Annotated in this window: 793 protein-coding genes, 20 tRNA genes, 3 rRNA genes, 4 other RNA genes, 8 pseudogenes, 1 riboswitch and 2 other annotated features (2 of these 831 cut by a window edge); of the genes and pseudogenes, 323 read left to right on the top strand and 505 right to left on the bottom strand. The window is 54.2% G+C overall.

Annotated features, from left to right (window positions below; genetic code table 11):
• Positions 1-515, top strand: partial view of a glycosyltransferase family protein gene (locus tag EE896_RS07630; protein ID WP_003854447.1) — the final stretch only. 706 nt of this gene lie to the left of the window's left edge; only the last 515 of its 1,221 coding nucleotides appear in the window; its start codon lies beyond the left edge, outside the window; the stop codon is at positions 513-515.
• A gap of 85 nt (positions 516-600) precedes the next feature.
• Here the strand turns inward: EE896_RS07630 and EE896_RS07625 are convergent, their stop codons facing one another.
• The 5 genes from EE896_RS07625 to EE896_RS07610 form a co-directional block, all read right to left on the bottom strand.
• On the bottom strand, positions 601-777 hold the full coding sequence (locus EE896_RS07625; RefSeq protein ID WP_003854445.1) for a YodC family protein: 177 nt from the start codon (positions 775-777) through the stop codon (positions 601-603).
• A 188-nt stretch (positions 778-965) separates the two neighbouring features.
• Complete coding sequence (locus EE896_RS22770) at positions 966-1,097, bottom strand: hypothetical protein (protein WP_003854444.1); 132 nt, start codon at positions 1,095-1,097, stop codon at positions 966-968.
• A 33-nt stretch (positions 1,098-1,130) separates the two neighbouring features.
• Positions 1,131-2,042, bottom strand: a complete 912-nt coding sequence (locus tag EE896_RS07620; RefSeq protein ID WP_140915494.1) for a DUF808 family protein — start codon at positions 2,040-2,042, stop codon at positions 1,131-1,133.
• A gap of 11 nt (positions 2,043-2,053) precedes the next feature.
• Entirely contained in the window at positions 2,054-2,329 is a 276-nt protein-coding gene (locus EE896_RS07615) for a hypothetical protein (protein WP_003854439.1), read from the bottom strand.
• Between the two features lie 51 nt (positions 2,330-2,380).
• The gene (locus EE896_RS07610; RefSeq protein ID WP_003854438.1) at positions 2,381-2,860 is read right to left on the bottom strand and encodes a very short patch repair endonuclease; all 480 of its coding nucleotides are present in this window, start codon (positions 2,858-2,860) and stop codon (positions 2,381-2,383) included.
• Positions 2,861-3,050: 190 nt separating this feature from the next.
• Between EE896_RS07610 and dcm the strand changes: the two genes are divergently transcribed.
• On the top strand, positions 3,051-4,427 hold the full coding sequence (dcm, locus tag EE896_RS07605) for a DNA (cytosine-5-)-methyltransferase (RefSeq protein ID WP_003854436.1): 1,377 nt from the start codon (positions 3,051-3,053) through the stop codon (positions 4,425-4,427).
• A gap of 43 nt (positions 4,428-4,470) precedes the next feature.
• On the opposite strand, the gene EE896_RS07600 is transcribed toward dcm, so the two are convergent.
• Together EE896_RS07600 and EE896_RS07595 are read right to left on the bottom strand one after the other, a co-directional pair.
• On the bottom strand, positions 4,471-4,752 hold the full coding sequence (locus EE896_RS07600) for an Arc family DNA-binding protein (protein WP_003854433.1): 282 nt from the start codon (positions 4,750-4,752) through the stop codon (positions 4,471-4,473).
• Positions 4,753-4,823: 71 nt separating this feature from the next.
• Positions 4,824-5,528 (bottom strand): phosphohydrolase, encoded by a 705-nt coding sequence (locus EE896_RS07595; RefSeq protein ID WP_003854432.1) that lies wholly within the window; start codon positions 5,526-5,528, stop codon positions 4,824-4,826.
• A gap of 611 nt (positions 5,529-6,139) precedes the next feature.
• Between EE896_RS07595 and EE896_RS07590 the strand changes: the two genes are divergently transcribed.
• The 3 genes from EE896_RS07590 to EE896_RS07580 all read left to right on the top strand — a co-directional run bounded on the left by EE896_RS07590 (position 6,140) and on the right by EE896_RS07580 (position 7,941).
• Positions 6,140-6,817: an ASCH domain-containing protein gene (locus EE896_RS07590; protein WP_003854430.1), complete on the top strand. Its 678-nt coding sequence runs from the start codon at positions 6,140-6,142 to the stop codon at positions 6,815-6,817.
• A gap of 171 nt (positions 6,818-6,988) precedes the next feature.
• Positions 6,989-7,762, top strand: a complete 774-nt coding sequence (gene mtfA, locus EE896_RS07585; RefSeq protein WP_008926889.1) for a DgsA anti-repressor MtfA — start codon at positions 6,989-6,991, stop codon at positions 7,760-7,762.
• A 103-nt stretch (positions 7,763-7,865) separates the two neighbouring features.
• Positions 7,866-7,941, top strand: a tRNA-Asn gene (locus EE896_RS07580).
• 401 nt (positions 7,942-8,342) lie between these two features.
• Here EE896_RS07580 and EE896_RS22365 read toward each other — a convergent pair.
• The 3 genes from EE896_RS22365 to EE896_RS07570 all read right to left on the bottom strand — a co-directional run bounded on the left by EE896_RS22365 (position 8,343) and on the right by EE896_RS07570 (position 11,355).
• Positions 8,343-8,498, bottom strand: a complete 156-nt coding sequence (locus EE896_RS22365) for a hypothetical protein (RefSeq protein ID WP_003854427.1) — start codon at positions 8,496-8,498, stop codon at positions 8,343-8,345.
• Positions 8,499-8,638: 140 nt separating this feature from the next.
• Entirely contained in the window at positions 8,639-9,751 is a 1,113-nt protein-coding gene (locus tag EE896_RS07575; RefSeq protein WP_140915495.1) for a lactonase family protein, read from the bottom strand.
• Between the two features lie 194 nt (positions 9,752-9,945).
• Positions 9,946-11,355: an EmmdR/YeeO family multidrug/toxin efflux MATE transporter gene (locus EE896_RS07570; RefSeq protein ID WP_003854424.1), complete on the bottom strand. Its 1,410-nt coding sequence runs from the start codon at positions 11,353-11,355 to the stop codon at positions 9,946-9,948.
• Between the two features lie 465 nt (positions 11,356-11,820).
• On the opposite strand from EE896_RS07570, the gene EE896_RS07565 reads away from it, so the two are divergent.
• Positions 11,821-13,275, top strand: coding sequence for an AMP nucleosidase (locus EE896_RS07565; RefSeq protein ID WP_008926890.1), 1,455 nt, complete (start codon positions 11,821-11,823; stop codon positions 13,273-13,275).
• 1,950 nt (positions 13,276-15,225) lie between these two features.
• On the opposite strand, the gene EE896_RS07560 is transcribed toward EE896_RS07565, so the two are convergent.
• The gene (locus tag EE896_RS07560) at positions 15,226-16,524 is read right to left on the bottom strand and encodes an NCS2 family permease (RefSeq protein WP_008926891.1); all 1,299 of its coding nucleotides are present in this window, start codon (positions 16,522-16,524) and stop codon (positions 15,226-15,228) included.
• Between the two features lie 422 nt (positions 16,525-16,946).
• Between EE896_RS07560 and EE896_RS07555 the strand changes: the two genes are divergently transcribed.
• A complete protein-coding gene (locus tag EE896_RS07555) occupies positions 16,947-17,690 on the top strand; it encodes a response regulator (RefSeq protein WP_003852465.1) in 744 nt (247 codons plus the stop codon).
• Positions 17,691-17,726: 36 nt separating this feature from the next.
• Here EE896_RS07555 and EE896_RS07550 read toward each other — a convergent pair whose 3' ends face one another.
• Entirely contained in the window at positions 17,727-18,458 is a 732-nt protein-coding gene (locus tag EE896_RS07550; protein WP_140916197.1) for an SDR family oxidoreductase, read from the bottom strand.
• A gap of 165 nt (positions 18,459-18,623) precedes the next feature.
• On the opposite strand from EE896_RS07550, the gene EE896_RS07545 reads away from it, so the two are divergent.
• Positions 18,624-19,496, top strand: a complete 873-nt coding sequence (locus EE896_RS07545; RefSeq protein ID WP_140916198.1) for an AraC family transcriptional regulator — start codon at positions 18,624-18,626, stop codon at positions 19,494-19,496.
• Positions 19,497-19,607: 111 nt separating this feature from the next.
• Here the strand turns inward: EE896_RS07545 and EE896_RS07540 are convergent, their stop codons facing one another.
• The 4 genes from EE896_RS07540 to EE896_RS07525 all read right to left on the bottom strand — a co-directional run bounded on the left by EE896_RS07540 (position 19,608) and on the right by EE896_RS07525 (position 23,869).
• On the bottom strand, positions 19,608-20,291 hold the full coding sequence (locus EE896_RS07540; protein WP_140916199.1) for a D-lyxose/D-mannose isomerase: 684 nt from the start codon (positions 20,289-20,291) through the stop codon (positions 19,608-19,610).
• Between the two features lie 43 nt (positions 20,292-20,334).
• The gene (locus EE896_RS07535; protein WP_003852461.1) at positions 20,335-21,273 is read right to left on the bottom strand and encodes an ABC transporter substrate-binding protein; all 939 of its coding nucleotides are present in this window, start codon (positions 21,271-21,273) and stop codon (positions 20,335-20,337) included.
• 90 nt (positions 21,274-21,363) lie between these two features.
• The gene (locus tag EE896_RS07530) at positions 21,364-22,344 is read right to left on the bottom strand and encodes an ABC transporter permease subunit (protein WP_008926895.1); all 981 of its coding nucleotides are present in this window, start codon (positions 22,342-22,344) and stop codon (positions 21,364-21,366) included.
• Between the two features lie 10 nt (positions 22,345-22,354).
• The gene (locus EE896_RS07525) at positions 22,355-23,869 is read right to left on the bottom strand and encodes a sugar ABC transporter ATP-binding protein (RefSeq protein WP_140916200.1); all 1,515 of its coding nucleotides are present in this window, start codon (positions 23,867-23,869) and stop codon (positions 22,355-22,357) included.
• 147 nt (positions 23,870-24,016) lie between these two features.
• Here EE896_RS07525 and EE896_RS07520 point away from each other — a divergent pair, with 147 nt between their 5' ends.
• Positions 24,017-26,635 (top strand): ATP-binding protein, encoded by a 2,619-nt coding sequence (locus tag EE896_RS07520; RefSeq protein WP_140916201.1) that lies wholly within the window; start codon positions 24,017-24,019, stop codon positions 26,633-26,635.
• Here EE896_RS07520 and phnE (EE896_RS07515) read toward each other — a convergent pair.
• From phnE (EE896_RS07515) to EE896_RS07440, 16 genes are all read right to left on the bottom strand, one after another.
• Positions 26,589-27,473: a phosphonate ABC transporter, permease protein PhnE gene (gene phnE / locus EE896_RS07515; RefSeq protein ID WP_140916202.1), complete on the bottom strand. Its 885-nt coding sequence runs from the start codon at positions 27,471-27,473 to the stop codon at positions 26,589-26,591. The genes EE896_RS07520 and phnE (EE896_RS07515) overlap by 47 nt on opposite strands.
• On the bottom strand, positions 27,470-28,330 hold the full coding sequence (gene phnE / locus EE896_RS07510; RefSeq protein ID WP_039659943.1) for a phosphonate ABC transporter, permease protein PhnE: 861 nt from the start codon (positions 28,328-28,330) through the stop codon (positions 27,470-27,472). The genes phnE (EE896_RS07515) and phnE (EE896_RS07510) overlap by 4 nt, the downstream gene beginning before the upstream one ends.
• A 95-nt stretch (positions 28,331-28,425) precedes the next feature.
• A complete protein-coding gene (gene phnD, locus EE896_RS07505) occupies positions 28,426-29,352 on the bottom strand; it encodes a phosphonate ABC transporter substrate-binding protein (protein ID WP_003852454.1) in 927 nt (308 codons plus the stop codon).
• Positions 29,353-29,378: 26 nt separating this feature from the next.
• Positions 29,379-30,209 carry a phosphonate ABC transporter ATP-binding protein gene (phnC, locus tag EE896_RS07500; RefSeq protein WP_003852452.1) on the bottom strand — a complete coding sequence of 277 codons (831 nt, stop codon included), beginning with the start codon at positions 30,207-30,209 and terminating at the stop codon, positions 29,379-29,381.
• A 79-nt stretch (positions 30,210-30,288) separates the two neighbouring features.
• Entirely contained in the window at positions 30,289-31,059 is a 771-nt protein-coding gene (phnP, locus tag EE896_RS07495) for a phosphonate metabolism protein PhnP (protein ID WP_008926900.1), read from the bottom strand.
• A 64-nt stretch (positions 31,060-31,123) separates the two neighbouring features.
• Complete coding sequence (gene phnN / locus EE896_RS07490; protein ID WP_140916203.1) at positions 31,124-31,660, bottom strand: ribose 1,5-bisphosphokinase; 537 nt, start codon at positions 31,658-31,660, stop codon at positions 31,124-31,126.
• Positions 31,660-32,796 carry an alpha-D-ribose 1-methylphosphonate 5-triphosphate diphosphatase gene (gene phnM / locus EE896_RS07485; protein WP_003852448.1) on the bottom strand — a complete coding sequence of 379 codons (1,137 nt, stop codon included), beginning with the start codon at positions 32,794-32,796 and terminating at the stop codon, positions 31,660-31,662. The genes phnN and phnM overlap by 1 nt, the downstream gene beginning before the upstream one ends.
• On the bottom strand, positions 32,793-33,506 hold the full coding sequence (gene phnL, locus EE896_RS07480; protein ID WP_003852445.1) for a phosphonate C-P lyase system protein PhnL: 714 nt from the start codon (positions 33,504-33,506) through the stop codon (positions 32,793-32,795). Before phnL ends, phnM begins: the two co-directional genes overlap by 4 nt.
• The gene (phnK, locus tag EE896_RS07475; RefSeq protein ID WP_003852443.1) at positions 33,507-34,268 is read right to left on the bottom strand and encodes a phosphonate C-P lyase system protein PhnK; all 762 of its coding nucleotides are present in this window, start codon (positions 34,266-34,268) and stop codon (positions 33,507-33,509) included.
• Entirely contained in the window at positions 34,258-35,106 is an 849-nt protein-coding gene (locus EE896_RS07470) for an alpha-D-ribose 1-methylphosphonate 5-phosphate C-P-lyase PhnJ (RefSeq protein WP_008926903.1), read from the bottom strand. The genes phnK and EE896_RS07470 overlap by 11 nt, the downstream gene beginning before the upstream one ends.
• On the bottom strand, positions 35,099-36,175 hold the full coding sequence (locus EE896_RS07465) for a carbon-phosphorus lyase complex subunit (protein ID WP_003852439.1): 1,077 nt from the start codon (positions 36,173-36,175) through the stop codon (positions 35,099-35,101). Before EE896_RS07465 ends, EE896_RS07470 begins: the two co-directional genes overlap by 8 nt.
• Entirely contained in the window at positions 36,175-36,750 is a 576-nt protein-coding gene (phnH, locus tag EE896_RS07460) for a phosphonate C-P lyase system protein PhnH (protein WP_003852437.1), read from the bottom strand. The genes EE896_RS07465 and phnH overlap by 1 nt, the downstream gene beginning before the upstream one ends.
• Positions 36,750-37,196, bottom strand: coding sequence for a phosphonate C-P lyase system protein PhnG (phnG, locus tag EE896_RS07455; RefSeq protein ID WP_003852434.1), 447 nt, complete (start codon positions 37,194-37,196; stop codon positions 36,750-36,752). The genes phnH and phnG overlap by 1 nt, the downstream gene beginning before the upstream one ends.
• A complete protein-coding gene (gene phnF, locus EE896_RS07450) occupies positions 37,196-37,909 on the bottom strand; it encodes a phosphonate metabolism transcriptional regulator PhnF (protein WP_003852432.1) in 714 nt (237 codons plus the stop codon). Before phnF ends, phnG begins: the two co-directional genes overlap by 1 nt.
• Positions 37,910-38,060: 151 nt before the next feature.
• Positions 38,061-38,870 (bottom strand): Brp/Blh family beta-carotene 15,15'-dioxygenase, encoded by an 810-nt coding sequence (locus EE896_RS07445; protein ID WP_008926907.1) that lies wholly within the window; start codon positions 38,868-38,870, stop codon positions 38,061-38,063.
• A complete protein-coding gene (locus EE896_RS07440; protein WP_003852428.1) occupies positions 38,867-39,580 on the bottom strand; it encodes a bacteriorhodopsin in 714 nt (237 codons plus the stop codon). Before EE896_RS07440 ends, EE896_RS07445 begins: the two co-directional genes overlap by 4 nt.
• Positions 39,581-40,255: 675 nt before the next feature.
• Between EE896_RS07440 and EE896_RS07435 the strand changes: the two genes are divergently transcribed.
• On the top strand, positions 40,256-40,885 hold the full coding sequence (locus tag EE896_RS07435; RefSeq protein WP_140916204.1) for a Vat family streptogramin A O-acetyltransferase: 630 nt from the start codon (positions 40,256-40,258) through the stop codon (positions 40,883-40,885).
• A gap of 135 nt (positions 40,886-41,020) precedes the next feature.
• Positions 41,021-41,524, top strand: a complete 504-nt coding sequence (locus EE896_RS07430; protein WP_033762735.1) for a P-loop nucleotide/nucleoside kinase family protein — start codon at positions 41,021-41,023, stop codon at positions 41,522-41,524.
• A gap of 151 nt (positions 41,525-41,675) precedes the next feature.
• On the opposite strand, the gene EE896_RS07425 is transcribed toward EE896_RS07430, so the two are convergent.
• The 4 genes and pseudogenes from EE896_RS07425 to EE896_RS07410 form a co-directional block, all read right to left on the bottom strand.
• The gene (locus EE896_RS07425) at positions 41,676-43,214 is read right to left on the bottom strand and encodes a methyl-accepting chemotaxis protein (RefSeq protein WP_078805171.1); all 1,539 of its coding nucleotides are present in this window, start codon (positions 43,212-43,214) and stop codon (positions 41,676-41,678) included.
• Between the two features lie 672 nt (positions 43,215-43,886).
• Positions 43,887-44,090, bottom strand: a complete 204-nt coding sequence (locus EE896_RS07420; RefSeq protein WP_105099032.1) for a hypothetical protein — start codon at positions 44,088-44,090, stop codon at positions 43,887-43,889.
• Positions 44,091-44,181: 91 nt separating this feature from the next.
• A complete protein-coding gene (locus EE896_RS07415; RefSeq protein ID WP_140916205.1) occupies positions 44,182-46,098 on the bottom strand; it encodes a methyl-accepting chemotaxis protein in 1,917 nt (638 codons plus the stop codon).
• Positions 46,099-46,665: 567 nt separating this feature from the next.
• A pseudogene (locus tag EE896_RS07410) lies at positions 46,666-47,088 on the bottom strand (STAS domain-containing protein); the annotation flags it as partial.
• Here EE896_RS07410 and EE896_RS07405 point away from each other — a divergent pair.
• Positions 47,087-47,361 (top strand): annotated as a pseudogene (locus EE896_RS07405) (BCCT family transporter); the annotation flags it as partial. The pseudogenes EE896_RS07410 and EE896_RS07405 overlap by 2 nt on opposite strands.
• Positions 47,362-47,416: 55 nt before the next feature.
• Here EE896_RS07405 and EE896_RS07400 read toward each other — a convergent pair.
• The gene (locus tag EE896_RS07400) at positions 47,417-48,508 is read right to left on the bottom strand and encodes a mechanosensitive ion channel family protein (protein WP_003852412.1); all 1,092 of its coding nucleotides are present in this window, start codon (positions 48,506-48,508) and stop codon (positions 47,417-47,419) included.
• 200 nt (positions 48,509-48,708) lie between these two features.
• On the opposite strand from EE896_RS07400, the pseudogene EE896_RS07395 reads away from it, so the two are divergent.
• A pseudogene (locus EE896_RS07395) lies at positions 48,709-48,891 on the top strand (EAL domain-containing protein); the annotation flags it as partial.
• Between the two features lie 92 nt (positions 48,892-48,983).
• Here EE896_RS07395 and biuH read toward each other — a convergent pair.
• From biuH to EE896_RS07380, 3 genes are read right to left on the bottom strand one after another with little or no spacing between them, the layout of a single operon-like run.
• Complete coding sequence (biuH, locus tag EE896_RS07390) at positions 48,984-49,670, bottom strand: biuret amidohydrolase (RefSeq protein ID WP_008926914.1); 687 nt, start codon at positions 49,668-49,670, stop codon at positions 48,984-48,986.
• The gene (locus tag EE896_RS07385) at positions 49,651-50,967 is read right to left on the bottom strand and encodes a purine-cytosine permease family protein (protein ID WP_008926915.1); all 1,317 of its coding nucleotides are present in this window, start codon (positions 50,965-50,967) and stop codon (positions 49,651-49,653) included. Before EE896_RS07385 ends, biuH begins: the two co-directional genes overlap by 20 nt.
• Positions 50,964-52,400 (bottom strand): amidase, encoded by a 1,437-nt coding sequence (locus EE896_RS07380; protein WP_110411296.1) that lies wholly within the window; start codon positions 52,398-52,400, stop codon positions 50,964-50,966. Before EE896_RS07380 ends, EE896_RS07385 begins: the two co-directional genes overlap by 4 nt.
• Positions 52,401-52,766: 366 nt before the next feature.
• Between EE896_RS07380 and EE896_RS07375 the strand changes: the two genes are divergently transcribed.
• Positions 52,767-53,333 carry a hypothetical protein gene (locus EE896_RS07375; RefSeq protein ID WP_008926917.1) on the top strand — a complete coding sequence of 189 codons (567 nt, stop codon included), beginning with the start codon at positions 52,767-52,769 and terminating at the stop codon, positions 53,331-53,333.
• Positions 53,320-53,547 (top strand): hypothetical protein, encoded by a 228-nt coding sequence (locus EE896_RS07370; protein WP_003852400.1) that lies wholly within the window; start codon positions 53,320-53,322, stop codon positions 53,545-53,547. The genes EE896_RS07375 and EE896_RS07370 overlap by 14 nt, the downstream gene beginning before the upstream one ends.
• Positions 53,548-53,634: 87 nt before the next feature.
• Here the strand turns inward: EE896_RS07370 and EE896_RS07365 are convergent, their stop codons facing one another.
• The 24 genes from EE896_RS07365 to EE896_RS07250 all read right to left on the bottom strand — a co-directional run bounded on the left by EE896_RS07365 (position 53,635) and on the right by EE896_RS07250 (position 85,507).
• The gene (locus EE896_RS07365; protein ID WP_105099029.1) at positions 53,635-54,477 is read right to left on the bottom strand and encodes an oxidoreductase; all 843 of its coding nucleotides are present in this window, start codon (positions 54,475-54,477) and stop codon (positions 53,635-53,637) included.
• Between the two features lie 98 nt (positions 54,478-54,575).
• Positions 54,576-56,357, bottom strand: coding sequence for a thiamine pyrophosphate-requiring protein (locus EE896_RS07360; RefSeq protein WP_003852397.1), 1,782 nt, complete (start codon positions 56,355-56,357; stop codon positions 54,576-54,578).
• A 61-nt stretch (positions 56,358-56,418) separates the two neighbouring features.
• Positions 56,419-58,377 (bottom strand): hydantoinase B/oxoprolinase family protein, encoded by a 1,959-nt coding sequence (locus EE896_RS07355; protein ID WP_110411295.1) that lies wholly within the window; start codon positions 58,375-58,377, stop codon positions 56,419-56,421.
• 1 nt (position 58,378) lies between these two features.
• Positions 58,379-60,424 (bottom strand): hydantoinase/oxoprolinase family protein, encoded by a 2,046-nt coding sequence (locus EE896_RS07350; RefSeq protein ID WP_008926919.1) that lies wholly within the window; start codon positions 60,422-60,424, stop codon positions 58,379-58,381.
• Between the two features lie 18 nt (positions 60,425-60,442).
• The gene (locus EE896_RS07345; RefSeq protein WP_003852392.1) at positions 60,443-60,889 is read right to left on the bottom strand and encodes a GNAT family N-acetyltransferase; all 447 of its coding nucleotides are present in this window, start codon (positions 60,887-60,889) and stop codon (positions 60,443-60,445) included.
• Between the two features lie 252 nt (positions 60,890-61,141).
• The gene (locus tag EE896_RS07340; protein ID WP_003852391.1) at positions 61,142-61,651 is read right to left on the bottom strand and encodes an Lrp/AsnC family transcriptional regulator; all 510 of its coding nucleotides are present in this window, start codon (positions 61,649-61,651) and stop codon (positions 61,142-61,144) included.
• A 166-nt stretch (positions 61,652-61,817) separates the two neighbouring features.
• On the bottom strand, positions 61,818-63,134 hold the full coding sequence (gabT, locus tag EE896_RS07335) for a 4-aminobutyrate--2-oxoglutarate transaminase (protein WP_140916207.1): 1,317 nt from the start codon (positions 63,132-63,134) through the stop codon (positions 61,818-61,820).
• Between the two features lie 113 nt (positions 63,135-63,247).
• On the bottom strand, positions 63,248-64,381 hold the full coding sequence (locus EE896_RS07330) for a M20 aminoacylase family protein (protein ID WP_110411293.1): 1,134 nt from the start codon (positions 64,379-64,381) through the stop codon (positions 63,248-63,250).
• Position 64,382: 1 nt separating this feature from the next.
• Positions 64,383-65,309, bottom strand: a complete 927-nt coding sequence (locus EE896_RS07325) for a 2-hydroxyacid dehydrogenase (RefSeq protein ID WP_140916208.1) — start codon at positions 65,307-65,309, stop codon at positions 64,383-64,385.
• On the bottom strand, positions 65,309-66,151 hold the full coding sequence (locus EE896_RS07320) for a GNAT family N-acetyltransferase (protein ID WP_140916209.1): 843 nt from the start codon (positions 66,149-66,151) through the stop codon (positions 65,309-65,311). Before EE896_RS07320 ends, EE896_RS07325 begins: the two co-directional genes overlap by 1 nt.
• Before the next feature lie 11 nt (positions 66,152-66,162).
• Positions 66,163-67,494, bottom strand: a complete 1,332-nt coding sequence (locus EE896_RS07315) for an NAD(P)/FAD-dependent oxidoreductase (RefSeq protein ID WP_003852381.1) — start codon at positions 67,492-67,494, stop codon at positions 66,163-66,165.
• A gap of 122 nt (positions 67,495-67,616) precedes the next feature.
• Complete coding sequence (locus tag EE896_RS07310; RefSeq protein ID WP_140916210.1) at positions 67,617-69,281, bottom strand: ABC transporter ATP-binding protein; 1,665 nt, start codon at positions 69,279-69,281, stop codon at positions 67,617-67,619.
• Positions 69,278-70,129 carry an ABC transporter permease gene (locus tag EE896_RS07305; protein ID WP_003852377.1) on the bottom strand — a complete coding sequence of 284 codons (852 nt, stop codon included), beginning with the start codon at positions 70,127-70,129 and terminating at the stop codon, positions 69,278-69,280. Before EE896_RS07305 ends, EE896_RS07310 begins: the two co-directional genes overlap by 4 nt.
• Positions 70,126-71,082 carry an ABC transporter permease gene (locus EE896_RS07300; protein WP_003852376.1) on the bottom strand — a complete coding sequence of 319 codons (957 nt, stop codon included), beginning with the start codon at positions 71,080-71,082 and terminating at the stop codon, positions 70,126-70,128. Before EE896_RS07300 ends, EE896_RS07305 begins: the two co-directional genes overlap by 4 nt.
• 40 nt (positions 71,083-71,122) lie before the next feature.
• Positions 71,123-72,730, bottom strand: a complete 1,608-nt coding sequence (locus tag EE896_RS07295; RefSeq protein ID WP_003852374.1) for an ABC transporter substrate-binding protein — start codon at positions 72,728-72,730, stop codon at positions 71,123-71,125.
• Between the two features lie 82 nt (positions 72,731-72,812).
• The gene (locus EE896_RS07290; RefSeq protein ID WP_140916211.1) at positions 72,813-74,090 is read right to left on the bottom strand and encodes an NAD(P)/FAD-dependent oxidoreductase; all 1,278 of its coding nucleotides are present in this window, start codon (positions 74,088-74,090) and stop codon (positions 72,813-72,815) included.
• A gap of 10 nt (positions 74,091-74,100) precedes the next feature.
• Positions 74,101-74,769: a haloacid dehalogenase type II gene (locus EE896_RS07285; RefSeq protein ID WP_003852370.1), complete on the bottom strand. Its 669-nt coding sequence runs from the start codon at positions 74,767-74,769 to the stop codon at positions 74,101-74,103.
• Positions 74,770-74,797: 28 nt separating this feature from the next.
• Positions 74,798-76,267 (bottom strand): aldehyde dehydrogenase family protein, encoded by a 1,470-nt coding sequence (locus EE896_RS07280; protein ID WP_008926926.1) that lies wholly within the window; start codon positions 76,265-76,267, stop codon positions 74,798-74,800.
• 446 nt (positions 76,268-76,713) lie between these two features.
• A complete protein-coding gene (locus EE896_RS07275; RefSeq protein WP_140916212.1) occupies positions 76,714-78,171 on the bottom strand; it encodes an NAD-dependent succinate-semialdehyde dehydrogenase in 1,458 nt (485 codons plus the stop codon).
• Between the two features lie 158 nt (positions 78,172-78,329).
• Positions 78,330-79,289: an HTH-type transcriptional regulator Cbl gene (gene cbl, locus EE896_RS07270; RefSeq protein ID WP_003853203.1), complete on the bottom strand. Its 960-nt coding sequence runs from the start codon at positions 79,287-79,289 to the stop codon at positions 78,330-78,332.
• 1,358 nt (positions 79,290-80,647) lie between these two features.
• On the bottom strand, positions 80,648-81,565 hold the full coding sequence (gene nac / locus EE896_RS07265; RefSeq protein WP_140916213.1) for a nitrogen assimilation transcriptional regulator NAC: 918 nt from the start codon (positions 81,563-81,565) through the stop codon (positions 80,648-80,650).
• A gap of 452 nt (positions 81,566-82,017) precedes the next feature.
• A complete protein-coding gene (locus tag EE896_RS07260) occupies positions 82,018-83,043 on the bottom strand; it encodes an ABC transporter permease (RefSeq protein WP_181162214.1) in 1,026 nt (341 codons plus the stop codon).
• Between the two features lie 23 nt (positions 83,044-83,066).
• Positions 83,067-84,551, bottom strand: coding sequence for a sugar ABC transporter ATP-binding protein (locus tag EE896_RS07255; RefSeq protein ID WP_003852594.1), 1,485 nt, complete (start codon positions 84,549-84,551; stop codon positions 83,067-83,069).
• Positions 84,552-84,583: 32 nt separating this feature from the next.
• A complete protein-coding gene (locus EE896_RS07250) occupies positions 84,584-85,507 on the bottom strand; it encodes a sugar ABC transporter substrate-binding protein (RefSeq protein ID WP_008925990.1) in 924 nt (307 codons plus the stop codon).
• 506 nt (positions 85,508-86,013) lie between these two features.
• On the opposite strand from EE896_RS07250, the gene EE896_RS07245 reads away from it, so the two are divergent.
• Positions 86,014-86,089: transfer RNA gene (locus EE896_RS07245), tRNA-Asn, on the top strand.
• 299 nt (positions 86,090-86,388) lie between these two features.
• Here the strand turns inward: EE896_RS07245 and EE896_RS07240 are convergent.
• Both EE896_RS07240 and EE896_RS07235 read right to left on the bottom strand, forming a co-directional pair.
• Positions 86,389-86,883: a FidL-like protein gene (locus EE896_RS07240; RefSeq protein WP_008925991.1), complete on the bottom strand. Its 495-nt coding sequence runs from the start codon at positions 86,881-86,883 to the stop codon at positions 86,389-86,391.
• 1 nt (position 86,884) lies between these two features.
• Positions 86,885-87,667 (bottom strand): winged helix-turn-helix domain-containing protein, encoded by a 783-nt coding sequence (locus tag EE896_RS07235; protein WP_008925992.1) that lies wholly within the window; start codon positions 87,665-87,667, stop codon positions 86,885-86,887.
• 846 nt (positions 87,668-88,513) lie between these two features.
• On the opposite strand from EE896_RS07235, the pseudogene EE896_RS22865 reads away from it, so the two are divergent.
• From EE896_RS22865 to EE896_RS07215, 4 genes and pseudogenes are all read left to right on the top strand, one after another.
• A pseudogene (locus tag EE896_RS22865) lies at positions 88,514-89,299 on the top strand (fimbria/pilus periplasmic chaperone).
• 72 nt (positions 89,300-89,371) lie between these two features.
• The gene (locus EE896_RS07225) at positions 89,372-91,828 is read left to right on the top strand and encodes a fimbria/pilus outer membrane usher protein (protein WP_373681471.1); all 2,457 of its coding nucleotides are present in this window, start codon (positions 89,372-89,374) and stop codon (positions 91,826-91,828) included.
• A 55-nt stretch (positions 91,829-91,883) separates the two neighbouring features.
• The gene (gene afaD / locus EE896_RS07220; RefSeq protein WP_140916215.1) at positions 91,884-92,336 is read left to right on the top strand and encodes an AfaD family invasin; all 453 of its coding nucleotides are present in this window, start codon (positions 91,884-91,886) and stop codon (positions 92,334-92,336) included.
• Between the two features lie 170 nt (positions 92,337-92,506).
• Positions 92,507-93,067 carry a hypothetical protein gene (locus tag EE896_RS07215; protein ID WP_140916216.1) on the top strand — a complete coding sequence of 187 codons (561 nt, stop codon included), beginning with the start codon at positions 92,507-92,509 and terminating at the stop codon, positions 93,065-93,067.
• Between the two features lie 466 nt (positions 93,068-93,533).
• Here the strand turns inward: EE896_RS07215 and EE896_RS07210 are convergent, their stop codons facing one another.
• From EE896_RS07210 to EE896_RS07195, 4 genes are all read right to left on the bottom strand, one after another.
• The gene (locus EE896_RS07210; RefSeq protein WP_105099013.1) at positions 93,534-94,520 is read right to left on the bottom strand and encodes an isopenicillin N synthase family dioxygenase; all 987 of its coding nucleotides are present in this window, start codon (positions 94,518-94,520) and stop codon (positions 93,534-93,536) included.
• Positions 94,521-94,547: 27 nt separating this feature from the next.
• Entirely contained in the window at positions 94,548-95,975 is a 1,428-nt protein-coding gene (locus tag EE896_RS07205; RefSeq protein ID WP_140916217.1) for an amidohydrolase family protein, read from the bottom strand.
• Between the two features lie 11 nt (positions 95,976-95,986).
• Positions 95,987-96,976, bottom strand: coding sequence for an ABC transporter substrate-binding protein (locus EE896_RS07200; RefSeq protein WP_039659888.1), 990 nt, complete (start codon positions 96,974-96,976; stop codon positions 95,987-95,989).
• A gap of 263 nt (positions 96,977-97,239) precedes the next feature.
• Positions 97,240-98,163: a LysR family transcriptional regulator gene (locus EE896_RS07195; protein WP_039659886.1), complete on the bottom strand. Its 924-nt coding sequence runs from the start codon at positions 98,161-98,163 to the stop codon at positions 97,240-97,242.
• 212 nt (positions 98,164-98,375) lie between these two features.
• Here EE896_RS07195 and EE896_RS07190 point away from each other — a divergent pair, with 212 nt between their 5' ends.
• From EE896_RS07190 to EE896_RS07155, 8 genes are read left to right on the top strand one after another with little or no spacing between them, the layout of a single operon-like run.
• Positions 98,376-99,350, top strand: coding sequence for a PDR/VanB family oxidoreductase (locus tag EE896_RS07190; RefSeq protein ID WP_110411283.1), 975 nt, complete (start codon positions 98,376-98,378; stop codon positions 99,348-99,350).
• 20 nt (positions 99,351-99,370) lie between these two features.
• Positions 99,371-100,651 (top strand): amidohydrolase family protein, encoded by a 1,281-nt coding sequence (locus EE896_RS07185; protein ID WP_110411282.1) that lies wholly within the window; start codon positions 99,371-99,373, stop codon positions 100,649-100,651.
• On the top strand, positions 100,641-101,102 hold the full coding sequence (locus EE896_RS07180; protein ID WP_140916218.1) for a RidA family protein: 462 nt from the start codon (positions 100,641-100,643) through the stop codon (positions 101,100-101,102). The genes EE896_RS07185 and EE896_RS07180 overlap by 11 nt, the downstream gene beginning before the upstream one ends.
• Positions 101,103-101,131: 29 nt before the next feature.
• Positions 101,132-102,013: a creatininase family protein gene (locus EE896_RS07175; protein WP_004571368.1), complete on the top strand. Its 882-nt coding sequence runs from the start codon at positions 101,132-101,134 to the stop codon at positions 102,011-102,013.
• A gap of 13 nt (positions 102,014-102,026) precedes the next feature.
• Positions 102,027-103,010 (top strand): ABC transporter substrate-binding protein, encoded by a 984-nt coding sequence (locus EE896_RS07170; protein ID WP_140916219.1) that lies wholly within the window; start codon positions 102,027-102,029, stop codon positions 103,008-103,010.
• Positions 103,007-103,834: an ABC transporter ATP-binding protein gene (locus EE896_RS07165; protein ID WP_004571366.1), complete on the top strand. Its 828-nt coding sequence runs from the start codon at positions 103,007-103,009 to the stop codon at positions 103,832-103,834. Before EE896_RS07170 ends, EE896_RS07165 begins: the two co-directional genes overlap by 4 nt.
• Before the next feature lie 4 nt (positions 103,835-103,838).
• The gene (locus EE896_RS07160; RefSeq protein ID WP_004571365.1) at positions 103,839-104,654 is read left to right on the top strand and encodes an ABC transporter permease; all 816 of its coding nucleotides are present in this window, start codon (positions 103,839-103,841) and stop codon (positions 104,652-104,654) included.
• A gap of 27 nt (positions 104,655-104,681) precedes the next feature.
• A complete protein-coding gene (locus tag EE896_RS07155; RefSeq protein WP_140916220.1) occupies positions 104,682-106,085 on the top strand; it encodes an FAD-binding oxidoreductase in 1,404 nt (467 codons plus the stop codon).
• Between the two features lie 736 nt (positions 106,086-106,821).
• Here EE896_RS07155 and EE896_RS07150 read toward each other — a convergent pair.
• Complete coding sequence (locus EE896_RS07150; RefSeq protein WP_140916221.1) at positions 106,822-107,094, bottom strand: hypothetical protein; 273 nt, start codon at positions 107,092-107,094, stop codon at positions 106,822-106,824.
• Between the two features lie 443 nt (positions 107,095-107,537).
• On the opposite strand from EE896_RS07150, the gene EE896_RS07145 reads away from it, so the two are divergent.
• A complete protein-coding gene (locus EE896_RS07145) occupies positions 107,538-109,448 on the top strand; it encodes a methyl-accepting chemotaxis protein (protein ID WP_140916222.1) in 1,911 nt (636 codons plus the stop codon).
• A 434-nt stretch (positions 109,449-109,882) separates the two neighbouring features.
• Here EE896_RS07145 and EE896_RS07140 read toward each other — a convergent pair whose 3' ends face one another.
• On the bottom strand, positions 109,883-110,143 hold the full coding sequence (locus EE896_RS07140) for a hypothetical protein (protein ID WP_004571361.1): 261 nt from the start codon (positions 110,141-110,143) through the stop codon (positions 109,883-109,885).
• A 200-nt stretch (positions 110,144-110,343) separates the two neighbouring features.
• Between EE896_RS07140 and EE896_RS22765 the strand changes: the two genes are divergently transcribed.
• A complete protein-coding gene (locus EE896_RS22765) occupies positions 110,344-110,478 on the top strand; it encodes a hypothetical protein (RefSeq protein ID WP_255348850.1) in 135 nt (44 codons plus the stop codon).
• A gap of 80 nt (positions 110,479-110,558) precedes the next feature.
• Positions 110,559-111,257, top strand: coding sequence for an RluA family pseudouridine synthase (locus tag EE896_RS07135; protein WP_033762058.1), 699 nt, complete (start codon positions 110,559-110,561; stop codon positions 111,255-111,257).
• 16 nt (positions 111,258-111,273) lie between these two features.
• Here the strand turns inward: EE896_RS07135 and EE896_RS07130 are convergent, their stop codons facing one another.
• Entirely contained in the window at positions 111,274-111,813 is a 540-nt protein-coding gene (locus EE896_RS07130; protein WP_004571359.1) for a DUF2058 domain-containing protein, read from the bottom strand.
• Between the two features lie 162 nt (positions 111,814-111,975).
• Between EE896_RS07130 and EE896_RS07125 the strand changes: the two genes are divergently transcribed.
• The 3 genes from EE896_RS07125 (at position 111,976) to EE896_RS07115 (ending at position 114,917) form a co-directional block, all read left to right on the top strand.
• A complete protein-coding gene (locus EE896_RS07125; RefSeq protein ID WP_008926027.1) occupies positions 111,976-112,608 on the top strand; it encodes a TetR/AcrR family transcriptional regulator in 633 nt (210 codons plus the stop codon).
• Positions 112,609-112,691: 83 nt separating this feature from the next.
• The gene (locus EE896_RS07120) at positions 112,692-114,074 is read left to right on the top strand and encodes a D-arabinono-1,4-lactone oxidase (protein WP_004571357.1); all 1,383 of its coding nucleotides are present in this window, start codon (positions 112,692-112,694) and stop codon (positions 114,072-114,074) included.
• Between the two features lie 12 nt (positions 114,075-114,086).
• Positions 114,087-114,917 (top strand): glycosyltransferase family 8 protein, encoded by an 831-nt coding sequence (locus tag EE896_RS07115; protein ID WP_004571356.1) that lies wholly within the window; start codon positions 114,087-114,089, stop codon positions 114,915-114,917.
• A gap of 88 nt (positions 114,918-115,005) precedes the next feature.
• Here the strand turns inward: EE896_RS07115 and EE896_RS07110 are convergent, their stop codons facing one another.
• A complete protein-coding gene (locus tag EE896_RS07110) occupies positions 115,006-116,127 on the bottom strand; it encodes a Gfo/Idh/MocA family protein (RefSeq protein WP_004571355.1) in 1,122 nt (373 codons plus the stop codon).
• Positions 116,128-116,459: 332 nt separating this feature from the next.
• On the opposite strand from EE896_RS07110, the gene EE896_RS07105 reads away from it, so the two are divergent.
• Positions 116,460-116,535 (top strand) — tRNA-Asn (locus EE896_RS07105).
• A gap of 231 nt (positions 116,536-116,766) precedes the next feature.
• Here EE896_RS07105 and EE896_RS07100 read toward each other — a convergent pair.
• On the bottom strand, positions 116,767-117,240 hold the full coding sequence (locus EE896_RS07100; protein WP_033762056.1) for an NUDIX hydrolase: 474 nt from the start codon (positions 117,238-117,240) through the stop codon (positions 116,767-116,769).
• Between the two features lie 471 nt (positions 117,241-117,711).
• On the opposite strand from EE896_RS07100, the gene EE896_RS07095 reads away from it, so the two are divergent.
• Genes EE896_RS07095 through EE896_RS07080 form a run of 4 tightly spaced genes read left to right on the top strand, consistent with a single transcriptional unit; the run spans position 117,712 to position 121,650 of the window.
• Complete coding sequence (locus EE896_RS07095) at positions 117,712-119,163, top strand: circularly permuted type 2 ATP-grasp protein (RefSeq protein WP_004571354.1); 1,452 nt, start codon at positions 117,712-117,714, stop codon at positions 119,161-119,163.
• A complete protein-coding gene (locus EE896_RS07090) occupies positions 119,157-120,098 on the top strand; it encodes an alpha-E domain-containing protein (RefSeq protein WP_039659865.1) in 942 nt (313 codons plus the stop codon). Before EE896_RS07095 ends, EE896_RS07090 begins: the two co-directional genes overlap by 7 nt.
• Positions 120,098-120,892 carry a transglutaminase family protein gene (locus tag EE896_RS07085; protein ID WP_004571352.1) on the top strand — a complete coding sequence of 265 codons (795 nt, stop codon included), beginning with the start codon at positions 120,098-120,100 and terminating at the stop codon, positions 120,890-120,892. Before EE896_RS07090 ends, EE896_RS07085 begins: the two co-directional genes overlap by 1 nt.
• A gap of 26 nt (positions 120,893-120,918) precedes the next feature.
• On the top strand, positions 120,919-121,650 hold the full coding sequence (locus EE896_RS07080) for a proteasome-type protease (RefSeq protein ID WP_039659863.1): 732 nt from the start codon (positions 120,919-120,921) through the stop codon (positions 121,648-121,650).
• A gap of 148 nt (positions 121,651-121,798) precedes the next feature.
• On the opposite strand, the gene katG is transcribed toward EE896_RS07080, so the two are convergent.
• From katG to EE896_RS07060, 4 genes are all read right to left on the bottom strand, one after another.
• Positions 121,799-124,018, bottom strand: coding sequence for a catalase/peroxidase HPI (gene katG / locus EE896_RS07075; RefSeq protein ID WP_004571350.1), 2,220 nt, complete (start codon positions 124,016-124,018; stop codon positions 121,799-121,801).
• Between the two features lie 188 nt (positions 124,019-124,206).
• Positions 124,207-127,302 (bottom strand): efflux RND transporter permease subunit, encoded by a 3,096-nt coding sequence (locus EE896_RS07070; protein ID WP_140916223.1) that lies wholly within the window; start codon positions 127,300-127,302, stop codon positions 124,207-124,209.
• Positions 127,299-128,396 (bottom strand): efflux RND transporter periplasmic adaptor subunit, encoded by a 1,098-nt coding sequence (locus EE896_RS07065; protein ID WP_140916224.1) that lies wholly within the window; start codon positions 128,394-128,396, stop codon positions 127,299-127,301. Before EE896_RS07065 ends, EE896_RS07070 begins: the two co-directional genes overlap by 4 nt.
• 435 nt (positions 128,397-128,831) lie before the next feature.
• Positions 128,832-129,854, bottom strand: a complete 1,023-nt coding sequence (locus EE896_RS07060; protein ID WP_004571347.1) for an LLM class flavin-dependent oxidoreductase — start codon at positions 129,852-129,854, stop codon at positions 128,832-128,834.
• A gap of 316 nt (positions 129,855-130,170) precedes the next feature.
• On the opposite strand from EE896_RS07060, the gene EE896_RS07055 reads away from it, so the two are divergent.
• The 3 genes from EE896_RS07055 (at position 130,171) to EE896_RS07045 (ending at position 133,224) form a co-directional block, all read left to right on the top strand.
• Positions 130,171-130,944, top strand: a complete 774-nt coding sequence (locus tag EE896_RS07055; protein ID WP_140916225.1) for a phosphate/phosphite/phosphonate ABC transporter substrate-binding protein — start codon at positions 130,171-130,173, stop codon at positions 130,942-130,944.
• Between the two features lie 177 nt (positions 130,945-131,121).
• The gene (locus EE896_RS07050; protein ID WP_004571343.1) at positions 131,122-132,036 is read left to right on the top strand and encodes a ketopantoate reductase family protein; all 915 of its coding nucleotides are present in this window, start codon (positions 131,122-131,124) and stop codon (positions 132,034-132,036) included.
• A 126-nt stretch (positions 132,037-132,162) separates the two neighbouring features.
• The gene (locus EE896_RS07045) at positions 132,163-133,224 is read left to right on the top strand and encodes a LacI family DNA-binding transcriptional regulator (RefSeq protein ID WP_140916226.1); all 1,062 of its coding nucleotides are present in this window, start codon (positions 132,163-132,165) and stop codon (positions 133,222-133,224) included.
• 95 nt (positions 133,225-133,319) lie between these two features.
• Here the strand turns inward: EE896_RS07045 and tmaR are convergent, their stop codons facing one another.
• The 3 genes from tmaR to dacD all read right to left on the bottom strand — a co-directional run bounded on the left by tmaR (position 133,320) and on the right by dacD (position 136,281).
• A complete protein-coding gene (gene tmaR, locus EE896_RS07040; protein WP_004571340.1) occupies positions 133,320-133,646 on the bottom strand; it encodes a PTS system regulator TmaR in 327 nt (108 codons plus the stop codon).
• 160 nt (positions 133,647-133,806) lie between these two features.
• Positions 133,807-134,865, bottom strand: a complete 1,059-nt coding sequence (locus EE896_RS07035) for an FUSC family protein (protein ID WP_004571339.1) — start codon at positions 134,863-134,865, stop codon at positions 133,807-133,809.
• 252 nt (positions 134,866-135,117) lie between these two features.
• Positions 135,118-136,281, bottom strand: coding sequence for a serine-type D-Ala-D-Ala carboxypeptidase DacD (dacD, locus tag EE896_RS07030; RefSeq protein WP_004571338.1), 1,164 nt, complete (start codon positions 136,279-136,281; stop codon positions 135,118-135,120).
• A gap of 577 nt (positions 136,282-136,858) precedes the next feature.
• Between dacD and sbcB the strand changes: the two genes are divergently transcribed.
• On the top strand, positions 136,859-138,286 hold the full coding sequence (gene sbcB / locus EE896_RS07025) for an exodeoxyribonuclease I (RefSeq protein WP_078804548.1): 1,428 nt from the start codon (positions 136,859-136,861) through the stop codon (positions 138,284-138,286).
• 60 nt (positions 138,287-138,346) lie between these two features.
• Here sbcB and EE896_RS07020 read toward each other — a convergent pair whose 3' ends face one another.
• From EE896_RS07020 to ltnD, 5 genes are all read right to left on the bottom strand, one after another.
• Positions 138,347-139,702 carry a GntP family transporter gene (locus EE896_RS07020; RefSeq protein WP_004571336.1) on the bottom strand — a complete coding sequence of 452 codons (1,356 nt, stop codon included), beginning with the start codon at positions 139,700-139,702 and terminating at the stop codon, positions 138,347-138,349.
• Between the two features lie 124 nt (positions 139,703-139,826).
• On the bottom strand, positions 139,827-140,612 hold the full coding sequence (locus EE896_RS07015) for an HPr family phosphocarrier protein (RefSeq protein WP_078804550.1): 786 nt from the start codon (positions 140,610-140,612) through the stop codon (positions 139,827-139,829).
• Positions 140,612-141,256, bottom strand: a complete 645-nt coding sequence (otnC, locus tag EE896_RS07010) for a 3-oxo-tetronate 4-phosphate decarboxylase (RefSeq protein WP_008926047.1) — start codon at positions 141,254-141,256, stop codon at positions 140,612-140,614. The genes EE896_RS07015 and otnC overlap by 1 nt, the downstream gene beginning before the upstream one ends.
• Complete coding sequence (gene otnK, locus EE896_RS07005; RefSeq protein WP_008926048.1) at positions 141,249-142,511, bottom strand: 3-oxo-tetronate kinase; 1,263 nt, start codon at positions 142,509-142,511, stop codon at positions 141,249-141,251. Before otnK ends, otnC begins: the two co-directional genes overlap by 8 nt.
• Positions 142,511-143,416, bottom strand: a complete 906-nt coding sequence (gene ltnD, locus EE896_RS07000) for an L-threonate dehydrogenase (protein WP_039659849.1) — start codon at positions 143,414-143,416, stop codon at positions 142,511-142,513. The genes otnK and ltnD overlap by 1 nt, the downstream gene beginning before the upstream one ends.
• Before the next feature lie 265 nt (positions 143,417-143,681).
• Between ltnD and ygbI the strand changes: the two genes are divergently transcribed.
• Positions 143,682-144,443 (top strand): DNA-binding transcriptional repressor YgbI, encoded by a 762-nt coding sequence (ygbI, locus tag EE896_RS06995; protein ID WP_105098996.1) that lies wholly within the window; start codon positions 143,682-143,684, stop codon positions 144,441-144,443.
• 49 nt (positions 144,444-144,492) lie between these two features.
• Here ygbI and EE896_RS06990 read toward each other — a convergent pair whose 3' ends face one another.
• Together EE896_RS06990 and EE896_RS06985 are read right to left on the bottom strand one after the other, a co-directional pair.
• On the bottom strand, positions 144,493-145,851 hold the full coding sequence (locus tag EE896_RS06990; RefSeq protein ID WP_008926051.1) for an APC family permease: 1,359 nt from the start codon (positions 145,849-145,851) through the stop codon (positions 144,493-144,495).
• Between the two features lie 404 nt (positions 145,852-146,255).
• Positions 146,256-147,671: a glutamine synthetase family protein gene (locus EE896_RS06985; protein ID WP_004571329.1), complete on the bottom strand. Its 1,416-nt coding sequence runs from the start codon at positions 147,669-147,671 to the stop codon at positions 146,256-146,258.
• Positions 147,672-147,875: 204 nt separating this feature from the next.
• Here EE896_RS06985 and puuD point away from each other — a divergent pair, with 204 nt between their 5' ends.
• From puuD to EE896_RS06970, 3 genes are read left to right on the top strand one after another with little or no spacing between them, the layout of a single operon-like run.
• Positions 147,876-148,643 (top strand): gamma-glutamyl-gamma-aminobutyrate hydrolase, encoded by a 768-nt coding sequence (puuD, locus tag EE896_RS06980; protein WP_140916227.1) that lies wholly within the window; start codon positions 147,876-147,878, stop codon positions 148,641-148,643.
• Entirely contained in the window at positions 148,636-149,193 is a 558-nt protein-coding gene (gene puuR / locus EE896_RS06975) for an HTH-type transcriptional regulator PuuR (RefSeq protein ID WP_008926054.1), read from the top strand. The genes puuD and puuR overlap by 8 nt, the downstream gene beginning before the upstream one ends.
• Positions 149,194-149,212: 19 nt before the next feature.
• Positions 149,213-150,490: an NAD(P)/FAD-dependent oxidoreductase gene (locus tag EE896_RS06970; RefSeq protein ID WP_078804554.1), complete on the top strand. Its 1,278-nt coding sequence runs from the start codon at positions 149,213-149,215 to the stop codon at positions 150,488-150,490.
• A gap of 49 nt (positions 150,491-150,539) precedes the next feature.
• Here the strand turns inward: EE896_RS06970 and EE896_RS06965 are convergent, their stop codons facing one another.
• The 8 genes from EE896_RS06965 to EE896_RS06930 all read right to left on the bottom strand — a co-directional run bounded on the left by EE896_RS06965 (position 150,540) and on the right by EE896_RS06930 (position 158,990).
• The gene (locus tag EE896_RS06965) at positions 150,540-152,849 is read right to left on the bottom strand and encodes a hypothetical protein (protein ID WP_140916228.1); all 2,310 of its coding nucleotides are present in this window, start codon (positions 152,847-152,849) and stop codon (positions 150,540-150,542) included.
• Between the two features lie 28 nt (positions 152,850-152,877).
• Positions 152,878-153,684, bottom strand: coding sequence for a glycosyltransferase family 2 protein (locus EE896_RS06960; RefSeq protein ID WP_039659840.1), 807 nt, complete (start codon positions 153,682-153,684; stop codon positions 152,878-152,880).
• A gap of 13 nt (positions 153,685-153,697) precedes the next feature.
• The gene (locus tag EE896_RS06955) at positions 153,698-154,054 is read right to left on the bottom strand and encodes a DMT family transporter (RefSeq protein ID WP_033762048.1); all 357 of its coding nucleotides are present in this window, start codon (positions 154,052-154,054) and stop codon (positions 153,698-153,700) included.
• Positions 154,051-154,884 carry a sugar phosphate isomerase/epimerase family protein gene (locus EE896_RS06950; protein ID WP_140916229.1) on the bottom strand — a complete coding sequence of 278 codons (834 nt, stop codon included), beginning with the start codon at positions 154,882-154,884 and terminating at the stop codon, positions 154,051-154,053. Before EE896_RS06950 ends, EE896_RS06955 begins: the two co-directional genes overlap by 4 nt.
• Complete coding sequence (locus EE896_RS06945; protein ID WP_004571321.1) at positions 154,881-155,654, bottom strand: NAD-dependent epimerase/dehydratase family protein; 774 nt, start codon at positions 155,652-155,654, stop codon at positions 154,881-154,883. The genes EE896_RS06950 and EE896_RS06945 overlap by 4 nt, the downstream gene beginning before the upstream one ends.
• 15 nt (positions 155,655-155,669) lie before the next feature.
• On the bottom strand, positions 155,670-156,674 hold the full coding sequence (locus tag EE896_RS06940; RefSeq protein ID WP_039659835.1) for a glycosyltransferase family protein: 1,005 nt from the start codon (positions 156,672-156,674) through the stop codon (positions 155,670-155,672).
• Positions 156,675-156,676: 2 nt separating this feature from the next.
• Positions 156,677-157,795 (bottom strand): FAD-dependent oxidoreductase, encoded by a 1,119-nt coding sequence (locus EE896_RS06935; protein WP_039659834.1) that lies wholly within the window; start codon positions 157,793-157,795, stop codon positions 156,677-156,679.
• Positions 157,796-158,162: 367 nt separating this feature from the next.
• Positions 158,163-158,990, bottom strand: coding sequence for an SDR family oxidoreductase (locus EE896_RS06930; RefSeq protein WP_140916230.1), 828 nt, complete (start codon positions 158,988-158,990; stop codon positions 158,163-158,165).
• Positions 158,991-159,169: 179 nt separating this feature from the next.
• Here EE896_RS06930 and hisL point away from each other — a divergent pair, with 179 nt between their 5' ends.
• From hisL to EE896_RS06870, 12 genes are all read left to right on the top strand, one after another.
• Entirely contained in the window at positions 159,170-159,217 is a 48-nt protein-coding gene (gene hisL, locus EE896_RS06925; protein WP_100396937.1) for a his operon leader peptide, read from the top strand.
• Positions 159,193-159,313: a sequence feature (His leader region), on the top strand. (Overlaps the previous gene by 25 nt.)
• Before the next feature lie 45 nt (positions 159,314-159,358).
• Positions 159,359-160,258: an ATP phosphoribosyltransferase gene (hisG, locus tag EE896_RS06920; RefSeq protein ID WP_004571317.1), complete on the top strand. Its 900-nt coding sequence runs from the start codon at positions 159,359-159,361 to the stop codon at positions 160,256-160,258.
• 3 nt (positions 160,259-160,261) lie between these two features.
• A complete protein-coding gene (gene hisD / locus EE896_RS06915; protein ID WP_039659829.1) occupies positions 160,262-161,566 on the top strand; it encodes a histidinol dehydrogenase in 1,305 nt (434 codons plus the stop codon).
• Entirely contained in the window at positions 161,563-162,639 is a 1,077-nt protein-coding gene (gene hisC / locus EE896_RS06910; protein ID WP_110411267.1) for a histidinol-phosphate transaminase, read from the top strand. Before hisD ends, hisC begins: the two co-directional genes overlap by 4 nt.
• Complete coding sequence (hisB, locus tag EE896_RS06905; RefSeq protein ID WP_004571313.1) at positions 162,636-163,703, top strand: bifunctional histidinol-phosphatase/imidazoleglycerol-phosphate dehydratase HisB; 1,068 nt, start codon at positions 162,636-162,638, stop codon at positions 163,701-163,703. Before hisC ends, hisB begins: the two co-directional genes overlap by 4 nt.
• Positions 163,703-164,293 carry an imidazole glycerol phosphate synthase subunit HisH gene (gene hisH, locus EE896_RS06900; protein WP_004571312.1) on the top strand — a complete coding sequence of 197 codons (591 nt, stop codon included), beginning with the start codon at positions 163,703-163,705 and terminating at the stop codon, positions 164,291-164,293. The genes hisB and hisH overlap by 1 nt, the downstream gene beginning before the upstream one ends.
• Positions 164,293-165,030 (top strand): 1-(5-phosphoribosyl)-5-[(5-phosphoribosylamino)methylideneamino]imidazole-4-carboxamide isomerase, encoded by a 738-nt coding sequence (gene hisA / locus EE896_RS06895; RefSeq protein ID WP_004571311.1) that lies wholly within the window; start codon positions 164,293-164,295, stop codon positions 165,028-165,030. The genes hisH and hisA overlap by 1 nt, the downstream gene beginning before the upstream one ends.
• Positions 165,012-165,788 carry an imidazole glycerol phosphate synthase subunit HisF gene (hisF, locus tag EE896_RS06890; RefSeq protein WP_078804559.1) on the top strand — a complete coding sequence of 259 codons (777 nt, stop codon included), beginning with the start codon at positions 165,012-165,014 and terminating at the stop codon, positions 165,786-165,788. The genes hisA and hisF overlap by 19 nt, the downstream gene beginning before the upstream one ends.
• A complete protein-coding gene (gene hisIE / locus EE896_RS06885; RefSeq protein ID WP_078804560.1) occupies positions 165,782-166,393 on the top strand; it encodes a bifunctional phosphoribosyl-AMP cyclohydrolase/phosphoribosyl-ATP diphosphatase HisIE in 612 nt (203 codons plus the stop codon). Before hisF ends, hisIE begins: the two co-directional genes overlap by 7 nt.
• Positions 166,394-166,507: 114 nt before the next feature.
• The gene (locus EE896_RS06880) at positions 166,508-166,984 is read left to right on the top strand and encodes a YbaK/prolyl-tRNA synthetase associated domain-containing protein (RefSeq protein WP_039659820.1); all 477 of its coding nucleotides are present in this window, start codon (positions 166,508-166,510) and stop codon (positions 166,982-166,984) included.
• A gap of 66 nt (positions 166,985-167,050) precedes the next feature.
• Positions 167,051-167,842 carry an ABC transporter substrate-binding protein gene (locus EE896_RS06875; protein ID WP_078804562.1) on the top strand — a complete coding sequence of 264 codons (792 nt, stop codon included), beginning with the start codon at positions 167,051-167,053 and terminating at the stop codon, positions 167,840-167,842.
• A 106-nt stretch (positions 167,843-167,948) separates the two neighbouring features.
• Positions 167,949-169,247 carry a succinylglutamate desuccinylase/aspartoacylase family protein gene (locus EE896_RS06870; RefSeq protein ID WP_004571306.1) on the top strand — a complete coding sequence of 433 codons (1,299 nt, stop codon included), beginning with the start codon at positions 167,949-167,951 and terminating at the stop codon, positions 169,245-169,247.
• 35 nt (positions 169,248-169,282) lie between these two features.
• On the opposite strand, the gene gndA is transcribed toward EE896_RS06870, so the two are convergent.
• From gndA to wbaP, 25 genes are all read right to left on the bottom strand, one after another.
• Entirely contained in the window at positions 169,283-170,692 is a 1,410-nt protein-coding gene (gene gndA, locus EE896_RS06865) for an NADP-dependent phosphogluconate dehydrogenase (protein ID WP_078804566.1), read from the bottom strand.
• A gap of 196 nt (positions 170,693-170,888) precedes the next feature.
• Positions 170,889-171,704, bottom strand: coding sequence for a glycosyltransferase family 2 protein (locus EE896_RS06860; RefSeq protein ID WP_039659814.1), 816 nt, complete (start codon positions 171,702-171,704; stop codon positions 170,889-170,891).
• Positions 171,705-171,717: 13 nt separating this feature from the next.
• Positions 171,718-172,650 carry a glycosyltransferase family 2 protein gene (locus tag EE896_RS06855; RefSeq protein ID WP_140033230.1) on the bottom strand — a complete coding sequence of 311 codons (933 nt, stop codon included), beginning with the start codon at positions 172,648-172,650 and terminating at the stop codon, positions 171,718-171,720.
• Positions 172,644-174,479, bottom strand: a complete 1,836-nt coding sequence (locus EE896_RS06850; protein ID WP_052250639.1) for an HAD family hydrolase — start codon at positions 174,477-174,479, stop codon at positions 172,644-172,646. Before EE896_RS06850 ends, EE896_RS06855 begins: the two co-directional genes overlap by 7 nt.
• On the bottom strand, positions 174,476-178,402 hold the full coding sequence (locus tag EE896_RS06845) for a glycosyltransferase (protein WP_153574557.1): 3,927 nt from the start codon (positions 178,400-178,402) through the stop codon (positions 174,476-174,478). The genes EE896_RS06850 and EE896_RS06845 overlap by 4 nt, the downstream gene beginning before the upstream one ends.
• Entirely contained in the window at positions 178,395-179,786 is a 1,392-nt protein-coding gene (locus EE896_RS06840) for an ABC transporter ATP-binding protein (protein ID WP_004571300.1), read from the bottom strand. The genes EE896_RS06845 and EE896_RS06840 overlap by 8 nt, the downstream gene beginning before the upstream one ends.
• Positions 179,776-180,612, bottom strand: coding sequence for an ABC transporter permease (locus EE896_RS06835; protein ID WP_039659810.1), 837 nt, complete (start codon positions 180,610-180,612; stop codon positions 179,776-179,778). The genes EE896_RS06840 and EE896_RS06835 overlap by 11 nt, the downstream gene beginning before the upstream one ends.
• Positions 180,613-180,897: 285 nt before the next feature.
• The gene (gene rfbC / locus EE896_RS06830; protein WP_039659809.1) at positions 180,898-181,431 is read right to left on the bottom strand and encodes a dTDP-4-dehydrorhamnose 3,5-epimerase; all 534 of its coding nucleotides are present in this window, start codon (positions 181,429-181,431) and stop codon (positions 180,898-180,900) included.
• Entirely contained in the window at positions 181,431-182,312 is an 882-nt protein-coding gene (gene rfbA / locus EE896_RS06825) for a glucose-1-phosphate thymidylyltransferase RfbA (protein ID WP_110411257.1), read from the bottom strand. The genes rfbC and rfbA overlap by 1 nt, the downstream gene beginning before the upstream one ends.
• A gap of 44 nt (positions 182,313-182,356) precedes the next feature.
• On the bottom strand, positions 182,357-183,244 hold the full coding sequence (gene rfbD, locus EE896_RS06820) for a dTDP-4-dehydrorhamnose reductase (protein ID WP_140916238.1): 888 nt from the start codon (positions 183,242-183,244) through the stop codon (positions 182,357-182,359).
• Positions 183,244-184,323 (bottom strand): dTDP-glucose 4,6-dehydratase, encoded by a 1,080-nt coding sequence (rfbB, locus tag EE896_RS06815; RefSeq protein ID WP_004571295.1) that lies wholly within the window; start codon positions 184,321-184,323, stop codon positions 183,244-183,246. The genes rfbD and rfbB overlap by 1 nt, the downstream gene beginning before the upstream one ends.
• Positions 184,324-184,758: 435 nt before the next feature.
• A complete protein-coding gene (gene galE, locus EE896_RS06810; protein WP_140916239.1) occupies positions 184,759-185,772 on the bottom strand; it encodes a UDP-glucose 4-epimerase GalE in 1,014 nt (337 codons plus the stop codon).
• Between the two features lie 42 nt (positions 185,773-185,814).
• Positions 185,815-186,717, bottom strand: coding sequence for a UTP--glucose-1-phosphate uridylyltransferase GalF (gene galF / locus EE896_RS06805; RefSeq protein ID WP_004571293.1), 903 nt, complete (start codon positions 186,715-186,717; stop codon positions 185,815-185,817).
• A 278-nt stretch (positions 186,718-186,995) separates the two neighbouring features.
• Positions 186,996-188,336 (bottom strand): lipopolysaccharide biosynthesis protein, encoded by a 1,341-nt coding sequence (locus EE896_RS06800; RefSeq protein WP_004571292.1) that lies wholly within the window; start codon positions 188,334-188,336, stop codon positions 186,996-186,998.
• The gene (locus EE896_RS06795) at positions 188,333-189,556 is read right to left on the bottom strand and encodes a glycosyltransferase (protein ID WP_004571291.1); all 1,224 of its coding nucleotides are present in this window, start codon (positions 189,554-189,556) and stop codon (positions 188,333-188,335) included. The genes EE896_RS06800 and EE896_RS06795 overlap by 4 nt, the downstream gene beginning before the upstream one ends.
• 4 nt (positions 189,557-189,560) lie before the next feature.
• Positions 189,561-190,823: a colanic acid biosynthesis pyruvyl transferase WcaK gene (wcaK, locus tag EE896_RS06790; RefSeq protein WP_008926077.1), complete on the bottom strand. Its 1,263-nt coding sequence runs from the start codon at positions 190,821-190,823 to the stop codon at positions 189,561-189,563.
• Positions 190,824-190,984: 161 nt separating this feature from the next.
• A complete protein-coding gene (locus EE896_RS06785) occupies positions 190,985-193,201 on the bottom strand; it encodes a phage tailspike protein (protein WP_004571289.1) in 2,217 nt (738 codons plus the stop codon).
• Between the two features lie 82 nt (positions 193,202-193,283).
• Entirely contained in the window at positions 193,284-194,318 is a 1,035-nt protein-coding gene (locus tag EE896_RS06780) for a glycosyltransferase (RefSeq protein WP_004571288.1), read from the bottom strand.
• 46 nt (positions 194,319-194,364) lie between these two features.
• A complete protein-coding gene (locus tag EE896_RS06775; protein WP_039659802.1) occupies positions 194,365-195,117 on the bottom strand; it encodes a glycosyltransferase family 2 protein in 753 nt (250 codons plus the stop codon).
• Positions 195,118-195,187: 70 nt separating this feature from the next.
• Entirely contained in the window at positions 195,188-196,105 is a 918-nt protein-coding gene (locus tag EE896_RS06770; protein WP_004571286.1) for a glycosyltransferase family 2 protein, read from the bottom strand.
• A gap of 129 nt (positions 196,106-196,234) precedes the next feature.
• Positions 196,235-197,371 (bottom strand): EpsG family protein, encoded by a 1,137-nt coding sequence (locus EE896_RS06765; RefSeq protein ID WP_004571285.1) that lies wholly within the window; start codon positions 197,369-197,371, stop codon positions 196,235-196,237.
• A gap of 277 nt (positions 197,372-197,648) precedes the next feature.
• The gene (gene wzc, locus EE896_RS06760; protein WP_140916240.1) at positions 197,649-199,826 is read right to left on the bottom strand and encodes a tyrosine-protein kinase Wzc; all 2,178 of its coding nucleotides are present in this window, start codon (positions 199,824-199,826) and stop codon (positions 197,649-197,651) included.
• 12 nt (positions 199,827-199,838) lie between these two features.
• Positions 199,839-200,273 carry an arsenate reductase/protein-tyrosine-phosphatase family protein gene (locus tag EE896_RS06755; protein WP_008926086.1) on the bottom strand — a complete coding sequence of 145 codons (435 nt, stop codon included), beginning with the start codon at positions 200,271-200,273 and terminating at the stop codon, positions 199,839-199,841.
• Positions 200,274-200,282: 9 nt separating this feature from the next.
• On the bottom strand, positions 200,283-201,422 hold the full coding sequence (locus EE896_RS06750) for a polysaccharide export protein (protein ID WP_033762024.1): 1,140 nt from the start codon (positions 201,420-201,422) through the stop codon (positions 200,283-200,285).
• A gap of 294 nt (positions 201,423-201,716) precedes the next feature.
• Entirely contained in the window at positions 201,717-203,150 is a 1,434-nt protein-coding gene (gene wbaP, locus EE896_RS06745) for an undecaprenyl-phosphate galactose phosphotransferase WbaP (RefSeq protein WP_004571283.1), read from the bottom strand.
• Positions 203,151-203,944: 794 nt separating this feature from the next.
• Here wbaP and EE896_RS06740 point away from each other — a divergent pair.
• Complete coding sequence (locus EE896_RS06740; protein WP_110411252.1) at positions 203,945-205,516, top strand: TerC family protein; 1,572 nt, start codon at positions 203,945-203,947, stop codon at positions 205,514-205,516.
• 30 nt (positions 205,517-205,546) lie between these two features.
• Here the strand turns inward: EE896_RS06740 and asmA are convergent, their stop codons facing one another.
• From asmA to udk, 3 genes are all read right to left on the bottom strand, one after another.
• Positions 205,547-207,370 (bottom strand): outer membrane assembly protein AsmA, encoded by a 1,824-nt coding sequence (gene asmA / locus EE896_RS06735; protein WP_140916241.1) that lies wholly within the window; start codon positions 207,368-207,370, stop codon positions 205,547-205,549.
• Between the two features lie 12 nt (positions 207,371-207,382).
• A complete protein-coding gene (gene dcd / locus EE896_RS06730; RefSeq protein WP_004571280.1) occupies positions 207,383-207,964 on the bottom strand; it encodes a dCTP deaminase in 582 nt (193 codons plus the stop codon).
• Between the two features lie 83 nt (positions 207,965-208,047).
• Positions 208,048-208,689, bottom strand: coding sequence for a uridine kinase (gene udk, locus EE896_RS06725; protein ID WP_004571279.1), 642 nt, complete (start codon positions 208,687-208,689; stop codon positions 208,048-208,050).
• 283 nt (positions 208,690-208,972) lie between these two features.
• Here udk and EE896_RS06720 point away from each other — a divergent pair, with 283 nt between their 5' ends.
• From EE896_RS06720 to yegD, 3 genes are all read left to right on the top strand, one after another.
• Positions 208,973-209,587: a phosphatase PAP2 family protein gene (locus EE896_RS06720; RefSeq protein WP_004571278.1), complete on the top strand. Its 615-nt coding sequence runs from the start codon at positions 208,973-208,975 to the stop codon at positions 209,585-209,587.
• A gap of 163 nt (positions 209,588-209,750) precedes the next feature.
• Entirely contained in the window at positions 209,751-213,092 is a 3,342-nt protein-coding gene (locus EE896_RS06715) for a diguanylate cyclase (RefSeq protein WP_140916242.1), read from the top strand.
• A 75-nt stretch (positions 213,093-213,167) separates the two neighbouring features.
• Entirely contained in the window at positions 213,168-214,520 is a 1,353-nt protein-coding gene (yegD, locus tag EE896_RS06710; protein ID WP_008926093.1) for a molecular chaperone, read from the top strand.
• Between the two features lie 371 nt (positions 214,521-214,891).
• Here yegD and EE896_RS06705 read toward each other — a convergent pair whose 3' ends face one another.
• Positions 214,892-216,232: a carbohydrate porin gene (locus EE896_RS06705; protein ID WP_008926094.1), complete on the bottom strand. Its 1,341-nt coding sequence runs from the start codon at positions 216,230-216,232 to the stop codon at positions 214,892-214,894.
• 207 nt (positions 216,233-216,439) lie between these two features.
• Positions 216,440-217,399, bottom strand: a complete 960-nt coding sequence (locus EE896_RS06700; protein WP_039659791.1) for an aldo/keto reductase — start codon at positions 217,397-217,399, stop codon at positions 216,440-216,442.
• A gap of 240 nt (positions 217,400-217,639) precedes the next feature.
• On the opposite strand from EE896_RS06700, the gene EE896_RS06695 reads away from it, so the two are divergent.
• From EE896_RS06695 to EE896_RS06635, 13 genes are all read left to right on the top strand, one after another.
• Complete coding sequence (locus tag EE896_RS06695) at positions 217,640-218,878, top strand: MdtA/MuxA family multidrug efflux RND transporter periplasmic adaptor subunit (RefSeq protein ID WP_140916243.1); 1,239 nt, start codon at positions 217,640-217,642, stop codon at positions 218,876-218,878.
• A complete protein-coding gene (locus tag EE896_RS06690) occupies positions 218,878-222,000 on the top strand; it encodes an MdtB/MuxB family multidrug efflux RND transporter permease subunit (RefSeq protein ID WP_140916244.1) in 3,123 nt (1,040 codons plus the stop codon). Before EE896_RS06695 ends, EE896_RS06690 begins: the two co-directional genes overlap by 1 nt.
• A complete protein-coding gene (mdtC, locus tag EE896_RS06685) occupies positions 221,997-225,068 on the top strand; it encodes a multidrug efflux RND transporter permease subunit MdtC (RefSeq protein WP_004571271.1) in 3,072 nt (1,023 codons plus the stop codon). The genes EE896_RS06690 and mdtC overlap by 4 nt, the downstream gene beginning before the upstream one ends.
• A gap of 54 nt (positions 225,069-225,122) precedes the next feature.
• Entirely contained in the window at positions 225,123-226,529 is a 1,407-nt protein-coding gene (gene mdtD, locus EE896_RS06680; protein ID WP_140916245.1) for an MFS transporter, read from the top strand.
• Positions 226,526-227,914, top strand: coding sequence for an envelope stress sensor histidine kinase BaeS (gene baeS, locus EE896_RS06675; protein WP_004571269.1), 1,389 nt, complete (start codon positions 226,526-226,528; stop codon positions 227,912-227,914). The genes mdtD and baeS overlap by 4 nt, the downstream gene beginning before the upstream one ends.
• A 6-nt stretch (positions 227,915-227,920) precedes the next feature.
• The gene (gene baeR / locus EE896_RS06670) at positions 227,921-228,628 is read left to right on the top strand and encodes an envelope stress response regulator BaeR (protein WP_004571268.1); all 708 of its coding nucleotides are present in this window, start codon (positions 227,921-227,923) and stop codon (positions 228,626-228,628) included.
• A 120-nt stretch (positions 228,629-228,748) separates the two neighbouring features.
• Positions 228,749-230,131 (top strand): prephenate-dependent tRNA uridine(34) hydroxylase TrhP, encoded by a 1,383-nt coding sequence (gene trhP, locus EE896_RS06665; protein WP_140916246.1) that lies wholly within the window; start codon positions 228,749-228,751, stop codon positions 230,129-230,131.
• A gap of 222 nt (positions 230,132-230,353) precedes the next feature.
• A complete protein-coding gene (gene yegS / locus EE896_RS06660) occupies positions 230,354-231,253 on the top strand; it encodes a lipid kinase YegS (RefSeq protein WP_004571266.1) in 900 nt (299 codons plus the stop codon).
• Positions 231,254-231,459: 206 nt separating this feature from the next.
• Positions 231,460-232,674 carry a D-mannonate dehydratase ManD gene (gene manD, locus EE896_RS06655; protein ID WP_140916248.1) on the top strand — a complete coding sequence of 405 codons (1,215 nt, stop codon included), beginning with the start codon at positions 231,460-231,462 and terminating at the stop codon, positions 232,672-232,674.
• Positions 232,675-232,684: 10 nt separating this feature from the next.
• The gene (locus EE896_RS06650; RefSeq protein WP_039659783.1) at positions 232,685-233,695 is read left to right on the top strand and encodes a Zn-dependent oxidoreductase; all 1,011 of its coding nucleotides are present in this window, start codon (positions 232,685-232,687) and stop codon (positions 233,693-233,695) included.
• An 80-nt stretch (positions 233,696-233,775) separates the two neighbouring features.
• Positions 233,776-235,059, top strand: coding sequence for an MFS transporter (locus tag EE896_RS06645; RefSeq protein WP_004571263.1), 1,284 nt, complete (start codon positions 233,776-233,778; stop codon positions 235,057-235,059).
• Between the two features lie 67 nt (positions 235,060-235,126).
• On the top strand, positions 235,127-236,587 hold the full coding sequence (locus tag EE896_RS06640; RefSeq protein WP_140916253.1) for a mannitol dehydrogenase family protein: 1,461 nt from the start codon (positions 235,127-235,129) through the stop codon (positions 236,585-236,587).
• 87 nt (positions 236,588-236,674) lie between these two features.
• Positions 236,675-237,361 (top strand): GntR family transcriptional regulator, encoded by a 687-nt coding sequence (locus EE896_RS06635; protein ID WP_004571261.1) that lies wholly within the window; start codon positions 236,675-236,677, stop codon positions 237,359-237,361.
• 51 nt (positions 237,362-237,412) lie between these two features.
• Here EE896_RS06635 and thiD read toward each other — a convergent pair whose 3' ends face one another.
• Positions 237,413-238,213 carry a bifunctional hydroxymethylpyrimidine kinase/phosphomethylpyrimidine kinase gene (gene thiD / locus EE896_RS06630; protein ID WP_140916255.1) on the bottom strand — a complete coding sequence of 267 codons (801 nt, stop codon included), beginning with the start codon at positions 238,211-238,213 and terminating at the stop codon, positions 237,413-237,415.
• Positions 238,200-238,997: a hydroxyethylthiazole kinase gene (gene thiM / locus EE896_RS06625; RefSeq protein ID WP_140916257.1), complete on the bottom strand. Its 798-nt coding sequence runs from the start codon at positions 238,995-238,997 to the stop codon at positions 238,200-238,202. The genes thiD and thiM overlap by 14 nt, the downstream gene beginning before the upstream one ends.
• Positions 238,998-239,031: 34 nt before the next feature.
• Positions 239,032-239,132: riboswitch (TPP riboswitch) on the bottom strand.
• 307 nt (positions 239,133-239,439) lie between these two features.
• On the opposite strand from thiM, the gene EE896_RS22825 reads away from it, so the two are divergent.
• Together EE896_RS22825 and EE896_RS06615 are read left to right on the top strand one after the other, a co-directional pair.
• The gene (locus EE896_RS22825) at positions 239,440-239,637 is read left to right on the top strand and encodes a hypothetical protein (protein WP_004571258.1); all 198 of its coding nucleotides are present in this window, start codon (positions 239,440-239,442) and stop codon (positions 239,635-239,637) included.
• Between the two features lie 98 nt (positions 239,638-239,735).
• Positions 239,736-240,695 (top strand): AEC family transporter, encoded by a 960-nt coding sequence (locus EE896_RS06615; RefSeq protein ID WP_078804587.1) that lies wholly within the window; start codon positions 239,736-239,738, stop codon positions 240,693-240,695.
• Between the two features lie 63 nt (positions 240,696-240,758).
• On the opposite strand, the gene ahpF is transcribed toward EE896_RS06615, so the two are convergent.
• Both ahpF and ahpC read right to left on the bottom strand, forming a co-directional pair.
• Positions 240,759-242,324, bottom strand: coding sequence for an alkyl hydroperoxide reductase subunit F (gene ahpF / locus EE896_RS06610; protein ID WP_004571256.1), 1,566 nt, complete (start codon positions 242,322-242,324; stop codon positions 240,759-240,761).
• Between the two features lie 71 nt (positions 242,325-242,395).
• Positions 242,396-242,959, bottom strand: coding sequence for an alkyl hydroperoxide reductase subunit C (gene ahpC, locus EE896_RS06605; protein ID WP_004571255.1), 564 nt, complete (start codon positions 242,957-242,959; stop codon positions 242,396-242,398).
• A 247-nt stretch (positions 242,960-243,206) separates the two neighbouring features.
• Between ahpC and EE896_RS06600 the strand changes: the two genes are divergently transcribed.
• The gene (locus tag EE896_RS06600) at positions 243,207-243,662 is read left to right on the top strand and encodes a GNAT family N-acetyltransferase (protein ID WP_004571254.1); all 456 of its coding nucleotides are present in this window, start codon (positions 243,207-243,209) and stop codon (positions 243,660-243,662) included.
• On the opposite strand, the gene apbC is transcribed toward EE896_RS06600, so the two are convergent.
• Entirely contained in the window at positions 243,659-244,771 is a 1,113-nt protein-coding gene (apbC, locus tag EE896_RS06595) for an iron-sulfur cluster carrier protein ApbC (protein WP_004571253.1), read from the bottom strand. The two genes, EE896_RS06600 and apbC, sit on opposite strands and share 4 nt — an antisense overlap.
• Before the next feature lie 176 nt (positions 244,772-244,947).
• Between apbC and metG the strand changes: the two genes are divergently transcribed.
• From metG to sanA, 6 genes are all read left to right on the top strand, one after another.
• Entirely contained in the window at positions 244,948-246,981 is a 2,034-nt protein-coding gene (gene metG / locus EE896_RS06590) for a methionine--tRNA ligase (RefSeq protein WP_008926104.1), read from the top strand.
• A gap of 229 nt (positions 246,982-247,210) precedes the next feature.
• Positions 247,211-247,603, top strand: coding sequence for a CidA/LrgA family protein (locus EE896_RS06585; protein WP_140033207.1), 393 nt, complete (start codon positions 247,211-247,213; stop codon positions 247,601-247,603).
• Entirely contained in the window at positions 247,596-248,288 is a 693-nt protein-coding gene (locus tag EE896_RS06580; RefSeq protein ID WP_004571249.1) for a CidB/LrgB family autolysis modulator, read from the top strand. Before EE896_RS06585 ends, EE896_RS06580 begins: the two co-directional genes overlap by 8 nt.
• 120 nt (positions 248,289-248,408) lie before the next feature.
• Complete coding sequence (gene cdd, locus EE896_RS06575) at positions 248,409-249,299, top strand: cytidine deaminase (protein WP_004571248.1); 891 nt, start codon at positions 248,409-248,411, stop codon at positions 249,297-249,299.
• Positions 249,300-249,568: 269 nt separating this feature from the next.
• On the top strand, positions 249,569-251,266 hold the full coding sequence (locus EE896_RS06570; RefSeq protein ID WP_004571247.1) for an NAD-dependent malic enzyme: 1,698 nt from the start codon (positions 249,569-249,571) through the stop codon (positions 251,264-251,266).
• Between the two features lie 135 nt (positions 251,267-251,401).
• On the top strand, positions 251,402-252,121 hold the full coding sequence (sanA, locus tag EE896_RS06565; RefSeq protein WP_004571246.1) for an outer membrane permeability protein SanA: 720 nt from the start codon (positions 251,402-251,404) through the stop codon (positions 252,119-252,121).
• A 442-nt stretch (positions 252,122-252,563) separates the two neighbouring features.
• Here sanA and mglC read toward each other — a convergent pair whose 3' ends face one another.
• From mglC to EE896_RS06530, 7 genes are all read right to left on the bottom strand, one after another.
• The gene (gene mglC / locus EE896_RS06560; protein WP_003854114.1) at positions 252,564-253,574 is read right to left on the bottom strand and encodes a galactose/methyl galactoside ABC transporter permease MglC; all 1,011 of its coding nucleotides are present in this window, start codon (positions 253,572-253,574) and stop codon (positions 252,564-252,566) included.
• Positions 253,575-253,593: 19 nt separating this feature from the next.
• Complete coding sequence (mglA, locus tag EE896_RS06555; RefSeq protein WP_003854115.1) at positions 253,594-255,114, bottom strand: galactose/methyl galactoside ABC transporter ATP-binding protein MglA; 1,521 nt, start codon at positions 255,112-255,114, stop codon at positions 253,594-253,596.
• A gap of 68 nt (positions 255,115-255,182) precedes the next feature.
• Complete coding sequence (gene mglB / locus EE896_RS06550; protein ID WP_003854116.1) at positions 255,183-256,178, bottom strand: galactose/glucose ABC transporter substrate-binding protein MglB; 996 nt, start codon at positions 256,176-256,178, stop codon at positions 255,183-255,185.
• A 309-nt stretch (positions 256,179-256,487) separates the two neighbouring features.
• Positions 256,488-257,528 carry an HTH-type transcriptional regulator GalS gene (gene galS / locus EE896_RS06545; RefSeq protein ID WP_140916259.1) on the bottom strand — a complete coding sequence of 347 codons (1,041 nt, stop codon included), beginning with the start codon at positions 257,526-257,528 and terminating at the stop codon, positions 256,488-256,490.
• A 146-nt stretch (positions 257,529-257,674) separates the two neighbouring features.
• Complete coding sequence (gene yeiB, locus EE896_RS06540; RefSeq protein ID WP_008926106.1) at positions 257,675-258,835, bottom strand: DUF418 domain-containing protein YeiB; 1,161 nt, start codon at positions 258,833-258,835, stop codon at positions 257,675-257,677.
• A 48-nt stretch (positions 258,836-258,883) separates the two neighbouring features.
• Positions 258,884-259,549: a GTP cyclohydrolase I FolE gene (gene folE / locus EE896_RS06535; RefSeq protein WP_008926107.1), complete on the bottom strand. Its 666-nt coding sequence runs from the start codon at positions 259,547-259,549 to the stop codon at positions 258,884-258,886.
• Positions 259,550-259,673: 124 nt separating this feature from the next.
• Entirely contained in the window at positions 259,674-260,801 is a 1,128-nt protein-coding gene (locus EE896_RS06530) for a YbfB/YjiJ family MFS transporter (protein ID WP_008926108.1), read from the bottom strand.
• A 117-nt stretch (positions 260,802-260,918) separates the two neighbouring features.
• Between EE896_RS06530 and ptrR the strand changes: the two genes are divergently transcribed.
• From ptrR to fghA, 3 genes are all read left to right on the top strand, one after another.
• Positions 260,919-261,830, top strand: a complete 912-nt coding sequence (gene ptrR, locus EE896_RS06525) for a putrescine utilization regulator PtrR (RefSeq protein ID WP_003854125.1) — start codon at positions 260,919-260,921, stop codon at positions 261,828-261,830.
• Positions 261,831-261,903: 73 nt separating this feature from the next.
• Positions 261,904-263,028 carry an S-(hydroxymethyl)glutathione dehydrogenase/class III alcohol dehydrogenase gene (locus EE896_RS06520; protein ID WP_010248270.1) on the top strand — a complete coding sequence of 375 codons (1,125 nt, stop codon included), beginning with the start codon at positions 261,904-261,906 and terminating at the stop codon, positions 263,026-263,028.
• A gap of 12 nt (positions 263,029-263,040) precedes the next feature.
• Positions 263,041-263,883, top strand: a complete 843-nt coding sequence (fghA, locus tag EE896_RS06515; RefSeq protein WP_008926109.1) for an S-formylglutathione hydrolase — start codon at positions 263,041-263,043, stop codon at positions 263,881-263,883.
• Positions 263,884-264,026: 143 nt separating this feature from the next.
• Here fghA and EE896_RS06510 read toward each other — a convergent pair whose 3' ends face one another.
• The 5 genes from EE896_RS06510 to EE896_RS06490 form a co-directional block, all read right to left on the bottom strand.
• A complete protein-coding gene (locus tag EE896_RS06510) occupies positions 264,027-264,815 on the bottom strand; it encodes an ABC transporter ATP-binding protein (RefSeq protein ID WP_140916260.1) in 789 nt (262 codons plus the stop codon).
• Positions 264,815-265,891 (bottom strand): FecCD family ABC transporter permease, encoded by a 1,077-nt coding sequence (locus EE896_RS06505; RefSeq protein ID WP_105098971.1) that lies wholly within the window; start codon positions 265,889-265,891, stop codon positions 264,815-264,817. The genes EE896_RS06510 and EE896_RS06505 overlap by 1 nt, the downstream gene beginning before the upstream one ends.
• A 282-nt stretch (positions 265,892-266,173) precedes the next feature.
• Positions 266,174-267,640, bottom strand: coding sequence for an amino acid permease (locus tag EE896_RS06500; RefSeq protein WP_003854132.1), 1,467 nt, complete (start codon positions 267,638-267,640; stop codon positions 266,174-266,176).
• A 117-nt stretch (positions 267,641-267,757) separates the two neighbouring features.
• Positions 267,758-268,624 (bottom strand): DNA-binding transcriptional regulator YeiE, encoded by an 867-nt coding sequence (gene yieE, locus EE896_RS06495; RefSeq protein ID WP_140916262.1) that lies wholly within the window; start codon positions 268,622-268,624, stop codon positions 267,758-267,760.
• A gap of 9 nt (positions 268,625-268,633) precedes the next feature.
• The gene (locus tag EE896_RS06490; RefSeq protein ID WP_003854134.1) at positions 268,634-269,008 is read right to left on the bottom strand and encodes a YkvA family protein; all 375 of its coding nucleotides are present in this window, start codon (positions 269,006-269,008) and stop codon (positions 268,634-268,636) included.
• A gap of 106 nt (positions 269,009-269,114) precedes the next feature.
• Between EE896_RS06490 and EE896_RS06485 the strand changes: the two genes are divergently transcribed.
• Both EE896_RS06485 and nfo read left to right on the top strand, forming a co-directional pair.
• On the top strand, positions 269,115-270,170 hold the full coding sequence (locus EE896_RS06485; RefSeq protein ID WP_003854135.1) for a YeiH family putative sulfate export transporter: 1,056 nt from the start codon (positions 269,115-269,117) through the stop codon (positions 270,168-270,170).
• A 51-nt stretch (positions 270,171-270,221) separates the two neighbouring features.
• On the top strand, positions 270,222-271,067 hold the full coding sequence (gene nfo / locus EE896_RS06480; RefSeq protein WP_003854136.1) for a deoxyribonuclease IV: 846 nt from the start codon (positions 270,222-270,224) through the stop codon (positions 271,065-271,067).
• A 165-nt stretch (positions 271,068-271,232) separates the two neighbouring features.
• Here nfo and fruA read toward each other — a convergent pair whose 3' ends face one another.
• From fruA to EE896_RS06460, 4 genes are all read right to left on the bottom strand, one after another.
• Entirely contained in the window at positions 271,233-272,945 is a 1,713-nt protein-coding gene (gene fruA, locus EE896_RS06475; protein ID WP_110411237.1) for a PTS fructose transporter subunit IIBC, read from the bottom strand.
• 16 nt (positions 272,946-272,961) lie between these two features.
• The gene (gene fruK / locus EE896_RS06470) at positions 272,962-273,900 is read right to left on the bottom strand and encodes a 1-phosphofructokinase (RefSeq protein ID WP_003854138.1); all 939 of its coding nucleotides are present in this window, start codon (positions 273,898-273,900) and stop codon (positions 272,962-272,964) included.
• A complete protein-coding gene (gene fruB, locus EE896_RS06465; RefSeq protein WP_140916264.1) occupies positions 273,897-275,027 on the bottom strand; it encodes a fused PTS fructose transporter subunit IIA/HPr protein in 1,131 nt (376 codons plus the stop codon). Before fruB ends, fruK begins: the two co-directional genes overlap by 4 nt.
• A 272-nt stretch (positions 275,028-275,299) precedes the next feature.
• A complete protein-coding gene (locus EE896_RS06460) occupies positions 275,300-275,554 on the bottom strand; it encodes a YkgJ family cysteine cluster protein (RefSeq protein WP_072040357.1) in 255 nt (84 codons plus the stop codon).
• A gap of 163 nt (positions 275,555-275,717) precedes the next feature.
• Here EE896_RS06460 and yeiP point away from each other — a divergent pair, with 163 nt between their 5' ends.
• The 9 genes from yeiP to yejF all read left to right on the top strand — a co-directional run bounded on the left by yeiP (position 275,718) and on the right by yejF (position 286,532).
• Positions 275,718-276,290 (top strand): elongation factor P-like protein YeiP, encoded by a 573-nt coding sequence (gene yeiP / locus EE896_RS06455; RefSeq protein ID WP_003854146.1) that lies wholly within the window; start codon positions 275,718-275,720, stop codon positions 276,288-276,290.
• A 73-nt stretch (positions 276,291-276,363) separates the two neighbouring features.
• A complete protein-coding gene (locus EE896_RS06450) occupies positions 276,364-277,332 on the top strand; it encodes a CobW family GTP-binding protein (protein ID WP_140916265.1) in 969 nt (322 codons plus the stop codon).
• A gap of 42 nt (positions 277,333-277,374) precedes the next feature.
• Complete coding sequence (locus EE896_RS06445) at positions 277,375-278,082, top strand: phosphatase PAP2 family protein (RefSeq protein WP_003854148.1); 708 nt, start codon at positions 277,375-277,377, stop codon at positions 278,080-278,082.
• 512 nt (positions 278,083-278,594) lie between these two features.
• Complete coding sequence (mepS, locus tag EE896_RS06440) at positions 278,595-279,170, top strand: bifunctional murein DD-endopeptidase/murein LD-carboxypeptidase (protein ID WP_071591717.1); 576 nt, start codon at positions 278,595-278,597, stop codon at positions 279,168-279,170.
• Between the two features lie 216 nt (positions 279,171-279,386).
• Positions 279,387-280,949, top strand: coding sequence for a cyclic di-GMP phosphodiesterase (locus tag EE896_RS06435; RefSeq protein WP_033763094.1), 1,563 nt, complete (start codon positions 279,387-279,389; stop codon positions 280,947-280,949).
• A gap of 44 nt (positions 280,950-280,993) precedes the next feature.
• Entirely contained in the window at positions 280,994-282,802 is a 1,809-nt protein-coding gene (locus EE896_RS06430) for an extracellular solute-binding protein (RefSeq protein ID WP_140916267.1), read from the top strand.
• An 11-nt stretch (positions 282,803-282,813) separates the two neighbouring features.
• Positions 282,814-283,908, top strand: a complete 1,095-nt coding sequence (locus tag EE896_RS06425; RefSeq protein ID WP_003854153.1) for a microcin C ABC transporter permease YejB — start codon at positions 282,814-282,816, stop codon at positions 283,906-283,908.
• On the top strand, positions 283,905-284,927 hold the full coding sequence (locus tag EE896_RS06420) for an ABC transporter permease (protein ID WP_008926119.1): 1,023 nt from the start codon (positions 283,905-283,907) through the stop codon (positions 284,925-284,927). The genes EE896_RS06425 and EE896_RS06420 overlap by 4 nt, the downstream gene beginning before the upstream one ends.
• On the top strand, positions 284,928-286,532 hold the full coding sequence (yejF, locus tag EE896_RS06415) for a microcin C ABC transporter ATP-binding protein YejF (RefSeq protein WP_039659754.1): 1,605 nt from the start codon (positions 284,928-284,930) through the stop codon (positions 286,530-286,532).
• Here yejF and EE896_RS06410 read toward each other — a convergent pair.
• The 3 genes from EE896_RS06410 to rsuA all read right to left on the bottom strand — a co-directional run bounded on the left by EE896_RS06410 (position 286,519) and on the right by rsuA (position 289,092).
• Positions 286,519-286,839, bottom strand: a complete 321-nt coding sequence (locus EE896_RS06410) for a YejG family protein (RefSeq protein WP_003854157.1) — start codon at positions 286,837-286,839, stop codon at positions 286,519-286,521. The genes yejF and EE896_RS06410 overlap by 14 nt on opposite strands.
• Before the next feature lie 287 nt (positions 286,840-287,126).
• Positions 287,127-288,323 (bottom strand): Bcr/CflA family multidrug efflux MFS transporter, encoded by a 1,197-nt coding sequence (locus tag EE896_RS06405; RefSeq protein ID WP_008926121.1) that lies wholly within the window; start codon positions 288,321-288,323, stop codon positions 287,127-287,129.
• Between the two features lie 49 nt (positions 288,324-288,372).
• Positions 288,373-289,092 (bottom strand): 16S rRNA pseudouridine(516) synthase RsuA, encoded by a 720-nt coding sequence (rsuA, locus tag EE896_RS06400; protein ID WP_105098965.1) that lies wholly within the window; start codon positions 289,090-289,092, stop codon positions 288,373-288,375.
• A 155-nt stretch (positions 289,093-289,247) separates the two neighbouring features.
• Between rsuA and radD the strand changes: the two genes are divergently transcribed.
• Both radD and rplY read left to right on the top strand, forming a co-directional pair.
• Positions 289,248-291,002 (top strand): DNA repair helicase RadD, encoded by a 1,755-nt coding sequence (gene radD, locus EE896_RS06395; protein WP_140916269.1) that lies wholly within the window; start codon positions 289,248-289,250, stop codon positions 291,000-291,002.
• A 176-nt stretch (positions 291,003-291,178) separates the two neighbouring features.
• On the top strand, positions 291,179-291,463 hold the full coding sequence (rplY, locus tag EE896_RS06390) for a 50S ribosomal protein L25 (protein WP_003854168.1): 285 nt from the start codon (positions 291,179-291,181) through the stop codon (positions 291,461-291,463).
• A 120-nt stretch (positions 291,464-291,583) separates the two neighbouring features.
• Here rplY and yejK read toward each other — a convergent pair whose 3' ends face one another.
• Positions 291,584-292,588 (bottom strand): nucleoid-associated protein YejK, encoded by a 1,005-nt coding sequence (gene yejK, locus EE896_RS06385; RefSeq protein WP_033743236.1) that lies wholly within the window; start codon positions 292,586-292,588, stop codon positions 291,584-291,586.
• 158 nt (positions 292,589-292,746) lie between these two features.
• Here yejK and EE896_RS06380 point away from each other — a divergent pair, with 158 nt between their 5' ends.
• The 6 genes from EE896_RS06380 (at position 292,747) to EE896_RS06355 (ending at position 298,258) form a co-directional block, all read left to right on the top strand.
• Positions 292,747-292,974, top strand: coding sequence for a YejL family protein (locus tag EE896_RS06380; protein ID WP_010248348.1), 228 nt, complete (start codon positions 292,747-292,749; stop codon positions 292,972-292,974).
• 22 nt (positions 292,975-292,996) lie between these two features.
• Positions 292,997-294,751, top strand: a complete 1,755-nt coding sequence (yejM, locus tag EE896_RS06375; RefSeq protein WP_140916270.1) for an LPS biosynthesis-modulating metalloenzyme YejM — start codon at positions 292,997-292,999, stop codon at positions 294,749-294,751.
• A gap of 73 nt (positions 294,752-294,824) precedes the next feature.
• Positions 294,825-294,901, top strand: a tRNA-Pro gene (locus tag EE896_RS06370).
• A gap of 449 nt (positions 294,902-295,350) precedes the next feature.
• Positions 295,351-295,554, top strand: a complete 204-nt coding sequence (locus EE896_RS06365; RefSeq protein ID WP_003854174.1) for a hypothetical protein — start codon at positions 295,351-295,353, stop codon at positions 295,552-295,554.
• A 68-nt stretch (positions 295,555-295,622) separates the two neighbouring features.
• Positions 295,623-296,339, top strand: a complete 717-nt coding sequence (locus EE896_RS06360) for a 4'-phosphopantetheinyl transferase family protein (RefSeq protein WP_003854175.1) — start codon at positions 295,623-295,625, stop codon at positions 296,337-296,339.
• A gap of 254 nt (positions 296,340-296,593) precedes the next feature.
• Complete coding sequence (locus tag EE896_RS06355; RefSeq protein WP_003854178.1) at positions 296,594-298,258, top strand: carboxylesterase family protein; 1,665 nt, start codon at positions 296,594-296,596, stop codon at positions 298,256-298,258.
• 229 nt (positions 298,259-298,487) lie between these two features.
• Here EE896_RS06355 and EE896_RS06350 read toward each other — a convergent pair whose 3' ends face one another.
• From EE896_RS06350 to apbE, 3 genes are all read right to left on the bottom strand, one after another.
• Entirely contained in the window at positions 298,488-300,140 is a 1,653-nt protein-coding gene (locus EE896_RS06350) for a multidrug ABC transporter permease/ATP-binding protein (RefSeq protein WP_039659748.1), read from the bottom strand.
• A 96-nt stretch (positions 300,141-300,236) separates the two neighbouring features.
• Entirely contained in the window at positions 300,237-300,878 is a 642-nt protein-coding gene (gene alkB / locus EE896_RS06345) for a DNA oxidative demethylase AlkB (RefSeq protein WP_003854182.1), read from the bottom strand.
• Positions 300,878-301,927: an FAD:protein FMN transferase ApbE gene (gene apbE / locus EE896_RS06340; RefSeq protein ID WP_003854184.1), complete on the bottom strand. Its 1,050-nt coding sequence runs from the start codon at positions 301,925-301,927 to the stop codon at positions 300,878-300,880. Before apbE ends, alkB begins: the two co-directional genes overlap by 1 nt.
• Before the next feature lie 168 nt (positions 301,928-302,095).
• On the opposite strand from apbE, the gene EE896_RS22495 reads away from it, so the two are divergent.
• Positions 302,096-302,206, top strand: a complete 111-nt coding sequence (locus EE896_RS22495) for a hypothetical protein (RefSeq protein WP_008926126.1) — start codon at positions 302,096-302,098, stop codon at positions 302,204-302,206.
• A 361-nt stretch (positions 302,207-302,567) separates the two neighbouring features.
• Here EE896_RS22495 and ompC read toward each other — a convergent pair whose 3' ends face one another.
• The 6 genes from ompC to EE896_RS06305 all read right to left on the bottom strand — a co-directional run bounded on the left by ompC (position 302,568) and on the right by EE896_RS06305 (position 329,240).
• Complete coding sequence (gene ompC / locus EE896_RS06330) at positions 302,568-303,680, bottom strand: porin OmpC (protein ID WP_039659746.1); 1,113 nt, start codon at positions 303,678-303,680, stop codon at positions 302,568-302,570.
• 598 nt (positions 303,681-304,278) lie between these two features.
• Complete coding sequence (locus EE896_RS06325) at positions 304,279-305,448, bottom strand: beta-barrel domain-containing protein (protein ID WP_008926127.1); 1,170 nt, start codon at positions 305,446-305,448, stop codon at positions 304,279-304,281.
• Entirely contained in the window at positions 305,445-307,589 is a 2,145-nt protein-coding gene (locus EE896_RS06320; protein WP_140033193.1) for a type I secretion system permease/ATPase, read from the bottom strand. Before EE896_RS06320 ends, EE896_RS06325 begins: the two co-directional genes overlap by 4 nt.
• Before the next feature lie 16 nt (positions 307,590-307,605).
• Positions 307,606-308,961 (bottom strand): TolC family outer membrane protein, encoded by a 1,356-nt coding sequence (locus EE896_RS06315; protein ID WP_003854194.1) that lies wholly within the window; start codon positions 308,959-308,961, stop codon positions 307,606-307,608.
• 303 nt (positions 308,962-309,264) lie between these two features.
• Positions 309,265-311,199, bottom strand: coding sequence for an Ig-like domain-containing protein (locus EE896_RS06310; protein ID WP_078804607.1), 1,935 nt, complete (start codon positions 311,197-311,199; stop codon positions 309,265-309,267).
• A gap of 341 nt (positions 311,200-311,540) precedes the next feature.
• Entirely contained in the window at positions 311,541-329,240 is a 17,700-nt protein-coding gene (locus EE896_RS06305) for an Ig-like domain-containing protein (protein WP_140916272.1), read from the bottom strand.
• Positions 329,241-329,989: 749 nt separating this feature from the next.
• Here EE896_RS06305 and EE896_RS06300 point away from each other — a divergent pair.
• Genes EE896_RS06300 through rcsB form a run of 3 tightly spaced genes read left to right on the top strand, consistent with a single transcriptional unit; the run spans position 329,990 to position 334,473 of the window.
• The gene (locus tag EE896_RS06300) at positions 329,990-331,144 is read left to right on the top strand and encodes an MFS transporter (protein WP_003854200.1); all 1,155 of its coding nucleotides are present in this window, start codon (positions 329,990-329,992) and stop codon (positions 331,142-331,144) included.
• 19 nt (positions 331,145-331,163) lie between these two features.
• A complete protein-coding gene (gene rcsD / locus EE896_RS06295; RefSeq protein WP_008926131.1) occupies positions 331,164-333,821 on the top strand; it encodes a phosphotransferase RcsD in 2,658 nt (885 codons plus the stop codon).
• A gap of 1 nt (position 333,822) precedes the next feature.
• Entirely contained in the window at positions 333,823-334,473 is a 651-nt protein-coding gene (rcsB, locus tag EE896_RS06290) for a response regulator transcription factor RcsB (protein WP_003854204.1), read from the top strand.
• A gap of 52 nt (positions 334,474-334,525) precedes the next feature.
• On the opposite strand, the gene rcsC is transcribed toward rcsB, so the two are convergent.
• Both rcsC and gyrA read right to left on the bottom strand, forming a co-directional pair.
• Positions 334,526-337,378, bottom strand: coding sequence for a two-component system sensor histidine kinase RcsC (gene rcsC / locus EE896_RS06285; RefSeq protein WP_003854206.1), 2,853 nt, complete (start codon positions 337,376-337,378; stop codon positions 334,526-334,528).
• Between the two features lie 842 nt (positions 337,379-338,220).
• Complete coding sequence (gene gyrA, locus EE896_RS06280; RefSeq protein WP_003854208.1) at positions 338,221-340,893, bottom strand: DNA topoisomerase (ATP-hydrolyzing) subunit A; 2,673 nt, start codon at positions 340,891-340,893, stop codon at positions 338,221-338,223.
• A gap of 177 nt (positions 340,894-341,070) precedes the next feature.
• Between gyrA and ubiG the strand changes: the two genes are divergently transcribed.
• From ubiG to yfaE, 4 genes are all read left to right on the top strand, one after another.
• A complete protein-coding gene (gene ubiG / locus EE896_RS06275) occupies positions 341,071-341,796 on the top strand; it encodes a bifunctional 2-polyprenyl-6-hydroxyphenol methylase/3-demethylubiquinol 3-O-methyltransferase UbiG (RefSeq protein WP_003854209.1) in 726 nt (241 codons plus the stop codon).
• A gap of 505 nt (positions 341,797-342,301) precedes the next feature.
• Positions 342,302-344,587: a class 1a ribonucleoside-diphosphate reductase subunit alpha gene (gene nrdA, locus EE896_RS06270; RefSeq protein ID WP_003854215.1), complete on the top strand. Its 2,286-nt coding sequence runs from the start codon at positions 342,302-342,304 to the stop codon at positions 344,585-344,587.
• 72 nt (positions 344,588-344,659) lie between these two features.
• Positions 344,660-345,790, top strand: coding sequence for a class Ia ribonucleoside-diphosphate reductase subunit beta (gene nrdB, locus EE896_RS06265; RefSeq protein WP_003854217.1), 1,131 nt, complete (start codon positions 344,660-344,662; stop codon positions 345,788-345,790).
• Between the two features lie 2 nt (positions 345,791-345,792).
• Positions 345,793-346,053, top strand: coding sequence for a class I ribonucleotide reductase maintenance protein YfaE (gene yfaE / locus EE896_RS06260; protein WP_003854219.1), 261 nt, complete (start codon positions 345,793-345,795; stop codon positions 346,051-346,053).
• Positions 346,054-346,192: 139 nt separating this feature from the next.
• Here yfaE and EE896_RS06255 read toward each other — a convergent pair whose 3' ends face one another.
• Positions 346,193-347,389, bottom strand: coding sequence for a nicotinamide mononucleotide deamidase-related protein YfaY (locus EE896_RS06255; protein ID WP_140916273.1), 1,197 nt, complete (start codon positions 347,387-347,389; stop codon positions 346,193-346,195).
• Between the two features lie 248 nt (positions 347,390-347,637).
• Positions 347,638-347,949 carry a stress response protein ElaB gene (gene elaB, locus EE896_RS06250; RefSeq protein ID WP_003854223.1) on the bottom strand — a complete coding sequence of 104 codons (312 nt, stop codon included), beginning with the start codon at positions 347,947-347,949 and terminating at the stop codon, positions 347,638-347,640.
• A 335-nt stretch (positions 347,950-348,284) separates the two neighbouring features.
• On the opposite strand from elaB, the gene EE896_RS06245 reads away from it, so the two are divergent.
• Complete coding sequence (locus tag EE896_RS06245) at positions 348,285-349,943, top strand: glucan biosynthesis protein D (RefSeq protein WP_008926468.1); 1,659 nt, start codon at positions 348,285-348,287, stop codon at positions 349,941-349,943.
• Positions 349,944-349,975: 32 nt separating this feature from the next.
• Here the strand turns inward: EE896_RS06245 and EE896_RS06240 are convergent, their stop codons facing one another.
• The 15 genes from EE896_RS06240 to lrhA form a co-directional block, all read right to left on the bottom strand.
• A complete protein-coding gene (locus EE896_RS06240; RefSeq protein WP_105098956.1) occupies positions 349,976-350,434 on the bottom strand; it encodes a GNAT family N-acetyltransferase in 459 nt (152 codons plus the stop codon).
• A 125-nt stretch (positions 350,435-350,559) separates the two neighbouring features.
• Positions 350,560-352,017, bottom strand: coding sequence for an NADH-quinone oxidoreductase subunit NuoN (gene nuoN, locus EE896_RS06235; protein WP_003854230.1), 1,458 nt, complete (start codon positions 352,015-352,017; stop codon positions 350,560-350,562).
• A gap of 6 nt (positions 352,018-352,023) precedes the next feature.
• Positions 352,024-353,544, bottom strand: a complete 1,521-nt coding sequence (gene nuoM, locus EE896_RS06230) for an NADH-quinone oxidoreductase subunit M (protein WP_140916275.1) — start codon at positions 353,542-353,544, stop codon at positions 352,024-352,026.
• Positions 353,545-353,754: 210 nt separating this feature from the next.
• Entirely contained in the window at positions 353,755-355,590 is a 1,836-nt protein-coding gene (gene nuoL / locus EE896_RS06225; RefSeq protein WP_140916277.1) for an NADH-quinone oxidoreductase subunit L, read from the bottom strand.
• The gene (gene nuoK / locus EE896_RS06220) at positions 355,587-355,889 is read right to left on the bottom strand and encodes an NADH-quinone oxidoreductase subunit NuoK (protein ID WP_003854236.1); all 303 of its coding nucleotides are present in this window, start codon (positions 355,887-355,889) and stop codon (positions 355,587-355,589) included. The genes nuoL and nuoK overlap by 4 nt, the downstream gene beginning before the upstream one ends.
• Positions 355,886-356,437 (bottom strand): NADH-quinone oxidoreductase subunit J, encoded by a 552-nt coding sequence (nuoJ, locus tag EE896_RS06215; protein ID WP_003854237.1) that lies wholly within the window; start codon positions 356,435-356,437, stop codon positions 355,886-355,888. The genes nuoK and nuoJ overlap by 4 nt, the downstream gene beginning before the upstream one ends.
• Positions 356,438-356,447: 10 nt before the next feature.
• Positions 356,448-356,990, bottom strand: a complete 543-nt coding sequence (gene nuoI / locus EE896_RS06210) for an NADH-quinone oxidoreductase subunit NuoI (protein WP_003854239.1) — start codon at positions 356,988-356,990, stop codon at positions 356,448-356,450.
• A gap of 11 nt (positions 356,991-357,001) precedes the next feature.
• Entirely contained in the window at positions 357,002-357,979 is a 978-nt protein-coding gene (gene nuoH / locus EE896_RS06205) for an NADH-quinone oxidoreductase subunit NuoH (RefSeq protein ID WP_003854240.1), read from the bottom strand.
• A complete protein-coding gene (nuoG, locus tag EE896_RS06200) occupies positions 357,976-360,699 on the bottom strand; it encodes an NADH-quinone oxidoreductase subunit NuoG (RefSeq protein WP_105098955.1) in 2,724 nt (907 codons plus the stop codon). Before nuoG ends, nuoH begins: the two co-directional genes overlap by 4 nt.
• A gap of 110 nt (positions 360,700-360,809) precedes the next feature.
• Positions 360,810-362,150 (bottom strand): NADH-quinone oxidoreductase subunit NuoF, encoded by a 1,341-nt coding sequence (nuoF, locus tag EE896_RS06195; protein WP_175501446.1) that lies wholly within the window; start codon positions 362,148-362,150, stop codon positions 360,810-360,812.
• Positions 362,151-362,152: 2 nt separating this feature from the next.
• Entirely contained in the window at positions 362,153-362,668 is a 516-nt protein-coding gene (gene nuoE / locus EE896_RS06190) for an NADH-quinone oxidoreductase subunit NuoE (protein WP_003854243.1), read from the bottom strand.
• Between the two features lie 2 nt (positions 362,669-362,670).
• On the bottom strand, positions 362,671-364,470 hold the full coding sequence (nuoC, locus tag EE896_RS06185; protein WP_008926471.1) for an NADH-quinone oxidoreductase subunit C/D: 1,800 nt from the start codon (positions 364,468-364,470) through the stop codon (positions 362,671-362,673).
• 113 nt (positions 364,471-364,583) lie between these two features.
• Positions 364,584-365,261 (bottom strand): NuoB/complex I 20 kDa subunit family protein, encoded by a 678-nt coding sequence (locus EE896_RS06180; protein ID WP_003854245.1) that lies wholly within the window; start codon positions 365,259-365,261, stop codon positions 364,584-364,586.
• Positions 365,262-365,276: 15 nt separating this feature from the next.
• Positions 365,277-365,720, bottom strand: a complete 444-nt coding sequence (locus tag EE896_RS06175) for an NADH-quinone oxidoreductase subunit A (RefSeq protein ID WP_003854246.1) — start codon at positions 365,718-365,720, stop codon at positions 365,277-365,279.
• Positions 365,721-366,358: 638 nt separating this feature from the next.
• Positions 366,359-367,282 carry a transcriptional regulator LrhA gene (gene lrhA, locus EE896_RS06170; RefSeq protein WP_003854247.1) on the bottom strand — a complete coding sequence of 308 codons (924 nt, stop codon included), beginning with the start codon at positions 367,280-367,282 and terminating at the stop codon, positions 366,359-366,361.
• Between the two features lie 963 nt (positions 367,283-368,245).
• Between lrhA and EE896_RS06165 the strand changes: the two genes are divergently transcribed.
• On the top strand, positions 368,246-369,463 hold the full coding sequence (locus EE896_RS06165; RefSeq protein WP_003854248.1) for a pyridoxal phosphate-dependent aminotransferase: 1,218 nt from the start codon (positions 368,246-368,248) through the stop codon (positions 369,461-369,463).
• Between the two features lie 69 nt (positions 369,464-369,532).
• A complete protein-coding gene (gene yfbR / locus EE896_RS06160) occupies positions 369,533-370,132 on the top strand; it encodes a 5'-deoxynucleotidase (protein WP_039659732.1) in 600 nt (199 codons plus the stop codon).
• A gap of 29 nt (positions 370,133-370,161) precedes the next feature.
• Here the strand turns inward: yfbR and EE896_RS06155 are convergent, their stop codons facing one another.
• The 3 genes from EE896_RS06155 to yfbV form a co-directional block, all read right to left on the bottom strand.
• Complete coding sequence (locus tag EE896_RS06155) at positions 370,162-370,821, bottom strand: sugar phosphatase (protein WP_003854250.1); 660 nt, start codon at positions 370,819-370,821, stop codon at positions 370,162-370,164.
• A gap of 13 nt (positions 370,822-370,834) precedes the next feature.
• A complete protein-coding gene (locus EE896_RS06150; RefSeq protein ID WP_003854251.1) occupies positions 370,835-371,329 on the bottom strand; it encodes a YfbU family protein in 495 nt (164 codons plus the stop codon).
• 145 nt (positions 371,330-371,474) lie between these two features.
• Positions 371,475-371,927, bottom strand: a complete 453-nt coding sequence (gene yfbV / locus EE896_RS06145; RefSeq protein ID WP_008926473.1) for a terminus macrodomain insulation protein YfbV — start codon at positions 371,925-371,927, stop codon at positions 371,475-371,477.
• A 337-nt stretch (positions 371,928-372,264) separates the two neighbouring features.
• Between yfbV and ackA the strand changes: the two genes are divergently transcribed.
• Positions 372,265-373,467: an acetate kinase gene (gene ackA / locus EE896_RS06140; protein ID WP_008926474.1), complete on the top strand. Its 1,203-nt coding sequence runs from the start codon at positions 372,265-372,267 to the stop codon at positions 373,465-373,467.
• Between the two features lie 86 nt (positions 373,468-373,553).
• The gene (gene pta / locus EE896_RS06135) at positions 373,554-375,683 is read left to right on the top strand and encodes a phosphate acetyltransferase (RefSeq protein ID WP_033743374.1); all 2,130 of its coding nucleotides are present in this window, start codon (positions 373,554-373,556) and stop codon (positions 375,681-375,683) included.
• A 110-nt stretch (positions 375,684-375,793) separates the two neighbouring features.
• Here the strand turns inward: pta and yfcD are convergent, their stop codons facing one another.
• The gene (gene yfcD / locus EE896_RS06130) at positions 375,794-376,318 is read right to left on the bottom strand and encodes an NUDIX hydrolase YfcD (protein ID WP_003854255.1); all 525 of its coding nucleotides are present in this window, start codon (positions 376,316-376,318) and stop codon (positions 375,794-375,796) included.
• A 108-nt stretch (positions 376,319-376,426) separates the two neighbouring features.
• A complete protein-coding gene (yfcF, locus tag EE896_RS06125; RefSeq protein WP_008926475.1) occupies positions 376,427-377,068 on the bottom strand; it encodes a glutathione transferase in 642 nt (213 codons plus the stop codon).
• 182 nt (positions 377,069-377,250) lie between these two features.
• Between yfcF and EE896_RS06120 the strand changes: the two genes are divergently transcribed.
• Positions 377,251-378,150 carry a TIGR01777 family oxidoreductase gene (locus EE896_RS06120; protein WP_140916279.1) on the top strand — a complete coding sequence of 300 codons (900 nt, stop codon included), beginning with the start codon at positions 377,251-377,253 and terminating at the stop codon, positions 378,148-378,150.
• Between the two features lie 36 nt (positions 378,151-378,186).
• Here EE896_RS06120 and hisP read toward each other — a convergent pair whose 3' ends face one another.
• The 15 genes from hisP to EE896_RS06045 all read right to left on the bottom strand — a co-directional run bounded on the left by hisP (position 378,187) and on the right by EE896_RS06045 (position 391,994).
• Positions 378,187-378,960, bottom strand: a complete 774-nt coding sequence (gene hisP / locus EE896_RS06115; RefSeq protein WP_003854258.1) for a histidine ABC transporter ATP-binding protein HisP — start codon at positions 378,958-378,960, stop codon at positions 378,187-378,189.
• Positions 378,961-378,968: 8 nt separating this feature from the next.
• A complete protein-coding gene (locus EE896_RS06110; RefSeq protein ID WP_003854259.1) occupies positions 378,969-379,685 on the bottom strand; it encodes an ABC transporter permease in 717 nt (238 codons plus the stop codon).
• Entirely contained in the window at positions 379,678-380,367 is a 690-nt protein-coding gene (locus EE896_RS06105) for a histidine ABC transporter permease HisQ (protein ID WP_003854260.1), read from the bottom strand. The genes EE896_RS06110 and EE896_RS06105 overlap by 8 nt, the downstream gene beginning before the upstream one ends.
• Before the next feature lie 178 nt (positions 380,368-380,545).
• Positions 380,546-381,328, bottom strand: a complete 783-nt coding sequence (gene argT / locus EE896_RS06100; protein WP_003854262.1) for a lysine/arginine/ornithine ABC transporter substrate-binding protein ArgT — start codon at positions 381,326-381,328, stop codon at positions 380,546-380,548.
• 259 nt (positions 381,329-381,587) lie between these two features.
• Complete coding sequence (locus tag EE896_RS06095) at positions 381,588-382,157, bottom strand: UbiX family flavin prenyltransferase (RefSeq protein WP_008926477.1); 570 nt, start codon at positions 382,155-382,157, stop codon at positions 381,588-381,590.
• 112 nt (positions 382,158-382,269) lie between these two features.
• On the bottom strand, positions 382,270-383,787 hold the full coding sequence (purF, locus tag EE896_RS06090) for an amidophosphoribosyltransferase (RefSeq protein ID WP_003854264.1): 1,518 nt from the start codon (positions 383,785-383,787) through the stop codon (positions 382,270-382,272).
• A gap of 37 nt (positions 383,788-383,824) precedes the next feature.
• Positions 383,825-384,310 carry a colicin V production protein gene (gene cvpA / locus EE896_RS06085; protein WP_003854265.1) on the bottom strand — a complete coding sequence of 162 codons (486 nt, stop codon included), beginning with the start codon at positions 384,308-384,310 and terminating at the stop codon, positions 383,825-383,827.
• A gap of 265 nt (positions 384,311-384,575) precedes the next feature.
• Positions 384,576-385,358, bottom strand: a complete 783-nt coding sequence (dedD, locus tag EE896_RS06080; RefSeq protein WP_003854266.1) for a cell division protein DedD — start codon at positions 385,356-385,358, stop codon at positions 384,576-384,578.
• Positions 385,348-386,616, bottom strand: a complete 1,269-nt coding sequence (gene folC / locus EE896_RS06075) for a bifunctional tetrahydrofolate synthase/dihydrofolate synthase (protein WP_140916280.1) — start codon at positions 386,614-386,616, stop codon at positions 385,348-385,350. The genes dedD and folC overlap by 11 nt, the downstream gene beginning before the upstream one ends.
• Positions 386,617-386,710: 94 nt before the next feature.
• Entirely contained in the window at positions 386,711-387,625 is a 915-nt protein-coding gene (gene accD, locus EE896_RS06070) for an acetyl-CoA carboxylase, carboxyltransferase subunit beta (RefSeq protein WP_031590594.1), read from the bottom strand.
• Between the two features lie 144 nt (positions 387,626-387,769).
• Positions 387,770-388,432, bottom strand: a complete 663-nt coding sequence (locus tag EE896_RS06065) for a DedA family protein (RefSeq protein ID WP_008926480.1) — start codon at positions 388,430-388,432, stop codon at positions 387,770-387,772.
• A gap of 28 nt (positions 388,433-388,460) precedes the next feature.
• Positions 388,461-389,264: a tRNA pseudouridine(38-40) synthase TruA gene (gene truA / locus EE896_RS06060; protein ID WP_008926481.1), complete on the bottom strand. Its 804-nt coding sequence runs from the start codon at positions 389,262-389,264 to the stop codon at positions 388,461-388,463.
• A gap of 2 nt (positions 389,265-389,266) precedes the next feature.
• Positions 389,267-390,274, bottom strand: coding sequence for an aspartate-semialdehyde dehydrogenase (locus EE896_RS06055; RefSeq protein ID WP_003854270.1), 1,008 nt, complete (start codon positions 390,272-390,274; stop codon positions 389,267-389,269).
• 303 nt (positions 390,275-390,577) lie between these two features.
• Positions 390,578-391,711 carry a 4-phosphoerythronate dehydrogenase PdxB gene (pdxB, locus tag EE896_RS06050; RefSeq protein WP_140916282.1) on the bottom strand — a complete coding sequence of 378 codons (1,134 nt, stop codon included), beginning with the start codon at positions 391,709-391,711 and terminating at the stop codon, positions 390,578-390,580.
• A 55-nt stretch (positions 391,712-391,766) separates the two neighbouring features.
• The gene (locus EE896_RS06045) at positions 391,767-391,994 is read right to left on the bottom strand and encodes a hypothetical protein (protein ID WP_003854272.1); all 228 of its coding nucleotides are present in this window, start codon (positions 391,992-391,994) and stop codon (positions 391,767-391,769) included.
• A gap of 89 nt (positions 391,995-392,083) precedes the next feature.
• Here EE896_RS06045 and EE896_RS06040 point away from each other — a divergent pair, with 89 nt between their 5' ends.
• Complete coding sequence (locus tag EE896_RS06040; RefSeq protein WP_140916283.1) at positions 392,084-392,983, top strand: DMT family transporter; 900 nt, start codon at positions 392,084-392,086, stop codon at positions 392,981-392,983.
• Here EE896_RS06040 and EE896_RS06035 read toward each other — a convergent pair.
• Both EE896_RS06035 and tctD read right to left on the bottom strand, forming a co-directional pair.
• Complete coding sequence (locus EE896_RS06035; protein WP_003854274.1) at positions 392,964-394,352, bottom strand: sensor histidine kinase; 1,389 nt, start codon at positions 394,350-394,352, stop codon at positions 392,964-392,966. The two genes, EE896_RS06040 and EE896_RS06035, sit on opposite strands and share 20 nt — an antisense overlap.
• Positions 394,343-395,014: a transcriptional regulator TctD gene (gene tctD, locus EE896_RS06030; RefSeq protein ID WP_039659724.1), complete on the bottom strand. Its 672-nt coding sequence runs from the start codon at positions 395,012-395,014 to the stop codon at positions 394,343-394,345. Before tctD ends, EE896_RS06035 begins: the two co-directional genes overlap by 10 nt.
• 120 nt (positions 395,015-395,134) lie before the next feature.
• On the opposite strand from tctD, the gene EE896_RS06025 reads away from it, so the two are divergent.
• From EE896_RS06025 to flk, 4 genes are all read left to right on the top strand, one after another.
• Positions 395,135-396,115 (top strand): tripartite tricarboxylate transporter substrate binding protein, encoded by a 981-nt coding sequence (locus EE896_RS06025; protein ID WP_140916285.1) that lies wholly within the window; start codon positions 395,135-395,137, stop codon positions 396,113-396,115.
• A 12-nt stretch (positions 396,116-396,127) separates the two neighbouring features.
• Positions 396,128-396,559, top strand: coding sequence for a tripartite tricarboxylate transporter TctB family protein (locus EE896_RS06020; protein ID WP_008926487.1), 432 nt, complete (start codon positions 396,128-396,130; stop codon positions 396,557-396,559).
• 10 nt (positions 396,560-396,569) lie between these two features.
• Entirely contained in the window at positions 396,570-398,075 is a 1,506-nt protein-coding gene (locus EE896_RS06015; protein ID WP_003854278.1) for a tripartite tricarboxylate transporter permease, read from the top strand.
• Between the two features lie 113 nt (positions 398,076-398,188).
• Positions 398,189-399,235 carry a flagella biosynthesis regulator Flk gene (flk, locus tag EE896_RS06010; protein ID WP_003854279.1) on the top strand — a complete coding sequence of 349 codons (1,047 nt, stop codon included), beginning with the start codon at positions 398,189-398,191 and terminating at the stop codon, positions 399,233-399,235.
• Between the two features lies 1 nt (position 399,236).
• Here the strand turns inward: flk and EE896_RS06005 are convergent, their stop codons facing one another.
• Complete coding sequence (locus tag EE896_RS06005; protein ID WP_003854280.1) at positions 399,237-399,680, bottom strand: rhodanese-like domain-containing protein; 444 nt, start codon at positions 399,678-399,680, stop codon at positions 399,237-399,239.
• An 87-nt stretch (positions 399,681-399,767) separates the two neighbouring features.
• Between EE896_RS06005 and pdxR the strand changes: the two genes are divergently transcribed.
• Entirely contained in the window at positions 399,768-401,192 is a 1,425-nt protein-coding gene (pdxR, locus tag EE896_RS06000; protein WP_140916287.1) for a MocR-like pyridoxine biosynthesis transcription factor PdxR, read from the top strand.
• A gap of 78 nt (positions 401,193-401,270) precedes the next feature.
• Here pdxR and fabB read toward each other — a convergent pair whose 3' ends face one another.
• On the bottom strand, positions 401,271-402,491 hold the full coding sequence (fabB, locus tag EE896_RS05995) for a beta-ketoacyl-ACP synthase I (RefSeq protein WP_003854282.1): 1,221 nt from the start codon (positions 402,489-402,491) through the stop codon (positions 401,271-401,273).
• A 154-nt stretch (positions 402,492-402,645) separates the two neighbouring features.
• On the opposite strand from fabB, the gene mnmC reads away from it, so the two are divergent.
• Positions 402,646-404,652 carry a bifunctional tRNA (5-methylaminomethyl-2-thiouridine)(34)-methyltransferase MnmC2/FAD-dependent 5-carboxymethylaminomethyl-2-thiouridine(34) oxidoreductase MnmC1 gene (gene mnmC / locus EE896_RS05990; protein ID WP_140916288.1) on the top strand — a complete coding sequence of 669 codons (2,007 nt, stop codon included), beginning with the start codon at positions 402,646-402,648 and terminating at the stop codon, positions 404,650-404,652.
• A 36-nt stretch (positions 404,653-404,688) separates the two neighbouring features.
• Here mnmC and EE896_RS05985 read toward each other — a convergent pair whose 3' ends face one another.
• The 6 genes from EE896_RS05985 to prmB are packed head-to-tail and all read right to left on the bottom strand — an operon-like array spanning position 404,689 to position 409,275.
• A complete protein-coding gene (locus EE896_RS05985; protein WP_003854283.1) occupies positions 404,689-404,973 on the bottom strand; it encodes a YfcL family protein in 285 nt (94 codons plus the stop codon).
• A gap of 32 nt (positions 404,974-405,005) precedes the next feature.
• Positions 405,006-405,551 (bottom strand): elongation factor P hydroxylase, encoded by a 546-nt coding sequence (locus EE896_RS05980; RefSeq protein WP_140916290.1) that lies wholly within the window; start codon positions 405,549-405,551, stop codon positions 405,006-405,008.
• A gap of 19 nt (positions 405,552-405,570) precedes the next feature.
• Complete coding sequence (locus tag EE896_RS05975) at positions 405,571-406,374, bottom strand: sulfite exporter TauE/SafE family protein (RefSeq protein WP_003854285.1); 804 nt, start codon at positions 406,372-406,374, stop codon at positions 405,571-405,573.
• A gap of 8 nt (positions 406,375-406,382) precedes the next feature.
• Positions 406,383-407,207, bottom strand: coding sequence for a penicillin-insensitive murein endopeptidase (gene mepA, locus EE896_RS05970; RefSeq protein ID WP_003854286.1), 825 nt, complete (start codon positions 407,205-407,207; stop codon positions 406,383-406,385).
• A gap of 4 nt (positions 407,208-407,211) precedes the next feature.
• Complete coding sequence (gene aroC, locus EE896_RS05965; RefSeq protein ID WP_078804626.1) at positions 407,212-408,297, bottom strand: chorismate synthase; 1,086 nt, start codon at positions 408,295-408,297, stop codon at positions 407,212-407,214.
• A gap of 45 nt (positions 408,298-408,342) precedes the next feature.
• Entirely contained in the window at positions 408,343-409,275 is a 933-nt protein-coding gene (gene prmB / locus EE896_RS05960; RefSeq protein ID WP_008926490.1) for a 50S ribosomal protein L3 N(5)-glutamine methyltransferase, read from the bottom strand.
• Between the two features lie 159 nt (positions 409,276-409,434).
• On the opposite strand from prmB, the gene smrB reads away from it, so the two are divergent.
• Positions 409,435-409,983, top strand: a complete 549-nt coding sequence (gene smrB, locus EE896_RS05955; RefSeq protein ID WP_140916291.1) for an endonuclease SmrB — start codon at positions 409,435-409,437, stop codon at positions 409,981-409,983.
• 29 nt (positions 409,984-410,012) lie between these two features.
• On the opposite strand, the gene sixA is transcribed toward smrB, so the two are convergent.
• The 4 genes from sixA to EE896_RS05935 form a co-directional block, all read right to left on the bottom strand.
• Positions 410,013-410,495: a phosphohistidine phosphatase SixA gene (sixA, locus tag EE896_RS05950; RefSeq protein WP_033763107.1), complete on the bottom strand. Its 483-nt coding sequence runs from the start codon at positions 410,493-410,495 to the stop codon at positions 410,013-410,015.
• A gap of 224 nt (positions 410,496-410,719) precedes the next feature.
• Positions 410,720-412,816 carry a fatty acid oxidation complex subunit alpha FadJ gene (gene fadJ / locus EE896_RS05945; RefSeq protein WP_140916293.1) on the bottom strand — a complete coding sequence of 699 codons (2,097 nt, stop codon included), beginning with the start codon at positions 412,814-412,816 and terminating at the stop codon, positions 410,720-410,722.
• Positions 412,816-414,126 carry an acetyl-CoA C-acyltransferase FadI gene (fadI, locus tag EE896_RS05940; RefSeq protein WP_140916295.1) on the bottom strand — a complete coding sequence of 437 codons (1,311 nt, stop codon included), beginning with the start codon at positions 414,124-414,126 and terminating at the stop codon, positions 412,816-412,818. Before fadI ends, fadJ begins: the two co-directional genes overlap by 1 nt.
• Before the next feature lie 158 nt (positions 414,127-414,284).
• Positions 414,285-414,581, bottom strand: a complete 297-nt coding sequence (locus EE896_RS05935; RefSeq protein ID WP_140033178.1) for a YfcZ/YiiS family protein — start codon at positions 414,579-414,581, stop codon at positions 414,285-414,287.
• 358 nt (positions 414,582-414,939) lie between these two features.
• Here EE896_RS05935 and fadL point away from each other — a divergent pair, with 358 nt between their 5' ends.
• The gene (gene fadL / locus EE896_RS05930) at positions 414,940-416,223 is read left to right on the top strand and encodes a long-chain fatty acid transporter FadL (protein WP_008926495.1); all 1,284 of its coding nucleotides are present in this window, start codon (positions 414,940-414,942) and stop codon (positions 416,221-416,223) included.
• Positions 416,224-416,540: 317 nt separating this feature from the next.
• Here the strand turns inward: fadL and mlaA are convergent, their stop codons facing one another.
• From mlaA to ccmA, 10 genes are all read right to left on the bottom strand, one after another.
• Positions 416,541-417,305 carry a phospholipid-binding lipoprotein MlaA gene (gene mlaA / locus EE896_RS05925; protein ID WP_003853085.1) on the bottom strand — a complete coding sequence of 255 codons (765 nt, stop codon included), beginning with the start codon at positions 417,303-417,305 and terminating at the stop codon, positions 416,541-416,543.
• A gap of 150 nt (positions 417,306-417,455) precedes the next feature.
• Positions 417,456-418,667: a c-type cytochrome biogenesis protein CcmI gene (ccmI, locus tag EE896_RS05920; protein WP_140916296.1), complete on the bottom strand. Its 1,212-nt coding sequence runs from the start codon at positions 418,665-418,667 to the stop codon at positions 417,456-417,458.
• On the bottom strand, positions 418,667-419,119 hold the full coding sequence (locus EE896_RS05915) for a cytochrome c-type biogenesis protein (RefSeq protein ID WP_003853088.1): 453 nt from the start codon (positions 419,117-419,119) through the stop codon (positions 418,667-418,669). Before EE896_RS05915 ends, ccmI begins: the two co-directional genes overlap by 1 nt.
• Positions 419,116-419,673, bottom strand: a complete 558-nt coding sequence (locus EE896_RS05910; RefSeq protein WP_039659714.1) for a DsbE family thiol:disulfide interchange protein — start codon at positions 419,671-419,673, stop codon at positions 419,116-419,118. Before EE896_RS05910 ends, EE896_RS05915 begins: the two co-directional genes overlap by 4 nt.
• Positions 419,670-421,628 carry a heme lyase CcmF/NrfE family subunit gene (locus EE896_RS05905; RefSeq protein ID WP_140916298.1) on the bottom strand — a complete coding sequence of 653 codons (1,959 nt, stop codon included), beginning with the start codon at positions 421,626-421,628 and terminating at the stop codon, positions 419,670-419,672. Before EE896_RS05905 ends, EE896_RS05910 begins: the two co-directional genes overlap by 4 nt.
• Positions 421,625-422,110, bottom strand: coding sequence for a cytochrome c maturation protein CcmE (gene ccmE, locus EE896_RS05900; RefSeq protein ID WP_008926498.1), 486 nt, complete (start codon positions 422,108-422,110; stop codon positions 421,625-421,627). Before ccmE ends, EE896_RS05905 begins: the two co-directional genes overlap by 4 nt.
• A complete protein-coding gene (gene ccmD, locus EE896_RS05895; protein ID WP_039659712.1) occupies positions 422,107-422,340 on the bottom strand; it encodes a heme exporter protein CcmD in 234 nt (77 codons plus the stop codon). The genes ccmE and ccmD overlap by 4 nt, the downstream gene beginning before the upstream one ends.
• Positions 422,337-423,077: a heme ABC transporter permease gene (locus EE896_RS05890; protein ID WP_008926499.1), complete on the bottom strand. Its 741-nt coding sequence runs from the start codon at positions 423,075-423,077 to the stop codon at positions 422,337-422,339. Before EE896_RS05890 ends, ccmD begins: the two co-directional genes overlap by 4 nt.
• 67 nt (positions 423,078-423,144) lie before the next feature.
• Positions 423,145-423,804 (bottom strand): heme exporter protein CcmB, encoded by a 660-nt coding sequence (gene ccmB, locus EE896_RS05885; protein WP_008926500.1) that lies wholly within the window; start codon positions 423,802-423,804, stop codon positions 423,145-423,147.
• Positions 423,804-424,421, bottom strand: a complete 618-nt coding sequence (gene ccmA / locus EE896_RS05880; protein WP_140916299.1) for a cytochrome c biogenesis heme-transporting ATPase CcmA — start codon at positions 424,419-424,421, stop codon at positions 423,804-423,806. The genes ccmB and ccmA overlap by 1 nt, the downstream gene beginning before the upstream one ends.
• Before the next feature lie 242 nt (positions 424,422-424,663).
• On the opposite strand from ccmA, the gene EE896_RS05875 reads away from it, so the two are divergent.
• The 8 genes from EE896_RS05875 (at position 424,664) to EE896_RS05840 (ending at position 432,088) form a co-directional block, all read left to right on the top strand.
• Positions 424,664-425,599 (top strand): formate/nitrite transporter family protein, encoded by a 936-nt coding sequence (locus EE896_RS05875; protein WP_039659709.1) that lies wholly within the window; start codon positions 424,664-424,666, stop codon positions 425,597-425,599.
• 240 nt (positions 425,600-425,839) lie between these two features.
• A tRNA-Arg gene (locus tag EE896_RS05870) sits at positions 425,840-425,914 on the top strand.
• 179 nt (positions 425,915-426,093) lie between these two features.
• Positions 426,094-427,350 (top strand): tyrosine-type recombinase/integrase, encoded by a 1,257-nt coding sequence (locus tag EE896_RS05865; protein WP_140916301.1) that lies wholly within the window; start codon positions 426,094-426,096, stop codon positions 427,348-427,350.
• Between the two features lie 410 nt (positions 427,351-427,760).
• A complete protein-coding gene (locus tag EE896_RS05860; protein WP_153574556.1) occupies positions 427,761-429,293 on the top strand; it encodes a recombinase family protein in 1,533 nt (510 codons plus the stop codon).
• Complete coding sequence (locus EE896_RS05855; protein WP_110003367.1) at positions 429,294-430,166, top strand: ParB N-terminal domain-containing protein; 873 nt, start codon at positions 429,294-429,296, stop codon at positions 430,164-430,166.
• 7 nt (positions 430,167-430,173) lie between these two features.
• Entirely contained in the window at positions 430,174-431,046 is an 873-nt protein-coding gene (locus EE896_RS05850) for a plasmid partitioning protein RepB C-terminal domain-containing protein (RefSeq protein WP_153574555.1), read from the top strand.
• Between the two features lie 213 nt (positions 431,047-431,259).
• Positions 431,260-431,550: a tyrosine-type recombinase/integrase gene (locus EE896_RS22935; RefSeq protein ID WP_475483658.1), complete on the top strand. Its 291-nt coding sequence runs from the start codon at positions 431,260-431,262 to the stop codon at positions 431,548-431,550.
• A 313-nt stretch (positions 431,551-431,863) separates the two neighbouring features.
• Complete coding sequence (locus tag EE896_RS05840; protein WP_140915424.1) at positions 431,864-432,088, top strand: hypothetical protein; 225 nt, start codon at positions 431,864-431,866, stop codon at positions 432,086-432,088.
• Here EE896_RS05840 and EE896_RS05835 read toward each other — a convergent pair.
• The 5 genes from EE896_RS05835 to EE896_RS05815 all read right to left on the bottom strand — a co-directional run bounded on the left by EE896_RS05835 (position 432,065) and on the right by EE896_RS05815 (position 438,721).
• Entirely contained in the window at positions 432,065-432,508 is a 444-nt protein-coding gene (locus EE896_RS05835; RefSeq protein ID WP_110003365.1) for a hypothetical protein, read from the bottom strand. The two genes, EE896_RS05840 and EE896_RS05835, sit on opposite strands and share 24 nt — an antisense overlap.
• Positions 432,509-432,734: 226 nt before the next feature.
• Positions 432,735-434,486: a UvrD-helicase domain-containing protein gene (locus tag EE896_RS05830; RefSeq protein ID WP_153574554.1), complete on the bottom strand. Its 1,752-nt coding sequence runs from the start codon at positions 434,484-434,486 to the stop codon at positions 432,735-432,737.
• Between the two features lie 2 nt (positions 434,487-434,488).
• Positions 434,489-436,606 (bottom strand): ATP-dependent nuclease, encoded by a 2,118-nt coding sequence (locus tag EE896_RS05825; RefSeq protein ID WP_153574553.1) that lies wholly within the window; start codon positions 436,604-436,606, stop codon positions 434,489-434,491.
• A 67-nt stretch (positions 436,607-436,673) separates the two neighbouring features.
• Complete coding sequence (locus EE896_RS05820) at positions 436,674-438,071, bottom strand: adenylate/guanylate cyclase domain-containing protein (protein ID WP_153574552.1); 1,398 nt, start codon at positions 438,069-438,071, stop codon at positions 436,674-436,676.
• Positions 438,068-438,721, bottom strand: a complete 654-nt coding sequence (locus EE896_RS05815) for a Pycsar system effector family protein (RefSeq protein WP_110003361.1) — start codon at positions 438,719-438,721, stop codon at positions 438,068-438,070. The genes EE896_RS05820 and EE896_RS05815 overlap by 4 nt, the downstream gene beginning before the upstream one ends.
• A 478-nt stretch (positions 438,722-439,199) precedes the next feature.
• On the opposite strand from EE896_RS05815, the gene EE896_RS05810 reads away from it, so the two are divergent.
• From EE896_RS05810 to EE896_RS05780, 7 genes are all read left to right on the top strand, one after another.
• Positions 439,200-439,592, top strand: a complete 393-nt coding sequence (locus tag EE896_RS05810) for a hypothetical protein (RefSeq protein WP_110003360.1) — start codon at positions 439,200-439,202, stop codon at positions 439,590-439,592.
• 9 nt (positions 439,593-439,601) lie between these two features.
• Positions 439,602-440,702: a relaxase/mobilization nuclease domain-containing protein gene (locus EE896_RS05805; protein WP_238343232.1), complete on the top strand. Its 1,101-nt coding sequence runs from the start codon at positions 439,602-439,604 to the stop codon at positions 440,700-440,702.
• A 296-nt stretch (positions 440,703-440,998) separates the two neighbouring features.
• Positions 440,999-441,580, top strand: a complete 582-nt coding sequence (locus EE896_RS05800) for a DUF4755 domain-containing protein (RefSeq protein WP_238343231.1) — start codon at positions 440,999-441,001, stop codon at positions 441,578-441,580.
• Between the two features lie 136 nt (positions 441,581-441,716).
• Positions 441,717-442,364 carry an EcsC family protein gene (locus tag EE896_RS05795; RefSeq protein WP_110003357.1) on the top strand — a complete coding sequence of 216 codons (648 nt, stop codon included), beginning with the start codon at positions 441,717-441,719 and terminating at the stop codon, positions 442,362-442,364.
• A 165-nt stretch (positions 442,365-442,529) separates the two neighbouring features.
• The gene (locus tag EE896_RS05790) at positions 442,530-443,711 is read left to right on the top strand and encodes a DUF4236 domain-containing protein (RefSeq protein ID WP_153574550.1); all 1,182 of its coding nucleotides are present in this window, start codon (positions 442,530-442,532) and stop codon (positions 443,709-443,711) included.
• Between the two features lie 60 nt (positions 443,712-443,771).
• Positions 443,772-444,398 carry a hypothetical protein gene (locus EE896_RS05785; RefSeq protein WP_153574549.1) on the top strand — a complete coding sequence of 209 codons (627 nt, stop codon included), beginning with the start codon at positions 443,772-443,774 and terminating at the stop codon, positions 444,396-444,398.
• 68 nt (positions 444,399-444,466) lie between these two features.
• The gene (locus EE896_RS05780; protein WP_153574548.1) at positions 444,467-445,285 is read left to right on the top strand and encodes a DUF4225 domain-containing protein; all 819 of its coding nucleotides are present in this window, start codon (positions 444,467-444,469) and stop codon (positions 445,283-445,285) included.
• Here the strand turns inward: EE896_RS05780 and EE896_RS05775 are convergent.
• The 6 genes and pseudogenes from EE896_RS05775 to EE896_RS05750 all read right to left on the bottom strand — a co-directional run bounded on the left by EE896_RS05775 (position 445,282) and on the right by EE896_RS05750 (position 450,815).
• Positions 445,282-445,605, bottom strand: coding sequence for a hypothetical protein (locus EE896_RS05775; protein WP_153574547.1), 324 nt, complete (start codon positions 445,603-445,605; stop codon positions 445,282-445,284). The two genes, EE896_RS05780 and EE896_RS05775, sit on opposite strands and share 4 nt — an antisense overlap.
• 154 nt (positions 445,606-445,759) lie before the next feature.
• Positions 445,760-446,167, bottom strand: coding sequence for a hypothetical protein (locus EE896_RS05770; protein WP_153574546.1), 408 nt, complete (start codon positions 446,165-446,167; stop codon positions 445,760-445,762).
• A 94-nt stretch (positions 446,168-446,261) separates the two neighbouring features.
• Positions 446,262-446,666, bottom strand: a complete 405-nt coding sequence (locus tag EE896_RS05765; protein WP_153574545.1) for a hypothetical protein — start codon at positions 446,664-446,666, stop codon at positions 446,262-446,264.
• On the bottom strand, positions 446,667-448,298 hold the full coding sequence (locus EE896_RS05760) for a DNA-binding protein (protein WP_153574544.1): 1,632 nt from the start codon (positions 448,296-448,298) through the stop codon (positions 446,667-446,669).
• Positions 448,295-449,608, bottom strand: a pseudogene (locus tag EE896_RS05755) (tyrosine-type recombinase/integrase). Before EE896_RS05755 ends, EE896_RS05760 begins: the two are co-directional and overlap by 4 nt.
• On the bottom strand, positions 449,595-450,815 hold the full coding sequence (locus EE896_RS05750; RefSeq protein ID WP_153574543.1) for a tyrosine-type recombinase/integrase: 1,221 nt from the start codon (positions 450,813-450,815) through the stop codon (positions 449,595-449,597). The pseudogene EE896_RS05755 and the gene EE896_RS05750 overlap by 14 nt, the downstream one beginning before the upstream one ends.
• A gap of 456 nt (positions 450,816-451,271) precedes the next feature.
• On the opposite strand from EE896_RS05750, the gene EE896_RS05745 reads away from it, so the two are divergent.
• The 6 genes from EE896_RS05745 (at position 451,272) to EE896_RS05720 (ending at position 455,949) form a co-directional block, all read left to right on the top strand.
• A complete protein-coding gene (locus tag EE896_RS05745) occupies positions 451,272-451,556 on the top strand; it encodes a hypothetical protein (RefSeq protein WP_153574542.1) in 285 nt (94 codons plus the stop codon).
• Positions 451,557-452,614: 1,058 nt separating this feature from the next.
• On the top strand, positions 452,615-452,893 hold the full coding sequence (locus EE896_RS05740) for a hypothetical protein (RefSeq protein WP_337769753.1): 279 nt from the start codon (positions 452,615-452,617) through the stop codon (positions 452,891-452,893).
• Between the two features lie 76 nt (positions 452,894-452,969).
• The gene (locus EE896_RS05735; RefSeq protein ID WP_238343230.1) at positions 452,970-454,211 is read left to right on the top strand and encodes a relaxase/mobilization nuclease domain-containing protein; all 1,242 of its coding nucleotides are present in this window, start codon (positions 452,970-452,972) and stop codon (positions 454,209-454,211) included.
• A gap of 192 nt (positions 454,212-454,403) precedes the next feature.
• Positions 454,404-455,075: a DUF4755 domain-containing protein gene (locus EE896_RS05730; RefSeq protein WP_140915486.1), complete on the top strand. Its 672-nt coding sequence runs from the start codon at positions 454,404-454,406 to the stop codon at positions 455,073-455,075.
• A gap of 28 nt (positions 455,076-455,103) precedes the next feature.
• Positions 455,104-455,436, top strand: coding sequence for a hypothetical protein (locus EE896_RS05725; protein WP_153574540.1), 333 nt, complete (start codon positions 455,104-455,106; stop codon positions 455,434-455,436).
• 186 nt (positions 455,437-455,622) lie between these two features.
• A complete protein-coding gene (locus EE896_RS05720; protein ID WP_148235575.1) occupies positions 455,623-455,949 on the top strand; it encodes a hypothetical protein in 327 nt (108 codons plus the stop codon).
• On the opposite strand, the gene EE896_RS05715 is transcribed toward EE896_RS05720, so the two are convergent.
• A complete protein-coding gene (locus EE896_RS05715; protein WP_137244913.1) occupies positions 455,937-456,728 on the bottom strand; it encodes a DUF4225 domain-containing protein in 792 nt (263 codons plus the stop codon). The genes EE896_RS05720 and EE896_RS05715 overlap by 13 nt on opposite strands.
• Positions 456,729-456,810: 82 nt before the next feature.
• On the opposite strand from EE896_RS05715, the gene EE896_RS05710 reads away from it, so the two are divergent.
• From EE896_RS05710 to EE896_RS05700, 3 genes are all read left to right on the top strand, one after another.
• Positions 456,811-457,293, top strand: a complete 483-nt coding sequence (locus tag EE896_RS05710) for an Hcp family type VI secretion system effector (protein ID WP_140915669.1) — start codon at positions 456,811-456,813, stop codon at positions 457,291-457,293.
• A gap of 63 nt (positions 457,294-457,356) precedes the next feature.
• Positions 457,357-458,337 (top strand): toll/interleukin-1 receptor domain-containing protein, encoded by a 981-nt coding sequence (locus EE896_RS05705; protein ID WP_153574539.1) that lies wholly within the window; start codon positions 457,357-457,359, stop codon positions 458,335-458,337.
• A 190-nt stretch (positions 458,338-458,527) separates the two neighbouring features.
• Positions 458,528-459,256 (top strand): hypothetical protein, encoded by a 729-nt coding sequence (locus EE896_RS05700; RefSeq protein ID WP_153574538.1) that lies wholly within the window; start codon positions 458,528-458,530, stop codon positions 459,254-459,256.
• Positions 459,257-459,301: 45 nt separating this feature from the next.
• Here EE896_RS05700 and EE896_RS05695 read toward each other — a convergent pair whose 3' ends face one another.
• Together EE896_RS05695 and EE896_RS05690 are read right to left on the bottom strand one after the other, a co-directional pair.
• Positions 459,302-459,721, bottom strand: a complete 420-nt coding sequence (locus EE896_RS05695) for a hypothetical protein (protein ID WP_140915672.1) — start codon at positions 459,719-459,721, stop codon at positions 459,302-459,304.
• A 95-nt stretch (positions 459,722-459,816) separates the two neighbouring features.
• Positions 459,817-460,377 (bottom strand): hypothetical protein, encoded by a 561-nt coding sequence (locus EE896_RS05690; protein WP_140915673.1) that lies wholly within the window; start codon positions 460,375-460,377, stop codon positions 459,817-459,819.
• A 41-nt stretch (positions 460,378-460,418) separates the two neighbouring features.
• Here EE896_RS05690 and EE896_RS05685 point away from each other — a divergent pair, with 41 nt between their 5' ends.
• The gene (locus EE896_RS05685) at positions 460,419-460,637 is read left to right on the top strand and encodes a hypothetical protein (RefSeq protein ID WP_050540853.1); all 219 of its coding nucleotides are present in this window, start codon (positions 460,419-460,421) and stop codon (positions 460,635-460,637) included.
• Positions 460,638-460,870: 233 nt separating this feature from the next.
• Here the strand turns inward: EE896_RS05685 and EE896_RS05680 are convergent, their stop codons facing one another.
• Entirely contained in the window at positions 460,871-461,686 is an 816-nt protein-coding gene (locus EE896_RS05680; RefSeq protein ID WP_008926504.1) for a hypothetical protein, read from the bottom strand.
• A 60-nt stretch (positions 461,687-461,746) separates the two neighbouring features.
• Between EE896_RS05680 and EE896_RS05675 the strand changes: the two genes are divergently transcribed.
• Positions 461,747-462,094 carry a hypothetical protein gene (locus tag EE896_RS05675; RefSeq protein WP_008926505.1) on the top strand — a complete coding sequence of 116 codons (348 nt, stop codon included), beginning with the start codon at positions 461,747-461,749 and terminating at the stop codon, positions 462,092-462,094.
• Between the two features lies 1 nt (position 462,095).
• Here EE896_RS05675 and EE896_RS05670 read toward each other — a convergent pair whose 3' ends face one another.
• On the bottom strand, positions 462,096-462,884 hold the full coding sequence (locus EE896_RS05670) for a DUF4225 domain-containing protein (protein WP_008926506.1): 789 nt from the start codon (positions 462,882-462,884) through the stop codon (positions 462,096-462,098).
• An 82-nt stretch (positions 462,885-462,966) separates the two neighbouring features.
• Between EE896_RS05670 and EE896_RS05665 the strand changes: the two genes are divergently transcribed.
• On the top strand, positions 462,967-463,449 hold the full coding sequence (locus tag EE896_RS05665) for an Hcp family type VI secretion system effector (RefSeq protein ID WP_008926507.1): 483 nt from the start codon (positions 462,967-462,969) through the stop codon (positions 463,447-463,449).
• Between the two features lie 295 nt (positions 463,450-463,744).
• Here the strand turns inward: EE896_RS05665 and EE896_RS05660 are convergent, their stop codons facing one another.
• Entirely contained in the window at positions 463,745-464,623 is an 879-nt protein-coding gene (locus EE896_RS05660) for a helix-turn-helix domain-containing protein (RefSeq protein ID WP_008926508.1), read from the bottom strand.
• A 177-nt stretch (positions 464,624-464,800) separates the two neighbouring features.
• Here EE896_RS05660 and EE896_RS05655 point away from each other — a divergent pair, with 177 nt between their 5' ends.
• Entirely contained in the window at positions 464,801-465,700 is a 900-nt protein-coding gene (locus tag EE896_RS05655; RefSeq protein WP_008926510.1) for a DMT family transporter, read from the top strand.
• A 36-nt stretch (positions 465,701-465,736) separates the two neighbouring features.
• Here EE896_RS05655 and EE896_RS05650 read toward each other — a convergent pair whose 3' ends face one another.
• The gene (locus tag EE896_RS05650) at positions 465,737-465,970 is read right to left on the bottom strand and encodes a hypothetical protein (protein WP_003848934.1); all 234 of its coding nucleotides are present in this window, start codon (positions 465,968-465,970) and stop codon (positions 465,737-465,739) included.
• 291 nt (positions 465,971-466,261) lie between these two features.
• On the opposite strand from EE896_RS05650, the gene EE896_RS05645 reads away from it, so the two are divergent.
• Positions 466,262-467,488, top strand: a complete 1,227-nt coding sequence (locus EE896_RS05645; protein ID WP_140915724.1) for an L-lactate MFS transporter — start codon at positions 466,262-466,264, stop codon at positions 467,486-467,488.
• Between the two features lie 48 nt (positions 467,489-467,536).
• Here EE896_RS05645 and EE896_RS05640 read toward each other — a convergent pair whose 3' ends face one another.
• Positions 467,537-468,412, bottom strand: a complete 876-nt coding sequence (locus EE896_RS05640; RefSeq protein WP_140915723.1) for an SMP-30/gluconolactonase/LRE family protein — start codon at positions 468,410-468,412, stop codon at positions 467,537-467,539.
• Between the two features lie 263 nt (positions 468,413-468,675).
• On the opposite strand from EE896_RS05640, the gene EE896_RS22360 reads away from it, so the two are divergent.
• Positions 468,676-468,849: a hypothetical protein gene (locus EE896_RS22360; RefSeq protein WP_008926513.1), complete on the top strand. Its 174-nt coding sequence runs from the start codon at positions 468,676-468,678 to the stop codon at positions 468,847-468,849.
• A gap of 75 nt (positions 468,850-468,924) precedes the next feature.
• On the opposite strand, the gene EE896_RS05635 is transcribed toward EE896_RS22360, so the two are convergent.
• From EE896_RS05635 to EE896_RS05620, 4 genes are all read right to left on the bottom strand, one after another.
• Entirely contained in the window at positions 468,925-469,206 is a 282-nt protein-coding gene (locus tag EE896_RS05635; RefSeq protein ID WP_003848928.1) for a lipoprotein, read from the bottom strand.
• Between the two features lie 274 nt (positions 469,207-469,480).
• Complete coding sequence (locus EE896_RS05630) at positions 469,481-470,287, bottom strand: hypothetical protein (RefSeq protein WP_003848926.1); 807 nt, start codon at positions 470,285-470,287, stop codon at positions 469,481-469,483.
• A 9-nt stretch (positions 470,288-470,296) separates the two neighbouring features.
• Positions 470,297-470,749, bottom strand: a complete 453-nt coding sequence (locus EE896_RS05625) for a universal stress protein (protein WP_003848924.1) — start codon at positions 470,747-470,749, stop codon at positions 470,297-470,299.
• A 13-nt stretch (positions 470,750-470,762) separates the two neighbouring features.
• Entirely contained in the window at positions 470,763-471,542 is a 780-nt protein-coding gene (locus EE896_RS05620; protein WP_003848922.1) for an IclR family transcriptional regulator, read from the bottom strand.
• 149 nt (positions 471,543-471,691) lie between these two features.
• Between EE896_RS05620 and EE896_RS05615 the strand changes: the two genes are divergently transcribed.
• From EE896_RS05615 to ypdK, 3 genes are all read left to right on the top strand, one after another.
• Positions 471,692-473,290 carry an MFS transporter gene (locus tag EE896_RS05615; protein WP_140915722.1) on the top strand — a complete coding sequence of 533 codons (1,599 nt, stop codon included), beginning with the start codon at positions 471,692-471,694 and terminating at the stop codon, positions 473,288-473,290.
• A 2-nt stretch (positions 473,291-473,292) separates the two neighbouring features.
• Positions 473,293-474,321, top strand: coding sequence for an HlyD family secretion protein (locus tag EE896_RS05610; RefSeq protein ID WP_105098936.1), 1,029 nt, complete (start codon positions 473,293-473,295; stop codon positions 474,319-474,321).
• A gap of 203 nt (positions 474,322-474,524) precedes the next feature.
• Complete coding sequence (gene ypdK, locus EE896_RS05605; RefSeq protein WP_099257831.1) at positions 474,525-474,599, top strand: membrane protein YpdK; 75 nt, start codon at positions 474,525-474,527, stop codon at positions 474,597-474,599.
• A gap of 51 nt (positions 474,600-474,650) precedes the next feature.
• Here ypdK and alaC read toward each other — a convergent pair whose 3' ends face one another.
• Entirely contained in the window at positions 474,651-475,883 is a 1,233-nt protein-coding gene (gene alaC, locus EE896_RS05600; protein WP_078804639.1) for an alanine transaminase, read from the bottom strand.
• 117 nt (positions 475,884-476,000) lie between these two features.
• Positions 476,001-476,525: a GNAT family N-acetyltransferase gene (locus tag EE896_RS05595; RefSeq protein ID WP_003848913.1), complete on the bottom strand. Its 525-nt coding sequence runs from the start codon at positions 476,523-476,525 to the stop codon at positions 476,001-476,003.
• A gap of 269 nt (positions 476,526-476,794) precedes the next feature.
• On the opposite strand from EE896_RS05595, the gene EE896_RS05590 reads away from it, so the two are divergent.
• Complete coding sequence (locus EE896_RS05590) at positions 476,795-478,465, top strand: sensor histidine kinase (RefSeq protein ID WP_003848911.1); 1,671 nt, start codon at positions 476,795-476,797, stop codon at positions 478,463-478,465.
• The gene (locus EE896_RS05585; RefSeq protein ID WP_003848909.1) at positions 478,462-479,190 is read left to right on the top strand and encodes a LytR/AlgR family response regulator transcription factor; all 729 of its coding nucleotides are present in this window, start codon (positions 478,462-478,464) and stop codon (positions 479,188-479,190) included. Before EE896_RS05590 ends, EE896_RS05585 begins: the two co-directional genes overlap by 4 nt.
• Before the next feature lie 166 nt (positions 479,191-479,356).
• Here EE896_RS05585 and glk read toward each other — a convergent pair whose 3' ends face one another.
• Both glk and ipdC read right to left on the bottom strand, forming a co-directional pair.
• Positions 479,357-480,322, bottom strand: coding sequence for a glucokinase (gene glk, locus EE896_RS05580; RefSeq protein ID WP_003848907.1), 966 nt, complete (start codon positions 480,320-480,322; stop codon positions 479,357-479,359).
• 160 nt (positions 480,323-480,482) lie between these two features.
• On the bottom strand, positions 480,483-482,135 hold the full coding sequence (ipdC, locus tag EE896_RS05575; RefSeq protein ID WP_078804641.1) for an indolepyruvate decarboxylase: 1,653 nt from the start codon (positions 482,133-482,135) through the stop codon (positions 480,483-480,485).
• Positions 482,136-482,354: 219 nt separating this feature from the next.
• Here ipdC and mgrA point away from each other — a divergent pair, with 219 nt between their 5' ends.
• Together mgrA and EE896_RS05565 are read left to right on the top strand one after the other, a co-directional pair.
• Complete coding sequence (mgrA, locus tag EE896_RS05570; protein WP_140915721.1) at positions 482,355-483,344, top strand: L-glyceraldehyde 3-phosphate reductase; 990 nt, start codon at positions 482,355-482,357, stop codon at positions 483,342-483,344.
• Between the two features lie 171 nt (positions 483,345-483,515).
• Complete coding sequence (locus EE896_RS05565; RefSeq protein WP_105098932.1) at positions 483,516-483,935, top strand: DUF2502 domain-containing protein; 420 nt, start codon at positions 483,516-483,518, stop codon at positions 483,933-483,935.
• Between the two features lie 46 nt (positions 483,936-483,981).
• Here EE896_RS05565 and EE896_RS05560 read toward each other — a convergent pair whose 3' ends face one another.
• Complete coding sequence (locus tag EE896_RS05560) at positions 483,982-485,223, bottom strand: Nramp family divalent metal transporter (RefSeq protein ID WP_039659600.1); 1,242 nt, start codon at positions 485,221-485,223, stop codon at positions 483,982-483,984.
• 369 nt (positions 485,224-485,592) lie between these two features.
• On the opposite strand from EE896_RS05560, the gene EE896_RS05555 reads away from it, so the two are divergent.
• Positions 485,593-486,783 carry a NupC/NupG family nucleoside CNT transporter gene (locus tag EE896_RS05555; protein ID WP_140915720.1) on the top strand — a complete coding sequence of 397 codons (1,191 nt, stop codon included), beginning with the start codon at positions 485,593-485,595 and terminating at the stop codon, positions 486,781-486,783.
• Between the two features lie 314 nt (positions 486,784-487,097).
• On the opposite strand, the gene EE896_RS05550 is transcribed toward EE896_RS05555, so the two are convergent.
• A tRNA-Ala gene (locus EE896_RS05550) sits at positions 487,098-487,173 on the bottom strand.
• 44 nt (positions 487,174-487,217) lie between these two features.
• Positions 487,218-487,293, bottom strand: a tRNA-Ala gene (locus EE896_RS05545).
• A gap of 359 nt (positions 487,294-487,652) precedes the next feature.
• On the opposite strand from EE896_RS05545, the gene EE896_RS05540 reads away from it, so the two are divergent.
• Entirely contained in the window at positions 487,653-488,441 is a 789-nt protein-coding gene (locus EE896_RS05540) for a formate/nitrite transporter family protein (RefSeq protein ID WP_003848892.1), read from the top strand.
• A gap of 111 nt (positions 488,442-488,552) precedes the next feature.
• Positions 488,553-488,906, top strand: a complete 354-nt coding sequence (locus tag EE896_RS05535; protein ID WP_003848889.1) for a YfeC-like transcriptional regulator — start codon at positions 488,553-488,555, stop codon at positions 488,904-488,906.
• Between the two features lie 35 nt (positions 488,907-488,941).
• Here the strand turns inward: EE896_RS05535 and gltX are convergent, their stop codons facing one another.
• Positions 488,942-490,357 (bottom strand): glutamate--tRNA ligase, encoded by a 1,416-nt coding sequence (gene gltX / locus EE896_RS05530; RefSeq protein WP_039659597.1) that lies wholly within the window; start codon positions 490,355-490,357, stop codon positions 488,942-488,944.
• A 271-nt stretch (positions 490,358-490,628) separates the two neighbouring features.
• On the opposite strand from gltX, the gene EE896_RS05525 reads away from it, so the two are divergent.
• From EE896_RS05525 to EE896_RS05495, 7 genes are all read left to right on the top strand, one after another.
• Positions 490,629-490,704, top strand: a tRNA-Val gene (locus EE896_RS05525).
• A gap of 41 nt (positions 490,705-490,745) precedes the next feature.
• Positions 490,746-490,821 (top strand) — tRNA-Val (locus EE896_RS05520).
• A 36-nt stretch (positions 490,822-490,857) separates the two neighbouring features.
• Positions 490,858-490,933: transfer RNA gene (locus tag EE896_RS05515), tRNA-Val, on the top strand.
• Between the two features lie 4 nt (positions 490,934-490,937).
• Positions 490,938-491,013: transfer RNA gene (locus EE896_RS05510), tRNA-Lys, on the top strand.
• A gap of 43 nt (positions 491,014-491,056) precedes the next feature.
• Positions 491,057-491,189, top strand: a non-coding RNA gene (locus EE896_RS05505) — RtT sRNA.
• Positions 491,190-491,232: 43 nt separating this feature from the next.
• Positions 491,233-491,365: non-coding RNA, RtT sRNA (locus EE896_RS05500), on the top strand.
• Between the two features lie 159 nt (positions 491,366-491,524).
• Entirely contained in the window at positions 491,525-491,863 is a 339-nt protein-coding gene (locus EE896_RS05495) for a FlxA-like family protein (protein ID WP_008926525.1), read from the top strand.
• On the opposite strand, the gene EE896_RS05490 is transcribed toward EE896_RS05495, so the two are convergent.
• A complete protein-coding gene (locus EE896_RS05490; RefSeq protein WP_008926526.1) occupies positions 491,860-492,780 on the bottom strand; it encodes a LysR family transcriptional regulator in 921 nt (306 codons plus the stop codon). The genes EE896_RS05495 and EE896_RS05490 overlap by 4 nt on opposite strands.
• A 95-nt stretch (positions 492,781-492,875) precedes the next feature.
• Here EE896_RS05490 and EE896_RS05485 point away from each other — a divergent pair, with 95 nt between their 5' ends.
• Positions 492,876-493,892, top strand: coding sequence for a bile acid:sodium symporter family protein (locus tag EE896_RS05485; protein ID WP_003848880.1), 1,017 nt, complete (start codon positions 492,876-492,878; stop codon positions 493,890-493,892).
• A 27-nt stretch (positions 493,893-493,919) separates the two neighbouring features.
• On the opposite strand, the gene EE896_RS05480 is transcribed toward EE896_RS05485, so the two are convergent.
• From EE896_RS05480 to zipA, 3 genes are all read right to left on the bottom strand, one after another.
• Positions 493,920-494,138 (bottom strand): DUF3820 family protein, encoded by a 219-nt coding sequence (locus tag EE896_RS05480; RefSeq protein ID WP_003848878.1) that lies wholly within the window; start codon positions 494,136-494,138, stop codon positions 493,920-493,922.
• 1 nt (position 494,139) lies between these two features.
• Positions 494,140-496,158 (bottom strand): NAD-dependent DNA ligase LigA, encoded by a 2,019-nt coding sequence (gene ligA, locus EE896_RS05475; protein WP_003848876.1) that lies wholly within the window; start codon positions 496,156-496,158, stop codon positions 494,140-494,142.
• 75 nt (positions 496,159-496,233) lie between these two features.
• Positions 496,234-497,238, bottom strand: coding sequence for a cell division protein ZipA (gene zipA, locus EE896_RS05470; protein WP_008926527.1), 1,005 nt, complete (start codon positions 497,236-497,238; stop codon positions 496,234-496,236).
• A gap of 218 nt (positions 497,239-497,456) precedes the next feature.
• On the opposite strand from zipA, the gene cysZ reads away from it, so the two are divergent.
• Positions 497,457-498,224, top strand: coding sequence for a sulfate transporter CysZ (gene cysZ, locus EE896_RS05465; protein WP_140915665.1), 768 nt, complete (start codon positions 497,457-497,459; stop codon positions 498,222-498,224).
• Positions 498,225-498,365: 141 nt separating this feature from the next.
• The gene (gene cysK / locus EE896_RS05460) at positions 498,366-499,334 is read left to right on the top strand and encodes a cysteine synthase A (protein ID WP_003848872.1); all 969 of its coding nucleotides are present in this window, start codon (positions 498,366-498,368) and stop codon (positions 499,332-499,334) included.
• Here the strand turns inward: cysK and EE896_RS05455 are convergent.
• Positions 499,312-499,626, bottom strand: a complete 315-nt coding sequence (locus EE896_RS05455; RefSeq protein ID WP_153574537.1) for a hypothetical protein — start codon at positions 499,624-499,626, stop codon at positions 499,312-499,314. The genes cysK and EE896_RS05455 overlap by 23 nt on opposite strands.
• Before the next feature lie 95 nt (positions 499,627-499,721).
• Here EE896_RS05455 and ptsH point away from each other — a divergent pair, with 95 nt between their 5' ends.
• From ptsH to crr, 3 genes are all read left to right on the top strand, one after another.
• A complete protein-coding gene (gene ptsH / locus EE896_RS05450; RefSeq protein ID WP_003848868.1) occupies positions 499,722-499,979 on the top strand; it encodes a phosphocarrier protein Hpr in 258 nt (85 codons plus the stop codon).
• Positions 499,980-500,140: 161 nt separating this feature from the next.
• Complete coding sequence (gene ptsI, locus EE896_RS05445) at positions 500,141-501,868, top strand: phosphoenolpyruvate-protein phosphotransferase PtsI (protein WP_003848857.1); 1,728 nt, start codon at positions 500,141-500,143, stop codon at positions 501,866-501,868.
• Between the two features lie 42 nt (positions 501,869-501,910).
• Positions 501,911-502,411 (top strand): PTS glucose transporter subunit IIA, encoded by a 501-nt coding sequence (gene crr, locus EE896_RS05440; RefSeq protein WP_008926530.1) that lies wholly within the window; start codon positions 501,911-501,913, stop codon positions 502,409-502,411.
• A gap of 61 nt (positions 502,412-502,472) precedes the next feature.
• On the opposite strand, the gene EE896_RS05435 is transcribed toward crr, so the two are convergent.
• From EE896_RS05435 to EE896_RS05390, 10 genes are all read right to left on the bottom strand, one after another.
• Positions 502,473-503,813 carry an ATP-binding protein gene (locus EE896_RS05435; RefSeq protein WP_003848854.1) on the bottom strand — a complete coding sequence of 447 codons (1,341 nt, stop codon included), beginning with the start codon at positions 503,811-503,813 and terminating at the stop codon, positions 502,473-502,475.
• Positions 503,810-504,490 carry a response regulator transcription factor gene (locus tag EE896_RS05430; RefSeq protein WP_003848852.1) on the bottom strand — a complete coding sequence of 227 codons (681 nt, stop codon included), beginning with the start codon at positions 504,488-504,490 and terminating at the stop codon, positions 503,810-503,812. The genes EE896_RS05435 and EE896_RS05430 overlap by 4 nt, the downstream gene beginning before the upstream one ends.
• 170 nt (positions 504,491-504,660) lie before the next feature.
• A complete protein-coding gene (gene cysM / locus EE896_RS05425) occupies positions 504,661-505,545 on the bottom strand; it encodes a cysteine synthase CysM (protein ID WP_003848848.1) in 885 nt (294 codons plus the stop codon).
• Between the two features lie 81 nt (positions 505,546-505,626).
• Entirely contained in the window at positions 505,627-506,715 is a 1,089-nt protein-coding gene (cysA, locus tag EE896_RS05420; protein WP_003848847.1) for a sulfate/thiosulfate ABC transporter ATP-binding protein CysA, read from the bottom strand.
• A complete protein-coding gene (gene cysW / locus EE896_RS05415; protein WP_008926532.1) occupies positions 506,705-507,580 on the bottom strand; it encodes a sulfate/thiosulfate ABC transporter permease CysW in 876 nt (291 codons plus the stop codon). Before cysW ends, cysA begins: the two co-directional genes overlap by 11 nt.
• Positions 507,580-508,413: a sulfate/thiosulfate ABC transporter permease CysT gene (gene cysT, locus EE896_RS05410; protein ID WP_003848842.1), complete on the bottom strand. Its 834-nt coding sequence runs from the start codon at positions 508,411-508,413 to the stop codon at positions 507,580-507,582. The genes cysW and cysT overlap by 1 nt, the downstream gene beginning before the upstream one ends.
• The gene (locus tag EE896_RS05405; RefSeq protein WP_420372165.1) at positions 508,413-509,414 is read right to left on the bottom strand and encodes a sulfate ABC transporter substrate-binding protein; all 1,002 of its coding nucleotides are present in this window, start codon (positions 509,412-509,414) and stop codon (positions 508,413-508,415) included. Before EE896_RS05405 ends, cysT begins: the two co-directional genes overlap by 1 nt.
• Before the next feature lie 267 nt (positions 509,415-509,681).
• Complete coding sequence (locus tag EE896_RS05400; protein WP_039659582.1) at positions 509,682-510,299, bottom strand: RpoE-regulated lipoprotein; 618 nt, start codon at positions 510,297-510,299, stop codon at positions 509,682-509,684.
• A 65-nt stretch (positions 510,300-510,364) separates the two neighbouring features.
• Positions 510,365-510,832 (bottom strand): DUF2919 family protein, encoded by a 468-nt coding sequence (locus tag EE896_RS05395; protein WP_003848836.1) that lies wholly within the window; start codon positions 510,830-510,832, stop codon positions 510,365-510,367.
• A complete protein-coding gene (locus EE896_RS05390) occupies positions 510,822-511,247 on the bottom strand; it encodes a GNAT family acetyltransferase (protein ID WP_003848834.1) in 426 nt (141 codons plus the stop codon). Before EE896_RS05390 ends, EE896_RS05395 begins: the two co-directional genes overlap by 11 nt.
• A gap of 207 nt (positions 511,248-511,454) precedes the next feature.
• Here EE896_RS05390 and amiA point away from each other — a divergent pair, with 207 nt between their 5' ends.
• The 5 genes from amiA to ampH all read left to right on the top strand — a co-directional run bounded on the left by amiA (position 511,455) and on the right by ampH (position 518,093).
• On the top strand, positions 511,455-512,300 hold the full coding sequence (gene amiA / locus EE896_RS05385) for an N-acetylmuramoyl-L-alanine amidase AmiA (protein ID WP_140915663.1): 846 nt from the start codon (positions 511,455-511,457) through the stop codon (positions 512,298-512,300).
• 100 nt (positions 512,301-512,400) lie between these two features.
• Positions 512,401-513,315, top strand: a complete 915-nt coding sequence (hemF, locus tag EE896_RS05380; RefSeq protein WP_105098929.1) for an oxygen-dependent coproporphyrinogen oxidase — start codon at positions 512,401-512,403, stop codon at positions 513,313-513,315.
• A 346-nt stretch (positions 513,316-513,661) separates the two neighbouring features.
• Positions 513,662-514,612 carry a transaldolase gene (tal, locus tag EE896_RS05375; RefSeq protein WP_003848827.1) on the top strand — a complete coding sequence of 317 codons (951 nt, stop codon included), beginning with the start codon at positions 513,662-513,664 and terminating at the stop codon, positions 514,610-514,612.
• Between the two features lie 57 nt (positions 514,613-514,669).
• The gene (gene tkt, locus EE896_RS05370; RefSeq protein ID WP_140915662.1) at positions 514,670-516,670 is read left to right on the top strand and encodes a transketolase; all 2,001 of its coding nucleotides are present in this window, start codon (positions 514,670-514,672) and stop codon (positions 516,668-516,670) included.
• Between the two features lie 259 nt (positions 516,671-516,929).
• Positions 516,930-518,093 carry a D-alanyl-D-alanine-carboxypeptidase/endopeptidase AmpH gene (ampH, locus tag EE896_RS05365; RefSeq protein ID WP_003848822.1) on the top strand — a complete coding sequence of 388 codons (1,164 nt, stop codon included), beginning with the start codon at positions 516,930-516,932 and terminating at the stop codon, positions 518,091-518,093.
• Here ampH and EE896_RS05360 read toward each other — a convergent pair.
• The 4 genes from EE896_RS05360 to EE896_RS05345 form a co-directional block, all read right to left on the bottom strand.
• A complete protein-coding gene (locus EE896_RS05360; RefSeq protein ID WP_140915661.1) occupies positions 518,090-519,163 on the bottom strand; it encodes a DUF1176 domain-containing protein in 1,074 nt (357 codons plus the stop codon). The two genes, ampH and EE896_RS05360, sit on opposite strands and share 4 nt — an antisense overlap.
• Before the next feature lie 189 nt (positions 519,164-519,352).
• A complete protein-coding gene (gene nudK / locus EE896_RS05355) occupies positions 519,353-519,931 on the bottom strand; it encodes a GDP-mannose pyrophosphatase NudK (protein ID WP_140915660.1) in 579 nt (192 codons plus the stop codon).
• 143 nt (positions 519,932-520,074) lie between these two features.
• Entirely contained in the window at positions 520,075-521,571 is a 1,497-nt protein-coding gene (gene ansP, locus EE896_RS05350) for an L-asparagine permease (RefSeq protein WP_140915659.1), read from the bottom strand.
• Positions 521,572-521,851: 280 nt separating this feature from the next.
• The gene (locus EE896_RS05345) at positions 521,852-522,124 is read right to left on the bottom strand and encodes a YdgH/BhsA/McbA family protein (protein WP_078804647.1); all 273 of its coding nucleotides are present in this window, start codon (positions 522,122-522,124) and stop codon (positions 521,852-521,854) included.
• A 257-nt stretch (positions 522,125-522,381) separates the two neighbouring features.
• Here EE896_RS05345 and narQ point away from each other — a divergent pair, with 257 nt between their 5' ends.
• The 6 genes from narQ to EE896_RS05315 all read left to right on the top strand — a co-directional run bounded on the left by narQ (position 522,382) and on the right by EE896_RS05315 (position 530,402).
• The gene (gene narQ / locus EE896_RS05340; RefSeq protein ID WP_140915658.1) at positions 522,382-524,070 is read left to right on the top strand and encodes a nitrate/nitrite two-component system sensor histidine kinase NarQ; all 1,689 of its coding nucleotides are present in this window, start codon (positions 522,382-522,384) and stop codon (positions 524,068-524,070) included.
• A gap of 128 nt (positions 524,071-524,198) precedes the next feature.
• The gene (locus EE896_RS05335) at positions 524,199-524,828 is read left to right on the top strand and encodes a response regulator (RefSeq protein ID WP_003848809.1); all 630 of its coding nucleotides are present in this window, start codon (positions 524,199-524,201) and stop codon (positions 524,826-524,828) included.
• Between the two features lie 167 nt (positions 524,829-524,995).
• Entirely contained in the window at positions 524,996-528,112 is a 3,117-nt protein-coding gene (gene acrD, locus EE896_RS05330) for a multidrug efflux RND transporter permease AcrD (protein WP_140915657.1), read from the top strand.
• Between the two features lie 581 nt (positions 528,113-528,693).
• Positions 528,694-529,062, top strand: coding sequence for an ArsC family reductase (locus EE896_RS05325; RefSeq protein ID WP_008926544.1), 369 nt, complete (start codon positions 528,694-528,696; stop codon positions 529,060-529,062).
• Between the two features lies 1 nt (position 529,063).
• Positions 529,064-530,191, top strand: a complete 1,128-nt coding sequence (gene dapE / locus EE896_RS05320) for a succinyl-diaminopimelate desuccinylase (protein WP_140915656.1) — start codon at positions 529,064-529,066, stop codon at positions 530,189-530,191.
• A 22-nt stretch (positions 530,192-530,213) separates the two neighbouring features.
• Complete coding sequence (locus tag EE896_RS05315) at positions 530,214-530,402, top strand: YpfN family protein (protein ID WP_003848800.1); 189 nt, start codon at positions 530,214-530,216, stop codon at positions 530,400-530,402.
• A gap of 31 nt (positions 530,403-530,433) precedes the next feature.
• Here EE896_RS05315 and ypfH read toward each other — a convergent pair whose 3' ends face one another.
• From ypfH to dapA, 6 genes are all read right to left on the bottom strand, one after another.
• Positions 530,434-531,114 carry an esterase gene (gene ypfH / locus EE896_RS05310; RefSeq protein WP_140915655.1) on the bottom strand — a complete coding sequence of 227 codons (681 nt, stop codon included), beginning with the start codon at positions 531,112-531,114 and terminating at the stop codon, positions 530,434-530,436.
• A gap of 97 nt (positions 531,115-531,211) precedes the next feature.
• Complete coding sequence (locus tag EE896_RS05305) at positions 531,212-533,164, bottom strand: tRNA(Met) cytidine acetyltransferase TmcA (protein WP_140915654.1); 1,953 nt, start codon at positions 533,162-533,164, stop codon at positions 531,212-531,214.
• Positions 533,164-534,030 carry a KPN_02809 family neutral zinc metallopeptidase gene (gene ypfJ, locus EE896_RS05300; RefSeq protein WP_003848793.1) on the bottom strand — a complete coding sequence of 289 codons (867 nt, stop codon included), beginning with the start codon at positions 534,028-534,030 and terminating at the stop codon, positions 533,164-533,166. Before ypfJ ends, EE896_RS05305 begins: the two co-directional genes overlap by 1 nt.
• A gap of 140 nt (positions 534,031-534,170) precedes the next feature.
• Positions 534,171-534,884 (bottom strand): phosphoribosylaminoimidazolesuccinocarboxamide synthase, encoded by a 714-nt coding sequence (purC, locus tag EE896_RS05295; RefSeq protein ID WP_003848791.1) that lies wholly within the window; start codon positions 534,882-534,884, stop codon positions 534,171-534,173.
• 145 nt (positions 534,885-535,029) lie between these two features.
• Positions 535,030-536,061: an outer membrane protein assembly factor BamC gene (gene bamC, locus EE896_RS05290; RefSeq protein WP_003848789.1), complete on the bottom strand. Its 1,032-nt coding sequence runs from the start codon at positions 536,059-536,061 to the stop codon at positions 535,030-535,032.
• 14 nt (positions 536,062-536,075) lie between these two features.
• On the bottom strand, positions 536,076-536,954 hold the full coding sequence (gene dapA, locus EE896_RS05285) for a 4-hydroxy-tetrahydrodipicolinate synthase (protein ID WP_003848787.1): 879 nt from the start codon (positions 536,952-536,954) through the stop codon (positions 536,076-536,078).
• Between the two features lie 143 nt (positions 536,955-537,097).
• Between dapA and EE896_RS05280 the strand changes: the two genes are divergently transcribed.
• Both EE896_RS05280 and bcp read left to right on the top strand, forming a co-directional pair.
• Positions 537,098-537,679 (top strand): glycine cleavage system transcriptional repressor, encoded by a 582-nt coding sequence (locus EE896_RS05280; RefSeq protein ID WP_003848785.1) that lies wholly within the window; start codon positions 537,098-537,100, stop codon positions 537,677-537,679.
• Positions 537,680-537,834: 155 nt separating this feature from the next.
• Complete coding sequence (bcp, locus tag EE896_RS05275; RefSeq protein WP_003848783.1) at positions 537,835-538,302, top strand: thioredoxin-dependent thiol peroxidase; 468 nt, start codon at positions 537,835-537,837, stop codon at positions 538,300-538,302.
• 93 nt (positions 538,303-538,395) lie between these two features.
• Here bcp and EE896_RS05270 read toward each other — a convergent pair whose 3' ends face one another.
• The 9 genes from EE896_RS05270 to EE896_RS05230 form a co-directional block, all read right to left on the bottom strand.
• The gene (locus EE896_RS05270) at positions 538,396-539,961 is read right to left on the bottom strand and encodes a sensor domain-containing diguanylate cyclase (protein WP_078804650.1); all 1,566 of its coding nucleotides are present in this window, start codon (positions 539,959-539,961) and stop codon (positions 538,396-538,398) included.
• A gap of 160 nt (positions 539,962-540,121) precedes the next feature.
• Positions 540,122-540,952, bottom strand: coding sequence for a phosphodiesterase (locus EE896_RS05265; protein WP_003848775.1), 831 nt, complete (start codon positions 540,950-540,952; stop codon positions 540,122-540,124).
• Between the two features lie 10 nt (positions 540,953-540,962).
• The gene (locus EE896_RS05260; RefSeq protein WP_003848773.1) at positions 540,963-541,946 is read right to left on the bottom strand and encodes an ABC transporter ATP-binding protein; all 984 of its coding nucleotides are present in this window, start codon (positions 541,944-541,946) and stop codon (positions 540,963-540,965) included.
• Positions 541,943-542,758, bottom strand: coding sequence for an ABC transporter permease (locus EE896_RS05255; RefSeq protein WP_008926548.1), 816 nt, complete (start codon positions 542,756-542,758; stop codon positions 541,943-541,945). Before EE896_RS05255 ends, EE896_RS05260 begins: the two co-directional genes overlap by 4 nt.
• Positions 542,755-543,630, bottom strand: coding sequence for an ABC transporter permease (locus tag EE896_RS05250; protein ID WP_033761480.1), 876 nt, complete (start codon positions 543,628-543,630; stop codon positions 542,755-542,757). Before EE896_RS05250 ends, EE896_RS05255 begins: the two co-directional genes overlap by 4 nt.
• Positions 543,630-544,652, bottom strand: a complete 1,023-nt coding sequence (locus EE896_RS05245) for an ABC transporter substrate-binding protein (RefSeq protein WP_003848768.1) — start codon at positions 544,650-544,652, stop codon at positions 543,630-543,632. The genes EE896_RS05250 and EE896_RS05245 overlap by 1 nt, the downstream gene beginning before the upstream one ends.
• A complete protein-coding gene (locus EE896_RS05240) occupies positions 544,636-545,658 on the bottom strand; it encodes a LacI family DNA-binding transcriptional regulator (RefSeq protein ID WP_039659558.1) in 1,023 nt (340 codons plus the stop codon). The genes EE896_RS05245 and EE896_RS05240 overlap by 17 nt, the downstream gene beginning before the upstream one ends.
• A gap of 125 nt (positions 545,659-545,783) precedes the next feature.
• Positions 545,784-546,392 (bottom strand): DsrE family protein, encoded by a 609-nt coding sequence (locus tag EE896_RS05235; RefSeq protein ID WP_003848763.1) that lies wholly within the window; start codon positions 546,390-546,392, stop codon positions 545,784-545,786.
• A gap of 30 nt (positions 546,393-546,422) precedes the next feature.
• Positions 546,423-547,028, bottom strand: coding sequence for a DsrE family protein (locus EE896_RS05230; RefSeq protein ID WP_003848761.1), 606 nt, complete (start codon positions 547,026-547,028; stop codon positions 546,423-546,425).
• A 753-nt stretch (positions 547,029-547,781) separates the two neighbouring features.
• Here EE896_RS05230 and bepA point away from each other — a divergent pair.
• Together bepA and arsC are read left to right on the top strand one after the other, a co-directional pair.
• Complete coding sequence (gene bepA / locus EE896_RS05225; RefSeq protein ID WP_003848757.1) at positions 547,782-549,245, top strand: beta-barrel assembly-enhancing protease; 1,464 nt, start codon at positions 547,782-547,784, stop codon at positions 549,243-549,245.
• Positions 549,246-549,295: 50 nt separating this feature from the next.
• Positions 549,296-549,637: an arsenate reductase (glutaredoxin) gene (gene arsC / locus EE896_RS05220; RefSeq protein ID WP_008926552.1), complete on the top strand. Its 342-nt coding sequence runs from the start codon at positions 549,296-549,298 to the stop codon at positions 549,635-549,637.
• On the opposite strand, the gene hda is transcribed toward arsC, so the two are convergent.
• The 3 genes from hda to upp all read right to left on the bottom strand — a co-directional run bounded on the left by hda (position 549,634) and on the right by upp (position 552,491).
• A complete protein-coding gene (hda, locus tag EE896_RS05215) occupies positions 549,634-550,341 on the bottom strand; it encodes a DnaA inactivator Hda (RefSeq protein ID WP_033743385.1) in 708 nt (235 codons plus the stop codon). The genes arsC and hda overlap by 4 nt on opposite strands.
• Positions 550,342-550,443: 102 nt before the next feature.
• Entirely contained in the window at positions 550,444-551,727 is a 1,284-nt protein-coding gene (gene uraA / locus EE896_RS05210; protein ID WP_033761472.1) for a uracil permease, read from the bottom strand.
• Positions 551,728-551,864: 137 nt separating this feature from the next.
• Positions 551,865-552,491 carry a uracil phosphoribosyltransferase gene (gene upp / locus EE896_RS05205; RefSeq protein ID WP_003848753.1) on the bottom strand — a complete coding sequence of 209 codons (627 nt, stop codon included), beginning with the start codon at positions 552,489-552,491 and terminating at the stop codon, positions 551,865-551,867.
• Positions 552,492-552,719: 228 nt separating this feature from the next.
• Between upp and purM the strand changes: the two genes are divergently transcribed.
• Both purM and purN read left to right on the top strand, forming a co-directional pair.
• A complete protein-coding gene (purM, locus tag EE896_RS05200; protein ID WP_003848745.1) occupies positions 552,720-553,760 on the top strand; it encodes a phosphoribosylformylglycinamidine cyclo-ligase in 1,041 nt (346 codons plus the stop codon).
• On the top strand, positions 553,757-554,395 hold the full coding sequence (purN, locus tag EE896_RS05195; protein ID WP_039659553.1) for a phosphoribosylglycinamide formyltransferase: 639 nt from the start codon (positions 553,757-553,759) through the stop codon (positions 554,393-554,395). Before purM ends, purN begins: the two co-directional genes overlap by 4 nt.
• Positions 554,396-554,675: 280 nt before the next feature.
• Here purN and pstB read toward each other — a convergent pair whose 3' ends face one another.
• The 3 genes from pstB to EE896_RS05180 are packed head-to-tail and all read right to left on the bottom strand — an operon-like array spanning position 554,676 to position 559,180.
• Positions 554,676-555,443 carry a phosphate ABC transporter ATP-binding protein PstB gene (gene pstB / locus EE896_RS05190; RefSeq protein ID WP_003848740.1) on the bottom strand — a complete coding sequence of 256 codons (768 nt, stop codon included), beginning with the start codon at positions 555,441-555,443 and terminating at the stop codon, positions 554,676-554,678.
• Positions 555,444-555,455: 12 nt separating this feature from the next.
• Entirely contained in the window at positions 555,456-557,090 is a 1,635-nt protein-coding gene (gene pstA / locus EE896_RS05185; protein WP_003848739.1) for a phosphate ABC transporter permease PstA, read from the bottom strand.
• The gene (locus EE896_RS05180; RefSeq protein WP_140915653.1) at positions 557,087-559,180 is read right to left on the bottom strand and encodes an ABC transporter permease subunit; all 2,094 of its coding nucleotides are present in this window, start codon (positions 559,178-559,180) and stop codon (positions 557,087-557,089) included. Before EE896_RS05180 ends, pstA begins: the two co-directional genes overlap by 4 nt.
• Before the next feature lie 150 nt (positions 559,181-559,330).
• On the opposite strand from EE896_RS05180, the gene ppk1 reads away from it, so the two are divergent.
• The 5 genes from ppk1 (at position 559,331) to mgtE (ending at position 565,432) form a co-directional block, all read left to right on the top strand.
• Complete coding sequence (gene ppk1 / locus EE896_RS05175) at positions 559,331-561,391, top strand: polyphosphate kinase 1 (protein WP_140915652.1); 2,061 nt, start codon at positions 559,331-559,333, stop codon at positions 561,389-561,391.
• A gap of 5 nt (positions 561,392-561,396) precedes the next feature.
• Positions 561,397-562,923 carry an exopolyphosphatase gene (gene ppx, locus EE896_RS05170; protein WP_003848733.1) on the top strand — a complete coding sequence of 509 codons (1,527 nt, stop codon included), beginning with the start codon at positions 561,397-561,399 and terminating at the stop codon, positions 562,921-562,923.
• A 41-nt stretch (positions 562,924-562,964) separates the two neighbouring features.
• Positions 562,965-563,579 carry a tellurite resistance methyltransferase TehB gene (tehB, locus tag EE896_RS05165; protein ID WP_003848730.1) on the top strand — a complete coding sequence of 205 codons (615 nt, stop codon included), beginning with the start codon at positions 562,965-562,967 and terminating at the stop codon, positions 563,577-563,579.
• Positions 563,580-563,681: 102 nt separating this feature from the next.
• Entirely contained in the window at positions 563,682-563,867 is a 186-nt protein-coding gene (locus tag EE896_RS05160; RefSeq protein WP_003848728.1) for a YfgG family protein, read from the top strand.
• Between the two features lie 131 nt (positions 563,868-563,998).
• Positions 563,999-565,432, top strand: a complete 1,434-nt coding sequence (gene mgtE, locus EE896_RS05155) for a magnesium transporter (protein WP_003848726.1) — start codon at positions 563,999-564,001, stop codon at positions 565,430-565,432.
• Here the strand turns inward: mgtE and EE896_RS05150 are convergent, their stop codons facing one another.
• Together EE896_RS05150 and EE896_RS05145 are read right to left on the bottom strand one after the other, a co-directional pair.
• The gene (locus tag EE896_RS05150; protein WP_003848724.1) at positions 565,433-565,930 is read right to left on the bottom strand and encodes a helix-turn-helix transcriptional regulator; all 498 of its coding nucleotides are present in this window, start codon (positions 565,928-565,930) and stop codon (positions 565,433-565,435) included. It lies immediately after the preceding gene.
• Between the two features lie 20 nt (positions 565,931-565,950).
• Positions 565,951-566,196 carry a hypothetical protein gene (locus EE896_RS05145; RefSeq protein WP_003848722.1) on the bottom strand — a complete coding sequence of 82 codons (246 nt, stop codon included), beginning with the start codon at positions 566,194-566,196 and terminating at the stop codon, positions 565,951-565,953.
• Between the two features lie 194 nt (positions 566,197-566,390).
• Here EE896_RS05145 and EE896_RS05140 point away from each other — a divergent pair, with 194 nt between their 5' ends.
• Entirely contained in the window at positions 566,391-566,570 is a 180-nt protein-coding gene (locus EE896_RS05140; protein ID WP_003848720.1) for a hypothetical protein, read from the top strand.
• 30 nt (positions 566,571-566,600) lie between these two features.
• Here the strand turns inward: EE896_RS05140 and EE896_RS05135 are convergent, their stop codons facing one another.
• The 4 genes from EE896_RS05135 to guaB form a co-directional block, all read right to left on the bottom strand.
• Positions 566,601-567,374 carry a DUF3750 domain-containing protein gene (locus tag EE896_RS05135; RefSeq protein ID WP_105098917.1) on the bottom strand — a complete coding sequence of 258 codons (774 nt, stop codon included), beginning with the start codon at positions 567,372-567,374 and terminating at the stop codon, positions 566,601-566,603.
• Between the two features lie 658 nt (positions 567,375-568,032).
• Positions 568,033-572,628 (bottom strand): NACHT domain-containing protein, encoded by a 4,596-nt coding sequence (locus EE896_RS05130; RefSeq protein ID WP_140915651.1) that lies wholly within the window; start codon positions 572,626-572,628, stop codon positions 568,033-568,035.
• Positions 572,629-573,443: 815 nt separating this feature from the next.
• Entirely contained in the window at positions 573,444-575,024 is a 1,581-nt protein-coding gene (gene guaA / locus EE896_RS05125) for a glutamine-hydrolyzing GMP synthase (protein WP_140915650.1), read from the bottom strand.
• A gap of 68 nt (positions 575,025-575,092) precedes the next feature.
• Positions 575,093-576,559, bottom strand: coding sequence for an IMP dehydrogenase (gene guaB, locus EE896_RS05120; protein ID WP_003848714.1), 1,467 nt, complete (start codon positions 576,557-576,559; stop codon positions 575,093-575,095).
• 168 nt (positions 576,560-576,727) lie between these two features.
• On the opposite strand from guaB, the gene xseA reads away from it, so the two are divergent.
• The 3 genes from xseA (at position 576,728) to EE896_RS05105 (ending at position 579,561) form a co-directional block, all read left to right on the top strand.
• Positions 576,728-578,101, top strand: a complete 1,374-nt coding sequence (xseA, locus tag EE896_RS05115) for an exodeoxyribonuclease VII large subunit (protein ID WP_140915666.1) — start codon at positions 576,728-576,730, stop codon at positions 578,099-578,101.
• A gap of 117 nt (positions 578,102-578,218) precedes the next feature.
• Complete coding sequence (locus EE896_RS05110) at positions 578,219-579,232, top strand: M4 family metallopeptidase (RefSeq protein ID WP_140915649.1); 1,014 nt, start codon at positions 578,219-578,221, stop codon at positions 579,230-579,232.
• The gene (locus EE896_RS05105; RefSeq protein ID WP_008926700.1) at positions 579,229-579,561 is read left to right on the top strand and encodes a protealysin inhibitor emfourin; all 333 of its coding nucleotides are present in this window, start codon (positions 579,229-579,231) and stop codon (positions 579,559-579,561) included. The genes EE896_RS05110 and EE896_RS05105 overlap by 4 nt, the downstream gene beginning before the upstream one ends.
• 40 nt (positions 579,562-579,601) lie before the next feature.
• Here the strand turns inward: EE896_RS05105 and EE896_RS05100 are convergent, their stop codons facing one another.
• From EE896_RS05100 to EE896_RS05040, 13 genes are all read right to left on the bottom strand, one after another.
• Positions 579,602-582,043 carry a glucose/quinate/shikimate family membrane-bound PQQ-dependent dehydrogenase gene (locus EE896_RS05100; RefSeq protein WP_140915648.1) on the bottom strand — a complete coding sequence of 814 codons (2,442 nt, stop codon included), beginning with the start codon at positions 582,041-582,043 and terminating at the stop codon, positions 579,602-579,604.
• 310 nt (positions 582,044-582,353) lie between these two features.
• A complete protein-coding gene (locus EE896_RS05095; RefSeq protein WP_039659539.1) occupies positions 582,354-582,575 on the bottom strand; it encodes a zinc ribbon domain-containing protein in 222 nt (73 codons plus the stop codon).
• A gap of 62 nt (positions 582,576-582,637) precedes the next feature.
• Entirely contained in the window at positions 582,638-584,128 is a 1,491-nt protein-coding gene (gene der / locus EE896_RS05090; protein ID WP_008926703.1) for a ribosome biogenesis GTPase Der, read from the bottom strand.
• A 174-nt stretch (positions 584,129-584,302) separates the two neighbouring features.
• Positions 584,303-585,484: an outer membrane protein assembly factor BamB gene (gene bamB, locus EE896_RS05085; protein ID WP_003848699.1), complete on the bottom strand. Its 1,182-nt coding sequence runs from the start codon at positions 585,482-585,484 to the stop codon at positions 584,303-584,305.
• A gap of 19 nt (positions 585,485-585,503) precedes the next feature.
• The gene (locus tag EE896_RS05080; RefSeq protein ID WP_003848696.1) at positions 585,504-586,121 is read right to left on the bottom strand and encodes a YfgM family protein; all 618 of its coding nucleotides are present in this window, start codon (positions 586,119-586,121) and stop codon (positions 585,504-585,506) included.
• A gap of 39 nt (positions 586,122-586,160) precedes the next feature.
• A complete protein-coding gene (gene hisS, locus EE896_RS05075) occupies positions 586,161-587,435 on the bottom strand; it encodes a histidine--tRNA ligase (RefSeq protein WP_008926705.1) in 1,275 nt (424 codons plus the stop codon).
• A gap of 105 nt (positions 587,436-587,540) precedes the next feature.
• Complete coding sequence (gene ispG / locus EE896_RS05070; protein WP_003848692.1) at positions 587,541-588,662, bottom strand: flavodoxin-dependent (E)-4-hydroxy-3-methylbut-2-enyl-diphosphate synthase; 1,122 nt, start codon at positions 588,660-588,662, stop codon at positions 587,541-587,543.
• Between the two features lie 37 nt (positions 588,663-588,699).
• Entirely contained in the window at positions 588,700-589,719 is a 1,020-nt protein-coding gene (rodZ, locus tag EE896_RS05065) for a cytoskeleton protein RodZ (protein WP_003848690.1), read from the bottom strand.
• A complete protein-coding gene (gene pilW, locus EE896_RS05060; RefSeq protein ID WP_008926706.1) occupies positions 589,709-590,443 on the bottom strand; it encodes a type IV pilus biogenesis/stability protein PilW in 735 nt (244 codons plus the stop codon). The genes rodZ and pilW overlap by 11 nt, the downstream gene beginning before the upstream one ends.
• Before the next feature lie 80 nt (positions 590,444-590,523).
• A complete protein-coding gene (gene rlmN, locus EE896_RS05055) occupies positions 590,524-591,693 on the bottom strand; it encodes a dual-specificity RNA methyltransferase RlmN (RefSeq protein WP_078804666.1) in 1,170 nt (389 codons plus the stop codon).
• 186 nt (positions 591,694-591,879) lie between these two features.
• Positions 591,880-592,311: a nucleoside-diphosphate kinase gene (ndk, locus tag EE896_RS05050; RefSeq protein WP_003848684.1), complete on the bottom strand. Its 432-nt coding sequence runs from the start codon at positions 592,309-592,311 to the stop codon at positions 591,880-591,882.
• 175 nt (positions 592,312-592,486) lie between these two features.
• Entirely contained in the window at positions 592,487-594,823 is a 2,337-nt protein-coding gene (pbpC, locus tag EE896_RS05045; protein ID WP_153574536.1) for a peptidoglycan glycosyltransferase PbpC, read from the bottom strand.
• A 3-nt stretch (positions 594,824-594,826) separates the two neighbouring features.
• A complete protein-coding gene (locus EE896_RS05040) occupies positions 594,827-599,722 on the bottom strand; it encodes an alpha-2-macroglobulin family protein (RefSeq protein WP_140915731.1) in 4,896 nt (1,631 codons plus the stop codon).
• Positions 599,723-599,868: 146 nt separating this feature from the next.
• Here EE896_RS05040 and sseA point away from each other — a divergent pair, with 146 nt between their 5' ends.
• Complete coding sequence (sseA, locus tag EE896_RS05035; RefSeq protein WP_003848671.1) at positions 599,869-600,711, top strand: 3-mercaptopyruvate sulfurtransferase; 843 nt, start codon at positions 599,869-599,871, stop codon at positions 600,709-600,711.
• A gap of 41 nt (positions 600,712-600,752) precedes the next feature.
• Here the strand turns inward: sseA and sseB are convergent, their stop codons facing one another.
• The 5 genes from sseB to trmJ form a co-directional block, all read right to left on the bottom strand.
• Positions 600,753-601,517 carry an enhanced serine sensitivity protein SseB gene (gene sseB / locus EE896_RS05030; RefSeq protein WP_003848669.1) on the bottom strand — a complete coding sequence of 255 codons (765 nt, stop codon included), beginning with the start codon at positions 601,515-601,517 and terminating at the stop codon, positions 600,753-600,755.
• A gap of 60 nt (positions 601,518-601,577) precedes the next feature.
• Positions 601,578-602,864, bottom strand: coding sequence for an aminopeptidase PepB (pepB, locus tag EE896_RS05025; protein ID WP_003848667.1), 1,287 nt, complete (start codon positions 602,862-602,864; stop codon positions 601,578-601,580).
• 161 nt (positions 602,865-603,025) lie between these two features.
• Positions 603,026-604,186: an IscS subfamily cysteine desulfurase gene (locus EE896_RS05020; protein WP_140915732.1), complete on the bottom strand. Its 1,161-nt coding sequence runs from the start codon at positions 604,184-604,186 to the stop codon at positions 603,026-603,028.
• 88 nt (positions 604,187-604,274) lie between these two features.
• A complete protein-coding gene (iscR, locus tag EE896_RS05015; protein WP_140915733.1) occupies positions 604,275-604,772 on the bottom strand; it encodes a Fe-S cluster assembly transcriptional regulator IscR in 498 nt (165 codons plus the stop codon).
• A 130-nt stretch (positions 604,773-604,902) separates the two neighbouring features.
• Positions 604,903-605,655: a tRNA (cytosine(32)/uridine(32)-2'-O)-methyltransferase TrmJ gene (gene trmJ, locus EE896_RS05010; RefSeq protein ID WP_003848663.1), complete on the bottom strand. Its 753-nt coding sequence runs from the start codon at positions 605,653-605,655 to the stop codon at positions 604,903-604,905.
• 132 nt (positions 605,656-605,787) lie between these two features.
• On the opposite strand from trmJ, the gene suhB reads away from it, so the two are divergent.
• Positions 605,788-606,591 (top strand): inositol-1-monophosphatase, encoded by an 804-nt coding sequence (gene suhB / locus EE896_RS05005; RefSeq protein WP_008926709.1) that lies wholly within the window; start codon positions 605,788-605,790, stop codon positions 606,589-606,591.
• Positions 606,592-606,653: 62 nt separating this feature from the next.
• On the opposite strand, the gene EE896_RS05000 is transcribed toward suhB, so the two are convergent.
• The 3 genes from EE896_RS05000 to EE896_RS04990 all read right to left on the bottom strand — a co-directional run bounded on the left by EE896_RS05000 (position 606,654) and on the right by EE896_RS04990 (position 609,469).
• Positions 606,654-607,667, bottom strand: a complete 1,014-nt coding sequence (locus tag EE896_RS05000; protein ID WP_008926710.1) for a TIGR04086 family membrane protein — start codon at positions 607,665-607,667, stop codon at positions 606,654-606,656.
• A 204-nt stretch (positions 607,668-607,871) separates the two neighbouring features.
• On the bottom strand, positions 607,872-608,852 hold the full coding sequence (locus tag EE896_RS04995) for a nickel/cobalt transporter (protein WP_140915734.1): 981 nt from the start codon (positions 608,850-608,852) through the stop codon (positions 607,872-607,874).
• A complete protein-coding gene (locus EE896_RS04990) occupies positions 608,843-609,469 on the bottom strand; it encodes a DUF1007 family protein (protein ID WP_140915735.1) in 627 nt (208 codons plus the stop codon). The genes EE896_RS04995 and EE896_RS04990 overlap by 10 nt, the downstream gene beginning before the upstream one ends.
• Positions 609,470-609,624: 155 nt before the next feature.
• On the opposite strand from EE896_RS04990, the gene csiE reads away from it, so the two are divergent.
• Positions 609,625-610,893 carry a stationary phase inducible protein CsiE gene (csiE, locus tag EE896_RS04985; protein WP_003848654.1) on the top strand — a complete coding sequence of 423 codons (1,269 nt, stop codon included), beginning with the start codon at positions 609,625-609,627 and terminating at the stop codon, positions 610,891-610,893.
• Here the strand turns inward: csiE and EE896_RS04980 are convergent.
• Complete coding sequence (locus EE896_RS04980; RefSeq protein ID WP_003848653.1) at positions 610,875-612,023, bottom strand: 3-phenylpropionate MFS transporter; 1,149 nt, start codon at positions 612,021-612,023, stop codon at positions 610,875-610,877. The two genes, csiE and EE896_RS04980, sit on opposite strands and share 19 nt — an antisense overlap.
• Before the next feature lie 128 nt (positions 612,024-612,151).
• Positions 612,152-613,405 carry a serine hydroxymethyltransferase gene (gene glyA / locus EE896_RS04975; RefSeq protein ID WP_003848651.1) on the bottom strand — a complete coding sequence of 418 codons (1,254 nt, stop codon included), beginning with the start codon at positions 613,403-613,405 and terminating at the stop codon, positions 612,152-612,154.
• Between the two features lie 326 nt (positions 613,406-613,731).
• Between glyA and hmpA the strand changes: the two genes are divergently transcribed.
• Positions 613,732-614,916 (top strand): NO-inducible flavohemoprotein, encoded by a 1,185-nt coding sequence (hmpA, locus tag EE896_RS04970; RefSeq protein ID WP_140915736.1) that lies wholly within the window; start codon positions 613,732-613,734, stop codon positions 614,914-614,916.
• A gap of 405 nt (positions 614,917-615,321) precedes the next feature.
• Here the strand turns inward: hmpA and glnB are convergent, their stop codons facing one another.
• The 5 genes from glnB to purL all read right to left on the bottom strand — a co-directional run bounded on the left by glnB (position 615,322) and on the right by purL (position 623,745).
• Positions 615,322-615,660: a nitrogen regulatory protein P-II gene (gene glnB / locus EE896_RS04965; protein ID WP_003848647.1), complete on the bottom strand. Its 339-nt coding sequence runs from the start codon at positions 615,658-615,660 to the stop codon at positions 615,322-615,324.
• Between the two features lie 184 nt (positions 615,661-615,844).
• Complete coding sequence (gene glrR, locus EE896_RS04960) at positions 615,845-617,179, bottom strand: two-component system response regulator GlrR (protein WP_373681452.1); 1,335 nt, start codon at positions 617,177-617,179, stop codon at positions 615,845-615,847.
• Positions 617,179-617,847 carry a two-component system QseEF-associated lipoprotein QseG gene (gene qseG, locus EE896_RS04955; protein WP_140915739.1) on the bottom strand — a complete coding sequence of 223 codons (669 nt, stop codon included), beginning with the start codon at positions 617,845-617,847 and terminating at the stop codon, positions 617,179-617,181. The genes glrR and qseG overlap by 1 nt, the downstream gene beginning before the upstream one ends.
• Before the next feature lie 3 nt (positions 617,848-617,850).
• Positions 617,851-619,278, bottom strand: a complete 1,428-nt coding sequence (locus tag EE896_RS04950) for a sensor histidine kinase (RefSeq protein WP_140915740.1) — start codon at positions 619,276-619,278, stop codon at positions 617,851-617,853.
• Positions 619,279-619,857: 579 nt separating this feature from the next.
• Positions 619,858-623,745, bottom strand: coding sequence for a phosphoribosylformylglycinamidine synthase (purL, locus tag EE896_RS04945; protein WP_140033136.1), 3,888 nt, complete (start codon positions 623,743-623,745; stop codon positions 619,858-619,860).
• Between the two features lie 266 nt (positions 623,746-624,011).
• Between purL and mltF the strand changes: the two genes are divergently transcribed.
• Positions 624,012-625,469, top strand: a complete 1,458-nt coding sequence (gene mltF, locus EE896_RS04940) for a membrane-bound lytic murein transglycosylase MltF (RefSeq protein WP_003848623.1) — start codon at positions 624,012-624,014, stop codon at positions 625,467-625,469.
• Here the strand turns inward: mltF and tadA are convergent.
• Both tadA and yfhb read right to left on the bottom strand, forming a co-directional pair.
• Positions 625,466-625,933 (bottom strand): tRNA adenosine(34) deaminase TadA, encoded by a 468-nt coding sequence (tadA, locus tag EE896_RS04935; protein ID WP_238329311.1) that lies wholly within the window; start codon positions 625,931-625,933, stop codon positions 625,466-625,468. The genes mltF and tadA overlap by 4 nt on opposite strands.
• A gap of 87 nt (positions 625,934-626,020) precedes the next feature.
• Positions 626,021-626,659 carry a phosphatidylglycerophosphatase C gene (yfhb, locus tag EE896_RS04930; protein WP_039659517.1) on the bottom strand — a complete coding sequence of 213 codons (639 nt, stop codon included), beginning with the start codon at positions 626,657-626,659 and terminating at the stop codon, positions 626,021-626,023.
• A 155-nt stretch (positions 626,660-626,814) separates the two neighbouring features.
• Between yfhb and EE896_RS04925 the strand changes: the two genes are divergently transcribed.
• Positions 626,815-627,654 carry a MurR/RpiR family transcriptional regulator gene (locus EE896_RS04925; RefSeq protein WP_003848617.1) on the top strand — a complete coding sequence of 280 codons (840 nt, stop codon included), beginning with the start codon at positions 626,815-626,817 and terminating at the stop codon, positions 627,652-627,654.
• Between the two features lie 55 nt (positions 627,655-627,709).
• On the top strand, positions 627,710-627,958 hold the full coding sequence (locus EE896_RS04920; RefSeq protein WP_140915741.1) for a YfhL family 4Fe-4S dicluster ferredoxin: 249 nt from the start codon (positions 627,710-627,712) through the stop codon (positions 627,956-627,958).
• Here the strand turns inward: EE896_RS04920 and acpS are convergent.
• From acpS to rpoE, 11 genes are all read right to left on the bottom strand, one after another.
• Positions 627,955-628,335, bottom strand: a complete 381-nt coding sequence (gene acpS / locus EE896_RS04915) for a holo-ACP synthase (RefSeq protein ID WP_003848613.1) — start codon at positions 628,333-628,335, stop codon at positions 627,955-627,957. The two genes, EE896_RS04920 and acpS, sit on opposite strands and share 4 nt — an antisense overlap.
• Complete coding sequence (gene pdxJ / locus EE896_RS04910) at positions 628,335-629,066, bottom strand: pyridoxine 5'-phosphate synthase (RefSeq protein WP_003848612.1); 732 nt, start codon at positions 629,064-629,066, stop codon at positions 628,335-628,337. Before pdxJ ends, acpS begins: the two co-directional genes overlap by 1 nt.
• A 72-nt stretch (positions 629,067-629,138) precedes the next feature.
• Complete coding sequence (recO, locus tag EE896_RS04905) at positions 629,139-629,867, bottom strand: DNA repair protein RecO (protein ID WP_003848609.1); 729 nt, start codon at positions 629,865-629,867, stop codon at positions 629,139-629,141.
• A gap of 4 nt (positions 629,868-629,871) precedes the next feature.
• On the bottom strand, positions 629,872-630,777 hold the full coding sequence (gene era, locus EE896_RS04900; RefSeq protein ID WP_003848607.1) for a GTPase Era: 906 nt from the start codon (positions 630,775-630,777) through the stop codon (positions 629,872-629,874).
• Positions 630,778-630,922: 145 nt separating this feature from the next.
• On the bottom strand, positions 630,923-631,603 hold the full coding sequence (gene rnc / locus EE896_RS04895; protein ID WP_003848606.1) for a ribonuclease III: 681 nt from the start codon (positions 631,601-631,603) through the stop codon (positions 630,923-630,925).
• A gap of 131 nt (positions 631,604-631,734) precedes the next feature.
• The gene (lepB, locus tag EE896_RS04890; protein WP_003848604.1) at positions 631,735-632,709 is read right to left on the bottom strand and encodes a signal peptidase I; all 975 of its coding nucleotides are present in this window, start codon (positions 632,707-632,709) and stop codon (positions 631,735-631,737) included.
• Between the two features lie 9 nt (positions 632,710-632,718).
• Positions 632,719-634,518, bottom strand: a complete 1,800-nt coding sequence (gene lepA / locus EE896_RS04885) for a translation elongation factor 4 (protein ID WP_003848603.1) — start codon at positions 634,516-634,518, stop codon at positions 632,719-632,721.
• A 218-nt stretch (positions 634,519-634,736) separates the two neighbouring features.
• On the bottom strand, positions 634,737-635,201 hold the full coding sequence (gene rseC / locus EE896_RS04880; protein WP_008926717.1) for a SoxR-reducing system protein RseC: 465 nt from the start codon (positions 635,199-635,201) through the stop codon (positions 634,737-634,739).
• Complete coding sequence (gene rseB / locus EE896_RS04875; protein ID WP_140915742.1) at positions 635,198-636,154, bottom strand: sigma-E factor regulatory protein RseB; 957 nt, start codon at positions 636,152-636,154, stop codon at positions 635,198-635,200. Before rseB ends, rseC begins: the two co-directional genes overlap by 4 nt.
• Entirely contained in the window at positions 636,154-636,807 is a 654-nt protein-coding gene (gene rseA, locus EE896_RS04870; RefSeq protein WP_003848597.1) for an anti-sigma-E factor RseA, read from the bottom strand. Before rseA ends, rseB begins: the two co-directional genes overlap by 1 nt.
• 30 nt (positions 636,808-636,837) lie before the next feature.
• Positions 636,838-637,413 carry an RNA polymerase sigma factor RpoE gene (gene rpoE, locus EE896_RS04865; RefSeq protein WP_003848595.1) on the bottom strand — a complete coding sequence of 192 codons (576 nt, stop codon included), beginning with the start codon at positions 637,411-637,413 and terminating at the stop codon, positions 636,838-636,840.
• Positions 637,414-637,825: 412 nt separating this feature from the next.
• Here rpoE and nadB point away from each other — a divergent pair, with 412 nt between their 5' ends.
• Positions 637,826-639,445: an L-aspartate oxidase gene (gene nadB, locus EE896_RS04860; protein WP_164913094.1), complete on the top strand. Its 1,620-nt coding sequence runs from the start codon at positions 637,826-637,828 to the stop codon at positions 639,443-639,445.
• On the opposite strand, the gene trmN is transcribed toward nadB, so the two are convergent.
• Positions 639,430-640,179 carry a tRNA(1)(Val) (adenine(37)-N(6))-methyltransferase TrmN gene (gene trmN / locus EE896_RS04855; protein ID WP_140915743.1) on the bottom strand — a complete coding sequence of 250 codons (750 nt, stop codon included), beginning with the start codon at positions 640,177-640,179 and terminating at the stop codon, positions 639,430-639,432. The genes nadB and trmN overlap by 16 nt on opposite strands.
• A gap of 164 nt (positions 640,180-640,343) precedes the next feature.
• Between trmN and srmB the strand changes: the two genes are divergently transcribed.
• Complete coding sequence (gene srmB, locus EE896_RS04850) at positions 640,344-641,672, top strand: ATP-dependent RNA helicase SrmB (RefSeq protein ID WP_140915744.1); 1,329 nt, start codon at positions 640,344-640,346, stop codon at positions 641,670-641,672.
• A gap of 217 nt (positions 641,673-641,889) precedes the next feature.
• Here srmB and grcA read toward each other — a convergent pair whose 3' ends face one another.
• The gene (gene grcA / locus EE896_RS04845) at positions 641,890-642,273 is read right to left on the bottom strand and encodes an autonomous glycyl radical cofactor GrcA (protein WP_008926720.1); all 384 of its coding nucleotides are present in this window, start codon (positions 642,271-642,273) and stop codon (positions 641,890-641,892) included.
• A 242-nt stretch (positions 642,274-642,515) separates the two neighbouring features.
• On the opposite strand from grcA, the gene ung reads away from it, so the two are divergent.
• A complete protein-coding gene (ung, locus tag EE896_RS04840) occupies positions 642,516-643,196 on the top strand; it encodes a uracil-DNA glycosylase (protein ID WP_003848587.1) in 681 nt (226 codons plus the stop codon).
• 59 nt (positions 643,197-643,255) lie between these two features.
• Here ung and grpE read toward each other — a convergent pair whose 3' ends face one another.
• Complete coding sequence (gene grpE / locus EE896_RS04835) at positions 643,256-643,837, bottom strand: nucleotide exchange factor GrpE (protein ID WP_003848585.1); 582 nt, start codon at positions 643,835-643,837, stop codon at positions 643,256-643,258.
• Positions 643,838-643,959: 122 nt separating this feature from the next.
• On the opposite strand from grpE, the gene nadK reads away from it, so the two are divergent.
• The 3 genes from nadK (at position 643,960) to bamE (ending at position 647,118) form a co-directional block, all read left to right on the top strand.
• Positions 643,960-644,838 carry an NAD(+) kinase gene (nadK, locus tag EE896_RS04830; RefSeq protein WP_003848582.1) on the top strand — a complete coding sequence of 293 codons (879 nt, stop codon included), beginning with the start codon at positions 643,960-643,962 and terminating at the stop codon, positions 644,836-644,838.
• An 84-nt stretch (positions 644,839-644,922) separates the two neighbouring features.
• A complete protein-coding gene (gene recN, locus EE896_RS04825) occupies positions 644,923-646,584 on the top strand; it encodes a DNA repair protein RecN (RefSeq protein ID WP_140915745.1) in 1,662 nt (553 codons plus the stop codon).
• Positions 646,585-646,770: 186 nt separating this feature from the next.
• On the top strand, positions 646,771-647,118 hold the full coding sequence (gene bamE, locus EE896_RS04820) for an outer membrane protein assembly factor BamE (RefSeq protein ID WP_003848578.1): 348 nt from the start codon (positions 646,771-646,773) through the stop codon (positions 647,116-647,118).
• 96 nt (positions 647,119-647,214) lie between these two features.
• On the opposite strand, the gene EE896_RS04815 is transcribed toward bamE, so the two are convergent.
• Both EE896_RS04815 and EE896_RS04810 read right to left on the bottom strand, forming a co-directional pair.
• The gene (locus EE896_RS04815) at positions 647,215-647,508 is read right to left on the bottom strand and encodes an RnfH family protein (protein WP_008926723.1); all 294 of its coding nucleotides are present in this window, start codon (positions 647,506-647,508) and stop codon (positions 647,215-647,217) included.
• Positions 647,501-647,935 (bottom strand): type II toxin-antitoxin system RatA family toxin, encoded by a 435-nt coding sequence (locus tag EE896_RS04810; RefSeq protein WP_033761455.1) that lies wholly within the window; start codon positions 647,933-647,935, stop codon positions 647,501-647,503. The genes EE896_RS04815 and EE896_RS04810 overlap by 8 nt, the downstream gene beginning before the upstream one ends.
• A gap of 158 nt (positions 647,936-648,093) precedes the next feature.
• On the opposite strand from EE896_RS04810, the gene smpB reads away from it, so the two are divergent.
• From smpB to EE896_RS04790, 4 genes and pseudogenes are all read left to right on the top strand, one after another.
• On the top strand, positions 648,094-648,576 hold the full coding sequence (gene smpB, locus EE896_RS04805; protein WP_003848573.1) for an SsrA-binding protein SmpB: 483 nt from the start codon (positions 648,094-648,096) through the stop codon (positions 648,574-648,576).
• Between the two features lie 43 nt (positions 648,577-648,619).
• Positions 648,620-648,981, top strand: a transfer-messenger RNA (tmRNA) gene (ssrA, locus tag EE896_RS04800).
• 175 nt (positions 648,982-649,156) lie between these two features.
• Positions 649,157-649,840, top strand: a pseudogene (locus EE896_RS22355) (phage integrase central domain-containing protein); the annotation flags it as partial.
• A 177-nt stretch (positions 649,841-650,017) separates the two neighbouring features.
• The gene (locus EE896_RS04790; RefSeq protein ID WP_140915746.1) at positions 650,018-650,335 is read left to right on the top strand and encodes a hypothetical protein; all 318 of its coding nucleotides are present in this window, start codon (positions 650,018-650,020) and stop codon (positions 650,333-650,335) included.
• 18 nt (positions 650,336-650,353) lie between these two features.
• Here EE896_RS04790 and EE896_RS04785 read toward each other — a convergent pair whose 3' ends face one another.
• Positions 650,354-650,626, bottom strand: coding sequence for a hypothetical protein (locus tag EE896_RS04785; RefSeq protein ID WP_140915747.1), 273 nt, complete (start codon positions 650,624-650,626; stop codon positions 650,354-650,356).
• Between the two features lie 381 nt (positions 650,627-651,007).
• Positions 651,008-651,565: a hypothetical protein gene (locus tag EE896_RS22545; RefSeq protein WP_238343229.1), complete on the bottom strand. Its 558-nt coding sequence runs from the start codon at positions 651,563-651,565 to the stop codon at positions 651,008-651,010.
• Between the two features lie 327 nt (positions 651,566-651,892).
• Between EE896_RS22545 and EE896_RS22540 the strand changes: the two are divergent.
• Both EE896_RS22540 and EE896_RS04775 read left to right on the top strand, forming a co-directional pair.
• Positions 651,893-652,322: pseudogene (locus EE896_RS22540) on the top strand (hypothetical protein); the annotation flags it as partial.
• Positions 652,323-652,734: 412 nt separating this feature from the next.
• On the top strand, positions 652,735-653,199 hold the full coding sequence (locus tag EE896_RS04775; protein ID WP_140915748.1) for a hypothetical protein: 465 nt from the start codon (positions 652,735-652,737) through the stop codon (positions 653,197-653,199).
• 316 nt (positions 653,200-653,515) lie between these two features.
• Here EE896_RS04775 and EE896_RS04770 read toward each other — a convergent pair whose 3' ends face one another.
• Entirely contained in the window at positions 653,516-653,737 is a 222-nt protein-coding gene (locus EE896_RS04770; RefSeq protein ID WP_008926744.1) for a hypothetical protein, read from the bottom strand.
• A 992-nt stretch (positions 653,738-654,729) separates the two neighbouring features.
• Here EE896_RS04770 and EE896_RS22350 point away from each other — a divergent pair.
• The 3 genes from EE896_RS22350 to oxlT all read left to right on the top strand — a co-directional run bounded on the left by EE896_RS22350 (position 654,730) and on the right by oxlT (position 657,101).
• Positions 654,730-655,017 (top strand): RNase A-like domain-containing protein, encoded by a 288-nt coding sequence (locus EE896_RS22350; protein WP_238329310.1) that lies wholly within the window; start codon positions 654,730-654,732, stop codon positions 655,015-655,017.
• Positions 655,018-655,024: 7 nt separating this feature from the next.
• Complete coding sequence (locus EE896_RS04765) at positions 655,025-655,321, top strand: contact-dependent growth inhibition system immunity protein (RefSeq protein WP_140033128.1); 297 nt, start codon at positions 655,025-655,027, stop codon at positions 655,319-655,321.
• 505 nt (positions 655,322-655,826) lie between these two features.
• Entirely contained in the window at positions 655,827-657,101 is a 1,275-nt protein-coding gene (oxlT, locus tag EE896_RS04760) for an oxalate/formate MFS antiporter (protein WP_140033127.1), read from the top strand.
• 174 nt (positions 657,102-657,275) lie between these two features.
• On the opposite strand, the gene cirA is transcribed toward oxlT, so the two are convergent.
• Positions 657,276-659,249 (bottom strand): catecholate siderophore receptor CirA, encoded by a 1,974-nt coding sequence (gene cirA, locus EE896_RS04755; protein WP_008926747.1) that lies wholly within the window; start codon positions 659,247-659,249, stop codon positions 657,276-657,278.
• A gap of 50 nt (positions 659,250-659,299) precedes the next feature.
• Positions 659,300-660,451 carry an ABC transporter substrate-binding protein gene (locus tag EE896_RS04750; RefSeq protein ID WP_008926748.1) on the bottom strand — a complete coding sequence of 384 codons (1,152 nt, stop codon included), beginning with the start codon at positions 660,449-660,451 and terminating at the stop codon, positions 659,300-659,302.
• A gap of 623 nt (positions 660,452-661,074) precedes the next feature.
• Between EE896_RS04750 and EE896_RS04745 the strand changes: the two genes are divergently transcribed.
• From EE896_RS04745 to EE896_RS04695, 11 genes are all read left to right on the top strand, one after another.
• Positions 661,075-661,905 (top strand): DeoR/GlpR family DNA-binding transcription regulator, encoded by an 831-nt coding sequence (locus tag EE896_RS04745; protein WP_008926749.1) that lies wholly within the window; start codon positions 661,075-661,077, stop codon positions 661,903-661,905.
• A gap of 12 nt (positions 661,906-661,917) precedes the next feature.
• Positions 661,918-662,901: a substrate-binding domain-containing protein gene (locus tag EE896_RS04740; protein WP_140915749.1), complete on the top strand. Its 984-nt coding sequence runs from the start codon at positions 661,918-661,920 to the stop codon at positions 662,899-662,901.
• Position 662,902: 1 nt separating this feature from the next.
• Complete coding sequence (locus tag EE896_RS04735; RefSeq protein WP_140915750.1) at positions 662,903-664,408, top strand: sugar ABC transporter ATP-binding protein; 1,506 nt, start codon at positions 662,903-662,905, stop codon at positions 664,406-664,408.
• A complete protein-coding gene (locus EE896_RS04730) occupies positions 664,401-665,390 on the top strand; it encodes an ABC transporter permease (protein WP_008926751.1) in 990 nt (329 codons plus the stop codon). Before EE896_RS04735 ends, EE896_RS04730 begins: the two co-directional genes overlap by 8 nt.
• A gap of 15 nt (positions 665,391-665,405) precedes the next feature.
• Positions 665,406-666,455 (top strand): ABC transporter permease, encoded by a 1,050-nt coding sequence (locus EE896_RS04725; protein ID WP_105099276.1) that lies wholly within the window; start codon positions 665,406-665,408, stop codon positions 666,453-666,455.
• Positions 666,455-667,147 carry a D-allulose 6-phosphate 3-epimerase gene (gene alsE, locus EE896_RS04720; protein ID WP_003850331.1) on the top strand — a complete coding sequence of 231 codons (693 nt, stop codon included), beginning with the start codon at positions 666,455-666,457 and terminating at the stop codon, positions 667,145-667,147. The genes EE896_RS04725 and alsE overlap by 1 nt, the downstream gene beginning before the upstream one ends.
• Positions 667,144-668,040 carry an allose kinase gene (gene alsK, locus EE896_RS04715; RefSeq protein ID WP_140915751.1) on the top strand — a complete coding sequence of 299 codons (897 nt, stop codon included), beginning with the start codon at positions 667,144-667,146 and terminating at the stop codon, positions 668,038-668,040. The genes alsE and alsK overlap by 4 nt, the downstream gene beginning before the upstream one ends.
• Positions 668,037-668,999, top strand: coding sequence for a ribokinase (locus EE896_RS04710; RefSeq protein ID WP_003850334.1), 963 nt, complete (start codon positions 668,037-668,039; stop codon positions 668,997-668,999). Before alsK ends, EE896_RS04710 begins: the two co-directional genes overlap by 4 nt.
• Positions 669,000-669,327: 328 nt before the next feature.
• Positions 669,328-669,573, top strand: coding sequence for a YmjA family protein (locus EE896_RS04705; protein WP_003850337.1), 246 nt, complete (start codon positions 669,328-669,330; stop codon positions 669,571-669,573).
• 144 nt (positions 669,574-669,717) lie between these two features.
• Positions 669,718-670,206, top strand: a complete 489-nt coding sequence (locus tag EE896_RS04700) for a cold-shock protein (protein ID WP_003850339.1) — start codon at positions 669,718-669,720, stop codon at positions 670,204-670,206.
• Positions 670,207-670,530: 324 nt separating this feature from the next.
• Positions 670,531-671,385 carry a PA4780 family RIO1-like protein kinase gene (locus tag EE896_RS04695; RefSeq protein ID WP_003850345.1) on the top strand — a complete coding sequence of 285 codons (855 nt, stop codon included), beginning with the start codon at positions 670,531-670,533 and terminating at the stop codon, positions 671,383-671,385.
• Positions 671,386-671,453: 68 nt separating this feature from the next.
• Here the strand turns inward: EE896_RS04695 and mgtU are convergent, their stop codons facing one another.
• Together mgtU and mgtA are read right to left on the bottom strand one after the other, a co-directional pair.
• Positions 671,454-671,585: a magnesium transporter protection protein MgtU gene (gene mgtU, locus EE896_RS22760; RefSeq protein ID WP_008926754.1), complete on the bottom strand. Its 132-nt coding sequence runs from the start codon at positions 671,583-671,585 to the stop codon at positions 671,454-671,456.
• Positions 671,551-674,253 carry a magnesium-translocating P-type ATPase gene (gene mgtA / locus EE896_RS04690; protein ID WP_003850349.1) on the bottom strand — a complete coding sequence of 901 codons (2,703 nt, stop codon included), beginning with the start codon at positions 674,251-674,253 and terminating at the stop codon, positions 671,551-671,553. The genes mgtU and mgtA overlap by 35 nt, the downstream gene beginning before the upstream one ends.
• Before the next feature lie 657 nt (positions 674,254-674,910).
• Here mgtA and EE896_RS04685 point away from each other — a divergent pair.
• From EE896_RS04685 to speG, 6 genes are all read left to right on the top strand, one after another.
• Entirely contained in the window at positions 674,911-676,479 is a 1,569-nt protein-coding gene (locus EE896_RS04685; RefSeq protein WP_008926756.1) for an ABC transporter substrate-binding protein, read from the top strand.
• Positions 676,479-677,531, top strand: coding sequence for an ABC transporter permease (locus EE896_RS04680; protein WP_003850352.1), 1,053 nt, complete (start codon positions 676,479-676,481; stop codon positions 677,529-677,531). The genes EE896_RS04685 and EE896_RS04680 overlap by 1 nt, the downstream gene beginning before the upstream one ends.
• Positions 677,528-678,385: an ABC transporter permease gene (locus EE896_RS04675; RefSeq protein WP_140915752.1), complete on the top strand. Its 858-nt coding sequence runs from the start codon at positions 677,528-677,530 to the stop codon at positions 678,383-678,385. The genes EE896_RS04680 and EE896_RS04675 overlap by 4 nt, the downstream gene beginning before the upstream one ends.
• Complete coding sequence (locus tag EE896_RS04670) at positions 678,375-679,205, top strand: ABC transporter ATP-binding protein (protein WP_140915753.1); 831 nt, start codon at positions 678,375-678,377, stop codon at positions 679,203-679,205. Before EE896_RS04675 ends, EE896_RS04670 begins: the two co-directional genes overlap by 11 nt.
• Positions 679,198-679,875 carry an ABC transporter ATP-binding protein gene (locus EE896_RS04665; protein ID WP_105098873.1) on the top strand — a complete coding sequence of 226 codons (678 nt, stop codon included), beginning with the start codon at positions 679,198-679,200 and terminating at the stop codon, positions 679,873-679,875. Before EE896_RS04670 ends, EE896_RS04665 begins: the two co-directional genes overlap by 8 nt.
• A gap of 255 nt (positions 679,876-680,130) precedes the next feature.
• Complete coding sequence (gene speG, locus EE896_RS04660; protein WP_003850356.1) at positions 680,131-680,676, top strand: spermidine N1-acetyltransferase; 546 nt, start codon at positions 680,131-680,133, stop codon at positions 680,674-680,676.
• Here speG and EE896_RS04655 read toward each other — a convergent pair whose 3' ends face one another.
• From EE896_RS04655 to EE896_RS04640, 4 genes are all read right to left on the bottom strand, one after another.
• Positions 680,677-681,096 carry a hypothetical protein gene (locus tag EE896_RS04655; RefSeq protein ID WP_140915754.1) on the bottom strand — a complete coding sequence of 140 codons (420 nt, stop codon included), beginning with the start codon at positions 681,094-681,096 and terminating at the stop codon, positions 680,677-680,679.
• 85 nt (positions 681,097-681,181) lie between these two features.
• The gene (gene mmuM / locus EE896_RS04650) at positions 681,182-682,117 is read right to left on the bottom strand and encodes a homocysteine S-methyltransferase (RefSeq protein WP_003850358.1); all 936 of its coding nucleotides are present in this window, start codon (positions 682,115-682,117) and stop codon (positions 681,182-681,184) included.
• Positions 682,107-683,516 (bottom strand): S-methylmethionine permease, encoded by a 1,410-nt coding sequence (mmuP, locus tag EE896_RS04645; protein ID WP_140915755.1) that lies wholly within the window; start codon positions 683,514-683,516, stop codon positions 682,107-682,109. The genes mmuM and mmuP overlap by 11 nt, the downstream gene beginning before the upstream one ends.
• A gap of 134 nt (positions 683,517-683,650) precedes the next feature.
• Positions 683,651-683,986, bottom strand: coding sequence for a DUF2002 family protein (locus EE896_RS04640; RefSeq protein WP_003850360.1), 336 nt, complete (start codon positions 683,984-683,986; stop codon positions 683,651-683,653).
• A gap of 153 nt (positions 683,987-684,139) precedes the next feature.
• On the opposite strand from EE896_RS04640, the gene EE896_RS04635 reads away from it, so the two are divergent.
• The 12 genes from EE896_RS04635 to emrB all read left to right on the top strand — a co-directional run bounded on the left by EE896_RS04635 (position 684,140) and on the right by emrB (position 697,448).
• Positions 684,140-684,457, top strand: coding sequence for a DUF883 family protein (locus EE896_RS04635; RefSeq protein ID WP_003850361.1), 318 nt, complete (start codon positions 684,140-684,142; stop codon positions 684,455-684,457).
• Positions 684,458-684,760: 303 nt separating this feature from the next.
• A complete protein-coding gene (gene nrdH / locus EE896_RS04630; protein ID WP_140033120.1) occupies positions 684,761-685,003 on the top strand; it encodes a glutaredoxin-like protein NrdH in 243 nt (80 codons plus the stop codon).
• Positions 685,004-685,007: 4 nt separating this feature from the next.
• The gene (nrdI, locus tag EE896_RS04625) at positions 685,008-685,421 is read left to right on the top strand and encodes a class Ib ribonucleoside-diphosphate reductase assembly flavoprotein NrdI (RefSeq protein ID WP_003850364.1); all 414 of its coding nucleotides are present in this window, start codon (positions 685,008-685,010) and stop codon (positions 685,419-685,421) included.
• A 26-nt stretch (positions 685,422-685,447) separates the two neighbouring features.
• Positions 685,448-687,529: a class 1b ribonucleoside-diphosphate reductase subunit alpha gene (nrdE, locus tag EE896_RS04620; protein WP_420372164.1), complete on the top strand. Its 2,082-nt coding sequence runs from the start codon at positions 685,448-685,450 to the stop codon at positions 687,527-687,529.
• A gap of 8 nt (positions 687,530-687,537) precedes the next feature.
• The gene (gene nrdF, locus EE896_RS04615; protein WP_003850367.1) at positions 687,538-688,497 is read left to right on the top strand and encodes a class 1b ribonucleoside-diphosphate reductase subunit beta; all 960 of its coding nucleotides are present in this window, start codon (positions 687,538-687,540) and stop codon (positions 688,495-688,497) included.
• A 500-nt stretch (positions 688,498-688,997) separates the two neighbouring features.
• Positions 688,998-690,194: a glycine betaine/L-proline ABC transporter ATP-binding protein ProV gene (proV, locus tag EE896_RS04610; protein WP_003850372.1), complete on the top strand. Its 1,197-nt coding sequence runs from the start codon at positions 688,998-689,000 to the stop codon at positions 690,192-690,194.
• Positions 690,191-691,282, top strand: a complete 1,092-nt coding sequence (gene proW / locus EE896_RS04605; RefSeq protein WP_003850374.1) for a glycine betaine/L-proline ABC transporter permease ProW — start codon at positions 690,191-690,193, stop codon at positions 691,280-691,282. Before proV ends, proW begins: the two co-directional genes overlap by 4 nt.
• A gap of 61 nt (positions 691,283-691,343) precedes the next feature.
• Positions 691,344-692,342, top strand: coding sequence for a glycine betaine/L-proline ABC transporter substrate-binding protein ProX (proX, locus tag EE896_RS04600; RefSeq protein ID WP_140915756.1), 999 nt, complete (start codon positions 691,344-691,346; stop codon positions 692,340-692,342).
• 211 nt (positions 692,343-692,553) lie between these two features.
• Positions 692,554-693,741: an MFS transporter gene (locus EE896_RS04595; protein WP_140915757.1), complete on the top strand. Its 1,188-nt coding sequence runs from the start codon at positions 692,554-692,556 to the stop codon at positions 693,739-693,741.
• Positions 693,742-694,042: 301 nt separating this feature from the next.
• On the top strand, positions 694,043-694,573 hold the full coding sequence (gene mprA / locus EE896_RS04590; RefSeq protein WP_003850381.1) for a transcriptional repressor MprA: 531 nt from the start codon (positions 694,043-694,045) through the stop codon (positions 694,571-694,573).
• Between the two features lie 150 nt (positions 694,574-694,723).
• Positions 694,724-695,896 (top strand): multidrug efflux MFS transporter periplasmic adaptor subunit EmrA, encoded by a 1,173-nt coding sequence (emrA, locus tag EE896_RS04585; protein WP_008926765.1) that lies wholly within the window; start codon positions 694,724-694,726, stop codon positions 695,894-695,896.
• Between the two features lie 16 nt (positions 695,897-695,912).
• The gene (gene emrB / locus EE896_RS04580; RefSeq protein ID WP_003850384.1) at positions 695,913-697,448 is read left to right on the top strand and encodes a multidrug efflux MFS transporter permease subunit EmrB; all 1,536 of its coding nucleotides are present in this window, start codon (positions 695,913-695,915) and stop codon (positions 697,446-697,448) included.
• A gap of 36 nt (positions 697,449-697,484) precedes the next feature.
• Here the strand turns inward: emrB and EE896_RS04575 are convergent, their stop codons facing one another.
• Positions 697,485-698,669: a tRNA/rRNA methyltransferase gene (locus EE896_RS04575; RefSeq protein ID WP_003850386.1), complete on the bottom strand. Its 1,185-nt coding sequence runs from the start codon at positions 698,667-698,669 to the stop codon at positions 697,485-697,487.
• 159 nt (positions 698,670-698,828) lie between these two features.
• Between EE896_RS04575 and trxC the strand changes: the two genes are divergently transcribed.
• From trxC to pssA, 4 genes are all read left to right on the top strand, one after another.
• A complete protein-coding gene (gene trxC, locus EE896_RS04570) occupies positions 698,829-699,248 on the top strand; it encodes a thioredoxin TrxC (protein ID WP_008926766.1) in 420 nt (139 codons plus the stop codon).
• Between the two features lie 82 nt (positions 699,249-699,330).
• Positions 699,331-700,008 (top strand): tRNA-uridine aminocarboxypropyltransferase, encoded by a 678-nt coding sequence (locus EE896_RS04565; RefSeq protein WP_003850389.1) that lies wholly within the window; start codon positions 699,331-699,333, stop codon positions 700,006-700,008.
• Between the two features lie 139 nt (positions 700,009-700,147).
• Positions 700,148-702,823 carry a bifunctional acetate--CoA ligase family protein/GNAT family N-acetyltransferase gene (locus EE896_RS04560; RefSeq protein ID WP_078804709.1) on the top strand — a complete coding sequence of 892 codons (2,676 nt, stop codon included), beginning with the start codon at positions 700,148-700,150 and terminating at the stop codon, positions 702,821-702,823.
• A gap of 99 nt (positions 702,824-702,922) precedes the next feature.
• A complete protein-coding gene (gene pssA / locus EE896_RS04555) occupies positions 702,923-704,278 on the top strand; it encodes a CDP-diacylglycerol--serine O-phosphatidyltransferase (RefSeq protein ID WP_003850394.1) in 1,356 nt (451 codons plus the stop codon).
• A 348-nt stretch (positions 704,279-704,626) separates the two neighbouring features.
• Here the strand turns inward: pssA and EE896_RS04550 are convergent, their stop codons facing one another.
• The 9 genes and pseudogenes from EE896_RS04550 to rluD all read right to left on the bottom strand — a co-directional run bounded on the left by EE896_RS04550 (position 704,627) and on the right by rluD (position 716,315).
• Entirely contained in the window at positions 704,627-705,916 is a 1,290-nt protein-coding gene (locus EE896_RS04550) for an MFS family transporter (RefSeq protein WP_003850398.1), read from the bottom strand.
• A 276-nt stretch (positions 705,917-706,192) separates the two neighbouring features.
• Positions 706,193-706,308 (bottom strand): 5S ribosomal RNA (gene rrf / locus EE896_RS04545).
• 93 nt (positions 706,309-706,401) lie between these two features.
• Positions 706,402-709,314 (bottom strand): 23S ribosomal RNA (locus EE896_RS04540).
• 208 nt (positions 709,315-709,522) lie between these two features.
• A tRNA-Ala gene (locus EE896_RS04535) sits at positions 709,523-709,598 on the bottom strand.
• 146 nt (positions 709,599-709,744) lie between these two features.
• Positions 709,745-709,821 (bottom strand) — tRNA-Ile (locus tag EE896_RS04530).
• Positions 709,822-709,895: 74 nt separating this feature from the next.
• Positions 709,896-711,437: ribosomal RNA gene (locus tag EE896_RS04525) — 16S ribosomal RNA — on the bottom strand.
• Together the 16S, 23S and 5S rRNA genes with 2 tRNA genes alongside form the textbook arrangement of a ribosomal RNA operon.
• Positions 711,438-711,910: 473 nt before the next feature.
• A pseudogene (gene clpB, locus EE896_RS04520) lies at positions 711,911-714,485 on the bottom strand (ATP-dependent chaperone ClpB).
• 124 nt (positions 714,486-714,609) lie between these two features.
• A complete protein-coding gene (gene yfiH / locus EE896_RS04515) occupies positions 714,610-715,338 on the bottom strand; it encodes a purine nucleoside phosphorylase YfiH (RefSeq protein ID WP_003849027.1) in 729 nt (242 codons plus the stop codon).
• Positions 715,338-716,315, bottom strand: coding sequence for a 23S rRNA pseudouridine(1911/1915/1917) synthase RluD (gene rluD / locus EE896_RS04510; RefSeq protein ID WP_003849028.1), 978 nt, complete (start codon positions 716,313-716,315; stop codon positions 715,338-715,340). The genes yfiH and rluD overlap by 1 nt, the downstream gene beginning before the upstream one ends.
• Before the next feature lie 129 nt (positions 716,316-716,444).
• Here rluD and bamD point away from each other — a divergent pair, with 129 nt between their 5' ends.
• The 4 genes from bamD to pheA all read left to right on the top strand — a co-directional run bounded on the left by bamD (position 716,445) and on the right by pheA (position 719,203).
• Positions 716,445-717,176 (top strand): outer membrane protein assembly factor BamD, encoded by a 732-nt coding sequence (gene bamD / locus EE896_RS04505; protein ID WP_003849029.1) that lies wholly within the window; start codon positions 716,445-716,447, stop codon positions 717,174-717,176.
• A gap of 280 nt (positions 717,177-717,456) precedes the next feature.
• Positions 717,457-717,792, top strand: coding sequence for a ribosome-associated translation inhibitor RaiA (gene raiA, locus EE896_RS04500; protein ID WP_003849030.1), 336 nt, complete (start codon positions 717,457-717,459; stop codon positions 717,790-717,792).
• An 88-nt stretch (positions 717,793-717,880) separates the two neighbouring features.
• Positions 717,881-718,005, top strand: a sequence feature (Phe leader region).
• Positions 717,882-717,929 carry a pheA operon leader peptide PheL gene (pheL, locus tag EE896_RS22490; RefSeq protein ID WP_197066373.1) on the top strand — a complete coding sequence of 16 codons (48 nt, stop codon included), beginning with the start codon at positions 717,882-717,884 and terminating at the stop codon, positions 717,927-717,929. (Overlaps the previous feature by 48 nt.)
• A 22-nt stretch (positions 718,006-718,027) precedes the next feature.
• Positions 718,028-719,203 carry a bifunctional chorismate mutase/prephenate dehydratase gene (pheA, locus tag EE896_RS04495; protein WP_008927084.1) on the top strand — a complete coding sequence of 392 codons (1,176 nt, stop codon included), beginning with the start codon at positions 718,028-718,030 and terminating at the stop codon, positions 719,201-719,203.
• 32 nt (positions 719,204-719,235) lie between these two features.
• Here the strand turns inward: pheA and tyrA are convergent, their stop codons facing one another.
• Together tyrA and EE896_RS04485 are read right to left on the bottom strand one after the other, a co-directional pair.
• Entirely contained in the window at positions 719,236-720,357 is a 1,122-nt protein-coding gene (gene tyrA / locus EE896_RS04490) for a bifunctional chorismate mutase/prephenate dehydrogenase (protein ID WP_008927085.1), read from the bottom strand.
• A 5-nt stretch (positions 720,358-720,362) separates the two neighbouring features.
• Positions 720,363-721,442: a 3-deoxy-7-phosphoheptulonate synthase gene (locus EE896_RS04485; RefSeq protein ID WP_003849031.1), complete on the bottom strand. Its 1,080-nt coding sequence runs from the start codon at positions 721,440-721,442 to the stop codon at positions 720,363-720,365.
• Between the two features lie 289 nt (positions 721,443-721,731).
• Between EE896_RS04485 and EE896_RS04480 the strand changes: the two genes are divergently transcribed.
• Positions 721,732-722,268: a GNAT family N-acetyltransferase gene (locus EE896_RS04480; RefSeq protein ID WP_008927086.1), complete on the top strand. Its 537-nt coding sequence runs from the start codon at positions 721,732-721,734 to the stop codon at positions 722,266-722,268.
• 96 nt (positions 722,269-722,364) lie between these two features.
• On the opposite strand, the gene rplS is transcribed toward EE896_RS04480, so the two are convergent.
• From rplS to ffh, 5 genes are all read right to left on the bottom strand, one after another.
• Entirely contained in the window at positions 722,365-722,712 is a 348-nt protein-coding gene (gene rplS, locus EE896_RS04475) for a 50S ribosomal protein L19 (RefSeq protein ID WP_003849035.1), read from the bottom strand.
• A 44-nt stretch (positions 722,713-722,756) separates the two neighbouring features.
• Complete coding sequence (gene trmD / locus EE896_RS04470; RefSeq protein WP_003849037.1) at positions 722,757-723,521, bottom strand: tRNA (guanosine(37)-N1)-methyltransferase TrmD; 765 nt, start codon at positions 723,519-723,521, stop codon at positions 722,757-722,759.
• A gap of 35 nt (positions 723,522-723,556) precedes the next feature.
• Positions 723,557-724,105 carry a ribosome maturation factor RimM gene (rimM, locus tag EE896_RS04465; RefSeq protein WP_003849039.1) on the bottom strand — a complete coding sequence of 183 codons (549 nt, stop codon included), beginning with the start codon at positions 724,103-724,105 and terminating at the stop codon, positions 723,557-723,559.
• An 18-nt stretch (positions 724,106-724,123) separates the two neighbouring features.
• A complete protein-coding gene (rpsP, locus tag EE896_RS04460; protein WP_003849041.1) occupies positions 724,124-724,372 on the bottom strand; it encodes a 30S ribosomal protein S16 in 249 nt (82 codons plus the stop codon).
• 142 nt (positions 724,373-724,514) lie between these two features.
• The gene (ffh, locus tag EE896_RS04455) at positions 724,515-725,876 is read right to left on the bottom strand and encodes a signal recognition particle protein (RefSeq protein WP_003849043.1); all 1,362 of its coding nucleotides are present in this window, start codon (positions 725,874-725,876) and stop codon (positions 724,515-724,517) included.
• A gap of 166 nt (positions 725,877-726,042) precedes the next feature.
• Here ffh and EE896_RS04450 point away from each other — a divergent pair, with 166 nt between their 5' ends.
• Together EE896_RS04450 and EE896_RS04445 are read left to right on the top strand one after the other, a co-directional pair.
• A complete protein-coding gene (locus EE896_RS04450) occupies positions 726,043-726,843 on the top strand; it encodes a cytochrome C assembly family protein (protein ID WP_003849045.1) in 801 nt (266 codons plus the stop codon).
• Between the two features lie 15 nt (positions 726,844-726,858).
• The gene (locus EE896_RS04445; RefSeq protein ID WP_003849047.1) at positions 726,859-728,145 is read left to right on the top strand and encodes an HlyC/CorC family transporter; all 1,287 of its coding nucleotides are present in this window, start codon (positions 726,859-726,861) and stop codon (positions 728,143-728,145) included.
• A gap of 61 nt (positions 728,146-728,206) precedes the next feature.
• On the opposite strand, the gene luxS is transcribed toward EE896_RS04445, so the two are convergent.
• From luxS to tam, 14 genes are all read right to left on the bottom strand, one after another.
• Positions 728,207-728,722 (bottom strand): S-ribosylhomocysteine lyase, encoded by a 516-nt coding sequence (gene luxS / locus EE896_RS04440; protein WP_003849049.1) that lies wholly within the window; start codon positions 728,720-728,722, stop codon positions 728,207-728,209.
• A gap of 153 nt (positions 728,723-728,875) precedes the next feature.
• On the bottom strand, positions 728,876-730,483 hold the full coding sequence (gshA, locus tag EE896_RS04435) for a glutamate--cysteine ligase (protein ID WP_008927088.1): 1,608 nt from the start codon (positions 730,481-730,483) through the stop codon (positions 728,876-728,878).
• 31 nt (positions 730,484-730,514) lie between these two features.
• The gene (locus tag EE896_RS04430) at positions 730,515-730,943 is read right to left on the bottom strand and encodes a YqaA family protein (protein WP_008927089.1); all 429 of its coding nucleotides are present in this window, start codon (positions 730,941-730,943) and stop codon (positions 730,515-730,517) included.
• Positions 730,940-731,506: a fructose-1-phosphate/6-phosphogluconate phosphatase gene (gene yqaB, locus EE896_RS04425; RefSeq protein WP_003849054.1), complete on the bottom strand. Its 567-nt coding sequence runs from the start codon at positions 731,504-731,506 to the stop codon at positions 730,940-730,942. Before yqaB ends, EE896_RS04430 begins: the two co-directional genes overlap by 4 nt.
• Positions 731,507-731,958: 452 nt before the next feature.
• Positions 731,959-732,035: transfer RNA gene (locus tag EE896_RS04420), tRNA-Arg, on the bottom strand.
• 71 nt (positions 732,036-732,106) lie between these two features.
• Positions 732,107-732,183, bottom strand: a tRNA-Arg gene (locus EE896_RS04415).
• 84 nt (positions 732,184-732,267) lie between these two features.
• Positions 732,268-732,344 (bottom strand) — tRNA-Arg (locus EE896_RS04410).
• A gap of 8 nt (positions 732,345-732,352) precedes the next feature.
• Positions 732,353-732,445 (bottom strand) — tRNA-Ser (locus tag EE896_RS04405).
• Between the two features lie 282 nt (positions 732,446-732,727).
• Positions 732,728-732,913, bottom strand: coding sequence for a carbon storage regulator CsrA (gene csrA / locus EE896_RS04400; RefSeq protein ID WP_008927091.1), 186 nt, complete (start codon positions 732,911-732,913; stop codon positions 732,728-732,730).
• Positions 732,914-733,162: 249 nt separating this feature from the next.
• Positions 733,163-735,790 (bottom strand): alanine--tRNA ligase, encoded by a 2,628-nt coding sequence (gene alaS / locus EE896_RS04395; protein ID WP_105099838.1) that lies wholly within the window; start codon positions 735,788-735,790, stop codon positions 733,163-733,165.
• 133 nt (positions 735,791-735,923) lie between these two features.
• On the bottom strand, positions 735,924-736,442 hold the full coding sequence (locus EE896_RS04390) for a regulatory protein RecX (RefSeq protein WP_105099839.1): 519 nt from the start codon (positions 736,440-736,442) through the stop codon (positions 735,924-735,926).
• 124 nt (positions 736,443-736,566) lie between these two features.
• Positions 736,567-737,637 carry a recombinase RecA gene (recA, locus tag EE896_RS04385; RefSeq protein WP_003849064.1) on the bottom strand — a complete coding sequence of 357 codons (1,071 nt, stop codon included), beginning with the start codon at positions 737,635-737,637 and terminating at the stop codon, positions 736,567-736,569.
• 95 nt (positions 737,638-737,732) lie between these two features.
• The gene (gene pncC, locus EE896_RS04380; RefSeq protein WP_003849065.1) at positions 737,733-738,227 is read right to left on the bottom strand and encodes a nicotinamide-nucleotide amidase; all 495 of its coding nucleotides are present in this window, start codon (positions 738,225-738,227) and stop codon (positions 737,733-737,735) included.
• Between the two features lie 105 nt (positions 738,228-738,332).
• Complete coding sequence (gene tam, locus EE896_RS04375; protein WP_140916657.1) at positions 738,333-739,109, bottom strand: trans-aconitate 2-methyltransferase; 777 nt, start codon at positions 739,107-739,109, stop codon at positions 738,333-738,335.
• Positions 739,110-739,275: 166 nt separating this feature from the next.
• Between tam and EE896_RS04370 the strand changes: the two genes are divergently transcribed.
• Positions 739,276-740,163, top strand: a complete 888-nt coding sequence (locus EE896_RS04370) for a dihydrodipicolinate synthase family protein (RefSeq protein ID WP_078804911.1) — start codon at positions 739,276-739,278, stop codon at positions 740,161-740,163.
• A 33-nt stretch (positions 740,164-740,196) separates the two neighbouring features.
• Here the strand turns inward: EE896_RS04370 and EE896_RS04365 are convergent, their stop codons facing one another.
• The 7 genes from EE896_RS04365 to EE896_RS04335 form a co-directional block, all read right to left on the bottom strand.
• Positions 740,197-740,532 carry a zinc ribbon domain-containing protein YjdM gene (locus EE896_RS04365; protein WP_003849071.1) on the bottom strand — a complete coding sequence of 112 codons (336 nt, stop codon included), beginning with the start codon at positions 740,530-740,532 and terminating at the stop codon, positions 740,197-740,199.
• Positions 740,533-740,612: 80 nt separating this feature from the next.
• Entirely contained in the window at positions 740,613-741,695 is a 1,083-nt protein-coding gene (gene mltB, locus EE896_RS04360) for a lytic murein transglycosylase B (RefSeq protein WP_003849072.1), read from the bottom strand.
• 150 nt (positions 741,696-741,845) lie between these two features.
• Positions 741,846-742,523: a respiratory nitrate reductase subunit gamma gene (gene narI / locus EE896_RS04355; RefSeq protein WP_008927097.1), complete on the bottom strand. Its 678-nt coding sequence runs from the start codon at positions 742,521-742,523 to the stop codon at positions 741,846-741,848.
• Positions 742,520-743,248 (bottom strand): nitrate reductase molybdenum cofactor assembly chaperone, encoded by a 729-nt coding sequence (gene narJ / locus EE896_RS04350; protein WP_039660779.1) that lies wholly within the window; start codon positions 743,246-743,248, stop codon positions 742,520-742,522. The genes narI and narJ overlap by 4 nt, the downstream gene beginning before the upstream one ends.
• Complete coding sequence (narH, locus tag EE896_RS04345) at positions 743,245-744,789, bottom strand: nitrate reductase subunit beta (protein WP_003849078.1); 1,545 nt, start codon at positions 744,787-744,789, stop codon at positions 743,245-743,247. Before narH ends, narJ begins: the two co-directional genes overlap by 4 nt.
• Positions 744,786-748,547: a nitrate reductase subunit alpha gene (locus EE896_RS04340; RefSeq protein ID WP_140916654.1), complete on the bottom strand. Its 3,762-nt coding sequence runs from the start codon at positions 748,545-748,547 to the stop codon at positions 744,786-744,788. Before EE896_RS04340 ends, narH begins: the two co-directional genes overlap by 4 nt.
• Positions 748,548-748,648: 101 nt before the next feature.
• The gene (locus tag EE896_RS04335; protein ID WP_140916653.1) at positions 748,649-750,040 is read right to left on the bottom strand and encodes a NarK family nitrate/nitrite MFS transporter; all 1,392 of its coding nucleotides are present in this window, start codon (positions 750,038-750,040) and stop codon (positions 748,649-748,651) included.
• Between the two features lie 295 nt (positions 750,041-750,335).
• Here EE896_RS04335 and narL point away from each other — a divergent pair, with 295 nt between their 5' ends.
• Complete coding sequence (gene narL, locus EE896_RS04330; protein ID WP_050540861.1) at positions 750,336-751,004, top strand: two-component system response regulator NarL; 669 nt, start codon at positions 750,336-750,338, stop codon at positions 751,002-751,004.
• Positions 751,005-751,308: 304 nt separating this feature from the next.
• The gene (mutS, locus tag EE896_RS04325; RefSeq protein WP_140916652.1) at positions 751,309-753,870 is read left to right on the top strand and encodes a DNA mismatch repair protein MutS; all 2,562 of its coding nucleotides are present in this window, start codon (positions 751,309-751,311) and stop codon (positions 753,868-753,870) included.
• A gap of 128 nt (positions 753,871-753,998) precedes the next feature.
• Here mutS and rpoS read toward each other — a convergent pair whose 3' ends face one another.
• The 13 genes from rpoS to cysG all read right to left on the bottom strand — a co-directional run bounded on the left by rpoS (position 753,999) and on the right by cysG (position 765,363).
• Positions 753,999-754,991: an RNA polymerase sigma factor RpoS gene (gene rpoS, locus EE896_RS04320; protein ID WP_003849090.1), complete on the bottom strand. Its 993-nt coding sequence runs from the start codon at positions 754,989-754,991 to the stop codon at positions 753,999-754,001.
• Positions 754,992-755,048: 57 nt separating this feature from the next.
• Positions 755,049-756,149: a murein hydrolase activator NlpD gene (gene nlpD, locus EE896_RS04315; RefSeq protein ID WP_140916651.1), complete on the bottom strand. Its 1,101-nt coding sequence runs from the start codon at positions 756,147-756,149 to the stop codon at positions 755,049-755,051.
• A 162-nt stretch (positions 756,150-756,311) separates the two neighbouring features.
• Positions 756,312-756,938, bottom strand: coding sequence for a protein-L-isoaspartate(D-aspartate) O-methyltransferase (locus EE896_RS04310; protein WP_140916650.1), 627 nt, complete (start codon positions 756,936-756,938; stop codon positions 756,312-756,314).
• Positions 756,932-757,693, bottom strand: a complete 762-nt coding sequence (gene surE, locus EE896_RS04305) for a 5'/3'-nucleotidase SurE (protein ID WP_003849099.1) — start codon at positions 757,691-757,693, stop codon at positions 756,932-756,934. Before surE ends, EE896_RS04310 begins: the two co-directional genes overlap by 7 nt.
• A 191-nt stretch (positions 757,694-757,884) precedes the next feature.
• Entirely contained in the window at positions 757,885-758,925 is a 1,041-nt protein-coding gene (gene truD / locus EE896_RS04300) for a tRNA pseudouridine(13) synthase TruD (RefSeq protein WP_105099860.1), read from the bottom strand.
• Positions 758,922-759,404, bottom strand: a complete 483-nt coding sequence (gene ispF / locus EE896_RS04295; protein ID WP_008927107.1) for a 2-C-methyl-D-erythritol 2,4-cyclodiphosphate synthase — start codon at positions 759,402-759,404, stop codon at positions 758,922-758,924. Before ispF ends, truD begins: the two co-directional genes overlap by 4 nt.
• Entirely contained in the window at positions 759,404-760,120 is a 717-nt protein-coding gene (gene ispD / locus EE896_RS04290) for a 2-C-methyl-D-erythritol 4-phosphate cytidylyltransferase (protein WP_003849105.1), read from the bottom strand. Before ispD ends, ispF begins: the two co-directional genes overlap by 1 nt.
• Before the next feature lie 3 nt (positions 760,121-760,123).
• Positions 760,124-760,441, bottom strand: coding sequence for a cell division protein FtsB (gene ftsB / locus EE896_RS04285; RefSeq protein WP_003849108.1), 318 nt, complete (start codon positions 760,439-760,441; stop codon positions 760,124-760,126).
• 169 nt (positions 760,442-760,610) lie between these two features.
• Positions 760,611-760,931, bottom strand: a complete 321-nt coding sequence (locus tag EE896_RS04280) for a DUF3561 family protein (protein ID WP_140916649.1) — start codon at positions 760,929-760,931, stop codon at positions 760,611-760,613.
• 54 nt (positions 760,932-760,985) lie between these two features.
• Positions 760,986-761,591 (bottom strand): adenylyl-sulfate kinase, encoded by a 606-nt coding sequence (gene cysC / locus EE896_RS04275; RefSeq protein WP_004571202.1) that lies wholly within the window; start codon positions 761,589-761,591, stop codon positions 760,986-760,988.
• The gene (gene cysN / locus EE896_RS04270) at positions 761,591-763,018 is read right to left on the bottom strand and encodes a sulfate adenylyltransferase subunit CysN (protein WP_140916648.1); all 1,428 of its coding nucleotides are present in this window, start codon (positions 763,016-763,018) and stop codon (positions 761,591-761,593) included. The genes cysC and cysN overlap by 1 nt, the downstream gene beginning before the upstream one ends.
• An 11-nt stretch (positions 763,019-763,029) precedes the next feature.
• Complete coding sequence (cysD, locus tag EE896_RS04265) at positions 763,030-763,938, bottom strand: sulfate adenylyltransferase subunit CysD (RefSeq protein WP_140916647.1); 909 nt, start codon at positions 763,936-763,938, stop codon at positions 763,030-763,032.
• A gap of 9 nt (positions 763,939-763,947) precedes the next feature.
• Positions 763,948-765,363 (bottom strand): siroheme synthase CysG, encoded by a 1,416-nt coding sequence (cysG, locus tag EE896_RS04260; RefSeq protein ID WP_140916646.1) that lies wholly within the window; start codon positions 765,361-765,363, stop codon positions 763,948-763,950.
• 364 nt (positions 765,364-765,727) lie between these two features.
• Between cysG and EE896_RS04255 the strand changes: the two genes are divergently transcribed.
• Positions 765,728-766,741: an aminopeptidase gene (locus EE896_RS04255; RefSeq protein WP_033761585.1), complete on the top strand. Its 1,014-nt coding sequence runs from the start codon at positions 765,728-765,730 to the stop codon at positions 766,739-766,741.
• 9 nt (positions 766,742-766,750) lie between these two features.
• Positions 766,751-767,035 (top strand): YciI family protein, encoded by a 285-nt coding sequence (locus tag EE896_RS04250; RefSeq protein WP_008927110.1) that lies wholly within the window; start codon positions 766,751-766,753, stop codon positions 767,033-767,035.
• Between the two features lie 60 nt (positions 767,036-767,095).
• Here the strand turns inward: EE896_RS04250 and EE896_RS04245 are convergent, their stop codons facing one another.
• From EE896_RS04245 to cysJ, 3 genes are read right to left on the bottom strand one after another with little or no spacing between them, the layout of a single operon-like run.
• Positions 767,096-767,830 carry a phosphoadenylyl-sulfate reductase gene (locus tag EE896_RS04245; RefSeq protein ID WP_110411051.1) on the bottom strand — a complete coding sequence of 245 codons (735 nt, stop codon included), beginning with the start codon at positions 767,828-767,830 and terminating at the stop codon, positions 767,096-767,098.
• Entirely contained in the window at positions 767,827-769,548 is a 1,722-nt protein-coding gene (gene cysI / locus EE896_RS04240) for an assimilatory sulfite reductase (NADPH) hemoprotein subunit (RefSeq protein ID WP_004571210.1), read from the bottom strand. Before cysI ends, EE896_RS04245 begins: the two co-directional genes overlap by 4 nt.
• The gene (cysJ, locus tag EE896_RS04235) at positions 769,548-771,353 is read right to left on the bottom strand and encodes an NADPH-dependent assimilatory sulfite reductase flavoprotein subunit (RefSeq protein WP_033743630.1); all 1,806 of its coding nucleotides are present in this window, start codon (positions 771,351-771,353) and stop codon (positions 769,548-769,550) included. The genes cysI and cysJ overlap by 1 nt, the downstream gene beginning before the upstream one ends.
• Before the next feature lie 298 nt (positions 771,354-771,651).
• Here cysJ and queD point away from each other — a divergent pair, with 298 nt between their 5' ends.
• Complete coding sequence (gene queD / locus EE896_RS04230; protein WP_004571212.1) at positions 771,652-772,011, top strand: 6-carboxytetrahydropterin synthase QueD; 360 nt, start codon at positions 771,652-771,654, stop codon at positions 772,009-772,011.
• Between the two features lie 94 nt (positions 772,012-772,105).
• Here queD and queE read toward each other — a convergent pair whose 3' ends face one another.
• The 6 genes from queE to rlmD all read right to left on the bottom strand — a co-directional run bounded on the left by queE (position 772,106) and on the right by rlmD (position 780,691).
• A complete protein-coding gene (gene queE, locus EE896_RS04225) occupies positions 772,106-772,777 on the bottom strand; it encodes a 7-carboxy-7-deazaguanine synthase QueE (protein WP_008927111.1) in 672 nt (223 codons plus the stop codon).
• Between the two features lie 149 nt (positions 772,778-772,926).
• Positions 772,927-774,222 carry a phosphopyruvate hydratase gene (gene eno, locus EE896_RS04220; RefSeq protein ID WP_008927112.1) on the bottom strand — a complete coding sequence of 432 codons (1,296 nt, stop codon included), beginning with the start codon at positions 774,220-774,222 and terminating at the stop codon, positions 772,927-772,929.
• 76 nt (positions 774,223-774,298) lie between these two features.
• A complete protein-coding gene (gene pyrG, locus EE896_RS04215) occupies positions 774,299-775,936 on the bottom strand; it encodes a glutamine hydrolyzing CTP synthase (RefSeq protein ID WP_003854607.1) in 1,638 nt (545 codons plus the stop codon).
• A gap of 230 nt (positions 775,937-776,166) precedes the next feature.
• Positions 776,167-776,955 (bottom strand): nucleoside triphosphate pyrophosphohydrolase, encoded by a 789-nt coding sequence (gene mazG, locus EE896_RS04210; protein ID WP_008927113.1) that lies wholly within the window; start codon positions 776,953-776,955, stop codon positions 776,167-776,169.
• A gap of 158 nt (positions 776,956-777,113) precedes the next feature.
• Entirely contained in the window at positions 777,114-779,345 is a 2,232-nt protein-coding gene (gene relA / locus EE896_RS04205; RefSeq protein WP_003854613.1) for a GTP diphosphokinase, read from the bottom strand.
• 29 nt (positions 779,346-779,374) lie between these two features.
• Positions 779,375-780,691, bottom strand: coding sequence for a 23S rRNA (uracil(1939)-C(5))-methyltransferase RlmD (gene rlmD, locus EE896_RS04200; protein ID WP_003854615.1), 1,317 nt, complete (start codon positions 780,689-780,691; stop codon positions 779,375-779,377).
• 94 nt (positions 780,692-780,785) lie between these two features.
• Here rlmD and barA point away from each other — a divergent pair, with 94 nt between their 5' ends.
• On the top strand, positions 780,786-783,515 hold the full coding sequence (gene barA, locus EE896_RS04195; protein ID WP_008927114.1) for a two-component sensor histidine kinase BarA: 2,730 nt from the start codon (positions 780,786-780,788) through the stop codon (positions 783,513-783,515).
• 188 nt (positions 783,516-783,703) lie between these two features.
• Here the strand turns inward: barA and EE896_RS04190 are convergent, their stop codons facing one another.
• The 6 genes from EE896_RS04190 to EE896_RS04165 form a co-directional block, all read right to left on the bottom strand.
• A complete protein-coding gene (locus EE896_RS04190; RefSeq protein WP_003854619.1) occupies positions 783,704-784,843 on the bottom strand; it encodes a glycerate kinase in 1,140 nt (379 codons plus the stop codon).
• A gap of 74 nt (positions 784,844-784,917) precedes the next feature.
• Complete coding sequence (gene garR / locus EE896_RS04185) at positions 784,918-785,802, bottom strand: 2-hydroxy-3-oxopropionate reductase (protein ID WP_003854621.1); 885 nt, start codon at positions 785,800-785,802, stop codon at positions 784,918-784,920.
• Between the two features lie 19 nt (positions 785,803-785,821).
• Positions 785,822-786,592: a 2-dehydro-3-deoxyglucarate aldolase gene (gene garL, locus EE896_RS04180; RefSeq protein WP_003854622.1), complete on the bottom strand. Its 771-nt coding sequence runs from the start codon at positions 786,590-786,592 to the stop codon at positions 785,822-785,824.
• A 45-nt stretch (positions 786,593-786,637) separates the two neighbouring features.
• Positions 786,638-787,969 carry a glucarate dehydratase gene (gudD, locus tag EE896_RS04175; RefSeq protein ID WP_008927115.1) on the bottom strand — a complete coding sequence of 444 codons (1,332 nt, stop codon included), beginning with the start codon at positions 787,967-787,969 and terminating at the stop codon, positions 786,638-786,640.
• A 10-nt stretch (positions 787,970-787,979) separates the two neighbouring features.
• On the bottom strand, positions 787,980-789,326 hold the full coding sequence (locus tag EE896_RS04170; RefSeq protein ID WP_008927116.1) for an enolase C-terminal domain-like protein: 1,347 nt from the start codon (positions 789,324-789,326) through the stop codon (positions 787,980-787,982).
• On the bottom strand, positions 789,323-790,684 hold the full coding sequence (locus EE896_RS04165) for an MFS transporter (RefSeq protein ID WP_140916645.1): 1,362 nt from the start codon (positions 790,682-790,684) through the stop codon (positions 789,323-789,325). The genes EE896_RS04170 and EE896_RS04165 overlap by 4 nt, the downstream gene beginning before the upstream one ends.
• Before the next feature lie 574 nt (positions 790,685-791,258).
• On the opposite strand from EE896_RS04165, the gene garD reads away from it, so the two are divergent.
• A complete protein-coding gene (garD, locus tag EE896_RS04160; RefSeq protein WP_140916644.1) occupies positions 791,259-792,818 on the top strand; it encodes a galactarate dehydratase in 1,560 nt (519 codons plus the stop codon).
• A gap of 67 nt (positions 792,819-792,885) precedes the next feature.
• Here garD and EE896_RS04155 read toward each other — a convergent pair whose 3' ends face one another.
• From EE896_RS04155 to syd, 4 genes are all read right to left on the bottom strand, one after another.
• A complete protein-coding gene (locus tag EE896_RS04155) occupies positions 792,886-793,332 on the bottom strand; it encodes a flavodoxin (protein ID WP_033763211.1) in 447 nt (148 codons plus the stop codon).
• Positions 793,333-793,344: 12 nt separating this feature from the next.
• Positions 793,345-794,124, bottom strand: coding sequence for a tRNA pseudouridine(65) synthase TruC (gene truC, locus EE896_RS04150; RefSeq protein WP_008927119.1), 780 nt, complete (start codon positions 794,122-794,124; stop codon positions 793,345-793,347).
• The gene (locus tag EE896_RS04145) at positions 794,124-794,453 is read right to left on the bottom strand and encodes a YqcC family protein (RefSeq protein WP_008927120.1); all 330 of its coding nucleotides are present in this window, start codon (positions 794,451-794,453) and stop codon (positions 794,124-794,126) included. Before EE896_RS04145 ends, truC begins: the two co-directional genes overlap by 1 nt.
• Positions 794,454-795,040: 587 nt before the next feature.
• The gene (gene syd / locus EE896_RS04140) at positions 795,041-795,589 is read right to left on the bottom strand and encodes a SecY-interacting protein (protein ID WP_033743633.1); all 549 of its coding nucleotides are present in this window, start codon (positions 795,587-795,589) and stop codon (positions 795,041-795,043) included.
• A 62-nt stretch (positions 795,590-795,651) separates the two neighbouring features.
• On the opposite strand from syd, the gene queF reads away from it, so the two are divergent.
• The 3 genes from queF to xni all read left to right on the top strand — a co-directional run bounded on the left by queF (position 795,652) and on the right by xni (position 798,821).
• Positions 795,652-796,497, top strand: coding sequence for an NADPH-dependent 7-cyano-7-deazaguanine reductase QueF (gene queF, locus EE896_RS04135; protein ID WP_140916643.1), 846 nt, complete (start codon positions 795,652-795,654; stop codon positions 796,495-796,497).
• Positions 796,498-796,666: 169 nt separating this feature from the next.
• A complete protein-coding gene (ppnN, locus tag EE896_RS04130) occupies positions 796,667-798,031 on the top strand; it encodes a nucleotide 5'-monophosphate nucleosidase PpnN (protein WP_003854629.1) in 1,365 nt (454 codons plus the stop codon).
• A gap of 34 nt (positions 798,032-798,065) precedes the next feature.
• Positions 798,066-798,821 carry a flap endonuclease Xni gene (gene xni / locus EE896_RS04125; RefSeq protein WP_008927122.1) on the top strand — a complete coding sequence of 252 codons (756 nt, stop codon included), beginning with the start codon at positions 798,066-798,068 and terminating at the stop codon, positions 798,819-798,821.
• Positions 798,822-798,845: 24 nt separating this feature from the next.
• Here xni and rlmM read toward each other — a convergent pair whose 3' ends face one another.
• From rlmM to EE896_RS04105, 4 genes are all read right to left on the bottom strand, one after another.
• Positions 798,846-799,946, bottom strand: coding sequence for a 23S rRNA (cytidine(2498)-2'-O)-methyltransferase RlmM (gene rlmM, locus EE896_RS04120; protein ID WP_003854631.1), 1,101 nt, complete (start codon positions 799,944-799,946; stop codon positions 798,846-798,848).
• Positions 799,939-800,334: a DUF423 domain-containing protein gene (locus EE896_RS04115; protein ID WP_003854633.1), complete on the bottom strand. Its 396-nt coding sequence runs from the start codon at positions 800,332-800,334 to the stop codon at positions 799,939-799,941. The genes rlmM and EE896_RS04115 overlap by 8 nt, the downstream gene beginning before the upstream one ends.
• Positions 800,335-800,384: 50 nt before the next feature.
• Positions 800,385-801,302: a transcriptional regulator GcvA gene (locus EE896_RS04110; RefSeq protein WP_003854641.1), complete on the bottom strand. Its 918-nt coding sequence runs from the start codon at positions 801,300-801,302 to the stop codon at positions 800,385-800,387.
• A 335-nt stretch (positions 801,303-801,637) separates the two neighbouring features.
• Positions 801,638-801,859, bottom strand: a complete 222-nt coding sequence (locus EE896_RS04105) for a YgdI/YgdR family lipoprotein (RefSeq protein WP_003854643.1) — start codon at positions 801,857-801,859, stop codon at positions 801,638-801,640.
• 209 nt (positions 801,860-802,068) lie between these two features.
• On the opposite strand from EE896_RS04105, the gene csdA reads away from it, so the two are divergent.
• Positions 802,069-803,277, top strand: coding sequence for a cysteine desulfurase CsdA (csdA, locus tag EE896_RS04100; RefSeq protein ID WP_140916642.1), 1,209 nt, complete (start codon positions 802,069-802,071; stop codon positions 803,275-803,277).
• Between the two features lie 2 nt (positions 803,278-803,279).
• Positions 803,280-803,735, top strand: coding sequence for a cysteine desulfurase sulfur acceptor subunit CsdE (gene csdE, locus EE896_RS04095; protein WP_008925647.1), 456 nt, complete (start codon positions 803,280-803,282; stop codon positions 803,733-803,735).
• Here csdE and tcdA read toward each other — a convergent pair.
• Positions 803,714-804,526, bottom strand: a complete 813-nt coding sequence (tcdA, locus tag EE896_RS04090) for a tRNA cyclic N6-threonylcarbamoyladenosine(37) synthase TcdA (RefSeq protein WP_003854645.1) — start codon at positions 804,524-804,526, stop codon at positions 803,714-803,716. The two genes, csdE and tcdA, sit on opposite strands and share 22 nt — an antisense overlap.
• A gap of 48 nt (positions 804,527-804,574) precedes the next feature.
• Positions 804,575-805,723 carry a murein transglycosylase A gene (mltA, locus tag EE896_RS04085; RefSeq protein WP_003854646.1) on the bottom strand — a complete coding sequence of 383 codons (1,149 nt, stop codon included), beginning with the start codon at positions 805,721-805,723 and terminating at the stop codon, positions 804,575-804,577.
• A 203-nt stretch (positions 805,724-805,926) separates the two neighbouring features.
• Here mltA and EE896_RS04080 point away from each other — a divergent pair.
• From EE896_RS04080 to EE896_RS04070, 3 genes are all read left to right on the top strand, one after another.
• A tRNA-Met gene (locus tag EE896_RS04080) sits at positions 805,927-806,003 on the top strand.
• 65 nt (positions 806,004-806,068) lie between these two features.
• Positions 806,069-806,145 (top strand) — tRNA-Met (locus tag EE896_RS04075).
• 54 nt (positions 806,146-806,199) lie between these two features.
• Positions 806,200-806,276: transfer RNA gene (locus EE896_RS04070), tRNA-Met, on the top strand.
• Positions 806,277-806,387: 111 nt separating this feature from the next.
• On the opposite strand, the gene amiC is transcribed toward EE896_RS04070, so the two are convergent.
• A complete protein-coding gene (gene amiC / locus EE896_RS04065) occupies positions 806,388-807,632 on the bottom strand; it encodes an N-acetylmuramoyl-L-alanine amidase AmiC (protein ID WP_003853935.1) in 1,245 nt (414 codons plus the stop codon).
• Between the two features lie 232 nt (positions 807,633-807,864).
• Here amiC and argA point away from each other — a divergent pair, with 232 nt between their 5' ends.
• A complete protein-coding gene (gene argA / locus EE896_RS04060; RefSeq protein ID WP_003853937.1) occupies positions 807,865-809,193 on the top strand; it encodes an amino-acid N-acetyltransferase in 1,329 nt (442 codons plus the stop codon).
• A gap of 49 nt (positions 809,194-809,242) precedes the next feature.
• Here the strand turns inward: argA and recD are convergent, their stop codons facing one another.
• The 12 genes from recD to rppH form a co-directional block, all read right to left on the bottom strand.
• Entirely contained in the window at positions 809,243-811,084 is a 1,842-nt protein-coding gene (gene recD / locus EE896_RS04055; protein WP_140916641.1) for an exodeoxyribonuclease V subunit alpha, read from the bottom strand.
• Complete coding sequence (recB, locus tag EE896_RS04050) at positions 811,081-814,620, bottom strand: exodeoxyribonuclease V subunit beta (RefSeq protein WP_140916640.1); 3,540 nt, start codon at positions 814,618-814,620, stop codon at positions 811,081-811,083. The genes recD and recB overlap by 4 nt, the downstream gene beginning before the upstream one ends.
• Entirely contained in the window at positions 814,617-817,508 is a 2,892-nt protein-coding gene (gene ptrA / locus EE896_RS04045) for a pitrilysin (protein WP_140916639.1), read from the bottom strand. Before ptrA ends, recB begins: the two co-directional genes overlap by 4 nt.
• 106 nt (positions 817,509-817,614) lie before the next feature.
• Positions 817,615-820,992: an exodeoxyribonuclease V subunit gamma gene (gene recC, locus EE896_RS04040; RefSeq protein WP_140916638.1), complete on the bottom strand. Its 3,378-nt coding sequence runs from the start codon at positions 820,990-820,992 to the stop codon at positions 817,615-817,617.
• A gap of 101 nt (positions 820,993-821,093) precedes the next feature.
• Positions 821,094-821,429, bottom strand: a complete 336-nt coding sequence (locus EE896_RS04035; protein ID WP_003853945.1) for a prepilin-type N-terminal cleavage/methylation domain-containing protein — start codon at positions 821,427-821,429, stop codon at positions 821,094-821,096.
• A complete protein-coding gene (locus EE896_RS04030; RefSeq protein WP_033743127.1) occupies positions 821,380-821,784 on the bottom strand; it encodes a DUF2509 family protein in 405 nt (134 codons plus the stop codon). The genes EE896_RS04035 and EE896_RS04030 overlap by 50 nt, the downstream gene beginning before the upstream one ends.
• Positions 821,781-822,314: a prepilin peptidase-dependent protein gene (locus EE896_RS04025; protein ID WP_033763051.1), complete on the bottom strand. Its 534-nt coding sequence runs from the start codon at positions 822,312-822,314 to the stop codon at positions 821,781-821,783. Before EE896_RS04025 ends, EE896_RS04030 begins: the two co-directional genes overlap by 4 nt.
• Positions 822,305-822,775, bottom strand: a complete 471-nt coding sequence (locus EE896_RS04020; protein WP_003853948.1) for a prepilin-type N-terminal cleavage/methylation domain-containing protein — start codon at positions 822,773-822,775, stop codon at positions 822,305-822,307. The genes EE896_RS04025 and EE896_RS04020 overlap by 10 nt, the downstream gene beginning before the upstream one ends.
• 191 nt (positions 822,776-822,966) lie before the next feature.
• A complete protein-coding gene (thyA, locus tag EE896_RS04015) occupies positions 822,967-823,761 on the bottom strand; it encodes a thymidylate synthase (RefSeq protein WP_140916637.1) in 795 nt (264 codons plus the stop codon).
• A complete protein-coding gene (gene lgt, locus EE896_RS04010; RefSeq protein WP_003853950.1) occupies positions 823,758-824,639 on the bottom strand; it encodes a prolipoprotein diacylglyceryl transferase in 882 nt (293 codons plus the stop codon). Before lgt ends, thyA begins: the two co-directional genes overlap by 4 nt.
• 142 nt (positions 824,640-824,781) lie before the next feature.
• On the bottom strand, positions 824,782-827,028 hold the full coding sequence (gene ptsP / locus EE896_RS04005; RefSeq protein WP_003853951.1) for a phosphoenolpyruvate--protein phosphotransferase: 2,247 nt from the start codon (positions 827,026-827,028) through the stop codon (positions 824,782-824,784).
• A 12-nt stretch (positions 827,029-827,040) separates the two neighbouring features.
• Positions 827,041-827,568: an RNA pyrophosphohydrolase gene (gene rppH / locus EE896_RS04000; RefSeq protein WP_003853952.1), complete on the bottom strand. Its 528-nt coding sequence runs from the start codon at positions 827,566-827,568 to the stop codon at positions 827,041-827,043.
• 684 nt (positions 827,569-828,252) lie between these two features.
• Here rppH and mutH point away from each other — a divergent pair.
• The 4 genes from mutH (at position 828,253) to EE896_RS03980 (ending at position 831,258) form a co-directional block, all read left to right on the top strand.
• Positions 828,253-828,930, top strand: coding sequence for a DNA mismatch repair endonuclease MutH (mutH, locus tag EE896_RS03995; protein ID WP_008925657.1), 678 nt, complete (start codon positions 828,253-828,255; stop codon positions 828,928-828,930).
• A 99-nt stretch (positions 828,931-829,029) separates the two neighbouring features.
• Positions 829,030-829,740 carry a TerC family protein gene (locus EE896_RS03990; RefSeq protein WP_008925658.1) on the top strand — a complete coding sequence of 237 codons (711 nt, stop codon included), beginning with the start codon at positions 829,030-829,032 and terminating at the stop codon, positions 829,738-829,740.
• Between the two features lie 118 nt (positions 829,741-829,858).
• Positions 829,859-830,077, top strand: coding sequence for a YgdI/YgdR family lipoprotein (locus EE896_RS03985; RefSeq protein WP_003853956.1), 219 nt, complete (start codon positions 829,859-829,861; stop codon positions 830,075-830,077).
• Positions 830,078-830,217: 140 nt separating this feature from the next.
• Entirely contained in the window at positions 830,218-831,258 is a 1,041-nt protein-coding gene (locus tag EE896_RS03980) for an NADP(H)-dependent aldo-keto reductase (RefSeq protein WP_003853957.1), read from the top strand.
• A 40-nt stretch (positions 831,259-831,298) separates the two neighbouring features.
• On the opposite strand, the gene EE896_RS03975 is transcribed toward EE896_RS03980, so the two are convergent.
• From EE896_RS03975 to EE896_RS03955, 5 genes are all read right to left on the bottom strand, one after another.
• Positions 831,299-831,751: a GNAT family N-acetyltransferase gene (locus EE896_RS03975; protein ID WP_003853959.1), complete on the bottom strand. Its 453-nt coding sequence runs from the start codon at positions 831,749-831,751 to the stop codon at positions 831,299-831,301.
• The gene (locus EE896_RS03970; RefSeq protein ID WP_003853961.1) at positions 831,748-832,521 is read right to left on the bottom strand and encodes an FCD domain-containing protein; all 774 of its coding nucleotides are present in this window, start codon (positions 832,519-832,521) and stop codon (positions 831,748-831,750) included. The genes EE896_RS03975 and EE896_RS03970 overlap by 4 nt, the downstream gene beginning before the upstream one ends.
• Positions 832,522-832,617: 96 nt before the next feature.
• On the bottom strand, positions 832,618-832,935 hold the full coding sequence (locus EE896_RS03965; protein WP_003853964.1) for a PTS sugar transporter subunit IIB: 318 nt from the start codon (positions 832,933-832,935) through the stop codon (positions 832,618-832,620).
• A gap of 15 nt (positions 832,936-832,950) precedes the next feature.
• The gene (locus tag EE896_RS03960; protein ID WP_140916636.1) at positions 832,951-834,378 is read right to left on the bottom strand and encodes a glycoside hydrolase family 1 protein; all 1,428 of its coding nucleotides are present in this window, start codon (positions 834,376-834,378) and stop codon (positions 832,951-832,953) included.
• A complete protein-coding gene (locus EE896_RS03955; protein WP_140034077.1) occupies positions 834,375-835,724 on the bottom strand; it encodes a PTS sugar transporter subunit IIC in 1,350 nt (449 codons plus the stop codon). Before EE896_RS03955 ends, EE896_RS03960 begins: the two co-directional genes overlap by 4 nt.
• Positions 835,725-835,902: 178 nt before the next feature.
• Here EE896_RS03955 and EE896_RS03950 point away from each other — a divergent pair, with 178 nt between their 5' ends.
• Positions 835,903-836,211, top strand: a complete 309-nt coding sequence (locus EE896_RS03950) for a PTS lactose/cellobiose transporter subunit IIA (protein ID WP_140034078.1) — start codon at positions 835,903-835,905, stop codon at positions 836,209-836,211.
• 32 nt (positions 836,212-836,243) lie between these two features.
• Here EE896_RS03950 and lysA read toward each other — a convergent pair whose 3' ends face one another.
• Positions 836,244-837,500 (bottom strand): diaminopimelate decarboxylase, encoded by a 1,257-nt coding sequence (gene lysA / locus EE896_RS03945; protein ID WP_140916635.1) that lies wholly within the window; start codon positions 837,498-837,500, stop codon positions 836,244-836,246.
• Positions 837,501-837,602: 102 nt separating this feature from the next.
• On the opposite strand from lysA, the gene EE896_RS03940 reads away from it, so the two are divergent.
• Complete coding sequence (locus tag EE896_RS03940) at positions 837,603-838,523, top strand: LysR family transcriptional regulator (RefSeq protein ID WP_008925663.1); 921 nt, start codon at positions 837,603-837,605, stop codon at positions 838,521-838,523.
• Here EE896_RS03940 and EE896_RS03935 read toward each other — a convergent pair.
• A complete protein-coding gene (locus EE896_RS03935) occupies positions 838,520-839,683 on the bottom strand; it encodes an MFS transporter (protein ID WP_140916634.1) in 1,164 nt (387 codons plus the stop codon). The two genes, EE896_RS03940 and EE896_RS03935, sit on opposite strands and share 4 nt — an antisense overlap.
• 360 nt (positions 839,684-840,043) lie before the next feature.
• Here EE896_RS03935 and EE896_RS03930 point away from each other — a divergent pair, with 360 nt between their 5' ends.
• Positions 840,044-840,670 carry a serine protease gene (locus EE896_RS03930; protein ID WP_105099879.1) on the top strand — a complete coding sequence of 209 codons (627 nt, stop codon included), beginning with the start codon at positions 840,044-840,046 and terminating at the stop codon, positions 840,668-840,670.
• A 304-nt stretch (positions 840,671-840,974) separates the two neighbouring features.
• Here the strand turns inward: EE896_RS03930 and lysS are convergent, their stop codons facing one another.
• The 5 genes from lysS to xerD form a co-directional block, all read right to left on the bottom strand.
• Complete coding sequence (lysS, locus tag EE896_RS03925; protein ID WP_003852896.1) at positions 840,975-842,495, bottom strand: lysine--tRNA ligase; 1,521 nt, start codon at positions 842,493-842,495, stop codon at positions 840,975-840,977.
• 2 nt (positions 842,496-842,497) lie between these two features.
• Positions 842,498-843,596 (bottom strand): peptide chain release factor 2 gene (prfB, locus tag EE896_RS03920; RefSeq protein WP_099257461.1). Its coding sequence is split into 2 segments (ribosomal slippage): positions 842,498-843,520 and positions 843,522-843,596, totalling 1,098 coding nucleotides; the frame shifts between segments, so codons are not numbered across the junction.
• A gap of 231 nt (positions 843,597-843,827) precedes the next feature.
• Entirely contained in the window at positions 843,828-845,564 is a 1,737-nt protein-coding gene (recJ, locus tag EE896_RS03915; protein WP_105099880.1) for a single-stranded-DNA-specific exonuclease RecJ, read from the bottom strand.
• 3 nt (positions 845,565-845,567) lie between these two features.
• A complete protein-coding gene (dsbC, locus tag EE896_RS03910) occupies positions 845,568-846,281 on the bottom strand; it encodes a bifunctional protein-disulfide isomerase/oxidoreductase DsbC (RefSeq protein ID WP_003852889.1) in 714 nt (237 codons plus the stop codon).
• A 21-nt stretch (positions 846,282-846,302) separates the two neighbouring features.
• Positions 846,303-847,196 (bottom strand): site-specific tyrosine recombinase XerD, encoded by an 894-nt coding sequence (gene xerD, locus EE896_RS03905; RefSeq protein ID WP_003852887.1) that lies wholly within the window; start codon positions 847,194-847,196, stop codon positions 846,303-846,305.
• A 102-nt stretch (positions 847,197-847,298) separates the two neighbouring features.
• Here xerD and fldB point away from each other — a divergent pair, with 102 nt between their 5' ends.
• On the top strand, positions 847,299-847,817 hold the full coding sequence (gene fldB / locus EE896_RS03900) for a flavodoxin FldB (protein ID WP_140916633.1): 519 nt from the start codon (positions 847,299-847,301) through the stop codon (positions 847,815-847,817).
• 78 nt (positions 847,818-847,895) lie between these two features.
• Here fldB and EE896_RS03895 read toward each other — a convergent pair whose 3' ends face one another.
• Entirely contained in the window at positions 847,896-848,306 is a 411-nt protein-coding gene (locus tag EE896_RS03895) for a protein YgfX (RefSeq protein ID WP_039660742.1), read from the bottom strand.
• A complete protein-coding gene (sdhE, locus tag EE896_RS03890; protein ID WP_003852881.1) occupies positions 848,281-848,547 on the bottom strand; it encodes an FAD assembly factor SdhE in 267 nt (88 codons plus the stop codon). The genes EE896_RS03895 and sdhE overlap by 26 nt, the downstream gene beginning before the upstream one ends.
• A 226-nt stretch (positions 848,548-848,773) precedes the next feature.
• On the opposite strand from sdhE, the gene ygfZ reads away from it, so the two are divergent.
• Positions 848,774-849,760, top strand: coding sequence for a tRNA-modifying protein YgfZ (gene ygfZ / locus EE896_RS03885; protein ID WP_140916632.1), 987 nt, complete (start codon positions 848,774-848,776; stop codon positions 849,758-849,760).
• A 49-nt stretch (positions 849,761-849,809) separates the two neighbouring features.
• On the opposite strand, the gene trhA is transcribed toward ygfZ, so the two are convergent.
• A complete protein-coding gene (gene trhA / locus EE896_RS03880) occupies positions 849,810-850,475 on the bottom strand; it encodes a PAQR family membrane homeostasis protein TrhA (protein WP_039660741.1) in 666 nt (221 codons plus the stop codon).
• Positions 850,476-850,644: 169 nt separating this feature from the next.
• Here trhA and EE896_RS03875 point away from each other — a divergent pair, with 169 nt between their 5' ends.
• Both EE896_RS03875 and EE896_RS03870 read left to right on the top strand, forming a co-directional pair.
• Positions 850,645-851,364: a MurR/RpiR family transcriptional regulator gene (locus EE896_RS03875; protein WP_003852874.1), complete on the top strand. Its 720-nt coding sequence runs from the start codon at positions 850,645-850,647 to the stop codon at positions 851,362-851,364.
• Positions 851,365-851,479: 115 nt separating this feature from the next.
• On the top strand, positions 851,480-852,919 hold the full coding sequence (locus EE896_RS03870; protein ID WP_003852873.1) for a 6-phospho-beta-glucosidase: 1,440 nt from the start codon (positions 851,480-851,482) through the stop codon (positions 852,917-852,919).
• Between the two features lie 30 nt (positions 852,920-852,949).
• Here EE896_RS03870 and EE896_RS03865 read toward each other — a convergent pair whose 3' ends face one another.
• From EE896_RS03865 to EE896_RS03830, 8 genes are all read right to left on the bottom strand, one after another.
• On the bottom strand, positions 852,950-853,693 hold the full coding sequence (locus tag EE896_RS03865; RefSeq protein ID WP_039660739.1) for an SDR family oxidoreductase: 744 nt from the start codon (positions 853,691-853,693) through the stop codon (positions 852,950-852,952).
• 66 nt (positions 853,694-853,759) lie between these two features.
• Positions 853,760-856,633 (bottom strand): aminomethyl-transferring glycine dehydrogenase, encoded by a 2,874-nt coding sequence (gcvP, locus tag EE896_RS03860; RefSeq protein WP_003852869.1) that lies wholly within the window; start codon positions 856,631-856,633, stop codon positions 853,760-853,762.
• An 80-nt stretch (positions 856,634-856,713) separates the two neighbouring features.
• Entirely contained in the window at positions 856,714-857,100 is a 387-nt protein-coding gene (gcvH, locus tag EE896_RS03855; RefSeq protein WP_003852867.1) for a glycine cleavage system protein GcvH, read from the bottom strand.
• Positions 857,101-857,123: 23 nt separating this feature from the next.
• The gene (gcvT, locus tag EE896_RS03850) at positions 857,124-858,221 is read right to left on the bottom strand and encodes a glycine cleavage system aminomethyltransferase GcvT (protein ID WP_039660737.1); all 1,098 of its coding nucleotides are present in this window, start codon (positions 858,219-858,221) and stop codon (positions 857,124-857,126) included.
• 432 nt (positions 858,222-858,653) lie between these two features.
• A complete protein-coding gene (gene ubiI / locus EE896_RS03845) occupies positions 858,654-859,856 on the bottom strand; it encodes an FAD-dependent 2-octaprenylphenol hydroxylase (protein WP_003852862.1) in 1,203 nt (400 codons plus the stop codon).
• A 13-nt stretch (positions 859,857-859,869) separates the two neighbouring features.
• On the bottom strand, positions 859,870-861,048 hold the full coding sequence (ubiH, locus tag EE896_RS03840) for a 2-octaprenyl-6-methoxyphenyl hydroxylase (RefSeq protein WP_140916631.1): 1,179 nt from the start codon (positions 861,046-861,048) through the stop codon (positions 859,870-859,872).
• Positions 861,045-862,367: a Xaa-Pro aminopeptidase gene (gene pepP / locus EE896_RS03835; protein ID WP_140916630.1), complete on the bottom strand. Its 1,323-nt coding sequence runs from the start codon at positions 862,365-862,367 to the stop codon at positions 861,045-861,047. The genes ubiH and pepP overlap by 4 nt, the downstream gene beginning before the upstream one ends.
• Positions 862,368-862,413: 46 nt before the next feature.
• Complete coding sequence (locus EE896_RS03830; protein ID WP_003852855.1) at positions 862,414-862,992, bottom strand: YecA/YgfB family protein; 579 nt, start codon at positions 862,990-862,992, stop codon at positions 862,414-862,416.
• A gap of 170 nt (positions 862,993-863,162) precedes the next feature.
• Here EE896_RS03830 and zapA point away from each other — a divergent pair, with 170 nt between their 5' ends.
• The 3 genes from zapA to EE896_RS03815 all read left to right on the top strand — a co-directional run bounded on the left by zapA (position 863,163) and on the right by EE896_RS03815 (position 864,400).
• The gene (gene zapA, locus EE896_RS03825) at positions 863,163-863,492 is read left to right on the top strand and encodes a cell division protein ZapA (RefSeq protein ID WP_008925677.1); all 330 of its coding nucleotides are present in this window, start codon (positions 863,163-863,165) and stop codon (positions 863,490-863,492) included.
• A gap of 39 nt (positions 863,493-863,531) precedes the next feature.
• Positions 863,532-863,714: non-coding RNA, 6S RNA (gene ssrS / locus EE896_RS03820), on the top strand.
• Positions 863,715-863,806: 92 nt separating this feature from the next.
• Positions 863,807-864,400, top strand: a complete 594-nt coding sequence (locus tag EE896_RS03815) for a 5-formyltetrahydrofolate cyclo-ligase (protein ID WP_033743153.1) — start codon at positions 863,807-863,809, stop codon at positions 864,398-864,400.
• 256 nt (positions 864,401-864,656) lie between these two features.
• On the opposite strand, the gene serA is transcribed toward EE896_RS03815, so the two are convergent.
• Together serA and rpiA are read right to left on the bottom strand one after the other, a co-directional pair.
• Positions 864,657-865,895 (bottom strand): phosphoglycerate dehydrogenase, encoded by a 1,239-nt coding sequence (gene serA / locus EE896_RS03810; protein WP_003852850.1) that lies wholly within the window; start codon positions 865,893-865,895, stop codon positions 864,657-864,659.
• A 279-nt stretch (positions 865,896-866,174) separates the two neighbouring features.
• A complete protein-coding gene (rpiA, locus tag EE896_RS03805) occupies positions 866,175-866,834 on the bottom strand; it encodes a ribose-5-phosphate isomerase RpiA (protein WP_003852846.1) in 660 nt (219 codons plus the stop codon).
• 181 nt (positions 866,835-867,015) lie between these two features.
• On the opposite strand from rpiA, the gene EE896_RS03800 reads away from it, so the two are divergent.
• Entirely contained in the window at positions 867,016-867,921 is a 906-nt protein-coding gene (locus tag EE896_RS03800) for a LysR family transcriptional regulator ArgP (protein WP_008925678.1), read from the top strand.
• 30 nt (positions 867,922-867,951) lie between these two features.
• On the opposite strand, the gene EE896_RS03795 is transcribed toward EE896_RS03800, so the two are convergent.
• The 7 genes from EE896_RS03795 to tkt (EE896_RS03765) all read right to left on the bottom strand — a co-directional run bounded on the left by EE896_RS03795 (position 867,952) and on the right by tkt (EE896_RS03765) (position 876,389).
• The gene (locus EE896_RS03795; protein WP_003852844.1) at positions 867,952-868,677 is read right to left on the bottom strand and encodes an oxidative stress defense protein; all 726 of its coding nucleotides are present in this window, start codon (positions 868,675-868,677) and stop codon (positions 867,952-867,954) included.
• 144 nt (positions 868,678-868,821) lie between these two features.
• The gene (gene argO, locus EE896_RS03790) at positions 868,822-869,445 is read right to left on the bottom strand and encodes an arginine exporter ArgO (RefSeq protein ID WP_003852843.1); all 624 of its coding nucleotides are present in this window, start codon (positions 869,443-869,445) and stop codon (positions 868,822-868,824) included.
• A gap of 125 nt (positions 869,446-869,570) precedes the next feature.
• Positions 869,571-870,452: a small-conductance mechanosensitive channel MscS gene (gene mscS / locus EE896_RS03785; RefSeq protein ID WP_003852840.1), complete on the bottom strand. Its 882-nt coding sequence runs from the start codon at positions 870,450-870,452 to the stop codon at positions 869,571-869,573.
• A 208-nt stretch (positions 870,453-870,660) separates the two neighbouring features.
• Complete coding sequence (gene fbaA, locus EE896_RS03780; protein WP_140916629.1) at positions 870,661-871,740, bottom strand: class II fructose-bisphosphate aldolase; 1,080 nt, start codon at positions 871,738-871,740, stop codon at positions 870,661-870,663.
• Between the two features lie 105 nt (positions 871,741-871,845).
• Positions 871,846-873,009, bottom strand: a complete 1,164-nt coding sequence (gene pgk, locus EE896_RS03775) for a phosphoglycerate kinase (RefSeq protein WP_003853361.1) — start codon at positions 873,007-873,009, stop codon at positions 871,846-871,848.
• Positions 873,010-873,060: 51 nt separating this feature from the next.
• Complete coding sequence (epd, locus tag EE896_RS03770) at positions 873,061-874,080, bottom strand: erythrose-4-phosphate dehydrogenase (protein ID WP_140916628.1); 1,020 nt, start codon at positions 874,078-874,080, stop codon at positions 873,061-873,063.
• Between the two features lie 314 nt (positions 874,081-874,394).
• Positions 874,395-876,389: a transketolase gene (gene tkt, locus EE896_RS03765; protein WP_140916627.1), complete on the bottom strand. Its 1,995-nt coding sequence runs from the start codon at positions 876,387-876,389 to the stop codon at positions 874,395-874,397.
• Positions 876,390-876,660: 271 nt separating this feature from the next.
• Here tkt (EE896_RS03765) and loiP point away from each other — a divergent pair, with 271 nt between their 5' ends.
• A complete protein-coding gene (gene loiP, locus EE896_RS03760; protein WP_003853364.1) occupies positions 876,661-877,419 on the top strand; it encodes a metalloprotease LoiP in 759 nt (252 codons plus the stop codon).
• Positions 877,420-877,483: 64 nt separating this feature from the next.
• On the opposite strand, the gene EE896_RS03755 is transcribed toward loiP, so the two are convergent.
• The 3 genes from EE896_RS03755 to speA all read right to left on the bottom strand — a co-directional run bounded on the left by EE896_RS03755 (position 877,484) and on the right by speA (position 881,154).
• Positions 877,484-877,894: a YidB family protein gene (locus EE896_RS03755; protein WP_008925681.1), complete on the bottom strand. Its 411-nt coding sequence runs from the start codon at positions 877,892-877,894 to the stop codon at positions 877,484-877,486.
• Between the two features lie 192 nt (positions 877,895-878,086).
• Complete coding sequence (speB, locus tag EE896_RS03750; protein WP_003853366.1) at positions 878,087-879,007, bottom strand: agmatinase; 921 nt, start codon at positions 879,005-879,007, stop codon at positions 878,087-878,089.
• Positions 879,008-879,177: 170 nt separating this feature from the next.
• Complete coding sequence (gene speA / locus EE896_RS03745; RefSeq protein WP_003853367.1) at positions 879,178-881,154, bottom strand: biosynthetic arginine decarboxylase; 1,977 nt, start codon at positions 881,152-881,154, stop codon at positions 879,178-879,180.
• Positions 881,155-881,994: 840 nt separating this feature from the next.
• On the opposite strand from speA, the gene metK reads away from it, so the two are divergent.
• Complete coding sequence (gene metK / locus EE896_RS03740; protein WP_003853369.1) at positions 881,995-883,146, top strand: methionine adenosyltransferase; 1,152 nt, start codon at positions 881,995-881,997, stop codon at positions 883,144-883,146.
• A 534-nt stretch (positions 883,147-883,680) separates the two neighbouring features.
• Positions 883,681-885,078 (top strand): sugar porter family MFS transporter, encoded by a 1,398-nt coding sequence (locus tag EE896_RS03735; protein ID WP_078804938.1) that lies wholly within the window; start codon positions 883,681-883,683, stop codon positions 885,076-885,078.
• 80 nt (positions 885,079-885,158) lie between these two features.
• Here EE896_RS03735 and EE896_RS03730 read toward each other — a convergent pair whose 3' ends face one another.
• Genes EE896_RS03730 through EE896_RS22345 form a run of 3 tightly spaced genes read right to left on the bottom strand, consistent with a single transcriptional unit; the run spans position 885,159 to position 887,770 of the window.
• Positions 885,159-886,382 carry an O-antigen ligase family protein gene (locus EE896_RS03730; RefSeq protein ID WP_003853373.1) on the bottom strand — a complete coding sequence of 408 codons (1,224 nt, stop codon included), beginning with the start codon at positions 886,380-886,382 and terminating at the stop codon, positions 885,159-885,161.
• A 25-nt stretch (positions 886,383-886,407) separates the two neighbouring features.
• On the bottom strand, positions 886,408-887,556 hold the full coding sequence (locus tag EE896_RS03725) for a glycosyltransferase (RefSeq protein ID WP_008925683.1): 1,149 nt from the start codon (positions 887,554-887,556) through the stop codon (positions 886,408-886,410).
• Positions 887,557-887,611: 55 nt separating this feature from the next.
• On the bottom strand, positions 887,612-887,770 hold the full coding sequence (locus EE896_RS22345; RefSeq protein WP_167518469.1) for a hypothetical protein: 159 nt from the start codon (positions 887,768-887,770) through the stop codon (positions 887,612-887,614).
• On the opposite strand from EE896_RS22345, the gene EE896_RS03720 reads away from it, so the two are divergent.
• From EE896_RS03720 to ruvX, 6 genes are all read left to right on the top strand, one after another.
• Positions 887,769-888,281 (top strand): SprT family zinc-dependent metalloprotease, encoded by a 513-nt coding sequence (locus EE896_RS03720; protein WP_078804940.1) that lies wholly within the window; start codon positions 887,769-887,771, stop codon positions 888,279-888,281. The two genes, EE896_RS22345 and EE896_RS03720, sit on opposite strands and share 2 nt — an antisense overlap.
• Positions 888,282-888,356: 75 nt before the next feature.
• The gene (endA, locus tag EE896_RS03715; protein ID WP_008925684.1) at positions 888,357-889,061 is read left to right on the top strand and encodes a deoxyribonuclease I; all 705 of its coding nucleotides are present in this window, start codon (positions 888,357-888,359) and stop codon (positions 889,059-889,061) included.
• Between the two features lie 70 nt (positions 889,062-889,131).
• Positions 889,132-889,863: a 16S rRNA (uracil(1498)-N(3))-methyltransferase gene (gene rsmE, locus EE896_RS03710; RefSeq protein WP_078804941.1), complete on the top strand. Its 732-nt coding sequence runs from the start codon at positions 889,132-889,134 to the stop codon at positions 889,861-889,863.
• Positions 889,864-889,950: 87 nt separating this feature from the next.
• Positions 889,951-890,895, top strand: a complete 945-nt coding sequence (gshB, locus tag EE896_RS03705; RefSeq protein WP_003853383.1) for a glutathione synthase — start codon at positions 889,951-889,953, stop codon at positions 890,893-890,895.
• 87 nt (positions 890,896-890,982) lie between these two features.
• Positions 890,983-891,546 (top strand): YqgE/AlgH family protein, encoded by a 564-nt coding sequence (locus tag EE896_RS03700; RefSeq protein ID WP_033762926.1) that lies wholly within the window; start codon positions 890,983-890,985, stop codon positions 891,544-891,546.
• Complete coding sequence (gene ruvX, locus EE896_RS03695; protein ID WP_003853387.1) at positions 891,546-891,965, top strand: Holliday junction resolvase RuvX; 420 nt, start codon at positions 891,546-891,548, stop codon at positions 891,963-891,965. The genes EE896_RS03700 and ruvX overlap by 1 nt, the downstream gene beginning before the upstream one ends.
• Here the strand turns inward: ruvX and EE896_RS03690 are convergent.
• Positions 891,959-892,966 (bottom strand): type IV pilus twitching motility protein PilT, encoded by a 1,008-nt coding sequence (locus EE896_RS03690; protein ID WP_003853390.1) that lies wholly within the window; start codon positions 892,964-892,966, stop codon positions 891,959-891,961. The genes ruvX and EE896_RS03690 overlap by 7 nt on opposite strands.
• Positions 892,967-892,980: 14 nt before the next feature.
• Between EE896_RS03690 and EE896_RS03685 the strand changes: the two genes are divergently transcribed.
• Genes EE896_RS03685 through hemW form a run of 4 tightly spaced genes read left to right on the top strand, consistent with a single transcriptional unit; the run spans position 892,981 to position 896,002 of the window.
• The gene (locus EE896_RS03685; protein ID WP_008925687.1) at positions 892,981-893,688 is read left to right on the top strand and encodes a YggS family pyridoxal phosphate-dependent enzyme; all 708 of its coding nucleotides are present in this window, start codon (positions 892,981-892,983) and stop codon (positions 893,686-893,688) included.
• A 12-nt stretch (positions 893,689-893,700) separates the two neighbouring features.
• Positions 893,701-894,255, top strand: a complete 555-nt coding sequence (locus EE896_RS03680; protein ID WP_003853395.1) for a YggT family protein — start codon at positions 893,701-893,703, stop codon at positions 894,253-894,255.
• Between the two features lie 21 nt (positions 894,256-894,276).
• On the top strand, positions 894,277-894,870 hold the full coding sequence (locus EE896_RS03675; protein ID WP_003853397.1) for an XTP/dITP diphosphatase: 594 nt from the start codon (positions 894,277-894,279) through the stop codon (positions 894,868-894,870).
• Complete coding sequence (hemW, locus tag EE896_RS03670) at positions 894,863-896,002, top strand: radical SAM family heme chaperone HemW (protein WP_003853400.1); 1,140 nt, start codon at positions 894,863-894,865, stop codon at positions 896,000-896,002. The genes EE896_RS03675 and hemW overlap by 8 nt, the downstream gene beginning before the upstream one ends.
• Positions 896,003-896,052: 50 nt before the next feature.
• On the opposite strand, the gene EE896_RS03665 is transcribed toward hemW, so the two are convergent.
• From EE896_RS03665 to trmB, 3 genes are all read right to left on the bottom strand, one after another.
• Positions 896,053-896,769, bottom strand: a complete 717-nt coding sequence (locus tag EE896_RS03665; protein ID WP_003853402.1) for a YggN family protein — start codon at positions 896,767-896,769, stop codon at positions 896,053-896,055.
• A 65-nt stretch (positions 896,770-896,834) separates the two neighbouring features.
• A complete protein-coding gene (locus tag EE896_RS03660) occupies positions 896,835-897,161 on the bottom strand; it encodes a YggL family protein (protein ID WP_003853403.1) in 327 nt (108 codons plus the stop codon).
• Positions 897,161-897,880 carry a tRNA (guanosine(46)-N7)-methyltransferase TrmB gene (gene trmB, locus EE896_RS03655; protein WP_003853405.1) on the bottom strand — a complete coding sequence of 240 codons (720 nt, stop codon included), beginning with the start codon at positions 897,878-897,880 and terminating at the stop codon, positions 897,161-897,163. The genes EE896_RS03660 and trmB overlap by 1 nt, the downstream gene beginning before the upstream one ends.
• Positions 897,881-898,034: 154 nt before the next feature.
• Between trmB and mutY the strand changes: the two genes are divergently transcribed.
• The 3 genes from mutY to mltC are packed head-to-tail and all read left to right on the top strand — an operon-like array spanning position 898,035 to position 900,526.
• A complete protein-coding gene (gene mutY, locus EE896_RS03650; RefSeq protein WP_003853407.1) occupies positions 898,035-899,120 on the top strand; it encodes an A/G-specific adenine glycosylase in 1,086 nt (361 codons plus the stop codon).
• Positions 899,120-899,392, top strand: a complete 273-nt coding sequence (locus EE896_RS03645; protein WP_003853409.1) for an oxidative damage protection protein — start codon at positions 899,120-899,122, stop codon at positions 899,390-899,392. Before mutY ends, EE896_RS03645 begins: the two co-directional genes overlap by 1 nt.
• 54 nt (positions 899,393-899,446) lie before the next feature.
• Entirely contained in the window at positions 899,447-900,526 is a 1,080-nt protein-coding gene (gene mltC / locus EE896_RS03640; protein WP_003853410.1) for a membrane-bound lytic murein transglycosylase MltC, read from the top strand.
• Positions 900,527-901,453: 927 nt separating this feature from the next.
• Here the strand turns inward: mltC and EE896_RS03635 are convergent.
• Positions 901,454-903,607, bottom strand: coding sequence for an ornithine decarboxylase (locus tag EE896_RS03635; RefSeq protein ID WP_140916626.1), 2,154 nt, complete (start codon positions 903,605-903,607; stop codon positions 901,454-901,456).
• A gap of 561 nt (positions 903,608-904,168) precedes the next feature.
• Between EE896_RS03635 and acuI the strand changes: the two genes are divergently transcribed.
• Positions 904,169-905,152 carry an acrylyl-CoA reductase (NADPH) gene (gene acuI, locus EE896_RS03630; RefSeq protein ID WP_039659320.1) on the top strand — a complete coding sequence of 328 codons (984 nt, stop codon included), beginning with the start codon at positions 904,169-904,171 and terminating at the stop codon, positions 905,150-905,152.
• A 28-nt stretch (positions 905,153-905,180) separates the two neighbouring features.
• Here acuI and EE896_RS03625 read toward each other — a convergent pair whose 3' ends face one another.
• The 6 genes from EE896_RS03625 to EE896_RS03600 all read right to left on the bottom strand — a co-directional run bounded on the left by EE896_RS03625 (position 905,181) and on the right by EE896_RS03600 (position 911,808).
• Positions 905,181-905,678 (bottom strand): CinA family protein, encoded by a 498-nt coding sequence (locus tag EE896_RS03625; protein ID WP_140916625.1) that lies wholly within the window; start codon positions 905,676-905,678, stop codon positions 905,181-905,183.
• A 91-nt stretch (positions 905,679-905,769) separates the two neighbouring features.
• The gene (locus EE896_RS03620; protein WP_082040832.1) at positions 905,770-906,546 is read right to left on the bottom strand and encodes a heme ABC transporter ATP-binding protein; all 777 of its coding nucleotides are present in this window, start codon (positions 906,544-906,546) and stop codon (positions 905,770-905,772) included.
• The gene (locus EE896_RS03615; protein ID WP_110411021.1) at positions 906,546-907,544 is read right to left on the bottom strand and encodes a FecCD family ABC transporter permease; all 999 of its coding nucleotides are present in this window, start codon (positions 907,542-907,544) and stop codon (positions 906,546-906,548) included. The genes EE896_RS03620 and EE896_RS03615 overlap by 1 nt, the downstream gene beginning before the upstream one ends.
• On the bottom strand, positions 907,537-908,358 hold the full coding sequence (locus EE896_RS03610) for a heme/hemin ABC transporter substrate-binding protein (protein ID WP_004571227.1): 822 nt from the start codon (positions 908,356-908,358) through the stop codon (positions 907,537-907,539). The genes EE896_RS03615 and EE896_RS03610 overlap by 8 nt, the downstream gene beginning before the upstream one ends.
• Positions 908,355-909,386, bottom strand: coding sequence for a hemin-degrading factor (locus EE896_RS03605; protein WP_140916624.1), 1,032 nt, complete (start codon positions 909,384-909,386; stop codon positions 908,355-908,357). Before EE896_RS03605 ends, EE896_RS03610 begins: the two co-directional genes overlap by 4 nt.
• Before the next feature lie 49 nt (positions 909,387-909,435).
• Complete coding sequence (locus EE896_RS03600) at positions 909,436-911,808, bottom strand: TonB-dependent receptor domain-containing protein (RefSeq protein WP_008925696.1); 2,373 nt, start codon at positions 911,806-911,808, stop codon at positions 909,436-909,438.
• A 240-nt stretch (positions 911,809-912,048) separates the two neighbouring features.
• Here EE896_RS03600 and EE896_RS03595 point away from each other — a divergent pair, with 240 nt between their 5' ends.
• Positions 912,049-912,345, top strand: coding sequence for an Rdx family protein (locus tag EE896_RS03595; protein WP_004571230.1), 297 nt, complete (start codon positions 912,049-912,051; stop codon positions 912,343-912,345).
• On the opposite strand, the gene EE896_RS03590 is transcribed toward EE896_RS03595, so the two are convergent.
• The 8 genes from EE896_RS03590 to EE896_RS03555 all read right to left on the bottom strand — a co-directional run bounded on the left by EE896_RS03590 (position 912,346) and on the right by EE896_RS03555 (position 919,316).
• Positions 912,346-912,885: a PadR family transcriptional regulator gene (locus EE896_RS03590; protein WP_004571231.1), complete on the bottom strand. Its 540-nt coding sequence runs from the start codon at positions 912,883-912,885 to the stop codon at positions 912,346-912,348. It lies immediately after the preceding gene.
• Between the two features lie 71 nt (positions 912,886-912,956).
• Complete coding sequence (locus EE896_RS03585; RefSeq protein WP_004571232.1) at positions 912,957-913,739, bottom strand: siderophore-interacting protein; 783 nt, start codon at positions 913,737-913,739, stop codon at positions 912,957-912,959.
• Between the two features lie 321 nt (positions 913,740-914,060).
• Positions 914,061-914,255 (bottom strand): hypothetical protein, encoded by a 195-nt coding sequence (locus EE896_RS03580; protein WP_004571233.1) that lies wholly within the window; start codon positions 914,253-914,255, stop codon positions 914,061-914,063.
• A 218-nt stretch (positions 914,256-914,473) separates the two neighbouring features.
• Positions 914,474-915,343, bottom strand: coding sequence for a helix-turn-helix domain-containing protein (locus tag EE896_RS03575; RefSeq protein WP_140916623.1), 870 nt, complete (start codon positions 915,341-915,343; stop codon positions 914,474-914,476).
• A 218-nt stretch (positions 915,344-915,561) separates the two neighbouring features.
• Positions 915,562-915,735 (bottom strand): DUF2474 domain-containing protein, encoded by a 174-nt coding sequence (locus tag EE896_RS03570; RefSeq protein ID WP_004571235.1) that lies wholly within the window; start codon positions 915,733-915,735, stop codon positions 915,562-915,564.
• Between the two features lies 1 nt (position 915,736).
• Positions 915,737-916,741 carry a cytochrome d ubiquinol oxidase subunit II gene (gene cydB, locus EE896_RS03565; protein WP_008925697.1) on the bottom strand — a complete coding sequence of 335 codons (1,005 nt, stop codon included), beginning with the start codon at positions 916,739-916,741 and terminating at the stop codon, positions 915,737-915,739.
• A 1-nt stretch (position 916,742) separates the two neighbouring features.
• Entirely contained in the window at positions 916,743-918,155 is a 1,413-nt protein-coding gene (locus tag EE896_RS03560; RefSeq protein ID WP_008925698.1) for a cytochrome ubiquinol oxidase subunit I, read from the bottom strand.
• 780 nt (positions 918,156-918,935) lie between these two features.
• Entirely contained in the window at positions 918,936-919,316 is a 381-nt protein-coding gene (locus EE896_RS03555; protein ID WP_004571237.1) for a winged helix-turn-helix transcriptional regulator, read from the bottom strand.
• Between the two features lie 97 nt (positions 919,317-919,413).
• Between EE896_RS03555 and EE896_RS03550 the strand changes: the two genes are divergently transcribed.
• Both EE896_RS03550 and treF read left to right on the top strand, forming a co-directional pair.
• Complete coding sequence (locus tag EE896_RS03550) at positions 919,414-920,271, top strand: SDR family oxidoreductase (RefSeq protein ID WP_105099896.1); 858 nt, start codon at positions 919,414-919,416, stop codon at positions 920,269-920,271.
• 356 nt (positions 920,272-920,627) lie between these two features.
• Complete coding sequence (gene treF, locus EE896_RS03545; protein ID WP_050540840.1) at positions 920,628-922,286, top strand: alpha,alpha-trehalase TreF; 1,659 nt, start codon at positions 920,628-920,630, stop codon at positions 922,284-922,286.
• Positions 922,287-922,358: 72 nt separating this feature from the next.
• On the opposite strand, the gene EE896_RS03540 is transcribed toward treF, so the two are convergent.
• A protein-coding gene (locus tag EE896_RS03540; protein WP_004571240.1) for a ferritin-like domain-containing protein crosses the window boundary here: on the bottom strand, positions 922,359-922,746 show its 3' portion. Its footprint extends 119 nt past the window's final position; 388 of the gene's 507 nt are visible here — the last part of the coding sequence; its start codon lies beyond the right edge, outside the window; it ends in the stop codon at positions 922,359-922,361.

Raw genomic sequence — 922,746 nt, 5'->3', positions numbered from 1 at the left:
ACGGCATTAAAATCCCCGGCGACTGGGGGCTTGAGATTGGTGTGCTGTCAGAGATTTACCGCAACTACACCACCCGTCAGTCGTGCCAGGTGGAAATCGCCGATAATTACGATCACAAGCATCAGCCACTGGCGGAAGATGATGGCACCGGCGGCCTGAAGCGTATGAGCAGCGATATCGTCCAGTCACTGCTGCGTAAGCTCGCCACCATGGGTGTGCCGTTGACCAGCGACTCGTTTCGTGTGCTGAAAGCAACCTATTACCGTAATGCGCTGGATATGATGGAGACCTATAACCACGAGGCGGCGATGAACGGGCTGAAGTTTGATCAGCATGTGGAAGAGGCAGCAGTAGAGATGTTTACCCAGTCCATTCTGGAAGCGGGCCAGGCTTTTATTGAGCGACCTAACGATAAGCCGTTTATACCGAGCTGGAGCCGTGTCCAGTCTGCTTTTCCGGACGTGCTGCAGCGTATCTATCAGGCCGTTGAAGAGGATAACGACGGGAATGTCTGAAACAGGACGGCACAGGGACGTGCCGGGCCATCAATAAACTTTAAGCGGGCCTGGCGGGTCACTGGACCCACAGGCCTGTATGCTATTAGCTCGCCAGTTGCTCAGGATTCAGGGCGCTCAGCTCATCACTACGAAAGGCTTCACTGCGCACAGCATAACCGTCGTACCAGCGGCATTCCACCATGCCACTCGCGAAGCCGGTCACCACCATCGTCTGTCCCTGTTCCTTGTGCTGCACTTCTTCACTGATTGCGAAAACCATATTGCGCTCCTTTGATTACCTGTGTGTTATTAACCTGAGTGACTATTTTCTTTATAGCAGGCGAAGAAGGTTCCTGCCTGTTAAGGCACGCAAAAAAAGGGCAAATTCGGAATTAATCAGCTGGATATGCGGAAAATAAAAAAAGCGGATAAAAACTTATCCGCTTTGATGAAGTCTTGACGCTGACGTCAGATTTTACAGCCTTCGCAATCGGCTTCGTCGCCGAGATCATCCGGCACTTCGCTGGCTTTTTTCTCCGCTTTCGCTTCAGCCTGCTCAAGTTGTGCGTCGATATCAAATTCAAACATGTCGTCGTTCATCGTCATTCTCCTGACCGTAAATCACAGTGCGCTTTATACCGATTTTCCGCGCACTCTGGCAATAAGGTTAACCACTAACAGCACGATCGACCCAATGATAAAACCAAGCACCAGGTTTGCGCCATTACTCAGGAGCATGGCGATCCAGCCGTTAAAGCCGCTGCTGACTTGCCCGATGAGGTGATGCAGCGGTTCAATGCCATGCACCACGATGCCACCACCCACAAGGAACATCGCGATGGTGCCGACCACTGAAAGAAGCTTCATCAACCAGGGCGCTGCAGCCAGCAGCACGCTGCCGATGCCCTGCGCAAGCCGCGAGGTTTTTTCACGCAGCCAGAAGCCAAGGTCATCAATTTTCACGATGGCGGCCACGATGCCGTACACGCCAATGGTGACCAGAATCGCGATGCCCGCCAGAATAATCACCTGGTTAAGCAGCGGTGCGTCCGACACAATCCCTAAGGTAATCGCGACAATTTCAGCAGAGAGAATGAAATCCGTGCGCACCGCCCCTTTGATCTTCTTCTTCTCGAACTCTGCCGCATTCTCTTTAGCCAGTGAGTCAAGTCGCTGCTTGCGCGCTTCCGGTGATTTGCTCTGCTTATCCTGTTGTAGCGTGTGCATGACCTTTTCAACGCCTTCGTAACAGAGATAGGCCCCGCCAATCATCAGCAGCGGCGTGATAAGCCAGGGCGCAAACGCAGAGATGACCAACGCCATGGGCACCAGGATCAGTTTGTTGAGGAACGAGCCCTTGGCAACGCCCCAGACCACAGGCAGCTCACGATTGGCTTTTACGCCGGTGACCTGCTGTGCATTCAGCGACAGATCGTCGCCCAGTACGCCAGCGGTTTTTTTTGCCGCCACTTTCCCCATGACGGAAATATCGTCCAGAAGTGTTGCAATATCATCAAGTAAAGTCAGTAAACTGGTGCCTGCCAAAATTCTTATCCTTAGTCTGGTTCGTTATGTTGACAACATGGGCAGCGCTCAATTTCCGTAACGGTCATCTCTGCGATGCCCTCACAATCCCACTCCACCCGTACCGTCTCACCTGCTTTGCCTTCAGCATGCAAATATTTGCTGACCGGGCTTTCGGTCATGCCGGTAATCTCCTCCGTGGCAATAAGCCTGTCACCGCAGTAGACCCGCGCAGTCGCTTTGGTGTTAACCATCCGCTCGTCACGAATCTGATAGAGGCGTTTTACCGTCAGTTTTATGCTGCTCATTTAGGCTCCTGGCCACGGAGAAAGCGCAGATCTAACCAATTATGTTCCTGATTAGCAATCAGCGTTGTAATGATGAATACCCTGATGGTCGACCTCGGCACTCTCCGACATCGCCATCAGCCACTCCTCCAGCCGCTCCAGCAGATCCTGATCCGTCAGGCGCAGTTTGCCCCGTAGCGCACACTCCCAGATGATCAGTACTTTCCAGCCGCCCTCCTGCAGCTGGCGCACATAGCGCCGATCACGTTCAACATTGCTGTTGATTTTGCCGGTCCAGAACTCTGTTCGCGTCGCCGGCATCTTAAACAGATAGCAGTGATGGCGATGCCAGAAACAGCCATGAACAAAGATGATTGCCTGCTGTTCTGTCAGAACGAAATCAGGCCGACCCGGCAGGTTTTTATCCTGCACGCGAAAGCTGAATCCCCGGTCTTTCAGCAACAGTGCAATACGTTGCTCAATGGCCGTATCCTGAGCGCGAATAGCACGCATATTTTTGCTGCGCGTTTCGCTGGAGTGAACATCAGCCATAACCTCTCCTTTTTTGCTGGTTCTGTAACTTTAGTCTGCGCCACGAAAAGCGAAAGCTGTCGCCGGATGAGTTCGGAGAGTATGCCGCAAAAACAGAACTTTCCGGGGCGCTGGCACGGGGCACATCCCGGCAATTTCCTCATAGCGTCTGGAGTGATAGCATAGGCACCTTACTGTTAAGGAAAAACGCATGCATTCCGCCGCTCTCGCTGCCCCACTCTCTGCTGCACCCTCATCTGCTGACGCGTCTGACCTCGTTCAGCAGGTGCTGGCAATCTATTCAGTTCGTGATCTTACGGCCCGCCTGCATCAGGCAGGGTTTTCCTGCTGGACGCCATCACTGCTGAACCGGATCCGTCAGGGTAAAAGCGCCTTGCCGCCGTTGTGCGAGGCGGAGCTGTCGCTGCTGCAAAGTCTGCTGCCGACCCGACCGGCCCATTATGATAATCCTGAGTTTCGTTTCATCGATCTTTTTGCCGGGATTGGCGGCATTCGTAAAGGATTCGAGGCAATTGGCGGCAAGTGCGTCTTCACCAGTGAATGGAATAAAGAGGCGGTTCGCACTTACAAAGCCAATCACTACAGCGATCCGCTGGAGCATCACTTTAATACCGATATCCGTCAGGTTACCCAGCCGGAAGGTCTGACCGATGACGACGCGATTTACCGCGCGATTGATGCGGCGATCCCTGATCACCAGGTACTGCTGGCGGGTTTTCCCTGTCAGCCCTTTTCGCTGGCGGGCGTCAGCAAGAAAAATGCGATGGGACGCGCGCACGGTTTTGAGTGTCAGGTGCAGGGCACACTGTTTTTCGATGTCGCCCGTATTCTGGCCGCCAAGAAACCGCCCTTCTTTGTGCTGGAGAATGTGAAAAACCTTAAGAGCCATGATAAAGGCCGCACCTTCGCCATTATCATGGAGACGCTGGATGAGCTGGGCTATGACGTGGCCGATGCCGGAGCCGGTAGCCCGGACGCCAAAGTGATCGACGCGCGTCACTTTCTGCCACAGCATCGCGAACGCATTGTGCTGGTGGGTATCCGCCGCGACCTGAAGAAGCAGGACTTTACGCTACGCGACATTCGCCGTTTCTATCCGGCGCAGGTGCCCAGCCTGCAGAGCCTGCTGGAGCGCGCGCCAGACGACAAATACATTCTGTCGCCGGTGTTATGGCGCTACCTCTACCAGTATGCAAAAAAACACAAAGCGAAAGGCAATGGCTTTGGTTTTGGTCTTAACGATCCGCGTAATCCTGATTGCTGCGTGCGAACGCTGTCGGCGCGGTACTATAAAGATGGCTCAGAAATTCTGATTGACCGCGGCTGGGATAGCGCTGTTGGCGAAGCAGCGTTTCAGGATGCAGACAATATGGCACGACGGCCCCGTCGTCTCTCCCCGCGCGAGTGCGCCCGTCTGATGGGCTTCGATGTGCCTGGCCGTGAGCCGTTCCGCATTCCGGTCTCGGACACGCAGGCTTATAAACAGTTTGGGAACTCGGTGGTTGTGCCGGTGTTTGCGGCAGTCGCGCAGCTGCTGCTGCCACATATACGTCAGCTGAAATCGTAATGGTTCTGAAATAAAAAAACCCGTCCTGCGACGGGTTTCTGTTTTATTTCTTCTTCTTGCTCTGTTTCTTGAGCAGCAGACGAATCTGCTTCAACTCGCTGGCGCTCAATCCATCGGATTTCACGTCAGTGGCACCTGATCCCTCAGTCCCCTCTTCGGTGATGTCCTGATTATCAATCGCCGGATGGGGATGCGTTTCCAGACTGGCCTGCAAACGTTGCACAATTTCCTGACTCATTGAAATCTGGTTTTCCAGCGCCAGCTGTTTAATCGTTTCTTTCAACTCAGGATCAATTTTAATTGTTAAATTAACAGTTTCGGTCATCGGGCAGCTCCTTTTTGTTATCGCTACACGCTACCGGATGCCCGTTTCGATTAATATACTGTCATAAAAATTTAATATTCAGTTTTCAATGGGGTGAAGTCACGCAGTACGCCCTCATCCAGCCCCACCAGATTGCCCTGCAGTTCGGCATAAAGTTTCGCCATGTAGCGCACCAGGAAATCGGCGTTATGCTCAGCTAACATGCGGCCGGTTTCGGTGTGCATGGTTTCCGGCAGGCGCAACAGCTTCTTCTGGAAATGGTCCAGCGTCCACTTAACATCATTCAGCTCGCGATCTCTGCCCAGCGGGTCCTGACTGTCAAATAACGGACGATTCAGCGCACCCGCCGTGTAAAAAACGCGCGCCAGTCCGATTGCGCCCAGTGACTCCAGCCGGTCAGCATCCTGGACGATTTTAGCTTCCAGTGTCTGAGGCGGTATGCCAGCACTGAAACTGTGAGTTTTAACGGCATGCATCACCGCATCAATCTTCTCAGCAGGGAAATCGAGAAAGTCCTGCTGCAGAATGCGCTGGGTTTCCGTGGCGGCATAGGTTGAGGCGAGATGACGTTCCGGATGATTTTTTGGCAGATTAACCACATCGTGAAAATAACAGGCGGTGAGCACTACCAATGGATCAGCGGGTGTACCCGTCATGATTCGCTGCGCGCTCATCCAGACGCGCCGTAAATGGGCAATATCGTGCGCGCCGTCGTCGTGGATCCAGTTCGCCTGAAACCAGCTTTCATAGCGAGATTGCCAGAGTGTGAGTGACATAGTCTATCTCCCTGTAGTGACCGACAGCAGATTCTCTGTCGTGTTCAGTGCACGAACGGCAAGCCATCATAGCGACTGGCTAATGACACTTTTTTTACAGTGCTGTTGAAAAGAGCGGCGCTGCCAGTTTTTCGGGCAGAAAAATGAGATCTGGATCATCTGTATAGCATCTCTGTTACACAATAACCGCAATTTCGGCGGTTTTCAGCCTTTCCTCAGTGAATTGCTGCTAAGAAAATTAGTTTAACAGCTGTAATGTTTTGTCGATGTTTAACCGATAATACAGACCCTGTTTAACTTTTTTTTGTCACGTGTTTAATTGTAAAACTGTGCACAAAAGCAGGCGAAAAAGTCTGAAAAGGTTCCTATTTTTATCGTTATAACGTACTGTATCCGGGCTAATCGTCGTGTTGCGTCCATGATATCTAAAGCGTTGGTGCGCTTTTTGCATTTTGCGTTTTTTTAATACCCAACGTGACAACTTTAAAGTGACTGTCAGGCGACAAATTATTAAGCAAAATGATTTAAAGCTTTTATGATGACTCTGAGATGTGACGTGAATGGATGTTTACAGCAGTAACCGGGTTCTACTAATAAAAAAGAGGTAATCAATGAAAGAACGGCCGATTCTTTTTTCCGAACAGCGTGTTCGTGCCCTGTTGGTTGGCCAGCAAACGCAAACCCGGCGCATTATGAAAACTCAGGCTTTCGGTCCGGGACAGGATCATCACGAGGGCGTGCACGCCTTCGATGTGAGTGCTAACCATCTGCACGGCTACAAAATGATGTCGATGGCTGACATCAGCTATCAATGCCCCTATGGCAAACCGGGTGACATACTCTGGGTGCGTGAAACCTGGCGTGGCCCAATGGTGCCAGAGAGCGATCTGGCCGAATATGAACGTGACCCGACGCCGTTTCGCCTGCCGGAATATTGCCAGTATCGGGCCGACAGTAATGAGCTGGGTCAGCATGCACTGAGTACGCCAGAGGCCGAAGAGTTTGGCTGGCAGACCGCCATCCATATGCCTCGCTGGGCCAGCCGTATCAACCTCGAAATTACCGGCGTCCGCGCGGAGAAAATTCAGGACATCAGTGAAGATGACATCCGGGCAGAGGGCGTACAGACCGATTCGCACTTCCTGAATAACTTCTTCACCATGAACGCCAACTCAGAATCGCCTAAAGAGGCGTATCGCAAAGCCTGGGAAAAACAGTACGGCGCGACCAGCTGGGAAGTGAATCCCTGGGTCTGGGTCATTGAATTTCAGCGCATCGAACGCAACTAATGCTTTAGCCCTGCGCTTTGCGGGTTGAATCACAGACAACGGTCGCGCTAACGGGTTGAATAGACAGCCTTCAGCCCTGTAGCCAGCAACTGGTGCCAGCATTCGATGCTGGCATTTTTATATCTGCCGCGTCAGGATAGTGAAATAGTCCGATTCTGTGCGGGAGTTGCGATGTTTAAATGGCCCTGGAAAACGCATGACGACATGCTGGCTACATTACCGTGGCAGCAGGGTCTGGCACAGCCGGTATTCAGCCTGCTCAGCAATGACGAGCAACAGGCGTTGGTTGAGCTGGCAAAGCGCTTTCTGCAGCAGAAAAAACTGGTGCCTCTCGAGGGTGCACAGCTTGATGAACTGCGCAGCGTGCGCATCGCCCTGCTCTTTTCTCTGCCTGTCCTGAAGCTGGGTCTGGAGTGGCTGGACGGTTTTCACGATGTGCTGATCTATCCCGAGCCATTCGAGGTCGACGATCACTGGCAGGATGAGCATGGGCTGGTTCACAGTGCGCCTGCCGTTCACTCAGGACAGAGCTGGACACAGGGACCGGTAGTCCTCAACTGGCTGGATATTCAGGACTCCTTTGACCTCTCCGGCTTTAATCTGGTTATTCATGAGGTGGCACATAAGCTGGATGCGCGCGGCAGTGGTTACACCAGCGGTGTTCCGGTGATACCGCTGCGAGACGTGGCGCAGTGGGAAAAGGATTTGCGTGCCGCGATGGCAGAAATTGAGAGTGAGGTCGAGCTGGTGGGCGAACAGGCTGCCACTATTGATCCTTATGCCGCCAGCGATCCGGCTGAGTGCTTCGCTGTGCTCTCAGAATATTTCTTTACGGCCCCGGTTCTGCTGGCAGAACGCTTTCCCGCCATGTATCAGCATCTGCGACAGTTTTATCAGCAGGATCCGCTGACCCGGATCGCTACTGACACGGCGCAAACTGCTTAAATCCCGATCGCTTTGCGTTAAACCTAGCCAGTTGAATGATAATGTATTTTTTGCTGTTGACACCTTAGAGCGACGCCGTTAATATTCGCCTCGTTCAAACGATTCCTCTGTAGTTCAGTCGGTAGAACGGCGGACTGTTAATCCGTATGTCACTGGTTCGAGTCCAGTCAGAGGAGCCAGAATTAGAGAAAGCAGATATCTTCGGATATCTGCTTTTTTGCTTTATACCCGTTGGATATCCCTTCCTTCATATTTATCCCCTTTCAATTAAAAACACGTCATCCCACACCCTTTTTCAGATATGCATTTTGGCAATGGTTGTTCCATTTCATTATTGGCCAATAAGCGGTAGATGCCGTTATGGCACAAACTTGTCTCAAAGAAAAAACGCCGGGCTTTTTAGATCTGAGATTGATACTCGTGGCGTAAGAGACGTTCAGGAGACGTCATTATTGTTTTGCCTGAGTGCATTTTTGCCAAATTGAACCTCTACTCATCAACGGACTCAGCCTCTCAATCCCCTTGCGTAAAAAAGCCCGCTCAGATTACGGGTCTTCAAACACACAAAACACAACAACCACTATTTTTCATGATAGCGATGCACAGCCGGATAATATTCCAGCCCATACAGCTGGCTCAGCGGCAGCAGCAACTCGACATTGATATCATGCCCATGCTGACTCACTCCGGGGCCACTCAGCAGCTGTTCAAACCAGGCTATCAGTTTCTGTTTCATCTCAGGTTCTCCGCATCGGTTTATAACCTGAGTAAACCTGTTTGTGCGCGCAATCTGAAGCAAAAATTTCTGCGCTGCTTATGCCGGAGATGGCATAAGCAGCCTGCCCGGCTGATTAGTCAGCGCCAGAAACAGGTCTGTTACTGCGTAATCAGCGTCACCCAGTTCGCGCCTTTACCAGCAGGTGCTTCAGCGACCCGTTTCAGTTCGCCGCTGGCAGGATCGATAGCGTAACTGCCAATCACGGCACTCTTCTCGCCGCTGACGATCAGCCATTTGCCCTTTGCATCGATAGCTATACTGCGCGGCTGTTTTTCAACCGGCCAGCTGCCGATTAGCGTTAACTCACCGGATTGTTTATCCACCCGGTAGCCGCTGACGGTGCTGGAGGTGCGCTCGGTCACGTAGATAAATTGCCCATCCGGCGTAATTTTGATGTCTGCCGCCCAGATGCGCGGTGTCGGATCGCTGTAACCCGCCGGGCGCTGCTCGCCATGCTGCAGGTTATATTTCTTCGCCACCGCATTTGGCCAGCGTTTCAGCTCTGTCAGTGAGCCATCCGCCGCGCGCCGGAATTGGGTGATGGTGCCGCTCATTTCCGTGAGGTTATAGAGAAAACGATTATCCGGCGAGATCACCGAATGCCGCGCACCGCTGTTCTTCTCTCCCTGAACAAAGCCGGTGCCCAGTGGCGTGATGGCCCCGTCACTGGCAAAGGTATATTGCAGCACCCGATCCGCGCCAAGATTGCCAACGTAGAGTGAATGGTTAGTGACGTCGGTAATTACGGAATGGGCATGGGGCCCGGTTTTCACTTCGCCCGTGACCTGCGCGGTCACAATCCCTTTGTCATCAATCCGGTTGCTGGTGACGATATCGCTGTCATAGGAGGCGGCCAGCAAATAGCGTCCGCTCTTATCAGTGGTAATCCACGGGAAGCTGGCTGCAACCGGCGTTACCGCCAGTTTCTGCAAATCACCCTGCGGCCCGGTAACGCGCCAGCTGATGATCGAATAAGGCGGACTGCGCAGCGCACCATAGAGATGTTTACCATCCGGGCTGGCCGCCAGCGGCATGATTTTTTTTCCGGCCGGTGTATCGCCCCGCCATTTCAGGCTGCCGTTCGCCTCACTGAGCTGATAGCGGGAAACGGTGCCAGATTCAGCATTCGACACATAGACAAAGGTTGTCGCCCACAGCGGGCAGCTACACAGCAGCGGCAGAAGTGCCAGCGCCGTTTTGAGACGGATCATAGGGTCACCTTAGATAAGTAGTCTCTGCGTCAGTGCGCAGCAGGCATTACGCTAACCCCGTCTGATGAGGCTGGCTTTGTGCAACTGTCTGAATTTAGGACCAGAAGTCTGGAGATGTGACGGAGATGTTATTTTTTGGGGCGGGAATGAGATTTAACGCCTCCCCCAGAATCAGGGAAGGCGTAAGCAGAACGCTAACCGGTTTTGGCGATCATCTTCCGGTAGCGATCGAGCCACTTACCGCTATTGAGCCGCCACCAGAAGAAGATGCCGCGCACCGTCCAGTCGAGGAACATCCCCAGCCAGACACCGGTGACGCCCATCCCAAGCACAATGCCGAGCAGATAACCGGCCACCACACGGGCGCACCACATGCTGAACATTGAGACATACATGGTGTAACGCGCATCACGCGCGCCCTTAAGTCCGGCGGGCAGCACCCAGGACGCGGCCCATAGCGGCATAAAGAGCGCGTTAAGCCAGAGCAGGTGCTTCGTTACGTTTATCACCTCCGGATCGCTGGTATAGAAGCGGGCCAGTAACCCGGCCAGCGGTACGGTCAACAGCGCTATCGCACTCAGACATGCCGTCGCCAGCCAGAAAACATGCCGCACCTGGCGTTCCGCCTGGAACACCTGATTCCGGCCTAATCGTGTGCCGGTAATAATGGTGGATGCAGAGCCCAGCGCATTGCCCGGCAGGTTGATCAGGGATGCAACAGAGAACGCGATGAAGTTACCGGCAATTTCACTGGTGCCCATCCCTGCCACAAAGACCTGGGTCAGGAGTTTGCCGCCGTTGAACAACACAGACTCGATACTGGCAGGCACACCTATGCCTAAAACTTCCATCAGGATGCTGCTGTTCCAGCGCCGGAAATAGCTCGATAGCGTGATTTTCAGCGAGGCGTTAAAGCCGATCATCAGCACGTAAATTACCGCGATCGCCCCGATATAGCGGGTGATGGTAAGTCCGAGTCCGGCCCCGACAAAGCCTAAACCGTCCCACGAGAAGCAGCCATAAATCAGCACGCTACTGATGATGATGTTCAGGATGTTCATGCCGCCGTTAATCAGCATCGGAATTTTGGTGTTGCCTGCACCGCGCAGCGCCCCGCTGCCGATCAGTGTGATGGCCGCAGCCGGATAGCTCCAGGCGGACGTCTGCAGATAGCTCAGCGCCAGTTCTTTCACTTTGGGATCGGCTGCACCGGCGATCGCATCGACAATCAAATGGCCCCAGAACTCAATGGCGATCACCAGCACAAAGGCAAGTATCGTCATCATAGCCAGCGACTGTCGCGTGGCGGCGCGGGCGCGCTTCCCGTTGCGTTTTGCCAGGCTGAACGCCACCACCACCGTGGTGCCGAGATCGATGGCGGCAAAGAATGAGATGATCACCATGTTGAAGCTGTCAGCCAGGCCCACGCCTGCCATCGCCTCTTTACCCAGCCAGCTGACCAGGAAGGTGCTCAGAACGCCCATCAACAACACACAGGCGTTCTCGAAGAAGATAGGCACTGCCAGTGGCGATATTTCACGCCAGTAGAGCGTGCGATAAGAGCGGCGTTTTGGATACCACGCCGTGCGCCTGATCGCCTGCATCACTGCTACGCCGGGATTTTGCAAAGGATTACCAAATCAGAAGTGACTGGATAGGAGATCTAATGATGATAGGGGGCTGAGAAATATGCAAAGTCTTTCCGGCGCAAATTAATCATGGTTACAAACTTTTTAATCCCGTTACGGCAGATTCTGCCTCACCGCCCTGTCCGCTGTAGCAATTCTGATTATTTACCTGACGTTATGATCGATTACCGCCAGCTTGCATAAGGCTGCTTTACGGCGTATTCGTCATCCGTAACGCAGTTAATGACGGCTAATCATCCTGTCTGATAGTAAAGATTTACTTAACGGAACTCAGTGCGACTGACTCATCCTTAAAACCGTACTGCTCAGATTTCCCGCTTCGTTAGCGCGAAAAATCAGCAATCACAGATTCTTCACCAATCTCTGCAGCAAACCCGCTAAGCTTGGGGCAAATTGCGGAAAAAAATGGAAGGAGAAACCATGCCGACACTACGGAAAAACCTGACCAGCCAGCAGGCGCTGGATGAACTTGAACGCCTCTACGACAGTGCCGTTGATGCGCTGCGTGCGGCGATTAAAGTCTTCACCGAAAACGGCACGCTGCCGGATGAGGCCGATCGGGCAGCGGGACTGTTTGTCTACCCCGAGCTGCGCATCACCTGGCACGGCGAAGGCCCGCAGCAGAACCGCACACGTGCCTGGGGACGTTTTACCCACACCGGCAGTTACAGCACCACCGTCACCCGTCCGGCGTTGCTGCGTCACTATATTGCGGAACAGCTGGCAATGCTGGAGAAGGAGTATCAGCTGGAGATTGACGTGGTGCCGTCCAGCCAGGAGATCCCCTATCCTTACGTGATCGACGGCTCCGATCTGTCACTGGATCGCACCATGAGTGCCGGTATTGCACGCCACTTCCCGACCACCGAGCTGTCACAGATTGGCGATGAGACCACCGACGGTCTGTTCCACGCTGACGCCAAATTCCCGCTGTCGCATTTTGACGCACTGCGCACCGACTTCTCGCTGGCCCGCCTGCGTCATTACACCGGCACCAGCGTGGAGCACTTCCAGCCGTTTGTGCTGTTCACTAACTACACCCGTTATGTTGACGAGTTTGTGCGCTGGGCGATTGAGCAGGTACGTGATCCCAATACCCCTTACGACAGCCTGGCCTGTGCCGGCGATGTAGTGCTGACCTCGGACACCGCCGACAGTGAGTCGATGCTTTCTGATCTGGCGTGGAAGAAGCACCAGATGCCAGCCTGGCATCTGACTTCGCCGAATCGCCGTGGTATTACGTTGATCAATATCGGCGTCGGCCCGTCGAATGCTAAAACCATCTGCGATCATCTCGCGGTAATGCGCCCTCACGCCTGGCTGATGATTGGTCACTGTGGCGGTCTGCGTGAGAGCCAGCGAATTGGCGATTACGTGCTGGCCCACGCCTATCTGCGTGACGATCACGTGCTCGACAGCGTGCTTCCGCCAGACATCCCGGTGCCTAGCATTGCCGAAGTGCAGCGCGCGCTCTACGACGCCACAAAAGCTGTGAGTAATATGCCTGGCGAAGAGGTGAAGCAGCGTCTGCGTACTGGCACCGTGGTGACCACTGACGATCGCAACTGGGAGTTACGTTACTCCGCGTCGGCTCTGCGCTTTAACCTGAGCCGCGCCGTCGCAGTCGATATGGAGAGCGCCACTATTGCCGCGCAGGGTTATCGCTTCCGTGTGCCGTATGGCACGCTGCTGTGCGTTTCGGATAAGCCGCTGCACGGCGAGATTAAGCTGCCTGGTCAGGCGAACCGCTTCTACGAAGGGGCGATTTCGGAGCATCTGCAGATTGGCATTCATGCGGTTGAGTTGCTGCGCGCCGAGGGTGATAAGTTGCATTCGCGTAAGTTGCGGACGTTCAATGAGCCGCCTTTCAGGTAAGTTTTTCGCCGCTGGCGAGGGGGGAGTGTTCGCTGCGCGAACGGGCTAAGGTGCACGCAGGTGGCTGAGGTGTTCGCTGCGCGAACGGGGCTGAGAAGGTTTCTTTCGCCTGGCGGGCTGGCATGTCCCCGGTGTTCGCTGCGCGAACGGGCTATGAGAGGGTTTCGTTCGCCTGGTGAGCTGGCCAGTTTCAGTTACGCCTCTGCAGGCGACCAACAAGGGGGCGCCAGTCGCCGCGCCCCCTTGACCCCGGGCTCCGGCCTGCTTCACCGCCGCTTCGCGGTTCCTTCGCTTCTTCCGGATTTCTTACGGACCGGCGGGACGCGCCATCCCTGGCGCGAACCCGCCTCTTCGCGGCATCCCTGCCGCTGGTCCTGAAATCCCTCATCCGCTCAGCGGCTCTGAGGGCCTCCTTCCCCGCTTTTATCTCTTCTTTTTGTACTGGGTACGTCATCGCTGTAAGTCTGAAGGATTATCTGCGGCTCTCTGCCGGGCAGGAAGAATGGCCTTCTACCCTATTCGCTGGAATCTCTTATTTTTGTGTTGGGTATGTCACCGGTGTAAGTCTGAAGGATTGCCTGCGGTTTTGGCCTGCCAGGAAGAATGCACTTCCACCCTATCTACTTTTATCTCTTCTATTTGTGTTGGGTAAGTAATTGCAGCGAGTCTGAAGGATTGCCTGCGGTTTTAAGCCTGACAGGAAGAATGGCCTTTCACCCTATCAACTGTTGTCTCTTATTTTTAATGCTGGTGCATTGCCGCTGATAGTTTTCAAAATTAGCTTTGGCTTTCAAACCACCAGACAACGCTATGTCCGATAAAAACCAGGATATTAAAGGCGGGGGGTTTAACAGAGGCATCCGAAGCGCTGAGGAGCAACCGGAGGCAAGGATGAGCCGACAGGACGTCGGCGAAAGGACGGAACGCGCCAGGGATGGCGCGTCCGGACGGTCCGCAGTCCGCAGGGCGTGACGAAGGGACCCCGCAAGGCGGGGCGCGCAGGCTGCCGGACGCCGGGATTGTTAAGGGGCGGGCGTTCGCCCCTTGACGCGTCCGCCTGCACAGGCAACCTGAAACTCCCCACCGCCTGGCGGGCGTAACCTGCTCAGTGGGCAGGCACCGCGCAACGTAACATTGTCATAGCAGGCCCGCTGCAAAGCGAAACCAGTGCAGCTCTTCACCCGCTTTCAGCGGCCTGAATCCCCCACCGGGCAAAAATCCCACCAGCAGGGGTTTACCAGAGGCATCCGAAGCGCTGAGGAACAACCGGAGGCAAGGATGAGCCGACAGGACGTCGGCGAAAGGACGGAACGCGCCAGGGAAGGCGCGTCCGGACGGTCCGCAGGCCGCAGGGCGTGACGAAGGTACCCCGCAACGCGGGGCGCGCAGGCTGCCGGACGCCGGGATTGTTAAGGGGCGGGCGTTCGCCCCTTGACGCGTCCGCCTGCACGGACAACCTGAAACTCCCCACCGCCTGGCGGGCGTAACCTGCTCAGTGGGCAGGCACCGCGCAACGTAACATTGTCATAGCAGGCCCGCTGCAAAGCGAAACCAGTGCAGCTCTTCCCCCGCTTTCAGCGGCCTGAACTCCCCCACCGGGCAGGAAACCCACCGGCTGGGGTTTCCCCGAGGCATCCGAAGCGCTGAGGAACAACCGGAGGCAAGGATGAGCCGACAGGACGTCGGCGAAAGGACGGAACGCACCAGGGATGGCGCGTCCGGACGGTCCGCAGGCCGCAGGCCGCAGGGCGTGACGAAGGCACCCCGCAACGCGGGGCGCGCAGGCTGCCGGACGCCGGGATTGTTAAGGGGCGGGCGTACGCCCCTTAACGCGTCCGCCTGCACGGGCAAACTGAAACTCCCCACCGCCTGGCGGGCGTAACCTTCTCAGCGTAACCCGCTCAGCGCCAGCCCGCCGCAAGGCGTAACATCCCTGCCGCCAGGCAACAGCTAAGCACTCAGCCATCCCAGCTTAATCACAAACAGAATCGACAGAATCACCAGCGCCGCATTTATCTCTTTCACACGACCGCTCAGCAACTTCACCAGCGTCCAGGTAATGAAACCAAACGCAATGCCGTTAGCAATAGAATAAGTCAGCGGCATGGTCAACGCAGTCACGGTGACTGGCGCAGCGGTAGTAATATCTTTCCAGTCAATATCAGCCAGACCGGATGTCATCAGCACAGCCACAAACAGCAGCGCAGGTGCGGTGGCATAGACCGGCACGCTGGAAGCCAGCGGCGAGAAGAACAGCGCCAGCAGGAACAGCACACCTACTACGATCGCCGTCAGGCCGGTACGGCCTCCTGCACTCACACCCGCCGCCGATTCCACATAACTGGTGGTGGTCGAGGTGCCGAGCAGCGAACCAAACAGTGCAGCGGCACTGTCGGCAATCAGCGCACGGCCCATCTTCGGCACGTTACCCTGCTCATCAGCCAGACCGGCACGTTTGGTCACGCCCAGCAGTGTGCCCGTGTTATCAAACACATCGACAAACAGGAAGGCAAAAATCACGCTGACCAGGCCAACGTTAAATGCCCCGGCAATATCAAGCTGCAAAAAGGTCGGTGCAATCGATGGCGGAGCTGAGAAAACGCCCGCGAACGGCGACAGGCCAATGCCCATGGAGATAAAGGTCACCAGCAGAATGCCGATCAGCACCGCACCGGTTACGCGGCGTGCTTCCAGCACCACGATCACCACAAAGCCCAGCATTGCCAGCAGCGGGCCGGGTTTAGTCAGATCGCCAATACCCACCAGCGTCGCCGGGTTATCAACCACGATGCCTGCCCCTTCCAGCGCAATAATTGCCAGAAACAGCCCGATACCAGCGCCAATCCCGGCACGCAGCGGCAGCGGGATACTGGCAATAATCCACTCACGAATCTTAAACAGTGACATCGCAAAGAAAATCACTGCTGAGAGAAACACCGCACCCAGCGCAATCTGCCACGTGTAGCCCATATGCAGCACCACGGTATAGGTGAAGAAAGCGTTCAGTCCCATACCCGGCGCCAGCGCAATCGGATAGTTGGCAATCAGCCCCATCAGCACACAACCAATCGCCGCCGCCAGACAGGTCGCGACAAATACCGCGCCCTTGTCCATGCCGGTTGCGCCCAGAATGCTCGGGTTCACAAACAGAATATAAGCCATCGCCAGGAAGGTGGTGATCCCGGCGATAATCTCGGTACGAACCGTCGTGTTATGCGCTTTGAGTTTGAATAGTTTTTCTAACATCATCATCTCTCGATACAGGAGACAGGAGTCTCACTTGCCAAAGGGGTTTGCATGCTGATTTATTCTGTTTCCGGGACATTGTCCTGGCCGCTGCATACTTGCTTGCCAGAACCGCCTGAAATCCCTGTGTAACCTGTTGGCCTAAGCAATTGCCATGCCACCTGCCGACGCAATCGATTACCTGGCAGAGCCGGCCACGCCTAAGAAGATTCCGAATCAAAACTGGGCGCGATTATGGTGCAATGCACCGATTCCGCGCAATCGTTTTCCTGCGGCAAATGCGTCACCCCGAAAAACTCTGCGCCAGCGCACGCTTCCGCACTCTCACAGGCGAAGCTGGTCACGTTTCAGCACGCTGCCTCAGCAACCATTTCTGGCCTGTGTAGACTCCAGAATTAACTCCTTCGTAACATTGAGGCCGCGCCATGAAGCCAGCGATTTTGGTGGTGGATGATGATCCTGCTGTCTGCGACGTCCTGCAGGATGCGTTAAGTGAACATCTGTTAACTGTCTACAGCTGTCATCAGGGACGCGAGGCGCTCTCCATGCTCAGCGAACACCCGGAAATTTCACTGGTGATGCTGGATATGATGTTGCCCGATACCAACGGATTGCTGGTGTTGCAGCAGCTCCAGCGTCAGCGGCCGGACGTGCTGGTGATTATGCTGACGGGTATGGGTTCGGAAGCGGAGATGGTCGTGGGTCTGGAGATGGGCGCAGATGACTATATTGCCAAACCTTTTAATCCACGCGTGGTAGTGGCGCGCGCCCGTGCAGCACTGCGTCGCAGCGGACGCATTGCGCAGGCTCACCCCGAACAGGCGGGCTGGCGTTTTGGCGGCTGGCAACTGGACGATGGCCGCTGCCAGCTTTTTAATCCGCAGCATGAACTGGTGCCGCTGACCCAGGGAGAATACAGCCTGCTGCACGCGCTGGTGCGTCATGCCCGCAAAGTACTGACCCGTGATCAGTTGCTGGAGCTGACCCACAGCGAAAGCCTGGACGTATTTGACCGTACCATCGATGTGCTGATCATGCGACTGCGCCGCAAAATCGAAACTAACCCGCATCAGCCCGACCTGATTCGCACCATTCGCGGGCTGGGCTATGTCTTTTCCGCTGACGTGATGAAACCCGAAGCCGCGCTACGCGCCAGCCAGATCGCCTGACTCCCTTTACCCGGCCTGCATTCCGCTGGCCGGTACTCATCCCTCATAACTTCCGCCATAGGCGCGCGGCACCAGATCGACCTGCGCCTCTCCGCTCTGAATGACGGTGAGAATCGTTTCAGCCACGCGCTCCGGCGTATGCGCAATTGCGGCGCTCTGCTGTGCCTGCGCAATCGCAACGTCCTGCCCCGATTTCACCGACTGGTAAAATTCCGAGACGGTCATGAATGGATAAACAGCAGATACCGTTATCCCGGCGTCCGCCAGTTCCAGCCGTGCCACGCCGGAGAGCATATTCAGTCCCGCTTTGGAACTGGTATAGGCCGCCGATCCCGGCCAGGTTGCCAGGGTCGCACCAGAACTGACGTTGATAATGCACCCCTCGCCCTGCGCCCGCATCTGCGGGATCACCGCCTGCATCATCATCAGCGGCGCGATCAGATTCAGGTCGAGCAGCGCTCTGAACTCGCTGGCATCAATCTCCTCAACCGCCGCGAACAACCCCTGCCCGGCATTGTTGATTAACACATCAATCCGGCCAAAGCGTGCTATCCCCTGCCTGACAGCATCTGCAATCTGCTCTGGCTGCGTCACATCGCAGGCCACAGCCAGTGCTTTGCCTGATTCTCCCACGAGGGCAACCAGGCGGTCTTTGCGTCGTGCCAGTAAAATAACCTGCGCACCCGCCTCCAGCGCCGCACGCGCGGTGGCTTCTCCGATGCCCGACGATGCACCGGTAATCATAATCACGGCGTTCTCAATTCTCATGTCATCCCCTTCAGTAAAATGGTCAGAGAGCGAGAATAATCCTCAGCCGATTGTGCGGCGGCTGTAATCCTGCCTAAAATTTGCCTGTTACTGCTTTTCTCACTCTGCACACGGCAACCGCCGGAGAGGTGTCCCATAAACAGGCTTGATGCGATAAGAGATGAAATGCTGGCATGCACGGCTGATGAACTCACGGCGACGGCGATTCCGCGCGTGGATCTTTACCGCGTCAGTCAGCCGATGCCCCTGCCGCCGGAAATCTATTCGCCTTTCGTCAGCCTGATACTGCAGGGAGAAAAAAGGCTGCAGATGGGCGAACGCTCTCTCCGCTATTCCGCCGGAGAGATGTTCACGGCGTCGTTCGACCTGCCCGCCACAGGTGAAATTACAGAGGCCAGTGAAATCTCACCTTATCTGGCGGTGCGCCTGACACTGGATTTCACTGCTATCAGCGAACTGTTGCATCAGATGCCCATGACCGATGCGCCCAAAACAAAGAGTGGCATGTCAGTCAATCGGGTGGATGAGGCGCTGGTGGATGCCTGGCTGCGGATGGTGCGCCTGATAGCAAAGCCTGGCGAGATTAGGGTGATGGCGCCGTTAGTAGAGCGCGAGATTCTTTATCGGCTGTTGCTGAGCCCACAGGGCGGTTTACTGCGTCAGGCAGCAGAGGTGAACGGGTATTTCGCGAAGATCAGAAAGGCGCTGGTCTGGTTGCGTACACACTATGCCGCCGCGCTTCGTATTGAGGATATGGCGGCGATTGCGGGCATGAGTCTCTCAGCCTTTCATCGTGGTTTCCGGGCCAGCACCGGACTTTCCCCGCTGCAGTATCAAAAACATCTCCGGCTTTACGAGGCGCGCAAGACGCTTATGTTACGCCCCGGTAATGTCGCCGCTGTTGCGGCAGATGTGGGCTACGAAAGTCTGACGCAGTTTACCCGTGAATATGCACGCCTGTTCGGTGAGCCGCCCGCCCGCAGTATCAGAAAACTCAGGCTGAATAGCGCTGAGCACCTCGCGAAATCATTGAGGTGAACACAGCACACGCTCAGCCCGGCCTGCCGCCGTGAGGCCGGTAATGTTGCACTGAGATTTTGCACTGGGATTGATTGAAAAGAGTCAGGCAATGAACGCAATAAATGCAGCTCAGAGAAAGGCATGCGCATAGTCATTACACAGCAGCCAGCGTGGCGCTTCATCCTCATCCAGCGGGTTGAAACGGGCCAGCGGTGTCAGAAACACATTGTCGTTTTCGTCATCATTGGGCATCGACACTTCGCCCACCAGCACGTCACCGAAGCCGCTTTCGCCCCAGAAGCTGTGCCAGATACCCGCCTCCAAAGTCACACTTTCACCCGGTGAAAGCCGCAGCTGTGTTCCGGCTGCATGGGTCTGTCGCATGCCATCCAGCGACACCACCACCGGCGAGTCGGCCAGCCCGCCTCCGTCGCGGTTATGCAGTTCAACAATCAGGTTGCCACCACCGCGATTGATGATGTCCTCCATCTTGCGCGGATGGTAGTGCATAGGTGTCAGTTGCCCTTCACGTACATGCATAATTTTTTCAGCGTAGGGTTTATGCCAGGGCTGTCCGCCAGGGGAGCCATTACGCAGAGTAAACAGCGTCAATCCGGTCTGAAAAAAATCAGCCGCACCAAAACTGGTGAGATCCCAGCCCAGCCGCAGCGCCAGAATCTCCTGTATCACTTCACGATCCTGCGCGCGCCACTGACGGATGCTGTAATCGGCCCAGGACGGAAGATGCACATCCTGCTGCCGGAAAAATTCGCGGGTATGTTGCAGGTAGTCGTTAACCTCTGAACGTTGCATAGTGGCCTCCTGAAAGCGGCACCCGAAGGTGCCGCTCTAACGCTTATTTCACCGTCCAGCCCTGATAGCTGCCGATATTATTACGATCGATCAGCTTCACCGGGATCAGCACAGGTTTATCCGGAGCCGGTTTGCCCTGCAGAATGTCATAGCCAATCTCAACCGCTTTGGCGGCCATCACCTGCGGGTCCTGAGCTGGCGTGGCGACAAACAGTGAGTTTTTACGCTTCAATGCCTCTTCCCCGTCCGGCGATCCATCGACGCCCACGATAAAGAACTCGCTGCGCTGCGCCTGTTTCGCCGCTAAATCCGCACCGATAGCCGTCGGATCATTGATGGCAAATACCGCATCAATTTTTGGATTAGCCGAGAGCAGACCGGTCATCACTTCCAGTCCGCCTTCACGACTGCCTTTGGCGTTCTGGTTGTAGGAGAGCAGCTTGATGTCCGGATGGGTTTTAAGCTCGTTCATGCAGCCTTCCACACGGTTCTGCACGGCAGAGACAGGCGGTCCGTTGATGATCACCACGTTGCCTTTGTTCTTCAGTCGGTCAGAAATATATTTACAGGCCATTGCGCCTGCCTGGGTGTTATCGGAGGTGATGGTCGCATTCGCGCCATCGGCTGCCACGTCGACTGCTACCACTACGATACCGGCGTCACGCGCCCGTTTAACGGCTGGGGCGATCCCTTTTGAGTCGGCGGCGTTGAGGATAATCATGTCGACTTTCGCCGCAATAAAGTTATCAATCTGGCCGACCTGCTGACCAAGATCGTAACCGCTGGAGACCAGCGTGACGTTAACTTTATCGCCCGCCAGCTGACGCGCCTTCATCTCTGCGCCTTTAGTGATCTGCACGAAGAAGGGGTTAGCCAGATCGCCGACCGTTACGCCGATAGATTTGAGTTCTTTTGCCTGAGCCAGGCCGGTGCTGAACAGCGTTGCCGCCAGCAGCCCGGTTACAATCGGATTAAAACGCATAGACCTTCTCCTGCTGTTTTCAAGGTGCCAACCACTTAATGGCGTTTTTTAGGTGGCGGAGGCCAGATGACGCATCCGCCCTTTTAAGCCTCAACTCACATGATGACGGGTACGGTATTTGTCGATCAGGACGGCGATGATGATCACTGCGCCTTTAATCACCAGCTGCCAGAAATAGGAGACGCCCATCAGCGTCATGCCGTTATTCAGCGTGGCGATAATCAGTGCGCCAATCAGCGTGCCGGTGATGGTGCCGATACCACCGACAAAGCTGGTGCCGCCGAGAATCACCGCCGCAATCGCATCCAGCTCATAACCGACGCCCAGGTTGCCGTTGGCGCTGTAGAGCCGCGAGGCACTCATCAGCCCGGCCAGCCCCGACAGCAGGCCACTCATGCCGTAGACAAACAGCAGCACGACGCCAACCTTGATGCCCGTCAGGCGTGCAGCCTGGATATTGCCACCGACGGCGTAGATATGGACGCCCAGCGTGGTGCGACGCAGAATGAACCAGCAGATGGCAATCACCGCAAAGGCAATCACAATCAGCCACGGCACCGGACCGAGATAGCCGTTGCCAATCCATTCAAAGTTAATATCGGAGTTGATCACCGTGGTGCCGTTCGCCAGCAGATACGCCGCTCCGCGCAATGCGGTGTAGGTACCCAGCGTGACAATAAAGGGGGGCAATCCGGCCCAGGCGACCAGGATGCCGTTGAACAGCCCCATCACCAGACCCGCGCCCAGCGCCATCGGAATGGTCAGGGAGGCGAGCATCGGGTCCAGCGACGCCACCAGCGCCACCACCGCCGTGGTGCCCAGCATCGACCCCACCGACAGATCGATACCGCCGGTGAGGATGACGAAAGTCATGCCCGCCGCCAGCACAATGTTGATCGACGCCTGACGGGTAATATTGAGCAGGTTGGCTTCAGTAAAAAAGTTTGGCGTGACGAAACCAAATACCGCCACGATCAGGATCAGAATCGGCAGGATACCCACCGTTTGCAGCAGATCGCCCATCAGGGCGCGTTTCAGCGTCGGCGCTTTGGTGCGGGCCAGTTGTGTCATGGTGGTCTCCTTAGATTTCGCCTGTTGACGCGCTGTGCGCACCGGTTGCCAGCGTCATAATATTTTCCTGACTGATGTGGCTGCCCTCCAGCTCACCGACGATGGTGCCTTCGTGCATCACGTAAACGCGGTCACTCATCCCGACCACTTCCGGCAGTTCGCTGGAGATCATTAAAATCGCCACGCCCTGCCGCGCCATCTCCTGCATCATGCGGTAGATCTCGCTTTTAGCGCCGACATCGACGCCGCGCGTCGGCTCATCCAGAATCAGGATGCGCGGGCCAATCGCCACCCAGCGCGAGATCAGCAGCTTTTGCTGGTTGCCGCCGGACAGGCCGCCCGCCCGGACCTGAGCATGGGGAACACGAATATTGAGTGAGGCGATCGCCTCATTGGCGATGGTCTGCCCTTTGCGTCGGTTGAGCATCCCGTAACTGGCGTCACGTTCCAGCGTCGCCATCACAATATTTTCCTGCGCGGCCATCTCCAGAAACAGTCCCTGCTCTTTGCGGTTCTCGGTGAGGAAGCCGATGCCACGGGCAATCGCATCACGCGGCGAATGAATGGTGACCATCTCACCGTCGATCCAGATCTCGCCCTCTTTCGGCTTATGTACGCCGAAGATCAGCTGCGCCAGCTCGCTGCGACCGGCGCCTACCAGCCCGGCCAGTCCGACAATTTCTCCGGCCCGCACTGCCAGACTGCTGGGATGCACTTTGCCGCCGTCGGTAAGGTGATTCACCGCCAGCCGGATGTCGCCTAAAGGGATCGCGCGGTCTTTGTTAAACAGGTCGCTGAGCGGGCGTCCGACCATCATCCGCACCAGTTCACTGGCGTTAAGCTGGTCACGGGTCAGGCTGCCCACATATTGCCCATCACGCAGCACGCTGACGCGGTCAGACAGCTCATACACTTCCGCCATACGATGGCTGATGTAGATAATCGCCATGCCTTCGCTGCGCAGCCGTTTGATTAATGCAAACAGCTGTTCGGTTTCGCGGTTAGAGAGCGCGGCGGTCGGCTCATCCATTACCAGAATGCGGCTGTTGCGCTGCAGCGCACGGGCGATCTCCACCTGCTGCTGCTCGGCGATGCTCAGACGACTGACTAAATCCCAGGCGCTGAACTGTGCGCCGAGCCGATCAATGACCCGCTGCGCCTCTTCAGCCATCTGTCGCCGCTTCACCAGCCCGCCGGATGCAATTTCGCTACCCAGAAAAATGTTCTCTGCCACCGTCAGGTTGGGTGCCAGATTGATCTCCTGATAAATCAGGGTAATCCCGGCAGCCAGCGCCTCTTTCGGCCCTTTCAGTGCCCAGGGCTTACCTTCAATTAAAATTTCCCCGCTGCTGGCGGTATAGGCACCGGCCAGAATCTTCATCAGTGTGCTTTTACCCGCGCCGTTCTCACCCATCAGTGCGTGAACCTCACCGGGCCAGACCGTGAGATCGACACCCTTCAGGGCATAAAAATTGCCGAAGCGTCGGGTAATTCCCCGCATTTCCAGTATTGGTGTGGCTGTCATCGCCTCGCTCCTGCGGACTGTGGATAGCCGCCAGTAAAACAACGCCAGATAAACGGAAAATGTCAGCGGCCGTTCATATTTGTCATAAACGCCTGACATCACGCTCCTATACTCGGCGCATCGTTGCAGTGATTAAGAGGTCGTGGGATGCAGCGCAGTTATCCGTGGCAGGCCGGGGCGCGTGGACGCCTGTTGATGTTCAATCTGCTGGTGGTGTCAGTCACGCTGATGGTAAGCGTGGTGGCGATCATCGGCTTTCGTCATGCCGGGGCAATTCAGGAGCAGGCGCAGGCGCAGACGCTGGCAGATATGAATGGCAGCCTGGCGCTGGCGCGCGATACCGCCAATGTGGCGACGGCGGCCGTGCGGCTGTCGCAGGTGGTCGGGGCACTGGAGTATCAAAGCGAATCGCAGCGCCTGCAGCAGAATCAGCAGGCGTTGCAGCAGTCGCTGAGCCTGCTGGCCAGCGCACCGCTGGCGGCCCGTCAGCCGGAGCGCATCGCGCGGATCCGCGCCCGCAGCCTGATGCTGGAGCAGACGATTAATAGCCTGCTGCTGAATGGCCATCAGCGGCATCTGCAGCGCAACAACATGCTGAGTGATCTGTGGCAGACCCAGATTCTGCTCAGCCATATCAACCAGCTGGTGCAGCGGGAACAGCTCACACTGCCGGATGCCGCACTGCGTGAGCAAACCGAACGGCTGATCACCATCGCCATTCGCACACCCACGCCCATTGCCGTCATTGAACAGCTTCAGCAGGTGATGACGCAGTGGCGCAGCGTGCCGCTGACGGGCGTCACGGGCGAGAACGTGCAGCGACTCCTGATTACCCAGCAACGCCTGCTGCCGCTGGCGGAGGCGCTGGAGCAGAGCGACCTGGCAATCGCCTATGCTACCTACCGGATTAAAGCACTGGTGGCGATGCTGAATGACGATATCAATGCGTCAGTGCAGCAGGTTGCGCTGCAAAGTGAGGCGCGTACCCAGGCCACTCACCACGAACTTGATTCGATCATCGGCTTTATCGCGCTGTTTGTGCTGCTGGCGCTGGCGATTACCGGCTATGCCGGAATCTACATCTACCGCAATCTCGGATCGAGCCTGACAGCGATTGCCGGCGCGATGACGCGTCTGGCGCAGGGCGAACAGAACGTCAGCGTGCCGGGGCTGCAACGGCGTGACGAACTGGGTGAACTGGCGCGGGCCTTTAACGTCTTTGCCCGAAATACCGCCTCGCTGGCCCACACCTCACGGCTGCTGAAAGAGAAGAGTAACCAGCTGGAGTCCACCTTCCTGGCGATGCGCGACGGCTTTGCTCTGTTTGATCACAATGGTCAGCTGGTGGTGTGGAATGCGCAGTATGCCGAACTGCTCGGCCTTGCGCCGCGTGAGGTCCATCGTGGCGTCCACTATCAGCAACTGCTGGCCCCGCTGGCGGTGGATCTGCACGATCCCGGTGAGCAGCAGGAGATCCGGCTGGCCGATGGCCGTACGCTGGAGCTGCGTTTCAGTCCGATTCCGCGGCGCGGCATGGTCAATACCGTGCTGGACCGCACCTCACGTAAAACCCTGGAAGAAGCGCTCCAGCACAGCCAGAAGATGAAGGCGGTCGGTCAGCTGACCGGCGGGCTGGCGCACGACTTTAACAATCTGCTGGCGGTGATTATCGGCAGTCTGGCGCTGACTGAAGGCCAGCTGATGCCCGGCCCCCTCGCCACCCGCATTGAGCGGGCGCGGCAGGCGGCCGATCGCGCCGCCCAGCTGACGCAGCGCCTGCTGGCCTTCTCGCGCAAACAGGCGCTCTATCCGCGCGCAGTGTCGGTGGTGACGCTGGTGGATAACCTGCAGGGCTTGCTTCAGCACTCGCTGCTGCCGGGACAGCAGCTGATTATTGATGCCCAGCGCCCCGGCTGGCCCGCCTGGATCGATGCCAGCCAGCTGGAAAATGCGCTGATGAATCTGGTGGTGAATGCGCGCGATGCCATGCACCAGCAAAACGGCGAAATCCGGCTGCGCATCTGGAATCAGCGTCGACTGGAGGGGGGAGAAAAACGTGACCGCGTCACAATTGAGGTGATCGACCACGGCTGCGGCATGTCCGCCGACGTGCGCGAACAGGTTTTCGAGCCTTTCTTCACCACCAAAGCGACCGGCAGTGGCAGCGGGCTTGGACTGTCCATGGTTTACGGCTTTGTGCGGCAGTCAGGCGGACAGATAGAACTGGAAACTGCGCCGGGCCAGGGCACCACGGTGCGTCTCTTGTTGCCGCGCGCAGCGGAAGCCGCCGTTATCGCCCCGCCACCGCCTGTGCCCGGTGAGGCTGACCTTGCAGCAGATCTTGAAGCGGCCAGTAACCGGCTGGTGCTGGTACTGGATGATGAACCGGCGGTACGGCAGACACTGTGCGAGCATCTGCATCAGCTGGGTTATCTGACGCTGGAATGTGGCGACGGTGAAGAGGCGCTGGCGCTGCTGCGCCAGACACCGGATATCGACCTGCTGATCAGCGACCTGATGCTACCCGGCGAGATTAACGGCGCAGAGGTGATCCGGCAGGCCCATCAGAACTGGCCACAGCTGGCGACATTGCTTATCAGCGGTCAGGATCTGCGTCACCAGCCGGTCACGCTGCCGCTGTGTGAACGGCTGGCGAAACCCTGGCAGCAGGCACAACTGATGCAGGCGCTACAGCGCGCCTGGCAGCGCAGCGAACGGCTTAATCGCGCGCAGCAGGCTGCCACAACGGCACCGGTTTCCCACTGATGTAGCGCTTACGCAGGCGGCTGGAAATCACATCCATGACCATCACCACCACCACCAGGATCAGCGTCAGAAACATCACCACATCCCAGTTCCACAGGCGCATGTTCTCGGCGTAGACCAGACCGACACCACCCGCGCCGACAAAGCCCAGCACCGCTGCCGAGCGGGTATTGGACTCAATCTGGTAAAGGCTCAGCGCCAGAAACTGCGGGAATGACTGGGTAAAGATGCCGAAGCGGTGTTTCTGCAAACTGTTGGCACCCACGGCACTCAGTCCGCGACCTGGCGATCGCTCCACCGCTTCGTGCCCTTCGGCGTAGAGTTTGCCGAGCAGACCGACATCCTGCAGGATAATCGCCAGCACCCCGGCCAGCGGCCCCATGCCGACCGCACGCACGAATATCAGCCCCCAGATCGCCATGTCGATGCCGCGTAACACATCGAACACACGGCGCATCAGAAACGCCAGCGGTTTTGCCGCGCCATCGTGCATGACGTTGCGTGCCGCCAGAAACGAGAGCGGCAGCGCCAGCAGCGAGGCGGTCAGCGTCCCGGCGAACACAATGCCTAAAGTGATCCCGACCTGCGAAAAATAGTAGCCAAACGGCCAGTTCATGAAGTCATGCCAGACAAACATTCGCAGGAAATAGCGTCCAAGTTGCTGGCAGCCCATCAGCAGGCGCGACCATTCCAGGCCAAATACGGAAAAGAAAAAGAGATAGTAGAGCAGCACCGCCAGCGCCATCAGCCCTATGCGGCGCAGATAGCGCGGCTGCGCGGCAAAGAGTTCACGATGCTGCTGCTTCATTAGCGTGACATCAGGTACGTGGCTCATCATGTCCGATCTCCTGTCACACGGCGACGAAGCTGGCCAGATAGCGTATCCAGCAGCGATACCACAATCAGAATCAGCAGCAGCGTGATACTGACCTGATCGTAGCGGTCCAGTTTGATATTGGTCATCAGCTCCTGGCCGATACCGCCTGCGCCAACCAGCCCGAGGATGGTTGAAGAGCGGAAGTTAATTTCCAGTCGCATAAAGCTGTAAGAGAGAAAGACCGGTTTCACCTGGGGCCAGAAGGCGAAGCGCATCCGCTGCAGCTTGCTGGCGCCACAGGCGGCCAGGCCGCGCACCGGCTTGTCGGATGCCGACTCAATCGCCTCATAAAACAGCTTGGTCAGGCTGCCCACGGTGTGCAGCGCCAGCGCCAGAAAGCCGGGGATCGCCCCGATGCCAAAGGCCATCACAAACATCACCGCCCACGCCAGTTCCGGCATGGTGCGCAGAAAGGCGACAAAGGCACGAATGGTCATCCGCACGCTGACCGGCGTCTGGGTGTTGTCGGCGGCGAAAAAGGCCAGCACCGCCGCCACGGCCACCGCGATCAGCGTCGAGGCCAGCGCCAGCTGCAGCGTTTCCCAGATCAGTGGCAGCTGAATCGGCAGACGGTAGCCCCAGTACGCCAGCGAACCTTCGGTTTTGCCGTCGGCAAACAGCAGCGGCAGATGCAGCACCGGCAGGATTTCATGCAGATAGTCAAAAAAATGCGGCAGCGACTGCCAGACGGTGAGCAGATTAAATTCTGCCACCCTGCCCGCCGCCAGATAGAGTGCCACCAGCAGCAGTGACCAGAGCAGCGTGTCACGTTTCTGCTGGCGGCGGATGCGTTGGTAATAGTGTTCGAATTCGGTCAAAGGAGGATCTCCGGCGCTAAAGCAGCGGGACGCAGGCGGGGTTGCCGCGTCCCGCTCTCCCCGCCTCGACGGGGAAAGTCAGGGCACCGTCGGCCTTAGCCGCGGCTGCCTTTCATCAGGTCACGCTTCATATCGATGATGTTTTTATAGTCAGCGACCGTCGCCTCACCGATATGCTGTTCACCACCCACGGCTTTTACGAAGCAGGCGTGATCGTCCTTATCCAGTTTTTTAATCGCCGACACCACTTTCGCTTTGAAGTCAGCGGGCAGCTTGTTGCTGACCAGCACCGGGCCGTTAGGGATCAGCGGCGACTGCCAGATGATGCGGATCTGCTTCATCAGGTCCGGATGGTCCATGCGGATCAATCGGCCAAAGGCGCCAGAGGTGTAACCGCTGTTGTAGTCACCGACCAGGGACGTCCAGGTGACTGCGCCATCAAACTGGTTATTCAGCACGCCCAGGATGTCCTGCTCATGACCGCCAGAGAAAGTGACGCTGGAGAAGAAGTTGTTATATTTGTCATCCACCGTGCCGCCGAACATCTTCTTAAACGCCTGGTTTGGCATCAGGAAGCCGGACGTCGAATCGGGATCGGCCATACCGAATGATTTGCCTTTCAGGTCTTCCAGCTTTTTATACGGGCTGTCCGCTTTAACGATGACGACAGAGTGGTAGCCACGTGACTGATCTTTGTCATCGACGACAATACCCACCACATCCACTGCTTTCGGGTCCTGAATGTAGACCGACGCAAACGAAGCCGGTGACATGCTCAGCACCATATCGATCTTGCCGCCCAGCAGGCCCTGAATCACGCCGGAATAGTCAGAGGCGTTGCGCATCTGGGTATCCACACCCAGCTCTTTATCCAAGAAGGTTTTTACACACTGATTATCGCCAATCTGCTGGGTGGCGTTCTGCCCGCCCAGAATCCCCAGATTAAGCTGTTTCGGCGCATCCGCTGCGCTGACACCAAACGCCATGACACTGGTCAGAAGTGCTAAAGAAGTCAGTTTCATTCGGAATTATTCTCTTGCTGTGGACGTTAATGGATTTGGTTAAGTTCATCGCCGTACAGCTGGTGCAACAGGCTGTCGGTGAGTCGGGAAGGATGGCCATCAAACAGCACGACACCGCGCTGAATGCCAATAACCCGGGTGCAGTAGCTTTTGACCAGCTCAATCGAGTGCAGGTTGACCATCACGCTGATGCCCTGCTCGCTGACCTGGCGCAGCACATCCATAATGCGTTTGGTATTTTTAGGGTCGAGTGAGGCCACCGGCTCATCAGCCAGCAGGATTTTGGGGTTCTGCATCAGGGCGCGGCAGATCGCCACGCGCTGCATCTGTCCGCCTGAGAGATTTTCGGCCCGCTGCAGCGCCTGCGGCAGCATGTTCATCCACTGCAGCAGTTCGATGGCGTGCGCCCGGTCCTGGTCAGAAAAGATTTTGAAGAAGGATTTCAGCGTGCTGGTCTGGCTCAGGCGGCCCAGCAGCACGTTGGTCAGCACGTCGAGGCGCGGCACCAGACAGAAATCCTGAAAGATCATGCCGCACTGACTGCGCCATTCGCGCAGCTGGCGGCTGTTAAGCGTGACCACGTTACGATCTGCTTCGCCCTGATGAAGACTGATAATCGCACCGGACGTCGCGTTAATTGTGCCGTTGAGCATGTGCAGCAGTGTCGATTTACCCGCGCCAGAGCGGCCAATCACCGCCACCAGCTCACCGGCGTGCAGGTCGAAACTGACCTGATCCAGCACCTGCGTGTCGCCATAGGCTTTACTCAGTTTCTGCACCGACAACACTTTTTGTCCGCTGAGGCTGGCCGGTGGCAGATCGTTGTCGACCACCGTTTTCAGAAGTGCCTGTGCCATGGTGTTCTCCGTCATCGCTGATTGCGTTCTGCCGGTTATTAAGGCGTGACGCGATGAACACGAGATGACAGCCAGATGATCAAACCGTGACAGGCCAGTGCGCGCCGCACAGCAAAGTCTGGCCGTCACGGGCTGGCAGCACGCCTTCTGGCAACGGGTTTTCGGCTAACCAGTTATCCATCTCATGACTGAGGTGAGTGAGCCAGGTCTGACGCGGCTTGAGCCTCTCTGCTATCGCCAGCGCCTGGGTCAGATCATTGTGATTTCGAGGCTCTGCACGGGGTGGATCGTTGCAGTCAATCACCAGTTGATCCAGCGGCTGGCCGCGCAGGAAGTCGGCGGTGTCGGGCGGCAGTCCGCAGGTATCACACAGCCAGGCGAGCCGGGTGTCATGCCAGTCAAACAGATAACCGTGCGTCAGCTTTGAATGCTGCAGCGGCAGCGGCGTAACCTGCAGCTCGCCAAAGGCATGCGCCACAAAAGGGGTTAAAGCGGGACGGAAATCCAGCAGGCCAGGGTGTTTGTAGAGATCGTCACAGCCACGCGGATCGGGCGGTCCCCAGACCGGAATCGGCGCGCCCACGCCCCAGCGCAGCGCAAACAGGCCCTGCACATGATCCATGTGATAGTGGGTCAGCAGAATGCGGGTCAGCGAGCCGGGCGGAAAGCGTGATGCCAGCAGCGGCAGACCGGCATCCAGCAGGATGCGTTCGTGGCCAGACTCAATCAGCGCACTGCAGGGCGCCCGTGCATGAGTGCTGTTACGCTGCGCCCGCTGACAGGCGTGACAGTCGCAGCCCGGCAGCGGCGCGGCAGTCACACCGCCAGTGCCAAGAAAAGTGAGTTTCATGGATGCGCTCCTGGTCGCGTATATCGCTGCCGGGCGCTTACTGCCCGTGCCGGAAAAGTCGATGTCATTGATGCGCCTCCAGTATCTGGCGAAGCTGGCAGACGGTTTCCGCCAGCGCGCCGTCGTTGCTGAGTATCAGACAGCCATCGGGCTGCGGCTGGGCGGCACGCGCCAGCCGCCGGGCAATCTCCGGCTCATCTTCCCGTCCACGCTGACGCAGCCGCGCCGCCAGCACAGCGGGCGACACCTGCAGACAGACCGGCAGCAGCTGTGAGCCAAAGCGGGCCTGTGCCTGAGCCAGATGCAGCCGCGACCCGTTCACCACCACATTCTGTCCACGCAGCAGCCACTGTTCTGTCTCACAGCCAATGCCGTAGCGGAAACCGTGGGCTTCCCAGCTTACGGCAAACAGACCGAGCGCGGCGCGGCGGGCAAACTCCGCCTCGGTGAGTGCCACATGGTTTTCACCGCCCGCATCGGCGGCGCGGGTGATGTAGCGATGGGCGATCAACAATTTGGGCGGCGGTGCCTCCCGCAGCGCATCCAGCAGGCTATCCTTGCCGGAGCCGGAGGGACCGGTGAGCCAGATCAGCCGCGCCATCAGTACACCTGCCGGCCTTTGCTCCAGACGTGCCGCACGTGCGGGTAGCCGTGTGCGGTGTGCGCCAGCACCAGGTCGGCGCGGCAACCTTCCGCGATGACACCGCGGTCCTCCAATCCTAATGCGCGGGCCGGATTACAGGTCACCAGCGCGATGGCCTGCGCCATGCCCAGGCTGTTGCGCTCGTCATCCGCCAGCCGGAACGCGGCATCCAGCAGGCTGGCCGGGTAGTAATCGGACGACAGAATGTTCAGCAGGCCGTGTGACGCCAGTTCCCAGGCGGCGACGTTGCCGGAGTGCGAGCCGCCGCGCACGATGTTGGGCGCACCCATCAGCACCTGCATGTTGCGATAGCGTGAGGCACGTGCAGCCTCCAGCGTGGTCGGAAACTCCGCAATGCGACTGCCTGCCGCATGGGACTCTTCCACATGCGCGGCGGTGGCGTCATCATGGCTGGCAATGGCGATGCCATGTTCCCGACACAGCCCGGCAATCGCCTGACGATTGGGCTGCGACCACGCTGCCGCGAGGGTGAGCTGGTCATGCTCGAACTGATCCATCTCGGCGTCATTAAGCTGATATTTGCCCTGATAATATTCGCGATATTTGGTTAGCGACGCGTACTGACGCTGGCCCGGCGAATGGTCCATCAGCGATACCAGCGCCAGCTCAGGCGTGCCCATCAGCGCTTCAAACAGCGGCGCAGTGGTAGGATGCGGCAGTTCACAGCGCAGATGCAGCAGATGCTCAGCCCGGTTCAGTCCCTTGCGGTTGCTGTCGCGGATGGCGTCGATCATCTTGCTGAGGTTATCCAGCCGGTGCCCGCCGTCGCGCACATCCCCGACGCCTATCGCGTCCAGCACCGTGGTAATGCCGCTGGAAACCATCAGCGCATCGTGGCTGCTCATCGCCGAGTGTGCGGGCCAGTCCACTTTCGGGCGCGGGGTGAAAAACTTGTCGAGGTTATCGGTGTGCAGTTCCACCAGACCTGGCAGCAGCCAGGCACCTTCACCATCCAGCGCACCGGGCTGCTGGCTGGTGGTTTCGCTGAAGCTGCTGATGCGCTCATCGCGGAACTCCAGTGACCCGCTGACCACTTCGTTTTCCAGCACCAGTCTGACGTTATTGATGATCATGCCTGCACTCCTGTGTCGATCGGGTGCATCAGGTGCAGCCGGTCGGCGACCCGCTCGCGCACCGCCCGATCGTGAAAAATACCGACGATGGCGGCACCACGTGCGCGCGCCTGTTCAATTAAGCTCACCACCGCCTCACTGTTGACGTTGTCGAGCGAGGCAGTGGGTTCATCCAGCAGCAGCACCGGATAATCGGCGATAAAGCCGCGTGCGATATTCACGCGCTGCTGCTCACCGCCAGAAAAGGTAGACGGGGCGAGCGACCAGAGACGCTGCGGCACATTCAGCCGGCTGAGCAGTTCGGCGGCCCGCGCTTCGCAGAATTCGCGATCGACGCCGCGCTCCAGCAGCGGCTGCATCACAATCTCCAGTGTCGGCACGCGTGGGATCACCCGCAGAAACTGGCTGACCCAGCCCAGCGTGTCGCGACGCAGGGCGATAATCTGGCGCGCTGATGCCTGCGCCATGTCGATCCATTCACCCTGATGTGCAACCCGTATATGACCGCTGTCGGGCTGATAGTTGCCGTAAAGCGCGCGCAGCAGCGTGGATTTGCCACTGCCGGAATGACCGTGCAGTACCACGCATTCGCCCTCGCCCACCGTCAGGCTGGCGTTGTGTAGCACCGGCAGCGCCGCGCCGTTCTGGTTGTGCAGCACAAAGGTTTTACACAGATTTTCTACCCGCAGGCGCGGAGTGAGCGTTGTCATTTAATTGAGCACCGAAGAGACCAGCAGTTGAGTGTAAGGATGATGAGGATCGTCCAGAACACGGTCAGTCAGACCGCTCTCCACCACCCGTCCCTGTTTCATCACCAGCAGGCGATGCGCCAGCAGTCGCGCCACCCCGAGATCGTGGGTGACAATCACCACCGCCAGATTCAGCTCGCGCACCAGGGTGCGCAGCAGATCCAGTAGTCGCGCCTGCACCGAGACATCCAGCCCGCCGGTCGGCTCATCCATAAACATCAGCTGAGGCTGCGTCACCAGGTTGCGGGCAATCTGCAGACGCTGCTGCATCCCGCCGGAAAAAGTGGTCGGCAGATCGTCGATGCGACTGGCATCAATCTCCACCGCCTGCAGCCAGCGGCTCGCCTCGGCGCGGATGTCGCCATAGTTCCGCTGGCCGGTCGCCATCAGCCGTTCGCCAATGTTACCGCCCGCGCTGACCTGCGCACGCAGCCCGTCCATCGGATGCTGATGCACCACGCCCCACTCGGTGCGCAGCAGGCGACGGCGGTCGTTTTCACTCATCTCATAGAGGTCGCGGTTCTGATAGTGAATGCTGCCCTGCTGCGGTGTGAGGCGGGCCGACAGGCTCTGCAGCAGCGTGGTTTTACCGGAGCCGGACTCGCCGACAATCCCCAGTACTTCGCCGGGCCAGAGATCAAAACTGACCTGCTCAAACCCTTTGCCCGGCGCATAAAGATGGGTGAGCTGGTTCACCGCAAGCAGCGGCTGTTCACTGTGCATGTTGCTGTTCCTGCTGCTGATGGCAAAAGTCGGTGTCGGAGCAGACGAACATCCGCGTTCCCTGGTCGTCCATCACCACCTCATCGAGGTAGCTGTGGCGCGATCCGCACAGCGCGCAGGGTTCATCCCACTGCTGCACGGTGAAGGGGTGATCGTCGAAGTCCAGGCTCTCCACGCGGGTATAAGGCGGCAAGGCGTAGATGCGCTTTTCACGCCCGGCCCCAAACAGCTGCAGCGCAGGCATCATGTGCATCTTCGGGTTGTCGAATTTGGGAATGGGCGACGGATCCATCACGTAGCGATCGTTAACCCGGACCGGATAGGCGTAGGTCGTGGCGATATGGCCGTAGCGGGCGATATCTTCATACAGCTTCACCTGCATGATGCCGTACTCCTCCAGCGCATGCATGGTGCGGGTCTCGGTTTCGCGCGGTTCGATAAAACGCAGCGGCTCAGGAATCGGCACCTGGAATATCAGGATCTGGTCTTCCTCCAGCGGCGTTTCCGGGATGCGGTGCCGGGTCTGGATCAGGGTGGCATCGGCGGTGCGTTCGGTGGTTGCGGCCCCGCTGACCCGCTTAAAGAACTGACGTATTGACACCGCATTGGTGGTGTCATCAGCGCCCTGATCGATCACCTTCAGCACATCCTGATCGCCAATCACGCTGGCGGTAATCTGGATGCCGCCTGTCCCCCAGCCGTAAGGCATTGGCATCTCGCGTCCGGCGAACGGCACCTGATAGCCGGGGATCGCCACCGCTTTCAGGATGGCGCGACGGATGGTGCGTTTGGTCTGCTCATCGAGATAGCCATTGTTATAGCCGGTGAGTTCAGCCATGGTTGCGCTCCTGATAATCGTGCTGCAGCTGTTTCAGCAGTTCCAGTTCTGCCTGGAAATCGACGTAGTGCGGCAGCTTGAGATGCGAGACAAAGCCCGCGGCTTCGACGTTGTCGGCGTGCGACAGCACAAACTCTTCGTCCTGCGCCGGGCTGGTCACGCGCTCATTCTGCTCGCGGCTTTGCAGCGCCCGATCCACCAGCGCCATCGCCATCGCCTTGCGTTCGGCACGGCCAAACACCAGCCCGTAGCCACGGGTAAACTGCGGCGCGGCGTCATCACTGTGGGCGACGCCGTTGACCATTTCACATTCGGTCAGCAGCACTTCCCCAATCTCCAGCTCAAAGCCCAACTCTTCGGGACAGATGCTGACGCTGAGATAGCCGGTGCGGATCTCGCCAGCAAACGGATGGGTACGGCCATAGCCGCGCTGGGTCGAATAGCCCAGCGCCAGCAGAAAACCTTCATCGCCACGCACCAGTTGTTGCAGCCGTGCAGCGCGCGAAGCAGGAAAGCGCATTGGCTCGCGGGTGATATCAACCGGCTCGCTGCCGTCATCCCTCTCGGCGGTGGCCAGCCCTTCCTCACTCATCATGCTGAACATGTGCGGACACTGATCCGGCACCGAACGGTCGTCACGCGGCGCGGCAGGCGTTTCACCGTTTGCCAGCAGGGTGAAGTCGAGCAGACGGTGGCTGTAGTCATAGGTTGGCCCCAGCACCTGGCCGCCCGGCAGGTCTTTATAGACCGCCGAGATGCGGCGTTCGATGCGCATCGAACCGGTCGCCAGTGGCGTGCTCTCTGCCAGACGTGGCAGCGTGGTGCGATAGGCACGCAGCAGAAAAATCGCCTCGACCAGATCGCCACTGGCCTGCTTAATCGCCAGCGCCGCCAGTTCAGGATCGTATATTCCGCCTTCGGTCATTACCCGATCCACCGCCAGCCCCAGCTGCTGCGCCACCTGATCGCAGCCGAGTTCCGCTACTGCCCGATCGCCCCGTCGCAGATCGGCCTGTAACTGATGGGCATTAGAGATGGCTTTTTCGCCCCCTTTCACCGCGACATACATCAGCACACCTCCACAACGGTGGTGCGCGGCACGGCCATGATCGCTTCGCCACAGGTGAAGATCAGATCCACGCCCTGCGGGAACGGATGCGGACGGGTGCGCAGATATTCCAGCACGCTTTCCGGCAGCTGTGGTGCAATAGCACGGGTTTCCCGCAGGCCAGGGCCGGAGAGACGCAGCGTTAGTCCGCCATTCAGCGACGGCACTTCGATAATCAGCGTGGTGCTTTTCTCCGGCGACATATTGTCACCCGCCGCGAACTGCGTCGGATCGGGCTGTGCTGTTGCATGGCTCAGGGCGAACGGTGCGTCCTGCTGCGAAGTAATGGGTGCACCGGTATGGAAGCGCAGATTGTTACGCAGCTGTTCATTGTCGATTTGCGCATCCAGCCAGACCGGACTTTCCTGATCGACCAGCGTCAGCAGCAATGCTGTGGCCGCCGGTGACAGTGCGCCCCAGCCCTGCTGCAGCGGCAGCGAGACCATCACGCCCGGCTCGCTCATCGCTTTCAGAATACGGCGAAACGCACGCTGCGCATCCGCGACCGGATGGTTAAAACTTGCCAGTAAAGTCATCAGTTATCTCCGCGAACCAGCGTAAAGAAATCTACTTTGCTGCTGGCGATTTCACGGGCGCGCAGCTGTCGCTGCTCCTCGCGCCACGCCGCCAGCGGGGTAATAATCTTCTCTTCCAGCAACTGCCGTGTTTCCGGCTGCTGCAACAGCGCGTCCAGCAGGGCGCAGCGTTCAGCGTGGGCTTTGTCGCGCCCCAGCAGATAGCTGTAACCCAGGGTACCGTCGCTCAGTTGCACCACCGCACGTGTCACCGTGGCATCGCCCATGACAAAGCGTTTGCCGGTAGCGCCCATCCGCGCCTGGAGTCGCGTCAGCCCAATCTCTGCCGGACGGACCAGGGTGAATTCGGGCTGGAGGCTAAGCGCATGCCAGTGCGCTTCAAGCAAGGCGGCGCTGCTGTGCGCCAGTACCGACAGCCAGCGCTGGCGATCTGTTTGCTGTTCCATTAGTGCTCCAGAGTCAGTTCGATCATGTCGCCGCGCGTCAGGCTGACGGAGTATTCCGCCACCGCGCCATCACTGGTTTTGTTGAGCGTCCGCACGCAGAGCAGCGGCGCATGCAGGGCGATGTCGAGCTGCCGACACTCTTTGGCCTGCGCCCGGCGGGTGCTGATACGCGTCTGAGTGCGCACCAGCTGTTTGCCGGTGTGTTCCACTAAGAAGTCGTGCAGCGAGCCGCTGTTAAATTGCTGAAGCTGCGGCCACCAGCTGAGGTCGGCGAGGAAATGATTAATCAGGCAGAGCGGCACGCCATTGGCGCGGCGCAGGGTGCGCAGATGAATGACGTTGTCGCCCTCTTTCACGCCCAGCGCATTGGCGACGTCGTTGCTGGCCGGACGCAGTACCGCCAGCAGCCGTTCGCTGGTCGGGTGACTCCCCTGCTCCATCAGGTTCTGACTGAAGCGCGCCTGGGCATGCAGCGGATAGTCATAAGGACGCATCAGTACCAGGATGCCAACACCGTGACGGCGCTGCAGCAGCCCTTTGTGCACCAGCTCATCGACAGCCCGGCGCAGCGTGTGGCGGTTGACCTCGTAGTGATCGGCCAGCTGCTGCTCGGAAGGAAGATAGTCGCCGCAGCGGTAGCGCTCTTTCAGCGCCTGCTCCAGTTGTGCGGCAACAGCCTGATAAACAGTGGTCGGATGTCTGGATAACTCCATCACGATGAAATCCTCACGGGTTACAGAGTGGGAACGCAGTAATAGGACGCTGCGGGATGGTGTTAGCCTGAAGGGATCAGATGACAGAACGGTGACGGGGGAGTGAAGGAGTGGTGAATGTAGGGGCGTCTACCCTATTAGCGGGACGGTTTCACGCCGGATGCCGTGATTCAAACCAGGGCGTAATGAGCATATGCGGGATTGCCAGTGCGGCCAGTACAGCAAACAATGGCTGAATTCCCGCGTTGTCCACAGGATGCATCACCACAATGGTTCCCGCAGCCAGCAGAAGAGCCGCCGTCAGTACCGGCCAGGTGGCTTGCAGGTAGCGGAGATAGCTGGTGCATTTCAGCTGATCGCGCCGCTGTCGGGTTTGCGGCAGCGCATGTAAAATTAAGAATCCCATTGAAAAACCGACGAAAGGTGGAAGCAGTAACAACGCCAGTGTACCCGTCAGAAGACGCCTGTCCTGACGAACGAAACCCGCAAAAATAAGCCCTGACGCACAGAGTCCCCCTGTAATGGCAATGCCCACAGCAAGAGCGTCCGGCATTGAAAATCCTGGTGCCGCCTCATGCAGAATTGCGCTAAATGCCTGCAGATGCAGTGTCGCTGGGGCCGCTATCATACTTATCCCCCGCGCCAGACGTTCGGGGCTGCGTCCATCAGGGGCGTCTTCAAGCGCAAAATGCAGGGCAGATGCCAGAAGAAAAACGGGCAACGCCAGCGCCGGAGCACCGTGCCACCAGAACAGACAGATCAAGATGACCAGTCCATAGGCGGCAAGAAACGGGAACTGACGCTCGCGTTTAACGACGTCAAGATCGCTGGCACCGTGTGCCATGCCGATAACGCCAATGGCCAGGGTCGCAAACAGCACTTGCCCCGCAGGGGGGCTGAAAGAGGCAGCGAGCGCTGCCCCCCAGAGTCCTGCCCAGCCGAACCGCACCTGGGCTGTCATCTCCTCACAGCACCAACAGGCGTAGTATGAGAGAGCGCTTTTTTCATATTAGCCGCAGCGTAGAAGGCGTAGAAAACTTTAGCGATAATATCCAGAATCAGGAATGCCTGAACAGATGTCGCATCAGTGATGACACTGAGACCTTCCGGACCGACCAGAAAAACGATCGGATAGATAAACCACACGAGGGTCAGCAAGGCTACATTCTTGTTGTAGGCACCTGCCAGCGCGTTGCCTCGCGTCGCGGCCAGTGCGCGCAGTGGCCCCCAGAGCAGATAAACAACGCCCAGAAATGCCGCACACGACCATGAATACCACACCCATTTCGCGACAGGATTTTCCGCCAGGGAAGAGACCAGGCCGGTGATAATCATCATCACATCCAGCACAATGATGGCAGTCAGAAAGCCGCCCATTTCTCCTGGTTTACCCTGTTCATGGAAAGCCAGCATGACCAACCCGGCCAGTAAGAGAGGCGTGGTGATGGACCAGTCAGCGTAACGCGCCAGGTACACTATCGTGCCACTGTCCAGCGTGAGATTGCCAAACCCAAACGCCATGGCCAGATAGGCTGTGGCGGCAATAAACGGCACTGACGCGTGCACGAGTGTATGGTGACCAAAGGGATATTTCTTATCACCGGTCACGTAAATAATCAGTGACGCAATGGCCATGACCGAAAACCCAATCATAAATGCGGTTTGATCCATTTTACTCTCTCCTGTGCTAAAACGCCGGTATGGTGCCAGCCCTGCCGCTATGAATTAGCGTTAATAAAAGACGGTTATATTCGTTCAACGAATATGCTGTCAGTATATGGCGATATAGATAATTTGCCCGGCGAGCGAAATTTACACTGTTAATTTTAAGCAATCTGATTAAATTAACGTCTTTTACTGGCCTTCTGAGCGTCACATAAAAAAACCAATGTAAAGTTATGTTTCTCAGCGTTTCGCTTTCCTACCAAACCTTCCATATAGCCAGGATTCTTACAAGCATAACTCTTTGATTTAATTGAAATATAGTATTCTGAAAATCAGAACTCTTTGCCCCTGCATAAACTGACAAAAATGCAAAAATTTTATTTTTGAGTGGTAAATCTGAAACCAGCCGTTATGAAAACGGCGTCGTGTGACGCTTCACACTGGCGAAACGGCATTAATAAAATCGTTTCTGATTCTCTATGATTGATAATAAAGGGATGAACAGAGAATGAAAATTTTGCGTATTATTTATCCAGACTCTAATAAGCAGCACATCAGGAAACGGAAGTTTTTCACAGACAGAATCTATCCCTCATCATGGTTACATTGTGTCTGTGAAAAGGACAACGGGCATTAGGGTGTACACTGGAACGACCTAAAGCCGCACGTAAAGGAGAGAATATGTACGGACCGGATCCGGCCAATCCCCATCCAATGGAAGGCTTCCCACAGGTTTGTTTTATTAAAAACAGGGTGAAAAACCCCAACATCATCATCGGTGATTTTACGTATTATGATGACCCTGAAGGCGCAGAAAACTTCGAGCGCAATGTCCTTTATCACTTCCCGTTTATTGGCGACAAACTCATTATTGGAAAATTTTGCGCTATAGCGAAAGGCGTTCAGTTCATTATGAATGGGGCTAACCACAGCATGGCGGGGTTCTCCACTTATCCGTTCTACATCTTCGGAAACGGATGGGAAGCAAGCCAGCCTCAGGCCGGTGACCTGCCCGATAAAGGCGATACAGTGATTGGCAATGACGTATGGATTGGTTACCAGGCGCTGATTATGCCAGGCATTAAAATCGGTAACGGCGCGATCATTTCGTCACGTTCTGTCGTCACGTCGGATGTCCCGGCATATTCGATTGTGGGGGGTAATCCAGCCAGGGTTATCAGGCAGCGTTTTAACGATGAGACCCTATCGATACTCGAGAAGCTGGCCTGGTGGGACTGGCCTGTGGAAAAGATTACCCAAAACCTCCCGGCAATCCGCTCTGCTAATGTTGAAGCCTTGCCAGATAAATAGCTATGCAGAATCACCCACGTTCGCTGCGGGCAAAGGGTGATGCGCATTCGTAATGTGTATGGATAATCGCGCGCAGCATGCTCTGCAAACATGTCAGAATTTAACGCTGGAGCGCGGATTTAAACAGGAGTCGTTATGCTGTACATATTCAGTGGCCTTCCCGGTTGTGGAAAAAGCACGGTCGCTAAAATGTTATCTGAAAAATTAAAAGCGGTGTATTTACGCGTCGATACGATCGAACAGGTACTGCGTAATGAATCAGCAGCGTTCAGAGAGATTGGCCCTGAAGGCTATTTCATCCTCTATGCGCTTGCGCGGGAGAATCTCAGACTGGGACTACCCGTTGTCACTGACTCAGTAAATGATCTTAATCTGGTGCGAGATAGTTTTCGTGATATCGCACTATCATCAGGTGTTCCCTTTCTGGAAATCGAAATCCTTTGTTCGGATCCGGAACAGCATCGGGCTCGTGTAGAGAACAGAATCTCAGAAATTCCTGGCTTAAAAGTGCCTGACTGGCAGGCCGTCATGGATCGTGATTATGAACCCTGGAGAAGGGATCATCTGCAGCTGGATACCGCAAAATTATCGCCCGCTGCGTGCGTCGATATAATTCTCAAAGCGAGCCTTCCGTTCTGAGCGCATTTAGCGCGCATCCTTGACGGCAATAAATTTTTTTGACCCTCAGGCTGCACCCTGCCCTACACGGGATTGAAACCGGTAAAACAGGGCCAGTCACGCTATGTTCTCAGCCTGTGCGGTAATAAACGTTGGCTGAATCCGGATTGGCTCAGAGCTTAAATGAGCTGACCTCTGTCAGCAGCCTGCCCGCCTGCTGACTCAGTGAGCCCGCAGCGGCAGACATCTGCTCTACCATTGCGGCATTCTGCTGCAGATTGCTTTCCATCTGCGTGACCGCAATGTTCACCTGGTCGATCCCATAACTCTGCTCTTTAGAGGAAGTATTGACCTGATTAATCAATTGCGTCGTTTCATCAACAACACTCAGAGCTTCATTCATTCGCGACGTCACATTCGCTGCGTATACCACGCCTTTATCCACATTCTGGATTGCTTCTTCAATCAGACCCCGGATATCCTGGGCTGCTACAGAAGAACGCTGTGACAATGAGCGGACCTCGCCGGCGACCACGGCAAACCCCTTGCCCTGCTCCCCGGCACGGGCGGCTTCCACTGCAGCGTTAAGCGCCAGAATGTTGGTCTGAAACGCAATGCCATCAATAATGGAGATAATTTCTGAAACCTTATTTGAAGAGACAGAGATATCGTTGATGGCACTTGTTAAATCATTCAGCTCACGGTTGCTATGGTTGACGATGGATTGCACTTTACCGATGAAGTTATTCGCCTCTGTCGCGTTATCCATATTGTGTTTCACGGTGGCCGACAGCTCGTTCATACTGGCTGCGGTTTGCTCAAGTGAAGAAGCCTGAGACTCTGAGCGTGATGACAGATCATCATTGCTGTGAGCGATTTCCTCTGACGCCGTATCCACCTCTTTGCTGGCATCCCGGACGCCTGACAGAACCTCCCGAAACTTAGTCACAAGGGCATTAAAACTGCCAGCCGTTGCGCCCAGTTCATCTTTTTTATTGAGATTTACCCGAAGAGTCAGGTCCAGGGTTTCCTCGATGGTTTTCATGGTGCTCTGTAAATTCTGCAGGCCTTTTCTGATATAGCTCAGGACAGAGTATGAAGAAAGGGCTGTCAGTATCACCGCGGCTACTATAATGCTGCTCAGAAGCCAGAGCGTATGTAGATACTGCGCATGGTTTTCCGCCGCAAAGTTATTGGCTATCATATAGTTATAGGCTAGAAGATCCTTCAGATTCTGGCTCACCACAACCGAGGCCGCCGCGGTCTCTCCCTGATCGGAAACCATGACCCTGGCCGCATCAATGCCGCCGGTCTGATAGACGCCCGCCATCTTATTTACTTTCTCGAGATAGACCCCGAAATTCTGAATAGCCTGATTTATTGACTCCCCATCCTTCTTATCTGAAATAAAATGGGCTTTATAGTCATCCATTGCCTCGCGCGTTTTGGTCAGATATTCCTTTGCAGTGACCATATGCTTTTCAAAAATCGCTTTATCGGTACCCAAAAGGCCCATCAGTATCTGCCGTCTTGCTTCTTCACGAAGCTGAGAGATTTCACTGATTTTGTTGATGCTGGGCAGGGAGTTGGTGGCCACATAATCGAACCGATCCTGTGCGCCGCCCAGAGAGCGGATACTGATAATGCCCAAAAAAAGCAGCGCCAGAAGTGTAAAGATAAAGACCAGCGTAAGTTTCTTTAAAATTGTCATGAGAGGTTACCCGAGGGAGAAGTCAAGATACCTTTCTTTTATCGGCTATCCTAAAACACACTTTATGGTCAGATGGTAAAACTAATCAGTTTCTTTTATGTTTTTGAAAGGTATCGAAACCCCTACTCATTACAGAAAGTGACCTTTTTCGGTTAAATCGGTGATGCAGCACGACTGGCGACGCCCGAACATAACGCGGTATTATGAGAGGAATAAGCGAGAAAACCTGGCAGATCATTGCCAGACACCACCGAGTGGAAAAAAGCTAAAAATCACGTGCAGGTCAATAACCTATCCCTTAAGCGCCTGCATGAATTAATAAAATTACTGTTAAAAATGAACTGGATCAGCCACGGACTCGCTGAACACATCAGAATACTTACTGATATCTGTCAGCGATTTCATACGCTTGCTTATCCGGACTGATACAGCTTCCAGCCGGTAATGCGTTCAGCCACTGGGTCAGCTGTCCCCTTTCCCTATGCTCGTCTGAACGAGCCTCGTTGCCAGGAAGATTGAGGATCACAGGAATAAATCTGAATGTTTGTTGCTACAGTAAATCGGGTATGCCCGATCATGAATGCAGTGCGGAGGTTAACCACGTCCTCTTCAGATCAACCTCTCATCGCACGCAAAATTCTGTCGCCAGGGATTGTAGCAACCCGTTCACTCTCATTTTGTGTCGAACGGGTAAGTGAGCAGGCTGACTGCGCCTGCTATTTCGTTTTGCAGGATGCAGTCAGGTTCTTCATCTAACAACAGACATAGTTGGGCAATGACTTTTGCACGGGTGATTGGCTCGCCATCATAAAAAAGAGCCTCCACCGCTTTACCAATGTGAACATGCAGTGCATTAACGGCGTTATCGTCACACATTTATCACCTCCGATGACATAAACCCAGAAAGGGGACCACCGAATGCCAGAAACGACGTCGGTCGGCCCCTTAGGATGCAGGACAACGATGGTCAGAAGGTTTCCCAGTTTGCTTTCGACGCCATCAGAGATACTGACGGTTGTGCGTTGCGCCTGGTAGTCTGCGCTCTGGGTGTAAACGTCCCGGAAGACGGCACACGGAAAACGGCAACGGTTTTTTCAAGCTCAAGCGCCTGTTCTTCCAGACTGCTGGCCGCAGCAGAAGACTCCTCAACCAGCGCAGCGTTCTGCTGGGTTGTGCTATCCATTTCCGTCATGGCCTGTGCAATCTGGGTAATGCCGCGATTCTGTTCGTCTGATGCAGCGGCAATTTCACCCATGATGTCCCTTACCTGCGTCACGGACCTGACGATACCCTCCATTGTCACGCCGGCGCGGTTTACCAGCTCAGTACCGTTACTCACTCTGTCCAGTGATTCCCGAATCAGCACTTCTATCTCTTTTGCGGCCAGTGAACTGCGCTGTGCAAGATTGCGCACTTCGCCTGCCACAACGGCAAAGCCCCGGCCCTGCTCACCTGCGCGCGCGGCCTCTACTGCCGCATTCAACGCCAGAATATTCGTCTGGAAAGCGATACCGTTAATAACGGTGATGATTTCGCCGATTTTGCCTGAGCTCTGACTTATTCCGCCCATTGTGGTTATCACCTCACTGATGATTTCCCCGCCGCAGCTGGCATTATGCGACGCATCCGTGGCCAGCTGACTGGCGTGATGGGCGTTCTCCGCATTCAGCTTAACGGTGGAGGTTAATTCCTCCATGCTGGCAGCCGTCTCAACCACGGCAGCCGACTGCTGTTCTGTGCGTGATGAGAGGTCGGTATTTCCTGCTGCAATCTCAGACGAGGCGCGGGCGACGTTATTCACCCCATCCCGGACCCGGGAGATGATGTTACGCAGGCTCTGGTTCATGGCACCCATGGCAGTCATCAGTTCGCCAAGCTCATCAGTACGGGAACTGGTTATTTCGGCGGTCAGGTCACCTTCAGCGATACGCTGTGCCGAAGTAAGCGTCTCTCTCAGCGGAACGGTGATGCTGCGGGTCATTCTCCAGGCGATCAAGAGACTGAGAGTGATACAGACAAGGGTGGCAAAACCAATCTGCCACAGTGCGGTATGCATGTATTTCTGAGCCTGTTCAGACTGAAAGAACGCGAGGTCAGTGATTGACTGATTCAGTTTTCCCGCCGCTGCGGTCATTTCATCTGAGGCGCGTTTTTCGACCTGCACTGACTGGAGATAATTATTTAACAGCGTGGTGCCTGAGGTGGTTTTTTGCGCCACATCGGCCAGAAGCGCACCGAGTGAGGTGTCAGCGAGACCACTAAGCTGACTGACGAGTGGTGAAAAACCGTCTTTGATTTCGTTAAACTTATTCAGTGTGGAAGCATCTGGCCCATGCATGAACGCCTGAACATAAAATGCAGCCTGTTCAGTTTTGAGGCTGAGAGCCAGCAGGGGTGCAGTAAGGTCTGCCGGGACATAAGCCTGTCGGGCAGCCAGTTTTTCCGCCACTGACGTCAGTCCGAGAGCCTGAATATCATTCAGAGAAAGGGCTGCACTGTGGTTGCTTGCGAGAAAGTGCTGACGCTTTTCCTGATACTGAGCCAGAGCAGTATTGAGCGCAGAAAGCTTTTCACGACCGCCTGTTGACCAGGAATATTTCTCAAGATTTTTGTACAAAGCAGACAACTGATTCATCGCCTCACCGTTGAGTTCGATGAATTTAGTGTCGCGGGTGTACTGAAATAGCGTGCGGTTCAGCCTCGCTTTCGCCAGTGCATCAACCATTTGTACCGTGACGTCGCGCTTTTCCGAGTTATCCTGGATTTTTAAAAAACAGAGGGCAGCAAGGACTGATATAGCCAGTGACGCCAGTATAACCAGCAAAAAACCCAGAGTAAGTTTCCTGCCTATATTGAGTTTTGACACTTTTTTTATAATATTCATTTTAATAATCCTGGTGTTGAAAAGTACCTGAGACTGACATTTCCTCAGGGTTACGTTACATATCGGCATAGCGACGATATTTATTAGAGCCACTTTCATCACCCGCCCTTAAATAATGATATTTATTGATGCAGATCACCTCTCTTAATATTCGTATCTGGCCGTGTAAATTAAGACCCTGATAATTTACCGGGTTATCATTCAGACTCTAACCTGAAAGGCTCTGGTGAAAAAAAAGCGATAAACTATTCCGCAGGCTTCTGATTTTGTAATACAAATTAAAAGGCATGAGACGGAATAGCATGTTAACTGAATAAATAGAGAGAAATAGCCGTCAGATCTTAAGGTTTTATTAAGCTTTGTGTTTTTACCTGGAAAGGTATTACCGGAAGGACAGGGACAAAGGGCATTTCAGCCTTCTTGTTTTCCAGAATAAGAATACGAGGTCAACGCGTTACTTAATTTTGTAAGCAGCCGATTATGCAAATGAAAAATCATTAACAGGCCTGCTTTAACATTCAGTCCGGAACCTGCGGGAGGATCTTTTTTCCAGCACGTGCATCAGGGCTAGCGGCTGCCCATCAGCTTTTCAACTTCTTCGGGTTTGTCATGCACACCAAAGCGGTCAACGAGAGTGCGGATCGCCTCGTTCATGCCTCTGACGTCCACGTCGGCACCTTTGACGGCGGAACTTAATTACGATGCGGTCCAGCACGCTGACCGACGTGATGTCCCAGAAATGGGTGAGCGACACGTCGATGACCACGCGATCCAGCGCCTCGTGGAAGTCGAAGTGATGGATAAACCGTTCAGCCGAGGCAAAGAAGACCTGCCCGGTTACGGTATAGGTGCGTGTCTCGCCCTTCAGCACAGAGGAGACCGCCATAAAGCAGGCCACTTTGGTGGCAAAGTTCAGAGACGCAATCAGCATGCCGGTCAGTGCCCAAACGCCAGATTGTGGGTGGCCACCACCACGGCAACGGTCGCTACGCTGCGCTGGATGACTTTTTCGGCAACAGCGCAATCTGGCTGATTGTGCAGCAGGGTGCCACTGACCTGGCGCAAACGGTCATGAGCAATCAGACGCTGGCACTGTTCAACTTCCCTGAGCACTTCCCCTTCAGCTCGCTGCTCTCCTTTATTGCCATGGCGATGGTGGCCGTGCTCTTTGTCACCTCTGCGGACTCAGGCGCCAGGGTGGTCGATACGCTGGCATCGGGCGGCACCGACAAGCCCCCCTGTCGGTATGGCCTGTTTAAGGCTTTACGCGTTGACGCCTGTTTGCAACAGTAAACGCCGTTCCGCACCTCAAAACCCGCTATTCAGCTATTTCCCTTGCTGACTTTTCACCCCCGCTATCCGTCAGTGACGCCCTCACCTGTGGCAGGCTTTCCGGGTAATTCTGCTGAATAAACTCAATCATCTTTTCCCGCACGTAGCAGCGTAAATCAAAGGCAATTGGGGAGTTCTGGGCAGTCATCAGCATCCTGATAGTCATTGTTTTCTCAGTGGTGTCGGTCACCTGAAGCACGGAAGTTTCCCCATCCCAGAGTTTGGTTTCACTGAGGACTTTTTCAAACTGCCTGCGCAGCGGCTCCAGCGGCATGGAGTAATCTACGTAGAGAAACACCGAGCCTAAAATCTGGGCATTGTTGCGTGTCCAGTTCTGAAACGGATTCTCGGTGAAATAAGTAATCGGCAGCACCAGACGACGCAGATCCCAGATGCGCACTACCACATAGGTCAGGTTGATCTCCTCAATCCAGCCCCACTCTTTTTCCACCACCACCGCGTCATCAATTTTGATAGGCTGGGTAAAGGCGATCTGAATACCGGCAAACAGATTAACCAGCGACTTCTGTAAGGCGAAACCAATAATGATACCGGCAACACCTGCACCGGCCAGAATAGTGGTGCCGAATTTACGGACGCCAGGAAAGCTCAACAGTATCAGTGAAATGCAGAACAGTACCAGGATGACAATAACCACTTTTTTGACATAGATAATCTGCGTACGAATTTTTCGTGCACGAAGATTATTCGAAATATTAATGTCATAGCGGATATAGAGCATATCCTGCGCCACATTGGTCAGCCGTATCAGGACCGAACAGAATGACATAATAATAAAGACGTTGATGATGTTAGTGATTAACTCAAGCGACTCAGGGTGAAAGTTAATGTAGTTAATCCCGACATTGATCATTAATAGCGGTACGAAAAAGAACATGGACCCGCTAAGGTGCTTCTCAAGGGATTTGAACAGCTTTCTGTCGCGACTCTGCCAGTAGCGGATAAAGGCCAGCAGGATAAGCCGGGCCAGGAAGCCCACGATAAACGAAAGCGAGACGAGTAATACAACAGGCACCCATGACGGGAAACCAGATAACTCACCGAATAACAATGGCATTATTTTCCCTTATAGTCAGCTGGCAACCTCAGGCTGTCAGCGAAGTGACAAACTCAGTAACCGTTGTCTGCACGGCTATCCGTTCGTAACACATTTAGCGCCCATGAGTATGAACCATTGCAGCGAAGTTGGCAGGAAATGCGCGGTGATGCGGCAGATTTACCTCAATGGCCCAAGCGAGCGGTCGGACTATCCCGCCCGGCGTAGCGGAAAATTCAGTAGCAAGTATTGAATCGGTGATGAAGCTGGTTCAGCCTTTGGGCCTGATGGTCATAGCAGAAGGCGTGAAAACACAGGGGCAGATGTCTGCACTGGCGGATGCAGGTTGTAATCAGCTTCAGAGCGATCTGTTCAGTCAGGCGGTGCCCGACCTGAAACGCTGATGAAGAGAGCGGCGCCAGACAGTCAGGCAGGTATCATCGCCTGACGGGATAGCCTGAGCGGAGTTGTACGCTCAGGTTATCCGCCAGAAAGACTAACTGCCCAGGCTGTCCAGCAGTGCGGCAGAGGTGGCAACCGCGCCAAAGATGCCGCCCTGCATATGGATCATACTCAGCGCCGCCTCATGATGACGCCGCTCCGTTGCGGCACAGCAATCAGATAACACCAGACACTCGAAACCGCGATCGTTGGCTTCACGTAGCGTGGTATGAACGCAGACATCGGTGGTTATACCGGTGAGAATCAGATTACGTATGCCACGACTGCGCAGTATCAGCTCCAGATCGGTGGCGTAAAATGACCCCTTACCTGGCTTATCAATCACGACCTCATCCGGCAACGGGGCCAGCTCCGGAATAATCTCCCAGCCTGGCTCGCCGCGCACCAGAATGCGGCCGCAAGGTCCGACATCGCCAATGCCGGCATTCATCCGTCTCGAACGCCACCGTTTATTGGCGGGCAAATCGCTGAGGTCGGGCCGATGCCCTTCACGGGTATGAATAATCGGAAACTGCCGGGCGCGCATCGCGGCCAGCACCTGCTGCAACGGGGCGATGGGTGCGCGGGTCAGGCTGACGTCATAGCCCATGCTATCGACATAGCCGCCGACGCCACAGAAGTCGGTCTGCATATCAATCACAATTAACGCCGTGTCAGCCGGGGTGAAACTGCCGTCAAAAGGCCAGGCGTAAGGGGTTGAATTAACGCTGTAATCGGGCATTGCTGTTCTCCATTACCGGGCGCGGCATGCGCATTTTGCTGATCACGCTGTAGCTGATGGCGGCGGTCACCAGACCAATCACTGCTTCACCGAACTGCGGGAAAGCCACATGAGCGATCACCGCACACAGGCTACCTATTGCCCAGGCGGCAAACGCTGTACCACGGAATCGCTGAGCCGGACGCTGCTCACTGATGCGCGCCATAAAGATCAAATCCACAATCATCACAGCACCAAATGGTGGCACCACGATCCCGAGCAGGCTGAGCCACTCCAGGAAGTAAGACCAGACGCCCGCCAGTGCCAGCGCGCCACCAATGGCGCCGAGGATCAGCGTCCACAGACGCATTTTGCTGCTGAACAGATGACTGAAACCCACTGCGCCGTTGTAGAGGCAGTGTGTGCAGACCGATCCCAGATTGATAAAGACAAACAGGCAGGCCACCACCGACAGGATGGCACTGTGCCCCATCAGCATCGGCAGGAAGTTACCGCCATTGGTCAGCGGATCCACCGCCGCGCCCACGGCTACAATTACCACGCCGAACAGATACGAGATGACGTTCGCAACCGGAAAAGCGGAGAAGGCAGCGATGACCGCTGAGCGTCCATTCTTCGACCAGCGGGTAAAGTCAGCGGTCATGGTGCCGGAGTCGGCAAAACCGGCCACCACCATGGTGACGGCGGTGCCCATGCTCATTGCGCCGGCGGCGCTGGCGCTGCCTTTCCACTGCGTCACCACGGAGAAGTCGTGCTGTTTGCTGATCAGCCACAGTGCCACCATCCCGAGCACCACAAACAGCGGCGCGGCGATCATCCCCAGCACGGACAGCGCCCGCACGCCCAGGAACGTGATGCCGGTGTAGAGGATCATGGCAAAGGCCGTCACCGCCAGCGCATTCCAGCCGAAGGTCTGATTAATCACCGTGCCGGTAAGGCCGGTCTGGAAGGCATACCAGCCGATCACCACCGTCGAGAGAAAACCCGAGACCAGGATGTAGCCTTTGCTGCCAAAGGTGCGTCTAGCCTGTAAAGCAAAGTTCATCCCGCTGTTACCGGCGTACCAGCTCAGCGCGCCGACATAGGCGAACAGCACCAGGTTGCCCAGCAGAATGGCGATCAGCGCGGGCCAGAAGCCCAGATGCCAGGTAATGATGCCGCCAAACAGCGCATTGGTGAGGATCATCGGGAATCCAAACCAGACCGCTGAAACAGAGCGGGTTGAATGACGATGCGTCAGCGGCACCGGCTCATGTTCAAATTCCTGCTCCAGCGCAGGTGTGTCAGACGTTTTCATTGGGCGATTCCGGGTTGAAGGTGATTCCACGGCTGAATGCGCTCGAAAGCGGCACTGGCAGCCAGCACTAAAGCATCATCAAGATGACGACCAACAATCTGCATACCGACCGGCAGGCCGCTGGCGGTGAAACCTGCAGGCACTGACGCGGCGGGCTGGCCGGTGAAATTGAACGGGAAGCAGAATGAGAGCCAGTGATCGTTGCGAACCATGCGACTATCAATGATCTCCGGTCCCTGCATTCCCAGCGGAAACGGCGGCACGGCCAGCGTCGGCGTGATCAACAGATCAAAGCGCTGCATAAAGCGCCACAGGCTATTGCTGACCGCTTTGCGGGTGGCGATGGCATCGGTAAAGTTCTCTGCCCGCCAGTCGCGCTGTAACATAGCGACCAGATGCGGTGACATTGTGCTGCCCTGCTCCGCCATCATCTGGCGCATGCCGGTGAGATCACTTTCCATCGCCACCAGTGCGCCAAAAGCGGCTGACGGATCCGGGAAGCCAGGATCGGCCAGCTCCAGTTCCGCACCGATTTCAGCAGCAAATCGCCTTACCGCCGCGCTGACAACAGCGCGGACTTCCGGGTCAACGGCCACATAGCCAAAATCTGCGCTGAATGCGATACGCAACTTGCCAGGCAGATGTTCTGGTGCACCCAGCCAGTCAACGTCGCTGCAGGGGATCGAGTGGCGGTCCCGCATATCCGGTCCTGCCATCAGTGACATCATCAGGGCGGCATCGCGCACGCTGCGCGTCATCGGCCCGATATGCTCCAGCGACTCCCAACTCGACACGCCGGGATAGCGTTCATCACGACAGCCGGGCCATAACGGCACCCGCCCCATCGACGCCTTGAAGCCAAAAATGCCGCAGTGCGCCGCCGGAATACGCACTGACCCGCCGCCATCGCTGCCCAGTGCAATCGGGCAAAGGCGTGCCGCCACCGCCGCCCCGGAACCCGCGCTGGAACCGCCCGGCGTCATCGCCAGATTCCAGGGATTACGTGGCGACGGAAAAAGCGGATTGTGCCCGACGCCGCTGTAGCCGAACTCCGGCGCGGTGGTTTTACCCAGCAGAATGGCGTCGGCGGCCAGTAGCCGTTCCACCGTGATGTCGTCATCTTCCGGTACGAACTCTTTGTATGCTGCTGAACCGGAGGTAGTGCGGACGTTTGCGGTGCAGATGAGATCTTTTACCGCCAGCGGCACGCCTGCCAGCGCGCCCAGTGTTTCTCCCCGCGCACGTCGGTCATCTATGGCTTTAGCCTGTGCCATCGCAAGCTCGGGTGTCGGGGTGCAAAAGGCCTGCACCGTCGGTTCACGCTGTTCCATCCTCGCCAGCGCCGCAGCGGTCAGTTCGCAGGCTGATACTTCCCCGTTGCGGATCAGAGCGGCCATCGTGGTGGCATCGTCGTCTAAAAAGGAGTCAAACATGGGTTACCTCGCCAAAAGTGTACCCATGAGCTAGTGCATGAAGCGTGCCAGATAGCCGCGAACTCAAGGGGCTGGGTCAGGGATGCGAGGTGGAATACGGGCTGGGATACAAGATCGAATTCTTATGGTGTCAGAAGCGGGTCGCTGTTTATTTTTTCAGCACAGTGATGGCGCAGGGCTGCGCAATAAGGGTGCGTGCCAGGTGAATGGTTTGTGGGCTGGCTTACAGAACGGTGTTGTTAATGCGCAACAGCGGCTGAAATGCTGGAATGAATAACCTCACTTTTACCATGGATGATTGACGGTGCTGAGCAGGAACTGAAAAATCGAGTTTCAGGGATTCATATGTTACGGCAGGGATGAGAAGTGCGTATTGAAGAAGATATTTATCTCGAAAACTACGAAATCAGACGAAAAAGATTTATTTATGACCGCCAGATTTATCACAGCTACGTTTTTGTTGGCGGCAGCGAAACTTACACTGTCATCGTTGGCGACCGGATAGATGAACAGACCTTTACCCGCATCGGATATCGGATGCCACCCGGTATCTCCTTTCCTGTTAACGGGCTGGCTGAGGTCTGTTTTGACGTGTGCGATGGTCTGGAGTGCATGAGCGATTTTCGCCACATCAGCATTCCCGGATTAGGTAGTGCAGTCGTTTTAAAAAGTGTAGTACTTGCGTTAATGGCACACCATGAAAGCTTCTCTATCGGCGGTTTTGTTTTCCAGCCTGCGTCTGGCGAGATCGTTGAACGCAATCGTCCGACTCCTCTGGAAGAGATCTACGACGCCATGCTTGGGTTAAAAAATGAACTACGCTACAATCGCCGAACAGGGTTGCCGAAGAAAGCGCCGCAACCTTTAATCCCGGACTGTTTCCAGGCTTATAAAGTAGTGACTACAGGGAGAGCTTGCTATGTCGTTTTATGATACACACGATGAAACAACCCCTTTAGCTCCGGTTGAAACCCGATATAAAGAGTTAAGGGCACTTTTGATTGCAGAGTGGCTGGCCCGGCCCGATCTGCCCGCCATTAAAGCTCAGTTAGCTCAGGCGAGAAAACGTTCGTCATCTGCCCTGTTGCGCCGCAAGCTGAAAGAACTGAATGCGCGCGACATGCAGGAAGCAAAGATTCCCGATTAGCACTCAAAGGCCCGATAAACGGGCCTTTCGTATTTTAATAGCTTCTGGTTCACCCGCAGGCGGCTTCCCGCCACCCACAATTCACCTCTATTCCGGAAAATCCGTCTCCACCGACGTCTGTTTCCACGCGTCTATCTCAGCCAGACGCTCTTTGAGCTTACCTGTCACGGCGTCATGGCCCCAGGCACCCATCACCAGATGACGTGGCGGGTTTTCATGCTCGGTAATAGCAATCATCGCCGCGGCGGCCCGCGCCGGATCGCCCTTCTGAGTGCCGCTGTATTCGGAGGTCGCTTTCATCCGCGCGGCGGCGGTCTCCGCATAGTCTGGCAGCGTGCTCGGCGTCTGATGCAGTGAGCGTCCGGCCCAGTCGGTGCGGAACGGACCTGGCTCAACACAGGTCACGTGAATGCCCAGCGGACCGGCTTCAAGCGCCAGCGAATCGGACCAGCCTTCCACCGCATGTTTGCTGGCAGAGTAGTAGCCTGAGCTGGCAAAACCGATTAAGCCTGCCACTGAGGTAATGTTGATCACGTGGCCGCTACGCGCCTTTCTCATTGCGGGCAGCACGGCGCGGGTCAGGGCAAACAGACCGAAGACGTTGGCATCAAACTGCGCGCGGATTTCGCTTTCCACACCCTCTTCCACTGAGCTCTGATAACCGTAACCGGCGTTGTTTACCAGCACATCAATGGTGCCGAACGTGTCCAGGGCCGCACTGACGGCCTGGTCGATGCTCGACTGCTGCGTCACATCCAGCGCCACCGCCAATGCGTTGTCGTGTCCTTCAACCAGATCGGCAATGGACGCGGTGTCACGTGCCGTGACGACGACCTTAAAGCCACGCGCAATCGTCTGCTGCGCCAGTTCACGACCAAAACCGGTCGAACATCCCGAGATTAACCAGACAGGGCTGGAATGAGCAGTCATAACAAGACTCCCGTTGAGAATGATGAAGGGGTTTAAGACCCGGACGCGAGGGCATCCGGGAATAAAGGTTAGTGAGACGCGACCGCCCCACTTAGCCCTTAATGCTTTTTATGAAACAGCTGACTGGCGGTGTCGCTGATGATTTGCGCTGCGCCGCGATCGCCCTTCACCATCGACGCCATAAAGGCTTTCGCCTGCTTGAAGGTGATGTGTGGCGGTAATGGCGCGACTTCCGGATCGGTTTTCACCTCCAGTAATACCGGGCGATCGGCGCTGAGCGCACGCTGCCAGGCACCGGCCAGATCGTCAGGGTTGTCGACAAAAATACCGACCATTCCCAGCGACTGCGCAAACTCAGCGTACTTCACATCCGGCAGCTGTTGTGACGCGTCGAAGCGAGGGTTACCCTCCATCACGCGCTGCTCCCAGGTGACCTGATTCAGATCCTGATTGTTGAACACGCAGACAATCAGGCGCGGATCGGCCCACTGCTGCCAGTATTTCTGAATAGTGATCAGCTCGGCCATGTTGTTCATCTGCATCGCACCGTCTCCCACCAGCGCCACCACCGGTTTTTCCGGGTGAGCAAATTTCGCGGCAATCGCGTAAGGCACCGCCGCGCCCATACAGGCCAGACCGCCGGAGAGTGACGCGCGCTGTCCCTGCTTCACCCGATAGTCGCGGGCAAACCAGTTGGCGCAGGAGCCGGAATCCGAGGTGACAATGGCGTTGTCCGGTAACTGAGGTGACATCTCCCACACTACCCGCTGCGGATTGACCGGATTAGCCGGTGCCATGGCACGCTCTTCCATCAGCGTCCACCAGTCACGTACCTGAACCGCAATATCCTCCTGCCAGCTGCGATCCGCTTTATGCTCCAGCAGCGGCAGCAGCGCGCGCAGCGTTTCTGCCGCATCGCCATGCAGGTTCACTTCGCTGGGATAGCGCAGGCCCAGCATGGCGGGATCGATGTCTATCTGCACCGCACGCGCCTTGCCCTCTTCCGGCAGAAATTCCGTCCACGGGAAGCCGCTGCCAATCATCAGCAGGGTGTCGCAGTTTTGCATTAAATCGGATGAAGGTTTCGTGCCGAGCAGGCCAATCGAGCCGGTAACAAACGGCGCGTCGTCCGGCAGCACATCTTTGCCCAGCAGCGCTTTTGCTACTCCGGCACCCAGCACATTGGCAACCTGCACCACCTCAACGGCGGCGTTGCGTGCGCCCGCACCGATGAGAATCGCCACTTTTTTACCGGCGTTAAGCACGTCGGCAGCGCGTTGCAGGTCCGCTTCGTAGGGGATAACTTTGGGACGCTGATAGCCGCTGCCGGAATGGGTGAAGCCATGCAGATGCTGCGGCGGCTGCCACTCTTCATCCTGAATATCTTTAGGGATGATGATCACCGCCACGCCGTTTTGCGCTTTGGCAATGCGCACGCCACGATCCAGCAGATGGCGCACCTGTGTCGGGGTCGAAGCTTCCTGAACGAAGTTAGCGACGTCCGAGAAGATGCGGTCCAGGTTCATCTCCTGCTGATAACTGGCTCCCCGCGCAGTCGCTTCTGCCTGTCCGGCAATCGCCAGCACCGGCGCATGGTCCATTTTGGCGTCATAAAGCCCGGTCAGCAGATGGGTTGCGCCCGGCCCGCCAGTTGAGAGACAGACGCCCAGCTCCCCAGTAAACTTCGCGTGCCCGGCCGCCATAAAGGCCGCCATCTCCTCGTGCCGCACCTGAATAAATTCGATGCCGTCACCTTTAGCGTTAGCGCGCTGGATAGCTCCCAGCACGCCGTTAATCCCGTCACCTGGATAGCCGTAGATGCGTGTGACGCCCCACTCTTTCAGGCGCTGGACAAAAAAATCACTGGTTTTCATGCTCATCGTCGCGTTGCCTTCATAGTCCATGCAGACTTAAAGCGTAGTCGACGATGCGCACTCTCCGTTAATTGTTCGCCATGGCCGGGTATCGCTGATGCAAATCACTGAATATTTGATTCATATCCGCCGTTTCGCCTATCTCCGCTACCGCCCGGAATACCTGGGTTTTCAGGAAATGACGCCAGCTGACCGGTGCGCCTGCCAGAAAAGCGGTCAGCAACTGGTAACGCTGAGGGGTCCAGAGCGTTTCAAAGCGATTCCGTGCCTCGCCGTGCTCAAAATGCTGCGCAGCGCGTTGCGGCATCGCGGCGCGAAGGCGCGCTGTGGCTGACTCATCCACACCGTCATCAACGATCACTACGCCATACTGCGCCCGGGCTGCTGCGACGCTGAGATAACCACAGCGCACATCCTGCATGACCGCCTCAGTCTCGCGCTGTGACGGCAGGCCATAACCGCCCGCGCCAGGGCCCCGCACTTCGACCACGTCACCCGGCTGGCAGTGGATTACGTCTGTGTTGCCGTGATTGATAACCTCGCCATTGCGCCGGGTGCAGAAGTAAGAGAGCGCCCCGTTCTGCCCGCCCACCAAGCCCGCCGAGGCAAACACCGACCGGTTACGGTTGCGCGCGGTAATCGTGGTGTTGGGCGAGAAAATCTCAAATGCCATTTCGGTCGCTAAGCCGCCGCGATAGCGACCTGGGCCGGCGCTGTCCTGAGCCAGCCCGTAACGATGAAAACGGATCGGGACTTCCGCTTCGTTGATCTCAATGGGCGTGTTTTTCAGGAAGGCAGACAGCCCGCCAGAGCCGTCAGGCCCGTCATGACGCGGCGTACCGCCCGCGCCACCACCCACTGGACCCAGAGAAGCAACCACGCTGCGGTTATGCGTCTGCGTGCGGATGTTCATGATTGAATTACCGCCCGGTGAATTGGCGGGAAGACGGTCCGGCATCGCCAGCGAGAAGACGCCGATTGTCGCAATCTGCGACAGTGCACAGGTCAGCGAGCGCATCCCCACCGCCGCCGGTGCTTCACAATTCATCACCGTACCCGGCGGCAGGATCGCCCGGGTCGGTCGCAGTGTTCCCGCGTTCAGCAGCAGCGAACGATCCAGTGTGGAGAGCACATAAGTGACGCCCACCAGCGCCAGCGGATGCCGTTCACGGCCGCCGGTCGGCATGTTCAGTGACGAGGCCAGCTGCGGGTCGCTGCCGGTGTAGTCCAGCTCCAGCTGATCGCCCTGCACCCGCAGTGTAATGGCGATACGGCAGGGATAACCGCCCTCGCCATCTTCATCGGCGTAGTCGGCATAAAAATACTCCCCATCGGGAATGGTGCTGATAATGCTGCGGGCCTGTGCTTCGGCGTAATCGAGAATCCCTTCTATGCCCTGTAAAAAATCGTCGATACCAAAACGGGCGATAATGTCGTGGATTTTACGCTCACCGACGTTAACTGAAGCCAGCTGTGCTTTGAAATCACCCCAGTTCTGGTCCGGCACCCGCACGTTGAGCCGCATGATGCTGGCGACCTCTTCATTGAGCTGCCCCTGCCGCATGATTTTCAGTGGCGGGATGCGGATCCCCTCCTGCACGATATCGGTCAGCGAGCGCGACAGTGAGGCGGGCACCGCGCCGCCGACGTCGGTGTTATGAATGTGCCCCACCACGAAGCAGACAATTTCGCCCTTGTAAAACACCGGCTTCCAGATGTGGATATCGGGCGAGTGCGTCGCCACATTGCCGGCGTAGGCGTCATTAGTAATGCAGATATCGCCGTCGGCGTAATCGTCAATCAGTGCCAGTACTGGCGCATAGTCGATGCCGCTGTACCAGGGTGCGCCAAAACTGCGCGGCGAGGCAAACGCCAGTCCGGTGCGGCTGACAATCTGGCAGGAGAAATCCTCCGTCTCTTTAACAAAGGTGGAGTGCGCGGTACGCATCAGGGTAAAGGCCATCGCATCAGCAGCAGCGGCGCAGTAGTTCGCCAGGATTTGTAAGTTACGTCCATCAATCGCCATGTTATGCCTCGTTCGCCGTGATCAGCAGGTTACCAAAGGAATCGACCGTCACGCCCATACCGGGCGGCACGCAGGTGGTGCAATCGTTCTGCGCAATGATGACCGGACCCCGTAACTGATGGCCGGCAAGCAATACGGTTCGCAGCACCACATCCACCTGATGCCATGCGCCGTCGATCCATGCATCGGTCTGTTTCAGCACTGGCACCGGTTCTGTCGCCGTTGCGAGCCGGTTAATCACCGGTTTTGGCGTGGGTGAGGCGATCACCAGCCGCAGGTTAATCAACTGCACCGGTGCCTGCGGGTCACTGTGACCAAACAGCTGCTGATGCTGGCGATCAAAGGCGTCATGCAGCGCAGTGAAATCTGCCTGCGTCAGCCAGCTCGCCTCCAGCGGCACGTCGATTTCAAACGACTGTCCGTGATAGCGCATATCCGCGCTGAACTGCAGGCTATAGGGCATGTCGCTGCCGTGCTCCTGCGTCAGCCAGTTGCAGGCGCGCTGCTGCAAGGCTTCGGCTTCACTGGCTAATGTGTCAGCCAGCGCAGGCGTCAGGTCGCCGTAGAGTGTGCGGATAAAATCGTTGCGGATGTCCGCTACCAGTCCGCCTAATGCGGAGAGCACGCCTGGCGTAGGCGGAACAATCACCCCTTTCATGTTCAGTTCGCGGGCAAGAAAACAGCCCATCATCGGGCCCGCTCCGCCAAAGGCGAGGAACCAGAATTCACGTGGGTCGAGGCCAAAGCGGGACAGCAGGCCACTGGTGTCGCTGTACATGCTGGAGATCGCCAGTTGAATAGCGGTTTCCGCGGTTTCCTCGACCGAAATAGTGAGGGCATCGGCCAGGGGCTGCCAGGCCGCCCGGGCGGCGGCAACATCCACCGTCACGGCGTTATAACCCAACGCACCGTGGCCCATCATGCCGCAGGCGGCAAAGGCATCGGTGGCCGTCGGCTGTGTGCCGCCGCGCTGGAAGCAGACCGGACCCGGCAGCGATCCGGCACTGTCTGGTCCCATCTGCAATACGCCCTGCCCGTCAATCCACGCCAGCGAGCCGCCGCCTTGCCCCACTGAGGTGACGGCGACAGAAGGAATAAAGATCGGGAAGTCGCCGATGATTTCGCCGTTGCCCTGCGCCACTTTGCCGTCAATGATCACCGCTACGTCGGCGCTGGTGCCGCCAATATCCAGGCTGAGGATTTTGTCAAAACCGCAGGCGCTGGCCAGATAGCTGGCCCCGATCACCCCGGAGGCGGTGCCCGAGAGCACCATCTGGACGCATTCGCGTTTCGCCTGCCCGACGCCCATTACCCCACCGTTGGATTTGGTGATACGCGGCGGCGGCTTTACGCCAAGCCGTTTCAGCGCCTGCTCAAAGGATTCCAGGTAGTGAATGACCATCGGCTGCACGTAGGCATTAATGGTGGCGGTGATGGTGCGTTCATATTCACGAATAATCGGCCAGATGTCAGCGGAACAGGAGGTCAGCAGCTCAGGCGCGACTTCCTCAATAATCGCTTTTACTGCTGCTTCATTATGCCGGTTGCGATAGCTGTGCAGCAGCGACACGACAATACCCTGACAACCTGCGGCGCGTGCCTGCTCAATGGCGTCCAGCACGCTCTGACGATCAGGCGCGTGCAGCACATTGCCGTGGGCGTCAATGCGTTCGCGGATGGCAAATACCCGGTCGCGGGTAATCAGCGGTGCGGCACGCCGGGAGAAAAGATCATGGATATGCGGAATTTTCAGCCGCGCCAGCTCCAGAACATCGCAGAAGCCCTCGGTAGCAAACAGTGCCAGCCGCACACCGCGCCGCTGGATCACCGCGTTAATCCCTACCGTCGTGCCGTGGGTAAAGTAGCCAATCTCAGCGGGATCAATGCCCTGATGCTGCTGAAATTGCGTCAGCCCGGTCTCGATTTCGCTGCCAGGTTTGTCCGGGCGTGACAGGACTTTGAGGGTATGGATCTGGTTCGTTTGCTGGTCCAGCACGGCGAAATCAGTAAAGGATCCACCAATATCCACGCCAACGCGGTATCGCATATCGGGTTAACTCCAGAGTTATGAGAGCGGAAATTCCATCAGCGTCTCGGGATGCTGCACAACACGCCAGCCGAGTCGCTGGTAGACCTGATGGGCATCCTGGGTTGAAAGCATCCAGCGGTGCACCGTTTGCAGCTCCGGATGTTCACGGACGCAGGTCGCCAGCCAGCTGCCCAGCCCGTGACCGCGCCAGTTTTCATCAATGATCACGTCGCACAGCCAGCCAAAACGGGTGTAGTCAGTGATCAGTCGGGCAAAACCTATCTGAGTCTGCTGGTGATAAAGACCAAACGGCAGCGAACCGGCAATCGCCCGCGTGGTTTTGGCCTGCGGCTGACCTTTGGCCCAGTAGGACTTCTCCGCCAGCTGAATATGGATCCAGGCAAGGTCCAGCCGCTGGCGATCGGTAGAAATGGTGAACATATCGCGCTGCCACTGCTGATCAGCAATCTGTAATGAGTCCATGGCAACTCCTTGTATCGGTTGAAATCATTTTAAAAGGGTTCGGACGATGGTTGAGGCTGTAGCGCGCCCTGAAACCGGGTGCAGCCACTGAATTTTGTAACGGAAAAAAATTTTATGCTGAGGGAAGATTGGGCAGATTAAAGCGGTATAGAGGTAACGGGATAACGGGTCAGGCAGGCAGCCAAAAAGCGGGATGGGTGTGACGGCCCTCTCTCCGGTGGACGCAGGAGAGAGGCAACGCCGGGCAGACATTTATACGCCGAACTCCACAGTGTGCTTCCCGATGAGCGATCGTAACGGCACGCTGCTTTTCATGATCGGGGATTTAATCACGATATAGCTGAAGTACTTATCAATGCCGATCTGCGCATCCAGCATCTTCTCAATCACTTCCTGATAATGTTCAATGCTGCGGGTAATAAAGCGCAGCAAATAGTCATAGCCGCCGGTGATCAGATGGCACTCCATCAGCTCATCGACGTCGCGCATCGCACTTTCGAACTTCATAAAATCTTCGCGGCGATGGCCTGACAGGGTGACTTCGGTAAAGACGGTCACCGAATCGGTAATGCGGGTGAGATTAATGTGCGCTTCATAACCGGTGATAAAACCAGCCTGTTCCAGACGTTTGACCCGTTGCAGACAGGGACTGGGCGAGAGACCGACGGCGTCGGCGAGGTTAACGTTGCTGATACGGCCATCTTTCTGGAGTTGCACCAGGATGTTGATGTCGATGCGGTCAAGTTTCATTAAGCCGTTCATAGCACCCCCCTCATTGTCAGAGCCTGTTGGGCCAGGCGCTTAATCAAATGTTCAGAACCTCCCGAAGATATAACACGCTTTACCGTAAACGCGCCAGCGCTTCGCAGTGGTTATACCAGCGGGAGGCTTTCAAATTATTCTAATAAAATCAATGAGGAATGCAGATTTAACCCAACCGGCCCGTGGCGCGGGCCAGCGCAATATCAAAGATATGCAATGCCTCTTCCAGTTGTGAGTCGGTCGTGACCAGCGGTGCCAGGAAACGGATGGTGTTGCGATGCAGGCCGCATTTGATCAGCAGCAATCCTTCCTGGCAGGCGCTGTCGAGGATCTTCTGGGTAAGCGCCGCATCGGGACGCCCCGTTTCGAAGTCGAGAATTTCCACCGCCTGCATAAAGCCCACGCCGCGCACATCACCAATGCAGGCATATTTGTCCGCCAGCTGTCGCAGACGGGCGTTGAGCTGTTCGCCGAGCTGACAGGACCGCTGCAACAGGTTCTCCTGTTCAAACAGATCCAGTACCGCCAGCGCCGCCGCACAGCCCAGTGCGTTGCCGCCGTAGGTGCCGCCTAACCCGCCTGGCGTTGGCGCATCCATGATCTCTGCACGGCCAACCACACCGGAAATCGGCAGACCGCCGCCGAGGCTTTTCGCCAGGGTAATTAAATCTGGTTTGATCCCCAACTGCTGGAAGGCAAACATGGTGCCGGTACGCCCAAAGCCGGATTGCACTTCATCGCAAATCAGCAGAATGCCGTGCTGGCTGGTGATACGACGCAGCGCCTGCATAAAGGCCGGTCCGGCTGGCAGGAAGCCGCCATCGCCCTGTACCGGCTCGATGATAATCGCGGCCACACGCTCAGGCAGGATCTGCACAGCGAAGAGCTGATCCATCGCTTTCAGGCAGTCCGCTTCGGTGATGCCGTGCAGCGGGTTCGGGAATGGCAGACGATAGATGTCGCCAGGGAACGGACCAAAGTTCTGTTTGTAAGGCGCGGACATACCGGTCAGGGTGACGCCCAGCAGGGTACGCCCATGAAACGCACCATCAAACGCAATGATGCCGGGCCGCTGGGTGTGCGAGCGGGCAATCTTCACCGCATTTTCCACGGCTTCGGCGCCGCTGGTGAAGAAGACGCTTTTGAATGCCTCATCGCCGCCGACCAGTTTGTTCAGCCGCTGTGCCAGTTCAATGTAGCCCGGATAGGCCACCACCTGAAAACAGGCGTGAGAAACCAGACCCAACTGCCTGGTGACCGCATTGACCACCGCAGGGTGATTGTGGCCGACGTTCAGCACGCCGATGCCGCCAACAAAGTCGAGATAGCGATTGCCCTCCACATCCCATACTTCACTGCCTCTGGCGCGTTCGATCACCAGCGGATGGGCGGTCACTACACCGCGCGGCACATTCTGCTCACGTGCATCCAGTAACAGGCTGTTATCGGAATATGCTTGCTGCTCTGCCATGACATTCTGCATTTTAAACCCTCATCCACGTAACGTTCGGTTGGCTCAAGTATCGCAACCTGCTGGTTTCTTACGCTGCCGTAATTCCCCAGGCAGCGGCATTTCCTGTCAAAATCCCGCTGCATTCAGCAGGGAAATTTCTCTGCCAGCGCCTGACGAATCAGGGCGACAAAAACGTTAATGCCATGCGGGATCAGCGCATCATTGAAGTCGTAAGCGGCATGGTGCAGCGGCTTGCAGGGTGCCGATCCCAGCCACAGATAGGCACCGGGGCGCGCCTGCAGCATAAAAGCAAAATCTTCTGAGGTCAGCGCGGGCTGTGGTGCGAGGTCAGCCGGGATGCCCGCCTGCTTTAGCGCCTCAAGGGAAAACTGCGCTTCCGTTGCGCTGTTGATCGTCGCCGGGTAGTAGCGCCGATAGCTGACCTCTGCCTGCAGGCCGTGGGCGGCGGTGATGTGCGCCGCCATCTGGCGCAAACGCGCTTCAATCGTATCCTGTGCAGTCGGGCTGAAGGTGCGCACCGTGCCGGTGATGTTCGCCTCTGCCGGGATCATGTTGTGTGAAAAGCCACCCTGCATTCGGGTAACGGTGAGCAGCGCGGTTTCGCATGGGTCGAGTGCGCGTGAAACCAGGGTATTCAGCTGCACCACCAGCTCACTGGTCGCAAGAAGCGTATCGCATGTGAGATGAGGCTGCGCAGCGTGACCGCCGCCACCCAGCACCCGAATATCAAAGCGGTCGGCTGCCGCCATGATGGCGCCGGGCCGGGTCTGCACCTGACCGAGGGGCAGTTCAGGCCAGTTATGAATGGCGTAGACCGCCTCACAGGGAAAGCGGCTGAAAAGGCCATCCTCGATCATCGCCTTTGCGCCCGCCTGCCCCTCTTCGGCAGGCTGAAAGATAAAGCAGACGCTGCCGTCAAAGCTGACGTCGCGCGCCAGTTTTTCGGCGGCCCCCAGCAGCATCACAGTATGACCGTCATGGCCGCAGGCGTGACTCACCTGCTCTGCCTGGCTTTGCCACTCTGTGCCGCTCTGATCCTGCATCGGCAACGCATCCATATCGGCGCGCAGGCCGATCATGCGGTCACTGCTGCCCTTTTTCAGTATCCCGACCACGCCGGTTTTACCGATGCCGCGATGCACCTCCATGCCTAGCTGTTGCAGGAAATTCGCCACCATCTCGCTGGTGCGCTGCTCCTGAAAGCCCAGCTCCGGGTGCGCATGCAGATCGCGGCGCAGTGCCACTAAATGTTCCATCTTAATATCCTCGCGAACGGTCAATTTCACCGTGCAGCGGTTCGCCACGCTGGTAGCGCCGCAGGTTTTCCAGCAGTGCCGCAATGGCGCTCTCATTCTGCGTCTGGCTGGCGATGTGAGGGGTGAGCCAGATGGCGGGATGGTGCCAGAACGGATGGCCCTGAGGTAACGGCTCCGGGTCGGTGACATCAATCACGGCAGCACGGAGCTGACCGCTCTCCAGCGCGTTGAGCAGATCGTCATGGTTCAGTTGCGGGCCGCGACCGGCCTGCACCAGCGCCGCGCCCTGGGGTAACTGATTAAACAGGCTGTGGTTCAGCAAACCCCGCGTCGTGTCGGTCAGCGGCAGCAGGCAGATCAGAATTTCGCTGTGGGCCAGGAAGTCAGCGAGCTGAGCAGCGCCGTGCCAGCAGCGTACGCCAGGAAAGTGGCGTGGTGTGCGGCTCCAGCCTGCGCAGTCAAAACCCAGCGCCACCAGTTGCGCTAACGCGGCCTGACCCAGTTCGCCCAGCCCCATCACGCCGACCCGCCGCTGCGAGGCGGGTAATGCCGCGTGTGCCAGCCACTGCTGCTGGCGCTGCTGATGAAAATAGCGCGGCATATCACGATGCAGCCCGAGCACCGCAAAGGTGACATATTCCACCATGCCCTGCGTCAGACCCGGTTCGATCATCCTGATTACTGGCAGGTCGGGCGGCAGCGCACTGAAGTCAAACTGATCGGCGCCGGCACCCACCGAGAAGAGCAGTTTCAGGTGTGGAAACCGCGCCGGAATGTCTGCCGGAGGCTGCCAGGCAACCAGCGCCTCAACCTGGTCTGGATCACCGGTCTCTGGCCAGATATGCAGGTGAATGTCAGGTGCATGTTCTGCCAGCCAGCGCTGCCAGATCCGCCCACGTTCAGGCTCCGATTTATAGACGATATGCATCAGGCCATCGCCTGCGTCATCAATCCAAACGCCTGCATACCCTGCGGTGTCCAGGGCGTGCCGCGCACCATTGTGGTGGGCGCATCGACCTGAGGAATACCGAGAGAGGTTAGCCAGGCCGCCATCGGCAGCGCGGCGTCGGTGTCGATTCGCAGGAATTCACCCTGTAACGACTGCATCAGCGAGGCGACCAGCGCCTGCGCGATCGCAAAGTCAGCGGCGATTACCGGGCCAATTGCCCAACCATGCCCAAAGCGGCGCAGGCTGGCGAAGCCCTGAATCTGCTGTGATGCGTCCTCTAAAATCACCGTCTGACAGTCGCGCAGTAAATGCGCAATAAGCGTCGGGCGATGCATACCGTGTGCCTGCTGATCCAGCGTCACCAGCGTGCTGTGATCGGCCAGTGTCGCCGGGCGCAGCTGGCATCCCGCCGGGATCACAACGTCTGGCAGCGTGGTGACTTCACGGGTCTGGTGCTGACGAATCTCACCACAGCTGACAAACCCGAGCTTTTCATACAAGCCTTTGCCCATTTCAGTGGCGTGCAGACGCACGTTGTAATCCGGTACTTTTTCCAGTTGCGCCAGCATCAGCTGTTTGCCGAGGCCACGCCCCTGCTGCTGGTTATCGACAATCACCAGACCCAGCGTGGCGGCACTGTCGCCCCAGCGCCAGAGCACGGCACTGCCGATCAGCCTGCCCTGCTCTTCAATCACTGTGCCCTCGCCCAGCTGCAGCGCCAGCGCCCAGTCTTCGCGTCGGTGGGGCCATTTCAGTGCCTGCGTCATGCTGAAGCACGGGTCAAGATCGTCTGGCGTCATTGCGCGTATTGTCAGGCTCATTAAAACTCTCCTTACATCATGCCTGGTGTTTCAAGTCCGCTGCCGTCCACCAGACGGCTGTAGCGGTACGGCGTTGGATCAACGATAGGGGTGGCTTCGGTGGCAAGATCCGCCGCCAGTCGACCGGCTCCCGGTCCGATACCGAAGCCGTGGGCGCTGTACCCTGCAGACAGCACCAGCCCCGGCAGTTTCGCCACGGTAGAGATCACCGGAATTGCGTCCGGGGTACTGTCGATCATGCCGCCCCACGACTGCGCCAGCCGGAGGTTCGCCAGCGCCGGGTATTCACGCCGCATCGCCGCCAGCCCCTCTTCCACGATTTTTGCATCGGCAGCCGGATCGAGAATACGCATGCGCTCAAATGGCGACTCGCGGTCAAATGCCCAGCCCCCCATCGCTTCCGGGCCGTTGAAGAACGGCGACAGTCCAAGGTTCAGGGTGAGATTCTTGCGGCGACTTTTGAATGTGGGATAGAACTGACGAGCGTAACGCAGCCCCTGTGCGCCTGGCTCCAGACGCCCGCGACCCGAGACGGAGACGGTGTAACTGCCATCCATCTGCGGCCGGCAGGCAAAGCCCGGCGTATAGAGCGGCATGGCGATCGCCTGCTCGATAGGCTGGGTACGGAAAGCGGTGCCAATGACGTTGCCCAGTGGCAGATCAATGCCATGACGACGGCAGAACATCGAGGTCCAGGCCCCGCCGGCGCAGATAACCCGGCTGGTTTTGATCAGACCGCGTTCGGTCCAGACGCCGCTGACACGGCCGCCAGCGATATCCAGCCCGCGCACCGCACACTGCTGAAACAGCATTGCGCCTTTTTTCAGCGCGCCCGCCACCAGCCCAGGCGCAGCGAGGCGCGGTTCGGCGTGACCGTCGGTCGGCGCTGAGAGACCGCCCCGCCACGGAGTGGTGCTGCCCGGCGTCATTGCTTTGGCCTGCTCCGCCGTGAGAATCGAACTGTTTACGCCATAGCCCTTTGCCATCTGGATCCACTTGTCCCAGGCCGCAATGTCCGACTCTTCCTGCGTGGCGTAGACCAGACCACTGCGCCGGAACCCAAGCTCTTCGCCAGTTTCATCATTTAGCTCACCCCAGCGTTGCAGCGCATAAATAATCAGCGGCAGTTCGCGCTCATCGCGGTTCTGCTGTCGACACCAGCCCCAGTTGCGGCTTGACTGCTCTGCCCCTACCAGGCCTTTCTCAATCAGCACAACCTTCACTCCCTGCTTTGCCAGCTCCCAGGTGGCTGCGGCACCGGCAATACCGGCGCCAATCACCACCACATCGGCGGAATCAGGGAAATTCGCACTGTCCTGTACATAACGAATGGGTGCAGGCATAACACAATAACCTCTGTTGTCAGTATCGGGTCTGGCGCAGGGCAACATCGCCGCTGTGCGTAAGTACGTCGCCTGCGCAATGCATCACTGCTCTGCAGGCAGGTAAATCAGAGCACGCTAACTCACTCTGCTTTTAAAATCTCTTCATGCTCATCCAGCCAGCCCTGACGCAGTTCCGGCACCGCGCGCTTCAGGCGCTCGAAATAGAGTTCACTGGTCGGCTTGTCGTAGTCGTTGCGCGCCAGCTGAGTGACGATCCGACCGCTCTTCATTACCACAATTTCGTCGCACACCGCGCGAACGGCATGCATGTCGTGGCTGATAAAGATTACTGAGAGGCCCAGCTCACGGCGCAGCTCGCTGATTAAGTCGAGTACGGCGGCGGCAACCACGGTATCGAGCGCCGAGGTCACTTCATCACACAGAATCAGGTCCGGTTCAGCCGCCAGGGCACGCGCAAGATTGACGCGCTGCTTTTGCCCGCCAGAAAGTGCCCAGGGACGCCGCCACAACACGCTGCGTGGCAGCTGTACCAGATCCAGTAGCTGATAAAGTCGCTGCTGGCGGGCCGAACCACTCAGGCCGTGAAACAGCGTCAGCGGTCGCGACAGGATACGTTCAACGCTGTGGGCCGGATTCAGTGCGGTATCCGCCATCTGGAACACATACTGAATGCGCCGCAGCTCGTTGTCAGGACGTTTTTGCATATCGCCCGCAATGTAGTGGCCGTTAAACAGGATGTGGCCGTGACTCGGGGCATTAAGTCCGGCAATGGCATGCGCCAGGGTGGTTTTGCCCGAGCCTGACTCACCGATAATGCCAATCGCCTGTCCTTTCCACAGTTTGAGGTTAATCTCCTCAAGAATGCGCACTTTCGAATGGCCGTCGCTGCCACGCGGGCCATAACCTGCGTTGAGGTCGCGCACCTCCAGCAGCGGCTGAATATCGGCAGCGGCCGGGCACCAGTTGCTGGGCCGCTCTTTCTGCCGCGCGGCATCCATCAGTAAGCGGGTGTACTCCGCCTTTGGCGCGCCAATCAGATGCGCCGTGCTGCCATACTCCGCCATTTTGCCGCGCAACAGCACCAGAATCCGGTCAGCCATCTGTGCCACCACGGCCAGATCGTGACTGACGTAAATCGCGGTGACACCACGCTGCACCACCACGCGGCGAAACGCTTTCAGCACTTCCACCTGGGTGGTCACATCCAGTGCGGTGGTCGGTTCATCGAGGATCACCACATCCGGATCGCCAATCAGCGCCATCGCCGTCATCAGACGCTGTAGCTGTCCGCCCGATACCTGGTGCGGGAAACGGTCGCCAATCGTCTCAGGATTTGGCAGCGCCAGTTCGCGAAACAGGCCTATGGCCTTCTCTTTCGCCGCTTTGCGCGTCATGGTGCCGTGAATAACCACCGGCTCAATGACCTGATCGAGAATCTTCATGCCCGGATTAAACGATGCCGCCGCGCTCTGGGCGATATAGGCGACGTTGTTGCCGCGAAAGGCGCGTAACTGGCCTGGCGTCAGGCTGTTAACATCGGTGCCAGCAACGTGAATGTTACCGTCGGCAATGCGGCAACCGCTGCGGGCATAGCCCATCAGTGCCATGGCGATGGTGGTTTTACCTGAGCCGGATTCGCCAATCAGCGCCAGCACCTCTCCCTTCTGCACGGTAAAATGAATGTCGGAAACCAGGTCAATCTCTTCGCCGCGATCGGTCTGCGCGGTGACGCGCAGTTTATCCACCGATATCACTGGCATGGCGGTATGTGGTGTCACGTTCATGCTCCCTCCTTCGCCAGCGTCATCGGACGCATCGCCTGAAGGCTGTCTATAAACAGGTTGGCGCCAATGGTCAGGCTGGCAATCGCCAGCGCGGGCATCAGGACGGCAGGCGAACCGTCAAATAGCCCCTGCATATTTTCACGCACCAGCGTGCCCCAGTCGGCATACGGCGGCTGAACGCCCAGACCGAGAAAACTCAGGCCGCTCAGCAGCAGCACGATATAGACAAAGCGCAGGCCAAAATCCGTCAGCATCGGGTGCACCATGTTTGGCAGGATGTCGTGAATGGCGATATACCAGCGGCTTTCGCCCCGCAGCCGTGAAGCCCGGACGTAATCCATGCTACGCAGCGAGCTGGCCATGGCAAAAGCGATACGAAATGCGCCCGGCCAGTAGGTGAATACCGCTGTGAGGATCAGCATCGGCAACGAGGAGCCAAACACCGCGACGATCATCAGCGACAGCACTTTGCCTGGCAGCACCAGCAGCGCGTCATTGACACGGCCCAGTAACTCCTCCAGCCAGCGTCCCGTGACCGCGGCCAGCAGAGCCAGCAGCGTGCCGATCAGACTGGCCAGCAGCGCCGCACTCAGTGCCAGGCCGATAGAGAATTTCGCGCCGTAGAGAATACGGCTCAGCATGTCGCGTCCCAGATAGTCGGTGCCCAGCAGGTTATCCGCCGTCAGGCCACCCATCAGCGGGCCGCCGCCGATGTCATCAATGCTGTGTGGCGCCAGCGATGTGCCGAATACCGCCATCAGAAGCCAGAACAGCGACATCATCAGACCCAGCCGACCTGACCAGGAAAGAGACTGAAAGAAACGCCAGGGCAACAAGAGAGTATTCATGCGCTTCTCCATTTCGGGTTAAAGGCGATAGTCAGAATGTCGGCCGCCAGCAGCAGCACCAGATAGCAGGCGGCGAACAGCATCACGCAGAGCTGCACCACCGGCAGGTCGCGGTTACTGACCGCATCCACCAGCTGGCTGGCCAGACCGGGATAGCTGAAGATGGTTTCGATGATGATCACTCCGCCAAACAGATAGGAGAGACTGAGTGAAATCGCGTTGGCGATAGGGCCGACCGCATTGGGCAGCGCGTGGCGCAGCACGGCGCGGAGCGGCGACACCCCTTTCAGCAGCGCCATCTCCAGATAGGGGCTGTCGAGCTGATTGATAATGGCGGCCCGCGTCATGCGCGCCATCTGCGCCACCAGCACGCAGCAGAGTGTCAGCACCGGCAGCGCGTATGCTTTGAGGTAGCTCAGCAGGTCGCTGTCCGGGCTGCCGAACGACATCGCCGACACCCAGTGCAGTTTGACGGCGAAAATCAGCACCGCCACGGTGGCCACCAGAAATTCCGGTACCGCAACCGTCGCCATCGTGCCGATAACCAGTGCCCGATCGAGCCGGGAACCGCGATTCATCGCCGCGATGATGCCGATGATCAGCGCCATCGGCACGCAGATCAGCGTGGTGATACCCGCCAGTTCAAAGGTGGCGGGGATACGCTGCGCCACCAGCTGTGAGACCGGCAGATGGCTGGCAAACGAGGTGCCGAAATCGCCCTGCACCATGCCGGTCAGCCAGTGGATATAGCGCATCAGCAAAGGCTGATCGAGGCCCAGCTGCTGCCGTAACGCCGCCACCGTTTCCGGCGTGGCGTTCTGGCCGAGAATCATCTGTGCCGCGTCACCCGGCAGCAGGCTGGTGATGAAAAACACCACCGCCGAGACGATAAGCAAAGTCAGGATGCCGGCGCCAATCCGCCGGGCAATCAGGAACATCATGTATCGGTTCATCGGCGTACTCCTTAAAAGAGCCTGTTGGGCCAGGCGGGGATCAGGCTGACAGCCACGCAAACTCATGGAAGCGATAACCCATCATCATGCCCGACGGCCAGGCCTCTACCCCTTTAACCTTCCTGTTATAACCATCGGTGGAGCTGATAAAGGTGGGGATAATCGTGCCGCAGTGGTCATAGATCAGGGCCTGCATGTCGCCATACATCTGCTTGCGTTTCGCCTGATCGCGCTCACCGCGTGCGGCGACCACCAGTTGATCAAACTGGGGATTTTTCCAGCCCGATTCGTTGTTCGGGGCCGTAGAGAGGTAGAACTGGGAAAAGAGCATATCAAGCGTTGGACGCGGGTTTATCGAGCCATATCCGATCGGATCTTTCATCCAGTGCGAAGACCAGTAACCGTCATAGGGCACGCGGCGTACTTTCACGTTGAGGCCCGCCCCACGCGCCATCTGCTGAATCAGCTGTCCGCCTTCGTTCGCGCCTTCGATATTCGGCGTGGTGATGATCTCTACCGTGGAGCCTGTCATGCCTGCCTTTTTGATATGAAATTTCGCTTTTTCAACGTCGAGCGGGCGCGGCTTGAGGTCGGCGTTGTAAAGCGGATGCCACGGCGGAACCGGGGTGTCATTACTGACGTCGCCGTATCCCTGCAGTACGGTTTTCACCAGCATTTCGCGCGGCTGCAGGTATTTCATTGCCAGCACGAAATCTTCGTTGTTACCTGGCTTAACATCGGTGCGGATGATCAGGTTGGTATACATGCCCGATTTACTCTCCAGCACACCAAATTCATTGCTGCCTTTAAGGCGCTTGCAGTCAGCGGCGGTCAGTGTCGACACTATCTGCAGATCGCCCGACATCAGGGCATTGACGCGTGCCGCGCCGTCGGTGACACCAATCAATTCCACCTCATCCAGATGGGGCAGTCCGGGCTTGTAGTAGTTGGGGTTTTTCGTGCCGATGGTGCGCGTACCTGGCATAAACGTTTTGCAGACAAAGGGACCGGTGCCGATGCCTTTGCTGAAATCGGTGGTGCCATCCTTCACAATCAAAAACGGTGGTGTTGCCAGCATGTAAGGGACATCGAAGTTGGCACTGTTGAGCTCCAGCTGCACCTCATTGTCATTGACCGCACTGAACGATTTAAACTGATCGGCCAGCTTAAAAGCGATTGAGGCGATGGCAGGATCTTTGTGGCGGCTGAGCGAGAAGATCACATCTTTCGCGGTCAGCGGTTTGCCATCGTGAAAGGTCACCCCTTTACGCAGTTTGATATGCCAGGTGATGCCGTCGCTGGATTCAATCGATTCGGCCAGCGCCGGTTTCGCCATCAGGTTTTTATCCAGTTCGGTCAGGCCGCTGTAGAACATAAACTGACGGGTGTAATCCGCACTGTTGTTACTTTTGGCAGGATCGAGCGTGTCGGTGGCTGACGCATTCGACATCGCTGCCCGCAGTTTTCCGCCTTTAACCGGCTTGTCATCCGCCAGTGCTTTCCCTGAAAAACCGATCAGGCCGCTGCTCATCGCCGCTCCCGCGGAGAGGATTTTCATCAGGCTGCGACGTGACAGTGAGCCTTCAGTGATCATGCGCGTCAGGGCCGGATTTACCGCATCAGCATCGTTATTATCAAATTTACTCATCTCTCTACCCTCAATAGTCAGGCGAACCGGGAATGATGTTCTGGCGGTGCTGGTGACCTGGCGGCCAGCACCCGACGGGACGTTATGAAAGGCGATCCTTTGCTTTGTAATAGAGTCCTGCGAGCGGTAAAAACCATGGTTTGCCGTGATAACCGGGTAGCGCGGGCCATGTGTCGCGCTGCCAGGGATTTTCAGTGCGCTTTTCGGTCAGCAGATCGGCCATCACCCGCCCCATCCACACCGACATCTGCGTGCCGTGACCGCTGTAGCCCAGCGAATAGAACAGACCATCCTGTTCACCCGCGTGCGGCAGACGGTCGGCGGTCATGTCGACCATGCCGCCCCAGCAGTACTCCACCGCTGCCTGTCCCAACTGCGGCAGCATCTGCGTCATGGCACGGCGCAGGATCTCGCCGCTGCGCGAATCGGATGTCGGGTTGCTGACGGCAAAACGGGCACGGCCGCCAAACACCAGACGGCTGTCAGCAGTCGTACGAAAGTAGTTGCCGATATTCAGCGAGGTGACGTAAGTCCGATTGTTGGGCAGCACCTGGCGCAGCAGCGTCGGGTCCAGCGCTTCGGTCACCACAATAAAGCTGCCGACCGGCACAATGCGGCGCTGAAACCAGGGGAAAGGACCGACGTTGGAGCAGCCGGTCGCCATCAGGACTTTATCCGCCACAATGGTGCCCTGCGCCGTGTGTATCCGGTGCTGATAGCCTTTGAGTCGCTCTAACTTCGTTACCGCGTGATGCGGAAAAATCTTCGCCCCGCTTCGTGCAGCGGCTTCAGCCAGCCCGACGCCAAACTTACCCATGTGCATTTGACCGCCCCGTTTCTGCAGCAGGCCGCCGTGGAAATCGTCGCTGGCGATCTCGTCGCGCACCGCCGTTTTGTCGAGCAGTTCGATCTCCGGGTCCACAGTGCGACGCATCAGTTCATACGCCTCCCGCAGTCCGGCCACGTGCGACGCTTTGCTGGCGAGCTTAAGCTTGCCGCACAGCCGGAAGTCACAGTCGATGGCTTCATCCTGGATCAGTTGCTGGACATAGCTCACCGCATCGTCGAACGCCCGATAGAAGCGGCTGGCCTGTTCCAGGCCCTGACTTGCCACCAGCGAGGCGAAGTTCTGCGCTACACCGGTGTTGCAGTGGCCGCCGTTGCGCGCCGAAGCCTGGCTCATCACGTCACCACTCTCCAGCAGCACCACACTGATGCCGCGGCGCGCCAGGTTAAGCGCCGCCGAGACACCGGTGAAGCCGCCACCAATCACCACTACGTCCGCCTGTGCGGGCAGCGGTTCGCGGGCGGCGCCGGTAAAGGCGGGAGCGGTGGCCTGCCAGAACGATTCCAGTTTCATGGGGTGTTCCTCAGAGTCCGACGACGCCAGGCAGGCCGCCGATATCTTTGATTTCGGTGTACTGGTAGTACGGATTCGCCGGTTCATGGCCGCGATTGACCCAGACCTTGTTTTTGATGCCGAGATCGTAGGCGGTCATCAGGTCATAGCGGAAGCTGGAGGAGACATGGAGAATCTCCTCCGGGCCGCAGCCGAGCTTATCCAGCATGTATTCGAAACCTTTCATCTGGGGTTTATATGCGCCCGCTTCTTCAGCCGTGATGGTCAGGTAGATGGGTGCACCCAGACGCGGTTCATGGTGTGGGATCAGGTCTTTCATCGAATTGGTCAGCAGCACCAGCGGAAACTCCTTAGCCACTTTTGCCAGCCCGGCGGGCACATCAGGATGCGGTCCCCAGCTGGCGCAGTCAGTGTAAATAAAGTCGCTGTCGGCTTTGCTCCACGTCACGCCCCACTTTTTGCAGGTGCGCTGAATCGCATTACTGACCACGTCGTAATAGGGTTTCCATGCGCCGAGCACCTCATCCAGCCGGTAGCTGGAAAAGTCGGTAGTAAAGGCATGCATTGCATCCGGGTCGACGCGGTCGCTGAAACAACGCTCCGCCGCGCCAGCCATATCGAAGCGAATCAGTGTGCCGTAACAGTCAAACGTGATGAATTTCGGTTTAAACAGTGCCATGTAACACCCTCGTCATTGTCAGTTGCGCTTAGAAATCGATGAGTACACTTTTCTGGCGCTGGCAGGCCTGAAACGCCTGACGCCCTAAATCTTTACCAATGCCAGAACCCAGGAAGCCACCGGTTGGAATAATGAAGTCGCCAGAACGTCCATAGCGGTTAATCCAGACGGTGCCCGCCTCTATGGCACGCATCGCCCGCATGGCACGAGGCAGGCTCAGCGTGTGTACGCCGGCACAAAGGCCATAGGTGTCATGGGCGGCCATCGCCAGCCCCTGCTCTTCGTCGTCAAACGTCTGTACTGTCAGCACCGGACCAAAAATCTCCTGCTGCACCGCCGGGTTATCCTGCGCCACGTGGCTCAGCAGTGTGGGCTGCCAGAACCAGCCGTTGTCGGTGTCGGCAAAACGCTCTCCGCCCACCAGTACCTCTGCGCCCTGTGCTTTTGCTGCCTCAATGACCGAGCAGACTTTGTTGCCCTGGCGTTCGTCGATCAGGGGCGCATAACGGCTCTCTTCCTGCCACGTGACACCCGGTTTAAGTTCGCGGCAGAGCTGGGCCAGCCGCTCAACCAGCGGATCGGCGATATTGCGTTGTACGATAAGACGGGTGCCCGCCACGCAAGCCTGCCCGCCGTTAGCGGTAAAGCCGCGCAGAATGCGCTGAGCCAGCACCTCAAGGTCACCCGCGTCATCGAATACCAGTTGTGGACTCTTACCGCCCAGCTCCAGTGTCACGGGTTTCATACCGTGCTGCGCGGCATCGCTCATGATGCGTTTTCCGGTCACGGTCGAGCCGGTAAAGGAGACTTTGCGCACCAGCGGATGGGTCACCAGCGCGCTGCCGGTCACCGCGCCACTGCCCTGAACAATATTCAGCACGCCCGCCGGTAAGCCCGCCTGAATCGCCAGTTCAGCCATACGCACGGTTGAAAACGGGGTCAGTTCAGAGGGTTTGAGCACCACGGCGTTACCCGCCGCCAGCGCCGGTCCGCATTTCCACGACGCCATCGACAGCGGAAAATTCCACGGGGTAATCGCGGCGATGACACCATAAGGTTCAGCAATCAGCATGCCGAGACTGCTGTCACGGGTTGGAAAGAGGTCACCGCTGTATTTGTCGGCGCATTCGGCATAGAAGCGAATCGCTTCGGCGGTGAACGGAATTTCATGCAGCACAACGTCGCTGATTGGACGGGTCGAACCCAGTGCTTCCAGCTGAGCCAGCAGCGTGTCCTGCTCAATCAGATCGGCCCAGCGGCGTAACACGCGACCGCGTTCGCGCGGCGGACAGCCGGACCAGCCGCTGGTTTTCAGCGCCTGATGCGCAACAGTGACAGCGCGATCAACATCCTGCGGCGTCGCGTCCTGCAGCGTGGCATAGACTCTGCCATCCGAGGGACGTTTTACCTCAAATGATGCGCCCTGGCTCTGGCAGTGCTGGCCGCCAATATAATGGCCAGCCGGAAGAGAAACTTTTTCAGGGTCGAAACTTAACATGGAAAAATCCTTATTTGTTACACCCATCAGTTGCTGTTTTATTAGCGTTTTCACTGGCCGATTTCTGTGGCGTTAATAAGCTAATGCAGAAAGTATGCCAGCCGGGCAAAAAATAAAAATGCGTTTAAAACAGCGCAAAAAAATTTTCTGCCGTATTGCCGGGGGATTTTTTGCGGAATTGCCGAACAATTAAACAGATGATTTACTTCACAAAATTTATGCGCCCTGCTGGTGCAACCTGCACGGAAATTGCACCAAAGCGGATATTAGTGACCAGGCCGCTCATTCTTCGATTCCTTACTCACCGTTTACCGACGTGCCTCACATCCCGGATAAATTCTTTAAATTTTTAAAGAGTATTATTTGACGCCGAAGAATTCAGGTTGCGCATCAGGCAAAAAAAAACGCCAGCCGGATGATCCGGCTGGCGTTCTCTTAATATTTAATTACAAACTGCCAATGTGAAATGTTTTCTGTTCCAGATATTCATCAATTCCGTAGCGGGACCCTTCACGCCCTATACCGGAGAGTTTGACGCCGCCAAATGGCGCGACCTCCAGGGAAATAGCGCCGGTATTAAAGCCGACCATGCCAAACTCCAGCGCTTCCGCCACCCGCCAGGCTCGCCGGATATTCTCGGTAAAGAAATAGGCGCCCAGGCCGTAAGGCGTGTCATTCGCCATCGCAATCGCCTCCTCTTCATCATCAAAGATAAACAACGGCGCGACCGGGCCGAACGTCTCTTCATGGGCGATACGCATACTGGACGTGACCTCACCGAGCACCGTGGGCTGCACAAACGTGCCGTTGCCCTGGCTGATGCCGCCGGTCAGCAGCGTTGCCCCGTGACTGAGCGCATCGTCGATATGGCCGTTCACTTTCTCGACAGCGCGGCTGTTGATTAGCGGGCCTATGGTGCTGTCTGGCGCAAAGCCATCGCCCACTTTCAGGGTGGCAACAGCCTCCAGCAGTCGTGCGGTAAAGCGCGGATAGATACTTCGCTGCACCAGAATACGGTTAGCACAAACGCAGGTCTGACCGGCGTTGCGGAACTTACTTAGCATGACGCCGGCAACCGCAATTTCAATATCTGCATCATCAAACACGATGAGCGGCGCGTTGCCGCCCAGCTCCAGACTCAGGCGCTTTATGCTGTTGGCGCTCTGCTGCATCAGCAACTGGCCGATTCGGGTGGAGCCGGTAAACGAAATTTTGCGCACCGTGCGACTTTCAGTCAGCGCCGCACCAATCTCCGTGGGCAGCCCGGTCAGTACCTGCAACACGCCCGACGGGAATCCGGCGCGCTCTGCCAGCACGGCCAGGGCCAGCGCCGAGAGCGGTGTCAGCTCCGAAGGTTTAACGATAATCGGGCAGCCGGCCGCTAACGCCGGAGCAACCTTGCGGGTGATCATCGCAATCGGGAAGTTCCACGGCGTTATAGCCGCAGCCACCCCGACAGGCTGTTTCAGCACCAGGATGCGGCGGTCCTCGCTGGGTGCAGGAATGGTGTCGCCGTAGATTCGACGCGCCTCTTCTGCGAACCATTTCACAAAGCTGGCGCCGTAGAGCACCTCGCCCCGGGCTTCCGCCAGCGGTTTGCCCTGCTCAGCGGTCATGATGATCGCCAGGTCATCAGCATGTTCGACAATCAGCTGATGCCATTTTTCCAGCAGCGCGGCACGGCTGGCATTGGTGGTTTTGCCCCAGCTGATGCGCACCGTTTCTGCATAGGCTATCGCCTGCTCCGTCTCCGCCCGGCCCAGCGCCGGAATGGTGGCCAGCGTTTCGCCCGTAGCGGGATCGATAACCGGCAGCGTGGCGCCCTGATGCGCATCCTGCCAGCGTCCGGCAAACAGCGCCTGCTGGCGCAGCAGATCGCTATCGGTAAGTTTTAATCGCGACATAACATCCCCTCGTGGTCAGTTAATTCCACTTTATCGTGCCGGGTCAGCGCAGGATGTTGTTGTGCGGGGTGAGAAAGGTGAGTGAAATAGTTTTTCGCGGTGTTTTGAAATTTTATGCCGTGCATAAACAGCCGCGCATCCGGCTGGATGCGCGCACTTTAAATCTGGAAGTCGATAACCGGTTCATCGTCGTTGCTGTAGGAGAGCGCCTGACGTTTGATCTCTTCCAGTGACAGGTTGGCGTTGCAGAGTTCCAGGAACTGCCAGACGTAGTTACGCTGCAGCTGACCGCGTTTGAGGCCGAGCCATACGGTGCTGGCATCGAACAGATGCGTGGCATCCAGGCGTTCCAGCTCTTCATTCTCTTCGGTTTCACACGCCTGGTCGGCCAGGATCCCGACACCCAGACCGAGTTTTACGTAGGTTTTGACTACGTCTGAGTCCTGGGCGCTGAGCACGATATCCGGTTTCAGGCCCGCCGCCTGGAAAGCGCGGTCAACCCGTGAACGTCCGGTAATGCCCTGTCGATACGTGATGAGAGGATAGCGGCTGAGCGTACTCAGTGAGACCGGCTGGTTCTGTACCAGCTCATGTCCTTTCGGCACCAGCAAAGCGTGATGCCAGCTGAACCAGGGGAATGCCGCCAGACTGCTGTTATTCACCAGCATTTCACTGGCGATACCGATATCTGCTTCACCCGCCAGCAGCATGGTGACGATTTCCTGTGGCGATCCCTGATTCAACTCAAGACGGACGTTGGGATAAAGCTGACGGAACGCTTTAATCACTTTCGGCAGGCTGTAGCGCGCCTGAGTATGGGTGGTGGCGATAGTCAGGATGCCGCTGGTTTCATTGGTAAAGACATCAGCCAGTCTTCTTACCTTTCCTGCTTCATCCAGAATGCGTTCGGCAATTGTCAGCAGTGCTTTGCCCGGTTCGGTCATGCCCAGCAGGCGCTTACCGCGACGGATAAAGATCTCCACGCCCAGCTCGTCTTCCAGATCGCGAATATGGCGGCTCACACCCGACTGGGAGGTAAACAGCGTATTAGCGACTTCCGTCAAATTAAACTCACAGCGGGCCGCCTCGCGGATGATTTTAAGCTGCTGGAAATTCACGATATTTACCTCCCTTTACATAATCTGATTCGTTGATGGTAAGAACAATTATTGATAACTGGAAATACTTAAAAATTTGGCTTTATGACTTTAGGGAATAAAGGGTGGGAGTGTTCGCTGCGCGAATGGGCTGAGGTGCACGCAGGTGCTGGGGGGTGTTCGCTGCGCGAACGGGCTGGGGTGCACCTGGGTGCCTGGGGGTGTTCGCTGCGCGAACGGGCTGGGGTGCACCTGGGTGCCTGGGGGTGTTCGCTGCGCGAACGGGCTATGAGAAGGTTTCGTTCGCCTGGTGAGCCGGGCAGTTTCAGTCACGCCTCTGCAGGCGACCAACAAGGGGGCGCCAGTCGCCGCGCCCCCTTGACCCCGGGCTCCGGCCTGCTTCACCGCCGCTTCGCGGTCCCTTCGCTTCTTCCGGATTTCTTACGTACCGGCGGGACGCGCCATCCCTGGCGCGAACCCGCCTCTTCGCGGCATCCCTGCCGCTCGTCCTGAAATCCCTCATCCGCTCAGCGGCTCTGACGGCCTCCTTCCCCGCTTTATCTCTTCTTTTTGTGTTGGTTACGTCATCGCTGTAAGTCTGAAGGATTATCTGCGGCTCTCCGCCTGGCAGGAAGAATGGCCTTCTACCCTCGCTGATATCTCTTATTTTTGTGTCGGGTACGTCATCGCTGTAAGTCTGAAGGATTATCTGCGGCTCTCTGCCTGACAGGAAGAATGGCCTTCTACCCTCGCTGATATCTCTTATTTTTGTGTCGGGTACGTCATCGCTGTAAGTCTGAAGGATTATCTGCGGCTCTCTGCCTGGCAGGAAGAATGGCTCTTCACCCTATCAAATGTTGCCTCTTCTTTTTAATGCTGGTGCATTGCCGCTGATAGTTTTCAACATTAGCTTTGGCTTTCAAACCACCAGACAACGCCATGTCCGATAAAAACCAGGATATTAAAGGCAGGGGTTTACCAGAGGCATCCGAAGCGCTGAGGAACAACCGCAGGCAAGGATGAGCCGACAGGACGCCGGCGAAAGGACGGCTCGCGCCAGGGATGGCGCGTCCGGACGGTCCGCGGGCCGCAGGGCGTGGCGAAGGCACCCCGCACAGCGGGGCGCGCAGGCTGCCGGACGCCGGGATTGTTAAGGGGCGGGCGTACGCCCCTTAATGCGTCCGCCTGCACGGGAGACCTGAAATTCGCCACCGCCTGGCGGGCGTTACCCGCTCAGTGGGCAGGCACCGCGCAACGTAATCTTCTCAGTGTGAAGGTGCAGCAAAGCGAGACCCGCCCCCGCTGCTAAGCGCAATCAGCTCAATACCTGGCCCGCTGCTAAGCGAGATCGATTCCGAACCCGCCCGCTGCAAGCGCCCCTACCCCACTAACATCAACTCCCGCTCCTCAGTCAGCGGCCTGTTCAGCAGCGACAGCAGGATATTCTTCACCGCCTGTGCGGAAGGCGACAGCGGCAAACGGGCGGAAATGTTCAGCGACAGCGGCAGGCTCAACGATGGACTGTTGATGCGCGACATCCAGGCGTCCGTCGATCCCACCAGCGCACGGGCAGCGGATTCAGGTAATACGGTCACACCCATCCCACTGGAAATCGCTGCGGTCAGAGTAGAAATTGATTCGATCTCTCCGATGATGCGCGCGCTCAGGCGGCGCAGCGAAAATGCCTCATCAACCCGTTTGCGCACGGCGCTGTAGTCGCGTGGTAAAAACAGGCTCATCTGTGCCACATCGGCCAGATCGACGCTGACACCGGGATAATCAGTGGCGCCTACCAGGAAGAGATCCTCTTTCATCAGCGGCATACTGTTAATTCCGGCAGTGGGTGCACGATCGTACAGCACCGCCATATCCAGCTGACCGCTCATCACCTTCTCGTTCAGCACGCTGCCACTGTTTTCGTGCAGGTAGACCAGCACTTCCGGAAACTGATCGCGTACGGTTTGCAGCAGCGGCATGGTCAGCGAGGATGCCGCCGTGCCGGGTGCCAGTCCAATCGACACCTGACCGCTCAGCACCTGACCGGCGTTGATGACCGCGGTCTGGGCCTGCTCGCACTGGCGCAGAATAGTACGCGCATGGCCATAGAGAATCTTACCGGCTTCCGTTGGCGTAACGCCGCGCTTGGTGCGAATCAGTAATTGCTGATCCAGTTCATTCTCCAGTGTCGCGACCTGCTGACTGAGTGCAGGCTGTGCGATGTGCAGCACTTCTGCTGCCTGCGTCAGACTGCCGATATCGACGATTTTAACAAAGTACTTTAGTCGTCTTAAATTCATCTTGCCTCCGTCACTCACCCCGAATAGCGAAATGGGTCTGATCCAATCGCCCTGATAAAAGAGATTTTGCAAGATGCAGGCCAGGTTTAAAGAGCAGCAGTCAGTGTCCAGCCAGATTTTTCCTAACGGCCCGGAAAATAAGCGTTTCTGATTACCTCTTAAGGGTTAATAAGGATCAGGAATGCGTAATCAGTGTGAGTAAGGATCCCGGGCGCACTGTGACAGTGCAGACGCTGCGAGTCAGACGTGCATAAAAGTGATGACAGACTGTACAGTTTTAGTGCAGTGGAAACGTATTGCACCTGATGAAGGCTTGCAGGGCCTGAAGCGTAGCGGTAAAGCGCAGGATAAAAATGTAAACGCTATCAGCAGGATTTCTTATCGCTGACGAAGGGAGGGAGGAAAGTAAACAGTGCCCTCTCCCGCATGCAGAAGAGGGCAACGCCTGCTGATTAACGTTTTTTGCGGTTACGGTGCATATCGATTGAGACCGCCGCCACGATGATGATCCCTTTGATGATGTCCTGAATGTAGGCATCGACACCAACGAAAGTGAATCCACTTTTAATCAGGCCGAGAATGACCGCGCCGATTAACGTGCCGGTGATACGGCCCACGCCGCCCATCAGGCTGCTGCCGCCGATCACAGCTGCGGCAATCGCATCCAGCTCGTATGACATCCCCATGCTTGACTGACCGCTGCTGACACGCGCCGCCAGGACCACACCCGCCAGGCCAGAGAGTGCACCAGCAATGGTGTAGACGATGATCAGATACTTATTAACGTTAATACCGGAGACTTTCGCCGAGGTCATGTTGCCGCCGATGGCGTAAACATATTTACCGTAGCGGGTATGTTTCAGGGCGATGTGGAACAGCAGCGCCACCACCAGGAAAATCACCACCGGCATTGCACCCTGCCCGATTGAGGTAAAACCGTCGGACAGGAAGCTGATTGGGTTACCCTGGGTGTAATACTGCGCCAGACCGCGTGCCGATACCATCATGCCCAGTGTGGCAATGAACGGTGGAATCCCGGTGCGGGTAATCAGTACGCCGTTGACGACGCCCGCCAGTAAACCGACGCCAATACCGGCCGCGATAGGGATCACCGCAGGCATATTCACCAGCGAGGGATACATCGGTGACAGACTGTCAGACGTCTGCGCCAGGCTCGCGGCAACCACCGCCGCCAGGGCAATCACCGACCCGGAGGAGAGATCGATACCGGTGGTAATGATGACCTGGGTCACGCCAACGGCGATAATCCCGATAATCGCCACCTGCAGGACAATCAGGATCAGACGGTTGGTGTTGAGCAGGAAAGACTGGTCACGCACGTACCAGCCAAACATTTCAAAAATTAACGCAATCCCCACCATCACCACGAAAATGCCGGTATCTTTCGGCAATTTATGACGCAGGCTGGCGAAAAAAGAGGGTTGCTGCGGGGCTGCCGGGGTAGCAGTAGCTTTCATATTGCTCATAGTGGTCTCGCGCCTCACTCGGATGCCAACGACAGAATGGTTTCCTGATCGGCTTCTTCTTTATCGAGGATGCCGGTTATACGCCCGCCGTGCATCACCATCACCCGGTCGCTCATGCCAAGGATTTCCGGCAGTTCAGAGGAGACCATGATGATAGCCACGCCACGGTTGGCAAGTTCACTGATTAAGCGGTAAATCTCCGCTTTAGCGCCGACATCAATGCCGCGCGTCGGTTCGTCCAGAATCAGAATCTTCGGTTGCGCCAGCAGCCAGCGGGCAATCAGGACTTTCTGCTGATTACCGCCGCTGAGGTTGTTGATGATCTGATCCATGGTCGGTGTTTTGATATTCAGGCGACGGATCTGGTCCATGCAGTCCTGCGCCATCTTCACATGGCTGACAAACCCGCTTTTACCGCTGTACTCCGGCATGTTGACGATGCTCATGTTCTCCATCACCGACAGCACCAGAAACAGCCCGGACTTTTTGCGATCTTCGGTCAGAAACGCCATGCCCTTTTCAATCGCCGTGGAAGGTGAGTCGATCGTCACCGGCACGCCATCAATTAAGATCTCGCCGCTGTCGAAGCTCTCCATGCCGAACAGGCTCTCCATCACTTCGCTGCGACCGGCACCCACCAGTCCGGCGACGCCGAGAATTTCACCCCTGCGGACGTTGAAACTGACATCAGTAAAACGATCTTTGCAGGTGAGATTGCGAACCGTCAGGACATCTTCTCCGATGGCGCTGTTGAATTTCGGGAACAGCTGGGTCAGTTCACGTCCCACCATCTGCGTAATCAGCGACTGACGGGTATATTTCGCCGTCTCATCACTGGCAATCCAGGCGCCGTCGCGGAAAATACTGACTTCATCAGTGATGTTAAAAATTTCATCCATCTTGTGACTGATGTAGATGATTGCTTTGCCTTGCTCCCGCAGATCACGAATGATGGTAAACAGGTGCGCCACTTCAGTTTCGGTGAGCGCGGAGGTGGGCTCATCCATGATGACGATATCTGAATCCCAAGAGACCGCTTTGGCAATCTCGACCATCTGCTGTGACGCAATGCTCAGCTCGCCCACCATGCTCTCCGCTTTCAGGCGGATATTCAGCCGGTTGAGCAGCTCCTGCGTCTTCTGATTCAGCCGGGCGTGATCAACAAAACCAAACTTCATTGGCTCACGACCCAGCCAGATATTCTCAGCGACGGTCATGTAGGGCACCAGATTGAGTTCCTGGTGAATCATCGAAATGCCGGAACGCAACGCGTCCATGGTGTCCTGAAACTGCACCGGCTCCCCTTTAATTTTGATGGTGCCCTTATCGGGACGGTACATCCCGATAAGGCACTTCATTAAAGTGGATTTGCCCGCGCCATTTTCGCCCATCAAGGCATGTACCGTTCCCGGACGCACCCGCAACGAGACGTTGTCGAGGGCTTTAACGCCGGGGAAGAACTTGCTGATGCCTTCGGCTTCAAGCGCAAACGCGTTCATACATCACCTCCGTACAGCTGGGTCGGGAACGATTATTTCAGGTTACGGTTGGTAAACTGTTCCATGTTTTCTTTGGTAATCAGCTGGTAAGGAATGTTGATGATTTTCTGGACTTTCTCACCTTTCACCAGTTTGATTGCCGTCTGCACCGCACCTTCACCCTGGCCCTGCGCATCCTGGAATACTGTGGCGACCATCTTGCCCTGCTTCAGCATCTGCAGCGCATCCGGTGTGCCATCGACACCCGCGATCAGGATTTTGTCCGGGTTTTTACCCAGCGCCTGCAGCGCACCAATCGCCATTTCATCGTTGTTCGAGGCGATGGCATTGATCTGATCACCGGCAGTCATCCAGTTACTGACCACATCCACCGCATCGTTACGGGTAAATTTGGCGGTCTGTTTCTGAACGATTTTGATGCCAGGGAATTTAGCTGCGACTTCTTCCACGCCTTTAGTACGGTCGCGGGTCGCTTCGTTTGCCAGGTCACCCATCAGGATGGCAACGTTGCCTTTGCCGTTCATCGCCTTCGCCAGCGCTTCCATCTGTAAGCGTCCGGCCAGTTCTGAGTCGGATCCGACATAAGCCATTTTTCCGGTCAGTTCAGCCCCAGGGCGGCGGTTTACGAAGATCAGCGGAATACCCGCTTTGCTCGCCTGATCCATAATCGGTTTCACCGCATTGGTATCGACCGGGTTAACGATCAGCGCATCAACACCCTGTCCGATAAAGTTTTGTACCTGCTGCAGCTGCTGTGAAACGTCGCCTTTTGCATCCTCAACCTGCCCTTTGACGCCATCTTTCTGCATCTCTTTCTGCATTGAGGTACGCAGAATGGTCAGGAAGTTGTCATCAAACAGCGCCATTGAGACGCCAACCGAAATATCTTTTGCCATAGCGGCGGCAGGTAACATGCAGGCTAACAGTGAGGCGACAATCGTTTTTTTAATGTTCATAGGGACCCTTCTTATTTGTTAACTTGCTCAGTGGCTGCGGACCACGAATGAAAAATATCTTTTACATTCACCCAGCCTGTCTGGCGTCTGTTTCGGAAAATTTGAGGTAAGACTTCAGGTTCTGGCTATTTTTGTGATCGACCACTCCTTTTCACAATCACTTGATCTGCAAACAGTTAGTTTCAAAATGCCGTTTCACTTCTGGCCGATGATGACGACCGTGATGATAAGCAGTTCATTTGTTCCATATGATCTCGTTTTGAAATTTTTATCATAAAAGCACTGAAACGCTTGTTTTAACATCGGCAAATAACAAAACTTTGACATGCATCTAACATCTAATGAGAAATGCCAGCAAAGTGAGATCCTGTTGGCAGTTTGAAAATCCATCAGAAGTGACTAAAAACCGCCAATCCGCTGCTTTTACGAGCATCTGAACGCAAATCAGTAAACAGGGCTTTGACAAGCAGGATCTACGCCGCTAATATTCGCCCCGTTCAAGCGATTCCTCTGTAGTTCAGTCGGTAGAACGGCGGACTGTTAATCCGTATGTCACTGGTTCGAGTCCAGTCAGAGGAGCCAGAATTAGAAAAAGCCCGCTCAGGGAAACCTGAGCGGGCTTTTTGCTTTTGTGTTACAGGTCGGCGAATCACTGACAGGTTCAGATGTGAACCATCAAATAACGATGTGCTGTGGGCGCTACTCAGGCGGCCCTGTAGATAGCTTGTCTATCGACCCCCACTGATGTTAGCCAGGAAGCGGTTTAGCATTTGTGCTGTGCCTTTCCGCCATCCTTTTCCTTTGCTGCCTGCCAGAGAAAATGGCGCCAGTGCCTGGTTCTTTCTTTAGTGCAAAGGTTCTGCGAGCTTTCATGCAATCAGTTAAAAAGCCACGCAGGTAAAGACAAACGAAAGTGGGCTTCCCATCATAAAAGTATGATGTCCGACATTAATCACATCAAGTTGTAAGGTTTCCGGGTCGCCGGTAAATTCAGCCAACAGCTTCTCAAAGGTTGGATTATCTGTATTGTCAGTGGGAGAGATAATGATGCGGCTTATAGAGTAATGCGCTGTATTACTGCCCCTTACTTCCCCCCTATTCAGTATGAGGGTTCTTCCTAAATTTTTTTCCTCATTATTGATTAACACCCGTCCATTCAGTAAAAAATATCCGGTTCCGTCCTTGTATAGTCTGAGATCCTGGGCGACATTAAATTTAAGCGTCTGTCCCTCACCACCCAGATCGTATTGGGTAAAAGAGTAACATCTCAGTGGCAATATTAAATTATTTTCAGACCCAAAAAATATAAAACCCAGAAGAATTGCCGTACAGACAGTTGAAATAGCTATCAGAACTCTCACGTTTGGAAACATCATATTAATTCTCGTTAATATGGAAGAAATTATTGCAACTGGTTACATTCCTCTCTTTTCCAAGCTTGCAATACGAAATTAATGTTCGGCCATCATCTTTTGGCGAAAAAGATGTATAGTTATCAAAATAGATTTTTTTATTTTTATCACAGACTAAATTATTTTCTGCTAAAAGAGCAGTTATTTTACTTTTTACTTCTTTCATCTTATTTTCATTGAGATCCTTAACAAAAACCACCTCGCACCCCTCTGCAAGAAAATCTGATTTCAGATAAATGTTGATATTATCCAATGAAGACGTATTGTTTTTAAAGACTAACACCGCAGTTGCAATAAAAACGGGTGAAATGATATACAGGCAAAGAACAATGACTTTCCATGAAAGAAAAGATCCAGGTTTATTTAATAATGCCTTAGGTAAATGAGCCGGTGGGGATGACTCTATTCCGTCAAAGGAGGGGGATTTAACGACAGAATGATTAGTATTTAACTTAATACCAATTTTAGGAATGGTAATGACAATTTCATCACATCCAAATGCGGATAATGCACGTCTCATTATACTCAGGTATTGCGTTAAATTTGCATTTGACCCTCTGAGGTTATGTTTATCCCAGACTTCAACAATCAAATATTCTCTTGTCAGAATATCGCCATTGGAATCAAGAATGAGTGCCAGTAATCGCGCCGAAGGCAGGTTAATCTGAACGGTATCTTTCGTCGGTATATGTCGGAGAGTACTGTCATCCGTATTAAACACTATTGAACCATTAATGGTATACAACACCTTCACATCCCCCCCGATTAAATAAATTCAATCTCAGATTTATCTCACAACATAATACAGTAAAACCCTTTTTGCACGTAGCATTTTTAAAACAAGCGAATAAAAAGCACGGGAACGCGTTGATACCCACTGACTCTGTTTCAGGGAAATCATTGTCCTGATGTCGGAACGCCGTTGCTAATGAAAGTATGAGTATATTCGCACAGCTGAACCTTCCGCTGTCAGAAGGGAATTACGACGATTCAACCAGATTCACGGCAGGAGATGCTCTTTTAAACTCTCCTCCGGATGTCAGGTAGTGGGCAGCCTGCAACAATCGGCGACTGTTTAAGCTAAAAAAATAACAAAAATAGATCATTAAACTAAAAATACAGATAAATTCGAATTACATTCCGTTATTGGTTTTCCTGTATAACACTGTTTCCATCCTGAGGCAGCAAGCCCCGGCCAGTGTGGGGGTTAAGGTGGGTACGCATCTTGCTTCAGCTCGGTGATTATAGATGTACCTGAATCCGCGCCATCTATATGAATGTGAAAAGCAATGACCTGGTGATTTCTTCAACATGCTTTATGGGCATTATAAATAACCCGAAAACACACCAGAGGATTACTGAATATGAAACTTAAATTTAAACATTATTGCACGACTGCCCTTTCCACCTGTGGCTCATCGGGCTCGCTAACTACCTGTGCCGCTTTTTATCTGAAGCTTTTCTCTTCTTAAAAATCTGGCCGTGTATTTTTAAAATGAATTTCTTTATTAATTTTACGTTTACCTAAAAATTAACAAGGGTATTTTACGATTACGTTTAGTCAGGAATAATTATTCTCTGATAGGGATGTGTTATGTATTTACTTTGTAATAAAAAAACTTATAGGGCAGCCGGGGCTGTACTGGCCGCCGCGATATTAATCAGTAATGGCGCTACTCCGGCTTTTGCGCAGGAGCTGAAGACGGTCACCAATACCAAAGTATTCGAGGTCAAACTGGGTGCCTCACGAGTGATATATAACCCGGACTCCAGCGGAGCGTCTTTATCCATCACCAATGCGCAGGCTTACCCCATACTGGTGCAGGGAAAGGTGCTTGCGGAAGATAAAAAAACACCTGCGCCTTTTATTGTCACCCCGCCAGTTTTCCGTCTGGATGCACAGTAGCAGAACCGCCTGCGAATTATTCGTACCGGCGGTCAAATGGCCGGTGACCGTGAAACGCTGCACTGGCTTTGCGTGACCGGTATTCCGCCTAAAGATAGTGATGTCTGGGCTCAGGATGAGAAAGGGACACCGTTAAAGCCCACAGCAGTCACGCTGAACCTGGAAGTCAGCGCAAACAGCTGTATTAAGCTGCTGGTGCGCCCGTCCGGCGTGAGAGGAACGATGATGGATGCCGTATCCGCGCTTAAGTGGCAACGCCAGGGCGATAAGCTGACGGTAACTAACCCTTCCGCATTTTATATGAATTTGTCCTCACTCAGCGTGGGGGAGATGAATATTCCGGATAGGGAATATGTCGCTCCGCACTCTTCCCGCAGCTTTATCCTGCCAAAAGGCGCTGCCGGTCAGGTGAAGTGGACGGTTATCACTGATGAAGGTGGAGAGAGCCGCACGTTTCAGTCGCCGTTGCACTAATAAGGCGCCTGGATAATGAAATATTTTCGGTTTTCTGTGGTGGCCATCGTGGTATCTGCCGGGCTGTTTTCAATGCCGGTGATGGCCCGGACCTGGGAATTTGATGCTTCACAGTTGGGTGGTGGTGTCAGTGATGCGGATATCGCTCTATTTAACCAGGGCGGGCAGCTTCCAGGAACCTATCTGGTTGACGTGTTGCTCAATGGTGAGCAGGTGGATTCCCGTGAAGTGGTTTTTGTTCAGCAGGAAGATTCCCGGGGCATGCCTGTTTTGCAGCCCTGCCTGAGCAGGAAGCAGCTTTTACGTTACGGCATAAAGACGGAAGACTATCCGGCATTGTCCGGCAAAGGCCTGGACGCAAACAAAGATTGTGCTGACATCCGCGTTATTCCGCATGCCAGAGCTGATTTTAATTTCGGGGCACAGCAGCTGGTGCTGAGCGTTCCGCAGATAGCATTGCGCCCTGAAGTAAAGGGCATTTCTCCCCGAGAGCTGTGGGATGAGGGAGTTCCGGCGATCCTGATGAATTACCGGACCGGTACCAGCCATGTGGAATCCCGGGTCGGGAGTAGAAATGTCAATGAATCGCAGTACCTGCAGCTGGAGCCCGGCGCTAACTGGGGACCATGGCGATTACGTAATTCGACGACGTGGCAGAAGAGCCGCGGACAGACCGGCCGCTGGCAGACTCCTTATACCTATCTTGATCGGGGCCTGTATGACATGCAAAGCAGGCTGACGCTGGGAGAGCGTTTCACGCCGTCGGAAATTTTTGACAGCGTACCTTTTCGCGGCGTGATGCTGGGTTCGGATGAAAATATGCTGCCCTCTTCGCAGCGGACTTTTTCACCCGTGGTGCGCGGTATTGCCCGCACTCAGGCCAGGGTAGAAGTGAAGCAGAATGGCTACACGGTTTACAACGCCACGGTAGCGCCCGGCCCGTTTGCCCTGAGTGACTTTGCCGCTGGCGGCTCGGGTGGGGATTTGCAGGTTACCGTATGGGAAGCCGACGGCACTACTCAGGAATTCAGCGTCCCTTATCAGACGCCGGCGATTGCGCTGCAGGAAGGCCACAGCGTGTACAACCTGATGGCCGGGCAGTATCGGGCATCAGATAACACGGTTGATTCGCCTCTGGTTGCACAGGCCACTGTTATGTATGGCCTGCCGTGGAGCCTGACCCTATACGGCGGTTTGCAGGGCGCGGAGCGCTATCAGGCGACGACTGCGGGGCTGGGTATGTTGCTCGGGTCGTGGGGCGCGGTATCTCTGGATGGGACTCACGGCCGTGGGCAGAAGAAAGAGCGTGAAAGTGAAACGGGGGGATACGGACGGCTGCGCTACAGCAAGCGCGTTGAGGTAACCAACACCTCGCTTGATCTGTCCCATACCCGCTATGACGCATCCGGTTTCAGCACGCTGTCTGAGGTAATGGACAGCTATCGGCAGGAAAACCCAGCCGGCAGTGACGCACAACGCCGGTCTGAGACAACCCTGACGCTCAGTCAGTCATTGGGCGGATTGGGGAGTCTCAGCCTGAGCGGTTCTCGCAACAGTTACGGCAACGGGCAAGGGAGTACAGAGTCGTTCAGTGCCGGCTATGGCGTCAGTATACGCGGCGTTTCCCTGTCGCTGAATGCGACGCAGAACCGTAACCGGAACAGCGGCAGTAAATGGCAGGATAACCGGCTGATTAACATGATGGTCAGTATTCCACTGGACCGCTGGCCTGGTGGGGCAACCCGGGCGACCTATCAGATGACGTCGCCTTCATCCGGCGGCAATACACAGCAGGTGGGGCTCAGTGGTCAGGCGTATGACCGCCAGTTGCAGTGGAATGTGAACCAGCGTCAACGTTCGGGGGCGGTGAGCGGAGACCGCAACGACAGCGACCTGAACCTTGGCTGGAGCGGGGGCTACGGCCAGCTGAATGGCCGTTACGGCTACAGTCCGTCTTACCGGCAGACAGGACTGGATGCGTCAGGCGGCATCGTGATTACCCGCAGTAGTGTCACCGCAGGGCAGACGCTGAACGATACCGTGGCACTGGTGAAAGCGCCGGGTGCCTCCGGAGTGGCTGTTGGCGGCTGGCCGGGAGTGAAAACCGATTTTCGTGGCTACACCACACAGTCAGGCCTGCAGCCTTACCGGAAGAATATTGTCAGCCTGGACCCTGCTCGTCTTTCGGCTGATGCAGAAATAAAACAGACGGACGTGACGGTAGTGCCGACACAAGGCGCGGTTATCCCGGCCACCTTTATCACGCATATTGGCCGGCGGGCGCTGGTGACACTGATACGTCCGGACGGTAAACCGGTTCCTTTTGGGGCACTGGTTACCCCGGAAAACCAGGCGTCATCAGGCAGTGGCATTACCGGTGAAGCCGGACAGGTGTATCTGTCCGGACTGAACGGAAAAGGCGCCCTGATGGCGAGATGGGGAGAGAAGCAACAGTGCCGGGCTGATTACCGTCTGCCGGAAAAACCAGGGCCAGCGGGGCTGTATCTGTCAGAGGCAGTTTGTCGCTGAAAGCAGTTACCGGCTTCCGAAAAAACTGAACAGAAACATCACCCGGAGAAGGGGAATGATGAACAGAAAAAGATTGTATCTGATAGCGGCAGCACTTTTGACAGTCATGGCCAGCAGCGCTCCGGCTGTCGCTGCGGGCAGTCCGCAACTGGTGTTACAGATGAATCATGGCCTGCAGGCGGGTGCTGTCAGAGACGGCACAAAGCTCGGCAGGGGCACGCTGGTCAGCTACGACATTCATACGGGTTTTCAGCTCCGGAGCGATCAGGCTGCATCCGGCCAGCAGGGAGGGCGTTATGTGCTGACAGGCCAGCAGAATCCGGCGCATCAGTTGCGGGTGCGTCTGGTGCCACAGCAACAGGTGGTAACGGAAATGGCGGACATGCAGGTGATAACCGTGCATACCGGCGAAGACAGAATGGTTTTTGACATTCTGGCGGATGGCGACCAGAGGGTGAAAGCGGATACCTACTCTTTAAACATCGCTGGTCAGGTGGTCACTCAGTAACGTGCAACAGCCGGGCGCTATATAGAGATTTCACGAATACCCCGTCACTGACATTTTTGGTGACGGGGAGCCATCGGTGGCACATATGCCTCGATGGTCGGGTAGACGCACTGTCTACGACTTTTAGGGACGACTGCAGTCGTTAATTCAACACAACAAAGGATAGAGATATGAAATTTTTAAACATCAAAACCTCAGCGGCAGCAGCGATAATCATCGCGGGTATTTCATCCCACGCAGCAATCGCAACGGTGTCCGAAGCCAGTACTACGTCGGCCGACATTACTTTTACTTCTCCGCTCACTGTTTCTAACGTTTTGACACCGGTGTCGGGTCTGTCGGACGGGACTCATAATAGTGGAAAAGTGCTGGCAAATGGTACCATCTCTTCGACAGGCGGCGCCTCTCGTCATTACATAGCTTTGGGTATGCCCGGGTCATTAACAGGGTCTGGTAACGGCACACCCCAGTTCCCATTAAATATTAAAGGCAAAAACGACAGCAATAACGCCATTCTTGTAACAATACTCAGGCCTTCTGATACTCCTGGCTCTACTGGCTTTACTCGTTGCACAGAGTTAGGTTTGACATGTAACACCGACACCGATTACATTTTATACAGCACTGCCACCAACGGCGTATCAACTTACAATGTTACATTAAGCGGGACGCAGAAAGTGAAACCTGATACCTATACCGTCCAGACCACCGCTTACGCGTATGGAGACTGACAGAAATAAAAACATCAGGCGAACACCCTGTAATGTTCAGGGATTTGACTGACTCTGTCGCATTGACGTTAATCAGAAGCATAGGCGGGGAATCCCGCCTATGCTTACAGCTTCAAATTTTCAATCTCAGGTAAGCCAGTTCAGAGAATAGCTTCATATTTCAACATTCATTAACAGTAATCGACACAAATCCTTCTGGTTACATTGTTCTGCCTGTTCGGCAGTAACAGAGATTTACGCAACAAAGAATGTTGTTATCATGTTCAAATCAAATAATGAGATCGCATTAAATTCCTTCTATGCGAGGGTTGTATTTTTTATGCCCGTAAGTACATGAAGGCGAAGGCTATATTAGCGAGTTACTGACAAAGGCGATCTCAGCCAGAAAAGCCAGAATTAAAAAAGCCCGCTCAGTTTTCCCTGAGCGGGCTTTTTGCTTTTCAGCTCTCTTTATCTTTCTGGCAAATTATCCTTTCGCAAAGTTCGCCTGAATGCGCTGTTGCAGATAATCTTCGGCGGTGATGGCCGGATATTTCGCCTGCGGCCCCAGAATCTCCACATCTTTATTAGCCTGACAGAAAAAGGCCAGGCTGTAGCGCGCACCCTGGTATTCGCCGGGCAGTGGGCTTCTCACACGGTGGAAATTTGACGGCAGCTGATCGTCGCTCCAGCGCATCAGCATGTCGCCGATGTTGCAGGTGATCACCTCTTCGCGCGGCTCGATGCTGGTCCACTGCTGACTTTCGCGGTCTTTGCCAGGACATACCTGCAACCCGCCCTGACCGGGACGCTGGAACAGCAGCGTCAGACAGTCAAAATCTGTATGCGCACCCGCGCGCCACATCCCCTGCTCTGACTGCTCAGTGGCATAGTAGTGCAGCATGCGCAGCGTACTCTGGTAAGTTTGCAGGTCCGGATTATGTGCCTGCTCGAAAAAGTGCTCAGGAAAGCCCAGTTTGAGGGCAAAACAGGAAAGCAGTTTCATGCCCAGTTGCCAGCATTGCGATTCAAAATTCAGCATGGTCTCTTTGAAGGCCGGCAGTTCCTGTTCGGTCGGCCATAGCGGTGCCATCAGCGGACGGGTAATCTGGTAAGACTCTTTCTGGTCTGGCGTTCGGGTTGATGGACGCACCTGAGATTTATTCTCCCAGCCTGCGTTACGCGCCAGCGGATATTGCGCTTTTATCTCTTCGGGCAGTGAGAAGAAATCCTCTGTCATGCTGAACGCCTGACGGATATCGCCGAGTGCAATGCCGTGATTGCTGACCTGGAAGAAGCCAATTTCTACGGCTGCGCTCCAGAGTTCGTCGGCGATCTCACTTTTACGGTTTTCGAAATCTGATAAATCGATACAACGCACTTCACGGGCAAAAGTTTCTTCACCCATCGCGCCCATTCCTGCTTCTTTTTCCAGTTCCTGTAATGCATATGCTGTTTGATTTGATTGCGTCATTGTTCTTATCCTTCTTAATCAATAGGGTTAGCGCGCAGCGCGCTGTTGTAAAGTACGGACGGCAGACATTGCCTCATGGCGCATGGCCTCCAAATCGAGTCCGGGGATGACATCGTTTTCGACGATCACCCGGCCATTTATCATCAGTGCCTTAAGCGAAGCGCGTCCGGCACAGGCCACCGGACCAATGGCCATGTCGTGCAGGCCGAAGTAGCGCGGGTCATCCAGCCGATAAATGGCGATATCCGCCAGCCTGCCCACCTGCACGGTGCCGCTTTGTTGCAGGCCAAGGATCTGCGCCCCGCCTGCGCTGCCCCACCGCACCACGTCTTCAACAGATGCTGCGTCGCCGCCGCCTTCAAACGTGCCGCCGTCATAACGCGGTGTCGCCAGCATGCCTTTTCGGGCGCGCTGCAAAAGCCAGGCCGCATGCGCTTCACTTTGCATATCGGCGGCTTCGTTCGATGCCGCACCGTCTACGCCTAATGAAACAGGCACACCGGCCTGTTCCAGCGCCAGCAAATCAGCGATGCCGCTGCCCAGACGCCCGTTGCTTTGCGGGCAGTGTGCAATGCCGGTGCGGGTCTGACCCAGCATCGTGATTTCCTGCGGCAGCAGTTTTACCAGGTGCGCAAACCAGACGTCCTCACCCAGCCAGTCGTGTTCCGCACAAAACTGCACCGGCGTCATGTCGAATCTGGCACGCGCCGCATCAAGATAATCCACGGTTTCCGACAAGTGGCTGTGCAGCCGAATCCCCAGACTGCGGGCCAGTTTCGCCATTTCGCGCAACTCCGCACCGGGTGCAGAATGCAGCAAGGTTGTAGGTGCCATCACCACACGGCGCAGTGACGTTGGTTTCGGATCGTGATAACGACCCACCAGCCGTTCAATATCCGCCATGTAATCCCCGAAGTTTTCCGGGCGCAGCGCCTGCGGCAAATCTTTCTCGATCGCGCGCCCCTGCGTTGCGCCACCCCGACATAGCACAATGCGCATTCCCAGCGCCTCACCTTCACTGAACAGGATTTCCGAGGTATCGAACGGCATATCTGGCCAGTAAAGGTAGTTATGGTCCGCCACCGTCGCGCAGCCGGAACGCAGCAGTTCGGTCAGGCCGATACGCACCGCAAGACGAAAGGTGGATTCATCGAAGGTGGCACGAAAACGATAAGGCGTGGCACTCAGCCATGCGGTCAGGCTTTGGTTCAGCCCCTGCGGTTCCCCTTTTAACAATGACTGAAACAGGTGATGGTGCGTATTCACCCAGGCGGGATAAACCACGCAATCGCGGGCGTCGATCAGCTGCTCGTCGGGCATTGCCGTCAGGGAACCTATCGCCTCGATCACCCCATGACGCACGCGAATATCCGGCCCGGCGTGACGCGCTGCCTCTCCCGGCAAGCCGGTGAGGATTGCGTGCGCATTTTTAATCAGTAAAACGTCAGATGACATTGCAACACTCCTCAGGGCTTAACCTGCATCTGGTCGACAATTTCAGTGGTATACGCCTGCTTCCAGTCGGTATTCGCATTCAGCAGTCTGGCGTTCACCATGAAATCACGGGTTTTCTGCCAGCGGGCTTCCGTCATGGTGCCCCACCCCTTTGTTGCCGCATCACCGCCGTCAATCAGATGGTGCGCTTTGATTTGCTGAACGCCCCAGGCCAGCAGGTCGTCCGTCATCTTCGGGTTATCCTTTTTGATCAGCGCGTTGCCCGCCGCCGGATTTTGCAGATAGCTTACCCATCCTTCCATCGACGCCTTTACAAACTTAGCCATCGCCTCTTTCCGGCTGCTGATCAGTTCAGGACGGGTGATCAGAATGCCGCCGTAAGGGGGATAACCGTGCTCCGAGAAGAGGAAGAAATTTGATTTCACACCCGCCTTTTGTGCCTGAAAAACTTCAGAACTGACATAGGCTTGCTGCGCGACATTTTCGTCAGCCACAAAGGGCTGGATATTGAAGGTGTAAGGACGAACCTGTGAATCGCTAAGCTGATAGCGTGCTTTCAGCCATGGCCACCAGGTCGATTGCCCGGAGCTGGAGACTAAAATGGTTTTGTCTTTCAGACCGTCCAGGGAAGTGACTGAAGCATGTGTCAGCAGCCCCTGAGGATCAAACTGGAAAGGGGCGGCGATGGCTTTGGCCTGAAAACCGCGCTGTACGGATTCGAGTAGCTGGAGATCATAACCGATGATCACGTCCGCGCGCTTTGCCAGCAGCAACTGCATGCCGTTGACCTGCGGGCCGCCGGACTGAATGCTGACATCCAGCCCGTAACGCTTGTAAATGCCTGTGGCCTGCGCCTGATAATAGCCGCCCTGCTCCGCCTGCGCGTACCAGGATGTCAGTAGCGCTATTTTCTCATCGGCGTGTGCCGACAGTGAAAATGCGGCAGGGATCAGCGCGCTCAGCACGCAGCAAGACAGGGGAATGCGGGAAACTGACTTCATTGCTCCTCTCCTAATCATCACCGGAGGGGCGTTGAGCGAATGCGGCTCAGCTCCCCTGACCGGCTCAAAATGAACCGCGAAATGGTTGCTGAGCAATGTCCCGCGCAGTTGCCCGCACTGACCGCTTCTACTCACTGTGGGTTATACAAGAAAGGTGCCAACTCCACGAATGCGCTTTCTCTGCGCTTTAACAGGGGATTGATCGGCGCTGGCTCTGCAACCTTTGATTCATTACAAAGCAGCCAGCACCAGAACAGTGCAAATCAATCCCGATCACCTCGCGGCATCTGGATCTCGCTGAACAACATCTCCAGCTGTTTGAGCATCATCGAGGCGGCCAGCGAAAGCTGTCTTGTCGGGGCGACGCACAACGAAAGGGTGAACGTTTTTAATTGCGGATCGGTCAGCGGAATAAATTGCAGTTCATCGCTTTCCACCTCATCAATGATGTCGAGCCAGCAGAGAATACCGATGCCCATTTTCTCTTTAATCAGCGTGCGGATCATGTGGATGTTATTGGATACCGCGACTTCGTTAATCATGTCGCCGTTGATATTCATCAGCGCCTGGACGGGTTCGGCCAGCATCAGCGGCGCAGCCGGCAGGATAAACGGATATTCCATGCACTGGCTAAAACGCACGTGGCTTCTGTCGCCGAGCGGGTGCCCTTTCGGCACCACAATCCCCAGCTCGATTTCTGCAAAAGCGCGTACCTGCAACTCTCGTGAACTTTGCGGATTAAGCATCAGACCAAAGTCAGCATCGCCAGATATCAGCGCCTGCTGAATGTCCACATTGTTCATGGTGGTCAGCGTGAAAGAGATATTCGGATAATCAGCATGCACCTTCCTGAGCATCGCCGAGAAAAACTGCCGGTTGATGGCGTCAATGGTGGCAATTCGCACGTGTCCGCGCCGCAGACCGCGCAGGTCATCGAGTTGCTCGCAGACGCGGGTGAAATCCTTTTTCCAGTTGTTGGCGGCGTGCAATAGCAGCTCGCCGGCTGCCGTTAGCCGTAATCCGGTCGGGTGCCGTTCAAACAGCGGCATTGCCAGTTCTTTTTCCACCCGCAGGATCTGCCGGTCAATCGACGATGCGGCGACATGTAAGGTTTCTGACGCCTTACGAAACGAGCCCTGGCGGGCAACCTCAGTGAAGTACAGCAAAAACCGTGAGAATGCGAACATGATTGAGTGCTCTCTTTTTTGCAACGGGATGTGCGAATCAAAGCGCTGGACGCAACAACTTTACAACAATAACGTAGCTTTCTTTGCAATGGGAACAATCGTTTCATCGACATTACATCCCGCCGCGGGCTATTCCAGGCCGGATGGCAGCAGGTTATGCGGTGAACAGGTTACCCTGGTTTATGAATGACTCATCAAAATGAATACGGTAAATGACGATGAATGATGCCGGATTAATTCCTGTCACGATCAAGGCGATCGGCGAAAATGGTAAAGGAAATATTTCACTGCAACTTATTGCGCAGGACGGTGGATTATTACCGCCCTGGTTACCCGGTGCGCACATTGACCTTTTCATTCCTGAAATTGGCCCGCGCCAGTATTCTCTCTGCAACGAAAATCACAGCGGGGAATATTATGAAATCTGCGTAAAACTGGCAGACAACGCGACCGGCGGGTCGCACTTTATTCATCATCATTTCAGTGCTAACGACACACTCAATATCTCGATGCCACGTAACCATTTCCCTCTGCCAGCCGCCGGGCGCTATCTGTTATTTGCCGGAGGAATTGGCATTACGCCACTGCTGGCGATGGCGGAACAGATTTCTCGGCAAAGCATTGAATTTGAACTGCACTACTACATTTCGGGCCTGGATAAAGCGGCGTATATACCGCGTCTCACAGCACCTTCACTGGCAAAAAATCTCTTTTTACATGACAGCAGTGCAAACGATTCCCTGCGGCACACGACGCCGCTGAGCCTGTGTCAGCCGGATGCCAATACGCAGGTGATGGCCTGTGGCCCGGATGGGTTTATTAAGCGCCTTGAAGAGATTATGTACACGCACCACTGGCATAAGAATCAATTATCTTTTGAGCGATTCAGCAATAACACTATAAACAAAAATAACGCCAACTCTGAATTTCACATTGAGCTGAAATCCAGCGGAAAACGTTATTTAGTTGGTTCAGACCAAAGCATTGCAGAAGTCTTATTGAGTGCCAGAGTCGATATTATGCTGTCGTGCGAACAGGGTATTTGCGGCTCATGCATTACGGATGTCATCGACGGTATTCCCGATCACCGCGACTGCGTGCTGACAGAAGAAGAGAAAGCGGAGAACACGCAGATTACGCTGTGCTGTTCGCGCGCTAAGAGTCCTGTTCTGGTCCTGGACCTGTAATGCCAACGCGGAGCCTCAATATGAACTTTCCTTCTTTTGCCTCACCGTTAAACGGCATTGCCAACGTTCGCCTTCCCGCCTGGCTGCTTCCTGCCGGGTGGCCTGAGGAGGCAGGTGAACCGGTGACGGCAGATCTGCGCGTTGAGGCAGGCAAAATAACTACCATGACGCCTTTTCAGCCCGACCAGAATGATTTGTGGGACGCACAGGGCATGCTGGCGCTGCCAGGTCTGCTCGAACCTCATGCGCATCTTGATAAAACCTTCACCATTGGTCGCAGCCGTCCCCTAAAACCCGGTCTGCTGGCCGCGATTGAAACCCTGCATGAGGATCGCCGGCACTGGACCACGGCAGATCTTCATCAGCGTGCCCGACAGGGAATGGCATGGGCCGCCGCCAACGGCGTAACCCGCCTGCGCACCCATATTGACTGGTTCGATGCCACGCCGCCGCTGGCCTGGGCGGCACTGGCCACTATCACACAACCCGGCGTCATGCTGGAACGGGTGGCGCTGGTCCCGCTGACTCTTTTTGCCGACAGCGAGGCCGCTGACCGCATCGCCGCTGCGGTGGCGCAAAGCGGGAACCACTGCCTGCTGGGTGGATTTATCCACTCATCCAACTGGGATCCGGCCGCCATGACCAACCTGATGCGCAGTGCCTCGCGCTGGCAACTGAATCTGGATTTGCATATCGATGAAGAGCTCTCGCCGGTGGCACACGGCCTGAGCTGGCTGGCGCATTACCTGTCAGAAAATAGATTCAGCGGCCATATCTGTTGCAGCCATGGCTGCGCGCTGGCCTCCGGCAGTGAACATCAGGCAGTGGAGGTCCTGCGTTTGCTGGCGGAGCAGCGCGTCACGCTGATTGCACTGCCGATGACCAACCTGCTGTTGCAGGACGCCGTCACCGGCCGTACGCCACGACAGCGCGGCATAACGCTGCTGAAAGAGGCGCAGGCGGCAGGCGTTCCGGTGCTGCTCGGTTGCGATAACGTGCAGGACGCTTTTTGTCCGGCCGGCAGCTACGACCCGCTGGATACGCTGGCCTGTGCCCTGTTCGCACTGCAGCTGGATAACGTTTTTGACTGGCAGTCGCGACTGATCTGCGATGTCGCCGCGCTGAGCGGTGATGCACCGCCCGGCCTGCCACTCGCACCTGGCAGCGATGCCACGCTGATTCTCTTTCCAGGCAGCGACAGCCTGACCTGGCCTTTAAACAGCGCAGCCCGGCTGGTTTTCCACCATGGCAGGCTTGCCCACCAACGTACCTGGAATCCGGAGTTATCCCATGAGTCTTGACGCGGGTGCGGGTAAACCGCTCGCCAACTATGCCGCGTGGCGCCGCGCGGGCGATTTTGTTTTTCTCTCGGGCGTGATTCCGGTTAATCCGCAGAGCGGGACCATCGTGCGCGGCTTTCAGGATATCCCCGCCGAAGCACGCCTGCTGTTGGGTGAAACCGGCGAATTCTCGACTGATATCAAACAGGGGCCGATCCTCGCCCAGAGCTGGTATGTGCTCGAAAGTATCCGCCACATCATTGAAGACGCCGGCGGGCAGATGAGTGATGTGATCAAGCTGGTGCAGTACTTTCGCAATCTTGATCATTTCCCCTATTACAGCCGGGTCAGAAAGCTTTTTTATCCCGGTCAACCGCCGGTTTCTACCGTGGTTCAGGTCAGCGAAATGCTGCCCTGCGCCGACGTGCTGATTGAAGTGGAAGCCACCGCCTGGTTACCCCGGTCCCGCTAACCCTGACAAGTCCGAACACGAGGCAGAGCATGATTAACGGCTATATTCCCGCAGAACGTTTTCTCCCTTTTCTGAGCTGGACAGCTATCGCTGCTCTGCCCGACAAGGCTAACACCGTGATTGTCTTACCGACCGGCGCCATCGAACAGCATGGCCCGCATCTGCCGTGTTCGGTGGACAGCGTGATTTCCTCCGGCGTCGCGGGTCACGCACTGGCGCGGCTTCCGGAAGAGATTCCGGCCTTCGCGATTCCGCCCATTACTTACGGCAAGTCGGACGAGCATCTGAACTTCCCCGGCACGCTGACCCTGACCGGCGACACGCTGTTGCAGACGGTGCTGGAAATTGCCGAATCGCTCTACCGCGCCGGGTTCCGCAAACTGCTGATGATCAATGGGCACGGCGGACAGCCGCAGGTGCTGCAAATGGCCTCGCGGGAAATGCGCCTGCGTCACGGGGACATGATCATGATCCCGCACGACGTGTTCCGCGTGCCTAACGTGGAAAATCAGTTCCTGAGTGCGCAGGAGCAGAAAATGGCGATGCATGCCGGTCACAGCGAAACGGCAGTGATGCTGGCTCTGGCACCGGAATGCGTTCACATGGAGCACGCTGTCGCCAATTATCCGCCGGCGTTTCCCTGTCCGACGCTGTCATCTGGCCGCCCTGTCGCCGCCTGGGCTTCTTATGATTTTGGTCCGAGCGGCGTAATCGGCGATCCGATTGGCGCAACCGCCGAACAGGGGCACGCGATCCTCGATTCGCTGGCGGCAAGCTGGGCGCAGGCGATCACGGAGATCCACCTGATGGAATGGACAGTCCGCAGCGAACCCACCTGGGGTAAACACCACTGGAACGGCTTTGTGCAAACCCGCTTCACTCCTCCTTCGTCTTCTCTGGCCTCTGAATAAAGGAATTCTCAAGATGAAACTACGGCGTTCACCCACTTACACCCTGCTGGCTCTGCTGCTGAGCGGCGTTTCGGCCAGTTCAATGGCGGAAGAGAAATTCACGTTCCTGACCAACTGGTACGCGCAGGCGGAGCATGGCGGATTTTACGAGGCGCAGGCTAAAGGGTTGTACAAAACCGCCGGTCTGGATGTCAGCATTAAAATGGGCGGCCCGCAGGTTAACGTGATGCAACTGATGGCCGCTGGTCAGGCGGACTGTACGCTCGGCGACAATGGCCAGGCGCTGGAAACCTGGCAGGCTGGCGTGCATGCGGTGACCGTGGCGACGGTGTTCCAGCATTCGCCGACGGTGTTTATCAGCCACGATAAAGTCGGGGCCGGCGAGCAACTGAAAGACAAAACCTTTTTGCTGGCGACCGAGGCGTATACCTCATTCTGGCCCTGGGCGAAAAGTGAACTGGGGCTGGGTAACGCCAAAGTCCGGCCCTACACCTTCAGCGTGCAGCCGTTTCTTGCGGACAATAATCTGGTACAGCAGGGTTATGTGACTTCCGAGCCGTTCTCAATCGAGAAAGGTGGCAAACCGTTCTATGTCTACATGCTTAGCGACTGGGGATATCCGCCTTACGGCAACTCCATTATCTGCATGGCCGACACTGTCAAAAAACGCCCGGCAGCCGTGGCGGCGTTCGTGAAAGCCTCCATGCAGGGCTGGAAGGAATATCTGCAGGACCCCGCCGCGGGCAACGCGCTCATTACCCAGGCTAACCCGCGTATGGGCGCCGACCAGATTGCCTTTGGCATTGCGCAGATGAAGAAGTATGCGCTGGTGACAGGTGGCGACGCGCTAACCGGCGGTATCGGCATCATCACTGAACCTCGTCTGAAAAAGACCTGGGAGATGCTGGTCAAAAATAAACTCATCGACGCGGATAAAGTGCCGTTTGCGCAGACCTATACCCTCGACATGATTAAAGACGCGAAGGTTATGCCATGAATTCAGCCCCGAAACTCACCGTGATGAGCGATGTCCGCTCAGTTATTTCTCCAACCGTTCCGGCTATCGAGGTGTTGTCGGCGGAGAAAATTTACAGCAACGGCACCCGCGCGCTTCTGCCGGTCAATCTGACCATTAATCAGGGCGAATTTGTCACGCTGCTCGGCCCGTCGGGCTGCGGCAAAAGTACGCTGTTAAAAATGGTTGCCGGTCTGGTGGAACCCAGCGACGGCAAGCTGATGCTGTGGCGCCGCGAAAGTCGTGAAAAAGCGCAGGTTCCGCTCTCTTTCGTGTTTCAGGAAGCCACGCTGATGCCGTGGAGTAATGTGCAGAACAACGTGCGTTTGCCGCTGGATCTGGCAGGCGTACCCCGCGCTGAAGCCAATACCCGCGTCAGTGAAGCGCTGGAACTGGTGGGGCTTGGCAAATTTGCCAACGTCCTGCCTCGCGAACTGTCAGGCGGCATGCAGATGCGCGTGTCGATTGCCCGCGGCCTGGTCACGCGCCCGAAGCTGCTGCTGATGGATGAACCGTTCGGCGCGCTCGACGAAATCACCCGCAACAAACTCGACAGCGACCTTCTGCGCCTGTGGCGGGAACAGGGACTGACGGTCGTGTTCGTCACTCACTCGATCCACGAAGCGGTGTTCCTGTCGCAGCGGGTGATCATGATGGCCGCGCGTCCGGGGCGCGTGGTGGAAGATATCGCCATCAACGAACCTTTTCCGCGCAGCGAAGATTTCCGCGTCAGTCCGGCATTTTCACGCTATGCGAAGCAGTTGCAGGACAGCCTGCTGCAAGCCAGCCAATCGGGTATGGAGTAACGGTATGAAAACGCAAAATGCTTCTCCGTGGATCAACAACCCCACGTTTCGCAAAGTGCTCTATCCGGCGGTAGTCGCCGTGGTGGTCATTTTGCTATGGCAAGGCTGGGTGAGCTATTTCAACATCCCTCAGTTTCTGGTGCCGTCACCGGTGGTGATGCTGCAAAGCCTGTGGACACATTGCGGTTCGCTGATGACGTCGCTGCTGTTCACCCTGAAAATCACCCTGATTTCATTTTTACTGTCGATTGTCATCGGTGCAGTCGTGGCGTTCGTACTGGTACAGAACCGCTTTATTGAAACCGCGCTGTTTCCCTACATCGTGTTCCTGCAGGTGACGCCGATCGTCGCCATCGCGCCGTTGATCATCATCTGGGTCAAAGACACCACATTGTCGCTGGTGGTGTGTTCAACGCTGATGGCGGTGTTCCCGATTATTTCCAATACCACACAGGGGCTTCGCAGCGTATCGCCGGGGCTGCTGAGCTATTTTCAGCTGAATCACGCCAGCCGTCTGCAAATCCTCATTCGCCTGCGCATTCCCTCCGCTCTGCCCTATTTCTTCGGCGCACTGCGCATTTCCAGCGGTCTGTCACTGATTGGTGCGGTGGTGGCTGAGTTTGTGGCCGGCACCGGCGGCAATAATACCGGCCTGGCCTACCAGATATTGCAGGCGGGCTATCAGTTGGACATCCCGCTGATGTTTGCCGCTCTGCTGCTTATTTCACTCACCGGCATTGCACTCTTTGGCGCGATGTCCTGGATTTCCCGACGCGTGCTGAGTGCCTGGCATGAAAGCGAAGCCGTGCAATCTCATTAACCTCATTCATCTTTAGGCAGGAAGATTATGGACAGTGAACAACGTCAACAGGCGCTCGCCCTGATTCTGCAGGCGCTGCCTGATCTGGACTGGACTTTACAGGCGCCGAAGGTCAAACGCCTTTCCCGTGATTTTCACTGGTTCAGCCCGGTGCTTAAGCGGCAACTGGAAGACAAACAGGCCGATGCCGTGGTCAGGCCGCGCAGCGAAGAAGAGCTGAGATTACTGGTGAAAGCCTGTGTTCAGCATCAGTTGCCGCTGATCCTGCGCTGCGGCGCGACCGGCAACTACGGCCAGCTGGTGCCACTGGAGGGCGGCATTCTGGTCGATATGACCGGATTCAATCAGGTATGTGAACTGGGCAACGGCGTGGTACGGGCGCAGGCTGGGATCCGGCTGGCGGAGATTGAAACCCTGACCCGGCCAACAGGATGGGAACTGCGCTGCATGCCTTCCACCTACCGGCTCGCCAGTCTGGGCGGCCTTTACGGCGGCGGATTTGGCGGTATCGGCTCCATTAACTACGGCCCACTCGGCGCGCCCGGCAATGTGCTCAGCGTAAAAGTCATGACGATGGAAGCCGAACCACGCATTCTGCAGGTGCCCGCGCCACAGGCATTGCTGCTGCATCATGCCTATGGCAGCAACGGTATTGTGCTTGAGGTGGCGCTGGCACTGGCACCGGTCCATCAGTGGATTGAGAGGCTGGACGTGTTTGATGATTTCACCGACGCGCTGGATTATGCCAATGCCTTTGCCCGTTCGCCGGGGCTGGCAAAACGCCAGCTCGCGCTGTTCGCCGCGCCAATCCCCTCTTATTTCAGTCACCTGAACGGACGCTATCAGGCCAGCCAGCATGCGGTAATCAGTGTGATCGCGCAGGAAAGCGAAGGATTTTGCGCGCATCTGCTGGAAAAATACCGCGGTCAGAGCGCCCTGCGCCAGCCGGCCGACGAAGCGCGTGAGGCTAACGCGTCGCTGATGGAGTATTGCTGGAACCACACCACGCTGCACGCACTTAAAGTTGACAGCTCTCTGACATATTTACAGACAGCGTTTAATCACACCTGTTATCGTCAGCAGATTATCGATATGGCAGCGTTGTTCGGTGATGAGGTTATTTCGCATATTGAATTCCTGCGTGACAATGATGGCAATATTACCGCAAGCGGTTTGCAACTTGTGCGTTATTCAACCGAAGAAAGACTGAATGAAATAATGACAACCTTCCGTGACAATGACGTAAAAATAAATAACCCACATGTTTATCATATTGAGGATGGTAAACAGGGAGAGATTAAACCTGACGTCGTTTCTGTTAAGAAGTGTCTTGATCCTGAAGGATTACTTAACCCCGGCAAGCTCAGAGGCTGGGCGGAACGCGACAACCTCGTATTAGATAAAGACCCTCTGTTATTAATCATTAAATAATAATAAGCCTCCCCACTTCAGGTGACAGAAACAGAGGCGGGGCGGCGATTGCCTGTGTGTGCCCTTAAATAAAAGTTACCGGCAGTTTTTCTGCCGGGCAGCTCTATTACTTTTTGACAGGATGGCACTAATGAGAAATAACCTATTCAGCGTTACGCTGAAGTTGAGCGCTATTGGTGTCGGATTTTCAATTCGCTTTTTATTCCATGGAATAACTAGCGTACAAAATACTGAAAATTTTATTTCTGCATGCCTGAGCCGATTAGGGATGGAACTAAAGAATGGAGGGGGAATGTAGGATAACGTTCAGACCATACTGAATTTTTAGTGAGATCGCTAATTTTATTAGTCGATAACTGAATACGGTCTGAGATAAAAATCAGCGTAATTTTTCGGTGACACCTGACTAACCTTAATGTGATTTAAATTTTAAACAAACTAATCACTGTCACATCAATCTGAAGGCATGAATAATATCTGTAAGAATGTTTAGCAGAGTGGTTGGAAAGGGGAATCTGCGTAAATACGGAGTCATTCAGGATGAAGATGATCGCCTGACAGATAATGAAGATTCTCGACGGACGTGGGTGTTCATTCTTTGTTCCAGCGAGACAACCCCACCATATTAAGAGACGCTGGCGGGTTAACGCCTGGCACAGCTTCCTGTGATAATGCTGTGCCCGATAGCGTCAGGGCGTCGGCCGACTGTTTTTTGAAGAACTGCGGAGAATCAGGATTATTTTTTACGCCAGAAAAGAAAGGCAGCCAACGCTGTGAGCACGCCAATCAACGGCATTGTTCCCGCGCCGGCCAGAAAGTTATGCCGATCAATGGCATTCTCTTTTCTGATATTTGCAAAGCGCGCAGCGGCCTGCTTTTCATCAGGAGCACGCACTTCTTCAGCCTCTTTTATAAACCCCCGGACAAGCAACTCGCTGGCGCGGTTCATATCTGACCTTGCCAGGGCAATGGTCTGTTTTCCCTGCGTGTAGAAACAGTAATCTGGCATATTTTGTGCTCACTATTGAGAACCGGATTTCTACTTTATAGGATAGTGCGCGTGGCAAATAGCATTGCTCATGAATAAAGCTGTTTATATCTGACTGCTTAATCAAAACATTAGCAAAATCCTGCACTTTCCCTTTGTAAACCGTTATCGCTTTTGATCCATACTTTCATAAAATAATTTTGATCAGGATCAAATAAATACAATTCAACTCCATATAATTATAAATTTTTATTTTATTAATCAGAAGCTTGCAATCATGCCTGAAATTATTAGAAGGCAAATAATTTCAACATTAACAATAAAAAGCCAACTCATTAGCCCCTCATGCAATTATAAATAAAATTAAAGGTTATTTTCACCCTGACGATATAAAGATCATCTTTGGCATTATTTAACTTTTTTTCCTTTTCTTCTGCTTCTGAACCTCATTAAAGGTGAACCTCATGGGTCTTTCTCAACGTATCTCTGATATTAAAATCGGAAAAAAACTGGGTGCCGGCTTTATCGTCCTTATCGCTGCCTCGCTTGCCATTACCTTTATGGCTTTTGACTGTTTTCGCAGTATCAAAGACAACTCTGCCCGGCGCTCAATTACCGTGGAAATGGTTAACACCTTAGGCAAAGCACGTCTTAACCGTACCCTCTACCAGTACACCAAAGATCCCAAATTTGCGTCACAGAACGTTCAGGCCCTGAAGGATTTAGAAGCGCTTTATAAACGGCTGGATGGATTCAAATGGGATGAGATTGGTCAGCAGAAAATCACCCTGATGGGACAGCTGCTCAACGACTACAAGAGCCAGCGTGAGAAATTTGTGGCATCCGCAGAAGCAACCTCCGCCGCTCTCGATGCGATTAAACCCGGTGCCCTGATCGGTTTTGCACATCAGTTTGAATCGCTCGATATGGCTCAGTCACCGGATGCGGCCCTTCCCGTCATGCATCTGGCTGCCGCACTGTTTGATGCCGCCAATGTTGAAAAAGCGTTTCTGGATAAACCCACAGAGACCAGCAGAGATGCGGTCCTGGAAGAATACACTGCGATTAATACGCTGAGTGAGCAGCTGGACATTTTTGCTCAGCCCACCATCAGTGATGGCACGCGAAACTTACTTAACACGCTTGCGCAGCAGCGCCAGGCTTTAACGCGCTATATCGATGCTTCAGAGAAAGAAAAAGGCGAATCTGCGAGCCTGACTGCTGCTGCTGAACGGCTCAATGCGGCAGTCTCTGACACCTTTGCGTTCCAGTCTCAGCTTTCTGCAGAGTTCATTAAACAGGCGGAGTGGCGTATTGCGTTTGCCGCGCTGATTTGTGCCATTCTGAGCCTGCTGATTGCCTGGCGGATCACCCGCAGCATTACGCAGCCCCTGAAAGAGACACTGAATGCCGCGCAGCGTATCGCCAGCGGGGATTTAACAACCTCGCTGAAAACCACGCGTGGCGATGAGTTGGGTCAGTTGATGCAGGCGGTAGATGCAATGAACATCAGCCTGCAGAACATCATCACCAACGTGCGCGATGGCGTCAGCAGCGTGGCGCGCGCTTCGGCAGAAATTGCCGCAGGCAACACCGACCTGTCATCGCGCACTGAGCAGCAGTCTGCCGCCGTGGTTCAGACAGCTGCCAGTATGGAAGAGCTCTCCTCGACGGTGAAACAGAATGCGGAGAACGCCCACCATGCAAGTCAGCTGGCGACCGATGCGTCGGTGAATGCCGGACGCGGTGGTGAGATTATCCGTGATGTTATCGTCACCATGGACAGCATCAGCCAGAGTTCAGGGAAAATTGGCGAAATCATTCACGTCATCAATAGCATCTCTTTCCAGACTAACATCCTGGCACTCAACGCTGCCGTGGAAGCGGCACGCGCCGGTGAACAGGGGCGCGGGTTTGCGGTGGTTGCAGGTGAAGTGAGAAATCTGGCCCAGCGCAGCTCGCTGGCCGCTAAAGAGATTGAAACGCTGATTCGCGAGTCACTTGACCGGGTGCAGGATGGCTCTGCGTTTGTTGAACGCGCCGGCACCACGATGAATGACATCGTTCGCTCAGTCAGTCAGGTTAAAGACATTATGGGTGAGATTGCTGCCGCATCTGACGAGCAAAACCGCGGCATTTCTCAGATTGCCACGGCCATGGCCGAAATGGATACCACCACGCAACAGAACGCCGCGCTGGTTGAAGAGTCTTCCGCTGCAGCCAGCTCTCTGGAGTCGCAGGCAGATGAACTGGAAAAAACAGTGGCTGTGTTCCGTCTCTCTGCCGTGCAAACCCGAACTCCGGTTCTGACGCCACGTTTAGTACCTGCTGTGCCTGTGGCGGCATCCGCAGACGCCAGCTGGGAGAGTTTTTAACCCGTAGCAACGCGTCAATCTGTTCTGCACGTTAATTCAGCCAGCCTTGTCACAACGAGGCTGGCTGAAATAGTCATTATCTTCAGACAACAAGACAGTCGATAAACAGAAAGCCTACAGCAACGGCCGCCGCAGGCACGACGTGAAGGTGTTGAATATTATGGCAGCGATACAATCTGGCTGGACGGCGGGTGCGATGTGTCTCTCGCCTGATTTGTATCAGGCTGGCGGTTTGCAGGCAGAAAGGGATCTGGGAGGTTGTAGTAGAAAGGGATAATGTCGCGATCACAGGTGCAGTTTTTGAGGGCAGGAGAAGTGTCGTCCCTGACATTATCTCCGGCCGGTATACGCTCTCGCGCAACCGTTGAGGTCGTCCGCTTCGTCGTTTTCCGGCCGGAGCCGGACTACGTCCACTGGCGTCAGTTCTATCGGGGCTAGTTCAGCTCTTCGTTCAGGCCTGCAAGCGTTCGCAGGTACGGCACCTGCTGCTGGGCAACCGCTGGTGAAGTAAAACTACTCAGCCAGTTTCTGGCTTTGTCGATTTTCTCCAGTCGATCAGCGTTGCTTTCAGATTTCGCCATCAAACCCAGCTGAGTAAAGAGTGATGCGATACTGATTTCTTTCTCACCCAGGGCAAGGCTTAGTGCCGCTTCGCCAATAATGACGTGGCCTTTCTCGTCGTTTTGAATTAACACAGAAAATCCTCCATTTGGTACGAATTGATGACAACCTCACCAGAGACTGTAGTCGTTAAAGCGAGACTTGCCCGAATAAATCACTAAAAATCGTGCAAGTTGCTGTTCAAATGTACTAAAAGTTTTTTTCCGGATTGTTCTGTTTGTCTCTGTCACCGTTCCTGCCAGACTGACTGCCCTTATCAGCACTGGATGCAGCCATGAAACTTTCTGTTCTTCTCACGTTGTTAGCCGCGACGGTATGCTCAGTATTTGTTGCTCAGGCGGGGTTCGGAACGCATCAGGCCAGCCAGTCGCTCGCCACACAAAGCGGTGAAACCATTACGGGAGAATAAAGACCCGGTGAAGTCTGCCGTCGTCGTCAGTGACCGGGCAATAGGTTATGATCTCCGGCCCTTTGTCTGCCGGTTGCACCATGTCTGCCATTATCGATACGTTTATCGCCCCACCCTGCTTTGATGAGATCACATTTCTCTTTCAGGATGCACATCTGCTGGTGATCAACAAACCCGGCGGATTGCTGAGCCTGTCAGGTAAAAATCCGCAAAATCTTGATTCGGTGCATCACCGGCTGGTCAGCCTTTTCCCTGGCTGCACGCTGGTGCATCGGCTCGACTTCGGCACATCCGGCCTGATGGTTGTTGCACGAAACAAGGCGATTAACGCCGCCCTCTGCCAGCAGTTCAGCCAGCGTAGCGTGAGCAAAACCTACCAGGCCCTGCTGTGCGGCCATCTGTCCGATGATGAGGGAGTTATTGATGCTGCCATCGCGAAAGATCCGGCGTTGTTTCCCCGGATGACGATATGCGCCATCAGGGGCAAACCCGCGCGGTCACGCTACCGGGTCACTGAACGCGGTTATTATCAGGGAAGTGAGGGAGACGCGTTGCCGGTCACGCGGGTTGAGCTGACGCCCGAAACCGGACGCACCCACCAGCTTCGTATTCACTGTCAGCAGCGGGGGCACCCGATTCTGGGCTGTGATCTTTACGGTGGGCTGTTGATGCCGGGCGCCCAACAGGCAGAAAGGCTGATGCTGCACGCCAGTGGGCTGACGTTTGTTCATCCTGTCAGCGGCGAGGTAATGCAACTCTCTGCCGCCAGCCCGTTCTGAATGGGTCAGAATACAATTACCACATCAAATCATCAGGCACTTTGAAATCAGCATAAGGATCATCTTCGTCCTGTGCTTCTTCGCTTAATGCGCTGTTTAACACGATGGCGCTGGCATCACGCTGCGCAATTTTATCCGCTACGCTGGCCGGGATGATAGCGTACTGGCTCTCACCACAGGCGTCGGCAGCCAGGCGGGCAATGGCGAGACGACCATTAATCAGCTGCGTCTGCGTAGGCTTATCCACCAAGATCTTTTTAATCAGGTTATTGTCGGTAAAGTTGAAGGTGATGTTGCCTTTTGCCACATCAATTTTGTTCATCTCAATCAACTGCTTGACCTGGGCTTTGTACTCTTTCGACAGCACAGCCAGCTTCTGCTGTTCGTTCAGCTGCTTATCCCGCTCAAGCTGCGCCTTTTTGTTGTCTTCCACCGCGGCTCTGGCTTCGCGCGCCTGAACCCGGGATTTTTTGGCTGTGCGCTGAACCTTGTCCATTTTTTTGCTGGATACCAATCCCGCTTTCAGCATCTGCTCTTGCAAGGTGAGTTTTGTCATTGTGGTCTCTGAGTCGTCTCTGAAGCTGTGAAATTCTATCCGGGATTATACCTGCAATCGTCCGGCGTGTGCCAGGTTGCCGCATCTGCTGCGCCTGCGGTTGCAGGCAGCCACTCAACACTGTGCTAACATTCCCCGGTCAGAATCACTTTATTGAGCACCATGTCAGAACTAACAAAACGTAAAAATGACCCTGAAGGGCTGAAAAAACGCATCATTGCCGGCGCACTTAAGACGTTTGCAGAATTTGGTATGCAGGGTGCGCGGCTGGAGCAGATTGCTGAGCATGCGCAGACCACGAAACGCATGGTGGTCTATCACTTTGGCAGTAAAGAACAGCTTTATATCGACGTGCTGGAACAGGTTTATCAGCAGATACGTCAGCATGAAACGGGCCTTAACCTTGCGGCGATGGAGCCAGAGCTGGCTATGACACGGCTGGTGGAAGCCAGTTTTGATTACCATGTCGAGCATCCCGATTTTATCCGGCTGGTGTGCAGTGAGAACCTGCTGCGCGGTCGCTATATTTCCCAGTCGGCGCAGATAAAAGCACTGAACCGCAGTGCGCTGGATCTGCTGGATGATATCCTGGCACGGGGTCAGCAACAGGGCGTGTTTACATCCGGCGTGCAGACCATTGATGTTCATCGCCTGATCAGTAGCATCTGCGTTCACCACGTTTCGAACCGTTATACTTTCAACGCTCTGTTTAGCCCTGATAATAGCGAAGCGGAGAGTATTCGCCGCAATCGTCAGCTGGCTGTCACCGCAACGTTACGTTACATCCGTAAATAATTACCGGCATTCCTGACTGCATTTGGCAATAGTCTACGCTTAGTGATACTTGTCTTTTAAATGCAATAATAAGGAATACTGTTGTGACCAGAGACGCACGCCTCTATCCGCTTCGTCAGACCCATATTAAACCCGATGATGATGCACTGTGGAACTGGGCGCAGAACGCGCAGATCGGTCGTCGTCAGCAGGTTCAGCGTCCCGCCAGTGAAGCGGAATTACAGACACTTCTTCGGGAGTCACGCGGTCAGATTCGGGTGATTGGCAGCAAGCTGTCGCCAGGCCGCATGCTGCACGTCGCTGATGATGATGTGCTGCTTGATCTCAGCGCACTGAGTGGCCAGCTCGCCAGCGATGAAGAGAGCGTGACCTTTGGTGGCGCGACCCCGCTTGAGCAGGTTTATCGCAGCCTGACCGAAATGAACCGCATGCTGGCATCTTCACCAGGTGTGATAGCGATTCAGACGCTGGCCGGTGCGATGGCGACCGGCACGCACGGCCAGGGTTTGCAGCAGAGTTCGATTGCCGATGAGGCGCTGGCAATCCGGATGGTGCTGGCCGATGGCAGCGTGCGCGAATTTGTTCGTGGTGAAGCTGACTTCCCGGCCGCGCAGGTTTCTCTCGGGGCGCTGGGCATTGTTACTGCGGTAAAACTTCGTACGCAGCCGTTTCGCATTTTCACCTGCCACAAGAATGCCGTGTCCGCTGATACGCTTGAAGAGGATCTGTTGCGCTGGAACAACGACTATCCGCTGAGTAAAGCGTGGTGGTTTGTTGACGACAACCTGATGCACGTCTGGAACGCCCATGAAGCGAGTGCCGAAGAGCGTGAGCACTATGAAGCACAGGGTCGTCAGGTGGTGGAACATGAGGGTGAGGTTGATGAGAGTCTTAACGACACTATCGACCAGACGCTGGCGCATATGCATCGCGATACTCAGATTGAGGGCAAAGGGGGAAAACAGTTCCGCACCGTTACCCGTTTTCGTGACTTCACCGATGTTACCGGTGACATCTACCAGCTCTTCTGCCGTGGCATTGCAGTCCCCCAGATCAATGTGGAAATCGGCGTACCGCTGGCAAAAACGCCGGCCATTATTCGCCGGATCAAGCAATGGTATGCCGAAAACCGTCCGCATATGCACTACCCGATTATCCTGCGCTGCACTGGCGCATCATCAGCCTGGCTCAGCCCGGCAACTGACCAGCCCACCTGCTTTTTCGGCTTTGTCGTCTATTACGCCGATGATGGCTCGCTATCTCAGGAAGGGCTGCACTTCCTGACTGAAGTGGAAAAATTGCTGGCCGAGGAGGGTGGACGCCCGCACTGGGGCAAGTATTACGACGAAGAACGCTACAACTGGCGTGAGATCTATCCGAAGTGGGACGCTTTCCGCGCCCTGCGCAGCCAGCTCGACCCGCAGGGCCGACTGGGTAACGACTACATCACGCCACTTTTTGACTGATTGAGGAAAGCTATGTTTGCCTGGGTAACGCTGTTAACACAACCCGATTATCTGGTGGGCGTGAAAGCGCTGCACCGTTCGCTGAAAGAGAGCCAGAGCCAGTGGCCGCTGGTGGTGATGACGACATCGGCGATTTCAGACGCTGACTGTCAGATTCTGCAAAATGAAGGCTGTGTGATTAAACCGGTCGATCCGCTCTATCCGCGTGACGATCTTGACCAGCATTACGCCTCGGCGCAGTTTGGTGAGGTCTGGACCAAGCTGCGCGCATGGCAGCTCACTGATTATCAGCGCGTGGTGTTCCTGGATGCGGATATGCTGGTGCTTAAAAACATGGATGAGCTGTTTACGCTGGATCTGGGTGAAAACCCGCTGGCTGCCTGTCACGCCTGCCGCTGTAATCCCAACCAGATTGCCTCTTATCCGCCAGAATGGCAGCCAGAGCAGTGTCATTACACCTGGCAGGCACGCGGTGAGCAGGCGCCGGAGAGCGTCGACTATTATCTGAACGGCGGTTTTCTGGTGCTGAAGCCTGACAACGCAATGTTCGACGCACTGGAAAAACGTATTGCCGCCATTGATGATCTTAGCGCTTATCCTTTCTCTGAACAGGATCTGCTGAATGAAGTGTTCGCGGAACGCTGGAAACCGCTCTCTTATATCTACAATGCGTTAAAAACGCTGCCCTTCCAGCACCGTGGCCTCTGGCAGGATGATGAGGTGAAGAACCTGCACTATATTCTGGCGAAGCCGTGGAAACGCGATCTCAATCAGCCGGAGAGCCAGCGTGATCGGTTCTATGCGCTGGACAAGCTGTGGTGGGAAAAAAGCGGCTTGATCTGATTACGTCAGGGCGGGAAACCCAGGTTCCCGCCCTGCCCGACGGCATTCATTACCGCAGCGGCAATCTCCTCTCACCTGTGACGCTGCATTACACCTCGATCCAGCGACGCTGCTCTGCGGAGTGCGCAATCGCTTCCAGGACTTTCTGCACCTGCAATCCCTCTGCGAAATCTGGCCACATGCGATCACCCGCCGCGATACCGTTGATCAGATCGCGGATTTCCACCGTTTTTTGATCGTTAAATCCGATGCCGTGCCCGGCTGAAACACAGAAGTTCGCGTAATCAGGATGTGCCGGCCCGGTGAGGATGGTTTTAAATCCCTGACGCCCGGCGGGATCGTCATGCAGATAAAGTTCAAGCTCGGCCATACGCTCCTGGGTATACCGCAGTGTGCCTTTGGTGCCGGTGACGACGTAGGTCAGCCCCATTTTTGCGCCACAGGCGATGCGTGAGGTTTCAATCACGCCATGTGCGCCATTCGAGAAGCGCAGCAGCGCGCTGGCCTGATCCTCGTTTTCAACCGGTAACTGCCGTTCAGGTGCTTTCGGGTCGGGCCGTGAGGTAATTACCGTCATCATGTCGCCGCTGACCTCTGCAATGTCACCGACCAGGTAGTGCGCCATATTGACGATGTGCGCCGCCAGATCGCCCAGCGCACCCAGACCGGCCAGCGCTTTCTGACAGTGCCAGTCGAGCGGGGTTTCCGGTCTGGCGAGGTAATCTTCGTTGTGGGTGCCGTAGAAATGCACCACATCCCCAATTTCGCCATTGGCAATGATCTCTTTTGCCAGCTGGCTGGTGGGGTTTTTCATATAGTTAAAGCCGACCAGCGTTTTTACCCCTGCGGCTTCAGCCGCCGCGACCATCTCCTGCGCGTCCGCCACGCTCAGCGACAGCGGCTTTTCTGAATAGACATGTTTGCCGTGGCGAATCGCCTCCAGCGCCATCTCTTTGTGCAGGAAGTTAGGCGCGCAGATATCCACCACATCAATCGCCGGATCGCTGACCAGCGCGCGCCAGTCGCCGGTTGAACGCGCAAAACCAAAGGTTGCTGCCTGTCGGGCCGCCAGCTCAGGATTCACTTCGGCCAGCATCTCCCGCACGATTTCGCCTTTCAGCGCGAAGACGGTGGGTGCCTGGGCGTAGGCAATGGCGTGGCAACGCCCGATATAGCCGCTGCCGATCATGCCGATTCTGACTTTGTTCATGTCAACTCCGTATATTCTGTTCAGGATTGAAATGAAATCTACGTTTCGTTTCTGTTGCTGACAAAGCGAGAATAGAGACTTTGTGACGGCCGTAAAAAACTATCCGCTTAAATCATGCGCACAGCAGTCTGACAAGCGCTTTGCACCATCAGAACACCTCATAAACACCTCAGTTTTCCGTGCCTCTTTTTCCGCATGAATGCTCTATGCAGCGCGTTCTGTCACGGCATAACACGCGATAGTGGCGACTATTTCAGCAGTCGCGCGAATTTATTAAAAAGAGCTTTGACATGCTCCGGCGTGGCCGTTACTATGCGCCCCGTTCAAACGATTCCTCTGTAGTTCAGTCGGTAGAACGGCGGACTGTTAATCCGTATGTCACTGGTTCGAGTCCAGTCAGAGGAGCCAAATTAGAAAAGCCTGCTTAGGAAACTAAGCGGGCTTTTTGCTTTTTGGCGTTTGAGTCTGAATAACCCTTCTCTTCAGGCAACCCTGGCTCTGAAAGGATTCTCATCATAATGAATGTTTGAAAGCGGCGGTTGTTGCTATGTGACGGGCTGATAGCAGCAAAGTCATGACATTGAAGAAAGACGGGTTACAACCGTGGACAGTTTTGCGTCAGTGAAGAGGTTCAGAATATCATGACGCCGTTAACGTCGACGATCCGTCCGGCTTGCTTTGAAGTATGTTAATGATTAAGTCGCGTGGAAAAATTGTCTCATTGGTGTGTATCAGCTCTTCTATTGTCCACCAATGATAATCGCGAATGACTTCCTTTTCATTGCTACTCCATCCTGAGCGATCGAGATCGACTGTATTTGCATTAACCATAAAGAACCGCTCATCAGCAAGTACTGTCTCTCCACTGGGTAACATCATTGTGAAAGTTCGGGACGCTATTTCTGGTCCAGTTAATGTTCCTGTCAAACCCGTCTCTTCAAATAATTCGCGTAGAGCGGCCTGCTCGAAAGATTCATTATTTTCAAGCCCTCCTCCCGGCGTTGCCCAGTATGTTTTTCCCCTCAGAGCATCGTCTTCATGACAGAACCTGAAGAGCAGGACATGATTTTCAGGCGAAAGAATGATCAGCCGTGATGATGGTCGAATACGCACATTCCCCCTCTTAAAAATTCTTAGCTACTGATTCTCAAAATTTATATAAACATAAATTGCAGCCTGAATCGCCCTGAATGTCTGAATTATCTTACCGCTTCAGTCTCACTCACTGTCCGCTGCTCGCGCTCAACAGATCTCTCATTCCTGGAGTTTTTCTGCTGCGCTCCATAAGCAGATGTTGCTTAAGGCAGCTTGAATTGATCCACATGGAGCCGATAAGCGGACTCTGCGGTAAGTGCGTCGTTTCCTGGCATTACTGGCAATTGCCTCATCAGCGACCATATTTAAAGTAAGCAACTTGTTTTTGCCCTCTTTTCACACAACCTGAAAGCGAGCCGCACCCGAACAGGGCAGAACCGCCCCTTTTTCCCTGATTTTCAGCCCATTTTGCACCCTGGCACACTTTATGCCTGATCGTCAGTGTTATTGAACGATTCAATTGCAGCCTGTCCTGTTTGTGAGGTGATGATGATCAAGATTGACCTTTCCGATTCACCCTTTTTTGATGAAATGTTGATGGCTGAAGGTAAACACCGCAGCCATTATCAGGACTACTGGCAGTGGTTGCAGAAAGCCGATCAGCAGGCCGTCCAGCGCAAAAAAGAGGAAGCTGCGCTGTTGTTTCACCGGGTGGGGATTACCTTTAATGTTTATGGTGAAGACGATGGCGCGGAACGGCTGATCCCGTTCGACAGCGTGCCACGTATTATTCCGGCCAGCGAATGGCAGATGCTGGATCGCGGGATTCGTCAGCGGGTTCAGGCACTCAATGCGTTTCTGCATGATATTTATCATGACCAGAAGATCCTCAAGGCAGGGATCGTCCCCGCTGAACAGGTGCTGGCCAACGAGCAGTATCAGCCGTGCATGCAGGGTATCGACCTTCACCGTGATACTTACGCCCACATTGCCGGAACCGACATGGTGCGGGGAGGCGATGGCGAATATTACGTGCTGGAAGATAACCTTCGCACGCCCTCTGGTGTCTCTTACATGCTGGAAAACCGCAAAATGATGATGCGGTTATATCCCGAACTGTTTGCCGGGCAGCGTATCGCGCCGGTTTCCCGCTACCCTTCTCACTTACTGCAAACCCTGCGCGAAAGCACCACCGTCAACGATCCGACCGTTGTGGTACTGACACCTGGCCGCTTTAACAGCGCCTATTTCGAGCACAGCTTCCTCGCTCAACAAATGGGCGTTGAACTGGTTGAAAGTGTCGATCTGTTCGTGAAAGACGGCGCGGTGTTTATGCGCACTACCGCAGGTCCCTGCAGGATTGATGTGATCTATCGACGTATCGACGACGCCTTCCTCGACCCGCTGGCGTTTCGCGCCGATTCCATGCTCGGCGTTCCCGGCCTGCTGTCAGTCTACCGATCCGGTGGTGTGGTGCTGGCGAATGCGATAGGCACCGGCGTGGCAGATGATAAATCGATCTATCCGTACGTCCCGGAGATGATCCGCTACTACCTTGCTGAGGATCCCATTCTCAATAACGTGCCGACGTGGCAATGCCGCAAAGAGAGCGATCTCTCTTTCGTGCTGGCAAACCTGGAAAAAATGGTGGTGAAAGAGGTTCATGGTGCAGGCGGTTACGGCATGCTGATTGGCCCCAAGGCCAGCAAGGCGGAAATTGAACGTTTCCGTGAATTGCTGCGCGCTCGACCGGAAAATTACATCGCGCAGGAAACACTGGCGCTTTCCACCTGCCCGACCTTTGTCGATAACGGGCTCGCACCGCGTCACATCGACCTGCGGCCCTTTGCGCTGACCGGCGCCGAAATTCGTCTGGTACCAGGTGGATTAACCCGTGTAGCACTGGAAGAAGGCTCACTGGTGGTGAATTCCTCTCAGGGCGGCGGAACCAAAGATACTTGGGTACTGGAAGAAAATGCGACGGAGGATGACGCATGCTAAGCAGAACAGCCAGCGAACTGTACTGGATGGCACGTTATCTGGAACGCGCCGAGACAATTGCACGCCTGCTGGACGTGACCAATAAGCTTTCGATGATGTCGATCCGTGATGTCCACGCACGCGATGAAAACAATGATTTACTGGTCCCGCTGACCATGACCGGCACGCGGGATCTGTTCGACGAGCACTATCCGCAGGCGTCGATGGGGAATCTGCTTAATTTCTTCGCACTGGACAGTTTCAACCACAGCAGCATTTTCAGTTGTCTGCAAATGGCCTGGAACAATGCGCATGCGGTGCGCGGCAGCCTTTCCTCTGAAGTCTGGGAAAGCATCAATGCCACGTGGATAGAGATGAAGCTCATCCGCCGTCAGGGCGTCGGTTCTGCCGGTGCAGACGCGTTCTTTGACTGGGTCAAAGAGCGTTCACATCTGTTCCGTGGGGCGATGTTTGGCACCTTGCTGCGCAGTGATGCACAAAACTTCATCCGCCTCGGTACCCTGCTGGAACGCGCAGACAGCACCGCGCGCCTGCTGGATGCTAAAAATCAGCTGTTGAACGCCGATGAGGATCCGGTGCGTGAATACTACCGGATGGACACGCTATTGCGTGCAGTCAGCGCCCGCGAAGCGTTCCACACGCTTTATAAGCAGCAAATCAGCCAGAGAGGTATTGCCGAGCTGTTGATACTGCGCCGCGAGCTACCGCGTTCTCTGCTTTCCTGCATCGAACTTATGGCCCAGGAGCTGGATGAGATCGGTGGCAGCGCGGGTAATCAGCCCCGTCGTCGCGTTCATACCCTTTACGCTCAGCTGCGCTTCACCGAAATGGACGAAATTGTTGAGATGGGTCTCAGTCCCTGGCTGATGCAGTTTCTGGATCAGACCACTGCCATCGCTGAGTGCATTCATCAAACCTATCTGGAGGCTCAATAATGAAACTGAATGTCACGCATCAGACGCATTACAGCTATGCGCAACAGGTTAAACACAGCACGCAATATCTTCGCCTTACGCCGCAGGATTCCAGTCATCAGAAGATATTGTCGTGGGATCTGACCTTGCCGGAATACGCCACCCGCACGCTGGATGCTTACGGCAATATCCTGCATGTTCTGACACTCGACCAGCCCCATCAGGCCATTACCATTGTCGCCAACGGCGTGGTGGAGATTGAAGATAATACGGAAGACGATAATTGCGGGCATCTCTCACCACTGGTGTTTCTGCGCACCAGCCCGCTGACGCTGGCCGATGGCGCGATCCGCGATTTCGCCAGTCGTTACTACCGGCCGCAGGCACAGCATGAGAGTCTGTGCAATCTGATGGGCGAACTGCTGCTGAAAATGCCCTATAACCCCGGCAGCACCACGGTAAAAGACAGCGCTTCCCAGGCCTTTTCCGCACAAACCGGCGTATGTCAGGACCACACGCATGTTTTCCTGGCCTGCTGCCGAAGCCTGGGTATCCCGGCGCGTTACGTCAGCGGTTATCTATACTCGGAAGACTCCGCACATGTGGCCATGCATGCCTGGGCGGAAGCCTGGCTGGATGACCGGTGGCAGAGCTTTGATGTCACCAATAACACCTGCCAACCGAATCAGCATTTGAAACTGGCTATCGGCATAGATTATCTTGATGCATGCCCGGTCCGCGGTATCCGGTTAGGTGGAGGAAGCGAAGACATGCGCACTGTTGCCGCCGTTGCCATGCTCGACGTTCCGCAATGATCCTGAATACCTGAGGAAGCCATTTTATGACTTACTGTGTGGCCATGCGCTTGTCCTCTGGCCTGGTGTTTGTTTCAGATTCACGCACCAATGCCGGAGTGGACCATATTTCCACCTTCCGTAAACTGCATGTGTTTCATCAAAGCGATGAGCGCGTGCTGGTGATTCAGAGTGCCGGAAATCTGGCGACCACACAGAGCATTATCAGTCTGCTGCATCGTCGCTGCGCAGACGATGAACGGGAAAACCTGCTGAACGTAACGTCCCTGTATGATGCCGCCAGTTTGCTGGGTGAAACGGTGCGAGAAGTGATCGCCCGGGACAGCGGCGCAAATCAGGGCAGCAATACAGATTTCAGCTGCAACCTGTTGCTCGGCGGACAGATTAAAGGGGAAGGTCTGCGGCTGTTCCACATCTATCCGCAGGGAAACTTCATTGAAGCCACGCACGACACGCCCTATTTCCAGGTAGGTGAGAGTAAGTATGGTAAGCCGATTATTGATCGCGTGCTGAACTACGACACCGCTCTGGATCAGGCGATGCAATGTGCACTGATTTCGATGGACTCCACACTGCGCAGTAATCTTTCCGTGGGCCTGCCGCTGGATGTGATGACCTACCCCAAAGACAGCTTTAGTGCCGCGCAGCAGCACCGGATTACCGAAACGCACCCCTATTTCGACATGATCCGCAAAGGCTGGGGCGAAGGCCTGCTGAGCATTTTTGCGCAGTTGCCGCCGCTGAAACTGGACGAGTAATTATCTGCCACACCAGGTCTGAGTAAAAAGAATCGCCTCAGACCTGCCATCAGAAGCATAGCGCGCAAAAAAAACTGCACCCTACTCAGTTGGATTACCAACTTTTGGGGTGCAGTCACTTGTCAGCGTTTTATCGTGTTACTACCAATCAGATATCAAACCGATCCAGATTCATCACTTTGGTCCAGGCGGCCACAAAGTCTTTGACGAATTTTTCACGGGCATCACTGCTGGCATAGACTTCCGCCGAGGCACGTAACACCGCGTTAGAACCGAATACCAGGTCGGCGCGGGTGGCGGTGAAACGGGTTTCTCCATTAACACGATCACGTCCGGTAAAGTGCTCGTTGCTGCTATCAGTCGCTTTCCATTCGGTACGCATATCCAGCAGATTGACGAAGAAATCTGTGTTCAGCGATCCCACATGGTGCGTGAAGATACCGTGCTGGCTGCCATCAAAGTTAGCACCCAGTGCACGCATCCCGCCCACCAGCACCGTTAACTCCGGTACAGTCAGCGTCAGCTGTTGCGCTTTATCGATCAGCAGACTTTCAGTGGTGGTTTTGCCAAAGCCAGTGCCGTAGTTGCGGAAACCATCAGCACGCGGTTTCAGCAGATCGAACGACTCGATGTCGGTCTGATCCTGACGCGCATCAACGCGGCCCGGCGTGAACGGAACCTCAATCGCGACGCCAGCCGCTTTCGCCGCCTGCTCAACGCCCACAACACCCGCCAGCACGATCACATCCGCCAGTGAAGCCTTGTGTGCTTCGCGCTGGATCGCTTCCAGCGTCGGCAACACGCGTGCCGCGATGGCATTGACCTGCCATTCACGTTGCGGCAGCAGCGCCAGTCGGGCACCGTTGGCACCACCACGCTTGTCGCCACCACGGAAGGTGGATGCCGAGGCCCACGCAACTGACACCAGCTCGCTGACGCTGAGACCGGATGCTGCAATCTTCTCTTTCAGCTGGGCGATATCTGCCACGGTTGGATGATAAACCGGTGCAGGCAGCGGATCCTGCCAGATCAGATCTTCCTGTGGCACTTCCGGACCGATGTAACGCGCTTTTGGCCCCATATCACGGTGCGTCAGCTTAAACCAGGCACGGGCAAAGGCTTCGTTGAACGCCTGCGGATCGTTGTGGAATCGACGCGAAATTTTTTCAAATTCCGGGTCAAAACGCAGCGTCAGGTCAGTGACCAGCATGGTCGGTTTGTGTTTCTTCGTGGAATCAAACGCATCCGGGATGATTTCCGGTGCATCAGCCGCTTCAAACTGAATAGCGCCCGCCGGACTGCGCGTCTGGACCCACTCATATTTGAACAGGTTCTCGAAGAAGTAGTTGCTCCACTGGGTAGGCGTCTGAGACCAGATGACTTCCAGGCCAGAGGTGATCGCATCTGCACCGACACCTGTGCCGTGGCTGTTAACCCAGCCCAGACCCTGCGCTTCAATGGGCGCGGTTTCGGGATCGACACCGACGTGGCTGGCGGGTGCGGCACCGTGGGTTTTACCCAGCGTATGACCACCTGCAATCAGCGCGACGATCTCTTCGTCGTTCATGCCCATGTTGCCGAAGGTGGCACGAATAGCCGGGGCCGCAGAAGCAGGATCACCGCTGTGTTCCGGACCTTCCGGGTTCACGTAGATCAGACCCATTTCAGTGGCACCCAGTGGTGACTGCGCCAGAGATTCCGGATGACGGTGTTCCAGCCAGGCCGCTTCTTCGCCCCAGTTCACATCCATATCCGGTTCCCAGACATCGTCACGGCCGGCACCAAAACCAAAGGTGCGGAACCCGGAGTTTTCCAGCGCAACGTTACCCGCCAGAATATAGAGGTCGGCCCAGGAGATTTTCTGACCATATTTCTGTTTGATTGGCCACAGTAAACGGCGCGCTTTATCCAGGCTGACGTTATCAGGCCAGGAGTTTAACGGGGCGAAACGTTGCTGACCACGGCCCGAACCACCGCGTCCGTCCACGGAGCGATAGGTTCCGGCGCTGTGCCAGGCCATGCGAATAAACAGACCGATATAGCTGCCCCAGTCAGCGGGCCACCAGGATTGTGATTCGGTGAGCAACCCTTTGATGTCAGCTTTCAGCGCAGAGTAATCTAATTTGGCAAATTCTTTACGGTAATCGAAGGATTCATCAAGCGGGTTCGAACGGGATGAGTGCTGGTTCAGCAGGTCAACCCGGAGTTGATTCGGCCACCAGTCACGGTTGGTTGTTCCGCCACCCGGCGCCTGATTTGACTGAGGTGGTTTGCCCGCGTGAAAAGGACATTTGCCCTCAGGCGCTTCGCGATCGGCTTCGACAATAGGCTTTGCATCTTTTGCATCTTCATCAACGGAATTGCTCATGGTCACACCTCTTTTTTGTATTTTCATCGCTACTCTATAGAGGATTTTCAGGATCGCACACCTGTCTCATCCTATATGTTTGATAGCTTTTACCTTTTTATGCACCTTCTTCAAAAGCTTAAGACAATGAACCGACGGCCGCCGCTGTGCTTAAAAAAAGCAGCGAAGCGGCAACCGCCACCCTGAGACTATTCCGACAGCGCCGGTTTCACAACTGCCGTTTTACTCTCTGGCAGACGAATACGGAACCAGATCGCATACATCGCGGGCAGGAAAACCAGCGTGATTAGGGTACCGCCCAGCGTGCCGCCAATCAGCGTGTAGGCCAGCGTTCCCCAGAACACCGAGTGGGTGAGTGGAATAAACGCCAGCACCGCCGCCATCGCCGTCAGTAACACAGGACGCGCACGCTGTACGGTCGCTTCTACCACCGCAGCAAAAGGTGCCAGCCCCTGCTGTTCGTTATGGTGGATCTGCCCTATCAGGATCAGCGTGTTACGCATCAGGATACCCGACAGGGCAATCAGCCCGACCAGCGCATTGATACCAAACGGCTGACCGAACAGCAGCAGCGTCGGCACAACACCTATCAGCCCGAGAGGTGCGGTGAGAAATACCATCACCATCGCCGACAGAGAACGCACCTGCAAAATGATGATTAAAAGTGTGATCGCAATCATGATTGGGAACAGCGGCGCCATCGCCTGTGTCGCTTTACCGGACTCCTCTATTGCACCGGCCAGTTCAATGCGATAGCCCGCAGGCTGCGTTGCGATGATCGGTTGCAGAGTTTTATTCAGCGCCGTGGAGACATCCGGCGGCTGCAGGGAGTCAGCAATATCTCCGCGAACAGTAATGGTCGGTGTACGGTCGCGCCGCCTCAGCAGGGGATCTTCCATTTTCACCTGCACCTCACCAATCTGCGACAGTGGGATACGTTGCCCCGCCGCACCTGCCAGCGTGAAGTCAGCAATCTTAGCCGGATCGAGCCGGATATCTCCGGCGGCACGGCCCACGACCTGGACCGCGCGGATATCTTCCCGCACGGTGGTGACCGGCACGCCCGTCAACAGAAACTGCAACTGCCGGGCGACTTCACTGGAGGTCAGGCCCACAGCCTGCAGTCGGTTTTGATCCAGCGAGAAATGCAGTGTCGGCACGGGTGCGCCCCAGTCGGTGTTCACCGTCCTCATCATCGGGCTGGCACGCAGTACGGCTTCCACCTGATTAGCGATAACATGCAGGCGTACCGGGTCCGGCCCCATCACGCGCCACGCCACCGGATAAGGTGAATAAGGGCCAAATACCAGTTGTGTCACGCGAACCTGCGCTTCAGGCACCAGGCCGCGGGCGATTGCGGTGCGAAGCTGCGCTTTTAACGCCTCGCGTGCATCCTGACTGTCGGTCAGTATGACCAGCTTGGCAAAGGCGGGATCGGGCAGTTCGGGTGCCATCGCCAGGTAAAAACGCGGCGGTCCCTGACCAATGTAGGTGGTGACGATTTTTGCCTCACGCTGCTGTTTAAGCCAGGTCTCAATCTTTTCAGCCGCAGCCGCTGTCTGTTCAATGGCGCTGCCGTAGGGAAGCTGAACTTCAACCAGCACTTCAGGCCGGTCTGAGGTCGGGAAAAACTGTTTTTTCACCAGCGTCATTCCGAGCACAGCGGTGATAAACAGGACAATGACCACGCCTGCTACCCAGCCTTTACGCGCAATCACGCTGGTCAGTAGCTGGCGAAAGCGATTGTAGTTACGGGTGTTGTAGATGGCTGCGTGACCGCCTTCCACCGTTTTGATGTCAGGCAGCAGCTTTACCCCGAGGTAAGGGGTAAATACCACGGCCACAATCCAGGAGGCGATCAGGGCGATGCCCACTATCCAGAACATATTGCTGGTGTATTCACCCGCCGTGGACTGCGCAAAACCATTGGGCATAAAGCCCACGGCGGTGACCAGGGTTCCGGCCAGCATCGGTGCCGCCGTATGACTCCAGGCATAGGCAGACGCCTTGATGCGGTCGTAGCCCTCCTCCATCTTCACGACCATCATCTCAATGGCGATAATGGCATCATCCACCAGCAGGCCCAGCGCCAGAATCAACGATCCCAGCGTGATGCGGTCAAAGTTTTTGCCGGAGGCTTCCATCACCACAAATACTACCGCCAGGGTGAGCGGAACGGCCGCCGCCACCACTACTCCGACACGCCAGCCCATGCTGACGAAGCAGACCACCATCACCACCAGTAATGCCACGACGAACTTAATCATAAATTCATCGACCGCTGAGCGGATATTCACGGACTGATCCGTGACCTGAGTCAGTGACATCCCTAACGGCATCGCCTGATTTATGCTGACGGTTTCAGCAGCGAGTGCCTTGCCCAACGCCAGACCGTTCCAGCCATCACGCATCACAATACCGAGCAGCAATGCGGGTTCACCCTGATGACGAGCCTTAAACGTGGCGGGATCTTCATATCCCCGCGTCACGGTAGCCACGTCTGCCAGCTTGAGGCTTCTCCCCTGCGCCACAATCGGTGTCTCTCGAATTTTTTCCAGCTTATCAAAAGCGCCCTCCAGCCGGATAAACACCTGCGGTCCCTGAGTATCGATCGAGCCCGCAGGCGTCAGGACATTCTGGTCGTTCAGTGCCGCAAAAATTTCCTGTGGGGTAATACCGAGCGTCGCCAGCCGATCGTGTGAAAACGAAACATAGATGCGCTCACTCTGCTCGCCGATGATATTGACCTTTTTCACACCCGGCAGATGCAGCAATTGCTGACGCAGTGATTCCGCCTCACGCACCAGCAGGCGCTGCGGCTCTCCTTTTGCCTTCAGCGCCAGCAGCGCAAAGGTCACGTCAGAGAACTCGTCGTTGATCATCGGCCCGATGACCCCGGCGGGCAGATTTCTGCTCTCATCGCCCAGCTTCTTACGAGCCTGGTAAAACTCCTCCTGAACCTGGGAGGGCGGCGTTTTGTCCTGCAGGGAGAGCATGGTGAACGCCAGGCCAGGCCGCGTATAAGTTTCGCTGCGGTCATACCACCGCAGCTCCTGAAGCCGCTTCTCCAGCGGTTCGGCCACCTGATCCTGCATCTCCTGCGCCGTCGCACCTGGCCACGCGGAGATAATCGTCATCTGTTTAACAGTGAACGGCGGATCTTCTGCCCGTCCCAGTTCGAAAAAGGACAGGATGCCCGCCACGGTAATCAGGATGATCAGAAACAGCGTGATGGCGCGTTCGCGCACGGCCAGTGCTGACAGATTAAAGCGTCCGTGGCTCATGGCTGGCTCCCTGCAACCGCAGCGTCATCGGGTCGCACGCGCTCGCCCTGCTGCAACAGATGTGCCCCGAGAGCCACGATCCGATCGCCTGCATTCAGCTGCCCCGTCACGGTCGCCGCCTCGTCACTGATCGCGATCACCGTGACCGGCCGCCAAGCAACAGTGGCAGGCAGACCCGTAATATCCCAGACGCCTGGCCCTTTACCGGCATCATAGATCGCAGCCAGTGGCACCTTCAGCTGCGTTTGCATGGGTTTATTGGTTAACGAAATTGTGACGGTAGCACCCAGTGGCGCGCTGGCCAGTGCGCCCTCCAGCACAAATCTTGCCTCATAGGTGCGCGTCATCGGATCGGCTGCATCCGCCAGTTGCCGAAGCCGGGCTGACACGGGCGCACTGCCCGCACCATAAAGCGTTGCCTGCGCCTCGCTGCCCACTGCGGGACGAAGCGTCTCCGGCAACTGAACGCTCGCCTCACGCTGCCCGGCTCTGGCCAGTCTGACAACCGCCTCACCGGCACTCACTACCTGGCCCGGCTCCGCCAGTGTTGCCATCACCACACCGTCGTCATCCGCCAGTAACAGCGCATATCCGCTGGCATTAGTCGCCACGCTGGCCTGCGCCTGCGCGGCTTTCAGATCGGCCAGCGCGGTAGCCGCAGCGGCCCGAATCTGGTCATAGGCCGACACGGAAACCGCGCCGGTTGCCATCAGTGTGTGGTAACGCGCTTCATCGGCACGGGTCTGTCTGACGCGTGCCTGCGCAGCGGCAACACTCTGCTGTGCGGCCTGGGCCTGCAGTCGCAGATCGACCGGGTCAAGTCGCATCAGCGGCTGACCACGCTTCACACGCTGGCCGCTGTCCACCAGCCTTTCGAGGATTTTGCCCGATATCCGAAAACCGAGGTCGCTCTGAACCCGGGCAACGACGATGCCGCTGAATGCGCGACTGTCATCCGCAGCGCTGAGAACTTTCGTGACCCTGACCAGCGGCGGCTGGGTGCGCGGATCCGCTTTGGACGCGTTGTCCCGGCAGCCCACCAGCGCCAGTGGCAGCAGACAAACAACCAGGGTGGCGGGAATAAACCTGAGCATAGATGACCTTCAACAGTAAGCAGGAGAGTGCCGCCATTTTGTTATCATGTGACCAATATTGTCAATGGTCACTAGTTACGGAAAGGCATTAACCGTTGAGCCGATCTTTAAAGAGCAACGAGAATAACCGGCTTAAGCAGAGAATTTACTGAAATGCTGACTAAGTCGATGCGGCTCCCTTCCGGGCGCAGGCGTGACTAAAATAGGGAAAAGTCACCACTCCAGAAATCGCAGGTATTAACTAAGAGTGAGTGAGTGAGCGAGAAATACCCTGTCAGGTCGGGAATAACCTGCCAGCGATAAACGCAGAGGGGAAAAGCTAAAGAATCAGAAGGTGATGATACGCACAGGCTGCAGAGACATTACAACGAACGCGCATCATTTGCGGACAAGGTAAACCAGATAGCGCCCTGCTTATCCAGGGCGCTGGGTCACTTAACGCCAGCCGAGTTCCGGGGCGACATACTTCAGGATCGCCTCAATAACATGGGCGTTATAGGCGACACCGAGCTGGTTAGGCACGGTGAGCAGCAGCGTATCCGCTTCGGCAATGGCTTCATCCTGTGCCAGCTGCTTAATGAGCACTTCAGGCTCTGCGGCGTAGCTGCGGCCAAAGATGGCTCGGGTTTTCTCATCCAGAAAACCGACCGAATCCTGGTCGTTACCGCTGCGGCCAAAATAGGCGCGGTCCATATCATTCACCAGCGCAAAGATACTGCGGCTGACAGAGACGCGTGGCGCATGCTGATGCCCGGCTGCTTTCCAGGCCTCACGATAGGCGCGAATCTGTTTCGCCTGCTGAATGTGGAACGGCTCACCCGTTTCATCATCTTTCAGGGTTGAGCTTTGCAGGTTCATGCCCATTTTTGCTGCCCACTCTGCGGTGGCATTGGATCCGGAGCCCCACCAGATGCGGTCGCGCAGCCCTTCAGAAAGCGGCTCAGGGCGCAGCAGGCCAGGCGGATTCGGGAACATCGGCTGCGGATTCGGCTTCGCAAAGCCTTCGCCGCGCAGCACCTCCAGGAACTCTTCGGTGTGACGACGTCCCATATCCGCATCGCTTTCACCTGCTTTGGGTTCAAAGCCAAAGTAGCGCCAGCCATCAATCACCTGCTCCGGTGAACCGCGGCTCAGACCCAGTTGCAGACGACCATTGGAGATCAGGTCTGCTGAACTGGCGTCTTCCACCATGTAGAGTGGGTTTTCATAGCGCATGTCGATGACGCCGGTGCCAATCTCAATCTTTTTGGTGCGCGCGGCCACGGCAGCCAGCAGCGGAAACGGCGAGCTCAGCTGGCGGGCAAAATGGTGGACGCGGAAGTAAGCGCCATCTGCGCCCAGTTCTTCGGCGGCGACCGCCAGGTCGATCGACTGCAATAAGACATCCTGCGCGGTACGGGTGGCAGACTGAGACGAAGGCGTCCAGTGACCAAAAGATAAGAAGCCAATATTTTTCATCTGTAGTTCTCCTGACAGGCGTTAAACGCCTGTGAGCATAAGGCGATATTCGATAGGGAAAGGTTACGCCCTCCGCGCCGCCACTGATAGTCAATATCTTTCAGCGCTATATTCAGGATTTTCGACATAGCCTGCAGCGTATCCACGTTACTTTTGACCAACCTGGCTTTCACTCTTCGGGTTTCTGCGGGTTTCTGCGGGTTTCTGCTGTCAGGCACTGGCGCACCCAATAGATTGCCGGGGCGCCGGTTGCTGCTGAATCTGAACTACCCTTGAGTGCATTACGCGCCACCGGAAAACACAGCGGAGAACACACATGAATACCCTGCTCGCTTTGCCGATGTATGCGATTCATCCGCCTGCTACACAGGCGCTGATGCAGACGATGGTTACCCTGCTGGCGCAGCAGGGTATGGCCGCGCAACCGGTCTGGCCTGAGGATTTGCTGACACACTGGCAGAATGATCGGTTGCTGCTGAGCCAGACCTGCGGCTATCCGCTGGTCAGTCAGTTGCCTGCAGTGCAACTGGTCGGTGCATTTCACTATCGGGCACCGGGCTGCAACGGTTACGCGTATCGCAGCTGGCTGGTGGCGCGGGATAAAAAGGCAACGCTCGCCGATTTCAACGGTCAGCGGGCCGTGGCAAACAGCCTGGACTCGCACTCCGGCTATAACGCGCTGCGGCGGTTAGCAGCGCTTCAGGGCATAACGTTTTCGCAGCTGTTGCTGAGCGGCGGGCACCGTCAGTCGCTGGCGGCACTGCGTGATTCACAGGCGGATATCGCGGCGATCGACTGCGTCAGCTGGGCGCTGCTGGCGCGCCATGCACCTGAGGAACTGCGCGGCCTGCATATCATCGGAGAGTCACCAGCCGCACCCGGATTACCGCTGATCACGGCAGCCTCAACGTCAGCGGCCCGGCTGGAGACGTTACGCACAATACTGCTTCAGCTGGTGAGCGACCCTGCGTTTCGCGCCATCTGCGACGATAATCTGATCGGCGGATTCAGCCCGGTGCATCGGGACAATTATCAGGTCGTGATGGCATGGGAGCAGCAGGCCGCCGCGCTGGGCGTCGCCCGGCTGTAACGCACCATGCTGGCTTAATCGTTTAACCGGAACAGAGGGAGACTCTGCGTTGCCGCCTCCCTGCCGACGCTTTCCCGACCTGGCATTTTATGCTCCTCAATGCGCTCTGACCTTGCTAAGACTGGTAAGCCCGGCTGCGGCGTTCTAAGGTAGAGGTTTTCAGAAAGGGAGAGTGGGATGCGTATTCTGATGGCAGGTGCCGGGGCGACCGGTGGGTATTTTGGCGCACGACTGATTCAGGCAGGTCAGGATGTCACGTTTCTGGTACGTGAACGGCGTTATCAGCAGCTTCAGACCCACGGTCTGGTATTACAGACGCCGCAGGGCACTGAAAAGTTTCAGCCGCAGCTAATCCAGGCCAGCACGCTGAAAAGCCACTATGACCTGATTATCGTGACGGTGAAGAGCTTTGCCCTTGATCAGGTCATGGATGACATTGCGCCTGCGGTCGGCCCGGCAACCCTGATCATGCCGATTCTCAACGGAATGCGGCACATCGCAACACTACAACAGCGTTTCGGCGAAGATAAGGTGATTGGCGGCCTGTGTAAAATCAATGCCACGCTGGGTGACCAGGGTGAAGTGATCCAGATGACGCCGCTGCATCAGCTCTTATACGGTGCGCTGGACGGTAACAACGACGCGCGGCTGCAGCGGGTTGATGCCGCACTGCGCGACTGTCGGGTTGATACCCTGTTCAGTGACAACATCATGGATGAACTGTGGGAAAAGTGGCTGCTGCTGAGCACGCTGGGCGCGGTCTGCTGCCTGGCACGCGGCAATACTCAGCAAATTCTCACCTCGCGCGGCGGTGAAGCGCTGTTACAGGGGGTTTTCACTGAGATTCTGTCCGTCATCACTGCCGAAGGCTATCAGCCGCGCCCGGCGGTCACCGCCCGCATTTTTGAGCTGCTGAACAATCCGGCGACGCCCATGACCTCCTCTATGTATCGCGATCTCACCCAGGGCTCTGATATCGAAGCGGATCAGGTGATAGGCGATCTGCTGCTGCGGGCGAAACGAAATGGCCTCGCGACGCCGCTGTTGAACGCAGTGGATGTGAATCTGCAGGTCTATCTGCAACAGCGTTAACCAGGGCCGACTACGCTGACCGGGTGCGGGAATGGCCCCGGCAGTGTGGCGGTGAAAGTGTGGTCAGCAGCAGCAGCGCAGCAGGAAAATTTGCTACACTCATCGCTTCATATTTTGGAGAGTTCAATGACTTCCCGCTCCGTGACCCTCGATGATGTCGCTCAACTGGCTGGCGTCTCATATCAAACCGTTTCACGTGTTTTAAATCGTTCTGAACAGGTGTCAGCCCGCACGCGGCAAAGGGTTGAGGCGGCAATGCAGCAGCTCAATTATGTGCCTAATCGCGTGGCGCAGCAGCTGGCGGGCAAAGCGACGCGCACGCTCGGTCTGGCTACCAGCGATCTGGCGCTGATGGCACCGGCGCAGATCGCCTCGGCGATTCAGCAGCGTGCTGCGAGGGCGGGATATCATCTGGTGATCGCGATGGACAGCGGTAACGATGCGGCCGCCACCGTGAATGAACTGCTGGCACAGCGGGTCGATGGGCTGCTGATCAATCTGCCGCTGGAGGCGGACGAGGCGCAGCAGATCCAGTTGCTGTGTGGCAGTAAACCGGTGCTGTTTCTGGATGTTGAACCCAGGGCCGCGGTGGCGCAGTGTCAGTACCCGAATGAGTCTGGCGCGCGCGCTGCCGTTGAACATCTGGTGTCGCTGGGTCACCGTCAGATTGGCCTGCTAAATGGACCGCTGCGCTCGGTGTCCGCCCGTCAGCGTGAAAACGCATGGCGTCAGGCGCTGGCCGATCATCAGTTAACGCCGCACTGTTCCCTGCGGGGCGACTGGAGCGCACAGTCCGGCTACCAGGCGCTGCTGGCGCAGTTGCCCGACGATCTGCCACAGGCGCTGCTGGTCGCAAACGATCAGATGGCGCTGGGTGCGATGCGGGCGCTGCATCAGTATGGCGTGGCGATTCCCGGTGAGATATCAGTGATTGGTTATGATGATACCGCCGAGAGCGCATGGTATCAGCCGCCGCTGACCACGGTGCGGCAGGATTTACACTTTCTTGGCGCACAGAGCGTCGAGCGGATGCTGGCGCGGCTTCAGGGTGAAGAAGCTTCACACATCGCGCTGGAAACTACGCTGGTGATCCGCGAGACCACCGCCCCGCCCGCAGATAAGCAGGTCGATTTAGTGGCGCTGTCACAGCAGCTACAGGGGATTGCGCGAAGGCTGGCGGGTAAATAAATCTGCGGTTATGCGGGCAATAAAAAACCCGCTCCATCAGAGTGGAAGCGGGTTCGCATGGGAGCTCAGTCGCATTAGCGCTCAGCTATAGGCCCTTACGCTTTTGGGTGTTCGCCCACGCCCATCGCTTTGATCTTTTTAGACAGCTCGCGACGCTCTTTCGACAGGTCGGCGTTTTTGATGATGTACTCATCGACGCGATCTTCATAATCCACACGCATGCTGGCGATGATTTCCTGAATAGCCTCAACGCTCATGCCCGGTTTGATATATTCGCTCAGGTTGTCGAGCAGCAGAACGCGCTTCTGGTTGTCGCGAATTTTCTTCTCGTTGTCGACGATTTCACGCTGCAGTTTGTTTTTGCGGCGGAACATACGCACGAACTCCAGTACGTCCTGAAATGACTGCTTGGCATTTTCCATGATGGCACCTTTCTTTGAGCCTGCTGACGCAGGGAGAGAGTCAAAACGATCAGCTTAGCGGCTAGCCCGCCAGGTAAGCAATTTTCACAGCTAAATTCAGACTGGCTCTTATCTTAGCGCAAAGAAACCCGGTTTCACATTAAGTCATTGTCTGAGGTGATTATTTGCGCAGCGCCATTCGCATCAGATCGGTCATCCGCTCCAGCTGTTTCGCCAGTTCCAGCGTCAGCCAGACGTAGCCGTAGATGGGCGTCTCTTCCAGACCATCGCTGCCCGCGTCGGCGATCAGCCGCCGGAGTTCGCCGCTGATTTCAGTCAGCTCATGGCTGTTGGCAATCACCTCTTCCGTTTCCCCCTCAATCGCCATCACCGACAGCGCCCGCAGCGTGTTCTCGGTCATCTGCTGGGTGCGGCGAAGTGCGGGTGCGTTAAGCATAATCAGATGGCTTTCACGCGATGCCCACCAGGCATTAATCTGCATCTCAATGGTGTTAACCATATTACGGTTAATGGTCTGAATGGCTTCAAGCACCGACTTCGGGATGCGCGTCTCTTTGCTCGACGGCTCCAGCAGCGCTCGCATCTTAATGACGCTGCTCAGCAATTTGCTCAGCGGCTTGTTGAGACGCGGCTTTTCAACCAGATTGGGCGAAAAACCGGCGTGATAGATCTTCGCCATTTCCGCCAGCGCGTCAGAGAGCTGAATACGCCAGTGGATGTAGGCCCGCTGCGCCCAGATCGCGGTAAACAGCAGCGCCATCAGCGATCCCAGAATCACATCACCGCCCCGCCACAATGCCATGGTGAAATCGCCGGTTGGCGCACCCACCACCACACTCAGCGTAATTCCGATCAACAGCGCCATGTAGGGATGTTTGCCCAGCGTCAGATAGCCGCTGATCACCATGATGACACCGCACCAGGCCAGCATCACCGGCATCGAGATCAGTTCCAGCTTCAGAGCAATCAGACCGGAGATGGAGCCCGCCACCGTGCCGCTGATACGCTGCAGCGCGCGCGGAAAGACATTTCCCCAGGTGGAGATCGGTCCCATTACCACCACCAGCGTAATCAGCGGCCAGGTGCCTTCAGGTATCCCGGTTGCCCGGACAAAGATGAAGCAGAGCAAAAAGGCGATGGCAATGCGCACGCCGTGAACGGAGCGGTAATGGCGATAAAACCAGAACTCCAGTTTTGATATGGGCTTATCAGGACGCAAGGTGGCTTTCCGGTTGCGGGAACATAATGTGGCTATCTTAACCCTGAACGCGGCTCAGGCTTAGCGCAGGCGGGATATTTCAAACAGTTTTGACGTTCGCTTACAATTATCAACATCCGTCTCACATACCTGCCCGGAAGTTAAAAACAACTGGCTACGGCTCTGTAACTTTTATCGACACACAGTCACAGGGCATCAATGTGAAAACGGGCAGCCCGCAGGCTACCCGTTTGAGTGCTGACAATCGGCTAATCAGAACTTCTGCTTCAGATAATCCGTCACGCGGGTAATGACACCGGCCGGTTCAACCCCACTGAGCGCCACCAGCGGATAGTGAGCAATCTGCTGATCTTTATCGATCACCTGAATTTCACCCACCACTTCATTGGCTTTCAGCGGGGCTTCCAGATCTTTGCGATTAATGACGTACTTCGCCTTCACGTTCTGCACTTCACTGCGCGGCAGCGACAGATACACATCATCTGCGGTTCCGACATCGACCTGATGAGGATTACCGTACCAGACATTTTCAGTGCCAATCTTCTTACCGGCGTGGAACAGCTGAACAGTATCAAAGGTGTTCTGGCCCCAGACCAGCAATTTACGCGCCTGCTCTTCACGGCCTTTTGAACTTTTACCCCCCATCACAACGGCGATGAGGCGATGCTTGCCCACCACATTCGAGGCAATAATGTTAAAGCCTGCCGTCTCAGTGTGACCGGTTTTCAGTCCATCAACGTGAAGATTATTGTCCCACAGCAGGCCATTACGGTTGTTCTGAGTGATGCCGTTCCAGGTCAGGGTTTTCTCACTGTACATGGCATAAAAGTCCGGCTCACCATCAATAATAGCGCGTGACAGTTTTGCCATATCAAGCGCACTGGAGAACTGACCGGGTGCATCCAGTCCATGCACTGTTTCAAAATGGGTATTCTGCAGACCCAGTTTTTCGACATAGTGGTTCATCATGCCGACAAAGTTTGCTTCGCTGCCCGCCACGTAATCCGCCAGCGCAACGCAGGCGTCGTTACCGGAATCGATGATGACGCCACGGCTTAAGTCCCGGACGCTCAGTTTATCGCCTGGCTTCAGGAACATCAGCGATGAGCCTTTAAACACCGGATTACCCGCTCCCCAGGCATCTTTACCCACCGTGACCATATCGTCGCGGCTGATTTTTTTCTGGTCGATGGCGCGATCCACCACGTAACCGGTCATCAGCTTGGTCAGGCTGGCGGGATTGCGGCGTTCATCGGGATTACCCGCCGTCAGGACCTGCCCGGTGGTGGCATCCATCAGCACCCAGGAAGCGGCATCAATTGCCGGAGGCGTCACAGGAAAGGGGATCGCATCAGCCTGTGCCAGCGAGGCCCAAAATAGAGTAGCGGTAACGGTGAACAGCAGACGCCTTTTCAACACTTCATCCTTAATTACACGGGAGAGAAAATTTCTAAAACGAAACGGAAACAGCCGCACGTTTTACGTTAAAAGCGTTGTGAAGGTTTGAATAAATTGAAAAAAAGTATGAACTGATGACGGGGTTTGACCTGCCAGGTGTCGGATTACCGCCAGTGATCCGCGTCATCCCACAGGTAAAGAGCAGATTTCATAGGGCGACCTGCACCGCGAGCGCCGGGCATGACGCAGTAAGAACAGGCGAAACAGCGTCCGGTCTGGGAGCGTGACAAACGACACCAACAGGGTCTTATTCGTCTGACGCTGCGGTTCTTGCTGCGGTGCAGCTAAAAAGCAATGTAGCGGGTTAAACCCTTAACTTCTGGCGTGCCGGATTATGGTTTACCATACAGGTAAAACGTCAGCTGCTGTATTGGCCCACTATAATGGCACGACACGGCTGGACCACAATCAGCGCACATCAGACACAACGAACATCATTCAGCCTGCTGTGCGCAGACAAATTCAGAGCGAACAGAGAGCCGTTTTCTCGCTTTCTGTTTATAAAGTCAGTGAACGCAATGAACGGATATGAAATTTGAATAACGACCGCGTACAGCCTACTTTCCTCTTCCACGATTATGAAACCTTTGGCACCAGCCCCTCTCGCGACCGGCCCGCCCAGTTTGCCGGCCTGCGCACCGACAGCGAGTTTAATCCGGTTGGTGAGCCCGACGTGTTCTACTGCCGTCCGCCTGATGACTACTTGCCACAGCCCGAAGCCGTGATGATTACCGGCATTACCCCACAGATTGCGATGAGTCGCGGCGTGATCGAAGCAGAGTTTGCCGAACGCATTCATACGCTGTTCACTACCGAACAAACCTGTGTGGTGGGCTACAACAACGTGCGTTTCGATGATGAAGTGACACGCAATATCTTCTATCGCAACTTCTATGACCCTTATGGCTGGGCCTGGCAAAATGGCAACTCACGCTGGGACCTCCTGGACGTGATGCGTGCCTGTTACGCATTGCGCCCTGACGGGATCATCTGGCCGGAGAATGAAGAAGGCTTCCCCAGCTTCCGGCTGGAGCATCTGACCAAAGCCAATGGCGTAGCCCATGAAAATGCCCATGATGCGATGTCTGATGTGTACGCCACGCTGGCGATGGCGAAGCTGGTAAAAGAGAAGCAGCCAAAACTGTTTGAGTTTTTGTTTACTCATCGAAACAAAAACAAGCTGATGAACCTGATCGACATCCCGCAGATGAAGCCGCTGGTCCATGTCTCCGGCATGTTTGGCGCCGCGCGCGGTAACACCAGCTGGATCGTGCCGCTGGCCTGGCATCCCGATAACCGCAATGCGCTGATCGTGGTGGATCTGGCGGGTGACATGTCGCCACTGTTGCAGCTGGATGTTGACACGCTTCGTGAGCGTCTTTTTACGCCGAAAAACGACCTTGGCGATCTGCCGCCGGTGCCGGTAAAACTGGTGCATATTAACAAATGTCCGGTGCTGGCCCCTGCCAGTACGCTGCGTCCGGAAGATGCGGCCCGTCTGGGCATTGACCGTCAGCACTGTCTGGCGAATCTGGCACTGCTGCGTCAGCAGCCCGACGTGCGGGAAAAGCTGGTCACGCTGTTTGCGGAAGCGGAGCCGTTTACGCCGTCAGACGATGTAGACACGCAACTTTATGATGGCTTCTTCAGTGATGCCGACCGCGCCGGGATGAATATCATTCGTCAGACCGCGCCCGCGAATCTGCCCGCGCTCGACCTGAGCTTTGAAAGTGCACGGGTGGCAAAACTGCTGTTCCGCTACCGGGCGCGTAACTTCCCCGGCACGCTGGATGATGCCGAGCAGCAACGCTGGTTGCAGCATCGCCGTGAAGTGCTGAATGCTGAGCGCGTGTCGGCGTTTATGCAGGAGCTGGAGGGACTGGCCAATCTGCATGAAGCGGATGCAGAAAAGGTTGGGCAGCTGAAAGCGCTCTATCTCTATGCGCAGGAGCTGGTTTCCTGACGTACTGAGACACTCAGACCCGGCATCACCTGCCGGGTCTGAGTGTCTGATATTGCTGAATCAGAGTACGGTCCACGCCAGCCAGGTCAGTGCAAAACCGCTTAATCCCATTATTGTCGTCAGCACGGTCCAGGTGCGTAAACCATCGGCGACGGATAATCCAAGATAACGTGTCACCACCCAGAATCCCGCATCGTTGACATGCGACAGTCCCAGGCCGCCAAAACAGGCTGCGAGGGTGACCAATACCCGCTGCATATCCGTCACGCCAGTTACCGCCTGCGTCAGCAAACCACTGGTGGTCAGGATGGCAACTGTCGCTGAACCCTGTGATGCACGCAGTGCCAGCGACAGGATAAACGCAGCCGGTACCAGCGGCAGATGCAGCGTTTCAAGCGTGACCGCAAGCGCTTTACCCACGCCCGACTCCACCAGCACTTTACCGAATGCCCCACCCGCACCGGCCACCAGAATCACGCTGGCTGAGGTGGGAATGGCCCGACCGGTCAGATCTTCCAGCTTGTCTTTGCTCCAGCCCCGTCGCACGCCCAGCAGCCACGCCGCCAGACCTAAAGCAATCAGCAGGGCAATCGGCGGCGTGCCAATCACGGTCATCACATTTCGCAGCAGGCTCCCTTCTGTCAGGAGTGTGTGGGACAGCGTTCCCAGCACAATTAACACAATCGGAACCACAATCAGACCGCTGATGGTCAGCGCGCCGGGTGGAGCTGGCTCATTTTTCTTTTCCTGTCCCTCCGGCTTTGCCATCTGCAACTGTTCCAGCACCTCCACCGACAGATGGTAATGGCGACGGTTCATGACCTTCGCCACGTAGTAGCCGATGATGCCGACCGGCACTGAAATCGCAATACCCAGCATCATCAGCCAACCCATATCGGTGTGCAGGATGCCCGCCGCAGCGGCTGCTCCCGGATGGGTCGGCAGCGCCACGTGCACTGTCAGCATCACACCCGCCATCGGCAGACCAAATTTCAAAGGTGAGACACGTGCCACCTTAGTGAAGCCATAAATCAGCGGGATGACGATAATAAAGCCCACTTCGAAAAACACCGGAATGCCCAGGATAAAGGCCGCCATGGTCAGGGCCGCGACGGTTCGCTTTAGCCCCAGCGTTTTACTGAAGCGTTGCGCCAGCGATTCAGCACCGCCCGAGGCTTCAATAATCGCCCCAAGCATGGCACCCAAAACGATAATGATGGTGATATGACCGAGCAGTCCACCCATCCCGGTGATAATCGTCTCCATGATTTTTTCAGCCGGAATGCCGGTCGCGATAGCCACCAGCAGACTGACAATTAACAGGGCGACAAACGGATGAACTTTGGCTTTGATGACCAGCAGCAGCAGGATCACGATGCTGGCGGTCGCTATGGCTAACAGCAGTGCGGTGGACATAGTAAACCTCAGAAATTGTTATATTTTTTGGGTTATCGGCGTACAGAAATAGCAGGTGCAGGGCCAGAAAAAAGGCAAGCCTCTCCCTACCGGTGCCGAAACACCGGTTTTAAAGCACGTTAAATCAGGTTCTTATCTTCCAGGTTTTAAACCAGCCAAGCCCCTCGGTCGTTTTTCCGCGCGGGATGTACTCGCAGCCGATCCAGCCGGCATAGCCAACCTCATCCAGCAGCGCGAAGAGGTACGGATAATTAATTTCACCCTCATCCGGCTCATGGCGATCCGGTGCCGACGCAATCTGTACGTGACGATAGCGTCCGGCATAGTGGCGAATCAGATGGCTGAGGTTGCCGTCAACGCGCTGCGCATGGAACAGGTCGAGCTGAGTAAACACATTCGGCCGGTCGATCTGTTCAGCCATCTCCAGCGTCTGATACTGGCTGGCGTAGAGATAGTTGGGTTTGGTTGTCGGGTTGAGTGCTTCTATCAGCAGGGTGATGCCGTGCGGCGCAAAGCACTCAGCCGCATAACGCATGTTACTGATAAAGGTCTCGACGTAGCGCTGGCGGTCGGCACCAGGCGGCACCGTCGCGGCCATGATATGAACCTGCGGGCAGTTCAGCGCAATCGCATAACTCAGGGCGCGATCGATATCCGCCTTAGCTTCCGCTTCCCGTCCGGGAATGGCAGAGACGCCCCACTCACCCGCCGCAATGTTGCCGGGAGCTGTATTGAACAGCACCAGCTCCAGATGATTATCATCAAGCCACTGTTTTATCTGCGTGGCGGGATAGTCATAAGGAAACAGAAATTCCACCGCAGTAAAACCGGCTTCAGCTGCTGCCGCAAAGCGTTCAGCAAAGGGGTATTCTGTAAACTGCGTCGAGAGGTTAGCAGCAAACTTCGGCATTATCGGCTCCTTAATTCCGCCACTTCGGCATCATTGAGATAACGAATCGGGCGGTCGCCCAGGGTAAATATCAGCCGGGCAGTCTCTTCCAGCTCTTCGGTGTTGTCTGCCGCTTCCTGTAGTGACTTGCCCACCACCACCGGACCGTGATTCGCCAGCAGAAAGGCACGGTAGCGCGGAGCCAGCGTTGCCAGATCCTCGGCCAGTCGTTCATCGCCCGGCTTGTAGTAAGGCACGACCGGCACATCACCCACGCGCATCACGACATAAGGCGTAAACGGGCGAATGCAGTTTTTCTTGTCCAGACCCTGTAAACACGACAGCGCTGTGAGGTAGTGGCTATGCAGATGCACCACTGCCCTGCAGTCGGGATTATTCAGGTAGAGCGCGCGATGAAACGCGATTTCCTTGGAGGGTTTATCACCGGAGAGCCATTCCCCCTCAGGCGTGACTTTTGACAGCCGATCACCCTGTAATTCCCCGAGGCAGGAACCGGTGGGTGTCGCCAGCAGATTGCCATCGGCCAGCAACATAGAGAGGTTACCTGCGGAGCCGGTGGCATAGCCACGCTGAAAGAACGACGCGCCAAGACGCACCATCTCGTCACGCGCCTGCTGCTCCGCGAAAGAGAAAGATTCAGACATAAGTAAACTCCGTTTGCGCGCGGCGGAAAAAGTCTTCATCGCCAAAATTGCCTGATTTCAGGGCCAGTGAGAGCGGCTGATGGATATCGCGAACCCAGGGTACGCCAGGTGAAATGGTCGGGCCGATGTGAAAGGCCGTTACGCCCAGGCTCTGCGCAACCACACCGGAGGTTTCACCGCCCGCTACGATAAAGCGCTGCCAGCCGCGCTGCTTCAGCTCACGGGTGACGGCGGCGAACAGCTGCTCAACGGCTTCACTGCTGCGCTGCGCACCATAGCGCTGCTGAATGACCTGCAACTGTTGCGCGTCCGCAGTGGCAAACAGCAGCGGTGCCAGCGCCTGATGGCGATGTGCTTCTACCCAGTCGCACAGCTGTCGGGCATACCCTTCAGCATCTTCCAGGCAGTGTTCAATCTCAACTTCGCAGGCCGGTGCCAGCTGGCGATACGCGGCAACCTGCCGGATGGTCATCTGCGAGCAGGAGCCGGAAAGTACCACGGCGCGATCGCCCTGCGGACGACCAGCCTGCTCCGCCTCAGCGTCGGTCTCAGCCGTCGCCCACTGCCGTGCCAGACCGATAGCCAGCCCCGAACCGCCGGTGACCAGCCGCATATCGCTTAGTGCCGCGCCCAGCGTCACAAGATGATCCTGATGCAGAGCATCGGTCACGACGTAGTTGATCCCCTGCGCCGCCAGCTGGCCCAGCGCCTGACGCACTGACTCTGCGCCCTGTTCGACCTTCGCCGCTGCGATCAGCCCGGCTTTTCCCGACGCCTGCGACGTCATCAGACGCAGCAGGTTGCTGTCGTGCATCGGTGTGACCGGATGATGACGCATCCCGGAATCTGACAGCAGCTGATCACCGACAAACAGATAGCCCTGGTAGACAGTGCGGCCATTGACAGGCAGCGCCGGACAGATGACCGTCTGCGTTTCACCCAGTGCGTTCAGCAGCGCATCGGTCACCGGACCGATATTGCCCTGCGCTGTGCTGTCGAAAGTAGAGCAATATTTGAAGTAGAAGCGCTCGCAGCCCTGTTGCTGCAGCCAGGCCAGCGCCGCCAGCGACTGGGCAACCGCCTGCTCTGCCGGACAAGAGCGGCTTTTCAGGCTGACCACTATCGCCTGCGCCCCGGTGATTTCTTCGCTGGCGGGAATGCCGTTGAACTGAATAGTGCTCAGGCCGTTCTGCACCAGAAAACTGGCGATGTCCGTTGCACCAGTGAAATCGTCCGCTATGACCCCAAGACGCATCAGTTTTTCTCCCCGGCCTGTGGCAGCGTGATGCCGCTGAAGATTTTAATTACCGCGCTGTCATCTTCGCGGCCATATCCCGCGTTGCTGGCTTCGGTGAACATGTTGAGGGCGGTTGAGGCCAGCGGCAGCGGGAAGTGCAGCGATTTGGCAGTATCGGCGACCAGGTTAAGATCTTTCACAAAGATATCGACGGCTGATTTCGGGCTGTAATCCCCGTCTACTACATGCTTCATACGGTTCTCGAACATCCACGAATTGCCCGCCGCATTGGTGACGACTTCATACATGGTGTCCAGCGGGATACCGGCCCGCGCCGCCAGCGCCATCGCTTCTGCACCCACTGCGATATGAACACCCGCCAGCAGCTGATGGATAATTTTGACGGTAGACCCAAGGCCGATTTCACTGCCCACGCGGTACACTTTGGCCGCGACCGCATCCAGCACCGGCTGCAGGTACGCAAAGGCTGCGTCGCTGCCTGAGGCCATTACGGTCATTTCACCGCTGGCCGCTTTGGCGGCACCGCCGGAAACCGGGGCATCCAGCATCAGCAACTGGTGTTCGGCCAGCCGCTGTTCAATCTGCTGCGCATCGTGCGCGGAAAGCGTGGATGAAACCATGACTGCGGTGCCGGGACGCAGTTTTGCAGCCAGGCCCGCTTCACCGAACAGAATGGCGTTTACCTGCTGCGCGTTCACCACCAGCAGCAATACGGCATCAAGTTGGTCTGCAAAGGCAGAGGCGGATGGCTGCGCATCACGTGCGCCGGCCTGACGTAAGCTCTCCAGCGCAGCGGGGTTTAAATCGACACCCCAGGTGTTTAAACCGGCACGCAGACAGGATTTCGCGGCACCCATGCCCATAGAACCTAACCCGATAACACAGATGTTTTCAGCTGGCACGTTACGCCTCCACTGTTAAATTAAGTGATTATTTGTTTGTTACTGTTAATCCTGCCAGCTTACTCCCGGTAAAAATGTGTCATCCTTCACAAAAAAACATCATACCTGTGAACAGGAACAATTTTTAACATGGCATACTTATCCGCAATCAGGCCTTAAACGGCGTTAAAGCACGCTATCATGGGATGTATGCTGTTATTTTTTGTTCTGGATAAGCGGCAGATACTTTATAGTGTGAAAAAATGATAATTATCAGGGAGCAGATATGATTCCGGTTGAACGTCATCAACAGATTCTGGCGCTGGTCGCCGATCGTGGTGTGGTCAGCATTGCAGAACTTACTGAGCGGCTGGGTGTGTCACACATGACCATACGTCGTGATGTGCAGAAACTGGAGGAACAAGGTGCGGTGCTGTCCGTTTCCGGCGGCGTGCGCTCTGCCGATCGGCTGGCGGCTGAACCCTCACATCTGACGAAAAGCGCCCTCTACAACGATGAAAAGTGCGCTATCGGCCGCACCGCAGCCCGGCACATTCCGCGTAACAGCTGCATCTATCTGGATGCCGGCACCACGACATTAGCGCTGGCACGAGAGCTGGTGGATCGGGATGATGTGCTGGTGGTGACCAATGATTTTATGGTGGCGAATCTGCTGATGGAAGCGAGTCAGTGCCGGGTTATTCATACTGGCGGCACCGTATGCCGGGAGAACCGCTCCTGTATCGGCGAGTCGGCGGCACGAAGCCTGCGTCATCTGGCTATCGATATTGCCTTTATTTCCGCCTCCTGCTGGGGGCCGCGCGGCTTGTTTACGCCGGATGAAGATAAAGTGATGGTGAAACAGGCGGTGAGTGAGGTGAGCAGTAAGCGGGTGCTGCTGAGTGACAGTTCGAAGTACAACAGAATTGCGACGTTTCTGGCGTTACCGCTGGAGAGGTTTGATGTGGTTATAACCGATAAAAAACTGAGTGATGCAGGGCGGGAGTTGTTAAGTACGGGTAACTGGGAGCTGGTGCTGGCCAGTTAAACCGTTGCCGCCTTCCCGCAAGATCGGAAAGGCGGCAACGTTAGCGCGATTAGACTTCTTCGCTGAACTGCGGCACCGGATTACGGAAGCTGCGGGTCACAAAGGCCAGGTAGATAATCCCGATGGCGGCCCAGATCAGGCCCAGCTCCATAGAACTCTCTTCCAGGTTTACCCACAGCGCACCGACCGTCAGTGCACCCAGCAGCGGCAGCAGCAGATACTGAACGTGATCTTTCAGCGTGCGGTTACGCTTCTCACGGACCCAGAACTGCGCGATCACCGACAGGTTAACGAAGGTAAACGCCACCAGCGCACCAAAGTTAATCAGCGCGGTAGCCGTAACCAGATCAAAGTTAATCGCCATCAGCGCAATCGCACCGACCAGCAGCACGTTGAGCGATGGGGTACGCCATTTTGGATGGATGTAACCGAAGAAACGCTCCGGGAACACGCCATCGCGGCCCATCACATACATCAGACGCGATACGCCAGCGTGCGCTGCCATACCGGATGCCAGCACCGTGACCACCGAGAAGATCAGGATGCCAACCTGCAACGCTTTACCGGCGACAAACAGCATGATTTCAGGCTGTGAGGAGTCCGGGTGCTGGAAGCGGGTGATGTCCGGGAAGTAAAGCTGCAGGAAGTAAGACGCAGCGATAAAGATCACACCACCAATCAGCGCAGTCAGGAAAATAGCGCGAGGAATCGTGCGTTCTGCATCTTTGGTCTCTTCCGACAGCGAACTGATGCCATCAAAGCCGAGGAACGAGAAGCAGAGTATGGTCGCACCGGTAATCATCGGCACCACATGGGCATTCTCAGACCAGAACGGACGGCTGCTTACCAGCGTACCGGAACCGACGCCGCTGGCCACACCGTAGATCACCATCGCAGTGATCCCGACCATGACAACCACCTGCAGCACCACAATCACGCTGTTGAAGTTCGCAACAGTTTTGATGCCCTTGAGGTTAGAGAGCGTCATAAACCCAACCAGCAGCACAACAAAAATCCACGACGGAATGCCCGGCACCAGCGATTCGAAATAGTTTTTAGCCAGCAGGATGTTGATCATCGGCATGAACAGGTAGTCCAGCAGAGATGACCAGCCGACCATAAAGCCGACGTGCGGACTGATTGCCTTCTGAGCATAGGTATAAGCGGAGCCCGCAGAGGGGAAGCGGCGTACCAGCTTACCGTAACTCACAGCAGTAAACAGAATCGCAACCAGCGCGAAAGCATAAGCGGTGGCGACGTGACCGTCGGTCAGCCCGGAAACGATGCCAAAGGTATCGAACAGGGTCATAGGCTGCATGTAGGCTAAGCCCATCATGACGACCGGAAGTAACGTGAGTGTTTTTTTGAGTTGCGCACGCTGCGGTGCGGCGGAGGTATTAAGCGACATGCTTCAGTCCCCCATGTGCAACAACCTGGCTGGGCTGGGTCACAGGGCAACTGCGCATTAAGCGACAGGGAGAAAGGTTAGCGGTTGACGCGGCGCCGTAGTCATCACGAAAACGCGTACCAGCGTTAGCTGGCAGAGTGTAAAACATCCCCATCTTTGTAATCCTCAATCTCACGCTTACGCGTGTTTTCAGTGTTTATCTATCCGGGTGCGTGCCCGGCCTCGGTTAAGTCAGCAAAAACGCTCTATTAAAACCTGATGCAAAAAAAATAACCGGCGCGTGAAGCGTCGGTTATCATCTGATTTTGCAGGCCGCGTATTCTGCCCCAACCCGTGGCAGAAATACAAGCCATCGGGGCATCATATGCAAAAATAACGCACGGAATTGCTGATAAACCGGCGTTTCAGGCGTTTTTCAGCATCCAGTCAATTTCCGTAGAGGTAATCAGCCGTTCAAACTGCATCAGTTCATAATTTTTGCAGCTGTGCCAGACACTGGCAAAACGTTCGCCCAGTAACTTCTGCAACGGATAACTGTTGTCAAATTCATACAGTGCATCGCTCTGACGAATCGGCAGTGCCAGCCCCTCGGCATGATGACCGTTGCCAGTGACCGGATGCGGCAACGGCAACTGAGTATCGAGTCCATGGAGCATCCCGGCCAGGATAGCCGACACCACCAGATAAGGGTTAGCATCGGCACCGGCCACGCGATACTCGATACGATGGTTATCAATATCGCCACAGGGAACGCGCAGCGCAACCGTCCGGTTGTTATGGCCCCATGAGGCCTGTAACGGCACATAGGCATCCGGAACAAAGCGGCGATAGGCATTCACGTTAGGTGCCAGCAGCGCCATTGACGCGGGCATCAGGTCGATCATGCCGGCCAGCGCGCGTTTCATCAGTGGCGAATCACTGCCGTCATCGCAGGCGAAAGCATTGTGATCGGCCGCATCCAGCATGCTGATATGCACATGCATGCCGCTGCCCGCATATTCCTCATACGGCTTGGCCATAAATGTTGCGGTCATACCGTGATTTTCCGCCACCTGACGAATCAGACGCTTGAGCTGCACCGCATGGTCGCAGGCGCGCAGCACGTCGCGCGTGTGGTGGAGGTTAATTTCAAACTGTCCGGGCGAGGCCTCCGCCAGTGCGCCGTCAGCCGGTATGCCCTGCTGACGCGCCAGATCGTCAATGTCGCGCAGCACATCGGCGAAGTGATCGAGGTTATCTACCGAGTAGACCTGGCTCTGCATATTGCGTTCATCACTACCAGGCGAACACGGCGGCTGGATAAAGCCTTCAGCATCACGCTTTTTGTCCACCAGATAGAACTCCAGCTCTACCGCTACCACCGGAAACAGCCCTCGGTTACGCAGCTGTTGCCACAGCCGGTTAAGGACATTTCGGGGTTCAACGTCAAAGGGAGTGCCATCTTGGTTGCACATGGTTAACAACAGCTGCGCAATGTGTTGAGGGTCAGACGCGGAGGGAACTAACGTACCGGTGACGGGCAGACAGAGGTTATCAGGTTCGCCCAGTGACTGGCCGAGTCCCGCTTCTTCCACCGTGTTGCCGAGGATATCCATGGCAAACACCGAGGCGGGGAAATAACACCCTTTTTCCAGTTTAGACAGCGCAGAGACCGGAATGCGCTTGCCGCGGAACACACCATTTAGATCATTTAACAGGATGTCGACATACTGCGTTTCAGGATGGCGCTCCAGCCAGGTTTTCACCTCAAGCTGGAACGCGCTGGTTCGTTTCTCTTCACTGTGAAGCATGAAGTCTTCCACTTCTACCAGGTTAGTCATGATCTCACCCGCCCCTATTAGGTTTGCGTAATGCTCAAAATAACAGCCACACCACTAACATAGCGCCAACATAAAAAGTGTGCAAATGTAACAATTCTGTTTGAAGAACAAACAGCAGGTTGTTAGATTGAAAAAATATTGCACACTTAGTCACCAGACGTGCCTTTTCGGTAGATATTTCGAACAGCGATGCGAGGACGGGAGATGGGCATTATTTTTGACAAGCCATTGATTGGCGTAGTGATGTGTCAGAAAGATTTGGGCGGCCATCTGACCCAGACGGTTCACAACAAATATATCGACGCGATTGTTCTTGCAGGCGGTGTGCCGCTGGCACTTCCCCACAGTCTGATGAATGCCCCTCATCTATTAGAAAACGCTATGGCTGTTATGGATGGCCTGCTGCTAACCGGCAGCCCAAGTAATATCGAACCCTGGCATTATGGCGAGCCGGGCGAAGAGCCCCATGCCGATCCGGGTAGGGACCATCTTGCCTTTCAGCTGATTACCTGGGCCACCAGCCATAAAATGCCGATATTCGGCATCTGCCGTGGCATGCAGGAGCTGGTGGTGGCGAATGGCGGCGCGCTGTGGAGAGAAGTGAGCGGGCAGCCGCCGTTTCAGCGTCATCATGAAGATGAGACGCTGCCACTGGATCAACAGTATGCACCGGCGCATCAGGTCACTATCGAACCGGATGGCGTGCTGGCAACATTACTCGACAGTGATAGCTCACTGAGGGTCAATTCACTGCATCATCAGGGCGTACGCGAACCGGGCCCGCAACTGCGCGTTGAAGCGCGCGCGCCGGATGGCCTGATTGAGGCCGTCAGTCTGCGTCATCATCCCTTCGCCCTGGCGGTACAGTGGCATCCCGAGTGGCAGCCAGAAAGCACGGCGGGATCGCAGGCGCTGTTCAGCGGCTTTATTCAGGCCGCCATTCGCTATCACAGGGGAAAAGCAGATGAGTGATGCCACGCTGGCACCGGGACGACGGCTGGCGCAGATTCGCCAGACGCTGGGGCTGTCGCAACGTCGGGTTGCCGAACAGGCCGGACTGACTCACAGCGCCATCAGTACCATTGAGCAGGATAAAGTCAGCCCGGCAGTCAGCACGCTGCAGAAGCTGCTGAAGGTTTATGGGCTATCGCTGTCAGAATTCTTTTCGGAACCCAAACCGGACGCAGAACCCAAAGTGATTGTCCGTCCCGGCGACCTGGTGGAGATTGGCAGCCAGGGTGTTTCGCTGAAGCTCATCGACAACGGTGGTGCGCAGCGCTCGCTGGGCATGCTGCTGGAAACGTATCAACCCGGCGCCAGTACCGGCGAGAAACTGCGTCATCCGGGCGAGGAAACCGGTACGCTGCTGGAAGGCGAAATTACGCTGGTGATTAACGGACAAGCGTTTCATCTCTCCGCCGGAGAGAGCTACGTGATTGATACCGGCTTACCGCACAGCTTTACCAACAGTGCAGACTTCCCGTGCCGCATTGTCAGTGCCCACACACCAGCAAATTTCTAGGCGCATTCCGGAGGTTGTTATGAATTATGTGGAGAGTTATTACGCTGCGACCGCCAATACGCATGCGCCCTGGCCGACGCTGCAGGAGAGTATTCAGTGTGACGTCTGCATTATTGGCGGTGGTTTCACCGGTCTTTCGGCGGCACTGCATCTGACCGAGGTGGGTTACGACGTGGTCGTGCTGGAAGCAGCACGCGTCGGCTTTGGTGCCAGCGGCCGTAACGGCGGTCAGGTGGTGAACTCCTACAGCCGCGACGTGGATGTGATTGAACAGCGTTACGGCAAAGAGAGCGCCCGCATGCTGGGCGGCATGATGTTTGAAGGCGCTGAGATTATCCGCGACCGCATCAAGCGGTATGCAATTGAGTGTGACTACCGTCCTGGCGGCATCTTTGCGGCCCTGAATACGCGCCAGATGGCGCATCTGCAGAAACAGAAAGCGTTATGGCAGCAGTATGGCAATCACGATCTGGAGCTGCTGGACGAACGCGCCATTCGCCGCGAAGTCGCCACCGAACGCTACGTCGGTGGACTGCTGGATCGGCGTGGCGGTCATCTGCATCCGCTGAACCTGGCACTGGGTGAAGCAGAAGCCATCCGGCGACATGGCGGTCGCATCTATGAACAGTCTGCGGCAACCAATGTGGTTTATGGCACACCTAATCGGGTGAAAACGGCTCAGGGCGAGGTGAGCGCAACGTTTGTGATCTTCGCCGGTAACGCCTATCTGTCACCGCAACTGGAGCCGCGCCTGAGCAGGAAAAGCATGCCGTGTGGATCGCAGATTGTCGCGACCGAGCCGCTGACACCCGACCAGGCGTTATCGCTGATGCCGAACAACTACTGTGTGGAAGATTGTAACTATCTGCTGGATTACTTCCGACTGACCGCAGATAACCGGCTACTTTATGGCGGCGGTGTGGTCTATGGCGCACGTGAACCGGCGGATATCGAAGCGTTAATACGACCCAAACTGGCGCGCACGTTCCCGCAGTTGCAGAATGTGAAGCTGGACTTCAGCTGGAGCGGCAATTTCCTGCTGACGCTGTCGCGCATGCCGCAGTTTGGCCGGCTGGAGAACAATGTCTATTTCATGCAGGGCGACAGCGGCCATGGTGTGACCAGCACGCATCTCTCCGGCAAGCTAATCAGCGAAGTGTTACGCGGCGACGCCGAACGGTTCGATGCTTTTGCCCGCCTGCCTCACCTGCCCTTTCCCGGCGGACGGCGGTTTAAAGTGCCGCTGACGGCGATGGGCGCGGTGTGGTACGCGCTGAGGGACCGATTGGGAGTATAAAAAAGGGAGCAAAGCTCCCTTGTTAGTTACTATTGAGGCTTAAATTAACTTATTGAATTGTGATGGGTTGTGCGAAATTGTCACATTCAATTAGCTTCCCTTCTCCCGCAATTGCAAGGCCAGCTTTATATTGACCTTTGAAAGGTGTGATATCAGCAAACACTTTATATCCCGCGTTAACCAGATCCGGTTTGTTAAAGGCATTTGCCACATCCTGCCTTAAAGTTTTATCTGCAGGTACAAAGAACTTCCGTCCTTGCTCATCCTGCAGCGTCAGCCATATCGCTTGCGGAGCAAGGTTTTTCTCTATTGAATATGCAGCCCATCCCTCGCTCGTTAATCTCTTAGAAACGACATTATCAAGCGTAAAATTTGATTGCTTCAGCTTATCAATGGTGGCAACACACACGGCAACAGAATTAGACAGTCCTGCAGGCTTATAAGATGTAAAGCGAGGTGCAATTTTCTCATCGATACTAATACCGCTAAATTGATATTCTACAAAATGCGCTTTAAATTGTGGTTCAAAGTAGTGTTTATCTGTTGTTTCAATCATAACCTCTGACACACGCTGCCCCTGTAGCGGTAAAGAGTCCAGTAATGGTGAAATCCATACTCCACTTTGAGCATTGATGATGTTAAGACGATATCGTTTTATTTCTCCGTTAAAAAGCCTGTAATTTACATAAATGACGGATCCATGGAAGAATAAATTCTGGAGCCTGGCTAAAATAGTCATTCTAAACTGAGGCTTTAACTTTACTATCACATCATCAGTGCGCGGTATCTTAATCCACTCACCGAATTTAATCTTTATGTCACCTGTTTTTTTTATGTTTAGGTCCTGAGCATTAGGAGTCTTTTTCATAAGCATGATAGGCTTATGATTAAGATCAAATATAACACGCACCGATTTATAATTTTTCAAAATCGCCATCGTTGTTAATGGATCTTCATTGAGAATATATTTCCCATCAAAATCATCAAAAACACTGCAATCGTTAGAAACACAAGTAATACTGGCTGTCCATAATACATACTCTGGCTTATCATTTCCTTCGTAAAAATCAGCATTCAACTGATCCAATTTGGGTGTTAATGTCATATAGTTTTGAAATGATGGGCGATGCCAGTAATTTAGTTTATTGGCAGTAGTATATTCATTATTATATGGATATACATCGATAGTACTATTGCCCACTTCAGCAATAACATCCTGCGGTAACTTAAATTTATGATGACGTTCTGCCGCGCGTTCCTTTAAGCTTTTAGAAAAATCCTCATGAGTGCTAAAAACATCAATCCGTTTAGCTCCATTATAAATAGGCATATTACCAAGATAAAAAAGAAGCGATAAAATTAACCCAGCCAACAAGTATTTATACTTGTAATTGCTGACAAGAATTAACAAAGAAAAGAGTGCGACAGGCATTATAAAATAAGAGATATAATGATCTGCTCGTGAAAAACCAATTTTCACAAAAATAAGCAACAAACCGTTAACTGTTAAAAACAATGTTCGCTGACATTTAACAAGATAGAAGTTAAACAAAATAAAAATTGCAAAAATAATATAATAGGCTTGTTCTTTTATGTCTAAATCATAATTCATATCAACAGAGTTACCAAAACTCAGTTGTGAATTTATCAGCGCATAATTTACAATACTGTATGAGTCGCGAAATATCAACGATCCAAAAATAATATAGAGCAATACTGTAACACTGAGGAAAAAAGCAACAGGAGATAAATGGCGCCGTCCTAATAAGTGAGTTGAGACTAAGTAACTACCTATTGTAAGCACCCCAACGATTCCGTAAAAAAAACGAAAGTAAAATAAAAAAGCCACAAGCAACGCTGCCGCAGACAGGAATATTTTTTTATCCCAAAGTTTATCCAGACTATTTTGGCGAAGATACACTATAATAAATAAAGGCAAAGTGAAGAATACGGCGTAAGCATTATAAACTTTAATAAAAACGATATAAATTACAGCAAAAAAAAACACGCAACGGGCGTTAATAGCTAATCTCAACATCAAAGCCCAGTTTAAAGCACAATAAAGGCTTATAAAAAACAACGAAATAAAATAACTTGCTTGTGAGTATTGTACTACCGGACTCCCCTGAAGCCAATATAACGGTCCATAACTAAATAAGAAATCCTGTTTACCTACAAAAAAATCTGGTAAAAGAGTTGACCATTGTTCCAGCACGCGGTCTAGTGATATTATGAGTGGCTGTTGATTCATTTCAACAACAATGATTGCGAACATCAACATAAAAAACTGGCAGAGCTTGAAGAGCTCTGCCGTGGTTTCATTCTGTTTCAGAACATTTATATGCGACAGTGTAATCATAGCTGAGTTCTGCCTAACCTTTATTTAATTATTTGATATTATACTTGCCGAAGCAAGCAGAAAATAAAATCGACAATACTGCCCAATTCCCACTAATAGCACTAATTTTAGTTGGTACTTCGCCTTTTGGATAACGGCGAACTGTTGCGATTTCGATACAGCGGAACCCTAATTTAGGTGCGCGATAAGAAAGATAGGCCAGTAATTCGTAAGTCTGAAAAATATTGCGAAACGGTGCAACGCGCGGATCAAGCAGCATTTTTCGGCTATATGCACGGAAGCCCTGTGTCGTATCGGTCCACTTGAAGCCGGAAAAAAGTGAGAGCATTGGTGCATGAATAAAACGGATAGCAAAATCACGTGAAGCAGGTGTATTCTCAGCAACGCCACCTTTGACAAAACGGGATGCCTGAACAAAATCATAACCCTGTTTCAGTGCCTCAATGAACTGAGGAATGGCATCCGGATCGTCTTTATCATTCCCATCAATCGTTACGATACCTTCATAACCCTGCTCCAGAGCAAAAGCATATCCACAACGCAGCTGAGAACTTAACTTACCCGGGCCAGTTTTAAGTAGCAGACCGCAAACCGAAAGTTGTTTCAGCGCTGAAAGTTCAAGTGAACCATCCCGACTTCCACCGTCAACAATGATAATGTCTGCATAGGTATGGACATTTACTGCAGCCATTCGGCTTAACAGATTGCGGATGCGTTCCCCTTCGTTGATGACGGGAATGATCACGCAATAATTATGCTGTTTACCCTGCCATAACTGACGCTCATAAGATGGAACTTCCCAGTCAGTATTTTTTATATTTAAAGATTCACTCATATTCTTTTCCATCTTATTTAACTTTTAGGGTAATAAGTACAACGCCGGCTATTACCATCAAAATGCCGGCAATAGTGGACCAGTAAACAGGTTCTTTGAATAGCACAACTGACATTAAGGCAACACAGGCAATAGCGCCTGAGGTTAAAACAGGATGTGCCACGTTTAAGGGTAAAAATGCCAGTGTTGCGGCATAAAGCAGGAAAGCCATGCCATAGAGAAATATTCCCAATAACAGCGGGAAATTACTCAGCACTGCTAAAGGTTCGGACAAACTGGGAAGCCTGCGTGGAGGCGTCATCGCTAACTTAATAAGCACGCTGGCAGAAGCATTGCAGGCTATACCTAAAATCAGGATTAACCATTTCATGAAACATCTCCCGGCGTCTTCCGATAATGCTCAGTCACAAATTTAAGAGACTCGTCAATAACCATTAAAGCGTTCTCATTTTTAGAGACCAGCATTTCAATAGTGGCAATACGCTGCGGAAGCATACGATTCAACACTGCGGCTACATCAGCATGATTCACAGCACTTCGCCCCAGCGCTATAAGGTTCGGTTCACTAAGATGTACATGGCCGATAATATCCTCATTACCACTGATTACCTGAGCCACATCTTCGCCGTTAATCGCAATAGCCCCGGTATCCAGTTGCATTTTAATGGCTGAATGATTAACAAGCCGTACCATCTTAGCCGTCTCTGCACTGCTGGTCATGAAGTTAGCGCCATAACACTCTGGATTAGGCTCCAGACAAATAACAACGCCTTCCTGACGTGCAATGTCCCCCAAAAGCGTGAAGAAGCGGAGTGCGATCGCGCATGAAGCTTCATCGCTGATAGCCGGTCGATAACGATTTTTGGGTGAACCAAACACTAAACGTGTAATGCCTAATCCTGCTGCAACATGGCTCACTGCCTGTAAATGTTCCAGCATTTTCTGTTGTACAGACGGCTCATCAAACAGATTCAAGCCCTGTGTGCCAAACAGGAGTGACTGCATCCCGACCAGAGAAATCTCCTGCGATTCCCAATAATTTCGAACGGCAAGAATCTCTTTATCACTCGCTGATTTTGGGTCTGGAAAATATTTTCCAGGCGCAATATCGATAGCATGGATATGATGACAATGAAGAAGTGCACGCACTGCGTCATCATCTTTAATGTCCCATGCGATATTCGAAATGGAAATATTCATTCAGGTTTCTTTCCTGGCTCGGATTGAGCATAAGCACGAATCGACATCAGTGATTCACGGTAGCTGTATTGATAATCTTTGCCGTCCGTATAAAGATGAGAATAGCAGCTTTTCATATCATAATGTCCGGGCTGCTGCTGCACGTGATTTTCAAAATCAAATCCGAAGCCATATTTGGCCACATCTGCAACGCTGACAGGGGCTGCGGTAAGATGTAACAGCCTGATGTCGTTTTTCAAAGCAATCTCAATGTCATACCAAAGGTTGATCATGGGATAGAACTGAAATACGCCACGGCTTTCAATTTGATTGAGATTATTATTGTTAAGGAAATCGTAAATGATATTTTTCTTTAATCCCGGCCCTACCAGACCAGGTAAGCGAACGATCAATGCATCCGGAAAATGCTGACTCACGAATTGCTCAAGGTAGTAACGATGCAGACCATACGCATGTAATCCGTCTGTTTCGACAGGCGTGTTTTCGTCAACGTTTACAGGCGTTTTAAAAACGTCCACTGTGCTTATCAATATGAATTTTTCACAATTGATGGTTTTCAGTTTTTCGATCAGACTTTCAATGTGTTTAAGATCGTTCTCAGGCTCTTTATTTGCCAGCCATTTCTGAGCAGGCGCAGCAGCGCAGACGACCGTTCCAAATAACTGGCCAATAATTTCATCAATATTTGTTGAACGGTAAAGCGAGTCAAACTCACGCTGTTTAAGCAGTGTCTGACCGACAAAACCTGAAAAACCAATAAGTGCATCCATCTTCATCTCCAGAATTTATTTATCGCGCCCGGTCTGGACGTTGTTAGGTTCCTGCATAAGTGACGTCTCCAGAACATTGACCCTGTCTGCATTAACCATGACATCACTATTGCGTTCATAAACAACTGCATAACCAGCCTGAGCGCTGTTTTCATCCAGCATTCTTCCCAGATATTCGCCAAAAAAGGCCATCATCACGAACTGGATAATAAACATAACGGACATGAAAAGAATGGTTGTTGTCCAGCCTTCAACAACGTGACCATCTATCAGGTGAATGAGCACGCTGTAACAGGCAAAGATTAATCCTGCTACGCTGCCAAAGAATCCAAGCATAGACATCCAGCGCAAAGGACGTGCAGAATTGAAAACCATCAGACGAAGTAAACGTCGCATGGATTCAACGATTTTTGCACCCTCATTTTCTTTTACTGGCATGTAATTGAAAGCTGATGCAGCGTATCCCGTTTTTTGGATGCGCAGATAGAACTGGTGATGAAATTTACCAATTCTTGTAACGGCGTTAACTGCCCTGCGGCTTAAACAACGCAAACTGGTTGAGTTAGCCGGAATATCGTAATCAATCGTACGTAATGCGACATTCATCATTTTTCGAATAAGTCTATAACGTAGCGAACGGACTTTATTTGTTACTCCGATAACGATATCGCTTCCCGCACGGCATTGCTCGACGACCTGAGGAACAATTTCAACCGGATCAGCAGCGGGGTTCCACAGAACAACAAAGTCTCCAATCGCGTTTTCCAGACCAGCGGCAAGCGCAACATCATGATAAACCGGCGTGGAAAGCAGAATAATCCGGACGCAGTTTATGTCTTTTAAAATACGGTCTTCAATTTGCGCGTGTGTAGAATTTACGCCCGGAACGACGACGACAATTTCATAATCGCTGTAACTTTCGTCCAGCGTCAGGCTTAACTTTCTAAGCGGTTCATAAACCTCTTCAAGATGCCCATGAATAACGGTAACGACAGAAACAAAGGATTCACTTTTTATCATTTTTAGTTCAACTCTATTAGTCGCTCAATTTCTTGCAAAACATCATAAACGTTGTCTATTTTCCCACCCATAATGCAATGCAACCCCTTCAGACCGTGATTTTTACGGAAAAGGATGGGCCTGGAATCATCACTATCACTTCGAGGCAGAATAGTTTTGACTTCCCATATAGAACGCTCATATTTGCATTCACTTAAGGCAGGAACATAACGCTGTGCATCACGAATCATATGCCCCCATGCAGATTGACGTGAATATTCGTCATATTTTGCATGTGAGTCTTCATACGGGTTGCCTGCATCATCCCGCCATTGATAGTGAGGTGTGTAGCGAACATGGCTGAAAGAATGCAATTGTGCTGAAGGAAAAGGCATTACGGAAAAGAAAGGGCCACACATTACCGTCAATCCCATTTTCCTGAATTCGTCAGGAACGTCGACCAGACACATTTCAGTCATTTCATGACGCAATGGAATGAGTTCAAGCCCGGAACTATTCAGTAAATAGTTGATTCTTGAGTAAGTACAGTTGAAGAGATGGTCAGCATAGACGATGTCCTGCTCGCCGGAGATTGTGACAGCAAGTTTTAGACCATCATTATAAGTCCAGACTTTTTCAACGACTGCATCTGTAATAACGCGCACCCCGGCCTGTGAAAGGCGTTCTATCATTACATCGCGTAATTTAAAGGAGTCGAAAGCATACTCTGTGGTAGTGAATATAGTATCAATCAGAGCCGGATTGACCATTTTTGTGACAGAAGATGGTGCTTCTTCACAGTCTGCGCCAATACGCTGACAAAAACGCCTGAACTGCTCAGCCGTCACTTTGCTCAATGAGCCTGCAATCAGATAATATTTTTCGAATTCATCATCAATACAATCACGAAATTCATTAACGAAGCGTGGGAATGATAAGCGAGAACGCAGGGCAGTAAGAATACTGCGCGGGTAATGATAACCATTGTGCACTCGTGCCTGGTTAACATATGAAGCGCGGGACATCAGGTGCTGGCTTTTTTCATATACAGTCACGCAGCAACCGCGAAGCGCAAGTTGCTCTGCCAGATACAAGCCAAAAAACCCGCCCCCAGCGATAGCTATATTCTTTTGTGCCAACATCCGCTATCTCCAAATTTTACCCAATATCAAGGCCGCCAGCTCCGGCCCAAAGCGATGAACTGTTATTTTTCTGACATAAACTGAACGCCGGCGATGATACTGAAAATGAAATCCCAGGGAAAGGTTAAGCTTACTAATTTTTTGCCGTTATCGTTAACGTAAAAGTGATGCCAGTCTCTTCTCATCTCATCGGCTTCTATGACTGGACCCGACATTAGAAACGTTAGTGGGCAGGTTACGGAATTTATGGTTAACATTTCTTATAATCTTTAATAACGATCAAAGTCACATCCTTTGCCCCGGCGTCTGATAAATGAAAATTCATTTATTTTGAGTAACGCACAGGGCTTTCCAGTTCAGAAACTTTTCACTCCAGCGGCATCTTCACCGGATCGTCATAGCGATACTCAAACCCGAGTTCGCTACAGATGCGCGATCCATCAATCAGCTTGCCGCTGTCTTTTACGGCCTCTGGCGCGAACTGCGGCGGCTGCAGCCCAAGCTGGCGCGAAACCGCTGGATAGAAGGTGTCACGCGTCGGGTGTTTCGGCGCACTAAGGTTATAAACCCGGCCGCCTTTCGGCGACTGCAGCAGCAGCGCAATCGCCTCGACCACATCATCCAGATGCACCAGATTCACGCCCTGCGAGCCATTTGCCACATCCTGCTTACCCGCCAGGAAGCGTCCGGGATGGCGTTTTGGCCCGACCAGACCGGACAGCCGCAGAATATCCACGCTGGTCCCAGGCAGATCGTGCAGCCAGCTTTCCAGTTTCACCAGCGTCTTTCCGGCTACCGTTTCTGCAGCCAGCGGACTGTTTTCCCGCTTAACACCTGAACTGCCGCCATAAACTGACGTTGAGCTGGTAAAGATGATGCGCGGCACTTTGTAGACCAGCGCGGTATCCACCACATTCTGCACCGCCTGCAGATAGGCCTCGCCACCTTCTGCGGTGCGGCTGGCGGGCAGCGTAACGATCACTGCATCAACGTTGAACAGCGGCTCAATATCGGCGGCATCACAGAGCAGTTCCGGCGTCAGTTCCAGCTGGAACGCCTCAATCCCGCAGCGACGTGCGGCTTCAACACCGTCTGGCGTGGTTTTGCTGCCGGTAACCTGCCAGCCTCGCGCGGTTAACGCCGTGGCCAGCGGCATGCCCAACCAGCCCAGTCCCACAATCGCGACCTTCTTCATTTTGACTCCTGACGTGAAACATCAACCCCGACTTCACCGTAGTTTGCCCCCGGATTGCAAACCAGAACAACCTGTTTCAGTGCTTTCCGAATCACCTGTTTAAAAAAGTGTTGCCAAGCGCAGCCATCTTCGTTAGGTTAAACCCCACAAATGAATACTCATTCATCGACGAGATTATTATGACACGCGTTCAGTTCAACCATCATCATCACCATCATCCTGACTAGTCTTTCAGGCGATTGGTGCTGGAAGACTTTCAAGATCTTCCAGTGGTGTGAACGCAAGAGAACCCCCGGAAGATCGTCTTCCGGGGGTTTTTTTATGGGCTGACGTAACCACACATTCAGGACAGGAAAAGGACAGGAACCATGTTAGATAACACCCGTTTACGCATAGCTATGCAGAAATCTGGCCGTTTAAGTGATGATTCACGCGAACTGCTGGCGCGCTGCGGCGTTAAAATCAACCTTCAGCAACAGCGCCTGATTGCGTTTGCGGAGAACATGCCAATCGACATCCTGCGTGTGCGCGATGACGATATCCCTGGCCTGGTGATGGATGGCGTGGTCGATTTAGGCATCATCGGTGAGAACGTCCTGGAAGAAGAACTGCTCTCACGTCGTGCTCAGGGTGAAGATCCGCGCTATTTCACGCTGCGCCGCCTGGATTTCGGCGGCTGCCGCCTGTCACTGGCGATGGCGACTGACGCCGAGTACACCGGTCCGGAATGCCTTGATAAGTCCCGTATCGCCACCTCTTATCCTCACCTGCTCAAACAATACCTCGACAAAAAAGGCGTCAGCTTCAAAACCTGTTTACTGAACGGTTCCGTGGAAGTGGCGACCCGTGCGGGTCTGGCGGATGCCATCTGCGATCTGGTCTCCACCGGTGCAACCCTGGAAGCCAACGGCCTGCGCGAAGTTGAAGTCATCTATCGTTCCAAAGCCGTATTAATTCAGCGTGACGGCGAGATGCCTGCCGCCAAGCAGGAGTTGATCGACAAAATGATGACCCGTATTCAGGGCGTGATTAAAGCGCGTGAATCGAAGTACATCATGCTGCACGCGCCGAGTGAGCGTCTGGAAGAAGTCATTAGCCTGCTGCCTGGCGCAGAGCGCCCGACCGTTCTGCCACTGGCAGGTGATGTCAGCCGCGTAGCGATGCACATGGTCAGCAGCGAAACCCTGTTCTGGGAAACGATGGAAAAACTGAAAGCACTGGGTGCCAGTTCCATTCTGGTGCTGCCTATTGAGAAGATGATGGAGTAAGCCATGGCCTTTTCTACCCCGATTGAGTGGCAGCAGTGCACCCCCGAACAGCAGCAGGCGCTGCTGTTACGTCCCGCTATCGCCGCCTCTGAAAACGTCACGCTGACGGTGCGCAACGTGCTGGAACAGGTAAAGCTGAACGGCGATGACGCTCTGCGCGAGTTCAGTGCCCGCTTCGACAAAGCGCAGGTGGAAAACCTGCGCGTGACGCCGCAGCAGATAGCAGAAGCCAGCGCCCGTTTAAGTGACGAACTGAAGCAGGCGATGGCCGTCGCGGTGGGGAATATCGAAACCTTCCACAACGCGCAGATTCTGCCGCCGGTGGATGTTGAAACACAGCCTGGCGTGCGCTGCCAGCAGATCACTCGCCCGGTGAAATCGGTCGGACTCTATATTCCTGGTGGTTCCGCCCCGCTCTTCTCTACCGTGCTGATGCTGGCGACACCTGCCCGTATCGCTGGTTGTGGCCGCGTAGTGCTCTGTTCGCCGCCGCCGATTGCCGATGAGATTCTTTATGCCGCGCAGTTGTGTGGCGTAGAAGAGGTGTTCCAGGTGGGTGGCGCGCAGGCTATCGCCGCGCTGGCCTTCGGTACAGAAACCGTGCCGCGCGTCGACAAGATTTTTGGTCCGGGCAATGCCTGGGTCACAGAAGCAAAACGTCAGGTGAGTCAGCGTCTTGATGGCGCCGCGATTGATATGCCAGCCGGGCCTTCAGAAGTGCTGGTGATTGCTGATGAAGGTGCCACCCCCGCGTTTGTTGCGTCTGATCTGCTCTCACAGGCCGAACATGGTCCTGACTCGCAGGTGATTCTGCTGACGCCGTCACTTAAGCTGGCCGAAGCGGTCGCGGTCGCCGTTGAGCAGCAGCTGGCGCAGTTGCCGCGTGCGGCCACGGCGCGTCAGGCGCTGGAAAGCAGCCGCCTGATCGTGGCGCGCGACCTTGAGCAATGCGTTGAGATTTCCAATCTTTACGGCCCGGAGCACCTGATTCTGCAGACCCGCCAGCCACGCGAACTGGTGGAGTCCATCACCAGCGCCGGTTCAGTATTTTTAGGCGACTGGTCACCGGAGTCCGCAGGCGATTACGCCTCAGGCACCAATCACGTGTTACCGACCTACGGTTATACTTCGACCTGTTCCAGCCTGGGCCTGGCTGATTTTCAGAAACGCATGACGGTGCAGGAGCTGACGCCACAGGGCTTCCTGAATCTGGCCGCGACCATTGAAACCCTGGCCGCCGCCGAGCAGCTGGATGCCCACAAAAATGCCGTCACCCTGCGCGTTGCCGCACTAAAGGAGCAAGCATGAGTCAGGATATTGAGCAGCTGGCGCGCGCCAATGTACGCGCTCTCACGCCTTATATGTCGGCGCGTCGTCTGGGTGGCAATGGCGATGTCTGGCTTAACGCCAACGAGTTTCCGTTGCCGGTGCCGTTTGAACTGTCACAGCAGACACTGAACCGCTATCCGGAGTGTCAGCCGAAAATCGTGATTGAGCGCTATGCGGCTTACGCAGGTTTAACGCCGGAGCAGGTGCTGGTGAGCCGTGGGGCAGATGAAGCGATTGAACTGATCATGCGCGCTTTTTGTGAGCCGGGGCAGGATGCGATTCTGTTCTGTCCACCGACTTATGGCATGTACAGCGTCAGCGCCGAAACCATCGGCATTGAATACCGTACCGCGCCGGCGCTCAGCGACTGGCAGCTGAATCTGCCTGCTATCGCGGAACAGCTGGACGGCGTGAAAGTCGTTTATCTTTGCAGCCCGAACAACCCGACCGGCAACCTGATTAATCAGGATGATATCCGTCAATTGCTGACGATGACCGCCGGTAAAGCGCTGGTGGTGGCCGATGAAGCCTATATTGAATTTTGTCCTCAGGCGACGCTGACTGGCTGGCTGAAAGATTATCCGCATCTGGTGATCCTGCGTACCCTCTCGAAAGCCTTTGCGCTGGCTGGCCTGCGTTGCGGCTTTGCGCTGGCCAATAAGCCCGTTATCGACCTGCTGATGAAAGTGATTGCGCCCTACCCGCTGGCGACCCCTGTGGCCGATGTGGCCGGTCAGGCATTGAGTGAACAGGGTATTGCGCTGATGCGTGAACATGTTGCGGAGCTGAATGCAAACCGCAGCTGGCTTCTGGCCGAACTGCCTCAGCTGGCCTGCGTTGAGCAGGTTTTCCCCAGCGAGACTAACTATGTTCTGGCGCGCTTTACCGATTCACCAAAAGTCTTCAAAACCTTATGGGATCAGGGCATTATCCTGCGTGATCAGAACAAAAATCCGGGCCTGTCGGGATGTCTGCGCATCTCCATCGGCACGCGTGAAGAGTGCGCACGAGTGATCGCCGCGCTGCAAGCCTTTTCTGTGGAGCAAGCATGAGCCAGAAGACCCTTTTTATTGACCGCGACGGTACGTTGATCTCTGAGCCGCCTGAAGATTATCAGGTGGACCGACTGGATAAGCTGGCGTTTGAGCCAGACGTTATCCCGGCGCTGCTGGCGCTGCAGGCCGCCGGTTATCGCCTGGTGATGATCACCAATCAGGATGGTCTGGGCACCGCCCGTTTTCCGCAAGCCGATTTCGATGGTCCGCACAATCTGATGATGCAGGTTCTGACCTCGCAGGGCATTGCGTTTGACGATGTACTGATCTGTCCGCACATGCCGGACGACCACTGCGACTGCCGCAAGCCCAAAACCAAAATGGTTGAAGCCTGGCTGGCAGAGGGCGCACTGGATACCGCCAACAGTTACGTGATTGGCGATCGCCTGACCGACGTTCAGCTGGCGGAGAACATGGGCATTCAGCCTATCCGCTACGGCGCTGACGGCGAGAACTGGCAGACCATCCAGCAGCGTCTGACCCAGCGAGATCGCCATGCGCTGGTGCAGCGCAACACCAAAGAGACGCAGGTGCGGGTTGAACTGTGGCTGGACCGCGAAGGCGGCAGCAAAATCAATACCGGTGTGGGTTTCTTCGACCATATGCTGGACCAGATTGCAGTGCACGGCGGGTTCCGCATGCACATCGAAGTAAAAGGCGATCTTTACATTGACGATCACCACACGGTGGAAGATACCGGACTGGCACTCGGCGAAGCGCTGCTGAAAGCGTTGGGCGATAAACGCGGCATTGGTCGTTTTGGCTTTGTGCTGCCGATGGATGAATGTCTGGCGCGCTGTGCGCTGGATATCTCCGGCCGACCACACATCGAGTTCAAAGCAGAGTTCAACTATCAACGCGTGGGCGATCTCAGCACCGAGATGGTCGAGCATTTCTTCAGCTCGCTCTCCTACGCCATGATGAGCACGCTGCATCTGAAAACCAAAGGCAAGAACGACCATCACCGGGTCGAGAGCCTGTTTAAAGCCTTTGGTCGTACGTTGCGCCAGGCGATCCGCGTTGAGGGCAATACGCTGCCAAGCTCGAAGGGAGTGCTGTGATGAACGTGGTGATCATGGATACCGGTTGCGCCAACCTCTCATCGGTAAAGTGGGCGATTGAACGTCTGGGTTACACCCCGGACGTGAGCCGCGATCCCGATGTGGTGCTGCGCGCCGACAAACTCTTTCTGCCCGGCGTCGGCACCGCACAGGCAGCAATGAACCAGCTGCAGGAGCGTGACCTGATCGATCTGGTGAAAGCCTGTACCCAGCCGGTGCTGGGGATCTGTCTGGGTATGCAGCTGCTGGGACGCGGCAGCGATGAAAATGGCGGCGTGCCGACCCTGGGCATTATCGATGAGCCAGTGTCTTTGATGGACACTCATGGCCTGCCATTACCGCACATGGGCTGGAACCAGATTACCGCGCAGGCGGGCAATCATCTGTTCCGTGGCATCGACGAAGGATGCTACTTCTACTTCGTCCACAGCTACGCCATGCCCGTTAACGCCAGCACCATCGCCCAGTGTCACTACGGTGAAGCCTTCACTGCCGCGGTGCAGAAAGATAACTTCTTCGGCGTCCAGTTCCATCCGGAACGCTCGGGCAAAGCGGGCGCGCAGCTGCTGAAAAACTTCCTGGAGATGTAATGATTATCCCCGCGTTAGATTTAATTGACGGAAAAGTGGTTCGTCTGCATCAGGGCGATTATGGTCAACAGCGCGATTACGGCAGCGATCCGCTGCCCCGTCTGCAGGATTACGTAAGCCAGGGCGCGACCGTGCTGCATCTGGTGGACTTAACCGGCGCGAAAGATCCGGCGAAACGCCAGATTGCGCTGCTGAAAACTCTGCTTAACGGCGTTGATGTCACGGTGCAGGTCGGTGGCGGCATTCGCAGCCGGGACGATGTTCACGCGCTGCTGGAAGCCGGAGCCAGTCGTGTGGTGGTTGGTTCCACCGCGGTGAAACAGCCTGAAGAGGTAAAGCGCTGGTTTGCGGAGTTTGGCGCAGAGGCGATTGTGCTCGCGTTAGACGTGCGCATTGATGCCAGTAACCGCAAAGAAGTCGCAATCAGTGGCTGGCAGGAAGCGGCAGGCGTGACGCTGGAGGAGGTCATTACCGATTTTCAGCAGGTGGGTCTGAAGCACGTGCTGTGCACCGATATCTCCCGCGACGGCACCCTCAGCGGCTCCAATGTTGCGCTCTATCAGGAAGTCACGGCGCGCTTCCCGACGATTGCTTTCCAGTCTTCGGGTGGCATTGGCGACCTCAATGATATCGCCGCCCTGCGCGGTAGCGGTGTTCAGGGCGTAATTGTCGGACGTGCGCTGCTGGAAGATAAATTCACTGTTTCGGAGGCGATTGCATGCTGGCAAAACGGATAATTCCCTGCCTGGACGTACGTGACGGCCAGGTGGTCAAAGGCGTACAGTTTCGCAATCACGAGATCATCGGTGACATCGTGCCGCTGGCGCAGCGCTACGCCGCTGAAGGTGCCGATGAACTGGTGTTCTATGACATCACCGCCTCATCTGATGGCCGCGTCGTCGACAAAAGCTGGGTGTCGCGCGTGGCTGAGGTGATTGATATTCCGTTCTGCGTAGCAGGCGGGATTAAAACCCCGGAAGACGCGGCGCGCATTCTGGAGTTTGGTGCGGATAAGATTTCGATTAACTCACCAGCGCTGGCTGATCCTTCGCTGATCACCCGCCTCGCTGACCGTTTCGGTGTTCAGTGTATTGTGGTCGGCATTGATACCTGGTTTGATGAAGCCAGCGGTAAGTATCAGGTGAATCAGTACACCGGTGACGAGGCGCGTACCCGCGTGACACAGTGGGAAACGCTGGAGTGGGTGCAGGAAGTCCAGAAACTGGGCGCAGGCGAAATCGTGCTGAACATGATGAACCAGGATGGCGTGCGAAACGGCTATGACCTGGTGCAGCTGAAGAAAATGCGTCAAGTCTGCCATGTGCCCCTGATCGCCTCTGGCGGTGCCGGCACGATGCAGCACTTCCTCAACGCGTTTACTGAGGCGAATGTGGATGGTGCTTTAGCGGCCTCGGTATTCCATAAGCAGATTATTAATATTGGTGAGCTGAAAAGCTTCCTGATCGACAACGGAGTGGAGATTCGCGCGTGCTAACCGAACAACAACTGTCCCAGCTCGACTGGGACAAAACACAGGGCATGATGCCGGTCATCGTTCAGCATAACGTCTCAGGCGAAGTGCTGATGCACGGCTATATGAACCCAGAGGCGCTGGAAAAAACGCTGGCAGAAGGCAATGTCACCTTTTTCTCCCGCACCAAAAACCGGTTGTGGACCAAAGGCGAGACCTCCGGCAATTTTCTGCAGGTCGTAAGCATTACGCCCGACTGCGACAACGACACGCTGCTGGTGCTGGCAAACCCGATTGGCCCGACCTGCCATCTGGGCACCACCAGCTGCTTCTCGCCGGCTGTGCCTGAGTGGACTTTCCTCTATCAGCTGGAAGAACTGCTGGCGTCTCGCAAAACGGCCGATCCTGAAAGCTCCTACACTGCCCGGCTTTACGCCAGCGGCACCAAGCGCATTGCGCAGAAAGTGGGCGAAGAAGGGGTTGAGACCGCGCTGGCGGCCACCGTCAACGATCGGGATGAGCTGACCAATGAAGCGTCTGACCTGGTCTATCACCTGATGGTGTTGTTACAGGATCAGGATCTGGACTTCAGTGCCGTGATCAACAACCTGCGCACCCGCCATAAATAATTGTGCAATATGCTGCTCAGAATTTTGCTTTTATGGGGATTCTGAGCAGAATCCTTCTCAATCCTCACCCCCATCCCGCACAATAATGGCGACTCAAACCTCGGGGAGAGAACCGTGACGACCCATGAAAAATTAATCACCCTGCTCGACAAGCACCAGGCACGCTATCGCCTGATGGAGCATGAGGCGACCGGTAAATGTGAAGCGGTTGCGGCGATACGCGGCACCGAAATTGGCCAGGGCGCGAAAGCGCTGGTCTGTCATGTGAAAGGCAATGGCGTGAAACAGCACGTGCTGGCGGTGTTACCGGCTGATCAGCAGGCCGACCTGAGTAAAGTCGCAGCGGCGGTCGGTGGACGGCGCGCCTCACTCGCCAGCCCGACAGAGACCGAACTGCTGACCGGTTGTGTATTCGGGGCTATCCCGCCGTTCAGCTTTCATCCTGACCTCAGACTGGTCGTTGACCCCACGCTGTTTGAACGTTATCCGGAGATCGCGTTTAACGCCGGTCTGCTGGAGCGCTCAGTGATCCTGAACACCGAAGATTACCGGTCGCTGTGCGCGGCTGACGTGGTGAAGATAACGCAGTAATTGCCATCCCGGCAGCCCGGCGATACTCTGCATAAACATTCATCACGACAGAATAAGAGCAAAATCATGAACATTTTCACTCAACGCCTGCGTCAGACGCTGGCAGTGGCGGTTATGGCTGGTTGTGCGTTTGGCGCGCAGGCGAAAATCGAACAGGTGCGTTTCGCGGTCGACCCGACCTATCCACCGTTTGAATCGAAAACACCACAGGGCAAGCTGGTCGGCTTTGATATTGATCTGGGCAATGCGCTCTGTACCCAGATGCAGGCGAAATGCGTCTGGGTTGAAAGCCAGTTTGACGGCATGATCCCGGCGCTGAAAGCGCGTAAATTCGATGCCATTCTCTCTGACATGGGCATTACCGAAGAGCGCCTTAAACAGATCGATTTCACCGTGCCGCTCTATGACACCCACACCCAGCTAATCGCCCGTAAGGGTTCTGGCATACTGCCAACGGTTGAATCCCTGAAAGGGAAAACAGTCGGCGTGGAACAGGGAACGGTACAGGAGCGCTATGCGCTGGCGAAATGGCAGCCGCATGGTGTGACCGTAGTGCCTTATGGCGATCAGGCCCAGGTTGAAAGCGATCTGGTATCAGGCCGGCTGGATGCGGTATTTACTGATGCGGCACAGGCGGCCATTGGCTTCCTTAAGCATCCGCAGGGTAAAGACTTTGAGCTGGCTGGCCCGATTATTCAGGATCCGATTATCGGCCCCGGCACGGCAATCGGCCTGCGCAAAGGCGATGCGGAGCTGAAAACGGCGCTGGATAATGCCTTTGCCGAAATCAAAAAGAACGGCACGTTTGACCAGATTCAGAAGCGCTATTTCGCTACGGATATCTCTATCCAGCAGTAACCTCGCGGTCGCCCTTTTTCGTCCTCACCGCGATCCGGCACTATACTTTAACTTTTTCAGGACGGCGCGCTGTCGTCCTTTGCCGATTAAAGGACATTAACACGGTATGCATCAACAACATCATCCACTGTTAAGCGCCTCTTTAGGCACCCAGCGTGAAATCATCAGTTTTCATTTTGCTCCGGACCACGAGCGTCAGGTCTATATCCAGGCTGCGCTGCATGGCGATGAACTGCCCGGTATGGCGGTGGCATGGTTTCTGAAACAAAGACTGCAGTCGCTGGAGTCCGCCGGACAGCTGAAAGCCGCGTTTACCCTGGTGCCGGTTGCTAATCCCCTGGCGCTGGGACAGCACTGGCACGGCACCCATCTGGGTCGTTTCCATACGCTCTCTGGTCAGGACTTTAATCGCCGTTTTCCGTCACTGGGTACCACGCTGGCGGCCGGACTGGCGGATAGCCTGACGCAGAGTGAATCGCAGAACCGAAGCCTGATTCGCGACGCGATCGATCGTCACTATCGCGATACCGTGCCAAAAACGGAGCTGGATGCGCAGCGTTATACGCTGATGCGAATGGCCAGCCAGGCAGACCTGATGATTGACCTGCACTGTGACTGGGAAGCCGTGCCGCATCTCTACACCACGCCGCATGCCTGGCCGGACATTGAGCCGCTGGCGCGCTGGTTAGGCAGTGAAGTGCAGCTGCTGGCGCAGATCTCTGGCGGTGAACCGTTTGATGAAGCCTGCTGCGAACCCTGGCTGACGCTGGCAGAACGCTTTGGCAAAGATTACCCCATGCCACGTGGATTGCTGCCGGTGACGCTGGAGTTGCGTGGCGTGCGTGATGTGTCGCCTGAACAGGCGGAGAAAGATGCAGATGCGATTATTTCGGCACTTCAGGAAAGTGGTTATATCGGCTACAGCGAGCCCTCAATTTCCGTGGAAGTGGCTGCTCCTGTAATCGGTGGCGATGAACTGGTTCCGGCAAGCGCGGGCGGTGACGATATCGTGGCAATCAATGACGGTCCGATTGGTTTAAACGTGCCTGACGTTGCTGAAGCGCCAGGAGAGACGGGCGTGATTAAAGAACGTCACAGCGAAGGATCGGCGGCAGCCTCCCCTGCCCTGAAAAATCCCCCTACGCCGTTAGCAGGTTGCGAATACATTCATTCGCCGGTGTCAGGTCTGATTCTGCATCGTAAACCGCTTGGCGCACAGATTCGGCCAGGAGAAGTAGTCGCTGAGATTGTCGATCCGATTACTGACCATATTACGCCACTGGTGGCAGAACATGGCGGTATCCTCTATGCGAGACACTGGGTAAGATTTGCGACGGCAGGCATGCTGGTGGTGCGGCTGGCGGGTGAGAAGGAGATTCGGAGCGGGGATTTGCTGGTAGGATAAAAAAAGGGCTTCCCGAGGGAAGCCCTTTTTAGTGATTAATCTAACCACTCGGTGTGGAACACACCATCTTTGTCAATGCGCTTATAGGTATGCGCACCAAAGTAGTCACGCTGCGCCTGAATCAGGTTGGCAGGCAGCACTTCTGAACGGTAGCTGTCGTAGTAAGCAATCGCCGCAGAGAAGGTTGGCGTCGGGATGCCGTTCTGAATCGCGTAAGAAACCACATCACGCAGCGCCTGCTGATACTGATCCGCGATATCTTTGAAGTATGGCGCCAGCAACAGGTTAGCGATGCCTGCATCTGCTTCATAAGCATCAGTGATTTTCTGCAGGAACTGAGCACGGATGATGCAACCCGCGCGGAAGATCTTAGCGATTTCACCGTAATGCAGATCCCAGTTGTTCTCTTCTGACGCAGCACGCAGCTGTGAGAAGCCCTGCGCATAAGAGACAATTTTACCCAGGTACAATGCACGACGAACTTTCTCGATGAACTCTGCTTTGTCACCAGTAAACGCTTTAGCTTGTGGACCGCTCAGTACTTTAGAGGCCGCAACGCGCTGCGTTTTCAGTGACGAGAGGTAACGGGCAAAAACAGACTCGGTGATCAGTGACAGAGGCTCGCCAAGATCCAGTGAGCTCTGGCTGGTCCATTTACCGGTACCTTTGTTTGCTGCTTCATCCAGAATCACATCAACCAGATATTTACCTTCTTCGTCTTTCTTGGTGAAGATATCTTTGGTGATGTCGATCAGGTAGCTGCTCAGCTCGCCGTTATTCCACTCGGTGAAGGTTTGAGCCAGCTCTTCGTTGTTCAGGCCCAGAGCGCCTTTCAGCAGAGCATAAGCTTCAGCGATCAGCTGCATGTCGCCATACTCGATGCCGTTGTGAACCATCTTCACATAGTGACCCGCGCCGTCCGGACCGATGTAAGCCACACAGGCTTCGCCATCTTCCGCACGTGCCGCGATCTTATCCAGAATCGGCGCAACCAGCTCGTACGCTTCTTTCTGACCGCCAGGCATGATTGATGGGCCTTTCAGTGCGCCCTCTTCACCGCCGGAAACGCCGGTACCGATGAAGTTGAAGCCCTGATCAGAAAGCTCTTTGTTACGACGGATGGTGTCTTTATAGAAAGTGTTACCGCCATCGATCAGGATGTCACCTTTATCCAGGTGTGGAGTCAGTGAGGCGATAGTCTTATCAGTCGCTTCACCTGCCTGAACCATCAGCAGGATACGACGAGGTTTTTCCAGCGATTCGACAAACTCTTCAACGGTGTAAAAAGGAGCAAGCTTCTTGCCCTGGTTCTCAGCGATGACTTCATCAGTCTTTTCGCGTGAACGGTTGAAGATAGAAACAGTGTAACCGCGGCTCTCAATGTTAAGAGCCAGGTTGCGGCCCATCACTGCCATACCTACAACGCCGATCTGTTGCTTGGACATTATTTACTCCTGATCTATATATACAGAGCCGTTCAGCTCTATCCCAATAGCGAATGACAAACTCAGTCAATATAAACGTAACATCTATTATACATCATTTCATAAACAATGTTATCAGTAACATGACTGCGTTTAGATCAATAGAATTAGTTATAAGAAGAGTTACACTAATACGTAAATTCTGAAAAGTCTTTAATCACGAATTCTTACAGTTCAACTGGGAAAGGCACAAAGCGTTTAATCTGTCTCTCTCCGGATCAATAAGCCAGCCCCATTTATTAAAATAGCGAACTGCTGAGACGATGTGAAAAATAAGAAACTTAAAATCCTGATATGAACGTCTTTGCGATTCATGAACAACCATTGAATCAGGACAGTACTGGACATTCAGGCCTAAACCTGAAACCCGTCTGGATAAATCTACATCTTCAAGATAAAGAAAGAAGCGTTCATCAAAGCCACCGGTCTGGATGAGAGCCTGCTGACTAATCAGCATAAAACACCCTGAAAAAGATGGGGCATAAAATGGGCGTTGATAATCAGCATCGTGAAGTTCATATTCACGATTTGAATCGATAACATGTGGTGAGAAAAAACGCCGCATAAATAACTGATAGGGCGTAGGCAGAAGTTTACAACTATATTGAAGACTTCCGTCAGGATAAATGACTTTAGGTATAGTTAATGCAAGATGATTTTTTGTAGCAAAATTAAAAAGAGCATCAACCTCGCCAGAATTAAATGTGATATCGGGATTGCAAATAAGAAAATATTCCGATTCGGCTCGGTATTTTTCAAAAGCTTTATTATGGCCCGCACCAAAACCCTTATTATCCTGAAGCAACAAAACGGAAACCTTAGAATGTTTGTAATCGTTTAGCCAGTCGCAATGCCCACCGTTATCAACGATACAGACTTTATCAATACTTTCTTCAGATAACAATGAATCCAATGTGCGTGAAATATCCTTATAAGCATGACGATAGAGTACAAGCGATGCGATTATTTTCACGAGATTACCAAATTTAAAACTTGTTAAATAGAACGTATGAAAAGTTCGTTATCTGACCCACTCGGTTCTGATGATAAACTTTCGAGGCTTTGTATAATTTCAAGCGACTGAAAATATTACTGTTTCGTATCTGCCGAAAAGCATTATACCTGGCACGATTTTCGAACGTCATGTGGAGGTAAAGAAAGTCTAAAATTTGGAAATGAAGATCATTCCAGCGCCTGTTACGACCACGATAGGCATCAAAGAGATTGCCAAATCGTGTACTCAATTTCATTCCATTTCCGATTAAATTAGCTGTATGTTGCCTGTATAGTACCGTGGGCAATGGGTCATAGAAAACAGAACCACCACATGCAGTAACTATCAGATATAGAGCCCAATCATGTGCAATCATCGGAAATGAGAGCGTTTTATGAAAAAGTTGACGTGCGGCATGATTGAAAACCATAGTATTGCCGCTTGCGATATTTTGTATTAGTGCATTAGAAAACCCAGGTTTTTTATGGTTGAGAGATGAGTAACCAATAACATTATCATCCTTATCAATTAACTGAGTTCGTGAACAATATATTACCGGCGTCTCTTTAGAAAATGAACTAAGGTAACTCACTGCAAGTGACAGTTTATCAGGAAGCCATATATCATCCTGGTCAGCAAACGCATAATAATCCGAAATAATGTTTTCGTTGCCGATCATAGATTTAAAATTTTCGCAAAAACCTTGTTCTGGCCCTTGCAATAAAGTGCAATCATTCTGATTTTTTGAAAAAGAACTTTCTATAATTGAACGCGTATCATCACTGGAGCCATCGTCTGAAACCCATAAAGACCAGTTTTTCCATTTCTGGTGTTTAATTGAATTAAGTTGCTTTTCTATGTATGGGGCACCATTGTAGGTGCCCATCAGAATAGCAACATGTCCCTTTAGCGGCTTATTCAGCATTGAGAGGTGTTCTGAAAATAATCCTGAAACTTGATAACTTTGTTACGTGTACTGCCCCATGAATCAAAGTTTTCTATCTGCATAAATAATTTATTTTTGCGCCAGTCATCATTAGTCGTCAACGAAATTAAGGGCTGAGCAAGCTGCATAGGGGTCAGTTTGACCTGCAATCTCCCTATCATATGCAGGAAATCCTCACTAAACCTATCGACACCTTCAGTTAGTTGCGCATTGATTAAATTATGGTCCTTAGACTTTATACGTCCGGGATCCGTTACAGGAAGTACTGTATTTTTAATAGGCTTATAACCTATAACCGTATTATGTGGTGCAGAGAAAAACAACTCAATTGCTACCCGGTTTTCATAAATCTTATCCACTAAAGCTGGACTGGTAGAGTCATTGTTAATGAAAGCTTTCATGATCTGATGCGGCGAACGTCGTTTTCTTTCATACGTATTGGCAATGCAGAAATAGTAGCCAATAACATTTATGTTCATAAATTTTTTTACAGTATGAATGAATGCTTCTTGCGTGGTTCCACTCCAGCCAACATCAACCATAGCTACCGTATCCCCCTCATTAATACCTAAAGAATGAAGATACATAAATAGTCCACGTCGATTACGCTGGCATACTTTGAGAATCTCTGCACGTAATGCAATAAGGAACTTATGCACTAAGTCATAGTTATCTGGCGCTATGATCATGTCAGGAGCAATACCTACAGACAACATTACTTCATCTGCTGGAGGCTCTACACCAATACGCTCCAGTAATTCACCAGGTGATAAACCATCAGATCCTGACATCAGAAAACTGAGATTCTCATTAAAATTAGCTTCATCCATTAAAGCCAGGTTAAAGGCAATACGGGATCCCATAAAATAGGAAAACTCTGGCAACTTACCCTGAAAATGATGCGAAGCTATCCTTTCGAGTGAATAACCATCACGCGAAACAAATAATAATTTGTCAATGCTATCGGCAATGCTTTGCTTACGAATCCACTCCAGAAATCCCCATGTTGCAGGCGCCTGATACTTGTAGCCTAATTTCTGAAAAGAGTCTGCATTAATATTTTCAGACTGCAAGGTCCGGAGCATTCCGTTAATCAAGGAGGAAGCCAGGGACTGTTTCTTTCCTTTATTCGCCAGATGAATTGGCTCGTAGTGCCACGCACGGATATTTTTTTCACGTGGCTTAATATAATCAGCTAACTCATTGTCACCGATATGTAAAACCTCATGAGGTTCAACTTCGCATTCAGCAATCAAAAAGTCGAATATTTCTCCGGTATCGCGCTTGGTTGCATTACGATCGGCCGAAATGAACAGAGGGACTTCAGCCATATTGTATTTACTCAATGCTTCCCGAAAGAAACCTTCATCAAGATACATGTCAGAAGTAATAACCACTGTTTTACCAGCAGCAATCAGTTCATTGAAGAAATCCTTAAAAAATGGATTAGGTTCAACAAGTGCTAATTCAAGCTGATATTCAGCTTCCATGATGCTTTCACTATCTGCCCGGCTATCATGGAAATTGTTATAAATATTTCTTAATGTTATTTCTTTCCGGCCTTCTTTGACCATCTGCACAAAAGCATCCTTTTGTGCTTTACGGCGTAATTGTCTGAAGTCAGGAATTAGAAACTTATTTGCCAGAAGATCAAAGGCGTCTTCCGGATCATCCAGAGGTCGAACAAAGAGGGTATCGAAAAAATCAAAGGAGATAACTCTGGCGTCTTTAGCTAAATGACGAAGTGAAATCAGATCCATCTCTTCTTTCGTATAAGCAGGATTAACAGTGTTATCGTAAATAATCATTTCATAATCTCGAAATTATGTCCATTGAAAGCAAAATTCACATTATAGAATGGGTCATGCTGATAGTATTGAGGATGCTTGCTATTAAGGCGACCTAATTCATTTTGTAGACGCTTAACTTTTACCTCATCCATGTGGTCAAGTCCTCGAGACACTGATTCATGATGAATCAATGTTACAGCCTGACACATAACATTGTAATAGCCTTTTTCAACAAGACGCATACAAATATCGACATCATTATAAGCAATCGGGAAAGACTCATCAAAACCGTTGATTGATTCATATTTTTGACGATCTATCATCAAACATGCACCGGTGACAGCAAGCCAGTTATACTCAATCTGATTGCGTAAAAAGTACCCAGGATTGTTTTTATCGTGGCCAATGTAAGCATGAACTGGCCCGGTCTGCAAATTAAGAACGCCTGTATGCTGGATAGTATGTCCATCAGCATAAACAAGTTTAGCACCAACTGCACCAACATGTTTCTGCTGAGCATAACCGCCTAATCGTTGAAGCCAATCTTCCTGCAGCACTTCAGTGTCATCATTGAGGAAAAGTAACAGACTCCCCTTCGCATGCCCAACCCCAACATTATTAAGTTCTGAAAAGTTGAATGGTTTGTCGTGCCTGATGACTGAGATATTGTCATTAAGAGCGACTTTATCAAGATAATCAAGCGTTTCTCTCTTTTGAGAGCCGTTATCGACAATCACAATTTCATAATGTTTCCATGCAGTCTTATCTGTGATTGAGCTGATACAGCGAGAAAGTACATCATGGTTATCACGTGTCGGAATAATAATTGATACCAGGGTTTCAGCGCGAAGATTATAGTTAACGCGGAAATACCCGTGATAGCCAGGTAACTCTTCAACGATTCCATCAATACCACGACGTTTAAGGGCATCTTCACGTACAGCCTTTGAGGCAGCCAGGACATAGGGCTTAGCAGTAATATCAGAAGCAACAGAAGCTGGGATAATACGCCAGTGATAAAGAACTTTAGGAATATGGGAAATTTTCTGAGTCAGTTCACAGAGTCTTAAAATGAAATCCCAATCCTGACAACCATTGAATTCCGTACGTAATCCACCTAATTTCTGGGCAACGCTCAATCGAACACACGCAGCATGACAGGTGTACATTGTTCCCATCATCGTGTCCGGAGACCAGTCTGGTTTAAAGTGGGGTTGAGAATAGTTGCCTTCAGGTGTGAACTTGTCCTCATCACTATAAATAAAGTCCGGGTCTTCTTCATTTATACATTTAGCAAATTCAAATAAACAATCTTCAGTTAACTCGTCATCATGATCCAGGAAGACTATATAATCACCACTTGCATTATCAATAGCAATATTGGTTGCTCCTGCGATCCCCTGATTTTTATCCATATGGATTACTTTAATCCGGGGATCTTTGAAGGCGTTCAGTGCTGGTACGATCTCTTTATCCGGACTGCAATCATTAGCGAGAACCAGTTCCCAATTAGAATACCACTGATTCTCAACCGATTTAACCATCAATTCTAACAAATCTAATGGCGTGTTATAGATAGGAACAATAATCGAAAAAAGAGGCTGTGCTTCAAGTTCATTGAGCTTGTCTTCGAAGAAATTTGGTTTTTTAGCCGGGATATAGACATACTCATCAGGGCGTTCAGCAAATGAATAAGTGCCATCATTGCGGCGAGAAAGAAAGGTCGGATGAACATCTTTGTTGTTGTTAATAATTCCCTGCTCATATTGAGCCTGGTTAAAGGCTGGATGATGCCTGAACCAACTCGGCCGGACCTTCATAGCTAATTTAAGAGCTTTATCTTTGTATCGTTCAGGCAACTGAAGATAAAGATTCCGTAAAAAATCGCGTAAGCTTCGTTTCAGATTGCTGTCAGGTGCATTAACTCTCACTAATAAACTTCCTGTTTTTACTTTTACTTTCTGACCAAGATAAAACATTTTGAAAATTGTTCTTTTTGCCGGCGCCCTAAATCTTTCAGGTAGACGACGGCCTGCAACACGAAATGGAGCAGAGATTTTCCAGCTTGCAGAGTTTAAAATTTTCTCGATGTCATGCCGGTACTGATCCAGAAGATGGCCTTGTTGAGCATATATTGCATGTAGTTGATTTAGCTCATGCTGAAGTCTGACACTATTCTCATGTTCACCCTGAAGAGATTTTTCAAGATCTTCAATACGGCTTAGATAGTGACGCTGACGATTTTCTGCATGCCCTTTTAGTGAATTGTAGTCATTAGAGTCAAGCCAGTATTCAGCTCGCATACTTAAAGAAAATTCTTTAAGCATACTATAAATTTCTTCAGCATTTTTATGCTGAACTTGTGCCAGGAAATTAGCTTCCTGTCTTAAATAATTTCTTGAGTCCGCAGCAGAACAAGAGAAACCAATGACATTTAATGTGGCAACAGTCAAATCGGCTATGTTGTTACTATTACAAAACTTACTGTTACCTGCAGAAGTTACTCGCAATAAGGAGTGATATATACCGCGATAAGCAACGTACCCCAAAGTTATACTTTCTGATGCGTGCCATTCCTGATCGAAGAAAACAAACTCGCCATTATCCTTTTTAATCACGTTAAATGGTAACGCATCCAGATAAGAATCAGGCAATAAAATATCTTTGTCGATATCCAGTGAAACGCAAGCTTTCAGCTGAAGCTGATCAAGCCAGCCTTTCGCCCATGCGGCTAATTCTTCTACCAACCAATCAGGGCGGTTAACAATCCTTAAAAGATCTGACCATAATGATTGTCCGTAGATAAACCTTTCCAGTTCTTCACATAACACTTCACCATCCTGGCTTGAACCGGAAGAAACAGATAAACCTTCATTTGTTTTAATAAATTCAACGTTCTTTTTATTCTCGGTATTTCTATCATCAGAATAATAGATAGCAGCAACATTCTTATGAACAGACTCTTGTTTATTCATACTTGATACCATCAAAAAGGAACTTGATAGATCAGCCGCAATTTCATTATTCCAGATATTTTTAATACCCTGTTCAAGAGAAAACAAATATTGAGGTACAACCTGTTTTTCTTTATGGGCGCTTTCAACAGCTAATTGACTTAACTCTTTAGAGTAATTTTGCCATCCCAGTGGAGTAACTACAGCACAGGGTAATTTATAGTCAGGTAAAGGAAGATACTCCAGCGTATCAGTGAAACCAGCTTCATTAAGCTCACTTATTAATTCTTTTCTTCCGAAGGTAACTACGCTTTGTTTGTCATAACTGTTGTTAATACCAAACATCGGTATGTTGACATGGTCTTCACGCGCGCCTGCAAAATATTTGATGCCAATTTTATTTTCAATGGCTACAAAGATTTTACCATCATCTTTCAAACGCTCTTTACAGGCTTTTAAAAGATGCTGCTCTCCTTTCTCGCCAATAAAAACACGGGCATATTCAAGAACACCAATGAGTAAAACTGCGTCAAACTTGCCCAAGTCTGGTAGTGTATCTGAGGGTGCGCAAATAACAGTGACATTATCCAGATCCCGGCAACGAGAACGTGCAATATTTGCACGACGATAACTCCCCTCTACAGAGACAACTTCTGCTGCATTTTCTCCAAGATACCGACTAATGGCCCCGCATCCACAGCCAATTTCCAAAATGCGTTTATCTTTCATCCAACTCTGGAATGGACGTAATAAATTAGCCCGGACAGAGCTAAGATGATAGGTTGAGGGCCAGTCAACAATAAACTTTCCTAACTCTTTAGAATCAACAGTCACATCCGAGGCATTACGTATAGTGTCAAAAATGTAATTTTCAGAATCGTCTCCATCACTGTAAGCGAAGTCTCTCATGGTAGCAGGAGACCAGAGCGCAGTTTCTTCATTTTTACGAAAGCCAGCCTTTAACAAAATATTTTCTAAATTAGCCATTTTCAAGTTTTATTCTCGCGTTTAAATCGGCCAAACCCGTAAAAGTACCAACTGGGCCTACAGGTAAATGAATTGAATCATAGCGACGGTCATGAGGAATTATTTCACCCTGGGCATTACTACTTGCAATACCTACAGAGATAAAATAGTCACCTTCAAAAAGAAGATTAGGCACTTCAACTGATAAAAAAAAGGTCTCACCAGGCTTTGCTTCTTCAACAATAGAAACTGATTGCCATTCACTATTGGTATTATAAATGGTAACTCCATCTTTAGTTTTAATAGCGAAACCAAAAATAGGCCTGAAAATTAGCTCATGGCTAATTATCTTAAATAGAAACTTTATTTTCTTTTTAGGTTCGAATATACCAGGAAAACCTTTACCATCCTGCTCAAAATAATAGTCATAAATTTCAGCAGCTTTATCACCCCATCTATATTCAGATGGATTATAATGCGCGCGTTCGTGATAAGTGCTGTCTAACTTACGTTGCGTATCAGTTTTACTCTTAGCAGCTTCTTCTGCATCCGTTTCACGCCCCAGGCGCTCTCTCTCACCTTCAGCAGCGATAGAAATCTGCTTATCGACTTCATCACGTGTATTGTCTGAAGTGTTTTTCTTACCAAACAATATATCCAGGTAGCGGTTAATGACATCACGTGGTGCACCAGACAGCTGAGTAGTTCCACCATCCAGTAACAATGCTCGATCGCAATGAGTGACTATCTGTTCAGTTGCATGTGAAACAAAGAGAATTGAAGTGCCATTTTGTTTTAGCTTTTTTAATCGGGCAAAACATTTCGCCTGAAACTTTGCATCCCCCACAGCAAGCGCTTCATCAACGATTAGAATTTCCGGTTCGATCTGAGCCTGCACTGCAAATGCAAGGCGAACCAGCATTCCACTTGAGTAAGACCGTACAGGAGAATTTATAAAGTGCCCGATATCCGCGAACGAAAGAATATCATCCAGCCTTGACTCCGTTTCCTCTCGCGTTAAACCCATGAGCGATGCGTTGAGGTAAACATTTTCAAGTCCACTAAAATCGCTGTTGAAACCAGCACCCAGTTCCAACAGAGCCGCAACTCGTCCATTGACAGTTACACTACCGGATGTTGGCGTTAATGTACCGGCAATAATCTGAAGTAAAGTAGATTTGCCCGAACCATTTCGTCCCACTATTCCCATTGTCTCACCTTTTGGTAAAACAAAAGAAACATCTCTCAAAGCCCAAAAATCTTCATGATAAGCCCGGCTTTCACGTCCTACTACCCGGTCAACTTTTGGAACAATAAACTGCTTTAGTCTTCGTACTGGATTGTCATAAACTTGAAAACATTTACTTACGCCATCTATTACAATCGCATTTTCTTTAAAGGACATCAGCAAAACCTTTTCGCGTTTTTTGGAACCAGACGTAACACAGCCACATTACCAATAATGAGATAACTGTATAGATTCCAACACCAGTAAAATCAGGTAACTTGCCCCAGATAAGAACCGCTCTGGCCTGCTCAATAATAAATGTTAACGGATTAAGCATTATCAACGGACGCAAGTTTTCAGGAAGAGAGGATATCGGATAGAACACAGGAGACAAGAACATCATGACAGTCATTATTATAGTTATTGTCTGCCCCACATCTCGCAGATAGACGCCCAACGATGATAGAAACCAGGTCAAGCCTAAAGTTAATAATGCCAATGGAAAAACAACAACCGGTATGAAGATTATTGTCCAGTGAATGTAACCATTAAATATGAAAAAAGCGGTTATCAAAACGATCATGCTAATAAAACTATGGAAGAGCACACTTAGAAAACTCACAACCGGCAATATCTCTAAAGGAAAAACCACTTTTTTGACATAGTTTACATTGCCAAGTATCAGAGAAGGAGCACGGCTAAGTGTTTCGGCAAAAAGACTATGGATAATCAAGCCGACAAATAGAATAACGGCAAAATCAGTCTTAGATTCGTTAAGCGCTCCAGCTGTTCCCCATCGAGCTTTAAAAACGACTGAAAATACGAAGGTGTAAACCATGAGCATAAAAATGGGGTTAATAAATGACCACAGGATACCCATTGTTGAACCGCGATAACGACCAACAATCTCTCGTTTAGTCATTTGAAAAATAAGATTTCGATTTGCCCATGTCTGACGAATCAGAGAAAAGAGCGAGGTAGATCTCGAACTATGCGGATTCATTAGTAATCTCTTAAAAGCTGGGGCTGGAGTATTTACTGCTGTGACGAAATATTTTTTAATCTTAAGCTAACACAGTCCCAAAGGTGATGATGATCGAACCAATGTTGATTGATTTTTGAAATCTATTTAGTTACACCCGTTGATATTCATAAAACCTGACGTAAACTTAATTTTTCCTGATTAATATTTATATCTTGCTTAGTAAGATTTAATAAGTTACACGTTTCAAACAATTTAAGGATGGGCTTTTCTTTGGCTCATCCTTATTATCAATTCCTGATGTAATTATTTTAACTCAGAAAGCAGCAATCCGGATTTATCTTTTTCAGATAGAATAGGGTCTGAAACAGGCCAGTCAATCCCTAATTCTGGGTCATTCCATGAAAGACAACCTTCGCTTGACGGATCATAATAATTGGTACATTTATACTCAAAGTCTGCATAATCTGAAATGACCACAAAGCCATGAGCCAAGCCCGGCGGAACCCAGAATTGGGTTTTATTTTCTTCTGAGAGATAGACCCCTACCCATTGTTTAAACGTTGGTGATTCGGGTCTGATGTCGACTGCGACATCAAATACTTCGCCTCTTACAACACGAACCAACTTCCCTTGAGGATTATTGCGCTGGAAGTGTAAACCTCTTAATACATTTTTTGCTGAACGTGAGTGATTATCCTGTACGAATTCACCTTCGATATTGAGCGCGTGTTTATATTTTTCACTCTGGAATGTTTCCAGAAAGAAACCACGTTCGTCACCAAACACTTTAGGCTCAATGATTTTTACGTCAGGAATTTTAGTATCAATAATATTCATTATAAACGTCCTTCAACCAGCGCCATCAGGTATTTGCCATATTCATTTTTAAGATATGGTTTGGCCAGTTCCTGTAATTGCTCTTTATTAATGAAACCCATTCTGAATGCGATTTCTTCCGGACAGGCAACTTTTAGCCCCTGACGTGATTCTATAGTCTGGATAAAATTGTTCGCTTCCATCAGGCTTTGATGTGTGCCGGTATCTAACCAGGCGTGTCCGCGGCCCATAATTGATACAGAAAGCTTCCCCTGCTCCATGTAGATCCGGTTGATATCCGTAATCTCCAGTTCACCGCGGGGTGATGGCGCAAGGTTTTTCGCCATTTCCACAACACTGTTGTCATAGAAATAGAGACCGGTCACTGCATAGTTGCTGCGAGGATGTTCAGGTTTTTCTACCAGAGAAATGGCTTTGCCATCTTTATCAAATTCAACAACGCCATAACGCTCAGGGTCAGTGACGTGATAGGCAAAGACAGTTGCCCCATCATCTTTCTTCGATGCAGCTTCAAGTTGCTTGTAAAGATCGTGACCATAGAAAATATTGTCGCCAAGGATCAGCGCGACTGAGTCGTCACCAATAAACTCTTCACCAATGATAAATGCCTGAGCAAGACCATCAGGGCTAGGCTGAACTTTATACTGAATCGAAATTCCCCACTGTGAGCCATCTCCCAGCAGACTTTCAAAGCGCGGCGTGTCCTGCGGGGTACTGATGATCAGAATGTCATTAATTCCTGCCAGCATCAGCGTACTGAGTGGATAGTAAATCATTGGTTTGTCGTAAACCGGCAGCAATTGCTTGCTGACTGCCATCGTTACCGGATAGAGGCGCGTTCCTGAGCCACCAGCGAGAATAATGCCTTTATTCTTTTTCACAATTTCACCTTAATTGGCCAGGCCGCTATTGCGGCCTGCTTCTATTAAATAAGAGTTTCAAGCAACATACGTTCAACGCCAACTGTCCAGTCGGGCAGGTTCAGACCAAAGGCCTGTTGAAACTTTTCTGTATTGAGTCTTGAGTTTGCCGGTCGTTTAGCCGGTGTAGGGAACGCACTCGTTGGCACAGCTTTAATTGCCTGTACCTGCAGTTCGATGCCTTGCGCTTTTGCAAACTCTATCACTTTAGTGGCATAGGCATGCCAGGTTGTCTCTCCCCCTGCAATCAGGTGATACAGACCAGTAACGGTCCTGTCATTCAGAGCAACTCTGATTGCATGAGCAGTGCAGTCAGCAATCAACTCAGCGCCGGTTGGTGTACCAAACTGGTCATTGATTACTGATAATGAATCGCGATCTTTTGCCAGTTTCAGCATCGTTTTGGCAAAGTTATTACCTTTAGCTGCGTAGACCCAGCTTGTACGGAAAATAAGATAGCGGCTCATGTGGCGGACAATGGCTTGCTCACCTTCCAGCTTACTCTGTCCATAAACATTCAGCGGAGCGGTTGCATCATCTTCGCGCCAGGGTCTATCACCTGAACCGTCAAAAACATAATCCGTTGAGTAGTGAACCAGCCACGCGCCGATTTCCTCGGCTGCCTGTGCCAATGCTTCAATAGACGTTGCATTGACCACGTGCGCTTTATCTTGCTCAGTTTCGGCTTTATCAACAGCAGTGTAAGCAGTGGCATTCACGATCACGTTCGGATTGAGCTTTCGAACTGTCTCGGCGATGCCGGCGGGATTTTCAAAATCACCACAGTAATCAGCTGATTGACGGTCAACAACCGTCAATTTTCCAAGCGGAGCCAGCGCCCGTTGTAACTCCCAACCCACCTGACCGTTTTTACCAAAAAGCAAAATATTCATTAGCTACGCTTCTCGTAATTTTCTTCGATCCAGTTCTGATAAGCACCACTCTTGACATGCTCAACCCACTGCGAATTGTTGAGATACCATTCAACGGTTTTTTTCAGGCCCGTTTCAAAGGTCTCTTCCGGTTTCCAGCCAAGATCTTTTTCGATCTTAGCGGCGTCGATCGCGTAGCGGCGATCGTGACCCGGACGATCCTGAACGTAGGTAATCTGATCGCTGTACGGGGTTGCTTTTGGTCGCAGCTCATCCAGCAGTTCGCAGACTTTCAGCACAACATCGATGTTTTTCTTTTCGTTATGACCACCGATGTTATAGGTAGTGCCGGTCTCTGCATTTTTCACCACGGTATAGAGCGCGCGCGCGTGGTCTTCAACATAGAGCCAGTCACGAATCTGGTCGCCTTTGCCATAGATAGGTAACGGTTTGCCTTCCAGCGCATTACTGATAATCAACGGGATCAGTTTTTCCGGGAAATGGTAAGGACCGTAGTTGTTTGAACAGTTTGTCACAATCACCGGCAACTTGTAGGTTCGGCCCCAGGCGCGTACCAGATGATCGCTGGCTGCCTTCGTTGACGAGTAAGGGCTGCTTGGCGCATAAGGGGTTTCTTCGGTAAACAGCGGTAGTTCACCGTCCATCTCGTCCGGATGAGGTAAGTCACCATAGACTTCATCCGTTGAAATATGGTGAAAACGGAAAGCTGATTTACGCTCTTCAGGCAGAGCGCTCCAGTACTGACGGCTTGCCTCTAGCAGTGCATAGGTGCCAACCACGTTGGTCTGTACGAATTCCGCCGGACCGGTGATTGAACGGTCTACATGGCTTTCTGCGGCAAGGTGCATGATGGCATCTGGCTGAAATTCATTTAACGCTTCAGTGATAGCCTGACCGTCGCAGATATCGATCTGCTTAAAGGTGTAGCGTGGATTGCTGCTAATCTCTTTCAACGATTCAAGATTGCCTGCGTAAGTAAGTTTATCAACGTTTATGACTTCATCGTTCGTATTGTTGATAACATGACGCACAACCGCTGAACCGATAAAACCTGCACCACCAGTGATAAGAATCTTCATAACGTATTTATTCCTGACAAGCTATCTGAGGCATGGGCGCCTGAATAAGAAGCAGACAATCATAGGTGTTTTCAGAGCACGCTACCGCCCCTGGGTTACAGCTCCCACGATGCTGATTATCTTTGACCGAATAAGTATGCTGAAACATGAACTCGCCAGGTGTTCAGCATTCAATTGATTGATATCACTTTATTAATGAAATTAGTTAAGTGGGTTTATCATTCAACCATCGTAAATTCTATCACTCAGGTATAGCTATTACGAATAAAATGCGATTATGCCGAGGGTGTTAGTTCAACTTATGAGCGCTTTGCAGGCACAGATGATGGTTGCTGATGCGCCAGGACGATGCAATCAGAATATTGAGAAAGGTCTTATAAGATAATTCAAACCAAATATAAGAAAGGCGAACCTATGTTCGCCTTCTGTTTTCAACTACTTAAACCCATCCGGGTTCTTACTCTGCCAGTTCCACGTATCGCGCATCATCTCATCGATGCCGCGCGTCACGCGCCAGTCGAGCTCACTGTTTGCCAGTGACGCATCGGCCCAGAATGCAGGCAAATCGCCATCACGGCGTGGCTTAATTTCAAACGGAATCGCTTTACCAGACGCCTTCTCAAACGCCTTGATCATCTCCAGTACAGAGAAGCCTTTGCCGCCGCCCAGGTTAAAGGCCGTGTAGCCCTCAACTTTATTGAGGTGGTCCAGTGCTTTCAGGTGCCCTTCCGCCAGGTCTACCACGTGGATATAGTCACGCAGGCAGGTACCGTCTGGCGTATCGTAATCACCGCCAAACACGCCCAGCTTCTCCAGACGCCCAATCGCAACCTGCGCGATGTATGGCAGCAGGTTGTTCGGGATACCCGTCGGGTCTTCACCAATTTCGCCAGACTCATGCGCGCCAACCGGGTTGAAGTAACGCAGGGCAATGGCCTTGAACTTCGGCTCTGCTTTAGCGAAGTCGCGCATCACGAACTCGGTCATCAGTTTAGAGGTGCCGTAAGGACTGGTGGTACCGCCAATCGGGGTGGTCTCAACGTATGGAACCGGTGCATCTGCGCCGTAAACGGTCGCTGATGAGCTGAAGATGAAGTTCCAGACGCCGGCATTACGCATCTCTTCCAGCAGTACCACGGTGCCCGCAACGTTATTCTCGTAATACTCCAGCGGCATGCGGGTTGATTCACCCACTGCTTTCAGGGCTGCGAAGTGAATCACGGCTGAAATGTTATTTGATGCGAACAGGTCACGCAGACAGGCGCGGTCGCGGATATCACCTTCAACGAAGGTCGCTTTCTTACCCGCCAGTTTCTCAACGCGATTAATCGCTTCGCGTGAGGCATTGCAGAGGTTATCCAGAACCACAACATCATCACCGCGCTGCAACAGCGCCAGTACGGTATGGGAGCCGATATACCCTGCTCCGCCCGTTACTAAAATTGCCATGTGAGCTCCTTTCAATCTGCCGCGCAGAACGCGGCGAATTTATTACTTTTGTTTTGCGAGGATGGTCTGGATAGCTTCGCGGAACTCACGACCCTGCGTGTTACTGCGCAGTCCGTAAGAGACAAACGCCTGCATGTATCCAAGTTTACGACCGCAGTCGAAACTGTGACCGGTCAGCAGCGAAACATCAACGGTTTTGTTTTTGCTCAGGCTGGCAATCGCATCGGTCAGCTGAATACGACCCCATGCGCCTGGCTCAGTGCGCTCCAGTTCCGCCCAGATATCAGCAGAAAGAACATAGCGACCTACCGCTGCCAGGTCAGAGCTCAGTCCTGCAGTATCTTCTGGCTTCTCAACGAAATCGGTGATGGTGCTGATGTCACCTGGGTGTTCAATCGGCTCTGCAGTGGTGATCACTGAGTACTCAGTCAGATCGGACGCTGGCATATGCTGTGCCAGAACCTGGCTGTGGCCGGTCTCTTCGAAACGGGCAACCATTGCAGCCAGGTTATAACGCATGTGGTCCGCGGTAGAATCATCCAGCAGGACGTCTGGCAGCACCACCACGAACGGGTTATCACCGATCATTGGACGGGCACAGAGAATGGAGTGACCCAGGCCCAGTGGCTGTGCCTGACGCACGTTCATGATCGTTACGCCTGGCGGGCAGATAGACTGCACTTCGCTCAGTAGCTGACGCTTAACGCGTGCTTCGAGCAGTGCTTCCAGCTCGTAAGTGGTGTCGAAGTGGTTTTCTACTGCATTTTTAGATGCATGCGTGACCAGCACAATCTCTTTAATACCCGCGGCAACGCACTCGTCAATGATGTACTGGATCATCGGTTTGTCGACGACAGGCAGCATCTCTTTCGGAATGGCTTTAGTCGCAGGGAGCATATGCATACCGAGGCCCGCAACGGGGATTACTGCTTTAAGCTTGGTCATATTTATTCCGTTTAATAAAATGAAGATGTGGGTCGATTATGCAGGATCGGCCGGAAGTCCAAGTATAATCTTTATCTGAAAAGCGGACAGTAACTCTCTGTCATATCTTGGAAATTCGGCATTTTGCCCATTGCCAGATACGGCATAAACTGAATAAAGACAATCAGTAATCGAATATGACGACTGTGATCTGCAGCACTATCCGTTGGATGCCTGAGACCAGCCATAAATGAAAACGGGCGACCCTAAGGTCGCCCGTTGATATATCTGTGCAGTAATCAGAGCCAGCCTTCAAACCACTCTGGCATCACAAACAGATTAAAGTGATTTACCAGCAACATCACACCGACAAATACCACCGACACCGCCACCCACTGACGGGCATAAGGAATAAACCGAATGCCAATCACCGGCTTGATAAAGAACGGATGCGCCAGTGCGGAGATCAGGATCTGCGAGATAGAGAGCGTCAGCGCCACGTAGAGCACGTTAGGCCAGATAAAGGTGGTCGCCAGTACGGCCAGCACCACAATACTCGCCACAATGTTCCAGTAAAACTCTACGTTGGTCCGCCCGTTGGCCTGTGAAATCGCCCCAGTCAGGCCGCCCATCGGTCGCAGCATGCCAAACAGCAGCATTAGCGGGATCAGATGATAAACCTGCTCATGCGACGCACCATAAAGTACACGGACGATGACCGGCGAGAAGATACCAATCACCAGGTACATCGCGCTGCTGAACAACATGATCCCCAGCGTGCCCTTCAGGAACAGCTTTTTCAGCTGCTCGGCATCGTGCTGCTTTTCAGCAAAACGTGGCAGTGCCAGACGGTTGATCACCGGCGTGACCAGCTTCAGCGGTTGCAGTACCAGCTCTTTCGCCAGCGAGTAGACACCCAGCATCTCGGCACCCATCACTTTACCCACCACCAGCGCATCCGCCTGGGTACGCAGCTGATTAATAGTCTGCGAGCCGAGCTGATAGCTGCCGTAGCGAATGGCGCCGATAAAGGTCGCTTTGTCGAACTCCCACGTCGGACGCCATGACTTTTCGCCCAGCGCAATCATGCAAAGGATGCGGGTAAAGGCGTTGATAAACAGACCCAGAATCGCGGCTGCCACCGTGAGCGAGGTGAACTCCAGCATCGCCACGACACAGAGGAAGGCAAACAGCTTGGTGCCCATCTCAATCTTCGCCAGCGAGACCATCCGCTTGGTTTTGATGTAGTGCGCCTGATATTGGGACAGATGCCCCAGCACCAGGAAGTTCAGGCTGGTCAGCATGATCAGCCCGGTCAGCTCTGGCAAATGATAGAACCAGGAAACCGGGAAGGCGATCAGTAACATGATCAGACCGGTGCACAAGCTGAGTGAGACGTTCACCCAGTAGATAGTGCTCTGCTCACGACGAGTAATATTCTGGCGATGCACCAGATAACTGCTCATCCCCATATCCTGCAGCACACCCGCCACCGCCAGGATGGCGTTGATGATGGCTAACAGGCCCAGCTCGTGGGTTTCCAGTTTGCGGGCGAGAAAGCTCAGCTGTGCAACCTGCAACACTGCGGAAAAGCAGGTGCTGCCGAACAGCCAAATCGCCTGTGACTTAAATCCACTCACACCAGTCGCTCCAGAATCTGTGCCAGTTCGCCATAGGCGATATGCTGATTAAATTCAGTCTCAACTTTGTGACGTGCAGCTGCGACGACTGGCGCCACATCCACTTCGCCCTGAGAGAGCTTCAGCAGCGTTTCCGCCAGCGCCTCAGGATCATCCTCTTCCACCAGCCAGCCAGACACGTTGTTCTCAATCAGTTCCGGAATACCACTGTGGAAGGTTGAGACCACCGGCAGGCCCACCGCCATCGCCTCCATCAGTGCAACCGGAATACCTTCCATGTCACCATCTGCGGCGGTTTTAGACGGCAGCAGGAAGATATCGGCTTCGCTCAGCGCACGACGAATCTCCTCCTGCGGTTTGAAGCCCGGCATGCTGACGCAATCCTCCATCCCCTCGCGGGCGATGAAATCACGCATCATCTCATCCTGATCGCCATTGCCGATGATGGTGTACTGAAACTGACCGCCACGCTGCTTCAGGATGGCGCTGGCTTTGACCGCCACATCCAGCCCTTTCTTCTCGGTCAGACGCGCCACCGAAACGATACGCAGCGGCGTCTGGAACGCCTGCCGCGGCTGGAAGTTAAATTTCTCCGGTTCAATGCCCATACGCGTCACGTGAATTTTTTCCGGCGGACAGCCCATCTCGATCAGCTTGTTTTCCCACAGATGGCTGATAGGCAGCATCAGCTCACTCTGGCGGAACAGATTGACGTAATCGAGTTTGTGCTCTTCCAGAATGTGACGACGGGAAATATCGGCGCCATGAAACACGGTCGCCTGTTTACCCTTGAGCACGCCCAGTTCACGCAGCTTGTTCGCCAGCGCACCGGCATAGCCGAAATGCACCAGGAACACATCTGCAGTGAAGGTCTGCTTTGCATTCGCCACAATCGACGGCAGCAGCAGTTTACTGGACTGCGCGCCATAACGGCGCACATTCAGCGAACGCAGCAGCGACGGTTTGGTCACTTTTGGCAGCACCAGTTTGATACGCTGGTTCAGCTTATCGACAATTGAGATTTTCTCTTCCGGCAGCAGATAGTGCGTCTTCGCCGCCAGACCATACTCATCAAACGCGGCATGCCGGTTCACTAAATCGCCGGGAAAGACTGAAATGATCTCCACCTCGTAACCGGCATCAATAAAATGGGTTACCTGATTTAGTACGAATGTCTCAGAGGCAACCGGGAAACGCATGGTGAAAAAAGTCAGTTTCATCACATTACCCTAATACTTTGAGAATCTCTTCAGTGATCCGGTTGCCAATTTCCCTTTCATTCGCAACGGCCGTGTTGACCTTCAGCTTGATGTTGTCGTAATCGGCAAGGACCGTTTTTACCTTATCGATCAGCGAGCCATCCATCAGGCTTTTTACGTCGGTTGCCATCTGCGGCAGACCAAGCTGGTTCATCACACCCATCGACTTGTGCTCGTAGTTGATTGCCACAGCCGGGGTGCCAAAGTTCATGGAGATAATCGCCGAGTGCAGGCGGGTACCAATGGTCAGATGACAATGACTCAGCAGGATGCCCAGCTCCAGGTCATTAAACTCATCCATGATGACATGGTAATGTTCAGGCTGCGTCACGTGGTCACGCAGTGTCAGTGCGACCATGCGATCATCTTTGGCATAGCTGTCGATGCCGGTACAGGTTGAGAACGCCACAACCTGATAGCCTTCCGCAATCATGGCGTTGATGACCCGGCCAAATGCTGCTTCATACTCTTTCTGTGTGACACCCAGACGTTTATCAAACGGCGCCAGTTCACGCACGGTGATCGCGATGGTTTTACGACCATCGATAATGCCCTGCCAGTAGAGCAGGTTATGGCTTGGGTTTTCGACTTCACGCGCACGTACCAGGAAAGCGGTATCCACACCAGACGCCACTTTAGAGCTGGTCACACCATCGCGCTTCATCAGATCAAGGCTGACCGATTCGCGCAGCACCAGGCTGTCGACCCGATCAAAGACAAAATTCGCCAGCGCATTAACGCGCGGGTTCTGGAAAGGCCCCACCGAGTGACCAATCAGGTAGATCGGCTTTTTGGCCATCAGTGCACAGAGCGCATGGTCGAACTGGGTTACGCCATAGAGGTCAACGAAGAACGATCCGCCCACCTGAATAATCGCATCATATTTTTCCAGACTTTCCGTAAACGCTTTCAGGTGCGGTGGTACTGAGAAGGACTTAAAGATACCGCCCTTGCCCAGATGCGCCATCATGATATCGGGCATCAGGCGGTTCGCGACTTTACGTTTAAACGAACCGACCAGACCTTTACCAGACTTGCTGTTGTGCAGATACAGCGCATCCTGCTGTATATCCTGCTGGAGCAGATAACCGGAGCTGGTTGGATAACGGCTTATAACGTCAATCTCTAAATCACTCCGTGCAGACCGCATTGAATCAATCAGTCCACGAAGAATCGCGCCATCCCCGCGGTTCCCACACGTGTGGTTACCCACCAATAAAATTTTCATAAAAACTCCGAATGAATTTTTTTTAATTCTGAAAGCCGCCCAGATCCGCAATGGGCAAAATGAACTCTGTTTAAAAGTAATGCTTTACGGGATAACGCACCCAAAGGTAGTGCTCCTGTTGAAACCGGCCGCCTCCATTCTGGCGGCCGTTATAGACGCTGTTACGACTTAATCGCGAAGTAAGGCAGTGCAACCTGTTTCCCGTTGATTACCACGGAAACAAACCCTTCTGGCTTACTGGTATCAACCTGATCGGCAGCGATCGGACGGGAAGCCATTAACAGATCGCCCTGCTCGTTGGCACCGATACCCGCTTTGCCGTTGTGCAGGCTGAAGCGCTGTGGCGCGCGTTTCGTCGCGTCACCTGACGGTGGATTGCCCTTCTCCATTACCGCATTGACCCGCGCACAGCGCCCGGTCACAAAGCGATCTTTACCGGTGGTTTTCACCAGCACGGCAGCCGACGGCGTCCAGCCCGCCAGTTTGACGTAGAGATGCACATCGGTGTCATGCTCAGCCACATAGCGCACATCCACAATCGGGCAGCTGCCTTCGGCTGACCAGCTCGCTTCCGAGCGGTCTTTCTTACGCTGCACGTGGATTACCGCGCGGCCGCCGGTGGTCTTGTCGCCGATCAGGTTCATCAGCGGCTTATCACCACTGCCGTTACTGAATTGCGACTGACCGAAAATCTCGATCTCCCATGAATCCCCCACCGTCGGTGAGTAGAGGCTGCCGAGATCAAACCAGGTTTCCTGATTCGTGTTGTTCTCTAAGCGCCAGCGCGAGGTGATGTAGTTGTACTTCAGGCTGCCATCCAGTGCGACGCCATAGGACTCAACGCGGGTAGAGCCCATTTCCCAGATGCTAAGCAGACGATCGCCCTGCATGGAGTTATCAATCCAGCTGCCCGACTGGAGACTGGTCTGACGCATATTCAGGCGAGTGTTATGGGCGATAAGCGGATTCTTACAATCCTCAATGCTCAGCGCATCAACGATCCACTGGCCGTTGGAGAGATCGCCTGGGTTATCGCAGTGCTCAATCCAGCCGTTATGGATAATTGACTGACCGCAGCGCGGCAGGTTAAGGACTTTACCGCCACGACAGTGCTGCGCATTGAAGTTTGACAGCTCAATTGCGGTGCTGTGGTCCCATTTGCCCTGCTTCTGCCCTGACCAGCCCGATTTAATTACGTCGCCGCTGCAACGAGAGGCGTACCACTGGTCAATTTTACAATCGAGGGTATCCTGCAGGCTGATGGCCGTGCCGCCAACGGCGTTAAAGCGCAGGCAGGCACCCCGGAAATATTGTCCGCCAGGACAGTTGTTATGGAAAAAGCCCTGCTGATTTGCACTCTTATCGCTGTTGCCATTAAAAATCAGGTTGGAAAGTTCAACGCGACGGGCGTTCATCTCAAAGACGAACGCTGACTTACCATCCGAGACAATTGTGGTCGCTGGAAAATAGCCGAAGTTCACCATCGCACCGGACATGCGGAAGAAGTTGAGATACTTATCGCCAAGGTTACAGGCTGAGACCATAAAGGTACCGGCCGGGAACTGGACGCAGATCTGCTGGTTAGCCTGCTGCGACCACTGGAACATCGCCATAATGGCGGGTGCCGTATCGGTTTTGCCATCGGCAATCGCACCGAAATCAAACAGCGTCAGGCGGTTAAAATCGTCTACCACACGACGCCAGGAGAACCCCTCACCGGCAAAATTCACACCGCCATCATTCTGGGCAGGCTGGAAGCTCCCGACAAACTCGCCGCCGCCAACTTCCCGTCCTTCATGCCAGCTTTTCAGCTTAACCTTGGCCCCTTCAAACAGTGGACGGGTTTTACGTAACTCCGCCACAGACGCAATCTCACCAATCAGCTGATAACCCGCTGGCTGCGCCAGACGCTGACTGAAATCTGCAGCGCCCGGACGACTGACATCCGCAATGTTGAACAGCGTCTGACCGTTGCTGTCTTCCACCGTCATCGAATGCGAAGGATCGGCAATCAATGCGGCATTGTCCTGAATAAACTGGGTAAAATTGCCTTTATTCAGCGCGATGGGCTGCGCAATCTCAGACACCTTACCGCTGGCGTCACGCAGGAAGACCGGAATCTGGTTGCCAGGCTTACTGGCATCCGCACCCGCTTTACCGATCCAGAGTTTTCCTTCAAAGCTCTGCCAGAATTGCGGTGGCATCGCGTAGACATTTTCTGGCGTCAGGATCGGCACGTCGCCTTTCGGGATATTAGTGGCATCAACCGGCTTCAGGGCAATACCGTTACTTTTTGCAGCGTAGCTGGAAAAGGTGCTCACGGAGAGAGCCCCCACCAGAGCGGAGGCGGCGGTCTGTAAAACTTCTCTTCTTTTCATGCATCAATTCCCGTAGTCAATAAGGCCATTGGCCATGGCGGTGTCCCTGAGGCACGTCGCAAGTGAGCGTTTCCAGCTCCGGTTAAACCAATGACAGCCAGCTTTGCTTAATCTGGTTACCGTCGAATTTCAGCGCGGTTTGTTTGGTTTTTTCGCTCATGGCATAGAACAGCGCGTCATCGGTGGCGAGCTGCTCCATTCGTGCCAGAAACGTGGCTTTATCATTCATCGGAACCAGGAAACCGTCTTCACCGTGATTGATGATCTCCTGCGGTCCGGTCGGACAGTCATACGCTACAACGGGCAGTGACCAGGATTTTGCTTCCAGCAGCACCAGTGGTAATCCTTCATAACGCGAGGTCATCAGCGCCATATCGCTGTCACGGTAGTAGTCATTGATATTGCTGACCTTACCGACAAACTTCACGCTGTCAGTGATGCCCAGTACGGCGGCCTGATCGTGCAGCTGCTGACGCAGTTCACCATCACCGGCAATCACCAGCGTCCAGTCCGGATGGCTGCGTGCGAAGTCGCGCCAGATATCCAGCATCAGATCAAACCCCTTCTGGTTATCCAGACGGCCCACCGCCAGCGCCTGACGATGACGAGTCTGACGCTGAAAACCTTTGTAGACGACGGGGTTAGGAATTTGCTTGCTGGGAATGTGCCAGCGGCTGAACACCTGATGATCTTTGTCGGTCAGAACAATCACGCGGTCGTAGTAGCGCAGCAGCAGAAACTTGAGGAACTTGATCGGCTTGCTGAAGGAGTTAATGGCAATGTGCTCGCAGGCGTAGGCTTTGCCCCGTTTCTTCTTCATTGCCAGCAGATTCCAGAAGGCAAACATGACGCTCAGACGCCCCATGCTGATCAGGAAGACGGTATCGAAACCCTCTTCGTGGATCCGGGCTACCGCGCTTTTAATGGGGTTGCTCTGCCCTTCGAAGCTGACAATCTGTCTGACATGTTCAAACGGATAAAAAGTCTTACCACTGCCTTCCAGCGAGTAGATGGTGACGTCATGTGTTTCGCCAAGACACTCTGACATGAAGTTACAGATGTTCTCGGTGCCCGCATACGAATAAGCATCTTTGATCACCAGGACAATTTTTTTCATGAAACGCTATCCACCTCAAATAATAAAGACAATCCTGCCGACAGGCTCAACGATGCTTAAGGGTAAACAGCACACCATTCACCATATACCAGGCGTAATAGTAATAGATTTTTAACGGATTGTTTTTATAGATAATTCTTAATAATTCAAGGTGCCACTGGGCTGCTTTGTTCTTATTGCGAGAAAGGGAATCGCCTAATTCGTAATAGTTGACAAGAATCGTCTGAATTACCCGTGCCTGCTTATAGCGGGTGAATAATTCATACAAAAACAGGAAATCTTCATGACCTTTGCGCTGGAAGAAAAGTCCCTGTGGCGGACGACGGAAACAGACAGAGGAGAAGCAGACGCGATACTGCTTTTTCACAAAGTTGTCCTGCTGCAGGTAAGGCTTTCCGTAGGTAATGTCGTGCTCAGCCTTGCGGGTTTTATAGTGATATTCGGTAATCACAAAATCATCACCGGCGGCGATAGCAGCTACCTGCTGGGTCAGCTTATCCGCATGCCACTCATCATCGCTGTCAAGAAAGGCAATAATCTCTTCAGTGGCCGCGCGCAGTCCGACGTTGCGGGTCTCTGCTGCGCCCATGTTGACCGCGTTATCCAGAATGGTAATGCGCGGATCCTGACAATGCTCCCGCACAAATGCCAGCGAGTCATCAGTGGATTTATCGTTGACCAGATAGAGGTGCCAGTCGGTATAGTGCTGATTGATAACCGATTGCACAGCGCGTAACACGGTCTGACGGGCATTGTACATAGGCATAACAATGCCAACGGTTCCAACAGAAGTATTCATCTTCAACCCTGAATGTAAACGAAAAGAGAGGTGCTCCTGGTATCAGGAGCAGAGCGAGGCGCAGTGCGCGTCAGGAGATCGCTTTCTCACCGCCAAAACGTGCTTTGACCTTGTCTTTAACCCGGTTCATAAAATAAGCACGGTTGTCTTTATTGGTGAGGAAGAAGTAGCGAGCAAAGCTCAGGCTCGCCATCAGCGACTTACCGTCCATCTTGTAGCGCAGCGGCAGCTTAAAAGCTTTGTAGGTGTGGATATCACGCGGGGTAAGATGCGGCTTCATGCTATCAAGCCAGAACATCGAATAGTTCACCGATTCGCCTTTATGTTTTGAGCCAAATTTTGTGACCAGGTGGTAGTTCGCCAGCGGTGCGGCGATCATCACAAAGTCATAGCCCATGCGGTCGGCACGAATGCAGAAATCATAATCCTGATGACGGATGTAGCGGGTATCGAACTGAATTTTCGCCGCATCTTCCCGTTTCAGCACAATCGTGCTGGTCTGGATAAAGCCATAACAGCCGAACAGATACTCAGCGACGGTTTCATTTTTGCCTGGTGGTTGCATTGGCATCACTTTCAGGAATGTGCCGTCCTGATAGATATTTACCTGGCTGAAAATAACGACATTCTTTTTGCCCTGTGCGTCCAGTTGAGCAATTTTTTCAGTTACCTGCTGCAGTTTGTCCGCCGCCCACTCATCATCGGCGTCAAGAAAACTGACATAATCACCGGTCGCCAGCTCAATGCCTTTGTTACGTGCACCGGCCCCGTTGAGTTTGACCTCAGAAAGCACCAGATTGATGTCGAGATCCTGATAGCGTTCGCTGCGAACGACCTCCGCCAGCGCGGCGGCATCTGCAGACTTATCATCCACGATGATGACTTCGAAATTACGATACGTTTGTGCTTTAACGCAATCCAGCGTCGTGACAATCGATTCTGACGCGTTATAAGCCGGAATTACGATGGAGAAACGAATGTCCTTCATTGCCAGCACCTCATTAAAAAGTTCAAAAAAATAAACAGTTCAGTCGACAACGGTCGATTAAAAATCTGAATTCTCACACGCGAGCGCCCCCGCGTGACACTTATCACGAAGGGGCGCCCGTCGGGTCAATCAGTGGACCAGCCAAAACTCCCGCGCCACTTCATAGCCAGTAACGGCCTGCTTGGTTGAAATGGTGTTGTAGTAGAGGTAATAGAGCAGGAAGAACACCAGCATGGCGTACAGCGCTGGCTTCCACGATCGCCTGGCCTGATAAATCAGTGAGGTCAGGATGATCGGCTCGACCTGTTGCAAATAGTTGGACAGGCGCGAACCTGAAGGGAAGTTGTACAGGAAGATCCTGACAGCACCGCCAATAGCGAAACTCATGATCAGCAGATAGTTAAGGCGATACTGAGCATAATTTTCGCGCTTCAACTGGTCAGTAAGCATGAAATAGAAGAAGACAAACACCAGCATGATGTTTTTCAGGTTCGATACGGCCAGGATGCTGCCACCCATTGCGTAGGACGGGTCATTGTTATAGCCCGATGCCCTTTCCCCCAGCGATCCAAGATGACCCGCAATCAGGGCAACAAAGCTGGATCCGCCCACTACGGACAGCGGCAGACTGGCAACGATAATGACCACAGGCCACCAGCGCCAGTCGCGAATAAACAGGAACGGCACAAGTGTTACCACCATTACGGCAGTGTTATGGCTTGTAAACGACAGAATAAAGAAGGCAAAAGCCCACCAGTAACGCTTGAGATAGATTGACCACAGGACACCAAGGAACAGCGCAGAACTCAGGCCAAAGCGAATCTGGTTTATATCTTTGTTAATAAAGATGTGCGCTGAATAGAGCACCAGCGCCAGCACCGGATACGGTGACATCTTTCTGAAAAAGTAAGCATTGATGGATACGGCAAGGGCGCAGAAAACAAACAGAAAGATGCTGGCATTATGCGAAAACAGACTGGTGATCCAGGCCGTGGCAAAAATCAGCGGTTCGTAACGGAAAAAAGCAACGGTTTTAAAGAAGCCGTTAATCTCTATACGTCGAACAAAGTCTTCAAAGAAGCTCCGGTACTGGAAGTCATCCATGCCGGTGCCAAGGCCGCGTATTCCCCCAAAAACAATCAATAGAATGGCAGCAAAACAGAGCAGCCAGGTCAGAATATGATTTGTGCGTTCGTCTTTTTTCAGGGCTAATTCAAACAGCGAAATCAGCAGTAAAAATCCTGATACATACCAATATGGAGCCATGGTGTGATTCCTTAATTCCACAAGTTCTCATGCCAGCAATAATCACGCTTCGCCTTCCCGACGGGCTTTTCAGTAAACCTGACAGTACGGTCACACATTGCGTGCAGGCAATGCCATGCTGGTGATGAATTCTGTTGATTGACGCTCGCCATGCGATTTATAGAGGTATCGCTTTTGTGGGTTTGGACAGAATAACCTGTGTAAATTGATGCGTGTCGTCATTCAAAAGGACGATAAAAAGGGGCGGTCAGACCGCCCCCTGGTTATTACTCAATGATCAGCTTTTGCTGGGCTTGCTGTAGTCATAGGCGTAGTAGTCATAACCATGTCCGTAAGCATTGGCGGCTTTACGCACCACGGCATTGAGGATCACACCTTTAATCTCAATACCGTTCTGGGCAAAGCGTTTGAAGCTGACGTCCACTTCTTTGGTGGTATTGGCTTCGAAACGCGCCACCATCAGTGAAGTACCGGCCATTTTACCGATAATTGACGCATCGGTGACGGCCAGGATTGGCGGCGTATCGATTAACACCAGGTCGTAGTTCTTGCTCGCCCAATCCAGCAGCTCACCCATACGACGATGCATCAGCAGCTCAGACGGGTTCGGTGGAACCTGACCACGTGGCAGGAAGTCGAAACCGTAGACGCCCTGCTGAATCAGCGCCGGGCTGAATTCCGTTTTACCGGAGAGCACGTTTGACAGGCCTGATTTGTTATCCGCGCCCAGCAGCTCGTGGGTGTAACCACGACGCATGTCGCCATCGATAAACAGAACACGCTGACCCGCTTTCGCGACCAGTGTCGCCAGGTTGGCACAGATAAAGGTTTTACCAATACCCGGGCTGGCGCCGGTGATCATCAGGATGTTGTTTTTCGCTTCCATCATGGCGAAGTGCAGGCTGGTGCGCAGGCTACGAATCGCTTCGATGGAGAGGTCAGTCGGATTACCCAGCGCCAGCAGTGTTTCGTGCGGGTCGGTTTTCACCTTGCTGCCACGACGCGCCAGCGCTTCGGTATCTTTCTTACGCTGCCACTCAGAGAGTGGAACGCTGGCGTAGACATTCATGCCCAGCTCTTCCAGCTGTTCAGGGTTCTCGATACCGTGATGCAGCAGGGCTTTCAGCAGAACCAGACCCACTGACACAAACAGGCCCAGAATCAGGCTTGCAGCGATAATCAGCAGCTTCTTCGGTGCAACCGGTGAATTAGCCGTCTGCGCATTGTCGATGATGCGGACATCACCCACGGTGCTGGCTTTGCTGATGCTCAGCTCCTGCTGACGGTTCAGCAACTGCATGTAGATCTCCTGACCTGACTGAACGTCACGGGTCAGACGCAGGATTTCCTGCTGAGTCTGTGGCATGCCAGAAATTTTCTTGTTCAGCTGAGCCTGTTCACCTTCCAGCGTTTTGCGTTTTTCAAGCAGCGCGCGATACGTTGGGTGATCTTTGGTAAACAGCTGAGACACTTCAGCTTCACGGAAGGTCAGTTCGTTCAACTGGCTCTGCACGCTGACAGAAGAGTCCAGGGCGGATTTCGCTTCCAGTGACAGGTCAACCGATTCGTTCTGACGACGGAACGTATTCAGTTTGTTTTCTGCTTCATCCAGCTTGGCGCGAACGGCAGGCAACTGAGTGCGTAAGAAATCCAGGCTTTTCTCTGCCTGCTCTGACTTGCGCTCAACGTTCTGTAACAGATAGTTGTTCACAATCTGGTTCAGGACTTTGCTGATCTGCTCGGGATCTTCACCCAGATACTCCAGACCCAGTACGCCGGTATCTTTACCTTTGTCTGCAACGGTCAGGTTAGCCAGTACGGAACGGATCGCCTGCAGGTCATTCAGCTTAGTCACGGTGAAGCTGGTGCCTTCATCGGCATGAATCTCGCTCACCAGCATGCTGATGTCGCCGTGCGACTCCAGCTGGCCGACTTTACCTTTAAACAACTCATCGCCATCTTTAGAGACGGTGTAGCTATCCGGACCGGTAACTTCCAGCTCGACATTACGTTTTTCGACAGTGCGTGGGATTTCCAGACGCGAAATCGCGATATCAGCAGGTTTGTTGCCCATCAGGCGCGACAGGCCCTTGCCGATAACCGGGAAGTAGTTCTGCTCAACCACAGTATCCAGACCCAGATCGTCAACGGTTTTGCCGATGACCATACGGGATTCCAGAATCTCGATCTCCGTATCGGAGGCTGGCGTTTGTGGCAGAATGCTGTCAATTTCGTTCAGGACGGTACTGGCATTCTTCTGCTCAACCTGAACTAACGCATCTGCGCTGTAAATCGGTGTTGCAAACAGTGTGTAGAGTGTTCCCGCCAGCATGAAAAATGCGGTAACGGCAACAATGATCCAGCGATTATCAATTAGCTGTCCCACAAGATGCGCCAGATCCCATCCATTCGAATCCTCTCCCGGCGCAGTTCTGACCTTATTTTTTATATTCATGGATAATCCCAACTATCGGCTTAATACGTTGACCCATTTCTGGGTAGCGTTTTCCAGTAACCCGTAAATCTCTTCAAAGGCCTCACGGCTTTTTCTGTACGGATCCGCAATTTCTTTCTGATTGAGCCAGTGCCCAAGCAACATGGTTTTGCCACGTGCAGCCGGGTCGATGCGATTGACCTGTTCAATATGTCGCTTTTCCATGACCAGAATCAGATCAGCCTGGCGGCACATTTCGGCCGTCAGTTGCTGTGCCTGATGTCCTTCCAGCGACAGGCCCTGCGCTGCCGCGACCTCGGATGCCATTCTGTCGGCCGCATGGCCTACCAGCGCTCCCAGGCCAGCAGAGCGAACATCCAAATCGGGCAATGCACGTTTAAACAGGCGCTCTCCGGTAGGAGAGCGGCAGATGTTGCCAATGCAAACGACTAACACGGACGTAATCATGGTCAGACCTTAGTTCGACCAGTTGCGGATACGCTGTGCGGCCTGAGTCGCATCGTTGATACCAGCAATGGTTGGTATCAGTTGCGAAATCACACGGTTCCAGCGCGTCAGCGGTGTAGAGGTGACATAGACGATGTCATAAGGCTGGAGCTGGAAATCGGTTCCCATCACCATGGATGCCGCATCTTTGGTGTTCAACTGATAGATGTTGGCAATCTTGCTGCGATCGGTGCCGTGCAGTGGACGGATAACGAAGACACCAGTAGCGTCAGAGGTGGTTTGATCCATCCCCGCCGCATTGCCCAGCGCTTCCGCCAGCGTCATGCCGCTACGGTCCATTTTCAGCGTGGTTTGCTGCTTCACTTCACCCATCACGAAGATTTTCAGATCATCGTTACGCGGAACGTAGAGAATATCGCCTGGATAGAGCAGGTGGTTCTGGCTCAGGTCGCCGTTCTGCATCAGTGCCTGCAGAGAGACGCGCTGTTCACGACCGTTGTGCGTCAGCACGACGTTACGCCAGTCAGCATCAGGTGCCAGGCCGCCAGCGGCGTTGATCGCATCCAGAACCGTCAACGGTACGTTGGTGATCGCCTGCTGACCTGAGGTGGTCACAGAACCCGTAACATAGGTTTTCTGCGATTTGAACGAGGCGATGCTGACATCAACCTGTGGACTTTCAATGTACTGAGCCAGACGACGCGAAACTTCGTCACGCACTTCGCCGACGGTACGGCCCGCGACACGGACGCGACCAATGTAAGGATAGAAGATGGTGCCGTCAGAATGCACCCAGTTACCGGTGTCGCTAGCGCTACGGTATTGACCCGCTGGCGTGGTCAGTTCCGGGTGATCCCAGACTGTCACGGTCAGGACATCGCCCACGCCGATACGGTATTCATAGTTCTGAATTTCGTTCTGCAGTGCCGGGTTCGTCTGAGCCACCAGAGGCTTAGGACGCATCTTTTCAACCAGTGAAGGCGTTAACGGAAAGACGTTGACGTATTTATCGATGTCAAAGTTGCTATCCTGCTGCTCGATAACATCTTTTCCTGATGTAGTAAGACGAGAACCGGGTTCGATTGTACACCCGACAAGGAATGTGGCGGATACCAGCAAGGGTATCAATTTCATTTTGATTGTAATCATTTAGATCTTCGCTATCAGTTATTTATTGATAGAGGCGAAACCGCCGCTGTGTAAGCGTCCAACAAAAAGTAAATCCTGGCTGACTAAAGCCTTAAGCACTGAACCTGTCGTTCATTATCCTTGCTCCACTTGTTATAAGTAGTGGCCATCAACCAGGGTGTACCTGAAACGCCTTGCATCATAGCGGACTATGGATGCACTGCGATATCCCTGGTGATGGCCGCTATTAACGACACGCCTGACAACGGCACAACACCTCTGAGCGCGCGTTAGCACGCTCATTTCGACTCACGGTTAATAGGCACCGTCGCGTTTTAACACCACACCCACTGTTTTGAACAGAATGGCAATGTCATTCCACAGTGACCAGTTTTTTACGTACCACGAATCGAAATAGACGCGGGTTTCATAGTCAACGTCATTACGACCGCTGACCTGCCACAATCCCGTCATGCCCGGCTTAGCCATCAGGTAATAATCAACATCACCAGCATAACGACAGAGTTCATCTTCAATGACCGGACGAGGTCCAACCAGACTCATATCACCGCGCACCACGTTCCAGAGCTGAGGCAGCTCATCGAGGCTTGTTTTACGGATGAAGTGGCCCACTTTAGTAATACGTGGATCATTTTTGAGTTTGAAATCTTTATCCCATTCCGCACGCGCAATCGGATCGGTGCGTAATACCTCTTCCAGCACTTCTTTGGAATTGATGACCATTGAACGGAATTTCAGGCATTTGAATTTACGGCCATTCATTCCCACACGTTCGTGACCATAAATCGGCGGTCCACCATCACGGCCCACCAGGAAGCCCAGCACCAGCAGCGCTGGCATCAGCATCAGGATAATTGAGAGTGCACCCACGATATCGAATGCCCGCTTCAGGAAACGCGAGGTGCGTTTAGCCAGGTTATTCTGAACACGCAGAATCATCACCTCATGGCTAAAGATATAAGCCATGTCTGTACCGTAAAGCGGAACACCACGCAGGGTCGGAATCACTGAAACTGAACGGCAGTTATGCATCGCCAGCGATTTTAGCCAGATATCACGATACTGACTCTGCTCATACTCGACTGCCACGATAAACTGGGTTTCGCTGTTAGTCAGGCTCCAGAGCTCCTGCTCATCACGCAGCACTGGCACGCCATTCATGATCTCCTGCGGACAGGTTCCATCAACGTCGTAGAAAGCGATAACGTCAAAACCCATGACCTCTTCGCTTTGCAGTGCCTGCCAGGCTTCGTGCGCATTTTTGCTGCTGCCGATAATAATGGTTTGTTTCTTCCACAAGCCTTTTTTATTCAGCAGACGTTTTGAGAGCGCACGACAGGTTGGAATTAAAATCAGCGCCAGAACCCAGGTCAGTAACCAGACGAAACGCGACATCTGCCACTGCGACAGTGCGGTGATCGACAGATCGATGACAGAAAATATAAGAATGGTACGAAAAACTTCTTTTAATTCGAACCAGAAAGGTTTCCGGTAGGTATAGTGCCGAAGCCTTACCCAGAACCAGCCAATACAAATTACCGACAGACAAATGTGTGTGGCAATTTTTAAATTCATTTCTTTTTCAGAAATATCTGCCAGCGGCGAACCTGAGTGAAGATTAATTAGCATCATCGCCACAAATAATGCTGCGTTGAAACAAATTAAGTCTGAACATGCCAGCATTAATTTGGTAATAAGACTTTTAAACGTAAATTCTGTATCGCGCATATTTAACTCTTTATTTTATTTCCTTAAACCCGCAACGGCTATCGCCTGTTAAATCATTAAGCGACGAAACCTCTCCAGACTGAGCCGTTTCTAAGGGGAGCTCCTGCGGCGTTTACGCCAATGATCTTAACCATAAACCAGTAATATTGTGATGAATACCAACAGATTACTCTGACTTAACCACCGCCAGCGCTGCTCACTTTATCAACAAAAACACGATTCGGGCACGCTACCGCCCTTGGCTGTCGCTGCCAATATCGCTGTCGTCATTCATATTGATCCCCGTAATGCAGTAACGTTACCGCATTGCATCGTGCAGACGTTCACCGGCGAATGACTCATTCGTCACATTGCGATTAATGTCGAATAGGCTCGCGAATTACGACTCTGGGGCAGAGTTTGCAAACTTGTTGCTATACTAGTTATTACTGGCTTGTTTACAAGCAGGTCCCGCTATCCCTGGACTATTTTAGGAAAAAGACTACCAGCGATTAGTATTGAGGCCTGACAGGCAGTGCAATGCTTTCTTCAAAATTAGGATTAATGCCATACTCGTGATGAGATAAATCGCATAAGCCCGACAGGTGAATATCTCATCCAGGGTTAAAAAGGAGTCAGAATACTCTCTGCTGCATTCTGTGAATTTAATCAAAACGTCACACTCATATGTTCATATTTTGCACGATATATCGCCTTGATTGGGTCATCGCTCCCCTGCCCTGCCATTTGTACGTGGCTTTGCACTCCACTATCATCAGAGAAAACTCAATTTAAAATATTCAGGTGAACATGACATGCTGGAGGTAATTGCAGATCCCTCGCTATGGGCGGGATTAGTAACGCTAATCGTTCTGGAACTGGTTTTAGGCATCGACAATCTTATCTTTATTGCCATCCTGGTTGAGAAGCTGCCTGGACCGCTTCGCGACCGCGCACGCGTGATAGGACTGCTGCTGGCGTTATTATGCCGATTATTGTTACTGGCATCGCTTTCCTGGCTGGTTACCCTGAAAGAACCCTGGATCACGCTGGGCGGACACCCCTTTAGTGCGCGCGATCTGTTGCTGCTGTCAGGCGGCATTTTCCTGCTATTTAAAGCCACTACAGAGTTGAATGCGCGTCTGGAAGGACACGATGAGGCGTCCGGTCAACAAAAAGGCGGCGCTAAATTCTGGCCGGTGGTGGCGCAAATCGTGGTGCTGGATGCCATATTCTCACTGGATGCGGTCATTACCGCCGTGGGCATGGTGAATGATCTGCCCGTCATGATGGTTGCTGTCACCATTGCCATTTTGCTGATGCTGCTCGCCAGCAAGCCGTTAACCCGCTTTGTGAACAACCATCCGACAATTGTCATCCTCTGCTTAAGCTTTTTGCTGATGATCGGTTTCAGCCTGGTGGCGGAAGGCTTTGGCTTTGTCATTCCTAAAGGGTATCTCTACGCGGCCATCGGCTTCTCAGTTGTCATCGAAGCGCTTAACCAGCTGGCACACTTTAATCGCCGCCGCGTGCTGTCGGCTGGTCGCCCACTGCGCCAGCGCACGGCGGAAGCGGTATTAAGGCTGTTGCGCGGGGCAGCAGAACCGGCGGAGCTGGATGCCAAAACCTCATCACTGATTGCTGACAGCGATGAGAGTATGCTCTTTAACCGCCAGGAACGCGCAATGATTGCCCGCGTGCTGGGCATGGGTCAGCGTCACGTTAACAGCATCATGACCTCGCGTCACGACGTCGACCATATTGATCTCAGTGATGATCCGGCTGAGATCATGTCGCGCCTTGACCGCAATCAGCATACGCGCATTCTGATAACCGAGCACTCCAGCGAACCACTGGGTGTGGTGCATGTTATCGATCTGCTGCACCAGTCGCTGCACAACAATTCACTCGATTTACGCGCCCTTATCCGACAACCGCTGGTATTTCCTGAGCGACTGACCCTGCTGCAGGCGCTGGAACAGTTTCGTCAGGCTCATACACATTTTGCCTTTGTGGTGGATGAGTTCGGTTCAATGGAAGGCGTGGTGACGCTGAGCGATGTGATGGAGACCATCGCCGGCAATCTGCCGAATGAGGCGGGTGAAATTGACGCCCGTTACGATATACAGATTCAGGGTGAAGGTCACTGGATTGCCAACGGCCATATGCCACTGGACGATCTGGCGCTCTATGTGAAATTGCCGCTGGATGAACAGCGTGACTACCATACGCTGGCTGGATTACTGATGGATAAGCTGCAACACATTCCTCAGGAAGGCGAAGTGTTGCAACTGGGTGACTATCTGCTGCGAACGCTGCAGGTTGAAAATCATCGGATTCAGAAGGTAGAAATCCTGCGGCAGCCTGACGCAGATTACGAGGTATAGCCACTGCCAGGGGCGCAGGGAATGCGCCCGCTAGGGACGCATGATTTTCTTCAGATTCTCTTTGTTCTCGCCCTCTTTCTGGCGATCAATCCACTGATTCAGACGTGACCTTGCCTCACTCTGCAGACGGTTACGAAGAACGTCATCCACTGGCAGGGAATATTGCAGGCTGTTCCAGCCGCCATACATACGCAGTGGGATAGGCTGACTGGAAAGTGCCTTCACCAGCGCATCATCGCCACGCCAGCCGCTGATTTTCAGTCCCAGCGTCACATCCAGCTGTTGCTGCACCATGTCGACTTTGCCCGCGCCCTGTAATCCCAGATTCTGACCGTTACCATTGAGATCACTGAAGCTGAGTACACCTTTATTCAGCGCCACCTGCCCGCTGATCGACTCAATACCCTCTTCTACGGCATCCTGGCTGCTGACCTTATCGCTGACCCGAGCCACAGCACGCTGCACCATTTGCTGGAGATTAAGCTGTGCCAGCTTCAGGTTGCTGGCACTGATCGTCGCCCTGCCCTGCCAGCTGCGCTTTGCCGCCTCGACTGTCAGCGTATCGCCGGACAGCTCCCCGTCAAGACTCAGGTTGCCCTGCAGACTTTCCGGTAGTGCAAACGCTTTCAGCAACGGCTGGATTTGAATAAACCGGAGTTGCGGTTTCAGGCTGACCCGTGTCTCTGGATGACGAATGTCGATGCTGCCGGGAATCGAGAAGCTGCCATTACCCAGCTTGCCGCTGAGGGTGTTCAGCGTCATGAGTCCCTGCTGATTGCGGGCATTTAACGTAAAATCAGTCAGCGAGAGGCCGCGCCATACCGCATTATTCGCCTGAAGTTTTAGCGCCAGATCCATGTCGTTGAGAGGAGAGTCCGCATTGGTGCGTTCACGCGGCGCAGCAATCACCGGCGAACGGGCCACGGTGGCGTGCTGCGCGCCAGGCGCTTCAGAAACGGGCGCACTGGTGAGTAAATTATCGAGATTCAGGTTGCTGGCTTTCAGATCCAGCGCCAGCTGCTGTGGCGGCACCACATGACCACTGCCCTGCCCGGTCAGGGTACTGTCATTTGCGGTGAGCTGCAGACCACTAAAGGAGAACTGCTGCCGGTCACCATTCCATTCGCCCTGCAGGCTCAACGACCCTTTAATCCCCTGAGACGGAATGTCGGCGCCCGATAAGGTGTAATCGAGCTGCTGCAGCTGGCCGGTAAGACGGTGCGGATATTGCGCAGCATCCAGCTGGCCTTTGAGATTCAGCGTGGCGTTGCGCTGGTTGCGCATCAGCGTCGTGCTCAGAGAGAGTGTCGCCAGCTTGTTCGCGTCCTGATCCATCGTAATGTTGAGGTCACGAAAATTATATTCGTCGCCGCCTGGCTGTTGCCAGATCAGCAGACTGTCGGCTACCCGCAGTTTAGCAATATCAAATGACCAGCCGGTGGATGGCGAGGCAGGCTCCGCATCACGCGGACCCTGAGGGGCATTTCTGGCAGGCTGCGCGCTACTGTCGGGCGTTACCCGCACTATCGCATTTTTCAGCAACACCTGACTGACGCTGAGCTGATGGGATAAAAGAGGCCAGAGATCAACATCGAGACGCATGTTCTCCGCTGAGACCAGCGGCTGAGTCGCCCCCGGCGCGGTGAGGCTCATCCGCCCAGCCAGGATGCTGAGCTGAGGCCAGACGTGCCAGCGCAAATCGTTACTGACCTCAAGGCGATAACCACTGCGTTGTTCAACCTGTTGCACCATATAGGTACGGAAGTCGTTGGGATTGACCAGCAGCACCAGCGCGCTCAATCCCGTTACGACCACCACTAACAGGATGGCCAGCGTGGTTATCACTCTTTTCATTACATCCTCAGATCAGTCTTTATCGATACGGCTGGCATCAGCGCCCTGCTGACCCCGATATTTAGCATCTTCACGTCGGTTATAAGGACGCGCAGCCGGGCCTGAAAGCGGTTCAAAACTCAGCGCGCCGATTAACATACCCGGACGCAGAGCCAGCGGCAGTTTACCTGAATTGTAGAATTCCAGCACGATACGACCCTGCCAGCCTGGATCAATGCGGTGCGCTGTCACATGCACCATCAGCCCGAGGCGCGCCAGCGATGAACGGCCATCCAGCCAGCCGACCAGGTCGTCAGGCAGCGTCACGGACTCCAGCGTTACCGCCAGCGCCAGCTCACCCGGATGGAGGAAAAAGGCTTCACCATCAGGCAACACGATCTCATCGCTCATGACCCGATCCAGTGCCGCGCTTACTTCCTGTTTCGGGCCACTCAGATCGATAAAGGCCGCGGTATGGCCGCTGAAGGTGCGGAACTGATTCCCCAGGCGCACATCGACGGTTGCCCCATTAATGCGCTCGACAGGCGGGCGTGGCTCAATGGCCAGTTTGCCATTGTCCAGCCAGGCTTCAATATCGCGATCGCATAATCTCATTGCGGTAACTCCATGGCATAAGTGTAGCGAACCGGTGACAGCGTGCCTGCCACCGGTCTGCACCCCGTCCGGATGGACGTGGGTTATTCAAAAAACTGGTTAATTTTCGCCTTCAGGATATCAATGGCGATACGGTTTTTTCCGCCGCGCGGCACAATGATATCGGCGTACTGTTTTGATGGCTCGATAAACTGCAGAAACATCGGACGCACGGTCTTCTGATACTGACTCATTACCGAATCCATTGAGCGGCCGCGCTCATTGACGTCACGTTTCATACGGCGCATCAGACAGATATCAAGCGGCGTGTCGACGAAGATAGAAAAGTTAAGTTCCTGGCGCAGACGGGCATCGGTTAACAGCAGAATGCCTTCAAGAATAATGACCTTTTTCGCTTTCAGGTGCTGCGTTTGCTGAGTGCGGGTGTGCTCAACGTAGCTGTAGACCGGCAGCTCAATGTCCTGCCCGGCTTTTACCGCCTGCAGATGCTGCAACAGCAAATCATGATCCATCGCACTCGGATGGTCATAATTGGTTTTAACCCTCTCTTCCATGGTGAGGTGACTTTGATCTTTGTAATAAGCATCTTCCGGGATAACCCCGATATGCTCGTCACCTACCTGATCACGGATTTCACGATAGAGCGTGCTGGCAATTAAACTTTTACCGGATGCGGAAGCGCCGGCAATGCCTACAATCACGCACTGATGAGACTTGTCAGTCATACTTTTTTAAGACCTGATAACTGGAGCCTGCCACTGGTCACACATTACGCGGGCAGCGGACGGGCCGAAATGGAGAGGGTGTGTTCGCGCTAAGTATAGGGATTTCGGCCTTTTGATGCCAGAAAAATGGCACCGGCGTCTTTTCAGACTTTCTCCTTTGGACGCCACTCATTTCACCGATAAACTAGCAGCACACCATATTATAAAAAAATGGCCTGTGCGGCGCGCGGTTGTCTGAACGCGTGTCGCTGACATGATGACCGAATGATGCATCAGGAGTGGTATGCACTGGAAGACTTTGACCTATTTTGGCGACAGCATGCTGTTGATTCCGACAGCGGTAATTATTGCGCTGATTTTGCCGTGGAAAAGTGATAACCGCCTTACGGTCTTTTACTGGATTGTGGCCTTTGGCCTGGCTGGCCTGACAGTCAGCATCTCAAAGATTCTGTTTCTCGGGTTTGGCATCGGCAGTGCCCGTTTTAATTTTACCGGCTTCAGCGGTCACAGCGCGATGTCCGCTACCCTGTGGCCAGTGATGCTGTGGCTGATTTCCGGACGCTGGTCAGCAAAATGGCGCATTGCCGCGATTGGCGTGGGTTACCTGATTCCTCTGATGGTTGGGTTCTCGCGTCTGGTCATCCACGCTCACTCGAAAAGTGAGGTTGCCACCGGTTTGCTGCTGGGCTTCACGTTGAGTACCGCGTTTCTGATCTCTCAGCGCCGCACCGCGCTCAAAGGCTTTAGCTGGCCACAGATCGGTGCTGCACTGTTAGTGCCGTTTCTATTAATGGGTCATGGCCGTGTCGCGACGACGCAACAGTTTCTGGAACGCTTCTCTGCCAGCCTCGCGGGGCTGGAGAAGCCCTATACCCGCGCCGATCTTTTCCGCCAGTAATCAATACGCTGGTCATCAATTTCTCTGTGCCCGTCAATTCACCGAATAACGGGCAATATTGATTTCACCCCTTTTTTCTTTGCCGAATGTGCTAGCATGCAGTCAGAGAATGACTGGTGCCTGATTCGCCGTAGCGGAGCGTTGCACCCTGACGGAAGTCCGCATGACGATAGAGATCCTGTCCCCGCAAAATAGCACGCCAAACTGCTGGCTTTCGGCGCTGTTCCTTGGCTGTATAGTGTTTGTCCTGACACTGTTCTGTCTTGAACTGATCGTGGTCAGCGGGAAAATCTCCCCGCTCTGGTTCCCGACGACATTAATGACTGTGGTGGTTTTCCGCTGTCCGTCACGTCAGCTACCCCTGCTGCTGACTGCCTGTGTGCTGGGCACCGCCGCAGCCAACGCCATCATCATCGGACCTGCCTTTTCAAACATTAAATTCGCGCTGTTAAACCTTATTCAGGCCAGTGTGGGTGGCATGCTGCTGCGCGCGCTGCTGGATCGGCGCGCGCCACTGAACTCTCTGCATGACTGGGCCCGGATGGTGTTATCGGTGGGTATCGTGACACCGGTTCTGGGCGGCCTGCTGGCGCTCTGGACGCTGCAGGTCAGCGGCCACGCTTCGTTTCCCTTCTTTTATACATGGGTGATCTCAGAAATCATCGGCATGCTGGTGTTAGGCCCGATGCTGCTGCTGCTGCCCTGGCCGCTGCGACGGGCCCAGTTCAGCGAGCTGGGCAGGCAGTTGCCAGAAACGTTGATGACGCTGCTCCTGACCCTGGGTGCCAGTTATCTGTCGCTGCGTTTTCTGCCCTGGCCCTTTACCTTTATTGTCGTAATCCTGTTCTGGTGCGCGGTGCGCCTGCCCAAGCTGCAGGCGTTTGTGCTGTTCTTCATCAACGCCAGTTTTATCTCGATGCTGCTGGCTTTGGATGCGGTCAGCGTAGTAAACAACAACAGCGCGCTGGGCCCGGTCTCCAGCTGGTTACCTTTCCTTCTGGTGTTGATCCCTAGCCACATTATGTCGCTGGTGATGGATGCGTTCCGGCGTGAAAAACTCCACATCACCGACAGCGAAACCCGCTTCCGTCACGCCATGGAATACTCTGCAATCGGTATGGCGCTGGTGGCGCCTCAGGGTAAATGGCTGCAGGTTAACCGCTCGCTGTGCGATATCCTTGGCTATCCGGCCGAAGAGCTCAAACGCCTGACATTCCAGCAAATTACGCATCCCGATGATCTGAGCCTTGATCTGCAACATGCCAGCCGATTGCTGGAAGGTGAGATTGATACGTACACGTTTGAGAAGCGCTATTTTCGTAAAGATGGTGAGATTGTCTGGGCACGCCTCACGGTATCGCTGGTGCGCGATGGCAGCCAGGAACCGCTCTATTTTATCGCGCAAATTATTGATATCTCTGAGTTGAAGCAGAGTGAGCAGGTGAATCGCCGGCTGATGGAGCGCATCACGCTGGCCAACGAAGCCGGTGGCATTGGCGTGTGGGAGTGGAACCTGCTGACCGGTGAAATGTTATGGGACAAGCGCATGTATGCCCTGTTTGGTCTCGCCTCTCATGAGTCGCCCAGCTATGACCTCTGGATCCATCTGCTGCATACCGCAGATCGGGAGTATGCTGCGCTGACGGTGCAACAGGCGATTGAGCTGCGCAGTGCTTTTCACATGGAGTATCGCGTGGTTAATGCCGAGGGCCAGCGCTGGGTGCGCACCCAGGCAAACCGTTTACTGAGTAAAGAGGGCCGCATTGAGCGCATGCTGGGGATCTGCCAGGACATCACCCCGCTTCGTAATCTGAACGAAGCGCTGTTTCAGGAGAAAGAGCGCATGGCGATAACCCTGGACTCAATCGGTGAAGCGGTTATCAGCACGGACAAAGAGATGCGTGTCGCCTTTATGAATCCGGTGGCGGAGAAGATGAGTGGCTTGTCACAGGAGCAGGCTGCCGGGCAGCCGCTCAGTGAGCTGCTGCACATAACTCAGGGACGTAACGGCCCGAAAGTGGAGAATCTGCTGTTGTGCCAGTTGCCACCGGAAAAAATCACCCCCAGTCTGGCTGAAGATCTGGTGCTCCACACCCCGGATGGCGGCCACATCGATATTCATTACAGCATCACGCCACTGCGTTCAGAAGCGGGCGTGGAACAGGGTGCCGTCATGGTTATTCAGGATGTGAGTGAATCACGTAAACTGATGAAGCGCCTGAGTTACAGCGCCCTCCACGACACCCTGACCCGCCTGCCTAACCGCGCCAGCTTTGAGCTTCAGCTTAAACGTCTGCTGTTTGATGCCGCTGAACATCAGCATCAGCATGTGCTGGTGTTTATCGACCTGGATAAGTTTAAAGCGGTCAATGACACCGCAGGGCATGCCGCAGGCGATGCATTGCTGCGCGAGCTCTCCGATCTGATGCAGCACCATCTGCGCAGCAGCGACTTCCTGGCCCGACTGGGCGGCGATGAGTTTGCGCTTCTGATGCCTGATTGCGATGTGGGTCAGGCACATGACGTGGTGCAGCGCATCGTCGCTGCGGTCAACGATTACCGCTTCCAGTGGCTGGGTCGCCTCTATCATGTGGGCGCCAGTGCGGGAGTGACACAAATTTCAGCAGAAAACTGTCAGAGCAGCGACGTCCTTTCTCAGGCGGATATCGCCTGTTACAACGCCAAACGCAGTGGGCGTGGACGACTGATGATTTATGAGCAGCATAGCTTACCGCTGCCGGGTAACCATCAGGGAATGGATGCCGCGATGATTGATGCGCTGCAGATTGAACTGCCCGCCTGGCCTGTTGCGCCACCCAAAACCCCGCAGGCCGCCTTTATCTGGCTGCTTGATGTACAGCTGTTAACCGCAGATGGATTACTGCTGGATGAGACGTTGCTGCGCAATAACCTGCACGATGAGACGCTGCGACGTCGTCTCGATAACAATATTCTTGCGGTTTTTTTCCGCCACGACGTGGAAAAGCTCAATCAGAAAGGCATTCCGGTGATTTTGCCGCTTGATGCCGGGATACTCAGTGATGCCGCCTTTGTGGAGCAACTCTGTCAGCGCTTTGTCGCGGCCGGTCTCTCTGAAAGCCACTGTGGTTTCGCTTTCCCTGCGGCCAGCGTGTTGAGCAAAGGCGATCAGCTCTATTCCGCACTGCTGCAACTGCGGCAGTGTGGCTGCCGTATCGTATTGCAACATTTTGGCCGAAATCTGGACGCGTTTACTCTGCTGAGTAACGAGGTAGTTGATTACCTGGTACTGGCACCTGAACTGGTTGCTAACGTTCACAATAATCTGATGGATGAGATGCTGCTGACCATTATTCAGGGCCAGGCAACGCAGCGTAACATCGCGGTGCTGGCCGGTCCGGTTTCGGTCCCTGCTGTGCTCAGCACGCTGGCTACCCTTGATGTGGATGGCGTCTGGGGCAGTGCCGTGGCCGAGCGGCAGCCATTACGCGCACTGGCCGAAGATCGAATCTTCGCTATCCGTTAATTCCAGCGCGACCTGCTTGCTACACTGATGAAGCTGCGCTAAAGTCGCCCCCTTTTTTCCGGCATGGGGGCGAAAATGTTCATAGGATTCGATTACGGTACGGCTAACTGCTCAATTGCAGTCAGCGAAAATGGCACGCCACGTCTGTTAACGCTGGAAAATGATCAGCGCCTGCTGCCGTCGATGATCTGTGCGCCTACCCGCGAGTCGATCAGCGAATGGCTCTATCGCCATCATCAGGTGGCAACACCTGATAGCGAAACCACCGCGTTGTTGCAGCGCGCCCTGCGTTATAACCGCGAAGAAGATATTGAGGTTCAGCCCAACAGTGTGCAGTTTGGCCTTACCGCGCTGCAGCACTATATGGTCGATCCCGAAGATGTCTGGTTCGTTAAATCCCCCAAATCCTTTCTCGGTGCCACTGGCCTGAAGCCGCAGCAGATTGCTCTGTTTGAAGATCTGGTCTGCGCCATGATGCTGCACATCCGCCAAAAGGGCGAAAGCCAGCTTGATCACGCTATCGATCAGGCTGTGATCGGGCGACCGGTCAACTTCCAGGGCTTAGGCAGTGAAGAGTCTAACCAGCAGGCTGAAGGCATTCTGCTTCGCGCAGCACACCGTGCCGGTTTCCGCGACGTGGAATTTCAGTTTGAACCGGTGGCAGCCGGACTCGATTTCGAAGCCACACTCAAACAGGAAACAACCGTGCTGGTTGTGGATATCGGCGGCGGAACCACCGACTGCTCGATGTTGCTGATGGGGCCAAAGTGGCGTGATAAGGCCGACCGCCGCGAAAGCCTGTTGGGCCATAGCGGTTGCCGCGTTGGCGGTAACGACCTGGATATCATGCTGACGTTTAAGACCCTGATGCCGCTACTTGGCCTGGGTGGTAATACCCAGAAAGGCACCGCCTTGCCAGCCCTGCCGTGGTGGAACGCCATCGCGATAAATGATGTGCCGGCACAGAGCGACTTCTACAGCCCGGCCTGCGGAAAGTGGCTGCGGGATTTAGTGCGGGATGCTGAACAGGGTGATGTGGTGGCTCGCCTGCTGAAAGTGTGGCAGCAAAAACTCAGTTATCGCCTGGTGCGTGCGGCGGAAGAGAGCAAGATTGCGCTGTCAGCTAATCCGGCACATACCGCCTCGCTCGACTTTATTGCCGCGGCATTAGAGACAGAAATTGGTGTGGAGCAGTTGCAGGACGCCATCAGTCAGCCGCTGGAGAAAATTCTGGAGCAGGTGCAGCTGGCCTTAGCCACCAGCCAGATTAAACCGGATGTCATCTACCTGACCGGCGGCAGTGCGCGTTCACCGTTACTGCGCGCGGCACTGCAGCAGACGCTGCCGGATACGCCGATTGCGGGCGGCGATGATTTCGCCTCCGTCACCGCCGGGCTGGCCCGCTGGGCAGAAGTGATGTTCCGTTGATCTTTGGCAGCCCTGCTATGTAAAAAAAAGCACCTTTAAGTGCCCTTTCAGACTGCTGACAAATTCAAATCAGGGTGTAACTGGCAGCGACGGAATAACTCAACAAGCAGGGAACACGGTCAGAGGAGGAAAGCGTCCCGCGCCATGGACGGCGCGGGCCGAGCGTGCCAGGGATTGGTGTAAGCGACTTTCCGATCTGACCGTGTTTACTGCACTGGCTCGATCTCACAGCTAACCGAGCCAAACTTCGTCATCAATCTCAAACGGCAACTGCTTATCGTTTTTGTTTGCAGACAACGATGAGCACGCTCCCACCGCTTTACGTTTGGGAGCAGTCTGCCTGATACATCTGAGCCCTTTTGGGCTGTAAATCAGAAGGCGATATTGGCGCTGATACCGCCGATAAACGCATCTTTCACTTCGCTTACCGCGCCTGGCGCCACCACATACTGCAGGTTTGGTCGCAGTGACATCCAGTTCGTCACTTTGGCGTTGTAATAAACCTCATAGTTGTACTCTGAACCTTCCTGAAGCGGCAGATAGGTCGGGCTGTCAAAGCGGCTCTCGCCATTCGCCTGATTCTGCTGACGCAGAGCGCGGGTGTAGTCGCTGTTCACATGAATACGCGACGCGCCCACGCCGATCTCATCCTGAGGACGGGCATCAAACGGTCCTGTCCAGGTAAACGCGATAGACTGGTAGTTATCCGTCTTCGAGGTCTTGTGATCGTTCATCACCGCCTGAACCCGCACGCCCAGACCACGATTCACATCGCCATCCTGCGCGGTCAGCTGTTGCTGTAACAGCAGATAGCCGCCATAGGCATGCGCCTGATCCTGATAGCCGCCATTGCGCCAGCTGCCATAAACATCGCCATCCACCGACGAATAGTAATAACCGATGCGGTAGTTACCCGGTAATTTCTCCGGCCCGAACGTCGGTTTCCAGCCCAGTTCCACCGGCACCAGATTGCCCTCGGAATTGCTGGTATCCAGACGGAAGCCATCTCCACGATCATAGTTAGCTCGGTTCTGATTGTAGAAACCAACCTGGAAGAAGACCTCCGGGGTGATATTGAACTTAATCCGACCGCCCCACTGCGATACCGGCCAGTTGAACCAGCGGTCGCCGCGCCAGTTACCTGCCTGTCCGCTGCCCAGTGCCAGGTTCTGGAACAGGTTGCCATCGAAATTATCGAAGTCTTCACCCACCGTCACGCGTCCGGCTTTCAGATCGACCACATCGTTAAACAATCCTTTGCGTAACCAGAACTGTGTCAGACGCCAGGTCTGGCCGCGACCATACACCTCCTGCACGGAGGAGAGCATCCCGGTGCGTTGATCCGCGACCTGCTCAGAAACATTCTGTCCGTTACGATTCGTCACGGTCATCTGAAATTCGGCATCCTGCCAGTCCAGCAGCTTTTGCAGGTCGAAATTGGTGCCGAACGTCCACTGGTCGCTGTAGCGCATGGTGGTGTTGGTATTTGCGCCACCCCCTAAATTTGCGGCGCTCTCCATGGTGTAGTTGACGTCAAACTTGATGCCGTCATCCTGCAATTGCGTTCGGTAGCCGCCCCAGTCACCAAACATCCATTCGGAGTCCGGACTCAGCGCGTCAGCAGCCATGGCTTGTGAAGAAAAAATGGCCAGGATCAGGGTGCCCGTTGCCATACTGGCAGCGGAAAAGGTGGGTGCTTTTCTGTTTTTCATCTTGTTTATTCTTATGTGAGTTACGGGAAGTGACGCGCAGAGGATAGTGCTGGGTAAACGCTGTTTTTTATAAATACGTGCGCATAATTTCCCGTAACATCCGTTTATTAATGCAAGTGTGATCGGGATCTCTGATTGATTATTCTTTGGGCGGGCTTACTTCCTGCACAGGCATACCGTAAAAAAGGGGCGCTGGCGCCCCTGAAGTTAACGGCTCGCCTGGTTCAGTTGCGCGATCTGCGCGGGGGTCAGCGTCAGTTGCATCGCACCAGCCAGATCGTCGAGTTGTTTAATCGACGTCGCACTGACGATCGGGGCGGTGATGCCAGGACGGGCAATCAGCCATGCCAGTGCCACCTGAGCTGGCGTCGCCTGATGGGCTTCACTGATGGCATCCAGCGCATCCAGGATCCGCAGACCGCGCGGGTTAAGGTATTTCTCCACCACGCCCTGCCCGCGTGCGCTTTTACCGGCATCTGCTGCATCACGATATTTGCCACTGAGAAAACCGCTGGCCAGCGAGTAGTAGTTGATCACGCCTAAACCCTGCGCCATGACAACGGGCTCCAGTTCCGACTCATAAGGCTGGCGGTCAAACAGGTTATATTGCGGTTGCAGCGTTTCATAACGCGCCAGCCCCTGCGATTCACTCACCTTCAACGCCTCCTGCAGACGCGCTGCGCTGTAATTGGAGGCACCAATGGCGCGCACTTTACCTTCACGGATCAGGCTGTCAAAGGTGCTCAGCGTTTCCGTCAGCGGCGTATCCTGATCGTCGCGGTGTGCCTGATAGAGATCGATATAGTCAGTCTGTAAGCGGCGAAGTGAATCTTCGACTGCCTGACGGATATATTGCGGCTTCAGCCCGGTCTTCTCAGGCGACATTTCCATGCCAACTTTGGTTGCCAGCACAATCTGGTCACGTTTTCCGCTTTTTTTCAGCCACTCTCCAATAATGGTTTCGGATTCACCGCCTTTATTGCCTGGCGCCCAGCGGGAGTAGACATCGGCGGTATCGATGAACCACAGCCCTCGTTCAACCAGCCCATCCAGCAGAGAAAACGAGGTGGATTGATCCACCGTCCAGCCAAACACATTGCCGCCAAACGTCAGTAACGGCACCGTAATCCCACTGTCACCCAACTGCCGGGTTTGATTCTGACTCATTATCTGCTCCTTAATTTGCCTGACAAACTGCCTGTTTCTCAGCATAGCAAAGTGTTTTCACGCCTTTATGACGATTGTGCTGCGATTAATGTAATAACAGGCATAATTACCCGGCCCTGACAGATATCCTTATTTCCTTCAAATTTTGCCTGTCAGAGGCGACTACACTCTGTCGTTTGCAGGCTACCCATTTGATGCCTGCGCCTGGGACTACGTCACTGCTGGAGAGCATCAACAATCATGAGCACCCGACACCCTGTTATGAAGAAAACACTGATCGCACTGGCCCTGATTGCTGTGGCCGCTGGCGGCTACTATGCCTGGCAGCGCACTGCCCAGCCACAGAGCAGCAGCCAGACGGACTCGCCCGGGCCTCGAGGTGGCAAGGGCAGCGGTGACGGCGCTCGTCGGCCACTCGCCCCTGTTCAGGCAGCGACGGCTACCAGCCAGAGCGTGCCGCAATACCTTAGCGGATTGGGTACCGTCACGGCGGCTAACACGGCCACGGTGCGCAGCCGGGTCAATGGCGATCTGCTGGCGATCCACTTTACCGAAGGCCAGCAGGTCAACGCGGGCGATCTGCTGGCAGAAGTCGACCCACGTCCTTACCAGGTGGCGTTAACCCAGGCTCAGGGCCAGCTGGCGAAAGATCAGGCGACGCTGGCCAATGCCCGTCGCGACCTGGCGCGCTTCGAGAAGCTGGCAAAAACGTCGCTGGTATCGCAGCAGGAGCTGGATACCCAGCGCTCACTGGTGAATGAAACGCTGGGCATCCTGAAAGCGGATGAGGGAAGCGTCGCCAGTGCGCAGCTCAATCTGACCTACAGCAAAATCACTGCACCGATTGCCGGCCGTGTCGGCCTGAAACAGGTGGATGTCGGCAACTACGTCACCAGTGGCGACACCACCGGTATCGTCGTGATCACCCAGACGCACCCGATTGATGTGGTCTTTACCCTGGCGGAGAACAGCATCAGTTCCATTCTCAAGGCACAGAAAAGCGGCCAGCCGCTGCTGGTGGAGGCCTGGGATCGCAGTAATGAGAATTTAATCGCCAGCGGCAAACTGCTGAGCCTCGATAACCAGATTGATGTGACGACCGGCACCATAAAAATCAAAGCGCGGTTTGATAATCAGGACGACGCCCTCTTCCCTAATCAGTTCGTCAATGTTCGGCTCAAGGTCAACACCTTGCAGAATGCCGTTGTGATTCCGCCTGCCGCATTACAGATGGGCAACGAAGGCCACTTTGTCTGGGTGGTCAACAGTGACAACAAGGTGAGCAAGAAAAGCGTGATTGCCGGCCTGCAGGATAGCCAGAAAGTGGTGGTCAGCGCCGGTCTGGAAGCCGGTGAACGGGTCGTGACCGATGGTCTGGATCGTCTGACCGAAGGCGCGAAAGTCGAGGTGGTCGCGCCGCAGAGCAACGCACCGCGCGCCACCCGCGCCGCCCTGCCGTCAAAAGGAGAGCGTGAGTAATGCAGGTCATGCCTCCCGATCACAGTGACGGGCCGTCACGCCAGTTTATTCTGCGTCCGGTCGCCACCACGCTGTTGATGATTGCGATTTTGCTGGCCGGAGTGCTGGGCTACCGGTTCCTGCCGGTCTCGGCACTGCCGGAAGTCGATTATCCGACTATCCAGGTGGTTACGCTTTATCCTGGTGCCAGCCCGGATGTGGTCACCTCCTCCATTACCGCCCCACTAGAGCGTCAGTTTGGTCAGATGTCGGGGCTGAAACAGATGGCATCGCAAAGCTCCGGCGGTGCCTCGGTGGTAACACTGCAGTTTCAGCTGACGCTGCCGCTGGATGTGGCCGAGCAGGAGGTGCAGGCGGCCATTAACTCCGCCACTAATCTGTTGCCCAACGACCTGCCCAATCCACCGGTCTACAGCAAAGTAAACCCTGCCGATCCGCCCATCATGACGCTGGCCGTCACGACGCGCAGCATGCCGCTGACGCAGGTGCAGGACATGGTGGAAACGCGGGTCGCGCAGAAAATTTCGCAGGTCAGCGGTGTCGGCCTGGTCACACTGTCAGGCGGTCAGCGCCCGGCAGTGCGGGTAAAAATGAATGCGCAGGCGCTGGCGGCGCTGGGTCTGACCAGTGAAACGGTGCGAACCGCCATCAGCAATGCCAACGTTAACTCCGCCAAAGGCAGCCTGGATGGTCCGACGCGTTCTATTACCCTGTCAGCCAATGACCAGATGAAATCCGCGGAAGATTATCGCCAGCTGATTATCAGCTACAAAAATGGCGCGCCGGTGCGTCTTGGTGACGTGGCGACCATTGAACAGGGAGCAGAAAACAGCTGGCTTGGCGCCTGGGCCAATCGCGATGCGGCGATTGTGCTTAATGTCCAGCGTCAGCCTGGCGCTAATATTATCGCCACTGCAGATAATATCCGTGCCATGTTGCCCGCCCTGACCGAAACGCTGCCCAAATCGGTAGAGGTGAAACTGCTCACCGACCGCACCACCAATATTCGCGCGTCGGTGAACGACACGCAGTTTGAGCTGATACTGGCGATGGCGCTGGTGGTGATGATTATCTATCTGTTCCTGCGTAACGTGCCCGCCACGCTGATCCCGGCGGTGGCGGTGCCGCTGTCGCTGATCGGCACCTTTGCGGCGATGTACTTTCTCGGTTTTTCCATTAATAACCTGACGCTGATGGCGCTGACCATTGCCACGGGTTTTGTGGTCGATGATGCCATTGTGGTGATTGAGAACATCTCGCGCTATATCGAAAAAGGGGAAAAGCCGCTTACCGCCGCGCTGAAAGGTGCCGGTGAGATCGGCTTTACCATTATCTCCCTGACCTTTTCGCTGATTGCGGTACTGATTCCACTGCTGTTTATGGGCGACGTAATTGGCCGTCTGTTCCGCGAATTTGCCGTGACGCTGGCCGTAGCGATTCTGATTTCCGCAGTAGTGTCACTCACCCTGACGCCGATGATGTGCGCCCGGATGCTGAGCGCAGAGTCGCTGCGTAAACAGAACCGCTTTTCACGGGCCAGCGAGGCGATTTTTGATCGTATCGTGGCCGCCTATGGCCGTGGCCTGAAACGGGTGCTGAATCACCCCTGGCTGACATTGTCGGTCGCGCTTGGCACCCTTGTGCTGACGCTGCTGCTGTGGATGGTGATCCCGAAAGGCTTTTTCCCGCAGCAGGACAACAGCATTATTCAGGGTACGCTGCAGGCACCGCAGTCGGTCTCCTACGCCAGCATGGCAGAGCGCACCCGCGACGTTGCCTCCATCATCATGAAAGATCCGGCGGTTGAGAGCATGACCTCGTTCGTCGGCGTCGATGGCACCAATGCCTCACTGAACAGCGCGCGACTGCAGATTAACCTTAAACCTCTGGATCAACGCGACGACCGCATTCCGGCTATTCAGCAACGCCTGCAACAACAGGTCAGTCAGCTGCCGGGCGTGCAGCTCTGGCTGCAGGCGGTGCAGGATCTCACCATCGATACCCAGGCGAGCCGCACGCCGTACCAGTTCACGCTGCAGTCCGGCTCCCTGTCGTCGCTCAGCACCTGGGTGCCGGCCCTGCTGACCCGGCTCAGTACCCTGCCACAGCTGCGTGACGTCAGCAGTGACTGGCAGGATCAGGGGCTGGAAGCTTATGTCAACGTTGACCGCGACAGCGCCAGCCGCCTCGGTATCAGCATGGCCGATGTCGATAACGCGCTGTACAACGCGTTTGGGCAGCGACTCATCTCCACCATCTATACCCAGGCAAATCAGTATCGTGTGGTGCTGGAGCAGGATAATAACGCCACACCGGGGCTGGAGAGCCTGGAGGCAATTCGCCTTAACAGCAGTGATGGCGGCAGCGTTCCGCTGAGCGCCATCGCCCGTATTGAACAGCGTCACACGCCGCTCAGCATTAACCATCTGGACCAGTTCCCGTCGGCGACCTTCTCCTTCAACGTGGCTGATGGCTATTCGCTGGAAGATGCGGTGAAGGCGGTGTCGCAGGCGGAAGCGCAGCTGGGCATGCCCGCGGAGCTGATGACCCAGTTCCAGGGCAGTACGCTGGCGTTTGAGGCGGCGCTCAGCAGCACCGTCTGGCTGATTGTGGCAGCCATCGTGGCGATGTACATCGTGCTGGGCGTGCTCTATGAAAGCTTTATTCACCCGATTACGATTCTCTCAACACTGCCCACTGCCGGTGTCGGCGCGCTGCTGGCGCTGATGCTCAGCGGCAATGAGCTGGATATCGTGGCAATTATCGGCATCATCCTGCTGATCGGCATCGTGAAAAAGAACGCCATCATGATGATCGACTTTGCGCTGGCAGCCGAACGTGAACAGGGCATGAAGCCGGTAGATGCCATCTATCAGGCCTGTCTGTTGCGCTTCCGTCCGATTCTGATGACCACACTGGCAGCCCTTCTCGGTGCGCTGCCGCTGATGCTCAGCACCGGCGTCGGTGCCGAATTGCGTCATCCGCTGGGAATCGCCATGGTCGGTGGCCTGATTCTGAGTCAGGTACTGACGCTGTTCACCACACCGGTGATCTACCTGCTGTTTGACCGCCTGGCGCATGCTACCCGCCGACGCTTTGGCCGTACGGAGGCCGCAGAGTGAAGTTTTTTGCCCTCTTCATCCATCGGCCCGTCGCCACGACCCTGCTGACACTGGCCATCGCCCTGGCCGGGATGCTGGGCTTCCGTCTGCTGCCGGTGGCACCGCTGCCGCAGGTCGATTTTCCAGTCATCGTCATCTCGGCCTCGCTGCCGGGTGCCTCACCGGAAATCATGGCATCGTCGGTGGCGACACCGCTGGAACGCTCGCTGGGACGCATCGCGGGGGTCAGTGAAATGACCTCCACCAGTTCGCTGGGCAGCACCCGCATCATTCTGGTGTTTGATTTTGATCGCGACATTAACGGCGCGGCGCGCGACGTGCAGGCCGCCATTAACGCCGCGCAAAGCCTGCTGCCCACCGGCATGCCGTCGCGTCCCACCTACCGGAAAGTTAACCCTTCTGATGCGCCGATCATGATCATGACGCTGACCTCAGATACCTACAATCCGGGTCAGCTTTATGACTACGCCTCCACCCAGCTGGCGCAGAAGCTGTCACAGATTGAAGGCGTGGGCGATGTCACCGTGGGCGGCAGTTCGCTGCCTGCGGTGCGCGTGGCGCTGAATCCCCAGGCACTGTTTAACCAGGGCGTATCGCTGGATGCGGTGCGCACCGCTATCTCCAATGCCAATCAGCGACGACCGCAGGGCGCACTGGATGACGGTCAGCAGCGCTGGCAACTGCGAACCAATGACGCGCTACAGACTGCCCGGGAATATCAGCCGCTGGTGGTGCATTATAACAACGGCGCGGCGGTCAGGCTGTCGGATGTGGCGACGGTAGAGGACTCGGTTCAGGACGTGCGCAACGCCGGGATGTCACGGGGTAAACCTGCGGTTCTGCTGCTGATCCGCAAAACGCCTGAAGCGAACGTCATTGATACGGTCGATCGGATTCGCGCTGAAATGCCGCTGCTGCATGAAGTGATCCCTGCTGCCATCGATCTTGAGATTGCGCAGGATCGCTCGCCCACTATTCGCGCCTCGCTGCATGAAGTAGAGCAGTCGCTGATTATCGCCGTGGCGCTGGTGATTCTGGTGGTATTTGTTTTCCTGCGCTCGGGCCGCGCCACGCTGATCCCGGCCGTTGCCGTGCCGGTTTCGCTAATCGGCACGTTTGCCGCGATGTACCTGTGCGGCTTCAGCCTGAATAATCTGTCACTGATGGCGCTGACCATTGCTACCGGTTTTGTGGTGGACGATGCGATTGTGGTGCTGGAGAACATTGCCCGTCACGTGGAAGCCGGCATGAAGCCGCTGGCTGCCGCGCTAAAAGGGGTGCGGGAAGTCGGCTTTACCGTGCTGTCGATGAGCCTGTCGCTGATTGCGGTGTTCCTGCCGCTCCTGATGATTGGCGGGCTGATTGGCCGCTTCTTCTCTGAGTTTTCCATTACGTTGTCGGTGTCGATTCTTATCTCGCTGTTTATCTCGGTCACGCTGACGCCGGTGATGTGCGCTTATCTGCTGAAGCCGCACGCGCCGCGCAGCCAGCCACGTCAGCGCGGGGTGGGCCGGCTACTGATGGCGATTCAGCAAGGCTACGGTCGGTCGCTTAACGTGGTGCTGAACCATGCACGCTGGGTGCTGCTGCTGTTTTTCGCCACCATCGCCCTGACAGGCTGGCTATTCGTTCATATCCCGAAAACCTTTATGCCGGAACAGGATACCGGGCGACTCTCCGGCTTTATCTCTGCCGACCAGAGCATTTCCTTTCAGGCGATGCGCAGCAAGCTGCAGGATTTTATGGAGATTGTCGGGGCCGATCCGGCGGTGGACAGCGTGGTGGGCTTTACCGGTGGGATGCGGACCAACAGCGGCTCGATGTTTATCTCGCTGAAGCCACTGTCGGAGCGTAAAGAGAGTGCCCTTGAAATAATCGCCCGGCTGCGCACTAAGCTGGCGAAAGAGCCGGGGGCGAATCTCTATCTGAATGCGGTGCAGGATCTGCGCGCAGGGGGGCGGGAATCGAATGCTGCTTATCAATATTCATTGCTGTCGGACGATCTCGGCGCACTGCGGACGTGGGAGCCGAAAATCCGCGAGGCGTTCTCCGCGCTGCCGCAGCTGGCGGACGTGAACTCCGATCAGCAGGATAAAGGCAGCGAAATGGCGCTGACCTACGATCGTGAAAGCATGGCCCGGCTTGGCATTGATGTCTCTCAGGCCAATGCCCTGCTGAATAACGCTTTTGGTCAGCGTCAGATTTCCACTATCTATCAGCCGCTTAATCAGTACAAAGTGGTGATGGAGGTCGATCCGCGCTACACCCAGGATATCAGCGCCCTTTCACAGATGTTTGTGATAAATAGCGACGGTAAAGCCATCCCGCTGTCGTGGTTCGCCCACTGGCAGCCGGCGAATGCGCCGCTGTCGGTGAACCATGAAGGGTTGTCAGCCGCCTCGACGATCTCTTTTAACCTGCCAGAGGGTGTGTCGCTGTCACAGGCATCGGAAGCAATTGAACGGACCATGACCGCGATTGGTGTGCCCTCCAGCGTGCGCGGCAGTTTTGCCGGTACGGCGCAGGTGTTTCAGCAGTCGCAAAGCAGCCAGCTCTGGCTGATGCTGGCAGCCATTGCGGCGGTCTATATCGTGCTGGGCATCCTCTACGAAAGCTATGTGCATCCGCTGACGATTCTCTCTACCCTGCCCTCGGCGGGTGTCGGGGCGTTGCTGGCGCTGGAACTGTTCGATACGCCCTTTAGCCTGATTGCGCTGATCGGTATTCTGCTGCTGATTGGCATCGTGAAAAAGAACGCCATCATGATGGTCGATTTTGCGCTGGAGGCCGAGCGTAACGGCCAGCTGAGTGCGCGAGAGGCGATTTTCCAGGCGTGCCTGCTGCGCTTCCGGCCAATTATGATGACCACGCTGGCGGCATTGTTTGGCGCGCTGCCACTGGTGCTGAGCAGCGGCGACGGTGCCGAACTACGTCAACCGCTGGGAATTACCATTGCAGGCGGGCTGGTGATGAGCCAGTTGCTGACACTCTACACCACGCCGGTGGTCTATCTGATGATGGATAAATTGCGGCGCAAAAAGCGTCCGCTGACCGCCGCCGCGCAATAGCCGTAATGAGTGTGTCGGCAGGCACGGCGCGTGATGCTTTTATCGGGGGGATCGATGACTACGCAAAGCACTAACGTCCGCTGGCAACTGTGGATCGTTGCCATCGGCTTCTTTATGCAGACGCTGGATACCACCATCGTCAATACCGCGATCCCATCGATGGCGCACGATCTGGGAGTCAGTCCGCTGCACATGCACTCGGTGATCGTCTATTACGTGCTGACGGTGGCGGTGATGCTGCCGGTCAGTGGCTGGCTGGCGGATCGTTTTGGCGTGCGCAACGTTTTCTTCTGCGCGATTCTGCTGTTCAGTATCGGCTCGCTGCTGTGCGCCATGTCCGGCACGCTGGATCAGCTGGTGCTGTCGCGCGTGGTTCAGGGGATTGGCGGCGCCATGATGGTCCCCGTGGGTCGCCTGACGGTGATGAAAATCGTGCCGCGTGAGCAATATATGTCCGCCATGACCTTTGTCACCCTGCCCGGCCAGATTGGCCCGCTGCTGGGTCCGGCACTGGGCGGTGTGTTAGTAGAGTACGCCAGCTGGCACTGGATCTTTCTCATCAATATTCCGGTCGGCATCGCCGGCGCTATCGCCACTCTGATGCTGATGCCCAACTACAGCATGCAGACGCGGCGCTTTGATTTCGCCGGGTTTATCCTGCTGGCCGCTGGCATGGCAACCCTGACACTGGCGCTGGATGGCCAGCGCAGCAGTGGTGGCTCACCGCTGTTACTGGGTGCCATGATTCTCGTTGGCCTGTTCTCTCTGCTCTTCTACCTGATACATGCACGCGGCAATGATAATGCGCTGTTCAGCCTGAAACTGTTTGATAACCGCGTTTATGCCATTGGTCTGCTGGGCAGTTTTACCGGCCGCATCGGCAGCGGCATGCTGCCCTTTATGACCCCTATTTTTCTGCAGATTGGCATGGGCTACAGCCCGTTTCACGCCGGTCTGATGATGATTTCAATGGTGCTGGGGAATATGGGGATGAAGCGCATAGTGGTGCGCATCGTCAATCTTTACGGCTACCGCAACGTGCTGGTGATGTCGACGGTGGCGCTGGCGCTGGTGGTCCTGCTGTTCCCCCTGGTGGCGCTCATGGGTTGGGTCTGGCTACTGCCGCTGGTGCTGTTTCTGCAGGGCATGGTCAATGCCATTCGCTTCTCTTCAATGAATACCCTGACGCTGAAGGAGCTGCCCGATGAGCTGGCATCCAGCGGCAACAGCCTGTTGTCGATGATTATGCAGCTGTCGATGAGTGTTGGCGTCACCGTCGCCGGGCTGTTGCTGGGCGCATTTGCTCATGAAAACATGGCGAACAGCACCGCGAATCACTCAATGTTTATTTATACCTACCTTTGCATGTCGCTGATTATTCTTCTGCCCGCGCTGGTGTTCTGGCGCGTTCCGCCACAGACGAATGCCAACGTTGATTTGCGACGCCGGAGAGAAAAATGAGAGTTAACCTGCGACTGGGCATCGGTGCCAAACTGTTTATGGCGATTTTCGCTACCTGCATGCTGGTCCTGATCACCATGCACTGGGGCGTTCGGATGAGTTTCGAGCACGGCTTTGTCGACTACATTAAACGCGGCAACGAGCAGCGGTTAAACCTGCTCAGCGATGCCCTCGCCGATCAGTATGAGCAGCACGGCAACTGGGATTTCTTGCGCCATAACGATCGGCTGGTCTTTACCATGCTGCGCTCGCTGGAGCAGAATCCCGACAGCAACAGCCAGCTACCGCCGCACGGCTGGCGGACCCAGTTCTGGATCCTCGACCAGCAGTATAAAGTGCTGGCCGGACCAAAATCGCCGGTGCCACCCGAAGGCACACGACGCAACATCACCACCAGCAACAATAAAGTGGTCGGCTGGGTGATCGGCTCGCCGCCGGAGCGGCTGACGCGCAGCACCGATATTAACTTTGATCAACAGCAGCGGCGCACCAGCTGGATTATCGTGGGGCTTTCAACGCTGCTGGCGGCACTGGCGACGTGGCTGATGGCGCGCGGTCTGCTGGCGCCGGTCAAGCGACTGGTCGACGGCACCCATCATCTGGCGGCCGGTAATTTTGCTACCCGCGTGGAGGTCAGCAGCCGGGATGAGCTGGGCCAGCTGGCCGGTGACTTTAACCTGCTTGCCAGCTCGCTGGAGAAAAACGAGAGCATGCGGCGCGCTTTTATGGCCGACATCTCCCATGAGCTGCGCACGCCGCTGGCGATCCTGCGCGGTGAACTGGAAGCGATGCAGGATGGGGTGCGCAAACTGACGCCGGAAGCGATCGCCTCGCTGCAGAGCGAGGTGGTGGTGCTGACCAAACTGGTGGACGATCTGCACCAGCTGTCGCTGTCGGATGAGGGTGCCCTTGCCTACCGCAAACAGGCCACCGATCTGGTTCAGTTGCTGGAGGTGACGGCGGGCAGCTTTGCCGAACGCTATCGCGCACACGGCCTGACGCTGAAACTGAATCTGCCCGAAAACGCCCCGTTCTTTGGCGATCCCGACCGGCTGATGCAGTTATTCACCAACCTTCTTGAGAACAGCCTGCGCTACACCGACAGCGGTGGCCGCGTTGAAGTGACACTGAAGTATGAAGCGCCCCACTGGTGCATCGATTTTGATGACAGCGCACCTGGCGTGGATAAAGAACATCAGGTGCAGATTTTTGAGCGTTTCTTCCGCACCGAAGGCTCGCGCAACCGCGCCAGCGGCGGCTCGGGTCTGGGACTGGCCATCTGTAAAAATATCGCTGATGCACATGGTGGCGATATTCATGCGTCGCACTCTGATTTAGGTGGACTGAAAATCGCGCTACACTTGCGCTATGTTCCCCTTGTGTAAACGCTTATGAGCCAGGAAAACCACGACCCGCTGATTCTGGTGGTCGAAGATGAGCCGAAACTGGCGCAGCTGATGATCGATTATCTGCACGCCTCAAACTACCGTACCCATCACATCGCCGACGGCAACGCGGTGCTGGAGTATGTGCGTCAGACGCCACCCGACCTGATGCTGCTGGATTTAATGCTGCCCGGCACCGATGGCTTAACGCTTTGCCGTGAAATCCGTCGTCATTCCGAGCTGCCGATTATTATGGTCACCGCGCGTACCGAGGAGATCGATCGGCTGCTGGGATTAGAGCTGGGCGCGGATGACTACATCTGCAAACCCTTCAGTCCGCGTGAAGTGGTCGCACGGGTCAAAACGATTCTGCGCCGGGTCAGGCGTTCAGCGGAAGAGCCGCAAAGCGCCTCGTTGCTGCGGGTCGACGAAAGCCGCTTCTTCGCCAGCTGGCGCGAAAAGCCACTGGATCTAACTCCGGCGGAATTCCGCCTGCTGAAAACGTTGTCGCTGGAACCGGGCAAGGTCTTTTCACGTGAACAGCTGCTCAACCATCTTTATGATGACTACCGCGTGGTCACGGATCGCACCATCGACAGCCATATCAAGAATCTGCGGCGGAAGCTGGAGAACCTCGACAGTGAGCAACCTTTTATCCGCGCCGTTTACGGGATGGGCTATCGCTGGGAAGCCGATGCCTGTCATTTGATCTAGTTTGATCCCGATCAATTTACTTCCCTTTTCTCACTGCCTACAATTCCGCACCCTTTGCAGGGCTTAATGGTCCTGCACCTGTCGCCTGAAGCGACATACTGACCTGACATCAGTGAGAAGATCATGAAACCCGAACTGCTTTCCCCTGCTGGCACGCTAAAAAACATGCGTTACGCCTTTGCTTATGGGGCCGATGCCGTCTATGCCGGCCAGCCGCGCTATAGCCTGCGGGTGCGCAATAACGAATTTACTCACGAAAATCTTGCGCTGGGCATCAATGAAGCGCACGCGCTGGGCAAAAAATTCTATGTGGTGGTGAACATTGCACCGCATAACGCCAAGCTGAAAACCTTTATTCGCGACCTGACGCCGGTGGTGGAGATGCAGCCTGACGCGCTGATCATGTCCGATCCCGGTCTTATCATGCTGGTGCGCGAGGCTTTTCCGACGATGCCGATTCACCTGTCGGTGCAGGCCAATGCGGTCAACTGGGCCACGGTAAAATTCTGGCAGCAGATGGGGCTGAGCCGGGTAATCCTGTCACGCGAGTTATCGCTGGAGGAGATTGGCGAGATCCGCCAGCAGGTGCCGGAGATGGAGCTGGAAGTCTTCGTTCATGGCGCGCTCTGTATGGCCTATTCCGGTCGCTGCCTGCTGTCAGGCTATATGAACAAGCGCGACCCGAATCAGGGCACCTGCACCAATGCCTGCCGCTGGGAATATAAAGTGCAGGAAGGCCAGCAGGATGAGGTGGGGAATATCGTCGGTATTCACACGCCTGTCGCAGTGCAGGATGTCACGCCTGTGCTGGGCATCGGTCAGCCTACCGACAAGGTGTTTCTGCTGGAAGAGAAGATGAAACCTGGCGACGTGATGAGCGCGTTCGAAGATGAGCATGGCACCTATATCATGAACTCGCGGGATCTGCGCGCGGTCGCGCATGTTGAACGGCTCAGCGAGATGGGCGTTCATTCGCTGAAAATCGAGGGGCGTACCAAGTCCTATTACTACTGCGCCCGCACCGCCCAGGTGTATCGCCGGGCGATTGATGATGCCGCTGCCGGGAAGCCGTTTGATCCGTCACTGCTGTTAACGCTGGAAGGTCTGGCCCATCGCGGCTATACCGAAGGCTTCCTGCGCCGCCACACGCATGACAGTTATCAGAATTATCAGCAGGGTTTTTCCGTGTCCGATCGCCAGCAATTCGTCGGCGAATTTACCGGCGAGCGTCGGGGTGAGTGGGCTGAAGTGGCGGTGAAGAACAAGTTTATGCTGCACGACAGCGTGGAGATCATGACGCCCGAAGGAAACCTGAATTGTCAGCTTGATGCGCTGCAGAACGCGCGCGGCGAACCCACAGAGGTTGCGCCGGGCGATGGCCATCGTGTCTGGTTGCGGGTGCCGCAGGAAGTCGATCTGCGTTTTGCACTGCTGCTGCGCAACTTCGATCATGGTGAAGATACCCGGGATCCACATAATCGTTTACCAACGGAAACATTTTGAGGAAATCAGAACAGGATCACAGACCCCTGTTCAGCGCTGCTTTATAGTCCTGCCTGCTGCTAATGAGTAACAACAAACGGCAGATTTACCTGGAACCACCTCATTTACCCGCCCGGCTCCCCCGTGCGGGTTTTCTTTTTTCTCTCTTTCGCCAATTATTTACTGCTGGCAGCTATGTTATAAATTCCCCTTCTTACTCTGTAGATCTTCAAGGAACGCAAAATGGATAATAAACCGCTAACGCTACTCATTCTGAATGGGAAAGGCGCGGGCAATGATGATCTGCGCGAAGCCATTACTGCCCTTCGTGAAGAAGGCTTCGATATTGCGGTGCGTGTCACTTTTGAAAAAGGTGATGGCGACAGGTACGTCAAAGAGGCGATTGCGCTGCAGGCGGAGACGGTGGTAGCAGGTGGTGGCGATGGCACCATCAACGAAATCGCGACGGCGCTGGCGGCATCGAATGCCGATCATCGCCCGGTGCTGGGCATCCTGCCGCTGGGAACGGCCAATGATTTTGCCACCAGCGTGGGCATCCCGGAAGAGATGGAACCGGCATTACGCCTGGCGATTCAGGGCAAAGCCAGCACCATCGACCTGGCCAGAGTGAACCAGGATCACTACTTCATTAACATGGCGACGGGTGGATTTGGCACCCGCATCACCACGGAAACCCCGGAAAAGCTAAAGTCGGCACTGGGCGGTGTTTCCTATTTTATTCACGGCCTGATGCGCATGGATACGCTGAAACCTGATACCTGCGAGATCAGCGGTCCCGATTTCAACTGGCAGGGTGATGCGCTGGTCATTGGTATTGGTAATGGACGTCAGGCGGGCGGTGGTCAGCGACTCTGCCCTTCGGCCCTGATTAACGATGGCCGGCTGGACGTCAGCATTGTCACCGCACAGGAGCTGCTGCCGACCCTGTTGCACTCACTGACGGGCGACGATGACAATCCGGGCATCGTCACCGCACAGCTGGAGTCACTGACCATCCGTTCTCCGCATGAAATGACCTTTAACCTTGATGGCGAGCCGCTTTCAGGACGGGAATTCGTGATTGAGGTGATGGCAGGCGCATTAAGCTGTCGCCTGCCACCACAGTGTGAACTCCTTTCCTGAGCCTGATTCAGGGGGCGAAAGCCCCCTTTTAATGCCGGTCTGAATCTCTGTTTGTAAAAAACACCTCTTTCATTCCCTTTTTTGCCGCGCCTGGGTACCCCTGAAAACACTCTGTGACTGGGTTCACAACTCTGTCAGACCAACTTGTATGGTAGTATTAAAGTGCGTACTTTTTCATCATTGAACGCTGACTGAAAGGCACCAGGATGAAAATTGTTAAGGCGGAAGTATTTGTAACCTGCGCAGGCAGAAACTTTGTCACTCTAAAAATCACCACCGATCAGGGACTGACCGGCATTGGCGACGCCACGCTGAATGGCCGTGAATTACCGGTCGCCTCCTACCTGAAAGATCACATCTGTCCGCAGCTGATTGGCCGCGATGCCCATCAGATCGAAGATATCTGGCAATATTTCTACAAAGGCGCTTACTGGCGTCGCGGTCCGGTGACCATGTCCGCTATCTCTGCGGTCGATATGGCACTGTGGGATATCAAAGGTAAAGCCGCCAATATGCCGCTTTACCAGTTGCTGGGTGGTGCCTCACGCACTGGCGTTATGGTCTATTGCCACACCACTGGCCATTCCATTGATGAAGTGATGGATGACTACGCGAAACACAAAGAGCTGGGCTTCAAAGCGATTCGCGCCCAGTGCGGCGTGCCGGGCATGAAAACCACCTATGGGATGGCGAAAGGCAAAGGCCAGGCTTACGAGCCGGCAACCAAAGGTCACTGGCCGGAAGAGCAGTTCTGGTCAACCGAGAAATACCTCGATTTCACGCCGAAACTCTTTGCGGCTATCCGCGACAAATTTGGTTTCGATGAGCATCTGCTGCATGACATGCACCATCGCCTGACACCGATTGAAGCCGCGCGTTTTGGCAAGAGCGTGGAAGATTATCGCCTGTTCTGGATGGAAGATCCGACACCCGCCGAAAACCAGGAATGCTTCCGTCTGATCCGCCAGCACACCGTCACGCCGATTGCGGTGGGCGAAGTGTTTAACAGCATCTGGGATTGTAAGCAGCTGATTGAAGAGCAGCTGATCGACTACATCCGCACCACCATCACACATGCGGGCGGCATTAGCGGTATGCGACGTATCGCTGATTTTGCCTCGCTCTATCAGGTGCGCACCGGCTCCCACGGTCCTTCAGATCTCTCCCCGATTTGCATGGCGGCGGCACTGCACTTTGACCTCTGGGTGCCGAACTTCGGCGTGCAGGAGTACATGGGCTTCTCTGAACAGATGATGGAGCTATTTGACGCAAACTGGACCTTTGATCAGGGCTATATGCATCCCGGCGACAAACCGGGCCTTGGCATAGAGTTCAACGAGAAACTGGCTGCGAAATATCCCTATGAACCTGCCTATCTGCCGGTCGCCCGTCTTGAAGATGGCACCCTGTGGAACTGGTAAGGAGAAACTCATGAAAAGTGTTGTTATTGAACAGCCAGGCGAACTGGTGATAGCTGAACGTCCACTGCCACAACCGGCGGCAGGTGAAGTCCGGGTCAAAGTGGCCTATGCCAGTATCTGCGGTTCGGATGTGCATATCTGGCACGGCCATAACCCGTTCGCGAAATATCCTCGGGTTATTGGTCACGAATTTTTTGGTGTGATCGATGCGGTAGGTGCGGGAGTCGATGCGGCCCGACTGGGTCAGCGCGTGGCGGTCGATCCGGTGGTGAGCTGCGGCAGCTGCTATCCCTGCTCAGTAGGCCGCCCCAATGTCTGTACCACACTGCAGGTGATTGGCGTGCATCGCGACGGCGGCTTCAGCGACTATGCGCTGGCCCCGGCAAAAAATGCCTGGGAGTTGCCGGACGCCATCCCCGACAAGCTTGCCAGCCTGGTTGAGCCCTTTACCATCGCAGCCAACATCACGGCGTTTCTTAAGCCGCAGCCAGACGATGTCGCCCTGATTTATGGCGCCGGACCAATGGGGCTTACCGCGATTCAGGTACTGAAAAACGTCTATAAAGTGAAAAAAGTGATGGTGGTGGATCGTCTGCCGGAACGCCTGGCGCTGGCTGAAGAGAGTGGTGCCGATCAGCTGTTCGATAACAGCGAAATCCCACTGGCAGCACAGCTTGAGGGCGTCCAGCCCACGCTGATTATCGACGCCGCCTGCCATCCCGCTATTCTGGCAGAAGCCGCCGCGCTCGCCTCACCGGCCGCGCGTATCGGTCTGCTGGGCTTCTCCGGCGAACCGTGCAGCATTACTCAGCAGAGCCTGACCAGCAAAGAGCTGTCGCTGTTTACCTCGCGTCTCAACAGCAACCGCTTTCCACAGGTGATCGCGTGGATGGAAAAAGGCTTGATCCAGCCAGAGAAACTCGTGACGCACTACTTCCCGCTGCAGGAGATTGAACGCGCGATGAGCCTGTTCGAAAAAGATCCGCGCACCTGCTGCAAAGTGATCCTGCAAATGGGTTAACTCCCGCTGAACACCAGGTCTCCTTCGCCGGTGCGTACCCGCCGGCCTGATTAAAAAAGAAAACAGATCACGGAGTTTGTATGTTCAAGAATCTGCGCTGGACCCTCGTTTTGCTGCTCTTCCTGGTTTACATGATCAACTACCTCGATCGTGTTGCCCTCTCACTGACGGTGCCGCTGGTGGAGAAAGATCTGGCGATCAATGCTGAGCAGTTCGGCATGATATTCGGCAGCTTCTTTTTCGGCTATGCCCTGTTTAACTTTGTCGGCGGCCTCGCCACTGACCGCTTTGGCCCAAAAATCGTGCTGGCCGTGGCGGTGGGTGCCTGGTCCATTTTCTGCGGCATGACCGCACTGGCGACCGGCTTCTGGTCGCTGCTGATTCTGCGTGTGCTATTCGGCATGGCGGAAGGCCCAATCTGCTCCTCAGCCAACAAAGCCATTAACGGCTGGTTCCCGAAAAAACAGGCCGCAACAGCGATGGGCTTACTGAGTGCCGGCTCACCTTTGGGTGGCGCCGTCGCCGGCCCGATCATTGGCTATCTTGCTCTGGCCTATGGCTGGCGTCCGGCGTTTGTGATCGTCTGCTGTATCGGTCTGGTCTGGATGGCGTTCTGGCTCTTCTTTGCCGCTGATAACCCGGCAAAAAGCAAAATTGTCACCGAAAAAGAGCGTCTGCTGATTGATCGCCTGAAAGCCACCAATCCGAATGATGAGGTTGACCTGGCTGAAACGCCGCATCCGTTTGGCTACTACCTGCGCCAGCCGATTATCCTGGTCACGGCGTTTGCCTTCTTCTGCTACAACTACATCCTGTTCTTCTTCCTGAGCTGGTTCCCGGCCTATCTGGTGCAGGCGCACGGCCTGGATATCAAATCCATGAGCATCACCACCATGATCCCGTGGATAGTCGGATTCGTTGGTCTGGCGCTGGGTGGCTGGATCTCCGATAAAATCTTCAATATCACCGGCAAACTGTTGTTGTCCCGTAAAATTGTGCTGGTGGTCTCACTGCTGGCAGCCGCAATTTGTGTGGCACTGGCGGGTACGATAAAAGAAGTGGTTCCCGCCGTTATGATGATGTCGGTGTCGATTTTCTTTCTCTATATCACCGGCGCGATCTACTGGGCGATTATTCAGGATGTGGTACACAAGAGTCGTATCGGCAGCATCAGCGGCTTTATCCATCTGGTGGGTAGCCTCTCCGGCATCATCGGGCCGATCGTCACCGGCTTTATTGTCCAGCACACCGGTAAATTCGATAGCGCCTTTGTACTGGCGGGTTGTGTCGCCGCGCTGGGGGCTTTCCTGGTGCTGTTCGTGATTCGCAGTCCGAAATCCCAGGATAAACCGGTTTCGGTCTGAGTGTTGTTCCGCTAACAGAACGATGATTTCGGGGCGCCATGCGCCCCGTTTGCCATAAGGACGGAGTATGTTACAGATTGATCGCCTGCCCGCTGAGGTCCAGCGCCCCACTTACGACCGCAGCAATTTAAAGACTCGCATGGTACATATTGGTTTTGGTGCGTTTCACCGCGCGCATCAGGCACTCTGCAGCGATAAGCTGGCTGAACAGGGCAGTGACTGGGGCTACTGCGAAGTTAACCTCAACAGCGGCGATCTGATTCAGGCTCTGCGTGAGCAAAATCTGCTCTATACCCTGACAGAGATGGCCGATGACTCACTGCAAACCCGGGTCATTGGCGTGATTACTCAGGCGCTGCACGGCAAAAGTGATGGGATTGAGGCGGTGATCAACGCAATGAGTCAGCCAGAGGTGGCCATTGTCTCTATGACCGTCACCGAGAAAGGCTATTGCCATCAGCCCGCCAGTGGAAATTTAAACCCCGATCATCCTGACATCGTGCACGATCTGCAGAATCCAGACTCGCCTCGCTCGCTGCCGGGTCTGATTCTGGCCGCGATTCGCCGCCGGCGGAAGCAGGATCTGCCTGCGTTCAGCGTCATGTCCTGCGACAACATGCCGGAAAATGGTCACGTCATCCGTAATGTGATTGTGCAGCTGGCACAGTATCAGGATCCGGCGCTGGCAGACTACATTCAGCAGCACATCACCTTCCCCTCCACCATGGTGGATCGCATTGTTCCGGCCATGACCGATGCGGCATTTGCCGCGCTGAACGCGCGCCTGGGTTGCAGCGATCCCGTTGCGGTTGAAGCGGAACCCTTCTTCCAGTGGGTGATCGAAGATAACTTCGTTAATGGTCGTCCGGCGTGGGAAAAAGCAGGCGCAGAGCTGGTCAGCGATGTCCTGCCCTATGAAGAGATGAAACTGCGGATGTTGAATGGCAGCCACTCTTTCCTGGCCTATCTTGGCTTCCTGGCCGGTTATGAGTACATCAGCGACTGCATGGCCGATCCTCATTTCCGCGCCGCCGCCCGTTCACTGATGGTGGATGAGCAAGCCCCGACGCTGCGCACTCAGGGCGTGGATCTCAATGCATACGCCGATTCGCTGATTGCCCGTTATGAAAACCGTGCGATTAAACATCGCACCGGACAGATTGCCACTGACGGCACCCAGAAGCTGCCACAACGCATGCTTGATAGCCTGCGCTGGCACCTGCAGCGCGGCAGCGACTGCGACCTGCTGTTGCTGGGCGTGGCGGGCTGGATGCGCTATGTCGGCGGCATTGATGAGAAGGGTCAGCCGATTGAGATTCGTGATCCGATGAAAGCGCAACTGGCAGAATGCGTCGCCAGCAGCGAAGAGGGTGAAGCGCGTGTACGGGCGTTACTCTCCATGCGCGAAGTGTTTGGCGACGATCTGGCGCAGAATGCCGATGTGGTCGGCCGACTGACCGCCTGGTATAACAAACTGGCCGCTCAGGGCGCGCGCGCGACGGTGCATCAGTCTCTCAACCGCAGCTAAAAGGGCTGGCGCAGACGCAGCGCGCTGATTAGACTGGCACTTTCCCATCGCGCTGGCTTTTGCCAGCCGTAATATGGATATTGCTGCATGTCGATCGCCTATACCATTACGACCAGCGAACCGGTAAATCAGCAGATTTACCGGTATCTGCGCAAAGATATTGTCACCTGCGCAATTCAGCCAGGCTCGCTACTTTCTGAAAAGGAAGTGTCTGCGCGCTTCAACGTCTCACGCCAGCCGGTGCGCGAAGCGTTCATCAAGCTGGCTGAAGCCGGACTGGTACAGGTATTGCCGCAGCGCGGTACTTTTGTGCGCAAAATCTCCGCTAAGCGGGTAGCAGATGGTCGCTTTATCCGTGAGGCGGTGGAAGTCTCGGTGGTTCGTCGCGCGGCGCTGGAGATAGACGATTCGTCGCTGATGGCGCTGGAACATAACCTGCAGCTGCAGCGCATGGCTGCTGAGCGCCATGACAGCCAGGCTTTTCTTACGCTGGACGATGAGTTTCATCGCCTGATCGCTGAAAGTATCGACTGCAAGCTGGCCTGGGAGACGGTGGAGAACATCAAAGCGGCAATGGACCGCGTGCGCTTTCTGACGCTGAGTGAAGTCTCGCCGCCAGAAAAGCTGATTGAGCAGCATGAAGAGATTTTTGCCGCGCTCAAGGGCCATGACGACAATGCCGCCGAAGCGGCGATGCGTCGCCACCTGCAGGAGATGATCTTCTCAATCACTCCCATTGCCGAGCGTAACAGCGCCTGGTTTGAAGCACCCTAATCGCTCATCACCCGCACCGCCTGAATGTCAGGCCGGTGCGGGTCTTCGCCGTCACCACCATTGATGAAAATGGTGAACCGGCCCGATGCCCTTCCCGACCTCCAGCGTATCTGCCATTAACAACGCCTGTTGTAACCAGTTTTTGGCTTCCCCAATCGTCTCTGCCCAGTCAGCATGACGCGGACGCAACGCGGCTAAGGCGGCCGACAGCGTGCAGCCGGTGCCATGGGTGTGACAGGTGTTGACGCGAGACGTGCTGAATCGCTGCTCAGTGGAATGCGTGATCAGCCAGTCCGGGCTCTCTGCCGCCGTAAGATGTCCGCCTTTCATCAGCACAGCCTGACAGCCCAGCGCCAGCAATGCCCGTCCCTGCTCGCGCATCTCCGCCTCATCGCTGGCGACAGCACAGTTGAGCAACGCCGCCGCTTCCGGCAGATTCGGTGTGATCAACGAGACCTGCGGCAATAACAGCTCACGTACGCTGGCCACGGCGTCTGGCGAGAGCAGCGCATCGCCACTTTTTGCGACCATCACGGTATCCAGTACCACAAACGGGATATCAGCCTTTCTCAGCCGGGCAGCAACCTGCTCTACGATAGCCGTTTCTGACAGCATGCCAATTTTTGCGCTGTCGATGCGCACATCACTCAGCACCGAATCGAGCTGGGCGGCAACAAAGTCAGGTGCAATCCGGTAAACAGACTGCACGCCTTGCGTGTTTTGTGCCACCAGCGCGGTTATGACGCTGGTGCCATAGGCGCCCAGAGCCGAGAAGGTTTTCAGATCGGCCTGAATGCCTGCCCCGCCGCTGGGATCGGTACCGGCAATCGTCAGGGCATTAATGCGCTTCATTGCCGACCTCCAGCGTCCAGAGGGCATCAATAAACGCGGTGGCAAAACTGCCCGGCCCGACAGCCTGCGCCGCTGCCTTTTCCCCCGCCAGGGCCATGACCTGACAGGCGGCCGCGACATTCATTAAACGATCACCAGGCAGACTGCTGAAGCCCGCTACCACGGCGGAAAGTGCACAGCCGGTGCCCACCACCCGTGTCATTAACGGGCTGCCACCGCTTATGGCGAGGATCCGCTGACCATCCGTGGCGTAGTCCACTTCACCGGTGACGATCACCAGCGTTTTCCAGGTCTCAGCGAGTTGCTGTGCTGCATCAATTGCCGCATCCGCCTGATGCAGTGTATCAACGCCCCGCCCGCCACTGGCCTGCTGTGCCAGCGCCAGAATCTCTGATGCATTGCCGCGGATCACCGCCGGTTGCTGACTCAATAACTGCTGACAGAAGTCACTGCGCAGCGTCAGCGCGCCGACCGCAACCGGATCGAGTGTCCAGGGTGTGCCCGCCAGATTAGCGGCAGTGATGGCAGCCTGCATCGCCTGCTGCCGTTCGCGGGTTAACGTGCCCACATTAATCAGCAGCGCATCGGCCAATTCACTGAACTCTGCGGCTTCTTCCGGATCGATCACCATCGCCGGTGAGGCATTAAGTGCCAGCAGTACATTGGCGGTGAAGTTCTGAACCACGTCATTGGTCATGCAGTGCACCAGCGGTGACTGACGGCGGAAAGTGTGCAGGATGGGCGCGAAGTGCGCGGCAGAAAGGTGTTGAGATTGATGTGTCATCGTAGCTCCCAACCGGCGAACAAGAAGGCGAATGCGGTCAGGCATCAGACTTCCCTACGCTGGCATTATCCAGTTCAGGTCAGCGGGTTTTTCTCAGCCCTTTCCGTGTGGAAAGCGGCACCCCGAGTCGTGTTACGGCTTGCAGCATAGGAGAGCTATACGGTGAAAGCAAGCGACACCTGTCGGGGAAATAATCCGTGCTGAAACAATTCATATGATCCCGATCAACGCCTGAGGTCACAAAAAAAGGCTTAATGCTGCGGGCTAAAAGGATACCTCTTTATGGTTATCCCTGTTAATCACTCTGGTGGGCAATATTTCCTGCAGTGTCTCTGACTGCATAATAATAATTAACCTGCTTGCAGCATCATCGTAAAAAATATTTTATTTCATGAGGTTAGTTACCTCCTGAAGCGGAACTTCATACTATGCAGGATGTATGATGCGATTTTTAGCGCTTATTCCACACCGTCATCGATGGCAGGATATTATTATTGAACGTCAGGGTGCCGTCGCACCCAGTGGCAGATATTATTTTTCAACCTATATTTCCGCACGCTGCTCAGGCTGTAACGAAATAATCCATCGCGTCTATTATCGTGATATCACCGATGAACAGGCGCGTCGCTGGTTAGATTAGTCGCCCTCACGGCGGAGGGTTCAGACACCGTTCCAGTTAACAGTTAGTTAGCAATTTGTTAGTCTGGTAACTAATCATCGCCTGATCAGACGCCCTCTATGCCACTGCTGTTTGAAAGCTTAAGCCATCAAATTTATCTTTCTGCCCCGCTATTTATCCTGATCTTACTGGGATACTGCCTGACACGCCTCGGAAAATGGCCTGCCAGCATCAGCGAAGGGATGAACCGCTTTGTGTTTAACGTTGCACTGCCCTGCATGCTGTTTCGGGTAATGAGTACCTTCTCACAAAGCCCGCCGGTGGATGCGCGCCTGTTACTGGCCTTCTTCGGCAGTTGCCTGCTGGTGTTTATCGTGGGGCGACTGCTGGCAACAAGGCTGTTCGATCTGGATGGCGTGGCGGCTTCAGTCTTTGCCCTGGGCGGTATCTTCTCTAATAACGTGATGCTGGGGATCCCGGTGGCCACCGTGTTACTCGGGCCAGAAGCGCTGCCACCGGTGGCACTGGTATTGGTGTTTAACAGCCTGATCCTGTGGACTTTACTGACCGTCTCAGTCGAGTGGGCGAAACAGGGCAGCTTCTCGCTGAATGGCCTTTGGCGCACATTGATCGGTGTGCTGAAGAATCCGCTCATCATTGGCATTCTCAGCGGCACAGCCTGGAGTTTTCTGCAACGCCCGTTGCCGCAGTTGGCCGCTGAACCATTAAAGATGCTGGCCTCGCTGGCCGCGCCGCTGTCGCTGGTCACGCTGGGCATGAGCCTGGCGCACTATCGGGTGCGGGACGGCTTAAAAGAGAGCTACACCATTTGCCTGCTGAAGCTGGTGCTGCAACCGATGACGGTATGGGCTATCGCGTGGCTGACCGGTCTGCCGCCGCTGGAGAGTAAAGTGGTAGTCCTGCTGGGATCAATGGCGGTGGGAGTAAACGTTTATCTGATGTCGCAGAAGTTTAATGTCATTACCGGCCCGGCGGCGGCCAGCATGCTCTTTTCTACGGTGTTTGCCGCGGTAACGACGCCGATATGGATGATGCTGATGACGCTGGCGGGCTATTAACAGACTAAAAAAAGCCCCTCAGCACGAATGCTGAAGGGCTATTGTCTGTCTGACTAAACGTTATTAAGCTGATTTAGTGCGAATCAGATAGTCAAAAGCGCTCAGTGAAGCTTTTGCGCCTTCGCCGCTGGCAATAATAATCTGCTTGTACGGCACGGTGGTGCAGTCGCCCGCCGCGAACACGCCTTTCAGGCTGGTTTCGCATTTACCATCAATGATGATCTCACCCATTTTATTGCGCTCAACCGCGCCTTCCAGCCACGGGGTATTTGGCAGCAGACCGATCTGAACGAAGATACCAGAGAGCGGCAGCTCATGGGTGGTCTGCGTCGTACGGTCAAGATAGTGCAGGCCGGTCACTTTAGTGCCGTCGCCTTTCACTTCGGTGGTCTGCGCGTTCAGAATGACATCAACGTTCTTCAGGCTACGCAGCTTATCCTGCAATACCTGGTCGGCACGCATCTCACCGGCAAACTCCAGCAGCGTAACATGTTCAACGATACCCGCCAGGTCAATGGCTGCTTCAACGCCGGAGTTACCGCCGCCGATCACTGCCGTGCGCTTGCCTTTAAACAGCGGGCCATCGCAGTGTGGGCAGTAGGTGACGCCTTTGGTGCGATACTCTTCTTCACCCGGCACACCCATATTGCGCCAGCGTGCGCCGGTTGCCAGAATGATACTGCGAGACTTCAATACTGCGCCGGAGGCGGTTTCGATGGCATGCAGTCCGCCCTCTTTCGCCGCCGGAATCAGTTTGATGGCGCTCTGGCTTTCAATGACATCCACATTGTAATCATCGACGTGTGCGCGTAGTGAACCTGCCAGTTTCGCGCCTTCGGTTTTCGGTACGGAGATATAGTTTTCGATATCCACCGTATCCAGTACCTGGCCGCCAAAACGTTCGCCCATCAGGCCAGTACGGATACCCTTACGCGCTGAGTAGATGGCTGCCGCTGCACCCGCAGGGCCACTGCCGATAATCAGGACTTCATAGGCGTCACGCTTGTTCAGCTCTTCCGCTGCACGTTTATCCGCGTTGGTATCTACTTTGCTGACGATTTCCGCCAGGCTCATGCGGCCCTGACCAAACTCTTTACCATTCAGGTAAACCGCTGGCACGCCCATCACGTTGCGTTCCTGAATCTCGTTCTGGAACAGGCCACCGTCGATAGCAGTGTGGCTGATGCGCGGGTTAATCACCGCCATCAGGTTCAGCGCCTGGACGACGTCCGGGCAGTTATGGCATGAGAGTGAATAATAGGTTTCGAAATGGAAGTCGCTGTCCAGCGCGGCGATCTGGTCCAGCAGGCTCTGTGCTTCTTTAGACGGATGCCCACCGGTCTGTAACAGTGCCAGCACCAGTGAGGTAAATTCGTGACCCAGAGGTGAACCGGCAAAACGCGGGCCGCTGTTCGAACCTGGGTTGGTGATCAGAAATGAGGGCTTACGCACCTGACGATCGTTCTCTTCGCGGAAGCTGACTTTGTCAGACAAGCCGGCGATATCAACCAACAGTTCACGGATCTCGGTTGATTTTGCACCCTCATCCAGGGTGGCAATCAACTCAACAGGTCTGGTTAATTTCTCAAGGTAGGCCTTGAGCTGGGTTTTCAAATTTGTGTCGAGCATAGTGATATCCTGGTCAAAAAATCGGGTGCCGCAGCACCCGATTGGAGAATGATCGAAAGAGCAAAGCGGGATTAGATTTTGCCAACCAGGTCCAGAGACGGAGCCAGTGTTGCATCACCTTCTTTCCATTTAGCCGGGCACACTTCACCTGGGTGAGAAGCCACGTACTGAGCCGCTTTCACTTTACGCAGCAGGTCAGAGGCGTCACGGCCAATGCCTTCAGCGGTGATTTCGATTGCCTGGATTACGCCTTGCGGGTCAACGATGAAAGTACCACGGTCAGCCAGACCTTCGTCTTCACGCATGATTTCGAAGTTACGGGTCAGCGCGCCAGTCGGGTCACCGATCATTGTGTATTTGATCTTCGCGATGGTGTCTGAAGAACCGTGCCAGGCTTTGTGGGTAAAGTGGGTGTCGGTAGAAACGGAGTAGATGTCTACGCCCAGTTTCTGGAACTCTTCGTAATGGTCAGCTACGTCGCCCAGTTCGGTCGGGCAGACGAAGGTGAAGTCAGCTGGATAGAAGAAGAACACACTCCATTTACCTTCAACGTCTTTCTCGGTTACGTCGATGAATTCGCCGTTTTTGAATGCTGCGTTTTTGAACGGCTTAATTTTGGTATTGATAATAGACATCTGGTGGCCTCCGTTAAAATATGTGATGCAGGTTACATAATTTTCGGGCCAACATCTAATATGCGGACGTTATCAATCTGATAAACGAAAGCTATCAAACGCTGAGAGCCTGATGCTCTCTGGCCCGGCAGGCAGTGTACAGCGATTTACGTGACATTTAACCCGCTTTATCTTTTACGCGATCTTTTAGGCACGTCTCCGCTAATCACTGCTAGTTTTGTAAGACCAGATGATAAGGAGCTGACCCGTGGAGATTCGTCCGTTTACTGAAGCCGACCGTCCTTTCCTGCGTACGCTGTTTCTGGCAGCGCGACGACATAACTGGCGCTGGCTGGAGGGCAGCGAGTGGCAACTGGAAGATTTTGATGGCGTTATTCTGGGGGAGACCGTCCTGGTTGCGGAGGCTGATGGCCATCGGGTCGGCTTTGCAGGTCTGCTGGAGAACGACAACTTCCTGCACAGTCTCTATGTCGATCCAGACTGGCAGGGGCGCGGCGTGGGCAGCGCGTTGCTGGAGGCGGTAGAGGCGCGTTTTACCTCAACCGGCGCGCTTAAGTGCCTGCAGAAGAACAAAGCGGCGCAGGCATTTTATCTGAAGCATGGCTGGAAGATGATTTCACAGGGCGAAGGCGAGCACGGCGGTTATGTGCTGATGCACTACCCGCTGGCCTCACAATACGCCAGCGGGTCGGGTCGGGCTTAAAGCGCGCGGAAGGCGATATCGCCAGGGATGACCTCGCCCTGCCAGTAAAGCTGGGCCGCGACGCGTCCGGCCAACTGGCGATACAGCGTGGTAAACTCGCTATCGGGCCGGCGAATCACTGTCGGTTCACCTTCATCAAGATCTTCGCGCAGGTCAATGTGCAGTGGCAACTGGGCCAGCAGTTGCGTCTGGTAATCCTCCACCAGTTTCTGCGCGCCGCCGGTGCCGAAAATCGGCTCGTGGAAGCCACACTGGCTGCAGACATGCAGGCTCATATTCTCTACCACGCCCAGCACCGGCACATTGACCTTTTCAAACATGACCAGTCCTTTGCGGGCATCAATCAGGGCGATATCCTGCGGCGTCGTGACCACCAGCGCACCGGTTACCGGCACGTTCTGCGCCAGCGTCAGCTGAATGTCGCCCGTGCCGGGCGGCATATCCAGCACCAGATAATCCAGCTCAGGCCACAGAGTCTCATTCAGCAACTGCATAAGCGCTTTACTGGCCATGGGTCCGCGCCACACCATCGCATTGTCATCCGTGACCAGATAACCAATGGAGTTGGTGGCCAGCCCATGTGCCATGATCGGCGCCATATGGGTCCCATCCGGCGAGGTTGGCCGCTGGTCCTGAGTCCCAAGCATGTTCGGCACAGACGGGCCGTAGATATCCGCGTCAAGAATGCCGACGCGCGCGCCCTCAGCTGCCAGCGCCAGTGCCATATTTACGGCGGTGCTGGATTTACCCACGCCGCCTTTGCCGGAGCTGACCGCAATAATGTTTTTAACCCCGTTAACGCCCGGCTGGTTTTTCACCCGCTTCAGGGTGGCGATATCGTGGCTGAGCCGCCAGTCGATGGCGCGTGCGCCGGTCTGACGCAGCAGGTCGGCGCTGACCTGCTCTTTCAGGGCATCGAACCCGCTGGCCCACGCAAACGGCATCAGCAGTTCAACATGCAGCGTTCCATCCAGCTGCGCCACGTGGTGCAGCGCTTTCAGCGAGGTGAGATTCTGTTTAAGGGTCGGATGCTCAAAGCTTCTCAATACGCCCGCTACGATGGCGCGCAGGCCCTCTGGCGTATGCGGTTCCCGGGATTGTACTGTCATCCCCTGCTCCTTATTTCTGCTGTGCTTACGCTGTGTTTCAGCGATGTATTGTCAATGATATCAGATGCTCGTGGATCTGCGGCGACTGACGGGGTGAATCCCTTATGTTTACGCAGGAGAAGCCATCAGTTACCATCTAAGCCCGTTTTTTCAATCAACAGAAAGCTACGCAAACTATGACTCAAGTCGCTAAAAAAATTCTGGTAACGTGCGCACTGCCTTACGCGAACGGATCAATCCATCTCGGCCACATGCTCGAGCATATCCAGGCAGATATTTGGGTGCGTTATCAACGAATGCGTGGCAATCAGGTTTATTTCATTTGCGCCGATGATGCGCACGGCACGCCTATCATGCTGAAAGCTCAGCAGCTGGGCATTGCGCCGGAGCAGATGATTGCAGAAATGAAAAGCGAGCATGAAGCCGACTTTGCCGGTTTCAACGTCAGCTATGACAATTATCACTCCACTCACGGCGATGAAAACCGCGAGCTGTCTGCGCTGATTTACGGCCGCCTGAAAGAGAACGGTTTTATTAAAAACCGCACCATTTCCCAGCTTTACGATCCGGAAAAAGGGATGTTCCTGCCGGACCGTTTTGTGAAAGGCACCTGCCCGAAATGTAAGTCACCTGATCAATACGGCGACAACTGTGAAGTCTGCAGCGCGACCTACAGCCCGACCGAGCTGATCGATCCTAAGTCTGTGGTTTCTGGTGCGACGCCAGTTCTGCGCGACTCTGAGCACTTCTTCTTTGATCTGCCGTCCTTCAGCGCCATGCTGCAGGCGTGGACCCGCTCCGGTGCGCTGCAGGATCAGGTGGCGAACAAAATGCAGGAGTGGTTTGAGTCAGGCCTGCAGCAGTGGGATATCTCACGCGATGCGCCTTACTTCGGCTTTGAAATTCCGGATGCGCCAGGCAAATACTTCTACGTCTGGCTGGATGCGCCTATCGGCTACATGGGCTCGTTCAAGAACCTGTGCGACAAGCGCGGCGACATCGACTTCGACGAATTCTGGCGTAAAGACTCCACCACCGAGCTGTATCATTTCATCGGTAAAGATATCGTCTATTTCCATAGCCTGTTCTGGCCAGCGATGCTGGAAGGCAGCAACTTCCGCAAGCCGAACAATCTGTTTGTACACGGCTATGTCACCGTTAACGGTGCCAAGATGTCGAAGTCGCGCGGCACCTTTATCAAAGCCAGCACCTGGCTGCAACATCTGGATGCCGACAGCCTGCGTTACTACTACGCGGCGAAACTCTCTTCACGTATCGACGACATCGACCTGAATCTGGAAGATTTCGTCCAGCGCGTAAATGCCGACATCGTCAACAAAGTGGTTAACCTGGCGTCACGTAACGCAGGCTTCATTACCAAACGCTTTGACGGCAAACTGGCGGCAGAACTGGCCGATCCGGCGCTCTATCAGACCTTCGTTGATGCGTCAGAGAAGATTGGTGATGCCTGGGCTGCGCGCGAATACAGCCGTGCTATCCGTGAAATTATGGCGCTGGCCGACCTGGCGAACCGTTATGTCGATGAGCAGGCTCCGTGGGTGGTCGCGAAGCAGGAAGGCCGTGATGCCGATCTGCAGGCCATCTGCTCAATGGGCATTAACCTGTTCCGCATTCTGATGACCTGGCTGAAGCCGGTGCTGCCGTCACTGAGCGCCCGTGCAGAGGGCTTCCTGAACTGTGAATTGAGCTGGGATGCCATTGCGCAGCCGCTGCTGGATCATCAGGTTGCGCCATTCAAAGCACTCTACAGCCGCATTGAAATGGCGAAGGTTGAGGGACTGATTGACGCCTCAAAAGAGGATGCTGCCGCAGCAAGTGCACCAGCCGCAACCGGTCCGCTGGCAGATGCGCCGATTGGTGACACCATCACCATCGACGATTTCGCCAAAGTGGATATGCGCGTTGCGCTAATCGAGCAGGCGGAACGGGTGGAAGGTTCAGACAAGCTGCTGCGTCTGCAACTCGACCTGGGCGGTGAAAAGCGTCAGATTTTCTCGGGCATCCGCGCCGCTTATCCTGATCCCTCTGTGCTGGTCGGTAAAATGACCATCATCGTGGCCAACCTGGCGCCGCGTAAAATGCGCTTCGGCATCTCCGAAGGTATGGTGCTGTCAGCGGGTCCGGGCGGTAAAGATCTGTTCGTGTTGTCCGTTGATAGCGGTGCTGTACCGGGCATGCCGGTTAAGTAAAGGTCTGCCCTCTGCGGTTTAAGCTGCAAAGCGCACTGCCGTTCTGAAACCCTTCGTGCCTTAGCTCTGGCGCGAAGGGTTTTCTCTTCTCTGTTCCCACGACTACCCAACCTCTCCTTTTCTTTCCCGGCACGCTTCACCCGGCACTGCCCTGTACCCATAAGTGTGATCGCTAGCACGCTAAGCGGTTAATGCGTATGATGAAGCTCAGTGAAAACAGGAGCCTGCCATGCTCACCGTGCTGTCTGTCTGCGGACGTTATCTTCGCGCTTTTATCATCATTTATCTCTGCTTATACGCCGGTATCGGTATCGCCTCGCTGCTGCCTATAAAAATGCCCGGCAGCATTCTGGGGATGTTAATTCTGTTTGCCCTGCTTGCGTCACAGATTCTGCCAGTCAACTGGGTGAAGCCGGGATGCCATCTGCTGATTCGCTACATGGCGCTGCTGTTTGTGCCGATTAGCGTCGGGGTAATGAGCTACACCGATATTCTTACCGCGCAGTTCGGCCCTATCGTTGTCTCCTGCGTCGTCAGCACCCTGCTGGTCCTCTCCATTGTTGGCGTAAGTGCCCACAAGCTTCACAGCCGCCGTCCGGCCGGGGAGTCTGCTGATGAGTGAGATATGGTGGTCGCTGCCATTGACGCTGGCCGCCTTTTTTCTGGCGCGCAAGCTGGCGATAAAACTGAAGATTTCGCTGCTCAATCCGCTGCTGGTGGCGATGGCGATCATTATCCCGATACTGCTGCTGTTACAGCTGCCCTACTCGCGCTATTTCGCAGGCAGTGAGATTCTCAATCAGCTGTTGCAACCGGCCGTGGTTGCGCTGGCATTGCCGCTGTATGAGCAGATGCACCAGATTCGTGCCCGCTGGAAGTCCATTATCGGCGTCTGCTTTATTGGCAGTGTGACCGCCATGAGTTCAGGTACTGCTATTGCTCTGTGGATGGGTGCCACGCCCGAAATTGCCGCCACGATCATGCCCAAATCCGTGACCACACCCATCGCGATGGCTGTCTCCGGCTCGCTGCATGGTATCCCCGCTATCAGCGCTATTTGTGTACTTATTGCCGGGGTGCTGGGTGCGGTGTTCGGGCACACGGTACTGAATCTGCTGGGCGTGAAGTCTAAAGCCGCGCGCGGACTGGCAATTGGCAATGCGTCACATGCCCTGGGCACAGCACGCGCGGCCGAGCTCGACTATCAGGAGGGCGCCTTCAGTTCACTGGCGCTGGTGATCTGCGGCATCATCACCTCACTGCTGGCGCCCTTTATTTTTCCGCTCCTGCTGCACTGGTTTGGCTGAAACTTTGCGATTGATCTCGCAAAGTTGAAACATGCAACACAGGTTACATTGTCAGAGCGATGTGGATCACATATAAACCGGTGACTGGCACATCGCCCTGCTGAATTTAATGAGGCTCACATGCAATCCCGTTTCCTCTCCGCTTTTGAGGCATTGCCGTCAACGCTGCAAACTGCACTGGCTCCCCTGCTGAACGAGGCTGACTTCAACGCCGTGCTCAGCGCCGACCAGGTCGCCTCGCTGCAACAACAGACCCAGATGGATGCCGATGCACTGGCGCTGGCGCTGCTGCCTCTGGCGGCGTCCTGCGCCGTGGCTACCGTGTCGCATTTTAACGTCGGGGCGATTGCCCGTGGCGTCAGCGGCAACTGGTACTTCGGGGCCAACATGGAATTTGTCGGCACGGCGATGCAGCAGACGGTTCACGCCGAGCAGAGCGCCATTACCCATGCGTGGCTGCGTGGCGAGCGCCAGCTTGAGACGATAACCGTTAACTACACGCCGTGCGGGCACTGCCGTCAGTTTATGAACGAGCTGAACAGCGGCACCAGCATTCGTATCAGCCTGCCAAAGCGCGCGATCAGCACCCTGGCCGACTATCTGCCCGATGCCTTTGGCCCACGCGATCTCGACATCACAACCTTCCTGATGGACGAGGTTGATCATGGTTACGTGGCCGTGGGCGATGAACTGGTACAGGCCGCCGTGGCCGCCGCCAATGCCAGCCATGCGCCTTACAGTCAGTCACACGCTGGTGTTGCCCTGCTGACCCAGGATGGCGCGATTGTCGCGGGTCGCTATGCGGAAAATGCCGCGTTCAACCCAAGCTTCCCGCCACTTCAGGCGGCGCTGGTCTTGCTGAACATGCAGGGCGGCGATGTTCATCAGATAAAAAAAGCGGTTTTAGCTGAAGTAGAAAATGCCACGTTAAGCCAGTTCGCCGCCACACAGGCAACACTTGAGACATTTGGTTGCGGTGAGCTGCTGCAGGTGACGCTGTACAAAGCATAACCCGCTGTCAGAGAGGCCACAGTTTTGTGAGCTTTTATGAACAAACGCTGTACTTCTGCGGGAAATTTCATAGGATCTGGCGCCAGAATTCACGTGATCACAAATTACTCTGAATAATTCAGGTTGCAGGATGGCACCGCGGTCGTGAATCTTTCTGGAGCGGTTACCCTGCCGCTGCCGGGCCTGCAGTCTGAGCTATAACGGGTAAGAAAACTGGCGCTACCTTTCCGGCGTGACGCCAGACAACACTGCAACCGGAGCATCACTGCATGGAACTCGACTACGAAAGTAAACGCCCGCTGTATATCCCTTATGCTGGCCCGATTTTGCTGGAATTTCCCCTGTTAAACAAAGGCAGCGCCTTCAGTATCGAAGAACGTAACGAATTCAACCTCAATGGTCTGCTGCCAGAAGCCGTAGAATCGATTGAAGAGCAGGCGCAGCGTGCCTGGCGTCAGTTCCAGGACTTCAAAAACAATAACGATAAGCATGTCTACCTGCGCAACATCCAGGACACCAACGAAACGCTGTTTTACCGCCTGCTGGATAACCATCTCGAAGAGATGATGCCGATTATCTACACCCCGACCGTTGGCGCAGCGTGTGAACACTTCTCTGAAATCTACCGCCGTGCGCGTGGCGTGTTCATCTCCTACCCAAACCGCGATCGCATCGAAGATATGCTGCAAAACGCCACCAAGCAGAATGTGAAGGTGATTGTGGTGACTGATGGCGAACGTATTCTGGGCCTCGGCGATCAGGGCATCGGTGGCATGGGTATCCCGATTGGTAAGCTTTCGCTCTATACCGCCTGTGGCGGCATCAGCCCGGCGTACACGCTGCCGGTTGTGCTGGATGTCGGCACCAACAATCAGCAGTTGCTGAACGATCCGCTCTACATGGGCTGGCGTCATCCGCGTATCACTGGCGAAGAGTATGATACGTTCGTGAATGAGTTTATTCAGGCCGTTAAGCGCCGCTGGCCGAAAGTGCTGTTGCAGTTTGAAGATTTCGCCCAGAAGAATGCCATGCCACTGCTGAACCGCTATCGCGATGAAGTCTGCTGCTTTAACGACGATATTCAGGGCACCGCCGCCGTGACCGTTGGCACGCTGATTGCGGCCAGCCGCGCAGCCGGTAGCCGCCTGTGCGAGCAGAAAGTGGTGTTCCTGGGTGCCGGTTCTGCGGGTTGCGGAATCGCTGAACAGATCATTGCGCAGATGAAATCAGAAGGTCTGAGTGATGATGAAGCGCGTGGCCGGGTAATGATGGTGGATCGCTTTGGTCTGTTGACTGATAAGCTCCCCAACCTGCTCGACTTCCAGAGCAAGCTGGTGCAGAAAAGCGAAAACCTGCAGACCTGGGATATCACCAATGATTCCATTTCGCTGCTGGATGTCGTACGCAATGCGAAACCCGATATTCTGATTGGTGTCTCCGGCCAGCCGGGTCTGTTCACCGAAGAGATCATTCGCGAGATGCACAAGCACTGTAAGCGCCCTATCGTGATGCCGTTGTCGAACCCGACATCACGCGTGGAAGCCACACCTGCGGATATCATTGCCTGGACTGACGGTGCCGCGCTGGTCGCCACGGGCAGCCCGTTCTCACCGGTGAGCTGGAATGGTAAAACCTATCCGATTGCGCAGTGCAACAACTCCTATATCTTCCCCGGTATTGGGCTGGGTGTGATTGCGTCAGGCGCCAGCCGCGTTACCGATACCATGCTGATGACCGCCAGCCGTGCGCTCGCCGACTGTTCACCGCTGGTGAATGAAGGCGAAGGCCCGGTGCTGCCTGAGATTAAAGATATTCAGGGTGTGTCGAAAATCATTGCGATGGAAGTGGGTAAAGCGGCTCAGCTGGCGGGTGTCGCCGTAGTGACCTCAGAGGATGTGTTGTCACAGGCTATCGCCAACAACTTCTGGCTGCCGCAGTACCGTCATTATCGTCGTACCTCGATTTAACCTTCAGACTGCCGGATCGCAGGCGATCCGTCAGTGTTCAAAAATAGCACAGCCAGCCGGCAGTAACTTGCTTCACTGCGACAGCTCAAGTAGCCTTGTCCCATCTCAACATTCTGACATCGAGTCTCCAGGCGCATGCTGAAACGCGTTTCCATTGGTCTGCTTTTCATCATCTTACTGATGATGGCAACGGCGCTCGGCCTTGATCGTTGGATCAGCTGGAAAACTGCGCCTTTTATCTACGAAAATGTCGCCTCTTTACCCCATCGTCAGGTTGGCGTGGTGCTGGGTACGGCTAAATATTATCGTACCGGCGTCATCAATCAGTATTACCTCTATCGCATTCAGGGCGCGCTGAACGCCTACAACAGCGGCAAGGTCAATTACCTGCTGCTGAGTGGTGATAACGCGCTGCAAAGTTATAACGAGCCGATGACCATGCGACGCGACCTCATCAAAGCTGGGGTCGATCCGGCTGATATCGTGCTCGATTATGCCGGGTTCCGTACGCTGGACTCCATCGTTCGCACACGTAAAGTGTTTGATACCAACGATTTCATTATTATCACGCAGCGTTTTCACTGTGAGCGTGCGCTGTTTATCGCCTTACAGCTGGGTATTCAGGCGCAGTGCTATGCGGTGCCCTCACCGAAAAACATGCTCAGCGTGCGCTTCCGTGAAGTCGGTGCCCGACTGGGCGCGCTGGCGGACCTCTTTCTGCTCAAGCGTGAACCTCGCTTCTTAGGTCCGCTGGTACCTATTCCCGCCGTACGCGATGTCCCTGAAGATGCGCAGAGTTACCCTGCGGTGACGCCGGAGCAGTTGCTGGAGCTGGAACAAAAACTGCGGAAATAGCTGGCGCTCAGCGGCTTCTTTTAGCTTTGCTGAAATCGCATTGTTAGCAGTTTGCTGCGGTCTGGCAGCAAGGTACAAGGTTCAGGGAATTCTGACAGCAACGACTAAGCTCAACGCGCAGGGAACAGGGTCAGAAGAGGAAAGCGTCCCGCGTCAGGGACGACGCGGGCCGAGCGTGTCATGGATGACGGCCTTTGCGACTTTCCGATCTGACCCTGTTCCCTTCGCAGACTCGATCTCACAGCAATGCCTCCAACACTCTCCCTCATAAAAAGCGTTCTGCAGAGGAATAACACGAGCCGAGCGTGTCATGGATGAGAGGTTTTGCGTCTTTCCGATCTGACCCTGTTCCCTTCGCTGACTCGATCTCACAGCAATTCCTCACAACATCTGCCCATAAAAAAAGCGACCCGAAGGTCGCTTTCTTAGCGTTGAATCAGACTTACTTCTTACGAGAGTATTTCAGTGAATCCAGCGCAACGGCGAAGATAATGATGCCGCCTTTAATGATGTACTGCCAGTAAGGGTTGACGCCGATATAGGTCAGACCGTAGTTGATAACGGTGAAGATCAGTACACCGGTCACGACGCCCGCTACGCTACCCACACCACCGGCGAAGGAGACGCCGCCGACCACACAGGCCGCAATCGCATCCAGCTCATACATAAAGCCGAGGTTGTTGGTGGCAGAACCGATACGACCCGCTTCCAGCATCCCGCCGAAGGCGTAGAATACACCTGACAGGGCATAGATCATGATCAGGTTCATCGGGACGTTCACGCCTGACACTTTCGCCGCTTCCGGGTTACCGCCGATAGCAAAAATGTTTTTGCCGAAGCGGGTTTTGTTCCACAGCACCCAGACGAAAATAATGGCAATCACAGCGTAGAACGTGATGAACGACAGTTTGAAATCACCAAAGCGCAAGAAGCCCTGGGTGAATTTCGAGAAGCCTGCGTCAAAACCGGCAATCGGTGATGCGCCAACAAAGTCATAATAGAGTGAGTTGATACCGTAAACGATAATCATGGTGCCCAGCGTGGTGATAAATGGCGTTACCTTCAGGTAAGCAATAATCACACCGTTGACCAGACCAATCACACCGCCGATGATGCACACGGTCAGAATAACCAGTGGAATCGGCACGGTATCCAGCGTCGGGAAGACTTTGTTCGCGTTATCCATCGCCTGCAGCAACGTCGCGGCGACAACCGCAGCCAGACCAACCTGACGTCCGGCTGACAGGTCAGTACCCTGGGTCACAATCAGACCCGCCACACCCAGTGCAATAATAATGCGCACTGAAGATTGGGTCAGAATATTACTCAGGTTCATTAAACTTAAGAACGATGGATCCTGGAAGATAATAATAGCCAGCAATACCAGCAGAACGACGTAAATGCCGCCCTCTTTTAACCAGGTTAGCGCATTCTTTTTTGTGGTCGCTTTCATGTTAACAGCCCTTGCTTCATTAAAGGTGTAATGACGCTAAACGCAATATTTCGTTCTGCGTGGTCGTTTTGGTATCAACTATGCCTGCTACCAGTCCATTACTCATTACCAGAATACGATCGGTAATGCCTAACAGCTCCGGCATTTCAGAAGAGATAATAATGATGCCCTTTTCTTTCTTCGCCAGCTCAGCAATCAACTGGTAAATTTCGAATTTTGCACCAACATCAATACCGCGAGTTGGTTCATCAAGCATCAGGATTTCAGGCTGGGTCAATAACCAGCGGCCAATAATCACTTTTTGCTGGTTACCGCCCGAAAGCGAACCAATTTGAGTATGGTGGCCTGGTGTCTTAACGCGCATAGAATCGATCACCCACTGGGTATCACTCTTCATGCGTTTATTATCCAGCAGCCCCATACTGTTTTTATATTTTTTAATATTGGAAATAAGCGAGTTAAAACCAATATCCAGATAAGCATAAATACCGGTTGAGCGACGCTCTTCCGTCACCAGCGCAAAACCGTGGTTAATGGCTTCGTTGGCGCTGTGATTATTAATCGGTTTACCATGCAGTTTAATGGTGCCGCCCGATTTTTCGCGAATGCCAAACAGCGTTTCGACGATATCGGTACGTTTGGCGCCCACCAGCCCGGCAATGCCGAGTATCTCCCCTTTACGCAGATCAAATGAGATGTCACGAATCGACGGCTGACGCAGCGACGTCAGATTGCGCACCTCAAGAATGGTCTCGCCTGGCACGTTGGTACGGTCAGGGAAACGCTGGTTCAGTGAACGGCCGACCATCATAGCGATGATCTTATCCATATCCAGCCCTTCCAGCGGCTGAGAGGTAATCCACTGACCATCACGCAGAATGGTGATCTCATCGCACAGCTGGAAAATCTCTTCCATCTTGTGCGAAATATAAACAATGCCGCAGCCGCGATCTTTCAGTTTGCGAATAATCGTGAACAGGTGATTAACCTCTTTCTCAGTCAGCGAGGAAGTCGGTTCATCCATAATCACAATTTTCGCGTCGTAAGAGAACGCTTTGGCAATTTCAATCATCTGCATCTGAGACACAGAAAGATTGGCAACTTTGTCGCGCGGATCGATATCGATATCCAGCTCGTCAAAAATCGCTTTTGTATCCTGATACATTTTATCCTGATCGACAAAAAAGCCTTTGCGCGGATAGCGCCCAAGCCACATGTTGTCCATCACGGTACGTTGCAGTACCAGGTTTAATTCCTGATGCACCATCGACACGCCATTTTCCAGCGCCTCTTTGGAGCTTTTATAATCGATCTCGTTACCCTGAAACAGGATACTGCCGGTATCTTTTTTATAGATACCAAACAGGCATTTTAATAATGTGGATTTCCCGGCACCGTTCTCGCCCATTAATGCATGAACAGAGTGAGGCCGCACTTTCAAATTAACATTATCTAACGCTTTAACGCCGGGAAATGATTTTGAAACATTCGTCATTTCCAGCAAATATTCTCGCTGCGCGGTCGTGTTATCACTGGCCATATTTTACCTGGCTAAAAAACGGTGGTGACATAAAAAAGGCGCGACCGCGGTCGCGCCCGTAATCGATCTTATTTCACGAACTGAGACAGATTTTCTTTATCAACCGGCACGTAAGGAACGCGGACGATCTTATCAACCATCTTGAAGTTAGTGCCGTCAGTTGCCGCTTTGCCGTTCGCCAGGTTATTGGCAATATCCAGCGTCGCTTTCGCCTGGTTTTCCGCATCGTTCAGCACGGTACCGGCCAGCGCACCAGATTTAACCAGCGCCAGCGCTTCTGGCAGAGCATCGACGCCGAACACAGGGATTGACGTCATGTTGTGCGCTTTCAGCGCTTCAACCGCACCCATTGCCATCGCATCGTTGTTGGCAATCACCACTTCGATTTTTTTGGCGTTCGGGCCTGACAACCATGCATCCATCTTATCTTTAGCCTGCGCGGTATCCCACATGGCCGTATCCATTGCTAACTGCTGGGTTTTCAGACCATCTTTGTTCAGGGTGTCGATCACATATTTGGTACGGGCTTCTGCATCAGGATGACCCGGCTCGCCTTTCAGCAGCACGAACTGAATGGTGCCATCTTTGTTCAAATCCCAGGCTGGCGTCGCTTTCCAGTGTTTCTCGATCAGCTGACCCTGAATGATGCCGGACTCTTTAGAGTCGGTACCGACGTAGTAGGCTTTGTCATAACCTGCCAGCACTTTGGCGTTCGGTTCTTTGTTGAAGAAGACAACCGGCACATCGTTAGCACGCGCTTTGTCTACGATCACCGCAGCGGCAGCCGGGTCAACCAGGTTAATCGCCAGCGCTTTCACGCCTTTTGCCATCAGCACGTCAACCTGATCGTTCTGTTTGGACTGGTCGTTTTGTGAGTCATTCATCAGCAACTGTACGCCACCGATCGCTTTCGCTTCTTTCTCGATGTCTTTACGCACCATTGACATGAAGTTGTCATCGTATTTGTAAATGGTCACGCCGATACGGGTGTCAGCTGCGTGAGCGGTTGCACCAAACATCATGCTGGCAACCAGTGCTGTAAGCGTGAAAACCTTCTTATTCATGGTATCTCCGGTTTTATTATGCAGGGTCTTTTTAGCGCTACCGCGTAACATGCGGGAGAGCAATCGGTAAAACAGATCGGCGCGTCGGCTAACGTAATGGGGATGTTGAGCCGTTGAACACCGTCTAAAACCTGACATCCTTGTGCCTGAATGCTTCCATGAAGAGGGGGTGAACCCTATAACCGGCTACTGAGACCACAACTGATGCCGTTACACTGGCGTTACATAATGTTTCAGTCCGGTAAGACGCTGCCATCATAGTGAGAGCAATGTTAATTAACTGTGAATGTAATCACAGATTGAAAACGGTTACATGCCTGAATCACCTGAATTAGTGACGGACTCCACATTTTGCCGCTGCGCCACCGAATGACGCCGCACCAGCGTCGGCATAAAGATATGTGTTGCGGTGTCATCAAGCAGGCCTGCTGCGCCCTGCAGTGCCAGTTCTGTGGCGATTTTTGCCATAGATACAATGGGATAGCGAACAGTCGTTAACTGTGGGTCGGTGTAACGGGAAATGGGAATATCATCGAAGCCAATGACAGAATAATGCTGTGGAACCTGAATGCCGTTGTCTTTCAGCGCAGTGAGCGCGCCAGCAGCCATGCCGTCGTTATAGGCAAACACCGCCGTAAGGTTGAGATTGCGCCCCAGCAACTCCACCATCGCTGCTTCACCGCCCTGCATGTCGGGCTCTGCACTGGCTATCCAGCTCTCCTGGGGCCGAACGCCCTGCTCTGCCATTGCCTGCATCCATCCTTCACGACGCTGGGCCACATCTTCGATCGGATGACTGGAGCAAAGATAGCCGATGCGGCTATGTCCCTGTTGTAAAAGGGTTCTTGAAGCCATCAATGCGCCAGTGACGTTATCCAGACTGACGCTGCGGTGTTCAAAACCGGGAACGATACGGTTAATGACTACCATGCCGGGTACGTGCTGCATAAAGTCCGCCAGTTCCGCGTCCGGCAGTGTTTTTGCGTGCACCACCAGCGCGCTACAGCGTTGACGGATCAGCACTTCAATGGCATGACGCTCTTTCTCTTCCTGATGCCAGGAGTTGCTGATTAACACATGTTTGTGCACGCGCTGCGCTACGGTATCGACTGCTTTAACCAGCGCCCCGAAGAAGGGATCGGAGACATCCATCACCACCACCCCAATCGTGTCGCTGACCTGCGTCGCCAGCGCCTGGGCGTTGGCGTTAGGGCGATAGCCCAGCGCTTCAACCGCCTGTAACACGGTATCACGGGTGTCTGAGGTCACGGCGTTGCTCTGATTAAGGACGCGCGACACGGTCGCCACTGACACGCCAGCCTGACGGGCAACATCACGAATAGTTATCATGCAGCAGTTCCAGAAAGGAAAATTAGGCATCACGCCGGGTTGTACACCGGCGCTATTCTGTCAGGGGCGGGAGGCGAGCAGCGTGAATTGCGTCACATCAATGAAAACGGTTACATACAATTCTGCAACCTTTGTGATGGCGGTCATTATCCTGCGTTGTCAGTGATGCGTGATTTACCGGCTGAGAGCAGCGTAAACCGCCGCCACAGCCATTCCAGCGGACCCTGTGCGAAGAAATGTAACCAGATGAGAGAAAACAGAATATTGATGAGCCACACCGCAGGCACCATCAGCACCAGCTCCAGCCGGGTGAAGTGCATATAGAAGCCAAAGCGATAGAACAACGTAGTGCAGATCACGGTCTGAAGCAGGTAGTTGGTCAGCGCCATCCGGCCCACGCACTGGATGGCATAGCTGATGCGCCAGCGCGCGATCTGCGGCCAGTAAGCCAGGCAGAGAGCGGTGTAGCCCAGACTAATTAGCGGGCTGGCAAGGTCGCGCGGCGCTTGCAGGTAAAATGCGGTCCAGCGAAACTCCCAATGTAACAGCCATTGCGCTGCCACACCGGCCACCGCAATGGAGAACCCAATGATTAACAGCAGCGCCGCCGCCTGACGATAATGCCGTGCAGGGAATTCGCCAATCAGCCAGCCGCTGCGCAGCAGTGCGCCACCGATCATCATCAGACCTGCCAGCTGCCAGCCATACTGCGCTGCAAGCGCCATCAGCCCTGACGAAAGATGGTCCAGCCGGTTCTGTATCGCGTCCCAGCCGCCAGCAAGTTTCCAGAACTGTTCATATTGCAGTTCTGCTGCACCCGGCAGCCAGGAATTAGTCGGCTCAGGAGAGGAGATCGACCCAAACACCAGCAGCACCCCGCAGCCGACCAGGTAGAGCAGAATGCCGGTATTCATCAGGCTGCGGGTGGAGGGAACATCACGCAGTACCCGCCACACCACCAGCCCGATAATGCCGTAGTCCAGCAGGATGTCCCCTTCCCAGAGAAAAACCCCGTGAACAAAACCGATCAGGACCAGAAGGGAAAGCCGGGCTGTGAGCCAGCGACTGCCGCGCGGCAGCTGCATTTGCAGACCCGCGCCAAACAGCAGCGCAAACAGCGTGAGGAATTTGAGCTGAGCAAAAACGTCAGAGAGTGCCCATGTCCAGGCATCGGAAAGCGTGACGCTACCCTGCCAGGCTGGATTAAGGTAGGCGGCTGAAGGCAGACCGAAGCCGACAATATTGAGCAGCAGAATGCCGAGAATGGCACATCCACGAATGAAATCCAGCGCGTGATAGCGTTGCATGCGGCACCTGCACATTGAGGCGGGCAACGTTATGCGCCCGCCATAAACTCAACTATGGCGCACCGCGCGCAAAAATTCCTGACGGGTGTTCTGACTGGACTTGAACAGGCCACCCAGCGACGTCGTGGTGGTGGCGCTGGTGGCATCTTTTACGCCACGCGCTTTGACACAGTAGTGCACCGCATCAATGGAAACAGCCACATTGTTAGTGCCCAGCAGCGTCTGCAATGCAACCAGAACCTGCTGCGTCAGCCGCTCCTGCACCTGCGGACGCTGAGCAAAGAACTGCACGATGCGGTTGATTTTCGACAGGCCAATCACCTTTTCTTTAGGAATATAGGCGACGGTAGCCTTGCCATCGATGATCACAAAGTGGTGTTCACAGGTGCTGGTCAGGGTGATATCACGCACGGTCACCATCTCATCGACCTTCATTTTGTTCTCAATGACGGTGATTTTCGGGAAGTTTGCGTAGTCGAGACCGGAAAAGATTTCATCCACATACATTTTGGCGATGCGATGTGGCGTTTCCATCAGGCTGTCATCTTCAAGATCCAGATTCAGCAGCTGCATAATCTCGGTCATGTGCCCGGCAATCAGGCTTTTACGCGTTTCGTCATCAATGTCGCGCGTCGGTGCACGTAACGGCGTTTCCAGTCCACGCGCCAGCAGCGCTTCGTGAACCAGGGCAGCTTCCTGACTTAAGGTGCTCATCTACTCTTCTCCGGCTGGTGTTGCGCCCGCAAGCTTTTGCCTGCGGGCCCTGTAATCAGGCGCGTATTGTGAAACTTTCTTTGCGGGGAATCCAGCAATCAATCAGATTGGTGATGAAAGCTTTTCACTCAATTCTTCGCCAGACCAGCAGGCCTGCCCAGACCAGACTCACCCCTGCCACCCAGAGCGCAGGCTCAAGCCGATGTAACAAGGCCGTTGAGAGAAAAGAGAGCAGCGGGCCGACAAGTTGTCCAATCGCATAGCCGGTCGTCAGCAGGCCAGCCATGAATCGCAGATGGTTGGGCGCCAGTTCGCGGGCGCAGAGCATAGACAACTGCACCACACTCAGGAAGCCGCCTCCGACCAGCAACGCACCGGCCAGCAGGCCACTAAAGCCGGGCAGCAGCGCCGCAGCAAACACACCCAGCGCCTGTGCCCAGAGCACCAGCGCCAGGCGGACATGGCTGTGCCCCCAGCGCCGCGTCAGAATACCCAGCAGGATGCCGATCATTGCCGCCCCGCCAAATATCGGCCAGACAAACTGCGCGAAGATGCCGTCAGGAAAACGTGTGGCGGCCATCTGCGACAGAAAAGTCGCGGGCAGGATGTAGCCAAACCCTGCCAGACTGTAACTCAGCACCAGCCTTTTAAGATTGCGGTTCAGCACCAGCGGCTCGGGTGCCTGATCCGGACGATGCAGTTCGCCGCGACGCGGTAAATTACGGGTGATTAACGCAATCAGCAGCAGCGCCAGCGCCCCGTAAGCAGCCCAGGCAAGACCGGCGGAGACCTGGAATGTGTGCAGCGCTACCCCCAGCAAACCACTGACAAAAATGCCGCAACCCGGTCCGGCAAACACGGCCGCCGACAACCCTGCCCGCCCATGCCGATGCAGCTGTTCGTTGCTCCAGGCCGCCACCAGCACCATCGCCCAGCCGCTGGCCCAGCCAATCAGAAAACGAATAGCGCCATGCAGCCACGGGCCGGTTGCCAGTGCCGAGAGCAGCGTCAGGATTACCGCGCCCCATACACCCGCCTGCAGCCGCAGTTCGACCCTTTGATGCGCCCGCATCGCATCAAAGGAGCCACACAGGTAGCCTAAATAGTTGAGGGCTGCGACCAGGCTGGCACTGGTAAGCGTCAGCTGGTGAGCCTGAATCATCAGTGGCACCTGCGGCGTAAAGGCAAATCGCCCTATGCCCATCGCCACAAATAAAGTTAAAAATGCACTGAGCGCGACGCGTAACGCCATTGCTGAACTCCTGTTGTTCTGCCCTGAGATCTCTTCTGACTTGCTAATAGCATGCAGGATGACTAAACTCACGGAAAGTGAATAATATTAACCAACTTGTTTACAGGAAGAGAAGATATGGATTTAGTTCAGCTGCGTATGTTCTGTTCCGTCGCCGAAACGGGTTCACTGGCGCGCGCAGCAGAACATCTGCATCGCGTCCCCTCTAATCTCACCACGCGGCTGCGTCAGCTGGAAGAGGAATTAGGTGTTGATCTCTTTATTCGTGAGAAGCAGCGCATTCGCCTGTCGCCGATGGGCCATAATTTCCTGAATTATGCGCAACGCATTCTGGCGTTAAGTGAAGAAGCGATGAGCATGACCCGAACCGGCGAACCGGCGGGAAACTTTGCACTGGGCTCCATGGAGAGCACCGCAGCGACCCGCCTGCCTGGCCTGCTCGCCGCCTATCATCAGCGCTTTCCTAAAGTGGCGCTGTCGCTGATTACCGGCACCTCAGGCGAAATTATCGATCGGGTCCGTGAAGGCACCCTGGCCGCTGCGCTGGTGGATGGCCCGGTTTCTCATGATGACCTGAATGGCTGCATCGCTTTTCGCGAGGAGATGGTGCTGATCACCGGGCTGGATCATGGGCCAATCACCACGGCGCGCGACGTGCAGGACGATACTCTGTTTGCGTTCCGCAACAGCTGCTCTTACCGGGTGAAGCTGGAGAGCTGGTATCGCGACAGCCAGACCGCACCCAACAGTGTGATGGAGATTCAGTCCTATCACGCCATGCTGGCCTGCGTAGCGGGCGGTGCAGGGGTCGCGATGATTCCGGCTTCGGTGCTGAAGCAGATGGCGGATCGGTCGCGGGTGCAGGCGCATACCCTGCCCGCAGCTTATCGCGACACCGCCACCTGGCTGATGTGGCGGCGTGACGCCTTTACCCCGAATGTAGAAGCGCTGAAATACCTGATTATTGAACAGTTTGACGATCGTCCGCTCAACGATGAGCTGATCCACCCATTGCAGGCGACGGAATAAGCGTTCCACGCTATGTTTAACTCACGAAAAAAGGCGCTATTACGCGTCACAATCTGACTGGAAGAGGGATTGCATGAACATGATCAAAACCCGTGCCGCGGTTGCCTGGGCTGCTGGCGAACCACTGAAAATCGAAGAAGTGGATTTAATGCCACCGCAAAAAGGTGAAGTGCTGGTGCGTATTGTCGCGACCGGTGTCTGTCATACCGACGCCTACACGCTCTCCGGCACTGACCCGGAAGGTGTTTTCCCGGCGATCCTTGGCCATGAAGGCGGCGGCATCGTGGAAGCGGTGGGCGAAGGCGTAACCAGCGTGGAAGTGGGAGACCATGTCATCCCGCTTTACACCCCGGAGTGCGGCAAATGTAAGTACTGTCTGTCGGGCAAAACTAACCTCTGCCAGGCCATTCGCACAACCCAGGGTAAGGGCCTGATGCCGGACGGCACCACCCGCTTCTTCAAAGATGGCAAACCGATTTTCCATTACATGGGCACCTCGACCTTCTCTGAATACACCGTCATCCCGGAGATCTCACTGGCAAAAATCAGTAAAGAAGCACCGCTGGAAGAGGTTTGTCTGCTGGGCTGTGGCGTCACGACCGGCATGGGCGCGGTAATGAACACCGCCAAAGTGAAAGAAGGCGACACCGTGGCGATCTTCGGTCTCGGCGGCATCGGTCTTTCTGCGGTGATTGGCGCGAAAATGGCGAAAGCAGGCCGTATCATTGCCATCGACCTCAACACCAGCAAATTCGATCTGGCACGTAAACTGGGTGCCACCGATCTGATTAACCCGAAAGATTACGACAAACCGATTCAGGATGTGATTGTCGAGCTGACCGACGGCGGCGTGGACTTCTCGTTTGAGTGTATCGGTAACGTCAACGTAATGCGTTCCGCACTGGAGTGCTGCCACAAAGGCTGGGGCGAGTCTGTGATTATCGGTGTTGCCGGTGCCGGTGAAGAGATCTCTACCCGTCCGTTCCAGCTGGTAACCGGTCGCGTCTGGCGCGGTTCCGCGTTTGGTGGCGTAAAAGGCCGTTCACAGCTGCCAGGCATTGTGCAGGATTACCTCGACGGTAAATTTGCCCTTAACGACTTCATCACTCACACCATGCCGCTGGAAGAGATCAACGACGCCTTTGATTTGATGCACGAAGGAAAATCGATTCGCTCGGTCGTGCACTTTAACAAGTAATCAGGAGGCGTTATGGCATCCACTCTGGAGCTACTGGAAGAACACCGTATTTTTGGCGGCTGGCAGCAGCGCTGGCGTCATCAGTCAGCCGTGCTGAACTGCCCGATGACCTTTAGCATCTATCTGCCCACCCCGCACGGTGATGCACCGCCGCCGGTGGTCTGGTTTTTAGCCGGCCTGACCTGTAACGACGAGAATTTCACCACCAAAGCGGGCGCGCAGCGCGTTGCGGCGGAACTAGGTCTGGTGCTGATTATGCCGGACACCAGCCCGCGCGGTGACGGCGTGGCGAACGATGAGGGATACGATCTGGGTCAGGGTGCGGGATTTTATCTCAATGCCACCCAGCAACCCTGGGCGAGTCATTTCCGCATGTTCGACTATCTGAGCAGCGAGTTACCTGCCCTGATTGCGGATAACTTCAAGGTCAGTGAACGCCAGTCAATCATGGGTCATTCTATGGGCGGACACGGCGCGCTGATGCTGGCGCTGCGTCTGGGTAACCGCTTTGCCTCGGCTTCAGCCTTTGCACCGATTGTGAATCCAATGCAGGTGCCTTGGGGCCAGAAAGCGTTTCAGGCCTATCTGGGCGACGATCGTGCGGCGTGGCGGGAATATGACAGCTGCCAGCTGATGGCGGAAGTCTCCCATCGGTTGCCAATGCTGATCGATCAGGGTGACAGCGATCAGTTCCTGGCCGATCAGCTGCAACCAGAGCGGTTAGAGGAGATCGCCCGCGAGGTGGGCTTCCCGCTGACGCTGCGTATCCAGCCGGGTTATGACCATAGCTACTTCTTTATTGCCAGTTTTGTGGAAGATCATCTTCGCTTCCATGCCCAGCATCTGCTGGCGTAAATAATCAGGGCCGCTATTGCGGCCCTCTTTTTTTGCATGCTGTAAAGGCGGGAACATGGTTGCAACGTCAGCGCCCTGCCAGCCCTGCACTCCCCTTTCCGAAAGAGGCGGATACTTCAGCCGCCGCAACCTTAACCTGACGATCAGACTAAGGCCGGACCGGTCAGCCCATCGATCATAACCTGGGGAATGCCACGTGAGCAGTGTTCGATACGGCCGTTGACGCCATACACTTTTGCCAGGGTAGCCGGCGTAATCACCTTATCCGGCTGCCCTTCTGCGACCAGCGCGCCCTGCTTAAGCATCAGGGCATGTTGCGCATGACGCAGCGCGATGTTGATGTCATGCACCACCACCACCGTCACAATGTTGCGCTGGGCCGTTTCGCGGCGCACCAGGTCCATGACGTGGAACTGGTAATTGAGATCCAGCGCGCTCAGCGGTTCATCCAGCAGCAGCAGTTTAGGGCGACGGATTAAAGATTGCGCCAGCCCGACCAGCTGCTTCTGTCCGCCCGAAAGCTGATCAAGGTAGCGCATCGCCAGATGGGCAATGCCCAGTTTTTCCAGCAGATGCATGATTTCCGCTTCACTGCTGGCACTGTGCAGGCCACCGGAGGCACGCTGTGCCACGATAATCGATTCCAGCACATGCAGATGCACGCCCGCAGGCAGCGACTGTGGCAGATAGACTACGTTTTTCGCACGGCGGGCAAACGGCTGAGTCATGAGATCTTCACCGTTAAGCCACATCTCGCCCTGACCTTTATTCAAACCAGCCAGTGCACGCAACAGCGTCGATTTACCGCAACCATTCGGTCCCAGCAGAACGGTAATCTCACCGCGTGGCAATGGTGCCACGTTGAGGTTTTCAATCACTTTATGTTTGGGATAACCGGCACTGAAGCCGCGTAATGTCAGACCCGTTTCCATTATACCGTCCCCCGATGACGCAGAATAATACTCAGGAAGAACGGCACACCAATCAGTGACGTCACAATACCCACGGGAATAATGACACCCGGCAGCAGGTTTTTCGACGCGACTGACGCCAGGGAGAGCACCAGCGCGCCAACCAGCGCACTGGCAGGCAGATAGAAACGGTGATCTTCACCAAACATCATGCGAGCAATGTGGGGTGCGACCAGGCCGATGAAGCCGATGGGGCCCACAAACGCCACCGCCAGCGCCGAAAGGATACTGATGCGCAGCAAGGTGGTCAGGCGCAGCCGGCGCACGTCGATACCAAAGCTCACGGCGCGATCTTCACCCAGACGCAGCGCCGTCAGCTTCCAGCTGCTCATCATTGAGAACGGCACCAGGATGGCCAGCGCCACGGTCAGCACGCCCAGCTTCTCCCAGGAGGCGCGCGCCAGGCTGCCCATGGTCCAGAACACCAGACCCTGCAGCGTATCTTCGCTGGCAATGAACTGCATCATCGAGACCAGTGCGTTAAAGGTAAAGACCAGTGCAATACCGAACAGCACGACGCCCGCAGAGGAGACCTGCGTCCAGCGGGTCACGGCATCCAGCATCAGCGCGGCAAACAGTGCAAAGACAAAGGCGTTGGCTGAGATTAACCACTGATCAGGAATGCCAGGAATACCAACGCCGAGAATGATCGCCAGTGCGGCACCAAACGCCGCTGCCGATGAGACACCGAGCGTAAACGGGCTGGCCAGCGGGTTATTCAGGATAGTCTGCATTTCTGCGCCTGCCAGGCCCAGCGACAGCCCGACCACCAGCGCCATCAGTGCATAAGGCAGACGAATATCCCAGACGATAACACGGGTACCGGCATCGACACTGTCGGGGCTGAGCAGCGTATTCCACAGCGTGTCCAGTGAGAGCCCGGCCGGACCGAGCGTAAAGTCGAGGATTAATGAGGCAATAATTGCCACCAGTAATACGCCAATCCAGATCAGGCGGCGGCGCAGCACCTGATGATAGTTTTGCATGGTGTGGTGAAGCGTCTCTTCCCCCGCCAGCAGCGAAGTTTCGGTAGTCATTTTTGAACCCTGTGTGGCTATCACGTCAGAAAACGCAGTCACAATAGTGCAGGTGATAATAATTATCAATTCGTTCGCATAAGCGAGGCGAGAAAAAGCAGTAAAAAATGGTGTTGTTAGGGGAACGATAATGGCAGATATAGCGCCTTGACGTTAAAGATGGGGAAGATGCTCAGGGCGCATACGTCTTTCGCAAAGACGTATGCGCCTATCGCTTTAAGGCCGGGAGCTGCCTCAAGGCGCTGTGTCAGGTACCTGACTTAACAGCGCCAGCGCACAGTTCTAATCTTTATGAACCGGGAACTCCATCTCGCTGTACTTCACGAAACGGCTGCCGCGCGTCAGCCTGTAGCCGAACCAGATAATCAGGAACAGCGGAAGGCCAATGTAGGTGGCCGCTACGCTGTACCAGTCAATGCTGTCGTTAAGGAATGCCTGATAGTTCTGACCCAGCGTAATGATCAGGCAAAGCACAAAGGCGAAGATCGGCCCCAGCGGGAAGAAGCCGGAACGGTAAGGCAGATCGTTAAGATCATGACCCTGGGCAACATAGCCGCGGCGGAAGCGATAGTGACTGATGGCAATACCCAGCCAGGCGATAAAACCGGTCATGCCTGAGGTATTCAGCAGCCACAGATAGACTTCCTGATTGCCAAACTTAGAGGTCAGGAAGCACAGCCCGGCCACAACGGTCGTCGCCCATAAGGCATTGCGCGGAACGCCGCCTTTGGAGAGTTTCGCGAAAATGCGCGGCGCTTTGCCTTCACTCGCCAGGTTGTAAAGCATACGCGTTGAGGCGTACATACCGGAGTTACCGGCTGACAGCACCGCCGTCAGGATCACCGCATTCATCACCGCTGCCGCAGAGAGCAGACCGGCGTTCTGGAACACCAGGGTGAACGGGCTGACGCTGATATCGTCAATGTCGTTATGCAGCAACTGCGGATCGGTGTACGGCAGGATCAGACTGATAATCAGGATGGCGAACACATAGAACAGCAGGATACGCCAGAAAATCTGCCGCACCGCGCGCGGGATATTTTTCGCCGGATCTTCAGATTCGCCCGCCGCGATACCGATCAGCTCGGTGCCCTGGAAGGAGAATCCCACAATCATCGCCACGCCAATCATTGCCGCAAAGCCACCCGCAAACGGCGCATCGCCAACCTGCCAGTTATGCCAGCCCGCATGCTCCGCACCGCGCATAATGCCGGTAATCATCAGCACGCCAACAATGATAAAGATAATCACGGTGGCCACTTTAATCAGCGAGAACCAGTATTCCGCCTCGCCAAAGCCTTTCACCGAGATGTAGTTAAGCAGGAATATCAGACCCAGGAACAACGCGCTCCAGATCCAGCCTGGCGTGTCAGGGAACCAGTAGGTCATCACCAGCTGGGACGCCACCAGGTCAACCGCGATGGTCACCGCCCAGTTGTACCAGTAGTTCCAGCCGAGGGCGAAGCCAAAGCCCTCTTCAACATATTTCGCGCCGTAGGTGGCGAAAGAACCCGATACGGGCATAAAGGCGGCCAGCTCACCGAGACTGGTCATCAGGAAGTAGACCATCAGGCCGATGAGCATATAGGAGAGAAGTGCTCCACCGGGGCCAGCCTGTGCGATGGTTGCGCCAGAGGCGACAAACAGGCCAGTACCGATTGAGCCGCCGATGGCGATCATCGTCAGATGACGGGCTTTTAACGCACGTCGTAATGCAGGTTGTTGTGTTGTATTTGGGTCATTATGCATGTGTTAACGCTACGCTGGGTAAAAATGAGGCGCGATTGTAGCAGCCAGACCGCCTCTGTATAGCTGATGCCATGCTGTTATAAGTTATGTTCATGATCGCGCCCGAATTATTAGCGGTCACTCACGGCAATAGGACAAAAAGCGCGTCAGCGCTTTTGAAATATGCTTCTGCCGGTGATGAATGCGGTAGAGCGTTCGGGTCAGACGCGGCAACGGAATCGTCAGTTCTGTCAGCGTGCCCGCCTCCAGCAGATCGGCAATCACCCGGCGTGAAAGACAGCTGATCCCCATGCCATGCCGCACTGCATGCTTGATCGCTTCGGAGTTGCCCAGCTCCATGCCCAGCTGAAAACTTGGCAGGTGTGACAACAGCAGATAGTCGACGATTTCACGGGTGCCCGAGCCGCGCTCGCGCAGGATCCAGGGCGCTTCGGCCAGCGTTTTCAGCTTCACCGGCTGTTGCAGGATCGCGGCGTCAGGTGCGGCAAACACCACCAGTTCATCTTCCAGCCAGGGTTCACTGACCAGCTCGGTCATGTGACACGGCCCTTCAATCAACCCGACGTCTACGCGAAAATCGGAAACCGCCTGAATCACATCCTGACTGTTTCCGACGCTCAGCTCCAGCGGCAACCCCGGAAAATCACGGCGATAAGCGGCCATCATGCCCGGCAGCAGATAGTTACCGATGGTGCTGCTGGCGAAGATGCGAATTGCGCCGTTATCCTCTTTGAACAATTGCTCAATTTCACCTGCCTGCTCCAGCAGTCCTACCGCACGCGGATAGAGCAGCCGCCCGTGCTCATTTAGCACCAGCCGTTTGCCGACCCGATCAAACAGCTGCACCCCAAGTTGACTCTCCAGATCGGCCAGCGCCGCGCTGACTGCGGACTGCGACAGCGCCAGCAACTGCGAAGCCTGCGTCGTTGAACCGCTTTTGAGCACTTCGGTGAACACTTCGATTTGCCGCAGCGTAATGTGCATTGTTGCCTCTTAACTCAATGAATGCCTGACAAGATAAATCATTAATGCCAGCCAGAGCAGCCCGGCGATGCCCAGCCAGCCTGCCATTTTTTTACCGCGCGCACGCTGAGACTGCGCTTTCGCGATGCTGCTGATACGCACGTCTTTCGGCAGCAACCGCATCAGCACCATGACGCCCGTCGGGATAATCACCGCGTCATCCAGCAGACCAACAAACGGGATCACATCCGGGATGAGATCGATCGGGCTGACGCCATACGCGACCAGCCCCAGCATCGCCACTTTGTTCCACCAGGGCGTGCGCGGATCGCGAAAGGCAAACCACAGCACCCGGGCATCTCTTTTGATCAGCGTCGCCCAGCGGCGCAGACGCGAAACTATCATGATTGCGGCCTTATCGTTTATTCTGGTCAATTATAAATATATTATCAATTTCACTTTTAAGCCAGTCGCCGTCATGATCATGACTCAACCATGAGGAGTGACCACCATGACCGAACTGAGCATCGCTAAACCCCATCATCCTGTTACGCTCTGGTTCCCCGGTCTGCTGCTGACTGCCGCGATTGCCGCGGCTGCCAGCTGGCTCGCACAGCAACCGGTGGTGGCAGCAGCGGGGCTGGGTTCACTGACCCTGGCAATCATGCTGGGCATCCTGGTCGGCAATAGCGTCTATACGCCTCTGGCGTCGCGCTGCGACAGCGGCGTGATACTGGCTAAGCAGAAGCTGCTGCGGCTGGGGATCATCCTGTTTGGATTTCGCATCACCTTACAACAGATTGCCGACGTTGGTTTTAGCGGCATCCTGATTGATGCGCTGACGCTGAGCAGCACCTTCTTTATTACCTGCCTGCTGGGCATCCGGCTGCTGAAACTGGATCGCGATACCGTCTGGCTGATTGGCGCGGGCAGCAGCATCTGTGGGGCAGCGGCCGTACTGGCGACCGAGCCAGTGGTAAAAGCCGCCTCCTCGAAAGTGGCGGTGGCTATTGCAACCGTGGTGCTGTTCGGCACGCTGGCAATCTTTATCTATCCAATGCTGTGGCCGCTGGCGCACCATCTTTTTCCAGGCCTGAGTGCATCGCAGTTTGGGGTATTTACCGGTTCGACCATCCATGAAGTGGCACAGGTCGTGGCTGCCGGACACAGCATCAGTCCCGATGCCGAGAACAGCGCGGTGATTGCCAAAATGCTGCGGGTGATGATGCTGGCCCCGTTCCTGCTCTGCCTGAGTGCAGTGCTACGCGGCAAACGCAAAGCGAGCAACGCGCGTCAGCCGGTGACGTTTCCCTGGTTCGCCCTGCTGTTTATCGCAGTCGCGCTGTTTAACTCGCTGCAGCTGCTGCCTGCCACGGTAGTGGCCACGCTGAACGAGCTGGCGGGTCTGCTGCTGGCGATGGCGATGGCGGCTCTGGGATTAACCACCCGTTTTAGCGCATTACGTGAGGCGGGCGTTAAACCGCTGCTGCTGGGCGCACTGGTATTTGGCTGGTTAATCGCGGGTGGCGGCACCATCAATCTGCTGGTGCAACATTTCATGGGCTAACAGCATCGGGTATCATGCCGTTTCATCCGTGCATAGCCCCAGGAGAAAGGCATGAAATATATCGGCGCACACGTGAGTGCGGCAGGTGGTGTGGATCAGGCAGTGATTCGCGCCCATGAAATAGAAGCCACCGCCTTTGCCCTCTTTACTAAAAATCAGCGTCAGTGGAAGGCCGCCCCGCTCTCCACTGAGGTGATTGATGCTTTTCGCGCCGCCTGCGAGACGTACAAATTCAGTCCGCAGCAAATTCTGCCGCACGACAGTTTTCTGATTAACCTCGGTCATCCGGTTGAAGAGGCGCTGGAGAAATCCCGCGCGGCCTTTATTGATGAATTAAAACGTTGTGACCAGCTCGGCCTGACGCTGCTGAACTTCCATCCCGGCAGCCATCTGCATCAGATTGAAGAAGAGGCCTGCCTGAAGCGGATTGCGGAGTCGATCAACATCGCCCTCGACCAGAGCCAGAATGTGACCGCCGTCATTGAGAATACCGCCGGTCAGGGCAGTAACCTCGGATTCCGCTTCGAGCACCTCGCCACCATTATTGAACATGTCGAAGATAAGTCGCGCGTCGGCGTCTGCATTGATACCTGTCATGCGTTTGCTGGCGGGTATGACCTGCGTACCGAAGCGGACTGCGAGGCAACCTTTGCTGAGTTTGAGCGCATTGTCGGCTTTGATTATCTGCGCGGTATGCACCTTAACGATGCCAAAAGCGCCTTCGACAGTCGCGTTGACCGCCATCACAGCCTGGGTGAAGGGAATATCGGCAAAACCGTATTTAGCTGGCTGATGAAAGATCCGCGGTTTGATGGTATTCCGTTAATTCTTGAGACTATTAATCCCGACATCTGGAAAGATGAGATTGCCTGGCTGAAAGCTGAACAGCAGGGATAGAAAAAGGGAGCCAGCTGGCTCCGAGATTTTTGACAAAGTCAGGCCTGGTTGCTGTAAGACTGAGCCTGAACAGGGAACAAGGTCAGATCGGAAAGACGTAAAAGCAAACAGGGAGCCACCGGCTCCCTGTTATTATCACTTCAGCAGATTATGCATTTCTGCACATCAGGCTTTCGCCAGCTGCTCTTCCGGACGTTTCAGTATCGCATAGCCCAGACCCGCAACCGCAGTACCGATGACAATCGACATCAGATAACCGACAACCGGGGTAATGGCGCCAGGGATCAGCAGTACAAACAGTCCACCGTGCGGTGCCATCAGTTTCGCGCCAATCGCCATGGAGATCGCGCCGGTGATTGCGCCGCCCACGATACAGCAAGGCAGAACACGCATCGGGTCACGGGCTGCGAATGGAATCGCACCTTCAGAGATAAAGCAGAGACCCAGAACCAGTGCCGCTTTACCACCTTCCTGCTGACCTTTGTTGAATTTACGACGGGCAACCAGCGTAGCCAGACCCATCGCCAGCGGTGGCACCATACCGGCTGCCATGATGGCGGCCATCGGTGCATACGTCTGCGAACTCAGTAAGCCGACGCCAAATGCGTAAGCCACTTTGTTCACCGGACCGCCCATATCGGTACACATCATGCCGCCCAGGATTGCGCCCAGCAGGACCGCATTCGCCGTGCCCATGTTAGCCAGCCAGTGTGTCAGGCCATTCATGATGCCCGCAACCGGTTTGCCCACCACGTAGATCATCAGCAGGCCGGTGATCAGACTCGCGAACAGCGGGATAATCAATATCGGTTTCAGCGCTTCCATACTCTGCGGCAGTTTGACTTTGCCGCTGATCAGCTTCGCTGCATAACCGGCAATAAAGCCCGCGATAATACCGCCTAAGAAGCCTGCATTGATGCTGGTGGCGATCATACCGCCAATCAGACCTGGCGTCAGACCCGGACGGTCAGCGATGGAGAAGGCGATAAAGCCCGCCAGCACTGGTACCATCAGAGCAAAAGCGCTGCCCCCACCGATTTGCATCAGCGCAGCGGCCAGAGTGCCCTGTTCTTTAAACGCTGTGATACCAAAAGCAAACGACAGGGCGATGCTCAGACCACCCGCGACCACCATCGGCAGCATGTAAGAAACACCGGTCAGCAGGTGACGATAAGCCCCTGCCCCGCCTTTCTTCTCTTCTTCACTGCTATTGCTCTGTCCACCAGCCACCGCTTTATACGGCTTCGCTTCTGCAACCGCTTTATCCAGTTCCTGCGCGGTTTTCTTCAGCGCCAGACCGGTTGAGGTGCGGTACATCGGCTTCCCGTCAAATTTCGCCAGATCCACTTCGATGTCAGCTGCGACGATCACCAGATCGGCGGCAGCAACTTCTTCCGGGGTGATGGCGTTACCCGCACCCACTGAACCGCGAGTTTCAACTTTCACCCACCAGCCGCGACGGGTCGCTTCAGCCTGAATAGCTTCGGCAGCCATAAAGGTGTGTGCCACGCCGGTCGGACAGGCGGTAACGGCCACAACGCGTTTCTGCGCGCCAGCCTGAGCCGGTGCTGCAGCTGATGCACCTGCAGGTGTTGCCACAGCCGCAGGAGCCTGCCAGGTTTTGGCTTCAGCTTTGGCGCGGTTAAGGAAGGTTTCCGGCTCGCGGACCGCCAGCTGGATATCACCCAGCCAGACCGCTTTGCCGTTCAGCGCCGCATCATCCGGCACGTTTTTACCCAGCACAATCGCCAGTTCAGCGTCGGCAGGGTTCTCAGTCAGGGTCAGGCCCGCAGCAGCTGCGGCGGCAGCCAGACGTTGTTGCGCCATATATGCGGAAGCCAGTCCCAGTGTAGGGTCTTTAATCAGCAGCGTTTTCATTATCGCTCTCCTGCTGTCAGTTAACGGGTTGTAAGTCGACACGCGCCATCATTGCGGCCAACTGCGTACGATCGGAAACGCCAACGTTGCTCTGGCTGACGGCCATCGCCGCCACGGCAGTCGCAAGACGCAGCGTGTGTTCGCTGGATTCACGCATCAGCAGGCCATAAATCAGGCCGCCCACCATCGAATCACCGGCACCCACGGTGCTGACGACTTCACACACCGGCGGTTTAGCAATCCATTCGCCTGACGCGTTGACCCACAGTGCGCCTTCCGCGCCCAATGAAATCACCACATGGGCGATGCCCTGCTCGCGCAGTTCGTGCGCAGCGCCAATCACATCCTGCAGACCAGGCAGTTTGCGACCGGCCCAGATCTCCAGCTCACGGCGGTTAGGTTTCACCAGCCATGGTGCGGCTTTCAGTCCTGCCACCAGCGCCTCGCGGCTGCTGTCGAAGATAATGCAGGGGCAGTGAGTACGCAGTTCGGTCATCCAGCGGGTAAAGGCATCGTGATCAACGCCTTCTGGCAGGCTGCCGCTGACGCAGACCATGTCGAACTGGCCCAGCCAGGTCAGAGAATCAGCCGTAAAACGATCCCAGTCCTGACCCGTGACCTGGAAACCGGAGAAGTTGAGATCGGTAACGTCGCCGGTCTGTTCAGTGAGTTTAACGTTAATACGGGTACGGCCCGGCACCACCTGGAAACGGTTGGCAATGCCCAGCTCGCTGAACAGCTGCTGGAAGCCGTCCTGATTCTCTTTACCCAGGAATCCACCCACGGTGACATCGATACCCAGGTCTTTCAGGACTTTAGCAACGTTGATGCCCTTGCCCGCCGCGTGCAGCCCGGTGGTTTTCACCAGGTTGACTTCGCCGCGTTCAATTTCAGGGGTATATCCCACCAGGTCATACGCCGGATTCAGCGTGATGGTGGCGACGCGTCTGCTCATGCTGCCCCCTCGCCCAGACCGCTGTTGATCGCCTCTTCAATGGCGATCAGCGCCTGCTGTGCATCGTCACCGCTGGCGGTAAAGCGCAGGCGATGGCCTTTCTTCACGCCCAGCGCAACCACTTTCATCAGGCTACGGCCGTTAGCAGGTTTACCGCTGCCGTCGAGATTGGTCACAGTGATGTCGCAGTTGAACTGCTTGATTACGCTAACCAGCGCGGTGCCTGGACGGGCATGGAGACCATGCTCGTTGCGAATAGTGAATTCTGCGGTCAGCACCTCAGCCTGCTCATCAACTTCGCTGGTCAGCAGTGCGTAAACGCCTGCTGCATCCGCTTTAAGCAGGCGATCTGCTTTGTTCTGCTGCAGTAATGCGCTGAGGTAACCCAGCACTTCCAGTGGACGTTCATCGGTCGCTGAAACGCTGATTAACAGCGCCGCGGATTCGCCCTGATGGTCGAATGCATGTTCAGCGCGGCTGATGGCAACACCGCTGCGCAGGTTGCCGAGGCTGCTGTCGCTGAGCCAGATGCCCTGACCCAGATTCAGCGGAGCCGTCGAGACCACGTCTGCGACGTAGCTCGCATCCACCACACCCGCGGACTGCAGCCGGCCAGCATTCATTGCCTGCAGAGTGATCAGATCGCTGGCAGCGACGTTGAGCGTAATTAATGAGGTGTCGAAGCTGAACTCGGCGGCCTGTTTTTCGCCCATCAGCAACGCACGGAGATCTTCAGCAGAGGCGGTTTTGAGCTGTTCAGCAATGGTGTCATCGCTCAGAACATGGGTCAGCTGACGCAGCAGCGCCAGATGCTCATCCGACTTAGCGGCAATCCCGATGGCGACATAAGCAGTCTGATCGTCACCCCAGGCAATGCCCTGCGGGAACTGAAACACCTGAACACCGGTTTTCAGGACCATGTCGCGGGTATCGGTGGTGCCATGGGGAATTGCGATGCCGTTGCCGAGGAACGTTGAGGTTTGCTGTTCGCGGGCCAGCATGCCATTGACGTAGCCTTCCGTCACATTACCCGCAGCGGTTAACGCGGCAGCAACCTGACGAATGGCCTCTTCTTTATTCTGGGCGCTGGCTCCGGTATGGATGGCCTGCAATTCGAGCTGGAACATAATTCTCCTCGCTTGCTGAGATTGAATCGTTTCAGCCAGTGGGGATTTTTTTACGCCATGCTGTTGAAAACAGGTGGCGCAGTCACCGCTGAAACGTTTCAGGGATTGTGGTACAGCAATTTTGCGGAGGCAAGAGAATGCGCAAACGGCGTAACAGATTTTTGACGTTACGCACATTTCAGGAGGATTAAGGGGAATAAAAAGTGAACAGGCTGACGCGGTTGCTGTAATGCAGAGATCTGTGGACCGAAAATGTCAGCAGCGTCAGCGCTTCAGGGGGTAGTATCGGCTTCGAGCTGAAGTAAGTATGTCATCGCCTCCTGGCGTGAGTTGCCACACATGCTGTATGCAGGCTGCAGGCCTGCGCAGACGGCAGGACGCAATGGCGAACCAAACAGTTTGCAGCGCAGTGAGTCATCGAGCTGAACGCAGGGCGTGTTCGCGGGCTTGCCGTCAGGCATGCCAGGAATGGGTGAAGAGATCGAGGGCGCTGTACAACAGGCACCGCACTGGCTACGGCATTGCATGCTGTGCTCCGGCAGAGAAAGTCGCGGCGACAATAGCAGTCCGGGGCAGAAATTGCCATGAAAGCCGCGGCCTGACATAAAATTTCGCCACCACCATATTGCCAGTTTTCACCGGCACGCGTAACGTTGCGCGCACTTCACTCTCAAGATAGCGAGAACAGCAATGCCAAAAGCCAATGAAATCAAAAAAGGGATGGCCGTCACGCACAACGGTAAACTGCTGCTGGTTAAAGACATTGATGTCCAGAGCCCCAGCGCACGCGGTGCTGCCACCCTGTATAAAATGCGCTTTACCGATGTCCGCACCGGTTTAAAAGTTGAAGAGCGGTTCAAAGGCGACGAGATTATTGATGCGATTTCGCTCAGCCGTCGCAGCGTCACCTTCTCTTATATAGATGGTGACGAATATATTTTCATGGATGATGAGGATTACACCCCTTACTCCTTTAAGCAGGAGCAGATCGAAGAAGAGCTGCTGTTTATCCCTGAAGGCGGCATCCCTGGCATTCACGTGCTGACGATGGAGGGTCAGGTACTGGCGCTGGAACTGCCACAAACCGTGGATATGGAGATCGTGGATACTTCACCAGGCATTAAAGGGGCCTCCGCCAGCGCCCGTACCAAACCAGCCGGAATGAGCACAGGCCTCTCTATTCAGGTTCCGGAATATTTGAGCAACGGTGACCGCATCCGCATCCATATCGCTGAACGCCGTTACATGGGCCGCGCTGACTAACCGCCAGCCTGCTGCTGATCGCGATAATGTTATAGTATTACACTATTGCGTTATTTTCTGGCGGGGGCGTCCCATGACACGCGTTAATCTGATTACCGGTTTTTTGGGCAGCGGCAAAACCACGCTGCTCTGCCATCTGCTGGCAGCGCGGCCCGCAGGAGAAAAGTGGGCAGTGCTGGTCAATGAATTTGGCGAGATTGGGATCGACGGAGCCCTGCTGGCCGATCGCGGTGCCACGCTGAAGGAGATTCCCGGCGGCTGCCTGTGCTGCGTTAACGGTCTGCCGATGCAGGTTGGGCTGAATATGCTGCTGAAGAGCAAGCCCGACCGACTGCTGATTGAGCCAACGGGTCTGGGCCATCCGCGTCAGGTGTTGCAGATGTTAAGTGCGCCGGTGTATCAGGCGTGGCTGCAACTGAACGCCACTCTGACGCTGCTGGATGCTCGTCAACTGGCTGAGCCGCGTATTGTTGCCAATGAAAACTTTCGCGATCAACTCGCTGCCGCCGACATTATTATTGCTAATAAGCGCGACTGCTGGAGCGAAGAGGACCGTCAGCGCCTGGCTGACTGGCAGCAGCAGATGCAGCCTGCTCGTCCTCTGATACAGACCGAATTCGGTCAAGTCCCCCTTTCCCTGCTTGATGCCCCTTATCTGCCGCGCGACCTCCCTGCGCCGCATCACTATCATTCGTCGCCCCCGACCAGCGGTCTGGCGGCATTACGACTGGATGGCGAGGCGCGATGGCGTCGGGCGCTGAACCACGGCCAGGGCTATAGCGCCTGCGGCTGGCTGTTTGATGCTGACACGCTGTTTAGCCGCGATGCGCTGCTGGAGTGGGTCCGGCTGGCAGCGGTCGATCGCATTAAAGGGGTAATGCGCACGCCAGAAGGCACAATGCGTATTAACTGCCAGGCAAAAGAGTTGCAAAGTGAGACATTCACCTCACTGCCGCCCGATAGCCGTATTGAGATCATCCATTCTCAGCAGGTCGACTGGAATCAGCTACAATCGGCATTGTTGAAGTGCCGTTTACGCTAAGACAGGTATTGTCGGCGGTTATTTTTTTAATGAGTTTTAATTATGCGCGTAACCCGCCTTATTACTATCCTGCTGCTCAATGCACTGGGCATAGTGCTGTTTCTTTCCTGGTATTTGCCGCCTGAACACGGTTTCTGGTTTGGCATCGATAAATCTGTTTTCTTTGGCTTCAATAATCAGATGGGCACTCATCCGCTCTTCGCGCTGATCGTCGCTATCACCAATTTTCGTGGTTTTGATGCGGTATCCCTGCTGGCGATGGGTCTGCTTTATCTGTCGATCTGGCGGCAGGAAACGCCAGAGGCCAGGCGTCGGATGCTGGCCATTGGTATCACCATGTTGTTAACCGCCGTGGTGCTTAATCAGCTGGGCCATTTATTGCCCGTGAAACACTCGAGTCCGACGCGATTCTTTGATCACGTTTATCGCGTCAGTGAATTAACCGGTATTCCCGCTAAAGATGCCTCAAAAGACAGTTTCCCTGGGGACCACGGTATGATGCTGATCATCTTCGCCTGCTTTATCTGGCGTTATTTTGGTTTCAGCCGTTTTATCGTTGCCGCCGCTATTGTGGTGATATTTTCACTGCCGCGCGTCATGGCGGGCGCGCACTGGTTTACCGATATTGCCGTCGGTTCACTGTCGGTCGTTTTAGTCGGACTGAGCTGGTGGCTATTAACACCAGCGAGTGACGTATTGGTTAACTGGTTTTATCGCAAATTACCGGGTAAATATAAGCCCGTGATGTAAATGTTAAGCGCGGTCGGTTTACCCGCCAGGTTCATAACCGCCCGCGCTTATAAAAAACAGCCCCTCACTATTAGGCTGCTAATTAAATTCACGAAAAGAAAAGGTTATGACCCGGCTTACGCGTTAACGGGTCTTCACACCAGGCTGTCAATTAAGAAAACACTGAAACAGCAGGCTATGCCCCGAATTGACCTCCCTTTCATCCCCTGTTCTCACCATTATTTCCCCACAATTGTCTCTAAAATAGTCAGTGTGTTACAGTTTGATTCTCATCAAAAAAACCTATATGAAATTGATTAAAAGCACTCGCCACGGCGTCTGTAATCAGTTAACCTCAGTCGCAGTGAGACTACAGCGGCAGAAAATTCAGATTTTTTACCGTTAAAGTGTGTCCATTAACACATTTTAGTAATTAAGGATTTGTCTTAGCCTGTTTCGCTTATTAATCTCCCTGTTTTGTCATCTGGCTGGCGACAATTTTGTCGTAAGGAAATCGAAGGAAAACCCGAATAATGGTCAAGTCTCAACCAATACTGAGATATATAATGCGGATCGTGCCCGCATTGGCGCTAGCCACACTCCTCTCAGCTTGTAGCAGTACCCATAGCAGTCAAAACGCGAATAACGAGAATCATGAAGTTAACAACCACAATGGTTTTTTACTTCAGGCGTCTCAGGATGAGTTTGAAGAAATGGTGCGTAACGTCGATGTTAAGTCGCGCATCATGGAACAATACGCCGTCTGGAAAGGTGTGCGCTATCGCCTCGGTGGCGATACCAAACGCGGGATCGATTGTTCCGCCTTTGTACAACGCACCTTCCGCGATCAGTTTGGCTTAGAATTACCTCGTTCTACCTCTGAGCAACAAGACACAGGCAAAGAGATCACCCGCAGTAAATTACGCCCTGGCGATCTGGTGATGTTCCGTGCCGGTTCAACGGGCCGCCACGTGGGCATTTACCTGGGTAACGATAACTTTGTTCATGCATCTACCAGCAGTGGCGTGATGATCTCCAGTCTCAATGATGACTACTGGAAAAAGCGTTACCGTGAAGGGCGTCGTGTATTAAGTCGTAACCCGACCTGATTATCACCTTCGATTTTCTCTCGCCAGAGAACAAGAAACGCTGCCTGTGCAGCGTTTTTTTTCGTGCCTGAAGATGGCAGGCAGATTTTTATCAGATAAAAGCATTGTATTTCAGATAAATAACGAGACATTTCAGACTCTCTCGTTATATTCTCGGTCGCTTAAACCGAAGCAGTCGTGCGCAATAACATAATAATAATTTATCAGGAGCACCTCATGCCATTGTCGGGGGCACTACGGCGCCGTGACACTACTCCTCGCCGTATCGCATGCAGTAGCGCGATGGCTGGCGGCTTATTCTTTCTTTTGTTCGCCGTACTCTCTTTTCACCAGACCTGGCAGAAGCGCGAACGGCAGCATCAGCAACTGCTGGAGAACAGTCGCACGGCATTGCAGCAAACGCTCTCCACTTTGATTAACAGCACTCTCACTCCCCTGCTTCCGTTTACCCACACTGCCTGCCATAACATAGATCGTGAACTGACCTCACGCGCCGCCTTTGCCGGAAACCTTCGCGCCATTCTGCTGGTTGATAACGGTACAGCCTTTTGCTCGTCAGCGACCGGCAGTTTTAGTCTGCCACTTAATGTGATTGCGCCGCACAGTGACATTTCTCGCGATACCGACCTGCAACTGATGCCAGGCACGCCGTTGCAGCCGAATAAACCGGTGCTGGCCTTGTGGATCAAAAATCCAGGCAGCCTGCAGTCAGGCGTTTTCGCGACGCTCAATATCACTCTCGCGCCTTATCAGCTGCTGGCGTCCCGGCGACCGGAAATCACCGGCATGGCACTCATGGCACAGCGCAGCGCCTTAACCAGCTGGCAGTCCGGCCTCATTGAGAATAAAAACCTGCCGACGCCCCTGCACCAGCAGGCGCTGACAGGGTATCCGCTCCAGTTTGTCGTGTACGGCTCTACTCTGGCAGTCAGCGACTATCAAACTATCCTGCTAAGTGGCCTGTTGCTGTCGCTGCTGTTTGCAGGGGGATGGTGGCTACTGTTGTCGGTGTATCAGCGTCCCGGCAGAGAGCTGATTCGGGCCATGAAACGCGGCGAGTTTCACGTTGAGTATCAGCCGCTGGTGACGTCTCATGATGGCCAGCCTTATGGTATGGAAGCATTATTACGCTGGACTCACCCGACGAAAGGCCCGGTTCCGCCCGATGTCTTTATTCATTTTGCAGAATCACAGAATCTGATTATTCCGCTGACGCGGCATCTGTTTCAGCTGGTTTCCCGTGATGCACATCTGCTGTGTCATACCATTCCCCGTCATGCCAGCCTGAGTCTCAACATTTCGCCCCTGCATCTGGCTGACAGTGGTTTCCGTCAGGATGTGCTGCACTGGCTTGATACCATGCCTGCGGGACACTTTAACTATGTGTTTGAGATTACTGAGCGAGCCATGGTGCGGGATGAAAACGTCGGAGAACTGTTTGACTGGCTGCATCAGCAGCAGATTCATATTGCTATTGATGATTTTGGTACCGGGCATAGCGCGTTAATCTATCTGGAACGTTATGACTTTGATTACCTCAAAATCGATCGCGGTTTTGTTCAGAGCATCGGTACAGACACCCTGACCTCACCGGTTCTGGATTCCGTGTTGCAACTGGCGAAGAAACTCAACTTAAAGAGTGTGGCCGAAGGCGTTGAGACCGGTGAGCAGGCCACCTGGTTAATTAATCGTGGTGTAACGCATTTGCAGGGTTATATCTTTAGCCGTCCGTTACGGCCAGAAACGCTGATAGACTATTTCCGTCGTCATAAGGCCTGACATGACCTGGCCTGAAACGCCCCGGACATCTGACTGGAGGAATCATGCTGTTTCGCTTTGGACTCATACTGCTGTGTGGCCTGCTCAGCGCCCAGCTGCTGGCTGCCTCTGTCCAGCAAAGCTATGCATTCACCCAGGCTGGTGAAGCAAAATATCCGCCCGGTTTCAGCCATTACGACTATGCCAACCCCAGCGCGCCCAAAGGGGGCAGCATCACCCTGGCGGTGATCGGTACCTATGACAACTTCAATCGCTATGCCTCACGCGGCAATCCAGGCATTAACACCGGCTCGCTTTATGACGGGCTTTACACCAGTTCAGACGATGAACCCGGCAGCTATTATCCGCTGATTGCCGAGTCGGCGCGCTATGCCAGCGATTTTTCGTGGATCGAGATCCAGATGAATCCCCACGCCCGCTTCCAGGATGGCACACCGATCACCGCCCGCGACGTGGCGTTCACCTTTGAAAAATTCATGACTGAGGGCGTGCCCCAGTTCCGCGTCGCCTACCGTGGCGTTAGCGTAAAAGCGCTGAACGACCTCAAAGTGCGTATAGAAGCACAGAAGCCGGATAAAGACCTGCTGCTTGGATTACTGACGCTGCCGGTGATCGCCGAGTCATTCTGGCACGATAAAAAGTTTAATGAACCGTTAAGCGCACCGCCGTTGTCGAGCGGACCCTATCGCATTATCCGCTGGAAGCTGGGCCAGTTTATTGAGTTCAGCCGGGTAAAAGATTACTGGGCCGCCGATCTGCCGGTAAACCGCGGACGTTTTAATTTTGATCGCATGCGCTATGACTACTATCTGGATGACAATGTGGCGTTTGAGGCCTTTAAGGCTGGCGCTTTCGACTGGCGTGAAGAGACTTCGGCGAAGAAATGGGCCACCCAGTATCGCGGCCGCCATTTCGACGATGGCAGCATCGTCAAAGAGACTATGCCCAATGACGCTGCTATTGATACCCGCTGGCTGGCATTTAACAATGAAAAACCGCTGTTTCAGGATCGACGCGTGCGTCAGGCTATCTCACTGATGTTCGATTTCGAGTGGATGAACAAAGCGCTTTACTACGGAGCCTGGCATCGCGCCAGCAGCTATTTCCAGAACACGGAGTATGCTGCCAGTGGTGTGCCGGATGCACAGCAACGGGCGCTGCTTGAACCCTGGCGCGCACAACTGCCGCCAGAGCTGTTCAGCCAGCCCTATCAGCCACAAAAAACGGATGGCAGCGGCTATGACCGCGCCAGTCTGTTAACCGCATTTGACCTGTTAAAACAGGCGGGCTGGCAGATTAAAAATCGCCGCCTGGTCAATGATAAAACCGGTCAGCCGTTCACCGCAGAGTTGCTGTTACGCAGCGGTTCTGACATCGACTGGGCACTCCCGCTGCAGCACAATCTTTCGCGGCTTGGCATTACGCTGAATCTGCGGCAGATCGACAGCTCGCAGTATCTGCGGCGCAAACGGGAAGGTGACTACGATATGATTGCCACCGCCTATTCAGCGATGCCCATCCCGACGTCCAGCCTGCAGATCCTCTGGCACTCCGACTACATCAATTCGTCGTGGAACAGTGCGCGGGTTAAAGATCCGATAGTGGATCACTTTGTGAAACAGATTGTGGCGCATCAGGACGATCCTGCTGAACTTCGTCCGCTGGCACAGGCGCTGGATCGGGTGCTGCTGTGGAATGCCTATATGATCCCAATGTGGTACAACGCTGAACAGCGGCTGGCATACTGGGATAAGTTTTCTCACCCTGCACGCAAGCCCGCCTACAGTACAGGGCTGGAAAACTGGTGGTACGACACAAACAAAGCCGGACGCCTGCCGGCCAGTAAACGCTAAGGAGATCACCGTTGGCCGCTTACTTTCTGCGCAGACTGCTGCTGATTATCCCGACCTTGTGGGCGATCATCACGCTTAATTTTTTTATCGTGCAAATCGCGCCCGGCGGCCCGGTCGATCAGGCGCTGGCAAATATTGAGTTTGGTCAGACAACCGGCCTGCCCGGCAGCGGGGCGGAGAGCGCCAGTTCACGCGCCAGCTTCAGTCACATTAATCCTGGCGATAATCAGTATCGTGGCGCACGCGGGCTGGATCCTGAAGTGATTGCTGAGATTAAAAAGCGTTACGGCTTCGATAAACCTCTCTGGCAGCGCTACGGCGAGATGCTGTGGAATTACCTGCGTCTGGATTTTGGCGACAGCCTGTTTCGCAGCGCCTCGGTGATCGGGCTGATCAAAGAGAGCCTGCCAGTCTCGATCAGCCTGGGACTCTGGAGCACCCTGATTATTTATCTGGTGTCGATTCCACTGGGGATCCGCAAAGCGGTGCGCAATGGCAGCGCCTTTGATGTCTGGAGCAGCGCCTTTATTATCATCGGCTACTCTATTCCGGCCTTTCTGTTCGGCATCATGCTGATTGTGCTGTTTGCCGGTGGCAGCTATCTCGACTGGTTTCCGCTGCGTGGGCTCACCTCTGCGCAGCACGATACACTGCCCTGGTATGGCAAAGTGCTGGACTACTTCTGGCATATCGCTCTGCCGGTGCTGGCGACAGTGATCGGCGGCTTCGCCACGCTGACCATGCTGACCAAAAACGCCTTTCTGGACGAGATCCGCAAACTCTATGTGGTGACCGCGCGCGCCAAAGGGGTGCCAGAGCGACGCATTCTCTATCATCATGTGTTTCGCAATGCGATGCTGCTGGTGATCGCCAGCTTTCCGGCCACGTTTATCAGCATGTTCTTTACCAGTTCGGTACTCATCGAAGTGATGTTTTCGCTCAACGGGCTTGGGCTGCTCGGCTATGACGCGACATTGCAACGCGACTACCCGGTGATGTTTGGCACGCTCTATATTTTCACGCTGATCGGTCTGCTGATGAATATCCTCAGCGATCTGACTTATACGCTGGTCGATCCCCGCATCGACTTCGGGAGCCGCTCATGACGCTCTCACCGCTGAATCAGCAGCGCTGGCAGCGCTTTCGTCACAACCGACGCGGCTACTGGTCGCTCTGGATCTTTCTGATCATTTTTCTGCTGTCGCTGGGTGCTGAACTGATCGCGAATGACAAGCCGTTGCTGGTGCATTACCAGCAGCGCTGGACGGTGCCGCTGCTGTTTGACTACAGCGAAACCGACTATGGCGGTGTACTGGCGACAGCGGCGGATTATCAGGATCCCTGGCTGCGGCAGCGCATCAGGCAGAATGGCTGGGCGCTGTGGGCACCGATTCGTTTCAGCGACGGAACCATTAATTTTGCTACTCAGGTGCCCTTCCCTTCTCCGCCCTCTGCGCAGAACTGGCTCGGCACGGACGCCAACGGCGGCGACGTACTGGCTCGGCTGCTCTATGGCACACGTATCTCTCTGCTGTTCGGTCTGCTGCTGACGCTTCTCTCCAGCGTCATCGGGATTGTGGTCGGCGCGGTGCAGGGCTATTTCGGCGGCAGAATTGACCTGATTGGGCAGCGGATGATTGAAGTCTGGTCTGGCATGCCCGCGCTGTTTCTGCTGATTCTTCTCTCCAGCGTGATTCAGCCTGGCTTCTGGTGGCTGTTGCTGGTCACCGTGGCGTTTGGCTGGATGAGTCTGGTAAGTGTTGTCAGGGCAGAGTTTCTCCGTACCCGAAATTTTGATTACATTCGTGCCGCGCAGGCGCTGGGCGTCAGCGATGGCCGGATTATGTTGCGCCATATGCTGCCTAACGCGATGGTAGCCACACTGACCTTTCTGCCGTTTATTTTGTGCGGATCGATTACCACGCTGACCTCACTCGACTTTCTGGGCTTCGGCCTGCCGCTGGGTTCGCCCTCGCTGGGCGAGTTACTGCTGCAGGGCAAAAACAACCTGCAGGCTCCCTGGTTGGGTCTGGCAGGCTTTTTCACGCTGGCGATCCTGCTTTCGCTGCTGATTTTTATCGGCGAAGCGGTGCGCGACGCCTTTGATCCGGGCAAAGGAGCCTGAATGACGACGCCATTGCTTGCTATCAATCATCTTTCAGTCGCCTTTCGTCAGGGCAAGCAGCTTCGACAGGTCGTGAATGACGTGTCGCTGCGCATTGACGCAGGTGAAACGCTGGCGCTGGTGGGTGAGTCTGGTTCCGGCAAGAGCGTCACCGCGCTGTCGGTAATGCGACTGCTGCATGAGGCTTCAGTGATTTATCCCAGCGGCGAGATTCTGTTTAACGGTGAAGATCTGCTGCGCGCCCGCGAGCAGCGTCTGCGGGGTATTCGCGGCAACCAGATCGCGATGATTTTTCAGGAGCCCATGGTGTCACTGAATCCGCTGCACACCGTGGAGAAGCAGCTGTATGAAGTGCTGTCACTGCATCGCGGGATGCGTCGTCCGGCCGCACGCGGTGAGATTCTCAGCGTGCTCGATCGGGTCGGTATCCGGCAGCCCGCCACCCGGCTCAATGATTTTCCCCACCAGCTTTCCGGCGGTGAACGCCAGCGGGTGATGATTGCCATGGCGCTGCTGACCGAGCCGCAGCTGCTGATTGCCGATGAGCCGACCACGGCACTGGATGTGACGGTTCAGGCCCAGATCCTGACGCTGCTGCGCGAACTGCAACGTGAGCTGAACATGGGCATGCTGTTCATCACGCATAACCTGAATATTGTGCGTCAGCTGGCAGATAATGTCAGCGTGATGCGCAACGGTCACATCGTGGAGCAGAATCGCTGCCAGACCCTGATGAACCAGCCGCAGCATCCTTACAGCCAGCAGTTGCTGGCTGCGGAACCGGAGGGAAAAGCCGTTCCGCTGCCCGCAGCGTCGCCCATTCTTCTTCGTGTCGGGCAGCTTCAGGTGAGCTTTACACAGCGGCGCGGGCTGTTCCGTCGCCAGAACAGTGAAAAGCGGGTGCTTTCCGGATTGAGTTTTAGCCTGCGGCGTGGCGAAAGTCTGGGCCTGGTGGGTGAGTCCGGCTCGGGTAAAAGCACCACCGGGCTGGCACTGCTGCGGCTGATTGCCTCACGCGGCGAGATCTGGTTTGACGGTCAGCCGCTGCATCAACTGTCGCGTCAGCAACTGTTGCCGCTGCGTCAGCGTATTCAGGTGGTGTTTCAGGACCCTAACTCCTCACTCAATCCGCGCATGACGGTGCAGCAGATTATTGCTGAGGGTCTGGCGGTACATCAGCCTGAACTCGACAGTGTGCAGCAGACGCAGCGGGTTATCGCCGTCATGGAGGAAGTGGGGCTTGAAGCGGAAAGTCGCCATCGTTATCCGGCCGAATTTTCTGGCGGTCAGCGACAGCGTATTGCTATTGCGCGGGCATTGATTCTGGAGCCGGAGTTGCTGGTGCTGGATGAACCGACTTCATCGCTGGATCGCACGGTGCAGAAGCAAATTCTGACGCTGTTACGCCGTTTGCAGCAGCAGCGGCAGCTCAGTTATCTGTTTATCAGTCACGACCTGGATGTGGTTCGCGCGCTGTGCCACCAGCTTATCGTGCTGTGCCAGGGAGAGGTCGTGGAACAGGGCGAGTGTGAAAGGCTGTTTGCTTCACCCGTGGCAGATTATACCCGCGAGCTACTGCAGTCGGCGCAGCTTAACCTCCAATAAAGGTTTCTGCTATCGCCACGCCCTGATTTTTCAAACAGCAGTTAGTGGCACTTTCGTCACGACGCTGAATGAACAGGCAGGGCTGCCCTTCGCACTCAGCAACTTTGCAATCAACCTGAATATCCGCCAGAACCTCTTTTAACTGCTGCAGAATCTCCCACGCCGGAATGCCGTCATGGCTGATCAATCGCAGCGCCACGAAATCCTGCTCATCCAGCGTTGCATCATCAGAATCAATGGCGCTGTGGTGATCGCTGGCCCAGCGAAAATGCTGTGGCAGACGATGCACAATTGAAAGTTGCAGCATAGTTTACTTTCCCCGGATGAGTTTATGTCGCAACACCGACCTGCCCGCAGCCAGCGGGTCATTCACCGCAGAGTCCGGACAGGGAGGCCCATCCGTGCGGATTGCAGAAGCGCATTTTTGCGACTTACATCGCACTTCAGCCTATATGTACCGCGTTCACTCACCGTTAACAATCATTTTAGACGCATTGTGATTACTTTTTTAACTAAAAATTTTCACAATAAAGAAACAAAACCGTCGGGATATGCATCACTGCGGGCAATCGGGGAAGAAACCACTGCGCCCGGTTAACGGGTCGCAGTGCGGGGACGTGAAGCGTAGAAGAAGAGCAGCAGAGAAATTGTCGCGCACAGGGCAATTGTGCCGACCATCGGCCAGGCGCTGTTGAAACTCACCAGCGACAGCAGTGCACCGACAAAAGCACCCACGCCAAAACGCAGCGTGCCCGCCAGAGAGGATGCCGTTCCGGCCATATGCGGAAACTCATCCAGGATCACCGCCATCGCATTCGATGAGACCATCGACACGCAGCCGATAAACATCGCGATTCCCATCACCAGCGGCAAAAAGCCGAGGCTGAAGGCGCTGACAACCAGCAACCAGATGCCCATGCAGAACTGTATCAGCAGCCCCAGCCGGAACATCGCCACCGGGCCAAAGCGGCGCACGGCACGGCTGTTAATCAGCGTCAGGACAAACAGAAACACCACGTTGAGACCAAAGTAGTAGCCAAAGTTTTGCGGTGAGACGTGATTCAGCTCAATGTAAACAAAGGGGCCGGCATTGAGAAAAGTAAAGAGCCCGGCAAAGGAGAAGCCGCTCGACAGCATGTAACTGAACGCCCGTTTGTGGCGAAACAGCGTCACGAAGTTGCCGAGCGTGGTGCGCAAATGAAAACGCTGTCGCTGCTCCGGCTTCAGGGTTTCGCGGATTTGTGTGGTTACCAGCACAGTGGTCACTAATGCCGCACCCGCGAGCGCCCAGAAAATTGCGTGCCAGCTCCAGAGCACCAGCAGCCAGCCACCGATGATCGGCGCCAGCAGCGGCGCGATGGTGGTAATCAGCATCACAAAGGACATCATGCGCGAGAAGTCCTCTTTCGAGTAACTGTCACGCATCAGCGCGTTGATCACCACACTGGCTGCGGCGGCAGAAAGTCCGTGCAGGAAGCGCATCAGAATCAGCTGATCGATGGTCTGTGACAGTGCACAGGCCGCAGCGGCGCAGGCAAAGATCAGCGTGCCGAGTGCAATTACCGGCTTACGCCCATAGCTGTCTGCCAGCGGACCATAGATAAGCTGGCCAATCGCGAAGCCAAGGATGTAGAGGTTAAGCGACATCTGCACGCTACCGGCTGACACCCCGAACTCACGCGCAATCTGCGGCATGGCAGGCAGATACATGTCAATCGACAACGGCATCAGCATGGCTAACAGACCGAGGATGACGACCAGTCCTGTTGGCGAGTTCTTTTCCTTACGCACACCTTCTCCTGCACAAATGAGTCTGGGTCGGGCCGCCTGGCCCGCCCGGTTATTTTGTCTGCAGTTCTTTCGGCAGACCAATACTGGCGATCTCGTCTTCTGTCAGCGCACGGTATTCGCCCGGTTCCAGATCCTCGTCCAGCACGATGTCACCGATGCGTTCACGATGCAGCTCAATGACCCGATTGCCGACGGCTGCAAACATCCGTTTCACCTGGTGGTAACGACCTTCGCTCAGTGTCAGCCGCACATCTGTGGGGGTAATCACCTCCAGCTGTGCCGGTTTCGTCAGGCTCTTCTCATTGTGCAGCTGCACGCCCGCTGTAAACTGTGCGGCCGTATCGTCACTGACTGGCGATTCCAGTGTCACCCGATAGGTTTTCTCGCAGTGATGACGTGGCGAGGTAATGCGGTGTGACCACTGGCCATCATCTGTCAGCAGAACCAGTCCGGTGGTGTCGATATCCAGACGCCCTGCCGCATGCAGTTTGAATGACATCGGCTCTTCGATGAAATAGATGATGGTGGGATGATCGGGATCGTCGGTTGAGCAGACATAACCCTGCGGTTTGTTCAACATAAAGTAGCGGGGACCGGTCTGCATCTGCAGTACGTTGCCGTCATAGACGACTTCATGGTCGGGCAGCAGTTTGAACGCGGTATCGCGGACAACTTCCCCGTTAACGGTGACACGCTGGCCACGGATCTCGCGATGAGCGATGGCGCGGCTGATTTCCAGTTGCTGAGAGATGAATTTGTCGAGTCGCATGAATTCGTTTTGCCTGTTACTGCGGAGGGAATCTGAAACGGCCTGGTTAACCGTTGAAAATGTGCGGGAAGTATAACGTGATCCGCGCCAGCCTGACAGCGCGTTTACCGCACTTTCATGGCATAATTGCCGCCAGTTATACAAAAGTGAGCAACATGTCTTTTACCTTACGCCCCTATCAACAGGATGCGGTGAATGCCACCGTGGCGCATTTCCGTCGCCATCAGGAACCTGCCGTCATTGTGCTGCCAACCGGTGCCGGCAAGAGTCTGGTGATTGCCGAGCTGGCCCGGCTGGCCCGTGGCCGGGTGCTGGTGCTGGCGCACGTCAAAGAGCTGGTGGCGCAGAACCACAGTAAATATCAGGCCTACGGGCTGGAGGCGGATATCTTTGCTGCCGGACTTCAGCGCAAAGAGAGTCAGCGCAAAGTGGTGTTTGGCAGCGTGCAGTCAGTGGCGCGTAACCTCGACCAGTTCGACAGCGCCTTCTCGCTGGTGATTGTCGATGAGTGTCACCGCATTGGCGATGATAAAGAGAGTCAGTATCAGCAGATCTTTAATCATCTGCGTCAGCACAATCCGCAACTGCGTTTACTGGGACTGACCGCTACACCGTTCCGTCTGGGTAAAGGCTGGATTTATCAGTTCCACTATCACGGCATGGTGCGTGGCGATGAAAAATCGCTGTTTCGCGACTGTATCTATGAACTGCCCCTGCGCTACATGATCAAGCATCAGTTTCTGGTGCCGCCGGAACGACTGGATATGCCGGTGGTGCAGTATGACTTCAGCCGTCTCACGGCACAGTCCAACGGCCTGTTCAGCGAAGCCGATCTGAACCGTGAACTGAAGCAGCAGCAGCGCGTGACGCCCCATATCATCCGCCAGATCGTGGAGTTCGCTGAAGATCGGCTGGGCGTGATGATTTTCGCCTCGACGGTGGAGCATGCGCGTGAAATCCTGCGACTGCTGCCAGAAAAAAGCGCGCTGGTCTCGGCCGAAACGCCAGCCAGAGAGCGCGATGCCCTGATTCTGGCGTTTAAGGCGCAGCAGCTGAAATTCCTGGTGAATGTGGCGGTGCTGACCACCGGGTTTGATGCGCCGCACGTTGACCTGATCGCAATCCTGCGCCCGACCGAGTCGGTCAGCCTCTATCAGCAGATCGTCGGACGCGGCCTGCGGCTCTCACCGGGTAAAACCGACTGCCTGATTCTCGATTACGCGGGTAATCCGCACGATCTCTTTACGCCCGAAGTTGGCGCCCCCAAAGGGGCCAGCGACAATCAGCCGGTTCAGGTTTTCTGTCCCGCCTGCGGTTTCGCCAACACCTTCTGGGGCAAGGCGACCGAAGATGGCATGGTGATCGAGCATTTTGGCCGGCGCTGTCAGGGCGTACTGGAAGATGACGAAGGTGAGCGCGAACAGTGTGATTTCCGCTTCCGGTTTAAAAGTTGTCCCGACTGCGGCGCAGAGAATGATATTGCCGCCCGACATTGTCACCAGTGCGACAAAATTCTGGTCGATCCGGACGATATGCTGAAAGCGGCGCTGAAACTGAAAGACGCACTGGTGCTTCGCTGTGGTGGCATGACGCTGGAACAGGGCCATGACGCCAAAGGGGAATGGCTGAAGGCGACCTATTTTGATGAGGAAGGCACCAGCGTCAGCGAACGCTTTCGTCTGCAGACGCCGGCCCAGCGTAAGGCGTTTGAACAGCTCTTTATGCGTCCCCATCAGCGCGCCCCCGGCGTGCCGCTGGGCTGGCAGACCGCCGCTGACGTCCTGGCACTCCAGCCGCTGCTACGTCATCCCGATTTTGTCGTCGCACGGGCCAAAGGCCAGTTCTGGCAGATCCGCGAGAAAATGTTCGATTATCAGGGCCGCTATCGCCGCGCCAATGAGCTGCGTTAACAGGTGATGCCAGCGAGGGCTGACCGGATGCTGAACCCGGCGAGCGGGTATATCGTTTGCTACCACCCGGCATAACGGCTATACTGCCGCCCGCTTTTGCATGTGCATCAGCGGTATTGAATAACCTGCCTGTTACTGGGTCGCCTGTAGCAGGATTTAAATAAAGAGATATATTAATGCTCACTATCAATGCAGTAGAACGTAAAGAGCAGGGTAAGGGTGCGAGCCGCCGCCTGCGTACAGCAAACCGTTTCCCGGCCATCATCTACGGTGGTTCTGAAGCGGCTGTTGCCATCGATCTGGATCACGACTCAGTAATGAACCTGCAATCTAAGCCAGGTTTCTACGACGAAGTTCTGACCCTGTCAGTTGACGGCAAAGAAACTAAAGTGAAAGTTCAGGCTGTTCAGCGTCACCCGTTCAAGCCAAAACTGTTCCACATCGACTTCGTTCGCGCTTAATCGCGAATTACGTTGAAATGTAAAAGGGCCGGTTGAGAAACCGGCCCTTTTATTTTGTCCCTGATACACAGAGATAATCGACGTGTCAGAGAACAGAAGCCGGGCTAAGCCCGGCTTTTTTTATTTGCTGCTGGTACGGCGCTGAAGCTGGTCGCGCAGATTGGGTGGTGTGCCCTTAATCGTCAGGGTATCCGTGGCCGGATCCCAGAAAATGCGCTCGCCCAGTAACATCGCATCAAAATTCAGGGTCAGTCCCCCGCCGCTGCCGGCAAACTTCGTCAGCTGACGCAGCGTACTGCGATCCGCCGGGAAGCTCTCTTCCAGCTCGTAGCCCTGCTCCTGGGTAAAGGCCTGGAAGGTTTTCTCGCCCAGTGGTGGCAGCTCGCTCGACAGATCTTCCAGTGCAATTTCCTCGCCCGCCTGCAACTGTTCGTTGCAGTAGCTGTAAACCTGCTGGCGATAGTTCTGCCGTTCCTGCTTATCCAGTTCGGATTCGTTGCAGTAATCATCAACGGCCTGCAACAGACCGCGGTTCTGCGCCTTCGTGTCTAATCCCACTTCGGCACCCAGGAAGTCCATAAAGAAGTCAGCCACTTTACGTCCGACGCGGCCGCGCAGGAAGGTCAGGTAACGGGTCGATTCCGGGTTGGTTTCCCATTCGGTTAAATCAATTCGCGCCACGATATCCGCATGATTGATGTCGAGATAGTGGGTGCTGCTGATATCCATCTGCTCATTGACGCGCATACTGGACTGGCTGTTCAGCACCGCAATCAGCAGATATTCCACCGCCAGATAGCGATAGTGAATAAACAGCACCACGCCGCCTTCAGCGAACGGATATTTGGCCAGCTCGTCGCGCAGACGACCTGTTGCAGCGCGGCTAAAAGCGAGAAAATCATCGTTGCCCTTACGACAATTACGCAGCGCTTCTGCCAGTTCACTTTCTGCATTGAACAGGCCATAGGCTTTGCTTTTTGCGCTGTAAACCCGGTGTAACTCCTCCACCATCGCGTTAACCGTGTTGGTGGCAGGCAGCAGTGAATCGCGCAGCGCCAGTTCAAGCTGGTTTTCATCGCGTTTGATTAACTGATGCAGGGCAATCTGGTCGATATCCAGACTCATGGTAGACTCTCCTTTTAGCACAGGCGCGTATTCAAACACCGCCAGCATCGGCTTTCAACTCTATGCGTGAAGCGAACGTACTGCTTTCGATAAAATTGCGGTAAAAAGTGCGCTATTCCGGTAATATATCGCCTTTTGAAATGAGCTTAGACGACGATATGGCACAATCATCCCGTTACAGTGACGAACGCGTGGAACAACTCCTCGCGGAAATGGCCCAAATCCTGCACAAGGACAAGGCCCCCACCGATCTCTCCCTGATGGTTCTGGGAAATATGGTGACCAACTTAATTAACAGCGATGTCGCTCCGGCGCAACGTCGTTCACTGGCACGTTCTTTCGCCGATGCCCTTCAGGCATCAGTGCGTGACGATAACGCCCATTAATTGGCTGATTTGATTTCATAATATGGTAACCAACCAGCAGCGCTACCGCGAAAAAGTCTCCCAGATGATCAGTTGGGGGCACTGGTTTGCTCTGTTTAACATCTTATTCGCGCTGATTTTAGGCAGTCGCTACCTGTTGGTCGCCGACTGGCCTTCTTCGCTGGCGGGGCGCATCTACGCCTATACCAGCTGGGTTGGCCACTTTAGTTTTGTCGTTTTCGCTGCCTATCTGCTGATTATCTTCCCGCTGACCTTTGTGGTGATGTCGCAACGGCTGATGCGGGTGTTATCCGCGGTGGTCGCCACTGCCGGACTGACGCTGATAATGGTCGACAGTGCAGTGTTCAGCCGTTTCCACCTGCACCTTAATCCTGTGGTGTGGGAGCTGGTCATTAACCCCGACCAGAGCGAGATGGCGCGCGACTGGCAACTGATGTTTATCAGCGTGCCGCTGATATTCCTGGTCGAGATGCTGTTTGCGACCTGGAGCTGGCAGAAGCTGCGTAGCCTGAATCGCCGCTCGTTTGGTAAACCTGTCGCCGCTCTGTTTATCAGCGCCTTCTTTGCCAGCCACCTGATGTATATCTGGGCCGATGCCAACTTCTATCGCCCGATTACCATGCAGCGCGCCAATCTGCCGCTCTCCTATCCGATGACGGCCCGTCGCTTCCTTGAACGTCACGGTCTGCTGGATGCGCAGGAGTATCAGCGCCGGTTGATTCAGCAGGGCGATCCGGAAGCGGTGGCGGTAGAGTATCCGCTGAGCGATATCACCTTCCGCGATGCTGGCACCCGTAACAACCTGCTGGTGCTGACTGTTGATGGTCTGAACAATGCTACGCTTGCCAAAGCGCTGCCGCAGCTTAATCAGTTCGCCAGCGAAAACGTGCGTTTTACCCAGCACTACAGCGCCGGTGATACACCTGAGAAAGGGTTGTTTGGCCTGTTCTATGGCATCTCCTCCAGTTACATGAACGGTATTCTGGCATCACGAACACCGTCGGCACTGCTGGGGGCACTGAGTACTCAGGGTTATCAGTTTGGCCTGTTCTCCTCGGAAGGCTTTAATCCGCCGCTCTACCGTCAGGCGCTGCTGACCGACTATTCACTGCCTGCGACAACCAGCCAGCCCAACGCCAGCACCGTGGCGCAATGGCAGAACTGGCTGGAGAAACAGAAAGCTTCGCAGGCGCCGTGGTTCTCATGGATTGCTCTGAACGGGCCTGATGTCACCGGCGACAACAGCAAAGCGCGTCAGCGCAGTTATCTCCGTCAGGCACCTGCTGTTGATGAACAGATTAGCGCCGTGCTAAGCAGCCTGCAGGCGCGTGATTTGCTGAAGAACACCGTCGTAGTGATTACGGCGCAGCGTGGTCTGGCACTGGATGGCGATCCTGACAGCGCCGGAAACCGTCAGACGCTGCAGGTGCCACTGGTGATTCACTGGCCTGATACACCGGCGCAAACTGTTGATCGGCTCTCTGATCATCAGGATGTAATGGCAACGCTGATGCAGCGACTGCTGCATGTGCGGACCAATCCGGTGAACTATTCACAGGGTGAAGATTTGTTTGCTGCACGTCGCCGTCATGACTGGGTGGCGAGCAGTGAAGAGAATAAGCTGGTGATTACCACGCCGCAGGTGACGCTGGTGCTCAACAACAACGGCAGCTATCGCGCTTATGATGCACAGGGCAACGCGCTGAAAGATCACAAGCCAGAGCTGGCGTTGCTGTTGCAGGTCCTGACCGAGGAGAAGCGGTTTATCGCTAACTGATTAATTATCAGGCAAATAGTCGGCAGGTATCTTGCATTCATGACGATAACCAGTAGACTAATCCTCCAGTGTTCGGCACGTAGCGCAGCCTGGTAGCGCACGGTCATGGGGTGTCCGGGGTCGGAGGTTCAAATCCTCTCGTGCCGACCAAATTCCCTGAAAAGCAGCCCAAAAGCCTGCTTTTTTCGTTTCTGTCATCAAAACATAACTTTCATCACATCTCCTGCAAAGCGTTCTATACTTAATAGCGTGTGGGTAACAAGAGGAGAGTTCATGACATTAATCGAAAAAGATGATCCATCCGAAGCACCCGAGTCCGGCGATAAGCAACCTTCCCCGCCAGACCAGAAGTAACCCACAGGGCCGCGTATGACGCGGCCTTTCTGTTTCTGTTATCTCTGCCCACTCTCCGGCTTAACATTCAGAATTGTCCGCTGAAGCAGTTAACATTTCTCTTACAATCAGCAGGTTAACGCGGGCGCCCGAAACTGATCTGCCTCACAAAATCGGCCATCAGTCGCGTCTTTTCATCAAACTGAAACAAAAATGTCACAGAAATTGCCTACTCTAAACTCCCCAGAAATTGACGGATAATTTTTATGGCGATCAAAGCGAAAAGCCTGAAAGATGCGGAGGCTTTACTGCATTCAGGCATTAGCAAAGTGGAACTGGCGTATGACATTGGTAGCGACGACTTCTTTCGTCTGGCGAGCCACTGGTGCGACCGGGGTGCACGCATCAGCAGGGGTCACCACCATTTTGTTGTTTCTCTGAAGAGTTTTGCCATTCCTCCCAACGACTGATTACGGCGGGCTGCTTGCCCTGATGCATCGTGCCTGATTTAATGCCTTTTTGGCTTAAATGGTTTCGCATGCGCTATCCCGACCTGCCGCTGCCGCCTGTTCCAGGCGGCTTTATTCTTTCCAGCCACCTGAACCACAGCGATTATTTGCTGGCGGTGAGTCGCTTTGACCCGCAAAAGTATCATGACGTGCTGGCTGTCGAATGGGGTATTCCCTTACCCGCCCGACTGCAGCAGGCTGTCACTAAACGGCGTGCTGAATACCTCGCCAGCCGTTTACTGGTCCGGTCGGTAATGACAGAGCTGGGCATTGCTGATTTCATCCTGACCAACGCATCCGATCGCTCCCCCTGCTGGCCCGCTGGCGTTCAGGCGTCGCTGTCGCACAGTGCCGGTGTCGTCGTGGTAGCGGCAACCCGGCAACGCTGTGCGGTTGGCGTCGATGTTGAGCAGTTGATGTCAGAGACGACGGCGCAGGAAACGGCAGAGTTGTTGATGAATGCGCAGGAACAGCAACTGTTGCAGACGCTGCCCGTCTCCTTCAGCACTGCCGCGACGCTGCTCTTCTCTCTCAAAGAGAGCCTTTATAAAGCGCTGTGGCCACAACTGCATCAGCCGATGGATTTTCTGGATGCTGCACTGGTGTCGGTAGATTTCGCGCAGCAGCGCGCGACGCTGCAACTGGCTCAGGACTTCGGTGGCTGTTTTGCGATGGGGACGTTACTGGAGGCGGAGTTTATGTGGCGCGATAATCAGGTGATCACGCTGATTATGCATCGGCTTTAAAAGCGTTCTAAACAGAACGCCAGTATGTTTTTTCCTGGCCTGTCACCTTGTGATTTGCGACAACCACTAAATCAGAATCCACAATAAGCAGAGGCACAACAGGGGCGATGCGTTCCGCCAGCCACAGGCATATTTCACCACCAAAAAAGAGTAACACGCGATAATGGCTGGATTTGTGCTGTTTTGTGAACCAGACATGAGTGGGTATTACGGAACTTCAGGTATAAGAAATATTTCCCTGGAACAAGGTACGCATGAAAAATTCTCTGTTCAGATTGTCCCCGACCTTTTTACTCTTTTTGCTTGCCTCATCAGCCACTGCACAAACGATCTCCCCTGAAATTACGACGCAGTCAGGCAAAGTCAAAGGCGCAGAGCATCAAAACACGCTGTCCTGGACCGGTATTCCTTATGCAAAAGCACCGGTCGGGGAACTGCGCTGGAAAAAACCGATTTCCCCTGACGCATGGCAAACCGTTTTCGATGCGACCCGGCCCGCGACAGACTGTATCCAGGTTTCCCCGGACGGAGCCAAAGGTGATGAGGATTGCCTGAATCTCAATATCTATCGCCCGACAGAGAGCAGCACACCGCTTCCGGTGCTGGTCTATATTCATGGTGGCAATAATCAGCTGGGCAGTTCCACTGAGTTCGCGCCGGCGTTTATCGCTGAAAAATACAATGCCGTGATTGTCACCGTAAACTACCGTCTTGGCGCACTCGGCTTTAATCCATTGAAAGCGCTGAACGATGGCAACCCGCTGGATGACTCCGGGAATTACAGCTTACTCGACATCAAACAATCGCTGGCGTGGATCAAAGACAATATTTCGGCTTTTGGTGGTGACAGAAATAATATTACCGTTTCCGGATTTTCAGCGGGTGGCAGAGACGTGATGGCGATGCTTATATCGCCCCTTTTTAAAAATACGTTCAACAAAGCCATTGTTTTCAGTGGTGGCATGACCACCTCTGACAAACATGAAGCGGAAAGCATCTTCGCGCAAAGAATAGCGCCTCTGGTCGTTAAACAGGGCATTAAACCGGATGCCGGCGCAGCGAAAAGCTGGCTCCTGTCGGGCTCACCAGAGGTTCGTCATTTTCTCTATCAGCTTCCGGCAGCAGATCTGGCAATGCTTTTTGGCGATGCGGGAATTCGCATGAATCAATTCCCGCATCTCTACCGCGATGGTGTGGTGATCCCGAAGGATGGATTTGAGACCAAAAATTATAATGCCGTCCCCGCCATCATGGCCACAGGACAACAGGAGTTTTCTTTCTTCGCCCGTAACGACCCACTGTTTGCAACACAGGTGAAAGACGGTTCGCTTAAAAATGATACCGCGCTGCTGAATAAATACACCTTTGCAAATTATTATGGCGGGCTGCTATATAGCCTGTTTAATGTTAACCAGTCTGCTGAGCGCATGTATAAAAATTATAACGCGCCGCTGTATGGGATGGAGTTCCGTTATGGCACGGATGCGTTTGTCACAGGTGATAAACTATCGGCCATCGGTTCTTTCCACGGCGTGTTTATGCCTTTTTGGGATAAAAATAAGTATGCTGAATTTACGCAGGATGCGCTGAAGCTAAAAGGCTCTCAGGCATTAGGTGAATCTTTTAATTCCTACATTAAAAACTTCCTGGCAACAGGGTCACCCAACGATCAGACCCTTCCGGAATGGAAGAAATGGACACCGGAAAATGCCGCAGCGGGGGAATCGCTGCTGGTGATGGATGCTAACAAGCAGAAAGCCATTATCTACATGAGCAATAAGACGTATAGCTATAACGATATTCTCACCCGCATTGAACAGGACAACGCCCTGTCAGCGGCAGACAAAAATAGTGTTATCAAAAACGTGCTGAACAATCGCTGGTTCAGCGCACCGCTTGATCAACATTTCGCCCACTAATCCGCGGCCTCCTGCGCTGGCAGGAGGCAAACTTTAACGGATCGACTTCACTGCAGATGACCTGCCGTACAGGGCTGTTATCTGTGATTTACTGCGTATGAGGCACACCTGCCAACGGATTGTTCAGTCAGCACGGCTGCCTGCTGCTGACGCTTACAGAAGTGTTAACACCGTGTTCAGCGACCTGCACGGAACTTAACGCGCTAACTGCTGAGTGTGCCATCTGCCGTCAAAGCCCGGTATCGGTGCGTTTAACCGAGTCGAGCGTGGCGAGGTCGCGTTCATTACCGGTCAGCTCCGTCAACTGGCCTTCGCGCATCTCCAGCAGCCGGTCGGCATGAATGAAGTAGTGATCGTCATGGCTGATAGCAAACACCGTTTTACCCGCCTGCTGCAACCACGGCAGCAGCTCACGATAGAAGATGCGTCGGAAATGTGGGTCCTGATCTGCCGCCCACTCATCCAGTAGCAGCACATCGCGTTCTTCTGCCACCGCCAGCAACAACGCCAGTCGCTTACTCTGTCCTTTTGAGAGCCGCAGATTGAGCACTTTATTGCCTTCAATCTTCAGCTTGTCCTGCATCTTCAGCCTTTCCAGCCACTGCTGCACCAGCGCCGGATTGGCGGCAACGCCTTCCCGCCCGATTAACCGGTCAAACAGATGCAGGTCGGTAAAGACCGCGGAGAACTGACTGCGCCAGACATCCAGCTCGTCTGCCGTGATCGCTTTACCATCCAGCAGCAGCGTGCCGGACTGCGGTTGATACAGCCCGGTCAGCAGCATCGCCAGCGTCGATTTTCCGCTGCCGTTGCCACCAATCAGAAACACCAGTTCGCCCCGGCGCAGCGCCAGGTTAATCGGCCCGACCTGGAAGCCGTTGTCACCATAGTGAAAAGAGACGTCGCGCAGCTCCAGAGTTTGCCAGTCTGACGACGCCGATGGCGCGTGAAACCCTGCCTGATAAGGCGCGAGGTCAAAGGCGTTGAGCTTACGGAATGCGACCTGGGCGCTGAGCAACGTGGGTAACGCGCCCACTGCAGAAAGCAGCGGCGTGCGTAAGAACAGCAGCGTCAGGGAGAAAGTCGCGGCCACAGCAGTATTGGCCCAGCCCAGGCTGTTAGCCATGAAAAAGACCATGCCGATAGCGCCCAGGGTCATGATATTTGACCAGTTGACCGCACTCAGATGATAAGTATCGGCACGCACAATATGGTGACGCCAGGCGCGGGCATCTTCCTGATAAACTGTGTCATAGACCTGTTGCGCACGTGAGCGGTTAAGCTGTAACTCTTTACGCCCCTCAATCACCGTCTGGTAATCACGATAGAGGTTGTCTTCGATTTCGCGCAACTTTGCCATGTGCTGGTAAACCCGCGAGACCAGCATCCAGCCGCCCACCAGCGTCACACCCAGCCAGAGACTGGTCACCAGCAGCATTTTTGGTGACAGCCACGCGAGATAGATGGCTGAGCCGAGGGTAATGATTACGCCCTGAAACAGCTCCGGCAGACGCACAAAAGCCAGCGTAATTGCTCGCACGTCGCTGGTCAGTCCCGCCAGCAGTTGTGCACTGCCGAGTTGCTCGATGCGTTCAACCCGGCTATCAAGGATTCGCTTGATGAACTCGCCACGCAGTCGCCAGACAAACTGATGCCCGAGCATCGTCAGTGCCAGCTGCGAAGCCAGCGTCACCGCCATCAGCACCACCAGCTGCAACAGGAACTGCGGCAGCACCGCGAATGAGGTGTTGATGGCGACAATCATTTCGCGGTTGATAAAGGCGATCATGCCGATACCCAGCACGGCGCTTAACAACGTCAGGGCAATGACCCCGATAAAAGGCCAGCGAAACTGGCGAAAAACAACGCTTAACAACGTCATGCAGGCAATCCATCAGCTAAAAAACAGCCTGCAGTTTAATGGGATGCCAAATGATAGCAATAGTTATTCTCACCACGCCGTGACTGCCGTAGTGGGTTAAAAGGCGCGACGAAATGTCAGGTTATAACGCCAGGCGCCGGCCAGCGGATGCACGCCTGGCTTAAGCGGCAAAATGCCGTGGTAACGCAGGCGCGACGGCCCGCCCCACACCACAATATCACCATGCTCAAGCAGCACACGCTGGGTGCTGTCGCCCCGTTCGAAGCCACCGAACTGAAACACGGCCGGCAGACCCAGCGACACCGAAACGATGGGCTGGTGCAGGTCTTTCTCATCTTTATCCTGATGCAGCGTCAGCTTCGCACCCGGTTCATAGCGATTAAGCAGACAGGCATCCGGATTAAAGCCAGGAAAGCCCGCCTCCGCCGCGGCCTGCTGCGCCAGCTCGCGAAACAGCGGTGGCATGGGCGGCCATTTGCGGCCATTGAGGTTATCCTGCTGCTGATAATTGTAGCCGCGTGAATCCACCGACCAGCCAAAATCGCCGCAGTTGGTCATCGCCACCGACATGCGATGGCCACCCGGCGTAATGCGATGGGCAAAGGGGTTCTGATCCGCAATCGCCAGTATCTGCTGATACAGCGCCTCTGCGTCATCACGTGCGCGGCGCCGCAGGATCACGGCCCCCTCCGCCAGCGGCTCCTGCCAGGGTTGCTCTTCACTAAAAAGATCTAACATCAGGGTTCTCCGGATTCAGCGGGAATCAGAAAAGCAGCAAACTGCGGCGACATCCAGCTGACAAATTTATCGCCCTGCTTGCTGATCAGATAGACCGCCAGATGCTGTTCAATTGCCAGCGCTTTGGCTTTCTCGGTGCCGAGCACCATCAGTCCGGTGTCCCAGCCATCGGCTTCCAGCGCCGTGGTGGCAATCACCGTGGCAGAAACCAGTTTATGCTCAATGGGTCGTCCGGTAACGGGATCGATCACATGAGAAATGCGCTTGCCGTCCAGTTCATAATAGTTGCGATAGCTGCCGGATGTACTGATACCGTGTCCCTGCAGACTCACGCGTGCCTGAACCGCATTCTCCTGATCGGTGGGTTTCTGGATCGCCACCCGCCACGGCTGCTGTTGCGCATTAAGACCCCGGCTCAGCACGGCACCGCCGACTGACACCAGATAGTTGTTGATACCGAGCTGCTCCATCAGCCGTGCCAGATGATCGGTGGCAAAGCCCTCACCCACCGTCGAGAGATCGACATAGAGCTCTGGCAAATCTTTCTGCAACCATTGTCCATCCGCACCCTGCAGCACTCTCAGATGCTGCAATCCGGTCTGCGCACGGGCGGCGGCAATTTGGGCTACATCCGGTGTATGGATGGGCTGTTTCGTCGGGCCAAAGCCCCATAAATTAACCAGTGGACCGACGGTAATGTCCATCGCCCCGCCGGTTTTACGGCCAATCCGCAGCGAGGTCGTGACAATGTCCGCCATGTTTTCACTCACCGGCTGCGGTGACAGGTCACGGCTCTGGTTAAAGCGCGATAACGCAGAGTCCGGCTTCCAGGTGGAGAGCTCAGCATCATCCGCGTCCAGCTGCTGCTGAATCCGCTGCTGTAAGGCCGCTTTACGCTTACTCTCAACACCCGCCAGGCTCACCCGCCAGACGGTGCCCATGGTTTTTCCTTCCAGCACCATCGCTGTTGTCGGTGCTGATTGATCACAGCCCGCCGCCGTCAGAATTAAAATCGACATAAACAGCAGATTAATCTTATAACTCATCATTCCTCGCCTGTAACACTTTATGAATAGCCACTACAAAGCATAAAGTTTGGGTAAATTCGCTTAAATAGAGTTGAATATTTCACTGAATCACGAGAGCATTCCCCGGTCATCTATCCTGATCCCGCCTCGCGACAGGGGATTAACATTAATCAAAGTAAGGAGCTACAGATGATCTATGCGATTCTGGTCGTTGCCCTGGGTCTGTTTGTTTACGGCAGTTATAAAGTTGTCGAACAGCGTCGTCATCGTCACATGACCCCTTCCCGGCCGCGCCAGTAACGGGCTTAACTGCACCTGATTGGGGCAATCGCTCCCTGACGTGCGCGGCAAGTGTATCAAAACGGGCGTAACGCCTGTGGCTGTGAGAGCGGTAAAGCTGGCATGAATTCTGCACTGTTGAAACAGTGTTTATCTCTGAGAGGTGCAGAATGAAAAATTCACAGAAGTGGCAGTCAGCATGGCATCACTGGTTGAGCTTTTCTGCTTTTACTCTGGCAGGCGTGGCATTTGAAGGCGCGCGGTTTGGCAGCGTTATGTCATCAGAAACAACGGCGCCGGAAGCAACGAAGTGGCCAAAGGCTGATGCGTTTAGCCCGGAAGATAACGCAGGAGCGCAGCCGTAACTGCGCTCCCTTATCACTTAGAACTGGTAAACCAGGCCTACACCCACCACGTCGTCGGTATTGATACCGGCCGCGTCGGTGAAGGCGTTGTCGTCCAGCAGGTTGATCTGGTAATCAACATAGGTAGACATGTTTTTGTTGAAGTAATACGTCGCGCCAACATCGATATATTTTTTCAGATTCTGTGTGCCCCAGTTCTGAACATCGGTGCCACGTGAGGTCACGTAGGCCAGAGATGGGCGCAGACCAAAGTCGAATTGATACTGCGCAACCAGTTCCCAGTTATCCGCTTTATCCGCATAACCAAACGCTGAAGAGTCGGTGCTGCCGAAGCGGGTTGCGTTGAAGGAGCGTGAGTACATCGCTGCCAGATAGACGTTGTTCGCGTCATATTTCAGACCGCCAGTATACACTGACGCTTTATCGCCATGGCCGAGGATACCTGATGTTTCGCTGTTCTGGTCGTTGGTACGGTCAGACTGGAAGGTTGCCGCACCAATGCCGAAGCCTGAACCCAGATCATAGGTCGTGCTCAGACCCCAGCCGTCGCCGTTCTGGCCCAGCACGTCACGACCATTCGGTGACTCGCTGCTGTTGCCATTCTTACCCTGATACTGGACTGCGAAGTTCCAGCCATCCACCAGACCGAAGAAATTGTTGTTACGGTAGGTCGCCATGCCGTTACCGCGCTGATACATGAAGTTATCCGCGCCATAGGTATCGCCGCCGAACTCAGGCAGCACGTCAGTCCATGCGCCGATGTCATAGGCTACGCCGTAGTTACGACCATAGTCGAAGGATCCCGCATCACCAAATTTCACACCGGCGAACCCAACACGGGTAAAGCTGTCTGCTGTCCCCTGGTCTTCAGAGTTGTTTAGTGCTGCCTGGTATTCCCACTGGCCGTAACCGGTCAGCTGATTGCTGATTTCTGTTTCGCCTTTGAAGCCGAAGCGAACGTATGACTGGTCGCCGTCGGAACTGCTGTTGTCAGAGAAGTAGTGCAGGCCGTCAACTTTACCGAAGAGATCTAATTTGTTGCCGTCTTTATTATAGATTTCAGCTGCGTTTGCTGATCCTGCTGCAACCAGCAGTGCAGGAATCATCAGGGAGAGAACGCGACGTTTCATTTTATTACCCTCTGTTATATGCCTTTATAATTTGCCACTGCTAACTGAATGATTAAAAATTCAGCCGGCAGGTCATTGTTGTTTTATAGCGGGTAATAATCCACCAGGAAAATGCTACTAAATTTCCAAAACTGTTTCATCCATCGAAACAGTTATTTCATAATGTAAATAGCGGGGAACTAATAACCAGCACAGATCGGTAAAAAAAACCGCACAAATTGATACACCCCTTCCGATATCTTTGTTATCAACAGTTTACATCAGAGCATTCTGAAGCACTGAATGATAAAACTTATACGACATCTGATAATAGAATAGACCCCGCTATCATCATTTATTCCATTATTACCTTCATTCTCCCCGAATGAGATGTACAACTTATTATTTCCCGCCGGACAATCTGTCCGGCATTTTTTTGCCTGTCATTCGCCGTCGCACTATATCTTCGTAAACATTTTTAACGTGGTTAAATTAACTTCACTCTGCTTCCGCACAGTTTGTTAAATTGCGCACACTTTGTGCCCGGATAGTCTGAATATCCGCCATGTTAATTTATCACCGTAATTAAGCAAATAAGCCTCTCAGCTGGACCGCATTTTCAGCGCTCGCGCAGCGATTCTTTGACTTTATTCAGTGGTTTAATCAGGTAATCCATGACGGATTTCTGACCGGTTTTAATCTCCACATTGGCCACCATTCCGGGCACAATCGGGAATTTTCGGCCAGCGCGGTTGGTCAGCTCGGCTTTCTGGGTACGAACGTAGACACGATAATAATATTGATCACGTTTCACCTCATCCTGCAGCGTGTCTGGCGACACCGTTTCCACTTCGCCGTGCAGATCGCCATAAATAGAGGAGTCATAGGCGGTGACTTTCACGGTGGCGGCCAGTCCGGGCCGAATCCAGGCGATATCGCGTGGATTGATACGCGTCTCAATCAGCAGTTGATCCTCCAGCGGCACAATTTCCATCAGTTTACCGCCCGGTTCCAGTACACCACCCACCGTGGTGACCTGAATATCTTTGACGATGCCGCGCACCGGCGAGTAGAGCGTCGCGCGCGTCAGCTGATCCTCTTTGCCTGCGGCAACCTGCAACTGCGCATCCAGTTCCGCATTGTTTTTCACCTGCTCTTCGTGAGCGCGCACCAGATAGTCATTGCGCGCTTCGTCGATTTTGCCACGTAGATCGCTGACCTGACGACGCAGACGGATCACCTCAACCTGCCCTGCCGCGCCTTTCGCCACCAGCGGTTCGGTGAGCCGCAGCTCATCCTGCACCAGTTTCAGCGACTGCTGCAGGTTACTGATGGTTTCAGTGAGATTACGACGTCGCGACTCATAGAGCTGCCGCTCGCGCGTAACCAGATTCGGCTCCTTCAGCGTTTCGGCACTGAACTTCAGCGGCGTGCCCGACAGCTCCGCTTCCAGCCGCTCGGACGAGGCACGCAGCGTGCGCACTTTAGCCTGCGCTTCACCGAAATTTGACTGAAAGCGCGTTGGATCGAGGGTCGCCAGCACCTGCCCTTTCTCAACAATGTCACCTTCATGCACATTAAGCTGTTTGACGATGCCGCCATCCAGGCTGTCGATCACCTGCGCGCGGCTGGAGGGCGTCACTTTACCGGTGCCCACTGTGACCTCATCCAGAATGGCAAAGTGCGCCCAGATCAGAAATATCGCCAGCGCGGCGGTGCAGAGCCAGATAATCGCTGATGTCCGGCGCTCATGACGGGCAAGATCTTTATCAACAATCACCAGACTCATGCCACATCTCCTTTACCTGCCGTAGCAGGTGCAGTCGCGCGGCGCAGGATCTCGTCGCGCGGACCATCAGCGACAATGCGCCCGTTATCCATCACCACAATACGATCGACCATTTTCAGCAGTGCCGGACGGTGCGTCACCAGCACCAGCGTCCGGCCGCTGATCCAGCCCTGCAGCTGACGAATCACATGCTCCTCCAGCTGTTCATCCATTGCCGCAGTGGGTTCATCCAGCAGCACCACCTGCGGCTGACGCAGGATCAATCGGCTCAGCATCACCATCTGACGTTGCCCGCCAGAGAGCCCGCGACCGCCTTCATTGATAATACGATCCAGGCTGGCGGCGTCCTGCTGGATCAGCGACAGTGCGCCGCTGATACGCAGCGCCTGCAGCATCTCCTGTTCGCTGGCATGGGGATTGCCCAGCATCAGGTTCTGCCGCAGCGTGCCAAAGAAGAGGCGGGAGTCATGCGACAGCCACCCGAGCTGACGGCGTAAATCAGTGGGATCGATACGCTCAATATCGACACCATCAACAATCACCTTGCCCTGACTGGCCTGTGCCTGACCGGCAAGAATCTTCAGCAAGGTCGACTTCCCTGCCCCGACCTTACCCAGAATGGCAATCTTCTCGCCGGGCTTGATCTGCAGCTGCTGCACGTTGAGCACATTTTTTTCATTCTCTTCGTCATAGCTGTAATGCACATTGCGCAGATCGTACTGGCCGGTGAGCGTCGGACAGTGCGCCAGCGTGGCGGCTTCAGGTTGATCGAGCGGCTTTTTCAGCAACTCATCCAGCCCTTTCATCGCCATTTTGGCGTGCTGCCAGCGTGAGAAGACCATGGTCAGCTGCATCAGTGGAGCGATAGTGCGGGATGAGAGCAGGCTACAGGCGACCAGCGTACCGGTGGTGATGTGTGAATCGAGCACCAGGTAAACCCCAAACACCAGCATCCCTGCATAGGTGAGCTGCTGCACCGTCGATGCCCAGCCGGTAAGGCGCGCGCCCCACAATCGCTGCTGATTGCTGATCGCGGCGCTGACTTCATGCGTCTGCTCCCACTGACGCTGGAAATAGGGTTCGGCCTGAAGCGCCTTGATATCCTCAATGCCTTCAATGGTCTCCACCAGCACGGCATTACGCAGCGCGCCCTCACGCAGCCCCTCTTTAGCCAGCCGCGCCATGGGAATCTGAACCAGCAGACCCGGAATGACGATCAGCGGGATCGCCGCCAGCGGAATCAGCACCAGCCAGCCGCCTATAAACGACATGATGAACAGGAACAGGATAACAAACGGCAGATCGGCCGCGGCACCAACCGTGGTCGAGGTCAGCAACTCGCGCACCTGGTCGATCTCACGCAGTTGCGAGATAAATGAGCCGGTCGATTTCGGCCGCGCCTCATTACGGATGCTCATCGCCCGGGCAAACAGCATGGCGGAAACTTTCAGGTCGATGCGTTTACCCATTAAATCTGAGACCTGGGTTCGCATCAGCCGGATAAGATATTCAATAGCCGCAGCAATCAGTACCCCGACAAACAGCACCCACAGCGTGGACTGTGACTGCGCCGGAATCACCCGATCGTAGACCTGCATCGAAAAGAGAATTCCGGCCAGTGCCAGCACATTACCGATCACCGACGCCAGTGAGATCTCGGTGATACGACGCCCCATGCCGCGAAAGTTTTTCCAGAACCAGTGTGGCTCATAAGGCTGAATGAATTCGTCGATGCGCGCATCACGGCCACGCGCCGCCACCCCAATCACGCCAACATCGCCCTGAGCACGTGTCAGCAGCTCCGATAAGGCGCTTTCACGCACCACATCGCCGCCTTCACTGAGCCAGTAACGCGCGCTGCCGTCCGCATCGATATTCTCCAGCACCGCTACGCTGGCATTTTCCAGCACCAGCACCACCGGCGTGATCTCCTGACGCCAGCGCAGTTTGTTCTGCGGCACCATGGTCAGATGCAGTCCCAGCAGGCCGGAGAGCCGCTCCAGCTGCTGTGACACCGGCAGATGTTCAAACCAGCGCATCTGCTGACGCAGGGTTTTGCCATCGGCAGGCTTACCGAATCGCGCGGCGACGCGCAGCATGGCGGCAATCCAGTTATCGGTGTTCAGGGTTAACGTACTCATGATTTTTGCCTTATCGCTATTGCAGCGAAGGAAGGAGATCGCCGCTGCTTTGCTGGCGATCGATACCCATGATATCGAGCAGATTGTCTACTGCGGCGGCATAGCGTACGGTGGCGTCCCAGCCATCGTAGAGCGCGGTGATACGTGAGCTGTCAGCCTGAAACACATCCTGTTCTACACTCAGCAGATCGTTCAGGCTGCGCTTGCTCAGACGATATTCATCGGCATAAACATTGCGGGTATGGTCGGCGCTGGCCAGCTGCACTTCCCCGGCAGCCTGCCGTTGCTGCGCGCCAATCATGTCGGCATAGGCGGTTGAGGCGTTCTGATTAATGGCGAGTTTGGCTTGCTGCACTGCAGCCTGCGCTGCCTCACGGTCGCCCTCCGCTGATTCAGTTTTGGCATTGACCATGCCACCCTGATAGAGCGGCGCTTCCACCTGCAGCTGCACTTCATCATCCCAGTAAGACTGGCGATCGTTTTCATAGCGGGTCCGGCCCGCCTGCACTTTGATGGTTGGCCAGTGACCGGACTGTGCCTGGCGTACCCGTTCACGGGCGGCCTCCTGTTTAGACTGTGCGCTGCGCACCGCCGCGCTGCTTTCATAGGCAATTTTGTCGAGGGTGATCTGCTGTTTCAGGAGTGCCTGGGGCAGTTCTGGCAGTGTGGCGGGCACCACACCGGTCAGTACAGTGAGTTGGGCGGTAGCGGAGCGCAGCTGGGCGCGATACTGCTCAAGCGTGGCCTGCATTGCGGCGATGCGGGTTTCCGCCTGCAGCACGTCTGACTGTGAGTTGAGCCCCGCATCGGCGCGCAGTTTCGCGATATCCCGCACCCGCTGCAGTGAAGCGATATTAGTGTGCGCGATGTCTGCCAGCGCCTGGTAGCGTTTGACTTCGAGGTAGGCCTGCAGCGTATCTTCCGCCACGGTGGTCATGGAGTCGAACAGGCCGAAGCGATAAGCCTCTGACAGTGCATGCTGTTCATCGATGGCGCTGCCGGTACGCCCAAAGTCGTAGAGCAGCTGGCTAAGCGTGATACCGCCGGAGCCATTGTTGTTGAGGCTCCCGGCGGAGTCAGTCTGATGGGAGCGGCCCGCCGCACCCTGTAGTGAGATTTGCGGATACCAGGCGCTGCGGGCGGCATCAAGATCGCCCTCGCCAACGTGGATCTGTGCCGCCGCTTCCGAGATTTTCGGATTACGGGCGAAGGCCCGGAGAATGGCGTCGCGCAGCGTTAAGCTGGCAATCTGTTCTTCGGTCGGCGCTGCGCGCCAGTTAAATTCTGCTTTGGGTAAGGGTGCGGAAAAGACCGCATTCACTGACACGCCGCTCAGGGCGCACAATAAAAAAGTTAACTGCGCTTTGTTCATTATCCATACCAACAGGGGGTTTTATCATCATGATGTTTTTCCTGGTGAACAAAGCGAGCAAAAGGGATGACGATCAGATCCTGACAGAGTTATTGCATTATTTTATTTATGATTAACATCAGAGACACTAAATAACTATTAACATTATTAGATCATATTCTGTACTTATTCCTGTTAAATAGTGATGAAATCTTTAATATTCCGCCTGAATGAATGAAAATTAACCACCCAGCCACGCCTGACCACTCCAGACAGGCTTAACAGACCTGCCCGGAAGTCAGTACTTTTACTAATGATTTAGCGTCACACTATCGACTGTGCTGCCGGATGCTGCAACAGGTGATCGGCAAGCGTATAAGGCACATCTGAGAAGAGATGGCTCTCCTGAGGGAGGACAGCAACAGATGCCTGTGCCACATGCCCGGTCTCTGCCTGCTGAGTCTGACTAACGGTTTCCAGCAGGTGATCCAGCGTCTGCCCCTCTATCAGGCTCGCCGTTTCGGTATGCGATGCCACCTGCACCGTCTGGCTGGCCGTCGCGATATTACCGGCGCTGTCTTTGGCGCTGACCGTCATCGGATATTCCCCCTCATCCAGTGGAGCCAGTTGTCCGGCCAGAATGGTCAGGGACCAGCCACCATCCGCTTTGACACTGGCGCTGTAATGCTGATCGCCCAGCGTTAATTCCACCTGGCTCCCCGGTTGCAGATTGCTGGAACTGCCCTGAATCAGATGCCAGCTGTTCACATCGGCAGCATCGATTTTGTTGTCGCCAAAGGCGATGTCCAGCGTCAGGGTTGGCCGCTGATGTACGGCAACGGTAAATAGCGTGTCCCAGCTTTGGGTATCGCTGTTGCCATAGTCATCCTGGCGATGGAAAGTGGCGGTGACCGGACCATCCGGCAGCGCCATAAGCTCGCTGGAGGTCATCGTGACCATGCCTTTTGCGTCAGGCTGGTAGGTTATCCCATTGATTTCCAGTGTTCTGCAACCCTCAATATAGAAGCTCAGATCGTGCTGCGCTTCCTGATAGTTGAGGATCATGTCACCACCGATATCCATTTCGGTGTAGACCTGCTGTAAATCCGTGTGGATATTCAGTTCATGGGTGACGTCGGTGTAGTTTTTTGCCCCATCAATGGACCAGGCACGGATTTCCCCGGCGCTGATAAAGGCGTTCACCTCCGCTGCCGGGATGATCACCTGCCAGTGTCCTTCCTGGCCCAGGGTGGCGTTATAATCTTTTCCGTTGGCGCCGCTGATAACCAGCTGATGGCCCGGCATGACGGTGGTCAGCATGCCGCTCAGCAGCAGATCCTGCTGGCTTTCCGCAAGGTTAATCACATCGTCCGCAGTAATCTTATCGAAGGTTATCTGTGGCAGGCTGCTCTGATGAGTGATCAGCGTCAAATCGTGAGAGTCAGTTGCCGTTTTTCCGTTGGGATCGGTCGCCGTGACGTTGAGGCTGTAAACGCCATCCGGCAGCGCGGTTAAATCACTTTCAGCAAAAGAACCGTACCATTTGCCGTCACTTTCCATGTGCGCGGTGGTGGTTTGCGTGCCCAGCGTTAGTTTCAGCACCGACCCCACCGGCAGGTGTGTTGCGCTGCCGCTGATCTCAACACCATAAATGCTCTCGGCAATACTCACCGCGTTGTCACCACTGACCGTATCCACGGTCAGTGTCGGTTTGATGGTGCGATCAGCATAGAGACCAAAATCGACGTCGGTAGTGGTACTGTGGCCCGCTTTATTGGTGAGGGTCAATTGCAGGCTGTGATTGCCATCCGGCACCCCTTTTAGCGCCTCAGCGGGCATAGAGGCGTTCCAGTAGCCCCACTTATTGACCGTACTGTGCCAGCTCTGGTCGTTAAAAGTCAGTGTCACTGTTGAACCCGCTTCACCTTCAGCACGCCCCCGCAGATGTACTGGCTTATGCGCTTCCCAGCTGGCGATAACGCCGTCCATGGCGATGGGTTCGTAAGGCCGTAGTGCCGGGGGAGATGAACTCTTCACCGTGGACAGCGTGTTGTCATTAACCGGGCTGCTATGCAGCGATTCCGTGGAGAAAGTGCTGATTGGCAGGTTCAGGCTTTGCGCAGCCACCGGAAGGCTCAGGCTTTGCAGGGGAAGTGGCACGATGGCTGGCAGCGTGCTGTCGGTAACGGCAAAGTCGCTGACTGCCGTCTGGAAAATGGATTCAAGCCGGACAGAACGAAACGTATCACGTGTTGACATAGGTAACCTCAGTTCAGAACAGAAACGCAGACTAAAACGCCCGGATAAACCGGACGTTAAGGCTGTCGACAGGTGGTGGGTCAGCTGATGCTGCCCGTTTCCGCTGGTCGGAACTGGTTACCCGCAGGTAACAGGGATGGAGAAAGAGGACGCTGATAAAGCGACAAAGGGAGCCAGAATAATGATTCACGGCGTGACGCCGTTTGTTGCACCTACCCTAATCTTTCATTCTGCTAATGAATATTGGCGATTATCTGGAAAATAAATTATCACGTGACTAAATAAAAAAGCGGGTGCTTTCGCACCCGCTTCTCCGATCAGCCTGACCGACGTTATTATTGCTACACCACATGAACCTGCAGATTCTGCTGCACCAGCACATCACCCAGGGTGTTCTCACTGGTCAGCGCCGAGTTGTGGTAGATCTCAAAGACTCTGCCCTCTACCGTGCGCTCGCCAGTCACTTCCCAGATACCGCCGTTGCTGTTTGCCAGGGTGACCTGACTGCCATCCGCGCCTTTGATCATCAAATCGTCACTCTGTTTGTCCGTAATATTGAGTGCCTCATTGAGATCGAGTTTCACGGAGTTGGTGCCGGTTTTACCCAAATCGAGCACTTCAATGTGTTCAACTTTCAGGCCCAGCGCGGTGAGGTCCAGACTGAGGTACTCACCGTTAAGCACAAGTGTATCCGTGCCTGCGCCGCCATCAATATGGGTAAAGTTAAGGTCACTGACCGTCACGGTATCCGCGCCGCTGCTGCCGGTAACCGACGCCCCTTCTGCCGTCGTGCCATCAGCCAGCGTAATCACTACGCCGCCGATGGTATAGCCCGCCTCCTCTGCCGGTGCCGCTGCCACCGCGGTGTCACTCGCTGTGGCGGTTTCACTGCTGACCGGCGTTACGGTATCCGCTTCGGTAATCAGCGTCGAGGTCACTGCGACATGGGCGCTGTTATCGTCGCTGCTGGTGCTCGTATTGTGCTGCGTTTCCGTGCTGGCACTGGCGACCGTGGCGCTGTCATCCGCTATTGAGAACAGCGCAAGCGACTCGGATGCCGCCAGCGTGACCGGCAGCACAGCACCCAGCAACAGCGTGTTTGTGGTGGTGTAACTGTTACCGGCTGCGTCGGTAATCGAAACTTTTGCCAGCGTACTCAGCGACAGCAGCAGGCCACCCACCGACAGCAGTGACGGTGAGAAGTTAACCGCATAACGCCCCAGCGCATCGGTTGTGGTGTTCAGCGTCGGACCGTTGTTGCCGTTGGCCAGAAGCAACGTTACGCTGACTTTTGAGCCCTGCGCGGCATTCAGCGATCCGCCCTGCACCACCAGACCGCTGAGCAGAGAACCCACAATGCTGAGTACAGGATCAACACCCACCAGCGGCTGATTATGCGACAACGCGGTAAAGCTGCTGGTACTGGTCGCGGTGTTGCCACCAATATCCGCCACCGTCACGGTCAGCGGATGGCTGCCGTCCGGAATGCCTTTCAGCGTCGCTGATGGCACGCTGATGCTCCATGCGCCGTTCGCACCGATGGTGGTGGTGAGGATGTTGCCCGCCACGTTCACCGTTACCGTGCCACCCGCCGCGTTAGTGCTGGTTCCTCTGATGGTCTCAGGGGCATTAGCCTCTGAGATGTTGAGGTAGCCATCGCCACCAAAGAAGCTGTTCACGCTGACCGTCGGCGTGGTGTGACTCACCACACCCAGCGACGCCGAAGTGGAACCACTGGTACCTGCACCGTTGATGACGCTGGCGGTGACAGTCTGTAGTCCATCTGCAATGGCGGCGAGGTTAGCTGCCGGAACAGAGAGACTCCAGTTGCCATTGCTGCTCACGGTAGTGCTGTATGTCTGCCCACCCAGCGTCACCCGCACCACCGATCCCTCAGCATTGCTGGCGGTACCTGAGATAGTCTGTGCGGTTTTTACATCCACCGCGCTCAACGCACCGTCTCCAAACAGTGAGGTAATGGCGACCACTGGCGTCGACTGGCTGATGGCGTTCAGCGTTCCACTGCTGTTCACCACATTTCCGTAGGCATCGGTGCCAGTGACCGTCACGGTTTTAATGCCGTCAGTGATCAAGGCAAGGTCCGCTTTTGGCACGCTGATGCTCCAGTTGCCGCCACTCACTACTTTGGTGGTATAGGTCTGGCCATTCAGTGTGGCGCTGACGACAGAACCCGCTGAAAGGCTGGAGGTCCCGCTCAGGGTCTGGCTGGAAGCCAGATCCAGGGCGCTCAGCACACCGTCGCCAAACACCGTATTCACTGTCAGGGTTGGCTGGACCAGTCCCAGGGAGACGCCCGCGCTGGTGCTGCTGACGTTACCGACCGTGTCGGCGACCGACGCACTGACGGTGAAGTTACCGTTAAGCAGCGTCGAGAGCACCGCTGGCGAGACGGCAGTAGAGAACGTACCGTCGGCGTTGACCTGCGCGGTGACGTTGGTACTGCCAATCGCCAGCCTGACGCTGCTGCCCGCCGCCAGCCCGGAGACGGTGCCGCTGATAGTCTGCGTGACCAGCGATTCAGCCAGGTTAAGCACGCCGTCACCAAACAGCGGATTGAGCGTGACCTTCGGCAGATTGTGAATACCTACCAGCGCCCCGGCAGTGGTGCTGGTGGTGTTACCGGCGCTGTCGGTGACACTGAATCCGACCGTCAGGTTACCATCGGCAATCCCCTGCAGCAGCGCAGGCGTCAGCGAGACGGTAAAGTTGCCATTCGCATCCGTTGCCGTCACAAACTGCTGTGCGCCCACCGACACCACCACACGCGACCCGGTTTCCGCACCGCCCACGACGCCGCTGATGATCTGCGTCGACAGCGCATCTGCCACGTTCAGCAGACCGTCGCCGAACAGCGGATTCACCGTGATGGTCGGCAGCAGCGTATCGACGCGGACACCGGCGCTGGTGCTGGCGGTATTGCCCGCTGCATCCGTGACCGAAGCCCCTACCGTCACGTTGCCCTGTGCCAGCGTGCCCAGAATATCCGGCGTTACCGTGGTGCTGAAGGCGCCGCCCGCACCCACGGTAGCGCTGAGCTGGCTGTTGCCCACCGAGAGTGTGACCACACTGCCCTGCGCAACGTTATTTACCACGCCGCTGATCACCTGTCCGGTGGCGATATCGGCCAGATTCAGTACCCCATCACCAAACAGTGACGTCAGCGAAATGGACGGTGTCTGGGTAAAGATACCAATTGAGGCGCTGTTAGAGGCAACGTTACCCACGGCATCCCTGACACTGACGCCCAGCGTCAGATTGCCATCCAGCAGTGAGGTCAGATCGCTGCCCGGCAGGTTAACGCTCCACCTTCCGCCCGCCTGCACCGTTGTACTGTACGTCTTGCTGCCAAAGGTCACAGTCACCTGTGAACCTTCAGCTGCGTTGCTGATGACGCCACCGACCAGCTGTCCGGCTGCGGCTTCTGCAATGTTCAGCAGGTCATCGCCGCCAAACAAGCCGGTGAGCGGACCAACGACCGGCACCGCATCGACAATCGCCGTAGCGGTTTCACCCACCGTGCGGGTGTTGCCTGCGGCATCCGTCAGGGTGACGTCAATATCCAGCTGACCATCGGTGAGCAGACCCAGTACCGACGGTGGCACCACGATAGCCCATTTACCATCCTGACCCACTGAGGCAGAGAGCGTGGTCCCGCCCAGCACCACGGAAACTGTGGCACCGACGCCCGCGGAGAGTGCGGTCCCGGAGATCGTCTGCGCGACGGTGGTATCCAGCGCACTGAGCGTGCCGTCGCCGAACACCGAATCAACCACCAGCGTCAGCGCACTGTTGACCACTTTATTGACCGTTAGCGTGGCGTCGGTCTGGTTGCCTGCAAGGTCATTGACCCGCACGCCAAACACCAGCGCGCCGTCATTGAGGCTCGACAGGACGTTCGGCGCAAGATCGATGCTCCAGCGTCCGTCAGCCCCCACCGTCGTGGTGGCGATCGGGGCGGCATCGCCCAGATAGAGGCTGATGGTCTGGCCTTCGGCTCCCTGCGCGCTACCGGTCAGCACCTGACCGAGCACCAGGTCTGCGGCGTTGACCACGTTGTCGCCGAGGAATGCGTCCACCAGTACCAGTGGCGCGGCGGTATCGACCGTCACTGTCTGGGTAGCCGTCCCCACATTACCGGCGGCATCCGTCAGCTGCGCGGTGATTGGCGTGGTGCCATCGGTAAGTGCCTGCATTGCGCTGGCAGGAACGGTAGTGGACCAGGTGCCGTTGGTTTGCACCACCGCGTTGTAGGTCTGGCCATTGAAGGTCACAACGACCGTGCGGCCAGCCTCAGCGATATCGGCGGTGCCGGTAATCGCCTGGCTTAGGGTGCTTTCATTGCCATTAACCTGGTTATCACCCGCAAAGGTATTGATCGACAGGGTTGGTGCAGTCAGATCGATCAGCACGTTACCGCTGGTCGTCACCGGTGTTGTGCCATCTGTGGCCGTCACGGTGATGCCGACGCTGCCGTCCGCATTGCCAAAGGCGGTGACGGGCAAGGCCCCGGTCGACCAGTTGCCCGACGCATCCAGCGTGGTGGTGTAGGGAACACCATTGATCACCACCTCCACTGACCCGTTCGCGCCGAGGTTAGCCGAAGTACCACTTACCGCTACCCCACCCGCCACATCCTGGGTGCTGATAATGTTGTCGCCCGAGACTGTGTCCAGCGTTACCAGCGGGCCTGGTGGTGGCGTCAGATCGACGGTCAGCGAGACAGGCACGGTTGCGGTATTGCCAGCCAGATCGGTCACTGCCAGCGTCAGCGTGGTCGATGGCGTAAAGGTGGCCATCTGCTCTGACGTCAGCGTCACGCTCCAGTTGCCGTTACCGTCAACAATTGCGGTGCCAAGGATGGTGGTATTCAGCGAAACCGTGACGACAGCACCGGTTTCTGCGCCGGTCGTGGTGCCGCTGAGTATCTGCGGCTGAATGCTCTCGGCGTAGTTAACGACGTTGTCGCCAGTGAAGTCGGTAAAGCTAAGCACCGGCGGGGTTTTGTCGAGCACCAGCGAACTGGTAATGGTGGTGCTGTTGCCCGCTGCATCGGTTGCTGTCACGCTGACCGGATAGGTGGCATCCGGCAGTGCTGAAAGCTGCGCCTGAGTCAGGGGCACCGTCCAGTTGCCATTCGCATCCACTGTTGCGGTATAGGTCGTGCCGTCAAGCGTGAGCCCCACCGTCTGATTCGCGCCCACCTCACCGGTGGTGCCGCTCAGGGTAATGCCCGCGGCAACATCGCTACTGTTTACATAGCTGCCGAGGAATTCCGGATTGACTGCAGGCTGTGGCGCGGTGAGATCAGCGGTGAATGGCAGTTGCGCTGATGCGCTATTGCCCGCTGCATCCACCACGTTGACCGTCAGCGTCTGCGGCCCGCTACCCAGTGAACTCAGGGCATCCGGCGGAATATCCACGGTCCAGTTACCGTCGCCATCCACTGAGCCAGAATAGCGACTGCCGTTAACATCGACGGTGATGCTGACCGCCTGATTCGCCCCCACACTGCCGGTGGTGCCGGTCAGGGTCACGCCTGCCGCCGCTTCACTGATGTTCAGCAGATTATCTCCGCCAAATGCACCAGGGTTAAAGCCGGGTACCGGCACGGCCACTTCGGTGACCACATTCAGCGCCGTGTTATCGCTGTTACCCGCGATGTCGGTTGCGGTCACGGTAATAGTGTGAGTGCCGCTGGTGAACGTGGCCAGCTGCGCTGGCGACAGGGCCAGAGACCAGCTGCCGTCGGTCTGCACCGTTGCAGCCAGCGGCTGATCATTATTGAAGCCGGAGATCAGGACCGATACAGTCTGACCGGCACCGCTAATGCCGGTGGTACCCGTCAGGATCTGTTCCGTTCCCGCCTCGGCAGCGTTCAGCGCACCGTCACCAAACGGCAGATTCAGGCTGACATCCGGCAGCGAGTTAATCGCCACCAGCACCGTACCGCCGAAGCTTCCGGTGTTGCCGTTCACATCGGTGACGGTCACCGTCACCGGCCAGTTGCCATCCGGCAGTGACTGCAATACAGCAGGTGGCAGGTCCAGTGACCAGCGGGAACCATCCTGACTGAGCGTTGCGGAATAAACAGTCCCATTGAGCGTGACGGTGACCCCCGCTGCGTTATCAACATTCACCGCACCGGTAAGCGATCCCCCTGCGGCCGCCTCTGCGGCGTTAATCCGCCCATCAATAAAGGGTGTATCCAGCGAGGGGTCAGCAATCGGTGTAATCGCAGAGATAAATGTTTTGGTCGCCTCGGTCGTGTTTCCTGCCCGATCCGTGGTTGTGAGGGTCAGGGTATGTTCCCCGCTCCCCAGGCTGGCGATCACCTCTGGCGTCAGGCTGGCCGTCCAGTTGCCACTGGCATCGACCGTGACGGATAACGGGATAGCGTCATCACCTGCCGTGACGCTCAGCGTCTGACCCGCCACGACGGTGGAGGTGCCGGTAACCTGCTGCACCGAGGCGGCTTCACTGATATTAATGACGTTGTCGCCGAACTGCGTAACGGCAAAGTCAGCGGAAACCGGTGGGGTTTGCAGGATCTCAACGCCTGCAGTGGCCTGCGCCGGATTTCCGGCAGCATCAACAGCAGTGACCACCACCTGTGTCAGTCCATCGTCAAGGCCTGTGAGCGCACCCGATGCCAGGTTCAGCGTCCAGCTGCCGCTGACATCCGTGGTGGTGCTGAACGTCAGCCCGCCAAGAGCGATGTTTACTACACTGCCTTCCGGCAGGTTAGTACTGTCACCACTCAGCGTTATCGGGCCTTCGGTTTCTGCCAGACTGAGCAGCGAATCGCCAAACGGTCTGTTCAGGGTCAGCGCTGGCAGGGTGTTAAACGCCACATCCAGTGAGGTGGTGGTGTCCGTGGTGATATTGCCCGCCGCGTCAGTGACAGAAACGATGATCGCATTGGGGCCATCCGCCAGTTGTTGCACGTCGGCCGTCGGAACAGTAATTGTCCAGTTTCCGTCGGCATCTGCCGTGGCGGTGTAGCTGACATTATTCAGCGTTACCGTCACAGGTATTGCGCCCGTGGTGGTGCCGCTAATGGTGAGATCCTGCAGCGACTCCGACAGGTTAAGGGTGTCGCCCGCACTGACCGTAATATCCGTCAGCACAGGACGTGTGGTAATAAAATCAACCTCCTTCGTGGCGGTCGCCGGATTACCCGCGACATCCGTTGCGCTGACGGTAAAGGTCTGGCTGCTGCCTGGCGCCACATCGGCAAAGGCCGCGGACGGTACATTCACCGTCCAGATGCCGTTCGCATCGAGAGTGGTCGTCGTCGTGTAATCCGTGCCGCTCAATGACACCGTTACGACAGTACCCGCTGCCAGCAGCGTGCTGCTGCCGCTGACCGCAACCTCTGCAGTGGACTCGGTGGAATTGATCACATCGTCACCGGCGACCACGTTCATGGTCAGCGTCGGCTGAACCTGCGCGCTGGCCAGCACAACCAGACTGCCACTGGCACTGGCCGGGTTACCAGAGGCATCGGTTGCCACCACCTGCACCAGTTGATCGCCATCCGGCAGATTACCCAGCTCGGCGGCCGGAACGGTTACCGTCCAGCTGCCATTCGCGGTCACCGTGCCGCTGTACTGCAGGCCGTTCAGCGTCACCGCCACCAGCTGGCCCTCAGCCAGATTGGTGCTGGTGCCGCCGATGCTCAGATCCTGCTGCGACTCGGCCTGGTTAAGGAAGTTATCCTCACTGAGCGTCCCGAGGGTCAGTGTTGGCAGATTCTGACTGTCAGCATTGCGCGTCAGTGTGGTCTCAACAAGCGCTGCCGGGTTGCCCGCTGCATCGGTCATTGAGACAACAACCGGGTAGGTGTTGTCCGCCAGCCCCTGCACAACGCTGGCAGGCAGCGTCACCTGCCAGGTGCCGTCAGAGAGCACCAGAGTGGTGTAATCGACATTCTGGAAACTGACCGTCACTGTCTGCCCGGCATCCGCCACCGTTGCCGACCCACTGATGGCGACCGCTTCCAGTACCTCCAGGGAATTGATGATGTTATCGCCGCCGATGGGGTTGACGCTTAATACCGGCGGTGTGAGATCAACGGTGACGGCGCTGGTCAGCAGACCGCTGTTACCGGCCGCATCGCTGGCATTGACCACCAGGGTATTGATCCCCTCGTCCAGCGTCTGCACCTGCGCAGGTGTTAAATTCAGCGTCCAGTTGCCCTGCGCATCCACCGTGGCCGGGTAATCATTCCCGCCTAGCGTCACGGTGACGGTCTGGCCGTCGCCCGGCACACCGGTGCTGCCGGTCAGTGTCTGGCCGACACCCTGCTCAGCCAGATTCAGATAACCATCACCAAACGGGGTGTTTATGCTGACCGACAATGCCCCGGTTGCCACGGTGATTTCACGCGTTTCCGTGACCGGGTTACCCGCCGCATCACTGACTGTCACAGTCAGGATGTAAGCGCCGGCCTGAATACCGGCCAGCGAACCGGCAGGCAGTGTCAGGCTCCAGTCGCCCTCCTGGGTAACGGTAGTCGTCCAGAGCTGATTGTTCAGGGTAATCGTGACCTGCTGCCCGGCTTCAGCATTGCTGCTGCCGCTGAGGACAATCGGAGCGAGGCTTTCGGCGATATTAACGCTGTTATCGCCCGCAACGGCGTTCAGGGTCAGCGTCGGTGGCGTCAGATCCACCGTTACGCTGCCCGGTGTGCTGCCGGTGTTACCCGCCGCATCCTGCACCGTGACGGTATAGCTAATAACATCTTCTGGCAGGTCAGCCAGCGCCGTAGCAGGCACGTTGATCTGCCAGTTGCCGTTGCTGTCGACCGTACCGTTATACGTGACGCCATTCAGCTGCACGCTGACGCGCTGTCCGTCACCTGTTACACCTGTGGTGCCGCTCAGGGTTTGTGCTGTGGCGATCTCGCTGCTGTTGAGCACTCCATCGCCAAAGGCAGAGAGGATTTGTGGTGCCGGCAGAGTGGTCGCCAGTACGTTAAGCGTCGCCTCACTGCTCAGGGTCGACCCGCCGCTGTCTGTCGCGGTGACGGTCACGGTGTAAGGCCCATCGGCGAGCGCCGTGAGTGCCTCAGCCGGCACGATCGCACTCCAGCGGCCAGTGGCCGAGACCTGCGCGGTATAGCTGATGTTGTTAAACAGCAGCGTCACCGTACTGCCCTCAGGCACATTCACCGAGGTGCCGGTCACGATCAGCGACTGACCCAGCTCCTGTGCATTCAGGTAGTTGTCCTGGCTGATGGCGTCCATCGCCAGGCCAGAGGCGTTGCTGTTCACGTCAAAGTTGAGATCACGGCTAGTGGTGTTGCCTGCCACATCGCTGACCGCCACAGTGAAACTGGCGCTACCGTCATTAATGGCCGCCAGCGCACCGGCTGGCACGGTCAGGCTCCACGCGCCGCTCGCCTGCACGGTGGCGCTGTAAACCGTCCCCTCAATGTTCACAGTGACCAGCTGGCCTGCTTCAACATTGGTGGTGGTGCCCGAGAGACGCTGATCGGTGAGGCGTTCCGCGCCATCAACCACGTTGTTACCGGCAAACGCATCCAGCGTCAGGGTTGGCAGTGTGCCGGGTTCCACTTTCAGCGCCAGGTCACGGCTGGTGGTGGTGGCATTGCCTGCCGCATCGCTGGCGGTCACGGTCAGTGGATAGCTACCGTTGCCCAGCCCGGTGTAAACCGTGGCAGGCAATGCCAGCGACCAGCTGCCATTAACGTCAGCGGTGGTGCTCAGCGTGGTGCCGTTGAAGCTGGCCACAATCAGCGCGTTTGCTTCGCTGCTGCCGGTCAGCGTGAGCGGCTGCTGACTTTCGGCAGCATTGATAATGCCATCGGATGGCGTGATGAAGTTCAGCACCGGAGGCACGGTATCCACCACAATGTTGCCATTCGCCTGGCTGGTGTTGCCTGCTACATCACTGACAACCACGGTGTAAGGCGCATTGCCCTGTGGCAGCGCAGCCAGAATATCGGCCGGAACCGCGACCTGCCAGTTGCCCGTGGCATCCACCGTACCGCTGTAGTTACTGCCGCCCAGCGTCACAACGACCGTCTGGCCGTCACCGGTTACGCCGGTGCTGCCGGTGATCACGCCACCTGCCGAGGCTTCCTCACCGTTGAGAATGCCATCATTAAATGCCACACCGGGAGTGGCCACTGGCAATGCGCTGGCGACAACCGTCAGCGTGGCGTCACTGGTCGCAAGCTCTGTTCCGTTAGCGTCGCTGGCGGTGACCGTGATGATTTGCGGGCCATCTGCAGTGCCGGTAAAGGTGCCAGCCGGTAAGGTGAGGCTCCAGCTTCCCTCTGCCGCCACGGTGACACTGACCGGTGTCCCATTAGCCACGACGGTGACAATGCTGCCGTCCGGCAGACCACTGGTGCTGCCGCTCACGACGATGGCGCCATTCACTTCCTGTGCATTGAGGTAGTTGTCGTCGCTAATCGGTGCCAGCGCAATCGACGGCAGGGTGTTGTCCACGCTGAAGTTAAGCGGGCTGCTGGCCGTATTACCCACGACGTTAATCACACTGACGTTCAGTGTCTGATTACCCTCCCCCAATTCAGCCAGTGCACCTGCAGGCAGAATGATACTCCAGTTGCCACTGGCCGCGACCACGCCACTGTATTCGGTGCCATTCAGAGAGATGATGACCTGCTGGCCCGCTTCAACATTGCTGCTGCTGCCGCGGACCGTAATCGGCTGTAGCTGCTCTGCCGCCGTCACGATGCCATCACCGGCAAAGGTGCTGCTATCTATGGTCAGCGCAGGCTGTATCTCCGGCGAGGTAGCCACATTCAGATCAATCACCTGGCTGCTCTGATTACCGTTCGCACTGGTTTCCGTCACCGTTACCAGATTACTGCCTGACGGCAGTGCTGCTAGCGCTTCAGAGGCGATCTGCAGCGTCCACTGTCCATTTACGCCAACCGTGGTGCTGTAAATCTGGTCATTAAGCTGGACCGTGACAATATCGCCATTCTGACCGCTGCCACTGACGACCAGCGGCTCCGCCAGTTCACCTGTGTTCAGCGCATTGTCGCCGCTGATCGGTGCGACCACCAGCGGAGGCGGCGTTGTGGCAACTGTCAGCGCACTGTTCTGGCTGTTGCTGTTCCCCGCCTCGTCGGTGACGGTGATCACCACGGGATAGCTGATGCCGTTAGTCAGACCGGCCAGTGCCGCTGGCGGCACAGCCAGCGTCCAGTTTCCGCCCGCCTCAACGGTGCCTGTGTAGGTGACGCCATTCAGCGTGACACTCACGCTGTCGCCTTCAGTGCCTGCACCGCTGAAACTGAAGCCGTTGGCCTGTTCTGCAATGTTCAGCACGCCATCGCCAGCAGGCGTATCAAAGCTGAAGTCGGGTGGCGTGGTATCCACGGTAACCGGGAATGGCGTGGTGGCGACGTTGCCGCTCAGAGTCGTGACAGTCACGTTAAGATCGTAACGCCCCTCTGGCAGCAGTTGCAGACTGGCAGCAGGCACGGTAGCCGTCCAGCTGCCGTCGGCGGCAACTACTGCCTCATAGGTCTGGTTATTCAGTACAAGGCTGACGCTGCCGCCGGGCGCAACGGTGCCGCTCAGGTTCAAATCCGTGGTCGTTTCAGTCGCATTGATAATGCCATCGATGGCAATCGGATTAACGGTCAGCGCGGGTAAGCCGGTATCAACAATCAGCGGTTCACTGATGCTGGTGCTGTTACCTGCCACATCGCTTACCGTCACGGTAACCGGATTGCTGCCCTGCGGCAGTGCCTGTAGCGCATCTGGCGGCAGCGTGACGCGCCATTCACCATTTGCTGCGACCGTTGCCGGATAACTTATGCCGCCCAGGGTCACGCTGACGGCCTGGCCTGGCTGGACTGAGCCGGTCAGCGTCTGCGCCACGCTGGCTTCATCCGTGTTGAGAATGCCGTCAGTGAAAGGCGTATTGATTTCCGGGTCTGCCAGCGGCGTAGTCGCCACCAGCAGCGGCTGATTGATCTGCACATCACCCGTAGAGACGGTAACCGTGGTGTTACCCTGCGGCAGATTTGCCAGGTCAGCAGCGGGCACCGTCAGGGTCCAGCTGCCGTTTATATCGGTTGTGGTGGTGTAAACCGTGCCGTTGGGTTCCAGCGTCACGCTGATCGGACTGTTAGCCGGCAGGTTTGCCGAGCCGCCACTTACAGTGAGATCACTCTGTGCTTCCAGCCCATTCAGCGCATTGTCACCACTGATCGGGGTCACCGACAGCGACGGTTCGGGTAAGATAACCACGCTGAATTGCCCTTCAGCAGGCAGCGCCGGGTTACCGGCCTGATCAGTAATCGCTACGGTAAAGGTTTTTTCGCCCAAACCGCCCAGCGATCCGGCGGGCAGCGTCACACTCCAGCGACCGTTCGCCAGTACCTCACCGTCGTAAGACTGCCCGTTAATGGTCAATAATACCGGCGAACCGGCCGGTACGCCGGTGACATTGCCGGTGACCAGAATGTCGCTGAGCTGTTCCGCGCTATCGACCTGATTGTCGCTGGTGACGGGATCAATGGTCAGGGCGGGTGACGTGGCCGCCAGCACGGTAACGCTGGTCAACTGCGTGGTGGTGTTGCCATACGCATCGCTGATGGCAACGTTGATCGGATAGATCTCATCGCCCAGCTGGCTGACAATCGCGGCGGGAACCGTTACGCTCCACGCGCCGTTGGTATCCACGGTGGCGGTGTAGGTTTCATTATTGAACGTTACCGTGACCGTATCGCCCTGCGCACCGCCACGCCCGTCGAGAGTGAGATCCTGGGTGTGCTCAGCGATATTGATATAACCATCGCTGCCCGGCGTGGAGACTTCCAGCAGCGGCGGCGTGGTGGCGAAAATCAAGGGACTGCCGGTTTGTGTGGTGTTGCCATCGGCGTCCGTCGCCACCACCGTTACGGTCTGGGTGCCATTCGGCACATTCGCCAGATCAGAGGCAGGAATATTGACGCTCCAGTTGCCACCCTGCGCCACCACGGCGCTGTAAGTCACGTTATTCAGTGTGACGCGAATGATGTCGCCTTCGTCGCCAGTGCCGCTGACGATCAATGGCTGCTGCGCATCGCTGTTGTTGATCGCGCCATCATTAGTGAGATCGTTGATCGTCAGAGCCGGTACGGACGTGGCGACCCGCAAAGACGTATCCTGCGAGCTGCTGTTACCGGCCGGATCGGTCACCGTAACCGTTACCGGATAAGTCTGATTGGTCAGCGGGCCCAGATCGGCAACCGGAACGGAAGCACTCCAGGTTCCGTTTTCATCAACAACGGCGTTATAGGTCTTGCCGTTTAACCCCACCGTTACGGTGTCGCCCGTGGTGCCGGTGCCGCTGATCAGCAGCGGCTGAGTCAGTTCGTTGCTGGTCAGAACCCCATCACCGCCCGGTGCGGTCACGGCCGCAACCGGAAGTTGTGTGTTGACTAACAGCGGTTGCGTCTGGGTGGCGATGTTCCCGCTGGCGTCGGTCAGCGTGACGGTCAGCGTATAGCTGCTGCCATCAGACAATGCCTGCAATGCTGCTGGCGGCAAATCAACCGTCCAGTTGCCCTGCTCATCGACTGTGGCGCTGTAACTCTGGTTGTTCAGCGAAACAGAAACCCGCTCGCCCGGCAGTGCACCTGAACCACTGACCGGCACACCCGCCGTCACTTCACTGCTGTTGAGAATGCCATCGCCACCTGCGACCTCAGCCACAATCAGCGTCGGTGGCAGCGTGTCGACGCTGAAATTCACCGTCTGGTCCGCGCGGTTGCCCGCCTCGTCAATGGCGGTAATGATCAGGCTGTTAGCGCCCTGCGCCAGTAAAGCGAGATCGCTGGCAGGCACTGGCAGGCTCCAGCTGCCGTCGGCATTGACAGTGGTACTGTAAGTTTTGCCGTTAAGTTCCACTTCCACCTGCTGGCCCGCGACGGCCTTGCCGGTGCTGCCGCCGATCAGCAGATCGCTACCCGCTTCCGTCCGGTTGAGAATACCATCGGTGATCGCACTCTCGTTCAGCGTGATTTGCGGCAGCGTAGATGCGACCACATTCAGCGGAGCGGAGGCGGTCAGCAGCGTATTGCTGGCATCGACGGTCGTCACTGAAATCTGTTTAACACCGTCGGTGATATCGGTGAGTGCACTTGCCGGAACGGTGACGCTCCAGACGCCATTGCTGCTCACCACTGCGCTGTAATTACCGCCGTTAAAATTAAGCTGCACCGTCTGGCCTGGATTAACACCCACCGCCGAACCGCTGATGATCAGATCGCTGCTCAGCTCCTGCAAATTGAGGAAGCCATCCGCGCTGACCGGTTCATTGATTGAGACGATGCCAGGTTCGCCTGCTGCTGGCGCGACGTTAATGTCACGGGTGTCAGTGGCCACAGCACCGGCTACCGTCGTGACGCTAACCGCAATGGCGGTGCTGCCCGCTGCCAGTGCGCTGAGCGCTGCAGACGGGATCTGTGTACTCCAGCTGCCATCAGGATTGACCGTGGCACTGTAATTCTGACCGCCCAGGGTGATGGTGACCGTCTGGCCCGCCTCCACATTGCTGGTGGTGCCGGAGAGCGTCTGATCCAGGGCTTTTTCGCTGTTATCCACCAGATCGTCACCGGCGAACAGGGCAATAGCCACTGTCGGCGTTTCCGGTTGCGCCGGGGTATCCACCACAATCGCCCGATCTTCGCTGGCGATTATGCCCGCCTGACTGGAAACCGTGGCCGCGATAGTTGCACTGCCCGCCGCCAGTGCTGCCAGTGCGCTGGCTGGGACATTCAGGCTCCAGCTGCCATCCGCGCCGACCGTGGCGCTGTAAGTCTGGTCGCCCAGCGTGACTGTGACGATTTGACCCACCTCGACATTGGTACTGCTGCCGCTCAGCAACTGGTCGCTGGTTTTCTCATCGTTGCTCAGGACGTCATCACCGGCGAACTGATTGATGATGAGGGTGGGCTGGCCCGGCTCAGTCACCGGTGGCTCGACGGTGATCGCCAGCGTGTCGCTAACGCTGGTGCCCGCTGCGTTGCTGACCGTCACCACCAGCGAGGCAGATCCTGCGGCCAGCGCACCGAGTGCATCAGCCGGAATCGCGATATTCCAGCTGCCGTCAGGATTGACCGTGCCGCTGTAGCGCTCTCCGCCCAGGGTTACGGTCACAATCTGGCCCGCTTCGATGTTGGTGGTGCTGCCTGAGACCGCCTGAGCCTCCAGCTTCTCATCGTTGCTCAGGATGTTGTCTTCAGCGAAGGCATTGACGGTTAACGTTGGGGCATTCGGTGAAGTGCCCGCTGACGCCACCAGGAAGTCACGGGTTTCACTGACGGCTGCGCCGAGCGTATCGGTGACTGTAGCGTTCAGGGTCGTGCTACCGGCGGCCAGCGCCGCCAGCGAACTGGCTGGGATCGAGACGCTCCAGTTGCCATCCGCGCCAACCGTGGCGGTAAAGGTCTCACCATTCAGGGTGATAGTGACCTGCTGGCCCTCAGCAATATTGGTGGTGGTGCCGCTCAGCAGCTGATCGGTGGCTTTCTCGCTGTTGCTGAGGATATCGTCACCGGCAAAGGCGTTGATGGTTACGGTGGCTTCACCCGGCTGCGTCGCCGGGGCTTCGACGGTGATCGACTCCGAAGTTGTCGCGGTGTCGCCCGCCGCATTGCTGACCGAGGCGGTCAGGGTAGTGGTGCCTGCTGCCAGTGCGTTCAGCGCGGCGGATGGCACGGTGACGCTCCAGCTGCCGTCACCCTGCACGCTGGCGCTGTAGGTCTGACCACCGAGGGTCACGGTGACGATCTGTCCGGCTTCAACGTTGGTGACCGTGCCGCTGACAGGCTGATCGGACGCTTTCTCGGCGTTGCTCAGGTCGTTATCGCCGGCAAATTCATTCAGGGTCAGCGCCGGCACGCCCGGCTCCGTCACCGGTGCCTCAACCGAGATATCGCGGGTTTCGCCTGCGCTCACACCATCGACGTTGCTGACGGTGGCGCTGATGACATTGGATCCCGCAGACAGGTTGCCCAGCGCACCAGCCGGAACAGTCACGCTCCAGTTACCACTGCCATCCACGATGCCAGCGTAAGTCTGTCCACCAAAGATGATCGTGACCGTCTGGCCCGCTTCGACGTTGGTGGTAGTGCCAGAAAGCGTCTGGGCGGTCCCTTTTTCATCGTTGCTGAGGATGTCATCCCCGGCAAATTCATTGATGGTAACGGTCGGTTCGCCCGGTTGCGTCACCGGCGCTTCCACGCTGATGGGCAGGCTGCTGGTCACGGTGTTACCCGCCGTATTGCTGACCGAAACCGTCAGTGTCGTTTCACCTGCCGCCAGTGCGCTCAGGGCCGCTGAGGGTAGCGTGATGCTCCAGTTGCCCTGCGCATCTACGCTGCCGCTGTACGTCTGACCGCCCAGCGTGACCGTCACAACCTGACCCGGTTCGATATTGCTGGTGCTGCCGGTCACCGTCTGATCGGTGGTTTTCTCTGCGTTGCTCAGCTGGTTGTCACCGGTAAATTCATCCACCGTGACCGCAGGCGGACCCGTAACGACAGGTGTATCGACGCTGATCGCGCGGTTTTCACTGGCTTCAATGCCAGCCTGATTAGTGACGACCGCGGAAATCGCAAGTGAACCGGCATTGAGCGCATTCAGCGCTGCAGGTGAGAGCGTGACGCTCCAGTTGCCCTGCGCATCCACGACTGCGCTGAAGGTCTGATTGCCCAGCGTGATGGTGACAACCTGACCCGCTTCCACATTGCTGGTGGAGCCGCTCAGCAGCTGATCGGTGGCTTTCTCGCTGTTGCTGAGGACATCATCACCGGCAAACTGATTGATGGTGATAACCGGCGTGCCCGGCTCGGTCAGGGGAGGCTCGACGTTGAAGGTCAGGCTGCCGCTGGCGGCGGTGCCTGCCTGGTTAGTGACGGTTGCTGTGAGGGTGGTGTTGCCGGAGGCCAGTGCGCTCAGCGCATCCACAGGCACAGTAATACTCCAGCTTCCGTCCGCGGCTACGCTACTGCTGTAGCTCTGACCGCCCAGTGTCACGGTGACCACCTGCCCGGCTTCAACGTTACTGGTGCTGCCGGACAGCGTTTGTGGCGTTGTTTTTTCGCTGTTATCCAGCAGGTTGTCGCCGGCAAAGGGATTCAGACTGATAACCGGTGTCGCGGGTGTACCGGGATCGGCGGCAGCGACGGTAACCGGCAGGCTGCCCGTAGCGCCTGTGCCCACCGCGTTACTGACGCTGACATCGATGGTGGTGGTGCCTGCGGGAAGTCCCGCCAGCGCGGCGGCAGGGATCGTAACGCTCCAGCTGCCATCCGTGCCGACTGTGGTGTTGTAGGTCTGTCCGCCCAGCGTAACCGTGACAATCTGACCGGCTTCGACATTGCTGGTCGTGCCGCTCAGCACCTGATCGGTCGTTTTTTCCGCATTATCCAGCACATTATCGCCAGCGAAGGCATTCAGGGTGATGGCAGGTGTCCCGGGTGTGACCGGTGTTCCCGGATCGGTGCCACCGGCGTTGCCGCCGCCGTTACCTCCACCCCCTCCGCCACCGCCGCCGATGCCCACTGCCAGTCCGGCTAAACCGAGCACACCCAGACCGCCTGCGGTGATGACGCCCATTGACGTATTGGCGTTATCCGCCAGCAGCAGCGGCTCTACGCTGTCGAGTGATTCATAGGTCGGAGTGATCGAACGGGAAGCGAGTTCAGCCCCTTCTGCGGTCTGCGGGAAAAGTGCATGTTCCGGTGGATTGACGCCATCATCGAACACCAGTTCGCTGTGCTGACCATCGGCGTCATCAAGAAAGAATTTTTGGTAGCGTACTGTGCTGCCGTCACGCATTTTCAGCACCAGATCGTTACCCTGGCGCTCAAACTGCGTCACCATGTCTCGCGTGCCGCTGATACGTACAACGCTGGGTTCGGTGAGGTTAATGGACTGTGATGAACCGTCAGTGGTCTGTGAGAGGAGTGTACCGTTTTCGCGCGAGATGATATCTACACGGCTCTGTGTGAGTTCTGCCATTTATAACCTCTGTTACACCAGATTAGCTAATATACTGAATCCTTAAACATAAATTTATTTTATGCTTAAAGTCTTCACGCATCATTTCACCTTCTGAGATGAAGAAGGTGTCTTAACCTGGCGCAGGTAAAAATGGCGAAACTAAGCCGCGTCACTAACGCACATAAAATAGGCGCGCAGCGGTATTATTATTAGTTTTTGAGTGTTTTAAGCTGTACAGACTTTCACACAACGTAAAGGTTGTGACTGATTAACTTTTAGCGTAACCATGTTAAAAATCAATTTCAATGTACAGATTTGGTTATGATTAAAACATTATTACATTAGCCATAACCGAAAATTCGTTGTCAGGTAATGCGCTTTGTCTTTGTTTTTTCATGTCAATTTATTGCTGACTGTTTCCATAAATGATGCGATGAGGCTTAAAACCACTGCGTCATTAACGTGAGGGCCATGACAGGAATTTTTTTAATTGTGTGATTCAGGCAGCATTTACAGGTGGTGCTGTTCTGCGTTTTTAACAGCAAGCCCTTGAAAAAAGGCAGGGAAATTTGAGTTAAGTACTCCCGGGTGAGCGGTGGTCATACCAGGAAAGTTCTGGAAAAAATTTGCGATGCAACAAAAGTCGGTAAACTGCCGGTTTTGCCATTTATGCGATGTGACTGCACCACTTTTGACAAGAGGCGCAACGGCCACTGACTCGCGGCCAGTGCTACACTTTTCCGCTTTAACATTGATGAATCCGACCTATGACCGCACTGGACGCTTCACAACAACATAAACATCAAAGCCGCCTTAACTGGGGTACACGCACTATCTTTTTAATTAATGGCTTAGGGATGTCAGCCTGGGCTCCGCTGGTGCCGTTTGCCCGGGATCGTCTGCAGCTCAGTGGCGCGTCCCTGGGCGCCTTGCTGCTCTGTCTGGGTATTGGTTCGCTGGCGGCGATGCCGGTGACCGGCACGCTGGTGGCGCGTTTTGGCTGCCGTCGCGTGATGTGCGTCTCCACCCTGTTAGTACTGATGATGATGCCGCTGCTGGCGACAGCAGACTCTCATCTGGTGATGGCGGCTGCGCTAATGCTTTTTGGTGCCGGGCTGGGCATGCTGGATGTGGCGATGAATTATCAGGCGGTTCAGGTTGAGCAGGCTGCAGATAAACCGATGATGTCGGGCTTTCATGGTTTCTTCAGTCTTGGTGGTATTCTGGGCGCAGGAACCGTCAGCCTGTTGCTGAGCCGGGATTTCACTCCACTGACCGCTACGCTGGTGGTAATGGCAATAATGCTCTTGCTGCTGCTGTGGCGATTGCCGGTCCTGATGAATGCGCGTCTGCATCAGCCCGATCAGCCCTGGCTGGTGATCCCACGTGGCTGGGTTGCGTTCCTTGGCCTGCTCTGCTTTATCCTTTTCCTGGCGGAAGGGGCCGTACTGGACTGGGGCGCGCTGCTGCTGCTGCAGAACCCGGCGATGTCACCCGCCTATGCCGGACTCGGCTATGCCGTCTTTTCCGTCGCGATGACGCTGGGCCGTTTTAGTGGCGACAAGATCATCCAGCGTTTTGGCCGCTATCCTGTGATGCTCTCCGGCGCCCTGACCGCCGCAGCGGGTATGTGTCTGGCCGTCTGGCTGCCGTGGCCGGAGATCGCTCTGCTGGCTTTCCTGCTGGTCGGCTTTGGTTTATCCAATACGGTGCCGATGTTGTTCAATGCTGCCGGGAATCAACAGGATATGCCTGCGAACCTGGCGATTTCTGCCATGACAACGCTGGGATATGCGGGTATTCTCTCAGGTCCGGCTTTAATCGGATTCATTTCGCAATGGATCAGCCTCAGCGGCGCATTTTTACTGATCGCCCTGTTGCTGTTAGCGGTAGCCGCCAGTGCGCGAAAAGTTGCGCGATAATTCAGGTACCTGACACGCTATGTTGTATAAGTTTCCACTGACCTCCGGCAATGTCACCCGCTTTTTTGTGGTTTTCAATCTGGTGCTCCTGCTGGCGCTGGGCTTTATGGTGCATAACTCGGTCAATGCCTGGCTGACCGGGAAACGCTATGCTATGGACGATCTGGCGCGTGACGTACAGAAACGTATTGATGCCTATCGCTTTGCCACCTGGCAGATATATGAAAACCTCTCAACCAGCGCAGCCGGTGCGCCACCTGGCAGTAACCTGCAGGAGACGCGGCTGCGTCCTGATGTCTATTATCTGGAAAAAACCCGGCGTAAAACGGAAGCACTGATTTTCGGCTCACATGACAGCAGTACGCTGGATATGACCATGCGGATGTCGAACTATCTCGACACGCTGTGGGGCGCGGAAAATCCCACGTGGTCGATGTACTTTTTAAATGGTCAGGACAACAGCCTGATTATGATTTCGACCCTGCCACTGAAAGATATGGCAACGCGCTATAAAGAGAGCGCCATCAGTTCAATGGTGGATAGCCGTCGCGCTGAGATGCTGCAGCAGGCCAATGCGCTGGATGAACGCGAGAGCTTCTCGCCACTGCGCCACCTCGCCTTCCAGAACGATCACTATTTCACGCTGCGCACCACCTTTAACCAGCCGGGCCATCTGGCCACTGTTGTCGCCTTTGATCTGCCGGTTAACGATATTGTTCCGCAGAACATGCCGCTGGAAAACTTCCAGCTGCGTCAGGACACCTCAATGCCTGCCAGCAGCAGTGAACAGCAGGATGTGGAAAATACCCGTGTCTCACTGGTTAATCCCAATATCGAGATTGCGGCCACCCTGCCAAGTACGCCGTTGCAGCTGGTTTATCAGGTGCCGATTACTCGCCTGATTATCGACAGCCTGCATAATCTGCTCTGGCCGCTCCTGATCAATCTGCTGCTGTTCCTGCTCTCGCTGGCGGGGATCGTGCTGCTGCGTCAGCAGTCACTGCGTCCCAGCGAAAACCAGAGCGCTGAACTCGATTCACTGCGGGTGCTGAATGAAGAGATTGTGGCCAGCCTTCCGGTCGGTCTGCTGGTTTATGACTTTGCCAGCAACCGCACTCTGCTGAGCAATAAGATTGCTGAACATCTTTTGCCTCACCTCAATCTGCAGAAGATCATTAATATGTCCGACCAGCATCAGGGCGTGCTGCAGGCCACCATCAACAATGAAGTGTATGAGATCCGACACGCCCGCAGCGTGCTGTCGCCGCATACGCAGCTGTTTATGATGCGTGATCAGGATCGCGAACTGCTGGTTAACAAGAAATTGCAGAAAGCGCAGCAGGTGCTGGATCGCAATCATCAGATGCGCCAGCAGCTGCTGCATAATCTGGGCCATGCGCTGAATCAGCCACTGGAAAAAATGGTGGCGCAGCTGGTGCAGCTCAGCCAGCGTGATGCCGATGAAACCGTACTGGACCTGCTCGACGAGAGCCAGGGCCTGGCGCGACTGGTAGATGATATCGTGCTGCTGAACCGGCTTGAAGCACACGACTGGTCACCGGATGCGACCGTCTTCAACCTGCAGGAACTGCTGGATGAGATTGCGCTGGAAAGCCTGCCGTTGATGCGCCGCAAAGGGCTGTCGCTGGTGGTGAATAATCATCTGGCGAATGACGAGACGCGCTTTGGCGACCGTCGCGCCCTGCGCAAAGTCCTGACCACGTTGATGCACTACGCCCTGACCACGACCCGCTGGGGGAAAATTACCCTGGAAGTTAAGGCTGCGGAGAAGCAGGCCGACAGAGTGATCATCGAACTGGTGGATACCGGTGCGGGCCTGACGGTGGATGAACTGGCGAATGTCGACTTCCCGTTCCTGGGGGATACCAGCCAGGATCGTTACGGACAGGCCTCCGGCATGGCGTTCTTCCTGTGTAAGCAGCTCTGCAAGCAGATGGGTGGCAGTCTCGATATCGTGGCAAAAGCGGATATCGGCACGCGCTATAACATGCAACTGCCGCTGGTGCTGGAAGAGAAGCGTGAGGAAGAAGAGGAAAAAATTCTGGATGGCGTGACCGCGCTGGTGGAGATCACCGTGGAGGACGTACATAAAATCGTCTGCCGTCATCTGGAGAACTGGGGAGCGCGTTGTCTGACACCTGATGAGCGCATTTCCGGTCAGGATCACGATGTCATGGTGACCGACGATCCCTCGAAGCTTAGCGGCTGGGCACTGCTGCTGGCGGAAGATGAATTGGGTCATCATGCACTGAACGACCAGCAGTATCGGGTCAATTTCAATCTCAGTAATGCGATGCTGGATGCATTGCTGGCCCTGATTGAGAAACAACTGTCGCATGATGTGATGGATAACGACATGGAAGACGACGCGGCCACGCCATTAATGAGCGGCGGCTATTTCCAGCTGTTTACGGAGACAGTACCGGTTGATGTGAAGAGACTGTATACTGAGTCGGCGGAAAAGGACTACGCCTCGCTTGCTCAGACAGCGCATCGCCTAAAGGGCGTGTTTGCCATGCTCAATCTGACTCCCGGCAAACAGCTTTGTGAAGAGTTAGAACACCACATTAAAGCGTGTGACGATTCAAACATTACAAATACCACCAGTGATATTGACGCTTACGTCAATCAACTGCTGCAGCAAGGTAACCAATAAGATGAATAACTTAAACGTAATTATTGCCGATGACCATCCAATTGTCCTTTTCGGTATCCGAAAGTCTCTGGAACAAATTGAATGGGTCAACGTTGTAGGTGAGTTCGAAGACTCAACAGCACTGATCAATAATCTGTCCAAGCTTGATGCCAACGTCCTGATCACCGACCTCTCTATGCCAGGTGAGAAGTATGGCGATGGTATTACGCTGATTAAATATATTAAACGCCACTACCCGGATCTCTCGATTATTGTTCTGACCATGAACAATAACCCGGCGATTCTGAGTTCAGTCCTTGATCTCGATATCGAAGGGATTGTCCTGAAACAGGGCGCGCCTACCGATTTACCAAAAGCATTGGCTGCACTGCAGAAAGGCAAGAAATACACGCCAGAAAGCGTTGCGAAACTGCTGGAGAAGATCAGCGCGGGTGGTTATGGCGACAAGCGCCTGTCACCGAAAGAGAGTGAAGTGCTGCGTCTGTTTGCAGAAGGTTTCCTGGTAACCGAAATCGCCAAGAAACTGAACCGCAGTATCAAAACCATCAGTAGCCAGAAGAAATCAGCGATGATGAAACTGGGCGTGGATAACGATATCGCACTGCTGAACTACCTGTCCTCTGTCAGCCAGAGTCAGGTCGAAAGAGACTAAGTTCCTCCTGAAGCGGTGCAGCTGCACCGCTTCGCCTCTGCCCTTTCCTGCCCTATCCCCGCCGCGTTTTACGAACCCGTTCAGCATAGATTGCCAGCGTCACTTTCAGCACGTCTAACGTCACCGGCTTCGACAGACAGTTATCCATACCTGCATCCATACAACGCTGTTTCTCTTCTGCCAGCGCATTCGCCGTTACGCCCACAACCGGGAAAAGATGGCCCAGCTGACGTAATCGCTGCGTCAGGCGATAACCATCCATGTTCGGCATATTCACGTCGGTGAGCACGATATCAATCTCATTACGACTCAGGACATTCAGGGCATCAACGCCATCCTGGGCCGTTTTCACCTGATAGCCCAGCGTGCCAAGCTGTTCAGACAGCAGCATGCGGTTAATAGGATGGTCATCGACGATCAGCACCATGATGTCATCGTTATGAACTTTCTCTTCTACCGGGGTGGCCAGCAGCAGCGCATCGGCGGCGTCATTGCCCAGTGCAATCCGGTAGATGCGTGCCAGCAGCGCCGGCACCTCGTGCAGTGTGGCGGTGGAGTGGATCCAGCGTCCCGGCTGACGTTCACGCGGCATATCGACATGGGATCCGTCAAACGTGACCAGTGCGCGAAGCGGTGCATCAGTCTCCAGTTCGTAATCCGTCATGACCACATCATCCGGGCCTGGCTTACCGTTATACTCCGCTACCTGAATGCCCTGCTGCTGAATCTGACGCGTGATAAACGCCGCAAGATACTCATTGCGCATCGCCAGCCAGATTCTCTTATCCTGTAAGTCCTCCAGCAGCATCAACGACGGCTTCTGTCCCTGGTAAATCGGAATACGCACAATAAACTGGCTGCCCATGCCTGGCTCTGAGTCGACCTCAATGTCGCCATCCATCATATTGATCAGCTTTTCACAGATCGCCAGTCCCAGCCCGGTCCCCTGGAAATTACGCTGCACGCCATTTCCCACCTGGAAGAAAGGATCAAACAGGCGTGGAAGCTCTTTCGCCGGAATACCGACACCGGTATCACGAACGCGGAAAGCCAGATAGCCCTGTGCAACGTAGGCGTGCAGAATAATACAGCCGGTATGCGTAAACTTAATCGCGTTGTTAAGCAGGTTCGAGATCACCTGCTGCAGGCGCAACGGATCGCCGTCCAGCACCTGCGGAACGTCATGTTCGATAAAGCAGTAAAGCGTCAGCCGCTTCTTCACCACCAGCGACAGATAGTTGCCCACAATGTGCGTGACAATTTCGCGAGGGGCAAACGGACGTGGCTCAATTTTCAACTGTTCTGACTCGATTTTCGAGAAGTCGAGAATATCACTGATGATCTTCAGCAGCAGGCTGGAGGAGTTGTTCATGGCCGTCACCAGCGAGTCGATACCGCTGGGTAGCTCTTTGGTCTGCAACAGATCGAGGTTACCGATAATGCCATAGAGCGGCGTGCGCAGTTCATGACTGACGGTGGCAAGGAACATCGATTTTGACTGGCTCGCCTGCTCTGCCGCGTGGGCCATCTCCTGCAGAGACTGCTCCATCCTTACGCGCGCCGAGACATCAACCAGCACACAAATCGCGACGTTCTCATTACGATAGCGCGAATGCACAAAGCTGATTTGCAGGTTGGTATTGCTGCCGGTCAGCACATCAACAAAGTTAACCTGCTGCCCGCCAATGATTTCATTCAGCCGAAGGCGGTCCTCCTGCGTCAGCAACGTCAGATAATTATGTGCCAGCTCATTACTCAGAATATTGGTGCCGTCGCTGGTGCGTAAGATACAGATCCCCACCGGCGCCGAGGCGACAATCTTACGGTTAAACTGCTCATGCTCTTCCAGACGGTGTGCATTCTCCTCTGCCGGCAGGAACATCCGGCGCTCGAATACCCAGGCGAGAGTAAACAGGATAACGGCACTGAAAATATTGAGCAGCAGCGCATTGATGATCATCAGCTTGAGCTGATCCACCATCACATCGGTAGGTACTGACCACACCACATTCAGATCGGAGGGCGGAAGTGGCTTTTTCAGCACCAGCTGACGATAACCATTCAGGTAACCGAACCAGGTTTTATCATCAGGCAGATTGTCGAGCGAGAAGCCCAGGCCGCCGCGCCGCGAGTTAAGCAGTGGACGATAGTTCTCATCGGTAATCGACGCAATGATCGGCAGGCTGCCCGGCTGAATAAACTCATCCAGTCGGATATTTTGCTCAACACCCAGCAGTGCCTGTAACTTGTTCGCGACGTAAACCGGCACCACCATATAGAAAGTGCCGACGCCAGGCTGAGCACTGCTGTTGATCCAGTACATCGGATTTCGGCGCTCTTCTTCACTGCTGTTGCGATAACGCAGCACATTCTCACGCAGCGATTTCAGGCTGCGTTCCCGATCAGCGTTGCTGCTGCCAATCGTAAAGTCGGCCAGACACTGACTTTCTCCACCGATAAAGAACACCCGATTCAGTTCATACGACGAGGCGAAGTTACTTTTCCAGTAATTGATGTAGTAGCTGAGAGAATCGAGCGAGTTGCGCCAGGTATTGCTCATTGAGGTACAGTCGCCATCCGAAAAGAGTGGCGTAAACTGCGGCTGGGTTGTTTTGCCTGGCATCATGCCGGTCAGTACATCCAGGCCACTGCTGGCATTGGTTAAGCGGTTCTCGGTGATATATTTCAGTTCACGCACCATGTCCGCCGAATGGCGCACATACCACTGAATCGTGCCGTAGTTGCTGGCAAACTCCTGCCGAACCTGCGTCTCTTTATTATGCAGTACGCTGATAATATAAAACGCTGTCAGAACGGCGCCCAGCGTCCAGATTAGCAGCGCCAGCGCGCGGAAAAGGTAGCGCGAGATGCGAAGCGTAGTGCGGAAAGAGACAGGATATTTCAAAGGTGACTCGCAGTTGGCAAGGTTAGTCGCATCATCGATTTTTAATGCCCATACACTAGCTTTATCGGGCGAAAAAAGCCAGCCAGCCGCAGGTTTAGCGGAAAGTTTGGGAATCTTTTAAGACAGTGAAAGCGACACGTTAACTCCAGCATCCAGTGGCCGCTTCTGCGCACTCAAACAAACAGACGCTCACAACATTGAAAAGCGACGCCGCTGACTAAACAAGAAAGGCCCGCACTGCCCGAAGAGCAAAGCGTCCACGCCAGGGATGGCGTGGCCGATCCGCAGGGATGCGGGACTCCTTTGCAATCGGGCAGTGCAGGCCTTTCGGCTACACCCGACTGACAGCCACCGTCTCCCCCACCCAGTCACCTCTGTCCTGCAATCCACACAAAACGACGCCGCCGCCCAAACAAGAAAGACCCGCACTGCCCGAAGAGCAAAGCGTCCACGCCAGGGATGGCGTGGCCGATCCGCAGGGATGCGGGAATCCTTTGCGATCGGGCAGTGCGGGCCTTTCGACGGCTCCCCTCTCACAGCCACCAGCTCCCGCCCCTCTGCCACCTCTGTCCTGCAACCCACACAAAGCGACACCACAACCCCAACAAGAAAGACCTGCACTTCCCGAAGAGCAAAGCGTCCACGCCAGGGATGGCGTGGCCGATCCGCAGGGATGCGGGATTCCTTTGCGATCGGGCAGTGCGGGTCTTTCGACGGCTCCGATTTCGCAGCCATAAGCTCCCTGCTCCCTGCAATCCTCCCCATCACATCAAAAAAAACGGCAGGCCGGGTTTCCCCTGACCTGCCGTTTCTGCAACGAACCTCAGCTCACATCAGACAAATTATTCTTCGTCTTCAGCCGCGTCGTCTTCGTCTTCTGCATCCGCTTCCGGTGCAATCTCTTCATCGTCGATCTCTGCTTCTGGCGCGATATCATCCTCGCCTTCCGCTACGCTACCGTCGATTGAATCCAGCTCTTCTTCTTCAACCGGCTCGGCAACACGCTGCAGACCGACCACGTTCTCATCCTCTGCGGTACGAATCAGAATCACACCCTGGGTATTACGACCCACGACGCTCACTTCTGACACGCGGGTACGCACCAGCGTACCAGCATCGGTGATCATCATAATCTGATCGCCATCGACAACCTGAACCGCGCCAATCACCGGACCATTACGTTCGGTCACTTTGATAGAAATAACACCCTGCGTCGCACGCGACTTGGTCGGGTATTCGCTGTTGGCAGTACGCTTACCGTAACCATTCTGGGTCACGGTCATAATTGCACCCTCTTCACGCGGTACAATTAGCGAGACCACACGATCGCCTTCAGCCAGCCTGATGCCGCGAACGCCAGAGGCAGTACGACCCATCGCACGGACTGCGGTTTCTGCAAAGCGCACCACTTTACCGGCCGCTGAGAACAGCATCGCTTCGTCATTACCATTGGTCAGCGCCACACCGATCAGCTCATCATCGTCACGCAGGTTCACGGCAATAATACCGGCGCTGCGCGGACGGCTGAACTCTTTCAGCGCGGTCTTCTTCACGGTTCCCAGCGCGGTCGCCATAAAGATATTGAAGCCTTCGGTATACTCACGTACCGGCAGAATCGCTGTAATACGCTCGTTGGCTTCCAGCGGCAGCAGGTTCACGATCGGACGTCCCCGCGCACCACGACTCGCTTCCGGCAACTGATAAACCTTCATCCAGTAGAGACGACCACGGCTTGAGAAGCAGAGAATCGTGTCATGGGTATTGGCCACCAGCAGACGATCAATGAAGTCCTCTTCTTTAATACGTGCGGCTGACTTGCCTTTACCACCACGACGCTGCGCTTCATAATCGGTCAGCGGCTGATACTTCACGTAGCCCTGATGCGACAATGTCACCACAACATCTTCCTGATTGATCAGGTCTTCGATATTAATATCAGCGGTATTGGCAGTAATCTCTGTGCGACGCTCATCGCCGAACTGATCACGCATCAGCTCCAGCTCTTCGCGAATCACTTCCATCAGACGATCGGCGTCAGACAGAATGCGCAACAGCTCTGCGATCTGCTCCAGCAGACCTTTATACTCATCCAGCAGCTTCTCGTGCTCAAGACCGGTCAGTTTCTGCAGACGCAGATCCAGAATCGCCTGAGCCTGCTGCTCGGTCAGATAGTACTGACCGTCACGGATGCCGTACTGCGGATCCAGCCACTCCGGACGAGCGGCATCGTCGCCCGCACGTTCCAGCATCGCTGACACATTACCCAGATCCCACGCCTGCGCAATCAGACCCGCTTTCGCTTCTGCCGGGTTAGGTGCACGACGAATAAGCTCAATAATCGGATCGATATTCGCCAGCGCAATCGCCAGACCTTCCAGAATATGCGCACGGTCACGGGCTTTACGCAGTTCGAAAATAGTACGACGCGTCACGACTTCACGACGATGGCGAACGAAGGCGTCCAGAATCTCCTTCAGTGCCATAATCTTTGGCTGGCCCTGATGCAGCGCCACCATATTGATACCAAAAGAGGTCTGCAGCTGGGTCAGTGAATAGAGATTATTCAGAACCACTTCGCCGACGGCATCGCGCTTGATCTCAATCACGATACGCATGCCGTCTTTATCAGACTCATCGCGCAGTGCGCTGATGCCTTCAACGCGCTTCTCTTTCACCAGCTCCGCAATCTTCTCAATCAGGCGTGCTTTGTTAACCTGATACGGAAGCTCATGAATGATGATGGTCTCGCGGCCCGTTTTCGCATCGGCTTCCACTTCGCCACGCGCACGGATATAAATTTTACCGCGACCGGTGCGGTACGCTTCTTCAATACCACGGCGACCATTGATGATGGCGGCTGTCGGGAAATCTGGCCCCGGAATGTGCTCCATCAGCTCTTCGATGCTGATGTCTTCATTTTCAATATATGCCAGGCAGCCGTTAATCACTTCACGCAGGTTATGCGGTGGAATGTTGGTTGCCATACCCACAGCGATACCGGAAGAACCGTTCACCAGCAGGTTAGGGATTTTGGTTGGCAGAACTTCAGGGATCTGCTCAGTGCCGTCATAGTTCGGGACGAAATCGACGGTCTCTTTTTCCAGGTCAGCTAACAGGTCGTGGGCAATTTTCGACATGCGAATTTCGGTATAACGCATCGCCGCGGCGGAGTCGCCGTCGATGGAACCGAAGTTGCCTTGTCCGTCCACCAGCATGTAACGCAGGGAGAAAGGCTGGGCCATACGTACAATGGTGTCGTAAACGGCGGAATCACCATGCGGGTGATATTTACCGATAACGTCACCGACGACGCGGGCAGATTTTTTATAGGGTTTGTTCCAGTCGTTACCCAGTACACTCATCGCAAAAAGAACGCGACGGTGAACCGGCTTCAGGCCATCACGCACATCGGGTAAAGCTCGGCCAACGATGACCGACATGGCGTAACCGAGGTAAGAATTTTTTAATTCTTCTTCGATATTGACCGGTGTAATTTCTCTCGCAAGGTCGCTCATGGAGCCGCTATCCCTCTACTTAATCCCGGATTTTAAAGGTGCGAAAGTATATCACACTGCAATGCTCTGGTGAACGTTAACCACCGATTTCCCCCGCTTTTCATTGCCCCTGAAAGGTGTGCCAACTGCGGTTAAGCGTTTATACTGTGGGCACATTTTGTCAGGAGTTACGATTCAATGAATGCACAACCGCAGAATCATCAGCATAACGTCGATGCGCAGGAAATTGCCAAGTTTGAGGCCGTTGCCTCGCGCTGGTGGGATCTGGAGGGTGAATTTAAACCGTTGCACCGTATCAACCCGCTGCGCCTGGGCTACATCGCGCAGCACAGCAACGGTCTGTTCGGTAAAACCGTGCTCGACGTCGGATGCGGCGGCGGCATTTTATCCGAAAGCATGGCGCGTGAAGGCGCCGTCGTGACCGGTCTGGATATGGGTGCGGAACCGCTGGCCGTGGCGCGCCTGCATGCTCTGGAGAGCGGCGTGACGCTGGACTATGTGCAACAGACCGTTGAAGAGCATGCCGATCAGAACGCCGGAAAGTATGATGTGGTGACATGTATGGAGATGCTGGAGCACGTGCCGGATCCGCGCTCGGTGATTCACGCCTGTGCGAAGCTGGTCAAGCCCGGCGGCGAAGTCTTTTTCTCAACGCTGAACCGCAATCCAAAGGCCTGGCTGCTGGCGATTTTCGGCGCGGAATATGTGCTGCGCATGTTGCCGCGCGGCACCCATGATGTGAAGAAATTCATCCGCCCATCCGAACTGCTGGGCTGGGTCGATGAAACGCCCCTGCGTGAACGCCACATTATTGGCCTGCATTACAACCCGGTGACCAACCGCTTCAAACTGGCGCCCGGCACTGATGTGAATTATATGGTGCACACTCACCACGCGGGTTAAGTCATCTGCCCGCCTGAATCCGGGCGGGCACTTTTTCCTCTGCCTGCTCTTCCTGTCAGAGCGGTCACTGCCCTCGCCTGGTGGCAGGCATTCCGATGGCTGCCAATAGGTTACGTCAGCCATGCCCGCATCCGCTCAACGTCGCGGCCCCCTGCTAGCGGCTTTTATCCATTTTTCATCCCTTTTCTGGCTGAATCCTGAGGATTGAATAAGAAACACGCGCCCGATCATAATAAGAAAAAAAAGTGTGATCCGGTTGACATGTTGCCAGGCCTTACAAGGCGTGGGCTAAGAAATTTCGCAAGAATTACAACCCCTCCAGCCATCATTTTTTGCTCTTGTTAAGCGGCCGTAAAATACTAAAATATGCCCCCATGTAGTTATGACTTTTCTCTTCACCCCCTAGATGTAGTGTTTATCCACACATTATTCACAATGAATAGGCTGTGTATAAACCGGGATTTCTTTTAATTTTTGGATACTCACGCAAAGGTAAATACGCGACATGAACCAGAGTCTGCTCGTTACTAAACGCGATGGCCGCCAGGAGCGCATTGATCTCGATAAAATTCACCGTGTGCTGGACTGGGCAGCTGAAGGGCTGAACAACGTCTCAGTGTCACAGGTGGAACTGCGCTCTCACATTCAGTTCTATGATGGAATCAGAACGTCTGACATTCATGAGACTATCATCAAGGCCGCAGCAGACCTCATCTCTCGCGATGCCCCTGACTATCAGTACCTGGCTGCCCGCCTGGCGATCTTCCACCTGCGCAAAAAAGCGTATGGTCAGTTTGAGCCGCCGAAGCTTTATGATCAGGTCGTTAAGATGGTCGACATGGGCAAATATGATCGCCACCTGCTGGAAGATTACAGCCAGGAAGAATTCGCGCAGATGGACGAGTTCCTCGACCACTGGCGAGACATGAACTTCTCCTATGCCGCCGTGAAGCAGCTGGAAGGCAAATATCTGGTGCAGAACCGCGTCTCGGGTGAAATCTACGAGAGTGCGCAGTTCCTCTACATTCTGGTCGCGGCCTGCCTCTTCTCTGGCTACCCGCGCGATACGCGTATGGATTACATCAAGCGTTTCTATGATGCGATCTCAACGTTTAAAATCTCGCTGCCGACGCCAATCATGTCAGGTGTGCGAACCCCGACGCGTCAGTTCAGCTCCTGTGTGCTGATCGAGTGCGGCGACAGCCTGGACTCCATCAACGCCACCTCAAGCGCGATTGTGAAATATGTTTCTCAGCGTGCTGGTATCGGCATCAACGCCGGTCGTATCCGTGCGCTGGGCAGCCCGATTCGCGGCGGTGAAGCGTTCCACACCGGCTGTATCCCGTTCTACAAGCATTTCCAGACTGCGGTGAAGTCCTGTTCTCAGGGCGGCGTGCGTGGCGGTGCAGCGACGCTGTTCTACCCGATGTGGCATCTGGAAATCGAAAGCCTGCTGGTGCTGAAAAACAACCGTGGTGTTGAAGGCAACCGCGTGCGTCACATGGACTACGGTGTACAGCTCAACAAGCTGATGTATCAGCGCCTGCTGAAAGGCGAAGATATCACCCTGTTCAGCCCGTCTGACGTGCCAGGCCTGTATGATGCGTTCTTCGCCGATCAGGATGAGTTCGAACGTCTCTACACCAAATATGAGCAGGATCAGAGCATCCGTAAGCAGCGTGTTAAAGCGGTCGATCTCTTCTCGCTGATGATGCAGGAACGTGCTTCAACCGGCCGTATCTACATTCAGAACGTCGATCACTGCAACACTCACAGCCCGTTTGATCCGCGCATCGCCCCGGTTCGCCAGTCTAACCTCTGCCTGGAAATCGCCCTGCCGACCAAACCGCTGGAAGATGTTAACGACGAAAACGGTGAGATTGCACTGTGTACGCTTTCTGCGTTCAACCTTGGCGCCATCGAAAGCCTCGACGATCTGGAAGAGCTGGCTACCCTCGCCGTTCGTGCGCTCGATGCGCTGCTCGATTATCAGGATTACCCGATTCCGGCTGCCCAGCGTGGCGCAATGGGTCGTCGTACCCTGGGTATTGGCGTGATCAACTACGCTTACTATCTGGCGAAGCACGGTGTGCGCTACTCCGATGGCAGCGCCAATGGCCTGACGCACAAAACCTTTGAAGCCATTCAGTATTACCTGCTGAAAGCGTCCAATGAGCTGGCGAAAGAGCAAGGTGCCTGCCCGTGGTTCAATGAAACCACCTATGCGCAGGGCATCATGCCGATCGACACCTACAAGAAAGATCTGGACGCGATCAGCAACGAACCGCTGCATCTCGACTGGGAGAGCCTGCGTGAAGAGATCAAAACGCACGGCCTGCGTAACTCGACCCTGTCTGCGCTGATGCCGTCTGAGACCTCGTCGCAGATCTCCAATGCCACCAACGGCATCGAGCCACCACGCGGTCACATCAGCATCAAAGCATCGAAAGATGGCATCCTGCGTCAGGTGGTGCCGGAGTATGAGCGTCTGAAAGATCAGTACGAACTGCTGTGGGAAATGCCGAACAACGATGGTTACCTGCAACTGGTGGGCCTGATGCAGAAATTCATCGACCAGGCGATTTCGTCTAACACCAACTACGATCCATCACGCTTTACTAACGGTAAAGTGCCGATGAAACAGCTGCTGAAAGATCTGCTGACCGCGTACAAGTTTGGCGTGAAAACGCTCTACTATCAGAACACCCGTGACGGTGCGGAAGATGCGCAGGATGACCTGGCACCTTCTATCCAGGATGATGGCTGCGAGAGCGGCGCCTGTAAAATCTAATGGTCAGGCGGGAGATTCTCCCGCCTCATTCATTTCACGAGGCCTGGCTTCGTCTACTTTTGGACAACTTTTATGGCTTACTCCACTTTCTCACAGAACAAAAATGATCAGCTGAAAGAGCCGATGTTTTTCGGTCAGTCCGTAAACGTGGCGCGCTTCGATCAGCAAAAATATGACATCTTTGAAAAGCTGATCGAAAAGCAGCTCTCCTTCTTCTGGCGTCCGGAAGAGGTTGATGTCTCACGCGACCGAATTGACTACCAGGCGCTGCCGGACCACGAGAAGCATATCTTTATCAGCAACCTGAAGTATCAGACACTGCTGGATTCCATTCAGGGTCGCAGCCCGAACGTCGCCCTGCTTCCGCTGATCTCGATTCCTGAGCTGGAAACCTGGATTGAAACCTGGGCGTTCTCCGAGACGATCCACTCGCGTTCTTACACCCATATCATCCGTAATATCGTTAACGATCCGGCGGTGGTATTCGACGATATCGTCACCAATGAGCAGATTCTGGCGCGTGCCCAGGATATCTCTCGCTATTACGACGATCTGATTGAGATGACCAACTACTGGCATCAGCTGGGCGAAGGCACGCATAAGGTCAACGACAAACAGGTTGTGGTCAGCCTGCGCGCCCTGAAGAAGCAGCTCTATATCTGCCTGATGAGCGTCAATGCGCTGGAAGCGATCCGTTTCTATGTCAGCTTCGCATGTTCATTCGCTTTCGCCGAGCGTGAACTGATGGAAGGCAATGCCAAAATCATCAAACTGATCGCCCGCGATGAAGCGCTGCACCTGACCGGCACCCAGCATATGCTGAACCTGCTGCGCAGCGGCGAAGACGATCCGGAAATGAAAGAGATTGCGGCAGAGTGTCGTGAAGAGTGCTTCGAGCTGTTTAAGAAGGCAGCGCTGCAGGAGAAAGAGTGGGCGGAATATCTGTTCAGCGGCGGTTCAATGATCGGCCTGAACAAAGACATTCTCTGCCAGTACATTGAGTACATCACCAATATCCGTATGCAGGCAGTTGGCCTTGATCTGCCCTTCCAGACGCGCTCTAACCCGATCCCATGGATTAACTCCTGGCTGGTGTCTGACAACGTGCAGGTTGCGCCACAGGAAGTGGAAGTGAGCTCCTATCTGGTGGGTCAGATCGATTCTGAAGTAGGCGCTAACGACTTCGACGACTTCCAGCTTTAATCATGAGTCGCGACGTTGTTATTCTGCGCAGTTCCGGCGCCCGGCTGGAATGCGCAGAAGATCACCCCAATCTGCTCTCCCTGCTGGAAGCCAATAATCTCTGCGTGGAGTTTCAGTGCCGCGAAGGTTACTGCGGCTCCTGCCGGATGCGGCTGCTGAAAGGCGAAGTGCATTACCCACAGCGGCCGCTGGCCTTTGTGCAGCAGGATGAGATTCTGCCCTGCTGCTGCAAAGCTAAAGGCGAGATCGAGCTTGAGTTATAACTGAGACGGAACAAGTCTGGCTTGATTTGCTGTTAGATCGAGTCAGCTTATTTATTGCTGTGAGAATGCCCCCGCAAAGGGTCATTCACAGTCACATACAAAACGGGCGCCTCTGGTGCCCGTTTTGTTTTCACTGAAATTACTGTCTGACAGATTCAACCACATCAATCCAGCCGTGGCCGGTGCTCACTTCGCTGCCGTGTAACCAGCGGCGCAGCATATTCATCGCCATCATCGCCACCACCTTCTGGCGCGTCTCCAGGTTATGACGACCGGTGCTGAACTTCACGCGCTGACCAAAGCCGCCATCCGGCGTATGTAACGCTACCGAAATCGTTTCCTGTTCCAGGCTGCCAACAGAAAGCGCCAGCGCTGCCTGCTGCTGTGCGGCAAGTTCGCGCGTGCGCGTCACCTGCTGCTCCAGCGTCTCCTGCGTTGATGGCAAAATGTCAGCGCCCCGCAACGGCACGCTGGCAGCAGCCAGTTGCCAGTAAAGCAGCCCGGCGGTGTATTGCTCGCTGACCGCCAGTTGCTCACCACGCTGCGTCAACTCGCCTGCCAGCAGCGCCGGTAAGCCTTCCGTACCTTCAAAGATAGTGCACTCCGCCAGTAACAGACGCACCTGCTGCCACACCTGCTCCATCGCGACACGCTGACTGGCCGGGCCGGTCAGTTTGATCTCAATGATCGGCATCGACGAGCGATAGCCCATCACCACACCTTCCGGCAACGCCAGCGGCTCCAGCTCAGCGGCAATATCACTTTCACCGCGACCAAAGGTGGTCAGTCGCAGACAAATCGGCGGTTCGGGCGGCGAGAATTTTGCTTTCAGACGGGGAATGATCTGCTGCTCCACCATCACCTTAAATTCAGACGGCACGCCAGGCGTGAAGAATATCCAGCAGCGGTTGAGTTGCAGGGCAAAGCCACAGGCGGTTCCGACCGGATTATCAATCAGCTCCGCATTGGCCGGAATTTCAGCCTGCTTGCGATTGCTGGCGGCCATCACGCGGCCACGGCTGGCAAACCAGGCTTCCATTTGTTCCAGCCAGTCCTGCTGCATCTCCAGTTCAACCCCACAGGCACGAGCGGCTGCCAGTGCGCTGAGATCGTCACTGGTGGGACCCAGGCCGCCATTCACAATCAACACGTCGGCCTCATGGCTTCGTGCCTGCAGGGTCTCGATGAGCGATTCCAGTGAATCCCCAACCGTGGTTCGGCTGGTCATGGGCAAACCTTGCTGGAATAAAATATCAGCCAGCCAGGCGGCATTGGTATCGACGATTTGGCCATGCAGCACCTCATCCCCGGTAGACAGCATCTCAATTCTAATCACGTCCGGTTCTCCTTTTCACGTTTATTTAACTGTATGAAGTCCACCTGCGAAACACAATCTGTGTGACCCGTGTTTGTTACTGGTTTATCTAAAGCAGCACGTTGCGCATAAAAGTGAATGAGGGTGAGGCAGGCTCAACAGAGGTGAATCAATGAGGGGGTTAAGAACACAATAAAAAAAACGGCGGGATTTCCCCGCCGCAGGTTTACTGCTGTCGTCTGTTACCGCGCTACATCAGCGAATCGCGATTAGCGACGCGCCAGCAGTAGGCCGAGAACCAGACCCGCGGTTGCACCAATACCCACGCCCTGCCACGGTTTTTCGTGCACGTAATCGTCTGCACGGTATGCCGCTTGTTTAGCGCGATAGTAGTAACTGTCGGACGCCTGGCTGACACGGGATTTAACATCGTTCAGCGCCTGTTCAGCTTTGCTTTTAAGCTCAATGTATTTCTGATCGGCCGGATCGCCTGATGCCTTAAGCACTTCTTCCAGGGTTTCGGTCAGTAACGCAATATCGTCATCGAGGCCCGATTCGAATTGATTTGTCTGATTTACCATTATTTCCTCCGTGTGAATTGCAAAGCAGTTCATTAACTATAGCCATAATCTGGCGCTCTGCTGATTTCCTGCTCCAGGAATCACCTGATTTTTCATCTGTTAATCTTACTCAGTGCAGGCGGTGCGCCGCTTCGCTGCGCAAAGAAGTGTAAGACGCAGCGGCAACCGCCGAATTTCGCTTCGCTTCTTTGATTAATCTGATAAATTTTGTCGTGACTGAATTTTCCAGTAACCCTACTGTCGTACCCCTCTGTTGCCTGTGATTATCGGGCCATGAAAGTGCATGTTGCACAACAGTCACGACACCCTCGAACAGCTAAGGAATGATCTCTGGCATGAATCGAAGAATGTTTATGAAAGCGTCAATGGCCTTCTCTGCCGTCAGCGGCATGACCGGCCTGTCAACGCTGTTTGCGCAATCCGCATGGGCAGAAGATGGCATTGCTGACGGAACCGCCGTACGCTTCGATTTCGACGTATTGAAGAAAAACGCGGCTGCGCTGGCGAAGAAACCCTGGGGCGGTGCACCAGGTGCACTGCCGGAGACGCTGGCCACACTGACCCCACAGGCGTACAACGAAATTCAGTATGACGCCAACCACTCACTCTGGAATAACCTGCCCGATCGTCAGCTGGACGTGCAGTTCTTCCACGTCGGCATGGGCTTCAAGCGGCGCATCCGCATGTTCTCTGTTGACGGCGAGAGCCGTCAGGCACGCGAAATTCACTTCCGCCCTGAGCTGTTCAACTATAACGACGCGAAGGTTGATACTAAGCAGCTGGAGGGCAAAACTGACCTCGGCTTTGCCGGTTTCCGCGCCTTTAAAAAACCGGAACTGGCCCGACGCGACATCGTCTCATTCCTGGGCGCAAGTTACTTCCGTGCGGTAGACGATACTTACCAGTATGGCCTCTCGGCCCGTGGTGTCGCGATCAACACCTTCAGCAATGGCCAGGAAGAGTTCCCCGATTTCACCGCCTTCTGGTTTGAAACGCCGAAAGCGGAAGATACCACCTTTACCTGCTATGCCCTGCTGGATGGCGCGAGTGTCACCGGTGCCTATAAGTTCATCATCCACTGCGAAGAGAAACGCGTGGTGATGGAGGTGGAAAACCACCTGTTCGCCCGTAAAGAGATCCGTCAGATTGGCATCTCGCCAATGACCAGTATGTTCAGCTGCGGCACCAACGAGCGCCGCATGTGCAACACCTACCATCCGCAGATCCACGACTCCGATCGTCTGGCGATGTGGACCGGTAAAGGCGAATGGATCGCCCGCCCACTGAATAATCCGCAGCGTCTGCAGTTCAATGCCTATGAAGATGAGAATCCGCGAGGCTTTGGCCTGCTGCAGTTAAATCACGACTTCAAAGATTATCAGGATGTGATTGGCTGGTATGACAAACGTCCGAGCCTGTGGGTGGAGCCGGTCGGCAAGTGGGGCAAAGGCGCAATTAACCTGATGGAGATCCCGACCACCGGTGAAACGCTGGATAACGTAGTCTGCTTCTGGCAACCGGCTGAGCCGGTCAAAGCGGGCAGCGAGCTGAACTTCTCTTACAAGCTCTACTGGAGTGGTCTGCCGCCAGTACGTAGCGGTCTGGCACGTGTGGATGCGACCCGTACCGGTATCGGTGGTTTCCCGGAAGGCTGGGCGCCTGGCGAACACTTCCCGGAAACCTGGTGCCGCCGCTTCGCCATCGATTTTATTGGTGGTGATCTGCAGGCTGCTGCGCCGAAAGGCATTGAGCCGGTGATTACCGTTTCATCCGGCAGCGTGAAGCAGGTTGAAATTCTGTATGTCGATCCGCTCAAAGGATACCGCATCCTGTTTGACTGGTATCCGAACAGCGATTCCACCCAGCCGGTAGAGATGCGTCTGTTCCTGCGCAGCAAGGATGAGACGCTGAGTGAAACCTGGCTTTATCAGTATTTCCCGCCTGCGCCGGATCAGCGCAAATATGTCGATGACCGTCAGATGACGGTGGGTTGATGGAATAAAGCGAGGCTCAGGCCTCGCTTTTTTTATGGCGCATTCTTCAGCATATCGACGTGCGGAATGCCATCTTCCAGATAGTTCTCCCCCACCGCCACAAAGCCATGCTGCCCATAGAAGTTTTCAAGATGCGCCTGCGCGGAGAGAAATATGTCACGGCCCGGCCAGTGCTGCTGACAACTGCTAATCGCCTGCTCCATCAGACGATTGCCCAGACGCGCACCGCGCACCCGATCTGAAACAATGACCCGTCCAATTTTCACCGGGCTGGTTTCATCTTCCGGGGAAAGAAGTCGCGCATAAGCCACCAGCTGATCATCCACCGTGCCCAGCAGATGCCTGTTTTCGGCCTGTAAATCTTTGCCATCCACATCAAGGTAAGCACACTGTTGCTCCACCACAAACACCGCACTGCGCAACGCCAGCAGCGCATAGAGTTCCGGGGCGGTAAGTTCGCTATGGTGTTTATCCTGCCAGTCAATGTTCATGGTCTCTCCTTACTAAACCAGACACTCTACATCAGCGCGAGGTCGTCAGCACCAGCTGGTCACCTCATCTGACAGACAAAAAAAATCAGGCCCGGAGGCCTGATTCATTATTCGCAGTTATCAGCTTACATCAGTGGCTGAGCCATCTGCACCAGTCTGATGAGCGGCTGCGGGTAAACCCCTAGCAGCAGTACCAGAATGGCAGAAATCAGAACCACGACACCACCGGCGGTGAATGCCCAGTTAGCCGGGGTATCACGGGTGTGCAGTTCTGGCGGGCTGAGGTAGAGACTTACCGTTACGCGCAGATAGTAGTAAAGGCCAATCGCACTGCCCGCTACTACCGCACCGGTCAGCCACCACAGATGCGCACTGACGCCTGAAGCAATCACGTAGAATTTACCGATAAAGCCCAGCGTCATCGGGATACCGGCCAGTGACAGCATCATCACTGTCATGACCGCTGACAGGATAGGACGATGCCAGAACAGACCGCGATAAGAGTAGAGTGAATCTGCATCCGGGCCACGATACGGGCTGGACATCAGACTCACCACACCAAAGGCACCCAGGCTGCTGAACAGATAACCGGCCAGGTAAACACCTGAGGTTTCCAGCGACAGCTGATGATCTTTCACTGCAATCAGCGCGACCAGCAGATAGCCGAGGTGGGCGATAGAGGAGTAACCCAGCAGACGCTTGATGTTGCTCTGCGAAATCGCCATCAGGTTACCGAACAGAATCGAAACGAAGGCGATCATGGCCAGCACAGTGCGCACCGCTTCGCTGTCGGTCACCGGCGCGTACATAAACAGACGCATGATGACACCGAAGATCGCAATCTTGCTGGCTGTCGCCAGGAAGGTTGAAACCGGCGCAGGCGCACCCTGATACACATCGGGCGTCCAGAGATGGAACGGAACCAGTGAAAGTTTGAAGCCCAGGCCGATGATCATCATGCCCAGCCCCACCAGCAGCAGTGGCTCATGGATCATGCTGTCAGTCAGGCTCTGACCCAGCGCAACAAAGCTCAGGTTACCGGAGTCGGCGTAGATAAGCGCAATACCAAACAGCAGGAACGATGAGGCCGCCGCAGACAGAATGGTGTATTTCAGTGCGGCTTCCAGCGAACGTTTCTGGCGGAAAGCGTAGCCAATCAGACCAAACAGCGGCAGCGACAACAGCTCAATGCCGATGAACAGCGAGGCCAGATGGTTAGCACTGGCCAGCACGATGCCACCGAGGGCCGCAATCAGCACCAGCAGATAGAACTCATCTTTGTTGTCCGGGTAACCCGCCAGCCATGGATAGGCAAAGGTACAGGTCGCCAGACTCGCCAGCATCACCAGCGCGGTATAGAACATCGAATAGCCATCGACGCGCAGCAGCGGCGTGACATCCATCGCCCCGACCTGACCGACAAAGTAGAGCGAGAGCAGCGCCAGGTTCAGGCCAACTACCGTTAGCGTGGCGTTAACGAAGTGGTTGCGTCGCCAGGCAATGGACAGCATCACAACCACCACCGTCAATCCGACGATTAACAGCGGTAGTAACGCAATCAATTGGTGAGGAGTTATTGTCATGGCGAATTACGGCCTTGTAGTTGAAATTGAAGCGGTAAACCACTGCTGAATATTGCTCATGGCAGCGTGCGAAGTATCCAGAATCGGCTGTGGATAGACGCCCAGCAGCACCAGCAGCACCACCAGAACACCGATGGTCATGAACTCGCGCGGCGACATGCCTGGCAGCGGATCTTTCGATTTCGCTTCGCCATAGTAAGCGCGCTGCATCATCACCAGCGAGTAAATCGAGGCGAACACCAGACCAAAGGTCGCGATGATGATAATCATCGGCACCACCTGGAAGCTGCCGGTCAGAATCATAAATTCGCCGACGAAGTTACCCGTACCCGGCATACCGAGGTTGGCGACAGCAAAGAAGAGCGACAGACCCGGAATCCATTTGATGCGCGACCACAGACCACCCATCTGACGCATATCACGGGTATGCAGACGCTCATACAGCTGACCACACAGAATGAAGAGTGCCGCTGCGGACAGACCGTGTGCAATCATCTGAATCACCGCACCCTGCAGCGCCAGCTGGCTGCCGGTGTAGATAGCAATCAGCACAAAGCCCATGTGCGAAATCGAGGTATACGCGATCAGACGTTTGATATCGGTCTGCGAGAAGGCCATCCAGGCACCGTAGAAGATCCCAATGATGCCTAACCACATAGCGATTGGCGCAAACTCTGTTGACGCGTTCGGGAACAGCGGCAGACTGAAACGCAGTAAGCCATAAGCCGCGGTTTTCAGCAGGATACCTGCCAGGTCAACAGAACCCGCAGTCGGCGCCTGACTGTGCGCATCCGGCAGCCAGCCATGTAACGGCACTACCGGCATCTTCACCGCAAAGGCGATAAAGAAGCCCAGCATCAGCAGATATTCAACACCGCTCGACATTGGCGTCTTCAGAAGCTGTTCATAGTTGAACGTCCAGACACCGGTCGCGTTGTAGTGGACAAACACCAGGCCCAGAATCGCAATCAGCATCACCAGACCGGAAGCCTGGGTGTAGATGAAGAACTTGGTCGCAGCGGAGATACGGGTTTTGCCGTCAGACGCTTTGTGACCCCAGAGCGCGATGAGGAAGTACATCGGCACCAGCATCATTTCCCAGAAGAAGAAGAACAGGAACATGTCGATGGAGAGGAACACACCGATTACGCCGCCCAGGATCCACATCAGGTTCAGATGGAAGAAGCCCTGATACTTTGAAATCTCATTCCATGAACAGAGCACCGCCATCAGACCGAGCAGGCCGGTCAGCACCACCATCAGCAGCGACAGGCCATCAATGGCTAAATGGAAGCTGATGCCGAAGCGTGGGATCCACGGAACGGAGAAACTTGACTGCCACTGCGGAATGCCCGCTGCCTGCGTCAGTGAATAGCCTCCCTGCAACCAGAGTTGCAGCGAAAGCGCCAACGTCAGCCCCATGGTGATCAGCGCGATCCAGCGTGGCACCTTCGCGCCAAGGCGCTCAGTGAGCCAGCAGATCAGACCGCCGACGAAGGGTATGATAATTAGCCAAGGTAATAACACGGCACACTTCCCTTTTCTTTGTCTTAGTTCGGGCTATCTTACTTGCCAGTTTGATTCCCGGCAGTGCTCGCAATCCTCACATACCTCGGTATGCTCCGGTTGCTGCGCGCTGGCGGTAACCAGACTGGCTGCGACGATAACGCCCTTGCTCAGGACAATTTTTGACATTCTCAATGGGCAGATTAACTAACCTGCCCCGCTCATCAATCTTTAAATCACCAGCAGCAGAGCCAGCACCAGTACGGCACCCAGGCTCATTGACGCAACGTACCAGCGCAGGTAGCCGTTCTCACTGACAACCAGGCCTTTGTTGGCAATGCGTGACAGCAGCGCAGGCAGGTTCATCAGACCATTCAGTGGGTCGCGCTTCAGCAGCCACGCAATGCCCAGGTAGGGTTTAACGAACACTTTATCGTAGAGCCAGTCGAAGCCCCAGGCCGCAAACCACCAGGTGCCGAAGAAGCGGCCTGGCGCACTGTTTGCGATACGGGTAACCAGCTCACGTTTGCCCAGCCACAGCGCAGCAGCGATCAGAATGCCGACAATCGCTACGACGCCCGAGGTGATTTCCAGTCCCACTTTGCCCGCTTCACCAAACTCACTGGCTGGCAATACACCCGCCAGCGGTGGCGTAATCAGCGCACCAATGAAGGTAGAGAGCAGCAGCAGTACAATCAGCGGCAGATGATGGGTAATGCCTTTACCGGCGTGCGCATGAATTTTCTCTTCGCCGTGGAACACGATGAAGATCATGCGGAAGGTGTAGATAGAGGTCAGGAACGCCCCTACCAGACCCGCAAACATCAGGTTGATGTGACCGTTAGCCAGTGCGCCGAACAGAATCTCATCTTTACTGTAGAAGCCCGCCGTAATCAGCGGCAGTGCCGCCAGCGCCGCGCCGCCAACCAGGAAGCAGGTGTAGACCAGCGGAATGCTCTTGCGCAGGCCACCCATTTTGAAGATGTTCTGCTCGTGATGGCAGGCCAGAATCACTGAACCCGAAGAGAGGAACAGTAACGCTTTAAAGAAGGCGTGCGTCATCAGATGGAAAATCGCCGCATCCCACGCCTGAACACCCAACGCCAGGAACATGTAACCAATCTGGCTCATGGTGGAGTAAGCGAGAACACGTTTGATGTCGGTCTGTACCAGCGCGGCAAAGCCCGCCAGCACCAGGGTAATTGCCCCGACGATGCCGACCAGATGCAGCACTTCCGGCGTCAGCAGGAAGAGACCGTGGCTGCGGGCAATCAGGTAAACACCCGCTGTCACCATGGTCGCGGCGTGGATCAGTGCTGAAACCGGTGTCGGACCGGCCATCGCATCAGCCAGCCAGGTCTGCAACGGCAACTGTGCCGATTTACCGACCGCGCCACCCAGCAGCATCAGCGTTGCCCACTGCAGCATATGGTTGTCTGCGGCAAAGTGCGCCGGCGCCAGTTCCATCATCTCGCGGAAGTTCAACGTGCCCAGCTCGTTGTAGAGAATGAACAGGCCGAATGCCAGGAAGACGTCGCCCACGCGGGTGATGATAAAGGCTTTCATCGCCGCTTTGCCGTTTTCCGGATTGCTGTAGTAGAAGCCGATCAGCAGATAAGAGCAGAGCCCTACCCCTTCCCAGCCCAGATACATCAGCATCAGGTTATCGGCCAGCACCAGAACAACCATGCTGGCGATAAACAGGTTGGTATAGGCGAAGAAGCGGGAGTAGCCCTCTTCTCCACGCATATACCAGGAGGCGAACATATGAATGAAGAAGCCAACACCGGTGACGACTGACAGCATGGTCAGAGACAGGCCATCCAGCGTCAGGTTCACTTTCATGTCGAAGTTGCCGACATGCATCCAGGTCCAGAGTGACTGGGTATAGGCTTGCTGACCACTGGCGAAGAACTCGAATCCGAGCATCACTGTAGTCAATGCTGCCAGACCCACCGATCCCATACCTACCGTGGCCGACAGGTTCTCAGACCAGCGACCGCGGGAAAACGCTAACAGCAGAAAGCCGATCAGCGGAAACAAGACAGTTAAATAGAGAAGATTCATCCGCGCATCTCGCTCACAGTATCAATGTTCAGCGTCTGACGACGACGATAGAGCTGAAGCAGCAGCGCCAGACCAATACTGGCTTCCGCTGCCGCCAGGCTGATCGCCAGGATATACATCACCTGTCCATCGGCCTGACCCCAGTAGCTCCCGGCAACCACCAGAGCTAAGGCGGCGGCGTTGATCATGATTTCAAGGCCGATCAGCATAAACAGCAGATTGCGGCGTATCACCAGCGACGTCAGTCCAAGGACAAACAGCACGGCAGCAAGAATCAATCCATGTTGTAACGGGATCATGCGTTCTCCTTTTTCACCTGAGCGGCGTCAGCATTACGGTTACTCAGGACTTCGCCCTGACGCTCTTCACGACCGATATGGAACGCCACGACCAGACCTGCCAGCAGCAGCATAGAAGCCAGTTCAACCGCCAGCACATAAGGACCAAACAGGCTGATGCCGACCGCTTTGGCGTCGATGATGGTGCCATCAATGCCCTGGTCATTCGCCGTCAGGATGGCGTAAATCATCACCACCAGCAGCAGCAACGAGACGATGCCGGGACCAATCCACAATGACGGGCTGAGCCACTCACGCTCCTGCTTCTCCGTCTGCTTGCCCAGGTTCAGCATCATAACGACGAAGACGAACAGCACCATGATGGCGCCAGCGTAGACGATGATCTCCAGCGCACCCGCAAAATAGGCACCCATAGAGAAGAAGACGCCCGCGATCGATAACAGCGAAACGATCAGGTACAGCAACGCATGTACCGGATTGGTGTGGGTAATGACGCGCAACGTCGTCAGCACCGCCACCAGTCCGCAAAGATAAAACGCAAATTCCATGCCTTGCTCCTTAAGGTAATAAGCCTTTGACGTCGATAGGCTTGGCTTCGTTTTCCGCTTCGCCCTTATCTTTACCGTCAATCGCCATACCTGCCATGCGGTAGAAGTTGTACTCCGGATATTTACCCGGTCCCGAAATCAGCAGATCGTCCTTTTCATACACCAGATCCTGACGCTTAAACTCACCCAGTTCGAAATCCGGGGTAAGCTGAATCGCGGTGGTCGGACAGGCTTCTTCACACATGCCGCAGAAAATACAGCGTGAGAAGTTGATGCGGAAGAACTCCGGGTACCAGCGGCCATCTTTGGTCTCGGCTTTCTGTAGTGAAATACAGCCAACCGGACAGGCAACCGCACACAGGTTACAGGCGACGCAACGCTCCTGACCATCCGGATCGCGGGTTAACACGATACGGCCACGATAGCGTGGCGGCAGATAAACCGGCTCTTCCGGGTACATCTGCGTTTCACGTTTGGCAAAGGCGTGCAGCCCTATCAGCCAGATACTGCGAACTGTCGTGCCAAAGCCTACGACAATATCTTTCAAAGTCATTTGTTAACCCCTTACGGCGCTGTGTAGAGAATCACTGCGGCAGTCGCCAGCAGGTTCAACAGCGTCAACGGCAGACACACTTTCCAGCCGAATGACAGCACCTGGTCGTAGCGTGGACGCGGAAGCGCAGCACGAATCAGGATGAACATCATCATAAAGAACGCCGTTTTCAGGGCGAACCAGATGAACGGCGGCAGGAAAGGTCCGTGCCAGCCACCAAAGAACAGCGTTACGATCAGCGCTGAAACGGTGGTAATCGCCACATATTCGCCGACAAAGAACAGGCCAAACTTCATGCCGGCATATTCAATGTGATAACCATCTGCCAGTTCCTGCTCCGCTTCTGGCTGGTCAAAGGGATGACGGTGACACACCGCCACGCCAGCAATACAGAAGGTTACGAAACCAAAGAACTGCGGAATGATGTTCCACAGGTGCGTCTGGCTGTTGACGATATCGTTCATGTTGAACGAGCCCGCCTGCGCCACCACACCCATCAGCGACAGACCCAGGAACACTTCGTAGCTCAGCGTCTGCGCCGAGGCGCGCATCGCACCCAGCAGCGAGTATTTGTTGTTACTCGACCAGCCAGCAAACAGCACGGCGTAGACCGCAAGGCCCGCCATCATCAGGAAGAACAGCAGACCGATATTCAGGTCTGTCACCATCCAGGTTGGCGACACTGGCACGATAGCAAAGGCCAGCAGCAGAGAAACAAAGGCAATAACCGGCGCAAGGGTAAAGATAAAGCGGTCGGTAAATGGCGGAACCCAGTCCTCTTTAAAGAACATTTTGATCATGTCCGCAACCAGCTGGAGCGAGCCGCCCCAGCCGACGCGGTTAGGTCCGTAACGGTTCTGGAACAGGCCGAGCAGACGACGCTCGGCGAAGCTCATGAACGCGCCGCAGGCCACAACCACCAGCAGAATCACAATGGCTTTAACAATGGCCAGCAGAATGTCGATAACGTCCGGTGTTAACCAGCTCATTGCGCCGCCTCCTGCAGAGTGTCGATTTTACCGTTCGCCAGGAATGGCGGAACGCCCGGCATACCCAGCGGCAGACCAATCTGACCCGCCTGCAGTGACGCCGAGAAACGGACCGGCAGACGCACTGTCTCGCCGGCACAGCTGAATTCAACCGCCGCGCCATTGTTGACGCCCAGCTTCGCTGCATCCTCCGGGTTAATCACCAATGCAGGCTCTGTCATGCGCTGCTGGAAGACCGGTGAACGCTGTGACATCTCTTCGCTACCGAACAACCGGTGGAGAGGCGCCACACGCCACTTCGCATCACTGACAAACGCGGCAGGAACGGTTGTGAACCATGGCAGCTCACTGTTGCTGGCTTCAAACAGGCGTACGCCCGGATCGCCATGACGCAGTTTGCCGCCCACTTCAGCCTGGAACTTGTTCCACGCCTGCGGTGAGTTCCAGCCTGGAGCCCAGGCAAACGGAATCTGCGAACGCGGAGCTGATGGCTGGTTGTTCCCTTCCATAGAGAAGGCGAACATGGTGTCCTGGTCCTGCGGCTGACGCGGTTCATGAACGCTGATATTCGCGCGCATCGCAGTACGTCCACTGTTACGTATTGGAGAACGCGCCAGTTTCTGACCACGGATGCGGAAGCTGGCATCAGGTGCCGCTTCTTTAATACCCGCGAGCTGTGGCAGACGGGTCACCACGGCATCGATCACGTGATCGAGCTGCGTCCAGTCCACGTGACGGCTTTCCAGCGTGCTGTGCAGCGAGTGCAGCCAGCGCCAGCTTTCCAGCATCACAACGTTGCTGTCGTAATAGGCAGGATCGTAAACCTGGAAGAAACGCTGTGCGCGGCCTTCATGGTTAATTGACGTACCATCACTTTCAGCGAAGCTGGCGGTGGATAACACCAGACCCGCTTTCTCCAGCGTGGCTGTACGCTGATGATCAACCACAATCACGTTCGTGGTCTGCGCCAGGGCTGCATCCACCACGGCTTTTGGTGCGTGACGATAGAGGTCATTTTCCAGCACCACCAGCGCATCGGCTTCACCGTTGCTCAGTTGCTCCAGCGCATGCTCCAGCGGATTACCGCCGATCATGCCCAGACCGATGCTGTTGGCGTGACCCGCCAGCAGAGTAATGCCGACATCTGCGCCGCGTGCCTTCAGGGCTTTCGCCACGTTCGCTGCGGCTTCAATGACTGCGCTGCTGCCTGAGTGAGTACCGGAGATGATTAATGGCTTTTTCGCGCCGGCCAGCGCCTGAACGACAACGTCCATTTTCCCGTTGAGCTTGCTGTCGAAATCGGTCACTGCCGGAGCAGATTCATCCAGTGCACTGGCGATAGCGAAGCCGAGGCGCGCCTGATCTTCAACCGGCGCACGATAGCTCCATGCCGCGATATCATCCAGACGGGTTTCATCAACATGGGTAACGAACAGAGGATGCTTCGCGTTCTGACCGATGTTCATAATGGCGGCGATCTGCCAGTCTGCGACTTTCTGCGCAGCGGCCATATCACGCGCTTTGCCTTTTACCGCCTGACGGACAGAGAGTGCCACGCGAGCACCAACCTGTGTAAGGTCTTCACCCAGCACCAGCACCGCATCGTAGCTTTCAATTTCACGCAGCGATGGCGTATAGACACCGCTTTCGCGCAGGACTTTGAGCATCAGTTCAAGACGGGCCTGCTCGTCCGCTGGCATACCGGTTGAGAAGTTCTCTGCGCCCACCAGTTCACGCAGTGCAAAGTTACTTTCAACGCTGGCGCGCGGCGAGCCGATGCCAATCACTTTCTTCGCCTGACGCAGCAAATCTGCACCGGCATTGACCGCCTGCTCTGCGTTCAGCGTAACCCAGTCATTGCCGCGCAGCAGCATCGGCTGGCGTGGACGATCTTTGCGGTTCACGTAGCCATAGCCAAAGCGGCCACGGTCACACAGGAAGTAGTGGTTTACGGTGCCGTTATAGCGGTTTTCAATACGACGCAACTCACCATAACGCTCACCCGGGCTGGTGTTACAGCCGACACTGCACTGCTGGCAGATGCTCGGCGCAAACTGCATATCCCATTTACGGTTATAGCGTTCTGAGTGGGTTTTATCCGTGAAGACGCCGGTCGGGCAGATTTCAACCAGGTTGCCAGAGAACTCGCTTTCCAGCGTGCCATCTTCCGGGCGACCAAAGTAGACGTTGTCATGCGCGCCGTAGACACCCAGATCTTTGCCATCGGCATAATCTTTGTAGTAACGCACACAGCGGTAACAGGCGATACAGCGGTTCATCTCGTGGGAGATGAACGGACCGAGATCCTGATTACGGTGAGTACGTTTGGTGAAGCGATAGCGGCGGAAGCTGTGGCCGGTCATTACTGTCATATCCTGCAGGTGACAGTTACCGCCCTCTTCGCACACCGGACAGTCGTGCGGGTGGTTGGTCATCAGCCACTCCACCACGCTTTCGCGGAACTCTTTCGCTTCGCCATCATCGATGGAGATGAATGTGCCGTCAGAGGCCGGTGTCATGCAGGACATGACAAGACGGCCGCGGGTATCTTCGGCATTCTGGAATTGCTTTACCGCACACTGGCGGCAGGCCCCAACGCTTCCCAGCGCCGGATGCCAGCAAAAGTAAGGAATATCAAGGCCCAGAGAGAGACATGCCTGTAGCAGGTTGTCCGCTCCGTTCACATCATACTCTTTACCGTCTACATGAATTGTAGCCATAGTGACATGCTTCCGTAAGGCTCGTCAGAGACGAGCGTTAATCATATTCTTGCCCCGACGCACGACATTGTCGGGGCGGCGGCACCAGGCCTGTTCCGTTTTTTGGTGAATTACCAGCGCGCTTTCAACAGGTTTGGCTGGATCCCGCCAATGGCACGGGTATTGCCAAACACCTGCGGCGCCATGCCGGCTTCAAACTCTTCACGGAAATATTTAATCGCACTCTGCAGCGGCTCAACCGCACCCGGCGCATGCGCACAGAAGGTTTTACCCGGGCCAAGCTGACGGCAGAGTTGCAGTAAGGTTTCAATATCTCCTGGCTGGCCCTGCTTCTGCTCCAGCGCACGCAGAATTTTCACGCTCCACGGCAGACCGTCACGACACGGAGTACACCAGCCGCACGACTCACGGGCAAAGAACTCTTCCAGGTTACGCACCAGGGAAACCATGTTGATCTCGTGATCAACGGCCATTGCCAGCGCCGTACCCAGACGACTGCCCGCTTTGCCAATGCTGGCAAATTCCATCGGCAGATCCAGGTGCTGGTCGGTCAGGAAGTCAGTCCCTGCGCCGCCGGGCTGCCAGGCCTTGAACTTCAGTCCGTCACGCATGCCGCCTGCATAATCTTCCAGGATCTCACGGGCGGTGATACCGAATGGCAGCTCCCAGACGCCGGGATTTTTAACCCGCCCGGAGAAGCCCATCATTTTGGTACCGGCATCTTCGCTTTTAGAGATGTTTTTGTACCACTCCACACCGTTGGCCAGAATCGCCGGCACGTTCGAGAGGGTCTCTACGTTGTTCACGCAGGTCGGTTTGCCCCACGCGCCCGCACTCGCCGGGAATGGCGGCTTGGAACGCGGGTTAGCACGACGGCCTTCCAGTGAGTTAATCAGTGCCGTCTCTTCGCCGCAGATATAACGCCCTGCGCCGGTATGGACGATCAGCTCAAAGTCGAAGCCGGTACCGAGAATATTTTTACCGAGATAGCCCGCTTCCGTGGCTTCAGCAATCGCACGACGCAGATGCACCGCCGCTTCAATGTATTCGCCACGTAAGAAGATGTAGCCACGGTAGGCCTTTAGCGCAAAGGCGCTGATCAGCATTCCTTCCACCAGCTGGTGAGGCATCTGCTCCATCAGCAGGCGGTCTTTATAGGTGCCTGGCTCCATTTCATCGGCGTTACACAGCAGGTAACGGATGTTCATCGACTCATCTTTCGGCATCAGGCTCCACTTCAGACCGGTAGAGAAGCCTGCACCGCCGCGCCCTTTCAGGCCGGAGTCTTTGACTGCCGCGACAATTTCATCCTGTGACATGCTTTTCAGCGCTTTTTCCGCACCGGCATAGCCGTTCTTGCTGCGATATTCATCTAGCCAGACAGGTTGCTTGTCGTCACGCATCCGCCAGGTGAGCGGATGGGTTTCAGCAGTACGAATGATCTGTTTGATTGTCATTGATACTGCTCCAGCAAAGAGGGAATGCCTTCTGGCGTCAGATGAACATGCGTGTCTTCATCCACCATCATCGTTGGGCCCTTGTCACAGTTACCCAGGCAGCAGGTTGGCAGCAGCGTAAAGCGGCCATCAGCAGTGGTTTGACCCGGTTTGATATTCAGCTGCTGCTCCAGTGCGGACTGGATGCCCTGATAACCGGTGATGTGACAGACCACGCTGTCACAATAACGGATCACATGACGGCCAACCGGCTGACGGAAGATCTGGCTATAAAACGTCGCCACCCCTTCAACATCACTCGCCGGGATACCCAGTACGTCGGCAATCGCGTTGATTGCGCCGTCCGGCACCCAGCCGCGCTGTTTCTGCACGATCTTCAGCGCTTCAATGGAGGCTGCACGCGCATCTTCGTAGTGGTGTTTTTCGTGCTCAATAGCGTGATGCTCTTCCGCGCTCAGCACGAAGACCTCGTTAGGGTCGATCGTTTTAATGGCAATGTGTTGATCGTGCATAATTAGCGGTCCACGTCTGACATAACAAAATCGATACTACCCAGATATACGATCAGGTCGGATACCAGGCTGCCACGGATTACTGAAGGAATCTGCTGCAGATGCGGGAAGCTCGGCGTACGCACGCGGGTGCGGTAGCTCATGGTGCTGCCATCGCTGGTCAGGTAGTAGCTGTTGATCCCTTTCGTCGCTTCAATCATCTGGAACGATTCATTGGCTGGCATCACCGGTCCCCACGAAACCTGCAGGAAGTGGGTGATCAGCGTTTCGATGTGCTGCAGCGTACGCTCTTTCGGTGGTGGCGTGGTCAGCGGGTGATCCGCTTTAAACGGCCCCTCTGGCATATTGTTGAGACACTGCTCAAGGATACGCAGCGACTGCCACATCTCTTCCATCTTCAGCTGAACACGGCTGTAAGCATCGCTGACGCCGTCGCCGACCGGAATTTCGAAATCGAAGTTTTCGTAGCCTGAGTATGGACGCCATTTGCGCACGTCAAAGTCGAGACCCGTGGCACGCAGACCGGCACCGGTCGTGCCCCACGCCAGCGCCTCTTCCATATTGTAAGCAGCAACGCCTTTAGAACGACCAATCAGCACGGTGTTACGCAGTGCCGCTTTGTCATATTCCTTCAGACGCTTCGGCATCCAGTCCAGGAAGTCACGCAGCAGACGTTCCCAGCCTCGCGGCAGGTCGTGTGCTACACCACCGATACGGAACCAGGCCGGGTGCATACGGAAACCGGTAATGGCTTCAACCACATCATAGATTTTCTGGCGATCGGTAAAGGCAAAGAACACCGGCGTCATCGCGCCGACGTCCTGAATAAAGGTCGAGATATAAAGCAGATGGCTGTTAATGCGGAACAGCTCAGAGAGCATCACGCGGATCACGTTTACGCGATCGGGCACCACGATACCGGCCAGTTTTTCTACCGCCAGCACGTAAGGCATTTCGTTCACGCAGCCGCCGAGGTACTCGATACGGTCAGTGTAAGGAATGTAGCTGTGCCAGGACTGACGCTCACCCATCTTTTCGGCACCACGATGGTGATAACCGATGTCAGGTACGCAGTCGACAATCTCTTCACCGTCCAGCTGCAGGATGATGCGGAACGCACCGTGCGCCGACGGGTGGTTAGGCCCGAGGTTCAGGAACATGAAGTCTTCGTTGGTGGTGCTGCGCTTCATGCCCCAGTCTTCAGGCTTAAAGGTCAGCGCCTCCATCTCTAAATCTTCTTTCTGCTTAGTCAGCGTGAAAGGATCGAATTCGGTGGCGCGCGCCGGGTAATCTTTACGCAGCGGATGGCCTTCCCAGGTAGACGGCATCATGATGCGCGTCAGGTGCGGGTGACCATCAAAGGTAATACCAAACATCTCCCAGGTTTCACGCTCATACCAGTTGGCATTCGGGAAAAGACGGGTGATGGTCGGCAGATGCATGTCGTTTTCAGAGAGTGCCACCTTGAGCATGATGTCGCGGTTGCGTTCAATCGACAGCAGGTGGTAGAAAACGGAAAAATCCGCCGCAGGCAGGCCTGCACGGTGGGTACGTAAACGCTCATCCACGCCATGCAGGTCATACAGCATGACGTAAGGCTTCGGTAATTTACGCAGGAACTCGGTAATTTCCAGTATCTGTTCACGCTTAACCCAGACCACCGGAATGCCGGTGCGGGTTGGCTGTACAGTGAAGGCATCCGGCCCAAAACGGTTACGCAACTCGCCGATCACCGGGTCATCAAGGTGATCACGGGTTTGCCATGAAGGCTGAGCGAGATCTTGCGTGGTCAAATCTGTCATACGTTACTCACCATTCCGGCCTGGTCTCAGGCACTCAAATGAAGGCGTCAGGATGGGGCCATGCATTAAATTGTGATGTTCTGCTGCAGGCGCTCTTTTCCATCCATACGGTTTTAAACTTCGTCCGGGCTGCGCAGGTTTGTGACTGCGATGCGCTCGCCGCGTTTTCTTTCACGCTCTGAAGGCATGTTAGCGCGGTAAACGCCCTGGTCGCCGACAACCCATGAAAGCGGACGGCGCTCTTTGCCGATCGACTCCTGCAACAGCAGCAGTGCCTGCATGTAGGCTTCAGGACGTGGCGGGCAGCCAGGAATATAGACATCTACTGGCAGGAATTTATCGACGCCCTGCACCACCGAATAGATGTCATACATGCCGCCCGAATTTGCGCAGGCACCCATTGAGATCACCCATTTTGGCTCCAGCATCTGATCGTATAAACGCTGAATAACCGGAGCCATTTTGGTAAACGGCGTGCCGGCAATAACCATGAAATCCGCCTGGCGTGGCGAGGCGCGCATAACTTCAGCACCAAAACGTGCCACGTCATGGACCGCGGTAAACGATGTGGTCATCTCAACGTAACAACAGGACAGGCCAAAGTTATAAGGCCAGAGTGAGTTTTTACGTCCCCAGTTCACCATGTCATGCAGGGCATTTTCGAGTTTGCCCATATAAACGCTGCGATGAACGTGCTGCTCCAGCGGATCGCTGACGATTTCCTGCTTTTGCAGAGGATAACGGTCGTTCTCACCACCGTTCGGGTCTATGCGGGTGAGCGTATAGTCCATCTTATTGCCTCTCTTTTACTGCTTATGAGGATTGGTGTGGCTGACCGTAGTAGTTTTCACCACTACGCGACGGCGAGCTGGAGCCCAGTCCAGTGCGCCAATGCGTACCAGATAGACCAGACCCGCAAGGAGCACCAAAATGAAAATTGCGGCTTCCACAAAGCCGACCCAACCGCTTTCGCGGATTGAAGTCGCCCATGCGTATAAAAAGAGGGCTTCGACGTCAAAAATGACGAAAAACATCGCAACCAGATAAAATTTCGCCGACAGGCGGATATGGGTGTCACCAACGGATTCAATGCCCGATTCGAATGGCGTGTCTTTATAGCGGGCGCGCGCTCTGCCGCCAAGCAACCATCCTCCGGTCAGCATGAAAGCACACAAGCCAAAGGCAATAACGATAAATACGATAAACGCCCAGTGCTGAGCGATGATTTCGGTGGTAGTTGACATACTCATTGCTTACTCATCAAAAGTGGCGCTGGCATCCTGCACGCGTTTCCCGCAGCAAACTGACCACATCGATTCAAGGGAAGGGTAAAAACCTTTTAAATGTCACTGTTATTACGGAATAAACAGCAATTTAATGGGGTTTTTTACTCCTTTCTATAACCTTTTGTCAACTTTGACAAAAGTATCCAAACATTATTTCACACCTGCATCATATTATTAACAAATGATGCCCCGCTTTCCAGCTAAATCGCTTCAGTCTGTAGGGTTAATTTTAGTGTAGCGGGTAATCACACGCATGGATCGTGCGTTTAACAAACATATTTTGACAGGTATGACTCTTTTTTCCTTCCCCTTAGCAGGGGTATTTTCTTGATCCAGAACACACTTTTGCCCTTTTTGCGTTAATTTCCTCCACCTGAAGCCTTGATACGGAACAAAAGGTTCGTTTTTATGGATTGCAGATTTCAGTTTGTAATGGAGTGAAATACAGTGAGGGGTTTACATCAGGGAGGTTGTCGTCGGGGCGAGTCTGACAAGGGTCAGATAGTAAAAAAGCCCCTCGTTCTGTTCAAAGAATGAGAGGCTTATTTATAAGCGTTTGTTAAGGCAATGGCGCTGATGTTGAGTACAACACGTTAGCGCTATTACTCTTCGTCATCCAACAGCAACGCACCATCTGGATTGTTGCTCAGATTGTACGGATCATTAGTAGACTGCATGGCATTAAAGATAGCCAGCGCCAGCTCATTATCACTGTCAGGATTACGGCACAGCAGATACTGCGTATCCGGGAGAACCGGCAGACCTTCAGCCGCACCCATAACACGCAGTTCCGGGCTCATCATCTCGACCGGGCGCGCTGTTACGCCAAGACCCGCTTTCACTGCAGCTCGTACGGCAGCCAGAGTAGAAGCGACGTAAGAGATACGCCATGGGATACCGGCTTCATTGAGATGATCAATGGCCATATCACGGTAAGGACTTGGCTCATCCAGCAGCACCAATGGAATCGCTTCGCCGCGCTGGAAGATATAGTCCGCTGCGCAGTACCACAAGGTGGGTGAAGTACGCAGTACCTGATAGGTAAAGTTGCCCGGGCTGGACGTTGTCACCACCAGGTCCACTTCACCCTGATTGAGCATTTCCATCATGAATGGATTACGTTTAACCCGCACATCAATGGCCAGTTTCGGATAAACCGAGGTCACCCGGTTTAACAGGAACGGCAGAATAGTGTCAGAGGTGTCATCAGAGGCACCAATAGTCAGTACGCCCTGAATGTTGCTGTACATCAGAGATGTACAGGCTTCGTCGTTAAAACGAAGAATTTTTCTGGCATAGCCTAAAAGCTGGATCCCATGCTCTGTTAAAAGCTTATTACGTCCATGTCTGGCAAACAGCTCTTTACCTACCAATTGCTCCAGACGCTGCATCTGCTGACTGACTGCTGACTGGGTTCTGCAGACCGCTGCAGCGGCGGCTGCAAAGGTATTCAAATCCGCAACGGCAACGAAAGTTCTCAGCAGATCGAGGTCGAGATTCAGTATCGGACGATTTGCATTAGTCATGTTTTTTCTTCACTTATAAGATTTTTACGAACTACTACCCTGGTGTTATTACAAGCTTATCAAAGTGATAAGCGGTAATGGTGCTTAATGACAGTCCTGTGTGAAGACTGACATAAAAAAATTTTATGTGGAACCTGCACCGTTGACTCACCCGAAGGGAGCACGATGCTTTAAGACAGAGACAACTTCTTCTGTACCGATGGCGCTGGGGTGCGCAAATGCAGGAAGCTGTTTAGTTGTCTTATTCCCACCGGAATGAATCGGGCGGGATAAAAACTACACTTAGCGGGCTATCAAGGCGAAGCGGCGAAGTGCACTAAATAATAAATTATACTTAATCATTTTTGACTTCAAAATGGAAATGATTTTGTGAAAAGCGCTGTAAATTTTGTGACAAAGGCATTTCGTGACCCTTATGCCACATTATTGATCACTTTTTAAGCCTTCAACGTTCTGAAAGTTAGTGAGGAAGTGTTAAGTAGTGCTCACTATCCTGTATTTAAGGTGCCGAATGAAACGCCTTTTTTGGTACTTTTCCGGCGATCACAAGGCCTTAAACAGCACACTCTTAAGCAGTGTTAAGGCGTAAATAGTTCTCATGTTATAAAACTGGCCATAAAACGAACATTAATAAAATAAATTTTAACTATTCCTCAAAGTGTATATTTCAGCGGTAAAGAAAATATCTCTCCGTATTGAGTCCACAAACCTTTTTAAATTCCAGAGGCAGATGTTGGCTCGCTACGGTTTTGGGTGGATTAAAATTCTAAAAATTTCTTTATACATAGTTTTATTAACCACCCTCAGCGAGAGCTGTTACTTTTTACGCTACGCATTCTGCAAAAAGTTGTTGAACCCGCCAAAACGGGGCGGCACCCTTCTTTTGTGACCGTGAGGAGAGTACATTGTGCTGGTTCGATTTCTGTGGCAGCCACAAGGATTCTGCCCATCAAGGCGGTAACAATGACTTTTCAAATTGATAAATCCGGAAAACTCGATAACGTCTGTTATGACATCCGTGGACCGGTACTGAAAGAGGCTAAGCGCCTTGAAGAAGAAGGTAATAAAGTTCTCAAGCTGAACATTGGCAATCCGGCGCCGTTTGGTTTCGAAGCACCGGATGAGATCCTGGTTGATGTCATTCGTAACCTTCCCAGCGCTCAGGGTTATTGCGACTCCAAGGGCCTCTACTCCGCCCGTAAAGCAATCATGCAGCACTATCAGGCACGCGACATGCGCGATGTCACGGTAGAAGATATTTATATCGGTAACGGGGTATCAGAACTCATCGTGCAGGCGATGCAGGCGTTACTGAATAGCGGCGACGAAATGCTGGTGCCCGCGCCCGACTATCCCTTATGGACAGCCGCGGTTTCTCTCTCCAGCGGTAAAGCGGTGCACTATCTGTGTGATGAGTCTGCCGGCTGGTTCCCTGATCTGGATGATATCCGTAGCAAGATAACGCCTCGTACCCGTGGCATCGTGATCATCAACCCGAATAACCCTACCGGCGCGGTCTACAGTAAAGAACTGCTGTTAGAGGTGGTTGAAATTGCGCGTCAGCATAATCTGATCATTTTCGCCGACGAAATCTACGACAAGATCCTTTACGACGACGCCCAGCATCACTGCATTGCGGCCCTGGCGCCCGATCTACTGACCGTGACGTTCAATGGCCTCTCCAAAACCTATCGCGTGGCCGGTTTCCGTCAGGGCTGGATGGTACTGAACGGGCCGAAGAAACATGCGAAAGGCTATATTGAAGGGCTGGAAATGCTCGCCTCAATGCGTCTGTGTGCCAACGTCCCGGCGCAGCATGCGATTCAGACGGCACTGGGCGGCTATCAGAGCATCAGCGAATTTATCATGCCTGGTGGTCGTCTCTACGAGCAGCGCCAGCGTGCATGGGAGTTGATCAATGATATTCCTGGCGTCAGCTGTGTGAAGCCGCAGGGCGCGCTCTACATGTTCCCGAAAATCGATGCCAAAAAATTCAATATCTTCGACGATCAGAAGATGGTGCTGGATTTTCTGTTACAGGAAAAAGTGTTGCTGGTTCAGGGCAGTGCGTTCAACTGGCCATGGCCCGATCATCTTCGCATCGTTACGCTGCCACGCGTCGATGACCTGGAGATGGCGATTAATAAATTTGGGCGTTTCCTGCAAGGCTATCGTCAGTAATCACGCCCGCGTATACTGACGTTATTTGGGGAGAGCCGGTCTCTCCCCTGCCTGCCAACAGGAACGCGCATGACACAAAGCCACTTCTTTGCTCACCTCTCCCGTCTTAAGCTGATTAATCGCTGGCCGCTGATGCGCAATGTGCGCACCGAAAATGTCTCGGAACACAGTCTGCAGGTCGCTATGGTGGCGCACGCCCTGGCGGTGATCAAAAATCTCAAGTTCAGCGGGTCGCTTAATGCCGATCGTATTGCCATGCTGGCGCTTTATCACGATGCCAGTGAAGTGCTTACCGGCGATTTACCGACACCGGTGAAGTATTACAACGCGCAGATCGCCCACGAATATAAGAAAATCGAAAAGATTGCTCAGCAAAAGCTGATTGAGATGCTGCCGGAAGAGTTTCAGGAAATCTATCGCCCGCTGATCGATGAGCATCTGCATAGCGAAGAGGAGCAGGCCGTTGTGAAACAGGCGGATGCGCTCTGTGCCTATGTTAAGTGTCTTGAAGAGTTGTCTGCCGGGAATAATGAATTTTTACTGGCGAAAGCACGGCTGGAAAAGACCCTGGCGCAGCGTCGTTCGCCGGAGATGGATTACTTCGTTGACGTGTTCATTCCGAGCTTCAGCCTGTCACTGGATGAAATCTCGCAGGATACGCCTCTTTAAGCCCGGCGAACTGGCCGCCGGGCGAACCCTTAAGCCTGCTGACTAAAGGTAAAACTGCCATCAGACTCGCGGGAAACTACCAGCGATGCCAGCGATTCGAGCTTAAGCGCCACGTCATCCAGCCGGGGTGTCTCCGCCGCAGGATTAATAGCAATCACCGTGCAGCCCGCATTCAGGCCGGATAAAATTCCGGCGGGAGCATCTTCTGCCACTACGCACGCTGTCGCCGCTAACCCCAGTTTCTCCGCACCCAGCAGGTAAGGATCGGGTTCAGGTTTACCTTTCGCCACCTGCTCAGCCGTAATGAACACAGCAGGCTTTGGTAACCCCGCGGCTTTGTGACGGGCATGAGCGACCGGCACCGAGCCTGAGGTGACAATTGCCCAGGGAATATTCAGTTCGTTCAGCCGGTTCAGCAACGCGACGGCACCGGGCAGCGCCTGCACACCGTCGGTGTCCGCCGCTTCAGCCTGCTCCAGCGCGGTAAACTCCGCCTGTATAGCCTCTTCCGACTGACCTGCCATAAAATGACGCAAAGAGGTGATCGCCTGTTTGCCATGGATAAAATCCAGGATCTCATCAGCGGCGATACCATGACGGGCACCCCACTGGCTCCAGGCTCGTTCAACCGCTGGCAGCGAATCCACCAGCGTGCCGTCTAAATCAAATAGAAAACCTCTGTAGGTCACGCGCTCCTCCTCTTCAGGCATTGATCACTTGTGCAATTTCATTTGCACTTAAATGGTACTGGCGCGGACAAGTCTGCCACAAAGCTAACATGCGTTGATACTTTTCCCACATTGGGGTCTGGGCATTGAAACCGTGAGTACCGGAATCGAAGTGGGTATACCGCCCTTCTGTATTCACCATAAAACGGACGTAGCCCAGCAGCCGCGCTTCAGTTGCCGCATCAAAGCCCAAAAAGGCGAGACGGCGCGCTTCAAGCTGACCTTTATCTTTGAGGTTCGACCAGGAAACATGGAGGGCATGATGCATCTCCATAATATCGATCACCGTCCGGCAGATCGCTTCGCTGAGTTCGCCAAACTCTTTGTCCAGTTCACGCATCTGCAGCGCATAGCCGCGTTCGATGATGGTCTGGTAACGGCGGAAGCGTTCAGCATTTTCAGGCTCAAGCATCGCCATGATTTTATACTGGTTAGTGAGAATCAAACGCTGTGCATGGGTCATTTCCATCATTGACTCCCGGTCAGAGACCGCTCAGTTAATCGACAATGGAGAAATGATTGCACAGCGTTAACGACACGGAAACCGCCGTCTCGCCTTTCTTTGATTTGGCCGCAGGTTAGCGGTAATTATTTTACCGCCAGCCTGGGTTTGCCTAGAGATCGTCGAGGAAGGTGCGGTCGAGCTGTTTAAACGCCCGCTTAAGCAGATCGGCCAGTGCCTGATAAGTCGGCTTGCCTTCAACCGGTGCTATCGCCTGCCCGGCTTCTTCCAGTCGGGTACGCACCTCATGAAACCAGTTAAGCAGCGTTGGCGGCAGTGGCGTCACTGAACGCTTGCCCAGCCACCACAGTCCCTGCATCGGCAGGCTGCAGGCAAACAGCGCAGTCGCCACGGCCGGGCCTAACTGACCGCCCATCGCAATCTGCCAGGTCAGCGTAAAAATCGCCAGAGGTGGCATAAAACGAATGGCAAAACGGGTTGCCGATGAAACCCGGTTTTCCGGGAACACGGGGGCCAGGCGCTTATCAGCAGGCCAGGTCTTCATATAGTGTTGGCCGCGCTGAAACATCCGAAACCAATTGGTACTGCCAGATTCATTCGCCATGGCTCACCTCAACTAATACTGCAAAGATTAAAAAATAGTTATAAAGACACAACTTTACGTAACAAGCTTCAATTATTTTTGTCTTTAAAGATGACTCCAGCTATTCTGACGCCGTTTTAACACCTCTCCGGAAGCGGAATGCGCCTTTGGGAAGAGGCCTGAGCCAAGTTTCGACAAGGCAATCTTAAAATTTTCGCGTAAGATTACCGAAATTTTTTGCGGAATCGCAGATTTCTGTCTACCGCATGATGTTTGTCATTAATCTACCAGCTTTCATGGGCTACGCTGATAGTCTGATTGCGTTTAATTTAGCCACTCTCAAAAAATAGGTACTTCCATGTCGAGTAAGTTAGTTCTGGTTCTGAACTGTGGCAGCTCTTCCCTGAAGTTTGCCATTCTTAACCCTGCCAGCGGTGAAGAGTTCCTGTCAGGCCTGGCGGAATGTTTCCATCTTCCTGAAGCCCGTATCAAATGGAAGCTGGAAGGCGAAAAACAGGAAGCGCCTCTGGGTGCTGGCGCAGCGCACAGCGAAGCGCTGAACTTTATCGTTAAATCCATTCTGGCACAAAAACCTGAGCTTTCGGCACAAATTGCTGCAATCGGCCATCGTATCGTTCATGGCGGCGAAAAACTGACGCAGTCAGTCATCATCACTGAAAAAGTCGTCCAGGGCATCAAAGACGCCTCCTCTTTCGCACCGCTGCACAATCCGGCTCATCTGATCGGTATTGATGAAGCGATGAAAAATTTCCCTCACCTGTCAGACAAGAATGTCGCGGTATTTGACACCGCTTTCCATCAGACAATGCCGGAAGAGTCTTATCTCTATGCGCTGCCGTACAAATTGTACAAAGAGCATGGCGTTCGTCGCTATGGCGCACATGGTACCAGCCACTTCTACGTGACTCACGAAGCGGCCAAAATGCTTAACAAGCCACTGGCGTCACTGAACATCATCACCTGTCACCTCGGCAACGGCGGTTCGGTCTCTGCGATTCGCAACGGCGAGTGCGTGGACACCTCAATGGGTCTGACCCCGCTGGAAGGCCTGGTGATGGGTACGCGCAGTGGCGACATCGACCCGGCGATAGTCTTCTTCCTCCACGATACGCTGGGTATGAGCGTTGATGCCATCAATAAACTGCTGACTAAAGAGTCTGGCCTGTTAGGTCTGACCGAAGTCACCAGCGACTGCCGCTACGTTGAAGATAACTACAGCACCAAAGAAGATGCGAAGCGTGCAATGGATGTCTTCTGTCATCGTCTGGCGAAATATATCGGCAGTTACACCGCGCTGATGGATGGCCGTCTTGACGCCGTCGTGTTTACCGGCGGCATCGGCGAAAACGCCGCGATGGTGCGTGAACTCTCACTGAAAAAACTGGCGCTGCTGGGCTTTGAAGTTGACCACGATCGCAACCTGGCCGCCCGTTTCGGCAAATCTGGTTACATCAATAAAGAAGGCACTCGCCCGGCGCTGGTGATTCCGACCAACGAAGAACTGGTCATCGCCCAGGACGCCGCGCGGCTGACTGCGTAAAACACTTCTCTCCGTCAGCTCAGGCTGACGGAGTTGTTTTTGACACCCTGCCATTACTGAGAGGTTCAAACGTGTCACGTACAATTATGCTCATTCCGACCGGCACCAGCGTCGGCCTGACCAGCGTCAGCCTCGGCGTTATTCGCGCCATGGAGCGCAAAGGCGTCCGTCTCAGCGTCTTCAAGCCAATTGCTCAGCCGCGTAGCGGCGGCGATACGCCGGATCAAACCACCACCATCATCCGTAAGAACTCCTCGATTCCTGCCGCTGAACCGCTGCAGATGTCACGTGTTGAATCTCTGCTGGGATCGAACCAGCAGGATGTGCTGATGGAAGAGATCATCTCCCGTTACCATGCCAACACGCAGGATGCGGAAGTGGTTCTGGTTGAAGGGCTTGTGCCGACCCGTAAGCATCAGTTTGCCAACGCGCTGAACTACGAAATCGCCAAAACCCTGAACGCAGAAATCGTCTTCGTGATGGCGCTGGGCAATGACTCGCCGGCACAGTTGAAAGAGCGCATTGAACTGACTCAGAGCAGCTTCGGCGGTCAGAAGAACAAAAATATCACGGGCGTAATTATCAACAAACTCAACGCGCCGGTGGATGATCAGGGGCGTACCCGTCCTGACCTGTCAGAGATCTTTGATGACTCCTCAAAAGCGAGCATCGCCAACATCGATCCAAAGCAGCTGTTCTCAGACAGCCCGCTGCCGGTGCTGGGCTGCGTGCCGTGGAGCTTTGATCTGATTGCTACCCGCGCGATCGATATGTGCCGCCACCTGGATGCGCGTATCATCAATGAAGGTGAAATTCAGACCCGCCGGGTCAAATCCGTCACCTTCTGTGCGCGCAGTATCCCGCACATGCTGGAGCATTTCCGTCCTGGCTCACTGCTGGTGACTTCCGCAGACCGCCCTGATGTGCTGGTCGCCGCCTGTCTGGCCGCGATGAACGGCATTGAAATTGGTGCAATTCTGCTGACCGGTAACTATGAGATTGACGATCGCATCGCCCGTCTCTGCGACCGGGCTTTCCAGACCGGCCTGCCGGTGTTTATGGTGAAAACCAACACCTGGCAGACCTCCCTGAGCCTGCAGAGCTTTAATCTTGAAGTGCCTGCTGACGATACGCAGCGCATTGAGAAAGTGCAGGAATATGTGGCCAGCTACATTAATGCCGAGTGGATTGAGTCACTGACCGCCACCTCTGAGCGCAGCCGTCGCCTGTCACCTCCAGCCTTCCGCTACCAGCTGACTGAGCTCGCGCGTAAAGCGGGTAAACGCGTCGTGCTGCCAGAGGGTGATGAGCCGCGTACGGTTAAAGCGGCCTCTATCTGTGCTGAGCGCGGTATCGCCACCTGCGTCCTGTTAGGCAATCCGGATGAGATTCAGCGTGTCGCTGCGGCTCAGGGTGTCGTACTGGGCAAAGGTGTCGAAATTGTTGACCCGGAGCAGGTACGTGAAAACTACGTGCCACGTCTGGTTGAGCTGCGTAAGAGCAAAGGCATGACCGAAGTGGTCGCTCAGGAGCAGCTGGAAGATAACGTGGTTCTCGGCACCATGATGCTGGAGAGCGGTGAAGTGGATGGTCTGGTTTCAGGCGCGGTTCACACCACCGCCAACACCATTCGTCCGCCACTGCAGTTGATCAAAACCGCGCCGAACAGCTCGCTGGTTTCATCCGTGTTCTTTATGCTGCTGCCGGAGCAGGTGCTGGTCTACGGTGACTGCGCCATTAACCCGGATCCCACCGCTGAGCAGCTGGCTGAGATTGCTATCCAGTCAGCTGATTCTGCCAGCGCCTTTGGTATCGATCCGCGTGTGGCGATGATCTCCTACTCTACCGGCACGTCAGGTGCAGGTAGCGATGTTGAGAAAGTGCGTGAAGCAACGCGCATTGCGCAGGAGAAACGTCCTGATCTGGTCATCGATGGTCCGCTGCAGTATGACGCCGCGATCATGGAAGATGTGGCGAAATCGAAAGCGCCAAATTCACAGGTTGCAGGTCGCGCTACCGTGTTTATCTTCCCGGATCTCAACACCGGTAACACCACCTACAAAGCGGTACAGCGTTCAGCCGATCTGATCTCAATCGGACCGATGCTGCAGGGTATGCGTAAGCCGGTCAACGATCTGTCGCGCGGTGCGCTGGTTGACGACATCGTCTATACCATCGCCCTGACGGCTATTCAGTCACAGCAGGCTGAAGGTTAAGCGTCTGGTAACAACGAAAAAGGCATGCCACGAGGCATGCCTTTTTTTTCGCCGGTAACCGGGCAGTCCGCGTTAATGCGCGTCGGTCACTGGTATGAATGCGCCCGTTTTCAGGCCCGGTTATCACCGTTGCGGCTCATCCACAGAGAGAGCGCTTTCAGCGAATCGTCGGTAAATTCATCACAGCGTGCGGTGATCTCATCGGGCGTCATCCAGATAATCTCATCGACTTCCGATTCCTGCATGGCGAAAGGGCCATGTGACACACAACTGAACAGACCGCCCCAGACACGGCAATGCTGATCTTCGAAGTAGAATTTGCCATGCTCAGCAAACGGCACGGCGGCAATCCCTAACTCCTCTTCCGCTTCACGTCGCGCAGATTCCAGCATATCTTCACCGCTCTGCACCACGCCACCTGCGGTTGCGTCCAGTTTGCCCGGCATAAAATCTTTTATCTCGGTGCGACGCTGTACCAGAATCTTACCCATACCGTCATGAACCACGATATAAGTGGCGCGGTGACGCAGGCACTGAGCACGCATCTGCGCGCGTGTCGCCTGAGCAACGACTTCATTCTCTTCGTTTACGATATCGACCCACTCAATGCCGTCACCCGCAGTTTGATCCACCATCCGTAACCCTTTCCTGTTTGGCGTACAGTTGCGTACGCAGTTTGCCACGTCGTTATTTTTATGTGGCGTAAGGTAATCACTTACGCCAGCATGAGCAAGCCCCGGCTGTTACCGATTTTTACCACTTTCTGCTAACCACAGCTGTACCGAGGCGCGTTGCCACTGAAACTCAGCATATTGCTGTAAGCGTGCGGGCAGAGGATCGCCATGCAGTACCAGCCGGTTAAGCATCACCGCCAGATCGGTATCTGCAATTGACCACTCGCCAAACAGGTTCTGCTGTCCGTCTGGCAGCAGACGTTCGACAGCCGTAACGAGTTTATCCACCGCCTGCTGCGCTGACGCGGTCAGCGGCGCAAAGCGTTCACCGGCAAACAGCACTTCTGTCGGACGCTCCTGACGAATCCACAGGAAGTCACTGCGCAGCCAGGCCTGAATCTCTCGCGCGCGAGCGCGCTTTTCGCGGTCGCGAGGATAGAGACGTTCAAACTCGGGTGCCGGAAAACGCTCTTCAAGATATTCGGTTATCGCCGAGGATTCGCTTAACAGAAAGTCATCAATCTGCAGGGTCGGAACCCGGCAGGTCAGCGACAACTCACGGTATGCCGCTGCGTATTGCTGATTCTGCGACAAATCGACGCGTTTCAGGTGGAACGGAATCCCTTTTTCGTTAAGGGCAACGTAGGCCGACATGGCGTAAGGACTGAAAAATGATGAATCTGACCACAGGGTGATGGGCGGATAATTCATCGGTTACCTCAATTGGCTGTCAGGATTGCATCATGTTTACCGATTTTTTTTTGCGAAGGCAACGCTGAGCTGATCCGATCTCTTCCTTCAGAAGAAGAAACCGCGACGCGACTCACTATAGAGTGGCTCCACTCTTCTATGCTGAAAGGTGCAAATAACAAAAACATCAAGGGAGCCGCAACATGCACATTCTTATTACCGGTGGCACGGGACTGATTGGCCGTCACCTGATTCCACGTCTGCAGCAGTTGGGCCATCAGATCAGCGTGGTAACGCGCGACGTGGTCAGCGCGCGTGAAAAACTGGGCGAGAACGTCGCGCTCTGGTCAGGACTGGCGCAACAGTCGACACTGGATGACATCGATGCGGTGATTAATCTGGCGGGCGAACCGATCGCTGACAAACGCTGGACGGAGCCACACAAGCAGCAGCTCTGTGAAAGTCGCTGGCAGATAACCGAGCAGATCGCCTCACTGATCAACGCCAGCACTACGCCACCCGCCGTATTGATCTCAGGTTCGGCAACCGGCTTTTATGGCAATACCGGCGATCTGGTGCTGACCGAAGAGGATCAGGGGCAGGATGAGTTCACGCATCAGCTCTGCGCCCGCTGGGAGCAGCTGGCGCTCACGGCGGAAAGCGAACGCACCCGCGTTTGTCTGCTGCGAACTGGCGTGGTACTGGCGCCCGAGGGCGGCGCACTCAGCAAAATGAAGTGGCCGTTTAAGCTCGGCATCGGCGGGCCAATCGGCAGTGGTAAACAGTACATGCCGTGGATCCATATTGATGACATGCTCAACGCCATTATCTGGCTGCTGGACCATGATGACCTGAGAGGGCCGTTCAACATGGTCGCACCTTACGCGGTGCGTAATGAGCAGTTTGCCGCCACGCTGGGTCGGGTTATGCATCGTCCGGCCTTTATGCGTACGCCTGCCAGCGCCATTAAGCTGATGATGGGCGAATCGTCGGTTCTGGTGCTGGGAGGACAACATGTGCTGCCAAAGCGGCTGGAGGCGTCAGGTTTTGGCTTCCGCTGGTACGATCTGCAGGAGGCATTGCAGGATGTAGTGAAGCATTAACCAGAAGCCCGCGCCCGGCCAGGCGCGGGCTCAGGCTTACTTCAGCGATCCCTTGAGGAACTGCTGTAAACGTGGACTTTTCGGGTTGCCAAACACCTCCGCAGGCGGCCCCTGCTCTTCGATTTTGCCCTGGTGCAGGAAAATCACATGGCTGGAGACGTGACGGGCAAATTCCATCTCATGCGTGACGACCACCATGGTTTTACCCTCTTCCGCCAGCTTCTGCATGATGCGCAGCACTTCGCCTACCAGTTCAGGATCCAGCGCCGACGTCGGCTCATCAAACAGCAACACTTCCGGCTCCATCGCCAGCGCGCGCGCAATCGACACACGCTGCTGCTGACCACCCGAGAGATGCACCGGATACTTCGCCTGCGCCCGCGCATCAATGCCGACTTTATCGAGATAGCGGATGGCGCGCTCACGCGCTTCCGCTTTACTCAGCCCCAGCACCTGAATCGGCGCTTCCATCACATTTTCCAGCACTGTCATGTGACTCCAGAGATTAAAGTGCTGGAACACCATGGTGAGGCTGGTGCGCAACGCGCGCAGTTGCTCTTTGTCAGCCACTTTAAGCTGACCATCTTTGTCGCGGACTAAGGTGATCTGCTGGTTGTTCACCATGATGCTGCCTTCACTCGGTTTTTCGAGGAAGTTGATGCAGCGTAAAAAGGTACTTTTCCCTGAACCGGACGATCCAATGATGCTGATCACATCGCCCGCTTTAGCAGTTAACGAGACCCCTTTCAGCACTTCATGTTCACCGTAACGCTTATGCAATTCGGTGACGCTTAATTTATTGTCAGCCATAGTTCTACTCAATGCGATGAAGAGGGTTTCACGTGGGCCAGCCAGCGGCGTTCCGCCAGGCGGAACAGGCTGATCAACACGTAAGAGATAATCAGGTATAACACAGCCGCAATGCCAAAGGCGGTAAACGGCTGATAGGTCGCCGAGTTAATATCCCGCGCGATTTTCAGCAGATCCGGCACCGTGGCGGTGAAAGCCAGCGCCGTGGAGTGCAGCATCAGAATCACTTCGTTACTGTAGGCCGGCAGTGCCGTCCGCAGCGCCGAGGGCAGGATAATGCAGCGATAGAGTTTAAAGGTGGAGAAGCCATACGCCCGCGCCGCCTCAATCTCGCCGTGGGGCACCGAGCGAATGGCACCGGCAAAGATCTCTGTGGTGTAAGCACAGGTATTCAGGGTGAAGGCGAGTAACGTACAGTTCAGGCCACTGCGGAAAAATGCGTTCAGCAGTTCAGTGCCTTTCACAATCTCCAGCGTGTACATGCCGGAGTAGAACACCAGCAGCTGTACATAGAGCGGCGTGCCGCGAAACACGTAGGTAAAGAGCCAGACCGGAAAACTGATAAACCGGTTAGGCGAAACCCGCGCTATCGCCAGCAGGATGGCCAGACAGCCACCAACGGTCACCGAAAGGATCAGCAGCCAAAGGGTGATAGCCACACCGGTAAAACGATAACCGTCGGTCCAGAGCAGCGATTTCCAGTATTCCTGAATAATCTCAATCATAACTCGCCCTCTTCACACCGACCGTATAGCGACGGTTCAGCCACCACAGCACGCCATTCGACAGCGTGGTGAACACCAGATAAATCACACCCGCTACAATAGCGAAGTAGAACGGCTGCCAGGTACTTTTCCCCGCCAGTTGCGTTGCCTTCACGACATCTTCCAGCCCCAGCAGCGAGACCAGCGCGGTGGCTTTCAGAATCACCTGCCAGTTGTTGCCGATGCCCGGCAACGCATAGCGCATCATGGCCGGAAACAGAATGCGGCGGAACACCTGCGCGCTGGTAAAACCAAATGCAGTAGCCGCCTCTATCTGTCCCTGAGGCACAGCCATAAAAGCACCCCGGAAGGTTTCGGTGAAGTAGGCACCATAGATAAAGCCGAGCGTGATGATACCGGCCACCATCGGGTCGATATCAAACTGCGCCATACCCAGCGCATCGGTTACCTGGTTGAGGACAATCTGCAGACCGTAGAAGATCAGCAGCATCAGTACGAGGTCAGGCACGCCACGAATCAGCGTGGTGTAGCCTTCAAAAATCATCGCCAGCGGCCGGCTGCGCGACAGTTTCGCGCCTGCGCCAATCAGGCCCAGCAGCACGGCCAGTACGACAGAGGTGAGTGCCAGCTCCAGCGTCACCAGCGTGCCCCGAAGAATTACATCAGAATAGCCATACAGCATCGAAAGGTCCTGTCGTGGGGTGTAAACGAAACGCTGCCCGCAAGCGAGACGGGCAGTTTAGCTTTACCTCTCCGTTTCAGACGCTTTCCGTCATCACCGGGCCAGGTCCGGTTTCTGCCTCGGGCAGAACCGGCTCAGTCCCGGCAGAACGGAAACAGAAGGTAAAGCGACAGGATGGTTAGTCGCCGTACACATTGAAATCGAAGTATTTCTTCGCAATCTTGTCGTAGGTGCCATCTTTACGCATGTCAGCAAAGGCTTTGTCGATGGCGGCTTTCAGTTCGCTGTCATCTTTACGCAGTCCCATACCGGTGCCGACGCCAAAGATCTTGTCATCTTTGACGGCCGGACCGGCAAACGCGTAGTTTTTACCGACTGGCTGCTTCAGAAAACCTTCGCTGGCCTGCACTTCATCCTGGAAGGCCGCATCAATACGACCGGCATTCAGATCCTGATAAACCAGATCCTGATTAGCATAAGGGGTGACGTTAACCCCTTTAGGCCGCCAGTTCTGATTGGCATAGGTTTCCTGGGTTGTGCCCTGCAGCAGACCGATATTTTTGCCTTTCAGCGACTCAATGGTCGGTTGAATTTTCGATCCTTTCGGTGCGACTAAACGCGCATTAGCAGCGTAAAGCTTATCCGAGAAGGCGATCTCTTCCTGACGTTTTGCTGTGATGGAAAGTGAGGAGATGATGGCATCAATTTTTTTCGCTTTCAGCGACGGGATCAGCGCATCGAAGTCGCTTTCAACGTAGGTGCATTGGGTATGAATACGTTTACAGATTTCGTTAGCGAGGTCGATATCGAAGCCCACTAACTTGCCTTGCGCGTCTTTCGACTCAAACGGTGGGTAAGTTGGATCTGTGCCGATACGGATTGAACCCGGCACTGCCGCGAATACGCTGGCAGCACTGGATAAGCCCAGCATCAGGGAAAGAGCCAGAACACGCTTTTTCATAGATTACCCTCAAGTGAAGTGCTTTTTGTTATGTGGTTTGTGATGTGTTTGCGCAAATTAATTTGCATGTTTCATGCCAGTTCTGCAAGTTTTCCACGCAGTTAGCGTGATGTCAGACAGGCGAAAACGCTGTGTTTGTAGGGGGAATATAGCAGTGAAGTAAAAGAGAAAAAGCGACGTTGTTAACTTTTGGTGCATCAAATGCACGAAGAGTGATCCGAGGCGCGCTTATGCACTAAATAAGTGCGCCAGCGGAACTTTATGCACCCTGCCAGCGCGCGAAAAGATCTTCCGGTAATTCGATATCGAATTGATCAATAACCCGGTTGACGGTCTGGTCAATCAGCTGATCGATGGTTTCAGGCCGATGATAAAAAGCCGGCACTGGTGGCATTATTATGGCGCCCAGCTCGGCGGCGGTGGTCATCATGCGCAGGTGTCCAACGTGCAATGGCGTTTCACGTACGCACAATACCAGCTTACGCTGCTCTTTTAATATGACGTCAGCCGCACGGGTCAGCAGGGAGTCAGTGTAACTGTGGACGATGCCTGAAAGCGTTTTCATTGAGCAAGGTAAAATCGCCATGCCCAGGGTTTTAAACGACCCCGACGAGATATTTGCTGCAATATCGCGCACGTCATGCACCACATCGGCCAGCGCCTGCACGTCACGCAGCGAATAGTCGCTCTCCAGCCCCAGCGTCTGACGCGCCGCCTGGCTCATGACCAGATGCGTTTCTACTTCTTCCACCTGCTGCAACACCTGCAGCATGCGCACGCCATAGATCACCCCGCTTGCGCCGGAGATGCCAATGATGAGTCGTTTCATATTCCAACCTTATGTCAGCCAATGCACTATCATACGCGGCCAGCAGGTTTCTGAAAACAAACAGGGCGGGATTGCTCCCGCCCTGCTTTATGTTGACCACCCGCTGAGCATATCAGCCCTCGTTGTGCAGCTCGAGGTTTTCGACTTCGTTCTGGCGTTGAAGCGCTTTGGCGTCATCGTTGCGCAGCGATTCCAGATACTCCAGATACTGCTGATCGACATCTTTCGTCACGTAGATACCGTTGAACACCGAGCATTCAAACTGGGCGATGTCCGGGTTCTCTTCACGCACCGCTTCAATCAAATCGTCCAGGTCCTGGAAAATCAGCGCATCGGCTTTAATCAGCTGGCGAATCTCTTCCACTTCGCGGCCATGCGCAATCAGTTCCGTGGCGCTCGGCATATCAATGCCGTAGACGTTCGGGAAACGAATTTCCGGTGCAGCAGACGCCAGATAAACGCGTTTAGCGCCGGCTTCACGCGCCATCTCAATGATCTGCTCTGAGGTGGTGCCGCGCACGATAGAGTCATCCACCAGCAGGACATTTTTATCACGGAATTCGGCACGGTTAGCGTTGAGCTTGCGGCGAACCGCGCTGCGACGTAACTGCTGGCCCGGCATGATAAAAGTACGGCCAACGTAACGGTTTTTCACGAAGCCCTGACGATAAGGCTTGTCGAGAATACGGGCAATTTCCAGCGCAATATCGGTAGAGGTTTCCGGAATAGGAATCACCACGTCGATATCCAGATCTTCCCACTCGCGGGCAATTTTCTCGCCCAGCTTGGTGCCCATGCGGACACGGGCGCTGTAGACGGAGATTTTATCCAGGAAAGAGTCCGGACGGGCAAAATAGACATATTCGAACAGGCACGGATTGCTTTTCGGGTTTTCAGCACACTGGCGGGTAGAGAGCTGGCCCGCTTCAGTGACATAGACGGCTTCACCCGGTGCGACGTCACGGATGAACTCAAAGCCCAGCGTATCCAGCGCGACGCTCTCGGAGGCGACCATGTATTCGGTGCGACCATCAGCGATAACGCGCTTGCCCAGCACCAGCGGACGGATGCCATTAGGGTCACGGAAAGCAACCATGCCGTGGCCGATAATCATCGAGACAACCGCGTAGGCGCCACGCACCTGCTGATGTACGGCAGCCACCGCGGCAAAAATGTTGTCGGCTTCCAGCGGATCATTTTGAAAACGATCTAACTCCTGCGCAAAGATATTCAGCAGGATTTCAGAATCTGAGGTGGTATTAACGTGACGGCGGCCCTTTTCAAACAGGTGCTTGCGCAGCACGTGGGCGTTGGTCAGGTTACCGTTATGCGCCAGGGTGATGCCGTATGGGGAGTTTACATAGAATGGCTGCGCTTCAGAGGCACTGGAGCTTCCCGCAGTGGGATAACGCGCGTGGCCAATCCCCATATTGCCCTGCAGACGCTGCATGTGGCGTGCTTCGAAAACGTCGCTGACCAGGCCATTTGCCTTTCGCAGGCGAAAACATTTCAGCGCATCAATCGTACAAATGCCTGCGGCATCCTGCCCGCGGTGCTGGAGCACCGTTAACGCGTCATAGATCGACTGGTTGACCGGCATGAAACCGGTGATACCGACAATACCGCACATGTTGTCATTTCCTCATTTAGCCGCACTCCCGGTCACATCACCGGGGTAAAAAACTCGACGTGCTTTTCAGGTAATCAAAAAACCACCTGATGATATAACTGAACTCGGGAATGAGTTGAGACTGTTGCCAGTCTGGACTTTTAGAAAAGCCAGTGAATGTATCAAGGAAGAACAGCAAAGCGGCTACGATCAGCACACCACGCAACGCCCCGAAACAGACGCCCAACACCCGGTCGGTTCCCGACAGGCCGGTTTTCTCCACCAGCGTGCCGATAACATAGTTCACAATGGCCCCTACAATCAGGGTAGCCACAAACAGCACACCAATGGCGATACCGTTACGAACCAGTTCGTCGTCAAAACCTGTAAACCAGACTGCAAGGTAGGCGTAGTAATGACTGGCGACAAAAAACGCGCATCCCCAGGTAACAAGAGATAAGGCTTCCCGGACAAACCCACGGACGAGGCTGACCAGAGCCGAAAAACCAACTACCGCAATAATGACGTAATCAATCCAGATCATGAACTCTTCCAGCGCCAGTGCAATTGCACCCCTGCATCCAGTTCGGGGCGCATTCTAACAGAAAAAGAAAACGTTTGCGTAGCGGTTTTCTTTTTCTGCATCCATAAAAAAGGCGATGAAAAAAAACGCAATCGCCTGGGTGATTCTCAGCCGGAAAGGCCGTTGAAAATATTCACTATTTCAGGCGTACCGCGCGACCTGAGCACGCTGTACGCCGGGAAAAAGACGCTGCCTGTTACTGCTATCGGCAGCGCCAATCGCCGGTTTAGCGGGCGCTGTACGGTTTCACAACACCGCCCAACCCTGAGATGCTTTTCAGCTCGCCAACGGCACTCTGCATTTTGGCTTTCGAGGCATCCGGCCCGACGTAAATGCGGGTAATCTGACCCTGAACGGGCGTTGAAGGCACAGTAAAGGCGCGATAGCCCGACAGCCGCAACTGCGCGACAATCTCATTCACTTTGCTGGCGTTTTTCAGCGCACCTAACTGCACCACATAAGCCTGCCCTGCCGGTGCGGTCGTCTCTGCTGCTTTTGGCGCCGCTTCCTGCTTCGGCTGTTCGACCGCTTTAGGCGGTTCTTCCGGCTTCGGCTTCGTCTGCTCCACCGCTTTAGGCTTCTGCTGTTCGACCGGTTTCTGCTTAGGCTGCTCAGTGACTTTAGTTTTCTGCTGCTCTGCCACTTTCGGTTTGGTCACCGTCTGTGCAGGCACAGACTGATGAACCGGCGGCGGCGAAACCACAGTCGGTTCGGTATCATCATCCGGCTCGGCACGCCCCTGCTCTGCCGTGACGCTGCTTTTGCTATTACCATTACTGCTGTTGACCGCATTGCCCGCGCCTTCAGGTGGCTGGGATGGCAGCGACTGGGTAACCGGTGGCACCATTTCACTGTCCTGCTGATCGTCAGGTTTCGGCACCAGCGGAATGGCGGCAAACTCCTCTTTGTAATGCTTTTTCTGACCATCCAGCAGCCCTGGCAGCACAATCACGCCAACGGCGACCAGAATAACGGTGCCGACTAAACGGTTTTGAAACTTACTTGCCACGTCCTTTCTCCGTTTCAATCGATTCCATGACCTGTGCAACGGTGTGGAATGAACCACAGACCAGCACAGTGTCCTGCGGCGCTGCCCGCTGGCGTGCCTGCTGCCAGGCGAGCTCAACCGAGCTAAAGGCTTCGCCCTGCGAGAGGCAATCCAGCAGTTGCTCAGCACTGGCACCGCGCGGACCGTCAAGCGGTGCGCAGTACCAGGCATCGACCATGGGTGCCAGCGCCGTCAGCGTACCGGCAATATCTTTATCATGCAGCATGCCCACGACGGCATGCACTTTGCCGCGTTTCGGCAGCGTCGCCAGCTGTGACGCCAGATACGACGCTGCGTGCGGATTATGGGCGACATCCAGAATCACGCGCGGTGATTCACTAATCGTCTGAAAACGCCCTGGCAGCACCGCCAGCGGCAGGCTGGCGCGAATCTGCGCCTCACTGACCTCAAGCCCTGAGACACGCAGCGCCACCAGTGCCGTCGCCGCGTTAGGTAACGGCACCTGGGGCAGTGGCAGATCGTTCAGCTCCCCCAGCGCATCACGCAGCGACCAGCTTTCGGCCTGGGCTTGCCATGACCAGTCACGGTTGCGCTGTAACAGCTCAGCACCTTTTTCCTGCGCGACCACCGCGATGCTGTGTGGCATATCGGGTTCACCGACGACTGCCGGTTTCCCCGCCCGGAACACACCCGCTTTCTCACGCCCGATACTTTCGCGATCCGGCCCAAGCCAGTCAGTATGATCCAGTGCAATGCTGGTGACTACGGCGACATCGGCATCCACGATGTTGGTGGCATCCAGCCTTCCGCCGAGGCCGACTTCGAGAATCACCACATCCAGCTGCGCCTGGCGGAACAGATTGAGCGCAGAGAGCGTGCCAAATTCGAAATAGGTCAGGGAGATATCCGCACGTCCGGCTTCAATCTCCGCAAAGCTGGCGCAGTGCTGCGCTTCACTCAGCTCCTCTCCCTGGACCCGAACACGCTCGGTGTAGCGCACCAGATGTGGCGAGCTGTAGACGCCAACGCGGTAGCCCGCGGCAATCAGCAGCGTTTCCAGGGTCCGACAGGTCGTGCCTTTGCCATTAGTGCCGGCTACGGTAAAGACAAAGGGAGCGGGTTTCAGCAGGTCGAGACGAAGTGCTACCTGACGAATACGGTCCAGACCCAGTTCGATGGCCTGAGTATGCAGGTGCTCAAGATAATAAAGCCACGTGGCCAAAGGCGACGTGGCTTGAGGAAGGTGAAGATTGTCCATATGTCCCGTTTTGCTTATTTATACCTGGCAGACTGGTGCTGCGGTATACGGTGCATTGGTAAGAGGTGCTTTGGACGCACCTCTCTATCTCCTGTCAGGCCTCGTTGCTTTCCGATTCAGTCGTCGCAGGAGCGGACTGTTCACCGTCATGCAGCGGTGCTGGCAGGTTCATCATTTTTGCCAGCAGGCTTGCCAGTTTGTAACGCATTTCCGGACGACGAATGATCATATCGATCGCGCCCTTCTCAATCAGGAACTCACTGCGCTGGAAGCCTGGCGGCAGTTTTTCGCGCACGGTCTGTTCGATCACGCGTGGACCGGCAAAGCCGATCAGCGCTTTAGGTTCCGCGATATTGAGGTCACCCAGCATCGCAAAACTGGCCGAAACGCCACCCATCGTCGGGTCAGTCAGCACAGAAATATATGGCAGACCGCGCTCGCGCATTTTGGCCAGTGCCGCACTGGTTTTCGCCATCTGCATCAGCGACTGCAGCGCTTCCTGCATACGGGCACCACCACTGGCGGAGAAGCAGATCAGCGGACAGTTATCTTCTAACGCCTGCTCAACCGCACGCACAAAGCGCGCACCAACCACAGAACCCATTGAACCGCCCATAAAGGCAAATTCAAAGGCTGCCGCAACAACCGGCATGCCGTGCAGCTGACCTTTCATGACAACCAGCGCATCTTTCTCGCCGGTGTCTTTCTGGGCCGCTACCAGACGGTCTTTATACTTTTTGGAGTCACGGAACTTGAGCAGATCTTTAGGTTCAAGTTCACTGCCCAGCTCAACCATAGTGCCCTGATCGAGGACACTGCCGAGGCGCTCACGGGCATGCATACGCATGTGATGGTCACACTTCGGGCAGACCTCAAGATTACGCTCCAGCTCGGCGCGGTAGAGAACCTGACCACAGCTGTCACACTTGGTCCAGACCCCTTCCGGGATACTGGCTTTGCGCACAGGCGTTCCGGTGCTTTTATTAAGAATGCGTTCAATCCAGCTCATTGATGACCTTTCTGTTTAAAACTGACCTGGTCCAGTCGTCTTGATACTGCTGAAAACCGCTTCAGCAGACGGTAAATGTCGCTCATTAAACCACAACCTGTTCAGACTGTGGATAAAAATCTGGTCTTACCCCTGAGCGAAGCCTTATGGCAGCTTCTGCTGCTTAGCCTGACGGCGATGACGCCAGACTTCAATCACACCCGGCAGAATCGACACCAGGATAATGCCGACAATCAGCAGCTTCAGGTTTTCCTGCACCACCGGCAGATCGCCAAACAGGTAGCCGGCGTAGGAGAACAGCAGCACCCATAGCAGCGCACCCGTCACGTTGAACAGTGCGAAGTGGCGATAGGACATATGGCCCATACCCGCAACAAACGGCGCGAACGTCCGGACGATGGGCACAAAGCGCGCAAGGATAATGGTTTTTCCGCCATGACGGGCATAAAACGCATGGGTTTTATCCAGATGGCTGCGACGGAAAATCTTCGAGTTCGGGTTACTGAACAACCGTTCGCCAAACAGGCGGCCAATGGTGTAGTTCACCGCATCGCCCAGAACCGCCGCCACCACTAACAATGCCACCATAATGTGCACATTGAGATCGTTACCTGGCAGCGCGGCCAGTGCGCCCGCCACAAACAGCAGCGAATCACCCGGCAGGAATGGCGTGACCACCAGTCCGGTTTCGCAGAACAAAATCAGGAACAAAATAGCGTAAATCCAGATACCGTACTGTGCAACCAGTTCAGCAAGATGCACATCGATGTGCAGAATAAAATCGACCAGAAAATGGATAAACTCCATAGCGCGCCCTTTAAGTCCTGAAAGTAAATTAATCCGCGAGGAACAACGGTCCCATCGACGGTTGTGGTAACGCAAAGTGGGATGGGTAGTCCACCGCCACCAGATACAATCCCTCAGCCCGGGCTGTGGCTGCCGCCAGTGTCCGATCTTTCGCTGCCAGCAGCGTGGCCATCCATGACTCAGGCTTATTGCCGCAGCCTATCTCCATCAGACTACCCACGATATTGCGCACCATGTGATGGACAAAAGCGTTGGCTTTGATATCCACAATCACGTAAGGGCCCTGACGCGTGACGTTAAGATGAATCACGTTGCGCCACGGGGTACGCGACTGGCACTGCACGGCGCGAAATGAGGTGAAATCATTTTCGCCTAACAAACATTGCCCGGCGCGCTGCATCTTCTCCGCATCCAGAGGATGGTAGAAGTGCGTGACGCCCTGCGCCAGCACCGCCGGACGCAGACGCTGATTGTAGATCAGGTAGCGATAGCGTCGGGCCGTAGCGCTGAAGCGGGCATGAAACTCATCCGGCACCGCTTTCACCCAGCGCACCGCAATATCCGGCGGCAGATTAGCGTTAACGCCCAGCGTCCAGGCACCATCAGGTCGTTGTGATGTCGTCTCGAAATGGACCACCTGCCCCGTTCCGTGAACGCCGGCATCGGTGCGGCCCGCGCAAAAAATGCTGACCGGGTGATCCGCGACCTTCGACAGCGCGCGCTCTACCTTCTCCTGCACGCTGCGGACTTCATTCTGACGTTGCCAGCCGTAGTAACGACTGCCGTCATACTCGATGCCGAGCGCCAGTTTTTGTGTCTGACCATCGGACATGGTTACAGATACTCCTGAACCAGTTTCTCGGCAGTTTTCACCGCCATCAGCGCGCCGCCAAAACGAATATTGTCCGCCACTGACCAGAACTGCAGCAACTCCGGAATACCGTAGTCGTTGCGTACCGCGCCGATGCTCAGTTCGCCGTTGCCTGAGGCATCCGTAACCGGCGTTGGCACTTCATCCTCTTCGCTCAGACGAATATCTGACGCCAGCGCCAGCTCGGCACGCGCTTCTTCCGCAGAGAGCGGGCGCAGGTTTTCGATATGCACAATCTGCGCATTACCGTAGAACACCGGTGCCTGTACGCTGCTGACCGCAATCGGTAAGCCTTCGTCCTGTAATACCTTACGTACCTGATCAATCAGGCGACGTTCACTTTCCACGCTGCCTTCTGCATCGGCCTGTTGGGGCATCAGGTTAAATGCCAGCTGACGACCAAAATGGTGTTCATCGGCTGGAATACCATTCAGCAAGCGGGCACTTTCCCCGGCCAGCGCATCCACCGCCACTTTGCCGTAGCTGGAGACCGAGATCAGGTTCGTCACCTGTAAACGGCTCAGTCCGGCTGCATCCACCAGCGGTTTAATTGCGGTCAGCAGCTGGCTCACCAGATTATCTGCCACGCTGATGATGTTGCGATTACGATAATCAGCCAGCACCTGCGGGTTCACATCCGGCACCACCAGCGGCACATCAGGTTCCAGCGCAAACAGCTCGCTGCTGTCGATCACCAGACAACCGGCGTTAGCCGCTTCATCGGCAAAGCGCGCCGAAGCGTCACGTCCCGCCACGAAAAAGGCCAGCTGTGCCTGTGACCAGTCGAATGTCTCTGCATTGTCGACCCGCACCGAGCGGCCCTCGTAACGCTTGATTTCGCCTGCGCTGTTTTCGCTGGCCAGCAAATATAATTCACCAACCGGGAACTGGCGTTCCGCCAGCAGTTCCAGTACAGCGTTCCCTACTGCGCCTGTCGCGCCAAGTAGCGCAATATTCCAGCCGTCAGACATGTTGGTTTACTCCAGACAATGACATAAAAACAGAAGGCGGTGATATTCACCGCCCAGGGATTCAGATTTATCCCCATCGTCTTTCAGGTTGCATCTTTGCTGGCTGCGTTCACTCAACCGAATCACTTACCTGAGTAAGCTCATCGGGACTCGTGCTCTTGCCGCCGCAATGCAACCCGAAATCCATGGGGTATCTCCCCCGGAAACCACCGTCATGCAGCCATGCCAGCAGTACGCATCGTTTCCGTACACTGACTGATTCAGTGCGGAAACCGCGCCGGGGCGACTGACCTGCAGCGCCCGTTATTTCGGGGAGATGATTGCGTTAAAGCCCAGCTGGTTTAGCTTCTCAGCCGTTGTGGCGTCATCACAGTTCACCTGCAGCGACGACCATTCGCGGCGCTCCAGATACTGCTTGCGCAGGCGATCAAATTCGCCCGGTTTGGCCGCCACTTTACGCAGGGGGGCATCATCGCGGCGCACATCATACACCAGATGCGCCAGGCGTTTCAGCGTTGGCTGATCCAGCGGGCCATTCAGGGTGATTTCACTGAACTCCGGCACCGGCAGTAAAGTGCTGAGCGGCACCTGCTGCGGCTGACCAATAAAATCGCACCAGGCTTCAAATACCTGCGTGGTGCCGCGTGCTTTACCTTCCAGGGTGTAGCCCGCGATGTGCGGCGTGGCGATATCAACCTTATCCAGTAACGCCAGTGAGAGATCCGGCTCCGGCTCCCAGACATCCAGTACAACGCTGAGATCCGGCCGCATTTTCAGCACTTCCAGCAGCGCGCCATTGTCCACCACCGGACCACGACAGGCATTGATCAGAATGGTGTTGGGCTTCAGCGCCATCAGCAGCGCCGCATCCGCCAGATGCCAGCTTTTATAGGGACCGTCTTTAAACAGCGGGGTGTGGAAAGTCAGAATATCAGCCTGTGCGGTGACGGCGTCCAGCGACAGGAAATCGCCCTCGTCACCCCGATCGGCGCGTGGTGGATCGCACAGCAGGGTTTTGATGCCCCAGGCCTCCAGACGCTTTTGCAGACGCCCGCCAACGTTACCGACACCGACGATGCCGACCGTGCGGTCACGCAGCTCAAAGCCGTCACGCTCCGCCAGCAGCAGCAGCGCAGAGAAAACATATTCCACCACGGCAATGGCGTTACAACCCGGAGCGGCAGAGAACGCAATGCCCGCCTGCTGCAGCCAGTTCTCGTCGATATGATCGGTGCCCGCCGTGGCGGTTCCGACAAACTTTACCGGCTTTCCTGCCAGCAGTGACTCATTCACCTGGGTGACTGAGCGCACCATCAGACCATCGGCATCGGCCAGTTCTGCCACCGGCAGCGGACGTCCCGGCACCGCGACAACATCGCCGGTACGGCTGAATAACTCACGGGCGTAGGGCATATTTTCATCGACCAGAATTTTCACTACGGCTTTCCTGTCAGTTGCATAGAGGGGAGTGATTCTGGCACAAAGCGACGCGTTAGCCTAACCGTGCGCGATAGCGATCGGGCGTGATTTCCGCCGGCTGCCTGAAAATGACAATCAGCGCCGGGGCGGAACGGTATTCCAGCGCAAGGGCGAGACGCTGCACACGTTCCCCTGCTCCGGCAGCACGATGGCGCGCAGAAAACGCAGCCGCTGTCGTGACCCGCCCGATGTCATATGACGCGGGGAGTGACTGGTCACTTTCAGGATCACTCTGTCCCATCAATCACTTATTTTTCCGATATTAATGATCTGAATAAATCCGGACACGCGTACAATGCGCCTCATTAATTATACATATAGAGAGTCAGCATGTTTTTCCTCTATCCGCTCTTTGCGGTAATAATCTGGTCAATCAACTCCATTGTCAGCAAGCTCTCAGCCAGTGCGATCGATCCCGCGGCGATCTCTTTCTATCGCTGGCTGCTGGCGCTACTGGTGCTGACGCCCTTTGTGCTGCCGGGCGTGTGGCGGGCGCGTGTGGCTATCAAGCCGCATCTCTGGCGGCTGGCTATGCTTGGACTGCTCGGGATGGTGCTCTATCAGAGCCTCGCGTACTACGCGGCACACAGTGTCAGCGCACTCTTTATGGGCATTATTGGCGCACTCATTCCGCTGCTCACCGTGCTGCTGAGCGTCGTGATCCTCCGCATTGCGCCGACGCTCGGTATCCTGCTCGGCAGTATCATCTCATTCATCGGTCTGGTATGGCTGGTCAGTGAAGGCAATGTGATGCAATTGCTGAATTATGGCCTGGGCAAAGGCGAACTGCTGATGCTGGCCGCTTCCGCCGCCTATGCACTCTATGGCGTGTTGACACGGCGCTGGGCGCTGCCGCTGCCTATCTGGCAAAGCCTGTATGTGCAGATTTTATTTGGTGTCGTGCTGCTGTTGCCTGGTTTTCTGCTGGCACCTGAGGTGGCGCTTAACCGGCATAATCTGCCGCTGGTGGCATTTGCCGGTCTGTTTGCGTCGATCATTGCGCCGTTCCTGTGGATCCATGGCGTGCAGCGTCTGGGGGCCAGCACCACCAGCATCTTTATGAATCTGATTCCGGTATTTACCGCGGTGATTGCGGTGATATTCCTGCATGAACAGCTGCACAGTTACCACTGGATTGGCGGCGGTCTGACGCTGGGCGGTGTGATCCTGGCCCAGCGACTGCGTACGCCGTTAATCCGGCGTAAAGCGGTCAGCCTGCCACCGAGGTAAACAAGACGGTTACCCGCAGCCCGCCAAGCTGCGGGCTGCGGTCCAGCTGCATTGTGGCACCATGCCAGGCACAGATATCCTGGACCAGCGCAAGACCAATACCCGCACCGGGCTGCATGCCGACATTATCCAGCCGCTGAAAAGGCTGCAGTGCTTTGGCCTGACTGGCATCCTCAATGCCCGGACCACTATCCTCAATTTCCAGTTTTCCAGGTGTCACGCGCGCCGTCACCACGCCATTGTGCGGGGTGTATTTAATAGCGTTATCAAGCAGGTTGGCGCACAGCTCGCCCAGCAGAACACCATCCCCCACCACCTTATGACACTCTTCACCCTCATAACCGAGGTCAAGCTGCCGGGTTCGCGCCGCCGGATAACGGCTAAAACAGGCTTCACGCACAATGGCGGCCAGATCGACACGTGCCATTGGCTTATCTTCACCATGCCGCGCTTTAATGCGGGCCAGCTGTAGCAGCCGGTCGGTAAGTAAAATGGTCTCATCCAGCGTGTGGCGCATCCCAAGCAGGCTCTCCTGCCACTGCTCAGGACGATCGCTGTTGAGTGCCACGCTGACCTGAGTTTTGAGGATGGTCAGCGGGGTGCGAAGCTGGTGAGCCGCGTCGGCGCTGAAGCGATCCTGACGCGCCAGCAGCCCGCGCAGGCGCTCCAGGTAACGGTTAAACGCGATGATCAGCGGCTGAAGCTCTGACCAGGGTAATGACGGCAATGGCGTTAACTCTCCCCCATCCCGCTGCAGGACAATGCGTGACAGTCGACGTAGCGGTCGCAGCACCCGACGCAGCATCAGACTGGCCAGCAGTAGCGTCATCAGAACCAGCCCGCTCTGACTGATCAGCGCGGTGCGCATCAACCGGCTGGCGAACTCCTGACGAGAATTAATGGTTTCAGCCACCAGGACCAGTGCCATGCCTTCAACACCCGCCTCACTGACCGGTTGCCAGAGTGCCGCAACGCGAATGCGATGCTGGTGATAGCGACCATCATAGAAGTGCACCAGCGCCGGATAAGCGGTCGACATTTTACTGGCTGGCGGAATCGGCGGCAGATCGTCGTAACCGGAGAGGGTTTTCCCCTGCGGGGAAATGACCTGATAAAACAGCTGATCATTCATATTACGTTCAAAACTGTCGAGCACCACCCAGGGAACATCGACTTCCAGATGCTGCTGTCGTACCACCAGACGTTCTGCCACGGTTCGGGCCGAAGCCAGCAGCGAGCGGTCATAGGCCTGGTTGGCTGCCGCCAGTCCACTCTGATAGTGGGTATAGACTGACAGCGCCCACAGCAACAGCAGTGGCAGGCCCAGCCACGCCAGCAGCTCGCCGCGCAGCGAGTGAATCAGCCGCACGGCAAGGTTTCCAGACTGTAGCCAAGTCCGCGCAGCGTCACGATAGCCACATCACTGCCTGCCAGTTTTTTACGCACCCGATGCACATACAGCTCAATGCTCTCCGGACTGGCCTCATCAGCCAGAGTAAAGGTCTGTTCATAGAGATGCTGACGGGAAACGGGCCGGCCATGACGCTGCATCAGGGTAGTAAGAATACTGGATTCGCGCGGCGTTAATGCCAGCGGCTTTTCAGCCAGCAGAAAATAGCCCTCCCCATCCAGCACCAGTTGCCCCAGTGACTGACTTTGCGCGGCCTGGCTTTGACTGCGCCGCAACAGCGCGCGCAATCGCGCTTCCAGTTCATCCAGTTCAAACGGCTTGGTCAGATAATCATCCGCCCCCAGATTCAGGCCGCGCACCCGGTCATCCAGTGCACTGCGCGCCGTTAACAGCAACACCGGCACACCCTGTCCACGCCGCCGTAACCGCGTCAGCACCTCCAGACCATCAATACGCGGCAGGGAAACATCCAGCACGACCAGCGCATAGGCTTCACATTGCAACGCGTGATCGGCGGCAACCCCATCTGCAACCCAGTCAACGGCGAAGCCCTTTTGCGTCAGCGCCTTCTGCAGCCAGCGTGCCAGTTCAACGGTATCTTCTACCAGTAAGAGACGCATATCACATCCTGTCATTAAATCCGGGCAGTGAAAGGTAAATGAAAGGTAACTGTTTTAACAATTCAGTAACGCCAATATTACGGCTGTAATCACACTCTGGAAGAATGAATGGAGCGCACGATGAAAAAAATAATCCATACCGCCCTTACCTCTGCCCTGCTGGCTCTGCTGGTACCGGCTGCCAATGCCGCTGACGGCCCTGGCCGTACCGAATGTATTGCACCAGCCAAACCGGGCGGCGGGTTTGATCTTACCTGCAAGCTGTTGCAGGTCTCGCTGCAGGAAACCAAACAGATTGAAACCCCGATGCGCGTGACCTATATGCCTGGCGGCGTGGGTGCGGTGGCCTATAACGCCATTATTGCCCAGCGTCCGGCTGAAGCGGGCACGGTGGTCGCCTTTTCTGGCGGATCGCTGCTGAACCTGTCACAGGGCAAATTTGGTCGCTATTCGGTTGACGATGTGAAGTGGCTGGCCGCCGTGGGAACGGACTACGGTATGGTCGCCGTCCGCGAAGACGCGCCATGGAAAACCCTGGGCGAACTGATGGCGGCAATGAAAGAAGACCCGACCAAAGTGGTGGTCGGTGCCGGCGCATCAATCGGCAGTCAGGACTGGATGAAAACGGCGTTGCTGGCGCGCGAAGCGGGCATCGATCCCCGCAAAATGCGCTATGTCGCCTTTGAAGGCGGTGGTGAGCCGGTAACGGCGCTGCTCGGCAATCATATTCAGGTGGTTTCCGGCGACATGAGTGAGATGGTGCCACATCTGCAGGGCGGCAAAATGCGGGTACTGGCGGTGATGTCCGATCAACGTCTTCCTGGCCAGCTGGCTGAGGTCCCTACCGCCAAAGAACAGGGTTTTAACATGGTCTGGCCCGTCATTCGTGGCTACTACCTCGGCCCAAAAGTCAGCGATGCTGATTATCAGTGGTGGGAGCAGGCATTTAAAAAGATGGTGGATACCCCGGAGTTTAAAAAACAACGCGATATGCGTGGCCTGTTTGAATTCAACATGTTCGGGCAGGAACTTGATAGCTACGTGAAAACGCAGGTCGCGGATTATCGTGAAAAGGCGAAATCATTTGGTCTGGCCAAATAAGCGGAGCGAATCATGAGCGATCGTATTTTTGCGGGCCTGTGGCTGGCCCTGTGCCTCGGCGGCATGGTAATAGCCTGGCAAATTCAGAGTGAATACAGCTACGAACCGGTGGGACCACGACCGTTCCCAATGGCGATCCTTGGCCTGATGGCAATCTGTGCCGTGCTGATGCTGTTTCGTAAACCGGACACCATTCACTGGCCAGCCCACAGCACACTGAAACGTCTGGTGGCGCTGGCGGCAATGATGATGCTCTATGGCTGGCTGTTTGAAATGCTGGGCTTTGCCATCAGCACAACGCTGCTGACGTTTGGCATCGGCTTGCTGTTTGGTGCGCGCTGGTGGGCAGCCGCACTGTCCGGCGTGGTAATGGGCTCCACACTTTTTTATGCCTTTGACCGTCTGCTGGAAGTGACCCTTCCGGTCGGCAGCTGGCTGAGTTAAGGAGAGTATCATGGATACCTGGTCCTTTTTAATGCAGGGCTTTGCCGTCGCCATGACGCCAGAGAACCTGCTGATTGCCCTGATTGGCTGTTTTATCGGTACCATCGTCGGCCTGCTGCCGGGTCTGGGGCCGATCAACGGCGTGGCGATCCTGATGCCGCTGGCCTTTGCCCTGCACTTACCGGCGGAATCGGCGCTGATCCTGCTGGCAACGGTCTATATCGGCTGTGAATATGGCGGACGCATCTCCTCCATCCTGCTTAACGTGCCCGGTGATGCTGGCGCGATTATGACCGCGCTGGATGGTTATCCGATGGCGCAACAGGGCAAAGCAGGCGTTGCCCTGTCCATCTCAGCCGTGAGTTCATTCATCGGTTCAACCATCGCGATTATCGGCATTATTCTGTTCGCGCCCCTGCTGGCCAGCTGGTCGCTGGCATTTGGCCCGGCGGAATATTTTGCGCTGATGGTGTTCGCTATCGCCTGCCTTGGCAGCATGATGAGTCACAATCCCCTGAAGTCGTTCCTTGCGGCATTAATAGGGCTCAGCATGGCTACGGTGGGCGTGGATGCCAATACCGGCGTGTACCGCTTTACCTTTGACAGCGTTCACCTTTCCGATGGCATTCAGTTTGTGGTGGTGGTGATTGGTCTGTTCTCAGTCAGCGAAATTCTGCTGATGCTGGAGTCCACCAGTACCGGGCAGAAAGCGGTTCGTGCCAGCGGTCGCATGATGTTCAACATGAAAGAAGCCTCTATGGCAACCGGCGCAACGCTGCGCTCCTCGTTTATCGGTTTCTTTGTGGGTGTGTTACCTGGCGCAGGCGCCACCATCGCCAGTGCTATTGCCTACATGACTGAGAAAAAGATCAGCGGCAGCGATCAGTTCGGTAAAGGCGATATTCGTGGTGTGGCAGCACCGGAAGCGGCAAACAATGCTTCTGCCTGTGGATCCTTTATTCCGATGCTGACACTGGGTATTCCCGGCTCAGGGACAACAGCGGTGATGGTCGGCGCATTAACGCTCTACAACATCACACCAGGACCGGCGATGTTTGTTGAGCAGCCAGATATTGTCTGGGGCTTGATTGCTGCCCTGCTGATTGGCAACGTAATGCTGTTGATCATGAATATCCCGATGATCAACGTCTTCGCCCGCATGCTAACCATTCCATTGTGGTTTCTGGTGCCAGCCATTGCCGCTATTTCTGCCGTGGGCGTCTACGCGGTGCACAGCACCACCTTTGACCTGTTGCTGATGGTGGGATTGGGTATCTTTGGTTATATCCTGCGTAAAATGGATTTTCCGATGTCGCCGTTGATTCTGGGATTTGTGCTGGGTGAGATGCTGGAGCAGAACCTCCGTCGCGCCCTGTCGATCAGCAACGGCAACATGGTCATTCTGTGGGAAAGTCTGATCTGTAAAATCCTGCTGGTTCTGGCAATTGCGGTTCTGCTGGTGCCGCCAATCTGGAAACGCTGGCGTCGTCACCAACTGAAGCGCACCGAAGCGTAATTCTCCTGCCGAAACGCGCATGCCCCCGTGGGATTTCCCGGGGGCTTTTGCTATCATGGCCTATTCTTTTTCCGGCGCACCCCACGCTGTTCTGTTTTTCCAAGGAATCCGCCATGCAACCTCTTAGCGGCCCCGGTGTGCCGGTCGATCGTTCATCTGTCAATCCGCAAACCGGCGTAACGCGTCACGGTTCCGTGGCCGGTGAACAGCCTCTTTCGCCTGCGCAGCGCACGACGTTAGAACGCCTGATCGTGCGTATCTCTTCGCTCAGCAATCTTAAAGCGCCTGAACTCTGGGCGGGGCTCCGTCATGAAGTGGGCGTCAAGAGTGAAGCGGAGTTGCAGTCGCGTCATTTTCCGGCAGCGGAGCAGTATCTTAATAACCGCCTAACACAGACGCAAAATGGACATGCCACCCGCCTGCTGATGACACAGCTCACCGACTTGCTGCCCAAGGGCAATAACCGCCAGGCTGTCAGCGATTTTATCCGTCAGCAATTTGGCCAGACTGTGCTTAGCGCGCTGAGCCAGGATCAGTTGCGCCAGGTGCTGACGATGCTGCAGAACGGGCAGATGACGATTCCCCAGCCGCAGCAGATTCGCGTCAGCGACCGTACGCTGCTGCCTGCTGAGCACCATACGCTGAATCAGCAGGTGGTGCGCCTTGCCGCTGCCACCGGCGAATCTACCGGTAAGCTGTGGACGGCTGCGCTGAAGCTGGTGAACCTGACCAGCGGCGATCCGATCCCGTCACGTCACTTCCCGCTGCTGACCCAATATCTCCAGGTGCGCCAGACGCTGAGTCAGCACAGCGCCCCTACGCTGCACTTGCTGGAAGCCTCCCTGAAACAGCCGCTTGATCAGCAGGAGCGGCAGCAGCTGGAGGATTACAGCCAGCAGCGTTTTCAGGCCACGCCACAGACGGTGCTCACGGTGACGCAGACTCAGGATTTGCTGAATTTTCTGTTCAGCCGTCGCGCAGACCGGGCAGAAAAACTGCACGAACAGCCGCTGGCTGCCAGCGAGATTAAACCGCAGCCGATCTGGTCACCCTTTGTCGCCTCGCTGCCGCCGCCGATTCAGTCACTGGCAGGGCGTCCGCTGTTGGGTTTCTTTATTGCACTGGTCGTCATCACCCTTTTACTCTGGCTGGTACTCTGAGCTAGCAGCCACAGGATGCTTTGGTCGCGGTAACGGGCCATTCACCCGCCGCATCACCCCAGGTCAGCGGATGACCATCACGTTTCCAGAAATCCAGCCCGCCAATTAACTCCTTTACCTGAAAGCCCAGCGATGCCAGCTTCAGGGCCGCTTTCGTCGAGCCGTTACAGCCAATGCCGTCACAATAAGTGACATACACTTTGCGGCGATCAAGCCGGGCCGTCGTGCTGGCATCCATCCCGCGATGCGGAAAGTTGATGGCGCCGCAGATGTGCCCGGCGCGATAAGCCTCCGGCGCACGCGCATCAATCACCACGATAGCCTGACGCTGCTGCTCCAGGTCTTCCGCCAGATCCCACGCGTCGGTGTAATACGCGAGTTTTGACTGCAGATAGTCGAGGCTTTGCTGCGGCGTGGCGGCCGGAATGCGTAAAACTGATGACATAGCGATTCTCCTGTTGTGATGAATTCGCAGTTTACGGCAAAGTGGACTGCTTACTGATACCCATTCTTCATCAGGGATAAGACCGATATGCCTTCACCGCTGTTACAACTTTTCCAGCATCAGACCAGTGGCGGCGTGCGTGAACGTCTCTGCGCGACCCTTCGGCTGGCGATTAACCGGTACCATCTGCGTGCGGGTCAGCAGTTACCCTCCAGCAGACAGCTGGCGCTGGATCTGCACCTTTCACGCGTGACGGTGGAAGCGGCCTACGGACAACTGGAGAGTGAAGGCTATCTGCGACGTGAAACCGGTCGCGGTACTTTTGTCGCCATCATCATCCCCGGCACACCCTCATCTTTGCCGACACGGCATCAGCCCGCCCGTTTTTCGGCGCGCGGCCAGCAGGTGCTGGCAACCGGTGGCTGTCAGGATCCCCCTTTTCCTCACGCGTTCGCATCCGGTTCACCGGAGTTACGTGCGTTTCCTCACGACACCTGGCGACGCCTGAGCAGCAGCGTACAACGTTCTCTGGGCAGCACCGCAATGGGATATGGCGATCCCTGTGGCTATCTGCCGTTACGCAGTGCACTTGCTGATTATCTGACACTCTCCCGGGGCGTCGCGTGCCAGCCGGAGCAGGTCATCATTCTGACCAGTTCCCAACAGGCGCTGCAGTTACTGAGCATGATGCTGGTCGATCCTGGTGATGAGGTGTGGATGGAGGAGCCGGGCTATCCCGGTGCCCGCAATGCCTTCCTGGCTGCAGGCGCACAGGTGCGTGGGATTGTTGTTGATGCCGAAGGCGCCCTGCCCACCAGTGGCAGTGCAACGCTCATGTACCTGACGCCCTCGCATCACTATCCCACCAGCGTCACGCTCAGCCTGCCGCGACGTCTGGCATGTCTGGACTGGGCACAGCGCAACCAGAGCTGGCTGATAGAAGACGATTACGACAGCGAGTTTCACTACAACGAACGTCCGATTCCTGCATTGCAGGGTCTGGACCGGCATCAGCGGGTCATTACGCTGGGCACCTTTTCGAAGTCGCTGTTTCCTTCCCTGCGGCTGGCCTGGATGGTCGTGCCGCCGGCGCTGGTTACGCCCATAGGCCGTGCACGGAGCGTGCTGGATGGGCACAGCGCCCTGCTGCCGCAGGCTGTCACCGCCGCCTTTCTGCAACAGGGACATTTCGCCAGCCATCTGCGCCTGATGCGTCAGCTCTATCACAGCCGTCGCGATCGGTTGCTTGAGCAGATTGAGCAGCGGCTCTCGCCGTGGATCACGCCAATAGCCAGCGGCGGTGGATTACAGCTGACGGTAACAGTACAAAAGGATGAAGCACGCTTAACCGCGCTGGCAACACAACAGGGATTGCTGCTACCGCGACTGAGTCCGCTTTATGCCGGACACGCATCTCAACAAGGCTGGATGCTCGGTTTTGCCGCGCTGACGCCTGACGAGATTGTGGCAGGATGCGATAAGTTGCTGCGGCTACTGCAGCGGGAGGGTTAATACCGAGGGGTAAATGAGGTAACGGAGATGGGCTTTAAAAACAAAAAGGGCCGGCAAGCCGGCCCTTCAGAGTACTGATTACGCCTGATATTTACGCATGGTCAGTGTGGCGTTGGTGCCGCCAAAACCAAAGCTGTTAGACATCACGGTGGTCAGCTCTTTTTCCACTGGCTCAGTCACAATGTTCATGCCGGTTGCTGCCGCGTCCAGCGAGGTGATGTTGATGCTTGGCGCGATAAAACCATGCTCCAGCATCAGCAGCGAGTAGATCGCTTCCTGCACGCCAGCGGCACCCAGTGAGTGGCCGGTCATTGCTTTGGTCGCAGAGATGTATGGCGTGTTATCGCCAAACACTTCACGAATCGCACCCAGCTCTTTCACATCACCTACCGGGGTAGAGGTTCCGTGGCTGTTCAGATAGTCGATGGGTGTATCGACACCGTGCATCGCCATCTTCATGCAGCGTACTGCGCCTTCGCCGGATGGCGCAACCATGTCTGCACCGTCTGACGTCGCACCGTAACCGACGATTTCGGCATAGATGTGCGCACCACGAGCCAGCGCATGCTCCAGCTCTTCAACAACGACCATGCCGCCGCCACCTGCAATAACAAAACCGTCGCGCTCGTTGTCATAGGTACGTGACGCTTTTTCCGGGGTGTCGTTGTAACGGGTAGAGAGCGCGCCCATCGCGTCGAATTCACAGGCCATTTCCCAGCACAGCTCTTCGCCGCCGCCAGCAAAAACGATATCCTGCTTGCCGAGCTGAATCTGCTCAACAGCATTACCGATACAGTGCGCCGAGGTGGCACAGGCGGAGCTGATTGAGTAGTTTACGCCATGAATCTTGAACGGCGTGGCGAGGCAGGCAGAGACGCCAGAAGCCATCGCTTTGGTCACCACGTAAGGGCCAACCGCTTTCAGGCCACGTGGGCTACGCATCGCATCAGCACCAAATACCTGGAAACGAGGAGAACCGCCGCCTGAGCCTGCAATCAGACCCACACGTGGGTTGCTCTGATACATTTCAGTGGTGAGGCCGGAATCTTTAATCGCTTCTTCCATGGAAAGATAAGCATAGATTGACGCATCACTCATAAAACGCACAACTTTGCGATCGATGAGGCCGGTGGTATCCAGTTTAACGTTACCCCAGACGTGACTACGCATGCCGGAATCTTTCATCTCTTCAGAAAAGGTGATGCCAGAGCGTCCTTCACGCAGAGATGACAGCACCTCCTGCTGGTTATTACCAATACTGGAAACGATCCCTAAGCCAGTAATCACAGCACGTTTCATTCAATCTTCCTCATCCACTTCTTCTTAATTGGCATGCACTCTAGCGTACACTTGTACGCCGAACAAGTCCGATCAGCTATTTCCTTTTGTAAATTTGCGTCATGTCACGTGGGTCGCTAAAATCGCGCCACTGCCTGAAAAATGAGCCTTTACCGTGAAATTAACCCCGGTCGAACATGCGCAGCTAAACTGGAATGAACAGGGTACACCTGTTTCCCGAGCGTTTGGCGACGTCTATTTCTCTAATGACAATGGTCTGGAAGAGACACGCTATGTCTTCCTTGGCGGCAACGGTTTTCCCCAGCGTTTTGCTGAGCATCCACGGGATCTGCTGATCGTGGCGGAAAGCGGTTTTGGCACCGGCCTCAATTTTCTGACGTTGTGGCAGGCGTTCGATGCGTTTCAGCGTGACCAGCCTGATGCCACTTTAAAACGTCTGCATTTCATCAGCTTTGAGAAATTTCCGTTAACCCGTGATGACCTGGCTGCGGCGCAGCAGCACTGGCCTGAACTGGCCCCGTGGGCGGCGGCGCTGCAGGCGCAATGGCCCGCCGCCCTGCCCGGCTGCCAGCGACTGCTGTTTGACGGCGGACGTATCACGCTCGACCTGTGGCTGGGCGATATTAACCAGCTGATGGGAGAGCTGGATGAGAGCCTGAATCGTCAGGTGGATGCCTGGTTCCTGGATGGTTTCGCGCCGTCGAAGAACCCGGATATGTGGACGCCAGCACTGTTCAGCATGATGGCAAAACTGGCGCGTCCGCAGGGGACATTCGCGACCTTTACCGCCGCAGGCATTGTCCGGCGCGGTCTGCAGGAGGCCGGCTTTGACGTCATCCGCCGCAAAGGATTTGGTCCCAAGCGCGAAATGCTATGCGGACCGTTACAGGACGCGCCTGCGCTGCCTGCCGGGCAGCCCTGGTATCATCGTCAATCAGCGGCGCAACGTGATGTTGCGCTCATTGGCGGCGGCGTTGCCAGTGCCACGCTGGCGCTGGCGCTGCTGCGTCGCGGCTGGCGGGTGACGCTTTACTGCGCCGATGAGGCGCCGGCGCTGGGCGCGTCCGGCAATCGTCAGGGAGCACTCTATCCGCTGCTCAACCAGCACGACCCGGCGCTTGCCACCTTTTTCCCGGCAGCATTCAGTTTTGCCCGGCGGCTCTACGATCAGTTAACTGTCGCCTATGAACATCACTGGAGCGGTGTGCTGCAACTGGGCTGGGATGAGAAAAGCCGTAAGAAGATCGATCAGATGCTGGCGATGGGCCTGCCTGAATCCATTGCCCGTGGCGTTAATGTGGATGAGGCAGAGACGCTGGCGAATGCCGAACACGGCTGTGGCGGTATTTTCTATCCGCAGGGCGGCTGGCTTTCACCGGCTGAGCTGACCAGCGCGATGCTGGCGCATGGCGAAACCCAGGGATTACGCATTCACTGGCTGCATCGCGTCAGCGAACTTTCACGCGAGGGCGATCACTGGACGCTGACGTTCAGCGATCGTCCGGCGGGCCGTCATGCCACGGTGGTGCTGGCAAACGGTCATGCGATAGCCGACTTTGCGCAGAGCGCCCCGCTGCCAGCCTATCCGGTGGCCGGTCAGGTAAGCCATGTTCCCTCCACGCCGGGGCTTAATGCACTCCACACCGTGCTCTGTTACGACGGCTATCTGACGCCCGTCAGCCCACAGTTTGGTACTCACTGCATCGGTGCCAGCTATCACCGTGGCGAAACCGCCACAGATTACCGGGAAGAGGATCAGCAGGAGAACCGCAGCCGCCTGTTGCATTGCCTGCCTGACAGCCGCTGGGTAACAAACGTGGATGTCAGTGGCGGTGAAGCAAGAATGGGCGTGCGCTGTGCCACGCGGGACCACCTGCCAATGGTGGGCGGCGTACCGGATTATGATGCGACGCTTAAGCAGTATGCTGATTTACCGACCCAGCTTGCAGCAGGTCATGACATCGCTGACGCACCTGAGTTTACGGGCTTATACCTGTTTGGGGCGCTGGGGTCGCGCGGCCTGTGCAGTGCACCGCTGGCAGCCGAAGTGCTGGCAGCCCAGCTGACCGGCGAGCCACAGCCGCTGGATGCCAGTACGCTGGCAGCCCTCAATCCGAATCGTTACTGGGTAAGGAAATTACTGAAGGGAAAAGCGGTTTAACTGGCGATGATAAGGGCGGCATGCCGCCCTGCACGGTCAGGCGGAGAGCTGACGAGCCTGGACAAACAGGTTGTCCCACATCCCCACCACTAATGCCTGATCGCGCGGCGAGAGTTCACCCGCCGCAATGGCATTTTGCAGGCTGCGGGAGACCTGAATCTGCAGCGCTTCTGGCGTATGTTCGCCCAGTTGCTCCACCTCGGCCACGGCCAGTGTCAGATGCCCGCGCAGATAACCGCTGGCGAACAGCTCATCGTCACTGGCATGCTCGACCATGTCGTCAATCAGGGCCAGAATACGCGCTTCAAATTCTGCGATCATCTCAATTCCTCTATTTATAATGCCTTTCTGCATCACAGATCTTCCGGCCAGGGAAACTGCGACGCTGTTAATGACGGCCTGCCATAAAATTCCGCCAGGGCGGTAATAAAACGCGCGGGACGGTCGGGAATGCCCGACGTCAGATAGCTCATGACCTGAGCATGGACTTTACGCTGAAACGCAATGCGATCCGGCTCACAATCTCCGTCGAGATTGTCACAACTCACGTTGAAGGGAAAGCCTGCCGCCGTACAAAACATCCACTCCAGCGCCTGCGGCTTCACTTCCACTGCTTCAAACTGACTCTGGGTCAGCGCGTCGCGGCCATCCGGGCAGTACCAGTAGCCAAAATCGACCAGTTTGCGGCGGGCTTCACCGGCGATGCACCAGTGTGAGATCTCGTGAAGAGCGCTGGCGTAGAAGCCGTGGGCAAAGACCACGCGGTTCCACGGCGACTCTGCATCCGCAGGAAGATAGATCGGTTCATCGTCGCCTTTAATTAGACGGGTCTGAAATTCATCGCTGAAACAGCGATCAAACAGCGTGATCAGCTGTTCATAATGATGAGTCGGGTTCATGACGGTATCACGTAAAAAGTTACGAATGCAGCGTGGCCAGCCAGGCCAGAACGTCGCTGCCGTGGCTGTCCCACAGTAATTTAATGCTCATGACGGCAGAGACAATGACCACCATCGGGCGGATCAGTTTCTGTCCGCGGCTCAGCACCAGCCGCGCGCCCAGACGCGCGCCGCAGAACGCGCCGAGCATCATAACCAGGCCGGTTCCCCACACCACTTTGCCACCGAACATAAAGAACAGCAGGCTGCCCAGGTTTGAAGTGAAGTTAAGGACCTTGGCGTGTGCGGTCGCTTTGGCCAGGTTGTAGCCGCAGAGCGTGACGAAAGCCAGTGCATAAAAGGAGCCTGCGCCCGGTCCGAAAAATCCGTCGTAGAATCCCACGGCTCCGCCGCCCACCAGCGCATAAGCCAGGCCATGCAGGCGGCGCGCCTGATCCACTTCCCCCAGGCGCGGCATCAGCAGGAACCACAGGCCGATGGCGATTAAAAACAGCGGCAGCATCTGACGCAGAAAATCCGCCTGCAGACGCTGAATCAGTATCGCACCCAGCACGGACCCCATCAGCGTCATGGCGATATTCAGCCACTGCTCATTCAGCTTCACTGCACCGCGCCGGACAAAGTAGAGGCTGGCGGAAAACGATCCGCCGACCGATTGCAGTTTATTGGTCGCCAGCGCCTGGGCAGGAGAGAGGCCCGCCGCCAGCAACGAAGGTACCGTAAGTAATCCCCCGCCACCCGCGATTGAATCAATAAAACCGGCCAGCATGGCGATTAAAAACAGCAGCCCGACCAGCAGCGGGCTGACCACAAACCAATCCATGGAATCCCTTACAGTAAATGTTTATCCAGCAGGGCCTGACAGGCAGGCGGCAGCGGCGGTGGCTCACGTTTCACCGGTGCACCAGAACCCGGTTGCTTAGGCAGGAACCAGCTCTGCAGTTCTGCGCCACAGCCATCGCCTGGCGGCGGTGCAGGCTGATCTTCACAGCCAATACTGCCTGCCGGGCAGCGCAGCCGCACATGCATATGGGCACGATGAGCAAACCACGGACGCACTTTACGCAGCCAGTCGCGATCGTTACCTGCATCAGCACAAAGCTGCTTTTTAATTGCCGGATTGACGAAGATGCGTGTGACATCATCATCTTTGGCCGCCAGTTTAATCAGGCTGTCGATTTCCGGCTGCCAGTGGCGCGCAATGACATTTTTATCGCCTGGCCCAACCAGATCCAGCGGCTGCGGCTTCAGCAGTTGCTGCGCGCTCCAGCGGCTTTTTGGTAGCTGCAGCCAGATATCTACATCCAGTCCGGTCTGATGACTGGCGTGACCGCTGCTGAAGCGCCCGCCTGCTGCCATGCCCATGTCGCCAATCAGCACGTTACCCAGTTGCAGGTTATGCACCTGGGTGCTGAGCCGCTGAATAAACTGAATCAGATCGGGATGACCGAAATAACGCCGCTGATCCTGCCGCATCACCTGATAGTTGGGTGAATTCAGCGGCAGCGACTGCGCGCCAACAATACAGCCATTGGCAAAGCCGCCAATCGATTGCGGTGCGCCGCTGATTGGATGCTGAATATTTTGCCACGGCGTCGCCGCCAGGCTTGAGGCGCTGATCAGCAGCGCACTCAGGGTAAGCAGGAGCGCTTTCATGCCATCACCAGCGCGGCACGGAGCTGTTAACATCACCGTTCTGCGCCCGCTGGCGCAGCAGATGATCCATCAGCACGATCGCCATCATCGCCTCCGCGATCGGCACGGCACGGATCCCCACGCAGGGATCGTGACGACCTTTGGTGATCATCTCCACTTCTTCGCCATCACGGGTAATGGTTTTACCCGGCACGGTGATGCTGGAAGTCGGTTTCATCGCCACATTGGCGCTGATGATCTGACCGCTGCTGATACCGCCCAGAATGCCACCCGCGTGATTGCTCTGGAAACCATCGTGACGGATCTCGTCGCGATGCTGACTGCCGCGCTGGTTTACCACCGCAAAGCCGTCACCGATTTCGACGCCTTTGACGGCATTGATACTCATCAGCGCGTGCGCCAGATCGGCGTCCAGTCGGTCGAAGACCGGCTCGCCCAGGCCTGGTGGCACGTTCTCAGCCATGACAGTGACTTTGGCGCCAATGGAGTCGCCCTCTTTTTTCAGGCCGCGCATCAGTTCGTCCAGCGCTTCCAGCTTGTCAGCATCCGGGCAGAAGAACGGGTTCTCTTCTACGATGCTCCAGTCTTTCAGCTCGCAGGCGATATCACCAATCTGTGACAGATAGCCGCGCACCACCACACCGTGTTTCATCTGCAGGTATTTCTTGGCGATGGCACCCGCCGCCACACGCATCGCGGTTTCGCGCGCCGACGAGCGGCCGCCGCCACGGTAGTCGCGCTGACCATATTTCTGCTCGTAGGTGTAATCCGCATGGCCCGGACGGAACAGATCTTTGATCGCGCCGTAATCCTGCGAGCGCTGATCGGTGTTCTCAATCAGCAGGCCAATTGAGGTGCCGGTCGTCACGCCTTCAAACACACCGGACAAAATTTTCACCTGATCCGGCTCGCGGCGCTGCGTGGTATAGCGCGATGTACCAGGACGACGGCGATCGAGATCGTGCTGAATATCGGCTTCGGTCAGCGGAATGCCGGGCGGCACGCCGTCAACAATGCAGCCCAGCGCAAGACCGTGGGACTCGCCGAAGGTGGTTACTCGAAAAAATTGCCCGATGCTGTTTCCGGCCATGCTGTTTCCTTCTCAGGGTTTGGCGGGCGATACTTCGCCCCACTTTTAGTCTTTATAAAAAGAGAAATGGTGTTGTGCGTCGACAATCTGCTGGCGCGTCAGCGTAAAGACGCCGTCACCGCCGTTGTCGAATTCCAGCCAGGTAAAGGGCACATCGGGATACTGCTCGATCATGTGCACCATGCTGTTGCCCACTTCGCAGACCAGAACGCCCTGCTCGCTGAGATAGTCAGGTGCACACGCCAGAATACGGCGCACCAGCTTCAGGCCATCGCTGCCTGCCGCCAGACCCAGCTCAGGTTCGTGACGATATTCGTTTGGCAGATCATCCATGTCTTCCGCATCCACATACGGCGGATTCGTGACGATCAGATCGTATTTTAGCTGTGGCAGTTCGCGGAACAGGTCAGCACGAATTGGCGTCACCTGATGAATCAGTCCATGCTCTTCAATATTCTGCTCGGCGACGGCCAGCGCACCGGTGGAGATATCCACGGCGTCCACTTCCGCTTCCGGGAAGGCATAGGCGCAGGCAATCGCGATGCAGCCGCTGCCGGTACACATATCCAGAATATGACGCGGCGGCGTGCTGACCAGGCCGGCAAAGCGGTTCTCAATCAGTTCGCCAATGGGTGAACGTGGAACCAGCACGCGCTCATCCACAAAGAATTCGTGACCGCAGAACCAGGCTTTATTGGTCAGATAGGCGACCGGAATGCGCTCGTTGACGCGACGGATAACGCGCTCAACGATCAGCAGACGTTCGCTGGCGGTCAGACGCGCGTTGCGCATATCTTCCGGAATATCCAGCGGCAGCCAGAGTGACGGCAGGACCAGTTGAACGGCTTCGTCCCAGGGATTGTCTGTACCATGTCCGTACCAGATTCCGGCAGCGGAAAAGCGGCTGACCGCCCAGCGCAGCATGTCCTGAATGGTGTGCAGTTCGTTCACTGCCTCATCGACGAAAATTTTGTCCACGTAGCCCTCCGCAGGCCTTTTGCTAAATCGGCCAGTAGTGTGCCATGAAGCCGGGGAGAATTCAGCGCAGCGAGGTGAAAAAGCTGACATTTAATGACACTTAACGGTAAGGTAGCGGCTCTGCTGTGTGACAGCCTTTTCTGATATGACTGACCTGCCATGAGTAAAAAAACACCACTAAGCCCGGATGATGAAGCGCTGTTTCGCCAGTTAATGACCGGAACACGTCAGTTAAAACAGGACACCTTTGTCCATAAAGCGCCGGTGAAAACCCGCCAGATTCCGGTGAAACGTCTGCTTTCAGAGCAGGCGGACAACAGTCACTACTTTTCGGATGAGTTTCAGCCGCTGCTTTCTACGGAAGGGGCAACCCGTTACGTTCGCGCCGATGTCAGTCACTTTGAGCTGAAAAAATTGCGTCGCGGCGACTATACGCCAGAGATTTTCCTGGATCTGCACGGATTAACGCAGCAGCAGGCCAAGCAGGAGCTGGGGGCACTCATCGCCGCCTGCCGCCGTGAACATCTGTTCTGCGCCAGCGTCATGACCGGTCATGGGAAGCATATTCTGAAGCAGCAGACGCCGCTGTGGCTGGCCCAGCATCCGTGGGTGATGGCTTTTCATCAGGCGCCGAAGATGTTTGGCGGTGACGCCGCGCTGCTGGTATTGATTGAGATTGAGGAGTGGCAACCGCCTGAGTTGTCATAAAAGGGGCCGACGGGATCGGCCCAGAGACGTCAGATCGCTTTCGCCAGTTTTTTGGGACTGACCTGCCACAGCAATTTACCTGCGCTTGCCGCGGGATCGAACTCCACGCAGGCAATGGCGGAAGTGGCAAACATGGGCGGTGCTTCCTGTGGGCACAGTTCAGAGACTAAATACCCTACCAACGGTAAATGTGAGATCACCAGCGCCGATTTCACGCCTTCATTCGCCAGCGCCTGCAGATAGCACCCTACCATCTCAGGATCGCCACCCGGCGTTAACTCCGGCAGAACGTCCTGGCCTTCCGGCAGGGGAAAGGCTTCACGCACCGTCGCGAGCGTTTGCTGCGCGCGTAAATAGGGACTCACCATTACTCGCTCAATGTCCGGCGTCTGGCTGTTAAGCCAGTTGGCCATTTGACGTGATTCGTTGCAGCCACATAAGGTCAATGGCCTGACTGAATCACTGGCTGCTTCCAGAGCCGCATCGCCGTGACGCATGATAAAAACTTGCATAAAGCACCGCTGTTGTTTGTCGACATCGCCCGACGCGTAGCGCCTGACTCTTCACTCTGCGAATGAACGCTGTGTTTTACCCTAATGGCTTCAGTATAGTCAACCGGTTGTTTATTAAATAAGCACTTCTCAGAATCATGCTGCGCCGCACACTCTGGCGGCGTTTTTCTAAGCCGCTGAATCGGATTGGTTATTCCATTTTCAGCAGAAATGTAAAATTTCGTCTATTTTTTAGCCGCCTCAATCAGCGCGTCACAGGGTGTAAAACGTTCCCCATGTTGCTGCGTAAGCCGGGTTAATCTGTTGACCATTTCCGCCGCGCCCAGTTTGTCCATGTAGTGGAACGGACCACCCAAAAATGGCGGAAAGCCGATGCCAAACACGGCACCGATATCGCCATCGCGCGCGCAGCGGATCACCTGCTCGTCAAGACAGCGGGCCGCCTCATTGAGCATCATCATGACACAGCGTTCAGCAATCTGTGCCTCACTCTGCCTGGCTTTCGGTGTGACCTTCAGCAAAGTATAAAGTGAGGCGTCAGGTTTTTTACGCTGCCAGCGCGCCTGGTCATAGCGATAAAAGCCTTTGCTGTTTTTACGTCCCTTGCGGCCATCTTTCAGCACCGCATCAAACGCGGCCGGCGCGGCAAAGCGTTCGCCATAGGCCTGATGCAGGATGGGACTGATTTTACTGCCGACGTCGATACCCACCTCATCCAGCAGCTGAATCGGGCCGACCGGAAAACCAAACTTCACCAGCGCCCGATCAATATGGTCGATGGGTTCGCCCTCCAGCAGGCAGCGCATCGCTTCATTTATATAAGGCGTCAGGATGCGGTTAACATAGAAACCCGGCTTGTCCGCCACCACAATCGGGGTTTTGCCCTGGCTGCGTGCCAGTGCCACAATCGTCACCAGCGTTGCGGTTGAGGTGTTCAGATGGGGAATCACTTCCACCAGCGGCATTTTTTCGACCGGACTGAAATAGTGCAGCCCGATGACGTTCTCAGGACGTTGCGCTTTGACGGCGATCTCTTCGATCGGCAACGAAGAGGTGTTTGAGGCAAACAGCGTGTGCGGCTGGCAGTGTGCTTCCACTTCGCTCACCATCTGCTGCTTCAGCGCTAAATCTTCGAATACGGCTTCGATCACCACATCACGCTGTGAAAAGCCCTGATAATCTGTGCCGCCCGTGATACGAGCCATCTGCTGTTGACGCTGTGCCGGCGTCAGCTGGCGTCGTTTAACCTTTTTACTCAGCAGCTCCCAGCTGGTTTTCAGCGCATGGTTTACCCCTTCCAGGCTGATATCTTTGATGCGCACCGGCAAGCCCGCGTTGATGGCGGTGACGCTGGCGATGCCGCCGCCCATCAGGCCACCGCCGAGAATAGCGACGCTTTTCACCCTGGCAGGCTCCGCGTCTCCGCCCCGCTCTTTCTTCATGGCCGTGGTCGCGAAGAAGATGCCGCGCAGCGCAACGGATTCTGGCGTCATCGCCAGTTCACCAAAGGCACGCGCTTCAGCATCATGTCCTGCCCGGCTGCCCTGTTCCAGCCCGATGCGCACCACCTCAATAATGCGATTTGCCGCCGGATAATTGCCCTGGGTTTTAGCGGCTGTCTGACGGCTCGCCAGGGCAAACAGTGCCTGACGGCCAATCGGGCCATGCAGCAGACGGTCGCGCAGCGGCAGCGTTCGTCCGCTGACCTTGCCCTTTTTCACACGGGCGATGGCGGTCTCCAGCAGAATCGCCTGCGGCACCGCGTCATCAACCACACCCAGCTTACGTGCCTGTTTAGCCCGCAGCGTTTTGCCAGTCAGAATCAGCGGCAGCGCCTGCTGCACGCCGATTAAGCGTGGCAGCCGCTGAGTGCCGCCAGAGCCTGGCAGCAAGCCGAGCTGTACCTCCGGTAATCCGAGCCGGGTTTTATCATCCAGCGAACAGATACGTGCATCGCAGGCCAGCGCCAGCTCCAGTCCGCCGCCGAGGCAGGCACCGTGGATGGCTGCAACCACCGGGAACGGCAGCGCGTCGAGCGCAGCCATCACTTCCTGGCCCTGTTTTGCCAGCGCTTCAGCTTCCTGCGCGCTCTTGCAGCGGTCGATCATGCTGATGTCCGCACCCGCAATGAAGTTATCCGGCTTGCCGGAAATCAGCACCAGGCCAGCCAGCTTTGGATCGCGCCGCGCCTCCGCAATAATCGCGATGATCTGACCGGCAAATTCCGCTTTCAGGGTGTTCATTTTCTCATCAGGGACATCAATCGTGATGATGCCGACGTGATCCAGTCGCATCTTCAGATGAAACGCATTCTGCTCCATTATTCGGCCTCCAGAACCATTGCCGCACCCAGACCACCTGCTGCACAGGCAGTGACCAGTCCTAACCCGCCACCCCGGCGGCGTAATTCGTTCAGCGTCTGGGTAATCATGCGCGCGCCCGTGGCGGCGAAAGGATGACCATAGGCGATTGAACCGCCCAGCACGTTAAAGCGCTCTTCATTCACTTCGCCCAGCGCATGCGGACGATTCAGTACCTCACGGGCAAAGCGCTCATCGCGAAACATCTGCAGGTTGCTCAGCGTCTGGGCGGCAAACGCTTCATGCATATCGATCAGCGTCAGATCGGCCAGGGTCACGCCAGCGCGATCCAGGGCCAGTGGTGAAGCGTACGCCGGACCCAGCAGCATATCCTGCTGCACCCCGATAGCGGAAAAAGCGTAGCTGCGCAGATAACCCAGCGGTCTGATACCCAGCTCGCGGGCGCGGCCCTCGCGCATCAGAATCACCGCGGCCGCGCCGTCGGTGAGTGGCGTACTGTTGGCCGCAGTAACACTACCGTGCTGGCGATCAAATGCCGGACGCAGTCGGGCGTAATCCTCCGCTTTGGCATTCATACGGACGTTATTATCCTGATCGATAGCGGTTTTCCACGGCGGCACAAAAGCGGCCATCACTTCCTGATTCAGTACCCCGGATTGCCAGGCTCGGGCGGCATGCTGATGGGATCGCAGTGCCAGCGCATCCTGTGCTTCACGGGTAATGCCGTGACTCTTCGCCATCTGTTCGGCTGTGTCGCCCATGCGCAGGCCGGTGGAATACTCCGCCACTGCGGGTGGCACCGGCAGCAGATCGCGTGGGCGCAGACGTCGCAGGATCTGCATTTTCTGCCCGACGCTGCGGGCTTTATTGAGATCCACCAGCGCACGCGCCAGCGTTTTACTGACACCGATTGGCAGCACTGAAGAGGAGTCAGCCCCACCCGCGATGCCCGCAGAGATAGTGCCCGCCATCAGACTTTCTGCCACATTCGCTACCGCCTGAAAACTGGTGGCGCAGGCACGGCTGACGCTGTAAGCGTCGGTATGTACATTCAGCCCGCTGCTTAAAACAATTTCCCGCGCAATGTTCGGCGCTTCCGGCATCTGCACGACCTGGCCAAAGACCAGTTGCTCTATCACTTCAGCGGGAAGTTCACTGCGCGCCATTAATTCGCTGACCACTATACGTCCCAGTTCAATGGCGGGAATGCCATGAAAGCCGGTCGCCTGGCGCAGGAAAGGGGTGCGTAACCCATGGGTTATTGCGATGCGTTCACCATCACGCGTCAGCAGCGGCTGCGCTTTGCTCATTATTCTCACCTGTGGCTGGGACTGTGGCATCATTGCCTGAAGAGGTCTGACCTGATCAGTGTTAACCACAAGCGGGTGAGCCGCCAATATCGGAAAGGAAAAAGTGCGAAGGGAAACACGAAAATGAAAAACGCCGCATGTACGCGGCGCTTTGAGATTTAACGCAAACCGAGCTGAAAAATCAGGGTTTCAGCCTGGCAGCTGAAGGTGAAATCGACATCGAGCTGTACGCCCTGATTCACTTCGCTGAAGCGCGATTCAATCACACAGGGTTCTGATTCAACCTCACCCGCGCGCTGGGTAAGTTGCGCTAATTTCGCTTCCGCATCGGCACGCTGAGCAAACCATTCTGACCAGCTTGCAGTGCAATCGGTGTTATCCATCACTGTGCCCACATCAACACAGCAACAGGCTGCGGTTTCGGTCGCACTGCATTTTTTAATGGCATCAGTCATTTCATTCTCCTGACCAGCATTCTGGCGGTTTGCGCGATTTTATGACCGAAATTTTACCTGCTTGCCCAAAAATGCGCCACGCGTATGGCCCTAAGTGACGAATATCACAATAAAAATTGATCCAGAACAAACTGGAATCGGTATGCTGTGCAGAATTGGGGCTGTTTTGTTAAGCAGATCGAATTTTAAGCGATCAATTCTGAAATATTTGAAAAACAATATTGCAACATGCACACAGGTCGGACCTATACTCTCCGCACTGGTCTGATATGTGCGCTTTACATCAGTCCCTACAATCCGCCGTCCTTTGTTACGCGACGTTATAGCGTTAAATAATAATTCACATGAGGTTGTGGTCATGAACCATAAAAACCTGTTTGCAAAGTCAGCCGTGGCGGCTGCAGTGGCGCTTGTCTCTTCACACGTTTACGCAGCTGGATTTCAGTTAAATGAATTCTCTACGATTGGTTTAGGTCGCGCATATTCAGGCGAAGGGGCAATGGGCGATACGGCGGCGTCAGCCAGCCGTAACCCGGCGACGATGGCATTAATGGATCGTCCTGAATTTTCACTCGGTGCGGTTTATATTGCGCCAGATGTCAACATCAGTGGTCGCAGTCCCAGCGGACGCAGCCTGGATGCCAATAATATTGCCCCGAATCAGTGGATCCCCAATATTCATTACGTTCAGCCTATTAACGATCAGTGGTGGATTGGCGCATCTGCAACGTCAAATTATGGCTTAGCCACAGAGTTTAATAATGGCTACACCGCAGGCGGTTACGGGGGTAAAACCGACCTGATGACCGGCAATTTCAATCTCAGCACCGCCTATCGTCTGAATGATCATTTTAGTGTGGGTGTGGGTTTTGATGCGGTTTACGCCAAAGCCAAAATTGAACGCTATGCAGGTGAATCAGGCGCGAGGCTGGGTATTCCGGCTGATACCCAGGTGGCCCATCTGAAAGGCGATAAGTGGGGCTACGGCTGGAATGCCGGTGTCCTGTATGAAGTGGATGAAAATAACCGCTTCGGCTTTACCTACCGTTCAGAAGTTAAAATTGATTTCGATGGCGATTACAAGAGCAACCTCTCATCACGGCTGAATGCGTTTAATGATCCGACCGTGACCGGTGTTCCTGATGGCACCAACGGCACGACCGTTCCGGGGGCATTAACCCTGAATCTGCCGGAGATGTGGGAAGTGTCGGGCTGGCATAAAGTGGCACCGCAGTGGGCGGTTCACTACAGCCTGGCGTACACCAGCTGGAGTCAGTTCCAGGAGCTGAAAGCGACCGGTTCAAACGGCCAGACGCTGTTCTATAAAGATGAAAGCTTCCACGATGCGTACCGCATTGCGCTGGGCACGACCTATTCCTACGACAAGAACTGGACTTTCCGTACCGGTATTGCGTTTGATGACAGCCCGGTGCCAGCAGATAAGCGTTCTATCTCTATTCCGGACCAGGATCGTTTGTGGCTAAGTGCCGGTACCTCTTATGCCTTTAACGATAATGCCTCTGTTGATTTAGGCATCTCTTATATGCACGGACAGAAAGTGACTGTGAAAGAAGGTCCTTATACCTTTACCTCTGAAGGTAAGGCCTGGCTTTACGGCGCGAACTTTAACTACAAGTTCTGATGGGATAGCACGATCAAAAAGGGCGACTCTGGTGAGTCGCCCTTTTTTGTGGCGGCGGGTCGCTGGCTGGCTCAGGGAGCATGCGCCCTTTGCAAAGACGCAAAACCCGCCATACCTGACTGCTCAGCGCGGGCGATTACGCACCTCATCCCTGAGATGCACCCGCTGCCGGGCCAACGCTTTGCGTTGTTTAAAAACGCTCCCGGCGTTTTTATCCATGGCCCGCGATGCTTTGTTCCGGGCGTATGCTCCCATCACTTCAGCTGCTGTGCGCTCTGCAGAAAAACACAGCGACGCGCAGGCAAGGGATCCTGCACTTACTGCGCGTCGATATCCTTCAGGTCATCCTGAATCGCGGCTGCGTTAGGGTTGTCTTCCGGCTTGAGCTTGCCACCGCGCGCCAGGAAGTCGTGACGCTGGAAGTAAGCGTTACGAATAAAGGCATACGGATCGCTCTGCTGTTTCAGGATCGCATCAGAATCCAGCAGCTGCGCACGGGTCTCGATCCCTTCAAGTGTCCATTTACCGATCGACATCGGCCAGGTCAGCCAGCCAAGAATCGGATAGAGGGTATCAACGTAGTCGCCGCCATCCTGACGAACCGTAAAGCTGCCATAGGCAGGCAGTTCAACGTAAGGACCATAGCCAACGCCGTAATGACCCAGCGTAGTACCGAAACGGTGCGGCTCTTCACGCGCCAGTTCCGGGTTCGCTTTACCGGCAACGTCAATGAAACCGCCCAGGCCCAGCACGCTGTTCAGGAAGAAACGGGTAAAGTGAATACCCGCATCGCGCCCGTCACCCACCAGGATGGCGTTGACCATGCTGGCAGGTTCTTCCAGGTTGCCAAGGAAATTGCTCAGGCCGGTACGTGCCGGAACCGGCACATAATCGCGCCAGGCGACAGCGACCGGACGTAACACATACGGATCCAGCACATTGTAGTTAAAGTTAAACATCGTGCGGTTAAAGCCTTCGAATGGATCGCTGCGCCCGGCAGGATCGCTATTCGCGGGCTTTGAACTGGCACAACCCACCAGAAGGACGCTGGCCACAGCCAGGCTGGTCAGGCGATAATTCATTCCAATCTCCCTGTGCGGATGAAAAAGGTCTACCCATCGTTCAGGTCACAGCCCGGAGTCGAATCGGCTTACCCGATGAGCATAGCTGACTTTGTGCCAGAGGCAGCAGGCAATGGCACGCATCATTGTTAACATTATCAATTTTTACGTTCAGGGAAGCTGCTTATTGATCTCTACCGCGATGGACTGATGCCCATCCCAGGGCGTTACGGCGCTCAGCCCCAGCCAGTCACCCGGCTGCGGATTGGCGCTGCCATCGCGTGAAACGCGCACCCTTACTGCGACCTGATGCTGCGCCGAAAGCAGGCGATCTGGCATCATGGCGTTACTGTCATCGAGCGTCAGCGTCAGCGGGAAATGACTCAGCGGCATCCGCTTAACCGCCACCGGCACGGGTGAATCCCCGTCAGAAACCGAAATATACAACACTCCGTCTGGCGGTAACATTTTTTCTGCCTCAGGTGTCAGCGTCACGGTCAGCGCCAGCTGACGACTCTGCTGCCCTGCCTCACTTCTGGCCTTTTCAATGCTGCGGGCGATCATCGCGTGCCGCTTGTCATCGGCAGGCAACAGAGCTAAAAGCGTCTGCCATGCGTCGATAGCCTGATCGTATTGCTGCTGTCCGTAAGCATTAAACGCCAGCAGGCTCAGCGTCCGCAGGTTGTGCGGATCTGCTTTCAGCAATGATTGCAGCAGCAGTGACGCCTGCCGGTTATCCTGCGGGTCAGAAGATCGCGTCAGAACCTCTGCATAATCCTGTTTGAGCGCCAGATCGTTGGGGGCCAGCTGTAAAGCATGCTCAAAGGCCTGACTGGCGATCTCTGTATTATTCAGCACCATGCCGAGCCGCCCCAGCATCGTCCAGTCGGCCAGATTATCCGGTTCTGTTTGCAATGCGGTACGCAATCCGAGCTCTAAACGCGCCAGCTCTTCCATGCTCAGCGGTTTAGCGCCAGGGTCCATCAGACGGGCACGCAGCTCAGGATACGCCTGCTGCACCTGCATCCAGCCAGTGAATTGTGCCAGGCCGCCGGTTTTCAGATAAGTGCCCAGCGAGACCGCAATCAGTACAATCAGGCCTGGCAGCAAAATCCAGCGGCTGCTGGTGTGTGATTGCATTGCCTGTGACGGCGGAATATCCGCCAGTAGTGTCTGCTCTAATTCCCGCTCCATCAGCGGACGTTCAGCGACCACGCCCTGCGCTTCATCCTGCGCCAGCTCATCTATGCGCTGATGGTAGAAGCGCTGATTAAGACGATCGCGATCGCCTGTGCTGGCCTGACGTTGCCGCCAGCCCGCCGCCATAAACAGCGTGCAGGCTGCCAGCAGTAACAGAAAAAGGGTGATCCAAAATGCACTCATTACGGCTTCCTGTCTGACTTCAGTAGCGCATTAAGACGCTGTTGCTCATCTTCATCCAGCTCGCTGCGGGTTTTACGCTGACGGCTGCGCAGGATGATCACCGCGCCGCCCAGTAGCGCAAACAGCGCCGGGCCCGCCCAGAGAATCAGGGTGGAGGGCGTGACCGGTGGCGAATAGCTGACGAAATTGCCGTAACGCGCCACCATATAGTCGATGATCTGCTGGCGACTCTGGCCCTGCTTCATCAGCTCGTAGACCTTTAATCGCATGTCGGCGGCAATCATGGCATTCGAGTCGGCGATGCTGTTGTTCTGACATTTCGGACAACGCAACGACGCAGTCAGGTCACGGTATTGCTCTTCCTGGGCTACCGAGTCAAATTGCAGCGTGTCGATGGTCGCCCAGAGATTGATGCTGAACAGCAGGCCGCAGAGCAGTAACAGCGTTCTCATGATCCCGCCTCCGCGCTGTATTTCATCCACAACGGTTTCACTTCCTGCTCCCAGACACGCACATTCAGATCGCCCGCATGGCGATAACGAATGATTCCTTTGCCGTCGATCAGGAAGGTTTCCGGCGCGCCATAGACACCAAGATCGAGTCCCAGCATACCGTTGCCATCATAAAGACTCAGCGCATAGGGATTGCCCAGCGTGTTCAGCCAGTTAACGGCCTTGCGTCGATCGTCTTTGTAGTTCAGCCCCACCACGCGGATGCCCTGCTCCGCCAGCGTATTCAGATACTGATGCTCTGCGCGGCAGGTCGGACACCAGGTCGCCCAGACATTCAGCAACATCGGCTTGCCATCCGTCAGCACATGCTGATCGTAGATTTTGCCCGGCTGATCCAGTGCTTCCAGCCGGAACAGCGGCACCGGTTTGCCAATCAGCGCAGATTCGAGTCGGGTCGGATCGTCACCCTCGGCATTGCGGGTCAGCTGCCACAGCAGCGCCGCCGCCAGCAGCAGAAACAGCATCAGGGGAATGAACAGGATTTTCTTATTCATGTCCGCGCCTCCGTTTCCGCTTTTTTGCGCGAACGGTAGCGGGGATCGAACAGGCAGAATAGGCCACCCAGCGCCATCAGTGCGCCACCGAACCAGATCCAGCGAACAAAGGGTTTGTAGTAAATGCGCACGGCCCAGCTGTCATCATCCAGCTCTTCGCCCAGCGCCGCATAGAGATCGCGGCTGAAACCGCCATCGATCGCCGCTTCAGTCATCATGGTGCGGGCAGCGGTGTAAAAGCGTTTTTCCGCCTGCAGTGTTGCTTCATGTTTGCCGTTGCGGGTGACATCAATAATACCCATGCCGCCGCTGTAGTTCGGCCCCTGCAGATTCTGCACACCACGGAAGACAAAGTGATAGTGATGAATATCGACACTATCGCCTGCTTTCATCCGCACATCGCGCTCCACGCTGTACTGCGTGCTGAATGCAATGCCAATCACCGTGACCCCTACGCCCAGATGGCCCAGCACCATGCCCCAGTGACTGCGTGACAGATGACGTAATCCGGCAAAGAACAGGTGACGATGGGTGGCGCGTTCGTGCAGCTCCAGCAGTGTCAGTACAATAATCCAGAGCGACATCAGCAGGCCAACCACGGTCATCGCCTCAATGCGATCCTGCAACCACCAGGGAATGATCATGGAACAGGCCAGGGTCACGATCAGCGCCAGTGCCAGCCGTTTTGCCAGCTTTTGCGGTTCATCGCGACGCCAGCGCACCAGCGGTCCGATTCCCATCAGTAGCGCAAACGGCGCCATCAGCCAGCTGAACATGGTGTTGAAGAACGGCTCGCCGACCGAAATGCTGCCCAGCCCCAGTTGCTTATGTACCAGTGGCAACAGCGTGCCGAGCAGGACCACCAGCATCGCGGCAATCAGCAGCACATTATTGCCCAGCAAAAATGATTCGCGCGACCAGGTTTCATTCTGTACCCGGCCACGCACCTGCCCGCCTTTGATGGCGTAAAGCAGCAGCGAACTGCCGATGACAATCACCAGAAACGCGAGGATAAACATCCCGCGCGCCGGATCGGAGGCGAAGGAATGCACCGACACCAGCACCCCGGATCGCACCAGGAACGTCCCCAGCAGGCTCAGCGAAAACGCCGTAATCGCCAGCAGCACAGTCCACGCTTTGAAGGTGCCACGCTTTTCAGTGACCGCCAGCGAGTGCATCAGGGCGGTGCCCGCCAGCCACGGCATAAACGACGCATTTTCAACCGGATCCCAGAACCACCAGCCGCCCCAGCCCAGCTCGTAATAGGCCCACGCCGATCCCAGTACGATGCCAATGGTCAGAAAGACCCAGGCCGCGGTCGTCCACGGGCGTGACCAGCGCGCCCAGGCGGTATCCAGCCGGCCAGCCATCAGTGAGGCGATGGCAAACGCAAACGCCACCGAAAAGCCGACATAGCCCATATAGAGCAGCGGCGGATGGAAGATCAGGCCGATATCCTGCAGCATGGGATTCAGGTCATGGCCGTCTATCGGGAAGTCCGGCAGCGTGCGGCCAAACGGATTAGACGTCAGCAGGATAAACAGCAGGAAGCCAAGATTGATCATCCCCATCACTGCCAGCACGCGTGCCAGCGCATCCTGCGGCATACCACGACTGAATATCGCCACCGCCAGTGTCCAGGTGCTCAGCAGCAACACCCACAACAGCAGCGATCCTTCATGTGCGCCCCAGGTGGCGGCGATGCGATAGTAAACCGGCAGCAGGCTGTTAGAGTTGGTGACGACATAGGCAACGGTAAAGTCGTTGCTGATAAAGGCCCAGACCAGCAGTGCAAACGCCGCCGCGATACAGACAAACAGACCCGAGGCCAGCGGACGCGCCATCGCCATCAGGCGGGCATCCTGGCGCACCGCGCCCCACAGTGGATAGCTGCTCAGCAACAGGGAGAGGCCCAGCGCCAGGCAGAGCAGAAAGGTTCCGATTTCGGGCATCATGATGATTTATTTCCCACCTGATAGCGCGACTGCGGGCCAGTTTGATCACTCTTCATCGCGTTTTCAATCTCCGGCGGCGTATATTTCTCATCATGTTTTGCCAGAACCTCTTTGGCGATCACCTGGTTGCCCGCCGCCAGCACGCCCTGCGCGACAACGCCCTGCCCTTCACGGAACAGGTCCGGCAGGATCCCTTCAAAACTGACGCTGACCACACCACGCGCATCATAAAGTTTGAACGACACAGCCAGCGTTTTCGGATCGCGCCGGACGCTGCCGGGCATCACCATGCCACCGACGCGCAGCCGCTGTCCCGCTTCGGGCTTCTCGTGCGCCTCCCCTTTGCCGTAGAGGATTTCGCCTGGGGTATAGAAGAGATCGATGTTTGAGCGCAGCGCATACATCACCAGCGCGGTGGCCAGGCCAAGACCGAGCAGGATCGCCAGGGCCGCATAAAGGCGGTTGCGTCGACGGATATTCACAACTTCTCTCCTGCCGCTTCAGTCGCGGCTTTTTTCGATTTTGCTGCCCGGATGCGACGTTCACGTGCGTCACGCTGGCGAATCTCCGCCAGCAAACGGCGGCGCAGTAACAGGGTATGCAGCGTCAGGCCGATCAGTGAAAGCAACGTGCAGGCCACTGCCAGCCAGACGTAGAAAGCGTAACCGCCCATCGCAAAGAAGGCGTGCCAGGAGGAAAAGGCTGGAGTCATGCCTGCTCCCCCCGCTTCGCCACATCAATCGCCCAGGGACGATGACGTTCGGTTAACAGAATCAGGTTACGCAGTCGCATCAGCGTCAGCGTAATAAAGACCAGCAGATAACCGAGGATTGCCCAGCGCAGCGGCGTGCGCATAACCGGCGCAATCGCCTGCTGGAGAATGCCCGACGAGCCCTGATGCAGGGTATTCCACCACTGCACTGAGAAGTGAATGATCGGCAGATTGACCACGCCGACCAGAATCAAAATACCCGCGGCCCGGCCTGCGGTGCGGCGGTCATCAAAAGCGTGATACAGCGCAATCACACCCATATAGAGGAACAGCAGTACCAGCTCTGATGTGAGGCGGGCATCCCAGATCCACCAGGTGCCCCACATCGGCTTGCCCCATGCCGAGCCGGTGACCAGCGCAATAAAGGTAAAAACCGCACCCACCGGAGCCATGGCGGCGGAAACCAGATCGGCCATTTTCATCTGCCACACCAGGCCGATAAAGGCGGCGATGGCCATTGAAGCATAAACCCCCATCGACCACATCGCAGCGGGCACATGAATGTACATGATGCGGAAGCTGTCGCCCTGCTGATAGTCAGCGGGTGCGTATCCAAATCCCCAGACCCAGCCCAGCAGCAACGCCGCCAGCCCGGCGATGGCGAACCACGGAACCAGTCGCCCCGAAAACTGATAAAGCCGTTCGGGTCTGGCCAGCTGATGTAACGCTTTCCACATATCAAATGCTCACATTAACGATAAAAGAGTGTTGCCGCGTCTTGTACGCGCGGTTATTGCAAAGTGGCTATTGCAACGTGATGCGTAGCGCCGCCGCCGTAGCAAACGGCGCGAGTGTCGCACTGCCCATCAACATAGCGCCAAGAATCGCCAGATAGCCGCCAATCGGCAACCCCTGACTGGCCGCCTCCATCGCCGCACTGGCGAAGATTAAAACCGGAATAGCCAGCGGTAATACCAGCAGGCTCAGCAGCACGCCGCCGCGCCGTAAACCCACCGTCAGACCCACGCCAATCGCACCGAGAAAACTCAGGGTTGGCGTACCCAGCAACAGCGTCAGGGCCATTGCCCGCCAGCCATTAAAATCCAGTGACAGCAGCAGCGCGGCCAGCGGCGACAGGATAATCAGTGGCACGCCAGTGACCAGCCAGTGCGCCACCACTTTGCCGATAACCGTTACCGGCAGCGGCGTCGGCAGCAACACCAGTTGCTCCAGCGAGCCATCGCTGAAGTCATCACGGAACAGACGCTCCAGCGCCAGCAGCGACGCCAGCAGCGCAGCAACCCAGGCAACGCCCGGTGCAATGCGAGCCAGCTGTTGCGGGTCCGGTCCGATACCTAAAGGAAACAGGGTAATGACGATCAGGAAAAACCAGAGTGGATTGACGACATCCGCGCCGCCACGAAAGGCGATGCGTAATTCACGCTGGATGAGGCGAAACAGCATCACTCTGCCTCCACATCGCCGAGGCGAATTTTACGCACCCGCGCTGCCTCTGCAGGCAAATCCTGATGGGTGGTCAGGATCACTGCACCGCCGTTATCGGCATGCCGGGCGAACTGCGTCATTAATTTTTCAATACCCGCTTTGTCGATGGCGGTCAGCGGCTCGTCAAGAATCCATACGCGAGCCTGACTGAGCCACAGACGTGCCAGCGCTACCCGACGCTGCTGCCCTGCCGACAACCGGCTGACGGGCACCTCTTCGTCGCCCGTGAGATCGACACTTTCCAGCGCAGCAAAAATCTGCGCATTACTGCAATCGGGATGGTAAAAGCGCAGATTTTCCAGTGGCGTGAGCACGCCTTTGACGCCGGGCTGATGACCCAGATAGAGCATCGCCTGATGCCAGCTTTCACGCTGACGCAGGATCGACTGCTGCTGCCAGCGTATTTCACCCTCTTCAGGACGGCTCAGCCCGGCCAGCAGGCGCAGCAACGAGGTTTTACCGGCACCATTGGGGCCTTCAATCTGCACAATGTCACCTGCGGATACGCGAAATGAGAGCCGCCGGAACAGCGACCGTTCGTCGTATGCACAAGTGAGTGTAATGATTTCCAGCATTGAAGGGGGAGTCGCACCAGCTAAAAGTGGCCGGGATATTACCACAATGTTGCTGTGGGCCGAAGTGTGAGCCAGCGCTCAGTTTCGCTGGTAAGGGATTATTCGTGCGTTTTCATCAGCAGTCTGAATAAAAATGCAGTTCCGAAAAACGTTGTTACGCTTATTCGCATCGGACGTTACATTTCCGGCAAATAAAAAACGGCTACGCTTATAACGTTACAGCACTATCACCAGGAGAAAATATGAAGCCTTCATCAGGTAATGAGCAGGGTCCTAACGACGTAGAGAGCGAAGAGAAGGACAAGGGCACTGACATCGAAGTTGATGAGGAGGCTTTACCCTCCCGCGCGGCTGCGATTCATGAAGAGATTCGCCAGGATGGGGAAAAGGAGCTGGAGCGCGACGGGATGGCGCTGCTCTGGTCAGCTATCGCGGCAGGCTTGTCCATGGGCGCTTCGCTGATGGCCAAGGGGATATTTAAGGTGCATCTGGATGGCGTACCGGGTGCATTCCTGCTGGAAAATCTGGGTTATACCTTTGGTTTTGTTATTGTCATTATGGCGCGCCAGCAGCTGTTTACCGAAAATACCGTTACCGCCGTATTACCGGTGATGCACAAACCCACCTGGGGTAACACGGGCCTGCTGTTACGGTTATGGGGCATTGTGTTGCTGGGTAACCTGATTGGTACAGCGCTGGGTGCGCTGGCCTTCAATGAGATGCCGATTTTTGACGAGGCCACCCGTCAGGCGTTTACCGACATCAGCATGAAGGTCATGGAAAACACCCCAGGCGAGATGTTTGCCAATGCGGTCATTTCCGGCTGGATTATCGCCACCATGGTCTGGATGTTCCCCTCTGCGGGCGGCGCGAAACTGCTGGTGATTGTGATGATGACCTGGCTGGTTGCGCTGGGCGACCTGGCGCACATTGTCGTGGGCTCAGTAGAAGTGCTCTATCTGGTGTTTAACGGCAGCATTAGCTGGCATGAATTCCTGTGGCCGTTTGCCCTGCCGACGCTGCTCGGCAACATCACTGGCGGCACCCTGATTTTTGCGTTGATCAGCCATGCACAGATTCGCAATGACATGAGTGAAGCCGCTGTGGCCAAAGCAAAAGCTGAGAAGCGGAAGCAGGAAAAACGCCGCCAGCGTGAAGAGAAGGAAAACGCGGAATAAATGGCAAGGGCAGACAAGGCTGATTTACCGGTTTTGTCTGCCTTTCAGGCATGCTGGCTGAACCTATGATATTGAGATCAAACCGTCAGGCTGAAGCGGAGAATCTTTTCAGCGTGAACAGTCTGCACGCGTCCGTGCTTAACTGCGTTCAGTGCAGAAAACCGGGATTGCTGGCGGAATGAGCAAACGCGCGGCAACCTGGTGAATTTTCAGGACTGTTTCGCTATACTGCACGCCGCTGTCCTCTTAGTTAAATGGATATAACGAGCCCCTCCTAAGGGCTAGTTGCAGGTTCGATTCCTGCAGGGGACACCATATGTTAGCCCACCTAAGTATCTTAAAGTCTAGTCAACTCTTCAATTTCAAACGCTTACCTTCTTTTCGTAGCCCACTAACGTACACCGTCATATTCCAAAATCCACGCTGTTTTGTTGGTACATATGTTGGTATTTTAAGTTCGATAATGCAGATACCATCAGAAGAGGGTTTTTAGTATGGCGCTCACTGAGTTAACAGTAAGAAATACAAAGCCTTCTGATAAACCTGTCAAATTGACAGACGGTAATGGTATGCATCTTTTGATCACCACAAGTGGTTCCAAATACTGGCGTTTCCAGTATCGCTTCGCTGGCAAACAGAAAATTCTCGCACTGGGTGTTTATCCTGAAGTTTCATTGTCAGAAGCCAGACGAAGAAGAGATGAAGCCCGTCAGCTCGTTGCAAACCATGTAGACCCAAGTGAAAAGCGCAAAGCCGAAAAGATTGAGAGCAAAGGCTTGCTAACATTTGAGCAAGTTGCACAACAATGGCATACCAGTAACAGAACCTGGTCAGACAGTCATAGAACAACTGTTTTGAACAGCCTTGTTTCCCATGTGTTCCCAGTCATCGGCAAACGTAATATCAGCGAGCTAAAAACTCGTGATTTATTGGTTCCTTTGAAAAAAGCAGAAGCTTCAGGACACAATGAATTAGCTTCCCGATTACAACAACGCATTACGGCGGTAATGAGATATGCCGTTCACAATGCTTTGATTGAACAGAATCCTGCAAACGACCTCGCTGGTGCTGTTGTTTCCACTAAAAGTGTTCATCGCCCTGCCCTTTCTCTGGAACGATTGCCAGAGCTTATGAACCGTTTGGAAGCATATAAAGGGAGAGGCATTACCCAAATTGCAGTGCAGTTAACACTCCTGACCTTTGTCCGTTCGAGTGAACTGCGATTTGCTCGCTGGTCAGAAGTCGATCTCAAAAATTCACTGTGGACTATCCCCGGAAGGCGACAACCTATGGAAGGGGTAAAATATTCTGCAAGAGGGGCAAAGATGAAAACCCCACATCTGGTTCCATTAAGCTCACAAGCCAAAGCACTAATGGAAGAGCTTCATACAATCAGTGGAAACAAAGAACTTATGTTCATTGGTTTTACCGGGGACGACAAACCTATCAGTGAAAACACTGTCAACAAAGCACTCAGGACGATGGGCTACGATACGAAAGTAGAAGTCTGCGGTCATGGTTTCAGAACTATGGCATGTAGTGCCTTAATCGAATCGGGATTATGGTCGAGAGATGCTGTGGAAAGACAAATGAGCCATCAGGAACGCAACAGTGTCCGGGCTGCTTACATACATAAAGCGGAGCATTTGGAAGAACGGAGACTCATGTTGCAATGGTGGGCTGACTATCTGGAAGCTTGTAAAGAAGAAGCACAGACACCTTTTTCCTTCTCTATTCAGCATTCAGAATAGTGAGTAACAAACGATACGTATTTAATATTTTATAATCGATAACTCGATGTGGGCTGCGAATATCTATTAAGAATTCAAAGCTCCCAAATAGTCGCCTTAATACATACATCGATTCAGCTCAATCTAAGCAAAAGTGTTGTTCGTTATTAATGGCATACCTTAAACACCAGCATGTAAAACATCCATATAAATCAATAACTTGAATCATTTTTTCAAAATATTTTCATTTCATTCTTATCACTCCACCATCCCCTCCTCCTTTTTCATAACAATGAATCTTCAAATAGTGGTGTAGTTTTGTAGCTGAAGAACAAAAAAATAAAAATGAATGCCAAAAAAGGTTGCAACCTGAACGAAATTGATCAATTTTTGTACAAATCAATATTCAACAGTTGCACCAAGGCACTGCAATGGATAATAAAGTAGAACAAAAACAGAAAGTTAAAGTAGCCCAATATCTACGGATGTCTACAAATCTTCAGGAGTTTTCGTTAGATAACCAGGCTCAGTTCATAAAAAAATATGCTGACGACCACAATATGGAAATCTTGCATACTTACGATGATGCAGGAAAAAGCGGTGTATCAACGTCAGGGAGGCATGATTTTAACAAGTTAATCAATGACATACTTACCAAGGAAATCAATATAGAAGCTGTCCTTGTATATGATGTAAGTCGTTTTGGCCGCTTTAAAGATCCACAGGAAGGCATCTACTATAAATATCTATTAAAAATGAATAAGGTAGATCTTATATACTGTGCTGAAAATCTTCCTGCTAATAGTGACACTGAGACATTCATACTTTCATCACTTATGTATGCTGCGGGAGCATTTAGTAAAAACCTCTCAATAAAAGTATTTGCAGGACATGTAAATCTTGTTAAACGAGGATACTATCAGGGTGGAGTGCCTGGATACGGACTTAAAAGAAAGTTACTTGATAATAATAACAAAGCAAAAATGATACTTAACAATGGTGAGAGAAAGAGTCTGCAAACAGATAGGATAGTCTTAATACCAGGAAGTAAAAAGGAAACGGACTTAGTAAAGAAAATATTTAACATGTTCATTTTTGAAGGACTCAATGAGTATCTCATCGCCTCGAAACTAAACCATGAAGGACATAAATACAGCGACAAATCGGATTGGACACGAAGCCGGATACATTCTGTGCTTATAAATAACCGCTATACTGGAAAGTATACATATAATCGAACATCTCAGAAACTGAAAACTAAAAGGGTTCAAAATCCTGAAGAGGATTGGATTGAGTATAATTCTTTTTTCAAACCCATAATTTCAGAAGAAAAATTCAGGTTAGCGAAAGAGATTATTGATAACCGCTCAATAAAAATGAGCAATGAAGAGATTCTTAATTTTTTAAAAAAGATCCTTTCGACTCATGGAAAAATATCAGGTTTTATCATTGATGAAGAGGATAATGGCCCATCAAGCAGTGTAGTAGCAAGCCGCTTTGGAGGACTTCTTCCAGCATATAAGCTGATAAATTACACACCCGAACGGGATTACCGCTATTTAGAAATAAACTCAGCCTTACGAATTAAACATAACAACATTGTGAATAAAATACACCAAGAAATTAATTATAGCGAAGTATCTATATTAGATAACAAACTAATCACTATAAACAAAAGTTTAACCTTTTCCATTATACTGTCTCGATGTCGAAAAATGGGATCTGGAAAATGTAGATGGATAGTTAGATTAGACAGGAGCTTAAATCCCGAAGTTAATGTGGTTGCAAGAATGAACAGCCTTAATACCGAACCTGTTGATTATTACATCCTACCTTCGATTGAAAGTTTTGAAAGTGAGTTGTGTCTAAAAGAGAATAATAACCTTCTATTCGAAATGTATAGATTTGATAACATCAGGACATTCTTTGATATGCTTTCGACTGCGGAAATGGAGGTAGCCTAAATGAACGACGATCAAATTCACATGCTTGAAATCTCAAAAATAAAAGTTGTCATCCCTCGTTCTCGGAATAAATTTAAACATGCTGAGATAACAGATAGTATCGATACAAGTGGATTAAGAAAGCCAATAACAGTAAGAAGGATTTCGGATAGAAAATATGAATTTGCCTTAATTTGTGGTCAGGGTAGACTTGAATCACTCACAGCTTTGGGAGAAAAGCTGATACCTGCTTTCATACTGGACATTGATGAAAACAAAGCATACATAATGAGTTTGGTTGAAAATATGGCTCGCGTAATACCAAGAGCGGGCGAGCAGTTCCAACGAATAAAAGAAATGAATGAGCAAGGTTTATCTAACAAAGAAATATCCTACTCTACTGGCTTATCATTGCACTGGATTACCAGCCTGACTATGCTAATTAGCAAAGGAGAAAACAAACTATTATCTGCCGTAGAATCAGGAAGCATTCCAATCTCGCTTGCAGTTGAGATTGCCAGAGTGGACTTCGAAGGTGGGCAAGAATTACTAATTAAAGCTTTTGATGAAGGTTTAATAAAACATAAAGATGTTGGTAAAATAAGAGATATATTGGATTCCCGAGATGAAGGTTTGAAAGGATTTCTGAACAATAGTTTCGGAGTTACAAAGAAAAAGAAAAAAATCACTACTGATGAGCTTAAACAGATATATCAAGATAACATTTCTCAGCATAGAAAAATCAAAAACAAAGCTGAATATATTGAGAGAAACTTACTTATAGCCAGTCAAATATTCAAAGAATTATCTGATAACGAAGAGTTTAGTAAAATCTTAGACGAAGAGAATTTAAATGAAGTAGTAAAAGTTATAATGAAAAATACTTCTTGCTGAGGTCAAAATGATTAAATACTGCTTTAATGAAAAAACAGTCAGCTTTAGATTAAGTGATCTTATTTATACTAAGAAACTTCCTACCAATTACAAAAGCAGCCAAAAATACATACAAATTAAGAGCACGATATCTGCACTTGGATTAGTCGAACCTATACTGATTTACATTGATGGGGCTGATGGCACTGCAAAAATCCTGGATGGTCATCTGAGAATTGAGGCATTAAAAGATATTGGCGAAGAAAGAGTTGCTTGTCTCGTTTCAACTGTTTACGACACTTATACTCCCAACAAAAAAGTTAATAGAATAACAATCATTCAAATTCAGAAAATGTTAAAAGAAGCTGTTCGAGTAGGGGTTCCTGAAGATATGCTCTGTTCAGCCTTGAATATTAGCTCCGATTCATTAAAAAGTAATCTATCAGTTCTTAAAGGCATATGCCCTGAGGTTATAGAATTATTTAATGATAGAGATATACCTAAGAACACATTTATGATCTTAAAAAGAATGATTCCTTTTAGGCAAATTGAATGTGCAAACATAATGATAAAATTTGATAATTATTCAAAGATTTTTGCTCAATCGCTTTATCACAGTTCATCACCTGAGCTTTTAAACGACAAAGGTAAACCTAACATTGACGAGAGATCTGGTAATAGAAAAGCAATTGAAAGACTTGAAAAAGAGATGGCTCAGGTCCATTTCGATACACAAAAGATAAAAGAAAACTACGGTTCCAATAGTTTGAAGCTAACGATTGTTATCTCTCACATAAAAAAAATACTCGAAAACCCTAAGGTTTTCCATTGGCTTCTTAGGAATAAACAAGATTACCTTAGTGAATTAACCAAGATATCTGACATCGAAAAATTAACTTAAAGCTTTTTTTCACAAACAGATTTTAGGATTAGAACTATTCCAGGATGATTTCAAACTCGCTTAAGTTAAGAAAACCCAAGCTATTGATTTAAATGACAGCGATGCAGGAGGAGTTGGAAAAAAAGCAGAGAAAAAGCATTAAACTTAGAAGAGATTGCTTATGTTTTTAAAGCGTTCAGAGAACACTCTGATAACTTCTCTCGTGATAAATATTTGGCATGTGCACTACTATTGCTTCATGCTGTTCGAAAGAGTGAGTTGACAGATGCTCAGTGGTCGGAATCTAATTTAGAAGATAAAAAATGGTCCTTACCAAAAGAAAGAAGCAAGTCTGGTGTAGCCATCGTCATTCCGCTTCCCCCGCTCGCAATTGAGATTTTAAACGAGCTGAAGGTCAGAGCTTTTGGCTCTTCTTATGTCTTCCCAAATCGCCGAGTGAGCAAGTCTCAGCACATGGGAAAAGACACGCTAAACAGAGCGATAGCAAAATTGTTCGGGATTTAACCAGGCAGGAAAAAGCAACCACCTAATGTAATGGGTAGCATTGAATATTTTACGGTCCATGACTTAAGAAGAACGACTCGAAGCTTACTTGCTTCACTGGCAGTTCCTCCACATATAGCAGAATGATGCTTGAACTATAAACTCAAAGGTATTGAGGGGATTTATGATAGGTATGATTACTACAGTGAACGACAGGAAGCGCTATTGAAGTTCGGTAAGTTAGTAAAAAAAGGATTGACAAGGTAATTTTACACATATAAATTCCGTAAGTGTTAAAAGATACTACAAATAATTTAACAACATAGGATAAGCTATGAGTAAAATCAAAAATGGAGGTTTTCCTCCTCCTAATGGTAATGATGACCAGTTCAATTCTAAACCTGAATATGATGTAGTGGGTTTCGATGAAAACGGAACTACAGTCTATTATTTATGCTTCAAAAATACATTTATCAAAAAAAAACCTCCAATAGCATATGCTACCTATGAAGAAGCTGAACGTGATTGCATAGCCTTAAACCTTCGTTATAATAATTAAAGGCCACGAACCATTCTTTGCAAGATGATTTTTATAATATGGTAATAATGCTTTGAATTCGATATGAGATGGTAAAACAGAGATTTTATCTATCATTGCTAGATAGCCAAAACCTAATTTATTGAATTTCTCTTTCGGAATAAAGCCCTGCTTAGGACTGACATTATTTGGCCATTTATCAACAATCTCTATTAGGAAGTTATTTGGATCGAAAACTTTAATTCTTAATAATGAATCTTCAGGAACATCCGAAAGTATAGGTGCCATTATAGTATGTTCGGTAACCATATCACCTTCTATAACAAACAACCTTTTCATCTCAGGTGTAAATAGATCATTGAGATAGTTTATGTGATTAAAACCACCTTTTTCAATTGCTTCAATCGGCCAAGAGTCTACAATTTCAATTTTTAATTTCATTTTAATCTCCCATATATTTATATTATCTATATGATATAAATATATAGCTTTGTCAACATCGCAACCGTAATATTAATTATGAAAAAATCTTTATACTAAATGCCTGGGAAGAATATCATTATAAAAAATTAGAATTAATTGAGTTTACTTACACACTACCCATCCAAATATATCACAGAAATATCATTTAATAAGAAAATTAAAGAAGTAAAATCAGTTATAACAATTATAGCTGTGGTGTAATTGAATAAGGTAAGCCATTTCTTGTCATGTGACCACTTTCTGAAATCATATACAGGTGTTTTTTTGCTCGTGAAGATATAACATACAAAAGTCGTCTTGCGGTATAATCACTATGTTTTCGACTACAACCAATTATGTCATCCCAATGAGGTATTTTCCCATTTAACAAACCAGTGCAAATTACAACTTCATACTCATCGCCCTTGGTCGAGTGGCATGTGGTTATTTTCACTCCACCTCTGAAATTATAAAAAGAAGATAAGTCACTGGCTCTATAAACCATATCGTATTTTTTCATTCTTTTTGTAGTAGCATGAATAAGAGAAAGCATTTCATTATGATAAAAACTACCCTCATGTAAATTTAGCTTAAAAATTCCACAAAATTCAGTTATAACCGCCTCAATCCACAATTCAATACTTGTATCATAATTGGCAAGCATAGCCATGCGGTTTATCTGCGACAAAATAGTTTTTGAAGAATATGGGAAAGTATCAGGTGAATGAAGATTTATCTCAGCGAGAAATTCATTAATGATTTTTTGTCGAATGGTAAAATTTTTAGGCACTCTTTTAACAAAGAACAATTTAATAAAACCCAACCAAAAATTTTCGGTGTTTTTAGGAATTGGAGATATCGTAACCCCATCTATTTCAAATCCATTGCCTAATTTAGAAATGTCCCCTGAGAGCTTAATAACATCAAACCAGCTGGGGCAAAGAACAGCGATCTCGTTAGGAGTTATTCCTTGTTGCAAGTGTGTTTCAATGATTCCGGCAACATAATGCGATAATTGTGATTTTTCTATAGAGCTTTCTTTAAGAATGACTGAAGGAAAGTCTTTAAAATTGGATAAAGAGTTAATGTTAAACTTCCCATCTTTATAGTTACTATAAAAATTAATAATAGATTGACTACTACGGAAGCATCCTGTTAGATTCATATCTACCAGATCATTAATGCCAAAGTATTCTGATAACTCCTCTTTACTTTTAACGATAGCCCCAAGCCCTGTATAAATAGCTTGTTCTTTATCACCTATAAGGGTTAATACATTGTTCTTTTCAGAATACATAGCTTTTAAAATCTCATATTGCAGAGAAGAAATGTCTTGATATTCATCAATTAAAATGTGTTCAAACAATAGTGACAATCGTTTGCAAAGAGACCTATTTTTATTAAGCAACTTGAGGGATATATTAAGAATCAGATCAAAATCAATTAGCCTATTAGCACTTAAATACCTGTGATAATCTCTAACTAAATTAAACTTAACATCACCTTTAGAGTATGAATATTTAAAATCACTTGTCAATTGAGTGGCTATTCTATCATAAAGACCTATTCCATATTTTTCTTTTAATTCATTAATTATGAACTCCCTCTCGTGTTCATCAATAACACTAAAACCTTTCGAAAGCCTTGGAATTCTGTCCATATTAGGTTTGATAATCCAGTTTAGGCAAAAACCATGAATTGTTCCAATCCATAGATTTTTGATATCAACACCGAATGAAATCAACCTTTCATAAATAGTATCGGAAGCTACATTAGTATATGTAAGGGCGATGATTCTCTTTTTACATCCCACTAATGGCTCTTTATTTTCTAACATGTAACAAAGTTTTGATACAAGGGTTTTCGTTTTACCAGAGCCGGGACATGCAGTTAATAACAAATTTCCATTATGCTTAACAGCATCCCATTGTTCTTCAGTAAGATTCCTGTAAGGCATAATTATAACTCCCATAATCTATAAAAACTGTCAGAACAATGGAGACCATACTCTTGAATTTTATTATTTAATCCGTGCTTGGCGGATATTTGTTCTTCCTCTTCCCATCCAGCTTTTTTCATTAAAGACAAATTATAAGAAAGCATTTTTTCATAGATCGGCATTAAATCCCTATCCATAAGCACATATTTAATAGCTTCTAGGATGTAATCAGGTATGCGATTATTAACAGTTACATGTTCGACCATACTTGTAGCTAACCAACCTTTTCCGATTTTATTTGCAAATTTCAAAGCTCTTTTATATCTTACTCTTATATCACTTGAGTTTATATCACCTATATTTTTATTAAGTTCAAACTCTTTACTATAACTTTCCCTCATAACATTGATAAAAAGTTCGCTATTTTCTACATATTTAACCAATTCAGTCTCAAATGTATTCTCGGCATAAAAAGCTGAGACATACTCATTATGCTCAATATCTTCATCCAATTTAGCTTTCCGTTGGGCACCATCAATATCTGCATTCACTAATGATTCCACAAATTTAGAGTCAAAAATATCATCAGCCTTAGTAACATAAGCTGAATCTAAATCTGTTAATATAGCACACCGCCTTTTTAACCTGTCATTATGGAAAAGATTAGCTAAGTGCTTGAATACCGTCCCATCAACTTTTATGAGACTTATACCTAATTCATCTAAACTTATACCTAAAGCCTTCTTTATCATTGTAGGTATAAGAATAAGCTCAGCATCACCTTCTACCAAAATTACACTTTTGGAAAATAGCAAATCACTGCGAATTGCGTCGAGATATCTTTCAATCGAATAGATTTCTTTTATGTTTAAACCATTCGAAGGTCTATAGACTTCGGTGTAACCTTTCTTACGTGCTAAAACATTCATCGAGGATATATTTGATACTGAGCTTATCTGCGTAGAATGGGTAGAAACGAACACCTGTGTATTTTGAAAATTAAAATTATCAAAGAGAGTTTTCTGGATGTGAGTATGTATATGTGCTTCAGGTTCTTCTATCAACAAAAAATGAGTAATATGCTCTTCTGTATCTCTAATCTCTTCATATTCATAAAGTTTTAATGCGAGATAAATAAGATTAGCTCCACCTAAGCTTAAATCGTCTAATCTTCCTGAACCATTATAATCTAAAGAATCTTCAACAACTAATCCGAGCGACTGTATAAGTTCAACGAAATCCTCTGGAAGCTGAGATGACACCATTATTTTTGGAGAATATGTTGAACCAACCGTATTAGTCAAAGAGGCTGAAATCCTTTCGCTTAGCATTTTTATTTCAGGTATAGAAGATATTTTTTCATTCACTCCCTTTACATCATCAACAACATCAGGACTGCTATTAATCTGTTTACTTTTTAATGTAAGAAGTTTATATAAAGGGTTTGTTTTATAATACTTTAAATCAGCAACTACATTCCTTAATGCCTTAACATATGTGCAAGCTACCTCGCTTCCAAGAGAAAAGAAATGCGGTTTTTTACAACCTAACTTCTCAGCATCATCGTTTGGATCTGAAAAACTTAGATTTATGAAATCTCCAACTATATCTTTATAGATTTCATCATTAGTAAAATCTATTTTTGTTCTAACAAATGCTACAGCCTCATAAGTTTCTTTAGAGATAATATGATTGGAAGTGTACTTTGAAAATGCCTCTTCTCTTGCCTCAAAACTATCATTAGCTAAAGACAAATCATAAAGATCTTGTCTAACATTAAATTTAGGGCGGTATACAAAAGTATAATTACCTTCAGTACCTAACTCATCGTTACCATCATTTAAAGAATAATTTGCAATTACTTGTTCTTCTTCAGACTCACTCAGATCATCAAAATATAAGGTAATAATAATCCAGTGCCCAAATGGTTCTTTCAAACCTCGATTGAAATCTTCGCTGGAAAGTATCCGAGAATTTAATGGAAGCGAATCATCCAAGATTAGCCTCATGGCATTGAAAAGGTTTGTCTTACCACAAGCATTTTCTCCGATAATTGTATTGACAGCCCCCTTCAAAAAATGGAAGTTTGACTTGTAAAAATTCCTATAGTTCCTTATTGAAATTTCTTTAATATACATTGAAAACTCCGATTTAAAAAAAGACTAATCTAAATGATTGCAGGGCGGTGATTAATTTAAAATAATATTACTGTATAAATATACTGCACGGAAACTCCCCTTCTATTGTATTTCCATTTGAAATTACAGAAATATACATATGCTGCAACCCTTTATAAGAGGCTTTTTCTTGGTGATAAGCATGAAATATACCATTTTCTTTTTCATGAGCTTTCTTTGTAATTTCAGTTTCATGATTGTCATTGTTATTTTTTTTACTGGCTTCAGCTCCATTGTTCACAACACGAAATTTGAATTTAAGTGATTCATAGTTCTCTCCATAACCTTCATGAAAAAAAGCATGGAACTTGATCCATTTGTTTTTGGGAACAACTGAACCACAGCTTATATAATTCTGTTTGTTAGAAAATCCATATTCGTCGTTGCTATAAGTAATCACTACTTTAATACGACAGGGTTTAACACCGTGCGGAAGGAGTGAAAAGTATTTGGCTTGATTCAGCAAATACTGCCGATACCGTAATCTATTTTTATTTTTAGATGTATAGTCAAGGACATACCTATCCCGCTCACTATTTTTCATTTTATATTCAAGGTAATCATTAGTAGTAAGCCCTAATTTTTTTACTAAACTCTCGCCAAGCATAATGGAATTTTTAGGAGCCTTATGCTGTAGTTTAGATGCTATATCTACATAAAAAGATGTGGCAGTTATTTCATTAACACCAGGTATTCCATAATTACCCCATAGAACATAATCACTTTCACCTATATCAATACCTATTCTGATACCGATATTTTCGTCTGCCACTTCCTTTATTTGCGGCACTACTATTTCATTCATTACTTCAATAAAATATGCTGCACAATTAATGGCATCGATAGCACTATTTTCTAATGTATTGCGTTCTTCGTTTTCATTACTTCGGAAAAAAGCCATGACAGCATCTCCCATGATTCTATGCACATGCCCGTCAAATGCATTAATTGTTTCAATAATTCCAGTTATGATGTTATTTTTAAAGAGAAATACATCTGAAGGACTGTATGAGAGACCAAGTTTTGTAGAGCCTATTATATCTACAAACATTGTGACTACATAACCAAACTTAGTTGTGTTATTTAATTCTAAACCTCTAAATTCAGGATGGGTTCCTATTGCAGGCACTTCCTGTCTCTCAGGCTTACCAAAAGCTTCCCGTAAGCCACGAACACCTTCATAATCATTGATTGGTGTTAAGCCATCTCTTATTACAACACTCTGTGAATTAACACTTTCAAGTATTGATTTGTCAAAACTTTCTAGGGCCACATCTCTCGTATTTTCCGATACCGGCTCTAAATTCTCCATCCCCGCAGAGTCAAAAGCTCTTTTGCTGAAGAAATCATAGCTTTCTGACTTACTTCTTTTAGATATTTTTTCAATGTCTGAGTTTAAATTTTTATACAGATCTTTGATGCTCATTTTTTATTTCTTCCCATCAGTAATAGGTATAATATGAAGGCAACCAAAATAACGATAATTAATAGAAGCAAAAGAACAAGAAGACTTAAAATTATCACTCCGCTCTCTTCATCATTAAATAAACCCAAAGCATACTCTACCCAAGGAAATGATATCGTCATTAAAAAAGACAAAAGTGACAACTTCAAATATAAAACTGCTTCTTTTTGCCCTTTATACTTTTTTATTAACCCTTCTGATAGCGTATAATTCAATACTGACAACTGCCTTCCTAAATCTAAATAATTCTCATTGGCTATTTTATTAAAGTAGTCATCCCCACTTTTGTAGTAATGAGTAATATCAACGAAAGAAAAAATGTTCTCTCTGCTACTTTCCTTAATAAAGGGAGCCATTGAACCTAGCGACTTAATAATTGAAAAGATGTTAAGCAACACTCCTAAAATAAGGAATGTTATAAATAAAACCCATGAAAAATTACTATATCCTTCAATTCCACACGGAAGCACTTTTGACAGGTTAACACCAACTATAGTCAAGATAGCTGATGACAATGTTAATAATATGGTTGACTTAGTATTTGCATAGTTTAGATAACTATCGGTCCTTGTCAGTGATTTGATAATCAGCTCAATTTTATCTTTATCCATCAATTTTGACCAATCATAGAAAATTCCCTTAAGTCTTTATAGAGATCATTTCAGAAAAATAAGAACATTCCTAATAAATTACAGATCTAACAAATGTATGTCAATAAGTTTCAATAAACTCACCAATAAATTTTATCTTTAAATTTCATATAGTTAACAAAAAATCACCGCTTACTACTTAAACCAAATTTTAGTAAATGAATATTAATTAATGTTTTAATATCTTTTAGATATATTAAATGATCAGTTGCATTTGTTTTTTCCATTACTAAATCGTTAAATTTCTTTCTGCTACTTTGAAGCAAGGGCTAACTGAGCGATGCTCAGTTGCCTTGTTTTTCTGCCCTTCGGTTGAAAAAGAAAGATCAAAGCAACCCCAAAATCAAACCCCAACCCATTGACGCGATTGATCTTTATGGTATTTATTATAGATAGCATATGGATTTGCTATTAATCAAAAATATCAAAAGGAGTTGATATGAAAAAAAACAATATTATGTTCGACGATGCGTTTCCTTCTACATTTACCAATGAGCCTGCCGTTAAAAAATTACCCCCTAATCGTCTTCGCAAACACTCAGTAACTGTCAGATTAAACGAAGTCGAGCTGAGCAAAGTAAACCAGTCCAGAGGCCAGCTTAGCAAAAGCTGTTGGCTGAGATCTTCAGCTCTCAAGCAACTTCCCCCTTCTGTTCCCGAAATTAACAAAGAAGCCTGGCAGCAGCTTACTGGTTCCCTACAGAAACTGAATGATCTTACTTCATTCCTGCTTCGCAGAGGCGAAGATGCTCAGCCACTATCGCAGGAAGTAAGCGCTTTAAAATTGAAACTGTCGCATGTAAGAGATGCTCTGCTGACACTTGAAAAGTGATCATCCAAGATGAAGGGTATGAATAAAATAAAAAGGGGTAAAAAATTCCGAGGAGTCGTCTCGTATGCTCTTTCCCCTGCTCCTCATCATATGACTACACCAATGGTGATTGGTGGCAATCTTGTCGGAATTACTGTAGACGAACTGACCGCCGAGTTCTTAAAGACTCAGAAGCTAAGAGAGGATGTTACGAAACCAGTTTGGCATAACTCCCTTCGTCTCCCTGTCGGTGAATCACTCACAAATCAACAATGGAGGAACATTGCTGACGACTACATGAGGCGAATGGGCTTCTGTGACACTCACCTTCGTTGTTATGTCCTCCATGACGATGAAGCTGGACAACACATACATATTATTGCTTCTCGCATAAACGTTATAGCAGATGGCCAGCTTTACCTGGGCAGGAACGAGAACCTTAAGAGCACTCGTGTCATTCAGGAGCTTGAAGAAGATCATCAGCTCACCAGAACGAAAGGTCCTTCTCCTACTAAACCGCCCAAGAAGCAAAGGAAGCTCACTCGTAATGAAAAGATGATGCAGGATAGGACCGGAGAGAAACCTTCTAAAAAAGTGATACAGGAAGCTGTAGATGCGATCCTCACCTTCTTCGATACCATCACTATCGAAGACTTCATATATGAATTACAAAAGCAGAACATATCAGCGAAAGCAAACATCGCATCTACTGGCAAGATGAACGGTTTTTCATTTGAGCATCAGGGAGTCGCTTTTAAGGCATCACAGCTCGGTAAGGCATACAGTTGGTCAAACATGAGTAAGCGAATCACCGTGACTGATCCTACAGAGGCTGTTGCTACTGTATCGATTGCCGACAAAGAAAACTTTTTGAATCCCATTGAAGTTCATCCCACTGCTACACCCCTTACGGCAAATTCCAGAGAACATATCCGGTCTCGCTGGTTGCAGTGGATACCTTATCTTGAGGAGCTTGTTGCCAGTTTAAAAGCTGTTGGCTCAACGATTATCAATCCCCTAAAAAGAAATGTCATCTATACAGCAATAAGAACCGGCAACTCTGAGGCACCAGAGATTTTTGAGGTAAATTTTGAAAATTCAGCGTTAAAAAACGTTTTCAAACGACCTTAAAGAGCTAGTTTTCAGTGAGTTAAAACCACTCACTAAGTCAAACCCTATAACTATTTTCATTCTTTTTCAAATCGATAGGCAAAATCGATCGATCGTTATTACTGATCAATAAAATATTCGTGATAGGTATAAACTATCAAATGAAACCGATCGATCGGTACAAATGATTTGCTAGACCCCATTTCCAAGCCGTAATGTAACTTCAAACGAAACCACATAGCACACTGATTTATCAGCAGAATAAGCTGATGCATACGTGCGCCTTCGATTCTGTGAAACTAACCTTGGAAGAATCTATGACAGCAACAACTGAAGTAAAACAACCCAACTTCCTTATGATGAAACGGGTGTGGATTGCTATTGCACTGCCGATTGTCATTTTCTATTTCTCTGGAATTCAGGGGTTGGTCCAGCTTGCAATCGTATGGGTTTTCGCGAGCATCATGCTCTTGATGTTTGCTTATAAAAAATTCCGTATCAAAAAGTGGAATGCCAGCACCAGAGACCATTTTGGCGAGCAAGACGGTATGTGGAGTCATGAGTTTGGTTCCACTTTTATGAAGCTCGACCAGCAAAGAGGACTTATCCATCTCAAGGAAGAGAACAAACAAAAGACCTATCCGTTCTCAGCAATCAAAGAGTGGCGATACAATTTGTCTACTACGAGAGAACGGGCTGGTATCAACAAAGAACTCGACCGCACTCATGATTTCAGAGAATCGGGCTTTTACATCGCAGTGGACGATGTTCAGTATCCAGAATGGAGAGTAATGTTCTTTCCTCAAAAAGGTGACTTCAACTCACAAGAAGGCATCCGGGATACGGAACTACAACTTAAGCGCTGGATGCATATTTTTGACAACACAATTAATAGATAAACTTTAATATATTATTTATCAGTAACTTAAACAAACCAATCGGTTGATTGGTTTTTTTTTATTTCTCAACTGTAAAGATAAACTTAACCATTCCGATAAGTTCTATGTTTTCATAAAATTTCAATAGGGACTTAGAATGGCTGAAGCGTTAAACGAAGGTAAAATCATGCAGGCTCTGAACTGGGCCTACGATAAGGCTCTGGATGGAAGCATACCAGGAACAGACTCGGCATATGAAATGGCGGAAAGCTATCTAAGGGGTGATGACACTTTAGTTGAAAAAGTAAACTCCCTCATTCGATGGCAAAATACTAAATCAGCCACAACAGGATTTGTCTCCGGCCTTGGGGGAATCATCACCCTCCCTGTAGCAATCCCCGCAAGCATAGCTACTGTCATTTACGTTCAAATCCGCATGATCACGGCTATCGCTCTCATGGGCGGATATGATGTGAAAGATGATCGCGTAAAAACCATTGTCTATAGCTGCCTTGCTGGGAATGCCGCAAAAGATATACTCAAAAGCACGGGTATCATCATTGGTTCCAAAATGTCCACTCAGTTGATCAAAAGTATTTCAAAAGAAACCATTTTTGCCATCAATAAGCAGGTCGGTTTTAGACTGCTGACGAAGTTTGGTGAAAAAGGAGCTATAAACTTGGGCAAGATGATACCTATTGTAGGCGGGATCATAGGGGGCACTTTCGATGGTGTTTCAACCAATATCGTTGGAAATGTTGCTCGTAAAACCTTCATTGAAAATAGCGCATTACAGTCGAATTGATAATAAAAATTCTTATTAAAAGAAACTAATACTGAAAAGTTTTTAGCATTAAAAATAGAATTTTGCGAGCGATTTTAATATATTTTCAAACTTGGCACTAAAATATTAATGAGTTAAGGGGTTAACAATTATCACTCCTTAACTCACTATCTCAAGGAATTACTTATGTCTCTCCGCTTCAGAAAAACATTTACCCTCTTTCCTGGAGTCCGTCTTAACATTTCCAAAAGTGGTATTAGCGCAAGTATAGGAGTGCCTGGAGCAACGGTTAATTTCGGACAAAGAGGGGTAAAAGCAACATTTGGGTTGCCTGGTTCGGGTTTATCATATTCTACATCGACTATACCCTACGAAACCAAACCTTCAATCATTGAAGAGCCAGATATTGCATCCCAAAAGCATTTATTCAATATACCGCAATCATTTGATGACAACATTCCTTCCAATGCAAAAATATATATGCCTCAATTCGGTATGAATGAGATATCAAGTGCATCAGTTGAAGTTTTAACAAGTACCTCACTTTTACCTTTGAGAGATTTAATTGCTAAAGCACGAGAGCAAAGAGAGGAAGTAAAGTCTGATTTGAAAGAAGCTCTTGCAGAAGAATCAATGCAAAAAAAAGAATTAACACGTCGGAAATCAAGTTTTTTCCGATGGTTTTATAAGAAAAGCATTGCTGAACTTGAGATGAAGTTACCTCAAACGCAGACCGAAATATCTCGTTTAAAATTGTGGGAAGAAAACACCAAAATCGCAATAAACTTCGAAAGCAGTGATGCTTCACAGCGAGCATATGCAGCAATGGTTCGTGCATTTGACGCTTTGAAGTCCAGTATGAAAAAATGGGATATAACCGCCGATAAGTCTACTGATCAGTTTGCGGAAAGAACTCTCGCAACGAGAACTGTAAATCGTCATCCCGTAACTTTCGGTTACAGCTCTACTGAGCTTATTCAGTTCGAAGGAAGGGCGATGCGCTTTGAAAATATCAATGGTGACGATATTTTGCTCTATCCAGGTGTTGCTGTGATCCCGCGTGTAGATGGGGCATTTGCTTTAGTAGATATAAGAGAGTTAGACATCAATTGTGAGGCTCATGGATTTCATGAGGAAGAAGATGTTCCTAAGGATACAGAAATAGCTGGCTATACTTGGGCTAAGACGAACAAGAATGGCTCTCCTGATCGTAGATTTAAAGATAATTATCAAATTCCGATTTGCATTTATGGAAATATTACATTCCAGTCTCAAAGTGGTGTAACAGAAGAATACATGGTATCTAACGCTTACGTAGCAAGAAATTTTGTTGATTTTTTTAAAAACTATCAAAAATCACTCACCTAGCCATATTTTATCTAATAATTAGTGTAATATTTCCCATTCAAATCCTGAGAGAAACCAAATATGATAAGTTTTTGTTCTGAAAAAACAGTCGAATTTTCTTTAGTTCCAGAATTTTCAAAGCTAATTAAAAGCTTGGGTGAAAACGCACCAATCCAATACTGGAAGACAAGAGAGGGTAATTTAACTTCAAAACATTTGCATGGCAATGAAAATGTATACTTAGTTGCCTTCTTTTCACGTAGACCCAAAGTAGACACAAAGAAAAACCACATACTTCAAGGGAAGATAAATAACTATATATTTGAATTTAACGCTGCTGCTAAAAATATGCCCATAACTGTTTTTTGCGGTTTCCCACTTGCTAAAAACATATATGAACTCAGTGACTCAAAAAAAATTTGGATTAACATCCCTAAAAATGAATCAGTTAATCAAGAAGTTTTATTTTTGACGGAAGAGAATGGGGGAGAACATTCAATTTATTTTACACAGCCAATTAAAATAATAGAGCAAGAGGATATTTGCAATACCATTAAGAAGGATAGCCACCCTATTACTTGGGAAGATGCAATCGATGTTATGGAGAAACTTAAAAGAAAACCCGGTAGAGGTCATTGGTTTCTTCGTGGTTGGTATTATAAACCTGTTTATTTTGTCATCAAAGCAAATACCTATAGTAAATCATAATTAAGAAGATTATTGATTTTTAAAGAATCCTTCTATTATTATTGATTTTTTAATAAGGGCTTTTAATCATGGACAACTACTGGGACAGGAACAGACAATCAAACTACTTTCTAAGTATGGCAAGTCTTGAGGCTAATCACTTAGTCAATGTTGCCACATCCCTCTCACAGTTCCATCTCAAGGATGCGCTAGTCCGTGTAAGGTTTCAGGATGAAATAAGAGAGTTCACCCGCTTGCAGATCCAGACAATCCGCAATTCTACCTCAGATGATAAGTGTCAGGAGTGTATCCAAAATCTTAAGCAAGAAGCCCAAAACCTAAAGATTCAGGACAGGATGCTCAGAACAGGAGAAGCCGTAGTTTCGTCTTCTGTGAAGTTTTACCATGACCATGAAAAGATCATTGGCTATGTCATCGACGGCATCGGCGTTGTTCTTGGGACTGTTCAGTTGGTGGCTGGGGTAGGCTTGTTTGCTGGATCACTGTTCAGTGGAAATCTTATCGGTGTTGTTGCTGGTTCTGCATTGATTGCTAATGGTGCAGGTTCAATGGCGGAAAGCATAGACAAGTTAAGAGGAGTTTCGAATCCTTCCAATCCGGTGATTGAAGCTTATCAGGATGTAGCTGAATTTTTTGGATTTGATAAACGCCTGGGTCTGCTTGCTTACCAAGTAGTTGATCTCACTACATCTTACTACGGAATTTTCAAACTGACTTTGAAACCCGAGGCTTGGAGAATATTCAAGTATCTCCCTACTGATTACTATCGCCAGGTGCAGATGATGAGCAAACAAGACTTGGCGCTAAAAGGTGCAACAGCAGTCTGGAAAGGTAGCGCTATAGGTGTGAACCTCTATCAGATGAATCACAACCAAAATGGAAACTAACTTTTGCTATTACTAGCAAACCTGTGTGCTTTCCAGGCCAGATTCATTGGTATGACAAAGTAAACGATTATGGCACCGATGATAAGGACGATAGCATAAGAAATCAGGCTTTCTTTATGCCCTTTCGCTATACCATAAATGAAAAGTGATAAAATAATGAGCATGGAAATTATACCAGCCCAAAAGCGCTTGCTCAGCTCTTGAATGAGAGACTGAAGTGTATCTGATTTGTTCTCATCTCGGGTAAGAATTTCATTAAGCTTGCGGATATCCTTCGCCGAGAATCCATTCTGAAGGAGCTTTTGCTCAAAATCGTTCATTTCATCATCCTGAAAAGCCATAAGATAAAAGAAAATATATCATACATTAAAGCTGAGATGCCATATGATCCATTTGCAGAACACTCGCCCTAGGTTAAGTGTAAAGATCATATGGCATAGTTATTGTATCGCCATAATCAATAAAAAGTATATCCTAAACCCTTTTCTTCATTTTGAAACCATCTGATTTAAGCTCTGTTGAAGGCGTAAAGCTCTGTTTTTGAGTAGCAAATATTCTTTCTACTTCATACTCATTCCAGATAATGTATTCGATGATAAACTTGTAGAAATACAGCACTCGTTCAAGGCTGACAGTTGAAGGTATTGTATAGAAGTTTGGACTGAGCAAAGCCGAACTCAAAACTGCAATAATGTTGCTTGGTCCCTTCAGATAAGGATTCTGATAGTCTTGCTGATACTTCAAAAAGTATCCTACACAGAACAGGTAGGCATCTTTTACGATTTTTTCTTTATTGCAGTCTGATTCATCGTATCGAAGAATGAAGCGATTAAGGAGTATCAAAAACTTCTGATCTGGCAAATATCTGTTTAATTTATTCATAGTAGCATCCTTGCTGTTGTGAATGTCATCCTGACATTTAAAGAAATATCATAATATTCAATCATGTCAATAGTTAAAACCTATCAATTTCTATTTAAATATCTTTTTTAGGTAAAGGACGATTAAGCTCTTCGGCTGTAATTTGTTTTAAATGAGAATTATATAGCCATATCTTAAACTGCTCTAAATATTTGTTATTCAATGCTATCAAGGCTTCGTTTTCAGTTTCGAGCCTTTTTATTCTCTGACAAGCAATTTTTAAATTAGCAGGTTTAACCGCACATGTTTCTTTCACACCAGACTTGAGAAGCTTCTTTTTTGAATTAAAACAATCGGCAATTTTAACATGACTACTTAAAGATTGCCTTGAAGGTCTCTTCCCAATGATCTTTATCAACTCGTCGCATAAAGCCTCCCAGGTCAGCTTCTTATCGTCATTCCAGGTATTAATAACTTTCATTATCAATTTTTCATCATATCCAGTAATATGTTTAGCCATTTATTCTCCTTTTATTATTTTAGTTTGAAACGCATACCATTTTTCAGCATTAACATTCCCATCATTCTTATCATGATGAGTTTTTTCAATAATTTTATTATGCATTACCATTAGTCGTTCATCATCCTTTCCAGAGTCTTGTATTGGATAATAATCACATGGGTCAAAAGCATATGAGTGCTTGCAGTAACCGTGCTTGGTGACGAGCACAGCTCCATTCTTCAATGAATCGAAATCAGTTATTTCCATAACAGCTATTTCTTTTTTCCTGTGACTGTTACCGGCTCCGATTGAAGTTTTATCTTTCATGAGATTGATCATTTGTAAGTGTGATCGGTGATCATAGGAAACATTTTGTGAGACAAGCTTCCTTCCAGACCATCTGGCGATGCTAAACTCGTCCATACCATTGATTTGAGAAAACGTATTTAGTAGATGTCTTAACTGATGGGTCCTAAGTGAATATGGGCTGCCATCTTCGTTAATATAACCGTGTCTTTTAAAGAGGTTTGTTGTGCCTTTGAGACTCGCTAAGGCATCAATATCCAGTCTAAAAAACTGAGCAGTGGGTCTGAACAAAGGCTTCAAAAGCTTGCTCGTTTTCTGGCACAATTGCCCCTCAAATAACAGGCATAAAGCATTAGAATATTTGATTTTCTTCTCTTCATCATACCAAGGGAAATGTTGAGGCTTTTTACTGAACAGTTCATGTCTGGATGACTCAGGGACCTTACCTTCCATTGTTCTTGCAACATACCTTGGATGGTTGGACAACTTTCTCAATCGGGCTATGGCCTTTTTAGCTACAGAGACCATTACTGTAGGAATCCATTTAATGTCTCCAGCATACCCCTTCGCTGAAAAAAATCTTAAACCATATCGTTCAATGCCGTTGTCATCATGCTCTGTAATCTCACAATCCGCTGGAAGGCTTAAAATTTCCGAGATTCGTCCTGGTGCACACATCAGCAGTGCAAGAACAGACGTTGTGAAAATGTCTCTCACAGACAGTTGGCTTTCATCTTTTGAGAAAATCTCCGCAATGGCTATGACGGATTTTATATCTGGTAATTTTGAGTGCCCTTCAAGCGAAGGTTCATAACCTTGCCAACTCTGAGTTATTTTATGCCTTAACGGATTTACCCAAAAAAAGTATGATGAACTTGTCATCCTGTTTTCACTCAAAAATAAACATAGTTTCTCAAGTTCCTTACCAATTCCAACTGCTGTTAATTTCGTATATTTAGCCGTTGCTACTCTTATACACTCATCAAAAATGTAATTATTACACTTGACAACATTAGCTTCACAGTATGATTTCAATAACACAAACTCAACGACCTTCAACATTGCCAAAGCATTCTGGTTTAACTTTGACTTGTTAAAAGAATGAATATGAAACATATAAGCTTTAGCAAAATCGATGAAGCTATCATCTAATCTATCTTTGCTATTTCGATTATTGTTGATATCAAATTTATTGAATCTGTAACATCCCTTCCATACATTGCTTTCCCATGAACTGGCTAACTTAGAGTTAAAGATATTACTCTTAGAAAATTCAATAAAACCCTCAACATTTAGTTTTGGATTGTTAGTATTAGTTGGCTCGAATATGAATATATTTGTCATTGAGAACTCCAGGCTATAAAGTTTTTGCATGTAAAACACTCTATGTGTTCGTGCTTACAATCAGTAAATCCAAAAGAATTTAAAACATATTCTGTAAAGAGCTTCTTATTGTGTGTGCTATTGCCACCAAGAAATATCTTCGATAGAGGTGCAAAAAATGAATGAAGTTTCTTATCAATATCGTGAACATTGTCTGAGCTATTTTTTACGTATATCCCTGATGAGTTAATAGATTTATGGTCTAATGCTTTAGCGATCACTTCAACTGAGGCTCCTTCCTTTGCTAAACGAGATCCAAGCGTATACCTGAATCGTCTTGCATTAAGCCGTATAGCCTCGTCATTCCTTGATGATTTAATGTTAAATTTAGTAGTAAAGTTATTTAGTTTGTTTGAAATAAATGAATTCTTCATGTGTAAAAAATCAGTTTCCATGATTTTATCTAAACTTTGACCAGACTGAATGGATACAGATTTTTATGTGTCCATGAATATAGGTAATTTATTTTTTATATGAGCAATACTCTGACTAACATTATCTTCAATGTATTTTTGATTCATATCAATCAAGGTTGTTAATTTCTCATAAAGGCAGTCATCGATACTTACCAAGCTAAACTCACTTCTAAAGTCCTTCCTTTGTTTTACTTTCGGTATGTTTAGAAAGCAACCTTCTCCCGTTCTGATGAGATCTTTTGCTTTTAATGAAGTTAACTGTAATGGCCTCCTTCCCGTGGTTGCTAAAAGAATGACATAGCAATAAAGATACATAGGAATTTTGTCTTCTTTCAACAAATTGCTGATACTCTCAAGAACGATTTCCAGTTCTTCTCCAGTTAGCGGTCCACTATTTGGATCTCTTCGTTTGACCGCTTCACCTGTCAAATTAGTCTTAACCTTTATTTTTTCCAGCATTGTTAAAGCTGAGGTTTCAACTCCTACATAACCGAGCTTTTTCCACTTCGTTAGAAACTTCCTTATAGAGTTTAGTTTGTAGTTTTTCTCAGGACCTAAATTAACATTAAATTGATAAACCGCATTAGCATCTATCGTCTTAATGTCTATCATCCTTAACCATTTACTAAATATCTGGTTGATGTTTTTTGTGTAACCTGCACTGTATTCAGCCGAAAAGTAAGCCAAGGTAGTAAGGTAACCAATACGCATCGACTCTGGCATTTTATCGGCAATCTTATGTGGGAAAATATAATTCTCTTTATCTAATTGCCATTTGATATCAGAAAGCTTGAAGCTATACCCCTGCATATTTGCAAAAACCAGACTCTCTTTTCTTAGTTTACATGTTTCCATTATATTGACCCTCAGTTATCTTTTTCAAAGATTCATAAACTCTTCCAATAACTTCCTTTTCTTTAATTGATATGTGTTTGAAGTTATAATTCTCTGACATCTTTGAATCTTTGGACCAACCCATTAGATAGCATCTCAATCCTGATTTTCGGCTGACATCTAAATTTGAATTATCAATTTCATTTGAATAAAAATAGTTCCAAGAGTGTCTCAATCTATGTCCTGATAAGTTCTTTAATTCTGGGCTTGATTTTTTAATAGTAGAAATTATTTTTTCATATGCTGAAACAGATAAAGGTTCCCCTACTGTTTTACCTGCACTGTGAGTTACAAATAGAACGTCATGTTTTTTCTTTTTAGTGTATTTATCCCTAAAATTATTTATGTAATCGAAGATCTCTATCACTAACTCGTCTGATAATGGGATTATCCTTTCGCCAGTTTTGACTAATGGCTGATTCAGCCTTCGGTCTTCAATGCAGTCATGTCTTCTAACAATACTCAGTGTGTTATTTCTAGGATTTAGATCATTTACCCTAAGATTTAGTAATTCACCTGCCCTCAACCCACAATTCAGTAGTAAGGTAAAAATGAGCCTGTTCCTCACTTGAACCTCCTTCTGAAAGGGGTTTTGGCTCCCTTCGACTTCCAACAGCCTAAACAGAGTTTTTATTTGTTCTTCACTTATCGATTTATCTGTTCTGTGATTGATGCTGAGTGAGCGATTTCGCGGAAAGTGCGCCCTTATGCTTTCAATAAAACTTTCGACTTCATATCTGGCATGGATTCCCTTCAAAGAATGAATCAATCCGCACAACCATTTTAGGTAATTTGAAAAAACGTGTATCCTGTAACTAAAAGTTCTTGTAGCAATCTGCTTTCCTTTGAGTAATCTTACATTCGTAATTTTTTGTTGATCGAATCTTTGCTTTGCATACCGTATCAGGTCATCTACTTCGGCTACATTTAGGAACCGCTTGCTTTCAATCCTATCAATGATGTTTATTTTTCTACTTTTCATAAAATTGCTAAGGATAAGTAGATTCGTTGCGACTATCTCCATCGTTGATGCAGTCGCACTTCTGTTCCTGACATTAGTTGTGAGATAAAGGTTCTGATAGTAAACTGGTAGTAGTGTTTCTTTGTTGAGAATCAAGCAGCCTCGTTCTCCATTACTCATGACAAATTTTTTTATTTTAAACGACATTATAATAACCCTCCGAAAACTTTACATTTAGTTATCACTACGGCTTATCATTATTTTATCGATTTAAATTTTGCAATTTTATTTTGTTATTTTTGTATTTATTTATAATCCATTTAGATACTTAAAAAAATTTCTTTCACGTGAAAGAAACCAGTACGGCTAGTTGAATTATACAAAGATCAACAAAAAAGAAAGCTTGCAGATCATTTTGAAAGAACATCGGCAAATAATTGCAACAATACTCACAATACCATTTCAGAAATAATTGAAGACAGAACATTATCTTTTTCAAAAAAAGATGATTGTATCTTCCATAGTTATTATCAGAATAAAATAGCAAGTGAAGATGTCAAGATTTTTTTATTGGCATTCCAAGATAAAAATAGCACTGCATATAGAAGATTATTATGCTTATATGATTATAAGCACAACGCGGATTAATCAAAGGAAAGTTTAATGTCAAACATGAACCATTCGATGCAATCAAAAAAGACGAATCTAGAAGAAAATCGGCTGCATAGGATAAGAAAAAGGAATATAAAAGCCGTGACTGATTTAAAAATGCCACTGGCATGTACGATAGTTATTGTGTCGTGTTTAGTGATTTTTCGTTATGTGTACCTTTTCGAAATAAAAATAGCGGCAGTTTTCTGGTTTCTAATTTTACCAACGATTGTTGGATTAGCAATCTCTTATTTTGCCATTCCTAAAATGATTGATTTTTTTAAAGCCGTTAATTGATACAATCATTTACGTACCAGCCTCTATTTTAGCCGTATTTTATATATTAACCTCTGTGAAGAATATTAGCGAAAAATTAAAGATCGAAGCCGTTCAGCATTGGTATGTCTATGTTATATTGAGCGTAATCGCAGGAAGTACTATAATAAAATGTTCAATAGTTTTTTCAGAAAGCGTTAGTAAGTATCTTCTTTTGTGTGGAAAATCCGTTTCAAACAATTTAACTCCAAAATTGATTCTGCTTTGGAAGTACAAGACCAGAAGGCTTTATAAGAAAAAACGATAAACCCCAAAACTATTTTTTTGCCATTAAAGGTGATACGCCGATTACATAAGCAGGGAAGATTATAAATGATAAAATAAAAATATAGCTTAACACTTCATTTTGATCCACAAAGTAATATATCATTGATAACAGGAGAATGACAAAAGCTAAAAAACATAAATTAAACTTCATTCTTCTTTTGAAGCTTTTATCTACTCTAATACAGGATAATGTAATTTTCTTCATTTGGTCAGTCCTATTTTATTGATTGTTTATAACTTATCATCATTGAATAACTAGTCAATACACTAATTGTAGAGTTTAACAAGCAAGGGCTAACTCAGCGAAGCTGAGTAGCCTTGCTTTTTATGCCTTGCAGTTTAAAAAGGGTAGACCTGAAAGCTTCAGGCTTAAAAGAGCGGAATTAATTAACAATGTGTATTAGGCATTGAATTTTTTCATAATTATACCGATGCAGAACAATTCAAGAAAGGTCGAGAGGCCACCTTGCGGCAGCCTCTCCAGTTCCCCATATATGGGGCAAATTAATAGTTAACTATATAAATTCAAAAATATCATTGAGTCGATATCGTTGAAATTACAATTATGTTTTACATCATAATAAGAACTTGTCAATACCAAAAAATCAATTTGTTAAAGGGTGGCATAAAATAAAGTTAACTTTGGCATATATATATATTACCACACACCACATTGACACAAATTCTATATCATATATAAATAACCTAAGCATAAGGAAAATGCTTATCTATATATTAGAAAAGGAGCTTCTATGGATACCACCTATCAACCTCCCCTTGCAGAAAATCTACGTATTCATTGCGTCAGCGTCAGACTCAATAACTCAGAGCTAAATATTTTAGAGCAAGAACGTAAGCAACACGCTAAGGGCGAGTGGCTTCGCATGTGCCTTTTAAAAACTCAACCTCCTGTCGTTCCAGAGATCAACAGAGCGGCATGGAAAATATTTGGCGAGATAAATCACAGGCTCAATGAGATTGTTAACCACCTAAACGCAAAGCAGTCATGTAATCCTCTTACCAAGCCTTAACTGTTCGCCGTAAAGCGGCAAATTAGTGAGCTTCGTTCTCGCCTCCTTACCGCTGATCTATGGAGTATCCCCTCTAATGAAGGGCATGCAGAAGATCAAACGAGGTAAGAGCTTCGCAGGTGTTGTCCTATACGCATTGAAACCTGGAACGCACCATAAAACCGATCCGGTTGTTATCGGCGGGAACATGCTGGGCGCTTCAGCGCCTGAACTAATTACTGAGTTCGACGCCTCAGCTTCACTTCGTACAGACATACTGAAACCTGTATGGCACAACTCGCTTCGCCTGCCTATCGGTGAATCACTCACGACAAAACAATGGGTGTCATTTGCTGACGACTACATGAATCGCATGGGGTTCAGTGAGACGCACCTACGCTGCTATGTTATACATGACGACGAGGCCGGCCAGCATATTCATATCATTGCGAGCAGAGTGGATCTTATTGGAGGGAAGCTTTACCTGGGCAGGAATGAAAACCTTGCGAGTACCCGCATAATCCAGGAGCTTGAGCTAGCATATGACCTGACCAGAACCAAAGGCCCCTCTCCTTCACATAGCACTTCCTCTGTCACAGAGCGCAAGAAGCTGTCACGTGGCGAGCAACAGAAGGAGAAGCGTGAAGGTCAGCCAACGCCCAAGACGTTCTTACAGAACACTATCGAGGAGATCCTTAACAGTGCCAATGATATCTCGGGCTTCGTTGAAGCACTTGCTGACAACGGTATAGCGACTATACCCAACATTTCCTCCACGGGCCGCATGAATGGTTTCTCCTTTGAGTATACCGGAATAGCTTTCAAAGCTTCGCAACTGGGGAAGACATACTCGTGGGCCAATCTTCAAGAGAAGCTTCACTACGCACATGAACGCGACAACCCCCTGCTCGTTGCTTTGAAAGCTGCGGCTATGGGAGGTAACGAGACGAGTGATTCAAATATAGAAGCTAGTAAGGTAGCTATTACACCGTCATTACCAGCTGCTTTAGAATCCGAAGATACGCCTCCTCCTATGTATGAACATAGAGATAGAGCGTCAGAGATACCCGAAGCCCAAACTCCCCTCAGCATTACACTTATGGCATGGGAGCAAACCAGCAGTGCTGACTACTTCATGACTAGGGTGTTGAAGTGGCTACTGAGCATTCCTTACCTGGCTGCTTTCACAGACCTGCTCAAAAAGGCAGGTAAGACGTTTCTCCACCAAAAATCCTCATTTTCGACAATTCATACAGTCCTTTCAGCTGAGCCTGAGTTATCTGAGCCACCTCGCAGCAGCGAAATATTGACTGAACGCACAGCAGTCCCCTTTCGTTAACCTCCTGCCTCAACGCAATTTTTCAGCCTAAGTTCTTATTTGCACAAACAATTGATCGTTTTTACAGATCGATAATCTATATATGATAGTCAACACCTATCAAATGGAGATCATCGATCGGTACAAGTGATTTGCTTAACTTTTGAACTCGTTCAAAAATGCGTCGTAAAAGCAGTTACCAATCAGCTAGTTATGAGCGACTTTAAATTAAAGGTGCATAAAATGGATACAGCGGCTTTGAGCGGACAGAAAGTGCGTAAACCATCGTTCTTTCGTTCGATTAGGTTCTGGATTGTTGTGGTAGTGATTTTTTGGATTCTGACTGATTCAAATCCAAAAGACACTGCAGGGTTCCTGTTCATGTGGACACTACCTGCCTTCTTCTTACTCCTAACGGCATATGTGTCATACACGCATAAAAGGGCAAACGCCTCCACTATTTACCTGCTGAACGTTAATGACAACGGATTGTGGAGCCATGAGTTCCAGAACACCAAAATGACCATTGATACGAATCGTGAGTTGCTAACTCTCGAAGCAGGTAAGCGCAAGAAAGCTTACAAGTTTAGTGACGTTAAAGGCTGGCGATATCACCTTGCTAATGGTGGTGAGATCGTAGCTCTCGATATTATTGGTATGTTAGGGAGTAAAGGCCACAACAACCTTACCCGCCTTAAAAACTTCGAGAACTCAGGGTTCTTTATCCAGGTTAGAGACATTGAATGCCCGGAATGGCAGATCAAATTTCACCCACGCAAAGGCCGGTTCCACCATGAACGCGGGAATCGGGATACGGAAATGCAGTTAAAACGGTGTTGTGAAATTTTTGATCAGACACTCAACAAAACCACAGCAACACAATAATTATTAATATCAAATAAGGGATTAAGAAATGAATAAACTTTCAACAATTACAGTCCTGTCTTTAGCAGTTTTGCTTACCGGCTGCGACAGCGAGCCCTCGTCTTCTGAGATTAAAAAGGCTATGCAAGACAACATTGACCACACAAACCAGCAAGCCAGACAACGGTTCGGTGAGAACAGCAAAGACATGCTCACGACTCTGAACAAAGCTGAGAAGGTTTCCTGTAAGGAGTCAGAGGCAAAAGGTACATACCTATGCAAAGTGGATACTGATATTACACTACCACTCATGGGCGAGAAGCAAACCGTAGCTGAATTCAAATTTACTAAGAATGATGGAAACTGGAAAGTATCACCTTAATTGAATCCAATAATTAACAAGCTCAGTTTTCATCGGAATTTCAAAACACATATTTTATGCGCAAATGTTAACACCAGGGAACCATTTCTAAAAAACAGGGGCCTTTCAAAGGCCTGTCAGGTTTGTATGAGGCTTAAGTAATGAGTTACAATCAAACTATCGTAAGACAAATGAATGACGATCGTTATGAACAAAATGCAAATCGAAGAAATGCTTGTAAAAGAAGGGTTTACCCCAAAAGAAGTCTCTGTGATACGTCAGCATGCTGAGAAAGACGGTTATCCTTATCCTTGGCTCCTTTCACAGTTAAAGAAAAGATTCATAGTTGCAATGATATTAATAGCAATCCTTCTCGCAGGACTCATCTATACCATTCGCAGTGGTACACAAGAAAACCTTGTTTCGTATTCAATCACGCTTGTAGCAGGTTTCGTTATTTTATATATATTCGTACCTTTGAAACCTGCATTTAAAGCTTACAGATTCATGAAAAAGCATGGTCACTCTTTGTAAGTATCAGAAATTGATTTAATGGCTGAAGCGTCATTATAGACTTCTATGAATAGCTCTTTTCTGCTCATTTCCTTAATACCGCGAACGTAGTCGGTATTAAGAAAATAGTAGAGCCGCCAGGCCTCAGGTTTTTGTACCAGACGCACGATGCCATAGAGAGACAGTGCCAGGTCCATTGAACTGTATGCTAACTGCCCTACCCTCTGATCGAACCCTAAAAACTCAGCTGTTGCTACATAACCCTGTTTGAGTAATCCCACACTATCAGTTTTGCCATACACCAGGTTCTCAACAGACTCCTGAAACCCGTTGAGTCCATGCAGAACCAACATTCCGCCAAAGGCAGAACCTATGATTGTCCCTGACGCAAGGGAAGCACCGATCACTGATACACCGGCTATTACCTGCATGCCGCTCAGCACTACCCCAACACCATTGATCACATAGCCCCAAAAATCTCCATTCTTGACCAACTGCACCGAAGCATGAACCGCAGCTGTTCCTGCTCTGAGCATTCTGTCCTGAATCGTAAGGTACTCATTTTCCTTTTTGAGATTTTGGATGCACTCCTGACATTGATCATCAGTGGAGCCAGAACGGATGACGTTAAGCTGAGCGTTAACGAAAGCTTTAACGTTATCCTGGAACTGTAACCTATTAAATCCGTCTTTAAGGTAGATGTGAGAAAGGTGATTAGCATTGCTTAGCAGCTGATTTGCCTCAGCATGAGCCATGGTCAGAAAGTAATCCTTGAATCGATCTGGTTTCCAGTAGTCCATGACTGTGCCTTTATGTCATTATACGTATCGTTAAGTTTATTTAATCAGATTACCCTTCTCAGGGAAAGAAAAAGGACCAGCCATGAGTACAGATATCTTCTTAAAAATTGATGGAATTACAGGTGAATCACCGGACAGTAACCATAAGGGCTGGATTGCTATTGAATCTTTCACATGGGGCGCGAACCAGTTAGGGAACATGTCAGTTGGAGGCGGAGGTGGTGCTGGAAAAGTTCAGTACCGCGATCTCTCGGTTCAGGCCCTGATAGACAAAGCAACTCCAGCAATCATGCGCTATGTCTCTAACGGCAAGCATATTGGTAAGGTAGAGCTTTCGGTATGTAAGGCCGGAGGGAGTCAAATCGAGTATTGCCGCATTACTCTTGAAGACGTTCTCATCACAAATGTGATTTTTAATGGCACTACAAGTCGTGACCTGATTGGTATCTCATATCAGTTTCAAGCATCCAAAGTTAAAACACAGTATTGGGAACAATCAGCAAGCGGCGGCAAAGGTGCTGAAACACAGTCAGGCTGGGACATTAAAGGCAACAAAGAATTTTAAAGTCTCAATGATGTCGGCCGTTTAAGCATGACCTAAAATCTATGAATTTTTGTGGAGCCAATTATGACTAGCATATTTGTATCATATTCACATAAAGACGAACAATTCCGAGAAGAACTTGAAGTACATCTTGCTATGTTAAAAAGAGAAGGCTCTATTGACGTATGGCATGATAGACGAATTGTGGCTGGTTCAGAAATCAATTCAACCATAGACGTCGAGCTTGAGCGGTCTGAAGTAATTCTCTTATTAATAAGTCCTGACTTTCTAGCTTCCAGTTATTGCTTTGACATTGAAGTACAGCGAGCAATGCAACTTCGATCTGAAGGAAATTGCGAAGTGATACCTGTCATTTTGCGACCATGTGACTGGCAATCAGCTAATGCTCCATTTAGCAAACTCTTAGCGGTGCCAAGAGACGGTATTCCCGTATCAAAGTGGCCAGACAAGGATGATGCATTTTTAGATATTGTTAAACAATTGCGTAAAGCTTTAGAAGTTTTATCAGTTAAAACTAATTCGAAACCATCAAGGCGTGTTAATTCAACCGACATCTCATTGCCTCCTAACGCTCCCCATATTGACTTACCACGCTCTAGCAATTTAAGGTTAGCGAAAAAATTTACTGATGTTGATAAAGATAAATTTCTTGATGAAGCTATGAAATATTTTCAAAGATTCTTTGAGAAATCATTATTGGAACTAAAAGAGAGGAATGAAGGAATCGATACGCGTTTTATACCAATAAGCAATAATGCCTTTGGTTGCGTTATATATCGCGATGGTAAAAGCGTTGCTAAATGCGGCATTAGGTTAAACACAGGAAAGTATTTTAGTAAAGGCATCTCCTATACGAATGATGAAAGTGCTCCTGAAAACACAATGCAAGAATCGATTTCAGTAAATCATGATGAGCAATCTTTATTCCTAGTTCCTATGGGAATGAGTTATGGCGTTTCACAACGCAGTACTAAACTTAGTTTTAACGGTGCTAGTGAATATTTTTGGGAGATGTTGATTTCTCCGTTACAGCGAGAGCAATGAATTTGGTCTCCATTTTAATTCTCTAATAAACTTTATTCATACAATAGATAACAATAACCAGAATAACCTTGAAAATCAAATAATTAAAAAATTCATTACATCAACTAAGTAAATGAAACTTTTATTTGAAAAGTAGCACAACACCAAACTTAAAAAATTAAAGAGTATTGAATATGATGAAAGGAATATTATGAGCCACTACCGAGACGATTTCTCTGAAAAAGTCAAAAAAATACTACAAGAACGTGTTGCAAACAGGTGCTCTAACCCTAGTTGTCAGTGTCTAACTTCTGGTCCTAATTTTGATGAGGAAAAAGCTACTCGTATTGGAGTTGCAGCACACATAACTGCTGCGGCTTCTAATGGCCCAAGATATGACCCTGCGCTTTCAACTCAACAAAGAAAATCCATTTTTAATGGCATATGGCTATGTCAAAACTGTGCTAAATTAATAGACAGTGATGAGAAAAGCTATTCTGTAACTTTAATCAAAAGCTGGAAAAAAACCACTGAAAGTAAAATAAAGCTAGAGCTGGAAGGGGTTATCAAGGAAGACGACGATTCAGATTATGAAGGTTGGTACTGCGGGCACTGTAACACCTTTGTTTTAGAAGGCCAATTGGTTTGTACTGGTTGTAATGCTGAGGTAGCGTATGAAGCAACTAAGACTGAAGTCACAGCAGCTAGAACACAAGGGGGTGCTATTGGAACTTTTATAGGCGGAATATTAAATTTCGGAATACCTAACTTCTTAAATTCTCATTTTGGGCTTAATTTACCTAACGGCTGGGGGCTGGGTATATACTCCCTCTTAATTATTGCTGTGCTAGCGGCTGTGGGTGCATTTACTTTTGAAATAATTGAGAGGAAAAAGTTTTACAATAAACCTCCGAGATTCTTCCGACATAGGAGTATATAAAAATCTCTCAAATAAACGATTATGGTGTTAAATTAATTATAATCATCACAATCGTTTACCTCTTTTTTTTCTCCTCGAAATTAGCACTTGGTTTAGCAATATCGCTTTCTCATATTTAACTCGCTCCTCATGATAAATGCCCTCGGCCTCTTCTTGATTATCAATAACATAGTAGATTAAAGCCCGAAAGAAAAAAGTAATTTCATGCTCATAACCCAGTTCTACGATGACCCGGAGAGAACTCGATTTTAAAGCATTTGAGAGCATTGATATGATAGTGAAGCGATCTATCAACTCTGTTTTCGATTGAGGAAGATAATATTTTATGTAGTAGCCGACACAGAATAGCCACATATAGCGAATTATCTTGTCCTGTGCAAAACCTGATTTTTTTAATCTTTCAATGAACATCTGCAAAAGCAGAAGTAGCTTTTCTTCCTTTGAAAGAGCGTCTGTATTTTTCATAGATTGCGTCCTTGCAAAATTGATCAACCACCCCTTGGTTGTATATACAAGATAACATATAATTTAAATTGCGCAATATCTGCGCAACTAAATATTTAATCAGCATTGGTTTCCCTGTCTATTTTGGGCAACCCATTATTAAGTTGTTCAACACTCATTCCGTGATTTATAGCATTAAACTGCCATACAACAAACCTCTCTTCCAGACGCCTGAGCTCTTCTGCCAGTGTTTTATTTTTGAGTTCGAGATTACTTATGCGCTGTGAGGCGATTTTTAAATTAGCTGGCCGTTTTTCTAAATCATTACCAGACTTAATATTTTTCTTCTTATTATTTAAAGCTATGACAATATCTTTGTGAAGCCCCAGAGACTGACGGGTTGGTCGCTTACCAATCAGAGGTGACCTGCTCCCCGTTGATAAACACGCCGCGATGTTAGTAATGTCTTCATAAGCCACATGAGGACATCCCCATGAACGCGGGATCCGCGATAAGGAAATGCAGTTAAAGCAGTGGTGTGAAATTTTCGACCAGATCCTCAACAAATCCATAGCAAAATAATGAGCACCAAAATCATATAAGGAATTAAAAATGAATAGATTTTCAACAGTTGCAGCCCTGTCTTTAGCAGTTTTGCTTACCGGCTGCGACAGCAAACCCTCCTCTTCCGAAATCCAGAAAGCTATGCAGGACAACATTGAGCGCACAAACCAGACAGCGATTCGGTGAGAATAGCAAAGACATGCTCACGACTCTAAACCAAGCTGATAAGGTTTCCTGTAAGGAGTCAGAGGAAAAAGGGAAATACCTTTGCAAAGTGGATACTGATATAAAACTACCCATGATGGGCGAGAAGCAAACTGTAGCTGAATTTAAATTCATTAAAAACGATGGTAACTGGAAAGTGTCACCGTAACCTAACGCATCAATCTACAATAGAAATTCTTAGAAAAATCCCGAAGGAAAGCTATTTTATTCAATTGCAGCGCCAGAAAATATATCAAAAAGACAAATCATTCAGACCATTATCAGGATTGCTTGAGGGGTGAATAACATTCACTATTAATTTACACAAATTAATGAGTGAGCTTTTGCAACTCTACTTAACTGTGCGAGAAGGTATAAGAATTATATTTGCCCAAACCCTATCTAAGCATCATCATCATTTAAGTATGAATTAAGATTATCAGCAAAATCAATCAAGGTAGAACCTACCAGAAAATTACCTCTTTTAGGTCGATGTTCTTTGAATATACCAATAGCTTTTAAAGAAACTCCGCCGTCCAATTTATTAATTATCAACTGAGCAATCACGCTTCCACTCATACCTGCAAGCGAAGTAACGGTTTTATTAGTACTGGCATCCTCAAAACAGATGTTTTTTTCTTTTCCGCCAGCAATAAAATGGAAATAAATATCTTCGGTTTTTCTTTCATAAAAAAAGTTGTGAAAATTAATATTAAAAGGCGACAAGCCTTTCTCAGGGTGCATTTTATGTAACTTATTAACTTTTGATGGATATCCCATGATCACAAATGAAGATGTTTTCTCAAAAAAATCGTTGTTAACTTTAGTATCAAAAAGAACGCTATTTGGTATAGCCTTCATGATTTTTTCAGACATAGGAATAATAGCGTAATCTTGTTCATCATTAAAAAATACTTCCAGATGCTCGAACTTAAATTTATTTCCGTCAATCGATATGAACGACAATTCACTTTTTTGCATCTCTTTAATTACATGGGAAGCAGTAACAATACAAGGTATATGGTCACCTAATAGATATATAAAACCGCTTCCGATCAAAAAGGCCTCTTGTTTACGGTGAGGTTGAGTTATAAAAAAAGACACTAGTGAACTCTGCCATTCCAAAGCTAATTCAGTAGTCCTGCTCTCATCAATCCACGTTGGGGAATAGTGTATAATTGAAAAATGCGGATAAATTAATTTTGAGTCCTCTAACACTTTCATTTCCTTTTGAATGACAATATAATTTTTTCTGGTAAATTATTAGCAATGTGAGTTATGATCAATATAAATCTACAATTTGGTGATGATATGAACATTTTTGAAATTGAAGAAAAACTTGCTGAAAACGGTTTCAATGCGAAAGATATTGCGGCTTTAAGAATGCAAGCTGAAAAAAGTGGAACGACTTACCCGGCTTTACTTAAAGAGCTTAGCATACGTTTTATTGCTTCAATGGTCCTTGTAGCCATTCTTGCTATAGTCTGGATATACACGCTTATGTACAAGGATAGCCTCGCTGTTACCTCATACTCAATCACAATGCTAATCATAGCTCCTATTTTTTACATTTTCACACCCATGAAGTTAGGCTACAAATCATTCCGGTACACGAGAAAAAAGTGATTTATTTTTTATTATCGTAAATTGATTTCAGAGCCGAATAGTCATTATATATTTCCACTCCTAATTCAAAGCGGCTCATATCTTTGATACCCCTAACGAAGTCGGAGTTTACGTAGTAAAAAAGTCGAAATGTTTGAGGTTTTCTTATCAGCCTGAACATGCCATAGGCCGAAAGAGCAAGATCCATACTGCTGTAGGCAATTTCACCTGTTTTTTGATCAAAACCCAAGAACCTGGCTGCTCCAATGTAACCATCTTTCAAGAATCCCTGGGCGTCATTTTTTCCTGTAATAACATTCATTACACCTTCCTGAACGCCATTCACGCCATGAAGCGTGAGCATCGCACCAAAACCAACCCCTATTATATTTCCGGTTGCAGCTGAAGCGGCCATAACTCCAAACCCAGCCACCACCTGTAATCCACTCAGTACTACCCCCACACCATCGATAATATATCCCCAGATATCACCTTGCTGAACGAATTTTACTGAAGCATGCAATGCCGCCTGACCAGTACGAAGAAGTTGATCTTGTCTCATGAGATTACGATGTTCTTCTTTCAGGTTTTGAATGCATTGCTGGCATTCATCATCGCTGGCACCTGTTCGAATCGTATCAATCTGAGCATTAACGAAAATCTTCACTTCGTCCTGAAACTGAATCCTGTTGTAACCCTCAGACAGGTGAATCAAAGATAAGTGATTTGACGTACTAAGCAGCTGATTAGCTTCAGCATTAGCCATAGTCAGAAAGTAATCCTTGAATCGGTCTGGTTTCCAGTAGTCCATGACTGTGCCTTTATGTCATTATACGTATCGTTAAGTTTATTTAATCAGATTCCCTTACACAGGGAAAGCAAAAGGACCAGCTATGAGTACAGACATCTTCTTAAAAATCGATGGCATCACAGGCGAATCACTGGATAGTAACCATAAAGGCTGGATTGCTATTGAATCTTTCACCTGGGGTGCAAACCAACCAGGGAATATGTCTGCTGGAGGCGGTGGTGGCGCAGGAAAAGTTCAGTACCGGGACCTGTCGGTTCAGGCACTTATTGACAAAGCTACGCCAGCGATAATGCGCTACGTATCCAACGGCAAACATGTCGCCAAAGTTGAGCTTTCAGTATGTAAAGCCGGAGGCAGCCAGATTGAGTACTGTCGCATTACGCTTGAAGACGTCCTTATCACTAATGTGGTTTTCAATGGCACTACAAATCGTGACCTTATCGGAGTCTCATATCAGTTTCAGGCATCTAAAGTCAGAACACAGTATTGGGAACAGTCTGCGAGTGGCGGCAAAGGCGCTGAAACTCAGTCAGGGTGGGATATTAAAGGTAACAAAGAACTGTAATGTCTCAAGAACATTAGATGGTTTAACACGTTCCGAAGCTTTTTATTTAAGGTGTCCATCAAGATTGGCACCTTCATATTTTATCTGCCCATAAGAATGTTTCTCAAAGTATAACTCTTAATCCGATGAGACACTCTTGACACATTCATGAAGCATTAATGAAAATTAAGACTCATATGTTAAGCCAGAACTCAAAAAAGTTTTAATGCTCTGAAGAATCATTGCCGACTGGCTAAATGGTAATCCAGGACTGGTTATTCAGTGTGGCTTGAAATCAGTATCTATAGCGGCAAGTTTAGAAATTTTGACAACTCCCCCGCCGGCACGCCGAAGGCGTCATGCCATAAACCTGACGAAAACGATGACTGAAGTGTGATGAAGAGTGGAATCCACACTGAAAAGCAATGTCGGTCAGCGTCAGGTCAGGTCGCTCAAGCAACGTCCGTGCGCGCTCCATACGACGGCGCATCACAAACTGGTGTGGCGCTTCGCCCGTGGTGTGACGGAACATACGGGCAAAGTGAAACTCACTTAATGCCGCTTCCTGCGCCAGCACCGCCAGAGTTAAAGGCTGGTCGAGATGGGTTTCAATAAATTCCAGAACACGTCGTAATACCGCCGGCGCCAGTCCGCCACGCACCTGTGGCAGTTGCCACCTGACTTCGCTGTAGTGCTGCAATAGATGGGTCAGAAGCAGTGTGGATGCACTGCTCAGCATCAGCTGGCTTGCGGGCTGTTGCCAGTCACTGCTCAGAAGAAAGTGCCGATAAAGCTGGGTAATGCGGTCATCAGTGGAAAAGATTTTTTCATGCAGATTTAACTGCGCCGGGCTGCGGTCCCAGACCCGTTCGGCCAGCTGCCGCAGCTGGTTTTCGCTGCAATAGAGATGAACAAAGGCGAGATCGGCTCGCAGATCCCAGGTTGATTCCGTGCCTGCCGGCATCAGACAGAAGCGATCCGGTGCGCCACCATTACGCCAGCCGTGTGGGGTTTTATGCCAGGTATCGTAGCCGCCCGCGACATAAAGGCTCAGGGTGTGATGATCGCTGAGGTTGGTGACGCGATCGCCGCTGTTGAACCAGGCTGCCAGCTGAATGCCACTATTAAGATGCACATGGTCACGCAGTTGCGCTTTGTGACGTTGCAGCATTTCAAAGGTCTGGTAGGTACGCATCAAAGTATCAGTTCAGATAAAACAGAAGATCAGTTTACGGATTGTAAGGGACAGAGAACAGGTCACATTGGGACGGAGGATAAAAATGCGCAAGATTTTGCAAATCCGGCGCAATGCCCTGCAAGACCAGAACGCAGTGCAGATGCAGAATCAACGGTTTAGATCGGAGAATCTGGCATGAACCTGTTTTTGTATCTTTCTGTTGTACTTATCTGGGGCACGACCTGGATCGCGATTTACGCGCAACAGTCTGCGGGCGATAACGCCGTGGTCGTCGCGGTGTTCTGGCGGTTTTTGCTGGCTTCACTGGTCATGCTATTGCTGCTTACGCTGATAAAACGGCTGCACAGACTGACACTGCAGGATCATCTCTTTTGTATGCTGCAGGGCTGTTGTGTCTTTGGCTTCAACTTTGTCTGTTTCTATTACGCGTCCGGCTATATCAGCAGCGGACTGGAGTCAGTGATTTTCTCAATGGCTGTCATGTATAACGCCATTAATAGCTGGGTATTCTTCCGTCAGCGCCCCTCTGCACGTCTGATTCCGGCGGTAGTGCTGGGGATGGCAGGCATTGTTGCCCTGTTCTGGCACGATCTGCGCAGCACGCAGGCCTCGGCAGAATTGATATGGGGCATTGGATTGAGTGCACTGGGCACCCTGGGATTTTCATTCGGCAATATGATCAGTCAGCGACATCAGCGTCTGAAACGCGACGTACTGACAACTAACAGTTACGGCATGTTATACGGTGCGGTTGCGATGGCCCTTGTCTCGCTGGCACAGGGGATTTCGCTGCAGCCAGCATGGAATACCCAGTGGGTGGGAGCCTTAACTTATCTGGCTCTGGTAGGGTCAGTGATAGGGTTTGGCGCCTACTTTACGCTGGTCGGTCGCATCGGAGCCAGTCGTGCTGCATATACAACTGTCCTGTTTCCGCTGGTTGCACTGGCACTTTCCACCCGATACGAAGGGTACGAATGGCATGCCAGCGCCATCCCTGGCCTTGTCATGATTTTGCTGGGCAATGTTGTGATGTTTGCCCGCTGGCCGGCAAGCCGTCGCCGGGTCATTATCTGACATGAATGCGGGCTAAGGCCCGCGTCCGGATGGGCGTTACGCCGACTGCTGCTGAAGAAGTTTCTGTGGTTGATTGATCGCTTTACGCGCAATCCAGTAAAGCAGAACACGCTCATCGTCACTATCACGATCGGCCATGGAGAGCAGTTTCAATGCCAGGGTCGATTTAGTCACAGGCTGCTGTTCTGTACTGAGTTCAATCACCGCCTGACCGATGATGCAGCAAACGTCATCCTCACTGCTATTGGATTCATATGTCCGGTCTTTCATATTTCCTCCTGTTAAGTGAGTTGTAAGTCTGGCAAATAATCTGGAAACCCGCTCACAGAAACAGCGAAATGAAACATTATCTTACGGCTAATTACGCTTACACATCATGATGCCGTATTGGTTACTTTTCCCGTTACGCCCCGTCGCTGCACCTGTGACGATGTCGTTCATACCCTCTGAAGAGCATTTCATTCCCTGATCCGTTCTATTCATGCCTTTATTACACACGCACGCGAAGCACGGCTTTATTCTGACCGCAGTTTCCAGATTCCCGGACGGGAGAGAAAAATCATGAACCAGACTCAACAGGCTTCTTACCAGCGTTCCCGCTGGCTTACATTGTTCGGCACGGTAATCACTCAGTTCGCGCTGGGGTCAGTCTACACATGGAGTTTGTTTAATGGCCAGCTGTCACAGAAGCTGGATGCCCCCGTCAGTCAGGTCGCTTTTTCTTTCGGCCTGCTGAGTTTAGGTCTGGCTATCGCCTCTTCGCTGGCCGGTAAATTACAGGAACGTTTTGGTGTACGCCGCGTCACTATCGGTGCAGGTGTACTGATGGCACTGGGTTTCTGGCTCACCGCTCACGCAAATAACCTGATGATGCTCTATTTCAGTGCCGGCTTGCTGGTCGGTCTGGCCGATGGCGCAGGTTACCTGATGACGTTGTCTAACTGCGTGAAGTGGTTCCCTGAGCGCAAAGGAATGATCTCTGCCTGTGCGATTGGGGCATACGGTCTGGGCAGCCTGGGATTTAAATTTATTTGCGGGGCGCTGCTGGCGACGGTGGGTCTGGAACAGACCTTCATGATCTGGGGCGTGCTGGCGATGTCGATGATTATTCTCGGTGCGCTGCTGATGCGTGAAGCACCACTGCAGCAGATCGGAACCTCAACTAAAGGTCAGCAACATACGCGGGATTACACGCTGGCACAGTCGGTACGTCTGCCGCAGTACTGGATGCTGGCGCTGATGTTCCTGACCGCCTGTATGAGCGGCCTCTATGTGATAGGCGTTGCCAAGGATATCGGCGAAGGCATGGTGCATCTTTCCACGCAGACAGCTGCCAGCGCAGTAACAGTGATCGCGATTGCCAACCTGAGCGGTCGTCTGGTACTGGGTGTGCTCTCTGACAAAATGATGCGCATCAGAGTCATTTCACTGGCGCAAATTGTGTCTCTGATCGGAATGAGCGTGCTGCTGTTTACCCGGATGAATGAGATGACCTTCTTCCTGTCACTCGCCTGTGTCGCCTTCAGCTTTGGCGGCACTATCACAGTGTTCCCATCGCTGGTGAGTGACTTCTTCGGGCTCAACAACCTGACTAAAAATTACGGTCTGCTCTATCTCGGCTTTGGTATCGGTAGCGTGCTGGGTTCACTGGTCGCCTCACTGTTTGGTGGTTTCACCGTCACCTTCAGCCTGATTATGACGCTGCTGGTCATCTCGCTGTTCCTGTCACTCACTATCCGCTTACCTCAGAGTTCCGTCACAGCAGAACCGGTGTTGCAACGCCATTAACGCTTACTGACAATGACTACGGGCCGCGATTAAGCGGCCCGTAGTCGTTTAACCGCGGAATCGCGGCTCTGCCATTCCCGCCACCGTCAGGTCTACTGCAAAGATATCGCCGGACTGCGGATAGCGTGCCAGCTCCTCTTCCGTGCGATCTTCACGTGAACTGGTAATGAACAGCGTTTTAAGATCGGCACCGCCAAAGGCCACCATGGTTGGCCACTTCACCGGCAGCAGGATCTCATCGACGATTTCGCTGGTCTGCGGATCGATACGTACCACGCGTCCGCCATCAAACTGTGCAGACCAGTAAAATCCTTCACTGTCCACAGCAGCGCCATCCGGTAGCCCGCCCTTCGCGTCGAAACGGCGGAACAGCGTGCGCTCACCCGGTTCGCCCTGCTCATTCAGCGGATAGCGATAGAGTGCCTCATTCGGCGTGTCGCTGTGATACATCCAGCGTCGGTCAGGAGAAAATGCCAGCCCGTTGGAAATTTTAATGTCGCACGCCTTCACCTCCAGCTTCAGGTCAGGCGTCACACGGCACAGCAGGCCGCCGTTTTTGTCCTGCGGTTCCCACAGGCTGCCGCACCAGAAGTTACCCCAGGGATCAACGCGGCCATCATTAAAGCGACTTTGCGCAGCGATACCGGGATTCTCTGCGACCTTTTTCTCCGGCTTACCCTGCGCATCCAGCAGCCAGACACCGCCGCGCAGTGCCGCTATTATCCCGCCCTGCTCACGCAGCCCAATACATCCCACCTCTTCCGCCTGCGGGAAGGTTTGCAGCTCGCCGCTGACTGGATTAAAACGGTGAATGGCCGGTGCCAGGATATCGACACAGTAGAGCACCTGCTCCTCCACTGACCAGAGCGGGCATTCGCCCAGCTCTGCCTGTAAAGCCAGAATATTTTTAACGTCATGCGGCATGTTTCTCTCCCATTGAACTGACATGCTAATAATGTAGTGGTAAAAACTTTTAAATGAGAATTATTTTCGCTTGATTTTGAGACTATTCTCTTTGATAGTATCTATTATTCAGTTCATTCCGATGTCTTTAATTCCCCTTACCGCACACTTCAGCATTTTGAAATATTCCGTCATATCTTCTTAAATAACTCTACAAAGCCTGCATCTTCACTCCACTTTTCCGGCGTAGTGTCGTAGTCATTGGAAAAGAGGAGAAGCTTCCGATGAAGAGATTAATTAAAGTCGCTTCTGTCGTTGCACTGATGACGTTATTAAGTGGTTGTATCATCAGCCCACGACACGACAATGGCTGGCATCGCGGTGGTGGCGGCGGATATCATGGAGGCTACTATGGAGGTTATCACGAAGGGTATCATGGCGGTTACTATCGCCACTGACGGGCAAAGATGTCACACAGCATAAAATAAAAGCATTACATTTTAAGGGCGGGATATTTATCCCGCCCGTTTTATTTAACTTTTCAATGCGTAATTACACTGGAACCACGCTTTCTTCAGTCCCGGAATATGACTCTCCTCGGCAGGCAGCGCTTCGACCTTATCAAATCCTTTACTGCTGCAGTAATTCGCCAGATCAATATCCATTGCGTCACGATTGACCTTTGCCGGGTCAAAACGGTACTGAACGGTATTTGAATCCGGATCTTCATCAACACGTTCGAATGCCCCGGGTTTGCTGGCAGTACATCCACTCAGCAAAATCAGCGCTACTGCGCCGGTAATTAGTTTTTTCATAGTTGTTGTCCTCACGTTGCCGCGCAGTGTATGACGCAGCATGTCGATCATCCATAGGATTTATGCGCGAAAATTAAAAATTGAGAAGCTTTTGCCGATTAATGTAATACGATTAAACGGCTATCGCTATCGTGCCAGAAATGACAGGATGTACTCAGACAAGACGAAACGAAGACTGCACCACACCAGGAAATGCCAAAAATAAAAAAGCTGTTCCTCTCTCTTCCCTGCCCGCGCTTAGCGGGCTTTTTTTTGCCCGCTATTCCGCGGTCGCTTACTGGCCCGTCATTGCCACCATTCTACGTAACAGGTTAGCGGCGCGTTTGTCAGGTAATGCCAGAATGGCACTGTAGAGATCAATGGACATGCCACACAGCGATGAGCGATCCACTGCCGTGTCAGCTGGCATATTCAGCTGCTGCAGTTTGTCGCCCCATTTCAGAAAGAGGCGTCCGACGATCTTTTGCAGATCATCCTGCGCCTGCGTCTTATCGAGGGGCTTTTCGGGCGGAGGGCTGTTAAGCAGCAACTGCTCCATGGCATCCGCTTCTTTGCGATTCAGCGAAGACGGTAGCGTAGTCTGTAAATTAATTCCTCCACTCACCTGCGGATAGAGAAAACGGAAGCAGAGACCCGGATCGATTTGATTCAGCGCCCGCATCTCTTCTACTGAGACGCCGATATAGTTAACCACCGCTGCATCCGTTGCGCGCATCAGCCGTTGGTTGACCACCTCAATCAGCCAGCCACGCAGTTCACCTGTTGCCTGCAGAGCGGGCTCGCCTGCACGGATTCGACGGGTCAGCTCCTGGGTCAGCAATAACCAGAGCGCGGGTTCCTGCGTTTGCAGCACGCGATAGCCTGGCATCTTTGCCAGTTGATTTACTGCCTGCTCATGCTGGCTTGCCTGCAACTGATGCGGCGCGACCCAGCTGAACCAGAGCAGATTAGCCATGATCAGGGGCAGCAGAAAAATGAGCAGCCCCTGCCACAAACGCAGTCGGGTCGTTTTGATCAGCACAATAACGATCAACGCCAGCAATGAAAACGCAGCCAGCGTAATAAAAAGCAGAGAATTCATGCTGCGGGGTTAATCCTTACGCACATCGATTAGCACAGGACAGTGAGCACGCTCAATCACCGCTGCGCTGACCGAGCCTTTTAATAATCTGTTAAACGAAGAGAGGTGGCGACGTCCCATGATAATCATGCTTGCCTTAAGCTGTTGTGACTGGGCAACAATGGTATCTGCCGCCTCACCCGCCAGGATCACGCCACGCGCATTAATGCCAGCGCGCAGTAACGGTGCCAGTGCATGACGCACCACCATTTCCGCCGTATTTTGCTCATCCTGTGCTGCCACAAAATCGGCCGGGTCTTCACCCGCATCGATTTCCATCGGCTGATTACAGGAGGAGTAGGCAGGATCGACGCAGCACAGCACCACCACATCGGCGCGATGTGCCAGCGCTTCTTCAATCGTCAAGGCAACCACTTTCCCGGCAACCGGAGAGTGGTCTATGGCCATCAGCAGGGTTTTCATCAGATGCTTATCCTTAAATCGCGGCAACTTTGCCGATTTCACGCACCAGCGCCTCTTTACACTTCAGCATCTCGTCACGAAAACGCGCTTCATGTCGCAGAAAACGAGCAGAGGGCACCAGTAAAGAGACAGAAAAGCGACCAAACAGCGTATCCAGCGCAAACGCCATGGTAGAGATCCCTTCCAGGGTTTCACCGCGATCCACGGCGATACCGGTTTCGCGGACTTCCCTGATAAGTTGTAGCAATTGTGGCAATGTTTTCACCGTCTGATCGGTCAGCTCCTGCCAGGCGTCGCCAACAATCGTCCGGACATCTTTTTCACACTCCAGTGCCAGCAACGCCCGTCCCCCGGAGGTACTGTAGAGCGGCAGATTCAGTCCCATATGCGGGACAACCCGAAGTTCACGTGACGCCACGACATGGTGAATAATCGCCAGCTGGCTGCCGCTGGCGCGCGCCAGCGAGACCGTTTCATTAGTATCCGAAGAGAGTTTTTCCAGTAGCGGACTGACCAGATCAACCACGTCGGTATGCACGCTGGAGATCAGTTTTAAAAGGGCAGGTCCCAGACGCAATCCGCCCGCCCCACTGCTGCGCACAAGCTCTGCGCTGTCGAGCGCAGCGACAATGCGCTGCACCGTTGAACGGGGCAGTTCCACCGCCTGAGCGATCTCGCCAAGGCTCATGCCGCCCGGCTGTTCGCCCAGCGCATTAAGAATTTTTGCCGCACGGGCGATGACCTGGATACCGCCCGTTTTTTCATCCTCGCGGCTGGAGGGTTGATGTGCCATAGCGTCGTCCTGTTTGAGCTGCCTTACTGTAACGCGAATGCCGCACTTTTTACAGCCTGTACCACATTGCAATACAGCATACCGGGATGTAATATTACGCCCTGTACCACATTGCAGTACACTGCATCATAATAACGAGATTGCCAGTAATGAACGCTAAGCCCGCCACGCCGCCGGCTCCTCATCCTTTTACACTCCGACTAGCTCTGGGCCTGATCGGCGTGCTTATTGCTGCGCTGACCTCCGGGCTGAACGACCGCGTCAGTGATATCGCGCTGGCTGATATCCGTGCCGCAATCGGCATCGGTTTCGATCAGGGTAGCTGGATTATCTCCGGCTATCAGGCGGCAGAAGTTGCGGCGATGATGATTGCCCCCTGGTTTGCCGTCACCCTGTCGCTGCGGCGTTTTACACTCGGCGTGTCGGCGGGATTTATGCTGACCGGCATTCTGCTGCCGCTGGTGCCGGATCCCACGCTGTTTATCAGCCTGCGCGTGCTGCAGGGGTTGTTTGGCGGCGCACTGCCGCCGATGCTGATGACTGTTGCTCTGCGCTTTCTGCCGCCGCCTTTTAAGCTGTTCGGCCTGGCGGGCTATGCCCTGACCGCGACGTTTGGCCCCAATATGGCAGCGTCGCTGGCCTCAATATGGACCGACCATGTCAGCTGGATCATGGTGTTCTGGCAGGTGGTGCCTGGCATGCTGATTGCGATGGTGCTGATTAGCTGGGGGATACCGCAGGACCCGCTGCGTCCGGAACGTTTTCAGCAGATCGATCTGTTCGGCATGGTGACCGGTTGCATTGCTGTCGCGCTGCTGGTGCTGGTGCTGACCCAGGGGGAACGTCTTAACTGGCTGAACTCGCCACTGATCGCCGGTATGCTGCTCGCCGCGCTGCCGCTGCTGCTGGTTTTCCTGATCAATGAGTGGTTTCACCCGCTGCCGCTGTTTAAATTACAGATGCTCAGACGGCCCAACCTGGCGCACGGCCTGCTGGGGCTGGCCTGCGTGCTCATCCTGGGGCTTTCAGGTTCCGCGCTGCCTTCGGCCTACTTTGCTCAGGTGAGCGGCTTTCGCACCCTTGAGTTTGCCCCGCTGGCACTGACCGTAGGCCTGCCACAATTGCTCATCGCGCCACTGATTGCTGCCCTGCTCAATATCCGCTGGATTGATTGCCGCTGGATGCTGACGGCGGGCGTCGGCCTGCTGGTGACTGCCTGTCTGCTGGGCTCGCAGATCACCAGTGACTGGGCGCGACAGAATTTCTGGCTGCTGCAAATCCTGCAGGCGTTCGGACAACCGATGATCATTTTGCCGATATTGATGAGTGCCACCAGCGTTGTGGCCCCACCTGAAGGCCCTTTTGCCTCCGCGATGTTTAACACGGTACGCGGGTTTTCCAGTATTGCCGCCTCCACGCTGGTTGAGGTTTTCCTTTCTCATCGTGAGCAATTTCATTCCAGTGTCCTGATTAATCAGGCCGCCAGCCGCAGCTGGCTGATGACCGCGCCAACAGCCGATCAAGCCAGCCGCAGTTTGCCGCTATTGCCGGATGGCAGCATCAGCGCCAGCGATAATCTCAGCGGATTCGCCACCCTGGTCCGGCATCAGGCCACGATCCTGAGCCTGAGCGACAGCTGGCTGATGCTGACCGGCTTTGCCGCCTGCCTGTTATTGCTTACCGCCATCCTGCCAAAACGGGTCTGGCCGCCTCAAACTTTGATTCAACACCCCTCCCGGAATAACTGAATATGCGTACTTTTGAAATGAGAAGAACCCTGCTGCTGAGTCTGCTGCTGCTGGTGTTACTGGCCATTGCCTTTGTTGTCTGGACGATGATGACCAGCAACGATCACCGCACCAATGATGCTTACGTCAATGCGGATTACACCCTGGTAGCACCGAAAGTCTCGGGCTACATAAGCCATGTTGAGGTGCAGGATAATCAGCAGGTCAAAGCGGGCCAGTTGCTGGCAACGCTGGATGACCGTGACTATCGGGTGGCGCTGGAGAGTGCTGAAGCTGACCTGCAGGTGAGTCAGGCGAAACTGCTGAGCAGCCAGGCTCAACTGGAACAGCAGCAGTCGATGATTGATCAGCAGAAAGCCAGCGTCGCGGCAAGTCAGGCTTCTGCGCAGTATGCGGGTCAAAGCGCCGATCGCTATAACCGCCTCTATAAAAGCGGCACCGTCGCCGCTGACGATCAGCAAAAGGCCAGCTCAAATCAGCGCTCGGCGCTGGCAGCTGTCCATCAGAGTCAGGCTGCACTGGCATCGGCAATAAAACAGGTGGGCGTATTACAGGCGGCGGTGCGTTCAGCAGAAGCAGATGTTGCCGCAGCCAAAGCCAGCGTCGATCAGGCCAGGCTGAATCTCTCCTACACGCGCATTACGGCTCCTGTTGACGGCATGGTGGGTCAGCGTGCGGTGCGGACAGGCGCATACGTTTCAGCCGGAACCCGTCTGCTGGCCGTGGTCCCCCTGCAGCAAACCTACATTACGGCTAACTACCTTGAGACGCAGTTAAGCGATGTGCGCCCAGGACAGCGGGTCCGAATCCGGGTTGATGCCCTGCCAGGCGAGACCTTTACCGGTCATGTGGACAGCATCGCACCGGCCACTGGTGCAACTTTTTCAGCGATCGCTCCCGATAACGCCACAGGCAACTACACTAAAGTCGTTCAACGTCTGCCGGTGAAAATTGTGCTGGATGGCGACCAACCGCATCTGGTTCAGTTACGTGTCGGCATGTCGGCGATCCCTGAAATCGAGGCGCCCTAATATTGTGAGCAATATCTCAGAACGGGCCTATTTCATTTGGGTGGGATTACGCGTAAATTAGCGCCTGATCCTGTTCTGAGAGTTATTCAGATCGACCCGGAAGAGAGCAGACCATTACTGAAATGGCGATCTCTTTTCCACATCTGTTCGCGTTGCACTGGTTTGGGATCGCCATCATCGTAACCGCTCAGAGGAGTTGCTTTGTGAAATATGCCTTGATGGGAATATCTTTTTTCGCGTTACTTTGGTTCGGAACCTTTGTTCTGCTGCTGAAGTAATGGCGTGACAGTGCCGCCATGGGGCGACCATCGTGTCGCCCCTGCTGGCTGTCAGCTCTCTTCTTCTGTTTTCATGCTGCCCGGCAATACGCCATCGGCACGAAACATCGCCTTAATTCCCCGCACTGCCTGACGAATACGATCGCTGTTTTCAATCAGCGCAAATCGCACGTGCGTGTCGCCATAGTCACCAAAACCGATACCAGGGGAAACACAGACTTTCGCCTCCTGCAGCATATGTTTAGCAAATTCCAGCGAACCCAGATGTGCATAATGGTCGGGAATTTTTGCCCAGACGTACATCGAGGCTTTGGGGTTATCCACCATCCAGCCCGCTTCATGCAAGCCTTTGACCAGCACATCACGGCGGCGTTTATACTGCTCAGCAATGTCACGCACGCACTGCTGATCCCCTTCCAGCGCGGCAATGGCTGCCACCTGTAGCGGCGTAAAGGTGCCGTAGTCATGGTAACTCTTGATACGCGCCAGCGCGGCGACCAGCTCTTTATTACCCACCATGAAACCGATACGCCAGCCTGCCATGTTGTAGCTTTTTGACAGGGTAAAGAATTCAACGGCGACATCACGCGCGCCCGGCACCTCCATAATCGACGGCGCTTTCCAGCCATCGTAAACGATGTCAGCATAAGCCAGATCGTGGATGACCAGCACGTTGTACTGCTTCGCCAGCGCAATCACCCGCTCGAAAAAGTCGAGTTCCACACACTGTGCGGTCGGGTTGGATGGGAATCCAAGGATCATCATTTTTGGCTTGGGGTAGCTTTCACGGATAGCGCGTTCCAGCTCATTGAAGAAGTCGACACCCGCCACCAGCGGCACCGAACGCACCTGCGCTCCGGCAATCACTGCACCGTAGATATGAATCGGATAGCTGGGATTGGGCACCAGTACGGTATCACCATGATCCAGCGTCGCCAGCATCAGATGCGCCAGCCCCTCTTTGGAGCCGATGGTGACAATTGCCTCAGATTCGGGATCGATCTCCACCTGATAGCGCTCAGCGTACCAGCGCGAAATCGCTCTGCGCAGACGCGGTATGCCGCGCGAGGTGGAATAACCGTGGGTATCGTCACGCTGCGCCACCTGGCATAATTTTTCGACAATGTGAGGCGGAGTCGGACCATCCGGGTTGCCCATTGAAAAGTCGATGATATCTTCGCCGCGCCGACGCGCAGCCATCTTCAGTTCAGCGGTGATGTTGAAAACGTAAGGGGGTAAACGTTCAATACGCGAGAAACGACGGGGTGTGCTGTTATCAGCCATGATGTCCTCTGCATTACGTAAGCGCCCGGACCGTCCGAGCGACGTGGGTCACTGCTGTGACCCGTTACGAACATAACGTGGCGAGGATCATTTTGTCGAGGGTGGCGGAAAATTTTTTTATTTTTGCGGATTCAGCCGTCCCAGCAGCCAATCGTTCACCCAGTGGCCATCCAGCAGATAATTATCCCGCAGCGTGCCCTCCAGCTGAAAACCGTTTTTCTCCAGAATACGGCGTGACGCCCAGTTCCCTTCAATCACCATCGCCTTGAGTTTGTGAAAATCGGCTTCAAGCAGAAACTGACACAGCGCCGCCAGCGCTTCGCTGCCATAGCCCTGACCACAGTGGCGATGCAGCAGCATATAGCCCACCTCCGCCTGACGATACGGCTCCCATTCCGGGCTGCAGCCAAACAGGCCAATGGGCTCACCGCTGTCCTGGCGTCTTGCCACCAGACAGAGCATATGAAAACTGCCCGGCTGCCAGGGTGCCAGACGCTGGGTGAAACGCTGGCGGATATCCGCTTCATCCGGGATTTCGCTTACCCATTTCATGGTGTCGGGATCTTCATGGACGGCACGAAACAGTTGCCAGTCTTCGGGTTGTAATTTACTCAGGGTTAATCTGTCGGTGACAAGTTGCATCTGTGGCTCCCGATGGGCACGGTTTTCCAGCGGTTACTGGCGCGCGTCATCGCGCAACATAGCAAAACGGCTTCACAGCGACCAGCGTGAAAAACTGTTCCCCTTTATTCCACTCAACTTTTCCTCTTTTTACTGGATTGCCGTAAAAATTGATCTGAAACATTAACTTGTGGCGGGATTGATCGGGGTGCTAGCGGTTCGCGATCACATTTTTTATCATAGAGGCACTTTCCATCGCTCACGAGTCGCCTGTGTCCTCCCACTTCACGATGTTACTGGCAGTTTTTGACCGCGCCGCCCTGATGTTGATCTGCCTGTTCTTCCTGACGCGCACCCGGCCTTTTCGTCAGCTGCTGCAAAAAGATGAGCACACCCGCGCGGAAAAAGTGGCGGTCACTGCCATCTTTTCCCTGTTTGCGCTGTTCAGTACCTGGTCGGGCGTCAATGTCGACGGTTCGCTGCTGAATGTGCGGGTCATTGCCGTGATGGCGGGGGGGATTCTGTTTGGTCCCTGGGTTGGCATCGCCACCGGTGTGATTGCGGGTCTTCACCGTTTTCTGATCGATATTCATGGCGTCACTTCCGTGCCCTGCCTGATTACCAGCATCATTGCCGGTGTCGTCGCGGGCGGGATTAATCGTCGGGTACTGAAAGAGCATCGCTGGCGCGCCGGTATCGTCGGCGGCATGCTGTGTGAAGCCCTGACGATGTTGCTGATCGTCCTGTGGGCGCGCCCTGCCTCACTCGGGCTGGCGATTGTGTCGGAGATTGCCCTGCCGATGATCCTCGGCGCGTCCAGCATCGGCATCATTGTGTTGCTGGTGCAAAGTGTTGAGGGAGAGAAAGAGGCTATTGCTGCCCGCCAGGCCAAGCTGGCACTGGAGATCGCCAACAAAACGTTGCCGCTATTTCGTCAGGTGAACAGCGACTCGCTGCGCAATATCTGTGACATTATCCGAAGAGAGATCAAAGCCGATGCGGTGGCGATGACGGATAAAAAGCAGATTCTGGCCTACGTCGGCTATGGCGAACATAATTATAAACATGGTGATGATGGCATCAGCCCGACGACGGCGCAGGCGATCAACAGCGGTAAAATTATTATTAAGAACAATGATGAAGCGCACCGTACTAAAGATATACATTCGATGATCGTCATCCCGCTGTGGGAAAAAGGCAAAGTCACCGGCACGCTGAAAATCTATTATCGCCGCGCACACCGTATTACCGGCTCGCTGAAGGAAATGGCGATTGGCCTGTCACAAATTATCTCAACCCAGCTTGAAGTGTCGCGCGCCGAGCAGCTGCGTGAGATGGCCAATAAAGCGGAACTGCGCGCGCTGCAAAGTAAAATAAATCCCCATTTCCTGTTCAATGCGCTGAATGCTATTTCCTCTTCTATCCGGCTCAATCCCGATACTGCCCGCCAGCTGGTCATTAACCTTTCACGCTATCTGCGCTACAACCTGGAACTGAACGATGATGAGCTGATCGACATCCGTAAAGAGCTGTGGCAGGTGAAAGATTATATCGCCATTGAGCAGGCGCGATTCGGCGATAAACTGACGATGATTTATGACGTCGATGAAGATCTGCATTTTCTGCTGCCAAGTCTGCTGATTCAGCCACTGGTAGAAAACGCCATTGTGCATGGTATTCAGCCCTGTAAAGGCAAAGGCGTGGTCACGCTGAGCGTCCGGGATCTGGGCGATCGGGTGCGGATCTCCGTGCGGGATACCGGTCAGGGCATCAGTGACGAAGTCGTGGAACGGGTGGCACGCAACGAGATGCCCGGCAATAAAATCGGTCTGCTCAATGTGCACCATCGCGTCAAACTCCTGTCAGGTCAGGGACTGAACATCGTGCGGCATCAACCGGGCACCGAGATCGCTTTTACGCTGAGTAAAAATGGCCAGCGCCTGGCGGAGAATCTGTTATGAAAGCCATTATTGTGGAGGATGAATTTCTGGCCCAACAGGAGCTGAGCTGGATGATTCAGCATCACAGCAAAATCGAAATTGAAGCCTGTTTTGATGATGGTCTTGATGTACTGAAGTATCTGCAACAGCATCGGGTCGATGTGATTTTCCTCGACATTAATATCCCCTCGCTGGATGGCATGTTGCTGGCACAGAATATCCATCAGTTTGCCCACAAGCCGCTGATCGTCTTTATTACCGCGTGGAAAGAGCATGCGGTAGAAGCATTCGAGCTTGAGGCATTTGACTACATTCTCAAGCCCTATCAGGAGTCGCGGATTGTCACCATGCTGAACAAGCTGGAAGCCACCGCACAGGCGCAGCAGGCTGTGAGTCATCTTAGTGCCACACCTGCGCCGCAGACCGTCAACCTGATTAAAGATGAACGCATTATCGTCACTGACGTGAATGACATTTACTACGTTGAGGCGCATGAAAAGCTGACGTTTGTCTATACCCGGCGCGAGTCCTACGTCATGTCGATGAATATCACCGAGTTCTGTTCACGCCTGCCAGAGCAGCAGTTCTTCCGCTGTCACCGCTCTTACTGCGTCAGCCTGAGCAAGATCCGCGAAATCGAGCCGTGGTTTAACAACACCTATCTGCTTAAGCTGCGCGATCTGGAATTTCAGGTGCCGGTCAGCCGCAGTAAGGTTAAGCAGTTCAGACAGCTGATGCGTCTGTAATGCAGGAGAGTGAGGGAACGATTCAGGCAGGGAAGTGGCTTTCAGGACAACAGCAGGAAAAGGCAGGAGAAGCCAGGCGGTGATTTCCCGGGCCTGAACGGCTGAAGCCTCCAGATCGGGAAAGCGATCGCGCGCACAAAGGCTGTGCGCGCGGAGTAAAGCAGAATCAGATTTCGCGGCCCAGTGTCTGACGCAGATGCGCGCCCGCACCCAGCAGGCCAGGCTGATCGTGCGTAATCATGTAAACCGGGATGCTGGCAACATAGTCGCGGAAGCGTCCTTTATCTTCAAAAGCCGCACGGAAACCGGACGCCTTAAAGAATTCCAGGAAGCGAGGCACAATGCCTCCCGCAATGTAGACGCCACCAAAAGTGCCCAGGTTCAGCGCCAGATTGCCGCCAAAACGGCCCATAATGACGCAGAACATGGAGAGCGCGCGACGGCAGTCGGTACAGCTGTCATCCAGCGCACGTTCACTGACATCTTTCGGCTTCAGATTTTCCGGCACGCGGTTGTCAACTTTCACAATGGCACGGTAGAGATTAACCAGACCGGCACCCGACAACACACGTTCAGCTGAGACATGGCCCAGTTCTTCACGCAGCACTTCCAGGATCTGATCTTCTTCTTCGCTGTTGGCCGCAAAATCGACATGACCACCCTCACCTGGCAGGCTCACCCAGCGCTTGTCCACATGCACCAGATGGCTGACGCCTAAGCCGGTACCGGCACCATAAATGGCGATAGGTTTATCTTTGACCGGCTCTGAGCCGCCAAACTGAATTACGTTTTCGGCGGTCAGCATCGGAATAGCCATGGATACCGCAGTAAAATCGTTAATGATTTCCAGGTGTTCAAAACCGATGTTCTCTTTGAGCTTGCGCGTAGAAAACGCCCAGTCATGGTTGGTCATTTCAACCCAGTCATCGGTAATCGGGCAGGCGATAGCAATACAGCCATCTTTAACGTCCTGCTGTTGTTCATCAAGATAGTGGCGGATGACGGCTTCGAGGCTGTCGTATTCTGATGTTGAGAATGTTTTGGCCTGGGTGATGCTGCCGCTTTCCACCTCACACAGGGCGAGGCGCGCGTTAGTACCGCCGACATCGCCGACCAAGGCATAGGTTGTCATTCTTCTGTTGCTCCGCTTGGGGTCTTAAGAGTTGGAGGACACTATAAAATTCTGCCCATAAAACAACAACGCTCACCGGTGCGATTGGTGAGCGTCTTACTCAGTTGTGCTACAGCCTAACCGCGTTAGTCCAGCCTGCACAGCGGCAACTATCTGAATCTTAGCCGCCGTTGCGTTGATTCAGGCAGGCAGTGACTTTTCTTAGCAGTGGCGGCAAATCTTCTTTCTGCATCACCACCTCAACCAGCGACAGCCATTGAGGCGCGGCCAGTCGCGTCATCACCTCGTCTAACTGCACGGTTTCACTGATGCGCCAGCTCTGCGCCTGGCCCTGAAGGCTAAGGGCGTGTGGCAGAGCCGTCCAGTTCCACGGGGCGATATCATTGTAACGTTGTGTTGCGCCATGAATCGCCCGTTCGACGGTATAGCCGTCATTATTCAGCAAAAAGATTATCAGTCGCTGCCCATCGCGCAACATTGAACTCAGTTCCTGAATGGTCAGTTGCGCCGAACCGTCTCCGATGATCAGGATAACCCGTCGATCAGGGTTAGCGGTCTGCGCGCCAAACGCTGCCGGAAGAGTATAGCCGATTGATCCCCATAATGGCTGAACCACCAGCTGTGCCCGCGAGGGCAGTCGCAATGCGGCGGTACCAAAGGCCGCCGTCCCCTGCTCGGCCAGAATCAGGTCGCCGGGTTGCAGAAATCCCTGCATGGCCTGCCAGAAGGCGTGCTGACTGATCACCGCCGTGGGTTCTGCTGGCTGCGCGGCGGGGATTGCAGCGGCAGGCTGCCACTGCTGACCATAACGTTCAAACAGCGGTTGCAGTTCACTGAGTGCATCCGCCATCGACAACGGCGCAAAACGTTCATTACCCACGCTGGCACTGAAGGGCTGCAGATCGATCAGTCGCTCGGTGGCAAACTGCTGTGTAAAACCTGCCGTAATGGTGTCGGTAAAACGGACACCGACGCAAATTGCTGCATCCACCTGTTCAATCTGTTCACACACCTGCCCTGCACTGGCCGCGCCGGCATAGGTACCGACATAACCTGGCTGCTGCTCATCCAGTACGCCTTTGCCCATCAGCAGACTGGCGCAGGGAATCGCGCTCTGTTCGCGCAGCGCGGCCAGCGCAGATTGCTGCTGCCAGCGCAGCGCCAGAAAATCTGCCAGCAGTGAAACACGCTGTGCCGGTGCCAGTAAACGTTCTGCCGCGGCCCTGAAAGCGCGACGCGCGTCAGCCGATGCGGGCTGATGGGTGTTCAGCGGCTGTGCAGGTGGCTGTACAGCCATGGCTGCCACGTCCACTGCCAGCGACAGATAGCCGGGACGACGGGCCTGCAGCGCACTGATAATCACCCGATCAATCTCAGCCGTGGCATTGTCGGCAGTCAGCAGTGCGGTTGCCACACTGACCTCGGCAGCCATGCGAATAAAATGCTGGAAATCACCATCGCCCAGCGAGTGATGCACGCAGTCACCCTGCAACTGCGCCTGCGTGGCTGGCGCACCCACAATATGAATCACCGGCAGATACTCAGCATAACTGCCCGCAGTGCCATTAATCGCGCTGAGCTCGCCAACACCAAACGTCGTTAACAGTGCCCCCGCGCCGTTGCAGCGCGCATAACCGTCCGCCGCATAGGCTGCGTTGAGTTCATTAGCGCAGCCCACCCAGCTGATTTCAGGATGGGCGATAACGCGGTCCAGGAATTGCAGGTTGTAGTCGCCCGGCACACCAAACAGATGCTTGATACCAATCTCCTGCAGACGGGTCAGCAGGTAATCTCCGACAGTGAATGTGGACATTGCGCGTTCCTTTCAGGGAAGAGTCGGGTTAAGTATCTGACAGAGGATAAAATTAGCGAGGAGAGTAGCTATTTTAACCAGCCGCAATGCCTGGCAAGACGACGTTACGCTGGCGGAATATTCTGTAAAATCGCGAACTGCTGCGCGCTGTCACTAAGTGTAACCGTATACACTGATAGACTTTTGGCACATATTCCCGTTTTTGCTCAGGAGCGCTAAATGTCCTCTTTCCCCCATCCCGATCGCTATCAACAGATGGAATATCGCCGCAGCGGCCGCAGCGGCATCAGACTGCCTGCAGTTTCGCTGGGACTTTGGCACAACTTTGGTGACAGCACGCGGGTCGATAACAGCCGTGAGTTGCTACGTCATGCATTTGACCTCGGCATCACCCACTTCGACTTAGCGAATAACTACGGCCCGCCTCCGGGCTCGGCGGAAGAGAATTTTGGTCGTATTCTGCGGGAAGATTTTCGTGCCCATCGTGATGAGCTGATAATCTCCACCAAAGCGGGCTATACCATGTGGCAGGGGCCTTATGGAGACTGGGGGTCGCGTAAATATCTGATTGCCAGTCTGGATCAAAGCCTTAAACGCATGGGGCTGGAATATGTTGATATTTTCTATCACCACCGTCCCGATCCGGAAACCCCGCTGGAAGAGACGATGCGCGCGCTCGATCATGTGGTGCGCCAGGGCAAAGCGCTTTACGTAGCTCTTTCTAACTATCCGGCTGAACGGGCTGCCCAGGCGATTGCTATCCTGCGCGATCTCGGCACTCCCTGCCTGATTCACCAGCCGCGTTATTCGATGTTTGAACGTACCCCTGAGCAGGGATTGATTCAGACGCTGGGCGATGCGGGCGTTGGCTGTATCGCTTTCTCTCCCCTGGCAGGCGGTGTGCTCACCGATCGCTATCTGCAGGGCATTCCGGAAGATTCGCGTGCGGCCAGCGGCAGCAAATTCCTGAGCGAAAGCCAGCTGACCGAAGAGAAGATGGAAAAAGTCCGCAGACTGAATGTCATCGCACAGCAACGTGAGCAGAAACTGGCGCAGATGGCGCTGGCGTGGGTGTTGCGCGATGATCGTGTCACGTCAGTGCTGATTGGGGCCAGTAAAACGGCGCAGATTGATGACGCGGTGGCCATGCTCGCCCGTCGTCAGTTCAGCGAAACCGAATTAGCGGCCATTGACGCGGCTCTGATGTAAGCATTCACCGCCCGGCGCAGGTCGGGCGTTTTTTTCACCATAATAGTCTCAATCCCCCTTCTCTCCCCAATTTCCTCACAATTTTCCGACACAATGATGCGGTAACAACAGTAATACGCAGGCATAATCACTGCGCCGCAACAGCATAAGCCTGTTGATGAGGAGAATATAATGAAAAGAGCTCTAATTTTTGCTGCACTGCTGGCGCTGTTTTCGCCGCTGGCCTATCACACAGCCGAGGCGTCCAGTGCCTCTATTTCTCTGGCCCCTGGCGTCACCCTGAATCTGGGCGATCGCGATAATCGTGGTAATTACTGGGATGGCGGTCGCTGGCGTGAACCCCGCTGGTGGAATGACCGCTATACCTACAACGAACGCCGCTGGTGGCGACACGAAGAGTGGCGTCGTCAGCAGCAGTGGGAGCGTGAACGCCGCTGGCAGGAGCGCGACCGCGAGCGCCGCTGGGATCATCAGTATCGCCGCGATCGCGACTGGGATCATCATGACCGTCGTGGTCCAGGTCCTGGCCCGCGTGGTTTTGGGCCCCACGGACCCGGTGGACCCGGTCCGCATGGCCACGATCGTCACTAACAAAAAACGCCCGGCATAGCAGGGCGTTTTTTGTTTCCAGAAATCCTTACAGTCCCAGCGCTTCACCTACCAGCAGGTAAAGATTCAGCGCAATCACCAGCAGCACGATCAGTCGCCCGGTGTTCTGCATCAGACGCGAGTTCACCATATCATCGCCCATCAGCTCGCGGTTGCCGGTAAAGGAGAGCAGCGGAATCAGCGCCAGCGCGATACCAAAGCTCAACAGCACCTGACTCATCACCAGCACCTTTGTTGGGTCCCAGCCTGCCCAGATGACAATAAACGAGGGCAGCATGGTGACAGTTCGACGCACCCAAAGTGGAATGTGGAAACGGATGAAGCCCTGCATTACCACCTGCCCCGCCAGCGTACCGACCACTGTTGAGGAGAGTCCCGCGGCCACCAGGCTCAGACCAAATACGGTTGCGGCAGCCTGACCTAACAGCGGTTGCAGCGTCAGATAGGCCTGATCGAGCTCTGCAATTTTGCTGTGACCACTAAAATGAAACGCCGCTGCCGCAGTTGCCATCATCGCCAGGTTTACAAATCCGGCAATGGTCATGGCAATCGCCACATCCAGTTTAGTTGAGGAGTAACGCTGACTTTTGCTGTCCTCACTTTTGCCCTGCGTCAGCGCAGAGTGCAGATAAATTACGTGCGGCATGATGGTCGCCCCAAGCACGCCGGCGGCCAGGAACACGGCATCCGACGTCGGTAACGCGGGCAGCGCCATGCCGACCACCAGCTCTTTAATATTGGGCTGGGAGAAGAAAAGTTCGACAATATAGGCCGCCGCCACAAACAACAGCAGTCCACCAATCACCAGCTCCAGCGGTTTCTGCCCGCGACTCTGTAACATCAGTATCAGGAAGGTGGCGATGCCCGTCAGCACCGCGCCCTGCATCAATGAAATGCCGAGCAGCAGTTTGAACCCCAGTGCGGCACCGATAAACTCCGCCAGATCGGTGGCCATCGCGATAATTTCCGCCTGCACCCAGTAAAACCAGACGGCAGGCCGGGGAAAGCGATCGCGGATGTGTTCGGCAAGATTTTTGCCGGTGGCGATACCCAGCTTGGCAGACATGAGCTGAATCAGCATGGCCATGATATTGGCCCACACCACCACCCACAGCAATTTGTAGCCGTAAGCAGCGCCTGCCTGAATGTTGGTCGCAAAGTTGCCCGGATCGATATAGCCAATAGCGGCAATAAAGGCGGGCCCCAGCAGTGCGAGTTTGACTTTTCTGACTCCGCGAGCAGCGCGCTCGGCGGTACGACTCTCAAGCATATCCGGTACCCTGTCTGAACATTTGCCTGCCCCGGCAGCTTAGGGGTTAGCATGTGCAAGTGAAATTCGTTTATTGTTATCGGTGTAATAGATGCTGCTATAAAGTATAGCCATTGCTATACATTACAGTAAAGGAAGAGAGTGCTAAAAATGTGAGCAACGGTGTCACTTTACGCTCTGTGTAAAATTCAGACAATAATTATGTGGTTATCTGGGTTGAACAATTTTTAAACAGGGCGTGATCTCTGGAACTTTTCTGGAAAATATAGCGATAGCGAATACTTATAATGTGGTTCAGATCTCGTTTTTAAGTAACGCGTTACATAGAATACGCAACAAAATACAACCCTCCTCAAATTTGGAGCAACTATGTCCCATATTTTGCAATTTCTTTTAGCACTGGTGGTGGTCGGGATACTCTCCTTGCTGGTGAGTCACGATCGTAAAAGCATTCGCATTCGCTACATTATACAGCTACTGGTGATTGAAATTGTGCTCGCCTGGTTCTTCCTGAACTCAGAAGCGGGACTGGGTTTCGTCAAAGGCTTCGCCGGCTTCTTTGATCATCTGCTGAAGTATGCGGCCCAGGGCACAAACTTTGTCTTCGGTAGCATGAATGACAAAGGCCTGGCGTTCTTCTTCCTCAACGTATTGTGTCCAATCGTCTTTATCTCTGCGTTGATCGGTATTCTGCAGCATTTCCGTATCCTGCCGTGGGTTATTCGCGGTATCGGTACTGTGCTGTCGAAAGTCAATGGCATGGGAAAACTGGAATCTTTCAACGCCGTGAGTTCTCTGATACTGGGACAGTCAGAAAACTTCATTGCCTATAAAGATATCCTGGGCAAGATGTCACAGCGCCGCATGTACACCATGGCCGCGACGGCGATGTCGACCGTTTCGATGTCTATTGTCGGTGCCTACATGACCATGCTGCAGCCAAAGTATGTGGTCGCCGCACTCGTGCTCAACATGTTCAGCACCTTTATCGTGCTGTCATTGATCAACCCTTACCGCGTTGAGAACGAAGACGATCTGCAGTTGCAGGATCTGCATAAAGGTCAGAGCTTCTTCGAGATGCTGGGCGAATATATCCTGGCCGGTTTTAAGGTCGCGATTATCGTTGCCGCGATGCTGATTGGTTTTATCGCGCTGATTTCAGGTCTGAACGCCCTGTTTGATCTGATCTTCGGCATCAGTTTCCAGGGCGTGCTTGGCTATGTCTTCTATCCGTTTGCCTGGGTGATGGGTGTGCCGTCGGGTGAGGCGTTGCAGGTCGGCAGTATTATGGCGACCAAGCTGGTATCGAATGAATTTGTCGCCATGATGGATCTGCAGAAAATTGCAGGTCAGTTGTCACCCACTTCAGAAGGTATTCTTTCCGTGTTCCTGGTGTCGTTCGCCAACTTCTCTTCCATCGGCATCGTGGCCGGTGCAATTAAAGGTCTTAATGAAGAACAGGGCAACGTGGTTTCCCGCTTTGGCCTGAAGCTGCTGTACGGCTCTACGCTGGTCAGCGTGCTCTCCGCCGCTATCGCCGGTCTGGTTCTGGCGTTCTGAGTGCAGTGCTGAACATTTGAGGGCGAGCCTGTCTCGCCCTTTTCGTTTTTCGCCATCCCTGCTTTTCTTCCCGCTGAATACCTCTTCAGGCGACGTCCGCCCTTATACAATACACTCAGATTCTGCATGTAAAGCGCGCACGAGGCGCAGCACAGCGTTATCCGGGCAGAACGCGGCGGCGCTTGCCGGGTATGTACGCGTTAAGCGTGCGCAGCAGCTGATTTGCAAAGCAATAGCGTTAGATTCGCAGAAAGGCGAATGAAAGATAAATCAGAAAGGATTTTGACAACAATGACATCGACGTTGTCAGAAAATGGTGGAGATAAGCGGGATCGAACCGCTGACCTCTTGCATGCCATGCAAGCGCTCTCCCAGCTGAGCTATACCCCCACATCTGGAATCGTTTTTCAGTGCCAAACTTTTGGGAAAAAGTTTGGTGGAGCTAAGCGGGATCGAACCGCTGACCTCCTGCATGCCATGCAGGCGCTCTCCCAGCTGAGCTATAGCCCCGAACCGAAAAACTGTCGCGTTAAGCGACGGACGGCATAATATGAAACCGCCTCCAGGGTGTCAACGGCAAAATGACATTCTCTGTTTGATCGCTGAAAAAGGCGGCAACCTGCGAAGTTTCAGCAGCATGCTACAGATAAAAATCATGTCTGGTCATGCAGTACCGTTTTTTAACTGTTATACCCGCTGCCATCAGGTTAATTCACGGTTAAATATGTTATAGGAATTTTCTTGTCTTCGTCTTTTTCGCATGCAAAACTTAGCCCGCTAATTTAGTGGCCACCGGGACCCTCTCCCGCGCGCCACGCGTCCACCAGGCGTTATCGTCCCATTAATCATAAAAAAACTATTGAGATACTATGTCGCTGCATACACCTAAAGAAATCGCACAACTGGCGATCCAGTCTGGCGTGGCTAAAAGTCGTGCGCCTGTCAGCATCCTTCTGATTCTTGGCTTTATGGCGGGTGCATTTATTGCGACCGGCTTCCTGTTAGATCTTCACGTCATTAACTCCCTGCCCGCTGAATGGGGCTCTTTCGGTGGCCTGTTAGGTGCCGCGGTCTTCCCTGTGGGTATCATTATGACTGTGCTGGCAGGTGGCGAGCTGCTGACTGGCAATATGATGACGTTACCCGTGGCCTGGTTCGCCCGCCGCATCAGCTTTATGAGCGTAGCGCGTAACTGGTTCTGGGTGACCCTGGCGAACTTTATCGGCAGCGTGGCTGTTGCATGGTTCTTTGGGCATATGCTGGGCATGACCGAAGGTGACTACCTGAAAAAGACCGTGGCTATCGCCTCTGCCAAAGTTCATGCCGATTTCCTGCATTCCTTTATTTCAGGCATTGGCTGTAACTGGCTGGTGTGTCTGGCGGTGTGGCTGGCATTTGCGAGTAAAGATATGGTTGGCAAAATCTTCGGCATGTGGTTCCCGGTGATGGCGTTTGTTGCCATTGGCTTCCAGCACGTTGTCGCTAACATGTTTATTATTCCGGCCGCTATTTTTGCCGGTCAGATGAGCTGGGCAGAGTACTTCCCTAACTTTGTCGCCGTCTTCCTGGGCAATGCCGTAGGAGGAGCCGTCTTCGTTGGTCTGGCCTATTTCCTGGCATTCCGTCCTGCTGCCGAACCTGCCAGTAATCCTCAGTAATTCTGTTTTGCCTTTTGTCATCAGACAAAAGGCAATTTCAGCCTACGTTACTTTTCACCGTTACTTTTTGCTGTAATATGTACCGCTAATGTATTTAACAGGGACAGTGTCGTGAAAAAGGAATGGCTTACCCCCGAAGAGCTGGCTGCAGAAACGGGTTACAGTCGGCAAACGGTGAATAAGTGGATCAAGCGGGAGAACTGGACCACCACGCCAAAGCCCGGAGTTCAGGGCGGCAAGGCACGTCTTATTCATATTGATGAACGCGTAAAAAGTTTTATTCAATCCACCCGCAACCTTAATGAACCCACAGCCACCTATGGCGCAGTAACGAATTCATTACCTGCGTTATTGTTAAGTTCCATCCAGCAAATGAGCCAGGATGAACAGGATCAACTCACTGCATTAATCTTACGTGAAGGGATTAAAGGCGTGCTGGAGCGACTGGGAATTGGTGAAGAGTAAGAAAACCGGAAGCGTAGCGCCTCCGGCTGTGTTCATTACGCCTGCGCTTCGCGCTCACTGATAAAGGCCAGGGCCTGCTCAATACGGGCCACGCTGCGGCTGCGGCCAATCGCCTCCACGGTGACATCCAGACCCGGTGACTGACCGGCACCGGTCACGGCCACACGCAGCGGCATGCCGACTTTACCCATACCCACTTCCAGCTCATCTGCGGTGCTCTGAATCGCCTGATGCACGTTTTCAGCAGTCCATTCAGTGATGGCGGCCAGCTTGTCACGCACCACTTCCAGCGGCTGACGCGCGACCGGACGAAGATGTTTCTTCGCCGCATCGGCATCGAACTCTGCAAAGTCTTCGTAGAAGTAGCGGCAGGATGCAGCCATTTCCTTCAGCGTTTTGCAACGCTCGCCCAGCAGACCCACCAGCTTCGCCAGTTCCGGTCCGGTGCGGGTATCAATTTTCTGCTCTTCAATATGCCACTGAAGATGTGTCGCCACATATTCTGGCGGCAGCGTATTGATATAGTGGTGGTTCAGCCACTGCAGTTTCTCAGTGTTGAACGCACTGGCAGACTTACTGACGGCATCCAGCGTAAACAGCTCAGCCATTTCAGCCACGCTGAAAATTTCCTGATCGCCATGTGACCAGCCCAGACGAACCAGGTAGTTGAGCAGCGCTTCCGGCAGGTAGCCGTCATCACGATACTGCATCACCCCTACTGCGCCATGACGCTTGGAGAGTTTTTTGCCATCATCGCCCAGAATCATGGAGACGTGAGCGTAGACCGGAACCTGCGCGCCAATCGCTTTGAGGATGTTGATCTGACGTGGTGTGTTGTTGATGTGGTCTTCACCACGAATAACATGGGTGATACCCATATCCCAGTCATCAACAACAACGCAGAAGTTATAGGTTGGCGAACCATCGGTGCGGCGGATGATCAGATCATCCAGTTCCTGGTTACTGAACTCGATCGGTCCACGAATCTGATCGTCAAAGATGACCGAACCTTCCTGTGGATTGCGGAAACGCACCACGCATGGCTCATCATCAGCATGATGTTCATGGCTGTCACGGCAGCGGCCGTCATAACGCGGCTTTTCGTTGTTCGCCATCTGTTCTTCGCGCAGCGCTTCCAGGCGTTCTTTAGAGCAGTAGCATTTATAAGCGGTTCCGGCTTCCAGCATGTCATCAATGACCGCGTTATAGCGATCAAAACGTTTAGTCTGGTAGTAAGGGCCTTCATTCCAGTCGAGGCTCAGCCAGTTCATACCATCCATGATGGCTTCGATAGCTTCCGGCGTGGATCGCTCCAGATCGGTATCTTCAATGCGCAGCACGAACTCGCCCTGGTTGTGACGGGCAAAGAGCCAGGAGTAAAGTGCGGTACGTGCGCCACCGACATGCAGATAGCCGGTTGGGCTTGGCGCGAAGCGTGTTTTGATTTTCATTGAGTATTGCCTTAGATGCGCGGGTTCTTTGTCTGGATGACAAAAAACAGGTTAGACGCGAAAAACAGTGGGCATATTCTAGCATCTGACGGTGAATCCTCAATGCATGCCCGCCGGTTGCGTCCCGGGAAAAGGGACTTTTCTGCCAGTAAAACCAGCACATTGGCTAAAAGCGCAACAGGATGTTTAAAAATAAACCGAACGCACATTTATGTTTTAAAAAGCGTTGACTCAAAATCAACTATCCCTATAATGCGACTCCACACAGCGGGGGTGATTAGCTCAGTTGGTAGAGCATCTCCCTTACAAGGAGGGGGTCGGCGGTTCGAACCCGTCATCACCCACCACTCTTAACAGCGTGGCCCGCAGTGAACAGGTATGAAGATATGGGTGATTAGCTCAGTTGGTAGAGCATCTCCCTTACAAGGAGGGGGTCGGCGGTTCGAACCCGTCATCACCCACCATATCTGACCTGTTAAAGCAGCACTGAAGTACGAAGTGGGTGATTAGCTCAGTTGGTAGAGCATCTCCCTTACAAGGAGGGGGTCGGCGGTTCGAACCCGTCATCACCCACCACTTCGGGTCGTTAGCTCAGTTGGTAGAGCAGTTGACTTTTAATCAATTGGTCGCAGGTTCGAATCCTGCACGACCCACCAATTCAGAATAAAGCGCCTTTTGGGCGCTTTTTTCGTTTCCGGGGCACGGACGTGACCGTGCGGGATGAGAACCTGCTGCAGGTTCGACTGAATCGCTGGCGATTCAGGCTGATGCGTCAGCATCACCCGGAGGGCGAGGCCCACGATGGGCCGAGGCTATCCTGCACGACCCACCAATTCAGAATAAAGCGCCTTTTGGGCGCTTTTTTCGTTTCCGGGGCACGGACGTGACCGTGCGGGATGAGAGCCTGCTGCAGGTTCGACTGAATCGCTGGCGATTCAGGCTGATGCGTCAGCATCACCCGGAGGGCGAGGCCCACGATGGGCCGAGGCTATCCTGCACGACCCACCAATTCAGAATAAAGCGCCTTTTGGGCGCTTTTTTCGTTTCTGCTGTTTAGACATTGGCTTGTAGATAAGCTCCCTTCTTTTCCAAACCTTAACAATCTCCGCGCTAAAGTCGTTTCACTGCGTGCCGATAACGTATGTGACGACTTACAGGGAGAAAATGATGTCTTCAATTTCCGGAATTTTAAGCAGTGCGGTCAGTAGCGGTGACAGCGGCGGCAGTGTTGCTTCTCAGGTCGCAGCCCTGAATAAACAGATTCAGAATGTCTTAACCCAGGTCAAAGAGCTGGCCGACAACAAAGAGCTGACTGACGAACAGAAAGCTGAAATGCAGCAGATGTATCAGTCACAGCTCACCATGCTGCAGGCACAGATTGCGCAGCTGGAGCAGAAGCAGGCGGAGCAGGATCAGCCAAAAAGTGACAGCACGCCTGTCAGTGCGAACAAAGCAGACGGCATTAACCGCCCTACCGACACCAATAAAGTGGACGTCTATATCTAAAACGCGGGGCTGGCTTCGCGTTGTTGCGCCAGCAGCGCTGCCTGCTGGCGCACCTCCTGCCAGATCGCTTCGGCAGCAGGCGTCAGCGAGCGGTTTTTACGTTTGATCAGCGTCAGGCTGCGATTAATTTCCGGATAAAGACGACGCACACTAAGGTCACGATCGGCCGGTAACGGTAAGGCCAGCGCGGGCAGAATACTGATGCCGATCCCCACTTCTACCATCGGAAACAGCGTAGCGGGATGGCCAATTTCCTGCACCACTTGCGCCCTGATGTTCTGCTGCTGCATCGCCGCATCAATCAGTACCCGACTGCCGGACGCGTAATCCTGCAGCACCATGGTGCGACCATCCAGCATCGACCATTCAGCCCTTTCCACCTGCGCCAGCGGATCATCATCGCGGCACAACAGCAGGAAAGGCTCATCCAGAATCGCGATGCTATCAAAATCACTGTCGCTGAGCGGCCCAATCACAATCCCGAAGTCGACCTCGGCGTTACGCACACTTTGCAGCACCCACTGCTGGGCGCGATCGTGCAGTATCACTTTGATATCGGGAAAGTGCTGCTGACTTGCAGCCAGACATTGCGGCATCAGATGCGCAGAAATAGTCTGGCTGGCTGCCACTCTGACGGTGCCGCTGCGCTGCTCACCAAAACTGCGGATATCCAGCAGCGTCGTATGAATCTCCTCCAGCAGGCGCTCCATCCGTGACGCCAGCTGCTTGCCTGCCTCGGTCAGCATCACCTCACGCGTGGTGCGATCCAGCAGCCGGACGCCGGTTTCCGCTTCCAGCTCTTTAATACTGTGGCTGACTGCCGACTGACTCAGACCTATCGCCTGCCCCGCCTGACTGAAACCACCGTAGTGTGCCACTGCAATAAAAGTCCGAAGCTGACGCAGGGTATAATTCATCGATTATGCTCATAGATTAATTCAATAAATCAATTTTATTTCTAAAACCAATTCACGCACAATCGCGCTATTGAAAAATTTACCGGATTTTAACAATGGGCTTTTTAAAACTCGATCCGATGATGGTCAAACTCATCATCACCGTGCTGCTGGCGTCGTTCCTGCCAGCGAAAGGGATCTACGTCGATGTCTTCAGCTACCTCGCGACGGCAGCGATAGCACTGTTATTCTTTATGCACGGTGCCAAACTTTCGCGTGAAAAAATCATCGCAGGCAGCAGCCACTGGCAGCTGCATCTGTGGATTATGTTCAGCACCTTTGTGTTGTTTCCCGCGCTGGGTCTGCTGCTGGTCTGGTGGCATCCGGTTGATGTCGGTCCGGAAATTTATACCGGCTTTATCTACCTCTGTATCCTGCCAGCCACCGTTCAGTCCGCTATCGCGTTTACCTCTATGGCAGGCGGTAACGTTGCAGCAGCGGTGTGCAGCGCCTCGGCATCAAGCCTGCTGGGTGTATTTATTTCGCCGTTGCTGGTGAACCTGGTGATGGATATTCACAGCAGCGCGCCCAGCGATGGTCTGGAGCAGATCGGTAAAATTATGCTGCAACTCATGGTGCCATTCATTCTGGGCCACCTCTCTCGTCGCTGGATCGGTGGCTGGGTTGAGAAACATCGCAGCCTGATTGGCAAAACTGACCAGACCTCGATTTTGCTGGTCGTTTATTCCGCCTTCAGTGAAGCCGTGGTGAATGGCATCTGGCATCGCGTTGGCTTGACTACGCTGCTGTGGATTGTGGCAGGTTCAATCATCCTGCTGACCGCCGTGCTGATTATCAACCTGCTGGCCTCGCGCCTGTTCCGCTTTAAACGTGCCGACGAGATTGTGGTGCTGTTTTGTGGCTCGAAGAAGAGTCTGGCGAACGGGGTGCCCATGGCGAATATTCTGTTCCCGGCCAGCACCGTGGGGATTATCGTGCTGCCGCTGATGATTTTCCATCAGGTTCAGCTGATGGTCTGCTCGTTTATTGCCGGCCGTTACAAGAAGACCAATGAGAAACAGCAACAGCAGACGCTGAAGGTTAAAGATTCGGTGATGGAGTCACAGAAGTAGAACAGGTGCCCGCCTGCGCGGGCACAGTTACTTGCGGGTCTGGAGCGGTTTAACTAATCCCTCCAGACCTTCAATTTTTATTGTCAGAGTCAACTGCATCAAATCCCCCAACAGCCCCGACGGGAAGTCGCCACTGCGGGCAAACCACAGCAGATAAGGCTCAGGCAGATCGATCAGCATCCGCCCTTTATATTTCCCAAACGGCATCGGCGTATTGGCTATCGCCACCAGCTGGTGTTCATCCATCTCAGGCCCCCAGCAGGCGAATCATTTCCGCTTCATCAATCACCTCTATGCCCAGTTCCTGTGCTTTCGCCAGTTTGGAACCGGCAGCTTCTCCGGCAATCAGCAGATCGGTTTTCTTCGATACGCTGCCGCTGACTTTTGCGCCGAGCGCGACGAGCTGCGCTTTGGCATCATCACGGTTCATCTGCGACAGCGAGCCGGTCAGCACCACCGTTTTACCCGCGAACGGACTGTCGATCTCTTCGGCTTTCACTACCACCACCTGCGGCCAGTGAATGCCGATCTCTTCGGTCAGCTGACGGATAACTTCACGGTTGCTCTCCTCTTCCATGAAGTTGCGAACGTGTGTGGCAACAACTTTGCCCACATCCGGTACCGCAATGAGCGCCTCAAGATCGGCATCCATCACCTTCTGCAGCTCACCAAAATGGTTAGCCAGATTAGCGGCGGTAGCTTCACCCACTTCACGAATGCCCAGCGCATAGAGGAAGCGTGCCAGCGTGGTCGACTTCGCTTTCTCCAGCGCATCTACAACGTTTTGCGCTGATTTCGGCCCCATGCGATCCAGTCCGGTCAGCTTGCCCGCCGTGAGACGGAACAGATCGGCTGGCGTACTGACGTACTCTTTCTCCACCAGCTGGTCGATAATCTTATCGCCCATGCCATCCACATCCAGCGCCCGACGTGAGACAAAATGCTTCAGTGCCTCTTTGCGCTGTGCGCCGCAGATCAAGCCGCCGGTGCAGCGCGTGACTGATTCGCCTTCAACCCGTTCAACCTCAGAACCGCAGACCGGACAATGGGCAGGAAATACCACCTCACGCGTCTCTTCAGGTCGCTCCGCGATAACCACGTTGACGACCTGCGGAATCACATCGCCGGCGCGGCGAATCACAACTCGATCACCGATGCGTAAACCCAGCCGTTCGATTTCGTCTGCATTATGCAGTGTGGCATTGCTGACGATAACGCCTGCGACCTGCACCGGCTCCAGGCGAGCTACTGGCGTGATAGCGCCTGTGCGGCCAACCTGAAATTCGACGTCGCGCACCCAGGTTAGCTGTTCCTGTGCCGGGAACTTAAAAGCAATCGCCCAGCGCGGCGCTCGCGCCACAAAGCCCAGCTGCTCCTGCAGCGCCTGTGAATCGACTTTTATTACGACACCATCGATATCAAAACCCAGGTTCGGACGTTGTTGCTCAATTTCCCGATAGAACGCCAGGGCTTCCTCCGCATTATGCACCCGCTTAATGCGGTCGCTGACCGGCAGGCCCCAGGCTTTAAACTGTTGCAGGCGCGCCATGTGGCTGTGTGGCATCTCACCGCCTTCCAGCAGGCCAAAACCGTAGCAGAAAAACGTCAGCGGACGTTTGGCGGTAATGCGTGGATCAAGCTGACGCAGGGAACCTGCTGCTGCATTACGCGGGTTAGCAAAAACTTTGCCGTCTGTCCGACGCGCTTCTTCATTAAGCTTCTCGAAGCCGCGCTGCGTCATAAACACCTCGCCGCGCACTTCCAGCCGGGCCGGGATGTTGTCGCCCTTCAGCCGCAGCGGGATAGCGCGAATGGTCCGGACGTTGGCGGTAATGTTCTCACCGGTCGTGCCGTCACCGCGCGTCGCGGCCTGAACCAGCAGGCCATTTTCATACATCAGGCTGACCGCAGCGCCATCGAGCTTGAGTTCACAGCAGTAAGTAATGTCCTCACTGTTTTTCAGCCGATCCTGTACCCGCTTGTTGAAAGCCATAAATGTGGCTTCATCAAACGCGTTGTCCAGCGACAGCATCGGCACTTCATGGCGAACCTGCTCAAATACCGTCAGCGGCGCAGCACCCACACGCTGGGTTGGCGAATCCGGTGTAATGAGATCGGGATGTTCCTCTTCCAGCTGACGCAGTTCACGCATCAGGCGATCGTATTCAGCATCCGGCACTTCCGGCGCATCCATGACGTGGTAGAGATATTCGTGATGGCGCAGCGTGGTGCGCAGTTCGGTGATGTGATCCTGGACGGATTTCATAAAGCCCCATCAGATAAAAAACCCCCGACAGGCGGGGGTTTGTTTTAACAATTCAGATAGCGTTTAGCGCAGGTGTCAGACGCCAACCACATCGCGGATACGCGCTTTGTAAGTTTCCAGCTTCTGTGGCGTCATCATGCGACGCTCATCGTCCAGCACCACGCCGCCAACATCATCAGCGATGCGCTGTGCAGACTGCAGCATCAGCTTGAAGTTCTGATTCGCATCGCCATAAGAGGGCACCATCATAAAGATGGAGATACCAGGCGTGCTGAAATCCGTCATCATGTCAGGATTGAACGAACCTGGCTTAACCATGTTAGCCAGACTGAACAGCACCGGACCACTGCCTGCCGGACTAAGATGACGATGGAAAATATTCATTTCACCAAACTGGAAGCCCGCCTGCAGAATACCCTGCAGCAACGCTTCACCGTTCAGTTCGCCGCCCGAATGGGCAGCAACATGCAGCACCAGTACGGCTTCTTTCGGTTTTTCTGCTGGCGCTTTAGCCGCGGGTTGTTCAGGCGCAGGAGGCGCTGACACCTCAGGCTGCGGTTGTGGCTCAGGTTCAGCCTGGTACTGCGGCGCAGGCTGCACAGACTCCAGCGGATCCAGATCCAGCAACGGGTCGGCCTGAACAGGCGGCGCGACGAAAGTCTGCGCTGGCTGCTGACGCACCGGTTCAGGGCGCGGCTGTGGAGCAGGCTTCGGTGCCGTAGTGAACAGCGGATCGCTGTCAGGTTCGGGTTGCGGTGCGGGTCGTGGCGCAGGCTGACGCACAGGCTCAGCGGGCGCTTGCTTACGCGGCGCTTCTGGCTGTGGTTCGCGGATCTCATCGAAACGCGGTTCCTGATGGACGTTGCGCTCAGAACGAACACGAACCTCGCCGACGCCGTCATCTTCGTCGTCAATCAGGTCCTGCTCATCATGGTCATCACGTTGTTTTAGACGTTTGTGCGGGCGATCACGGAACACTGACGAACGCTCTTTACGGCTGGTCCACAGCCCGTGAAGAAGGAGCGCTATAATGGCGATCGCGCCAACAACGATTAATATCAGACGCAAATCCTGCATCATTGTATTCTCTGTTGTTCCAATACCTTGCCACCGCGGCAAACTTTATCCTCTAACTGTATTTGCCCTGCTACACAAGTGCAAGTCTGTGCAGTATTTTCTGACAAATAAGATAGGCAACCCACGCTTTTTCGCTGTTTTTTTACCCAAACGGCACCTGGCCTGGAGAAAAAGCCAGGTTATAGTGAGCGCGCCTTAACACCTTCAGGAGAATTGGCTTTATGGCCCTTGAGAATTCCGTCTCAAATTTTAACGGCATGCACTACTTTAGCCAGGGCTGGAAACTGGTCCGTCTGCCTGGCATTCGCCGCTTTGTGGTGATGCCACTGCTGATCAACATCATTATGCTGGGCGGCGCATTCGTCTGGCTGATCTATCGCCTCGGCGACTGGATTCCACGCCTGATGGCCCATATTCCCGACTGGCTGCAGTGGCTGAGTTATCTGTTGTGGCCATTGTCGGTGATTGCGATTGTACTGGTGTTCAGCTATTTCTTCTCAACGCTGGCAAACCTGATTGCTGCTCCATTCTGCGGCCTGCTGGCCGAACAGCTCGAAGGCCGCCTGACCGGTAAGCCCCTGCCCGACAGCGGCTGGGCGGGAATGATTAAAGATGTGCCGCGCCTTATGAAGCGCGAGATGCAAAAACTGGGCTATTACCTGCCCCGCGCGCTGGGACTGTTGCTGCTCTACTTTATTCCGGGATTTGGTCAGACGGTGGCACCCGTGCTGTGGTTCCTGTTCAGTGCCTGGATGTTATCCATTCAGTATTGCGATTACCCGTTCGACAACCACAAAGTGCCTTTTCAGCAAATGCGAAACGCCCTGCGCCGGCACAAAACGGCCAACATGCAGTTTGGCGCGCTAACCAGCCTGTTCACCATGATTCCGATTCTTAATCTGGTGATTATGCCGGTTGCCGTTTGTGGTGCCACCGCCATGTGGGTTGACCGTTACCGGCCGCAACTGGCCCGCAGTGAGGTGCGCTAGTCACACCCGCACGCCTTATGCTCTTTTTAGCAGGGCTTATTGCCGGGCGAAATATAGATATACGATTTCTTTCCTTCCGCCCCCAGGCAGAACAGGTATGCTCATAGCGTTCCCAATAATTCATACAGTTAAGGACAGGCTATGAGTAAGATCTATGAAGACAACTCTTTGACAATTGGTCATACGCCATTGGTTCGACTGAACCGCATCGGTAACGGCCGCATCCTTGCGAAAGTTGAATCCCGTAACCCGAGCTTCAGCGTAAAATGCCGTATCGGTGCCAATATGATTTGGGACGCAGAAAAACGCGGTATTCTGAAGCCCGGTGTTGAACTGGTTGAACCGACCAGCGGTAACACCGGTATTGCGCTGGCCTATGTTGCCGCAGCGCGCGGCTACAAATTAACCCTGACGATGCCAGAAACCATGTCAGTGGAACGTCGTAAATTGCTGAAAGCGCTGGGGGCTAAGCTGGTGCTGACCGAAGGTGCTAAAGGCATGAAAGGCGCCATCAGCAAAGCGGAAGAGATTGTCGCCAGCGATCCGGACCGATATGTCCTGCTGCAGCAGTTCAGCAATCCGGCTAACCCGGAAATCCATGAGAAGACCACCGGCCCGGAAATCTGGGAAGACACGGATGGCGAAGTGGATGTCTTTATCGCAGGTGTCGGCACCGGCGGTACGCTGACCGGGGTGAGCCGCTATATCAAAAACACCAAAGGCAAGAAAGACCTGATAACCGTCGCCGTTGAGCCAACGGATTCACCGGTAATTGCTCAGGCGCTGGCGGGTGAAGAGATCAAGCCTGGTCCACACAAAATTCAGGGTATCGGCGCAGGCTTTATTCCGGGCAACCTTGAGCTGAATCTGGTGGACCGCGTAGTGGCGATCACCAATGATGAAGCGATCAGCACAGCGCGTAAGCTTATGGAAGAGGAAGGTATTCTGGCCGGTATCTCATCCGGTGCTGCCGTCGCCGCCGCGCTGAAGCTGCAGGAAGACGAAACCTTCGCGAATAAAAATATTGTGGTCATTCTCCCCTCCTCCGGCGAACGCTATCTGAGTACGGCTTTGTTTGCCGATCTCTTCACAGAAAAAGAGCTGCAGTAGCAGCGGCAGATAGTCTGAAAATGGAGAAAAAAGCACCCGCCTGGGTGCTTTTTTGTGGTGCAGATCTCACTTTCATAACCCGGCAGATTGATTTCAGTGACGCCGATCTGGTATTCAGACTGCCAATTATTTCGATGCCTGAAATTAATCCGCCTTTGAAGTGGATCAAGCTGAATCGATTTACGGATTCAGTGAAACGGCGAATCACGGCATAATTAACCGGTGACGTGTAGAATCGGTTTTGAGAAGCAACGGAATGTAGATTTGACGCCTGCGCGTCTTTGGTCAGCATGATGCTATACCCGCGCACCTACACAGGCTAAAGTGAAGGCTCCAGGCTAGACTTTAGATCCATAACACTCATCCTGATAACGTTGGGGAAATAGAATGTTCCAGCAAGAAGTTACCATTACTGCACCAAACGGTCTGCATACTCGCCCAGCTGCGCAATTCGTAAAAGAAGCCAAAGCTTTCCAGTCAGAAATTACCGTGACCTCTAACGGTAAATCAGCAAGCGCGAAAAGCCTGTTCAAGCTGCAGACATTGGGTTTAACCCAGGGAACGGTTGTGACGCTTTCTGCAGAAGGCGAAGATGAGCAGAAAGCAGTTGAGCATCTGGTCAAACTGATGGCTGAACTGGAGTAATCTCCGCTCAGCTCTCCAGCCAATCGACTCCTCTGCGCCATTGAGTGCAAACATCTTGATCGCGGACAACCTGTCCGCGTTATTGCTTTCGTAGAGTACGTGTCCCGCGACAATGGCACCGCATAGAGTCCCATCAGCCATCGTGATTAAAAGGTAGCGTTATGATTTCAGGCATTTTAGCATCACCAGGTATCGCTTTCGGCAAAGCACTGCTGCTGAAAGAAGACGAGATCGTCATCAACCGCAAGAAAATTTCTGATGATCAGGTTGAGCAGGAAGTACAACGCTTCCTTGATGGCCGTAGCAAAGCGGCATTACAACTGGAAGCGATTCGCGTCAAAGCGGGTGAAACCCTCGGTGAAGAGAAAGCAGCCATCTTCGAAGGCCACATCATGTTGCTGGAAGATGAAGAGCTGGAGCAGGAAATCATCGATCTGATTAAAAAAGATCACGCTTCTGCCGATGCTGCTGCCTACTCTGTTATTGATGGCCAGGCGAAAGCTCTGGAAGAGTTAGATGACGAATACCTGAAAGAGCGTGCGGCTGACGTACGTGACATCGGTAAACGTCTGCTGCAAAACATCCTCGGTCTGCACATTGTTGACCTGAGCGCTATTCCGGACGAATCCATTCTGGTGGCAAAAGATTTAACGCCATCAGAAACCGCACAGCTGAACCTGAAAAAGGTGCTGGGCTTTATCACCGATCTGGGTGGCCGTACCTCACACACTTCAATCATGGCGCGCTCGCTGGAGATCCCAGCCATTGTCGGCACCGGCAATGTGACCGTCACGGTTAAAAACGGCGATTTCCTGATCCTGGATGGCGTTAACAATGCGATTCACGTCAATCCTTCTGAAGCGATTCAGGAAGAGCTGAAAGCCGTACAGAATCAGTATCTGTCGGAAAAACACGAATTAGCCAAGCTGAAAGATCTGCCAGCCGTCACGCTGGATGGTCACCAGGTTGAAGTCTGCGCCAACATCGGTACCGTGCGCGATATCGCCGGTGCTGAGCGCAATGGCGCTGAAGGCGTTGGTCTTTATCGTACCGAATTCCTGTTCATGGACCGTGACTCTCTGCCAAGCGAAGAAGAGCAGTTCCAGGCGTACAAAGCCGTTGCTGAAGCGATGGGTTCACAGGCCGTTATCGTTCGTACCATGGACATCGGCGGTGACAAAGATCTGCCTTACATGAACCTGCCGAAAGAGGAGAACCCGTTCCTCGGCTGGCGTGCTATCCGCATCGCTATGGATCGCAAAGAGATTCTGCATGCGCAGCTGCGTGCTATCCTGCGCGCCTCCTCCTTCGGTAAACTGCGCATCATGTTCCCGATGATCATTTCGGTTGAAGAAGTTCGCAGTCTGAAAGCGGAACTGGAACTGCTGAAAGCGCAGTTGCGCGAAGAAGGTAAAGCCTTTGATGAAAGCATCGAAGTCGGCATCATGGTGGAAACCCCGGCTTCAGCCGTGATTGCGCATCATCTGGCGAAAGAAGTCGACTTCTTCAGTATTGGGACAAACGATCTGACGCAGTATACTCTGGCGGTCGATCGTGGTAATGATTTGATCTCGCACCTGTACAACCCAATGACGCCGTCTGTGCTTAACTTAATCAAGCAAGTCATTGATGCATCTCACGCTGAAGGTAAATGGACCGGCATGTGTGGTGAGCTGGCAGGTGATGAACGTGCTACACTACTTTTACTGGGAATGGGGCTGGACGAGTTCAGCATGAGTGCCATTTCTATCCCTGGCATCAAGAAAATCATTCGTAATACTAATTTTGAAGATGCGAAGGCATTGGCAGAGCAGGCACTGGCTCAACCGACAGCGGAAGACCTGATGAACCTGGTAAACAAGTTTATTAAGGAAAAAACGCTCTGCTAATCTGCATGATGCTGGCCCCAAATTACTGCTTAGGAGAAGATCATGGGTTTGTTTTCTAAACTTTTTGGCGAAAAAACGGATAGCGCTGGGACAATTGACATCGTAGCGCCTCTGTCAGGCGAAATCGTGAATATTGAAGACGTACCAGATGTGGTGTTTGCAGAGAAAATCGTGGGCGACGGTATTGCTATCAAACCCAGCGGCAACAAAATGGTTGCGCCTGTTGATGGCACTATCGGTAAGATTTTTGAAACCAATCACGCTTTTTCGATCGAATCAGACAACGGCATTGAGCTGTTTGTCCACTTCGGTATCGATACGGTAGAACTGAAAGGTGAAGGCTTCAAACGCATCGCTGAAGAAGGCCAGAAGGTCAAAAAAGGCGATGTGGTTATCGAGTTCGATCTGCCGTTGCTGGAAGAGAAAGCGAAATCAACCCTGACACCGGTTGTTATCTCCAACATGGATGAAATCAAGGAATTGATTAAGCTGTCTGGCCAGGTCACCGTCGGCGAAACGCCGGTGATTCGCATCAGAAAGTAAGCATGCGTTGATATCATAACGGCACCTGCGGGTGCCGTTATCGTTTCTGCAATACACCTTTTCAGGGCTGCCAGTGTGGCAGACGCAGCGTCAGTTCAAGTCCACCTTCTGGCCGGTTCCGGGCATCAACCTCACCATGATGCGCCAGTACGACCTTGCGCACGATAGCCAGACCCAGACCATACCCTTTACCCATCAGCGGCGAATTTACCCGCACAAACGGGTCAAAGATGCTGGAGAGTTTATCCTCGTCGACACCCGGCCCCTGATCGCACACCTGAATCGCCAGCCACTGCGCTTCTGCGCGCAAATGCACCTCAATCCGCTGTCCTGGCAGAGAGAAACGCAGCGCGTTACGTAATACGTTCTCTACGCCGCGCCGTATCAGCTCGGCATTGCCACGCACGGTGTAATCAGCCTCGGCATCGACATGCAGCTCAACCTGCACACCGGGAATCTGCGCTTCATAACGGACATCAGTAAGGACTGCCTCTAGTAAACCAGTCAGGTCAAAATATTGCTCATCCGGAATGCTTTCATGCTCGGCCCGCGACAGCGTCAGCAGTTCGCCAATCATCTTGTCCAGCCGACGCGCCTCTTCATCAATGCGATCAAGCGAACTGTTTACGCTCTCTGGCGTCTGTCTGGCCAGTCCGGTAGCCAGCTGAAGTCGTGCCAGCGGTGAACGAAGCTCATGCGAGATATCGTGCAGTAGCTCTTCACGGGCGCGCACCAGGGTGTCCAGCCGCTCGACCATGGCATCAAAGGCTTCTGCAACGTTTGAGATTTCGTCGTGGCGCTTTCGCATGATCGGGAATAGCCGCACACGTAAATCACCCTCGGCGACGCGGGAAAATCCCTCACACAGCTGACGCATAGGCCGCGTCAGATTCCAGGCCAGCAACAGGCTGAACAGCAATCCCACCGAACCGGCAAAGATGAAAATCGGCTCAGGAATATTCAGAAATTTGCGTGGCATCAGATTATGCATGCTGTCTTTGCGCATGCCATCCAGGTCGTAACGCAGCTGATACTCTTTGCCATCAGCACCCTGAACCCAGCGCACCACCTCTTCAGGAAGACGCCCCACATAATCCAGATTGCCGCTGTTTTGTGATTGTGGCGATTTTGCCTGCTGCGTCACATGGAAAAACTGTCGATCGCTGTTATCCCAGTCCGACAGCATCGCATTCAGCGCGTCGGGCCCGCTGCGCGCCAGCACCGACGCGGCAGAAGTCATCTGCAGATCGACAATGCGCCGGATAGCCACAATTTCAGGCGGTTCGTGACGTTTACCGGAGAGCGTAAAACCCAGCCAGATAAGCTGACTCATGATGACAAAAACAATCCAGAAGCCGATAAAAATCTTCCAGAACATGCGTCCACGGTAACTCTGTTTCATCGAATGCGGTAACCGATGCTGCGAACGGTTTCAATGTTGATGCTGTCAGCAGTTAATGCACTGAGCTTCTGACGGATATTGCTGATATGCACATCGACACTGCGGTCATAGGCTTCACGCGGACGACCCAACCCCTTCTCAGAGAGCTCATCTTTCGACACCACCCGATCCGGGGCGCGCAGCAGTAAATCCAGCAGGTTAAATTCCGATGCCGTCAGATCGAAGGCTCGCCCCTGCCATTCACTCATGCGGGTAGCCGGATTCAGCGTCAGCTCGCCCCAGCGCAGCGGCTCTCTGGCATCAGGTTGCGGAACCTGCTCTTCGAAACGACGCAATACGGCGCGCAGGCGGGCCACCAGTTCCCGGGGATAGCAGGGCTTTGGCATATAGTCATCTGCACCCATCTCCAGACCGATCACCCGATCAATGTTATCGCCTTTGGCGGTCAGCATAATCACCGGAATCCGGCTGTTCTGGCGTACCTGCCGCAGTACATCAATACCGCTCATGTCGGGCAGCATAATGTCCAGAATCATGGCGGTGAACTCACCTGATAGCGCGCCCTGAATGCCGGCGCTGCCGGTCAGAACCAGCTGCGCATCGAACCCCTCGGCGATCAGGTACTGGCTTAGCATCGTGCCTAATTCAACGTCATCATCAACAAGCAAAATTTTCATGTTTATCTCTCGACAGAATTGGCGCTATTTTGTCCTGTACCGGGCATTCGTGCAGCCTGATTTACGCGATCCTTACAGATTCAGTCTATCTGGCGCGTGAAATACTGTTTAAAAAAAAGCCTGTGGGCAGCAAACGCTGCGCACAGGCTGAGTTCCCGCATCAGCAAAGATTACTGATGATAGAGTCCGGTAGAGAGATAGCGATCGCCGCGATCGCAGGCGATCGCCACCACCACGCTGCCCGGATTAGCCTGCGCAATGCGCAGCGCGCCCGCAACCGCGCCGCCTGAACTGACGCCACAAAAAATACCTTCACGGCGTGCCAGCGCCCGCATCGTTTCTTCCGCTTCTTTCTGCGCCATATCCATCACATCATCCACCAGATCGGGACGGTAGATGCCCGGCAGATAGGCCAGTGGCCAGCGGCGAATGCCCGGAATGCTGCTGCCTTCACTCGGCTGTAAACCGATCACCTTCACGCCCGTGTTGTTCTCTTTCAGGTAACGCCCTACGCCGGTGATGGTACCGGTCGTGCCCATGCTGGAGACAAAATGGGTCATGCGCTGATTCGACTGCTGCCACAACTCTGGCCCGGTCGTCTGATAATGGCCCAGCGGGTTATCAGGATTATTGAACTGATCCAGCACCCGCCCTTCACCACGCGCGGCCATTGCCTGCGCCAGATCGCGTGCGCCTTCCATGCCCTGCTCTCGCGGCACCAGAATCAGCTCCGCGCCGTAGGCACGCATCGCATCCTGCCGCTCCTGACTCATGTTGTCTGGCATCAGCAGGCGAAGACGATAGCCTTTCATCGCTGCGATCATCGCCAGTGCAATGCCGGTATTGCCGCTGGTGGCTTCAATCAGCTGATCGCCGGGTGAAATGTCACCGCGCAGCTCTGCCTGATTGATCATCGACCAGGCTGCGCGATCTTTTACCGAACCCGCCGGATTATTACCTTCCAGTTTGAGCCAGACCTCACTGCCGTTGGCAGGCGTCAGGCGCTGCAACTTAATCAGCGGGGTATTGCCGATGGTATTTTCAAGAGTCGTCACGGTCTGCTTCCTGGCCTGTTACAAACGAGAGGCGAAAAAAAGGCGGGAGTCACACTCCCGCCCGTTGTTGATGAGAAAATATCAGGCGCTTTGTGCAAAGGCAACCGGGCGCAACGGTGTGTCACCTTTATAGAGGCGCGCCTGCTGCAGGCCTACGAAGAGACGCTCGCCACGAATCGGGGCCGTCTGATCACCTTCAAACACCAGCGAGAACGGCTCGCTCTGCCAGCCAGCAGGCTGCACCACCAGCTGCCAGAAGTGGCCACGCGGGCTCACTTCCAGCACCTGCACCGGCAACGGGGTTTCCAGGCTGCTGCGGCGCGACACGTCGATTTCCCACGGACGCAGGAACAGCTCCACGGCGCCCTGATGTGCCGAGGTATAGCCCAGCGGCCAGTGATGCGCGCCCACGTGGAACTGCGATCCCTGAATTTCGCCATCAAAGCGATTCACTTCACCCAGGAACTCCAGCACAAAGCGGGTTGCCGGATCGCGCCACACATCATCTGGCGTGCCGACCTGTTCGATGTTGCCCTGGCTCATCACCACCACGCGATCGGCGACTTCCATCGCCTCTTCCTGGTCATGGGTCACAAACACACTGGTGAATTTAATCTCTTCATGCAGCTGACGCAGCCAGCGGCGCAGCTCTTTACGTACCTGAGCATCCAGCGCGCCAAAGGGTTCATCCAGCAGCAGAATCTGCGGTTCAACCGCTAATGCACGCGCCAGTGCCACACGCTGTTTCTGGCCGCCCGACAGCTGTGCCGGGAAGCGATTCGCCAGATGGGCCAGTTGCACCATCTCCAGCAAACGCGTAACACGCTGTTTGATTTCTGCCGTTGAAGGACGTTCACGACGCGGCAGGACAGTCAGGCCAAAGGCGATGTTGTCGAACACTGTCATATGACGGAACAGCGCATAGTGCTGAAACACAAAACCGACCTGACGGTCGCGCGCATGCAGGCGGCTGACATCGTTGCCATGAAAACGGATCTGACCGCTGTTCTGATGCTCCAGCCCGGCGATAATACGCAGCAGCGTGGTTTTACCCGAGCCTGATGGGCCAAGCAGCGCCACCATTTCACCCGAGGCAATATCCAGAGAGATATCGTTCAGCACCGAGGTGCGACCAAAGGACTTGTTGATCTTGTTAATCTCAATGCTCATGATTTCCCTCCTGTTGCAGGCGTTTGTGCTGTTGCTCTAAACGCCACTGCACAATGCTTTTCAGAAACAGCGTCACAATTGCCATCAGGGTTAACAGTGCGGCTGCGGTGAACGCGCCAACGGTGTTGTAGTCCTGATGCAATAATTCAACCTGAAGCGGTAACGTATAGGTCTCACCGCGAATCGATCCCGAGACCACCGAGACCGCACCAAATTCACCAATCGCACGGGCGTTGGTCAGCACGATGCCGTACAGCAGCGCCCAGCGTATGTTCGGCAGCGTCACACGACGGAACATCTGCCAGCCAGAGGCGCCTAACAACACCGCCGCTTCATCTTCATGACTGCCCTGACTCAGCATCACCGGAACCAGTTCGCGGACCACAAACGGACAGGTCACAAACACCGTCGCCAGCACCATACCCGGCCAGGCAAACATAATCTGGATGTTATGCGCATCCAGCCAGCCGCCTGCCGGACCATTCACGCCCCAGAACAGCAGGTACATCAGACCGGCGACAACCGGCGACACGGCAAAAGGAATATCGAACAGGGTCAGCAGCAGCTGACGCCCCGGAAAGGTAAAGCGCGTGACCAGCCAGGCAAGCAGCGTGCCGAATACCAGGTTAACCGGAACGGTAATCAGTGCCACCATGACAGTCAGCCAGATAGCGTGCAGCATGTCCGGGTCGGCCAGATTGCTGAGCGCCACGATCAGGCCCTGATTCAGCGCCTCCCAGAAGATGGAGGCCATCGGCACCACCAGCAGCAGAACAGAAATCAGTACGCCAGTACCAATCAGCAGCCACTTGCCCCAGTTCACCGGCTGACGCGCCGCGTGATTAAGCTGTGAAACCTCAGCCATTAGTGACCTCCCAGACGACGGCCAAAGCGGCTCTGTAATGTGTTAATGGCGAATAACAGAATCAGCGAGGCCGTCAGGATCACCGAGGCGATGGCGCTGGCCGCCGGATAGTCGAACTCCTGTAGCCGGACAAAAATCATCAGGGAGGTCACCTCGGTTTTCCAGGCGATGTTACCGGCAATGAAAATCACCGCACCAAACTCACCCAGGCTGCGCGTAAAGGAGAGTGCCGTACCGGCCAGCAGCGCAGGGGCTACCTCTGGCAGCACCACGCGGCGGAAGCTCTGCCACGGTGTGGCACCCAGGGTTTCGGCGGCCTCTTCATACTCCGGGCCTAACTCTTCCAGCACCGGCTGTACGGTTCGTACCACAAACGGAATGCTGGTAAAGGCCATGGCAATGGCGATACCAATCCATGTGTAGGAAATTTTGATGTCGAAATGGGCGAACCACTGTCCGTACCAGCCGTTGACCGAAAAGAGTCCGGCCAGGGTGAGACCCGCTACGGCGGTAGGCAGTGCAAAGGGCAGATCCATCAGACCGTCCAGCAGTGCACGGCCCGGGAAGCGATAACGGGTCAGAATCCACGCCATCAGCATGCCGAACACGGCATTAAACAGTGACGCAACACCGGCAGAGAGCAGCGTCACTTTATAGGCGGCAATCAGCTGCGGGTTAGTCACCACGTCCCAGTACTGCTGCAGCGTCATCTGCGACAGCTGCATGATCACCGCGCTGATCGGCAGCAGCAGAATCAGGCAGGTAAAGAGCAGGCTGGTGCCAAGGCTGAGACCAAAGCCGGGCAAGACGCGTTTATGGCTGGCTGCAAACATTATCCGCGCCCCGCCGCTAACAATTTATCGAGCTCACCACCGCTGGCAAAGTGCGTCTTCATCACTTTGTCCCAGCTACCAAAGGCATCTTCCACCCGGAACAGGCTGGTCTGCGGGAAGCGATCTTTCTGCGCTGCCATCAGCTGTGGATTATTCACGCGATAGTAGTAGTGCGTAATAATATTCTGCGCTTCTGGGGTGTAGAGATAGTTCAGGTATGCGCTGGCCGCATCTGCGGTTTTGTTGGTGGCGACGTTCTTATCCACCCACGCCACCGGAAACTCCGCCAGAATATTGGTTTTCGGCACCACGACTTCATATTCATCTTTGCCGTACTGGTTACGGATGTTATTCACTTCCGACTCAAAGCTAATCAGGACGTCGCCCAGACCGCGCTCAGCAAAAGTCGTCGTCGCGCCACGACCACCGGTATCAAACACTTCCACGTTTTTCAGGAACTGCGTCATAAAGGCCTGCGTTTTGGCCTGATCGCCGCCATCGGCTTTGTCCGCTGCGCCCCAGGCGGCCAGATAGGTGTAGCGGCCATTACCGGACGTTTTCGGATTCGGGAAAATCAGCTTTACATCGCTGCGGGTCAAATCTGACCAGTCGTGAATCTGCTTTGGATTTCCTTTGCGCACCAGAAACGCCATGGTGGAGTAGAAAGGTGAGCTGTTGTTCGGCAGACGGCTTTTCCAGTCTGCGGCAATCAGGTTGCCTTTATCGTGCAGCACCTGAACATCCGTCACCTGATTGTAGGTAACCACATCCGCGCGCAATCCCTGCAGGATAGCCAGCGCCTGTTTTGATGAACCGGCATGTGACATCTTGATAGTGAGCGGATCGCCTGGATGTGTGGCATCCCACTGTTTAACAAACGGAGCATTCAGGGCAACAAACAGCTCCCGCGACACATCGTAAGAGCTATTAAGAAGTTCAGTGGCGTTGGCTGCGCCAGCAAGGCTCAGCGACAACGCGATACCGCTCACGATTTTTTTCATCGCTTGTAATGTCATTTGGCACCCTGAAAAAGTTTGATGCGGATCTCACCCGCTGATGCATCAGTTTATTTATAACTCAGTGAAAACCAGTAACGGTTTTATATATCGTTTAATGATTTCAAAGTCGAAAAAAGCATAAGACGGCGGCAGAGTTTATGCACAAATCAGCAAAAGCCGATGGGGAGAGGGAACCGCGTGCAGCGTGGGCTGGCAGGGGTTCTGAGCTGTTCAGCGGCCGCCAGGGGGCGGCGCGCTGATAAGGCAGGCTTAACGCTGCCAGACAATCTTGCTGATTTTCCAGTTTTTCAGGGTATCGTCAGAAGGCATCAATCCTTCCGGCCCGTGCCAGTCGCCATGATAGACATAAGTCAGATGCTGACTGCCTGGCGCACGGCACGCCACGTCACGCGCGTCGGGGCCGCTGGCTAAGGTGCAGTTGTCGAAGGCTTTGCTGAACTTATTACTGAAGGCATCACCCACTTTGCTGCCGTCGCTGCTGGCGATCGCGCTATCCATGACCTCGATACGATCGACCTGCGACTCTCCATAAATTACCAGCTTAACTTTGCCATCATTCAGCGCCTGCCAGAATGAAATCACCTGACCATTCTCGCTACGCATGCCCTGTCGCAGCGAATAGTCACCGTTCAGTCCGGCACTGATCGCGTCCTCTTTCATGGCGGTCGAGGCGGTTAACCCACCCACGCCCTGTTCAGTCGCGGTCAGCGTGGAACCAAACCAGTTCCATGGCAGCGCAGAAGACCAGTGATACGTCAGCGGATTCCACCAGCTTGCCTGCTGGCTGCTGTCAGCGCCGGAACCCGAACTGGCACAGCCGCTCAGTGCAACGGCGGCGATCAGTAGCGTGGAACGAACAGCTTTCATGAGAACTCCTGTAAATACGATGCCGGAAAGGCGGAAATGATTGGAGTCGCAAAGCGACAAAAAGTTTAGTTGAGATGGTGCTCGGGCAGAAAGCAGTCGCGGCAGCGGCGATTAAACTGCAGCCAGATCAGCGCCAGCAGGTCGAACAGCGTCAGCAACAAGGGCAGCGGTGAGCTGAGCAGATCACCCTGCACAAACTGCCAGCCCTGCCAGAGGAGATTCACCAACAGCGACAGCGCCAGTACGCTGCGCCAGTGCTGCCAGAGTCGCGGCAGGCGCGTGCGATAGCCGGTCAGCAGCAGGCCCGCCAGCGCGGGTAAACCCAGTGCCAGTCCAATCCAGAACGCCTGACGATCCGGATAGAACAGCGCCAGCAGATCGTTGCCCTGTTGCCGGGACGCGCCAGCCATCGCCAGCAGCAGCCAGGTTCGGGCCTGAAGCAACAGGATTAGCCAAAAAAGAAACGGCAGCCGTAGCTGCCCTTTCGCGTCGTATTCGTCCGGCTGATAGCCAGGTAACGGATTAGTATTCACGATCTTCAATCAGACGCTTACCAAACAGCAGCGCATCAACCGGCTCATAATCGAGCTTCTCATAAAACGCCACCACCTGATCGTTCTCTTCACGGATCATCAGATGCAGTTTCGGACAGCCTCGCGCGATCAGCTTTTTCTCCAGACGGTTCATCAGCGCATTCGCGAAGCCGCGTCCCTGATAGTCAGGATGCACCGCCAGGTAATACGCCGCGCCACGGTGACCATCGTAACCGCCCATCAGCGTGCCAACGACGACACCGCCCACTTCAGCGACCAGAAAGAGATCGGGGTCGTGATTCATTTTGCGTTCGATATCCAGCTCCGGATCGTTCCATGGCCGTAACAAATCGCAACGTTCCCATAAGGTGATCACTTCTTCAAAATCTTCCTGGCGGAAGGCGCGGATTTCCATCTTCTTTACCTGCAAATAAGCACAATTTGCTGATTATCACGCATTCTCTGCTGCACGCAACCCTCCATGGCGAGGGACAAATAAAAAAGCGCAAATTTCCTGTTCGCGACCTGCAATACAAAGTAATGCCCTGAAATGTTTCTGTGATCGCAGGCAGCAGAGGCTTAGGCTATAACACCGGCAAGATTCCTGTTACCGGACCCCCACATGCACCTGCTTAAACGTTTGATTCATCGTCGTCAGTTACTGCTTTCCGGGCTGGCGCTAGCCATTTTAACGCCGCGTGCGGTTCAGGCTAAAGAAAAAACCCTCACCGGAGCAAATCCTCATACGCGCCCGGCTCCACCAGCGAAAAACGGCAAACGCATCGTCATGATCGATCCTGGCCACGGTGGCATCGACTCCGGTGCTGTTGGCGAAGAGGGTTCAGAAGAGAAACACATCGTGCTGGAGATCGCTGGCAACGTGCGGCGCCAGCTCCAGAGCCATCCGCGCATTGAAGTGCGTCTGACCCGCGACAGCGACCATTTTATTCCGCTCTATCAGCGCGTCGAGATCGCGCATCAGCACGGCGCCGATCTCTTTATGTCGATTCATGCCGACGGCTTTACCAGCCCCGACGCCAGTGGCGCCTCCGTATTTGCGCTCTCTAATCGTGGGGCCAGCAGCTCCATGGCGCGTTACCTGTCACAGCGGGAGAACGATGCAGACAAACTGGGCGGCGTGAAAGCGCAGCAGCAGGATCACTATCTGCAGCAGATCCTGTTCGACCTGGTGCAGACTGATACCATCAAGAACAGCCTGACACTGGGCAAGCACGTACTGGACCAGATCCGACCGGTGCATCATCTTCATAGCCAGCACACCGAGCAGGCGGCCTTTGCGGTACTCAAGTCACCGTCGATCCCCTCGGTGCTGGTTGAGACTTCCTTTATTACCAATCCGCACGAAGAGCAATTACTCGGCACGACGGCGTTTCGCCAGAAAATTGCCTCTGCAATTGCCAGCGGCATCGTCAATTACTTTGATGAGTTTGACCGCCGCAACGCCTGATGCAGATAGCCGGTTTAGGTCCGGGCACTCGCCGTACTCATGCAAGCGGCGCGGTTTTGCGTATAATCGCGTCAGACTTTGACAAACGATAAGCGAAAAGATGGCTGATATTTCACGCGTAAAAGCATTCCTGCTCGCACTGCAGGATGAGATTTGTAACCAGCTGGCAGCTGAAGATGGCGGCGCACAGTTTGCCGAGGATAGCTGGCAGCGTCCTGGCGGCGGCGGCGGTCAGAGCCGCGTCCTGCGCAATGGCGCGGTGTTTGAGCAGGCAGGCGTCAACTTTTCGCATGTGCATGGCGATCAGATGCCAGCATCAGCGACCGCGCACCGGCCAGAGCTGGCGGGTCGTAGCTTTGAAGCGATGGGGGTCTCTCTGGTGATCCACCCGAACAATCCCTATGTGCCCACCAGTCACGCCAACGTGCGCTTCTTTATCGCCGAGAAACCGGGTGCCGATCCGGTCTGGTGGTTTGGCGGCGGCTTTGACCTGACCCCCTTTTATGGCTTCGAAGAAGATGCGCTGCACTGGCATCAGACTGCAGCAAACATTTGTCAGCCTTTTGGTGAAGATGTTTATCCACGCTACAAAAAATGGTGCGACGACTATTTTTATCTGAAGCATCGTGATGAGCAGCGCGGCATTGGCGGTCTCTTTTTTGACGATCTCAATACGCCCGACTTTGAGCAGAGCTTCAGCTTTATGCAGTCGGTAGGCCGCGGCTTTATCGATGCTTATCGGCCCATTGTGGCGCGCCGTAAAGATCATCCTTGGGGCGATCGTGAGCGCCAGTTCCAGCTCTACCGCCGTGGTCGCTATGTGGAGTTTAATCTGGTGTGGGACCGTGGCACGCTGTTTGGCCTGCAGACCGGTGGCCGCACAGAATCGATCCTGATGTCGATGCCACCGCTGGTGCGCTGGGAATATGATTACCAGCCCGAGGCCGGCTCTCCTGAAGCGGCTCTCTATCGCGATTTCCTGCCGGTGAAAAACTGGCTGAACCTGCCCGTCTGATTTCTTCTGCCGCTGCAGCGCGAGCCTGCCTCCGCGCTGCGCTTACCTCTCTCCTGATCGGTTTATTCTTTTTTACAGGGCACGGATTGCTACAGTGCAGCCTGCGTCATTCCGCGTGACTGCTATGCTTACAGATGGAATATGGCGCATCCCACGGTAAAAACCGCATGACGGCTCCTTCGCACCGCCTCGCAGCGCAACAATCAGAGAAACCGCATTTCCATCAGAAAGTCTCTGTTGCAATGTTATGGGTTCGCGTTACCGGTAGCAGAACATGCCACAGACCGGCTGCGAGGCCTGAGGTGCTCCCTGTTCGCTTTCATTTTTCTTTTCAAGGAGTTTAGAGATGAATCAGTTAGAAGCCCTAAAACAGTTCACCACCGTGGTGGCGGACAGTGGTGATATCGAATCGATTCGTAATTACCATCCGGAAGACGCTACCACCAACCCCTCACTCATTCTGAAAGCGTCCGGTCTCGAAGGGTATAAACACCTGATGGATGACGCGATTGAGTACGCCAAAAAACAGGGTGGCAGCAAAGAGACCCAGATTATTAATGCCAGCGACAAAGTGGCGATCAACCTCGGTATGGAAATCCTGAAGAGCATACCGGGCCGTGTTTCGACCGAAGTGGATGCGCGCCTCTCCTTCGATCGTGGCATGTGTGTCACCAAAGCAGAAAAACTGATTCGGATGTATGAAGAGCACGGTATCGACCGCTCTCGCGTACTGATTAAGCTGGCGTCGACCTGGGAAGGTATCCGTGCAGCAGAAGAGCTGGAGAAAAACGGCATTAAGTGCAACCTGACACTGCTCTTCTCCTTTGCCCAGGCGCGTGCCTGTGCCGAAGCGGGCGTGTTCCTGATCTCCCCGTTTGTTGGCCGCATCTATGACTGGTACAACTCACGCAAGCCGATGGAACCCTATGTGGCGGATGAAGATCCCGGCGTGAAGTCTGTGCGTCGCATTTACGATTACTACAAAAAGCACCGTTACAGCACCATCATCATGGGTGCCAGCTTCCGTAAAGTGGAGCAGATTATCGCGCTGGCGGGCTGCGATCGCCTGACGATCTCCCCTAACCTGCTGGAAGAGATGCAGAACAGTGATGCGCCGCTGGAGCGCAAACTGGAGCCCTCCACAGAAGGCTTCCATCAGCCATCGCCGCTCTCCGAAGCGGAGTTCCGCTGGGAACATAACCAGGACCCGATGGCCGTTGAGAAACTCTCTGACGGCATCCGCCAGTTCGCGGTTGACCAGCAGAAACTGGAAGATGTGCTCGCCGCACGCCTGTAGTCCTCATTTTAATCGGGCGGGACATTCCCGCCCTGATGCATAACAAGGGAGAACTGTATGTCCTCACGCAGAGAGTTGGCAAACGCGATCCGTGCACTGAGCATGGATGCCGTTCAGAAGGCAAATTCAGGCCACCCCGGTGCGCCGATGGGTATGGCCGATATCGCCGAAGTGTTGTGGCGCGACTTCCTCCAGCATAATCCGACCAATCCCGCCTGGCTTGATCGCGACCGCTTTATCCTCTCCAACGGCCACGGCTCCATGCTGCTTTATAGCCTGCTTCACCTCAGCGGCTATGACCTGCCAATTGAAGAGTTGAAAAATTTCCGCCAGCTGCACTCTAAAACGCCAGGTCACCCGGAAATTGGCTATACCCCAGGCGTTGAAACCACCACCGGCCCGCTGGGTCAGGGACTGGCAAATGCCGTGGGTCTGGCGATTGCAGAACGCACGCTGGCTGCGCAGTTTAACCGTCCGGACCATGACATCGTCGATCACCACACCTATGTGTTTATGGGCGATGGCTGTCTGATGGAAGGGATCTCGCACGAAGTCTGTTCACTGGCGGGCACTCTGGGCCTGGGTAAACTGATCGGCTTCTACGACCATAACGGTATTTCAATCGATGGTGAGACCGAAGGCTGGTTTACCGACGACACCCACAAACGCTTTGAGTCCTACAACTGGCATGTGATTGGCGACATCGACGGACATGACGCTGATGCTATTCGTGACGCCATTAAAGAAGCACAGAGCGTTACCGATAAGCCTTCACTGATTATCTGCCGCACCATTATCGGTTTCGGATCACCGAACAAAGCCGGTAAAGAGGAGTCGCACGGCGCAGCGCTGGGTGAGGCTGAAGTTGCCCTGACCCGTAAGCAACTGGGCTGGAACTACCCGGCGTTTGAAATCCCGGCTGAAATCTACCAGCAGTGGGATGCCAAAGCGGCGGGTGCTGAACGTGAAAAAGCCTGGGATGCGAAATTTGCCGCTTACAAAGCAGCCTATCCTGAGCTGGCGAAAGAGTATGAACGCCGCATGAATGGCGAAATGCCGGCCAACTGGGAAACTGAAGCAGCCCGTTTCATTCAGGAACTGCAGACTAATCCGCAGAAAATCGCCAGCCGCAAAGCGTCACAAAATTCGCTGGAAGCCTACGGTAAAATGCTGCCGGAATTCCTTGGCGGCTCGGCCGATTTGGCACCGAGTAACCTCACTATCTGGTCAGGCTCCAAATCGATCAAAGAGGATCCGGCCGGTAACTACATTCACTACGGCGTGCGTGAATTTGGCATGACGGCGATTGGTAACGGTATCGCGCACCATGGCGGTTTCGTTCCTTACACTGCCACCTTCCTGATGTTTGTTGAATATGCGCGAAACGCCGCGCGTATGGCGGCGTTAATGAAGGCGCGTCAGATTCTGGTCTACACCCATGACTCCATCGGTCTGGGCGAAGATGGCCCGACGCACCAGCCGGTTGAGCAGATCGCCAGCCTGCGTCTGACGCCAAACATGAGCGTATGGCGCCCTTGTGACCAGGTGGAAACGGCGGTGGCGTGGAAAGCGGCTATTGAGCGCCATCACGGTCCAACCGCGCTGATCCTCTCCCGTCAGAACCTGCTGCAGCCGGAACGTACGCCGGAGCAGATCGAAAATATCAAACGCGGCGGATACGTGCTGAAGGATTGCGACGGCACGCCTGACGTGATTCTGATCGCCACCGGTTCTGAGATTGAAATCACGCTGGGTGCAGCAGAAAAACTCACCACGGGCGGTCACAAGGTGCGGGTGGTTTCACTGCCTTCAACTGACCTGTTTGATGCGCAGGATGCCGCTTACCGCGAATCGGTTCTGCCGAGCGGCGTGAAAGCGCGTGTGGCAGTCGAAGCAGGTATTGCTGACTACTGGTTCAAGTATGTCGGTCTGGATGGTGCAATTGTCGGGATGACCACCTTTGGTGAGTCCGCCCCTGCCAGCCAGCTGTTCGCAGAGTTTGGCTTCACGGTTGAGAATATCGTCAGCCATGCTGAAGCATTACTCAAGCCCGTTTAAGGCCTGCGCCCTTCCCGGCTCACCGGGAAGGGCCATTTCATCTTAAAAACTGAAACAGAAAAAAACCTCTATTCCCCTCTTCACGCCCCGCGCAAACTGATTACTATAGAGCCGTCCTATTCAATGCTGCCTGTACGCTGGCTGGCCCTCTTTTCCTGCTGTTGTTCCTGCCGGGATAAAAACGGGTCTGACCTGCCGCATTCTGATGAGTGAAGGCAGATTTTCTCCGATATCTATAGCGAAGCCACTTCCGTTGAACATGCGTACACCCTATTTACTGGCCCTGATGGTTTCACTGCTTCCTTTAAAAAGCATGGCGCAGGTCGCGCCCGATCCGCTGCTGGCTTCTCAGATTGTTGATCGCTATGCGGAACATATTTTTTATGGCAGCGGTGCAACCGGCATGGCGCTGGTGGCGATAGATGGCAATCAGCGGGTGTTCGCCAGCTTCGGTGACACCCGTCCCGGCAACAATGTGCGTCCACAGAAAGATTCACTGATTCGCATCGCCTCGCTGAGTAAGCTGATGACCAGTGAAGTGATGGTGAAGATGGCTGAACGCGGACAGATTCGCCTTGACGATCCCCTGAGTAAATATGCGCCTCCAGGTGCACGCGTGCCCACGTATAACGGCCAGCCTATTCGCCTGATTAATCTCTCAACCCACACCAGCGGACTGCCGCGCGAACAGCCGGGCGGCAAAGCGCAGCGTCCGGTGTTTGTCTGGCCGACGAAAAGCGAGCGCTGGACATGGCTGGCGCGCGCCAGCCTTAAAGCGGCACCCGGCAGCAGTGCCGCCTACTCCAACCTGGGCTACGATCTGCTGAGCGATGCGCTGTCACGCGCCGCCGGCACCCCTTATCCGGCGCTGTTTCAGCAACTGATAACCCGCCCGCTCGGCATGAAAGACACCACCTTTACGCCGTCGCCCGAGCAGTGCGGACGCCTGATGGTGGCGGAGAAAGGTGCCAGCCCGTGTAATAACACGCTGGCGGCGATCGGCAGCGGCGGCGTCTATTCCACGCCGGATGATATGGGCCGCTGGATGCAGCAGTTCCTTAACTCTTCCGTAAACCATCGCACGCCGCAGATCGATCGACTGCAAACGCTGATTTACCGTCGCGATCAGCTGCACAAAGTTGAAGGCATGGATGTGCCGGGTAAAGCGGATGCACTGGGTATGGGCTGGGTCTATATGGGGCCAAAAAATGGTCGCCCGGGCATTATTCAGAAAACCGGCGGCGGTGGCGGTTTCATCACCTATATGGCGATGGTGCCGCAGCATAACGTTGGGGTGTTTGTCGTGGTGACGCGCTCGCCGCTGACCCGCTTTACGCCAATGAGCGACGGCGTGAACAATATGCTGGCCGAACTGGTGGGTAATCAACTGGGCTCACCGATGATGGTGCAGGCCATTCCTTAACGCTGCTGTACGCTACCGTCAGACTGGCTGACCCACAGGGTTGGCCAGCCATCACTGCTGTGCCAGGCGTCACAGGTCGACTCTTCCGCATACTCCGCTAACACAAAACGCGTGCCATCAAACTGCCAGCGTGTCGCACTGCCACAATCGCCCAGTCCCCGTCCTTTACCAAAGGTGTAGAGCTTGCCGCTGGCCGCATCATACTCGGCGTTAATCAGCTCAAGCTGTCGATCGCTGGCACCCGGCGGTGTAAACGGCAACGTTAAGGTAATACCCCGTGCCACGTAAGGCTGGCTGCGTGTCACTTCAAACGCCAGATCGATCACGTTATAGGCCCCCATTTCACAACTGACCAGCAGCAGCGCGCGCTGGTCAGTGAGGGGAGCCACGCTGACTTCCCGGCGTAGCGGATCGAGTGAACAGGAATCGGTATTGACCCGCCAGGTGCCGTAATCAATGAGTCCGCTGGTCTCATCGCGCGTCAGTGCTGCGGGCGGCTCGACAGCAGGCCGCAATGGCGGCAGCGCAGGCGGCGGCGGAACGTCCCAGCTGGCACGGTCGCCACGTTTGATCCACGCGCTCAGGCTGTTTACCCGACCCTGGGTGTCATCCATCAGCAACAGTGCAGCTTTCATGCCGCGCAGCGAGATCAGCGCATTGGGATCAAAGGTGAGCTGCAGGGTTTTCGCCTCCATCACCAGATCAAGGAACTCATCTATCGCGATGGTATTGCTGGTGGCGAGATGATGAGGTTCTACCGTCCAGTGTTTGAGGTCGGGCTTAATGCGGCGCTGATCGAGCAGCAGGTTATCCTGAAGCGGACCGCCAGGCAGCGCACCACTGTAGGCGCTGCCATAGTCAATACGCAGCAAGGGGCGATCGTTGACGCCCGCATGACGCGAAATCGTCATCACCAACCCTTTGTCGCCTGGAATATTGCGCGCCACGCAAAAGGCGACATTGTTGCAGGTAATTTGCCAGTCGTTGAATGACTTTTGCAACGGTTCCGCCTGAACACAGGCAACCCACAAAGACGGCAACAGCCACAGCGATTTCATCCAATACGACATTAAGAAAATCGATCCCCGAATAACCAGAATGGAGAGGATAGCGCATCAACGGGCCTGGCAGGGTTCGCATTCTGTGAACCTGTGCAAAAAGCGCAGTTAAGTGCTTAAAAAGCGTACATAAGGTGGATAAAGCTGCATCCTTCCACGTTCAGCGCTGCTGCGCGGCAACAGGTATGACAGATGGGTTTCCTAAGGCCTCAGCCATCCCGCAATCTGCGCATGCTGTAGCAGCATAATGGTTTTACCGTCGCGAATACGGCCATCGGCCACCATCGCCAGCGCATCAGGGAAGCTCAGTTCCAGCACATCAATTGACTCATCCTCAACGCCACCGCCTGGGTTGTCGCGCAGTGATTCGTTGTATTCTGCCGCAAAAAAGTGGAGCAATTCCGTGACGCCGCCCGGCGACATATAGCAGGTAAAAATTTTCTCCACCTCACCGACTGCATATCCGGTCTCTTCAATCGCCTCTTTGCGGATGCAATCTTCCGGGGAGTCGTCGTCCAGCAAGCCCGCGCAGGCTTCAATTAACATGCCGCCGTCGTTGCCGTTGACGTACGTCGCAATGCGGAACTGGCGCGTCAGGACGACGCTGTTCTTTTCGCGGTTATAGAGCAGGATGGTCGCCCCGTTTCCGCGATCGTAGACTTCGCGTTTATGACGGATAACCTCGCCACGGCGATCGGTGATGTCATAGGTGTAGTTGCGCAGCACAAACCAGTTTTCAGACAGGAGCTTATTTTTGATGATGTTGATCTTAAACGACATGGAGACTCCGCTACCGCATAAAGGGAGTTATTCATCATAGGGCCAGGCTTGCCGGAAAACTATCCTAATTCGCATTGCCAGATAGGCGATTAGCGGCCAAAAAAAGCCAGCCCGAAGGCTGGCCCTGATTGATGCAGACCTGATCAGCGTGACGTATCGTCAGCCAGTCGGGTTGACTGAGGCTCATCCTCATGATGATCCTGTTCGGTCTGCGCGATAGCGTTAACACGCTTACGCACACCAAACCATCCCAGCACCAGCAGCACTGCAATCAGCGGAATAGAGGCAATGGTGTACGTCCCGTTCGGGTAGTCAAACGCCATCAGCACCAGCACGCTGAACAGGAACAGCAGCGTCAGCCATGAGGTGAACGGCGCACCTGGTAGCTTGAAACTGACATCATCTGCTTTGCCTTCTTTGATCGCCTGGCGCAGACGCAGCTGGCAGACCACGATAAAGGCCCAGGAGGAGATAATGCCCAGTGAGGCAACGTTCAGGACGATCTCAAATACCTGAGAAGGCACATAGTAGTTAAGCACTACACCAATGACATAAACGGCAATGGTGACGAGAATACCGGCATAAGGGACCTGCTGACCGTTCATCTTTGACATGAATTTCGGTGCAGAGCCACCCATCGACATGGAACGCAGAATACGCCCGGTTGAATAGAGGCCGGAGTTCAGGCTGGAGAGCGCTGCGCTCAGGACCACGATGTTCATGATGCTGCCAACGTAAGGCACGCCAAGTTTCGTGAAGAATGTCACGAATGGACTCTGGCCCGCCTGATAGGCATTCCATGGCAGCAGCAGCACCAGCAACACAACCGAACCGACATAGAACAGACCAATACGCCAGATCACACTATTGATCGCTTTCGGCAGCATGGTTTGCGGGTCTTTACATTCACCGGCCGCCGTACCGACCAGCTCAATTGAGGCAAAGGCGAATACGACGCCCTGAATCAGCACCAGCGCGGGCAGCAGGCCGTGCGGGAACAGGCCGCCGTTATCAGTAATCAGATGGAAACCGGTGCTGTTGCCATCCAGCGGCTTGCCGGTGCCAAGAAACACCACACCCACCACCAGGAAAATCACAATCGCCAGCACTTTCACCAGCGCAAACCAGAACTCCATCTCGGCAAACCACTTAACGCCAATCATGTTCATGGTGCCGACAATCGCCAGCGCGCCCAGTGCAAAGACCCATTGTGGCACATCACCAAACGCGCCCCAGTAGTGCATGTAGAGCGCGACGGCGGTGATATCGACGATACCGGTCATCGCCCAGTTGACGAAGTACATCCAGCCTGCAACGTAGGAGGCTTTCTCACCCAGGAATTCACGGGCATAAGAGACAAAGCTGCCACTGCTCGGGCGGTGTAACACCAGTTCGCCCAGCGCACGCAGAATGAAGAAGGAGAAGATGCCACACACCAGATAGATGAGGGCTAACGCGGGGCCAGCAGCCTGCAAGCGGCCACCTGCACCCAGGAACAAACCGGTGCCGATAGCACCGCCGATCGCAATCATCTGAACGTGACGGTTACCCATCGCTTTCTGGTAGCCAGCATCGTGAGAATTCAGCCAGCGCCGTTTCGCAGCGCGCATCTCACCTGGGGTTTTCTTTTTGGATTTCATAGCATTCCTGTTTGTCCGGACTATCAGTCGTCGTCTCCCCAATGCGGACGTAACGTCCTGCAAAATGGGGGATTTTCCTCTGTGCCTTTGCCCGTGAGTGAGTGCCGGGCAACGCGGGAATTTACGGCGATGAATCCTACCCGTTCTGCAAGAACGAAGCAAAATATACCGGGCAGATGCACAGGCTGATTTGTAAGAATCCATCATGATGCACAAAAACAAAAAAACCGGCCATTTTCAGGCCGGTAAAAGCTACAGGGATGGAAACAGGAGGGTTGGGTTAGCGATAAATCTCTGCGGTGCCGCTCCACAAGCTGGAATCGCCTGGATTATCGACACCGATAACACGGTAATGGCTGGCGCCCATCTCTTCCGCTTTTTGCGACAACTGACGATTTGCATCGTCCAGTGAGCCGCGAACGCCGGAAACAGACACACTGCCGATGCTCTGCATACCCAGCGCCTGTGACCGATCGACTGGCGCGGCGGCGAAGGTGGCAAATGAGGCGGTAGCCAGTAAAGCACCCGCCAGTACAGCACTCAGTTTTTTCATTGGATGCTCCTTGATCTGTGATCGGGATTGCGTTGCTAATGACTGAGTGAATTATTAGCGCTGCAATGAAAAGCAACATCGGCACGATGTAAACCTGTTCCCTTTTTAACCGTAAAATCGTAACGCATCCTGGGAAGTGTCAGTCGAGGTCATTTTATGTGCGACCTGTAATGTCCTGTGCGATAAACAGGGAAGGGATCATTTGCGTTGCGTGACTTCGCTCATATAATTCCCCCACTCAGAAGAGGGCCATTAATGTGATCGTTAAACGTTCAGTTACACAAAGCATCGCTCGGGCCCTCAGCGCCATTGTCCTGCTGTCGCTGCTCACCACCAGTCTGGCCTTAGTCACGCTACTCAGCAGTCAGCGCGACGCCGAGGCGATTAATCTGGCGGGTTCACTGCGCATGCAGAGCTATCGCATGGCCTGGGATGCCAGCCGTCAGCCGCAAAACCTGCCGCAACATTTCGCGCGCTATCAGCAAACGCTGGATGCGCCAGTGCTGCACAATCTTGATCGGCCCTGGGTACCGCGCGAAGTGGGCGTTCGCTACCAGCGACTGCGCGCCGCCTGGCCTCTCCTGCAACAGGCGTTGCAACGGGGTGATAGCGTGGCCTTGCAGCAGCAGGTGCCCATTTACGTCGGGGAAATTGATCGCTTTGTTCTGGGTCTGCAACGCTATACCGAATTAAAAATGCATCTGGTGGCCGCCAGCAGCCTGGTCGGTGTTATTGCGATTGTGGCGCTGGCGCTCATGACGATTCGCTTTACCCGACTGCATGTCGTGCGGCCACTGAATGCGCTGGTCAAGGCCAGCCGCTACGTCGAGAATGGCAACTTTGCTTTTCCGCCGTTGCACGTTGAGCAACAAAATGAGCTGCGGGTTCTGTCGCATGCCTTTAGCGGTATGGCGGCACGCCTGCATTCGCATTACGAGTTGCTGGAGAGTACGGTTCGCGCAAAGACGGAAGACTTAACTCAGGCGAATCGCACGCTGTCGCTACTCTATGACAGCTCACAAATGCTGACCGCCAGCCCACTGCATCCGGCGTTGTTTGAAGCGGTGCTGACCACGGTGCTGACGCGTGAAAAACTGACGGCAATCTGGCTCGAGAGCGACCAGTTTCAGTTCCGCGCCGGTGACGAAAAGGCTGCTGGTGAGTGGCAACGTCAGCCATTACAGCAGGATGAGCAGCAGATTGGCGAATTGCGCTGGCAGACATGTGGCGCTTCCCCACCGGATGAGCTGATGCGCAGTCTTGCGGCGATGCTGGGACGCGCAATCTGGATCTGGCAGGCACAGCAGCAGTATCAACAAATGCTGCTGATTGAAGAGCGAACGACGATTGCCCGGGAATTACATGACTCACTGGCGCAGTCACTCTCCTTTTTACGTATTCAGCTGACTCTGTTACGCCGCACCGTGGACAGGGATGACGGTGCCTCCCATGCGATTATCGCTGACTTCGATCAGGCGCTGGCTGATGCTTACCGGCAGTTGCGCGAACTGCTGACCACCTTCCGCCTGACCATTGAGCAGGCAGATCTGGTGGCGGCGATGCGGGCAATGATCGCCTCGTTGCAGGAAAAGAGCGGCGCAGAGATACATTTCAACTATCAGACCGGCCTGCAGAGTCTGGAGGCACAGCAGCAGGTGCATGTCTTGCAGATCGCCCGGGAGGCGTTGCTGAATGCGATCCATCATGCGAGTGCGCAGGTGATCAACGTGGACTATCAGCACAGCAATCAGGGTGAGCACTTACTTACGATAACGGATGACGGCGTGGGCATCGGCAGTACTGACGAACCTCCAGGCCATTACGGTCTGACGATTATGGCTGAACGTGCCCAGCGCCTTAATGGTAATCTGACCCTTCATGCACAGGATCAAGGGACACGGGTTGAACTGCGCTTTCCACCGCAACCGGCACGGCAGCTAACGTAATTTATCCTTCAAATAATTAAAACACGCTACTGGCTACAGATAGCCGGCTATTAAAGGCTGAACACAGGCATACCGGTGCGCGATACGTGTTGCCCCGCCGCAGTCTGAAACGATAAAACGGAGAAATTATGCAACAGCCCGCATTAACATTGATGATTGTGGATGATCACCCTCTGATGCGCCGCGGCGTTCGTCAGCTGCTGGCACTGGATCCCCGGCTGGACGTGATCGCCGAGGCTAACAATGGCACCGAAGCGCTGGCGGAAGCCCGCCGTCAGGAACCTGACATCATTCTGCTCGACCTCAATATGAAAGGCATGTCCGGGCTGGATACCCTAAAGGCGCTGCGCCACGAAGGTATCAGCTCGCGCATCCTGGTGCTGACCGTCTCCGATGCCCGCAGTGATATTTTTGCCATGGTGGATGCCGGTGCCGACGGCTATCTGCTCAAGGACAGCGAGCCAGAGATTCTGCTGGGACATATTCTGCAGGCATCGCGGGGCGAGAAAGTCTTTAGTGAGGGCGTTGCCAGTTATCTGGATAACCGTCAGCACAGCGCCGACCCTCTGCGTCTTCTCACTGACCGCGAGCGCGACGTGCTCCAGGAGGTGGCGCGTGGCCTGTCAAACAAAGAGATCGCTGCCATTCTGCATATCTCTGAAGAGACAGTGAAAGTGCATATCCGTAACCTTCTGCGTAAGCTGGATGTCCGTTCACGCGTTGCCGCCACGGTGATGTGGCTTGAAAGCCGCAAATAGCCAACGAATTTACATTTTCTCCTCAATTTCTCCACGATTTCCCTCGCTGCCGCACGTAAAGTGAAAGGCGGCGGAGAATCGTGTAAAGACCCTGCGACCTTTCTGCCTGTGCGCCCGTTGCCGGTGGGCCTGACCGATAATAATAAGTCCTGAGGAGTGTCGATTTAATGTCGAATTTCTTTATCGACCGCCCCATTTTTGCCTGGGTGCTGGCGATTCTGCTGTGCCTGTGTGGCACCCTTTCGATTATTTCGCTGCCTGTTGAGCAGTATCCCGATCTGGCTCCACCTAATGTGCGTATCACCGCTAACTATCCCGGCGCATCCGCCGAGACGCTGGAAAACACCGTGACTCAGGTGATCGAGCAGAACATGACCGGCATCGATAATCTGATGTACATGTCCTCGAACAGCAGCAACACCGGTCAGGCGCAAATCACCCTCACCTTTACTGCCGGGACCAATCCCGACGAAGCCCGCCAGCAGGTTCAGAACCAGTTGCAGTCCGCCCTGCGCAAATTGCCGCAGGCGGTGCAGTCGCAGGGCGTGACGGTCAACAAAACCGGTGACAGCAATATTCTGATGGTGGCCTTCGTCTCGACCGACGGCAGTATGGATAAGCAGGATATTTCAGACTATGTCGCCAGTAATATTCAGGACCCGCTGAGCCGTATTGATGGCGTTGGCCAGGTTGATGCTTATGGCTCGCAATATGCGATGCGCATCTGGCTCGATCCCAACAAACTGATCGCTTACGCGCTCACCACCGACGATGTCGTTAATGCAATCCAGTCGCAGAATACCCAGGTGGCTGTGGGTCAGGTCGGTGGCCTGCCGTCGGTGGAGAAACAGGCACTTAACGCCACGGTCAACGCCCAGTCGATGCTGCAGACCCCCGAGCAGTTCCGGGCCATTACCCTGAAGAACAATCCCGACGGTTCTGTGGTGACGCTGGGCGATGTCGCCACCGTGGCGCTGGGCGCAGAGAAGTATGATTATCTGAGCCGCTATAACGGCCAGCCTGCGTCAGGCCTGGGCGTGAAGCTCGCGTCCGGTGCCAATGAGATGAACACCGATAAGCTGGTACGGGCGCGTATAGAGGAACTCTCGCACTATTTCCCTCACGGCCTGGAAGCAAAAATTGCCTATGAAACCTCGCCGTTCGTCAAAGCATCAATTACCGATGTGGTGAAGACGCTGCTTGAAGCAATCGTGCTGGTATTTGGCGTGATGTATCTGTTTATGCAGAACTTCCGCGCCACCTTAATTCCCACCATTGCGGTGCCGGTAGTGCTGTTTGGCACCTTTAGCGTCCTTTATGCCTTTGGATTCAGCATCAATACCCTGACCATGTTTGCCATGGTGCTGGCGATAGGACTACTGGTGGATGATGCCATTGTGGTGGTGGAAAACGTTGAACGCATCATGCATGAAGAGGGACTTTCGCCGCGTGCTGCCACACGAAAATCGATGGGACAGATTCAGGGTGCACTGGTGGGTATCGCGCTGGTGCTCTCTGCGGTGTTTGTGCCAATGGCGTTTTTCGGCGGTACCGTTGGCGCCATTTATCGTCAGTTCTCAATCACCATTGTCTCGGCGATGGTGCTGTCAGTGCTGGTGGCGATGATCCTGACGCCAGCGCTCTGTGCCACACTGCTCAAACCCGCTGCGCAGGGCGAGGTGCACGAGCGTCGCGGCTTCTTCGGCTGGTTCAATCGCCACTTTAATCGTAACGCTGACCGCTATGAACGCGGCGTTGCGGGCATCCTGCGCACATGTGGTCGCTGGCTGCTGGTCTATGTCGCGATTATTGGCCTGATGGCGTTTCTGTTTCTGCGTCTGCCGACGTCGTTTCTGCCGCTGGAAGATCGCGGCGTATTCCTGACTCAGGTTCAGCTTCCGGCAGGTGCGACGCTTGAGCAAACGGCCAGCGTCGTTGCCAAAGTCGAAAATTATTATCTCACCAAGGAGAAGGCCAACGTACTGTCGGTTTTCTCCACTATCGGTGCCGGGCCGGGCGGCAATGGACAGAACGTCGCACGTCTGTTTGTCCGTCTGAAAGACTGGGAAGCGCGGCCCGGCGCCGATCGGACTTCGTTTGCGATTATCGATCGCGCGACCAAAGCGTTTCAGAAGATTAAAGAGGGCCGGGTTATTGCCAGCAGCCCACCCGCTATCACCGGCATGGGCAGCAGCTCTGGTTTTGACATGGAACTGCAGGATCACGCCGGTATCGGCCATACCCAACTGATGGCGATGCGCGACAAACTGCTGGAGATGGCCGGCAACGATAAGTCGCTGTCACGGGTACGGCACAATGGACTGGATGACAGTCCGCAGCTGCAGATCGATGTCGATGCCCGTAAAGCGCAGGCGCTGGGCGTGTCGCTGGATACCATCAACGACACGATGACCACGGCCTGGGGCTCAACCTATGTGAACGACTTTCTTGATCGCGGCCGGGTGAAAAAGGTCTATGTACAGGCCGCCGCCGAATTCCGCATGCTGCCGGACGACGTCAATAAGTGGTATGTGCGCAACAGCAGCGGCAAAATGGTCCCCTTCTCCGCGTTTGCCACCAGCCGCTGGGAGACCGGCTCACCCCGTCTTGAACGCTATAACGGTTATTCTTCACTGGAGATTGTCGGGGAAGCGGCTAATGGCGTCAGCAGCGGCACGGCAATGGACGAGATGGAAAAGCTGGTGAATGCCCTGCCGCTGGGCGTCGGGTTCCAGTGGACAGGTGCTTCTTATCAGGAGCGCCTCTCTGGCTCACAGGCACCGGCGCTGTATGCGATATCGTTGCTGGTTGTATTCCTCTGCCTGGCCGCACTGTATGAAAGCTGGTCAATTCCGTTCTCGGTGATGCTGGTGGTCCCACTGGGTGTCGTCGGCGCGTTGATTGCGACCTGGCTGCGCGGACTGGAGAATGATGTCTACTTCCAGGTGGGCCTGCTGACAGTCGTCGGGTTATCCGCCAAAAACGCCATCCTGATTGTGGAATTTGCTAATGAGATTAACAGTAAAGGACGCGAACTGGTGGAGTCCACGCTGGAGGCATCGCGTCAGCGTCTGCGACCGATTCTGATGACCTCGCTGGCCTTTATCTTTGGCGTGCTGCCGATGGCAATCAGCAGCGGCGCAGGCTCCGGCAGTCAGCACGCGGTAGGAACCGGTGTGATGGGTGGAATGATCTCCGCCACGCTGCTGGCGATCTTTTTTGTGCCGCTGTTCTTTGTGCTGGTTCGCCGTCGCTTCCCGCTGAAAGAGAAGCCACTCGACTGATCATTGAGGCAAATAAAAAGCGGCCACTGATGTCAGTGGCCGCCTTATTTCTGTGTGTGGTAAGAATTCCAGTCAGCAGGTTTACCCCGCCTTTACCTCAGCCTGTTACTTGTTGCGTAACATTGCTTCGATAAATTCTTTCCAGGTTCCCATTTCAGTGTCAATCATGATGCCCTCTCTTATTGTGCTGGCGATGTTACGCTCTTTTTTTAATCAGGTGAATACGGTTACACCTGTTTTATTTATCGGCAAGGCTGATAAAAACATGAATTCTGCCGGTTCTGGAAGCTGACGCACATTTCAGCAACTCCTTAACCCGATTGAAAATAATTTATTTTAAGCCCAGCGGTAGACTATTTTATCTGCATGGCGAAATTCCGAATAAAATAATGCTAAGCAGGGTAATGATTACCTGAGAAATTGATAGCGGTTACCCGAGGATAAACGGTGGCTTTCACGACACGATCGCGGGTCAGATTCCCGCGCCCCGGCAACTGCCGCAACGGATCACACTATGGTAAACTCGCGCTTTGGCTGCTTTTTTCAGCTTTTACTTCTCACAGGACAATAAGGATCGGGCAATGAGCACGCAGTGGGTGATGTTCGGGATTAAAAATTGCGACACCATAAAAAAAGCCCGGCGCTTTTTAACAGACGCAGGCGTTGAGTATCACTTTCACGATTACCGTGCCGATGGCCTGAGCGATGTCCTGCTGCAGGAATTTATCGATGCGCTGGGCTACGAAGCCCTGCTTAATACCCGCGGCACCACCTGGCGTAAACTGCCAGAGACCGACCGTGAAGGGGTTACCGATGCCAGCAGCGCCAAAGCGCTGATGCTGGCGCATCCCGCCATGATTAAGCGCCCGCTGTTACGCACCCCGGATGGCAGTTTGCTCGCCGGTTTCAGCGAAGCCACCTATCAGAATGCTATCCAGGAGAGGTCATAATATGTTTTGCCCGGTCATTGAGCTGACGCAGCAGCTTATTCGTCGCCCTTCCCTCAGCCCCGATGATGCCGGATGTCAGGCTCTGCTGATCGCCCGTCTTGAAGCTATTGGTTTTAAGATTGAAACGATGAACATCGACGACACCCTGAATTTCTGGGCCACCCGTGGCGAAGGTGAAACACTGGCGTTTGCCGGTCACACCGATGTGGTGCCGCCTGGCGATGCCAGTCGCTGGATCAACCCACCTTTTGAGCCCACCATACGCGATGGCATGCTGTATGGTCGTGGTGCGGCCGACATGAAAGGTTCACTGGCCGCCATGGTGGTAGCTGCCGAACGTTTTGTTGCAGCACGTCCCCATCACAGAGGGCGACTCGCCTTTATGATTACCTCTGATGAGGAGGCCAGCGGGACCAACGGCACGGTTAAAGTGGTTGAACGGCTGATGGCGCGCCGGGAACGGCTCGACTATTGCCTGGTCGGTGAGCCGTCCAGTACGGAAGTGGTCGGTGACGTGGTGAAAAATGGCCGTCGTGGATCAATCACTGCCAACCTGACGGTGCATGGTGTGCAGGGCCACGTCGCCTATCCGCACCTTGCGGATAATCCGGTCCACCGGGCAATGCCAGCACTGAATGAGCTGGTCGCCACGGAGTGGGATCAGGGGAATGAGTTCTTCCCGGCAACCAGCATGCAGATTGCCAATGTCCAGGCGGGCACCGGCAGCAACAACGTGATTCCTGGCGAGCTGTTTGTGCAGTTTAACTTCCGCTTCAGCACTGAACTCACTGATGAGCTGATTCGTCAGCGCGTCGAAGCATTGCTGGATCGTCACCAGCTGCGTTACACCATTGAGTGGAAACTTTCGGGTCAACCCTTCCTGACCACGCGCGGTAAGCTGGTTGATGCCGTCGTAAAAGCTGTCGCGCACTATAATGAAATTAAGCCGCAGCTGCTGACTACGGGTGGAACCTCTGATGGCCGGTTTATTGCCCGGATGGGGGCGCAGGTGGTTGAACTGGGACCGGTAAATGCCACCATTCATAAAATCAATGAGTGTGTGAAAGCTTCAGATCTGCAGATGCTGAGCCGGATGTACCAACGCATCATGGAACAACTGATCGCCTGATGGCGATGTTAAGGAGCAGCAAATGGAATTTATTAAAGATTACTGGTGGATCCTGGTGATCCTGCTGATGGTTGGCGTGCTGATGAACGTTTATAAAGATCTGAAACGCATCGATCACAAGAAGTTTATGGATAACAAACCAGACCTGCCGCCGCATCGTGATTTCAACGATAAATGGGATGACGACGATAACTGGCCGAAGAAGAAGTAAACGAAAATGCCCCTGCTCTGCAGGGGCATTTTTACATCAACGCGATAACGTCATCGTCACCGGGTTTTGCGCCGCTTAACGCCTCATCAAAGTAGCGTTTTGGCACCGTATAACGCAGATGATTCAGCGCCAGTTCCATACTGCGATGATCGATGGCATGCGCCAGATCGTCAACGATGTCCAGAGTGACGTCGCCCCCGCGGGCGGTCAGCCGCTGCTCCGCCTCCTGTGCATGGTGCAACGGGATCTGCTCATCATAATCACCGTGGATCAGATGAATCGTGGTGCGGGTACTGGCTTTCTCCGGCAGCGTGATAAACCTGCCATTGAACACCACCGCGCGGCCCGCCAGATCAGGATTCGCTTTGACGCCTTCCAGCACCATACTGCCACCCTGGGAAAAACCGACTAAGGCTGTCGCTTCCGCCCGCACGCCGCTCTTTTTTTGCCAGTGACGCACCGACTCGACAAACTGCGGCATCGCCGCATCAACCCGCTGCTGGATAGTCTGATCGTGCAGGTCAGTTTCGCCAAACCACTGACGAACCGCGCCAGGCGAGCCAACGGACACCACCAGCGCGTCGGGGAAGGTTTTCGCAAACCAGTGACCAATCTCACCCATTGAATCAGGGGTATCGCCAACGCCATGGTAGAGCAGAAACAGCTGTGCTGTGGTAGCAGGCTGTTGAACGATTACATATTTCAGTGTCATGTTGTTGACCTCCTGTGTTCACTCTACGCCGCGTAGCAAAAAATGATATGGGGATAATTTGAACCAGCTGGTCGAATTATTTCAACGGCCGGTGCAGTCAGTCCGCAGTAACGCCCAGGCTCTGGAGCGCTGTTGCTGCCTGCTGACGTAACACCGCGACCAGCGCTTTACGGCCACTCACGCCTGCCTGCCGGGCAAGCTCGCTTAGCGCATCGGGGGCGGCAACGACTGCGGCCAATAACGGGGCGGGCGCGACACTGGCTTCTGCCAGACGCTGCAATACCGGCAGGCTCGCCTCCAGGGGCCGCTGCGCCCAGGCAAAACCGATGGCCAGATGCATATCCTGGGCTGTTAATCCATTATCTGGGATCTGATCAAACTGCAGGTCCAGCGCGATATGTTGTCGCAACAGTGGCCAGTCACGCGCCAGCTGTTCTGCCGCCCGGCGCGCTAATGCCCTGCCCGCAGCAGAACAGGGCAGAATAGCCATTGCCGCATAGCAGCCGCTGCTGGCTTCGCGCTGGCTGCCTATTCGCACCAGAGTAAAACCACAGGCGCGCCAGAACGCCCAGAGTGATTCAGTGTAGCCGAAGCTGACAGAGAGGTAGTCGTGTTCGGCAGCCGCACGGGCCGCGGCGGCCACAAGCTGCTGACCGATTCCGCGGCGACGGCTCTCCGTTGCCACGGCAACACGGCTGATTCGTTGCGAGCGCAGGATTGCCGCTTCGGCAAGACCGGCGTGGGCAGCCAGAGATTGCGCCACCAGATTCCCGCGTGGTCGCCGGGTGCCCGCCCAGACCGCCTGCGCCAGTGCTGGCTCAAGACCGCCCTCCTCCACCAGCCAGAGTGCACCCTGTAATGCAGGTGTCTCGCCCGCCCGCCACAACGTCATACCCGGCGCATCCAGCAGGCGGCGCAGATCAAGTGGCGACGTGCGATAGTGCGCGCTGGTGAGCAGGCGATAGGCGGCTTCCAGCGTGCTGAAATCGTGACGTTCAACAGGATGCGGTGTGGCCGGAGAATCGGGTGCCGTCGCGCTGGCATCGTCAAACAGCAGCGCCTGATTCAGCCACTGCTCCAGCGGATCACAACGCGACCAGCGCAGCGGCTCGTCCAGCGTGTAGTAGTGCACCCCGGTAAGCCCGGCGCAGAACTTAAGGATAAAGCCGCGCCCGCTGCCTTCGTAGCCCTGCACGGTGGTGGTGAGCAACACGCGGGGATAACGGCTGACCAGCGCCTGCAGTAGCGGGGCCGGTATCGCCGCCGCTTCATCCACAATCAGCCAATCCGCCTCGGGCGGCGGCGCCAGCGCCAGCAGCGCATCCGGCGCCATAAAGTGAAAATGCTCAGCGGCAAAGGTGGCCAGCACCTCCGTTGAAGCTTTCGCGGGTGCCGTGACCAGACAATGGCGATTCTGGCGGGCCAGCATCCCCGCCAGCGCCGATTTACCCCGTCCACGGGCGGCGGTCAGCACCGCGATCCCCGATGGCAGTCTCATCAGTTGATCGAGTATCGCCTGCTGCTGTTGCGGGGCCTGACAGTGCCATTCTGGCCAGTCAGGCTGCACCGGAAAACGGCATGGCTGATGCTGCCGCTCCAGCAGTACCTGGTCATCCGCCAGGATCAGCTGTTGCAGATGGTGAACAAAATGGGGTGTTGGGATGGGCTGAGCGACATCGGCCCAGCGCAGGCTGTCGGTGTCAGGCTGCTGCGACCACCCTTCCCAGGGCGGGACCAGCAGTAACAGCCAGCTACCGGCGGTGAGCGTGCCAGCCAGCGCAGCGAAAGCCTCGGCATGAAAGCCCTGGCGGGCATCGAATATCCCATGACGAAATTCTCGGCCAAGCAGCGTGCGAACCGCGTCTGGCTGTTTGTGTATAAGTGACTCACCAGAGGAAGCAGAGAAGAGCGGCTCCGGGCTTAGCACCAGCCAGTCGCCTGGCAACGCTTCATGCCACTCTGCAGCACGCTCCAGGCACCAGTCCGGGTCGCCGCTGATCACGGCCAGGCGACGCACACCGGCCTGCTGCATAGGCTGTGTTGCGATCATCAGTTGCTGGCGAAGGTGTTGCACTGTCCTGGATTGCCACCATCAAATCCGCGCTTAAACCAGGTGTAGCGTTGCTCAGAGGTGCCATGGGTAAAGCTGTCCGGCACTACGCGGCCCTGACCCTTCTGCTGCAGACGGTCATCGCCAATCGCCTCTGCGGCGTTCAGCGCTTCCTGCAAATCCCCTGCTTCAAGGATGTTCTCTTGCTGCATATAGTGTCCCCAGACACCGGCAAAACAGTCTGCCTGCAATTCCATTTTCACAGAGAGCTGATTGACCTGCGTCTGGCTCGCGCCCTGCTGCATTTCACGTACTTTAGGCTCAATACCCAGCAGTTTCTGAACATGGTGGCCCACTTCATGCGCGACAACGTAGCCCTGGGCGAAGTCGCCGTCAGCGCCGAGTTTGTTTTTCATCTCGTCATAGAAAGAGAGATCGATGTAGACAGTCTGATCGGCTGGACAGTAGAAGGGTCCCATCACGGATTGGCCTGTGCCGCAGCCGGTTCGGGTTGCCCCGCGATACATCACCAGCTTTGGTGCAACATACTGTTTGTTCATCTGTTTGAACAGCTTGCCCCAGGTATCTTCCGTGGTCGCAAGAATCACCTTAGTGAATTTTGCAGCCTCGTCATCATTGGTGCTGACGCTGCGCTGTTGCTGCTGGCTGGTTGGTGCAACGTCCCCACCCGTCAGCAGCGCGGTAAGGTCATAACCGTAATAACCTGCAATAGCCACCACCACCAACAGGATGATACCGCCTTTGCCGCGCGGCAGACGAATCTGACGGCCTCCGCCACCTAAACCGGACGATTGATCGCGACGGTCCTCTACATTGTCGCTTTCGCGACGCCCTTGCCAGCGCATGCTCTCTTCCCTCAGTCATTTTTTTCAGATGGCATGATTTTAGTTGCGTGACCGGGCAATCACCAGCTTTAGGCTGAAATGAAAACGGAGAGCCTGGGCTCTCCGTTTTATTCTGCTTACTTACTGCACTGCAGGCTGACTCAGTCGAGTTTTACACCCAGCCGCTGTGCGACTGCTTCATAAGCTTCGACTACGCCACCCAGGCTCTGGCGAAAACGGTCTTTATCCATTTTATCCAGGGTCTCTTTGTCCCACAGGCGTGCACCATCTGGCGAAAACTCATCGCCCAGCGTGACTTCACCGTTAAACAGACCAAACTCAAGTTTGAAATCAACCAGAATCAGACCCGCATCGTCGAACAGCTTGCTCAGCACTTCGTTGGCTTTAAAGGTCAGTTCCTGCATCCGCGCCAGGTTCTGCTTGCTGACCCAGCCAAAAGTTTCGCAGTAGGATTCGTTGACCATCGGGTCATGCTTTTCATCATCTTTGAGGAAAAGATCAAACAGCGGGGGATTGAGCACAATGCCCTCTTCCACGCCCAGACGTTTTACCAGCGAACCTGCGGCGCGGTTACGGACCACGCACTCTACCGGCACCATCTCCAGCTTCTTCACCAGCGCTTCGGTATCAGACAGCAGCGCTTCCATCTGGGTTGGAATACCCGCTTCCTGCAATTTGGTCATGATGAAGTGGTTAAACTTGTTGTTAACCATTCCTTTGCGATCAAATTGCTCAATTCGGGCGCCATCACCTGCTGACGTATCGTTGCGGAATTCGAGTATCAGCAGATCCGGATTATCGGTGCTGTATACGGTTTTCGCTTTACCGCGATACAACTCAGCTCGCTTTTGCATCTTATTCACTCCAGACTTGAAATAACGGGTGTTCAGCGGCCAGTGCCGCTGCGGCGATTGCCTTGACGCAATCGTTTACTTCGCCGCGCGCTATTATGCCAAAAACAAAATAAAAAGGCCGGAGAATCTCCGGCCTGAGGCAACTTTATTTGTTCAGCGCCGCCTGGAACACGGCCACCAGCGCATCGTTCTGCGACTGGGTCAGCACATGCCCTTTCGGGTCGATAAATTGCAGACTGGTGCGGTTGTCCAAATCACCGACCTGCACTTTGTAATCACCGTCAGGTAATTCCGGGTCTTTTGCGCCAATGGAATCCCAGTCGCTGCTGCTCAGTGACTTGTAGGTCACTTTCATGCTACCCGTTGAGCGAGTGGTATCCGTCACCTCCATCCCAACGCGTTTCATCGCTTCAGGCAGACGCTGCCACGCCACATTATATGGCGTGCGCAGGATCAGCATTGGCAGGCCGGTATCATCTGCGCCGCTCTGCACATCAATAGCCCCACTCACCCGACCTGCCGCCGCGTTTTCACTGGCGGTATCAATCTTGTCCAGACCGGTGCTGATTTCATTCAGCATCTGCGCGGTATAGCGCTGAATCTGCACAGGTGAGGTAACGGTTTTGCCCGCCTGCTGCAGCTCCAGCAGACGTACGGTGAGCTGCTGCTGATAGCTCTGCGACTGCACACTGATCTGGTAGCGACCACGATACTGCTGATCTTCATCAGCACGATTCCACTGGACCCAGTCGGTCGTCAGCTGCTGGCCGGCGTCATTACGTGAAGCAATCGCGAAATTGTTTGACTGCACGACGCTCACGACGCGTGGCCAGACTGAACCACGGCTACTATCAATCATCAGTGCGCCCGTGTTGTTGCTGAACTGCGCACGGGTGCCGTTCATCAGCGCCAGCGGCTGGGCAGGTGGACGAATGTCGAGCTGCTTGCCGGTCGGTGCCTGACTGCTGGTGCGCGGTACATCGTAATCACCACGCTGTACCGGCAGGATCATGCCGGCCGGCGCTTTCAGTTCACTTAACTGACTGGCTTCAAGATAAGATTCGTCACCACTGACCTGACGCTTATAACGCTGATCACTTGAACAGGCCGACAACAGCATCAGGGTAGAAAGCCCCACCACTGTGGCTACTGTTGACCGCTTTACTGAGTAATTCATTCAAACTCCCTAAATTATCGCAAACCCGCTTTCACCAGCGCCTGCTCCACTTTCGGCTGGCCAGCTGCAGTCAGTGGCGTCATTGGCAGACGCAGCGTGTCGTTAGCGATTAATCCTAGCTGTTTCGCAGCCCATTTCACCGGGATAGGATTGGGTTCACAGAAAAGCGTCTGGTGCAGGTGCATCAGACGCTGATTCAGGCGGCGTGCCTCGACGAAATTGCCCTGCTGTGCAAGTTGACACAGTTGAACCATTTCGCGTGCAGCGACGTTTGCGGTCACCGAAATGACGCCTTTACCGCCCAGTTGCATAAAGTCCAGCGCAGTCGCGTCATCGCCACTCACCAGAATGAAATCTTCATTTACCAGCTCTTGGATCTGACTAACACGCGATAAGTTCCCGGTTGCCTCTTTGATTCCGATAATATTTTTGATTTCGGCCAGGCGGGCAACGGTTTCCGGCAGCATGTCACAACCGGTGCGCGAGGGAACGTTATACAGCATCTGTGGCAGGCTGGTGCTATTCGCAATCGCTTTGAAGTGCTGGAACAGCCCTTCCTGGGTCGGACGATTGTAATAAGGCGTCACGGTGAGGCAACCCACCACGCCGGAATTTTCAAAACGCTTCGTCAGAGAGATGCCTTCAGCGGTGGCGTTTGCACCGGTTCCGGCTATCACCGGGATACGGCCATCAGCCAGTTCCAGGGTCAGCATCACCACATCACCATGTTCTTCATGGCTCAGGGTTGCAGATTCGCCTGTGGTGCCGACGGAAACGATCGCCGCGGTGCCGCTGGCGACATGATAATCAATCAGTTTTTTCAGACTCGACCGGCAGACATTACCGTTGTCATCCATTGGCGTAACGAGTGCAACAATACTTCCCGTAAACATTGGCGATCCCCTCGACAAACAAGTGCTTCATGGTACGTTTTACACTTAGGGAAAAGCAAGCAAGCCACGCCATTCCCGCGCTTGTCAGCAGTTTTTTTTATGTTTACCTTATGGTTATTAGCGAAAGCAGAGGAAAAGCCATTTTGCCGCAATCTCAGCCCCATCATCTGGTGATCACCGCGCTTGGTGTTGACCGTCCGGGTATCGTCAACACCATTACCCGACACGTCAGCAGCTGCGGTTGTAATATTGAAGATAGCCGTCTTGCCATGCTCGGGGATGAGTTCACGTTTATTATGCTGCTGTCGGGCAGCTGGAACGCAATCACACTGATTGAATCGACATTGCCGCTGAAAGGCGCAGAGCTGGAGCTGCTGATCGTCATGAAGCGAACCAATGCCCGGCTTCGTCCGCCGATGCCGGACACCGCATTCATCCAGGTTGAAGTGGCCGATTCGCCGCATATTATTGAGCGTTTCACCGATCTTATTGATAAGCATCAGATGAACGTGGCCGAACTGGTGTCGCGAATCACACCTGCGCAACACGAATTGCCACCGACACTCTATATTCAAATGACGGCCCACAGTCCAACGCGAACCCGTGGCACGTCGTTTGAGCAGGCTTTTAATACCCTGTGCCAGGAGCTGAATGCCCAGGGAACGCTACGTCTCTACAGTGTCTCAGACGCCGACAGCAGCGAACCTGTCAGCGCGATACGCTAAGCTTTGGTCCTTAAACCGGAGTTATTTCTCCACATTACTGACGCCTGAATGCGCGGCTATGTGGTGAAATACCCCCTGATGGTAATGTTGCTGCTGGCCGTTTCTGGCCGGATGGTGTATTACCCACAGCCTGAATAAGAAAATGGAGAGATGTGATGAATCCACTGAAAGCCGGAGATACTGCACCCGCATTTAGCCTGCCTGACCAGGACGGCGAACACGTGAATCTGACCGACTTCCAGGGACAGCGCGTTCTGGTGTACTTCTACCCGAAAGCGATGACACCAGGCTGCACCGTGCAGGCGTGCGGTCTGCGTGACAACATGGATGAGTTGAAAAAAGCGGGCGTGGAAGTGCTGGGTATCAGCACCGACAAACCGGAAAAACTGTCAAAGTTTGTCGAAAAAGAGCTGCTGAACTTTACGCTGCTGTCAGATGAAAATCATGAAGTCTGCCAGGCGTTTGGCGTCTGGGGTGAAAAAACGTTTATGGGGAAAACCTATGACGGTATTCATCGCATCAGCTTTTTGGTTGATGCCGAGGGCAAGATCGAAAAAGTGTTTGATAACTTTAAGACGTCGAATCACCACGACATGGTGCTGGATTACGTCAAATCAGCCTGATGTTAAGGGGCGCGTTAGTCTGACCGCCGCGCCCCTGCTTCTCTTTTTCCCGCACGTTTACCCTGCCGTAATGAAACATCCGGTTTCACCCGACTAGGGATCGGCAACGATCACACAGTTACGTCCGGCACTCTTCGCCTCATAGAGCGCCGCATCCGCCTGTTTCAGGCTGTTTTCCAGTCCCGCATCCTGCGAACCATTCCAGGCCGCCACGCCAATAGACAAGGTAATGCGCCCCACGTCAGTCAGCCAGGCTTCAGCAATGCCCACCCGTACGCGTTCTGCGATGATCTGCGCCTCATCCAGGGCCGTTCCTGGCAATAGCATCAGAAACTCCTCTCCGCCATTGCGACAGACCACATCAGACTGACGGGCGCTGGCACGCAGCGTACTTGCCACCTGCTGAATGACCCGGTCGCCCACGTCGTGGCCCCAGCTGTCATTAACGTTTTTGAAATGATCGATATCCAGTGCCAGAACCGAAAAAGGCTGGCGCAGGGTCCGATAGTACTCCAGCACCGCATTCAGACCCCGGCGATTGAGTACCTGAGTCAGCGGATCGGTCTGCGCTTCTGAGTTAAGGCGACCAATTTTATCCTGCACCAGCCCAATACCGGTGAGCAGCGCACGCTTTACCTGGGCCGCTTCAAAATACCAGGCGGTGATGCCGCCAATTTCTTTTGATACGCCCTGCGCATCCATCCGGCTGGCTTTGCGCGCCAGCTGGAAGAGTGGCCGGGCAATCAGACGTGCCATGACTAAGGCCACCAGCAGAGTCAGCAGCGCGAACGGCACAGAATTTTTCAGCACTTTCATCAACAGACCGGACAGCGGATCCAGTGTGACGTTAATCGGCTTCAACGCTACCACTGTCCAGCCGGTCGTCGGCACCACGGCAAAGCCCGCCAGCTGTGTGGCATTACCCGGACCGGCAAGCATCAGCGAGCCATTGGTCTGGTCATCACGCGGATTGACGATGGCAGGCAGCGTTTTGCCAATCAGTTGACGATTCTGGTGATACAACACCTCATTGTTGCTATCGAGCACATAAACCGTTGTGCCATCGCGATAGAACTGCTCACCCAGCAGCGCATTGAGTATGCTTTTCTTCTTCAGGTAGATAGTGCCGCCGATGTAGCCCAGGTAGTCACCCTCGGGACTCCAGACAGGCCATGAGACAAAAACCAGCAGATTATTGGCGGCAGAAAGGGAGGGTTTACTGATGATCGGCTGTCGCAGGGTCAGCGCCTCTCGCGAGGCGTCACTGGTGAGGTGCATACCCTGTAACGTCAGTGACTCGGGGGAAATTGCTTTGATCACGCCCTGCGCATCCACGATCGCGACGGAGTTGAAACTGGTGGTCTGCTCACGCAGTCGATTGACTTCATTGTTCAGCAGCCCCTGATTAGTAAAGTCACGGCTGAGCTGATTGGCGCTGTAATGAAGTTGAGACTGCGCCAGCTGGAAGAAAATTTCACTGGTTGAGGCGAGCTTGGCGGCATACGCCCGGTTAGCCTCAAGCGTGGTGTCAATAAGCACCTGGCGCTGAACCCGCCAGGTAGCGTAGAGCGCGTTCGCGAGTGTGATAACAATGCTGACAATCACCAGCAGGGCGATCAGATTGCGCAAATCGGCCTTGGGCCGGATGTGCTTTAGCATGGCGTCGCCGCGCCGAAGATGAGTGTCATGTCGTGAATGCCTGATTATTTTTTTAAGTGTGCCAGAGGCCCTGATATCCGGGCTTAAGTCTACACTGTGTCGGCATTTTTGAGCAGCACTAAGACAAATTTTACCCCGCTTAATACAGATTTAGCTGGCACTAATCGATTAATCCCTGACTATCGTAAAATGGCCAGGGCCCTGAAAAATGGCCAATCGCGCACTGATGTGTGACCATTCCCTCTCCGGGTTGCCAGCAATGCAGTAAATAGCCGGGCGGCTCCAGGATAAAGTGCGCGGGCCCCTCCGGATGCAGATCCAGCGCGACCTGATGCGATACGCCCGGCGCGACACAGGCGAGCGTGCCAGCAAAGCGGGTCTGCAGGCTGCGATGCAGATGTCCACACAAGACCCGTTCTACCTGCGGATGACGGGCAATGATCGCCTCAAGAGCCTGCGGATGGCGTAACCGTTGCCGATCCATATGCGCAATGCCGCAGGCAAAAGGCGGATGGTGCAGCATGACCAGGGTGGGCTGATCCGCGGACATGCCCAGCGCCTGGTCCAGCCATTCTAACTGTTCCTCATCCACCTCACCCCACGGCTGTTGCGGTACGCTGGAATCCAGGGCAATCAACCTGACGCCGCCCACACTCAGCTGCCAGTTCAGTGTGGGTCCGGATTGCAGATAGCCGTGATCAGGGAAGGCAGCCCGCAGCGCCTCGCGGTCGTCGTGATTGCCCGCCATGAGATAAAACGGCGGTTGCAGGCGCTGCAGGGCTTCCCGCAAAGTCTGATACTCATCCGGCCTGCCAAAATCGACCAGATCGCCGGTAATCACCACTGCATCAGGTCGCGGCTGCAGCGAGTTGAGGGTATCGATAACCTGCAGTAACGCCGCATGGGTATCGACCTGTTTGTATGAGAGGCGGCCATGGGCCTTGATATGCAGATCGCTGATTTGAGCAATCAATGTGGGTTGAAGAGACACAACAGACTCCTTAGCAACTGAATTCCAGCGCGGCGTGGCTGGTCAGCGACCAGCTGATACGCTGCCCCGCCTGCCAGATTTCGCGCGCATGACGATCGACCTGAATGGGATTATCCAGTCCGATATCAATCAGTAAGCGCTGTGAAGCGCCGAGAAACATACTGCCCACCACCACGCCGCGCTGGGCATAGCGCGTATCATCGGCCAGCAGAACATCTTCCGGGCGGCAAAAACGCACAGGATGGCCTTCCGGGTCGTGCGCAACGCAGTTAATCGCACCCACAAAATCGGCCACAAAGCGGGAGGCAGGACGCTGATAAATGCCCTGCGGGGTATCAAGCTGCACCAGACGGCCCTGCTCCATCACCGCGATGCGATCGCCCAGCGCCATCGCCTCCTGCTGATCATGCGTGACGTAAACGGCGGTGATCGCCAGCCGCTTAAGCAGCGCACCGATCTCCAGACGCAGTCGGTCGCGCAGCCTGGCATCAAGCGCCGCCAGCGGCTCATCAAACAGCAGCACTTTAGGCCGGGCGGCCAGCGCACGTGCCAGCGCCACACGCTGTTTCTGCCCGCCGGACAACTTATCAATCGCGCGATGTGCCAGAGGCGTCAGATCAACCAGCGCCAGCATCTCTGCAACCCGCGCCTCTCGCTCGGCACGCGGCACGCCCTGCACCTTCAGGCCATAGGCGACGTTCTGCGCCACGTTAAGTGTCGGGAACAGCGCGTAGTTCTGGAACACCATGCCGACATTGCGTTTCTCAATCGGCAGCGCGGTAACGTTACGTTGATCAAACCAGATCTCGCCCGGCGGATCGCTGCTTTCCAGGCCACTGATAATGCGCAGTAGCGTGGTTTTACCACAGCCCGACGGTCCCAGCAGAACCAGCGTTTCTCCGGCATGCACGCGCAGATCGAGCGGATGCAGCGCGACCTGCTGATTGAAGCGACGCGAGCAGTGGCGCAGCGTCACATTGATGGCCTCATTCATACAGTTTCCTCTCTCTGCTGCCGCGACGTTTGCCGTTCCAGCCAGTGATTACAGGCGTTAAGCAACAGCAGCAGCGGTAAAATCATCATGATAAAGATCAGCGTGTAGGCGGACCCGACTTCCAGCCGCATGGAGGTGTAGCTGTCGGCCAGCCCCACCGGCAGCGTTTTGGTCAGCGGTGTGTGGAGCATCCAGGTAATGTTGAACTCCCCCACCGACAGGGTAATGACCATAAATGCACCCGCCAGAATGCCGTTACGGCAGTTCGGAACGACCACAGTAAAAAAGCGACGCCAGAAACTCGCCCCCAGGCTGGCGGCGGCCTCTTCCAGGCGCGGAAGATCAATCGCCTGCATCACCGACAGCACCGGGCGAATCATGAAGGGCAGTGTAAACAGCACATGGCCGATCAGGATAAAGAGCCAGCTGTCGCGCAACGCACTGAACTGACCGTAAAGCAGAATGATGCCCAGCGCGGTGGCGAGGCCCGGCAACGCCACCGGCAGCATCAGACACTCCTCAATACGCGAGGCCCAGCGTGACGGTGACTTCAGTAAGCCCCAGGCGGCGGGTATGCCAGCAATGACCGTCACCGCCAGACAGCTCAGCGCAATCAGCAGTGACAGCCAGAAGGTGTCGGCATACATCTGCCACACCTGCTCCACCCACTTCAGTGTCAGGCCGCTGCGCAGACCCGCGAAGTAGTTCTGTGTAACGCCCGCCAGCATCGAGAGCATGACCGGCACGATCATAAACAGTGCGGTGAGGCTGGTGATCGCCACCTGCAGCCAGAAGAGACCCCGTCGTTTCATGATTCATGCTCCTTCCGGCGCGTAAGGCCATTAGCCAGCATCAGCGCCAGCCAGGCCACGGCGCCCATCACGACTGAGAGTGCCGCCGCAGTGGCAAAGTTAGCGTAATTGGTGAACTCACCGTAAATGGTCAGCGGCAGCACAGCGAGTTCGGTACCCAGCGTAAATGCGGTGCCAAACGCGCCCATACTGGTGGCGAAACAGAGTGCGCCACAGGAGAGCAGCGCCGGTTTCAGTCCGGGTATGATGACGTCTATGATGATGCGCCACTGGCTGGCACCCAGTGAACGGGCCGCCTCTTCCAGCGATCTATCCAGTTTCTCACTGGCCGCCACCAGCGTTACGATGGCGCGCGGCAGCGAAAAGTAGAGATAGCCAACAAATAAGCCGCTGAGTGAATAGGCGAAGACCCAGCGTTCATGAAACAGACTGAGACTGAGTTGCGCCAGCACACCCTGACGCCCCGCCAGCATAACCATCAGAAATCCCACCACCACGCCAGGAAAAGCCAGCGGAAAGGTCAGCAGCGCCAGCAGCGTTCCTCGCCCGGGAAAGCGCTGCCGTGCCAGAAAGCAGCCCACCACCGCCGCAATCAGCAGCGTAACCAGCGTCACCGCCGCCGAGAGCAGGACGGTATTCAGCAGGCTTTGCAGATATTGCGGCTGACTGATTACCGTCCAGTAGCCACTGTGGTGCGTGGTGCGATCCTCCGTCATGCCGATCTGCAACAGGCGGGCAAACGGCAGCACCCAGAAGGCGGCAAAGAAGAGCAGCGCAGGCAACAGCATCCACGGCCAGTTTGCCCCCAGCGGGCGGAGCCGATGGCGAAGCGGCCCGCCCGTGGTTAAGGAATTAATGTCTGAAAGTGACATCAGCGAATCTCACTCAGATAGCGGGCGGAGAAGCCCTTCTGTGCATCGGCCATCTGCTGATAATCGACCGTGTGGGCGCGCGCATAATCACTGTCAGGCAGAAAATATTTTTTCGCCTCAGGTGACATTGCGCCAGCCCGTACCGGACGCAGCCAGGCATTGGCCCAGATTGCCTGGCCCGCATCGGACAGCACGAAATCGATCACTTTCTTACCGTTGGCCGGATGCGGCGCGTTCTTCACGAGGCTGATAACGTACGGCACCGTCACCGTTCCCTCACTCGGGATCACAAACTCGACATTGGCGTGATCTTTGTAGCGGGCGCGATAGGCGTTGAAGTCATAGTCGATCAGAATCGGGATTTCGCCTGAAATCAGCCGTGCATAGGCGGTCTGCTTAGGCACAATGGGCTGGTTGCGCTGCAGCGCTTTGAACCAGTTGATGGCGGGAGTGAAGTCATGCAGGCTGCCGCCTTTGGCCTGATTCACCGCGACTGCGGCCACATAGCCTACAAAGGCACTGGCCGGATCAAGATAACCCACCATGCCTTTATATTCCGGCTTCAGAAGATCATCCCATGATCGCGGCACCGGCGCGCCACCCAGCGCATCAACATTCACCATAAAGCCCATGGTACCGGAGTGCAGCGCTACCCATTTGCCCGCCGGATCTTTCATACCGGCCGGGATTTCATCCCAGTGAGCCGGCTTATACGCGCTGACCACGTCAGCACTGACAGCCTGAATGCCGAAGCTGACGCCGTAATAGACCACGTCGGCAACCGGATTATTTTTCTCTGCTACCAGCTGCGCCAGCGCCTGACCCGAGTTTTTATTGTCCTGCGGCACATGAATGCCGGTCGCTTTTTCAATCGCCTGAAGCTGCGTGGCCCAGTCGGCCCACTCAGGCGGGCAGTTGTAGCAGATAGCATTTTCCGCCGCCTGGACCCATGAACTGGTCAGCGTGCAGCCAGCCAGCAGCGCCGCGCTGGCGATATATCTGAGATTAAACGTGAGTGACATGATGTTTCCCTGAAGAAGAGCCATAAAATGCCGGGGCGATACTCTCCCCGATCCGTAAATGATGGGGCAGCAGGTGGGTTTCACTGCCCGGATTCAGAAGCAGATCAATGGCGAGCGTTCCCATCAGCGCAATCGGCTGAACCACGCTCGCCAGTGACGGTGAAAGCTGTTCGCCCAGCGCAATGCCGTCGAAACCGATCACTGACAATTGATGCGGCACGCTGACACCTGCACGCGCAGCCGCCCCCAGCAGGCTGATAGCCAGCAGATCGTTACTGCAAATCACTGCAGTCAGCGGCGAAGGTGCATTCATCAGCGGCAGCAGCGGCTTGAAATCGGAGTGGATATGGCTGGGCATCTCAATCATCGCCTGCGGCGTCAGGCCGGCCTGCTGCATGGCCTGGCAGTAGCCAAGAAAGCGAAGACGTGCGCGATCGGATTGCTGCATTGGGCCTGCGGCCATCACGATGTGACGGTGACCCAGAGAGATGAGATGGGTGGTCGCTTCGGCCATCGCTTTGCGGTTGTCGACGTGCAAAGCAGGCCATGCGTGCTGTTGCGGCACGCTGTGGGTCAGTACAAATGGCATCTTCGCTGCCGCCAGTGTGGGCAGCAGCGCACTGCGGTCGGCGTCTGCCACCGTCAGTACAAGACCGGCAACACGCTGGTGCAGCATATGTTCGACAATGGCTGCTTCCCGCTCAGCCTGATAATCACTGGTCGCCACCAGCAACGCATAGCCTGCCTGCTGCGCCTGCTGCTCCATCGCCTGCAATTGCATGGCAAAAACCGGATTGAGCAGAGAAGGCAGCAGTACACCGAGCGTGGTGGAGTGGCGGGTACGGAGCTGACGGGCAATGTGATTCGGCCGAAAACCTATCTGTTCTGAGGCGGCAAGCACCTTTTTCAGGGTACCCGGTTTAAGCAGATGAGGATCAGAGAAGGCGCGCGCAGCGGTTGCGCGGGAAACCCCTGCCAGTCTGGCTACGCTGATTAAATCGGTCATGTCTGCCTCGTTTATCGTCAATGAGATCGATCTCATTGCGGTCTAAACTAGTGGCGTTATATGACAGGCGTATCTCAGGAAGTTGACTGGCAGATGACAGCGGCAGTGACGCCGCTGCTGGAGAGTTAAAGCATCAGGAAGGCGTAACCGCTGTTTTCCAGGGTGGCAACGGTGGTGCCGCTGGAGATGGTATGAGTGACCATCGGGTCAATCCAGTTGCGATCAAGCTGATGAAACGCGACAGACTGATCACAGATAGTGACCTGAACGCCCGCTTTTTTCAGCTCGCTGATCAGCTTCAGGTTCGGGTTATCGACGCCATAAGCTTTGCTGAACTGATCATTATTCAGCGCTGATGACACTGCATCACCGTTAATCGACACCACAAATTTCAGCTGGTCGAGTGGCACACCCGCCGCATAATAGAGGTTGGTGACGCGCGCTACGCGCTCCAGACCCAGATTCGGCTTACGAATATCGCCTTCATTACGGTTAATCTGGAAAACAATTTTATTACTCAGGCCCGCTGTCGTGCCGGGTTTAAATGCGGGCGTGTCGACATAATGTATTTTTCCGTAGCCCTCGATTGCTGGCGTACTCCAGAAATCAGCAGGCTCAGATTTATTATCTGCCATTTTCCCACTGACCTTATCGTATAATTCCGGCAACTGTAAAACATTGCCCCCAATAAATCCGGCAACGGCTGCCATCACCACTAAAGCTGCTGGACGCATTTACGTTTCTCCCAATTATTTAAATATGAATTACATTGCCAGCCACGCGTATCCCTGATTTTGCAGGGTTGATACGGTGGTTGGACTGGAAAGCGCATGTACCACGGATTTATCAATCCAGTTATTGGGATAGTGATGGAATGCCACGGACTGATCGCAGACCGAGACTTTCACTCCCGCCTGATTCAGCTCATTAATCAGCTTCAGGTTTGGATTTTCGATGCCATAAAATTGTTTGAAATGGGCATTGTCCAGCATGGCGGGCGTCGCATCTCCGGTGACTGACACCACAAACTTCAGTTGGTCAGCCGGAATACCCGAGGCGATATAAAGATTGACCACCCTGGCTACGCGTTCCAGCCCCAGATTGGGCGCGGTCATCGCCCCGTCGCTTCGGGTAATCTGGAAAACAATTTTGTTACTCAGGCCCGGCACCGGTTTAAACGCGGCGTCAGGCTCGTAATGAATTTTTCCGTAACCTTCAATCGCCGGCGTGCTCCAGAATCCGGGTGCTTCCTGTGGCTCGGTTGCAAAATGGCGTGTCACTTTGTCGTAAATATCGCCACTCTGTGTGACAGCCGCGCCAACGACGCCGCCAATAATGGCGATTAACGCGTATGAAACAACTGAACGCATAACCCTTTTCTCCGGCATATTATGTCTGGCAGATTCAGAATTGAATCAGGTCGGCTATCTATACCACAGCGCAGGTGTAATGCTTGCCTCTGTAAATTCAGGTCAACGCGGCGCTGATAACTATTGGAATTATTCACAGCCGGAATTAATCGAAAAGTTTCATGATGAGAAATAAAAAGTCTTATCAGGAGTGGACCTGACTATTTCTCCTTTTTCCTTTTCGATGCTATTCATTATATAAAAATAACAACCAGGCTAATCTGGAACACGTGGAATAAGGCGGGAGAGACGATTTGATTTATCAATGGTTGAAAGGCATTTAGCGGCGCAGAGTGCGCTATTTTTTCAGAGTAGACCTGGAAAAACACATGCCATGTTCAGTTTTTTTGAGTGAATTTACATAACTTTATAAAAATAAGCTTACTGGCTTCGGTTGTCTGGCAGCAGATTCTGCTCCGATTTAACGAAGCGCAATGTAAATAAACAACAACGCCATAATATAACCGCTGACGACCCCGGCAATACCCCGCCAGTTTTTTTTCGTTTAACTGCCGTTTAAACTGTCATGATGTTCAATTTTTTTCTTCATAATCGGCGATCTTGCTCAAATCAGGCGGGCGATTTGCCAGAAAACAACATTTCTTTCTTTTGAGGCCCTGGTTAAGATAGTCACGAACCGTCGTTATCTGCGAAAAACGGAACATTCCCGCTGCGCACCTGTCCATTCTCAGGGCCTCTCTACAGGATTCAGGCATGTTGAACTCGTTAAAGAAAACGCTGATCGCCGCGCTCCTTCCGACGCTCATTTTCTCCACTCTGACACCCGCTAACGCCGATGTCAGTGACTCACTTCCCGATATTGGTACTACGGCGGGTTCGACGCTATCAATTAATCAGGAATTGCAGATGGGCGACTTCTATGTGCGCCAGCTGCGCGCCAGTGCGCCGCTAATCAACGATCCGCTGCTCAATCAGTACATTAATCAGCTGGGGCAACGACTCGTTTCTCACGCCGACTCGGTGAAAACGCCGTTCCACTTCTTTCTGATTCAGAACGATGAGCTTAACGCCTTTGCCTTTTTCGGTGGCAACGTGGTGCTGCACTCAGCGCTGTTCCGCTTTACCGACAATGAAAGCCAGCTGGCATCGGTAATGGCACATGAAATCTCGCACGTCACCCAGCGCCATCTGGCGCGTGCCATGGAAGATCAGAAGCGCAACGCGCCGCTGACCTGGGTCGGTGCACTGGGCTCCATTTTGCTGGCGATGGCCAGTCCGCAGGCGGGCATGGCCGCGCTGACGGGTACTCTGGCGGGAACGCAGCAGGGAATTATCAGCTTTACGCAGGGCAATGAGCAGGAAGCAGACCGCATCGGGATTCAGGTGCTGCAGCGCGCTGGCTTCGATCCCCAGGCAATGCCGAACTTTCTGCAAAAACTGGCCGATCAGAGCCGCTTCTCTTCGAAGCCACCTGAAATTCTGCTGACGCATCCCCTGCCCGACAGTCGTCTGGCGGATGCCCGCAACCGTGCTAATCAGATGCGGCCGGTGGTGGTGCAATCCACGGAAGATTTCTATATGGCAAAGGTGCGTTCGCTGGGCATGTACTCTACAGGACGTAATCAGCTTACTGACGAACTGCTGAGTCAGTATGCCAGCGGCAATTCCCGTGAGCAGATGGCGTCACAATATGGCAAAGCCATACAGTTTTTGCAGGCGAAGAGTTACGCCGATGCGAAACGTATTATCACCCCGTTGCTGGCGAAGCAGCCCAATAATGTCTGGTTCCTGGATATCATGTCGGACATTGATATCGGCCTGAATCAGCCACAGCAGGCCATCGCCCTGCTCACCGCCGCAACCGGTGCCAAAAACAGTCCGGTGGTGCAGCTCAATCTGGCCAATGCCTACGTTGAAGCGAAACAGTATGCCAATGCCAGCCGTATTCTGAACCGCTACACCTGGGCCAATAAAGATGATCCCAACGGCTGGGATTTACTGGCGCAGGCCTCGGCGCAGCAGGGACTAAATGATGAAGAGTTATCGGCGCGGGCAGAGAGTCTGGCCCTGAATGGCCAGCTTGATCAGGCGATCACCACCCTGAGCAGTGCCAGCGCACAGGTGCCGCTCGGCAGCCTGAAACAGGCGCGTTACGATGCCCGTATCGATCAGCTGCGCCAGTTACAACAGCGCTTTAAGCAGTATCAGAAAGGCTAAGCACTCACACCGCCAGCACGTCGCGAACAGAGAAGAAAGGAGAGTCAGAGATGGTGACGATTTATCACAACCCGCGCTGCAGCAAGAGCCGTGAGACGCTGGCGCTGCTGACTGCCCGCGGAATTGAGCCGGATGTGGTGCTCTATCTGCAGACGCCGCCCGACCGCGAGACGCTGCAAATCCTGTTACAGAAACTGGGTATGCAGAGCGCACGCGAGTTAATGCGAACTAAAGAGGCGATCTACAGCGAGCTGGCGCTTGACGACAAAGGTGAAAGTGCGCTGCTGGATGCACTGGTAGAGAATCCGGTGCTGATTGAAAGGCCGATAGTGATCAATGGCGATAAGGCGCGGATTGGCCGCCCGCCAGATGCGGTGCTCGACATTCTTTAAAGGCCGAGCGTCTCTTTAACAAAGGGAATGGTGAGTTTGCGCTGGGCGCTGATCGAGGCGCGATCAAGACGATCCAGCGTATCAAACAGCGTGCGCATTTCACGATCGAGTCGCTTCAGCAGGAAGCGACCCACATCTTCCGGCAGCTCAAATCCGCGTAACCCGGCACGCAACTGCAACGCCTGTAATTTATCTTCATCAGAAAGCGGCTGCAGGCGATAGATTTGCCCCCAGTCAAGGCGCGAGGCGAGATCGGGCAGCTGAAGATTAAGCTGGCGTGGCGGACGATCGCCGGTGATAAACAGACGCGTGTTACCGGTTTCCAGAATGCGGTTATAGAGATCGAAGATCGCCATTTCCCATTCCGGCTCGCCTGCAATGCACTCGATGTTATCGATACAGACCAGTGACAGCTGCTCCATCCCTTCAAGAACGTCCGGAACAAACCAGGTGCGTTTATCCAGCGGAACATAGCCCACGGCTTCACTGCGTGCGGACATTTCGGCACACGCGGCGTGCAGCAAATGGCTCCGCCCACCGCCTTCGCGTGACCAGAAGTAGAGATAGCTGCCATGTTGTTGGTTGAGCGCGCCTTTCAGGGCGGCAATCAGCGACGGGTTTTCCCCCGGCCAGAAGCTGGAGAAGGTTTCATCGTCAGGTAAATAGAGTGGCAATGACAATTGTGCCGGCGTGTTCAGAAGCACCTCAGCAAGAGAACAAGCAAAAAATCGGGGGAAGTCTAACACAGTTTTCAGAAAGAGATGAATGGGGCGTCCCTGCCCCGGATCCTGTCAGGCTCGCGGCGATCACTGCTCGCGCGTTTCTTCAGCCTCCAGCACCACTTCTTCAGGTCTGAGCAGCGAGATAACCCGGAAGATCAACGCCAGTCCGACACCGACGATCGTCGCCAGCGCCATGCCTTTCAGCTCCGCTGCGCCGATATGCACTTTCGCCCCGCTGACCCCGATGATCAGGATCACCGAGGTGAGGATCAGGTTCTGCGCTTTGTTGTAATCGACTTTGGATTCGATCAACACCCGGATACCGGAGGCGCCAATGACCCCATACAGCAGCAGCGACACACCGCCCATAACCGGAACCGGGATCGCCTGGATCACCGCCGCCAGTTTGCCAACGCAGGAGAGCAGAATCGCCAGAATCGCCGCGCCGCCAATCACCCATGTGCTGTAGACGCGGGTAATCGCCATCACACCGATGTTTTCACCGTAGGTGGTGTTGGGCGTGGAACCAAAGAAGCCGGAGATGACGGTCGATAAACCGTTAGCGAACATTGAACGATGCAGACCGGGGTCGCGAATCAGATCTTTCTTCACGATATTGGCGGTGACCACCAGATGACCGATATGCTCGGCAATCACTACCAGCGCCGCAGGCAAAATCGTCAGCATCGCTACCCACTCAAAGCGCGGCGTATAAAAGGTCGGCAGTGCAAACCAGGGCGCTTTGACCACGCCGCTCCAGTCAACGATGCCCATAAACGCGGAAAGCAGATAACCCGCCACGACCCCGACCAGAATCGGGATGATCGCCAGGAAGCCACGGAACAGCACGGAACCGAAAACGGTTACCGCCAGCGTGACCAGCGAGATCAGCACAGTTTTACTGTCGGGCGTACTGCCTTCAGCAGGCAGCAGGCCCGCCATATTCGCGGCCACACCCGCCAGCTCCAGACCGATGACGGCGACAATTGCGCCCATCGCCGCCGGAGGGAACATCACATCGAGCCAGCCGGTTCCGGCGCGTTTGACAATCAGCGCCACGATGCAAAACAGCACGCCGCAGAGAATAAACCCGCCCAGTGCGACCTCATAACCCAGCGGCAGCAATAGCAGTACCGGCGAGATAAAAGCAAAGCTCGAACCCAGATAGGCGGGAATTTTGCCTTTACAGATAAAGAGATAAATCAGTGTGCCGACCCCGTTAAACAACAGCACTGTCGCCGGGTTGATGTGAAACAGAATGGGTACCAGTACCGTGGCACCAAACATGGCAAAAAGGTGTTGCAGGCTGAGTGGAATAGTTTGCAGTAACGGCGGTCGTTCACTGACGCCAATGGCGCGACGAGTCATCATTTATCCCCTTATTTTTTCCCCGACGATTCGGGCCTCAGGCACAGCAGCAGGCACGCCGGTGCGCCTTGCGGCAGGCCGAATCCGTGGGGTGTTTTTTGCCAAAAAAAAGCCGACTCTCTGGTCGGCTGTGCGTTTTATTTGGTTCCGAAAATTTTGTCCCCGGCATCGCCGAGCCCGGGAATGATGTAACCCTTTTCATTCAGTCCCTGGTCCACTGACGCGGTATAAAGCTCGACGTCAGGATGCGCTTTCTCCAGCGCGGCAATCCCTTCTGGCGCGGCAACCAGAACCAGCACTTTGATGCTGGTGCAGCCCGCTTTCTTCAGCAGATCGACGGTGGCGATCATGGAACCGCCGGTCGCCAGCATCGGGTCGACCACCAGCGCCAGGCGCTCTTCAATGTTAGAGACCAGCTTCTGGAAGTAGGGAACCGGCTCCAGGGTTTCTTCATCACGGTAAACACCCACCACGCTGATACGGGCGCTGGGGACGTGCTCCAGCACCCCTTCCATCATGCCCAGGCCGGCACGCAGAATCGGGACCACCGTGATTTTTTTGCCTTTGATCTGGTCGATCTCTACCGGGCCATTCCAGCCCTCAATGGTGACGCGCTCTGTTTCCAGATCGGCGGTCGCTTCGTAGGTCAGCAGGCTGCCCACTTCAGAGGCCAGCTCGCGAAAACGCTTTGTGCTGATATCATGCTCACGCATCAGGCCCAGTTTATGTTTGACCAGCGGGTGTCTGACTTCCACGATCTTCATTGGTGTTCTCCCGGAATGAGTTGAGCTAAAAAAAATCGCGGGATTATACCGCCTTTTGCGCTCTGCGCCACCTGCTCTTGCGCAAAGCCGCGGCTTTTACCGGAACAAATAGAGGATTAATGAAAATCGCCCGATGCGCAATCCCGGACTCGCAAACGTTTGCCTGCACTGATAGAATTGCCGCGCTTTATTTTAACCACCAACCGCAATTCGCGTGGGGACCTCGCAGTGACCGACAAAACCTCTCTCAGTTACAAAGACGCCGGTGTTGATATTGATGCTGGTAACGCTCTGGTTGACCGTATTAAAGGCGTAGTGAAAAAGACGCGTCGCCCGGAAGTGATGGGTGGACTGGGCGGTTTTGGTGCGCTTTGCGCGCTGCCGCAAAAATACCGTGAACCGGTGCTGGTCTCCGGCACCGATGGCGTCGGCACCAAGCTGCGCCTGGCGATGGATCTCAAACGCCACGATGCCATTGGTGTTGACCTGGTCGCGATGTGCGTTAACGACCTGGTGGTACAGGGCGCTGAGCCGCTCTTCTTCCTCGACTACTACGCCACCGGCAAACTGGATGTGGAAACCGCCTCTGCGGTGATCACCGGCATCGCCGAAGGGTGTCTGCAGTCGGGTTGTGCGCTGGTAGGCGGTGAAACTGCTGAGATGCCAGGCATGTATCACGGCGAAGATTACGACGTGGCGGGTTTTTGTGTCGGCGTGGTGGAAAAGTCAGAAATCATTGATGGCAGCAAGGTGCAGGATGGTGACGTACTGATCGCCCTCGGATCAAGCGGCCCGCACTCCAATGGCTATTCGCTTGTGCGCAAAATTCTGGAAGTCAGCAACACGGATCCACTGGCTGAACAGCTGGAAGGCAAACCGCTGGCTGATCATCTGCTGGAACCGACCCGCATCTACGTGAAAAATATCCTGAGCCTGATTGAGCAGGTCGATGTACACGCTATTGCGCACCTGACCGGCGGCGGCTTCTGGGAGAATATTCCGCGCGTACTGCCTGACAATACTCAGGCCGTGATCGACGAGAAGAGCTGGGAATGGCCGGCGGTATTCAGCTGGTTACAGCAGGCGGGCAACGTCAGCCGTTTCGAGATGTACCGCACCTTTAACTGCGGCGTCGGCATGATCATTGCCCTGAGCCCGGCAGAGGCGGACAAGGCGATTGCGCTGATGCAGGCCGCAGGCGAGAAAGCCTGGAAGCTCGGCGTGATTAAAGCGTCGGATGCTGAAGAGCGTGTGGTTATTAACGGATGAAAAAGCTGGTTGTACTGATTTCCGGCAACGGAAGTAACCTTCAGTCCATCCTTGACGCCTGTGAAAGCGGGCAGATTCACGGCAGCGTCGCTGCCGTGTTCAGCAACCGTGCCGCCGCTTATGGCCTGACGCGGGCGCAGGAGGCGGGCATTCCCGCCCATGCGCTTGCCGCCAGTGACTTCGCTGACCGCGAAGCCTTTGATCGTCAGCTCATCACTGAAATCGACGCATACCGTCCAGACCTGATTGTGCTGGCCGGTTATATGCGCATTCTCAGCAGCGCTTTTGTGGCGCATTTTCATAATCGCCTGCTGAATATCCACCCTTCTCTGCTGCCGAAATATCCGGGTCTGCATACGCATCGTCAGGCGCTGGAAAATGGCGACAGCGAACATGGCACGTCCGTGCATTTCGTGACGGACGAACTGGATGGCGGACCGGTGATCCTGCAGGCCAAAGTGCCGGTCTTTCCTGGCGACAGTGAAGCGGAGATTACGGAGCGGGTGCAGCACCAGGAACACGCTATCTATCCGCTGGTGATCAGCTGGTTTGTTGAGGGTCGGCTGGAAATGCGAGACGGCAAAGCCTGGCTGGATGGCGAACCGCTGCCGCCGCAGGGCTATGCTAACGACTGATGCATGGGAAGCCAGGGCTTCTTATGAAGTACTGGCAGAGTAAAGATTCAGGGAGCCTATGCCCTCCGTAAAGACGCAAAAAATGCTATCCATGGCAGCTCAGCGCGGACGATTACGCACCTCATCCCTGAGGTGCGCCCCTTGCCAGACCAACGCTTTGCGTTGTTCAAAAACGCCCCCGGCGTTTTTGTCCCTGGTCAGCGATGCTTTACTACAGGCATAAGCTCCCATCGCTTTGAATTCAGGAGTTGTCAGTCAGAATACCCATTTTTCCTCTCCCTCAGCCGTAACGCCCCGTAATATAATCTTCAGTCCGTCGCTGTTTCGGCGCGGTGAAAATCCGGTCGGTCTCATCAAACTCCACTAACGCGCCCTGATGCATAAACGCAGTGTAATCTGACACCCGCGACGCCTGCTGCATGTTGTGCGTCACCAGCACCAGCGTGAAATGCTGCTTCAGTGTGGTCATCAACTCTTCAATCACCAGCGTGGAGATCGGATCCAGCGCGGAGGTCGGCTCATCCAGCAGCAGCACTTCCGGCTCAATCGCAATGGCACGGGCAATCACCAGCCGCTGCTGCTGTCCGGTCGAAAGCGTCAGCGCATTCTGTGACAGCTGATCTTTCACCTCACTCCACAGCGCCGCCGCGCGCAGTGCCCGTTCACAGGCTTCGTTCAATACCCGCCGATCGCGCACACCCTGTAAACGCAGCCCATAGACCACATTTTCATAGATCGACTTTGGAAAAGGATTGGGCCGCTGAAACACCATACCGACCCGACGGCGCAGCGCAGAGAGATCCTGTCCGGGTTGCAGGATCGGCAGTGAATCCAGCAGCACGTCGCCCTCTACCCGGCAGTGATCAATCACGTCGTTCATACGATTAAAGCAGCGCAGCAGCGTCGACTTGCCACAGCCTGAAGGGCCAATCAGCGCAGTAATCCTGTTTTTCGGCACCTGCAGAGAAATATCCTGCAGCGCCTGGCGCTCGCCATACCACAGCGACAGATGGTTAACGGTCAGCGCGATATCCGTGTCGGACGTCATAGTCATAGCCTGTTATTGAGTCATAAGACGATAGCGTTCACGCAGACGGTGGCGCAGGCCCATCGCCAGCAGATTAAGCGACAGAATAATCAGCACCAGCAATAGCGCGGTGGCAAACACCAGCGGCCGGTCAGCTTCAATATTCGGACTCTGAAACGCCAGATCGTAAATCTGGAAGCCCAGATGCATAAACTTGCGATCCAGATGCAGATAAGGAAACACTGCGTCGACCGGCAGTTCCGGTACCATTTTTACTACCCCCACCAGCATCAGCGGTGCGGTTTCACCAGCAGCACGCGCTACCGCCAGAATCAGGCCGGTCAACATGGCCGGCACCGCCATCGGTAACACTACGTTCCACAGCGTTTCCGCCTGGGTCGCGCCCAGCGCCAGCGAACCCTGACGCAGGCTGTTGGGAATACGGGATAAGCCTTCTTCAGTCGCCACAATCACCACCGGCAGCGTCAGCAAGGCGAGCGTCAGTGAGGCCCACAGCAAACCCGGCGTGCCAAAAGTGGGATTCGGCAGCGCGCTGGCGAAGAAGAGCTGGTCAAGGGTGCCGCCCACCAGCCAGACAAAGAAGCCCAGACCAAATACGCCATAAACGATTGAAGGGACGCCCGCCAGATTAACCACTGCGATACGCACCAGCCTGGTCAGCGCATTGCGTCCGGCATATTCGTGCAGCCAGATGGCGGCGATGACGCCCAGCGGCATCACCACCACCGACATCAGCAACACCATCAGCACAGTGCCAAATATCGCCGGAAACGCCCCGGATTCACTTTCACCCTCGGCGGGTGTGTCACTGACGAAACGCCATAGCTGATGCAAAAAATGTCCGGTTTTGCCGGTCAGCGTCATCGCATTAGGTTTCCAGCTGTCGACGATTTCGGTCAGCGGGATCGCATGCTCGGTACCCTGCACATCCCGCAGAACTAACACATCGCGCTGACTCTGCAGTTGCAGAGAAGCCAGTGTCTCACTCAGTTGATTGAAGCGGCGCTGTAAGGCAGCCTGATTGGCCTGATATTCCGATTCGGCCTGCAGATCAAAGTGGCCGGCAGCACGGTTTGTGGCCGCCTGCTCATCAAGCTCCTCACGCTGGCTGTTGATGCGCGCCATCCCGACCCGGCGAATCTGGTTAGCCTGCCGCACCAGCATCTGCACCTGTCCGAGCCGCTGATTCAGCAGCGCATCGGGATCCTGCGCAGTTAACTCTTCATTATCTTCACGCAGGCCAACAAACCAGCCATAAGCCTGGCCGTGACTGCGGCGTTGCAGCACCATGATATCTGCTGGCTGGCTGACCTTCGCTGCCGTGCGACTGTAGACGACGCGGAAATCGGGTGCGTCCCAGTCACGGTTACCGGTTTTGATCAGATAGCGATTCACCTGACCGCCGCTGTTACCCTGCTCATCGGCCGGGGCCGGAAAACGTCGCTGATGTTCCAGCGTTTCGCCCAGCAGACGTGTTTCGCCGCCCTCAGGCTGACTGAACGTATAAAGGTCAACGCGCTGCGGCCAGAAAGCGCGAACGCCCTGCCACGCCAGTAGCCCAATCAGCAGCGTAAAAGCCAGCAGGCAGACGGCGACGGCACCGGCGGTTAACCAGCGCCAGCGGTCATTCTGTCGCATCGCTTTCATGCCTGCTCCTCGTGCTGGCTGTAGCGCTGACGCAGTCGCTGACGGATCAGCTCGGCAACCGTGTTAATCACCAGCGTAAACAGCAACAGCATCAGTGCGCTGAGAAACAGCACGCGATAGTGGGCACTGCCCGCTGCCGCTTCCGGCATCTCAATGGCGATGTTTGCAGAGAGCGCGCGCAGCCCGCTGAACAGGCCACCTTCACTTTGCGGCGTATTGCCGGTCGCCATCAGCAAAATCATGGTTTCTCCTACGGCGCGTCCCAGACCGATCATCAGGGCGGCAAAAATACCGGCAGAGGCACCCGGCAGCACGACGCGGGTCAGTGTCTGCCAGGGCGTCGCCCCCAGTGCCAGCGAGCCCTGCCCCAGTGCAGCAGGCACGCTAAACAGCGCATCTTCCGAGAGGGTGAAAATCAGCGGCACCAGCGCGAAGCCCATCGCCAGCGCAGCCACCAGCAGATTGCGCTGCTCGTAATGCGGGAGCCAGTCACCGGCATCCGGTATAAACAGTGTGGGCAGCCACAGCGTCAGCAGCGTGACCAGCAGCAACAGCGGCAGCAGAACCATGACCTCACGGCCCGGCTGACGCCAGCGTGGTGGTAAACGCGCACTGAATACGCCGCACAGCAGCAGCGCGCCTGCCAGGGTCAGCGGCAGCAGCAGCACACCCACCAGCGCCTGACCAATATGCGGCGCGAGCCAAATCCCGGCAATCAGCCCCACCACCACGCTCGGCAGCGCACCCATCATCTCAATGGCCGGTTTAACCCAGCGCCGCAGGCCTGGCGCCATAAACCATGCGGTGTACATCGCCGCCGCCAGCGCCAGCGGTGTCGCAAACAGCAGTGCTAAACTGGCCGCTTTCAGCGTTCCCGAGACCATCGGCATCAGGCTGAATTTGGCCTGATAGTTATCGCCGGCCGCAGTCGATTGCCAGACCCAGTCGGGTCCAGGGTAGTTTTCATACCAGATTTTTTGCCAGAAATTGCGCCAGGTGACATCCGGCCACGGATTATCAAGCCGCAGTGTCTGCCAGCTGCCCGGCCGCTCAATCAGCAGGCTGTCGCCGTGGGGAGAGAACTGCGCCTGCACAATGCCCGGCGCCAGCTGACGCTGCAGTATCGGGCCACGCTGCTTGCTGGCGAACAGCCGAAGCGTCCCCTGTTTACTGAGGGTCGCAAACACGCGACGTTGAGATTCCGTCACCAGAATCGTCTCGCCGTCGCTGTCGCTGTCGGCAAAGGTCCGGATTTGCTGCAGCCGTGGCCCCTGATCGCTGGCAATCGCAAACCACTGGGTGACGCCGCGGTTATCCTGGATCAGCAGGCTTTTACCCCCCACCAGCAGATGCAAACTTTGTGGAGGCTGCGGCAGCATGTGGGTTTCGCGCAACAGTGCCCGATCATCATCAAGTTGCCAGACCCGCAGCAGATTGCCTTCAGTGGTGTAGAGCAGATCGCCGGATGGCGAGAGTGCCAGCAGATCCAGCTGACGTTGCGGAAGCGGGATAATGGATGCCTGACGATCGGTGCCCAGCGTCAGCACCCGGAGTCCGGCCTCGGTGAGAGCAGCAATGCGCCACTGGCCCGCATGACGTGTCGCCAGCGCCATCTTCGTCACCGCGCCATCAGGCAGATGGAACGGTTTGTCACCCAGTGGAAAACGCCATTGCTGGTCGGCTGTCGGCTGCATCAGTGTTAGCGCGCCCTGCATATTCAGCAACAGTGTTTGCCCATCGGCACTCTGCACGGCGTCATCGGGAGCGGGAGTCAGAGCCAGCGCAGGTTCCGCAGGCTGTCCATCCAGCGGAATAAAACGGGCCGCACCGCGCGCGCTGATTCGCCAGCCGACACTGCCCTGATTGCCCATGGCTAAAGCGGGTGCACGATCCCAGAGCTGCTGGCTGGCCGCAATTTGCAGGCCCGGCGCATTAAACAGCGGTAATACCACGCCAATCAACCAGCAGAATAGCAGCAGCATCAGCAATAGGATCGCTACGCCACAGCAGGTGACCAGTCGCCGCGTCAGACGGTCAACGGCACGACGCTTACGATCGCTGAATTGGACAGGAATGTGGTTTGCGCTCATGCGGTTCCGGTGGCAGCCTGAAATAAGCCGCTATGTTGCCCGTAGCCGATTGATAAGACAACTCCTGGCGTTGGACAACGCTGCCATACTCTCGCCATAATGTTGGTGGATACTGGATCTTCAGTCCTGCAACCGCTAAATGGAGTGAGAATGGGTCAGGTAAAGCTTTATATTGAAAAAGAATTAAGCTGGTTATCCTTTAATGAACGGGTTTTGCAGGAAGCCGCAGACAAAAGCAATCCACTGATTGAGCGGATGCGCTTTCTGGGCATCTACTCCAATAATCTCGACGAATTCTATAAAGTGCGTTTCGCCGACCTCAAACGCCGCATTCTGATTGGTGAAGAGCAGGGTTCCGCCAGTACGCCACGCCATCTGTTTAAGAAAATTCAGCAACGGGTGATGAAGTCCGATCAGGAGTTTGATGCGCTCTATAACGATCTGCTGCTGGAGATGGCACGTAATCAGATCTTCCTGATCAACGAACGTCAGCTCTCATCCAATCAGCAGGCCTGGCTGCGCCATTACTTCAAACATGAACTGCGTCAGCACATCTCGCCGATCCTGATCACCCACGAGACCGACCTGACGGAATTCCTCAAAGACGACTACACCTATCTGGCAGTAGAGATTATCCGTGGTGACCATATTCAGTATGCACTGCTGGAAATTCCGTCTGACAAAGTGCCGCGTTTCATTAATTTACCGGCAGAGCCACCGCGTCGCCGTAAACCGATGATCCTGCTGGATAACATTTTGCGTTACTGCCTGGATGATATTTTCAAAGGCTTCTACGACTACGACGCGCTCAACGCCTATTCAATGAAAATGACGCGTGACGCCGAGTACGACCTGGTTACGGAGATGGAGTCGAGCCTGCTGGAGCTGATGTCCTCCAGCCTGAAGCAGCGCCTGACGGCGGAGCCGGTACGTTTTGTCTACCAGCGCGATATGCCCGACACCATGGTGTCGCTGCTGTGTCATAAGCTTTCCATCTCTAACCTGGATTCCATTTTGCCGGGCGGCCGCTACCACAACTTCAAAGACTTTATCGGCTTCCCGAACGTCGGCAAAAACAACCTGGTTAACCGCCCGCTGCCGCAGATTCGCCACATCGGCTTTGATGGCTTCCGCAACGGCTTTGATGCGATTCGTAATCGCGACGTGCTGCTCTATTATCCATACCATACCTTTGAGCATGTGCTGGAGCTGCTGCGTCAGGCATCGTTTGACCCCAGCGTGCTGGCAATCAAAATCAATATCTACCGCGTCGCCAAACACTCCCGCATTATGGATGCGATGATCCATGCCGCCTATAACGGTAAAAAAGTCACGGTGGTGGTGGAACTGCAGGCGCGCTTTGATGAAGAAGCTAACATTTACTGGGCGAAACGCCTGACTGAAGCGGGTGTGCACGTCATTTTCTCCGCACCAGGCCTGAAGATTCACGCTAAGCTGTTCCTGATTTCACGCCGCGAAGGCGAAGAGATTGTGCGCTACGCGCATATCGGTACTGGCAACTTTAACGAGAAAACCGCGCGACTCTATACCGATTACTCATTGCTGACCGCGGATGCGCGCATCACCAATGAAGTGCGTCGGGTGTTCAACTTTATTGAGAATCCCTATCGGCCTGTGACGTTCGATCACCTGATGGTGTCGCCACAAAACTCGCGCCGGATGCTGTATGAACTGATCGACACCGAAATTGCCAATGCTCAGCAAAATAAGCCCTGCGGCATTACTCTGAAAATAAACAATCTGGTGGACAAAGGTCTGGTTGATCGGCTTTATACAGCCTCGAGCGTAGGGGTAAAGGTCAATCTTCTGGTGCGCGGAATGTGCTCATTAATTCCTGACTTGGCTGGGATCAGTGAAAATATTCGTGTCATCAGTATTGTTGATCGTTATCTGGAACATGATCGCGTCTATATTTTTGAAAATGGCGGCGATAAAAAGGTGTTCCTCTCCTCCGCTGACTGGATGACGCGTAACATCGATTACCGCATCGAAGTGGCTGTGGCGATTCTCGATCCCCACATCCGGCAGCGTATACTCGACATTATTGCTATTCAGTTGAGTGATACGGTGAAAGCCCGCATCGTCGATAAAGAGTTGAGTAACCATTACGTCCAGCGCGGCAATCGTCGTAAAGTGCGCTCGCAGCTGGCCATCTATGATTACATCAAGAAACTGGAACAACCTGAATAAATCCTATGCCAATTTCTCATAAAAGTACGCCAAAACCCCAGGAGTTTGCGGCGATTGACCTGGGCTCGAACAGTTTCCATATGGTAATTGCGCGGGTTGTCGATGGTGCGATGCAGGTACTGGGCCGCCTTAAACAGCGCGTCCATCTGGCGGACGGGCTGGATGCTCAACACAACCTCAGCGAAGAGGCGATGGAGCGTGGCTTAGCCTGCCTGGCCCTGTTCGCCGAACGCCTGCAGGGTTTCAGTCCCAGCAACGTGACGATTGTCGGCACCCATACGCTGCGCGAGGCGATCAATGCCGAAACCTTCCTGCAGCGCGCTGCCGAGGTGATCCCCTATCCAATCGAGGTGATTTCAGGCCATGAAGAAGCGCGTCTGATCTTTATGGGTGTGGAGCACACACAGCCGGAAAAAGGCCGCAAGCTGGTAATCGATATCGGCGGCGGCTCCACTGAGCTGGTGATTGGTGAAGATTTCGAACCTCAGCTGGTTGAGAGCCGGCGCATGGGTTGCGTCAGTTTCGCCCAGCTCTATTTCCCGAAAGGGGAAATCAGCCGTGAAAACTTCCGTCGTGCCCGCTTAGCGGCTGCACAAAAGCTGGAAACGCTGGCATGGCAATATCGTCTGCATGGCTGGCAATATGCGCTGGGCGCATCCGGTACCATCAAAGCTGCCTGCGAAGTGCTGCAGGCGATGGATGAAAAAGAGAAGCTGATTACGCCTGAGCGTCTCGAAAAGCTCTATGACGAAGTGATGAAACATAAATCCTTCTCTGCACTGAGCCTGCCGGGGCTTTCAGAAGAGCGCAAAGGTGTGTTTGTCCCCGGACTGGCGATTCTCTGTGGCGTCTTCGATGCGCTGGCGATTCGCGAGCTGCGCCTCTCCGACGGTGCGCTGCGTGAAGGTGTGCTCTATGAGATGGAGGGCCGTTTCCGCCATCAGGATATTCGCAGCCGCACAGCACAAAGTCTGGCTAACCATTACGCCATCGACAGCGATCAGGCTCGACGTGTGCTGGAGACGACCGAGCAGCTTTATCTGCAATGGCGCGATCAGAACCCAAAGCTGGCGAATCCGCAACTGGCTGCACTGCTTAAATGGGCGGCGATGCTGCATGAAGTGGGCCTGACTATCAATCACAGCGGCCTGCAACGCCATTCAGCTTATATTCTGCAAAATACCAACCTGCCTGGGTTCAATCAGGATCAGCAGATGTTGCTGGCGGCACTGGTCAGATTCCATCGTAAAGCGGTGAAGCTTGATGAGTTACCACGCGTAACGCTGTTCAAGAAAAAGCAGTTTGTGCCGCTGATTTTTCTGCTGCGCCTGGGCACCCTGCTGAATAATCAGCGCCAGGCCACCACGCGTCCGGATGCGTTAACCCTGAAATGCGATGATGGCCACTGGACGCTGATTTTCCCGGCGGGCTACTTTGCGCAGAACAATCTGGTTCAGCTCGATCTTGAACGCGAGCAGGCTTACTGGAACGACGTCACCGGATGGAAGCTGATCCTCGAAGAAGATATCTGACAACCCGGGCGCACCGCGCCCGTTTAACTGAATTGATGACTATGACACAACCAACCGCACCGCTTTCAGGCGAAAACTATTTTGCCGACACCTATGGTTTAACGCCGCCCCACTCCGAAGTGGTTGCGGCTCTGCCCCAGCTTAACGTCGGCAAGGCGCTTGATCTTGGCTGTGGCGTGGGACGCAATACGCTGTTTCTGAATCAGCACGGTTTTGACGTCACAGCGTGGGATCACAATCCGCAGAGCCTGGCGCGCCTGCAGGAGATTATTGCGCAGGAAAACCTTCAGGGTATTCACACTGAGCAGCGCGATCTGAACAACACACGCTTTAATGGCGGCTTCAACGTTGTGCTGTCGACCGTGGTAATGATGTTTCTGCAGCCGCAGACCATTCCGCAGCTGATTGCCGACATGCAGGCTTGTACGGTCAGGGATGGTTTCAACCTGATTGTGGCGGCGATGAACACGGACGATATGCCCTGCCCGGCAGATTTCTCTTTTGCGTTTAAATCGGGCGAACTCAGCCACTATTATCGCAACTGGCACATCGTGAAGTACAACGAGCACCCCGGTCAGCTGCATCGTAAAGATGAAAACGGTAACCGCATCACCTGCCGCTTTGCGACGTTACTGGCGCAAAAAGCGAGTTATTGATCTTTATCTGCTGTTTTTTTCAACAGCGATTGATTTCATCTGGCGACTGTGACTAAATATTGCAGTCGCCCTCTGATGGGCTCATTACAGGAACCACCCCGCGTGAACAGCGCTATTTCTCCCCGAAGACGTCAAAAAACCGGCACCATGACCCGCATCGTGCTGCTGATCAGTTTTATCATTCTCTTTAGTCGCCTGATTTTTATCCTGCCTGCTGCCTTCGAGCATCATCAGCAACAGAAAGCTATTCCTGAGCCTGTCACCGTCACATCAAATGATACGCGCTAGCGAATAGTGATATTTCGCCTGAATTGCACTGAAACCTGAACGGAATCCAGATAACTGGACTCTTTTTTGCATCCCTTTTTCAGGCGAAACGCTACACTGCGTGCTGGTGCTTACAGACTAAGGGATCCAATGTGTCTGCCTCTCAATCTCAACGTTTAAGTGAAATACGTCATCGCATTCTGACGCTGCTGCTCAATGAGCACGATCTGGTTGATTCCCTGCTGGAGAAATCCGGCGATCTCAACCCTGAACAGCAACGTGAAAATGCGGCCCAGCGTGATGCGCTGGAACAGGATATTCAGCAGCTTCATGCCGCTGACCTCGCCGACATTCTTGAAGCCCTGCCCGAAGAGGAACGTCAGGCGCTTTGGCGGCTGGTGCCTAATGAGCGGCGTGGTCACGTGCTGGTTGAAGCCTCAGAAACGGTCTGGGCCAGCCTCACCGAAGAGATGAGCGACCGTGATATCCTGCGCGCTATCCAGCCGCTGGACATCGACGATCAGGTCTGGCTGGCACAATATCTGCCGCGTGACCTGACCGGGCGCCTGCTGGCGACCGTGGAGCCAGCCCTGCGCGCCCGCATGCTCGATATGGTGCAGCTCGACCGCGACCGCGTAGGCCGGGTGATGGATTTTAATATCCTGACGGTGCGCGACGATGTCACGCTGGCAACGGTGCAGCGTTTTCTGCGCAAGCGTAAAAGCATGCCAGGCGGTACCGATAAACTCTTTATTACTAACAAAGACAATCAGCTGCTGGGCGAACTGCTGCTGACGGATATCCTGCTTAACAAACCTAAAACTCTGGTCAGCGACGTTATGAACGCGCGCCCGACCACCTTCCAGCTCAACGACAAGGCCGAAGATGCGGCCAGCGCCTTTGAGCGTTATAACCTGATTTCTGCTGCCGTCACCGACGCCAGGGGCAAACTGATTGGCCGTGTGACCATCGAAGACATTGTCGACCTGGTGAATGCCGAAAACGAAAGTAACATTCGTAAAATGGGCGGCATCAGTCAGGAAGAGGATGTGTTTGCCCCGGTGCGTAAATCAGTACGCAAACGCTGGGCCTGGCTGGCCATTAATCTCTGTACCGCCTTTGTTGCTTCGCGGGTTATCGGGCTGTTTGAAGGGACGATTTCGCAAATCGTGGCGCTTGCCACCCTGATGCCAATTGTTGCGGGTATTGGCGGCAACACCGGTAACCAGACCATCACCATGATTGTGCGGGCGCTGGCCTTACATCAGGTTGAACCGGGTAACTTCTCGTTTCTGATTGTGCGTGAACTGGGCGTAGCGCTGATCAACGGCCTGTTCTGGGGCGGCATTATGGGCGGCATTACCTGGCTGATGTATGACAATATGGCGCTGGGCGGCGTCATGATGCTGGCCATGGCGCTGAATCTGCTGCTGGCCGCGCTAATGGGTGTACTGGTTCCGCTGGTAATGACCAAAATGAAGCGCGATCCGGCCGTAGGCTCCAGCGTATTGATCACCGCCCTGACCGATACCGGCGGCTTCTTTATCTTCCTGGGACTGGCGACGATCTTCCTGCTGCCCCACTGATCAGGCGTGCAGGCCGTAACGTTGCAGCGACCCGTTGAGATTGCGCTGGCGCGTCACCTGTGCCAGCTCACGGGTCGCCGCAGGCAACGTGTAATTGCCGCGCTGGCTCAGCCACTCCAGCACGTCCGCTAAGTGCCAGATGGCGGTTTTACCGTCGTGCACCGGCAGTGGAAACGGCGGGCGGTGGCTGAGCATTAACTTACGCATATTCTGACGCGTCATGCCGATGATCTCGGCCACATCCGTCAATCCCACAAAATCAGGTGCCGCTTCTACCAGCGTGGCACCCGGTATAGCACGCAGCACATCCTCTTCTGCCTGTCTCAATACCTCCGTGGCAGAGTCAGACTCCCGGGTAAACTCCAGTGCAATGCGCCCTGGCATACCCAGACCGATCAGTGCATCATCACAGCCTGCTGCTGCCAGTGTTTCCAGCAACTCATCCACCGGCGCATGCCCTTCCGGCAGGCTAAACCGCAGTGTAAAACAATATTCCATATGCCTCTCCTTGTGCTGCTTCAGGACTTCAGATAGTGACAATTATCTACCACGCGCCGCAGCGCCTGGGCATGCTGATGTGCATTTTTCGGTGTGCTCCAGATGCAGGTCAGACAAAACTCCCCACATCGGCACATCAACAGATTTTTCGGGCAGTACATTTTGCCCCAGGCGTGATGACCTCCCGTCACGACCAGCCAGCCATGGGTTTCGGCGTAACGTAACGCCGTTTCAATCTCTTTACTGGGATGTCGCTTCCTTGCCATGTGTGTCCCTATCCTGACGCTGAATGATTGAGTTGTCAACTGACAACCAGGTGAATATTTCTTAATGCGCCTCAGCATGCGCAGACTTTTTCTGGCAGTAAAACGGTCAGGGTATAAACTGGAAAACGTCACGCAAAAAATAAACCGCGCCAGCGAGAATCCGGCCGGACTCATGTTCAACAACGGAGGCAGGAATGTTTAAAGCAGAGGATTTTGTTCAGTCGAAAACCGGCGGACCTAAAATGCAGGTACTGCGCGTCGACGGCGACACCCTGTGGTGTGCGCGCGTTGATGATGCGGCAAAGAAAGAGATCGAAGTGAAGGCAGAGAGCGTCAATCTCTATCATGAAGAGGGTGACTTTGGCGTGTGCTGACGCAAAATGGCCCCTGACGGGGCCAGACTGTCAGGGTTTGTCCTGCTGAAGGTTGTCATTGCCCAGACCACCGATAAACGGCAACCGCAGCCGGAACGGCGTAAAATCGAGTCCCATATTAAGCCCCAGCAGGTTCACTTCAAGTCCCTCTTCCGCGCCCAGCGTCACGCCCGCCACGCCCAGAATCGACACCTGCAAACCGCGCCCGGATGGCGGCAGCCCGATGGGATGCCACAGTGACCGGTAATCTTTGCCCAGCGCATTGGCGGGCAGATCCAGTTTTAAAGCCGGCACTTCACGGCCGATATGCGCCAGGAAGGTATTGCTGTTCGGTCCGGGCCAGGCACGATAAGTTGTCGGCCACGGATAGGATTTAATGGCGGCTTCAATCTGCGGAATCATCGCCTCGGCTTCCGGTCCGCGATGCTCCACCAGCAGCCGGGGTTTTGCGCCATACCAGTAACCATCCGGCAGGTTGGTGTTGCGCCGGATTTTGTCGCCGCTGCCCCAGCTAATCACTTCGTAGCGGGTGAAACGCGTTTCACCTGCGCGCTTAAAGATGATCCAGGGATGCACCGCCACCCGCCCTTTCCAGCCATAGGTCGGCGCCGCATAGACCTGCACGATAGCCAGGTTATATAACGCGCGCGGATCGGGCGCGATTCCGGCCGAATCCCGCCGGGCAGTGGCCCAGCCACCGGGCTGTGCGGTTTCGCCGTGACGCGTCGCCTGCGCAATGCTGGCCCCCAGCGACAGCAGTAGCACGGCAACAAAAAACAGGCTGAACACTTTCAGTGAGAGCATGACAACATTCCTGATGACGTAAGAATCACGAAACGCCTGAGTGGCAGGCGGTTACAGTAAGTGGCGGCTTTGGGATACGGATTATCGAAGCGGCGGATAAAAGCAGGACACAAAGGAAGTTAAGTGCAGGCTTCTACTGCAGGGAGAATAGCGTAATTTCCGGTAAAGTGAACAGAAAACCGCCAGTGATGGGGATAGATGTGCTGAAAGGTTAAAATGGCCCGTCTAAGTGGAGTTCAGGCAATAAAAAGCCCGCTGGAAGCGGGCTTTTAAAGCATCAGGTGCTAATCGGCGGCATGGGCTGGTTATTCCCACTCGAATATCAATCAACCAATAAATATATTATAAATCAAAAAATTAAACATTACTGCAATTGAATAACCATGAAAAATACCATGCATAGTAAAAACGTTAAAGAAAACGGGTTAGCGTCCCTCTTGGCAAAGACCGCCGATAACTAGCTCCCTGATGTGGCCAACTCATCTGTATTACCATCACAAACAATTTGGGCGAGAAACTCCACTGCTTGAAAAATCTCATCCATTACCTGATCTTTTCTGAGTCGCCCTTGGTTCAATAGTCTGATCATACCACTACAACTCTATCCGCCTCGGGCCGGTAATACTTGTCACGCTTTTGCCTCTGCATTCGCACTTCATTATTCGAATCTCAAAATTATAGATGAGGGAGTTTTTTCACCAAACAGCTTCTCTTGGCGCTTTTTCTGGATCTTAATTGCCCTTTTACTGATCTCACGACTTATCGTCGGCATAAACGCCGTGAAGATTGCTGTTGGTGCTATCGAAGCTTCGGGCCATATGTCAAAACGGCCATCGACGATCTTCATAAACAGAACGGATGCTCTCCAAAAATCTTCCTGCCGTTGGGCATTTAGCATTTTTACATACCAAGTCTTTGCCCAAAGATTTCTTGCATACGAATCGCTCGCAGTTAAGTGGGCCTTGCCAATGAAGCCCTCGGTGCCATCAAAGCGGGACAAAACCGCTTCAGCATGAGCACTATTGTCGCAAAAGCCAGCAATCATGAGCGCAAGTGCTGTCTCGTAAGGCCGGTCCGTTGCAAGCAGTTCATCAATGTAGGTCTGTAGAATTGCCACCTTTCCGCAGAGATGGGCCGCGATGACCTCTCGCGCTATGTCACTATCATTTTGCGGTGCTCGTAGGCGCCTTCTGCATATGTCCCCAATAGCCAAGTTAGTAATGTTGTTCCATAGGACAATAGTCTCTACAGGGATTTTTGCTGCACCGGTGACATGACGTATGGTTGGATCCAATGCTAAAATGCGGTTTATTAACCCAAGTGCCAACGGATTGCCGCTAGCACCGAGTGCAACCGCTACCTGTACAGCGAAGTGGTGAAGATGACGGAGCTTTTGATCGGAGGTGGCGACTAATATATGGAGACAGCGCTGATCGCGACCAGCATCCTGTCCGATAATTGATTTGATGCCATCGAATGTGAGGTCGGATAGTATTAGGTCAGCTTCAACAGCCGTAAGCTCATCTGCAAAGAGTTCATAGGCGCTGTTCATGCGGCGTCGGCGCTCGTCGAACTGTTCTTGAGTTTCCGAAAGCCGATTCATCTGAGAAATGAAGTCGTTTTCCGACATAGCCCTTTCTGTTAACGAAACCAGCGCAGGCGCAAGGTCGGACATTGTCGGCGCCACAGTCTCAATCTCCGGCAACTCCTTATCCCACTCAAAGTCCAATGCCTTCATTAGCGCGGCTTCGATACGAGCGGCGATGGCATTATCATGTTCAACAGATAGTATTTCGGCAGCGAACCCGTAATGGGATACGTTAATTCGAGCAAGCGCGGAATCGGTATCTATCAGGCCCACTTCCAACGCTTTCAATATCGCAGTAGATCCATACCACTCCTCGAAACTGCTGCCTCGCTTGTTAGGTTTTTCAGTGCTCCATCCACTATCTATAACTTCCTGTAATAATGTAATGTCGCCGTGCGAACCGGCGAGGGCGAGCGCTACATGGCGTAGATTTTTAAGTGGAGATCGGATGAAGCTTTTGACAATCTCGACAGCGCGTGGAGTAAGCGGCGATTTCGAATAGTGGATTGAGGCGAGAACTGCTGCCTGCGCATATTCATTTCCACACTGCAGAACACACTCCAGCACCTGCTCCACTTTATCCGGTGTAGCGCTGCGCACGCATGAGAGCAGTTCCAGTAGGAGGGTCTCGCTCTGCATTTTTGCGATCGCTTCGAGCTGCTCGTCGGCGGTGAAATGCGGCAATGCGATGATCGCGGAAAACTGAGCCGTAAAGAATTCGTCCCGATCTTCTTGCTTGCCTTTATAAGATGCGTTGCTAGATTCACTGGCCGAAAGAAATCGTTGGGCAAGGTCTTTTGTGAGGGCCGCACTATGCCGCAAAAGCATCAATATCCCCTGAAGCCGCGCTTGCCCGCTACGGCTTAGCACTTCGCTCGCGAATGCACGGTGCGTCTGTATCGCGTCATCAGGGACGAATCGAGCAACGCTGGCCCGAGCGCCGCGGAAATAATGGTCCTCTTGAGACATGCCCCGGCTAATAGCAATTTTTTCTGGGTCAATCTGTCGATAGTTTTGGGCTGTCGCGATAACGTTCTCTGATTCAACTGTGTCTGGATTACACGGATCAGCCGCGCTGTAAGTTTGTTTAATAGACCAGCCTTCAAAGCGTTCTTGGTCACGCGTGAGTTCACTACGGATACGAGCTCCCTCTTTAGCATCGCTGACATCGCCAGTGCCGTACAGGATGCCAACGCGTGTCCACGCCCCCACGCTGGACGAGCTTTCCGCCGGCAGTGCCTCTAATCCCTTTAGGATTTCTGAACGAGTCTCCAGCCAATCGACGCGGTTATAATGAAGAACCTGCTCAAATTCTTCATAGGGCACCAACGTTGATGAATTGAGTGCGGCAGAAAACCGCCAACGGATAAAATAGGTTGCAATCTCTTTTAACGGCATACCAGCCAGAAGATAGAGAGCGAAGCGACTTATATCATCGAACCTTGGGTGTGGAGCGATTATGAGATTCCTGTTCATGAAGGATCGCTCGACTTCAGTAAGAGTAGCCTGACGTTCTTGAATTTTTTCCAGGACTCTATTGTGCTCTTCATCAACTTGGATGGCGGATCCATGGCCCGTCGTCCTGTGCATCCCTCGCTCTGGTTCAAGAGAATAGAATGAAAGCCAACGCTTCGTAGACTCCAAAATATGCTGCCAAATTCCCGGTTCACCTCGCCGGTTGAGTAGCGCGTAAAGCAGCCACTCTTTGCTGGCGATGTGTTCTTGAGACAGATATACATTTTCAGCAGCTTGCAGGAAAGCGAGCGGGGCCGATTTTGCTAGCACGGCGAAGGCGTCGGCTTGGCTGTTTGGAAGATTCTGGAGTGATACGAACTCTTCGATCAGCGCGGAACGTATCTCGGGGCTCGTTTCATCTTCAAGGCAAGCTATCTGCGTTGCGAGCAATATAACCTTGGCCGTTTCATCAAGTGCGCTGATCGGTTCCAGTATTGTCGCTAGCTTTTCTCGCGGGTCGCGTTCATTGCGCAACTCGCGTTCGAGTTGGCTGACGAGGTAGAGCGCGAGTGCCAGGTTGAGGCCATCGCGTTTTATCTCAAACTGGGACGCGCTTCCTTTAACCGGGGAGAAGAACCGGCTTGATGCAACAGCTTCGAGTTGCGCTTCTCTGATGGCATCGAACAGTCTAAGATCATCCGTATTCTGCGCATTCGCTCGAGCCAATACCTTACCTGCGAGGTTTTTCAAAAGGTCGGCGAATGCAGGCGCCGAAACTTTAGCTGCCCCGTGCTGCTCCATTCTGCGCATATGTTCAAAGAGCAACCGCCCGACGCTTAGCTCATCCAAAAGTTCGATGGCCTTGGCTTTTATCAACTCGATAGCGATACCAAGAAGTCGGGGATTCCGAACGGATTCAAGAACTTCAATCCTAGTGTTGGAGAAGTCAATGCCGCAACTGCCCAATATCTGTTTCACATCATTGATGGACCACTCGGCCAGCGTAATAGTCTTTAATTCACAAAATAGCGTTTTTTTGAGATACGCCCAGTGCTGCTTACGGGTGGTGACCACCAAGCAGCCACCCAGTTCCTTCAAGCGTCGCGCGGCGCGATCGAGCCAACGCCCCCAGTTCGACTTGAGCGGTTGGTTGAGCCCGTCTGCTATAAGGGTTACGCGAACGGAGCTCGCCGGAATATTCGTGCGCCAATCTTTGAAACGTCTTCGCCAGCGCGCAATTACTTGCGGCGTAGCACTTCCATCTGTCTGATAGATCAGTTTGCGAATTAGGAAGTCATCGAAGTCATCTGCATCATCTCCGGTCAAATCGTCGGCAGGACACAGGACGAGAAGTGATTTAGGATTGGACAGATTCCAACTCTGGACAGCCAGCCAAGATTTTCCGACGCCTTCTTCACCGACGATTGCATAGATTTCGCTTTCTGGAACTCCAGAGAATGCTTTTGTGAGAAACGCAAGCTCAGGTCGGTCGAGTGTCGAAGGGCCTGACGGATCAAATGGGGCGAGTGGTTGGCCGAACTCGGCACGCGCCTGCACTTTGTCTGTGAACAATCGGCTTAGCCATTCTTGATTGAGCGTCTTGGCGTGGCCCAACCCAGCGTCTGTGGTGAGTGATTGTCTGAGCGCACTCAGCCTTGAGGGGTAATCTCCGTGTTTTTCAAAGTGATCGATTGCCTTCAGAGCGGGTGCAATAAGCCCCGCCTCAAGCTTTCCGGCAAGCCCTTTTTCGATAATTGCTTTGGATTTTGAACCTGCCACAACAGTGGCGACGAGCAGCGCCCCGAGATCGTTATTTGACCAGTCCAATACAGTGAAACCAAAGCCGTTCCTGGCCGAAAATTTCCGCCCGTCTTCGACTGTTTGGGATGCCACCTCGCATGTTGCTCCGAGTATCCACAGATCCACCACGCCAGTGTCGTCATTAGCAACATCGAAGAGCTTTGTCGAAATATCGTTTTTTGAAAGACCTTCTTTGTAGCGTTTTCCCTCGAAATATGTGGCCCCGCCATCGAACGCCGAATCGCCGTCTCGTCCTCGCTGAGTTCCTGACTTTGCGAGACGAAAAGATTGTCCTGTGACTTCACCCAGTACGACGCCGAGTAACCCTTCAAATCCTTCTGGGCCTGAAGGATCGAGGGACAAAAGGGCGTCCTGTAGAGCTTTAGCGTGCTTTTTATCTGCTGTGTTCATGCTGGGATGACCGTTCCATGAGTGTTGCAGCCAATGGGAGATAGGGGGCGTAGCTTTCTCGGGTGAGTGCTTTGCTTCACCTGTTGACTAGGTTCAGAATAATAAAGGTGCCAGTTGCAGAATGACAACTTTCCAGACCTTGCTCTTTTAAAACAACGAAGATCTTCTACTGGTCAATTTCTACCTTCATTATGACTCATAAGCTTATGGCTGAGAGTCCCCTTTCGCAAGCGAATTGCGTTCAGTTTATTTTTGAAGTAGAAGGGTCCAGTTCGCTCCTGAAATGAGTCTACACTTTAAGTAAATTTTGACCTCAATTAGTTATCGTTATCAGAATTAGTAGATAGTTTGAAAAAATTACTAACATCACAATATATAAACCAACGGTGAGCAGGTCATAACAATTTCAACTTATTAGTCAATACTAAGAGAATGATTGACTCCAGAATTAAAAAAAGATGACTATTAATATCAAGAATACAACTTCCAATAATAGAAAATTATTGAGCTATAAATTACGTTTCAATCCAAAAAAAATAATGTCACCTTGAATACTTTACCATCAATCGATAAAACAGCCTGCAAGTAATACATTGCTATATCGAAGGCCCACCTCGAATTACTAAACTCAAGCAATATACATACCACGTAATATGATATTCATACAGAAATAAAAAAATTAGCATATTTATCTCTGTAAGGATCATTATTACCTTATCATTACCAAAAATTGTCAAATACAAAAAAAGCCCGCAGTTACGCGGGCTTAGAGGTGCTTTACTGTTTTTACGTGCAGGCTGTTGCCAGACGCGAAATCATTCCCACTCAATCGTCGCCGGTGGCTTGCCGCTGATGTCGTACACCACGCGGGAGATGCCGTCGACTTCATTGATGATGCGGTTTGAGACGCGTCCCAGGAAATCATACGGCAGGTGCGCCCAGTGTGCGGTCATAAAGTCGATGGTTTCCACCGCACGCAGCGAGACAACCCAGTCATATTTACGGCCATCGCCCATCACGCCGACTGAACGAACCGGCAGGAAGACAGTGAACGCCTGGCTGACTTTGTTGTAGAGATCCGCTTTATGCAGCTCTTCGATGAAGATGGCATCGGCACGGCGCAGCAGGTCGCAATACTCTTTCTTCACTTCGCCCAGCACACGCACGCCCAGACCCGGACCCGGGAATGGATGGCGATACAGCATGTCGTACGGCAGGCCCAGCTCGAGACCAATCTTGCGCACTTCGTCTTTGAACAGCTCTTTCAGCGGCTCAACCAGGCCCATCTTCATCTCTTTCGGCAGTCCACCCACGTTGTGGTGTGACTTGATGACGTGCGCTTTACCGGTAGCTGACGCCGCCGACTCAATCACGTCCGGATAGATGGTGCCCTGTGCCAGCCACTTCACATCCTGCAGCTTCAGCGCTTCTTCGTCGAACACTTCCACAAAGACGCGACCAATGGTCTTACGCTTGGCTTCTGGCTCATCAATACCCGCCAGCGCATCCAGGAAGCGCATCTCAGCCGGCACATGGATGATGTTCAGACCGAAGTGGTCGCCAAACATATCCATTACCTGTTGTGCTTCGTTCAGACGCAGCAGGCCGTTATCCACGAACACACAGGTCAGACGGTCGCCGATGGCACGATGCAGCAGCATTGCCGTCACAGAGGAGTCCACTCCGCCTGACAGACCAAGGATGACCTTGTCGTTGCCAACCTGCTCACGCAGGCGTTCAACGGCATCTTCAATGATTTTGGCCGGTGTCCACAGTGCTTCACATTCACAGATGTCGATGATGAAGCGCTCAAGCATCCGCAGACCCTGACGGGTATGAGTCACTTCCGGGTGGAACTGCACGCCATAGAAACGCTTTTCTTCGTTGGCCATAATGGCAAATGGACAGGTTTCTGTGCTGGCAACAGTCACGAAGTCAGCCGGAATCGCTGTAACTTTGTCGCCGTGGCTCATCCAGACATCCAGCAGCGGTTTACCGGCGGCGCTGATAGCATCTTCGATATCGCGAACCAGCGCGCTTGGCGTGGTGACTTCGACCTGCGCATAACCAAACTCACGCTCGTTTGAGCCAGCCACGGTGCCGCCCAGCTGCATCGCCATGGTCTGCATACCGTAGCAGACGCCCAGCACCGGCACGCCAGCGTTGAAGACATAGTCAGGTGCTCGCGGGCTGTTCAGTTCGGTGGTGCTTTCCGGGCCACCGGAAAGGATGATGCCGCTTGGGTTGAACTGGCGAATCTGCTCTTCGGTGACGTCCCATGCCCAGAGTTCACAGTAAACGCCGAGTTCGCGCACGCGACGTGCAACCAGCTGAGTATATTGTGAGCCGAAATCGAGAATCAGAATGCGATGCTTATGGATATTTTCCGTCGTCATTGAGGGGTTTCCAGAACGGTGACTTGATCAATAAAAGCGCCCGGCTTGAGCCGGGCGGGAAATCGGGATTATGAACCCATGCGGTAATTCGGTGACTCTTTGGTGATGGTCACATCATGCACGTGGCTCTCATTGATGCCTGCGCCGCTGATGCGGACAAATTCCGCTTTGGTGCGCAGGTCGTCAATGGTCGGGCAACCGGTCAGGCCCATGCACGAGCGCAATCCACCCATCTGCTGATGCACGATCTCTTTCAGACGGCCTTTATAGGCCACGCGACCTTCGATACCTTCCGGCACCAGCTTGTCAGCGGCGTTATCAGTCTGGAAGTAACGGTCAGACGAGCCTTTGGACATCGCGCCCAGTGAACCCATACCGCGATAGGATTTGAATGAACGGCCCTGATAGAGTTCGATCTCGCCCGGCGACTCTTCGGTCCCCGCCAGCATTGAACCGACCATCACACAGGACGCACCCGCCGCGATTGCTTTAGCGATATCACCGGAGAAACGGATACCACCGTCAGCAATCACCGGAATACCGGTGCCTTCCAGCGCAGTAACCGCGTCAGAAACAGCAGTGATCTGTGGAACGCCCACGCCGGTTACGATACGGGTAGTACAGATTGAGCCCGGGCCGATACCGACTTTAACGGCGCTGACGCCTGCCGCGACCAGCGCCAGAGCGCCTGCGCCTGTTGCCACGTTACCGCCGACGATTTCCAGATCCGGGTATTTAGCGCGGGTTTCACGGATGCGTGACAGCACACCTTCAGAGTGGCCGTGTGAAGAGTCAATCAGCAGCACGTCAACGCCTGCTGCGACCAGCGCATCAATACGCTCTTCGTTACCGGCACCCGCGCCCACCGCTGCACCGACACGCAGTCGACCCTGCGCATCTTTACAGGCGTTAGGTTTACGTTCGGCTTTCTGAAAGTCTTTAACGGTGATCATGCCCAGCAGATGGAAGCTGTCATCCACGACCAGCGCTTTCTCAACGCGCTTTTCGTGCATCTTGTGCAGGACCACATCACGCGCTTCACCCTCTTTCACCGTCACCAGACGCTCTTTCGGGGTCATGACCGCAGAGACCGGCTGAGAGAGGTCGGTTACAAAGCGCACATCACGACCGGTGATGATACCCACCAGTTCGTTGTCGCGGTTAACTACCGGGTAGCCTGCAAAGCCGTTGCGCTCGGTCAGCACTTTCACATCAGCCAGAGGCGTGGTTGGCAGCACGGTCTGTGGTTCAGTGACCACGCCGCTTTCATGTTTCTTCACCTTGCGCACTTCGTCCGCCTGGCGTTCAATCGACATATTTTTATGGATGAAGCCAAGGCCGCCTTCCTGTGCCAGCGCAATCGCCAGACCCGATTCGGTCACGGTGTCCATGGCAGCGGAGAGCATAGGAATGTTTAAACGGATATTTTTGGTCAGCTGAGTGCTGAGATCGGCCGTATTAGGCAGGACGGTGGAGTGTGCAGGGACGAGCAGAACGTCGTCAAAAGTGAGTGCTTCTTTAGCGATTCTTAACATGGCAATACTCCACCTCGGGTGATTGAGAATAGATAAAATATTGCCGCGGCATTATACAGGCCGTAATCGATTGCCTCCAGCATTATTTAAGAAAAACTCTTGATCCGCGCAGGCAGCAATGTAGTATCGATGAATTAACCTGCTGATTTGGAATTTGATCTTCGTCACATGTCGCTGCCACCCATCGCCAATATTTTTACCGTCAGCCGTCTCAATACGACAGTGCGTCAACTGCTGGAGAAAGAGATGGGTCTGGTCTGGATCAGCGCCGAGATCTCCAACTTCACGCAACCGGCATCCGGTCACTGGTACTTCACGCTGAAAGATGATGGCGCTCAGGTTCGCTGTGCCATGTTCCGTAACAGCAATCGTCGCGTCACCTTCCGTCCGCAGCACGGTCAGCAGGTACTGGTGCGTGCCAACATCACGCTCTATGAGCCCCGCGGTGACTATCAGCTGATTGCCGAGAGTATGCATCCGGCGGGTGAAGGCTTGTTGCAGCAGCAGTTTGAACTGCTGAAAGCAAAACTGGCGACCGAAGGATTGTTCGATCCGCAGCATAAGCAACCACTGCCGGAACCGGCACGCCAGGTCGGGGTTATCACCTCTTCCACCGGTGCGGCACTGCACGATGTGTTACGTGTGCTGCATCGCCGTGATCCTTCGCTGCCCGTGGTGATCTACCCCACCGTAGTTCAGGGTGTTGATGCGCCCGCGGCGATTGTCCGTGCAATTGAAATCGCCAACCTGCGCAATGAGTGCGACGTGTTAATCGTCGGACGCGGCGGCGGTTCACTGGAAGATCTGTGGAGTTTTAATGACGAACGCGTAGCACGCGCCATTTTTGCCAGCCGCATTCCTGTCGTCAGCGCGGTCGGTCACGAAACCGATGTCACCATTGCTGACTTTGTTGCCGATTTACGCGCGCCCACCCCTTCCGCCGCCGCTGAAATTGTCAGCCGTAACCAGCTGGAGCTGCTGCGCCAGTTGCAATCTCAGCAACAGCGGCTGGAGATGGCGATGGATTATTACCTGGCTCGCCAGCAGCGGCTTTATACCCGCCTTGAGCATCGTCTGCAGCAGCAGCACCCGCAGTTGCGTCTGGCTCGTCAGCAGACCGCCCTGTTCCGCCTGCAACAGCGTCTGGGTGAAGCGATGGAAACCCGTCTGCGTCACGCAACACGTCAGCAGGATCGCCTGTCCCAGCGACTCAATGCTCAACAGCCGCAGCAGCGCCTGTTCGAGGCGCAAAAGCAGCTGCAAAGCTGGCACTATCGCCTGCAGCAGAGCATGACCAGCCAGCTGAACAGCAACAAACAGGACTTTGGTCAGTTGGTGGCGCAGCTGGAAGGCGTCAGCCCGCTGGCGACGCTGGCGCGTGGTTTTAGCGTGACCACTGACAACACCGGACAGGTGGTGAAGAAAACCGCACAGCTCCAGAGCGGCGATCTGCTGCGCACCCGCCTTGATGATGGCTGGGTTGAAAGCCAGGTGACACAGCTGTTGCCTGAAAAAAAGCGTCGCCGCAAAACCGCTTCCTGACGCCAACTATGCCCGTTAGCTCACATTTTTCCACTTAACTATGGCCTTAATTACCAGGTCTATCCAGCCTGACGGGTCTATACTTTTTGGCACATCCCTGATGCCAAGGAGTTTCAGATGCCTTATTGCGTTATCCCTCCCTATATCCTTCGCAAGATCATCGCACACGGTTCCGGCCACCAGCAGGAGCAGGCGCGTCGCACCCTGACGCACGTTCAACATCTCATGGCGGAACACTGGCAAAAGCCGACCGGCGTTAAAACGGCGGCGGGCGGTCATGTGGATCGTGAAATTTATGATGCCCAGAGCCAGGAAACCTTGCCGGGCAAGCTGATTCGTCAGGAGGGCCAGCCCGGTAATGATGATGTCGCGGCTGAAGAAGCCTGGGACTACCTTGGGGTGACCTATGACTTCTTCTGGCAGGCTTATCAGCGTAACTCGCTGGATAATCAGGGGCTGAAACTGCTGGGTACCGTGCACTATGGTGAAAAATACCAGAACGCTTTCTGGAACGGTCAGCAGATGGTATTTGGTGATGGTGACGGTGAAATTTTTAATCGCTTCACCATTGCGATTGACGTTGTGGCGCATGAACTGGCGCATGGCGTCACAGAAAATGAAGCCGGGTTAATCTACTTTGAGCAGGCTGGCGCGCTGAATGAGTCGCTGTCGGATGTCTTTGGCTCGCTGGTGAAACAGTTCAGTAAAAAACAGCGCGCCGATGAGGCGGACTGGCTTATCGGTGAAGGCCTGCTGGCGAAAGGCATCAACGGACGTGGTCTGCGATCGATGTCTGAACCTGGCACCGCCTACGATGACCCGATGCTGGGCAAAGATCCGCAACCGGCACACATGGATCACTACGTGAAAACCCGTGAAGATAATGGCGGCGTTCATATCAACTCCGGCATTCCTAACCGGGCCTTTTATCTGGCGGCCAAAGCGCTGGGTGGTTATGCCTGGGAACAGGCGGGATATGCCTGGTACGACACCGTGTGTGACGACGAACTGCCACAGAATGCGGACTTTAAGACCTTTGCCCGCTTCACCGTTGAGCATGGTAAAAAACGCTTCGACGCGTCGGTCAGCAATGCTATTGAACAGGCGTGGAAGGAGGTTGGCGTGCTATGAGTGACCTGCCCGAACTCACCGATGATGCCACCATCATCGTCGCGCGTGAAGGCGGCATGGCCTTTATTCCGGGGCTGCGCGCCGAACGTCGTTTTATGCTGGGTGAGCTGCCGGCACCGGAAAAAGAGCGCGTCTGCCATGCGCTGGAGCAGGCAATGCCGCTGGGCGAACCCGAGGAAAAAGCTGCGCAGGTGGGCAGTGGCGATCAGCGCTATTTCCGCATCCAGATTCAGTATGCCACCCGCCGCGAGGTGGGCACCATTGTGCTGCTGATTCCGGAACAGGTGGCACCACCTGAGTTGCAGGCGCTGTGGCGCGACGGCAAATAAAAAAAGGGCCGACAATGTCGGCCCTTCTCGTTAAGCGTTGTTACTTGCTGTCTGGCAGCGCGTACGCAATCACGTAATCACCACGGTCCGGTGACTGACGTGCGCCACCTGCCGAGATCAGGATGTACTGCTTACCATCTTTCGGTGAGACGTAGCTCATTGGGCCGCCCTGACTGCCCACCGGCAGACGTGCTTTCCACACTTCTTTACCGGTTGATGCATCAAAGGCGCGCAGGTAGTAATCCTGTGTACCGGCGATGAACACCAGGCCACCCTGCGTTGCCAGCGTACCGCCCAGCGTTGGCATACCAATCGGCATTTTCACGCGCATTTTAATACCAAACGGACCGGTATCCTGCACCGTACCGACCGGCACCTGCCAGACGATTTTCTGTGTTTTCAGGTCAATCGCCGACAGCGTACCAAATGGCGGTTTCTGACAAGGGATGCCCAGCGGTGACATAAAGCGGTTCTTATTCACAGCATAAGGCGTGCCTTTCAGCGGAACCGCACCCATACCGGTGTTGATCGCTTCGCCACCGTTACTGCCACGCGCCGTTTTATTGGTATCCGCCGGGATCATCTGAACCCACAGGCCCAGACGCATGTCATTGACGAACAACAGGTGATTGTTCGGATCGATCGACATGCTGCCCCAGTTCATTCCACCCAGTGAACCCGGGAAGCTCAGAGACTTGTCAGTGTCTGGTACGGTGAACAGACCGTCATAGCGCATCGATTTGAAACCAATACGGCAAGCCAGCTGGTCAAACGGCGTGGCACCCCACATGTCAGACTCTTTCAGCGTCTGGTTGCCGATCTGCGGCATACCGGTCGAGTGCGGCTGTGTTTTGGTGTACTGCTCGTTCGGGATATGACCCTGCGGCATCGGCAGTTCTTCGACTTTGGTCAGCGGCTTACCGGTCATACGGTCAAGCACGAAGATCATGCCGGTTTTGCCGCCAATCACCACCGCTGGCGTGGTGCTGCCATCTTTTTGCGGGAAGTCGATCAGGCTTGGCTGCATCGGCAGGTCGAAGTCCCACAGATCGTTATGTACGGTCTGATAGACCCACTTCTCTTTACCGGTGGTGGCATCCAGCGCCAGCACCGATGCGCCATATTTGTGATCCAGCGCGGTACGGTTCGCACCCCAGAGGTCAACTGACGAACTCCCCATTGGGATGAACACGGTGTTCATTGCCGGGTCATAAGACATCGGCGCCCATGAGTTTGGCGTACTGCGGGTATAATCTTTGCCCGGCATCAGTATCGCATTCGGGTCAACATTGCCCGGGTCAAACGCCCAGCGCATTTTGCCAGTAATCACGTCAAAACCACGTAACACACCACCAGGCATATCGGTCTGTACGTTATCTGCGACACGGCCACCCACCACAACCGTGGTACCGGCCAGCGTTGGCGCGGAGGTCAGCTGATATTGTGGGTCCGGTGCCTGACCCAGGCCCGCTTTAAGATCTACGATGCCGTGATTACCAAAATCTTCACAGAACTCACCATTGTCGGCGTTGATCGCAATCAGACGCGCATCAATGGTATTCATCAGAATACGGCGCTGACAGCTGTCACCAGCTGGCAGCACAGCCGCCGTCACCGGTACAGAACCCGGCTTGTCCGGCTGTTGCAGCGGTTTGGTTGCATCAAAGTAAGCCAGACCACGGCAGCGCGGCCAGACTTCAGCCTGGGCGTTGATTTCACGTTTCCAGAGCTGCTTACCCGTGTTGGCTTCAACGGCGATAACGTTGTTATGCGGCGTACAGAGATAAAGGGTATTGCCAATCTGTAATGGCGTCTGCTGATCTTCTGCGCCGTTACCGGTCGGGCTGACTGGGGTATCACCCGTGCGGAAGGTCCACGCGACCTGCAGATCTTTCACGTTGTCGCGGGTGATTTGATCGAGTGCCACAAAGCGGCTGCCCTGAGGCGTGTTGCCGTAGTTATCCCAGTCTTTCTGTTGTTTCGCTTTGTCTACCGGGATCAACGGTAACTCTTCGCCCGTAGCCGCAACGGTAGGATGAGGCTGGAACATCTGCACCAGTGTTGCCACCATGCCTGCCGCCAGCACTGCCGCGAACGCGTAAGAAGGTTTCGCCAGTGAGTGCTTACCTTCGTGCTTACGCAGTGAAGGCCAGATCAGGAAAGCCAGCAGCGTCAGTCCGGCTGGAACCATCAGACGCGAGACCAGTGGCCAGAAATCCAGACCTGCGTCAAACAGCGACCAGATCAGGGTGCCAGCAAAGACCAGCAGGAACAGAACCACTGCCGAAGATTTGCGACGGAAGAACTGGATTGCGGAGAGGACAGTAACAATACCCGCAATTAAAAAGTACCAACTGCCGCCCAGGGCGGCCAGTTTACCGCCGCCAATTGCAAAAAACAGACCGGTGGCAAGCAGCACCAGTCCGAGCAGCATGGATGCGATTCCCAGCCCCTTTCCGGCGCGGGAGGATGTTTCAGCCATAACACTTACTCTCCTGAATAAACAGAGCGCCCGGACAGAGGCCATCCGGACTCCGGCGCGTTAACAGGTGCGCGTGGAGCATCGCTCGGTTTCAAATCGAATATAAACAGACCCGCGTCCGTGAGAATCTGTGGGCCGGAAGAGCACTGATGTGGCTGACCCCTCCCACGACGCGGCAGGATTGTACCACCTGGTACGTTACAGAGTGAACATATCTAACCGGTTTGTTACGGCGCAATAGCATTTTTGCTACAAATAGCCGGGCGTCGCGGTGGATTCTCAGACAGATTACGCGTAGCTGAAAGCGGCGTTAGTGACCTGGCGGCTGGAACAGTACGCGCTTGCGGGAGATCAGACCATGTCCATTGCGGCAAAAGTAGTCCACTGCACCGCAGGCTTTGAGTACGTCAAGCGGCTGGTGACACTCAGGGCAACAGGGTTTCGCGGGATAATGTGCACCACAGGCACTGCAGATAATTTCACCGTTGCTGAGCGACAGCGGTTGCTGACATTTTTCACACATCACCATCATTTTCTTCTCCCTGCCTGATGAGTTCAGAGCAAAAAAAAGAGGGCCAGATGGCCCTCATTTTGTTAACGCTTATTCTTTTTCATATGCGCCATCAGACGCTTACGTTTACGCTGCTGCGTTGGCGTCAGCAGGTTACGTTTGCCTTCATAAGGGTTATCACCCTCTTTGAACTGAATACGAATTGGCGTTCCCATCACGTTCAGTGATTTACGGAAGTAGTTCATCAGATAGCGTTTGTAAGAATCGGGCAGATCCTTCACCTGATTACCGTGGATCACTACGATAGGCGGGTTATAACCACCGGCATGCGCGTATTTCAGCTTAACGCGGCGACCGCGTACCAGCGGCGGCTGGTGATCGTCTGCAGCCATGTTCATGATGCGCGTCAGCAGCGAGGTATTTACGCGTCGGGTCGAGCAGTCATAAGCTTCAGTGATCGACTCGAACAGATTACCCACGCCGCTGCCGTGCAGCGCAGAGATAAAGTGGATACGGGCGAAATCGATAAAGCCCAGACGGAAGTCCAGCGTCTCTTTCACTTCATCACGTACTTCCTGCGACAGGCCATCCCATTTGTTGACCACAATCACCAGCGAGCGACCACTGTTGAGAATGAAGCCAAGCAGTGAGAGATCCTGATCGGAAATGCCGGCATGCGCATCAATCACAAGCATCACCACGTTGGCATCTTCAATCGCCTGCAGCGTCTTGATCACCGAGAATTTCTCTACAGTGTCAGAGATTTTGGCACGCTTACGGACACCGGCGGTGTCGATCAGAACGTATTCACGTCCATCGCGCTCCATCGGAATGTAGATGCTGTCGCGGGTGGTGCCCGGCATATCGTAGACCACCACGCGGTCTTCACCGAGAATGCGGTTGGTAAGCGTTGACTTACCTACGTTTGGACGACCAACGATAGCCAGTTTGATCGGCAGGCCCGTCGGGTCGAAGTTTTCTTCTTCCTCTGCGGCTTCCTGCTCAGCAATCTCGTCAGCTTCTAACGCAGCCCAGTAAGCCTGGTTCTCTTCTTCTTCAGTGAGCTCGACCGCCTCAACTTTTTCCATCCACGGCAGCAGCGCCTCTTCAATCAGGCTGCTCACACCACGACCATGCGACGCCGCAATGGCGTGGATTTCGCCCAGGCCCAGTGAATAGAAGTCGACAATCGCCTGATCCGGATCCATCCCGTCAGTTTTATTTGCCACCAGGAAGGTCGCTTTCTGACGGGAACGGAGATGCTTCGCAATTTGCTGATCGGCGGCCATCATGCCCGCACGCGCATCCACCATAAACAGCACAACATCGGCTTCTTCGATCGCCAGCAGTGACTGTTCAGCCATCCGCGTTTCAACACCCTCTTCGGTGCCGTCGATACCACCGGTATCAATAACAATAAATTCGCGCCCTTCCACTTCGGCGCGACCATATTTGCGATCGCGAGTCAGTCCAGGAAAATCCGCTACCAGCGCATCACGTGTGCGTGTTAAACGGTTGAATAGCGTAGATTTTCCCACATTGGGACGCCCAACCAGCGCGACCACAGGTACCATAACAAAATGCCTCAATAAAAAATTAATCGCCCGAATGGCGAGATTATAACGGCTCTGGCCGTTAAGTTCAGGCTTAAGGCGCAAAGAATACCATGCCTGACTAAAAACGAAACGGCCCCTGATTAAATCAGGAGCCGTCGGAACGGAGGATTTCACCTGCCAGACGTTTACCCGTTAACGGGTAATCGCATAAACCTCACCGTCTTTGGACTGGATCAGCAGCTTGTCGCTGGCAACTACCGGCTCGGTCTGGAAGCCTGAGCTATCCAGTTCCTGCTGCGCGACAAAACGTCCATCTGTGGTGTTCAGCCAGTGCAGATAACCTTCGCTGTCACCGACTATCAGATAACCGTTGTAGAGCACCGGTGAAGTCAGGTTGCGATGCAGCAGATCGCTTTGACGCCAGATGGCAACACCGCCGTCAGTGTTAAGAGCGATCACACGATCGTCCTGATCGACCAGATAGATACGGCCGGCATCAACAATCAGATCCTTCACACCGCCGATTTCGCGTTTCCACAAAATCTGACCTGAACGCAGATCCAGCGCCGACAGATTGCCATTGTAGGCCAGTGCATAAACGACGCCGTTAACGATAACCGGTGTGGTATCGACGTCATTAAGACGGTCAATCTCCGTGGCACCGCTGACCTGAGAAATACGCTGCTGCCAGATCAGCTGTCCCTGGTTCATTGCCACGGCACTGACACGGCCGTTGTCGCCACCGACAATTGCGCCGCCAAAGGCCACAGCCGGCGCAGATTCACCGCGCAGAGACAGCGCTGGCATATCCAGGTTGACGCTCCACTTCACCACACCGCTGCTCTGATCCAGTCCCTGCAACATGCCGTTGCTGGTATGAATCAGCACCAGACCATCGCTGACCACCGGACGTGACAGCGCTTCACCGGCGACTTTCGTCTGCCAGGCCACGCTACCATCGCTGCTGTTCAGGGCAAAAACCTGGCCGCGTTCGCTGCCAACATAAATGCGGTCGCCATCGGCCGTCAGGCCACCTGATAGCAGGGCTGAAATATTTTTCGAGAAGAAGCCGGTTTTCTCAGAGAGATCGACTTTCCACTTTTCTTTACCGTCTGCGGCATCCAGTGCTTTGACGATACCAAAGCGGTCGGCAGCGTAAACCGTATTATCCTGCCAGGCAGGATGCAGATTTGAGTAGAAATCACCCACACCGTCACCGACCGAGGTGCTCCACACTTTCTGTGGCGTGAACTGGTTTTCGACCTTCGGCAACGGGGCCATTTTTACTACATCTTCTTCGCCGCTAAACAGCGAACAACCGCTGAGCAAAGTGACTGAAATCAGTCCCGGCAGCAGGTATTTACGTAATTCCATGCGCTCTCTCTTGACTGGCTTAGCTTAAGTTATTCATCTTCATCTGCATCATTTGCTTCAATGCCGGAGAGGCGTCAGATTCAACCCCTTTACTCCATGCATCGCGCGCGCCCTGCTTGTCGCCTTTGGTCAGCAGCGCTTCGCCGCGAATATCGGCCACAATGGCTGTCCAGCCATCACCCTTCACACCGTCAAGGGTTTTAAGCGCCGCATCTGCTTGATTCTGTTGCAGTTGAATGCGTGCCAGGCGCAGGTTAATCACCGCCTGCAGATTGGCATCTTTGGTATCTTTCAGACCGTTTTGCAGCAGTGATGCCGCTTTATCAAGCTGACCGGCGTCAACGTACTGCTTCGCCAGATCCATCGCGGCCAGAGCACCGTAAGTGTTGCTGTTTTCACTGGCAAAACGGTTTACCGCTTCCAGCGTTTCCGGCTTGCCTGCCTGCATGGCGCTGGTCAGCTGCTGATACTGTGCGGATACCGATTTCGCCGTATCATCCTGATGACTGCTCCAGTAACGCCAGCCACCCAGCGCAGCAATGCCGATCACTACGCCAATGGCTAACGCTTTGCCATTACTGGCAAAAAAGTTGCGCAGCGCGTCGGTCTGCTCGTTTTCATTGCTATACACTTCCACGCAATCCTTCTCCTTTCTATGGTTGGTGCTGTGTCACGCTTACTGTAGCAGCGTACGCAATACAGCAGCAGCCTCTGCCTGATCCAGCGTTTGCTGCTCGCCACGGCGCAGATCTTTAATCACGACCTGACCGGCTTTAACTTCATCCTCGCCTAACACCAGGGCAACGCGCGCGCCCCACTTGTCAGCACGGGCAAATTGCTTCTTGAAGTTGCCGCCGCCAAAGTTGGTCATCAGCCTCAGTTCAGGCGCTTCATCACGCAATTTCTCAGCCAGCTGCATCGCAGCAGACTGCACGCCCTGACCTGAAGCGATAACATAGACATCCACATTGCTCGTCGGTTCAAATTCAGGATTAACTGCCTGAACCAGCAATACCAGACGCTCCATACCCATTGCAAAGCCAACGGCAGGTGTCGCGCGGCCACCGAGCTGCTCAACCAGGCCATCATAGCGACCGCCGCCGCATACCGTGCCCTGTGAACCCAGGCTATCCGTCACCCACTCAATCACGGTGCGGTTGTAGTAATCCAGACCGCGCACCAGACGCTGATTGACGGTGTAGCTGATTCCGGCATCATCCAGCAAGGCACACAGGCCGCTGAAATGTTCACGTGATTCATCATCCAGGTAGTCGCCAAGCTGTGGCGCATCATTCAGCAGTTGCTGAACGTCGGAATTTTTACTGTCGAGAACACGCATCGGATTGCTGTACATGCGGCGTTTGCAATCCTCGTCCAGCACCTCTTTGTGCTGTTCAAGGAAGGCGACGAGCGCATCACGGTAGTGAGCACGCGCTTCCAGCGAACCGATAGAGTTAAGTTCAAGGCGAACGTGCTCAGAGATACCCAGGGCTTTCCACCAGCGGGCATTCAGCATGATCAGTTCAGCATCGATGTCTGGTCCCTGCAGACCAAAAACTTCCACGCCAATCTGATAGAACTGACGATAGCGGCCTTTCTGCGGACGCTCATAGCGGAACATGGGACCCATGTACCACAGACGCTGTTCCTGGTTGTAGAGTAAACCGTGTTCGATACCGGCTCGCACGCAGCCTGCTGTGCCTTCCGGACGCAGCGTCAGGCTTTCGCCGTTGCGATCGTCAAAGGTATACATCTCTTTTTCAACCACGTCGGTGACTTCACCGATGGCGCGCTTAAACAGTGGGGTTTGCTCTACCAGCGGTAAGCGAATTTCGCTGTAACCGTAGCTCGCCAGCGTCTGCTTGAGAACGCCTTCAATCCGTTGCCAGAGGGCAGTATCCGCAGGCAGGTAGTCGTTCATCCCGCGAATCGCCTGAATATTCTTCGCCACGTTAGAATCTCTTAATGCAAAAAAACCTGTCCGGCATCATACCTTATGAGGATGAAACCGCACAGGTTCAGTCAAAAAAGTCACGCACGCAGACCGCGCGCGCCATTATTTTTCCAGATGCTGCACATCAATACGGCGGCTGGCATCCAGCATCGACGCTTTGGCGCGAATGCGCGCTTCCAGCTGATCGATCATGTCATTGTTGTCGAGACGATCGCGCTGACGCACGCCATCTTCGTAGAAACCACTCTTCTTGCTGCCGCCGGTCACGCCCAGCGTAGAGAGGGTCGCTTCACCCGGTCCGTTGACGACACAGCCGATAATGGAGACATCCATCGGGGTGATCAGATCTTCCAGACGCTGCTCCAGCGCGTTGACCGTGCCGATAACGTCAAACTCCTGACGTGAACAGGTTGGACAGGCGATGAAGTTGATCCCGCGAGAGCGAATGCGCAGTGACTTCAGGATATCGAAACCGACTTTGACTTCTTCAACCGGGTCGGCCGCCAGCGAGATACGCAGCGTATCGCCGATCCCTTCTGACAGTAACAGGCCAAGTCCAATCGCAGATTTTACTGCGCCTGCGCGTGCGCCACCCGCTTCGGTGATGCCGAGATGCAGAGGCTGTTCGATCTGTTTCGCCAGCAGGCGATAAGATTCAACGGCAAGGAAGACGTCAGAGGCTTTTACGCTGACTTTGAATTGATCGAAGTTAAGACGGTCAAGATGATCGACATGACGCATGGCTGATTCCAGCAACGCCTGCGGCGTCGGCTCGCCATACTTTTCCTGCAGATCTTTTTCCAGTGAACCGGCGTTCACGCCAATTCGAATCGGAATATTGTTGTCGCGTGCGCAGTCAACCACCATACGGATGCGCTCGTTGTTCCCGATATTACCGGGATTGATGCGCAGGCAGTCGACGCCATACTCGGCGACTTTCAGGGCGATGCGGTAGTCAAAATGAATATCTGCAACCAGCGGTACATTCACCTGCTGTTTGATCAGTCTGAATGCTTCTGCGGCATCCATGGTAGGCACCGAGATACGAACGATGTCGACACCGACTCGCTCAAGGGCTTTGATCTGATTTACCGTCGCTTCCACGTCAGTGGTGCGGGTGTTGGTCATCGACTGAACAGCGATTGGCGCGCCGTCACCGACCGGCACCTTGCCGACGTAAATGCGTTTGGATTTACGGCGGATAATGGGTGCTTCGTTATGCATATTTCTTCTCCACAATTGCCCGGTACGCGATACGCTGTTATTGCGCACCCAACGTCAGGCGAGCAACCTGGTTATTACGGATAAAACGACTTAAATCAACGGGCTGATTCTGATATTGCACCTGAACTGCACGAGGCGCGCCAATTTTCAGACGATACGGAGGCGTTCCTGCGAGGCTGAGTTTACCACCACTACGCTGAATGCCGCTGAACAGTTTTTTGCCGGTCGCGTCACTGACTTCCAGCCAGCAGTCGGCGTTGAAGTTCATGACCACCGCATTAGGGTCAGCTGCCGGCTCATTGACCGCAGCTGCACCGACGGGCATCGGAGGTGCCGCGCTGGTTGTCGGCGTCGTGGCTGCTGGTGCAGCCGCTGAGTTGTCCACTGGCGCCTGGCTCGGCGACACCACAGCATTGCTGGTGTTATCCGGCTGAGTGGTGGTCGCGCTATTGCTGGCGGTGGCGGCCGGAGCCGCACTCGCCGGCGCACTGGCTGCGCCGCTGTTACTGGTCGTGGTGGTGTTGCTCTCGTCAGTTGCGGCAGGTGCCGCGCTATCACCACTGCTTTCACCCAGCGGAATCGACTGACCATTATCACCGCTGCTACTGCTCTGGTCGGTCATCGGCACCAGATCGTCCTGGGACGCTTTATGGTTCTGCCACCACCAGGCGCCCGTCAGCCCCACGACCACAAACACCACCAGCCAGGTAAAAATCATTAACCAGCCGTCGCGTTTCTTGCGGCGTTTGCCCAGTGAAAAACTTTGCATCGGCTCAATCTTTGAAGACCGAATCGGTGTCTGCTTCGCCATCATCGGCAGCAGTTCCTCTTCAGGAATATGCACCAGACGCGCGTAAGAGCGAATGTAGCCGCGCAGGAACGTGGAAGCTAAATCAGCAGGTGATTTGTCCTCCTCGATGTCACGCACGGTAGAAAGTTTCAGGCACAGGCGTTCAGCGACGTTCTGCTGCGTCAGCCCCATCTGCTCACGGGCCAGACGCAGGCGTTCACCTGTTGATTGTAATGCAGAGTTTTCTTGAGTGGCTTCAGTATTCATTAGCTAAATAACGCTGGTACTGTATCGATTGCGGAAAACGTCGCGCTAACCGGTCGCCATAACGTGAAACGTCAGCGGCATTTCCCTGTAGCGCGGCGAAACGTAAGTGTAACGCCAGACTTCGTGCTGTTTCAGGCAGCTGTTGCTGGTAAACACCAAGCAAAACCTGGGCCTTCGACAGATGGTTATCTGCCAGCTGCTTTTCAGCTTCCGACAGCAGCGAGTCAGCTTTACGCCTGTCAGCATCAATGGCCTGACGTAACGCCCTTCGGGCAGCAGCAACATCGCCAGCCTGCAGATAACAAAAGCCTGCCAGTTCAAGCGCGTCATTGCGAGCATCAAACTGCTGTGCTGCGCTTGCCCGACTAAACTGTTGATGCGCTTCGTCATACTGCCTTAAAGCGCAGAGAAACGCACCGTAATTGTTAGCAACAAAACCATTCTCCGGCGCCTGCTGCTGTGCCAGTATAAACCGTGCCTGCGCCGCTGTCTGATTACCCTGCTTCAGTGCCAGCCGTGCCAGCGCAAGCGAGACCCGGTAATCATGTGGCGCAGCGGCCTGTGCCCGTAGAAAGTTTCGCTCAGCCGCAGCAGCGTCGCCACTGGCCAGATAGTGCATCCCTAACTGCAGACGCACCTCTTCTGCGCCAGGTTCACGCGGCTGACTGACACACCCGCTTACAACAAACAGCGCCAGCAACACTGCAGGTAATCCATTACGCATAATCGTTTCCCTCCGTTTGACGTTGACAGGCTGCAGCCTGCCACGGGTCATCACGTCAGGAAACGCGCGATTTCAACCTTCTAGAGCGGCTTCACAGATATGGCTTCACCCGCCATTTTGATGCGCATCGTCCGCTTGGTACGGTCAATGACTTCGCCGGCTAACTGACCGCAGGCGGCATCAATGTCGTCGCCACGGGTTTTACGCACGATGGTGGTAAAACCATAGTCCATTAAAACTTTGGAGAAGCGATCGATACGGCTGTTAGAGCTACGGCCATACGGCGCGCCCGGGAAGGGGTTCCACGGAATCAGGTTGATTTTACACGGTGTTTCTTTCAGTAATGCGGCAAGTTCATGCGCATCATCAGTGCTGTCATTGACGTGATCCAGCAGGACGTACTCAATGGTCACGCGTCCCTGGTTGGCGTTGGATTTCGCGATGTAACGCTTCACCGCGGCCAGGAAGGTTTCGATATTGTACTTTTTGTTGATCGGCACGATGTCATCACGCAGCTTGTCGTTTGGTGCATGCAGCGAGATCGCCAGCGCCACGTCGATCATATCACCCAGTTTATCCAGCGCAGGCACGACGCCTGATGTTGAGAGGGTTACGCGACGCTTCGACAGACCAAAACCGAAGTCATCCAGCATGATCTCCATCGCCGGAACCACGTTATTGAGGTTGAGCAGTGGCTCGCCCATGCCCATCATCACCACGTTGGTGATAGGACGCTGGCCGGTGATTTTGGCTGCGCCAACAATTTTCGCCGCACGCCACACCTGACCAATAATTTCTGACACCCGCAGGTTACGGTTAAAGCCCTGCTGTGCGGTCGAACAGAATTTACACTCCAGCGCACACCCCACCTGTGAAGAGACACACAGCGTGGCGCGATCGCCTTCCGGGATGTAGACCGTTTCCACCAGCTGGTCGCCCACGCGAATGGCCCATTTAATGGTGCCGTCGGTGGAGCGCATCTCTTCCGCCACTTCTGGCGCGCGGATTTCCGTCAGCTCCATCAGCCGGTTACGCAGCTTTTTGTTGATGTCGGTCATCTGCTCGAAGTCATCGCAGCAGTAGTGATAAATCCACTTCATGACCTGATCGGCGCGGAAAGGCTTCTCGCCCAGCGACAGGAAAAATTCCCGCATCTGCTGACGGTTGAGATCCAGCAGGTTTATTTTCTGGCTTTTGGGAGAAACGACAATGGGGGAAGCGGACGCGGACGTCTCAATCTGTTCGGACATAATATTCTCTGGCCTCGTTGTTACACGTTATGGCGCTGTTCAGGGATAGGTGAAAAAATTGCGCCTTCATTAAGCGATGTCAATGAAGGCGCAATATTGTACAACATCTGCGGCCTGATAACAGGCGGGAGTGACCTCCCCTACGCAGATTTTTGTAAAGCCGCTGTAACGTTTATCGCCGGGCGATTAACGGGTACGTGGGCAGATTTCGTTTTCGCCGAAGAAATAAGCGATTTCGCGGGCAGCGGATTCAGCAGAATCTGAACCGTGGGTCGCGTTTTCGGTGAAGCTGTCAGCGTAGTCAGCACGCAGTGTGCCAGCCAGTGCGTTTGCCGGGTTAGTTGCACCCATCAGGTCACGGTGACGCTGAACCGCATTTTCACCTTCCAGCACGGATACAACAACCGGGCCAGAGGTCATGAATTCAACCAGACCATCGAAGAATGGCTTGCCCTGGTGCTCAGCGTAAAAGCCTTCAGCCTGCTCTTTGCTCAGCTGCAGCATTTTTGCGCCAACGATTTTGAAGCCAGCGCTTTCAAAACGGTTATAGATAGCACCAATCACATTTTTAGCGACGGCGTTTGGCTTGATGATAGAAAAAGTACGTTCGATTGCCATGATGACCTCTGTCTTGACGTTCTGAAGAAACCGGTGGCGTCCGCCCCGGTTAAGAAACGGCGCCGATTATAGGGGCTGAGTGCGGCATTGCCTATCAGAGATCCCCAATTTGTTGAAAATTCTTGATCTGAGTTGAGGCAGGCGCGCCATAGTTATGATTTAGCGCAAAAAATCGTCAGCCCCGAGTGAAGGTGACCGAGACAAGTTGTCCCTCTTCATCCATTACCACCAGCTGATACTCGCCGGGATGATCAAGATGCAGCGACAGGCTGTTCGCCGCGTTTTGCGTCATCAATGGCTCACCATTCAGGAACCACCAGCGTTGCGTGCCCTGCCCTCCCTGCACCGCGACCGGGATCGTCAGCGTGCTATTACCCGGCAGCGGTTTAACGATTTGCCGCTCAACAACGCCGGTGACAATCAGTGGTGCGCTACTGCCCTGTTGTAATGGCGGACAATGGGTATCGACAGGCGGTAAGCGCTGCGCCCGCCGCTCCTGAGGCGGCAGCCAGGCCTCCAGCGGCAGCGGCCAGACCAGCCGTTCGTGGCGGGTAGCGCCGGGGCAATCTGCTGCGACGCGCAGTCCCTGCGCATTTTGCCAGTAGCCCGCGCGTAATCCGCTGAGGCTCTCCTGACCGGGCGCCAGCAGTGTTGGCGGCAACGTATCAGAAGCGACCCAGCTTTGCCGACGCTGGCGGCAGTTTTCATCTCCGGCAGGCAACGGCTGACCACCAGGCCAGCATATGGTCGCGACCGTTACCGAGGCCGGACGTGGGTCGACCGGCACGTCACGCCTGCCGAGACGGCTCATCAGCACGCTGTTAATCTGATTCATGACTGGCACGGCAGAGGCGAAACCAAACTGCCCGGCAACCGGAGTCGCATCCGGCCGCCCCACCCAGACGCCAATCAGATAACGGGGATTGATGCCCACCGACCAGGCGTCGCGATAGCCGTAACTGGTGCCGGTTTTCCAGGCCAGCGGCACCACATCAGGTACGCTGCCATTACCGGCCGGTTGCGCTTCACCCGCCAGGATGCGCCGGATGATCCACGCCGATGCGGGTGAAAGCAGCGGTCGCTGCTGCAAGGGTTGCTCGGGCGTCCAGCGCAGTGCAGCGGCATTGCCGTGACGGGCAAAGGCGCTATAAGCCGCCACAATTTCATCCATGCGGGCGCCGGTGCCGCCAAGAATCAACGAAAGATTGGGTTCCGCGCCTGGCGGGAAACGTAAATTCAGACCCACATTGCGCAGACGCGCCGCAACGTTTTTCGGTCCCAGCGCCTCCAGCACCTGTACAGCCGGCAGATTCAGGGAGCGTACCAGCGCATCGCTGGCGCTGACCGGCCCGTGAAAACCGGTGTCGAAATTGCCTGGCCGGTAATCACCAAAGCGACGCGGCACATCCTGCAGCAGCGATTCGGCATGAATCAGCCCCTCATCCAGCGCCATGCCGTAAACAAAGGGTTTTAACACCGAGCCAGGCGAACGCACGCTGGCGATCATGTCCACATGCCCGAACCGACTGTCATCGGTAAAGTCAGCCGAACCGACATAGCCCCGAACCGCCATGGTGGTGTGATCGACCACCAGCATCGCCAGTGAGGTGCGCGGCGGAAGCTGGTTTTTAACGTTCAGCGCCAGGCTTTCCAGCTCGCGCTGCAGTGAAGGATCGAGCGTGGAGACAATCTTGTCGCTGGAACTGATCGACAGTAATCGCCGGGCCAGCAGCGGCGCCATCTGCGGCATCTGCCGTGGCGGCAGCCAGACCGGCTCCTGACGGATTTCCGCCACCTGCTCAGCGGACCAGATGCGGTATTCCGCCAGCCGATCCAGCACTTTATTGCGTGCCGCTTCTGCCCGCTCTGGCCAGCGATCGGGGCGAAGTCGGCTGGGTGCCTGCGGCAAAACCGCCAGCAGCGCTGCCTCGCCCGGTGTCAGCTGTGACGGGGATTTCCCCAGCCAGCTCCAGCTTGCCGCGCCCACCCCTTCCAGCGTGCCGCCAAAAGGCGCACGGTTAAGGTAGAGCGTCAGGATGTCACGTTTGGAAAGGTGCCATTCAAGCTGCAGCGCCCGCCACGCCTGGATTAGCTTGCCCCGCAGCGTACGGGGTTGCGGGTCGATAAGGCGTGCTACCTGCATGGTCAGCGTGCTGCCACCGGAAATAACGCTTTGATGGCGCAAATCCTGCCAGGCCGCACGCACCAGCGCCAGCGGATTGATGCCGGGGTGATACCAGAACCAGCGATCTTCGTAGGTGAGCAGCGCCTGCAGATAAGCCGGAGCGACCTCTTCTGGTGTGACGGGATAGCGCCAGATGCCCTTGCTGTCCGCAAAGCGCCACAGCGGCGTGCCGTCGCTGGCCACAATCACCCGCGCAGGCTGCACCTCTTTAAGCGGCAGCGGGAACAGCCGATCCAGTCCCCATGTCGCCAGCCATAACGCCAGAAAAAAAAACGGCAGCGCGAGCCACCGCTTTTTAATGGCGCTGATGTTAATCACGCCCTGCATCACTTACTGGATATGCAGCTGCGGCGGTGTACTGCCGGTGGCGCGCCACTCCGGCACATACATCGACTCCACCTGCGGCGGTGGCATCAGATAGCGACCCGGCGTGACCGCCCGGGCCAGATAGACCAGCGTGGCGGGACGATAGGTATCCACCGCCAGGGCCGCGACGAATCGATCGTCTCGGAACTCGATGTGTTTGATATCAGCCTGCTGCATGTCACCCATGCTCTCCTTCAGCGCATCCGCACTGTCACCGAGGCTGGCGCTGCTATCTGCCAGATTCTGGTTTTCCAGCTCCAGACCGGCAGGCAGCAGATCCACCACCAGCGCATCGCTGATGCTGCGTTTCGAGGAGACCGTCAGACGAACCACCAGCAATTCACCGCTGCGCAGATTACTGAGATCGGCAGCTTTGCCATCCAGGGTGAAATATTCACGTTTTATCCCGAGCACATTACTCTCCGGCTGAGGCGCAGCCAGCGGATAACCGGTGACGTCCAGACGACCATACAGCGGCGCACTGCCCGGATTACTGATGGCTAGCCCCTGCAGCAGTTGCTCCGCGCCCAGCCCTTTATTCAGCGGTGCATCGCCCTGTAACGGAGCTGGGTTACCGGACAGCTGCGCCTGCCAGCTCCCGCCCTGCGCCTGCTGTAAGGTATGCGCAGCCAGATAAAGCGCGTTATTTTCCTGGGTCGAGAACCAGCGTTTTCCCCTGACCTCTTTGGAGAGCGACAGCAGCAGACTATTCTGCAAATCAGGCTGCAGCTTATTCTCTGCTAACAGGGCAATCATCATCCCCTCATCGCGCACCGTGCTGCCATAGTCGCCGTACCACGCTTTGTCCGAGCGGGTCAGCGTGGCACCCTGCATGATCGCAAGCGATGCGCGCTGCCCGTCACCCATTAGCTTCAGCGCGACACCCAGCTGCATCAGCGCCAGTCCGGAGCGGGCTTTCTCACGCTTTTCATACAATGCACGCAGCGCACCCAATGGCGCGCGCTGCTGACGCGCCAGCACCAATCCGGCGTAAGCCTGCACGCTGAACTGCAGCGCGGTGTTGTCGTCACTGCTGCCGCCGCTGATCTGCGCGGGATCCTGCAAGTAGCGCAGCAGCCGTGCGTTAGCGCGATCAACCACATTATCTGGTAGCGCATAGCCCGCCTCACTGGCGCGCAGCAGGAAGTCCGTTACATAAGGCGTCAGCCAGAACTCCTCTTCACTCTGTTTATCCCACAGCCCGAAACTGCCGTTGGCCCGCTGCATACCCGCCAGACGAGCAATGCCGGTGTCGACGGCGGCCCGTCGCGCTTCATCGCTGCTGGTTTTAATGCCCATAGCAGTTAGCTCGGCATGGCTGGTGTAAAGCGAAGGCCAGAGCCCGCTGGTAGTCTGTTCCAGACAGCCATAGGGATAGGCATAGAGCGCACTGATATAGCTGGCGATATTCAGCGGCGGACGATTGCTCAGCGTCAGTTGTCCACTCAGGGTCTGTGCATCCAGGCCGGTCAGCGCCGCTGCCGCTATCTGCCAGGGCTGATCGGGATTGATAACGGCATCAAAGTTCAGCGTCAGGGCAGGATAAGGCGGCCGGACGCCGATTTTCCACTGCTGTTTGCTGGCCTTAACCTGTTCACCCGGCAGGTTCAGACCGGAAATCTGTACGGCAATCTCGCCATCACCAAAGCCGGTTTTCGCCGTGACCGGAATCTGCAGTGTGGTACGAGCGCCTTTGGCCAGCGTCACGCTCTGGCTGGCCGCACCGGCCAGATCGACTAAGCCACTGCTGGTCACATCCACTTTCAGGGTTTGCGGCAGATCGGTCAGGTTCGTGAGATCGAGCGCCAGTGATGCCGAGTCGCCGCTGGCAAGGAAGCGCGGCGTGGCCAGTTCGCTGATCAGCGGCGCGGCGACCACCAGTTTGCGCTCTGCCGCGCCGAAACTGTCGTTGCTCCAGGCCTGGGTCATCAGCCGCAGTTCGCCATTAAACGCCGGGATCGGTAGCGTAATCGTCCCGTTGCCCTCTTTATCCAGCGTTACCGCCTGCAACTGTTGCGCCACGATATTCACATGCGTTACCGGCTTTTTACCGCCGCGCGTCATCGATTCATCTTCACCATCACCACCAAAACGCAGCGCCGCCAGTCGGCCACCGCCTTCGATCAGCTGACCAAAGACATCGTACTGATCGACGTTGTAGCGTTTACGGCCAAAGAAAGCCTGCCACGGATCGGGCGTTTTAAAATCTGTGACGCTCAGCACGCCACTGTCCACGGCTGACAACAGCACATTCACTTTTTCAGGCAGCGGACCACCGTCACGACTGGCGTGAACCCTGACCGTCAGGAGCTGTTCAGGACGAATTTTATCGGGCGCATCCAGCGTCAGGTTTAAGCGGCGCGCCTCTGTCGCCATCGGCAGGTGTAATAGCCCCACCGCGCGTTTTGGTGTTGCGCCACTGACCTTATCACCGTCACGCACCACGATAGCGCTGAAGTAGAGATCGTGACGCCGCCAGCTCTCAGCAACAGGGACATCCACTGTTGTGCCGCCCTCAGGTACAGTCAGCGGTTGCCACCAGAGCGTGCCGCTGCTCGACTCCACCATCAGGTAACCTTTACCGGCTGCCGGGGAGTCAACCTGCAGATGCACGGTGTCGCCCGGCTGGTAAGCCGCTTTGTCCAGCTTCAGTCTGACCTGATCCGGACGCAGTGCGCCCGTGCCGTTGGTGTTGTCCTGCCAGTCATAACCGGCCTGGAACCGCACGCTGCTGACGATCTTCTCGCCCGCCTGCACTTCCAGCCGGTAGTGGCCCCACTCAACCGGGAAGCTGACTTTGGTGCTGCCGTCAGCCGGGATTGAGATAGCGCGTTCATCTTCCTGCAGGTCTTTGTCGCCATACTGCGACTGCCAGCCTTCGCTGTCCGAGAAGCTCCAGTAGTAGTCACGGCGTTCACGAATCAGGCGCACATCCAGCTTGTCTGCCGCCAGTTTCTTGCCCTGACTGTTGGCATAGACAATATCGAATTCGGCCAGGCTCTCTTCCGGCACGGTAGGCTCATCGTGATAGCTGTCACTGCGGTAGTCATAAACGGCCTTGTTACCGAACAGCGGCCGGATACCCGGCAGAGCTTCTGCAGGCCAGATGGCCTGGGTAGCGCGTCGGGTGACCGGACGGCCGCCGGTCTCCAGCAGGCTGGCCTGCAGGATCAGGTTGAGCGGAGAGTGCAGCTGATCCCACTGACTCTCTACCGAAAGCTGCGCTTTACCGCTGGCGTCGAGTTTGAGATCGACCTCATCCAGCGTGCGCTTTAGCCCCTCTTCGGTAATGTCACCAAACTGGTAGCCCGGCAGTGCAGCCACCGCTTCGCGTGCCGGTCGCAGATAGAGTTGTCCCTGTAACGTGTTACCCGCCGCCGGTGCGCCATAGAGATAACGCCCCTCAATACCAAACTCAACGGGGGCATCAGCAGGCTGCGGCTGAGGGTCATTTTTCAGGGTTAACGCCATACGCTCCGGCAGAAAATCCTCGACGTGGAACGTCCATTCACGCTTGAGGTTATCGCCGGTATTGAGTCGCAGTATCCAGTTGCCGGTCATGGCAGATTCGGGCAGTGCCAGGCGCTGCTGGTAGAGGCCCGCCTCAGGCTGCCAGACAAAGGTTCGCATCACCTGGCCATCGGGCTGCACCAGTTCTGCTTTTATCGGCTGAACGGGCAACGGATGTCCGTCGGCATCACGCAGCAGCGCATTGACGATGACGATTTCGCCTGGGCGATAGATATCGCGCGGCCCAAAGACAAACAGCTGTTTGTCATAACCCTGCGGTCCGGCAACCGGAAACTCCGCGAGATCCAGCGCCGGACGCGACAGGTCAATCATTGAGGTCTGTTCACCCTGCACGGCCAGCAGGATCCTGCCTTTTTCATCCGCCCTGAGGCGCAGATGGCCGGTGTTGTCACTGGTGCCGCTTTGCAGCACCTGCCCTTTGGCATCCAGCAACCTGACGCTGACGCCGGAAAGTGGCTGGCCGTTTGCCAGGCTCTGGGCAAACAGTTCAAATTGAGTCGGGAAGCGATGCAGTGAGAGGCCAATGTCGCTCAGGGTGAAAAGTGTAGCGGGCTGGCTGTAGCGATACGTTCCAGCCTGCTTCATCACCGCCAGATAGACGCCCGGCTGCTGAAGCGCGGTAATGTCACTCATCGGCAACTGCAATTTTTCACGGGTGTTGCGCGCCGGATTAAGCTCGAAGCGACCGGAGTAGACCAGCTGGCTGCTTTTCAGCAGATCCTGTGACTGCCAGCTGGAGAGGTTATTGCCGTAATTCCACTGCGAGAGGAATTCTGCCAGGCCGGCATTCTTAATGCGGAAGAAATCGACATCGACCTGGTTCACATTTAGCGCCAGCACCGGCAGTCCCTGCGTGATACGCAGCGGCAGCAATGAACCGCGACTGGCAAACCCCACCATCGGCTGGATATCACTGGTGGCGATTTTCTGGCTGTAATCGGCGGCAAGCGTTTCACCGCTGGCCGCGCGCAATCCTGCATCCACCGTGACGGTGAAGTGACGTGAGGGTTCAGGATGACGGAAGCGCAACGTTTTGCGGTTAGCGGAAAGCTCCCAGCCGCCATCCACCCGGCCCTGTTTATCGTCAGTCAGCCTGACTTTTTGCGCGATATCCTGTTTATCATCCAGCGGCTGACTGAAGGTTAAGACCAGCGCAGCGGCACCGTCGATCTGCAGTTCTGAGAGATCGATAATGGTCAGCGGTTTGCTGACCTGAGCCGTTGAGGGTGCCTCTGCCGCCTGAAGAGGCAAAACAGGGAATAGAGTTGCTGACAGCAGCGAGCCACCGATCAGCATGCTGAGCAGCAGCCGGGTGTTGCGTTTCTTCATGGTAGTTCCTTCACCGGGACGCAGGGAGTGTCGTTTGATTACGCCGCGCAATTTCATATCAATGCTCGCATTTAATCAACGCTTCTCTTGAGATGGTGCGCACATTCCCTGACACTGGTATGACAGATTGCTGAGATGAGGTTGTTATGACGACGCCACTGTTTGTGTCCGCCGACTGGTTACAAGAGCACTACAACGATGAACGCCTTCAGGTACTGGATGCACGTTTGTTGCCACCCGGAATGGAAGCGGTTCGCGATATCCAGGCTGAGTATCTGGCGGGTCATTTACCTGACGCCCCTTACTTTGATATTGAAGCCCTTTCCGATCACACCAGCCCTTATCCGCATATGCTGCCGCGTGCCGAGACCTTTGCCGTCGCGATGCGCGAGCTGGGCATCAGCAGTGATAAACATCTGGTCGTTTATGACGAAGGCAATCTCTTTTCCGCACCCCGCGCCTGGTGGATGCTGAAGACCTTTGGTGTGGCTCAGGTGTCGATTCTGGCCGGGGGATTGCAGGGCTGGAAAGCGGCCGGTTTTGCGCTGGCAAGCGGCGAAGTGAATCTGCCGGAAGGTGAGTTTGAAGCCCACGCGGATGAAAGCCGGGTGAAACGCCTGACGGATGTGCTGCTGATCAGCCATGAAGGCGGCGCGCAGATTGTTGATGCCCGTGCTGCCAATCGTTTTAACGCTGAAGTGGACGAACCGCGTCCCGGCCTGCATCGCGGCCATATTCCCAACAGCCTGAACGTGCCGTGGAATATGCTGGTTGAGCAGGGAACACTCAAGCCGGAAGCGGAACTGCGCAGAATTTTTGCTGACGCAGGTGTCGATATTTCCCAGCCAGTGGTCGCCAGCTGTGGCTCAGGCGTAACGGCGGTGGTGTTGATTCTGGCGCTGACCGCGCTGGGCGCACGGGATGCCACGCTGTATGACGGATCCTGGGGCGAATGGGGCAGCCGGGACGACCTGCCTATTGCGAAATAAAAAACAGGCGGCTCATGAGCCGCCTGTTTGTATTGAGTGCGTCAGATAATCCGCTCACTGCCCTTGAAGTCACGCAGGAAACTGCCCCAGCGACGTTCATAGAAGGGGGTGATGTGCGCGGTAAAGAAGTGGCTGATGCCGCGATCGTTCGGCATCACTTCACAGATATCCACTGGCGCATCGTCTGGCAGCGTATCCGTTGCCACACTGCCCGCCGCCTGGATGATCGCTTCAATGTTGCTGTCCGCTTCAATGCCAATCAGTAAATTAGGTGCTTCGTCTGCCCGTTCACGAATGCTGGCAATAAATGCCCGACGCACCTGCTTATGCTTCGTAAACAACTGAGTCAGCGAGTCGATCATCTGTGCAGGCGGTTCAGCCACCTCAGAGAGCAGCAGTGACTGCCCGCCTTCCAGCACAGTCTGCTGACTTAGCGCACTGCCCTCTTCCGCCAGCAGATGCGTGATCTCCGCTGCAGTGAACTCTTTGCCGGAAGGCAGTTTAGGATTGAGAAACAGCGTCTCGCCACGCGTCATCTCAAACAACGTCCGTACCGGCAGACGCAGCCATGACTGCTCACCGTTTACCGCTTCACTCATCGCCTCTTCTGACGTGAAAAAAGGAATAATGCTGCTGCCATCCTCTTTTTCCCAGTGCTGGAGATCAACGGGCGTGCTGGCATCAAACTGTTGCGTGGTACTTTCGCCCGGAACAAAGACGTCAGATTCCAGCAGCAACTGGAAAAACTCGGGCCGATGGGCAGGCTCAGTCGCCGCCAGCTTCAGCACCTCTTCAAGACGGTTCATAGTTTCCCTCTGAACGTTTCCCTCTGAACAGCGGCAGCATCAGCCACCGCTGAGATCGGCTTATTTCAGTAACAGATTGGCGAGGGTACGCACGCCCAGACCTGTTGCACCTGCCGCCCACTGATCAACGGCGCCTTTGCGATAGGTCGCAGAGCAGTCGATGTGCAGCCAGCCCTGCTGATAGTTGCTGACGAAGTGTGACAGGAACGCTGCCGCGCTGCTGGCACCGGCCGCATGAGACGGACTGGCAATGTTATTAAGATCGGCAAAGTTAGACGGCAGATGGCTGCGATGGAATTCGGCCAGCGGCAGACGCCAGAAAGGTTCGTTCTCACTCACTGCGCTGCCCATCAGCGACTGCGCCATCACCTCATCAAAGGTGAACAGCGCATGGTAATCGTTGCCCAGCGCCGTTTTAGCCGCGCCGGTCAGCGTTGCGGCGTCAATGATCATCGTCGGGTTCTGCTCGCTGGCGTCGATCAAACCGTCGGCCAGCACCAGGCGGCCTTCCGCGTCGGTGTTCATCACTTCCACCGATTTGCCGTTGCGATAGCGAATAATGTCGCCCAGCTTGAAGGCGTTGCTGCTGACCATATTATCGGCGCAGCAGAGGTAGAGTTTGACGCGCTTGTTAAGACCGCGAGAAATCGCCATCGCCAGCGCGCCAGTCACCGTCGCCGCGCCGCCCATGTCAGACTTCATCGAGTCCATAAAGCTGCTCTGCTTCAGGCTGTAGCCGCCGGTATCAAAGGTAATGCCTTTACCGACCAGGCAGGCGTAAACCGGCGCATTCTCGTCGCCGGTCGGGTTGTAGTCGAGCGCCAGATAGACCGGCGGACGATTTGAACCGCGTCCCACAGTATGCAGGCCCATATAACCCTGCACCCGCAGTTCATCGCCTTTGGTAATACGATAGCTGACGGCGTCACCGCCCACTTCACTGATCAGATCGACGGCATTGTGCGCCAGCTGCTCCGGCCCCAGATCTTCTGCGGGCAGGTTAATGACGTTGCGCACCCAGTCGATGATTTTCAGACGGCGATCAAACTCCGCCTGCTCATGTTCGCCCAGTTCAGGCCAGTCAACCTGACGCTGGCCTTTCGGGCCACGGAAGCCCTGCCAGAATGCCCAGCACTGCTCAAGGTGCCAGCCTTCGCCGGTCAGCGCCACATGGCGGATGCCCTGGCCATCGATTTTATGGGCCGCACGCTGAATGGTATTCAGCGCATCTGCGCCGGTCAGGTGCAGTGTCATGCCGCTGTCGTTGCTGCTGAGAATCGCTTTTTCGCCCCAGCGCGCATCGGCGGGCTGGCTGCTAAGCGTAATGTTCATCGGTTGTGTGGTCATCGAAAAGCTCCGTAATCGTTATCTGTTTCATCCAGCCTGATTGTTATAACGGCTTTAATAAGATGTTAAATGTAATTCACAGAGAGACCTGATAACAGATTCCGCCGGGCGTTGCCAGCGAAGTGCCCATATTGGCGCAGTTTCCGGACTATCGCCGGGTATCAGGATTTCATTAAGGCCCGCAGACGGGTCACTGACTTCTGCACCAGTGCAATGGCGTAGTCGATCTCTTCTTCCGTCGTGAAGCGTCCCAGCGAGAAGCGAAGCGAACTGTGCGCCAGTTCTTCACTCAGGCCCAGCGCGCGCAGGACATAGGAAGGCTCCAGGCTGGCGGAGGTACAGGCCGAACCGGAAGAGAGCGCCAGGTCTTTCAGCGCCATGATCAGTGATTCACCCTCAACATCAGCGAAACTGAGGTTAAGAATATTCGGTGCACTCTGCTGCAGATCGCCATTAAGGGTAACGTCCGGCAGTGCGCTGATGCCCTGCCACAGGCGATCGCGCAGCGCCTGAATCCGCGCCATTTCAGTTTCGCGCTCTTCGGCGGCAATACGATAGGCTTCACCCATGCCGACAATCTGATGCACCGGCAAGGTCCCGGAGCGCATTCCGCGTTCATGTCCGCCGCCGTGGATCTGCGCAGCGATCTGCACGCGCGGTTTACGCCGTACATAGAGCGCGCCGATGCCTTTCGGGCCATAAAGCTTGTGGGCAGAAAACGACATCAAATCGACCGGTAACAGGCTGAGATCGATGGGCAATTTGCCAACGCTCTGGGTGGCATCAACATGGAACAGAATCTCACGCTCACGGCAAATCTCACCAAAGGCGGCAATATCCTGAATCACCCCGGTTTCATTGTTTACATGCATCAGAGTGACCAGAATCGTGTCGTCGCGCAGCGCTGCACGTAACTGGCCAGGTGAGATAATGCCATTGGTTGCTGGCGTCAGATACGTGACATCAAAGCCTTCACGCTCCAGCTGCTGGCAGCTGTCGAGCACCGCTTTATGTTCGGTCTGGCTGGTGATGATATGTTTGCCGCGTGCCTGGTGGGCATGGGCAGCGCCTTTGATCGCGAGGTTATCGGATTCGGTGGCGCCAGAGGTAAAGACGATTTCGCGGGGATCGGCGTTGACCAGTTCGGCGATCTGATTACGGGCAACATCAACCGCTTCTTCAGACTGCCAGCCAAAACGGTGCGATCGCGAGGCCGGATTACCGAACGTGCCATCCAGCGTCAGAAACTGCATCATTTTGCTGGCTACACGCGGATCGGCCGGCGTGGTGGCGGCATAATCCAGGTAAATCGGTAATTTCATTGCGCTACAGCTCCGTATAAAAAATCATACGTCTTTATAGCAGATTCGGCCCTGACCGCGTTAGCAGTTAGGGCCGCAACAGCGGGGATCAGGAGGCGCGTTGGTTAACGTTAATTCCCTGAGAACGCGGGCTCTGGAAGCGACGATTATCAATTGCATTCTGACGATCGGCCACATCCAGAATCTCCTGATTATTCACCAGCTCAGCCAGCGTAATATTGTTCAGGAATTCACTGATGCGCACGCTCAGGTCGCGCCACAGCACGTGAGTCAGGCAGCGCTCACCACCCTGACAACCTTCTTTACCCTGGCATTTGGTCGCATCAACTGACTCATCCACGGCGATAATCACTTCACCGACAGAGATGGTGCTGGATTCTTTACCCAACAGATAACCGCCACCCGGACCACGCACGCTCGAGACCAGACCATTTTTACGCAGTCGGGAGAATAACTGCTCCAGATAGGAGAGCGAGATGCCCTGACGCTCGGAAATATCCGCCAGCGGGACCGGACCTTCATGGGAGTGAAGGGCAACGTCCAGCATTGCAGTAACGGCATAACGTCCTTTGGATGTCAGTCTCATAGCGTGTGACCTCAATAGCGTCCGGTTATCGGAGGATTAGCAACAGATGCGCTGAAGTCTGCCATTCCCGAGTAATTTGGTCAACTATTTAACCTGGTAAATTAGTCAGGTATTTAACCTGGTAATTTACTCAACTATTATCTGCTTCTTTTTTCTCGTTTTTACGCTTTTCAAACGATGAAAGCATGCCACGCAGGATGTTGAGTTCATCACGTTCCGGGCGTGCGCGGGTGTATAAACGACGCAGTTTACTCATCACCTGACCCGGATTAGCTTCACGGATAAAACCGCTGTTCAGCATCATCTGCTCCATATGCTGATAGAAGCGTTCAAGGTCATCCACCAGCGGATAAGGGGATTCTTCATACTTCGGTGCCGGGCTGGCCTGCTCCTGCGACTGCAACCACGCCATGCGCACTTCATAGGCGATAATCTGCACCGCCATCGCCAGGTTCAGCGAACTGTATTCCGGGTTAGCCTGAATCGCGACGTGATAATGGCACTTCTGCAACTCTTCATTGGTCAGGCCAACACGTTCACGGCCAAACACCAGTGCAACAGGTGCCTGCTGGCCCTCTTCCACGCTTTTCACGCCACATTCACGTGCATCCAGCATCGGCCAGGGCAGGGAGCGGGAACGGGCGCTGGTCCCAACAACCAGACTGCATCCGGCGATCGCCTCATCCAGCGAGTCGACAATTTTAGCTTCGCCGATAACGTCACTGGCACCGGCGGCCAGGGAGATAGCCTGTGAATCAGGTTTGACCAGCGGATTAACCAGATAGAGGTTAGTTAAGCCCATGGTTTTCATGGCGCGCGCAACGGAGCCCATGTTACCGGTGTGAGAAGTCTCAACCAGCACGATACGAATATTTTGCAACATGATTAGGGTTACTCAGAAACGGGTCAGTAAAATCAGTAGGGCGAATATTAACATAAAGCAGGACATTTACCGAACACACTGCTATACTCCGCGCCGTTTTCCCCGTTCTTTAACATCCAGCGAGAGATACCGATGCATCCAATGCTCAACATTGCCGTGCGCGCAGCGCGCAAGGCCGGAAATTTAATTGCCAAATATTATGAAACCCCGGACGCCGTCGAAGCCAGCCAGAAAGGCAGCAACGACTTCGTAACGAATGTTGACCGCGAAGCAGAACGCCTGATTATCGAAATTATTCGTAAATCTTACCCGAAACACACCATCATCACTGAAGAAAGCGGTGAGCTGGCGGGCGAAGATCAGGATGTTCAATGGGTTATCGATCCGCTGGATGGCACCTCTAACTTCATCAAACGTTTACCTCACTTTGCTGTTTCGATCGCTGTGCGCATCAAAGGCCGCACTGAAGTCGCCGTTGTTTACGATCCTATGCGCAATGAACTGTTCACCTCTTCACGTGGTCAGGGCGCGCAGCTGAATGGCTACCGTCTGCGTGGCAGCACGGCACGCGATCTGGATGGCACCGTTCTGGCAACCGGCTTCCCGTTCAAAATGAAGCAGCACGCGCCTGCTTACATGAACATCATGACCAAACTCTTTACCCAGTGTGCTGATTTCCGTCGCACCGGTTCTGCTGCGCTGGATCTGGCTTATGTCGCTGCCGGTCGCGTCGATGGCTATTTTGAGATTGGCCTGAAGCCATGGGATTTTGCCGCGGGCGAACTGCTGGTGCGTGAAGCGGGCGGTCTGGTCACTGACTTCACCGGTAACCACGGCTATCTGCTGTCAGGTAACCTGGTCGCGGGTAACCCACGTGTCGTGAAATCGATGCTGTCGAATATGCGTGATGAGCTGAGCGAAGCGTTAAAACGCTAAGGTTCAGTACAGAAAAAGGCGGCTATCAGCCGCCTTTTTTGTTGCCTGTCATTCAGTGATGATTAACGACGTTCGTGTGCCAGCACCTGACGGGGCTGTGTACGACGACCGACCATACCCATCACACCGGCCAGGACGGCTTCGATGATCAGCAGAATCAGTGCATACCAGCTTGCTTTAGCGGTTGCAGCCGCGGCTTTCTCACCGGCTTCACGCGCTTTCTGTTCAGCCTGCTGTTTCAGTTCCTGGTATTTCTGAACGGCCTGCTGATAGTTCTGCTCAGTTTTAGCGACAATCTGATCCACTTCCTGATCGCTTTTACCGGTACGCGCTTTAATAATATTTTTCAGCGCATCACGGTCGGCTGCCTGCAGAGTATCTGAATGGCGATCCATCACACCTTTTACCCAGTTAGTCAGATCAGTATCAGCTGTCTGCGGATGATTCGCGGTGTTGCTAGCCTGGTTTTCTGCATTCTGCGCTTCTTTATTTGCGTCCTGCTTCAAATTCTCGGGTTGTAATTCCGGTTTGCCTGTCTGGCGTAATGTCGTTTCCAGTTCGTTCTGCAGGTTATCTAAATTAATATTATTCTCCTGCAGCTTTTGTTTTGCCATTTGAGTAACCGAAGGCGCTGCCGCGGAAATACCACTACCGAGTGCCTGGAAACCTGAACCCACAATATTCATCGCGCCGCCTAATACACTGGTCGCCAGTGCAATAGCCAGGTAAATAGTGAAAATTGTGCTAAGGCCAAACATCAATAAACCGTGCAGGGCCCCTTCGCGTTGAGCCAGTCGCCCGGCAACATAACTCCCTGCCGCCATCGCAACCAGCATTTCAATGGCTGTCCAGACCAGTGCGCCAGTACCCAGGCCGTCGAGAGGATTCTGTTCTTTCATCGGATCAATGGTGGTGGCACCAATGGCTGTTCCCAGCAATGTCAGAATGATATGAACGATTAAGGCACAAATAACACCGGCAAAAACGGCGCTCCAGGAAATACGCTTTAACGGTAATCCTGCAGGTCCGGTCGCCAGCGTTTCGGTGTAGCCATTATTAATACGGGTATCAGCCATGAAATATACTCCTCGCAATAAACAGAAAGCTGTCTTGATCTTTTATCATGCCGACGGCGGAATGCCGTTTTGGTATTAACAGCGTAGACAGGGAATAGTGATTTCACCACTGAACTACTCAGATAAAAAATTAAAGTGATGAAGCCTCAGATAATTAGCGAGGTAAAGATAACAGCGGAAATTTTATTCCCGCTGCGCTTTTAGTCAGAAAGGTCGAATTCCGCCGCCCAACGTTAACCGGGCAGACTGCCATAATGCAATACCCACTACGATTAATATCAGGCTACCGGTCAAAGCCAGGATGGGAATCAGAAGTCGCATGATGCCAGCACCAGCACCAGGCTGTGCCAGCCGCTGTGCTACCGAGCGCGCCTGTTGCACCAGCAAACCAATAGCGGAAATAGTCAGGGCCGTGCCCAGTGCCATTACCGCAGCAGAGAGAATGCCCCAGCCATAAACACCAATCACTTTGGCGAACAGCAGCATCATAATCGCGCCAGAACAGGGACGTAAGCCCATCGACACCACAACCAGCATCTGAGTTTTCCAGCTGACGTTGCCATTCATCTGCTGCGGCGTCGGCAGATGTGCGTGGCCGCATCCGCAATGCTCGTCATGCTGATGCTGCGGCTGGAAAGCACGAAATACCGGAGCGGGTCGTGGGCGCAACGCCAGCCACAGCGCACGCAGCGCCCGATACCCGATCATCACACCCAGCCCGATCACCAGCAGATAACTGCCCTTTTCAAGCCAGAAACTGCTGAGATGCAGCTGGCGCGACGACGTTTTCAGCAGCACCAGCATCACCGTGACCAGCACAATCGCGACCGATCCCTGCAGCAGTGAGGCAAGCAGCGTCAGCCTGATACTGGTTCTGACGCGGCTCGGATGGGTCGCCAGAAAGGTCGCGATCACCACTTTTCCGTGGCCCGGTCCCAGCGCGTGCAGCACGCCATAGATCAGGCTGAATATCACCAGCGATATGCCTGCCTGGTGTGGCTGCTCCGCGACCTGCTGTAACAGCTGAGTCATCTGCCGGTGCAAATCTTTCTGCCACAATACACTCTGAAGCAGAATCTGCGACCAGTAAAGCCAGACCAGCAGTGCGCCGCCAGAGAAGAGTCCTGCTATCAGCCAGAGTGGCCAGAGTCGGGTGGCCCTGGAAGGCGTGGAGATTATTGACATTTCAGTACCACCGTTTGTGCGAACTGGCGGCCTAAATCCATCTCTTCAGCCGGGGCATCCGCTTTGTCCAGCGACAGCGCATACTGTTTCAGTGAGTCGTTGGGTTTGGGCGTATTGAGGGTAAACCGGCAACGCGTCTGCAGTGCAGGCGGCAGCGTTAAAGCACCGGGATTGTCGTAAAACATATCGACGAAATAGGTGGGATCAAAAGTCAGGATCTCAAAGCGCTGTCCGGTCAGCTTCGGGGGTTCCGCCAGCGGCAGAATAAATTCCAGCACCGCTTTGTGGCCGTTTCGCGAAAGGTTATATTCCGTTGGCAGATTCAAAAACTTTACCCGCTGTTGGTTGTGCCAGATTTCTGAGAAGTAGTGCTGGCCCAGCACGTTTGCCATCACACCCGCTGCCAGCTTTTTCCACACTACAGTGCCAGGTTTCGCGTCGCCCGCGTCATACAGCAGATCAGCGGAGGTAATCTCATCCATGGTCCAGGTCATCTTCAACCCGCTAAAGGTGTCATCCTTCACCACCAGTTCCGTTTTCATATCAATGAAGCTGTGAGGGTGTGCCAGCACAGCCGGACTTAATACCATTAACAGAGCAAAGAGTGCGCGTTTCATAATGTTATAAAGTAACGTTCCCGACGAAAAGAATCTATAAGTAACAAAATTTTGTGACCCGCCTTAAACCTCTGGCAAATAAACCGCGTAAACCGCGCAGGCGCTGAACGGGTTGACTATTCTTAGCTCAAAATAGCCTGCTGGAAATCTGATTGATGAGTTCTGCTACCCCTTTGGCACCACTCTTCTCCCGTTCACAGCGTCAGTGCCATCTTTTATTGCTGCTGTTTCTGCCGACACCTTTGCTTACGCTTGAAAAAGTCTGCCAGCTGAATGGCGTCGATCCTGACGTTGCCCGACAGGATATCGCGGATGTGGGCCATGAGATACAGCGATATCACCAGCTGGAATTGCATCAGATGGTAGATGGCAGCTTTCGTCTTCATGGAACTGAGCTGGATCGGCGCCTCTGTCTGCTGCATAACCTGCGACGCAGTCTGCGTTTATCGCAGGACTTCGTCTGCGAACATTTTGCCGCGCCTCTGCGTCAGCGCCTGAAAGTCATGAAGATTGAGAAAGCGCTGTGGGATGAGACCAATTTACAGGCACTGATTCAGCACTGTAGCCTGCGCCTGAAGCGTGACTTCAGCGAACGTGACCGGCTGTTTCTGCAGATATTCATGAAGTATGGCTTGTGCCAGCGTCAGCCGGTGCTGTTCAGTGAGGCGCAATGTCTCTGGCTGCAGCAGAAGCCTGAGCGGCAGGCCGCTGAGGATGTGATCTACCACTGGCGCAAACGCTGCCATATTGCTCCGCCCGTCAGTGAAGCGGATTTCTGGACGCTGCTGTTCAGCCAGATACATACGCCGGTCGTGGACGCGATTGCGCATCCTGCTGAACAGCAGTTAATGAAAGCGACTCAGCAGCTGATTGATGATTTTGAAGCCTGTGCCGGGATTACCTTTGCTGACCGCAATGAACTGCTGCACCAGCTCTATCCGCATCTGGCGCAGGCGCTGGATCGCACCCATTTCAATATCGGTATCGACAATAGCGTGGCACTGGATGTCAGCCGCCTCTATCCGCGTCTGCTTCGCACCACTCAGCAGGCGCTGCAGGCTTTTGAGCAGCACTACCGCATCGCTTTTACACCGGAAGAGGTGAGTTTAATTACCATTATTTTCGGCGCCTGGCTGATGCAGGAGAGTGCGCTGCAGGAGAAGCAGGTGCTGATCCTGACCGGCGACGACGCCGATCTGGAACAGGATGTAGAACAGCAGATTCGTGAGATCACGCTGCTGCCAATTAATATTACCTATCAGGACGTGAAACTGTTTCAGCGGGAGGGCGCGCCACGTGATGTCGACATCATCATTTCGCCCTACCCGACCTCGTTGCCACTCTACTCTCCGCCGCTGGTGCATGCGGAACTGCCGCTGACGTTACACCATCAGCAGCGTATTCGTTATTTACTGGAGTCGTAGCCGGGCCGCAGAAACAGCGCGGGCAGTGCCACCAGTGCCATCACCCAGAACAGATGCCCCTGCAGATGGGCGAACAGCACGCCGCAGATCATCGTCATTATCGCAATGCCACCGCCCATCGCCAGCGCGGAATAGAGCGACTGCAGTCGGATGACTTCCGCCCCCTGACGCGCGGCGATAAATCGCATCGCTGCAAGATGGCAGACGGTGAAGCTGCCACAGTGGAGAATTTGCGCCACAATCAGCAGCGGCAGCGCCGTTGTCGCCCCCATCAGACCCCAGCGAATTAGCGCGCAGATGCCCGAAAGCAGCAGCAGATCGCGCGCGCTCCAGCGGCGGAACAGCCGGTTGCTCATGGCAAAGACGACAATCTCTGCCACCACGCCCAGCGACCAGAGATAGCCCACCGTCGAGGCGGAATAGCCGCTCTCCTGCCACCAGATAGCACTGAAGCCATAATAGGCGGCGTGTGCGCCCTGCAGCAGTGTCACGCAGAGCATGAATCGCCATACCGCATTCTCGCGCAGTAACGCCCGCCACTCCTGCCATCCACCGCCCGCAGGGCCCTGTCGCTCATGGCCCTGCGGTTGTGTGACGGGTGTCAGCATCATGCCCGCCAGCATAGAAATGACGCCAATGGATAACAGCATCAGAATTGCGTTTGAGGACCAGGCGCTGACCAGCACGCCGGTTAACGCCGAGCTGATGACAAAGGCCAGCGAGCCCCACAGCCTGACCGGCCCGTATGCCAGCCCAATCTGCTGTGTCCAGGTGGCGGCCAGCGCATCGCTGAGGGGAACCAGCGGTGAGAAAAAGAGGTTAAAGCCAATCATCACGGTAAGCAGCCACATCCACTGCTCGCCCACCCAGAAACCGGCGGCGAACAGACAGGTCATCAGCGCCAGCAGGCGCAGCGCCGTAATCAACCGTGATGGATTTTTGACCTGAGAAGCGATAAGCAGACTGCCGACAAAGCGCGCGACCATGCCACATCCGAGCAGCAGGCCAATCTTTTCAGCATCCAGGCCGGTGCCTTTCAGCCACACGCCCCAGAATGGCAGATAGATGCCGTAACAGAAGAAGTAAGTGAAGTAGCCCAATCCGAGCCATCTGGCGGAGCCGATTGCCATATTCCCTCCAGTAAGTTTGCTGCCAGGCAGCATAAACAGGCGTTACTCTGGCAGAGCACTGCGGAGCAGGCAATAAAAAAGGATGGCAATTGCCATCCTTTTTGTGCTGTCTTACAACAGGTTAGCGATTAAGCGTAGACCGGCAGACGGCTGCAGATATCCAGCACTTTCTTTTTGGTGCGCTCAATGGTGGCTTCGTCATTGACGTTATCCAGTACATCAGCGATCCAGCCAGCCAGCTCACGCACGTCTGCTTCGTTGAAGCCACGACGCGTAACGGCAGGTGTACCGATACGGATACCCGACGTCACAAACGGGCTTTTCGGGTCGTTCGGTACGCTGTTCTTGTTAACCGTGATGTTGGCACGGCCCAGCGCGGCATCCGCTTCTTTACCGGTCAGGTTTTTGCTCACCAGATCGATCAGGAACAGATGGTTATAGGTGCCACCGGAAACGATGTCATAGCCACGCTCAATCAGCACTTCAACCATCGCTTTGGCATTTTTTGCCACCTGCTGCTGGTAGGTTTTAAACTCCGGCTCCATCGCCTCTTTGAAGGCAACTGCTTTACCCGCGATAACGTGCATCAGAGGACCGCCCTGGCCGCCCGGGAAGACAGCAGAGTTCAGTTTCTTGTAGAAATCTTCGTCGCCGTTTTTAGCCAGAATGATACCACCGCGCGGACCCGCCAGCGTTTTGTGGGTGGTGGAGGTCACGACGTGCGCATGGGGAATCGGGCTTGGATAAACGTCCGCGGCAATCAGGCCGGCAACGTGGGCCATATCGACAAACAGCCAGGCACCCACGCTATCCGCGATTTCACGCATTTTCGCCCAGTCGCAGACGCCAGAGTAAGCTGAGAAGCCGCCAACGATCATTTTTGGCTTGTGGGTTTTCGCCAGTTCAGCCAGCTCGTCGTAATTGATTTTTCCGGTCTCATCGATACCGTAAGCAACCACGTTATAGAGTTTGCCAGACAGGTTAACCGGTGAGCCGTGAGTCAGGTGTCCACCGTGCGCCAGGTTCATCCCGAGGATAGTATCGCCCGGCTGAAGCAGCGCCGTATAAACAGCGAAGTTAGCCTGTGAACCTGAGTGTGGCTGCACGTTAGCGTAATCAGCACCAAACAGCGCTTTTGCGCGGTCGATCGCCAGCTGCTCAACGATATCAACGTACTCACAGCCGCCGTAGTAACGTTTGCCCGGATAGCCTTCAGCGTATTTATTGGTGAGCTGAGAACCCTGTGCCTGCATAACACGCGGGCTGGTGTAGTTTTCAGAAGCAATCAGTTCAATGTGCTCTTCCTGACGCACTGTCTCCTGCTCCATTGCCTGCCACAACTCGGCATCGTAATCGGCAATGTTCATATCACGCTTTAACATCCGGATCTCCTGACTCAGCTAACTTTCTGACGGTATTTACCCCCCTTCAGGGGCGAAGGCCAACAGTGTAAACCGTTTTAACAGGTGAAGGTAGGGTGAACCGCCTCTTTTTACGCAAACGATTGGCTGGCGACTGGCAGCGCTTTTTTACACCTTTTTAGCCTGTTCAGCCGTCACATTTTTTCTCAACGATGTGACGGCGTCGTCTGTTGATGCACCAAAAAGTTGCCACATGGGGAGCCAGAAAGTTTCCCGGCTTATTTACACCACAGGCAAGGCGGCTATAACATGCATTTAAAATACATGTTTAATAAGAGGCCATTGATATGCTTGATGCACACACCATCGCCACCGTTAAATCGACGCTGCCTGCCATAGCCGCCTGCGGTCCAAAGCTTACCGCACACTTCTATGACCGTATGCTGTCGCACCACCCTGAACTCAAAAACGTCTTCAATATGAATAACCAGCGCAATGGCGATCAGCGCGAAGCGTTGTTCAACGCTATCTGCGCCTATGGCGCGAATCTGGAGAATCTGGCCGTGCTGCTGCCTGCGGTAGAAAAAATCGCGCAGAAACACACCAGCCTGAATATTCAGCCTGCCCAATACGCCATCGTCGGTGAAAATCTGCTGGCGACCATCAAAGAATTGCTGAATCCCGGTGACGAGGCGCTGGCTGCGTGGGGCCAGGCCTATGGCATCCTGGCGGATGTGTTCATCAATCGGGAAGAAGAGATCTATCAGGCCACAGCGCAGCAAACCGGCGGCTGGCGTGGCACCCGCGCGTTTCGCATCAGCGCAGTTGAGCAGCAGAGCGAGGTCATTAAAAGCTTTACCTTCACGCCGGTGGATGGCGGCCCGGTAGCCGCTTTTAAACCGGGTCAGTATCTGACAGTACACCTGCAGCCTGCCAGCTTCGAGCATCACCAGATTCGTCAGTACTCACTGACGCATCTCAGCAACGGTAAAGCGTATCGTATTGCGGTGAAACGCGAAGCGCAGGGCACGGTCTCCGGCTGGCTGCATCAGCATGGCAAAGTGGGTGATGAGCTGATGCTCGCCGCACCGCACGGCGACTTCTTCCTGGAGGTCGATTCTGGCACGCCAGTCGCACTTATCTCTGCGGGCGTGGGTCAGACGCCGATGCTGGCGATGCTGCATTCACTGGCAGCCAGCGAGCATCGCGCACCGGTCAGCTGGCTGCACGCCGCAGAGAACGGCAAACAGCATGCGTTTGGCGAGGAAGTGAGTGCCACTGGCGCGCAGCTCGCCGATTTTATCAGTGAGGTCTGGTATCGCGATCCCGCTGCTGAAGATACCGGTCGCTATGACACGCAGGGGCTGATGGATATCAGCAAAATGGCTGCACGATTAGCGTCATCCGATACCCACTTCTATCTCTGTGGACCGCTACCCTTTATGCAGCATGTGGTGGCGCAACTGCGCGATGCCCGCGTGGCAGATGCACGCATTCATTACGAACTTTTTGGCCCGCACAAAGGGATGTAAATCTGCTACTAAGTTCAGGCAGCAACAGACAGCTTCAAAGCGAAGGGAACTCGGGCAGAAGAGGAAAGCGTCCCGCGACATGGACAAAAACGCCGGGAGCGTTTTTGAACAACGCAAAGCGTTGGCCCGGCAACGGGCGCACCTCAGGGACGAGGTGCGTACTAAAAACGCCGGGAGCGTTTTTGAACAATGCAACGCGTTGGCCCGTTTACGGGCGCACCTCAGGGATGAGGTGCGTAATCGTCCGGGCCGAGCGTGCCATGGATGGCGGGTTTTGCGTCTTTCCGATCTGACCGGGTTCTCTGCGCTGGCTTGATCTCACAGTAGACCTCATCCGATTTCCAGGTATAAAAAAGCCCGCAACGCGGGCCTTTTTATACTGATTAATCGCTGATAAAAAGACGATCAGATCGCCTCTTCATCCTCTTCACCCGTACGGATACGCACCACGCGCGCCACGTCGAAGACAAAGATTTTACCGTCACCGATTTTGCCGGTCTGCGCGGTGCGCATAATGGTCTCGACGCAGGTATCAACGATATCGTCGCCCACCACCATCTCGATTTTCACTTTAGGTAAGAAATCGACCATATACTCTGCGCCGCGATACAGCTCGGTATGCCCTTTCTGGCGACCAAAGCCCTTTACTTCACTCACGGTCATCCCGGTGATGCCGACTTCCGCTAAGGCTTCACGAACATCATCGAGCTTGAATGGTTTGATAATCGCATCAATCTTTTTCATGTCAGACCCTTTTTCACTCCCTCCATGGTCAGAGGGTTTATCAAGTATAAATGTTGCTGGCGCTGTCGGGCGGTAATATCCGGGATTCTTCAGGTTGCCGCAAGCGCTGTCAGATTATGCTGACCGCACCCATTCTGATTCGGGCCTGAGCAGGCAACCTGCCAGTATTACGTCGCAGCCTCCGCTACTCTTTGAAATCACTGGCATCCAGTTCATGGCGAGACAGCAGCTTATAGAACTCCGTGCGGTTGCGTCCAGCCAGACGTGCGGCGTTGGTCACATTGCCTTTGGTCATCTGCAACAGCTTACGCAGATAGTTCAGCTCAAACTGATTACGCGCCTCCGCAAAGGTCGGCAAGGCGCTGTTCTCGCCGCTCAACGCCTGCTCCACCAGCGCATCACTGATCACCGGTGATGAACTCAGCGCCACGCACTGCTCAATGACGTTTACCAGCTGGCGCACGTTGCCTGGCCAGCTTGCGGCCATCAGACGCTTCATCGCATCAACGGAAAAACTGCGAATCTGTGGCTTATGCCGTTCCGCTGCCTGGCGCAGCAGATGATTGGCCAGCAGCGGGATATCTTCTGTGCGCTGATGCAGCGCGGGTATTTTCAGATTCACCACATTCAGACGATAGAAGAGATCCTCACGAAACTCTTTCTTCTCCATCGCCTTCGGCAGATCGCGATGCGTGGCTGAAATGATTCGCACGTCGATCTCACTATCGTGGTCGCTGCCCAGCGGTCTGACCTTACGCTCCTGCAACACCCGCAACAACTTAACCTGCAATGGCTGCGGCATATCGCCAATCTCATCCAGGAACAGCGTACCGCCGCCTGCCGCTTTAAATAACCCCTCACGCGCACTGACCGCACCGGTAAAAGCACCTTTGGCGTGACCAAACAGCTCTGATTCCAGCAGCTGCTCCGGCAAAGCGCCACAGTTAATGGCGACAAAAGGCTTGCCGTTACGCGGGCTGGCGGTGTGAATCGCCTGCGCCAGCATCTCTTTGCCGGTGCCACTCTGACCATTAATCAGAACGCTGACATCCGACTGCGCCACCATATGCGCCTGCTCCAGCAGCTTTAGCATCAGCGGGCTGCGGGTGACGATCGCCTCGCGCCAGCGGTCATCACTGACCGGTGCCTGCTGTGCCAGCGCCTCATCAATCGCTTTGTAGAGTGCGTCCCGATCAACCGGTTTCGTCAGGAAGCTGAATACGCCCTGCTGCGTGGCGGAAACCGCATCCGGAATGGAACCATGCGCCGTCAGGATAATCACCGGCAGACCGGTGTGGCGCTTCTGGATCTCGCCAAAGAGCGCCAGCCCATCCATCTCATCCATCCGCAGATCGCTTATCACCAGCTCAATCTTCTCTTTCTGCAACAGACGCAACGCTTCGGGTCCGCTGCCCGCAGTGGTGATCTGATACCCTTCGCTGCGAAGACGCATGCCCAGCAGCTTCAGCAGACTGGGATCGTCATCCACCAGCAGCAATTTTGCCGCTTGTCTGACCATCATTGCTCCTCATCCTGCGGCAGCGCTGTACCATGACTGCTGTCAGAAACATCCGGGGCTTTACGCGATGAGAGCTGCCGCTCAATGTCAGTCAGCCGCTCCAGCTTATGCTGCGTGTCACTGAGCTGCTGCTGTTGTTTAACCATCTGCTGGCGTATCGCCTCAAGCTGACTATCGCTGCTCTGTTGCAGATGGGCATAACGGGTGCGCGCTTCACTGAGGTCAAGCTGCGCGGTCTGGTTGCTGCGCCACAACTGAATCAGCGGGCGCACAGACTGTGGAAAATCAACGCTGTAACGATCCAGGGTTTCCACATAGCGACGACGCTCAACTGGCGTGACGTTGCCATTAGACATCAGCACGCCCTGTTTAAAGGCGCGCGACCAGTTCTCTGCCGGCCAGCGATGGGCTTCGGCTCTGGCTTCTGCAGAAGAAAGGCGCTCAGCACAATCGATCGCCCGCATCCAGTAAAGGGGATTATTCAGTGCGGCACTCTTCTCTATCGGCCAGAGATCATTGCAGCGGGTCGCCAGATAATCAGCAATGCTGACCTCGGGTTCCGCTACCTGATGGCCTGACGACAGGGATGAGGTGGCCGGGGAGGTCGTACATCCGCTGAGGAGCAGCGTCGTCAGCGTGCTTAACAGCAACGCGGGTAAATATTTCATCAGTCAGACTTTCCCGGCAGTGGTGTTCAGTTCAATTCGAAAACAGACGTCAGCCTGCTCACAGGGGACCAGCGTCAGGTCGCCATGCATCCGGCGCAGGCAATCTTTGGCAATACTCAATCCCAGCCCGCTGCCTTTTACCGGCCCTTTGCGCTGCTGGCTGCCCTGGAAGAACGGTTCGAAAATCATTGCCTGCTCTTCCGGCGGAATCGGCGTGCCGCTATTCGCGACCTCAATCCAGATCCGATCGCCCTGCTGCTGACTGCGCAGCCAGATGGTACCGGATTCGCTGCCGTAGTTCACGGCGTTCGAGTAGAGGTTATCAATGACCCGCATCAGTAACGTCGGTTCAGCAAGACAGTGGCTGACCTCAAGATTAACGACCGTCTGCATGAGTTTGGCGCGCGCTGAGAGCGCATGTGCATTGACGACGCCCTCCACGATCGCTGCCACGCTGACCGGTTCCTGCTGGATCGGGCCATCCGCCAGTTTGCGATTGTAATCGAGCAGTTGTTCAATCAGCCGCTGCAGATGGCGGCTGCTGCTGTCGAGAATAGTGACCACCTCTTTCTGGTCGGCGTTCAGCGATCCGGCGACTTCATCCGCCAGCAACTCAGTGCCTTCACGCAGGCTGGCCAGCGGCGTTTTCAGTTCGTGTGAAAGATGGCGCAGAAACTCATGACGCTGAGATTCCAGCCATGCAAGCCGTTCGCTGAGCCAGACGATGCGCTGTCCCAGCGAGCGTAACTCGCGCGGGCCGCGAAAAATCACGCTGTTACCCAGCTCACGCCCTTCGCCAAGCCGGTTGATCATCCGCTCAATGCGCTTGACCGGCCCGATAATCATGCCGGTAAACAGCGTCATCAGCGCGAGACTGATGATAAACAGAATCAGCGCCTGCCAGCCAAAAAACTGGCCGCGATCGGCGATTTCACGCTGCAGTTGTAAGCCGCGCGAAAAGACCACTTCGCGCGTGTCCTGCACCATCTGCGCGTTAGTAGCAGAAAAGCGATCCAGTGCCTCTGCGGCGGGTGTAATGGGATTGCCATTATCACATTTCAGCGGCGTCAGCAGTGGCAGAGTGGCCTGCAAGGTCTGAAAGGCGGGCAGTTCAGGCAGACTGGCGCTATGCGAACTCAGCATCTGACTGTAGCGGGTGTACTGCGTCTGATAAAGACGCGACAGCGAGGCATCATCCAGCACGCAATATTGACGGTAACTGCGCTCAAGCTCTACTGCCGTTCGTGCCATTGCCTCACTTCTGCGCACATCGGTGAAGGTGTTGCGGTTGGTATCAGCGGCCTGTTCACTTAACGCAGAGAGACTTTCCCACGCCTGCCAGGCCAGTACCAGCAACGGTAGCAGCACCAGAACAAACGCCATCAACACCAGCTGACGCAGAGAACGGGGAAATAAACGCCATTTTTTCACGCAGACGCTTCCTTAAGATTTACTGTCTGGATGCTAGCGGACTCTGACAGCAGAAGAAAGGTGTGGTGGGCAGAAAGAGAAACAAAAGAAAACGGCAGGCTCAATGGCCTGCCGCTGTCACGACGCGTGGTGCATCGCGTAAGAATGGGTGGAGCCTTACTCAACGTTACGTCCGGTGTTTGATAACGCAAGCGATTATCGGTCAGGTGGACGGCAGGCTCCGTTTGGTGCGTCATTCGGACTTTATGAGCTCTTATCCGCTTCGCGGGGCAATCATAAACAGGTGAATGAGCAGCTGCATAAGTATAGCAAGTTTCATGCCAGAAAATAAATCATTATATTTTTCAGCAGATTGAACGAGCTGCTCCAATGACACCTGCGAAAAGTCCGATGCAGACAGCGTCAATGTGTCTCCATAAGGCGACATTAAATCACCCCGGATACCCGCTCATTTAAAATCAATGAGATAGATGTCGCCATAAAGAGACAGTGCAATATCCCCCTTGTCGCCATTTGCCAACAGCGGCGTAAAAAAGAACAGGAGGCACACCGGCCTCCTGTTCATTTCAGCGGATTACATTAACCCAGCTGTCTGCGTGCATTGCGGAAAATGCGCATCCACGGGCTGTCTTCGCCCCACTCTGCCGGATGCCAGGAGTTGCTGACGGTACGGAAAACACGCTCCGGATGCGGCATCATAATGGTGACGCGACCACTTTCATTGGTCACGGCGGTGATGCCGTTAGGTGAGCCATTCGGGTTAGCCGGATAGGTTTCTGTCACCTTGCCGAAGTTATCGACAAAGCGCAGTGCCACCAGCCCTTTCGACTCCAGCGCCGCCAGATGCGTTGCATCACGCACCTCAACAAAACCTTCTCCGTGCGAAACCGCGATAGGCATATGTGAACCGGCCATGCCGTCCAGCAGCAGTGACGGACTGGCAGCCACTTCGACCAGGCTGAAGCGCGCTTCAAAGCGTTCAGACTGGTTACGCACAAAGCGCGGCCAGAGATCGCTGCCCGGAATCAGTTCACGCAGATTGGACATCATCTGACAGCCGTTACAGACGCCCAGCGCCAGGGTCTGCGGACGGTGGAAGAAGGTTTCGAACTCATCGCGAACACGCGGGTTGAACAGAATCGACTTCGCCCAGCCCTCACCGGCACCCAGCACATCACCGTAAGAGAAGCCGCCACAGGCAACCAGCGCCTGGAACGCTTCCAGACCGCGACGCCCGGCCAGCAGATCGCTCATGTGAACGTCAATGGCGGTAAAGCCAGCACGATCAAAGGCAGCGGCCATCTCCACATGGGAGTTCACACCCTGCTCACGCAGCACCGCGACGCGTGGACGTGCGCCCGTCGCGATCATCGGTGCCGCCACATCTTCCTGCGGATTAAAGGTCAGATTGACGTTGAGACCAGGATCGCTGTCGTTTTTCTTCGCTTCATGCTCCTGATCGGCACACGCCGGGTTGTCGCGCAGGCGTTGCATCTGCCAGGTGGTTTCCGCCCACCAGGTACGCAGCGTATTGCGGCTTTCACTGTAGACCGCGCTGTCACCGGAACGGATCACAAAGCGATCACCTGGCTGCGCGCTGCCCAGCAGATGCGTGGAAGCGGCAAGACCGTGATCGGCCAGGATCCGCTCAACGGCATCGCGATCGGCGGCGTTGATCTGAATCACCGCACCCAGCTCTTCGGTGAACAAGGCCGCCAGCGTATCGCTGCCCAGCGAGGCGATATCAACGTCAATGCCGCAGTGACCGGCAAAGGCCATCTCGGCCAGCGTCACCAGCAGACCACCGTCAGAGCGGTCGTGGTAGGCCAGCAGTTTCTGCTCAGCCACCAGCGCCTGAATCGCATTGAAGAAGCCCGCCAGCTGGGTGGCATCACGCACATCGGCAGGTTTGTCACCGAGCTGGCGATAGACCTGCGACAGCGCGGTTGCGCCCAGCGTATTCGCGCCGTTGCCCAGATCGATCAGCAGCAGCAGGTTGTCCTGATCGGCCTGCAGCTGTGGCGTGATGGTGCGACGGACATCTTCGACGCGTGCAAACGCAGTAATCACCAGCGACAGCGGCGAAGTCATCTCGCGCTGTTCAGTGCCTTCCTGCCAGCGGGTTTTCATCGACATCGAATCTTTACCGACCGGGATGGTGATCCCCAGCGCCGGGCAAAGCTCTTCGCCGACGGCTTTCACCGCCGCATATAAACCCGCATCTTCACCCGGATGACCCGCAGCGGACATCCAGTTAGCGGAGAGTTTCACGCGCTTCAGCGAACCAATCTGCGTTGCCGCCAGGTTGGTCAGGGCTTCACCCACCGCCAGACGACCCGATGCTGCGAAGTCCAGCAGCGCAACCGGTGAACGTTCGCCCAGGGCAAAGGCTTCGCCGTGATAGCTGTCGAGGCTGGCAGTGGTCACCGCACAGTTGGCCACCGGGATCTGCCACGGCCCGACCATCTGGTCGCGTGCCACCATGCCGGTCACGCTGCGGTCACCGATGGTGATCAGGAAGGTTTTTTCCGCCACAGCAGGCAGATGCAGTACGCGATTCACCGCATCAACCAGCGTAATGCCGTCACGCTGCAGCTCGGTGCCCTGCGCCTGCTGCGTCACCACATCCCGCGTCATCTTCGGCGTTTTGCCCAGCAGGACATCCAGCGGCATATCGATAGGCTTATTATCGAAATGGCTATCTTCCAGACTCAGGTGCAACTCTTCGGTGGCTTCACCAATTACGGCAAAAGGTGCGCGTTCGCGCTGGCAAATCGCCTCAAACTGCGCCAGCTGATCGGGTGCTACGGCCATCACATAACGTTCCTGTGATTCGTTACACCAGACTTCCAGCGGGCTCATGCCTGGCTCATCACTCAGGATGTCACGCAGGTTAAACCGGCCACCACGACCACCATCGCTGACCAGCTCCGGCATAGCATTGGAAAGGCCGCCCGCGCCCACGTCGTGGATAAACAGAATCGGGTTCTCATCGCCCAGCTGCCAGCAGCGGTCGATCACCTCCTGACAACGGCGCTCCATCTCCGGGTTATCACGCTGTACAGAGGCGAAGTCGAGATCGGCATCAGACTGACCTGAGGCCATGGATGAGGCCGCGCCGCCGCCCAGGCCGATGTTCATGGCCGGACCGCCCAGCACCACCAGCTTCGCGCCTACGGTGATTTCGCCTTTCTGAACGTGATCGGCACGGATGTTACCGATGCCGCCCGCCAGCATAATCGGCTTATGATAGCCGCGCAGCTCAGTGCCGTTGTGGCTGGTGACCTGCTCTTCATAAGTACGGAAGTAGCCATTCAGAGCCGGACGACCAAATTCATTGTTAAAGGCAGCGCCGCCCAGAGGTCCGTCGGTCATGATCTCCAGCGCGCTGACTATGCGGGCTGGTTTACCGAAGTCCTCTTCCCACGGCTGTTCAAAGCCAGGAATACGCAGGTTAGAGACCGAGAAACCGACCAGGCCCGCTTTTGGCTTGGAGCCGCGACCGGTTGCGCCTTCATCACGGATTTCACCACCAGAACCGGTGGCCGCGCCTGGCCACGGCGAAATCGCCGTTGGGTGGTTGTGCGTTTCCACCTTCATCAGAATGTGCGCAGCTTCCTGATGCCAGCGGTACTCGCTCTCTCCGGCGTCAGCAAAGAAGCGGCCAACCTCTGATCCTTCCATCACGGCGGCGTTATCTTTATAGGCAGAGAGCACGAAGTCCGGCGTCTTCTCCATCGTATTTTTGATCATTTTAAACAGCGACTTTGGCTGTTTCTCGCCGTCGATAATCCAGTCGGCGTTGAAAATCTTGTGACGACAGTGCTCAGAGTTCGCCTGCGCAAACATATAGAGTTCAATGTCGTTGGGGTTACGACCCAGTGCGGTAAACGCCGCCACCAGGTAGTCAATTTCATCGTCTGCCAGCGCCAGACCCAGGGAGATATTGGCCTGCACCAGCGCCTGACGGCCCTCACCCAGCAGATCGACACTTTTCACCGGCTGCGGCGTGTGGTGCGCGAACAACTGCTCAGCCTGCGCCAGGTCACTGAAGACCGTTTCCATCATCCGATCGTGCAGCAGTGTGCCCAGCGTTTGCCACTGCGCTTCGGTCAGCTGGGGAGCCTGTACATAGAAAGCCAGACCACGTTCCAGACGACGGACCTGTGGCAGGCCGCAGTTGTGGGCGATATCGGTTGCTTTGGATGACCAGGGCGAAATGGTACCAGGACGCGGTGTCACCAGCAGCAGACGACCCTGTGGAGCATGTTCAGCAAGAGAGGGACCATATTTCAGCAGACGTTGCAGACGGCTCTGTTCGTCAGCGCTTAAAGGCGTACTGACATCAGCAAAATGGATGTACTCAGCGTAAATATCACTCACCGGCAGATGAGCGTCCTGAAAGCGGGTCAGCAGTTTGTTTACACGAAATGCCGACAGGGCGGGCGAACCACGCAGAATTTCCATTAATAAGTCTCTCGTCAGGGCGCCGGGCGACGCAAATTGGGCGCAACAGGGAAAACGGGGCGTATTATAGAGAAAGCGACCTCGCGACGAAACCGTTTGCGCACAATTTTTGGCGACCCGGATTTGCCTGAAATTTGCGCAAAAGCTGCTATAAAAGTTGCTCAGCGTGATTTTGTTGCGCAAAATGCCCCTCGCTCTGGGAGTTCAAAGAAGATAAATACTGCCTTTAAAAGACAGAGGCCTTAGAGCCAGCGAGAGATAACTATTTGAAACGCCTAAAATTTAATTATCTGTTTATCGGTCTGGTTGCCGTGCTGTTAGCGTTAGCGCTATGGCCATCCATTCCCTGGTATGGGGGTGGGCAGGACCAGATTTCACAGATTAAATCGCGGGGAGTGCTGCGTGTCAGTACCATCAACTCCCCATTGACTTACTACACAGTTAACCAATTACCGGCCGGTATGGACTATGAGCTGGCAAAACGTTTCGCCGATTATCTGGGCGTCAAACTTAAGGTGACGGTTCGTCCTAACCTGAGCGATCTGTTTGATGACCTTGACGATGGCAAAGCCGATGTGCTGGCCGCCGGGCTGAACTATAACAATGAACGCCTGACGCGTTATCAGACCGGGCCAGGTTACTACAATGTTTCGCAGCAGCTGGTCTATCGCGTGGATAAGCCGCGCCCTAAAAACCTCGGTGACTTAAAGGGGCGGCTAACGGTTGCGGCGGGATCGGCTTACCTGTCAACGCTGAAGAGCGCGCGTTCTAATCAGTTTCCCGATCTGGACTGGGCGATCTCCACCGATCAGAGCCCTAAAGCCCTGCTGGAAGCGGTAGCTGATGGCAAGCTCGACTATACGATTGGCGACTCCGTCACCATCGCCCTGTTACAGCGCATTTATCCGCAGCTGGCGGTCGCGTTCGACGTCACCGATGAAGAGCCGGTGACCTGGTATGTGCGGCACAGTGATGATGACAGCCTGAATGCGGCGATGCTCGACTTCTTTAACGGGATGGGAGAAGAAGGCGCGATGGCGCGGCTGGAGGAGAAATATCTCGGCCACGTTGGCACCTTTGATTATGTCGATACCCGCACTTTCCTGCGGGCCATCGACAATACGCTGCCCGACATCAAGCCGCTGTTTGAGAAGTACGCCACCAGCATTGACTGGCGACTGCTGGCAGCGATCTCCTATCAGGAGTCGCACTGGAATCCGCAGGCCACCTCCCCTACCGGCGTACGCGGCATGATGATGCTGACGCGTAACACCGCGGAGAGTCTGGATGTGGGTGATCGTACCGATCCCGAACAGAGCATTCGCGGCGGCAGTCAGTATCTGCAGGATATGATGGCGAAGGTGCCACAGAGCATCCCGGAAGATGAACGTATCTGGTTTGCGCTGGCGGCTTACAACATGGGCTATGCCCATATGCTCGACGTCCGCAAGCTGACGGCACGCCAGGGTGGCGATCCGGACAGCTGGGCGGATGTAAAGCTGCGTCTGCCGATGCTGAGTCAGAAGCGTTACTACACCCAGACGACGTATGGCTACGCCCGAGGACATGAAGCTTATAACTACGTGGAGAATATCCGCAAGTATCAGCTAAGTCTGGTGGGTTATCTGCAGGAGCAGGAGAAGCGTCTGAAGCAGCAGGCGGAAGCCCAGGCCGAACTGGCGAAGGGCTATCCGGCGGTTGAACCAAAGATCGCGATGAACTAACCCTGGCGCTGCGCCTGACGCAGCGCTTTTTTCTGCTCGCGACGCATACGGAAAAAATCGCTCAGCATGGCGGCGCACTCTTCAGCCAGCACGCCACTGTGCAATTCAATCTGATGATTCATGCCAGGGTGGCCCAGCACATCCAGCAGCGATCCCGCCGCGCCACTTTTAACATCGTGCGCACCATAAACCAGACGCGTTATGCGGCTGTGAACCATAGCACCGGCACACATGACGCACGGCTCCAGCGTCACGTAAAGCGTGGTATCCAGCAGACGATAATTTTCCAGCACTTTACCGCCCTGGCGCAGAGCCATGATTTCGGCGTGCGCCGTCGGGTCGTGCTGACCAATGGGCCGGTTCCAGCCTTCGCCAATCACCTGGTCGTTCTGAACCAGCACCGCGCCCACCGGCACTTCGCCCTGCTCCCACGCCCGTCGCGCCAGACCAAGCGCATGGCGCATCCAGTACTCATCTTGTTGTTTCACGCTGACCACTCCGGGCGACTAAAAAGCGGCGCATTATAGCGGTCTCATCGGTCCTTTAAAAACTTATTCCAGCTGTTGCAGTTCACCCGCCGGGGTCACGCGCCAGCGATGCTGACAGAAAAACAGCAGCGGGTTGTCCTGTTTGCTGTCGCTGTAGCCGCTGTAAAGCTGCAGCGGCGTACCGATTTTCTCTTCCAGCTGCGCCACTTTCTCATGGCCAAGACAGCGCATCGCCAGCACCCGCCCACCCCAGCCGCGCTGCATCTGGCTCGCAATCATCTTCACGCGTGGCAGAAACGCGGAGTCGTAATAGACCTGCTCCACCAGCGACTGTGGCGATCCGGTGATCAGCCAGACTTCAGCATCATCACTGCTGAGATAATCCGTCAGACGCTGCTGCACCACCGGGAACGCTTTCACGCGCAGCCGGAACCACTGCGCAAACTCCGCTTCGAGGCGCAGCAATGTCTGCTCAGAGCGTCCAAAGGTAATTGACCAGAGCAGCAGGCTCATGGGCCAGCGAGCCGCACGTCCTTTAAACAGCAGGCCGATACCGACCACCGGCAATACCGGCACCACCAGCAGCAGATTAAGCGGGCGGCGACGCAGCAGATAGCGCATAAACGTGCCGAACATGTCCTGCTGGTGCAAAGTGCCATCCAGGTCAAAAAATACGATGCGACGTTGTGTTCCCCTGGTCAAACAACTCTCCTTTATGGCTGGTTCTGGAATGATAAAGAGTAGTGTAGCCATCATCAGGCGGTACGGCGATGACTGTCATTTTTAATTCCGATGACTACAATGCCCGATGAATAGTTTATTCTTCATTGATTATCCCTGAATGACGAGGATTGGGCATGAGTTCTTTGCTGCGCATTCGCCAGCTTTATCCACGACTGGCGTTGAACGAACGTCGGCTCGCGGATTTTTTACTGTCGCAACCCGATCGGGCGCGTCACCTGAGTTCACAAAAACTGGCGGAAGAGTCCGGCGTCAGTCAGTCGAGCGTAGTGAAGTTTGCTCAGAAGCTGGGCTATAAAGGTTTTCCGGCGCTTAAGCTGGCCCTGAGTGAGTCACTGGCGGACAAGGATGCCATTACCGTGCATAACCATATTCTGAGCGACGACCCGCTTAAAATGGTGGGTGAAAAGCTGCTGACAGAAAAGCTTTCAGCGATCCGCGCCACCCTGGATATTAATAGCGAAGAAAAGCTCAACGACGTGTTACAGCTGCTGAAAAATGCCCGCCGTATTTTACTGGTAGGCATCGGTGCCTCGGGCCTGGTGGCGAAAGATTTCTCCTGGAAGCTGATGAAGATCGGCATTAATGCGGTGGCGGAACAGGATATGCACGCCCTGCTGGCCAGCGTGCAGGCGATGGGGCCTGGCGATGTGCTGCTCGCCATCTCTTACACCGGTGAACGGCGAGAGATCAATCTGGCCGCGCAGGAAGCGGTTCAGGTGGGCGCAGATGTGGTGGCGTTCACGGGTTTTACGCCGAATACACTGCAGCAGAGTGCCGGTTACTGTCTTTATACGGTGGCGGAAGAGCAGAGTACCCGCAGCGCGGCGATCTCCTCAACCACGGCACAGCTTGCTCTGACCGACCTGCTGTTTATGGCGCTGGTGCAAAACGATCCTGAGCGCGCGTCCAGCCATATTCGTCACAGCGAAGCGCTGGTGAAAAAGCTGGTCTGATCAGCGTCAGCACGTATAATACCCGCGCTTTTTCTGTTGGTATCAGGTGGGTAAAATGGCGCTGTTGATTACGTCCAGATGCATTAACTGCGATATGTGTGAACCGGAGTGCCCGAATCAGGCGATTTCACTGGGCGATGCGATCTATGAGATTGATGTCAGCCGCTGCACGGAATGTGTCGGGCACTATGAGCGGCCAACCTGTCAGCAGGTCTGCCCCATCGACAACACGATTATCATTGACCCACAGCACACCGAATCTCGCGATGTGCTATGGGAGAAGTTCGTGCTGCTACACGGCTAGCTTTCAATGATTACTGTGGCGCAGGCGTAGTGACGCTCATCGGCCAGCGTCACGTGAACGTGCTTAACGCCCAGCCTCTCTGCCACGTCAGCGGCATGCTGAAAGAAGCGTAACCCCGGTTTTCCCAGCGCATCGTTGTAAACTTCAAACTGATTAAACGCCAGACCACCGCGAATGCCGGTGCCAAAGGCTTTTGCTGCCGCCTCTTTAACCGCAAAACGTTTGGAGAGAAAGCGCACCGGCTGCTTGTGCGCCTGATACTGGTGCCATTCGGCTTCACTCAGCACCCGACGCGCCAGCCGATCGCCGGAGCGCTCTATCACCCCGGCGATGCGTTCAATCTCAACGATGTCCGTACCTAATCCGAGAATAGCCATTAGCGACGGGCTTCACGCAGCAGTTGCTTCATCTCTTTAACTGCATCCGGCAGGCCACTCATTACTGCACGCCCGATAATCGCATGGCCGATGTTCAGCTCATGCATTTCCGGCAGCGCGGCAATCGGCAGCACATTGTGGTAGGTCAGACCATGACCGGCGTTAACTTTGAGCCCCAGGCTGGCAGCAAAAGTCGCGGCATGGCGAATGCGCGCCAGCTCAGCGTCACGCGCCAGTCCCTCGGGTGCCTCGGCGTAAGCGCCAGTATGGATTTCGATGTAAGGCGCACCCGTGGCAACGGCGGCTTCGATCTGGCGGTGATCGGCATCAATAAACAGCGAAACCAGAATGCCAGCATCCTTCAGCAGTCGCACGGCCGCGTTCATCTTCTCCTGCTGTCCCGCCACATCCAGTCCGCCTTCCGTTGTCACTTCCTGACGCTTTTCCGGCACCAGGCAGCAGAAATGGGGCTGAATGTCACAGGCAATGCCGATCATCTCATCGGTGACCGCCATCTCCAGATTCATGCGCGTCTGAATCGTGTCACGCAGAATTCGCACGTCGCGATCGGTGATGTGACGGCGATCTTCACGCAGGTGCACGGTAATGCCGTCTGCGCCTGCCTGCTCGGCGATAAACGCCGCCTGTACCGGATCGGGATAGTTTGTCCCACGCGCGTTACGCACCGTGGCAATGTGATCGATATTGACGCCTAACAGCAACTCAGCCATGACCATCCTCACTTCTTTTCCATCGTGATGTTGAGTGTACCGCGCAAATATAAACAGGCGGTACGACCAGCGCTATTCTTCTGCCTGTTCGGGCTTTTTCTTCGGGATAAACTGGCGGAACAGCTCCTGACTTTTCAGCGGCTTGCCACCAAGATAAGGCTTCAGGGCGATGCGCGTAAAGCGCTTCGCGGCACGCAGGGTGTCGGCATCCGGAAACTCTCGCTCACACAGGGCGTGCAGCTCCCGTCCGGTAAAGCTGCGATTGTTCACCACCAGGCTGGCGATAAAACCCCGCTCTTCGCGATAGCTGTAGGTCATATCGTCGCTGACCGGCTCGCCGCTGCCGGCGCAGTGCAGGAAGTCGACGCCGTAACCCAGGTGACCGAGCAGCGCCAGTTCAAATCGTCGCAGTGCCGGTTCGGGCTTACCGTGTGTTGAGGCTAACGCCTGAAGACAGTTGAGATAGTCGAAGAAGAGTTCCGGGAAGGGAGATTCCTGCTGCAATACGCGTGAGACCAGCTCATTGACGTAGAGACCGCAGTAAAGCGTGATGCCGCTGAGCGGTAAAGCCAGCGACACCGCTTCGGCATTGCGCAGGGTTTTAACTTCCCCGCGCCCGCTCCAGCGAACCAGCAGCGGGGTAAAAGGCTGTAACGCGCCTTTCAGGTTGGAACGCCGGGAACGCGCGCCCTTGGCCAGTACCCGAACCCGTCCTTCACTTTCGCTGAACAGGTCGAGCAGCAGGCTGGTTTCGCTGAAGGGACGACTATGCAGCACAAAGGCGCGTTGCCAGCCTTCCATTGAATCAGAGATCGTCTGTATAACCCAGGCTGCGCAGTGCACGTTCGTCATCTGCCCAGCCGGATTTCACTTTCACCCACAGTTCGAGATGCACTTTCGCTTCGAACATCTCTTCCATGTCCCTGCGCGCTTCGGTTCCGATGACTTTGATTTTGGCGCCTTTGTTGCCAATCACCATCTTCTTCTGCCCTTCACGCTCAACCAGGATCAGACCATGGATATCGTAACCGCCGCGTTCGTTGGTAACGAAGCGCTCAATCTCAACCGTGACAGAGTAAGGCAGTTCAGCGCCCAGGAAGCGCATCAGTTTTTCACGGATCATCTCTGACGCCATGAAGCGCTGTGAACGGTCAGTGATGTAATCTTCCGGGAAGTGATGATCGGCCTGTGGCAGATGCTTGCGGGTAATCGCCGCAATGGTATCGACGTTTTTGCCGCTCTCAGCAGAGATAGGCACGATATCGAGGAAGTTCATCTGCTGGCTCAGGAACTGGAGATGCGGCAGCAGAATGCTTTTATCCTGGATATTATCGACCTTGTTGATCGCCAGCACGACCGGCACTTTGTTGTCGCGCAGTTTGTTTAAGACCATCTCGTCATCTGGCGTCCAGCGGGTGCCTTCAACCACGAAGATCACCAGCTCTACGTCACCAATCGAACTGCTGGCTGCGCGGTTCATCAGACGGTTAATGGCACGCTTCTCTTCCATGTGCAGACCCGGAGTATCGACGTAGATCGCCTGATATTCGCCCTCGGTGTGAATGCCCATGATGCGGTGGCGCGTGGTTTGTGGCTTACGCGAGGTGATCGACACCTTCTGCCCCAGTAACTGGTTCAGTAAGGTGGATTTACCGACGTTTGGTCGGCCAACAATCGCGACAAAGCCGCAATAAGTAACGTTTTCGCTCATTCGAATCCTGAGTTGTTCAGCGCATGATACGGCGCTGAAAAAGTGCTATTTGAATCGTGTGTCATTCAGCGTCTTCTGACGCCGGGACAGAACTGCCAAAGGATGATTCACTGTGTGCCGCTCCGGCACGGTCACCCCGACAGACCTATTCGAGACCTAATTTTATCAGCGCCTGTTCAGCTGCTGCCTGCTCAGCTTTACGACGGCTGGAGCCGACGCCGACGACCGGCTCGGCCATGCCACTCACCTGACAGTGAATGGTGAATTCCTGATCGTGGGCTTCGCCACGCACCTGCACGACCAGATAACTTGGCAGTGGCAGATGACGTCCCTGCAGATACTCCTGCAGACGCGTTTTCGGATCTTTTTGTTTGTCGCCAGGACTGATTTCGTCCAGGCGGCTCTGATACCAGTCAAGGATCAGCTGTTCTACCCGCTCAATACCGCTGTCGAGGAAAATGCCGCCAATCAGCGCCTCGACCGTATCGGCAAGAATAGATTCACGACGGAAGCCGCCGCTTTTTAGCTCACCCGGTCCCAGACGCAGGCACTCGCCAAGATCAAATTCGCGGGCCATTTCAGCCAGCGTGTTGCCACGCACCAGTGTGGCGCGCATGCGGCTCATGTCACCTTCATCAACCCGCGGGAAGCGGTGATAAAGGGCATTAGCGATCACATAGCTAAGAATTGAATCGCCAAGAAATTCCAGGCGTTCGTTATGCTTACTGCTGGCGCTGCGGTGAGTCAGGGCCTGCTGTAACAGTTCCGAATGAGTAAAAGTGTAGCCCAGTTTGCGCTGAAGCTTGTTAATCAGGATGGGGTTCATGCGATTCCAGTTCTTTGTTGCGTCTGTGACTCTGCATACCAAACGGGGCTGGCAATCCAACACGTTCCGTTTGGTGTGCAGTGGCCTCCCTGAGGAGGCCACCCGAATTGCCTGTTAATCAGACAATGTTGTTAGTGGATACCGCCGATGCGACTGAATCGCACGCCGGTAGGCCACTGGCCTTCTTGTTTCTCAAAGCTCATCCAGATAGCGACCGCTTTACCGACCAGATTACGCTCCGGGACAAAGCCCCAGTAACGGCTGTCGGCGCTGTTATCACGGTTGTCGCCCATCATGAAGTATTGCCCTTTCGGCACGACCCAGCTCGACTGCGGCTGACCCGGCTGCTGATAATACATGCCTGCCTGACTCTGCGCTTCGTTTACCAGCAGAATGTCATGCGTCACGTTACCGATGGTCTCTTTGCGGGTGGCCAGGCGCAGACCTCCGCGCATAGTATCGCCCTGCGGCACCTGATAAAAACCGTTGCCGGTTTCGTTGCCATCAAAACCGCTAAAGGTCTGAATAAAGTTGCTTGGCTCAATATCGGTGTAAGTCACCGCCAGCGCCGTATCACAGGCTTTGTCGTCGCTGCAGGTCGGTTTTACCGTCAGGGTTTTGCTGTAAGGATCATAGATGACTTTGTCGCCCGGCAGGCCGATAACGCGCTTAATATAATCCAGGCTCGGATCTTTCGGGTATTTAAATACCGCGATATCGCCGCGCTTCGGCTGACCGGTTGGGATCAGCGTCGTCTGGGTAATCGGATCTTTGATACCGTAAGCGAATTTCTCCACCAGGATAAAGTCACCAATCAGCAGCGTTGGCATCATCGAGCCAGAGGGAATCTGGAACGGTTCGTAGATAAACGAACGCACGATGAACACCACCGCCAGCACCGGGAACACAGACGCGGTGGTCTCAACCCAGCCTGGCTTGGCAGCAACCTTCGCCAGCGTTTTGCTATCGAGCGCGTTGCCGGTCTGGGCCTGAACCTCAGCCTGTTTAGCGCGACGCGCAGGTGCCCATTTAAAACGATCTATTACCCATACGATGCCAGTAATCAGCGTCGCTATCGCCAGAATCAGGGCGAACATATTAGCCATTGGAAATCCTTATTTGCTGTCCTTACCGACATGCAGAATGGCGAGGAACGCTTCCTGTGGCAGCTCAACGTTACCAACCTGCTTCATACGCTTCTTACCGTCTTTCTGTTTCTGCAGAAGTTTCTTCTTACGGCTCACGTCACCGCCATAACACTTGGCGAGTACGTTTTTACGCAGCTGTTTAACCGTTGAACGCGCGATAATGTGGTTGCCGATGGCAGCCTGAATCGCAATATCAAACTGCTGACGCGGGATGAGATCTTTCATTTTCTCAACCAGATCGCGTCCGCGATAAGGTGCGTTGTCGCGGTGAGTGATCAGCGCCAGCGCATCCACACGTTCAGAGTTAATCAGTACGTCAACGCGCACCATGTCTGAAGGCTGGAAACGTTTAAAGTTGTAATCCAGCGAGGCATAACCGCGCGAGGTTGATTTCAGACGGTCAAAGAAGTCGAGTACCACCTCTGCCATCGGAATTTCGTACGTCAGTGCCACCTGATTGCCGTGGTAAACCATGTTGGTCTGCACGCCACGCTTCTCAATACACAGCGTGATGACGTTGCCCAGATACTCCTGTGGCAGCAGCATGTGACATTCCGCAATCGGTTCACGCAGCTCTTCGATATTGTTCAGCGCAGGCAGCTTAGATGGGCTGTCAACATGAACGATCTCGCCACTGGTAGTCACGACTTCATACACCACCGTCGGCGCGGTGGTGATCAGATCGAGATCGTATTCGCGCTCCAGGCGCTCCTGAATGATCTCCATGTGCAGCAGGCCAAGGAAGCCGCAGCGGAAACCAAAGCCCAGGGCGGTTGAGCTTTCTGGCTCATAGAACAGCGAGGCATCGTTCAGGCTCAGCTTGCCGAGCGCATCACGGAACGCTTCATAGTCGTCAGAGCTGATTGGGAACAGACCGGCATAAACCTGCGGCTTCACTTTTTTGAAGCCTGGCAGCGCTTTGTCTGCCGGGTTACGCGCGGTAGTCAGGGTATCGCCTACCGGCGCGCCAAGGATATCTTTGATAGCGCAGACCAGCCAGCCGACTTCACCGCAGTTCAGTTCATTACGATCCACACGCTTCGGAGTGAAAATTCCCAGACGGTCAGCGTTATAAACCTGGCCGGTGCTCAGGACTTTAATCTTGTCGCCTTTACGCATGGTGCCATTTTTCACACGCACCAGAGAAACAACGCCCAGATAGTTATCAAACCAGGAGTCGATAATCAGTGCCTGCAGCGGACCTTCCGGATCGCCTTCCGGCGGCGGAATATCACGCACTAAGCGCTCCAGCACTTCGGGTACGCCGACGCCGGTCTTGGCTGAGCAGCGCACGGCATCCGTTGCATCGATGCCGACGATATCTTCAATTTCCTGCGCGGCACGATCGGGATCGGCAGCTGGCAGGTCAATCTTGTTCAGAACCGGCACCACTTCCAGATCCATCTCCATCGCGGTATAGCAGTTCGCCAGTGTCTGCGCTTCAACACCCTGACCGGCATCCACCACCAGCAGCGCGCCTTCACAGGCGGCCAGTGAGCGGGAAACTTCATAAGAGAAGTCTACGTGGCCTGGGGTATCGATGAAATTGAGCTGGTAAGTTTGGCCGTCCTTCGCGTGGTAATCGAGTGTCACGCTCTGGGCTTTGATGGTGATCCCACGCTCACGCTCCAGATCCATAGAGTCGAGAACCTGCGCAGCCATTTCACGAGCGGTGAGTCCGCCACAGATCTGAATCAGACGGTCAGAGAGCGTAGATTTACCATGGTCGATATGAGCGATGATGGAGAAATTTCTTATGTGCTTCATTTATTGGGATATCTTCGCTTAAAATTCAGTTGAAAACCTGAGCACAGACACATTCAGGAAGATCGCTCTTTACCCACAATCCTGTCAGCCTCATTAATGACGACGCATATTACACTGTTAACGCCGCGCATAAAAGAATGGAACGTGGTGGAAGCGAAACAGATATCTGCGCAAAGCAGAATGGACAAAGGCCGCGAGATGCGCGGCCTGGACGTACGTTACGCTTCGCTTTCAACACGCAGCGCATCAGGAGGCAAGGCAATGCTCAGAATGACCGGCTGAAAAGCTTCACGGTCGCCAAATTTCATTGAAACACCTTTAGCAACAATAAAACCGCCGATGCCACCCAGCAGCGCACCGCAGGCCGCAGCCAGATCGCTGTTAAACAGCGCCTGAAACAGACCGGCCACCAGGAAAAGACCAGACAGCGGCGTCATATAGACCAGCAGTGCTGAACCAAGCAGGCTGCTCTCTTTGATGCCGAGCTCGATGCGTTGTCCAGGTTGCAGCGGCTTACTGCTGGCGATTTGCATCACATGGGCGTTTTTTGGACCGAGTTTATTCAGCATATGACTGCCACAGCCTTTACGCGCCTGGCAACTGTTGCAGGACGTTTTTGCTTCGGTATGCAGTGTGGCGATGCCATCCTGCCATGCCACTACGGTGGCCCATTCTCTCATCATTTTTGTGACCCCAGGTCAATGCTGTCCGCAATACGTTTTGCGGTGGAGGGCGGCAATTCGCCAATCACTGCAATTTCGTTATTATTGCGCACAACGGTCTGGACCGTACGACGTCCAGTGCGCAATGTCTGCGTCAGACTGGTTTTATCGGCTGGCGTCACGTTGATGGCGAAACTAAACAGCCCATCGCTGTAGAGCTTCGACTCCATATTTTTGTTCAGCCCCGGCAGTGTACGGCGATTCTGCGACACCAGGGACATGCCGGCAGGTATCCAGCCAGGTTGCCAGGTAAGCGTAACCGCATCCCCTTTCGGCACGGATAGCGACGGAGGCAGATTCGCTTTCTCGAGTCCCTGCATCAGATTACGCACCCCTTCATCCACCGCAAAGCTGATCACGCGGAACTGCTCCAGCGTTTCGCCATCACGATCAAGCAGGTCGATTCGCAGCGGCAGTTTGGTGTCCACATCCAGCCAGACCACATAGCTGTAACGGGTGCCGTCACGGGAAACGATACGCATTACATCACACATTTGATCGGCAATGCGGGAGCGCCCTACGGTAATAAAATCGTAGGCTGAGGCAAGTTTGGTGAAGTCAGCAAAAATTACCGAGGGTAAGGCATCGATAATATGATTGCCGGGAAGCGAAAAGGGATCGAGGCCGGGTTCGAAGTAGCTGATATCATTGCCACGCTGGATAACTTCCCGGCGAGGCCCGTCCATCTGTAACAACTGCGCGAATATCCGGTTATCGATCACTGCGTGACGATAACGCAGCGATTCAATGCCGATGCGCGAGACGTTGATATAGGCGAATTCGTAGTTGAGATTCTGACTTGCCTGCTCCATCTGCTGCAATAACGCCCCGGACGCGGTAGTTTGCGCCGGGGCGGCAGATGACCATAACAGACTGCCTGTCAGCAGGCTAACAGCATACCAAAGCGGCTTCATTACTGCTGCTGCTGTCCTAATGATTGGTTTCCGGGAACATCAACCTGCGCCTGTTTTGGCGCATTGGTTTCAATCTGCAGCTGGTCAGCATGCAGGCGACGTTGCAGTTCATAGTCCTGCAGCATCGCATTTACGCGACGACGCTGGTCCTGAACCTGCTGGTTTGAGCTGTTTGTATCAAACGCATCTGACGGCACACCCAGGCTCACCGGCGACGCTTTCCCCATCATCGGCATGGTATTAAATACCGGAGAGTCAGAGGTTTGCGTGGCACTGCCTGCCGGCTGATTGTAGTGCTGAACACCCACGATCACGGCCAGCGAAACGCAGGCAGCCACACCCACCTGAGTCAGTTGCGCAGCCCATGGACGCGCTTTTTTCCAGAACGGCATTTTTTCCCAGCGGGAAGGCTCTGGCTGAGCTTCAGGGATCAGCGTAGTGACCGAACGTTTAGGTTCTTTTTCGATGGCAGCAGCGACGCGCGCAGAGATATCGAAATGCAGGACATCGCCTGTATCACCACGCATTGTATCGCGGATGAGATGATAGCTCGCCCAGCTTTTCTGTAATTCTGCGTCCTTAGACAAGGCGGAAAACAGCTCGTTATCTAAGGTCTCACCATCCATTAAAGCGGAAAGTTTTTCTTTCTGCATGCCTATGTACCCTTCCAGTAGCCGTTATCACTAACGTTGGATAAGCGGTTGAACTTTGTTATCAATGGCCTCTCGCGCACGAAAGATACGTGATCGAACAGTGCCTACCGGGCAATCCATAATGACGGCGATCTCTTCATAACTCAGACCGTCCAGTTCCCTGAGGGTGATTGCCATACGCAAGTCCTCAGGTAGCGCCTCGATGGTACGAAAGACAATTTGTTTCAATTCGTCAGACAACATTAAGTTCTCAGGGTTCGAAATTTCTTTTAATGCACCCGCACTTTCGAAATTTTCTGCGTCAATCGCATCCACATCGCTGGATGGCGGACGTCGCCCCTGAGCAACCAGGTAATTTTTCGCTGTGTTAACCGCAATGCGGTACAGCCAGGTATAAAACGCGCTATCGCCCCGGAATGAGTCCAGTGCGCGATACGCTTTAATAAACGATTCCTGTACTACATCAGGGACGTCGCCCGAGGGAACATAGCGTGAAACCAGACTCGCCACTTTATGCTGGTAACGAATTACCAGTAAGTTGAACGATTTTTGATCTCCCTTCTGTACCCGCTCGACAAGGACCTGATCCGTTAACTGCTCGCTCATCCGAGGTAATGTCTCCCCAAATTTTTCATATGCAAAAGTAACTGCCAGCACATCTCATGTTCTGAGCAAGCATGCGCTTAGAGTTGTGATGTGGTGCGAAGTTCACTTCTCGCCCTGATATTTAACACGCCAATAGCCATTACACAGGTTGTTCGTTTTCGTTCAGTGTCAGGCGCGTAAATCGCAGGCAGAGTAACCTATGACAAGAGCTTTTTCATCATTAAATCCTTTAGGTTTAATAAGTTTGCTATAAAAAACCACCTCGTTAGCAGCCCGTTTTTAACTTACTGATTATAGGTAACTTTGGGAAATTCACTGCCGAATAGCGTGAGCTGGTGTTTAAAATACTTCACAGAAACCCCTATTGCGCTTATGCTCAGACGTATTCTTGTTTAGTAAATTAAACATTATGATGAATGTGACCCCGGATTATGAGTGCGATGTATTAATTGTTGGCAGCGGTGCCGCCGGTCTGTCGCTGGCGTTACGGCTGGCGAAGCATTGTCAGGTGACCGTACTCAGTAAAGCGCAGGTGAATGAGGGTTCAACGCTCTATGCTCAGGGCGGTATTGCTGCGGTGTTTGATGAGACGGATAGCATTGAGTCGCACATCGAAGATACGCTGATTGCTGGCGCAGGTTTATGCGACCGTGATGCGGTCTCGTTTATTGCCAGTAATGCCCGGCATTGCGTACAGTGGCTGATCGACAACGGCGTCGCGTTTGATCTCGACCCGCAGGCAGCGGGCGATATGCGCTATCACCTGACGCGCGAAGGCGGCCACAGTCATCGTCGCATCCTGCACAGCGCTGACGCCACCGGTCACGCGGTTGAAACCACGCTGGTGAGTCAGGCGCTCAGCCACCCCAACATCCGGATTCTCGAACGTACCAATGCGGTCGACCTGATTCTTTCAGATAAAATCGGCCTGCCGGGCACACGCCGGGTGGTCGGTGCGTGGATCTGGAACCGTAATCGCGAGCGGGTCGAAACCTGTCGGGCACGAGCCGTTGTGGTCGCCACCGGCGGTGCCGCCAAAGTCTATCAATACACCACCAACCCCGATATCGCCTCCGGTGATGGCATCGCCATGGCGTGGCGCGCGGGCTGTCGGGTCGCCAATCTGGAATTTAACCAGTTCCACCCAACCTGCCTGTTTCATCCGCAGGCGCAGAATTTCCTGTTAACCGAAGCGTTACGCGGTGAAGGTGCCTGGCTGCTGCGTCCCGATGGCAGTCGTTTCATGCCCGATTTTGATGAGCGTGCCGAACTGGCTCCGCGCGATATCGTCGCACGGGCCATCGATCATGAAATGAAGCGGCTGGGTGTCGACTGTATGTATCTGGATATCAGCCACCAGCCTGAAGAATTTGTTCGCGCGCACTTCCCGATGATCTATGAGAAGTTGCTGACGTTTGGCTTTGACCTGACCAAAGAGCCCATCCCGATTGTGCCTGCCGCCCATTACACCTGTGGCGGTGTCATGGTCGATCAGCATGGTCAGACTGACGTCAATGGGCTCTATGCCATCGGTGAGGTGAGTTACACCGGCCTGCACGGCGCTAATCGCATGGCTTCGAATTCACTGCTGGAGTGTCTGGTTTATGGCTGGTCTGCGGCAGAAGCGCTGATCAAGACGCTGCCCGCCATTGAAGCCGTTACTGCATTGCCTGCATGGGATGAAAGCCAGGTCGATGACGCCGATGAGCGCGTGGTAATACAGCATAACTGGCACGAGCTGAGGCTATTTATGTGGGATTATGTCGGTATTGTCCGCACGACCCGGCGTCTGGAGCGGGCGTTGCGCCGCATTAACCTGCTTCAGCAGGAGATCGACGAATATTATTGCCATTTCCGCCTCTCCAATAATCTGCTGGAGCTGCGTAACCTGGTCCAGGTCGCTGACCTGATGGTGCGCTGCGCGCTGGAGCGGAAAGAGAGCCGTGGCCTGCACTTTATCCGCGACTACCCGGATTTACTGCCAGAGGCGCTGCCGACCATTCTGACACCACCGGGCTACATGAAGAGGTAAAACTCCCGCGTCAGGCTGCACCACTCATCGGAATAGCGGGTGTCCGGCGCGCGGATGGCCAGACGCTCCAGTAACGTTTCACCGGCCTGCGGTGAAAAAGCCAGCACAACGCGATGTGGTGGACGATGGGCATATTCCGCCACGTCCAGCCGGAAACGCAGATGCCAGCCATCCGCCTTAGCCAGATCGATAAACGCCTGGCCGGAAGCCGAGGGCAGCACGACACAGAACATCCCCTCCTCTTCAATCAGTAACGCGGCACTGCGTAAGAGCGTCTGATGGTCGAGCGAAGCCGTCGAGCGTGCGCTGTCCCGCGCCGCGGTAGAGCAGGCCACGCCCGGCGCGAAATACGGGGGATTGCTGACGATAAGCGAGTAACGTTTATCACACTGCTCAGCCCAGCCGGCGATATCCTGCTGATGCACCCGAATACGTTCGGGCCACGGCGACTGCTGCACATTCTCCTGCGCCTGCCCTGCGGCTTCCGGTTCTAACTCAACCGCATCGATTTCAACCGGCGACGGCGTGCGCTGTGCCAGCATCAGCGCGATAAGCCCGCTGCCGCTGCCAATATCCAGAATGCGCCTGACACCGGCAACGGGCGCCCAGGCCCCGAGCAGAATGGCATCGGTGCCCACTTTCATCGCACAGCGATCGTGTGCGACAAAAAATTGTTTAAAGGTAAAACCGTTCTTGTTTAACTGTGGCCGTTCACGCGGCTTATCCTGCATCATTCGTCACTACCATCGTTTTTTCCTGCCGTACGGCAGCGCATGAGTGTAACGTGACAACAGAGGGAATTCACGCGACAGACACCCCCAGGCGCAGCCGAAACGGATTAACAGATGAAGATTCAGTCTGATCTGTCTATAATCAGCGCCCCAAACTGAGGTAGACCATGACAGTAACCACATTTTCCGAACTCGAACTCGACGAAAGCCTGCTACAAGCGTTGCAGGAAAAAGGCTTTACGCGCCCAACAGTGATCCAGGCTGCTGCAATTCCGCCCGCACTGGAGGGTCGTGACGTTCTGGGTTCGGCACCTACAGGGACCGGGAAAACCGCCGCGTATCTGTTACCGGCGTTGCAGCACCTGCTTGATTTTCCGCGCAAGAAATCCGGACCACCCCGCATCCTGATTGTGACCCCAACACGCGAACTGGCGATGCAGGTTGCCGATCATGCGCGTGAACTGGCGAAACATACCCATCTGGATATCGCCACGATCACGGGCGGCGTGGCTTACATGAACCATGCCGAAGTGTTCAGCGAAAACCAGGATATTGTCGTCGCCACCACCGGTCGACTGCTGCAGTACATCAAAGAAGAGAACTTTGACTGTCGCGCCGTAGAAACCCTGGTACTGGATGAAGCGGACCGCATGCTTGATATGGGCTTTGCCCAGGATATCGAAACCATCGCGGCTGAAACGCGCTGGCGTAAGCAGACCATGCTCTTTTCCGCCACGCTGGAAGGCGACAACATTCGCGACTTCGCCGAGCGTCTGCTGAACGATCCGGTAGAGCTGGAAGCGGACCCGAGCCGTCGTGAGCGCAAAAAAATTCAGCAGTGGTACTACCGCGCTGATGATCTGCAGCACAAGACAAAATTACTGATTCACCTGCTGAAACAGCCGGATGTGACGCGCTGCATCGTGTTCGTGCGTAAGCGTGAGCGTCTGCATGAGCTGGTGAGCTGGCTGCACGAAGCGGGGATTCGCAGCAGCTATCTTGAAGGCGAAATGGTGCAGGCGAAACGTAACGAAGCGATTAAGCGCCTGAGCGAAGGACGCGTTAACGTGCTGGTTGCTACCGATATCGCGGCACGTGGCATTGATGTTGAGGATGTCAGTCACGTCTTTAACTATGACATGCCGCGCACCGCAGATACTTACCTGCACCGCATTGGGCGTACCGGTCGTGCGGGCCGTAAAGGCATCGCCATCTCACTGGTTGAAGCGCACGATTTCGTCCTGCTGGGCAAAATCACCCGCTATGTTAACGAGCCTATCAAAGCGCGTGTGATTGATGAGCTGCGTCCGGAAACGCGTGCGCCAAGTGCCAAAACCACGGGAAAACCGTCGAAAAAGGTACTGGCCAAACGTGCAGAGAAGAAAGCCAGCGAAACTGAAAAACCGCGGGTGAAAAACCGTCATCGTGATGCCAAAAATGTCGGCAAACGCCGCAAGGCAAGCGCCAGTACGCCAGCTAACGAGAATGCGGAATAAATCATCGCCGTCATAAAAAAATCGCCTCAATTGAGGCGATTTTTTTTATCTGATAATCAGTAATAACCTTTTCACACTGTTTTTCATGCCAGCGCGTTTTCTTTAAGGCGCGAGCATAACAATGCCGGACGTTAAACTTCTTATCTCGTTAATAATTAAGCTAAAGATTGCTGTGTGCGCTTTGCGCTTATTTTCATCACCTGATTAATCAGACTGCTTAAAGACTTTCAGTAAAGGTACGGGTGATGACGTCGCGCTGCTGCTCTGGTGTCAGTGAGTTAAAACGCACGGCATAGCCGGAAACACGAATGGTCAGCTGCGGATAGTTCTCAGGATGTTTAACCGCATCTTCCAGTGTTTCACGACGCAGAACGTTGACGTTCAGATGCTGTCCACCTTCAACCCGCACCTGAGGTTTAATTTCAACCGGCACTTCACGCCAGGCAAATTCGCCCAGTTCGCTGAGCGCGACAACCTGGTCTTCTTCATAGCCCGCTTTTGCACACAGGCAACGCGCCTGGGCTTTCTCTTCGTCCAGCAGCCAGAATGAGTTCAGTAACTGTGAGTTGTTTGATTGCGTGATCTGGATACCCGTGATCATCATTGCGTCTCCCGAATAAAACGTGAATACATCAAATTTGAGGCCCCGGTATAGCACTCTTTATTCCAGGCCTCTTTGACCTGTATCAATACGAATCAGGCATTCAGGCGGCTTTAACGCTAACCCGTTGATCTCAAACCCGCTGCCATTAAAAAATAATTTGTATTATTCAAATTATTTTTGCCTTCAGGTCGACAGCAGGAACAGCTAAGCTTACGACACTAACGTTAAGGGAGTTGAACATGGCTGAAAAGCTGACCTGGCACGACGTGCTGGCTGAAGAGAAAGAGAAACCCTATTTTATTGAGACGCTGAAGCAGGTCGCCGATCGGCGCGCCGAGGGTGTAACCGTCTATCCGCCGCAGAAAGATGTGTTTAACGCCTTTCGCCTGACAGAACTGGGCGACGTCAACGTTGTGATCCTGGGTCAGGATCCCTATCACGGGCCGAATCAGGCGCATGGACTGGCTTTTTCGGTGCTGCCCGGCGTTCAGGTGCCGCCCTCACTGCAGAATATCTATAAAGAGCTGGCACAGGATATTCCCGGCTTTGAAAAGCCCAACCACGGCTTTCTTGAGAGCTGGGCAAAACAGGGCGTGATGTTACTCAACACAGTGTTAACGGTTGAAGCGGGTAAAGCCCATTCTCATGCCCGATTCGGCTGGGAGACCTTTACGGATAATGTGATTGAGGCGATTAACCAGCACTGTGAAGGGGTGATTTTTTTACTGTGGGGTTCGCATGCCCAGAAGAAAGGCAGCATTATTGATCGCAAGCGCCATCATGTGTTGCAGGCACCGCATCCCTCGCCGCTTTCCGCGCATCGTGGCTTTTTCGGCAGCAAACACTTTTCGACCACCAATGAACTGCTGAGCGCAGCCGGTAAAAAACCGGTGGACTGGACGCCGGTCTTACCGGATTAACGCCAGAAAGCACACGGCCGCGTCAGTGCGCGGCCGTGTGACAGGATTCAGGCGTTGAATCAGCTTTTAGCTTTAGAAACCGCCACCATCGCCGGACGCAGCAGGCGACCATTCAGCGTATAGCCACGCTGCATCACCAGCATGACATGGTTAGGCTCAAACTCTTCAGACTCCATCATCGACATTGCCTGATGCACTTCCGGGTTAAATGGCACGCCCGTTTCGCCTACCACTTCAACACCGAATTTACGCACGGCACCCAACAGGCCTTTCAGGGTCAGCTCAATCCCTTCGATCATGGATGCCAGCTGCGGGTCTTCTTTGTTTGCCACTTCCAGCGCACGTTCCAGGCTGTCGATGACTGGCAGCAGTTCGTTGGCAAACTTCTCCAGCGCAAATTTATGCGCCTTCTCAACGTCCATTTCGGCACGACGACGAATGTTCTCAACTTCAGCCTGCGCACGCAACTGGGCATCGCGCACACCGGTTTGCGACTGCGCTAATTCAGCTTCGAGCTGAGCAATACGCTCATCACGCGGATCCACCTCTGCTGCTGTCTCCGCTTCCTGAGGTTGCTGCTGATCCTGCTGAATTTCGTCTGAGACTTGCTCGTTTGGGGTGTTCTGTTCTTTACTACTCATGAATTTCTCCGCGTTTTGCACATTCATTTCGCTGGTTGGCTTATTATGGGGATTGGTATGACGGATTCAAGGGAACCTATCACATTGCCTTGCCGTTTTGGCTTATAAGGAACACCGACCAGATGAACAAACACTTTAACTGCATTGGGATTGTGGGTCATCCGCGCCATCCTACTGCGTTAACCACGCATGAGATGCTCTGGCGCTGGCTGACGGCCAAAGGTTATCAGGTGATCGTTGAGAAGCAGATTGCCCAGGAGCTGTCGCTTCACGACGTACAGACGGGCACGCTGGCGGAGATTGGTCAGCAGGCTGATTTAGCCGTCGTGGTGGGTGGTGACGGCAATATGCTGGGCGCAGCGCGGGTGCTGGCGCGTTATGACATCAAAGTGATCGGCATTAACCGCGGTAATCTCGGTTTTCTCACTGACCTCGATCCGGATAACGCACAGCAACAGCTGGATGAGGTGCTGCAGGGCAACTATTTCGTCGAGAGCCGCTTTCTGCTGGAAGCGCAGGTGTGCAAATCGGACTGCTCGCCCCGTATCGGCTCTGCCATCAATGAAGTGGTACTGCACCCTGGCAAAGTGGCACACATGATCGAATTTGAAGTTTACATTGATGAAGTGTTCGCCTTTTCCCAACGCTCAGACGGGCTGATTATCTCAACGCCCACCGGCTCTACAGCCTACTCACTCTCGGCGGGCGGCCCTATTCTGACGCCGTCACTGGAGGCGATTGTGCTGGTGCCGATGTTCCCGCATACGCTTTCCGCGCGGCCACTGGTGATCAACAGCAGCAGTACCATCCGTTTACGCTTTTCTTCACGTCGCAGTGACCTGGAGATCAGCTGTGACAGCCAGATTGCGCTGCCCATCCAGGAGGGCGAGGATGTACTGATTCGCCGCAGTGCCGGTCATCTTGATTTGATCCATCCCAAAAACTATAGCTATTTCAATACGCTGAGTTCGAAACTGGGCTGGTCAAAAAAATTGTTCTGAAAACCGGCCTCGCCTCTTTACTGGATAAAAAACCAGTTTATACTGTATGAAAAACCATATGTGTTTATTCATACAGGTGAACCTATGCTGGCCCAACTGACCATCAGTAATTTCGCTATCGTTCGTGAGCTCGACATTGATTTCCAACGCGGCATGACAGCTATCACGGGTGAGACCGGTGCCGGCAAGTCTATCGCCATTGATGCGCTGGGATTGTGTCTGGGCGGTCGTGCTGATGCTGACATGGTGCGTCAGGGTGCCAGCCGGGCTGACCTCTGTGCTCGCTTTCAGCTTAAGTCCTCCCCTTCTGCCCAGCGCTGGCTGGTCGATAATCATCTGGATGAGGGCAACGAGTGCCTGCTGCGCCGGGTGATCAGCGCTGACGGACGCTCCCGTGGCTTTATCAATGGCACAGCAGTGCCGCTCTCTCAGCTGCGCGACATCGGCCAGTTGCTGATCCAGATCCACGGTCAGCATGCCCATCAGCTTCTGCTTAAACCTGATCATCAGAAACATCTGCTGGATGCCTATGCCGGTCACGACGAGCTGCTGCAGCAAATGCGCGCCAGCTATCAGACCTGGAATCAGAGCTGCCGCACCCTGGCGCTGCATCAGCAGCAGGCGCAGGAACGCGAATCACGTCGCGAGCTGTTGCAGTATCAACTGAAAGAGCTGAACGACTTCGCACCGCAGCCGGGTGAATATGAGCAGATCGATGAAGAGTACAAGCGTCTGGCTAACAGCGGACAACTGCTGTCGACCAGCCAGCAGGCACTGCAGCTGTTAGCAGACAGCGATGACACGAATCTCAACAGCCTGCTCTATACGGCGCGTGAGATGATTTCTGAACTGACTTCGCTGGATGAGAAGCTGAACGGCGTGCACAACCTGCTGGAAGAAGCCGCCATTCAGCTGACCGAAGCCAGCGATGAGCTGCGTCACTACTGTGACAGTCTGGATATGGATCCCAACCGCCTGTATGAGCTGGAAAAGCGTATCTCACGTCAGATCGCGCTGGCCCGTAAGCATCACGTCACGCCGGAAGGTCTGCCCGAACTGCATCAGCAATTGCTGGCAGAAGCGGAGCTGCTCTCACAGCATGAAAGCGATCAGGAGAGCCTGCAGTCACTGGTGGGTGAACATTATCAGGCCGCGCTGAAAAGCGCAGAGCAACTGCATCAGCAGCGCAGCCACTTTGCTGACGAACTGCAGCAGCTGATCACCCAGAGTATGCATCTGCTCTCCATGCCGCACGGCCAGTTTAAAATTGCGCTGACCTTTAATCCGGATCAGCTCACGGCAGACGGCGCGAGCCGCGTCGATTTCCAGGTCACCACTAACCCAGGCCAGCCACTGCAGCCTCTGGGCAAAGTGGCTTCGGGTGGTGAACTGTCGCGTATCGCGCTGGCAATTCAGGTGATTACCGCGAAGAAAATGGAAACACCGGCGATGATTTTCGATGAAGTGGATGTCGGCATCAGCGGCCCGACCGCTGCCGTGGTCGGTAAACTGCTGCGTCAGTTGGGTGAATCGACCCAGGTGATGTGTGTGACTCACCTGCCGCAGGTGGCCGGTTGTGGTCATCAGCACTTCTACGTCAGCAAAGAGACCGATGGCGCAATGACTGAAACCCATATGCAGCCACTGGACAAGCGGGCGCGTCTGCAGGAACTGGCGCGACTGCTGGGCGGCAGCGAGGTCACACGCAATACCCTGGCCAACGCAAAAGAACTTTTAGCCGCATAGCAGCGCACTTTTTTAACCCTCCGTGGTCATATGCTTGCTCTGTAGAGGTTTCCAACAGCGAAAAGGTTTATTATCATCGGCACTTATGTCGCCAGAGTAATAAAGCCTGCCGCAGGCAGAGTTCAGATTTTGATGGCAAGAAAGCCGCCTTTAAAAGGCGTTTGGCCCCGGAAAAGGAATGTATAGATGCGCTGTAAAACGCTGACTGCCGCGGCAGTAGTAATGTTGATGATGACCGCCGGATGTTCCACCTTAGAGCGCGTGGTCTATCGTCCTGATATCAACCAGGGGAACTATCTGGTTGCCAACGATGTGGCCAAGATTCATACCGGTATGACACAGCAGCAGGTGGCTTACACGCTCGGTACGCCGATGATGAAAGATCCGTTTGGCAGCAACGTCTGGTATTACGTTTTCCGTCAGGAGCCAGGTCATGAGGGCGTAAAACAGCAGACGCTGACGCTGACCTTTGATGGTAACGGCGTTCTGACTAATATCGACAACAAGCAGAATCTGTCACAGAACAACGACTGATTGCCCGTAAGATTGTCAGAAACAACAGACAGCAAAAAGGCGCACTGAGCGCCTTTTTTTATGCCGGGTATCCGCTGTATCTGATGGGATAAGGGCTTATTTTTTGCTTTCTGCCGCTCGTTCTGCGCGCTGCCGGCGTAACTCTTTAGGATCGGCAATCAGCGGACGATAGACTTCGATACGATCGCCCTCATTCACCACATCATCCAGCTTCACTGGCCGACTGTAGATGCCGACCTTGTTACTGGCGAGGTCAATCTCACGACGCAGTTCAAGTAGTCCTGATTTGAGGATGGCCTGTTCAATCGTGCTGCCCTGCTCCACTTTCACATAGAGCTGATACTGCTTTTCAGGCAAGGCATAGACCACCTCGACGGAGATATCAGGCACGGTAAACCTCTTTAGCGCGCTGTGTGAAAGCCTGCACCATGCTGTTGGCCAGCTCTTTGAAGATCCGCCCAAAGGCCATCTCTACCAGCATATTGGTAAATTCGAACTCCAGGCTTAACTCAACCTTGCAGGCGTCATCGCCCAGCGAGACGAACGTCCAGCCGCCAGTCAGCTTGCGGAACGGACCATCAACCAGTTGCATATGGATGCTCTGGTTATCCGTCAGGGTATTGCGGGTGGTAAACGTTTTGCTGATGCCCGCTTTCGACACATCCACGGACGCCGTCATCTGATTCTCAGACGCATCCAGCACGCGGCTTCCGGTGCAACCCGGCAGGAATTGCGGATAGGCATCCACATCATTTACAAGTTGGTACATCTGCCCGGCACTAAACGGGACCAGCGCCGAACGACTAATCTGAGCCATAATGGTTCCTGTTCATCACAAAACCGCTGAATAATAGCATTTTCAGCGATTAAACAAAAATGTCCCCGAGTGAGGGTGTGCTAGAATATCCCGTTTCCTGCCGCCCCGCTGGACTGGGGATGCGATAACCGACTAAGTGATGTAAAATACGCCGCACTATGACAAAGAAAAAAGCACACAAACCCGGTTCTGCCACTGTTGCCATGAACAAACGCGCCCGCCACGAGTACTTCATTGAAGAGGAGTATGAAGCGGGATTGTCGTTACAAGGATGGGAAGTTAAGTCACTTCGTGCCGGTAAAGCCAACATCAGCGACAGCTATATTCTGCTGCGCGATGGCGAAGCCTTTCTGTTCGGTTCAACCTTTCAACCCTTAGCCGTTGCCTCCAGCCATGTGGTCTGTGACCCGACGCGCAGCCGTAAACTGCTGCTGAAGCAACGTGAACTTGATTCACTGTATGGCCGCGTTAACCGCGAAGGCTACACCATCGTGGCGCTGTCGCTGTACTGGAAAAACGCCTGGTGCAAACTGAAGATTGGTGTTGCACGCGGTAAGAAAGAGCACGACAAGCGCGACGATATCAAAGACCGTGAATGGAAACTAGATAAAGCACGTATCATGAAGAATTCAAAGCGTTAAGCACTGGATTTTGATTTGTTTTGTTGCTAGTATTTGAAGTTCTGGGGCTGATTCTGGACTCGACGGGATTGTGAAGCCTTAGGAGCATGCCGAGGGGCGGTTTGCCTCGTAAAAAGCCGCAAAAAAATAGTCGCAAACGACGAAAACTACGCTTTAGCAGCTTAATAACCTGCTTTTAGCCTTCTCTCCCTAGCTTCCGCTCTTAAGACGGGGATCAAGAGAAGTCAAACCCAAAAGAGATCGCGTGGATGCCTTGCCTGGGGTTGAAGCGTTAAATCCAATCAGGATAGTCTGTTAGTGGCGTGTCTGTTCGCAGCTAACCGGCGAATGTAAAAACTGACTAAGCATGTAGTGCCGACGGTGTAGTAATTTCGGACGCGGGTTCAACTCCCGCCAGCTCCACCAAAATTCTTGGATGATGGTTACCAGAACCATCATCGAAGTCCTGAAAGCCCGCAAGGTGAAAGCTTTGCGGGTTTTTTTGTGTCCATAGCAGTCCACTGAGAGTGGCTAGAATCCACGCCAAATGACACCCTGTTTTCGCCCCAGCCCCATGGGTCCAAAATCTGAGGGGCCGAACATGCCGAAAATCGTCACTAAACTCAATAATAATCAAATCAAAAACACTAAGCCTGCCGAGAAGGAAGTGAACCTCTTTGATGATGACAGCTTGTTTTTGCGCATATCGCCGATCATGAAAGGTGGCATGAAAACTGGTACTTCAGGTATGCGACTCCTGTGACTAAGAAACGAACGAAAATGAGTTTGGGTACTTACCCTTACCTTATATTCGCGCAAGATAGCTCTCTCAGAGATCAGTACCTTGCCCTACTCGCCCAGCAGATTGATCTGCAAACGCATAAGACCGACAAAGCGAATGCATTAAAAGCGTCCACTGAACACACCTTGTAGGTGGTGGCAAGAAAGTGGCTGGAAGAGAAGAAAAGAACGTCAGTGATTTTAGAAGATCATGTAGCTGATATCTGGCGTAGCCTTGAACGTAACGTCTTCCCTGGATTGAACAATGTTCCGATTAAAGAGATTCGGCCCAAACTCTTGAAGCATCAGCTTGATCCAATCGAACAGCGCGGGGGGTCTTGAAACCCTGAGGCGCATTATCTCCCGGCTAAATGAAATTTTTCGTTGAATAGCTACCAAGGAACTGATTGAGTTCAATCCCGTTGATATCTTTGCAGAGCGCCTTCAAAAATCTAAAAAGAAAAATATGCCAGCATTACCTCCTTCAGAATTACCAGGCTTTTTGGCTACATGTAATTTTAAAAGCACATATTTAATGCGGAAATGTTAGCATTAAAGAACTATTGCTAAAAATTAAAAAACCAGAAGCCTTACCAATACCGGTCCGGTTTGTATAGAGCTTGGGTAATGAGTTACAATCTGACTATCGTAAGACAAATAAATAACATTCATTATGAATAAAATGAAAATCGAAGAAATGCTTTTAAAAGAGGGGTTTACACAAAAAGAAGTCTCTGTGATACGCCAGCATGCTGATAAAAACGGTTATCCTTATCCCTGGCTCCTTTCACAGTTAAAGAAAAGATTCATAGCTGCAATGATATTAATAGCTATCCTTCTCGCAGGACTCATTTATACCATTCGCAGCGGTACACAAGAAAACCTTGTATCTTATTCGATAACACTGTTAGCAGGCTTCACAATTCTGTATATTTTTATCCCGTTGAAGCCCGCACACAAAGCATTTAAATTTTTGCGAAAACACTCTCATATTTTATAAAGTCGATAATGAACATTTTCATTTATTTAATCGAAGAATCGCACTGCCTTTTCCCCCTACTGCAATACATTCACCACTAGAGACATCTATATAATATTTAACTGGATTAGGCATACTTTCCATCATCCATGGAAGATCTTCAGAAAATTTTAAATCTGAGGTTGAAATAACCCAAACAGATTTGCCATCAAAAGACGCTCTCACAGCCTCATGAAAACGTTCGTCCCAACCATGACCTGTTTCCCTTGCATATTCTTTGGCAATTTCAACAGCTTTATTTTGCGATATCATTGCTGAACTCCATACCAAACATTATACATCAACCCTCCAACCACTACTGGACCCAAAAGAATACCTGCGGTTTCATGCCGCAATAATGTATAGGTAATTTCGTAAGTATTTCCAAGAGGGAACTTGAAGCCTTCAATGATATATTCCCTACTCATCCTCTGGCTCTTAATAAGCCAATAGTTTCAGCAAGTGACTCTTCCAGGTATCGTAATATATATGATTTATTATATGCGCTTTGTCTCATGAAAACCCTAAGTTCTCTAAATAAATAGAACTTAGGCGCAATTGCCATGTGTACCTGTTCATGATAAAGAGTTGAAAGCATCTGCAAATATGCGTCATCTTTCGACATTGCGCCAGGATAGTAGTTGCGTCCTACTTCTACGTCCCCCAGGGTTTTGTGCGTCCCTGAACGACGTCACTATGCTTTGTGATTTTTATCTTAGGAGTATAACGCCAGCCTCCATTGCGAGGGAGGTTCATTTTCCTTCCAATATCGCTGCTGTATCTGGGCATTTTTACTCCCCTGAAAGGAGTCTTAAATGTATCACCAGGCTTCTTCTTCAAAAGAAGTGCTAGGACAGTATTAACGCCTATCAGAGTGATCGCGTCTGCTAAATCCTTAGCAGCAACGTCAAGATCTCCTTCGCTACGAGCTGCGTTAGTCTTCGTGGCAAAATCAAACAACTTCTTAGCCGCTTCAAGCGCTACGCCCCCTACTGCTACCCAGCCTACAATGAGAAGCACTAAATCAGCGATTTCACCAATCCCAAAAAAGTGCGCACCAGCCCAAACCACGATGACCCCCGCCATAGTTGCTAATGCTGATGGGGTGACCATAGCAAGAAGCTGTTGACCTACGTCAGAGGGTAAGAGCACTGCCGCTTTAGAAATGGCTAGCTGTAGCCTTGACTGTATATCGCCAGGGATAACTTCCATTCTCTATCCTCAGTTATATGTTAAGCTGCCTGCAGAATAACTCTTGAATACTGCATTATCCAGTAGTTTTGCTTATCATCTTTGTTTGACCTGATCGAAGAAAAGATATCCACTTATCATTTAGCTTTTAAAAAATTCATTAAAAATGACAGAACTAAAATAGTCATTTAAATTAACAATCCAACCTAACCCTCAATAATAAAAACGTTAAAATCCGAAAAAAATATAATGATAGTTGATATTAAATTTGAGAAAGCAAACAAAAGGCAATCACGATAATTCTATATTACTAACTGAAGGTTGTATCTGATACTGGGAGTAGATCAAAACCTACCCAGTCGCTCCCTGGTACATGAATGGTCTACAGTGGGGCTGGCATGATATTCAAGTTATGCAGGCAATGCAGCAAAAGCGGCAAAGTTCTTGAAATCAGGTGGTTACATAGGAATGGGGTTTGCCTTTGCTGGACCACGAATGACGTACTCAATGCCTGCGTTAAAGGACGTGAGAGCGAATGTAAAAGAACCGCATTCAAAGAGTATGGTAAGTTTGGTGCTTCGACCTTAACGGGTGTGGGAGCTGGCGCAGCCGGTTCTTTCGCAGGTGTAGGTGTATGCGCAGCAATAGGGATCGCCACAGCAGGAACCGGCGCGGTAGTCTGCGCTTCTGTTGGCTCAATAGCTGCGGGCTATGATATGCAGGTGCTAAAGCGAGTGATTCTGTAATGGATACTATCTATGAATACATGGGAATTTGAGAAATGAAATCGGTCCTGATGGTCTTGATTATGCTTCCTTTAGTTTGCTTAGTAGTAAGTGTTATTTTGTATCTGATTAACAGGTCTCGCTACAAGGAATTGATCTCAGACTTCCAACAAAAGCATACACTTCCCCCCCCTTACTTGTTGCACTGCAATATGGGATATAGAGGTTCACCTCTAATGGCCTATTTTTTCATGCGATTAAAACAAAACAAAAAAATCTTATTTTTAAACAGGAGCGATAATGCTTATAATTTTGCACATGAAAGTCAAAATATAAAAAAGATAAATACTCTCAAACCGCTTTACTATACTTTTGCATTTGGTTTTTCATGCTGTTTGCTACCTGGACTTATTGTGATTTTTATCCAACTTCATATTATTTAATTTTTCCAGTATGGAGATAGTCATGGAACAAACTCTCTCGGTAAAGCTTATTGAGAAAAGTAAAGCGACTGATTTTCAGCAGGCCGTTTCTGAAGTATTAATCGATAACAAACCGACGGGTATCACTATAAAAGGACAGGTACTCGAAGCCTCCGTTAAAGTCGACAATGATAGGTATATTCTTTTCACAACGGATGATGTGATCTTTGAAGAGTTTCTTACTGTTACTCTCATCAGCCTGAGTCAGGGTATTGTTGAAAGTTTGCAGGTTGGCAATGCATATTCGTCAGGTTCTTTCGAGGCGCTGTCTGTCAATCACGAAATCATTGAGTTCAATTTCATTGGCGGGTCTGTCTGGACAATTAAAGTGAACGACTCACCAAAGCTCCGTATCCCTTTCTTTTCGGATCCGCGTGGCGTAAAACGCTCTTCAGGTCTGAAAGCGTATCTGAAGATAGATGCAAAGCCATCGCCCTCCCCTGCATAAAAAACCATTTAGCAAAAGCAATTGTTATACATTTAGGTGTACCAACAATTTTATAATCAATAATTTTCATTTAAATTCACAAAGATAAAAAATCCATTCAGACTTCGCCAGCCAAATAAATTAAAGGGTTACGTTCCAGTATTCACCACACAGCCAGATCACATAGTGGTTAAAGGATCACCAGCAATTACTCCATAGAGCACATCCTTGAGATATGCTGGTTTTGATAAGAGAAAGTACGCAATAAAAAAGGCCATGATTAGTATCATGGCTTTAGCGTTTAATATCATAACTTACAGATTATGTGACATAATAATCATGCTTCACCTTTTAGCTTATCCATTAGATAAGCGATAAACCAGGCCAGTATGAAAAAACCAAAAAAACCAACAATCTTTAATGGCCAGCCTCCAAATATAAACAACGAGAAAAATGCTGCGAAGGAGCAGATCCCCGTGGAAAAAGCTTCAACCACATTAGTAGTTTGTATACCTATGAACTTACCGAATTTTAGTAGAAATGATTTTGCAGAGTTCATTCTGTATACCTTTACACATTAATGTATGGCTGTTGATGTACATCAGATAGGGTTCAAGTGGCTTCTCAACAAGAAAATAGACCATATCCAAATTCAGTCGGGAAACCTTAGAATAAGTCTTTAGGAATCTGCTTTGCATCCGTCTTGATGCGAGTGAAGCCTCTTCGATTAACCCTTGAATCATGAGAAGGTTCAACGATAGCGACGAACCAACTCTCACAAACCGCTTAAAGGTCTCAGCAGTAACAATACGAGTTAATATTTTTTTAGCTATAAACTGGGCCAGAATAAATTGTGAACCTACCCTTCCCCCTAGCCTGCCAGCACCATAACCCAGTTTACTATCAATAGCTTACTTACTCTCATTATCGAGCTTTGCATAAAAATCGAAAATCACAATAGTAATCAGCTATCGGATTGGTTCATGCCTGCCTGTATTGGCCTTAACCAACCGCATAAATCGTTCTGTTTCCCTTCGATTCCGGTTCTTAAGATCGCTCCCTGCAAGGCCGCTACCCTGCCACGTTCTTTTAACTCCCTGATACATGCCCGAAGGAATCGATGACATACCATCCACAATTCCATAAGCAATTTGCTTTGCGTCCATACTCTTCCTTATAAGTAAATTATGTCCCGGGTTGAGAATATCTAATCTGACGCAGGATTTCCATTGGAACTATATTCCAGCACCACCACTAATTAGACCCCATGTTAAAAATTGATTTATATAGTTATTTAACGATTATAATTATAAACATGTTATCTAAAAGACGATCCATTTAAATATACATAAACAGAATTATTTTAAGCTATAAAAATAAGTTATGTTTTTCTTTAGCTCCTTTTGGAGATCCTATTACTAAAAATTCCTGAAATTCTTTTCACTCTTTTCAATTGTCGAACTTTGGCAGAAACTCAGCAGCGGCTGGCCTGTTGTGCGGTTTCGCGGCGTCCAGGCGATTGTCATGGTGTCGCTGTTCAGCTGCATCTTTGTGACCCGCTGGCCGTGCACCTCCACGCCCGGACGCAGTGACTGGACACAGGTACGGTCAGCAGAAGAAACTATATCGAAAGCGCTTTTCGCTAACCGTGACGAAATAAAATCGGTGTTGAGCGGAGGCAGGCTGACTATTCGCAATGCATCTGGCAAAGCAATCGGCTATGGTTTCCGGCGCGGAGGTAGCCAGCGAATAGTCATGAAAAATGTGAGAGTTGTTATCGAGTTTCAGCAATATAACGGCAAACCCTACTACCTTCTCACAGCATTCCCGGATTTATAGGTAGAAAATGCAAAAATTCCACTTTCTTGACCAACTGATTTTCGGTTATTTCAATCAGGACGCAGACATCATCAATGATGGCGAGGATACGATCAAAGGCATCGTGCGGCTTTTCAAAAAGTCAGTACCAGACTGGATGCTTAATGATCTCGTTGAAGAAGTTGACGATTTTATCTCAGCCTATGGTGGCAATGTCGAAGAGGAATTCAGGAAACGATATGGGTTTGATTTTGCCCCTGAACTTTGGGAAACCACTGCTCATGAATTCCTGATGACTGTTCGTCAGATCTCTTCAGAGAAATAAGGCTTTCAGGAGTACATTTTCCTGGTTGATGATTACCCGATCCATCATCAAACTCCCTAAAGCCCCGAAGATGAAAACCCTACGGGCTATTTGCGTTTCCAGTTTTTTCATACAGCCTGAATCTACCCATTCCATACCCAATCTTTCAGCCACCGGTTAAAGCTCTTTACGACAGCCCCTCTCAGCGCATCATCCTAAAAACCAAAACCACCGGCTACCTTTCTGACCACCAGCGCTTTCCCACGCACCATCTCAGCGCACTAAATCTTTGCACTTCATCACACTAAACCTCTAAGCCATCTTATTACATGTTGATATTAATGGTTATTTTTGTTGGCACATTTTCTGCTTAATTCTCTTCTTACACCTATGTACCGGCATATCGGTCTCAGTAATCTGGCATTAGCAGCAGGCAAAGGTTTGGAACTGCGCAATGCCAGAACAGTGTGTAAACAGAGCAGACTGATTTCAGCTGTGTAGCAGAGCGTAAAGTGGAGACATAATAATGACCTCGATAAGCGAACCGGTGGTAATAGCGAAAAACAGCAAATGGGTGCAGCTTCTGCTTGGACTCATTTGCATGGCGGCTATTTCCAGCCCGCAGTACGTCTGGACGCTGTTAACCAAACCGATGATTGCCAAACTCGGCGTCGGGCTGGCGGAACTGCAGGTCACGTTCTCGCTGCTGATTATTCTGCAGACCTTTTTTTCACCCTTCCAGGGCCGGCTGGTTGAGCGCTTTGGTCCACGTCTGCTGATCTCCATCGGTACGCTGATGGCGGGCTTCAGCTGGGTAATCGCGGCCCGGGTCGATAGCCTGACGGCTCTCTATCTGGTCTATGGCTGCCTGGGCGGACTGGGGACGGGGATTGTGTATATCGGCGTAGTGGGACTGGTGATGAAGTGGTTTCCACAGCAACGCGGTTTTGCCGCCGGAACAGTGGCGGCAGGCTATGGCATGGGTGCGATTTTTACCACCTTCCCGATTTCCATTTCTCTTAATAGCTACGGGCTGGAACAGACGATGACGACATTTGGTCTCATCTTCGCCGCTGTGGGCCTTCTCGCCAGCCAGAACCTGAGGCTGCCTGAAAGCAGCGCGATGATGCCGGTCAGCAACACATCGTCACCCGTACGAGGCCAGCGCCAGTTTAAATCCAGAGAAATGCTGCGCCAGCCGCTGTTCTGGCTGATGTTCATGATGATGACAATGATGTCGACCTCAGGGTTGATGGTCACTTCGCAGATGGCGATTTTTGCCGAAGACTTCGGCATCAGCAAAGCTGTCGTTTTCGGTATGGCCGCCCTGCCCCTGGCGCTGACCATCGACCGTTTCACCAATGGTTTGACGCGCCCGCTGTTTGGTTTTATTTCCGACCGCTACGGCCGCGAAAATACCATGTTTATTGCCTTCGCACTGGAAGGTGTCGCGATGACGTTGTGGCTCGCCTGCCGTGAAGATCCCGTGCTGTTCGTACTGCTTTCAGGCGTCGTGTTCTTCGGGTGGGGTGAAATCTTCTCGCTGTTCCCCTCCACACTCACCGATACTTTTGGCAGTGAAAATGCCTCCACGAATTATGGCTGGCTCTATATGTCTCAGGGAATTGGCTCGATCTTTGGTGGGCCGCTGGCGGCGCTGATGTATCAGCACACCCATAACTGGCACCTGGTCTTTGGCTGCGCGATTACCTTCGACTTTATCACGGCCGGTCTGGCGTTGTGGGTGCTCAAGCCCTGGCGTGCACGCTTTATGCACGCGCAAAATAATCGTGCACATTAATTGTCGGTGAGTGACATCGCTGAATGAGATCAGAACTGAACAGGCATCTTCTGCGTTCTTACAATGCATCGTCAGGACGGACTGATTCTGATGTCAGGCTCTGATGGAACCCGTAGTAACCACTTAAAGCGCAAAAACAGCCGGGACTGCTGATGTCCCGGCCGGCGCTGACGATCAGAAACTGTAATCAACAGCCGCGAAATATCTGCGGCCATCTTCGTTATAGCTGTAGTCGTCGCGGTTGAGATCTTTATCGGTCAGGTTCAGAACGCCAGCACGGATTTTCACCGCTTTGTTCACCTGATATGACCCGCCGGTATTCCAGGTGGTATATCCGCCTGGTGTTGCATTGCCATCGGTCACCGTGCGGCTCTTGCCTTTGTAATTCGCGGAAAGATAGAAGCTCCAGTCCTCCAGCGGTTTCCAGTCAAGCGTCGCATTTGTCGTGTGGAACGGCAGTTCAGACAGCGGTTTGTTGCCGCCGTTACTCAGATCGCGGGCGTCATTGTAGGTGTAATTCAGCCGGAGATTCAGCTTGTCGGCGACCGGCAGACCGAGCTCCGTTTCCAGCCCGCGGATCCGTGCTTTATTCACGTTGTAATAGCGGAAGATCGGATTGCCGCTGGCATCAAATCCGGCAAAGTTTGGATAGGATGGCGCCAGACTGCGGTTGGCGGTGCGGATAACCGTAATCATGTCGTCAATGTCGTTCTGAAACACCGTCGCGCTGGCGGTAACATCTTCAAGCCACCCTCTCTGACCGGCGTAATAGAGTCCGAACTCCATGCTTTCGCTGGTTTCTGCTTTCAGATCCTTATTGCCCACCACATTGCAGCTCCCGCGGCATGAACCACTGAGCCAGTCCGGGCTCAGTTGAAGCAGAGAAGGCGCTTTGAAAGCGGATGCCCAGCCGCCTTTCAACGTGACCGTATCGGTGGCGTTGTAGACCAGATAGGCACGCGGGCTCCAGTTGACGCCGTAGTTCTCGTGGTCATCCATGCGTACGCCGCCAGTCAGCGTCAGGTTTTCGAAGATGTGCCATTCATCTTCCAGGAACAGCGCATACTGATTAGCCTGCACGCTGCCGCCATTTTTCATGTTTACCGCATCTTCCAGCTTATCATTGCGGTATTCACCGCCGAACGTCAGGAATTGAGTGTAATCACCCAGCGGGATCACGACTTTGCCGTCGAGAGAATTGTTTTTCGAGGTAATGGTTTTGGCGTTTTTATTTTCGATTTTTTCACCGTAAAAACGCAGTTCGGTATTCGCCACTCCCCAGCGGCCAGCGTGGCCGAGCGAGTAGTTTTCGCGCTCGATACGGTTTTTATCCAGCGTGTCGGAATCCCGATCCTGACGATCCATCCCGTAACCGAACGTGATGTCCTGATCTTTATCCGGCGTCAGTGAGAATTCCACATTAGCATTACGCGATGTGTAACCTTCAATGCGCGGCTGACCAGTGCTGCCACTGGCGGAACTGGCCTGATCTTTATTGCGTTTACCCAGCGCACCATAAACTTTCACGCCCAGTAAATCGTCAACCAGCGGGCCGCTGGCAAAGAAATTGCCGTTGCCGCTGTCACCGCGATCGCGGTGTTCCTGAACGGTGGTGTCTGCGCTCAGCGTGCCATGCCACTGGGTGCCGACTTTACGGGTGATGATGTTGACCACACCGCCCAGCGCATCGGACCCATATAAAGAGGACATTGGCCCGCGCACCACTTCAATACGTTCGATCGATTCTGCCGGGATCCAGCTCAGATCAAAATCGTTATGGCGGAAGACGGCGTTGCGGGAATTCACGCGTTTGCCGTCGACCAGGATCAGCGTGTAGCTGCTGCCCAGTCCGCGAATGCTGACACCCTGTCGGTTATCGCTTTCATTGGTGAGCTGTACGCCGGGAACGTCTTTCAGCACCTCTTTGAGGTTTTGTACCGGTTTTCTCTGCAGATCTTCGCGAGTGATTACGCTGATACTGGCGGGGGCATCTTTGAGATTTTGTTCGACAGAGGAGGCTGTAACCACCATCTGATCTTCATTTTCTTTTACCTCGCTGGCCTCTTCCGCCATCACCGGCATCGTGGCAGTAATCAGTTGTGCAAACAGCCCCGCTTTAACGGCAGGTGTAAAGTTAGTCTTAACCATTTCTTCTCTCCGAGAGGTAAAACGCCCCGGCAGCCGGGGCAAAGTTCCTTTTACTCTGTCCAGTAAGTGCCGGTCGGTTCGACAGCGAGGAACTGTTTATAAAGTTGTTTTTGTGTTTTCTGCGGATCGAGCCCGGCAAACTTTTGCGGATAAAATGCTTTGGCAAAGTACTGAACGGCCAGCACGTTATAGGGAGAGTTGTAATAGTTATGCCAGATGCCAAAACTGCGCCCCTCTTGCACGGCTTTCAGCGTGCTGATGCCTTTACGCGCCAGCAGCGGCTTCAGGCTGGCGCTCGCCTGTTCTGGTGTGGTCTGCGCGCCCAGCACTAAACTGACCGGCTGCGGATCACCCGCTTTCGGTGGTCTGGCACCTCCACTGACCAGATAGACATCCGGCTGCGCGGCAATGACTTTTTCCAGATTCACCTGACCGAGCGCGCCCGGCAGCAGAGGTTTAGCGATATTCACGCCACCCGCCAGATCGATAAAATCACCCATGTTGCCGTTACCGGCTGAGCGGCAACATTCATCTGCTGTGGAGGCCCGCAGTTCGATAAAGACTTTCGGTTTATCCTGCATCGGGATATCGCGGGTGACATCGGTGACGCGTTTAATATTCTCCTGATAGAAGCGGATGTACTCCTGCGCCTGTTTCTCGCGGTTCAGTACTTTCCCCAGCAGTTCCATACTCGGCAGAGTGTTTTTGAGCGGAGAAGTGCGGAAGTCCACAAACACCACGGGCACACCGGCGTTTTGCAGCTGTTTCACCAGCTCACTTCCTTTGCCGGGACCGTGCCCCGACAGACCGAAAATCGCCAGCTGCGGATTCAGTGTCAGCACTTTTTCCGGGCTGATGGTGTCGGCACTGGTCGTGCCGATCAACGGAATGTTGTCGATTTGCGGGAACTTCGCCCGATAGGTGGCGTAGGTTTGCGGGTCAAGTTTACGGAAATCGCCCTGCCAGCCGACGATTCGGTCAAACGGTTTCTGGCCCTCAAGCAGCGAAAGAGCGAAGAACAAGCGGCCTTCTCCGAGAACCACACGCTGAACATCATCCGGCACGGTAACCGTGCGTCCCGCAACGTCTGTGACGGTGACCGCCTGTGCCGTTACACTAAGCAAACCGAACGTGAGGCCTGCGAATCCGGCAGCTACCTGCTTGCCAGAAAGCACTTTTACTAATTTCTGAGGATAATTCATCTTCTTCCGATTCCTTTGCGTTTCCCTGAAGAAGAACGAACAATAATGTAAACGATAACTATTATCAATTACATTTACATTTGTACGCAGCCCGGTGATTGAGCGCACTAAAGCGCCCATAAACAACGGTCAGAGAGTCACAAAACTGAAAGATGAAAAGCGTGAACGAGGCTGCGCATTCCATTACGGCAGTCTCGTGATCATAAAAGCAGAAACCGCTCAGCGGAAGAACCATTGCCGGAACAGCTTGATTTTCGTCTGAATCACCAGGACTGAGTCTGTTATTTTTTCTCTTTCCATCACCCTCAGGTGACTTAACAGGAACGCTGAGAAAGTCAGGTGTGGATTTAAACGGTCAAACCCACACAAACGGTCATAAACAGTCACGCCATAGCAACAATGTCTATATAGTTTATTAACCCTTTTGGTGATTGCTACCTGCCGTATAAGGCTAATTATGTGAGCAAAATCACTAAATAATGTAATGAGCCGCAATATTTTTCATGAAATATTTCGACTTCATCACCTTATAAACGCCAGCGAAATTTACCCACGTGGACTCCTGCCCAGTCCACATTTTCCCGTGTCTGCTTCCAGTACTTTATATCCATCGGAGGATAAGTATGTTGCCGATTGAAAGACAGCAAAGAATTATTAATGAGATTAATATAAATGGCCGGGTAATTGTCTCAGAACTGGTCACTCTGTGTCAGGTTTCACAGGAAACTATTCGGCGTGATTTAAGCCAGCTTGAAAAGCGCGGTTTATTACAACGCAGCCATGGCGGCGCCGTTCTGATAAAAAAACAGAACACTGGCACACAAGGAAATAGCAGAATCGCTAACCAAAGTGAATTAACTTTTCGGCAGCGAATTAACGAGCACGTTGATGAAAAAATGATTATTGCCAAACGCGCGCTCGACTTTATCAGCCCCGGCGACTGTATTTTACTGGATAGCAGTACCACCTGCTGGTATCTGGCGCGACAGTTGCCAGACATTGAATTAACGGTATTAACCAATTCGCTGCGCATCGTACAGACGCTTGCCGCTCGCGGCAGTATTCGCACTATCTGTCTGGGCGGTGAATATTCCGATCGTGATGAGGCTTTCCATGGGGTGGTGGCTGAGCAACCACTACGGGAATTTCAGATTAATAAAATATTTTTTTCCTGTAGCAGTCTGGGTAACGACGGATATTTACGCGAAGGCAATGAGAATAATGCACACCTGAAACAACAGATGCTGCTGGCCGCCGAAAAAAAACATCTTTTAATGGATGGCAGTAAATTTCTGCGGCCCTCGTTCGCCCGGATATGTCATTACCGCGATGTCGATTTTCTTATTACTGACCAATTAAAAGATAAAGAGCTTGAACAGGAACTGGCGTGGAATGGCGTTAATGTCATCGTCTGTTCACAGCGTTATCAATCCATGCAGCTAATTAAAAATTAACCCGGAGTCTGTATGAAAAAACATCTTATCGCCTGCTCTTTACTTGCTCTGTTTGCCGCCACGGGCGCGCAAGCTGCTGATAAATTGCGTATGGGTATTGTGGTCAAAATTGGCGGTATTCCCTGGTTCAATGCCATGGAAACCGGCATTAAAAGTGAAGCAGCGAAGCGCGGTATTGATGCGTGGATGGTCGGCCCTACTGCCGCTGACCCGGCACTTCAGGTGCGTGCCATTGAAGATTTGATTGCGCAGAAAGTCGATATCATCGGCGTAGTCCCCAACGATCCAAAAGTGCTGGAGCCGGTGCTGAAACGGGCACGCGATGCCGGTATCGAAGTCATTACCCATGAGTCTCCCGGTCAGCAGGGCGCCAACTGGGATTTTGAACTGGTCGATGCGACAACCCATGGCATCAATCATATGAAAGCACTGGCGAAGTGCATGCACGATGAAGGCAAATACGCCATGTATGTGGGCAGCCTGACGGTGCCGCTGCATCAGCAGTGGACTGACGCCGCACTCGCTTATCAGAAAGAGCACTACCCCAAAATGCAGCTGGTCACCGACAAATTTGGCGTTGGTGAATCACTGGATGACTCCATCCGTACCACAAATGAGCTGATGTCTAAATATCCGGATCTGAAAGGCATCCTGGCGTTTGGTTCGCAGGGGCCAATCGGTGCCGGACGTGCGGTCATGAACCGTAAAAAAATCGATCAGGTTTGTGTCCTTGGCTCTTTCAGTCCGGGACAGGGTGCCTCCCTGGTTCAGCGTAACGCCATCAAAGGCGGCTACATCTGGAATCCTGAGACCGCAGGCGAAGTCTTTGTGCGTATTGCCGACATGATGCAGAAGAAAGAGCCGATTACTGACGGCATGACGATTGAGGGGCTGGGCAAGGTAAAAGTGGATGAAAAGACCCACACCATTCTCGGTAACAACACAGAGGGTCTGGATAAAGAAAACCTGCCAAAACTGGTAAAAATGGGGCTTTGATATGCAAGAGGTCACTCCACAGACACTGATTGCGCTCGATAACCTGTCGAAAACATTTGGTGGTAACCGCGCGCTGAGCGATATCTCCCTGACCTTACTGGCAGGCGAAGTGCACTGTCTCGCTGGCACCAACGGCTGTGGCAAGAGCACTCTGATCAAAGTGATTTCCGGGGTGCACGCCCCGGACAGCGGCAGCCGCATCACCCTGGGCGACGGCGCGCCACTGCCGCGCCTCACTACCCGGCAGGCGCGCGACTTCGGTATCCAGGTGATTTATCAGGATCTGTCGCTGTTTCCCAACCTGAGCGTGGCAGAGAACATCGCCTTTGAGCATAACCTCAACGGCCTGCTGCGCTGGCACCACCGCACGCGGCTGCAGGAAAGCGCGCGCAGCATTATTAATGAGTTAAAGTTCGACCTGAATCTGGATGAAAAGGTCGCAGCGCTCTCCATCGCGCAGCGTCAGCAGGTGGCGATCTGCCGTGCCCTGGTCGCCGATGCGCGGCTGGTGATCATGGATGAACCCACCGCCTCCCTGACCCGAACCGAAGTAAATCAGCTGCTGCGAACCGTACGCTATCTGAAAGACAAAAATATCTGCGTGGTGTTTGTCAGCCACCGGCTTGATGAAGTGCTGGAGATTTCTGACCGCGTTACGGTAATCCGTGACGGGCGCAAAATGGGCTGCTGGCCCGCGCGGGAGATGACACCGCACCACCTGACAGAGCTGATGACCGGTCTGAAACTCGACTATCAGCTGAAAGCGCCGACACGCAACGACAATCGCGCCATTCTGCAGATAGAAGATTTAACCCGCGCCGGCCAGTATCACAACGTCAATTTTAAATTGTATGAAGGCGAGGTGCTTGGGCTGTGCGGCCTGCTCGGCTCCGGACGCACTGAACTGGCACTCTCACTATTCGGCATGACACGTCCCGACAGCGGTAAAATCTGGCTCGACAGTAAGCCGGTACGCTTTCGCGGCCATGAAGATGCAATCAAAGCGGGTATCGGCTATGTGTCGGAAGATCGCCTGACGCTGGGCCTGGTGCAGCAGCAGTCGGTGGCAGACAACATGGTGCTGCCGATCCTCGACAAACTCCAGAACCGGTTTCACCTGATTGATGAATACCGCAAGAACAAGCTGATCCTGCAGTGGATTCAGCAGCTTGGCGTGCGCGTGGCCGATCCGAACCTCGCCATTTCTACCCTCTCCGGCGGCAATCAGCAGAAAATTGTGCTGGCGAAATGGGTGCTGACCCAGCCGCGTATTCTGATCCTCGACTCGCCTACCGTTGGGGTAGATGTGGGTGCCAAGGCCAGTATTTACCAGTTGATCCATGAGCTGGCGAAAGAGGGCCTGTCGATCATTCTGATCTCCGATGAAGTGCCAGAGGTCTGGTACAACTGCGACCGCATCCTGCATTTCCGCGATGGCACGATCCATGCCGAATACCAACCTGATAGCGTCGAGCAGCAGCAGCTGGCGGAGGTGATCAATGCCTGACTTTTCCCGTTTTCGTCCGCACTCCAGTCAGGGCTGGCTCGCCTGGGTACTGCTGGCATTCATTCTGTTTTTCTCGGTTGCCAGCGATCAGTTTCTCACCATGCAGAATCTGCTGGATCTGGCTGAGAGCTATGCCGTCACCGGCATCTTTGCACTGGGTCTGTTTGTGGTGCTGGTCACCGGCGGTATCGATATCTCCTTTGCGGCTGTCGCCTCCGTGGTGCAGTACCTGCTTGCGTCACTCTTTGTGCAGTTCCAGTTCGATAATGCGCTGCTCAGCATTGTGCTGGCGGTGATGTGCGGCACGCTGTTCGGCGTAATCAATGCGCTCCTGATTACCACGCTGCGGGTGGTCTCCATCATCATCACCATCAGCATGCAATCGTTGCTGTTCGGACTGCTGATGTGGGTAACCGGTGGCCGCAGCCTCTATTCGCTGCCGGAGTGGTGGATCACGCTGCGCAACGTGCTGCCGTTCAGCTGGCAGGGAGAGAGCTTTCAGGTGGGCCTGCCCCTGGTCACGATGCTGCTGATTGCTGCAGTAACGGCCCTGCTGCTGAACAAAACCAATCTGGGCCGTCAGCTTTACGCCGTCGGAGGGGATGCGGAGTCAGCCCGTCGTATTGGTATTCGCGTTGGACTGATCCACGTTTTCGCCTATGGCTGGCTGGGCGCGATGGCGGCGATTGGCGGGCTGGTACAGGTCTATCGCATGGGCGAAGTGGTGCCGAATGCGCTGGTTGGCGGTGAGCTTGATGTCCTGGCGGCGACAGTGCTGGGCGGCGCCAGCCTGATGGGCGGCAAAGGCACAGTCAGCGGCACACTGATGGGGGTTTTCCTGATCGCCATTCTGAAGAACGGCCTCAATCTGGTGGGAGTATCGAACTACTTCATGAATATCGTGGTTGGCGGCGTCATCATGATTGCGATCGCCGTGACCCATTACAAAAAACGCAAAGAAACTGACGTCAGTTTCGTGTGACAGAGGGCACTGATGATGAAATCACTGACTGCACTGCGCCCGGACGGCACCAACATCGGCCTGATGCTGCTTATCGCGCTGGCGCTGGCCATCTTTACGGTGATGCTGCCGGGTCGCTTCCTGACCGACTCAACCTTTATGAGTATGGCATTTCAGCTGCCGGAGCTGGGCTTACTCACACTGGCGATGTTTATCGCCATCCTCAGCGGCGGCCTGAACCTTGCCATTATCGCGACCGCTAACCTGACTGCGCTGTTTATCGCCTGGACGCTGATGAGCGCCCTGCCCGCCGGAGCCGGCATGGCGCTGCAATTGCTCTGGCTGTTCATCGCCATCATTGGCGCCATGCTGATCGCCGCCGTAATCGGCGTGGTAACGGGTCTGATGGTAACGCGAATCGGCGCGCACCCGATTCTGGTCACACTCGCAACGATGATGACGCTGAACGGTATCGGTATCTGGCTGACCAAAGGGGCTGCCGTCAGCGGCATGCCGCCGGTGGTACAGGCGCTGGGTGCTGATACGCTGCTGGGTATGCCGCTGCCGCTCTGGGTATTCCTGATCGCCGCCGCGCTACTGGCACTGTTTCTCGGTAAAACCCGCGCGGGAAAATGCATTTACATGGGCGGCAGCAATATCAACGCCACCTGGTTCAGCGGCATCAATACCCATCGCATGGTGATGCTGGTCTATGTGATCTCCAGCCTGCTCTGCGTACTGGCAGGCCTGATTATGATGGCGCGCTTTAACTCCGCGCGCATGGGTTACGGCGATGCTTATCTGTTACTGACGGTGCTGGCGATTATTCTTGGCGGCACCGATCCCAACGGCGGATTCGGTCGCGTCACCGGTGTGGTGCTGGCACTGATTGCGCTGCAGGTACTTTCAACCGGTTTCAATCTGATGAACATCAGTCAGCACGTCAGCCTGGCAATGTGGGGCGCGGTATTGATTGTGGTCCTCGCCTTTAAACAATTTAAAACCCGATTCAACGAACACCGTGCAGTAAAGCTCAGCAGGCTGGCCGCGGTGCTTAATCCTCTGTCTGAAAAGAAGGAAGTATGATGCGTACTCAAATCTCCCCGTCACTGATGTGTATGAACCTGATGGAGATCAAGCACCAGCTACAGGTTCTCGACTCGCGCGCTGACTTTCTTCATGTGGATATCATGGATGGTCATTACGTTAAAAATATAACGCTCTCCCCTTTCTTCATTGAGCAGATCCGTCCTTTCACCCGCGTGGCGATCGACGTGCATCTGATGGTGGAAGAGCCGACTAATTTTATCGAGGCGGTTGCAAAAGCGGGGGCTGACTATATCTGTCCGCACGCGGAGACGATCAACCGCGACGCGTTTCGCGTCATTAATCTGATCCGCAGTTATGGTAAAAAAGTGGGCGTGGTGCTCAATCCAGCCACCCCAATCTCATATATTCAGCACTATATCCATTTGCTCGACAAGATCACCGTGATGACGGTGGATCCGGGCTACGCCGGCCAGCCTTTTATCCCGGAAATGGTTGAAAAGGTGCGTGAGCTGAAAGCACTGAAGCAGCAGCACGGATATCACTATCTGATCGAAATCGACGGCTCCTGTAACACCCGCACTTATCACCAGCTTATTGGCGCGGGCGCAGAAGTCCTGATTGTCGGTACCTCGGGCTTATTTAACATTCATGACGATTTAGCCACCGCGTGGAAGATGATGCGCGACAGCATTGATGAAGCCCAGGGGCTGGCGCAGGTGTCTGCATGAAACCGCGCTGGCTCGGTATCGACATTGGCGGCACCGGTACCCGGCTGCAGCTCATGGAAGCGGGAGGCGTCTGGAGCAGCTTTCGCAAGGTGCCCACCGCCAGCTGGGCCCGGCAGCCGGACGCGCTGCAGGCACTGGCTCAGCTTATTAATGATACGCTGGAACAGCAGCCAGTCAGCGGCATTATGCTGGGCCTGCCGGGTATCCTCAGCCGCGACAGAATGCAGGTGATTTCGCTGCCTTTTATCCAGGCGCTGGACCACCAGCCTGTGGCGGCACGCCTGGCAGCGGAGCTCGGTGTGCCCGTGGCGATGGACAAAGATGTGAACCATCTGATGCTGTGGGATCTGCTGCAGCTGGAGCAACTGCCGGATAACGCCGTCGGCCTCTATCCCGGCACCGGAATGGGCAACAGTCTGTGGCTCAATGGGCAGTTTTATCATGGCGAGCATGGCGGTGCTGGCGAACTGGGGCATGTGCCGGTGGCAGGCAATGATCTTCCCTGCCCGTGCGGTAATCGCGGCTGCGCGGAGACCCTGACCTCAGGCCACTGGCTGAGTCACTGGGCCGCGCTGAACGCCGCTGACACGCCTATTTCTGCGCTGTTTACCCATCACGGCGACCAGCCTGAACTTCAGGCGTTTGTGCGACGACTGGCGCAGCTGATTGCAACTGAGATGAATATACTCGACCCGGAATATCTGATCCTCGGCGGCGGCGTGCTGGCGATGGCTGATTTTCCGCTGGCTTTGCTGCGCAACCAGATTCAGCAGCATCTGCGGCCACCGGTCACGCGCGAAAACCTGAAGATCATTTTCAGCCACTCAACCGACTACACGGGCTGTCGCGGTGCCTGTCTCGCCGCCGAACGCCTGTTCAGGAGCGCAGGATGAAAGGAAAAGTATGTGTTTTCGGTTCCTTTAACCTCGATGTTGTTGCCGTGATGCGTCGCTTTCCACTACCAGGGGAGTCGCTGACAGCGCACAACAGCATGATGGGCGCGGGCGGTAAAGGCGCCAATCAGGCCACGGCGGCGCTGCGCGCTGGTGCTCGGGTGCACTACATCGGTAAAGTGGGCAATGACGATTTTGGCCTTTTCGCGCGACGTCATCTGGAGAAAACCGGCTTTGACGCCATTACGCTGTTTACCTGTAAAGAGAAACCCACCGGTAACGCGCTGATTTACGTCGCAGGCGACGACGCTGAAAATATGATTTCTGTCTATCCGGGCGCCAATACCACCGTGACCGCTGCAGAGGTCACGCGCTGCCAGCCTACGGTAGCCGCTGCCGATATTCTGCTGGTACAGCTGGAAAACAACCTGAGTGCCATTCAACGCATGGTTGATAACGCGCGTGCCAGCGGCACCTTTGTGATTCTCAACCCGGCGCCGTGGCAAAAAATCAGCGATGCGCTGCTGGCAAAGGTTGATTTGCTGACGCCTAACAGCACGGAAGCGAGCCAGCTTAGCGGGGTAACCGTTACTGATTTTGCCAGCGCACGTCGCGCCGCAGAGGTACTGCATCGTAAGGGTGCGCGTCAGGTCATTATCACGCTGGGCATTGCTGGCGCCCTGCTCTCTACACCTGCGCAGCAGCAGCGTATTCCGCTTTTTCCGGCACAGCCGCGCGATACCACAGGTGCTGGCGACGCGTTTAATGGCGCGCTTGCCGCCCGGCTCGCGTCCGGCGAGGATCTGCCCCAGGCGGCGCGATTTGCTGCGGCATTTGCCTCACTCTGTGTCGAACGTGCCGGCGCAGCCGACTCGATGCCCTCGTATGCCGAGGCTTTCGCGCGGCTGCAGGCGCATCCGGAATGTATTATCGAGCCGATTGAGAGCGTAATCGCGTGATGCAGACCGGCAAGCTGATCTTCATCAGTTCCACTCTGAACTCGCGCTGAACAGCGCGAGGCTTTTCAGGAGAGTGCTCATCGGGCACCTCCTCCCGTGCCTGGCAGGAAACCGTCGTGCTGCGACGTGTTGATGGCGTTACAGCCCGGCGATCAGTTATCAGGAGGGGAATCGTTTTTTGCTCAGTATAAAATGCTCAACGCCTGAAGATGTGCGCTGAAGCCCTTCCCCCTTTACAGCTCCCGCCCAAACACGAAATAATCTCCTTTTGAGCCATGCCACGAACGACGGTGAGGCCTTAACGTAACTTCAACGCTGCGGACACCCTATGAATAACGAAATTTCTCTCAAATATTATGATGTCGCAGATGAGTATGCGACGGAGTCTGCTAAGCCGGTAAGCGAAGCTGAACGTACCCCGCTGGCCCATTACTTCCAGCTGCTGATCACCCGTTTGATGAACAACGAAGAGATCAGTGAAGCGTCGCAGCAGGATATGGCGCGTGAAGCCGGCATTGATGAGCAGCGTATTGATGATATCGCGGAGTTCCTGAACCGCTGGGGCAACGAGTAACTGTTACTCATCGCCAGACGAGTGAGCGCCATACCGTCGCTCCCTGGCGCAGCTGAAAATTATCATCCAGACTTATATAGTCTGTGCAGGCATTGTGTTTTACACTGCGCGCTGTAAAAAACTGAGTAGATTAAGCAGGCAAAAATGGCGATGAACGGAACGATCACAACGTGGTTTGAAGATAAAGGTTTTGGCTTTATCAAAGATGAAAACGGCGATAACCGCTATTTTCATGTGATTAAGGTCGCCAACCCTGACCTGATCAAAAAAGATGCGGCGGTGACCTTTGAACCCACCACCAACAACAAAGGCTTATCTGCCTATGCGGTGAAAGTCGCGCCGACAAGCAAATACATCTACATCGCAGGCGAGCGGCTGAAGATCACCTCGATCAAATCTTACCTGGTCTACAGCGAAGAAGTCCCGGTCGATGCCGGTGTCGATAAAGAGAACGCGGTGCTGTCAGTCGGCCTGTTGCTGAATAACATCCGGCCGAAATCTGACACGAAAGCGAATGAAATGCGCTCGCTGAAAAAGCTGGCGGTCACCACATTCCAGGGAACCACGCTGACCTTCTCTGAAGATGAGATCGACATCGACAGCACGGTTAACGTGCTTAAAAGCCTGAAATAATCCCGCAGGTGGGCCAGTTTTCTGTGAGCAGGATGCTGGCCTGACAGACCGCTTCGGTCTGCTCTACAGGTTTTTCCCCGGATACATCATCCCTGCCAGCTGTGCGCAGTGGCCAGAAAACGATACTCGTGCAGACAAAACTGCCCTGCTCTTCCAGCTAATCCATTGTTTATGAAAAAACAAAGGTCAAACGCGCTGGTCATCAAGGATCATCCCCATAAAGCTACATTCCAGGGTAGAATCAGATTCTTTGTTCAGTCATTGCCAATATTTCCATCATCGCAAATTGATACGAAAAGTGGGTGAAATAAGGTATAAAGCCGCATGAAAATCCCAAACAGAATCCAGCCACTGGTCGATGACGGCCTGATTGACGATGTCCTGCAGCGGCTGAAAAGCGGCAAAGAAGCAGACGTCTATACCGTGCTTTGCGGCGGCAAGGTGCAGTGCGCCAAAGTCTATAAAGAAGCGACTCAGCGTAGCTTCAAGCAGGCGGTGCAGTATCAGGAAGGACGTAAAACCCGCAACAGCCGTAACGCCCGCGCCATGCAGAAAGGCACGAAATTTGGCCGTAAGCAGCAGGAAGAGTCCTGGCAGACTGCCGAAGTAGACGCATTGTTCCGCCTGGCTAACGCCGGTGTTCGTGTACCTCAGCCTTATCTCTGCATCGACGGTGTGTTACTGATGGAGCTGGTGACTGACGCCAACGGTGCGGTTGCGCCGCGCCTCAGCGATGTCATGCTCTCCGAAGAGCAGGCAATCACCGATTTCAACACCATGATCCGTAACATCGTTCGCATGCTCTGTGCAGGTATCGTGCATGGTGACTTATCCGAGTTCAACGTGCTGCTGGACGATCAGGGACCGGTGATTATTGACCTGCCCCAGGCGGTTGATGCGGCGGCCAATAACCATGCCGAGTCGATGTTCGAACGTGACGTAAACAACATCACTTCATACTATGGTCAGTTCGCTCCGCAGCTGCTTAAGACGCGCTATGCCAAAGAGATCTGGTTGCTGTATGAGGATGGCAAGCTCACACCAGAAACGCCGCTTACCGGAGAGTTTGTGGAAGAGGAGCGCGTGGTTGATATGGATTCGCTGATGGATGAGATCATCACTGCAGAGGATGAATATTACGAACGCCAGCGTGCCAGCCGTGAGCGCGACGAAGAGTAATCGCCCATTAATAAAAAAGGCAGTGAGTCGCCTCGCTGCCTTTTAATGTTCGCAGTTTTACAACGCTATCATCGCACCACGACCGTCAGCGCAATCAGAGTTAAGCCGATAATCATCACGCCAACAAAAACTTTATCGAGCCTGCCTTTTTTCATCTTCTCCTCCCTAGAACCACTGACCAAACCTGCGGATGTAGACATGTTTCATTCCCTGCGCCACCAGGCAGTAGCTGAACAGCGTCAGCACCAGCCACGGGAAGTATTGCCATGGCAGTGGCACCAGACCGACCATCGCGCCCAGCGGTGAGAACGGAATCAGGATGCCCAGCGCCATAATCGTCAGCGTGGTCAGCATCACCGGTAAGGTGGCGCGACTCTGGATAAACGGAATCTTCCGGGTACGCAGCATATGCACTACCAGCGTCTGTGACAGCAATCCCTCGATAAACCAGCCGGACTGGAACAGCGACTGCACGCCCGCATGATTCGCGCCAAAAACGAACCACATCAGCGCAAAGGTCGTGACGTCAAAAATTGACGACGTCGGCCCCATCCACAGCATGAAGCGTTTAATGTTGCCGGCATCCCATTTACGCGGCTTATTCAGAAACTCACGGTCAACCTTGTCCCACGGCAGTGCCAGCTGGGAAATGTCATACATCAGGTTCTGAATCAGCAGATGAATGGAGAGCATCGGCAAAAACGGAATAAAAGCACTGGCCACCAGCAGCGAGAAAACATTGCCGAAGTTGGAACTGGCGGTCATGTTCAGGTACTTGATGATGTTGCCAAAGGTCTCGCGTCCTTTGAGGACACCTTCATTCAGTACCTGTAAATCTTTCTCCAGCAGGATGATGTCCGAGGAGGCTTTCGCCACATCTGCCGCGCTGTCCACGGAAATCCCGGTATCCGCCGCCCGGAGTGCAGGCGCGTCATTAATGCCATCTCCCAGGAAACCGACGGTGTGACCATTCTGCTGCATCAGCCGCACCAGACGTGATTTCTGCAGCGGCGTCAGCTGGGCAAACAGCGTGCAACGTTCCACTTCCTGCGCCAGTTCGTCATCGTTCATCGCCTCAATCTGATCGCCGGTCAGCATCGCCGGATCGGTCAGTCCGACATCGGCGCAGACACGCAGCGTCACCAATGGGTTGTCGCCGGTCAGCACTTTCACCGCCACACCACTGTCGCGCAGGGCTTTAATCGCTTTACCCGCGCTGGCTTTTGGCGGATCGCGGAAGGTCAGCATGCCCTGAATAACCAGATCGCGCTCGTCACTGTCGTTGAGCGGCGCGCGCAGCTCCTCATCACGGGTTGCCACGAGCAGCACACGATAACCCTGCTGATGATAGTGTTCGGTCTGTGTCAGCAGCGCCGCTCGCTGCGCCGCATCCAGTGCAACGACCGCATCGCCCTTGCGCACGGCGATACTTACCGCCAGCATCTCTTTGACTGCGCCTTTGCAGATCAGCTGTGAACGATGCTGAGCCAGATCTTCCACCAGCACTGAAACCCGGCGGCGATCAAAATCAAACGGCAACTCATCCACCAGTTGAAACTGGCTGCGCAGAGACTGCGAAATGATTTTATCGCCCGCGCTGAGTACGGCGCGGTCCATCAGGTTTTTCGCGCCACTCTGGCTGCTGCCGTTCAGCCATGCCAGCAGCAGGACCTGAGCATCTTCATTGCCCTGTGCATCCAGATGATGCGCCAGCAGAATGGTGTCCTGAGTCAGCGTGCCGGTTTTATCCGTGCAGAGCACGTCCATTGCCCCAAGGTTCTGAATGGCATTGAGCTTTTTAACGATGACTTTGCGACGAGACATCGCAATTGCGCCTTTGGCCAGGTTGGCGCTGACAATCATCGGCAGCATTTCCGGGGTCAGCCCGACCGCAACCGCCAGTGCAAATAGCGTGGCATCCATCCAGTCACCTTTGGTGAAGCCATTTATCAGCAGCACCACCGGCACCATCACCAGCATAAAGCGGATCAGCAGTTTGCTGACGCTATTCACCCCGCGATCAAATGCAGTTTGCGGACGGCTTCCGGTCAGCGATGAGGCCAGCGAGCCAAACCAGGTTTCGCCACCGGTCGCGACGACGACGGCGCTGGCTGTACCGCTGGCTACGCTGGTACCCATCAGGCAGATATTCGCTGACGCCAGCAGCTCTTTAGCAGTCTGGCCTGTGCCGTCAATACCCGCATCACTGCTGTGTTTCTCAACCGGCAGCGACTCGCCGGTCAGCACCGCTTCACTGATAAACAGGTTACGTGAACTCAGGAGGCGCACATCGGCTGGCACCTGGTCGCCGGTGCTGAGCAGAATGATATCGCCCGGCACCAGTTCACTCATATCCACATCCTGGCGCTGTGCGGTTTCGCTGTCCGCCTCACGCCGCAGCACGGTAACCTGGCTACGAACCAGTGACTGCAGCGCCTGCGCCGCACGGTTGGTGCGAAACTCCTGCCAGAAGCGCAGCAGCCCGCTCAACATCACCATGGTGCAGATGATGATCACCCCGGAAAGATCGGTCTCCTGACCGGCGCGCAGCGGCAGCCAGTAGTCCGTTACAAAACTCACCAGCGCCAGGACCAGCAATACGTAGATAAACGGGTTATTAAACGCCATCAGCAGCTGAATCAGCGCCGGTGGCGCTTTCTCATGCGCGACTTCATTGCGGCCGTACAGGCTCAGGCGTTTCGCCGCTTCAGCCTGAGTCAGGCCCTGGTGGTGGCTGCGCAGGTTTGCCAGCGTCGTCTCAATGTGCTGGCCTGCCTGCTGTGCCACAGCAAACATTTTTTTACTTTTTTTATCGTTACGGTTGCCGGATGAAGTGATCGCAACCTGCTCCAGTTTCATGTCGCTCATTTCGACATCTCCCTGATTTAAAGCAATAGTTGTCCTGCACGCAAAATAAGGTGCATGGATAAAACCTGGCGAAGCCGGGTTATTTAATGCGGTGACCTTCAGGAATAATCACGTTATTCCGCCTGCACGCAAAATAATGATGCGCACAGGATTAGCCGACGTCGGTTAAACGCAGCATGTTGAAAGTCTGAGATCGTCAATCGGGCGTAGCCTGCGCTACGCCAATCGGGGCGGAGGAAAAAGAGCGAATATAAACAGCAGCATAACGCGCACTCCTGTGAATGACAGGATTTAAAAAAGGAGCGCGATCGTTAATTAAAGCGGGGATCGCTGCTCGCCGGTTGGCAAGCAGCAAAGAAAATTCAGCTTGCCAGAATTAAAGTTAATCGGGTATCACTGTCCAACTGAATTCTCCTGAAATTATCTGCAGCCATTATAAAGAGCGTCTGGCTGCGGTAAAGCAATAATAACCTGAATAATGGTTTCGTTGAGGTTTTGTTTCTGCTCAGCTTACCGCTTCGTTAACAGAGTGGCGATCTTCTTATAACCAGCAGGTAACCCTTATAACCTTTTGGCATATGATTAGCCCATATTCGACTATTCTTCACACCGGCCCTTTCGTAAACTCGCGTAACTTTTTAGAGGCAAGGAAATTTCATGAAAACTATAATTCCATCACTGCTGGCGCTGACGCTGGCTGGCGCCTTCACAGCACAGGCCGCAACACCAAAAGATACGCTGGTAATTGCACAATCTACTGACGACGCCGACAGCTTCGATCCGGCCAAAGGGTTTGAACTGACCAGCGTTCAGGCTTTTACAAACATCTATCAGCGTCTGGTCCAGTCCGATCCGCAGAACCCGGTGGACCTGAAGCCTACTCTGGCGACCTCATGGCAGCCCGGCAGCGACAACCGCAGCCTGACCTTTGAACTGCGCAAAGATGCGAAATTCTCTACCGGCAACCCACTGCGTCCGGAAGATGTGATCTTCTCGCTGGGCCGCGTGGTAAAGCTGAACCTCGATCCCTCTTTCATCCTGACACAGCTTGGCTGGACTAAAGATAACGTCGACGGCTTCCTGAAGAAGGTCGACGACAATCACGTGCAGATTAGCTGGACGGCTAACGTCAGCCCGACCTACGTGCTGAGCCTGCTCTCTGCCCCGGTTTCTTCCATCATTGATGAAAAAACCGCGATGGCGAACGCGAAGAACGGCGATTTTGGTAACGCCTGGCTGGCAACTCACTCTGCGGGCAGCGGTCCGTATCAGATCCGTAAAGTGGTAATGCATCAGGTGGTACTGCTCAGCGCTAACCCGACCTCACCGGCGGGCGCGCCAAAGATGAAAAATATCCTGATCAAAAACGTACCGGAACCGGCTGCGCGTCGTCTGCTGCTGGAACAGGGCGATGCCGATATCGCCCGTAACCTGGGTGCCGATCAGATCGCTGCGCTGAACGGCAAGAAAGGCGTGAAGACGGAAGCGATTCCCATGGCGTCGCTCTACTACATCCAGTTCAACATCGGCGCAAACGAGACGATGAAGAATCCGGCCTTCTGGGAAGCAGCACGCTACCTGTGGGATTACAAAGGTATTGCCAACGAACTGCTGAAAGGCCAGTTTGACGTGCATCAGAGCTTCCTGCCGAAGGGCTTCCTGGGCGCAATCAACGACACGCCATACAGCTACGATCCGGAAAAAGCCAAAGCGATTCTGAAGAAAGCGGGCCTGAGCAACGTGACCTTCAAGCTCTCTACCAGCAACCAGCCGCCTTATCTGGATATCGCACAGGCGCTGCAGGGCAGCTTCGCCAAAGCAGGCGTGAAAGTGGAAGTGGTGCCGGGCCTGAGCTCAGAAGTGTCGACCAATGTGAAAGCGCATAAATATGAAGCGACGCTGAACGCCTGGGGTTCTGACTACTTCGATCCCAATACCAATGCCGCCTCGTTTGCTTACAACCCGGAAGATGGCAGCAAAACCATCGCTTATCGTTCAGACTGGCATATTCCTGAGCTGAACAAGCAGGTGATTGCGGCGACAGCAGAAAGCGATCCGAAAAAACGCGTGGCGCTGTATGAAGCAATGCAGCGTGAAGTAATGAAAAATTCACCTTACGTGATTGGGATGCAGGCGAAGAACCTGATCGCCCTGCGCGACAACCTGAAAGGCTACGTGCAGGGTATCAACCCTGACATGGTGTATTATTCGCAGGTTACTAAGTAATGGCACAGTCTGTCCCTTCAGCCGGGTTCGCCCGGCTTTTTTGGCAGCGTGGCGGACGGCTGATCGGTAGCGTATTGTCGCTGCTGGTCACGTTGCTTGGCCTGCTTGCCTTCACCTTTATGCTATCGCATCTGTCGCCGATTGATCCGGTGCAGCAGATTGCCGGCGATCACGCCAGTGAAGCGACTTACGCGCAGGTGCGTCATGACCTGGGTCTCGACGAGCCGGTGCTGATGCAGTTCTGGCGCTATGTCGAACATCTGGCGCACGGCGATCTGGGTGTCTCCCGTCTGACCAATCAGTCGGTGAGTGGCGATCTGATGTCCACGTTCCCGGCCACCATTGAGCTGGCGACCTGCGCGATGATCTTCGCGGTGGTATTCGGCGTCGCGCTGGCGCTGCTGGCGGCCTGGAAACCGGGCAGCTGGATCGATAACCTCGCCCGCTTTATCTCGCTGCTGGGCTACTCGGTGCCGGTGTTCTGGCTCGGCCTGCTGGGTCTGCTGCTCTTTTATGCGGTGCTGCACTGGTCCGCCGGACCGGGACGACTGGATGATATCTGGGTCTATACCCTTGAGCCGAAAACCGGCTTTGTGCTGATCGACAGCTGGCTCTCAGGTGAACCGGAGATGTTCCGCAACGCGATTGCGCACCTCTGGCTGCCGGTGGTGATTCTCGGTCTGCTGGCGATGGCGGGCATTACCCGCCTGCTGCGTGCGGCGCTGCTGGAAGAGAGCAGTAAAGAGTATGTGGTGCTGGCGCGTGCCAAAGGTGCCGGTCGGGTGCGCATCCTGCTGCGCCATATATTCCCTAACGTGCTGGGCACGCTGGTTACGGTGATCGCCCTCTCCTACGCCACGCTGCTGGAAGGCTCGGTGCTAACCGAAACCGTCTTCGCCTGGCCGGGAGTGGGTCGCTATATGACCAATGCGCTGTTCTCCGGCGATGTGCCGGCGATTCTGGGCTCAACCCTGTTGATTGGCAGCTGCTTTATCCTGATTAACACCCTGGCAGATGTTTTAACCTGGTTAACCGATCCGAGAACCCGATGACGCAACAACTCTCTGAACTCGAAACGCTACGGCCACGCCGTCGCCGTCAACGCGTGACCTCGTTAACCGTTGGCCTGACGCTGGTCGCGATTCTTATCCTGATGGCGCTGCTGGCACCGCTGATTGCACCTTTCGACCCGAATGTGCAGACCATGTCGAGCCGCCTGCTGGCGCCGTCAGCACAGCACTGGTTTGGCACCGATGGCTTTGGCCGCGATCTGCTGTCGCGCGTGATTTACGGCACACGCCCTACGCTGCTGCTGGTATCGCTGATTCTGGTGCTGACTATTCCGGCCGGACTGCTGATCGGCATCACCGCCGGTTACGTTGGCGGCTGGACCGAACGCCTGCTGATGCGCATCACCGATATTTTCCTGTCGCTGCCCAACCTGGTAATCGCGCTGGCGCTGGTGGCGATTCTCGGCCCTGGCCTGATGAACGGCGCGCTGGCACTGGCGCTGACCAGCTGGCCGCCGTTTGCCCGTCAGGCACGCGCTGAAACGCTGGCACTGCGCCGCAGCGATTACCTCGCCGCCGCGCGGATGCAGGGCATTACGGGCTTTCGCCTGATGTTCGGTCATATCCTGCCGCTCTGCATGCCGACGGCGGTGGTCCGCGCTGCGCTAAGCCTGGGCGGGATTATCCTGGCTGCTGCCGGACTCGGTTTCCTCGGTATGGGCGTTCAGCCGCCGACGGCTGAATGGGGCTCAATGGTCGCCGAAGGCAGTAAAGTGATCTTCGATCAGTGGTGGGTTGCGGCTGCACCGGGTGCGGCGATTCTGTTTGCCAGCCTGGCCTTTAACCTGACAGGCGATGGCCTGCGCGACCGACTGGATACCCGTCATGCAAAATAATCTGCTCCTTGCCGAAGGGCTGACCATTCGCAGTGATGAAGCACTGCTGGTCGATAACATCAGCTTTTCCGTGGGCCGCGAACGTGTGGCGCTGGTCGGTGAGTCCGGCTCCGGGAAGTCGCTGACCGCCCGCAGCCTGATGGGACTGCTCTCGCCCGCGCTGCATCTGCAGGCCAGCCAGCTTCAGGTGGCCGGTGAGAATGCGCTGACGCTGAGTGAGCGTCACTGGAACCAGCTGCGCGGTAACCGCGTGGCGATGGTGATGCAGGACCCGAAATATGCCCTTAATCCGACGCGCACCATTGGCTGGCAGGTGGAAGAACCGCTGATGCTGCATCGCCGCCTGAGCCGTGCCGAGCGTAAAGAGAAAGTGTGTGAGATGCTGGATGCGGTCGGCCTGCCCGATCCGCGTCGGCTGATGCAGCAGTATCCGCATCAGCTCTCGGGCGGCATGGGCCAGCGTGTGATGCTGGCAATCGCACTGATCACCGATCCTGACTTCCTGATCGCTGATGAACCCACCTCTGCACTGGATCATGCCATGCGCGATCAGGTGCTGGCGCTGATTCGCGGTCTGGTGGAAGCGCGTAACATGGGTCTGCTGCTGATCAGCCACGATTTGCAGCAGGTTTCGGAACATTGCGAGCGGGTGATGGTGATGTACAAAGGCCGGTTGCTGGATACGCTGCCCGCCGCTGAACTGCCTCACGCGACCCATCCTTACACCCGCACACTGTGGGCCTGCCGTCCGGGTAAAGCGACCCACGGACAGACTTTACCGGTGCTGGATCGCGCTGCGCTGGAGGCGAATTATGATTGAGTTACACAATCTCAGCGTCGCCCACAAACAGGGTTATGACCTTCGCACCGTGGTGCATGAGGTTAATCTTGAGGTTAACGCGGGCGAGTGTTTTGGTCTGGTGGGTCCTTCGGGCTGCGGCAAATCGTCACTGCTGTGGGTGCTGGCAGGTCTGAACCCACACTGGCAGGGCCAGATGCAGCTTGCCGGTCATACTGTTCAGCCGGGCAAAGCCTTTACCGGTGCGCTGCGTCAGGAAGTGCAGATGGTGTTCCAGGACCCTTATGCCTCGCTGCATCCGCGTCACCGGCTGCGTCGCACCCTGTCGGAGCCGCTGAAGCTGCTGAAACGCGAGAATATCAACGATCGTATCGATCAGGGTTTCCGTCACGTCGGACTCGATCCTGCACTGGCAGATCGCTATCCACATCAGCTCTCCGGCGGTCAGCGTCAGCGCGTCGCCATCGTGCGCGCCCTGCTGCTGCAGCCAAAGATCCTGCTGCTGGATGAGCCGACATCTGCACTGGATATGTCAGTGCAGGCGGAGATCCTCAACCTGCTCAACGATCTGAAACAGCAGGATGGTCTGACAATGGTGCTGGTCAGCCACGATCCCGATGTTATCGATCATATGTGCGATCGCGCAGTGCGTATGGCACAGGGCCGCATCATCGAACAGATCTCTGCCTGAAACCCGGCCGGACGGCGTTAATCTGCCGTCCGGCGCTGTTTCACTCGTCGCGCATTTCGTAACTCGCCTCTTAATCGGCATTAACCCCTCTTCTCTCCTGCCGGACGGTGTGTGGTTCTCTCACAGCCATCTTGATTGCCACGCTACGCTATTGTCGGTTGTACGATAAAGCAGCGCCCCTATACGACTGCACAAAACGCAGCGCCAGGCTGATGCGGTATACTCGCGGCAACTATTTCATGAGAGGAAAAGGCGATGACGGTAAAACTGCGTCCACTGGAGCGGGAAGACCTGCACTTTGTCCATCAGCTGGATAACAACGCCAGCGTGATGCGCTACTGGTTTGAGGAGCCCTATGAAGCGTTTGTGGAGCTGTCCGATCTCTACAACAAGCACATTCATGACCAGACGGAACGCCGCTTTGTGGTGGAGCATAGCGGGCAGAAAGCGGGATTAGTGGAACTGGTGGAGATTAACCATGTGCACCGCCGCGCTGAATTTCAGATCATTATCGATCCGGCGCATCAGGGCAAAGGGCTGGCAACCCAGGCGGCAAAGCTGGCGATGGATTACGGCTTTTCGGTTCTCAATCTCTATAAGCTCTACCTGATTGTCGATCAGGAAAACGAGAAAGCGATCCATATCTATACCAAGCTCGGCTTCGAGATCGAAGGCGTGCTTAAACATGAATTTTTCATTAATGGGGAGTACCGCAACACCATCCGCATGTGCATTTTCCAGCATCAGTATCTGGAACGCCATAAAACGCCAGGCGGGATGGTGAAGCCGACCGCGCAGTGATCAGCCGCGCGCGCCAACCGGATTCATGAAGGGACGTGGATGTTCCGGCTTGAGGTCGTACATGCTGCCATAGAAAGGATCGACCAGCAACCAGCCGGGGAATCCACCTAATGGGATATTGCCCAGCAGATACCAGAGGTTAGCGCGAGCCTCGATAGGCACTGTAACCGGCACGTAGCCCGGGCTTTCCAGCATCAGCAGATAGTGCTTTTTGCCGAAGTAGCGGCCGGTGGATTTTGCCAGCTCAACGGTCTGCGGCGTGAAACCCTGCGCAACTGCGTAGCCACGCTCATCCTGCACGGTAAAGCGCGCGCCCTGCGGCAGAGAGTCGATGCGCACCATTTGGGTTTCAGTGCCGACAATGGTGGCACAGCCGCTAAGCAGCAGCGCGGCGGCCAGAGCCAGAATTCGCTGTTTCATGAAGGGGTCCACAGAGTGATCAGTGCTCAAAGTGTAGACCGCCTTCTTTGTCTCAATCGGGCTATCATCGCCCGATTCAGCCAGCTTATTGCGGTTGACAAGCGCGGGCGATAGCCGCGATGTCGTTGGGTGAGGTGCGACAGCAGCCGCCAATCAGCTTCGCGCCCGCCTGCTGCCACTCATCCAGCTTGTCGTGCAGCGTGCAGCCCGACGGCGCGGAATGCCAGGTTTTGCTGCTGGCATCATACTGCTCGCCGGAGTTGGGATAGACCACCAGCGGTTTGTCGGTCAGCCTCTGCAACTGCTGCAGCGCAGGCGTTACGCTCTCCAGCGCTACGCAGTTGATCCCCAGCGCTATCACCTGCGGCTGCTGATTCAGCCAGCTCACCACCTCTGACAGCGGCGTGCCGTCGCTGATATGCCCGGCATCACGCAGCGTAAACGTGAACCACGCACGGCCTTCCGGGAATTCAGCCAGCAGCTTCACCAGTGCCTGCGCTTCCGCAAACGAAGGCAGGGTTTCGCAGGCCAGCAGATCGGCACCCGCCGCCAGCAGCGCCTGCACGCGCGGACGGTGAAACGCCATCATTTCCGCTTCCGGCAGTGCATAGTCACCGCGATATTCCGAACCATCCGCCAGGAAAGCACCATATGGCCCCACCGATCCCGCCACCAGCAGCGTTTTCGCATCGGGCCGGACCGCCAGATAGTCCTGACGTGCGCGGCGCGCCAGCTCGACGCTCTGGGCGATCAACGCCAGTGACTGCGCTTCATCAAGACCACGTGTGGCAAAGCCCTGCGGCGTCGCCTGATAGCTGGCGGTAATGGCACAACGCGCACCGGCGACAAAATAGTCGTAGTGCACCTGATAGATGAGCTCAGGATTTTCCATCAGCACCTTTGCTGACCAGAGCGCATCGGCCAGATGGCAGCCGCGGGCTTCCAGTTCGGTGGCCAGCGCGCCATCCAGAATCAGCAATGGTGACTCTGTTAAAGCCTGCGCGACAGGGTTATGCGACATCTTTGGCCTCCTCAGGCTTCGGGGATGATTTGTGGGTCAGATGGTATGCGGCGTAGCAGAACAGGACAAACGGGATGCCACACCATAGCGCGATACGCTGAGTTGGATCGAATGCCAGACCAACACAGGCCAGCAGGCAGAGCAGAAAGCCCAGAATCGGCGTCAGCGGATAGAGCGGCGCGCGGTAAGCCAGATCGGCCAGCGATTTGCCCTGCTGAAGGTGACGGCGACGGAAAACAAAATGCGAGGCGCAGATGCTGAGCCAGACCGCGACCACCGCAAAGCCAGAGATAGCCGACAGCGCCACAAACACTGTGTCTGGCGCAACCACGCTGGAAACCAGCGCCAGCAAACCGCCCACCATGCTGACAGTAATTGCCAGCATGGGTACGCCGCGCTTGTTCACCCGGGAAAAGGCACGCGGCAGCGTATTTTCGTTGGCCAGCGACCAGAGCATACGGCCCGATGCGTAAAGGCCGGAGTTGGCTGCTGACAGGATTGCAGTCAGGATCACAAAGTTAATGATGTCAGCCGCATACGGGATGCCGATCTTTTCGAACACCAGCACAAACGGACTTTTTACGATGCCAGCCTGATCCATCGGAATCAGCGCCGCCAGCACAAAGACTGTGCCGATGAAGAAGATGATCAGCCTGGCCAAGGTGGTGCGGATCGCCAGCGGCAGCACTTTCTCCGGCTGCTGGGTTTCACCGGCCGCAATCCCGATCAGCTCGGTGCCAGAGAAGGCGAAGTTCACCGCCACCATCGTCATCAGAATCGGCAGTACGCCATTGGGCAGCCAGCCGTGCGCGGTAAGATTGCTCAGACCGGGCGCGGGCGTGCCATCTTTCATCGGGATAAAGCCAAACATCGCTGCGCCGCCCAGCACGATAAAGGCAACGATCGTGACCACCTTAATCAGCGAGAACCAGAACTCCCCTTCGGCGAAGAAGCGGGTTGAGATGACGTTCAGCAGATAGATAGCGCAGCAGAAGACCAGGCACCATATCCATACCGGAATCTGCGGGAACCAGTACTGCATACAGAAGCCCGCTGCCGTCAGGCTGGAGCCCAGGGCCACCGTCCAGGTCAGCCAGTAGAGCCATGCCACGGTATAACCGGTTGCCGGACTGAGATAGCGCGCAGCGTAAACGTGGAACGCGCCGGTTTCCGGCATCGCCACAGAGAGTTCACCCAGACAGACCATCACCAGCCAGACCACCAGCGCGCCAATCAGATAGGCAAGCAGCGTACCCGCCGCTCCGGTAGTAGAAATGATATAGCCGGTGTTAAAAAACAGGCCAGTGCCGATCACGCCGCCCAGCGATAACATCACCAGATGGCGCACTTTCATGGTGCGTTTAAATTGTTCCTGCGAGGGAGTTGGCTGTTCGCTCATCTTTTTTATCCGTATGGACGTCTAAACATCTATAGTGGACAATTTTATACGCGTCACAGCGGGTAATTGCAACGGCAGGAAACAGGGAGGATGGAAAGGCCGTTCAGAGCCCCGTCGCGGCGGGGCCTGATGCGTTAGCCGAAAACGCTTTGAATATAGCGTTCCAGCGCCATGCGGGAACTGAATCCGTGCGGGATGCCGTAATGTTCCTGTGAATCACCCGCCAGGTAGAGAGGGAATTGGGTGTAGTGATCGCAGGTCTTCATTTCTGAAGCGGGTTCAGCGAAAGGCTGGCTCTTCTCTTTCAGTGTCGGGTGAATCACTAAAGCCATGCGCCCCATGCGCGCTTCGCGGTTCACATAAACGTAGTTCTCTCCACGGCGATAGCCATAGGCCCGTGGGGTAATTTCATCGACTTCGAAACCCGCTTTTTCCAGTACGCGCGCTACCTCATCCGGTCGTAAATACATGCTCGATCCTCTCCTCTTTCAAAAGCTTCGCAACCTTACAACAGCATGACAGAGTGGGCATTCGGAATTTTCCCTAAAGAACACTCCCGCGTCTCGTTAATCTCAAGGTCGTCTACACTAGTATTACGTTTTTAAATCAAAGGGAGCTAAAAAATGTTTAATCGCACTGTAAAAAACGATGACATTGATATCAATCAGGACGTTAACGAACTGGCCGATTCACTGGAAGCGCTGTTGAAATCTTACGGCAGTGACGCCAAAGACGAAGTGGACTCAGCCCGCAGTCAGGCAGAGAAGCTGCTGAAACAGACCCGCTCTAAACTGAACGGCGGCAGCAACCGTGTTTCACAGGTTGCGCGTGATGCTTCCGCTCAGGTTGATACCTATGTCCATGACAAACCATGGCACGGTGTAGGTATCGGTGCCGCATTCGGTATCGTTGTCGGTGTGCTGCTGGCTTCACGCCGCTAAGCTAAGCGCTGAGAAATCCCCTGAGCCCTGCCCTGTGCGGGGCTTTTTTTTGCCTTTTTTCCGGCCAGCGACATTTACAAAAGATTTTTCCAGGCTGCAGGGCGCATCCCTGCTGGCTTTTCCTCTGTTGCGCAAATACAAATCATAAAACCCTATATCTGGTGGGCTTGACCACCAAAACCACTACATCTAGTATTTAGCTCATCAGCACGACACCTGCTGTTCGTCACAATGAAGCCCGCAACCTGTCGCGTCTGCTTTGTTTTCGGGCATCAGAACCGCACACAGAGGGAAATACGAATCATGCGCATTATTATTTACACTAAAGATAACTGTGTCCAGTGCACGGCGACCAAAAATGCGATGGACCGTCAGGGTCTCGCCTATCAGTTAATCAATCTCGACAGCGAGCCGGAAGCGATCGACAACCTGAAATCACTGGGTTACCGCCAGGTGCCGGTGGTGATGGCAGATAACGATCACTGGAGCGGCTTCCGCCCGGACAAGATCGCCACTCTGCGATCGCTTTCTGCCGTCGGGGGCTAAGCGCATGTTCCCGCTGGTCTATTTTTCCAGCCAGTCGGAAAACACCCACCGGTTTGTCACGCGCCTCGGCCTGCCCGCCTGGCGCATCCCGCTTGATGCCCGTGATCAGTTGCATATCGACCAGCCCTATATTCTGGTGGTACCCAGCTATGGCGGTGGCAGCAGTCGCGGTGCAGTGCCCGGTCAGGTGATTCAGTTTCTTAATGATGAGGCGAACCGCCGTGGTATTCGTGGCGTGATCGCAGCAGGCAACCGTAACTTCGGTGCCGGTTACTGCCTGGCGGGCAGCATCATTGCAAAAAAATGTCAGGTTCCTTGTCTTTATCGCTTCGAGCTAATGGGAACCCCTGACGATATTGCGAAAGTTAAAGCGGGAGTAACCCAATTTTGGCAACAACAGATACCCTCAACGGCGTGACGCTCGATTATCACGCCCTCAATGCCATGCTGAACCTCTACGATGCTGACGGCCGTATCCAGTTCGACAAGGATCGCGAAGCGACACGTCAGTTTTATCTGCAGCATGTGCAACCTAATACCGTCCCCTTCTCCAGCAACGCCGAGCGTTTACGCTATCTGGTGGCGGAGAGCTATTACGAAGCGGATGTGCTGAATCAGTACGATTTTGATTTTCTGCTTGAGCTGCATGAGGTGGCGGAGAAGTGGGGATTTGAGTTCAAAACTTTTCTGGGCGCCTGGAAGTACTACACCAGCTATACCCTTAAGACCTTTGACGGCAAACGCTATCTGGAAACCTTCGAACAGCGCGCCTGCATGGTGGCACTGACACTGGCTCAGGGCGATGAAACGCTGGCGCGAGCGCTGCTGGAGGAGATCCTCAGCGGCCGTTTCCAGCCCGCGACGCCGACCTTTCTGAACTGCGGCAAACAGCAGCGCGGTGAGCTGGTCTCCTGCTTCCTGCTGCGCATCGAAGACAATATGGAGTCGATTGGCCGCGCAGTGAATTCGGCATTGCAGCTGTCAAAGCGCGGCGGCGGCGTCGCCTTTTTACTGTCGAACCTGCGTGAGTCTGGTGCGCCGATTAAACGTATTGAAAATCAATCGTCGGGCGTTATCCCCGTAATGAAAATGCTGGAAGATGCTTTCTCCTATGCGAATCAGCTTGGTGCGCGTCAGGGCGCCGGCGCAGTCTGGCTTAATGCGCATCATCCCGATATTTTCCGCTTTCTGGATACCAAACGCGAAAATGCCGACGAGAAGATCCGCATCAAAACGCTGTCGCTGGGCGTGGTTATTCCTGATATCACTTTTCAGCTGGCAAAAGAGAACAGACCCATGGCGCTGTTCTCGCCCTATGATGTTGAGCGGATTTACGGTCAGGCCTTTGGCGATATCAGTATCAGCGAGAAGTATGACGAGATGCTGGCGGATGATCGCATCCGTAAAACGTATATTCAGCCACGCGACTTCTTCCAGACGCTGGCCGAGATTCAGTTTGAGTCGGGCTATCCCTATATCATGTATGAGGACAGCGTGAACCGCAGCAACCCGATTGCCGGTCGCATCAATATGAGTAATCTCTGCTCTGAGATTCTGCAGGTGAACAGCGCCAGCGAGTACCATGATGACCTGAGCTATCGCCGCATCGGCAAAGATATCTCCTGTAATCTTGGCTCCCTGAATATTGCGCATGCCATGGATTCGCGCGATCTGGCGCGCACCGTGGATGTGGCGGTTCGCGCCCTGACCTCGGTGTCGATGATGAGCGAGATTGGCTCGGTGCCGTCGGTCGCCGAAGGCAATCGCCGTTCGCACGCCATCGGGCTGGGTCAGATGAACCTGCACGGCTATCTGGCGCGGGAAGGCATCGCCTACGGCTCACCGGAAGCGCTGGATTTCACCAATCTCTACTTCTATTGCATTACCTACTATGCGCTACGCACCTCTAATCAACTGGCGCAGGAGCATCAGAAGACGTTCGACGGCTTTGCGGATTCGCAATACGCCAGCGGCGTTTACTTCGATAAATATCTGCAGCGGGAATGGCTGCCGCGCACTGAACGGGTGACGACGCTGTTTGCCGATGCCGGACTGACACTGCCGACCCAGGCGGACTGGCAGGCGCTGCGTGATGCAGTGATGCAGCACGGGCTGTTTAATCAGAACCTGCAGGCGATCCCGCCGACCGGTTCGATCTCCTACATCAATCATGCCACCTCCAGCATCCATCCGATTGTCTCCCCTATTGAGATCCGCAAAGAGGGTAAAACTGGTCGCGTCTACTATCCCGCGCCGTTTATGACCAATGAGAATCTCCACCTCTATCAGGATGCGTATCAGATTGGGCCGGAAGCGATTATTGATACCTACGCAGAAGCGACTCAGCACGTCGATCAGGGCCTGTCACTGACGCTGTTTTTCCGCGATGACGTCACGACCCGCGACATCAACAAAGCGCAGATTTACGCGTGGAAAAAAGGGATCAAAACGCTTTATTACATTCGACTGCGTCAGATGGCGCTTCAGGGCACGGAGGTTCAGGGCTGCGTCTCATGCTCCCTGTAATGAAAACGATGAAACTTAAACAAATTCAGGCGATTAACTGGAACCGGATTCAGGATGAGAAAGATCTTGAGGTATGGAACCGTCTCACCAGCAACTTCTGGCTGCCAGAGAAGGTGCCGCTCTCTAACGATCTGCCCGCCTGGCAGACGCTGGATAAACAGCAGCAGCAACTGACCATCCGGGTCTTCACCGGCCTGACGCTGCTGGATACCATCCAGAACGTGATCGGCGCGCCGGGACTGATGGACGATGCTATTACGCCACACGAAGAGGCGGTGCTGTCGAACATCAGCTTTATGGAAGCCGTCCATGCGCGCTCTTACAGTTCTATCTTCTCAACTCTGTGTAATACGCAGGATGTGGATGCCGCCTATCAGTGGAGCGAAGAGAATGTGCCGTTGCAGAACAAGGCGCGCATCATCCTTGAACACTACCAGGCGGATGATCCGCTGAAGAAGAAGATCGCCAGCGTTTTTCTGGAGTCGTTCCTGTTCTATTCCGGCTTCTGGCTGCCGATGTACTGGTCGAGCCGGGGCAAGCTGACCAACACTGCCGATCTGATTCGCCTGATTATTCGCGATGAAGCGGTGCACGGTTATTACATCGGCTACAAATATCAGCAGGCGCTGGCCACGGCTGACGATCTGCGTCGCGAAGAGCTGCAGCAGTTCGCCTATGATCTGCTGCTGGCGCTGTATGAAAATGAAGTGGCTTACACCGAGGCGCTCTATGCCGATGTCGGCTGGGTAGAAGAGGTGAAAACCTTCCTGCACTACAACGCCAACAAAGCGCTGATGAATCTGGGCTACGAGGCGCTGTTCCCGGCGGAGCTGACGGCGGTAAATCCGGCCATTCTGTCGGCGCTGTCACCCAATGCTGACGAGAACCACGACTTCTTCTCCGGTTCAGGCTCCTCCTATGTGATGGGTAAAGCGGTCGAAACCGAAGATGAAGACTGGAATTTCTGAGGTTTACCGGGTGCTGTTTTATCAGCATCCGGTTTTCACTGGCAATGGTATAGCAACCGCGCCACCGCGACTCATCATAAGAAAAAAATATTACTGCAATACCGCCTGACTATTTCATTGTTTATTGATATTCATCCGCCCCGTATTTTCTTTTTTTCGGCCAATTATTTCACTGAACATGGTCGTTTCAGGCGTGATTATTTTCCTGCATCGGTCCCCATTATTTCCGTAATATTTCACGTTGGTGACGTCTGTTTTTCTCCCTTTCACGCAGCAAATCGACCTAAATGCCAATAAATCCCTGATTATTTCACAAAAAATTAATCCGCGCTTATCCCTTGTGAGCACTGAAGATAATCTACATCTGAATGCCCCGTGCCCGGCAAACATCCCAACTCAGGGTTGTCAGATAACGTCAGTGTGCTACGGTATGGCCTGCTTAAATTTCAGCGGGAACGACAGGTTAATATCAGATATTTCAACCAGGATTTAATGACTGCATGGCTATTAAGCTCGAAGTAAAAAATCTCTATAAAATATTTGGCGACAATCCGGATCGCGCGTTTAAATATATTGAAAAAGGTGCGACCAAAGATGTCATTCTGGAGAAGACCGGTCTCTCTCTTGGCGTAAAGAACGCCAGTCTGGCTATTGAAGAAGGCGAGATATTCGTCATCATGGGGTTATCTGGTTCAGGAAAATCGACCATGGTTCGCCTTCTCAATCGTCTGATAGAGCCGACGCGCGGCCAGGTGATTATTGATGGTGTCGATATTGCCAAAATATCGGCCAGCGAACTGCGTGACGTGCGCAGAAATAAAATCAGCATGGTATTCCAGTCATTTGCTTTGATGCCGCACATGAATGTATTAAATAACACGGCATTTGGCATGGAATTAGCGGGCGTCGCACTGGCTGAACGCCAGGAAAAAGCCCTGGAAGCGTTACGTCAGGTCGGGCTGGAGAATTATGCGCACGCTTACCCGGATGAACTTTCCGGGGGAATGCGACAGCGCGTCGGATTAGCCCGCGCGCTGGCAATCAATCCCGACATCTTATTAATGGATGAGGCCTTCTCCGCACTGGATCCGTTGATTCGTACTGAGATGCAGGATGAGCTGGTTAATTTACAAGCCAGGCATCAGCGCACCATCGTCTTTATTTCCCACGATCTGGATGAAGCGATGCGTATTGGCGATCGCATTGCCATTATGCAGGGCGGCGAAGTGATACAGGTTGGTACGCCGGATGAGATCCTGAATAACCCAGCCAACGACTATGTCCGCACCTTTTTCCGTGGCGTCGATATCAGTCACGTATTCAGCGCCAAAGATATAGCCCGTCGTAGCGCGGGAGCATTGATCCGCAAAGCGCCTGGTTTCGGTCCGCGCTCCGCCATGAAACTGCTGCAGGATGAAGACCGCGATTACGGCTACGTGCTGGAAAAGCAGAAATTTATCGGCGTGGTTTCCACCGATTCTCTGAAAGCGGCGCTGGCAGCAGGCGAAGGTATCGACAGCGCCCTGCTCGACACCCCGGCGGCGGTTCCCGCCGATACCTCATTGAGCGATTTGCTCTCTCACGTCGCGCAGGCACCCTGTGCGGTGCCCGTGGTCGGCGAAGAAAATCACTATGTCGGTCTCATTTCCAAAAGCACGCTGTTGCGCGCGTTAGATCGTGAAGGAGCCCAGCCATGAGTCAGGACACCACCAATCCGTGGGATAGCGGCACCGCTGCCAGCACTCAGGCTGCGCCCACCAGCAGCGGCGGTGCCGATGCCTGGGGCACGCCCGATGGTAGCGCGACAACCCATGCAGCCAGTAGCAGTGACTGGCTCAACAGCGCCCCTGCACCCGCACCGGAACATTTCAGTATCATGGATCCGTTCCACAAAACCTGGATCCCGCTTGATCACTGGGTGACCACCGGTATCGACTGGGTGGTCAACCATTTCCGCCCGCTGTTTCAGGGTATCCGGGTGCCGGTTGACTATATCCTCAGCGCCTTTCAGCAGCTGTTGCTGGGAATGCCAGCGCCAGTGGCAATTCTGGTGTTTGCGCTGATTGCCTGGCAGATCGCAACCCCCGCCATGGGCATTGCCACGCTGGTATCGCTGATCGCCATAGGGGCCATTGGCGCCTGGTCGCAGGCGATGGTGACGCTGGCGCTGGTGCTTACCGCGCTGATGTTCTGCATTCTCATCGGCCTGCCGCTGGGGATCTGGCTGGCCCGTAGCGAACGGGCAGCGCGTATTGTACGACCTCTGCTGGATGCAATGCAGACCACACCCGCCTTTGTCTACCTGGTGCCGATTGTGATGCTGTTTGGTATCGGCAACGTGCCGGGCGTGGTGGTAACGATTATCTTCGCCCTGCCACCGATTGTGCGTCTGACTATTCTCGGCATTAAGCAGGTACCCGCCGATCTGATCGAAGCGAGCGAATCCTTTGGTGCCAGTCCGAGACAGCTGCTATTCAAAGTGCAGTTGCCGCTGGCGATGCCCACCATTATGGCGGGCGTCAATCAGACCCTGATGCTGGCGCTGTCAATGGTGGTGATCGCCTCGATGATCGCCGTCGGCGGACTCGGTCAGATGGTCCTGCGCGGTATTGGCCGTCTTGATATGGGGCTGGCTACGGTGGGTGGCGTGGGAATTGTGATTCTTGCCATTATCCTTGATCGCCTGACCCAATCGTTTGGTCGCGATAGCCGCAGCCGCGGTAATCGTCACTGGTATCACACCGGTCCGCTGGGCCTGATCTTCTCTCCTTCGCGTAAAAAATAATCTGTCGGGCGGTGCCTGCGCGCCGCCCATCCTGACGCGACATCTTAAATAAGGAATGACTATGCGCAACAGAGCCTCTCTGCTCGCCGCCGTGGTAACCACGCTGGCCGTTTCACACGTCTCCGCTGCCGATCTGCCGGGCAAAGGTATTACGGTGCAACCTATACAGAGTACTATCGCTGAAGAGACTTTTCAGACCCTGATTGTCAGCCGCGCGCTGGAAAAACTCGGCTATCAGGTCAGCAAGCCGAGTGAAGTGGATTACAACGTTGGCTACACCTCTATCGCCGCTGGCGACTCCACCTTTACCGCGGTGAACTGGCAGCCGCTGCATGACGACATGTATAAAGCTGCCGGTGGCGATCAGAAGCTGTATCGACAGGGAACCTACGTTACCGGTGCCGCCCAGGGTTATCTGATTGATAAGAAGACCGCCGAGAAATATCACATAACCAATATCGAACAGCTGAAAGATCCTAAGATCGCCAGACTGTTTGACGCCAACGGCGATGGCAAGGCGGATATGACCGGCTGTACGCCAGGCTGGGGCTGTGAAGCGGTAATTAATCATCAGAACAGCGCCTTTGGTCTCAGTGATACCGTGACCGCCAATATGGGTAACTATTCGGCGATGGTGGCGGATACGCTGGCACGCTACAAACAGGGTAAGCCGATCCTTTATTATACCTGGACGCCCTACTGGCTGAGCGATGTGCTGAAGCCGGGCCGCGATGTAGTCTGGCTGCAGGTGCCGTTCTCGTCGCTGCCTGGCGAACAGAAGGATGTCGATACTAAGCTGCCAAACGGCGCGAACTACGGTTTCCCGGTTAATACCATGCACATCGTCGCCAACAAAGCCTGGGCGGCGAAAAATCCGGCGGCGGCCCGTCTGTTTGCGGTCATGAAGCTGCCTATTACCGATATCAATGCTGAAAACTCAGCGATGCATGCCGGACAAAACTCAGAAGAGGCGATTAACCGTCATGTTGATGGCTGGATTAAAGCGCATCAGGCTGAGTTCGATAAATGGATCAGCGAGGCTCAGGCCGCCGCGCAATAACATGAAAACATGTCCACCCCAGGGTGGTTGATAAAAGTGCTGGCTCAGAGAGCATACGCCTTAAGTCGGACAGTGATTAAGGGCGGAAACATTTCTGCCCTTTTTTTATGCCTGCTATCCCGACTGGTATGGCCTGTTAATAAACATGCGTGTGAAATAGTTTTTTGAGTTATTATTAACCTTAAATGATTATTAGCGACCGATGCTGTTTATGAATGCGACTCGCCAGGGTCTGACGCCTGCTTTAGTGGTTCTGATGTCGGTAGCAACCGGCCTCTGCGTAGCCAGTAACTACTACGTTCAGCCACTGCTTAATACCATCGCTCAACAGTTTGATCTCTCTGTTAGCCTCGCCGGGTTTATTGTCACCACGGCGCAACTCGGCTATGCCTGCGGATTGCTGTTGCTGGTGCCGTTAGGCGATCGCTTTGACCGACGCAGCCTGATTGTAACGATGATCCTGCTGGCTGCGGCGGGCATGGTCATCATCGCCCTTTCGCACTCATTTCCCTTTTTACTGCTGGGCACAGTCATGACTGGCCTGTTTTCGGTCGCTGCGCAAATCCTGGTGCCGCTGGCTGCCACACTGGCCGAGCCGGAGCGGCGCGGCAAAATCGTTGGTACCGTCATGAGCGGTTTGCTGCTGGGGATTCTGCTGGCGCGCACCGTGGCAGGCGGTCTCGCACAGCTTGGCGGCTGGCGTACGGTCTACTGGACAGCCAGTTTGCTGATAGTCGTGATGGCGCTGGCGCTGTGGCGAGCGCTGCCACGTGTTAAGCAGTCCGTGCCAATGAGCTATCCACAACTGCTGGCCTCTATCTTTCGCCTGTATGCAGGTAATCGCGTGATCCGCACCCGCGCGTGGACCGGCTGTCTCGCGTTTGCCAATTTCAGCCTGCTGTGGACCTCAATGGCGTTTCTGCTTTCTGGCGCGCCTTATCACTTCTCAGAAGGTGAGATCGGCCTGCTGGGGCTGGTCGGTGCCGCAGGGGCGCTGGCTGCTCGTCAGGCGGGCTCACTGGCTGACAGGGGTAAAGCGAAGCTGACGACCCGACTTGGCCTGCTGCTCATGTTGCTCTCCTGGGCCGCTATTGCATGGGGCGCAGCGCAGCTGGTGCCGCTTATTATTGGCATTCTGCTGCTGGATCTGGCGGTGCAGGCTGTCCATATCACCAATCAAAGCGTGATCTATGCGCAGATGCCGGAGGCTCGTAACCGTCTGAATGCAGGTTACATGACCAGCTACTTTACAGGTGGTGCGGCGGGTTCGCTGCTCTCCGCCACCGCTTATCATCTGTGGGGCTGGCATGGCGTCTGTGGCGCTGGCGCCCTGCTTACGCTGACTAATCTGCTGATCTGGGCAAAGGGATCGCGCTTTGAGCCGGAAATAATCAACTGAATCCTGGCCCGACAGTGCAAGGGTCTGGTCACAAATGGTTAGGTTTGTTATGGTTAGTAACAAAGCTATTCACTTCGGTTATTTTTCCTCGCGATATTATTAAATTTGCCCTCTTTTGAAAACGTCCCGGCTCAGCGCTGCCGCCGGGTGTACGGGTTTTTGACCCAGGGCCAGGGAGTGGCCTGGAATACCTTTGATGGTACAGAGTGCGGGTCTGAGAGCGATCACCTGCCAAAAAGTGACTACGCTTACCCTGTCACCATAGTTATTATACAAGTTGCAATTAGTGAGGTTTTTTTTAATGGAAAGTTCGTTTACTCCCATTGAGCAGATGCTAAACATCCGTGCCAATCGCCATAAGGATTTTCCGTTACAGGAAATTATTCTGACGCGTCTCTGTATGCATATGCAGGGTAAACTGCTGGACAACCGTAATAAGATGCTGAAAGCACAGGGGATTAATGAAACCCTGTTCATGGCGTTGATTACGCTGGATGCGCAGGAAAACCACAGCATTCAGCCTTCTGAACTCAGTTCAGCCCTTGGCTCTTCACGCACCAATGCGACGCGCATTGCCGATGAGCTGGAGAAGCGCGGCTGGATTGAGCGTCGCGAAAGCGATCACGACCGTCGCTGCCTGCACCTGCATCTGACCGATAAAGGCATGGAGTTCCTGCGTCAGTTGCTGCCCCCTCAGCATCAGAGCCTGCAGTATCTCTGGTCGTCGCTGTCAGTCGATGAGAAATCCCAGCTGGAAGGTATTACCCGTAAGCTGCTTAATCGTCTTGATAAAATGGATGAAGATCAGCTGATCGCCTCGCTGTCCCGCTAATAGCAATAAGTGCGACACAATCACCCGTCGAAATCGTTATTTTAACTTCCTTTTTTATCTGGCCAGCGCCTAGTCGCTGGCTTTTTCGACTCGGGCGCTGGCAGAAATGGATTTCTGCTGCCCGTCTAAATGGAAAACGTGGAGAAAGTCATGAGTGCAACGGCAGAAGCACAAAGTCCGCAACCGTCAGCCAGTAAAAAGAAGAAGCGCAAAAGTGTGCTCATTGTGCTGGCGCTGATCTTTGTGCTGATTGGTATTGCCTGGGGGGTTTACTGGTTCCTGGTCCTGCGCCATTTTCAGGAGACCGATGACGCCTACGTTGCAGGTAATCAGGTGCAGGTGATGGCACAGGTTTCCGGTAGCGTTAACAAAGTCTGGTTTGAAGATACCGATTTCGTTAAAAAGGGCGATGTGCTGGTTTCACTCGATAAGACGGATGCTGAACAGGCGTTTGAAAAAGCGCAGACAGCACTGGCCACCAGCGTGCGTCAGACGCATCAGCTGATGATCAATGGCAAACAGTACCAGGCCAGCATTACGTTGCAGCAAACTGCGCTGGCGCAGGCACAGGCCGACCTGAAACGTCGTGAGCCATTGGGTGTAGCTAACCTGATTGGCCGTGAAGAGTTGCAGCACGCCCGGGACGCTGTCGCGACGGCTAAAGCGCAGCTGGATGTCGCGATTCAGCAATATAATGCTAATCAGGCGATGATCCTTAATACCTCGCTGGAGAATCAGCCAGCTGTGCAACAGAGCGCAGCTGAGTTGCGTGATGCCTGGCTGGCACTGCAGCGCACCGAGATCCGCAGCCCGATGGATGGTTTTGTTTCACGTCGCAGCGTGCAGGTCGGTTCACAAATCTCCACCAGCACCCCGCTGCTGGCTGTCGTGCCTGCAACGAATCTGTGGGTCGATGCCAATTTCAAAGAGACCCAGCTGGCTGGCGTACGCATTGGTCAGCCTGCCACCGTGGTTGCCGACATTTACGGTGACGACGTCGTTTATCATGGCAAAGTCGCAGGACTGGATATGGGCACCGGCAGCGCCTTCTCTCTGCTGCCTGCACAGAATGCTACCGGTAACTGGATCAAAGTGGTTCAGCGCCTGCCGGTTCGTATCGAACTGAATCAGGAAGATATCGCCAGACATCCACTGCGCATCGGCCTCTCCACGCTGGTCAAAATCGATACCACCAGCAACGAAGGCAGTGTGCTGGCTACCAGCGTCCGCCAGCAGGCCGCTTACAGCAGCAATGCCCTGGCGATTGACCTTGCGCCGGTCAATCAGCTGATCACCGATATTGTCCGCGCCAACGCCGGATGATGACGCGGAGGCTGTAATGGCACAAAAACCGCTTGAAGGGATGCCGCTGGTCCTGATGACCGTTGCGCTGTCGCTGGCGACGTTCATGCAGGTGCTGGACTCGACCATCGCCAACGTGGCCATCCCTACGATTGCCGGGAACCTGGGCGCGTCGAACTCTCAGGGTACATGGGTAATCACCTCGTTTGGTGTCGCGAATGCGATCTCGATCCCGCTGACCGGCTGGCTGGCAAAGCGCATTGGTGAAGTGAAGTTGTTCACCTGGTCGACCATTCTGTTTGCCATCGCCTCCTGGGCGTGTGGTATGTCAGATAGCCTGGAGATGCTGATCTTTTTCCGTGTCATTCAGGGGATTGTTGCAGGTCCATTGATCCCGCTGTCGCAAAGTCTGCTGCTCAACAACTATCCGCCCGCTAAGCGCAGTCTGGCACTGTCGCTGTGGGCGATGACGGTGATCGTCGCGCCGATCTGTGGCCCGATACTGGGCGGCTGGATCAGCGATAACTATCACTGGGGCTGGATCTTCTTTATCAACGTCCCGATTGGTGTGGCCGTGGTCATACTGACGCTGCAAACGCTGCGTGGCCGGGAAACTAAAACCGAAATCCGGCGGATCGACATGGTCGGGCTGGTGCTGCTGGTCGTGGGGATCGGCTGTTTACAGGTCATGCTGGATCGCGGAAAGGAGCTCGACTGGTTTAACTCGGTCGAGATTATCGTGTTAGGGGTCGTGGCATTGATCGCGCTCACAGTCCTGCTGGTCTGGGAGCTGACGGACGATCACCCGATCATCGACCTCTCCCTGTTTAAGTCGCGCAATTTTACCATTGGCTGTCTGTCGATCAGTCTGGCGTACATGCTCTACTTCGGCTCGATAGTCCTGTTACCGCAGCTGCTGCAGGAGGTTTACGGTTATACCGCAACCTGGGCAGGCCTGGCGTCGGCACCGGTAGGCATCATACCGGTGATCCTGTCGCCGATTATTGGTCGCTTTGCGCATAAGCTCGACATGCGACGGCTGGTCACATTCAGCTTCATTATGTATGCCATCTGCTTCTACTGGCGCGCGTATACATTTGAACCGGGGATGGACTTTGGTGCCTCAGCCTGGCCGCAGTTTATCCAGGGCTTTGCCGTGGCCTGCTTCTTTATGCCACTGACGACCATTACGCTGTCGGGACTGCCGCCGGAGCGCATGGCCGCAGCATCCAGCCTGTCGAACTTTATGCGTACGTTTGCTGGTTCGGTAGGCACGTCGATTACAACCACGATGTGGACGAATCGCGAGTCGATGCATCATAGCTATATGACCGAGTCAATTACCCCGTACAACGTTAATTCACAGCAGATGTATAGCCAGCTGGAGAGCCTGGGAATGACGCAGCAGCAGGCCTCGGCGTATATCGCGCAGCAGATTACCAATCAGGGACTGATCATTTCAGCGAATGAAATTTTCTGGGCATCGGCGGGGGTATTCCTGATCCTGCTGGTGCTGATCTGGTTTGCCCGTCCGCCGTTTGGTGCAGGCGGTGGCGGCGGTGGCGCACACTGACGTGACAAAGCAAAACGGGCCTTTCGGCCCGTTTTTTTATGCGTTCTGACGCCACCATTCGGCGAGCAGTACGCCGGTTGCGACCGAAACGTTGAGACTTTCTACGTTGCCGGTGCCGCCAATCGACAGGCTCATGTCACCCTGTTTGAACGCGGTGTCAGAAAGACCTTCACGTTCCTGACCTAACACCAGCACCATTTTCTCCGGCAGCTTAGCCTGCGCCAGCGGCGTGCCCTGATGGCTGGAGGTGGTCACGATGGTGTAACCCGCTTTACGGAACGCTTCCAGACCTTCGCTGAAAGTTGCGCCGCTGATGGCCTGAACATGCTCGGCACCGCCTTCTGCGGTGCGCACTGCTGCACCCGACTCCAGCAGTGAGGCATCGTTTACCAGCAAACCTTTTACGCCAAAGTGCGCGCAGCTGCGCATAATCGCGCCCAGGTTATGCGGGTTACTGACATCTTCCAGTGCCAGTACGCAATCTTTGGTTGTTGCCTGGCTCAGCCATTCCGAAACCGCCATACCCATACGCTTTTTGATCAGGAAGCAGACGCCACCGTGATGCTCAGTGCCTGATGCTTTGGTGATCTCTGCATCTTCTACCACGTGATAGGCTTTGCGGTTCGCCGCCAGCCAGCGCAGCGATTCACGGAAACGCGGAGTCACTTCCTGAATGAACCAGGCGCGAACAATCGCTTCCGGACGACTCTGGAACAGTGCCTGACAGGCGTTCTCACCATAAACGCGGGTTTCTTCGTTACGCTGACGACGGATCTGCTCAGGATCAACAAAGCTCTTGCCGCTGATGCCGCCATGATCGGGCTTATCACTCTCGGGCGATGCAGCACGGTCTGCTGATGGCGCGCGTGATACGGTGCGCCATGGGGAGTCGCTGCTGCCATAGGCGCCACGGCTATCATCGCCACGATCGTTGCGGCGACCTGCACCCTCGTCTGAACGGCGTGGCGCGCCACGTCCGCCTTCGTCACGGCGCGGTGAACTGCTGCGACCAGTGTCGTCGCTGCGACGCCCCGCGGAGCGACCACCTTCCTGACTGCGTTCTGTACGGGGGCCAGATGAACGACGATTATCATCCTGGCGGGCAGCAGCGTGACCACCTTTGCCTGTACGAGGATTCGGCGCACGCGCACTTTTATCGTCCTCGCCACGCACGTACATCACCTTAACCTTGCCGCTCTTGCCTTTAAATTCGTCGTTCATATCTTCCTCCTGCATTGAGAGCGCGCAGATTACCTGATGTGCTGGCGCTTAGCTATCAACTATTGAACCTATAGAGCAATCCAGATTGAGCAGGAATCCGCCCTCTTTCATAATGGACAACAATTACCAGACTGACACTTTTAAACCTCAGAGGTTCCTATGAATACGGTATGCGCTTCCTGCCAGGCAACCAATCGCGTTCCTGAAGAACGCCTTGCCGATGCGGCGAAATGCGGCCGCTGCGGAAATGCGTTGTTTGATGGCGAGGTGGTCAATGCCACCAGCGCTAACTTTGACAAATATCTGCAGGACGATCTGCCGGTGGTGATCGATTTCTGGGCGCCCTGGTGCGGTCCCTGCGTCAATTTTGCGCCCGTGTTTAAAGATGTCGCCAGCGAGCGCAGCGGGAAAGTCCGCTTTATTAAAGTGAACACCGAAGCGGAACCGGCCCTGAGCGCCCGTTTCAACATTCGCAGTATTCCTACCATCATGCTGTTTAAGAACGGCGAGCGGGTGGACATGCTGAATGGTGCCATGCCCAAGGCACCGTTTAACGAATGGCTGGATGAATCACTGTAATATTCAGAGGCCAGCCAGTCTGGCCTTTTCCTTTTCGCCTGCGCTTCGATTACACTGACGTTTTTTCCTGCCCTGAAACCTCATGTCTGATAATGCTGTTTTGCGCTTGCGCACCCAACGCCTGGCGCGTGCCACCCGTCCTTTTCTTGCGCGTGGAAATCGTGTCATTCGCTGCCAGGGTTGTCTGCTGCCAGAAGCCAACTGTCTTTGCAGTCAGATCGTTCCTGCGTCTGCCCGTAGCCGCTTCTGCCTGGTGATGTTTGATACCGAGCCGATGAAACCGAGCAATACCGGGCGTCTGATTGCCGATATTCTGCCGGATACCCAGGCGTTTGGCTGGTCACGCACCGAGCCGGATCCGCTGCTGCTGGCGGCCGTGCGCAATCCTGATTATCAGCCGCTTGTCGTCTTTCCGGCCGCCTATGCGGATCCTGGTCGCGAGGTGCTGACAACGCCACCCACCAGCGGCAAGCCGCCGCTGTTTATTATGCTGGATGGCACCTGGACCGAAGCACGCAAGATGTTCCGCAAAAGCCCCTGGCTCGACGCCCTGCCGGTGATGTCGCTGGATGTGAGCACTCCTTCGCGCTATACGCTGCGGGAGGCGCACGGCGAAGGTCAGCACTGTACCGCTGAAGTGGCCGCGGCGCTGCTGGCGCAGGCGGGCGATCGGCTGGCGGCAGAAGCACTATCTCACCATTTTGATCAGTTCCGTGCGGCCTACCTGGCAGGGAAACCGCATCACGCCGGACAGGCTTAGCCGCATCCCTCTTCTTCCGGCAGGCGAGCGCCTGGGCTGACCGATCCGAAGATCCGGATCTTCAGCCTGCGATCTGCCCGGAAGCACTGCCAGCAAAAAGCGTTTACAATCACGCAAATCCCGATCTCTGGAGGGCGAGATGAGCCAACGCGGACTGGAAGCGCTGTTACGACCTAAATCAATTGCGGTGATTGGTGCCTCGGTCACGCCCGGGCGTGCCGGATACTTTATGATGCGTAACCTGCTGGCGGGCGGTTTTAGCGGGCCGGTTTTGCCGGTGACGCCAAAATATAAAGCAGTCAGCGGCGTGCTGGCCTGGCCCACCATCGACAGCCTACCTTTCGCGCCCGACCTGGCGGTGATCTGTACCCACTCGAAACGTAACCTCGAGTTGCTGCAACAGCTCGGCGAAAAAGGCTGCAAGGCCTGCATTATCCTCTCCGCGCCCGCCAGCCAGTCGGCCGAGCTCAAAGCCTGCGCAGGTAAATGGCAGATACGTCTGCTGGGACCAAACAGTCTGGGCCTGCTGGCGCCCTGGCAGGGATTGAATGCCAGCTTCTCGCCGGTGCCAATTGAGAAAGGCCGCATCGCGTTTATCTCTCAGTCCGCCGCCGTCTCTAATACCATTCTCGACTGGGCGCAGCAGCGTAATCTCGGTTTCTCCTGGTTTATTGCGCTGGGTGACAGTCTGGATACCGATGTCGATGACCTGCTCGACTTCCTGGCGCGTGACGGCAAGACCAGCGCCATCCTGCTCTATCTTGAGCACCTCAGCGATGCGCGTCGTTTTGTTTCCGCTTCCCGCAGTGCCTCGCGGAATAAACCGATATTGATCATCAAGAGTGGTCGCAGCCGCGAAGCCCAGGCGCTGCTTGGCACCCACAGCGGCCTTGACGCCGCCTGGGATGCGGCCATTCAGCGCGCCGGGTTGCTGCGGGTCCAGGATACCCATGAGCTGTTCTCCGCCGTTGAGTCGCTAAGCCATATGCGCCCGCTGCGAGGCGACAGACTGATGATCATCAGCAATGGAGCCGCACCTGCCGCGCTGGCGCTGGATGAACTCTATGCCCGTAACGGAAAACTGGCGCAGCTCAGCGATGAGACACGTCAGCAACTGGAGGCGCTGCTACCCGCGGGTGCAGGTCGCGGTAATCCGCTGGATTTAAAAGATGACGCCACAGCGGAACGTTATACCGCCTGTGTGGAGATTCTGCTCAACAGCCATGAACTTGATGCATTAATGATTATTCATGCGCCAAGCGCGGTCGCGCCCGCAACTGAAACGGCCGCACATCTGATCGACACCATAGCCCGTCACCCGCGCGGTAAGCTGGTGACGCTGCTGACCAACTGGAGCGGCGAGTTCTCTTCCCAGGCTGCACGTCGTGCCTTTACGCAGGCGGGCATCCCGACCTGGCGCACGCCGGAAGGCACCGTCACCGCCTTTATGCATCAGGTTGAGTATCGCCGTAACCAGAAGCAGCTGCGTGAAACCCCTGCCCTGCCCACAACACTGAAGCAGGATAGCGCTCAGGCTCACCAGTTGCTGTCACAGGCGCTGTCGCGCGGCGTTACCGCGCTGGATACGCACGAAGTGCAGCCAGTATTGCAGGCATACGGACTGGCGACACTGCCGACCTGGATCGCCAGCGACAGCACATCGGCTGTGGCGATTGCCGATCAGATTGGCTATCCGGTGGCGCTGAAACTGCGTTCACCCGATATCGCCCATAAGTCGGAGGTTCAGGGTGTAATGCTCTATCTGCGCAATGCCAGCGAAGTAGAGCATGCCGCTGAGGCCATTTTTGATCGGGTCAGACAGACGCTGCCGCAGGCGCGTATTGAAGGGCTGCTGGTTCAGAGCATGGCCAGCCGTGCGGGCGCGCAGGAGTTGCGGGTCGTGGTCGAACAGGATGCCCTGTTTGGTCCAATCATTATGCTGGGCGAAGGCGGCGTTGAATGGCAGGCCGATAAACAGGCTGCGGTTGCCTTGCCTCCGCTGAATATGACACTGGCACGCTATCTGGTGATTCAGGCAATCAAGAGCGGAAAAATCCGCAGCCGTAGCGCCCTGAATCCGCTGGATATCCCCGGTTTGAGCCAGTTGCTGGTGCAGGTCTCTAACCTGGTGGTGGATTGCCCGGAGATCCAGCGACTGGATATTCATCCGCTACTGGCAGCGGGTAATGATTTTACCCTGCTGGATGTCACCCTGACGCTGGCTCCGTTCGATGGCGATAACGAAGCGCGGCTGGCAATTCGTCCTTATCCTCAGCATCTTGAGGAGCAGGTGGAATTAAAGAATGGGCAATTCTGCCTGTTCCGGCCGATCCTGCCAGAAGATGAACCTTTGCTGCGCGACTTCATTAGCCAGGTGACCAAAGAAGACCTTTACTACCGCTACTTCAGTGAAATCAATGAATTCACCCATGATGATCTCGCCAATATGACCCAGATCGATTATGACCGTGAGATGGCGATCGTAGCGGTGCGTCAGCATCAGGGACGACCTGAGATCATCGGTGTAACCCGCGCTATCTCTGATGCGGATAACATTGATGCGGAGTTTTCGGTGCTGGTCCGTTCTGACCTGAAAGGGTTAGGGATGGGCCGCCGTCTGCTGGAAAAGATGATCCGCTACACCCGACATCACGGCTTGCAACAATTGAACGGTATCACCATGCCCCATAATCGCGGCATGATTACGCTGGCCCGTAAACTTAACTTTCATGTTGATATTCAACTGGATGACGGTATTGTCAGCCTGAAATTGTCCTTACAGAATGAGATCAACCCACCTTGTAGAGAAAGGTAAAAAACGTTCGAATTGACGGAGTTGATGTTATTATTTGTGGTTATAACCCTGATTTGATGGCAAAAGGCCATGCAATGAACAGAGAAGAAGTGCACTGTGATGTTGTCTAAATTCAAACGTAACAAACACCAACAACACCTCGCACAGCTGCCTAAACTGTCACAATCCGTTGCGGATGTGTCGACACTTTATTCGCCTGCTGAGTTTCGCCAGACGTTGCTGGAGAAAATAGCGACCGCACAGACACGCATCTGTATTGTTGCGCTTTATCTGGAAAATGATGACGCCGGACGTGCCGTTATGGATGCGCTCTATAGCGCGAAGCAGGCGCGGCCAACGCTGGATATTTCGATTCTGGTCGACTGGCACCGCGCGCAACGTGGCCGAATTGGCGCAGCACGAGGCGTAACCAATGCTGACTGGTATTGCGAAATGGCCACACGCTATCCGGATATTGCCATCCCGGTTTATGGCATCCCGGTTAATACGCGTGAAGCGCTGGGCGTGCTTCATCTAAAAGGCTTCATTATTGATGATATGCTGCTCTATAGCGGTGCCAGCATCAATGATGTCTACCTGCATCAGCATGATAAGTATCGGTATGATCGCTATCAGGTTATCCGGAATCCCCAACTGACCGATACCATGTATGAGTGGATCACACTGAATCTTAAACCTGCAGAAGCCGTCAACCGGCTCGATTTTGCAGAACGCCCCTCAAGTCCTGAAATCAAAAATGAGACACGCCAGTTCCGTCAGGATCTCCGGGGTTTCAATTACCAGTTTGAAGGCAATGCCGGCAATGATGAACTGACGGTCACGCCACTGGTCGGTCTGGGCAAGCATAGCCTGCTCAATAAAACCATTTTCCATCTGATGCCCTGTGCGGAACAGAAGCTGATCATCTGTACCCCTTACTTCAACATGCCAGCCCTGCTGGTGCGTAATATCATTCATCTGCTGCGCCAGGGGAAAAAAGTCGAGATCATCGTCGGTGATAAAACCGCCAATGATTTCTACATTGCGCCTGATGAGCCATTCAAAATTATCGGCGCGCTGCCTTACCTGTATGAAATCAATCTGCGTCGTTTCATGAGCCGTCTGCACTACTATGTTACGACCGATCAGCTGGTCGTGAGACTCTGGAAGGATGGTGAAAACAGTTATCACCTTAAAGGGATGTGGGTTGATGACGAATGGCAGCTGATTACCGGTAATAACCTCAACCCGCGTGCATGGCGGCTTGATCTGGAAAATGCGGTGCTGATTCACGATCCTCATCAGGAGTTAGCGGCTCAGCGTGAGAAAGAGCTTACGTTAATCCGTCAGAACACGACGATAGTGACGCATTTCCGTGAGCTTGAAAGTATTGCCGATTACCCGGCTAAAGTGCGGAAACTGATTCGCCGTCTGCGCCGGATACGTATCGATCGCCTGATCAGCCGTATTCTTTAATCGCTGCGGCCATAGAGGCATTCATTACGCGAAGTATCCTGTTGCTGTGCTGTTGTGCAGTGGATGCGTCGATATGGCGGAAGATCAGCGAGCATGACGGGATAAAGCGGAACATGTTTTCGCTTCTGCCGCGCTGGCTGCTGCAGGCAATGAATATGGGCAGCGCCAGCCTCTTTCTGGCCGTCAAAACCAGACTATCGGCATCCTGTTTTCATTAAGTATTGGGGCGGGAAAAGAGTGATATGACAGCCGCCCGAATGGCAGCGGCTGGCGCTGGAAAGCGTTCGTGTGGGATGCCGCGGATGCAACCCGCGGCATTGCCCTGTGAAATCTGAGTCAGTCGCCTTGTTAAAGCGTAATCCCTTTGCCGCGTCTGTGCAGCAACAGCGACACCAGAAATGCTACCGCACCCATGGCTGAAACATACCAGAAGAAGGTGGTCTCAATCCCCTGCTGCTTCATCAGCAACGCCACATACTCCGCCGACCCACCGAACAGCGCATTCGCGACTGCGTATGATAGCCCGACACCCAGAGCACGCACCTGCGGCGGAAACATTTCGGCTTTAAGAATGCCGCTGATGGCGGTGTAGAAGCTGGTAATCAACAAGGCCAGCATGATTAACAGGAAAGCTACGCCAGGACTTTGCACGTTTTGCAGCAGGGTCAGAATGGGTACTGTACAGATTGCCGCCCCCGCACCAAAGATCATCATCGAAGTGCGACGACCGATTTTATCTGACAGCGCACCGATTATTGGCTGAATCAGCATGAAGACCAGCAGTGCCCCGGTCATCAGCCCGCTGGCCGTTTTTGGATCCATGCCTGATGTGTTAACCAGATACTTTTGCATGTAGGTGGTGAAGGTGTAAAAACTCAGGGAGCCGCCGGCGGTGAAACCCAGCACCATCAGGAAGGGACGGGTATGATTGCGCAGTAACCCGATGACGCTACCCGCATCACGATGTTCACGGCTGGCTTTATCTGAGGTTTCTTCCAGAGAGCGTCGTAACCACAATGCGACAACGGCGAGCAGTGCGCCGAGGAAGAACGGAATGCGCCAGCCCCAGCTGCGCAGCTCTGCATCAGTGAGCACAAATTGCAGGACCACCACGGTCAGCACCGCCGCTAACTGACCGCCAATCAGCGTGACGTACTGGAAAGAGGCATAGAATCCCTTGCGTCCTTCCAGGGCGACTTCACTCATGTAGGTTGCGCTGGTCCCATACTCCCCACCCACCGATAACCCCTGAAACATACGCGCCAGCAGCAGAATGACGGGAGCGGCTACGCCAATCGTTGCATAACCGGGCAGGCAGGCGATCACCAGTGAACCAAAACACATCATACAGACTGAAACCAGCATCGAATTTTTTCGGCCGTGCTTGTCGCCAATATAGCCAAATAACCAGCCGCCAATCGGACGCATTAAAAATCCTGCTGCAAAAACACCCGCTGTCTGCAATAACTGCGTTGTGGTGTCACCCTTTGGGAAGAAGATGTGCGCAAAGTAGAGCGAGAAGAATGAATAGACATAGAAGTCGAACCATTCAACCAGGTTGCCCGATGACGCGCCGACGATTGCCCAGATACGTTTCTTTGTATCATCCGGCTGAGTTTTATTATTGGTGGGTGTCATGCCTTACCTCTGTTCCTTGCTGATCAACAGCGTTTAAAGGAGTGAGTAAAGCATTTAAGTCTACCGAAGGTAAAGGCGGGGTAATCCGAGATTATATTTGTGAGCCATGTCGCTAATTATCGAAAAATCAGCGAGTTGCTGGCAATTATGAGGGAAAGCCGGCCGGTGATAGCGCTGCAGGAAGCGGGAAAATCATTAACAATTTTGCTAAATACAGCGTAATTCAGACGTAAAAAAGCCCCGCACTTTCGTGCGGGGCTTCTTCACTTATATAATGCCTGGCAGTTCCCTACTCTCGCATGGGGAGACCCCACACTACCATCGGCGCTACGGCGTTTCACTTCTGAGTTCGGCATGGGGTCAGGTGGGACCACCGCGCTAAAGCCGCCAGGCAAATTCTGTTCTCCGCGCCGCCCCTTAAGGCCGCGCAGATATATCCGGTACAGGCTGAAAATCGTGTCTCTCAAAAACGCCTCTGGCGTTGTAAGGTTAAGCCTCACGGGTCATTAGTACCGGTTAGCTCAACGCATCGCTGCGCTTACACACCCGGCCTATCAACGTCGTAGTCTTCAACGTCCCTTCAGGACTCTCAAGGAGTCAGGAGAACTCATCTCGGGGCAAGTTTCGTGCTTAGATGCTTTCAGCACTTATCTTTTCCGCACTTAGCTACCGGGCAATGCCATTGGCATGACAACCCGAACACCAGTGGTGCGTTCACTCCGGTCCTCTCGTACTAGGAGCAACCCCCTCAATTCTCCAGCGCCCACGGCGAGATAGGGACCGAACTGTCTCACGACGTTCTAAACCCAGCTCGCGTACCACTTTAAACGGCGAACAGCCGTACCCTTTGGGACCTACTTCAGCCCCGTGGATGTGATGAGCCGACATCGAGGTGCCAAACACCGCCGTCGATATGAACTCTTGGGCGGTATCAGCCTGTTATCCCCGGAGTACCTTTTTATCCGTTGAGCGATGGCCCTTCCATTCAGAACCACCGGATCACTATGACCTGCTTTTCGCACCTGCTCGAGCCGTCACTCCGCAGTCAAGCCAGCTTATGCCATTGCACTAACCTCACGATGTCCGACCGTGATTAGCTGACCTTCGTGCTCCTCCGTTACTCTTTAGGAGGAGACCGCCCCAGTCAAACTACCCACCAGACACTGTCCGCAGCCCGGATTACGGGCCTACGTTAGAACATCAAACATTAAAGGGTGGTATTTCAGGTTGGCTCCACGCGAACTGGCGTCCGCGCTTCAAAGCCTCCCACCTATCCTACACATCAAGGCTCAATGTTCAGTGTCAAGCTGTAGTAAAGGTTCACGGGGTCTTTCCGTCTTGCCGCGGGTACACTGCATCTTCACAGCGAGTTCAATTTCACTGAGTCTCGGTGGAGACAGCCCGCCATCATTACGCCATTCGTGCAGGTCGGAACTTACCCGACAAGGAATTTCGCTACCTTAGGACCGTTATAGTTACGGCCGCCGTTTACCGGGGCTTCGATCAAGAGCTTCTCCTTGCGGATAACCCCATCAATTAACCTTCCGGCACCGGGCAGGCGTCACACCGTATACGTCCACTTTCGTGTTTGCACAGTGCTGTGTTTTTAATAAACAGTTGCAGCCAGCTGGTATCTTCGACTGGCTTCGGCTCGGGGAGTAAATCCCTCCACCTACGCGCCAGCGTGCCTTCTCCCGAAGTTACGGCACCATTTTGCCTAGTTCCTTCACCCGAGTTCTCTCAAGCGCCTTGGTATTCTCTACCTGACCACCTGTGTCGGTTTGGGGTACGATTCTGTGTTACCTGATGCTTAGAGGCTTTTCCTGGAAGCTGGGCATTTATCACTTCAGCACCGTAGTGCCTCGTCGTCACGCCTCAGCGTTAATAAGGGACCGGATTTACCTGGACCCTCCGCCTACACGCTTAAACCGGGACAACCGTCGCCCGGCTGATATAGCCTTCTCCGTCCCCCCTTCGCAGTAACACCGAGTACAGGAATATTAACCTGTTTCCCATCGACTACGCCTTTCGGCCTCGCCTTAGGGGTCGACTCACCCTGCTCCGATTAACGTTGAACAGGAACCCTTGGTCTTCCGGCGAGCGGGCTTTTCACCCGCTTTATCGTTACTTATGTCAGCATTCGCACTTCTGATACCTCCAGCATGCCTCACAGCACACCTTCGACGGCTTACAGAACGCTCCCCTACCCAACAACACATAGTGTCGCTGCCGCAGCTTCGGTGCATGGTTTAGCCCCGTTACATCTTCCGCGCAGGCCGACTCGACCAGTGAGCTATTACGCTTTCTTTAAATGATGGCTGCTTCTAAGCCAACATCCTGGCTGTCTGTGCCTTCCCACATCGTTTCCCACTTAACCATGACTTTGGGACCTTAGCTGGCGGTCTGGGTTGTTTCCCTCTTCACGACGGACGTTAGCACCCGCCGTGTGTCTCCCGTGATAACATTCCTCGGTATTCGCAGTTTGCATCGGGTTGGTAAGCCGGGATGGCCCCCTAGCCGAAACAGTGCTCTACCCCCGAGGATGAGTTCACGAGGCGCTACCTAAATAGCTTTCGGGGAGAACCAGCTATCTCCCGGTTTTGATTGGCCTTTCACCCCCAGCCACAGGTCATCCGCTAATTTTTTTCAACATTAGTCGGTTCGGTCCTCCAGTTAGTGTTACCCAACCTTCAACCTGCCCATGGCTAGATCACCGGGTTTCGGGTCTATACCCTGCAACTTAACGCCCAGTTAAGACTCGGTTTCCCTGCGGCTCCCCTATACGGTTAACCTTGCTACAGAATATAAGTCGCTGACCCATTATACAAAAAGGTACGCAGTCACCCCCATAAAGAAGGCTCCCACTGCTTGTACGTACACGGTTTCAGGTTCTGTTTCACTCCCCTCGCCGGGGTTCTTTTTCGCCTTTCCCTCACGGTACTGGTTCACTATCGGTCAGTCAGGAGTATTTAGCCTTGGAGGATGGTCCCCCATATTCAGACAGGATACCACGTGTCCCGCCTTACTCATCGAGCTCACAGCACATGCGCTTTTTGTGTACGGGAGTATCACCCTGTACCCTGCGACTTTCCAGACGCTTCCACTAACACACATGCTGATTCAGGCTCTGGGCTGCTCCCCGTTCGCTCGCCGCTACTGGGGGAATCTCGGTTGATTTCTTTTCCTCAGGGGTACTTAGATGTTTCAGTTCCCCCGGTTCGCCTTGCAGCACTATGTATTCATGCTGCAATGATGCACAGAGTGCACCGGGTTTCCCCATTCGGACATCGACGGCTGTAGCGGTTCATATCACCTTACCGTCGCTTTACGCAGATTAGCACGTCCTTCATCGCCTCTGACTGCCTGGGCATCCACCGTGTACGCTTAGTCGCTTAACCTCACAACCCACAGGCGTTTTACAACGCTGCGAGCTGCAAGCATTTGAGAGACTTGAACGTGTCGCATTTTTCATTCTTATTACGGAGAATGAAAACGACACGTCGTTTCAATTTTCAGCTTGTTCCGGATTGTTAAAGAGCATAATACTTCGCAGCACACCGTTGCCGGTACGCTCTGAAGTATTCAGAAAAAACAGTTAAAACGGTATGGTGGAGCTAAGCGGGATCGAACCGCTGACCTCCTGCGTGCAAGGCAGGCGCTCTCCCAGCTGAGCTATAGCCCCATACAGTTACTGCAGAGACCACTACTACCACTCAACCGAGTTACATTCTTCTGACGAAGGATGTAATTTCTTTTCAGGCAAGGCATGCGGAAGGGACGTTTACCGGGGTAAACGACCGCGCGCATAACGCAGCATGAGAAGAAATTTGGTAGGCCTGAGTGGACTTGAACCACCGACCTCACCCTTATCAGGGGTGCGCTCTAACCACCTGAGCTACAAGCCTGTAGAGGTTTTTTCTGCTCGTTACTTTTTATCAGACAATCTGTTGTGGACACTGCGCGGGAAGGTATCTTCAGGTAAGGAGGTGATCCAACCGCAGGTTCCCCTACGGTTACCTTGTTACGACTTCACCCCAGTCATGAATCACAAAGTGGTAAGCGCCCTCCCGAAGGTTAAGCTACCTACTTCTTTTGCAACCCACTCCCATGGTGTGACGGGCGGTGTGTACAAGGCCCGGGAACGTATTCACCGTGGCATTCTGATCCACGATTACTAGCGATTCCGACTTCACGGAGTCGAGTTGCAGACTCCGATCCGGACTACGACGCACTTTGTGAGGTCCGCTTGCTCTCGCGAGGTCGCTTCTCTTTGTATGCGCCATTGTAGCACGTGTGTAGCCCTACTCGTAAGGGCCATGATGACTTGACGTCATCCCCACCTTCCTCCGGTTTATCACCGGCAGTCTCCTTTGAGTTCCCGCCATCACGCGCTGGCAACAAAGGATAAGGGTTGCGCTCGTTGCGGGACTTAACCCAACATTTCACAACACGAGCTGACGACAGCCATGCAGCACCTGTCTCAGAGTTCCCGAAGGCACCAATCCATCTCTGGAAAGTTCTCTGGATGTCAAGAGTAGGTAAGGTTCTTCGCGTTGCATCGAATTAAACCACATGCTCCACCGCTTGTGCGGGCCCCCGTCAATTCATTTGAGTTTTAACCTTGCGGCCGTACTCCCCAGGCGGTCGACTTAACGCGTTAGCTCCGGAAGCCACTCCTCAAGGGAACAACCTCCAAGTCGACATCGTTTACGGCGTGGACTACCAGGGTATCTAATCCTGTTTGCTCCCCACGCTTTCGCACCTGAGCGTCAGTCTTTGTCCAGGGGGCCGCCTTCGCCACCGGTATTCCTCCAGATCTCTACGCATTTCACCGCTACACCTGGAATTCTACCCCCTCTACAAGACTCAAGCCTGCCAGTTTCAAATGCAGTTCCCGAGTTAAGCCCGGGGATTTCACATCTGACTTAACAGACCGCCTGCGTGCGCTTTACGCCCAGTAATTCCGATTAACGCTTGCACCCTCCGTATTACCGCGGCTGCTGGCACGGAGTTAGCCGGTGCTTCTTCTGCGGGTAACGTCAATCGACGCGGTTATTAACCACATCGCCTTCCTCCCCGCTGAAAGTACTTTACAACCCGAAGGCCTTCTTCATACACGCGGCATGGCTGCATCAGGCTTGCGCCCATTGTGCAATATTCCCCACTGCTGCCTCCCGTAGGAGTCTGGACCGTGTCTCAGTTCCAGTGTGGCTGGTCATCCTCTCAGACCAGCTAGGGATCGTCGCCTAGGTGGGCCATTACCCCGCCTACTAGCTAATCCCATCTGGGTTCATCCGATAGTGAGAGGCCCGAAGGTCCCCCTCTTTGGTCTTGCGACGTTATGCGGTATTAGCCACCGTTTCCAGTGGTTATCCCCCTCTATCGGGCAGATCCCCAGACATTACTCACCCGTCCGCCACTCGTCACCCAAGGAGCAAGCTCCTCTGTGCTACCGTCCGACTTGCATGTGTTAGGCCTGCCGCCAGCGTTCAATCTGAGCCATGATCAAACTCTTCAATTTAAGTTTGATTTGCTTAAACAAGTTAAGCGGTGCTCATCTGTAAAACGTCATAATGAATTTCATTATGTGTTCACTCGTGAGGCTTTGATATTTTTTTACGTCCGGAGACGCTGATATCAATCCTGCGAGTGCCCACACAGATTGTCTGATAAATTGTTAAAGAGCAGTGCGAACAGTGCGTTAGCGTCCTGTCGCGAGGTGGAGTATATTACGCTTTCCTCCTGCAGAGTCAACCTCTATTTCAGAGGTTTTTCTCCGGCGGCGCAGTCTCCTGTGCCTGCTGACCCGTTTTCCGTTTCCGGTTTGCCGTGTCAGTGGAGGCGCATTATAGGGAACGGCTGAGATAGCGCAAGTGCAAATTAAGACTTTTTTTCTGACCGTTCACTTTGCAGCCAAAAAGAACAGTAAGTAAGCAAAAACCCCTTTAAAGGGTAAAAAAAACGGGCCAGAGGCCCGTTTTTCGATTCGCGCTATTACTGATGTGCCGTTATGACGTCGTTAACGACATCCATTTCGATGGTTTTACCCGGCACCAGCGAACCTGCAAGGATCTGCTGAGCCAGCGGGTTCTCGATCTGCTGCTGTATCGCACGTTTCAGCGGACGCGCACCATAGACCGGGTCATACCCATTTTCCGCCAGCAGTTTGATCGCATCATCGGAGATGTGCAGCTGATAGCCACGTTCATCCAGACGTTTGTACAACCGCTGCAGCTGAATCTGCGCAATGGAGGCAATGTGTTTCTCCGCCAGCGGATGAAACACCACTACCTCATCAATACGGTTGACGAATTCAGGACGGAAATGCTGTCCGACCACACCCATCACAATATCTTTCATTTCCGGATAGCTGAGATTACCGAACCGCTCCTGGATTAAATCTGACCCCAGGTTAGAGGTCATGATCACCACGCTGTTACGGAAATCGACCGTACGGCCCTGTCCATCCGTCAGACGCCCATCATCCAGCACCTGCAGCAGAATGTTGAAGACATCAGGATGCGCCTTTTCAACTTCATCCAGCAGAATGACGGAATAAGGACGACGGCGCACCGCTTCGGTCAGATAACCGCCCTCTTCATAGCCGACGTAGCCCGGAGGTGCACCCACCAGCCGTGAGACCGAATGTTTTTCCATAAACTCGGACATGTCGATACGCACCATCGCATCGTCACTGTCGAACAGGAAATTAGCCAGCGACTTACACAGTTCGGTTTTACCTACCCCGGTTGGACCCAGGAACAGGAAAGAGCCGATAGGCCGGTTAGGATCAGAGAGACCTGCACGACTACGGCGGATGGCATTCGATACCGCTTCTACCGCTTCATCCTGTCCAATGACCCGGCCATGCAGATCCTGCTCCATGCGCAGCAACTTATCACGCTCACCTTCCATCATGCGTGCCACCGGAATACCGGTCCAGCGAGCCAGCACATCGGCAATCTCCACATCAGTTACGCGGTTGCGCAGTAACTTCATGGTTTTACCTTCAGCCTGAGTCGCTGCGGCTAACTGTTTTTCCAGTGCCGGAATTTTACCGTACTGCAGCTCTGACATCTGAGCGAGATCGCCCTGGCGACGGGCCTGCTCTAAATTCAGACGCGCCTGCTCCAGTTCAGCTTTGATGTTCTGCGTGCCGGAGAGTGAGGCTTTCTCTGTCTTCCATTCATCTTCCAGCTCAGCGTATTCACGCTCTTTCTGATTCAGCTCGGTTTCCAGCATCTCAAGACGCTTGATACTGGCATCGTCCGCCTCTTTCTTCAGCGCCTGCTGCTCCAGCTTCAACTGAATGATACGGCGCTCCAGGCGATCGAGTGACTCCGGCTTGGAGTCCATCTGCATACGAATACTGGATGCCGCCTCATCAATCAGGTCAATGGCTTTGTCCGGCAGCTGGCGGTCAGCAATGTAACGATGAGACAGCGTTGCTGCCGCGACAATGGCCGGGTCAGTGATCTGCACATGATGATGCAGTTCGTAACGCTCTTTCAGGCCACGCAGAATCGCGATGGTGTCTTCCACACCTGGCTCAGCCACGAAGACTTTCTGGAAACGACGCTCCAGCGCGGCATCTTTCTCAATATACTGACGATACTCATCCAGTGTGGTGGCACCCACGCAGTGCAGTTCACCACGCGCCAGCGCAGGCTTAAGCATATTGCCCGCGTCCATCGCACCGTCCGCTTTACCCGCACCGACCATAGTGTGCAGTTCGTCGATAAACAGAATGACGTTGCCTTCCTGTTTCGACAGATCGCTCAGCACCCCTTTCAGACGCTCTTCGAACTCACCGCGATATTTCGCCCCGGCGACCAGTGCACCCATATCCAGCGCCAGCACCCGACGACCTTTCAGGCCCTCAGGCACTTCACCGTTAATGATGCGCTGCGCCAGCCCTTCGACAATCGCGGTTTTACCCACGCCAGGCTCACCAATCAGCACCGGGTTATTTTTGGTACGGCGCTGCAGAACCTGAATGGTGCGGCGAATCTCTTCATCACGCCCAATCACCGGATCGAGTTTGCCCTTTTCTGCACGCTCGGTCAGGTCGATAGTGTATTTCTTTAATGCCTGGCGCTGATCTTCAGCCCCCTGATCGTTCACGTTGTCTCCTCCCCGCATCTGTTCAATCGCACTGGTGATTTTTTCGCGCGTTGCGCCCGCTGCTTTAAGCAGATCGGCCAGTGAACCACGGGATTCCAGGGCAGCCAGAACAAATAATTCGGATGAAATAAAGTTGTCATTGCGCTTCTGCGCCAGCTTGTCGCACAGGTTTAATACCCGGACAAGGTCAGATGAGGGTTGTACATCCCCTTCGCTGCCTTCAACTTGTGGCAGGCGATCAATAGCCTGCTCGAGCTGAGCGCGAAAAGGTGTGACGTCGACACCCGCCGAAGTCAGTAAAGGTGAAACCGATCCGCCTTCCCTGTTTGAGCAACGCGCTCATCAGGTGCAGAGGTTCAATGAATTGGTTGTCGTGTCCCAGAGCCAGGGACTGCGCGTCGGCGAGAGCCAGCTGAAATTTGTTAGTAAGACGATCCAGACGCATAATTCCCCCATTACAGGTCAAAATGCTACTGGAGATTAAATGAGGTCATCCCTCAAAATTTCAAGGTTAATGACCTGAGATTTGAGTAAAAAATACGCTAACTGGACCGTCTTATGGCGTAAGGTTATAACAGCCAGATCAAAGTTGCCATACGCCCGGTGATCCCATCACGACGAAAGGAGAAGAAATCGTCGCGTTGCGTAAAGGTACAGCGGCTATCGGCGCTGATTGAATTGACGCCCGCTGCCTGCAGCCGCATACGCGCCAGCAGCCAGATGTCCGCGTAAAACCGGTCGCCTGATGGACGGAAAGCCTGCACAGCGCGGGGATCCTGCGCCATAAAAGCCTCACGCACTTCTGCGCCAACCTCAAACGCATCCGGTCCGATGGCCGGCCCCAGCCAGACATGAATCTGCTCAGGCGGAGAACGAAACTGCGCCAGCGTATTTTCCAGTACACCGGCACAGAGCCCGCGCCAGCCTGCATGTGCTGCCGCCACTTCCGTCCCATCCTGCGAACAGAACAGTACCGGCAGACAGTCAGCGGTCATGATGGCGCAGACGACGTCGGGCTGATCGGTAATGCAGGCATCAGCACGTAATGGCATGTTTCCTCCTGCAGTCAGACGCACGACCTCCGTGCCATGAACCTGCTCCAGCCACTGCGGCATAGCGGGCAAATCCGCCTTATCCACCAGCAACTGACGGTTAAGCGCCACCGCATCCGGATTATCTCCCACGTGCCCGCCGAGATTCAGCGCATCCCAGGGCGACGTGCTTACGCCACCCTGTCGCTGCGTCGAGCAGGCCCGAACGCGTGACGAGGCGGGCCATTGCGGCGTAATCAGACTCATCACCAATTCATCTGGTCTTTAAATTCTTCAGTGTCTGCTTTTAACGCCGCGATTAAATCAACCATGTCCTGTGGAAGCGCAGCATGGAATTCCATCTCAATACCACTGATTGGATGATAGAGGCGCAACATCGTGGCGTGCAGTGCCTGACGATCGAAACCGCGCAGCGTAGTAATAAATGCCTCTGATGCCCCTTTTGGCGGACGCGGGCGGCCACCGTAAAGTGGATCGCCCACCAGCGGATGGCTGATGTGAGACATATGCACACGGATCTGGTGAGTACGACCCGTCTCCAGACGCAGACGCAGACGGGTATGAGCCCGGAAATGCTCCATGATGCGATAATGCGTCACCGCCGGTTTGCCCATTGGATGAACCGCCATATGGGTACGTTTGGTGGAGTGACGGCTGATAGGCTGCTCAACCGTGCCGCCCGCCGTCATATTGCCAATCGCGACCGCTTCATATTCACGGGTGATTTCGCGACGCTGCAGCGAGTCCACCAGATGCGTCTGAGCCGGAACGGTTTTCGCGACCACCATTAAACCGGTGGTGTCTTTATCCAGGCGGTGTACGATGCCGGCGCGTGGCACATCCATAATCGCAGGGTAGTGATGAAGTAAGGCGTTTAACACCGTGCCATCCGGATTACCGGCGCCAGGGTGAACCACAAAGTCACGTGGTTTGTTGATGACAATAATGTCTTCATCTTCATAAACGATGTCGAGTGGCAGATCCTGAGGTTCCCAGCGCTGTGCCTCTTCGATCTCAGCGTCAATCGCGACCAGCTCGCCGCCCAGCACTTTTTCTTTGGGGGTATCGACCATAACGCCGTTTACAGTAACGCGACGATCGAGGATCCACTCTTTTATGCGGGAACGTGAATAATCAGGGAACAATTCCGCCAAAGTCTGATCTAAACGTTGTCCGAGTTGTGATTCGGATACCGTTGCGGTGAGTTGAACTTGTTGTGCCATATACAGCTTCTTCGTTAACGTTGGGTTTTCACGGCGATGCCGTTTAATATAATGTGCTATCGTACCTGGTCATTACCGGGAGCTATACGGACAGCTTCCGCCATAACATTTGAGGATAATCACTTCGTCATGACGCGTATGAAACATCTGGTGGCTGCTGCCACACTGAGCCTGGCACTTGTTGGTTGTTCCGGCTCAAATGACGCGGTACCGGACAACCCGCCTTCTGAAATCTATGCTACAGCGCAGCAAAAGCTGCAGGACGGTAACTTTAAAGCCGCGATTAAGCAACTGGAAGCGCTGGATAATCGTTATCCGTTCGGTCCTTATTCGCAGCAGGTGCAGCTGGATTTAATCTACGCGTACTATAAAAATGCCGATCTGCCCCTGGCGCAGGCTGCCATTGCTCGCTTTATGCGTCTGAACCCCACGCATCCGAACATTGACTATGTCATCTATATGAAAGGTCTGACGGACATGGCGCTGGATGACTCCGCGCTGCAGGGCTTCTTTGGTATTGATCGTTCTGACCGCGATCCGACGCACGCTCGTGATGCTTTCCGCGACTTCTCCCAGCTGCTGCGTAATTACCCGAACAGCCAGTATGCGGCTGATGCTCAGAAACGCCTGGTCTATCTGAAAGACCGTCTGGCTAAATATGAGCTGTCAGTGGCGCAATTCTATACTAAGCGTGAGGCTTATGTCGCGGTTGTTAACCGTGTAGAGGGTATGATGCGCGATTATCCGGATACGCAGGCGACACACGATGCCCTGCCACTGATGGAAAATGCTTACCGTAATCTGCAGCTGAACGCTGAAGCTGACAAAGTGGCGAAAATCATTGCAGTCAACAAAAGCTGATAGCCTGACAGATTTCAGCCACAAAAAAAGCAGCCTGCGATGGCTGCTTTTTTTTGCCCGAAGAACAGTCAGATTTGGATCTGATTCCAGCGAGCTAACTCATCCAGCATGCCGTGTTAATCGTTTCGCTTCAAGCCATTTCAGCGAGTTTCTCTGCCTTTCTCACAGAATGTTGTAACTGACAAAAAGTGACATTTTTTCGTGATCAAAATCTCACATTTAACGTTTTTTCGCGCTATGCTGAGAAGACCAAGACGGAAATGACAGAGAGGTAAGAATAATGATTCTGAACATTACCAGTAAACAAATGGACATCACCCCGGCAATCCGAAGCCATGTTGAAGACCGTCTCGCCAAGCTCGAAAAATGGCAAACCGACCTGATTAATCCGCATATTGTCCTGTCCAAAGAGCCCAAAGAATTCGTGGCTGATGCCACTATTAACACACCGAACGGGACTCTGGTGGCCAGCGCCAAGCACGACGATATGTATACCGCCATCAACGATTTGATTGCGAAACTCGAACGTCAGCTGAATAAAGTTCAGCATAAGTCTGAAGCCCGCCGCGCCAGTGCCAGCGTAAAAGACATTATCCCCGCCGACGAAGAGTCCTGATTTCCTTAACGCGCCTCCGGGCGCGTTTTTTATTGACAGCTTTTAAGCAGTACGGTTACTCTCAGGTCACTCACATTTCGGACATTACGATGAAACCCACTCTGTTTTTCTTCGCTTTCTTTTTTACCTTCCCCTGAACGGGAGGCTATTCGTCGTGTGAAAATGAAAGCGAAGACGAACAACGAAGCCTCCCAACCGGGAGGCTTTTTTATTGGATAGCATACAGGTGAGCCCTATGAATCCCGACAATCCCTTGCTGGCGTTACGCGATAAGATCAGCGCAGTGGATAAAAAACTTCTGACGCTGCTGGCCGAGCGTCGTCTGCTGGCAGTGGAAGTCGCACATGCAAAACTTGCCACGCATCGCCCGATTCGGGATGTGGAACGCGAACGTGCGCTGCTGGAGAATCTGATTGTACTGGGTAAAGCGCATAAACTGGATGCGCACTACATCACCCGGCTGTTCCAGCTGGTTATTGAAGATTCAGTGCTGACTCAGCAAGCACTGCTGCAGAAAAATCTCAACCATCCTCATGCGCATGCCGCCCGTATCGCATTCCTCGGCCCGAAAGGCTCTTACTCGCACCTTGCCGCACGCAACTACGCGTCACGTCATTTCGACAGCATGGTGGAGTGTGGCTGCCTGAAATTTCACGACATCATCAAGCAGGTCGAAAATGGCCTGGCTGATTACGCCGTGATGCCGATTGAGAACACCAGTTCGGGCTCGATCAATGATGTCTACGATCTGCTGCAACAGACCAGCCTCTCTATCGTGGGCGAACTGACCTTACCTATCGACCACTGCGTGCTGGTGAATGGCCCCACCGATCTGCAGCAGATTGAGACGGTGTACAGCCATCCTCAGCCCTTCCAGCAGTGCAGCCAGTTTATTAACCGTTTCCCGCACTGGAAAATCGAATATACCGAGAGTACCGCAGCAGCAATGGAGAGAGTGGCTGCGCTCAACTCACCTAAGGTGGCAGCATTAGGCAGTGAAGCCGGTGGTGAGCTCTATCAGTTGCAGGTGCTGGAACGTAATCTGGCAAACCAGCAGCAGAACCATACCCGCTTTATCGTGCTCGCCCGAAAAGCCATCGAGGTTTCAGATCAGGTGCCAGCGAAAACGACACTGATTATGGCAACCGGCCAGCAGGCGGGTGCACTGGTTGATGCACTATTGGTGCTGCGTCAGCACAACCTGATTATGAGCAAGCTGGAGTCACGCCCGATTAATGGCAATCCGTGGGAAGAGATGTTTTACATTGATGTGCAGGGTAACCTGCAATCAGAGCGGATGCAGCAGGCTCTGCAGGAGTTACAGACCATGACCCGCTCTCTGAAGGTGCTGGGCTGCTATCCCAGCGAGAATGTGATACCCGCTGAACCCGGCGATGAAACCGTTGAATAGCAAAAAGGCATCCGCAGGGATGCCTTTTTCGTTTATGGCCGACTGTCATTGGCCGAGCGTAACAGACTCCGGCTTTCCACCAGGAAGCGTTTCGCGTGATCGCCAAACCACTGCTCGACCCGGTTAAAGCTGGCAATGAATGCCTGTTTATCGCCCTGCTCCAGCAGCGCAATCGCTTCACCAAAGCGCTGGTAATAACGTTTGATCAGCGCCAGATTACTCTCTGACGACATGATGATATCCGCGTAAAGCTGCGGATCCTGAGCAAACAACCGCCCTACCATTGCCAGCTCCAGTCGATAGATAGGCGATGAGAGTGCCAGCAGCTGATCAAGATTCACGTTTTCTTCAGCTAAATGCAGACCGTAGGCAAAGGTGGCAAAGTGACGCAGTGCCTGAATAAACGCCATGTTCTGGTCATGCTCTACAGCGCTGATACGATGCAGACGCGCACCCCAGACCTGAATCTGCTCCAGGAACCACTGATACGCTTCCGGCTGTCGGCCATCACACCAGACCACCACCTGTTTTGCCAGGCTGCCGCTGTCCGGGCCAAACATCGGGTGCAGACCCAGCACCGGACCATTATGAGTGGCCAGCATCGCCTGCAGAGGCCGGTTTTTCACAGAAGCCAGGTCCACCAGAATACAATCTTCCGGCAGTGGCGGCAGCTGTGCAATAACCTGCTCGGTCAGGTGAATCGGCACACTGATGATGACCATACCGGCATCGCTGAGCAGCGTTTCAGCCTGAGGCCAGTCTTCTTTATCCAGCGTTTTAACTGTGTAGCCTGACAGGCCGAGCATTTTTTCAAACAACCGGCCCATCTGGCCTTTGCCGCCGACAATCACCACCGGGCGCAGTTCAGGACAGAGGGTTTTAAAGCCTTTGTCATTTTCGCTGGTATAGGACTCGCGCATCACACGACGCAGCACATCTTCAATCAGATCCGGGGGGACGCCGAGCGCCTCTGCCTCTTTGCGACGCGAAGCCAGCATTGACGCTTCACGCTCAGGGACATAGATAGGCAGACCGTAACGGCTCTTCACCTCCCCCACCTCAGCCACCAGCTCCAGCCGTTTAGCCAGCAGATCCAGCAGCGCCTTATCAACACTGTCAATTTGATCGCGTAACGCGGTCAGTTCAGCCACCATTGCTCTTACACCTCTTGTGACAGACGCGCCGACAGCACTCCCTGCAGATCCTGATGCATCTCACGCAGCAACGTTTCGGTCACTTCCCAGTTGATGCACGCATCGGTTACGGAAACGCCATACTTCATTTCGCTGCGCGGCTGCTCAGAAGACTGGTTACCTTCATTGATATGGCTTTCCAGCATCAAACCAATGATTGAACGGTTTCCGTCTTTGATCTGCGCAATAGCGGATTCCGCTACGCCAGGCTGACGGCTGTAGTCTTTATTCGAATTGCCATGGCTGCAATCTATCATTAAGGCTGGACGCAGTCCCGCCTTCAGCATCTCTTTTTCACACTGCGCGACATCTTCGGGACCGTAGTTCGGCGCTTTGCCACCACGAAGAATTACGTGACCATCCGGATTGCCCTGAGTCTGCAGCAGGCAGACCTGACCGGCCTGATTAATCCCGACAAAACGGTGCGGCATTGCAGCAGCACGCATCGCGTTGATTGCTGTGCCCAGACTGCCATCGGTGCCATTTTTAAAGCCAACTGGCATCGACAGGCCCGAGGCCATCTCACGGTGCGTCTGAGATTCTGTCGTCCGTGCGCCAATCGCCGACCAGCTGAACAGGTCGCCCAGGTATTGCGGGCTATTCGGATCCAGCGCTTCTGTGGCCAGCGGCAAGCCCATTTCAACCAGGTTCACCAGCAGCTGGCGCGCAATATGCAGACCCGCTTCCATATCAAACGAGTTATCCATGTAAGGATCATTGATCAGCCCTTTCCAGCCAACGGTAGTACGGGGTTTTTCAAAATAGACGCGCATCACAATATAGAGCTGATCTTTCAGCTGTTCAGAAAGCGTTTGCAGACGACGAGCATAGTCCAGTGCCACTTCGGTATCGTGAATCGAGCAGGGTCCGCACACCACCAGCAGACGCGGATCGCGGCCGGCAATAATGTCAGAGATAGTCTGGCGGGACGCCGCGACCTGATCCTGCTGTTCAGTTGTCAGTGGAAACTTCGCTTTCAGTTCTTCAGGCGTGATCAATACCTGTTCACCGGCGATATGCACATTGTTCAGCGCGTCTTTTTGCATGATGGCGATCCTTTGGCTCGATATAGCGGATAAGGGCTCCTCATTGAGGATTGCAAATACTGTATCACAGACAATACATAGCGCAAGATTACATGTACACATTTATTACCACAGGTCTGAATAAACCAACCTAACGACAAATAAGATCATATATATCATTTATTTAAATTTGATAACGGGATTAATTACAGCCTCCTTAATGTAAAATAAAGTTTACATACACTCTTATTGCGTTTCTGTCTGTTGCAGGCAAAATGAGAATATTGTTTATTTTCAGGCTGAGTCCATTATGCACGCCTCCCCACTGAACATCTCCCTCCGACCTTTTCTGCTAAGCGACGTCTCCGCGTTTACCGCTGCGGTCAATGCTTCTCTGGACAGCCTGATCCCGTGGATGGTCTGGGCGCATCACGATTACCAGCCTCATGATGCCGAAAGCTGGATCCGCTTTACCCACTGGCAACGGATGAAGGAGGAAGCGGAAGAGTTTGCGATTGTTGATCAGCATGACCAGCTGCTGGGGGGCGCAGGAATACGCTTTGCCCGCCATCCGGGTGACACCAGCGCAATAGGTTACTGGGTTCGCAGTGACGTTCAGCGCCAGGGAATTGCCAGCCGCGCGGTGGCAAAGCTACTCCCTCTGGGGTTTTCACGACCGGAGACCCGGTTGATTGAAATTCTGGCGGCGGAGGACAATCTGGCCAGTCGGAGAGTCGCTGAAAAGTGCGGCGGTCAGTTTATTGGCTGTCGCTATGGCCTGATCGTATTAGAGGCGGGACCGGTTAATACGGCGATTTATCATTTTCACCGGCCGGACGCCGGTTGACTGCAGGCTGCAAGGATGGCACTGACATAAAAAAGGGGCTGGCAGATGCCAACCCCTTGTTTGCTATTAACTTTTAGATGTCGCGTTAGCGATACCTTAGTTAAGACGCTCTTTAATACGAGCAGACTTACCAGTACGCTCACGCAGGTAGTACAGTTTGGCTTTACGCACAGCGCCACGACGTTTAACAGCGATGCTGTCAATTACAGGTGAATGAGTCTGGAATACACGCTCAACGCCTTCGCCGTTAGAAATTTTGCGAACAGTGAATGCAGAGTGCAGACCGCGGTTACGAATAGCGATAACCACGCCCTCGAATGCCTGCAGACGTTTTTTAGAACCTTCAACGACCCATACTTTCACTTCCACGGAATCACCCGGGCGGAAGGAAGGTACGTCCTGTTTCATCTGCTCTTGTTCAATTTGCTTGATAATGTTGCTCATAATTAAATCTCATATCCTGGGTAAACTGATAGTCGGGGAAGAGCTTACTCTTCCACATCATCGTTTTGTTGCTGCTGAGATTCCCGCTGGAACTCATTCAACAACCTTGCTTGCTCTTCAGTCAGAGCCAGGTTTTCCAGAAGTTCAGGTCTTCTCAGCCAGGTACGGCCTAGCGACTGCTTCAGACGCCAGCGGCGAATATCAGCATGGTTACCTGACAGTAATACTGCCGGGACTTCCACGCCGTCTAACACTTCAGGTCGGGTATAGTGCGGACAATCCAGCAAACCTTCAGAGAACGAATCCTCATCGGCTGACGCCTGCTTGCCGAGTACGCCGGGAATAAACCGGGCGACTGCGTCAATCATCGTCATCGCTGGCAGTTCCCCGCCACTGAGAACGTAATCACCGATTGACCATTCTTCATCAATTTCGGTCTGGATTACGCGCTCATCAATCCCTTCATAACGGCCACAGACCAGAATTAACTTGTCCCGTGCCGCCAGTTCGCAAACGCCCTGTTGGTCCAGTTTGCGACCCTGAGGTGAAAGATATATCACCCTGGCCCCTTCACCTGCCGCTGCTTTCGCTGCGGAGATGGCATCCCGTAAGGGTTGTACCATCATCAGCATTCCCGGTCCGCCGCCGTAAGGACGATCATCCACGGTACGGTGCCGGTCGTGAGTGAAATCACGAGGACTCCAGCTCTGAATGCTGAGCAGACCGTTTTTTACAGCCCGGCCAGTTACCCCGTAATCGGTAATAGCGCGAAACATTTCTGGAAACAGGCTAATAACACCAATCCACATTGTATTCGCCGTTACGTTACCGTTCGATTCGGAGATCAAAAACCAGGATCCCAATCTACCTCAATGACGCCAGTAGAGAGATCGACTTTCCTGATAACCTGTTCATCAAGAAACGGAATTAACCGCTCCTGAGCACCGAACGCATCCTTCAGGTTTGCCTTAACGACGAGAACGTCGTTCGAGCCGGTTTCCATCATATCGATGACTTTACCCATCTCGTAGCCTTCAAGGTTAACGACCTGGCAGCCCATAAGGTCTTTCCAGTAGTAGTCGCCCTCTTCCAGCGATGGCAACTGCGTCGAGTCAACCTGAATTTCGCAATTGGTTAACTGAGCCGCCGCATCCCGATCTTCAATGCCTTTGACTTTGATGATCAGGTCCTGATTGTGGTGCTTCCAACCTTCCAGTTCGACCTGCTGCCATTTACCGGCACGCTGGATGAACCAGGGTTGGTAGTTGAAGATGCTTTCAGCGTCTTCAGTGGAGGAAAACACTTTGAGCCAGCCGCGAATACCGTAGGCGGCTCCCATCTTACCCAACACAATTGGGTTAACAGGAGGCTGTGCGGCAAGTTGTCTGCTCATGCTCACCACCGTGACAGATTAAGCTGCTTTCTTAGCTTCTTTGACCAGCGCGTTAACGCGGTCAGAAAGCGTTGCGCCCTGGCCAACCCAGTGCTCGATACGATCCAGATCAAGACGCAGACCTTCAGCCTGACCAGATGCGATCGGGTTGAAGAAACCAACGCGCTCAATGAAACGACCGTTGCGTGCATTGCGGCTGTCAGTGACGACGACCTGATAGAACGGACGCTTTTTAGCGCCGTGACGTGCCAAACGAATTGTTACCATAACATCCTCTTCAGTTAATAAAACACCCGGCCCCCATCGAGGAACGGGGTCCGGGTGCTGTATAAAAAGCCCGAAAATTTTACTCATTTTGGCGAAAAAAGCAACCCAAACCGTGCCTTTTCGGGCTTTTTTGTGGAACGCTTTAGCGGCCAGGGAAACCTGGCGGCATCATACCCTTCATGCCGCGCATCATTTTCGCCATACCGCCCTTCTTCATTTTCTTCATCATACGCTGCATGTCGTCGAACTGCTTTAATAAGCGGTTAACGTCCTGCACCTGCATACCGGAACCGGTAGCAATACGGCGCTTGCGCGAGCCTTTGATGATTTCTGGTTTCTCACGCTCTTTGCGCGTCATCGAGTTGATGATGGCTTCCATGCGCACCAGCACTTTGTCATCCATCTGCGACTTTACGTTATCTGGCAGCTGTCCCATACCCGGCAGTTTACCCATCAGGCTGGCCATACCGCCCATGTTGCGCATCTGCTTTAGCTGCTCAAGGAAGTCATTGAGATCAAAACCGTCGCCGGTTTTCAGCTTTTTAGCCAGTTTCTCCGCCTGATCGCGGTCAACTTTGCTTTCGATATCTTCAATCAGGGAGAGTACGTCACCCATGCCCAGGATACGCGAAGCAATACGCTCCGGGTAGAATGGCTCAAGCGCTTCGGTCTTTTCACCGACGCCCATGAATTTGATCGGTTTGCCGGTGATATGGCGAATTGACAGCGCCGCACCACCGCGTGCATCACCGTCAACCTTGGTCAGAATAACACCGGTCAGCGGCAGCGCTTCATTAAAGGCTTTTGCCGTGTTTGCGGCATCCTGACCGGTCATGGCATCGACCACAAACAGGGTTTCTACCGGCTTGATCGCCGCATGAACCTGTTTGATTTCGTCCATCATTGCTTCGTCAACGTGCAGACGGCCGGCGGTATCCACCAGCAGCACATCGTAGAACTTCAGACGAGCTTCACGCAGCGCATTGTTGACGATATCGACCGGCTTCTGGCTGAGATCGGACGGACAGAAATCCACGCCAACCTGCTGTGCCAGCGTTTCCAGCTGTTTAATTGCCGCCGGACGATAGACGTCGGCAGAAACCACTAAAACTTTCTTCTTGTGCTTCTCGCGCAGGAATTTACCCAGCTTAGCAACACTGGTGGTTTTACCGGCACCCTGCAGGCCCGCCATCAGCACCACGGCTGGTGGCTGTGCTGCCAGGTCGAGTGCGTTGTTCTCTGCACCCATCGCCGCAACGAGTTCGTTACGTACGATTTTGATAAACTCCTGACCTGGCGTCAGACTTTTATTCACATCATGACCGACCGCGCTCTCTTTCACACGGTTGATGAAGTCACGCACCACCGGCAACGCAACGTCAGCCTCAAGCAGTGCCATGCGCACTTCACGCAGGGTCTCTTTGATGTTCTCTTCAGTCAGCCTTCCGCGGCCGCTGATATTTCGCAGGGTTTGCGACAAACGATCGGTTAAATTATCAAACATGGTCTCTCACTAAAAAAAAGATCGCGAGGCGCCTGATCGGCAGAATGCGGCGGATTATAACACGAAGCCTCGGCGATCTCTGCAATTGCCCCTCAGATCGTTTGGAGCCTGCTTCGGCTGGCGCTATACTGCCTTTTTCCTTATCTGACTGAACCTGAAAGGATCTATGTTCGTTTTCGCGATAGTGGCGCTATTCGCCTACTCCTTAAGTCTTGCCCTGATCATTCCCAGCCTGTTGAAACGTAACGGCGGCTGGCGGCGAATGGCGATGCTCTCTGCCTGTGTGGCGCTGGTGACACACGCGGTGGCCTTGCAGCAACGCATATTTGCTATTGATAGCGGACAGAACTTAAGCCTGCTTAACATTGGTTCACTGGTCAGCCTGTTGATTTGCGCCATCATGACCATTGTGGCGTCACGCAACCGTGGCTGGCTACTGCTGCCGATTGTTTATAGCTTCGCGCTGATCAATCTGGCCTTTGCCACCTTTGTCCCCAATGCGTTCATCACGCATCTGGAAACTACGCCAGGCATGATGATCCACATCGGCCTGTCGCTGTTCGCCTATGCAACGCTGATCATCGCCGCGCTTTATGCGCTGCAGCTGGCGTGGATCGATTATCAGTTAAAAAACAAGCGACTGGCGTTCACCCAGGATATGCCGCCGCTGCTGACCATCGAACGTAAGATGTTTCACATCACCCAGGTTGGCGTCGTGCTGTTAACGCTGGTGCTCTGCACCGGTCTGTTTTATATGCAGGATCTCTTCAGCGCAGAAAACGTCGATAAAGCCGTGCTCTCGATCATCGCGTGGTTTGTTTATATCGTTTTGCTCTGGGGGCACTATCATGAAGGCTGGCGTGGTCGCCGCGTCGTCTGGTTTAACTGCAGCGGTGCGGTGCTGTTGACCATGGCTTACTTCGGCAGCCGCATCCTGCAGCATCTGCTTGTCCCTGGTTCTCGTTAAAAAGGAAGTTTTGCGTTGGAGAATGTTTCAACTACCACGCTGATTATTATTCTCTGCATCATGGTACTGGTTTCAGCTTATTTCTCAGGCTCTGAAACCGGCATGATGACACTGAATCGCTATAAACTGCGCCATCAGGCTAAAAATGGTGATCGCGCAGCTCGACGTGTCGAAAAACTGCTGCGCCGCCCGGATCGTCTGATCAGTCTGGTGCTGATTGGTAATAACCTGGTTAACATCCTTGCTTCCGCGTTAGGCACTATTGTCGGAATGCGTCTGTATGGTGATGCGGGTGTCGCCATTGCAACCGGCGTGCTGACCTTCGTGGTGCTGGTCTTCGCTGAAGTGTTACCCAAAACCGTGGCGGCCCTTTATCCGGAAAAAGTGGCCTATCCGAGCAGCTTTTTACTTACTCCGCTGCAATACATCATGCTACCGCTGGTCTGGCTGCTGAACACCATTACCCGGCTGCTGATGCGCCTGGCAGGTATTCGCTCTGACGGCTCTGTTAACTCAGCGCTGAGCAAAGAGGAGTTACGCACCATTGTCTATGAGTCGCGTAGCCTGATGTCACGCCGTAACCAGGACATGCTGCTCTCCGTGCTCGACCTGGAGAAAGTCAGCGTTGACGACATTATGGTGCCGCGTAATGAGATTGTTGGTATCAACATCAACGATGACTGGAAGTCAGTCGTGCGCCAGCTAAGCCATTCACCTCATGGCCGCATTGTGCTGTTCAGAGATTCACTGGATGACTGCGTCGGCATGCTTCGTGTGCGTGAAGCCTGGCGCATGATGACGGAGAAAAAAGAGTTCACTAAAGAGACGCTGCTGCGCGCTGCCGATGAAATCTACTACATCCCCGAAGGAACGCCGCTGAACACCCAGTTGGTGAAGTTCCAGCGCAATAAAGAGAAAGCGGGCGTGGTGGTGGATGAATATGGCGACATCAAAGGGCTGGTGACGATAGAGGACATTCTGGAAGAGATTGTCGGTGACTTCACTACCTCCATGTCACCGTCGCTGGCGGAAGAAGTGATGCCGCAGAATGATGGCTCCGTGCTGATTGAAGGCAGTGCCAGCGTGCGTGAAATCAATAAGGCATTTAACTGGGATCTGCCAGAGCAGGAAGCGCGTACCATCAACGGCATGTTGCTGGAAGCGCTGGAGGAGATCCCTTCTATTGCCACACGTGTTCAGATTGGTAACTACAACGTCGATATTCTGGACGTGCAGGATAATATGATTAAACAGGTGCGCATCACGCCGAAGACGCCGCTGAAAAAATCGGTCGGTTCCTGAAGCCATAAAAAAACGCCGCAATCGAGATGATGCGGCGTTTTTTTTAGCAGAGAAGCCCTGACTAGATGTGCAGTTCTTTCAGCTTTTCAGCAGGCAGTTTCAGATCGTCATTACGGTTTACGCCGATCTCATGCGCCAGCACATTGCGGGCAATCTGCTGCGCTTCATCCAGTGAGTGCAGCTTGTAGCTGCCACACTGATATTCATTCAGCTCAGGGATCTGGTTCTGATCTTTCACTTTCAGAACATCTTCCATCGCCCCTTTCCACGCTTTCGCAACGCGCTGCTCGTCTGGCGTACCAATCAGGCTCATGTAGAAGCCGGTACGGCAGCCCATTGGCGAGATATCGACGATTTCCACACCGTCACCATTCAGGTGATCACGCATGAAGCCGGCAAAGAGATGCTCCAGCGTATGAATGCCACGCTCAGTGAGGATATCAATGTTCGGACGGCAAAAACGCAGGTCAAAAACGGTAATCGTATCGCCATGCGGAGTCTTCATGGTTTTCGCAACGCGGACTGCCGGTGCGCCCATGATGGTGTGATCAACGGTAAAACTGTCCAGTAGTGGCATACGTCACCTCCTGTTCTGAGAATTTTTTTTAAAACGATGAAACTTTTCTGTTCGCCCAACGTCTGAATATATGAAAGACGCGCATTTGTTATCATCATCATCCCTGACAACAGAGATGTTAATTTGGCCACATTGATGTGGCCTTTTTCTTTTCTACCCTTCCCGGCTCGCCAGATACGCTTCAAAATCCAGCTTATCATTTGCTTCCAGCTGCTGCTGTGCAGCAACAGATTCCTGCGCCTGACGCGTGAAATCTTCTTCTGTCAGCACTTCCAGCGGTTCTTCACAGAGCATATGGCGATACTGTTCAGCCAGTGCCACGCCGGTGCCGGTTACACCATTATCCTTCATTGCCTGAAGGATGCGCGCCGAGTAGGTTAGCTCAGGATCATCGAAGGATGCTACCAGTTGATCACAAACCTGCTGATATTCTGTGCTGTCCTGATTGTGACTGTCTAAGACTTCAGCAACCCGGCGCAGGTCGGCAAACAGGGTTTTGCCCACTTCAACCAGCGAATGTTCCGCTTCTCCACAACCCACCGCAATTTTCTGATCCGGTTTACGCCCTTCGAGCACCACCCGATTCCAGTTTTTGCGGGTGCATTGCAACTCATCTGCACTCATTTCCGGTGCATCCGCCAGGGTACACCAGATCAGGAACAGATCGAGGAAGCGAACCTGATTCTCATCGACGCCGATGGCAGAGAACGGGTTGATATCCAGTGAACGCACTTCAATATATTCGATACCACCGCGCAGCAGCGCATCAGAAGGCGCTTCACCCGAGCGTGTAACACGCTTAGGCCGGATGGGCGCATAGAGCTCGTTCTCAATCTGCAGCACGTTAGTGTTGAGCTGCAGCCAGTTACCGTCAGCATCTTTGGCGCCCATCGCTGCATACTCATCTGACGGCGTCTTGATCGCTTTTTTCAGCGCAGTGACATAGCCTTCCAGCGAGTTAAACGTGATGCCCAGAGCGCTCTGCGATTTATTGGTGTAGCCTAAATCGCTCAGACGCAGCGAGGTGGCATACGGCAGCCACATCGTATCTTTGTCATTGGTTTCAAATGGCAGCGCGCTCTCACGACCCTGCAGGAAACTGGAGCTGATAGCCGGTGATGCGCCAAACAGATAAGGTATCACCCAGCCGAAGCGATAGTAGTTACGAATCAACCGCAGATAACCTGCGGAGATAGTCTCTTTTCCGCTTTCCTGATCTTTCACGTCAGCCCACTCCTGCCAGAAAGAAAGTGGCAGCGAGAAGTTATAGTGAATGCCAGAGATCGTCTGCATTAACGCGCCGTAGCGGTTTTTCAGACCTTCGCGGTAAAGGGTCTTCATCTTACCGATATTGGATGTGCCATATTGCGCCAGCTCAATATTGTCAGCATCGTCAATGACGCACGGCATACTGAATGGCCACATGCGTTCATCACCGAGTTCACGGGCAACGTGACGGTGGATATCGCGCAGGAACGCCAGCATATGATCAATGCTGTGATCCACTGGCGTGATGAATTCCAGTAACGTTTCGGCAAAATCAGTGGTGATCCAGTCATGTTTCAGCGCCGAGCCCAGAGATTCCGGGTGGCCGCTTTTTGCCAGATCGCCATTTTCCTGTACACGCAGCGTTTCACGCTCGATGCCACGACCAATCCCTTTAAGGGCATTGGGATGCGCTTCCAGCCAGGATAGCGCTTTAGATACGTCCGGGATCACATTACCCCCCCGCTGTGATAATAATTTATTTTTGTTCAGCATAATGTTAACCGTAGCCCCGAATCTGTGCGAATCAATGCCACCATTGCATACCCTGTAATGTGGCAGTCGCGATAACGATATAACGCAGTGTTTTGCCGACAGCGAGAAACAGTATCGCTGGCAGCCAGGCGAAACGTAACCAGCCCGCGAGAACGCAGAGCAGATCACCTATCACCGGTAGCCAGCTGAATAAAAGTGCTGCTGGTCCCAGTCGGTGCAACCACGTCATTGCTGTGTCATGCCATCGCCCCTGACGTTTTAACGGCAGCAGGCGACCAATAAGAATGTTGGTTAAACCGCCCAAGGTGTTTCCCAGTGATGCGGCTACAAGCAACCCGTAAACTGATGTCTTTTTTGCTATCAATAGTGCTATCAGTAATGCTTCAGAACTTCCCGGCAGGAGCGTCGCACTCAGAAAACTGCTGCCAAACATCGAGGCATAGGTAAGTACGTCACTCACAGTAAACGAACATCCACCACTGCCATGCCTGCCGCTTTAGCGGCCTGAATACCAAAGTCTGCATCTTCGAACACCACACAACGTGCCGGCGCCACACCCATCAACTCAGCGCAGCGCAAGAAGGTCTCAGGCTCAGGTTTATGATGCTGTACGTCGTCAGCGCCGACGACTGCCGTAAAGAGCTCACGCACGCCAAGCTGCGTCAGTAACGCCTCTGCCATGCTATGTTCACTTCCGGTCCCCACAGCCATAGGACGACGCCCGTGATACGCCTTCGCCACCTCCAGTAAAGGCAGCGGCTTAACGTTTTCCAGCAGCATCGCTTTCACAGCAGCGGTTTTTTCTGCAGCAAGAAGATGAGGGTCGTGTGACGACTGATTGGATTCAATGATGAATTGCGCAAGCCGCCAGGCGGGTGCGCCATTAAAGTCGATAATACGTGCTTCATCCAGCGTTAATCCGTAACGCTGGAGCACCTGACGCCACGCTTTTCGATGTGTCGGCTCAGTATCAAGAATCGTGCCGTCCATATCAAAAATCAGGCCGTCATATTGATCGTACATTGTCACTCCGGACATTCACCAAATGAGACATTACTTTAGCCTAATGTGGACAGGTTGTCGCCAGGGGGGATGAACAGCAAATGCTTTGAAAGCATTAGCAATTTTTGTTTTCAGATAAAGGTGATCGTGCGCGGCCAGCGATAACCGTACGAATTTTCAGCGATTTTTTAACATTACTCTGGCAGGCAAGCGGTGGCGGACGGGCGTGGGCAGTAAAATGGCGATCTCTGAGGCGGAGAAAATGTGTTACGTGTCGCTTAAGTCAGGATGATGAATCAATGGGGCAGATCAGGCAGGAAAACAGTGTGGGTAAAGCCAGAGGGTAACTGCAGGGGAGCAGTTCAGGATGCTCGTTCAGCGCTTGCTGTACAGGGTATAAAAAAGTATGTCTCTTTTGAGGTCTTAGCGATGATTACGCCAAATTCATTGAGGGAACTTAAAACTGAAGAAGATGGTGCATCCAGGAGGATTCGAACCTCCGACCGCTCGGTTCGTAGCCGAGTACTCTATCCAGCTGAGCTATGGATGCATTGGGGTCTATCTTTTGGGGTACAACTTTTTATGGACTAACAGAAACCAACCTGAGGATGTTACAAAGAATGGTGCATCCAGGAGGATTCGAACCTCCGACCGCTCGGTTCGTAGCCGAGTACTCTATCCAGCTGAGCTATGGATGCATAAATCTAATTCTTGTACAACGCAGGGTGCTAACTACTCACCATGAAAGGAATTGCTAATTCGCTTTATTTCTTTATTTTCGATGGTGCATCCAGGAGGATTCGAACCTCCGACCGCTCGGTTCGTAGCCGAGTACTCTATCCAGCTGAGCTATGGATGCATCGAAAATGGCGGTGAGGGAGGGATTCGAACCCTCGATACAGCTTTTGACCGTATACTCCCTTAGCAGGGGAGCGCCTTCAGCCTCTCGGCCACCTCACCTTACGCTTTCTTTCGAACCGTGCGTCTGAACTTGTTTCTGCTCATCGGCACTGCGTGGCGCACATATTACTTTCCCGGACTTTTAAGTCAAACAATTTTTCCGAAACTTTGTTTGATTGAGCAAATCACACACAATTGGGGCAAAATGAAGACAAAAAGAGTGAATTATCAACAATGAGAGAGGATGACGTTAACTAAACAGGGAGAAAGCGGGAGAGAAGAAAAGAGAGGATTTTTAGACAAAGCGGTAGCGCCTCGCACAGGTGCGAGACGCTGAATCCGTTAAACGCTGGTTTGTTGCGTTTTTTCAGCCTGGATGCGTTGATAGATCTCTTCGCGATGCACAGACACTTCTTTCGGTGCGTTAACCCCAATACGTACCTGGTTACCTTTAACACCCAGCACCGTTACAGTTACCTCATCACCGATCATGAGGGTTTCACCAACTCGACGAGTTAGAATAAGCATTCTTTGCTCCTTGAAAGATTAAAAGAGTCGGGCTTGTACAGGCTCCCGGCATTATCCATCATTTAACGCTGCACATTGACTATGAGAGATACACCAATGCACATCGATGCGCCAATACATTCTGCTGATAGTTAGTTTAGCCGAAATACACTACATCAGCCTGACTTTGTCATTTGCTGCTTTAGCATCGTATTAAAAAGCGCCGGAACCAGAGTTCTGACGCTTTTTACAATGCCTTGTTCTAAGTCATTAAAGGCGGCTGTTAACCCAGCTCTCAACGCCTGCCAGAGCGCCTTTCAGCCCTTTAGCATCCGTACCACCCGCTTGTGCCATATCAGGACGGCCACCGCCCTTCCCGCCTACCTGCTGTGCCAGACCGGCGATCAACTCGCCCGCTTTAACACGGTCAGTCAGATCTTTGGTCACACCGGCAATCAGCGACACCTTACCTTCGGCAACCGTCGCCAGCACGATAATCGCAGACCCGAGTTGATTCTTGAGGTCATCAACCATGGTACGCAACATCTTAGGCTCGACATTGTTGAGCTCGCTGACCAGCAGTTTCACGCCCTTAACATCGATGGCATTGCTACTCAGTGAAGCGCTCTCCTGGGCAGCTTGCTGGTCGCGCAGTTGCTGCAACTCTTTCTCCAGAGCCCGCACATGGTCAACGAGACCACGCACTTTCTCGTTCAGGTTGCTGCTGTTCGCTTTAACCAGTTGCGCAAGATCCTGCAGCTGACTGCTTTGCGCATTAACCTGTGCCAGCGCGCCTTCACCCGTAATAGCTTCGATACGACGGATACCTGCTGCCGTACCTGACTCAGCCTGAATACGGAACAGGCCGATATCACCGGTGCGTGCAGCGTGAGTACCACCACACAATTCGACTGAGAAATCACCCATGGTCAGAACGCGCACGCGCTGATCATATTTCTCGCCAAACAGTGCCATTGCACCTTTAGACTTCGCCGCATCCAGATCCATCACTTCCGTTTCAACCGGCAGGTTGCGACGAATCTGCGCATTGACGATATCTTCGACCTGACGAATCTCCTGAGGTTTCATCGCTTCGAAATGCGAGAAGTCAAAACGCAGGTATTTGTCGTTAACCAGCGAGCCTTTTTGCGCCACATGCTCACCTAAAACCTGACGCAATGCGGCATGCAATAAGTGGGTAGCAGAGTGGTTCAGACGGATGCGCGCACGACGTGCCGCATCAACCTGCGCCTCAAGACGATCACCGATACGCAACTGCCCTGCGGTCAGCTTACCGACATGACCGATTGCCTGACCATATTTTTGTGTATCCTGGACGCTAAATTCAGCATTCTTCCCTTTCAGCAGACCGGTATCGCCTACCTGACCACCTGATTCGCCATAGAATGGCGTTTCATCCAGCACGACCACGGCATCCTGACCTGCGGTCACTTCATCTACCGCTTCGCCCGCAACATAGAGCGCTTTTACCGTGGCGGCTAAATCGAGCTGGTCATAACCTTTGAATGATGAGGCGGCATCAATGCGAATAACATTGCTGTAGTCAGCACCGAAGCCACTCGCTTCACGTGCGCGCTGACGCTGCTGCTCCATCGCCTGCTCAAAGCCCGCTTCGTCGATTTTCAGATTGCGTTCGCGGCAGACGTCAGCCGTTAAGTCAGCCGGGAAGCCAAAGGTATCGTAAAGACGGAAGACGATTTCGCCATCCAGCGTGTCGCCCTGCAGTTTTTCCAGCTCTTCATCCAGCAGCGCCAGTCCGCGCTCCAGCGTTCTGGCAAACTGGTCTTCTTCGCTTTTCAGCACCTGCTCAACCTGAGCCTGCTGACGCTGCAACTCTTCGCCTGCCGCGCCCATGACCTCAATCAGTGGTGCAACCAGCTTATAGAAGAAGGCTTCTTTGGCGCCCAGCATGTTGCCATGACGCACGGCACGACGAATGATACGACGCAGCACATAGCCACGGTTCTCATTCGACGGGATCACACCATCGGCAATCAGGAAAGCACAGGAACGGATGTGGTCGGCAATAACGCGCAGCGATTTGTTGCTGAGGTCAGTTGCACCGGTAACCTGTGCAACGGCCTGAATCAGTTTCTGGAACAGGTCGATTTCATAGTTGGAGTTAACATGTTGCAGAACGGCGGAAATGCGCTCAAGGCCCATTCCGGTATCAACCGACGGTTTTGGCAGCGGCAGCATGGTGCCATCCGCCTGACGGTTGAACTGCATAAAGACGATGTTCCAGATTTCAATGTAACGATCGCCATCTTCTTCCGGGCTGCCTGGTGGGCCACCCCAGATGTGATCGCCGTGATCGTAGAAAATCTCGCTGCATGGACCACAAGGACCGGTATCGCCCATCTGCCAGAAGTTATCAGACGCGTATGCGCTGCCCTTGTTGTCACCGATGCGAATAATGCGCTCGCGCGGCACACCGATTTCATTCGCCCAGATATCAAAGGCTTCATCGTCGGTTTCATAGACCGTCACCCACAGACGCTCTTTTGGCAGGCTGAACCACTGCTCGCTCGTCAGCAGTTCCCAGGCAAAACCAATCGCCTCTCTCTTGAAGTAGTCACCAAAGCTGAAGTTACCCAGCATTTCAAAGAAGGTGTGATGACGTGCGGTGTAACCGACATTTTCAAGATCGTTGTGTTTACCGCCTGCGCGTACGCAGCGCTGTGACGTGGTCGCACGTGTGTAATCACGTTTGTCCTGCCCGAGGAACACATCTTTAAACTGGTTCATCCCGGCGTTGGTAAACAACAAGGTTGGATCGTTATTCGGTACGAGGGAGCTGCTGGTTACAACCTCATGTCCCTTGCTATGAAAAAAGTCGAGAAACGCTTGACGGATCTCAGCAGTGCTCTTGCTCATATATGTCCTGGAATCACGCTAACGAACGTTCCCTCTGATCGGCGCGACCACACTTTCGTGGTGCCTGATTAGTGGAACAAAAAGTGGGAATAAGATAAATTTTCTTCAGTGGGAAGTAAAATTACATCGGCTTTTAGTCATCAAAATTTCTGAAAACGGATTGGATATCTTCGGTCATAAAGCCCTTTGACTGCAGATAGCGTAGTACTTTCGCTTTCTCTTTCCACTCTGTGGGCAATGGGTGTCCGAATTTTCGTTCCGCCAGCTGAGCCGCGCACACCGCCCAGTCGACTTCCGTCTCTTCCATCGCAAGATCAATGGATTCACGGTCAATGCCTTTCTGGGCCAGTTCGAGGCGCACACGTTGCGACCCAAAACCTTTGCGGCTTCGACTCTGAATAAAACGCTCGGTAAAACGTTCGTCATTGAGCCAGCCGCTCTCCTGGCACCAATTCAGTACCTGTTCAAGCAGCGCTTCAGTGACAATTTCAGGCTCTTTTTTCTGTGCCCATGCGGCACGCTGCGCTGATTGTTGCAGCTTACGGGCTAATTCTGCACGGCTGTGATCGCGCTGGCCAAGAATACGCATCGCACGGTCCAGCAGACGGGAATAGGAGACGACATCAGGTTGGGGCTGAGAGGGTTCAGTCATACTGCGCACCTTGTACAAACAGGAGTGAGATTATGGCGACAGAACAGGACAGAGGGAAGGCAAGAAGAGTAATGGCGGGGGGAAACAACGATGGGAGAGGCTTTCGCCCCTCCCGCATCAGTGATTAGAAGTCTTCGTTCGCTTCACTTGCTGCGTTTTCTTTCTCGGCAGCCTTGTCAGCTGCTGCGAGTTTTTCATCCGCGCCGTTGAGCAACATCTCACGCAACTTCAGATCAATTTCGTTTGCCACAGCAGCATTCTCTTTCAGGAAGTTGCCGGCATTCGATTTGCCCTGACCAATCTTGTCGCCGTTATAGCTGTACCACGCACCCGCTTTTTCAATCAGCTTGTGCTTCACGCCCAGGTCGACCAGCTCACCAAAGGTATTGATACCTTCGCCATACATGATCTGGAACTCAGCCTGTTTGAATGGCGCGGCGATTTTGTTTTTCACCACTTTAACGCGGGTCTCACTGCCGACCACGTTATCGCCCTCTTTGATTGCGCCGATACGACGGATATCAAGGCGGACAGAAGCGTAGAACTTCAGCGCGTTACCACCGGTGGTGGTTTCCGGGTTACCAAACATCACACCAATTTTCATACGGATCTGGTTGATGAAGATCAGCAGGGTATTAGACTGCTTCAGGTTACCGGCCAGCTTACGCATGGCCTGGCTCATCATACGTGCCGCGAGGCCCATGTGAGAGTCACCGATTTCACCTTCAATTTCTGCTTTAGGCGTCAGAGCGGCAACGGAGTCGACGATGATGACATCAACCGCACCAGAGCGCGCCAGCGCATCACAGATTTCCAGCGCCTGCTCACCCGTATCGGGCTGAGAACAGAGCAGGTTCTCAATGTCTACGCCCAGTTTCTTGGCGTAAACCGGATCGAGCGCATGCTCAGCATCGATAAAGGCACAGGTTTTGCCTTTACGCTGCGCAGACGCGATAACCTGCAGGGTCAGCGTGGTTTTACCAGAAGACTCCGGTCCGTAGATCTCAACGATACGACCCATTGGCAGACCGCCTGCGCCTAACGCGATATCCAGCGACAGCGAACCAGTAGAGATGGTTTCCACATCCATTGAGCGGTCTTCACCCAAGCGCATGATGGAGCCTTTACCAAATTGTTTCTCAATCTGGCCAAGCGCGGCAGCTAAAGCCTTCTGTTTGTTTTCATCAATCGCCATTTCAACTCCTAATCAAGCCGGGTAAACACGCACTCAGGGTGCCTGTACTCTTTCTGTTGCCAGTAATTATACTGTATAGTCATACAGTATCAAGTTTAATTTGTCAGAAATTCGCCATACAGCGTCTGTAAGGCCCATGCCACCGACTGGCGGCGAACGGCCTCACGATCGCCGTTAAAATGTTGCTTCAACGCCAACACGTTGTCCTGTGGACCGGCAAAGCCGAACCACACCGTACCCACCGGTTTTTCTTCATTGCCGCCATCCGGGCCCGCAATACCGCTGACAGAGATCGCGTAGTCAGCATGGGCCGCCTTGCGGGCACCCTGCGCCATCTCGCGCACCACCGCTTCACTGACCGCGCCATACTGCGCCAGCGAGTCAGCCTGCACATCCACCATCTGTTGTTTTGCTTCATTGCTGTAGGTCACAAAACCGCGTTCGAACCAGGCGGAACTGCCGCTGATATCGGTAAAGACTTTAGCAATCCATCCACCCGTGCAGGATTCCGCACAGGTTACGGTGGCATTGCGTTGCTTCAGCTTCTCACCTATCTGCGCACTAAGCGCCTGCAACTGCTGATCATCCATTACCATTTCTCCCTGGGTTGTGGATTGAAGGTGGTGCAGAAAGTCTGCTTTTTCAAGGACGCTTATCCCGATTGCACTGTTTTTGCGACCGGCTTTCCATCGTACTTACTCTTTTTTCATCGCAACCATGAAAAGACGCGGGAAAGCGAGCAGAACCTGACCATCGGCCTGAGCCGGATAGGCGGTAAGCAGACGCTGATGATAATCAGACAGAAAAGCCGTCTGTTCAGACGCATCCAGCGTCGCCAGGAAAGGTCGTAAGCCCGTCGCCTGCAGCCAGCTGATAATCGCCTGCGCATCGGCCATTACGTGATAGTAGGTGGTACGCCAGATATCCACCTCACAACCGGCCTGCACCAGCAGATTGTAGTACTCGCCTGTTGAAAGCAGCTCTGTACGTTCAACTGCACTGGCATTGATGCGTGAATGCCAGCGCTCTGTTGCCGCCACCTCGCGCATCAGTTGATGCGAGGGCTCATTAAGGTTATCAGGCATCTGGATAGCCAGCACGCCTCCGATTGCCAGCTGGCTGACAAGATGAGGAAACAGCAGGGTGTGGTTGTCGAGCCATTGCAGAGAAGCGTTGGCATAAATAACCTGCTGCGGCACCTCTGCCTGCCAGCTGCGAATATCTGCCTGAACAAAACGGCAGTGCGGCAGGCGTTCGCTGGCCTGAGATAACATCGCCGCTGAACTGTCGAGTCCGGTGACCTGCGCCAGCGGCCAGGTATCGGCGAGCAGCTCGGTACTGTTGCCGGGCCCGCATCCCAGATCGGTTACCTGCTCAACCTGTTCAAGGCTAATGCGCGCCAGCAATTCGCGGGCTGGACGGGTTCGTTCCGCTTCAAATTTACGATACAGCACAGGATCCCACTCTTTCATCATGACCTCTCGCTCAGTTATCAGATGCATCCGCTTACTGAGACGGATGAAAGACGAAAAAGTGCGACACGTTGCTCACTTTTGAATCATGTGCTGGCAGAGACGGACTGGAATAATTAAGTTAAAACACTGTTTCATTTTTTAACGCCCCATCCAGGAGTTCGCTATGAGTGAAAAATCGGCTTTTGCCGGCGTCTGGTGCCCTAGCGTCACCCCGTTCAATGCGCAGGGTGAACTCGATATCGACGCGCTCGGACGACATTTTGCCCGCCTCAATGATTCCGGTCTGGATACCTTGTTGGTGATGGGCAGCATTGGTGAATTCGCCTCACTGACACAGCAGGAGCGTTTACAGCTGATCAGGGAAGCCAGGCCGTTGTCACCTCTAAAAATGGTGGCAAATGTCTCGGCGACCTGTATCCCTGACATGCTGGAACTGACTGAAGCCGCCTGGAAAAATAACTTTGACGCAGTGATGGTGCTGCCGCCCTACTATTACGGCCAGACGCAACAGCAACTGATGCACTACTTCGAGGCACTTGACGCGCAGCTTGGGGGAAAATGGTTTGCCTATAATTTTCCGGCACGCACCGGCTGCGATTTGACGCCAGCGCTGATTGCTGCGCTGGCAGCAAAGTTACCTAACTTTGTGGGTATCAAAGATACGGTGGATTGCCTGTCGCATAACCGGGCGATGATTGAGGAGACCAGCAAAGTGCGCAGTGATTTCGCCGTGCTGTCAGGCTATGACGAATACCTGCTTCCCAATCTTCTGGCGGGCGGCGCCGGGGTGATTTCAGGTCTGAATAATCTTGTACCAGAGTACTTTGCGCAGATGATGGCCGCGTGGCGAAATGGCAATCTGTCTGAGCTGACGCGTCTGCAGCAGCAGATCGGCAGGCTGATGGCAATTTACAGTATTGGCGATGATTTTGTGACGACGATTAAGACGGCCGTGGCACGTCGTTATGACTCAATGAACAGCGCCTCACGTAACTACGGTGGTGCGCTGAATGCGGAACAGTGCGCCGCGATCGATCGGCTTTTCAGCTAACTGAATAACGGGCGCATCCCTGCGCCCCGGATCTCAGTTCTTTTTCACGAACTCAGATTTCAATTTCATCTGACCAAAACCGTCAATTTTACAATCGATGTTGTGATCCCCTTCCACCAGACGGATGCTTTTCACTTTGGTACCAATCTTCAGCGATGAGGAGCTGCCCTTCACCTTGAGATCTTTAATCACCGTGACGCTGTCGCCATCTGCCAGCAGATTGCCATTGGCATCACGCACTTCCAGCGATCCGTTGCTGCTGTCACCCTCTCCTTCGGTCCAGATATGACCGCAGGAGGGGCAGTTGAGGTTATCGCCATCTTGCCAGGTGTAATCGGCGTGACAAGCTGGGCAGGCAGGTAAAGACATAACGACTCCAGAGATATCAGTGGCTGTGTGGCCTGAAAAAGGGCGTCATCATATAACCTTACAGTTAACAAGGATAGCCTTTATAACAGGCCACCCTGCCGTGCCTTGCTCACCGCCTCACCCAGCTGCCACACCGCCATCGCATAATGGGTGCTGTGGTTGTAGCGGGTAATGACATAGAAATTCGGTAAGCCGTACCAGTACTGGTAGCTGGTGCCTAAGTCGAGGCGCAGCAGACTGACCTGATCGTTTCCGTCCAGCGAGCCCTGTGGTGACAGGCCTGACGCCGCCAGCATGCTCACGCTGTAACGGGTTTTGAAGCCATCTTCCAGCATCGGTGCCTGACCGCTGGCCGGAACCGCCACATTTTCGCCGCTGCGCCAGCCGTGCTTCTGGAAGTAGTGCGCCACGCTGCCGATAGCATCCTCCGGATCCCACAGGTTTGCGTGACCGTCGCCGTTGAAGTCAACCGCATAATCATTGTAAGACGACGGCATAAACTGGCCATAGCCCATCGCCCCGGCGAAAGACCCTTTCAGCGCCAGCGGGTCATCCTGCTCTTTACGCGACATCAGAAGGAAGGTTTCCAGCTCGCTGCTGAAGTACTCGGCGCGGCGCGGATAGTTAAACGATAAGGTTGCAAGCGCATCCAGGATTCGCGTTTTCCCCATCACGCGACCCCAGCGGGTTTCCACGCCAATGATGCCGACAATAATTTCTGGCGGCACACCATAGACCTGCTGCGCACGTTGCAGCGCATCCTGATACTGGTTCCAGAACGCCACACCGTTTTGTACGTTATCGGGCGTAATAAACTTGTTGCGATAGCGGATCCAGGCACCGTTAGGCCCCGGCGCAGGCGTGTAGCTCGGCGCCTGGCGATCCATCAGCCGCAGCACATAATCCAGTCGCTTAGCCTGACCGATGATGTTGTGCAACTGCTCACGATCAAAGTCATGCTTCTCCACCATCTTATCGATAAATTGCTCTGCTGCCGGATTACCGGCGAAGTCGCCGAACATCGCCTGTCCGCTGTGGGACGGCTGCAGTAAAAAACCGCCCTGTGGTGCAGCCAGCATCTTCTGCTGGGACGGAACTTCAGGTTTGCTGCTGCAGGAGGCCAGAAGCGGGATGAACGCAAGGAGGGCTAACTTAAGACGCATCGGTTATCCATAAACGAGGGGTAAATTCAGATGCGGTAATAGTAGTCGTTGAGCGCAGTGACATACAGTCCGGAATGTTAAAAAAACGTCAACGCCGCAGTGGATCAAACAGGGCTGCGGGGCGGTGTCTCCCCCGCAGCCATCGGGCGTTTAGCGGCGGTTTCTCACCAGCTGATAACGACGGGTCAGATACTCAACCGGCGCGCTCCAGATATGCACCAGTCGGCAGAACGGGAACAGCAGGAACAGCGTCATGCCCAGCACCATGTGCACGCGGTAGATAAACGCCACGCCTTCCAGATGCTGCGACGCGCCACCGTGGAAGGTCACCACTGCCTGAGCCCAGCCCACCAGCTTCATCATCTCACTGCCGTCCATATGCTGAGCGGAGAACGGAATGGTCAGCAGGCCCAGCGTGGCCTGAGCCACCAGCAGTGTCAGGATCAGAATGTCGCCGACGCTACTGGTGGCCCGCACCCGAGGATTGGTCAGACGGCGCTTCAGCAGCAGCGCGCCACCCGCCAGCGTCAATGCACCAAACAGGCCTCCGGCTATCATCGCCAGCTTCTGCTTCACGTCGATTGGCAGGAACGATTCATACATCCAGTGCGGCGTCAGCATCCCGACGATATGGCCGAAGAAGATACCGATGATGCCGATATGGAACAGGTTAGAGGCAAGACGCATTCCTTTTTTGTCCAGCATCTGACTGGAGCCGGCCCGCCAGCTGTACTGCCCATAGTCATAGCGCAGCCAGCTTCCCACCAGGAAGACCGTTCCGGCAAGATAGGGGTAAATATCGAAGAAAAAAGTGTTAATAAAATTCATGCTGATTCTCCCGTGCTGCGCGCCGTCGCCGCGGCAATATCCAGATACTGCGGCGCAACCGCATCGGCGAAGCGACGCTGATGCATCGCCTGCTGCGCCGAGGCGCAACCCTGTTCGCCGAGAAATTTAATCTGCTCCTCTTCCCAGACCGCATCCAGTGCTGTCGGGGTATCGTCCCGCGCTTCCTGCGCCACCTGGGGCTTGAGGGCCGCAGGATCGACCGCGCTACCGGATAGCGTCAGTAACACCCTGAAAAGGTCAGCATAAGGACTCTGACGCGCTTCCAGCCGCGCAGCCAGCAAAGCCAGGATCGGCACGATGTCATCCAGCCCCTGACGCGCGGCTTCATCGCTTTTACAGGCGAGATATTCCAGGTAAAGCGGCAGATAATCGGGCAACTCTTTGCTGTCCAGCTCCAGACCGTCGGCCCGGTACTGTTCAAGCAGATCGACCATCGCCTGACCGCGATCGCGGGATTCCCCGTGTACATGTTCAAACAGCAGCAGCGAGGTGGCGCGGCCGCGATCAAACAGCTCGCAGTAATCAGCCTGCACATCCAGTATTGGCCGGGCGCAGAGCTCATGGATAAAGCGCACCAGCCGTGCGCTCTGCTGCAGGTTAAGTTCACTGGCCTCTTCCAGTGCCGCAATCAGGTCGGGATAGTGCGTAAACAACGCCTCGTCCGGGTAGTCCAGCAGGCGTGACAGAACACGCAGCGTCATCATGAGGCCTCCTCGGGACGGCTGGTTTTTTTGCTGACATCGATGGCATCAATACGCCGGCTGTTGAACAGATTGAATTTGGTGTCACTGCCGTGGCAGCCATCGCCAAAGCTAAAACCGCAGCCTTTGCTTTCCGGGAAGGCTTCACGCGCCAGTTCGCGGTGGCTGGAGGGCACCACAAAGCGATCTTCATAGTTTGCGATCGCCAGATAGCGGTACATCTCCTGCGCCTGCGCTTCGGTCAGACCGACCTGCTCCAGCGCCCGGATATCATGCTCACCGTCCACACTTTCTGCGCGCTTGTAATGGCGCATCGCCAGCATGCGTTTCAGCGCCAGCAACACCGGTGCGGTGTCACCTGCGGTCAGCAGGTTCGCCAGGTACTCAACCGGAATGCGCAGGCTTTCCACATCCGGCAGCACGCCGGTGTGCGCCAGCGCCCCACCATCCACCACCGACTGAATCGGTGACAACGGCGGCACATACCAGACCATCGGCAACGTGCGGTATTCAGGGTGAAGCGGCAGCGCCAGCTTCCACTCCATCGCCATTTTATAAACCGGGGATCGCTGTGCTGCGTCGATCACGCTCTGCGCGACGCCATCTTTCAGCGCCTGCGCAATCACCACGGGATCATTAGGATCAAGGAAAATATCCAGCTGGCTCTGATAGAGATCTTTCTCGTTTTCTGCGGCGGCAGCCTCTTCAATGCGGTCAGCGTCATAGAGCAGCACGCCGAGATAGCGAATACGGCCAACACAGGTTTCTGAGCAGACGGTGGGCTGACCCGCTTCGATACGCGGATAACAGAAAATACATTTTTCTGACTTGCCGCTTTTCCAGTTGAAGTAGATCTTCTTGTACGGACAGCCGGTCAGGCACATGCGCCAGCCGCGACATTTATCCTGGTCGATCAGCACGATGCCATCTTCGCCGCGCTTGTAGATCGCGCCGCCAGGACAGGTCGCCACACATGCCGGATTAAGGCAGTGCTCACACAGGCGTGGCAGGTACATCATGAAGGTGTGTTCAAACTGGCCGTAAATCTCCTTCTGGATGTTATCGAAGTTTTTATCCTGCGCGCGTTTGGCAAACTCGCCGCCGAGGATCTCTTCCCAGTTCGGGCCGTTTTCGATCTTTTTCATCCGCTGACCGGTGATCAGCGAACGCGGGCGTGCGATCGGCTGATGTTTACCGGCCGGCGCAGTGTGCAGATGCTGATAATCGAAATCGAACGGCTCGTAATAATCATCCAGCGCCGGCACATCCGGGTTGGCGAAGATCTTCGACAGCAGGCCGACGCGACTGCCCATGCGCGGTTCCAGCTTGCCGTTGATCTTACGGATCCAGCCGCCCTTCCACTTCTGCTGATCTTCCCAAGCGTGCGGATAGCCGACGCCAGGTTTGCTTTCGACGTTGTTGAACCAGGCGTATTCCATGCCCTCGCGGCTGGTCCAGACATTTTTACAGGTCACCGAGCAGGTGTGGCAGCCGATACATTTGTCGAGGTTCAGCACCATGCCGACCTGTGAACGAATTTTCATGGTTTTACCTCCTGCTGGCTGCCCTGGCAGGCATCGTTGCCTTCCCCATCTAACCAGTTAACGTTGTTCATTTTTCTCACCACCACGAATTCATCGCGGTTGGAGCCGACAGTGCCGTAGTAGTTAAAGCCCCAGGAGAGCTGCGCATAGCCGCCGATCATATGGGTCGGTTTCGGGCAGGTTCGCGTCACCGAGTTATGAATACCGCCACGCTGGCTGGTGATTTCCGAGCCGGGGATATTCACGATGCGCTCCTGGGCGTGGTACATCATGGTCATACCGGCCGGGATGCGCTGGCTCACGACCGCACGCGAAGTCAGCGCGCCGTTGGCGTTGAACGCCTCGATCCAGTCGTTATCCACAATGCCCAGCTCGCGGGCGTCATCTTCACTCATCCAGACGATGGGTCCGCCACGTGACAGCGTCAGCATCAGCAGGTTGTCGCTGTAGGTTGAGTGAATGCCCCACTTCTGGTGTGGCGTCAGGAAGTTCAGCGCCTTCTCCGGATTACCGTTGGGCTTGCTGTTCAGCAACGGCTTCGCCGCGCGGGTATCAATGGGCGGACGATAGACCATCAGGCTTTCCCCGAAGGCGCGCATCCACTCATGATCCTGATAAAGCTGCTGACGGCCGCTCAGGGTGCGCCACGGGATCAGCTCATGAACGTTGGTGTAGCAGGCGTTGTAAGAAACGTGTTCATCTTCAAGACCTGACCAGGTCGGGCTGGAGATAATTTTGCGCGGCTGCGCCTGGATATCGCGGAAGCGGATTTTCTCGTCTTCTTTGTTGAGTGCCAGATGCGTGTGGTCACGACCCGTAATAGCGCCCAGCGCCTGCCAGGCTTTCACCGCCACCTGACCATTGGTTTCCGGTGCCAGCGCCAGGATCACTTCTGCTGCATCGATCGCCGTATCAATATTCGGCCGTCCTGCCGCCGGGCCATCCGCTTTGACGTAGTTCAGCTGTTTGAGGAAATCGACTTCTTTGCTGGTGTTCCAGCTGATGCCTTTGCCACCGTTACCCAGGCTATCCAGCAACGGTCCCAGCGAGGTAAAACGCGCCCAGGTCGCCGGATAGTCGCGTTCCACCACCATAATGTGTGGCGCGGTTTTGCCTGGAATCAGGTCGCACTCCCCTTTTTTCCAGTCTTTAGTCTCAAATGGCTGCGCCAGTTCGGCTGGCGAATCATGCAACACCGGCAGCGTAACCACGTCAGTTTCAACGCCTAAATGGCCAGGACAGAGATCGGAGAAAGCTTTGGCAATGCCTTTGTAGATCTCCCAGTCGCTTTTTGAATCCCAGGCAGGATCGACAGCGGCCGAAAGCGGATGAATAAACGGATGCATATCCGAGGTATTCATATCGTCTTTTTCATACCAGGTGGCGGTAGGCAACACCACGTCGGAATAGAGACAGGTGCTCGACATGCGGAAGTCGAGTGTGACCACCAGATCCAGTTTGCCTTCGGCGCCCTGGTCCAGCCATTCAACTTCTTCGGGCTTCACGCAGCCCTGCTGGCCCAAATCTTTGCCCTGAATACCGTTTTCGGTACCCAGCAGGTATTTCAGCATGTACTCATGCCCTTTACCGGAAGAGCCAAGCAGATTGGACCGCCAGACAAACAGGTTGCGCGGGAAGTTCTGCGGGTCGTCCGGCTGTTCAGCGGCGAACCGCATGGTGCCCTGCTTCAGGCTCTCCACGGTATAATCCAGCGGTGACTGACCGGCGGCTTTCGCCTGTGCCGCGATGTGCAGCGGGTTGACGTTAAGCTGAGGCGCAGACGGCAGCCAGCCCATACGTTCGGACCGTACGTTAAGGTCGATCAGGCTGCCGCTGTAGCGGCTTTTGTCCGCCAGCGGTGACAGCAGTTCGCTGGTGGCCAGGGTTTCATAACGCCACTGACTGGAGTGGTTATAGAAGAAGGAGGTGCTGTTCATCTGACGTGGCGGACGCTGCCAGTCGAGTCCAAAGGCCAGCGGGGCCCAGCCGGTCTGCGGACGGAGTTTTTCCTGGCCGACATAGTGCGCCCAGCCACCTCCGCTCTGACCCACACAACCGCAGAAAATCAGCATGTTCATCAGGCCACGGTAGTTCATGTCCATGTGATACCAGTGGTTCATACCGGCACCGACGATGATCATTGAACGGCCACGGGTTTTCTCGGCGTTTTCGGCAAACTCGCGGGCAATGCGGATGATGTTCTGACGGGAAACGCCCGTAATCTGTTCCGCCCAGGCCGGGCTATAGGCCTTGATCTCATCATAGTTTTGCGCGCAGTTGGCATCGTCCAGACCGCGATCCAGACCATAGTTTGCCAGGGTCAGGTCGTAAACGCTGGTGACCAGCGCTTCGCTGCCATCGGCCAGCTGCAGGCGTTTCACCGGCAGTTTGTGCAGCAGGATCTCATCCAGCGCGACGCTGTTGAAATGCTCACTGGTGATGCCGCCAAAGTAAGGGAAACCGACCTCAACCACCTCATCGTGGCTGCCGAGCAGGCTAAGCTGCAGTTCCACTTCTTTTTGTGACAGACCGTCGCGCTGCTCCAGGTTCCATTTGCCTTTTTCGCCCCAGCGGAAGCCGATAGATCCCTGCGGCGCGGTAAGCTCGCGGGTCGCCTCGTTGATTGCGACGGTTTTCCATTCCGGGTTATTTTCCTGACCCAGACCATCCACCAGATCGCTGGCGCGCAGCTGACGGCCTGCCGCGAAGTAGCCGCCCTCGCGCGGTTCCAGCATGACCAGCATCGGCATATCGGTATAACGTCGCACGTAGTCGCGGAAATAGCCAACCTCGCGATCAAGATGAAACTCTTTCAGCATCACATGGCCCATTGCCAGCGCCATCGCGCTGTCGGTGCCCTGCTTCGGACTCAGCCACTGATCGCACAGCTTCGCGACTTCAGCGTAGTCTGGGGTGATCGCCACGGTTTTCGTTCCCTTATAACGGACTTCGGTAAAGAAGTGGGCGTCCGGGGTGCGGGTCTGCGGCACGTTAGAGCCCCAGGCGATGATGTAAGAGGAGTTGTACCAGTCAGCCGATTCCGGCACGTCGGTCTGCTCGCCCCAGGTCATCGGTGACGCTGGCGGCAGGTCACAATACCAGTCGTAAAAGCTCAGGCAGGTGCCACCAATCAGCGACAGGTAACGTGCGCCTGCCGCATAAGAGACCATCGACATTGCCGGAATCGGCGAGAATCCGACAATGCGGTCAGGGCCGTAAGTTTTCGCGGTGCAGATGTTCCCAGCGGCGATCATCTCATTGACTTCCTGCCAGCTGGAACGAACAAAGCCCCCGCGGCCACGCGCCTGCTTATAACTTTTTGCTTTTTCCGGATTGCTGATGATGGATGCCCAGGCCTCCACCGGATCGCTGTGCTGCGCTTTCGCGTCGCGCCACAACTGAATCAGCTTCTTGCGCATCAGCGGATATTTCAGGCGATTAGCGCTGTAGAGATACCAGGAGTAGCTTGCACCGCGTGGACAACCGCGCGGCTCATGGTTGGGCAGATCGGGACGGGTACGTGGATAGTCGGTCTGCTGGGTCTCCCAGGTGACCAGACCGTTTTTCACATAGATTTTCCAGCTGCATGAGCCGGTACAGTTAACACCGTGGGTGGAGCGCACGATTTTATCGTGCTGCCAGCGGCTGCGATAGCCATCTTCCCAGTCGCGGTTGCTGTTTAAGGTCTGGCCATGCTGGCCGGAAAACGGCTCGGCCAGCTGTTTAAAATAACGAAATCGATCAAGAAACTTGCTCATCCGGAATACTCCTGAAGGCGTTGTATGACATTGCTGACTCTGCATCTGTCGTGACACAGAAAGGAAAATTTTGCCGGTGTGCCACACCGGCTTTATCGTTATCAGGCGCGGGCTTTTCGTCCGTAAACCAGCCAGGTCACTGCGATACAGCAGAGGTAAAAGACCAGGAAGATTTTCATCGCGCCAGCGGGTAAACCGGTCATCGCGAGCGACAGGCCAAAGGTCTGCGGAATAAAGAAGCCGCCCAGCGCGCCAATGGCGGAGATAAAGCCGAGCGCAGCCGAGGTTTCCGTTCCAGCTTCACGCTGCGCATGCGCATCGTCGCCGCCTTCAGCTTTGATACGTTCCAGCGTCAGCTTGCGGAAGAGCACCGCAATCATCTGGTAGGTAGAGCCGCTGCCCAGACCGGAGGTCAGGAACAGGCCCATAAATACGGCGAAGAAGGCGATAAATGAGCCGTCATGTCCGTCACCCGGCAGGGTGAGGAACAGCAGCGCGGTAAACAGCGCCATCAGGATGTAGTTGACCAGCGTGACGCGGGTGCCGCCGAGACGGTCAGAGATGATGCCACCTGCTGAACGGGCCAGCGCGCCAATCAGCGGGCCGAAAAAGGCGTAATGCATGATCACAACATCAGGGAATTGAGTCTTCGCCAGCATGGCAAAACCGGCCGAGAACCCAATAAATGAACCGAAGGTCGCCAGATAGAGCAATGCCATAACCCACAGGTGTGGGCGTTTCAGCACCGGCAACTGTTCACGCAGCGAGGATTTCGCCGCTGCCAGGTCGTTCATGCCGAACCAGGCCGCCAGCGTGCCGAGTGCCAGAAACGGCACCCATATCCAGGCCGCATTTTCCAGCCAGATGCTGTCGCCGGTGACAGTGGTATGGCCTGTATCCGCAAAACCAAAAATGGCGCAGGAGATGGCCAGCGGTGCAACAAACTGCATCACGCTGACGCCAAGATTACCCAGACCGCCGTTGATGCCCAGCGCGCCGCCCTGACGGGCTTTGGGGAAGAAGAAGCTGATGTTGCCCATGCTTGAAGCGAAGTTAGCACCGCCAAAACCGCACAGCAGAGCAATCACCATAAAAGTGGTGAATGAAGTCTGGCTGTCCTGTACAGCAAAACCAAGCCACAGACAGGGAATGATCAGGATGCCAGTGCTGAAGGCTGTCCAGCGGCGTCCGCCAAAGATGGGAATAACAAAAGAGTAAGGAACACGCAGCAAGGCGCCAGAAACCGACGGCAGTGCGGTCAGTAAAAAGAGCTGTTCGGTGCTGAAGTTAAAGCCCACTTTATTGAGGTTAACCGCGACGGTGCTGAACAACATCCAGACACAGAAACCCTGCAACAGGCAGAAAACAGAAATCCACAGGTTACGGCTGGCGATACGCTTACCGCGCGCCTGCCAGAACGCCTCGTTTTCCGGCTGCCAGTCCTGAATTAATGCGCCGCGCATCGGAGTTTGCAAAGGAGCGGATTGGGTCATAAATTTCTCATCAGCAGAATAATAATTGTGCATATCCTGCGTATCCGGCCTGGCGGCTTGCTTGATACAAATCAACGGCAAGGCAGGTTACAAAGGCGCGGCAATCCCTGACCATCCCGGTTAAGTAGTTAGCTGGCTGCTTATAACCCTTATAAATCATGCGGTTTAATGGCAGCCGCAAGCGCCGTCAGCAAAGGGATGTCTGAATGGAAATAAAGGAGTAGTCCACAAGGGGTATATAGCGACCGGACTTACCCGTTAAGATAGGCATTGTCGCCCGCCGGGGCTGACGCAGATGACAGGAACAGGAGCCATAGTGACGGACGGGAAATTTACGCTTTTACTGATCGATGACCATCCCATGCTGCGTAGTGGACTTAAGCAGCTGATTGCGCTGGATGAGCGACTGCAGGTCGTTGCCGAAGCAGGTAATGGCATTGATGGCCTGACGCTGGCACAGCTGCACGATCCCGATCTGATCCTGCTTGATCTCAATATGCCAGGCCTGAACGGACTGGATACGCTAACCCAGCTGCGTGAAATCGCCCTCTCTGGCCGGGTGGTGGTATTCAGCGTTTCAGATAATGAAGAGGATGTGATCAGCGCGCTGAAACGCGGTGCTGATGGTTATCTGCTGAAAGATATGGAACCGGAAGACCTGCTGAAAGCGCTGCATCAGGCGGCTGCCGGACAGATCGTGCTGAGCGAAGCGTTGACACCGATTCTGGTTGCCCGATTACGCGAAGCGCAGCCTGGTCAGACGCGCGACATTAATCAGCTGACCCGCCGTGAACGCGAGATCCTGCAACTGATCAGCGACGGCATGACCAACAAAGCCATCGCCCGCAAACTGGACATCAGTGAAAGTACGGTCAAGGTCCACGTCAAATATCTGCTGAAGAAAATGAACCTTAAGTCGCGACTTGAAGCCGCCGTCTGGGCGCTGCAAAACGGGCTGCACTGATCTGCAACACGCCCTGATGCGGCGTGTTGCCGCCCTGCCTGCCGAAAGCTGTCGCAGAAACCGCGAGCTGTCTCGCAGCCCCACATCAGAATCAGGAAACCAGGTACTTTTCTGTCGCCAACCGCCGCCACATTTGTCAGGATGCCAGCCAGGTTATACCCGGTCAGGATCGGGGTGATTATCAGGCTGGCATATGCACTGCCCTATTCGTTATCATCTGATCATCCAGCGCGCCTGGAATCCTTTCGGTTTCATGGGCGTTGATCGCCAGAAATTTACCGCATTAAAGATGAGCTAAAACCTTATGCAAGAGCCAACCGAAAAGGACTTTCCTTCTCACACACCCATGATGCAGCAGTACCTGCGCCTCAAGGCAGAGCATCCTGACATTCTGCTGTTTTACCGTATGGGTGACTTCTACGAGCTGTTTTATGACGACGCAAAGCGCGCCTCTCAGCTGCTGGAGATTTCACTCACCAAACGCGGTGCGTCAGCGGGTGAACCGATCCCGATGGCTGGCGTGCCCTATCATGCGGTTGAAGGTTATCTGGCAAAACTGGTGCAGTTGGGCGAGTCCGTGGCCATCTGTGAGCAGATAGGCGATCCGGCACTAAGCAAAGGCCCGGTTGAGCGCAAAGTGGTGCGAATCGTCACGCCAGGCACCATCAGTGACGAGGCGCTGCTGCAGGAGCGGCACGACAACCTGCTGGCTGCAATCGTGCAAAGTCCGCGCGGTTTTGGCTACGCCACGCTGGATATCAGTTCAGGCCGTTTCCGCCTGAGCGAGCCTGCCGATGCAGAAACCATGGCGGCAGAGCTGCAACGCACCAATCCCGCTGAACTGCTCTACCCCGAAGATTTTCAGGCGATGTCGCTGATTGATCAGCGACGTGGCCTGCGCCGCCGTCCGCTGTGGGAGTTTGAAATCGACACCGCGCGTCAGCAGCTGAACCTGCAATTTGGCACCCGCGATCTCAATGGCTTCGGCGTGGAGAATGCGCACCTCGGACTGAGTGCGGCGGGCTGCCTGCTGCAATATGTCAAAGATACCCAGCGCACTACGCTGCCCCATATCCGCTCGCTGAGCATGGAGCGGCAGCAGGACAGCATCATCATGGATGCCGCCACCCGCCGTAATCTGGAGATCACCCAGAACCTGGCCGGCGGCACCGACAACACCTTAGCGGCCGTGCTGGATAAAACCGTCACACCGATGGGCAGCCGGATGCTGAAGCGCTGGCTGCATATGCCGCTGCGCGATGCGCGCATCATCAACCAGCGTCAGGAGTCGATTGCTGAGCTGCAAAATCTCAGCGACGTATTGCAGCCAGTGCTGCGTCAGGTCGGCGATCTTGAGCGAATCCTGGCCCGCCTGGCGCTGCGTACAGCCCGTCCGCGCGATCTGGCCCGCATGCGTCATGCGTTTCAGCAACTGCCAGAACTGAACCAGCTGCTGGCCGATGTTGAAGCACCGCAGCTGCAGAAACTGCGCGTGCAGATGGGCGAGTTCACCGCGTTACGTGAGCTGCTGGAGCAGGCGGTGATTGAGTCACCGCCTGTGCTGATCCGTGACGGCGGAGTAATTGCGCCTGGTTATAACGCAGAGCTGGATGAGTGGCGCGCGCTGGCCGATGGCGCAACCGACTATCTTGACCGGCTGGAGATTCGCGAACGCGAAAAGCTGGGACTGGATACCCTTAAAGTCGGCTTTAACGGTGTGCATGGCTACTACATCCAGGTCAGCCGAGGACAGAGTCATCAGGTTCCGATGCACTATGTCCGTCGTCAGACGCTGAAAAACGCTGAACGCTACATCATTCCTGAACTGAAAGAGTACGAAGACAAGGTCCTCACCTCGAAGGGCAAAGCGCTGTCGCTGGAGAAAAGCCTGTATGAGGCACTGTTCGACCAGTTGCTGCCGCACCTTGAAGCACTGCAGCTGAGTGCTGCCGCGCTGGCAGAGCTGGATGTGTTGAGCAACCTGGCGGAACGCGCCTGGTCACTGAACTATTGCCGTCCGGTCTTGCAGGAAAAAGCCGGGATTAAAATCAGCGGGGGTCGCCATCCGGTGGTTGAACAGGTTCTGAAAGAGCCGTTTATTGCCAACCCGCTGTCGCTGGCACCCCAGCGCAGGATGTTAATCATTACCGGGCCAAACATGGGCGGTAAGAGTACCTATATGCGGCAGGCAGCACTGATTGCACTGATGGCATGGATCGGCAGTTTTGTTCCCGCCGATGAGACGCTGATTGGTCCGCTGGATCGCATCTTTACCCGTGTCGGTGCCGCAGACGATCTCGCCTCCGGGCGCTCGACCTTTATGGTTGAAATGACCGAAACCGCCAACATCCTGCACAACGCCACCGAAAACAGCCTGGTGCTGATGGATGAGATTGGACGCGGAACCTCCACCTACGACGGTTTATCGCTGGCCTGGGCCTGCGCCGAAAACCTGGCGAATCGCATCAAGGCAATGACGCTGTTTGCTACCCATTACTTTGAGCTGACCACCCTGCCGGAAAAAATGGAAGGCGTGGTCAACGTCCATCTGGATGCGGTTGAGCACGGTGACACTATCGCCTTTATGCACAGCGTGCAGGAAGGGGCCGCGAGTAAGAGTTACGGTCTGGCGGTCGCAGCGCTGGCGGGCGTGCCTAAAGAGGTGATTAAGCGGGCGCGCAATAAGCTCAAAGAACTTGAGAACGTTTCAAACCATTCGGCTTCATCGACGATCGATGGTTCTCAGCTACCGCTGCTGGTTGAAGAGACCTCGCCTGCCGTGGAAGCACTTGAGGCGCTGGATCCGGATACGCTGACACCGCGCCAGGCGCTCGACTGGATTTATCGTCTTAAATCGCTGGTCTGACAGTGTGGCGCACCGCGTTATTGCGCAGTGCGCCGTTAATCAACAGCAAAAATTTTCTGCAGACATAAAAAAAGCGATGGTTTTCACCATCGCTTTTTGCATTCTTACTCAGACCATCTTAAATACGATTATTCACGAAACAGTGCTTCAATGCTGAGGCCCTGCGCCTGCAGGATTTCGCGCAGACGGCGCAAACCTTCAACCTGAATCTGGCGTACACGCTCGCGGGTTAAGCCGATTTCACGACCTACATCCTCAAGTGTTGCCGCTTCATAGCCCAACAGGCCGAAACGACGCGCCAGCACTTCACGCTGCTTGGCGTTCAGTTCGAACAGCCATTTGACGATGCTTTGTTTCATATCATCGTCCTGCGTGGTGTCTTCCGGGCCGTTGTCTTTTTCATCGGCCAGAATGTCCAGCAGCGCTTTTTCAGAATCACCGCCTAATGGCGTATCAACCGAGGTAATGCGTTCGTTAAGACGTAACATGCGGCTTACGTCATCAACCGGCTTATCCAGCTGTTCGGCGATCTCTTCCGCACTTGGCTCATGGTCGAGCTTGTGGGAAAGTTCACGCGCTGTACGCAGATAAACATTCAGTTCTTTTACAATGTGAATCGGCAGACGGATGGTACGGGTTTGATTCATGATCGCCCGTTCAATTGTCTGACGAATCCACCAGGTGGCGTACGTTGAGAAACGGAACCCGCGCTCCGGGTCAAATTTCTCTACGGCGCGAATCAGGCCGAGGTTACCTTCTTCAATCAGGTCCAGCAGAGCTAAACCACGATTGCTGTAACGACGGGCGATTTTCACCACCAAACGTAAGTTACTTTCGATCATACGGCGACGGGAAGGGATATCACCCCGCAATGCACGGCGAGCGAAGAAAACTTCTTCCTCTGCCGTTAACAACGGAGAATAGCCAATCTCCCCGAGATAGAGCTGCGTCGCATCTAATACACGCTGCGTCGCACCCTGTGAAAGCAACTCTTCTTCCGCTACGTCGCTATCACTGGCTTCGTTTTCAACGAGTGCCTTCTCGTCAAAAATTTCAGCTCCGTTCTCATCGAATTCCGCGTTCTCATGTAACTCGTTTACTTTCAGCGTATTCTGGCTCATAAGCGGCTCCTACCCGTGATTCCAGGGCAGAACATACATCTGTTTTGTTCTGCCGGATTATCGCTGCGGCAAATAACGCAACGGGTTTACGGATTTCCCCTTGTAACGAATTTCAAAGTGTAATCTGACTGAACTGGTTCCGGTGCTACCCATGGTAGCGATTTTTTGCCCCACCTTAACTTCCTGTTGTTCCCGAACCAGCATTGTATCGTTGTGGGCGTAGGCGCTCAGGTAATCATCATTGTGTTTGATGATGATTAAATTACCGTAACCCCGGAGTGCGTTACCTGCGTAAACCACTCGTCCTGAAGCAGTGGCGACAACAGATTGTCCGCGCGTCCCGGCGATATCGATACCTTTATTGCCACCTTCGGCGGCAGAGAAGTTATCGATAATCTTCCCGTCAGTCGGCCAGCGCCAGCTTCCGACCGGCGTTGAACTGTTGGTTGTACTGCTAACCGTTGGGGGTGCGGTAACTACTGGAGCTGTTGTCGTTGCAACATTTGCTCCTTTCGAAGGCAACAATTTGCTGCCACCCGAATTACCCGAATCATCAGAATACGTAATAACAGGTTGCTGTGCAACAACAGGCGATTTAATTTGTGGTGCCACAGGGACCCCGCCCTGTGTTGCATCAGCAACGGTAATGGGATTGCCACCGGTAATCGGCTGACCCGACCCATTTCCAATCTGTAAAGTCTGGCCGACATTCAGGCTATAAGGCGCGGGAACGTTGTTGCGCTGGGCTAAGTCACGGAAATCATTGCCGGTAATCCAGGCAATATAAAACAACGTGTCGCCACGCTTAACGGTATATGTTTCACCGGAATAGCTACCCTTAGGAATATTCTGGTAACTGCGGTTGTACACTATCCGGCCATTCTGCGTCTCAACATTACTGCTGGTACTAATCATTCCACCATTGCTGGGGGTAGATGATGAATTTCTGCTTAACATTTGTCCCTGAGACGGCGCGGCTGGAATGCCACCAGAAACCTGGCCTCCTCCCGCCTGACTGTTCATCATGCCGCCCTCATCGCCAACGCGACTGATAGGTGCCTGAGAATTGTCGCTGGAGCTGCAGCCTGCCAGCCAAAAACCTACCAGTGAAAGCGCCGCCAGACGGCGTAACTGAAAAAGTGTGCTTCCCGTGCTCATTAATCCCCCGTGATGGCAACTCTGATCTATCTGCTTCACTGTACCTGTCAGCAGAATGCTCTGCGTGGCGCGATAATTTCTGCATTTTTGTTGAATAAACTGGATAGTAACAACATCAGGTACGTGGTGCCATGAAACAGTTGTGAAGAAATACGAAGAGCATCAGGCCAGATCGCCCTGCACCAGCGGAACAAAACGCACCGGCTCAATGATCTCCTCGATGACCTCTTCGCCCTGACGACGCAGCCGCTTGAGTACCTGCTGCTCTTCGCCAACCGGCAGCACCATAATGCCGCCTTCTGCCAGTTGTGCTATCAGCGCAATCGGAATTTCCGGAGGTGCGGCAGTGACAATAATGGCGTCGAACGGCCCCCGTGAAGGCCAGCCCTCCCAGCCATCGCCATGACGGGTAGAGACCTTGTGCAGATCCAGCTGCTTCAGGCGGCGTTTAGCCTGCCATTGCAGGCCTTTGATGCGTTCCACTGAATAAACATGGTCCACCAGATGGGCAAGAATCGCCGTCTGGTAACCAGAACCTGTGCCAATCTCCAGCACACGCGAATGCGGATTAAGCCCGAGCAGCGCGGTCATCCGCGCGACCATGTAAGGCTGTGATATCGTCTGACCGGAGCCGATAGGTAAGGCAACATTGTCCCAGGCTTTATGCTCAAACGCCTCGTCGATAAAGCGTTCACGCGGCACCTCGCTAATGGCTTTCAGCAGGTTTTCATCATCAATGCCCTGCTGACGCAGTTGTGACAGCAATGTCTCAATACGCCGATTCACCATGCCAGGTTCACCTCAGCTTTTGCCAGCCAGTCGCTGAGCACGTTCTGCGCGCTGTGCGCCGTTAAATCAACATGCAGCGCGGTGACAGAAACGTAGCCCTGATCAACGGCAGCGAAATCTGTATCCGGGCCTGCATCGAGTTTTTCGCCCGGTGGACCTATCCAGTAGAGGGTATTGCCGCGTGGATCCTGTTGCGCGATCACCTGATCAGCCGGATGGCGACTGCCACAGCGCGTCACGCGGATACCTTTCAGCTCGGAGAGTGGCAGATCGGGGACATTGATATTGAGAATGCGGCCAGTGCGCAGGGGTTCATGCGTCAGCGCCCGGAGAAGCGCGCAGGTCACTGCCGCTGCGGTCGCGTAGTGCTGATGGCCATTGAGCGACACAGCGATTGCAGGCAGGCCAAGATGCCGCCCTTCCATCGCTGCTGCCACCGTACCGGAATAGATCACATCATCGCCCAGATTGGGACCGGCATTAATGCCTGACACCACAATGTCAGGGCGTGGCTGCATCAGCGCATTCACCCCCAGATATACGCAATCGGTCGGCGTTCCCATCTGAACCGCGATATCGCCGTTTTCATGGGTAAAGGTACGCAGAGGTGTTTCCAGCGTTAATGAGTTAGAGGCACCGCTTCGGTTACGATCGGGGGCAACAACCTGCACGTCAGCAATCTGCCGCAGGGCTTTCGCCAGAGTCTGAATACCCGGTGCATGAATGCCGTCATCGTTGCTGAGCAATATCCGCATTTCGTTCTGACCTTTTTTTATTCGACTGGTCGCCGTGACTGAACCTGTTTTAACGGCATGGCAACAGGTGAGGAATGGACAGCGATTTTTGCATTCTAACGAGGCGCGCAAGGAAGTGGTAGGCGTAAATCACACAGCGGTGGGGGTTTGCCGCAACATTACCCACACTGCGGGTAATGTTGCAGCGAAGATTACTCATCAATCTGATCGAGCGAGTCTGCGGAGGTCAGCAGCTCCCGGACCACGCTGGTCGCAAAGCTCCCCGCGGGCAGCCAGAATGTCAGTTCCAGCGTGACGTCATCCCACCAGCGCCACTGCATATCCCGTGGCACCACCAGCATGGCGCGGCGGGCTGCATCGACCTTCTCACGTTCAATGAGGCTCAGCAGCGGCGTATCATTAGCCAGCGTCTGCTGTTCAAACGCCAGCGCATCAGCCTGCGTGCCAGCGTCCCCGCGTCCCGTCAGCGGCGCGGTAATCCGCAGCTCATGGTGATCAACCCGCCGTTGTGAGTCGGCCAGTTCTTCAGGCTGTGCCACAAACCAGCTGCCTCGACCGGTCAGCTGCAATGCATCGCCGTTGAGCACCTGAGTCAGACTGCCCTGCTGCTGCAGACGTGCACTGGTCACCTGATTAAACAGCGCACTGCGCGCGGCAGAGAGCATCAGGCTGCGCTTGTTGCGGTCACGGACAATGATCTCATTGCGCGCCCACTTTTCTGCCATCACCAGGTTATTGCCGCCGCGACCAAAACGCTGCTCACCAAAATAGTTGGGCGCGCCCGCATCGCGGATCTGCGTCAGACGCGTTTCAACCGCATCACAATCGCTGATCTGACGGATGACCAGCCGGAACGCATTCCCCGCCAGTGCGCCGATGCGCAGCTTACGCTTGTGGCGTACCGCCTGCAAAATCTCAACCCCTTCCAGCGTAAAACCGCGCAGGTCGGGCATCGCATTACCCGGCAGGCGAAAACAGAGGGTCTGTTCCGTCACCGCATGGCGATCTTTCATTCCGGCATAACTCATGTCGCGCGGATGAATACCCAGGTACTTAGCCAGCGCTTCTGCCACAAAACGGGTATTCGCACCTGTTTTACGGATCCGCACCAACAGATGCTCACCTTCACCATCCGCGCCATAGCCGAGATCTTCAACTACCACGAAATCTTCGGGACTGGCTTTGATCACGCCAGAGGCCACAGGTGTGCCGTGCAGGTAATTCAGACTCATTGGCTGTCAGCTTTCAGGACTAACGCGACCGCTTCACAGGCAATGCCTTCACCGCGCCCGGTAAAGCCGAGTTTCTCAGTGGTGGTCGCTTTGACGTTGACCGCATCCATATGGCAGCCCAGATCTTCTGCGATGTTGATGCGCATCTGTGGCACATGCGGCAGCATTTTCGGTGCCTGAGCAATAATTGTGACGTCGACATTACCGATGCGATAGCCTTTGGCTTCGATACGACGCCAGGCCTCACGCAGCAGGCCGCGGCTGTCCGCCCCTTTAAAGGCCGGATCGGTGTCGGGGAATAACTTGCCGATATCGCCCATCGCCACAGCGCCCAGCAGCGCATCAGTCAGCGCATGCAGCGCCACATCGCCATCCGAATGGGCGATAAAACCGTGTTCAAATGGGATCCGCACACCGCCAATCACTAACGGACCCTCTCCGCCAAAGGCGTGAACGTCAAAACCGTGACCGATACGCATCATGCGCTCTCCTTTAATTGAATCTGACTCAGATAAAAAGCCGCCAGCGCCAGATCTTCTGGCCGGGTGACTTTGATGTTATCACTGCGTCCGCTGACCAGCAGCGGATGATAGCCGCAATACTCCAGCGCCGATGCTTCATCGGTGATGGTTGCGCCTTCTGTCAGCGCCCGCGTCAGGCAGGCAGTGAGCAGCGCATGCGGGAAAAATTGCGGCGTTAAGGCGTGCCAGAGATCGTCGCGTTCCACGGTATGGGCCACTGCGGCTTTGCCCGGCTCGCCCCGTTTCATGGTGTCGCGCACTGGCGCAGCCAGAATTCCGCCCACGTGGCTCTGTTCACGCACGTTAAGCAGTTTCTGAAGATCGTCGGGATGCAGACAGGGACGCGCAGCATCATGGACCAGCACCCAGGCCGAACCCTGTGCGGCCTGTAATCCGGCCAGCACCGATTCAGCGCGGGTCTCGCCGCCTGTGACCCTGAGCACACGCGGATCGCGTGCCAGCGGCAATGAAGCGAAGTGCTGGTCATCGGGACTGAGGGCGACAATCACCTGTCTGATGGCGGGATGGGAAAACAGACGTGCAATGCTGTGTTCCAGAAGGGTGTGCTGACCAATCGTCAGATACTGCTTCGGACAGGTTGCCTGCATGCGGCTGCCGATTCCGGCAGCGGGCACCACGGCAATCACATCCGCAAGGGAGGCCAGAGTGTTCATGTTTTATCGTTGTAGGTTTTGCGCTGATTGTTGCGCGTTACGTTTGTTCTGGTCAGGCACCAGACGATAGAAGGTCTCACCGGGCTTAATCATGCCCAGTTCATTGCGTGCACGCTCCTCGATCGCTTCCGAGCCGCCATTGAGATCGTCAATTTCGGCAAACAGCTGATCGTTTCGCGATTTAAGTTTGGCATTGTTTGCCTGTTGTACCGCGACATCATCATTGACGCGCGTATAGTCATGGATGCCATTTTTCCCCAGCCACAATGAATATTGCAGCCAGCCAAGCAGCACCAATAACAGTAACGTCAGTTTTCCCATCCCGCCCCCTAAAAACGGCCCAATCATCCCATAACTTTGCACAGGACTCCACACCAGCAGCGAAAATGGCGCGCTTTGCTGCGCCTCTGCGCAATCAGTACCGATTCTGACGGGAAAAGTTTTGTAACCTGCCGATGCGTTTGCACATCAGCACGGACGCCGTTAAGGCTTACCAGCCGGAGAGAAAGGAGAACATTAACCAGAAGAGAGTCACCACCATAATGACTGTGGCGAGGGCAGCCCAAATCCAGTGTCCGCTCAGCAGCGTATTCAGTGCGATGCCCGTGACCACGGCAACCGGCAGCAGCGCCAGAAAGAATGGCCAGGTATAGAGAAAGAAGAACAGCGTGTTAGAGCCGAACAGCAGGAAAGGAAGCGCCAGCGCACACCAGTAAGCGAGTAAGCCGATAACACCGCCCGGCAGCAATGAGCGTGGCTCATCCTGGGAGGAGTCATCTTTACGAGCGAGCATGGGTGTGACGTTCTGCATAGGCATCCTGTTGTTGCGAGGGCGGCAAACCCGAAGCGATTTGCCGCTGTCTCTTCAGGATCTGATGATATCGCGGTCGCGTAGCACGTCTAACAATTGGGCGGCCAGTTTTGTAACCAATTGTTCGCCATCCAGCTGGATTTCCGGGCTGTCGGGCGCTTCATAGACGCTGTCGATACCGGTGAAATTACGCAGTTCACCGGCACGTGCTTTGCGGTATAACCCTTTTGGATCGCGTGCTTCACACACCGCCAGCGGCGTATCGACAAACACTTCGATAAACTGACCCGGCTCCAGCAGGTCGCGCACCATCTGGCGCTCGGCGCGATGCGGTGAAATAAAGGCAGTAAGCACCACGAGCCCGGCATCCACCATCAGTTTCGCCACCTCGCCGACCCGACGGATATTCTCCTTGCGGTCATCGTCGCTGAAGCCGAGGTCACGACAGAGACCGTGACGCACATTGTCACCATCCAGCAGATAGGTGCTGACGCCAATACGGTGCAGCGCCTGCTCCAGCGCGCCTGCGACCGTGGATTTCCCCGAGCCCGAAAGCCCGGTGAACCACAGCACCACGCCCTGATGGCCATGCTGCTGTTCGCGTGAAGCACGAGTTACCGGATGGTCATGCCACACCACGTTATCATCGTGCTGAGCCATTATTGACCGCCCAGCAGGTCGCGCGCGTTCCAGTGTGGGAAGTGACGGCGCACCAGTGCATTCAGTTCCAGCTCAAACGCGCTGAACTCGCCGGTATTAACCGGAGCGTCATGGTTTGGCTGATGGATCATGCCGGCACCCACGGTCACGTTGGTCAGTCGATCGATAAAGATCATGCCGCCGGTCACCGGATTCTGCTGATAGCTGTCGAGCACCATCGGTTCGTCAAAGGTTAATTCAATGCGACCAATACCGTTTAGCGGCAGCGCATCGACCTGACGTGTCTCCAGCGAGTTAATCTCCACCTGATGCAGGACTTTCTCTACCCGTCCACGGGTTTTCTTACCGGCGATTTTCAGATCATAGCTATGACCGGCCTGCAGAGGCTGTTCTGCCATCCAGACCACGTCAACGCTGGCAGACTGAACCGCAGCCAGCGTTTCGCTGGCATCAACCAGCAGATCGCCACGACTGATATCAATCTCATCCTGCAGCACCAGGGTGATCGCTTCACCTGCGCCCGCTTCCTGCAGATCGCCATCAAAGGTCACTATGCGGGCAATAGTCGACTCTACGCCAGACGGCAGCACTTTAACGCGCTGGCCCACCTGCACGCTGCCTGACGCCAGGGTACCGGCATAGCCACGGAAATCCAGGTTAGGACGGTTAACATACTGCACCGGGAAACGCATCGGCTGGTGATCCACCACGCGGTTCAGTTCCACTGTTTCCAGGACATCCAGCAGCGTCGGGCCGCTGTACCATGGCATGGTCTGACTGGCGGATGCTACGTTATCCCCTTCCAGCGCCGACATCGGCACAAAGCGGATATCGAGGTCATCCGGTAACTGGCCTGCAAAGTCCAGGTAATCCTGTTTGATCTGCTCGTAGCGCGCCTGATCGTACTCAACCAGATCCATCTTATTAATCGCCACTACCAGATGTTTGATCCCCAGCAGCGTCGAAATAAAGCTGTGACGGCGGGTCTGATCCAGCACGCCTTTACGGGCATCGATCAGCAGAATCGCCAGGTCACAGGTTGATGCACCGGTCGCCATATTGCGGGTGTACTGCTCATGGCCCGGCGTATCGGCGATGATAAATTTACGCTTTTCAGTCGAGAAATAGCGGTAGGCCACATCAATGGTAATGCCCTGCTCACGCTCAGCCTGCAGACCATCCACCAGCAGCGCCAGATCGAGTTTCTCGCCCTGGGTGCCATGACGTTTGCTGTCGTTATGCAGCGATGAAAGCTGATCTTCATAGATCTGACGGGTGTCATGTAGCAGACGCCCAATCAGGGTACTTTTTCCGTCGTCAACGCTGCCGCAGGTCAGAAAACGCAGCAGGCTCTTATGCTGTTGCGCGGTCAGCCAGGCTTCAACGCCGCCCTGGTCGGCAATCTGTTGTGCAATTACGGTATTCATCTGGCGTCTCCTTAGAAATAACCCTGACGTTTTTTCAGTTCCATCGAACCGGACTGATCGCGATCAATCATGCGGCCCTGACGCTCGCTGGTGGTAGAAACCAGCATCTCTTCGATGATCTCCGGCAGCGTCCGCGCTTCGGACTCTACCGCGCCGGTCAGCGGCCAGCAGCCGAGCGTACGGAAACGGACCATCCGCTGGGTGATCTCTTCACCCGGCTGCAGGTTGATGCGATCGTCATCGATCATCATCAGCATGCCATCACGCTCCAGCACCGGACGTGGCGCGGCGAGATAGAGCGGCACGATCTCGATGTTTTCCAGGAAGATGTACTGCCAGATATCCAGTTCGGTCCAGTTCGACAGCGGGAAGACGCGGATGCTCTCGCCCTTGTTGATCTGGCCGTTGTAGTTGTGCCACAGCTCAGGACGCTGGTTTTTCGGGTCCCAGCGATGGAAGCGGTCGCGGAAAGAGTAGATACGCTCTTTGGCGCGAGACTTCTCTTCATCACGACGTGCGCCGCCAAAGGCCGCATCAAAACCATATTTATTCAGCGCCTGCTTCAGCCCTTCGGTTTTCATGATGTCAGTGTGTTTGGCACTGCCGTGGACAAACGGGTTAATCCCCATCGCCACGCCTTCCGGGTTGCGGTGAACCAGCAACTCTGCGCCCATCGCTTTCACGGTGCGGTCGCGAAACTCGTACATTTCACGGAATTTCCAGCCGGTATCCACATGCAGCAACGGGAACGGCAGCGTGCCAGGATAAAAGGCTTTACGCGCCAGATGCAGCATTACCGAGGAGTCTTTACCGATGGAGTACATCATCACCGGATTGCTGAACTCGGCCGCGACTTCGCGAATGATGTGGATACTCTCCGCCTCCAGCTGACGCAGATGAGTGAGTCGTTTTTGGTCCATGATTTTCCCTCAAGCCAGATTGACAACGGCGGACTCGCGAGCCCCCTGCTGTGCCGAATGTTTAAACCAGGCGAGTTGCCCGTGCAGATTAACCACCTCTCCGATCACCAGTAGCGCCGGAGTAGGTGCCGAGGCGGCCAGCGCCTCAAGTTGTTCTAAGGTGCCGGTCAGCACCTGTTGATCCTGACGGGTGCCGCAACTGATCACCGCCACCGGCGTTGATGGCGCGCGACCGTGCTGAATCAGCGCCGCGCTGATGGCAGCCGCTTTAACCGTTCCCATGTAGATCGCCAGCGTCTGACGCGCACGCGCCAGTGATGGCCAGTCAATGTCATCCCCATCGGGACGGCAGTGACCGGTAATAAACATTACGCTCTGCGCGTAATCGCGGTGGGTCAGCGGAATACCGGCATAGGCCGTCGCACCGGCAGCCGCGGTGACGCCCGGCACCACCTGGAACGGAATGCCCGCCTGCTGAGCCGCCTGCAGCTCTTCGCCGCCACGGCCAAAGATAAAGGGATCGCCGCCCTTGAGGCGGACGACGCGCTTACCTTTCAGCGCCAGTGAAACCAGCAACTGATTAATCTCTTCCTGCGGTAACGTATGCGCGCTGGCTCGTTTGCCGACGCAGATGCGGTCGGCGTCGCGTCGCACCAGATCCAGCACCTCTTCACTGACCAGATGGTCGTAGAGCACCACATCCGCTAACTGCATCACCTGCAGGCCACGTAGCGTCAGCAGGCCGCTGTCGCCCGGTCCGGCACCCACCAGGAAAATCTCGCCCTGACGGGTTGGCTCTTCCTGCAGCTCACGGTCCAGCGTACGTTTCGCCTCTTCGACGTTACCGGCTGACATCTCACTGGCGAACCGGCCATCAAAAGCGCGTTCCCAGAAGCGCCGGCGATCAGACATGCGGCTGAAGCGCGCTTTAACTTTATCGCGCCAGAGCCCGGCTACCTCAGCCATCTGGCCGAGACTGGCAGGCAACAGCGTTTCGATTTTTTCGCGCAGCATACGTGCCAGCACCGGTGCGGTGCCGCTGGAGGAGATCGCCACCACCAGAGGTGAGCGGTCAACAATCGAGGGGAAGATAAAGGTGCATTTTGGCTGGTCATCAACCACGTTAACCAGCTTCTGCCGCGCGTTAGCAGCTTCAAAGACCTGGGTGTTGAGATGGTTGTCGTCGGTCGCGGCGATCACCAGGAAAACCCCATCCAGCTGGGCCGGGTCAAATTCAGTCGCCAGCCACTCCAGCTCCTGCTTTTCCAGCAGTGCCTGCAGTTCAGGGCAGAGTTCACGCGAGGCGATCAGAACGCGCGCACGCGCACGGCGCAGTAGTTCAATTTTTCGCGCCGCAATATCTCCACCGCCGACAACCAGAACCGGGCGGCCAGAAAGATCGGCAAAAAGAGGCAAATAGTCCACGTTAACCCTGATGTTTTAACTTTGTATTAACGCGACTATACGTCGCCGGGTTTATGCAGTTGAAATTACGAATTGGAATGAGTAGTTACCGAATGGAATAAAGACTTCGCAAAGCACAGAACAATTTGGTCTTAGCAGATGAAATATAATGGCTTTTTCGTGAACAGGTTCACAGATTCGCCTCTGTGCCTGTAACTGTAAAAGCAGATAAGTGCCAGCAATAAACACGCGTTACCCCATTATGTTAAGGCAGCAACTTATTCCGTTAACCAGGTCGCAGAACAAAGAGGGTATAATACGCGCGGCATGACTGACTCAGGTCCGCATGTTGAATGCCTATCGAATAATGAAAAAAGGACGCATTATGTTTTGTTCCCTCCGCCTGAGGGTAGCGACAGTTTTGTTTAGCGCACTCATTTCCCCGCTGGTTTTAGCCACGCCGACAGGTCAGTTTGCCGAACAGCAGGTCCGGCACATCGCCACTTATTTTCCTGGCCGCATGAGCGGCAGTCCGGCTGAATTGATGGCCACGGACTATCTGCAGCAACAATTTACCGCGCTGGGTTATAAAACCGATACCCGCCAGTTCAACACGGGCTACAAATGGCAGGAAGATGACGGCACGCAGCGCTGGCATAAACTGACGGCAACCTCCGTCATTGCTGCGCGCGCAGGCAGCGTGCCACAGGAGATTCTGATCGTGGCGCACCTGGATACCTGGACGCCGCAAAACAGCAACCAGGTCCATCACAATCTGGGCGGCTTACGCCTGCAGGGTGTTGATGACAATGCGTCAGGTCTTGGCGTGATGCTGGAACTGGCGCAGCAACTGAGTCGCAAACCGCTTCACTATGGCATTCGCTTTGTGGCGCTGAGCGCCGGAGAAGCGGATCTGCACGGCCTGGATGATTATGTTGAGCGAATGAGCACCCGTGAGAAGAAGAACACGCTGCTGGTCATCAATCTGAATAGCCTGATAACCGGCGATCATCTCTATTTCAACAGTGGCATGAACACGCCCCGGGCGGTGCGCAAACAGACCAGCGATCGCGCCCTGCTACTGGCACGTCAGCAAGGCATTCCCGCTGCCAGTCATCAGCTGAATCGCAAGGACTTCAATGGCCTCAATGCCTTTGACAAGGCAGGCTTTCCGCTGCTGAATGTTACTGCCAGTAACTGGTCGCTGGGTAACAAAGATGGCGCACTACAGCGTCATCGTAGCCCGCACTTTCCTGATGGCGTGACCCGTCATCAGACTGACCTGGATAATCTGAACTATCTCGACCGCTGGCTGCCGGGCCAGATAGCCCTGCGCACCCGCGACAGTGTCCGCGTGCTGCTGCCGCTGATCAGCGAACTGACCAATCCTAAAGTGTGAGGATCTGACATGTACGTGGTCTTTCTGAATTACGTTCGTCCGATAGAAGAGGTTGAGGCGCTGCTGGCAGGCCATATTGAATGGCTTGACCGCTATTTTGAGGCAGGCAGTTTTATTGCCGCAGGACGTAAAGATCCACGCACAGGTGGCATGCTGCTGGTCAGGGAGATGGCGCGTGAAGCGCTGGATGCGATCTTAGCGGAAGATCCGTTTGTGGCGGTGGCAGAGTATGAGGTGACGAAAGTGAATGTGACCCGTGCAGCGGAGGCGTTTGCCGGATTAAAAGGCGTTTAACTTTCCGCCTGACCGTCAAGAAGCACTTCTCTCCCTGATTTCAGGGAGAGAAGCTCGGTATTACCCTTCGTGCAGACCACACTCGCGCTTGAGACCGAAGAAGCGTGTCTCTTCTTCTGCCATACCCGGCTCCCACTTGCGGGTGGTGTGGGTATCGCCCACCGAAAGATAGCCTTCATCCCACAGCGGATGGTACTTAAGCTTGTGCTGCTCCAGGTACTGATGAATCTGGCGGTTATCCCAGTCGATAATCGGCAGCAGCTTAAAGACGCCACGCTGTACACCCAGCACCGGCAGATTCGCCCGGCTGCCTGACTGGTCGCGGCGGAGGCCAGCAAACCAGGTCTGCGCGCCCAGGGTTTCGATGGCGCGGTTCATCGGCTCGACTTTGTTAATCTCGTTATATTTCTCAATCCCCTCGACGCCCTGCTCCCACAGTTTGCCGTAACGCGCTTCCTGCCAGGCCGGTGAGGTCTCGGCGCGAAACACTTTGAGGTTGAGATTGAGCTGGTCCGCCAGCTCATCAATAAAACGATAGGTCTCCGGGAACAGATAGCCGGTGTCGGTCAGGATCACCGGAATATCGGGCTGCTGGCGCGTCACCAGGTGCAGCGACACCGCGGCCTGAATACCGAAACTGGAGGAGAGCACATAAGCACCCGGCAGATTCTCCAGCGCCCAGCTGACCCGCTCTTCCGCTGAAGACTTCTCCAGCTGCGCATTGATCGCGGCCAGCGCCATAGCACGCTGGACTTTGGACATCTCATTCAGTGCTGCGAGGTCGGGCTGACTCATTTTGCTTCCTCCCAAAAATCGCGTGCCGGGTCCAGCACCGGCGCAACAATGCCCGCGCGGATGGTGAAGTCACCAAAGCCTTCTGCGGCCTGGCGCTCGGTGGCCCAGCGTCCCACCAGCTCATCAATCGTGGCGAGAATTTCGCTTTCGTTAATGTTTTCACGGTACATACGGGGAATACGCGTTCCGCTGCGGTTTCCGCCCAGATGCAGGTTGTAGCGGCCTGGCGCTTTACCCACCAGACCCAGCTCAGCCAGCATGGCACGGCCGCAACCGTTCGGACAACCGGTAACGCGTAACACTATGTGCTCATCGCCGACGCCATGCGCGTGCATGATGCCTTCAACTTTGGTCACAAACGCTGGCAGGAAACGTTCGGCTTCTGCCATCGCCAGCGGACAGGTCGGGAACGCGACGCAGGCCATCGAGTTTTCGCGCTGAGGCGTAACCTGATCCATCAGACCATGCTCACGGGCGATCGCTTCGATCTGCGCTTTCTCACTTTCCGGCACGCCTGCCACAATCAGATTCTGGTTAGCGGTCAGACGGAAATCACCCTGATGAATTTTCGCAATTTCAGCGATGCCGCTTTTCAGCGGTCGGCCCGGATAATCGAGCAGACGGCCATTTTCAATAAACAGCGTCAGGTGCCATTTGTTGTCGATGCCTTTGATCCAGCCAATACGATCGCCACGGGTGGTGAACTCATACGGACGAATCGGCTCAAACGTCACACCAGCACGTTTTTCAACTTCCGCTTTAAACGTCTCGACGCCAACGCGTTCCAGGGTGTATTTGGTTTTGGCGTTTTTACGATCGGTACGGTTGCCCCAGTCGCGCTGAGTCGTCACAACCGCCTCGGCCACATCAAGGATTTTCTCTACCGGGAAGTACCCAAACTCGCTGGCGGTGCGCGCGTAAGTCGCTTTGTTACCGTGCTCGATCGACAGGCCGCCGCCCACCAGCAGGTTGAAGCCCACCAGCTTGCCATTCTCAGCGACCGCAACAAAGTTCAGATCGTTGGCGTGCAGATCCACATCGTTGTGCGGCGGAATCACGACTGTGGTTTTGAATTTACGCGGCAGATAGGTTTCACCGAGAATCGGCTCTTCATCAGTGGTCGCGACTTTTTCTTTATCCCACCAGATCTCTGCATAGGCACGGGTGCGCGGCAGCAGATGCTCAGAGAGCTTCTTCGCCCACTCATAGGCTTCCTGATGCAGCTCAGACTCTACAGGGTTCGAGGTACAGAGCACGTTACGGTTTACGTCGTTGGCGGTCGCCAGCGCATCCAGTCCCACTTCATGCAGCATCTGATGCGTCGGCTTGACGTTCTTCTTCAGAATGCCGTGAAACTGGAAGGTCTGACGGTTGGTCAGACGGATGCTGCCGTAAATGGTTTTATCGGTAGCAAATTTGTCGATAGCCAGCCACTGGGTCGGCGTAATGATGCCGCCCGGCAGTCGGCAGCGCAGCATCATTGCGTGACGCGGCTCCAGCTTCTGCTCGGCACGTTCGGCGCGAATGTCGCGGTCATCCTGCTGGTACATGCCGTGAAAGCGGATCAGCAGGAAGTTGTCGCCGGTGAAACCGCCGGTCAGACCTTCTTCCAGATCTTCTTTGATGGTGCCGCGCAGATAGTTGCTCTGCTTCTTCAGACGCTCAGCGTCTGTTAATTTGCCTTCGACAACCAGCGGTCCAGGGTGTTTATCGCTCATTAGTAAACGTCTCGCTGATAACGGCGCTCAATGCGCAGCTCACTTAAAAATTCGTCGGCCGTTTCACGATCCATTCCGCCGTGTTCGACCACCACATCCAGCAGTGCCTGCTCGACGTCTTTTGCCATACGGTTCGCATCGCCACAGACATAAAGATGCGCGCCCTCTTCAATCCAGCGCCAGACTTCGGCCCCTTTCGCACGGATCTTATCCTGTACGTAAATCTTCTCTGCCTGATCGCGTGACCAGGCGAGGTCGATATTCGTCAGCAGGCCATCCTTCACATATTTCTGCCACTCCACCTGGTAGAGGAAATCGTCGGTGAAGTGCGGATTACCAAAGAATAGCCAGTTTTTACCGCTGGCACCGTCGTTGTCGCGCTGCTGCATAAAGGCGCGGAACGGCGCGATGCCGGTGCCCGGACCAATCATGATCACAGGCGCGTCCGGATTAGCCGGCAGGCGGAAATTGTCGTTGTGTTCGATGAAGACCCGGACCTCGCCCTCTTCTTCGATGCGATCGGCCAGCCAGGTCGAAGCGCCGCCGCCGCGCTGGCGACCTTCAATATCAAAGCGCACTGCACCTACGGTAATGTGAACTTCGGACTCGGTTTCGGCCTGTGAGGAGGCAATAGAGTAGAGTCGCGGCGTCAGCGGTCGCAGCAGGCCGGTCAGCTGTTCTGCGGTGAGCTCAGCCGGGGCCAGACGCACCATATCCACAATCGGATAGTGCTGCGCATACTGCTGCAGCCTGGCTTTATCATCCACCAGTGACAGCAGCTCGGCGTTGCGGGACAGCTGGGCGTACTGCGCCACGATCTGCGCAGTATTCACCGTCAGCTCGAAATGCTTCTGCAGCGCCTCAGCCAGCGGCAGGGTTTTGCCCTGAACCTCTACTGACTCATCGCCTTTCAGCCAGACCAGCTCCAGCAGCTCGCTGACCAGCGCCGCGTCATTTTCATACCAGACGCCCAGCGCATCGCCAGGCTGGTAGCGGAGACCTGAGTCGCCCAGATCGATTTCGATATGGCGCACATCTTTGTCTGAGTCACGTCCGGTGATTTTCTGATTTACCGCCAGACTGGCGCTGAGCGGAGACTCTTTGCTGTAGGGACTGGTGGTGACTTCGTTGACGCTGCCTGCCGCTGTCGCCGCAGCCTGCGCCGGGGATTCGGTCGGCACGCGCTTTTTCAGAATTTCCGTCAGCGCACTGCGCCAGGCGGAAGCCTGCTCAGCATACTCAACATCCGCATCGACGCGATCCAGCAGACGCTCGCCACCCAGCTCTGCCAGACGGTTGTCAAAATCTTTGCCCGCCTGACTGAAAAATTCGTACGAGGTGTCGCCCAGGCCAAACACCGCAAAGGCTGCACCGGCCATTTTCGGTGCCTTTTTCGACATCAGGAATTTATGCAGTGCCACCGCCTCTTCCGGCGGCTCACCTTCGCCCTGGGTGGAGGTCACCACGACCAGCATTTTTTCCTGGCCAATCTGTTTGAACTTGTAATCACCGGCGTTCACCAGGTTTACGTTGAGCTTCGCGGCCAGCAGGTCATCACGCAACTGCTCAGCCAGACGACGGGCATTGCCAGTCTGGGAGGCAGAAAGCAGCGTAATGGCGGGCACGTCTACCGGAGCGGGTGTACTGCCTGCGACGGCGCTACCTGGCGTCTGTTCTACCCGACCCCAGAAATAGCCGGACAGCCACGCCAGTTGAGTCGGGGAATAATCTGTCGTCGCCGCCTGTAAGCGGGCGAGTTGTTCCGGTGAGAGCGGAAGCATAGAACCAGGTGCCTGAGTCGTCATCGCGTTAAAAATTCCAGTATCAGAAGTCCGGACCGTAAATGGCGGAAGAGTGCGTAGGTTACCGGTCTGTATATTAACGATTAAATACACCTTCGACATATCAAATAACCAAAATGACTAAAGGGTTTTCCAGGTAGGCATAATCGTTAAAAGTGGTAAGCAAAGCGGTGATATATCAGTTGATTAGCTGGTTACCGGGAATTAACGCCGCGGGAAACGTATCGGTTTGTGCGGTGCGGGTGCGAAAAAAGCGGTAATCAGGTAGAATTCAGCGGTTTTTTAATGTCTGAGAACCACTATGTCTACCACCTTGTTTAAAGAGTTCCAGTTCGAAGCCGCGCACCATCTACCGAATGTGCCGGCCGGACACAAATGTGGCCGTCTGCACGGTCATTCGTTCCTGGTTCGTCTGGAGATTACCGGCGAAGTGGATGCGCATACCGGCTGGGTTATGGATTTTGCTGAACTGAAGGCGGCGTTTAAGCCCCTCTATAATCGGCTGGATCACTACTATCTGAATGATATTCCTGGCCTGGAAAATCCCACCAGCGAAGTGCTGGCAAAATGGATCTGGGATCAGATGAAGCCAGAACTGCCGCTGTTAAGCGCGGTGATGATCAAAGAAACCTGCACTGCAGGCTGCGTTTACCGCGGCTAAGCCTGTCGGATCGAACCCTTCGATCCGACGCTATTTCCTCTCCGTCCCGCCCTTCACGCTCGCTTCCCCGCGATTAACCACCCAATACGCTTAATCAGGCAATATTCAGGTACTTATGGGTCTGCATCGACAGACGCCAGTTACGTGCAATGCAGGTCTCGATGCAGAGTCGGGTGGCATCATCTTTGCGGCTGATCGGCTGTAACGCGATGATCCGGGCTTTAGTGTCGTCTATCCCTGCCAGCAGCAGATCCAGCGCGTCCACATCACGCTCGCGCGCCACCGGATGCTTGATTTCATCGGCCCGACTCAGCGCCTGAGGCAGCACATCATAACCGCCGCGCATGTTGACTTTCGGGGAGACGGTCACCCAGGTCTGTTCGGAACAGTGAATCTCGTGCGTTCCGCTGGTCTCAATCTGGCACTGGAAACCGTGCTGTTCCAGCGCAGTCGTTAACGGACGCAGATCGTAAATCGCCGGTTCGCCGCCGGTAATCACCACGTGCCGGGCCGTCCAGCCCTGCTGTGCAATGGCATTCACCAGTGTCGCCGCGTCGGCATCACCCCACGCATCGCTTTCCACTGTCTTGATCAAAATATCGCCCAGCGACGTTTCCCGATCTGTCCGCTTTTCCCAGGTGTGTTTGGTATCGCACCAGCTACAGCCCACCGGGCATCCCTGTAAGCGAATGAAAATGGCAGGCACGCCGGTGTAATAACCTTCGCCCTGCAGTGTCTGGAACATTTCGTTAATCGGGTAAAACATTTTTTACTCGCCTGGAGAAATCGGGGCGCTGATTATGCCAGCGTGTGCCGCACAACAACAGCTGCGCGACACGAAAAAGCAAAAGCCCCGCACAAGGCGGGGCTTTCAGAATATGCGATGCCGCTTAACGCGACATCAGCACAGGGTCATTACTGACCTTTAACTTCTTTCAGACCGTTGAATGGCGCTTTAGAACCCAGCGCTTCTTCGATACGGATCAGCTGGTTGTACTTAGCAACACGGTCAGAACGGCTCATTGAACCGGTTTTGATCTGGCCCGCTGCAGTACCTACCGCCAGGTCAGCGATGGTGGCATCTTCGGTTTCGCCTGAACGGTGAGAGATCACGGCAGTGTAGCCTGCGTCTTTCGCCATTTTGATCGCAGCCAGGGTTTCGGTCAGAGAACCGATCTGGTTGAATTTGATCAGAATGGAGTTAGCGATACCTTTATCGATACCTTCTTTCAGGATTTTGGTGTTGGTGACGAACAGATCATCGCCCACCAGCTGGATTTTGTCGCCCAGCACTTTAGTCTGGTAAGCGAAGCCGTCCCAGTCAGATTCGTCCAGGCCATCTTCGATAGAAACGATCGGATACTGTTTAGTCAGATCTTCCAGGAAGTGGGTGAACTCTTCAGAGGTAAACGCTTTACCGCCTTCACCGGCCAGAACATATTTGCCATCTTTGTAGAACTCAGATGCTGCACAGTCCATTGCCAGGGTGATGTCTTTACCCAGCTCGTAGCCTGCTGCTTTTACCGCTTCAGCGATAACGGCCAGGGCTTCTGCGTTAGAACCCAGGTTAGGCGCGTAGCCACCTTCGTCACCCACTGCAGTGCTCATGCCTTTGCTTTTCAGCACTTTTGCCAGGTTGTGGAAAACTTCAGAACCCATACGGATGGCTTCTTTCAGGTTTGCTGCACCAACCGGCTGAATCATGAATTCCTGGATGTCGACGTTGTTGTCGGCATGCTCGCCGCCGTTGATGATGTTCATCATTGGCAGTGGCATAGAGTATTTGCCTGGGGTGCCGTTCAGTTCAGCGATGTGCTCATACAGCGGCTGACCTTTAGAGGCTGCAGCAGCTTTAGCCGCTGCCAGTGAAACGGCCAGAATGGCGTTAGCACCGAAGTTAGATTTGTTCTCAGTACCGTCCAGGTCGATCATGATCTTATCGATGTTCGCCTGATCTTTCGCGTCTTTGCCTTTTACCGCTTCAGCAATCGGACCGTTTACTGCAGCAACGGCTTTGGTTACGCCTTTGCCCAGGAAACGTGATTTGTCACCGTCACGCAGTTCCAGCGCTTCGCGTGAACCGGTAGAGGCACCTGATGGCGCAGCGGCCAGGCCAACGAAACCGCCTTCCAGATGCACTTCAGCTTCAACAGTCGGGTTACCACGTGAGTCGATAATTTCGCGACCGATGACTTTTACGATTTTGGACATTACGATTTTCCTCAGTACAAGTTAGTCAATCCTAAGACAGGCAACGCGCGAAAAGTTCGCGCGCTGCCTGTGAAACTTACTTCGCTAAACGCTTCTGATGCTCATGCGCGGCTTTAACAAAGCCGGCAAACAACGGATGGCCGTCGCGTGGGGTCGAGGTAAACTCAGGGTGGAACTGGCAAGCCACAAACCACGGATGGTTCGGGAGTTCGATAATCTCAACCAGTTGATCATCACCCGAGCGACCTGCTACGCGCAGACCGGCTGCTTCAATCTGCTTTAACAGCATATTGTTCACTTCATAGCGGTGGCGATGGCGCTCAACGATGGTGTCAGAGCCGTAGAGCTGGCGAACCTGACTGCCCGGCGTTAACTGACACTGCTGGCTGCCCAGACGCATAGTGCCGCCCAGATCGCTCTGCTCGCTGCGGACTTCGACGTTGCCATCTTCGTCACGCCATTCGGTGATTAATGCCACCACCGGATATTTACAGTCTGGCACAAATTCAGTGGAGTTGGCGCCAGGCATGCCAGCGACATTGCGGGCAAACTCCATCAGCGCGACCTGCATACCCAGGCAGATGCCGAGGTAAGGCACGTTGTTTTCACGTGCGTATTGCGCGGTCATCAGCTTGCCTTCCACGCCACGGTAACCGAAGCCACCTGGAATCAGAATCGCATCCAAATCTTTCAGTAATTCGACACCACGTGACTCAACATCCTGCGAATCGATCAGTTTGATGTTCACAGTGACGCGATTTTTCAGGCCGCCATGTTTCAGCGCTTCGATGACTGACTTGTAGGCATCCGGCAGCTCAACATACTTGCCCACCATACCGATGGTGACTTCACCACCCGGATTGGCTTCTTCGTAAATCACCTGCTCCCACTCAGCCAGGTTGGCTTCCGGTGCATTCAGGTTGAAGCGCTTACAGATATAGTCATCCAGGCCCTGCGACTTCAGCATGCCAGGAATCTTGTAGATGGAATCAACGTCTTTCAGCGAAATAACCGCTTTTTCAGGGACGTTACAGAACAGGGCGATTTTGGCACGTTCATTGGCCGGTACGGCACGGTCAGAACGGCAAATCAGCACATCTGGCTGGATACCAATCGACAGCAGCTCTTTTACAGAGTGCTGAGTCGGTTTCGTTTTCACTTCACCCGCCGCCGCCATATAAGGCACCAGCGTCAGGTGCATATACATCGTGTGTTCGCGGCCCACATCCACGGCCATCTGGCGAATCGCTTCCAGGAACGGCAGTGATTCGATATCTCCTACCGTGCCGCCGATTTCAACCAGCACCACATCATGACCTTCACCGCCTTCAATGATGCGTTCTTTGATGGCGTTGGTGATGTGCGGGATAACCTGAATAGTTGCGCCCAGATAGTCGCCACGGCGTTCTTTGCGCAGGACTTCTGAGTAGATACGGCCAGTGGTGAAGTTGTTACGACGCGACATTTTGGTGCGGATGAAGCGCTCGTAGTGACCCAAATCCAGATCGGTTTCAGCGCCGTCATCAGTGACGAAAACTTCACCGTGCTGTGTCGGGCTCATGGTGCCTGGATCCACGTTGATATACGGGTCCAGCTTCATGATGGTCACGTTCAGACCACGCGCTTCGAGAATGGCTGCGAGGGAGGCTGCGGCAATGCCTTTACCCAGAGAGGAAACGACCCCGCCGGTCACAAAAATATAATTCGTTGTCATGCTGAACCTGAGAGTTTAGGTTTAAAGACGGTGGAATAACCAGGACGGGAAAACAGTATACTGGAAACCGCTATCAGCCACAATTGATGAATCACAGCCATCCTCCAACGCATTGCTGCGTCTTAACATAGCGGATAGCTGCCGATGAAATGTTGATGTGCGTCACAAAGTTGCCGCCGCGCTGAATCGAGTAAGCGTAAACGGCGACTTTATGCACAGCGGTGGAATAATCAGCGCTTCTCGCCCTGTTTCACCTGCTGCCAGGCGGCCTCCATTTGCTCCAGTGTGGCGCCCGGCATGCTGAGACCTTGTGCATTGATAATTGCTTCCACTTCACGGAACCGGCGCTCAAACTTGTCATTCGCCTTTTGCAGTGCGGTTTCCGCTTTGCTGCCAAGATGACGCGAGAGGTTAACCGTGGCAAACAGCAGGTCGCCAATCTCCTCTTCCAGCTTCTCACCATCCACCACGCTCTGCTGCGCCTCGTGCATCACTTCATCAATCTCTTCATGCACTTTTGCCACCACCGGTCCCAGCGTGGTCCAGTCGAAGCCGACGTTGTGACAGCGCTTCTGAATCTTGTGGGCGCGCATCAATGCGGGCAGCGCTTTGGGGATATCATCCAGCGCGGAATGCTGGGCTTTGTCCGCACGCTCGGCAGTTTTAATCGCTTCCCAGTTTTTCAGCACGTCGCTGCTGGTTTCTGCTGTGGCATCGCCAAAAATATGCGGATGACGTCGCTCCAGCTTGTCGCTGATAGCAACACAGATATCCTCGAAATTGAAGCGTTCCTGTTCGCTGGCCATCTGCGCATAGAACACTACCTGAAACAGCAGATCGCCCAGTTCGCCGCGCAGGTCGTCAAAATCTTCGCGCTGAATGGCGTCCAGCACTTCGTAAGTCTCTTCCAGGGTATAGGGCGCAATAGTGGCAAAGGTCTGTTCACGATCCCATGGGCAACCATGCTGTGGATCGCGCAGCGTTTTCATTATGCCAAGCAGGCGCTCAATAGCGTTCATTCAGGCGGTTCCTTGATGAATCAGGTGATGGGCAACGATCAGAGAAGCAAGGCGTGTAACCCGGCCGGATGTGGTGAACAGCATCCGGCCGGGTTTCAGGGTGCAGAAAACGCCCGCGCAACCTCCTGTTGCCGGTTGCTTCAGAGCCTGACTGAATATCAGTGCAGGCGGCGGGCATCAATGATATCAGAGACCTGGTTCAGTCGCGCCAGGACACGTCCCAGAACCTGGTGGTTGTAGATCTCAATATCCATATCGATAGTCGCCAGCTGCTTTTTGGTGTCGCTGCGGCTTGAGACGCCCAGTACATTCACTTTCTCGTTGGCGAGAATCGTGGTGATGTCGCGCAGTAAGCCGCTGCGATCGTTGGCGGTGACACGCACCACCAGCGAGTAACCGCTGGAGTAGCTTTCGCCCCATACCGCATCGACGATACGTTCCGGCGCGTGCGACGTGAGTTCAGCCAGCTGGTCACAGTCCGCGCGGTGAATCGAGATGCCGCGCCCCTGGGTGATGAAGCCGACAATGTCATCCCCCGGAATCGGCTGGCAGCAGCGGGCGATGTGGTGCATCAGATTGCCTACGCCCTCCACGACCACGCGACCACTCTCTTTGCGCGCAGGCTGAGAGTAGGCTTTCTGAGTCAGCTGGCGCAGCGCTTCGCGATCTTCCTCTTCAGCACTCGGCTTGTTCAGCTTCGCCTGCAGGAAGTTAACCATCTGATTCAGACGAATATCGCCGCCGCCAATCGCCGCCAGCAACTCTTCAAGCGAGGTCACGTTATAGCGCGGCAGCAGCAGTTTTTCCGCTTCGCGCAGGCTGATATCAAGCTGATTCAGTTCGTTATCCAGAATCTGCCGTCCGGCGATAATATTCTTGTCGCGATCCTGCTTGCGGAACCAGTTGTGGATCTTCGAGCGTCCACGGCTGGTGGTAATGTAGCCCAGGTTCGGGTTGAGCCAGTCACGGCTCGGGTTCGGCTGTTTCTGGGTAATCACTTCAACCTGGTCGCCCATCTGCAGCTGGTAGGTGAACGGCACGATGCGGCCACCAATTTTTGCGCCGATGCAGCGGTGACCGATGTCACTGTGAATGTGGTAGGCGAAGTCGAGCGGTGTCGAACCTGCGGGCAGATCCACGACGTCGCCTTTTGGCGTAAAGACGTAGACCCGGTCATCAAACACCTGGCTACGGACTTCTTCCAGCAACTCGCCGGAGTCAGCCATCTCTTCCTGCCAGCTGATCAGCTTACGCAGCCAGGCAATGCGCTCTTCGTGACCTGCTGCGCCACGCGCGCTGCTGGAGGTGGGGCCCTCTTTGTACTTCCAGTGTGCCGCAACGCCCAGTTCGGCATCTTCGTGCATCTGTCGGGTACGGATCTGGATCTCCACCGTTTTGCCCTGCGGCCCAAGCACGACGGTATGAATCGACTGGTAGCCGTTGGGCTTGGGGTTGGCCACGTAGTCATCGAACTCGCTGGGCAGATGGCGATAAAGCGTATGTACCGTACCCAGTGCGCCGTAGCAATCCTGCAGGCGATCGGCGACGATACGCACCGCACGCACATCAAACAGCTCATCAAAGGCCAGCGACTTTTTCTGCATCTTGCGCCAGATGCTGTAGATATGTTTCGGACGACCATAAACTTCGGCGCGCACGCCCTCTTTCGCCATCTCTTTGCGCAGGTTGCTGACAAAATTGTCGATGTACTGCTCACGATCAATTCGCCGCTCATGCAGTAGTTTGGCAATGCGCTTGTATTCGTCGGGATGGAGATAGCGGAAGCAATAATCTTCCAGCTCCCATTTGAGCTGACCGATGCCCAGACGGTTGGCCAGAGGTGCATAAATGTTGGTGCTCTCTTTGGCCGCCAGCACCCGCTCATCTTCCGGCGCATCTTTCATTTCGCGCAGGTTCATGATGCGTTCGGCCAGCTTCAGCACTACGCAGCGGAAATCTTCCACCATTGCCAGCAGCATGCGGCGGACATTATCCACCTGTTCAGAGGCCATGGAGTCGTTGTGAATCGCTTTCAGCTGGCGAATGGCGTCCATGTCACGCACGCCGTGCACCAGCGAGACAATGCCTTTACCGACGGCGGTTTCCAGCTCTTCTTCACTGACCACTTCATCGTTAGCCAGCGGGAAAATCAGTGCTGCACACAGGCTTTCAATATCCATGCTGAGCATTGAGAGGATTTCCACCATCTCGATACCGCGCCACAGAAGCAGCGACTGATCGGGATGGCCCTGCGTCTGCGCTTCGCAGTAGCGCCAGGTCTCGGCAACGCGTTGACATGATTGCGGGTTGGCAATACCGAGACTGGCGATCCACTGGTCGAGGGCGAAATCTCCCTCGGTATTTAAATGCGCACTTCTGACCGCAACCATAACCTCTCCTGCACAACGACATTCATCGCTTATGTTTTTCTGAACAGCACCATGGATTCGAGATGACGGGTATGAGGAAACATATCCAGCATCGCGACCCTTTCCAATTGGTAGCCTGCTGACAGCAATATCTGGCTGTCGCGGGCGAGTGTTGTGGGATTACACGAAACATAGACCACACGTTCTGGTGCAAGTTTAACCACATGCGCCATTACGCCCGCAGCCCCGGCGCGTGCCGGATCGAGTAATACCTTGTTAAACCCCTGTGTCGCCCACGGCTGGCGCGACACCTCTTCTTCCAGATTATGCTGAAAGAAACTTACATTTTTAAGATTATTCAAATCAGCATTATACGCTGCCTGCCGCACTAATGCTGCAATCCCCTCCACACCAACCACATTTTGTACGAAGATTCCTACAGGAAGTGTGAAGTTTCCCATGCCACAAAACAGATCCAGCACGCGGTCTTCCGGCTGCAAATCCAGCCAGGCGATCGCCTTCGCGACCATCTGCTGATTCACCCCATCATTAACCTGGATAAAATCCTGTGGATTGAAGGTTAGCTTAAGTTGATGAGAGTGATAAAAGGGCATCGATTCACTTAACGCCGTCAGATTTTCATCGCCCGCATCCAGGAACAGCATCAGCTGATGTTTATGCGAAAACTGTTCCAGTTTTTCACGGTCATCTGTATGCAGCGCATCAAGATGGCGCAGAATCATCAGCGGGCCATTGTCCGCCAGCACCAGTTCCACATGCCCGAGACGCCTGACAGCTCGCAGGTCGCTGAGACACTGGTGCAGCGGAACCAGCAATGCCTCAAGTTCGGGCACTAAAACGGGGCAGTGCTGTATATCGACCAGATCGTTGCTGGCTTCCTGCCGGAATCCCATCTGCAATCGCTGCGCTTTATTTTGCCATTGCAGACCCAGACGCGCACGACGGCGGTAACCCCAGGGCTGACCGGCGATCACCTCATCCACCGCGACACTCTGTGAGGCGGCCTGGCTCAGCATCCGGCTCAGGGCCTGCGCTTTGCTCTGCTGTTGCAGTGCCACATCGGCATGCTGCTGCTGGCAACCGCCGCAGCGATCATAGTGCGGGCAGCGCGGTGTCACCCGAGCCGGACTGCGGCTAATCAGCCGTGTCACTTTCGCCCGGGCAAATTGACGTTTATCCTCTGTCAGCACAATCTCAGCCTGTTCACCCGGCAGGGCACCCGCGACAAACAGGGTTTTGCCCTTGTGGCGTGCCACACCTTGTCCAAACGGGTCAAGCTCCTCAATGGTGACGGTGAGGCGTTGTTGCGTCGTCACGCGCTGTTTTGCAACGTAGAATTGCGCCATAGTGTTATTTATTCTCTTTATCGAAAAACGACCTGCATAGCTTTATCAACAGCATGCACAGGGACGTTAATGCCGGAGTAGCCAGGCGACTATTATGACCAAATACAGCCTTCGGGCGCGAATGATGATTTTAATTCTGGCACCCACGCTGATGGTTGGCCTGCTGCTCAGCTCATTTTTTGTGGTGCACCGCTACAATGAGCTACAGCGACAGGTAATCGATGCCGGGGCCAACATCATCGAACCCCTGGCGATTTCCAGCGAATACAGCATGACCTGGCACAATCGTGATGCCATGCGTGAACTGGTCAGCCTGCTGCATCGTCGCCACTCCGCCATTGTTCGGGCGATCTCGGTGTTTGATAACCACAATCAGCTCTATGTCACCTCCAATCACAAGCAAAACCTCAGCCTGTTGCAACAGGATGATATCCGCGGTCTGCCCGACGATGTTTCTATGGAACGTCACGGCAGCATACTGATTCTGCGCACGCCGATTACCACCGAACGTTACGATGTGGATGAATTACCGGATGAAGATGCCAAGCCATCGGGCAATCCGCTGGGCTATGTGGCAATAGAGCTGGATCTGCAGTCAGTGCGTTTACAGCAGTATAAAGAGGTGTTTGTCGCCACGCTGATGCTGCTCTTCTGCCTCTGCCTTGCCATGCTGTTTGCTTACCGTCTGATGCGCGATGTCACCGGCCCGATCCGCAATATGGTCACCACCGTTGACCGCATCCGTCGCGGCCAGCTTGATAGCCGCGTTGAGGGTTACATGCTGGGTGAACTCAGCATTCTGAAAAACGGGATTAACGCGATGGCCATGTCGCTGACCGCCTATCACGAAGAGATGCAGCACAATATCGATCAGGCGACCTACGATCTGCGGGAAACACTGGAACAGCTGGAGATTCAGAACGTTGAGCTGGATCTGGCGAAGAAACGCGCCCAGGAAGCGGCGCGCATCAAATCTGAGTTTCTGGCCAATATGTCCCATGAGCTGCGAACGCCGCTGAATGGCGTGCTGGGCTTTACCCGCCAGATGCTGAAAACCCAGCTGCGCACGACGCAGCGTGACTATATGCAGACCATTGAACGTTCGGCTAATAACCTGCTCAGCATCATCAATGACGTGCTCGATTTCTCGAAGCTGGAAGCGGGCAAGCTGATGCTGGAGGCCATCCCCTTCCCGCTACGCGCCACGCTGGATGAAACCCTGGTGCTGCTGGCGCCGTCAGCACATGACAAAGGGCTGGAGCTGACGGTGGTGTGTGACAGCAGCGTGCCGGACAACGTGATTGGCGATGCGCTGCGCCTGCAACAGATCCTGATCAACCTGATCGGAAACGCCATCAAGTTTACCGAGAAGGGATACATCGGCCTGCGCGTCGGACAGCGGGTGATTACGCAGTCGCGCGTCGAGCTGGAGATTCAGGTTGAGGACAGCGGCATCGGCATCTCTGAGCAGCAACAGACCCAGATGTTTCAGGCGTTTCGTCAGGCTGACGCCAGTATTTCGCGCCGTCATGGCGGTACCGGGCTGGGGCTGGTCATCACCCAGAAACTGGTACGGGAGATGGGCGGCGAAATAACCTTTAGCAGCCAGCCGGATCAAGGCTCTGTGTTTGTCATTCGCGTACAGCTGGATCTTAATCCTAATGCACCCGGCATGCCGCGCGTGCTGGATGCGCTGTCACATGCGCGCATTGCCTACGTGGAACCGGATGCTTATGTTGCCAGCGCAGCGCTGGAGATGCTGAGCGCGACACCGTTGCAGATTGACTACAGCGAAACGCTGGAGGGATTAAAAGCACCTCACTATCCGCTGCTGCTGATGGCGATGCCCGTCGATATCAGCCAGCCCGAACTGCTCAACGAGCGCAGGATTAATGGGCTGCTGGATCGGGCTGACAATGTGCTGATGGCGCTTCCCAGCCCGATGATGTTGCTGGCTGATGAGCTGAAGGCGCGGGGCATTGACGGCTGCATTGCGAAACCAATCTCTCTGACGCGACTCCTGCCGATGTTACTGGATCTCCATACCCGTCAGATGAGTGAACTGCCGCCATCTCCCCGCCTGCCGCTGACGGTGATGGCGGTGGATGATAATCCTGCCAATCTTAAACTGATTGGCGCGCTGCTCGAGGAGCAGGTGCAGAATATCCTGCTGTGCAGCAGCGCTGAACACGCTATTCGCGAGGCTCGTCAGCAGCCGCTGGATGTGATTCTGATGGATATTCAGATGCCTGAGATTGATGGCATTCGCGCCAGCGAAATTATCCGTAGCCTGCCTCAACACGCCAGTACGCCGATTGTAGCAGTGACCGCCCATGCCATTGATGGCGAGCGCGAGCAGTTGATCAAGGCAGGCATGAATGACTACCTTGCGAAGCCAATTGATGAGAGCAAGTTAAGACAGCTGCTGGCGCGCTATACGCCGCCGCCGGTGGTCCCTGTGCCTGAACTGCTGCCAATATTACCCACGCTAGACTGGCAACTGGCGCTGCGACAGGCGGCGAATAAACCCGATCTGGCACGTGATCTGCTGCGGATGCTGCTGGAATTTTTACCGGAAGTGCATGCGAAGATGGCGCAGTTTATGGCGACCAATGAGGTCAACGCCCTGCGTGAGATTATTCACAAGCTGCACGGCAGCGCCAGCTACAGCGGCGTACCGCGCATGAAACAACTCTGCCATCAGCTGGAGCGAGGACTGCTGGAGGCCAGCGACATCGCGGCACTGGAACCGGAGCTGCTGGAGTTGCAGGATGAGATGGAAAACGTCGCCAGAGAAGCCCGTCAGCTGTTAGGAATTGGATAAGGCTGGCGGCAGCTGTCGCCGAACCTGCCACTGTCTCAAATGCTAACCGGCTTGCAGGGCTAACTTACAGCGCGCTGGCCAGAAAAGAGCGTGGTGCTTAAACAGACATTCTGAATATCAACGCCCTTTTCAGTCTGCTCAATGTCCGCTCAATCCGGCTGGGCTTAATAATCAGGTGCGCCTGCCGGTTACCTGAATCCGGCCAGTTTCAGCGTGGCAGCCACGTTACGTGCCGTCATCTCAACATTTTTTCCGGCACTGGCCAGTGCTTCATCCAGCGAACAGATGGTGTAAAGCACGCTGAATACCGCATCGATTCCATGTTGATGCACCACGCCAACATCCGCCGTCAGGCTGCCGGCAATACCAATCACTGGCTTGTTAAAACGTTTTGCCACGCTGGCGACACCAATTGGCACCTTGCCATTAATACTCTGGCTGTCGATACGCCCTTCACCGGTAATCACCAGATCAGCATCTTTCACCTGGTCAGCCAGCCCCAGCGCCTCTGTGACAATTTCAATGCCGCGTCGCAGTTCCGCCCGACAAAAGGCGTGCAGTGCCGCCCCCATCCCGCCCGCTGCACCACCGCCAGGAATGTGCAGGACATCAATATCCAGATCGCGATGAATAATGGCGGCGTAATGCACCAATGCCTGATCGAGCTGCTGCACCAGCGCCGGTGTCGCGCCTTTCTGCGGACCGAAGATGGCCGATGCGCCTTCTTTTCCGGTGAGCGGATTAGAAACATCACACGCCACTTCGATGCGGCACTGATGAATGCGGGCATCCAGTGCATCAATATCAATGCTGGCAAGCGCAGAGAGTGCGCCGCCTCCGTGACCAATCTCGCCGCCCTGGGCGTCCAGCAGTCGGGCGCCGAGCGCCTGCATCATCCCGGCACCGCCATCATTGGTGGCGCTGCCGCCGATACCAATGATGATATGGCCGACGCCCTTATCCAGCGCATGCCTGATCAACTCGCCGGTGCCGAATGAGGTCGTTATCAGCGGGTCACGCTGTGCTGCCGGAACCTGTTCCAGTCCGCTGGCCGCGGCCATTTCGATATAGGCCGTGGACTCATCGCCGGACAGGCCATAAAAGGCATCAACCTGCGTGCCCAACGGTCCGGTCACCTTCAGCCTGACGATTTTTCCCTTCGTCGCCGCCACCATCGCTTCTACCGTGCCTTCGCCACCGTCGGCGACCGGTATTTTCACGTAATGTGCATCGGGGAAGATGTCACGGAAACCCGCTTCAATCGCCGATGCCACATCCAGGGCGGATAAACTCTCTTTATATGAATCCGGTGCGATTACGATTTTCATAGGCAATCCGAGCGCAGTTGAGTGATTGAAACGGCTCTGAACCAGTCCGGTGTTGGGGAGACCGGCATCGGGTTTTAGCGGGCGATTTCAACCTTCGCTAACTTCTCATAATAGCAGGCCAGTGCACTGTGGTCGGCGTTACCCTGCCCGTCATTGCGCAGCGCCTGCATCATCTCCATCACTGCTGCCGTCAGCGGCAGATGCGCGCCGATGCTGTGCGAGGTATCCAGCGCGTTCGCCAGATCTTTGATATGCAGGTCAATCCGGAAGCCGGGCTTGAAGTTACGATCCATCACCATCGGCGCTTTGGCATCCAGTACCGTGCTGCCCGCCAGGCCGCCACGAATCGCCTGATAAACCAGATCCGGATTCACACCCGCTTTGGTCGCCAGCGATAACGCTTCAGACATCGCCGCAATGTTCAGTGCCACAATCACCTGGTTAGCCAGCTTAGTCACGTTGCCCGCACCGATGTCGCCGGTATGCACCACCGAGCCCGCCATCGCTTTCATGATGTCGTAGCAGGAATCGAACACGGCTTTGTCACCGCCGACCATCACCGAAAGCGTTCCTTCAATCGCTTTGGGTTCGCCGCCACTGACCGGCGCATCAAGCATTTTGATCTGCTTTTCTGCCAGCGCATCGTGTACCTCACGGCTCGCCAGCGGCGCAATGGAACTCATGTCGATGACCACCAGACCTGGCTTCGCTCCTTCGATAATGCCGTTTTTCCCCAGGCAGACGTCAATAACCTGTGGTGAGTTGGGCACCATGGTAATCACCACATCGCACTGCTCAGCCACCTCTTTTGGCGTTTTCGCCACGGTTGCGCCCAGTTTAGCCAGTTCCGCTTCGTTTTCGGTGTTGTTGTCGCGCACTACCAGCGAATACCCGGCTTTCACCAGATTTTTACTCATGGGTTTGCCCATAATGCCCAGGCCGATAAATCCAATTTTCATGACGTTTCCCCTTAATCGATTAGCGCTTAAATTTGTCGCATAACGCCTGCGAGGCGTTGCGGAACATCCCGACATCGCTGCCGACAGCCACAAAGGTGGCGCCCCACTCCAGATAGCGACGCGCGTCCGCTTCTACCGGTGCCAGAATGCCGCTCGGCTTACCGGCGGCTTTGGCTCGTTCAAAAATGTGCTTAATCACTTTCAGTACTTCAGGATGTGCGGGCTGACCGAGATAGCCCAGCGCAGCGGAGAGATCGCCCGGCCCGACAAAAATGCCGTCGACACCGTCCACCGCTGCGATGGCATCAATGTTGTCAACCGCCTGCTGAGTTTCGATCTGCACCAGCACCGTGATGTTGTCATTGATGGTGCTGTTGTAATCCGGCAGCGTGCCGTACATGTTGCTGCGATGCGACACCGAAACACCACGAATCCCGGCTGGCGGATAGCGGGTTGAGGCAACAGCCCGCAGGGCTTCCTCTTCGGTTTCGACAAACGGCACCAGAAGATTGTTAAACCCGATATCCAGCAGACGCTTAATGATCACCGGCTCGTTGCAGGGCGGACGCACCACGGGCGCACTGTGGCTGCCTTTCAGCGCCATCAGCTGCGGTACAAAGGTGGTGATGTCGTTGGGCGCGTGCTCTCCATCCAGGACCAGCCAGTCGAAACCGGCCAGCCCCAGAATTTCAGTCGAGATCGGACTGGCCAGCGCGCACCAGCTGCCAATCAGGGTATCGCCCGCTAAAAGGCGACGACGAAATCCATTGGGCCAGGCTGCATTACTCATGGTTGAACTCCTGTGACGATGGCTCCGCTTGGGGAGCCGAAAAGGTTAACGAACCAGGCATGGGCGCTTATTGTCGAACGTCCATCCCGGCACTAAAAACTGCATCGCTTCAGCATCGTCACGTGCACCCAGTCCCTGCTTCTGATAGAGCGCATTGGCCTGCATCACCTGATCCATATCCAGCTCTACGCCGAGACCCGGTTTCTGCGGCACCTGCACCATACCGCCTTTAATCTGGAACGGCTCTTTGGTCAGACGCTGATTGCCCTCCTGCCAGATCCAGTGGGTATCAATGGCGGTAATCGCACCCGGCGCGGCAGCGGCAACGTGAGTAAACATCGCCAGCGAAATGTCGAAGTGGTTATTGGAGTGCGAGCCCCAGGTCAGACCGAAGTCGTGACACATCTGCGCCACGCGCACCGAACCCTGCATGGTCCAGAAATGTGGGTCAGCCAGCGGAATGTCGACTGACTGCAGCGACAGGGTATGGCCCATCTGCCGCCAGTCGGTGGCGATCATATTGGTGGCCGTTGGCATGCCGGTGGCGCGGCGGAACTCAGCCATCACTTCGCGACCGGAGTAGCCCTGTTCGGCTCCACAAGGATCTTCTGCGTAGGCCAGCACATCTTTAAGCTGTTTGCCGAGCATGATCGCCTCGTTGAGCGACCAGGCTCCATTGGGATCGAGGGTGATACGGGCTTCAGGAAAACGTTTTGCCAGCGCGGTAACGGCTTCAGCCTCTTCGCCGCCGCGCAGCACGCCGCCTTTGAGTTTGAAATCGTTAAAGCCATATTTCTCATAAGCCGCTTCCGCCAGACGCACGACCGCATCCGGCGTGAGCGCCTCTTCATGGCGCAGGCGATACCAGTCGCACGGATCGTTCTGCTGGTTCTGATAAGAGAGCGAGGTTTTATTGCGGTCGCCGATGTAGAACAGGTAGCCGAGCATCTCCACGCGGTCGCGCTGCTGACCGTCACCCAGCAGCGAGGCGACGTTGACGCCCAGGTGCTGACCCAGCAAATCAAGCAGCGCCGCTTCGATACCGGTCACCACATGGATCGTGGTGCGCAGATCAAAGGTCTGGTTACCGCGCCCGTTCGCATCGCGGTCAGCAAAGGTGCTGCGCACCAGGCTGAGGGTATTTTTGTACTCACCCAGCGTTTTGCCGATCACCAGCGAGGCCGCATCTTCCAGCGTCTGGCGAATCTTCTCGCCGCCCGGAATTTCGCCAACACCAGTGTGTCCGGCGTTATCTTTGATAATCACAATGTTGCGGGTAAAGAATGGTGAGTGAGCGCCGCTGAGGTTTAGCAGCATGCTGTCATAGCCTGCGACCGGAATAACCTGCATGGCGGTCACTTTCGGTGTTGAACTCATCTCTTGCTCCTTATGCTGTTGCACGGCCAAATGCCGGACGCTTGCGATCAAAAGTCCAGCCAGGGACCAGATACTGCATCGCCGTGGCGTCGTTACGCGCACCGGCGGGCAGTGACTGATAAAGCTGATGGGCTTTGTTTACCTGCTCCCAGTCGAGCTCAATGCCCAGGCCAGGCGCATCCGGTACGGCAATTTTGCCGTTGCGGATTTGCAGCGGATTTTTCGTCAGGCGCTGATCGCCCTCCTGCCAGATCCAGTGGGTATCAATCGCGGTCGGGTTGCCTGGCGCTGCTGCACCCACATGGGTAAACATCGCCAGCGAAATATCAAAGTGGTTATTGGAGTGACAGCCCCAGGTGAGGCCCCATTCATCGCACAGCTGCGCGACCCGAACAGCACCGCTCAGCGTCCAGAAATGCGGATCGGCCAGCGGAATATCGACCGCATTGACCATCACCGCGTGGTTCATCTCGCGCCAGTTGGTGGCGATCATATTTGTGGCGACGGGCAGGCCGGTTGCGCGCCGGAACTCAGCCATCACTTCCCGGCCCGAATAGCCCTGCTCCGCGCCACAGGGGTCTTCGGCGTAGCTCAGCACATCCTGCATTCCTTTACACAGCGCGATGGCTTCATCCAGCAGCCAGGCTCCATTGGGATCGACGGTGATACGGGCATCGGGAAAACGCTGCTTGAGCGCCGCCGCCGTGGCGATCTCCTGCTCACCCGGCAGCACGCCACCTTTGAGCTTGAAATCTTTAAAGCCATATTTATCCTGTGCCGCTTCAGCCAGGCGCACGACAGCATCGCTGGTCAGTGCTTCCTGATGACGCAGGTGATACCAGTCGTGGCTGGCCTGATCACCGCTCAGGTAGGGAAGATCGGTTTTACGGCGGTCGCCAAGATAGAACAGGTAGCCCAGCACCGTGACTTCATCACGCTGTTTGCCCGGCCCCAGCAGTTCAGCCACCGGTACGCCCAGACACTGTCCCAGCAGATCGAGCAGCGCGGCTTCAAGTGCGGCCACCGCATTGACCCGCAATTCAAAGGTCCATGCACCGTTACCGAAAGTGGTGAAGTCGGCGGACTGATTGCCTTTGTGCACCTGCTGCACCAGACGATTCATTCGGGCAATCTGCTGGCCTTTCACCTGCGGAATCGCCTCCACCAGCGTCTGATAGATGGTGTCGCCGCCCGGCGCCTCACCGACGCCGGTGTGACCGGCACTATCAGTGAGCACCACAATGTTGCGGGTAAAACAGGCGTTGTGTGCACCGCCAATATTGAGCAGCATACTGTCGTAACCGGCGACCGGGATAACCCGCATGTCAGTAATCACCGGCGAACTTTGCGTATTCATGATGCATCCTTACCAGGCCAGGTTTTCAGTTCGACACGTTTGATATCGCCGGCAATGACCAGGAAGCTTAATGCCGCGACAAAGGCGTGAATCCCCACATAAACCAGCGCGCCTTCAAATGAACCGCTGGTGGCAATGATGTAACCGATGGCGATAGGCGTGACGATGCCGGAGAAGTTACCGAACATGTTGAACAAACCACCGCTCAGGCCGCTGATCTCTTTCGGCGCGGTATCTGCCATCACCGCCCAGCCCAGCGCGCCGATGCCTTTACCAAAGAAGGCCAGTGCCATAAAGAACACCACCATCCATTCGGTATTGGTGTAGTTACACATCACCATTGAGATAGAGAGCAGCATGCCGAGAACGATTGGCGTTTTACGTGCGATATTCAGCGAGCCGGTTTTACGCATCAGCCAGTCAGAGATCACCCCGCCCAGTACGCCGCCGAGGAAGCCGCACACCGCCGGAATCGACGCAACAAAGCCCGCTTTAAGAATCGACATGCCGCGCGCCTGTACCAGATAGACCGGGAACCAGGTGATAAAGAAGTAGGTTAAGGCGTTAACACAGTATTGACCGAGATAGATGCCCAGCATCATGCGTGACGTCAGCAGCTGTTTGATCTGGAACCACTTCTCGCCCCAGCTCACTTTTCGGGTGTTCTTTTTGACATCCATGTTGATGAGCGCGCCGCCCTGTTCCATGTACTCCAGTTCAGCTTTATTCACGCCAGGATGATCGGTGGGATCGTGTATCACTTTGAGCCAGATGAAACTGAGGATGATGCCCAGGCCGCCCATGAACCAGAACACGTGCGCCCAGCCCACGGAAGAGACCAGCCAGCCCATAATCGGTGCGAAGATCACGGTGGCAAAGTATTGGGCCGAGTTGAAGATCGCCACCGCCGTGCCGCGTTCCTGCGCCGGGAACCAGGCTGCGACTATGCGGCTGTTGCCCGGGAAAGAAGGTGCTTCAGCCAGGCCGACCAGGAAACGCAGAATAAACAGCGACATGATGATGCCAAAGCCGCTGAACAGATCGACGAACCCTTGCAGAAAGGTAAACAGCGACCAGGTGAAGATGCTCCAGAAGTAGACGCGTTTTGAGCCGAAGCGATCGAGCAGCCAGCCGCCCGGAATCTGACCAATGACATACGCCCATGAGAACGCTGAGAAGATATAGCCAAGTCCGACCGAATCGAGGCCGATATCTTTGGACATCGCCGAACCGGCAATTGAAATGGTTGCGCGGTCACCGTAGTTGAATGAGGTGACGATAAATAACATCACCACAATCCAGTAACGGGCATTGGTGCGCTTCTGCACCGTTTCCGCGGTCTGGCTGAAACTATTCATGATGCACTCCTGAAATATAGCGTGAGCTACATCCGCTCTGACTGCATACACATCGCGTTGGGTATCAGAGAGAAATTGGGTTAAACACGGCGATCTTTTTGTTTTGGCAAACTTTTATTTATTCATCCGGCTGCTGACAGCTGCGGTCATTAACGCGCCTTTGCCCCTGCATCAGATGAGGAATACGTCGTGACAGATAACCTGACTTTGGCTAACGAAACTCAGTATAAGAACAGCCCGTAGCGATCACATTGGCGTATCGCCCTGGAATAAACTTATTAATGAAGTGATTATCTTGCGGATGCACAAAAGGCTGCGGTGTGGCTCACGAAAGTGGCAAATACCATGGCGAAATTAGCCGCTGACAACGCTTTACCCCGCTGTTTGTGAGGCTCTTCACTTGCTTTTGGATAAGCGACCCAAAACAACGCGGTGAAATACCTCAATGGTGGTCATTTGCACAATGCGCCACGTGCGACGCCTCCCTATACTGAAGCTGGCAAACACGCGTGTGACAGATCAGAACATTACAACGTGCCGCACAAGTACGGCACGACAGACAGGAAGGTGAGCGATGAAACCCAATACAGATGAACAACCGCTCTATATCAAAGTCCATGAGCATGACAATGTCGCGATTGTGGTCAACAGCATGGGTCTGCCAGCCGGCACGCAGTTTGCGGATGGCCTGACGCTTACTGAACATGTGCCGCAGGGCCATAAAGTGGCGCTAAGCGCCATTAACCAGGGTGCAGAGATTGTGCGATATGGTGAAGTTATCGGCTATGCGCTGCGGGATATTGCCCAGGGCAGCTGGATTGATGAATCTCTTGTTGCGCTGCCAGAAGCCCCTCCGCTGGAGAGCCTGCCGTTAGCCACGCAGGTTCCGCCTGATTTGCCGCCGTTAGAAGGTTACACCTTTGAAGGTTACCGGAATGCGGATGGCAGCGTGGGTACGCGTAATCTCCTCGGCATCACCACCAGTGTCCACTGCGTGGCCGGTGTGGTGGATCATGTCGTGCAGATCATTGAACGGGATCTGCTGCCACGCTTTCCGAATGTGGATGGCGTCGTCGCCCTGAACCATCTTTATGGCTGTGGTGTGGCGATCAACGCGCCTGCTGCGGTGGTGCCGATTCGCACCATTCATAATCTGGCACTGAATGCCAATTTCGGCGGCGAAGTGATGATCGTCAGTCTGGGTTGCGAAAAGTTGCAGCCTGAGCGCCTGCTGACCGGCACGCCTGACGTGCAGGCCATTTCACTGGACGACCATGACATCGTGCGTTTGCAGGATGAAAAGCTGGTGGGTTTCGGTGCGATGGTGAATGAGATTCTGCAGGTCGCAGAACGTCATCTTCAGCGGCTCAATGCGCGCCAGCGCGAAACCTGCTCCGCTGCAGAATTGATTGTGGGTATGCAGTGTGGAGGCAGCGATGCGTTCTCAGGCGTAACGGCGAATCCGGCGGTGGGCTTCGCCTCTGATCTGCTGGTGCGCTGCGGGGCGACCGTGATGTTCTCTGAAGTCACTGAAGTGCGTGATGCCATTCACCTGCTGACGCCACGGGTGATCAATCAGGAAGTTGGTAAGCGCTTACTTGAGGAGATGGCCTGGTATGACAATTACCTCGACCAGGGCCAGACTGATCGCAGCGCTAACCCGTCTCCCGGCAACAAAAAAGGCGGCCTGGCCAACGTAGTGGAAAAAGCACTGGGATCGATCGCCAAATCGGGACGCAGCGCCATTGTCGAAGTGCTCTCGCCGGGTCAACGGCCTACGCGGCGTGGATTAATTTATGCGGCGACGCCCGCCAGCGATTTTGTCTGCGGCACGCAGCAACTGGCATCCGGTATCACGTTACAGGTGTTCACGACCGGGCGCGGAACGCCTTACGGTCTGGCCGCGATTCCGGTGATCAAGATGGCGACGCGCAATGCGCTGGCAGAGCGCTGGCACGATCTGATGGACATCAATGCCGGAACGATTGCGACGGGTGAAGAGAGTATTGAGCAGGTGGGCTGGCGACTGTTTGAGTTGATTCTGGACATTGCCAGCGGCAGGAAGCAGACCTGGTCCGATCGCTGGGCTATCCGTAATCAGCTGGCTGTGTTTAACCCGGCGCCTGTCACCTGATATCGTCGCCAGTGCAGGCCAGGCTTATCATTACGCTGCGAAGGCAGAGATAAGCCTGGCACCACAATCAGAGCTGTGCGCCCCAGGCTTCAACCCATGGAGAGGTGACCGCTTCCGGCTCAGGGTTTTCAGTGGCATCAACCAGTAATACTTCGCCAACCCGCTGAGCGCCCTGCTCCTGCAGCAGCGCATCAAACGCTTTGCCCGCGCCACAGAAATGGTCATAACTGCTGTCACCCAGCGCAATCACGCCGTAGCGCAGCGCAGGCTGATGACCCAGCTTATCTTTGATCGCATGGAACAGACCGGAAATCGAATCGGGCAAATCGCCCTGGCCGGTGGTTGAGGTGACGATTAACGCCACATCGCCGGCACCGTTCTGCCAGTCTGCCAGCGTCGGATCATCAAATACGGTGACGCTGTGCCCCTGCTGTTGCAGTAACGGCTCCGCTTCTTCCGCCACCAGCAATGCATTGCCGTATACCGTACCTACAAAAATGCCAATCTTTGCCATCTGCTTTCTCCCTTATTCTGAAACGCTATCCTGTCCTGGCGCTGCGTTAAACTCAACCCGCGGCACCTCAGGAATCTGATCCTGCCAGCCAAACTGATTCATCAGATTCTGCCAGACGCCATCCAGTCCGGCGCGTATCAGCAATGGTTCACCGGTCACCGGATGGGTCAATGCCAGGCTGCTCGCGTGCAGCATCAGTCGGTTAGCGCCGAAATGTTCGGCGGCACCCCGGTTCTGACGCAGGTCACCGTGCGCAGAATCACCAATAATCGGATGACGCAGGTGTGACATATGGCGACGCAGCTGATGCTTGCGACCGGTTTTAGGGGCCATCTCTACAAGGCTGTAGCGCGACGTGGGATAACGACCAATGCCGACCGGCATCTCAACGGTGGCCAGTGACTGATAATCGGTGACGGCGGGCTGTGCGGTGCGCGCTTCAGTGGCGTGTTTATCGGCAATTTTATCCAGCTCTTCCACCAGCGGATAATCGATCGTTCCACTGCTCTCCAGCCAGCCACGCACCACGGCGTGGTAGGTTTTCTGCATCTGGTGCTGTTCAAACTGCAGGGAAAGCAGACGTCCGACTTCACTCGAAAGCCCCATCAGCAGCACGCCTGACGTGGGTTTATCCAGTCGATGCGCGGTAAAGACATGCTGTCCGATCTGATCACGAACAGTCTGCATCACAAACACCGTTTCATGGCGATCCAGCCAGCTGCGATGAACCAGCCAGCCGCTGGGCTTGTTAACGGCAACCAGCCACTCATCCTGATAGAGTATCTCCAGCATCAGTGGGCAGCATCCTTCATCAAGGCATCCAGCTGACGCAGGGTCAGCAGCAGCGGCGCAATGCCGGGCTGGTCAGGTACCAGCGCCACTTCATAATAGGGGGCAACGGCAAAGTTTTGCGGCAGCGGATGTCCCGCGGCAATCAGGGCATGCATCCGCGGGACTAAGACCCACTGGAGCCACTGCAGCGGTTCCAGTGTATCCACGCAAAAAGGTTCCTGGCTCTTAAGCGCACCCTCGGCCGGAGGAGTACTTTGCCAGAGATGGTGCTCACGCATCACCGCTTCCAGTTGCTCCAGCCGTTGCGTAATTAATTGTTCAGGCGCCATGCGCCACCTCCAGCGAGCAGTCAAAAATGGGCGGCAAGCATATCACTTGTTGGCACAGGCACAAAAAAAGGGAGCACTGTATAAACAGTGCTCCCGGTTCGTTTGCAGCTATCCTGCTACGTTTATGCTCCCTGCTCTTCCATGACAACTTGTCCAGTGCGAACTCCTGTCGCGCATCGTCCTGATGTATCCTTAGCCTCCTGGCCCACCGCCTCTTCTGAGGGGTTCTCGTTCTCCATCCTGGAGGTGTCCCTTACTCAATCCTGAGCGATCCTGTTTCGTCCTGAAACCTTCACTGTGCCGTAAGCTCCGTTACGTTCCTGCCTCATGGCTTACCATCATCCTGACGATATCTGTTTCCTGAGCATCCTGCAGTGAGAAACATTTTGACAGAAACCGTTACGCAAACAAGGTACTCAGAAGGGAACTTTACGAAATGTGCTGCAGATATTCAGATAAACGCCATTAAGTTTATGATTCACAATATTTTTACATTTCAGTTTTCCGAATATCTTATCTGTTATATGGCGATCTCTCACAGAAGATGTAAGAGATATCTCACAAGGTCAGCAGCCGATCACTGCAAATCAGTTGATAACCGGTTGTAATGACTTAAGAAATATCTCAAGACTTTCGGCTAATACCGCACGCTGTTTGCGGCCAGGCTGCTCCAGAATCACTTCACCACTGAGATTAGAAAGCGAGATGATCTCCTCTTCTGAATCGGTTGTGGCAATAAACAGCGTAGGCGACTGCCTGAGGCGGCGCTGCATCACCAGATGGCCAATCAGGTTCTCCTGTAACCGCAGGAAATCCTCTTCACTCCACACCTGCAACAGTGTCAGCTGATTCTCGCCAAAAGTGGCCTGCATATCCCCGGCAAACTGCGCGGTATAGAAATCTGTGACTGACGGCTGAAGCTGGATATCGATCGCCCGTTCAACGGCATCCAGCGTCGGTGGCAGACTAAAAGGCTGCGGCTGCCAGAGCACACGCTGATCGCGATCCTCAAGTGCGCAGGGCGAGGGAACGCCATAAAGATCGCTGCTGGCCGGCGCATGTCCCGCCTGCTGAAGCCAGTGCTGGCAGTATCGGGTAGTAAAGTCGCGCAACGCGGCGGCAGTTTGCTGCATCATTCATATTCTCACTTCTGATGGGTTACACTTAGCCACTTTGATTAATTTTGGTGGTAACCGCAATGACTACTCACGAACAGGATCAGGCACTCAGTAACCTGACGCTGGGCAAACCCACAGCCTATCACGATCAGTATGACAACAGCTTACTGCAGTCGGTGCCACGCAGTCTGAACCGTGAACCGCTGGGCCTGTTTCCCGACAGCCTGCCCTTTACCGGCAGCGATATCTGGACCCTGTATGAACTCTCGTGGCTCAACAGTAAAGGGCTACCCCAGGTTGCCGTCGGCGAAGTGGTGCTGGATGCACAGAGCCGCAATCTGATCGAGTCGAAAAGCTTTAAGCTTTACCTTAACAGTTTTAACCAGACCCGCTTTGCGGACTGGGGCGAGGTCCGTCAGACGCTGGAGCGGGATCTGAGCGCCTGTGCAGAAGGTGAAGTGCAGGTTGCGCTGTTCCGTCTTAGTGAAATTGAAGGTCAGCCTGTCGGTCATTTTGACGGTTGCTGTATTGATGAGCAGGATATTGCTATCGACGATTATCGCTTCAATGCCGACTATCTGGCGGATGCCGCAGGCAGCGAAATCGTTGAGGAGACGCTGGTCAGCCATCTGCTCAAGTCAAACTGCCTGATCACCAATCAGCCTGACTGGGGCTCGGTGATGATCCGCTACACAGGCCCGCGTATCGACCATGAAGCGCTGCTGCGCTATCTGGTCTCATTCCGCCAGCATAACGAATTTCACGAGCAGTGCGTCGAGCGCATCTTTAATGATGTGATGCGTTTCTGTCATCCTGAAGCGCTGACCGTTTATGCACGCTACACCCGCCGTGGCGGACTGGATATCAACCCGTGGCGCACCAATGTGCCCTTCTCACCCGGTTTTTCACGGCTGGTTCGTCAGTAGTTTGCGAGACTTCTCGCAGGCTGCGTGCTGTATGCGCAGTTCCGCTTGAGCTGTGCAGGCCGACAAGGCTACTCTGATGAAGGCGGCAATCTGCGGATTGCCGACCAGGGATTTTCGTCACTGCGGTTGCAGTGCCAACAGGCACCCAGGCGGGTGTAAAGGAGTTCATTTGATTACCCATATCAGTCCACTTGGCTCAATGGATCTGCTCTCGCAACTGGAAGTCGATATGCTTAAGCGCACAGCCAGCAGCGACCTCTACCAGCTGTTTCGCAATTGCTCTCTGGCAGTACTCAACTCCGGCAGCCAGACTGACAGCAGCCACGAACTGCTCTCCCGCTTTGAGAATTTTGACATCAACGTGCTGCGCCGTGAGCGCGGCGTCAAACTGGAACTGATCAATCCACCGGAAGAGGCGTTCGTTGATGGCCGCATCATCCGTTCCCTGCAGGCAAATCTGTTTGCGGTGCTGCGTGACATCCTGTTTGTCAGCGGCCAGCTCAACATGCCGGGCCGTTTCACGGCAGCCGAAGAGAACGATTCCGCCACGATCACCAACACCGTGTTTTCCATTTTGCGTAATGCACGGGCACTGCACATTGGCGAGTATCCCAACACCGTAGTGTGCTGGGGTGGACACTCAATCAACGCCGTTGAGTACCAGTATTGCCGCAATGTTGGTACGCAGTTGGGTCTGCGCGAGCTGAATATCTGTACCGGCTGCGGGCCGGGCGTGATGGAAGCACCAATGAAAGGGGCCGCCGTTGGCCACGCCCAGCAGCGCTATCGTGACAGCCGCTTTATCGGCCTGACAGAACCCTCGATCATTGCGGCTGAACCGCCGAATCCGCTGGTGAATGAGCTGATCATCATGCCAGACATCGAAAAACGTCTGGAAGCGTTTGTGCGTATCGCCCATGGCATCATTATTTTCCCGGGCGGGGTCGGCACGGCAGAAGAGCTGCTCTATCTGCTGGGCATTCTGATGAATCCGCAGAACAACGACCAGGTACTGCCGCTGATCCTGACCGGACCAGAAGAGAGCGCCGATTATTTCCGTGTGCTGGATGATTTCATCGTCAACACGCTGGGTGAACAGGCGCGTAAGCATTATCAGATTATTATCGATGATGCGGCAGAAGTGGCGCGTCTGATGAAGAAAGCGATGCCGCAGGTTAAAGAGAATCGTCGCGAAACCGGCGATGCTTACAGCTTTAACTGGTCGATTCGCATTGAACCCGATCTGCAGGTGCCGTTCCTGCCCACCCATGAAAATATGGCTAACCTCAATCTCTACACGAATCAGCCTCCTGAGAAGCTGGCCGCCGACCTGCGCCGCGCCTTCTCAGGCATCGTCGCGGGTAACGTTAAAGAGATGGGCATCCGCGAAATCCGTGAGAAGGGACGCTTTAAACTGCATGGCGACCCCGACATCATGCACCGCATGGATGAACTGCTGCAGGGATTCGTTGCCCAGCAGCGCATGAAGCTGCCAGGCACTGCTTACATCCCCTGCTACGAAATTATCAAATAAACCAGGAGGCAGCCCCCAGGCTGCCCATACTCTCATGGCTTTTCATCTTGTTATTGTTGACGCATTGAATCTGATTCGCCGTCTGCATGCGGTACAAGGCTCCCCCTGTGTCGACGGCTGTGTGGCTGCGCTGCGCCAGGTACTGGGTCACGCCCGTCCGACCCATGCCGTGGCGGTATTTGATGGCGAAGCGCGTCATCAGGGCTGGCGGCATCAGCTGCTTCCCGACTACAAAAGCGGTCGTCCGCCGATGCCAGACGATTTGCAGGCAGAGATGCCGGCGTTACAGGAGGCTTTTCGCGCAGCAGGCGTAAGCTGCTGGATTGCGGGCGAGGATGAAGCGGATGATTTAGCGGCGACGCTGGCGGTTAAAATGGCCCAGGCCGGACATCAGGCCACCATTGTTTCCACTGACAAAGGCTACTGCCAGCTGCTGGCACCCGAGATCCGCATCCGCGACTACTTCCAGAAACGGTGGCTCGACCTGCCTTTTATCGAGGCAGAGTTTGGCGTGGCGCCCCAGCGGTTACCTGACTACTGGGGATTATGCGGCATCAGCAGCAGTAAAATTCCGGGCATCACCGGCATCGGCCCTAAAAGCGCAAAGCAGCTGCTAACAACGTTTCAGACGCTTGAGGGGGTCTACCAGCAACTGGACCAGGTGCCCGCCAAATGGCGGGAAAAACTCGCTGAAGGGCAGCATATGGCAGAGATTAGTCGTCAGGTGGCCACACTGAAGCAGGATCTGGTGTTGCAGGGAAATCTGAACACGCTGCGTTACACCGGCTGAGTGCAACGGCACTCAGCCAGTCGATTAACGCTCGTCGCGACGGCCACCGGTCGCAGCCCACATACGACGCACATGAACCGTTACCTCTTCGCGGTCATGATAGAGCTGACGGGCGCGAATCTGCACGTTGATGCCATTCTCATCAAACCGCTCCTGCATCATGGCCAGATTCTGCGTGACCTCTTCATAGCGCTTTTTCATCGGCAACTTAAGGTTGAAGATCGCTTCGCGGCACCAGCCGTTGACCAGCCAGTCGGTCATCAGGTTAGCCACGCGAACCGGCTTCTCTACCATGTCACACACCAGCCAGCTGATGTTGGTGCGAGGCGGACGGAATTTAAATCCATCCGCTTTCTCATGCATCACCTGGCCGGTATCCATCAGGCTCGGTGCCATCGGTCCGTTGTCTACCGCATAAACCATCATGCTGCGCTGGACCAGTTGATAGGTCCAGCCGCCCGGACAGGCTCCCAGGTCCACCGCGTACATGCCGCTGGCTAAACGCTCATCCCACTCATCCGCAGGGATGAATACGTGGAATGCCTCTTCCAGCTTAAGCGTGGAACGGCTTGGCGCATCAGAAGGAAACTTAAGGCGTGGAATACCCATATAAAACGGCGAGCTGTTTTCCCGAATGGAGTAACCGACGTAACAGGTGCCAGGTGCGATGAAAAACACATGCACAACCGGGCGTTTCGGGCTTTCATAGTTCAGCAGGATTTTGCTTTCACGCAGTGCTGAACGCAGCGGCACGGTGAACTTGCGGCAGAATTTGGTCAGCTCTTTGGCTTCGTTGGTGTCAGGCACTTCAACACGCAGTTCGCCCCCCTTCTCCACCACGCCGGTCAGCATGCCGACAATCGGGGTGATACGATCTTCCTGTGGCAGGTCACGCAGCATTTCGCCGACGACCAGCATCTGACGGGCAAAGATCAGCTCGTCAAATGGCAGCTCACGCGCCAGGCGATCAGCATCTTCGAACTGATAGCACTCAAACAACACGTAGCCGGAGTCATCTTTAACGCGGGGAAAGCCGTAGATTTCGCGTTCCGCCGCTTTAGCGCTGATTTCTGCCGCGCACTCTTTTTCAAAACCGGGGCGACAATAGAGTAAAACTTTATTCATGGCGTTCTGCCTTTCGTTTAAGACGCAAAGCGCCAATCAACATCAATACCCAACCGGCGAGGAAACAGACTCCACCCACAGGTGTGATAAAAACCCAAAATTTAAGATGTGACAGCGCCAGACAATAGAGGCTGCCACTGAACAGCACGGTGCCGAGCGCCATTAACGCACTGCTCCAGTAAAACCAGATATTGGCGCGACGTAACATCGCAGCGCCCAGCCCCATCACCGCTAAGGTGTGATAAGCCTGATACTCCAGCCCGGTATGAATCCAGGCCATTTCAGCCGCACCAAGCGACTGACTCAACACGTGGGCACCAAATGCGCCAAAAGCCACCAGCAGAAATCCGCTGATAGCCGCAAAAACAAACATGGCACGACTGGACATGAACTGACCCTCAGGGTGCTTTTGCATCTGAATGCAAATAAATCAATACGTTATTGTTGATAGCGAAAGCGGAATTTTTCTTGTTCGGTTGCAGCTTTTTCCAGAATCCACTGTCGGAAGGCGGCTATTTTACCCAGTTCTGCCTGACTGTCATGACAAACCAGATAAAAAGCGTTTTTACTGACTAATACATCATTAAATGGGCAGATTAATCGTCCGGCTTCTATTTCACTCTGCGCCATAACATTGTTGGCCAGCGCCACGCCCTGACCATGAATCGCCGCCTGCAGAACCATCGCGCTGTGGCTGAAAATTGGCCCCTGCTGCACATTAATATGCTGCAGGCCCAGCTGCCGGATATAGGATTGCCAGTCGCGGCGGGAGGCATCATGCAGCAGGGTAAAACGCGACAGATCCATCGGCGTTTTCAGCGGATTATCCCCGGTCATCAGTGACGGCGAGCAGACCGGCAACAGATATTCGGCATAGAGTTTTTCCACCCGCAGTCCGGGCCAGTTGCCCCGCCCGTAAAAAATCGCCACATCGACATCGTCTGCCAGTTTCTCTTCGTCACGGTCAACCGCCTGGATGCGCACGTCAATTCCCGGATAAGCCATATTAAAGCTGGAGAGGCGGGGAACCAGCCACTGAATGGCAAAGCTTGGCAGTAAACTGACCGTCAGCGCCCCCTTGGCACTGCGGGCCTGCAATTTGCGCGTCGCTTCGTTTATCGCCGAGAAAATCTCTTTGATGTCGAGATAGTAGCTTTGTCCTTCCTCGGTCAGTAACAGCGAACGATTCCTCCGGCGAAACAGCTTTAACCCCAGAAAATCTTCCAGAGATTTTATCTGATGGCTTACAGCAGCCTGGGTGACAAACAGCTCTTCAGCCGCTTTGGTAAAGCTTAAATGGCGTGCAGCTGCATCAAAAACACGCAGTGCGTTAAGAGGAGGAAGGCGTTTCGACATGGTTTTCCGTATCCGGATCGGCGAAAAATACGCAGGCTAATACAAAGCGTTTACGTATTAGAATTTTTAATCCGAGGCATTATAATTTGTCCGTTGAGGAACCTCCAGCAAATACCTATAGTTGCCACACTTCCTGAGCCGGAACGAAAAGTTTTTAGATTTGTGAGTGAGTTCGCAGATTTTCTGAAAGCTTTTGGCTTGTGGTCGTGATGTTGTGTTTGCAAATTTTTGATCCGACGATTGCGGATCGAGCGCTTAATTCCTGTAGATTTACCCTGTCTGTCCATAGTGATTTTTAAATAGCACCGCAAATTGCGGTGCTTTTTTTTTGCTGCTTACTTTGACTCAACCATTTCTTTGACGTCTGAGCGGTTAATCTGCTGCTCGTTGCCATTCGCATCTTTATAGCTGATCATGCCGGTATCATTATCAACTTTAGGCTTGCCGGCAGCCACGATAGTGCGGCCATCGTTGGTATGCATCACGTAATTACTTGAACAGGCACTCAGTGTAAAAGCAAGAGTACACACGGCCAGAACTGCGGTAAGTTTTTTCATCTGCTATCTCCTTGTAGATTGATTGCATCAAACCACCCGCGCTACGCTAACCAGAGGCAGCCGATAAGTGAGATCGACTATTAAACGTCCACTCGTTATGCGGGTTTGGTTCAAACCTTGCAATATTCAGCATAACGCGCTTTTCCAGCTTTGCCAGACGCAGACCATTCTTTCAGTGTGGTCCTAATTTTTCTTATCATGGACCCGGCATGATCCCATTTAACCCTAGCGACTTTCGCCAGCAGTTTCCCGCGCTCGCCGACGCCGGCGTTTATCTCGATAGCGCCGCGACCACGCTGAAGCCGCAGGCCGTCATTGACAGTACACAGCAGTTTTACAGCCTCAGCGCAGGGACGGTTCATCGCAGCCAGTTTGCCGCTGCGCAGGCCTTAACCCATCGCTATGAACAGGCGCGTCATCAGGTTGGCTGCTGGCTGAATGCCGCAGACGATCGTGAGATTATCTGGACGCGCGGCACCACCGAAGCGATAAACCTGGTGGCGAACAGCTGGCTGCGCCCGCGCCTGCAACCCGGTGATGAGATTGTGGTGAGTGAGGCTGAGCACCACGCCAACCTGGTCCCCTGGCTGATGGCTGCACAGGCATGCGGTGCCCACGTCATAAAATGGCCGTTAGGGCCAGATCGCCTGCCCGATATCAGCCTGTTACCCAACCTGCTCAACAACCGCACCCGCCTGCTGGCTATAGGCCAGATGTCGAACGTCACCGGAGGATGTCCCGATCTCGCCAGAGCGATTCCGCTGGCACACGCCGTGGGTGCGAAAGTGATGGTCGATGGCGCGCAGGGGGTGGTGCATTGCCCGCCTGACGTACAGGCGCTGGATATCGACTTTTACGCTTTTTCCGGCCATAAGATTTACGGCCCGATGGGCATTGGCGCGTTATATGGCAAAGCGGACCTGCTGGAAGCGATGTCACCTTGGCAGGGTGGCGGAAAAATGATAACGGATGTCGATTTCAGTGGCTTCACACCACAGCCAGTGCCCTGGCGTTTTGAGGCAGGTACTCCGAATGTGGCGGGCGTAGTGGGCCTGAGTGCAGCACTGAGCTGGCTGGCGCAGTACGATCTGGCCGAAGCGGAGCGCTGGAGTCAGCATCTGGCGACACTGGCGGAGGAGCAGCTGGCAGAATTGCCTGGCTTCCGCAGCTTCCGCAGTGGCAACGCCAGCCTGCTGGCCTTTGAATTTGCTGGCCTGCATCACAGCGATCTGGTGACGCTGCTGGCTGAGCAGGGAATCGCCCTGCGCGCTGGCCAGCATTGTGCGCAGCCGTTGCTGGCAGCGCTGGGCGTCAGCGGCACGCTGCGGGCTTCTTTTGCACCCTATAATAGTTTGCAGGATGTTGATGCGCTGGTGCGCGCCATGAAAGGTGCCATCTCGCTGTTATCGGAGTTTTGATTATGTGTTCATCGCTGTTAGCGCCACACCCGTTTGGCGAACAGATTACTGTTGCCAGCCTGAAAGAGAGCTTTGGCCGCTTTCATCAATGGGAGGATCGTTATCGTCAGCTGATTCAGCTGAGCCGACAGTTACCTGGGTTGCCGGAGGAACTGAAAACCGCAGAAATTGAACTCAGCGGGTGTGAAAATCGGGTCTGGCTGGGCAGCCAGTTATGCGAGGATGGCACGCTGCATTTCTATGGTGACAGTGAAGGACGGATTGTGCGCGGCCTGCTGGCCGTGCTGCTGACTGCGGTTGAGGGCCAGACGCCACAACAGTTACTGGCCAGCGATCCCTTAACGCTGTTTGACGAACTGGGCCTGCGCGCCCAGCTCAGCGCTTCCCGCAGCAGCGGCCTGCAGGCGCTGGCTACCGCCGTGGAGCACGCCGCGCGTCAGGCGCTGACGGCATCCTGACGAACAGCGCGCGCCAGAAACTTCTTCAGCGCATGTGAAACGGCAACAAAGCCGAACGTAGCGGTAACCATGGTTGCCGCGCCAAAGCCGGATGTGCAATCCATCCGCTTCGGACCTTCCGCCGTGCTGCGTGAAGCACAGACGCTGCCATCTGCCTGCGGATAAACCAGCGCTTCAGTTGAAAAAACACAGTCGATGCCGAGTTTACCTTTGCTGTTTTTCACCACGCCCAGGCTTTTCAATCGTTCGCGCAGCTTCGCCGCCAGGGGATCCTGAATGGTTTTCGCCAGATCGGCGACCTGAATTTGCGTCGGATCAATCTGCCCACCCGCACCACCGGTGGTGATTAACGGGATCTTATTCCGGCGACACCAGGCGATCAGCGCCGCTTTAGGCCGCACGCTGTCGATAGCGTCGATCACGTAGTCAAAACCGGCAGCCATCAGTTCAGCAGTGTTCTCCGGCGTAATAAAGTCATCTATGCAGATCACTTCGCAGTCAGGATTGATCGCACGCAGCCGCTCTGCCATCACGTCCGTTTTGGCTTTGCCCACGTTGCCCTGAAGCGCATGAAGCTGCCGGTTGGTGTTGGTGATACAGACATCATCCATATCAATCAGGGTAATTTTACCAATCCCGGTGCGCACCAGTGCTTCCGCCGCCCAGGAACCGACGCCGCCAATACCGATGACGCAGAAGTGTGCGTCAGCAAAACGTTGCAGCGCATTCTGACCATAGAGACGCGCCGTGCCGCCAAAGCGCTGATGCCAGGCGTCGTTTAACACTTTCATAGTTGAACCTGTTACGTCGTGCGGGCCCGAAGGCCCGCAGAGAAGAAATTAGTTAGCGCCGAGAAGCAGTGAACCATTATTACCGTTTTGCGTGCCGGAGAACAGCGGCTGTCCGGCACCCGGTGCAGCTTTGAGTACCCAGACGCGGCCATAGTGATTATAGAAGCCGGCGAGATGCGCGGCGTCCGGGCCGATACCCTGATAGATATCAAAGTGCTGGCCTTTAATCGCGCCACCCACGTCGAGTGCGACCATCAGGCGCATCTCATATTTGCCGTTGAATTTGCCCTTCTCATTTAACTGCGGCACTTCAGCCAGCAGTACGGTGCCCGCCGGAATAATTGAGCGGTCAGAGGCAACCGAGGCTTTTGCTACCAGCGGAACGGCGCTGGCTCCACGCACCGGCGTAAACGGTTCAGCTTTAAAGAAGACAAACGATGGGTTGGTTTCCAGCAGTGCGCGAACTTCCTGCGGTGAGTGCTCCTGCGCCCACTGGCGAATGGCCTGCATCGACATATCTTCGCGTTTCACTTCGCCGCGATCGATCAGCTCTTTACCAATACTGTGGTAGCCCCAGCCATTTTTACCGGCGTAACCGAAGAAGGTCATCGGGCGGCCATCGCCAAAGTCGACATAACCACTGCCCTGCACATCCATCATGAAGTTATCAATCAGCGAGTTGCTGTAGGCAATGACATAGCGGTCATCGAGTCCGCCACTATAGATAGAAGCGCGGCTCGGTAATTTTTCTCCGCGTTTGCGCGGCGGCATGCGGTAGATCGGATACTGGAACTCACCCTGACGGGTGTAGCGCGCTTCCACGACCGGCGTGTAGTAACCCGTGAACTGCACGTTACCGTAGTTGTCCGTGCCCTCCATCTGCCAGGCGTTCAGGCCATACTGACGAAGCTGTCGGGTATCGGCTCCCGCCATCAGCCAGCTTTCAATTGCACTATAGGTGCCGTTCTGACGACTATAAAGGGCAGATGAGGCGGACTGAATCTGGCGCACCTGATCGCCAAAGTCTTTACCATTAACTGGCGCACCTTTGGCATTGGGCTGATTTACCAGCGCCAGCGGCTGTTCCAGTTTGCCATCTTTATATTGCTGACCGCGATCGGTCGGTTTAGAGCTACAGGCCGCCAGCAGCGTAATTAACGCGCCAGTGAGTGCATACTTCACCCAATGTGATTTCATTATCTTCTCTTTTTATAACTGTTCGCCCCGCGACGATAGCAAAGCCCCCGACAGAATGAAATGCATCCGCTTTGACCTGGTGCATATCAGTTCAATAATTAATCAGATGGTTGAATCCTTCAGCAACTGGCTGTTAATTTGGCTTTTATCTTCAAAAAGGGGTTGCATGAATTAGCGCGGAGAGTATAGTGCGCTTCCACGGACGCGGGGTGGAGCAGCCTGGTAGCTCGTCGGGCTCATAACCCGAAGGTCGTCGGTTCAAATCCGGCCCCCGCAACCAATACTTCTGCAGCAGTTTTACAGAAGTCACAGTGTGAGAAGTAAAAGTAATAGAAGCAATACGGACGCGGGGTGGAGCAGCCTGGTAGCTCGTCGGGCTCATAACCCGAAGGTCGTCGGTTCAAATCCGGCCCCCGCAACCAATACTTCTGCAGTTGTTTTACAGAAGTCACAATGTGAAAAAAGTATGATACGGACGCGGGGTGGAGCAGCCTGGTAGCTCGTCGGGCTCATAACCCGAAGGTCGTCGGTTCAAATCCGGCCCCCGCAACCAATCATTTAAACACCTGAAAGGGTGTTTTTTTGTTTCTGACGTTCCTGAAACCTCGTTAGTCTCTCTCCTGCCCTGAAAAGTGCACGGATAGCCGTAACTACCCGCAAACCGTTACCGATGGGCCAGCGCCGCCCCACTCTTCACATAAGCCTTAATGCCGTCCAGAATCGCCTCCGCAACCTGATGCTGATAGCGGGTGGTTCGCAACTTACGCTCCTCTTCCACATTACTGATAAACGCGGTCTCGACCAGAATAGACGGGATATCCGGGGCTTTCAGCACCGCAAATCCAGCCTGATCCACGGTACGTTTGTGCAGATGATTGATGCGCCCCATGCGATGCAGCACCTCTTTGCCAAACTTCAGGCTGTCATGAATCGTCTGGCGCTGCACCATATCGAACATGGTGTGATCAAGATAGCGGTCGCCGCTTTTGCTGACGCCACCAATCAGATCGGATTCATTCTGGGTCTGCGCCAGGAAACGGGCTGCCGCCGAGGTCGCACCGCTGGTTGATAAGGCAAACACTGACGAGCCGCGAGCTGCACGGCTGGTAAAGGCATCCGCATGGATCGAGACAAAAAGATCAGCGCGCTGTTTTCGGGCTTTCGCAACCCTGACGCGCAGCGGAATAAAGACATCTTCATTACGCGTCATATAGGCTTTCATATTGGACTCTTTGTCGATCAGCGCTTTGAGCCGCCGTCCAATCTTCAGCACAATATCCTTCTCGCGGGTCTTATATTTGCCGTGCGCACCCGGATCTTCCCCGCCGTGACCGGGATCGATCATGATAATGATCGGACGATCGCGCCCCGCTTTACCTGGCAAGGGTGCCTGCACGCCTTCATCTTTCTCCAGATCGCCCTGGTTATAGTCTTTCAGCAGGGCCAGAAGAGGATCATCTTCTATCGGGTTCTGACTCGGATAGAGGTCGACCACCAGCCGGTGATTGATCCCGGCGACCGGCGAAAGGTTAAAAATCTTTGGCGCAACGTTGCGCTTTAACTCCAGAACGACGCGCACTGTATTGCTGTCGAACTGGCCGACCCGGGCATTTTTAATAAAAGGATCGTCGACCCGTACCTGCTTATCCACCCCTTTCAGGGCCGAATTGAGATGCAGGCCCTGAATATCTATTACGAGCCGTTCGGGATTGCTCAGCGCAAACTGCTTGTATTTCAGCGCGACGTTTGACTCCAGCGTCATCCGCGAGTAAGTGGATGAGGGCCAGATACGCACCGCCACAATGTGGTTTTTTGCCGCCAGTCCTGTGCGGCTGACGCTTAACAGCAGTAAGGCGCCCGTCCCCTGTAAAAATCGTCTGCGTGAAAAATGGGAATTAACGTCTGACATGCCGCTCCAGCTGCTGTGTTATGTCTAAAAAAGCGCCAGTTAATAAAATGGCGGCGAAAACTTTATCCAATCCGTAGCATGATGTCACCCCGGAAACCCTAAATAATGCAGGCTGTTAGCGGCTTTGACACCCATAAAAACGTAAATTTTCGTCAGGATTAAGACTTGCAAAACCGGGCGTAAAAGCATAAAAATACAAAAAATACGAATAAACATTCACTGAGGGTTGGCCGTGAAGGAACGTAGTACCGAACTGGTTCAGGGTTTTCGCCATACCGTTCCCTATATCAATGCCCACCGGGGTAAAACCTTTGTCATCATGCTGGGTGGCGAAGCGATTGAGCATGAGAACTTCTCTGGCATCGTTAATGACATCGGCCTGCTGCACAGCCTGGGCATCCGCCTGGTGGTGGTTTATGGTGCCCGACCGCAGATTGATGCCAGCCTGGCGCAGCAGCAGCTGGAGCCGGTTTATCATAAATTTACCCGGGTGACCGACGCGCAATCGCTGGAGCTGGTCAAACAGGCCGCCGGCCGGCTGCAGCTGGATATCACTGCCCGCCTCTCTATGAGTCTCAACAACACCCCGCTGCAGGGCGCACATATCAATGTGGTCAGCGGCAACTTCATTATTTCACAGCCGCTGGGCGTGGATGATGGCGTGGATTACTGCCATAGCGGGCGTATCCGTCGTATCGATGAAGAGGCGATTCATCGCCAGCTGGATAACGATGCCATTGTGCTGATGGGCCCGGTGGCGGTGTCTGTTACGGGCGAGAGCTTCAACCTCACCTCGGAAGAAGTGGCCACGCAGCTGGCGATTAAGCTGAAAGCGGAAAAAATGATCGGCTTCTGCTCTGAGCAAGGCGTCCTGAATAGCGAAGGTGAAATTATCTCTGAGCTGTTCCCGAATGACGCGCAGGCCCGTATCGACGAGATTGAAAAGGAAGGCGATTATCTTTCCGGCACGGTTCGCTTTCTGCGTGGCGCGGTGAAAGCCTGCCGAAGTGGTGTGCGCCGCAGCCATTTAATCAGCTATCAGGAAGATGGCGCACTGTTGCAGGAACTCTTCTCACGCGACGGTATCGGCACGCAGATCGTTATGGAGTCGGCAGAGCAGATCCGCCGCGCCAATATCAACGATATCGGCGGCATTCTCGAACTGATCCGGCCGCTGGAGCAGCAGGGCATTCTGGTGCGTCGCTCTCGCGAGCAACTGGAAATGGAGATCGATAAGTTCACGATTATTCAGCGCGACAATCTGACCATCGCCTGTGCCGCACTCTATCCGTTTATGGATGAGAAGATTGGCGAGATGGCCTGTGTGGCGGTTCATCCTGATTATCGCAGCTCCTCACGCGGAGAGATGCTGTTGCAGCGCGTGGCGTTGCAGGCAAAGCAGATGGGACTGGAAAAGCTGTTTGTGTTGACCACGCGCAGTATCCACTGGTTCCAGGAGCGCGGCTTTACGCCGGTTGATATTGAGTCACTGCCCGAAAGTAAAAAAGAGATGTATAACTATCAGCGCCGTTCAAAAGTGCTGATGGCCGACCTCACCTGATTCACCGCAGAAGGGACAATCACCCACATCGTGATCTGTCCCTCTCTTCTCAGCGCGTTTCCGCCAGTCGCTCTACCAGACCGCTGCGCCGCTGCGTTTGCTGCTGCACGGCACGCTGAAACACGCCAGGTTCACTGTAAATAGTCAGTTGTTTACGCGCACGGGTAATCGCGGTATAGACCAGTTCACGGGTCAGAACCGGCAGAAACTGCGTGGGCATCACCAGCGCGGTGTGATCAAACTCCGACCCCTGCGATTTATGCACCGTCATCACCCAGGCGGTTTCATGCGAAGGCAACCGGCTCGGCTGAATTGCCTTGATCGACCCATCGGGTAGCGGGAAAAAGACTTTCAGGTTGCCCTCTTCATCCCGCAGCGTAATGCCGATATCGCCATTAAACAGGCCGAGTGCGCTGTCGTTTCGGGTAATCATCACCGGACGACCTTCATACCAGCGGCTACCCATGCCAGGACGCCGGATGCGCTGCAGTTGCATCAGTCGCTGCTCAATACGCTGGTTCAGACCCTGAACGCCAAAGGGTCCGTCACGTAACGCGCACAAAAGCTGATAACGACCAAAAGCGGTTATGATCTCAGCGGGTGGTGCGTGCTGCCTGATGAGCTGCAGGAAGGGCTGGTAGCCCTGTGCGACTTCGTCCAGCATTCCCTGATAGGCTTCTGCGCTGTTCAGCGGCTGGTAACTGACATCTTTATGGGCCGCTGCAAACACCGCTCTGACCTGGTCGGCATCACCCTGATTAATCGCTTTTGCCAGCTGGCCGATGCCGGATGCGGCGTCAAACCGATAACTCTTTTGCAGCAGGCAGATGCTGTCGCGCACTGCTGGTGCCTGCGCATCGTCACTGCCCTGCAACGTGCAGCCGGTCAGCTGGGCGAGCTGTTCTGCCCGCGCCAGGCTGTAGCCGCTTTCCGTGCAGCGGCAGATATCTCCCAGCACCGCACCGGCTTCAACAGAGGCCAGCTGATCGCGATCGCCCAGAAACACTACGCGGGCATGGGCAGGCAGCGCGGCGATCAGTTTTGCCATCATTGAGAGATCGACCATCGACGCTTCATCGACAACCAGCACATCCAGATGCAGCGGATTACCGGCATGGTAGCGTAGCCGCTGGGTATCCGGCTGAGCGCCCAGCAGGCGATGCAGCGTAGTGGCTTCCGCAGGAAAACGCTGCCGTTCTTCGTCGCTGACGGCCAGATCCTGCAGTGCCCTGCCCAGTGACTCGGTCAGCCGCGCGGCAGCTTTGCCCGTCGGTGCCGCCAGCTGGATGCGCAGCGCGCCCGGATTCAGTCGAATCAGGGCGGCGAGCAGTTTCGCTACGGTGGTGGTTTTGCCGGTGCCTGGCCCGCCGGAAATGACCGCTGTTTTGCGGGTCAGCGCCACTGCTGCAGCAATTTTCTGCCAGTTCTCTGGCTGGTCGTCAAACAGGCTGTTAAGGACATCTCCTGCGGCACGGATATCAAACGCGGTTTTCACTTCATGGGCAGCAAAAAAATCGACAACGCGGCCTTCGCTTTGCCAAAGCCGATGCAGATATAGACGCTGGTTGCTGAGCACCAGTGGTGTCACCCGGCTGCCATCACTCACCGCCGGCCAGTCAGCGAAGTGTGATAACCAGTCATCCGGCGCGCCAGCAGCCTGCCAGATCGCCTGGGCCAGCGCAGGCTGACGTCCGGCAAACAGGTGCGCCTCACAGAGATTGCTCAGCGGAAAACAGACGTGCCCTTCACCGGCCTCAGCGCTGACGCAGGCGGCAGCGAGCAGCCGCGCAGGCTGTGATTCCGGCACCACGAGTTGTGCAAACTGAATATCAAGCGGACGCAGGAGACGCTTCTCTACTGCCTGCTGCAGCAGACTCAGCATGTCACTCATGGCATCTCCCCGGTTTCACCAAACAGTGCATCGATCGCTTCCACAAAGGCTTCGCCAGGTCGGGTGGCAAAAATGCCGTTGTCCGGCGAGCTGCCGTCCATCCCGCGTAAAAACAGATAAAAGACGCCGCCAAAATGTTGCTCATAGTGGTAGTCCGGCAGGCGATGTTGCAGATAGCGATGCAGCGCCAGCGTATAGAGCTGGTATTGCAGATCATAACGGTGGCCGATCATGGCCTGCGCCATCGCCTCGGGTGTGTAAGCGGCATGGCTATCGCCCAGCCAGTTCGATTTGTAATCGAGCAGATAATATTTTCCCTGCCAGCGGAATACCAGATCGATAAACCCCTTGAGCATGCCGCGCACCTGACGAAAATCCAGCGGGGCGGCCTGCAGAGAGAGGCTGTCGTGCTGGCGCAGCAGATCGTCAAGATCGGCCGCCGTCAGCAGATTGTTGATCGGCAGATAGAACTCCATTTCGATCAGTCGTTCGCTGCTTTTAATTGCCGATAGCGTCAGCCCTTCCGCGTTAAGCGGCGTATGCAATACCCGCTCAATCCACTGTTCCAGGACCGGTAACCAGTCTGACGGATAGCCATTATGCTGCAGCTGATCCTCCAGCCAGACGCGATCCGGCGGTTCGGTAAAGTCGATCGACTCAAACAAACCGTGCAGGAAGGTGCCCGGCGCCGCACCGCGCGGAAAATGGTGCGGTGTCAATGCAGCCTCTTCACCACTCTCGTCCTCGCCCGCCGCATCAATATCGAAGTTTGGCAATGCATCAAGAAGTGACGAGCTGTGATGCTGTTGCAGGCCGGAATAGCTGGTGACCCGCCAGGCATCCGCCAGTGCGCGGGTCACGTCGCGACTGCTCAATACCTCATTGCCGTGCTCAGCGTCCTGCCACCTTTCTCCCGGCATCAGATCGGTTTCAACCAGCGCAATCCCCTCACCGGTCAGCGCATTCAGTTTCTGGCTGAGCTGCTGCGCATCCGCCGCCTCACCCTGCTGCACCAGATACCCGAGCGCGCTTTTGTGCAGATCGCTTTCGCCCTCTTTTTTTCGCGTGCCTTTAATCAGCGGTGCAATGCCGACGCTGCAGTGATAGATCGAGCGGGTCAGCGCCACATAGAGCAGACGCAAATCTTCCGCCAGACGCTCCTCTTCGGCTAACGCCAGACTCTGTGCATCGCCCTGCACATCAAGCAGCGCCATGAAGTTGTCACGATCGTGATAAAGCGCGCTGGCCGCCTCGCGGAATCCGGCAGCAAACGGCAGCCATACCAGGGGATACTGCAGCCCTTTCGATTTGTGGATGGTGACGATTTGCACCAGATGGCGGTCGCTTTCCAGACGCAGCTGCTGGCTGGCGGCCTGGCTGTTTGGTCGGGCAATCTGCTGCGCCAGAAAACGCACCAGGGCGTGAGGACTCTCCAGCTGTACTGAAGCTTCCTGCAGCAGTTCACCCAGATGCATCAGGTCCGTCAGGCGACGTTCCCCGTTCTCCGAGGCCAGCATATTTTCCGCCAGCTGCCGCTTGATCATGACATCACGCAGCATCGGTAACACGCCGCGCTGGTGCCACAACTGCTGCCAGACGGCAAACTGCTCCACCAGCGCATCCCACTCGCGTTCATTCTGTGTCAGCGCATCCAGCGTCGCGGCATCAATAGCAAAAATAGAGGTGGCCAGTGCGCTACGCAGCAGCCGTTCCTGTTCAGGAGCCTGAATCGCCTGAAGTAACCAGAGTAATTCGCGCGCTTCCGGCGTGGTGTAAACGCTGTCCCGGCTGGAGAGATAGACCGAGGGAATTGACAACGCATTCAGCGCGTCGCGAATCAAACCGGCCTCATTGCGACTGCGCACCAGCACGGTAATATCAGAAGCCCGCACTGGCTGTAGCGCGTCGCCTTTGCCCAGGCAGGCACGTCCCTGCTGTCCGGCCACCAGCCAGCGGCTGATATCCGCCGCACACTGTTGCGCCATAAACTGCTGGTAATCGCTGTTACCGACGCCCTCACCGGGCTGCAGCCAGAACCGCAACGCCGGTTGCTGCTGCTCGTCAAAAATCAGCTTCAATGACTGGTTGGGCGCAGCGGGAATTACCGGCTGAAAGGGGATCGCCGAAAACAGAAAAGGCGAATCGATCTGAGAAAAGAGGCGATTGACGCTCTCGACCATCTCAGGTGAAGAACGCCAGTTAGTATCAAGTGTGTAGTGAGCACTGACTTCGTTTCTGGCCCGCAAGTAGGTAAAAATATCCGCACCGCGAAACGCATAGATGGCCTGCTTGGGGTCACCGATCAGAAACAGCGCCTGTTCTGGCTGATTAATGTAGAGCGTACGGAAGATGCGATACTGCTGTGGATCGGTATCCTGAAATTCATCAATCAGTGCCACCGGGAAACGCGCCCGGATAGTTTCAGCCAGCAACACGCCGCCCGGCTGCTGCAACGCTTCATCCAGCTTACTGAGCAGGTCATCGAAACCTAACAGCGCACGTAACCGTTTCTCGCGCTGAACTGTGGCTCGTACATCGGTCAGCGCCTGCGCAATGATCACATCCCGCAGCGACAGCGGTTCTGCCAGAAACTGATCAACAGCCTCAAACAGCGAATGGCGCGGTGCTTCACCCTTTTTCGTTTTCTCATCAAGCACCTGCTGTCCAAAACGCTCCAGCTCTTTAGGCAACTGATAATCACGCGTTTCGCTGCTGGCCCACTGCGTGACGCGGGCGACCCAGTTGGGCAGGTGTTTACTGCTATAGCTACGCTTATCAACGCCAGATGCGCTGATCATCCCTTCAACATCGGCGCTCAGCGCCTGCCACTGCTGCTTCATGGCGTTGATGCGCGCCAGATTGCGGGCGTGACGTGACGCCAGATCCTCATCGGCAGCGGGCGGCCGTTTGAGCACTGGTGACTCACCCTGTAGCCAGGGGCGCAGTGTCGTCAGCAGGCTGTCGGGTCCGCTCCACTCTGCGGCGATAATCCGTGCCACATCCAGACTGAGTGGATAGCACTGACGCCGCCAGAAATCGGCAGTGGACTGCTTGAGCAGTGCCTGTTCATCTTCTATCAACTCCTGCTCGAATAGCATGCCCGATTCAAACGCGTTGAGATTCAGCATTCGCTGACAGAAGCCGTGAATGGTGAAGATGGCGGCTTCATCCATCTGGCGTTCAGCCGCCAGCAGCTGCGCAGCGGCCTGACTCAGATCGGGCATCTGCGCCAGCAGCAACTGGTGCATCGGATTGCGGCTTTCGCCGCGAATACAGGCCAGCCGCAGCTGATGAATATTCTCGCGGATGCGGCCGCGTAACTCCGCCGTCGCGGCCTCGGTGAAGGTCACCACTAAAATTTCTTCTACCGAGAGTGGCCGGCTATACGCGTTTTCGCCGCCGAGTCCCAGCAGCAGGCGCAGATAGAGCAGACCAATGGTAAAGGTTTTTCCGGTGCCTGCTGATGCCTCAATCAGCCGCTCGCCTCTGAGCGGCAGCGTTAAGGGATTCAGCGATACGGGCGGTAACTGCGTCATTGGGTCTCACTCTTAACCGGCAGCGACTGCTGCAGTTTCGCCAGTTCTTTCCAGGTTTTCCAGCCAGGCTGGTGGGCAAATTCAACCTTGCCGTTGCCGGTGCCGGCAATCTGCGACGTCATCACCATGCCCTTGTGTTCGATCACCGCCTGCCGGAAAAAGTCAGCCAGGCTGGCCGGGGTTAAGCGCGCCACCTGCTCGGCCATTTTTTGCCGGGTGTTAAACAGATCATTCTGTCGATCAAAGTCGCGGCTATAACGGTCCGCTTCCTCAAAGAGCGTCTGAGGACGCTGCTGCAAATCATTGATCATCGCCTGCTGATACTGAACAAAGTCTGCCTGACTCATGCTGCGAAGACGCTTTTCTGCCTGCGGATAGAAGGCCTGATAGCGCTGCAATAGCCAGCCCGGTTGCTTGCTATTACTCTGCAGCAGGAAACCGATGCCCCACTGACGGCCCACTGGCATCTGGAAGGCAAAGACGGCATAGCCGAGCTGCTCTTTGGTGCGCAACTGATTGTAGAACCAGGGCTGCACAATCTGACTCAGCATAGAACTGTGCGCCATGCTCTGATATTCGCTGTATCCCAGTGGAACATAGAGCGCGGCAAGGGCGGAGTCAGTGCTGCTGCCCTGCTGTTGCAGGTTGGCTTTCATCGGTTTTTTAATGGCCACATACTGGCTGTGCCAGTCGCGGGTCGCATTACTCTGCACCTGCTGTTTAAGCTCATGTCCCAGTTGCTTCACACTCTCCGCACTGAGATTACCCACCACCAGCATCTCCGGGGTCGCGTCGCGGAACAGCGAGTCGCGATAGGTCGTTACATCCTTCAGTGTGAGCGTGCTCACCAGCTTGCGACGGGTTTCGCGCTGGGTATAAGGCAACTGTGAGAGCAACTGCATCGGCTGAATCGCCTGTTCAAACGCCTTGCCTTTCTCCGCCGCGTCCAGCCGCTCCAGATACCAGGATTTAGCCTGCGCCAGCTGCTGTTCTGTCGGCTGGAAGGTGGCATAACCTTCTACCAGTTTCTTCAGCAGCGTGGGCAGGCGCTGAGTAAAGCCACTGGCGCTGAACACCAGCCCGTCATCCTCACCAGTTGAGAAGCTGATGCCGCCCACCGAGGCCTGTGAGTTTAACGTGTCCAGTGCCAGACTTGAGAGGTAGTCATTGAGGCCAAACAGCACCTGCTGACGGGCATCGCTGATAGCATGCCGGTTACGTAACGCGAGGGTTATGGCCGCTTTGGGCTCGCTGGCATAATAGCGGCTGGGCATCCAGTAAATGCGCATACCATCTTCGTTATCCAGCTTCACCGGATGCTGATACGTTTTACCGTCTGATGGCAACAGGGTGAAGTCATCCGGGATATAGGGGTTCAGCACCGGCATCGCCAGCGAAATCTGACTGGCGCGCTGCTGCCAGTCGGCAAACGTTTGTGGCGTGATCTTCTCAACCTGATAAGGCGCTTCCACAAAATAGGCGGTTTTATTGTGCGGCTCCTGCGGACTGATGTACCAGATTCGCGCATGCTGCGGGGTCATCTCTTCAAGCCGGGATTTGATCGCCGCGGCATCGTACTGATCCGCCAGATAAGGTGCATCCAGCGTATCTTCCACCGGTACGCGCAGCATGGTATCAACCAGCCATTCAATATAATCCATATCGCGGGTAATAGAGGGGTAGCGGAAGTCGAGTGCCAGCACGTGTGAAACTTCGTCGAAATAACGCTTATCATCGCCCTGCTGACGCAGCAGATGGATGTAGCTGAAGATCGCCGCCACCACGTCATCACGCTGTGCCAGGCCTTTATCCGTGAGTGAGACGGTAATAGCAAACACGCCGCTATTACGCTCGGTCATTGGGTCCGCGCCTGCATTCACTCCATCGGCCAGTCCCTGTTTTTGCAGCCAGTCGGTGAGCGTGTTTTTACTGCGATTACTGATTAAGTAGCTAATCAGCGTGTCGGTTTTACTGCGGAAGCGATCACTGTTGTTGGCAATGCGGAACTCAATTTTAAGCTGCTTGCGCGGCTGTGCAGGAACGTAATGAATAATGACGCCCTGCTGGGCATCGGTCACCACCGGCACCGTAATGTCTGGCACGCTGGCATTATGATTTTGTACCCGCCCAAAGGTTTTAGCTGCAATTGACGCCATTTCCGGCAGCGGTTTATTGCTGTAGATCACCGCCTTCATCAGGTTGGCGGAGTAATGAGTATGGTAAAAATCGAGCAGCGCCTGGTGCAGTTTGCTGCCGGGTTTATCTTTCAGGGTTTCAAGATTGCCGCCCGAGAAACGTGATGCCGGATGTGCCGGGTTCAGGGTTTCAGCACCGACCTGTGCCATACGCAGGCCATCACGCGAGCGGGCCATGGTCAGCTCCGCATTCACAGCATGGCGCTCACGGTCGGCATTAACCGGATCCAGCAGCGGCTCGGCCACGGCATCCGCCAGGCGATCCACCGCAGGCTCCAGCGAATCGTTTTCCACTTCCAGATAAAAAGCGGTGCGGTAAGAGGCCGTGCTGGCGTTGTGGCTGCCGCCATGCTTTTTCAGGAATTCAGCCAGATTGTCGGGTTGCGGATAATGTTTTGAGCCCATCAGCACCATATGCTCAAGGTAGTGCGCCAGCCCCGCCTGCTGATCGGGATCGTCCAGCGATCCTATCGGCAGCGTCAGCGCCGCCAGCGATTTCGGCGCCACAGGATCGGAAACCAGTAACACCGTCATCCCGTTGTCCAGCCGTATAGCCTGATAATGACGAGGATCCTGTTCACTTTTGTGAATGGTGTCGTTAACTGGCTGCCAGCCTGAAGATGTCTGCGCCTGTGCCGTGCAAGCCACCAGGCTTAACATTAGCGCCGCTATCCAGCGTGCGTGTACCCGCATCTAAACCCCTTTCATTTCCCGATAAGCCGCCAATATCGGACGCGGCGGCTCAAAGCAGAGCAAAATTGCTGTGTAATGAATCAGTTAGCAAAACGCTTTCTGATGGCTATTCATCATCCTGATGTGCAGCCAGCACCGGTAAATACCAGCGCTGTGCCGCCTCAGTTATCTGTTGTAATTGTGGCACATCCAGTACCCGGCAAAGACGTTGCAGATAGGGATCGCTGCCTTCACCCTCAACCTGATAGTTGCCAGACCAGGCCGTCAGCAGGCGATTGCGCGCCTTGAGCTGAGTCGCCTCATCAGTCAGCAACTGCTGACTTTTTTTGTCATAGCTGGCGGTGAGCCATGCGCCGCCGCTCCTGTTGAGCAGCATCAGCGGCTGACGCATACCGGCAAGATAGCCAGCGACATACTCATTCAGGGCAGCGATCGCCTCTTGTTGCGGTACGGCAAGGAAACACCAGCGGCTTTGCTGCCGGCCAAACATCCGGCTGCTGCCGGTGCCTCCCAGCGCGCAGTAGACCAGATGCTCCAGCCAGAGCAGCAGTCCGTCGTTCATATTGAGCACGCCAGGTCGCCAGCGCAGTAATCCATCACCCTGCACCTGTGTCAGCCAGCCGGTTAAGCTGACCTGCTCAAGTTGCAGATTCACTTCCCAGCTCTCGCCGTCGCTGCGTTGCGTCACGACTTCTGCCGCCACTTCCTGCATCTCATCACGCTGCGCCTGCCAGAACAGCTCACCGAAGGCGCCATAAGGCAGATTGCCGGCCGCACGATGGTATGTATAGAGCCGCTGCGTATCCTCGCCTTCGACCAGAGCATTCAGCAATTGTGCGTTGATCTGATAACGTTCCAGGTTGTCGAGCGCAAACGGCTCGCTGTCAGGCAGTTCGTCCTCCTCCAGCCAGAAGCTCACGCCAAGCCGCTGATGAAACCAGGCACGCACCGGATGCCGCCAGAAGCGCAGAAGCGCCTCCAGTGTCAGCGCATCCGTTACCGGCGCCTCAAGTGGCTGAACAAAATCGGGCTGGGGCTGCCCCGTCCCCTGCGCGGCAGGCAGCCATTCACGCGCGAAACTCTGCATTCTGGCCGCCGGCTTAAAGTTCTCCGCAGCAAAGGGCATCCGGCTGTGCAGGTGCTGCAAATGCATCCGCACCCGTTCAGCACTCTCATCCAGCTCAAGGTGCCCATCACCGTCCAGATAAAAACTTTGTCCGATGTACTCCAGTAATTCTGTGACCAGCACCGAAGGGTAGCGTTCCGTATTATCCTGAATCGCCCGGCCGATATAGCTGATATAGAGCTGCCGCTGTGCCGAAATCATCGCTTCCAGGAAGAGGTAGCGGTCATCATCGCGGCGACTGCGATCGCCTTTGCGGGACTGTTGCTGCATCAGATCAAAGCCTAATGGCGCCAGGGTGCGCGGATAGACGCCGTCATTCATGCCCAGCAAACAGACCAGCTGAAAAGGGATGGAGCGCATCGGCATCAGGGTACAGAAGTTAATCTGTCCTGCCAGGAATCGCTGGCTGATGCGTTGCTGATCAAGCCGGCTACGCAGATCATCGCGCAACAGCGCCACCGGAATCGCCTCTTCAAACCGTGCATCCATGCCATATTCAATCAATTGCTGCCACTGCTCTTCCACCAGCAGCAAGGCGGCCTCGGTTTCTGCATCGGGGCTGAAAAAGGCGTTCAGCAGTTCCCGGCACAGGGTCAGCCAGGCCGCCAGTGGCCGCGGTTCAGCTAGCCGCTGTCGCCAGTGATTAAGCCGTGAGAGCAGCTCTGCCAGATGGCCCGCCAGTTCGCCTGCCAGACCACCCGACTCGTCATAAGGCAGAATCCCCTCCCAGTCTCCATTGTGGCTCTCCATCGCATAGCCCAGCAGCATACGCTGCAGGCCAAAACGCCAGGTGTGCTGCCCGGTGACAGGAAGTGAAAGGGCTTCAACACTGGCATCATCCAGCCCCCAGCGCACACCCGATTCGCTGACCCAGCGCCGCAGTAAGCGCAGGCCGCTTTCATCAATGGCGAAGTGGGAGGCCAGCGCCGGAACATCCAGCAGCGCCAGTACATCCTCTGAGACAAAACGGCTGTCCGGCAGTGCTAACAGATGAAGAAACGCGACAATGGCCGGATGCGCCTGACTGGCACGGCGATCTGAAATGGCAAACGGCAGATAGCGATCGGCAGGTGCGTTGGCGAACACAGCCTGAATAAACGGGGCGTAGGCGTCGATATCCGCCACCATGACGATGATGTCACGCGCTTTCAGCGTCGGATCGGCCTCCATCATCGCCAGCAGATGATCCTGCAATACTTCAACTTCACGCTGCGCACTGTGACAGACCTGCACCGCAATTGAGCGATCCGCCGGATCCAGGCAGCGCTTCTGATCGCTGTGCGCCAGTTCCGCCGCATTCAAGCCGATAACGGCGTTATCCTGCAGATTGAGAAGATCGTGCTGCATGCAGTGCAGCAGGTTGTCTGGCTCGACATCCACAAACGCATCGATATCGTCGTTAGAGTCCATCTGACTGAGCAGAAACAGGTTATCGCGCCCCAGCTTGCCCCATGAGGCGAGCAACGGATTGGTCAGCTGCTGTTCGCCCGCGTCGTTAAACAGCGCGGGTGCCTGCTCTGCATCCCGGAAGAGTCCGCGAGATTCATCAGCACCATGACGTCGGCGCTGACGGCTTTGCAGTTTTGCCAGAAACGCATAGTCCTGAATGTCACCCCAGTAATCGCGGCAGGGATTGGTGAACAGCAGATGGATGTCGATGTGCCGTCCCAGCGCCTGCAACGCCTGCAGGTAAACCGGCGGCAGCGCAGAGATGCCACAGATGAAGATGCGTTTGGGCAGATTTTCCGGCGTGCTTTTCGCCTGCCCGAGCGTCTGGATGAATCGTGAATAGAGGTTGGCACGGTGCCATTCAGGCTGCCCCAGCGCCTGGGTATAACTCACCAGATCGCGCCACAGTGCGGCCTGCCAGCGCTGCGCCTCGCCCAGCCCCTCAATGGTTTCGCCACGCTCCCAGCTATTGAGCCAGTCGGCGCGATAGACCAGATACTGGTCGAACAGATCGGCTACGCGGGCGCTGAGCTGAAACAGCTTTCGCTTATCCCCGTCGTCATGGAGATAGTGGCGTAAAGAGGTGAACTCTTCCTGCTCCAGCATCACCGGCAGCCGGTGCATCAGCTTCCAGCCCATGCTGGCCTTACTGAAGGCACTTTCAACCGGAATATCAGGCAGAACGCGGACGAACATCTCCCAGATAAAACTGGCAGGCAGCGGGAATTCGATATTGGCCGCAATACCAAAGGTTTGCGCCAGCTCCATTTGCAGCCACTGCGCCATCCCCGGGCTCTGCACCAGCACCATTTCTGAGGCGAAAGGATCATCAAGAGGATCATGTTTAATCACCGCAGCCGCCAGAATTTTCAGAACATCAAGCTGATTTGAGTGATAAACGTGAAACATGAAAACTCCTGTGATAACTCAGAACATGACTGCGGTATTGCGGCACTCTCACTTTACCGCGTATCGCCGTTGAAACCCATCAAAAGGGCGACCCGCGACGTTTAACAACGCAGGCGTGTCAGGCTGGCACTACGCTGATAAGGCCCCGTTACGTCAGCCCGCTCCAGAGTGCAGCCTGAGGGACTGCTCTGCTCTTGCAGCGTGGATTTCCAGCCTGCCACTTCATGCCCTGCCAGACGTTGCTCAGCAACCCGCCATGCCTCACGCTGATACCATTGCTGGCTGAATCCCACTGCCAGTGCGCGATGATAGTGCAACAGGGTGTTGCTGCTTAATGCCATTAACAGCAGAGCAAACAACACTTCCGGCAGGCTGAATCCATCGCGCTTACAAACAGGCTGCCAGAGGCGTGAGCGGGCAATAGTCGATCCAGCCATGCGGCAACGCGGTAATCTGATTGCCCTGTAGCCGGACCCAATGCCAGACCGCCATGCCACTGCCGCTTGCCTCACCTTTAAGCAGACCTTCATCCTTTTCTCCTCGTTGTAAACAGCTGCGCCAGCCCTGGCGATCATCCTGCTGACAGCGGGCCGCCTCACTGGCTGGCCAGTTCAGGGATAAACCCCATTGCAGCGCCGACTGCGCCCGCCAGAAATCCTGCACAAACTGCTGCTCATCGGCCAGCAGTCGCATTCCCTGCTCTGACATCTTTCGGCTGGCGTGCAGCGTAAAACTCCCGATGACCATAATCATTAACACCATGCCCATGGCGCTGCTGCCTCGCTGCTTCACAGGTTCTCTCCCTCAATCCAGCTCTCCACGGTTTCAAGCCAGCGACCAGCCCGACCCTGCAACACTATCCTGACCTGCCTGCCCTGCTGGCTCACGCTGAACTGCTCCAGCGTCATAAACGCGGGATCGGAGAGCCGCTCCCAGCCTGCTGACTGACACTGCTCAACACCACGCTGCATCTCAAGCTGCTGTTGTCGCAGGCGATAACCGTAATAGTCACTCTCTGCATGGCTTACCCCTTCCCATTGACCGTTGCTGTTTTCATCCCAGCGCAGCAGCAGGCAATTTTCACTGATTTTCAGTGCCTCCTTGCCACACTCACCGTGACAATAACCCGCACGCCGCACCGACTTTTCCAGCGTTGCCATCATCTGCTGTAACTCCTGACGCAGCTGTGCCCGTTGCAGCACACCCGCGTTCTCTGCCAGCAGCAATGGCAGAAAACGGCCAACACTGAGCATGATGACGGCGCTGATTGCCATGGCGATCAGCATCTCCAGCAGGCTGAATCCTGCGATTTTCAACGGCATGTTTCCTCATCGATCATGCAGAGGCGAATACGGGCTCTGGCTGAGATAATCAGACGTATGCGTCCGGCGCGATTTCCCAGTTCAATGCTGCCCGCTCTGGCGACATTGCGGCGGCCATAGAAACCCGGTTCACCCCGGATGCCATAGAGCACAACATCCGGGTGCGGCGCGATGAAATGCAGCCGTTTCCCGTGACCGCAACCCGTCACAGGGCGGCTTCCGGCACCGATACACCAGGGCTCGCCAGGCTGTGACCATAGCACCAGGTCGCTATTCTGCCGGTTGGCCTGGGCGCGCAGCCGTAGCAGGAATCCCTGCAGTTGCTGAGCGCTGTCAAGTAGCGCCTGCCGCTGTTGCCAGCGCTGCCAGCCATTCATCGCGGCAAGACTCAGCATGCCAGCAATGACCATCACCAGCAGCAGTTCCGGCAGAGTAAAACCACGTAAGTATGCTGTTTTCATCACCGCAGAGTGCGGGGTACGAGAAGGTGAAACAAGGCGTGTTGTAGCAGACTGGAAAGCGCATTGCAGAGAATATGCCCCATCAGCAGACAGTGGCAAAAAAGAACGAGCGGTGCCGCAGATTTGCCGGTTTGCAGGCAAAAAAAAGCCCCGGCGAGGTTGCCAGGGCGTTATTTTCTATCTATCGCAAATCAGACAGCGACAGGGGCTTTGATCGCAGGATGGGGATCGTAGCCTTCAATCTCGAAATCGTCGAACTGATAATCAAACAGTGATGCCGGTTTGCGTTTGATAACAAGTTTTGGCAGCGGACGTGGCTCACGAGTCAGCTGCAGACGCGCCTGTTCCAGATGGTTGCTGTAGAGGTGCGTATCACCGCCGGTCCAGACGAAATCGCCCACCTGCAGATCGCACTGCTGCGCCACCATATGCACCAGCAGCGCATAGCTGGCAATGTTAAACGGCAGGCCCAGGAAGATATCGCACGAGCGCTGATAAAGCTGGCAGGAGAGCTTGCCGTCCGCCACGTAGAACTGGAAGAACGCGTGGCAGGGAGCCAGCGCCATCTCACTGAGTTCACCGACGTTCCAGGCTGACACGATAATCCGGCGAGAGTCAGGATCGCGCTTTAGCTGCTCCATCACCTGACTTAACTGGTCAATTTCCTGACCGCTGGCTGTTCCCCAGCTACGCCACTGCTTACCATAGACCGGGCCGAGATCGCCGTTCTCATCCGCCCACTCATCCCAGATTGAGACCTTGTTTTCCCTGAGATAAGCGATGTTGGTGTCACCTCTCAGAAACCACAGCAGCTCATGAATAATGGAGCGGATATGGCATTTTTTGGTGGTGACCAGCGGAAAACCATCCTGCAGATTGAAACGCATCTGGTGGCCAAAAATTGAAAGCGTACCGGTGCCGGTACGGTCAGCTTTTGGTGTGCCTTCGTGCAGCACATGTTGCATTAAATCCAGATACTGTTTCATTTTTCCTCGCGAAATTGTGGCTGCGGGCGACGACGATACGCCCAGATCATCATAATAATACCGGCAACAATCATTGGCACAGAGAGGATCTGTCCCATACTGATTCCGCCTTCAAACAGGCCAAGCTGGGCATCCGGCTGGCGGAAGAACTCAACGATAATACGGAAAGCGCCGTAACCAATCAGGAACAGGCCAGAGACGCTACCCATCGGGCGTGGCTTACGGATAAACAGGTTCAGGATGATGAACAGCACCACGCCTTCCAGCGCCAGTTCATAGAGCTGGGAAGGATGACGCGGCAGTACGCCATAAGTGTTGAGCAGCGCCTGATATTGTGGATTGGTGGCGGCCAGCGCGACATCTTCGCTGCGGGAGCCCGGGAACAGCATAGCGTAACGGAAGCCCGGATCGACACGGCCCCAGAGCTCGCCGTTAATGAAGTTACCGAGACGACCAGCACCCAGACCAAACGGGATCAGCGGCGCAATGAAATCAGCAACCTGGAAGAAATGTCGTTTGGTACGGCGGGCAAAGACCAGCATCACCACAATCACCCCGATCAGGCCACCGTGGAACGACATGCCGCCATCCCAGACTTTAAACAGATAGAGTGGATTTTCCAGGAACAGCGGTAAGTTGTAGAAAAGCACATAGCCGATACGTCCGCCCAGGAAGACCCCCAGGAAACCTGCATAAAGCAGATTCTCAACTTCCTCTTTTTTCCAGCCGCTGCCAGGCTGATTGGCACGACGTACAGCCAGCCACATGGCGAAAACAAAGCCCACCAGATACATCAGACCGTACCAGTGAAGCGAAACCGGTCCGAGCGAGAAGATCACTGGATCGAACTGCGGAAATGCAATATAGCCGTTATTCATCATTCACCGTCTATTTTTCAACCCTGAAAAGGGGCATTGTCAGGCACATAAATTAAGGCTGCGCATAATAGCACAGCCGGTTTTCTGAATTGTCTTGCAAATGTAAACGCGGATAACGCGCAAAGCCTGAGCCGGTGTGGTACTAACGACCACCGCGAATCAGCCCGCCTAATCCACGCCGCTCCATAAAGGCCGAGACCAGATGGCGCACTTCCGTGGCGGTGTCGGCCTTCATCCCCTGCTCGCTGAGCTTCTGCGCTTCTTCGTGATCCAGATGGCGCAGCAGGTATTTAACGCGCGGTACGTTTTTACCGTTCATGCTGAGATGGTGATACCCCAGGCCAACCAGCAGTGCGACACACATCGGATCGCCCGCCATTTCACCACACAGGCACAATTCCAGATTGGCCAGGCGGGCTTCCTGTGCAATCGCATTCAGCGCGCGCAGCATCGCCGGATGCAGCGAGTCATAAAGGTTTGCAACACGGGTGTTATTGCGGTCCACCGCCAGCAGATACTGCGTCAGGTCGTTGGTGCCGACCGAGACAAAATCGACGCGTGACGCCAGATGCGGGATCATAAACAGCATCGACGGCACTTCGATCATGATCCCGATACGCGGTCTGGGAATCGGGAAGCCCAGCATCTCTTCCACTTCGCGACCGGCGCGATCGATCAGCTCTTTTGCATCATCGATTTCGTCGATATGACTGATCATCGGCAGCAGAATACTGAGGTTGCCAGAGGCGGCGTTGGCGCGCAGCATTGCGCGTACCTGCACCAGGAAGATTTCCGGCTGATCCAGCGTCAGGCGAATGCCGCGCCAGCCCAGGCAGGGATTCTCTTCACTGATCGGCATGTAAGGCAGCTGTTTATCGGCACCCACATCCAGCGTTCGCAGCGTCACTGGCTTGTTGCGAAACAGCTGCAACATACCCTGATACTGAGCCACCTGCTCCTCTTCCGACGGGAAGCCATTCTGCAGCATAAACGGGATTTCGGTGCGGTAGAGACCGATGCCATCCACCCAGTCGCCCACCGTCTGCTCATGTTCCGGGCTTAAGCCAGCGTTGAGCATCACCTGCACGCGCTCGCCACTTTTCAGCTCACCCGGCTGATCGACCACGCCTTCCGCCATTTTGCTCAGCGCGTTCTCTTCGCTGATCAGCCGCTGATACTCCTGGACCAGCACCGGCTCAGGATCGATCAGCAGCTCACCGCGATAACCGTCGACGATCAGCAGGCGTTTGTTGAGCTGATGAGGCTGGATGTCAGCGCCCATGACTGTCGGGATCCCCATCGCGCGGGTCAGGATCGCCGCATGGGAGTTGGCTGCACCGTCACGCACCACTACGCCCGCCAGCCGCTCCTGCGGCAGCTCAGCTAAGGTCGTGGCGGTCAGCTCATCGGCCACCAGCACAAAGCGTTCCGGCCAGGCATTGGTGCCGACCAGGGTGTCATCGAGGTGGAACAGCAGGCGCTGGCCCAGCACCCGCAGATCGCCTGCGCGTTCACGCAGGTAGTTGTCAGTCAGGCTGGCGAACTGTTCAGCAAACTTCTCGATCACCTGTTTCACCGCCCATTCCGCGACCGATCCACGCTCGATCTCATCGAACAGATCTTTCTTCAGACGGGCATCGGTTAACAGGTGAGAGTAGAGATCGAAAATGGCCGCGCTCTCTTTTTGTGCGCTGGCGCTGAAACGTTTGCTGAAACGGCGAAATTCATTGGTTGCTTCGCTCATGGCGAGCGACAGACGCTCACGTTCACGATGAACATCCAGCGTTGAGGCAGCGGAGACCTGATCGAGCAGAGGCTGCGTCTCATCGACCCAGCCCGGTGCCACCGCCACGCCAGGCGCTGCCGCAATCGCACGCACCCGGGTCTGTCGGAACTGACCAAACAGCTGGCCCATTTGAGATTGCGACAGCAAAGCCGCCATCTGCGTAGCCAGCGTGACCAGAAACGACTCTTCGCTTTCATCAAACTGACGGTGTTCGCGCTGCTGCACCACCAGCACGCCAAGGAGCTGGCGGCGGCTGATAACAGGCACGCCGAGGAAGGAGCGATAGCGCTCCTCTTTCACTGCGGGGATATATTTGAAGCTGGGATGGCTTTGGGCGTCAGCAAGGTTAATTGGTTCGGCCAGACGGCCCACTAAACCGACGATACCCTCGTCAAAAGCCAGCGTTACGGTGCGGCCACGCGGTTTTTTGAGTCCGCGCGTCGCCATAAGGTAATAGCAGCGACGGTCCTGGTCGGCGAGGTAAACGGAACAGACTTCCGTATCCATCGCCAGACAGATCTCATTGACCAGGATGTCGAGTGCTTCATTGAGACGCGGCGCACTCGCCACTTTTTCTACAATTTCACGCAACTGAGTGAGCATAAAGGGCGTGGCCTATCCTCTCTTACGACGATGGGCAGGATTATTTCGCTGCCCCGCACTCTCCTGCATAGACATCACCACGCCAGCGAATTCCTTCATCACCCGACGATAAACATCGCGCTTGAAGGAGACAACCTGACGCACCGGATACCAGAAGCTGACCCAGCGCCAGCCATCAAATTCAGGCGTGCTGCTGCGCTGCACATTGATATCCGCGTCATTACACATTAACTGCAGAAGAAACCACTTTTGTTTCTGGCCGATACATACCGGCTTTGTGTCCCAACGCACCAAACGTTTTGGCAACTTGTAACGTAACCAGTTGCGGGTAGAGGCAAGTATTCGAACATCTTTCCGATGCAATCCGACTTCTTCGAACAGTTCGCGATACATCGCCTGTTCTGCGGTTTCACCGGGATTGATGCCTCCCTGAGGAAATTGCCAGGAGTGCTGTCCAAAGCGCCTGGCCCATAACACTTGTCCCTGCCGGTTACAGATTACGATACCAACATTCGGGCGGTAGCCATCATCATCGATCACCGGACTACCTCAAAGCAAAATTTGAATGGGCTGATTGTTTCACACTCCTTACAGGCGGTAAACCACTGGATTCATGGGGTATCAGACCATCAAATGCGGGATAACTCACAGAAAACGGCAAAGTTATAAACAAACAGCGTGAAAAAGATCGATCTTATTCACTTTTTCTGTGGATAGCTTTGTGCAGAACGCGGGAGTTAACTGAATAACATTTTCACTGCTCGCAGAATGACTCAAAAGATCCAACAACGCATCCTTATGATACTTAATGAAAATAAATCATTCTGGCTCTCCCTGAGACTTTCATAAACTGCCAATATTCTCGCGACAACTGACAATTGATTAAAAGATAACCACACCCTTTTTTATCCACAGATAATCGCTCAGGGTTAGGTCAGAGCGGCGAAATTATGCTCAGACAAAGAAAAGTCAAGGCTGTAAATGGAACCAGTACCGCACCAATACGGGGGTTATCCCATTTTTCTGTGGATAACCGGGATGGAGATCCTGTTCATTGTTGCGCGTAAGCTGGGATAACAATGCCTGCCTGATGATGGCGCAAGGGTTATCCGTTAAAAAAAGTGCGATCTATCATGTTATTATCGATCCCTGATGCGGTGAATTTTAGTGAAAGGATTTCCTCACCCTCAACTGTATAAATTTTAATCATTGCGAGTTATCAACATGAGTTACCTGCCAGGACCACCTGAAGATGAAGCCAGCCTGCTGGCGCGTGCGCAGGATTTAGCCGGCTTAACACTGGAAACGCTGGCCGCTCGCGCCGGGCTGCCCATGCCTGCGGATCTTAAACGTGATAAAGGCTGGGTCGGCATGCTGCTGGAGTTACATCTTGGTGCCAGCGCGGGCAGCAAAGCGGAACAGGACTTTGCCCATCTGGGTATCGAACTGAAAACCATCCCGATTGATGCGCAGGGAAAACCGCTGGAAACCACCTTTGTCTGCGTCGCCCCGCTGACCGGCAACAGCGGCGTCACCTGGCTCACCAGTCATGTGCGCCATAAACTGGCGCGGGTATTGTGGATTCCGGTTGAAGGCGGGCGTGAGATTCCGCTGCGGGAACGTCGTGTGGGCGCGCCGCTGTTATGGAGCCCGGATGCAGAAGAAGATGAGATGCTGCGTCAGGACTGGGAAGAGTTGATGGATATGATTGTACTGGGACGCGTTGAGCAGATTACCGCACGGCATGGTGCCTGGTTGCAAATCCGCCCGAAAGCCGCCAACAGTAAGGCGCTGACAGAAGGTATTGGCGATCAGGGCCAGCCAATTATGACCTTGCCGCGCGGCTTCTACCTTAAAAAAAGCTTCACCGGGCCACTGCTGGCGCGGCATTTTCTCCTGTGAATCGCGCCACTCGCGCTGAGCAATCGCAATTTTGTGGGAGATCGGTGAATTGAATGCGTATAATCGCCGTTTACTTTTCGTTTAGGATTGAATGTCGGTATGTTTGAGTGGATTGCTGATCCCAACGCCTGGCTGGCGCTGGGCACCCTGACCATCCTTGAGGTGGTGCTGGGTATTGATAACATCATTTTCCTGTCGCTGGTGGTCGCTAAACTGCCAAAGCACCAGCAAGCCAGCGCACGTCGCATTGGTCTGATGGGCGCGATGCTGATGCGTCTTGGCCTGCTGGCCTCTATCGCGTGGGTTGCCCGTCTGACTAATCCGCTGTTTACGCTGATGGATCATGCGTTTTCAGCGCGCGATCTGATTCTGCTGTTTGGTGGACTGTTCCTGCTGTGGAAATCGAGCATGGAGATCCATGAAACGATCGAAGGCAGTGAAGGCGAACATAATACCCGCGTTCATTCGTTCCTCGGCGCGATTGTACAGATTATGATGCTCGACATTATTTTCAGTCTCGACTCTGTTATCACCGCTATCGGCCTCTCCGATCATCTGTTCATTATGATGGCAGCCGTCGTCATTGCGGTGCTGATGATGATGTTCGCCGCGCGCGCCATTGGTGAGTTTGTTGAACGCCATCCGTCGGTGAAAATGCTGGCCCTCTCCTTCCTGATTCTGGTCGGTTTTACCCTGATTCTGGAGAGTTTTGCGGTCCATGTACCAAAAGGTTACATTTATTTCGCGATGTTCTTCTCGATGGCGGTTGAGTGTCTTAACCTGATGCGCAGTAAGAAAAAGCACGCCTGATAAAGTCAAGGGCGAGCCTGCTCGCCCGGTTACTTTCAGATTTCTGCGATTAACCCTGCCGGCAAAAACATTTATTACTACACTGTTTGCACGTGACCATTTGTGAGGATAAGGCGTGATGAAAGGGTTGGCAGGAGTAGCACTGGTGATGGTAACCGCAGCATTCTTAAGTGGATGCAGTTCTGATTATGTCATGGCGACTAAAGATGGTCGTATGATTATGACCGAAGGTAAGCCAAGCATTGATAAAGAGACCGGTCTGGTTGAGTACACAGATCAGACGGGTCACATGGTGCAGATTAACAGCGATGAGGTTTCAACAATCATTGAACGTTAAGTGCCCTGTTTAATCGCCTGCCATCAATTCCCCGCTGGCAGGCGATTTCCCCGACTTTTCCCCCTTCCTTCCCCGCCATTGCTCGCGCTATAGTCCCTGAGAACACAACATTCCATTCCATAAAGAAAAGGAAGCTGGCAATGCACTATCATCGTATTCCTCACAGCACGCTGGAAGTGAGTCAGCTGGGATTGGGTACCATGACGTTTGGCGAACAGAACAGCGAAGCCGACGCCCATGCTCAACTGGATTTAGCACTCCGTTCCGGCATCAACTTTATTGATACTGCCGAGATGTATCCGGTGCCACCGCGCCCGGAAACCCAGGGTCTGACCGAACAATATATTGGCAGCTGGCTCAAACAGCGCGGCAGCCGCGACAAAATCATTCTGGCCAGTAAAGTCGCCGGACCGTCGCGCGGCAATGATGCGTCCATTCGCCCGGATATGGCGCTGGACCGTAAAAATATCCGCGCCGCGCTTGATGCCAGTCTTAAGCGCCTGAATACCGACTACCTTGATCTTTACCAGCTGCACTGGCCTCAGCGTCAGACCAACTTTTTTGGCAAGCTTGGCTATCAATACAGCGAAACTACCGCACAGGTCACACTGCTGGAGACGCTGGAAGCGCTGGCCGAACAGGTGCGCGCCGGTAAGATTCGTTATATTGGCGTGTCGAATGAAACGGCATGGGGCGTGATGCGTTATCTGCAACTGGCAGAGAAGCATGAGCTGCCGCGCATTGTCAGCATTCAGAACCCCTACAGCCTGCTGAACCGCAGCTTTGAAGTGGGTCTGGCCGAAATCAGCCAGCATGAAGGCGTGGAGCTGCTGGCCTATTCCAGCCTGGCGTTTGGTACGCTAAGTGGCAAATACCTGAATGGCGCGCAGCCTGCGGGCGCACGTAACACGTTGTTCAGCCGCTTTACCCGCTACAGCGGCGAGCAGTCACAGCAGGCCGTTGCAGAATATGTGGCGTTAGCGCAACAGCATCAGATTGACCCATCGCAGATGGCTTTAGCCTATGTGCGTCAGCAGCCGTTTGTGGCCAGCACACTGCTGGGTGCCACCACGCTTGAACAGCTGCAGATTAATATCGACAGTTTCAATCTGACCTTAAATGCCGAGATTCTGGAAGGCATTGAGGCGATTCATCGTCGCTATACCTATCCGGCGCCATAAGTGCGTCTTTGCCAGCTGCCGCCCTGGCGGCTGGCCTCTTTTACAGGTCGCGATAATAGAGTTTTACTGGTTTATCCGGATACTCCAGCGCCTCTCCCTGGGGCAGCCAGCCAGACCGTTCGTAGTAGCCCTCAAACGTTGACCAGAGCCACAACCGTGGATAGCCACGCGCCTGTGCATAAGTCATCACATGCTGCTGCAGCGCCTCGCTGACACCTTTGCCGCGCGACGACTCATCAACATAGAGCGCCGCCAGCCACGGGAAAAGATCCTGACGGCTGATCAGGTCGCAGCGCCAGAATCCTACAGTGCCGACCGCCCTGCCCGCCTCCAGAGCGACAAAGGTTACGGGGAAGTCAGCACCGTTCAGGCTGCTGTTCACCACACTGGCAAAGAACGCGTGGCTACTGGCTTCACCAAATGCGCGCCACTGCCAGTCAATAATCTGATCGGCAAACTGTGGGGCATCACTGAGCGAGACAATCTCAATCACATCAGTTTCCCCTGAAAGATCGGGACTGAATCAAACAGGTAGCCATCAAAATCAGGCGCATCGGCGTCGGAAAGCTCCAGCAGCGTATTTTTGACATTCTCAAGGTGCTGCCAGGTCGACTGCCAGGCCCCCATCACATCGCGCCGACGCAGAGCAGCCAGGATAGTCTGGTGATCGCCGAGCCACTTCAGGCGATAGGCGCGGGTTTCAAACTGCGGGCGCAGCTGCTGCCAGAGCGGGCTGCTGTCGTGATGCCGCCAGATACTGGTAACGGTATCGAGCAGCATCTGATTCTGACTCGCACCCGCCAGCAGCAGATGAAACAATTTGTCGTTGTCCTGACTGCTGTCGTTGGCGGCGATGGCACGTTGCTCCTGTTCCAGCGTACGTCGCAGATTTTCAATGTCCGCTTTAGTCGCCATTTTTGCGGCAAAGGCGGCAATATTGCTCTCCAGCAACTGACGCGCCTGTAGCATTTCAAACGGGCCTACGTCGCTGCGGAAAAAGGCCTCTTCTTCATCATCACTGGCGGAAGGAATACGCATTACATAGACGCCGGAGCTCTGACGGATATCCACCGTACCTTCCAGCTCAAGCATCAATAATGCCTCGCGCACGATGGTCCGGCTGACGCCCCAGGTTTCAGCCAGCTGACGTTCAGGCGGCAGGCGCGATCCCACCGGATAGTGTCCGTCACTGATCTGCTGACGCAGGTGCTGACCAATTTCCTGGTACTGCTTTTTTTCTTGCGGCGCTTCGGCTTTGTCCACACTTTTACCCTTTGCAATCAACGCGCTAACGGCATTGTCGCCGTTCCCTGCGCGACAATGCCCGCGAACCGGAGAGGCTGGCTCGCAAACTGGGGCTCAGTGTATCAAAGCCAGCGCCTGATCGAGTACCTTTGCACCATTCAGCGTGCCGTAAGCAACCGTATCGATTACCGCGATAGGCAACTGATAGCTGTCAGTGAGTTTTCTGTTCTCCTCCAGTTTGAAGCGCACCTGAGGCCCGAGCAGCACCACCGCCACCTCGCTGCCGTAGTTTTGCAGCTCTTCACGCAGGTTTTGCTCCGGAATAGCGTAGATCTGAAATGCCAGTCCGCGAGCGGCGACCTCTTTTTCCATCCGCGTGACCACCATTGAGGTCGACATGCCCGCAGCACAGGCCAGAACAATTCGTTTCATGCTCGTTTCCTCGCGTTATTTCGGCTCATCATCAAGCCACAGGGTAAATTGCTGCGTGTCACGCAGCGTACGGAACCAATGGGCAGATTTCTTCATACGGCGCTGACGGTGCTTATCTAAGTCGATTTCGATCAGACCATAGCGGTTTTTAAAGGCATTCATTGGTGAGACGTTGTCGGTAAACGCCCACAGCATGTAGCCCTGACAGTTAATGCCCGCCTGGCTGGCGCGTATCGCCTGATGCAGGTGTTCGCTGATAAACGCGATACGGTAATCGTCCTGAATTTCCCCACCGGCATCTTTGAATTGGGTTTCGTTCTCAATGCCCATACCGCTTTCCGCCACAAACCACGGGATATTGCCGTACTCATCGCGTATTCGTTGTGCCATATCCCAGATAATTTCAGGCTGAATTTCCCAGCCGCGCGAACGATTCATCCGCCGCCCAGGCAGTTCAAAGTGTTCGTAATACCAGGCAGGATGAAAAGGTGTCTCGGGATGCCAGGCGCGGGACGGCGCCTTAACGCGATGGGGATAGTAGAGATTAAGGCCGACCTCATCGACGGTATTGGCAGCAATAATCGCCAGCTCTTCCGGCGTGGTTTCCCACTCAATCTGATGCTTATCAAGCAGCGCCAGCAGCTCCGCCGGATACGCGCCTTTAATCGCGGGGTCGAGAAACACCCGGTTGTAGAACAGGTCATAAATATGCGCCGCCTTCTGGTCGTGCGGGGCGGATGATCGCGGATAGGTGACCTCCGGGTTAAGAATGGTACCAATGCGACCGGCATAGCCACGCTTGCGGAAAAGCTGCACTGCCCGGGCAGTCGCGAGATTTTTATGGTGGTTCCACTGCATCCATTTATGCGTGTTCTGCTCATAAGGCCAGCGCAGCGCGTCGAGATAGACGCGGGTCTGCACCACAATGGGCTCATTAAACACAAACCAGCGTGTGACCCGACCGGCATAACGTTTAAAAACCTGTTCGACATAACGAATAAACAGTTCAACCACATGCTTTGACTGCCAGCCTCCATATTGCTCAAGCAGCAAGGCTGGCAGCTCGTAATGCTCCAGACAGAGCATCAGTTCAATGCCCTGACGCTGCATTTCATCAATCAGCCGGTCATAGTAAGCGGCATATTCCTCATCGACCGTGGCGGTTTCATAATCGATCAGGAAACGCGACCAGTTAATGGAAGTCCGGTAGTGGGTCAGCCCGCTGGCCTTCATTAGCGCCACATCTTCACTAAAGCGATTGATAAAGTCAGTGGCAACCGCCGGGCCATAGCCGTTGTGCCAGACGTGACGATCCTGCTGATACCAGGCGTCAGGCCAGGAGTCCTGGCCCGGCTTTTTTCCGCTCCAGCCTTCCGTCTGCCAGGCGGAGGCAGCAGCCCCCAGAATGAAATTCTCAGGTATGTGGACAGTCTGACGACTCATAACACCTCCGTTCGGTTGGGGTTCAGCTCAGGTTGCAGGCTCTTTGCTTCCGCTGCATCCGCGCGGCGGGCTGCGACTTTCACAAAGGGCAGATAGATGAGTACTGACACCAGAATGCAGACGATCTGCGTCACCACTGCGCCCATCGATCCAGCCGTTGAAAGCCAGGCATTGATAATCGGAGGCGTGGTCCAGGGCACCATCACCACGGCTTTCCCGGCAAAGCCCATCACCGTCGCGAAGTAGCCAATAGAACCTGTCACCAGCGGTGTGATGATGAAAGGGATAGCCAGAATCGGGTTAAGCATAATCGGCATACCAAATATAACCGGTTCGTTGATATTGAAAATGCCTGGGCCGAACGACAGTTTGGCAATTTCACGCATCTCTTTGCGTCGCGTCGCCAGCATTACGGCAGTGAGTAGCCCGATGGTCAGGCCGGAGCCGCCGATGCTCATATAGACATCCCAGAACGGCATGGTGATGATGTTCGGTGCCTCTTTTCCCTGCTCAAAAGCGGTCATGTTGACCAGAATTGCGCCCAGCAACAGTGGCTCACGAATCGGTTTCACCATCTGGTTGCCGTGAATACCAATCACCCAGAACAGCTGGGCAACGAACATCAGAATCAGAATGCCCCACAGACTCTGCACCACCGACTCCAGCGGCTGCTGCACCACCTGGTATACCGCGTCGTAGAGGTACATGCCGGTAACGCGATGGAAGATAAAGCCAAAGGTCGCTACCAGCGTCACAGTAATAATTGAGGGGATAAGCGCAGAGAATGAGGCGGCCACATTGGGCGGCACAGTGTCGGGCATTTTGATTTTCAGCCGCTCAACCTGTTCAAGGCGGCAGTAGATCTCTACCGACAGAATGGCGATAAACATGCCGAGAAACAGGCTCTTGGTATCGGAGAATTGTTTGGCCAGCACATCGGTGACCAGATGCATCTGCCCATCGACCATCATCTGTAAGGTGGTCGGCGTCACCGATATGAAGCAGATGATTGCCAGCAGACCGGGAAACAGCGTTTTTATACCGTTGATGCGCCCAAGCTCAATACCAATCAGGAACACCGCACCAATGTTAAGAAAGCTGAGCGTGGCGTAATTGATACTGCTGGTGATGGGCTTGAGGTCAGCTAAGAAAGCCAGAGCGGCAAAGCTGGCAAGGCCATTTTTGCTGTCCAGCACCATGTTAGAAATCAATACCGAGAAGGCGCCAACAATGATTACCGGCATCAGGGTAATGAACGAGGCTTTAATCGCCATGATGTAGCGATAACTGTTAAAGCGGGTGGCGAAGCTGCCCAGGGAATCGATAAGGCGGTCCTGTAAAGACATGATCAATCCTCAGAGATGTAAGATCGGTAGTCCTGTAATCATCATGATCTTCCTTGTTAGTGGCATACCAAAATGACGAATACCCGCGTTTTTTTCTGTGATGAATCTCCCGGAAATGTTTTTTGGCATTCCAGTATGATTAAAAAGGCCAATTTGGCATACCAATAACGGAGGCGTTATGGATTACGAACAGACTATGATGGAATTACTGATCAATGCGGGAGAAGCACGCTCGTCGGCGATGATGGCGATTCAGTGCGCGCGCAAACGCGACTGGGCCGGGGCTGATGCCGGGCTGGCAGCCTCTGATACTGCGGCAAAAGCGGCACATAAAATCCAGACCGCGTTGATTGGCGCAGACGAAGGAAGCGGAAAATTACCGGTCACGCTGATTCTGGTGCATGCGCAGGATCATCTGATGAATGCAATGCTGTGCCGCGAGCTGGCAGAGGAATTGATCATGCTGCGCAAAGAGATCTATGGCTGACAGGCGGCGGCCTCGCCGCCCGAGTGAGGTGATTAGCTGATTTCCAGCGCCAGTAATGACTCAATCGTCTGCGCGCGGCGGATTTCGCGCGGCTGGCCCTGCTCAAACAGCACTTCCGGGATCAGCGGACGGCTGTTGTAGTTAGAAGACATGGATGCGCCGTATGCGCCGGTGTCGTGGAACACCAGATAATCGCCCACTTTCGCCGCCGGGATGGCGCGCGGTTCGACCATGCCGCCCTCCAGCTGAGTAAAGACATCACCCGATTCGCACAGCGGACCGGCAACCACTGTGTCGATCGTCTGCTGCTCATCAATGGCCCGCTCATCGCCCGCCATCAGCGAGATATGGTGATAGCTGCCATACATGGATGGGCGCATCAGATCACTGAAACCGGCATCAACCAGCACGAAGTGACGGCTGCCCATCGACTTCACTGCCCGGACCTGCGACACCAGTACGCCCGCTTCGGCCACCAGGAAGCGGCCTGGTTCGATCTCCAGTTTGACCGCGTGCCCCAGATGCTGAGCAATGCGCTGCCGCGCTGCGTCCCACAGGCCGAAATAGTGCCCGGTATCGATCGCCTCTTCGCCGTAGCGATAAGGAATAGAAAGGCCACCGCCCGCAGAGATTGCTGTCAGATCCTGATCTGACGCCATCACCAGTTCCACCATCGCATCACAGACCTGTTGCAGATGCGCATAATCGACGCCTGAGCCGATATGCATGTGAATGCCCACCAGGTTCAGGCCGTGCTTTTTAATGGCCGCCAGCGCCTCGGCTAAGTCGCCATGCCAGATCCCATGCTTACTGTTTTCGCCGCCGGTGTTGGTTTTCTGACTGTGGCCGTGACCAAAACCAGGGTTGACGCGTAGCCATACCGCGTGTCCCGGTGACACCGCACCGAGTTGATGCAGCATATCGATCGAACCGGCATTCACCGGCACCTTTAACGCAGTCACCCGCTCAAGTGTCGGTTGATCGAACAGATCAGCGGTAAAGACGATCTCATCACCACCAGGCTGATAACCGGCGGCCAGCGCACGTTCGATCTCACCCAGCGATACCGAGTCCACTTTCACGCCCGCCGCGCGCATCAGGCGCAGGATATGCGTATTCGAGCAGGCTTTCTGCGCAAAGCGCACCACATCAAAGGCCTGCAGCTGAGCAATACGCGCCTGAATAATCTGCGCATCATAGGCCCAGAACGGTCCACTATAACGACGTGCCAGTGGCAGCAGGTTAGTGGCGTTGAGTGCGGTTTCGGTATTCTGTAAGGAACGTGGCATAACAATTCTCCTGTGGCGTTAACCGCATTAAGCCAGATTCGTGTCATAGCGAAAAATATCTGTTTTAATAGCATCTATGCAGAATTGATATGGATAAACGGCGTGGCAAACATTAACTGGCGGCATATCGAAATTTTTCATGCGGTGATGACCAGCGGCAATCTGACGCAGGCCGCCACGCTGCTGCACACCTCACAGCCTACCGTGAGCCGGGAGCTGGCACGTCTGGAGCAGCAACTGGGATTAGAGCTGTTCGGGCGGGTACGCGGTCGCCTGCAGCCGACGGTGCAAGGGTTGCGTCTGTTTGAAGAGGTTCAGCGCTCCTGGTATGGCCTGGACCGCATCATGGAAGCGGCAGAAGGCCTGCGCCAGTTTCGTCAGGGCGAGCTGTCGATCGCCTGTCTGCCCGTTTTTTCGCAGTCGCTGCTGCCGCCGCTGTGTCAGCCCTTTTTACAGCGTTACCCGGATGTGAGTCTGAATGTGATTCCGCAGGAGTCGCCGCTGCTGGAGGAGTGGCTGTCGGCGCAGCGCTACGATATCGGCTTAACCGAAACCCAGCACGCGCCGGCCGGAACTGACCGCCTCGCCCTGCTGACCTGTGATGAAGTGTGCGTGTTGCCGCAGAATCACCCCTTGAGTCAGCGTGAGGTGCTGACGCCGCACGACTTTGCGGGTGAAAAGTATGTGAGCCTGTCGCGCAGCGACAGCTATCGTCAGCTGCTGGATGCGCTGTTTCAGGAGCAGGGAGTGGAACGGCGGCTGGTGATGGAGACACACAGCGCCGCTTCGGTATGCGCAATGGTCAGGGCGGGCGTGGGGATTTCGATTGTGAATCCGCTGACGGCGCTGGATTACGCCGACAGCGGTGTGGTGATGCGTAAGTTCAGCGTGGCAGTTCCGTTTACCGTCAGCCTGGTGAGACCGCAGCACCGCCCTGCGTCGGCGCTGGTGGATGCCTTTGTCAGCCATCTGCAGCAGCAGGTGGCTGACTTTCCGGCGCGAATCGCCGCCCGTCTGGCTTAAGCGCGAACCCTGGCGGTCGTATGGCCCGACTTACGAAAGGTAATCAGACAGACCAGCAGACCGATGGCGGCCAGCGCAGCCGCAGCAACCGGCACCGCCGTCAGGCCGAATCCCCGGCCAATCACTGCGCCACCGACCCAGGCACCTAACGCATTACCCACGTTGAATGCTGAAATGTTAAGGGTTGAGACCAGGTTCGGTGCTTCTTTGCCGTGACGCACTACGTTAATCTGCAGACCCGGCACCGTGGCAAAGATTGCCATCGCCCAGAGGAACAGGGTGATCTCTGCCAGCCACAGCGCATGGCTGGTCCAGCTGAACAGCAGCGAGAAGATGGCAATCAGTGAGAAGCTGAGGATCAGGCTGAAGGAGACTTTCCAGTCAGCCAGTTTTCCACCAAGGATGTTACCGACCGTCAGGCCCGCACCTATCAGGAACAGCGTCCAGCTGACGCCGCGGTCGCTGATGCCCGTCACCTCTAACAATAGCGGCGCAATGTAGCTGAACAGTGCAAACATCGCCGCCGCAAAGCACACCGTCATCAGCAGCGACAGCCACAGTTTGCCGTTGGCCAGTGCGCCAATTTCACTCGCCAGATGAACCGGTTTTTCCTGTTTGTTGTTGGGCAGACTGACGATCAGGGCGATAAATGCCAGCACGCCGATCACCGCCACGCCCCAGAATGTCGCTCGCCAGCCAAACATCTGTCCGAAACTGGTTCCCAGCGGCACGCCCAGCACGTTAGCTAAGGTCAGCCCTGTAAACATCAGTGCCACAGCCGAAGCCTGACGCCCGGCAGGCACCAGACTGGCGGCGACAACCGCGCCAATCCCGAAGAAGGCACCATGACAGAGTGCGGTAACGATTCTGGCCAGCATCAGCAGGTTGTAGTTGTAAGCCAGCGCACACAGCAGGTTGCCGACAATAAAGATCACCATCAGCAGAATCAGCGTTTTTTTACGCGGTAGTCTGGCGGTCAGCAACGCCATTATCGGCGCACCAATTGCTACCCCCAGCGCATAGCCGCTGATTAGCCAGCCCGCCGACGGAATCGACACCTGAAGGTCACGCGCCACCTCCGGCAGCAATCCCATAATGACAAACTCGGTGGTTCCGATGGCAAACGCACTTAACGCCAGTGCCATTAATGCTACAGGCATAACACTCTCCCGGTTTCATTTGCAGGTGAACCGCGCGGACACGCAGCCCCTCGACGCTTATTAATTTTGATCTGCGTCACAGTGAGTATTACAGCATAGCGCTGGTGCACGACATAGCCTGTATGCAGCAAAGGATTATTGCTGAGGCCGCAATAATCGTGTCGCTGTGCCTGTCGCAACTTTCTTTCTCTGCCTGCGGACCCTACCTGAAAGACCCTCGCGAACCCGGGTCAGGTTGTCATTCTCCGTGAACCGATTACGCTTTTTAGTGCGTATTTAATTAATAAATCCTTAACGTTGCCGATATATCCCTAATGAATTGCCAGGTGATGTAATCAACTGCTGACGCAGGGAGAGAGAATGCAACGACTCATAGCCTTAATGGTTTTAGGCTTAACCGGCTGCTCGGTGGGGCATTATGAGTACAGTAAAGAAGCGGAAAAACGCGTTGATATGACCGTGACCGGCATTCCTACCGTGCTGGGGTTAGGCACGCTGGGTACTACCATCCCGCTGACGCCGGAGTACAGCCTGACCGCTGCGCACGTGGCGAAGTTCTCTCTTTACCGGGTTAAAGCCTGGCATCCGCAATGCGATCTGGCCGTGGTCTACCATAAAAACAGCGAAATGAATCTGCCACCCAGCTTTCGCAACAGCCATATTGGCGACCAGGTGAATCTCTATGGCTACAGTTTTATTTCGGCCATGCCGGTCAGCTCCAGCGGACAGAACCTGATTAATACCACGCTGGCGAACAGCTGGAATAAGCCGGACTGTGTTGTAGTCGCGGCGAATGCGGGTGTGGTGAAAGGGATGTCAGGCGGTGCGGTTTATAACGCCTCTGATGATACGCTGGCGGGTGTGATTATTGGCTACAGCAATAACATCAATGACAATGTCAGCGGTAAGACACTCTATAAAAACGTTGCGCTCTATGTGCCCTATTCCCGCTTTCAGAGCTGGTTGAATCAGGCGATTAAGTCCTGATGTTTGCTGAATGGACAGTGGTAAAAAAGGCCGGAACTTCCGGCCTTTTTCGTGCTGACAACGCCGAATCAGAGTGCATCTGACAGCAACGGATAAAGTAAGCGCGCAGGGAAGACGGTCAGATCGGAAAGACGCAAAAGCCGTCATCCATGACCGCTCGGCCCGCGCCATCCCTGGCGCGGGACGCTTTCCTTTTCTGACCGTATTCCCTGAGCAGGCTCGATCTCATAGCGAACCGGGCCATACTCTTTCAGCAGACATAAAAAAGGCCGGTATACCCGGCCTTTTCTGAGAACAGTCAGACTTACTTGCTACCTGGACGCAGTGCCGGGAACAGAATCACATCGCGGATCGTGTGGCTGTTAGTAAACAGCATCACCATACGGTCAATCCCGATACCCAGACCGGCGGTTGGCGGCAGGCCATGTTCCAGCGCGGTAACATAGTCTTCGTCGTAGAACATCGCTTCGTCGTCACCGGCATCTTTGGCATTCACCTGCTGCAGGAAACGCTCAGCCTGATCTTCCGCATCATTAAGCTCGGAGAAGCCGTTACCGATTTCACGACCGCCAATGAAGAACTCAAAGCGATCGGTGATTTCCGGGTTCTCGTCGTTACGACGGGCGAGTGGCGAGACTTCAGCCGGATATTCAGTGATGAAGGTTGGCTGAATCAGATGCGCTTCAGCCGTCTCTTCGAAGATCTCGGTCACGACGCGGCCCAGACCCCAGCTCTTCTCCACTTTGATATGCAGGGATTGTGCAATCGCCACCGCTTTATCAAAGTCTTCCAGATCGGCCAGATCCGTTTCCGGACGGTATTTCTTGATCGCTTCACGCATGGTCAGTTTTTCAAACGGCTTGCCGAAATCAAACTCCTGCTCGCCGTAAGGCACGACCGTGCTGCCTAACACATCCTGCGCCAGAGTACGGAACAGGCTTTCGGTCAGTTCGATCAGATCTTTGTAATCCGCATAGGCCATATAGAGTTCCATCATGGTGAACTCTGGGTTATGACGTGGCGAAATACCTTCGTTACGGAAGTTACGGTTGATCTCGAACACGCGGTCGAAGCCACCCACCACCAGACGCTTCAGGTAAAGCTCTGGTGCAATGCGCAGATACATGTCGATATCCAGCGCATTGTGATGGGTGATGAACGGACGCGCGGACGCGCCGCCCGGGATCACCTGCATCATCGGGGTTTCCACTTCCATAAAGTCGCGGCCTACCATGAACTGGCGAATGCCGGCCATGATCTGCGAACGAATTTTGAAGGTGTTGCGTGACTCTTCGTTGGCGATCAGATCAAGGTAACGCTGACGGTAACGGGTTTCCTGATCGGCCAGGCCGTGGAATTTGTCCGGCAGCGGGCGCAGGGCTTTGGTCAGCAGGCGCAGTTCTGAACAGTGAATCGACAGTTCGCCGGTCTTGGTTCTGAACAGTTTGCCACGCGCACCCAGGATATCGCCGAGGTCCCATTTCTTGAACTGCTCGTTGTAGATGCCTTCAGCCAGATCGTCACGAGAGACGTAAAGCTGAATCCGGCCGCCCACATCCTGCAGAGTAACGAAAGAGGCTTTACCCATGATACGGCGGGTCATCATGCGTCCGGCGACGCTGACTTCGATATCCAGCGCTTCCAGCTCTTCATTGCTCTTCTCGCCATAGCTTTCCAGCAGCTGGTTTGAAAGGCTGTCACGACGGAAGTCGTTGGGAAACGCCAGACCGTTGGCACGCAGCGCACTCAGCTTTTCGCGGCGCGTTTTCAGTTCGTTATTTAACTCAACGGCGGCATCAGCGCTCTGCGGTTGTTGTTCAGACATGTCTATAACCCTGCTTTTAAACTTGCTTCAATGAATCGATCCAGATCGCCGTCCAGCACCGCCTGGGTGTTACGCGTCTCTACGCCGGTGCGCAGATCTTTGATGCGTGCATCATCGAGAACGTAAGAACGGATCTGACTTCCCCAGCCAATGTCGGACTTGTTGTCCTCCAGCGCCTGTTTCTCAGCATTTTTCTTCTGCATCTCAAGCTCATACAGCTTCGCTTTCATCTGCTTCATCGCCTGATCTTTGTTCTTATGCTGAGAACGGTCATTCTGACACTGGGTGACAGTACCGGTTGGAATATGGGTAATACGGACCGCAGATTCCGTCCGGTTAACGTGCTGGCCGCCCGCACCGGACGCACGATAAACGTCAATGCGCAGATCGGCTGGGTTGATGTCGATATCAATATCGTCATCCACTTCCGGGTAGATAAAGGCAGAGCTGAATGAGGTGTGACGACGACCGCCGGAGTCAAACGGGCTCTTACGCACCAGGCGATGCACGCCGGTTTCGGTGCGTAACCAGCCAAAAGCGTAGTCGCCTGACACGCGAATAGTGACAGACTTGATGCCTGCAACTTCACCTTCAGACTCTTCGATAATTTCAGTTTTGAAGCCTTTCGCTTCGGCCCAACGCAGATACATACGCATCAGCATGCTGGCCCAGTCCTGCGCTTCGGTGCCGCCGGAACCCGCCTGCAGATCGATATAGCAGTCGGCGCTGTCATACTCGCCAGAGAACATGCGGCGGAATTCCAGTTCGCCCAGCTTGCCCTCAAGGACATCCAGCTCGGCAACCGCTTCGTCGAAAGTCTCTTCGTCTTCCGCTTCTACAGCCAGTTCAAGCAGACCCTGCACATCTTCCAGGCCCTGCGACATCTGATCCAGCGTCTGCACGATCGCTTCCAGCGAGGAGCGCTCTTTGCCCAGCGCCTGAGCGCGCTCAGGTTCGTTCCAGACATCGGGCTGTTCCAGCTCGGCGTTTACTTCTTCGAGGCGTTCTTTCTTGGCATCGTAGTCAAAGATACCCCCGAAGAACGTCGCTGCGCTCACTGAGGTCCTGAATACGGTTTTTGACCGGGTTAATTTCAAACATGGCTTTGGCGTCTTTCTTATGTTCGATGGGACAGGAAAATTAACGCACAAGTTTACCCGAAACTGGCGGCAGATTGTAGCGCTGAGACAGCGGGCTGATGCCGGGGTTGCGTGACGTGTCGCATTTGCTTATCGGATCGCGGTGACATCCTCACGCGCAGCAGAATAACGCAGAAAACAATCGGGCGGTCGCGCATCTGCCGTAACCGGAGACGCGCGCACCCTGTTTAACTCAGTTCAGCGGCCAGATATGGTCGATGATCAGCTGCACCGAGCGGTTACCGCGATACTCATTGATATCCAGCTTATAGGCCAGCTCAACCTGACGAATGCTGCTGTCGGGCCACAGCGTGGTATCGACATTAAAGGCGATACCGTCGATCAGCGGACCGCCGTCCAGCGGCTCGACCATGACTTTAAGATGTCGCTCGCCCACCAGCCGCTGTTGCAGCAGCTTAAATTTGCCGTCAAAAGCGGGTTCCGGGAACGCCTGGCCCCAGGGCCCGGCTTCGCGCAACATCTCGGCGGTCTGCAGGGAAAACTCCTGCGGCTGCAGGGCGCCATCTGACCAGATGATGCCCTGCAGCGATTCGCCATCCAGCCACTCACCGACCAGGTCAGCAAAGCGCTGACGAAACTCCTCGTAGCGTGCGGTCTCCAGCGATAAGCCGGCTGCCATGGCGTGACCGCCAAACTTTAGCATCATACCAGGATTCAGGGTATCCAGACGCTCCAGCGCATCGCGCAGATGCAGTCCGGCAATCGAGCGGCCCGACCCCTTCAGCGTGCCGTCGCCTGCTGGCGCAAAGGCAATCACGGGACGATGGAAGCGCTCTTTAAGACGTGACGCCAGAATCCCCACCACGCCCTGATGCCATTCGGGATGATAGAAGGCCAGCCCCAGCGGCAGATCGCGCTGCTCGCGCTCCAGCGCCTGACACAGCGCCAGCGCTTCGCTCTGCATGCCCTGCTCGATCTCTTTACGCGTCTGATTCAGCGCGTCCAGCTCGCTGGCCAGCATGCGTGCCTGGCTGAGATCGTCGGTCATTAACAGCGCAACGCCCACCGACATATCGTCGAGCCGGCCTGCAGCGTTGAGTCGTGGTCCCAGCGCAAAGCCGAGATCGCTGGCCGCCAGCTGACGGGCATCGCGATTAGCAATCTCCAGCAGCGCGCGGATGCCTGGCCGGCATTTTCCGGCACGGATGCGGCTGAGCCCCTGCCACACCAGAATGCGGTTATTGACGTCGAGCGGCACCACATCGGCTACCGTGCCAAGCGCGACCAGATCCAGCATCTCCGCCAGATTCGGTTCCGTGCGGGTGGTGCCAAACCATCCCTTAGTGCGCAGATGGGCACGCAGCGCCAGCATCAGATAGAACGCGACGCCCACGCCCGCCAGCGCGCGCGAGGGAAAGTTGCAGTCCGGCAGATTGGGATTCACGATCGCCTCAGCGGCGGGTAAGGTCTCGCCGGGCAGATGGTGGTCGGTAATCAGCACCGGAATCCCGTGCTGATGAGCAAAATCAACGCCAGCGTGGGAGGAGATGCCGTTATCGACGGTCAGGATCATCGCCGCGCCGCGCGCACGCGCCTGCTCAACCACTTCCGGGCTAAGGCCATAACCATCTTCAAAGCGGTTAGGGACCAGATACTGCACGTTGCCGCCGCCCATGCTGCGCAGCGCCATGACAGTCAGCGCGGTACTGGTCGCGCCATCGGCATCAAAGTCGCCCACCACCATAATGCGACGCCCATCCAGCAGCGCCTGATGCAGCAGTTCCACTGCACTCTCAATTCCGCTTAAAGACTGGTAAGGCAGCAGGTTTTTCGCACCGCGCTCCAGCTCTGCGGCGTCACGCACGCCGCGTTGCAGATAGAGCCGCTTCAGCAACGGCGGCAGCGTGGCCGGTAGCGCATCGTCAACCGTCACCTCACGGCGACGCAGTTCCACTTCCTGTTTTACCACCGATTAACCACCACGCTTCTGATTGTCCAGCACCTGCTTCAGCTCCTGCGGCGACTGATAACCCGGGATCATCATGCCGGTGTCAGTCAGCATCGCAGGGGTGCCCTGAATGCCAAACAGCACGCCCAGTTTGTAATGCTGAGAAATATCGATTTTGCAGCTGTCTGGTGCGGCCATCTTCGGCGCATTGCCTTTCATCGCCTCATCAAACGCTTTATTGCGGTCAGCGCTGCACCAGATCGCCTTCATTGCCGGTTCGATCTGACCATTCAGTCCCTCTCGCGGAAACGCCAGGTAGCGCACGGTAATGCCCAGCGCATTGTAGTCCGCCATCTGCTCGTGCAGCTTGTGGCAGTAACCACAGGTGATGTCGGTGAAGACGGTGATCACATGCTGCTCTTTCGGGGCTTTGTAGACGATCATCTCCGGCACCAGCGCCTCGACTTTTTTGTCCAGCAGCTGGTTGGTGACGTTGACCGGCTGTTTGCCGCTGACGTCATAGAGCGGGCCCTGGATCATATGTTTGCCGTCATCGGTAACATAGAGCACGCCGCTTTCCGACAGCACGGTTTTAAAGCCAGGCAGCGGGGATGGACTGATCTCCGTCTGGTTCAGACCGAGCTTTTTAAGGGATTGCTGAATGGCGCTGTCATCGGCCTGTGCGAGACCGGAAAAGGCGCTGGCTAACAGGGCCAGCATGGCAAAATGCTTGTTCATTTTTATCCTTATGGCCGCGAATCAGGCTCGCGGATGGTGTTGTTGATGCAACTGACGCAGGCGCTCAGTGGCGACGTGCGTATAAATTTGGGTGGTGGAGAGATCGCTATGTCCCAGCAGCATCTGTACGACACGTAGATCCGCACCGTGGTTCAGCAGATGGGTCGCAAAGGCATGACGCATTACATGCGGCGATAACTTTTCGCTGTCGATCCCCGCCAGCGTGGCGTAATGCTTGATGCGATGCCAGAAGGTCTGGCGCGTCATCTGCTGCGCCCGATTGCTGGGAAACATCACGTCCAGCGTCTGCCCATTGAGCAGCCACGGACGACCATGTTCCATATATTGCTCCAGCCAGTAAACCGCTTCTTCACCTAAAGGCACCAGCCGCTCTTTATCGCCTTTACCGATAACCCGGACAACGCCCTGCCGCAGGCTGATGTCGCTGAGCGTCAGGCCAATCAGTTCGGAGACACGCAGGCCGGTCGCGTAGAGCAGCTCCAGCATTGCTTTGTCGCGCAGCTCCAGCGGAATATCGATATTCGGCGCCTGCAACAGTCGTTCGACCTGCGCTTCACTGAGATCTTTCGGCAAACGCTGCGGCAGTTTTGGCGCGGACAGCAGTGCGCTCGGATCGTCCGGTCGCAGCTTTTCGCGATAAAGATACTGGAACAGGCGACGCATGGCGCTGAGCAACCGCGCTGAGCTTGTCGCTTTGTAACCGCCCTCCAGCCTTTCGGCCAGGAACTGCTGCAGATCCAGTGGCGTCACGCTGAGCAGCGTTAGCTGATGATGCGCCAGCCAGCCGGTCAGCGTCTGAAGATCCTGACGATAAGAGGAGAGAGTATTCTGCGCCAGATTGCGTTCAATCCAGAGCGCATCAAGAAACTGTTCTGTCAGATCGCTGTCCTGCACGTTGTCTCCGCCGTCTGGTGTAAAATCATGCTCATTATGCCTGATTCAGCAGCGCTTCTGGTACAATTGCGCCAAAGCCAGTATTTACAGAGTGTTATCTGCATGAAAATCGGTCTTTTTTACGGTTCAAGTACCTGTTACACCGAAATTGTAGCGGAGAAAATTCGCGATTTTATTGGCGAAGAGTTAGTGACGCTTCATAACGTGAAAGATGACGACCCACGCCTGATGGAACAGTACGATTTGCTGATCATGGGCATCCCGACCTGGGATTTCGGTGAGTTGCAGGAGGACTGGGAGGCGATCTGGACGCAACTGCCCGCGCTGAATCTGCAAAACAAGATTGTTGCGCTGTATGGCATGGGCGATCAGATTGGCTATGGCGAGTGGTTTTTAGATGCGCTCGGCATGCTCCACGATTTGCTGCAGCCCATGGGCGTGCGGTTTGTCGGCTACTGGCCGCTTGAGGGCTATGAGTTCACCAGTCCTAAATCGCTGAGTGCCGATGGCTCGCAATTTGTGGGTCTGGCGCTGGATGATGTGAATCAGTTCGAGGTCACCGATGAGCGCGTTGAGCAGTGGTGCGAGCAGGTATTAACCGAAACCGCTGCACTGCTCTGAACGATTCCGTGCTCTGGATTGCCGCTCTAGACACGAGCGCCTGCAGATGCCGGCAGATAATAGTCTGCCCTGTTGCCATTAATGTCGCGCTTTGCTGAAACAGCAGGCGCGTAATGCTCGCCATTCGCCGGGCTGCATATTGTCCCGCATCAGCCACCATCGTAGCGTAGCGCCCTTTTCACTCCTGGCCACCAGCAAGACGCCAATCGGTAACCAGCGCAGCGGCTGGGTCGGTCGCCAGCGTTTTCCCTGCCAGATCCAGCAATGACCGCCTTCCCGCTGTAACTCACCGCGCCGCTGACGCAATCGTCGGAAGCTGCACCAGCCTTCAGCCAGCAACAACAGAATAACCGGCACTTTAATCAGCCAGCCGCCCACCGGCAGCGGCATCAACACGACGCCAGTCACGGCTGCCACCAGCCAGGCGCACAGACATCCGCACGCCAGGCGGGAGGGCTGCAGCTTACATTGCCACGGGGCCGCGATCATGGTTACGCTGCTGGATCAAATTCACCATCCGCTTAAGCTCTGGATCTTTTGGCTCACCGTGATTCATCAGCCAGTTAAACAGGTCGGGATCGTCACTCTTCAGCAGGTTAACAAAGACCTGCTTATCAGTGTCATTAAGCGTGTCATACTCAAATTTGAAGAACGGCATAATAGCCACATCCAGTTCCAGCATGCCGCGACGGCAAGCCCACTGAATACGTGATTTATCATTAATATCCATGCATCAATTTCCACAATTCACAACGTGGCCGCTAGTGTAACCTGGTTTAATGCAGCTCGCAGGCGCAGCGTCGCAGGCTGTGCAACCTGCCACATTTCAGATTGTAGCTTTTCAGGGTTATCACGCCTTTTGTGCGCCGTTTTCCGTAAACAGGTTGCATTGCCAGTCGGCTCTTTTAACATTGAAGACAATGTTCCGGATGAACCTTCTAATACAGGATATCTCCATGCCCACTTTTACTTTACCGCCGCGCCAGCCTGCCGCGTCGTCTCGCCTGCCATTAACCCTGATGTCACTGGATAGCTGGGCGCTGGTTTCCATTACCGGTGCTGACAGTACCGCTTACCTGCAGGGTCAGCTAACGCTAGATGTCGCGGCGCTGGATGCAGACCACCATTCGCCCGCCGCACACTGCGATGCCAAAGGCAAAATGTGGAGTAATATGCGCCTGTTCCATCGCGGCGAAGGCTATGCCTATGTGATCCGTCGTGAACTGCGCGACACCCAGCTGACTGAGTTAAAAAAATACGCGGTGTTTTCGAAAGTGACGATGGCAGCTGACGATGAGTGCGTGTTGCTGGGCCTGGCCGGTTTTCAGGCCCGCGCCGCGCTGGCAAATCTGTTTGATAACCTGCCCGACAGCGAAAAACCAGTGGTGCAGCAGGGAGAAACCACGCTGCTGTGGTTTGCCCAACCCGCCGAACGTTTTCTGATTGTTACCTCGCTGTCACAGGCAGAAGCGCTGAAACAGAAGCTTAATGACGATGCTCAGTTTAATGACAGTCAGCAGTGGCTGGCGCTGGACATTGAAGCGGGCATTCCGGTAATCGATCCGGCCACCAGTGTGCAGTTTATTCCTCAGGCCACCAACCTGCAGGCACTGGATGCTATCAGCTTCAAAAAGGGCTGCTATGCCGGTCAGGAGATGGTCGCCAGAGCGAAATATCGCGGTGCCAATAAACGCGCGCTCTACTGGCTGGCGGGTCAGGCAAGTCATCTGCCCGAAGCCAATGCTCCGCTGGAGTTACAGATGGGTGAGCGCTGGCGTCGTACCGGAAGCGTGCTGGCTGCGGTGCAGTTAGATGATGGAATCAGCTGGATTCAGGTGGTGCTGAATAACGATCTGGAGCCGGACAGCGTGCTGCGGGTTGAAGGTGACGAAGGCGGGCATCTGACCATTCAGCCGCTGCCCTACTCGCTGGCTGAAGAGTGATGTAACCGCATGGCCCTTTCATTAACGGAAGGGCCATGCCGCAATCTACTCAGCGCACATAAAAATAGATGGCGCAGAAGTGGCAGAGACTGCCGCCCAGCACAAACAAATGCCAGATGGCGTGGTTAAAGGGAATGCGGCGTGCCACATAGAAAATCACCCCAAGCGAATAGATAATTCCGCCTGCGGCCAGCAGCCAGATGCAGCCCGGCGGCAGGATCATCGCCAGCTGATAAACCACAATCAGCGACAGCCACCCCATGCAGAGATAGGTCACCAGCGACAGCGCTTTAAAGCGATGTGCAATCGTGAGCTTGAACACAATACCCGCCAGCGCCAGCCCCCAGATCACCGCCATTAAGCCATACGCCAGGGGCGTCCTCAGTCCGACCAGCAGAAACGGCGTATAGGTCCCCGCAATCAGCAGATAGATGGCACAGTGATCGAGCTTTTTCAGCCAGGGTCTGGCGGGCCCATCCGGGATTGCGTGATAGAGCGTTGAGGCCAGAAACAGCAAAATCATGCTGCCGCCATAGAGGCTGTAGCTGATAAAGGTGATGGTGTCAGCCTGCCTCTCAGTGGCCTGATGGAGCATCAGCACCAGCCCGACGATGCCAGAGAGGCAGCCAAGACCGTGACTGATACTGTTGGCAATCTCCTCGGTAATGGAATAGCCCGCAGAGGGTCGATGTTTTTGAGAGAGTGTGGTGGTCATATTAGTTTCCTGAACAGCGCCATAGCAGTAGTCACTGTTACCCAGCCTACCCAATAATTTTTTCAGTGTACACGTGTACGCTAAAAATGCTCACAGAAATTCACTATCCCTTAAACCACGTACTGAATCTGGTAAACTGACCTTCGGTCAACTGTTCAATGAGTCATTCATGTTTTCGCATCGCGATCTCGCCCGCCTTAACGATCTGGAAATGCAGGTCTATCAATTCATCATTAAGCACCGCGAGGGCGTCAGCTATATGACGATTCGCGAGCTGGCTGAGCAGGCTGCCGTCTCCACCACCACCGTGCTGCGCTTCTGCCGCAAGATGGATTGTGAAGGCTGGTCAGAGTTCCGCATCCGCCTGCGCTTAAGCGAACAACAGCGTGCACCGCTGCTCAACACGGCGGGCGTCAGTGAAATGCTGAGTTTTTTCAAGAGTATTAATAACCCGGAGTTTGAACAGCTCATCACGCAGGCTGCGCAGAAAATTAATCAGGCGGATCGGGTTTTCTTTATTGGCGTCGGCACCTCCGGCAGTCTGGCAAAATATGGCGCGCGGTTTTTCTCTAACCTCGGTAAATTCAGTCACGCCATTGACGACCCCTACTATCCGGTCAGCACTGACCTGTATGAAAATGCCGTCGCCATTATTTTATCGGTCTCCGGCGAAACGGAAGAGATCCTGCGCATTGCCAGTCAGTTCAGCCTGAAGAAGTGCAAAATCATTGCGATAACGAATACGGAAAGCTGCTCTCTGGCGAAGATTGGTGATTTTAACCTCTGCTATCACGTGCCGATTATTCGCATGGCCGACAATTCTGACATTACCACTCAGGTGCCGGTGACCTATATTATTGAAGCAATAGGCCGCCAGCTGGGGAAATAAAACAGCGTGTTTTTTGGATGTAACAAACGTAATTCCAGGCGCGCTGTTATATCGTGACTTTCAATATTGCCTTGCTACACTCAGCTCAATTTCAATATCCGTAATGGAGTAAAGCATGAGTGCAGAATTGCAGTTACCAAAAGGCTTTCTTTGGGGCGGTGCGGTCGCGGCGCATCAGGTTGAAGGTGGCTGGGATCAGGGCGGCAAAGGCGTCAGCATTGCTGACGTGCTGACCGGCGGTTCACACGGCGTTGACCGCGTGATCACCGACGGCGTACAGCCTGGTCATTTCTACCCGAACCACAAAGGCGTGGAGTTTTATTCTCATTATAAACAGGATATCGCGCTGTTTGCCGAGATGGGCTTTAAATGCTTCCGCACCTCCATTGCCTGGACCCGCATCTTCCCCAATGGAGATGAGCAGCAGCCTAATGAAGCGGGCCTGCAATTCTATGACGATCTGTTTGATGAACTGCTGAAGTATGGCATTGAACCGGTCATCACGCTTTCGCACTTCGAAATGCCTTATCACCTGGTCAAAGAGTATGGCGGCTGGCACAACCGCAAAGTGGTCGACTTCTTTGTGCGCTTCAGCGAAGTGGTGCTGAACCGCTATAAGAACAAAGTGAAATACTGGATGACCTTTAACGAGATCAACAACCAGCGCAACTGGCAGTATCCGCTGTTTGGTTACTGCTGTTCAGGTGTGATCTTTACCGAGCATGAGAAACCTGAACAGGCAATGTATCAGGTCATGCACCACCAGTTTGTTGCCAGCGCTAAAGTGGTGAAGCTCGGTCACGACATCAATCCTGACTTCCAGATTGGCTGCATGATCGCCATGGTCCCTGTCTACCCGTTCTCCTGCCACCCGGACGATGTGGTGCTGGCGCAGGAGTCGATGCATCAGCGCTATGTGTTCAGTGACGTGCAGATGCGTGGCTACTATCCGGCCTACACGCTCAGGGAGTGGGCACGTAAAGGTTATGACATTCAGATGGAAGCGGACGATGCTGAGACGCTGCGCCAGGGCTGTGCAGACTATGTCGGTTTCAGCTACTACATGAGCAACGCCGTGAAGAGCGATGCCAGCGGCGTTGACGATCCGATCACCGGCTTTGAAGGTGTGGTGAAAAACCCGCATGTGAAAGCGTCAGACTGGGGCTGGCAGATCGATCCGGTCGGCCTGCGTTATGCCATGAACGAGATGTATGAGCGTTACCAGAAGCCGCTGTTTATTGTCGAAAACGGCTTTGGTGCGATCGATAAGCCCGGCGCTGACGGCCTGATTGAAGATGATTACCGCATCGACTACCTGCGTGCGCACATCGAAGAGATGAAGAAAGCCGTAGCGTATGATGGTGTGGATTTAATGGGCTACACACCATGGGGTTGCCTGGATTGTGTCTCTTTTACCACCGGCCAGTACGATAAGCGCTACGGCTTTATTCATGTGAATAAAAACGATGATGGCAGCGGCGACTTTTCTCGTGCGAAGAAGAAAAGCTTCAGCTGGTATCAGCAGGTTATCGCCAGCAACGGCGAAAACCTCTGATTCCTGAAGCCGCATAAGCTACGAAGTGAGTTAACGACCACCGGCAGCGTCAATGATGCTGCCGGTGACGTATGAGGCCGCATCGCTGGCCAGCCAGACAATCGCTTCCGCTACCTCTTCTGCCTCACCGCCGCGCCCCATCGGAATCGCGCTGGCAAGTCTGTCTACCCTGCCCGGCTCTCCACCATCGGCATGCATCTCTGTATAGATAAATCCCGGACGTACGCCATTGACCCGAATCCCCTGCTGCGCCACTTCCAGCGACAATCCTTTGGTCAGCGTATCCATCGCCCCTTTTGAGGCGGCGTAATCTACATATTCGCCAGGCGCACCGGTACGCGATGCGGCCGACGAGACGTTTACAATCGCGCCGCCCTGACCGCCGTGATGCGTGCCCATCCGCTTAACCGCCTCACGACAGCAGAGAAAGGATCCGATGACGTTGGTCGCAAAGACCTTTTGCAGTCGCGCCGCCTCAAGCTGTTCGGTGCGGCATTGCTGAAACAGAATCCCGGCGTTGTTCACCAGCAACGCCAGCGGCATAGAGTGCTTGTCGAGCTGCGCAAACATCGCCATCACCTGCGCTTCATCACTGATATCCGCCTGAACCGCAAAGGCTTCACCGCCCTGCTGCTGGATCTGTGCCACCAGCTGTTGCGCTTCGGCCTCGCGCTGACGATAGTTCACTGCAACCCGATAACCCCGGGCTGCCAGTAACAGTGACGTGGCCCGCCCGATACCGCGGCTGCCACCCGTAACCAGTGCCAGTTTCATGCTGATTCTCCATAACAAAGGGCCGACGAATCGGCCCCTGATGATTAACGCTTGCCCGTAGGGAGATTACTGATAATCGCTCATCGGCACGCAGGAGCAGAACAGATTGCGGTCGCCAAACACATCATCCAGACGTTTTACGGTCGGCCAGTATTTGTTATGGCTGCCTGCCGGGAAGACCGCCAGTTCACGGCTGTAAGGATGTGACCACTCACTGACGATTTCCAGCTGGGTATGCGGCGCATTAACCAGTGGGTTATCGTCCAGCGGCCATTCCCCTGCCGCCACCCGGTCAATTTCCATACGGATCGCCAGCATTGCGTCAATAAAGCGATCCAGTTCGATTTTACTCTCTGACTCGGTCGGCTCCACCATCAGCGTGCCCGCCACGGGGAAGGACATGGTCGGCGCGTGGAATCCATAATCGATCAGGCGCTTAGCAATATCCAGCTCACTGATGCCGGTCTGCTCTTTCAGCGGACGGATGTCGAGAATACATTCGTGCGCCACACGGCCATCGCGGCCGGTATAGAGCACCGGATAAGCAGACTGCAGGCGGCTGGCAATATAGTTAGCATTCAGAATCGCGACCGAACTGGCCTGTTTCAGCCCTTCGGCTCCCATCATGCGAATGTACATCCAGCTGATCGGCAGAATAGAGGCGCTACCAAACGGCGCTGCGGAGACCGCGCCCTGCTGCGTCAGCACACCGTCGATCTGCACCACGCTGTGTCCCGGAACAAACGGAGCCAGGTGCGCTTTCACGCCAATCGGTCCCATACCCGGACCGCCGCCGCCGTGCGGAATGCAGAAGGTTTTGTGCAGATTGAGGTGCGAGACATCTGCGCCGATGTAGCCTGGCGTGGTGATGCCGACCTGCGCATTCATGTTCGCGCCATCCAGATACACCTGACCGCCATACTGATGCACGATCTGGCACACTTCACGGATGGTCTCTTCATAGACACCGTGTGTGGAGGGATAAGTCACCATGATGCAGGAAAGTTTGTCGCCCGCCTGCGCCGCCTTTTCACGCAGGTCGCCAAGGTCGATGTTGCCCTGTTTGTCGCACGCGACCACGACCACATCCATACCCGCCATCTGGGCTGAGGCCGGGTTCGTACCGTGTGCCGAACTCGGGATCAGACAGAGATGACGATCGCCCTCGCCGCGACTTTCGTGATAGCGGCGGATCGCCAGCAGCCCGGCATATTCCCCCTGCGCGCCAGAGTTAGGCTGCATGCAGAGTGCATCATAGCCGGTGAGCTGCACCAGCCACTGCGACAACTGGCCGATCATCTGCAGATAGCCGGTAGCCTGTTCAGCCGGGCAGAATGGATGCAGCTCAGCAAACTCCGGCCAGGTGATCGGGATCATCTCAGCGGCAGCGTTGAGCTTCATGGTGCAGGATCCGAGCGGGATCATCGCCTGATTCAGCGCCAGATCCTTTTTCTCCAGGCTGTGCATATAGCGCATCATCTCGGTTTCGCTGTGATGACGGTTGAACACCGGATGGGTCAGGATCTCGCTGTGACGCTGCAGGCCCGCAGGAATCGCGTGGCTTTCACTGGCGACTTCGCTGTCGAGTTTTTCCAGATCCTGGCCATGTTCATCACCCAGCAGAATAGCAAACAGCGCCAGAATATCTTCGCGGCAGGTGGTTTCATCCAGCGTGATGCCAACGGCATTATGGATGTCGCTGCGCAGGTTAACGCCAAAGCTCAAAGCGCGGTTCAGCACAGCGGCTTTATCCGCCACTTCCACCGTCAGCGTATCGAACCAGTGCTGATGGCGCAGTTTCAGGCCGCCCTGCTGCAGTCCGGCTGCCAGGATGCTGGTGAAGCGGTGAATGCGTGAGGCAATACGTTTCAGACCAGCCGGGCCGTGGAAAACTGCATAGAGACCCGCAATGTTTGCCAGCAGTACCTGCGACGTACAGATGTTGGAATTAGCCTTTTCACGACGGATATGTTGTTCACGGGTCTGCATCGCCATGCGCAGTGCTGTGTTACCTGCGGCATCACGTGACACACCGATGATGCGGCCTGGCATAGAGCGTTTATGCTCGTCGCGGCTGGCGAAGAAGGCAGCGTGCGGACCGCCGTAACCCATCGGCACGCCGAAGCGCTGAGCGGAACCAAAGACAATATCTGCGCCCTGCCTGCCTGGCGCTTCCAGTAACACCAGCGACATAAAGTCTGCCGCCACGCTTACCACGACTTTGCGTGCTTTCAGCCCGGCAATCAGCGCGCTGTAATCGTGCGCGTTGCCCGTCGTTCCCACCTGTTGCAGCAGCACACCAAACAGGTCGTCGTGATCCGCTGCCTTGTCGGCGCTGTCGATGATCAGTTCAAAACCGAACGTCTCTGCACGAGTCCGGACCACATCCAGCGTCTGCGGATGAATATCGTCGGCAATGAAGAATTTATTGGCGTTTTTGAGCTTGCTGACGCGTTTTGCCATCGCCATCGCTTCGGCTGCAGCCGTGGCTTCATCCAGCAAAGAGGCGGACGCAATATCCATGCCGGTAAGATCCAGCGTCAGCTGCTGGAAGTTCAGCAGTGCTTCCAGGCGGCCCTGCGAGACTTCAGGCTGATACGGGGTATAGGCAGTGTACCAGCCCGGATTTTCCAGCATATTACGCAGGATAACCGGCGGAGTGATGACCGCGCTGTATCCCATACCAATCCAGGATTTGTAACGCAGATTCTGACTGGCAATGGCTTTCAGTTCGGCCAGCGCCTGCTGTTCAGTCGCGGCTTCGCCAACGGCGGGTGGACCCGGCAGCTGAATGTCTGCCGGCACAATCGTGCTGATTAACGCGTCCAGCGAACGGGCACCAATCGCGTCAAGCATCTGCGCCTGCTGCTCAGGTGAAGGACCGATATGGCGCTCAATGAATGCACCGTTGTGTTCAAGCTGGCTGAGAGTCTGAGTCATTAGCAGTAAATCCTGAATCGGGCTGGGGGAACCGGAGAGCAAACAGAAATCTGCGGCCTCTGTCTGAGGCCGCCTGACGATTACTCGTCGATGGAGGCTTTATAAGCATCCGCATCCAGCAGCGTGTCGATTTCAGACGCGTCACTGGCTTTGATTTTAAATAACCAGCCGCCGTCATAAGGCTCGCTGTTGACCTGCTCCGGTGAGTCAGTCAGGGCATCGTTGACCGCCACAATCTCACCGCTAATTGGCGCATAGATATCTGACGCCGCTTTAACGGACTCTGCCACCGCGCACTCTTCACCGGCGGCAAACGTCGCGCCCACTTCAGGCAGATCGACAAATACCATGTCGCCCAGTAACTCCTGCGCATGTTCAGTAATACCCACGGTGTAGCTGCCATCGGCTTCTTTGCGCACCCATTCATGGCTGTCGCGGTACTTCAACGTATTCGGCACATTGCTCATTGGCCATTTCTCCTGAATAAAATTTACTGAGCGACCGGTTTACCGGCGCGGACAAAAACGGGACGGGTAACCTGGACGGGCATCTGGCGGTTACGGATCTCAACGATGGCGGTGCTGCCGACCGAGGCCGGTACGCGCGCCAGGGCGATGCTGCAACCCAGCGTCGGTGAGAAAGAACCACTGGTGATGATCCCCTCCTGTGGCTGCCCCTGGTCATCGGTGAAACGCACCGGCTGGCCGTTACGCAGCACCCCTTTTTCTGTGAGGATCAGCCCCACCAGCTTTTCTGTGCCGCGTTCACGCTGCAGTTCCAGCGCTTCCCGGCCTATGAAATCGCGGTCAGAAGGTTCCCAGCACACCGTCCAGCCCATGTTGGCGGCCAGCGGTGAAACGCCTTCGTCCATCTCCTGACCATAAAGATTCATTCCGGCTTCCAGGCGCAGTGTGTCGCGTGCGCCCAGTCCGGCAGGTTTTACGCCAGCTGCCAGCAGGCGCTGCCAGAAATCGGCTGCCTCACCGGCGGGCATCGCAATTTCATATCCTGCTTCGCCGGTGTAACCAGTGGTCGCGATAAACAGGTCACCTGACTGCACACCAAAAAACGGCTTCATGCCAGCCACAGCCTGACGCTGCTCCTCGCTGAACAGCGTCTGCGCTTTCTGCTGCGCCTGCGGACCCTGCACAGCAATCAGCGCCAGGTCATCGCGTTCCGTCAGCGTAATGCCATAACCCTGCGCATGTTGTGTGATCCAGGCGAGATCGTTTTCACGGGTTGCGGAGTTCACCACCAGCCGGAAGAACGATTCGCTCATAAAGTAAACAATCAAATCGTCAATGACGCCACCCGACGCATTCAGCATCCCGGTGTAAAGCGCTTTGCCTGGCTGCGTCAGTTTTGCCACATCATTCGCCAGCAGATAGCGCAGGAATTCGCGGGTACGCGGTCCTGTCAGGTCGACGATGGTCATGTGAGAGACATCAAACATCCCGGCGTCAGTGCGCACCACATGATGTTCATCCATCTGGGAGCCATAGTGCAATGGCATCATCCAGCCATGAAAATCCACCATGCGGGCACCGCAGGCCTGATGCTGTTCAAACAGAGGTGTTTGCTGAGTCATAACCATCCTGTGCAGAAGCGAGTGAGGGCAAAATTGCGCCGGAATTGAGTGCCGACGCAAACGTTCTCTTACGACTGACGTTACCACCGAATCTGACGATTAACCATAAGCAAACCGGGGTCGAACGCAGATGCACAGCCTAACCAGAAACAGCCTGTGACAGGATAAAAAACTGCAATTTTGTGATTAATCGCGCAATAAATGCAGGGACTTTAAATATACACAGCAAATTTATGCGGCAAGGCGTTCAGGATGTTAAAAAAATCCCGCTGACCGCGAAGAGATGAATGAGAAAAAGTAATGCGAAATTGCTAGCAAAATTAGAATAAATCAAACGAAGACCCGGACTGGTGCAGCATTGCCTTTTGGTGGTGCAGAGGGATTCAGACATAAAAAAAGCCAGCAGACGCTGGCTTATCAAAAGGCGAGAATTTAGCGTAACCAGGCGGGTAAATCATTCAGGCCCATCGCCTGCTTCAGCATCATAGGTTTTACCCCTGGCAGGCGATCAGCCAGCTTCAGACCGACGTCACGCAGCAGTTTTTTCGCCGGATTATTGCCGGCGAACATCTCCCGGAAGCCCTGCATGCCTGCCAGCATCATTGCGGCGCTGTGTTTACGGCTGCGCTCGTAGCGACGCAGATAGAGGTGCTGACCAATATCTTTGCCCTGCTGATGCAGACGGCGAATCTCGCCAATCAACTCGGCGGCATCCATAAAGCCAAGGTTTACGCCCTGCCCCGCCAGCGGATGAATGGTGTGAGCCGCATCGCCCACCAGCGCCAGACGGTGTGCCGCAAAGTTGCGGGCATAGCGCGCTACCAGCGGGAACGATTTGCGCTCGCTTTCCAGCTGACACAGGCCGAGGCGCATATCAAACGCCACTGAGAGCTGCTGATTGAACAGCGCTTCCGGCATGGTTTCCAGACGGCTCGCTTCCTGTGGCGAGAGCGACCAGACGATGGAGCTCAGATGCGGATCCTGCATCGGCAGGAAAGCCAGAATACCGTCGCCGTGGAACACCTGGCGGGCCACCGCGTCGTGCGGCTTCTCAGTGCGGACGTTAGCCACTAACGCACGGTGATCGTAATCCCAGAAAGTCAGCGGAATATCGGCTTTGTTGCGCAGCCAGGAGTTAGCACCGTCAGCGGCAATCAGTAATCGCGCGCTTAACATACTGCCATCCTGCAGCGTAACAAAGGCTTCGTTGTCACCAAATGCCACCTGCTGTAACTGCGAAGGTGCCATTATCGTCACGTCGCTGCAGGCGCTGGCACGTTGCCAGAGCGCAGTATGAATCACCGGGTTTTCGACGATATGGCCCAGATGTGACAAGCCCTGCTGCTCATCATCAAAAGCGATGGAGCCGAAGCTGTCCTTATCCCACACTTCCATGCCGTGATATGCGCGGCAGCGCAGCGAAAGAATGGTCGACCAGACATCCAGCTTCTGCAGCAGCCGTTCGCTGGCGGCGTTTATCGCCGACACGCGAATCGACGGTGACGCACTCAGCGCCAGCGGTGGCTCCGGCGATTTTTCCAGCACGGCGATGCGCAGTCCGCTGCCCTGCAAGCCGCAGGCCACCGCCAGCCCCACCATACCGCCACCGGCGATCACCACATCAAAAGTTTGCATCTGAGCCTCTTTATTAACGCTTAACCCAGCCAAGCGTACGCTCAGCCAGTTGATTTCGTAGCCACGGCAGATGATCCATTGCCAGCAGGCCCAGGTTACGTCCTGCCACCAGTGGACCATACTGGTTTGCAAAAACGCGCACCAGTCCGTCGGTGATGCCGATAGTGGCGGCGCGATCGGGCTGACGACGCTGCTGATAATGATGCAGCACGGCATAGCTGCCGGCATCCTGCTGATGACGATGGGCGGCTGCCAGCGTTTCAGCCAGCGACATCACATCGCGCAGGCCAAGATTGAAACCCTGCCCGGCAATGGGATGCAGCGTCTGTGCAGCATTACCCACCACCGCCACACGGTGCGTCACCGGCGACATCGCCCGGTGCAGCGCCAGCGGGTAGTATTCTCGCTGACCCGTGTGAGTAAATTTGCCCAGTCGCCAGCCAAAGGCACGCTGCAGCTGACTCAGGAATTCAGCCTCGCTCCACTGCTCAATGCGTTCGCGCTGCGAAAGCGGATGACACCAGACCAGCGAGAGACGGTTGCCAGACATCGGCAGCAGCGCCAGCGGGCCATGCTCGGTGAAACGCTCGAAAGCCCGGCCCTGATGGGGCAGCGCAGTGGAGACATTGGCAATTACCGCGAGCTGCTGATAGTCGTCTCTTTGCCACTGAATGCCGCACGAGGCGGCCAGTGCAGAGCGCGTGCCATCGGCGGCCACCAGCAGCTTGCCGCTGAGTTGTTCGCCACTGTCCAGTGTCACCTCAACCTGCTGTTCGCTTCGGTGAGCCTGGGTAACGCGTGCAGGACAGCGCAGCGTCACGCCTGGCGCTTTTTTCAGTTCCGCAAACAGCCGCTGACCGACATCAAACAGCTCGACAACCTGCCCCAGCGCCGGAATGTCATAATCAGCCGCCGTCAGTGACACAAAGCCCGCGTGACCGCGATCGGAGACATGGATATGGGTAATCGGCGTGGCGCAACGGGCAATGCGCTGCCACAGGTTGATATCCGCCAGTTGCTGGCAGGTTCCGGCCGCGAGGGCAATCGCGCGGCCGTCGAAACCGGGATGCGCCCGGCTGCCTGGCTCGCTGCTTTCAATCAGCGTTACCGGCAGTGTGCCCTGGGTGAGATGGGAGATCGCCAGCGCCAGCGTCGCCCCGGTCATGCCGCCTCCGGCAATCAGAATTGTCATGCCTGTTTTGCCGCCGCCATCAGTGCTTCAATCTCATCGGCTTCTTTCACGACGCTGTCGGTGAGATTCTCAATGCCCTCTTCCGTGATCACAATGTCATCTTCGATTCGGATGCCAATGCCGCGATATTGCGCGGGTACATCCGCATCCGGCCCGATATAGAGACCCGGCTCAACGGTTAACACCATGCCCGGCTCCAGAATCCGATCGCGACTCGGGGTGCCGTAGTGACCTACGTCGTGAACGTCCAGCCCCAGCCAGTGGCCCAGGCCATGCATATAGAACTGGCGATGTGCGTCTTCGGCGATCAGGGTATCGATGTCACCCTCCAGGATACCCAGCTCCACCAGACCGGTGATCATAATGCGCACCACTTCGTCATTCACTTCGCGAATGCTGACGCCAGGCCGGAACATCTCAAGCGATCGCTTCAGCGAAGCCAGAACGATGTCATAAATCGCGCGCTGCGCCGGGCTGAATCGGCCGTTAACCGGGAAGGTACGGGTGATATCACCGGCATAGCCGTGGAATTCACAGCCTGCATCGATCAGTACCAGATCGCCGTCGCGCATCTCACTTTCGTTTTCGGTGTAGTGCAGAATGCAGCCGTTCTCGCCGGCCCCCACAATGGTGTTATAGGAGGGATAACGCGCGCCGTGACGGGTAAATTCGTGATGGATCTCCCCTTCCAGCTGATACTCAAACATGCCCGGCTGACAGGTTTGCATCGCGCGAGTATGCGCCAGTGCACTGATTTTCCCGGCGCGGCGTAACAACTCAATTTCATCCGCATCTTTAAACAGGCGCATCTCATGCACCCATGGACGCCAGTCAGTGACGGTGGCTGGCGCGCTAAGATTCTGGCGGAAACCGCGACGCAGTTTATCCAGTGCGCTGAACACCAGAGTGTCTGCGTGAGCATATTCGCCCTGCGCATGGTAAATCACATCCAGGCCATTCAGCAGCAGGTGCAGCTGTTCACCAATAGCGGTCCAGGGTAAGGCACGATCCACGCCGAGTTTATCGGGCGCGGCCTCCTGACCCAATCGACGACCAGACCAGACTTCCGCTGCGGGGTCACGCACGCGGTTAAACAGCACGCTGTGGTTGTGATTTTCATCGCTTTTGATCAGCACCAGCAATGCCTGCGGCTCATTAAAGCCGGTGAAATAACTGAAGTCGCTGCTCTGGCGGAAGGGATATTCGGTGTCGTTACTGCGCGTCACTTCAGGCGCAGCAAAAATCAGCGCTGCGCTGCCAGGCACCATCTTCGCCAGCAGCGCCTGACGACGCTGCAGGTATCGTTCCAGTGAAATCATCTCTGCACTCCCTGTAAACTGACCGGTTAAACGCGTTGACCTGAAATTAGTGTAGCGTCGGTTTTTGCACTTCTGGCGCGGTTGGCTGCGGACGAGTGAAGGTATCGTGGCACAGCAGTGCAGCGACACGCACATATTCAATCACCTCTTCCAGCGACTGCTCCAGTTCTTCCTGGTCTTCATCCTCTTCGTAACCGAGTTGGGCAATCGTACGCAAATCATCGATTGCTTCGCCGGTTTCGCCGGTGACTTTATCCAGTTTAGGCTGTGTTACGCCCAGACCGAGCAGAAAATGGTTAACCCAGCCTGCCAGCGCATCGGCACGGTCAAATACGGTGATGTCGTCGTCCGCAGGCAGCATGAGCTGAAACAGGAAACCCTCATCTTCCAGCGTAGTGGCCGTGTGCTCGTGCAGCGCCGCCAGCGGGACCGCAAGCGTGTGTGAAAACGCCATGCCTTCGTTAGCCAGATCGTGTACCAGCGTCTTCCAGCTGGTGTCCTGGTTACCGCCGCAGAGGATGCCGCTTAGCAGGCCATGCATTTCTGCAGGCGTCATACCAACACCCTGCTGTGAGAGCACTGCCGCGAGCGCGTTGTAATCGGGGGTTGCGTTCTGTAAGGACATAAGTTTTCATCGTCGTTGGCAGAATAAGTTCGTGTTATGCTACCACTAGCTGCCTCAAGGTTTCCAGAAAAGGGGTTGTATCTTATTTCGTGGGTCTATATAGTTGCCCGCCTCCCAAGCCATTGACAGCTAAGGGAGTTGCGAGCGAAGTAATCAGTCAGGAAGGTGGCATGTCTGCACAACCGGTAGATTTACAAATTTTTGGTCGTTCGTTGAGAGTGAATTGTCCGCCAGAGCAGCAAGATGCGCTCAATAGCGCGGCTGAAGATCTCAATCAACGGTTGCAAGATCTAAAAGTTCGCACTAGAGTCACCAATACAGAACAACTGGTGTTCATCGCCGCGTTAAACGTCTGCCACGAGCTGGCGCAAGAGAAAGTGAAAACGCGCGATTATGCTGCTAATATGGAACAGCGTATCCGTATGTTGCAGCAGACGATTGAACAGGCATTAGTTGAGCAAGGTCGCATCTCTGAGCGTGAGGGTGCGAAGTTCGAATAAAACTTCATGGTTGCTATACTAAAGTAACGGTGAGGTAAATTTTCTCTGAGATGTTTGCATGTGGGCCAGTCCCCTGAGCCGATATTTCGAAAAAACAGAATGTGACGCTCGTAACCTGTGTGCATGCTCGGTTCGTCCGAGAAGCCTGATGGTTATGACGGCATGTTCACCTTGAACCAAGGGTTCAAGGGTTACAGCCTACGGCGGCATCTCGGAGATCTCTCTTCCTGCAGTCCTGCTTTCATCCCCATACCGACATGTTATAGTCGCTGTTCAGCGACTTATCCGGCGGGGAAATCATGTCTGAATCTTCCATGTCATCACCTTCAATGATACAGCGTCAGGTTATCCGTCAGCAGGTACGCCATTTGCGCCGTGCAATGACTGAAGATCAGCAGGCCCAGGCGGCCGAACAGCTCGCTGAACTTGCCCTTAACTATGCGCCGATTACTCACGCGCGCAACATTGCCCTGTTCCTGTCAGTTGATGGTGAGCTGAATACCCGTCCGCTGATTGCCAGGCTCTGGCATCTGAAGAAAGCGGTCTATCTGCCCGTTTTGCATCCCTTCTCGCCCGGTCATTTACTGTTTCTGCGCTACACGCCCGATACCCCATTGCATATCAATAAACTACGTATTCCTGAACCGCCGCTGGATATCCGGCAGTTGATCACGCTTGATCAGCTGGATCTGATGATGGTGCCATTGGTTGCGTTTGATCAGCATGGGCAGCGTCTGGGCATGGGCGGCGGCTTCTACGATCGCACCCTGCAGAACTGGCGACAGCACGGCTTTTTGCCGGTTGGTCTGGCCCACGATTGTCAGCAGGTCGATAGCCTGCCGGTGGCAGAATGGGATGTACCTTTGCCGGCGGTAATGACGCCGTCAAAGCTCTGGCAGTGGGAGTAGAAGAGCCGCTGTTATGGGCTTTTTCAGACGGATCAGCACCCCGAATCAGGGCGAATTTTGCAACAATGAAATAGCACCACGCGAAGGGGACACGGTAAGAAGAGGAAAGCGGCCCCCGCGCGGGCCAGGCAGTCAGGAATGACGTGTTTGCGACTTTCCGATCTGACCGTTTTTCCTGAGCAGGCTCAGCCTCACAGCAGATCGTACCTGATAGCACGAAGTGGCGCTATTTAGCGCCACTTCGTGTCTGCATCGCTTAGTAAAGCAGACGGGCGCGGATAGTACCCGGAATCGCCTTCATCAGCTGCAGCGCGTTCTCGGCCACTTCTGGCTCGGCATCAATGTCGATAACCACATAGCCCATAAACGGCGAGGTTTGCAGATACTGGGCGGCGATGTTGATGCCCTGCTCTGCGAAGATCTGGTTGATGGCTGTCAGCACGCCTGGACGGTTCTCATGGATGTGCAGCAGACGACTGGCGCTGATACCGTGAATCGGCAGTGAGACTTCCGGGAAGTTAACAGCTGACAGCGTCGAGCCGTTATCGGAATATTTCGCCAGCTTGCCCGCCACTTCAATCCCGATGTTCTCCTGCGCTTCTTCCGTCGAACCGCCAATGTGCGGCGTCAGGATCACGTTGTCGAATTCGCTCAGTGGAGAGATAAACGGCTCGCTGTTGGTGGCGGGTTCTGTCGGGAAGACGTCGATGGCCGCGCCACCAACATGTTTACTGGCCAGCGCATCACACAGCGCCGGGATATCGACTACGGTACCGCGTGAGGCGTTAATCAGCAGCGCACCGGGCTTCATCTGCGCCAGCTGTTCTGCACCGATCATATCCTGTGTTGAGGCAGTTTCCGGCACGTGCAGGCTGACAACGTCGCTCATGTTGAGCAGATCGGCCAGATGGCGTACCTGGGTAGCATTCCCCAGCGGCAACTTGTTTTCAATGTCGTAGAAGAAAACATGCATGCCCAGGCTTTCTGCCAGCACGCCCAGCTGCATCCCGATATGACCATAACCGATGATACCCAGCTTTTTGCCACGTGCTTCAAATGAGCCTTTGGCAATCTTGTTCCAGATGCCACGGTGCGCTTTCGCGTTCGCTTCCGGGATGCCACGCAGCATCAGCAGCATCTCACCAATCACCAGCTCCGCAACCGAGCGGGTATTGGAGAACGGCGCGTTGAACACCGGAATACCCCGGCTGGCAGCAGCCTGCAGATCAACCTGGTTGGTGCCGATACAGAAACAGCCAACGGCGACGAGCTTTTCAGCCGCCGCAAAAATCTCTTCAGTGAGCTGGGAGCGGGAACGGATACCAATGAAGTGTGCATCGCGAATCGATGCTTTTAACGCGTCGGAGTCCAGCGCGCCCTTGTGGAATTCGATGTTGGTATAGCCTGCAGCCCGCAGGTTATCCAGCGCGCTCTGATGGACACCTTCCACCAGCAGGAACTTAATCTTATCTTTTTCCAGTGATACCTTTGCCATTTCCCAATCCTATTCAGCATTCAATGAGGACTACCATAAGCCAGCCTTCTGTCAAAATATCAAAAAAATCGCGTCCGGCAATACAAACGATTGCCCGGCAGCCAGCACGGCAGCGGCTGCCAGCAGTACATTGCCGGACAAAATCATGAGAGAGGCAAAGAAGAGAGAACGAACCCGCTGCCGATGACGCTTATGTGACATAAGTCACCAAATTTCACCAGTGTGAGAAAAGATGATTTTCAGGCAGAAATAACTGACGCCTTTACGGCGCCAGACAGATCATTTTTTGATAGTTTTGACCCCATCAGGTCCGCCAATCAGTGCAATATCGGCACCGCGCGCGGCAAAAAGGCCGACAGTGACGACGCCAGGCAACGCATTGATGGTTTTTTCCAGCTCAATCGGATCCAGGATACGCAGATTATGCACGTCGAGAATAATGTTACCGTTATCCGTTACCACGTTCTGACGATACTCCGGTAAGCCGCCCATTTTCACCAGCTGACGCGCCACATAACTGCGTGCCATCGGAATCACTTCAACCGGCAGCGGGAAGCGGCCCAGTACATCCACCTCTTTCGAGGCGTCAGCGATACAGATAAAGGTTTCAGCCACTGCAGCCACAATCTTTTCACGCGTCAGCGCCGCGCCGCCGCCTTTAATCATCTGCATCTGCGGGTTGATCTCATCCGCGCCATCGACGTAAACCGACAGCACATCAATCTCATTCAGGTCAAAAACCTGAATGCCCAGGCTTTTCAGCTTCTGGGTGGAGGCATCTGAGCTGGAGACGGCACCGTCGATCTGATGCCTGACCGTGGCAAGCGCATCGATAAAGTGGGCAGCGGTGGAGCCGGTGCCTACGCCGACAATGGTGCCCGGCTGCACGTAATCAAGTGCAGCCCAGCCAACGGCTTTTTTCAGTTCATCCTGGGTCATGGTATGTTTAAAACCTGTGCGACAACGAAGTGCGCGTAGTATAAAACAAGGCTTGCTGAAAATGCTCGGCTGACCGACGTGGATTTATCGCTTTGCAAGCCAGTCCACAAAAACAAGAGAACCATCACAGATAACAGTTTTGTGGCATAGTGACGTCCATCCTGAAGGAGAATGAATATTAATGAAACGCCCGGATTATCGAACGCTTCAGGCGCTGGATTCAGTGATCCGCGAACGCGGATTTGAGCGTGCCGCACAAAAATTGTGTATCACTCAGTCTGCAGTTTCACAGCGAATCAAGCAGCTGGAGAACCTGTTTGGTCAGCCGCTGCTGGTGCGCACTGTGCCGCCGCGCCCGACCGAACAGGGCCAAAAACTACTGGCGTTACTGCATCAGGTGGAATTGCTGGAAGAGGAGTGGCTGGGCGATGAGAACAGTGGCACCACGCCGCTGCTGCTGTCGCTGGCGGTCAACGCCGACAGTCTGGCGACCTGGTTGCTGCCTGCGCTAAAAGATGTGCTGGCTGACTCCCCCGTTCGCCTGAATCTGCAGGTTGAAGATGAAACACGCACTCAGGAGCGTCTGCGTCGGGGTGAAGTGGTGGGTGCGGTGAGTATTCAGCCGCAGCCGCTGCCGAGTTGCCTGGTGGATCAGCTGGGTGCGCTCGACTACCTGTTTGTGGCGTCACGCGACTTTGCTGAACGCTTCTTTCCAAACGGCGTTACCCGCTCTGCCCTGCTGAAAGCGCCTGCCGTGGCTTTTGATCATCTTGATGATATGCACCAGGCTTTCCTGCAGCAGAACTTTGACCTTTCACCTGGCAGTGTGCCCTGCCACATTGTGAACTCGTCTGAAGCCTTTGTGCAGATGGCCCGACAGGGATCGACCTGCTGTATGATTCCACATCTTCAGATTGAACGTGAGCTGGCGAGCGGTGAGTTAATCGATTTGACGCCGGGATTGTATCAGCGCCGGATGCTCTACTGGCATCGGTTTGCGCCTGAAAGCCGGTTAATGCGTCGGGTGACCGATGCGCTGATTGCGCATGGACATCGGGTGCTGCGTCAGAATGACGTCGCGGCCTGAAAACAAAAACGGGGCAAAAGCCCCGTTTTTTTATTGTGCCGCGTTGGGCTTAATCTCAAACACTACATCAACCTGATCGTCAAAGTTGATGCTCTGCTGGTCATAAGTCTCCTGCGCCGAGGTATCTGCCGCTGCCGCCGCTTTGTACATGCGGTTCATCGGCATTGGCTGATAGTTGGCGACCTGATAACGGATGCTGTAGATCGATCCCAGCTTCGCGTTAAAGCCTTCAGCCAGTTGCGATGCCTGCTGAGTGGCGTTTTTAATCGCCGCTTTACGCGCCTGCTCTTTATAGCTTTCCGGGTTTGCCACGCCTAACTCGACGCTACGCACCTCATTCAGACCGGATTTCAGTGCTCCGTCCAGCAGATCATTCAGCTTGTCCAGCTGACGCAGGGTGACCTGTACCTGACGCACAGCACGATAGCCTTTCAGTACGGATTTACCCTCTTTGGTGTAGTCATACTCTGGCTGCGTGCTCAGGTTAGCCGCATCGATATCTTTTTTCTCGATGCCATTCTTCTGCAGAAAATCGAAATATTGCGCAACCCGGCTATCTGCCTGTTTTTTCGCATCTGCGGCATCTTTCGATGACACGTTCACAACGATAGAGAGGGTCGCGATATCGGGACGAGCATCGACCGTTGCCTTGCCTGAGGTCACCACGTGCGGTCCGTTCGGTAACTCATCAGCGTGTACGCCAGGCAATGCCCCGGCGCTCATGATTGCGGCCAGAGCCAATGCTTTCAGTTTCATGAAAGTCCTCCTTGAAAAGGTCACTATGACGGCTTCCAACCGGCGAAGCCCAACAGCGCATCGGTATGCGCCATGCTTTGAGTGGTCATTATGCCAAAAGTTCGTCCGCAGCGCGGCAATTACCGCCCGGGATCGAGGCTAAGATCAAAAACCGGCAATACCCTGACGCGCCAGTTGCAGGGCGATAAACCACATTACCGCGCCGACCAGCAGGTTAATCACACGCTGTGCTTTCGCGGTGCGCAGGCGCGGTGACAGCCACGCGGCCAGCAGCGCCAGGCCGAAAAACCACAGGATCGACGCGCTGACGGTGCCCAGCGCGAACCACTGACGCGCCGTGGTGCTGGGCAACTGGCCGCCAAGACTGCCCAGCACCACAAAAGTGTCGAGATAGACGTGCGGATTGAGCCAGGTTACCGCCAGCAATGTTGCGATAATGCGTCCCCTGCTCTGCTTCAGTGGCTCGCCATCCGCCAGATCGGCGTTGCCACGAAAAGCGCTTCGCAGCGCACCCCAGCCATACCAGAGCAGAAAGGCTACGCCTGCCCAGGTGATGACCATCAGCAGCAGCGGAGACTGGCTTAGCAGGGCGCTGCCGCCAAAGATGCCGCCGCATATCAGCAGAATATCGCTCAGTGAGCAGAGTGCCGCCGTCATCAGATGATACTGACGTTTCACGCCCTGATTCATCACAAATGCGTTTTGTGGCCCCAATGGCAGGATCAGCGCAGCGCCCAGGGCAAGCCCCTGAAAGTAGAGAGATATCACAGAATTACGTCCTCACATGGTCAGATGTGGGGAAGTATAAAGAGAGGAGATGATTAGCGGAAATTGAAAGAATTAATCCACGATTAGCAAAATTAATGGGCGACAGACGCCGCCCATTGAACAAATTACTGCGGCTGTGTCTCTGGTGCAGGTGTATCTGACGGTCTGACGCGGTGCAGATGCACATCCATCTGCGGATAAGGAATACCAATTCCTTTGCCATCCAGCGTACGCTTGAAGTTCTTCATCAGATCCCAGTAGACGTTTTGCAGGTCTCCACTGTTGCTCCAGCAGCGCACGACAAAATTCATTGAGGATGCGGCTAACTCATTAAGCCCAATCTGGATACCCATATCTTTTAGTACACGTTCATCTGCTTCAACGACTTCCCGCAGCAGCGTCAGAACCTGATCCACATCGGCATCGTAGGAGACGCCGATAATAAATTCATTGCGGCGTACCGGCTCACGGGAAAAGTTAACGATGTTTCCGGCAAGGATTTTACCGTTCGGCACCACCACGCGCTTGCCATCCGCTGACTTGAGCGTCGTAGAGAAGATCTGCACGTTCATGACTGTGCCCATGATGCCACCCAGATCCACAAACTCACCGGTGCGGAAGTGGCGGAAGATCACCAGCAGTACGCCGGCAGCCAGGTTTGACAGTGAATCTTTTAAGGCCAGACCCACAGCCAGACCGGCCGCACCGAGGATGGCAATAACCGAGGTGGTCTGTACGCCAATGCGACCCAGCGCCGCGATAAGTGTGAAGGCGATAATGCCGTAGCGCACCAGCGCCGACAAAAAGTCAGCAACGGTCGTATCAATATGACGTGCGCACAGCAGACGATTAACGGTGTTGGAGATGATGCGTGCAACAATCATACCCACAAAGATAATCGCAATAGCTGCGACAATGTTCACCGCATAGCTTATCAGCAGCTCCTGATTGCGTACTATCCAGTTACCTGCGTTGTTAAGCTCATCAAACATACCCGTATCCTGCATGGAACCATCCTGTAATTAAATTCCCAAGGGAAGTAACAACAGATTGTCAGAACAGCTCTGACAATCCCTGACAAAAGGGTAAACAATAAATGCCGGTGTGCCAAACCTGCATGACCTTTGACGCAAATCCGGCGAAAAAAGATCAAAAAAAAGGCCCTTTCGGGCCTTTTTTATACAGAAGACAGTTTATACCGTAACTCAATATCAGTTACAGAACGTCGACAGCGTTGAGCTCTTTGAAAGCCTGCTCCAGACGCACGACCATTGAGGCCTGGGCTGAACGCAGCCAGACGCGTGGGTCGTAGTATTTTTTGTTTGGCTTGTCGTCGCCTTCCGGGTTACCCAGCTGCGACTGCAGATAGCCTTCATTCTTTTTGTAGTACTGCAGGATGCCGTCCCAGGTTGCCCATTGGGTATCGGTATCGATGTTCATCTTGATCACGCCGTAGCTGATAGACTCTTCGATTTCTGCAGCTGAAGAACCTGAACCGCCGTGGAAAACGAAGTCCAGCGCGTTGTGCGGCAGGCCATGTTTTTCACACACGAATTTCTGCGAATCACGCAGAATGGTTGGGGTCAGTTTCACGTTACCTGGCTTGTAAACGCCGTGTACGTTGCCGAATGAAGCCGCAATGGTGAAGCGCGGGCTGATAGCATTCAGTTTTTCGTATGCGTAGTTCACATCTTCTGGCTGGGTGTAGAGAGCAGATGCGTCCATATGGCTGTTATCCACGCCATCTTCTTCACCACCGGTGCAGCCCAGTTCGATTTCCAGCGTCATGTCGAGTTTCGCCATGCGCGCCAGATACTTGCTGCTGATTTCGATGTTCTCTTCCAGTGACTCTTCTGACAGGTCGATCATGTGAGAAGAGAACAGTGGCTTACCGTTTTTCTGGAAGTACTCTTCGCCCGCGTCCAGCAGACCATCGATCCACGGCAGCAGTTTCTTCGCGCAGTGGTCAGTGTGCAGGACAACCGGCACGCCATACTGCTCTGCCATCAGGTGAACATGGTGTGCACCGGCGATAGCACCGAAGATTGCCGCGCCCTGTGGTTTGTCAGTCTTGAAGCCTTTACCGGCGATAAATGCAGCACCACCGTTAGAGAACTGGATGATGATTGGCGCTTTCACTTTCGCCGCCGCTTCCAGTGCCGCATTGATGGAGTCGGTGCCGACGCAGTTCACGGCTGGCAGTGCGAATTTGTTCTCTTTCGCAACTTTGAAGATCTTCTGTACGTCATCACCAGTGACAACGCCGGGTTTTACGAAATCAAAAATTTTAGACATGATTGTGTCCTGTTTCGTGACCGTTGTTCCCTTAAAGGAACGTCGATTTAAACGCCCAGATGGGCAAGACTTCAGACGATGCCGCGAGGCATCGCCCCCAAAGGATTACTGCTTCGCACGCTCTTCCAGCATGGCAACTGCTGGCAGTTTTTTGCCTTCCACGAACTCCAGGAACGCACCACCGCCGGTAGAGATGTAGGAAATTTTGTCTTCAATGCCGAACAGGTCGATAGCCGCTAAGGTATCGCCGCCGCCTGCAACAGAGAAGGCATCACTGTCTGCAATCGCGTTAGCCACGATCTCGGTGCCTTTACGGAAGTTAGGGAACTCAAACACGCCCACCGGGCCATTCCACAGGATGGTTTTAGCCTCTTTCAGTATGGCAGCCATGGCCTGAGCGGTTTCATCACCGAAGTCCATAATCTCTTCGTTATCTGCTACTTCCGAAACCTTTTTCACGGTCGCTGGCGCAGTTTCAGAGAATTCTGTGCCGACGCGAGAGTCAGTTGGAACCGGGATACCGTGCTGATCGCGCAGGCCTTTAGCCGCTTCAACGAAGTCGGGTTCATACAGTGACTTGCCGACATTGTTGTCGATAGCCACGAAGGTGTTCGCAATGCCGCCGCCGACAATCACGGTGTCCGCGATTTTGACCAGAGACTGCAGCACATCAAATTTGGTAGAGACTTTAGAACCACCAACAACAGCCACCAGCGGACGCTCAGGGTTGCTCATGACCTTACCCAGCGCTTCCAGTTCTGCAGAAAGCAGCGGACCGGCACAGGCGATAGGGGCAAATTTGCCAACGCCGTGGGTAGAAGCCTGCGCGCGGTGCGCAGTACCAAACGCGTCCATCACAAATACGTCGCACAGGGCGGCATATTTTTTAGACAGCGCTTCGTCATCTTTCTTTTCGCCTTTGTTAAAGCGAACGTTTTCCAGCACAACCAGTTCGCCAGCGCCCACTTCAACGCCATCGAGGTAATCTTTTGCCAGGGTCACAGTGGTGCCGCTCAGCTTCTCTTTCAGGTAGTTAACTACCGGCAGCAGCGAGAACTCTTCGTTGTATTCACCTTCGGTCGGACGACCCAGGTGAGAGGTAACCATTACTTTCGCGCCCTGTTTCAACGCCGCTTCAATGGTTGGCAGAGAAGCACGGATACGTGCATCAGACGTCACTTTACCTTCTTTAACTGGTACGTTCAGATCGGCACGGATCAGAACGCGTTTACCAGCCAGATCCAGATCGGTCATCTTAATTACAGACATGGTGAATCCTCTCGTTGATTCTCATAAGTTTTGCCAGACGCAAACCGCGTCTTACCTGAAACCGCTTGTGGCCATCGCTAACGTCGTGTCGAGCATTCGGTTAGCAAAGCCCCATTCATTGTCACACCAGACCAGTGTCTTGATAAGGTGTTGACCGCTGACCCGCGTTTGTGTTCCGTCCACAATGGCACTGTGCGGATCATGGTTAAAATCTACTGAGACTAACGGTAATTCCGTGTAGTCAACTATACCACGAAATGCCCCTTCTGCCGCGCTTCGCAACAAGGTGTTAACGTCACATGCCGTTACCGCGTTATGCACAGAAACACTGAGATCAATGGCCGTCACGTTAATCGTCGGGACGCGAACGGCTATCGCCTCAAAGCGATCGTTGAATTTCGGAAAAATACGGGTGATGCCTGCCGCCAGACGCGTATCCACTGGAATGATGGACTGACTGGCCGCGCGGGTCCGGCGCAGATCGCTGTGATAGGCGTCGATCACCTGCTGATCGTGCATCGCCGAGTGGATCGTCGTGACGGTGCCGGATTCGATACCAAACGCATCATCCAGCAGTTTAATGACCGGAATAATGCAGTTTGTGGTGCAGGACGCATTGGAGACGATGCGATCGCTGGCGGTGAGATCCTGCTGGTTAACACCGAACACGACAGTCGCGTCGAGATCGTTTCCGCCAGGATGAGAGAACAGCACTTTTTTGGCACCCGCCTGCAGATGGGCTTCGCCATCAGCCCGTGAGCCATAGACGCCGGTACAGTCCAGCACCACATCCACATCGAGTTCACGCCACGGCAAATCGGCTATGTCTGCACGGTGCAAAATGCGCAGGGTATCGCCACCCACCCACATAACATCGCGCTCCTGACGAACGTCGAAAGCAAAACGGCCATGGCTGGTATCGTATTTCAGCAGGTGCGCCATACCGGTGGCTTCAGCCAGCTCATTAATCGCGACCACGGTAATCTCTGCACGTCGGCCCGTTTCATAGAGCGCGCGCAGGACATTGCGTCCAATCCGGCCAAAACCATTTATCGCTATCCGTACCGTCATTTCTCTCCTGCCACGTCAGACTGAAAAAACGTGCCGTTAGCCTGAGCGCTTCACTGCATTTTGTACAGGAGATTCTTGCCCGGCATTGTCCGAAATCAGGGCGGCTGGCCCGACGACTGAAACGGTTCAGCCAGAATAATAGAAGGAAGGAATAACAGGAATGATTGCGATCAATCTGACTGCATAAATTTGGATCTGCGTCACAAATTTAAGCCAGAAAGTGTTATTACTGCAGGAATAAAAGAGCAAAAGGGACGAAAGGATCGCCCCTTTAATTTCACAACCAGGCGGGAGCAGACCCGCCTGGCCAGTTATTACGCCAGCAGCGCTTTCGCTTTCGCGACGACGTTGTCAACGGTAAAGCCAAACAGCTCGAACAGCTGATCTGCAGGTGCAGATTCACCGAAGCTGGTCATACCCACGATAGCGCCATTCAGGCCCGTGTATTTGAACCAGTAATCAGCGATGCCCGCTTCAATAGCAACGCGAGCGCTGACGGCTTTCGGCAGCACAGATTCACGGTATTCATCGCTCTGCTTGTCGAAAGCATCGGTTGACGGCATCGAGACCACGCGCACTTTGCGGCCTTCGCTGGTGAGTTTGTCCCAGGCACCGACAGCCAGTTCAACTTCTGAACCGGTTGCGATCAGGATCAGCTCAGGGGTGCCGTCGCAATCTTTCAGCACGTAACCACCGCGCGCCACGTTAGCCAGCTGTGCAGCATCACGTTCCTGCTGCGCCAGGTTCTGACGGGAGAAGATCAGTGCCGTTGGGCCATCCTGACGTTCGATAGCATATTTCCACGCCACCGCAGATTCTACCTGGTCACATGGACGCCACAGGCTCATGTTTGGTGTGGTGCGCAGGCTCGCCATCTGCTCAACCGGCTGATGCGTCGGGCCATCTTGACCCAGACCGATTGAGTCGTGAGTGTAGACCATGATCTGACGGATCTTCATCAGTGCCGCCATACGCGCTGCGTTACGCGCATACTCAACGAACATCAGGAAGGTAGCGGTGTATGGCAGGAAGCCGCCATGCAGTGCCAGACCATTAGCGATAGCGGTCATACCGAATTCACGCACGCCGTAATGGATGTAGTTACCCGCAGCATCTTCGTTGATTGGCTTAGAACCAGACCAGATAGTCAGGTTGCTCGGCGCCAGGTCAGCTGAGCCGCCCAGGTATTCCGGCAGAATTTTACCAAAGGCTTCGATAGCATTCTGTGACGCTTTACGGCTGGCGATCTTCGCCGGGTTCGCCTGCAGCTGTTCAACGAACTTCTGAGACTCTTCCTGCCAGTTAGCTGGCAGTTCGTTGCTCACGCGACGTTTAAATTCAGCAGCCAGCTCAGGATGGGCCTGCGCATACGCAGCGAATTTCTCATCCCATGCCGCTTCTTTCGCCTGGCCCGCTTCTTTTGCGTCCCACTCAGCGTAGATGTCTGAAGGAATAACGAACGGTGCGTGGTTCCAGCCCAGCTGTTTGCGGGTCAGTGCCACTTCGTCATCACCCAGCGGCGCGCCGTGTGAATCATGGGTGCCCGCTTTGTTCGGTGAACCGAAGCCGATAACGGTTTTGCACATCAGCAGTGAAGGCTTGTCGCTGACGCTCTTCGCTTCGTCGATCGCTTTAGCAATCGCATCTGCATCATGGCCGTCTACGCCGCGCACGACATGCCAGCCGTACGCTTCAAAGCGCTTAGCGGTGTCATCAGTGAACCAGCCATCAATGTGACCATCGATGGAAATACCGTTGTCATCATAGAAGGCAACCAGTTTGCCCAGCTTCAGCGTACCCGCCAGTGAGCAGACTTCGTGAGAAATACCTTCCATCATGCAACCATCACCCATGAAGACATAGGTGTTGTGGTCTACGATGTCATGACCCGGACGGTTAAACTGCGCGGCCAGTGTGCGTTCAGCAATGGCGAAGCCGACGGCGTTGGCGATACCCTGCCCCAGCGGACCGGTGGTGGTTTCAACGCCCACGGTGTAGCCATATTCAGGGTGACCTGGAGTTTTTGAGTGCAGCTGGCGGAAGTTTTCCAGTTCGCTCAGTGGCAGATCGTAGCCGGTCAGGTGCAGCAGGCTGTAGATCAGCATTGAGCCGTGACCGTTAGAGAGGACGAAACGGTCGCGGTCGGCCCACAGCGGGTTGGTCGGGTTGTGGTTCAGGTAGCCGCGCCAGAGTACTTCAGCGATGTCCGCCATGCCCATTGGGGCACCCGGATGTCCCGATTTCGCTTTCTGTACTGCATCCATACTTAACGCACGAATGGCGTTGGCAAGCTCTTTACGAGAGGGCATTTTCTACTCCAGGTCGGATTAATGCTTCGCACCTTAACTGATTGTTATTAATGAGTTACCGGGCAAAACAAGGAAAAAGTTGCCCATCAATGTACATGAAAGTCAGGTCAAAAGTACATGTTGTAAAACGCTAAATGTCACCGCTTCGTATGGCTTTTTCGGCCAGGTCTGCTAGCAAAGTGCAGACTGGCACGCTATAACCAAATCGTTTATTCATCTGAGTGAGTTTCAGGTGTTTGTTTTTCTTACCTTGTTATGGATGGGATACAGCATGAAAACCAAAAAAATGGTGTTAGCACTTGGCCTGACAGCGATGCTCAGCGGCTGTCAGGGTTTAGACAATAATGCACTGATGCAATCTGGCGCGCAGGCCTATCAGGCTTATAGCCTGAGCGACGATCAGGTAAAGCAACTGAGCGATAAATCCTGTGAGCAGATGGACAAGGATAATCAGCTGGCGCCCGCTAACAGTGAGTATCAGCAGCGCCTGAATAAGATTGCAGCCGCGCTGGGCGATAATATCAATGGCGTTCCGGCGAACTATAAGGTTTATCAGACCAAAGATGTCAACGCCTGGGCGATGGCAAACGGCTGTATCCGCGTTTACAGCGGCCTGATGGATATGATGACTGACAATGAGGTGGAAGGCGTGCTGGGCCATGAGATGGGCCACGTTGCATTGGGTCATACGCGTAAAGCGATGCAGCTGGCGTATGCCACAACCGCCGCCCGCACGGCAGCCGCATCAGTTGGCGGCGTGATCGGTTCACTGTCTCAGTCGCAACTGGGTGAGATGGGTGAAAAACTGGTTAACGCACAGTTCTCCCAGACTCAGGAATCGCAGGCAGATGATTACTCCTACGATCTGATGAAGAAGCGCAACATTAATCCGGAAGGTCTGGTGACCAGCTTTGAGAAACTGGCGAAGCTGGAACAGGGACGTCAGAGCTCGATGTTTGACTCGCACCCCGCTTCTGAAGCGCGTGCCGAGCACATCCGTGAACGTATTGCGGCAGACGCGAAGAAGTAATGCCTGATACAGGCGCATGCACACAGCATGCGCCTGCAGTACGGATCAGGTCAGAATCACTGGCCTAACGTTTGAATATCTGATCCACCATCGAACCTAAATCGAGTTTATTCTCGTGCAGCGACGCCTCATCCATATGCCCCTGAGGTGACATTTTGTCGATCAGCTGCGGCAGAATAACCGCCAGCGTGCCCGCGGCGCCCTTAACGTCGGTTCCCAGCTTATCCGCCAGTGACTGTAGCTCAGCCTGACCAAATGCAGAGTGGATATCGCTGTGTTCTACCGGCTGATTCGCCCCGGTGCCGATCCACGAACCAAACACCTCGCCCAGCCCGCCCTGCTGGAATTTTTGTAGCAGCACTTCAATACCGCCCTGCTCCTGCACCCAGTGCCAGACCGCCTGAAGTTGTCCGGGCAAATGCCCATCACTCTGCGCGCCCTGTAGCGATCCCGCCAGTTCATCAAGAAAGCCCATGATTGTCTCCACGTTGAGAATTGATATCAATGAGTTTAGCTGCTGATGCGCGGTTACGCCTGAGCAGCGGGCGTTGTGATAAAGGGAAACAATCCTGAGGAGGAAAAGCGGATGGCGGTCGTTACTGGCACTGTGCCGCATTAGCCGGCGGCGCAAAACCTGCCAGGTTAACCCGGCAGGCTCATGACAGGATTAACCTTTGTTTGCAGCCTGAACATGCAGCATATCCAGCGCCAGCGTCGCCGCCGCCAGTGCTGTCAGATCAGCATGATCGTATCCCGGTGCCACTTCCACCAGATCCATGCCGACAATGTTCATGCCCTGCAGGCCACGGATCAGCTTGGTCGCTTTATCCGTGGTCAGGCCGCCAATCACTGGCGTGCCGGTGCCAGGCGCATGCGCCGGATCCAGACAGTCGATGTCGAAGGTCAGATAGATCGGCAGATCACCAACGGTGCGTTTCACTTCCGCGAGGATATCGTCAACGCTGCGGTCGTTGACCTGCGCCGCATCCAGCACGTTGAAGCCAAGGCTCCTGTCGAATTCGGTGCGGATACCGATCTGCACAGAATGCTGTGGATCGATCAGACCTTCTTTCGGCGCGGTAAAGAACATAGTGCCGTGGTCGAAGGTCGGGCCGTTGGAGTAAGTGTCGGTATGCGCATCGAAATGCACCAGCGCCATCTTACCGAAGTGTTTTGCATGGGCGCGCAGCAGTGGCAGCGTAACGTAGTGATCGCCGCCAAAAGTCATCATGCGCTTGCCACTGGCCAGCAGTTTTTCCGCGTGAGCCTGCAACTTGTCGGAAAGATCCTGCGAATCACCGAAGGCGTAAACCAGATCGCCACAGTCGACCACGTTCAGACGCTGACGCAGGTCGAAATCCCACGGCCAGCGGCAGCCTTCCCAGGCCAGATTGGTGGAGATCTGACGAATCGCGCCCGGACCCAGGCGGCTGCCCGGACGGCCCGATGTTGCAGCATCAAATGGCACGCCAGTGATAACCCACTCGGCGTCGCTGTCGTAAGGCTGGAAATTCAGCGGAAAACGCATGAAACCAAAGGCGTTAGAAACCAGGGAGTTGTCATACTGATTGCCAAGGGTGTTATACATAATTGCTCTCTCTATGTGCGTTAGTCAGGCCAGGCCCGCAAGCCATTAAGGTTGAGATGAAAAAAATCCCCTCCGCGTCGTTAGGCCCGACGAGGAAGGGATTGAGTGGGTCAGATTATCGGCATAGTTAACGGCAACTGCAATATGCGATTGCAGGCTGCCAGCGCCGATTATTCATCTTCTAAATAGGTGTAACCGTAGAGGCCGCTCTCAAACTCTTCCAGGAACTGCGCGCGCAGCTCTTCGTCGACATCGGATGCCTGCACCTGATTACGGAACAGCGCCATCAGCTCGTTGGGATCAAGCTGCACGTAACGCAGCATGTCCGCCACGGTATCGCCTTCATCAGAGAGCTGGACTTCCACATCGCCATTTTCGCGTGCGTAGACATCTACCGCCTCGGTGTCACCGAACAGGTTGTGCATGTTGCCCAGAATTTCCTGATAAGCACCGACCATGAAGAAGCCCAGCATTGGCGGATTATCCACGTCATATTGCGGCATCGGCATGGTCGTCGCGATACCGTCGCCATCCACGTAGTGATCGATGGTGCCATCGGAGTCACAGGTGATGTCGAGCAGCACGGCGCGACGCTCCGGCTTCTTGTTCAGCCCTTCCAGCGGCAGTACCGGGAACAGCTGGTCGATACCCCACGCATCCGGCATGGACTGGAACAGCGAGAAGTTCACGTAGATCTTATCTGCCATGCGCTCCTGCAGTTCGTCGATGATCGGACGGTGCGCACGGTTGCTGGGATCAAGATGCTGCTGAATATAGTGGCAGATGCTCAGATAGAGCTGCTCAGCCCATGAACGCTGCTTCAGATCGTATGTACCGGAGGCGTAGCCGGTATGGATATCAGACAAATCCATCTGGCTGTCGTGCAGCCATTCACGCAGCGAACGACGGGTGCTTGGCTCATGCATCTCCTGCCAGGTTTCCCACATGCTGAGAATCGGGCGCGGCGCATCCGCATCCGGCGTTTCAGGTTCGCTGAACTCGTTACGCTCGACACCAATGATATTGGAGACCAGTACCGTGTGGTGCGCGGTCACAGCACGACCCGACTCGGTAATGACGGTCGGATGCTCGAGACCGTGCTCATCACAGGCCGCACCAATCGCCCAGATCACGTTGTTGGCATACTCATTCAGGCCATAGTTGACCGAGCAGTCAGACTGCGAGCGCGTGCCTTCGTAATCGACGCCCAGACCGCCACCGACATCGAAACATTTGATGTTAACGCCCAGCTTCGCCAGTTCGACGTAGAAACGCGCCGACTCACGCACGCCGGTGGCGATGTCGCGAATGTTGGACATCTGCGAACCCAGATGGAAATGCAGCAGCTGCAGGCTGTCGATGCGACCCGCTTCGCGCATGATCTCAACCAGTTTCAGCACCTGCGTGGCGGACAGACCAAACTTCGATTTTTCGCCGCCGCTCGACTGCCATTTACCGGAGCCTTGCGAAGCCAGACGCGCACGGATGCCAAGACGCGGCACGACATTCAGACGCTCCGCTTCTTCCAGCACCAGCCGCACTTCCGTCATCTTCTCCAGCACCAGATAGACTTTGTGGCCCATCTTCTCGCCAATCAGTGCCAGACGAATATATTCGCGATCTTTGTAGCCGTTACAGACGATCACTGAGCGGGTCTGACCGGCATGCGCCAGCACGGCCATCAGCTCGGCTTTCGAGCCTGCTTCCAGTCCCAGCGGTTCGCCAGAGTGAATCAGCGACTCAATAACGCGTTTGTGCTGGTTAACTTTGATCGGGTAAACCAGGAAGTAGTCGCCTTTGTAGCCGTAAGATTCGCGCGCACGTTTAAACGCGGCGTTAATCGAGCGCAGACGGTGTTGCAGAATCTGTGGGAAGCAGAACAAGGCGGGGAGACGCTGGCCCTGTGCTTCGCGCTCTTTAACCAGGCGGGCTAAGTCGACGCGCACATCCGGACGATCCGGATCGGGGCAGACACTGATGTGGCCCAGTTCGTTAACGTCATAATAGTTGTTGCCCCACCAGGCGATGTTGTACGTACGCAACATTTTGCTCGCATCCTGATCGTTCATTGCCACCTCCTGCATGGAGCGGAGTGCACCCTGTTCGCCAGCTGACGAACCTTTGATATTCTTCATGTCGTCAGACATCGCGAACCTCAATTTTCCGTTGAAAGATAGAACTGCTAACCGGCTTTATGGCCGCTAATCTGAAAACCTGTTGCCACATTAAAGACAATGTCCTGTTCACCTGACGTTGCCGTCAGCGCGATTCACGCATGAGAGTTAAGTGTAAAACACCCTGGCCATCTCCGTTTAAACAGAGAACATTTAGTTATGTATTGACCATGGATAACCTGCGTCGTTCCGCTACGCGGGCGCAGAGAAGAGACCAAACCAGCAGAACAGAGATAAAGATTAGCCGGCGCCTGTGTCGGTAAAATTACCGCATCGGACATAGTGTCGGCAGGACAAAGAAACAGATGGGAGGCAGGAGAGAGCCAGTGCAGCGCCGCAGCGCAAGGAACCGGAAGAAGAAAAAGCGTGGTTCATTACTTGTATCACCTCCGCACATGCCAGGGGCACATGGAAAACAACCTGGGTGAAAGCCAGACCAGAGTCTGACAGGCGCGACGCAAACAGTGGCGTCATCCTTGCTGCTGCTATCGAAGCAGCGGCGTTTTATACAGTTTACAGCGCTAAAATGCAAAAAGATTATCCGGGAATTGCGTGCAGTGTCAGCAAATTATGCCGATAACGGTTACAGGTTAAGCGCTTAAACAGAAAAAGGGCTGGTAATTGGTTTATCCTCTATCCTAAAATAGCCGTCCAGATGGTTTTCCATCTAAACAGGTTACTATCCAGGCGGTGTCAGCCTGCTGTGCTGATACTACCTCACTGCTCGCGGCTTTGCCTGAAGGGGCGTCAGGTCAGACAACCTCACTGGCGCTATGCAGTCGTACTCAAACCATATTTAAGGTAAAGAACAGAATGGCTAAACACCTTTTTACGTCCGAGTCCGTATCAGAAGGACATCCCGATAAAATCGCCGACCAGATCTCCGATGCTGTGCTGGATGCGATCCTCGAACAGGATCCTAAAGCGCGCGTGGCCTGCGAAACTTACGTTAAAACCGGAATGGTTCTGGTTGGCGGTGAAATCACCACCAGCGCCTGGGTCGATATTGAAGAGATCACCCGTCAGACCGTACGTGACATCGGCTATGTTCATTCCGATATGGGCTTTGATGCCAACTCCTGCGCGGTATTAAGCGCCATTGGCAAACAGTCTCAGGATATTAATCAGGGCGTTGACCGCACCGATCCGCTGGAACAGGGCGCGGGTGATCAGGGTCTGATGTTCGGCTATGCCACCAACGAAACTGACGTGCTGATGCCTGCGCCGGTGACCTACGCGCACCGTCTGGTTCAGCGTCAGGCTGAAGTACGTAAAAACGGGACCCTGCCGTGGCTGCGTCCGGATGCCAAAAGCCAGGTCACTTTCCAGTATGACGATGGCAAAATCGTTGGCATTGATGCAGTCGTTCTGTCTACCCAGCACGCTGAATCCATCAGTCAGAAAGATCTGCAGGAAGCGGTGATGGAAGAGATCATCAAACCGGTTCTGCCAACAGAATGGCTGAGTGCCTCGACCAAATATCACATTAACCCAACCGGTCGCTTTGTGATTGGTGGTCCGATGGGCGATTGCGGTCTGACCGGCCGTAAAATCATCGTCGACACCTATGGCGGTATGGCACGTCACGGTGGCGGTGCGTTCTCTGGTAAAGATCCTTCTAAAGTTGACCGCTCTGCCGCCTATGCAGCGCGTTACGTGGCAAAAAACATCGTGGCGGCGGGTCTGGCTGACCGTTGTGAAATTCAGGTCTCCTACGCTATTGGCGTGGCTGAACCGACCTCTATCATGGTGGAAACCTTCGGCACCGAGAAAATCTCAACTGAACAGTTGACGCTGCTGGTACGCGAGTTCTTCGACCTGCGTCCATACGGTCTGATTCAGATGCTGGACCTGCTGCACCCAATCTATAAAGAGACCGCAGCTTACGGTCACTTTGGTCGCGAACATTTCCCATGGGAAAAAACCGACAAAGCTGCCCTGCTGCGTGAAGCAGCTGGCCTGTAAGGTTAGCGGCTGCTGATAAAAACCCTGCCCCGGTGGCGGGGTTTTTTATCGCCCGATCAGCCCCATTGCTCACCTGAGAATGTCTGCCTCCGCCCGGCACCGGAATACGATAACCCTGCTGTTTATTCCAGACATCTGAAGACGAAAAAAACGAACCTGAATGACATCCTCTTTACTCTGCAGCAAATTTTCAGTTCTCAGCTACACTTCCTTTCGCTTTTTCTGACGACAAAATGTTAACGATTACAAATCGAAATGCTTTGTATATCTGACATTTAAGAATTAACGCACGTAGTTATTATGCTGAAAATGCGTTATTTTCAGCGTCGTCTGATAGCCACTAAATAGAGCATTGTCAGAAACTTAATGAGTGCTATACCTCACTGGTTAATTAATCTTTCCGGGAAAAATATGCTGAATTTCAGGGTTTCAGCGTGTGTAAGCGATTACACTGATGTGATCAGGCTCACTTTTTTCCCGCAAATGGTTTTTTAACATTGATAAAAACAATGATGGATAAACCTGGAGGCTACAATGCCTGGCAATACACACAAAAGCAGAACTTCAAATAAGGCGATGACCTTATTTGTCTGCTTTCTGGCGGCCCTTGCGGGACTGCTGTTCGGTCTGGATATCGGCGTTATCGCCGGTGCTCTGCCGTTTATCGCAAAGGACTTTAACGTCACCCCTCATCAGCAGGAGTGGATCGTCAGTTCCATGATGTTTGGTGCGGCGGTCGGTGCTATCGGCAGCGGCTGGATGTCATCCCGCCTGGGCCGTAAGAAAAGCCTGATGGCCGGTGCGATTCTTTTCGTGATCGGTTCACTCTGGTCAGCAATGTCGCCAAACCCGGAAATGCTGATCAGCGCCCGCGTTCTGCTGGGTCTGGCTGTCGGTATCGCCTCTTATACCGCCCCGCTTTATCTTTCTGAGATCGCACCGGAAAAAATTCGCGGCAGTATGATTTCGCTTTACCAGCTGATGATTACTATCGGTATTCTGGGTGCTTACCTGACCGATACCGCATTCAGCTTTACCGGCAACTGGCGCTGGATGCTGGGTATCATCACGATTCCGGCACTGCTGCTGCTGGTCGGTGTTTTCTTCCTGCCAAACAGCCCGCGCTGGCTGGCGGCGCGAGGCAACTTCCGCGATGCACAACGTGTACTGGATCGTCTGCGTGACACCAGCGAGCAGGCAAAACGTGAGCTGGAAGAGATTCGTGAGAGCCTGAAGGTCAAGCAGTCTGGCTGGGGTCTGTTCACCAGCAGCAGCCACTTCCGTCGCGCGGTCTATCTCGGCATCCTGTTGCAGGTGATGCAGCAGTTTACCGGCATGAACGTCATCATGTACTACGCGCCAAAAATCTTCGAAATCGCAGGCTTCACTAACACCACCCAGCAGATGTGGGGCACGGTGATTGTGGGTCTGGTCAACGTTCTGGCCACCTTTATTGCTATTGGTCTGGTGGATCGCTGGGGTCGTAAACCTACGCTGATTCTGGGCTTTATGGTGATGGCAGCCGGTATGGGCGTGCTGGGTACAATGCTGCACTTCGGTATTCACTCTGCAGGCGCACAGTACTTTGCGATCGGTATGCTGCTGATGTTTATCGTTGGCTTTGCCATGTCAGCCGGTCCGTTGATCTGGGTACTCTGTTCCGAAATTCAGCCGCTGAAAGGCCGCGACTTCGGTATCACTGTCTCTACGACCACCAACTGGATCGCAAACATGATCGTGGGTGCAACCTTCCTGACCATGCTGAATACGCTGGGCAATGCGAACACCTTCTGGGTCTACGCGGCGCTTAACCTGTTCTTCATTCTGCTGACGCTGATGCTGATTCCTGAGACCAAAAACGTCTCGCTGGAGCACATTGAACGTAATCTGATGGCAGGTAAGAAACTGCGCGACATCGGTTCTCGCGACTAACGTTACGTCGTAAAAATCGCGGTAATAAAAAGGCGGGGTTTCCAGAGAAACCCCGCCTTTTTTATAGGTTCAGACAGAGACTATGCAGCGGTGACCGGCAGCGGCCGCCGTATACAGCAGAGCGCCAGAGCCATAATAAAAATGGTGGCGGTCTGATTATAAGGCAGTACCGAATCGGTCAGTCCGCAGATAAACAATCCCAGCATCGGCAGCGCAACACCGCGCAGATCGCACTTCTTCAGCACGCCTGCCAGCACGGTCAGATAGAGCAGCGCCAGCGACAGCGCACCCAGCCAGCCCTGCAGTGTCGTCACTTCCAGAAACTCGTTGTGCATGTTGTATTTAACGTTGGTATAGCCCTCAGTATTGTGAGGATAGTGCGCCGTGATGAACTGTCGGGCCTCGGTGGTGCGCGCATCCGGCGTCGCAAAACCGCCATGATGCTCAATAAAATTCATCGCCCCGCCCCAGATAGCCACACGTGCGCCCAGGGAGGTTGAGCTGTTTGAGCCATAGTTCTCGATATCCTGCACACCCTCCACCCAGCGGTTACTGGTCATCAGGATCAGCACCGCCAGCACGCCCACCAGCAAAGCACTAATCCGCCAGTTGGTCAGCAACGACAGCCGATAAGTCTGCACCAGGAACAGCAATCCTGCGGCAATCAGCGCAATCAGAGTCACCCGGGTGCCACATAGGTAGAGCAAGGCAAAGGTCACCGCCAGCGCAACGACATCAGCCACCTTCCAGTACGAGTGCGTCTCAAAGCGGCTCAGCCATAGCCAGGCACAGTAGATAAAAAGAATCATGTAGGAGGACATCGAGGCCGCTTCGGTGGTGAGTTTGATGCGGATATTTTCGGTATAAAGATGCTCGTGAATACCAAAGCCCAGCGTAATCAACAGTCCCACCAGAATTAACACTTTTCCGATGCGCAGCGTGGTAGCAGAGACCCGATGACCATAAATCGCCAGACTGAGCAGCACAAAGGCGCCCAGTAACAGTCGCTTCGCCCCCAGCAGATAGTTGCCGATATTGGTGATGGCATCTTTTGAGGGCGCGGTTTCGATCCCTTTAGCGTGTATCGCCCAGAAGAGACGGATCAGGGCAAAAATAATCAGTACAGCAAACAGGGCGATATAAAAACCGTTCTCTTTAAAGTCCTCTCGCCTGCGCACCAGGCCATACAACACGGAGGCAACGGAGAGATAAGAGACCAGATAGAATATTTTTTGCGGCAGGCCGGTAACAAACATATTCAGTGACAGCGCCAGACAGAGCGCAATAACTGAAAAATTAACCATTAACGTTAATCCATCGCGACTGGTTCTATTCGTCATGCTTAACCTCAGTTAGGCGGTTAAACACACTCATCAGGTGCTTCATATAATTTTCCTCATAAAAACCGGTAATGCTCGCTTTAATAACCTGATGATCAGGAAAGTGAAAATCCCCGCTCATGGTGTTGAGAATAGCGGCCAGTGCCATGCTGTCATTAGTGGGATAGAGCTGACCATTGAGACCATTCTGAATAATTTCTGACGGGCCGCTGATGCAGTCGGAGGAGACGCAGTAGACGCCACGCGATATCGCCTCCAGCAGAATCAGCGGGAAGCCTTCGAAGTTAGAGGTCATCACGAGGCAGGTGACCTGTTTAATATGGCGGCTGACATACGCCCAGGCGTTCTCCTGCCAGCCATGCCAGGTAATGCGATCCTGAATCCCGAGTTCCGCCACGTAGTGCTGACAGCGCGTCAGATCTTCGCCGTCCCCCACGATCTCCAGCGTCCAGGGCGTATCGAGTTTCTGCAAGGCATCAAACAGGTCTTTGAGCTGTTTCTGTCGCTGAAAATGGACGCGACCAATATAGAGAAACTTCAGCGCCTGCGGTCTGCCGATAACCTCATCATTGCGCCTGATGGGGTTATAGATGACATCAACGTCAGAGGCATGGGCACCTAACTCAACCAGTTGCGCTTTGATCTCATGACTGATAGCAAAATGGTGATCGGCCCGCAGCAGATAATGTGGGCGATATCGTTCGCGCGGTGGCAGGTGCATCCAGCTCGAAAGCACGATTTTGCGGCCTGAAAGCGTAATAGCCCGACGCGTCATCAGACAGGGAATGGTGTTGAGGGTCAGAACATGATCGGGTTGATAGCGACGAAAGAAAGCAGCCATTCTCAGCGTGTGAATAAGATTTTTAATTTTCTTATTCCGCAGCGTGCAGACGCTCTCTGCCAGTACGGCATTGGCGGTCCAGGCGCGGGAGTGGCTCTCCTCTCCGCTGTTAATAATAAACAGCCCCGCTTCCGTTCCGGCTTCCGCATTCAGGGCGGTGATCAACTGACAGGTCACATTTTCCATACCACCGCGACCGGCCATCAAATCCGTCACCAGCACAATCCGTTGTTTCCTGACGTTATCATTATTTTTCATTGCTTTATCCATGCTCTGTGCCGTTCGCTTTTCATCCATTCACTCGCCAGTGAATGTCTGCAATAGAATATTCTAAAAAAGGCCATAACTATATTTAATCCAGCAATTTCAGCCGATGGGCTTCGCCATTCCCCACCATCGACAGGACGGCGTATTGCTTATCCGGAGACAGCTGGCGAAGTATAGACTCTGCGCCGCCCTGTTTGCGGCTAACGTTGAGTTCCTGCGCGGCGGCGATTATTCTGAGCACCATGAAAACACCTCGTCTCCCCATTGCCCTGCAGCAGGCCGTTATGCGCTCACTGCGTCAGTCGCTTGAGCGCGCAAATCAGGTACTGAAAACCGCTTATCCGGAACCGAAACTGCTCTATCAGCAACGCGGAACGGCGGCGGGCACCGCATGGCTGACTGCCTGGGAAATCCGCATCAATCCGGTGCTGCTGCTGGAAAATCAGCAGGCATTTATCGATGAAGTGGTGCCGCACGAGCTGGCGCATCTGCTGGTCTGGAAGCAGTTTGGTCGCGTCGCACCGCACGGCAAAGAGTGGAAGTGGATGATGGAGAATGTGCTGGGCGTTCCGGCACGACGCACCCATCAGTTTGAGATCGCCTCCGTGCGCAGCAACACTTTCGCTTACCGCTGTCAGTGTCAGCAACATCAGCTGACGGTGCGCCGCCACAATCGGGTGCTGCGCAAAGAGAGTGAATATCGCTGTGTGCACTGTGGCAGCCTGCTGGTCGCAGGCGAGTTTATCGCCTCCTGAGAACACTCCCCATTCCGCCCTATTCCACATTCTGTTAACCTGCCGCCCTTTTTCGTATTAGGTAGAAGCTGGAATATGTCTCGCATTTTAAGTCTGGCGGTTGCACTGCTGTTTGTCCCCGCCGCTGACGCCCTCAACCTGAATAACTATCATCAGAATAACTTTCAGCAGGCCAAAACCTTTGCGGCGGCGATCAATGCCGATGCGCCAGGTTCGTTTTATTGCGGCTGTAAAATTCAGTGGCAGGGAAAAAAAGGCACGCCCGATCTCAGCAGCTGTGGTTACCAGGTGCGCAAAAATGCGAACCGCGCTGCACGTATTGAGTGGGAACATGTGATGCCGGCATGGGAATTCGGTCATCAGCGCCAGTGCTGGCAGGAGGGAGGCCGCAAAAACTGCAGTAAAGATCCTGACTATCGCCGCATTGAAACTGACCTGCACAATCTGGAACCTGCGGTGGGTGAAGTGAATGGCGACCGTGGCAACTTCGCCTACAGTCAATGGAACGGCAGCGAGAAGCAGTACGGCCAGTGTGAGATGAAGATCGATTTTAAACTCAAACAGGCAGAGCCACCCGCTCGTGCGCGTGGCGCCATTGCCCGCACCTATTTCTACATGCGCGACCAGTATCATCTGCGCATTTCGCGCCAGCAGACGCAGCTGTTTACCGCCTGGGACAGGCTCTATCCCGTCACCCAATGGGAGTGCGAACGCGACCAGCGCATTGCAAAGGTTCAGGGCAATCACAATCCTTATGTGCAGCAGGCTTGCCAGCGCTAAAATCCCTGCCCTACACTAGCTCTTTTTCCCATGACGCCGCTGCAGCGCGGCGTCCGGTCTCAGGAATCTTATGCGCATACCTCGCATCTATCACGCCGAACCCCTGGACATCGGCAGTGAAATTACCCTGGATGAAGATGCATCCAATCATGTAGGCCGCGTGCTCCGGATGACGGCAGGTCAGCGTCTGGAACTCTTTGATGGCACTAATCTGACTTTTGCAGCAGAGATCACGCATGTTGATAAAAAGCGTGTAAAAGTATCCGTCACAGAGAGCCAGCCGGACGATCGCGAGTCGCCTTTACATCTGCATTTAGGTCAGGTGATGTCGCGCGGTGAAAAAATGGAATTCACTATCCAGAAATCGATCGAACTGGGCGTGAATATCATTACACCCTTGTTTTCCGAGCGCTGTGGCGTAAAGCTTGATGCTGAGCGTCTGGCGAAAAAAATCCAGCAGTGGCAGAAAATTGCGATTGCCGCCTGCGAGCAGTGCGGACGTAATCGCGTGCCGGAGATTCGTGAAGCGATGACACTGGAAGCCTGGTGTGCGGAAGCTGACAGCGGTTTAAAGCTCAACCTGCATCCCCGCGCCAGTCACAGCATCAACACGCTGCCACAGCCTGTTGAGCGGGTACGACTGCTGATTGGTCCTGAAGGCGGTTTGTCTGCGGACGAAATTGCGATGACGGCGCAGCACGATTTTACTGACATTTTGCTTGGCCCACGGGTATTACGCACCGAAACTACCGCGCTGACGGCCATTACGGCACTTCAGGTGAGGTTTGGCGACCTGGGTTAAGCGATACTTTCAGCGGTCCTGACTCATCGGCCCACTGCAGACCGAACCAGACGAGGCGGTCAATGCCGCCTCACCGAGGAGATAATAATGATTAAACTTGGCATCGTGATGGACCCTATTTCGTCCATCAATATTAAAAAAGACTCCAGCTTCGCCATGCTGCTGGAAGCACAGCGCCGTGGTTACGAAATTCACTACATGGAGATGCACGATCTCTCCATGCGTGGTGGCGTGGCGTCTGCCCGCACCCGCCTGCTGACCGTTGAGCAGAACCCTGAGAACTGGTTCCAGTTCGGCAGCGAGCAGGTGATCCCGCTGGCTGATCTGAACGTGGTGCTGATGCGTAAAGATCCGCCATTCGATACCGAGTTCATCTATGCGACCTACATTCTGGAGCGTGCTGAAGAGCTGGGTACGCTGATCGTGAATAAGCCGCAGAGCCTGCGCGACTGTAACGAAAAGCTCTACACCGCCTGGTTCGCCGAGTTTACGCCGGACACCCTGGTCACCCGCAGCAAAGCGCAGCTGCGTGATTTCTGGCAGGAGCATGGTGATATCATCATGAAGCCGCTGGATGGTATGGGCGGTGCGTCTATTTTCCGCGTGAAGAAAGACGATCCTAACTTTGGCGTGATTACCGAAACCCTGACCGAGCATGAGAGTCGTTTCTGCATGGCGCAGAACTACATTGCGGCAATCAAAGAGGGTGACAAACGCGTGCTGGTGGTGGATGGCGAGCCGGTGCCTTACTGCCTGGCACGTATTCCGCAGGGCGGTGAAACGCGTGGCAACCTCGCGGCTGGTGGGCGTGGTGAAGCACGTGCGTTAAGCGAAAGCGACTGGGAAATTGCACGTCGTGTTGGCCCGACGCTGAAAGCAAAAGGACTGATTTTTGTCGGTCTGGACATCATCGGTGATAAACTGACAGAAGTTAACGTGACCAGCCCAACCTGCATACGTGAAATTGAGGCTGCGTTCCCGATCTCCATCACCGGCATGTTGATGGATGCCATTGAGAAACGCCTGGGCTGAGCAAAACGCCGGGGCGAGGCTCCGTGATCAACCCAATACCGGTGCGGTCGTCGCGTGCCGGTTATTTTTTTGGTACATCGTGTGACAATGAATTTACAACATCACTTTTTGATTGCCATGCCTTCATTGCAGGATCCTTTCTTCAAACGTTCCGTAGTCTATGTCTGTGAACATAACGAAGAGGGTGCAATGGGACTGATCATTAATAAACCCATGGAAAACCTGACGGTTGAAGGCATTCTGAAGAAGCTGAAAATCTCTGCTGAAGATCGCGATCCGTCGATCAAGCTGGATAAACCGGTGTTTACCGGCGGGCCGCTGGCAGAAGATCGTGGCTTTATCCTGCACTCAGCCCAACGCACGTTTACCTCCAGCATTCGTGTGTCCGATAACACGATCATCACCACGTCCCGTGACGTGCTGGAGTCCATCGGCACGGCGTCTCAGCCCACCAATGTGCTGGTCGCGCTGGGTTACTGTGCCTGGGAAAAAGATCAGCTGGAGAATGAGCTGATGGAAAATGCCTGGCTGACGACGCCAGCTAACAGCAACATCCTGTTCCAGACGCCGATTTCAGAGCGCTGGCGCGAAGCGGCGCGCAGTATTGGCGTCGATATTCACAACATGGCCAGCGACGCCGGACACGCCTGATGTCAACTCAAACTCTGTTAGGTTTCGATTTCGGCACCAAAAGTATTGGTGTCGCCGTAGGGCAGCAACTCACTGGCAGCGCCCGACCGCTGACCGCCCTGAAAGCGCAGGATGGCATTCCGGACTGGCTGGTGATCGAAAAGCTGCTGAAAGAGTGGCAGCCCGATTTCGTGGTCGTCGGCTTACCGCTCAATATGGATGGCACTGAGCAGCCGTTAACTGACCGCGCGCGTAAATTTGCTAACCGTCTGCACGGTCGCTTTGGCATTCGTGTAGAGCTTCAGGATGAACGACTCAGCACGGTAGAAGCGCGTGCTGGCCTGTTTGAACGTGGTGGTTATCGCGCGCTCAATAAAGGGTCGGTTGATTCACAGTCTGCTGCCATCATTTTGCAGGACTGGTTCGAAAACCATTACTGACCTTCCGGCTTAATCAGCCCGTCAGCCTGACGCGCCAGCCTGCTCTGCTCAAACGTCTGCATACCGGCCTGTGCGCCGGTCTGTAGCATTGCCGGGATCTGGTGCATCTTGCCTTCCCTGATCAGATTCGTGATGCCAGGCGTGGCAATCAGTAGCTCAAACAGTCCAATGCGCGACCCGGCAGCAGACGGCACCAGTTTCTGTGCAATCACCGCTTTCAGGCTGCCTGCCAGTTGAGTGCGCACCAGATGCTTCTCCTCCGCCGGGAAGACATCCACCAGCCGATCTACCGCCTGTGCTGCGCCACGTGTGTGCAGCGTTGCCAGCACCAGATGGCCGGTCTCTGCCGCCGTTAGCGCCTGTCTGATTGTGTCGCTGTCGCGCAGTTCGCCCAGCAGAATGACGTCAGGATCTTCACGCAGTGCCGCCTTTATCCCCTGGGCGAACGAACTGCAGTGCAGGCCGATTTCGCGCTGCTGAATCAGCGACTGCTGGCTGTGGTGAATAAATTCAATCGGGTCTTCCAGCGTAATGATATGGCGCGCCTGCTGGCCGTTCAGCGCATCGACCAGCGCCGCCAGCGTGGTAGATTTACCGCTGCCCGTGGCACCGGTCACCAGAATCAGCCCATCCTGCTGCGTCAGTAACGTCGGCACAATAGCAGGCAGTTGCAGGCTCTCCAGCGTCGGGCACACAGAGGCAATAATGCGCAGCGCCAGTGACAGGCCGTTACGCTGCTTAAACAGGTTTGCGCGCAGACGCTGGCCGCAGGCCAGGCTCAGGGCGAAATCGAGCTGCCCTGTGCTCGCCAGTTCCTGACACTGCGGGTCACTGAGCCAGCGGGCCATAAACTGCGCCATCCAGTCAGCAGAGAGCACGGCCTGCTGTGGAATCGCCTCCAGCCGTCCCTGCCGTCGCCAGTAGGGCAAATGTCCGCTGCAAAGGTGCAGATCGACGGCATTATGCTTTACACTAAGCTCCACCATTTCATCCAGATTCATAATTTCTCCTGACTATGACCTCAATCCAGCAGAACCTACAGCAAGTGCGGCAGCGAATCGCCGCCGCTGCCGCGCAGTGCGGCCGCGCACCAGAAGAAATTACCCTACTTGCAGTCAGTAAAACCAAACCTGCGAGCGCGGTCGAAGAAGCCTTTGCCGCAGGCCAGATTGGCTTTGGTGAAAATTACGTTCAGGAAGGGGTTGAAAAGGTCCAGGCACTGGCCGCACATCCTGAGCTGGAGTGGCACTTCATCGGCCCGCTGCAGTCCAACAAAAGCCGTCTGGTGGCAGAAAATTTCGCCTGGTGTCACACCATTGACCGCCAGCGTATTGCGCAGCGGCTCAGCGATCAGCGGCCCGCCTCGCTGCCACCGCTGAATGTGTTAATTCAGGTAAATATCAGTGACGAGAACAGCAAATCTGGCATCATGCTGGAGGCCGTTTCCGGGCTGGCGGAGCAGATTGCTGCGCTGCCGCAACTGCGGCTGCGGGGATTGATGGCGATTCCGGCTGCGGAGAGCGATTATCAGCGTCAGCTGGCAGTGTGTCAGCAGATGGCGGAAGCCTTCCGGCAGTTGCAACAGCAGTATTCGGATATTGATACGCTTTCACTGGGAATGAGCGATGACATGGAGGCGGCAATCGCCGCAGGCAGTACGATGGTGCGTATCGGCACCGCCATTTTTGGCGCACGAGATTATGCGCACAACTCACAACAATAATAGAGGAACTTCATGTTAACACTGACGTTTTTAGTAAAAACGCTGATCGATCTCTACGTCATGGTGCTGCTGTTACGCATCTGGATGCAGTGGTCCCGCTGCGATTTTTACAATCCAGTGGCACAGTTTGTCGTTAAAGTGACACAGCCGGTTGTTAAGCCACTGCGCCGCATACTGCCGGCTCTGGGGCCGATTGATACTGCTTCACTGCTGCTGGCCTTTGTGCTGACCACGCTGAAATACCCGATTTTATTGCTAATCCAGGTGGGTGTGTTCTCGGTCGATCCGACTAATCTGCTGGTCGGCCTGCTGTCGCTGGTTAAATCCGCCGGCTATCTGGTCTTCTGGGTCATCATCGTACGCTCTCTGATGAGCTGGATTAGCCAGGGTCGGGGTCCTGTCGATTATCTGCTGGTGCAGTTAACCGAGCCGATGATGGCACCGATTCGCCGTATTCTGCCTGCGATGGGCGGCATCGATTTCTCAGCGATGATCGTCATCCTGGTGCTGTATGCCCTGAACTTTCTCGGCATGGACCTGTTCCCGGGTCTCTGGTATCTGCTGTAAATGAATCAAACTGGAACTGTTATGCAAAAAGTTGTCCTCGCAACCGGCAATCCCGGCAAAGTGCGTGAGCTGGCGGAGTTACTCTCCGCCTTTGGTCTGGATATCGTCGCGCAGACTGACCTTGGGGTTGAATCGGCGGATGAGACCGGCCTGACCTTTATTGAGAACGCGATTCTCAAGGCGCGTCACGCGGCACAGATCACCGGATTACCGGCCATTGCCGATGACTCCGGCCTGGCCGTGGATGCGCTGGGCGGCGCGCCTGGCATCTACTCTGCGCGCTACGCCGGTGAAGAGGCCAGCGATCAGCAGAACCTGGAGAAGCTGCTGCAGGCGCTGGAAAATGTGCCTGACGGTCAGCGCCAGGCGCAGTTTCACTGCGTGCTGGTCTATCTGCGTCATGCGGAAGACCCGACCCCGCTGGTGTTCCACGGCAGCTGGCAGGGTGAGATTACCCGCTCCGCCTCTGGCACCGGTGGCTTTGGTTACGACCCGATTTTCTTTGTCCCGGCGCTGGGTAAAACAGCGGCCGAGCTGAGTAAAGCGGAAAAAGGTGCAGCTTCTCACCGGGGTAAAGCATTGACGCTGTTGCTGGAAGCCATGCGTAATGCCTAATCTGCCGCCGTTAAGTCTCTATATCCACATTCCGTGGTGCGTACAGAAATGTCCCTACTGTGATTTTAACTCCCATGCGCTAAAAGATGAGGTGCCGCACGTTGAATACGTACAGCACCTGCTGCGCGATCTGGAGATCGACCTGCCGCTGATCGGTGACCGTGAAGTGCGCACGATCTTCATCGGTGGCGGCACGCCCAGCCTGCTGAGCAGCAGCGCGATGCAGATGCTGATGGATGGTGTGCGGGCGCGTCTGACGCTCTCCCCTGATGCCGAAGTGACCATGGAAGCCAATCCGGGCACCGTGGAAGCGGACCGGTTCAGTGCCTATCAGCGCGCCGGTATTAACCGTATTTCGATTGGCGTGCAAAGTTTCAGCCCGCAAAAGCTGCAGCGTCTTGGCCGCATTCATGGCCCGGAAGAGGCCGTCCGCGCCGCTGAACTGGCGGAGTCTCTGTCGCTGCGCAGCTTTAACCTCGACCTGATGCATGGCCTGCCCGATCAGTCGCTGGAAGAGGCGCTTGATGATTTACGTCAGGCGATTGCGCTGAATCCGCCGCATCTCTCCTGGTATCAGCTCACTATCGAACCCAACACCCTGTTTGGCTCACGCCCGCCGGTGCTGCCGGATGATGATGCGCTGTGGGATATTTTCGAACAGGGCGATCAGTTGCTGCAGGCGGCCGGTTATCAGCAGTATGAGACCTCCGCCTACGCGAAGCCGGGTTATCGCTGTGAACACAACCTCAACTACTGGCGCTTCGGCGACTATCTGGGAATTGGATGTGGCGCGCACGGCAAGCTGACGCAGCCAGATGGCCGCATTGTTCGCACGGTGAAAACCCGTCATCCGCGTGGGTTTATGCAGGGCAACTATCGCGAAAAGCAGTACGACGTTGCCGATAGCGACAAGCCGTTTGAATATTTTATGAACCGCTTTCGCCTGCTGGAGGCCGCGCCGCGTGACGAATTCTGCCGCTACACCGGCTTGTCAGAGCAGGTGATTCGTCCACAGATGGATGCCGCGATTGCCGCCGGTTACGTGATAGAAACCGCTGAGCAGTGGCAGATTACGGAGAAAGGAAAACTCTTCCTGAACTCGCTGCTGGAGCTGTTTTTAGCGGAAGAATAGGCGAGGAAGGGTTAAAAAAAACGCCTCAGCCCGGCAGGCTGAGGCGTTTTTTATTTTTTCAGTGCGCCCGTAAGCTGTTTACGCTGATCTTCCAGCGAAATAACGCGATTACACACCTCGTGGCCGAAGTTCTGGAAATCCTGCTCCTGTTTGCTCCACTCAGCCTGAATCGACTGCTGCAAACCGCCAAGATTCCCCATAATCGCCTGCAGGGGATTACTTCCACCGCTGCCCTGCTTACTGCCCATCTCATTCAGACTATCCTGCATCACGCCGCCCAGCGTCGACTGCACCAGCCTTTCACCTTCGGCGCGCACCTGATCAATCGCCTGATGGTGGAACGTCAGCCCGTCTTCACGGTGTTCAATAATGCGATTCATCTGCTGTTTCAGCTGGCCATTCAGTGTGGTCAGGCGATTGCGCACGTTGCTGTCGGTGCCCAGTTTCTCAACGATGACCCGATCCAGTGCCGCCCGCCCTTTCTCCAGACGTGACGTCGCCCCGCTGTCGATCCACGGCAGATCGCGACGCAGCGCGTTCTGATAGTCGATCGCTTTCTGGCGCTCAGCATTATCCAGCGTGACCTTCTGTCCATTGAACTGCACGTCGCCCTGCGGCGAGATTTCCATATTGCCGTTGGCACCGACCACCTGCACACTCTGTGGTCTGATGACCACATCGTCCTGAGGCTTAACGCTGCATTCATAGGCTGCCTGAGCCTGAGTTGCTGCTACCAGCAGCACAGCAAGAAGCGTTTTACGCATCATATCTACTCCCTAAGATCGGGTCTGAAACCCTTTGATCGGGCCTCAGCCCGACACGGTGTGACGACTTAGTCCCACCAGACGTCAAAGAGTTCAGTCATCTGCACGTCCTGCAGCTTGCGGTCTTCAAGCCATTTGCGAACCAGCGCACGATGTTCATCAGTACATTTGCCGGTTTTCTGCAGGCAAACCAGACCTTCCCACACCAGGTAACCGCTGCCATCGAAAGCCAGACCGTTAGGATCGATCGCTTCGTTGATGAACTGGTTCAGCGTCTCATCAATTTCGCTTTCGCTGGTGCCTTCCGGGAAACGCCAGGCAACCGAGAAGCCCAGTTCCTGAAACTCATCGATGTGCAGTTTTTTACGTAAACGGCGGCTGCGTTGTGTGGCCATTATTTCACCCTCTCAAACATTAAATCCCATACGCCGTGGCCTAAACGCTGCCCGCGCTGCTCAAACTTGGTCAGTGGACGCGTCTCAGGACGCGGCACGTAATTGTGTTGTTCTGACTGGTTGCGGTAGCCAGAAATGCTGTTCATCACTTCCAGCATATGTTCCGCGTAGGCTTCCCAGTCGGTCGCCATGTGGAAAACGCCGCCCAGCTTCAGTTTACGCATCACCAGCTCGGCGAAAGGCACCTGAACGATACGGCGTTTATTGTGGCGCGCTTTATGCCATGGATCGGGGAAGAAAAGCTGAACCATACGCAGTGAGTTATCCGGAATCATCTTCTCCAGCACTTCCACCGCGTCATGACACATTACCCGCAGGTTCTGCACATCGGCTTCTTTCGCGGAAGCCAGACAGGCACCTACGCCTGGCGCATGCACTTCAATACCCAGGAAGTTCTGATGCGGCGTGTTCTGCGCCATAGTGACCAGCGAGGCACCCATGCCAAAGCCAATCTCCAGCGTCACCGGGGCTTCGCGGCCAAACAACGCGGGCAGATCGACAGGCTCCGGCTGATATTCCACCCCCATGATCGGCCACAGGGTGTCCAGCGCCTGCTGCTGGCCTTTTGTTAAGCGACCCTGGCGGCGCACAAAGCTACGGATCCGGCGCAATGGCCGCCCGTTCTCATCAAATTCTGGGGTGATGACGTCATTAATCATGTAAAAGCCTGCTGGTTAGCCTGTTCCGGGAAACGGGCATTATGCAAAGTTCATAAGCAGAAGCAAGCCTTTGCAATCTTCCGGTTTACACCCAGGTGCGCATGTGCTGGAATTCCTGCCTGAGTGTAGAGTAAACACGGAAAATTTCCTTCTTATGATGCAAGCGCCGCAGTTCGCGCAACAGGTGCTGGACTGGTATCAGCGCTTTGGTCGCAAAACCCTGCCGTGGCAGCTGGAGAAAACGCCTTATAAGGTGTGGCTCTCCGAAGTGATGCTACAGCAAACCCAGGTTGCCACGGTAATCCCCTATTTTGAACGCTTTATGGCGCGCTTCCCCACGGTTACCGATCTGGCTGCGGCACCGCTCGATGAGGTGCTGCATCTCTGGACCGGGCTGGGCTACTACGCCCGTGCGCGTAATCTGCATAAAGCCGCAAAGCAGATTGTTGAAGTGCATCAGGGCGAGTTCCCGCGTAATTTTGATGATGTCTCTGCCCTGCCCGGCGTTGGCCGCTCCACGGCCGGCGCGATTCTGTCGCTGTCGCTGGGCCAGCACTTCCCGATTCTGGATGGCAACGTCAAGCGTGTGCTGGCTCGCTGCTATGCCATTGGCGGCTGGCCGGGTAAAAAAGAGGTCGAAAAGCGTCTCTGGCAGATCAGTGAAGAGGTCACCCCTGCCGAGGGCGTCAGCCAGTTTAATCAGGCAATGATGGATCTGGGTGCTCTCGTCTGTACCCGATCGAAGCCGAAGTGTGAAATCTGTCCGCTGAACAGCGGCTGTGAAGCTTACGCCAGCAGCAGCTGGGCGAGCTATCCCGGCAAGAAACCTAAGCAGGTGCTGCCGGAACGCAGCGGCTGGTTCCTGATGATGCAGGATGGCGATGATGTCTGGCTGGAGCAGCGTCCGCCTGTGGGCCTGTGGGGCGGTCTGTTCTGCTTCCCGCAGTTCACCACCGAAACGGCGCTCACCGACTGGCTGACGGCGCGTGGCATCCATGCAAAACCGCAGCAGCTAACCGCGTTTCGTCACACCTTCAGCCATTTCCATCTTGATATCGTGCCAATGTGGCTGTCATGGCCTTCTGCCGGGGCGGCGATGGATGAAGCAGGCGGTCTCTGGTATAACTTAGCGCTGCCACCATCTGTGGGATTAGCTGCACCCGTTGAGCGCCTGTTACACGAGCTGCGCCATCCCCGACAACTGGCTTTGGACAGTTGTGAGATTAATGAGGAAGAGTAATGAGCCGCACCATTTTTTGTACTTTTTTACAGCGCGACGCGGAAGGTCAGGATTTTCAGCTCTATCCGGGCGACCTGGGTAAGCGTATTTACAACGACATCTCCAAAGAAGCCTGGCAGAAGTGGATGGCGAAACAGACCATGTTGATCAACGAGAAAAAGCTCAACATGATGAATCCCGAAGATCGTAAAGTGCTGGAGAAGGAGATGATCAATTTCCTGTTCGAAGGTAAAGACGTTCATATCGAAGGCTATACACCGCCAGAAGCGTAAACATTCCGGGCCTCATCACTGAGGCCGGTTATCCAGGTCAGGCTTGCATTCCCAATGAATAAAAAATTAATCGCCCTGCTGGTGATAGCACCACTTCTGGTTTCCTGCTCCGGGTCAAAGAAGCAGCAGACCCACGAGGAGTGGGTAAAAGACACCAACGCCTTTGATATTCTGATGGGGCAGTTTGCTCATAATATTGAGAATATCTGGGGTATCAATGAGGTCCTGATCGCCGGACCAAAAGATTACGTCAAATACAGCGACAACTATTACACCCGCAGCCACATCAACTTTGAAAGCGGTAAGCTGACCATCGAGACGATTTCTGGCACCGATCCGATGGCCAGTCTGCGTCAGGCGATCGTGACCACGCTGTTGATTGGTGAAGATCCGGGTAATGTCGATCTCTATTCTGACGCCAACGACATCGAGATCAGTAAAGAGCCGCTGCTCTATGGTCAGGTGCTGGATAACACCGGTCAGCCGATTCGCTGGCAGGGCCGCGCGGAAGCTTTTGCTGACTATCTGATCCAGAATAAGTTGATGCGTCGCACTTCGGGTCTGCATGTGATTTACAGCATTTCGATTCCGATGGTGCCGAACCACCTGGACAAACGTGCGCACAAATACCTGCCGATGGTGCGTAAAGCTTCCGAACAGTATGGTGTCGATGCCTCATTGATCCTGGCGATTATGCAGACCGAGTCGAGCTTTAACCCCTACGCCGTAAGCCACTCTGATGCGCTGGGTCTGATGCAGGTGGTGCAGCACACCGCCGGTGTTGACGTCTTCCGCATGAAGGGTAAATGGGGCAAGCCGAGTCGCAGTTATCTGCTGGATCCAGAGAACAATATTGATGCCGGTACGGCTTATCTGTCGCTGTTGCAGCGCAGCTATCTGGGCGGCATTCAGGATCCGGTATCACGCCGCTATGCGGTGATCACCGCCTATAACGGCGGCGCAGGCAGCGTGTTGCGCGTCTTCTCCAGCGATAAAGATCGGGCGTTTTCGATGATCAACGGTATGTCATCCAGCAAGGTTTACTCGACCCTGGCGAACCAGCACCCGTCGGCGGAGTCGCGTCGTTATCTGTATAAGGTGAGTACTGCGCAGAAGAGTTATCGGGGATTCTGATCGGCCCGCTGAAGCGGGGTTGTTGTTCGCTGCGCGAACTGGGCTTGAGTACGGAGCTGAAGCTGGTGTTTGTTCGCTGCGCGAACGGGCGCTGAGAAGGTTTCGTTCGCCTGGCAGCGAGCTGGCACTGAGCGGGTTCCGACCGCCTGGCCGATGGTTCGCTGCGCGAACAGGCGCTGAGAAGGTTTCGTTCGCCTGACATGCTGGGCAGTTTCAGTCACGCCTCTGCAGGCGACCAACAAGGGGGCGCCAGTCGCCGCGCCCCCTTGACCCCGGGCTCCGGCCTGCTTCACCGCCGCTTCGCGGTCCCTTCGCTTCTTCAGGATTTCTCACGGACCGTCGGGACGCGCCATCCCTGGCGCGAACCCGCCTCTTCGCGACATCCCTGTCGCTCGTCCTGAAATCCCTCATCCGCTCAGCGGTTCTGACGGCCTCCCTTTCCCCGCTTTTATCTCTTCTTTTGATGTTGATTCATTGTCGCTGAAAGTTTTCAAAATTAGCTTTGCTTTCGGTCCACCAGACAGCGCCGCACCACAGAAAACAAAAAGAAATCGCAGGCAGGGGTTTTACCAGAGGCGTCCGAAGCGCTGAGGAACAACCGGAGGCCAGGATGAGCCGACAGGACGTCGGCGAAAGGACGGAACGAGCCAGGGATGGCGAGTCCGGACGGTCCGTCGACCGCAGGGCGTGACGAAGGCACCCCGCAAAGCGGGGCGCGCAGGCAGCCGGACGCCGGGATTGTTAAGGGGCGGGCGTACGCCCCTTAACACGTCCGCCAGCTCAGGCGAACTGAAACTCCCCCACGCCTGGCGGGCGGAACCCGCTCAGCGTCAGTATGCTGGCAGGCGAGCGAAAACTTCTCAGCGCCCGTTCGCGCAGCGAACCATAGGCCCGGCGGGCCGCTACCCGCCTCAGCCCCCGCTCAGATCAGCGCTCCACTATCATATTCGCCACCAGATACTTCTGTCCCTGGTCATCCTCTTCGGTGTAAACACCCTGCAGCTCCGGCGAGAAGCCCGGCAGCAGGTTAAGCCCCTCTTCCAGCGCCAGGAAATAACGCTGCACCGCGCCACCCCAGACTTCACCTGGCACAACGCACAGCACGCCAGGAGGATAAGGCAGCGCGCCTTCAGCAGCGACACGCCCGGCTGCATCGGCAATGGGGACCAGCTCCACTTCGCCGCGAATATAAGCCTGATGCGCATCCTGCGGATTGACCCTCACTGGCGGGAACTCCGCAGCGCGGAACATCAGACGCTGCAGATCCTTAACGTTGTGACTGACGTAGAGATCGTGCATCTCCTGACAGAGGCGACGCAGAGTATAGCCGGCATAGCGTTGCGCATTCTTGCGATAAATCGTCGGCAGCACTTCGGCCAGCGGCGCATCCTCTTTTACATGCTGCTCAAACTGCGCCAGCATCGCCACCAGATTCGCTATCTTCTCCGGACTCTCAGCCGGGGTCAGCAGGAACAGGATCGAGTTGAGATCGCACTTCTCCGGCACAATGCCGTTCTCACGCAGGTAGTTCGCCAGTATGGTCGCGGGGATCCCAAAATCACTGTATTCGCCGCTGGCAGCATCGATGCCCGGCGTGGTTAGCAATAGCTTGCAGGGATCGACCCGATATTGATCGCGGGCGTAACCCGCAAAGCCGTGCCACTTCGACTGGGGTTCAAAGCTGAAATAGCGCAGATCGCGGGCGATCGTTTCAGTGGGCGCATCCTGCCAGCGCTGACCCCCTACCGTCTCCGGCACAAACGGCAGGATCATTTCACAGCGGTCCAGGATCGCTTTACGTGCATCAATGCCCACCATGACGCACTCATCCCACATGCGACGCCCCGCTTCGCCCTGATGCATTCTGGCGTTGATATCCAGCGCGGCGAACAGTGGATAAAACGGGCTGGTTGATGCATGCAGCATAAAAGCGTTATTCAGTCGCTTGTGCGGACAGAAACGCCGCTGTCCGCGAATGTGATTATCTTTTTTGTGAATCTGCGAGGTTTGAGAAAAACCTGCCAGCTGCTTATGCACAGACTGCGTAACAAAGATGCCGGGATCGTTCTCATTCAGCTCTAGCGTCAGCGGCGAACAGCCTTCCATCAGGGGAATGAACTGCTCATAGCCGAGCCATGCGGAGTCAAACAGAATGTAATCACACAGATGACCAATACGATCGACGACCTGACGCGCGTTGTAGACTGTGCCGTCGTAGGTGCCCAGCTGAATGATCGCCAGACGGAAAGGCCGCGCCTCTGTCGCGCGCTCTGGTGCCACTGTCGCTATCTGCTCGCGCAGATAGGCTTCATCGAAACAGTGCGCGTCAATGCCGCCGATAAAACCGAAGGGGTTACGTGCCGCTTCAAGATAAACCGGAGTCGCACCCGCCTGAATCAATGCGCCATGATGATTAGACTTGTGATTGTTGCGGTCAAACAGCACCAGATCGCCGCGGGTCAGCAGCGCATTGGTCACTACTTTATTAGCGCTGGAGGTGCCGTTAAGCACAAAGTAAGTTTTGTCGGCGTTAAACACCTTTGCTGCATACTTCTGCGCATCTTTGGCTGAGCCTTCGTGGATCAGCAGATCGCCCAGTTTGACGTCGGCGTTGCACATATCAGAACGGAAAACATTCTCGCCATAAAAGTCATAAAACTGTTTACCCGCCGGATGCTTTTTAAAGAACGCGCCGCCCTGATGGCCGGGACAGGCAAAGGTGCTGTTCTGCATGTCGACATAGCGGGTCAGCGTCTCGAAAAAGGGTGGCAATAGCTCAGCTTCATACGCCTGCGCAGCCGCTTCCAGCGCTATCCACTCCTGCGGCTCGCCATTCAGTTCACCGCTGACGCCGGGCAGGTGCATCACCTCTTCTTCAAACGCATTTGCGACAAACACCGGCAGATTAAAGCCGGTATGCCGCAGTAGCGCCAGCACACCGCTGCGGGTATCTGCCAGCGAAACGACAACCGCTGCCACATCAGTAAAGTCAGTGTTATCCAGCGTCACTACGTCACGCGCGGTGTTCAGGGTCAGACTGGGCGCGACAGCGGCGCTGGCAGCAATTTTCAGTGGAGTCATAACAGAATCCCTAACGTCAGGGAGGAAGTGCCTGAGGCACAATCATGGGGACAGCGCCCCGGCGAATTATTAACAGAAAGGCATTACGCAGCCCATGGAGAAAAGCCCCACAACCGCGGCCTGGCTGGCCTCACCGCATGAGAAATAACGAAGCGTTCGGCAATGTGGAAAACACGATGTGCGCCGGAAAAAGCGAACGGTAATCCGGGCGAGTGCGCGGTGAACCGGACATGGCGACGTCCTCTGTGATGAAGAAGCAGGGTCAAAAAGTGGCGGTCATAATGTCATCTTTTTTATACGTGGACAACCCGACCCGGACAATTATTCAGTCACCCTGCAAAAATGTAACAACATGATTTTTATAGCCTATTTATCATAAAAAATTCATAATTCGACTAATTATCTGAATTATATGCAAATTCATGCATCAGCCTCTACACTCCTGTCAGCACGCTTTTCCGCGCCAGCCACCCGTTTCACCTGGCGAGGCGGCCATTGCCCTACCGCATTACTGCTGTCAGGCGTAAACTGATCCCTCTTTCCCACTCTGCCGGAGGCTGCATGTTCAAGGCACTGGTCATTGAAAATGACGAACAAGGTTACCGTTCCCTGCTGAAAGATCTCCCCGAATCTCAACTGCCCGACCACGATGTCACACTCGACGTCAGCTACTCATCCCTGAACTACAAAGATGCCCTGGCTATCTGCAACAAAGGCCCGATAGTGCGCCAGTTCCCGATGGTGCCAGGTATCGACTTTGTGGGGCGTGTGACCGCCAGCCGCCATCCCGACTGGAAAGAGGATGATGTGGCGCTGCTGACGGGCTGGGGCGTGGGCGAAAAACAGTGGGGTGGCCTGGCGCAGAAAGCCAGCGTCAGCGGCGACTGGCTGGTCCGTGTGCCCGCAGCGCTGAGTCCGCTGCAAACCATGGCCATCGGTACAGCGGGGCTGACCGCGATGCTCTGTGTGATGGCGCTCGAAAAACAGGGCATCACACCGGAACGCGGACCGGTGCTGGTGACCGGGGCCAGTGGCGGCGTCGGCAGCTACAGCGTCAGCCTGCTGGCGCGTCTGGGCTATGAAGTAGTTGCGTCGAGCGGACGCACCAGCGACCCTGCATATCTGATCGAGACGCTGGGCGCGGCATCGGTCATTGACCGTGAAGCGCTTTCCCAGCCTGGCAAACCGCTGGCAAAAGAGCGCTGGGCCGCCGCGATAGACAGCGTCGGCAGTCATACTCTGGCCAATGTGCTGGCCGCTACGCAGCGTGACGGCGCGGTTGCCGCCTGCGGCATGGCACAGGGACTCGATCTGCCAGCCAGCGTTGCACCCTTTATTCTTCGTGGCGTTACGCTGGCCGGGGTCGATAGCGTGATGTGTCCGAAGCCACTTCGTGAGCAGGCGTGGCAGCGACTCGGCGAGCTGATGGATAGTGAACGGCTCAATAAGCTGAGCCGGGTCATTCCGCTGAGTGAAGCCAGAGAAGGTGCGCAGGCATTGCTGGAGGGCAATGTGCAGGGCCGCCTTATTGTCGACTGCCGCTAACGCTTTTAAAGGCGCGTGAATCGCGCCTTTATCGATCGGCTCGCTGCAGCCGTTTGATCAGCCCTTCCAGCGCGAACTGCGTGCCCTGCTCCATCACCGATTTTGGATCGCCGCTGAACTGGTGGCACTCCGCCTCATCCCTTCCGTCGGGCAAGACCCAGCCAAACCAGATAGTGCCTGCCGGTGTGCCATCCTCGCCGCCGTCCGGTCCGGCATAGCCGGTGATTGAAAGTCCTACCGGTTCACCAGAGCGGGCGCAGGCTCCCTGCACCATCTCCCTCGCTGTTTTCTCGCTCACCGCCGTGTGCTGTTTCAGCGTGTCTGGATGTACCCCCAGCAGACGCGTTTTGGCATTTTCACTGTAGGTTACGAAGCCGCTGGTATAGAAGTCACCGCTGTTTTCCACGGCGGCCAGCGTCATGCTGATCAGTCCGGCGGTACAGGATTCGGCGGTCGCCAGATGAAGTCCGGAGGAGAGTAAAATATCACCCAGTTGCTCAGCGGTTTGATCTAATGATTTTGCCATTATGGTCTCCTTAAGGCTGCCCGGAACTCCAGGTATAGCGCAAAATCAGCGATTCAAAGCGCGCAACACAATGTTTTTAAAGCGAAACGGTCTAGATACGCAGCTGGATATGCGGCTGTCCACTTTCGGCATGTGCCACTACCTGAAGATCGGCCTGGTACCAGCGCGTCAGCGTCGCTTCCGTCATTACCGCCTGCGGCGAGCCTTGTGCCACCAGTTGGCCTGCGTGCAGCAGCAGTATGCGATCGGCCCACAATGAAGCCTGATTAAGGTCATGTAACACGGTACAGACGGTGAGATCTCCGGCGCGCGTCAGCTGGCGTAGTAAACGCAAGGTTTGCTGCTGCCAGAAGAGATCCAGCGCCGAGGTCGGCTCATCCAGAAACAGCCAGCCGCGTGGTCTTCCCTCCAGCCAGAGCTGTGCCAGCACCCGCGCCAGCTGCACCCGTTGTTGTTCACCGCCGGAGAGCTGGCGGTAATCGCGCTGCGCCAGCCCTTCACAACCGGTCAGCCGCATGACCTCAGCCACAATTTGCGTCGTCTGCGCTTCCGGCCAGGGCGCACGGCCCATCGCCACGACCGACTGCGCTGACTGTGCAAAGGTCAGGTTGTTCTGCTGGCGCATCACTGCCCGACGTCGTGCCAGCTGCTCACGCGGCCATGTCGTCAGCCGTCGGTCGCCCAGCCAGCACTCGCCCCGATCGGGCGACAGAAATCCCGTCAGCATCCGCAGTAGCGTCGATTTACCTGCGCCGTTGGGACCAATCAGCGCCACCAGCTCTCCACCTGACAGCGTGACGTCGAGATTATCGATAACGGTTTTGTCGCCGTGCGCGAGACACAATCCCCTGGCCTGTAAAATTTCCATCACTCCAGCCCTCGCTGTTGACGCAGAATCAGCCAGAGAAACCACGGACCGCCAATCAGGCTGGTCAGTAGCCCGACTGGCATCTCGGCCGGAACCACCAGAGTGCGCGCCAGCGTATCGGCCAGCAGCAGCAGAATAGCCCCCGCCAGTGCTGAGCCGGGCAGCAGCCAGCGATGATCGCCGCCAAGGCAAAAACGCATCACGTGTGGCACCACCAGTCCGACGAAGCCGATCACGCCGCTGACCGAGACCGCTGTACCGACAAGCAGCGCGCTGAGGATCAGCAGCTGATGCTGAGTACGCTTCACATCAATCCCCATGTAGTGCGCATCCTCTTCGCCCGCCTGCAGCAGGTTAAGGTGGCGGGCGCGAGTCTGTAGCAGCAGCAAGGCTGGCAGAATCAGCAGCAGGCAAATCAGCAGTGCGGGCCACTGTGTCTGGCTAAGGCTTCCCATGCCCCACAGCGACAGCTGGCGCAGCTGCTGATCGTTGCTCAGCCATGACAGCACGCCTACCGCCGCACCGCACAACGCATTAATCGCAATACCGACCAGCAACAACCGCGAAAGATTGCCGCGCGCCAGCCGACTGAAACTGAAGAGCAGCAGTGTCACCAGCAGACTGCCGATAAACGCAGCGATCATCGGTAGCCACAATGCCAGTGGTGCCGGCAACGCCAACGGAATAATGATTGCCAGCGCCACCGCCAGTCCCGCCCCGCTGCTGATCCCCAGCAGACCGGGATCGGCCAGTGGGTTACGAAAAACACCCTGCATCACCGCGCCAGAGACTGCCAGCGCCATGCCCATCACCACCGCCAGTAGCACGCGCGGCAGGCGGATATCCAGCCAGATCTGCCAGATAAGATCGCTAAGCGGTGCCTGCCATAGCGCCCGCACTGAAAGCGACATCGCCCCCAGATTTGCCGCCAGCACCATCGCCACCAGCAGGAAGATCAGCATCAGCAACAGGCCACGCAGCGCATTATCCTTAATCATGGTTCAGCGATTCCGCCGCCTGACGCAATTTCACGATTGCCCGCGGTGTATCAAGGCCAAACCCCAGCAGTGCCATGGTGTCGATCACCAGCAGACGGTGCTGCTGCCCGGCAGGTGTCAGCGTCAGACCCGGTAACTGCCACAGCTGCGCTTCGCCGCCCAGCGTTTTCAAGCCATCCTCGCCGATTACCACCAGATCCGGCGCGGCGGCGATCACCCCTTCCTGCGACAGTGCCTGATAGTGCGGCACCGAGCCCATAGCATTCTCCAGCCCGGCGCTGCGAATGGCGCCATCGGCCGCAGTCTGATTTCCAGCCGCCATCGATTTCATGCCGCTGTTCGCCATGATGTAGAGCACTTTTACCGGCAGCGGTTGCTGCGGCAACTGGCGAATCTGCTGCGTCATTTGCCGTGCCAGAGCCTGAGCTTCGCTTTCACGCTGCAGCGCCTGACCCACAGTGATAATTTTCTGCGGGATCGCCTGCAGGCTGCTGTCGCCGCTGACCGTGACCACCCTGACGCCCGCGCGGGCAATCTGTTGCAGCACCAGCGACGGCTGCGCCTGCTCGCTGGCGATCACCAGCGTTGGTTTCAGTGCCAGAATGCCTTCGGCGTTGAGCTGGCGCATATAACCCACGTCCGGCAGTCGGGTGGCCTGCGCCGGGCGCAGACTGGTGCTGTCGCGCGCCACTAGCTGTGACTGGGCATCCAGCGCATAGATAATCTGGGTGACGTCACCGCCAATCGACACCACCCGCTCCGCCGCCAGTGATGGCAGCGTCATGAGCAGCCATAACAACATCACTCTTTTCATGCCGCCGCTCCCGGCGTGTGGAGTGCGCCAATCTGCTCGCGCCAGCTTGACTGCTCTGGCGTACCCTCCGTGCGCTGACCGTAGAGCTGGGCGATCTGTGTGCCGTCGGCGGCGAACAGTTCCAGGCTGGTAACAAAGCCATCGCCCGTTGGCTTGCGTGTTACCCAGCTTTCGCTGATCTGATCAGCCATCAGATGCAGTGTGAACTGCGGATTGAAGATGTTGAGCCAGTTTTCCACTGGCTGCAGCTTCTCTACCCTGCCGGTGAAAATCTGAGTACAGCCACGGTTGCCGACAAAAATCATAATTTCATTGCCCGCCTGCTGTGCCATCTGTAGCAGGCGCTCAAGCGCATCGTTACCGGTCTGCCTGGCGAGATCGTCACCCACCGCGCGAAACGCCTGCGGTCGTGACACCTGATGGCGCTTAAGCAACGCGAAAAATTGATGAACATCGGTCATGGCGCGCCATTCACGGTCGATGGCGGTGGCATCAATCGCCTCAGTCAGGGGAGCTGCGGCAGCCGGCTCAACCACAAGCGGCGTCGCCGCAGCGTCGGTAAAGTCGGCAATCAGCGTCTGCCACGCTGCCATGTTGGTCTGCTCCGTGACGTAAACTTTCAGCACCGCATCGCCATGACGATCAAAGATCTGAATACTGTGACGAACGCCCTGCCCGGTTGGCTCCTGCAGAGCAAAGGCGCTGCACCACTGACCGACGAACAGGCGCAGATCGAGTGCACGGGGATTAAGCACCAGGCCACCATGTGCGCCAATCTGCACATTGTGGTATTCACCCAGATGTTCATGTACCGCATAAGCGTTACGCGTAATGTTTTTGGTTTCGCCGACTGCGCCAAGTGCCTTCAGCAACGCCGGAAAATCGCGTTTCAGCGCCACGGCATCAACGCCGATGCGCGCTTCACACAATTCCGCTTCGCTGATGCCGATCAGCGCAGCCAGGTCGCGGGCATATTTCTTCGGTTGTTCACCTTTAAGGGCAAGATAGTGCTGATAAATCGGGTTCATGACTCAGGCTCTCTTAGTAATGCCCTGCATCAGCGCAGGGCGACGGCTATCAAAAATCGACGTTAACACCTAACTGGAAAGTACGGCCCGGCATCACGGCCAGTGCCTGATCGTTGCGCTCCTGCTGAGTGGCGCTGGTCAGTTCACGACTGCTGAGGTAATCCCAGTATTTGCGATCGGTTATGTTGTAAAGCCCGCCACTCAGCCTGACGTTATGTGCGACGCGCCAGTAAGCGGTCATATCCACCATGCCATAACCTGGTACCCGCATGTAATCGGTGCTGGAGTCGGCCAGGCTGCTGCCGTTGTTAGCGAAGCTTTCGCGGTTAGTCGCGCTGGCTTGCTTACCTTTGACAAAGGTAGCGGTAACGGCGGCCCCGTAGCCACGCGCCTCATCATCCCAGGCGAGTCCGACAATCGCTTTCATCGGAGCAACACTCTCCAGATCGATGTAGCGGTCACCAAGGTAGCGTGACTTTGCCGCGCCCTGCGTGTAACCCAACGCCAGATTGGCGCTCAGACCCTCGACCTCATTGAACCAGCTACCGAAGTTCACTTTACTGCTGATTTCAGCCCCGTAGATGTAGGCTTTATCGCGGTTCTCCGCCTGATAGGTAGTGTAAATGTTGGCGGGCACATTAACGAACTGACCCGGATTAGCCGCCCGGCTGTAACGGGTAAAGGCAATAAAGTTTTTATAGTCGTTATAAAAAGCGGCAGCGTTAAGCGTGACGCCTTTTGCCACCTCTCCTTTTACACCCCACTCGTAGTTGTTGCTGGTTTCGGTTTTCAGGTCTGCATTACCAATCAGCGCATACTGTGCGGTGCCGGCATAGCTGGAGCCAAGGTTCCATGAGCCATAGAGCTGGGTATCGTTGGGGAACTGCGCGCCACGGGTATATTGCAGATAAGTCATCAGCTTCGGTGTCAGATCGAACTGGAAGGCGATCGACGGCAATATCTGGGTGTCGCTGTTTGGCGATCCGTAGAGCGCTGAAACTTCGCTGGCGTCAAGCACGCTACTGTTCGTGGTCAGCGTCGCCACATCACGTGGTCGGGTGTTCTGATAGGCCACGCGCGCGCCCGGCACGATAGCCGCCCGATGTCCGTCAGCATCGAAGCTGATAGTATCCTGCAGATAACCGCCCACGCTGTAGCTGCGGCTGTTAGCCTGCGGCTGCATAATCGCAGTAAAAGCACTGGCTGGCGGTGACTGACGGAAAGGTCGCTCAGTATCCACCAGACGCGCATTCAGCCCGGCACTCAGTTCATGTCGCCCGACGCTTTTAAGCGCTCGGGTGTCAAAACCGTAGCTGTCGCTGTTGTAATCGGAATAGACGGTTTGCCTGGCGGTGGCACTCGACGGCATTAGGGTGTTGTCATGCGCCTGGGTCTGCTGCCAGTAAACGCGGGTCGTCAGGCTGTCGATCAGGTCATTGTAAGGGGTGTACTCATCCGCCAGGCTGATGCCCCAGCGGCGGGTATCACTCTGCTGCTGTGCCGTTCCCCAGACGGTATTGCCGGAAGTGCTCCAGCTGTCGTAATGGCTGTGGTGAGTTTTGTGATAGTAATCGACCGTCGCGCTGAGCTTGTGAGCATCATTGGGCTGCCAGATGCCGGAAGTCATAAAGGCATCGGAGTGCCAGTTGGCCGGATAAGCATCGAGCGTATCGCTGTTGTTACGGGTCTGCTGTCCGTCACGACGGCTGTAAACAAAAATGCCACTCAGCGTGTCATCGCCTGCTGCTGCAGTCATGCCGTTATGCCAGCTGCGGCTGGCGGAGTCGTAGTCACTTTGATAGCCGAAAAAGGTCGGCTTGCCGGAGTACAGATAGTCGTCCGGGGATTTGTTACGGAACGAGACGTTGCCGCCAATTGAGGTGTTCGACTGATCCACTGCTGTGGCGCCCTTCTCAATCTCAATACGCCCAAACATATAAGGATCGATGTAATCGCGGCCAATGCCAAAGCTGTCGAGACCAGCGCGTCCTACATAGCTGCGGCCAGTGGCCTGCGGCAACGGAATGCCGTCCACATCCAGACCGACGCGGTTGCTCTCGAGGCCTCGAATGTTGTAGCCGGTATAACCAGCCCGATCAAAACCGCTCTTACCGGCTGATGAACCGCCACTAGTACCGGTGGCACTGATCAGCGGTTCATAGCGCATAATCGATCCAAAGTCAGTGGCACCACGCTGTTGCAGATCGCTGGCAGAGAGCGAGGTTTTACTGCCTGCCGTTTTCTTAATTTCCGGCGCCGTCACCGTCATTACCTGTTCGGTATTGCTGTCAGAGCGGTCAGAAAGGGCTAGCGTGGCAGATTCACTGCCCGCAGCATAAGTGCAGGTGGTATTGATGAAGGTGGCGAGCAACGCCAGTTGAGTCAGACGCGGTTGCGTCAATCTCCGAAAACGTGGTGACATAGGCGCGAATTACCTGATTAATTGTTAGTATTCGCTCACTTGTTTGCTGGCAACAGTAAAACGGCTCCGCATAAAAGCCGTGAAAAGTCAGAACATCATGCTGGTGTAGTAATTATCGACTGATAATTTAATGCAACTGATAATCATTATCAATCTTATTTACATTTGGATATAAACCACAGCGCACAAATTGTTCACCCGAATGCACTGGCATTTATCAACACGTAAAGGAATAGAGTTATGGCACAAAAACCTGTGGTTGTTATTCACTACTGTATGCAATGCAACTGGCTGATGCGGTCAGCGTGGATGGCACAGGAACTTCTGCATACTTTCGCTGAGGATCTGGCGGAAGTAACCCTGAAACCAGGTACCGGTGGTATCTTTGAAATTACGCTGGATGAGCACCTGCTGTGGGAACGCAAGCGTGATGGTGGCTTCCCGGATGCGACCACGCTAAAACAGCGCGTACGCGACATCTGTTTCCCGGATCGTACCCTGGGCCACATCGACAAAAACAAAGCCGAAATCAGCTGATTAACTGTGAGTGATTTTTTCAGCCGCGTCGTGCAGCGCCTTAATCAGCGTCTGCAGCGCGGTTTCTGAGATATCTTCCTGCGCCAGCCGCTGGTTCAGCGCGACCTTCAGCCCATAAATCGCCTGCTCTACAGCAGGAATGCTGCGGTTATTGACCAGAATCGCCAGCGTAGAGAGCCGCGTGATCAGGCTGGAGACCGTTTCCAGGTTCTCTGCCAGTTGCGCCTCTCCCGTTGCGGTCAGACGATAGGCTTTGCGCGCTGTCTGCGCATCCACCACCTCAATCGCCTCCATCTCTTCAAGCAGCGTCAGATTGGGGTAAATGATCCCCGGACTAGGCGAATACTCTCCCTTCGACAGCACCTCAACCGACTTGATCAGTTCATAGCCGTGCGCCGCATTCTGCGCCAGGAAATGGAGCATCAGCAGGCGGATCTCACTTGCTTCCAGCATCTTTTCGCGTCGTTTGCGTCGTCCGCCGCAGCCGCCTGCGCGCGTACTCTGATCGTCAGATGAGGTGGAATTCGGATGCTGTTTCATGGCCTGCCCTGCGGGAAAAAGTCGGATTGATGGTAGTCCGCCGTCTGGCAAAACTCAATTGGCAGAGCCGCTTACTTCTGGTGCCAGTAGGCCACCGCCCGCACAAAATCACTGCTGAGGCCGCGCTGCACCGTGAAGTAGTCAGCCAGCGCTTTCACAAACTCACCTTCGCCAGTCAGCCAGATAAAGTAATCTTCCGCCGGGAGTGTGAGCTGATCCAGCCGGGCAATCAGCTGGCTGAGCTGTGCTTTCTGCATCTGACCGCTGCCCAACCAGTTTGTCGTTACGCCAGTCGTATCCGATAAATAGCCGTGGCCCGTCGCGTCATCGGTAAAGGCATAGAGATGCAAAGACTGGGCACTTGCGTCACGCTGACGACGCGCAAACGCTGGCAGCCCGGTTTCATCACAGACGTAAAGCTGAAATGCATAATCGGTCGGCACCACCAGCGAACCGCGTGGCCCACCGATAATTAATTTATCGCCCACCTGTGCCTGCGTTGCCCAGTCACTCGCCACGCCCTGCTGGTGAATATAGAAATCCAGGGTCAGAGAAGAGGCACCATCGAATTCAAGCGGCGTGTAGTCGCGCGCCTGCGGACGCAAACCTTCGGGCCAGACAATGCCCGCGTCGGTCATCTGCGGCAGAGCCAGTGTTTCACCTTCAGCGGAAGGGAAAAATACCTTGATGTGGTCATCAAAGCCTGGCGATGTAAAGCCCGCCAGATCGCTGCCGCTGAACCGGATGCGCCAGAATTTACCGGCAATGTTAGTTTTACTGGCGACCTGAATATGACGGAAACGCAGTTCATTACGGACGCGCTGGGGTAAACGCTGATTAGCTGATGCAGTCAAAATATCTCTCCTCAAGCTATGCCCGTGATTCAGGGGCATGCGCACTGTCATGAAAATCTCATGGAATAACAATCATTCTCATCTCAAGCCGGGAGATTAGCTATGATATATCTTAAGCACAAGAACGAAAAATGCGATCGGACTTGTTAAGATATATTTTACAGAGATGCAGGTGTGCGTATCGCAGGCGTGAAGCGACCCTGACAAGCGTTCAGAGAGAGGTATTTGCGGGTTTTTTAAGGCAGGCAGAGAAGGTTAAAGCTGGCCGGCTCCTGACGAGCCGGTCATGTTGCGCCGCCGGGTCTGGCAGCGTATCAGCATTTACAGCGTGTCGTTAAATCCGGAGAGGGAAGCGTTACTGCTGGTGTGTTCCGGCAGCTCACCGTCACCCAGAATTTCATGCTGGGAGGCCTGAGAGTGCGGATGCAGTCCGGCAGGCGGTGAGAAAGGCTCAGCCTGCTGCGCCATTGCCATAACAGGCAATGCCAGAATCAGTGAAATCATTAAGCGTCGCATAATTATCTTCGTTTTTCGTTTTGGCCAGAAAAGGCCTGAAATGCAGATGAATGTTCCAGCCCCGCCACAGATACACGATGATTCAGGTATGACAGGGTTTCGGGGGAAGATTTTACGCCAGAACGGCGAGTTAGTTTATAGAATCGTGCGGTTTGTCACAGTTTACCGCACAAAATATGCATTAACGGGGCCGGGAATCACTCGCCCTGCCCTGCTGGCTACGCCTGCATCACCGGAATTGAAAATACGCCGCTCAGCCAGTCGGGCTTACACTGTGCAAAGTCGAGACGCAGCAGGTCTTTGCCAGGACGGCGCGCTACACCCAGCGCTGGCAGATGTTGATAGTAAATATCCTCAATAAAACGCGTCAGTTGTTCAGGTTTGCCGCTCCAGCGAATTGACGCATAAAGCCCCCGCACTTCACGCCAGTTATCGGTATTGTCACCCAGCAGCCTGGCATGTTGCGGCTCCAGCGCCTGAAACAGGCTGATATTCTGCTGGTCAGCAGAGCTATGCCCGGGACCATACTGAAAGCCTAACCAGCCCTGCGCAACATGGCTGCCAGCAAGCGCGACCAGTTGCCGCGCCTGATCAGCCACCCGGTGATCGCGATCGGCAATGTAATCACCGAACTTACACTCCCACTCCTGCGTCTCTCCTCGCAGATGCAGCTCTTCCTCGCGTTCCACCAGCGTTGCGCGCTCTGCCAGCGACCGCACCAGAATGCGGCCATGGAAATTTTTCACCGGCAAATGGGGAATACGCCGAAACGCGCCCGGCGTCAGCGCAAAGTGGCCTTTGAATACCCGGGTAAAGTTTTGCTGGTTATCAAAACCAAAACGCACGGCGATATCGATCAGTGTCATGCGCGTCAGTCGCAGTGCCATAGCCGCCATCGTCAGACGCCGTTTGCGGGTATACGCCGCCAGCGTCTGTCCGGTCATCTCCTTGAACATGCGCTGCATGTGCCACTTTGAATATCCTGATTTCAGGGTAATTTGATCGATATTGAGATCGTCAGTGAGATGGGCTTCAATCCACTCGACCAGATCGTTGATGTGCTTTTTTTTAATGGCCTGACTGAGCATGATGGCGATTTACGACGCGGGTTAAGACTGAGGTTTTAATGAAAAAAGGATAACAAATATGGCGAATCAGTGTAAGGAAAGGGTAAGCCGTGCACGTCCGTTCGGGGCAATTCCGCATTAATTGCTTAGGTTACTAACTAAAAAAGGCTGACTGCCGTCAGCCTTTTGATTCCTGATAAAAACTGCGCCTGATAACGGTGAGGCGGAGTCTGCGACAATTAATGACTACGCATACCCGCTGCCGTCATCATCATGCGGAACAGCGAGGCGACCACGCCCAGCGCCAGTACGCTGGCGGCATAGATAAACACCAGCCACATTACCCGTTTCCACCACGGCGCTTTCGTCTCTTCACTGTGATTGTGGTCTTTCATGCTGCTGAGGCTTTTCATATCAATGATATCCTTCATCTGCTTTGATTTTTCCACGGAACACGTAGTAGCTCCAGAAGGTGTAACCCAGAATCATCGGGATAATCAGCAGGCTACCCACCAGCATAAAGGCCTGGCTCTGCGGTGGCGATGCGGCATCCCAGATGGTTACGGATGGCGGAATAATGTTGGGCCATACACTGATGCCCAGACCGGAGAAGCCCAGGAAGACCAGCGCCAGCGTCAGCAGGAACGGTGAATAGTGCGCCTCACGCTTAATGGCGCGCACAATGCCCCATGAACAGAGCAGCACCAGCACCGGAACCGGCAGGAACAGGAACAGGTTTGGCTTGCTGAACCAGCGATGTGCGATGTCCTGATGCGTAAACGGCGTCCACAGGCTGACAATACCAATAATCACTAACAGCGCGATGACCAGTGGCGTCGCCAGCGCGGACATCTTACGGTGCAGCTCATTCTCGGTCTTCATAATAAGCCAGGTGCAGCCCAGCAGCGCATAGGCCACCACCAGACCCACGCCGCAGAACAGCGGGAACGGTGCCAGCCAGTCCAGTGCGGAACCGGCGAAACGGCGTCCCTCAACCGGAATGCCATCCAGAAACGCGCCGACTGCGACGCCCTGACTGAAGGTCGCTAAAACAGACCCGGCAATAAAGGATTTGTCCCAGAATGCCCGATGACCTTCAACCGCCTTGAAGCGGAATTCAAAGGCGACACCCCGAAAAATCAGGCCAATCAGCATGGCGGTCAGCGGAATCGACAGCGCATCGGTAATCACCGCGTAAGCCAGCGGGAATGCCCCGAACAGGCCTGCGCCTCCCAGAACCAGCCAGGTTTCATTACCATCCCAGACGGGTGCGACGGTGTTAACCATCATGTCGCGCTCGCCGGCATCTTTATTGAACGGGAACAGCAGACCAATACCCAGGTCAAAACCATCCATCACGATATACATCAGGGTTGCGAAGACGATAATCACAAACCAGATAACGGAATAATCGATCATCTTAGTGGTCTCCATCCTTAAAGGTGGCAGCGGAAAGCGGACGCGCTGGCGTTTTCTTCTGACCCGGTCCACCTTCTTCGGTGATATGACCTTCGCCGACAACCGGTCCCTGCTTAATCAGGCGCATCATGTAGTGGTATCCCACACCGAACACCGAGCTGTAGACCAGAATAAAGGCCAGCAGGCTGATGCTCATATGCATATCGCCATGTGCCGAGACCGCATCAATGGTGCGCTGCACGCCATACACCACCCACGGCTGACGACCGATTTCAGTGGTAAACCAGCCCGCCAGAATCGCAATCAGACCCGATGGCCCCATTAACAGAGCAAACCACAGGAAAGGACGCGACTCGTAAAGACGGCCTTTGAAACGCAGCCACAGGCTGACCACGCCCAGCGTAATCATCAGCAGCCCCAGCGCCACCATCACGCGGAATGACCAGAAGATCACCGTAGAATTAGGGCGGTCCTCTTTCGGGAACGACTTCAGCGCCGGAACCTGTTTATCCAGACTGTGCGTCAGAATCAGGCTGCCAAGGTAAGGCACTTCCAGCGCATATTTGGTACGCTCCTGTTCCATATCGGGAATACCAAACAGGATCAGCGGCGTGGCCTCACCCGGTGGGTTTTCCCAGTGTCCTTCAATCGCCGCGATTTTGGCTGGCTGATGCTCAAGGGTGTTCAGACCGTGTGCATCCCCAATCATCGCCTGAATCGGCGCAACGATCAGCGCCATCCACAACGCCATGGAGAACATCTTACGGATAGCAGGATTGTTATTCCCTTTCAGCAAATGCCAGGCCGCTGACGATCCCACAAAAAAGGCACTCGCCAGGAACGCCGCCACTGACATATGGAAAAGGCGATAAGGGAAAGAGGGATTGAAGACGATTTTCAACCAGTCCTGCGGCACCACAATGCCATTCTCGATGATGAAGCCCTGAGGCGTCTGCATCCAGCTGTTGGAGGCAAGAATCCAGAAGGTCGAAATCAGTGTTCCCAGAGCAACCATGCAGGTGGCGAAGAAGTGCAGACCCGGCCCCACGCGATTCCAGCCAAACAGCATCACGCCCAGGAAGCCTGCTTCCAGGAAGAACGCCGTCAGCACTTCATAAGTCAGCAGCGGGCCGGTGATACTCCCGGCAAACGCAGAGAAGCCGCTCCAGTTCGTCCCGAACTGGTAAGCCATGACCAGCCCTGATACCACACCCATACCGAAGTTAACGGCAAAGATTTTCGACCAGAAGTGGTAGAGATCGCGATAGGTTTGATCGCGTGTTTTAAGCCACATACCTTCAAGTACTGCCAGGAAGCTGGCGAGACCGATGGTGATGGCGGGAAAGATAATATGGAAGGATACAGTAAATGCGAACTGAATCCTGGCCAGATGAAAGGCATCTAATCCGAACATTGCTTACCTCTTTGCCACATAGAACACCATGTATTTACTTATAATTAACAACTTAAGCCTGATGCGCTGACTTCTCTGCGCTTATTGAAATTCCCGCCGCAAATTTAGAGCTATTTGCGACGAGGAAAAAGAAACAGTGGGGTTAATGAAAACTATAACAGTCTTTATTGATTTTGGTCATTGTTTTTGGCGGGAAATTTTTATTTAAAAATAAGGCCGAAAGGTTAATCAGAGGGTGCTTATGTGTCGTTAATGTTACGTATTTTCTCACTTTAAAAGTCGAACGCGCGAAAGCAATGCCTGCACGTAAACTATCGTCAACGGCCTGTTTTCAGGCACTTTTTTGCTATAAAAATCGGAGTTATTTAAGGTTATAAGTGAGAAGCAAAGATCTAAATACCATTATATTTTAAGAGGTTAAACCCTTAAACCCACATCTCTGCCGGTTTGTTTTCTTTTTTGTTTAATGCTTACTAATCCTGAGGTGAGGATGGATAAAATAAAGTAGAAAACACGAAGTTAAACACACATTAAGATGTTAAATAAATGAGTCAAAAAACGCCTCACTATTAACAGCGCTCAACACACTCTCCTATATTGCGACCCGAAGATTGATAAAACGACTTAATAATCAGCAACAGGACGAAAAGCCTGAAGGATCTATTTCCATTGCTATCGCATGGCTGCGGCATCAGAGAGGCAGTAAACAAAAGTGGGCTCAGAAATTTTCAGGTAAAAATATCGATGCCGTCACATTCTGACGGCTGAGACGGGGTAGCTTTACTCTGCTGCAGATTTTTCGCGCTGCGCCAGAATCCGGCCCAGGTTTAGTTCCAGCCAGTCTGCCAGGCCCACAACCTGCTCACCGACTTCACGTCCAAGCGGGGTCAGGCGATATTCCACGTGCGGAGGCACCACATCGTAAGCAATTCGCTGCACGAAGCCATCTTCTTCCAGGTAACGCAGATTCTGAGCCAGCATTCGCTCACTGACGCCCCCGACCGTGCGGCGCAATTCACTGAAGCGCAGCGTTTGATCCTGAAGGGCCAGCAGAATCAATACACTCCAGCGACTGGTCACGCGTTTCAGCACATCACGCGACGGACAATTAACGTTAAGTAATTCACCGCGACTAAATTTTTCACTCAATTTATCAGACATTTAATCAGCACACCTTAACTAACATTTCTGTAAGTACTTACTAAAAATTAGTTTATATCTTAGTCTGGATTTCAACAACAGCCACAGGAGTCATAGCATGATTGCAATAACAGGTGCCACCGGCCAGCTGGGCCGTTTCGTTATCGAAGCTTTACTGAAAAAAGTGCCGGCAGAAGAGATCGTCGCTGCTGTCCGTACACCCGCCAAAGCGGCCGATCTTGCGGCGCAGGGCATCACGGTCCGACAGGCCGACTACAGTCAGCCAGAAACGCTCAGGGCCGCTTTTGCAGGCGTCGATAAACTGCTACTCATCTCCGGCAGTGAGGTGGGTCAGCGTGAAGCGCAGCATAAAGCCGTTATTGAAGCGGCACAGGCGGCGGGCGTAGGCTTCATCGCCTATACCAGCCTGCTGCATGCGGACACCTCACCACTGGGCTTAGGCGTTGAACATCGCGCCACAGAAGCGCTGCTGAAAGCCTCCGGCATCCCCTTCGCCCTGCTGCGTAATGGCTGGTACACCGAAAACTATGCCGCCAGCATTCCACCTGCGCTGGCACATCATGCATTTATCGGCGCGGCGGGTGAAGGTCGCATCGCGTCTGCAGCCCGTCAGGATTACGCTGAAGCGGCGGCTGAAGTCATGTCCCGTGAGGATCAGGCGGGCAAAGTATATGAACTGGCAGGCGACGACAGCTACACGCTGGCGCAGTTTGCTGCAGAGATTGCCGCGCAGAGTGGTGAGAAGGTTGATTACGTCAATCTGTCTCAGGCTGATTTTGCCGCCGCGCTTAAGGGTGCTGGCCTGCCAGAGGGTCTGGCGGAGATGCTGGCAGACTCGGATGCCGGTGCAGAGAAAGGCGGTTTGTACAATGACTCCCGCCAGCTGAGCAAACTGATTGGTCGCCCGACCACGCCCTGGCAGACAGTCGTTCGCGCGGCGCTGGCGAACACCTGATTCTGCTGTCAACGAGCGGGCAACCAGGCCCGCTTAGTTCCCTGCTCCTTTCTGCGCGGCGTTCCGTTACGTATGCCATTTTCTGCACCCTTTTCGGCCCGGCTATCTTTTACAAAATGTGAATAAACGCCAGTTTTCTTCAGTTTGAATTTTTTTATCCATTCCGTTAAGAGATTCATCTGAAATGTATTTTTTGTGAACACTGCTATATTTGGTTGAATTGTCTGGGATTTATCAAAAAACCTCGATTAATAGACAATTTTTATTACGTTCATAGATATTCTGCATTGTTGTTCCGCTGAATGAGAGGTCTATAATTTGTCTTTTGTGCAACCACGACCGCTCAGGAGGCCGTTATTAATACCCATCGCCAGCAACAAAATGCACTTGAAGAGGTTCGTGCCGGGGCGGAAGTTGAGTATCAATACGATCCCCATGAACTGAAACTGGAACGCATGCAGGATTCTGAGCCCGAGCCGGAGTTGATTGAAGGCTTACCGGCTCCGGATGCACTCACCCCTGCCGATCGTTATCTGGAACTGTTTGAACATGTCCAGATGTCGCGGATTTTCGAGGATAGCAAAACCTTCCCCGACTGTTCGCCTAAGTACGATCCGCTGGATGTGCTGATGCGCTATCGTCGACAGAAACGCAGCAGTGATTTCGACCTGTCGCGTTTTGTCGCCGATCATTTTTATCTGCCTGGCGTAAACGAAAGCTTTTATGTCTCTAACCCGGATAAAACCCTCAACGAGCATATTGATGACCTGTGGCCGGTTCTGACCAAAATGCCGCAACAGCATATGCCGCACTCATCACTGCTGCCGTTGCCGAAACCTTATGTCGTGCCAGGGGGACGCTTTGGCGAAACCTATTACTGGGACTCCTACTTCACCATGCTCGGCCTGGCAGAATCAGGCCGCGATGATCTGCTCCGTCACATGGCGGACAACTTTGCCTGGCTGATCGATAACTACGGTCATGTGCCAAACGGCAATCGTACCTACTATCTCAGCCGTTCTCAGCCGCCCGTGTTTGCACTGATGGTAGAGCTGTTCGAAGAAGATGGCGTGCGCGGTGCGAAACGCTATCAGGAACAGCTGATGAAGGAGTATCAGTTCTGGATGGATGGCGCGGGTTCACTGATGCCGAACCAGGCTTATCGTCACGTAGTGCGGATGCCAAACGGCTCCCTGCTGAACCGCTACTGGGATGATCGCGATACGCCGCGTGATGAGTCGTGGATGGAAGATGTTGAAACCGCCCGCGAATCTAAACGTCCGGCCAGCGAAGTCTATCGTGATCTGCGTGCTGGCGCGGAGTCAGGGTGGGATTACTCATCTCGCTGGCTGCGAAATCCGAAACGCCTGTCGAGCATCCGAACGACTCAGTTTATCCCCATCGATCTGAACGCATTCCTGTACAAGCTGGAGCTGATGATCGCGACCCTGTCGCACGCCAAAGGTGAAGAGCTGACGGCGCTGGCGTGGCAGAAAAAGGCGGAAGCGCGTAAACGTGCGATTACCCGTTATCTGTGGGACAGCACCGCCGGTGTGTTCCGCGACTATGACTGGCGTCGTGAGCGTTTCGGTGCCTTTACCGTAGCTTCAGTGGTTCCGCTGTTTGTGGGCCTGGCGACGCCGCATCAGGCGCATCTGCAGGCGATCTCGTTGCGTCATCTGCTGCTGAGCAACGGCGGTCTGCTGACCTCAATGGTCGAAAGCGGGGAGCAGTGGGATCGGCCTAACGGCTGGGCACCCATGCAGTGGATGGCAATTGTTGGCCTGAATAACTATGGCGAAGAGACGCTGGCAACAGAAGTGGCTGTGAACTGGCTGAATACGGTCAATAACTTCTATCAGTTGCATCACAAGCTGGTAGAGAAATATGACATCAGCGGTGAGCGTGCGCGTCCTGGCGGCGGCGGTGAATATCCGTTACAGGATGGCTTTGGCTGGACTAACGGCGTGACGCGTAAGCTGATGACGATGTATGGACATTTAATGGCTGACTGAATATCACCAGCCTGAAAAGCACTAACGCAAAAAGCCGGGAATCCCCGGCTTTTTCATGCGCGCTATTCAGCACTACTTCTTCGCTTCCACGCCCGGCTGTGACGCACGCTGCAGAAACTGCTGAGTGATCTCTGGCAGGTTCTGCAGCAGCCACTCAGCCATCGCCACTTCCTGGTCACGGATCTCGTTAAGTATGCGTACGCCCTGCGTATCACCTACCTGCTCTGCCGCGGCAATCAGGCTGGTGTAGCTGGCGATCTCAGCATTCTCGAAGACATAACCACTGATAGCGCCCTTCACGACTTCATCCGAATTGAACATACCGCCAACAGCCTGACCGGCCGCCGCCATTTTGCCCATCGCATCTTTCATCACAGAGTGATCGATACCGTGAGTGTCGAGCAGCTGCTCCAGCAGTGTCAGCTGATGTTTAGTCTCTTCCAGATGCTGCGCCAGACGC

Source organism: Pantoea eucalypti, assembly GCF_009646115.1.
GTDB lineage: Bacteria > Pseudomonadota > Gammaproteobacteria > Enterobacterales > Enterobacteriaceae > Pantoea > Pantoea eucalypti.
Note: the sequence above shows the minus strand (reverse complement) of the source record. Positions and strands in the feature narration are given on the sequence as shown.

Coding starts and splice junctions, on each gene's coding strand:
- EE896_RS07625 (WP_003854445.1), bottom strand. CDS start 777: ATGGTTTTCGCAATCAGTGAAGAAGTGCAGCACAAGGAACAGGGACAG.
- EE896_RS22770 (WP_003854444.1), bottom strand. CDS start 1,097: ATGAACGACGACATGTTTGAATTTGATATCGACGCACAACTTGAGCAG.
- EE896_RS07615 (WP_003854439.1), bottom strand. CDS start 2,329: ATGAGCAGCATAAAACTGACGGTAAAACGCCTCTATCAGATTCGTGAC.
- EE896_RS07610 (WP_003854438.1), bottom strand. CDS start 2,860: ATGGCTGATGTTCACTCCAGCGAAACGCGCAGCAAAAATATGCGTGCT.
- dcm (WP_003854436.1), top strand. CDS start 3,051: ATGCATTCCGCCGCTCTCGCTGCCCCACTCTCTGCTGCACCCTCATCT.
- EE896_RS07600 (WP_003854433.1), bottom strand. CDS start 4,752: ATGACCGAAACTGTTAATTTAACAATTAAAATTGATCCTGAGTTGAAA.
- EE896_RS07595 (WP_003854432.1), bottom strand. CDS start 5,528: ATGTCACTCACACTCTGGCAATCTCGCTATGAAAGCTGGTTTCAGGCG.
- EE896_RS07590 (WP_003854430.1), top strand. CDS start 6,140: ATGAAAGAACGGCCGATTCTTTTTTCCGAACAGCGTGTTCGTGCCCTG.
- mtfA (WP_008926889.1), top strand. CDS start 6,989: ATGTTTAAATGGCCCTGGAAAACGCATGACGACATGCTGGCTACATTA.
- EE896_RS22365 (WP_003854427.1), bottom strand. CDS start 8,498: ATGAAACAGAAACTGATAGCCTGGTTTGAACAGCTGCTGAGTGGCCCC.
- EE896_RS07575 (WP_140915495.1), bottom strand. CDS start 9,751: ATGATCCGTCTCAAAACGGCGCTGGCACTTCTGCCGCTGCTGTGTAGC.
- EE896_RS07570 (WP_003854424.1), bottom strand. CDS start 11,355: ATGCAGGCGATCAGGCGCACGGCGTGGTATCCAAAACGCCGCTCTTAT.
- EE896_RS07565 (WP_008926890.1), top strand. CDS start 11,821: ATGCCGACACTACGGAAAAACCTGACCAGCCAGCAGGCGCTGGATGAA.
- EE896_RS07560 (WP_008926891.1), bottom strand. CDS start 16,524: ATGATGTTAGAAAAACTATTCAAACTCAAAGCGCATAACACGACGGTT.
- EE896_RS07555 (WP_003852465.1), top strand. CDS start 16,947: ATGAAGCCAGCGATTTTGGTGGTGGATGATGATCCTGCTGTCTGCGAC.
- EE896_RS07550 (WP_140916197.1), bottom strand. CDS start 18,458: ATGAGAATTGAGAACGCCGTGATTATGATTACCGGTGCATCGTCGGGC.
- EE896_RS07545 (WP_140916198.1), top strand. CDS start 18,624: ATGCTGGCATGCACGGCTGATGAACTCACGGCGACGGCGATTCCGCGC.
- EE896_RS07540 (WP_140916199.1), bottom strand. CDS start 20,291: ATGCAACGTTCAGAGGTTAACGACTACCTGCAACATACCCGCGAATTT.
- EE896_RS07535 (WP_003852461.1), bottom strand. CDS start 21,273: ATGCGTTTTAATCCGATTGTAACCGGGCTGCTGGCGGCAACGCTGTTC.
- EE896_RS07530 (WP_008926895.1), bottom strand. CDS start 22,344: ATGACACAACTGGCCCGCACCAAAGCGCCGACGCTGAAACGCGCCCTG.
- EE896_RS07525 (WP_140916200.1), bottom strand. CDS start 23,869: ATGACAGCCACACCAATACTGGAAATGCGGGGAATTACCCGACGCTTC.
- EE896_RS07520 (WP_140916201.1), top strand. CDS start 24,017: ATGCAGCGCAGTTATCCGTGGCAGGCCGGGGCGCGTGGACGCCTGTTG.
- phnE (WP_140916202.1), bottom strand. CDS start 27,473: ATGATGAGCCACGTACCTGATGTCACGCTAATGAAGCAGCAGCATCGT.
- phnD (WP_003852454.1), bottom strand. CDS start 29,352: ATGAAACTGACTTCTTTAGCACTTCTGACCAGTGTCATGGCGTTTGGT.
- phnC (WP_003852452.1), bottom strand. CDS start 30,209: ATGGCACAGGCACTTCTGAAAACGGTGGTCGACAACGATCTGCCACCG.
- phnP (WP_008926900.1), bottom strand. CDS start 31,059: ATGAAACTCACTTTTCTTGGCACTGGCGGTGTGACTGCCGCGCCGCTG.
- phnN (WP_140916203.1), bottom strand. CDS start 31,660: ATGGCGCGGCTGATCTGGCTCACCGGTCCCTCCGGCTCCGGCAAGGAT.
- phnM (WP_003852448.1), bottom strand. CDS start 32,796: ATGATCATCAATAACGTCAGACTGGTGCTGGAAAACGAAGTGGTCAGC.
- phnL (WP_003852445.1), bottom strand. CDS start 33,506: ATGACAACGCTCACTCCGCGCCTGCGGGTAGAAAATCTGTGTAAAACC.
- phnK (WP_003852443.1), bottom strand. CDS start 34,268: ATGCACAGTGAACAGCCGCTGCTTGCGGTGAACCAGCTCACCCATCTT.
- EE896_RS07470 (WP_008926903.1), bottom strand. CDS start 35,106: ATGGCTGAACTCACCGGCTATAACAATGGCTATCTCGATGAGCAGACC.
- EE896_RS07465 (WP_003852439.1), bottom strand. CDS start 36,175: ATGTATGTCGCGGTGAAAGGGGGCGAAAAAGCCATCTCTAATGCCCAT.
- phnH (WP_003852437.1), bottom strand. CDS start 36,750: ATGACTTTACTGGCAAGTTTTAACCATCCGGTCGCGGATGCGCAGCGT.
- phnG (WP_003852434.1), bottom strand. CDS start 37,196: ATGGAACAGCAAACAGATCGCCAGCGCTGGCTGTCGGTACTGGCGCAC.
- phnF (WP_003852432.1), bottom strand. CDS start 37,909: ATGGAGTTATCCAGACATCCGACCACTGTTTATCAGGCTGTTGCCGCA.
- EE896_RS07445 (WP_008926907.1), bottom strand. CDS start 38,870: ATGACAGCCCAGGTGCGGTTCGGCTGGGCAGGACTCTGGGGGGCAGCG.
- EE896_RS07440 (WP_003852428.1), bottom strand. CDS start 39,580: ATGGATCAAACCGCATTTATGATTGGGTTTTCGGTCATGGCCATTGCG.
- EE896_RS07435 (WP_140916204.1), top strand. CDS start 40,256: ATGTACGGACCGGATCCGGCCAATCCCCATCCAATGGAAGGCTTCCCA.
- EE896_RS07430 (WP_033762735.1), top strand. CDS start 41,021: ATGCTGTACATATTCAGTGGCCTTCCCGGTTGTGGAAAAAGCACGGTC.
- EE896_RS07425 (WP_078805171.1), bottom strand. CDS start 43,214: ATGACAATTTTAAAGAAACTTACGCTGGTCTTTATCTTTACACTTCTG.
- EE896_RS07420 (WP_105099032.1), bottom strand. CDS start 44,090: ATGTGTGACGATAACGCCGTTAATGCACTGCATGTTCACATTGGTAAA.
- EE896_RS07415 (WP_140916205.1), bottom strand. CDS start 46,098: ATGAATATTATAAAAAAAGTGTCAAAACTCAATATAGGCAGGAAACTT.
- EE896_RS07400 (WP_003852412.1), bottom strand. CDS start 48,508: ATGCCATTGTTATTCGGTGAGTTATCTGGTTTCCCGTCATGGGTGCCT.
- biuH (WP_008926914.1), bottom strand. CDS start 49,670: ATGCCCGATTACAGCGTTAATTCAACCCCTTACGCCTGGCCTTTTGAC.
- EE896_RS07385 (WP_008926915.1), bottom strand. CDS start 50,967: ATGAAAACGTCTGACACACCTGCGCTGGAGCAGGAATTTGAACATGAG.
- EE896_RS07380 (WP_110411296.1), bottom strand. CDS start 52,400: ATGTTTGACTCCTTTTTAGACGACGATGCCACCACGATGGCCGCTCTG.
- EE896_RS07370 (WP_003852400.1), top strand. CDS start 53,320: ATGTCGTTTTATGATACACACGATGAAACAACCCCTTTAGCTCCGGTT.
- EE896_RS07365 (WP_105099029.1), bottom strand. CDS start 54,477: ATGACTGCTCATTCCAGCCCTGTCTGGTTAATCTCGGGATGTTCGACC.
- EE896_RS07360 (WP_003852397.1), bottom strand. CDS start 56,357: ATGAGCATGAAAACCAGTGATTTTTTTGTCCAGCGCCTGAAAGAGTGG.
- EE896_RS07355 (WP_110411295.1), bottom strand. CDS start 58,377: ATGGCGATTGATGGACGTAACTTACAAATCCTGGCGAACTACTGCGCC.
- EE896_RS07350 (WP_008926919.1), bottom strand. CDS start 60,424: ATGCGATACCGCGTTGGCGTGGATATTGGTGGATCCTTTACTGATTTC.
- EE896_RS07345 (WP_003852392.1), bottom strand. CDS start 60,889: ATGGACTCATTACAGATTGCTGATCAGCAGTGGCAGCGCGATATGTTC.
- EE896_RS07340 (WP_003852391.1), bottom strand. CDS start 61,651: ATGAACGGCTTAATGAAACTTGACCGCATCGACATCAACATCCTGGTG.
- gabT (WP_140916207.1), bottom strand. CDS start 63,134: ATGCAGAATGTCATGGCAGAGCAGCAAGCATATTCCGATAACAGCCTG.
- EE896_RS07330 (WP_110411293.1), bottom strand. CDS start 64,381: ATGGAACATTTAGTGGCACTGCGCCGCGATCTGCATGCGCACCCGGAG.
- EE896_RS07325 (WP_140916208.1), bottom strand. CDS start 65,309: ATGCATATCGTCTATAAATCGGAGCCTGAACGTGGGCGGATCTGGCAG.
- EE896_RS07320 (WP_140916209.1), bottom strand. CDS start 66,151: ATGAGCCTGACAATACGCGCAATGACGCCAGACGATCTTGACCCGTGC.
- EE896_RS07315 (WP_003852381.1), bottom strand. CDS start 67,494: ATGCCTGCACCCATTCGTTATGTACAGGACAGTGCGAATTTCCCTGAT.
- EE896_RS07310 (WP_140916210.1), bottom strand. CDS start 69,281: ATGAACGTGACACCACATACCGCCATGCCAGTGATATCGGTGGATAAA.
- EE896_RS07305 (WP_003852377.1), bottom strand. CDS start 70,129: ATGAATACTCTCTTGTTGCCCTGGCGTTTCTTTCAGTCTCTTTCCTGG.
- EE896_RS07300 (WP_003852376.1), bottom strand. CDS start 71,082: ATGAACCGATACATGATGTTCCTGATTGCCCGGCGGATTGGCGCCGGC.
- EE896_RS07295 (WP_003852374.1), bottom strand. CDS start 72,730: ATGAGTAAATTTGATAATAACGATGCTGATGCGGTAAATCCGGCCCTG.
- EE896_RS07290 (WP_140916211.1), bottom strand. CDS start 74,090: ATGAAACTGGAATCGTTCTGGCAGGCCACCGCTCCCGCCTTTACCGGC.
- EE896_RS07285 (WP_003852370.1), bottom strand. CDS start 74,769: ATGGCACTGTTTAAACCGAAATTCATCACGTTTGACTGTTACGGCACA.
- EE896_RS07280 (WP_008926926.1), bottom strand. CDS start 76,267: ATGTTAAGTTTCGACCCTGAAAAAGTTTCTCTTCCGGCTGGCCATTAT.
- EE896_RS07275 (WP_140916212.1), bottom strand. CDS start 78,171: ATGTCGCGATTAAAACTTACCGATAGCGATCTGCTGCGCCAGCAGGCG.
- nac (WP_140916213.1), bottom strand. CDS start 81,565: ATGAATTTAAGACGACTAAAGTACTTTGTTAAAATCGTCGATATCGGC.
- EE896_RS07260 (WP_181162214.1), bottom strand. CDS start 83,043: ATGAAAGCTACTGCTACCCCGGCAGCCCCGCAGCAACCCTCTTTTTTC.
- EE896_RS07255 (WP_003852594.1), bottom strand. CDS start 84,551: ATGAACGCGTTTGCGCTTGAAGCCGAAGGCATCAGCAAGTTCTTCCCC.
- EE896_RS07250 (WP_008925990.1), bottom strand. CDS start 85,507: ATGAACATTAAAAAAACGATTGTCGCCTCACTGTTAGCCTGCATGTTA.
- EE896_RS07240 (WP_008925991.1), bottom strand. CDS start 86,883: ATGATGTTTCCAAACGTGAGAGTTCTGATAGCTATTTCAACTGTCTGT.
- EE896_RS07225 (WP_373681471.1), top strand. CDS start 89,372: ATGCCGGTGATGGCCCGGACCTGGGAATTTGATGCTTCACAGTTGGGT.
- afaD (WP_140916215.1), top strand. CDS start 91,884: ATGATGAACAGAAAAAGATTGTATCTGATAGCGGCAGCACTTTTGACA.
- EE896_RS07215 (WP_140916216.1), top strand. CDS start 92,507: ATGAAATTTTTAAACATCAAAACCTCAGCGGCAGCAGCGATAATCATC.
- EE896_RS07210 (WP_105099013.1), bottom strand. CDS start 94,520: ATGACGCAATCAAATCAAACAGCATATGCATTACAGGAACTGGAAAAA.
- EE896_RS07205 (WP_140916217.1), bottom strand. CDS start 95,975: ATGTCATCTGACGTTTTACTGATTAAAAATGCGCACGCAATCCTCACC.
- EE896_RS07200 (WP_039659888.1), bottom strand. CDS start 96,976: ATGAAGTCAGTTTCCCGCATTCCCCTGTCTTGCTGCGTGCTGAGCGCG.
- EE896_RS07195 (WP_039659886.1), bottom strand. CDS start 98,163: ATGTTCGCATTCTCACGGTTTTTGCTGTACTTCACTGAGGTTGCCCGC.
- EE896_RS07190 (WP_110411283.1), top strand. CDS start 98,376: ATGACGATGAATGATGCCGGATTAATTCCTGTCACGATCAAGGCGATC.
- EE896_RS07185 (WP_110411282.1), top strand. CDS start 99,371: ATGAACTTTCCTTCTTTTGCCTCACCGTTAAACGGCATTGCCAACGTT.
- EE896_RS07180 (WP_140916218.1), top strand. CDS start 100,641: ATGAGTCTTGACGCGGGTGCGGGTAAACCGCTCGCCAACTATGCCGCG.
- EE896_RS07175 (WP_004571368.1), top strand. CDS start 101,132: ATGATTAACGGCTATATTCCCGCAGAACGTTTTCTCCCTTTTCTGAGC.
- EE896_RS07170 (WP_140916219.1), top strand. CDS start 102,027: ATGAAACTACGGCGTTCACCCACTTACACCCTGCTGGCTCTGCTGCTG.
- EE896_RS07165 (WP_004571366.1), top strand. CDS start 103,007: ATGAATTCAGCCCCGAAACTCACCGTGATGAGCGATGTCCGCTCAGTT.
- EE896_RS07160 (WP_004571365.1), top strand. CDS start 103,839: ATGAAAACGCAAAATGCTTCTCCGTGGATCAACAACCCCACGTTTCGC.
- EE896_RS07155 (WP_140916220.1), top strand. CDS start 104,682: ATGGACAGTGAACAACGTCAACAGGCGCTCGCCCTGATTCTGCAGGCG.
- EE896_RS07150 (WP_140916221.1), bottom strand. CDS start 107,094: ATGCCAGATTACTGTTTCTACACGCAGGGAAAACAGACCATTGCCCTG.
- EE896_RS07145 (WP_140916222.1), top strand. CDS start 107,538: ATGGGTCTTTCTCAACGTATCTCTGATATTAAAATCGGAAAAAAACTG.
- EE896_RS22765 (WP_255348850.1), top strand. CDS start 110,344: ATGAAACTTTCTGTTCTTCTCACGTTGTTAGCCGCGACGGTATGCTCA.
- EE896_RS07135 (WP_033762058.1), top strand. CDS start 110,559: ATGTCTGCCATTATCGATACGTTTATCGCCCCACCCTGCTTTGATGAG.
- EE896_RS07130 (WP_004571359.1), bottom strand. CDS start 111,813: ATGACAAAACTCACCTTGCAAGAGCAGATGCTGAAAGCGGGATTGGTA.
- EE896_RS07125 (WP_008926027.1), top strand. CDS start 111,976: ATGTCAGAACTAACAAAACGTAAAAATGACCCTGAAGGGCTGAAAAAA.
- EE896_RS07115 (WP_004571356.1), top strand. CDS start 114,087: ATGTTTGCCTGGGTAACGCTGTTAACACAACCCGATTATCTGGTGGGC.
- EE896_RS07110 (WP_004571355.1), bottom strand. CDS start 116,127: ATGAACAAAGTCAGAATCGGCATGATCGGCAGCGGCTATATCGGGCGT.
- EE896_RS07095 (WP_004571354.1), top strand. CDS start 117,712: ATGATCAAGATTGACCTTTCCGATTCACCCTTTTTTGATGAAATGTTG.
- EE896_RS07090 (WP_039659865.1), top strand. CDS start 119,157: ATGCTAAGCAGAACAGCCAGCGAACTGTACTGGATGGCACGTTATCTG.
- EE896_RS07085 (WP_004571352.1), top strand. CDS start 120,098: ATGAAACTGAATGTCACGCATCAGACGCATTACAGCTATGCGCAACAG.
- EE896_RS07080 (WP_039659863.1), top strand. CDS start 120,919: ATGACTTACTGTGTGGCCATGCGCTTGTCCTCTGGCCTGGTGTTTGTT.
- katG (WP_004571350.1), bottom strand. CDS start 124,018: ATGAGCAATTCCGTTGATGAAGATGCAAAAGATGCAAAGCCTATTGTC.
- EE896_RS07070 (WP_140916223.1), bottom strand. CDS start 127,302: ATGAGCCACGGACGCTTTAATCTGTCAGCACTGGCCGTGCGCGAACGC.
- EE896_RS07065 (WP_140916224.1), bottom strand. CDS start 128,396: ATGCTCAGGTTTATTCCCGCCACCCTGGTTGTTTGTCTGCTGCCACTG.
- EE896_RS07060 (WP_004571347.1), bottom strand. CDS start 129,854: ATGAAAAATATTGGCTTCTTATCTTTTGGTCACTGGACGCCTTCGTCT.
- EE896_RS07055 (WP_140916225.1), top strand. CDS start 130,171: ATGAATACCCTGCTCGCTTTGCCGATGTATGCGATTCATCCGCCTGCT.
- EE896_RS07050 (WP_004571343.1), top strand. CDS start 131,122: ATGCGTATTCTGATGGCAGGTGCCGGGGCGACCGGTGGGTATTTTGGC.
- EE896_RS07045 (WP_140916226.1), top strand. CDS start 132,163: ATGACTTCCCGCTCCGTGACCCTCGATGATGTCGCTCAACTGGCTGGC.
- tmaR (WP_004571340.1), bottom strand. CDS start 133,646: ATGGAAAATGCCAAGCAGTCATTTCAGGACGTACTGGAGTTCGTGCGT.
- EE896_RS07020 (WP_004571336.1), bottom strand. CDS start 139,702: ATGTCCACCGCACTGCTGTTAGCCATAGCGACCGCCAGCATCGTGATC.
- EE896_RS07015 (WP_078804550.1), bottom strand. CDS start 140,612: ATGCCGAAGTTTGCTGCTAACCTCTCGACGCAGTTTACAGAATACCCC.
- otnC (WP_008926047.1), bottom strand. CDS start 141,256: ATGTCTGAATCTTTCTCTTTCGCGGAGCAGCAGGCGCGTGACGAGATG.
- otnK (WP_008926048.1), bottom strand. CDS start 142,511: ATGCGTCTTGGGGTCATAGCGGACGATTTCACTGGTGCAACGGACATC.
- ygbI (WP_105098996.1), top strand. CDS start 143,682: ATGATTCCGGTTGAACGTCATCAACAGATTCTGGCGCTGGTCGCCGAT.
- EE896_RS06990 (WP_008926051.1), bottom strand. CDS start 145,851: ATGTCGCTTAATACCTCCGCCGCACCGCAGCGTGCGCAACTCAAAAAA.
- EE896_RS06985 (WP_004571329.1), bottom strand. CDS start 147,671: ATGACTAACCTGGTAGAAGTGGAAGACTTCATGCTTCACAGTGAAGAG.
- puuD (WP_140916227.1), top strand. CDS start 147,876: ATGGGCATTATTTTTGACAAGCCATTGATTGGCGTAGTGATGTGTCAG.
- puuR (WP_008926054.1), top strand. CDS start 148,636: ATGAGTGATGCCACGCTGGCACCGGGACGACGGCTGGCGCAGATTCGC.
- EE896_RS06970 (WP_078804554.1), top strand. CDS start 149,213: ATGAATTATGTGGAGAGTTATTACGCTGCGACCGCCAATACGCATGCG.
- EE896_RS06965 (WP_140916228.1), bottom strand. CDS start 152,849: ATGATTACACTGTCGCATATAAATGTTCTGAAACAGAATGAAACCACG.
- EE896_RS06960 (WP_039659840.1), bottom strand. CDS start 153,684: ATGAGTGAATCTTTAAATATAAAAAATACTGACTGGGAAGTTCCATCT.
- EE896_RS06955 (WP_033762048.1), bottom strand. CDS start 154,054: ATGAAATGGTTAATCCTGATTTTAGGTATAGCCTGCAATGCTTCTGCC.
- EE896_RS06950 (WP_140916229.1), bottom strand. CDS start 154,884: ATGAATATTTCCATTTCGAATATCGCATGGGACATTAAAGATGATGAC.
- EE896_RS06945 (WP_004571321.1), bottom strand. CDS start 155,654: ATGGATGCACTTATTGGTTTTTCAGGTTTTGTCGGTCAGACACTGCTT.
- EE896_RS06940 (WP_039659835.1), bottom strand. CDS start 156,674: ATGATAAAAAGTGAATCCTTTGTTTCTGTCGTTACCGTTATTCATGGG.
- EE896_RS06935 (WP_039659834.1), bottom strand. CDS start 157,795: ATGTTGGCACAAAAGAATATAGCTATCGCTGGGGGCGGGTTTTTTGGC.
- EE896_RS06930 (WP_140916230.1), bottom strand. CDS start 158,990: ATGAAGAAGGTCGCGATTGTGGGACTGGGCTGGTTGGGCATGCCGCTG.
- hisG (WP_004571317.1), top strand. CDS start 159,359: ATGTTAGATAACACCCGTTTACGCATAGCTATGCAGAAATCTGGCCGT.
- hisD (WP_039659829.1), top strand. CDS start 160,262: ATGGCCTTTTCTACCCCGATTGAGTGGCAGCAGTGCACCCCCGAACAG.
- hisC (WP_110411267.1), top strand. CDS start 161,563: ATGAGTCAGGATATTGAGCAGCTGGCGCGCGCCAATGTACGCGCTCTC.
- hisB (WP_004571313.1), top strand. CDS start 162,636: ATGAGCCAGAAGACCCTTTTTATTGACCGCGACGGTACGTTGATCTCT.
- hisH (WP_004571312.1), top strand. CDS start 163,703: ATGAACGTGGTGATCATGGATACCGGTTGCGCCAACCTCTCATCGGTA.
- hisA (WP_004571311.1), top strand. CDS start 164,293: ATGATTATCCCCGCGTTAGATTTAATTGACGGAAAAGTGGTTCGTCTG.
- hisF (WP_078804559.1), top strand. CDS start 165,012: ATGCTGGCAAAACGGATAATTCCCTGCCTGGACGTACGTGACGGCCAG.
- EE896_RS06875 (WP_078804562.1), top strand. CDS start 167,051: ATGAACATTTTCACTCAACGCCTGCGTCAGACGCTGGCAGTGGCGGTT.
- EE896_RS06870 (WP_004571306.1), top strand. CDS start 167,949: ATGCATCAACAACATCATCCACTGTTAAGCGCCTCTTTAGGCACCCAG.
- gndA (WP_078804566.1), bottom strand. CDS start 170,692: ATGTCCAAGCAACAGATCGGCGTTGTAGGTATGGCAGTGATGGGCCGC.
- EE896_RS06855 (WP_140033230.1), bottom strand. CDS start 172,650: ATGCTGAATAAGCCGCTAAAGGGACATGTTGCTATTCTGATGGGCACC.
- EE896_RS06850 (WP_052250639.1), bottom strand. CDS start 174,479: ATGATTATTTACGATAACACTGTTAATCCTGCTTATACGAAAGAAGAG.
- EE896_RS06845 (WP_153574557.1), bottom strand. CDS start 178,402: ATGGCTAATTTAGAAAATATTTTGTTAAAGGCTGGCTTTCGTAAAAAT.
- EE896_RS06840 (WP_004571300.1), bottom strand. CDS start 179,786: ATGTCCTTTAAAGAAAATGCGATTGTAATAGATGGCGTAAGTAAATGT.
- EE896_RS06835 (WP_039659810.1), bottom strand. CDS start 180,612: ATGAATCCGCATAGTTCGAGATCTACCTCGCTCTTTTCTCTGATTCGT.
- rfbC (WP_039659809.1), bottom strand. CDS start 181,431: ATGAATATTATTGATACTAAAATTCCTGACGTAAAAATCATTGAGCCT.
- rfbD (WP_140916238.1), bottom strand. CDS start 183,244: ATGAATATTTTGCTTTTTGGTAAAAACGGTCAGGTGGGTTGGGAGTTA.
- rfbB (WP_004571295.1), bottom strand. CDS start 184,323: ATGAAGATTCTTATCACTGGTGGTGCAGGTTTTATCGGTTCAGCGGTT.
- galE (WP_140916239.1), bottom strand. CDS start 185,772: ATGGCAATTTTAGTAACGGGCGGAGCAGGGTATATCGGCTCCCATACC.
- galF (WP_004571293.1), bottom strand. CDS start 186,717: ATGACCAAGCTTAAAGCAGTAATCCCCGTTGCGGGCCTCGGTATGCAT.
- EE896_RS06795 (WP_004571291.1), bottom strand. CDS start 189,556: ATGAAACTGACTTTTTTCACCATGCGTTTCCCGGTTGCCTCTGAGACA.
- wcaK (WP_008926077.1), bottom strand. CDS start 190,823: ATGAAAATTTTATTGGTGGGTAACCACACGTGTGGGAACCGCGGGGAT.
- EE896_RS06785 (WP_004571289.1), bottom strand. CDS start 193,201: ATGAAAAGAAGAGAAGTTTTACAGACCGCCGCCTCCGCTCTGGTGGGG.
- EE896_RS06780 (WP_004571288.1), bottom strand. CDS start 194,318: ATGAAAAAAATTGTCCTGGTGATCAAAGATGCTTATTCGTATGCGGGC.
- EE896_RS06775 (WP_039659802.1), bottom strand. CDS start 195,117: ATGAATACTTCTGTTGGAACCGTTGGCATTGTTATGCCTATGTACAAT.
- EE896_RS06770 (WP_004571286.1), bottom strand. CDS start 196,105: ATGAAGGACATTCGTTTCTCCATCGTAATTCCGGCTTATAACGCGTCA.
- EE896_RS06765 (WP_004571285.1), bottom strand. CDS start 197,371: ATGGCTCCATATTGGTATGTATCAGGATTTTTACTGCTGATTTCGCTG.
- wzc (WP_140916240.1), bottom strand. CDS start 199,826: ATGAATATAAAAAATAAGGTCAGAACTGCGCCGGGAGAGGATTCGAAT.
- EE896_RS06755 (WP_008926086.1), bottom strand. CDS start 200,273: ATGATTACGTCCGTGTTAGTCGTTTGCATTGGCAACATCTGCCGCTCT.
- EE896_RS06750 (WP_033762024.1), bottom strand. CDS start 201,422: ATGATTACAATCAAAATGAAATTGATACCCTTGCTGGTATCCGCCACA.
- wbaP (WP_004571283.1), bottom strand. CDS start 203,150: ATGCGCGATACAGAATTTACGTTTAAAAGTCTTATTACCAAATTAATG.
- EE896_RS06740 (WP_110411252.1), top strand. CDS start 203,945: ATGCTGGAGGTAATTGCAGATCCCTCGCTATGGGCGGGATTAGTAACG.
- asmA (WP_140916241.1), bottom strand. CDS start 207,370: ATGAAAAGAGTGATAACCACGCTGGCCATCCTGTTAGTGGTGGTCGTA.
- dcd (WP_004571280.1), bottom strand. CDS start 207,964: ATGAGATTATGCGATCGCGATATTGAAGCCTGGCTGGACAATGGCAAA.
- udk (WP_004571279.1), bottom strand. CDS start 208,689: ATGACTGACAAGTCTCATCAGTGCGTGATTGTAGGCATTGCCGGCGCT.
- EE896_RS06720 (WP_004571278.1), top strand. CDS start 208,973: ATGCACTGGAAGACTTTGACCTATTTTGGCGACAGCATGCTGTTGATT.
- EE896_RS06715 (WP_140916242.1), top strand. CDS start 209,751: ATGACGATAGAGATCCTGTCCCCGCAAAATAGCACGCCAAACTGCTGG.
- yegD (WP_008926093.1), top strand. CDS start 213,168: ATGTTCATAGGATTCGATTACGGTACGGCTAACTGCTCAATTGCAGTC.
- EE896_RS06705 (WP_008926094.1), bottom strand. CDS start 216,232: ATGAAAAACAGAAAAGCACCCACCTTTTCCGCTGCCAGTATGGCAACG.
- EE896_RS06700 (WP_039659791.1), bottom strand. CDS start 217,399: ATGAGTCAGAATCAAACCCGGCAGTTGGGTGACAGTGGGATTACGGTG.
- EE896_RS06695 (WP_140916243.1), top strand. CDS start 217,640: ATGAGCACCCGACACCCTGTTATGAAGAAAACACTGATCGCACTGGCC.
- EE896_RS06690 (WP_140916244.1), top strand. CDS start 218,878: ATGCAGGTCATGCCTCCCGATCACAGTGACGGGCCGTCACGCCAGTTT.
- mdtD (WP_140916245.1), top strand. CDS start 225,123: ATGACTACGCAAAGCACTAACGTCCGCTGGCAACTGTGGATCGTTGCC.
- baeS (WP_004571269.1), top strand. CDS start 226,526: ATGAGAGTTAACCTGCGACTGGGCATCGGTGCCAAACTGTTTATGGCG.
- baeR (WP_004571268.1), top strand. CDS start 227,921: ATGAGCCAGGAAAACCACGACCCGCTGATTCTGGTGGTCGAAGATGAG.
- yegS (WP_004571266.1), top strand. CDS start 230,354: ATGGATAATAAACCGCTAACGCTACTCATTCTGAATGGGAAAGGCGCG.
- manD (WP_140916248.1), top strand. CDS start 231,460: ATGAAAATTGTTAAGGCGGAAGTATTTGTAACCTGCGCAGGCAGAAAC.
- EE896_RS06650 (WP_039659783.1), top strand. CDS start 232,685: ATGAAAAGTGTTGTTATTGAACAGCCAGGCGAACTGGTGATAGCTGAA.
- EE896_RS06645 (WP_004571263.1), top strand. CDS start 233,776: ATGTTCAAGAATCTGCGCTGGACCCTCGTTTTGCTGCTCTTCCTGGTT.
- EE896_RS06640 (WP_140916253.1), top strand. CDS start 235,127: ATGTTACAGATTGATCGCCTGCCCGCTGAGGTCCAGCGCCCCACTTAC.
- EE896_RS06635 (WP_004571261.1), top strand. CDS start 236,675: ATGTCGATCGCCTATACCATTACGACCAGCGAACCGGTAAATCAGCAG.
- thiD (WP_140916255.1), bottom strand. CDS start 238,213: ATGAAGCGCATTAATGCCCTGACGATTGCCGGTACCGATCCCAGCGGC.
- thiM (WP_140916257.1), bottom strand. CDS start 238,997: ATGACACATCAATCTCAACACCTTTCTGCCGCGCACTTCGCGCCCATC.
- EE896_RS22825 (WP_004571258.1), top strand. CDS start 239,440: ATGCGATTTTTAGCGCTTATTCCACACCGTCATCGATGGCAGGATATT.
- EE896_RS06615 (WP_078804587.1), top strand. CDS start 239,736: ATGCCACTGCTGTTTGAAAGCTTAAGCCATCAAATTTATCTTTCTGCC.
- ahpF (WP_004571256.1), bottom strand. CDS start 242,324: ATGCTCGACACAAATTTGAAAACCCAGCTCAAGGCCTACCTTGAGAAA.
- ahpC (WP_004571255.1), bottom strand. CDS start 242,959: ATGTCTATTATCAATACCAAAATTAAGCCGTTCAAAAACGCAGCATTC.
- apbC (WP_004571253.1), bottom strand. CDS start 244,771: ATGACAGTACAATCCCGGGAACCGCATACGCCAGAGGGCCTGCGCGCC.
- metG (WP_008926104.1), top strand. CDS start 244,948: ATGACTCAAGTCGCTAAAAAAATTCTGGTAACGTGCGCACTGCCTTAC.
- EE896_RS06585 (WP_140033207.1), top strand. CDS start 247,211: ATGCTCACCGTGCTGTCTGTCTGCGGACGTTATCTTCGCGCTTTTATC.
- EE896_RS06580 (WP_004571249.1), top strand. CDS start 247,596: ATGAGTGAGATATGGTGGTCGCTGCCATTGACGCTGGCCGCCTTTTTT.
- cdd (WP_004571248.1), top strand. CDS start 248,409: ATGCAATCCCGTTTCCTCTCCGCTTTTGAGGCATTGCCGTCAACGCTG.
- EE896_RS06570 (WP_004571247.1), top strand. CDS start 249,569: ATGGAACTCGACTACGAAAGTAAACGCCCGCTGTATATCCCTTATGCT.
- sanA (WP_004571246.1), top strand. CDS start 251,402: ATGCTGAAACGCGTTTCCATTGGTCTGCTTTTCATCATCTTACTGATG.
- mglC (WP_003854114.1), bottom strand. CDS start 253,574: ATGAAAGCGACCACAAAAAAGAATGCGCTAACCTGGTTAAAAGAGGGC.
- mglA (WP_003854115.1), bottom strand. CDS start 255,114: ATGGCCAGTGATAACACGACCGCGCAGCGAGAATATTTGCTGGAAATG.
- mglB (WP_003854116.1), bottom strand. CDS start 256,178: ATGAATAAGAAGGTTTTCACGCTTACAGCACTGGTTGCCAGCATGATG.
- galS (WP_140916259.1), bottom strand. CDS start 257,528: ATGATAACTATTCGTGATGTTGCCCGTCAGGCTGGCGTGTCAGTGGCG.
- yeiB (WP_008926106.1), bottom strand. CDS start 258,835: ATGCAACGCTATCACGCGCTGGATTTCATTCGTGGATGTGCCATTCTC.
- folE (WP_008926107.1), bottom strand. CDS start 259,549: ATGAGCACCTTAAGTCAGGAAGCTGCCCTGGTTCACGAAGCGCTGCTG.
- EE896_RS06530 (WP_008926108.1), bottom strand. CDS start 260,801: ATGGCGTTACGCGTCGCGCTCAGTGCATTTTTAACTTTATTTGTGGCG.
- ptrR (WP_003854125.1), top strand. CDS start 260,919: ATGGATTTAGTTCAGCTGCGTATGTTCTGTTCCGTCGCCGAAACGGGT.
- EE896_RS06520 (WP_010248270.1), top strand. CDS start 261,904: ATGAACATGATCAAAACCCGTGCCGCGGTTGCCTGGGCTGCTGGCGAA.
- fghA (WP_008926109.1), top strand. CDS start 263,041: ATGGCATCCACTCTGGAGCTACTGGAAGAACACCGTATTTTTGGCGGC.
- EE896_RS06510 (WP_140916260.1), bottom strand. CDS start 264,815: ATGGAAACGGGTCTGACATTACGCGGCTTCAGTGCCGGTTATCCCAAA.
- EE896_RS06505 (WP_105098971.1), bottom strand. CDS start 265,891: ATGACTACCGAAACTTCGCTGCTGGCGGGGGAAGAGACGCTTCACCAC.
- EE896_RS06500 (WP_003854132.1), bottom strand. CDS start 267,640: ATGCATAATGACCCAAATACAACACAACAACCTGCATTACGACGTGCG.
- yieE (WP_140916262.1), bottom strand. CDS start 268,624: ATGCACATTACGCTGCGGCAAATCGAAGTGTTCACCGAAGTGCTCAAA.
- EE896_RS06490 (WP_003854134.1), bottom strand. CDS start 269,008: ATGATAGTTTCGCGTCTGCGCCGCTGGGCGACGCTGATCAAAAGAGAT.
- EE896_RS06485 (WP_003854135.1), top strand. CDS start 269,115: ATGACCGAACTGAGCATCGCTAAACCCCATCATCCTGTTACGCTCTGG.
- nfo (WP_003854136.1), top strand. CDS start 270,222: ATGAAATATATCGGCGCACACGTGAGTGCGGCAGGTGGTGTGGATCAG.
- fruA (WP_110411237.1), bottom strand. CDS start 272,945: ATGAAAACGCTGCTGATTAAAGACCCTACACTGGGACTGGCTTCCGCA.
- fruK (WP_003854138.1), bottom strand. CDS start 273,900: ATGAGCAGACGCGTCGCCACCATCACGCTGAATCCGGCGTATGACCTG.
- fruB (WP_140916264.1), bottom strand. CDS start 275,027: ATGTTCCAGCTCGAATTGCAGGCCATCCATACCGGAGCCAGCGCCCAG.
- EE896_RS06460 (WP_072040357.1), bottom strand. CDS start 275,554: ATGCAATGCCGTAGCCAGTGCGGTGCCTGTTGTACAGCGCCCTCGATC.
- yeiP (WP_003854146.1), top strand. CDS start 275,718: ATGCCAAAAGCCAATGAAATCAAAAAAGGGATGGCCGTCACGCACAAC.
- EE896_RS06450 (WP_140916265.1), top strand. CDS start 276,364: ATGACACGCGTTAATCTGATTACCGGTTTTTTGGGCAGCGGCAAAACC.
- EE896_RS06445 (WP_003854148.1), top strand. CDS start 277,375: ATGCGCGTAACCCGCCTTATTACTATCCTGCTGCTCAATGCACTGGGC.
- mepS (WP_071591717.1), top strand. CDS start 278,595: ATGGTCAAGTCTCAACCAATACTGAGATATATAATGCGGATCGTGCCC.
- EE896_RS06435 (WP_033763094.1), top strand. CDS start 279,387: ATGCCATTGTCGGGGGCACTACGGCGCCGTGACACTACTCCTCGCCGT.
- EE896_RS06430 (WP_140916267.1), top strand. CDS start 280,994: ATGCTGTTTCGCTTTGGACTCATACTGCTGTGTGGCCTGCTCAGCGCC.
- EE896_RS06420 (WP_008926119.1), top strand. CDS start 283,905: ATGACGCTCTCACCGCTGAATCAGCAGCGCTGGCAGCGCTTTCGTCAC.
- yejF (WP_039659754.1), top strand. CDS start 284,928: ATGACGACGCCATTGCTTGCTATCAATCATCTTTCAGTCGCCTTTCGT.
- EE896_RS06410 (WP_003854157.1), bottom strand. CDS start 286,839: ATGCTGCAACTTTCAATTGTGCATCGTCTGCCACAGCATTTTCGCTGG.
- rsuA (WP_105098965.1), bottom strand. CDS start 289,092: ATGCGACTCGACAAATTCATCTCTCAGCAACTGGAAATCAGCCGCGCC.
- radD (WP_140916269.1), top strand. CDS start 289,248: ATGTCTTTTACCTTACGCCCCTATCAACAGGATGCGGTGAATGCCACC.
- rplY (WP_003854168.1), top strand. CDS start 291,179: ATGCTCACTATCAATGCAGTAGAACGTAAAGAGCAGGGTAAGGGTGCG.
- yejK (WP_033743236.1), bottom strand. CDS start 292,588: ATGAGTCTGGATATCGACCAGATTGCCCTGCATCAGTTAATCAAACGC.
- EE896_RS06380 (WP_010248348.1), top strand. CDS start 292,747: ATGGCACAATCATCCCGTTACAGTGACGAACGCGTGGAACAACTCCTC.
- yejM (WP_140916270.1), top strand. CDS start 292,997: ATGGTAACCAACCAGCAGCGCTACCGCGAAAAAGTCTCCCAGATGATC.
- EE896_RS06365 (WP_003854174.1), top strand. CDS start 295,351: ATGGCGATCAAAGCGAAAAGCCTGAAAGATGCGGAGGCTTTACTGCAT.
- EE896_RS06360 (WP_003854175.1), top strand. CDS start 295,623: ATGCGCTATCCCGACCTGCCGCTGCCGCCTGTTCCAGGCGGCTTTATT.
- EE896_RS06355 (WP_003854178.1), top strand. CDS start 296,594: ATGAAAAATTCTCTGTTCAGATTGTCCCCGACCTTTTTACTCTTTTTG.
- EE896_RS06350 (WP_039659748.1), bottom strand. CDS start 300,140: ATGACGTTGTTAAGCGTTGTTTTTCGCCAGTTTCGCTGGCCTTTTATC.
- alkB (WP_003854182.1), bottom strand. CDS start 300,878: ATGTTAGATCTTTTTAGTGAAGAGCAACCCTGGCAGGAGCCGCTGGCG.
- apbE (WP_003854184.1), bottom strand. CDS start 301,927: ATGATGAGTTATAAGATTAATCTGCTGTTTATGTCGATTTTAATTCTG.
- EE896_RS22495 (WP_008926126.1), top strand. CDS start 302,096: ATGATCTATGCGATTCTGGTCGTTGCCCTGGGTCTGTTTGTTTACGGC.
- ompC (WP_039659746.1), bottom strand. CDS start 303,680: ATGAAACGTCGCGTTCTCTCCCTGATGATTCCTGCACTGCTGGTTGCA.
- EE896_RS06325 (WP_008926127.1), bottom strand. CDS start 305,448: ATGAGTCTGGTGATTGTTGATAAAGATCTTGCCCGTCATGAGCGCCGG.
- EE896_RS06320 (WP_140033193.1), bottom strand. CDS start 307,589: ATGAGTACGTTAACCCTGAACACCGATAACTGGATTGCCGCCATGCTG.
- EE896_RS06315 (WP_003854194.1), bottom strand. CDS start 308,961: ATGAACAAAGCGCAGTTAACTTTTTTATTGTGCGCCCTGAGCGGCGTG.
- EE896_RS06310 (WP_078804607.1), bottom strand. CDS start 311,199: ATGTCAACACGTGATACGTTTCGTTCTGTCCGGCTTGAATCCATTTTC.
- EE896_RS06305 (WP_140916272.1), bottom strand. CDS start 329,240: ATGGCAGAACTCACACAGAGCCGTGTAGATATCATCTCGCGCGAAAAC.
- EE896_RS06300 (WP_003854200.1), top strand. CDS start 329,990: ATGACCGCACTGGACGCTTCACAACAACATAAACATCAAAGCCGCCTT.
- rcsD (WP_008926131.1), top strand. CDS start 331,164: ATGTTGTATAAGTTTCCACTGACCTCCGGCAATGTCACCCGCTTTTTT.
- rcsB (WP_003854204.1), top strand. CDS start 333,823: ATGAATAACTTAAACGTAATTATTGCCGATGACCATCCAATTGTCCTT.
- gyrA (WP_003854208.1), bottom strand. CDS start 340,893: ATGAGCGACCTTGCGAGAGAAATTACACCGGTCAATATCGAAGAAGAA.
- ubiG (WP_003854209.1), top strand. CDS start 341,071: ATGAATGCACAACCGCAGAATCATCAGCATAACGTCGATGCGCAGGAA.
- nrdA (WP_003854215.1), top strand. CDS start 342,302: ATGAACCAGAGTCTGCTCGTTACTAAACGCGATGGCCGCCAGGAGCGC.
- nrdB (WP_003854217.1), top strand. CDS start 344,660: ATGGCTTACTCCACTTTCTCACAGAACAAAAATGATCAGCTGAAAGAG.
- yfaE (WP_003854219.1), top strand. CDS start 345,793: ATGAGTCGCGACGTTGTTATTCTGCGCAGTTCCGGCGCCCGGCTGGAA.
- elaB (WP_003854223.1), bottom strand. CDS start 347,949: ATGGTAAATCAGACAAATCAATTCGAATCGGGCCTCGATGACGATATT.
- EE896_RS06245 (WP_008926468.1), top strand. CDS start 348,285: ATGAATCGAAGAATGTTTATGAAAGCGTCAATGGCCTTCTCTGCCGTC.
- EE896_RS06240 (WP_105098956.1), bottom strand. CDS start 350,434: ATGAACATTGACTGGCAGGATAAACACCATAGCGAACTTACCGCCCCG.
- nuoN (WP_003854230.1), bottom strand. CDS start 352,017: ATGACAATAACTCCTCACCAATTGATTGCGTTACTACCGCTGTTAATC.
- nuoL (WP_140916277.1), bottom strand. CDS start 355,590: ATGAATCTTCTCTATTTAACTGTCTTGTTTCCGCTGATCGGCTTTCTG.
- nuoK (WP_003854236.1), bottom strand. CDS start 355,889: ATGATCCCGTTACAACATGGATTGATTCTTGCTGCCGTGCTGTTTGTC.
- nuoJ (WP_003854237.1), bottom strand. CDS start 356,437: ATGGAATTTGCGTTTTATCTTTGCGGACTGGTGGCGGTGCTGACGACG.
- nuoI (WP_003854239.1), bottom strand. CDS start 356,990: ATGACTTTGAAAGATATTGTCGTAGGCTTTGGCACGACAGTTCGCAGT.
- nuoH (WP_003854240.1), bottom strand. CDS start 357,979: ATGAGCTGGTTAACACCGGACGTTATCGACATTCTGCTGGCCATTGTT.
- nuoG (WP_105098955.1), bottom strand. CDS start 360,699: ATGGCTACAATTCATGTAGACGGTAAAGAGTATGATGTGAACGGAGCG.
- nuoE (WP_003854243.1), bottom strand. CDS start 362,668: ATGCACGATCAACACATTGCCATTAAAACGATCGACCCTAACGAGGTC.
- nuoC (WP_008926471.1), bottom strand. CDS start 364,470: ATGACAGATTTGACCACGCAAGATCTCGCTCAGCCTTCATGGCAAACC.
- EE896_RS06180 (WP_003854245.1), bottom strand. CDS start 365,261: ATGGACTATACGCTCACCCGCATAGACCCGAACGGTGGTGAGAACGAC.
- EE896_RS06175 (WP_003854246.1), bottom strand. CDS start 365,720: ATGAGTATGTCAACTACCACCGAAATCATCGCTCAGCACTGGGCGTTT.
- lrhA (WP_003854247.1), bottom strand. CDS start 367,282: ATGACTAATGCAAATCGTCCGATACTGAATCTCGACCTCGATCTGCTG.
- EE896_RS06165 (WP_003854248.1), top strand. CDS start 368,246: ATGACTTTTCAAATTGATAAATCCGGAAAACTCGATAACGTCTGTTAT.
- yfbR (WP_039659732.1), top strand. CDS start 369,533: ATGACACAAAGCCACTTCTTTGCTCACCTCTCCCGTCTTAAGCTGATT.
- EE896_RS06150 (WP_003854251.1), bottom strand. CDS start 371,329: ATGGAAATGACCCATGCACAGCGTTTGATTCTCACTAACCAGTATAAA.
- yfbV (WP_008926473.1), bottom strand. CDS start 371,927: ATGGCGAATGAATCTGGCAGTACCAATTGGTTTCGGATGTTTCAGCGC.
- ackA (WP_008926474.1), top strand. CDS start 372,265: ATGTCGAGTAAGTTAGTTCTGGTTCTGAACTGTGGCAGCTCTTCCCTG.
- pta (WP_033743374.1), top strand. CDS start 373,554: ATGCTCATTCCGACCGGCACCAGCGTCGGCCTGACCAGCGTCAGCCTC.
- yfcD (WP_003854255.1), bottom strand. CDS start 376,318: ATGGTGGATCAAACTGCGGGTGACGGCATTGAGTGGGTCGATATCGTA.
- yfcF (WP_008926475.1), bottom strand. CDS start 377,068: ATGAATTATCCGCCCATCACCCTGTGGTCAGATTCATCATTTTTCAGT.
- EE896_RS06120 (WP_140916279.1), top strand. CDS start 377,251: ATGCACATTCTTATTACCGGTGGCACGGGACTGATTGGCCGTCACCTG.
- hisP (WP_003854258.1), bottom strand. CDS start 378,960: ATGGCTGACAATAAATTAAGCGTCACCGAATTGCATAAGCGTTACGGT.
- EE896_RS06110 (WP_003854259.1), bottom strand. CDS start 379,685: ATGATTGAGATTATTCAGGAATACTGGAAATCGCTGCTCTGGACCGAC.
- EE896_RS06105 (WP_003854260.1), bottom strand. CDS start 380,367: ATGCTGTATGGCTATTCTGATGTAATTCTTCGGGGCACGCTGGTGACG.
- argT (WP_003854262.1), bottom strand. CDS start 381,328: ATGAAAAAGCGTGTTCTGGCTCTTTCCCTGATGCTGGGCTTATCCAGT.
- EE896_RS06095 (WP_008926477.1), bottom strand. CDS start 382,157: ATGAAACGACTCATCATTGGCATCTCCGGCGCAAGCGGGGTGATCTAT.
- purF (WP_003854264.1), bottom strand. CDS start 383,787: ATGTGCGGTATTGTCGGTATCACCGGTTTCATGCCGGTCAACCAGTCG.
- cvpA (WP_003854265.1), bottom strand. CDS start 384,310: ATGATCTGGATTGATTACGTCATTATTGCGGTAGTTGGTTTTTCGGCT.
- folC (WP_140916280.1), bottom strand. CDS start 386,616: ATGGACAATCTTCACCTTCCTCAAGCCACGTCGCCTTTGGCCACGTGG.
- accD (WP_031590594.1), bottom strand. CDS start 387,625: ATGAGCTGGATTGAACGCATTCTTAATAAAAGCACCGGAACGCCTGTG.
- EE896_RS06065 (WP_008926480.1), bottom strand. CDS start 388,432: ATGGAGTTTATCCATTTTCTGGTCGATTTTATTCTGCACATCGATGTG.
- truA (WP_008926481.1), bottom strand. CDS start 389,264: ATGTCCGATGGTCAGACACAAAAACTGGCGCTCGGCATCGAGTATGAC.
- EE896_RS06055 (WP_003854270.1), bottom strand. CDS start 390,274: ATGTCTGACGGCTGGAATATTGCGCTACTTGGCGCGACAGGCGCAGTA.
- EE896_RS06045 (WP_003854272.1), bottom strand. CDS start 391,994: ATGGGACAGAGTGATCCTGAAAGTGACCAGTCACTCCCCGCGTCATAT.
- EE896_RS06040 (WP_140916283.1), top strand. CDS start 392,084: ATGTTTTTCCTCTATCCGCTCTTTGCGGTAATAATCTGGTCAATCAAC.
- tctD (WP_039659724.1), bottom strand. CDS start 395,014: ATGCGTCTCTTACTGGTAGAAGATACCGTTGAACTGGCACGCTGGCTG.
- EE896_RS06025 (WP_140916285.1), top strand. CDS start 395,135: ATGAAAAAAATAATCCATACCGCCCTTACCTCTGCCCTGCTGGCTCTG.
- EE896_RS06020 (WP_008926487.1), top strand. CDS start 396,128: ATGAGCGATCGTATTTTTGCGGGCCTGTGGCTGGCCCTGTGCCTCGGC.
- EE896_RS06015 (WP_003854278.1), top strand. CDS start 396,570: ATGGATACCTGGTCCTTTTTAATGCAGGGCTTTGCCGTCGCCATGACG.
- flk (WP_003854279.1), top strand. CDS start 398,189: ATGCAACCTCTTAGCGGCCCCGGTGTGCCGGTCGATCGTTCATCTGTC.
- EE896_RS06005 (WP_003854280.1), bottom strand. CDS start 399,680: ATGTCATCAGTTTTACGCATTCCGGCCGCCACGCCGCAGCAAAGCCTC.
- pdxR (WP_140916287.1), top strand. CDS start 399,768: ATGCCTTCACCGCTGTTACAACTTTTCCAGCATCAGACCAGTGGCGGC.
- fabB (WP_003854282.1), bottom strand. CDS start 402,491: ATGAAACGTGCTGTGATTACTGGCTTAGGGATCGTTTCCAGTATTGGT.
- EE896_RS05985 (WP_003854283.1), bottom strand. CDS start 404,973: ATGATCGCAGAATTTGAAGCGCGTATTCTGGCCCTGATTGACGACATG.
- EE896_RS05980 (WP_140916290.1), bottom strand. CDS start 405,551: ATGAACCCGACTCATCATTATGAACAGCTGATCACGCTGTTTGATCGC.
- EE896_RS05975 (WP_003854285.1), bottom strand. CDS start 406,374: ATGGATTGGTTTGTGGTCAGCCCGCTGCTGGTCGGGCTGCTGTTTTTA.
- mepA (WP_003854286.1), bottom strand. CDS start 407,207: ATGAAAGCGCTCCTGCTTACCCTGAGTGCGCTGCTGATCAGCGCCTCA.
- aroC (WP_078804626.1), bottom strand. CDS start 408,297: ATGGCCGGAAACAGCATCGGGCAATTTTTTCGAGTAACCACCTTCGGC.
- smrB (WP_140916291.1), top strand. CDS start 409,435: ATGAGTAAAAAAACACCACTAAGCCCGGATGATGAAGCGCTGTTTCGC.
- sixA (WP_033763107.1), bottom strand. CDS start 410,495: ATGCAAGTTTTTATCATGCGTCACGGCGATGCGGCTCTGGAAGCAGCC.
- fadJ (WP_140916293.1), bottom strand. CDS start 412,816: ATGGAGCAGAATGCGTTTCATCTGAAGATGCGACTGGATCACGTCGGC.
- fadI (WP_140916295.1), bottom strand. CDS start 414,126: ATGAGCAAAGCGCAGCCGCTGCTGACGCGTGATGGTGAACGCATCGCA.
- EE896_RS05935 (WP_140033178.1), bottom strand. CDS start 414,581: ATGACTGATGCCATTAAAAAATGCAGTGCGACCGAAACCGCAGCCTGT.
- fadL (WP_008926495.1), top strand. CDS start 414,940: ATGAACCATAAAAACCTGTTTGCAAAGTCAGCCGTGGCGGCTGCAGTG.
- mlaA (WP_003853085.1), bottom strand. CDS start 417,305: ATGAATTATCGCCTGACCAGCCTGGCTGTGGCCAGCGTCCTTCTGGTG.
- ccmI (WP_140916296.1), bottom strand. CDS start 418,667: ATGAGTGCATTTTGGATCACCCTTTTTCTGTTACTGCTGGCAGCCTGC.
- EE896_RS05915 (WP_003853088.1), bottom strand. CDS start 419,119: ATGAGAACGCTGTTACTGCTCTGCGGCCTGCTGTTCAGCATCAATCTC.
- EE896_RS05910 (WP_039659714.1), bottom strand. CDS start 419,673: ATGAATAAGAAAATCCTGTTCATTCCCCTGATGCTGTTTCTGCTGCTG.
- EE896_RS05905 (WP_140916298.1), bottom strand. CDS start 421,628: ATGATGCCCGAAATCGGAACCTTTCTGCTCTGCCTGGCGCTGGGCCTC.
- ccmD (WP_039659712.1), bottom strand. CDS start 422,340: ATGACTCCAGCCTTTTCCTCCTGGCACGCCTTCTTTGCGATGGGCGGT.
- EE896_RS05890 (WP_008926499.1), bottom strand. CDS start 423,077: ATGTGGAAAGCGTTACATCAGCTGGCCAGACCCGAACGGCTTTATCAG.
- ccmB (WP_008926500.1), bottom strand. CDS start 423,804: ATGCTGTTTCGCCTCATCCAGCGTGAATTACGCATCGCCTTTCGTGGC.
- ccmA (WP_140916299.1), bottom strand. CDS start 424,421: ATGCTGGAAATCATTACACTCACTTGTGCATACGACGAACGGTCGCTG.
- EE896_RS05875 (WP_039659709.1), top strand. CDS start 424,664: ATGAAGCCTTCATCAGGTAATGAGCAGGGTCCTAACGACGTAGAGAGC.
- EE896_RS05865 (WP_140916301.1), top strand. CDS start 426,094: ATGGCGCTCACTGAGTTAACAGTAAGAAATACAAAGCCTTCTGATAAA.
- EE896_RS05860 (WP_153574556.1), top strand. CDS start 427,761: ATGGATAATAAAGTAGAACAAAAACAGAAAGTTAAAGTAGCCCAATAT.
- EE896_RS05855 (WP_110003367.1), top strand. CDS start 429,294: ATGAACGACGATCAAATTCACATGCTTGAAATCTCAAAAATAAAAGTT.
- EE896_RS05850 (WP_153574555.1), top strand. CDS start 430,174: ATGATTAAATACTGCTTTAATGAAAAAACAGTCAGCTTTAGATTAAGT.
- EE896_RS05840 (WP_140915424.1), top strand. CDS start 431,864: ATGAGTAAAATCAAAAATGGAGGTTTTCCTCCTCCTAATGGTAATGAT.
- EE896_RS05835 (WP_110003365.1), bottom strand. CDS start 432,508: ATGAAATTAAAAATTGAAATTGTAGACTCTTGGCCGATTGAAGCAATT.
- EE896_RS05830 (WP_153574554.1), bottom strand. CDS start 434,486: ATGCCTTACAGGAATCTTACTGAAGAACAATGGGATGCTGTTAAGCAT.
- EE896_RS05825 (WP_153574553.1), bottom strand. CDS start 436,606: ATGTATATTAAAGAAATTTCAATAAGGAACTATAGGAATTTTTACAAG.
- EE896_RS05820 (WP_153574552.1), bottom strand. CDS start 438,071: ATGAGCATCAAAGATCTGTATAAAAATTTAAACTCAGACATTGAAAAA.
- EE896_RS05815 (WP_110003361.1), bottom strand. CDS start 438,721: ATGGATAAAGATAAAATTGAGCTGATTATCAAATCACTGACAAGGACC.
- EE896_RS05810 (WP_110003360.1), top strand. CDS start 439,200: ATGAAAAAAAACAATATTATGTTCGACGATGCGTTTCCTTCTACATTT.
- EE896_RS05805 (WP_238343232.1), top strand. CDS start 439,602: ATGAAGGGTATGAATAAAATAAAAAGGGGTAAAAAATTCCGAGGAGTC.
- EE896_RS05800 (WP_238343231.1), top strand. CDS start 440,999: ATGACAGCAACAACTGAAGTAAAACAACCCAACTTCCTTATGATGAAA.
- EE896_RS05795 (WP_110003357.1), top strand. CDS start 441,717: ATGGCTGAAGCGTTAAACGAAGGTAAAATCATGCAGGCTCTGAACTGG.
- EE896_RS05790 (WP_153574550.1), top strand. CDS start 442,530: ATGTCTCTCCGCTTCAGAAAAACATTTACCCTCTTTCCTGGAGTCCGT.
- EE896_RS05785 (WP_153574549.1), top strand. CDS start 443,772: ATGATAAGTTTTTGTTCTGAAAAAACAGTCGAATTTTCTTTAGTTCCA.
- EE896_RS05780 (WP_153574548.1), top strand. CDS start 444,467: ATGGACAACTACTGGGACAGGAACAGACAATCAAACTACTTTCTAAGT.
- EE896_RS05775 (WP_153574547.1), bottom strand. CDS start 445,605: ATGAACGATTTTGAGCAAAAGCTCCTTCAGAATGGATTCTCGGCGAAG.
- EE896_RS05770 (WP_153574546.1), bottom strand. CDS start 446,167: ATGAATAAATTAAACAGATATTTGCCAGATCAGAAGTTTTTGATACTC.
- EE896_RS05765 (WP_153574545.1), bottom strand. CDS start 446,666: ATGGCTAAACATATTACTGGATATGATGAAAAATTGATAATGAAAGTT.
- EE896_RS05760 (WP_153574544.1), bottom strand. CDS start 448,298: ATGACAAATATATTCATATTCGAGCCAACTAATACTAACAATCCAAAA.
- EE896_RS05750 (WP_153574543.1), bottom strand. CDS start 450,815: ATGTCGTTTAAAATAAAAAAATTTGTCATGAGTAATGGAGAACGAGGC.
- EE896_RS05745 (WP_153574542.1), top strand. CDS start 451,272: ATGTCAAACATGAACCATTCGATGCAATCAAAAAAGACGAATCTAGAA.
- EE896_RS05740 (WP_337769753.1), top strand. CDS start 452,615: ATGGATACCACCTATCAACCTCCCCTTGCAGAAAATCTACGTATTCAT.
- EE896_RS05735 (WP_238343230.1), top strand. CDS start 452,970: ATGAAGGGCATGCAGAAGATCAAACGAGGTAAGAGCTTCGCAGGTGTT.
- EE896_RS05730 (WP_140915486.1), top strand. CDS start 454,404: ATGAGCGACTTTAAATTAAAGGTGCATAAAATGGATACAGCGGCTTTG.
- EE896_RS05725 (WP_153574540.1), top strand. CDS start 455,104: ATGAATAAACTTTCAACAATTACAGTCCTGTCTTTAGCAGTTTTGCTT.
- EE896_RS05720 (WP_148235575.1), top strand. CDS start 455,623: ATGAACAAAATGCAAATCGAAGAAATGCTTGTAAAAGAAGGGTTTACC.
- EE896_RS05715 (WP_137244913.1), bottom strand. CDS start 456,728: ATGGACTACTGGAAACCAGATCGATTCAAGGATTACTTTCTGACCATG.
- EE896_RS05710 (WP_140915669.1), top strand. CDS start 456,811: ATGAGTACAGATATCTTCTTAAAAATTGATGGAATTACAGGTGAATCA.
- EE896_RS05705 (WP_153574539.1), top strand. CDS start 457,357: ATGACTAGCATATTTGTATCATATTCACATAAAGACGAACAATTCCGA.
- EE896_RS05700 (WP_153574538.1), top strand. CDS start 458,528: ATGAGCCACTACCGAGACGATTTCTCTGAAAAAGTCAAAAAAATACTA.
- EE896_RS05695 (WP_140915672.1), bottom strand. CDS start 459,721: ATGAAAAATACAGACGCTCTTTCAAAGGAAGAAAAGCTACTTCTGCTT.
- EE896_RS05675 (WP_008926505.1), top strand. CDS start 461,747: ATGATCAATATAAATCTACAATTTGGTGATGATATGAACATTTTTGAA.
- EE896_RS05670 (WP_008926506.1), bottom strand. CDS start 462,884: ATGGACTACTGGAAACCAGACCGATTCAAGGATTACTTTCTGACTATG.
- EE896_RS05665 (WP_008926507.1), top strand. CDS start 462,967: ATGAGTACAGACATCTTCTTAAAAATCGATGGCATCACAGGCGAATCA.
- EE896_RS05660 (WP_008926508.1), bottom strand. CDS start 464,623: ATGCGTACCTACCAGACCTTTGAAATGCTGCAACGTCACAAAGCGCAA.
- EE896_RS05655 (WP_008926510.1), top strand. CDS start 464,801: ATGAACCTGTTTTTGTATCTTTCTGTTGTACTTATCTGGGGCACGACC.
- EE896_RS05650 (WP_003848934.1), bottom strand. CDS start 465,970: ATGAAAGACCGGACATATGAATCCAATAGCAGTGAGGATGACGTTTGC.
- EE896_RS05645 (WP_140915724.1), top strand. CDS start 466,262: ATGAACCAGACTCAACAGGCTTCTTACCAGCGTTCCCGCTGGCTTACA.
- EE896_RS05640 (WP_140915723.1), bottom strand. CDS start 468,412: ATGCCGCATGACGTTAAAAATATTCTGGCTTTACAGGCAGAGCTGGGC.
- EE896_RS22360 (WP_008926513.1), top strand. CDS start 468,676: ATGAAGAGATTAATTAAAGTCGCTTCTGTCGTTGCACTGATGACGTTA.
- EE896_RS05635 (WP_003848928.1), bottom strand. CDS start 469,206: ATGAAAAAACTAATTACCGGCGCAGTAGCGCTGATTTTGCTGAGTGGA.
- EE896_RS05630 (WP_003848926.1), bottom strand. CDS start 470,287: ATGAATTCTCTGCTTTTTATTACGCTGGCTGCGTTTTCATTGCTGGCG.
- EE896_RS05625 (WP_003848924.1), bottom strand. CDS start 470,749: ATGAAAACCCTGCTGATGGCCATAGACCACTCTCCGGTTGCCGGGAAA.
- EE896_RS05620 (WP_003848922.1), bottom strand. CDS start 471,542: ATGGCACATCAACCCTCCAGCCGCGAGGATGAAAAAACGGGCGGTATC.
- EE896_RS05615 (WP_140915722.1), top strand. CDS start 471,692: ATGAACGCTAAGCCCGCCACGCCGCCGGCTCCTCATCCTTTTACACTC.
- EE896_RS05610 (WP_105098936.1), top strand. CDS start 473,293: ATGCGTACTTTTGAAATGAGAAGAACCCTGCTGCTGAGTCTGCTGCTG.
- alaC (WP_078804639.1), bottom strand. CDS start 475,883: ATGGCTGATAACAGCACACCCCGTCGTTTCTCGCGTATTGAACGTTTA.
- EE896_RS05595 (WP_003848913.1), bottom strand. CDS start 476,525: ATGCAACTTGTCACCGACAGATTAACCCTGAGTAAATTACAACCCGAA.
- EE896_RS05590 (WP_003848911.1), top strand. CDS start 476,795: ATGTTACTGGCAGTTTTTGACCGCGCCGCCCTGATGTTGATCTGCCTG.
- EE896_RS05585 (WP_003848909.1), top strand. CDS start 478,462: ATGAAAGCCATTATTGTGGAGGATGAATTTCTGGCCCAACAGGAGCTG.
- glk (WP_003848907.1), bottom strand. CDS start 480,322: ATGACAACCTATGCCTTGGTCGGCGATGTCGGCGGTACTAACGCGCGC.
- ipdC (WP_078804641.1), bottom strand. CDS start 482,135: ATGTCCACATTCACTGTCGGAGATTACCTGCTGACCCGTCTGCAGGAG.
- mgrA (WP_140915721.1), top strand. CDS start 482,355: ATGTCCTCTTTCCCCCATCCCGATCGCTATCAACAGATGGAATATCGC.
- EE896_RS05565 (WP_105098932.1), top strand. CDS start 483,516: ATGAAAAGAGCTCTAATTTTTGCTGCACTGCTGGCGCTGTTTTCGCCG.
- EE896_RS05560 (WP_039659600.1), bottom strand. CDS start 485,223: ATGCTTGAGAGTCGTACCGCCGAGCGCGCTGCTCGCGGAGTCAGAAAA.
- EE896_RS05555 (WP_140915720.1), top strand. CDS start 485,593: ATGTCCCATATTTTGCAATTTCTTTTAGCACTGGTGGTGGTCGGGATA.
- EE896_RS05540 (WP_003848892.1), top strand. CDS start 487,653: ATGTCGCTGCATACACCTAAAGAAATCGCACAACTGGCGATCCAGTCT.
- gltX (WP_039659597.1), bottom strand. CDS start 490,357: ATGAAAATCAAAACACGCTTCGCGCCAAGCCCAACCGGCTATCTGCAT.
- EE896_RS05495 (WP_008926525.1), top strand. CDS start 491,525: ATGTCTTCAATTTCCGGAATTTTAAGCAGTGCGGTCAGTAGCGGTGAC.
- EE896_RS05490 (WP_008926526.1), bottom strand. CDS start 492,780: ATGAATTATACCCTGCGTCAGCTTCGGACTTTTATTGCAGTGGCACAC.
- EE896_RS05485 (WP_003848880.1), top strand. CDS start 492,876: ATGGGCTTTTTAAAACTCGATCCGATGATGGTCAAACTCATCATCACC.
- EE896_RS05480 (WP_003848878.1), bottom strand. CDS start 494,138: ATGGATGAACACCAGCTGGTGGCGATAGCCAATACGCCGATGCCGTTT.
- ligA (WP_003848876.1), bottom strand. CDS start 496,158: ATGAAATCCGTCCAGGATCACATCACCGAACTGCGCACCACGCTGCGC.
- zipA (WP_008926527.1), bottom strand. CDS start 497,238: ATGATGCAGGATTTGCGTCTGATATTAATCGTTGTTGGCGCGATCGCC.
- cysZ (WP_140915665.1), top strand. CDS start 497,457: ATGGCCCTTGAGAATTCCGTCTCAAATTTTAACGGCATGCACTACTTT.
- cysK (WP_003848872.1), top strand. CDS start 498,366: ATGAGTAAGATCTATGAAGACAACTCTTTGACAATTGGTCATACGCCA.
- EE896_RS05455 (WP_153574537.1), bottom strand. CDS start 499,626: ATGCTGACCAAAGACGCGCAGGCGTCAAATCTACATTCCGTTGCTTCT.
- ptsH (WP_003848868.1), top strand. CDS start 499,722: ATGTTCCAGCAAGAAGTTACCATTACTGCACCAAACGGTCTGCATACT.
- ptsI (WP_003848857.1), top strand. CDS start 500,141: ATGATTTCAGGCATTTTAGCATCACCAGGTATCGCTTTCGGCAAAGCA.
- crr (WP_008926530.1), top strand. CDS start 501,911: ATGGGTTTGTTTTCTAAACTTTTTGGCGAAAAAACGGATAGCGCTGGG.
- EE896_RS05435 (WP_003848854.1), bottom strand. CDS start 503,813: ATGAAACAGAGTTACCGTGGACGCATGTTCTGGAAGATTTTTATCGGC.
- EE896_RS05430 (WP_003848852.1), bottom strand. CDS start 504,490: ATGAAAATTTTGCTTGTTGATGATGACGTTGAATTAGGCACGATGCTA.
- cysA (WP_003848847.1), bottom strand. CDS start 506,715: ATGAGCATTGAGATTAACAAGATCAACAAGTCCTTTGGTCGCACCTCG.
- cysW (WP_008926532.1), bottom strand. CDS start 507,580: ATGGCTGAGGTTTCACAGCTTAATCACGCGGCGCGTCAGCCGGTGAAC.
- cysT (WP_003848842.1), bottom strand. CDS start 508,413: ATGTTTGCAGCCAGCCATAAACGCGTCTTGCCCGGCTTTGGTCTCAGC.
- EE896_RS05405 (WP_420372165.1), bottom strand. CDS start 509,414: ATGAAAAAAATCGTGAGCGGTATCGCGTTGTCGCTGAGCCTTGCTGGC.
- EE896_RS05400 (WP_039659582.1), bottom strand. CDS start 510,299: ATGAAAGCTGTTCGTTCCACGCTACTGATCGCCGCCGTTGCACTGAGC.
- EE896_RS05390 (WP_003848834.1), bottom strand. CDS start 511,247: ATGGAAATCCGCGCCTTCCGCCAGGAAGATTTTGAAGAAGTGATCACC.
- amiA (WP_140915663.1), top strand. CDS start 511,455: ATGCACCTGCTTAAACGTTTGATTCATCGTCGTCAGTTACTGCTTTCC.
- hemF (WP_105098929.1), top strand. CDS start 512,401: ATGGCTGATATTTCACGCGTAAAAGCATTCCTGCTCGCACTGCAGGAT.
- tal (WP_003848827.1), top strand. CDS start 513,662: ATGAATCAGTTAGAAGCCCTAAAACAGTTCACCACCGTGGTGGCGGAC.
- tkt (WP_140915662.1), top strand. CDS start 514,670: ATGTCCTCACGCAGAGAGTTGGCAAACGCGATCCGTGCACTGAGCATG.
- ampH (WP_003848822.1), top strand. CDS start 516,930: ATGCGTACACCCTATTTACTGGCCCTGATGGTTTCACTGCTTCCTTTA.
- EE896_RS05360 (WP_140915661.1), bottom strand. CDS start 519,163: ATGTCGTATTGGATGAAATCGCTGTGGCTGTTGCCGTCTTTGTGGGTT.
- nudK (WP_140915660.1), bottom strand. CDS start 519,931: ATGTCGTTTAAGATCAACATCATCAAAAATAAGCTCCTGTCTGAAAAC.
- ansP (WP_140915659.1), bottom strand. CDS start 521,571: ATGAAATCCAAAAAGAAAACCCCAGGTGAGATGCGCGCTGCGAAACGG.
- EE896_RS05345 (WP_078804647.1), bottom strand. CDS start 522,124: ATGAAAAAACTGAGTGCTGTACTGGCGGGTGCTTTACTGGCTACCGCC.
- EE896_RS05335 (WP_003848809.1), top strand. CDS start 524,199: ATGCAACAGCCCGCATTAACATTGATGATTGTGGATGATCACCCTCTG.
- acrD (WP_140915657.1), top strand. CDS start 524,996: ATGTCGAATTTCTTTATCGACCGCCCCATTTTTGCCTGGGTGCTGGCG.
- EE896_RS05325 (WP_008926544.1), top strand. CDS start 528,694: ATGAGCACGCAGTGGGTGATGTTCGGGATTAAAAATTGCGACACCATA.
- dapE (WP_140915656.1), top strand. CDS start 529,064: ATGTTTTGCCCGGTCATTGAGCTGACGCAGCAGCTTATTCGTCGCCCT.
- EE896_RS05315 (WP_003848800.1), top strand. CDS start 530,214: ATGGAATTTATTAAAGATTACTGGTGGATCCTGGTGATCCTGCTGATG.
- ypfH (WP_140915655.1), bottom strand. CDS start 531,114: ATGACACTGAAATATGTAATCGTTCAACAGCCTGCTACCACAGCACAG.
- EE896_RS05305 (WP_140915654.1), bottom strand. CDS start 533,164: ATGATCGCAACACAGCCTATGCAGCAGGCCGGTGTGCGTCGCCTGGCC.
- ypfJ (WP_003848793.1), bottom strand. CDS start 534,030: ATGCGCTGGCAAGGGCGTCGCGAAAGCGACAATGTAGAGGACCGTCGC.
- purC (WP_003848791.1), bottom strand. CDS start 534,884: ATGCAAAAGCGAGCTGAGTTGTATCGCGGTAAAGCGAAAACCGTATAC.
- bamC (WP_003848789.1), bottom strand. CDS start 536,061: ATGAATTACTCAGTAAAGCGGTCAACAGTAGCCACAGTGGTGGGGCTT.
- dapA (WP_003848787.1), bottom strand. CDS start 536,954: ATGTTTACGGGAAGTATTGTTGCACTCGTTACGCCAATGGATGACAAC.
- bcp (WP_003848783.1), top strand. CDS start 537,835: ATGAATCCACTGAAAGCCGGAGATACTGCACCCGCATTTAGCCTGCCT.
- EE896_RS05270 (WP_078804650.1), bottom strand. CDS start 539,961: ATGCTAAAGCACATCCGGCCCAAGGCCGATTTGCGCAATCTGATCGCC.
- EE896_RS05260 (WP_003848773.1), bottom strand. CDS start 541,946: ATGAATGAGGCCATCAATGTGACGCTGCGCCACTGCTCGCGTCGCTTC.
- EE896_RS05255 (WP_008926548.1), bottom strand. CDS start 542,758: ATGAAACGACGGGGTCTCTTCTGGCTGCAGGTGGCGATCACCAGCCTC.
- EE896_RS05250 (WP_033761480.1), bottom strand. CDS start 543,630: ATGTCACTTTCAGACATTAATTCCTTAACCACGGGCGGGCCGCTTCGC.
- EE896_RS05245 (WP_003848768.1), bottom strand. CDS start 544,652: ATGTCACTCACGTTTAATCTCAGATATATCGCCAGCGCGGCGCTGCTG.
- EE896_RS05240 (WP_039659558.1), bottom strand. CDS start 545,658: ATGACCGATTTAATCAGCGTAGCCAGACTGGCAGGGGTTTCCCGCGCA.
- EE896_RS05235 (WP_003848763.1), bottom strand. CDS start 546,392: ATGCGTCCAGCAGCTTTAGTGGTGATGGCAGCCGTTGCCGGATTTATT.
- EE896_RS05230 (WP_003848761.1), bottom strand. CDS start 547,028: ATGCGTTCAGTTGTTTCATACGCGTTAATCGCCATTATTGGCGGCGTC.
- bepA (WP_003848757.1), top strand. CDS start 547,782: ATGTTGAACTCGTTAAAGAAAACGCTGATCGCCGCGCTCCTTCCGACG.
- arsC (WP_008926552.1), top strand. CDS start 549,296: ATGGTGACGATTTATCACAACCCGCGCTGCAGCAAGAGCCGTGAGACG.
- uraA (WP_033761472.1), bottom strand. CDS start 551,727: ATGACTCGTCGCGCCATTGGCGTCAGTGAACGACCGCCGTTACTGCAA.
- upp (WP_003848753.1), bottom strand. CDS start 552,491: ATGAAGATCGTGGAAGTCAGACACCCGCTGGTCAAACATAAACTGGGC.
- purN (WP_039659553.1), top strand. CDS start 553,757: ATGAAAAAGCTGGTTGTACTGATTTCCGGCAACGGAAGTAACCTTCAG.
- pstB (WP_003848740.1), bottom strand. CDS start 555,443: ATGACGTCCGACACGGATATCGCGCTGACCGTTAACCATCTGTCGCTG.
- pstA (WP_003848739.1), bottom strand. CDS start 557,090: ATGAAAGCGATGCGACAGAATGACCGCTGGCGCTGGTTAACCGCCGGT.
- EE896_RS05180 (WP_140915653.1), bottom strand. CDS start 559,180: ATGAGCGCAAACCACATTCCTGTCCAATTCAGCGATCGTAAGCGTCGT.
- ppk1 (WP_140915652.1), top strand. CDS start 559,331: ATGGGTCAGGTAAAGCTTTATATTGAAAAAGAATTAAGCTGGTTATCC.
- ppx (WP_003848733.1), top strand. CDS start 561,397: ATGCCAATTTCTCATAAAAGTACGCCAAAACCCCAGGAGTTTGCGGCG.
- tehB (WP_003848730.1), top strand. CDS start 562,965: ATGACACAACCAACCGCACCGCTTTCAGGCGAAAACTATTTTGCCGAC.
- EE896_RS05150 (WP_003848724.1), bottom strand. CDS start 565,930: ATGGAATATTGTTTTACACTGCGGTTTAGCCTGCCGGAAGGGCATGCG.
- EE896_RS05145 (WP_003848722.1), bottom strand. CDS start 566,196: ATGGCAAGGAAGCGACATCCCAGTAAAGAGATTGAAACGGCGTTACGT.
- EE896_RS05140 (WP_003848720.1), top strand. CDS start 566,391: ATGTTTAAAGCAGAGGATTTTGTTCAGTCGAAAACCGGCGGACCTAAA.
- EE896_RS05135 (WP_105098917.1), bottom strand. CDS start 567,374: ATGCTCTCACTGAAAGTGTTCAGCCTGTTTTTTGTTGCCGTGCTACTG.
- EE896_RS05130 (WP_140915651.1), bottom strand. CDS start 572,628: ATGAACACAGCAGATAAAAAGCACGCTAAAGCTCTACAGGACGCCCTT.
- guaA (WP_140915650.1), bottom strand. CDS start 575,024: ATGACGACGGAAAATATCCATAAGCATCGCATTCTGATTCTCGATTTC.
- guaB (WP_003848714.1), bottom strand. CDS start 576,559: ATGTTAAGAATCGCTAAAGAAGCACTCACTTTTGACGACGTTCTGCTC.
- xseA (WP_140915666.1), top strand. CDS start 576,728: ATGTCGCTGCCACCCATCGCCAATATTTTTACCGTCAGCCGTCTCAAT.
- EE896_RS05110 (WP_140915649.1), top strand. CDS start 578,219: ATGCCTTATTGCGTTATCCCTCCCTATATCCTTCGCAAGATCATCGCA.
- EE896_RS05105 (WP_008926700.1), top strand. CDS start 579,229: ATGAGTGACCTGCCCGAACTCACCGATGATGCCACCATCATCGTCGCG.
- EE896_RS05100 (WP_140915648.1), bottom strand. CDS start 582,043: ATGGCTGAAACATCCTCCCGCGCCGGAAAGGGGCTGGGAATCGCATCC.
- EE896_RS05095 (WP_039659539.1), bottom strand. CDS start 582,575: ATGATGGTGATGTGTGAAAAATGTCAGCAACCGCTGTCGCTCAGCAAC.
- der (WP_008926703.1), bottom strand. CDS start 584,128: ATGGTACCTGTGGTCGCGCTGGTTGGGCGTCCCAATGTGGGAAAATCT.
- bamB (WP_003848699.1), bottom strand. CDS start 585,484: ATGGAATTACGTAAATACCTGCTGCCGGGACTGATTTCAGTCACTTTG.
- ispG (WP_003848692.1), bottom strand. CDS start 588,662: ATGCATAACGAAGCACCCATTATCCGCCGTAAATCCAAACGCATTTAC.
- rodZ (WP_003848690.1), bottom strand. CDS start 589,719: ATGAATACTGAAGCCACTCAAGAAAACTCTGCATTACAATCAACAGGT.
- pilW (WP_008926706.1), bottom strand. CDS start 590,443: ATGCGTAATGGATTACCTGCAGTGTTGCTGGCGCTGTTTGTTGTAAGC.
- rlmN (WP_078804666.1), bottom strand. CDS start 591,693: ATGTCCGAACAGATTGAGACGTCCGCGTCCGCTTCCCCCATTGTCGTT.
- ndk (WP_003848684.1), bottom strand. CDS start 592,311: ATGGCAATCGAACGTACTTTTTCTATCATCAAGCCAAACGCCGTCGCT.
- pbpC (WP_153574536.1), bottom strand. CDS start 594,823: ATGCAGGGCGTGATTAACATCAGCGCCATTAAAAAGCGGTGGCTCGCG.
- EE896_RS05040 (WP_140915731.1), bottom strand. CDS start 599,722: ATGAAGAAACGCAACACCCGGCTGCTGCTCAGCATGCTGATCGGTGGC.
- sseA (WP_003848671.1), top strand. CDS start 599,869: ATGACGACGCCACTGTTTGTGTCCGCCGACTGGTTACAAGAGCACTAC.
- sseB (WP_003848669.1), bottom strand. CDS start 601,517: ATGAACCGTCTTGAAGAGGTGCTGAAGCTGGCGGCGACTGAGCCTGCC.
- pepB (WP_003848667.1), bottom strand. CDS start 602,864: ATGACCACACAACCGATGAACATTACGCTTAGCAGCCAGCCCGCCGAT.
- EE896_RS05020 (WP_140915732.1), bottom strand. CDS start 604,186: ATGAAATTACCGATTTACCTGGATTATGCCGCCACCACGCCGGCCGAT.
- iscR (WP_140915733.1), bottom strand. CDS start 604,772: ATGAGACTGACATCCAAAGGACGTTATGCCGTTACTGCAATGCTGGAC.
- trmJ (WP_003848663.1), bottom strand. CDS start 605,655: ATGTTGCAAAATATTCGTATCGTGCTGGTTGAGACTTCTCACACCGGT.
- suhB (WP_008926709.1), top strand. CDS start 605,788: ATGCATCCAATGCTCAACATTGCCGTGCGCGCAGCGCGCAAGGCCGGA.
- EE896_RS05000 (WP_008926710.1), bottom strand. CDS start 607,667: ATGGCTGATACCCGTATTAATAATGGCTACACCGAAACGCTGGCGACC.
- EE896_RS04995 (WP_140915734.1), bottom strand. CDS start 608,852: ATGTCAATAATCTCCACGCCTTCCAGGGCCACCCGACTCTGGCCACTC.
- EE896_RS04990 (WP_140915735.1), bottom strand. CDS start 609,469: ATGAAACGCGCACTCTTTGCTCTGTTAATGGTATTAAGTCCGGCTGTG.
- csiE (WP_003848654.1), top strand. CDS start 609,625: ATGAGTTCTGCTACCCCTTTGGCACCACTCTTCTCCCGTTCACAGCGT.
- EE896_RS04980 (WP_003848653.1), bottom strand. CDS start 612,023: ATGGCAATCGGCTCCGCCAGATGGCTCGGATTGGGCTACTTCACTTAC.
- glyA (WP_003848651.1), bottom strand. CDS start 613,405: ATGTTAAAGCGTGATATGAACATTGCCGATTACGATGCCGAGTTGTGG.
- hmpA (WP_140915736.1), top strand. CDS start 613,732: ATGCTTGATGCACACACCATCGCCACCGTTAAATCGACGCTGCCTGCC.
- glnB (WP_003848647.1), bottom strand. CDS start 615,660: ATGAAAAAGATTGATGCGATTATCAAACCATTCAAGCTCGATGATGTT.
- glrR (WP_373681452.1), bottom strand. CDS start 617,179: ATGGTCAGACAAGCGGCAAAATTGCTGCTGGTGGATGACGATCCCAGT.
- qseG (WP_140915739.1), bottom strand. CDS start 617,847: ATGAAATATTTACCCGCGTTGCTGTTAAGCACGCTGACGACGCTGCTC.
- purL (WP_140033136.1), bottom strand. CDS start 623,745: ATGGAAATTCTGCGTGGTTCGCCCGCCCTGTCGGCATTTCGTGTAAAC.
- tadA (WP_238329311.1), bottom strand. CDS start 625,933: ATGCGCCATGCGCTTGGTCTGGCGCGACGGGCGTGGGAGCAGGGCGAA.
- EE896_RS04925 (WP_003848617.1), top strand. CDS start 626,815: ATGAGTTCTTTGCTGCGCATTCGCCAGCTTTATCCACGACTGGCGTTG.
- EE896_RS04920 (WP_140915741.1), top strand. CDS start 627,710: ATGGCGCTGTTGATTACGTCCAGATGCATTAACTGCGATATGTGTGAA.
- acpS (WP_003848613.1), bottom strand. CDS start 628,335: ATGGCTATTCTCGGATTAGGTACGGACATCGTTGAGATTGAACGCATC.
- pdxJ (WP_003848612.1), bottom strand. CDS start 629,066: ATGGCTGAGTTGCTGTTAGGCGTCAATATCGATCACATTGCCACGGTG.
- recO (WP_003848609.1), bottom strand. CDS start 629,867: ATGGAAGGCTGGCAACGCGCCTTTGTGCTGCATAGTCGTCCCTTCAGC.
- era (WP_003848607.1), bottom strand. CDS start 630,777: ATGAGCGAAAACGTTACTTATTGCGGCTTTGTCGCGATTGTTGGCCGA.
- rnc (WP_003848606.1), bottom strand. CDS start 631,603: ATGAACCCCATCCTGATTAACAAGCTTCAGCGCAAACTGGGCTACACT.
- lepB (WP_003848604.1), bottom strand. CDS start 632,709: ATGGCTAATATGTTCGCCCTGATTCTGGCGATAGCGACGCTGATTACT.
- lepA (WP_003848603.1), bottom strand. CDS start 634,518: ATGAAGCACATAAGAAATTTCTCCATCATCGCTCATATCGACCATGGT.
- rseC (WP_008926717.1), bottom strand. CDS start 635,201: ATGATGAGAGAATGGGCCACCGTAGTGGCATGGCAGGATGGCATCGCC.
- rseB (WP_140915742.1), bottom strand. CDS start 636,154: ATGAAGCCGCTTTGGTATGCTGTTAGCCTGCTGACAGGCAGTCTGTTA.
- rseA (WP_003848597.1), bottom strand. CDS start 636,807: ATGCAGAAAGAAAAACTTTCCGCTTTAATGGATGGTGAGACCTTAGAT.
- rpoE (WP_003848595.1), bottom strand. CDS start 637,413: ATGAGCGAGCAGTTAACGGATCAGGTCCTTGTCGAGCGGGTACAGAAG.
- nadB (WP_164913094.1), top strand. CDS start 637,826: ATGAATGTGACCCCGGATTATGAGTGCGATGTATTAATTGTTGGCAGC.
- trmN (WP_140915743.1), bottom strand. CDS start 640,179: ATGATGCAGGATAAGCCGCGTGAACGGCCACAGTTAAACAAGAACGGT.
- srmB (WP_140915744.1), top strand. CDS start 640,344: ATGACAGTAACCACATTTTCCGAACTCGAACTCGACGAAAGCCTGCTA.
- grcA (WP_008926720.1), bottom strand. CDS start 642,273: ATGATCACGGGTATCCAGATCACGCAATCAAACAACTCACAGTTACTG.
- ung (WP_003848587.1), top strand. CDS start 642,516: ATGGCTGAAAAGCTGACCTGGCACGACGTGCTGGCTGAAGAGAAAGAG.
- grpE (WP_003848585.1), bottom strand. CDS start 643,837: ATGAGTAGTAAAGAACAGAACACCCCAAACGAGCAAGTCTCAGACGAA.
- nadK (WP_003848582.1), top strand. CDS start 643,960: ATGAACAAACACTTTAACTGCATTGGGATTGTGGGTCATCCGCGCCAT.
- recN (WP_140915745.1), top strand. CDS start 644,923: ATGCTGGCCCAACTGACCATCAGTAATTTCGCTATCGTTCGTGAGCTC.
- bamE (WP_003848578.1), top strand. CDS start 646,771: ATGCGCTGTAAAACGCTGACTGCCGCGGCAGTAGTAATGTTGATGATG.
- EE896_RS04810 (WP_033761455.1), bottom strand. CDS start 647,935: ATGGCTCAGATTAGTCGTTCGGCGCTGGTCCCGTTTAGTGCCGGGCAG.
- smpB (WP_003848573.1), top strand. CDS start 648,094: ATGACAAAGAAAAAAGCACACAAACCCGGTTCTGCCACTGTTGCCATG.
- EE896_RS04790 (WP_140915746.1), top strand. CDS start 650,018: ATGAAAATCGAAGAAATGCTTTTAAAAGAGGGGTTTACACAAAAAGAA.
- EE896_RS04785 (WP_140915747.1), bottom strand. CDS start 650,626: ATGATATCGCAAAATAAAGCTGTTGAAATTGCCAAAGAATATGCAAGG.
- EE896_RS22545 (WP_238343229.1), bottom strand. CDS start 651,565: ATGGAAGTTATCCCTGGCGATATACAGTCAAGGCTACAGCTAGCCATT.
- EE896_RS04775 (WP_140915748.1), top strand. CDS start 652,735: ATGGAACAAACTCTCTCGGTAAAGCTTATTGAGAAAAGTAAAGCGACT.
- EE896_RS04770 (WP_008926744.1), bottom strand. CDS start 653,737: ATGAACTCTGCAAAATCATTTCTACTAAAATTCGGTAAGTTCATAGGT.
- EE896_RS04765 (WP_140033128.1), top strand. CDS start 655,025: ATGCAAAAATTCCACTTTCTTGACCAACTGATTTTCGGTTATTTCAAT.
- oxlT (WP_140033127.1), top strand. CDS start 655,827: ATGACCTCGATAAGCGAACCGGTGGTAATAGCGAAAAACAGCAAATGG.
- cirA (WP_008926747.1), bottom strand. CDS start 659,249: ATGGTTAAGACTAACTTTACACCTGCCGTTAAAGCGGGGCTGTTTGCA.
- EE896_RS04750 (WP_008926748.1), bottom strand. CDS start 660,451: ATGAATTATCCTCAGAAATTAGTAAAAGTGCTTTCTGGCAAGCAGGTA.
- EE896_RS04745 (WP_008926749.1), top strand. CDS start 661,075: ATGTTGCCGATTGAAAGACAGCAAAGAATTATTAATGAGATTAATATA.
- EE896_RS04740 (WP_140915749.1), top strand. CDS start 661,918: ATGAAAAAACATCTTATCGCCTGCTCTTTACTTGCTCTGTTTGCCGCC.
- EE896_RS04735 (WP_140915750.1), top strand. CDS start 662,903: ATGCAAGAGGTCACTCCACAGACACTGATTGCGCTCGATAACCTGTCG.
- EE896_RS04730 (WP_008926751.1), top strand. CDS start 664,401: ATGCCTGACTTTTCCCGTTTTCGTCCGCACTCCAGTCAGGGCTGGCTC.
- EE896_RS04725 (WP_105099276.1), top strand. CDS start 665,406: ATGAAATCACTGACTGCACTGCGCCCGGACGGCACCAACATCGGCCTG.
- alsE (WP_003850331.1), top strand. CDS start 666,455: ATGCGTACTCAAATCTCCCCGTCACTGATGTGTATGAACCTGATGGAG.
- alsK (WP_140915751.1), top strand. CDS start 667,144: ATGAAACCGCGCTGGCTCGGTATCGACATTGGCGGCACCGGTACCCGG.
- EE896_RS04710 (WP_003850334.1), top strand. CDS start 668,037: ATGAAAGGAAAAGTATGTGTTTTCGGTTCCTTTAACCTCGATGTTGTT.
- EE896_RS04705 (WP_003850337.1), top strand. CDS start 669,328: ATGAATAACGAAATTTCTCTCAAATATTATGATGTCGCAGATGAGTAT.
- EE896_RS04700 (WP_003850339.1), top strand. CDS start 669,718: ATGGCGATGAACGGAACGATCACAACGTGGTTTGAAGATAAAGGTTTT.
- EE896_RS04695 (WP_003850345.1), top strand. CDS start 670,531: ATGAAAATCCCAAACAGAATCCAGCCACTGGTCGATGACGGCCTGATT.
- mgtU (WP_008926754.1), bottom strand. CDS start 671,585: ATGTCTACATCCGCAGGTTTGGTCAGTGGTTCTAGGGAGGAGAAGATG.
- mgtA (WP_003850349.1), bottom strand. CDS start 674,253: ATGAGCGACATGAAACTGGAGCAGGTTGCGATCACTTCATCCGGCAAC.
- EE896_RS04685 (WP_008926756.1), top strand. CDS start 674,911: ATGAAAACTATAATTCCATCACTGCTGGCGCTGACGCTGGCTGGCGCC.
- EE896_RS04680 (WP_003850352.1), top strand. CDS start 676,479: ATGGCACAGTCTGTCCCTTCAGCCGGGTTCGCCCGGCTTTTTTGGCAG.
- EE896_RS04675 (WP_140915752.1), top strand. CDS start 677,528: ATGACGCAACAACTCTCTGAACTCGAAACGCTACGGCCACGCCGTCGC.
- EE896_RS04670 (WP_140915753.1), top strand. CDS start 678,375: ATGCAAAATAATCTGCTCCTTGCCGAAGGGCTGACCATTCGCAGTGAT.
- EE896_RS04665 (WP_105098873.1), top strand. CDS start 679,198: ATGATTGAGTTACACAATCTCAGCGTCGCCCACAAACAGGGTTATGAC.
- speG (WP_003850356.1), top strand. CDS start 680,131: ATGACGGTAAAACTGCGTCCACTGGAGCGGGAAGACCTGCACTTTGTC.
- EE896_RS04655 (WP_140915754.1), bottom strand. CDS start 681,096: ATGAAACAGCGAATTCTGGCTCTGGCCGCCGCGCTGCTGCTTAGCGGC.
- mmuM (WP_003850358.1), bottom strand. CDS start 682,117: ATGTCGCATAACCCTGTCGCGCAGGCTTTAACAGAGTCACCATTGCTG.
- mmuP (WP_140915755.1), bottom strand. CDS start 683,516: ATGAGCGAACAGCCAACTCCCTCGCAGGAACAATTTAAACGCACCATG.
- EE896_RS04640 (WP_003850360.1), bottom strand. CDS start 683,986: ATGTATTTACGACCGGATGAGGTAGCGCGCGTACTGGAAAAAGCGGGT.
- EE896_RS04635 (WP_003850361.1), top strand. CDS start 684,140: ATGTTTAATCGCACTGTAAAAAACGATGACATTGATATCAATCAGGAC.
- nrdH (WP_140033120.1), top strand. CDS start 684,761: ATGCGCATTATTATTTACACTAAAGATAACTGTGTCCAGTGCACGGCG.
- nrdI (WP_003850364.1), top strand. CDS start 685,008: ATGTTCCCGCTGGTCTATTTTTCCAGCCAGTCGGAAAACACCCACCGG.
- nrdE (WP_420372164.1), top strand. CDS start 685,448: ATGCTGAACCTCTACGATGCTGACGGCCGTATCCAGTTCGACAAGGAT.
- nrdF (WP_003850367.1), top strand. CDS start 687,538: ATGAAACTTAAACAAATTCAGGCGATTAACTGGAACCGGATTCAGGAT.
- proV (WP_003850372.1), top strand. CDS start 688,998: ATGGCTATTAAGCTCGAAGTAAAAAATCTCTATAAAATATTTGGCGAC.
- proW (WP_003850374.1), top strand. CDS start 690,191: ATGAGTCAGGACACCACCAATCCGTGGGATAGCGGCACCGCTGCCAGC.
- proX (WP_140915756.1), top strand. CDS start 691,344: ATGCGCAACAGAGCCTCTCTGCTCGCCGCCGTGGTAACCACGCTGGCC.
- EE896_RS04595 (WP_140915757.1), top strand. CDS start 692,554: ATGAATGCGACTCGCCAGGGTCTGACGCCTGCTTTAGTGGTTCTGATG.
- mprA (WP_003850381.1), top strand. CDS start 694,043: ATGGAAAGTTCGTTTACTCCCATTGAGCAGATGCTAAACATCCGTGCC.
- emrA (WP_008926765.1), top strand. CDS start 694,724: ATGAGTGCAACGGCAGAAGCACAAAGTCCGCAACCGTCAGCCAGTAAA.
- emrB (WP_003850384.1), top strand. CDS start 695,913: ATGGCACAAAAACCGCTTGAAGGGATGCCGCTGGTCCTGATGACCGTT.
- EE896_RS04575 (WP_003850386.1), bottom strand. CDS start 698,669: ATGAACGACGAATTTAAAGGCAAGAGCGGCAAGGTTAAGGTGATGTAC.
- trxC (WP_008926766.1), top strand. CDS start 698,829: ATGAATACGGTATGCGCTTCCTGCCAGGCAACCAATCGCGTTCCTGAA.
- EE896_RS04565 (WP_003850389.1), top strand. CDS start 699,331: ATGTCTGATAATGCTGTTTTGCGCTTGCGCACCCAACGCCTGGCGCGT.
- EE896_RS04560 (WP_078804709.1), top strand. CDS start 700,148: ATGAGCCAACGCGGACTGGAAGCGCTGTTACGACCTAAATCAATTGCG.
- pssA (WP_003850394.1), top strand. CDS start 702,923: ATGTTGTCTAAATTCAAACGTAACAAACACCAACAACACCTCGCACAG.
- EE896_RS04550 (WP_003850398.1), bottom strand. CDS start 705,916: ATGACACCCACCAATAATAAAACTCAGCCGGATGATACAAAGAAACGT.
- yfiH (WP_003849027.1), bottom strand. CDS start 715,338: ATGAGTCTGATTACGCCGCAATGGCCCGCCTCGTCACGCGTTCGGGCC.
- rluD (WP_003849028.1), bottom strand. CDS start 716,315: ATGGCACAACAAGTTCAACTCACCGCAACGGTATCCGAATCACAACTC.
- bamD (WP_003849029.1), top strand. CDS start 716,445: ATGACGCGTATGAAACATCTGGTGGCTGCTGCCACACTGAGCCTGGCA.
- raiA (WP_003849030.1), top strand. CDS start 717,457: ATGATTCTGAACATTACCAGTAAACAAATGGACATCACCCCGGCAATC.
- pheA (WP_008927084.1), top strand. CDS start 718,028: ATGAATCCCGACAATCCCTTGCTGGCGTTACGCGATAAGATCAGCGCA.
- tyrA (WP_008927085.1), bottom strand. CDS start 720,357: ATGGTGGCTGAACTGACCGCGTTACGCGATCAAATTGACAGTGTTGAT.
- EE896_RS04485 (WP_003849031.1), bottom strand. CDS start 721,442: ATGCAAAAAGACGCGCTGAACAATGTGCATATCGCCGGTGAACAGGTA.
- EE896_RS04480 (WP_008927086.1), top strand. CDS start 721,732: ATGCACGCCTCCCCACTGAACATCTCCCTCCGACCTTTTCTGCTAAGC.
- rplS (WP_003849035.1), bottom strand. CDS start 722,712: ATGAGCAACATTATCAAGCAAATTGAACAAGAGCAGATGAAACAGGAC.
- trmD (WP_003849037.1), bottom strand. CDS start 723,521: ATGTGGATTGGTGTTATTAGCCTGTTTCCAGAAATGTTTCGCGCTATT.
- rimM (WP_003849039.1), bottom strand. CDS start 724,105: ATGAGCAGACAACTTGCCGCACAGCCTCCTGTTAACCCAATTGTGTTG.
- rpsP (WP_003849041.1), bottom strand. CDS start 724,372: ATGGTAACAATTCGTTTGGCACGTCACGGCGCTAAAAAGCGTCCGTTC.
- ffh (WP_003849043.1), bottom strand. CDS start 725,876: ATGTTTGATAATTTAACCGATCGTTTGTCGCAAACCCTGCGAAATATC.
- EE896_RS04450 (WP_003849045.1), top strand. CDS start 726,043: ATGTTCGTTTTCGCGATAGTGGCGCTATTCGCCTACTCCTTAAGTCTT.
- luxS (WP_003849049.1), bottom strand. CDS start 728,722: ATGCCACTACTGGACAGTTTTACCGTTGATCACACCATCATGGGCGCA.
- gshA (WP_008927088.1), bottom strand. CDS start 730,483: ATGCTGAACAAAAATAAATTATTATCACAGCGGGGGGGTAATGTGATC.
- yqaB (WP_003849054.1), bottom strand. CDS start 731,506: ATGTACGATCAATATGACGGCCTGATTTTTGATATGGACGGCACGATT.
- csrA (WP_008927091.1), bottom strand. CDS start 732,913: ATGCTTATTCTAACTCGTCGAGTTGGTGAAACCCTCATGATCGGTGAT.
- alaS (WP_105099838.1), bottom strand. CDS start 735,790: ATGAGCAAGAGCACTGCTGAGATCCGTCAAGCGTTTCTCGACTTTTTT.
- EE896_RS04390 (WP_105099839.1), bottom strand. CDS start 736,442: ATGACTGAACCCTCTCAGCCCCAACCTGATGTCGTCTCCTATTCCCGT.
- recA (WP_003849064.1), bottom strand. CDS start 737,637: ATGGCGATTGATGAAAACAAACAGAAGGCTTTAGCTGCCGCGCTTGGC.
- pncC (WP_003849065.1), bottom strand. CDS start 738,227: ATGGATGATCAGCAGTTGCAGGCGCTTAGTGCGCAGATAGGTGAGAAG.
- tam (WP_140916657.1), bottom strand. CDS start 739,109: ATGAAAGAGTGGGATCCTGTGCTGTATCGTAAATTTGAAGCGGAACGA.
- EE896_RS04370 (WP_078804911.1), top strand. CDS start 739,276: ATGAGTGAAAAATCGGCTTTTGCCGGCGTCTGGTGCCCTAGCGTCACC.
- EE896_RS04365 (WP_003849071.1), bottom strand. CDS start 740,532: ATGTCTTTACCTGCCTGCCCAGCTTGTCACGCCGATTACACCTGGCAA.
- mltB (WP_003849072.1), bottom strand. CDS start 741,695: ATGCGTCTTAAGTTAGCCCTCCTTGCGTTCATCCCGCTTCTGGCCTCC.
- narI (WP_008927097.1), bottom strand. CDS start 742,523: ATGAATTTTATTAACACTTTTTTCTTCGATATTTACCCCTATCTTGCC.
- narJ (WP_039660779.1), bottom strand. CDS start 743,248: ATGATGACGCTGCGTGTTCTGTCACGCCTGCTGGACTACCCGGACGAG.
- narH (WP_003849078.1), bottom strand. CDS start 744,789: ATGAAAATTCGTTCACAGGTCGGCATGGTGCTGAACCTCGACAAATGT.
- EE896_RS04340 (WP_140916654.1), bottom strand. CDS start 748,547: ATGAGCAAGTTTCTTGATCGATTTCGTTATTTTAAACAGCTGGCCGAG.
- EE896_RS04335 (WP_140916653.1), bottom strand. CDS start 750,040: ATGACCCAATCCGCTCCTTTGCAAACTCCGATGCGCGGCGCATTAATT.
- narL (WP_050540861.1), top strand. CDS start 750,336: ATGACAGGAACAGGAGCCATAGTGACGGACGGGAAATTTACGCTTTTA.
- mutS (WP_140916652.1), top strand. CDS start 751,309: ATGCAAGAGCCAACCGAAAAGGACTTTCCTTCTCACACACCCATGATG.
- rpoS (WP_003849090.1), bottom strand. CDS start 754,991: ATGAGCCAGAATACGCTGAAAGTAAACGAGTTACATGAGAACGCGGAA.
- nlpD (WP_140916651.1), bottom strand. CDS start 756,149: ATGAGCACGGGAAGCACACTTTTTCAGTTACGCCGTCTGGCGGCGCTT.
- EE896_RS04310 (WP_140916650.1), bottom strand. CDS start 756,938: ATGGTGAATCGGCGTATTGAGACATTGCTGTCACAACTGCGTCAGCAG.
- surE (WP_003849099.1), bottom strand. CDS start 757,693: ATGCGGATATTGCTCAGCAACGATGACGGCATTCATGCACCGGGTATT.
- truD (WP_105099860.1), bottom strand. CDS start 758,925: ATGAGTCTGAATTACCTGCACGGCACACCTGTGGCCTCTGGCGTGATC.
- ispF (WP_008927107.1), bottom strand. CDS start 759,404: ATGCGTATCGGTCACGGTTTTGACGTTCACGCCTTTGGCGGAGAGGGT.
- ispD (WP_003849105.1), bottom strand. CDS start 760,120: ATGAACACTCTGGCCTCCCTTGCGGATGTGATTGCCGTGGTGCCCGCT.
- ftsB (WP_003849108.1), bottom strand. CDS start 760,441: ATGGGAAAACTGACGTTACTGTTATTGGTGCTGCTTGGCTGGCTGCAA.
- EE896_RS04280 (WP_140916649.1), bottom strand. CDS start 760,931: ATGCAGAACGTCACACCCATGCTCGCTCGTAAAGATGACTCCTCCCAG.
- cysC (WP_004571202.1), bottom strand. CDS start 761,591: ATGGCTCAGCACGATGATAACGTGGTGTGGCATGACCATCCGGTAACT.
- cysN (WP_140916648.1), bottom strand. CDS start 763,018: ATGAATACCGTAATTGCACAACAGATTGCCGACCAGGGCGGCGTTGAA.
- cysD (WP_140916647.1), bottom strand. CDS start 763,938: ATGGACCAAAAACGACTCACTCATCTGCGTCAGCTGGAGGCGGAGAGT.
- EE896_RS04255 (WP_033761585.1), top strand. CDS start 765,728: ATGTTTTGTTCCCTCCGCCTGAGGGTAGCGACAGTTTTGTTTAGCGCA.
- EE896_RS04250 (WP_008927110.1), top strand. CDS start 766,751: ATGTACGTGGTCTTTCTGAATTACGTTCGTCCGATAGAAGAGGTTGAG.
- EE896_RS04245 (WP_110411051.1), bottom strand. CDS start 767,830: ATGAGTCAGCCCGACCTCGCAGCACTGAATGAGATGTCCAAAGTCCAG.
- cysI (WP_004571210.1), bottom strand. CDS start 769,548: ATGAGCGATAAACACCCTGGACCGCTGGTTGTCGAAGGCAAATTAACA.
- cysJ (WP_033743630.1), bottom strand. CDS start 771,353: ATGACGACTCAGGCACCTGGTTCTATGCTTCCGCTCTCACCGGAACAA.
- queD (WP_004571212.1), top strand. CDS start 771,652: ATGTCTACCACCTTGTTTAAAGAGTTCCAGTTCGAAGCCGCGCACCAT.
- queE (WP_008927111.1), bottom strand. CDS start 772,777: ATGTTTTACCCGATTAACGAAATGTTCCAGACACTGCAGGGCGAAGGT.
- eno (WP_008927112.1), bottom strand. CDS start 774,222: ATGTCCAAAATCGTAAAAGTCATCGGTCGCGAAATTATCGACTCACGT.
- pyrG (WP_003854607.1), bottom strand. CDS start 775,936: ATGACAACGAATTATATTTTTGTGACCGGCGGGGTCGTTTCCTCTCTG.
- mazG (WP_008927113.1), bottom strand. CDS start 776,955: ATGAACGCTATTGAGCGCCTGCTTGGCATAATGAAAACGCTGCGCGAT.
- relA (WP_003854613.1), bottom strand. CDS start 779,345: ATGGTTGCGGTCAGAAGTGCGCATTTAAATACCGAGGGAGATTTCGCC.
- rlmD (WP_003854615.1), bottom strand. CDS start 780,691: ATGGCGCAATTCTACGTTGCAAAACAGCGCGTGACGACGCAACAACGC.
- barA (WP_008927114.1), top strand. CDS start 780,786: ATGACCAAATACAGCCTTCGGGCGCGAATGATGATTTTAATTCTGGCA.
- EE896_RS04190 (WP_003854619.1), bottom strand. CDS start 784,843: ATGAAAATCGTAATCGCACCGGATTCATATAAAGAGAGTTTATCCGCC.
- garR (WP_003854621.1), bottom strand. CDS start 785,802: ATGAAAATTGGATTTATCGGCCTGGGCATTATGGGCAAACCCATGAGT.
- garL (WP_003854622.1), bottom strand. CDS start 786,592: ATGAGTAATGCAGCCTGGCCCAATGGATTTCGTCGTCGCCTTTTAGCG.
- gudD (WP_008927115.1), bottom strand. CDS start 787,969: ATGAGTTCAACACCGAAAGTGACCGCCATGCAGGTTATTCCGGTCGCA.
- EE896_RS04170 (WP_008927116.1), bottom strand. CDS start 789,326: ATGAATACGCAAAGTTCGCCGGTGATTACTGACATGCGGGTTATCCCG.
- EE896_RS04165 (WP_140916645.1), bottom strand. CDS start 790,684: ATGAATAGTTTCAGCCAGACCGCGGAAACGGTGCAGAAGCGCACCAAT.
- garD (WP_140916644.1), top strand. CDS start 791,259: ATGAAACCCAATACAGATGAACAACCGCTCTATATCAAAGTCCATGAG.
- EE896_RS04155 (WP_033763211.1), bottom strand. CDS start 793,332: ATGGCAAAGATTGGCATTTTTGTAGGTACGGTATACGGCAATGCATTG.
- truC (WP_008927119.1), bottom strand. CDS start 794,124: ATGCTGGAGATACTCTATCAGGATGAGTGGCTGGTTGCCGTTAACAAG.
- EE896_RS04145 (WP_008927120.1), bottom strand. CDS start 794,453: ATGGCGCCTGAACAATTAATTACGCAACGGCTGGAGCAACTGGAAGCG.
- syd (WP_033743633.1), bottom strand. CDS start 795,589: ATGATGCAGCAAACTGCCGCCGCGTTGCGCGACTTTACTACCCGATAC.
- queF (WP_140916643.1), top strand. CDS start 795,652: ATGACTACTCACGAACAGGATCAGGCACTCAGTAACCTGACGCTGGGC.
- xni (WP_008927122.1), top strand. CDS start 798,066: ATGGCTTTTCATCTTGTTATTGTTGACGCATTGAATCTGATTCGCCGT.
- rlmM (WP_003854631.1), bottom strand. CDS start 799,946: ATGAATAAAGTTTTACTCTATTGTCGCCCCGGTTTTGAAAAAGAGTGC.
- EE896_RS04115 (WP_003854633.1), bottom strand. CDS start 800,334: ATGTCCAGTCGTGCCATGTTTGTTTTTGCGGCTATCAGCGGATTTCTG.
- EE896_RS04110 (WP_003854641.1), bottom strand. CDS start 801,302: ATGTCGAAACGCCTTCCTCCTCTTAACGCACTGCGTGTTTTTGATGCA.
- EE896_RS04105 (WP_003854643.1), bottom strand. CDS start 801,859: ATGAAAAAACTTACCGCAGTTCTGGCCGTGTGTACTCTTGCTTTTACA.
- csdA (WP_140916642.1), top strand. CDS start 802,069: ATGATCCCATTTAACCCTAGCGACTTTCGCCAGCAGTTTCCCGCGCTC.
- csdE (WP_008925647.1), top strand. CDS start 803,280: ATGTGTTCATCGCTGTTAGCGCCACACCCGTTTGGCGAACAGATTACT.
- tcdA (WP_003854645.1), bottom strand. CDS start 804,526: ATGAAAGTGTTAAACGACGCCTGGCATCAGCGCTTTGGCGGCACGGCG.
- mltA (WP_003854646.1), bottom strand. CDS start 805,723: ATGAAATCACATTGGGTGAAGTATGCACTCACTGGCGCGTTAATTACG.
- amiC (WP_003853935.1), bottom strand. CDS start 807,632: ATGTCAGACGTTAATTCCCATTTTTCACGCAGACGATTTTTACAGGGG.
- recD (WP_140916641.1), bottom strand. CDS start 811,084: ATGAGTGACATGCTGAGTCTGCTGCAGCAGGCAGTAGAGAAGCGTCTC.
- recB (WP_140916640.1), bottom strand. CDS start 814,620: ATGACGCAGTTACCGCCCGTATCGCTGAATCCCTTAACGCTGCCGCTC.
- ptrA (WP_140916639.1), bottom strand. CDS start 817,508: ATGCGGGTACACGCACGCTGGATAGCGGCGCTAATGTTAAGCCTGGTG.
- recC (WP_140916638.1), bottom strand. CDS start 820,992: ATGTTTCACGTTTATCACTCAAATCAGCTTGATGTTCTGAAAATTCTG.
- EE896_RS04035 (WP_003853945.1), bottom strand. CDS start 821,429: ATGGCTGGATCGACTATTGCCCGCTCACGCCTCTGGCAGCCTGTTTGT.
- EE896_RS04025 (WP_033763051.1), bottom strand. CDS start 822,314: ATGCCGTTGAAAATCGCAGGATTCAGCCTGCTGGAGATGCTGATCGCC.
- EE896_RS04020 (WP_003853948.1), bottom strand. CDS start 822,775: ATGAAAACAGCATACTTACGTGGTTTTACTCTGCCGGAACTGCTGCTG.
- thyA (WP_140916637.1), bottom strand. CDS start 823,761: ATGAAACAGTATCTGGATTTAATGCAACATGTGCTGCACGAAGGCACA.
- lgt (WP_003853950.1), bottom strand. CDS start 824,639: ATGAATAACGGCTATATTGCATTTCCGCAGTTCGATCCAGTGATCTTC.
- ptsP (WP_003853951.1), bottom strand. CDS start 827,028: ATGCTCACTCAGTTGCGTGAAATTGTAGAAAAAGTGGCGAGTGCGCCG.
- mutH (WP_008925657.1), top strand. CDS start 828,253: ATGAGTTACCTGCCAGGACCACCTGAAGATGAAGCCAGCCTGCTGGCG.
- EE896_RS03990 (WP_008925658.1), top strand. CDS start 829,030: ATGTTTGAGTGGATTGCTGATCCCAACGCCTGGCTGGCGCTGGGCACC.
- EE896_RS03985 (WP_003853956.1), top strand. CDS start 829,859: ATGAAAGGGTTGGCAGGAGTAGCACTGGTGATGGTAACCGCAGCATTC.
- EE896_RS03980 (WP_003853957.1), top strand. CDS start 830,218: ATGCACTATCATCGTATTCCTCACAGCACGCTGGAAGTGAGTCAGCTG.
- EE896_RS03965 (WP_003853964.1), bottom strand. CDS start 832,935: ATGAAACGAATTGTTCTGGCCTGTGCTGCGGGCATGTCGACCTCAATG.
- EE896_RS03960 (WP_140916636.1), bottom strand. CDS start 834,378: ATGAGTCGTCAGACTGTCCACATACCTGAGAATTTCATTCTGGGGGCT.
- EE896_RS03955 (WP_140034077.1), bottom strand. CDS start 835,724: ATGTCTTTACAGGACCGCCTTATCGATTCCCTGGGCAGCTTCGCCACC.
- EE896_RS03950 (WP_140034078.1), top strand. CDS start 835,903: ATGGATTACGAACAGACTATGATGGAATTACTGATCAATGCGGGAGAA.
- lysA (WP_140916635.1), bottom strand. CDS start 837,500: ATGCCACGTTCCTTACAGAATACCGAAACCGCACTCAACGCCACTAAC.
- EE896_RS03935 (WP_140916634.1), bottom strand. CDS start 839,683: ATGCCTGTAGCATTAATGGCACTGGCGTTAAGTGCGTTTGCCATCGGA.
- EE896_RS03930 (WP_105099879.1), top strand. CDS start 840,044: ATGCAACGACTCATAGCCTTAATGGTTTTAGGCTTAACCGGCTGCTCG.
- lysS (WP_003852896.1), bottom strand. CDS start 842,495: ATGTCTGAACAACAACCGCAGAGCGCTGATGCCGCCGTTGAGTTAAAT.
- dsbC (WP_003852889.1), bottom strand. CDS start 846,281: ATGAACAAGCATTTTGCCATGCTGGCCCTGTTAGCCAGCGCCTTTTCC.
- fldB (WP_140916633.1), top strand. CDS start 847,299: ATGAAAATCGGTCTTTTTTACGGTTCAAGTACCTGTTACACCGAAATT.
- EE896_RS03895 (WP_039660742.1), bottom strand. CDS start 848,306: ATGATCGCGGCCCCGTGGCAATGTAAGCTGCAGCCCTCCCGCCTGGCG.
- sdhE (WP_003852881.1), bottom strand. CDS start 848,547: ATGGATATTAATGATAAATCACGTATTCAGTGGGCTTGCCGTCGCGGC.
- ygfZ (WP_140916632.1), top strand. CDS start 848,774: ATGCCCACTTTTACTTTACCGCCGCGCCAGCCTGCCGCGTCGTCTCGC.
- trhA (WP_039660741.1), bottom strand. CDS start 850,475: ATGACCACCACACTCTCTCAAAAACATCGACCCTCTGCGGGCTATTCC.
- EE896_RS03875 (WP_003852874.1), top strand. CDS start 850,645: ATGTTTTCGCATCGCGATCTCGCCCGCCTTAACGATCTGGAAATGCAG.
- EE896_RS03870 (WP_003852873.1), top strand. CDS start 851,480: ATGAGTGCAGAATTGCAGTTACCAAAAGGCTTTCTTTGGGGCGGTGCG.
- EE896_RS03865 (WP_039660739.1), bottom strand. CDS start 853,693: ATGAAACTGGCACTGGTTACGGGTGGCAGCCGCGGTATCGGGCGGGCC.
- gcvP (WP_003852869.1), bottom strand. CDS start 856,633: ATGACTCAGACTCTCAGCCAGCTTGAACACAACGGTGCATTCATTGAG.
- gcvH (WP_003852867.1), bottom strand. CDS start 857,100: ATGAGCAATGTGCCGAATACGTTGAAGTACCGCGACAGCCATGAATGG.
- gcvT (WP_039660737.1), bottom strand. CDS start 858,221: ATGACTCAGCAAACACCTCTGTTTGAACAGCATCAGGCCTGCGGTGCC.
- ubiI (WP_003852862.1), bottom strand. CDS start 859,856: ATGCAAACTTTTGATGTGGTGATCGCCGGTGGCGGTATGGTGGGGCTG.
- ubiH (WP_140916631.1), bottom strand. CDS start 861,048: ATGACAATTCTGATTGCCGGAGGCGGCATGACCGGGGCGACGCTGGCG.
- pepP (WP_140916630.1), bottom strand. CDS start 862,367: ATGATTTCACTGGAACGATACCTGCAGCGTCGTCAGGCGCTGCTGGCG.
- EE896_RS03830 (WP_003852855.1), bottom strand. CDS start 862,992: ATGTCCTTACAGAACGCAACCCCCGATTACAACGCGCTCGCGGCAGTG.
- zapA (WP_008925677.1), top strand. CDS start 863,163: ATGTCTGCACAACCGGTAGATTTACAAATTTTTGGTCGTTCGTTGAGA.
- EE896_RS03815 (WP_033743153.1), top strand. CDS start 863,807: ATGTCATCACCTTCAATGATACAGCGTCAGGTTATCCGTCAGCAGGTA.
- serA (WP_003852850.1), bottom strand. CDS start 865,895: ATGGCAAAGGTATCACTGGAAAAAGATAAGATTAAGTTCCTGCTGGTG.
- rpiA (WP_003852846.1), bottom strand. CDS start 866,834: ATGACCCAGGATGAACTGAAAAAAGCCGTTGGCTGGGCTGCACTTGAT.
- EE896_RS03800 (WP_008925678.1), top strand. CDS start 867,016: ATGAAACGCCCGGATTATCGAACGCTTCAGGCGCTGGATTCAGTGATC.
- EE896_RS03795 (WP_003852844.1), bottom strand. CDS start 868,677: ATGAAACTGAAAGCATTGGCTCTGGCCGCAATCATGAGCGCCGGGGCA.
- mscS (WP_003852840.1), bottom strand. CDS start 870,452: ATGCAGGATACGGGTATGTTTGATGAGCTTAACAACGCAGGTAACTGG.
- fbaA (WP_140916629.1), bottom strand. CDS start 871,740: ATGTCTAAAATTTTTGATTTCGTAAAACCCGGCGTTGTCACTGGTGAT.
- pgk (WP_003853361.1), bottom strand. CDS start 873,009: ATGTCTGTAATTAAGATGACCGATCTGGATCTGGCTGGTAAACGCGTT.
- epd (WP_140916628.1), bottom strand. CDS start 874,080: ATGACGGTACGGATAGCGATAAATGGTTTTGGCCGGATTGGACGCAAT.
- tkt (WP_140916627.1), bottom strand. CDS start 876,389: ATGCCCTCTCGTAAAGAGCTTGCCAACGCCATTCGTGCGTTAAGTATG.
- loiP (WP_003853364.1), top strand. CDS start 876,661: ATGAAAACCAAAAAAATGGTGTTAGCACTTGGCCTGACAGCGATGCTC.
- EE896_RS03755 (WP_008925681.1), bottom strand. CDS start 877,894: ATGGGCTTTCTTGATGAACTGGCGGGATCGCTACAGGGCGCGCAGAGT.
- speB (WP_003853366.1), bottom strand. CDS start 879,007: ATGTATAACACCCTTGGCAATCAGTATGACAACTCCCTGGTTTCTAAC.
- speA (WP_003853367.1), bottom strand. CDS start 881,154: ATGTCTGACGACATGAAGAATATCAAAGGTTCGTCAGCTGGCGAACAG.
- metK (WP_003853369.1), top strand. CDS start 881,995: ATGGCTAAACACCTTTTTACGTCCGAGTCCGTATCAGAAGGACATCCC.
- EE896_RS03735 (WP_078804938.1), top strand. CDS start 883,681: ATGCCTGGCAATACACACAAAAGCAGAACTTCAAATAAGGCGATGACC.
- EE896_RS03730 (WP_003853373.1), bottom strand. CDS start 886,382: ATGGTTAATTTTTCAGTTATTGCGCTCTGTCTGGCGCTGTCACTGAAT.
- EE896_RS03725 (WP_008925683.1), bottom strand. CDS start 887,556: ATGGATGAAAAGCGAACGGCACAGAGCATGGATAAAGCAATGAAAAAT.
- EE896_RS03720 (WP_078804940.1), top strand. CDS start 887,769: ATGAAAACACCTCGTCTCCCCATTGCCCTGCAGCAGGCCGTTATGCGC.
- EE896_RS22345 (WP_167518469.1), bottom strand. CDS start 887,770: ATGGTGCTCAGAATAATCGCCGCCGCGCAGGAACTCAACGTTAGCCGC.
- endA (WP_008925684.1), top strand. CDS start 888,357: ATGTCTCGCATTTTAAGTCTGGCGGTTGCACTGCTGTTTGTCCCCGCC.
- rsmE (WP_078804941.1), top strand. CDS start 889,132: ATGCGCATACCTCGCATCTATCACGCCGAACCCCTGGACATCGGCAGT.
- gshB (WP_003853383.1), top strand. CDS start 889,951: ATGATTAAACTTGGCATCGTGATGGACCCTATTTCGTCCATCAATATT.
- EE896_RS03700 (WP_033762926.1), top strand. CDS start 890,983: ATGAATTTACAACATCACTTTTTGATTGCCATGCCTTCATTGCAGGAT.
- ruvX (WP_003853387.1), top strand. CDS start 891,546: ATGTCAACTCAAACTCTGTTAGGTTTCGATTTCGGCACCAAAAGTATT.
- EE896_RS03690 (WP_003853390.1), bottom strand. CDS start 892,966: ATGAATCTGGATGAAATGGTGGAGCTTAGTGTAAAGCATAATGCCGTC.
- EE896_RS03685 (WP_008925687.1), top strand. CDS start 892,981: ATGACCTCAATCCAGCAGAACCTACAGCAAGTGCGGCAGCGAATCGCC.
- EE896_RS03680 (WP_003853395.1), top strand. CDS start 893,701: ATGTTAACACTGACGTTTTTAGTAAAAACGCTGATCGATCTCTACGTC.
- EE896_RS03675 (WP_003853397.1), top strand. CDS start 894,277: ATGCAAAAAGTTGTCCTCGCAACCGGCAATCCCGGCAAAGTGCGTGAG.
- hemW (WP_003853400.1), top strand. CDS start 894,863: ATGCCTAATCTGCCGCCGTTAAGTCTCTATATCCACATTCCGTGGTGC.
- EE896_RS03665 (WP_003853402.1), bottom strand. CDS start 896,769: ATGATGCGTAAAACGCTTCTTGCTGTGCTGCTGGTAGCAGCAACTCAG.
- EE896_RS03660 (WP_003853403.1), bottom strand. CDS start 897,161: ATGGCCACACAACGCAGCCGCCGTTTACGTAAAAAACTGCACATCGAT.
- trmB (WP_003853405.1), bottom strand. CDS start 897,880: ATGATTAATGACGTCATCACCCCAGAATTTGATGAGAACGGGCGGCCA.
- mutY (WP_003853407.1), top strand. CDS start 898,035: ATGATGCAAGCGCCGCAGTTCGCGCAACAGGTGCTGGACTGGTATCAG.
- EE896_RS03645 (WP_003853409.1), top strand. CDS start 899,120: ATGAGCCGCACCATTTTTTGTACTTTTTTACAGCGCGACGCGGAAGGT.
- mltC (WP_003853410.1), top strand. CDS start 899,447: ATGAATAAAAAATTAATCGCCCTGCTGGTGATAGCACCACTTCTGGTT.
- EE896_RS03635 (WP_140916626.1), bottom strand. CDS start 903,607: ATGACTCCACTGAAAATTGCTGCCAGCGCCGCTGTCGCGCCCAGTCTG.
- acuI (WP_039659320.1), top strand. CDS start 904,169: ATGTTCAAGGCACTGGTCATTGAAAATGACGAACAAGGTTACCGTTCC.
- EE896_RS03625 (WP_140916625.1), bottom strand. CDS start 905,678: ATGGCAAAATCATTAGATCAAACCGCTGAGCAACTGGGTGATATTTTA.
- EE896_RS03620 (WP_082040832.1), bottom strand. CDS start 906,546: ATGGAAATTTTACAGGCCAGGGGATTGTGTCTCGCGCACGGCGACAAA.
- EE896_RS03615 (WP_110411021.1), bottom strand. CDS start 907,544: ATGATTAAGGATAATGCGCTGCGTGGCCTGTTGCTGATGCTGATCTTC.
- EE896_RS03610 (WP_004571227.1), bottom strand. CDS start 908,358: ATGAAAAGAGTGATGTTGTTATGGCTGCTCATGACGCTGCCATCACTG.
- EE896_RS03605 (WP_140916624.1), bottom strand. CDS start 909,386: ATGAACCCGATTTATCAGCACTATCTTGCCCTTAAAGGTGAACAACCG.
- EE896_RS03600 (WP_008925696.1), bottom strand. CDS start 911,808: ATGTCACCACGTTTTCGGAGATTGACGCAACCGCGTCTGACTCAACTG.
- EE896_RS03595 (WP_004571230.1), top strand. CDS start 912,049: ATGGCACAAAAACCTGTGGTTGTTATTCACTACTGTATGCAATGCAAC.
- EE896_RS03590 (WP_004571231.1), bottom strand. CDS start 912,885: ATGAAACAGCATCCGAATTCCACCTCATCTGACGATCAGAGTACGCGC.
- EE896_RS03580 (WP_004571233.1), bottom strand. CDS start 914,255: ATGCGACGCTTAATGATTTCACTGATTCTGGCATTGCCTGTTATGGCA.
- EE896_RS03575 (WP_140916623.1), bottom strand. CDS start 915,343: ATGCTCAGTCAGGCCATTAAAAAAAAGCACATCAACGATCTGGTCGAG.
- EE896_RS03570 (WP_004571235.1), bottom strand. CDS start 915,735: ATGAAAAGCCTCAGCAGCATGAAAGACCACAATCACAGTGAAGAGACG.
- cydB (WP_008925697.1), bottom strand. CDS start 916,741: ATGATCGATTATTCCGTTATCTGGTTTGTGATTATCGTCTTCGCAACC.
- EE896_RS03560 (WP_008925698.1), bottom strand. CDS start 918,155: ATGTTCGGATTAGATGCCTTTCATCTGGCCAGGATTCAGTTCGCATTT.
- EE896_RS03555 (WP_004571237.1), bottom strand. CDS start 919,316: ATGTCTGATAAATTGAGTGAAAAATTTAGTCGCGGTGAATTACTTAAC.
- EE896_RS03550 (WP_105099896.1), top strand. CDS start 919,414: ATGATTGCAATAACAGGTGCCACCGGCCAGCTGGGCCGTTTCGTTATC.